Source organism: Clostridioides sp. ZZV14-6009 (assembly GCF_020658095.1).
Classification (GTDB): domain Bacteria; phylum Bacillota; class Clostridia; order Peptostreptococcales; family Peptostreptococcaceae; genus Clostridioides.
In genome coordinates, this window is sequence record NZ_JAGWDG010000001.1 from 1 (window position 1) to 774,765 (window position 774,765).

Annotated in this window: 654 protein-coding genes, 1 tRNA gene, 3 pseudogenes, 1 CRISPR repeat array, 7 riboswitches and 6 other annotated features; of the genes and pseudogenes, 536 read left to right on the forward strand and 122 right to left on the reverse strand. The window is 28.2% G+C overall.

Going from position 1 to position 774,765, the window contains the following annotated elements; all coding sequences use genetic code 11:
• Positions 1-74 precede the first annotated feature (74 nt).
• Positions 75-2,501, forward strand: coding sequence for a diguanylate cyclase domain-containing protein (locus KGF36_RS00005; RefSeq protein WP_227850125.1), 2,427 nt, complete (start codon positions 75-77; stop codon positions 2,499-2,501).
• A 132-nt stretch (positions 2,502-2,633) separates the two neighbouring features.
• Here the strand turns inward: KGF36_RS00005 and KGF36_RS00010 are convergent, their stop codons facing one another.
• Both KGF36_RS00010 and KGF36_RS00015 read right to left on the reverse strand, forming a co-directional pair.
• On the reverse strand, positions 2,634-3,998 hold the full coding sequence (locus KGF36_RS00010; protein WP_227854494.1) for an amidohydrolase: 1,365 nt from the start codon (positions 3,996-3,998) through the stop codon (positions 2,634-2,636).
• Positions 3,999-4,157: 159 nt separating this feature from the next.
• The gene (locus tag KGF36_RS00015; protein WP_227840526.1) at positions 4,158-5,501 is read right to left on the reverse strand and encodes an NCS2 family permease; all 1,344 of its coding nucleotides are present in this window, start codon (positions 5,499-5,501) and stop codon (positions 4,158-4,160) included.
• A 72-nt stretch (positions 5,502-5,573) separates the two neighbouring features.
• A riboswitch (purine riboswitch) is annotated at positions 5,574-5,675 on the reverse strand.
• Between the two features lie 332 nt (positions 5,676-6,007).
• Here KGF36_RS00015 and KGF36_RS00020 point away from each other — a divergent pair.
• From KGF36_RS00020 to KGF36_RS00030, 3 genes are all read left to right on the forward strand, one after another.
• Positions 6,008-6,661, forward strand: a complete 654-nt coding sequence (locus KGF36_RS00020) for a pentapeptide repeat-containing protein (protein ID WP_227840527.1) — start codon at positions 6,008-6,010, stop codon at positions 6,659-6,661.
• Positions 6,662-6,801: 140 nt separating this feature from the next.
• Complete coding sequence (brnQ, locus tag KGF36_RS00025; protein WP_227840535.1) at positions 6,802-8,073, forward strand: branched-chain amino acid transport system II carrier protein; 1,272 nt, start codon at positions 6,802-6,804, stop codon at positions 8,071-8,073.
• 202 nt (positions 8,074-8,275) lie between these two features.
• Positions 8,276-9,463, forward strand: coding sequence for a DUF3798 domain-containing protein (locus tag KGF36_RS00030; RefSeq protein ID WP_227829219.1), 1,188 nt, complete (start codon positions 8,276-8,278; stop codon positions 9,461-9,463).
• A gap of 152 nt (positions 9,464-9,615) precedes the next feature.
• On the opposite strand, the gene KGF36_RS00035 is transcribed toward KGF36_RS00030, so the two are convergent.
• The gene (locus tag KGF36_RS00035; RefSeq protein WP_227842017.1) at positions 9,616-11,640 is read right to left on the reverse strand and encodes a sigma 54-interacting transcriptional regulator; all 2,025 of its coding nucleotides are present in this window, start codon (positions 11,638-11,640) and stop codon (positions 9,616-9,618) included.
• Positions 11,641-12,027: 387 nt separating this feature from the next.
• On the opposite strand from KGF36_RS00035, the gene KGF36_RS00040 reads away from it, so the two are divergent.
• From KGF36_RS00040 to KGF36_RS00070, 7 genes are all read left to right on the forward strand, one after another.
• Positions 12,028-12,696, forward strand: a complete 669-nt coding sequence (locus KGF36_RS00040; RefSeq protein WP_227854495.1) for a nucleoside recognition domain-containing protein — start codon at positions 12,028-12,030, stop codon at positions 12,694-12,696.
• Between the two features lies 1 nt (position 12,697).
• Positions 12,698-13,183 (forward strand): YjiG family protein, encoded by a 486-nt coding sequence (locus KGF36_RS00045; protein ID WP_227854496.1) that lies wholly within the window; start codon positions 12,698-12,700, stop codon positions 13,181-13,183.
• Positions 13,184-13,241: 58 nt separating this feature from the next.
• Entirely contained in the window at positions 13,242-14,363 is a 1,122-nt protein-coding gene (locus KGF36_RS00050) for a M20 peptidase aminoacylase family protein (protein ID WP_227854497.1), read from the forward strand.
• A 284-nt stretch (positions 14,364-14,647) separates the two neighbouring features.
• Positions 14,648-15,838 (forward strand): MalY/PatB family protein, encoded by a 1,191-nt coding sequence (locus tag KGF36_RS00055; RefSeq protein ID WP_227829215.1) that lies wholly within the window; start codon positions 14,648-14,650, stop codon positions 15,836-15,838.
• A 138-nt stretch (positions 15,839-15,976) separates the two neighbouring features.
• Positions 15,977-16,232, forward strand: a binding site (T-box leader).
• Between the two features lie 58 nt (positions 16,233-16,290).
• A complete protein-coding gene (gene asnA, locus KGF36_RS00060) occupies positions 16,291-17,292 on the forward strand; it encodes an aspartate--ammonia ligase (protein WP_227854498.1) in 1,002 nt (333 codons plus the stop codon).
• 191 nt (positions 17,293-17,483) lie between these two features.
• Positions 17,484-17,873 (forward strand): YkvA family protein, encoded by a 390-nt coding sequence (locus KGF36_RS00065; protein WP_227829213.1) that lies wholly within the window; start codon positions 17,484-17,486, stop codon positions 17,871-17,873.
• A gap of 161 nt (positions 17,874-18,034) precedes the next feature.
• On the forward strand, positions 18,035-19,237 hold the full coding sequence (locus KGF36_RS00070; RefSeq protein ID WP_227829212.1) for a dicarboxylate/amino acid:cation symporter: 1,203 nt from the start codon (positions 18,035-18,037) through the stop codon (positions 19,235-19,237).
• Positions 19,238-19,362: 125 nt separating this feature from the next.
• On the opposite strand, the gene KGF36_RS00075 is transcribed toward KGF36_RS00070, so the two are convergent.
• Positions 19,363-20,439, reverse strand: coding sequence for a pyridoxal phosphate-dependent aminotransferase (locus KGF36_RS00075; protein ID WP_227842018.1), 1,077 nt, complete (start codon positions 20,437-20,439; stop codon positions 19,363-19,365).
• A 228-nt stretch (positions 20,440-20,667) separates the two neighbouring features.
• On the opposite strand from KGF36_RS00075, the gene hpt reads away from it, so the two are divergent.
• The 5 genes from hpt to KGF36_RS00100 all read left to right on the forward strand — a co-directional run bounded on the left by hpt (position 20,668) and on the right by KGF36_RS00100 (position 24,177).
• Positions 20,668-21,195 (forward strand): hypoxanthine phosphoribosyltransferase, encoded by a 528-nt coding sequence (gene hpt / locus KGF36_RS00080; RefSeq protein ID WP_227432377.1) that lies wholly within the window; start codon positions 20,668-20,670, stop codon positions 21,193-21,195.
• An 88-nt stretch (positions 21,196-21,283) separates the two neighbouring features.
• Positions 21,284-22,216 carry a phosphatase PAP2 family protein gene (locus KGF36_RS00085; protein ID WP_227842019.1) on the forward strand — a complete coding sequence of 311 codons (933 nt, stop codon included), beginning with the start codon at positions 21,284-21,286 and terminating at the stop codon, positions 22,214-22,216.
• Positions 22,217-22,285: 69 nt separating this feature from the next.
• Positions 22,286-23,512 carry an NAD(P)/FAD-dependent oxidoreductase gene (locus KGF36_RS00090; RefSeq protein ID WP_227829209.1) on the forward strand — a complete coding sequence of 409 codons (1,227 nt, stop codon included), beginning with the start codon at positions 22,286-22,288 and terminating at the stop codon, positions 23,510-23,512.
• A gap of 83 nt (positions 23,513-23,595) precedes the next feature.
• Complete coding sequence (locus KGF36_RS00095; protein ID WP_227432380.1) at positions 23,596-23,817, forward strand: alpha/beta-type small acid-soluble spore protein; 222 nt, start codon at positions 23,596-23,598, stop codon at positions 23,815-23,817.
• A gap of 189 nt (positions 23,818-24,006) precedes the next feature.
• Positions 24,007-24,177, forward strand: coding sequence for a hypothetical protein (locus tag KGF36_RS00100; protein ID WP_227829208.1), 171 nt, complete (start codon positions 24,007-24,009; stop codon positions 24,175-24,177).
• A gap of 97 nt (positions 24,178-24,274) precedes the next feature.
• Here KGF36_RS00100 and KGF36_RS00105 read toward each other — a convergent pair whose 3' ends face one another.
• Positions 24,275-24,736, reverse strand: coding sequence for a hypothetical protein (locus tag KGF36_RS00105; RefSeq protein ID WP_227829207.1), 462 nt, complete (start codon positions 24,734-24,736; stop codon positions 24,275-24,277).
• Between the two features lie 191 nt (positions 24,737-24,927).
• Between KGF36_RS00105 and KGF36_RS00110 the strand changes: the two genes are divergently transcribed.
• The 5 genes from KGF36_RS00110 (at position 24,928) to nifJ (ending at position 32,506) form a co-directional block, all read left to right on the forward strand.
• Positions 24,928-25,389 carry a hypothetical protein gene (locus KGF36_RS00110; RefSeq protein ID WP_227829206.1) on the forward strand — a complete coding sequence of 154 codons (462 nt, stop codon included), beginning with the start codon at positions 24,928-24,930 and terminating at the stop codon, positions 25,387-25,389.
• 42 nt (positions 25,390-25,431) lie between these two features.
• Positions 25,432-27,195: a GAF domain-containing SpoIIE family protein phosphatase gene (locus KGF36_RS00115; RefSeq protein WP_227829205.1), complete on the forward strand. Its 1,764-nt coding sequence runs from the start codon at positions 25,432-25,434 to the stop codon at positions 27,193-27,195.
• A 7-nt stretch (positions 27,196-27,202) separates the two neighbouring features.
• Positions 27,203-27,811, forward strand: coding sequence for a flavodoxin family protein (locus tag KGF36_RS00120; RefSeq protein ID WP_227829204.1), 609 nt, complete (start codon positions 27,203-27,205; stop codon positions 27,809-27,811).
• A 72-nt stretch (positions 27,812-27,883) separates the two neighbouring features.
• Positions 27,884-28,453, forward strand: a complete 570-nt coding sequence (gene pduL / locus KGF36_RS00125) for a phosphate propanoyltransferase (RefSeq protein WP_227829203.1) — start codon at positions 27,884-27,886, stop codon at positions 28,451-28,453.
• A gap of 513 nt (positions 28,454-28,966) precedes the next feature.
• Entirely contained in the window at positions 28,967-32,506 is a 3,540-nt protein-coding gene (gene nifJ, locus KGF36_RS00130; RefSeq protein WP_227829202.1) for a pyruvate:ferredoxin (flavodoxin) oxidoreductase, read from the forward strand.
• Positions 32,507-32,594: 88 nt separating this feature from the next.
• Here nifJ and KGF36_RS00135 read toward each other — a convergent pair whose 3' ends face one another.
• Entirely contained in the window at positions 32,595-32,963 is a 369-nt protein-coding gene (locus tag KGF36_RS00135; protein WP_227829201.1) for a hypothetical protein, read from the reverse strand.
• Between the two features lie 220 nt (positions 32,964-33,183).
• Between KGF36_RS00135 and KGF36_RS00140 the strand changes: the two genes are divergently transcribed.
• Positions 33,184-33,780 (forward strand): TetR/AcrR family transcriptional regulator, encoded by a 597-nt coding sequence (locus KGF36_RS00140; RefSeq protein WP_227829200.1) that lies wholly within the window; start codon positions 33,184-33,186, stop codon positions 33,778-33,780.
• A gap of 169 nt (positions 33,781-33,949) precedes the next feature.
• Here the strand turns inward: KGF36_RS00140 and KGF36_RS00145 are convergent, their stop codons facing one another.
• The 6 genes from KGF36_RS00145 to KGF36_RS00170 form a co-directional block, all read right to left on the reverse strand.
• The gene (locus tag KGF36_RS00145; protein ID WP_227829199.1) at positions 33,950-34,777 is read right to left on the reverse strand and encodes a CAP domain-containing protein; all 828 of its coding nucleotides are present in this window, start codon (positions 34,775-34,777) and stop codon (positions 33,950-33,952) included.
• 409 nt (positions 34,778-35,186) lie between these two features.
• Complete coding sequence (locus tag KGF36_RS00150; protein ID WP_227829198.1) at positions 35,187-36,521, reverse strand: GntP family permease; 1,335 nt, start codon at positions 36,519-36,521, stop codon at positions 35,187-35,189.
• A gap of 63 nt (positions 36,522-36,584) precedes the next feature.
• Positions 36,585-37,361 (reverse strand): 3-hydroxybutyrate dehydrogenase, encoded by a 777-nt coding sequence (locus tag KGF36_RS00155; protein WP_227829197.1) that lies wholly within the window; start codon positions 37,359-37,361, stop codon positions 36,585-36,587.
• 97 nt (positions 37,362-37,458) lie between these two features.
• A complete protein-coding gene (locus tag KGF36_RS00160) occupies positions 37,459-38,124 on the reverse strand; it encodes a 3-oxoacid CoA-transferase subunit B (RefSeq protein WP_227829196.1) in 666 nt (221 codons plus the stop codon).
• Positions 38,124-38,780 carry a CoA transferase subunit A gene (locus KGF36_RS00165; protein WP_227829195.1) on the reverse strand — a complete coding sequence of 219 codons (657 nt, stop codon included), beginning with the start codon at positions 38,778-38,780 and terminating at the stop codon, positions 38,124-38,126. The genes KGF36_RS00160 and KGF36_RS00165 overlap by 1 nt, the downstream gene beginning before the upstream one ends.
• Positions 38,781-38,788: 8 nt before the next feature.
• Positions 38,789-39,967, reverse strand: a complete 1,179-nt coding sequence (locus KGF36_RS00170; protein ID WP_227829194.1) for an acetyl-CoA C-acetyltransferase — start codon at positions 39,965-39,967, stop codon at positions 38,789-38,791.
• Between the two features lie 351 nt (positions 39,968-40,318).
• Here KGF36_RS00170 and KGF36_RS00175 point away from each other — a divergent pair, with 351 nt between their 5' ends.
• From KGF36_RS00175 to ptsG, 4 genes are all read left to right on the forward strand, one after another.
• A complete protein-coding gene (locus tag KGF36_RS00175; RefSeq protein ID WP_227829193.1) occupies positions 40,319-41,221 on the forward strand; it encodes a LysR family transcriptional regulator in 903 nt (300 codons plus the stop codon).
• 153 nt (positions 41,222-41,374) lie between these two features.
• A complete protein-coding gene (locus KGF36_RS20105; protein ID WP_255287740.1) occupies positions 41,375-41,497 on the forward strand; it encodes a hypothetical protein in 123 nt (40 codons plus the stop codon).
• A gap of 258 nt (positions 41,498-41,755) precedes the next feature.
• On the forward strand, positions 41,756-42,598 hold the full coding sequence (gene licT / locus KGF36_RS00180; RefSeq protein ID WP_227829192.1) for a BglG family transcription antiterminator LicT: 843 nt from the start codon (positions 41,756-41,758) through the stop codon (positions 42,596-42,598).
• Positions 42,599-42,887: 289 nt separating this feature from the next.
• Positions 42,888-44,969, forward strand: coding sequence for a glucose-specific PTS transporter subunit IIBC (gene ptsG, locus KGF36_RS00185; RefSeq protein WP_227829191.1), 2,082 nt, complete (start codon positions 42,888-42,890; stop codon positions 44,967-44,969).
• A gap of 200 nt (positions 44,970-45,169) precedes the next feature.
• Here ptsG and KGF36_RS00190 read toward each other — a convergent pair whose 3' ends face one another.
• Positions 45,170-46,048 (reverse strand): AraC family transcriptional regulator, encoded by an 879-nt coding sequence (locus KGF36_RS00190; RefSeq protein WP_227829190.1) that lies wholly within the window; start codon positions 46,046-46,048, stop codon positions 45,170-45,172.
• Positions 46,049-46,202: 154 nt separating this feature from the next.
• Here KGF36_RS00190 and KGF36_RS00195 point away from each other — a divergent pair, with 154 nt between their 5' ends.
• From KGF36_RS00195 to KGF36_RS00205, 3 genes are all read left to right on the forward strand, one after another.
• Positions 46,203-47,657 carry a UDP-N-acetylmuramoyl-L-alanyl-D-glutamate--2,6-diaminopimelate ligase gene (locus tag KGF36_RS00195; RefSeq protein ID WP_227829189.1) on the forward strand — a complete coding sequence of 485 codons (1,455 nt, stop codon included), beginning with the start codon at positions 46,203-46,205 and terminating at the stop codon, positions 47,655-47,657.
• A 296-nt stretch (positions 47,658-47,953) separates the two neighbouring features.
• Positions 47,954-50,221 carry an EAL domain-containing protein gene (locus KGF36_RS00200; protein ID WP_227829188.1) on the forward strand — a complete coding sequence of 756 codons (2,268 nt, stop codon included), beginning with the start codon at positions 47,954-47,956 and terminating at the stop codon, positions 50,219-50,221.
• A gap of 258 nt (positions 50,222-50,479) precedes the next feature.
• Positions 50,480-51,520 carry a GNAT family N-acetyltransferase gene (locus KGF36_RS00205; protein ID WP_227854499.1) on the forward strand — a complete coding sequence of 347 codons (1,041 nt, stop codon included), beginning with the start codon at positions 50,480-50,482 and terminating at the stop codon, positions 51,518-51,520.
• 276 nt (positions 51,521-51,796) lie between these two features.
• Here the strand turns inward: KGF36_RS00205 and ychF are convergent, their stop codons facing one another.
• On the reverse strand, positions 51,797-52,894 hold the full coding sequence (gene ychF / locus KGF36_RS00210) for a redox-regulated ATPase YchF (protein ID WP_227829186.1): 1,098 nt from the start codon (positions 52,892-52,894) through the stop codon (positions 51,797-51,799).
• Between the two features lie 303 nt (positions 52,895-53,197).
• On the opposite strand from ychF, the gene yfmF reads away from it, so the two are divergent.
• The 33 genes from yfmF to KGF36_RS00375 all read left to right on the forward strand — a co-directional run bounded on the left by yfmF (position 53,198) and on the right by KGF36_RS00375 (position 86,535).
• Entirely contained in the window at positions 53,198-54,463 is a 1,266-nt protein-coding gene (gene yfmF, locus KGF36_RS00215; protein ID WP_227829185.1) for an EF-P 5-aminopentanol modification-associated protein YfmF, read from the forward strand.
• Positions 54,464-54,477: 14 nt separating this feature from the next.
• On the forward strand, positions 54,478-55,764 hold the full coding sequence (gene yfmH / locus KGF36_RS00220) for an EF-P 5-aminopentanol modification-associated protein YfmH (protein ID WP_227829184.1): 1,287 nt from the start codon (positions 54,478-54,480) through the stop codon (positions 55,762-55,764).
• A 368-nt stretch (positions 55,765-56,132) separates the two neighbouring features.
• Entirely contained in the window at positions 56,133-56,879 is a 747-nt protein-coding gene (gene lgt / locus KGF36_RS00225) for a prolipoprotein diacylglyceryl transferase (protein WP_227829183.1), read from the forward strand.
• A 29-nt stretch (positions 56,880-56,908) separates the two neighbouring features.
• The gene (rsmH, locus tag KGF36_RS00230; RefSeq protein ID WP_227829182.1) at positions 56,909-57,844 is read left to right on the forward strand and encodes a 16S rRNA (cytosine(1402)-N(4))-methyltransferase RsmH; all 936 of its coding nucleotides are present in this window, start codon (positions 56,909-56,911) and stop codon (positions 57,842-57,844) included.
• 277 nt (positions 57,845-58,121) lie between these two features.
• The gene (locus KGF36_RS00235; protein ID WP_255626171.1) at positions 58,122-58,703 is read left to right on the forward strand and encodes a TVP38/TMEM64 family protein; all 582 of its coding nucleotides are present in this window, start codon (positions 58,122-58,124) and stop codon (positions 58,701-58,703) included.
• Positions 58,704-58,900: 197 nt separating this feature from the next.
• Positions 58,901-59,248 (forward strand): hypothetical protein, encoded by a 348-nt coding sequence (locus tag KGF36_RS00240; protein WP_227829181.1) that lies wholly within the window; start codon positions 58,901-58,903, stop codon positions 59,246-59,248.
• Positions 59,249-59,259: 11 nt separating this feature from the next.
• Positions 59,260-61,239, forward strand: coding sequence for a stage V sporulation protein D (locus KGF36_RS00245; protein WP_227829180.1), 1,980 nt, complete (start codon positions 59,260-59,262; stop codon positions 61,237-61,239).
• Between the two features lie 167 nt (positions 61,240-61,406).
• On the forward strand, positions 61,407-62,780 hold the full coding sequence (locus KGF36_RS00250) for a UDP-N-acetylmuramoyl-tripeptide--D-alanyl-D-alanine ligase (protein WP_227850123.1): 1,374 nt from the start codon (positions 61,407-61,409) through the stop codon (positions 62,778-62,780).
• A 40-nt stretch (positions 62,781-62,820) separates the two neighbouring features.
• Positions 62,821-63,789 (forward strand): phospho-N-acetylmuramoyl-pentapeptide-transferase, encoded by a 969-nt coding sequence (gene mraY / locus KGF36_RS00255; protein ID WP_227829178.1) that lies wholly within the window; start codon positions 62,821-62,823, stop codon positions 63,787-63,789.
• 18 nt (positions 63,790-63,807) lie between these two features.
• On the forward strand, positions 63,808-65,163 hold the full coding sequence (gene murD, locus KGF36_RS00260) for a UDP-N-acetylmuramoyl-L-alanine--D-glutamate ligase (protein ID WP_227829177.1): 1,356 nt from the start codon (positions 63,808-63,810) through the stop codon (positions 65,161-65,163).
• Positions 65,164-65,214: 51 nt separating this feature from the next.
• Positions 65,215-66,345, forward strand: a complete 1,131-nt coding sequence (spoVE, locus tag KGF36_RS00265; RefSeq protein WP_227432412.1) for a stage V sporulation protein E — start codon at positions 65,215-65,217, stop codon at positions 66,343-66,345.
• A 17-nt stretch (positions 66,346-66,362) separates the two neighbouring features.
• A complete protein-coding gene (gene murG / locus KGF36_RS00270; RefSeq protein WP_227829176.1) occupies positions 66,363-67,580 on the forward strand; it encodes an undecaprenyldiphospho-muramoylpentapeptide beta-N-acetylglucosaminyltransferase in 1,218 nt (405 codons plus the stop codon).
• Positions 67,581-67,849: 269 nt separating this feature from the next.
• Positions 67,850-68,590, forward strand: a complete 741-nt coding sequence (locus tag KGF36_RS00275) for an FtsQ-type POTRA domain-containing protein (protein ID WP_227829175.1) — start codon at positions 67,850-67,852, stop codon at positions 68,588-68,590.
• A 22-nt stretch (positions 68,591-68,612) separates the two neighbouring features.
• Positions 68,613-69,311 (forward strand): DUF881 domain-containing protein, encoded by a 699-nt coding sequence (locus tag KGF36_RS00280; protein ID WP_227829174.1) that lies wholly within the window; start codon positions 68,613-68,615, stop codon positions 69,309-69,311.
• A gap of 4 nt (positions 69,312-69,315) precedes the next feature.
• On the forward strand, positions 69,316-69,990 hold the full coding sequence (locus KGF36_RS00285; protein ID WP_227829173.1) for a DUF881 domain-containing protein: 675 nt from the start codon (positions 69,316-69,318) through the stop codon (positions 69,988-69,990).
• 98 nt (positions 69,991-70,088) lie between these two features.
• A complete protein-coding gene (locus tag KGF36_RS00290; RefSeq protein WP_227829172.1) occupies positions 70,089-70,442 on the forward strand; it encodes a small basic family protein in 354 nt (117 codons plus the stop codon).
• A 189-nt stretch (positions 70,443-70,631) separates the two neighbouring features.
• Positions 70,632-71,792 (forward strand): cell division protein FtsZ, encoded by a 1,161-nt coding sequence (gene ftsZ / locus KGF36_RS00295; protein WP_227432418.1) that lies wholly within the window; start codon positions 70,632-70,634, stop codon positions 71,790-71,792.
• Positions 71,793-72,053: 261 nt separating this feature from the next.
• Positions 72,054-73,328, forward strand: coding sequence for an ABC transporter substrate-binding protein (locus tag KGF36_RS00300; RefSeq protein ID WP_227829171.1), 1,275 nt, complete (start codon positions 72,054-72,056; stop codon positions 73,326-73,328).
• Between the two features lie 325 nt (positions 73,329-73,653).
• Positions 73,654-74,499, forward strand: a complete 846-nt coding sequence (locus tag KGF36_RS00305) for a sigma-E processing peptidase SpoIIGA (protein WP_227829170.1) — start codon at positions 73,654-73,656, stop codon at positions 74,497-74,499.
• 24 nt (positions 74,500-74,523) lie between these two features.
• Positions 74,524-75,246, forward strand: coding sequence for an RNA polymerase sporulation sigma factor SigE (gene sigE / locus KGF36_RS00310; protein WP_227829169.1), 723 nt, complete (start codon positions 74,524-74,526; stop codon positions 75,244-75,246).
• 91 nt (positions 75,247-75,337) lie between these two features.
• Positions 75,338-76,111 carry an RNA polymerase sporulation sigma factor SigG gene (gene sigG / locus KGF36_RS00315; RefSeq protein ID WP_169468424.1) on the forward strand — a complete coding sequence of 258 codons (774 nt, stop codon included), beginning with the start codon at positions 75,338-75,340 and terminating at the stop codon, positions 76,109-76,111.
• 104 nt (positions 76,112-76,215) lie between these two features.
• Entirely contained in the window at positions 76,216-76,479 is a 264-nt protein-coding gene (locus tag KGF36_RS00320; protein ID WP_227432422.1) for a YlmC/YmxH family sporulation protein, read from the forward strand.
• A 21-nt stretch (positions 76,480-76,500) separates the two neighbouring features.
• A complete protein-coding gene (gene nrdR / locus KGF36_RS00325; RefSeq protein WP_227824212.1) occupies positions 76,501-76,962 on the forward strand; it encodes a transcriptional regulator NrdR in 462 nt (153 codons plus the stop codon).
• On the forward strand, positions 76,959-77,720 hold the full coding sequence (gene pgeF, locus KGF36_RS00330) for a peptidoglycan editing factor PgeF (protein ID WP_413840107.1): 762 nt from the start codon (positions 76,959-76,961) through the stop codon (positions 77,718-77,720). Before nrdR ends, pgeF begins: the two co-directional genes overlap by 4 nt.
• 14 nt (positions 77,721-77,734) lie before the next feature.
• Complete coding sequence (locus KGF36_RS00335; protein ID WP_227829167.1) at positions 77,735-78,433, forward strand: winged helix-turn-helix domain-containing protein; 699 nt, start codon at positions 77,735-77,737, stop codon at positions 78,431-78,433.
• Positions 78,434-78,498: 65 nt separating this feature from the next.
• Complete coding sequence (locus tag KGF36_RS00340) at positions 78,499-79,752, forward strand: HAMP domain-containing sensor histidine kinase (RefSeq protein WP_255287755.1); 1,254 nt, start codon at positions 78,499-78,501, stop codon at positions 79,750-79,752.
• Positions 79,753-79,806: 54 nt separating this feature from the next.
• A complete protein-coding gene (locus KGF36_RS00345; RefSeq protein ID WP_227829165.1) occupies positions 79,807-80,739 on the forward strand; it encodes a YIEGIA family protein in 933 nt (310 codons plus the stop codon).
• A 45-nt stretch (positions 80,740-80,784) separates the two neighbouring features.
• The gene (locus KGF36_RS00350; protein WP_227842057.1) at positions 80,785-81,717 is read left to right on the forward strand and encodes a YIEGIA family protein; all 933 of its coding nucleotides are present in this window, start codon (positions 80,785-80,787) and stop codon (positions 81,715-81,717) included.
• A 1-nt stretch (position 81,718) separates the two neighbouring features.
• Positions 81,719-81,919: a capping complex subunit for YIEGIA gene (locus KGF36_RS00355; RefSeq protein WP_227432429.1), complete on the forward strand. Its 201-nt coding sequence runs from the start codon at positions 81,719-81,721 to the stop codon at positions 81,917-81,919.
• Positions 81,920-82,155: 236 nt separating this feature from the next.
• Positions 82,156-83,484 carry a DUF512 domain-containing protein gene (locus KGF36_RS00360; RefSeq protein WP_227842059.1) on the forward strand — a complete coding sequence of 443 codons (1,329 nt, stop codon included), beginning with the start codon at positions 82,156-82,158 and terminating at the stop codon, positions 83,482-83,484.
• A gap of 27 nt (positions 83,485-83,511) precedes the next feature.
• Complete coding sequence (gene der, locus KGF36_RS00365; protein WP_255287738.1) at positions 83,512-84,837, forward strand: ribosome biogenesis GTPase Der; 1,326 nt, start codon at positions 83,512-83,514, stop codon at positions 84,835-84,837.
• 33 nt (positions 84,838-84,870) lie between these two features.
• Positions 84,871-85,485 (forward strand): glycerol-3-phosphate 1-O-acyltransferase PlsY, encoded by a 615-nt coding sequence (gene plsY, locus KGF36_RS00370; protein WP_227854500.1) that lies wholly within the window; start codon positions 84,871-84,873, stop codon positions 85,483-85,485.
• Between the two features lie 30 nt (positions 85,486-85,515).
• A complete protein-coding gene (locus tag KGF36_RS00375) occupies positions 85,516-86,535 on the forward strand; it encodes an NAD(P)H-dependent glycerol-3-phosphate dehydrogenase (RefSeq protein WP_227432432.1) in 1,020 nt (339 codons plus the stop codon).
• A 74-nt stretch (positions 86,536-86,609) separates the two neighbouring features.
• On the opposite strand, the gene KGF36_RS00380 is transcribed toward KGF36_RS00375, so the two are convergent.
• A complete protein-coding gene (locus KGF36_RS00380; RefSeq protein ID WP_227829161.1) occupies positions 86,610-87,260 on the reverse strand; it encodes a TetR/AcrR family transcriptional regulator in 651 nt (216 codons plus the stop codon).
• Positions 87,261-87,578: 318 nt separating this feature from the next.
• On the opposite strand from KGF36_RS00380, the gene KGF36_RS00385 reads away from it, so the two are divergent.
• The 10 genes from KGF36_RS00385 (at position 87,579) to KGF36_RS00430 (ending at position 101,414) form a co-directional block, all read left to right on the forward strand.
• Positions 87,579-88,718, forward strand: coding sequence for a M24 family metallopeptidase (locus KGF36_RS00385; RefSeq protein WP_227854501.1), 1,140 nt, complete (start codon positions 87,579-87,581; stop codon positions 88,716-88,718).
• A 14-nt stretch (positions 88,719-88,732) separates the two neighbouring features.
• A complete protein-coding gene (locus tag KGF36_RS00390) occupies positions 88,733-90,187 on the forward strand; it encodes an amino acid permease (RefSeq protein WP_255626172.1) in 1,455 nt (484 codons plus the stop codon).
• A 162-nt stretch (positions 90,188-90,349) separates the two neighbouring features.
• Positions 90,350-91,645 (forward strand): MFS transporter, encoded by a 1,296-nt coding sequence (locus KGF36_RS00395; protein ID WP_227839456.1) that lies wholly within the window; start codon positions 90,350-90,352, stop codon positions 91,643-91,645.
• A gap of 170 nt (positions 91,646-91,815) precedes the next feature.
• Positions 91,816-93,291, forward strand: a complete 1,476-nt coding sequence (spoIVA, locus tag KGF36_RS00400) for a stage IV sporulation protein A (RefSeq protein WP_227829157.1) — start codon at positions 91,816-91,818, stop codon at positions 93,289-93,291.
• A 182-nt stretch (positions 93,292-93,473) separates the two neighbouring features.
• Positions 93,474-95,381: a hypothetical protein gene (locus tag KGF36_RS00405; protein WP_227829156.1), complete on the forward strand. Its 1,908-nt coding sequence runs from the start codon at positions 93,474-93,476 to the stop codon at positions 95,379-95,381.
• Positions 95,382-95,447: 66 nt separating this feature from the next.
• Positions 95,448-97,451 (forward strand): hypothetical protein, encoded by a 2,004-nt coding sequence (locus tag KGF36_RS00410; protein ID WP_227854502.1) that lies wholly within the window; start codon positions 95,448-95,450, stop codon positions 97,449-97,451.
• A 292-nt stretch (positions 97,452-97,743) separates the two neighbouring features.
• Entirely contained in the window at positions 97,744-98,013 is a 270-nt protein-coding gene (locus KGF36_RS00415) for an ACT domain-containing protein (RefSeq protein WP_227432440.1), read from the forward strand.
• Between the two features lie 25 nt (positions 98,014-98,038).
• Positions 98,039-99,394: a PFL family protein gene (locus KGF36_RS00420; protein ID WP_227829154.1), complete on the forward strand. Its 1,356-nt coding sequence runs from the start codon at positions 98,039-98,041 to the stop codon at positions 99,392-99,394.
• Between the two features lie 340 nt (positions 99,395-99,734).
• On the forward strand, positions 99,735-99,932 hold the full coding sequence (locus tag KGF36_RS00425; protein ID WP_227829153.1) for a transposase: 198 nt from the start codon (positions 99,735-99,737) through the stop codon (positions 99,930-99,932).
• Between the two features lie 1,173 nt (positions 99,933-101,105).
• Positions 101,106-101,414 carry a transposase gene (locus KGF36_RS00430; protein ID WP_227829152.1) on the forward strand — a complete coding sequence of 103 codons (309 nt, stop codon included), beginning with the start codon at positions 101,106-101,108 and terminating at the stop codon, positions 101,412-101,414.
• Positions 101,415-101,976: 562 nt separating this feature from the next.
• On the opposite strand, the gene KGF36_RS00435 is transcribed toward KGF36_RS00430, so the two are convergent.
• Positions 101,977-103,017: a PTS sugar transporter subunit IIC gene (locus KGF36_RS00435; RefSeq protein ID WP_227829151.1), complete on the reverse strand. Its 1,041-nt coding sequence runs from the start codon at positions 103,015-103,017 to the stop codon at positions 101,977-101,979.
• 359 nt (positions 103,018-103,376) lie between these two features.
• Between KGF36_RS00435 and KGF36_RS00440 the strand changes: the two genes are divergently transcribed.
• The 9 genes from KGF36_RS00440 to KGF36_RS00480 all read left to right on the forward strand — a co-directional run bounded on the left by KGF36_RS00440 (position 103,377) and on the right by KGF36_RS00480 (position 112,043).
• Positions 103,377-104,012: an HlyD family efflux transporter periplasmic adaptor subunit gene (locus KGF36_RS00440; RefSeq protein WP_227829150.1), complete on the forward strand. Its 636-nt coding sequence runs from the start codon at positions 103,377-103,379 to the stop codon at positions 104,010-104,012.
• 9 nt (positions 104,013-104,021) lie between these two features.
• Positions 104,022-104,726: a YggS family pyridoxal phosphate-dependent enzyme gene (locus tag KGF36_RS00445; RefSeq protein ID WP_227829149.1), complete on the forward strand. Its 705-nt coding sequence runs from the start codon at positions 104,022-104,024 to the stop codon at positions 104,724-104,726.
• A 39-nt stretch (positions 104,727-104,765) separates the two neighbouring features.
• Positions 104,766-105,224, forward strand: coding sequence for a cell division protein SepF (locus KGF36_RS00450; protein WP_227829148.1), 459 nt, complete (start codon positions 104,766-104,768; stop codon positions 105,222-105,224).
• 18 nt (positions 105,225-105,242) lie between these two features.
• Positions 105,243-105,500 (forward strand): YggT family protein, encoded by a 258-nt coding sequence (locus KGF36_RS00455; protein ID WP_054274603.1) that lies wholly within the window; start codon positions 105,243-105,245, stop codon positions 105,498-105,500.
• Between the two features lie 9 nt (positions 105,501-105,509).
• Positions 105,510-106,295 carry an RNA-binding protein gene (locus KGF36_RS00460; protein WP_227829147.1) on the forward strand — a complete coding sequence of 262 codons (786 nt, stop codon included), beginning with the start codon at positions 105,510-105,512 and terminating at the stop codon, positions 106,293-106,295.
• Between the two features lie 34 nt (positions 106,296-106,329).
• Positions 106,330-106,857, forward strand: a complete 528-nt coding sequence (locus KGF36_RS00465; protein WP_227432447.1) for a DivIVA domain-containing protein — start codon at positions 106,330-106,332, stop codon at positions 106,855-106,857.
• Between the two features lie 173 nt (positions 106,858-107,030).
• Positions 107,031-107,263 (forward strand) — a binding site (T-box leader).
• Positions 107,264-107,352: 89 nt separating this feature from the next.
• Complete coding sequence (ileS, locus tag KGF36_RS00470; RefSeq protein ID WP_227829146.1) at positions 107,353-110,460, forward strand: isoleucine--tRNA ligase; 3,108 nt, start codon at positions 107,353-107,355, stop codon at positions 110,458-110,460.
• A 326-nt stretch (positions 110,461-110,786) separates the two neighbouring features.
• Positions 110,787-111,659, forward strand: a complete 873-nt coding sequence (locus KGF36_RS00475; RefSeq protein WP_227829145.1) for a YitT family protein — start codon at positions 110,787-110,789, stop codon at positions 111,657-111,659.
• 111 nt (positions 111,660-111,770) lie between these two features.
• Positions 111,771-112,043: a hypothetical protein gene (locus tag KGF36_RS00480; RefSeq protein ID WP_227829144.1), complete on the forward strand. Its 273-nt coding sequence runs from the start codon at positions 111,771-111,773 to the stop codon at positions 112,041-112,043.
• A gap of 144 nt (positions 112,044-112,187) precedes the next feature.
• Here the strand turns inward: KGF36_RS00480 and KGF36_RS00485 are convergent, their stop codons facing one another.
• Positions 112,188-112,760, reverse strand: coding sequence for a TetR/AcrR family transcriptional regulator (locus tag KGF36_RS00485; protein WP_227829143.1), 573 nt, complete (start codon positions 112,758-112,760; stop codon positions 112,188-112,190).
• 184 nt (positions 112,761-112,944) lie between these two features.
• Here KGF36_RS00485 and KGF36_RS00490 point away from each other — a divergent pair, with 184 nt between their 5' ends.
• Positions 112,945-113,787, forward strand: coding sequence for a DegV family protein (locus KGF36_RS00490; RefSeq protein WP_227829142.1), 843 nt, complete (start codon positions 112,945-112,947; stop codon positions 113,785-113,787).
• A gap of 88 nt (positions 113,788-113,875) precedes the next feature.
• Here KGF36_RS00490 and KGF36_RS00495 read toward each other — a convergent pair whose 3' ends face one another.
• Complete coding sequence (locus KGF36_RS00495; protein WP_227432453.1) at positions 113,876-114,952, reverse strand: M24 family metallopeptidase; 1,077 nt, start codon at positions 114,950-114,952, stop codon at positions 113,876-113,878.
• Positions 114,953-115,446: 494 nt separating this feature from the next.
• On the opposite strand from KGF36_RS00495, the gene KGF36_RS00500 reads away from it, so the two are divergent.
• From KGF36_RS00500 to cplR, 13 genes are all read left to right on the forward strand, one after another.
• Positions 115,447-116,850 (forward strand): amino acid permease, encoded by a 1,404-nt coding sequence (locus KGF36_RS00500; RefSeq protein WP_227828094.1) that lies wholly within the window; start codon positions 115,447-115,449, stop codon positions 116,848-116,850.
• 93 nt (positions 116,851-116,943) lie between these two features.
• Positions 116,944-117,184: a binding site (T-box leader), on the forward strand.
• Between the two features lie 42 nt (positions 117,185-117,226).
• A complete protein-coding gene (locus KGF36_RS00505; protein WP_227828095.1) occupies positions 117,227-117,925 on the forward strand; it encodes a 5'-methylthioadenosine/adenosylhomocysteine nucleosidase in 699 nt (232 codons plus the stop codon).
• Positions 117,926-117,948: 23 nt separating this feature from the next.
• Positions 117,949-118,950, forward strand: coding sequence for a tryptophan--tRNA ligase (gene trpS, locus KGF36_RS00510; protein ID WP_227828096.1), 1,002 nt, complete (start codon positions 117,949-117,951; stop codon positions 118,948-118,950).
• A 529-nt stretch (positions 118,951-119,479) separates the two neighbouring features.
• Complete coding sequence (locus KGF36_RS00515; RefSeq protein ID WP_227828097.1) at positions 119,480-120,682, forward strand: sensor histidine kinase; 1,203 nt, start codon at positions 119,480-119,482, stop codon at positions 120,680-120,682.
• A gap of 4 nt (positions 120,683-120,686) precedes the next feature.
• Positions 120,687-121,457 carry a LytR/AlgR family response regulator transcription factor gene (locus KGF36_RS00520; protein ID WP_227828098.1) on the forward strand — a complete coding sequence of 257 codons (771 nt, stop codon included), beginning with the start codon at positions 120,687-120,689 and terminating at the stop codon, positions 121,455-121,457.
• 146 nt (positions 121,458-121,603) lie between these two features.
• On the forward strand, positions 121,604-123,025 hold the full coding sequence (locus KGF36_RS00525) for a carbon starvation protein A (RefSeq protein WP_227828099.1): 1,422 nt from the start codon (positions 121,604-121,606) through the stop codon (positions 123,023-123,025).
• 184 nt (positions 123,026-123,209) lie between these two features.
• Positions 123,210-123,692 (forward strand): TraR/DksA C4-type zinc finger protein, encoded by a 483-nt coding sequence (locus KGF36_RS00530; RefSeq protein ID WP_227828100.1) that lies wholly within the window; start codon positions 123,210-123,212, stop codon positions 123,690-123,692.
• 50 nt (positions 123,693-123,742) lie between these two features.
• Positions 123,743-124,522, forward strand: a complete 780-nt coding sequence (locus KGF36_RS00535) for a polysaccharide deacetylase family protein (RefSeq protein ID WP_227854503.1) — start codon at positions 123,743-123,745, stop codon at positions 124,520-124,522.
• Between the two features lie 301 nt (positions 124,523-124,823).
• On the forward strand, positions 124,824-125,270 hold the full coding sequence (gene lspA / locus KGF36_RS00540) for a signal peptidase II (RefSeq protein ID WP_227828102.1): 447 nt from the start codon (positions 124,824-124,826) through the stop codon (positions 125,268-125,270).
• A complete protein-coding gene (locus KGF36_RS00545) occupies positions 125,239-126,186 on the forward strand; it encodes an RluA family pseudouridine synthase (protein WP_227842073.1) in 948 nt (315 codons plus the stop codon). Before lspA ends, KGF36_RS00545 begins: the two co-directional genes overlap by 32 nt.
• 361 nt (positions 126,187-126,547) lie before the next feature.
• Positions 126,548-127,081, forward strand: a complete 534-nt coding sequence (gene pyrR, locus KGF36_RS00550; RefSeq protein WP_227828104.1) for a bifunctional pyr operon transcriptional regulator/uracil phosphoribosyltransferase PyrR — start codon at positions 126,548-126,550, stop codon at positions 127,079-127,081.
• Positions 127,082-127,365: 284 nt separating this feature from the next.
• Positions 127,366-128,574 carry a uracil-xanthine permease family protein gene (locus KGF36_RS00555; protein ID WP_227828105.1) on the forward strand — a complete coding sequence of 403 codons (1,209 nt, stop codon included), beginning with the start codon at positions 127,366-127,368 and terminating at the stop codon, positions 128,572-128,574.
• A 292-nt stretch (positions 128,575-128,866) separates the two neighbouring features.
• Positions 128,867-130,525 carry an ABC-F type ribosomal protection protein CplR gene (cplR, locus tag KGF36_RS00560; RefSeq protein WP_227854504.1) on the forward strand — a complete coding sequence of 553 codons (1,659 nt, stop codon included), beginning with the start codon at positions 128,867-128,869 and terminating at the stop codon, positions 130,523-130,525.
• 189 nt (positions 130,526-130,714) lie between these two features.
• Here cplR and KGF36_RS00565 read toward each other — a convergent pair whose 3' ends face one another.
• Complete coding sequence (locus tag KGF36_RS00565) at positions 130,715-132,490, reverse strand: NFACT family protein (protein ID WP_227842077.1); 1,776 nt, start codon at positions 132,488-132,490, stop codon at positions 130,715-130,717.
• Between the two features lie 310 nt (positions 132,491-132,800).
• On the opposite strand from KGF36_RS00565, the gene ltaE reads away from it, so the two are divergent.
• The 23 genes from ltaE to KGF36_RS00680 all read left to right on the forward strand — a co-directional run bounded on the left by ltaE (position 132,801) and on the right by KGF36_RS00680 (position 156,922).
• Positions 132,801-133,835, forward strand: coding sequence for a low-specificity L-threonine aldolase (ltaE, locus tag KGF36_RS00570; RefSeq protein WP_227828108.1), 1,035 nt, complete (start codon positions 132,801-132,803; stop codon positions 133,833-133,835).
• Positions 133,836-134,123: 288 nt separating this feature from the next.
• Complete coding sequence (gene dapF / locus KGF36_RS00575) at positions 134,124-134,954, forward strand: diaminopimelate epimerase (protein WP_227828109.1); 831 nt, start codon at positions 134,124-134,126, stop codon at positions 134,952-134,954.
• A 3-nt stretch (positions 134,955-134,957) separates the two neighbouring features.
• The gene (locus KGF36_RS00580) at positions 134,958-135,839 is read left to right on the forward strand and encodes a YicC/YloC family endoribonuclease (protein WP_227828110.1); all 882 of its coding nucleotides are present in this window, start codon (positions 134,958-134,960) and stop codon (positions 135,837-135,839) included.
• A 29-nt stretch (positions 135,840-135,868) separates the two neighbouring features.
• Positions 135,869-136,486 carry a guanylate kinase gene (gene gmk, locus KGF36_RS00585; protein WP_227828111.1) on the forward strand — a complete coding sequence of 206 codons (618 nt, stop codon included), beginning with the start codon at positions 135,869-135,871 and terminating at the stop codon, positions 136,484-136,486.
• A gap of 2 nt (positions 136,487-136,488) precedes the next feature.
• Positions 136,489-136,755, forward strand: a complete 267-nt coding sequence (gene rpoZ, locus KGF36_RS00590) for a DNA-directed RNA polymerase subunit omega (RefSeq protein WP_227828112.1) — start codon at positions 136,489-136,491, stop codon at positions 136,753-136,755.
• Between the two features lie 4 nt (positions 136,756-136,759).
• Positions 136,760-137,959: a bifunctional phosphopantothenoylcysteine decarboxylase/phosphopantothenate--cysteine ligase CoaBC gene (gene coaBC / locus KGF36_RS00595; RefSeq protein WP_227842079.1), complete on the forward strand. Its 1,200-nt coding sequence runs from the start codon at positions 136,760-136,762 to the stop codon at positions 137,957-137,959.
• A 279-nt stretch (positions 137,960-138,238) separates the two neighbouring features.
• A complete protein-coding gene (gene priA, locus KGF36_RS00600; RefSeq protein ID WP_227828114.1) occupies positions 138,239-140,728 on the forward strand; it encodes a primosomal protein N' in 2,490 nt (829 codons plus the stop codon).
• Positions 140,729-140,745: 17 nt separating this feature from the next.
• On the forward strand, positions 140,746-141,186 hold the full coding sequence (gene def, locus KGF36_RS00605) for a peptide deformylase (protein ID WP_227828115.1): 441 nt from the start codon (positions 140,746-140,748) through the stop codon (positions 141,184-141,186).
• A gap of 14 nt (positions 141,187-141,200) precedes the next feature.
• Complete coding sequence (fmt, locus tag KGF36_RS00610) at positions 141,201-142,130, forward strand: methionyl-tRNA formyltransferase (RefSeq protein WP_227828116.1); 930 nt, start codon at positions 141,201-141,203, stop codon at positions 142,128-142,130.
• Positions 142,131-142,139: 9 nt separating this feature from the next.
• Positions 142,140-142,880 (forward strand): DUF116 domain-containing protein, encoded by a 741-nt coding sequence (locus tag KGF36_RS00615; protein ID WP_227828117.1) that lies wholly within the window; start codon positions 142,140-142,142, stop codon positions 142,878-142,880.
• An 80-nt stretch (positions 142,881-142,960) separates the two neighbouring features.
• Positions 142,961-143,662: a zinc metallopeptidase gene (locus KGF36_RS00620; protein ID WP_227432477.1), complete on the forward strand. Its 702-nt coding sequence runs from the start codon at positions 142,961-142,963 to the stop codon at positions 143,660-143,662.
• Between the two features lie 61 nt (positions 143,663-143,723).
• Positions 143,724-145,049 carry a 16S rRNA (cytosine(967)-C(5))-methyltransferase RsmB gene (rsmB, locus tag KGF36_RS00625; protein ID WP_227828118.1) on the forward strand — a complete coding sequence of 442 codons (1,326 nt, stop codon included), beginning with the start codon at positions 143,724-143,726 and terminating at the stop codon, positions 145,047-145,049.
• A gap of 8 nt (positions 145,050-145,057) precedes the next feature.
• Positions 145,058-146,089 (forward strand): 23S rRNA (adenine(2503)-C(2))-methyltransferase RlmN, encoded by a 1,032-nt coding sequence (rlmN, locus tag KGF36_RS00630; protein ID WP_227828119.1) that lies wholly within the window; start codon positions 145,058-145,060, stop codon positions 146,087-146,089.
• A 19-nt stretch (positions 146,090-146,108) separates the two neighbouring features.
• Positions 146,109-146,861 carry a Stp1/IreP family PP2C-type Ser/Thr phosphatase gene (locus tag KGF36_RS00635; RefSeq protein WP_227432480.1) on the forward strand — a complete coding sequence of 251 codons (753 nt, stop codon included), beginning with the start codon at positions 146,109-146,111 and terminating at the stop codon, positions 146,859-146,861.
• Positions 146,862-146,877: 16 nt separating this feature from the next.
• Positions 146,878-148,860: a Stk1 family PASTA domain-containing Ser/Thr kinase gene (gene pknB, locus KGF36_RS00640; protein WP_227828120.1), complete on the forward strand. Its 1,983-nt coding sequence runs from the start codon at positions 146,878-146,880 to the stop codon at positions 148,858-148,860.
• 107 nt (positions 148,861-148,967) lie between these two features.
• Positions 148,968-149,711: an elongation factor P 5-aminopentanone reductase gene (ymfI, locus tag KGF36_RS00645; protein WP_227828121.1), complete on the forward strand. Its 744-nt coding sequence runs from the start codon at positions 148,968-148,970 to the stop codon at positions 149,709-149,711.
• Positions 149,712-149,807: 96 nt separating this feature from the next.
• Positions 149,808-150,692, forward strand: coding sequence for a ribosome small subunit-dependent GTPase A (gene rsgA, locus KGF36_RS00650; RefSeq protein ID WP_227828122.1), 885 nt, complete (start codon positions 149,808-149,810; stop codon positions 150,690-150,692).
• 4 nt (positions 150,693-150,696) lie between these two features.
• Positions 150,697-151,368 (forward strand): ribulose-phosphate 3-epimerase, encoded by a 672-nt coding sequence (gene rpe / locus KGF36_RS00655; protein ID WP_227828123.1) that lies wholly within the window; start codon positions 150,697-150,699, stop codon positions 151,366-151,368.
• Positions 151,369-151,376: 8 nt separating this feature from the next.
• Entirely contained in the window at positions 151,377-152,018 is a 642-nt protein-coding gene (locus KGF36_RS00660) for a thiamine diphosphokinase (RefSeq protein ID WP_227828124.1), read from the forward strand.
• A gap of 130 nt (positions 152,019-152,148) precedes the next feature.
• A complete protein-coding gene (locus tag KGF36_RS00665) occupies positions 152,149-152,778 on the forward strand; it encodes an HAD family hydrolase (protein WP_227828125.1) in 630 nt (209 codons plus the stop codon).
• 55 nt (positions 152,779-152,833) lie between these two features.
• The gene (locus tag KGF36_RS00670) at positions 152,834-153,490 is read left to right on the forward strand and encodes a nitroreductase family protein (protein ID WP_227828126.1); all 657 of its coding nucleotides are present in this window, start codon (positions 152,834-152,836) and stop codon (positions 153,488-153,490) included.
• 401 nt (positions 153,491-153,891) lie between these two features.
• Positions 153,892-154,608 (forward strand): response regulator transcription factor, encoded by a 717-nt coding sequence (locus KGF36_RS00675; protein WP_227828127.1) that lies wholly within the window; start codon positions 153,892-153,894, stop codon positions 154,606-154,608.
• Entirely contained in the window at positions 154,580-156,922 is a 2,343-nt protein-coding gene (locus KGF36_RS00680; RefSeq protein ID WP_227850119.1) for a sensor histidine kinase, read from the forward strand. Before KGF36_RS00675 ends, KGF36_RS00680 begins: the two co-directional genes overlap by 29 nt.
• A gap of 102 nt (positions 156,923-157,024) precedes the next feature.
• Here KGF36_RS00680 and KGF36_RS00685 read toward each other — a convergent pair whose 3' ends face one another.
• Entirely contained in the window at positions 157,025-157,780 is a 756-nt protein-coding gene (locus tag KGF36_RS00685; RefSeq protein ID WP_227828129.1) for a MerR family transcriptional regulator, read from the reverse strand.
• 218 nt (positions 157,781-157,998) lie between these two features.
• Between KGF36_RS00685 and KGF36_RS00690 the strand changes: the two genes are divergently transcribed.
• The gene (locus KGF36_RS00690) at positions 157,999-158,475 is read left to right on the forward strand and encodes an Rpn family recombination-promoting nuclease/putative transposase (RefSeq protein WP_227850118.1); all 477 of its coding nucleotides are present in this window, start codon (positions 157,999-158,001) and stop codon (positions 158,473-158,475) included.
• Positions 158,476-158,572: 97 nt separating this feature from the next.
• The gene (locus KGF36_RS00695) at positions 158,573-158,725 is read left to right on the forward strand and encodes a hypothetical protein (RefSeq protein ID WP_009893656.1); all 153 of its coding nucleotides are present in this window, start codon (positions 158,573-158,575) and stop codon (positions 158,723-158,725) included.
• Between the two features lie 160 nt (positions 158,726-158,885).
• On the opposite strand, the gene rpmB is transcribed toward KGF36_RS00695, so the two are convergent.
• Complete coding sequence (gene rpmB, locus KGF36_RS00700) at positions 158,886-159,074, reverse strand: 50S ribosomal protein L28 (protein WP_003416297.1); 189 nt, start codon at positions 159,072-159,074, stop codon at positions 158,886-158,888.
• 360 nt (positions 159,075-159,434) lie between these two features.
• Here rpmB and KGF36_RS00705 point away from each other — a divergent pair, with 360 nt between their 5' ends.
• The 15 genes from KGF36_RS00705 to KGF36_RS00775 all read left to right on the forward strand — a co-directional run bounded on the left by KGF36_RS00705 (position 159,435) and on the right by KGF36_RS00775 (position 177,738).
• Positions 159,435-159,785: an Asp23/Gls24 family envelope stress response protein gene (locus tag KGF36_RS00705; protein ID WP_227432491.1), complete on the forward strand. Its 351-nt coding sequence runs from the start codon at positions 159,435-159,437 to the stop codon at positions 159,783-159,785.
• A gap of 18 nt (positions 159,786-159,803) precedes the next feature.
• Positions 159,804-161,447, forward strand: a complete 1,644-nt coding sequence (locus KGF36_RS00710; protein WP_227828131.1) for a DAK2 domain-containing protein — start codon at positions 159,804-159,806, stop codon at positions 161,445-161,447.
• 80 nt (positions 161,448-161,527) lie between these two features.
• Positions 161,528-163,585, forward strand: coding sequence for an ATP-dependent DNA helicase RecG (gene recG, locus KGF36_RS00715; protein ID WP_227828132.1), 2,058 nt, complete (start codon positions 161,528-161,530; stop codon positions 163,583-163,585).
• Positions 163,586-163,643: 58 nt separating this feature from the next.
• A complete protein-coding gene (rsmD, locus tag KGF36_RS00720) occupies positions 163,644-164,198 on the forward strand; it encodes a 16S rRNA (guanine(966)-N(2))-methyltransferase RsmD (RefSeq protein WP_227828133.1) in 555 nt (184 codons plus the stop codon).
• A 1-nt stretch (position 164,199) separates the two neighbouring features.
• On the forward strand, positions 164,200-164,697 hold the full coding sequence (gene coaD, locus KGF36_RS00725) for a pantetheine-phosphate adenylyltransferase (protein ID WP_227432495.1): 498 nt from the start codon (positions 164,200-164,202) through the stop codon (positions 164,695-164,697).
• A 3-nt stretch (positions 164,698-164,700) separates the two neighbouring features.
• Complete coding sequence (locus KGF36_RS00730; protein ID WP_227828134.1) at positions 164,701-165,225, forward strand: hypothetical protein; 525 nt, start codon at positions 164,701-164,703, stop codon at positions 165,223-165,225.
• Positions 165,226-165,489: 264 nt separating this feature from the next.
• Entirely contained in the window at positions 165,490-166,806 is a 1,317-nt protein-coding gene (locus KGF36_RS00735; RefSeq protein WP_227828135.1) for an ABC transporter substrate-binding protein, read from the forward strand.
• A 98-nt stretch (positions 166,807-166,904) separates the two neighbouring features.
• Complete coding sequence (locus tag KGF36_RS00740) at positions 166,905-167,822, forward strand: carbohydrate ABC transporter permease (protein ID WP_227828136.1); 918 nt, start codon at positions 166,905-166,907, stop codon at positions 167,820-167,822.
• A 15-nt stretch (positions 167,823-167,837) separates the two neighbouring features.
• Positions 167,838-168,647 (forward strand): carbohydrate ABC transporter permease, encoded by an 810-nt coding sequence (locus tag KGF36_RS00745; RefSeq protein ID WP_227828137.1) that lies wholly within the window; start codon positions 167,838-167,840, stop codon positions 168,645-168,647.
• Positions 168,648-168,702: 55 nt separating this feature from the next.
• Complete coding sequence (locus KGF36_RS00750; RefSeq protein WP_227854505.1) at positions 168,703-170,451, forward strand: DUF4091 domain-containing protein; 1,749 nt, start codon at positions 168,703-168,705, stop codon at positions 170,449-170,451.
• 387 nt (positions 170,452-170,838) lie between these two features.
• A complete protein-coding gene (locus tag KGF36_RS00755; protein WP_227854506.1) occupies positions 170,839-171,684 on the forward strand; it encodes a glycoside hydrolase family 5 protein in 846 nt (281 codons plus the stop codon).
• Positions 171,685-171,688: 4 nt separating this feature from the next.
• Positions 171,689-173,992, forward strand: a complete 2,304-nt coding sequence (locus KGF36_RS00760) for a glycosyltransferase (RefSeq protein ID WP_227854507.1) — start codon at positions 171,689-171,691, stop codon at positions 173,990-173,992.
• Positions 173,993-174,002: 10 nt separating this feature from the next.
• A complete protein-coding gene (locus tag KGF36_RS00765; protein WP_227854508.1) occupies positions 174,003-175,079 on the forward strand; it encodes a hypothetical protein in 1,077 nt (358 codons plus the stop codon).
• Between the two features lie 16 nt (positions 175,080-175,095).
• Positions 175,096-176,514, forward strand: coding sequence for an MBOAT family O-acyltransferase (locus KGF36_RS00770; protein ID WP_227828142.1), 1,419 nt, complete (start codon positions 175,096-175,098; stop codon positions 176,512-176,514).
• Between the two features lie 15 nt (positions 176,515-176,529).
• Positions 176,530-177,738 carry an alginate O-acetyltransferase AlgX-related protein gene (locus tag KGF36_RS00775; protein ID WP_227828143.1) on the forward strand — a complete coding sequence of 403 codons (1,209 nt, stop codon included), beginning with the start codon at positions 176,530-176,532 and terminating at the stop codon, positions 177,736-177,738.
• A 59-nt stretch (positions 177,739-177,797) separates the two neighbouring features.
• Here KGF36_RS00775 and KGF36_RS00780 read toward each other — a convergent pair whose 3' ends face one another.
• Positions 177,798-179,186 (reverse strand): cation:dicarboxylate symporter family transporter, encoded by a 1,389-nt coding sequence (locus KGF36_RS00780; protein WP_227828144.1) that lies wholly within the window; start codon positions 179,184-179,186, stop codon positions 177,798-177,800.
• A 339-nt stretch (positions 179,187-179,525) separates the two neighbouring features.
• Here KGF36_RS00780 and KGF36_RS00785 point away from each other — a divergent pair, with 339 nt between their 5' ends.
• Positions 179,526-180,860 carry a CoA-disulfide reductase gene (locus KGF36_RS00785; protein ID WP_227828145.1) on the forward strand — a complete coding sequence of 445 codons (1,335 nt, stop codon included), beginning with the start codon at positions 179,526-179,528 and terminating at the stop codon, positions 180,858-180,860.
• 140 nt (positions 180,861-181,000) lie between these two features.
• Here KGF36_RS00785 and KGF36_RS00790 read toward each other — a convergent pair whose 3' ends face one another.
• Positions 181,001-181,918: a ribonuclease Z gene (locus tag KGF36_RS00790; protein WP_227828146.1), complete on the reverse strand. Its 918-nt coding sequence runs from the start codon at positions 181,916-181,918 to the stop codon at positions 181,001-181,003.
• Between the two features lie 206 nt (positions 181,919-182,124).
• On the opposite strand from KGF36_RS00790, the gene KGF36_RS00795 reads away from it, so the two are divergent.
• The 10 genes from KGF36_RS00795 (at position 182,125) to KGF36_RS00840 (ending at position 193,966) form a co-directional block, all read left to right on the forward strand.
• Positions 182,125-183,009 carry a DUF4846 domain-containing protein gene (locus KGF36_RS00795; RefSeq protein ID WP_227828147.1) on the forward strand — a complete coding sequence of 295 codons (885 nt, stop codon included), beginning with the start codon at positions 182,125-182,127 and terminating at the stop codon, positions 183,007-183,009.
• A 210-nt stretch (positions 183,010-183,219) separates the two neighbouring features.
• Positions 183,220-185,064, forward strand: a complete 1,845-nt coding sequence (locus KGF36_RS00800; RefSeq protein WP_227828148.1) for a bifunctional metallophosphatase/5'-nucleotidase — start codon at positions 183,220-183,222, stop codon at positions 185,062-185,064.
• 327 nt (positions 185,065-185,391) lie between these two features.
• Positions 185,392-186,099 (forward strand): response regulator transcription factor, encoded by a 708-nt coding sequence (locus KGF36_RS00805; RefSeq protein ID WP_227854509.1) that lies wholly within the window; start codon positions 185,392-185,394, stop codon positions 186,097-186,099.
• The gene (locus KGF36_RS00810; protein WP_227854510.1) at positions 186,069-187,403 is read left to right on the forward strand and encodes a sensor histidine kinase; all 1,335 of its coding nucleotides are present in this window, start codon (positions 186,069-186,071) and stop codon (positions 187,401-187,403) included. The genes KGF36_RS00805 and KGF36_RS00810 overlap by 31 nt, the downstream gene beginning before the upstream one ends.
• 115 nt (positions 187,404-187,518) lie before the next feature.
• Complete coding sequence (locus tag KGF36_RS00815) at positions 187,519-188,202, forward strand: ABC transporter ATP-binding protein (RefSeq protein WP_227828151.1); 684 nt, start codon at positions 187,519-187,521, stop codon at positions 188,200-188,202.
• Positions 188,195-190,579 (forward strand): FtsX-like permease family protein, encoded by a 2,385-nt coding sequence (locus KGF36_RS00820; RefSeq protein WP_227842105.1) that lies wholly within the window; start codon positions 188,195-188,197, stop codon positions 190,577-190,579. Before KGF36_RS00815 ends, KGF36_RS00820 begins: the two co-directional genes overlap by 8 nt.
• Positions 190,580-190,965: 386 nt before the next feature.
• Positions 190,966-192,108, forward strand: coding sequence for a pyridoxal-phosphate-dependent aminotransferase family protein (locus KGF36_RS00825; RefSeq protein ID WP_227854511.1), 1,143 nt, complete (start codon positions 190,966-190,968; stop codon positions 192,106-192,108).
• A 25-nt stretch (positions 192,109-192,133) separates the two neighbouring features.
• The gene (locus KGF36_RS00830) at positions 192,134-192,658 is read left to right on the forward strand and encodes an ECF transporter S component (protein WP_227854512.1); all 525 of its coding nucleotides are present in this window, start codon (positions 192,134-192,136) and stop codon (positions 192,656-192,658) included.
• A 99-nt stretch (positions 192,659-192,757) separates the two neighbouring features.
• Positions 192,758-193,576: a helix-turn-helix domain-containing protein gene (locus KGF36_RS00835; protein WP_227828155.1), complete on the forward strand. Its 819-nt coding sequence runs from the start codon at positions 192,758-192,760 to the stop codon at positions 193,574-193,576.
• A gap of 78 nt (positions 193,577-193,654) precedes the next feature.
• Complete coding sequence (locus tag KGF36_RS00840; protein ID WP_227828156.1) at positions 193,655-193,966, forward strand: antibiotic biosynthesis monooxygenase; 312 nt, start codon at positions 193,655-193,657, stop codon at positions 193,964-193,966.
• A 101-nt stretch (positions 193,967-194,067) separates the two neighbouring features.
• Here KGF36_RS00840 and KGF36_RS00845 read toward each other — a convergent pair whose 3' ends face one another.
• From KGF36_RS00845 to KGF36_RS00860, 4 genes and pseudogenes are all read right to left on the reverse strand, one after another.
• On the reverse strand, positions 194,068-196,071 hold the full coding sequence (locus KGF36_RS00845; protein WP_227828157.1) for an alpha-amylase family glycosyl hydrolase: 2,004 nt from the start codon (positions 196,069-196,071) through the stop codon (positions 194,068-194,070).
• 162 nt (positions 196,072-196,233) lie between these two features.
• Positions 196,234-196,872 carry a recombination regulator RecX gene (gene recX / locus KGF36_RS00850; RefSeq protein ID WP_227432519.1) on the reverse strand — a complete coding sequence of 213 codons (639 nt, stop codon included), beginning with the start codon at positions 196,870-196,872 and terminating at the stop codon, positions 196,234-196,236.
• Positions 196,873-197,054: 182 nt separating this feature from the next.
• On the reverse strand, positions 197,055-198,185 hold the full coding sequence (locus tag KGF36_RS00855) for a transposase (protein ID WP_227854556.1): 1,131 nt from the start codon (positions 198,183-198,185) through the stop codon (positions 197,055-197,057).
• Positions 198,157-198,786, reverse strand: a pseudogene (locus KGF36_RS00860) (IS607 family transposase). The gene KGF36_RS00855 and the pseudogene KGF36_RS00860 overlap by 29 nt, the downstream one beginning before the upstream one ends.
• A 341-nt stretch (positions 198,787-199,127) precedes the next feature.
• Between KGF36_RS00860 and nadD the strand changes: the two are divergent.
• The 4 genes from nadD (at position 199,128) to leuS (ending at position 203,628) form a co-directional block, all read left to right on the forward strand.
• Positions 199,128-199,817, forward strand: coding sequence for a nicotinate-nucleotide adenylyltransferase (gene nadD / locus KGF36_RS00865; RefSeq protein WP_227828158.1), 690 nt, complete (start codon positions 199,128-199,130; stop codon positions 199,815-199,817).
• Positions 199,818-200,390 carry a bis(5'-nucleosyl)-tetraphosphatase (symmetrical) YqeK gene (yqeK, locus tag KGF36_RS00870; RefSeq protein ID WP_227432521.1) on the forward strand — a complete coding sequence of 191 codons (573 nt, stop codon included), beginning with the start codon at positions 199,818-199,820 and terminating at the stop codon, positions 200,388-200,390.
• Between the two features lie 116 nt (positions 200,391-200,506).
• Positions 200,507-200,857, forward strand: coding sequence for a ribosome silencing factor (gene rsfS, locus KGF36_RS00875; protein WP_227828159.1), 351 nt, complete (start codon positions 200,507-200,509; stop codon positions 200,855-200,857).
• Positions 200,858-201,207: 350 nt separating this feature from the next.
• Positions 201,208-203,628: a leucine--tRNA ligase gene (leuS, locus tag KGF36_RS00880; protein WP_227828160.1), complete on the forward strand. Its 2,421-nt coding sequence runs from the start codon at positions 201,208-201,210 to the stop codon at positions 203,626-203,628.
• A 146-nt stretch (positions 203,629-203,774) separates the two neighbouring features.
• Here leuS and KGF36_RS00885 read toward each other — a convergent pair whose 3' ends face one another.
• Together KGF36_RS00885 and aspD are read right to left on the reverse strand one after the other, a co-directional pair.
• Positions 203,775-204,770 (reverse strand): asparaginase, encoded by a 996-nt coding sequence (locus KGF36_RS00885; protein WP_227828161.1) that lies wholly within the window; start codon positions 204,768-204,770, stop codon positions 203,775-203,777.
• 120 nt (positions 204,771-204,890) lie between these two features.
• Positions 204,891-206,519, reverse strand: coding sequence for an aspartate 4-decarboxylase (gene aspD, locus KGF36_RS00890; protein WP_227828162.1), 1,629 nt, complete (start codon positions 206,517-206,519; stop codon positions 204,891-204,893).
• A gap of 655 nt (positions 206,520-207,174) precedes the next feature.
• Between aspD and ilvA the strand changes: the two genes are divergently transcribed.
• Positions 207,175-208,392 (forward strand): threonine ammonia-lyase, encoded by a 1,218-nt coding sequence (gene ilvA, locus KGF36_RS00895; protein WP_227828163.1) that lies wholly within the window; start codon positions 207,175-207,177, stop codon positions 208,390-208,392.
• Positions 208,393-208,486: 94 nt separating this feature from the next.
• Complete coding sequence (locus KGF36_RS00900) at positions 208,487-208,867, forward strand: RidA family protein (RefSeq protein WP_227432527.1); 381 nt, start codon at positions 208,487-208,489, stop codon at positions 208,865-208,867.
• Between the two features lie 158 nt (positions 208,868-209,025).
• On the opposite strand, the gene KGF36_RS00905 is transcribed toward KGF36_RS00900, so the two are convergent.
• Positions 209,026-210,435: an MDR family MFS transporter gene (locus tag KGF36_RS00905; RefSeq protein WP_227828164.1), complete on the reverse strand. Its 1,410-nt coding sequence runs from the start codon at positions 210,433-210,435 to the stop codon at positions 209,026-209,028.
• 3 nt (positions 210,436-210,438) lie between these two features.
• A complete protein-coding gene (locus tag KGF36_RS00910) occupies positions 210,439-211,329 on the reverse strand; it encodes a TetR/AcrR family transcriptional regulator (protein WP_227841078.1) in 891 nt (296 codons plus the stop codon).
• Between the two features lie 279 nt (positions 211,330-211,608).
• Here KGF36_RS00910 and KGF36_RS00915 point away from each other — a divergent pair, with 279 nt between their 5' ends.
• Positions 211,609-212,256, forward strand: a complete 648-nt coding sequence (locus KGF36_RS00915) for a D-alanyl-D-alanine carboxypeptidase family protein (protein ID WP_227828166.1) — start codon at positions 211,609-211,611, stop codon at positions 212,254-212,256.
• Positions 212,257-212,581: 325 nt separating this feature from the next.
• Positions 212,582-215,221: a cation-translocating P-type ATPase gene (locus KGF36_RS00920; protein WP_227828167.1), complete on the forward strand. Its 2,640-nt coding sequence runs from the start codon at positions 212,582-212,584 to the stop codon at positions 215,219-215,221.
• A 62-nt stretch (positions 215,222-215,283) separates the two neighbouring features.
• On the opposite strand, the gene KGF36_RS00925 is transcribed toward KGF36_RS00920, so the two are convergent.
• On the reverse strand, positions 215,284-216,387 hold the full coding sequence (locus KGF36_RS00925) for a pyridoxal phosphate-dependent aminotransferase (RefSeq protein ID WP_227828168.1): 1,104 nt from the start codon (positions 216,385-216,387) through the stop codon (positions 215,284-215,286).
• Positions 216,388-216,747: 360 nt separating this feature from the next.
• Here KGF36_RS00925 and KGF36_RS00930 point away from each other — a divergent pair, with 360 nt between their 5' ends.
• The 6 genes from KGF36_RS00930 (at position 216,748) to panC (ending at position 222,921) form a co-directional block, all read left to right on the forward strand.
• Complete coding sequence (locus KGF36_RS00930; RefSeq protein ID WP_227828169.1) at positions 216,748-217,569, forward strand: Cof-type HAD-IIB family hydrolase; 822 nt, start codon at positions 216,748-216,750, stop codon at positions 217,567-217,569.
• Positions 217,570-217,647: 78 nt separating this feature from the next.
• Positions 217,648-217,858 (forward strand) — a binding site (T-box leader).
• Positions 217,859-217,945: 87 nt separating this feature from the next.
• A complete protein-coding gene (gene argH, locus KGF36_RS00935) occupies positions 217,946-219,262 on the forward strand; it encodes an argininosuccinate lyase (RefSeq protein WP_227828170.1) in 1,317 nt (438 codons plus the stop codon).
• A gap of 283 nt (positions 219,263-219,545) precedes the next feature.
• Positions 219,546-219,884, forward strand: a complete 339-nt coding sequence (locus tag KGF36_RS00940) for a DUF2325 domain-containing protein (RefSeq protein WP_021385441.1) — start codon at positions 219,546-219,548, stop codon at positions 219,882-219,884.
• A gap of 429 nt (positions 219,885-220,313) precedes the next feature.
• The gene (locus KGF36_RS00945) at positions 220,314-221,252 is read left to right on the forward strand and encodes a Rossmann-like and DUF2520 domain-containing protein (protein WP_413926879.1); all 939 of its coding nucleotides are present in this window, start codon (positions 220,314-220,316) and stop codon (positions 221,250-221,252) included.
• On the forward strand, positions 221,227-222,054 hold the full coding sequence (gene panB, locus KGF36_RS00950) for a 3-methyl-2-oxobutanoate hydroxymethyltransferase (RefSeq protein WP_227828171.1): 828 nt from the start codon (positions 221,227-221,229) through the stop codon (positions 222,052-222,054). Before KGF36_RS00945 ends, panB begins: the two co-directional genes overlap by 26 nt.
• A gap of 18 nt (positions 222,055-222,072) precedes the next feature.
• Positions 222,073-222,921 (forward strand): pantoate--beta-alanine ligase, encoded by an 849-nt coding sequence (panC, locus tag KGF36_RS00955; protein WP_227854513.1) that lies wholly within the window; start codon positions 222,073-222,075, stop codon positions 222,919-222,921.
• 306 nt (positions 222,922-223,227) lie between these two features.
• On the opposite strand, the gene KGF36_RS00960 is transcribed toward panC, so the two are convergent.
• Positions 223,228-224,517, reverse strand: coding sequence for a D-alanyl-D-alanine carboxypeptidase family protein (locus KGF36_RS00960; RefSeq protein WP_227828173.1), 1,290 nt, complete (start codon positions 224,515-224,517; stop codon positions 223,228-223,230).
• Between the two features lie 79 nt (positions 224,518-224,596).
• Between KGF36_RS00960 and KGF36_RS00965 the strand changes: the two genes are divergently transcribed.
• The 5 genes from KGF36_RS00965 (at position 224,597) to KGF36_RS00985 (ending at position 232,676) form a co-directional block, all read left to right on the forward strand.
• Entirely contained in the window at positions 224,597-225,301 is a 705-nt protein-coding gene (locus KGF36_RS00965) for a DUF655 domain-containing protein (protein WP_227854514.1), read from the forward strand.
• Between the two features lie 92 nt (positions 225,302-225,393).
• Positions 225,394-226,440 (forward strand): selenide, water dikinase SelD, encoded by a 1,047-nt coding sequence (gene selD / locus KGF36_RS00970; protein WP_227850109.1) that lies wholly within the window; start codon positions 225,394-225,396, stop codon positions 226,438-226,440.
• A 54-nt stretch (positions 226,441-226,494) separates the two neighbouring features.
• Entirely contained in the window at positions 226,495-227,874 is a 1,380-nt protein-coding gene (selA, locus tag KGF36_RS00975) for an L-seryl-tRNA(Sec) selenium transferase (protein WP_227828258.1), read from the forward strand.
• A gap of 74 nt (positions 227,875-227,948) precedes the next feature.
• Positions 227,949-229,832 carry a selenocysteine-specific translation elongation factor gene (gene selB, locus KGF36_RS00980; protein WP_227828175.1) on the forward strand — a complete coding sequence of 628 codons (1,884 nt, stop codon included), beginning with the start codon at positions 227,949-227,951 and terminating at the stop codon, positions 229,830-229,832.
• Positions 229,833-229,937: 105 nt separating this feature from the next.
• The gene (locus tag KGF36_RS00985; protein ID WP_227839964.1) at positions 229,938-232,676 is read left to right on the forward strand and encodes an ATP-binding protein; all 2,739 of its coding nucleotides are present in this window, start codon (positions 229,938-229,940) and stop codon (positions 232,674-232,676) included.
• Between the two features lie 131 nt (positions 232,677-232,807).
• Here KGF36_RS00985 and manA read toward each other — a convergent pair whose 3' ends face one another.
• Positions 232,808-233,752, reverse strand: a complete 945-nt coding sequence (gene manA / locus KGF36_RS00990) for a mannose-6-phosphate isomerase, class I (RefSeq protein ID WP_227828177.1) — start codon at positions 233,750-233,752, stop codon at positions 232,808-232,810.
• Between the two features lie 172 nt (positions 233,753-233,924).
• Here manA and KGF36_RS00995 point away from each other — a divergent pair, with 172 nt between their 5' ends.
• The 9 genes from KGF36_RS00995 to KGF36_RS01035 all read left to right on the forward strand — a co-directional run bounded on the left by KGF36_RS00995 (position 233,925) and on the right by KGF36_RS01035 (position 242,684).
• Complete coding sequence (locus KGF36_RS00995; RefSeq protein WP_227828178.1) at positions 233,925-235,286, forward strand: Sapep family Mn(2+)-dependent dipeptidase; 1,362 nt, start codon at positions 233,925-233,927, stop codon at positions 235,284-235,286.
• Positions 235,287-235,373: 87 nt separating this feature from the next.
• Positions 235,374-237,263 carry a BglG family transcription antiterminator gene (locus tag KGF36_RS01000; protein ID WP_227828179.1) on the forward strand — a complete coding sequence of 630 codons (1,890 nt, stop codon included), beginning with the start codon at positions 235,374-235,376 and terminating at the stop codon, positions 237,261-237,263.
• Positions 237,264-237,277: 14 nt separating this feature from the next.
• Positions 237,278-237,733 carry a PTS sugar transporter subunit IIA gene (locus KGF36_RS01005; protein ID WP_227828180.1) on the forward strand — a complete coding sequence of 152 codons (456 nt, stop codon included), beginning with the start codon at positions 237,278-237,280 and terminating at the stop codon, positions 237,731-237,733.
• Positions 237,734-237,788: 55 nt separating this feature from the next.
• Positions 237,789-238,106, forward strand: a complete 318-nt coding sequence (locus KGF36_RS01010; RefSeq protein ID WP_227432546.1) for a PTS fructose transporter subunit IIB — start codon at positions 237,789-237,791, stop codon at positions 238,104-238,106.
• Between the two features lie 24 nt (positions 238,107-238,130).
• Positions 238,131-239,393 carry a PTS fructose transporter subunit IIC gene (locus tag KGF36_RS01015; protein ID WP_227854515.1) on the forward strand — a complete coding sequence of 421 codons (1,263 nt, stop codon included), beginning with the start codon at positions 238,131-238,133 and terminating at the stop codon, positions 239,391-239,393.
• Between the two features lie 104 nt (positions 239,394-239,497).
• Positions 239,498-240,562 carry an aminopeptidase P family protein gene (locus KGF36_RS01020; RefSeq protein WP_227854516.1) on the forward strand — a complete coding sequence of 355 codons (1,065 nt, stop codon included), beginning with the start codon at positions 239,498-239,500 and terminating at the stop codon, positions 240,560-240,562.
• A gap of 56 nt (positions 240,563-240,618) precedes the next feature.
• Positions 240,619-241,797, forward strand: coding sequence for an aminotransferase class I/II-fold pyridoxal phosphate-dependent enzyme (locus tag KGF36_RS01025; protein WP_227828183.1), 1,179 nt, complete (start codon positions 240,619-240,621; stop codon positions 241,795-241,797).
• 251 nt (positions 241,798-242,048) lie between these two features.
• A complete protein-coding gene (locus KGF36_RS01030; RefSeq protein WP_227828184.1) occupies positions 242,049-242,246 on the forward strand; it encodes a helix-turn-helix transcriptional regulator in 198 nt (65 codons plus the stop codon).
• 3 nt (positions 242,247-242,249) lie between these two features.
• Positions 242,250-242,684, forward strand: coding sequence for a tellurium resistance protein TerC (locus KGF36_RS01035; RefSeq protein ID WP_227828185.1), 435 nt, complete (start codon positions 242,250-242,252; stop codon positions 242,682-242,684).
• Between the two features lie 173 nt (positions 242,685-242,857).
• Here KGF36_RS01035 and KGF36_RS01040 read toward each other — a convergent pair whose 3' ends face one another.
• Complete coding sequence (locus KGF36_RS01040; protein ID WP_227828186.1) at positions 242,858-243,913, reverse strand: FAD:protein FMN transferase; 1,056 nt, start codon at positions 243,911-243,913, stop codon at positions 242,858-242,860.
• A 66-nt stretch (positions 243,914-243,979) separates the two neighbouring features.
• On the opposite strand from KGF36_RS01040, the gene KGF36_RS01045 reads away from it, so the two are divergent.
• The 5 genes from KGF36_RS01045 (at position 243,980) to KGF36_RS01065 (ending at position 247,364) form a co-directional block, all read left to right on the forward strand.
• Positions 243,980-244,351 carry a NusG domain II-containing protein gene (locus tag KGF36_RS01045; protein ID WP_227854517.1) on the forward strand — a complete coding sequence of 124 codons (372 nt, stop codon included), beginning with the start codon at positions 243,980-243,982 and terminating at the stop codon, positions 244,349-244,351.
• Positions 244,352-244,391: 40 nt separating this feature from the next.
• Entirely contained in the window at positions 244,392-245,066 is a 675-nt protein-coding gene (locus KGF36_RS01050) for a uracil-DNA glycosylase (RefSeq protein WP_227828188.1), read from the forward strand.
• 241 nt (positions 245,067-245,307) lie between these two features.
• Complete coding sequence (locus KGF36_RS01055; protein WP_227828189.1) at positions 245,308-246,147, forward strand: G5 domain-containing protein; 840 nt, start codon at positions 245,308-245,310, stop codon at positions 246,145-246,147.
• A gap of 256 nt (positions 246,148-246,403) precedes the next feature.
• Positions 246,404-246,500, forward strand: a tRNA-Sec gene (locus tag KGF36_RS01060).
• Positions 246,501-246,656: 156 nt separating this feature from the next.
• Positions 246,657-247,364 (forward strand): ThiF family adenylyltransferase, encoded by a 708-nt coding sequence (locus KGF36_RS01065; protein ID WP_227828190.1) that lies wholly within the window; start codon positions 246,657-246,659, stop codon positions 247,362-247,364.
• A 126-nt stretch (positions 247,365-247,490) separates the two neighbouring features.
• On the opposite strand, the gene KGF36_RS01070 is transcribed toward KGF36_RS01065, so the two are convergent.
• Entirely contained in the window at positions 247,491-248,327 is an 837-nt protein-coding gene (locus tag KGF36_RS01070; RefSeq protein ID WP_227828191.1) for a ComEC/Rec2 family competence protein, read from the reverse strand.
• Positions 248,328-248,513: 186 nt separating this feature from the next.
• Here KGF36_RS01070 and KGF36_RS01075 point away from each other — a divergent pair, with 186 nt between their 5' ends.
• The 4 genes from KGF36_RS01075 to holA all read left to right on the forward strand — a co-directional run bounded on the left by KGF36_RS01075 (position 248,514) and on the right by holA (position 253,028).
• Positions 248,514-249,419, forward strand: coding sequence for a DUF2156 domain-containing protein (locus KGF36_RS01075; RefSeq protein ID WP_227828192.1), 906 nt, complete (start codon positions 248,514-248,516; stop codon positions 249,417-249,419).
• Between the two features lie 8 nt (positions 249,420-249,427).
• Complete coding sequence (gene eis, locus KGF36_RS01080) at positions 249,428-250,612, forward strand: GNAT family N-acetyltransferase (protein WP_227828193.1); 1,185 nt, start codon at positions 249,428-249,430, stop codon at positions 250,610-250,612.
• A gap of 129 nt (positions 250,613-250,741) precedes the next feature.
• Positions 250,742-252,022: a ComEC/Rec2 family competence protein gene (locus KGF36_RS01085; RefSeq protein ID WP_227828194.1), complete on the forward strand. Its 1,281-nt coding sequence runs from the start codon at positions 250,742-250,744 to the stop codon at positions 252,020-252,022.
• Positions 251,985-253,028 (forward strand): DNA polymerase III subunit delta, encoded by a 1,044-nt coding sequence (holA, locus tag KGF36_RS01090; protein ID WP_227828195.1) that lies wholly within the window; start codon positions 251,985-251,987, stop codon positions 253,026-253,028. Before KGF36_RS01085 ends, holA begins: the two co-directional genes overlap by 38 nt.
• A gap of 189 nt (positions 253,029-253,217) precedes the next feature.
• Here the strand turns inward: holA and rpsT are convergent, their stop codons facing one another.
• Positions 253,218-253,484 carry a 30S ribosomal protein S20 gene (rpsT, locus tag KGF36_RS01095; RefSeq protein ID WP_227432754.1) on the reverse strand — a complete coding sequence of 89 codons (267 nt, stop codon included), beginning with the start codon at positions 253,482-253,484 and terminating at the stop codon, positions 253,218-253,220.
• A gap of 458 nt (positions 253,485-253,942) precedes the next feature.
• Here rpsT and KGF36_RS01100 point away from each other — a divergent pair, with 458 nt between their 5' ends.
• From KGF36_RS01100 to KGF36_RS01175, 16 genes are all read left to right on the forward strand, one after another.
• Positions 253,943-255,595 (forward strand): cell wall-binding repeat-containing protein, encoded by a 1,653-nt coding sequence (locus KGF36_RS01100; RefSeq protein ID WP_227842129.1) that lies wholly within the window; start codon positions 253,943-253,945, stop codon positions 255,593-255,595.
• Between the two features lie 259 nt (positions 255,596-255,854).
• A complete protein-coding gene (locus KGF36_RS01105) occupies positions 255,855-256,376 on the forward strand; it encodes a helix-turn-helix domain-containing protein (protein ID WP_227828197.1) in 522 nt (173 codons plus the stop codon).
• Between the two features lie 75 nt (positions 256,377-256,451).
• Entirely contained in the window at positions 256,452-257,186 is a 735-nt protein-coding gene (locus tag KGF36_RS01110) for an alpha/beta fold hydrolase (RefSeq protein ID WP_413840287.1), read from the forward strand.
• A 485-nt stretch (positions 257,187-257,671) separates the two neighbouring features.
• Positions 257,672-258,622: a GPR endopeptidase gene (gpr, locus tag KGF36_RS01115; RefSeq protein WP_227828199.1), complete on the forward strand. Its 951-nt coding sequence runs from the start codon at positions 257,672-257,674 to the stop codon at positions 258,620-258,622.
• 17 nt (positions 258,623-258,639) lie between these two features.
• Positions 258,640-259,647 (forward strand): stage II sporulation protein P, encoded by a 1,008-nt coding sequence (gene spoIIP / locus KGF36_RS01120; RefSeq protein WP_227828200.1) that lies wholly within the window; start codon positions 258,640-258,642, stop codon positions 259,645-259,647.
• 29 nt (positions 259,648-259,676) lie between these two features.
• Positions 259,677-259,925, forward strand: a complete 249-nt coding sequence (locus KGF36_RS01125) for a hypothetical protein (protein WP_227828201.1) — start codon at positions 259,677-259,679, stop codon at positions 259,923-259,925.
• Between the two features lie 282 nt (positions 259,926-260,207).
• Entirely contained in the window at positions 260,208-262,013 is a 1,806-nt protein-coding gene (gene lepA / locus KGF36_RS01130; RefSeq protein WP_227861032.1) for a translation elongation factor 4, read from the forward strand.
• A 161-nt stretch (positions 262,014-262,174) separates the two neighbouring features.
• The gene (locus KGF36_RS01135; protein ID WP_227828203.1) at positions 262,175-263,512 is read left to right on the forward strand and encodes a CCA tRNA nucleotidyltransferase; all 1,338 of its coding nucleotides are present in this window, start codon (positions 262,175-262,177) and stop codon (positions 263,510-263,512) included.
• 231 nt (positions 263,513-263,743) lie between these two features.
• The gene (locus KGF36_RS01140) at positions 263,744-265,057 is read left to right on the forward strand and encodes an APC family permease (RefSeq protein ID WP_227842137.1); all 1,314 of its coding nucleotides are present in this window, start codon (positions 263,744-263,746) and stop codon (positions 265,055-265,057) included.
• Positions 265,058-265,230: 173 nt separating this feature from the next.
• Positions 265,231-266,406, forward strand: coding sequence for a radical SAM family heme chaperone HemW (gene hemW / locus KGF36_RS01145; protein WP_227842140.1), 1,176 nt, complete (start codon positions 265,231-265,233; stop codon positions 266,404-266,406).
• A 102-nt stretch (positions 266,407-266,508) separates the two neighbouring features.
• Positions 266,509-267,528 carry a heat-inducible transcriptional repressor HrcA gene (gene hrcA, locus KGF36_RS01150; RefSeq protein WP_227828206.1) on the forward strand — a complete coding sequence of 340 codons (1,020 nt, stop codon included), beginning with the start codon at positions 266,509-266,511 and terminating at the stop codon, positions 267,526-267,528.
• A gap of 29 nt (positions 267,529-267,557) precedes the next feature.
• Positions 267,558-268,178 carry a nucleotide exchange factor GrpE gene (gene grpE / locus KGF36_RS01155; RefSeq protein WP_227432572.1) on the forward strand — a complete coding sequence of 207 codons (621 nt, stop codon included), beginning with the start codon at positions 267,558-267,560 and terminating at the stop codon, positions 268,176-268,178.
• Positions 268,179-268,271: 93 nt separating this feature from the next.
• A complete protein-coding gene (gene dnaK, locus KGF36_RS01160) occupies positions 268,272-270,119 on the forward strand; it encodes a molecular chaperone DnaK (RefSeq protein WP_227828207.1) in 1,848 nt (615 codons plus the stop codon).
• Positions 270,120-270,327: 208 nt separating this feature from the next.
• Positions 270,328-271,482 (forward strand): molecular chaperone DnaJ, encoded by a 1,155-nt coding sequence (dnaJ, locus tag KGF36_RS01165; protein ID WP_227432574.1) that lies wholly within the window; start codon positions 270,328-270,330, stop codon positions 271,480-271,482.
• Positions 271,483-272,481: 999 nt separating this feature from the next.
• The gene (locus KGF36_RS01170) at positions 272,482-273,417 is read left to right on the forward strand and encodes an ROK family protein (RefSeq protein WP_227828208.1); all 936 of its coding nucleotides are present in this window, start codon (positions 272,482-272,484) and stop codon (positions 273,415-273,417) included.
• A gap of 32 nt (positions 273,418-273,449) precedes the next feature.
• Positions 273,450-274,823 carry an MFS transporter gene (locus tag KGF36_RS01175; RefSeq protein ID WP_227828209.1) on the forward strand — a complete coding sequence of 458 codons (1,374 nt, stop codon included), beginning with the start codon at positions 273,450-273,452 and terminating at the stop codon, positions 274,821-274,823.
• A 175-nt stretch (positions 274,824-274,998) separates the two neighbouring features.
• Here KGF36_RS01175 and KGF36_RS01180 read toward each other — a convergent pair whose 3' ends face one another.
• Positions 274,999-275,766 (reverse strand): PucR family transcriptional regulator, encoded by a 768-nt coding sequence (locus KGF36_RS01180; protein WP_227842142.1) that lies wholly within the window; start codon positions 275,764-275,766, stop codon positions 274,999-275,001.
• A gap of 29 nt (positions 275,767-275,795) precedes the next feature.
• Positions 275,796-276,905 carry an ABC transporter ATP-binding protein gene (locus KGF36_RS01185; protein ID WP_227828211.1) on the reverse strand — a complete coding sequence of 370 codons (1,110 nt, stop codon included), beginning with the start codon at positions 276,903-276,905 and terminating at the stop codon, positions 275,796-275,798.
• 338 nt (positions 276,906-277,243) lie between these two features.
• Here KGF36_RS01185 and prmA point away from each other — a divergent pair, with 338 nt between their 5' ends.
• The 21 genes from prmA (at position 277,244) to glyS (ending at position 294,478) form a co-directional block, all read left to right on the forward strand.
• Complete coding sequence (gene prmA / locus KGF36_RS01190; RefSeq protein WP_227828212.1) at positions 277,244-278,191, forward strand: 50S ribosomal protein L11 methyltransferase; 948 nt, start codon at positions 277,244-277,246, stop codon at positions 278,189-278,191.
• Between the two features lie 18 nt (positions 278,192-278,209).
• A complete protein-coding gene (locus KGF36_RS01195; RefSeq protein ID WP_227828213.1) occupies positions 278,210-278,965 on the forward strand; it encodes an RsmE family RNA methyltransferase in 756 nt (251 codons plus the stop codon).
• A gap of 4 nt (positions 278,966-278,969) precedes the next feature.
• Entirely contained in the window at positions 278,970-280,268 is a 1,299-nt protein-coding gene (mtaB, locus tag KGF36_RS01200; RefSeq protein ID WP_227828214.1) for a tRNA (N(6)-L-threonylcarbamoyladenosine(37)-C(2))-methylthiotransferase MtaB, read from the forward strand.
• Between the two features lie 43 nt (positions 280,269-280,311).
• Entirely contained in the window at positions 280,312-280,662 is a 351-nt protein-coding gene (locus KGF36_RS01205; protein ID WP_227432586.1) for a histidine triad nucleotide-binding protein, read from the forward strand.
• Between the two features lie 162 nt (positions 280,663-280,824).
• Entirely contained in the window at positions 280,825-281,004 is a 180-nt protein-coding gene (gene rpsU, locus KGF36_RS01210; RefSeq protein WP_003416618.1) for a 30S ribosomal protein S21, read from the forward strand.
• Between the two features lie 29 nt (positions 281,005-281,033).
• Entirely contained in the window at positions 281,034-281,477 is a 444-nt protein-coding gene (locus tag KGF36_RS01215; RefSeq protein WP_227828215.1) for a GatB/YqeY domain-containing protein, read from the forward strand.
• Positions 281,478-281,587: 110 nt separating this feature from the next.
• Positions 281,588-282,085, forward strand: coding sequence for a TspO/MBR family protein (locus KGF36_RS01220; protein ID WP_227828216.1), 498 nt, complete (start codon positions 281,588-281,590; stop codon positions 282,083-282,085).
• Between the two features lie 192 nt (positions 282,086-282,277).
• A complete protein-coding gene (gene hpf, locus KGF36_RS01225) occupies positions 282,278-282,841 on the forward strand; it encodes a ribosome hibernation-promoting factor, HPF/YfiA family (RefSeq protein ID WP_227828217.1) in 564 nt (187 codons plus the stop codon).
• A gap of 215 nt (positions 282,842-283,056) precedes the next feature.
• Positions 283,057-283,293 carry a YabP/YqfC family sporulation protein gene (locus KGF36_RS01230; RefSeq protein ID WP_227432590.1) on the forward strand — a complete coding sequence of 79 codons (237 nt, stop codon included), beginning with the start codon at positions 283,057-283,059 and terminating at the stop codon, positions 283,291-283,293.
• A 12-nt stretch (positions 283,294-283,305) separates the two neighbouring features.
• Positions 283,306-284,649, forward strand: a complete 1,344-nt coding sequence (gene yqfD / locus KGF36_RS01235) for a sporulation protein YqfD (protein ID WP_227828218.1) — start codon at positions 283,306-283,308, stop codon at positions 284,647-284,649.
• Between the two features lie 37 nt (positions 284,650-284,686).
• Positions 284,687-285,703, forward strand: coding sequence for a PhoH family protein (locus KGF36_RS01240; RefSeq protein ID WP_227482837.1), 1,017 nt, complete (start codon positions 284,687-284,689; stop codon positions 285,701-285,703).
• A gap of 56 nt (positions 285,704-285,759) precedes the next feature.
• On the forward strand, positions 285,760-286,221 hold the full coding sequence (gene ybeY / locus KGF36_RS01245; protein ID WP_227828219.1) for an rRNA maturation RNase YbeY: 462 nt from the start codon (positions 285,760-285,762) through the stop codon (positions 286,219-286,221).
• 5 nt (positions 286,222-286,226) lie between these two features.
• Complete coding sequence (locus KGF36_RS01250; protein WP_227828220.1) at positions 286,227-286,946, forward strand: diacylglycerol kinase; 720 nt, start codon at positions 286,227-286,229, stop codon at positions 286,944-286,946.
• A gap of 118 nt (positions 286,947-287,064) precedes the next feature.
• A complete protein-coding gene (locus KGF36_RS01255; RefSeq protein WP_227432595.1) occupies positions 287,065-287,466 on the forward strand; it encodes a cytidine deaminase in 402 nt (133 codons plus the stop codon).
• 64 nt (positions 287,467-287,530) lie between these two features.
• Positions 287,531-288,424 (forward strand): GTPase Era, encoded by an 894-nt coding sequence (gene era, locus KGF36_RS01260; protein ID WP_227828221.1) that lies wholly within the window; start codon positions 287,531-287,533, stop codon positions 288,422-288,424.
• Positions 288,425-288,435: 11 nt separating this feature from the next.
• Entirely contained in the window at positions 288,436-289,815 is a 1,380-nt protein-coding gene (mgtE, locus tag KGF36_RS01265; RefSeq protein WP_227842148.1) for a magnesium transporter, read from the forward strand.
• Positions 289,816-289,887: 72 nt separating this feature from the next.
• Positions 289,888-290,043: a YqzL family protein gene (locus KGF36_RS01270; protein ID WP_227828222.1), complete on the forward strand. Its 156-nt coding sequence runs from the start codon at positions 289,888-289,890 to the stop codon at positions 290,041-290,043.
• Positions 290,009-290,782 carry a DNA repair protein RecO gene (gene recO / locus KGF36_RS01275; RefSeq protein WP_227840734.1) on the forward strand — a complete coding sequence of 258 codons (774 nt, stop codon included), beginning with the start codon at positions 290,009-290,011 and terminating at the stop codon, positions 290,780-290,782. Before KGF36_RS01270 ends, recO begins: the two co-directional genes overlap by 35 nt.
• Entirely contained in the window at positions 290,775-291,374 is a 600-nt protein-coding gene (locus KGF36_RS01280; protein ID WP_227842150.1) for a DUF4342 domain-containing protein, read from the forward strand. Before recO ends, KGF36_RS01280 begins: the two co-directional genes overlap by 8 nt.
• A gap of 159 nt (positions 291,375-291,533) precedes the next feature.
• The gene (glyQ, locus tag KGF36_RS01285; RefSeq protein ID WP_227432601.1) at positions 291,534-292,412 is read left to right on the forward strand and encodes a glycine--tRNA ligase subunit alpha; all 879 of its coding nucleotides are present in this window, start codon (positions 291,534-291,536) and stop codon (positions 292,410-292,412) included.
• The gene (gene glyS / locus KGF36_RS01290; RefSeq protein ID WP_227828224.1) at positions 292,412-294,478 is read left to right on the forward strand and encodes a glycine--tRNA ligase subunit beta; all 2,067 of its coding nucleotides are present in this window, start codon (positions 292,412-292,414) and stop codon (positions 294,476-294,478) included. Before glyQ ends, glyS begins: the two co-directional genes overlap by 1 nt.
• Before the next feature lie 58 nt (positions 294,479-294,536).
• Here glyS and KGF36_RS01295 read toward each other — a convergent pair whose 3' ends face one another.
• The gene (locus tag KGF36_RS01295; protein ID WP_227850096.1) at positions 294,537-296,084 is read right to left on the reverse strand and encodes a nitrite/sulfite reductase; all 1,548 of its coding nucleotides are present in this window, start codon (positions 296,082-296,084) and stop codon (positions 294,537-294,539) included.
• 277 nt (positions 296,085-296,361) lie between these two features.
• On the opposite strand from KGF36_RS01295, the gene KGF36_RS01300 reads away from it, so the two are divergent.
• The 24 genes and pseudogenes from KGF36_RS01300 to KGF36_RS01415 all read left to right on the forward strand — a co-directional run bounded on the left by KGF36_RS01300 (position 296,362) and on the right by KGF36_RS01415 (position 323,561).
• On the forward strand, positions 296,362-297,129 hold the full coding sequence (locus KGF36_RS01300) for an IclR family transcriptional regulator (RefSeq protein WP_227828226.1): 768 nt from the start codon (positions 296,362-296,364) through the stop codon (positions 297,127-297,129).
• A gap of 291 nt (positions 297,130-297,420) precedes the next feature.
• Positions 297,421-297,618, forward strand: a complete 198-nt coding sequence (locus KGF36_RS01305; protein ID WP_227432605.1) for a 4Fe-4S dicluster domain-containing protein — start codon at positions 297,421-297,423, stop codon at positions 297,616-297,618.
• A gap of 29 nt (positions 297,619-297,647) precedes the next feature.
• Positions 297,648-298,724, forward strand: coding sequence for a 3-methyl-2-oxobutanoate dehydrogenase subunit VorB (vorB, locus tag KGF36_RS01310; protein ID WP_227828227.1), 1,077 nt, complete (start codon positions 297,648-297,650; stop codon positions 298,722-298,724).
• Between the two features lie 2 nt (positions 298,725-298,726).
• The gene (locus KGF36_RS01315; RefSeq protein WP_227432607.1) at positions 298,727-299,446 is read left to right on the forward strand and encodes a thiamine pyrophosphate-dependent enzyme; all 720 of its coding nucleotides are present in this window, start codon (positions 298,727-298,729) and stop codon (positions 299,444-299,446) included.
• 12 nt (positions 299,447-299,458) lie between these two features.
• Positions 299,459-299,998, forward strand: coding sequence for a 2-oxoacid:acceptor oxidoreductase family protein (locus KGF36_RS01320; RefSeq protein WP_227828228.1), 540 nt, complete (start codon positions 299,459-299,461; stop codon positions 299,996-299,998).
• A 158-nt stretch (positions 299,999-300,156) separates the two neighbouring features.
• Positions 300,157-301,215 carry a butyrate kinase gene (buk, locus tag KGF36_RS01325; protein ID WP_227828229.1) on the forward strand — a complete coding sequence of 353 codons (1,059 nt, stop codon included), beginning with the start codon at positions 300,157-300,159 and terminating at the stop codon, positions 301,213-301,215.
• A 17-nt stretch (positions 301,216-301,232) separates the two neighbouring features.
• On the forward strand, positions 301,233-302,126 hold the full coding sequence (locus KGF36_RS01330) for a bifunctional enoyl-CoA hydratase/phosphate acetyltransferase (RefSeq protein ID WP_227828230.1): 894 nt from the start codon (positions 301,233-301,235) through the stop codon (positions 302,124-302,126).
• 28 nt (positions 302,127-302,154) lie between these two features.
• Positions 302,155-303,363 carry a PLP-dependent aminotransferase family protein gene (locus KGF36_RS01335; RefSeq protein ID WP_227828231.1) on the forward strand — a complete coding sequence of 403 codons (1,209 nt, stop codon included), beginning with the start codon at positions 302,155-302,157 and terminating at the stop codon, positions 303,361-303,363.
• Between the two features lie 23 nt (positions 303,364-303,386).
• Complete coding sequence (locus KGF36_RS01340; protein WP_227828232.1) at positions 303,387-304,649, forward strand: MFS transporter; 1,263 nt, start codon at positions 303,387-303,389, stop codon at positions 304,647-304,649.
• Between the two features lie 649 nt (positions 304,650-305,298).
• Positions 305,299-306,762 carry an alanine/glycine:cation symporter family protein gene (locus tag KGF36_RS01345; RefSeq protein ID WP_227828233.1) on the forward strand — a complete coding sequence of 488 codons (1,464 nt, stop codon included), beginning with the start codon at positions 305,299-305,301 and terminating at the stop codon, positions 306,760-306,762.
• Between the two features lie 376 nt (positions 306,763-307,138).
• Positions 307,139-308,278 (forward strand): M20 family metallopeptidase, encoded by a 1,140-nt coding sequence (locus tag KGF36_RS01350; RefSeq protein WP_227828234.1) that lies wholly within the window; start codon positions 307,139-307,141, stop codon positions 308,276-308,278.
• Between the two features lie 23 nt (positions 308,279-308,301).
• Positions 308,302-309,720 (forward strand): annotated as a pseudogene (locus KGF36_RS01355) (YfcC family protein).
• Between the two features lie 315 nt (positions 309,721-310,035).
• Positions 310,036-311,154: a C45 family autoproteolytic acyltransferase/hydolase gene (locus KGF36_RS01360; RefSeq protein ID WP_227828235.1), complete on the forward strand. Its 1,119-nt coding sequence runs from the start codon at positions 310,036-310,038 to the stop codon at positions 311,152-311,154.
• Positions 311,155-311,307: 153 nt separating this feature from the next.
• Positions 311,308-312,177 carry an AraC family transcriptional regulator gene (locus tag KGF36_RS01365; RefSeq protein ID WP_227828236.1) on the forward strand — a complete coding sequence of 290 codons (870 nt, stop codon included), beginning with the start codon at positions 311,308-311,310 and terminating at the stop codon, positions 312,175-312,177.
• A gap of 379 nt (positions 312,178-312,556) precedes the next feature.
• Positions 312,557-313,102 (forward strand): PTS glucitol/sorbitol transporter subunit IIC, encoded by a 546-nt coding sequence (locus KGF36_RS01370; RefSeq protein WP_227828237.1) that lies wholly within the window; start codon positions 312,557-312,559, stop codon positions 313,100-313,102.
• Positions 313,103-313,114: 12 nt separating this feature from the next.
• Positions 313,115-314,128, forward strand: coding sequence for a PTS glucitol/sorbitol transporter subunit IIB (locus tag KGF36_RS01375; RefSeq protein ID WP_227828238.1), 1,014 nt, complete (start codon positions 313,115-313,117; stop codon positions 314,126-314,128).
• Positions 314,129-314,348: 220 nt separating this feature from the next.
• Positions 314,349-316,322: a BglG family transcription antiterminator gene (locus KGF36_RS01380; protein WP_227828239.1), complete on the forward strand. Its 1,974-nt coding sequence runs from the start codon at positions 314,349-314,351 to the stop codon at positions 316,320-316,322.
• 50 nt (positions 316,323-316,372) lie between these two features.
• Entirely contained in the window at positions 316,373-316,732 is a 360-nt protein-coding gene (locus KGF36_RS01385; RefSeq protein ID WP_227828240.1) for a transcriptional regulator GutM, read from the forward strand.
• Between the two features lie 28 nt (positions 316,733-316,760).
• Entirely contained in the window at positions 316,761-317,117 is a 357-nt protein-coding gene (locus tag KGF36_RS01390; RefSeq protein ID WP_227828241.1) for a PTS glucitol/sorbitol transporter subunit IIA, read from the forward strand.
• Positions 317,118-317,155: 38 nt separating this feature from the next.
• Positions 317,156-318,448, forward strand: a complete 1,293-nt coding sequence (locus KGF36_RS01395; RefSeq protein WP_227432625.1) for an NAD(P)H-dependent oxidoreductase — start codon at positions 317,156-317,158, stop codon at positions 318,446-318,448.
• A gap of 459 nt (positions 318,449-318,907) precedes the next feature.
• Positions 318,908-319,546, forward strand: a complete 639-nt coding sequence (locus KGF36_RS01400) for a helix-turn-helix transcriptional regulator (RefSeq protein ID WP_227828242.1) — start codon at positions 318,908-318,910, stop codon at positions 319,544-319,546.
• 6 nt (positions 319,547-319,552) lie between these two features.
• Positions 319,553-320,395: a pyruvate, water dikinase regulatory protein gene (locus KGF36_RS01405; RefSeq protein WP_227432627.1), complete on the forward strand. Its 843-nt coding sequence runs from the start codon at positions 319,553-319,555 to the stop codon at positions 320,393-320,395.
• 63 nt (positions 320,396-320,458) lie between these two features.
• Positions 320,459-323,086, forward strand: a complete 2,628-nt coding sequence (gene ppdK, locus KGF36_RS01410; protein WP_227828243.1) for a pyruvate, phosphate dikinase — start codon at positions 320,459-320,461, stop codon at positions 323,084-323,086.
• Positions 323,087-323,315: 229 nt separating this feature from the next.
• On the forward strand, positions 323,316-323,561 hold the full coding sequence (locus KGF36_RS01415; RefSeq protein WP_227432629.1) for a hypothetical protein: 246 nt from the start codon (positions 323,316-323,318) through the stop codon (positions 323,559-323,561).
• 165 nt (positions 323,562-323,726) lie between these two features.
• Here KGF36_RS01415 and KGF36_RS01420 read toward each other — a convergent pair whose 3' ends face one another.
• The 3 genes from KGF36_RS01420 to KGF36_RS01430 are packed head-to-tail and all read right to left on the reverse strand — an operon-like array spanning position 323,727 to position 329,425.
• Positions 323,727-325,043, reverse strand: coding sequence for a TolC family protein (locus KGF36_RS01420; RefSeq protein ID WP_227828244.1), 1,317 nt, complete (start codon positions 325,041-325,043; stop codon positions 323,727-323,729).
• Between the two features lie 22 nt (positions 325,044-325,065).
• A complete protein-coding gene (locus KGF36_RS01425; protein ID WP_227828245.1) occupies positions 325,066-328,197 on the reverse strand; it encodes an efflux RND transporter permease subunit in 3,132 nt (1,043 codons plus the stop codon).
• 4 nt (positions 328,198-328,201) lie between these two features.
• Positions 328,202-329,425, reverse strand: coding sequence for an efflux RND transporter periplasmic adaptor subunit (locus tag KGF36_RS01430; RefSeq protein ID WP_227828246.1), 1,224 nt, complete (start codon positions 329,423-329,425; stop codon positions 328,202-328,204).
• 254 nt (positions 329,426-329,679) lie between these two features.
• Here KGF36_RS01430 and KGF36_RS01435 point away from each other — a divergent pair, with 254 nt between their 5' ends.
• Entirely contained in the window at positions 329,680-330,165 is a 486-nt protein-coding gene (locus KGF36_RS01435; RefSeq protein ID WP_227828247.1) for a MarR family winged helix-turn-helix transcriptional regulator, read from the forward strand.
• 115 nt (positions 330,166-330,280) lie between these two features.
• Here KGF36_RS01435 and KGF36_RS01440 read toward each other — a convergent pair whose 3' ends face one another.
• Complete coding sequence (locus KGF36_RS01440; RefSeq protein WP_227828248.1) at positions 330,281-332,521, reverse strand: type IA DNA topoisomerase; 2,241 nt, start codon at positions 332,519-332,521, stop codon at positions 330,281-330,283.
• Between the two features lie 112 nt (positions 332,522-332,633).
• On the opposite strand from KGF36_RS01440, the gene dut reads away from it, so the two are divergent.
• Both dut and KGF36_RS01450 read left to right on the forward strand, forming a co-directional pair.
• Positions 332,634-333,065, forward strand: coding sequence for a dUTP diphosphatase (dut, locus tag KGF36_RS01445; RefSeq protein ID WP_227828249.1), 432 nt, complete (start codon positions 332,634-332,636; stop codon positions 333,063-333,065).
• 261 nt (positions 333,066-333,326) lie between these two features.
• Positions 333,327-334,517 (forward strand): C40 family peptidase, encoded by a 1,191-nt coding sequence (locus KGF36_RS01450; RefSeq protein WP_227828250.1) that lies wholly within the window; start codon positions 333,327-333,329, stop codon positions 334,515-334,517.
• A gap of 256 nt (positions 334,518-334,773) precedes the next feature.
• Here KGF36_RS01450 and KGF36_RS01455 read toward each other — a convergent pair whose 3' ends face one another.
• Genes KGF36_RS01455 through KGF36_RS01465 form a run of 3 tightly spaced genes read right to left on the reverse strand, consistent with a single transcriptional unit; the run spans position 334,774 to position 335,850 of the window.
• Entirely contained in the window at positions 334,774-335,346 is a 573-nt protein-coding gene (locus tag KGF36_RS01455; protein ID WP_227828251.1) for a manganese catalase family protein, read from the reverse strand.
• Positions 335,347-335,374: 28 nt separating this feature from the next.
• Positions 335,375-335,641, reverse strand: coding sequence for a spore coat protein CotJB (locus tag KGF36_RS01460; RefSeq protein ID WP_021385274.1), 267 nt, complete (start codon positions 335,639-335,641; stop codon positions 335,375-335,377).
• Positions 335,641-335,850, reverse strand: coding sequence for a spore coat associated protein CotJA (locus KGF36_RS01465; RefSeq protein ID WP_227828252.1), 210 nt, complete (start codon positions 335,848-335,850; stop codon positions 335,641-335,643). The genes KGF36_RS01460 and KGF36_RS01465 overlap by 1 nt, the downstream gene beginning before the upstream one ends.
• Before the next feature lie 268 nt (positions 335,851-336,118).
• Here KGF36_RS01465 and KGF36_RS01470 point away from each other — a divergent pair, with 268 nt between their 5' ends.
• The 6 genes from KGF36_RS01470 (at position 336,119) to KGF36_RS01495 (ending at position 341,756) form a co-directional block, all read left to right on the forward strand.
• Entirely contained in the window at positions 336,119-336,979 is an 861-nt protein-coding gene (locus tag KGF36_RS01470) for a tRNA 2-thiocytidine biosynthesis TtcA family protein (RefSeq protein ID WP_227828253.1), read from the forward strand.
• Positions 336,980-337,016: 37 nt separating this feature from the next.
• Positions 337,017-338,054 carry a 3'-5' exonuclease gene (locus KGF36_RS01475; protein ID WP_227850095.1) on the forward strand — a complete coding sequence of 346 codons (1,038 nt, stop codon included), beginning with the start codon at positions 337,017-337,019 and terminating at the stop codon, positions 338,052-338,054.
• Between the two features lie 373 nt (positions 338,055-338,427).
• Positions 338,428-338,934, forward strand: coding sequence for a flavin reductase (locus KGF36_RS01480; protein ID WP_227829297.1), 507 nt, complete (start codon positions 338,428-338,430; stop codon positions 338,932-338,934).
• Between the two features lie 347 nt (positions 338,935-339,281).
• Positions 339,282-339,953: an MORN repeat-containing protein gene (locus tag KGF36_RS01485; RefSeq protein WP_227829296.1), complete on the forward strand. Its 672-nt coding sequence runs from the start codon at positions 339,282-339,284 to the stop codon at positions 339,951-339,953.
• Positions 339,954-340,111: 158 nt separating this feature from the next.
• On the forward strand, positions 340,112-340,618 hold the full coding sequence (locus KGF36_RS01490) for a 3'-5' exonuclease (RefSeq protein ID WP_227829295.1): 507 nt from the start codon (positions 340,112-340,114) through the stop codon (positions 340,616-340,618).
• 127 nt (positions 340,619-340,745) lie between these two features.
• Entirely contained in the window at positions 340,746-341,756 is a 1,011-nt protein-coding gene (locus tag KGF36_RS01495; RefSeq protein WP_227829294.1) for a biosynthetic peptidoglycan transglycosylase, read from the forward strand.
• A 560-nt stretch (positions 341,757-342,316) separates the two neighbouring features.
• On the opposite strand, the gene KGF36_RS01500 is transcribed toward KGF36_RS01495, so the two are convergent.
• Positions 342,317-342,493: a hypothetical protein gene (locus tag KGF36_RS01500; RefSeq protein WP_227829293.1), complete on the reverse strand. Its 177-nt coding sequence runs from the start codon at positions 342,491-342,493 to the stop codon at positions 342,317-342,319.
• A gap of 48 nt (positions 342,494-342,541) precedes the next feature.
• Positions 342,542-342,638, reverse strand: a riboswitch (cyclic di-GMP riboswitch).
• 715 nt (positions 342,639-343,353) lie between these two features.
• Here KGF36_RS01500 and KGF36_RS01505 point away from each other — a divergent pair.
• The 4 genes from KGF36_RS01505 (at position 343,354) to KGF36_RS01520 (ending at position 346,800) form a co-directional block, all read left to right on the forward strand.
• Positions 343,354-343,728: a BlaI/MecI/CopY family transcriptional regulator gene (locus KGF36_RS01505; protein WP_255287733.1), complete on the forward strand. Its 375-nt coding sequence runs from the start codon at positions 343,354-343,356 to the stop codon at positions 343,726-343,728.
• Positions 343,721-344,872: a M56 family metallopeptidase gene (locus tag KGF36_RS01510; protein ID WP_227829292.1), complete on the forward strand. Its 1,152-nt coding sequence runs from the start codon at positions 343,721-343,723 to the stop codon at positions 344,870-344,872. Before KGF36_RS01505 ends, KGF36_RS01510 begins: the two co-directional genes overlap by 8 nt.
• A gap of 164 nt (positions 344,873-345,036) precedes the next feature.
• A complete protein-coding gene (locus KGF36_RS01515) occupies positions 345,037-346,173 on the forward strand; it encodes a M56 family metallopeptidase (protein WP_227829291.1) in 1,137 nt (378 codons plus the stop codon).
• A gap of 18 nt (positions 346,174-346,191) precedes the next feature.
• A complete protein-coding gene (locus tag KGF36_RS01520) occupies positions 346,192-346,800 on the forward strand; it encodes a peptidoglycan-binding protein (RefSeq protein WP_227829290.1) in 609 nt (202 codons plus the stop codon).
• 124 nt (positions 346,801-346,924) lie between these two features.
• Here the strand turns inward: KGF36_RS01520 and KGF36_RS01525 are convergent, their stop codons facing one another.
• Together KGF36_RS01525 and KGF36_RS01530 are read right to left on the reverse strand one after the other, a co-directional pair.
• Positions 346,925-347,941: an alpha-hydroxy-acid oxidizing protein gene (locus KGF36_RS01525; protein ID WP_227829289.1), complete on the reverse strand. Its 1,017-nt coding sequence runs from the start codon at positions 347,939-347,941 to the stop codon at positions 346,925-346,927.
• Positions 347,942-348,297: 356 nt separating this feature from the next.
• A complete protein-coding gene (locus tag KGF36_RS01530) occupies positions 348,298-348,480 on the reverse strand; it encodes a hypothetical protein (protein ID WP_227829288.1) in 183 nt (60 codons plus the stop codon).
• 325 nt (positions 348,481-348,805) lie between these two features.
• Here KGF36_RS01530 and KGF36_RS01535 point away from each other — a divergent pair, with 325 nt between their 5' ends.
• The 11 genes from KGF36_RS01535 (at position 348,806) to KGF36_RS01585 (ending at position 362,869) form a co-directional block, all read left to right on the forward strand.
• Complete coding sequence (locus KGF36_RS01535; protein WP_227829287.1) at positions 348,806-349,225, forward strand: DUF3785 domain-containing protein; 420 nt, start codon at positions 348,806-348,808, stop codon at positions 349,223-349,225.
• Between the two features lie 340 nt (positions 349,226-349,565).
• Positions 349,566-351,197, forward strand: a complete 1,632-nt coding sequence (locus tag KGF36_RS01540) for a GGDEF domain-containing protein (protein ID WP_227854518.1) — start codon at positions 349,566-349,568, stop codon at positions 351,195-351,197.
• An 83-nt stretch (positions 351,198-351,280) separates the two neighbouring features.
• Entirely contained in the window at positions 351,281-353,107 is a 1,827-nt protein-coding gene (locus KGF36_RS01545) for a diguanylate cyclase domain-containing protein (protein WP_413926696.1), read from the forward strand.
• 12 nt (positions 353,108-353,119) lie between these two features.
• A complete protein-coding gene (locus tag KGF36_RS01550; protein ID WP_227829284.1) occupies positions 353,120-355,120 on the forward strand; it encodes a sigma 54-interacting transcriptional regulator in 2,001 nt (666 codons plus the stop codon).
• A gap of 261 nt (positions 355,121-355,381) precedes the next feature.
• A complete protein-coding gene (locus KGF36_RS01555; protein ID WP_227829283.1) occupies positions 355,382-356,641 on the forward strand; it encodes a pyridoxal phosphate-dependent aminotransferase in 1,260 nt (419 codons plus the stop codon).
• Positions 356,642-356,701: 60 nt separating this feature from the next.
• Positions 356,702-358,489: an indolepyruvate ferredoxin oxidoreductase subunit alpha gene (gene iorA, locus KGF36_RS01560; RefSeq protein ID WP_227829282.1), complete on the forward strand. Its 1,788-nt coding sequence runs from the start codon at positions 356,702-356,704 to the stop codon at positions 358,487-358,489.
• Position 358,490: 1 nt separating this feature from the next.
• Positions 358,491-359,066, forward strand: a complete 576-nt coding sequence (locus KGF36_RS01565) for an indolepyruvate oxidoreductase subunit beta (RefSeq protein ID WP_227829281.1) — start codon at positions 358,491-358,493, stop codon at positions 359,064-359,066.
• 53 nt (positions 359,067-359,119) lie between these two features.
• A complete protein-coding gene (gene buk, locus KGF36_RS01570) occupies positions 359,120-360,190 on the forward strand; it encodes a butyrate kinase (RefSeq protein ID WP_227829280.1) in 1,071 nt (356 codons plus the stop codon).
• Between the two features lie 217 nt (positions 360,191-360,407).
• The gene (locus tag KGF36_RS01575; protein WP_227829279.1) at positions 360,408-361,109 is read left to right on the forward strand and encodes a YczE/YyaS/YitT family protein; all 702 of its coding nucleotides are present in this window, start codon (positions 360,408-360,410) and stop codon (positions 361,107-361,109) included.
• A gap of 60 nt (positions 361,110-361,169) precedes the next feature.
• Positions 361,170-361,676: an NUDIX hydrolase gene (locus KGF36_RS01580; protein ID WP_227829278.1), complete on the forward strand. Its 507-nt coding sequence runs from the start codon at positions 361,170-361,172 to the stop codon at positions 361,674-361,676.
• Positions 361,677-361,846: 170 nt separating this feature from the next.
• Complete coding sequence (locus KGF36_RS01585; protein ID WP_227829277.1) at positions 361,847-362,869, forward strand: AI-2E family transporter; 1,023 nt, start codon at positions 361,847-361,849, stop codon at positions 362,867-362,869.
• A 141-nt stretch (positions 362,870-363,010) separates the two neighbouring features.
• Here KGF36_RS01585 and KGF36_RS01590 read toward each other — a convergent pair whose 3' ends face one another.
• The 3 genes from KGF36_RS01590 to KGF36_RS01600 form a co-directional block, all read right to left on the reverse strand.
• A complete protein-coding gene (locus tag KGF36_RS01590; RefSeq protein WP_021385244.1) occupies positions 363,011-363,319 on the reverse strand; it encodes a DUF1540 domain-containing protein in 309 nt (102 codons plus the stop codon).
• Between the two features lie 61 nt (positions 363,320-363,380).
• A complete protein-coding gene (locus KGF36_RS01595) occupies positions 363,381-363,809 on the reverse strand; it encodes a hypothetical protein (RefSeq protein ID WP_227829276.1) in 429 nt (142 codons plus the stop codon).
• A 224-nt stretch (positions 363,810-364,033) separates the two neighbouring features.
• Positions 364,034-365,491: a carbon starvation protein A gene (locus KGF36_RS01600; RefSeq protein ID WP_227829275.1), complete on the reverse strand. Its 1,458-nt coding sequence runs from the start codon at positions 365,489-365,491 to the stop codon at positions 364,034-364,036.
• 420 nt (positions 365,492-365,911) lie between these two features.
• Here KGF36_RS01600 and nadA point away from each other — a divergent pair, with 420 nt between their 5' ends.
• From nadA to saoL, 12 genes are all read left to right on the forward strand, one after another.
• A complete protein-coding gene (gene nadA, locus KGF36_RS01605; protein WP_227829274.1) occupies positions 365,912-366,826 on the forward strand; it encodes a quinolinate synthase NadA in 915 nt (304 codons plus the stop codon).
• Positions 366,827-366,838: 12 nt separating this feature from the next.
• On the forward strand, positions 366,839-368,140 hold the full coding sequence (locus KGF36_RS01610; protein WP_227829273.1) for an L-aspartate oxidase: 1,302 nt from the start codon (positions 366,839-366,841) through the stop codon (positions 368,138-368,140).
• The gene (gene nadC / locus KGF36_RS01615; RefSeq protein ID WP_227829272.1) at positions 368,121-368,957 is read left to right on the forward strand and encodes a carboxylating nicotinate-nucleotide diphosphorylase; all 837 of its coding nucleotides are present in this window, start codon (positions 368,121-368,123) and stop codon (positions 368,955-368,957) included. The genes KGF36_RS01610 and nadC overlap by 20 nt, the downstream gene beginning before the upstream one ends.
• A 282-nt stretch (positions 368,958-369,239) precedes the next feature.
• The gene (saoD, locus tag KGF36_RS01620) at positions 369,240-369,572 is read left to right on the forward strand and encodes a DsrE-related protein SaoD (RefSeq protein WP_227829271.1); all 333 of its coding nucleotides are present in this window, start codon (positions 369,240-369,242) and stop codon (positions 369,570-369,572) included.
• An 86-nt stretch (positions 369,573-369,658) separates the two neighbouring features.
• The gene (gene saoT / locus KGF36_RS01625; protein WP_255287729.1) at positions 369,659-369,916 is read left to right on the forward strand and encodes a thioredoxin-like (seleno)protein SaoT; all 258 of its coding nucleotides are present in this window, start codon (positions 369,659-369,661) and stop codon (positions 369,914-369,916) included.
• A 26-nt stretch (positions 369,917-369,942) separates the two neighbouring features.
• Positions 369,943-371,028: an efflux transporter SaoE gene (gene saoE, locus KGF36_RS01630; RefSeq protein WP_227829269.1), complete on the forward strand. Its 1,086-nt coding sequence runs from the start codon at positions 369,943-369,945 to the stop codon at positions 371,026-371,028.
• Positions 371,021-371,479 carry a Cys-Cys-COOH (seleno)protein SaoC gene (gene saoC / locus KGF36_RS01635; RefSeq protein WP_227829268.1) on the forward strand — a complete coding sequence of 153 codons (459 nt, stop codon included), beginning with the start codon at positions 371,021-371,023 and terminating at the stop codon, positions 371,477-371,479. Before saoE ends, saoC begins: the two co-directional genes overlap by 8 nt.
• A gap of 36 nt (positions 371,480-371,515) precedes the next feature.
• On the forward strand, positions 371,516-372,604 hold the full coding sequence (gene saoX / locus KGF36_RS01640) for an ABC transporter substrate-binding subunit SaoX (RefSeq protein WP_227829267.1): 1,089 nt from the start codon (positions 371,516-371,518) through the stop codon (positions 372,602-372,604).
• A gap of 4 nt (positions 372,605-372,608) precedes the next feature.
• The gene (gene saoB / locus KGF36_RS01650) at positions 372,609-373,406 is read left to right on the forward strand and encodes an ABC transporter substrate-binding (seleno)protein SaoB (RefSeq protein ID WP_255287728.1); all 798 of its coding nucleotides are present in this window, start codon (positions 372,609-372,611) and stop codon (positions 373,404-373,406) included.
• The gene (gene saoP, locus KGF36_RS01655) at positions 373,367-374,173 is read left to right on the forward strand and encodes an ABC transporter permease subunit SaoP (protein ID WP_255287727.1); all 807 of its coding nucleotides are present in this window, start codon (positions 373,367-373,369) and stop codon (positions 374,171-374,173) included. Before saoB ends, saoP begins: the two co-directional genes overlap by 40 nt.
• A complete protein-coding gene (saoA, locus tag KGF36_RS01665) occupies positions 374,173-374,925 on the forward strand; it encodes an ABC transporter ATP-binding protein SaoA (RefSeq protein ID WP_227829263.1) in 753 nt (250 codons plus the stop codon). The genes saoP and saoA overlap by 1 nt, the downstream gene beginning before the upstream one ends.
• 12 nt (positions 374,926-374,937) lie before the next feature.
• Positions 374,938-375,579: a MerB-like organometallic lyase SaoL gene (gene saoL, locus KGF36_RS01670; protein WP_255287726.1), complete on the forward strand. Its 642-nt coding sequence runs from the start codon at positions 374,938-374,940 to the stop codon at positions 375,577-375,579.
• Between the two features lie 136 nt (positions 375,580-375,715).
• Here the strand turns inward: saoL and yidA are convergent, their stop codons facing one another.
• Positions 375,716-376,537 (reverse strand): sugar-phosphatase, encoded by an 822-nt coding sequence (yidA, locus tag KGF36_RS01680; RefSeq protein ID WP_227829260.1) that lies wholly within the window; start codon positions 376,535-376,537, stop codon positions 375,716-375,718.
• 508 nt (positions 376,538-377,045) lie between these two features.
• On the opposite strand from yidA, the gene KGF36_RS01685 reads away from it, so the two are divergent.
• From KGF36_RS01685 to KGF36_RS01735, 11 genes are all read left to right on the forward strand, one after another.
• Positions 377,046-378,740, forward strand: coding sequence for a M3 family oligoendopeptidase (locus KGF36_RS01685; protein ID WP_227829259.1), 1,695 nt, complete (start codon positions 377,046-377,048; stop codon positions 378,738-378,740).
• A 318-nt stretch (positions 378,741-379,058) separates the two neighbouring features.
• Positions 379,059-379,170: riboswitch (glycine riboswitch) on the forward strand.
• Positions 379,171-379,273: 103 nt separating this feature from the next.
• A complete protein-coding gene (locus KGF36_RS01690) occupies positions 379,274-379,645 on the forward strand; it encodes a GrdX family protein (protein WP_227829258.1) in 372 nt (123 codons plus the stop codon).
• A 97-nt stretch (positions 379,646-379,742) separates the two neighbouring features.
• Complete coding sequence (trxB, locus tag KGF36_RS01695) at positions 379,743-380,690, forward strand: thioredoxin-disulfide reductase (RefSeq protein ID WP_227432680.1); 948 nt, start codon at positions 379,743-379,745, stop codon at positions 380,688-380,690.
• 76 nt (positions 380,691-380,766) lie between these two features.
• A complete protein-coding gene (gene trxA / locus KGF36_RS01700; RefSeq protein ID WP_227432681.1) occupies positions 380,767-381,084 on the forward strand; it encodes a thioredoxin TrxA in 318 nt (105 codons plus the stop codon).
• Between the two features lie 267 nt (positions 381,085-381,351).
• Complete coding sequence (locus KGF36_RS01705) at positions 381,352-382,638, forward strand: glycine/sarcosine/betaine reductase component B subunit (RefSeq protein ID WP_227829257.1); 1,287 nt, start codon at positions 381,352-381,354, stop codon at positions 382,636-382,638.
• A 134-nt stretch (positions 382,639-382,772) separates the two neighbouring features.
• Positions 382,773-383,246 (forward strand): glycine/sarcosine/betaine reductase complex selenoprotein A, encoded by a 474-nt coding sequence (gene grdA, locus KGF36_RS01710; protein ID WP_227829256.1) that lies wholly within the window; start codon positions 382,773-382,775, stop codon positions 383,244-383,246.
• A 31-nt stretch (positions 383,247-383,277) separates the two neighbouring features.
• The gene (grdB, locus tag KGF36_RS01715) at positions 383,278-384,588 is read left to right on the forward strand and encodes a glycine reductase complex selenoprotein B (RefSeq protein ID WP_227829255.1); all 1,311 of its coding nucleotides are present in this window, start codon (positions 383,278-383,280) and stop codon (positions 384,586-384,588) included.
• A 253-nt stretch (positions 384,589-384,841) separates the two neighbouring features.
• Positions 384,842-386,374 (forward strand): glycine/sarcosine/betaine reductase complex component C subunit beta, encoded by a 1,533-nt coding sequence (grdC, locus tag KGF36_RS01720; protein WP_227829254.1) that lies wholly within the window; start codon positions 384,842-384,844, stop codon positions 386,372-386,374.
• 10 nt (positions 386,375-386,384) lie between these two features.
• Positions 386,385-387,530, forward strand: a complete 1,146-nt coding sequence (grdD, locus tag KGF36_RS01725; RefSeq protein ID WP_227829253.1) for a glycine/sarcosine/betaine reductase complex component C subunit alpha — start codon at positions 386,385-386,387, stop codon at positions 387,528-387,530.
• 353 nt (positions 387,531-387,883) lie between these two features.
• Complete coding sequence (locus KGF36_RS01730; protein WP_227829252.1) at positions 387,884-388,963, forward strand: M24 family metallopeptidase; 1,080 nt, start codon at positions 387,884-387,886, stop codon at positions 388,961-388,963.
• 113 nt (positions 388,964-389,076) lie between these two features.
• The gene (locus KGF36_RS01735) at positions 389,077-389,685 is read left to right on the forward strand and encodes a hypothetical protein (RefSeq protein WP_227829251.1); all 609 of its coding nucleotides are present in this window, start codon (positions 389,077-389,079) and stop codon (positions 389,683-389,685) included.
• 186 nt (positions 389,686-389,871) lie between these two features.
• Here the strand turns inward: KGF36_RS01735 and KGF36_RS01740 are convergent, their stop codons facing one another.
• On the reverse strand, positions 389,872-390,744 hold the full coding sequence (locus tag KGF36_RS01740; RefSeq protein WP_227829250.1) for a LysR family transcriptional regulator: 873 nt from the start codon (positions 390,742-390,744) through the stop codon (positions 389,872-389,874).
• Between the two features lie 427 nt (positions 390,745-391,171).
• Between KGF36_RS01740 and KGF36_RS01745 the strand changes: the two genes are divergently transcribed.
• From KGF36_RS01745 to KGF36_RS01785, 9 genes are all read left to right on the forward strand, one after another.
• Positions 391,172-392,575, forward strand: coding sequence for a hypothetical protein (locus tag KGF36_RS01745; RefSeq protein WP_227829249.1), 1,404 nt, complete (start codon positions 391,172-391,174; stop codon positions 392,573-392,575).
• A 26-nt stretch (positions 392,576-392,601) separates the two neighbouring features.
• On the forward strand, positions 392,602-394,146 hold the full coding sequence (locus KGF36_RS01750; RefSeq protein WP_227829248.1) for an acetyl-CoA hydrolase/transferase family protein: 1,545 nt from the start codon (positions 392,602-392,604) through the stop codon (positions 394,144-394,146).
• 31 nt (positions 394,147-394,177) lie between these two features.
• Positions 394,178-395,569, forward strand: a complete 1,392-nt coding sequence (locus KGF36_RS01755) for an aldehyde dehydrogenase family protein (RefSeq protein WP_227829247.1) — start codon at positions 394,178-394,180, stop codon at positions 395,567-395,569.
• A gap of 175 nt (positions 395,570-395,744) precedes the next feature.
• Entirely contained in the window at positions 395,745-397,241 is a 1,497-nt protein-coding gene (gene abfD / locus KGF36_RS01760; protein WP_227829246.1) for a 4-hydroxyphenylacetate 3-hydroxylase family protein, read from the forward strand.
• 127 nt (positions 397,242-397,368) lie between these two features.
• Positions 397,369-397,644, forward strand: coding sequence for a hypothetical protein (locus KGF36_RS01765; RefSeq protein WP_227432694.1), 276 nt, complete (start codon positions 397,369-397,371; stop codon positions 397,642-397,644).
• Between the two features lie 16 nt (positions 397,645-397,660).
• Positions 397,661-398,977 (forward strand): acetyl-CoA hydrolase/transferase family protein, encoded by a 1,317-nt coding sequence (locus KGF36_RS01770; protein WP_413840205.1) that lies wholly within the window; start codon positions 397,661-397,663, stop codon positions 398,975-398,977.
• Between the two features lie 19 nt (positions 398,978-398,996).
• Positions 398,997-400,115: a 4-hydroxybutyrate dehydrogenase gene (locus KGF36_RS01775; RefSeq protein WP_227829244.1), complete on the forward strand. Its 1,119-nt coding sequence runs from the start codon at positions 398,997-398,999 to the stop codon at positions 400,113-400,115.
• A gap of 283 nt (positions 400,116-400,398) precedes the next feature.
• Complete coding sequence (locus KGF36_RS01780; RefSeq protein WP_227829243.1) at positions 400,399-401,316, forward strand: 5-bromo-4-chloroindolyl phosphate hydrolysis family protein; 918 nt, start codon at positions 400,399-400,401, stop codon at positions 401,314-401,316.
• A 118-nt stretch (positions 401,317-401,434) separates the two neighbouring features.
• Positions 401,435-402,592 carry a toxic anion resistance protein gene (locus tag KGF36_RS01785; RefSeq protein ID WP_227829242.1) on the forward strand — a complete coding sequence of 386 codons (1,158 nt, stop codon included), beginning with the start codon at positions 401,435-401,437 and terminating at the stop codon, positions 402,590-402,592.
• Positions 402,593-402,669: 77 nt separating this feature from the next.
• On the opposite strand, the gene KGF36_RS01790 is transcribed toward KGF36_RS01785, so the two are convergent.
• Entirely contained in the window at positions 402,670-404,169 is a 1,500-nt protein-coding gene (locus KGF36_RS01790; protein ID WP_227829241.1) for an IMP dehydrogenase, read from the reverse strand.
• Between the two features lie 621 nt (positions 404,170-404,790).
• Here KGF36_RS01790 and KGF36_RS01795 point away from each other — a divergent pair.
• The 7 genes from KGF36_RS01795 (at position 404,791) to KGF36_RS01825 (ending at position 414,738) form a co-directional block, all read left to right on the forward strand.
• A complete protein-coding gene (locus tag KGF36_RS01795) occupies positions 404,791-406,212 on the forward strand; it encodes a PTS mannitol transporter subunit IICBA (RefSeq protein WP_227829240.1) in 1,422 nt (473 codons plus the stop codon).
• Positions 406,213-406,248: 36 nt separating this feature from the next.
• Positions 406,249-408,378 carry a BglG family transcription antiterminator gene (locus tag KGF36_RS01800; protein ID WP_227850091.1) on the forward strand — a complete coding sequence of 710 codons (2,130 nt, stop codon included), beginning with the start codon at positions 406,249-406,251 and terminating at the stop codon, positions 408,376-408,378.
• 30 nt (positions 408,379-408,408) lie between these two features.
• Positions 408,409-408,831, forward strand: a complete 423-nt coding sequence (locus KGF36_RS01805; RefSeq protein WP_227432702.1) for a PTS sugar transporter subunit IIA — start codon at positions 408,409-408,411, stop codon at positions 408,829-408,831.
• A gap of 18 nt (positions 408,832-408,849) precedes the next feature.
• Positions 408,850-410,001: a mannitol-1-phosphate 5-dehydrogenase gene (locus tag KGF36_RS01810; protein ID WP_227829238.1), complete on the forward strand. Its 1,152-nt coding sequence runs from the start codon at positions 408,850-408,852 to the stop codon at positions 409,999-410,001.
• A gap of 106 nt (positions 410,002-410,107) precedes the next feature.
• A riboswitch (purine riboswitch) is annotated at positions 410,108-410,209 on the forward strand.
• 187 nt (positions 410,210-410,396) lie between these two features.
• Positions 410,397-410,969 carry a xanthine phosphoribosyltransferase gene (locus tag KGF36_RS01815; RefSeq protein WP_227829237.1) on the forward strand — a complete coding sequence of 191 codons (573 nt, stop codon included), beginning with the start codon at positions 410,397-410,399 and terminating at the stop codon, positions 410,967-410,969.
• A gap of 57 nt (positions 410,970-411,026) precedes the next feature.
• Complete coding sequence (fsa, locus tag KGF36_RS01820; RefSeq protein WP_003423115.1) at positions 411,027-411,677, forward strand: fructose-6-phosphate aldolase; 651 nt, start codon at positions 411,027-411,029, stop codon at positions 411,675-411,677.
• A 136-nt stretch (positions 411,678-411,813) separates the two neighbouring features.
• Positions 411,814-414,738, forward strand: a complete 2,925-nt coding sequence (locus tag KGF36_RS01825; RefSeq protein ID WP_227829236.1) for a sigma 54-interacting transcriptional regulator — start codon at positions 411,814-411,816, stop codon at positions 414,736-414,738.
• A gap of 507 nt (positions 414,739-415,245) precedes the next feature.
• On the opposite strand, the gene KGF36_RS01830 is transcribed toward KGF36_RS01825, so the two are convergent.
• Positions 415,246-416,724: an arylsulfotransferase family protein gene (locus tag KGF36_RS01830; RefSeq protein ID WP_227829235.1), complete on the reverse strand. Its 1,479-nt coding sequence runs from the start codon at positions 416,722-416,724 to the stop codon at positions 415,246-415,248.
• 488 nt (positions 416,725-417,212) lie between these two features.
• On the opposite strand from KGF36_RS01830, the gene KGF36_RS01835 reads away from it, so the two are divergent.
• The 11 genes from KGF36_RS01835 to KGF36_RS01885 all read left to right on the forward strand — a co-directional run bounded on the left by KGF36_RS01835 (position 417,213) and on the right by KGF36_RS01885 (position 427,349).
• On the forward strand, positions 417,213-417,671 hold the full coding sequence (locus KGF36_RS01835) for a PTS sugar transporter subunit IIA (protein ID WP_227829234.1): 459 nt from the start codon (positions 417,213-417,215) through the stop codon (positions 417,669-417,671).
• Between the two features lie 67 nt (positions 417,672-417,738).
• Positions 417,739-418,014, forward strand: a complete 276-nt coding sequence (locus KGF36_RS01840; RefSeq protein ID WP_021385190.1) for a PTS sugar transporter subunit IIB — start codon at positions 417,739-417,741, stop codon at positions 418,012-418,014.
• Positions 418,015-418,071: 57 nt separating this feature from the next.
• Positions 418,072-419,346, forward strand: coding sequence for a PTS galactitol transporter subunit IIC (locus KGF36_RS01845; protein WP_227482790.1), 1,275 nt, complete (start codon positions 418,072-418,074; stop codon positions 419,344-419,346).
• A gap of 130 nt (positions 419,347-419,476) precedes the next feature.
• Positions 419,477-420,529, forward strand: a complete 1,053-nt coding sequence (locus tag KGF36_RS01850; RefSeq protein WP_227432710.1) for a galactitol-1-phosphate 5-dehydrogenase — start codon at positions 419,477-419,479, stop codon at positions 420,527-420,529.
• Entirely contained in the window at positions 420,530-421,561 is a 1,032-nt protein-coding gene (locus KGF36_RS01855) for a zinc-binding dehydrogenase (protein WP_227432711.1), read from the forward strand.
• A gap of 91 nt (positions 421,562-421,652) precedes the next feature.
• Positions 421,653-422,465: a transketolase gene (locus KGF36_RS01860; RefSeq protein WP_227829233.1), complete on the forward strand. Its 813-nt coding sequence runs from the start codon at positions 421,653-421,655 to the stop codon at positions 422,463-422,465.
• Between the two features lie 2 nt (positions 422,466-422,467).
• Positions 422,468-423,388 carry a transketolase family protein gene (locus KGF36_RS01865; protein ID WP_227829232.1) on the forward strand — a complete coding sequence of 307 codons (921 nt, stop codon included), beginning with the start codon at positions 422,468-422,470 and terminating at the stop codon, positions 423,386-423,388.
• 139 nt (positions 423,389-423,527) lie between these two features.
• On the forward strand, positions 423,528-423,974 hold the full coding sequence (gene rpiB, locus KGF36_RS01870; protein ID WP_227829231.1) for a ribose 5-phosphate isomerase B: 447 nt from the start codon (positions 423,528-423,530) through the stop codon (positions 423,972-423,974).
• A 32-nt stretch (positions 423,975-424,006) separates the two neighbouring features.
• A complete protein-coding gene (locus KGF36_RS01875) occupies positions 424,007-424,672 on the forward strand; it encodes a ribulose-phosphate 3-epimerase (protein ID WP_227829230.1) in 666 nt (221 codons plus the stop codon).
• A gap of 107 nt (positions 424,673-424,779) precedes the next feature.
• Positions 424,780-426,282, forward strand: a complete 1,503-nt coding sequence (locus tag KGF36_RS01880; RefSeq protein WP_227829229.1) for a phosphomannomutase/phosphoglucomutase — start codon at positions 424,780-424,782, stop codon at positions 426,280-426,282.
• 392 nt (positions 426,283-426,674) lie between these two features.
• Complete coding sequence (locus KGF36_RS01885; protein ID WP_227829228.1) at positions 426,675-427,349, forward strand: diguanylate cyclase; 675 nt, start codon at positions 426,675-426,677, stop codon at positions 427,347-427,349.
• A 225-nt stretch (positions 427,350-427,574) separates the two neighbouring features.
• Here the strand turns inward: KGF36_RS01885 and KGF36_RS01890 are convergent, their stop codons facing one another.
• From KGF36_RS01890 to KGF36_RS01915, 6 genes are all read right to left on the reverse strand, one after another.
• A complete protein-coding gene (locus KGF36_RS01890) occupies positions 427,575-429,173 on the reverse strand; it encodes a sensor histidine kinase (protein WP_227842208.1) in 1,599 nt (532 codons plus the stop codon).
• Positions 429,142-429,858, reverse strand: coding sequence for a response regulator transcription factor (locus KGF36_RS01895; protein WP_227830473.1), 717 nt, complete (start codon positions 429,856-429,858; stop codon positions 429,142-429,144). Before KGF36_RS01895 ends, KGF36_RS01890 begins: the two co-directional genes overlap by 32 nt.
• Before the next feature lie 184 nt (positions 429,859-430,042).
• Entirely contained in the window at positions 430,043-430,843 is an 801-nt protein-coding gene (locus KGF36_RS01900) for a PIG-L family deacetylase (protein WP_227830472.1), read from the reverse strand.
• 556 nt (positions 430,844-431,399) lie between these two features.
• Positions 431,400-432,599 carry a hypothetical protein gene (locus tag KGF36_RS01905; protein WP_227830471.1) on the reverse strand — a complete coding sequence of 400 codons (1,200 nt, stop codon included), beginning with the start codon at positions 432,597-432,599 and terminating at the stop codon, positions 431,400-431,402.
• A 30-nt stretch (positions 432,600-432,629) separates the two neighbouring features.
• Positions 432,630-433,232 (reverse strand): DUF3794 domain-containing protein, encoded by a 603-nt coding sequence (locus KGF36_RS01910; protein WP_227830470.1) that lies wholly within the window; start codon positions 433,230-433,232, stop codon positions 432,630-432,632.
• Positions 433,233-433,258: 26 nt separating this feature from the next.
• Positions 433,259-433,831 carry a DUF3794 domain-containing protein gene (locus KGF36_RS01915; RefSeq protein WP_227830469.1) on the reverse strand — a complete coding sequence of 191 codons (573 nt, stop codon included), beginning with the start codon at positions 433,829-433,831 and terminating at the stop codon, positions 433,259-433,261.
• Positions 433,832-434,029: 198 nt separating this feature from the next.
• On the opposite strand from KGF36_RS01915, the gene KGF36_RS01920 reads away from it, so the two are divergent.
• Positions 434,030-434,635, forward strand: coding sequence for a DUF3794 domain-containing protein (locus KGF36_RS01920; protein ID WP_227830468.1), 606 nt, complete (start codon positions 434,030-434,032; stop codon positions 434,633-434,635).
• Between the two features lie 509 nt (positions 434,636-435,144).
• Here KGF36_RS01920 and KGF36_RS01925 read toward each other — a convergent pair.
• Positions 435,145-435,942, reverse strand: coding sequence for a hypothetical protein (locus KGF36_RS01925; protein WP_227828914.1), 798 nt, complete (start codon positions 435,940-435,942; stop codon positions 435,145-435,147).
• A gap of 165 nt (positions 435,943-436,107) precedes the next feature.
• Here KGF36_RS01925 and KGF36_RS20110 point away from each other — a divergent pair, with 165 nt between their 5' ends.
• Positions 436,108-436,242 (forward strand): hypothetical protein, encoded by a 135-nt coding sequence (locus tag KGF36_RS20110; protein WP_255287724.1) that lies wholly within the window; start codon positions 436,108-436,110, stop codon positions 436,240-436,242.
• Between the two features lie 216 nt (positions 436,243-436,458).
• Here KGF36_RS20110 and KGF36_RS01930 read toward each other — a convergent pair whose 3' ends face one another.
• Positions 436,459-436,635 carry a hypothetical protein gene (locus KGF36_RS01930; protein WP_227828913.1) on the reverse strand — a complete coding sequence of 59 codons (177 nt, stop codon included), beginning with the start codon at positions 436,633-436,635 and terminating at the stop codon, positions 436,459-436,461.
• Between the two features lie 52 nt (positions 436,636-436,687).
• A riboswitch (cyclic di-GMP riboswitch) is annotated at positions 436,688-436,784 on the reverse strand.
• Positions 436,785-436,994: 210 nt separating this feature from the next.
• Between KGF36_RS01930 and KGF36_RS20115 the strand changes: the two genes are divergently transcribed.
• From KGF36_RS20115 to KGF36_RS01940, 3 genes are all read left to right on the forward strand, one after another.
• Complete coding sequence (locus KGF36_RS20115) at positions 436,995-437,123, forward strand: hypothetical protein (protein WP_255287723.1); 129 nt, start codon at positions 436,995-436,997, stop codon at positions 437,121-437,123.
• A 916-nt stretch (positions 437,124-438,039) separates the two neighbouring features.
• On the forward strand, positions 438,040-438,732 hold the full coding sequence (locus KGF36_RS01935) for a response regulator transcription factor (RefSeq protein WP_227828911.1): 693 nt from the start codon (positions 438,040-438,042) through the stop codon (positions 438,730-438,732).
• A 195-nt stretch (positions 438,733-438,927) separates the two neighbouring features.
• The gene (locus tag KGF36_RS01940; protein ID WP_255287722.1) at positions 438,928-441,015 is read left to right on the forward strand and encodes a sensor histidine kinase; all 2,088 of its coding nucleotides are present in this window, start codon (positions 438,928-438,930) and stop codon (positions 441,013-441,015) included.
• A 405-nt stretch (positions 441,016-441,420) separates the two neighbouring features.
• On the opposite strand, the gene KGF36_RS01945 is transcribed toward KGF36_RS01940, so the two are convergent.
• Positions 441,421-442,008 (reverse strand): DNA-3-methyladenine glycosylase I, encoded by a 588-nt coding sequence (locus KGF36_RS01945; protein ID WP_227828909.1) that lies wholly within the window; start codon positions 442,006-442,008, stop codon positions 441,421-441,423.
• 313 nt (positions 442,009-442,321) lie between these two features.
• Here KGF36_RS01945 and KGF36_RS01950 point away from each other — a divergent pair, with 313 nt between their 5' ends.
• From KGF36_RS01950 to KGF36_RS01960, 3 genes are read left to right on the forward strand one after another with little or no spacing between them, the layout of a single operon-like run.
• Positions 442,322-442,744, forward strand: coding sequence for a hypothetical protein (locus KGF36_RS01950; protein ID WP_227828908.1), 423 nt, complete (start codon positions 442,322-442,324; stop codon positions 442,742-442,744).
• Complete coding sequence (locus KGF36_RS01955) at positions 442,737-443,327, forward strand: TetR/AcrR family transcriptional regulator (protein WP_227854519.1); 591 nt, start codon at positions 442,737-442,739, stop codon at positions 443,325-443,327. Before KGF36_RS01950 ends, KGF36_RS01955 begins: the two co-directional genes overlap by 8 nt.
• On the forward strand, positions 443,320-444,087 hold the full coding sequence (locus tag KGF36_RS01960; RefSeq protein WP_227828906.1) for a DNA alkylation repair protein: 768 nt from the start codon (positions 443,320-443,322) through the stop codon (positions 444,085-444,087). Before KGF36_RS01955 ends, KGF36_RS01960 begins: the two co-directional genes overlap by 8 nt.
• Positions 444,088-444,416: 329 nt before the next feature.
• Here the strand turns inward: KGF36_RS01960 and KGF36_RS01965 are convergent, their stop codons facing one another.
• Positions 444,417-445,505: a DUF2185 domain-containing protein gene (locus KGF36_RS01965; protein ID WP_227828905.1), complete on the reverse strand. Its 1,089-nt coding sequence runs from the start codon at positions 445,503-445,505 to the stop codon at positions 444,417-444,419.
• Between the two features lie 353 nt (positions 445,506-445,858).
• Here KGF36_RS01965 and KGF36_RS01970 point away from each other — a divergent pair, with 353 nt between their 5' ends.
• The 4 genes from KGF36_RS01970 to KGF36_RS01985 all read left to right on the forward strand — a co-directional run bounded on the left by KGF36_RS01970 (position 445,859) and on the right by KGF36_RS01985 (position 450,203).
• On the forward strand, positions 445,859-447,778 hold the full coding sequence (locus tag KGF36_RS01970) for a BglG family transcription antiterminator (protein ID WP_227828904.1): 1,920 nt from the start codon (positions 445,859-445,861) through the stop codon (positions 447,776-447,778).
• Positions 447,779-447,790: 12 nt separating this feature from the next.
• The gene (locus KGF36_RS01975; RefSeq protein ID WP_227828903.1) at positions 447,791-448,069 is read left to right on the forward strand and encodes a PTS sugar transporter subunit IIB; all 279 of its coding nucleotides are present in this window, start codon (positions 447,791-447,793) and stop codon (positions 448,067-448,069) included.
• Between the two features lie 131 nt (positions 448,070-448,200).
• Entirely contained in the window at positions 448,201-449,460 is a 1,260-nt protein-coding gene (locus KGF36_RS01980; RefSeq protein ID WP_227828902.1) for a PTS ascorbate transporter subunit IIC, read from the forward strand.
• A 2-nt stretch (positions 449,461-449,462) separates the two neighbouring features.
• On the forward strand, positions 449,463-450,203 hold the full coding sequence (locus KGF36_RS01985) for an SIS domain-containing protein (protein WP_227828901.1): 741 nt from the start codon (positions 449,463-449,465) through the stop codon (positions 450,201-450,203).
• A gap of 252 nt (positions 450,204-450,455) precedes the next feature.
• Here the strand turns inward: KGF36_RS01985 and KGF36_RS01990 are convergent, their stop codons facing one another.
• Entirely contained in the window at positions 450,456-450,878 is a 423-nt protein-coding gene (locus KGF36_RS01990; protein WP_227828900.1) for a DUF3284 domain-containing protein, read from the reverse strand.
• Positions 450,879-451,362: 484 nt separating this feature from the next.
• On the opposite strand from KGF36_RS01990, the gene KGF36_RS01995 reads away from it, so the two are divergent.
• From KGF36_RS01995 to KGF36_RS02035, 9 genes are all read left to right on the forward strand, one after another.
• Positions 451,363-454,260 (forward strand): sigma 54-interacting transcriptional regulator, encoded by a 2,898-nt coding sequence (locus tag KGF36_RS01995; RefSeq protein ID WP_227828899.1) that lies wholly within the window; start codon positions 451,363-451,365, stop codon positions 454,258-454,260.
• A 31-nt stretch (positions 454,261-454,291) separates the two neighbouring features.
• Positions 454,292-454,738: a PTS sugar transporter subunit IIA gene (locus KGF36_RS02000; RefSeq protein WP_227828898.1), complete on the forward strand. Its 447-nt coding sequence runs from the start codon at positions 454,292-454,294 to the stop codon at positions 454,736-454,738.
• Between the two features lie 119 nt (positions 454,739-454,857).
• Positions 454,858-455,160 carry a PTS sugar transporter subunit IIB gene (locus KGF36_RS02005; protein ID WP_227432742.1) on the forward strand — a complete coding sequence of 101 codons (303 nt, stop codon included), beginning with the start codon at positions 454,858-454,860 and terminating at the stop codon, positions 455,158-455,160.
• Between the two features lie 201 nt (positions 455,161-455,361).
• Positions 455,362-456,768, forward strand: coding sequence for a PTS galactitol transporter subunit IIC (locus KGF36_RS02010; protein WP_227828897.1), 1,407 nt, complete (start codon positions 455,362-455,364; stop codon positions 456,766-456,768).
• A gap of 351 nt (positions 456,769-457,119) precedes the next feature.
• Complete coding sequence (locus tag KGF36_RS02015) at positions 457,120-458,178, forward strand: galactitol-1-phosphate 5-dehydrogenase (protein WP_227828896.1); 1,059 nt, start codon at positions 457,120-457,122, stop codon at positions 458,176-458,178.
• A 20-nt stretch (positions 458,179-458,198) separates the two neighbouring features.
• Complete coding sequence (locus tag KGF36_RS02020; protein ID WP_227828895.1) at positions 458,199-459,014, forward strand: transketolase; 816 nt, start codon at positions 458,199-458,201, stop codon at positions 459,012-459,014.
• 2 nt (positions 459,015-459,016) lie between these two features.
• Positions 459,017-459,934, forward strand: a complete 918-nt coding sequence (locus KGF36_RS02025; protein ID WP_227828894.1) for a transketolase family protein — start codon at positions 459,017-459,019, stop codon at positions 459,932-459,934.
• A gap of 68 nt (positions 459,935-460,002) precedes the next feature.
• Complete coding sequence (gene araD, locus KGF36_RS02030) at positions 460,003-460,689, forward strand: L-ribulose-5-phosphate 4-epimerase (protein WP_227828893.1); 687 nt, start codon at positions 460,003-460,005, stop codon at positions 460,687-460,689.
• A gap of 17 nt (positions 460,690-460,706) precedes the next feature.
• Complete coding sequence (locus KGF36_RS02035; RefSeq protein ID WP_227828892.1) at positions 460,707-461,354, forward strand: class II aldolase/adducin family protein; 648 nt, start codon at positions 460,707-460,709, stop codon at positions 461,352-461,354.
• Positions 461,355-461,534: 180 nt separating this feature from the next.
• On the opposite strand, the gene KGF36_RS02040 is transcribed toward KGF36_RS02035, so the two are convergent.
• Positions 461,535-462,902, reverse strand: a complete 1,368-nt coding sequence (locus KGF36_RS02040; RefSeq protein ID WP_227828891.1) for an alanine/glycine:cation symporter family protein — start codon at positions 462,900-462,902, stop codon at positions 461,535-461,537.
• A 187-nt stretch (positions 462,903-463,089) separates the two neighbouring features.
• Positions 463,090-463,178, reverse strand: a riboswitch (glycine riboswitch).
• Positions 463,179-463,602: 424 nt separating this feature from the next.
• Between KGF36_RS02040 and KGF36_RS02045 the strand changes: the two genes are divergently transcribed.
• Positions 463,603-465,720 carry a DNA topoisomerase III gene (locus KGF36_RS02045; protein ID WP_227828890.1) on the forward strand — a complete coding sequence of 706 codons (2,118 nt, stop codon included), beginning with the start codon at positions 463,603-463,605 and terminating at the stop codon, positions 465,718-465,720.
• A 107-nt stretch (positions 465,721-465,827) separates the two neighbouring features.
• Positions 465,828-467,081, forward strand: a complete 1,254-nt coding sequence (locus KGF36_RS02050) for a flagellar protein FliS (protein ID WP_227828889.1) — start codon at positions 465,828-465,830, stop codon at positions 467,079-467,081.
• 66 nt (positions 467,082-467,147) lie between these two features.
• Here the strand turns inward: KGF36_RS02050 and ytvI are convergent, their stop codons facing one another.
• Positions 467,148-468,209, reverse strand: a complete 1,062-nt coding sequence (ytvI, locus tag KGF36_RS02055; RefSeq protein WP_227828888.1) for a sporulation integral membrane protein YtvI — start codon at positions 468,207-468,209, stop codon at positions 467,148-467,150.
• A gap of 290 nt (positions 468,210-468,499) precedes the next feature.
• Between ytvI and KGF36_RS02060 the strand changes: the two genes are divergently transcribed.
• The 4 genes from KGF36_RS02060 to KGF36_RS02075 all read left to right on the forward strand — a co-directional run bounded on the left by KGF36_RS02060 (position 468,500) and on the right by KGF36_RS02075 (position 474,085).
• Positions 468,500-469,240 carry a tyrosine-protein phosphatase gene (locus KGF36_RS02060; RefSeq protein ID WP_227828887.1) on the forward strand — a complete coding sequence of 247 codons (741 nt, stop codon included), beginning with the start codon at positions 468,500-468,502 and terminating at the stop codon, positions 469,238-469,240.
• A gap of 11 nt (positions 469,241-469,251) precedes the next feature.
• Positions 469,252-471,030, forward strand: coding sequence for a BglG family transcription antiterminator (locus KGF36_RS02065; protein WP_227828886.1), 1,779 nt, complete (start codon positions 469,252-469,254; stop codon positions 471,028-471,030).
• Between the two features lie 175 nt (positions 471,031-471,205).
• Entirely contained in the window at positions 471,206-472,123 is a 918-nt protein-coding gene (gene pfkB / locus KGF36_RS02070; protein ID WP_227828885.1) for a 1-phosphofructokinase, read from the forward strand.
• A 39-nt stretch (positions 472,124-472,162) separates the two neighbouring features.
• The gene (locus KGF36_RS02075; protein ID WP_227828884.1) at positions 472,163-474,085 is read left to right on the forward strand and encodes a PTS fructose transporter subunit IIABC; all 1,923 of its coding nucleotides are present in this window, start codon (positions 472,163-472,165) and stop codon (positions 474,083-474,085) included.
• A 413-nt stretch (positions 474,086-474,498) separates the two neighbouring features.
• Here KGF36_RS02075 and KGF36_RS02080 read toward each other — a convergent pair whose 3' ends face one another.
• Complete coding sequence (locus KGF36_RS02080; RefSeq protein ID WP_227828883.1) at positions 474,499-475,893, reverse strand: metallophosphoesterase; 1,395 nt, start codon at positions 475,891-475,893, stop codon at positions 474,499-474,501.
• 342 nt (positions 475,894-476,235) lie between these two features.
• Between KGF36_RS02080 and KGF36_RS02085 the strand changes: the two genes are divergently transcribed.
• The 6 genes from KGF36_RS02085 to KGF36_RS02110 all read left to right on the forward strand — a co-directional run bounded on the left by KGF36_RS02085 (position 476,236) and on the right by KGF36_RS02110 (position 485,237).
• Positions 476,236-477,762, forward strand: a complete 1,527-nt coding sequence (locus KGF36_RS02085) for an FAD-dependent oxidoreductase (protein WP_227842228.1) — start codon at positions 476,236-476,238, stop codon at positions 477,760-477,762.
• A gap of 32 nt (positions 477,763-477,794) precedes the next feature.
• Complete coding sequence (locus KGF36_RS02090) at positions 477,795-478,352, forward strand: hypothetical protein (RefSeq protein ID WP_227828881.1); 558 nt, start codon at positions 477,795-477,797, stop codon at positions 478,350-478,352.
• 515 nt (positions 478,353-478,867) lie between these two features.
• Positions 478,868-480,100: a hypothetical protein gene (locus KGF36_RS02095; RefSeq protein ID WP_227828880.1), complete on the forward strand. Its 1,233-nt coding sequence runs from the start codon at positions 478,868-478,870 to the stop codon at positions 480,098-480,100.
• 110 nt (positions 480,101-480,210) lie between these two features.
• Positions 480,211-481,353, forward strand: coding sequence for a peptidylprolyl isomerase (locus KGF36_RS02100; RefSeq protein ID WP_227828879.1), 1,143 nt, complete (start codon positions 480,211-480,213; stop codon positions 481,351-481,353).
• A gap of 461 nt (positions 481,354-481,814) precedes the next feature.
• The gene (locus KGF36_RS02105) at positions 481,815-483,206 is read left to right on the forward strand and encodes a peptide MFS transporter (RefSeq protein ID WP_227828878.1); all 1,392 of its coding nucleotides are present in this window, start codon (positions 481,815-481,817) and stop codon (positions 483,204-483,206) included.
• A gap of 237 nt (positions 483,207-483,443) precedes the next feature.
• A complete protein-coding gene (locus KGF36_RS02110) occupies positions 483,444-485,237 on the forward strand; it encodes an aminopeptidase P family protein (RefSeq protein ID WP_227828877.1) in 1,794 nt (597 codons plus the stop codon).
• Between the two features lie 85 nt (positions 485,238-485,322).
• Here KGF36_RS02110 and KGF36_RS02115 read toward each other — a convergent pair whose 3' ends face one another.
• Complete coding sequence (locus KGF36_RS02115; protein WP_227828876.1) at positions 485,323-486,705, reverse strand: peptide MFS transporter; 1,383 nt, start codon at positions 486,703-486,705, stop codon at positions 485,323-485,325.
• Between the two features lie 255 nt (positions 486,706-486,960).
• On the opposite strand from KGF36_RS02115, the gene KGF36_RS02120 reads away from it, so the two are divergent.
• Together KGF36_RS02120 and KGF36_RS02125 are read left to right on the forward strand one after the other, a co-directional pair.
• Complete coding sequence (locus KGF36_RS02120; RefSeq protein ID WP_227437292.1) at positions 486,961-487,308, forward strand: cupin domain-containing protein; 348 nt, start codon at positions 486,961-486,963, stop codon at positions 487,306-487,308.
• Positions 487,309-487,325: 17 nt separating this feature from the next.
• Positions 487,326-488,360 (forward strand): DUF6398 domain-containing protein, encoded by a 1,035-nt coding sequence (locus KGF36_RS02125; protein ID WP_227828875.1) that lies wholly within the window; start codon positions 487,326-487,328, stop codon positions 488,358-488,360.
• A 50-nt stretch (positions 488,361-488,410) separates the two neighbouring features.
• On the opposite strand, the gene KGF36_RS02130 is transcribed toward KGF36_RS02125, so the two are convergent.
• Positions 488,411-489,460 carry a PTS transporter subunit IIC gene (locus KGF36_RS02130; protein WP_227828874.1) on the reverse strand — a complete coding sequence of 350 codons (1,050 nt, stop codon included), beginning with the start codon at positions 489,458-489,460 and terminating at the stop codon, positions 488,411-488,413.
• 274 nt (positions 489,461-489,734) lie between these two features.
• On the opposite strand from KGF36_RS02130, the gene KGF36_RS02135 reads away from it, so the two are divergent.
• Positions 489,735-491,276 carry a hypothetical protein gene (locus KGF36_RS02135; RefSeq protein WP_227828873.1) on the forward strand — a complete coding sequence of 514 codons (1,542 nt, stop codon included), beginning with the start codon at positions 489,735-489,737 and terminating at the stop codon, positions 491,274-491,276.
• 123 nt (positions 491,277-491,399) lie between these two features.
• Here KGF36_RS02135 and KGF36_RS02140 read toward each other — a convergent pair whose 3' ends face one another.
• Positions 491,400-492,101, reverse strand: a complete 702-nt coding sequence (locus KGF36_RS02140) for an aspartate/glutamate racemase family protein (protein WP_227828872.1) — start codon at positions 492,099-492,101, stop codon at positions 491,400-491,402.
• A gap of 126 nt (positions 492,102-492,227) precedes the next feature.
• Here KGF36_RS02140 and KGF36_RS02145 point away from each other — a divergent pair, with 126 nt between their 5' ends.
• Both KGF36_RS02145 and eam read left to right on the forward strand, forming a co-directional pair.
• Positions 492,228-493,631: a PLP-dependent aminotransferase family protein gene (locus KGF36_RS02145; RefSeq protein ID WP_227828871.1), complete on the forward strand. Its 1,404-nt coding sequence runs from the start codon at positions 492,228-492,230 to the stop codon at positions 493,629-493,631.
• A gap of 379 nt (positions 493,632-494,010) precedes the next feature.
• The gene (gene eam, locus KGF36_RS02150; RefSeq protein ID WP_227828870.1) at positions 494,011-495,279 is read left to right on the forward strand and encodes a glutamate 2,3-aminomutase; all 1,269 of its coding nucleotides are present in this window, start codon (positions 494,011-494,013) and stop codon (positions 495,277-495,279) included.
• A 101-nt stretch (positions 495,280-495,380) separates the two neighbouring features.
• Here the strand turns inward: eam and KGF36_RS02155 are convergent, their stop codons facing one another.
• The 4 genes from KGF36_RS02155 to KGF36_RS02170 form a co-directional block, all read right to left on the reverse strand.
• Positions 495,381-495,737 carry a hypothetical protein gene (locus KGF36_RS02155; RefSeq protein WP_227828869.1) on the reverse strand — a complete coding sequence of 119 codons (357 nt, stop codon included), beginning with the start codon at positions 495,735-495,737 and terminating at the stop codon, positions 495,381-495,383.
• 152 nt (positions 495,738-495,889) lie between these two features.
• Positions 495,890-497,041 carry an AI-2E family transporter gene (locus tag KGF36_RS02160; RefSeq protein WP_413926587.1) on the reverse strand — a complete coding sequence of 384 codons (1,152 nt, stop codon included), beginning with the start codon at positions 497,039-497,041 and terminating at the stop codon, positions 495,890-495,892.
• A 146-nt stretch (positions 497,042-497,187) separates the two neighbouring features.
• On the reverse strand, positions 497,188-497,886 hold the full coding sequence (locus KGF36_RS02165) for a transglutaminase-like domain-containing protein (RefSeq protein ID WP_227828868.1): 699 nt from the start codon (positions 497,884-497,886) through the stop codon (positions 497,188-497,190).
• 36 nt (positions 497,887-497,922) lie between these two features.
• Positions 497,923-498,612: a helix-turn-helix domain-containing protein gene (locus tag KGF36_RS02170; RefSeq protein ID WP_227854520.1), complete on the reverse strand. Its 690-nt coding sequence runs from the start codon at positions 498,610-498,612 to the stop codon at positions 497,923-497,925.
• Positions 498,613-499,005: 393 nt separating this feature from the next.
• On the opposite strand from KGF36_RS02170, the gene KGF36_RS02175 reads away from it, so the two are divergent.
• From KGF36_RS02175 to KGF36_RS02210, 9 genes are all read left to right on the forward strand, one after another.
• Positions 499,006-500,121 (forward strand): 4-hydroxybutyrate dehydrogenase, encoded by a 1,116-nt coding sequence (locus tag KGF36_RS02175; protein ID WP_227828866.1) that lies wholly within the window; start codon positions 499,006-499,008, stop codon positions 500,119-500,121.
• Between the two features lie 319 nt (positions 500,122-500,440).
• A complete protein-coding gene (locus KGF36_RS02180) occupies positions 500,441-501,262 on the forward strand; it encodes an AAA family ATPase (protein WP_227437274.1) in 822 nt (273 codons plus the stop codon).
• Between the two features lie 20 nt (positions 501,263-501,282).
• Positions 501,283-502,479, forward strand: a complete 1,197-nt coding sequence (locus KGF36_RS02185) for a vWA domain-containing protein (RefSeq protein ID WP_227828865.1) — start codon at positions 501,283-501,285, stop codon at positions 502,477-502,479.
• Between the two features lie 148 nt (positions 502,480-502,627).
• A complete protein-coding gene (gene cspBA, locus KGF36_RS02190; protein ID WP_227828864.1) occupies positions 502,628-506,026 on the forward strand; it encodes a bifunctional germination protease/germinant receptor pseudoprotease CspBA in 3,399 nt (1,132 codons plus the stop codon).
• Positions 506,027-506,035: 9 nt separating this feature from the next.
• Positions 506,036-507,709, forward strand: a complete 1,674-nt coding sequence (cspC, locus tag KGF36_RS02195) for a bile acid germinant receptor pseudoprotease CspC (protein ID WP_227828863.1) — start codon at positions 506,036-506,038, stop codon at positions 507,707-507,709.
• Between the two features lie 100 nt (positions 507,710-507,809).
• Complete coding sequence (locus KGF36_RS02200) at positions 507,810-508,013, forward strand: CDIF630_02480 family spore surface protein (RefSeq protein WP_227828862.1); 204 nt, start codon at positions 507,810-507,812, stop codon at positions 508,011-508,013.
• A gap of 295 nt (positions 508,014-508,308) precedes the next feature.
• Positions 508,309-508,543: a binding site (T-box leader), on the forward strand.
• A gap of 75 nt (positions 508,544-508,618) precedes the next feature.
• Entirely contained in the window at positions 508,619-510,016 is a 1,398-nt protein-coding gene (asnS, locus tag KGF36_RS02205; protein WP_227437264.1) for an asparagine--tRNA ligase, read from the forward strand.
• Between the two features lie 211 nt (positions 510,017-510,227).
• On the forward strand, positions 510,228-510,350 hold the full coding sequence (locus tag KGF36_RS20120) for a hypothetical protein (protein WP_255287721.1): 123 nt from the start codon (positions 510,228-510,230) through the stop codon (positions 510,348-510,350).
• A 184-nt stretch (positions 510,351-510,534) separates the two neighbouring features.
• Positions 510,535-512,469 carry a YARHG domain-containing protein gene (locus tag KGF36_RS02210; RefSeq protein ID WP_227854521.1) on the forward strand — a complete coding sequence of 645 codons (1,935 nt, stop codon included), beginning with the start codon at positions 510,535-510,537 and terminating at the stop codon, positions 512,467-512,469.
• Positions 512,470-512,748: 279 nt separating this feature from the next.
• On the opposite strand, the gene KGF36_RS02215 is transcribed toward KGF36_RS02210, so the two are convergent.
• Positions 512,749-513,924 (reverse strand): GGDEF domain-containing protein, encoded by a 1,176-nt coding sequence (locus tag KGF36_RS02215; RefSeq protein WP_227828860.1) that lies wholly within the window; start codon positions 513,922-513,924, stop codon positions 512,749-512,751.
• A gap of 344 nt (positions 513,925-514,268) precedes the next feature.
• Between KGF36_RS02215 and KGF36_RS02220 the strand changes: the two genes are divergently transcribed.
• From KGF36_RS02220 to KGF36_RS02315, 20 genes are all read left to right on the forward strand, one after another.
• A complete protein-coding gene (locus KGF36_RS02220) occupies positions 514,269-515,633 on the forward strand; it encodes a hypothetical protein (protein ID WP_227828859.1) in 1,365 nt (454 codons plus the stop codon).
• A 21-nt stretch (positions 515,634-515,654) separates the two neighbouring features.
• Entirely contained in the window at positions 515,655-516,146 is a 492-nt protein-coding gene (locus KGF36_RS02225; RefSeq protein WP_227828858.1) for a zinc ribbon domain-containing protein, read from the forward strand.
• A 257-nt stretch (positions 516,147-516,403) separates the two neighbouring features.
• Positions 516,404-517,075, forward strand: coding sequence for an N-acetylmannosamine-6-phosphate 2-epimerase (locus KGF36_RS02230; protein WP_227854522.1), 672 nt, complete (start codon positions 516,404-516,406; stop codon positions 517,073-517,075).
• Positions 517,076-517,144: 69 nt separating this feature from the next.
• On the forward strand, positions 517,145-518,026 hold the full coding sequence (locus tag KGF36_RS02235; RefSeq protein WP_413840264.1) for an N-acetylneuraminate lyase: 882 nt from the start codon (positions 517,145-517,147) through the stop codon (positions 518,024-518,026).
• A gap of 33 nt (positions 518,027-518,059) precedes the next feature.
• Entirely contained in the window at positions 518,060-519,562 is a 1,503-nt protein-coding gene (locus KGF36_RS02240) for a sodium:solute symporter (protein WP_227828856.1), read from the forward strand.
• Between the two features lie 157 nt (positions 519,563-519,719).
• The gene (locus tag KGF36_RS02245) at positions 519,720-520,172 is read left to right on the forward strand and encodes a YhcH/YjgK/YiaL family protein (protein ID WP_227828855.1); all 453 of its coding nucleotides are present in this window, start codon (positions 519,720-519,722) and stop codon (positions 520,170-520,172) included.
• Positions 520,173-520,334: 162 nt separating this feature from the next.
• Positions 520,335-521,138, forward strand: a complete 804-nt coding sequence (locus tag KGF36_RS02250) for a sialate O-acetylesterase (protein WP_227854523.1) — start codon at positions 520,335-520,337, stop codon at positions 521,136-521,138.
• A 56-nt stretch (positions 521,139-521,194) separates the two neighbouring features.
• Complete coding sequence (locus tag KGF36_RS02255; RefSeq protein WP_227828853.1) at positions 521,195-522,082, forward strand: ROK family protein; 888 nt, start codon at positions 521,195-521,197, stop codon at positions 522,080-522,082.
• A gap of 18 nt (positions 522,083-522,100) precedes the next feature.
• Positions 522,101-522,949, forward strand: coding sequence for a MurR/RpiR family transcriptional regulator (locus tag KGF36_RS02260; RefSeq protein ID WP_227482491.1), 849 nt, complete (start codon positions 522,101-522,103; stop codon positions 522,947-522,949).
• A 62-nt stretch (positions 522,950-523,011) separates the two neighbouring features.
• Positions 523,012-523,701, forward strand: coding sequence for a Crp/Fnr family transcriptional regulator (locus tag KGF36_RS02265; protein WP_227842322.1), 690 nt, complete (start codon positions 523,012-523,014; stop codon positions 523,699-523,701).
• Positions 523,702-523,886: 185 nt separating this feature from the next.
• Positions 523,887-526,526 (forward strand): diguanylate cyclase, encoded by a 2,640-nt coding sequence (locus KGF36_RS02270; RefSeq protein ID WP_227854524.1) that lies wholly within the window; start codon positions 523,887-523,889, stop codon positions 526,524-526,526.
• A 108-nt stretch (positions 526,527-526,634) separates the two neighbouring features.
• Positions 526,635-529,511 carry an EAL domain-containing protein gene (locus tag KGF36_RS02275; RefSeq protein ID WP_227854525.1) on the forward strand — a complete coding sequence of 959 codons (2,877 nt, stop codon included), beginning with the start codon at positions 526,635-526,637 and terminating at the stop codon, positions 529,509-529,511.
• Positions 529,512-529,683: 172 nt separating this feature from the next.
• Positions 529,684-530,691 (forward strand): anaerobic sulfite reductase subunit AsrA, encoded by a 1,008-nt coding sequence (gene asrA / locus KGF36_RS02280; protein ID WP_227828849.1) that lies wholly within the window; start codon positions 529,684-529,686, stop codon positions 530,689-530,691.
• The gene (asrB, locus tag KGF36_RS02285; RefSeq protein ID WP_227828848.1) at positions 530,692-531,483 is read left to right on the forward strand and encodes an anaerobic sulfite reductase subunit AsrB; all 792 of its coding nucleotides are present in this window, start codon (positions 530,692-530,694) and stop codon (positions 531,481-531,483) included.
• A gap of 12 nt (positions 531,484-531,495) precedes the next feature.
• Positions 531,496-532,467 (forward strand): sulfite reductase subunit C, encoded by a 972-nt coding sequence (asrC, locus tag KGF36_RS02290; RefSeq protein WP_227854526.1) that lies wholly within the window; start codon positions 531,496-531,498, stop codon positions 532,465-532,467.
• Positions 532,468-532,523: 56 nt separating this feature from the next.
• Entirely contained in the window at positions 532,524-533,309 is a 786-nt protein-coding gene (locus tag KGF36_RS02295; RefSeq protein WP_227828846.1) for a formate/nitrite transporter family protein, read from the forward strand.
• Positions 533,310-533,573: 264 nt separating this feature from the next.
• Entirely contained in the window at positions 533,574-535,592 is a 2,019-nt protein-coding gene (locus KGF36_RS02300) for an FUSC family protein (protein WP_227828845.1), read from the forward strand.
• A 225-nt stretch (positions 535,593-535,817) separates the two neighbouring features.
• Positions 535,818-536,675 carry an alpha/beta hydrolase gene (locus KGF36_RS02305; RefSeq protein WP_227828844.1) on the forward strand — a complete coding sequence of 286 codons (858 nt, stop codon included), beginning with the start codon at positions 535,818-535,820 and terminating at the stop codon, positions 536,673-536,675.
• A gap of 97 nt (positions 536,676-536,772) precedes the next feature.
• Positions 536,773-537,642 carry a radical SAM protein gene (locus KGF36_RS02310; protein ID WP_227841054.1) on the forward strand — a complete coding sequence of 290 codons (870 nt, stop codon included), beginning with the start codon at positions 536,773-536,775 and terminating at the stop codon, positions 537,640-537,642.
• Between the two features lie 334 nt (positions 537,643-537,976).
• Positions 537,977-539,977, forward strand: coding sequence for an FAD-dependent oxidoreductase (locus tag KGF36_RS02315; RefSeq protein WP_227850072.1), 2,001 nt, complete (start codon positions 537,977-537,979; stop codon positions 539,975-539,977).
• A 225-nt stretch (positions 539,978-540,202) separates the two neighbouring features.
• Here KGF36_RS02315 and KGF36_RS02320 read toward each other — a convergent pair whose 3' ends face one another.
• Positions 540,203-540,835, reverse strand: coding sequence for a CatB-related O-acetyltransferase (locus KGF36_RS02320; protein ID WP_227842331.1), 633 nt, complete (start codon positions 540,833-540,835; stop codon positions 540,203-540,205).
• A gap of 412 nt (positions 540,836-541,247) precedes the next feature.
• On the opposite strand from KGF36_RS02320, the gene eis (KGF36_RS02325) reads away from it, so the two are divergent.
• Positions 541,248-542,459, forward strand: coding sequence for an enhanced intracellular survival protein Eis (eis, locus tag KGF36_RS02325; RefSeq protein WP_227828840.1), 1,212 nt, complete (start codon positions 541,248-541,250; stop codon positions 542,457-542,459).
• Between the two features lie 78 nt (positions 542,460-542,537).
• Here the strand turns inward: eis (KGF36_RS02325) and KGF36_RS02330 are convergent, their stop codons facing one another.
• Positions 542,538-543,446 carry a LysR family transcriptional regulator gene (locus tag KGF36_RS02330; protein WP_227828839.1) on the reverse strand — a complete coding sequence of 303 codons (909 nt, stop codon included), beginning with the start codon at positions 543,444-543,446 and terminating at the stop codon, positions 542,538-542,540.
• Between the two features lie 496 nt (positions 543,447-543,942).
• On the opposite strand from KGF36_RS02330, the gene aroD reads away from it, so the two are divergent.
• The 10 genes from aroD (at position 543,943) to KGF36_RS02380 (ending at position 556,884) form a co-directional block, all read left to right on the forward strand.
• Complete coding sequence (aroD, locus tag KGF36_RS02335) at positions 543,943-544,710, forward strand: type I 3-dehydroquinate dehydratase (protein WP_227841060.1); 768 nt, start codon at positions 543,943-543,945, stop codon at positions 544,708-544,710.
• Between the two features lie 234 nt (positions 544,711-544,944).
• A complete protein-coding gene (locus tag KGF36_RS02340; protein WP_227828837.1) occupies positions 544,945-545,511 on the forward strand; it encodes a beta-class carbonic anhydrase in 567 nt (188 codons plus the stop codon).
• A 309-nt stretch (positions 545,512-545,820) separates the two neighbouring features.
• The gene (locus tag KGF36_RS02345; protein ID WP_227841331.1) at positions 545,821-546,282 is read left to right on the forward strand and encodes a MarR family winged helix-turn-helix transcriptional regulator; all 462 of its coding nucleotides are present in this window, start codon (positions 545,821-545,823) and stop codon (positions 546,280-546,282) included.
• Positions 546,283-546,349: 67 nt separating this feature from the next.
• On the forward strand, positions 546,350-548,596 hold the full coding sequence (locus KGF36_RS02350) for an ABC transporter ATP-binding protein (RefSeq protein WP_227841332.1): 2,247 nt from the start codon (positions 546,350-546,352) through the stop codon (positions 548,594-548,596).
• Positions 548,589-550,421 carry an ABC transporter ATP-binding protein gene (locus KGF36_RS02355; RefSeq protein ID WP_227434881.1) on the forward strand — a complete coding sequence of 611 codons (1,833 nt, stop codon included), beginning with the start codon at positions 548,589-548,591 and terminating at the stop codon, positions 550,419-550,421. Before KGF36_RS02350 ends, KGF36_RS02355 begins: the two co-directional genes overlap by 8 nt.
• Before the next feature lie 652 nt (positions 550,422-551,073).
• On the forward strand, positions 551,074-552,345 hold the full coding sequence (gene hflX, locus KGF36_RS02360; protein ID WP_413926877.1) for a GTPase HflX: 1,272 nt from the start codon (positions 551,074-551,076) through the stop codon (positions 552,343-552,345).
• Between the two features lie 232 nt (positions 552,346-552,577).
• Complete coding sequence (locus tag KGF36_RS02365) at positions 552,578-553,117, forward strand: flavodoxin domain-containing protein (RefSeq protein ID WP_227828833.1); 540 nt, start codon at positions 552,578-552,580, stop codon at positions 553,115-553,117.
• 208 nt (positions 553,118-553,325) lie between these two features.
• Positions 553,326-554,690: an aldehyde dehydrogenase gene (locus KGF36_RS02370; RefSeq protein WP_227828832.1), complete on the forward strand. Its 1,365-nt coding sequence runs from the start codon at positions 553,326-553,328 to the stop codon at positions 554,688-554,690.
• Between the two features lie 146 nt (positions 554,691-554,836).
• Positions 554,837-556,003, forward strand: a complete 1,167-nt coding sequence (locus tag KGF36_RS02375) for an AI-2E family transporter (RefSeq protein WP_227828831.1) — start codon at positions 554,837-554,839, stop codon at positions 556,001-556,003.
• Between the two features lie 98 nt (positions 556,004-556,101).
• Positions 556,102-556,884, forward strand: coding sequence for an alpha/beta hydrolase (locus KGF36_RS02380; RefSeq protein ID WP_227828830.1), 783 nt, complete (start codon positions 556,102-556,104; stop codon positions 556,882-556,884).
• A 121-nt stretch (positions 556,885-557,005) separates the two neighbouring features.
• Here KGF36_RS02380 and KGF36_RS02385 read toward each other — a convergent pair whose 3' ends face one another.
• Both KGF36_RS02385 and KGF36_RS02390 read right to left on the reverse strand, forming a co-directional pair.
• Positions 557,006-557,659, reverse strand: a complete 654-nt coding sequence (locus tag KGF36_RS02385; RefSeq protein WP_227828829.1) for a TetR/AcrR family transcriptional regulator — start codon at positions 557,657-557,659, stop codon at positions 557,006-557,008.
• 23 nt (positions 557,660-557,682) lie between these two features.
• Positions 557,683-559,047 (reverse strand): sodium:solute symporter family protein, encoded by a 1,365-nt coding sequence (locus KGF36_RS02390; RefSeq protein WP_227828828.1) that lies wholly within the window; start codon positions 559,045-559,047, stop codon positions 557,683-557,685.
• Positions 559,048-559,721: 674 nt separating this feature from the next.
• Here KGF36_RS02390 and KGF36_RS02395 point away from each other — a divergent pair.
• From KGF36_RS02395 to KGF36_RS02425, 7 genes are all read left to right on the forward strand, one after another.
• Complete coding sequence (locus tag KGF36_RS02395; protein WP_227828827.1) at positions 559,722-561,152, forward strand: MFS transporter; 1,431 nt, start codon at positions 559,722-559,724, stop codon at positions 561,150-561,152.
• Between the two features lie 99 nt (positions 561,153-561,251).
• Positions 561,252-562,355, forward strand: a complete 1,104-nt coding sequence (hisC, locus tag KGF36_RS02400; RefSeq protein ID WP_227828826.1) for a histidinol-phosphate transaminase — start codon at positions 561,252-561,254, stop codon at positions 562,353-562,355.
• Positions 562,356-562,387: 32 nt separating this feature from the next.
• Positions 562,388-562,606 (forward strand): indolepyruvate ferredoxin oxidoreductase subunit alpha, encoded by a 219-nt coding sequence (locus KGF36_RS02405; RefSeq protein WP_227828825.1) that lies wholly within the window; start codon positions 562,388-562,390, stop codon positions 562,604-562,606.
• 16 nt (positions 562,607-562,622) lie between these two features.
• On the forward strand, positions 562,623-563,672 hold the full coding sequence (gene vorB / locus KGF36_RS02410; RefSeq protein WP_227434866.1) for a 3-methyl-2-oxobutanoate dehydrogenase subunit VorB: 1,050 nt from the start codon (positions 562,623-562,625) through the stop codon (positions 563,670-563,672).
• Position 563,673: 1 nt separating this feature from the next.
• Positions 563,674-564,414, forward strand: a complete 741-nt coding sequence (locus KGF36_RS02415; RefSeq protein ID WP_227828824.1) for a thiamine pyrophosphate-dependent enzyme — start codon at positions 563,674-563,676, stop codon at positions 564,412-564,414.
• Between the two features lie 2 nt (positions 564,415-564,416).
• Positions 564,417-564,956 (forward strand): 2-oxoacid:acceptor oxidoreductase family protein, encoded by a 540-nt coding sequence (locus KGF36_RS02420; RefSeq protein WP_227828823.1) that lies wholly within the window; start codon positions 564,417-564,419, stop codon positions 564,954-564,956.
• Between the two features lie 125 nt (positions 564,957-565,081).
• Positions 565,082-567,181: an acetate--CoA ligase family protein gene (locus tag KGF36_RS02425; protein ID WP_227828822.1), complete on the forward strand. Its 2,100-nt coding sequence runs from the start codon at positions 565,082-565,084 to the stop codon at positions 567,179-567,181.
• A gap of 269 nt (positions 567,182-567,450) precedes the next feature.
• On the opposite strand, the gene KGF36_RS02430 is transcribed toward KGF36_RS02425, so the two are convergent.
• A complete protein-coding gene (locus KGF36_RS02430; protein ID WP_227854527.1) occupies positions 567,451-567,966 on the reverse strand; it encodes a ferritin in 516 nt (171 codons plus the stop codon).
• A gap of 99 nt (positions 567,967-568,065) precedes the next feature.
• Positions 568,066-569,277 (reverse strand): ROK family transcriptional regulator, encoded by a 1,212-nt coding sequence (locus KGF36_RS02435; RefSeq protein ID WP_227828820.1) that lies wholly within the window; start codon positions 569,275-569,277, stop codon positions 568,066-568,068.
• 246 nt (positions 569,278-569,523) lie between these two features.
• Here KGF36_RS02435 and KGF36_RS02440 point away from each other — a divergent pair, with 246 nt between their 5' ends.
• From KGF36_RS02440 to KGF36_RS02450, 3 genes are all read left to right on the forward strand, one after another.
• Positions 569,524-569,862 carry a hypothetical protein gene (locus KGF36_RS02440; RefSeq protein WP_413926878.1) on the forward strand — a complete coding sequence of 113 codons (339 nt, stop codon included), beginning with the start codon at positions 569,524-569,526 and terminating at the stop codon, positions 569,860-569,862.
• A 558-nt stretch (positions 569,863-570,420) separates the two neighbouring features.
• Entirely contained in the window at positions 570,421-571,863 is a 1,443-nt protein-coding gene (locus KGF36_RS02445) for a cell wall-binding repeat-containing protein (RefSeq protein ID WP_227828819.1), read from the forward strand.
• 81 nt (positions 571,864-571,944) lie between these two features.
• Positions 571,945-572,298 carry a hypothetical protein gene (locus tag KGF36_RS02450; protein WP_227854528.1) on the forward strand — a complete coding sequence of 118 codons (354 nt, stop codon included), beginning with the start codon at positions 571,945-571,947 and terminating at the stop codon, positions 572,296-572,298.
• A 314-nt stretch (positions 572,299-572,612) separates the two neighbouring features.
• Here the strand turns inward: KGF36_RS02450 and KGF36_RS02455 are convergent, their stop codons facing one another.
• The 4 genes from KGF36_RS02455 to KGF36_RS02470 all read right to left on the reverse strand — a co-directional run bounded on the left by KGF36_RS02455 (position 572,613) and on the right by KGF36_RS02470 (position 578,827).
• On the reverse strand, positions 572,613-575,276 hold the full coding sequence (locus tag KGF36_RS02455; RefSeq protein ID WP_227854529.1) for a DEAD/DEAH box helicase family protein: 2,664 nt from the start codon (positions 575,274-575,276) through the stop codon (positions 572,613-572,615).
• A complete protein-coding gene (locus tag KGF36_RS02460; protein WP_227854530.1) occupies positions 575,269-577,035 on the reverse strand; it encodes a site-specific DNA-methyltransferase in 1,767 nt (588 codons plus the stop codon). Before KGF36_RS02460 ends, KGF36_RS02455 begins: the two co-directional genes overlap by 8 nt.
• Before the next feature lie 326 nt (positions 577,036-577,361).
• Entirely contained in the window at positions 577,362-578,555 is a 1,194-nt protein-coding gene (locus KGF36_RS02465; RefSeq protein ID WP_227854531.1) for a tyrosine-type recombinase/integrase, read from the reverse strand.
• Positions 578,556-578,626: 71 nt separating this feature from the next.
• Positions 578,627-578,827 (reverse strand): excisionase, encoded by a 201-nt coding sequence (locus tag KGF36_RS02470; RefSeq protein WP_227854532.1) that lies wholly within the window; start codon positions 578,825-578,827, stop codon positions 578,627-578,629.
• Positions 578,828-579,003: 176 nt separating this feature from the next.
• On the opposite strand from KGF36_RS02470, the gene KGF36_RS02475 reads away from it, so the two are divergent.
• The 5 genes from KGF36_RS02475 to KGF36_RS02495 all read left to right on the forward strand — a co-directional run bounded on the left by KGF36_RS02475 (position 579,004) and on the right by KGF36_RS02495 (position 585,161).
• Positions 579,004-579,789, forward strand: coding sequence for a hypothetical protein (locus KGF36_RS02475; protein ID WP_227854533.1), 786 nt, complete (start codon positions 579,004-579,006; stop codon positions 579,787-579,789).
• Positions 579,790-580,657: 868 nt separating this feature from the next.
• The gene (locus KGF36_RS02480) at positions 580,658-580,915 is read left to right on the forward strand and encodes a helix-turn-helix domain-containing protein (protein WP_227854534.1); all 258 of its coding nucleotides are present in this window, start codon (positions 580,658-580,660) and stop codon (positions 580,913-580,915) included.
• 158 nt (positions 580,916-581,073) lie between these two features.
• On the forward strand, positions 581,074-582,777 hold the full coding sequence (locus tag KGF36_RS02485; RefSeq protein WP_227854535.1) for a phage/plasmid primase, P4 family: 1,704 nt from the start codon (positions 581,074-581,076) through the stop codon (positions 582,775-582,777).
• A gap of 349 nt (positions 582,778-583,126) precedes the next feature.
• A complete protein-coding gene (locus KGF36_RS02490) occupies positions 583,127-583,666 on the forward strand; it encodes a hypothetical protein (protein WP_227854536.1) in 540 nt (179 codons plus the stop codon).
• A gap of 31 nt (positions 583,667-583,697) precedes the next feature.
• Positions 583,698-585,161 (forward strand): relaxase/mobilization nuclease domain-containing protein, encoded by a 1,464-nt coding sequence (locus KGF36_RS02495; RefSeq protein ID WP_227854537.1) that lies wholly within the window; start codon positions 583,698-583,700, stop codon positions 585,159-585,161.
• Positions 585,162-585,202: 41 nt separating this feature from the next.
• Here the strand turns inward: KGF36_RS02495 and KGF36_RS02500 are convergent, their stop codons facing one another.
• The 5 genes from KGF36_RS02500 to KGF36_RS02520 all read right to left on the reverse strand — a co-directional run bounded on the left by KGF36_RS02500 (position 585,203) and on the right by KGF36_RS02520 (position 588,231).
• Complete coding sequence (locus KGF36_RS02500; RefSeq protein WP_227854538.1) at positions 585,203-585,400, reverse strand: hypothetical protein; 198 nt, start codon at positions 585,398-585,400, stop codon at positions 585,203-585,205.
• A 90-nt stretch (positions 585,401-585,490) separates the two neighbouring features.
• Positions 585,491-585,772: a hypothetical protein gene (locus KGF36_RS02505; protein WP_227854539.1), complete on the reverse strand. Its 282-nt coding sequence runs from the start codon at positions 585,770-585,772 to the stop codon at positions 585,491-585,493.
• Entirely contained in the window at positions 585,762-586,238 is a 477-nt protein-coding gene (locus KGF36_RS02510) for a JAB domain-containing protein (RefSeq protein ID WP_227854540.1), read from the reverse strand. Before KGF36_RS02510 ends, KGF36_RS02505 begins: the two co-directional genes overlap by 11 nt.
• A gap of 112 nt (positions 586,239-586,350) precedes the next feature.
• Positions 586,351-587,541 (reverse strand): hypothetical protein, encoded by a 1,191-nt coding sequence (locus KGF36_RS02515; RefSeq protein ID WP_227854541.1) that lies wholly within the window; start codon positions 587,539-587,541, stop codon positions 586,351-586,353.
• A complete protein-coding gene (locus tag KGF36_RS02520) occupies positions 587,542-588,231 on the reverse strand; it encodes a hypothetical protein (protein WP_227854542.1) in 690 nt (229 codons plus the stop codon).
• A gap of 370 nt (positions 588,232-588,601) precedes the next feature.
• Here KGF36_RS02520 and KGF36_RS02525 point away from each other — a divergent pair, with 370 nt between their 5' ends.
• From KGF36_RS02525 to KGF36_RS02570, 10 genes are all read left to right on the forward strand, one after another.
• The gene (locus KGF36_RS02525; protein ID WP_227854543.1) at positions 588,602-588,937 is read left to right on the forward strand and encodes a helix-turn-helix domain-containing protein; all 336 of its coding nucleotides are present in this window, start codon (positions 588,602-588,604) and stop codon (positions 588,935-588,937) included.
• 371 nt (positions 588,938-589,308) lie between these two features.
• Positions 589,309-590,130 (forward strand): histidinol-phosphatase HisJ family protein, encoded by an 822-nt coding sequence (locus KGF36_RS02530; protein ID WP_227854544.1) that lies wholly within the window; start codon positions 589,309-589,311, stop codon positions 590,128-590,130.
• 272 nt (positions 590,131-590,402) lie between these two features.
• Positions 590,403-592,286 (forward strand): glycoside hydrolase family 13 protein, encoded by a 1,884-nt coding sequence (locus tag KGF36_RS02535; RefSeq protein ID WP_227829561.1) that lies wholly within the window; start codon positions 590,403-590,405, stop codon positions 592,284-592,286.
• A gap of 226 nt (positions 592,287-592,512) precedes the next feature.
• Positions 592,513-593,397 carry a hypothetical protein gene (locus KGF36_RS02540; RefSeq protein WP_227850064.1) on the forward strand — a complete coding sequence of 295 codons (885 nt, stop codon included), beginning with the start codon at positions 592,513-592,515 and terminating at the stop codon, positions 593,395-593,397.
• Between the two features lie 113 nt (positions 593,398-593,510).
• Positions 593,511-594,191 (forward strand): beta-phosphoglucomutase, encoded by a 681-nt coding sequence (pgmB, locus tag KGF36_RS02545; RefSeq protein WP_227829559.1) that lies wholly within the window; start codon positions 593,511-593,513, stop codon positions 594,189-594,191.
• A complete protein-coding gene (locus tag KGF36_RS02550; RefSeq protein WP_227850063.1) occupies positions 594,188-596,485 on the forward strand; it encodes a glycoside hydrolase family 65 protein in 2,298 nt (765 codons plus the stop codon). The genes pgmB and KGF36_RS02550 overlap by 4 nt, the downstream gene beginning before the upstream one ends.
• A 217-nt stretch (positions 596,486-596,702) precedes the next feature.
• Positions 596,703-597,596, forward strand: coding sequence for a glucosaminidase domain-containing protein (locus tag KGF36_RS02555; RefSeq protein ID WP_227841562.1), 894 nt, complete (start codon positions 596,703-596,705; stop codon positions 597,594-597,596).
• 47 nt (positions 597,597-597,643) lie between these two features.
• On the forward strand, positions 597,644-599,947 hold the full coding sequence (locus KGF36_RS02560; RefSeq protein WP_227841563.1) for a glycoside hydrolase: 2,304 nt from the start codon (positions 597,644-597,646) through the stop codon (positions 599,945-599,947).
• 381 nt (positions 599,948-600,328) lie between these two features.
• Positions 600,329-601,057, forward strand: coding sequence for an ATP-binding cassette domain-containing protein (locus tag KGF36_RS02565; RefSeq protein ID WP_227850062.1), 729 nt, complete (start codon positions 600,329-600,331; stop codon positions 601,055-601,057).
• Positions 601,050-601,754, forward strand: coding sequence for an ABC transporter permease (locus tag KGF36_RS02570; protein WP_227829554.1), 705 nt, complete (start codon positions 601,050-601,052; stop codon positions 601,752-601,754). Before KGF36_RS02565 ends, KGF36_RS02570 begins: the two co-directional genes overlap by 8 nt.
• Positions 601,755-602,043: 289 nt before the next feature.
• On the opposite strand, the gene KGF36_RS02575 is transcribed toward KGF36_RS02570, so the two are convergent.
• Positions 602,044-603,300 carry an MFS transporter gene (locus tag KGF36_RS02575; RefSeq protein WP_227829553.1) on the reverse strand — a complete coding sequence of 419 codons (1,257 nt, stop codon included), beginning with the start codon at positions 603,298-603,300 and terminating at the stop codon, positions 602,044-602,046.
• 258 nt (positions 603,301-603,558) lie between these two features.
• On the opposite strand from KGF36_RS02575, the gene KGF36_RS02580 reads away from it, so the two are divergent.
• The 6 genes from KGF36_RS02580 to KGF36_RS02605 all read left to right on the forward strand — a co-directional run bounded on the left by KGF36_RS02580 (position 603,559) and on the right by KGF36_RS02605 (position 609,613).
• Entirely contained in the window at positions 603,559-604,056 is a 498-nt protein-coding gene (locus tag KGF36_RS02580) for an SPOCS domain-containing protein (RefSeq protein WP_227829552.1), read from the forward strand.
• Between the two features lie 27 nt (positions 604,057-604,083).
• The gene (locus KGF36_RS02585; protein ID WP_227829551.1) at positions 604,084-605,097 is read left to right on the forward strand and encodes a DUF11 domain-containing protein; all 1,014 of its coding nucleotides are present in this window, start codon (positions 604,084-604,086) and stop codon (positions 605,095-605,097) included.
• A gap of 472 nt (positions 605,098-605,569) precedes the next feature.
• Entirely contained in the window at positions 605,570-606,112 is a 543-nt protein-coding gene (locus KGF36_RS02590) for an N-acetylmuramoyl-L-alanine amidase (protein ID WP_227854545.1), read from the forward strand.
• A gap of 350 nt (positions 606,113-606,462) precedes the next feature.
• Complete coding sequence (locus KGF36_RS02595; RefSeq protein ID WP_227829549.1) at positions 606,463-607,956, forward strand: DEAD/DEAH box helicase; 1,494 nt, start codon at positions 606,463-606,465, stop codon at positions 607,954-607,956.
• Positions 607,957-607,998: 42 nt separating this feature from the next.
• Positions 607,999-608,694, forward strand: a complete 696-nt coding sequence (locus tag KGF36_RS02600; RefSeq protein ID WP_227841214.1) for a DinB family protein — start codon at positions 607,999-608,001, stop codon at positions 608,692-608,694.
• Between the two features lie 154 nt (positions 608,695-608,848).
• Positions 608,849-609,613 carry an alpha/beta fold hydrolase gene (locus tag KGF36_RS02605; protein WP_227829547.1) on the forward strand — a complete coding sequence of 255 codons (765 nt, stop codon included), beginning with the start codon at positions 608,849-608,851 and terminating at the stop codon, positions 609,611-609,613.
• 130 nt (positions 609,614-609,743) lie between these two features.
• Here the strand turns inward: KGF36_RS02605 and KGF36_RS02610 are convergent, their stop codons facing one another.
• Positions 609,744-610,601: a LysR family transcriptional regulator gene (locus KGF36_RS02610; RefSeq protein WP_227854546.1), complete on the reverse strand. Its 858-nt coding sequence runs from the start codon at positions 610,599-610,601 to the stop codon at positions 609,744-609,746.
• A gap of 113 nt (positions 610,602-610,714) precedes the next feature.
• Here KGF36_RS02610 and KGF36_RS02615 point away from each other — a divergent pair, with 113 nt between their 5' ends.
• On the forward strand, positions 610,715-611,287 hold the full coding sequence (locus KGF36_RS02615; RefSeq protein WP_227829545.1) for a chromate transporter: 573 nt from the start codon (positions 610,715-610,717) through the stop codon (positions 611,285-611,287).
• Positions 611,284-611,844: a chromate transporter gene (locus KGF36_RS02620; protein ID WP_227829544.1), complete on the forward strand. Its 561-nt coding sequence runs from the start codon at positions 611,284-611,286 to the stop codon at positions 611,842-611,844. The genes KGF36_RS02615 and KGF36_RS02620 overlap by 4 nt, the downstream gene beginning before the upstream one ends.
• A 143-nt stretch (positions 611,845-611,987) precedes the next feature.
• Here the strand turns inward: KGF36_RS02620 and KGF36_RS02625 are convergent, their stop codons facing one another.
• The gene (locus KGF36_RS02625; protein ID WP_227841565.1) at positions 611,988-615,176 is read right to left on the reverse strand and encodes a DEAD/DEAH box helicase; all 3,189 of its coding nucleotides are present in this window, start codon (positions 615,174-615,176) and stop codon (positions 611,988-611,990) included.
• Positions 615,177-615,457: 281 nt separating this feature from the next.
• Here KGF36_RS02625 and KGF36_RS02630 point away from each other — a divergent pair, with 281 nt between their 5' ends.
• The gene (locus tag KGF36_RS02630; RefSeq protein WP_227854547.1) at positions 615,458-617,632 is read left to right on the forward strand and encodes a molybdopterin-dependent oxidoreductase; all 2,175 of its coding nucleotides are present in this window, start codon (positions 615,458-615,460) and stop codon (positions 617,630-617,632) included.
• Between the two features lie 13 nt (positions 617,633-617,645).
• Positions 617,646-618,074, forward strand: a complete 429-nt coding sequence (locus KGF36_RS02635; RefSeq protein ID WP_227829542.1) for a 4Fe-4S dicluster domain-containing protein — start codon at positions 617,646-617,648, stop codon at positions 618,072-618,074.
• Positions 618,075-618,250: 176 nt separating this feature from the next.
• Here the strand turns inward: KGF36_RS02635 and KGF36_RS02640 are convergent, their stop codons facing one another.
• Positions 618,251-619,003: an AAA family ATPase gene (locus tag KGF36_RS02640; RefSeq protein WP_227854548.1), complete on the reverse strand. Its 753-nt coding sequence runs from the start codon at positions 619,001-619,003 to the stop codon at positions 618,251-618,253.
• A 320-nt stretch (positions 619,004-619,323) separates the two neighbouring features.
• On the opposite strand from KGF36_RS02640, the gene KGF36_RS02645 reads away from it, so the two are divergent.
• Positions 619,324-619,635 (forward strand): hypothetical protein, encoded by a 312-nt coding sequence (locus tag KGF36_RS02645; RefSeq protein WP_227841291.1) that lies wholly within the window; start codon positions 619,324-619,326, stop codon positions 619,633-619,635.
• 58 nt (positions 619,636-619,693) lie between these two features.
• Here the strand turns inward: KGF36_RS02645 and KGF36_RS02650 are convergent, their stop codons facing one another.
• A complete protein-coding gene (locus KGF36_RS02650; RefSeq protein WP_227841292.1) occupies positions 619,694-619,987 on the reverse strand; it encodes a YbaK/EbsC family protein in 294 nt (97 codons plus the stop codon).
• A gap of 246 nt (positions 619,988-620,233) precedes the next feature.
• On the opposite strand from KGF36_RS02650, the gene KGF36_RS02655 reads away from it, so the two are divergent.
• The 4 genes from KGF36_RS02655 (at position 620,234) to KGF36_RS02670 (ending at position 623,951) form a co-directional block, all read left to right on the forward strand.
• On the forward strand, positions 620,234-620,896 hold the full coding sequence (locus KGF36_RS02655; protein WP_227841293.1) for an amino acid ABC transporter permease: 663 nt from the start codon (positions 620,234-620,236) through the stop codon (positions 620,894-620,896).
• 60 nt (positions 620,897-620,956) lie between these two features.
• A complete protein-coding gene (locus tag KGF36_RS02660; RefSeq protein ID WP_227829539.1) occupies positions 620,957-621,754 on the forward strand; it encodes an amino acid ABC transporter substrate-binding protein in 798 nt (265 codons plus the stop codon).
• A 139-nt stretch (positions 621,755-621,893) separates the two neighbouring features.
• Complete coding sequence (locus KGF36_RS02665; protein WP_227829538.1) at positions 621,894-623,069, forward strand: M20 family metallopeptidase; 1,176 nt, start codon at positions 621,894-621,896, stop codon at positions 623,067-623,069.
• Between the two features lie 132 nt (positions 623,070-623,201).
• On the forward strand, positions 623,202-623,951 hold the full coding sequence (locus KGF36_RS02670; RefSeq protein WP_227841567.1) for an amino acid ABC transporter ATP-binding protein: 750 nt from the start codon (positions 623,202-623,204) through the stop codon (positions 623,949-623,951).
• A gap of 201 nt (positions 623,952-624,152) precedes the next feature.
• Here KGF36_RS02670 and KGF36_RS02675 read toward each other — a convergent pair whose 3' ends face one another.
• Positions 624,153-624,869, reverse strand: coding sequence for a Crp/Fnr family transcriptional regulator (locus KGF36_RS02675; RefSeq protein WP_227829536.1), 717 nt, complete (start codon positions 624,867-624,869; stop codon positions 624,153-624,155).
• A gap of 163 nt (positions 624,870-625,032) precedes the next feature.
• Between KGF36_RS02675 and KGF36_RS02680 the strand changes: the two genes are divergently transcribed.
• The 5 genes from KGF36_RS02680 (at position 625,033) to KGF36_RS02700 (ending at position 631,138) form a co-directional block, all read left to right on the forward strand.
• Positions 625,033-625,761, forward strand: a complete 729-nt coding sequence (locus KGF36_RS02680; RefSeq protein WP_227854549.1) for a 4Fe-4S binding protein — start codon at positions 625,033-625,035, stop codon at positions 625,759-625,761.
• 63 nt (positions 625,762-625,824) lie between these two features.
• Positions 625,825-627,417 carry a hydroxylamine reductase gene (gene hcp, locus KGF36_RS02685; protein ID WP_227854550.1) on the forward strand — a complete coding sequence of 531 codons (1,593 nt, stop codon included), beginning with the start codon at positions 625,825-625,827 and terminating at the stop codon, positions 627,415-627,417.
• Between the two features lie 372 nt (positions 627,418-627,789).
• Positions 627,790-628,701 (forward strand): patatin-like phospholipase family protein, encoded by a 912-nt coding sequence (locus KGF36_RS02690; protein WP_227829533.1) that lies wholly within the window; start codon positions 627,790-627,792, stop codon positions 628,699-628,701.
• Positions 628,702-628,892: 191 nt separating this feature from the next.
• Positions 628,893-629,846 (forward strand): peptide-methionine (S)-S-oxide reductase MsrA, encoded by a 954-nt coding sequence (msrA, locus tag KGF36_RS02695; protein ID WP_227829532.1) that lies wholly within the window; start codon positions 628,893-628,895, stop codon positions 629,844-629,846.
• Positions 629,847-630,007: 161 nt separating this feature from the next.
• Positions 630,008-631,138 (forward strand): XRE family transcriptional regulator, encoded by a 1,131-nt coding sequence (locus KGF36_RS02700; protein ID WP_227854551.1) that lies wholly within the window; start codon positions 630,008-630,010, stop codon positions 631,136-631,138.
• Positions 631,139-631,297: 159 nt separating this feature from the next.
• Here KGF36_RS02700 and KGF36_RS02705 read toward each other — a convergent pair whose 3' ends face one another.
• Positions 631,298-632,251 carry an L-lactate dehydrogenase gene (locus KGF36_RS02705; protein WP_227854552.1) on the reverse strand — a complete coding sequence of 318 codons (954 nt, stop codon included), beginning with the start codon at positions 632,249-632,251 and terminating at the stop codon, positions 631,298-631,300.
• A gap of 109 nt (positions 632,252-632,360) precedes the next feature.
• Positions 632,361-633,329 (reverse strand): L-lactate dehydrogenase, encoded by a 969-nt coding sequence (locus tag KGF36_RS02710; RefSeq protein WP_227854553.1) that lies wholly within the window; start codon positions 633,327-633,329, stop codon positions 632,361-632,363.
• A gap of 359 nt (positions 633,330-633,688) precedes the next feature.
• Here KGF36_RS02710 and KGF36_RS02715 point away from each other — a divergent pair, with 359 nt between their 5' ends.
• From KGF36_RS02715 to KGF36_RS02740, 6 genes are all read left to right on the forward strand, one after another.
• Positions 633,689-634,888, forward strand: a complete 1,200-nt coding sequence (locus KGF36_RS02715; protein WP_227829528.1) for a DHHA1 domain-containing protein — start codon at positions 633,689-633,691, stop codon at positions 634,886-634,888.
• 54 nt (positions 634,889-634,942) lie between these two features.
• Positions 634,943-635,443: a GNAT family N-acetyltransferase gene (locus KGF36_RS02720; RefSeq protein WP_227829527.1), complete on the forward strand. Its 501-nt coding sequence runs from the start codon at positions 634,943-634,945 to the stop codon at positions 635,441-635,443.
• A 141-nt stretch (positions 635,444-635,584) separates the two neighbouring features.
• Positions 635,585-635,899, forward strand: a complete 315-nt coding sequence (locus tag KGF36_RS02725; protein WP_227829526.1) for a hypothetical protein — start codon at positions 635,585-635,587, stop codon at positions 635,897-635,899.
• Between the two features lie 163 nt (positions 635,900-636,062).
• Positions 636,063-637,028: a VanZ family protein gene (locus tag KGF36_RS02730; RefSeq protein ID WP_227829525.1), complete on the forward strand. Its 966-nt coding sequence runs from the start codon at positions 636,063-636,065 to the stop codon at positions 637,026-637,028.
• 112 nt (positions 637,029-637,140) lie between these two features.
• Entirely contained in the window at positions 637,141-637,929 is a 789-nt protein-coding gene (locus KGF36_RS02735; protein WP_227850052.1) for a putative ABC transporter permease, read from the forward strand.
• A gap of 294 nt (positions 637,930-638,223) precedes the next feature.
• Positions 638,224-639,543 carry an aminotransferase class III-fold pyridoxal phosphate-dependent enzyme gene (locus KGF36_RS02740; protein WP_227829523.1) on the forward strand — a complete coding sequence of 440 codons (1,320 nt, stop codon included), beginning with the start codon at positions 638,224-638,226 and terminating at the stop codon, positions 639,541-639,543.
• Positions 639,544-639,615: 72 nt separating this feature from the next.
• On the opposite strand, the gene KGF36_RS02745 is transcribed toward KGF36_RS02740, so the two are convergent.
• The 6 genes from KGF36_RS02745 to KGF36_RS02770 all read right to left on the reverse strand — a co-directional run bounded on the left by KGF36_RS02745 (position 639,616) and on the right by KGF36_RS02770 (position 645,532).
• Entirely contained in the window at positions 639,616-640,050 is a 435-nt protein-coding gene (locus KGF36_RS02745; protein ID WP_227840642.1) for a hypothetical protein, read from the reverse strand.
• 89 nt (positions 640,051-640,139) lie between these two features.
• On the reverse strand, positions 640,140-641,516 hold the full coding sequence (hydG, locus tag KGF36_RS02750) for a [FeFe] hydrogenase H-cluster radical SAM maturase HydG (protein ID WP_227829521.1): 1,377 nt from the start codon (positions 641,514-641,516) through the stop codon (positions 640,140-640,142).
• Positions 641,517-642,602, reverse strand: coding sequence for a [FeFe] hydrogenase H-cluster radical SAM maturase HydE (gene hydE / locus KGF36_RS02755; RefSeq protein WP_227829520.1), 1,086 nt, complete (start codon positions 642,600-642,602; stop codon positions 641,517-641,519).
• A 35-nt stretch (positions 642,603-642,637) separates the two neighbouring features.
• On the reverse strand, positions 642,638-643,846 hold the full coding sequence (gene hydF / locus KGF36_RS02760) for a [FeFe] hydrogenase H-cluster maturation GTPase HydF (protein WP_227829519.1): 1,209 nt from the start codon (positions 643,844-643,846) through the stop codon (positions 642,638-642,640).
• Between the two features lie 14 nt (positions 643,847-643,860).
• Positions 643,861-644,112: a TM1266 family iron-only hydrogenase system putative regulator gene (locus KGF36_RS02765; RefSeq protein WP_227434807.1), complete on the reverse strand. Its 252-nt coding sequence runs from the start codon at positions 644,110-644,112 to the stop codon at positions 643,861-643,863.
• A 379-nt stretch (positions 644,113-644,491) separates the two neighbouring features.
• Entirely contained in the window at positions 644,492-645,532 is a 1,041-nt protein-coding gene (locus KGF36_RS02770) for a M42 family metallopeptidase (RefSeq protein WP_227829518.1), read from the reverse strand.
• A 485-nt stretch (positions 645,533-646,017) separates the two neighbouring features.
• Here KGF36_RS02770 and KGF36_RS02775 point away from each other — a divergent pair, with 485 nt between their 5' ends.
• From KGF36_RS02775 to KGF36_RS02825, 11 genes are all read left to right on the forward strand, one after another.
• Complete coding sequence (locus KGF36_RS02775) at positions 646,018-647,178, forward strand: DUF819 domain-containing protein (RefSeq protein ID WP_227829517.1); 1,161 nt, start codon at positions 646,018-646,020, stop codon at positions 647,176-647,178.
• Positions 647,179-647,520: 342 nt separating this feature from the next.
• Complete coding sequence (locus tag KGF36_RS02780; RefSeq protein WP_227434804.1) at positions 647,521-647,682, forward strand: hypothetical protein; 162 nt, start codon at positions 647,521-647,523, stop codon at positions 647,680-647,682.
• Between the two features lie 192 nt (positions 647,683-647,874).
• Positions 647,875-648,504, forward strand: a complete 630-nt coding sequence (locus KGF36_RS02785; RefSeq protein ID WP_227829516.1) for an endonuclease/exonuclease/phosphatase family protein — start codon at positions 647,875-647,877, stop codon at positions 648,502-648,504.
• Positions 648,505-648,755: 251 nt separating this feature from the next.
• Complete coding sequence (locus tag KGF36_RS02790) at positions 648,756-650,015, forward strand: VanW family protein (protein WP_227829515.1); 1,260 nt, start codon at positions 648,756-648,758, stop codon at positions 650,013-650,015.
• A 183-nt stretch (positions 650,016-650,198) separates the two neighbouring features.
• The gene (locus KGF36_RS02795; RefSeq protein WP_227829565.1) at positions 650,199-651,176 is read left to right on the forward strand and encodes a protein kinase domain-containing protein; all 978 of its coding nucleotides are present in this window, start codon (positions 650,199-650,201) and stop codon (positions 651,174-651,176) included.
• A gap of 251 nt (positions 651,177-651,427) precedes the next feature.
• A complete protein-coding gene (locus KGF36_RS02800; protein ID WP_227841575.1) occupies positions 651,428-652,495 on the forward strand; it encodes an RNA ligase RtcB family protein in 1,068 nt (355 codons plus the stop codon).
• 512 nt (positions 652,496-653,007) lie between these two features.
• Positions 653,008-654,924, forward strand: coding sequence for an endonuclease MutS2 (locus KGF36_RS02805; protein WP_227829513.1), 1,917 nt, complete (start codon positions 653,008-653,010; stop codon positions 654,922-654,924).
• A 150-nt stretch (positions 654,925-655,074) separates the two neighbouring features.
• Positions 655,075-655,824: an ABC transporter ATP-binding protein gene (locus KGF36_RS02810; protein ID WP_227829512.1), complete on the forward strand. Its 750-nt coding sequence runs from the start codon at positions 655,075-655,077 to the stop codon at positions 655,822-655,824.
• Between the two features lie 25 nt (positions 655,825-655,849).
• Positions 655,850-657,829 carry an FtsX-like permease family protein gene (locus KGF36_RS02815; RefSeq protein ID WP_227850051.1) on the forward strand — a complete coding sequence of 660 codons (1,980 nt, stop codon included), beginning with the start codon at positions 655,850-655,852 and terminating at the stop codon, positions 657,827-657,829.
• A 112-nt stretch (positions 657,830-657,941) separates the two neighbouring features.
• Positions 657,942-659,528, forward strand: coding sequence for an ATP-binding protein (locus tag KGF36_RS02820; protein ID WP_227829510.1), 1,587 nt, complete (start codon positions 657,942-657,944; stop codon positions 659,526-659,528).
• Between the two features lie 4 nt (positions 659,529-659,532).
• A complete protein-coding gene (locus tag KGF36_RS02825) occupies positions 659,533-660,111 on the forward strand; it encodes a response regulator transcription factor (RefSeq protein ID WP_304521140.1) in 579 nt (192 codons plus the stop codon).
• 138 nt (positions 660,112-660,249) lie between these two features.
• Here KGF36_RS02825 and ytaF read toward each other — a convergent pair whose 3' ends face one another.
• A complete protein-coding gene (ytaF, locus tag KGF36_RS02830) occupies positions 660,250-660,873 on the reverse strand; it encodes a sporulation membrane protein YtaF (protein WP_227829509.1) in 624 nt (207 codons plus the stop codon).
• A gap of 183 nt (positions 660,874-661,056) precedes the next feature.
• On the opposite strand from ytaF, the gene KGF36_RS02835 reads away from it, so the two are divergent.
• The 11 genes from KGF36_RS02835 to KGF36_RS02885 all read left to right on the forward strand — a co-directional run bounded on the left by KGF36_RS02835 (position 661,057) and on the right by KGF36_RS02885 (position 672,951).
• Positions 661,057-661,704, forward strand: coding sequence for a helix-turn-helix domain-containing protein (locus KGF36_RS02835; protein ID WP_227829508.1), 648 nt, complete (start codon positions 661,057-661,059; stop codon positions 661,702-661,704).
• Positions 661,705-661,908: 204 nt separating this feature from the next.
• On the forward strand, positions 661,909-662,967 hold the full coding sequence (locus KGF36_RS02840; RefSeq protein WP_227829507.1) for a potassium channel family protein: 1,059 nt from the start codon (positions 661,909-661,911) through the stop codon (positions 662,965-662,967).
• A gap of 103 nt (positions 662,968-663,070) precedes the next feature.
• Positions 663,071-664,255 (forward strand): D-alanyl-D-alanine carboxypeptidase family protein, encoded by a 1,185-nt coding sequence (locus KGF36_RS02845; RefSeq protein WP_227829563.1) that lies wholly within the window; start codon positions 663,071-663,073, stop codon positions 664,253-664,255.
• 206 nt (positions 664,256-664,461) lie between these two features.
• A complete protein-coding gene (gene rpsB / locus KGF36_RS02850; protein WP_003424537.1) occupies positions 664,462-665,175 on the forward strand; it encodes a 30S ribosomal protein S2 in 714 nt (237 codons plus the stop codon).
• Positions 665,176-665,253: 78 nt separating this feature from the next.
• The gene (tsf, locus tag KGF36_RS02855; protein ID WP_021384993.1) at positions 665,254-666,165 is read left to right on the forward strand and encodes a translation elongation factor Ts; all 912 of its coding nucleotides are present in this window, start codon (positions 665,254-665,256) and stop codon (positions 666,163-666,165) included.
• A gap of 83 nt (positions 666,166-666,248) precedes the next feature.
• Positions 666,249-666,953 (forward strand): UMP kinase, encoded by a 705-nt coding sequence (gene pyrH, locus KGF36_RS02860; protein WP_227829506.1) that lies wholly within the window; start codon positions 666,249-666,251, stop codon positions 666,951-666,953.
• A gap of 25 nt (positions 666,954-666,978) precedes the next feature.
• On the forward strand, positions 666,979-667,536 hold the full coding sequence (gene frr, locus KGF36_RS02865) for a ribosome recycling factor (protein WP_227829505.1): 558 nt from the start codon (positions 666,979-666,981) through the stop codon (positions 667,534-667,536).
• A gap of 2 nt (positions 667,537-667,538) precedes the next feature.
• Positions 667,539-667,742 carry a hypothetical protein gene (locus KGF36_RS02870; RefSeq protein WP_227829504.1) on the forward strand — a complete coding sequence of 68 codons (204 nt, stop codon included), beginning with the start codon at positions 667,539-667,541 and terminating at the stop codon, positions 667,740-667,742.
• Positions 667,743-667,770: 28 nt separating this feature from the next.
• Positions 667,771-668,505, forward strand: a complete 735-nt coding sequence (locus KGF36_RS02875) for an isoprenyl transferase (RefSeq protein ID WP_227434789.1) — start codon at positions 667,771-667,773, stop codon at positions 668,503-668,505.
• A gap of 12 nt (positions 668,506-668,517) precedes the next feature.
• Positions 668,518-669,297: a phosphatidate cytidylyltransferase gene (locus tag KGF36_RS02880; protein ID WP_227434788.1), complete on the forward strand. Its 780-nt coding sequence runs from the start codon at positions 668,518-668,520 to the stop codon at positions 669,295-669,297.
• A 618-nt stretch (positions 669,298-669,915) separates the two neighbouring features.
• Positions 669,916-672,951: a diguanylate cyclase domain-containing protein gene (locus KGF36_RS02885; RefSeq protein ID WP_227830424.1), complete on the forward strand. Its 3,036-nt coding sequence runs from the start codon at positions 669,916-669,918 to the stop codon at positions 672,949-672,951.
• Between the two features lie 710 nt (positions 672,952-673,661).
• Here KGF36_RS02885 and KGF36_RS02890 read toward each other — a convergent pair.
• Positions 673,662-674,051, reverse strand: a complete 390-nt coding sequence (locus tag KGF36_RS02890) for a hypothetical protein (protein WP_227830422.1) — start codon at positions 674,049-674,051, stop codon at positions 673,662-673,664.
• 354 nt (positions 674,052-674,405) lie between these two features.
• Between KGF36_RS02890 and KGF36_RS02895 the strand changes: the two genes are divergently transcribed.
• The 15 genes from KGF36_RS02895 (at position 674,406) to KGF36_RS02965 (ending at position 695,878) form a co-directional block, all read left to right on the forward strand.
• Positions 674,406-674,981: a TetR/AcrR family transcriptional regulator gene (locus KGF36_RS02895; RefSeq protein WP_227830421.1), complete on the forward strand. Its 576-nt coding sequence runs from the start codon at positions 674,406-674,408 to the stop codon at positions 674,979-674,981.
• Position 674,982: 1 nt separating this feature from the next.
• A complete protein-coding gene (locus KGF36_RS02900; protein WP_227830420.1) occupies positions 674,983-676,086 on the forward strand; it encodes a 4Fe-4S dicluster domain-containing protein in 1,104 nt (367 codons plus the stop codon).
• Between the two features lie 192 nt (positions 676,087-676,278).
• Positions 676,279-676,482: a helix-turn-helix domain-containing protein gene (locus tag KGF36_RS02905; protein WP_227830419.1), complete on the forward strand. Its 204-nt coding sequence runs from the start codon at positions 676,279-676,281 to the stop codon at positions 676,480-676,482.
• 258 nt (positions 676,483-676,740) lie between these two features.
• Positions 676,741-677,895: a 1-deoxy-D-xylulose-5-phosphate reductoisomerase gene (locus KGF36_RS02910; protein ID WP_227830418.1), complete on the forward strand. Its 1,155-nt coding sequence runs from the start codon at positions 676,741-676,743 to the stop codon at positions 677,893-677,895.
• Positions 677,896-677,907: 12 nt separating this feature from the next.
• Positions 677,908-678,912, forward strand: coding sequence for an RIP metalloprotease RseP (gene rseP / locus KGF36_RS02915; protein WP_227830417.1), 1,005 nt, complete (start codon positions 677,908-677,910; stop codon positions 678,910-678,912).
• 176 nt (positions 678,913-679,088) lie between these two features.
• Positions 679,089-680,144, forward strand: a complete 1,056-nt coding sequence (ispG, locus tag KGF36_RS02920) for a flavodoxin-dependent (E)-4-hydroxy-3-methylbut-2-enyl-diphosphate synthase (protein WP_227830416.1) — start codon at positions 679,089-679,091, stop codon at positions 680,142-680,144.
• A 368-nt stretch (positions 680,145-680,512) separates the two neighbouring features.
• Positions 680,513-681,208, forward strand: a complete 696-nt coding sequence (gene cas6, locus KGF36_RS02925; RefSeq protein ID WP_227830415.1) for a CRISPR-associated endoribonuclease Cas6 — start codon at positions 680,513-680,515, stop codon at positions 681,206-681,208.
• Positions 681,209-681,219: 11 nt separating this feature from the next.
• Positions 681,220-682,956: a CRISPR-associated protein Cse4 gene (locus KGF36_RS02930; protein ID WP_227830414.1), complete on the forward strand. Its 1,737-nt coding sequence runs from the start codon at positions 681,220-681,222 to the stop codon at positions 682,954-682,956.
• The gene (locus KGF36_RS02935; RefSeq protein ID WP_227830413.1) at positions 682,949-683,938 is read left to right on the forward strand and encodes a type I CRISPR-associated protein Cas7; all 990 of its coding nucleotides are present in this window, start codon (positions 682,949-682,951) and stop codon (positions 683,936-683,938) included. Before KGF36_RS02930 ends, KGF36_RS02935 begins: the two co-directional genes overlap by 8 nt.
• Before the next feature lies 1 nt (position 683,939).
• A complete protein-coding gene (cas5b, locus tag KGF36_RS02940) occupies positions 683,940-684,680 on the forward strand; it encodes a type I-B CRISPR-associated protein Cas5b (RefSeq protein ID WP_227830412.1) in 741 nt (246 codons plus the stop codon).
• Positions 684,681-684,703: 23 nt separating this feature from the next.
• The gene (cas3, locus tag KGF36_RS02945; protein ID WP_227854554.1) at positions 684,704-687,271 is read left to right on the forward strand and encodes a CRISPR-associated helicase Cas3'; all 2,568 of its coding nucleotides are present in this window, start codon (positions 684,704-684,706) and stop codon (positions 687,269-687,271) included.
• Positions 687,272-687,481: 210 nt separating this feature from the next.
• Positions 687,482-692,449: direct repeats of the CRISPR family, unit length 30 nt; unit sequence GTTAAACAGTAACATGAGATGTATTTAAAT.
• 132 nt (positions 692,450-692,581) lie between these two features.
• The gene (gene cas4, locus KGF36_RS02950) at positions 692,582-693,076 is read left to right on the forward strand and encodes a CRISPR-associated protein Cas4 (RefSeq protein ID WP_227829438.1); all 495 of its coding nucleotides are present in this window, start codon (positions 692,582-692,584) and stop codon (positions 693,074-693,076) included.
• Between the two features lie 24 nt (positions 693,077-693,100).
• A complete protein-coding gene (gene cas1b, locus KGF36_RS02955) occupies positions 693,101-694,108 on the forward strand; it encodes a type I-B CRISPR-associated endonuclease Cas1b (RefSeq protein ID WP_413926702.1) in 1,008 nt (335 codons plus the stop codon).
• 190 nt (positions 694,109-694,298) lie between these two features.
• Positions 694,299-694,589, forward strand: coding sequence for a CRISPR-associated endonuclease Cas2 (cas2, locus tag KGF36_RS02960; protein WP_227829436.1), 291 nt, complete (start codon positions 694,299-694,301; stop codon positions 694,587-694,589).
• A 464-nt stretch (positions 694,590-695,053) separates the two neighbouring features.
• Complete coding sequence (locus tag KGF36_RS02965) at positions 695,054-695,878, forward strand: DUF5780 domain-containing protein (RefSeq protein WP_227829435.1); 825 nt, start codon at positions 695,054-695,056, stop codon at positions 695,876-695,878.
• Positions 695,879-696,272: 394 nt separating this feature from the next.
• Here the strand turns inward: KGF36_RS02965 and KGF36_RS02970 are convergent, their stop codons facing one another.
• A complete protein-coding gene (locus KGF36_RS02970; protein ID WP_227850294.1) occupies positions 696,273-697,397 on the reverse strand; it encodes a DUF3810 domain-containing protein in 1,125 nt (374 codons plus the stop codon).
• 197 nt (positions 697,398-697,594) lie between these two features.
• On the opposite strand from KGF36_RS02970, the gene KGF36_RS02975 reads away from it, so the two are divergent.
• The gene (locus KGF36_RS02975; protein WP_227829433.1) at positions 697,595-697,819 is read left to right on the forward strand and encodes a hypothetical protein; all 225 of its coding nucleotides are present in this window, start codon (positions 697,595-697,597) and stop codon (positions 697,817-697,819) included.
• Positions 697,820-697,868: 49 nt separating this feature from the next.
• A complete protein-coding gene (locus KGF36_RS02980; RefSeq protein WP_227829432.1) occupies positions 697,869-698,393 on the forward strand; it encodes a GNAT family N-acetyltransferase in 525 nt (174 codons plus the stop codon).
• A 115-nt stretch (positions 698,394-698,508) separates the two neighbouring features.
• Here the strand turns inward: KGF36_RS02980 and KGF36_RS02985 are convergent, their stop codons facing one another.
• Positions 698,509-698,655, reverse strand: a complete 147-nt coding sequence (locus KGF36_RS02985; protein WP_227829431.1) for a hypothetical protein — start codon at positions 698,653-698,655, stop codon at positions 698,509-698,511.
• 138 nt (positions 698,656-698,793) lie between these two features.
• Positions 698,794-699,720, reverse strand: coding sequence for an AEC family transporter (locus tag KGF36_RS02990; protein ID WP_227840082.1), 927 nt, complete (start codon positions 699,718-699,720; stop codon positions 698,794-698,796).
• A 190-nt stretch (positions 699,721-699,910) separates the two neighbouring features.
• Between KGF36_RS02990 and KGF36_RS02995 the strand changes: the two genes are divergently transcribed.
• Complete coding sequence (locus KGF36_RS02995; RefSeq protein WP_227829429.1) at positions 699,911-701,782, forward strand: tetratricopeptide repeat protein; 1,872 nt, start codon at positions 699,911-699,913, stop codon at positions 701,780-701,782.
• 92 nt (positions 701,783-701,874) lie between these two features.
• On the opposite strand, the gene KGF36_RS03000 is transcribed toward KGF36_RS02995, so the two are convergent.
• Positions 701,875-702,810, reverse strand: a complete 936-nt coding sequence (locus KGF36_RS03000; RefSeq protein ID WP_227434774.1) for a magnesium transporter CorA family protein — start codon at positions 702,808-702,810, stop codon at positions 701,875-701,877.
• A gap of 518 nt (positions 702,811-703,328) precedes the next feature.
• Between KGF36_RS03000 and KGF36_RS03005 the strand changes: the two genes are divergently transcribed.
• Positions 703,329-703,841 carry a flavin reductase family protein gene (locus tag KGF36_RS03005; RefSeq protein ID WP_227829428.1) on the forward strand — a complete coding sequence of 171 codons (513 nt, stop codon included), beginning with the start codon at positions 703,329-703,331 and terminating at the stop codon, positions 703,839-703,841.
• A 306-nt stretch (positions 703,842-704,147) separates the two neighbouring features.
• On the opposite strand, the gene KGF36_RS03010 is transcribed toward KGF36_RS03005, so the two are convergent.
• The 3 genes from KGF36_RS03010 to thrC all read right to left on the reverse strand — a co-directional run bounded on the left by KGF36_RS03010 (position 704,148) and on the right by thrC (position 707,717).
• Complete coding sequence (locus KGF36_RS03010) at positions 704,148-705,206, reverse strand: NAD(P)H-dependent flavin oxidoreductase (RefSeq protein WP_413840491.1); 1,059 nt, start codon at positions 705,204-705,206, stop codon at positions 704,148-704,150.
• A gap of 126 nt (positions 705,207-705,332) precedes the next feature.
• A complete protein-coding gene (gene thrB, locus KGF36_RS03015; protein WP_227829427.1) occupies positions 705,333-706,226 on the reverse strand; it encodes a homoserine kinase in 894 nt (297 codons plus the stop codon).
• Positions 706,227-706,235: 9 nt separating this feature from the next.
• Positions 706,236-707,717: a threonine synthase gene (thrC, locus tag KGF36_RS03020; protein ID WP_227850299.1), complete on the reverse strand. Its 1,482-nt coding sequence runs from the start codon at positions 707,715-707,717 to the stop codon at positions 706,236-706,238.
• 106 nt (positions 707,718-707,823) lie between these two features.
• Positions 707,824-708,053: a binding site (T-box leader), on the reverse strand.
• An 866-nt stretch (positions 708,054-708,919) separates the two neighbouring features.
• Between thrC and trxB (KGF36_RS03025) the strand changes: the two genes are divergently transcribed.
• Entirely contained in the window at positions 708,920-709,828 is a 909-nt protein-coding gene (gene trxB, locus KGF36_RS03025; protein ID WP_227829425.1) for a thioredoxin-disulfide reductase, read from the forward strand.
• Between the two features lie 93 nt (positions 709,829-709,921).
• Here trxB (KGF36_RS03025) and typA read toward each other — a convergent pair whose 3' ends face one another.
• Positions 709,922-711,745: a translational GTPase TypA gene (typA, locus tag KGF36_RS03030; RefSeq protein WP_227829424.1), complete on the reverse strand. Its 1,824-nt coding sequence runs from the start codon at positions 711,743-711,745 to the stop codon at positions 709,922-709,924.
• A gap of 214 nt (positions 711,746-711,959) precedes the next feature.
• Here typA and KGF36_RS03035 point away from each other — a divergent pair, with 214 nt between their 5' ends.
• The 6 genes from KGF36_RS03035 to KGF36_RS03060 all read left to right on the forward strand — a co-directional run bounded on the left by KGF36_RS03035 (position 711,960) and on the right by KGF36_RS03060 (position 718,019).
• A complete protein-coding gene (locus tag KGF36_RS03035; RefSeq protein WP_227829423.1) occupies positions 711,960-712,202 on the forward strand; it encodes a hypothetical protein in 243 nt (80 codons plus the stop codon).
• A 118-nt stretch (positions 712,203-712,320) separates the two neighbouring features.
• Positions 712,321-712,512 (forward strand): DUF1450 domain-containing protein, encoded by a 192-nt coding sequence (locus tag KGF36_RS03040; RefSeq protein WP_227829422.1) that lies wholly within the window; start codon positions 712,321-712,323, stop codon positions 712,510-712,512.
• Between the two features lie 310 nt (positions 712,513-712,822).
• On the forward strand, positions 712,823-715,321 hold the full coding sequence (locus KGF36_RS03045) for a heavy metal translocating P-type ATPase (protein ID WP_227829421.1): 2,499 nt from the start codon (positions 712,823-712,825) through the stop codon (positions 715,319-715,321).
• Positions 715,322-715,476: 155 nt separating this feature from the next.
• On the forward strand, positions 715,477-716,145 hold the full coding sequence (locus KGF36_RS03050; protein ID WP_227434765.1) for a response regulator transcription factor: 669 nt from the start codon (positions 715,477-715,479) through the stop codon (positions 716,143-716,145).
• Entirely contained in the window at positions 716,129-717,406 is a 1,278-nt protein-coding gene (locus tag KGF36_RS03055) for a sensor histidine kinase (RefSeq protein WP_227829420.1), read from the forward strand. The genes KGF36_RS03050 and KGF36_RS03055 overlap by 17 nt, the downstream gene beginning before the upstream one ends.
• A gap of 391 nt (positions 717,407-717,797) precedes the next feature.
• On the forward strand, positions 717,798-718,019 hold the full coding sequence (locus KGF36_RS03060; RefSeq protein ID WP_227434761.1) for a hypothetical protein: 222 nt from the start codon (positions 717,798-717,800) through the stop codon (positions 718,017-718,019).
• A 273-nt stretch (positions 718,020-718,292) separates the two neighbouring features.
• Here KGF36_RS03060 and KGF36_RS03065 read toward each other — a convergent pair whose 3' ends face one another.
• Positions 718,293-719,057 carry a DeoR/GlpR family DNA-binding transcription regulator gene (locus KGF36_RS03065; RefSeq protein WP_227829419.1) on the reverse strand — a complete coding sequence of 255 codons (765 nt, stop codon included), beginning with the start codon at positions 719,055-719,057 and terminating at the stop codon, positions 718,293-718,295.
• A gap of 286 nt (positions 719,058-719,343) precedes the next feature.
• On the opposite strand from KGF36_RS03065, the gene fsa (KGF36_RS03070) reads away from it, so the two are divergent.
• Complete coding sequence (gene fsa, locus KGF36_RS03070) at positions 719,344-720,018, forward strand: fructose-6-phosphate aldolase (RefSeq protein WP_227850303.1); 675 nt, start codon at positions 719,344-719,346, stop codon at positions 720,016-720,018.
• 129 nt (positions 720,019-720,147) lie between these two features.
• Here fsa (KGF36_RS03070) and KGF36_RS03075 read toward each other — a convergent pair whose 3' ends face one another.
• Both KGF36_RS03075 and KGF36_RS03080 read right to left on the reverse strand, forming a co-directional pair.
• The gene (locus tag KGF36_RS03075) at positions 720,148-721,542 is read right to left on the reverse strand and encodes an SLC13 family permease (protein ID WP_227829417.1); all 1,395 of its coding nucleotides are present in this window, start codon (positions 721,540-721,542) and stop codon (positions 720,148-720,150) included.
• A 63-nt stretch (positions 721,543-721,605) separates the two neighbouring features.
• Complete coding sequence (locus KGF36_RS03080) at positions 721,606-722,952, reverse strand: MATE family efflux transporter (protein WP_227829416.1); 1,347 nt, start codon at positions 722,950-722,952, stop codon at positions 721,606-721,608.
• Positions 722,953-723,218: 266 nt separating this feature from the next.
• A riboswitch (purine riboswitch) is annotated at positions 723,219-723,321 on the forward strand.
• 93 nt (positions 723,322-723,414) lie between these two features.
• Here KGF36_RS03080 and KGF36_RS03085 point away from each other — a divergent pair.
• A complete protein-coding gene (locus KGF36_RS03085) occupies positions 723,415-724,791 on the forward strand; it encodes an NCS2 family permease (RefSeq protein WP_227829415.1) in 1,377 nt (458 codons plus the stop codon).
• A gap of 92 nt (positions 724,792-724,883) precedes the next feature.
• Here KGF36_RS03085 and KGF36_RS03090 read toward each other — a convergent pair whose 3' ends face one another.
• A complete protein-coding gene (locus KGF36_RS03090) occupies positions 724,884-726,029 on the reverse strand; it encodes a DEAD/DEAH box helicase (RefSeq protein WP_227829414.1) in 1,146 nt (381 codons plus the stop codon).
• Positions 726,030-726,306: 277 nt separating this feature from the next.
• Between KGF36_RS03090 and KGF36_RS03095 the strand changes: the two genes are divergently transcribed.
• The 39 genes and pseudogenes from KGF36_RS03095 to KGF36_RS03285 form a co-directional block, all read left to right on the forward strand.
• Complete coding sequence (locus KGF36_RS03095; RefSeq protein ID WP_227829413.1) at positions 726,307-727,014, forward strand: ABC transporter ATP-binding protein; 708 nt, start codon at positions 726,307-726,309, stop codon at positions 727,012-727,014.
• Between the two features lie 48 nt (positions 727,015-727,062).
• Entirely contained in the window at positions 727,063-728,658 is a 1,596-nt protein-coding gene (locus tag KGF36_RS03100) for a putative ABC transporter permease subunit (protein WP_227829412.1), read from the forward strand.
• Positions 728,659-728,761: 103 nt separating this feature from the next.
• The gene (locus tag KGF36_RS03105; protein WP_227829411.1) at positions 728,762-729,841 is read left to right on the forward strand and encodes a lysylphosphatidylglycerol synthase transmembrane domain-containing protein; all 1,080 of its coding nucleotides are present in this window, start codon (positions 728,762-728,764) and stop codon (positions 729,839-729,841) included.
• A 204-nt stretch (positions 729,842-730,045) separates the two neighbouring features.
• Complete coding sequence (locus KGF36_RS03110) at positions 730,046-730,207, forward strand: DNA polymerase III (RefSeq protein ID WP_227829410.1); 162 nt, start codon at positions 730,046-730,048, stop codon at positions 730,205-730,207.
• 343 nt (positions 730,208-730,550) lie between these two features.
• Complete coding sequence (locus tag KGF36_RS03115) at positions 730,551-731,819, forward strand: cation:proton antiporter (RefSeq protein WP_227829409.1); 1,269 nt, start codon at positions 730,551-730,553, stop codon at positions 731,817-731,819.
• Positions 731,820-732,012: 193 nt separating this feature from the next.
• Positions 732,013-732,801, forward strand: coding sequence for an FAD binding domain-containing protein (locus tag KGF36_RS03120; RefSeq protein ID WP_227829408.1), 789 nt, complete (start codon positions 732,013-732,015; stop codon positions 732,799-732,801).
• Entirely contained in the window at positions 732,801-733,250 is a 450-nt protein-coding gene (locus KGF36_RS03125; RefSeq protein WP_227829407.1) for a (2Fe-2S)-binding protein, read from the forward strand. Before KGF36_RS03120 ends, KGF36_RS03125 begins: the two co-directional genes overlap by 1 nt.
• A gap of 3 nt (positions 733,251-733,253) precedes the next feature.
• Positions 733,254-735,518 carry a molybdopterin cofactor-binding domain-containing protein gene (locus KGF36_RS03130; protein WP_227829406.1) on the forward strand — a complete coding sequence of 755 codons (2,265 nt, stop codon included), beginning with the start codon at positions 733,254-733,256 and terminating at the stop codon, positions 735,516-735,518.
• Between the two features lie 142 nt (positions 735,519-735,660).
• On the forward strand, positions 735,661-735,969 hold the full coding sequence (locus tag KGF36_RS03135) for a hypothetical protein (RefSeq protein ID WP_227829405.1): 309 nt from the start codon (positions 735,661-735,663) through the stop codon (positions 735,967-735,969).
• A gap of 282 nt (positions 735,970-736,251) precedes the next feature.
• A complete protein-coding gene (locus tag KGF36_RS03140) occupies positions 736,252-736,752 on the forward strand; it encodes a QueT transporter family protein (protein WP_227829404.1) in 501 nt (166 codons plus the stop codon).
• Positions 736,753-736,834: 82 nt separating this feature from the next.
• Entirely contained in the window at positions 736,835-737,803 is a 969-nt protein-coding gene (locus KGF36_RS03145) for a WYL domain-containing protein (RefSeq protein ID WP_227829439.1), read from the forward strand.
• A gap of 49 nt (positions 737,804-737,852) precedes the next feature.
• Positions 737,853-738,575 (forward strand): cell division protein, encoded by a 723-nt coding sequence (locus tag KGF36_RS03150; RefSeq protein WP_227829403.1) that lies wholly within the window; start codon positions 737,853-737,855, stop codon positions 738,573-738,575.
• 27 nt (positions 738,576-738,602) lie between these two features.
• The gene (locus KGF36_RS03155) at positions 738,603-740,537 is read left to right on the forward strand and encodes an AAA family ATPase (RefSeq protein ID WP_227829402.1); all 1,935 of its coding nucleotides are present in this window, start codon (positions 738,603-738,605) and stop codon (positions 740,535-740,537) included.
• A complete protein-coding gene (locus KGF36_RS03160) occupies positions 740,530-741,798 on the forward strand; it encodes an McrC family protein (protein ID WP_227829401.1) in 1,269 nt (422 codons plus the stop codon). Before KGF36_RS03155 ends, KGF36_RS03160 begins: the two co-directional genes overlap by 8 nt.
• Before the next feature lie 335 nt (positions 741,799-742,133).
• On the forward strand, positions 742,134-743,174 hold the full coding sequence (locus KGF36_RS03165; RefSeq protein WP_227829400.1) for a sigma-54 interaction domain-containing protein: 1,041 nt from the start codon (positions 742,134-742,136) through the stop codon (positions 743,172-743,174).
• Between the two features lie 354 nt (positions 743,175-743,528).
• The gene (locus tag KGF36_RS03170; protein ID WP_413926703.1) at positions 743,529-744,851 is read left to right on the forward strand and encodes a uracil-xanthine permease family protein; all 1,323 of its coding nucleotides are present in this window, start codon (positions 743,529-743,531) and stop codon (positions 744,849-744,851) included.
• A 295-nt stretch (positions 744,852-745,146) separates the two neighbouring features.
• A complete protein-coding gene (locus KGF36_RS03175; RefSeq protein WP_227829398.1) occupies positions 745,147-746,508 on the forward strand; it encodes a solute carrier family 23 protein in 1,362 nt (453 codons plus the stop codon).
• Between the two features lie 72 nt (positions 746,509-746,580).
• A complete protein-coding gene (locus KGF36_RS03180) occupies positions 746,581-747,975 on the forward strand; it encodes an amidohydrolase (protein ID WP_227829397.1) in 1,395 nt (464 codons plus the stop codon).
• 61 nt (positions 747,976-748,036) lie between these two features.
• Positions 748,037-748,507 (forward strand): (2Fe-2S)-binding protein, encoded by a 471-nt coding sequence (locus KGF36_RS03185; RefSeq protein ID WP_227434737.1) that lies wholly within the window; start codon positions 748,037-748,039, stop codon positions 748,505-748,507.
• 2 nt (positions 748,508-748,509) lie between these two features.
• Positions 748,510-750,726 (forward strand): molybdopterin cofactor-binding domain-containing protein, encoded by a 2,217-nt coding sequence (locus KGF36_RS03190; RefSeq protein WP_227829396.1) that lies wholly within the window; start codon positions 748,510-748,512, stop codon positions 750,724-750,726.
• Positions 750,727-750,820: 94 nt separating this feature from the next.
• Positions 750,821-751,492 carry a flavodoxin family protein gene (locus KGF36_RS03195; RefSeq protein ID WP_003424384.1) on the forward strand — a complete coding sequence of 224 codons (672 nt, stop codon included), beginning with the start codon at positions 750,821-750,823 and terminating at the stop codon, positions 751,490-751,492.
• A gap of 394 nt (positions 751,493-751,886) precedes the next feature.
• Complete coding sequence (gene dpaL / locus KGF36_RS03200) at positions 751,887-753,101, forward strand: diaminopropionate ammonia-lyase (RefSeq protein ID WP_227829395.1); 1,215 nt, start codon at positions 751,887-751,889, stop codon at positions 753,099-753,101.
• 138 nt (positions 753,102-753,239) lie between these two features.
• Entirely contained in the window at positions 753,240-754,427 is a 1,188-nt protein-coding gene (locus KGF36_RS03205; RefSeq protein WP_227829394.1) for a YgeY family selenium metabolism-linked hydrolase, read from the forward strand.
• Positions 754,428-754,566: 139 nt separating this feature from the next.
• Positions 754,567-755,937, forward strand: coding sequence for a dihydropyrimidinase (gene hydA / locus KGF36_RS03210; protein WP_227829393.1), 1,371 nt, complete (start codon positions 754,567-754,569; stop codon positions 755,935-755,937).
• A 17-nt stretch (positions 755,938-755,954) separates the two neighbouring features.
• Positions 755,955-757,361: an amidohydrolase gene (locus tag KGF36_RS03215; protein WP_227829392.1), complete on the forward strand. Its 1,407-nt coding sequence runs from the start codon at positions 755,955-755,957 to the stop codon at positions 757,359-757,361.
• 78 nt (positions 757,362-757,439) lie between these two features.
• A complete protein-coding gene (locus KGF36_RS03220; RefSeq protein WP_227829391.1) occupies positions 757,440-757,886 on the forward strand; it encodes a (2Fe-2S)-binding protein in 447 nt (148 codons plus the stop codon).
• Positions 757,887-757,925: 39 nt separating this feature from the next.
• Positions 757,926-758,720, forward strand: a complete 795-nt coding sequence (locus KGF36_RS03225; RefSeq protein WP_227829390.1) for an FAD binding domain-containing protein — start codon at positions 757,926-757,928, stop codon at positions 758,718-758,720.
• Entirely contained in the window at positions 758,710-761,001 is a 2,292-nt protein-coding gene (locus tag KGF36_RS03230) for a molybdopterin cofactor-binding domain-containing protein (RefSeq protein ID WP_227829389.1), read from the forward strand. Before KGF36_RS03225 ends, KGF36_RS03230 begins: the two co-directional genes overlap by 11 nt.
• Positions 761,002-762,315, forward strand: a complete 1,314-nt coding sequence (locus tag KGF36_RS03235) for an amidohydrolase family protein (protein ID WP_227829388.1) — start codon at positions 761,002-761,004, stop codon at positions 762,313-762,315. It abuts the gene before it with no gap.
• A 35-nt stretch (positions 762,316-762,350) separates the two neighbouring features.
• Positions 762,351-763,436 (forward strand): dihydroorotate dehydrogenase, encoded by a 1,086-nt coding sequence (locus tag KGF36_RS03240; RefSeq protein WP_227829387.1) that lies wholly within the window; start codon positions 762,351-762,353, stop codon positions 763,434-763,436.
• A gap of 249 nt (positions 763,437-763,685) precedes the next feature.
• The gene (locus KGF36_RS03245; protein ID WP_227829386.1) at positions 763,686-764,471 is read left to right on the forward strand and encodes a hypothetical protein; all 786 of its coding nucleotides are present in this window, start codon (positions 763,686-763,688) and stop codon (positions 764,469-764,471) included.
• A 1,358-nt stretch (positions 764,472-765,829) separates the two neighbouring features.
• Positions 765,830-767,191, forward strand: a complete 1,362-nt coding sequence (locus KGF36_RS03250; protein ID WP_227829385.1) for a uracil-xanthine permease family protein — start codon at positions 765,830-765,832, stop codon at positions 767,189-767,191.
• A gap of 108 nt (positions 767,192-767,299) precedes the next feature.
• The gene (locus KGF36_RS03255) at positions 767,300-768,088 is read left to right on the forward strand and encodes an FAD binding domain-containing protein (protein WP_227829384.1); all 789 of its coding nucleotides are present in this window, start codon (positions 767,300-767,302) and stop codon (positions 768,086-768,088) included.
• A complete protein-coding gene (locus KGF36_RS03260) occupies positions 768,088-770,388 on the forward strand; it encodes a molybdopterin cofactor-binding domain-containing protein (protein ID WP_227829383.1) in 2,301 nt (766 codons plus the stop codon). Before KGF36_RS03255 ends, KGF36_RS03260 begins: the two co-directional genes overlap by 1 nt.
• A 139-nt stretch (positions 770,389-770,527) precedes the next feature.
• Entirely contained in the window at positions 770,528-771,805 is a 1,278-nt protein-coding gene (locus KGF36_RS03265; protein WP_227829382.1) for a transposase, read from the forward strand.
• 201 nt (positions 771,806-772,006) lie between these two features.
• Positions 772,007-772,735, forward strand: coding sequence for a selenium cofactor biosynthesis protein YqeC (gene yqeC / locus KGF36_RS03270; protein ID WP_227829381.1), 729 nt, complete (start codon positions 772,007-772,009; stop codon positions 772,733-772,735).
• A gap of 106 nt (positions 772,736-772,841) precedes the next feature.
• On the forward strand, positions 772,842-773,411 hold the full coding sequence (gene mocA / locus KGF36_RS03275; RefSeq protein WP_227829380.1) for a molybdenum cofactor cytidylyltransferase: 570 nt from the start codon (positions 772,842-772,844) through the stop codon (positions 773,409-773,411).
• Entirely contained in the window at positions 773,408-774,427 is a 1,020-nt protein-coding gene (locus KGF36_RS03280) for a molybdopterin-binding protein (protein WP_227829379.1), read from the forward strand. Before mocA ends, KGF36_RS03280 begins: the two co-directional genes overlap by 4 nt.
• Positions 774,428-774,684: 257 nt before the next feature.
• Positions 774,685-774,765, forward strand: a pseudogene (locus KGF36_RS03285) (IS200/IS605 family transposase); the annotation flags it as partial.

The window sequence follows — 774,765 nt, forward strand, 5'->3', positions numbered from 1 at the left end:
AGCTTGGAGATACTGATAACAATAGTTATCTTGACCAAGAAGCCACCACTTCAAACATTACCGTAGGTAGTTAAGTGGATGGTAGTTCACATCCTATGGGTAAATTAATTGAAAGTATAGAAAAAATAAGAGATGGAGATACAAGTATAAGATTCAATAATGATAAAAATAATGAATATACTGAAATTGCTACCGCTTTTAATAATTTAATTGATACAATGGTAAGTAACTCTGAAGAACTTAAAAGAATAAATGATGACTTAGAAGTGTTGACTGCAAATATTCCTGGAGGAGTATATAAGTATAGTTGTGATGGAAATTACATATTTAGCTTTATAAATGAAGGATATCAAAAATTGTTAGGATATACAAAAGAAGAGTTTGAATCATTTTTCGATAATAAATTGTTAAATGTTATATATGAAGGTGATCGTAAACTGGTTAAAAATGCACTAGAAAAACAATTAAAAAATAGCAATATACTTGAAGTTGAATATAGAGTTGTTCGCTCTGATGGAGAAATACTTTGGTTATTAGATAAAGGCCAAATAGTAAAGGATAAATATGGGAAGCCTTGGGTTTATTGTGTTGTAATTGATATTACATCAAGTAAGTCAGCTCAAGAGCAGTTGGATATAAGTGAAGAGTGCTATAGAATTGTTATGGAGCAAGAAAATAATATTGTTTTTGAATGGAACTTAAATACAGATACAGTAAATATTTCTGACAATTGGGAAAAGAAATTTGGATATAAACTAGTTAGAAGTAATTTAATTGAAGGTATATTGAAAAATGAAATCATCTATAAAGATGATATACAGAAGTATTTAGACCTTTTTACAAATGCTATAAAAGGTGATAACCCATATCATGAAAAAGAACTTAGATTTAGAAAAGGAAAAGATAAATATATTTGGTGTAAAGTTAGATTATCTAGTATTATTGATAAGTATAGTCAATGTACACGCATTATTGGTGTCGTTGTAGATATAGATAAAGAAAAACGAAAAAATGAAGAACTTGAAAATAGAGCCCAAAGGGATTTGCTTACAGGACTGTATAATAAAATCACAGCAGAGGATTTAGTTAGAAAATACATAGAAAATGAAGGAAAAAACCTTAAAAGTGCATTATTTATAATCGATATTGATGACTTTAAAGGAATTAATGATAATTTAGGCCACTTATTTGGAGATGCAGTTTTAAATGATATATCATCTAAATTTATAAATATATTTAGAGAAAATGATATTATTGGGCGTATAGGTGGAGATGAATTTTTAATTTTTTTAAAGGATTTACATTCAGAAAAAGTATTAAAGAAAAAGGCAGATGAATTAATAAATCTATTTAGACGTTCATTTACAGGAAAAAATAAAGATTATAAGATTTTTGGAAGTATAGGGATATCTATTTATCCTGATAATGGTAAAAATTTCAAGGAGATTTTTAGATGTGCAGACAATGCACTTTATTTTGCAAAGGGAAAAGGCAAAGATTGCTATTGTATATATGAAAATAATAGCAAAATTATGGATAATGGATTAATAAAAACCAAAACCTTTAATTCTGTCTTAGGTGGAGAAGAAAATATTGATGAAGCATACAAAACTAAGTCAACATTTAGACAGAATTTTTATGAATATATATTTAGAATTTTATATGAGTCCAAAGATGTTGATACAGCAGTAAATTTTATATTAGAATTAGTTGGTAAAACTTATGATGTAAGTCGTGCATATATATTTGAAAATTCAGATAATAATCTTTGCTGTAACAATACATTCGAATGGTGCAATGATGGTATTAACCCAGAGATAAGTAATCTTAAAAAAGTATCATATAGTTTATTTGATGATTATAAACAAAATTTTAATGATAGAGGAATTTTTTACTGCAAGGATATATCTTCACTTGATGATGAGTTATATAAAATTTTGAAAGTACAAGGGATAGTATCTATGTTACAATGTGCAATCTTAGATGAGGGCGAATTTAGTGGATATGTAGGATTTGACGAATGTAATGGAAATAGATTTTGGACAAAAGAGGAAATAGAATCCTTGACATTTATATCAGAAATATTAAGTATATTCTTAATTAAAAAGCGTAAAGAAGATAAATTAATAAAATCTTATAAAACTATAAAAGCAGTTATGGATAATTTGAATTCATGGACTTATGTGATAAACAAGAATACATATGAGCTTTTATTTATAAACCAAAAGACATTAAGTATAGCTCCAAACACAGAGATAAATCAATTATGTTATAAAGCATTTTGGAATATAGATAAACCATGTGAAGTTTGTCCAATGAATGAACTTAGCGAGGAAAAAAGTTTTTGTACAATAGAATTGTATAATGATAATCTTAATGTTTGGACTAGTGCTAATGCTTCATATATTGAATGGAATGAAGAAAAAAGTGCGTGCCTAATGTGCTGTAATGATATAACTAAATATAAAGAAAATGAATCTAAACCTGAACCTAATTGTTAGTGATATATTTATAGTATAATACTACTACTATTTTTATTTTAATAAAATATAGCATAAAAAAACCAATTGTTTTGTAAGTAGACTATACAAGTTTACTTGAACCAGTATCTCTACAAAACAATTGGTTTTATGCTATTTTATAATTTTAAATTTAGAAGGAATTTTAACTTCTGATTTTTCTTTTATTTTAGAAGCTTGTTTTTTAACTTTTTCCAATAACTCAGATTCATTTACAACTAATACCGTTCTTTCTTTCATAAGCCACTTTCCATCACAAATTGTAGAATCTACATTTTCGCTAGTCATAGAATACACTATGTTTCCAATTGGATTATGCATTGGTAAGCAATGAATTGTATCTGGATTAAGAATAATCATATCTGCTTTTTTGCCAACTTCAAGACTACCAATTTCTTTTTCAAGTAAAGCACATTTTGCTCCATTTATAGTAGCCATTTCTAATATTTGTTCAGCTGGAATAACTGTTGGATTTAAAGTTCTTCCTTTATGTATTAATGAAGTTAAATACATATCTCTCATTAAATCCATTCTATTATTTGAAGGGGCCCCATCCGTACCAATTGAGACTGGAATTCCTTTTTCTAGCATTTCAGGAATTGATGCAAAACCTAGTACTACTTTCATAGCTGCACCAGGGTTATGGGAAACTTTTACATCATGCAATCTGAATAAATCAATTTCTTTATGAGTAAGCCAAACTGTATGAGCAGCTAAAAGGTTTGGCCCCAAAACGCCTAACTTATCAAGATATTCAACTGTTCCAACTCCAGTATTTTGTTTTACAAATGAAATTTCATCAGCTATTTCAGCTATATGCATGTGTATACCTGTGTTGTATTTGTCAGCTAATTGTTTAGTTCTAACAAGTAAATCCTCAGTTGTATTAAAAATAGTTCTTAAAGCAAACCATATTTTAATTCTTTCATTAGATGTATTATTAAACTTATGGAATAAATCTAATTGAGTGTTGATTTCTTCATCAGTAGTTTTTTGCCATGCTTCAGGAAGACCATCTCCTGTATCCATAACTGACTTAGCTAGACATGCTCTAACTCCAGTTTTATCAACAGCTTCAACCATAGCATCGACATATTGACCACCAGACTCTAAAAATGTAGTAACACCAGATTTTATTAGTTCTACACAACATGCAGTAGATGAGATTAAAGAATCTTCGTAATTAAAGCTACTTTCATATGGCCAGATTCTTTCTCTAAGCCATGTTAAAAGCACAACATCATCAGAAAGACCACGACCTAATTGTTGAGATAAGTGAACATGTGTATTGACTAACCCTGGCATTAATATTTTTCCATTAGCATCGTATATTTCAGCATCTGTATCTACAATATTATTATCAAATTTACCAACTTTTTTTATAATATTGTCTTCAATAAGTATACTTCCATTCTCATATACTTCTCTATCTGTATTCATAGTGATTAGATATGCATTTTTTATAAGTAATTGTGACATAAATATCATCCCTTTTCTATGTATTTTTTTATCTATCTATATATTATGATAATAAATTTTATATATAAAGTTAATAGCAAAATCAATTTAGATATAAAATTGATTTTGCTATTTGTAAATTAAAAATAAATAAGCTTTTAATATATCAAAATTAAAATACTAACTTAGTACTAAGTTTACAACTGCAAGTATTCCTATAACCCAAAGTGTGATACTAATTTTATCAGTTTCTTTAGCTACAACATGCATTATTATATATGAAATAAATCCAAAACACAAACCAATACTTATACTATAAGTTAGAGGCATCAATAAAACTGTAACAAAGGCAGGGACTGCTATTTTACTATCAGCAAAATCGATTTGTTTTATACTTTCAAACATGAATACCCCAACCATAACAAGTGCAGGCGCTGCAGCATAAGTAGGAACTATACCAAGTAATGGTGTAAATATAAGTGTAGCTAAGAATAATGCTGCTGTTACTACAGAAGCAAGTCCAGTTCTTGCACCTGCTGCTATACCAGAAGCTGATTCTCCAAATGTTGTAACTGTGCTAGTTCCTAAAAACGAACCTATTAAAGTAGAAGAAACATCTGCATATAACATTTTTCCAAGGTCTTTTATTTCTCCATTTTCATCTTCAAGACCCATCTGCTTGCAACAAGTGATAAGGAATGCTAATGAATCAAACATGTCTATAAACATGAAAGAGAATATAGGTCCAATTAATGAGAATTTTAGTGCTCCTACAATATCTAATTTAAAAGCAATTGGTGCTATACTTGGTGGTGTTGAGATTATTGCTGTTGGTAATTCTACAAATCCACATATAATAGATATTACTGTTGCGACGACTATACTTATTAATATTCCACCTTTAATTTTTTTGTACTCTAATATCGCCATTAAGATAAGTGCAAAAAGAGCTATTAAAACTGTTGGTGTAAAATCTGCAAGTGAAACTATTGTATCTGGGTTTGCAATTATAACCCCCATGTTTTTTAAACCGACAAAAGCAAGGAAAAGACCTATACCTGCTGAAGATGCTACTGCTAATTCTCGAGGAATTGCATCAGCAATTGTCTTTCGTAGACCTGTTACTGCGAGTGTGAAGAATACACATCCAGATAAGAACACAACTCCAAGACCTGTTTGCCATGGAATTCCTGCTCCTATAACCAATGAATATGTGAAGAATGCATTTAGACCCATACCAGGTGCTAGTGCAAATGGTGCATTTCCTAAAATTGCAAATATCAGTGTACCAATGGCTGTAGCTAATATAGTAACTGTTATAAGTGCTGCTTTATCCATACCAGCCTCAGATAATATTGCTGGATTTACGAAAACTATGTATGCCATTGTTAAGAATGTAGTAACTCCACCTATTATTTCTGTCTTAAGGTTAGAGCCACGTTCGCTGAATTTAAACATTTTGTCTAAAAAGCTTAATGATGAATTATTTCCACCTGGTTGTACATTATTATTGTTTGGTACCATTTTTACCTCCAAAAAACTTTAAAATATAAACAAAAAAATATATATTCATATAGATAGAATAGAATATATATTTAAAATTAACATTCTATTCATAGAAAACTCATTTAAGGTGAGTTTGTAGAGACTATTAGACCATATTACTAATATTATATGAACATTTTCTATTTGTTTTTCTGTTGTATTATATCGTAATATTGTATTATTTACAATAAATTTAAAGAAATTATTCGTTTTTTTGTCGATTTTATAAAAAATTGAGGTCATTTTTTATAAAAAATAATTATTTCTAAAGATAAATATTACAGAAGTATAATAAATGTTATACTTTTATAACATTTATGTTATTAATGGAAATTCATTATAAATAAGTTTGTGATATAATTATAAATGTACTGAATACAAGAATATTTCGTAAAAACTTTTTAATATATTGAAAGTACATATAATAGTTTAATATAATAATAAAAATGAATTTAAAAATAATATAATTTATAGTGGAGGAGAAAATGACTAAAATTATTAAAGTACAAAAGCCTAAATTTACAGGGGAATTAGAAAATGTTGAAAATATTGAAGCTGTATTAGATGATATATTCAATGATGAAAAAATATTTAATAAAACTATAGAAAATGAGGTTATAAGTGATTTGGATATTACAAGAGCAAGTTTTGAATCTTGTATATTTAGAAATGTATCCTTTGAAAATTGTAATTTAAAAAAGATTGACTTACTTGATGTAGTATTTGAAAACTGTAATTTATCCAATACATCTTTCGATGGAGGAAGTATATACAGAGTTGAATTTAAAGACAGTAAATTAATAGGAGTTAGATTGGATGATTGTATACTTAAAAACGTATTATTTAAGGATGTTTTAGGTAGATATTCTAACTTCTCTTTTTCTAAGTTTAAGATAGTTTCTATTTTAGATTCAAATTTTGAAAGTTCTGTGTTTCAGGAAGTAAAAAATGAAAATTTAGTATTCGAGTATACAAATTTAAAAAAAGCAAATTTTAATGGAACTAAACTTTCTGGAGTAGATTTTACTACTAATAATATTGAAGGTATTGAAGTAGGAATAGATGATATTAGAGGAGCTTGCTTTGATGTGTCACAAGCAATCGATTTAACAAAACTGATGGGAATTATCATAAAATGAAAATTATATTCAAATATTAAATTGGGAAAACGTTAACAATGTGAGAATTTTTACCAGATTGACATTTTTATGAAAATAAAGTAAGATTATCTTAATATTCAAAATATTTTCAAAGGGGGTAGTTTGGTGTGAGTAAGCAGATGAGAGATATTTTTATAGTTGGTTTTGCTTTGTTTTCTATGTTCTTTGGCGCAGGAAATCTTATGTTCCCTCCATTCTTAGGAATGGAATCCGGTAAAGACTGGTTAATTCCTCTTGTTGGCTTTGTTGTTGCAGATGCTGGTATAGCAATGCTTGTTATCATAGCAACAGCAAGATGTAAAGGAAGCATGGATGATGTACTTAGAAGAGCAGGTAAAGGATTAGCAAGAGTAATGAGTGTAGCTGCTCTAGCATGTTTAGCACTTCTTGTTATACCAAGAACTTGTGCAACAACATATGAAATGGGTATTATACCTATATTTGGAGACCATGGAGCAGTAGCTAAAGCAGTATTTTCAGTAATATTCTTTGGTTTAACTTTAGCATTTACGATTAGGTCTTCTAAAGTTATAGACATAATAGGTAAATATTTAACTCCAGCGTTATTATTAGTATTATTTGTTCTAATTGTAAAAGGGATAATCTCTCCAGCAGGACCTATGAGTCCAGAACATATGATAGATAAAAATCTATTTGGTGAAGGGATATCACAAGGTTATCAAACAATGGATGCTCTAGGTGCAGCATCTATGGCTACTATAATGTTAATGTCTATAGTGGCTAAAGGATATACATCAGATAAAGACCAAATAGGCATGACTATTAAAGCTGGTTTTGTAGCCTGTGTATTCTTGGCATTAGTATACGGTGGTCTTACTTATCTAGGAGCAACAGCTTCAACTTTATATGATACTAGCATACCTCAAGCATCTTTATTAGTTGAGATAACTAGTATACTATTATATGGTCAAGTAGGAAAGGTAATTTTAGGTGTAATTGTAGCACTTGCCTGTTTAACTACTTCTACAGGTTTAACAGCATCAATTTCAACTTATTTTGAAGGAATAAGTAAAGCAACTTATAAACAACTAGTTATAGGTATATGTGTGGCTAGTATGCTTATATCTAATTTAGGTGTTGATGCTATAATAGCTATATCAGTTCCAATTCTACAAACAATATATCCTGTTTTATTGGCAATAGTTATCATGGAATTGGCTGGTAAACATATAAAAAATGATAATGCATTTAAAGGTGCAGCATATGTTACATTACTAGTTAGTGTATTATCAGCTGTAAATGGAATGACAGGAGCTGTTCCATTTATACAAAGTTTACCACTTGCAGGTTTGGGCTTTAACTGGGTAATACCAGCTATATTGGGTGGAATAGTTGGTAACTTCATAAAAAGCAACAAACAAATAGCATAGTAATTTATAATTAATTTAATTTTATAATATATATTTTTTTTAGTACTATGGGTAGATTTAATTAAAATCTAATCTACTCATAGTACTTTTTAGATTGGATTATAATAGTTGGGATATAATTTTTTATAATATAATTTTTCTTTGAAGTATGATAAAATTAGTAATAGTGATAAGAAAGTACAAATTTAGGAGGTTTTAACTAATGCTTAAAAAAATAACAGCATTTATGCTATCTATATGTTTAATCATTGGACTTACAGGCTGTAGCTTAGTTACTGGCAAAAATGATAAAGAGAAAATCATTGATGATTTTAAAGTTGCAGTAGTAACTCAGCCATTATCTGAAAATAAAGTACAATACAATATAGTAGAAGATTTAGCCAAAGAGTATAAGGAAGCTAATGAAACTGATAAAGAAAAAGATGGTGAAGCTAGAGTTGAGCGAACTATAAAACATGTTGTGTTGCCAGAAAACTTTACTTCTAATATAGATAAGTCTATAAATGAAATAGTAAAATTGACTGATGATGAAGAAATTCAGGCAATTGTAGTATCAACAGACCAAGCAGGTCTTTTACCAGCATTACAGAAGGTAAAAGAAAAGCGTCCAGAAATAATAACTATCTCAGCTCCTATGGGAGAGGACAAAAACCAATTGAGTCAATATGTAGATGTAAATCTAGGGATTGACACAGAGGAAAGAGGAAAGTTATTAGTTGAACGTTCAAAGGAAATGGGAGCAAAAGCTTTTATTCATTATGCATCTAAGGATGATTTGAAAGATGCTGATATCGCCAAAAGACTGGAAAAAATTAAAGAGACTTGTAGAAATTTAGGAATGCAATTTGTACAAGTTAATACACCAAATGTAAATACAGAAGAAGATAAAGGTAAAATGAAACAGTTTTTAAATGAAGATATTGATAAACAAGTTAAGAAGTATGGAAAAGATATAAATGTATTTGGTGTAAATGAGTACATGGATGAAGTTATATTAACTAAAGCTTTAGAGTTAAAATATATAGTTGCAGAGCAAAGTAATCCATCACCAGTGGAGACATACCCTAGCGTTATGGGATTTAAAATATCTAAAAAAGATGCTCAAAATTATGATAAGATAAATGATGTGATAAGTGAAAAGGCTAAAGCTGCTGGCATGTCAAATAGACTTGGTGGATATCCTATGCCAATGGATGCTTTTATACCATCATTAGCAACTTATCTTGCAACTGAAATGGTACTTCAAGATTTTACACAAGAAGATGTATGTGACCCAGACTATCTAGAGGCGTTTGCAGAATTAAAATTTGGTATTGGTTCAGAATTTACACCTTTAACAGAGGCACTTTATAATTATCAATCAGTAATATTAAATCAATTAATATATTAACATTAAAAGCTATGAAATTAATAATAAAAATTATTATTTCATAGCTTTTTTGCTGAAAGTATATTTTATTATTTTATAATCAGTTATAGTAAAAATAAAATTTATGATTATAAATATAAATTTTGAAGTAGTAAATTTGAATTACTATAAAACTAAAATATATTATTTTCTATAATTTTTATACCTTTTTCGGTGATAGAACTACCTTTTCTTCCTTTACCAGGAGTTAAATATTCATTAAATGTCAAATATTCTAGCATATTTCTTACTTCATATTCTGTGACATTATGCTCCATAAATTTCATGAGTTTTGCTCTTCCCATAGGTTTTATATATAGTGACTTTAGGATAGCAATACATATATTTTTGTCATATTGATTTAAATCATGAAATATAGATGTATTTCCTAACATATGATGATTATTTAATTTTGAAGATATATTTTGTGGCAGGTCATTTATCGTAAGTTGATTAGAACCCATATAAGCCATATATTCAATACAATTTCTCAATTCTCTGATATTTCCCATCCAAGTATAAGAATTTAAAGCCCTTAAGAGACTTTTATCAAGTTTAATATTTTTATAGGGAAGTTCTTTTAAAAATGATTCCAAAAGAAGTGGTATATCTTCTAATCTGTTTCTAAGAGGAGGCAACTCTAATGTGAACATACTTATCCTGTAAAACAAATCCATTCTAAATTTATTTTCTAAAATTAATTTTTCTAGGTTTTTATTTGTAGCAGCCAGTATTCTTACATCAATTGGAATAATATTTGTACCACCAATCTTTCTGATTTCTTTTTCTTGTAAAACTCTTAAGAGCTTTACTTGTAAATCATGTGGCATATCTCCTATCTCATCTAAAAATATGGTTCCAGTATGAGCTAATTCAAATAATCCCTTCTTTCCACCTTTTTTTGCTCCAGTAAAAGAACCATCTTCATATCCAAACAGTTCACTTTCAAGTAACTCACTTGGAAGTGAAGCACAATTTATTGCTACAAAAGGTTTATTTTTTCTATGAGAATGGTTGTGTATTGATTGAGTAAAAGCTTCTTTACCAGTACCTGTTTCGCCAGTTATTAGTATAGGGTTATCTGTAAGAGCCATTTTTTTTGCTTTTTTTATACAGTCTTTTATAACAGCACTATTTCCAATTATATTATTGAACTTATACTTGGCTATATAACCTCTTTTAACAGAGTCACTTCTTATTTTTTGCTCTAGTATTTCTATCTTGCTTACATCTTTTAATGTAATTAAGCAACCTTCTATATTTTTATAAAGATAAAATGGTTTTTTTGATAGTATAAATTTCTTGTCTATTTCATCTATGTATATAATCATATTATCTATGTTTAGATTTTTCGTGATTTTATCTAAAAAACTCTTTGGTAAAGATTCCATTAAAGAAGGTGATTTTATGAGTCTTTCATCTAATTCTAACATGCTTAGTAAAGATTTATTTACAAATGTGACCTTGTTAAATGTATTGAAAAATATTAATCCATCTCCAATTTCATCAATAGTCATATAGAGTATAGTTTTTAATTTAGATATATTATCTAATGATGTATTTAAAAAATCATGACTAAGTGTTTCCTTAGATAGCTTGTATAGTTTTTCTATAAACTTCTCGTTTTTTAGCTTTAATACTACTAGTAACGACATATATGTATCTAATGAAATTTTTCTCCAACCTAAGTCAACGATGTTTTTTATATATTTTGGTATAAATCTGGTCTGACCTGGTGTTATAGCTGTATCTAAATCATATATTTCTTCACAGTTTGGGTATGTTGGTACAAAATCAATATGATTTATTCCTATTTTATATAAATAAGTAGCCATTTCAAAGGCTGAAGTTTTATTGGTAGTCATAAGTAATGATTTTGTGCCTGGAGGTAGTTTCATCATTTTCTCATATCCAAGCTTTGAAAGTGCTTTTGTTCCATGGATAATTTCAATATCTTCCTTGAAATGCTTTATTAAAAAATTACTAGTTAAAGGTGATAGAGAAAGAACTACATCACCCTCTAAATTCTCTCTTATACCATCAAGTATATTTTGTGTTTCTATGCTTATTTCATCTCCAAAAAAGCTTATTAACTCTTCTTTGTAGTGGTCAGCATTTAATTTATCATATGTTATAAGGATTAATTTTTTTCTGTCCATTTTATTTCTCCTAACTAAGGTAATATTTAGTTTGCTTTTTTAAGAGCAGAACAAGTTATATTATACAACAAATAACATGATAAATTTATACATTTAGCTAAATAATAGGTTTTTGTAGGTTTTTATCCTATAAAAGCCTGTTTATAAAATTAGTTTTAAAAATTATATAGAAAAATATTTATAATATAAAGATTTTTCTACTGTATGTCAATAAAAGGTACATAAATAGAAGTTTAAAAAGTTAGCAATTGCAAGCTGTTCATGTTATGTAAAAAATTAACAATAAAAAAACAAATGAAAAAATATTATTATTAAAGTATTGGCATGGGTTTTGCTTAATAAAAAGGTGTACTAATAAAATTTATTTAAGCAGGATGGAGAATTTATATGAGCAAACTAGAATCAACAACAGAAAAAATAGAAGTTAAATGGTATGGGTATGTAGCATTAATATTAGGAGCATTATTCTTTTCAGGAATATTTAAAGATGCACCTGGAGCATTAAAGGTACTAGATTTTAATAATGTATTAGGAAACTTTGGTTCATTGGGAACAGTTAATGATGGTGTAGGTACATTAGCTGCAAACTTTAGAGGAGATGGAGGGACTGGTCCTCGTGATGGATGGCTATATGCATTAACTTTAATACCATCAGTTATGTTTGCGCTTAGAATAGTTAGAGTTATAGACCACTTAGATGGTATGAAAGCAGCACAAAAACTTCTTAGTCCACTATTAAAACCATTACTAGGATTACCTGGATTTGCAGGATTAACTTTAATAGCTAGTTTACAATCTACAGATGCTGCTGCATCTATGACTAAGGAACTTAAAGATGATGGATATATAGATGAAAAGCAAAAAGCTGTTTTCTGTGCATTTCAATTTTCTGGCGCATCTGCAATCACGAATTTCTTTGCTTCAGGAGCAGCATTGTTCCCATTTATAGGCGATGTTCCAATATTTATACCACTTGCCTTAATATTAATTATGAAATTTGTTGGAGCAAACTTACTTAGATTATACTTAAATAAATTCGAAAAGGAGGAAGCTTAATATGAGTGATATAGCAAAAAAAGAGGTAAAAGTTAAAAAAGGAAATGTGATAGATGCATTTATTGGTGGAGCTAGAAATGGGTTTCAAATAAGTACAAATTCAATGGCTCCAAATGTTATATTTGGTTTTGCTATAATTTCTATATTCAATTTAACTGGTCTTTTGGATATAATAGGAACAATTTTCACACCTGTAATGAGCATATTTGGGCTTCCAGGCGTTGCAGCAACTGCAATAATGACGATATTTATATCAATGGGAGGAGCTTCTGGGGTAATAGCTGGCTTGTTTACAGCAGGTCAAATAAATCAAGCACATGTTGCAATACTTTTACCAATGTTATTACTTTCAGGAGCTCAGATACAATTTATGGGTAGACTGTTAGGAATAGCTGAATTAAAAACTAAATACTATCCACATATGTTCATAATAGCAACTTTAAATGGATGTATTGCAATGCTTATAATGAATTATTTTGTAGTATAGATAACATATGAAAAAAGTAATACAGGATAAAAATTAAAATTTATGGAGGTATTATATTATGGAAAATAATAAAAGTTATATTGACTATGTACATAAGGTGTATGATTATTTGCATACAATTCCAGAAAAAGGATTTGAAGAATACAAGACATCTACATTTATTTTAGAAGAACTTAAAAAAATGGGATTTGAAAATATAGATGAAGGTGTTGCAGAAACTGGTATTATAGTAACAATAGACTCTAAAAAAGAAGGACCAGTATTTGCTATAAGAGCAGATATAGATGCATTAGAATTTATAATTGATGGAGAAAAGAAAATGATACATGCTTGTGGTCATGATGGTCACACTTCAATGCTTCTAACAGCTGCAAGATTAATAAAAGAAAGGGATTTGGTAAAAAAAGGAAAACTAAAAATAATTTTTCAACCAGGTGAAGAAAAACTTTATGGAGCATTAAGAGTAATAGATTCTGGTTTATTAGATGATGTTGAAGAGATGGTAGGTATGCATTTAAGACCTGGGCAAGATTGTAGATTAGGAAAGGCCATACCTGCAATGTATCATTGTGCCAGTTGCATAATGGAATTTAGTATTAAAGGTATTACTTGTCATGGTTCTAAGCCACACTTGGGTGTAAATGCAGTAGATGCTGTCTGTTTAGCAGTAAATGCAATAAATGCAATAAGAGTAAATCCAGCTGTTCCAAATTCTATTAAAGTTACAAATATATCAGTTAAAGGGGAAACATATAATAATATACCAGATGAAGCTTTTATGGCTTTAGATATAAGAGCAGAGAGTAATGAGATAATAGAAGAATTAAAAGAAAAAGCTATTCATGCTATAAAAACCGCTGCAAGTTCTATAAACGCAGAGGCTATACTACTTTCAAAAGATGGAGTTCCAGCAGCAGAGTTTGATGAAGGTCTTGTAAGTTTAGCTGAAGAGACTATTAAAGATGTACTTGGTGAAGATGCATCTATAGGTATATTTAAAAACTCTGGTGGAGAAGATTTTCACTATTACACTCAAAAACTAAAATGTAAGACTACATATATTGGACTGGGTGCTGATGCTACACCAGGATTTCATAATCCTAATGTGACATTTGATACTAAAGCTTTAGAATATGGAGTTGATATCTGGTGCAGACTAGTTGAAAAGAGATTAGGATAAGGTTTTAGATTAATTGCTTTGTATTTAAAAGTTTTTTAAAATTATGAAAAGAGAATTTTTATGTTATTTGCAATATTATTGACATAAAAATTCTCTTTTTATTTTGTTGCAATGAAGTTATTTTTACAATATCGAAAAACTCTATTACAGGAAAAATATGTATATTTTAAATCTATTAAAGCAAAAAGTGTTATTATTATAGTGTGTAGAGTGGTAAAATGTCATTAGATTACAAGTAGTGACAAATTTAATATTTATAGAATTTATATTTTTAGGAGGTTCAAATGAGTAAATATAATTTTGATAGACTTATAGACAGAGTCGGAACAGACTGTGTAAAGTGGGATTTTAGAACTAATTGTTCACCAAAATCGCAAAAAGATGGTTTACCTTTTTGGATTGCAGATATGGATTTTGAATGTGCAGAACCAATAATAGAAGCATTACATAAAAAAATTGACCACAAAATATTTGGATATAGTTCTAATAATAGTGATAAATACTTCGATGCAGTTTGTGGATGGTATAAAAGAAGATTTAACTGGGAAGTAAATAGAGACGATATTGTTTTTAGTCCTGGAGTTGTACCTGCTGTTGCTATTTTAGTAAGAATATTAACAGACTTTGGAGAAGGAGTAATAGTTCAAAAACCAGTATATTATCCATTTGAAGCAAAGATAAAAAGTAATAATAGGGAAGTTGTAAACAATTCTCTAATATATGAAAATGGAAGTTATAGAATGGATTACGCTGATTTAGAAGAAAAAGCTAAGTGTGACAATAATAAAGTACTTATTCTTTGTAGCCCTCACAATCCTGTTGGTAGAGTATGGAGAGAAGAAGAATTAAAAAAAGTTGTAGAAATATGCAAAAAATATGACTTATGGATAATAGCAGATGAAATACACTCTGACTTAATTCGAAAAGGATTTAAACATACTCCTTTACAATCATTATGCCCAGAATATAAAGAGAAAATAGTTACATGTATAGCTCCAAGTAAGACATTTAATTTAGCTGGAATGCAATTATCCAATATAATAGTGAATAATAAAGAGTTAAAGAAGAAGTATCAAGATGAAGTTACAGCTGTTGGAGTTGGTACTTCACCAAATCCTTTTGCTATTGTAGCTACTATAGCAGCATATAATGAAAGTGAAGATTGGCTTGATGAATTAAATGAATATCTAGATAATAATATAAAATTTATTGATGAGTATTTAAAAGAAAACTTACCAAAAGTTAAACTTGTTTATCCAGAAGGAACATATCTAGCTTGGTTAGACTTTACTGCTTATGGATTAAATGAAGTAGAACTTGAAGATTTAATGTTTAAAAAAGCCAATGTATTATTTGATGAGGGTTATATATTTGGAAAAGAAGGTATTGGGTTTGAAAGAATAAATGTAGCATGCCCACAGTCTCTATTAAAAGAATGTATGAATAGATTAAAAACTATATTTGAAAACTTATAAAGCATAGGTAAAAATTTATAAAGTATACAAAAAAATAAAAAATAATAAACTTGACAAAATTCAACTAATCACTTATCATACTATTATGAATAAATAGAAAACATAAAAGTTAACTTTTATTAAAGTAAAGATAAGACTTTAAAGACGTTGAAAGGAAGAGTAGGTATAGAATGTAATTAAAGCGAGTTGGTGATGGTGTGAGACCAATATGAAGTCTATAGTGAAGAACATCCTGGAGTTGCTAACTGAAATTTTAAAAGAGTAGGCTTAGTCGGAACCAAACCGTTATCATATTGGGATGTATCGAGTAATATCTGTACATTATGAGCTGGGTTTGAATTTATTTCAAACTAATCAGGGTGGTACCGCGGAAAAGCAACCTTTCGTCCCTTTTTATAGGGATGAGAGGTTTTTTTAATGGAAAAATATATAAAATATAGGGAGTGAATAGTATGAGTACAATAATACCAAAAGATTATAAAAGTAGTCTAAATGTAATTGATACACAAGTAGCTATAAAAAAATTAAAAGATTTTTTTGAAATGAGATTGAGTAATGAGTTGAATCTAATGAGAGTTTCTTCACCATTATTTGTATTGCCTGAGACAGGGGCAAATGATAATTTAAATGGAGAAAAAGCAGTAAGTTTTGATATACCATTTATGGATAAAAATGCAGAAATTGTTCAATCACTTGCAAAATGGAAGAGATTAGCTCTTAAAAAATATGGTTTTGCAGTTGGAAGTGGTTTATATACAGATATGAATGCAATAAGAAAAAATGAAGAATTGGATAATATACATTCTTTATATGTAGACCAATGGGACTGGGAATTAGTTATAGAAAAAAGTAGCAGAAATGAAAAAACTTTAGAAGATGTTGTAAAAAGATTATATGGAGTATTTAAAGATACTGAAATATTTGTGTGTAGTATGTATGAAGGTATAAAAGAAATTTTACCAGAAGAAATAACATTTATAACATCACAAGAATTAGAAGATATGTATCCAGAGCTATCACCAAAAGAGAGAGAAGATAAAATTGTAAAAGATAAAAAAGCTGTATTTATAACACAAATAGGAAAGACATTAATATCAGGAGAAAAACATGATGGAAGAAGCCCTGATTATGATGATTGGGAATTAAATGGAGATATACTATTTTATAACCCTGTTCTAGATTCTGCATTAGAATTATCATCAATGGGAATTAGAGTTGATGAAGAATCACTAGATAGACAGTTAAAGCTTGCTGGATGTGAAGATAGAAAAGAATTTGATTATCATAAAATGCTTTTAAATGGTGAGCTTCCATATACAATTGGTGGAGGAATTGGTCAATCAAGAATATGTATGTATTTCTTGCAAAAGGCACATATAGGGGAAGTGCAAGTTGGAGTATGGCCACAAGATATGATTGAAAATTTTAGAAACGCAGGAATTGAGTTGTTATAATAAAAAATAAATTAATATTATTGTAAAAATTATAAATGATTTAAACTACTTAAGTCATGATATAACATTCTATATGTAAGCAATACAATTTAAATATAAAATAATTAATAAAATTTATATCTAAAATATTCATCAAATTAATTATATCGGTTATAATGTAGAGTAACCTATGATTATAAGAGGTGATGAATATGGAACTTTTAAAAAGAGCTATTGATATAATTTTAGATACTTTAAAAAAAATTTTAGTAAGATTTAAAAATGCTAAGTTTGGATTACTTTTTATATTTGATTTATTTAAACTACCAGACTTTATGACGGACAAAAGAATAAATATAATTAATAAGGTCAAAGTAGTTTCTGTATTAGTTTTTACTGTATCCTATTTTGTATCTGGGATTGATATAATACCTGAAATGCTCGCGGGAGTATTTGGATTTATAGATGATGCTATAGTATTAATTTGGAGTATAGGTATTGTGGATGAAGAAATTAATAAATACAGAATCATTGCAGAAAAGGAGAAACATTCAAATATAATTGAAAATGTAGAATTTTCTATAAAAGATGAAGAAGAATAACATTTTATAACTGTTATTCTTTTTTTTATTAACAAAAAATGGTTAAAATGTTGACGGAGAGATAAAACTCTATTATCATAAGAAGTGGGGATTCAATGATTGACAAAGTATTCAATGTACAAGAATACTTAATCTAAAAAAATTTATGGAGGGTAAAAGTTATGAGTAAGAAAAAGATAGGTTTAGTGCCTAAACTAATCATCGGTATCATAGTCGGTATTTTAATCGGAAGTTATGCACCAGAAATAATAGTTCAAATATTAGTAACAGTTAGTACTTTATTCTCAGCATTCTTAAAGTTTGTTATACCATTTATAATTATAGGATTTGTAACAGCAGGAATAGCTGACTTAGCAACAGGAGCAGGAAAGTTATTAGGAATAACTACAGGAATAGCATATGGTTCTACTTTAATTGCAGGAGTATTGTCATTTGCAGTATCTATGTTAATATTTCCAAATTTTATTGATGCAAGTGTAGCAAGTCAAATTGGAGACCCAGAAGCAGGAATGTTAGCACCAATATTTACAATTCCACTAGAGCCTATGGTAGATGTAACAGCAGCAATAGTGTTTGCATTTGTAATGGGGCTTGGAATATCAGCTTTGAGAAATCATGGAAAAGGAGAAGTTCTATTTAATTTCTTCCAAGAATTCCAAGAAATCGTAACGAAAACGTTGTCAACAGTAATTATACCTTTACTACCATTATACATAGCAGGAACTTTTGCGAATATAACTATAGCAGGACAAGTATGGACAATATTAGGAGTATTCTGGAAAGTTTATTTAGTAGTAATACCATTACACTTTGTATATATGGCATGTCAATTCACAGCAGCAGGAGCATTCTCAGGAAAGAATCCAATCAAAATGTTAAAAAATCAAATACCTGGATATTTAACAGCTATAGGTACTCAATCTTCAGCAGCAACTATACCAGTTAATGTTGGTTGTGCAGAAAACAATGGAGTAAGTAAGCAAATAAGAGAATTCGTTGTACCTCTTTGTGCAACAATACATTTATCAGGTAGTATGATATCTATAACAGGATTTACAACAGCAGTTTTAATGATGAATGGTATGCCACATGGAATCGATGTATTATTCCCTTACATTGCAATGTTGGGTATAGCAATGGTTGCAGCACCAGGAGCTCCAGGAGGTGCTATAATGAGTGCACTTCCTTTCTTACCAATGGTTGGAATCCCATCAGATGGTGGTCTTGCGAGCTTAATGATAGCTTTATACTTAACTCAAGATAGTTTTGGTACAGCATGTAATGTATCAGGAGACAATGCAATAGCAGTTGTTGTAGACCAAATAAATGATGGAATGAGCAAAAAAGGAAAACAAAGTGCTTAATTTCTTAATAAATAAAAATGAGTTATCTCAAAAAGAGATAGCTCATTTTTTTATAATTTATAATTATAAACCCTTAATTATTGTATTATTTGAACTATTTGTGCTAATCTGTATCTAGTCTTTTTCTATTTGAAAATTGTTTTAAGAGATGATATTAGTAATTTATTTTCATCAGGCTTTAGTATACATACTCTAAAAAAATATTCATCTAAACCTTCAAATGAGCAGCAATCTCTTATTATTATTTTTTGTGGAATTAGTTTTTCACGAAGGGATTTAGCTGTCAATTCATGAGTTTTGATTTTACATAATATAAAATTACCTTGAGTATCATATACATCTAGATTGTCTATGCTTTTAAGCTCCTTAAGTAAGTAATTTCTCTCAGTATTCATTAAAGAAATAGTATTAGAGATAAAGTTTGAATCTCTAAACATGATTTCTCCCATCTTAGAGGCCACTATATTGATATTCCATAAATCTAAGTTGTTATTTATTTTATTCTTAACATCATTATCAGATATAAGACCATATCCAAGTCTTATGCCTGGTGTTGAAAAAAACTTTGATGTTCCTCTTATAACAAATAAATTAGAATAATCATCGACTAATTGAGTAGAAGAGTATATGTTTGTATCAGTAAACTCTACATAAGTTTCATCAATCATTAAAAACTTATCTGTGTTTTTTAATAGTTCTATTATTTCTATTTTAGTAAATGCAAATCCAGTTGGATTACTAGGATTGCAGATTACAACTAAATCATAGTCTTTAGAATTAATAGTCTTTATAAGATTTTCTAATTCTATATGAAAATCATATTCTTCTTTAGCAAAATATTTATCTATAGAACAATTAATTTTAGATAGTTCTTTTTCATACTCTGAATAAGCAGGAGAAAGTAAAAGAGCTTGTTTAGGGTTAATTGTATGTATAAAAGATGAAATTAATTCTGTAGCTCCACTACCAAGTACTATATTATCTATAGAACACTTACAGTAGTTAGATATAGAAGTTTTTAAGTCTATGTAATCAGGGTCAGGATACATAGATACTATATCTATATTGTTTACAATGTATTGTTTGGCTAAATCTGATGTACCAAAAGGATTTATATTAGAACTAAAATCCATAAATTCTTCTTTTGAAAAGCCATACTTACTAGATAAACTATATAAATTAGCTCCATGGTTTGTGCTCATAAAAGTACCTCCAATAATAAAATTATATAATTAATAAAAATAACTGATTAATATATTTACATATAGATTATAATACAAAGGAATATTTATTCCAAATTTTTAAGAGAAAAAGCAAAAAAGTATGGATAAGCTGTTAATTTAGGTTTAAAAATGATGAAAAATATTTTAATTGATATTTTAGTATGCTATAATATATAGGTTAATAGATGGAAAGCGGGAGGATTCAAGATGTACAAAGTTACAGGAAAAATGTTGACAGAAGAACAGATAAAAGCAAAAGTTTATGAATTAGGTAAAAAAATAGAAGAAGATTTTAAAGGTGAGGATTTACTAGTAGTAGGTATCCTTAAAGGAGCTAGTGTATTTGTTTCAGATTTAATAAGATGTATAGATTTAGATGTAAATATAGATTTTATGAGTGTTACAAGTTATGGAAATTCAACAGAATCTTCTGGTACAGTTAAAATATTAAAAGATTTAGATGTAGATATTGAAGGAAAGAATGTGTTAATTGTAGAGGATATAATAGATTCTGGTTTAACATTAAGCAATCTAGTTGCAGCTTTAAAAACTAGAAACCCAAAATCTCTAAAATTATGTACTCTACTTGATAAACCTCAAAGAAGAAAAGCTAATATACCTGTAGACTATGTTGGATTTGTTATAGAAGATAAATTCATTGTTGGTTATGGAATAGATTATGCTGAAAAATATAGAAATTTACCTTATATAGGTATAGTTGAGGATGTAGAATAGACTTAAATGTGAATTAAAAGCACTAATCTCTGTAGGAGTTAGTGCTTTTTAATTAAGTATATAAAATTTTAGTAAAGGAGACATCGGTATGGATATTCAATTGAGTATATTATTATTTTTCCAGAGTTTAAGAAATCCAATTTTAAACTTTATATTTCTTGTATTTACAGTAAGTACAGAAGCACCATTATTGATATTAATTACAGCAGTTATATATTGGTGTATAAATAAAAAATGTGGACAAAAAATGTTGTTCGCGATAGTTGGAAATTTTGTTGTGAATCTAGGTATCAAAGAATTTGTAAAGGCTCCTAGACCAATAGGTATAAAAGGTCTTGAATCACTGAGAGTTTCTACCGCTGGAGGATACTCTTTTCCAAGTGCACATACTCAAACTGCAACTACATTTTGGGTTAGTGTTATGACTATATTTAAAAGAAACTATATACGTTTATTGGGTGCAGTGATGGTTTTAGGAGTAGGATTATCTCGACTATATTTAGCTGTTCATTGGCCTATAGATGTAATTGCTGGTTGGATACTTGGCATATTTTTTACAGTTGTATTTGTAAAAATATTTGACTATATCGATGATAATAAAAAATATATTTTTCTTGTAGCATTACTTATCCCATTTATATTAATAGCAATATTTCTAAAAAGCCCTGAATATTTTGAAAAATTTGGTATTCTAGTAGGGTTTGTATTTGGGTATATAGTTGAAGATAAATTTGTTAAATTTACTACAGAAAATAATAATAAAAAAATTAATTTTAGTAATAAAAATAAAAAGAGTAAAAACATGATATTTTCGAGAATTTGTAGGTTTTTGATTGGAATAGTCACAATAGGGATTTTATATGTTGCTATTAAAGTGTTGATTTCAATATTAATAACGACTTTAAATATAAGTGACTCTAGTATGAGTATAATTTTTATGAATTTTATTAAGTATACAGTGGTTGTTTTTTATGGAGTAGCAGGAGCTCCTGCATTGTTTAAAATTTTGAAATTAAATTAATTTAATTTGCACTATTGATAGATACTAATTTAATTTTAAGAAAATTTAAGGATAGAAAAGAGTGATTATTTGAAGAAAATAGTAGTAATAGGCGGTGGACCAGCAGGGATGATAGCAGCATCAACTGCATCTGAAAGAGGGTTTGATGTAACTTTAATTGAAAAAAATCATAAGTTAGGTAAGAAGCTTGCAATAACAGGAAAAGGTAGATGTAATATAACTAATGATTGTGATATAGAGGAATTAATAGAAAATGTTCCTACAAATGGTAAATTCTTATATAGTGCTTTTTACACTTTTACAAACGATGATGTAATAAGTATGTTTAATAATCTTGGAGTAAAAACTAAAACAGAAAGAGGAAAAAGAGTTTTTCCAGAAAGTGATAAAGCTTTTGATGTTGTAAAAGCTCTTGAAAAACAAGTAAAAAACAAAAAAGTAAATATATTATTAAACTCTAGGGTAGAAAAAATAATATCTAAAAATAATAAAATCGAAAAAGTAATTCTAAACAATAAAAAAGAAATCAAGTGCGATTCAGTCATAATAGCAACTGGTGGATTAAGTTATCCACTTACTGGTTCTACTGGTGATGGATATAAATTTGCTGTTTCGCAGGGGCATACTATTGTAGATACAAAACCATCTTTGATTGGTATAGAAGTTCAAGAAGGTTTTGTAAAAGATTTAGAAAAATTATCATTAAGAAATGTCGAGATAAACGTGTTTAATAGTAAAAAAAAGAAAGTGTATAATGATTTTGGAGAACTTGAATTTACTAAATTTGGTTTAGATGGACCTATAATAAAGTCTGCAAGTTGTAGGATGAAAGATACAACTAAAGAAAATTATACTATACTGTTGGATTTAAAACCTGCATTAGACGAAGAAAAATTAGATAAAAGAGTTCAAAAAGATTTTCAAAAGTATACAAATAAAAAATTTGAAAAAGCATTGGATGATTTGCTTCCTAAAAAACTTATACCTATAATAATAAATTTAAGCGAGATTTCTCCAGATACAGTTGTTCATCAAGTTTCTAGAGAACAAAGAAAAAATTTAGTTCATTTACTAAAAAATTTAAAATTTACAGTAAAAAGATATAGACCTATTGATGAAGCAATAATAACTTCTGGTGGAGTAAAAGTGAATGAGATAAACTCAAGTACAATGGAATCAAAATTGGTAGAAGGTTTATTTTTTGCTGGTGAAGTAATAGACATAGATGCATACACAGGAGGATTCAATTTGCAAATAGCTTTTTCAACTGGATATTTGGCAGGTTTTAATTGCTAAAAATTACCTGAATTAAAAATGTTTAAAATCACATAATATTATCAGCAACACAAAATAAATTAAACAGAAGGAAGGTAATCAACATGGCAAGTAACAATAACAACAACAAAACAGTAGTACCAGGAGCAAAAGAAGCTTTAAACCAAATGAAATTAGAAATAGCTAATGAACTTGGTATGAGTAATTATCAACAAGTTGATAAAGGAAACCTTACTGCAAGAGAAAATGGTTATGTAGGTGGATACATGACTAAAAAATTAGTTGAAATGGCTGAACAACAAATGGCTGGAAAAAACAACAGATAGTTAATAAATAATTATTTATAACTATTAGGCTATTGTTATAGCTAGAGCTATCTCAAATATAGAAAGTAATTTCTAAATTGAGATAGCTTTTTTTTATTAAGTTTTATATGTCGATATTTTTATGTAATAAATTTTAGAAATCTGGATAAAATAGTACAAATGAATATATTACATAAGGAGTGATGTAAAATGAGTAGTGTAAACTTTGAAGATTTAAAAAATAAATTTATTAATAGTGATTTAGATGAAAAAATAAAAATCTATACAACAACAGAAGGATTATCAGTAGAACAGTTTAAAGAACTATTGAAATATTATCCAATACAACACTTATCTAAATTAGAAAAAGCTCTTGGGTAATGTCATATAGAAATAAAAATTAAAAAGGCAATTTGTTTAATATAAAAAAATAGTTTTTATATTAAATAAATTGCCTTTTTATAATAAATTTATTTTATTATGCTTTTGATATATAATTATATATTCTCTCGTTTCCAAGTTCAATAGACCCAGTATTGATAAGTGTAATAATACCTTCTATATCCTTAGGAGTCAGGTACTTATATGGAATTGATAGATTATAACCAGTATCATGTAATAAATTTTTCAATTGAATTATCTGAGAGATATTAAAACATTTTATAGATTTAGTAGATTTTTTTCTTGAGTTAGACAAATTTTCATTTTGTATTTTTATTAAAGTTTCAATATAGTCTATATAAGATAACTTAAATTCATATTCATTTATTATTTTTTCATCAAGTATACTATTTATAAAATCTTGAGATAATATATTATCTGCAAATTTATCTGCTGTTAATTTTCCAGATGTAATACCTTTTTGGTATTTTCTAAGAATTTTTTTTGTATAGCAGTATATTTTATTTCTTGTTTCTAAATCGAGTTGTTCTATTTGCACAAAAACACTTCCTTTTAATTGTAAGAATATTTATTTTGAAAAATTTATACTTAGTCTATAAAGTTTTAATAATTTATTTACAATAAATACTAAATTATAAAATATTTGTTATTTTTTATTATTACCAAGTATAAAAAATATTATAATTGTAAAACTTACAAATATATGTAAAATATTTAGGAGTGATGAAAATGTTAAATGGGATAATAAAGCTTTTTTATTCTGAAATTGTAAAAACAAAGATTAATAACTTAGATTCAAGTGGATATTCATTAAGGGATGAATGTAAAGAAATCAGAAATATAACCTTAAAGATAGATAGTGTGTTTTTTAAACTTTTAAAGTTAGTTTTTGGTTCAATACTGCTTATTGTAGCATTCAATCTAAATTGGATATTAGGTATAGGAGTATTTCTAGTTGGAGTGGTGTATATTCTTTATAAGAGAAATATGGAAGAACAAGTGAAGGAACATATAAACAATGTAAAAAATAATATCGACATCTCTAAGATAACTTTTATGGATGAAAAGGGAAGAACAGGTCTAAATTCATTGATTACATTACTTCTTATAGGAATATTGACAGGATTTAACTGGATATTAGTTCTTAGTTTTGTCGTTGTTTTTGTTTTTACTATAAAGAATGTATGTTAAAATACTAATAAATAGTTTAATATATAGGGGGAGAAATTGAGTATGACTAATGGCAATTATAAAATGAAGAATTTAGTGGAAATATCTGCTATGGTGACTGAATCTACAGATTTTTTTAATATAAAAGATAAAATAATAGAAAAAATGTTAGAGGTTGTTCACCCTACAAAGGCATGTGTAAATCTATTTTATAAAAATGATTCTAAATATGCCTATTTAGTATGTTCACAAACCTTAGAGTATGTACCTCAAATTTTTCCAATCAATAGTCTTAAAGGTGCAAAAATTGATTTTGACACATATCCAGAATATATCCATGAAGCTGTAAATGAGAAAAAGATAATATATGTGAAAAATGTATTTGAAGATTCTAGAGCAGAAGGGGAACGAGATTTAGCAAAATCTGAAGGTTACATTGGTAGAATAGTTTTTCCTTTTATCATAAATAATGAAGTAGTTGGATTTATGACTTGCTTTTTGACAGAAGAAGATTTTCTAACAGAACAAGATATAGACTTTATATCTTCTGTTGCATCTCTCTTAAGTTTATCAATAGAAATAACTAATAAAAATAATAATGTACAAATTTTGGTTGATAAATTAAGAGGTTCAATAAGTGCTATAAATGAAGCTACTAAAAAATTATATCTCAATAAAAGTATAGATGGATTTTTAGAAAACTTAAGTAAACAGGCGTGTAACATTACTAATAGTAAAGAAGCTTTGATAATTATAACAGGTCATGGTAATAAAGATAAAATATTTAGCTGTTATAATACTGAGCATAAAAAGAAAACAAATTTATATCCTATGTTGGACAAGTTTGTAAATAAAGAATCCTTAGGAGGATATTTAAATAATTTAAAACCATGCTCACAAAAAGGGATAAACTTGGAAAGTTATATATATTACAAACTCCAAGATAAAAATGAGACTATAGGATGCATTGTTTGTGCAAACAGCAAAAACTACACGAGTGATGATTTAAATATCCTTAGTATATTATCTAAACAGGTTTTAGTTGGTATGCAGTTATATGAGCACAATGAAAAAGAAGTAAAGCACAGGATTCTTGAGAATGAGTTAAATATATTAAATAAACAGCAACAACTTATTATGGACAAAGGTAAAATGGATTGTAATGATGAAAAAGAACTTTATTTTTATCATAAACCAGCAAGAGTAGTAGGTGGAGATTTTTATTATGCTACAAAGGTAGATGCTGAACACATAGTTTATATTGTTGCTGATGTAATGGGGCATGGAATGGTTTCGAATTATGTTGTTGCAATGATAAAGGGTGCCTTTAAAGTGTTATGTAATCAGTATAAGACACCACAAGAAATAATGACAAATTTAAATAGGATGTTATATGATGAGTTTGACAAAATGGGAGTATTTACAACTTGTTTGATTGGTCTTATAGATACTAAAGAAAATATGATTACAGTATCTAATGCAGGACACTATAGCCCTGTAGTTGTAAAAAAAGATGGAACAATAGAAACTAACTTAAATTGTAAAAAGGGAATACCTATTGGGGTAATGGAAGATGCAACATATGAAAATAATATTCTTTCAATGGAAGATTATGCAATGGTATGTATGTATACTGATGGAATTTTAGAAATAAAAAATACATCAAAAGAAGAATATGGTATAGAGAGATTAGAAAACTTTTTAAAAGAAAATTTTAGATTAAATCATCAGCTGATAGTAGAAAATTTAAAATTAGATTTAAGAAACTTTTCATCAAAAGATAATTATGATGATGATATTTTAATCGTTATGTTAAAGGATAGGTAGATTGACTATGGGTTTAAATAATAAAATAGAACTTGAAAGTCCAGAAATTATAATAATAAATGGAAGTCCAAGAAATAATAAAAATTGTAGTTTTATAGCAAATGAAATAAAACTTAAATTAGAAGATAGTGGACTTAGTAGTAAAATATTCAATATATATGATATGGATATTGAATATTGTACAGCATGTGGATTTTGTAATAAGACAGGATATTGCAAATTTAATGATGATATGAAACCTCTATATAAAATGTTTGATGAATCAAAAGGGACTATAGTAATAAGTCCTGTACATTTTGATTCAATATCAGCTAAAGTAAAGACTGTTGTTGATAGAACTCAAGCTATCTATGCAAGCAAGTATATATTAAATAAGCCTTCAATTGATAGGAATAAAAAGCGTATAGGAATGTATATTGCAGTAGGAGGTAGTAAACCTTATGATTCACAATTTAAAGGTGGGCAAATAGTTATGGACTTTTTCTTTAAGAGTATAAATACTAAACTTTTACACAATATATATTTAAACAATACAGATAATATACCTTACACAGATAATCAAGAATTTAAAGACACTATATCTAAGAGTCTAAAAGCGTATATTGATTCAATATAATTTGATTTTGTAAGTAATATTATGTATAATTGTATTGCAATAATTTAAAAATAATTAAAGGAGGGAATTTCAATGAAATTACCAATAGCATTATCTAATAAACATGTTCATTTGAGTCAAGCTGATATAGACGTATTATTTGGAGCAGGTCATGAATTAACTAAATTTAAACCATTATCTCAACCAGGACAATTTGCCTGTGAAGAAAAAGTAGATTTAGTCGGTCCAAAGGGGACTCTAAAAGGAGTTAGAGTTTTAGGGCCAGCTAGAGCTCAAACTCAAGTTGAGATTTCTTTAGCAGATGGATTCCCATTAGGAGTAAAAGCTCCAATAAAAGAATCTGGTGATATAGCTGGAACTCCTGGGGTTAAATTAGTAGGACCAGCTGGAGAAGTTGAAATGAAAGAAGGAGTTATAGTTGCTTCTAGACATATACATATGAGCAATGAAGACGCTGCTAAATTTGGTGTAACTGATAAACAAATAGTAAAAGTTAAAACATCTGGACCAAGAGCATTAGTATTTGAAAATGTATTAGTAAGAGCTAGTGATAGCTTTAATTTAGAAATGCATGTTGACATGGAAGAAGGAAATGCAGCAGGCGTTAAAAATGGAGATTTAGTAGAATTAATAGTTGATTAATTTTATATATGAAATTAATGCTAGTGAATATTTTGTTTACTAGCATATTTTTTACTGTAATAAATTTCTATATTATAAATTTAATCTATTAGATTAATTTATAATATAAAGGGGTATTATGAAAATTATAATAAAAACTTACAAAAATATGATGTAATATGGTAAAATTAATATATAAAATTTATATATGATGAAGAAGGTTCTCTTACTCCTAATATTAATATATACAAATAGATAAAAAAGTTTGAAAAGTCTAACTTAATTTATTATATATTGTATACAAAATTATGAAAAAAACTTAACATATTTAATTTTAAAAAAAATCTACTTAAATATGTAATTAATTTACAATTTTCAAAGGAATTTTATCCAATCTGTAGTATTATATTAGAAGATAGAGTATTTGCGCGACTATGTGTGTTTATATTTTTGTTGTGTAAATTATATGTAAATATAAAAAAATAGACTTGTTATAAACAAGTACAATTGTAGCTATCAAGGAGGATACATATTATGGCTAAGTTTATGAAAACACTTGATGGGAATACAGCTGCAGCTCACGTTGCCTATGCATTTACAGATGTAGCAGCTATATACCCAATCACACCATCTTCAACTATGGCTGAAGTAGTTGATGAGTGGGCATCACAAGGAAGAAAAAATGTATTTGGACAAAAAGTTAATGTTGTTGAAATGCAATCAGAAGCAGGAGCAGCAGGAGCATTCCATGGTTCTTTACAAGGTGGAGCTTTAACTTCTACTTTTACAGCATCTCAAGGTTTATTATTAATGATACCTAACATGTATAAAGTTGCAGGGGAGTTATTACCAGGAGTATTCCATGTAAGTGCTCGTGCTTTAGCATCTCAAGCTTTATCAATATTTGGGGATCATCAAGACGTTATGGCTGCTAGACAAACTGGATGTGTATTATTAGCTTCTGGTTCAGTTCAAGAAGTAGCTGATATAGCACCTGTTGCACATTTAGCTGCAATAGAAGGTAAATTACCATTTATACATTTCTTTGATGGATTCAGAACTTCACATGAAATCCAAAAAGTGGAATTATTAGAAAATGAAGATTATGCAAGTTTATTAAACTTTGAAGCAGTTCAAGCATTTAGAGATAATGCTTTATCTCCAAATCATCCAGTTACTCGTGGTACTGCTCAAAACCCAGATATATATTTCCAAACTAGAGAAGCTTCTAACAAATACTATCAAAATATAGTAGGTATAGTTGAAAAATACATGGAAAAAATGAGTGATTTAACAGGTAGAAAACATAGTTTATTTGATTACTATGGAGCAGAAGATGCTAAATCTATATTAATTGCTATGGGTTCTGTAACAGAAACAATAGAAGAAACTATAGATTACTTAAATGCTAAGGGAGAAAAATATGGTTTAGTTAAAGTTCATTTATACAGACCATTCTCAATGAAACATTTCTTAGATGCTGTGCCATCTACTGTTGAAAGAATATGTGTACTTGATAGAACTAAAGAACCAGGTTCAACTGGTGAACCATTATACTTAGATGTACGTGATGTATTCTATGGAAAAGAAAATGCTCCTATGATAATAGGTGGAAGATACGGATTAGGTTCAAAAGATACTACTCCTTCAGATATAAAAACTGTTTTTGATAACTTAGTTTCAGAACAACCTAAGAATGGATTTACAGTAGGTATAGTTGATGATGTAACTAATACTTCTTTAACTCCATCTGAATCAATTAAAATAGCTTCTAAAGGAACTATAAGATGTAAGTTCTGGGGATTAGGTTCTGACGGTACTGTTGGAGCTAACAAACAAGCTATAAAAATAATCGGTGACCATACTGAAAAATATGCTCAAGCTTACTTTGATTATGACTCTAAAAAATCTGGTGGTATAACTATGTCTCACTTAAGATTTGGTGATACTCCAATAAGAGCTACTTATTTAATAGATGAAGCTGACTATATTGCCTGTCATAAACAATCATATGTTTATCAATATGATTTATTAAAAGGTCTTAAAAAAGGTGGTACATTTGTACTTAATACTATATGGGATCAAGCAGGAATTGAAGAAAACTTACCAGCTCACATGAAACAATATATAGCTAAAAATGATATAAAATTCTATACAGTTAATGCTGTTAAACTAGGACAAGAAATAGGTCTTGGAAATAGAATAAACATGATAATGCAATCTGCATTCTTTAAATTAGCTGAAATAATACCAGAAGAAGATGCTGTTAAATACTTAAAAGATTCTATAGTTAAAGCTTATGGTAAAAAAGGTGAAAAGATAGTTAACATGAACTATGCTGCTGTTGATGCAGGAATAAATGCTTTAGTTAAAGTTGAAGTTCCAGCTTCTTGGGCAAATGCTGTTGATGCAGATAAAGAAGAAGTTAAAGAACCAGAATTTATAAGAAATATATTAAGACCAATGACTGCGCAAGAAGGTAATAACTTACCAGTAAGTACATTCAATGGTATAGAAGATGGAACATTCCCTTGTGGTACTTCAGCTTATGAAAAACGTGGTATAGCTGTTGATGTTCCTGAATGGGTATTGGATAACTGTATCCAATGTAACCAATGTTCTTTTATATGTCCTCATGCATGTATAAGACCAGTTTTAGTTACAGAAGAAGAATTAGCTAATGCTCCAAAAGGATTTGAAGCTAAAAAAGCATTAGGTAAAGGATTAGAAGGATTAAAATATAGAATTCAAGTTAGTCCACTAGATTGTACAGGATGTGGAAACTGTGCTGATATATGTCCAGCTAAAGAAAAAGCTTTAGTTATGAAACCAATAGATACTCAACTTGATACAGAGTTAGATAACTGGGCATTTGCAGTAAATCCTGAAGATGTAGCTCCAAAAGTTGATGTTATGCCTGCAAACACTGTTAAAGGAAGTCAATTTAGACAACCATTAATGGAATTCTCAGGAGCATGTGCTGGATGTGGAGAAACTGCATACATTAAGTTAGTTACACAATTATATGGAGATAGAATGATGATAGCTAATGCTACTGGATGTTCTTCTATATGGGGAGCTTCTGCACCTTCAACTCCTTATACTTGTAACCATGAAGGCAAAGGTCCATCTTGGGCAAACTCTCTATTTGAAGACAATGCTGAATACGGATTTGGTATGTACACAGCTGTTAAACAAATAAGAGGAAAAATAGTAGATGCTATGACAGAATTAGTTTCTATGGATATCTGTGAAGATGCTAAAGCAGTATTTACAGAATGGTTAGATTCTAGAAATGATGGAGAAGCTTCTAAAGTAGCAAGTGCTAAAGTTGTTGAATTATTAGAAAAACCAGCTTGTGATTGCACAGATGAAAAAGCTAAAGAATTAGTAAAAGCTATAAGAGATAGAAAAGATTATCTAGTTAAGAGATCTCAATGGATACTAGGTGGAGACGGTTGGGCATATGACATCGGTTATGGTGGATTAGACCATGTTCTTGCATCTGGTGAAAATGTAAATGTACTTGTATTTGATACAGAAGTATATTCAAATACAGGAGGTCAAGCTTCTAAAGCTACTCCAGCTGCTGCCATGGCTAAATTTGCTGCAGCAGGTAAACAATCTAGAAAGAAAGACCTAGGTATGATGGCTATGACTTACGGAAACGTATATGTAGCTCAAGTTGCTATGGGTGCTGATAAAAACCAATTTATCAAAGCTGTTCTAGAAGCTGAAAAACATGATGGACCATCTTTAATAATAGCTTATGCTCCATGTATAAACCATGGATTAAAAGAAGGTATGGGAAGAACTGTAGCTAACGAAGCACAAGCTGTTGCTTGCGGATACTGGCATTTATACAGATTCAATCCAGAAGTAAAAGCTGAAGGTAAAAACCCATTCACTTTAGATTCTAAGGAACCAACTACAAGCTTCAGAGATTTCATACTTGCACAAGTAAGATACTCTGCTATAGCTAAACAATTCCCAGAAGAAGCTGATGGATTATTTGCAAAAGCTGAAGCTGATGCTAAAGAAAGATATGAAGGATACAAAAAATTAGCTGAATAATAATTAGAATATTATAATGCTTATTTAAGATATAATTTGATAATAATTAGGGATACTATTAAAAAATAGTATCCCTTTTTTATTTATATCAAACTGTAAGAATTAAGATTTTGTTTCTGTATATTGTTCTCCAACCTAAAACTACTAGTAAAGCACCAATAATGTTTAAAATTATACATATATACATTCCAAAATGACCAATGTATTGATTTAGTGTATGTCCCCACAATACACCATCTGGTAGTTGTTTGCCAAAAAAACATGCTACAAAGTACATACTCATTGGTATACCAAACATTTCAAGGGCGTAAGCTATTATAAATTCTAGATAGGCTGTAGTGGGCTTTCTTTGACTTTTTTTATAAAAAGGTAGAAAAAATAGAAAAATTCCATAAATTAATATCCAGATAATTACACCAATCCAATTACCATAGTGCGAAAGTGCTGTTTCGTTCATAAAATTATCCTCCCAAATTTAAATAAATTTTAATGTAAATGTATCTTAGACAACTAAGTAGATTTCAGCTATGTAATTATAAAAAAGATATTGCGATAAATAAAAATTATTTAAAAATATTTTTCGACCACTGGTCGAGTTTTTTGTATTGTATCATATTTTCGACCAGTGGTCAACTTTTTGATACTGTGTTATAATACAAAATAAGGATGGTGAGTATATGGACAAAAAAGAGTTGATTTTAAATGCCATGCAAGAATTATTAAGAGAAGAAAAAGGAGCAACTTGTTCAGTTAGTGATATTGCAAGAAGAGCAGGTATTGGAAAAGGAAGTATATATTATTATTTTAAATCTAAGGATGAAATATTTGATGCAGTAGTTGAACGAACTTATAGCCAGATTATAGATAAATGTAAAGTTATTGTAGAGAAAAGTAAATTGGATTCAATTTCAAAACTGATGCTATTATTTCAAAGTTATATAACATCAACAGTTGAATCTTCAATTGATGAATATCTTCACCAACAATTTAATGCTTCAATCCATCAAAAATCTCTTGCAGAAATACTTACTTCACTTTCTCATATTGTTGCAGAAATATTTCAACAAGGAGTGGAAGAAGGGATATTTAAATGTGAATATACTTTAGAAGTATCAGAGATAATTTTATCTATTTTCACTTTTTTACTTGACCCAGGTATTTTTTCTTGGAATAAAGAGGAGAAAAAACGCAAATTAGAAGCATTAACTTTGATTTTAGAAAGAAGTCTAATGGCGCCGAAAGGAAGTTTTGATTTTTTTATAAGGGATTTTTAAATTATTTAATTATTAAATAATATTTATAATATAGGAATTTATATTTAGTATGAAAAATATATTAAAGATAAAATACTATGATATAGTATAGATACAAAAGAGTATCCCACTTATGATTTTTAAAAATCATCTTGAGATACTCTTTTTGTATATATGGAAAAAGAGTATTTTATCCTACAAAGATTTGTGTCCAGTAAATTGAACCACCACTTTTTTGTGCTACTCCAACACCTATTTTACTGTAATTTGGATTTAATATATTTTTTCTATGACCTTCAGAATTCATCCAAGCATTTACAACTTCTTTTGGTGTTTTCTGTCCCATTGCTATATTTTCACCAGCTGTTTTATAGCTTATCCCAAACTTTTTCAACATATCAAATGGAGAACCATAAGTTGGCGAATTATGTGCAAAGTAGTTGTTGTCAATCATATCTTGAGATTTCTTTGTAGCTACATTTGATACATCAGCATCAAGAGTAAGTGGATTTAATCCAGCTTTAGATCTCTCTACGTTTACTAAATCAACGACTTCTTTTTGGTAAGCTGAAAAATTTCCAGTTGTAGAGCCTGAATTGTTGTTGTCCTCAGGTTTATTATCTTCTGGTTTATTACTATCTTCAGGCTTATTAGTAGAACCTGAATTGTCGTTATCTTCAGGCTTACTAGAGTCTGAGTTATTATTATCCTCAGGTTTATTAGTAGAGTCTGAATTATTGTTGTCGCTAGGTCTGTTAGTAATATTACAATTCTTGTCATTATGATTCTTATCTTTACAAGAATTATCCTTGTCAGGTTTAAGTTCTGGCTTTACAGAACAATTTGGTTTTGCTGAAAACTTAAATTTAGCATTAGTATATACTAAATTTTTATTACTTATATTCATATTGTTTTCAAGTGACGAAGCACTTGCAGTAACAGCACTGGAAGCTGTTGCTAAGGTTAACACTCCTAAAGCTAGTATAGTTTTTAATTTTGTTGGTATATTTTTTCTCATTATAAACACCTCTCAATCTAAAAATTCTAAAAATGTTACTAAATTGTAACCTTTAGTGTAGGGGGTACCCGTGCATTTATACTAACATAGAATCAAGTGTTTTTTTACTGTAAAGATATGTAAATAAAATATACCTGGAATAAATAGGTATATTTTATGATGTTTGATAATTTTCATCATTAATCTGCATAGTATGGCATAGCTGCTTTAGAAGAAATAGTGTTTTTATAATAATTCTATGATGTAAAATTCTGCTTGCGGTAAATTTTTTTTATAGTTAGTGATATTTATTTAATATATACTTTGAAAATAAGTAAAAAAAGTATCTTTAATTAAGTTCTTGAAAATAAAAAAGCCATCTATCATAAATAGATGACTTTTTATATAATAAATAGTAATTTGATTTAGTTTAATACATTAGTAATCCTAATGTAATTACAATGATTTCTGCTATTAATGAACCAACTGCAACCACAATAAAAGTCTCTTTAAAACCATTTTTATGTGTTAATTTAGATAAACTCAAGAATGTAAGAAAAACACCACTTTGAGGTACGATTGTTAATATGTTTGAAGCAATTGTAGCAACACGATGGATTAATTCTGGATTCATGCCAGTACTTAGATAATAATCTGCAAAGTTTGGCATTACTATTCCCAAAGCACCCGAAGAGGAGCCTGTTATTGCTGACATCGTTGAAGTTAAAACAGTAAGGCTTATAAGTGGACTTCCTGGTATTGACATGATAAGTTTACTGAATATATCAAAGCCTGGTGCAGCCATTATTACAGCTCCAAATGCAACAGCAGAAGATGTTGCAAAAATAGGTCCTATAGAACCACTAGCACCAATACTCAATGTTTGTATTTTTGACGATAAAAATTTACGGAATAGAAAAGCAGATAAAATAATTGCAACTATTAAGGCTATGTAAATTACATTTTTTTTCATAAATTCTGAACCAAAAGTACTTCCAGATATTGCTATGACTACAAGTGATAATAGAGGAAAGATACTTGAAAAAAATCCTGGTAATTCTCTATCTAAAGACTCTTCTTCTATATCTGAAGTGTAAGTTGCATAAGTTTCTCCTTTTCTAAGACTTTTGTTTAAAGTATATTTCATGTATACCAGACCAAATACAGCACAACCTATACTTCCTGCAATACTTGGTATAGCTGCTGCTGTAAGAGATGTGTTTAGGTACTGAATAGGAATAACATTTTGAATAGCTGGTGTACCAGGAATCATAGTCATAGTAATTGTTGCAATTCCAAGCCAAAGAGGTATCTGAATAAGATTCCAAGAAATATCAAGTTTTTTAAATAGAGTTCTTGCAAGTGGAATAACTGCAAACATAACTACAAATAAACTTATTCCACCATATGTTAGTATAAAACTCACTATAAATATAGCAACTAAAACTCTGTAAGGGTGGTTAGAGCCAAATTTATTTAAAATAAAATCAGCTATAGATACAGTAGCTCCACTTTCTTCCATAAACTTGGCAAGTATAGAACCTAGTAAGAATATTGCAAAATAGCTCATTATATAGTTTCCAAGTGCTCCCATATAATTATTTTTGTCAGCACCTAACATTGATGTCACAACATCCATTTTATTTAAGATAACAACTATTAAAGTTGCTATTGGAGCAGCTATAGTTATATGAATTTCTTTAACTGAAAAATATATAATAGCTATAATACCAATAATTATACCAATTGGTGCGATAATACTCATAAATATCCCTCCTTAGTAGAAGGACCTGAAGAATAAATTCCTCAAGTCCTAAATATGTAATAACTACTGTGCAGTATATCCTCCATCTAGTAGGCAAGCTTGTCCTGTAATTCCTTTGGCCTTATCACTAGCTAAAAACATTGCATAATCAGCAATTTCTTGAACATCTAGTAGACGTTTTTGAGGTACAAGTGGATATAGAACTTCTTCTAATACACTTTCTAGTGGTACATTACGAGTTTTTGATAGGTCATTAAATTGACCTCTAACAAGTGGAGTATCTACATATCCTGGGCATATAGCATTAACTGTTATACCTGAGTCAGCAGCTTCAAGTGCAGCAACTTTTGTTAGTCCTATAAGTCCATGCTTAGCTGAATTGTAAGCAGCTTTACCAGCAAATCCAATTACACCATTGATTGAAGCCATGTTTATTATACGACCAAATCCTTGTTTTTTCATTATAGGGAATACTTTTTTAGTAGCTATAAAAGGTGCTGTTAACATTATTTTTATCATAAATTCAAATTTATCAGTTGGGAAATCTTCTATCATAGCAACGTGTTGAAGACCAGCATTATTTATTAGTATGTCTAATCTTCCGTATTTTTCTAGAGTATTATCTATCGCATGGTTAATTTCTTCTTCTTTAGTTACATCACACTTTACATTTGCACAATCATAACCTTCTTTTTGTAATTCTGATGTAACATTATCTAGTGCTTCTTGATTTATATCAGAGAAGACTACCTTAGAACCATTCTTCAAGAATGATTCAGCTATTTGTTTGCCTATTCCACTTGCAGCTCCTGTTACGAATACAACTTTGTCTTTAACCATTTTTATTTCCTCCAATTTAATTTTATTTTTATATTAATTTTTTGTATTAATATTTTGCGTCTTTTAAATTTATTTTCTGATGTAATTTTGATTTATTTTAAATAATTGATGTCTCTTTATTTAATGAATCTGATAATATTAAAGGTGCTTCAGTAGCAGAAAGAACTTCGTCTAATGTGAAGATAGGATTTATTTCTATAAGTAGAAGCCCATCTGTTGTTACTTCTATAACTCCCATCTCAGTCACAATTAAATCTACAGCATTAGTTGCAGTAAGTGGGAGAGTACAGTTATTTAATATTTTTGCTGAACCTTTTGAAGTGTGTTCCATTGCTACAATGACTTTTTTTGCTCCAGTCACTAAATCCATAGCTCCACCCATACCTGGAACCATTTTACCTGGAATCATATAATTTGCTATGTTACCATATTTGTCAACTTGGAGTGCTCCAAGAACAGTTACATCTACATGACCTCCTCTGATGATTCCAAAAGAAGTGGCACTATCGAAAAAACAACCTCCAGGAAGAATAGTAACTGGCTGGCCACCAGCATTTACAATAGTTTCATCACTTAAATTTCCATTTTCAGCTGGGCCTAGACCTAGAAATCCATTTTCAGATTGCAAAATAACGTTTACCTCATCTGGAATATAATTTGCTACTTTGGTTGGTAAGCCTATACCAAGATTTACAACAGCTCCATCCTTTAATTCTTTAGAGACCCTGTTTGCAATGTATTCTTGCATTTCTAATTTATCCATTATAAATTACCTCCTTCAACGATGTAATTCACAAAAATACCTGGCGTAGTAATTTCATTGGGGTCGATATTACCTATTTCAACAATTTCACCTGCTTCAACTATTGTAATATTAGCAGCTGAAGCCATTAAATTATTAAAGTTATTCATAGAACCTTTGTAAACTAAGTTACCTGCTTTATCTACCTTTGAAGCAAATAAAAGAGCGACATCAGCATGAATTGGTTTTTCAAGAAGATATTCTTTACCATCGACAACAATCTTTTGCTTTCCTTCTTCAATAAGAGTACCAATACCAGTTGGTGTTAGTATTCCACCTAAGCCATAACCAGCTGCACGAATTTGTTCAGCAAGAGTTCCTTGAGGAACTAATTCGACACATGTTTCATTATCATTCATCTGTCTTCCTGTTTCCTTGTTTAATCCTATGTGAGATGCAATTATCTTTTTAAACTGTTTATTAACAACCATCTTTCCAACACCTTTGTCAATAAAACCAGTATCATTACAAACTAATGTTAAATCTTTTATACCTTTATCACATAAATAATCAATTAAATTTTCTGGAGAACCATTGGCCATGAATCCACCAACCATTACTGTATCTCCATCTTTGATATGAGATAGAGCCTCATCAATGCTAACTATTTTATTCATATTTCCTCCTATCGTGAAACTATCATTGCTATTCCTTGACCACCACCAATACAAAGTGTTGCAAGGCCAGTTTCTACTTTACGTTTTTGCATTTCATAAATTAGGGTTACAAGTACTCTAGCGCCACTTGCTCCTATTGGATGTCCTAGTGCTATTGCACCACCATTTACATTTAACTTAGACGAATCTATTTGAAGTTCATTTTTAACTGCAAGTGCTTGTGCTGCAAATGCCTCATTTGCTTCTACTAAGTCTATATCATTAATATTAAGACCTGCTTTTTCTAGTGCTTTTTTTGTTGCAGGAATCGGACCAGTTCCCATGATTTCAGGTTCTACGCCAGATGATGCATATGATTTTATTGTAGCAAGTGGCTTAAGCCCAAGCTCATCTGCTTTTTGTTGACTCATTAGTATCAACATTGCTGCACCATCATTGATTCCTGATGCATTTCCAGCTGTTACAGTACCTTCTTTTTTAAATGCAGGTTTAAGTTTGGCTAGTATTTCAGATGTCATGCCTAATTTAGGATATTCATCTGTATCAATAGTTTTAATTTCTTTACGATTTATTGTAACTTCTACTGGAACAATTTCATCTTTGAAACGATTGTTTTTTATAGCTTCTTCAGCTTTATTTTGGCTTTCTAGTGCTATTTTATCTTGCATCTCTCTTGTAATTCCAAATTTGTCAGCAACATTTTCGGCAGTGATTCCCATATGGTATTGATTGAAAGCATCTATAAGACCATCTGTTAGCATACTATCTACCATAGTAACATTGCCCATTTTACTACCAAAGCGAGCAGTAGGAATAATGTAAGGTGATTGACTCATATTTTCAGTACCACCTGCAATTACTACATCATTTTCACCAGCTATGATTGATTGAGCTGCTAGTTGAATACTTTTAAGTCCTGAACCACATAATTTATTTACTGTGTAACTTGGTACAGAACTTGGTATATCTGAGTTTATGGCAATTTGTCTAGCAACATTTTGTCCAAGCCCTGCTTGTAGAACATTTCCAATTATCACTTCATCTATTTCAGATAAATCAAGTTTTATACGTGATATAGCCTCCTTAACAGCCACAACTCCAAGTTGAACAGCAGAAGTATTTTTAAATACACCACCAAAGTTTCTGATAGGTGTTCTTACTGCTGATACAATTACTACATCTTTCATGTTTAATAGTTCCTCCTTGAATGATTATTTAAAATTTTCTGAATAAAAAAATTGAAGAACACTATAATAAATTACTTATAATACAAGCTTGTTTTTAAGTATTTTAATTATTTTTATTCCTAATGCTTTAGGTTTTCCTCTTTCTAACTATAGATTACGGCGAAAAATGAGTTTTGTCTAAGTCTAATTTTTTATACAACATATAAGGAAAATTTATAGGATAAAAATTTAGAATAGATATAGAGGAATATTTTGTTAAAATATTAATGAAATTATTTTGATTTTCTTATAAAATGTTCTTATAAGAAAAAATATTAATATCAACTATACTTGTAAGAAAGGTGGTTTGAAATGGATATAAAACAGTTAAAATATTTTGTTGAAATAGTGAAATCTGGTTTTAATTTATCAATTGCATCAAAAACTCTTCACATATCTCAACCAGCCTTAAGTCAAATTATAAAAACTTTTGAAGAAAATGAAAATGTATATTTATTTGAGAGATATAAAGGCAGGTTAAATGGATTAACTCCAGCAGGAGAAAGATTTTATGTAAATGCAGAAAATATTATAAATGAATATAAAAATATGATGGAGGATTTAAGAGAAGACTCTGTTCAGTTTAAAGGGAAGGTTAGAATAGGGATACCACCACTTATACTTGGAATAGCTTTTTCTGATGTAGTTGCACAATTAGTTGCAAACAATCCAGATATAGAATTCGATATAGTAGAGAAGGGGGCATATGATTTAAGTAGAATGCTTATTTTACAGGAATTAGATTATGCAGTTCTTTTACATCCACATAAAATTGATAGGAGTGTAGTAACAGAACATGTACTTCAAGAAGATGAACTTACTGCATTTTTAAATACAAATCATCATCTTGCAAAGAAAAATAAAATAGATTGGAAGGATTTAAATGAAGAATTGCTTGCAATATTTAATCCTACATTTATGATACATCATAAATTAATGCAAAAATTTACTGATGAAAAAGTTAAACTTAAGAGGTATATTATGTCTGGTTCTTGGGATTTCTTGTTGTTATCAACTACAAATTCTGATTTTATAACTATTTTACCATCACCAGTACATGATTTTTTTGAAAATAGTCAAATTATAGAAAAACCATTTAATGACCCTATTACATGGAAGGTTGTATTATGTAGACCTAAAAAAGAACGTTACAGTCATGTAGATGAGCATGTATTTAAATTTATTATAGATTTCTTTAGTAAAAAGAATCTATAAATTGTTATTTAAATAACAAATAAAAATATTAATGAAGATAATAGGCATGAATCATTAATAGTAATTAGATTTTATAATCGTTATTTAAATTGGTTAACTAGAAAAATTCATAATGATGATAAATTTGAAGCAAAAGTAGGATATTATAGATTAATGGCAATACAAATTGAAAGAGATAGTATTCAACAATTAGTTGAAAGTAAACAAATATCAAGAGAAGTAGCTAAAGAATTATTGGAAAATATTCTTTATGATGAAATGATGATGATAGAATGAAAATTATAAACTGTATAATGTTTAAATTTTATTGGTACTAAAAAAATAGGAAATAGTTTTCAATAAATTGCTTGACATATATATCCATTTATAATAGAATAAAGCTATAAATTGAATACAATATTTATGAGCGTTAACAAACTGGATTGTTACTGGGAAGCAGGCAATACCTAAGTTAAGATATACAGGTGAATTGTATCTTAATTTAGGTGTTTTTTTATGAATAAGGGAAATTGTATTTTGGGAGAGATATTGATTATGATTATTCAACAAATTTACAATAATAATGTTGTATTAGTTTTAGATGAAAATCAAAAAAAAGAATTAATACTAACAGGATGTGGAATAGGATTTCAAAAAAAGAAGGGTCAAGAAGTAGATAAAAGTAAAATTGAAAGAACCTTTGTAACACAAGATGAAAGTTTTATAGATAAAATTGGAAAATTAGCAAGCCAGGTTGATGAGAAGTTTTTTGAGGTGAGCACAGAGGTAATTGCTCATGCAGAAGGCATTTTAAATACTGAGCTTTATGAGTACATATATGTAGCACTTACTGACCATATTGCATTTGCAATTAAAAGATATCATGAAAATATAACTATAAAAAATGATTTACTACATGAAATAAAAAGAATTCACAAAAAAGAATACGAAATTGGAAAATGGGCTGTAGATTATATAAATAAAGAATTTAATGTAGAGTTTCCTTTAGATGAGGCAGGCTTTATAGCTATGCACATAGTAAATTCAAACTATAAAGGCAGTTCAAAGGAATCCCTGTTAATTACTAAAATTGTAAAAGACATACTCAATATTATAAGATATTATTATAGAGTTGAGTTTAAAGAAGATGATATAAATTATGATAGACTTCTTACACACTTAAAGTTTTTTGCAAATAGATTAGTAAAAAGAGAGGAACTCAATGATACTAATAGTGATATTGTAGATATAATCAAGATAAAGTATGAAAAAGATTATAATTGTGCATATAAAATAAAGACACATGTAGAGAAAAATTATGATTACTATGTAAGTCAAGATGAACTATTATATTTAACACTACATATTAAAAGAGTTATATCTGTGTTGAATTCATAATAATATTATTAAATAAATATAAATTAAATATTGGTATTTAAGATACTATGTAAAATTTAATAGAAATATAATAATTTTAAAACATTAAGGTTGTTACTGATAATGCAGGCAAGACTTAGGTTTATAAAAAAATTATAACAGTTTATTTTTAATTCTAAAATTAGGTTGATATAGGTTTATTTATATTAACATGAGATTTATTTTTAGGGTTAAAACTACTAGTGTAATTTTTTATAAGCTTAAGTCTTTTTTATTTAAAAAATATAAAATAATAAGGAGAGAGAAGTAAATGAAAAAAATATTTGGTGTTTTACAAAAAGTAGGAAAATCTTTAATGTTACCAGTTGCATTACTTCCAGCAGCAGGTATATTGCTTGGTGTAAGTAATGCTTTAGCAGGAGATGCGTTACTTGCTCATTTTCCAGCACTAGCAAATCCTACATTTCAACTTATAATAAGTATAATGGAAAGTTCAGGGCAAATTATATTCAATAACTTGCCTCTTATATTTGCAGTTGGTGTAGCTGTGGGTCTAACTGAAGGCGAAGGTGTAGCAGCATTGGCAGCTATAGTAGGTTTTTTAATCCTTAATACGTCTATGGGTGTTATGGCAGGTGTCACAGAAGATATGATAGATAATTCTATGTATGCAAGTATTGTTGGAATACCAACAATTCAAACAGGTGTATTTGGAGGTATCATAATAGGTATAGTAGCTGCTTATCTTTATAAAAAGTTTTATAAAATTGAACTACCTCAATACTTAGGCTTTTTTGCAGGTAAAAGATTTGTGCCTATTGTTACATCATTAGTCGCAATAGTAATAGGAATCATATTATCATTTATTTGGCCACCAATACAAGAAGGGTTACTTAGTTTTTCAAAAAATGTTATAGAAGCAAATCAAACATTAGCAGCATTTATGGAAGGGTCTCTAGAAAGATTATTAATACCTTTTGGTTTACATCATGTTTTCCATAATCCATTCTGGTATCAATTTGGAGAATATGTAAACAAAGCGGGTGAACTTGTAATGGGTGACCAAAAGATATTTTTTGCTCAACTTAAAGATGGGGTAAATTTCACAGCAGGTACTTTTATGACAGGTGCATTTCCATTTATGATGTTTGGTCTTCCGGCAGCAGCACTTGCTATGGTACATGAAGCAAAGCCAGAAAAGAGAAAGTTTGTAGCAGGAATAATGGCATCAGCTGCACTTACATCTTTTTTAACAGGAATAACTGAACCAATAGAGTTTGCATTTTTATTTGTTGCACCAGCATTATTTGTAGTACATTGTTTATTTTCAGGTTTATCATATGCAGTAATGCAACTATTAGGAGTTAAAATCGGATTCACATTTTCAGGCGGATTAATAGACTTCTTACTATTTGGTGTACTTCCTAATAGAACTCCATGGTATCTAGCTATTTTAGTAGGTATTGGATTTGCAGTATTATATTATAGTGTATTTAGATTTATGATAAGAAAGTTTAACCTAAAGACACCAGGAAGAGAAGATGAGTCAGAGTCTAGTGTGGAGACTAGTGAAATGTCAAAAGATGAGTTGGCATCAGAAATACTAATAGCTTTAGGAAATAAAGAAAATTTAAAAAGTTTAGATGCTTGTATAACAAGACTTAGATTAGTTGTAAATGATATAGATAAAGTGGATAAAGAAAAGTTGAAATCACTTGGAGCAGCAGGCGTAATGGTTATTGGAAACAATGTTCAAGCTATATTTGGTCCAAAATCAGATGCAATAAAATCTAATATAAAAGATATAATAGAGGGAAAAGTAAAGGTTGAAAAGACTGATATTAAAAATATAGATAAAAAGAAAACGGAAAAAAATAATAACATAGAAAACACTAATATAGGCGATACTTTGGTGGAAGAAGAAATTTATTCATTGACAAATGGAGAAATCTTAGATATAGAAGAAGTTCCAGACTCTGTATTTTCAAGTAAATTAATGGGAGATGGATTTGCAATTAAATCTGACGATGGATTAATTTATTCACCAGTAGATGGAACTATTGGAGTTGTATTTCCAACTAAACATGCAATAATAATCAAATCTAAAAAAACTGGAGTAGAAATACTTATACATTTAGGTATAGAGACTGTAAACTTAGAGGGAAATGGGTTTGAAGTATTTGTAAATGTAGGAGATGAAGTGAAGTCAGGGGATAAACTGGTTAAGATGGATTTAGAATATATTGAAAAAAATGGTTTATCAACAATGAGTCCAGTAGTGTTTACGAATTTAGAACAAAATCAGAAGTTAAATATTAAAAAGGGAAAAGTTACAGCAAAAGAAAGTAATCGTGTAAGTATATTAAAAGGTAGTATTGAAAAAATTGGGTAGACATATTAACTGAATAGATATATTAATGTGTATAATTAAAACATTATGAAGTTGAGTAATTATATAAGCATGATTTAAAGTTATATATTTTAGTTTAATTAATAAAAATATATGATTTATATTTCAATAAATTAGAGGTATTAGTAAAATAGATATACTAATACCTCTAATTTTTTTGAAATAAAATTTATAATAATTATTTATTCATCTAACAAAGTACTATCTAAAGGGCTTTTATTGTTTGTATAGTTTTTAGGAGATACGCCATAATACTTTTTAAATGCCCTTACGAAGCTAGAATAATCATTAAATCCACATTTATTACAAACTTCACTCATAAGATGACCATTGATTATTAATGACTTAGCTAAAATCAATCTTTTTTGAATTATATAATTGTGTATAGATGTTCCAGTATGAGATTTAAATCTTCTCATAAGATAATATTTGCTTATAAAAAATTCAGATGCAATGCTGTCTATAGAAAGTTTATTCTCTATATTTAAGTTTATATAGTTTAATATTTTTTTTATAGTTTCATCGTAAAATACATCTTCTATAGATTCTATGTTCTCTTTTTTTAAGAAAATTCTATTTAAAAATATCATAAGCTGTATGAATAAGGTATTTCTTAGTATTCCATTTCCAAATTCATTACTAGATTCAGAAATATTTATTTGCTCAATAAAAAGTTTGAGTGATTCAATGTCATGTATATTTAAACGTAGTAGATTACATTTATTTTCTGTGGCTATCTTAAAACATTTTTCTAAATCACTAGTATTATCACTGTTTTTTTTCATAAATTCTGGGCTAATCCATATTGCGATTCTTTCATAAAATACATTTGAATCAATAACTGGTTTGTGAATTTCATTATTGCTAATAAAAAGTATGTCCCAAGGTTTTAGTTTATATGGAATTCCTTCAACAAAATAAGTGACATTTCCATCTATAAATATAATTATCTTATTAAAATCGTGATTATGGTATTCAAATTCTATGTCTTTTTTATCTCTGATACTAAATATTTTAAAATTATCATTTAAGTATCCAATTTTATTGTCTGTAGTTTTCATAAAAGACCTCTCTTAGATTATATTATAGAGAATTATAGAGCATTTTTTGCAATATTTCAAGCATTTTTAACCATTCACATAGTAAAAAATTCTTAATATAATATTACATGAAGTGTAATTTTAGCAAAAAGAGTTTAAAGGGAGGAAAGCATTTATGAAATTAAATGATATTATACAGGGGTTGGATATAATTAGTGTCAAAGGTGAATTAAATATAGATATTAATAATGTACAATATGATTCAAGAAAGGTTACAGAAGGTACATTATTTGTATGTATAAAAGGATTTGTGTCAGATGGTCATAAGTATATAAAAGATGCTATAAACAAAGGAGCAAAAGCTTTTATTGTTGAAGAAGAAGTAGACATAAAAGGATATACGTTTATAAAAGTAAAAAATACAAGAGAAGATATGGCAAAGATAGCTGACAATTTTTATAATCATCCATCACAAAAATTTAATGTTATAGGAGTTACAGGTACTAACGGAAAAACTAGTATAACTACTATACTAAACGAAATATTAACTTTGAATAAAAATAAAGTTGGTCTTATCGGTACTATAAAAATATTTGATGGTGAAAAAGACATTATTTCTAATTCAACAACTCCAGAAAGTATAGATTTACAATATCATTTTAATAATATGTTAAATAATGGATGTGATTACTGTGCTATGGAAGTTTCATCACACTCATTAGCATTAAATAGAGTTGATGAAACCGACTTTAAACTGGGAATATTCACAAACTTAACACCAGACCATTTAGACTTTCACAAAGATTTAGAAGATTATAGAAAAGCTAAAGAAAAATTATTTTTTAAGACTACTATGGCAAATATAATAAATATAGATGATGAGGGTGGTAAAAAGATATACGAAAATATAAAAGGTATAGATGTTCCTTGTTACACATATGGAGTTGAAAATAATGCTGATTTTATGGCTAGAGATATAAAATCAGATTCAGATGGTGTATCTTATAGATTAATAACTCCTTCTTATGAAGAAGTTATATTTATACCAGTTCCAGGAATGTTTACAGTATATAATACCTTAGCTGTTATAGCTGCTTGTTATATACTTGGCATACCTAAACCAGTATATAAAGAAGGTCTTAGACTTTCTAGTGGAGTATCAGGAAGGTTTGAAACAGTACCAAACGATAAAGGTATAAGTGTAATTGTTGATTATGCTCATACTCCTGATGCACTTGAAAATGTATTAAAAACAACTCAACAATTTGCAGAAGGAAAAATAATTTCTGTATTTGGATGTGGTGGAGATAGAGATACTGAAAAGAGACCTTTAATGGGTGCTATTGGACAAAAATATTCTGACATATGTATTGTAACTTCTGATAATCCAAGAACTGAAGAACCAGAAGCAATAATAAAGGATATACTTGAAGGAATAGATAAGGAAAAAGAAAATTATCATGTTGTTGCTGATAGAAAGCAAGCTATAGAAGAAGCTATAAGTATGGCAAAAAAAGATGATGTTGTAATTATAACAGGTAAAGGGCATGAAAATTACCAAATAATAGGTAAAGTTAAGCATCATTTTGATGATAAAGAGGTTGCCAATGAATGTTTAAGTAAAATGTAAGGTAAAAATTTAATAAAATATATATTTTAAGAATATAATATCAAAATTATTTTGATATTATATTCTTTTTATGTTAGTGGACATTAATACAAATTATGTTAGTAACCCTTAATATAAATAATATAATTTATTAAAATTGTATTACTTATATTAATTAATTTTTTATTGTAATAAAGTTGATAATTTTGTATAATTACAGTAAATATGGAAAAATAAGTATTGTCGTAAATTTGTTAGAATAATTAATATAAAATAATAATTATATACATATAGATTCCGGAAAGGCAGGAAGCATGATGTTGGGTGATGCAAAAAATAATAGGCAGGGTTTATCCATAATTGCTATCATAAGTATCTTAGTAGTTACAATTTCCTGTTTGATTTATGGTTCGAAGTTGAATAAGACACTGGGTGAGGAAACGAATCAATATCTTTCAGAAATAGCAAATCAAAGTGTCAATGTGTTAAAAAAACAAATTAATGGCGATATAAAATTGTTACAATCAATTTCAATATGTATTGAAGGAGAAGAATCTTTTGAATTGGACAATATTCTTTCAATACTTAAAAGAGAATCTGTCAATAGCTCCTTTAAAAGAATGGGCGTTATTCTACCAGATGGTATGGCATATACTACAGATGGTTATGTAGAAGATTTTTCTAAGAGAGATTATTTTTCCAAGTCAATGCAAGGAGAAGTAGTCATAACAGGTAAGTTAAAAGATGTAATAAAAGACTATAAAGACATTAATGTGTACTCTGTACCAATTTATAAGGGGAACAAGATTATTGGTGTTATATTTGCTACACATAGTACAAAGTTATATGAAAAGATACTCTCTGTACCAACGTTTAATGGAAAAGGATATTCTTATATAGCTAATAGTAGTGGTGATATTGTTTTAAATCCAAGTAGTAAAAACGCAAATTCTAATATGGAAAATTTATTTTCATATATAAATAAAAGTAATGCCTTATCAAAATCTACTCTTAATGATATGAAGTTAAATATAAAAAATTCTAAATCAGGTTCATTAAGTTATAATATGTCTGGAAAAGGATATTATTTAAGTTATGCTCCAATAGGAATTAATGATTGGTATCTTTTTTCTGAAGTTCCTAGAACTGCTGTATCTGAAAAATCATATGCTATTATAAAACTTACACTATCAGCATGTATAGTTTTAATTGTGATATTTACATCATTAATAATTTATATCTTGATTATGCAAAAAAAGGGCAAGGAAAGATTAGAAGAATTTGCATTTAAAGATAGCATTACAGGAATTGGAAATTCAAATAAATTTAATCTGGAAGGTGGTAAATTTTTATCCACTCATGAGAAAAAGAATCTAGTTTTAATTTATTTTGATATAGATAAATTTAAGTTAGTAAATGATAGATTTGGATATGAAGAGGGAGATAGAGTATTAAGAAAAATTGCAGAGATGATTGAAAATATGTTTAAAGAACAGTCTGTATTTTCAAGAATTTCAAATGATAATTTTGCTATAATATTTGAAAAAAAGAAGGATAAAGAATCAGTTATAGAGATATGTGAAATTATGCGTAAAAAATTATCTATGATAAAAACTAGCTTAGGGGTGGAACTTAATCTGATACCATCTATAGGAGTATATTTTATTGAAGATGGAGAAACAAATATATCTACTTGTCTTGATAAAGCTATGATTGCAAAGACTACAGTAAAAAGAAAATACTTAAAAGTGTATGAAATTTATGCTGAGAATTTAAAGGAAACTCTTATAGAAGAACGTGATATTGAGCAAGAGATGCACGATGCTTTAAAAAATGAACAATTTAAGGTATACTTTCAACCTAAAATTGAATTATCAACAGGTAAAATAGTAGGTTCTGAAGCTCTTGTACGTTGGCAACATCCAAAAAAGGGATTAATAAGTCCAGGTGTGTTTATTCCTATTTTTGAAAAGAATGGTTTTATAACAGAATTAGATATGTTTGTATTTATTCAAGTTTGTAAAAACTTTAAACGTTGGGAAAATGAAGGTTTGCCTAGATTTCCTATATCAGTAAATTTATCAAGAGTACATCTTGAAAATCCTGACTTTATAGAGAAGTTTGAAAACATTGCAAAAGAATATGATATTGAACCAAATTTAATTGAAATTGAACTAACAGAGAGTGCAATATTTGATAATACAAAAATGTTGTTTAAAATAATGCAAAATCTAAAGTCTGTAGGATTTAAAATATCTATGGATGATTTTGGTTCAGGTTATTCTTCTTTAAATATGCTTAAAGATATGCCAATTGATGTCTTGAAATTAGACAGACAATTTTTTATAACAGTAGAAGAAACAAAAAAGAGTCAAATTGTGGTTTCAAGCATTGTTCAGATGGCAAAGCAACTTGACATAAAAGTTGTTTCAGAGGGAGTTGAAACCTTAGAGCAAGCAGAGTTTTTAAGATTTATAGGATGTGATATGGCTCAAGGATTTTTATTTGCAAAGCCAATGCCAATAGAAGAATACGAAAAGTTGATATTAAATAGGAATGATATTGAAGGTATAAGTACAGATTAAAAAGCTTAGTACAAAATAAAATAAAGATTTGTAAGGAAAGTGAACTTTGTGTAGTCAAAGTTCACTTTATTTATGTAAGAACACCTTAGTATAAAAATATGAACTAGGTTTAGAGTATTACTTTACATTATATGGAGCATATGATATTTTCTAAAAGAGATATAATTTTTCTATGGGTAGAAGTTTTTAATTTGAGTATAACAGTTTGTGAATCTAAGGATATCAGCAATTATTCAAGTACTTAAGGGAGGAAAAATTTTGAGTAATATAACAATTCGGGAAATGGTAAATGATGAAAGAACACTTGTTTGGAAAATTGGTAAATCTAGTTTTGGATTGGTTGAAGGGATGGCATTTAAAAAGCCTCAAAATGCTTTTCTTGCTATAATAGATGGTCATATTGTTGGTATGGCTTCCTATAAAATTTTTCCAGCAAAAAATGGCAAAAAAATTGGATATGTAGAAACAGCATATGTAAAGATGGGACATGAAGGTAAGGGAATAGGAGGTGAGCTTTACAAAAAAGTAACCATATTTTTAAAAGAACAAGGTTGTGAAACTACGACTGCTACTGTGAAGGACGATAATGTTGCATCATGGAAGTTGTTTGAAAATAATGGATATCATATTATAAGCTTTACACAAATGTTACAAAACTATGGGCTAATTAGTACAATACGATTGTGGTTTAATAGTACACTTGCTATTGCTTCTGGATTTCATTTATGGAGCACATTATCACGAAAAAATAGCTCATCAATTCAACAATTAGGAATCTATATTGTCTTAAACTTACTAATATCATTTCCTATTTTATTTTTTAGCAATAATTTTAATGATTTTGCTGTCAGAGTAGGTGCGTTTTTTTCATTACTGATTGTATCTTTACTTAGTGGATTAATTGCAACCCTGATTTCATCTGAAAAATGGAAGTTTATTGCTACAAGAGGTGGTTTGTTGATATCATTATTAATTACAATTTTGGGTGGTATATGGCCAGTGGTAGGTCGATTTTATCCAACAGAGTATAAGAGGAGTACTACATTTAGACGTAGTATGGGGATTGAAGGATTGTTTGAGTGGTTAGGAGTACTACTTTTTATTTTAGTAGTAGCAATATTTGACAAACAATCAGAATTTTATGAATATATTATTTCCTTTGGGATAAGTTTTTTACTTTTTCATAGTATACCTTTTTATCCATTTGGATGTTTTGGTGGAAAGCGTATTTGGGATTACAGTAAAGTACTTTCATTGTTGACAATTATAATTTCTGTAGGAATACTATATAATTTTTAAAAGGAACAAGCCTTTGGTTAAACATGAATTTAAAGTTTGAAATAGTAAAATGAAGTTTTATAAGTTTTATTTTTTAATATTCTATATTTTTTTATTTAAAATATAGAATATTTTATTTTTATAAAAAAGAGAGTTTCTATTATGATTTTCAAAAATCAATTAGAAAAACTCTCTTTTTTATAAAATCTAAATAGCTATTATAATATAATAGAAATTTCTATTATTCTAATTTCTTTATTACAATACAATAGTTAAGATTGTAGATAAATAAACATTTTAAACATTAAATCTAAATAATATTACATCTCCATCTTTAACTATGTATTCTTTACCTTCTAATTTAACTAATCCTTTTTCTTTAGCAGCTGCCATAGTACCATGTTCAACTAAATCATTAAAAGCAATTGTTTCAGCTCTGATAAATCCTCTTTCTATGTCAGAATGTATTTTTCCTCCTGCTTGAGGTGCTTTACTTCCAAGCTTTATAGTCCATGCTCTAACCTCTTTTGGACCAGCTGTTAAGAATGAAATTAGACCAAGTAAGGCATAAGATGATTTTATAAGTTTATCAAGCCCTGATTGTTCAAGCCCTAGTGTTTCTAAAAATTCTTTCTTTTCTTCAGCAGAATCAAGTTCAGAAATTTCTGCTTCTATTTGTGCACATACAACAACAACTTCAGCATCTTCTGTTTCTGCAAATACCTTAACTTGTTGAACATACTTATTACTCTCTCCGTCATCTGCTAAATCATCTTCTGATACATTTGCAGCGTATATTACAGGTTTAGATGTAAGTAAATCTAATGAATTTACAAAGATTTGTTCATCTTCTGTAAATTGCATAGTTCTTACACACTTACTATTTTCTAGAGTAGCCATGATTGAATTTAATAAATCAAGTTCAGAACCTAAAGTTTTATCAGCTTTAGCGGCTTTTTGAGTTTTATGAATTCTTCTTTCAAGAATCTCTATGTCAGAGAAAATTAATTCTAAATTTATAGTTTCTATATCGCGAAGTGGTTCAACAGAACCATCTACATGTATAACATTTTCATCTTCAAAACATCTGACAACATGTACGATTGCATCAACTTCTCTTATATGTGATAAAAATTTATTTCCTAAGCCTTCTCCTTTAGAAGCCCCTCTAACTAAACCAGCTATGTCACAAAATTCTATGGCAGTAGGAACTATTTTTTCAGAGTTGTACAATTCTTTTAGTTTATCTAATCTTTCATCTGGAACAGATACAACTCCAACATTTGGGTCTATTGTACAAAAAGGGTAATTTGCAGATTCTGCACCTGCTTGAGTTATTGCGTTAAATAGTGTGCTTTTACCTACATTTGGTAAACCAACTATACCTAATTTCATATTAATCGTCCTCTCTCTTATTCTTTTTATATTCTTTATATAACTTTAAACAATCAATCTATAGGATTGTAAAATTGTTTTAATTATAGACATACATATTGATTATACATCATATATATGAAGCTTGTAAACTAGACTTTAAAGCAGAATGGTCTAAATAATTTTTAAATAAAAATATTACTTTTAGAAAATAATAAAAAGGATATAATTAAATAGAAGGTTTTTATATATAAGTATATACAATCAAAAATGAATAAATTTCAATTTTAAAATTGATGTTTAAATAAAAAATAGGAGGTACATATGGTTAATACTAAGAAAATAATAAATTTGGGTAATAATATTAATCTAACTTTGATAAAAACAGAAAAGTTTAAATCAAATCTTATAAGTTTGTATGTTCAGAGATTGTTGGATAAAAAAGAAACTACAAAAAATGCTTTGATACCATCAATAATAGCAAGCGGAAGTGAAAAATATCCTAGTGCTAGAGCAATATCCAATAAACTAGATGATTTATATGGTTCATCTATGGGAGCTGATGCTGTAAAGCGTGGAGAGCGTCAAGTACTAAGTTTTAAAATAATTAATATAAGTGAAAAGTATTTAGATGAAAACATATTTGAAGAAGTAGTAGAATTTTTTAATGAAGTAATAAATAATACACTTGTTGTGGATGGTGGATTTAAAGAAGAATATTTAAATATTGAAAAAGAAAATTTAAGAGATAAGATACAATCAATAATAAATGATAAAAAAGAATATGCACAAGATAAATGTATAGAAGCTATGTGTGAAAATGAAAAATACAGTATAAGTGAGTTTGGTTATGAAGATGAAATAGATAATATAACATCAAAAGACCTATATGAACATTATAGAAATATACTTAAAACATCTCCAATAGACATAGTTGTAGAAGGTGATTTTGATGAAGATAAGGTTGTAGACATAATAAGCAAGAATTTAAAATTCGAAAGAGAAGATATTATAGATATACCAAAAGAAGATTTCATAAAACATGTAGATGAAGTAAAAGTAGTAGACGAAAAAATGGAAATAACTCAAGGTAAGTTAGTTATGGGGTATAGAGCAAATGTAGATTATGTAGATAATGATAAATACTATGCTCTTGTGGTCGGAAGTAATGTATTAGGTGGTGGGCCACACTCTAAACTATTTGTGAATGTAAGAGAAAAGGAAAGCTTATGCTATTATATTTTCTCTTCAATAGAGAAGTATAAAAGCATTATGCTTATATCATCTGGAATAGAAACTAAAGATTATGATAAAGCTGTAAAATTAATAAAAGAACAATTAGAAAGTCTAAAAGCAGGAGATATATCTGATGAAGAGTTAGAAAATAGTAAGCTTGCTTTAGTTAACTCTATGAAGTCTATAACAGATAATATAGGTGGAATGTCTGATTTTGCTTTTTCTCAGTCTATGGCAAAGACAAATTCTGAAGTAGAAGACATAATATATAGTATAGAAAAAGTTACTAAAAAAGATATAGTCGAAGCTGTAAAAGATATAGAACTTGATACTGTATACTTTTTAAGAAATTAATGGAGGAGATGTCTATGGAAAAAATAGTTAATGATATATTAAGAGAAGAAGTTTATTATGAAAAATTACAAAATGGCTTAGATGTATACTTTATGCCAAAGAGAGGCTTCACAAAAAAATATGCTATTTTAGCTACTAATTATGGTTCAAATGACTTAGAATTTGTTCCAATAGGAGAAGATAAAAAGATTAGAGTAAATGAAGGAATTGCACATTTTCTAGAGCATAAGATGTTTGAACAACCTGATGGAGGAGATGCATTTGAAAAGTTTTCTAAATTGGGTGTAAGTGCAAATGCATTTACTAATTTTACAATGACAGCATACTTATTTTCAGCTACTGAAAATTTTTATGAGAGTTTAGAACACTTAATTGATTATGTTCAAACACCTTATTTTACAGATGAAAATGTTGAAAAGGAAAAAGGTATAATAGCACAAGAGATAAAAATGTACAATGATGACCCAGACTGGAATGTATATTTTAATTGTCTAAAGGCTATGTATGTAAATTATCCTGCTAGAATTGATATAGCTGGTACAGTAGATAGTATATATAAGATAACTAAGGAAGAACTGTATAAATGCTATAATACTTTCTACAATCCAGGAAATATGGCTTTGTTTGTTGTTGGTGATTTAGATGTAGAAAAAGTCATAGATGTAACTAAAAAAGCAAATAATTATGATGTAGATAAGCTTTCTAAGAATATAGAAAGATTTTATCCTGAAGAACCAGCAAATGTAAAGGAAAAAGAAGTTATAGAAAAGTTTCCTATATCTATACCTATGTTTAACATAGGTTTTAAAGATAATAATGTAGGTATAAAAGGAAAAGAACTTTTACGTAAAGAAATTGTAACTGACATACTTGTAGGTATGTTATTTAAAAAGGGTAGCAAACTTTATGAAGATTTGTATATGCAAGGTCTGATAAATGAAAATTTTGGAGCTGGATTTTCATCTCAAGTAGACTATGCTTTTAGTGTAATTGCTGGAGATTCTAAGGAACCTAAAAAAGTAAAAGAGATAATTCTTGAATATATAGAAAAAGCTAAAAAAGAAGGATTATCTAAAGAGGAATTTGAAAGAACTAAAAAGAAAAAAATTGGTTCATTTATTAAGTGTTTTGATTCTATAAACTTTATAGGAAATAGTTTTATATCTTATACATTTAAAGAGATAAATATTTTGGATTATTTAGATATTATTAAAGATGTTACTTTTGAGGAAATTGAAGAAAGATTAAAAGAACACTTTAAAGAAGAGTATTGTGTTATTTCTATTGTAGAACCTAAGTAGAAAATTTGAACATTACAATGAGTAGCTAAATGCCAAATAGTTAATTTTGATACTTATTTTATTTAGATAGCAAGTGAGCTTGTTGAATATACTTATATAAATTAAGTTAGTAAAAATTAAATATTATTAATAAAAACTTATAGAGAGATTGGTGTATATTATACACCAATTTCTTTGATTACAAATAATTTATGAATGATTTTATTGTGATGATGTGTATAATATATTTTGAGTATTTGTAGAATCAACATCAATATGTTTTGTAGAATTAACATTAATATGTTATCATAATTTAGTATAATTACAATTAATTATAAATATGGTGTATTGCTTTGGAAATATTTTAATTAAGATAAAGAGGTGGAGTTATGGATAGAGTTGCATTTACACTGTTTGGGATAGACATAATGTGGTATGGAATACTCATGGCTAGTGGTATGATTTTGGGAACTTTAATAGCAATAAAAGAGTCAAAAAGAGTAGGACTTAAAGAAGATGATGTATTAAATATAGCTATCATAGCAATTCCTGTTGGATTAATATGTGCAAGAATATATTATGTTATATTTAATTGGAGTTATTATGCTCAAAATCTATCTCAAATCCTTAATTTTAGAGGTGGTGGACTTGCTATACATGGAGGATTAATAGGTGGAATCTTAGCTGGTTACATATACACTAAGGTTAAAAATATTAATTTCTTAAAAATGGCTGATACTGTCATACTTGGAATGCCTTTAGCACAAGCTATAGGAAGATGGGGAAACTTTATTAATGGAGAAGCTCATGGAGGTACAACTAATTTACCATGGGGAATAATGGTTGATGGAGTAAAGGTTCATCCAACTTTTCTATATGAGTCTATATGGGATTTTGGAATATTTATAGTTTTATTATTGTTTAGAAAGAATAAAAAATACGAAGGACAGGTTATAGTAACTTATATAACCCTGTATTCAATAGGAAGATTTTTTATAGAAGGATTAAGAACAGATAGTTTAATGTTAGGGCCACTTAGAATGGCTCAAGTGATAAGTTTAGTTGGAGTTGTTGGTGCTATAATAGCACATATTTATTTATCAAAGAGAAATAAAAACAACAGTATTGAAAAATAATTTAAATAGTGAGTTTAAAGGAGGTAGTTATGGAATTTCATCATGTATCAGTTCTTTTAAATGAATGTATAGAAAATTTAAAGATAAAACCAGATGGAGTATATGTTGACTGTACTATGGGGGGTGCAGGACATTCCAAAGAGATAGTAAAAAAATTATCAGATAAAGGATTGTTTATAGGGTTTGACCAAGATAAAAATGCTATAAATACAGCAAGAGAAAGACTAAGTGAATATGAAAACAGAGTAAAATTTGTTCATAGCAATTTTGAAAATATAAAAGAAGAATTGGAAAAAATAGGAGTTTATAAGATAGATGGTGTATTAGCAGATTTAGGAGTTTCCTCTCATCAACTTGATGAAGCTGAGAGAGGATTTTCTTATATGCAAGATGCACCACTTGATATGAGGATGGATGTTAGGTGTGAATTTTCAGCATATGATGTTGTAAACACTTATTCAGAAGATGAACTAGCTAAGATAATTAAAGATTATGGTGAAGATAACTGGGCTAAACGTATAGCTAAATTTATAGTTGAGGAAAGAGTGAATAAACCAATAGAAACCACAGGTGAATTGGTTGATACAATTAAAAAAGCTATTCCTAAAAAAGCTAGAATAGATGGGCCTCATCCAGCTAAAAGGACTTTTCAGGCTATACGAATAGAAGTAAATAATGAACTTGGAGTAATTACAAAGATGATAAATGATGCTTCTTCTATAATGAATGAAGGAGGTAGAATTTGTATAATAACATTTCATTCGTTAGAAGATAGAATAGTAAAGAATGCATTTAAATATCTTGCATCAGATTGTATATGTCCACAACATTTACCAATATGTCAATGTGACAAAGAATCTGAAGTAAAAATAATAACTAGAAAACCAATATTACCTAGTGCTGAAGAAATAGAAGTAAATCCACGTTCAAGAAGTGCTAAATTGAGAGTAGCTGAAAAAATATAATTTATATAGTTTGAGAGTAAGGGCTAGCTATGTAATAAAATAATAAACTTCTTAATGATAGTTAAAACCTATTATAGTTTTTATTAGAATAGAAAACAACTATGATATAATCGACAATATAGAAAAATATTTTCTGTTATAATATAACTAAAATAGATATTAGGAGTGAAGAAAAATAGAGAATAAGCATAAAAAATTATTAATAAAAATTTGTATTATATTGGGGGTACTTGCTATTTACTTTTTTATACCTCCTGTTAAAAAAATGGTAAATCAGATGATATTTTATCTGAGTATGTTAAATTTAGATGCAATTAAGGAGTACATACTATCATTTGGAGTTTGGGCACCAATAATATCATTTGCACTTATGATATTACAATCAATAGCTGCACCTCTTCCTGCATTTTTAATTACTTTTGCAAATGCAGCCTTATTTGGATGGGTAAATGGTGCTATACTGTCATGGGTTAGTGCAATGGCAGGTGCTGCAATCTGTTTTGTAATTGGGAGATTTTTAGGTAGAGATATAGTTGCAAAACTTACAAGTAAATTTGCACTAGAAAGTATAGATGGTTTTTTTGATAAATATGGAAAACATACAATTTTAATTGCAAGATTGCTTCCTTTTATATCTTTTGACCTTGTGAGTTATGCAGCAGGTCTAACATCTATGAGTTTTATATCTTTCTTTATAGCTACTGGGGTAGGACAATTACCAGCAACCATTGTATATTCTTATGTTGGTGGGATGTTGACTGGTGGAGCTAAAGTCATGATGACAGGACTTTTAATATTATTTGCTTTAAGTGTATTGATTTATATGTTAAAGAAAATATATAGTGATAAAAATAAATAAAAATTAGTGTATAATCTATAGGTTCGATATTCAAGAATTAGTGAATCTATAGATTTTTTGTTGTGTATAGAAAAAATTACAAATAGATTGTGTAATAGTGTATTAATTTAGCGATGAAATTTTAAAGGAAGAGATATGATTAATAACAAATATAGTATAGAGGAAAATCTAAAAATCTATATTATCGGGGTGATAATTTGAAAAAAAATTATAAAATACATAATCTAAATGAATATAAAAATAAAAAAAAGAATAATTATAAAAAGAGAATTAATAAAAAAATAGGGGCTAAATGTATTTTATTGATTACAACTTTCGTAGTAATAATATTGAATCTATGTGGTTATTCAAAAATTTCAGAAATGAAATATGATATTTATTATTTACAAAAAGATTTAAGAAAAAAAGAGATAGTATTAGAGGAACTAAAGGCAAAAGAAACTGAAAAAACATCAATAAAAGAAATTGAGTTAAAAGCAAAGGAATTGCTCAATATGGACTATCCAAAAGATGGACAAATAAAGTATATAAATGTGGATAACTAGGGGGAATAGGTTTGAGAAAAGTAAAAAGGATAAGCAAAAAAAGACTGGTACTTGTTCTTGTTTTAGCATGTGCACTGTTTTTTTGCCTTGTTATTAGGACTGGATACTTACAACTTATGAAAGGTAATTGGTTGAGTACAAAAGCATTAGAACAACAAACAAGAGATATACCTATAGAGCCTAAAAGAGGAACTATATATGATAGAAATATGAAAGAATTGGCAGTAAGTGTAACTAAATATACAGTTTGGTGCAAACCTGTAGAAGTTGAAGATAAAAAAGAAGCGGCTGAAAAAGTTGCTGAAATTTTGGACGAAGACTATAAAGATATTTATTCTCTAATAAGTAAAAAAAATATGGCTCTTGTAAAGGTCAAAAGATGGATAGATGATGATAAGGCAAGTAAAATAAGGGATGCTAAATTAGGTGGAATATGGGTAGCAGAAGACAATCAAAGATATTATCCTTATGGAAATTTTGCACCATATGTAATAGGTCATACTTCTTCAGATGCAACAGGGATATCTGGTATAGAGATGCAATATGATAAAAAATTAAAAGGGAAAGCTGGAAAACTAATAGTAAGTACTGATGCTTCAGGTAGAGAAATTCCACAAGGTATGGAAAAATATTATGAACCTGTTCAAGGGAATGGTCTTGTATTGTCTATAGATGAAGTAATCCAACATTATACTGAAAAAGCAGTACAAAAAGCTTATGAAATAAACAATGCAAAGAAAGTCACTGCAATAGCAATGAATCCTAAAACTGGTGATATACTTGCTCTAGCATCAAAACCAGATTATGACCCTAACGACTCAAGAACACCAATATATCCATATTATCAAGAAGAACTTGAAAAATATAGCGATAAAGACAAAATAAAGGGCTATTATCAAATGTGGAGAAATCCAGCAGTAAGTGATACATATGAACCAGGTTCTACATTTAAACTTATTACATCTTCTAGTGCTCTTGAAGAAGGAGTAATAAAAGATGGTGAGAAATTCACATGTACAGGTAGTGTAACTGTAGGAGGAAGAAAGATTAAATGTTGGAGACACTATAGACCTCATGGAACACAAGAGTTTAAACAAGCAGTACAAAATTCTTGTAACCCTGTGTTTGTTGAATTAGGAAGTAGATTAGGTGTTGGTAAAATGTATGATTATATAGAATCTTTTGGTCTTATGAATAAGACAGGTATAGATTTACCAGGAGAAGCTAAGGGGATATTATATAATGAAAAAAATGTAGGTCCAGTCGAGTTAGCTACAATATCATTTGGTCAATCCATATCAGTAACTCCAATACAACTTATAACAGCTATATCATCAATAGCAAATGGTGGAGATTTAATGCAACCAAGAGTAGTAAAATCTTATACTGACAATAAAGGTAATATAACTGAGACAGTAAAACCAAAAAAAGTAAGAAATGTTATATCTAAAGAAACATCCAAAAAAATGTTAGAAATTGCAGAGTCAGTTGTAACTGATGGTGGAGGAAAAATTGCATATATACCAGGATATAGACTAGGTGGGAAAACAGGTACAGCTCAAAAGGTTATAGATGGTAAATATGCTCAAGGAAAATATATATGTTCATTCGTGGGAATAGCACCTTGTGATGACCCACAAATTGTAGTTCTTGCTATTGTTGATGAGCCAACAGGAGTAAGTGCATTTGGTAGTACTACAGCAGGACCTATAGTAAAAGAAATAATGAATGATTCTCTAAAATATTTAGGGGTTAAACCAGTATATAAAGAAGAAGAAAAAGCTGAATATGAAAAGAAACAAGTCAAAGTACCAGATGTAAGAAATTTAAAAATTGGAGATGCAGTGAAAGCACTAGAAGATGCGAAGTTAAAACCAAATTTAGATACAGATATAGAAATTCCAAAGGATACAAAAGTAAAGGATGTTTTTCCAAAACCTGGAATAAAAGTTAATGAAGATTCAAGTATAACACTATATTTTGAAAACTAAAAAGTAACAGATAATTAACATATATCCATAAACATCTTCAAAAAAACAGAAATATAGTATATAATTATAAAGTTAAGAGTTATCGTAGGCAATGTATATGTAACGGTATACATTGCCTTTTGTTGCTAAGATAATATAGCTAATGTTTTATAAGGAGGAGTTTGAGAATGGAGTGCTTAACAATAAAGGAGTTAGTACTTGCAACTAATGGAAAGTTAATATATGGAGATTATAATGACTGTGTAAGTGATATAGTTATAGATAGCAGGGAAGCAAAGGCACAAAATGCATTTGTAGCCATAGTTGGAGAAAATTTAGATGGGCATACATTTATAAAGTCTGCCTATGATAGTGGATGTAAAACTTTTATAAAAAATAAAAGTAATGGAATAAAATTAGAAAGTTCGGATATAAATTTAATAGAGGTAAAAGATACAACTTTGGCTCTAGGAAATATTTCCAGATATTATAAAGAAAAATTTGACATTCCATTTATAGGTGTTACAGGTAGTGTAGGGAAAACAACTACTAGAGATATGATATATGCAGCTATTTCTGCAAAATTAAACATCTTGAAAAATGAAAAGAACCTAAATAATCATTTTGGGGTTCCTTTGACTTTGTTTAATTTAAATAAAGAACATGAGTGTGCTGTAATAGAAATGGGAATGTCTGGATTTAATGAAATAAAGTATTTGGTGGACATAGTAAATCCTAAAATTGCAGTCATATCAAATATAGGATTATCGCACATAGAAAACCTAGGTTCACAAGAAGGGATTTTAAAGGCAAAGCTGGAGATTGCTTCAAACTTTGATGATACAAATACCTTGATTGTGAATGGTGATGATAAATTTTTATCTACACTAAAAGAAAAAGAGCACATATATAAGTTAAAAACATTTGGATTTAATAAAGATAATGACATTTATTGTGAAGATTATACTATGGAAGAAGATAGTTTGACATTTACGTGTGTCATAAATGGAAAAAAAGAGGAAATATTTATACCAACAATAGGAGAGCATAATATATATAATGCTATGTCAGCTATATTAATTGGCATGAGTTTAAATATTTCTTTGGATTATATAAAAACAGGTTTAAAAAACTTCAAAGGGACAAAAATGAGATTAGACATAATAAAAAATGAAAGATTAATAATAATTAATGACTCATATAATGCCAGTCCAGATTCTATGGAAGCAGCCTTAAAAATACTTGGAAGATATAAAGGTAGAAAAGTAGCAATACTTGGAGATATGCTTGAGATGGGTGAAATTTCAGAGTATGGTCATAGATTAGTTGGAAAATCATCTATGAATAATACTGATATTATAATAACTATAGGTGAAAATTCAGTGTTTATTGGAGACGAAGCAAAACGATTAGGATTCGATTCATCCAATATATATCACTTTAAAAATAGAGATGATGTATTTAATCAATTAGATGAATTAATAAAAACAGGAGACACTATTTTAGTGAAAGGCTCAAGAGGCATGAAATTAGAAAAAATAGTTGAATATCTAAATAAATAAGCTTAAACTAATGAGTTGATTGACAAGGGAGAGGAGTTTTATGATGTTAGGAATAACAGAGCTTACGTACACCGCATTGATTGCGTTTTTGATAGTAATTATAATAGGACCAATATTTATACCAATGCTTAGGAAATTTAAATTTGGTCAGACAGTTAGAGATGATGGACCTCAAACACATCTAGCTAAGAATGGAACACCTACTATGGGTGGAATTATAATGATTGTTGCAATTCTAATAACTGGACTTACAAGAGTAAAAGTTAGTCATGACATGGCAGTAGGTCTTATATGTATTGCTGGTTTTGGTTTTATTGGTTTTTTAGATGACTTTATAAAAATAAAGCTAAAAAGGTCACTTGGACTAAAAGCATATCAAAAAATAATCCTTCAAGTTGCATTATCTTTTTATGTTGCTTTTTATCAGTATACGTCATCATCAAGTGCTTCGCAACTTATGATACCATTTACAGATTTTGTAATAAATGTTGGGATACTATATATACCAATAATGATGTTTATAATAGTAGCAATAGTAAATGCTGTAAATTTAACTGATGGTCTAGATGGTCTAGCATCAGGAGTGACTTTAGTTGTTTCTGTATTTTTTATGTTGTTTGCAAGTTCAGTTGCAGGTAATACAGAAGTTGCAGTTTTGGCAGCAGCAACTGTTGGAGCATGTCTAGGCTTTTTAGGATTTAATTCATATCCAGCTAGAGTGTTTATGGGAGATACAGGTTCAATGGCACTAGGAGGTGCGGTTGTAGCATTTTCAGTTTTAACTAATTCTGTGCTTATAATACCTATAATTGGAGGTATTTATTTTGCAGAAGCTCTATCAGTTTTAATTCAAGTTGGATATTTTAAAGCAACTAGAAAGAGATTCTTTAAGATGGCTCCAATACACCATCATTTTGAACAATGTGGCTGGCCAGAAACAAGAGTTGTATTTGTTTTTTGGATTATTACAGTTGTTTTAGCTTGGATAAGTATAATAGCAGTATTTTAGGCCTAGGGGGAATAAAAAATGGACTTAAGTGGAAAAAAAGTTTTATTAGTAGGGCTTGCAAAAACTGGTATATCTACAATTAAACATTTAGATAAATTAGGAGCAAGTATAATTGTAAATGATATTAAAGATGAAAATAAATTAAAAAACATACTTGATGAATTAAAATCTATAAATGACATAGAATACATATTAGGATGCCATCCAGAGGATGTAGACGATGTAGATATGGTTGTAGTATCTCCAGGGGTACCATTAGACCTGCCATTTATTTTGGAACTAAAGAATTCAGGCAAGTGTATAATTGGTGAGGTAGAATTAGCTTTTAAATTGTCAAATAATCCAACTTTTATAGGGATTACAGGTACAAATGGTAAGACAACTACAACTAGCTTAGTAGGAGAAATTTTTTCAAGTGCCAAAAAAGATACATATGTAGTTGGTAATATAGGGAATCCTGTAATAGATACTATAGAAACTTCAAATGAAGAATCTATACTTGTAACTGAACTGAGTAGTTTCCAACTTGAAAGTGTGGATGAATTTAGACCTAAAGTAAGTGCAATATTAAACATTACAGAAGATCATTTAAATAGACATCATACTATGGAAAAGTACATAGAAGCTAAATCAAAAATATTTATGAATCAAAATGCTGAAGATTTTTGTGTATTAAATTATGATGATGAAATAGTGAGAGGTCTAGCTGATAAATGTAATGCCAAAATAATTTATTTTTCAAGAACTCATAGAGTAAATGGAGGAGTATATTTAGAAAATAATGACATAATAATAGATATAGAGGATAAGATTAAGTTTCTAAATAAAGATGATGTAAGTTTGCCTGGATGCCATAATTTAGAAAATTGTATGGCAGCAATAGCAATCGCATATGTTTGTAAAGTAGATTTAGAAGTAATAAAAGATGTATTGATGACATTTAAAGGAGTTGAACACAGACAAGAGTTTGTAAGAAACTTAGATAATGTAATGTATGTAAATGATTCAAAGGGAACTAATCCAGATTCTACTATAAAAGCTGTACAGTCTTATAATAGACCTATAGTGCTTATAGCAGGAGGAATGGATAAGGGAAGCAACTTTGATGAACTTCTTGAAATTGCAAAGTCATATGTTAAATCATTAATCTTATTAGGAGAAACTGCACCAAAGATAGAAAGTTGTGCTAAAAATAAAGGATTTAATGACATACATATAGTAAAAGATATGGAGGAAGCAGTTAAGACTTCTCATGAGATTTCAAAAAATGGAGATATAGTGCTTCTTTCACCAGCTTGTGCAAGTTGGGATATGTATGAAAGTTTTGAAGTAAGAGGAAAAGACTTCAAAGATAATGTAAACAATTTAAAATAATCTCTTACCTCTAAACTTACTTAGATGGAAGAATGGAGGTAGATTAGTTGGATGCCTAAAGAAAATTTGAAAAAACAAATTGACATAAGGATGAAGACTGAATTTGATGGAGTAGTATTTTATACTACTATGCTTTTAGTATTTGTAGGAATAGTTATGGTGTTTAGTGCAAGTTTTATACAATCTTCATTTAAACATAATGATGCATACTATTTTCTAAAGAAAAATGTAATATATGCTATACTGGGATTTATAGTTATGATTATTACATCTAGAATAGACTATAATTTTTGGAAGAAAAATGCTACAGCAATTGGAGCTATAGCAGTAGTACTATTATTGTTGGTTTTAACTCCTTTGGGAATAGAAGCAAATGGAGCAAAAAGATGGTTAGGGATAGGTGCTTTAACATTTCAGCCTGCAGAAATTGCAAAGTTTGCTACAATAATATTAACTGCAAAATTGATTGAGAAAAATTATGATAAAATAAAATCTTTGACAAAAGGTGTTGTACCACTTCTCGTAGTTCCAGGAATATTTTTTGCGTTGATAATACTTCAACCAAATTTGTCAACAGCAGGTACTGTAATTCTAGTTACATTTGTAATGATATTTGTTGCTGGGATGGATATGAAAATTGTATTTGCTATGATAGGAAGTGGGGCTGCTTTATTTGCTGCATTAGTAATTGCTGAACCGTATAGACTTAGTCGTGTTACATCTTTTTTAGACCCATTTCAAGATCCACTTGGTAAGGGGTATCAGGTAATACAAGGTTTATATGCATTAGGCTCAGGAGGACTGTTTGGTTTAGGCTTAGGAAAGAGTAAGCAAAAGTATTTTTATATACCAGAGCCACAAAATGACTTTATATTTGCTATAATAGGAGAAGAGTTAGGATTAATTGGTTGTATAATAGTTATAATGCTATTTGTAGCCTTAGTCTACAGATGTGTAAGAATAGCGCTGAAGACTTCTAATGTATTTGCTTGTATGGTTGTCATAGGTATAGGGGCACAAATTGGAATACAAGCAGCTTTAAATATAGCAGTTGCAACATCATCAATGCCAGCTACAGGTGTAGCACTACCATTTATAAGTTATGGGGGTACCTCACTCACCATCTTTATGGGGGCTGTAGGTATAGTGTTGAACATCTCAAAGCATGTCAAAATTAATTAACAGGAGATGATGATTTGATGAAAGTTTTATTATCGGGCGGTGGAACTGGAGGACACGTATATCCAGCTATAGCTATTGCTAACAAAATAAGAGATGAACATCCAGACGCCGAGATAATGTTTGTTGGGACGGAAAAGGGAATAGAATCAGAAATAGTTCCTAAGTATGGATTTGAATTGAAAACTGTAACAGTACAAGGATTTAAGAGAAAAATAGACTTCGATAATGTAAAAAGAGTTTTTAAGCTTTTTAAAGGATTGGAACAATCAAGAAAAATTGTTAAAAAATTTAAGCCAGATGTAGTCATAGGAACTGGTGGATATGTCAGTGGACCTGTTTTATTTAATGCGTCCATGGGAAAAATACCAGCTATAATACATGAGCAAAATTCTTTTCCTGGAGTAACTAATAAGATTTTATCCAAAACAGTTACAAAGGTACTTACAAGTTTTGAAGATTCACATAAAAGATTTCCTGAGGCAGCTGAAGAAAAATTAGTTTTTACAGGAAATCCAGTTAGAAAAGAAATTTTGTTATCAAGAAAAAATATCGCAAGAAAAAATTTAGGGATAAGTGAAGAGAAAAAAATGGTACTTTGCTATGGTGGTAGTGGAGGTTCAAGAAAAATAAATGATGCAATGAGACTTGTCATAAAGAATATGGTCAATGAAGATATAGCTTTTATATTTGCAACAGGAAAAAGCTATTATGAAGAATTTATGGAAAGTATCAGTAATATAAATCTTAAACCATACCAAAAAGTAGTACCTTATTTAGAAGATATGGCAAATGCACTTGCAGCAAGTGATTTAGTTATAGGTAGTGCAGGAGCAATTTCACTAGCTGAAATAACAGCTCTTGGCAAACCTTCTATAATAATACCTAAAGCATATACTGCTGAAAATCATCAAGAGTACAATGCTAAGAGTATAGAGAAGCAAGGTGCAGGGGTTGCAATTCTAGAAAAAAACTTAACTCCAGAAAGCCTAAATACAGCCGTATTTAAACTTTTAGGCGATAGAGAGCTTCTAGTTGACATGGCAAATGCAAGTAAAACTATAGGTAGACCTGAGGCGATAGACCTTATATATGATGAGATAATAAAGGTATACAACTCAACACAAAAATCAACAGCTAAAAAATCAAAAAAAGAAAAAGTTGTTGAGGAAGTAAAAAAAGAAGCAGCTCCAAGTATAGAAGGTCAGGCTAAAGTAATAGGAATAAAGAAAAGATAAATAGATATTTACCCCTAATTTATAATATATTAGATTTTCTAAATTATTCTAAATTAGGGGTTTATTTGTGTGTATACAAGTTTTAAGTTATAAAAAACATATAGTATTTTATATTTATTTTGATGAAATATCAATTTAATCCTCTTTTTTAATGTTTTATTAGATTGTTTTGTAAAAAAATGAGAAAATTTGACTTTAAATATTATATTTTTTTTGTAGGAAATATAAACTCGAAAGGTGTATTTATTAACCAAAGGGGTTGATTGTATTTGAAGAGGAGAAAGAAGCTAAATACGAATAATGTTATGATAGTTTTGGTTTTTATACTTATGCTATCTTTTGGGATATGTATTATTGTAGGGAGTGATTTATTTGATGTAAAGAGGATAGATGTGATTGGAAATAAAAGAGTCACCAAGTCAAATATAATGAAAGAGTTAAATGTAAGTTCACATGAAAATATATTTGCATACAATTTTAAAGACATGAAAAGTAAGCTTATGAAAAATCCATATATAGAAGATGTAGAAATAAAAAGGAAACTTCCAAATAAGATAATTATAAGCTTAAAGGAAAAAGAAATTTTTGCAGCATTAAAGGATGAAGATAACTATTGTTATATAGATAAAAAAGGGAACTTATTAGAGGAACTAAAAGGTACTAATGAAAGCAAAAATGATTTGATAGTGGAAGTAGATTATAGTATTGATGATACGAAATCAATAAAATTTAAAGATTATAAAACTAAAGAGAATGTATTTAAGACTTTAAATTATTTAAAAGAAGAAGGTATTTATAGAAAAATAAATTATGTAAACTTTAAAAAAGAAGGGAATGTAGATATGCTTACGAGAAGCAATATAAAAATCTTACTTTCTAATGATGATAACTTAGATTATAATATATCTAGGGTAAATAAAATTTTGATTGACCTGCAAAATAAAAATACCAATGGTGGGACTATAAATCTAAATTATGGAAAGCTAGCTGTATATAGTCCAGAAGGATAGACAATTGTAAGGAAGTGATATTTTGAAAAAAAGATTTATAAATAAGAGTATAATCATAGGAAGTATTGTATTGGGAGTTCTCGTTAGTTTACAATTAAAAATTATTAATATAGAAAATAGAGGGATGACGACTTTTAAGAGAGGAGAGCAACTTACAGAAGAACTTAAATCTCTAAAAAAAGAAAAGGAAAATCTTCAATCAGAAATTAATAGTGTAAAAAAAGATATAGATACTTATAGAGGTAAAAGTGAAAAAGGAGAGCAAGATATACTTAAATCAGAAATAGAAAAATATGAAACCTTAGCTGGATATACAGATGTAGAAGGAAAAGGTATTGAAGTTGAAATAAATTCTACAAAAACCTTAGGAAGCTTTGATAAAAATGACAGTATACTATATAATTATGATTTATTACTGTCAATGATAAATAAATTAAATTCAGCACAAGCAAGTGCCATATCTATAAATAATCAAAGATTAGTTTCAAATACATATATGTATTTGAAAGAAGATAAACTTTATATGAATGATACTGTTATAAAGGAGCCAATTACAATAAAGGCAATTGGTGATTCTGATACATTAGCTTCTGCGCTCAATATAAAGTACGGTATTGTCTGGGAAATAGAAACGTATTATAATGCAAAGGTAAAAGTGGCTAAAGAAGATAATGTAAAAATAAATGGACACGGTGATACAGAAAAAGTAGAGAGGAAATAATAGTATGAAAAAGAAAATGATTATATTAGGAGCATTCATATTAGGCATTTTCATATCAACTTATATAAAATCACTGAACCCAAATAAAGTGTATATAACATTGAGTCAGACTAAAAATATTGAAAGTGAAATAGAAAATACAAATAAGGAAATAAAAAATCTAAAAGAAGCTCTTAAAAGTAATAAAAATACTTTAGATGAATATAAGCAAGCAGAAAATAATGGAAATGAATCGATTCAAACATTAATGAAAAAAGAACTTGAAGAAGTTAAAGAGTTAAGTGGCTACTCAACTGTCACAGGTCCAGGAATAACTATTACTATGAAGGATAGTGAAAGAGAATTAAAAGATGGACAAAATCCAAACGACCTGATTATACATGATATTGACATTCTAAGAGTTTTAAATGATTTGAAAAAAGCAGGTGCAAAAGCAATATCTATAAATGGAGAAAGAGTATTGTCAACAAGTAAGATAAAATGTTCAGGAGCAACTATTACAGTGAACGATACTACATATGGACAACCATTTATAATAAAAGCTATAGGAGATATAGATTTATTGAGTGCAGCTATAAATTCTCCAGAATCATATGCTAAATCTCTAAAGGATATATATGGAATTAATATAAAAATACAGGAAAATAATGGAAATAAGGTGGATTTATTTGCAAAATAAAACGAAAAATACAAAAAAATAAAGAAAAAATAAAAAAAATTAATAAAAAGGATTGTAATATAGTTGTGTTTCAAAGTAAAATAAAGAGGTGAAGATTTATGATATGGGTGTTAGGAGGATTGGCATTTGGTGTGGTAGTAGGTTACTACATTCCATTTACATATTCTATGGATTATTCGATATATATGTCAGTAGCTATTCTTGCAATAATGGATTCTATATTTGGAGCGATAAAATCCAGTTTTGAAGATAACTATGATAATGTAATTTTTGTTACTGGTTTCATAGGGAATGCTATCTTGGCTATATTATTGACTTATATAGGAGAAAAGTTAGGAATTTCACTTTATTATGTAGCAGTATTAGTTTTTGGTATGAGACTATTTAATAATTTATCCATAATTAGACGTTATATCATTGCCAATATTATGAATAAAAAACATAAAAATTAAAGAGCTTTTGATATATACATAAAATATTTTATACTTAAAGAGTAATATTTGACAATATAAGTAAGAAAATTAAAAAGGAAAATTTACGTTTTTGTGGAATATGTTAGTTAAAGGTTAACAAAATAAAAGAAGAAAATGATATAATTAATACATACGATAACTTTGAATCATGAGATAAGGGGGTTTATGATGCTAAACTTTGACGTAGAATTAGAAGAATGTGCACAAATTAAAGTAATAGGTGTAGGTGGCGGTGGAAACAATGCTGTCAATAGAATGGTAGAAGCTCAACTTAAAGGTGTTGAATTTATATCAGTAAATACAGATAAACAAGCTTTATATACATCAAAGGCTGAATATAAAGTTCAAATAGGAGAAAAATTAACTAGAGGACTTGGTGCAGGAGCTAATCCAGAAGTAGGAAAAAGAGCTGCTGAAGAAAGTAAAGATGAAATAGTAAAACTACTTCAAGGAGCTGATATGGTATTTGTTACAGCTGGAATGGGTGGTGGTACTGGTACAGGAGCTGCCCCAGTAGTTGCAGGCTTAGCTAAAGAAATGGGTATCCTTACAGTAGGTGTAGTTACAAAACCTTTTGCATTTGAAGGTAAAATAAGAATGAAAAATGCTGAAGGTGGAATAGCTGAGCTTAAGTCAAAGGTAGATACTCTTATAACAATACCAAATGATAGACTTTTACAAATAGTACAAAAGAATACTTCAATGTTGGATGCTTTTGCAGTTGCAGATGATGTGTTAAAACAAGGTATACAATCAATTTCTGACCTTATAGCAGTTGAAGGATTAATAAACTTAGACTTTGCAGATGTTACTACTATAATGAAAGATAAAGGTCTTGCTCATATGGGTATAGGTAGTGCTAGTGGAGAAACTAGAGCTATAGATGCTGCTAGACAAGCTATCCAATCTCCACTTTTAGAAACATCAATACAAGGAGCAAAAGGAGTACTTCTTAATGTTACAGGTGGTCCTAACTTAGGATTATTTGAAGTTAATGAAGCATCTACTTTAGTTATGGAATCATGTGACCCAGAAGCAAATGTTATATTTGGTGCTTCTATAAAAGAAGATTTAGGCGATGAAATAATGATTACAGTAATCGCAACAGGATTTGAAGGCTTACAAGGTGGGATTTTAGATTTGGATACTAAGCCTAAATCAAGTATAAGATCTTCTTTGAATACAACCGTAAAACAAGTTGTAAAAGAAATAGAAGAAGAAGAAATTGTCGTTGAAGAAAAGATAGAAGCTCCTAAAAAGGCGAGTATAATAGAAGAAGACGATGATGAGAGCATGGAAATACCTACATTCTTAAGAAGAAGAAGATAATATGTAAATTTATAAAGAAGTCAATAGACTTCTTTTTATTTTTTGTATTTTAATCTATTATTTCTTAAAATATATTCTAGTATCAAAAAAATATAAAAAAGTAAAGTTTTTTTATTAAGTATAGAAAAAAATGATAATTATACAAATGGTTATAGTTTTTTATAATTAGACAATGATATTTTTATTTGGTAATATTAAATCTGAATTGAATTGTAAAAATTTGAGGAAAAAGAGAAATTAAAGTCTGAAAGGGGATTAAGTATGATTAAGCTAAAAAAAATTCTTTCTTTAGCCATGGTTGCTGTTTTGTCAACATCACTTCTTGCTGGATGTACAAAAAAAGAAGAATCTAAAGGAAAAGATGGCAAAGAAAAATTAGTTGTATGGTCTGCACCATTAACAGATCATGATGCAGATGCATGGAAACCGATACTTGAGAAATTTGAAAAGGAAAATAACTGTGAAATTGAATTTCAAATAGTACCATGGGATAATTATGCAGAAAAATATGCTACTGCAATCAGTGCAGGTGAGGGGCCAGATATAGGATATATGTATGCAGAAATGTTTCCTCAATTTATAGAAATGGGAGCAGTTGAAGATTTAACTCCTTATTTAGAAAAATCAGGAACTTCAGACAATTATTTATACTTAGATAATGCAAAAATGATGGGTGGAATTTACGGTTTACCTATAGAAGCTGCTAATCCAGGTGTATTATACTATAATAAAGATATACTAGAAAAATTGGGAGAAAAACCTCCTAAAACATGGGAAGATTTTAAAAGAATATGTGAAAAAGCAACAAAAGATACTGATGGAGATGGAAAAATCGACCAATGGGGTCTTGCACAAGGTTGGGGTTCTAAAGTGTTTGGTAGTTTAAACTGGAACTGGTATCCATATCTATGGCAAGCTGGTGGAGATATATATAATGATGATTTAAAATCAGTTAAATTTAATAATGAAGAAGGATTAAAAGCTGCTAACTTTATAAATGATATGAAAAAATATATACCAGATAATGCTTTATCAAAAGACAGTAATGAAATGGTTGAAAGTGTATTTGGACCAGGAAAAGCTGCATTTACTATAATGCTGTCTTCTGCTGCTACAAGTACTTTTGATAAATCATTCCCAGACTTAAACTGGGGATATGTAACTTCATTAGAAGATAAAACAGTTGGTAGTTTTGCTTCAGTAGATGATTTAACTTTAATGTCAGCGTGTAAAAACAAAGAACTTGGCTTTAAACTTCTTGAATATATGTTAAGTAAAGACTCAATGGAAGCTTTCCATAAAGAGATACCAAGAGCACCAGTTGCTAAAGGTGAAAAATATCAAGGAGACCCAAGATTTGAAGAAATGGTAACAAAAGATAAAAATATGTACAGACCATTAACAGTTGGACCTCATGGAGTAGAAATATATGAACACTTATGGAAACAACTTCAAATGATGATAGCTGGAGATAAGACTCCAGAACAAGCACTAAATGAATCTGCAAAATATGCAAATGAATTATTAGCACAATAGTTTAAGTTTATATTTGAATTTATAGACTATGCAACTTAATTTTATACAAGTAAAAGATTTACTTGCTATATTATTAAGTCGCATAGTCTTTTTTTATGGAAATATTCCAAAAGTAGGGTTGAATAACTTCTACCTAGATATATTGAATTCTACAAAAAAGCCTATTTGTTTGATACTAAAAAAATATCTTTTGACGACATAAAGTATAAGACATATATCATTGTTATTTTTAAATAGAATTTGTTTTGGATTCGACTGTCAAAAGTGACATAAAATTTTGTACATACTATCTTATAATATGTTTAAAGGTTTTAAGGGGGGATACATGGTGTATATTGAGTACTATGTTATAGAAAACCTAGTAATAAATTATATTATTATAAGTTGTACTTCTATTCTTACTAAAAAATATAATCCTAGAAAGAATAAGTTGCTGGGGGCTAGTTTAGGAGGAGCCTACTCTGTTGCTTATTTATACCCGTCAATGAATATACTATTTACAGTGCCATTTAAAATAATAATCATGAGTATTATAACTTTAATTTCATTTAGGACTAAGAGTAAAAAAGATTATGCTCATGTAGCATTAGTTTTTTATTTAGTAAATATTTTTATTTCTGGAAGTACTTATTTTGTAATTTATTTTACAGGAATAAGCCATTTAAAAATATCTTTTTTAATTGCATGTACTTATGTAAGTTGTGAACTATTAAAGTACATTTACAAAGACTTGAAGATGCTTAAATACATCAAAGAGCTTACAAAGACTATAAATATAAACTTATTAGAAAAAAGCTTTTGCTGTAAGGCTTTAGTGGATAGTGGAAATTTATTAAAAGACCCAATAAGTCAAAGTGATGTAATAATAGTCAAATCAAGTGTGTTAGAAGGATTGATTCCAGAAAATCTATTAAATATTAACTATGAAGATATAGATATGGAAAAAGCTCAGGAAATCATATGTAGTTTAGATGACAGAACTTCAGGGAGAGTTAGAATAATACCTTATAAACATGCTGGAAGTAATAAGACAAGCATAATAATTGGTCTAAAAGCTGATTATGTAGAGGTAGATGAGCAAAAGATAGGAAATATAATACTTGGTATTTCAAATTTTAATGATAGAGAATACGGGGCAATAATGAATCCAAATATATTGCCTGGATTCTAGCTAAAAATTTAAGGGGGACAAAGGATGTTACGATTAAAAGAAAGAATCATAAGCTTTATTACGATGTTAGGTATTAAATTAAAAATAATAAAGCCAAAAGGAATATACTATATGGGAGGGGCCAATATTCTTCCTCCTCCACTAAAACCAGAAGAAGAAATGGAACTTTTGCAAAAACTAGAAACTGATGAAACTGTAAAATCAATTTTAATAGAAAGAAATTTGAGATTAGTAGTCTACATATCAAGAAAATTTGAAAATACAGGTATAGATGTAGAGGATTTAATTTCTATAGGAACTATAGGTTTGATAAAGGCAGTCAATACTTTTAAATTAAATAAAAACATAAAATTAGCAACTTATGCTTCAAGATGTATAGAAAATGAAATACTAATGTATCTAAGAAAAAATAATAAAAAGAAAACAGAGGTGTCTTTTGATGAACCTTTAAATATAGACTTAGATGGAAACGAACTTTTATTATCAGATGTTTTAGGTACAGAAAATGATGAAATATATAAAATAATAGAAGAAGAGATAGATAGAGATTTATTAGTTATGGCACTTGACAGATTAAGTGACAGAGAAAAGCAAATTATGGAATTAAGGTTTGGACTTATAGATAAAGGTATTGAAAAAACACAAAAAGAAGTTGCTGGAATGCTTGGAATATCTCAATCCTACATATCTAGACTTGAAAAGAAAATAATTTCAAGGTTACAAAAAGAAATGAAAAAATTTGTATAATTCTAAATTAATTCTTCTTAAAAAGTATAAAAAAATTGGAAATGTAAATAATTTCAATAGATGAATACTTTTTGAGAGAGGACTGAAATGTATGCAAGTTAATAAGGTTGAAATATGTGGTGTTAATACATCTGAACTTCCAGTTCTTAAAAATAAGCAAATGAAGGAACTTTTATTACAAATAAAAAGTGGTGATGAAGAAGCCAGACAACAATTTGTAAGAGGAAATTTAAGGTTAGTCTTGAGTGTAATAAAAAAATTTAACAACAGAGGAGAAAATATAGACGATTTATTTCAAATAGGTTGTATTGGTCTTATAAAAGCTATAGATAATTTTGATTTAAGTCAAAATGTCAGATTTTCAACTTATGCTGTTCCTATGATTATAGGAGAAATTAGAAGATACTTAAGAGATAATAATCCAATCAGAGTAAGTAGATCATTAAAAGATATAGCATATAAGGCACTACAAGTCAGAGAAAGATTAATTAGAACAAATTCAAAAGAACCAACAGTATCAGAAATAGCAAAAGAATTAGAATTAGAAGTAGAGTCAGTTGTAATGGCACTTGATGCTATACAAGACCCAATATCTTTATTTGACCCAGTATATCAAGATAATGGAGATGCGATATTTGTAATGGATCAGGTTCAAGACAAAAAAGATACTGATGAAAACTGGTTGCAAGAAATATCACTTAAGGAAGCTATTAAAAAATTAAATAGTAGAGAAAAGTTGGTATTAGATTTAAGATTTTACAAAGGAAGAACTCAGATAGAAGTTGCTGATGAAATCGGTATATCTCAAGCACAAGTATCAAGAATTGAAAAAAATGCTTTAAAAAATATGAGAAAGTATGTATAAGTAATCCATGGAATGTAAACATAATTTTAAATTTAAATGACCTATATAGGTCATTTTTTTTTATCCAAATACATATTTATTTTTAAAGAAAGGGTGAGTATAATATGATTAGAGTTTCTGATATAATGGAAAAAGAAATTATAAATGTAAAAAATGGAAAAAGGATGGGTTTCATAATCGACATAGATATGGATATCCATGAGGGAAAGGTAGTCTCATTTACCATTTTTGGAGATGGAAGTAGAAGTTTTTTTTCAAGAGGAGGGGATGAAGAAGTTATATTTTGGAATGATATACTTAAAATAGGTTGTGATACAATAATAGTAAATATAGGTTCAGAATTAAGCTTAGATGAATTTGATATATAGCTAAACGAAGGAGGAATACAGATGCAATGTCCTTATTGTAATTATAAAGAATCAAAGGTAATAGATTCTAGACATACAGATTTAAAATCTATTAGAAGAAGACGTGAATGTGAATTATGTAAAAAGAGATTTACTACTTATGAAAAAATAGAAACTACTCCTTTAATGGTTATTAAAAAAGATAATAGTAGAGAATATTTTGATAGAGAAAAAATAAAATACGGACTATTAAAGGCATGTGAAAAAAGACCTGTATCTGTTGAAGATATTGAGAATATAGTTGTACATATTGAAAATGAAATAAATAAATGTTTTATAGAAGAAATCGAAACCAAAAAAATTGGCGAAATGGTAATGGATAAATTGAAAGATTTAGATGAAGTCGCCTATGTAAGATTTGCTTCTGTGTATAGACAATTTAAAGATATAAATACTTTTGTAAACGAACTTAAAAGTATACTAATAGAAAAAGGAGACAAATGATGAAAGATTATATAAATCTAAAAAGTGTAGAAGATATTAAAGAGTATGTTAACTTAAGTAGCAACTGTAAAGAAATTGATGAAAAATTAAATTCTATAAATCTAGTTATAACTTGCAAAAATATAGATGCAAAAAGTAAAGAAGACATGTTAAGGGTTTGTAAGGAGTGCGATTTAATGTTTGAAAATTTAACTAGTAATTCTCAAATACATTCAGACATAGTTAACATAGTTAACAGAGAGAATATAGGACAAAAAATAGAAGGCGATGCACTTATAACAAACTTAGAGAAAGTACCACTTTTATTGTTTACAGCAGATTGCGTACCTATATCAATTATAGATGCTAAAAATAAAGCCATAGGACTAGCACATGCGGGCTGGAAAGGTACTTTTAGTAATATAGGTCACAAAACAATAAAATTGATGTCTGAGACCTATAAAACAGTTCCTGAAGATTTGATATGTATAATTGGACCATCAATTGGACCTTGTTGTTATGAAGTGTCTGAGGATTTGGTAGAAAAATTTAACACAATTCTTACAAATAATGATGAAAAGTTCTATATAATAAAAGAGGGAAGTTACTATTTAGATTTATGGAAAATTAATGAGTATATGCTGAGATGTAGTGGAGTCAAAAAAGAAAATATAATAAATTTAAATCTATGCACTAGTTGTAGAGCAGATGAATTCCACTCTTATAGAAAACATAATAAGGCATCAGAACGAATAGGAACGGTACTACAGATAAAATAGAGAGGAGCTTTTTAATGAATACTAAAGTGCTTGTTATAGACGATGAAATGCATATAGTTGAGCTATTAAAATTCAATTTGGAGGTGTCAAACTACGAAGTTAGTTATTCATATGATGGATTTGATGGATTTATAAAAGCTAAAGAAGTTAAACCAGATTTAATACTTTTAGATTGGATGCTACCAAATATAAGTGGAATAGATGTACTTAGAAAAATAAGAAGTGATAAAGACTTGAAAAATATTCCTGTTATAATGCTTACTGCTAAAAATATGGAAAATGACAAGGTTGAAGGGCTTGAAGTAGGTGCTGATGATTATATAACCAAGCCATTTAGTATAAAAGAATTGTTAGCTAGAGTTAGCTCTGTTTTGAGAAGATATAACTTAACTAGTACAGGTGAAGAAAATAATATACTTACCACAGGTAATTTAAAACTAGATTTATCAAAACATGAAGTTACTAAAGGTTCTGAAAAGATAGAGTTAACACTTAAAGAGTTTGAACTGTTAAAATTATTAATTCAGAATAAAGGTAAGGTACTTTCAAGAAACTATCTTTTAGATAAAATATGGGGCTATGAATACTATGGAGAAACTAGAACAGTAGATGTCCATATAAGATATTTAAGAAAAAAAATAGAAGATGAAGATGAAGATAAATCAGAAAAATATATAGAAACTATAAGAGGTGTAGGATACAAAATAGATTAGAAAAAGTTATATTTTAGGAGTGTTATCTTGTGGAAGAATTAAAGAACATATATTTTTTTATTGTTATGTTGTCTATAGCCATTGTGATATTGTCTGTAAGATACACAATAACACTAAGAAAATATTTAAAAGAGTTTATATACGTTTCAAAAAAAGTAAGTAACAAAGAGTTTCACGCTAGGCTGAATATATCAGCTAAAGGAGAACTAGGAGAATTAGCCAGAAATTTTAATCATATGATAAAAAATATGGATGATACATTAGAAGAAGTACAATATAAACATTTACAATTAAGGTCTATATTAAAAAGTATATCTCATGGAATTTTAGCTATAGATGTAAATGGAAACATATTATTGATAAATGATGAAGCTAAAGAAATGATAAAGAGCGAACCCAACAAACTAGTTGAAGGTCATAATATCAATGCTGTAATAAAAGAAGAAGAAATATTAAAGCAGATACTTCAATTTATAGGTTCTAAAGAAAATGAAACTGCAAAGATTACTATTAAAGATGATATAGTATACAAAATAAAAGTGGACCCAGTTTATCTTCAAAATACTAATAATGTAATAATTGGCTCAATAGTAAACATAGAAGATATTACTAAAAAGGTGAAGCTTGAAAATATGAGAAGTGATTTTGTTGCTAATGTAAGTCATGAACTTAAAACACCACTTACATCTATAAGTGGATTTGTTGAAACGTTAAAATCCAATGAAAATATAGATGTAAATACTAGAAATAGGTTTTTGGAAATAATAGAAAGTGAATCAGACAGATTAAAAAGATTGATTGATGACATATTATTATTATCATTTGTAGAAAATAAAGACACTCTTCTAATGGAAGATGTTGTAATATATGATGTATTTAGAGAAGTATATGAAATAACTCAACGTTCAGCTAGTGAAAAAAATATAGAAGTTTTATATAAATGTGATGATAAATCAATAAACATACTTTCTAATAGAGATTATATCAAACAAGTGTTTTTAAATTTAGTTGATAATGCTATAAAATACACTCAAGATAATGGTATTGTACAAGTTGTAGTTTTAAAAGATGAAGAAAAAATAATAATCAAAGTTATAGATAATGGCGTTGGAATACCAAAAGAAGATGTAGAACGTATCTTTGAACGCTTCTATAGAGTGGATAAAGCAAGAAGTAGAGATGTAGGAGGAACGGGCTTAGGATTGGCTATAACGAAGCATATAGTCAAATCATTAAATGGATGTATAAAAGTAAAAAGTGAACTTGGTATTGGTAGCGAATTTATTGTTACAATACTACAAAAAAATTTCCTTAAATAGAAGGAAATTTTTTTTGTTTTTTGCACAAACTATATAATAGAAGGAGCTGAGAAAATGGAAGAAAGCTTATTAGGTGCAAATTTATTTAGACACTCTTTTATAGTAGCAGTAATTATAGGAATATTGTGTAGAGGATTAGTTTTAAGAGTTACAGACAAGCAATACCCATCGAGACCACAAGATTATTTAGAACAAATAATAATATCAGGACTTTCAGCTTCATTGGGTGCTATAGCATTACCTGCACTTATAGATAAGGAGTTTGCAGCATTAACATTTTTTGCAGTAGCAATACAACAATTTCAAGGTCTTGCAGAGCAAGAAAGAATAACATTAAAAAATATCGACAATGAAGAATTAGTACCAAAAGGAGATGCTTATGTAGAAGAAATAGCATCTACGTATGAATCTAGAAGTTATATCAGTCTTTTTTCTGCACTAGTATCTTCTATAGTTTATATTACTGTTTCAAAACGATATGACCTTAGTTTTGCTTATTGTACAATACTAGCTGTTATAGCAGGAGCTTTAGTTGGTTTAATTTTTAGAAGATTTCTAAGACGAAATAGTATAGCAGATATAGCAGATATAGTTCCTGCTGAAGTAAGCTTTGAAGGGCCTATTTTAAAAGTAAATGGTGTAATAATAACTAATATAGGTTTAGAGAATACAAGAGAAAAATATAAAAATGAATGTCTAGCTATAGAGATTATACCAAGAGATTTGGGTGCATTTGGGATAGTAAATGATATAGGGCAAAGACAAGCTATAATACATAATCTATTTATTCATATGGGTATAGATAAGGATGTAGATGAGGTTGATATTGTAGCTATATCTAAAACTAACTTAGAAAAAAGCACTGTGGTTGTACCATATGTACCAATAATCAAGGATATAGATGTAATGATAGATGTAGTAAAGAGCACTCCTATCATAGAGACATCAAAAGGAAAACAGAGTGATTTTTCTAGAAAGACTTTGTAGATTTATATGTGAACATTTTATATTAGATATTTTAGGAGTGATTTAATGGATAGAGTATTTTTTGTTGCAGTTATTATTGGTATGACATCAAGAGTCATAATGTTAAATTTAGACCAAAAACAGTACCCTACACAACCAAATGTTTTACTATCTCAGCTTATATTAGCCTTTGTTGCTTCGGCATTAGGAGCATTACTAGTTCCAGCTCTTATAAATCGTTCTTATACATCGATAACATTTTTATCTTTGGCAGCAGAACAGTTTAGACAAGTAAGAGCAAATAGAAGGAATACATTACAAAACTTAGAAGAAGTTCAACTTGTAAAAAGAGGAGCTGCATTTATAGAAGAGATAGCTAGAACTTATGAAGTAAGAAATTATATGTGCATAGTTACATCTTTTTTAACAATAGGATTATATTATGTAATTATTGAAGAAACTAAAATAAGTGAAGGCATGAGTTTGATAATAAGTTCAATTTGTGGTTTATTATTAGCTTTCATACTTAAGAAACTTCTTACTAGAAAAAGTATTGGAGATATAGCTGATGTAATGCCTGCTGATATTAGCTTCGTAAATGAATCTATACTAAAGGTGGGAGATTTAAAAGGGATAACAAATATAGGTCTAAAAAGTGATAGAGAAGTATATATTAATAGAGGTGTAGGGATACAAATAATTCCTAAAGATAGAGATTATGCTAATGCAGGAATATTATTTGATTCGGGTCAAAGACAAGCGATAGTATACAATATATATTCGAGATTAGGTTTATATGGAGATTATGGAGAACCTGCATTTGTACCATTACCTAGACGAAATAAAGATGATGAAAGTATAATGATTGCTTATTTACCAATAGATAGGAATGTTGAAAAGGTAATGGAAGCTGTAAAATCATGTCCAATACTTTCAAGTTCTAAAGGTAAAAACTTATCACTGAAAAACTATAAAACAGGAAAGAAAGGAAGTGCATAAAATGGGAATGGATATAGGTCTAAATGAATATACCCTAGCAATAGTTACACTAGATAAAAATATGAGAAATGGTGGAGGTTGTCCGATATTTTATGCAAATGATGAAAAAGATTTGCAAAATAAGGCAATGCTCATGTCAAAGTGTGTAGGCGGAATGGTTCACGATATGACTAATGGAACATTAATAATAGTAAAGCATTAAAACTATAAGGTACTTTTAAGGGCAAATAATGTTCAAATTTATAAAATATTTAAATTTGAATATTATTTGTTTTAATCTTTTTATAGCTATTTACTTATATTGACTATTAGAATTAAAATGTGTTATTATGACATGAAATGTTTAAAAATGCTATTGTAAAATATAATAAAGTAATAAACTGTATATGAAAATATATTATAATAAATATTGATGAATATAAAAGAGTGGTGAAAAAAATGGAAGTAAATGTAAAAAAAATAAATAATATTATAAGTAAAGTTTACAAAGATAGTATTGCAGAAGAAATAGGTATAGAAGTAGGAGATTTACTTATATCTGTAAATGAACAGCCAATACATGATATAATAGAGTATAGATTCTTACTAAGTGATGAGTATTTAGAGGTAGAAATACAAAAAAAAGATGGTGAAGTCTACATATATGAGATAGAAAAAGACTATGATGAAGATTTGGGCGTTGAATTTACAAATCCAATAATTGACCAAGCTAAAAGTTGTAGAAATAAATGTATGTTTTGTTTTATAGACCAGTTGCCAGAAGGAATGAGAGAAACTCTTTATTTTAAAGATGATGACTCAAGATTGTCTTTTTTACAAGGAAATTTTGTTACACTTACAAATATGAGCGAAGAAGATATAAATAATATAATTAAATACAGAATAAGTCCTATAAATATATCTGTGCATACAACTAATCCAGAATTAAGACAAAAAATGATAAGCAATAAATTTGCAGGAAAATTATATGGTATAATGAAGAGATTGGCAGATGCTCATATAGAAATGAACTGTCAAATTGTTTTATGTCCAGGTATAAATGATGGAAAGGAATTGGATAGAACAATAAAAGAATTAGCTCAACTTTATCCATATGTAAATAGTGTTGCTATAGTTCCAGTTGGAATTACAAAGCATAGAGAAAATTTAGCAGAATTAAATATATTTAATAATAATGGTGCAAGTAAAACTATAGAGCAAATTCATGAAATACAACAGAAATATCTTGAGAAAATAGGGACTCGATTTGCATTTTTATCGGATGAATTTTATATATTATCTAGTAGAGAATTGCCTGCATATGAAGAATATGAAGGATTTTTACAGTTTGAAGATGGTGTAGGTATGATACGTAAGTTAAAAACAGAGATTGAAGAGTATCTAAAAACATTATCTGAGAATAGTCTTAAAAGAGACAAAAAGGTATCAATAGCTACTGGACATTCTGCATATGAATTTATACAAAGTATGGCAGATGCTATGATGGACAAGTTTAAAAATCTTCAAATAGATGTTTATGAAATAAAAAATAAGTTTTTTGGAGAAACAATAACAGTATCAGGCCTTTTAACAGCGAAAGATTTAAAAGAGCAACTTGAGCATAAGGAATTGGGAGAAGCTCTTTATATAACAAGAAGTATGTTAAAAGCAGATGAAGAAATTTTCTTAGATAATATTGAACTAAATCAGTTAGAAGAACTTATGAAAATAAAAATTATCCCATGCTTAAATGAAGGAAAAGATTTTGTGGATAAAATTTTAAAATAGAAAACAAAAGATGGAAGGAGAAACAACATGAGTATAAGTAGGCCAGTTGTAGCTGTAGTTGGGAGACCAAATGTTGGTAAGTCTACAATATTTAATAAATTTGCAGGAAAAAGGATATCAATAGTTGAAGATACACCAGGAGTTACAAGAGATAGAATATTTGCAGAAGTAGAATGGTTAGATAAATATTTTACATTAGTAGATACAGGAGGTATTGAACCTGATAGCGAAGATATAATATTATCTCAAATGAGAAGTCAAGCTATGCTTGCAATGGACATGTCACATGTAATACTTTTTATAGTTGATGGTAAGGCTGGAATAACAGCTGCTGATAAAGAAATTGCTCAGATACTTAGAAAAACAAAAAAACCAGTAATTCTAGTGGTTAATAAAATTGATAGTCAAAGTCAGTTTGACAATATATACGATTTTTATGAATTAGGTTTTGGAACTCCTTTTGGAGTGTCAGGAGCCAATAGTATGGGATTTGGAGATTTATTAGATGAGATAGTTCAAAATTTTCCAGCAGGATTAGATACAGAGTATGAAGAAGATATAATAAGAGTAGCTATAACAGGTAAGCCAAATGCAGGAAAGAGTTCTATACTTAATAAGATATTAGGAGAAGAAAGAGTAATTGTAAGTCCAATTGCAGGAACTACTAGAGATGCAATAGATACTTATTTTGAAAAAAATGGGCAGAAATTTCTTCTTATAGATACAGCAGGGCTTAGAAGAAAAAGCAAAATATATGAGACAATAGAAAAATACAGTGTAATAAGAGCTATGAGTGCTGTAGATAGAGCAGATGTAGTGTTGATAGTTATAGACGCTTTGGAAGGCGTGACAGAGCAGGATACAAAAGTTGCAGGTATAGCACATGATGAAGGTAAGGGATGTATATTTGTAGTCAATAAATGGGACTTAATAGAAAAAGATAATAAGACAATGAGTAATTACACAAAAGATATAAAAGAAAAATTCCCATTTATGATGTATGCTCCAATAGTATTTGTTTCTGCAAAGACTAATCAAAGAATGAATAAAATATTAGACACAGTTGAATATGTATCAAATGAACATTCTAAGAGAATATCAACTTCAGCATTAAATGAAGTAATTGGAGAAGCTGTAATGTTAAATCAGCCACCATCTGATAAAGGTAGAAGATTAAAAATTTACTATGGAACTCAAACAGACATTAGACCTCCTAAAATTACTTTATTTATAAATGACAAGAACTTAACTCATTTCTCATATCAAAGATACCTTGAAAATAAGATAAGAGAAAACTTTGGATTTGAAGGAACTTCCATAAAGTTTGAGTATAGACAAAAAAATAAAAAGTAAATATTTAAAATATAACTAAAGGAGGTAAGTTCAGTGGAGATATTTAGTTATATAATTATTGCTGTAATTGCATATTTATTAGGCAATATATCAACCTCGTATATAGTTGCAAAGCGAATTGCTGGGGTTGATATAAGGACTCAAGGTTCGGGTAATGCAGGCTCGACAAATGTACTTAGAACACTTGGGAAAAGAGCAGGAGCAATGACTTTTTTAGGTGATGTTTTTAAAGGTGTAATTGCTGTTTTGATATCGGAAATTGCAGCAAAGTTGGTTGGTATAGATACTCTTTTAGCTGGATATCTAGCAGTTATATGTGTTGTAGCAGGTCATAATTGGCCAGCAGTTTTAGGATTTAGAGGGGGTAAAGGTGTTGCAACTTCATTAGGTGCAATGCTTGCTGTAAATCCAGTAATAACATTAATGTGTTTGGCCGTATTTATATTGGTGGTAATTATAACAAAATATGTTTCATTAGGTTCTGTTGTTGGGATAGGTTGTTCACCAATATTTATGATTATAGCAAAAAATAAAGCTGGGCTAGTTGTAGCTTTGTTTTTAAGCATATCAGTAATATATAATCACAGAGCAAATATAAAGCGATTATTAAATGGGACAGAAAGAAAAATTGGTCAAAAGAAAGAATAGTAAATATATTATACTCAGGTGGTGTTAAACATGGAGAAAGTATGTGTATTAGGTACTGGAAGTTGGGGAAGTGCATTAGCTTTAGGTCTTGCAAATAAAGGTAATGATGTGAGCATGTGGACCCGAAAAGAAGAACAAGCTAAAAAAATAAACAGGACTAAAGAAAATACAGACTATTTGCCAGGAGTATTATTTCCACATAATATAACGATAAGTACTGATATAGAAAAAACTATAGAAAATTGCAAAGTAATAGTTTTAGCAGTTCCATCTCAAGCCGTAAGAAGTACTTGTGAAAAAATAAAACCCTTTGTAAAAGCTGGACAAATTATTGTTAATGTAGCAAAAGGTCTTGAAAAAGGCACTGGACTTAGATTGTCTCAGGTATGTGAAGAAGAATTGCCACAAAATCCATATGTAATACTATCTGGCCCATCTCATGCTGAAGAAGTAGCAAGAAATATACCTACTACAGTAGTAGTAGCCTCTAAAGAATTAAAAATAGCACAGAGTATACAAGATTTATTTATGAGCCCTAAACTTAGAGTTTATACAAATCCGGATATAGTTGGAGTTGAACTTGGAGGAGCATTAAAAAATATTATAGCTTTTGGTGCTGGTATATGTGATGGATTAGGGTATGGTGACAATGCAAAAGCAGCTCTTATGACAAGAGGAATTAGTGAAATGAGTAGACTTGGTACTGCTATGGGAGCTAATATGTCTACATTTGCAGGCCTTTCAGGCATTGGAGATTTAATAGTTACTTGTACAAGCATGCATAGTAGAAATAGAAGAGCAGGTATACTTATAGGTCAAGGGATGAGCTTAGAAGATACCTTAAAAGAAGTAAAGATGGTTGTAGAAGGAATAACTGCTACTGAAGTAGCACATGATGTTGCTGAAAAGCTGAATATAGATATGCCAATAACTAATGCTATATATTCTGTAATAACTAAAGGTGCAAATCCTAAAGAAGTTGGAATAGAGTTAATGATGAGAAGTAAAAAGCACGAAATGGAAGAAGTAGTTTTAGGTGATGATATATAAACTTATTGTACAATAAAATAAAAAAATAATAGCTGTGTTTTAGCCCTCTTTTTATAAAGAGGGCTATTTTAATATTACTTAGCATGTTTTATTATGTATTCAATAGAAGAAATCATTTTCATAGTTAATTCATCATCATTAGAATTTTTTCCTGTGTTCTTTTTTAAGAATAATAGATTTTGATAAAAAGAAATAATTATATCATTGATTATGTCTAAATCTTTAGATGGTATATATCCAGTATCTACAAGATTGTTCAACAGTATTTTATTTCTTTCTTTTATACTTTTTCCGGTAATCATTAAAGATATATCACTGTCATGAATACCTAAGTCTTCTGGAAACATATCATAATATTGTTTTGTTATATAACTAAGTTCATCACTGGACAAGTTAAAAAATACCTGATAAAAAGCTTGGGCATTGTCAAAAGAATGCTTACAAAATAATTTCCACATAATTATATATTTCTTATATTCATCATTTACATTCTCTATACACCTTGAAATATTTAAGTTATAATCTTTAAAATATTTTATAGATGCAAATGATATTAGATGGTCTAAATTTTTAAAGTAGTTGTATAGGGTTGAACTGTTATAGCCAGCCATATCTGCAACCTTACGAAGTGTAATATTTTCTATTCCTTCATTTTCCATAATGTTTTGAGCTGCTTCTATGAAATACATCAATATCCTTTTCTTTTGTAATTCTTTATTTGTCATTTTATTCACCTACAAATAATCAATATAGTTTATATAATCGTGATTTTATCATTAAATTTATCATAAATCAAGAATAATATTCCAAAATATAATATATATTTGTTATATTTCAGATAATTTAATATCAGCAAAATATAAAAAATATTTAAAGATGAAATCATGATTGACAAAATAATCATGATTATGATAAAATAATCACAAATAAATTTAATTTACATACGAATACAACAAGTACTAAAAATATTAAGAATTTTGAAATGATACACTCATCCTTGTTGTATTGAATAAATTATTTGAATATTGAGAAAGAGGTGTACTATGTCAAATAACATGAGACTAGAAAAATTAAGAAAGTATATGAATGAAAAAAACATTGAAATTTCCCTAATATTTGAACCAGACAACCAATTTTATATTAGTGGATTTAAAGCAATAACTTATTCTAGACCAATTGTAACAGTAGTAACTCAAGATAAAATAGAATTAATAGTGCCTGGATTAGAGGAGCTACATGCTAAAGAAGTTGCAAAAGTTGATAATGTATATGTATATTATGAAATACCAGAAATGAAAGAACATGGAATATCACATAAACATTACTTAGATATAATTTTAAATAGATATCCTAAAGGAATAACTGTTGGGATAGAAAAAGATATAGTATCTGCAAGCTTTTCAGAATATATAACTGAGAAATCATTTGCTATTAAAGATGTTGGAAGTAAAATATTTGAAATGAGATATGTAAAAGACGCAAGAGAGATAGAATTTTTAAAGATAGCTGGTTACTTATCTGATATAGGAATAAAAGGTTCTTTGGAAAATGTTAGAGTTGGGATGAGTGAATTGGAATTTGACGTTGCAGGGGATAATGCTTTACTAAAATATGTATCTGAAAATTATCCTGATACATATATAGGATTTGCAAACTGGACTTGTTCAGGCATCGATAGAACAGCACAACCACATTTAGACTCAAATACTAGAATACTTCAAAGAGGAGATATAGTAATACATAGTAGACAGGTTTGGTATGAAAACTATAGAGCAGAAAATGAAAGAACTTTTATTATAGGCAAGCCAACAGAAAGACAAAAGGAAGTATTTAAGATTGCAGTAGAAGCTCAACAAGCTGGATTAGATACAATAAAAGCTGGAATACCAGCAAGAATGGTGGATGAAGCAGCAAGAGCTGTTGTTGCAAAGCATGGTCTAGAGTTATATTCAAATCACAGAATTGGTCATGGTTTAGGTTTATCAGAACATGAAGAGCCATATTTAAGATTTGACAATGAATTAATACTAGAAGAAGGAATGGTATTTTCTATGGAACCAGGAATATATATACCTGGAGTTGGAGGATTTAGACACTCAGATACAGCAATAGTAGGTAAAAATAGTGCTACAATTATAACTAATTATCCAAGAAGTGTTGAAGAGCTTATACTTGATATTTAAATTAGTACATATGTATGAATTTAAGTAAATTTAAAATTGGAGGAATTACAGTGAAAAAGAAGATTGGATTTTGGGATTTAGTATTTATGAATATATCAGCACTATTTGGGATTAGATGGATAGCTAAATCTACTGCCTCTAGTTTTGGGTTGGGTCTTGGTTCGATACCAGTTTGGTTGTTGTTTGCTTTTATATTCTTTGTTCCAGCATCACTTATATGTGCAGAGTTGGCTGCAACATATCCAAAAGATGGTGGACTTGGAGAATGGGTTAAACAGGCTTATGGAGAGAAGTGGGGATTTATGGTGTCATGGTTAAATTGGACATCAAAGATATTTTGGTATTCTTCCTTCTTGACATTTTTAGCTATAAATATTGCTTATATGCTTGGAAATCCTGCTCTATCAAACAATAAGATGTTTATTTTAGTGCTTTCACTTATAATATTCTGGATGTTATCCCTAGTAAGTACTCGTGGAATGGCATTTGGAAAATTCTTTACAAATACAGGAGCATTAGGTTCTACAATTCCGGCTATATTACTTATAGTGATGGCATTTATGTCTGTAGTTATTCTCAAAAAAGCTCCATCAGCATCTGTATATACAATCCAAAATATAATACCAAAGATAGATGCTAATTCACTAGTTTCTATATCTGCTATAATATTTGCACTATCAGGAGCTGAAACAACTGCTAATTTTATAACTGAAATGGATAATGCTAAGAAAAACTTTCCTAAAGCTATATTGACAGTAGCTGTTTTAATAGGAGGAATCTATATCCTAGGTTCAGTAGCAATAACAATGATACTTCCTCCAGATGAAATTGCAGCATCAACAGGAATACTAGATGCACTAGCTAAAGTTGCACAAGATTTAGGAATAGGAAGCTGGTTTATAAGAGTAGTAGCATTTGGGATAACTTTATCGGTACTTGGAGCACTAATACTTTATATAGCAGGTCCAGTAAAGATGCTTTTTGGAAATGTAAAAGAAGGTGTATTTCCTAAGCAATTAACTGTTACAAATAAACACAATATACCATCAAATGCTGTAGTGATTCAAGCTATAATAGTGAGTCTACTTCTTATAGGAACAAATTTACTGCCATCAGTAGATAATATATATAATGTTCTTGTTACTATGACAGCATTAACGGCATTGTTTCCATATGTATTACTTTTTACGTCTTATATAAGACTTAGAAAGACAAGACCAAACGAAGAAAGACCATACTCAATTGCAAAAAGTGATTCAGTTTGTATCAATATAGCTAGAATGGTACTTGTAGTGACTGTAGTGGGGATACTTTTTTCAACAGCACCAGTTATGGAGACTTTAAAAGATAATATAGTTTATGAGATTGAGATGATAGGTGGAGGTCTTTTTGTTATATTAACAGGTTTAATGATATGGAAGAACTATGAAAGGAAGGTATCTAATAATTCTGGGGATTCCTATAAATAAAAATATAATTATTTTAGTGAGCTAAAAGCATTTGTCTTTAGTTCACTAAAAATTATGGATAAATTAACATAATATATTAATAAATCTATAATATGTTGGGATGTTGAAAAATCAATAATTAGCTATCGTAAAAATTTATGAGTATTTACATAAGGAGGAAATATGTCAGTTGAAGTAAATAAACCAAGCATTTGGAAAAATTTCAAAGTCTTAATAATACTCTTTGTAGCAGGAGCCTTTATATATGCTTTACCATATTTAAAAAATTATTATTATGATACTTTTGCACAAGCATTTAATCTTACAAATACACAAATGGGTAGTTTAGGAAGTATTTATGGTTTACTTGCAATGGTATCATACCTTTTTGGTGGTTTCTTAGCAGATCGTATTTCAGCCAGAAAGCTACTTTCAGGTTCTTTAATTATTACAGGAGTATTGGGTCTTGTATTAACACTTTATCCTCCATATACTATTGTATTTTTAATCCATGCTTTATGGGGAATAACAACAATACTTACTTTTTGGCCAGCGCTTGTAAAAGCTGTTAGGATGTTAGCCTCTGAAAATGAACAAGGAAAGGCTTTTGGATTTATGGAAAGTGGTCGTGGAATTACCAATGCAATTCATTTATCTCTAGTCTTAATATTATTTGGATACATTTCATCAAAAGTAAGTGATAAATCTGGTCTTACAGCTATTATAGTGTTGTATTCAGCTATAAATGTAATAGTTGGATTATTAGTATTTTTTAAGTTAAAAGATAATGAAAAAGAGGTATCAGCCAAATTTGATAAAGAAGCTTTCTTTACAGTAATAAAAATGCCTCATACATGGATAATAACAATAATAATGTTTTGTTCATATTCAGCTAATATGTCATTTTACTATTTTACGCCATATTCAACTGAAGCATTTGGAGCAACTGTAGTATTTGCATCTGCAATATCAATATTAGCTCAGTATTGTAGACCAGTAGCATCAGCAGCCTCTGGATTACTTGGAGATAAAGTTGGTTCATCAAAGATTATATCTTATGGATTTATACTTATGATTGCAGGACTTTTAGGTGTAATATTTACACCAACAAAATCTTCTATGATTTATGTACTATTGATTGGATGTGTTGCAATATATGTATCTATGTATGCCATTCAAGGTTTACACTATTCGTTACTTGAAGAAGGTAATTATTCACTATCGATATCAGGAACTGCTATAGGTATAGTTGCTACATTAGGATATCTTCCAGAAGTACTTTGTCCTCTAGCAGCAGGAAAGATATTAGATGCATTTCCAGGTGTAACTGGATATAAGTACTACTTCATAGTTCTTACTATAGTAGCCATAATTGGATTGGTGTTTACATTTATATGGATGAATATGACTAAAGAAAGACGTAAAGAGCTTATTGAAATGAATAGTAAGTCAAATGAAAATACTACTAAAGTTAGTTAATATAATACACTACTATTTGGGCTAGCATTATAATTTAATTTACATTGAAATTTGCAAATTTCTATATGTAAACTAAATTAATATTGCTGGTCTTTATTTTTCTATTTTAAGAATATTAACCTCGAAATCTAAATATAATTTAATAAGATTAGATGTATAGGAGGAATAATATGAATAATAATATATACGAAGATATATCCAAAAGGACTCAGGGGGATATATATATTGGAGTAGTGGGACCTGTAAGAACAGGAAAATCAACTTTTATAAGAAAGTTTATGGAAAAGTTGGTTATCCCAAATATAGACAATGAGTTCAAAAAAGATAGAACAAGAGATGAGATACCTCAAAGTGGTTCAGGCAAAACTATAATGACAGTAGAACCAAAATTTGTACCAGCAGATGGTGTAGAAATTAAAATAAAAGACACAGTATCTTTAAAAGTGAGAATGGTAGATTGTGTTGGATACATAGTTGAAGGAGCTTTAGGTCATGAGGAAGGTGGAAAGCAAAGATTAGTATCCACTCCTTGGTCACAAGAAGCTATGACATTTGAGAAAGCAGCAGAGATAGGGACTAAAAAAGTTATAAAAGACCATTCTACAATAGGAATAGTTGTCTTGACAGATGGTTCAGTTACTGGTATTGACAGAAAAAGCTATGTAGAGCCAGAAGAGAGAGTTATACAAGAATTAAAAAATCTTAAAAAACCATTTGCTGTGGTTTTAAATACATTAAGTCCTAGAAGTGAAGAAACAAGTCTGCTTAGAAATGAATTAGAGGAAAAATATGAAGTTCCAGTTCTTCCAATGAATATAGTTGAAATGGAAGATGAGGATATAGAAGAAGTTATGGAAACTGTACTATATGATTTCCCACTTACAGAAATAAGAATAAACTTACCTAAATGGGTGGAAGGTCTTGAGCGAAATCACTGGATAAAAAGCAGTATAATAACAACATTAAAACAGAGCATTATAGACATAGGTAAAATAAGAGATATAGAAGGAATTATGCAAGGTTTCTCTGAATTAGAGTTTTTAGATGATACAGGTGTTGACCATGTGGAGTTAGGAGAAGGTGTCATAAATATTGACTTACAAACAAAGCAAGATTTATTCTATAATGTCCTTGAAGAAAAAAGTGGATTTAAAATTGAAGGAGATTATCAATTGCTTAGCCTGATAACTAGATTATCTAAAGTTAAAAATGAGTATGATAAGATAGAAAGTGCTTTAATGGATGCTAAGATAAAAGGATATGGAGTAGTAGCACCTTCTTTAGAGGAACTTAGCTTGGAAGAGCCAGAAATAATGAAACAAGGAAAACAGTATGGTATTAAGTTAAAAGCTAATGCACCATCACTTCACATTATAAAAGCAGATATATCTACAGAAGTTTCTCCTATAGTTGGAAATCAAAATCAAGGTGAAGAGATGATAAAATATCTCATGGAGGTATTTGAAGAACAACCAGCAGATTTGTGGGAGTCAAATATGTTTGGTAAGTCACTTCATGATTTAGTAAAAGAGCAGCTTCAAAGTAAATTATATACTATGCCAGAGGAAATAAGAGTCAAGATGCAAAAGACTCTACAAAAAATTGTAAATGAAGGAAGCTCTAATATTATAACTATTTTATTATAAAAATATAGCTACTTGTTAAAGTAAAAGATTTGTTTACTTTAACAAGTAGCTTTTTATTTATAAAAGTTGGTAAAAATATTTATATAAATTGACAATAAACACTATTTATGGAAAAATTATATTGAGAAAGTACATTTTTCAACATTACTATACTAAAACTAAAAAAATTCTAGAGGTGTAAGGTGAAAAAATCGGAGATATTTATTTTTATAAATTTAGTAGTGATATGTTTTATGATTTTTCCAAATAAAGTTTTTGGACAAGAAGAAAATTGTCTAGAAGATTTTAAAAAATGGGTTCAAGAAAATAAAAACAGTACTGAAGATATTGTTTATACTCTACCCTGCGATATGGTAATAGATAAAGAGTTTAGATTTTATATTCCATATGGAACTAATTTTACAATAGACACTAATACGCATAAAGTACTAATAAAAGACCAAGGTAATTTTATAGTTGAAGATAATGAATTGAATATAATAGGAGAGGGCGGAAAAGATGGAGTAATACATGTGGAAGAGGGAGGAAAGTTAGGTATAGGTATAGACAATATAATTGCTACTAATGGAACTGCTTTGTATGTTGAAGAAGGAGGTATTTTAAATTTTAGTTGTTACTATCAAAATGTTGGAAAGATAAAAGCAAACGGAAATGATGCTATAGGAATTTATTCTGGAAATAATATTAGGGTTCCATATAGAGATATAGAAGTAAGAGGAGAAAATGCTATAGGAATCTATTGTAAGGGTGATGTTGAGTTGGAAAGTACATCAGTAAGAGCTTATGGCAATGATAACGAAAATAGATTATTAAAAAATTTATATAAAACTGCGCAATCCATTGTATCAGAAAGTAAAAATATTTATATAATTAATGATGATAATGAGTTAATACCTGCTATCTCAAACGATTCTGGTTACAATATTATAGAATGTTCTGCCAGAGGTATTTATGTGTTTGATAAGAAAATACAAGTATGCAAAGAAGATAAAATAGAAGATATAAATTTTCCGAAGGATGTTTTGATACAAACTTCTAGTGGCACTAATGTTAAGATAGATATGGAATGGGATATTTCTGATTATTATGAAAATTTAGTAAAGGGGTATGACTTCAGTATAAAAGGTAAGTTCAAAGATGAAGATTTAAATCTAAAAAAAATAATATTAAATGATGATGTTGTTCCTACTTTGGATGTACATATTGTGGAAAAAAAGCCAATAGATAATTTAAGTTTTGATTTTCAAAATACACGTTATGGATATTTAGCCATATTGGACTATGATATGCCATATAATGCAAATAAAGTTTTTGTTGAATACTCAGAAGATGGAGTCAATTGGATAAGTGAGGAACAAGAAGATATCAGTGAGCAGGTAATTCTCTTCTTTGAGGATTTTAAATTACGTTGTTTTAGGATAAAAGTAGAAGGAGGATTTAGAGATGGATATTCAAATATAGTACTAAAGCCTGGATTTGTAATGGATGGAGGAGAAGGACAAATAACACCAGATGATGAACAAGAAAACGAAGATATCGATGGTGACCGTGGAGGAGGAGGTAGAGATGACCCAGATAGAGATGACAGTGGGCTTATTATGGATAAAAATAATGATAATAAAAATGATGATGCTGATGAGCAAAGACCTGAGGATTCTGACAAAATCATTGAATCTAATGATAAGGAAAAAGATAATAAGCCACATCAAGACGAAAAAAATATTAAGATTGATAAAGAAAAAAACAATATAAATAATAAAGACAATAATATTAAAAATAATACTTTAATTATAGAAAACAAATTTGAAAATAGCTTAAAAGAAAAATTAATATATGCGTATAGTGAAAATGAGAAATCTTCTAAAAGTGAATCTAATTATGAGAATCTACCAAATAGAGAATATATTTCTAATGGTGACAAGACTAATAAGAAGATAAATCTTACTTCTAAACCCTATAATAAAATTCAAAACTCTCATAGTGGAGTTATTATTGGTATTGGAATTGTTACTTTAATTATGATAGGCTCAATGATAGCAGTAAATCCAAGTATTATAAAATATATTCGTAAATTTATAAAATTTAAATAATAAAATGAGTGAAACTATTTTAAAGAAATTGATGTTATTTGAGAAAGGAATTAGTAGGATAAAGATATGAATAAAAAAAATAAAGCTTTTATTTTTATAAATTTGTTAATTGTGATTTTTGTACTTTTCCCAAATAAGAGTTTTTCACAAGAAAGTAATTGTCTGAATGATTTTAAAAGTTGGATTTTGAAAAATGAAGATAACAGTGAAAAAATAGTTTACACTCTTCCTTGTGATATGGTAATAGATGATTATTTTGAACTTAATATTCCATATGGAACTAAGATTACAATAGATACTAATAAGTATAAGATACTCATAAAAGATAAAGGGAATTTTTTTATCAATGGGAATGAACTAAATATAGTTGGAGAAGGTGAAACTGAAGGTGTAATTCATGTAGAACGAGGAGGAAAGCTAAGGATAGGAATAGACAATATAACTGCTTTAAATGGGACTGCTTTATATGCAGAAAAAGAAGCTGATTTATTTATAGATACATATTATGGTGAGGTTGGAAACATAAAATCAAGTGGAGAAAACGCTATAGGAATTTATTCGGAAAATGATGTTAGAGTAGACTGTAAAACAATTGAAGTTGATGGAGAAAATGCTATAGGAATTTATTCTAAGGGAGAAGTCGAAATAGAGGATACTTCAGTAATTGTTAATGATGATAATAAACAACAAAGTATAGGAGTAGGAAGTAACTCTAAAAAAGGAAAATCAATTGTATCAGAGACTAAGAATGTCTATATTATAGGAGACCAAAATATGATAATGCCAGGTATACCTCGAGATGATGATTATAATATTATAAGGTGTAATCGTAGAGGTATTGGAGTCTTTGAAGAGGAAATAATGATAACAAAAGAAGATAAAATAGAAGATTTAAAATTCCCTCAAACTGTAACTTTAAAAACTTCTAGTGGAAAGTTTGTAACGTTAGATGTAGATTGGGATTTATCAAATTACTATACTGATTTAAATAAAGATACAGAATTCATAATAAAAGGAAAATTTAAAGAAGAACATCTAAATGAAAAGAATATAGTGCTAAATGATAATGTTGCTCCTATTTTATATGTTCATATTACAAATAAAGGACCTATAAATGATTTAGAAGTATTTTTTATAAACTCAAGAAAGGGTTATTCAGCTCTTTTCGATTATAGTATGCCATATAATGCCAAGAAGGTATTTGTAGAATATTCTGATGATGGTATAAATTGGGTAAGCAAAGAATTAGATTATATTAGCAACCAAGCTACACTTAATTTTGAAGATTTTAAGTTGAGATGCTTCAGAGTAAATGTAGAGGGTGGATTGAGAGACGGATATTCAAATATATTTTTAAAACCAGGATTTGTGATAGGTGGAGGTAGTGACCAGATGACACCAGAAGATGACCGAGACGTTATTATCGATGGAGGCGACCGTGGAGGTGGTGGTAGAGATGACCCAGATAGAGATGACAGTAGCAGTAAAAATGAGGGTAATAACAATGAAAATAAAGAAGATAATAATGACGAAAATAAAGAAAATAATAATGACGAAAATAAAGAAAATAATGACAGTGCTAGTAATGAAAATAATGATTCTAATGGAGGAAAACAAAATGTTCCAGAAGATAACATAGGACCAAGTGCTGGTGGTGTTGATGATAAAAATCATCAAAATAATAAAGAAGATGCCAATATAAATAGTGATAAAGAAAATGATTATGAGGATAAAAATAAATTTAATAGTAAAAATTTAATGCCAGAAGATGATAGAAATTATAATTTAAAGCAAAAATCAGTATTTAGCAATAATAATCAATATTTCTCCTATAGGAATGTTTTTGTAAACAAAAATCAAGAAATAGATAATGTAAAGTTAGGAGTAAATAATTATGATGAAATAGCAAATTACAATGAGAATCTTAAATCTATATCTAAAAAATATAATTTAAATAGAGAGATTTTCTTTTTACTTTGTATATTAACTCCAACTATGATTGTTTCTATATTAGTTGTAAATCCAAGTGTAAGAAAAAATGTAATAGAATTCATACAAATAAAAAAATAATTTTTAAAAAGGGATTATTTAGTAAATTATAAAGTTGATAAATAATACCTTTCAGTATTATGAAAACTATATATTACTATCAATAAAAGGATATATAATATACAGTTTCGTTAAATAGTATAAAAATAATAGAATATTGAAAAAAAATTGACAAATGAATGTATAGGTATTAAAATATATTAAATATATACATAAAAAGTGATTTACCAACAAATAAATGAAATATATGTTAACAACTAGTTCAATTTGTAAAAATGTAAGATTTATAAAAAAATTAAGGGAGGATATTATTATGAGAGCAATTTTAACAGTAATTGGGAAGGATAAACCAGGTATAGTAGCAGGCATTAGTGATGAGTTATACAAACAAAATATTAACATAGTAGATATTTCACAAAAAATACTTCAAGAATATTTTACAATGATTATGGTAGTTGATTTAGAAAAAGCATTAAATTCTTTTGAGCAAACAGTTGAAGATTTAATTGAAAGAGGAAAGAAATTATCAGTAGATGTAAAAATTCAAAGAGAAGAAATATTTAATTCAATGCATAATCTGTAGCAAACAGTAAGGAGAGGTGATAACAGTGAATGTAGGAAATATACTTGAAACAATCAAGATGATAGATGAAGAACAGTTAGATATAAGAACTATAACTATGGGGATTTCATTACTAGATTGTATAGACCCTGATGGAGATAAAGCGAGAGAAAAAATATATAATAAAATTATGAATTCTGCTAAAAACTTAGTAAAAGTTGGTAAGGATATAGAACGTGAATTTGGTATTCCAATTGTAAATAAAAGAGTATCAGTAACTCCAATCTCTATTATTGCAGGTGCAACAGATGAAGAAGATTATGTGAAATTTGCACAGACATTAGATAGAGCAGCAGAGGATTTAGGGATAGACTTTATTGGTGGGTTTTCAGCATTGGTTCAAAAAGGATATACAAAAGGTGATAAGATATTAATTAAATCAATCCCAAAAGCTTTAGCAAGTACTAATAAGGTATGTGCTTCAGTAAATGTAGGTTCTACAAGATGTGGTATAAACATGGATGCAGTAAAAGAAATGGGAGAAATTATAAAAGAAACTGCAGAAATGACAAAAGATGCAAAAGGTTTTGGTTGTGCAAAACTAGTAGTATTTTGTAATGCAGTAGAAGATAATCCATTTATGGCAGGCGCATTCCATGGTGTTGGTGAAGCAGATAGAATTATCAATGTTGGTGTAAGTGGTCCTGGAGTTGTTAAGAGAGCTTTAGAAAAGGTAAAAGGAGAGCCATTTGATGTTGTCGCAGAAACTGTTAAAAAGACAGCATTTAAAATTACAAGAGTTGGACAACTTGTAGCAAAAGAAGCTTCTAATAGACTAGATGTTCCATTTGGAATAATAGACTTATCATTAGCTCCTACACCTGCAATTGGAGATTCTGTAGCAAATATATTAGAGGAAATGGGTCTTGAAGTTGTTGGTACTCATGGTACTACAGCAGCATTAGCCCTTTTAAATGATGCTGTTAAAAAAGGTGGAGTTATGGCATGTTCACATGTTGGAGGACTTAGTGGAGCATTTATACCAGTATCTGAAGATGCAGGTATGATTGATGCTGTTATTAAGGGTGCTTTAAGTATAGATAAACTTGAAGCTATGACTGCAATTTGTTCTGTAGGTCTTGATATGATAGCTGTGCCAGGAGACACTACAGCAGGTACACTTGGAGCTATGATAGCTGATGAAGCAGCAATAGGTATGATTAATAATAAGACTACAGCAGTTAGAATTATACCAGCACCAGGATGCGATGTAGGTGATATGGTCGAGTTTGGAGGTCTTTTAGGACGAGCACCAGTAATGCCTATAAATAAAAATTCATCTGAACTATTTACCCAAAGAGGAGGAAGAATTCCAGCTCCTATACATTCATTTAAAAACTAAGTACATTTACATATCTAGTGTAATTTAAGAAAAAATAGTTTTCTATTTAGAACAAAGTCTAGATTAAAAAATTATAACTAAGAATATAAATTTAAAATTAATTATTTGAATTAAAGCAATAATAAAGGGGATGTCTCAAAATAAAAATTTGAATCATCTCTTTTTTTGTAAAAAAACAGAGAAAAGCAATTTAAAAATATTGTATGTGATGCTGGATATGAAAGTTAAGAAAACTATAAGTATTTAGAAGATCAAAACCTTAATTCATATATTAAACCTGCAAATTACAAACAAATTAAAAAGCATAGCTTTAAATCCTATAGTAGGAAGAAAAGAGAAGATGAAATATGATTCTGAATCAGATGTATATACTTGTGCTAATAAGAGACTTCTTAGACCTATATATCTGAAAAAGAGAACGAATAAAAGTGGATATACATCTGAAGTACAGGTGTATGAATGTGAAAGCTGCAATGACTGCTTTTTATGTAGCAAATGCTTTAAAGGTAAGAATAATAAAAAGATTGAATATTCTTGAATTTAACTAAACTTAGGAAGCGTAGTCAAGATAATATTAAAAATAAAGTAGGAATTTTGCTTAGAATGAATTACTCTATTCAAGTAGAAGAAACTTTCGGTGTTACAAAACAAGACTATAAATGTAAGAAATTAATATTATCTATTGGCGTTAGCCTTTGATATTTATAAATTGCATAATCGAATACAAAAATATAGATTCAGAAAACACTTATTTGAAATAGCTATGTAGTTAATTTTTTATACATATGCTTTATTTCTTGTTCTCAAATTTACTCAGTATTAAAATTTAAGATACTAATTAAAAAAGGAGTTAAACTTAAAATTTGATTAGAAAAAAATCAATTTTGAGATAACTCCTGTTTTCCACTTAGTTAATATAAAACACTAATTCAAATCTAGTATTTTCAAAACTTTCAATCACACAAAGCACTGAATTATGAGTAGTGTTTTTGATATTTAAAAAAACACCTTGTAAAACAGTATTTCCAATTCGTACAGCGTTTATTTTCAAAATATTGCACACTGCATATTATATATTCATTATATCGTATTTTATCTAGCAAAAATCTAGATTTATTAAATAAACTAAATATAAAGAACTAAAATTATTTAAATTTATATATACATTTTTTATTTAGTTTTAGATAAAGAAACAGAGAAATTTGAAACTATTTTGTTTTGTACGTATTCACTATAAGACTAGAGTAGAAAGAAGAAAAAGTAATGGAGGGAAGAAACTACTCACATACTACTTAGTTAATATAAAAAGAATACTCTTTAAATAAAACAATAGAAAGACCTTCATTTACATACTACTTAGTTAACATAAAACCTTCCAGGTAAATTTAATGAATTTATCTTACCTGGTGAATTTACATACCACTTAGTTAATATAAAACTTGGATAGGCTTTACAACAAGCATATGCTAATAATTTATTTACATATCACTTAGTTAATATAAAACCCTAATTTAAAATCATTATTTTCTTAAATATCATACACTAAATATTTATTATAACATATCTTATATTGAAAAAATTTTCCATTTATTGAATAAATAAAATAACTTATATAATAAATTATATATACACTTTTTATTTTAGATAAAAAAGTAGAGCAGTTTGAAACTACTCTATTTTCCATCTATTTTGAAAAATATAGAAAATAAATATGAAATATGATTCTGAATCAGATGTATATACTTGTGCTAATAAGAGACTTATTAAAGTTACATATCTAAAAAGAAAACAAATAAAAATGGATACATATGAAGTACAAGTGTATAAATGTGAAAGCTATAATAATTGCTTTTTACGTGGAAAATGCTTTAAAGGTAAGAATAATAAAAAGATTGAATGTTCTAAAGTTTTAACTAAACTTAGGAAGCGTAGTCAAGATAATATTAAAAATAAAGTAGGAATTTTGCTTAGAATGAATCACTCTATTCAAGTAGAAGGACATTTCGGCGTTACAAAATAATACTACAAATGTAAGAACTTAATATTATCTATTGGCGTTAGCATATGATATTGATAAATTGCATAATCGAATACAGAAAAGAAAATTTGGAAAATACTTATTTGAAATAGCTATGTAATTAAATTTTTTTAAGATACATATGCTTTATTTCTTTTGCCCAAATTTCCTCAATATTAAAGTTTAAGATATTAATTAAAAAGAAGTAATAAAAAATAACATATAAAAATTCAAAAAAGGAGTTAAACTTAAAATTTGATTAGAAAAAATCAATTTTGAGAAAACCCCTTTTATTTTGAATTTTAAATTTAATAATATTTTCAAGTAATTAAGTAAAACATTTTAAAAAATTTAAAAGTTATTATATTTAAATATTAATAAGTTATATCAACCAAATAAAAAACTAAATTTAAAAAAATAAAAATCTATCTAAATATTTAACACACATAATAATCATAAACAAATATAAAAATAAAACGCTTGCAATTAATAAAATTGCCTACAATATAAAACTCTATCATTTAAAATATCAACTTAAAATATTAATTTATAAATCTTATTGTTTTTAAGCAATTTCTTCTTCTATATCAGTACCACGTATTTCATCAGCAGTAAGAACTTTAAAAGTACTGAATATTTTTGAGCCTAAAAATCCTGCGACTACATTAAATAAGGCACACAATCCAGCTGTTATAAGTACTTGATTAACTGGATTATAGGCAAACATTATAGCAAATCCAGCTACAGGAGTAGCTGTACCTGGTGTCATATTTACAAGCCCCATCAAAGCTACAACGATACCAGAAAAAGCGCCTCCAAAGAAATTAGTACAATATATAGGTATTGGATTTGCCGAAATTATATCTGATTGAGTCAGTGGTTCAATAGCGACAGATATAATATCTTTTTTAGATCCTAACTTCAATCTTGCAAATAGTGTTGAGTTCATAAAAGCTGAACCAAAAGCACCTAATGCTCCTATTGCCATAGGAAGACCAGTAAGACCAATTATAGATGTAAGCGCCATTGAACTAAGTGGAGATGTACCAACTACTGTTATTAAGCCTCCTAATATAATTCCCATCACTATAGGACTAATATTAGTAGCCTCTATTAAAACTTGTCCAATTTGTAGTAGTGTACTATTAACTAATGGGTCTACATTTGATGCTATAAGACGAGATAGTGGTGCACATAGAAGGATTACTACTACTAAATCCACTCCAGGTGGTACCTTTTTCTCTATAAACTTAATCAAGAAAGAAACAAAGTACCCAGCAACGAATCCAGATAATATAGAAAAATCTAAACACGATAATCCTATTAGAACTGCATAAACTGGAGATACACCAAGAGCTAAAGGTACAAGTATAGCAGCAGCAACTCCACCAAGGCTACCATTAGCGGCCCCAACACTTCTAAAAAATTCCATACCTAAAACGTCGCCAAGTAAAGAAAGGTTGAATGCCTCGACTAAGAAAGTAGCACAAGCAGCACTTGCAAGAGCTCCCATAGCTTTCATACCATATGGAGCTTTGTAACTAAAAATTGTGAAACAACATAGAACCAATAAAAGTAAACCTGTTCCTAATAAAATTTCTGACATAAGAAAATCCTCCTTGTATTTTTTTTAGGACATAAACTTTTGTTTATGATAACGTTATCCTAATGTGTAAATAATTAACTAATTAATGACAACAGAACAAAAGTAATTTTAAATTTTAATTGGTTTTATATTGTATCTAAAAATAAAAATAACTATAAAAGTATATAAAGCAAGTTTAAAATGTAAGTTAAACTTATACTTTATAAGATAATTATATATAAATAATACAATCTTGTATAGGAAGATTGATAAAAAATAAATTTAATATGAAAAAAAACAATTATTATCATATAAAAAAGGAATAAACCTTTTTTAGAAGAAGTATTTATAATGAAAGTAATTTTATAGGGGGAGAGTATTTGAAAAAGGTTAAATATACCAGATTAGTGATACTTGGTATTCTTATATATTTAGTGTTTAATATCTTAGTAATGATTATTAGTAAGAATGTAGATACAGTAGTATTAAAATCTGAAGTAGTCGATGCAAAAATTAGTACAGAAGGTACTTTAGAAAAAGACTTTAATGACCAGAGTAGTTTTTTATCAATATATGTTGATAAAGAAGATTCTAAAAGCTTTAAAAAAAATCAAGATGTCATAATTGAATATAACAAACAAAAAATAGATGCAAAAGTTTACAAAATATATAAAAATAATAATAAAATAATGGTAAAATTAAAAATAAGTAACCAAATTATTGGAAATCAGGATACAAGTGTCGAAGAATTTGATATAATATATAATCAGATGGAATGTTTAAAAATACCTAAAACTTCTATAAAAACAAAAGACAATAAACGTGGTGTATATGTAATTGATGAACAATCACAAAGTGTAAAATTTGTCATACTAGAAGGGATAACTTATGAAAATGAATCTTCTGTATTTGTGGATTATTATAAAAATGACATAAATGGAGTTAAAAGTGTTAATCTATATGACAAAATAATTTTAAGACCTAACAGAATAAACACAAATATAAGGATAAAGTAGGTGATAATAATGGGTTCTGTTAAAGAGAATTTATCTAAAGTAAGAAGTAAAATTGATGAAGTCGCAAAAAAAGTAAATAGAGATAGTAAAGAGATTACTCTTCTAGCAGTTACAAAAACTGTTGATGTAGATTTAGTTAGTGAAGCAATGGAAGAAGGAATTACTTCTGTTGGTGAAAATAAACCTCAAGAATTAGCTAGAAAGTATGATATTATAGGTGACAAACTAAATTGGCATTTAATAGGAACTTTGCAAACAAATAAAGTTAAGTACATAATAGATAAAGTCTGTATGATACATTCTTTAGATAGAATCGCGTTATGCGAGGAAATTCAAAAACGGGCTGAGCAAATAAATAGAGAAATAGATTGCTTAGTACAAGTGAATATATCTAAAGAAGAATCTAAACATGGACTTGACAAAGGAGAAGTTATAGATTTTGTCAAAGAAGTGTCAGAAAAATATAAAAATATAAAAATAAAAGGTCTAATGACAATGGCACCTTTTGTAGCAGATGAAGATGAAATAAGAGGTGTATTTAAAGGTCTTAAAGATTTATCAATACAAATAAAAGAATTAAACATATCTAATGTAGGTATGGATGTTTTATCAATGGGAATGAGTCACGATTATGAAATTGCTATAGAGGAAGGGGCTACCATTGTTAGAGTTGGAACATCAATCTTTGGAGAAAGAAATTACAATAAAAAATAATTACTCAAATCTGAATAAATTCTAAGGAGGAAGTTAATAATGTCAAATGGAATAATATCTAAATTTAAGAACTGGATAGTTGATGAAGATGAAGATTATATTGAAGATGAATATGAAAGTGGTATGGACGATATAGTTCAAGAGGAAGAAATAAATGGAGGATTTAGTGCTGCAAAAGCAAATAAAATTGTAAATTTACATACAACTTCTCAAATGAAAGTTGTAATAGTTGAACCTAAAGTTTATGATGAAGCTGCAACTATAGCAGACCATCTAAAACAAAGAAGGGCAGTTATAGTGAATTTGGAAGGATTGACTAATTCTGAAGTTCGTAAATCTATATTTAATTTTATGAATGGAGCGGTTTATGTTTTAGATGGAAGTATACAAAAGGTTTCTAAGTCAATATTTATACTAGCTCCTAATAATGTAGATATAGATGCAAATATGAAAAAAGAATTAGAAAGCAAAGCATTCTTCCCTTGGCAAAATAAATAGTAAAAAGGCGGTTAATGTATGGGAACAATAAGAATTGCACTGTATTATCTTTTAGACATAATAGCATGGATGATAGTTATAAAAAGCTTGATGACTTGGTTTCCAAATGGAAGACAAAGCAAAATTTTTGAGATTTTAGAAAATCTTACAGAGCCAATAGAAGGTCCAATAAGGTCTATAATGTACAAATACACAAATGGGCCGATAGATTTTTCTCCTTTAATTGCAATAGTATTATTGATGTTCCTAAGACAATTAGTATTGGTTATATTCTAAGGTGATAACATGGACAAATTGAAATTGACAAATCACATAAAGGATATAGACTTGAAAAATAAAATGTTTAAAGTAATAGACAAGGCTAATAGTTGTATAAAAAACTATGATGTTAAGTCTACTGAGTTTCTTAATCCATATGAAGTGAGAAATGCTGTAGATATATTAAATTCTACTAATGAAATAAAATACAGTGTGGATGGAGGTTACGAACAAGCTGAAAGAAGCACTGTATTTATTTATCCATTTTACATGGAATATGAGGATATAGAAGATACTCTTAGATTTTTACAGATAGAAGGAAATTTTAAATTTAAAAGTATATCTCATAAAGATTATTTAGGAGCAATTTTGAATCTAGGTATAAAAAGAGAAAAAATTGGAGATATAATTATACATGATAGTTTTTGTCAAGTAGTTGTAAGTAGTGATATTTGTGATTTTATAATCATAAATTTAGAGAAAGTTTCAAGAAATAGTGTAATTGTAAAGGAAATTTCCAGAGAAAATATTGTTAATAGTTCTTCAAAATATAAGGAAGTATCATTTACAGTATCTTCAGATAGGTTAGATTGTATCATAAGTAGTCTTTACAATATATCTAGGCAAGATAGTGCAAAATACATAAATGGAGAAAAAGTCCATGTCAATTATGAAAAGATAACTTCAACTTCTAAAATAATTAAAAATGATGATTTAATTTCTATTAGAGGTAAAGGAAGAGCTAAAGTAACACAAATAGGAGATATTACTAAAAAAGGAAGAATAAAAGTTCAAGCAAAATTAATTGTATAAGGACTAATTAAAATTATAGCTGGGAGGAAATGTAATGCTAACTCCAATTGAGATAGAAAATAAAGAGTTTAAAAAAGGTTTAAGAGGTTATAGAGATGAAGAAGTTGATGAGTTTTTAGATATCATCAAAGAAGATTATGAATCTCTGTGTAGAGAAAATACAGCTCTTAAAGAAAAATTAGGATTATATCAAGACCAAGTAAACAAATATGAAAATATTGAAGAAACACTAAAAGCTACTTTAATAACTGCTCAAAGTGCAGCAGAAGACACTTGTAGTGCAGCAAATAAAAAAGCTAAGATAATCGTTGAAGAAGCAGATTTAAAAGCTAGACAAATTATAGAACAGGCTAATAATCGTGTTATAGAGATAAGAAAAGAGTACGATGCTTTAGTTAAAGAATTTAAGATATTTAGAAATAAATTTAAATCATTGTTAGAAGATGAAATAAGAAGTGTCGATGAGATTTTTTATGATGTAGATGAAAAATGTGTAAATGCATTTGAAGGTACATCAGTGTATAATTATAGTAATGATGAAGCTGCTACAACTTTAGAATAAACAATAATCTTACTGGATTTTAGGTAGAATTATTGTTTAAGTTTGAGAATACTATAACAAAAACTAAAAATAGGATAAAAATACAAGAAAAATATAAATTATTATATTTTTCAAAAATATATTGACTATTCAAATTATTTGTTATAGAATTTCATATAAACACAGATAAATTTTTAAAAGCGTTGATAGAGACAATTATCTTTAGATAATTTTACAGAGAATTGGGTATGCTGAGAACCAAGGAATTTATAAAGATGAGAATCACTCTTGAGCTGCAGGCTGAACGATTAAACTTTATTAAGCTGTGCCGGTTAGTGCCGTTATACTATTAGAGTGTTATATGTGAGTATTGTTAAGTTCACATATAGAATTAGGGTGGTAACGCGATTGATAACTCGTCCCTTTGTTTAAAGGGGACGGGTTTTTTATTATTCAAATTTATGTAAAAGAATAAAAACTTTGGAATTATAATAACTGTAAGAAAGGGTGATTTATATGGCAAAATTTAAGCCATTGGTGGACAGTTCTGTAAAACAAGCAGAAGCACAAGTTTTTGACTATTGGAAAGACATAGATATACTTGAAAAAACTCTAGAAAAAGGTAAAGACGACCCAAGTTTTGTATTTTATGAAGGACCTCCAACAGCTAATGGAAATCCTGGAGTACATCATGTTTTATCTAGAACACTTAAAGATTCTGTTTGTAGATATAAGACAATGTCTGGTTATCAAGTAAAGAGAAAAGCTGGTTGGGATACACACGGATTACCAGTTGAAATACAAGTAGAAAAAGAATTAGGTCTTACTAGCAAGCAACAAATAGAAGAATATGGAATAGCTGAATTTAACCAAAAATGTAGAGAGTCAGTTTTCTCATTTGAAAAACAATGGAGAATAATGACTGAGAGAATGGCTTATGAAGTTGACTTAGATAATCCATATATAACTTTAGATAATAACTATATAGAATCTGTATGGTGGATACTTAATAAATTCAATAAAGAAGGATATATCTATGAAGGGCATAAAATACTTCCTTATTGCCCAAGATGTGGAACTGGTCTTGCTAGTCATGAGGTTGCACAAGGATATAAAGAGGTAAAGACAAATACAGTTGTAGCTAAATTTAAGAAAAAAGATGCTAATGAATACTTCTTAGCATGGACGACTACTCCATGGACTTTACCATCAAATGTTTCATTAACAGTAAATGCTGATGTTGATTACTTAAAAGTTAAAAAAGGTGATGAGGTATATTATGTATCTAAACCTTTAGCTAATAAAGTATTAGGTGAAGACTATGAAGTTTTAGAAGAAATGAAAGGTAAAGATTTAGAAGGATTAGAATATGAACAATTAATGCCTTTTGTAGAAGTTGATAAAAAAGCATTTTTCATTACAGTAGGAGATTATGTAACTACTGAAGATGGTACTGGAATAGTTCATACAGCACCAGCATTTGGTGAAGATGACTACAATACAGGTAAAAGATACGATTTACCAGTTGTACAGCCAGTAGATGAAACTGGTAAATTTACAGCTACTCCTTGGGAAGGTAGATTTGTAATGGAAGATGGGCTAGATGTTGAAATAATAAAATGGCTAGCTTCTGAAAATAAACTATATAGTAAGGAAAAAGTAGTTCATAATTATCCACATTGTTGGAGATGTCAAACTCCACTTGTGTACTATGCAAAACCAAGCTGGTATATAGAAATGACTAAGCTTAAAGATAAATTAATAGAAAATAATAATGGTGTAAAATGGTTCCCAAGCTTTGTAGGTGAAAAGAGATTTGGAAACTGGTTAGAAAATCTAAATGATTGGGCAATATCAAGAACTAGATATTGGGGAACTCCACTTCCTATATGGAGATGTGAATGTGGCCATACAGATTCAGTTGGTTCAAGAGCAGAATTAGCTGAAAAAGCTGTAGAAGATGTAAACCCAGAAACTGTAGAACTTCATAGACCATATGTAGATGATATACACTTAAAGTGTGAAAAATGTGGAAAACCAATGACAAGAGTAACAGAAGTTATAGACTGCTGGTTTGATAGTGGAGCTATGCCATTTGCACAACACCACTATCCATTTGAAAACAAAGAAAACTTTGATAAACTATTCCCAGCTGATTATATATCAGAAGGTATAGACCAAACTAGAGGTTGGTTCTACTCATTACTTGCAGTATCAACATTTGTATTAGGAAAAGCACCATATAAGAGTGTCTTAGTTCCAGACCTTGTACTTGATAAAGATGGAAAGAAAATGAGTAAATCAAGAGGAAATACAGTAAATCCTATGCAGTTGTTTGACCAATATGGAGCAGATGCACTAAGATGGTATTTACTATATGTTTCTCCACCATGGACTCCAACTAAATTTGATATGGATGGATTAAAAGAAATCCAAAGTAAATTTATAGGTACTATGAAGAATGTATATAACTTCTTTACTTTATATGCAAATACAGATGATATAAATCCAACTGAATTCTTTGTAGAATACAAAGATAGACCAGAACTTGACAGATGGATACTATCTAAATTCAATAATTTAATGAAAGATGTAGAAGAAAACTTAGAGATATTTGAATTAAATAAAACTTTAAGAATGATACAAGATTTCATAAATGATGATTTATCTAACTGGTATATAAGACGTTCAAGAAGAAGATTCTGGGCAACTGAATTAACAGAAGATAAAAAAGCTGTATACAATACAACTTATGAATTATTACATGGACTTTGCAGAGCTATAGCACCATTTGCTCCATATATGTCAGAAGAAATGTATAGAAATCTAACTGGAGAAGTATCTGTTCATTTAGCTGAATATCCTAAGTTTAATGAGAGTCTAATTGATACTAAATTAGAAGAAAAAATGGATTTAGCTAAGAATCTAGTTACTTTAGGTAGAGCTTCAAGAGAAGTTGAGAGAATAAAAGTTCGTCAACCGTTACAAAAAGTATTAGTAGATGGTAAGTTTGAAGATACAATAAGTGATGTAGTTGATTTAATAAAAGAAGAACTTAATGTTAAAGAAGTAGTATTTGCTAAAGATTTGGATGAATATATGAACTTTAGCTTAAAACCAAACTTTAAAGAAGCAGGACCAGTATTAGGTGCTAAGATGAACTTATTTGTAGGAGCATTAAATAAATTAAATGCACATGAAACTGCTAATAAACTTGAAAATGGTGAAACTTTAACAGTTGATTTAAATGGTGAAGCTTTTGAGTTTAATAAAGACTTAGTATTAATAGGTATAACTGCTAAAGAAGGATTTAATGTATCTGTTGAAAATAATCTTTTCGTTATATTAGATACTAAATTAACTGATGAGTTAATTGATGAAGGATATGCTAGAGAATTTATATCTAAAGTACAACAATTGAGAAAATCTAGCAATTTTGAAGTATTAGACAACATAGTAATAGATTACTGTGGTGATGATGAAATTGCTAAGGCTGTTGAGCATTTTAATGAATACATCAAGTCTGAGACTTTAGCTTTAGAAATAAATAGAGTGGATGATAAATCTTTAGAAGAACAAAACTTAAATGACCATATGACAGGTATAAAAGTTACAAGAAAATAAAAAATAATAAGTTGTTAATTAAGAGCCCTATAGAAATTTATTTGTAAATTTCTATAGGGCTTTTTTTAAAAAGATAGCTTATTTCTTTATTTAATTAATTGCTTTAGTAGACTAATGATTAAATGTTTTAATATTCCAAAATTTACAATAAATAAATTTATATAAATCATATAAATTATTTATAGCATATGATAAAATGTTAGTGAATAAACGTTTAAGTGAGGATGAATAATATTTTAGAGTTAACTACTTCTGGTAAATTTATTTTTGAATTTATTGTGCATTATGCAGGGTAGTTTATTTATTATGCAAAGGGGTGCGTTTTGATGTATGGTGAAAGCAAAAAACTAAGTATTGATAATAACATATTTTTGCAATATGGTCTTATTATATTGGGAATGATTTTATCAACCATAGGAATAAATTTATATCTAGCACCAGCCAAGTTGTTAAGTGGAGGAGTAGCTGGAATTTGTGTTATATTATATAAGTTATTTGGTATAAATCAGGGATTATCTAGTTTTTTGATGAACATACCGATATTTATTATAGCTAAAAAGTATTTTGATAATAAATTTTTGTTAATAAGTTTTGTCAATATGTTGCTATTTTCTGTTGCACTTGGGGTAACACAAGATATTGCTAAATATTTTCCTATAAATGATACTATGCTGCAGTGTATTTATGGTGGTGTTTTAACTGGTATAGGTATGGGGTTAACATTTAAAGCAAGAGCTACTGCTGGAGGACTTGATATAATAGCAGCTATAATGAAAAGAAAGTATGATATACCAATGAAAAATACATTTTTATTTATTAATTTTTTTGTAGTATGTGCAGGTGCATTTTTATTTGGAGCAAAATTGGTAATGTACACTCTAATTACTATGTATATAATTTCTTTTACAATGGATATAGCAAAAGATTGCTTCGATAGAAAAAAATCTATACTCTTAATATCAAATAGATATGAAGAAATATCAAAAGTAATAATGAATAAGATGGGTAGAGGCGTAACTTTTTTAGAAGCAGAAGGAGCATATACGCAGAATAAGAAAAAAATGATTTACTGTATCATATCTGCAAATGAAGTAGGTAAATTTAAGGATTTAATTTATGATATGGATAGTGAAGCTTTTATTTCTGTAAACAATGTAGAAGAAGTAAAAGGTGGAGGTTTTAAAGATAAATTTCTATAAGATATAAGTGTTAAAAAATACCATATATCTTGTTATTGTACCTAGTTAGATGTATACTGTAACTAATGGGGCACATGAAGTGCTCAATAATATACTAGGAGGTATAATAATATGTTAAGAGAAAGATTTGTAGTAAGAAATCATCATAATCCACATGCAAATGGATGCTGTGGAACTGGAGGAGAAGGATGTTGTGGAGGAGATAGCAATCAACATTCACATGAACATTCTCACAGTCATGGGCATGAACATGAGCACGTAAACGGTGTAGGGCATGACCATAATCATGATGATGGATTTTCAGGGACTCATGAGCATGGGCATGAACATACACATACACATGGGCATGAACATTTAGATGGGCATACACATCAACATAAATAGAAATATTTTAAATTAATAAAATGATTTTTATTTTGTGATTCCATGAAGGTTTAAATAAAAATTATTCATAGCAAATAAAAAAGTGAACTGTTTAAAGTAAAAAACTTTAATGGTTCACTTTTATTAATTATTAAAATATTAAGTTTAAATCCAATGATTAACTAAAAAAGAAGCAATATTTTCATAAGGTATTTTTTCTGTTTTTAACAAGCTTTGGACAACCAAACCATCAACTATAGACATAAGTAAAAAAGAAAAAGATTCAGCATCCTGTTCATTTTCATCACCACTATATTTTTCAAGGGATTCAATAATTTCAGATTTAAGGGTAGTTCGCCATTCAATATATTTTAATCTCATTCTTTCTTTCAAATCATCATTTGAAGTAATAGCCTCACAAATAAGATACATATGTACTCTACCACGACTTTCTATAGTAGATATTTTTTCTAGTATTAAGTTGACCATTTCTATTTGAGAATTTTTGGATTTGACATTTTTTACACAGTTTAATATAGCACTAGTTATAACTTCTAAATGAGTATCGGCAATGTCATATATAATATCATTTTTAGATGAGTAGTGATAATACAATGTACCCTTACTTATATTCACATCTTTTGCAATATCAGCAAGACTAGTATTTTGAACTCCATTTTTGGCTATTAAATTAGTAGCAGATAATAAAATAGCCTGTTTCATATTATTTGTTTTCATAAAACCTACCTTTCTATGTATATTTATAACAAATTAATAACATTATAAGCTTATAGAAAATTATTGTCAATAAAGCAAGAATCTATATCTATTGACTTTTTTTAATTCAAAATATAAAATAATAATTAAATCGGTCGTACGACCGACTGAATAAACAAAAACAATATATTATAGTGAGGTTAATATGGATAAAATAAAATTGATAGTAGACAGTGCATGTGACTTACCTAATCATATAATAGAGAAATACAATATTGAAGTTATTGGTTTAAATGTATCTTTTGGAGAAGAGAGCTATATATCTGGGAAGGAAATAGATAATGAAACTTTCTACAGAAAAATGGATGAAAGTAAATTATTGCCAAAAACATCATGTCCTTCGCCAGATAAGTTTTTAGAGGCATATCAATGTGAAGAGGAAAGTATATTAGTAATTAATATAAGTTCAGGATTATCTGGAACTTATAATAGTGCACTTTTGGCAAAAGATATGTTCGAAAAAGAAGGAAATAATAAAAAAATCGAAATTATAGATTCACTTAGTGGGTCAATTGGCATAGGACAATTAATATTAAAAGCGGCAATATTAATAAAAGAAGGAAAAGAACTTGAAGAAATTGTTTCAATAATAGATAGATATAAAGACAATCCACCATTTTATGGAACTCTAGAGACGCTAGAAAACGCTATCAAAGGAGGGCGAATAAATCCAATAGCAGGAAAAATTATAAATACATTAAATTTTAAGGCTATAATACAAGTTGCAGATGGGATTGTAACTCCAATAGATAAGGCAAGAGGTGAAGGGAATAGCTTGAAAAAACTGATTCAGTTAGTAGAATCAAAAATTATAGATAAAGAAGATAAGGTTTTATTTATAGGACATGCTAACTGCCCTGAAAAGGCTCAAAAAGTAAGAGAAGCTATGGAAAAGGATGTTAAATATAAAGATGTTGTAATCTGTGAAGTTGGTTCAGTAATGGGAACATATACTTCAAAAGGTGCAATTTTGATAACTGCAATATAAATAATAAATTAAAAAGTTAAAGCTGTATAAAAATGAATAAAATCATTTTTATACAGCTTATTTTGATGTTACTAAGTTAATCTTATAATTAACCAACTACACATATTTCTTTGTCATATTTGTTTAGTATTTCGCAACCATCTTCAGTAACTAGTACTAAATCTTCTATTCTAACTCCAAACTCTCCTGGTAAATATATACCTGGTTCTATAGAGAATATCATTCCTGGTTGTACAGTATCTGTATTTATAGAAGATACATCTCCCTTATCATGAACTTCAAGTCCTATAGAGTGACCTGTTCTATGAGTGAAGTATTGTCCATATCCTTTTTCAGTTATGTAATCACGAGCAGCTGCATCTATATCACAGAATCTAACTCCTGGTTTTACAATAGCTTCAGCTCTCTTATTGGCTTCAAGAACTATTTCAAATATTTCTCTACCTTTTTCAGGTATTTCTTTATAGAATACAGTTCTTGTCATATCAGCACAATAGTTATCTTTTATGCAACCTATATCTAATATTATTGCGTCACCTGGTTTTACAAGAGCATTTCCTGGTTCTCCATGTGGATTGGCTCCATTAGGACCAAATCCTATGATAGGGTCAAATGAAAATCCATCAGCACCTAAGTCTTCATATATTTTAGATAATTTACCAACAAGTTGTTTTTCTGTAAGTTCACCAGAAACAGTAGCTTTAAGTTGTTCCATACCTTTGTCATTTAATCTTGAAGCTATTCTCATTAATTCTTTTTCTTCTTCATCTTTACACATTCTTAAAGTATCTATTATATAAGATGAGTTTACAAATTTGCTTCCTCCACCTGATTCTATTAAGCTTAATAAGAATCTAGCTGGCCAGTTTTTGTCAACACCCATAGTAGCATTTTTGTCTACATGTTCAGTTACTATTTCTATTGGATTTTGAGTATCATTAAACCAAACCATTTCAACACCTAAATCTTCTGCAACTGGGAATAATTCATTTATAAATAATTTATTATTACCATTTAAATTTAGGTATAAAGCTAGTAGTCTTTCACCTGGGTGGATTAGTAATCCTGTTAAATAAAATATTGAAGTAGGATCACTTACCAACATTTGAGAAATATCATCTTTTTTCATTTGTTCAAGTACAGCATTTAATCTTTGAGTCTTCATAATAATTTCCTCCTAATCAAAATTCGATACAAATCAATTTTAGCACTATTAAACAAAAATTAGTATACTTTTCTTCTAGAAATATAAAAAATTTTTAACATATATCTTTTATATTAAATTTAATTCCTCATTTTACATTAAAAGAAAAGTAAAATCAGTTTATATTGTGAAAATTTTATAAAAATAATAACTTGAATAAGTAAAAATATATATTTGAGATAGTTATATAATTATGAAAATTAATAAAAAAATTTTTATATTAAAATAATATTGAAACAATTTTAAAAATTTAGTATCATTAAAGAGAAAGTGATGGAACTTTCAAAATTTATCACTTTTAGTAAATTTTGATTTCAAAATATCTAAATTTGAAGTATAAATATTTCTATTTAAAGTATTTTATAGGTTAAATTGAAGTATTTTATAGGCTGAATCTATCTTAACAGTTATGAAATCAATTTTTAATTAATAAAGAGAGGGGAAATTATAATAGGATGGAAAAGAAAAAAATAGGCCTATGGAGTTTGGTATTTATGAATGTATCAGCTTTATATGGTATAAGATGGATAGCTAAGTCGACAGCGTCAAGCTTCGGTTTAGGATTAGGTGCAATACCTATGTGGTTATTATTCTCATTTATATATTTCGTACCAGGAGCTTTAATTTGTGCTGAATTAGCTTCTACATACCAAAAAGGTGATGGAGGTTTATATGATTGGGTTAAGGAAGCCTTTGGAGAAAAATATGGATTTTTAGTTTCTTGGTTAAACTGGACAGCTAAAATATTTTGGTATTCTTCATTCCTAACTTTTTTAGCAGTAAATGTTTCTTATACAATAGGAAATCCAGCACTTGCAGATAATAAGATATTTGTACTTATATTATCTTTAGTAATATTCTGGGTATTATCTATTATAGCAACTAAAGGAATAAGTTTTACAAAAATATTCACTAATACAGGTGCATTAGGTTCAACAATACCAAGTGCTATACTTATAATATTTTCATTTTTAGCAGTATTAGTATTGAAAAAACATGATATAGCTTCAACATATACAATAGCTTCAATGACTCCAAAACTTAATATGGATGCATTTGTTGCTATATCAGCTATAATGTTTGGTTTAGCAGGAGCAGAAACTGCAGCTAACTTTATAACAGAAATAGATAAGCCTGAAAAGAACTTCCCTAAAGCTATATTAATATCAGCTGGAATAGTTGCTTCATTATATGTATTAGGTTCTATTGCAATAACAATGATAATACCACCAGACCAAATTACTGCTTCTAAAGGTGTATTAGATGCACTTGCAGCTGTTTGTGAATCTTTAGGAATAGGTTCTTGGTTAGTTCAATTGATAGCTTTTGGTATAGCTTTTTCAATATTAGGAGCAATAGTTCTTTATATAGCATCACCAATAAAAATGTTATTTGGTAGTGTTAAAAAAGGAGTATTTCCAGATAGTTTGGTAGAAGTAAATAAACATAAGATACCTTCTAAAGCAGTTATACTTCAAGCAATAATAGTTACTATAATATTATTGGTGACTACATTAATGCCTTCTGTTGATGCTATATACAATGTTCTTGTAACTATGACAGCATTAACTGCATTATTCCCATATGTGTTGTTATATGCTTCTTATATTAAACTAAGAAAAGAGAGACCAGATGAAATTAGACCATATACTATGGCAAAATCAACAAGTACTTGTATAGGTTTAGCTAAAATGGTTTTAACTGTAACTGTAGTTGGTATATTGTTATCAGCAGCACCAGTTATGCCTACATTTGCTGAAAATATCATATATGAAATAGAAATGATTGGTGGAGGTCTTCTAGTTATCTTATCTGGTCTATGGTTATGGAATAGATACGAAAAGAGATCAGCTAAATAAAAATGTATTTTAAATATATATTTTGGATATTATTATATATATAGTTGACAATTTATATCATAAGGAATATTATAAAATAAAGAAATTAATAAATTAAATCCTGAGATAAGAAAGAGTAAATAAATAGACTTTTACACAGAGAATTAAGGGTGCTGAGAGCTTAATAAAAAGTGTTTATTGAATGGGTCTTTGAGGAGTAAGGTGAAATGCAGTTTAAGACTGTAGATTATCTGATATCGTGTGTGCACGTTATAGCATATATTAAGATATATATATTCAGATTTGAGTATATATAAATTTAGGTGGTACCACGGAAAATATATCCGTCCTATTGATTTAGGACGGATTTTTTAATATAGAAAATTTAGGAGGCAAAATGAACGTAATAGGAATTATAGGTGCAATGGATGAAGAAGTAAGTATATTAGTAAATTTAATGGATATTAAAGAAATTGTAAAAAAAGCTAGCTTAGAATTTCATAAAGGAACTTTAGAAGGAAAAAATGTTGTATTAGTAAAATGTGGTATAGGAAAAGTTAACTCTGCTCTTTGTGCACAAATATTAATAAGTGAATTTAAAGTTGATGCTATTGTTAATACAGGTGTTGCAGGGGCTTTAAATGAAAATCTTGATGTCAATGATATAGTAATTTCAACTGATGCGATACAATACGATATAGATACTACTGCATTTGGAGACCCTAAAGGTGTTATACCAAGAATGGAAACATCTGTATTTAAAGCAGATGAAAGACTCGTAGAAGCTGCCTATAAATCTTCTGTAGAAGAAACAAAAACTCATAAAGTATTAAAAGGAAGAGTAGTAACAGGAGATATATTTATAAACTCTAAAGAATTAAAAGAAGAATTAGTAAATGATTTTGGCGGGTATTGTGGAGAGATGGAAGGTGGAGCTATAGCTCATGTATGTTACTTAAATAATGTTCCATTTGTCATAATAAGAGCGATGTCTGATAAAGCAGATGGAAGTGCTGGTGTTGCATATGAAGTATTTGTACATGAGGCAGCCAACAATTCTAAAGATATCGTATTAAGCATGTTAAAATCAATATAAATATATAAGGAGGTACAAATCATATGAGTGAAAAAAAGGTTATATTTAGTGGTGCACAACCATCAGGTAAGATGACTCTAGGAAACTATTTAGGAGCTATAAAAAACTGGACTGAACTTCAAGAAAATTATAATTGTTATTATAGTATTGTTGATTTACATGCAATAACAGTACCTCAAGACCCTAAAGTTTTGAGAGCTAATACTATAGAATTACTTGCTCAATATCTAGCTTGTGGATTAGACCCAGAAAAAAATACTATATTTATACAATCACATGTTAAAGAACATGTTGAACTTATGTGGATATTAAATACAATGACTTATATGGGTGAATTAAGTAGAATGACTCAATTTAAAGATAAATCACAAAAGAGTGAAGCAAATCTAAATGCAGGATTATTTACGTATCCAGTTCTTATGGCTGCTGATATACTATTATATCAAGCTGATTTGGTTCCAGTTGGAGATGACCAAAAACAGCATTTAGAATTATCTCGTGATTTAGCAAATAGATTTAACAATAGATTTTCACCTACATTTGTAGTTCCAGAAGGATACTATCCAAAAGGAGGAGCAAGAGTAATGAGTTTGCAGGAGCCAACTAAGAAAATGAGTAAGTCTGATTCAAATGAAAATGCATTTATATTATTAGCAGATGATTCAGATACTATAAAGAGAAAGATTAAGAGAAGTGTTACTGATTCTTTAGGTGTTGTAAAGTACACTGACGAACAACCTGGTATTAAAAACTTACTTGATATATACTCTAATTTAAGCAAAAAAAGTGTAGAAGAAATTGTAAATATGTATGAAGGTAAAGGTTATGGAGTATTTAAAGAAGATGTAGCTGAAGTAGTATCAGAAGCTTTAAGACCGATAAGAGAAAAATACGTTGACCTTCTTAATAATAAAGATTATTTAGAAAAAATATATACTATGGGAGCTGAAAAGGCTGAAAAACAAGCTAGAAAAACTCTTAGAAAAGTTTATAAAAAAGTTGGATTTATAGAGAGAAGATATTAATTATATTATATATATTCTTTAGTAAACAAATTTTAAAGTTATTAAAAAAGTATATGATAGGAAATAGAGAGGATATTATTAAGATAATATCCTCTTTAGTTTTGTAATAAAAAAAGATGAGCTTTTGCTCATCTCAAAGGGGTTAGATTATTCTTACTTTGGGGAAAGTAGAATAAAGGTAAAAGTTAACTGACGTTAACTTTGTTCTTTTTTGCATATCACTACTGAGCATAAAAAAATCAGAAAACCAGAGCCTTCTGAACTAACCTTGAACATACATCCATTATACTTTATACTCAATATGTAATTTATGAATTAATTTTAACTCTTATAAAGAAAATTGTCAATAATATATCAAAAAAACGTTTTAAAAAATTTATATATATAATTAAATGAGTTTGATTTTATGTTTAACTGATATGATACAATAATTAAGGCAATTATTTTTTATGTATTTAATAAACCATAAAAATAATACCAATAACATATGTAAAAATTATTTTTAACAGGGAAAATAAGAGGGAAAAACATGAAAACATCAATTTTAATAGCATTAGTAGAGAAAACAAGCCTTATTGTAGTATTATTTCTTCTAATAACAAAGCTAAAAACATTTAAACAAATATTTCAAAAAGAAGAATATAGCTTGAATGATTTGATTTGTATATCTTTAGTTTTTACTTTTCTAGCTATATTTGGTACTTACAATGGTATAAATTATATGGGGTCAATAGTAAATACTCGAATAATATCTATAGTATCAGGTGGTGTTTTATTTGGACCAATTGTAGGTATTACAGCAGGGTTGCTGTCAGGTATACATAGGTATTTTATGGATATTGGAGGTATAACATCCATGCCCTGCCTTTTATCAAGCATACTAGCAGGTGTGTTATCAGGGTTTTTATATAAAAAGATACCAAAAAAGCATAGAGTGATATATGGAATACTAGTAGGTATGATTTCTGAAAGTTTTACTATATTACTTATATATTTAATATCACAGCCTCATTCTCTGGCAATTAAAATAATTAATGTGATATATTTACCTTTAATTGTCGGACAAATTGGTATAGGGTTTGTTATATCTATAGTTGAGGGAATTGAAAAAGATAAAAAGGATATAGAAGCAAGAAATAAAGCGGAAATAAAAGCACTTCAAAGGCAAATTAATCCACATTTTTTATTTAATTCTTTAAATACGATAGCATCCTTTATAAGATTTAATCCAGATAAAGCTAGAGAACTCATAATAAATTTATCAACTTATTTGAGATACAATCTTGAATATAGTGATAACTTGATAGACATAAATAAAGAGATTGAGCAAGTTAAATCTTTTGTAGAAATAGAAAAGGCTAGATTTGGAGATTTATTGACTATAATTTATGATATAGATGATGTAAATATAAAAATTCCAAGCTTAATTATACAGCCAATAGTAGAGAATGCAATAATACATGGGATTTTGGAAAGTGGAAGAGCTGGTGTAGTAAAAATATCTATAAAAAAGTTACAACATTCATTAGAAAATACTGTGAGAATATCGATTGAGGATGATGGTATAGGTATAAGTGAAGAAGTTATAAATAATGTATATCAAGATAATATGCCAGAAAATAAGATTGGCCTTTATAATGTTCATTTAAGACTTAAGCTAATGTATGGAAGTGGTCTTAATATGAGAAGAACTGATAAAGGAACTTTAATTATGTTTTATGTAAAGGAGTAGGAAGATGAAAGCGATAATAGTTGAGGATGAGTTTCCAGCAAGAAAGGAATTAAGATATTTTATTGAAAATAAAAGCAAGATTGAGGTAGTAAGTGAATTTACTAATGGTATAGAGGTACTAGATTTTATTCAAGAAAATAAAATAGATGTAATTTTTTTGGACATAAATATACCTCATCTTGATGGAATGTTACTTGCAAAAACATTAAATCAATTTAAAGCAAGACCCAAAATAGTTTTTATAACGGCATATGAAAATTATGCAGTAGATGCTTTTTCATTAGGTGTATTTGACTATGTACTTAAGCCTTATTCTGAGGATAGAATTACATCAATGTTGGATAAGTTAGAGAAAAGTGAAACAAATAGTAGTGAAATATCTAGTGATAATAATTATGTATCTAGTGATAAAAAAGGTACAATAAATCAAAATATAGAGGAAATAACACATAAAATTAGCCTTTGGAAAGGTGATAAATTGGTTGTAATAGATATTGATGATATATACTACTGTGAGGCTAATGAAAGACAGACATTTATATATACTGAAAAGGAAACTTTTATACTGAAAGAGGGCATATCAGAAGTAGAAAATATAATAAATGATAAAACTTTTTTTAGAACACATAGGTCTTACATAGTAAATTTAACTAAAGTAAAAGAAATTATCCCATGGTTTAATAATACATACATATTGAAGTTAAAAGATAGCAATTATGAAGTAACTGTAAGTAGAAGTAAAATAAAAGAATTCAGGCTATTAATGCATATATAAAGTCATTTCATGTACTTAAATATGCACTTAATGTGATTAACATTTATATTAGTACAAAAAAGTATTACTATTTGAACTGGAAATAGTTTTCTTAAACTTATAAAAATTTATAAAGCAATTATATAAAAAACTAAGGGGATGAATTTATGGTAAGTTTTTTAGGTTCAATAGTGGTACTTATAGTAGGTTATTTTATTTATGGTACATTTGTAGAAAAGGTTTTTGGAATTAATGATAAAAATCAAACTCCAGCTATAGCTTGTAGAGATGGTGTAGATTATGTTCCAATGAAATGGAAAAGAATTTTCTTAATTCAATTCTTAAATATCGCAGGTTTAGGTCCTATATTTGGTGCTATACAAGGTGCATTATTTGGGCCATCAGCATTTTTATGGATAGTATTTGGGACAATTTTTGCAGGTGGTGTACATGACTTTGCTTCTGGATATTTATCAATGAAGAATAAAGGTACATCTGCGTCAGAATTAGTAGGTCTTTACTTAGGTAATAGTGCAAAAATAGCAATGAGAATATTTAGTGTTATTCTTTTGGTATTGGTTGGAGTTGTTTTTGTAACAGGTCCAGCAGGATTACTAAAAACATTAACAGGAGTAAATACACAAATATGGGTTGGAGTAATAATTCTTTATTATATAATGGCTACTGTTTTACCAATAGATAAGTTAATTGGAAAAATATATCCTTTATTTGGAGCTGCTTTATTAATTATGGCAGTAGGTGTAGCAGGAGGATTAATAATAAAGGGTTATAACATACCAAATATAAATTTACAAAATATGAATCCAAATGGAACACCTCTATTCCCATATTTATTTATAACAATAGCATGTGGGGCAATATCAGGTTTTCATGCAACACAATCACCACTTATGGCAAGATGTGTTGAAAGAGAGAGTGAAGCAAGACCAGTATTTTATGGTTCAATGGTTGCAGAAGGAATAATAGCTTTAGTTTGGGCAGCAGCAGCTATGTCATATTTCCATGGTATACCTCAACTTAATGTAATATTTAATGATGGTGGAGCAGCTACTGTTGTAAATACAGTGTCTGTTGGATTAATGGGACCTATTGGAGGAGCTTTGGCTATACTTGGTGTTGTAGCATGTCCTATAACTTCAGGTGATACAGCATTTAGGAGTGCCAGATTAACAATAGCTGATGCAATGAACTACAATCAAGATGCAGTTAAAAATAGATTTTTAATAGCTTTACCATTGTTTGCAGTAGGTGTTGCTCTTACGTTTATAGATTTTAATATAATCTGGAGATACTTCTCTTGGGCAAATCAAACACTTGCTATGATAATGTTGTGGACTGGTTCTGCATATTTGGTTAAAGCAAATAAAAATCACTACATAACTACATTGCCAGCACTTTTTATGACTGTAGTGACATTTAGTTATATAATGCAAGCAAAAGAAGGTTTTAGACTACCAGTAAATATATCTAATGGAATAGGTATTGCTGTTGCAATAATTCTTGGTATTTTATTCTTTAAAAAAGCTAAAGATATAAAAGAACAAAATACTCATAAATTAGCAAGTTAATACAATCATTACAAAAAATAAAAAATATAAAATTTAAATTATGTTTTAAAAATTTGTAGGTGAATTTAAAATTTGCCTACAAATTTTTTTTGAAAAAATCAAATCTTACTTTTTATTGTATTTTTAATTTAGTTTTCCACATACTATTTTTACAATATAAATATTAAAATTAGAGGTGTTGAAAATGGATACTAACAAATACAAAGATAAATTATTGAAAGAAAGAGAAAATTTGACTAATTTAGTGGGAGATATGAAAGACAATACTTTATTTGGAGATACAACTAAACATACCAGTGAAAAGTATTCATCAGGAGAGTTATCTAGTTATGATAATCATATAGGAGATATGGGAACAGATTTATATATGCAAAATATGCAAAATAGTTTAATAAATCATGAAGAAGGCAGATTATATCAAATAGATTTGGCATTATCTAAAATAGAAAATGGAACATATGGACTTTGTGATTTATGTCATAATCAAATAGATTTAGAAAGATTGGATATACTACCTGATACAAATTTATGCAATGAGTGTGCAAAAAAAGAAGAGGATTTATTAGGAGATGCAAGTGAAAATCCTGATGTGGAGGATTCTAATTTTTATTCAACAGACTTAACAAATTTAACTGATTTAAACAAAAATGGAACATTAAGAGATTAAAAAATTGACATCATATATTGTTAGAATGAATTAAGAAAAGAGGTAATGACATGAAAAAAGCAATGTGGGGTATATGTATATTCGTATTATCAATAGTAGGTGTATATACATATAATCAAAATACACATAATCAAAATATCTCAAAAGAAGCCTATAGTTTAAATGACAATATAAAGGACGATTATGAAGATGTAATAATCAAGAAAGGAAATGATGACGAAAAAATTCTAGCATTGACTTTTGATGATGGACCAGATGAGGACTTTACACCACAAGTACTTGATATATTAAAGAAAAATGATGTAAAGGCAACTTTTTTTGTAGTTGGAGAAAAAGTTGAATATAACAAAGAATTGCTAAAAAGACAGTATGAAGAAGGTCATGAGATAGGAAATCATACATTTACACATATAAATGTTGAAAAAAATAGCTATAATAAAGTAGAAAAAGAAATAACAGATACACAAAATGCTGTAAAGAGTGTAATTGGAGTAGAGCCAAAAATATTTAGACCTCCATATAGAGCCATGAGCAAAAGTGTTTGTGATATTGTAGTTTCTAAACGTATGAATATAATTCTTTGGTCAAACTTAGACCCTAGAGACTGGTCAAATCCTGGTGTTGATAGTATTATTAATACTATTCTTACAAAAGTACAAAACGGAAATATAATACTTTTACATGATTACAATAATAAGAGAAATAATAAATCTCAGACTATACAGGCTTTGGAAGTAGTAATTCCCAAGTTAAAAGAAAAAGGGTATAAATTTGTAACAGTATCTGAACTTATACAACATTTAGATAAAAATGAACAAGTGCAAAAATAAAGGATATTTGTTTAAAGATTAATGATGCTTGTAAATTTAAAATACAAGCATCATTAATCTTTAAGCTATAAAATACACAAAAGTATTGAATAATAGAGTACTTTTAAATCTTTTATATATAATAATACAATTTTAAATGTGTAACGGTTTATAATACAGAAAGGTTAATATTATTTTTGATTAGTTTCACTAAAAAATTCAATTTTAACAGAGTTGCTCTTTATAGTATTTTTTTTGTATAATGGTAATAGTGAATTTAAATCAAAATTGATTTTTAAATAATTTATAGGGGGAAAAATCATTGTTATATGTGTTAATAATAATTCTGCTTATAGGATTAGACCAATTGTCTAAACTATGGGTGTTAAACAATTTGGTTAATGTATCTACAATACCAATAATAAAGAATGTATTTCATCTAACTTACGTTGAAAATAGAGGTGCAGCATTTGGACTATTACAAAATAATCAATGGATATTTATAATAGTTGCATTACTTGCAACAGTGTTTGGGTTATACTATCTCAATACAAGAAAAGTACATACATCTGGGAAGTTGGGAATCATATTAATAATATCTGGTGCATTAGGAAATCTAATTGATAGAGTTAGATTAGGGTTTGTAGTAGATTATTTTGACTTTAGGATTATATGGGAGTATGTATTTAATGTAGCAGATGTATTTGTAGTTGTAGGAACTGTATTTTTATGTATATATGTTTTATTTTTTGAAAGTAAAAGTAGGTGATTTGATGGAGAATGTAAGAGAGTTTTTAGTGCTTGAAGAGGAAGAAGAGGTTAGACTTGATGTTTATCTAGCAGAACAATTAGGAGATATGTCAAGAAGCTACATACAAAAAATTATAAAAGATGGTAAAGTAAAAGTTAATAATAAAGTAGAAAAAGCAAAATATTTAGTTAAAGAAGAAGATAAGATTATTATAGAAATACCAGAACCTAAAGTTTTAGAGGTTGTAGCTCAAGATATACCAATAAATATTGTATATGAAGATGATGATATTTTAATAATTAATAAATCTCAGGATATGGTTGTTCACCCTGCTCCTGGAAATTATGAAAATACATTGGTAAATGGAATTTTGTATCATTGTAAAGATAAGTTATCATCAATAAATGGTGTTATTAGACCTGGCATAGTTCATAGAATAGACAAAGATACTTCTGGTCTTCTTATGGTAGCTAAAAATAATTATGCACATAATTTTTTAGCAGAACAATTAAAAGAGCATTCTATAACTAGGGAGTATGAATTTATATGTTATGGTGTAGTTAAAGAAGATAAAATAACTGTAGACAAACCTATAGGAAGAAATCCTAAGGATAGATTAAAAATGGCTGTAGTAAAAGATGGAAGAAATGCAGTAACTCATTTTGAAGTGGTAGATAGGTTTGATAAATTTACTCATATGAGAGCTAGACTTGAAACTGGTAGAACTCATCAAATAAGAGTGCATGCTTTATCTATAAATCATCCACTTTTAGGTGATAGTGTATATGGACCTAAAGAAAATAAGTTTAAACTAAAGGGACAAACTTTACATGCTAAGAAATTGGGATTTATACATCCTACCACTAAGGAATATATTGAATTTGATTCAGAATTACCAGAATACTTTAAGGAAGTTCTTAGAAAAATTAAATAAAAATTTATATGATATTATAAATCATCTAATTAGATTTATACAAGTCATAAAATTAGTGAAGTTTAGCTAAAATATTTTATATTAAAGTATTTTGATTAAAAAAGCTTGAAAAATTTGAAATATAAATATATAATTTGAGTTAATGGAGTATAAAAATTATCTTTAAACGATACAGAGATATCGTAAGACAATTGCTGAATTAGACTATATATTTTTTATATAAAAGCTTCTTGTCTTGTGATGAGAAGTTTTTTGTTGTTTAAATTGAAAATTTTAATAAAGTGGTGTTGTAAAAATTTAAGAGAGAGGAGTAGATTTGTCAAAATAAAAGAGAGTATATTTTTTTGACAATAGTTATGATATGGTAGAAAAAGCTCAATTAATGGATGAAAAGGCTATAGCAAGAGCAATTACTAGGATAAGTCATGAGATAATTGAAAGAAATAAAGGTGTAGAAAACCTAGTATTAGTTGGAATAAAGACTAGAGGTGTACCAATTGCAAATAGAATCTCTAAAAGAATAGAACAAATAGAAGGAACAAAAGTAGACACTGGAGATATTGATATAACACTTTATAGAGATGACTTAGAAAAAGTTAATGTTGAACCAGTAGTCAAGGGAACATATCTAGACTTTAATGTAGATGATAAAACAGTAGTTTTAGTTGATGATGTGTTATATACAGGAAGAACTGTAAGAGCAGCACTTGACGCTATTATTGATATAGGAAGACCTAAATCAATACAATTAGCAGTATTAGTGGACAGAGGACATAGAGAGTTGCCTATAAGAGCAGATTATGTAGGAAAAAATGTCCCTACTTCAAGACATGAAATTATATCTGTTAGTTTATTAGAAATTGATGGAGAAGATTCAGTTACAATCAAAGAATAGTGATTTTTTAATATTATATAAAAGCTCAGCATTGTATAGTCATGGAGGAGGATAAAGCTTACATATATTGCACAAAATAAATAATACAAGTTTATTAATGTGTAGATTAATGTAGTTTCTATTCTCCTTTATTTGGGCTTTCAATGTCGTAAAATGTAAAAAAATGATGATTTGCATAATAAGTATATAGAGATTAAAAAATAGAATCTAGGGAATTATAATTAATTAAAATATATTAATTGAACAAAGGATTTATTCATATATAATAATTTTTGGAGGTTTTTATGAAAAAAACGATAATGTCTTTACAACATTTATTGGCCATGTTTGGAGCGACAGTATTAGTTCCCATTTTAACAGGCTTTAACCCATCAGTTGCAATTTTTTGCGCTGGTGTTGGTACATTGATATTTCATTTTTGCACAGAAGGAAAAGTACCTGCATTTTTAGGTTCAAGTTTTGCTTTTATCCCTGTTATACTAGCAGCTAAAGAAGCTTATGGAGGAGATTTAGCATATGCTCAGGGTGGTATAATAGTAGCAGGATTAATTTATATTATAATGTCAATTATAGTGAAAGTAGTTGGGGTGGATAAAATTAAGTTATATTTTCCAGCACAAGTTACAGGAGCTATGATAGCAGTTATAGGTTTAAACTTATTGCCAACAGCTTTTAATATGGCTTCAGCTAATTTTATAATAGCATTCATGACCTTAGCAATAGCAATTTTGACTAATAAGTTTGGTAGAGGATTTATAAAACAATTAGGTATATTAATAGCCGTTTTTTCTGGATATATAATATGTTTGGTACTGGGATTAGTAGATATAACTACAATTACAGAAGCAAGTTTACTTGCGATACCTAACTTTACAATTCCTAAGTTTAGTTTAGGTGCAATTGTGATTATATCTCCAGTTGTTTTAGCTGTATTTATGGAGCATATAGGAGATATGACTACTAATGGTGCCGTTGTAGGAAAAAACTTTATAGAGAATCCAGGATTAAACAGAACGTTACTTGGTGATGGATTTGCAACTATAGTAGCAGGTTGCTTAGGTGGACCAGCTAACACAACTTATGGAGAAAATACAGCAGTACTTGCGATAACTAAAAACTATGACCCTTCAATACTTAGACGTACAGCAGTATTTGCTATATTGCTTGCATGTGTAGGGAAGTTTGGAGGATTTCTTCAAAGTATACCAGGTTCAGTTATGGGTGGAATAAGTATAATGTTATTTTCAATGATAACTTATGTTGGATTAAAAACTATAAGAGATAGTTCTTGTGTAGAAAGTAAAGTAAATATATTGATAATAGCAGTTATATTATTGATAGGTCTTGGAACAACCTACTTATCTAATAAAGGGATTTCTATAGGAATTCCTATAACAAGTACTGTAAAGATAACTGGTCTTAGTTTGGCTGCAATTGTCGGTATTGTACTAAATAGAATATTGAATAATCAAGATTTTAAAGTTGAAAAATAATAATTAATTAAGTATATATTATTTTAAATAATCAATTTTATATAGACATTAGTAACTAATGTTGATATAATGATTAAAAATAAATAAAAGAAAGGGTAAGGTAACTGGGAAGATGAGAATATAATCTATTTTTTATAATTTAAAGTATTGTAAATTTTGAAAAGCCTATATTGGTGGCTTTATTTATGATGCTTAAATTAAGGAGAGTAGATTATAGTCTATACGTTTAGTTATTGTGCCTATTTATGTAAATCTCTCCTTATATTTAAGTATACCAGGGAGGGATTTTTTTATGATGTTAGTAAAAGTAGAAAATTTAAAAAAATATTATGCTGATAAATTAATTTTGGATATAGATAAACTTGAAATATTAGAGAATGAGAGAATAGGTTTAGTTGGTTCAAATGGTCAAGGAAAAACAACTTTATTAAGAGCAATATTAGGTGAAATAGAAATTGATAATGGTTGTGTTTATCTTACAGATAGCTATTCATATATAAGTCAGAGTGAAAATAATATTGAAAAATGTAATGATAGTAAAGAAAAGAGTCTATTAAATGCACCAGATAAATTTGAAGATTATTTATCTGGAGGAGAAAAAGTTAAGCTAAAGATAGCAGATGCACTGAATAATAAGAAAAATATAATAATAGCAGATGAACCCACTTCAAATTTAGATAAAAAGAGTATAGATATTTTGGAAAATATGTTTAAAAGACATAAAGGAGCATTATTATTAATATCTCATGACAGACGTTTTTTAGATGAATTATGTACAACTATATTGGAGCTGGAAAGTGGCAAATTAAAAGCTTATAAAGGTAATTACACTGATTATTTAGAACAAAAGGATGAAGAGATAAAAAGAGCTGACTTTGAATATCATGAATATATAAATGAGAAAAAAAGATTGGAGAAGGCTCTTTTAGGTAAAAAATCTTTAAGTGATGGTATAAGGAAGACTCCAAAACGAATGGGGAATTCAGAAGCTAGATTGCATAAAATGGGTGGTCAAAAAAATAAGAAAAAAGTAGACTCAAGTGTAAAAGCATTAGAAGGTAGAATTGAAAAATTGGAAGTGAAAGATAAACCTAAGGTCTCTGCAGATATGAATATTAAAATACAGGATGGTATGGAAATAATCAGCAAAAACTTAGTGGAATTAAAGGATTTAACTTTAAAGGTAGAAAATAAGATTTTATTGGATAATATTTCTTTCAAGGTAAAAAGAGGGAAGAAAATAGCTTTATTAGGTGATAATGGATGTGGAAAAAGTACTCTGATAAGAGAAATACTTAGTAATAAAAACGATTGTATAAAGATAAATAACAAGGTAAAGATAGGTTATTTTGACCAAAACCAAGATTCATTAGATAAGGAAAAGAGTATTTTGTACAATATCAAATCAAATAGTTCATTTGATGAGTCTTTTATAAGAATAAACTTAAGTTTATTTGGATTTAAAGGTGATACTGTTTATAAAAAAGTTAAGGTTCTTAGTGGAGGAGAAACGGTAAAGATAGCTCTATGTAAAATAATACTAGAAGATAATAATTTTTTAGTTCTTGATGAGCCAACTAATTACTTGGATATAAAATCTATGGAAGCATTGGAAAAAGCATTGATAAATACTGATAAAACTGTGCTTATAGTGTCTCATGATAGAGTATTTATATCTCATATTTGTGACTATTTTTTAGAAATAAAAGATAGGCATATAAAGGAGTTTGATTGTAATTATAATGATTATATCATTAGTAGAAATAAAAAAACTCCTAGTAGAGAAAGTAAAGTTAAACAAGAAAAACTTTTAGTATTAGAAAACAGACTTACAAACATTATATCTATGCTGTCAATAGAAAAAGATAACTTAAAAAAAGAGTGTTATGAATTAGAATATAATGAGTTATTAAAACAAATTAGAAGTATAAAAAATAGTTCTCAAAATTAAACTAATTGTTGGATTTTTATAAAAACAGAAATTAATTGATTTAAATATATACATTAGTTATTAAAGAGCTAAAAATAAATAAAATTAAAAGTGGCATTCTTATATAATAAGAATGCCACTACTTTTAGTTAATATGATAAATATATTATTATTTATCAGTCAGTAATTTTTATATTTATGAGATATACTTTATTCAGATTTAATCTTAAGTTTAGCTACCATTTCTTCTTCAGGAGTAACATAAATAGTACTATTAGTTTCATAGATAACCATACCAGGTTTAGAGCCACTAGGTTTTTTTACATTTTTTTTCTTTGTATAATCTACAGGTACTTGAGAAGAAAGCTTTGACTTGCTAAAAAATGCAGCTAACATAGCTCCCTCAAATATAGTGTTATCAGGGACTTCTTTACCAGCAGATTTTATTATTACATGAGAACCTGGAATATTTTTTGTATGCATCCATAAATCATCATTATCAGCAAGTCTTAGTGTAAGATAATCATTTTGTTTGTTGTTTTTTCCAACTAAGATTTTAAATCCATCAGAAGAAATAAATTCATGAGGTTTTGTAGAAGGCATAGTGTCTTTTTTACTACTTTTCTTTTGTGCTTTGATATATCCAACTTTACCAAGTTCTTCTTTTATATCTTGTAATTCAGCCAAATTTTCACAGTTTTCAATACTCAAAATTATGTTTTCTAAGTAATCTATTTCTTCTTTGTTCAATGAAATTTGGTGAGATATTTCAACTTTGGCATGTTTCATTTTAGTATACTTTTTAAAATATTTTTGAGCGTTTTCAGATGGAGTCAAGTTTTTATTTAATTCTATTGTTACATTTTTACACTCTTCATCATAGAAATTGGCAACCTCAACACTTTCCATCCCTTTCTCTACCATATATATATAAGACGTAATTAGTTCACCCTTTACTTTATAAATAGCTGCATTTTCAGACTCTAACAATTCTTCTTCTTGCTTTCTAAGTTTGTTATAAAGTCTATCCAGTTTAACAGATATGCTTTTCTTTAAGTCAGATGAACGTTGATTGATTCTATCTTTAATATCTTTATTTCTGTAGAAATCTTCTAGTATAGTAGACATACTTTCCTTATTGATATATGATAAATCATTAAACAATGTAAGATTGACACAACTGAAATCAACCACTTTATCTAATTTTTTATCTATAACAATACAAGGTGAAAATTTATTAGAGTTTATATCATTAAATAAACTACAAAATTCCTTGTATAAAGAATCAAACTGCTGACTAGATATATCTTTGATAATATCATTTTGATTTACATCTGCCCTATAACAAATTTCTTTGGCGATAGTAGGGCTTATACCTAAAAATTTAGAATATATGGACTTAAAAATAGGGCCGTCAAATTCATTTAGATTGCCAATAAATGAATCTTTAGATATATTATCAAGAGGGTTAAGTTTATCTTGCTTTGGTGGCAATGAGTAACTATGACCAGGTAAAACCTGACGAACTCTACTTATACTAAAAGGCACTCTTTTTATAGAATCTATAATTTTATCATCTTCATTATGAGTTACTATTATATTACTATGTCTTCCCATAATTTCAATTATAATATTTTTGATTGTCTTTTCTTTTAATTCATCTAAAGACTCAACACTGATTTTTATTATTCTTTCAAAACCAATTTGAGAAATTTCTATAATATTTCCACCTTGTATATATTTTCTAAGCAACATACAAAACATAGGAGCCTTTAGGGGATTTTCTTTTTTATAATTGCTTGTTAAATAAACCCTAGGATTTGAAGCACTTGCACTTAAAACCAATCTAAAATTTTCTTTGTTGTTTCTTATATTAAAAATTACCTCATCATCTTCAGGTTGATGAATCTTATCTATTTTTCCACCTGTAAGTTTTGATGATAATTCATCTACTATTGAATGTATAACTAATCCATCTAATGCCATATATAGCACCCCTTTCTTTGACCAAAATAAGTCAGTAAATTAATTATACACATAATATATGCTCTATGACTAGGGGGAATTTAAACAACATGGATTAATGTGTAAATTTTATAATTATTTATACTTACAGGATATACTCACAATAGAATCAGCTTTATATTTTCAAATTAATAAGTTAAATTTGCTTAAATATAAAACAAATGTAGTATAATTAGTGTGTAAAGAATAACTTATAAAAGTATATAAACTTTACAAAACTAAATAAATATTAAAGCTGTATAATATATAAATATGAAAGAAGGTTGAAAAAATGAAATTTATTGATTTAAGAAGTGATACTGTTACTATGCCTACTGATGAAATGAGAGAAGCCATGGCAAAGGCTCCTGTTGGAGACTCAATCTTTAGAGATGACCCTACTGTAAATAAACTTGAAGAATTAGCAGCTGCTAAAGTTGGAAAAGAAGATGCTATTTTCCTTCCAAGTGGAACCTTTGGAAATCAATTAGCTTTGTTTACTCACTGCCTAAGAGGTCAAGAAATCATTATTGGTAAAGGATATCATATTGTGACTCATGAAGTTGGAGCACCTGCTGTAATAGCTGGAGTTCAACTTAGAACTATAGATGAAGATGAAAGTGGAGCTCTTAATCCTGAGCTTGTTGAGAAGGCAATTAGGAGAGATGATATACATGAACCACAAACAGGTCTTATATGTGTAGAAAATGCATACTCAGGTGGAACTGTTGTAAGTCTTGACAATTTAAAAGAAATTAAAAAAATAGCTGAAAAACACAATTTACCAGTGCATTTAGATGGAGCGAGATTATTTAATGCAGCATTAACTTTAGGTGTAGAAGCTAAAGAAATTGCACAATGTTGTGACAGTGTTATGTTCTGTGTATCAAAAGGTTTAGCTGCACCAATGGGTTCTATTCTTGCTGGAAGTAAAGAATTTATAGCAAAAGCTAGAAGAAAGCAAAAAGTTATGGGTGGTGGAATGAGACAAGTTGGTATAGTTGCAGCAGCTGGTATAATTGCTATTGAAAAAATGACACTGAGATTAAATGAAGACCATGATAATGCAAAATATTTAGCTTGTGAGTTGGATAAAATTGAAGGCATTGAAGTAAATAACACTAATCCAGACCTGAGTATGGTATTCTTTAAAATGAGTGAAGATGTAATAAAAGAAGATGTTTTAATAAAAGAGTTTTTTGAAAGAAATATAAAAATCAATAAAATGGAAAATGGGGAGTATAGATTTGTAACTCATGTAGATATTACTAGAGAAGATTTAGATTATGTTTTAAAAACACTTAAAGAATTAATAGGTGTATGCTAATTAGGTATGTTCAAAAAAACTAAATAGCATATGTTAAATATTTTATTTTAAAAATTCATATACAGTTTAAATAAACTATACATAAAATTCATATAGAAATATTATTATATAAACATAGAAAGAACTAGCTTAAAAACATAATATAATTACCCTAATTGTAATGGCAACTCTCCCTCACATCCTCAAATTATAGTTGTCATTACAAAACTTTTCCCATAAAATATAAGTTTATGGGAATTTTTTTATGTTATAATAGTTTAAGTGTTAATTTACAAAGGAGCGATACTTATGAAATTTTGGAAACTACATGGAATAGGCAATGATTTTATTGCAATAGATGGAAGATTTGACCAAATAGATTCATCAAATTATACTGTTTTAGCAAAAAAAGTATGCCATAGAAGATTTTCTGTAGGAGCGGATGGGTTACTAGTTGTGAAAAATTCAGAAATTGCAGATGTAGAAATGGTGTATTATAATTCTGATGGTTCAAGAGCAGCTATGTGTGGAAATGGACTTAGATGTTTTTGTAAGTTTGTTTATGATAATGGCATAGTTAAAAAAGAAAACTTTACAGTAGATACACTAGATGGTATAAAAAATATAAAAATAAACACTATAAATGGAGAAATAAATACTATAAAAGTTAATATGGGAAAAGGAAGTTTTTTAGCTAAAGATGTTCCTGTGTTAACTGATAAAGAACATTTTGTACAAGAAAATATAAAAGTTTTAGATAAAGAGTTTAAGATTACATCTATGTTGATGGGGGTTCCTCACACTGTGGTTATAGTGGATGAATTAAATGTAGATGAAGTTTGTAAATATGGAAAAGAGATTGAAAATAATAAAATATTTCCTAAAAAAACGAATGTAAATTTTGTAAAAGTAGAAGATAAGTATAATATACATGTCTATACTTGGGAAAGAGGTTGTGGATATACTTTAGGATGTGGAACAGGTATGACTGCATCAGCAATAGTATGTAATCTACTTAATATGGTAGAAAATAGTGTAAATGTGACTTCTCAAGGAGGAACAGTACGTATAGATATAGGAGATTTTTCTTATATGACAGGTCCAGCAGTAAAAATATGTGAAGGTGTTTTGGAGGTTTAGGTAATGGCTATAAGTATGACTGGTTTTGGAAGAGGAGAATACAAAGACGACAACTATTATTTTTTAGTAGAATGTAAAACAATAAATCATAAATATTCAGATATAAATATACGTCTTCCAAGAAAAATTTCATTTTTAGAGGATAAAGTTAGAAATTTAGTAAAAAACTATGTAAAAAGAGGAAGAGTTGATTTATACATAAAATTTGACTTATTAGGCAAAGAAGATGTAAACTTAAATTTCGATGAAGGATTAGCATCTCAATATATAGATATATTAAAAGAAATAAAAAACAAATTTGATATTATAGATGATATTAGTGTTATGAATGTTGCAAGATTTCCTGATATTATAAAAATAGAAGAAAAAGATGAAGATGAAGATTTATTATGGTCGATGTTGAATCAAGCTGTAGAAGATGCAATGATAAAACTAAGAGAAATGAGAAGTGAAGAAGGTAAAAAACTAGCTGAAGATATTACAATGAGATGTGACTTATTAAAAAATCATATAGAAGAAATTGAAAAACATTCAAATAGTGTTGTAGAAGACTATAGAGAAAAACTAAATTCAAGAATAAGTGAAATGCTAGAAGACCCAAGTATAATAGATGAAAATAGGTTAGCACAAGAAGTTGCAATATATGCAGATAAAAGTAGTATAACAGAAGAGATAGTTAGATTTAAAAGTCATATTGGTCAGCTTAAAAAAACTATATTTAAAGACGATTCTATAGGTAGAAAAATTGATTTCTTAATACAAGAGATGAACAGAGAAACTAATACAATAGGTTCAAAATCATCTGATATAAATATAACTAATTTAGTAGTAGAAGTGAAAAGTGAGTTAGAAAAAATAAGAGAACAAATACAAAATATAGAGTAAGAATACAATATTAGAAGGGGAATATTTAAATGTTTACAAAAAAAGGATTATTGCTAGTTGTATCAGGTCCATCAGGTGCAGGAAAAGGTACTATTTGCAAAGAACTACTTAGAGAGAATGATACAATAAAACTTTCTGTATCAGCTACTACAAGAAAACCAAGAGCAGGAGAAGTTGATGGAGTAAATTATTTCTTCATAAGTAAAGAAAAGTTTGAAGATATGATAGGAAAAGGTGAGTTTTTGGAGTATGCTCAAATTTATGATAATTTTTATGGAACTCCAAAAGCAGCAATAATGGAATGTTTAGAAAAAGGACAGGATGTGCTACTAGAAATTGAAATGCAAGGAGCAAAACAAATAAAAGAGGTTTGTCCAGAAGGCGTATTTATATTTGTCCTACCTCCATCACTTAAAGAATTAAAAAATAGGATTGTTGGAAGAGGTACAGAGACAGAAGAAGAAATAGAAAAGAGATTTAGTTGTGCATATGAAGAAATAAAAATGATTAAGGATTATGATTATTTTATATTTAATGAAGATGTAAAAATATCTGCTAAAGAAATAGAAGGTATAATATCATCTGAAAAGAATAAAGTTAGCAGATATAAAAATATTATAATAGAGAAATTCAAGGAGGAATTATAATTATGTTAAAACCATCTATCAATGAGGTACTAGAAAAAATAGACAACAGATATTATTTAGTAGGGACTGTTTCAAAGAGAGCAAGAAAATTAATTGATGGAGAAGAGCCATATGTTCCAAACAAAGATAAAGAAAAGCCTGTATGTGTAGCTACTAAAGAAGTTGCAAGTGGAAAGATAACATATAGATTATTAACAGAAGAAGAAATAGAGATAGAAGAAGCTAGACACTACGCTGAGCAACACCAACAAATTTCAGAAGAGGAGTAAGGTAATGCTAAAAAATAAGACTGTTGTAATTGGCATAAGCGGCGGAATAGCTGCATACAAGGCTTGTGATGTTGTAAGTAAATTAAAAAAGTTAAATGCAAATATCCATGTTATAATGACAAAATCAGCAACAGAATTTGTTAGACCACTTACACTTCAATCACTAAGTCAAAATTATGTAGTAGAGGATATGTTTGAAGAACCAAAATCTTGGGAAGTTGAACATATATCATTAGCGAAAAAAGCAGATTTGTTTTTAATAGTACCAGCAAGTGCAAATGTTATAGGAAAAATTGCAAATGGTATAGCTGATGATATGCTAACAACTACTGTTATGGCAACAAAAGCACAAGTTTTAATAGCACCAGCTATGAATACTAATATGTATGAAAATACAATTGTCCAAAAAAATATAAAAACTTTAGAGGAATTTGGATATAAATTTATAGAACCAGAAAGTGGAAGACTTGCATGTGGAGATATTGGAGCAGGAAAACTAGCTAAATCAGATGTAATAGTAGAGGCAGTTTTAGCTAATCTTACGAAAGAGCAAGATTTAAAAGGTCAAAGTATAATAGTTACAGCTGGACCAACTGTAGAAAGTATAGACCCAGTAAGGTATTTAACTAATAGGTCTTCTGGTAAAATGGGATATTCTATAGCTAAAGAGGCTATATCTAGAGGTGCTGATGTAACATTAATATCAGGTCCTACAAATCTCTCTATTCCACAAAACCTTAAAAAATTTGTACAAATAGAATCAGCACAAGATTTGTATGAGGCAGTAGTATCAAATTTAAACGAAAATAAAATAGTAATTCAAAGTGCAGCAGTTGCAGATTATAAGCCAAAAACTTATTCTGACAAAAAGATTAAAAAGAATAATGATGATTTATCAATAGAATTAAGTAGGAATTATGACATTGCTTATGAAATAGGAAAAATAAAGGAAGATAGGATATTAGTTGGATTTGCTGCTGAAACTAACGACCTAATAGAACATGCCAAAGGAAAAATTGAAAAGAAAAATTTAGATTTTATTGTGGCAAATGATTTAACTAAAGAGGGAGCTGGTTTTAGAACTGATACTAATATTGTAAAAATAATAGATACAGAAGGAAATATTACTGAGTACCCTAAAATGAAAAAGGAAGAAGTAGCTAATGTTATCTTAAATAAGATTAAAGTGTTACTTGAGAAATAAGAACTTTTTTAAATATGATATTTGTGTATTTTATCACAGCTAAAGTGGCTGAAAGCTACAATTTACTTTTAGCGAGTAAAAACTCGCAAATGTCAGTTAAATTGTGGTTTTCAGCATTTATTTTGCCATAAAGTATAAAATATGATTAATAGTTAATTATTAAGATATATCTAATATTAGTAATAACTTGAAACTTTTTAGGTATGCTGAGATTTTTTGATATATTATAAAATGTGTTAAAATATGAGCAGTAGATTAATTTTAAGTAGGGGTTTTACAATGAAAAAATATGCAAAGGTAATAGTTAGAAGTAATACTATATACACAGACAATTTATTTACATATCAAATTCCTGTATTTTTAGAGGAAGTTATAAGTGTTGGGCATAGAATACTAGTGCCATTTGGAAGAGGTAATAAACCAACAGAAGCCTTTGTATTTCAACTTACAGATAATTTAGATGAAAAAATAAAGACTAAAGAAATCATAGATATATTAGATGAAAATCCAATATTTAGAGAAGAAGATTTAGAGTTGGTTTACTGGATGAAAAATAGATATTTGTGTACTTATATAGAGTGTATAAATTTGATATATCCAAAAGGATATAAACTAAATAATTACAAAGTAGTTTTACTAGGTGAAAAGCTAAATGGATTAAGTGAGATTGAATTAGATGAAAAGATATCGAAGCTGAGTGATAAAAATAAAGAGATAGTAGAAAAAGTAGTTGAGAGTAAAGGAAAAATTAAGGTTGATAAGTTAAAATATATACCGAATCTAAATAATTCTCTATATACAATGAATAAAAATGGAATTATAAAATTATGCTGGGAATACAAAAATCATAAAAATGAGAAGAAAGTATGCTATGTATCTTTGAGTTTAGAAAATGATAAAATTGATGATTATATAGAACAAAATAAAATAAGCATAGGAAGCAAGCAAAAAGAGATATTAAATTTTCTTAAAAACAATGAAAATGTAGAGATAAATGATTTATTGGATTTATTAAATGCTTCAAAGCAGAGTATAAATTCTTTAAGTAAGAAAGAGTTAGTAACTTTAGAATTTAAAGATTATTATAGAGAGCCAAAAAGTATTTACAAATCTATATCAAAAAGTATAAAATTAAACAATGAGCAACAACAAGCGGTTGATGAGATAAATTCAAGTATGTTTATAGATGATAAAAAGCCATATTTAATTCATGGTATAACTGGAAGTGGAAAGACTGAAGTTTATATGGAAATAATAGAATTTGCATTAAGCCAAGGTTTAGATAGTATATTTTTGGTTCCTGAGATAGCATTAACTCCCCAAACTATAGATAGATTAAAGAGTAGGTTTGGGGATTTAGTTGGAGTGTTTCACAGTAAACTATCTGAAGGAGAAAAACACGATGTTTATAAAGCTGTTAAAGCTGGAAAGATAAGAGTTTTAATTGGTGCTAGGTCAGCACTATTTGCTCCTTTTAATTCTTTAGGATTGATAATAATTGATGAATTTCATGAGTCATCATATAAGTCTGAAAAAAATCCTAAGTTTAACGCTATAGAAGTAGCTAGATTTATGGCATTAAAAAATAATCTAACTCTTATTTTAGGTTCAGCAACACCTTCAATTGAAGAGTATTATAGAGCAAAAACTGGTGAATATAAACTTATAAATATAAAAAATAGAGCAAACAATAAACCACTTCCAAATATTGAAGTTGTAGACATGAAAGATGAATTAGATAGAGGTAATAGAAGTATATTTAGCTTAAAACTTCAAAGAGAAATAAGTTGGGCGATTGAAGAAAATAGTCAGGTAATACTATTTTTAAATAGAAGAGGTTATGCAAATTTTGTATCATGTAGAAAGTGTGGTTATGTGTTTCAATGTGAAAATTGCGATATATCTTTGACATATCATAAAAAAAGTAATATTGGAAGATGCCATTATTGTGGATATGAAAGAGAAATTCCAAAAGAATGTCCAGAATGTGGAAGTCATTATGTCAAGCCATTTGGAGTAGGAACTCAAAAAATCGAGGAAGAGTTAAAATGTATTTTTCCAAATATAAAAACTTTGCGAATGGATAAAGATACAACCTCAAAAAAGGGTTCATTAGAGGAAATACTAAATAAGTTCAAAGATAAAGAAGCAGATGTATTGATAGGAACGCAGATGTTAAGTAAAGGATTGGATTTTGACAATGTAACTTTGGTAGGCATTTTATCAGCAGACATGATACTAAATTTTCCTGATTTTAAAAGTTTTGAAACAACCTTTCAGTTGATAACTCAAGTTTCTGGAAGGGCAGGAAGAGCAGATAAAGAAGGTAAAGTAGTACTTCAAACATATGATACTGAGCATTATGCTATTAAACATGCCATAGAGTACAATTATGAAGGTTTTTATGAAGATGAGATAAAGATAAGAAGGGCATTTGGATATTCTCCTTTTAATAACATGTTAAGTGTAGTTGTTAGTGGCGAAGATGAAAGATTAGTTATAAAAAATATAAAAAATATGCATGCATCTTTGATTTATTTATTAGAAAAAAGGAGTATAAATGACTTAGAGTTTATATTAGGACCCAATCCATGCTCAATATCAAAAATAAATCAAAATTATAGATGGCAGATACTCTTTAAAGATGAAAATATTGAAATTAATCTCTTAAAGGGTATAATAAAATATATATGTATAACAAAACGAGATTTGATATTTGATAAGAATATTAATGTATCTATAGATATTAATCCAAATAGTGTATTATAAATTTAGGAGGAAGTGTAATGGCTTTAAGACAAATAGTTCAAATAGGAGAACCAGTACTAAGAAAGAAATCAAAAAAAGTTGAAAAAATTGATGCAAAAATAATACAATTGTTAGACGATATGGCAGAAACTATGTACGATGCAGATGGTGTTGGACTGGCTGCACCTCAAGTTGGAATTTTAAAAAGAGTGGTAGTAATTGATATTGGAGAAGAACTTATAGAACTTATAAATCCAGAAATAATAGAAACATCTGGAGAACAAATAGATGATGAAGGTTGTTTAAGTGTTGTTGGAGAATCTGGAGAGGTTAGAAGACCAAACTATGTAAAAGTTAGAGCTTTAAATAGAAATGGAGAAACAATAGAGTTAGAAGGGGAAGAACTTTTAGCTAGAGCATTTTGTCATGAAATAGACCATCTAGATGGAATACTATTTGTTGATAAAATAGAAAAATAGTAGGGGTTGATTTGATGAATATAGTATTTATGGGAACTCCTGATATAGCAGTTCCTTGTTTACAAAAAATAATAGATGAAAAGTATGAAATACTAGGAGTTGTAACTCAGCCAGATAAACCAAAAGGAAGAGGTAAAAAACTTGGCATGAGTCCAGTAAAAGAGCTTGCAATTGAAAATAATATACCTGTATATCAACCAATTAAAGCTAGAGACAAAGATTTTATAGACACAATGAAATCTTTAAATCCAGATGTAATGGTAGTAGTGGCTTTTGGGCAGATACTTCCAAAAGAAATATTAGAAATTCCTAAGTTTGGATGTATAAATGTACATGTTTCTTTACTTCCAAAATATAGAGGTGCGGCACCTATAAATTGGGTAATAATCAATGGCGAAGAAAAAACTGGTGTTACAACTATGTATATGGATGAAGGCTTAGACACTGGAGATATGATATTAAAGACAGAAGTAAATCTTGATGAAAATATAACAGCAGGAGAACTTCATGATAAAATGATGAATATAGGAGCAGAAACTTTAAAAGAAACATTAAAGTTGATAGAAGAAGGTACTGCCCCAAGAGAAGTACAAAATCATGAGGAATTTTCTTATGCACCAATAATGAATAAATCACTAGGTAATATAGACTTTTCAAAAAATGCTAAGGAAATACACAATCTAGTTAGAGGTGTAAATCCATGGCCAAGTGCTTATACTACTTATAATGGTGTAACAATGAAAATTTGGAAAACTAAAGTATTAGAGGAAGAAAGTACCAAAGATGCAGGTACAATAATTGAGGTAAATAAAGATGGCATAAAAGTAAGTACTAAAGATAAGGTACTTTTAATTGAAGAAATTCAGATGCCAAATAAGAAGAGAATGCTGGTTGGAGAATATATAAAAGGAAATACTATAGAAATTGGTGTAGTATTGAGTTAGGTGAAAAGTATGACAGATATAAAAAAGTATTTAACAAGTGTTGGTATTTTAGTCTTAATATTAGGGATTTTAATGGGAGTTACAAACTTTTTTATAATTAGTTTGACTCAAATATTTTCCTTAGGAATAAATACTGTAGTAATATCACTAATACTTATAATACTATGCTCAACAATAGTTACGTATAGAGTAATTAAAGGAAAAAATGTTAACTCAAATATAATGAAAATAAATTTTAAAATTGTTAGTGTATTATTTCCCATTATATCTTTTATTGCATCATCATTTGGTATGTCAAAAAGTGAAATTAGAAGGATATATATAAAGTTAAATAATGAATATATATACAGTAATAAATATAATTTTAATCCAGAGGATATAATAATTTTAATACCTCATTGTATTCAAGAGAATAGTTGCAAACTAAAAGTTACTAATGATATAGATAATTGTAAGAAATGTGGAAAATGCAATATAGGAGAATTAGCTGAGCTAAATAAAAGTGTTAAAGTAAAAGTATTTGTAGCTACAGGAGGGACTCTAGCTAGAAAAATTATAATTGACAATAAACCTAAAGCTGTTATAGCTGTTGCATGTGAGAGAGATTTAACATCTGGAATACAAGACATTAAAAAAATTCCTGTTTTAGGGGTATTTAACAAAAGACCTAATGGACCTTGTATAAATACTAATGTAGATATAGTGGATATTAAAAAAGCTATAAGTTTTTTAACAGGAAAAGTATATTAGCTTGTAATTAAACTGTTTTTAAGTTATGTGAATATTAAAGAGGATGTATAATAAAAATATATTTTAGGAGAGTGTTATTTATGTACCCTGTATATGGCGGTTTTTGGGGATTTGACCCAACGATGATTATATTAATTCCAGCTATATTATTCACTGCATATGCTCAATTTAAAGTGAGCTCAACAACAAATAAGTATTTAAGAGTAAATACACGTAGAGGATATACTGGAGAACAGACAGCAAGAAGAGTACTTGATTCAAATGGTTTGTATGATGTAAGGATAGAAATGGTTAGAGGGCATTTAAGTGACCACTATGACCCAAGAAGAAAAACTGTAAGATTATCAGAGGATGTATATTATGGAACATCAATAACTTCTGTTGCAGTAGCTGCACATGAATGTGGTCATGCAATGCAACATGCTAAAGGTTATGCACCTCTTCAAATAAGAAGTAGTTTGGTGCCAGTAGTAAACTTTGCTTCAAGCATTTCTTGGTTTTTAATATTTCTAGGATTTATTATGGCTGGACCATTTCTAAAAATTGGGATATTATTGTTTTCAGCTTCAGTATTATTCCAAATAATAACATTGCCTGTAGAATTTAATGCTTCTAGTAGAGCAATTGTTCAACTTGGAAATCTAGGTATTATAGATGAGGGTGAGGTAAGACAAAGTAGAAAAGTGCTTTCAGCAGCAGCCTTAACATATGTTGCAGCAGCACTAGTTTCAATACTTCAATTACTTAGATTGTTACTAATAGCTCAAAGAAGAGATGACTAAAAATAAAGTGGGTTGTTTAGAAACAACCCTTTTTTATGTTTAATAAAAGGGAGAAATTTATATGGATGCAAGAGAAATTGGATTTAAAGTATTATGCGATATAGAGAAAAATAATAACTATTCAAATATTGCAATAAATAAGCATTTTAAAAACTTAGAAATAAGCGACATGGATAGAGGACTTGCAACAGAGTTAATCTATGGAGTAGTAGAAAATAAATATTACTTAGATTATATAATTAATAAACTTTCAAAAATAAAAGTAAAAAAAATGTCAACTTATGTTAAAATCTTTTTAAGAATGGGAACATATCAAATTTTATTTTTAAATAGTATATCAGATTATGCAGCAGTTAATGAAACTGTAAAATTATCTAAAAAATATGATAAAAAATCTTCTGGTTTTATAAATGCTATTCTTAGAAATGAAATAAGAAATAAAGATACTATAATGGACATAACTGAGGAAGATAGTGTAAAATACTTATCTATAAAGTATTCTTACAACTCTTGGATTATAAAAAATTGGATAGATAATTTTGGACAAGAATTTACTGAAGATTTATTAGAAGCAAACAATGAAAAGCCTAGTATTTATATAAGAACAAATACACTTAAAATCAGCAGAGAAGAGCTTATTGAAAAATTAAATCAAGAGGGTATTATGTGTTTGAAAGTCCCTATGGTGGAAGAAGCTATAAAAGTCGAAAAATTAAAAAATATAGAAAATAATGAGTTATTTAAGGCTGGTTTATTTACAATTCAAGATATAAGTTCTATGATAGTAGGGAAAGTAATTAATCCAAAGGAAGATTCATTGATTTTGGATGTATGTAGTGCTCCTGGTGGAAAATCTACTCACTTAGCCACTTTAATGAATAATACAGGTCAAGTAATAGCTAGAGATATTTTTGAGCATAAACTAAAGCTTATAAAAGTTACTGTAAATAGACTTGGTCTTAAAAATGTATGTGTAGAAGGATTTGATGCTTCTGAAATTGATGAAAATAGCATAAATAAATTTGATTATGTTTTAGCAGATGTTCCTTGTTCTGGCCTTGGTATAATAAGACGTAAACCAGAAATTAAATACAAGAAAGAAGAAGAGTTAGAAGATATTACTTCTATACAAAAGAAAATATTAGAAAATGCATCAAAGTATGTTAAAATTGGAGGAACTTTAGTATATAGTACATGTACAGTTCAAGATATGGAAAACATAAATATAATTAATTCTTTTATTGAAGAAAACAATAATTTTGAATTGACTCCAATTGATACAATAAATGTAGATTTAGACAAGCAAGATAAAGGATATTTAAAAATATATCCCAATATTCATGGTATAGATGGTTTTTTTATAGCAAAATTAAAGAGAATAAGGTAGTGAATAGAATGGAAGAGAAAAAAATAGTATTAAAAAACTTGACTGAAGATGAACTCAAGGAATTTATGAAAACTATAGATGAAAAACCTTTTAGAGGGAGCCAAATATTTTCTTGGATATATAAAGGTGCAAAAACTTTCGATGACATGAATAATATACCAAAAAGTTTGAGAAATAAATTAGAAGAAGTTTCATGTATAGGTCATATAGATATAGAATTAAAGTTAGAATCTAAGGTAGATGGGACAAAAAAATATTTGTTTTTATTAGATGATGGAAATATAATAGAAACTGTGATGATGGATTATGACAGTAGGGTTACTGTTTGTGTTTCTAATCAAGTAGGATGTAGAATGGGATGTAACTTCTGTGCATCTACAATGGATGGACTGATTAGAAATTTAGAACCATGGGAGATTTTAGACCAAGTTATTAAGATTCAAGAAGATACTGGCAAAAGAGTATCAAATCTTGTCTTAATGGGAAGTGGTGAACCACTTGACAATTTTGAAAATACAAAACAATTTTTAAAAATAATTAATGAAAAAAATGGTCTTAATATAGGGTATAGACATATAACTCTTTCAACTTGTGGGATAGTGCCAAAAATGTACGAGTTGGCTGATTTGAAAATAGCTATAAATTTGGCTTTATCACTTCATTCACCATATGATGAAGAAAGAAGAAAGATTATGCCTGTAGCAAATGCCTATTCTATTAAAGAAATACTAGATGCATGTAGATATTATATAAAAAAGACAAATAGAAGGGTTACATTTGAATACTCTCTTATAAAAGGTGTAAATGACTCAGAAAATGAGGCAAAGGCACTAGCAAAGCTTTTAAAAGGTATGCTATGCCATGTAAATTTAATACCAATAAATAAGGTTGAAGAAAGAGAATATGAAAAGCCAGACAAGGCATTTATTTATAAGTTTAGAGATAGTTTAGAGAAAAACAATATACCTGCTACAGTTAGAATGTCTATGGGTTCTGATATTAGTGGAGCTTGTGGCCAATTGAGAAGAAAATACAAGTAATATGTAAGGAGGAAGTCGTATGGTTTATAGTTGTGCCTCCCATATAGGAAAAGTAAGAAAAAACAATGAAGACTATTGTGAGGGAGAAGTTATAGATACAGAACATGGTCCAATAGGAATATTTGCCATAGCTGATGGAATGGGTGGACATAAAAAAGGGGAAGTCGCCAGTAAGTTAGCAGTAGAAAATATAATTGATTTTCTAAAAGAAAACTTATTACAGCATGATAATGTAAAAATAGACTATATAGATGATATACTAAAACAGGCTTATAATAATGTAAACTCAATTGTGCACAAGAAATCTATGGAAGATATAGCATTTGAAGGAATGGGAACTACATTAGTTACAGCGATAGTGTATAATAATGTCTTGTATGTGGCAAATGTTGGAGATAGCAGATGTTATTTGTTAACAGATGAAAAATTTGATAAAATAACTATAGACCATTCTGTGGTTGAAGAACTTATGATGGCTCATGTTATTACAGAAGAAGAAGCGAGAAGACATCCACAGAGAAATAGAATAACTAGAGCAATTGGAACAGATGATATGGTTGTTGTAGATATTTTTAAGAAGGAAATCAAAAAAAGTGATATAATACTTCTTGCAACAGATGGATTAACCGGGTTTATTTATGACGAAGATATAAGAAGTTTAATATTAGATTATGAATATGAGAGAATTAGTGATATAAGTGATGAATTGATAAGCATGGCCAATGATGTTTCTGGTAAAGATAATGTTTCGGTGATAGTAATAAAAGTATAATTAGGACGGTGATATTGTGGGAGATACAATTTTAGGAAATAGATATGAAATCATCAGGAAGATTGGTGATGGAGGAATGGCCTTTGTATATGAGGCTAAAGACAGATTATTAAACAGGACTGTTGCACTTAAAGTACTCAGACCTGAATTTGTAGATGATGATGAATTTTTAACAAAATTTAAAAGAGAAGCAGAAGCAGTAGCAAGCCTTTCACATCCAAATATAGTAAATGTATATGATGTTGGGGAAGATGGAAAAGTTCACTACATTGTAATGGAATTTGTAGATGGAAAAAATTTAAAGGAAATTATACAGGATGAAGGGATATTAGACGAATATACTGCACTAGATATAACAAAACAAATAGCTATGGCACTTAGTGCTGCACATAAAAAGGGGATTATACATAGAGATATAAAACCTCATAATATTCTCATATCCAATGAAGGAAGAGTAGTAAAAGTAGCTGATTTTGGTATAGCCAAAGCTGTCTCAAATTCAACAATGACTAATATTGGTAGTATAATAGGTTCAGTACACTATTTTTCACCAGAGCAAGCTAAAGGAAAGTTTGTAACTAATAATGCAGACTTGTATTCTTTAGGTATAGTTTTATATGAAATGCTGATAGGAAAAGTACCATTTAGAGGAGATAGTCCAATTTCTATCGCACTTCAACATATTAATGATGATATAGATTTTACATCAGAAGAAAAAGTTAGGATTCCTCAAAGTGTAAGAACTACAATAAAAAAGCTTACAGAAAAATCTAGTGCAGATAGATACCAAACTGCTGAAGAGTTAATAGAAGATATAGATTATATAGAAAAAAATATTGACTTAGATTTTATAAAGGAATATGATGATTTTGCAACGAAGAAAATTGATGAAAAAGAAATTAGTAAAGCTGTAAATCCAGTACTTGCAAAGCCAGTTCCAGAAAAAGTAGTTAAACCTATAGAAGTTGCTGATTTAGATGAAGATGATGATTTTTATGAAGAAGATGAAGATGAGGAAGAGATAATGAGAGCTAAAAAGAATCAAAAACCTAAGAATACTCAAAGTAAGAGGGCTAAGAAAAAGAAGAAAAAACAAGAAAGTCCTAAAGCTAGAAAAAGACTAAAGGTAGTCGCAGCAGTTTTGATAGTAATCTTATGTGCACAAGTATTCTTAGCATATAAATTTTTATTTGCTGGAGGATTTGGTAGTAAAGATTTAACTGTTCCTAATCTTGTGAATATGACATTAGAGGAAGCACAAAGTGAAGTTGAAAAAGAAGGATTGTCCTTAAGTGTAAAAAGTGAAGAGTATAGCAGTGAGGTTGACAAAAATTGTATAATATCGCAAACACCTGAAGGTGGAAGTACAAATATTAAAAAAGGTGACACTATAAATGTCGTTGTAAGTAAAGGTGCAAATGAAGCTTCAGTTCCCAATGTAGTAGGTATTACTTTAACTAATGCAAAAAAAGTTATAGAGGAAAATAAATTGAAAGTTGGTACTGTCAAGTACGAATATAGTTCAGTATATAAAGAAGGTACAGTTTTAAGTCAGAGCCCTAGTTCTGGTTCATCAAGTGTTCAAGAAGGTGATGAAATAGACCTATATGTTAGCAAAGGCCCAGAAAAATCAAATACGCCAACGCCAACAACACCAAATAAGACTCCAACAACACCAAACGAGGATGATACAACAACACCTGGTTCAAACTCAGGAAATAGTGGAGGAAATTCAGGAGGTTCAAACTCAGGAAATAGTGGAGGAAGCTCAGGAGGTTCAAACTCAGGAAATAACGGAGGTAATTCAGGAAATAATGGAGATAATTCAGGAAATAGTGGAGATAACTCAGGAAATAGTGGAGGAAACTCAGGAAATAATGGAGATAATTCAGGAGGCTCAAACTCAGGAAATAGTGGAGATAACTCAGGAGGTTCAAACTCAGGAAATACTGGAGAAACTCCATCAGGAACTGGTGGAAATATTGGCAAATCAGAATAAATATTAGCTAAAAATAAAAAGCTGTCCTTTTATAGAAATTATTTTCTTTAAAGGGGCAGTTTGTTTTGTATAAAATATTAGATTAATTATAAGGGAGATAAATATTTATGAATAAAAATAATAAAACAGTTTTGGTCACAGGAGGCTCTAGAGGAATTGGAAGAGCAATATCTAAAACATTTGCAAAAGATGGGTATAATGTATTGATAAACTTTAATAAATCAGAAAATGAGGCTAAAGAACTATACACTGTATTAAATGAAAAAGGTTTTTCTGTAAAATTATTTAAAGCTAATATTTCAAATAGAGAAGAAGTTGAAAATATGATAGATTATTGCATAAAGGAGTTTGGAGGATTGGATGTACTTATAAATAATGCTGGTATAAGTCAAGATAAGTTATTTACAGATATAACTGATGAAGATTGGGATAATATGATGAATATTAACTTAAAAGGAAGTTTTTATTGTTCACAAATTGCTTTAAAATACATGATATCAGAAAAAAAAGGAAACATAATTAATATATCTTCAATTTGGGGTATATCAGGTGCTTCTTGTGAGGTACATTATTCTGTATCAAAAGCAGGTATAATAGGAATGACAAAGGCATTAGCTAAAGAAGTTGCTCCATCAAATATTAGAGTAAATAGCATAGCACCAGGAGTTATTAATACAGATATGTTATCTGAATATAATGAAGATGAGATAGATGCTCTTGTAGAGGAAACTCCTTTAATGAGATTAGGAACACCAGAAGATATAGCAAATTGTGCTATTTTTTTAGCATCTGATAAATCAAGTTTTATTACTGGTCAGGTAATTAGTCCAAACGGAGGATTTGTTATTTAAAAAAAATGTGGTATTATATAAAAATAGGAAAGAATAACACTATATACTACTCATAAACAGCATATGTTTATATAATTTTATAAAGGGAGGTATTTGATGCTAGAAGGAAAAATTATAAAAGGGATTAGTGGATTTTATTATGTAGATACAGAGAAAGGTCTTTATGAATGTAAGGCTAGAGGTATATTTAGAAAGCAAAAAGTAACACCTTTAGTTGGTGACAGAGTTAAAATAAGTGTTGTTGATGAAGATGAAAAAAAGGGAATTGTGGAAGAAATAGATAGTAGAGATACAGAACTTATAAGACCACCTATAGCAAATGTAGATAAGGCACTAATAGTATTTGCAATAAAAAATCCTAAACCAAACTTATCTCTTTTAGATAGATTTATAGTTTTGGCAGAAAAAGAAAATTTAGAAACTGTAATAATCCTTACAAAAGCAGATTTAGATGATGATAACATATTAGAGCATGTTAAAAATATATACGAGCTTAGTGGATATAAGGTTATTCCTGTAAGCAATGTCACTAAGTTAAATATAGATAAAGTAAAAGATGAATTAAAAGAAAATGTAGTAGTATTTGCAGGACCATCTGGAGTTGGAAAATCAAGCTTATTAAATGAAATAGATGAAAATTTTAAACTGCAAACAGGTGTAGTAAGTGATAAAATAAAAAGAGGAAAACATACCACTCGTCATGCTGAACTTTTAAAGTTAGAGTTTGGTGGAATGGTTGCAGATACACCAGGTTTTAGTTCACTTGCACTTGAAGACATAGAAGAAGTTGAACTTAAAGATTATTTTATAGAATTTGATAAATTTAATGATTGTAAGTTTGGTTCAAAATGTATTCATGAAAATGAACCTAATTGTGCTATAAAAGAAGCTGTTGCAAATGGAGAAATATCTAAAGAAAGATATGATAGTTATATACAGCTACTAAATGAAATAAGACAAAATAACAGTAGGAGGTATTAGAAACATGATTAAATTAGCACCATCAATATTATCAGCAGATTTTGCAAAATTATTAGAGGATGTAAGAAAAGTGGAAAGTGCAGGATGTGAATATCTTCATATCGATGTAATGGATGGACATTTTGTACCAAATATTACACTAGGACCACTTGTAGTTAAAAGTTTAAAAAAAGAGAATATAAATATGGTATTTGATGCTCATCTTATGATAGAAAATCCAGACCAATATATTGAAGATTTCGTAAAAGCAGGATGTGATATAATAACTGTTCATCAGGAAGCTTGTACACATCTACATAGAACTATACAAAATATAAAATCACATGGAATAAAGGCAGGTGTAGTACTTAATCCAGCAACACCAATAGATACTATTAAACATGTACTATCTGATTTAGATATGGTGCTTTTAATGTCTGTTAATCCTGGATTTGGAGGACAATCATTCATACCTTGTGTGCTAGATAAAATTAAAGAGTTAAAAACACTTATAGATAGTAAAGGATTAAATATTGATATAGAAGTTGATGGTGGTATAAGTCCTAAAAATGTAGCTGAAGTTGTACAAGCAGGAGCTAACGTAATAGTAGCAGGCTCTGCAATATTTGGAAGTGATGACATTCAAGAAACAGTTAATTTATTTAGAAAGAATGCTTCTCTTGAAGAATTAGTTTAGACTTAGGTATGAAAATCTGTATTGTTTTAAATGGTGAAATTGAAGACTATAAAATTACAAGAGATATTATACTTAAAGAATGTTATGACTGCATAATATGTGCAGATGGAGGCGCAAATCACACCTATAAAATGGATATAATACCAGATTATATCTTAGGAGATTTAGATTCAGTAGAAGAAGAGAAGATAAATTTCTATATAAATCAAGGTGTTAAATTTGAAAAATTTCCATCTAAAAAGGATGAAACTGATACAGAGCTATGTCTCTTTTTAGCTAAAACTATTAAAGCTAACCATATTGATTTTTTTGGTGCCTTAGGTGGAAGAATTGACCATACCCTTGCAAATATAAAGCTATTATATTATTTAAAAGAAGATGGAATATATTCTAGGATACTCTCAGATAAAGAAGAGATGTATATAGTTGAAAATGAAGAATTTACCTTGTTTGGAAACAAAGGAGATACTATTTCTGTAATAGCTGTAAAAGGAGATGCTAAAGGAGTAACACTTACTGGTTTAGAATATCCTTTGGATGATTATTATATGAAGTATTCAGTACCTATTGGAATATCCAATGTTATGTTAGGGAATTCTTGTAAAATTAAAGTAGAGCAAGGATGTGTACTTGTAGTTAGAAATTTATAAAAATGGACTTTAATAATTGATTTTATATTACAGAGCAGATACAATCAAGTAAAATATATTTATAATTGTATCTGCTTTTTAGTATATAATTATAAATATATAATAACTTTTGACGCAAGGGGGATTTTTTGTGATAGACAGTATTATTTTCGATTTAGATGGAACTCTATGGGATTCAACTGAAGGAGTATGTAAGGTATGGCAAGAGGTCTTAGATAAACGTGAGGATATAGGTTTAAATGTTACAGTAGAATTATTTAGAAGTGTTATGGGTCTTTCATTTGATGAAATAGCAAAGCGTTTATTTCCAGATTTAGATGAAGAACAAAGAATGAATCTATTAGATGAATGTTCTGCAGGAGAATGTGATTACTTATCTGAACATGGAGGTAAATTATTTGAAGATATAGAAAATACTCTTGAGAAATTATCTGAAAAATATAAATTATTTATAGTAAGTAATTGTCAAAAAGGATATATAGAATCTTTTTTAAAAGCACACAAGCTAGAAAAGTACTTTATAGATTTTGAGTGTCCTGGCAATACTGGATTGCATAAAGGTGAAAATAATAAACTCATAATTGATAGAAATAAACTAACTAACCCAATCTATATTGGAGACACTCAAGGGGATGCAAATAGTGCTAAATTTGCTGGGATTCCTTTTGTATATGCAAAATATGGTTTTGGAAATGTGGATGAATATGATTATTCTATAGAGTCATTTAAAGATTTGTTAGAACATGATATATTAAAATAAGAGAAGTATAAAGTTTGTTTTTAAATAACAAAAATAATCTACAGGGGGACTTAAAATGGAATTACAAGATACTATTTACAAAAGACAAAGTGTAAGAAAATTTAAAGAACAAGATGTTTTAGATGAAGATATTTTGAAAATGGTAAAAGCTGCAGGGGCAGCTCCATCAGGTAAAAACATTCAAAACTGGCATTTTGTAGTTATAAAGCGTCGTGATTTAATGGAAAAGATAGCAGATGTGATAACTAAAAAACAGCAAGAAATACTTGTAGAGATGGATAAAATATCAGTAGAAAAAGCTAATAGATTTAGAAAATTTGTGCCAAACTTTACTTTATTTTATTTAAAAGCTCCAGTTTTGGTATTAGTTTTTACAAAGGTATACAATCCATCTGGCTATTATGAGTTAGAACTTATAAATGCACCTAAAGAGACTATAGATAAGTTGTTTGTAAGAAATCCAGGCATGCAAAGTTTAGGAGCAGCAATTGAAAACTTTACATTATCAGCAATTGAACTTGGGTATGGTTCTTGTTGGTTGACAAGCCAGAACTATGCAGCAGATGAGATAGAAGCTGTTTTAGAGAAAGAAACAGGATTTGAAAAAGGCGAATATTTCTTGGGAGCAATGTTGGCACTTGGAGTACCAGAAGATAACTTAAGAAGTCCATCTAAAAAACCAGTAGAAGACATATGTACATTTATAAAATAAAAACAAAAATTTTTATAAAAAATAAATAAATTAAAAATAAATATGCAAAAATTAAAAAGTAGATTTTATTGATATTAAATTTATATTTCAGGTTGTTGATTTAATTAATACAATAAGGCCTACTTTTTTTGTGTATATTAAAACAAGTAAATTTAAATCTTTAGAAAATCTTTAGAAAAGTATCTATAATATCTTAAGTTTTTAGCTTTAATATTAGATATATAAATAAGGTAAAACAGTATTGAAGTTAAATTAAAGGGAGGGTTCTGAAATGGACATTAAAGATAAATAATTAGAATAGACCACTATAAATTTATAAAAAAATGGAAAAACTTCTATCATATTGTATAATCATATATGTAAAGGTAGTTTATAAATTAATTGATATAAAGGAGATTAAAATGAATTCATATAATATTTTGGTGGTAGAAGATGAAAAGGAAATAGCAGATGCTATAGAAATATACCTTTTAAATCAAGGGTATAATGTTTTTAAAGGTTACAATGGATTGGAAGGTCTTAAAATTATAGAAAGCCAAGAAATACACTTAGCTATAGTTGATATAATGATGCCTCAAATGGATGGAATAACGCTTACAATGAAGCTTAGAGAAAATCATAATTTTCCAGTGATAATGCTATCTGCAAAATCAGAAGAAGTTGATAAAATAATGGGGCTTAACATAGGCGCGGATGATTATGTAACAAAACCCTTTAAGCCATTAGAGTTATTGGCTAGAGTTAATTCTCAACTTAGAAGATATACTAAGTATCTAAATATGATAAAAAATAAAGAAGAAAGTTCAGAAAGTAATGAAGGTGTATTTGTAATAGGTGGATTAGAATTAAATGAAAATACAAAAGAAGTTAGTATTGATGGAAATTATATAAAAACAACTCCTATAGAATTTAAGATATTAAGTTTACTTATGAGAAATGCAGGAAGGGTCTTTTCTGCAGACGAAATATATGAAAGAGTTTGGAATGAAAATGCTGTAAATACAGATACAGTCATGGTGCATGTTAGAAATATAAGGGAGAAGATAGAAATCGACCCAAAAAATCCAAAATATTTAAAGGTGGTGTGGGGTGTTGGATACAAAATTGAAAAAATTTAAGGAAAAATATATAATTAGTGTGATAGTTTTTATACTTATGTTATCAGCATCATTAGGTATGATTAGTCAATATCCAACTATACAGGCAGCTGCTAAAGGTGGAGCTAAAAATCCATTTGAGCAAGAAGGATTTGTAGATGACATATATAAAGGAAGTTATGTTTTATATCACAATATGAAAGAAGAACAAGAAGGTAAGATGATACAACCTTCGAAGCTTTTTTTAAGTGAAGAAACTATAAATTATATAAAAAATGCTAGTAAAGAAAAAAGCACATATGAAGGTTCAGAGAACTATTATTCTGATGATAGTATTAATGCAGATTTTAATGAAAACTTTGATGAGTGGGAATCTTTTATTAATAATTCAAGTAAAAATTTAAAATATTATTTAGTTGATAAAGAAAATAACTTTGAGCTTTTTAATGAAAATAAAGAATTAAAAGCACTTGATACAACAAAAAATGATGTATCAAAAGAAGAGTCTGATAAAAATCAGCCTCAAGATACAACTATGAATGATGAAGAAAGACAAGAAAAGATTAAAAATATAAAAGCAAATTATAGATTTTATCTTGTAATGAATTTTGATAAAGATGGAAAAGTAAATATTGTAGACTCTTATGGAGTAAATCAAAACATTATCAGCCAAATGTTATTATCTAAATCTAGAGAAGATTTGATGGATACAGATTTAGGTGGGAATTCAATCTCATATAAATTATCTCCAATAAAAAATAAAACATTAGTATATGCTGTACCTAAAGTAATAAGCCAAGACAGTTCATATAGCTCATATAATGATTATGGAATGATTTATAGTAGTGATGATATAAGTGGATATATAAATAATGTAGAGAATAATTCGTATTATAAGATTTCTGCAATGATTATAAAAATCATAGTATCTATAGTTGTAATTGTAGCTGTAGTATTTCCATATAAAAAATTTAAAGAGTTATTAGGGTTTGAGATAATCACAAGAATACCATTAGAGATACTTTTTATTGCTATTGCTATTATACAGGGTATTGTAGATTTATATCCTACTGGTATAATAAGTAACACATTGAATGGAAATTATGTAAAGTATCTAATAAATAATGATATAAGTAGTAAAATGGCAAATATATTAGTAAGCTCAATGAATTTAATTTATTGGTTTGTAGTCTTCTCAATAATATTTGTATTTATAGCACTTTTAAAACATATTTTAAACTTTGGAATAAAAGAATACTTTGTAAAAAATACTTTGACAGGAATGTTTTTAAAATGGTTTAAAAAATCAAGTAAGGTAGTTATTAATCAAGTTAGAATGACAAATTTAAAAGAAAAGCCAAATAAAACTATAGCTATAATTCTATCAGTAAACTTATTAATTATAGTTATAATGTGTAGTATGTGGTTCTTTGGAATAATACTTGCATTAATTTACTCAGTAGTTTTATTTAAGTTATTGTCAGACTACTCTAAGAAAACAATATGTGAATACAATCAACTTTTAGATGTTACAAAGAAAATTTCAGATGGAAATTTAGAAGTAAATATGGAAGATGATTTAGGGTTCTTTAATCCTATCAAAGATGAGCTTGGAAATATTCAATCTGGATTTAAAAAAGCTGTCGATGAAGAAGTTAAAAGTCAAAAGATGAAAACAGAGCTTATATCAAATGTATCACATGACTTAAAAACACCTTTGACATCTATAATCACTTATATAGATTTACTAAAGGATGAAAATATAACAGATGAAAATCGTAAAATATATATTGATACATTGGATAGAAAGTCACAAAGACTACAACACTTAATAGAAGATTTATTTGAAGTGAGCAAGGTAAATAGTGGAGATGTGCATTTAAATATAGTAAATGTAGATATTATATCTCTAATGAAACAGACATTACTGGAATTAGATGATAAAATAGCAGAGTCATCACTGAAGGTAAGAAATAATTTTTCAAGTGAAAAAATAATATTACCATTAGATAGTCAACGCACATTTAGAGTATTTGAGAATCTTATAATAAATATAAGTAAATACGCAATGCCAAATTCAAGAGTATATGTTGATATTTTAGAAACAGATAGACAAGTAAATATCATGCTTAAAAATATGTCAGCAACTGAAATTGATTTTAGTGTAGATGATATAATGGAGAGATTTGTAAGAGGAGATAAATCACGTAATACAGAAGGTTCTGGACTTGGTCTAGCAATAGCAAAAAGTTTTGTAGAGCTACAAGGTGGTAAAATGAAGATAGATATAGATGGAGATTTATTTAAAGTTACAATTACTTTTAATAAAAACTAAGTTAGATTTTTATCACAGATTATAACTATAGAATTTGCAAAATAAAATTTTTTAAGAGTGCTATTTTAAAGTAGCACTCTTTTTATTGCTTTACATTGAGTATTATCTTGTATAGAATACTATGGAATCTCTCAGAAACTTTGCCAGCCCAGGTTGTTCTTTATCATAATATGATGTAAAACGTTCATCATCTACATACATCTGCGCTAAAGTAGCATGAGCCTCCTTAGAGTACGTATTCCAAGTGTAACTCAACCATTTTTGATGTAATATTGCAACTTCTTGAGAAAGTTCATTAGATGCATCACCAGTTTCAAAAGCTTGTTTGAGTTTACTAATTATCTCAGCACTTAAATCTTGCCAATCCTCATAATCTTTTTTAGACATATTTTTAAATTTTTTATTTGATTGATTGATTACATCTTCACCATATTTTTCTCTAATTTCAGTTCCATAATTTTTTTCATTTTCATCAATCATCTTTTCTTTAAAACCTTCAAATTTTTCTAAATCTGTCATAATATATTTTCCTTCCTTTAATGCTATAGTTTTAGTTACATTTTCTATCAGTAAGTCAATTTGTTTTCTTTTAGCTAGTAATTTGCTATGATGTTGTTTTAATGCACTTAGACTGTCAAAAGTTGGTGAATTTATAATTCTTTTTATATCTTCTAAGCTGATGCCTAATTCTCTATAAAAAAGTATTTGTTGTAGCTTATTAACTTCATTTTGACCATATATACGATAACCTGAGGAATTTATTTTAAGTGGCTTAAGAAGCTCGATTTCATCATAGTATCTAAGGGTTCTAGTACTTATACCAGCTATTTTACTTAATTTCTGAACTGTATATTCCATAAGTAATACCTCCTATAAATTAAATATACACTTTTACGTAACGTCAATGTCAATACATTAAAATATAAAAATTTATATCTTTTAATAAAAATATAAAAAAATATCTTTATTGGATATTTTAATCATAAGTGTCAATAATCACTAGTGAAAATTAAAAAATAAAATTTATAGATTATTTTTATCAAAAGATAGAGAATCTATAACCTGGGAGGAATTGTATGAATTTAAAAAGAAGCAAAGAAAAACGTGAAGAATATAGAAGGCTGTATTCAGATAAAGAAAGTTTTTTAAGTTTGATTCAAAATTTTACAAGCGTCTCAATAGCAAAGGAATTAACTCTTAAAAATATAGAGTTAGAAACATCTTTCATATGTGAATATAAAGGAAAGGAGGTAGATATAATTTATAAAGTTTTTTCTGAAAATCGTAAAATTTCACACTATATAGTGTTGGAGTTTCAAACAGAAATGGATACAGAGATTGTACCAAGGTTAAAATCATACAGAGAGCAAATTTGGAAAAGCTTTATAATGAAAAAGAGTCTTGAAGAAATAGAGCGCAAAGATTTTAAACTCCCAAAAGTTATACCAGTAGTTTTATATAGTGGACCTGAAAGGTTAAGTAAAAAAAGAGGTATTTTAGATATTATAGAATCTGCATCAGAAGATAGTAATAATTCCAGTATAAAAAATTAAAATTACATAATGTGTTTATCGGTCTAAAATGGGAACTTATCGCATAAACTTAAATATGAAAATATTTGTAGATACAAGTTCTATGTGGAGGTGTTCCATGAGAAATAACAAGTCTAAGGTATTGCTAGGAATACTGTGTCTAGCAACAGGAATGGCAGTAATTTTATCTATGTTGCTTCCTGGCTGGATTTGGTCAGCACTTACCGCATTAATACTTATTGGATGTGGAGCATTATTATTTTTTTGTTAAAATAATTTTAACTATAAAGTGTGGGGTGAGTATTGATGAAAGTAGTAACAATAAAGTTACCAAAATGGATTTCAAACATAGTTTTAAAATTTATGAGAAAGAGTAAAAATGATTAAATTTAAAAAGCCTACTTTCGGAAGTAGGCTTTTAAACGTGGCTATTAAGCTCTTTCAATTTTACCAGAACGTAAACATCTAGTACAAACTTTTACTCTCTTAGGAGCTCCATCTATAATCGCTCTTACGCTTCTTAAATTAGCTGACCATGTTCTTTTATTATGTTTATTTGAGTGTGATACTTGGTTTCCAGAAACCTTACCTTTACCACATACGCTACATACTTTTGCCATCTACGCACACCTCCTTAAAATGATAACTATTTAAAGACTAAAAACATATTTATATTATCATAAATAACAAAAATTTGCAATAGAAATATATATTTGCCTTACATATATTGAAGAATTTCTTATTATCATATAAAATTATATATATAATTTTATATAAAGTAAATATATTTGAAAAATAATTATTATTTTTCTTTAAATATATAGACAATACAAGAAATTTTATCCAAAAACTTTTCTAGGTTTAAATTATACCATATTTATAGTATGATATGATTATAATTTTATATAATAAATAAGTAAAAATAGTAAAAAATAAATTAAGAAACATTTTTAATAAAAATAAACTTAAGGGGGTCAACCATGAGTGCAAAGGTAATGAATCAATATGGAAGTATAGAAATAGATAATCAAGTAATAGCTCAAGTCACATATAGAGCTGCAATGGAAAGTTATGGTCTAGTAGGTTTAGCATCTAAATCTAAAGGAATAGTAGAATTATTAAAAGGTGAAAATGCTACTAAAGGTGTTAGAGTAGAAGAAGTAGAAGAAGATGCCATAGCAATAGAACTTTATGTTATAATACAATATGGTACAAATATATCTACAGTTGCAAATAACATAATAGATAGAGTTAAATATGTAGTTGAAAAGATGACTGGCGTAAGAGTCACTAAAATTGATATTAATGTACAAGGAATAAGAGTTAAGTAATTTTATAGGAGGAAAGAAATGATTCAGTATATAGATGGTAAAAGGTTAAGAGAGATGTTCATTTCAGGTGCAAACAATCTCCAAAACAATAAAGATTTAGTTGACAAATTAAATGTATTCCCTGTACCAGATGGAGATACAGGGACCAATATGTCCTTAACTATATCTTATGCCTTAAAAGAGTTAGCGAAAGTAGACAATGATAATATATCAGACATCGGAAAAGCATTATCTAAAGGCTCTTTAATGGGTGCGAGAGGAAACTCAGGAGTTATACTTTCACAAATAATTAGAGGTATAGCTAAGTCTATAGAGGGAAAAAGTAAATTATCGACAGATGATTTAGCAAAAGCTTTTAAAAATGGTGCTGATACAGCTTATAAAGCTGTAATAAAACCAATTGAAGGAACTATACTTACTGTAGTTAGAGAGAGCGGAGAGTTTGCAGTAAAAGCTGCTAAAAAAGAAAAAGATGTAGTAAAGTTTTTAAGTATGCTTGTAAAGGAGTCAAATGCTTCACTAGAAAGAACTCCAGACCTCCTAAAAAATCTAAAGGATGCTGGTGTAGTTGATTCTGGAGGAAAAGGGCTTGTACTTATATATGAAGGTATGTTAGCTTCTATAAAGGGTAACAATATAGAAATAAAAAGTGTTAGCCTAGACACTAATGTTGCAACAAATATAGACTTCCCAAAGAATAGCACTAGCACAGATGATATAAAATACTGTTATTGTACAGAATTTATACTAGAAAGTTCTAAAGTAGAAGATACGAAAATACGAGATATAATGATGGCTTATGGTGATAGTCTAGCAGTAGTTGGAGATGATGGAGTCATAAAGGTACATGTACACACTAATGACCCAGGAGACGTGCTTCAAGAAGCTCTAAAGTATGGTCAATTATTAACTATAAAAATAGAAAATATGAAGTTACAACATGAAAATACAATATTGGAAGTAGAAGAAAAAAAAGAAAATGATAGTGAGCCTTTAGAAGAAGAAAGAGAATTTGGATTCATAGCGACTTCTATGGGTGAAGGATTAGCAAATATATTTAAAGATTTTGGTGTTGACCATATAATAGAAGGTGGTCAAACTATGAATCCAAGTACTGAAGACTTTATGAATGCCATAAGGGATATAAATGCTAAAAATATATTTATTTTCCCAAATAACAGCAATATAATAATGGCTGCTAACCAAGCTAAAGAATTGAGTGATAAAAATATAATAGTTATACCTACAAAAAACACACCTCAAGGATTTGCTGCATTAGTAACATTTAATGGAGAATTAAGTGAAGATGAAAATGAAGAAGCTATGATGAATGCTTTAAATTCAGTTAAATCAGGTCAGGTAACTTTTGCTGTTAGGGATACAGTAATGAATGAAATTGATGTTAAAGAAGGTAATATAATTGGAATTGCAGAAGGTAAATTATTATCAGCAGGGGATTATGTAGATGAAGTAACATCAAATCTTATTGAAAAATTGGTTGATGAGGATACTGCTATAATAACTTTATTCTTTGGTGAAGATGTTACAGAATCTCAGGCAAATGAACTTCGTACTTCTTTAGAAGAAAAATTTGAAGATGTAGATGTGGAATTATATTATGGAGGACAACCTCTTTATTATTACTTAATTTCAGTTGAATAATGATTATAAGAACCTGTATGACCATGTAGCTTTTATAAAGTTGGTTGTACAGGATTTTTGTGTAGTAGGTGATATATTTGTTGGATTTATATAAAGATGTTCAATATGTTAAAGGAATAGGCCCTAAAAAAGCATGTAAGCTAAATAAGTTGGGTATATTCACATTAAAGGACCTATTGTATTATTTTCCAAGGCAATTTGAAGATAGAAACAATCTTAAGAAAATAGCACAATTGGAGAATGATGAAAAAGCTACAATAAAAGCAGTAATATCAAGTATAAATACATTTAGTCCAAAAGAAGGAATGACTTTAACAAAGATTGATGTAAAAGATGAAACTGGTTCGGCTAAGTTAGTATTTTTTAATAAAACTTATATAAAAAATACATTTAGACCTGGAGATTCAATATTAGTTTTTGGAAAAGTTAAGAAAAGATTTAATAACTTAGAACTTACATCATGTGAATTAGAATATCTTACTAATTCACCTAAAAATACATGTAGATTTATGCCTGTGTATCAACTTACATATGGTGTTACAAATAAAGAGATTATGAGTATAATTAAGACTGTACTTGAAGATAAGGAATTAATTATACAAGAATACATGCCACAAAGAATTATAGAAAAATATAGATTATGTAACATAGATTTTGCAGTTAGAAACATTCATTCACCAAGCAATAAGGAATCGTTAAAAATAGCTTTATATAGAATTGTATTTGAAGAATTACTTATATTACAGTTGGGACTGTTTGTATTTAAAAGTGGAAGAAATAAAGAAAATGGAATAAAATTTACAATAAGTGAAAGTTTAAAAAATATAATAAGTTCTTTACCATTTAAATTAACTAAAGCTCAGAATAGAGCATTAGATGAAATTATAAATGATATGAATTCCGATAAAATAATGAATAGATTGGTTCAAGGTGATGTAGGTAGTGGTAAAACAGTAGTTGCTCTCTTAGCACTTGCAAATTGTGTCTTAAATGGTTATCAAGGCGCTTTGATGGCACCTACAGAGATATTAGCAGGACAGCATTATATTTCACTTACTGAAACCTTAAAAGATTTTGGCATAAATGTAGGCTTATTAATAGGTAGCCTTACAAAAAAACAAAAAGATACGGTATTAGAACAAATTAAAAATAATGAAATTGATATATTGATAGGAACACATGCGTTAATTGAAGATAAAGTTGAATTTAATAATATTGGTCTAGTTATAACAGATGAGCAGCATAGATTTGGAGTTATGCAAAGAAGTAGACTTTCATTAAAAGGAATAAATCCAGATATACTAGTAATGACAGCAACACCAATACCAAGAACATTAGCACTTATACTTTATGGAGATTTAGATATTTCTATTATAGATGAACTCCCACCAGGGAGACAGCCAATAGAAACACTTGCTATTGAAAAGAGCAAGAGAGATAGAGCTTATAATAACCTAGTAAGAAGAGAAGTTGAATCGGGAAGGCAAGTATATATTGTATGTCCATTAGTGGAAGAAAGTGAAGCAATAGAAGCTAAGTCAGCTGTTGAATTAGTAGAGGAATTAAGAGCTGAATACTTCTCAGATTTAAGACTTGGACTTCTTCATGGGAAAATGAAATCAAGTGAAAAAGATGAAGTAATGAGTAACTTTAAGAATAAAGAAATAGATATTCTGGTTTCAACAACAGTTATAGAAGTTGGTGTCAATGTGCCAAATGCAACTCTAATGATAATAGAGAATTCTGAAAGGTTTGGCCTTGCACAATTACATCAGCTTCGAGGTAGAGTTGGGAGAGGAAGCCATAAGTCATATTGTGTACTAATTTATGACTCTAAAACAGATGTATGCAGGCAGAGAATGTCTATAATGGAAGAAACAAATGATGGATTTAGAATTTCAGAAAAGGATTTAGAAATAAGAGGCCCTGGAGAGTTTTTTGGGACTAGACAACATGGACTTCCAGAATTAAAAGTAGCAAATTTGTTTAAGCATATAAAAATATTAAAGTTAGCACAGCAGGAAGCACGATATATATTAGGTGAAGATAATAATCTACAATTGAAAGAGAATATTCCACTTAAAAATGAAATTATAGATAAATTTAAAGATACATTGGAAGAAATTTCATTAAATTAATTTTAATTTATGTTAAAATATTATTGATGTAAGAATGTGCTGAAGGGAGATTGTCATATTGAGAGTAATTTCAGGAAAAGCAAGAGGATTAAAATTAAATACTCCAAAAAATGAAGATGTAAGGCCAACAACAGACAGAGTAAAAGAATCTTTATTTAATATAATAAATTCATATATAATGGAAAGTGAAGTTCTAGATTTGTTTGCTGGAACTGGTTCTTTAGGGATAGAGTGTTTGTCCAGAGGTGCAAAAGCATGTACTTTTGTAGATATTAGTAAAGAAAGCATAGAAATTGTTAAATCTAATATAAAAAAAGCAAGGGTTGAAAATGAGAGTTTTATTTTAAACCTTGATTTTAAAACTGCTATAGATAAGCTTAAGTTACAAAATAGTAAATTTGACATAATTTTTATGGACCCTCCATATTATAAAAATATGTTTATAGAAGCTATTGAAAAAATTGATAATTCCAATTTATTGAATGAAGATGGAATAATAGTTGTAGAGCATGATACTAATGATTTATTTCCAGATAAAATATGTAAGTTACAAAAAACTAAAGATAAAAAATATGGAAATACTACATTAACTTTTTATAAGGTGGAGGCATAAAATGGAAAATAAACCTAGAAAAGCTATATTTGCAGGAAGCTTTGACCCAATTACTAATGGACATTTAGATATTATTTGCAGGGCTTCGAAGTTATTTGACGAATTACAAATAGGAGTCCTAAATAATCCTAATAAAAAAGGTCTATTTAGCTTTGATGAAAGAGTAGAACTTATAAAAAAAAGTACAAGCCATCTAGAGAATATAAAAGTTGTAACTTTTGATGGGCTATTAATAAGTTACTGTCAAGAAAATGGAATTGGAGCATTAGTTAGAGGTGTAAGAAGTGGTGCTGATGTTGATTATGAGCTTCAAATGGCTCATATGAATAGAGAGCTTAATCCAGATATAGAGACTATAATTTTACCAAGTTGTACAAAATATTCATTTATAAGTTCATCTTTAATAAAAGAGGTTTTGCTCTTTGATGCTGATATAAAAAATTTGGTTCCAAAAATTGTTTTGGAAGAATTAAAGAAAAAAACTACTGGGGGTAATTGATATATGAAGATAGATTTAGAAATGATTGAACTATTTGATCAATTAGAGGAGATAATTAGAAGTGCTTCTACAATTCCTTTTTCACATAAATGTACTGTAGATAAGGATGAAGTTCTAGCAATAGTTAATGATATAAGAACTTTAATACCAGAAGAAGTAACACAGGCAGTTTGGATAAATAAAGAAAGAAATAAAATAATAAGCCAAGCTAAACAAGATGCTACAAACATAGTTGAACAAGCACAAAAAGAAGCTGAAAGAATACAACAAGAATATCAGGAAAATATAGAAGAATTAAAGAAAAATTCTGAAGATGTAGTAAAAGCATATGTAGAGTCAAGCGAACCTGTTGTTCAAGCAGACCAAAGAGCTAAGGATATAGTTGACAGAGCTGAAAGAATAGCCAATGAGATAAGAATTGGTTCAATTGAATATGCAGAAGATGTACTTTCTAGTGTTGAGTATAATTTAAAAGAAATATTAGAAGAAATAAAAAGAGATAAAGCTGAACTTAGACCTAAAAAATAAATTTTTTTAAGTAGATAAAAACAGACCATATAATTATATGGTCTGTTTTTTATGGAGCAATTTAATAAAAGAGATTTTAAAATCAAAAATTTCACTAAAAAATTCTAGTTTATCTTAACTATATTGATTACTATAAAAAATAAAAATAGCAACGTTGCTATAGAAAAAAACTATAATAGAAAAATATATATAGAAAAAACTGATTAGACAAGAAATACATGCTTTGATAATATTTTAAATGGAGTAAAATTATGTAGAATTACAATGAAAAAAGAAAAACCAAACAAGATGGAGGGAATTAAAGTGAGTATGTTGAAAAAATTGTGTTCACTAGCTATGGTGGTAATTATGACTACAACACTTATAACAGGGTGTTCAAGTGGTAGTGGAAAAGATGCAAAAAAGGATGGAGAAAAAGAAAAGCTAGTTCTTTGGATGCCACCAGTAGAAGATAATATGAAGGAAGTTTGGGACCCTATTTTAGATAAATTTGAGGAAAAAAATAACTGTGAAGTAGATTTACAGATAATTCCTTGGGAAAATTATTCAGAAAAATTTGCAACAGCCATAAGTGCTGATGAAGGCCCTGATGTTGGGTATATGTATGCAGAAATGTATCCTCAGTTTATACAAAGTGGAGCAGTAGAAGATTTAACTAACTATGCAACTAAAGAAGATAAAGAACAATCTATTTACATAAAAACATCTGAAATGATGGGTGGAATGTATGGAATGCCATTCCAAGCAGCAAATCCAGGTGTATTATACTATAACAAAGATATTCTAGATAAGATAGGAGAAAAACCTCCTAAAACATGGGAAGATTTTAAAAGAATCTGCCAAAAAGCAACAAAGGATACTGATGGCGATGGAAAAGTAGACCAATGGGGATTAGCTCAAGGATGGGGAGCTAAAACTTTTGGTAACATGAACTGGAACTGGTATCCATATTTATGGCAAGCTGGTGGAGACATATTTAATGACGATTTAAAATCAGTTAAATTTAATGATAAGAGTGGTTTAGACGCGGCTAATTTCTTAAAAGAATTACAAGCATATGTACCTGAAGATTCTTTATCTAAAGATAGTAATGAAATGATAGAAAGTGTATTTGGACCAGGAAAAGCAGCATTTACTATAATGTTGTCTTCTGCTGCAACAAGTGTATTTGATAAGTCATTTCCAGATTTAAATTGGGGATTTGTAACTGGTTTAGAAGATAAGAAAGCTGCAACTTTTGGAGCAGTAGACCATTTATCTTTAATGTCATCAGCAAAAGATAAAAAACTTGCATATAAATTAATACAACATATGTTAAGTGTTGAATCAATGACAGAATTCCATAAAGCAATACCAAGAGCACCAATAACAAAAGGTGAACCATATCAAGGTGATGAAAGATTTAAAGAAATGGTTGAAAATGATAAGGATGTATATAGACCATTAGTAGTAGGACCACATGGTGTTGAAATATATGAATATTTATGGAAAGAACTTCAAACTATGATTTCAGGAGATAAAACTCCAAAACAAGCATTAGATGATGCTGCAAAATATTCAAATGATTTATTAGCACAATAAAAGTTTAAGGCTGTAAGATGTTATAAAATACTTTACAGATTAAAATTAGCATTGTATTTATAAGTACAATGCTAATATTTATATTGGAGAGGATAAAAATGAATAACTTAGTTAGAGAGTTTGAAGAAAATTCAACAAGAAAAAAATTAAAACTAAATATTAAACCATATATATACATATTACCATTGGGCATAATTTTAGTGACATTTTATGTATTACCAATAATAATGTCAATATACTTTAGTTTTACAAAGTACAATATTATTAGTCCAGCAACATTTATAGGTTTAGAAAATTATAAAAAATTATTCACAGATGAAACATTAAAAGTATCTATTATAAATACAATTAAATTTGCTGTTGTAGTAGTACCTTGCCAGACTATTTTATCATTGATTTTGGCAGTTTGGATTACAGGAAAAGGAAATAGTAAAATAGCTTCATTTGCTAAAGGAGCTATATTTATACCTGTATTATCATCTATGGTTTTGATTGGTATGGTATGGAGAGCTTTATTAAATGGAGAAGGTTCAATTATATATCAATTATTAGGTGCTTTTGGAATAGAATCATCTAAACTTTTGGGTGATAGTAAGACAGCACTTCCTACACTTATGTTTATATCTATGTGGAAAAACATAGGATATTTTATGGTAATTTATATTTCAGCTATAATGAATTTACCAAAACATTGTTATGAGGTGGCAAAGGTTGATGGAGCTACAAAACTTCAAGAATTTATGAAAATAACAGTTCCATTACTAAAGCCAACTACAATAATGGTTGTGTTTTTAGGAACAATATGGTCGTTACAAGTGTTTGACTTGGTTTATACTGTGACAGGTGGAGGTCCAGGTATATCTACTATGAGTATAGTTATGCACGCATTTAACTTAAACTTTAAAAATTTCAATTCTGGATATGCAATGACTGTAGCAAATGTATTATTTTTGTTGATAGCAGTAGTTTCAATTTTACAAAATAAGCTTGTAAAACGAGACAGTTCAGATTTTTAGAAAGGTAGGTATAATATGAAAACAACAAAGAGATTATTGAGTGATGGGTTGCTGTTATTTATAGCATGTGCAAGCTTAGTACCATTTATATATATGTTGATAATATCATTAAAGGTAACATATAATTCGTACAATTTGGATATATCTTTTTCAACAGTAACACTTCAAAACTATATAGATATATTTACCAAAAAAGGATTTATGCAATATTTTTTAAACACAACTATAGTATCTTTTTCAGGAGTACTGTTAAATTTAGTATTTAGTACATTAGCAGGGTATTCTTTTGCGAAGATGGATTTTAAAGGTAGTGATAAGTTATTTTTATTTATGATAATGACTTTAATTATACCATCTCAAGTTACAATGATACCACTTTATATAATAATGAAACACTTAGGATGGATAAATAGTTATTTGGCTCTTATTATGCCAATACCAACTGCATTTGGTGTATTTATAATGAGACAAGCTATTTTAGGAGTACCAAAAGAACTCTTAGAATCAGCAAAAATAGATGGTTGTTCAGACCTTAGAATTTTAGTACAAATAGTGTTACCTCTAATCAAACCAGCATTAATTACACTAGCTATATTTACTTTTATGGGAGCATGGAATGAGTTTATGTGGCCTCTTATAGCAACAACTAAAGATGCAATGAGGACATTAACAGTAGGGCTATCCACTCTTAAGACATTCCAGATAACGAATTATGGACAAATGATGGCAGGAGCAACAATAACATTTTTACCTCCATTTATTTTCTATTTAATTTTACAAAGTAAATTTGTTGAAGGTGTATCTTTATCTGGTATAAAAGGTTAAATAGTCTATTTTAAAAATACAAAATAAAATTTATAGATGCGGAGGAAATTAAAACATGGAAATTTCATATGTATTGAAAGATTGCACATTTAAACACAATAAATACTCAGTTATAGAAGCTGAAACTTGGGAACATAAGGATTTAAATATTGTAGTAGCTAGAGGTGAAAAATTTGCCTTTCAAATTATGTTGAAAGCTACAGAAGAATTTAATTGCACAATTGATGGTAGTAGTGCTATATCATGGAAAGGCTTGGGAAATAGAGTAAGATTAGAACTAAATGTGTCTGATGGATTAGAAAACAATTTTAGTATAAATATATTAGGGTATGTTCAAGATGATACAAAAGCATTTGTAAATGATGCTATTTTGAGAGATAAAGATGTGCTAGTGGAACAATATTTGCCTCAAACGTTTTGGATTGAAGGGCAAGTACCTGAGGCTTTTTTAGGAAATAACTTTAATATAAGTATTGATATATTTAAAAGCTTTGGATATGAAGATGAAGAAAAAGTTTGTACAGTTGATGTGCCAATAGAAGTAAAAAATGTTGTGTTAAAGCCTTTAGACGAAAGTAAATTCTTTTTAGATTTATGGCAACATCCAAGTTGTCTAGCTAGAATGTATAAAGTTGAATTGTGGTCTGATATACATTTTGAGATAATAGATAATTATCTCAAAGAACTAGCATCTTTAGGAGAAAAAGTTGCAACAGTTATAGTTTCAGATTATCCATGGGCAGGTCAAAGTTGTTATAAAGTTTATAAAAATCCATCAAACTTATACGAATACAATATGGTGGGTGTATCAAAAGATTTAGATGGAAATATCAAGTGTAATTTTGAAAGCATGGACAAATATATAAGTATAGCTAGTAAGTACAAAATGGCTCAGGAGATAGATTTATTTGGTCTGTTGGGTAATTGGTGTGCTGGAGAGTTTGGAAACCCGATAGAGGGCTACAAAGACCCTATAAGAGTAAGATACTTTGATGAAAAAGACAAAGTGTTTAAATTTATAAATAATACAGATGATTTAAAAGCGTATATAGGGTTAGTATTAAATCATTTAATAGAATGTGATCTATGGGATAGCGTCAGAATTATAGCTGATGAACCAAATAATCCAGAGGTCGTAAAAGAGTGTATCGAATTTATAAACTCTACTGTAAGTACTCATCAAGTTAAATATAAATCAGCAACTCATGACCAAAATTTTTTAGATAGAGCCAAAGATGAAGTTGATGATATGTCAATAAATTTAAAACTTACTATTCAAAATTATAAAGATATAGAAAATCTAAAGAAAAAAATGCATGATAAAGGCGGAATATTGACTTGGTTTGTTTGTTGTTTCCCAGAAAAACCAAATAGTTTTATAAGTTCTCCTTTTGTAGAAAATAGAATAATAGGGTGGTATACTTATTATTTTGGTCTTGATGGATTTTTAAGATGGGATTATAATTTATGGACAGAAGACCCTTGGAAAGACGCAAGTTATAAATTCCCTATTTGGAAAGCTGGAGATATGTTCTTTGTTTATCCTGGAAAAGACTTAAAGCCTGTTAGAAGTGTTAGAATGGAAAACTTAAGATTTGGCATACAAGATTTTGAGTTATTCACCATGTTAGAAAAAGAAAAGGGAAGAGAATATATAGAAGTTGAGCTTATGCAAACTTTGTTAAATAAAAAAGAAAATGCTGAGATTAAAGGTTTTGGAAATATAGAGCTTGGATATTCACTAGATAATTGTGGATATGATAAGATAAAAAAACAAGTTTTAGATTTGTTAGATAAATTGTAAAAAAAATAAGGGCAGTATATCTTAAAATAATTTTAATTATTTTAAGATATACTGCCCTTATTTTTTAAAGAATATTTGAGAAAAAATTTATAAAGAAGCATAATTAGACATGACATGATATAATTTAAATTGTTATAATAGGGTATTAATTATATTAAGGCTACTGCGGATAGAATAAACTTATTAAAATGTATCATACAAAAATGAAATTGTTAGGAGGAGAGTAATATAAAAAGAATAGGTATTAGTATAACAGCTTTTTTAAGTATAGTTTTTGTTGGCGTTTGTTTTGTAATAAGGGGAAATAGTGATACAGTTACAATGCAACGAGGAATAAATATAGGAAATTCATTGGAATCACCAAAAGATTTTCCTTGGGATGTTAAAATGTCAAATAAATATTTTGATGATATAAAAAAGGCAGGTTTTGATACAGTTCGTATACCAGTAAGGTTTTCTGATTACACCTCAGATTCTAATGATTATAAAATTGATGAAGAATTCTTCAAAAAGATTGATGGGCATATAAAGTATGCATTGGATAAGGATTTAGTAGTTGTGCTAGATTTACATCACTTTGAAGAAATTATGCAAGAACCACAAACTAATAAAGAAAAGTTTTTAAAAATATGGCAGCAAATAGCTAGTAGGTATAAAAACTATGATAAAAACTTGGTATTTGAATTATTAAATGAACCTAAAGAAAGTTTGTCTTCACAGTTACTAAATGAATACTTTGAAGAAGCTATAAATATAATTAGAAAAACTAACCCTAAAAGGACAATTATAGTAGGTCCATATAATTACTATCAAATTGACTATTTAAAGGATTTGAATATTCCTAAAAATTCTAATATAGTAGTTTCATTTCACTATTATGAACCAAATGATTTTGCATTCCAAGGAAATATTTATCATAAAGGGTTTGAGCACTTAAGTAATATTACTTGGGAAGGAACAAATGAACAACTTGAGTATCTAAAGAAAAGATTTGATACAGTAGAGAAGTGGGCTAATAAAAATAATGTAAAAGTTTTCTTGGGAGAGTTTGGAATAACAAAAGAGGCACCAGAAGCTTCAAGAGTAGCTTGGATAAAAGCAGTAAGAGAAGAGGCTGAAAAACGAAATTTTTCATGGGCTTATTGGGAACTTGCTTCTGGATTTGGAATATATAATCAAGTTGAAGGTACTTGGGATGAAGATATATTGAATGCACTAATAGGAAAGAGGTGATTTGGTGAAGAAAAATTCAAAAAAGGTACTTATAACCTTAACTATTATTACTAATATTATATATATATTGTGGAGAATTTTTTATACAATACCCAAAGAAGAAGGGGCGTTTGCATTAATTTGTGCGATAATACTACTTTCAGTGGAGCTAATAGGAATGATGGAAATGTTTGTACATTATTATGGAATGTCTAATATTGAGTATCCTGAAAAGCCAATTATAAGTGAAGAACTTTATCCACATATAGATGTATTTATTGCAACATATAATGAGTCTGTTGATTTGGTGAGAAAAACAATAAATGGATGTCTTCATATGCAATATCCTGATAAGAAAAAGGTGCATATATACATATGTGATGATGGTAATCGTGAGGAAATGCGTCTTCTGTCAGAAAAAATGGGTGTCAATTATATAACTCGAACAGAAAGAGAAGGAGCTAAAGCTGGAAACCTAAATAATGCAATGCAACAGACAAACTCTCCTTTAATTGCTACGTTTGACGCAGATATGATACCTATGCATGATTTTTTAATTGATACAGTACCATACTTTTTAAAAAATGAGCAAGCTAAAAAAGATGGAGAAAAAGAACAATACGAAAAGATTGGTTTTGTGCAAACACCACAAAGTTTCTATAATCCAGATTTATTTCAATTTAATTTACACTCTGAAGGTAGAATACCAAATGAACAAGATTATTTTTATAGAGATATTCAGTTAGCTAGAAATAAAACCAATTCTGTAATTTATGGTGGTAGTAATACAGTTATTTCAAGAGAAGCTTTAAACGAAGTTGGAGGATTTTATACTTTTTCTATCACAGAAGATTTTGCAACAGGGATTTTAATCCAAAGTAAAGGATATAGATGCTATGCTATTCCAGAGGTACATGCATCAGGATTGTCTCCAACAGATTTAAAAAGTCTTATTAAACAACGTGAAAGATGGGCACGTGGATGTATACAGACGGGCAGACGATTAAATATTTTGTTTAGAAAAGGTTTAGGATTTTGGCAGAAAATAAGTTATATTTCTTCAATTACTTATTGGTATGCAAGTATAAAGCGCTTTACTTATATAATGGCTCCCATTTTATTTTCAGTCTTTAATGTAATTGTTGTAAAATGCACATTACTTCAAGTATTGATATTTTGGTTGCCTATGTATATTTTAAGTAGTCTATCTCTTAAAATATTTTCTCAAAATATAAGAAATACAAGATGGACTAACATATATGAAACTATAATGTTTCAGTCTTTAATGCCAGCAGTAATACTTGAAACATTTGCAATATCTAAGAATAAGTTTTCAGTGACTAATAAAAATAAAGCAGAAGAAAAAAGAATATATAAGGTCTTGCAGGGAGTACCATATTTTATCTACATAGTGTTATCTATAATAGGAATCTTAAAGATGTTTATATCAATATTTAAAATGAATTCAATGACATACTCAGTTGTACTGTTTTGGTTAATTGGAAATCTTTTTAACCTTATTATGGCAATGTTGTTTATATCAGGAAGACAGCAATTGAGAAAATCTGAGCGTTATGTTGCTGAAATTGATTTTAAACTAAAGCAAAATTCGTACATTCTTTCTTCAAAAACGATTGATATATCAGAAAATGGATTTGCATTTTTGTTGGAAAATCCAGAGTATATTTCTCCAGAAGAATTTGAGATAGAGTTTAGAGAAAAATCAGGAAATGAAATATATATAGCTAGTATGAAGGCAAAAATAGTTAATGTTGTGGAAATAAACTCGAAATGGAAGTATGCATGTTACATTACACACATTGAAGATAATCAATTTGATAATTGGATGTGTATTGTTCATGATAGGGTACCTACTTTGCCAATGACAATATCTAATCAATTAGGTTTTTTTGATGACTTGCAAATTAACGTAAAAAAACGTATTGAAAAATCCAAAACTTTATCGCGAAGAAGTCCAAGAATTAATACAGATTTTGAAAGCACTATAGAAAATATAGGTAAGGTAAAACTGGTAAATTTTAATTATCAGTATGTATTACTAAGTTTTGAAAATAAAAATATTTATCCTCAAAAAATAGAAATAGAACTTAATGAAGATATTATACTTGAATGTGATTTATGTGAAGGTAAAGCTGATGTGAGAGGTGTTCTATACAAGGTAAATAATATTGATAGTATAATGCAAAATTTATTTTTAAGAGAGGAAATGATGGAGTGGATATTACAACATAAAACAATTATAATTTCAAAACCTAATGAAAAGAAAGACGAATGCATAGATGAGTTTGAGCCTATGAAATATATTTAGGAGAGATAAAATGAAAATTTTAAAAGTGTTTTTGTGTTATTTAAAATATTTTATTTTAGTGTTTATTTTTTTTATAAACAGTACTTTTATAAGTTCAGCAATAAGTAATAAAAATTTAGATTTATCTTTTAAAAAGGTGGAAAGTAATTTAAGTGCTAACATTATACATGAAAATACAAGCATAAAAATAGAGACAGATAGTTCTAAAAATAATAAAGAACGTTATCTATATATTTATAAAAATATAAAGGAAGACTGGAATGGATTCCATAATTTTTATATTGAGATTCAAAATAAAAATAAAAGTTATCAGCGAATTAATTTAAATATACAAAGTAAGGATATGCTTGACTTTAAGTTAAAAGAAGGTAGCGAAATATTTATTGAAAATCAAAATATAATATATTCAGATAAAATAAAAGATGGATGCATAGATATACCAGGTGAGTTTGAGGGAAAAATTTATGTAAATTTTAGCAGTTTTATAAATGATAAAAATAATGTCGTGTTAGATTCAAATGTGCTATCAGATATTAATGGGTGGGGAATTACATTTATTCCATCTAATGAAGAACATAATGTTATTACAATAGGAAAAGTATCTTTACTTTTAGAGGAGCAACTTGAATCTTTGCATAATATTAAAATAATTGGTGATGAAGAAGTACAAATACCTGTATTGGGTCAAAGTATAAGTCAATATAAAGTGTCAGGACTAGAAAATAGTTCAAAAATTAAGTACTCATTTGTAAAAAAACAAAACAATGTAAATATATCTCAAGAAGGTAAATTAACATTAAATGATGAAGTACAACCTGGAGAAATTATTTTACAAGTTAATGTTGATGACAAATTTAAAGTTGGAAAGAAGATAGCATTGACTCAGTCTTGGAGTATTAATCAAAAAGATAAAGATGGTGTTCCATATACTTTAGTAGCTCCTAAACAATCACCAACAGTACAAAATATGAAAACAGTAAATTTTATAAATAACAGTTTGAATTTTATTCGCATTTTATTTATATCCTTAGTAGTAATATGCTTAGGAATATACTTATATTGGAAAAAATACTCAAAAACTGAGTAAAGAGAGGAGGTATAGCATGTTATTTTCAAGTTTGATTTTTTTATTTTATTTTTTGCCAACAACTTTGGTATTATATTATTTATTTAGATTTAATCGGACAATCCAAAATATGATATTACTTATTGTTAGTTTATTTTTTTATGCATGGGGAGAACCGAAATTTGTTGTTATTATGATAGCTTCGATAATAATGAACTATATATTTGGTTTACTAGTAGATAGATACAGAAAAAGTAAAGGAAAAGTAAGGCTTATTTTGATTTTGATGTGTATATATAATATAGGTGTTCTATTTATATTTAAATATCTAGCTTTTGCATTAAGAAATATTAGTTCACTTATTAATACAGAACTTGCCATTCCAAGTATTGTTTTACCTATAGGTATTTCATTTTTTACCTTTCAAGGAATGTCTTATGTTATAGATGTTTATCGTAGACATGGAGAAGTTCAAAAGAATCCTTTTTATGTAGGATTATATATAGCTTTTTTTCCACAATTAATAGCAGGACCTATAGTTAGATATGAAAGTGTTGCAGAACAAATTCATAACAGAAAAGAAACATGGAATAAATTTTCTATTGGAACCTGTAGGTTTATAACTGGTTTAGGTAAAAAAGTATTAATTTCTAATAATATGGCAATAGTAGCAGATTATATTTACACTATGAATAGTCAAGGTTCAATAGCTGCATCGTTGGCTTGGCTTGGTTCAATAGCTTATACTTTACAAATATTTTTTGACTTTTCTGCGTATTCGGATATGGCTATAGGTTTAGGTCTTATGTTTGGTTTTAAATTTGAAGAAAACTTTAATTATCCATATATTTCAAAATCAATTTCTGAGTTTTGGAGAAGATGGCATATTTCTTTAGGAATGTGGTTTAAGAGTTATATATACTTTCCACTTGGTGGTTCTAGAGTTTTAAATAAAGACATTATGATTAGAAATATGTTTATAGTATGGTTATTTACTGGAATATGGCATGGTGCAGAATGGACATTTGTGATTTGGGGGATTTTGAATTTTGTTTTTTTAATTATAGAGAGATTCATAATGTTTGAAAAGATTGAAAATCATAATCTCATAAAACATATCTATACTTTACTAGTAGTAAACTTTGGATGGGTACTGTTCAGAGCTCCAAATTTAAATGAAGCATATAACTATTTTAAAGCTATGTTTGGTGCAAGTGGAGTTATATGGAGTGATTATACATATATGTTCTTGAAAGAATATTTGATTTTCTTTATATTTGCATTTATTTTTAGTGTACCTATTGCAAAGAAAGTTAATAAATTTGTTGTTGAACAAGCTAAATACAGTACATTATTTAATTTATTTTATCCAATTTGTTCTATTTTATTGTTCTTTATTTCTGTGACATATTTAGTAACTGGAAGTTATAATCCATTTATTTACTTTAATTTTTAGCTGAGGAGGAAAAGTATGAATAGATTTTTTAAAGTAAGGCTAATAACTACAATTATATTCTTAGTTGTTTTATTCACCTTCTCTATCTCTAATATCTGTTATTCTGGAAAAGATATGATACAAGAAATAAAAAATTCAATTAATGATAAGAATAGTTTAAAGGATACTATATCATCCATTGATAATACAGTAAATGACAAAGTGATATATAAAAATACTTTTATTGAAACTTATGGATATTTGCAAAAACTAATGGGTAAAAATGAATTTTCAAAGTTTAGTGTTGTGAAAGATACTTCTGGAAAAATGCATTACACATATTTTGCTAAATCTCCAAATCAAGTTGATGTATTGGTAGATAGAGTAAGTAAGTTCTCTAAGGAAATGGATAAACAAAATACTAAATTGGTTTATTTAATGACTCCAGATAAATATATAAAAGGAGTAACACAGTTTCCTAAAGGCATACCTTATTCCTATAGTAATGAGACAGCAGATACTTTTTTAAATGAACTAAAAAAGGATAATGTTGACTATATAGATTTTAGAGAAAATATTTTAAAAAGTGGTATTTCAAAAGATGATTTATTCTTTAAAACAGACCACCATTGGAAAGTAGAGACTTCTTTTTGGGCATTTGGAGAATTAATTGAACAGCTTAATAAAAAATATAATATGAAATTAGATGAAAATTATTATTATAGAGATAAGGAAAACTATAATTCGATTGTATATCCTAGGTCATTTCTTGGTTCTATGGGAAGAAAGACAGGAGTTTTATATGGTGGGATAGATGATTTTACACTAATTTATCCTAAATTTAAGACAAATTATACATACTATACAGATTCTAAATCTCAAAAATTTGAATTAAAAGGAAGGTTTGAAGAGAGTTTGATATTATCATATCCTTTTAATGCTGACCTTAATTTAATGGATGGACAATCAGATAAATATTTTACATATTTATTGGGGAATCGTCCACTAGTTAAAATTAAAAATATAGAAAATCCAGAAGGATTAAAAGTGTTATTTGTTAAGGACTCATTAATTGTACCAACAGCAGCATTCTTTTCTTCTGTTTGTTCAACTATGGATATGATAGACCCTAGATATTATGATGGAGATATATTAGAATATGCAAAGTCTCAAGATTATGACTTTGTTTTTATATCTGTATATCCTCAAAACCTTACAAAAGAATTTTTTCCATTTTGTAAATAAAATAAAAAATAAATGGCTAACTTTGTACTATGTCAGCCATTTATTTTTTATGATTCTTTTTAAGAAATATTTTTCTTATTGAATACTTCTTTATCAACTTTTCCAATTGATTTACCTACAGTAATTGAAGATACCATAGCTCCATTGACATTTATCATTGTACGTCCCATATCTAGTATAGGGTCTATTGCAAGTATTCCACCAACTAGTGGGAAATAAGAACCAAGACCTACTCCAGAAATAACAACCGAAACAGCTATTGTAGCAGTCCCTGGAAGTCCTGCTATCCCAAGTGAACTAATTGTTATAACAATTAACAGCATAACATAAAAACTGATATCCATATTTACTCCAGCCATATTAGCAAGAGTAACAGCCATTAAAGCAGGATATATGCCAGCACAACCATTCATACCCATATTTGCACCTAAACTTGCTATAAAGCTTGATACACCCTCATCAACTCCGTGATTTTGTACTAAACTTTCTATCGTAACAGGCAATGTTCCCAAACTAGAACGTGAAGTAAATGCTAGAAGTAGAGCTTCAGTTGAATTTTTTATATAAGTAATAGGATTTAGACCATTTAAAGTTATAAAAATTAAATGTATAACAAATAATATTGCAACTGATATATAAAGAGCTAATATAAAATATAAAACAGAAATTATTGAACTAATACCTTGTGAAGTTATTGTATTTGCAAGTAGTGCAACTACAGCATAAGGCATAAATTTGATAACAGTCATAGAGACACTAACAATTATTTTGTAAGATGCTTCTATAAAATCTATAAATGGCTTTATAGTTTCAAAATGTTTTTTACTTAATCTCTTTATTGAGGTACCTATAAATGTAGCAAATATTATTGTAGCTACAATATTTCCATTTGCCATAGCCATTACAGGGTTTGATGGCAATAATCCTCTTAAAGTATCTACAAGAGAGTTTATTTCCTTAAGTTCTTGATTTCCACCTAAACTAGATAAATCAGCTCCTACTCCTAATTTCATTGTGTTTGCAACAACAATTCCAACAATTGCTGCTATAGCCGTAGTAATAAGGAGCATTCCTAGAGATTTAAATGTTAAAGTTCCAAGATTATTATCTTTCATGTTAATAATTACTTTTATAATTGATAAGAAAACCAAAGGTATTACTAACATTTTTAATAAGTCCATAAATCCAGAACCAAATAAACTATACCATTTGCTTACTTCTTGCAACCAAGTAATTTGAGTTGTATCAGTAGGAAAACCAGCAAAAGCTTGAATAATAATTCCTAATATAAGACCAATTATTGTAGCATATATTGTTCTCAATGAAAATTTGATTTTTTTCTTTTCAAATTGTCTAACAATAAAAAATATACCTATAAGTAATACTATGAAAAAAATCGTTTTAAAATCTGTAATCATAAGAAATTGTGATAAGAATGAGCTTTCCAATATTTTTTCTCCTTTGTCTAAAAATAAATTTTTCTAAGTTTAAATGATATCAATATATTAAAAAAATGTCAATATTATATCACAATTTACCGAGATAGAATAAAATGATTTAATTTATCAAAATGTGATTAAATAGATGGAAATGGGGTATAATATATGTTTAAAGACTTTGGATTAGGGTAATAGATGTAAGAATAACTTTTATAAAATTTGATTTCAAATAAAAAAATGTTAAAAAAATAACTAAAAATTACCATGAAAATATATACATAGAATAGATATCAAATGAAAAGTTTAAAATAAGTAGAGAAATTAATTAGACGTCTAAGGAGAGATAAAATGAGAGTAATAATAATTGGTGGTGTTGCAGCTGGTATGAGTGCTGCAGCGAAATTAAAAAGAATTAAACCTGAATATGAGGTTGTAGTTTATGAAAAAACTGAAATAGTGTCTTTTGGAGCTTGTGGATTGCCATATTTTGTAGGTGGTTTTTTTGATGATGCTAATGATTTATTGGCAAGAACACCTGAAAAACTTAGAGAATCTGGTATTGATTTAAATATATTTAGAGAAGTTATTGCAGTTGATACTGAGTCTAAGAAAATAAAAATAAAAAATGTAAAAACAGATGAGATATACGAAGATTACTATGATAAATTGATGATAGCAACTGGGGCAAGAAGCATAATGCCTCCTATAAAAAATATAAATTTAAAAAATGTTTCTACACTAAAAAGCTTATATGATGGAGAATATCTAAAAAAATTATTAAGAGGAAAAGAAATAAAAAAAATAACTATAATAGGTGCTGGATTTATAGGATTAGAAGCAGTTGAAGCATGCAAGAAATTGGGTAAAGATGTACAAGTAGTTCAATTGGAAGAGAGAATATTACCACAAGTATTTGATAAGGAAATTACAGATGTCTTAGAGGATGAAATAAGGAATCACGATGTCAAATTGCATTTGAATGAGATAGTTGTAGAATTGTCTGGAAAAGATAGAGTGGAAAAAGTAATAACAAATAAAGGTGAAATAGATACAGATGTTGTGATAATTGCTACTGGTGTAAAACCAAACACGGAATTTTTACAAAACACAAATATAAAAACATTAAAAAATGGAGCTATAGTAGTTGATGAATATGGAAGAACTTCTGTTGAAGATATATATTCTGCTGGCGATTGTGCGACTATAAAGAATATAGTAAGCAATGAAAACGCATATATACCTTTAGCAACTGGAGCAAATAAATTAGGTAGGATAGTAGGAGAAAATCTAGCAGGTAAAGAAGTCTCTTATCAAGGTTCTCTATCTTCAAGTTGTATAAAGGTTATGGATATGGAGGCTGCCTCAACTGGAATTACAGAGAAACAAGCTAATGCTTTGGGATTAAACTTCAAATCCAAATTTATTTCTGATTATAATCAAACTCATTATTATCCTGGAAGAAATAAAATATATGTAAAACTTATTTATGATGCAGATACAAAAGTTATTTTAGGTGGGCAAGTAGCTGGTTTTAAAGATGCTGTTCAAAGAACTAATGTGTTAGCAGCTGCTATCTTTGGAAAAATGACTACAAGTCAACTTGGTATGTTAGATTTATGTTATGCTCCACCATTTGCAAGAACATGGGATGTATTAAATGTAGCTGGAAATGTATCTAAATAATTTTATCTAAGCAACTATTAATAATTAAATAATAGTAATAAATATTAAAGGAATGAGTTTACCCTAAAATAATTTTATCTAAGGTAAGCTCATTCCTAAATTTTTATTACGGATAATTTTTACTAAAGCTATAAAATTAATTATTCATCAAAGTTTAAGTGTAAACTAAGTCTATCTTCACCAATAATCGTATTTTCAAAAACGTTAGTAGCATTTTCTAAGTACATGTTAGGCATATCTAATGATGGGCTAAAGTGTGTCAATAAAAGTTGCTTAACATTTCCTAGTTTTGCAAGATTTGCAGCTTCTCTAAAAGTCATATGCTTGTTTTTGACAGCTTTTGAAATATCTAAATCATCACCATACATAGCTTCACATATAAATAAATCACTATCTTTTATAAAGTTAGGTATTGAGTCTATAGGTCTTGTGTCTGTTGTAAGACTTATTTTAACTCCTTTTCTTGATTCTCCTAAAACCATGTCTGGAGTGTATTTTTTTGAATTTAAAACAATACTTTGACCATTTTGAAGCTTTTTCCATATTGTTTTAGGAACTTTATTTTGAGTTGCTTTATTTATATCAAATTTAGGATTTCTTTTAAAATTAAAACTATATCCTATACACTCTATAGAATGTTCTAAAGGGATTGTTGAAATCTCTATGTTTTTTAAATACTCATTATCTAAAGAAAAACTACCTTGAGGATTTTCTATAATTTTTAAAGTATAGGGTATATATTCTACTAAATTTCTCATAGAACGAATACAATCAATTATTCCAATAGGGCCAACTATAGTTAAATCACTTGTACGACCGCTATTTCCAATCGTTGATAGAAGCCCTAAAAGTCCGAATATATGGTCACCATGTAAATGTGTTATACAAATCAAGTCTATATCTTTAAAGCCACATTTTTTCAACTTCATAGATACTTGAGTGCCTTCACCACAGTCAATTAGTATTTTTCTACCTTTATAATTCATAAATACAGAAGATAGAAATCTATGTGGCATGGGTACATTTCCACCACATCCAAGTAAAGTTAAATCTATCATTTTTTCCCCTTTCTAAAATTAACACAAATCTGTTGTTTGTTTTTATTATGATATCCTATTATAATTATTTTAACATTAAATACAACAATAAATGTGTATTTGAGTCAAGAAATATTAGTAAATAGAAATTTTGTATAATAATATACAAAAACTCTATAAGTATAACTTTACATTTATTTTTGAAAAATTTATAGGAGGTAAGTCTAATGAAACTGTCAAAGAGAATTATTATTTTATCATTGATGATACTGACTTTAGTAGGATGTAGTAATGGGGAAAGTAAAAAAACAGTTGAAGGTTCTAACAAAATTCAAAGTTCTAAAAAAGAAGAGCAAGCTATTGTAGTACATAAAGATGAAAATATATTAAAAGATAGGTATGAACCACCAAAAGGATTTAAAAGGGTTGAGGTAGAAAAAGGTAGTTTTGAAAGTTTTTTGAGGAATACTAAGTTGAAAAATTATGGTGAGAAAGTCAAGTATTACGATGGTAGGACTAAGGAATCAAAAGGCATCTATGATAGTGTATTCGATGTCGATATTGGCGATAGAGATTTGCATCAATGTGCAGATGCAATTATGCTTATGAGAGCAGAATACCTGTATCAGAATAAGAGATATGATGAAATAAGTTTTGACTTTGTGGATGGTTTTAAGGCTAAGTATTCAAAATGGGCAGAAGGTTATAGGATTTCAGTAAAAGATAGTGGTTCAAGTTGGTATAAAGCAAGTGAATATTCAACATCATATGAGAGTTTTAGAAAATTTATGGATATAGTATTTGCTTATTCAGGTACTTTATCGCTTGAAAAAGAATTAAAACCTGTACAACTTGATGATATGAAAATAGGGGATGTTTTTATAGTTGGAGGCAGTCCAGGACATGCAAGTATAATTATGGATATGGCAGAAAATGAAAAAACTGGAGAAAAGGTCTTTATGATAGCTCAAAGTTATATGCCTGCTCAACAAACTCAGCTTCTTATTAATCGTAAACAACCAAATTTAAGTCCTTGGTATAACTTGAATTTTGAGGGGGATTTAACAATTCCTCAATGGACTTTTAAAAGAGACCAGCTAAAAAGGTTCTAAAAAAATACATATAAAATAAATGAAAAATATAAGTGTGAAAAAATGTAATTAGATTAAAACCTGTTGGATATGGACAAAATTAAATTGATAGATAAATATTAAAAATCGAAATGATTAACTTTGTATATTTAAATATTTATCTAAAAAGCTTTATCTTAAAATAAGAGTCTTATTTTAAAGCTGAAACTAATTTTAGGAGGATAACTTATATTGAAAATTAGAAGATATTTAATTTTAGTAATTATAATTCTAATTACAACAGGCCAGAGTTTTATTTCTTATGGACTAGAGAGCTTTGAAGAAATAACTATTTTTCACACTAATGACATACATGGAAGATATGCTGAAGGTGATGAGTATATACAAATAGGTAATCTAGCTACATTAAAAAAGGAAACTCCAAATTCAATTTTAGTAGATGCAGGAGATTGCTTACATGGGTTACCAATAGTAAATATGAATAAAGGTGAAGATGCAATTGAATTAATTAAAAGTGTTGGATATGACTATATTACTCCAGGAAATCATGACTTCAATTATGGAAAGGATAGATTATTAGAGCTATCCAAAATTGCTAATTCAGGAGATAAAACTTTAAAATTTTTAGCATCAAATATATTTGAAGATGATAAGAGCATATTTGACAGTAATGATATAAAAGAAATAGATGGTATAAAAATAGGATTTTTTGGGCTTACAACTCAAGAAACAAAAAGTAAGACAGGCTCTAAAAATGTAGAAGGATTAGAGTTTAGAAATCCTATAGAAAGTGCAAAAGGGCAAGTAAATGAATTAAAAAGAAAAGGAGCTGATGTAATAGTTGCAATATCACATATTGGAACTAATAGTTTAAGTAAGCCAAATAGTATAGATATAGCAAATAAAGTTCATGGTATTGATTTAATTATTGATGGTCATAGCCATACTAAGTTTGAAAATGGTAAACAGGTTGGTGATACACTGATTGTAAGTACAGGGCAATACCTAGAACATATTGGTGAAGTAAAGTTAACATTGGATACTAATGATACAGAACATATAAAAATAGAAAATAAATCAGCAAGATTAATTGAAAAAGAAGAAGCATTAGAGTATAAGCTTGATTCTAACGTAAGTGAAAAGATTGGTGAAATAAAGAAACAGCAGGAAAAAGTTTTAGATAAAGTGATAGGAGTAACAAAAAATACTCTAGATGGCTCATATGAAAATGTAAGGACAAAAGAAACGAATCTAGGAAATTTAATAAATGATATCTTATTAGATAAAACTAAAGCAGATATTTCGCTATTTAACGGGGGGAATATAAGAGATACAATTGAAAAAGGGGATATAACAATAGGAAGTATTGCAGATGTATTCCCTTTTAGCAACACTATAGTTACTAAAAAACTTACAGGAGAACAAATTAAAAGTGTTTTAGAACATGGAGTAAAACTTTATCCAGAAAAAAATTCAGCCTTTTTACAAGTGGGTGGAATCTCATACTATTTTGACCCAAAGCAGAAAGAAGGAGAAAAAATAACTGGTATTATGAAAGATGGAAAATCTCTAGACATGAATAAAGAGTATACAGTTGCAACTAATGATTATATAGCACTAGGTGGAGATGAATTTCCTTGTTTATCAAAAGAGCCAATGTTAAAAGATTTTGGAAGTTTAGAAAGCGCAGTAATTGAGTATATAGAGTATAAAAAAGAAATCTGTAAGAGTGTAGATGGAAGAATTAGCATTAAAACCAAGGAAGAATTGATAATTAAAAGTAATGAGAGTAACTTAGTATTAAATGGTGATGAAGACAATTTAAATGATAGTGAAGACAGTATAAATAATGAGGATACTAAAAACTCAAATGAGAATAAACGTAAAAATTTAGACAAAATGAAAGCTAGAGAAAGTTCTAATATAAAAGCATCCAAAGCAGAAATTAAAGAGAAATCTCCTAAAACAGGCGATTTAGGTATAAAAGATAGTATGTTTATATTTGCAGCTTCAAGTGTTTTAATTTACTTATTTAACACTAACCAGATAAATTTAAAAAAGAAAAAATTAAAATGAAATAAATAATAAAATAGACTCAATATCTATTTATTAATAAATAGATATTGAGTCTTAGATAAAATATAAACTTAAGCAAAGGTAATTGGATGTTTAAATACTGGATTATCTTTGTTTTTTTATATTTAGTATAGTAATATCCAATCAATAATTGTACTCTTGATTAAAAATAAATATATTATTAACTTATTATTGGTATGTTTATTTTATTATCTAAGTGTGTAAAATCTTCTTGGTGATTAAAAAATATTTATAAATTGTCAAATAAAATGGCTTAGTTAGTATGATATAATTTAGCTAGTATACATAATAATGGAGGGGAAAAGCATGAATAATATATTACTTTTAGAAGATGATAAATCTTTAAATAGAGGGATTAGCTTTAAATTAAAAAAAGAAGGATACAATGTTTTTAATACATTTAGTATAGAAGAGGCAAGAGGTATTTTTTTCAAGGAGGATATAAATTTAATTATTTCTGATATAGGTCTACCAGATGGAAGTGGGTTTGATTTTTGTGAGGAGATTAGAAAGAAAAGTGATGTTTACATAATAATGCTTACAGCGCTTGATGAAGAAGTGGATATTGTTACAGGTTATGATTTAGGCGCAGATGATTATATTACAAAGCCATTTAGTTTGATGGTGTTAATCTCAAAAGTAAATGCATTTATGAAGAGGGTAAACACAGTAAAGAATTATACTTTATTGGTTTGTGATGATTTGTTTTTTTATTATATAGAAAATAAATTGATTATAAAAAATGATGACAAAGAAGAAGAAATAATTTTAAGTAAAACAGAAACTAAACTATTAAGATATTTGATGGAAAATTCAATGCAAGCTTTGACTAAAGAACAACTATTAGAATCTTTATGGGATAGTAGTGGTAATTTTGTAGATGATAATACAGTCGCAGTAAATATAAGAAGACTTAGACAAAAAGTAGAAAAAAATCCTTCTGAACCTAAGTATATAAAAACAGTAAGAGGAGTGGGATATATATGGGGAGAAAAGAGTATAAAAAAATGTTAAAAGATATAAATATCAAAGATAATTTGAGCATTAAAGAAGATTATATAATGAAAAAGGTTGTTATATATTCTATTTTATCTATGCTTGTAGTAACACTTGTATTTATATTTTTTGAATACAATAGACTATATGACTTATATGAACATCAAATAAAAAATACTCAAAGTATTGCAGGTATGTTGATTGAAAAATATCCAGATGATGAGGTAGATATAGTAAAGTCTATTTATAACTTTGACTATAGCAAGGCAGAGGTTGGAGAAAAAGCACTTGAAAAATTCGGATATGGGCTAGAAAATAAAATGTCAAATGATAAAAACTTTGGCATATATTTAAAATCTTTTTTTAAAGAATCAATTTTTGTTTTTTTAATAATGTTTATAGCTGTTACAGGAATAATATATTATTTTATAAGATATATAAACAAAAGATTAAGCAAGATTTATTTTATAGTGGAGCAAATGTCACAAGAAAATTATTTAAAAGAAGGTACCAAGTTAGATAGTTCTGGATATTTAGTAGAATACAATGAATATTTTAAAGAGGGTACATTTAGTAAGATTAACAACTGTCTGTATGAGTTAAATAGGAGCTTAAAGATAAAGTTTATTAAATTAGAAAAAGAAAAAGAAAGTGTAAAATCATTGGTAACAGATATTTCCCACCAATTAAAAACTCCTTTAGCATCATTAAAATTATACAATACATTACTTATAGAAGAAGATTTAGACGAAGATGAAGCACAGGAATTTTTATTGACTAATAAAAATTCTATAAATAAATTGGAAAACTTAATAAATTCTTTAGTCAACATATCAAGGCTAGAGATTAGTATGATAAGCATAAAAAAAGAAGATAATGACATAAAAAGTACTATTTTAAATGCTATAGAAAGTGTAACACCTAAAGCAAAAAGTAAAAATATAACATTAAAATTAAATGAATTTAATAGTAGAATTATACCTCATGATAAAAAATGGACTGAGGAAAGTATTTTTAATGTATTAGATAATGCTGTTAAGTATACAGAAAGAAATGGACAAGTAAATATATCTATAGAAGAGACTGTAAACTATTTTAAAATCATAATAGAGGATAATGGTAGAGGAATTGCAAAAAACGAATTTAATAATATATTTAAACGTTTTTATAGAGGAATAGATGAAGAAATTGAATCTATAGAAGGTAGTGGTGTAGGATTGTATTTAAGTAGAAAAATTTTAGAAGAACAAGGTGGTAATATTATGGTATCTTCTAACCTAGGAAAAGGAAGTAAATTTTCTTTGTTTCTTACAACTATGTAATGTTTACTGAAAGGAGAATGTAATCCTCTACATATATTATATAAGTATAAACAGCTCCACAAATTAAAAGTAAATGATTAAGGAGCAACATAACTTAGAGTGAGGGGATAATTTTATGAAAATATTATATACTGAAAGTTTATCAAAACATTATGGAAAAGGAGAAAGCCTAGTAAAAGCTTTAGATGATGTAAATTTAGAAATAAATGAAGGTGAATTTGTAGCTATAATAGGTAAATCTGGTTCTGGAAAAAGTACATTATTACATATGATAGGTGGTCTTGATATACCTACATCTGGCAAGGTATACATTGATAATAAAAACATATTTACATTGAAAGAAGAAGAACTTGCCGTATTTAGAAGAAGAAAAATAGGCTTTATATTTCAAAGTTACAATTTGATTCCATCTCTTAATGTGTGGGAAAATGTAGTATTACCAATAGGTCTAGATGGAAGAGCTGTGGATGAAAACTTTATAAGAGACCTTTTAAAATCTTTGGGACTTGAAAATAAACATGATGTTTTACCAAATACATTATCAGGAGGTCAACAACAAAGAGTAGCAATAGCAAGAGCTTTGGCAACAAGACCAGCTATAATACTTGCTGATGAACCGACTGGAAACTTAGATTCTAAAACATCAGATGAAGTTATGAGTATACTAAAGTCCATGTCTAAGAAATATAGTCAAACTTTAGTTATGATAACTCATGATGATAGTATAGCTCAAATGGCTGATAGAGTTATATTTATAGAGGACGGCAAGGTATCAAAGGTTGGTGACAAAAATGATTAATACTACTAAAATAGCAAAAAATAATGTAAAACAAAATAAATCAAAAAGTATATTAATAATAATCACTATAATACTTTCAACATTGATGCTTTCATCTATAGGTATTTATATTGTCGATACAAGAGAATATCAAAAGGAAAATACAATAAAGTATGCAGGAAATTATCAAGGAGTATTAGCAAATGTAAATGAAAAACAAGCTGACATATTAAGTAATCACGCAGATATTGAGCTAACTGGAAAAATGAATGGAGTAGGTGTTGAGAAACTAGAAGATGATACAACTATTTCATTATCATATATGAATGAAGAGGGCTTAAAATTAAATAATTTTGAATTTATAAAAGGAAAATTACCAACAAAAGAAAATGAAATAGTACTAGATAGTGGAGCTTTAAAAGCATTAGGTCATGGTCAAAAATTAGGTGAAAAAATAAAAGTAGCTTATGATGATTATAAAAGCGACAAAAGAATGGAAAAAGAATTTATAATAACTGGAATCTTAGAAACTAGTGAAATATATGAAGCAGGAAAGTATTATTCTGCTATTATATCAGAAACATATATGAAAAATACTAGAGATATGTCACAAGAAGATTTCAATATATATGTTAGATTAAAAGATAAGAGCGATTTATCTATAGAACAGGCAAAAGAAAAATTAAATAAGATTGCTAATGATATAGGATTAGATACTAATAATGTACTTGTAAATGAAAATTATATAAATGCTTTAAAACCAGATATGGAAACAATTATGGGTGGAGTTTTTATAGGCTTAGTAATTGTATTATCTAGTATTTTGGTAATATATAATATATTTTACATCTCAATAGTTACCAAAGTTCAAGAATTTGGAAAACTTAGAGCAATTGGTGCAACTAAAAAACAAGTAAAAACGATAGTGTTTAAGGAAGGCTTTATATTAGCTGGGATAGCAATACCAGTAGGAATAATTTTAGGCTATGCACTTGCAAATATTATAATAAAATCATTTATGGATGTAGATGTAAAATCATCACAATTACCAGTGTTATTATTAGTTGTGGTAATAAGTTTTATATCTGTTGTTTTATCACTTTTGAAACCAATGAAAGTAGCTTCAAAAGTATCTATAGTTGATGCAGTAAGATATACTGGAAATGAAATAAGTGGTAAAAAGAATAGAAAAGGGCATAAAAATATAAATTTAAAGAACTTATCAAAAGCGAATTTAGAAAGAAATAAAAAGCGTACTTATATGACATTGACATCTCTTATATTAAGTGGAACTATATTTATAACAGTATCGACTGCTTTAGAAAGTTTTAACGCTGAGAAGATGGCTAGAGAGCATTTCCCTTATGATATAGAAGTTAGATTTACTGGATATGAAATGAATAGCGACAAGAATCCTGAAAATAATTTGAATATTCTACAAATGAATAATCCATTAGGTAAAGATTTTTTAAATCAAATAAAGAGTATAGAGGGAGTCAAAAAAACTGAATTAGGAAACTCTGTAAAAATTGGAATGGAAGATTATAATGTTGAATTTGAACATGACCTTTTACAGAGCATAAACGAAAATGATGTGAATTCATTAAATAAAAATCTAATAGATGGAAAAATAAATTTTGAAAGGTTACAAACAGGAGATGAAATAGTCATTACTCACCTTGATACAGCAAAAGAAATGGGTGTAAAGGCTGGAGATAAAATAAAATTAACTCTATATGATGGAGATAAAGAGATAAAAAAAGAATTTAAAGTTCAAGCAATAGCTATGGGAACTCCAAGTTTTGGGATAGGAAAAGATTTTATAGATAGAACTTTGAAATATGATACAACAAGTACCATTGGAATATATACTGAAGAAGGAAAGTATCAAGAAGTTAAAGACACTATAAAGAAAATTGCTAAATCTAACGGATATTTAGAAACGGATTTTATAGATAGTAGAATCGAATCAAATAAGGCTACAATCTCATTTATAAAAATAATGGGCTATACTTTAACTGGTATAATAGGTGTTATTGGATTTATGAATCTTGTAAATACAATGATAACTAGTATAGTTACTAGAAAAAAAGAACTTGGGATGCTTCAAGCAATTGGACTTACTAATAAGCAATTAGTAAAAATGCTTAATTCAGAAGCTATATATTACACTTCTAGAATGATGATAGGAAGTATCGTCTTTGGAGGTACGTTAGGATACTTTGCAGTTGTATTTTTAAGAAAAACTGGATTATCATATGCAACATACGCTTTACCAATAGTACCAATTTTATTTATGGTTGTATTTATCCTTATAGCTCAATTTATAACAACTTACTTAATAGGAAGAAGTTTTAACAAAGAATCTCTTATTGATAGAGTAAGATATAGTGAATAAAAATGTATAGAAAGCTATATTTAATTTTTAAACAGAATTAGAGAAAATATAAAAATAGAATTAAATTAGGTTGATAATATATACAAATACAGGGCAAGTGGCTTAAATGTTCATATGTCCTGTTTTTTGTCGTTTTTATTGTTATAAAATTCTTATCAATATAACTTATCAATTTAAGTGGTAAGTGATAGTGTGTTTAATGTTCAGAAGATTGTTATCAGAAAAAATGTATAGATTTAAGTAGTAAATAAGAGTATGTTTAATATTCAGAAGATTGTTATTAGAAAAAATGTATCGGTACAATTTTAAAAAAACTTAAAATTGTACCATAAAAAATGAAAATTTTGTATAATAATCGTATAGAAAATAAAAAGGAGCTGATATATATGAATAATAAAATCAATTATGCACCAGGACCAACAGAAACTAGAGAAAATGTAAGATTAATAAGAGCAGAGAAAACAACTAACCCAGATATAGATGTTGATTTTGTTGAATTTTATAAGAAGACATGTGAAAAATTTGGAAATATAGTTGGTACAAAGAACGATATTTACATATTAAGTGGTGAAGGAATATTGGGACTTGAAGCAGCTTGTGCATCACTGACTGAGAAGGATGATAGGGTTCTTGTAATTGACAATGGTATATATGGAGAGGGATTTAAAGACTTTGTAAATATGTATGGTGGGGAGTATGTGCTTTTTTCAAGTGAATATACAAAAAGTATAGATGTTGATGAGCTAAGAAAGTTTTTAGAAAAGGATAATGATTTTAAATATGCAACAGTGGTTCATTGTGATACTCCAACAGGTGTATTAAATGATGTAAGTAAGATATGTCCACTATTGAAGGAATATGGAATCTTAACTGTAGTTGATTCTGTAGCAGGTATGGTGGGAGAAAGGTTAAATGTAGATGAATCTAAAATAGATGTAATATTAGGAGGTTCTCAAAAAGCTATTTCTGCACCTGCGGGTCTTACTATAGTTGGTATAAGTCAAGATGCAAAGAATTGTATAAAAAATAGAAAAACAGACATAGTAGGTTTTTATTGTAATTTAAGTATATGGGAAGGATATTATGAAAAAAAATATTTCCCTTATACAATGCCAATAAGTGACATAATGGGTCTTGATAGAGCATTAGACAATATACTAGAAGAGGGTGTAGAAAAGGTATTAAGTAGACATGAGAAAATAGCTTCTAGTGTAAGACAAGCTGTTAAGGAATATGGTTTAGAATTATTTTTAGAAGAAGGATATTCTAATACAGTGACAGCAATAAAAATACCTGAAAGTATAGGAGCATTAAAACTTACTGATTATATGCTTAAAAATTACAATACACTTGTTGCAACATCATTAAATCAATATATGGATACTATTTTGAGAATAGGTCATATGGGGGAAAATGCTAATCTTGATAAAATAGTTCACATATTAAATGTATTAGATAAAAGTTTAAAAGAACTAGAATTTGATGCAAATGGAAGTTTAATAGATTTATTTAATAAATATTATTTTTAGTCACAATATAAAAGGGGGATACGGTATGGAAGCTACAGCTAAACAGAAGTTTACAACAAAAGATTTGGTGGAAACTTCACTATTAATAGCGTTGGTATTTGTTGCAACTAAATTTATAAATATAAGATTGCCAATATCTATAAATGGAGGTCTTGTACATTTAGGAACAGCAATGTTATTTATATCAGCAATAGTATTTGGAAGTAAAAAAGGTGCTTTATCTGGTGCTATTGGGATGGCTCTCTTTGATTTGATATCTGGGTGGACTCTATGGGCTCCATTTACATTTATAGTCAGAGGTGTCATGGGGTATTTACTTGGAAAGATTGTATGGGCAAATGGCAAGAATGGAGAAAATTTTTTGATTAATGTAATAGGAGTAGTAGTTTCATCAATTTGGATGTTGTTTGGATATTATGTAACAGAGGTTATACTTTATGGTAATTTTATAACTCCACTTACTTCAATACCAGGCAATTTAATGCAGGTATTAATAGGTCTTATAATAGCACTTCCTATTTCTAAAGCATTAAAAAAATGTATAAGTTAGATATAGAATAGATTAAGTTTTTGATAGGATAAATTATATTGTATAATATTAAGATAGAGTATATAATGATAAAAAAATTTAGGATAGAGGTTAATTACGATGTTATCAGTTACAAGGTATGCAGTTAGAAATGCTCGTTTAAAACCCTGGGTAAAGTTTATTTGGTATCTTGAGACAAAATCAAATATATTGCTAAATAATAAGTTATTGCCTACAGATAGTGTAGATATTATCATTAATCTTTCTGATGTTATGGAATATAAGATTGAAAATAAAAATTATAATGCAAGTAATATACATTTTAATGGAATAAGAGATAAACATGGATTTGTTATTCAACGTGGAAATATACGTGTTATGGGTATTTCTTTTTATCCATTTGGGCTTTATCCATTTTTAAAGATACCAATTTCAGAGTTTAAGAGTCAAATTGTTGATTTAAAACAAGTATCAGAAGGTTTTGTTGGGAAATTGGAAAGTACATTAAATCAAATATCATCAATAGAAGATATAGTTTTACATTTAGAAAAAATATTAGTATCTGTACTAGATGAAGATTTAGTTGCAAATAAGATGGTAAATCTTCTGGATTTATTTATATATAATAATCAATATAGCACTATAAAATTGTTTTGTGATGATATGAACATAAATATTAAAACGTTAGAAAGAGCTTGTTTAAAATATACTGGATATACACCTAAAACACTAAGGAAAATATATAGATTTAAAATGGCAAGCAATCAGCTCATTTATAACTCTAAAAATAATGACTTAATTGACCTGATTTATGAAAATGAATATTATGACCAAGCTCATTTTATTAAAGAATTTAAACAGTTTTCAGGAGTATCGCCAATTAAATTTATTAATGAGCATAAAACTATTAAAGAAAATACAAAGTATAACTATTTATAATTATATTGTCGATTTTTTACAATACCTTTAATTTACTTCTTGTTATGATGTAAGAAATATAAATTGGAGGGTTTGTATATGAAAATTATTACAGAAATAGTAGAATTTAATGTGGAAGAGCATTTATCAAAAGATGCATTTGTAGAGATTGTAAATGATTTAGAAATAAATTTTCACTCTGTTCAATCGGGATTTATTGATACTGAGCTTTTATATGACGAAAAAAATCAAAAATGGATTATGATACAACACTGGGATTCTATGGAAAATCTTAAAAGTGCTTCTAGTAAAATGTTTAAAAATATATCTACTGAAAAATTTAGAAATGCTTTAAAGACACAGACTGTTAAGATGAATATAATGCCACAAATTAAAAATTGGAAGTTATAATGTCAGATGTAAAAAATAATTAAGTAGCAAGAAAATAAATTAGCCAAATAACATTTTGTATCAAAATCAAAATTGTTATTTGGCTTTTAGTAGTTATTTATCTAGATAGTATTATTTAAAAGTACTATTGCTGTGCGAGATGCAATAGGTATTTTAGAAGATGGAGGAGTAGAAGTAAAATAGATATCGTAGTCTATTAAGTTTTCTGGTCTTGTTTTTCCTCCAAATTCTATCATATCAGTACTTAATACTGTCTTGTATTTTTTGTCTTGGAACTTTGATATGTCTACTGATTGCATCAGATTAGGATGAAAATTAAATATAAATAAATATTTATCCTTACTGTATACTAAAAGTTTTTTCTCATTATCCATATGTACAAGTTCATAGCTATTCTGTGTAAAAATATCACTGTATTTTGTAAGTTCAAGCATAGATTTATCAAAGTTTAATAGTTGTTTATATTTTAAGTTATCATTTTCTGAAAGACTCCATTGTCTTCTAGCATATTTATAACTCCAATTGTTTCCTTCACGTGGAAAATCAATCCATTCAGGGTGTCCAAATTCATTTCCCATAAAATTTAGGTATCCTTCACCAGCTAGAGAAAATGTTGCTAATTTAATTAGTTTGTTTAGAGCCATAGCTCTATTAATAATATGATTATTTGAGTTTATTTCCATATTCCAGTACATTTCTTTATCTGCTAACCAAAATATAATTGTCTTGTCACCAACTAATGCTTGGTCATGAGATTCACAATATCCAATGTTTTTTTCACCAGGGCGTCTAGTAGTAAGCTCGTGCCACATTTTGCCTAAATCCCAATTTTCATCATAAGAATTTGAAATAGTCTTTATCCAAAAATCAGGTACTCCCATTGCTAATCTATAGTCAAAGCCAATTCCACCATCTCTTATAGGTATACACATTCCAGGCATTCCACTCATATCTTCTGCAATGCTTATTGAATTAGGTTTGATTTCTTTTATTAGTTCATTTGCAAATTGAAGGTATGTTATAGCTTCCATATCTGTGTTTGTACTGAAATACTTTTTATAGCTGTCAAATGAAACTCCAAGACCATGGTTATGATATAGCATTGAGGTTACACCATCAAATCTAAAACCATCAAAATGATACTCATTTAGCCAAAATTTTATATTTGAAAGTAAAAAATGAATTACCTCAGGTTTACCGTAGTTAAAGAGCTTTGTTCCCCAAGCAGGGTGATTACCTTTTGAACCTGAATGGAAAAATTGATGCTCACTTCCATCAAATTCATTTATTCCCTCTAAAGTATTTTTTACAGCATGAGAGTGAACTAAATCTAACAAAACAGCAATTCCCATTGAATGAGCTGTATTTATAAGATTTTTTAAGTCTTCAGGTGTACCAAACCTAGATGAAATTGCATAAAAGTTTGAAACTTGGTATCCAAAAGAAGCATAATATGGATGTTCCATGATAGCCATAAGTTGAATAGTATTGTATCCAGCTTTCTTTATCCTAGGAAGTATGTTTTCAGTAAATTCATTATAAGTTCCAATAGATTCTTTTTCAGTAGCCATACCTATGTGACATTCGTAGATTAAAGGAGAAGTTATGTTTTTTAAGTCAAATTCATTATCAGTCCAACTAAATCGAGTTTTTGGTTGCCATATCTGCCCATTAAAGTTACCAGAATCTTTTTGTATTACCCTCTTTATGTATAATGGTATACGGTCAAATATTTCACCATTTGCAGTGACCTGTACCTTCACCTCGGATTTATGAGGTAAGCTGTTTTTATCAGGTATGAAAATTTCCCAATTACCAGAATCTATTTTTTTTAGAGGATGGGATTTTCTACTCCAATTATTAAAGTCACCAATTAATGATAAACTATCTGCATTTGGAGCCCACTCTCTATAAAACCATCCATCATTTGTTTGATGGAATCCATAATAAAGATGACCATTTGCAAAAGAACTAAAATTTTCACAGTTAGTTAATATTTTTGCTTTTACATCTTCATAGTGTTTCATTCTTTTTTTTATGTCAGACTCGAATGGTTGTAGGTAAATATCAACATCTAAAATTTTAAATCTTTTTTGACTTTTCATTTGATTTCCCCTCCATAATAAATATTATATTTTAATAAAATAATACTTATCTCATACTATCTTCTCTATATAATTGATATATATTATATAATCCTAATAAAAAGCTTAAACCACCAATAATTAGTTTCATAATTTACCTCCTTAGTATATTTAAAAATATACTTATATATCAGATTCATCAAAATTTAAAAGTTTATTTAAAACTCTTTTAATAATATCATAATCAAAGCCTTTATAGGAAAGATGTTGAGAAATTTTTTGATATATTTTCTTTTTATCTTCTTTTTTTACTCTCTCATATCTTTTTTTTGCTAGATACATGGCATTTTCAAATTCAGTATCTTTGTCTAATTCTGATACTGCTTCATCAATTGCACTTCTCTCAATACCTTTATTGTATAAATTTTGTTTAATTCTGTTTTTACCACATTTGTTTAAATTAACGTTGGTATTAACTATTTTCTGAGCTAATATATTGTCATTTACAAGATTATAATTTTTAAGAAAATCTATAACTCTATCAATTGTATCTTCCTCAAAATCTGCTGATAGTTTTTCTTTCATTTTTTTTTCAGACTGGTCAGCACGAGATAAAATATTTAATGCTTTATTTTTAGCTTTTATATACATCTCATCATCTAAAATAGATTTTAATTCCTCTTCATTTACTTCATTTCCTTTTTTTAAATTAAATGTATAAACAAGTTCTTTAAATATAGCAATAAAAAATTTATCATCAACATAAATATTTACTCTATCATCATTTCTTTTTTGTTGTTCTATTTTTGTAATTATACTCATAATTCCTGCTACTCAAAATATGGTCAAATATATCCATATCGAGATTTTTCCTTCTTCACTGAACCTCGCCTTGCCTAAGCTACTACGATTTGGTATAGTTCTCCAAAGGCTTAAATTCCGAAGTTAGCCCTCCGTACATATATAAGTACTTTTAAGCCACGTGTGGGCGAATCACTTTGATTTTAAGCTATCTTATATTTTTTAGCATTTTTAAGATTAAGACTTGCATTTAAATCTCTATCAATAGATAATCCACATTCACATTTGTACACTCTATCTTTAAGTTTTAAACCTTTATTAACCTCTCCACATTGGCTACAAGTCTTTGATGATGGATACCATCTATCAGCTACTCTAAGTTCTATATTATTTTGTTTGCACTTAGCAGTTAGTTTAGTTCTAAATTCAAAGAACTTTTGACTTGATATAGCCTTTGATAAATGCTTATTCTTCATCATTCCACTAACATTTAAATCTTCAATAGTTATATAGCTTGGCTTTTGCTCTGTTACCTGAAATACTGTTTTATTAATATAATCAGTTCTTATATTAGCTAATCTTTGATGAATTTTTTGTACTTTGGCTATCTGTTTTTGGATATTTTGACGAGTAGCTACTCCTTCTTTTATATTTTTATTTCTTACTTTTAAACTCTCATATTTTCTTGAAAGTTTTCTTTGCTCTCTTTTTAATTTCTTTTCAACTTTTTTGATAGTTGAAGTCTTATTTATATTTTTAAATTTACTTCCATTTGAACATATTGCAAAATCTTTAATTCCTAAGTCAATACCTATTCCTTCATTAGTACATTTAGATACTTGAATATCATCTTCCTCAACTAATATAGATACATAGTATCTATTAGATTTTTGACTTACTGTACCACTTTTAACTATTGAATTTGTTGGTATATATCCAAATTCTTTTAGTCTTACCCAACCAAGAGTAGGTATTTTGACCCTATGCCTTTCAATAGTCCAATCAGTTTTGTTATTCTTTTTCTTGAATTTAGGAAAACTTTTAGTTTTTTTAAAGAAATCTTTAAAGGCTTTATCTCCATTCATAATAGCTTGTTTTGTAGCCTTAGAAGATACATCTTTAATCCATTTCATATCTTGATTATTAGGAATATATTCATTGTTTAACCATTTAGAAAAATCCATACCGCTTATAAATTTACCTTTACTCTCATAAACTTCTTTATTGTGAGCAATATAGAAGTTATATATAAATCTACTAACACCAATCGTTTGATGTATTTTAGATTTTTGTTCAGTAGTAGGATTAATTTCTATTTTGTATGCTCTTTTCAACTTCTTCATCCTCTCTAATCTTTTTCTTGTATTTTCTTAATCCATATATGCGACAACTAAAACTATGAAGTATTGATATTATATCTTGAACTAATTCTTCTTGTGGTGAAAGACTTTAATTATTTACAACTATAATATCTACATTGAATTTACCTAAAAATCTCTCAAACCATTCATATCCAAATCGAATGAATCTATCTTTATGAGTTACAATAATCGTATTTACCTCATTAGTCATACAACTATCAATTAGTTTATTCCACTTTTTACGATTATAATTTAGTCCATTTCCACAATCTTCAATAACTTCATCTACTATTATTCCTTTAGCATTTGCATATTGTCTAAGAAACTCCACTTGATTTTTCAAATCATCTTTTTGATTAGAAGTTGAAGTTCTTGTATAAATAACAATTTTTCTATTTACCTGTTCTTTATGTATTCCTTTATATTCTAAATATTGTTCATAAGTATAGTATCTTCTATCTGTTGGAGTTTTAAAAGCCTTTAACTTCCCTTCAACATCCCAACGTTGCAGAGTTCTGACTGAAATATTAATTAACTCTGCAAACTTTTTTGGTTTATAGTTATTGTTTTTCATATAATCACCTCTTGACTATGATTTACTATAAATAACTATATTTGTCTATGTTTTTATTAACTAAAGATAACCTCCTTTTTTATATGTAATTATATTAACAAAAGTAACTAATAAAATTTAATAAAAAACTTATAATTATACGTTATATTTAATCTAAATTAAGACAAAATAATAAAAAGTTGTTTTTATTAAAAAGTTAAGTGAAACTATGTTAAATAATTATTTTTTAAAGTGTTTTTTACCATATAAATATGATTATATACCAAAAAAAATAATTTATAAGCTTTAAGAAATAAAAAATAATGGTACAATAGTATTATAACATTAAAAGGAGACAAAATATGAGAAGTAAAAATCTAGTTCAGAAGGCAGAATTGAAAAATACTGAAAAACTAGAGAAATTTAATCGCCATAAAGGCAAAATCAAAATAGGTATATTAGGAGGTACTTTTGACCCTATACACTATGCTCATTTAGCAACAGCAGAGTTTATTAGAGATAAGTATGAAATTGACAAAATTATCTTTATACCATCAGGAAATCCACCACATAAATTAGGTATCACTACAAATAAGTATGATAGATACAATATGACACTTCTAGCAACTGAAAGCAATGAAGATTTTTTAGTTTCAAAAATAGAAATCGAAAGAAATAAAAGGACTTATACAATCGATACATTAAAATATTTAAAGAAAAAATACAAAAATGCTGATATTTACTTTATAACAGGGGCAGATGCTATTTGTAGTGTTGAAGAGTGGAAAGATGTAAAGCAAAACTTTGAGTTAGCTACTTTTATAGCTGCGACTAGACCAGGTATTAGCTTATTAAGGTCACAAGAAACTATAGAGAAACTGACTAAAAAATATAATGCTGACATTATAACAGTTTATGTTCCATCATTGGATATATCATCCACATATATAAGGGAACAGCTAAATGAAGGCAAGTCTATACGTTACTTAGTACCCGAAAATGTAGAAAATTATTTGTATGAAAATAAACTATATCAATATGGAGATGATTAAATGAACTTAGAGAATATTAACCAAAGATTAAATCAAATGCTACCAGTAGGGAGGCTTAGTCACTCAAAAAATGTTGCAGAATGTGCTGTAAAATTGTGTGAAATTTATGGATGTGACAAAGAAAAAGCTTATATAGCGGGGATGATTCATGATTGTGCGAAATACTTAAGTGATAAAGAAGTAGAGGATTATGTTAATAAGTATGAAATATACTTAGACCCAATAGAAGATGGAAACCGCTCTCTATCTCATAGTGTGATAGGGTCATACATATGTGAATATGAGTTTGGTATAGAAGATGAAGATATTATAAATGCAATTAAATACCATACAACAGGAAGAGAAGATATGTCTCTTTTAGAAAAAATAATTTACATAGCAGATTTAATTGAAGAAGGAAGAAAATTTCCAGTTGTAGATACATTGAGAGAATTAGCCTATGAAGGTAAGCTTGACGAAGCACTTTTAACTTCATTTAATAATACTTTAATGTTTGTCATTAATAAAAAAGAAGAAATACATCCAAGAACTGTTATGGCAAGAAACTACCTAATTAAAGAAAAGTTATTATAAAAATCTTATATAAAGGCAAACATATTAATAAAATTAAAGTTGACTATGTTACAAAATCGTATTAATATGTTAGAATAACTAAGTGTATTTAAATTAGGAAAGTGAGGAAATTTTATATGACAGTGGAACAAATGACAAAAATAGCATATGATGCCATAGAAGATAAGCTGGGTCAAGATACAGTTATAATAAATATAGGAAAAGTTTCTAGTTTATGTGATTATTTTGTTATTACTACAGCATCTTCTCAAAGACAAGTAAAAGCTATAGCTGGTAATGTTGAAGATGAATTAGCAAAACTAGGATTAGAGCCAAGAGGAAAAGAAGGACAAGGAACTCAAACTTGGGTACTTCTTGACTATGGGGATATAATGGTTCATGTATTTAATGAGGAAAATAGAGGATTTTATAATTTAGAAAAATTATGGAAAGATGCACCTTATATAGATATTGACACATTAGCATAAACATGATAATATATGTTATTATAGTTAGAAAATTTGAAAAATTGTATTGAATTGAATAGACTAGAGCAGTAAAAGATTATATTTTTTCAGAGAGTTAGTGTAAGGTGAGAACTAATATTATATAACTTTGAACTTACTAGATTAAAACCTATTCTCCATGGCTGGATTAAAAGCTATCTAAGAGAGTCTATAAAAGTAGGCTAATTAGGGTGGTACCGCGAAGATTTATCCTCGTCCCTAAACGTAAGTTTAGTGACGAGGATTTTTTATTTTCAAAGAATTATTTGGAAATTATAAGTAAATAATATTAAACAAAGTAGTTGAACGCAACTAAAAATAGGAGGCAAAATATGAGCGTATATAATTTTAAACAAGTAGAATCGAAATGGCAAAAAATTTGGAAAGATAATAACCAATACAAAATGGATACAGCACAAACTGAAAAACCTAATTATTACACATTAGAAATGTTCCCTTATCCGTCTGGAAAGATACACATGGGACATGTTAGAAACTATTCTATAGGTGATGTTGTCGCAAGATTCAAAAAAATGGAAGGTTATAATGTACTTCATCCAATGGGATGGGATTCTTTTGGTTTGCCAGCTGAAAATGCAGCTATAAAACATGGAATACATCCACATAAATGGACAATGGAAAATATAGAAGAAATGAAAGAACAATTAAATTTATTAGGGCTTAGCTATGATTGGGATAAAGAAGTAGCAACTTCAACTCCAGAATACTATAGATTTACTCAAGAAATATTTTTGAAATTTTTAGAACATGGTCTTGCATATAAGAAAAAATCTTATGTTAACTGGTGTCCTTCTTGTGAGACTGTTCTTGCAAATGAACAAGTTGTTCAAGGAGCATGTGAAAGATGTAAATCAACAGTATTAAAGAAAGACTTAGAACAATGGTATTTTAAAACTACTGAATTTGCAGAAGAATTACTTAATGATTTAGATACATTAGATGGATGGCCAGAAAAAGTTAAAATAATGCAAAGAAACTGGATAGGAAAAAGTACAGGAGCAGATTTAGTATTTGATATAGATGGAACTGACAAATCTATGACAGTATTTACAACTAGACCAGATACAACTTATGGAGTTACTTATATGGTACTTGCTCCAGAACATGAACTAGTTAAAGAATTGGTTGCTGGTACTGAGTATGAAGCAGATGTTGAAGCTTTTGTTCAAAAAATGCATACTATGACAGAAATAGAGAGAACAGCAGCTGATGTAGAAAAAGAAGGTATGTTTATAGGTAGATATGTTATAAATCCTTTAAATGGAAAAAAAGTTCCTCTATGGATAGCAAACTATGTATTAGTTGAATATGGAACAGGTGCTATAATGGCAGTTCCTGCACATGATGAAAGAGATAGAGATTTTGCTGAAAAATATAATCTAGATATAATAGATGTAATAACAGAAGATAATAAAATGATAAATTCAGAAGAATTTGATGGATTAGATGCTTCAGAAGGATTTGAAGGAATAATAAATAAATTAGAAAAAGAAGGTAGAGGAAAGAGAACAATTAATTATAGATTAAGAGACTGGTTAGTTTCAAGACAAAGATATTGGGGTTGTCCTATACCTGTAGTTTATTGTGATGAGTGTGGAATAGTTCCAGTTAAGAAAGAAGATTTACCAGTTCTTTTACCAACAGATGTTGAATTTACTGGAAAAGGAGAGTCTCCACTTACTACTTCAAAACAGTTTATGTCAGCAACTTGTCCTCACTGTGGAAAACCAGCTAGAAGAGAAGTTGACACTATGGATACATTTGTTGATTCTTCTTGGTATTTCTTAAGATATGTAGACAATAAAAATGAAGATGAACCATTTAGTAAAGACTTAGTTAACAGATGGCATCCGGTAGACCAATATATAGGTGGAGTAGAACATGCTATAATGCATTTACTTTATGCTAGATGGTTTGTAAAAGCATTTAAGAGTATGGGCATGGTAGACTTTGATGAACCATTTAAAAACTTACTTACTCAAGGTATGGTTCTTATGGACGGTTCTAAGATGAGTAAGTCTAAAGGCAATACAGTATCTCCTATGGATATAATTGATGAATATGGAGCAGATACTGCAAGACTTTTCGTATTATTTGCAGCACCACCAGAAAGAGATTTAGACTGGTCAGAGCAAGGTGTTGATGGATGCTTTAGATTCTTAAATAGAGTATATAGATTAGTTGATGAGTTAGCAGATGTCTTCAAAAAAGATGTTGAGTTTGGCGAGTTAAGTTCTCAAGATAAAGATATGAGATATACTATACATTCTACACTTAAAAAAGTTACTGTAGATTTAAGTGAGAAATTTGGATTTAACACTGCTATATCAGCTCTTATGGAATTAATAAATGATATGTACAAATATAAGGAGCTAGATAATATAAATGAAGCAGTTATAAAAGAAGGTGTACAAACAATAGTAACTATAATTTCACCATTTGCACCTCATTTAGGTGAAGAATTATGGACTATGATAGGTCAAGAAGGAAGTGTCTTTGATATAGATTGGCCTAAATATGATGAAACAGCACTAGTAAAAGATGAAATAGAAGTTGTTGTACAAGTTAATGGAAAGGTCAGAGGAAAGTTAACTGTTAGCTCAAATATATCTAAAGAAGATATGGAAAAAGTGGCTTTAGAAGATGAAAAAATTAAAGCTCTAGTTGAAGATAAAACTATAGTTAAAGTTGTTGCAGTTCCTAAGAAATTAGTTAATATAGTTGTGAAATAAATAAAAAAATTGTGAAATAAATAAAAAAATAAAGCTATAAAATAAAATCCCCTTATTGCAATATAATTAAAAAATTGCAGTAGGGGGAAATTTTATTTTAAACTCTATGATATAATTTATTTTAAATTCTAAACGCAATAATATAATTAACAATAGATTCCTTTTTCAAAGAAGTCTTTGATTTCATCAATATTATTAGTCTTTCCAAGAGCTAAAATAAGTTTTATTCTAGCTTTTTGCCCTGGAAGGTCTCCACCAAATATACATCCTATATTTTTTAAATCTCTACCAGAACCAAAGTAACCATAACTATCAAATACTCTACCTGAATGGCATCTAGAAACTATAACAACAGGAAGCCCTTTTTCTCTAGCATATTCAACACCAGAAAGCATCTGAGGAGGAATATTACCTCTACCCATAGCCTCAATAACTATACCTTTATATCCACTATCAACAGCAAATCTTATAAAATCTGCATTTTCTCCAACATATGCTTTAAATAGTGCAACTTTAGATTCTACCTTATCAGTATCTATAATTGTTCTATTTACAATATCTCTTGTAAGGACAAGTTCGTTACAGTCGATTATTCCCAATGGACCACTAGTTAAAGATTTAAAAGTATTTAAAGAAAGTGTATTTGTTTTAGTAGCTTCAGAAGCCAATAGTACTTCATTATTTAAAACTACAAGAACTCCTTTACCCATAGCATCTTTAGATACAGCAGTACAAACTGATGCAGATAAGTTGCTTGAACCATCATAACCAAGTTCAGAGCTACTTCTCATAGCACCTGTAACTATTACAGGCTTAATGTTGTCAATTGTAAGGTCTAGAAAATAAGCAGTTTCCTCTAAACTATCAGTACCATGTGTTATTACAACTCCTGTGATATCTTTTCTTGCTAATAAATCATTTACATAATTTTTTAATTCCATCATTCTATAAGGTGTTATATGAGGTCCTGGAATTTCATCAAAATTAAAAACTTCAACATCTGCAACTTTATCAATGTTAGTGACCATGGATAATATTTGTTCCCCAGATAAAGTTGGTATAGCAGCACCTACTTTATCATCTACTGTCATAGATATAGTTCCACCAGTAAAGACTATGGCAACTTTTTTCTTAATACTCATAATATTCTCTGCCTTTCACAAATAAAATTTATAATTCCGATAGGATTATATCAAAAAAATTTATTTAGGTCTATATAAATTCTTTTATTCGCATAATTTAGATATTTCAGTGTACTAGAATTATTTCTTTGTTTTTTCCCATTCAGCAATATAACTATTCAATATCTCTCTTATGGCTTTCCCTATTTTAGTGTAGGCTTCATCATATAGATTTGCTAGAGATATTCTAATTGACCATTCAGGTCCGTAGAATCCATTTCCACTAAGTAAGACTACTGAATAATCATTAGCCAATCTATAAAGTATATCTACTGGAGATGCATTCTTACTTATAAATCTGAATAAATCTTCTCCATAGTTTATTTTAGCCCATTCTTCAATATCAAACTGAGTATAATATGCAGCATTATTTTTATTTTTATTAACTGGAAGCTCTAAAGCTTCAAACAATAGTTTTTGACGTCTATGACATATACTCATATTAAGTTTTTTGTAGGCATCAACTTTATCAATTAATGCAAATGCAGAGAAAAATGACATTTGAACTTGTTGTGGAGTTGAAAGACCAGCAGTATGATTGAGAGCAACAAGTCTACTATCAGCAACAACTCTTTCCATAAATGAAAGGCTAGAAGGGTTAAGACTCATATCACTGTAACGCTTATCTACTGATTTCTTTAATTCTCCAGTTAAATCATTTATTTTTTTATCAAAAACATTCTTTTTATGAAGAGCGAATGTACCAAGTCTCCATCCTGTAACTCCAAAATATTTTGAATAAGAATAAACTCCAACCGTGTTATAAGGAAGTTTTGACATTAATGATGAAAAATCTTCTACAAAAGTCCCATATACATCATCTGATATTATCATTAAATCCTTATTATAATTTTCAATTACATCTATTAGATTATTACAAGATGTCTCATCCATAGCTATAGATGCAGGGTTGTTAGGATTAACAACAAATAAAGCTTTAATAGAATTGTCACGAAGCTTTTCTAATTCTTTCTTAGTATACTGCCATGTATGAGCACCTTTTTCATCAACCGCATTGGCGTTTATATTTACAACTTTAAAATCATATCGAGGAAGATTAGGTATCTCAAGATAAGGTGTAAATATAGGAGTCATTAAAGCTATTGTATCGCCCTTTTTTAGAAGTTCATTTGCCATTAATGAATCAAATATATAACACATAGCAGCTGTAGCACCTTCAACAGCGAATATTTCTACATCACCATATTTACCTGATATATCATATTTCATTTCTTGAACTAGATAATCATGTACTATTTTTTCCATATGAGGTAACATTCTATCTGGAAGTGGATAATTATCACCAATAATCCCATCGGCTAGTTCATGAACAAATTCATCACCATCAAATCCAAGTTCATTTATACCAAAATTTATAATATCTCTAGCTAAGTACGCTCCAGGCATATCTATATTTTCATTTATATATTTAAAGAATCTTTCCTTAATGCCCTTTTTTTGAGGCATACCAGCTAAATGACCTAAATCCCAATTAGAACGGGTTTCAGTAATCGCAAAATGACCAAAAGTGAAAAAAGCTTCTCTAGCAGTTGAACAAGTCCAATTTGGATTTCCACGACCTGCATCAAGCAATTCTCTATGATTTTCATTTGCAGTATGTTTCGCAATATCTATTAATTTGTCCTTAAATTCAAAAGGACTTATTTTTCCATATATGTTTTTGATTTCTTTATAAGTATTATTTTTCATGTTTAATTCCTCCTTATGTAATAAGTTTCACATTTTTATAATAAAATAAACAAGTTCCTAAAATGATTATACTTTAATTATAATAGGTTTATAGAAAAAGTAAAGTATAAAATTAAAATAATAACTCTATTTAGCTTTATAAAATGTATGTTAAAAGATAAAATACCTTTTAATAAAAAATGATTACTATATAAAATAAAACTCTAATTTAACTTGCATTTTATTTTTTTTATTTTATTTGTTGTAAAAGGTATAGTTTTATTATTATGAAAATGTATAAAATAAAACTTTCTTTTTGTTTAAAGTTGTTTATAAAAATATTTTAGGTTAGATTGGTAATATTAATGTTATTAAAGAAAATTAAAAAAACAATTTTTAATTAAACAAAATAATATAAATATAAATTTTAGTAAAAATAATAAAGAATAAACTGTTATTTTGATAAAAAAGTAAAAATTATTTTAATATTATCATTTAGTGTAATGTAACTCAATTGAATATATATGTTTATTGTATTCAATTGTTGTATTTTTAGTTTTTTTGTGATTAATTAAAAAATTATAAAAATCGTTTACATGTTGATTTTTAAAAAAAAAAGATATAGAATTATATAGAAAGTAATAAATAAAAATTGGATTTACGGGAGTGGAATAAAATGATAAATGTTACCTTAACAGATGTGAAAGAAGCTAGAGAGACCATTAAAGACATAGTTAAAAAAACTGATTTACTTGAAAGCGTTAAACTTAGCGAAAAAACAGGCGCAAAGGTTTTTTATAAATGTGAAAACCTTCAAAAAACAGGGTCTTTTAAATTAAGAGGAGCTTGTAATAAAATAGCAAGTTTAACAGACGAAGAAAAAGCAAGTGGAGTAATAGCTTCAAGTGCAGGGAATCATGCACAAGGTGTAGCATTAGGCGCAAAAATGACTGGTATAAAATCTACAATAGTAATGCCAGCAACTGCACCATTAGCAAAAGTTAGTGCAACTAAAGGTTATGGAGCAGAAGTAGTTTTAAATGGTGCAGTTTATGATGATGCATATTCAAAAGCTGTTGAAATACAAAAAGAAACAGGAGCAACTTTCTTACATCCATTCAATGATAAATATGTTATAGCAGGGCAAGGAACTATATCTCTTGAAATTTTCGAACAATTAAATAATAAGGTTGATACTATACTATGCCCAGTTGGTGGTGGAGGAATAATATCTGGTGTTGCTGTTGCAGCAAAGGCATTAAATCCTAATGTAAAAATAGTTGGTGTTCAAACTGCAAATATACCTTCAATGAAAGAGTCAATTAAAAACGGCAAAGTAACAACAGCATTTAATGATAGTACAATAGCTGATGGTATAGCTGTTAAAACTCCTGGAGACTTAACTTTTGAAATAATAAATGAATTAGTTGATGAAATAGTAGTAGTTGAAGAAACAGAAATAGCTGAATCAATATTATTTATGATGGAAAGTCAAAAGATAGTTTCAGAAGGTGCAGGGGCTGTGTGTACAGCTGCAATATTAAGTGGTAAATATGTACCAGCAAAAGACGAAAATGTAGTGTGTATAATATCTGGTGGTAATATAGATATAAATACATTATATAGAATAATAGGTGTTGCTCTAGCTAAAGAAGGAAGAAGATATTCATTTAGCACAATTATGGAAGATAAGCCAGGAAACTTTGCTGAATTAACTAGAATAATAAGTGAGAATGGTGGAAATATTTTAAGTGCTAATCAAGGTAAATTATCAGCAGGTGAAGCTCTAGGAAAACAAAGTGCGGAATTTATATTAGAAACAATAGATTATGACCATATAGCGAAAATAAAGAAAGCAATAGAAGAAAAAGGTTTTAAAATTATAGAATTATAATAAAAAGTGTATATAATATACAAGAAAAATAGTATAATAGTGTATGAAGATACATTTTATGTATAGTAGATTAACCAATTAGGAGGATTTTAATATGAAACATGAAGTATTGCATACTAATGATGCACCAGCAGCTTTAGGACCATATTCTCAAGCTATAAAAGCTGGAAACTTATTATTTGTATCTGGACAAGTTCCACTTGTACCAGAAACTATGGAAGTAGTTGAAGGAGATGTACAAGCTCAAACTGCTCAATCTCTAAAAAATCTTAAAGCAATATTAGCTGAAAGTGGAGCTGATTTTTCAAATGTAGTTAAAACTACAGTATTTATAAAAGATATGAATGAATTTGGTGCTATAAACGAAGTTTATGCTGAGTATTTTGGAGAAAATAAACCAGCAAGAGCTTGTGTAGAAGTTGCTAGATTACCAAAAGACGTTAAAGTTGAAATAGAAGTAATAGCTGTATTATAAGATTACAATATTTTTCAAACTGAAAAAAAGGGGCTGTCTCAAAATAGAGATAAGCCTTTTTTTCATTGTTGAAATGATGAAAATATATTTGATTTCATACAAAAAAAGAGTGCCTCATAAACTAAAAAGTTCATTTTAAGATACCTCCTTTTTTTATATTAACTTCTAATAGTTTGTCGTTCTTTTATAAAACATATTGATATAACTAATCCAATAAATGCAAGTGTGGCTGCTATTGAAAATGCTACATCTATTCCATGGATATTAGACAGGATAGCTGAACTCATGTGAGCTTTTTTAGTAGCAGTTGTCATTATAGTAATAAGTATAGCAGAGCCTATAGCACCAGATATTTGACGAAGTGTACTATTAATTGCTGTAGCATGAGATATAAGTTCTCTATCTAGTGTTTTAATTCCCCATGTAGTTAATGGCATTAGAACCATTGAAATACCAATCATACGAATACAATACATTAATGATACATGAATTAAAGATGTATCCTTGCCTAAAAACGCAAAAGATAAAGTTCCTAAAAATAAACATCCAGTTCCTAATATTGATAGAGCGTGAGGACCATATTTATCTAGATGACGTCCTGCGACTGGATTTAATGCAACCATTAGTATAGCACCAGGCATCATTAAAGAACCTGAAGCAAGTGCAGAGAATCCCCTTACAGATTGAATATATAGAGGTATCATTAATGTAGCAGACATCATTGAAGCATATACAATCATAATTAATAATGTAGAAATAAGAAATGGTTTATTTTTAAAAACTCTTAATTCTAAGAATGGTTCTTTAGATTTTAATTGACGCCATGTAAATAAAATTAATGATACAATTCCTAATATTATTGGTAAATATGTGGCACTATTAGTCCACCCATAATTACCTTGATTAGTAAACCCAATCAATAAACCACCAAAGCCTAAAGAAGATAGTATTATTGAAGGTATATCCAGTTTTAGTTTTTGGGCTTCTCCAACATTCTTTAATAATATAAATGAAAGTATAACATCTAGTATAGCTATAGGTGAAAGTAGTAAAAATAAACTATGCCAACCAAATGAATCTACTAACCATCCAGATAAAGTTGGTCCTATTGCTGGAGCAAATCCTACTGTAATACCGACTAGACTCATAGCTGTACCACGTTTTTCTATAGGGCATAAATATAATATAATAACTTGTAAAAGTGGCATTAAAGAGCCAGAACCTACTGCTTGTAATACACGAGCAATCAACATAGTTGAAAAATCACGAGAGAAAAGCGCAATAATGCATCCTAAAGAAAAGATAGTCATTGATGTAATAAATAATTTTCGAGTACTAAATCTATTTATCAAGTAAGCTGTTGTAGGAATAATGATACCTGCAATAAGTAGATAAATTGTAGTTAACCACTGACCAACATCAGCAGTAATTTTAAAATCTGACATTATATTGGGAAGTGCAGTTGCCAGTAATGTTTGACTAAGAGAGCTTATAAAAGCACCAGTCATTACGATTGCTATTATCAAATTTCCTTTTTTATTGTTTTTGCTATTACTTTGTATTTCCATAGTTTATAACGTCTCCTTTTTTAACTGATTTTTAATACTATTCAATAAAAGTACTTTTGGTCTCAAAATGTCTTCTTTTTCTAGATATGTAATCATTGCATCCATAATTAAAGAATCGTATAGTTGATTTTTTCCTTCTTCATATAATTTTTTTGATGCTTCTAGTAACTTAGGGTTTTCAATAAGAGAAGTGTTTGTTTTGATTAGCTCTTCTATATCCTGTATTGTTTTAAAAAATAATGATTTACTATAAAGAGAAGAGTAAGCTTCATCTTCTTGTTCATATAAAAACATTGATTTTTCAATTAAAGGATTTAGGTTATCAGCATTTTCTACAACTAAATCGAGTATTTGGATAGTAAATTCAGCAATAAAGTATACATTTATTTCTCTTTTTTGTATATGAATAATATATGTAAACTGGTGAATTAGAGCATCTAGTAAGAAAACTAAATCAAATAGAATGTTTTCTATTTTGTTGCCATAATTATCAAATAAACTCAACTTATATTCATTTAATAAATTAGCACGAGATTTTTTTTGTAACTTACTTGTCGTTTTACGTTGCACTTCAGAGAAATTTTCCCTCACATAAGTATTTATAGTAGTTCTAGAAAAAATATTTCCCCATACAGCTATTATTTTTCTTTTTAATTTTTCAGATGGATGGATATCTTTATTTTCATTAATAGAATGTATAATTTCTAAAAATTTTTCATCATAATAATTAATTATTTCACAGATAAAACTTTCTTTAGTTTCAAAATGTTTATAAAAAGTAGCTTTAGACATTTTACATTCTTTTACAATATCTAGTATTGAAGTATTTTGAAAACCTTTTTGGTCAAAGATTCTTTGAGCAATAGTTATAATAAGTTTTTGCTTGTCAGTCAATTGGCTATCTCCTTTCATATAAAAACGATAAGTACTAAATAGTACTTTAAAGTTTCCATAAATACATTATACATCATTTGGAAAAAAAATCAATATCTGGACCTGTGATATAAAAAATTTGAAAAAAATATTGTTAGTTTTAGTAATACAAAGAAGAATTTAAGAGTTTCTTAAGAATTGTTTAAAGAATTTGCAATAAATTAATGATATGATTATACTATGAAGTAAAATGTCTTTAAATTTTTTAGGTATTAAATCTAAATTATGGGGGTGTAGTATATGAAAAAGAAAAGAGGTTTGATTATAGCTTTTGCATTTTTTCTAGTTTTCGCAAAAATGTTTATTAATATCTCTAGTGGAGAAAATAAAATCATGGCATATGAAATAAGTAAGTATAGAAAAGGTGTGAACGTTTTATCAATAAATAATATTGTAGTAGCAAACAAAAAGTATAGCTTGCCTGAAGACTATTCTCCACAAGAAAGTAATGAAGCAAAAGATGCTTTTTATAAAATGAATAAAGAGGCTCAAAAAGCAGGATTAAATCTAAAAGCCTTTAGTACATATAGAAGTTACAAATATCAAGAAAAATTATTTAACTCATATGCAGAAAAAAATGGTGAGAAGGAAGCAAACAGATTTTCAGCTAAGCCAGGAGAAAGTGAACATCAAACTGGACTTGCATTTGATATTGGAGGAGACGACCAATCTTGTTGGGCAAATAAAAAATTTAATAATACAAAAGAAGCTAAGTGGCTGTATGAAAATGCATATAAGTATGGATTTATACTTAGATATCCAGAGGGAAAAGAAAATATAACAGGATACATGTATGAATCATGGCACTATAGATATGTTGGAACTGAACACAGTAAAAACTTTGCAATGAACAATTTAACTCTAGAAGAATATTTGCATATAGATTAAGCCATAATTTGTTAAATTTAGGTTAAAATAAAAAATAAGCTAGACTATTAATTGTGTAAAGTGTTATAATGTAAATACAATTAAAGATAACTACTCGAAGGGGAGTAGCTTACACGAAAGTGGTAATTAATCGTCAGGACAGTAGAAATACTCGGTTAATTAGCAAGGAATTCCTTGATAGCAAGACCTTCAAAATAAGCATTAAGTATGTTTGTTTTGGGGGCTTTTTTTATTCAAGGAATTTTTTATTTGAAAAATTTCAAATTTCAAGTATACATAAGAGTCCCCAAACATAAAATAAATTTATTAAAGAGGAGGGCAACAAATGTCTTACAAAAGTACTTATCAAGAAATAATTAAAAATTTAGACTCAAGCTTAAATGGTTTGAGCAAAGAAAGAGCAGAAGAGCTATTAGAAAAAAATGGAACTAACGAATTAAAGGAAGCAGATAAGGTTCCTACGTATAAGCTTTTCTTAGAAAGTTTTAAAGACCCACTGGTAATAATTCTATTGATAGCTGCTTTAGTACAAATATTTTTAGGTGAAACTGTAGAGTCCATAATAATTTTTGCAGTTATTATTATCAACTCTGTTTTAGGTGTTGTACAAACAAAAAAAGCAGAAAGTTCATTAGAAAGTTTGAAAAATTTATCTGCACCAAATGCAAAGGTAATAAGAGACAATAAGAAAATGACAATTCCAGCAAAAAATTTAGTAGTTGGAGATATCGTATTTTTAGAAGCTGGTGATTACATACCAGCAGACGGAAGACTTATAGAAGCACAATCATTAAAGGTTGTAGAAGGGATGTTAACTGGTGAATCAGAACCAGTTCTAAAACATACAGAAAAAATAAACGAAGATGTAAGTTTAGGTGACCAAAAAAACATGGTATTTAGTGGTGCTGTAGTAGTTTATGGTAGAGGTTCATTTGTAGTAACTGGAACAGGTATGGAGACTGAAATGGGTAAAATAGCTGGTCTTTTAGAAACTGCCGAAAATAAGTTGACACCATTACAACAAAAAATAGAAGCTTTCAGTAAAAAGCTTGGTGTAGGTATTGTAGTACTTGCACTCTTAATATTTATAATTCAGGTAGCAAGAAATTACATGATGGCTGGGAATGGAGAAATGACACAAATTATTCTCGATTCATTCATGTTTTCTGTAGCAGTAGCAGTAGCAGCAATACCAGAAGCTTTATCATCAATAGTTACTATAGTACTGGCTGTTGGAACAAATAGTATGGCAAAGAAACAAGCTATAATAAGGAAATTACCAGCTGTCGAGACTTTAGGTTCAACAAGTGTTATATGTACTGATAAAACAGGTACTCTTACACAAAATAAAATGACAGTTGTGGACTGTTATATGTATGGAACTAACAATGATGAGCTTAATAAAGAAAATATAAATTATTCTTACCATGCTAAATTGTTGACTATGGTTTCTACATTATGTAATGATTCTCATATAACTAGTGATGGAAAAGAAGTTGGTGACCCAACAGAAGTTGCATTAATAAATTATTCAAGCAAAAACGATTTAGATTATGATAAATTAAGAAGTAAATATATTAGAATAAATGAAATACCATTTGATTCAGATAGAAAGCTTATGTCTACAGTAAATAGTATATATGGAGATTATATAATGTTTACAAAAGGTGCTCCAGATATTGTATTTAGTAGATGTAAATATGCTTTAAAAAATGGCTCAAAAGTAGACATAACAGATGAGATAATAGAAGAATACAAGAAGAGAAATGAAGAGTTTTCAAATAGAGCACTTAGAGTATTAGCATTTGCAATAAAAGATGTCCCAGAAGAAGGTTTTACACCTTCAATTGATGATGAACATGATATGACATTGGTTGGTATAATGGCAATGATAGACCCACCAAGAGAAGAAGTAATGGATGCAGTAAAAGAAGCGAAGAGTGCTGGTATAAAAACCGTTATGATAACTGGAGACCACAAAACAACAGCAGCAGCAATTGCAAAAGAAATAGGTATAATGGAAGATGGAGATTTAGCACTTACAGGGAAAGAGTTAGATGCATTAAGTGAAGAAGAATTAAATAAAAAATTAGAAGATATAAGTGTATATGCCAGAGTTTCCCCAGAAAACAAAATTCGTATAGTAAAAGCATGGCAACATAAGAATAACATAACTGCTATGACTGGTGATGGTGTCAATGATGCACCAGCTTTAAAACAAGCAGATATAGGTATAGGTATGGGAAGTGGTACTGATGTAGCAAAAGATGCTTCTGCTATGGTATTAGTTGATGATAACTTTGCAAGTATAGTAAATGCTGTTGAAGTTGGTAGAACAGTATATAGCAATATAATAAAAGCAATAACTTATTTATTTGCAGGAAACTTGGGTGCCATAGTGGCTATCTTATTTGCAGTATTTGCAGGATGGTCAAATCCATTTACAGCTTTACAACTTTTATTTATAAACCTAGTAAATGACTCCTTACCAGCAATAGCATTAGGGTTTGAAAAATCAGAAAAAAATATAATGAATAAACCTCCTAGACATCCAGATGAAAGTATATTGGCAGGAGGAACATTAAAAGCAGTGGCTATAAGAGGTTGTATAATTGGTATAGTTACAATAATTGCACAATATATAGGGCTACAAGTATCACCAGAACTTGGTGTAGCGATGGCATTTTCAACTTTAATATTAGCGAGAATAATGCAAACATTGCCTGCACGTTCTAATAATCAGACAATAGTAAAACTAGGCTTTTTTAGTAATAAATATGTTATAGGAGCAGTTTTAATATGTTTTGGACTTTACTCTTTAACATTAATGCCAGTTTTGAGAGGAATATTCTCTATTCCAACAGTATTTGGTTTATATGAATTAGGAATTTGTTTAGGTTTAGCATTACTTTCATCAATATTGATGGAACTTAATAAATTAATGAATAGAAATACTGTAAAATAATTAAAAATACTAAACTAAAGGGACATATTGATAAAATCAATATGTCCCCTATATAGTTAGATTTATTCTAAGTTATCGATTATTTGGAATGCTTTTATAACTTCAGGAAGTTCTTTTTCTTCAGGCATTCTAAATCTTATAAAGTTTTTATCAAGTCCAGTAAAATCGCTACCAGATATAACTCTTATTTTTAATTTTGCAAATTCTTGTTGTAAATCTATATCTTTGTTTTTATGTTCAACTGTCATTATAGATACAGTATCACTAGTCTCAGCTATGTTAAGGTTTTTCCATGGAATCAATAGTTGATTTTTTATAGCTTTTGTTTTTTCTTTTAATTCTTCTATAAATTGAACATCGTCTAATAAATTAGCTGCAATACTACGAGAGATTTCAGATATTTCGTAAGGAGTAGAAATCTTTTTAATAGGATTAACAAGTTGTTCAGGAAGGACTGCATATCCTGCTCTTAGTCCTGCTAAACCAAAACCTTTTGAGAATGTTTTTAAAACAATTACATTGTCATAATCATTTAAAAGTTTTACAGCTGAATTTTCTTTTGGCATATATTCACCATAAGCCTCATCTACCATAACAGCTATATCATATTTTTCTGCCTCTTTTACTATATTTTCAATTGATGATAGAGGTATAACTTGTCCAGTAGGATTATTTGGGTTATCTATGTAAATTACTTTATATTCTGAGTTTATTTTTTCAATAAATTCTTTTTCATTAAACTTGAAGTTATTTTCTTTCTTTAAAAGAACATAGTCATAAGTAGCACCATGCATTTTTATGTCTGTTTCGTATTCTGAAAATTGAGGTGAACATCCTAAAACTTTATCTCCTTTTTCAATAAATAATCTATTTAAAAGATAAATAACATGTATAGAACCATCCGCTAGACAAATTCTATCAGTAGTTAGTGTTGTAAAGTCTTTCCAATAATCAACTATATTGTCTTTTAGACTAATTGAATGCGGGTATCCTCTTATCATATCAAATTCTAAAGCATTAAAAGCTTCCACAGCTTTATTTGAGAAAGATACTGTGTTTATACCTTCGCCACAATCTATCTCGAATACATTTTCGCAATGACCAGATTCTATGGCATAACTTTTTTTCAACTGCATTTCAATAGCTTTGTTAATTTTTAATTTCATAGTTTATCACTCCTTATTTAGTCAATAATAAATGTTAAAAAAGTTGCTAGATTTAAAATATTGTGAAAATACATGATAGTAAAAAACGAATATAAATATTATAATAGCTCACTTTATTTAATATGATTATATATCATATATTGTAAAATTTCTAGCGTTATAAGACTATAAATTGAAAATATTCAGAAAAATACTACAAGAAACGATTTATTTTGCTTTGATATGGAGGTATAGGAATGTTATTAATTTTATAAATTGGAATAGTTTAAGTGTAAAGTTATGATATAATTTAATAAGGGTAATTCTTTAAATTAGATTAAGGAAATATAAGTATACAATAAAATGTTATGGAGTTGGATGATGGGATATAAATTGATTGTAACAGATATGGATGGAACTTTATTGGGAAATAACCATAAAGTTACTGATGAAAATAAAACTGCACTACAAAAAGTTATTAAAAGTGGTATTAATGTAACTTTAGCAACAGGGAGAGCTTTCGATTCAGCTAAATGCAATGTAGATTTTCTTAAAGAGGATATGCCAATAATAGCTTGTAATGGATCATTGATAAGGGAACAAAATGGAAATATAATATATTCAAATAAAATTGATACAAAAACATGTCTAGATATTTTAGATGTGCTAGACAAATACAATATTTACTATCAATGTAATAGTATAGATTCTATGCTTTCAAAAAAAATAGAAGGACGTGAAGATAGAATAAGTGTGTTTTTGGGTTCTGAAACAGAAGTCATTGTAAGAGATGATTTAAGAGAAGAGATTTCTAAAAATGACATATTAAAGTTTGTAATAATAGAAGAAAAAAATCCAGCTATTTTAGACGAAATAAGAAAAGAATTAAAAAAAGTTCAAGGCATAAAAATAACTTCTTCTTGGCCAAATAATATTGAAGTTATGAATATTGGTGTTGATAAAGGCAATGCGGTTAAAATTTTAGCTGAAAAAATGAACATAGATAGAGAAGATATAATTGCATTTGGAGATAATTACAATGATATAGAAATGATAAAATTTGCTGGTCTTGGTGTAGCTATGGGAAATGCAGAAGAATTGATTAAACAAGAGGCCGATTATGTGACAGACAGCAACCAAGAGAGTGGAGTTGCAAAAGCAATTTATAAGTTTTTTGAGTTAGAAGAGTCACTTAGTTCTTAAAAAAGGCATTTAAAGGAAAAAATAGGTTGACTATTTTATAGATAGTAATTATAATACAAATAGGTAAAGTATAAAAATTTAGATTCAGTGAAGAAGAGAGTAGATATAAAGCAAGTCTCAGCGAGTTAGGGATGGTGTAAGCCTAATGATAATACTTTATATTGAAGAGAGCTTTGGAGAATATTACTTGAAATTCAGTATGGTAATAGGTAATCTCGCCTTAAGAGAATAGAGTGGGTAAACATTGTTTATCAACTAGAGTGGTAACACGGAATATTTCGTCTCTTGGTCTTTTTGACCAAGAGATTTTTTATTTTTAGCTAAAGTAAAAATATTACAATTAAAATATAAAAAATTAAAATATGAGGTGAAAAATATGAAATTATGGGGTGGACGCTTTAGAAAAGCTGAAAATCAACTTATGGAAGAATTTAATAAATCTTTTGGGTATGACTGTGTGCTGTACAAAAAAGATATTGAAGGAAGTATAGCACATGTCTATATGCAAGTAAAATGTGGGCTTTTAACAGATGAAGAGGGAAAAGCTATAACAGAAGGTCTAAATGGAATACTTGAAGATATTGAAAATGGAAAATTGGCATTAGATGGAGATTATGAAGATATACATAGTTTTACTGAGATAAACTTAATTCAAAGAATAGGTGATGTTGGGAAGAAACTTCATACAGCACGTAGTAGAAATGACCAAGTTGCAGTTGATATGAGATTATATGCGAAAGAAAAGGCAAGCGATTTAGTGGAGTTAATATCTGGATTTAAAGAAACTATAAAAGATGTTGCTGATAAAAATTCAGTAATGATGCCAGGATATACTCATCTTCAAAGAGCACAAGTGGTAACTTTTAAACATCACTTGATGGCATATTATAGTATGTTTGATAGAGATGAAAAAAGAATAAAAAATGCTATAGAGATATTGGACGAGTCACCTTTAGGTTGTGGAGCTTTGGCAGGAACTACACATGATATAGATAGAAATATAACTTGTGAGCAATTAGGGTTTAAAAAAGTTGTAGATAATTTTATGGATGGTGTAAGTGATAGGGACTATTTATTAGAACTAATGAGTGATTTTTCAATCATAATGATGCATTTAAGTAGACTTAGTGAAGAATTGATACTTTGGAGTTCACAAGAATTTGGGTTTGTTGAAATAGATGATTTATATACTACTGGAAGTAGTATAATGCCTCAAAAGAAAAATCCTGATGGTGCAGAACTTATAAGAGGTAAGACTGGTAGAGTATATGGAAATTTATTTGGTCTTTTTACAGTTATGAAAGGTATACCACTAGCTTATAATAAAGATATGCAAGAAGATAAGGAAGGATTCTTTGATAGTGTACACACTCTTGAAATGTGTATACAAATAATGGAAAGAATGATAGCTACATTAAAGGTAAATGAAGATAAAATGAAACAAGCAGTTAAAAATGGTTTTTTAAATGCCACAGAAGTTGCTGACTATCTAGTTAAAAATAATGTTGCCTTTAGAGATGCACATGGAATAGTTGGAAGTATTGTGATATATTGTGAAGACAATAAAAAAGCAATAGAAGATTTAACACTAGAAGAATTACATAAGTTTTCAGCTGTATTTAAGGAAGATATTTATGACTTTATCGATTATGAAAGTATATTAAACAAAGGAATAAAAAAGAATTTAAAATAATAGTAATAGATTAAGTTTTTAAAAGCTGTGAATTTGATGAGTGATATCATCAAATTTCACAGCTTTTTATTATATAAAACATTATTTATAATGCAATATCAATAACTTTTTAGTGTCAATAAATTTAAATTTATTAACACTGAAAAGTTACTAAAAATAAAACCTTCTATTATTAAAATGATAATTAATATCAATAAGTGTTGACAAATTTATTTCTAGATATTATTATATATAATATAAATAATAATGAAAATCAATATCAAATAAGGCGGGAGGCAGTCTAATGAACTTATTAGTGATTGGTGGCCATGAAAGAATGGAAAAAGATTATATGGTTATGGCCAAGAAAAAAGGTTATAAAACAAAAGTATACACTACTATGTCATCTAAATTAAATAACTCTATAGGAAAACCTGATGCCGTTGTTATACTTACATCAACAGTTTCACATAAGATGTCTAGAACAGTTGAGTCTCAGGCTAAAAAACAAGATATATTAATCGTAAGACATAAAAATAGTAGTAAAGTAGCATTTAATGAATGTCTAGATATGGTTGATGAATGTCTAGGAAACTGTTCAAAATGTAAACTTAATGATAAGCAAAAACAGAAAAATACATAAATATATAATTTAATAAGTTTGAGAATACATACTCAATATAAATTGAGTGTGTAAAATAAAGTGTGTATTCTTCCCAAAAGTTGTGATAATTAAAATATCACAATATAGAAGGAAGGAGCACATTTTTAATTTTTAACAAAACTAAAATGTTAAAGAGATTATGGAAGAATATGATAAAAATATTATTTTAATTATTTTTAAGTTAAGTACATTTTTAGTAAAATAAGAAAATATAAATAAAAACACATTTACTTAATTTTTGTAGAATTAATTGTCAATTTTTTATTTAAATGGTAGAATATTCATGGATGGTATCTTGTTATAAGAACTATACTTTAAATGTTTTTAATTATTTTGTCTTATATAACTCATATCTTCATGAATGAGATTGGAAATTAAGATGTTGTATCACAAGTTGGAGGTGATACTATTAAAATAGGATTTATTGGTTCTGGAAAAGTTGGTACATCTTTAGCAAATTATTTTTTGTCAAAAGATTATTGTGTAACAGGCTTTTATGGAAGAAATCAATTATCTTTATTAGAATCAACAGATTTAACAAAAACAAAGATTTATAGTAACTTGAAAGACATTATTTATGAAAATGATATATTATTTATTGCAACATCAGATGATTCTATTGAAATCATAGACAAAAAACTTTCCAAATTTAATTTAAAACATAAATACATTTGCCACACAAGTGGTTCTTTAAAATCTAGTATATTGTTCTGTTCAAAAAAAGCAGGTGCATTAATTTATTCTGTCCATCCTATATTTGCATTTTCCAATAAAAATACTGATATTAAAAAAATGAAAGACATTTGTTTTTCCATAGAAGGTGATAATGAAAAAGATGATTTATTTATTCAAAATTTTATAAATAGCTTAGGAAATCAGTTTTTTATAAGAGATAAAAATACTTCATCCACTTATCATGTAGCTAATGTTTTAGTTTCAAATTTAGTGTTATCTTTACTAGATGTAGGAGTAAGTTACTTTATTAAATTGGGTTTATCTGAAGAAGAAGCTTTAAAAGCTATAAATCCTTTGGTCAAAATAAATATAGAAAACATACTTGATAATGGATTTACTAAATCCCTTACTGGATCTGTTGTTCGTGGGGATATAACACCAATAAAAAAACATTTATCAGCATTAGATAAAAAAGATGAAGATATTTACAAAATACTCTCCTTAAATCTACTAAAAATAATTGCCTTGGAAAATGAAGATTCATTAAAATGTACAAAAAATATTTCTATAGAAAATGCAGTCGAAAATTTAATAAGTAAATCTGAAAAATACAAAGAGATTTACAAAATTTTAGGAGGAAAAAACAATGAAAAATACTATACTGACTTTTAAAAATGCTAAAAGTGAAGGAAGGAAGCTGTCTATGCTTACAGCTTATGATTACTCAATGGCAAAAATAATGGATGAATGTAACATAAATGGTATTTTAATAGGAGATTCATTAGGAATGGTAGTAAAAGGTGAAGAAAACACTCTATCTGTTACTATAGATGAAATTATATATCACACAAAAGCTGTAAAAAATGGTGCAAAAAATGCCTTAATCGTAAGTGATATGCCATTTCTATCTTACCATGTTTCTATAGAAGATGCTGTTAAAAATGCTGGCAGACTTGTAAAAGAAGGTGGGGCACATGCTGTAAAATTAGAGGGTGGCTCAAACGTTATAGAACAAATAAAAAACATTGTAAATGCTCAAATACCTGTAATGGGCCATTTAGGACTAACACCTCAATCTGTAAATTCATTTGGTGGATTTAAGGTTCAAGGAAATACTAGTGAAACAGCAAAACAACTTATTGAAGATGCTAAATTAATAGAAAAAGCAGGAGCCTTTTCTATTGTCCTTGAAGGAGTTCCTGCTAAAATAGCTGAGATGGTGACTAATTCTATTTCAATTCCTACAATAGGGATAGGAGCAGGAATTAATTGTGATGGTCAAATTTTAGTTTATCAAGATATGTTGGGGATGTTTGGAGATTTTGTACCTAAATTTGTAAAGCAATACGCAAATATAGGAGATATAATGAAAGATTCAATTAAAAATTACATACTAGAAGTTGAAACTGGTGCATTTCCACAAGAAAAACATAGCTTTTCAATAAATGAATCTGAATTAGAAAAATTATACTAAGATTAAGGATGGTACAAAATGCTTATAAAAGAAATAAAATCACTAAGGAATATAATTAAAGATTGGAAAAAAGCTGGCTATTCTATAGGCCTTGTTCCTACTATGGGATTTTTACATGAAGGACATCAAAGCCTTATCAAAAAAGCTGTAAAAGAAAATGATAAGGTAGTAGTAAGTGTATTTGTAAATCCAACTCAATTTGGACCAAACGAAGATTTTAACAGCTATCCGAGAGATATAGAAAAAGATTTTAAATACTGTATAGATAGTGGTGCATCAGTAGTCTTTAATCCATCATCAGAAGAAATGTATTTGAAAGGCCATTGTACTACCATAAATGTGTCTGGACTTACAGATTTTCTTTGTGGTTCTAAAAGACCTGTTCATTTTGGTGGTGTCTGTCTAGTTGTTTCAAAACTTCTGAATATAGTAACTCCTGATAAAGCTTATTTTGGAGAGAAAGATGCTCAACAACTAGCAGTAATTAAAAGGATGGTTAAAGATTTGAATATAGACACAAAAATAATAGGTTGCCCTATAGTTCGTGAAAATGATGGTTTAGCAAAAAGCTCAAGAAATACATATCTTTCAAAAGAAGAAAGAAAAACTGCTTTAGTTTTAAATGAAAGTTTAAGCTTAGCAAAAAAAGAACTGGCAAAAGGAATTCTAGATGTAAAAAAAATAAAAGAATTAATAACATCTAAAATAAATTCTGAAGATTCAACAAAAATAGATTATGTTGAAATTGTAGATAGTGAGACATTACAACCTGTTGAACATATAGAAAATTCTGTACTTGTAGCAAGTGCTGTTTTCATAGGAAAAACTAGATTAATTGATAACTTTACATTTCAATTTGATATATAGGCTGTTATTTTATACAGTATAGATGATTTAAAAAATGATATTTTATAAAAAGGAAAATTTAAAAATCAGATTCGTTTAAGATTATGATTAGTTGTAATTATATGGGGATGTCTCAAAATAAAAATTTGGGTATCTCCTTTTTTGTATAAAAAAAGAAAAGAGGTTCTTAAGAACCCCTAATCTATTTCTAATTAAATTTTTTTATTTTAGAATTTATATTTTCAATTTAAAAACTTTAAAAATCAAATAAATATATCGTCTATTTTTATAATAAGAAATACACTTAAGTTTTATCATTAATAATTGTTATTTTCTCATATTTCTTTTTCCTCTAGACTTTTTTTTATTATTCTTTTTAATATTTGAAGCTATTATAAATATAACTAAGAGTACTAAAATAGCTATAATAATTTTAATAAAAATCATCAAAGTTTTATTTTCAGTTATAAATGGAAGACTACTATCAAGATTGTTTTTAGCAACTAAATCTATACTCTTTTCTAGTTTACCACTATTATATATATTTAAAGTACCAACCTTAGTACCTTTTTTTACAGGCAAATCAATTTTATCTAGTTCAGTTTTAGTATTGTAGTCACCTTGAGATTCATTTTGTCCTAAAGTTATCTTATAACTATGTTTTGGTTCATAAATTAATTCATGCTGTTTTGTAAATAATACTTTTTTAGTATCAGTATATTTTTCTTTATCAACAATAGTAGCACATTTAAAATTATCAAATCCATAATCAATTAAGATGCGTGAATCTAAATATAAATCGTAATTAGTTGAATTAAATACAGCAGCAATGACTCTTCTTCCATCTTTTACTGCACTAGATAAAAGACATTTACCAGCAGCATCAGTATATCCTGTTTTTATGCCATCAACTATGTCGTATTTTATATCTATAGATTGACCTTTATATGTAATCTTATCATGTGATGTTAAAAATTTATTAGTATTTACAAAATATCTTTCATAAGGGTATGCTTTTGTAGCATCAAACTTAAGTGACTTAGTTTTTACAATTTGTCTAAAAACATCATTATTCATAGCTTCTCTAGCCATAAGAGCCATATCATGAGCTGTAGTGTAATGATTTGGGTCTGGTAATCCATGAGGATTGTTAAAATGAGTGCCAGTAGCTCCAATATTTTTTGCCTCAGAATTCATAAGGTCAACAAATTTTTGTACATCTCCTCCACCAACATATCTAGCTAATACAAATGCAGCATCATTAGAAGAATGAATTAAAAGAGCGTTTAATAATTGTCTTACAGTGAAAGCTTCTCCTTCTTTCAGGTACATACTAGAACCCTCTATCTGAGGTAGGTTTTTAATTTCTATTACTTGATTTAAATCCTTAACCTTTTTCAAAACTAAACAAGCTGTCCATGCCTTAGTTGTTGAAGCTGGATAAAGCTTAGAATCTCCAGATTTATTATATAATATTTTTCCAGTTTCATAGTCCATTAAAACGGCATGTTTGGCAACTATAGCTGGTTCATCATCTGCAAAAGATATATCAGAACTTCCTAAAAATGAAGCAAATATCAAGAAACAGATTAATAAAAGTGATAAATTTCTTTTCATTGTGAGCCTCCAAAATTTAAATTCATCTTTTAGTATAGCATATTTTTGTCAATAATTAAAATAAAGGAGTGATTAATATATGAAAAAAAAGGTAAAAATTATTTTGTTTTCCATCATATGTTTTTTAACATTATCAGCAATAATCATTAGTCGGCTAGATATCTTTAAAGAAGATATTTATGTTGTAAGTAAAAATAATTCACATAATGAAAAAACAGATAAGGTAGACAAAATAGTTAAAAATGAAGGTAATCAGCATAATAAAGATGAGGGGAAAATAGATAAAAATATTCAAATTAATAAAATAACTATATACATAAGTGGAGCAGTAAATAGACCAGGGATTGTAACTATAGAATCAGATAAGAGACTTTATGATGCTGTAGAATTATTAGGTGGAACAACAAAAGAAGCTGATTTAAATGGAATTAATTTATCACTAAAGTTAGAAGATGAACAACATTATATAATACCTAAAATAGGAGAAACAATATCTGTTACAAGTAGTAGTGATTCTAATAAATCAAGTCTAAAAAACGAACCTAAAAATGAATCTGAAAGTAAAAATAGTAAAAATCTATCTGATAAATCAAAAATAAATATAAATACAGCAACATTAGAAGAACTGGATGCTTTACCTGGAATTGGAGAGGCTACAGCTAATAAAATTTTACAACATAGAGAAGAAAATGGACAATTTGCTTCAATTGAAGATATAAAAAATGTGAATGGTATAGGAGATAAAAAATACGAAAATCTAAAAGATTTAATTTGTACAGACTAAAAATATAATACAAAACTCACTTATAGATATGGTATTATAAATATGTATGTATATGTGTGTATATGTGGAAATTTAGTAAAGGAGGTACTTTTATGAAGAAGGAACAAAAAAAACTTACAGAGATGACAACAGCAGGTGGATGAGCAGCTAAAATAGGGCCAGAGGTTCTGGCATCAGTTTTATCTCAACTGCCTAAAAATGATAATATAGAAAATTTATTAGTAGGATTAGATACAGCAGATGATGCTGCTGTATATAAATTAAATGATGATATGGCACTTATTCAAACACTGGATTTCTTTACACCAATGGTAGACGACCCGTTTGTGTTTGGTCAAATTGCTGCATCAAATTCACTATCAGATGTATATGCTATGGGAGGAAAGCCTTTAGTTGCAATGAATATTGTTTGTTTTCCATCATGTCATGATATGGATGTACTTGCAGAAATATTAAAAGGTGGATTTGATAAGGTAAAAGAAAGTGGTGCGCTATTAGTTGGAGGGCATACTGTAGATGACCAAGAACCTAAATATGGTCTTTCAGTTTCTGGAATTGTAAATCCAAATAAAGTTTTATCAAATGCCACTGCAAAGCCTGGTGACAAGTTAGTTATAACAAAGCCAATCGGTGTGGGTGTATTAAATACAGCCATGAAAGAAGGTATGGTAGAACAACATATATGTGATAAAGTAGTAGAAATAATGATACATTTAAATAAATATGCAGCAATGAGTTTTGATAGAATTGATGTAAATTCAGTTACAGATATCACTGGATTTGGTTTACTTGGGCATGCCTTAGAAATGGCTAAAGCTTCTGAGGTAAGTCTTGAAATTGATTCAAAGCATGTTCCAATTATCGAGGGTGCTATAGAAATGGCAGAAATGGGAATCATACCTGCTGGAATGTATAAAAACATGCATTATGTATCAAAGGATGTAGAAGTTGTAGGAGATGTAAAAGTTGCAGTTCAAGATATTCTATATGACCCACAAACTTCTGGAGGGTTATTGATTTCTGTAAAAGAAGAACTAGCAGAAGAACTTGTAAGAGATATGAAGTTAAATGGAGCAATAGAAGCAAAAATCATAGGTTCTGTAGTGAAAAAAGGGGAAAAATATATTACAGTTTTATAAAATATTATATATAGAGAAAGAGTGATTATTTTGAGCAAAAGAGAATTATTTGCAATGTTACCTTCAGTTGATGAAGTATTAAGTGATAATAGAATAGTAGAAATAATAGAGGAATATCCTAGAAGTTTAGTTTTAGAATCTGTAAGAGAAGTGATAGATTTTAAGAGACAATTTATATTAAGATTAAAAGAAGATGCATCTAATTCTGTAACAATAGAATTTGATGAAATAATAGAATCTTCAATAGAGAGAGTTAAATTAAATTACTCATTATCATTAAAAAAAGTTATAAATGCAACTGGTACAGTTATTCATACAAACTTGGGGAGGTCTTTACTTAGTGAAGATATAAAAGATGAATTGTGGTGTGCTGCTTCAAGATATTCAAACTTAGAATATGATTTGGATAATGGAGAAAGAGGCTCAAGATATTCTCATTTAACTAATACAATAAAAAGACTTACTGGTGCAGAAGATGTACTAGTTGTTAATAATAATGCAGCAGCAGTGCTTCTTGTACTTAGTACAATGGCCAAAGGAGGAGAAGCAATTGTATCACGTGGAGAGCTAGTGGAAGTAGGAGGTTCTTTCCGAATTCCAAGTATAATGGCTCTTAGTGGTGCAGAATTAGTGGAAATAGGTTCAACTAATAAGACACACTTAAAAGATTATAAAGAAGCTATTACAGAAGAAACTAATGTATTGATGAAAGTTCATACAAGTAACTATAGAATTATGGGATTTACAGAGAGTGTATCTATAGAAGAGCTAGTTAATTTGGGTAAAAAATATAAGTTACCTGTAATAGAAGACTTAGGAAGTGGAGTATTTATAGATTTATCAAAATATGGATTATCTTATGAACCAACTGTATTAGATTCTATAAGACAAGGTGCGGATGTAGTTACTTTTAGTGGAGATAAAATGCTTGGTGGACCACAAGCAGGTATTATAGTTGGGAAAAAAGAATATATAGAAAAAATGAAGAAAAATCAACTTACTAGAGCTCTTAGGGTCGATAAGCTTACAATATGTGCCCTTGAAGCAACTTTAAGAATGTACTTAGATGAAACAAAAGCTGTGGAAAACATACCTACTTTAAAAATGTTGACATATAACATTGAAGAATTAGAAGCAAAGGCAAACAAATTATTTAAAAAAATAACTACCTTGAATTTAAATGCTAAAATAAACATAGAAGATGGATTTTCTCAGGTAGGAGGAGGGTCTATGCCTCTTGAAACGATAGCCACAAAGGTAATAACAATAACTCCTGAGCATATGAATGTTTCGTCTTTAGAAAAAAAATTAAGACTCAGTGAAGCTCATATAATAGCTAGAGTATATGATAATAAATATGTTTTAGATGTAAGAACTATATTTGATGATGAATTTGATGTAGTAGTTGAGGAATTAAGAAAAGCCTTTAATTAACTAAATTTAAGATAGTAATACTGTTAATTTTAATTGAAAATTAGAAGCATTGAAGCTTTGATAGGGGGCAAAAAATGAAAAACGTAGTAATTGGAACAGCAGGTCATATAGACCATGGAAAAACAACTCTTATAAAAGCATTGACTGGAAGAGAAACTGATACATTAGACGAAGAAAAAAAGAGAGGTATATCAATAAATCTAGGGTTTACTTATTTTGATTTACCAAATAATAGAAGAGCTGGTATCGTAGATGTACCAGGACATGAAAAATTTATAAAAAACATGCTAGCTGGAGCATCAGGACTTGATATAGTTTTACTTGTTGTAGCAGCAGATGAGGGCGTTATGCCACAGACAGTTGAACACTTAGATATTTTAAGTTTTTTAAATATAAAAAATGGAATAGTAGTTTTGACTAAATCTGATACTGTAGACGAAGAATTTAGAGAACTAGTAAAAGAAGATATTTGTGAAAAAATAAAAGGTACTTTTCTTGAAAGTGCAGAAATAATTGAAGTTGATTCTGTATCTAAAAAAGGAATAAATACTCTTATTGAAAAAATAGATAAGATGAGTGAGGCAATAGAAGATAAAAACGAAAATTCTCCAGCAAGACTTAATATAGATAGAGTATTTTCTATAAAGGGATTTGGTACTGTAATAACAGGTACCTTAATAGAAGGAAAGATAAGTATAGAGGATGATTTGGTTATATATCCACAAGTATTAAAAACAAAGATAAGAAGTATACAAGTTCATGGGGAAAATAAAGATACAGCTTATGCAGGACAAAGGACAGCAATCAACATATCAAATGTAAAGGTAGATGATATAAAAAGAGGAGATGTCTTGGCGGCTCCAAATTCATTAGAAGAATCAATGATGTTAGATGTAAAATTATCATTAGTAAATCATTTAGAAAAAGGGATAAGACATTGGGATAGATTGAGATTGTATCATGGTACTAGAGAAATACTTTGTAGAGCAGTTCCACTAGATAAAGATTTAATTGAAAATGGAGAGAATGGATATGTTCAGCTAAGACTTGAAGAAAGTATAGTATCTAAGAAGGGTGATACTTTTGTTGTCAGACGCTATTCTCCAATGGAAACTATAGGTGGAGGTGTGATAATTGACCCATCTCCTAAAAAGCATAAGAGATTTGATGAAAAAGCTATAGAGGCATTAAAAATAAAAGAAAAAGGTGAACTTAAAGATATAATAGAAGAATACTTAAAGAGAAACCTAAAAAATTATCCAAATATAAAAGCAATAATGAGCTATAGTGGTGCTCATGAAGAACATGTAAAAAGAGCTATTGAGATACTTATATCAGAAAATAAAGTATTGCCTATTGGAAACATGTACATGCATATAAATCAATATAATAAACTGAAGGAAAGCACGATAAATCTTTTAAGTGAGTACCATAAGAAGTATAGATTGAGAAAAGGTATGTTAAAAGAAGAAGTAAGGTCCAAGGTAGAAAGTAATTTTAAGACTAGAGAAATGGATATTTTACTAGAAAAATTATCTACAGAAAATATTATAAAAATAGAAAATAATATAATATCATTATTTGATTTTGAAGTTATCTTAAATGACAAACAAAGAGAAATAGCAAAAAAAATAGAAAAAAGGCTAAAATCATGTGGAGTTTCTTCAATATTGACAATAGATGAAGTTTCTGAAGGAAATCATAACTATGCTGAAGTATTAGAGTCAATGATAGGTAACAAAGTAGAGAAATTGGATGATTTGTATATAATGGATAAAGATATTTATGAAGATGCAAAGAATACTTTAATAAATTATATAAAAGAAAATAAGGAAATAACACTAGGAGAATACAGAGATTTGATAGATTCTAGTAGAAAAAATTGTATGATTATATTAGAAAACTTTGATAGAAATAAAATAACTAAGAGAATAGAAAACAAAAGAATTTTGTTTTAGCGGAAAATGTCTGTTTTTGCTTTGAGGTATAAAGAAGGAATTATAATGTCGAGTATCGTATAAATTAATTAGTATAAAATATTAATTAAGAGGAAGTGTAAAGTATTGAAGAATATAATACCTGCTGTGAAACCAGATATAAAAGAAAGAGAAGACATGAGCCTTTTATTTATAATAATGGGCTCAGTGCTTTTGTTATTTATTATAAAAGATACAAATAAATATGAAATTTTACTGCATGCTGTATATGCTACATTCTTAATAGCTACAGGGATGATTATATTTAATACTACAAAATTTAAGGTAGATTCATTTTCTACATTTTTGGGGTTAGTATTTGCAGCAACTGGAGTATTGGAGTGTATATATTTATTTAATTGTTTAGGTGCTAGAGAAGAAGTTATAATTGGAACTAACATTACAATATCAGCAATAACAGATTTATTTCCTATACTAGGTGTGTATTTAAGTTTTAAATTTGTTAAAGATAATAAACAAATTCATTCGAGCATAATTTTATTTGTAGTAGCTGTAGTTTTGACAACATCATCTTTATTCATAATATCTGGAATTTGTAACTCTTTAGACAGAGGGACATTACACTATACCTTAGGGGTTGTTACATCTATATTTATGATAATTGCCTCTATTATGAGTGGAATTGAACTAAACTCAAGTTCAAACGTAAATAAATGGGAATATAGTGAAAAAAAGTTTTTTAATAGAATAATAATAATAACAATCTTATCAAGAGTTCCAAATTTACTACATATAGTAATTGGTAATAGGCATATAGAAGGTATGTTATCACAAATAATAATAAATGTATCATTATACTATTTATATAATTATATAGTATCTAAGAATATTAAGAAAACAGCATTGGAATTACATGATACAAATGAAGAATTAACAATAAAAACGGAAAGTTTGAAAGAAAAAAACAAAAAATTAATATATGAAACAGAAAAAATAGAAGAACTTAAAGAAATACTTATAAAAAGAGAATTACGATTACAGTCTACTTTAGATGTTGCTGTAAATAGTATAGTTGTGTTTAGTAAGGATGGAGAAATTACATATGCAAATAAAAGTTTTAGAAATATTTTTGGAGATTATAAAGAACAAGGTAAATTAAGTAATAAAGTTAAAAATTTTAATGACTTAATAGAAAGCATTAATTATGTATTTATCAATAAAAAAAATATAGAAAAATTTATTGATACAAGTGATAATAAGGTTTACCAAGCTATATTTGCTCCTTTAATCATAGCTACACAAATAGAAGGAGTCTTATGTGTATTAAAGGATAAAACTAAGAAAAAGGAATATGAACGAAAATTTATTGAAGCAAATAAGAGAAGTGAAGACTTTTTAGAAAGTGTTGGAGATGGTATAGTAGTACTTGAAGGTAGTAATAAAATATATGTAAATAATGCATGTAGACAAATATTTAAAGAGACGTTAGAAAATATCGATTTTTCATCAATATGTAAAAGTGAAGAAAGTATAGAAAAAAGGTATGTAATAGAGGGTGAAGTAAAATATGTAGAGATGAGTTTTTCTCATTATAATAATGAAGGAACTTATAAAACTATTATTGTAATACGTGATACAACTTCTCGAAAGATATCACAAATAAAACTTGAAGAAAGTCAATCATCTTATTCAAGATTTATAGATATACTACCTGATGGTATATGCTTGTTAAGAGAAGACTTAAGTGTAAATTATGCAAATAAGTCATTTTTAGATATGCTATCTTTTACAAGTATAGATGATGTAAAAGATTCTAATATTAAGATATTAATGAATGCAAATACTGAAGAAAAAATAAAATTTACTGAAAATATGACTAAAGTTTTAAATGAAAATAAAAGTATACTTCTACTAGAATATGAATTAATAAATAATTATGATGATATAGTAGAAGTAGAATTAAGTGCATTACCTTTTGCGATATATAACACTAGATATATAATGCTTATTATAAAAGATTTAGCACATAAAAAATACTCTGAACAAGCTGAAAAAGAGTTGCTTGAAAGATTTAAAACAGATAAAATAAAAACTGAGTTTTTCGCAAATATGTCTCATGAGTTAAAAACACCATTAAATGTTATATCAAGTTCAAATCAATTGGTAGATTCTTTTTATAGAAGCGAAAAAATAAAAGACTATAATAATAATATTAAATCTCATGTTGATTTAGTTAGACAAAGTTCCTATAGACTTCAAAGATTGATAAATAATATTATAGATTTGACAAAGATGGAGTCTGGGTTTTATACACTTAAACTTGCAAAATACAATATTGTATCTGTAATAGAAGATTTGTTTATGAATATAGAAGAGTATGCAAGTAGAAAAGATATAAGAATTCTATTTGATACAGAGCTTGAAGAAATCAATGTTTATGTAGACAAGGCTGAAATTGAGAGAATTATGCTAAATCTATTATCAAACTGTATTAAATTTACTGATAATGGAGGATGGATATACGTAAACATTTATTATAAAATAGATAAAGTAATCATAAGTGTTAAAGATACTGGCGTTGGTATACCTCAAGATAAATTGGAGTTGATTTTTGAAGAGTTTTCACAAGTTGACAAGACTTTATCTAGAAACACTGAAGGAAGTGGAATAGGACTTGCTATAGTTAAGAACCTAGTAAGTCTTCATGGTGGAGATATAGAAGTAATAAGTGAAGTTAATAAGGGTACAGAATTCTTAATTTCACTGCCAATGAAAAGTTTTAGTAATGAGTACTATACAGAAGATAAGAGAATATATAATCTTCAAGAAAAAATAAAAATAGAATTTTCTGATATATATTATTAAAAATTTATTATAATTGTAAAAATAAAATATCCTATATTTAGTATAGTATACTATAAAAGAAAAGCTAGACTATCATAAAAATGATTTTTTATGTTAGTCTAGCTTTTGTTAAAGTTAAATGTATTTTGTATCTATATGTGGGAGCATATAATTTCTAAATTACCTTCAAATCCAAAATCTCCAAAGCTATTTGGTAATATAAAATGCATACCTTTTTTTAAATCATATTCTATAGAATTGTGTATCAATTTACCAGCTCCATCCAGTACACTGTACAAAGAAAAAGGTGTGTTGTGAGTAAAATTACATTTTCCAAAAATGTCTAATTTATAAACACTAAAAAATTCATTTGATACAAATGTTGTACATTTAAAGCTTGGTGTTGATACAGTTTTATAATCAGTATCAAAATTTGTATGAGGAACATTTGTAACTTCTATTGATTTTTGAACATGAAGTTCACGTTTATTTCCTAAGTTATCGGTTCTATCATAATCATAAACTCTATAAGTGGTATCTGAATTTTGTTGAGTTTCTAAAATTAATGTTCCTTTACATATAGCATGTATAGTTCCGCTTGGAACATAGAAAAAGTCACCTTTTTTTATATTAACTTTTCTAAGCAGTTTGTCCCACTCATTATTATTTATCATTTCTATAAATTCTTCACGAGATTTTGCATTGTGACCTATTATAATTTCTGCATCCTCAGAACAGTCTATTACATACCAACACTCTGTTTTACCTAATTCTCCATTTTCATTTTTTTGAGCATATTCATCATTTGGATGAACTTGAACCGATAAATTGTCATTGGCATCTAGTATTTTTGTAAGTAAAGGGAATTTATCTCCAGGTGTATTACCAAACAATTCTCTATTTTTCTCCCATAATTCAGATAGCTTTTTATCTTTATATTCTCCATTCTCTATCAGACAATCTCCATTTTTATGAGAACTTATAGCCCAACATTCACCTGTTGTTGGTGATTTTATCTCATAGTTAAATTTATCTCTAAGTGCAGTGCCACCCCATATTCTATCCATAAAAATAGGTTTTAAAAATAATGGTTCCATAATATTGTTCCTCCTATGATATTAAATTTATCCTACAAATAATTATATATAAATAGATTATAAAATCAATAGTAAAAAAGTTTTGTCCCTTGAAATGACATAAAGTATAAGGAGTTATGAAACAAGATAAACTATGATATATAATATAAAGGTTTAAATTGGAGTGATAATCATGGAGAGATTTAAAGAAGAAAATCAAAAATATAAAAAAGAATTCTTGAAATTGTTGGAGGAATGGGTAAGTATACCTTCCTTTTATGATAAAAATACTGTATCTAAAGATATGCCTTTTGGAAAAGGTGTATATGATGCATTAAACTGGTTTGAAAATTTAGGTAGAGAAAACAATTTCACTGTTAAAAATATAGATAATCATGCTGTTTATATTGAATATGGAGATGGTAAAGATTATATAGATATATTTGGACATTGTGATGTTGTAAATCCAGGAGAAGGATGGGATAGTGAGCCATTTAAGCTAGATATTATAGGTGATAAATTAGTTGCTAGAGGTGTTTCAGATAATAAGGGTCCTATGATAGCAAATTTTTTGGCATTAAAAATGATAAAAAGTCTAAATATAGATTTAAAGAGAAAAGTTAGATTAATTGCTGGAGGAAATGAAGAAAGTGGATTTAAGTGCATAAAGCACTATTATAGCAAAGAACCACATGGTGTATATGGATTTACCCCAGATGCTAAATTTCCTGTACTAAATGGAGAAAAGGGTGGAGCAATAATAAAGCTAATGCTGGATATAGATGATAAATATCTAGATTTAAGTGGTGGAATAGAGTTTAATACAATTCCAGATAAAGTGTATATAAAAAATATTAAAAATTTAAGTAATGACTATATAAATTCTGATTTTAATAATGTTTCAATAAGTTTTAATGATGGTAAGTATATTGTGAATGGGAAAGGTGGACACTCATCTAAACCTGAAAAAGCAATAAACCCCATATTAGATACAATTAAAGTTTTAGCAGAAAATCTTGATGAGGATTGGGCAAAAGACTTGTATAAGCTAATAAATAAAGATAATATAGATGGAAAACTGTTTGGCTTAAATGTTGAAGGGAAATGTGGAATTCTATCAATGGTTCCGACAATAATAAATATAAAAGATGGAAAGCTTGAAGTAATTTTAAGTGTTAGATATCCTGAAGTATTGACAGTTGAAGAGATAATAGAAAAATTTGATTTGTATATAAAAAGAAATAATATTAATAAATTTGAGTTTATTGGGGAAAATTTAAAGCAAGCAAATTATATAGATGAGAATTCAAAACTTGTAGAGAGTTTACATGAGATATATGTAAAGTATTCTGGAGACTCAAAAAGTGTTGTTAGAGTAACCAGTGCAGGAAGCTATGCAGCTGAAATGAAGAACTCAGTAATATTTGGGTGTGAATTTCCTGATGGTAGTTTTGGAAATGTTCATAGTGCAAATGAATTTGCTAGCTTAGATAGATTTATAACTGCAATAGGTATCTATGCGGAGGCAATAGTTACATTATGTAATAATATATAAATACAAAATGTCCCTTATATAGACATATTATATATACAACTAAAATTTTATTTGATATATAATTGAAATCAAAGAGAAGGTGATACAATGATAACTAAGAAACATGCAGTAATAGTAAAAAGTTTAAGCAATAAAGATGGATATATGACATCAAATGAACTAGCTATTAAATTAGATGTATCTACTAAAACTATTAAAAGATATATAGCAGATTTAAATGGTATTTTGAGTAAGTATGATTTAGAAATCGATTCTTCAAGAGGCATAGGATATAAGTTAAGTGGCTCTAAAACTAACATAGCAAAGGCTGTTAAAGAAGCAAATAAATATATAAATGGTTTCTTGGATGATTCTGAAGAAGCAAGGATATCAAATATAATATGTATGCTGATTAACAGAAATTATATGAGTATAGAAGTAATGGCAGAAGAATTAAATCTAAGTATAGCAGCCATAAATAAATTGTCTAGTAAGCTTAAAAGAAAACTTGAAAAGTATGACTTAGTTATAAAATCTAAACCTTATTATGGAAGCTATATATATGGTGAAGAAATTAATATAAGACAGTTGATTACTGATTATGCAATAAAGTTGGATGAGAAGAGTAAAATCAAAGTATTTTTGGATGATATCAGTGAAAACGATATAAATTCCATAGAAAGTATTTTAGAAAAGCATTTAAGAGAAAAAGAAACAATAATTTCAGATAAAGATTTTAATCTTTTACTTTCAAAAATAATAGTTTCTGTGTTTAGAAGTAAGAGAGGTCATAGTAAAAATATAAATTTAATAGATACAGGATATAGATTTCATAATTACAGTTTTATAGAAAAGCTTATGAAAGAAATATCTGATAAGGTTGGATTTAAACTTATTGAAGATGAAGTAATTTATATTTCAAATTATTCTGGTGTAATAGCATATAGAGGTGCACAGGGAATAAAAAATGCAAGTGAAATTGAAGAAAGAATAAGTTGTGTTATAAGTAGTGCTCTTCAAGATATACTACTTATCTCAGGAAGTGATTATACAAAAGATGAAGAGTTTATGATAGCGATATCTGACCATATAAAGAGGTTTTTAAATAGAGCAAAAGCTAATATAAAATCTAATAATCCACTACTTCATCAAATAAAAGAGAAATTTCCAATAGCTTTTAACTTAGCTGTGTTTTTATCAAATAAGATAGAAACTGAATTTAATTTAAAATTAGATGAGGATGAACTTGGATATATAGCTATTCATTTTGCTGCTTCAAATGAAAGAATGAAAAAAAATACAAGTAAGAAAATTTGTATAGTTTGTCACTATGGTATAGGTACAGGTCAGCTTCTTTCTGAAAAATTAAAGCAAAATATAAGTGATTTAAATGTTGTAGGTGTTTATCCATTTAGATATCTTGATATGGCAATAAGTCAAGATGTTGATTTGGTAGTATCGACGGTTGAATTAAAAGGATATGAAAAGCCAGTACTATATATAGAAAATATTTTTGATGATAGCGTAATTGAAAACGTAAACAAAGCCTTTTATGAAAAGGAAGAAAGAAGAAAAATAATAAGTAATATGTTTGATGAAAGAGCTTTTTTCAGTATAAAAGCAAATACAAAAGAAGAAGTTATACTTTCGCTTTCAAACAAGTTAAAAGAAAGAGACTTTATAGAAGAAAGTTCAATAAAAAGCATAATAGAAAGAGAAAATATTTCATCAACTGAAATAGGAAATCTAGTAGCTATACCTCACACAATAGTGAAGGGAGATAAAAAATCTATAATCGGAGTTGGAATACTTGAAAATCCAATAATTTGGGATAAACAAGAAGTTCAACTAGTATTTATGGTATTTTTTAATACTAAAGAAAAACATAATTTTTCAATATTTAAATACCTTTACAATTTTATAAAAGATGAGGGTGGTGTAAGAGGAATTATTAAAATATGTGACTTTGATAAATTAATGGCACTAATAGGTAATTAAGGAGGAAATTAACAATGGGAACAAACATATTTAACAAAGAATATGTATTTTTAAATACTGAGGCTAAGTCTAAGGTTGAGGTTTTAAAATTTATAGCAAAGAAAGCTAAAGAATTAAATTTAACAGAAGATGAAAATCTAGTATATGAAGGTTTAATAGCTAGAGAAGAGCAATTTACTACAAATCTAGGAGAATCTATAGCAATACCTCATACTAAAAATGATGCAATTGAAAATCCAGCAGTAGTGGTACTAAAGTTTAATGATGATGTTGTTTGGAACGAAGGTGAGGACAATGTCAAATTGGCAATAAGTTTGCTTATGCCAGGAAAAAGTAAAGAAAACATACACCTTAAATTATTATCATCTCTTTCAAGAAAATTAATAAATAAAGATTTTAAAGATTCTCTTTTAAAGAGTGATAATGTGGAAGAAATCGCTAATTTAATAAATGAAGCTTTAGGTTTATAGATAAATACTAAGGTTAAAATAAAAAAATAATTAAAGTAAATAGGAGGAATTTAAAATGAATAAAAAATTAGTAGCATTATGTGCTTGTCCAATGGGACTAGCTCACACTTTTATGGCAGCAGAAGCAATAGAGCAAGCTGCAAAGGCATTAGGTTATGAAGCAAAAGTTGAAACTCAAGGTGCAGATGGTGTGCAAAATGAATTAACAAGAGAAGACATATTAGGAGCAACTATGATAATACATGCAGTAGCAATAACACCAGAAGGTATGGAAAGATTTGATGGTTGTGAAGTTTATGAGGTTGAATTACAAGAAGCTATAAAGAATGCAGAAGGTGTTATAAAGGAAATAGAAGAGGATTTAGGAATATAATAAATTTACTGTGGAGGAAATAGAATGGCAATCAAGAAAAAAGTTATAAACAGTTCAGGTGCTTCTACAACAGGAGGCAATAACGCAGGAAAAACTACTTCATCTAATCCAACTCAATCAAAGGGAAATGGAAAGTGGAAAGAAGTTAGTAAACATATAATGACAGGTATATCGTATATGATACCAGTCTTAGTAATGGGTGGACTTATAGGAGCTTTATCTCAATTAATACCATATGCAATATTAGGACTTGACCCATCTGTAGGTATAGTTGATGCTATGAACTCAGGTGAATTTACAGGATTTAAGCTTAGTCTTTTAAACATGGCACAATTAATGTCAAACTTCGGATTTACTCTGTTTGGATTTGCAATACCACTATTTGCAGCATTCTGTGCAAATTCTATAGGTGGAAAAACAGCCTTAATCGCAGGATTTATAGGTGGATATGTAGCTAATAAACCTGTAGGGGTACCACAATTCGTAGATGGACAATGGACAGAAGTTGTACCAGTTGCATCAGGATTCTTAGGTGCAATATTAATCGCATTTATAATAGGATATTTTGTAAAATGGTTAAATAAATCTATAAAAGTTTCTCATAACTGGTTAGCTTTCAAAACAACATTTTTAATACCACTAATAGCATCATTAACTTGTATGGTATTGATGATATTTATAATAACTCCATTTGGTGGATTAATTAATGAAAGTATGAAAAACTTCTTAACAGCAGCAGGAGCAGCAGGAGAGTATGTATATGCAACAGCTTTAGCAGCAGCTACAGCATTTGACTTAGGTGGACCAATAAATAAAGCAGCAGGATTCGTTGCACTTGGTTTGACTACAGAAAATGTATTACCAATAACAGCAAGAACAATAGCTATAGTTGTTCCTCCAATTGGATTAGGACTTACAACTTTATTAGATAAAAGATTAGTAGGAAGAAGAGTATATGATAGACAATTCTATCAAGCAGGAAAAACTTCTATATTCCTATCATTTATGGGTATATCAGAGGGAGCAATACCATTTGCACTTGAGAGACCAGGTTTTGTTATACCTTTAAATATAGTAGGAAGTATAATAGGAGCTATTACAGGTATAATTTTAGGGGCAATTCAGTGGTTCCCAGAATCAGCTATATGGGCATGGCCTCTAGTAGATAACTTATTTGGATATATAATAGGTATAGCAGTTGGTGCTATATTCATAGCTGTAGAAAATGTATTTTACAGAAATAAATTAATAAAAGATGGTAAACTTGTTGTAGATTATATTGATTAATTTATAAATTTTACTATCTAGAATAACCTTGGCTGGTAATATTGTTTCAATCAATATTACCAGCCTTACCTATATGACTAATTAAGGGTGGTGAAGATAAAATTATGAATAAAATAGAAAAAATAAGAAAGTATCTTAAAGAGTATAATATAGATGGAATTCTTATTAATAGTTCTACCAATAAGTTTTATATTGGAAATTTATTTAGTTCATCAGGCTATGTTTTTATAACAAAAGATAAACAATATATAATAGCAGATTTTAGATACTTTGAAGAAGTTAAAAGAAAATCAGATTTATTTGATGTTATATTAATGGATAAAAATAGAAGGTATTTTGACATAATTAATGATATTTGTAGAAATCAAAATATAAAAGAAATTGGCTTTGAAGGAAGTGAAGTATCTTTTGACTCATATAAAAGTATGAGTAACAAATTAAATGTAACTTTAAAATCAGTTGATTTATCTACTCTAAGAAAAGAGAAAGATGAAGATGAAATAAAATATATAAAAAAAGCTTGTGAAATAGTAGATGCTACATTTTATCATATAATTGACTTTATAAAAGTTGGTATGAGTGAAATGCAAGTAGAAAATGAAATTGTACGATTTATAAAAGAATTAGGTGGACAAAAAGAGTCATTTGATACTATAGTTGCATCTGGTTTGAGAGGAGCCTTACCTCATGGAAAAGCAAGTGAAAAAATTATAGAGTATGGAGATTTTGTTACATTCGATTTTGGAGCAAAGTACAATAATTATTGTTCAGACATTACTAGAACTATTTGTATGGGAACTACAAATAAGGAGCTGGAAAAAATATATAATATAGTAAAGAAAGCTAATGAAGAGTGTATAAAGGTTTTAAAGTCAGGTATGACTACTGGTGAAATAGATAAGGTTGCAAGAGATATAATTAGTTCATATGGATATGGTGATAATTTTGGACACAATCTAGGTCATGGTGTAGGTATTATGGTTCATGAGTATCCAGCATTAGCTCCAGAATCAAATGAAGTATTAAAAGAAGGTATGGTTGTAACTATAGAGCCTGGTATATATGTACCAGAACTTGGAGGAGTAAGAATTGAAGATGATGTATTTATAACTCAAGATGGCTGTATGAGATTGACTACATCTACCAAAGATTTAATAGTTGTAAATTAAAAATAAATTGTAGCTAAGTATTTTTATAATAATAAGAAAAGACGAGGTAAATTTAAATGTATAATTTTGATGATAGACCAAATAGAGTAAGTGAAAAGTGTAGAAAGTGGGATTTGAACATTATAAAAGATAAATTTGGAGATATTAAAGAAGATTTTGTGCCAATGTGGATTGCTGATATGGATTTTAAAATACCAACAGAAATAGAAAATAAATTTATTGAAGCTGTAAAAAGAGGTGTATTTGGATATACATACTGTTATGATGAATTCTATGATTCAGTTATTGGATGGCAAAAAGATATGCATAAAGTAAATGTAGAAAGAGAATGGATTACATTGACTTATGGAACTGTGTCAACACTTCACTATGTAGTACAAGCTTTTTGTAAAAAAGGAGATAGTATAATATTAAATACACCAGTTTATGACCCATTTGAATCATCAGCTAAAAAGCAGGGTGTAAATGTAGTTTGTAATACATTAGATGTGATAAATGATAGATATTATATAAATTTTGATAGATTAGAATCTCAAATTAAAGAAAATAAACCTAAGCTAATGATGTTTTGTACACCACATAATCCATCAGGAAGAATTTGGTCAATTGAAGAAATGACGAAAGTAGCAATTATATGTAAAGAAAATAATGTTATTTTAGTTGCAGATGAAGTACATGCAGAGCATATTCATTATGGAGAATTTAATTCTATTCTTAAGCTTGAAAGGGAACTTTTAGAAAATATTATCCTATTGACATCACCAAATAAAGGTTTTAATCTTGGAGGATTAAAGACTTCTTATTCAATAGTCATAAATAAGGATATAAGAGATATTTTTAGAAATAAATTAAAACAAAATTCTATAACTTCTCCAAATGTGTTTGGAATAATAGGATTAATAACAGCTTATGATGAGTGTAGAGAGTGGTTAAGTGGTGTAAATAAATATATAAAATCAAATTATGAACTTTTAGAAACTTGGGTAAATAAATATAGTAAGATAAAATTGATGAAGATGGAATCATCTTACTTAGCTTGGATGGATATAAGTGGATTAGGTATAAGTGCAAGTGAGTTTACAGATAAGTTGGCTATAGATACGGGAGTATTGTTAGAAGATGGAAGTCATTTTGTAAAAGATGGTGAGAACTATGTTAGAATAAATTTAGGAACTCAAAAAGAAAACGTAATTGAAGCTTTAAATAGAATGGATTTGTTTGTAAAGTCACTATAAAAAGTTAGTTGTATTATTTATTGAAAATATAAAAATGTAGGTTGTTGTAGGGATATACTAAAAAACATCAAAAAATAAGGTTTATAGACAACAAGATGTAATTCAATTGTAAAAGTAAATATATTTAATGATAGGCATTTCTGATGAAATGTCTATTTTTATATATGTTTTGTAAAGTTTCCTTTACAAAAATAAAAGCAAGTGCTATATTATATATGTAAAGGAAACTTTACAAAAAGGAGGAAATATTTTTGAAAAACCGTGTAGAAGATTTAAGAAAGAAAAAAGGTCTTAATCAAGAGGACTTTGCAAAAATTCTTAAGGTTTCAAGGCAGACGATTAGTTCTATTGAAAATGGAAAATATAATCCATCTTTAGAACTTGCATTTCAAATATCTGATTTTTTTGAAATGTCGATTGAAGAAATATTTTTATGGAAGGAGATATAGTTCATGGAAAAGAGAAATTTAAGAATAGGAATTGTATTTGTAGTTTTAGGTGTTACTTTCTTGTTTCTTTGTTTAATGACTGGTAATAAGTTAGGTTCTTTGTTTGCTGGATTAGCAGGAGGATTTGGATTTGGTGGAATTTCTGCAATTTATCGATATTTTTACTGGAATAAGCATAAAGAGGAATACAAAGAAAAGCTTGAAGCAGAAGACATCAATCTTCATGATGAAAGGAATGTTATGTATAGAGATAAAGCAGGAAGATATGCTTATATTGTGTGTATGATAATAATTCCTATATCTGCTTTTGTTTTCTCTGTACTACATGCCTTAGATATATACAACTCATTGGTAATCATTATATATCTATCTGTTTTATGGATTGTTTTGTATGTTGTAGGTGTTATTTATTATCGAAAGTTAAAGAATAATGGGTAGTGTTTTATATAAATTAAACTATAAATATGGTATATACATAAGTACAATTTGTTTTAGATTACTTAGTATATACCATATTTTATATAAAACTTAAATTTTCATTAGTTGTATGATAACTATTTAAGTTCTTATGTATTTTGTATGTATATAGACATTGACATTATTTAAACTCACTATTTATTGAACTTTTCAATAGAAAAAGCCTTGTCTGTAAGTTTAAAATTATTTTGTATGCCATTAGTTAAATATACTTTTTTATCTTTGGTTATAAATATAGCATCTACATTATCAATACTATTAATTAAATCCATGCCTTTTTCAAGTCCAAGTCCAAATGTAGAAGTGGATAAAGCATCACAATTAATAGATTTATCAGATATTATTGTAACACTACTTAAGTTGTTCTCAAAAGGATACCCTGTAAATGGATTTAACATATGGTGATATATTTTGCCATCTTTTTCTATAAATCTCTCATAAATTCCAGATGTAACAACAGATTTATTTGTAGTTTCTATATTTCCTATAGATTCTCCATTTTTGCTAGTTGGGTCTTGAATACCAATTTTAAAAGGTTTGTTATTTTTGCTATCTTCTAGAGTAAATATATTACCTCCCAAGTTTACTAAAGCTTTTTTTACACCTTCTAATTTCAAATAGCCTACGATTTTATCAGCAGCATATCCTTTAGCTATTGCCCCTAAATCAATTTTCATATCTTCTTTAGCTAATTTTATAGATTTATTTTTTTCATCTAATATAATATTTTTGTAATCAATGAGAGGAAGAAGTTCGTTTATCTCAGAGTCATTTGGGACTTTAGCCTTGTCTGTTCCAATTGCCCATAGATTGGATAGTGGACCAATTGTTATATCAAAGTATCCATTTGACAACTTAGAGTATTCTATAGCCTCTTGTACAACAAAAAATGTATCATCAGAAACTTTGACAAAATCTTTACCAGCATTATCATTTATTTTAGAAACATCGCTTCCTGGTATATGAGTACTCATCTTGTTATCAATATATCTTAAAATTGAATCACATTCATTTAAAATTTTATCACTTTTTGATTCTTTTGTATTAAATATAGTAACTTCATTTACTGTACCAAGGTAATAGCTTGTCTTACTATATTTAGTATTTTGACTTGAACTCCTAAAAAATGAAAATAAAATTAATGCTAAAATCAATATCACAAAAATAAATGTGATTTTTTTCTTATTCATGGTATATTCCTCCTATGAAATTGTGTTATTATCTTATTATAGCATAATTTCATAGGAGGACAAAAAATGAAGAAAAAAGACATTCTTCTTGTTTTAGGTGTTTTGATTGTTATTACAGCATGTTATGGAATAATAACTGTTATAAATTCTAAAAATGCTGGAAGTATTGAAATTTATGTAGATAATAAATTGTATAAGACTGTTTCAATAAATGCCAAAGAAGAATTTAAAATAGAAAATAGAGGAGGGTACGATATAGTTAAAATTCACGACAAAGGTGTAGAGATAATAGATGCTTCATGTCCTGATAAGGTGTGTGTACATACAGGTTTTATAAACAAACCAAGTCAAAGTATAGTTTGTATACCTAACAGAGTGAGCATAAAAATAAATACTAATGAAAAAAATGACAATCAAGAGGACATAATTTCTAAATAAAACAATAAATAAAAATAGCTGAAAGGAATTGGTGATAACTATGGTTAATTTAGGAAACGATTGGAATGAATTATTAAAAGAAGAATTTGAAAAAGAATATTATTTGAATTTAAGAAAATTCCTTATAGATGAATATAAGACACGTCAAATTTTTCCTAATATGCATAACATATATGAAGCTTTAAAACACACTTCATATAAAGATACAAAAGTTTTAATACTAGGACAAGACCCCTACCATGGAGATAATCAAGCTCATGGTTTAGCTTTTTCAGTTCAACCACAAGTAAAAACTCCACCATCTCTATTAAATATGTACAAAGAGTTAAAAGAAGATTTAGGATGCTTTATACCTAATAATGGATACTTAATGCCTTGGGCAGACCAAGGTGTTTTACTTTTAAATACAGCACTTACTGTTAGAGCACATGAAGCTAATTCTCATAAAAATAAAGGGTGGGAAATTTTCACAGATAGAGTAATTTCTATTTTAAGTGACCGTGAAGACCCAGTAATTTTTGTATTGTGGGGAAGTAATGCACGTAAAAAAGTAGAATTGATTGATACAAGTAAGCATTATATTTTGGAAGCACCTCATCCAAGTCCATTATCAGCAAGTAAAGGTTTTTTTGGATGTAATCACTTCTCTAAGATAAATGAAATTCTCGAAAAGCTAGGAAAAGAACCTATCAATTGGCAGATAGAAAATATATAAAGATAAAAGGTAACAAAACGATAACAAAACAACAATAAACAATGACATTGTTGTAACTAATAGAAATATGCTTTAATAGTTGAAAATACTATATATGCATATTTCTATTTTTTTGTCAAGTTGACAACTCTTGAAAAAATAGTTACAATTTAGTTACACAAAAAACAAAAAAGAAATTTACGAAGCAGAATATTACGAAGCAAAATATATAGTGTAAAAAATTTGAGGGAGGAAATTTTATATGAATTTAAAGAAATTGAGTAATGTTAAAGTCTCGGCAATGGCGGTTGTTTTATCAGTTGGAATTTTATCAGGATACTCTGCACTTAATAAACAAGTAACATTGGTAGTAAAAGGAGAAGAGAGAACTGTATCTACATTTAGATCTAATGTAGGAGACCTTTTGGAAGCTCAAAACATTAGCTATGATGGAAATGATATAGTTAGTTTGGATGTAAATTCAAAGTTATCTAATGGAGATAAAATAGAAGTAATTGATGTTAAGGAAAAAACAGTTGTAGAGACTAAAGACATTCCATTTGAAGTTACAGTTGTTGAAGATAACTCTTTGTCAAAAGGAGATTCTAAAGTTAAAGAAGAAGGAAAATCTGGTAAAAGTGAATTAGTATATAAAGAAACTTATCACAATGGTAAGAAAGTAGAAAAGGAATTTGTGAAAAAAGTTGTTACATCTGAGCCAGTTAATAAAGTTGTAAATAAAGGAACAAAAGTAGAAATGCAAGTAGCTTCATCAAGGGGAGAAAGTTCAAGAAGGATGGCTTCATCTTCTTCAAGTAGCAGTAGTAGTAACAATGGTAGAAGTATGAGAGTTGTAGCAACTGCATATTCTGGTCATAGTATAACTGCAACAGGAACAAAGCCTAAGTGGGGAACAATAGCTGTAGACCCTAAGGTTATACCATATGGAACGAAAGTATATATACCTCAATTTGATATGGTATTTACTGCTGAAGACTGTGGTGGTGCAATAAAAGGAAATAAAATTGATATATTTATGAATGATTCAAAGACAGTTTATAACTGGGGAAGAAAAACTATAGATATACGTATATTAAAATAATTAAATAATTTGTATTTATACTGGAAATTATATTTTGATTAAATAGAGGAAAATTCTTTATAGATAATTAAAATATGCTTTCCAGTTTTTAAGTTTATAAATATAATTATAAATATAATAAGAAGATATATAAATATTAATTGCTATAGATAAAAACTATTTAAAATATGATTTACTATCAAATTAATCTATAAAAATTGTTGCAAAGAGTCAAAATATATGATATTATAGATTTCGTTGAGAAACGTTTCGTTATGGGAGTGGATGGGTGCCGGTGTGCCCTCTAGTCTTCAAAACTAGTATGAGGGGTTAAGAGCCTCTTAGGTGGGTTCGATTCCCACGCATTCCCGCCAGTATAAAGGGTATCTTTTAATATTAAAAGATACCTTTTTAAATTTAAAAATTATTTTGAGATAATTTACTTTTAGTGATATATAATATTTAGTATTATATAATGTAAATTTTCTAATACTAATATTATGTATATAAAAGTGTAGGAGAGTGGAAAAATGGAAAATAACTTTACAACGAGGACTAGTTTTCTAGTTGGAGATGATGGGATAGAAAAACTTAAAAATTCAAATGTAATAGTATTTGGAGTTGGAGGAGTAGGTAGTTTTACTGTTGAAGCTTTAGCAAGAGCTGGAGTGGGTAATCTCACTATTGTCGATTTTGATGATGTAGATATAACAAATATAAATAGACAAATACCAGCATTACATTCAACTGTGGGAAAATATAAAGTTGATGTTATGGAAGAAAGGATTTTAGATATAAATCCTAATATTAATATAAAAAAAATAAGAAATCTTTATAATAAAGATACTAGCAGTGAAATATTAATTGAAAAATATGATTATGTTGTGGATGCAATAGATATGGTAAGCTCAAAGATACATTTAATTGAAACATGTGAAAAAAAAGGTTTAAAAATAATAAGCTCTATGGGGATGGGAAATAAATTAGACCCAACTAAAATAGTTGTTACTGATATACACAAAACAAGCACTTGTCCTCTAGCTAAAGTCATGAGAAAAGAGCTTAGAGATAGAGGAATTAAAAAATTAAAGGTGGTATATTCAACTGAACAACCAATAGAACTTAAAAAGAAAGTTATGAATGGGAAAAAGGTAACACCAGGTAGTGTATCATTTGTGCCATCTGTTGGAGGACTAGTAATTGCATCTGTAATAGTTAATGAATTATTAGGGGAATAAATGTTAAATGTTTTATTTATAAATTTTATAGACACATTTTAAAGGCTAAAAGCATCAATATAAAACCATTTTATGTTGATACTTTTAGCCTAGTTCTGTTATGTAGTTACAGTTTTATTTCTTATGTTAAGTGTCTATTTTATATTTGTGTTTTGTAAATATCATTTTACCATCACTATAAAAAACAATATCACCTATTTTATCTGTCCTATAAATTGATATATTGTTTTGTTTTAAATTATTGATAACTTCCTTATGAGGATGACCGTATTGATTTTTATATCCACATGATATTGCGGCTATATCTGGATGAATTTTTTCAATAAATTCTGACGTAGTTGATGAATTGCTTCCATGATGACCTATTTTTATAAAATTGATATTATCTAATTTAAAATAATGTAAAATTTCTTTTTCAATTGGTTCTTCAGCATCGCCCATAAATAAAAATGAGGTGTCATTAAAGTTTAATTTAAAAACTATTGAATTTAAATTAGATTCTTCTTGTATATATGAAGGACTTAATACATATATATTTATATTGTTATCAATATTTAAAACATCATCTCTGTATAGATACTGAATAGATAGTTTTTTATCATTACAAGAACTTATTAGGTTTTGATAAGCTTCACTTTCTGTTGATTGTTCAGGCATATAGATGGAGTTTACATTAAATTTTTTTATGACATTATCAAGACTACCTATATGGTCGGAATCTGGGTGTGTGGCTATTATTATATCGATGGTTTTTATTCTTTTTTGTTTCAAGTAACTAGTAACTATATTTCCACTATCTTCATCACCTCCATCAATTAATATATTTTTCTTTGTAGGTGTTTGTACTAAAAGACTATCACCTTGTCCAACATCTATCATATGTATAGATAGTAGAGATTTTTTGTCACAACCACTTAAAAGTGATATTATAATAAGTGTTAATAAAAAAATTTTATTTCTCAATAAAAAATCACTCCAGTCATTACATGTTTATATAATTTTATGATGGGTAATATAAGATATATGGGAACTATCCTATTTTATATTTTAGACAATATAAGTGAAATTAATACCATAACTAAATTGGAGTTTTTATAGATACAAAATAAAATTTTAAAAAATTAAGCAATAAAAAGGTAGGAGGATTTTATGTTTTTCAAAGATATTGAACTAAATTCAAAAAAGGAGCTAGACCCTTATTTTGATTTAGTAGATTATGAAGCTTGTGAGTACTGTTTTAGTACTTTATATATGTGGCAACATGTTTATAAGACAGGATATTATATAGGTGAAGATTTTGCTGTTTTAGTTGGTGAATACGAAGGAGATAGTTTCTCAATATTACCACTTGCTAAAAAAGACAAACTTCCAGAAGTTGTAGATTTTGTACTTGAGTATTTTTCACATAACAACAAAAAAATATACTTAAGAGGTATTACTACTGAAGTGGTAGAATTTCTAAAAGAAAAATACCCAAATAGATTTGAGTATATAGAAGAAAGAGATTTATTTGACTATATCTATGATGCAGAAAGTTTAAGAACATTAGCTGGAAAAAAGAATCAAAAGAAGAGAAATCACATAAATTATTTCTTAAAAGAATATGCAGGTAGATATGAAGCAAGATTATTAGATAAAGAAAACTTCAATGAATGTTTAGTATTAATGAAAGAATGGGAAAGTAACAAAGAAGAAAATAACGAATTTGATGAAAGCATGGATGATGAATTGGTTGGTATCAAAAAGATATTTAACAATTACGATATTTTAAAAGATAAAGTAAAAGTGTTTGGTGTATATGTGGATGGAAAATTAGAAGCATTTAGTATCGGAGAGCTTTTAAATAAAAACATGGCATTAATTCATATAGAAAAAGCCAATCCTGATATAAGAGGCTTATATCCATTTATAAACCAACAATTTTTAGTAAGTGAATTTGAAGATGTTGAATTTGTAAATAGAGAAGAAGACTTAGGTATTGAAGGTCTGAGAAAAGCTAAACTTTCTTACCACCCTTGTAGATTTGTTGAAAAGTACAGTGTTAGGGAGGCTTAATAAACTATATGGAGATTAGGTATGCTAAAGACGAAGAAATAGAAAGTATAAAAGAAATATGGAGTTATTGCTTTAATGACAGTGAAAGTTTCATGAAATACTATTTTAATGATAAATATAAATATGAAAATACTGTAATAGCTTTAGATGAAGGAAAAATTGTTTCCTCTCTTCAGCTAAACCAGTATAAATTAAGCTTAAATAGTAAGGTATACAATACATCGTATGTAGTAGGGGTTTCTACACTTCCTGAGGGGAGAGGAACTGGTTATATGAGTAAAGTTATTAAATTTACTTTAAATGAGTTGTATAAGAAAGGACAACTAGTATCTATATTAATGCCAATTGACTATAGACTTTATAGAAGATTTGGATATGAGCACTGTTATGACCAAATTGAATATACTATCAAAACAGATGATTTAAAAAATTTCAAGGCAAATGGAAAAATGATAAAAGCTGATTTATCACAAATTGATGATTTAATTAAAATAGATAAAGTATTTTTAAATGAGGTTAATGGTAATGTGTTAAAAGATGAACATTATTATGAAAACTTATTTAAAGAAATCCAAAGTGAAGACGGACATTTATATATCCATGAAGGTAATGAAAAAGATGGATATATAATTTATTTTCTTCAAGGAGATAAAATGTTTGTCAGAGAGCTATTTTATAAAAACATAGATGCTCTTAAATCAATGCTTAAATTTATATATAATCACAATACTCAATGTAAGATAGCTTCTATAGCTACTCCTACAATAGATAAGATAAGGTTTATATTAGACAACCCTAAAGATTGTGAGATAAAAATAAAACCTTTTATGATGGGAAGAGTTATAAATGTAAAGCAATTTATTGAAGATATAGATATTGATAAGGATATTAATAGTTCTATAAAATTATATATAGAAGATAAATTTATAGAAGAAAATAATGGACTATTCAAAGTCTCTATACAAAATAAGAAAGTAATAGTGGAAAAATTAAATAAAGAATGCACAGAAGGGCTTCAAGAGTGTTTTGATATTAAATTAGATATAAATGCTTTAACACAATTGGCATTTTCTTATACAGACGTTGAAGAAGCACTTTTATTAAATAATATAGAAGGTATTTCAAAAGAAACAATAGAAATACTTAATTGCATTTTTTCTAAAAAAGACAATTATATAAATGAATATATATAGAAGTGAAAATACGTCAAAAGATTTTAATAAATCTTTTGACGTATTCTTTTGTTTATAGAATAATTTCTTTTGTTTAAAAAATCTTTATTTGAAAATAATCTAAATAATATGTTTTATAGAGGAGTGATTATGATTCAAATAAGAAGACCTTTACTAATTATATTAATATTTGTGATAGCTGTATCTTTTATTATCACAAATAAGAAGAAAGAGGATGAAAAATTTAATGATAAGATAATAACTATACAAGGAACAGTCAAAGGAAGATTTGAAAAGCCTAGATATAATCAGTATAAAGTAGGAGCTTTCCTAATAAATGATTACACAAGAACTAAAAATTTGAAAATTGGTCAGAAAGTTAATGTTACAGGTAAATTTAAAAGTTTAGGTAAAATGAAATATGAAGATTTTGATTATGGAAGATATATAAAAAGTACTGGATATAAAGGTATAATATATATAAATAGTTATAAAATTATTGGTAAAAATAAAATATATGACTTAATAGGTAAAATAAAGCTTTACATAAATAAAACTTATAGATATTTATATAAGAAAAATTCAGATTTTATAAATTCTATATTGTTAGCAGAGGTTGAAAATTTGACAGATGAACAAAAAGAAATGTTCACTAGGACAGGAACTAGTCATGTAATATCTATATCTGGTCTTCATACAAGCATACTATGTGTTGTAATTGCTTTTCTATTAAGAGGTATAAATAAATTGTATAAATTATTAATATTGTCGATTTTTATATCTTTATATTGTATAATGGTAGGTGCGTCTCCATCTATAATTAGGTCTATAGCATTTGTTATGGTTTTCTATTTATCAGTCTTTATTAATAGAAAAAAGGATGGAATATCAACACTGTCTCTAATAGGGATAGTTTTAATTATAAATAACCCCTATGTTATATATAATGTAAGTTTTCAATTATCTTTTTTAGCTACATTCTCTATACTAATATTTTACAATAAAATAAATAGTATTATAAAATTAAGTATGGTATCATTGACAATATCGTCAAATATATTAACCTTGCCTATAATATATTATACATTTAAAGGTATACCATTGGTTTCAATCATAGGAAATTTAATAATAGTACCATTTATAGGTATAATAATGTATTTGAGTATTGCAAGTTTAATAATATTTAAAATAAGTGTAGTAATAGCTAAAATAATAGCTTTATTCAACAGCACATTGATAGAAATCATATTTTTTTTACTAGATAAACTCAGCAATTTAAATTTTGCATATATTGATATAGATAACCCTAAACTTTATATTGTAGTGATTTATTACATAGGAGTATTTTTTTACATATTTTACATAGAAGGAAAAGAGATAAAGGAGCAAGAAAATGGATTACAAGGATATTATAAGGAATATAAAAGATAAAAAACTTGAGAAAATGTATCTTTTTTATGGCAGAGAGTATTATTTAATAGAAAATGCAATAAAAGTCTTTAAAGAGAATTTAAACGAAGGAATGCTCGATTTTAACTTAGATATAATAGATGGAAAGGAAATAGTCTTAAATCAGCTTATAAGCTCTATAGAGACACTTCCTTTTATGGATGATAGAAAAATAGTAATAGTAAAAGACTTTGAGTTACTAAAAGGAAAGAAAAAGAATTTTACAGATAGCGACGAAAAATACTTGATAGAGCATTTAGATAATACTCCAGACACTACCACTATAGTTTTTGTTGTATATGGAGATATAGACAAAAGAAAATCTTTAGTTAAAAAGATAGGTAATAATGGAATTGTTTTTAATTGTGACAAGCTTTCTGATATGGACTTATTTAAGTGGATAAAAAAATCTTTTGCTCTAAATGAAGTTATAATAGAAAACTCTCAAATAATGTATTTTATTGAACAAGAAGGATATAGAGATAAAAGTAGTGAAAAGACTTTATCAGACTTAGAAAACGAGATAAATAAAATTAGTTCATTTGTTGGAAAGGGAAATAGTGTAACTAATGATGTAATAGATAAATTATCTCCTAAAAAGGTTGAAAATGATATATTTAAGTTAATTGATTATATTGGAGAGCAAAGTGCTTCTAATGCAATGAAAATATTGAATGATATGATACAAGAAGGCGAATCTGTTTTAGGTATATTTTCTATGATAGCTAGACAATTTAAAATAGTTATGCAAGTAAGACAATTACAACTAGAGGGATACTCAGCAAAACTTATAGCAGATAAATTAAAAATGCATCAATTTGTAATAGGAAAAGCATTAAAACAGACTAAAAACTTCTCTGATGATATAATCATAGAAATTTTAAACTATATATTAGAAAGCGATTATAAAATAAAAACAGGACTTATAAGGGATACTTTAGCAGTAGAAATGTTGGTTAGTAGATACTGTAAAAGGCAAGCAATGTAAAAAACTTATATATTAATAAAAAATAAATAGCAAGATATGTTATAGTTCAAAGTACAAGTAGGCTAAATTGAGTCTAAGAGTATATAATCAACTATAATATGTCTAACTATTTATTTTTTATTGTATAAATTTCCAAAATAAAAAACCCCTGCATAGGGGTTATTATATATAAGAAATATAAACTGGTAATTAAGCGTTCATACCGTTTAACTTTTGAGCTAATTTAGCTACTTTTCTAGCTGCAGCATTCTTATGTATAGTTCCTTTAGAAGCTACTTGGTATATTCTCTTTTGAGCATATTGGAACTTAACAACAGCATCCTCTCTGTTTCCAGCTGCAACAGCATCTTCGAATCTTCTTATTGCAGTTTTTATTTGAGATTTTCTAACTCTATTTAAAGCAGTTTTCTTTTCGATAACACTTATTCTTTTCTTAGCTGATTTTATATTTGCCACCGTGTTCACCTCCCTGTATTTTTTTCTCATATTCATCGTCAACATATTAGATTTTAACAGAAATAAATCTAAAAATCAAGGATTATTATTTATATATTTTAATAATGTTTTTTATTTTGATTTTTTAGACTATAGATTGTGTATAAATAATTTGCAATATCTTGTTTTTAGGTTGGTATATTTTGTGTTTTAAATATTTTAATATATATAAATTAATATTTCATTTTTGTAACAAATATTTTGATATAATACAAACTATTTACATACATTTTGATAGTATTTCCAATAATTATAAGATAATGCAAGAAATTACTCATTTTTGTAAATTTAATAAAAAATTTATAAAAATATAAATTTATATGTTTAATTAAGATAATTTTTCCAATAATTGAGATGTTTTTTTCATTTTATAGTATATTATTTAAGTAGAACTATAATATTTAGGAGGTATTTATATTATGAAAATATGTAAAAAATTATTAACTATGGGAATTTCATTCTTGTTAGTGATTTCTACTTTTCCAATAGTATCAAATGCACTAAGTTCGATTGATAGTATAAATGGTAAAGATAAGTATGAAACTTCAGCTATTATTGCAGATAGGCAGAATTATACTAAAGCCATCCTTATCAATGTGGATAATAGTTTAGCAGATGGATTATCAGCAAGTGGATTGGCTGGAGTTGAAAACGCACCAATATTATTGACTAAGAAAGATGAGATACCAGACTCAACATTAAAAAGACTTAATAATGTTAAAAAAGTGTACATAATAGGAGGAAATAATTCTATAGGAAGCAAAGTAGAGAATTTATTAAAGGAAAAAAATATTGACGTTGAAAGAATTGAAGGAAAAGATAGACTTAGTACAAGTTATAAGGTAAGTGACAAGATTTTAGAATTAAAAGGTACTTCAGGTAATGTACTGGTAGCAAATGGATTTAAAGGTGAAGCTGATGCTATAAGTGCAGCTTCAGTTGCATTTAAAAATGAGATACCTGTATTACTTACTAATGGCTCAGATATGCCTGAGCTTAAAATTAAAGGAGATAAAATATTTGCATTTGGTTCAACAAATACTATGAGTAATCAACTTGTAGAAAAATTAGGAGCAACTAGATTAGGTGGAATTGATAGATATGAGACTAATAAAAAGATAGTTCAACAGTTTTATGGTGGTGCTAAAGAATTTTATGTAGCTAGTGGCAGTGACCTAGTTTATCCGCTAATTGGCTCAACTCTAGCTGAAAGTAAACCAATTGTATTAGTTGGAAATGGAAGTAACAAAAGTATACTTAAAGGTGCTACTAAAATAACATCAATAGGGAATATTGATGCTTCTATAATAACACAATGTTTGAATGTAACTAATAATGTAGGTGACACTAATACAGGCGTAGTCAAAAACAATACAAACGAGGAGTATCCTTTAAAAGGAATGTTAGAGCAGTTTGGTCTTAATACAACAGGAAAATTTGGATGGGACATTAATTATGGTGGAAATGAAAATGGGAATGAACTTAGAGCAGATGGCAAATATTATTATATAAATAAAGGATATGCAGGATTAGGTGCATACGCTGCTGCATTTGCAGGTGAACCATACAAGAGTGTAATATTTAAAAATCTTGACCCTATAAAAATTATAGCAGGCAAAGAGTTGCTTACTTATGAGCAGACTAAAAATGAACTTGTAGTAATTAGAAATTTCCTAAATAGTTTCGATTGGAGAAATGCATCTGATATGGAAAAGGCGAATAGAGCTGCAAAACTGGTAATAGAGTCAAAATATGTGAGTGGGATAGCACATGATACAAATGTATATGGAAATCTTGTTGAAAAACGTGGTTCATGTGGAAGTTTTGCAAGTAGCTTTCATGTATTGACAAGGCTAATGGGAATGAATTCGATATATCAGGAAGATGGAGCCTTAAACCATGCTTGGAACTATGTGCAAATTGACGGTAAGTGGTATGAATTTGATGGTTCTGAAGTTGTATTATATAGAACTTCAGCAGAGTTTAATTTTTCTAGACTAGAAAATGCAACAAAAACTATGCCTAAGTACTATGATGCTAAGGCATTATCTGTATTAGGCTTCAACCAATAAAACAAGAAAGGTTCTTTAGGGAGCCTTTTTTATGATTGAATATCTTTAAACTCTTCAAAAAGTTGGATAAACACTTTCAAAAATATGTTTATCATTTAATTATTTATATTGAAAAAACATGTACATATATGATGGATTTTATAAATGTATTATTAACAATAAAATAAATATCGAAAAACTAACATGATTTTTAACGTTTTTACATTGAACAGTTGAATAGACTATAATATTTTTATAGATTAAAGAAAGGGATGATAAGATGGATGTAGTAAAATTGATTCTAAATCCTGCTAGACTTCGTATTTTACAGTATATTCGACTTCATGGCAGTGTTCGTACATCTGATATAGTGAAGTATTTGAATGATATTCCTCGCGCAACGGTTTATCATCATGTCAAAATTTTAGAAGAGAATAATATGATTGAAGTAGTCAAAGAAAATCGTGTGCGTGGTACGATTGAAAAGGTTTATGCACTAAAGGAAGATGAAGTGCCAATGGAAGGTGAGGCATTTGTTGCACTTTCTACAGCATTTCATATAGGGTTAATGCAGGAAATGAATGAGTATTTTAGCAGGAAAAATCAAGACCATAAAAAAGATAATGTACTTTTTACTTCAGCATTGTTATATATGACTGATAATGAATATAAAGATCTTCTTCAAAATATAGCTAATTTATTGAAACCATATGTAGATCAAAAACCTAAATCGAATCTAAGGCTTCGAAAACTCTCAATTATATCTTCTCCACCTGTAGTGGATGATGACAAGAAGAAATAACATTCATTTTATTTTTATAAGGAGAGGTGACATATGAAATTTCATGAATTTGGAAATAAAAAAAGTCCACATATAATGTTGATTCATGGAGGTGGGAACGCATGGTGGAACTATTTACGACAAGCACAGGTCTTGTCTGAAAACTATTATGTAATACTTCCTACATTGGATGGTCATGGAGAAGAATATGAGAATACATATATTTCCACAGAGGATACAGCAGACAAGTTAGTAGAATATATAGATAAAGAATGTGGTGGTCATATTTTTGCTTTGTGTGGTGTGTCACTTGGTGGTCAAATTGTGATGGAGCTTTTATCTCGAAAACCTGATATTACCCAAAAGGCAATTATTGATGGTAGTATATGCTACCCAAGACCTACTATGGCAAGGTTTTGTATTGCTGGTATTCGTTTTTGTGGAGGACTTCTATTTAGTGAGAAGGCCTGTCGTTTTCAAATTGCTATGATGCCAAAGCTATTACCTAAAAATATGCAGTACCCAGATGAAATCAAAGCATATTATATGCAGGATATGCCACATGTCAGAAAAGAAACATTATATAATATGTATCGTACTTATATGATGCAATATACACTTAAGGATAGCATCAAAAAAACCATGGCACAAGTGATGTACTGGTATGGAGAAAAAGAAATGAAGTGTGTCAAAAACTCTGCGAAAATGTTTCAGTCTTATGTGGCCTCATGTAGGATTTATGAAGCTAAAGGTTATAATCATGGTTATCTCTCTCTTTATCTTCCAAATGAGTGGCTAGCAATTGCTGAACCATTCTTTCAACAGAAATAAATGAAGTGAAGAAGTCATTCTACTATGAACATAAAGTTTAGAAGATGCAACAAAGAACATGCCTATTTACTATTATGCTAAGACATTATCTGCATTAGGCTTCAACCAATAAAACAAGAAAGGTACTTTAGAGAGCATTTTTTTATGATTGAACATCTTTAAACCCTTCAAAAAGTTGAATAAACACTTTCAAAAATATGTTTATCATTTAATTATTTTAGAGGAAATATATAATGAATGAAATCTTGGGAAGAAAGTGATAAATAGATTAAAAGGTAGCGCCTATGTAAATAGTTGCTACCTTTTTATATTTGTAAATAAATGATAGATAAGGAAGTTTACTGACCATTTACTGACCAAACTCGATTTTCTTACATTGAAAGCCTTAATTTTACTTGTTTTAAATAAATTTATAGTTTTTTGTTATAAAATACTAAATTTTGTTAACAATTATAATTAGCATTTAATTTATACTGGAGGTTTATATGATTAATGTAAGAACAGATTTAGCTTTAGAAGCTAGTGAAATGTGTGAAAAGTCTCAAGAAGGAAGTAGTATTCCTGGGGTAGAAATAGAAACTAAAGAATTAGAAAATTGTATTGTAACAAAAGTTGAAGTAATAGATGAACAAGGTTCAGAGATAATGAACAAAGATATAGGAAAATATATAACCCTAGAAAGTAATCTTATGAAGTTTGATGATGATGAGTCAAGAGAAGAAATGATAAGTTATTTAAAAGATGAATTGGTAGATGTGTTTGGACAAGACAAAAACAAAAAGACACTAGTAATTGGTCTTGGAAATAGAAATATTACTTCTGATGCATTGGGTCCAAAAAGTGTATCTAAAACACTGGTAACTAGACATCTCTTTAAAAATTATAACAAGGATTATGATGATGATTTTACTGAGGTATCAGCTTTAAGCCCAGGGGTTATGGGTGTTACTGGGATAGAAACTAGTGAAGTAGTGAAGTCATTAGTTGAGAAAGTGAAGCCAGATAGAGTAGTAGCAATAGATGCACTAGCATCAAGAAAAATGGAAAGAGTAAACTCTACTATACAAATATCAACAGCAGGAATATCACCTGGTGGAGGTGTTGGTAATACAAGAAAATCTCTCACTAAAGAAACTTTAGGAGTGGATGTTATTGCAATAGGAGTTCCAACTGTGGTTGACGCAGCAACTCTTACTATAGATGTTTTGGATATGGCAATAGATAATTTAATATCTCAGTCAGAAGAAACAGAAAGTTTTTATAATATGTTGAAAAAACTTAAAGAAGAAGAAAAATATCATCTAATAAAAGATTCATTAGACCCATATGATAAGAATTTAATCGTAACACCAAAAGATATAGATGATACAATTGAAAATCTATCTATAATAATAAGTGAAGGTCTAAATAGGTCTTTACATCCAGGTAGATTGTAAAATAAGGAGGAGCAAATATGTTTAAAAAATGCATTAAAGTAGTAACCTTGACTTTTATATTAGCATGCATTTTACCAGGAAAATCATTGGCTTTAAATCAAGATGACTTTTTGAAATTTTTAGTAAATTCATCTTATCCAGAAGCTAAAGTCGAAGGAAATAATACAGAAAATAAAAAGAGTGATAAAAATAAAGAAACAAGTAAAGAAAGTAAAGATGAAAATAAAAAATCTGAGGATGTAAGTAAAGCTGATAATAAGAAAGAAAGTGAAAAAGAATATATAAAACTTTATGTTGGTAAAGAAAATGTTCCAGACATTGAGTCAAAAAACTCAGATACAACTGAAACTAGTACTGCATCTAGTGAAGATTATAAAGATGATTTAAGAGTGACTAAAGAAAATCCAAGAATCTTGATATATCATACTCATGGATGTGAAACTTATTCAAATTCACCTGATGGAAATTATCATTCAAGAGATAAGAAAAATTCAGTAATGGAAGTAGGAAATGCATTAACTAGTGCTTTAGACAGTAAGGGATGGGGTGTAGTCCATACTACTAAATACCATGACTATCCATCTTATAATAACTCTTATGCAAGTAGTTTAAAAACAATAAAAAGTATACTCCCTAAATATAATACAGTGGACATAGCAATAGATTTACATAGGGATGCTAGGGATTTAACTAATCCAGCCACTAAAGAAAAAGACCATTTAAAATATACAACTATGATAAATGGAGAGAGAGTATCTAAATTCTTCTTTGTTGTAGGAGGAAAAAATGAAAATAAAGCACAGCTTAGAGCTTTAGCAGATGATATAACTGCTTTTGCTGAAAAGAAATATCCAGGCTTGGTGTCTCCAATAGTAGAAAAAGATTATGCTAGATTTAATCAATTTGCAGTTAAAAATCACATGTTAATAGAAATTGGAAATAATGCAACAAGTATAGAAGAATCTAAGGCTACTACAAAGTATCTTGCTGAAATTTTAGATGAATATTTTAAACAAAAAAATTAGATTGTTTAGTATAATTAGGAGCATGTTGAATGAGCCGATTAGAAAGAAATATAGAAGGTAAAAGTAAACAAAGAAAATATAAGTATATTATGAGAATTATATTTTTAGTTATTATGATTATAGGTACATCAGTTTGTGTATTTATAGTTGACAGTAATGCTAAAAGTATGTTGGGAATAAAACAACATAATTATTTCTCAAGTATTAAATTTGATATTACAAAGCTTGATATACCAAATTTTGATATACACAAAATTGTTGAAAAATTTAATAAGTAGTAAATAAGTGAATAAGGTTTATTGATTAAAATAAGCCTTATTTTAGTTATGTATCTTTAATTGTATAAAATAAAAATACATTAACTATCTTTTATAGGATTTACTTTAAGTTTATGATATTATATAATATTTAGTGTTAGGCTTGATAATCCACATATAATGTGGATAATTTTGTTTAATGCCAATTAGTTTATATTCAAAAATTTAAAATTTGATATATAAAAAGTTTTTATATAATATAAAATGATAACTATAAGAATAATCAAGAGGAGGGAATTTAAGGTGGACAATAAACAAAGTAGAACTAGAAATTTTAGTATAATTGCACATATAGACCATGGAAAGTCTACCTTAGCTGATAGATTAATACAACAAACGGGGCTTGTCAGTGAAAGAGACATGAAGAGTCAATTACTCGATAACATGGATCTTGAAAGAGAAAGAGGAATCACTATAAAGCTCCAAAATATAAGATTAATGTATAAGGCGAAGGATGGAAATGAATATTATTTAAATCTTATAGATACACCAGGACATGTAGACTTCAATTACGAGGTATCAAGAAGTTTAGTTGCGTGTGAGGGAGCATTATTGGTAGTTGATGCAGCACAAGGTGTTGAGGCACAGACTTTAGCTAATGTGTATCTTGCAATAGACCAAGATTTAGAAATATTACCAATAATAAATAAAATAGATTTACCAAGTGCAAGACCAGATGAAGTAAAACATGAAATTGAAGATATAATAGGGCTTGATGCAAGTGAAGCACCTCTTATTTCAGCTAAAACAGGTTTAAATATAGAAGATGTTTTAGAAGATATTGTAAAAAATGTTCCTGCACCTAAAGGAGATAATGAAGCTCCATTAAAGGCGTTAATATTTGACTCTTATTACGATGCTTATAAAGGTGTTGTAGCCTATGTTAGAGTGTTTGAAGGAACTGTTAAAAAAGGTATGACAATAAAAATGATGAATACTAAGAAAAAGTTTGAAGTAACTGAAGTTGGTGTTATGGCTCCAGGGCAAACTGAACTTAGTGAATTATCAGCAGGTGATGTTGGTTATGTTGCTGCTAGTATAAAAGATATAAGAAGTTGTCGTGTAGGGGATACAATAACAGATTCAAATAATCCTACAGAAGAACCTTTACCAGGATATAAAAAAGCTACTCCAATGGTATATTGTGGTATATATCCAGGAGAAGGTGAAAAGTATGAAAATGTAAGAGATGCTCTTGAAAAATTACAAGTAAATGATGCTGCTCTTGAATATGAGGCTGAAACTTCAGCAGCACTAGGGTTTGGGTTTAGATGTGGATTTTTAGGTCTTTTACATATGGAAATAATGCAAGAAAGACTTGAAAGAGAATTTAATCTTGATATAATCACTACAGCACCATCTGTTATATACAGAGTTACAAAAACTGATGGAGAAGTTGTAATGATACAAAATCCTGCAAATTTACCAGAAGTAGCTGAGATAAGAATGATAGAAGAACCTATAGTAAAAGGAGATATAATAGTTCCTAAAGATTATGTAGGTGTTGTTATGGAACTTTGCCAGGAAAGACGTGGAAATATGTTAAACATGGAATATATAGATGAGAGAAGAGTAATGCTTCATTACGACCTTCCTCTTAATGAAGTTGTTTATGATTTCTTTGATGCCTTAAAATCAAGAACTAGAGGATATGGTTCTCTTGATTATGAGATTAAGGGATATGTTGCATCTACTCTTGTAAAACTTGATGTTTTAATTAATAAAGAGCAAGTTGATGCACTTAGTTTTATTGTACATGAAACTCGTGCTTTCCCTAGAGGAAAGGCAATGTGTGAGAAATTAAAAGGAGAAATTCCAAGACATCAATTTGCTATACCTATACAAGCTGCTGTTGGTAATAAAGTTATTGCAAGAGAGACAATAAGTGCTTTAAGAAAAGATGTACTTGCTAAATGTTATGGTGGAGATATATCTCGTAAGAAGAAACTTCTTGAAAAACAAAAAGAAGGTAAGAAGCGTATGAGACAAATTGGCTCTGTTGAAGTTCCTCAAAAAGCATTTATGTCTGTACTTAAGTTGGATGAATAATTTATTAAATTTTTATAAATTTAGATAAAAATACTTAAAAGCTAGAGTGAATTTAGAATTATTTCTAAATTAATCTAGTTTTTTTGTGGTATATTTTAATTAAACACATAGAGAATATAAGTAAGTGTATATTAAAGAAAAAATAAAAAAAGGTGATATTTATGACTAATATAGAAATTCCTAAAAAAGTGGATTATATAATTAAAGAATTAGAAAAAAATGGTTATGAGGCATATGTAGTTGGAGGATGTGTGAGGGATTGTTTATTAGAAAGAATTCCAAATGACTGGGATATAACAACTAGTGCAAGACCTGAAAAAGTAGTAGAGATATTTGAAAGAACTATTCCAACTGGTATACAACATGGTACTGTAACAGTCATGATTGAACATGAGCCATTTGAAGTGACAACATATAGAATAGATGGAAGCTATAGTGATGGTAGACATCCAGATTCAATAGAATTTACAAATGATATAGTTAAGGATTTGTCAAGAAGAGACTTTACTGTTAATGCAATTGCATACAATTCAAAGACTGGATTAGTTGACCCATTTAATGGCTGTGAGGATATACAAAATAAGTGTATTCGTTGCGTTGGAAATCCAATAGACAGATTTGAAGAAGATGCACTTAGAATGCTTAGAGCGATTAGGTTTTCTGCACAGCTTAATTTTAAAATAGCTGAAGGTACTAAACAAAGCATATACAAAAAAGCAGATTTAATAAAATGTGTGTCTATGGAAAGAATTCAAGTAGAATTCAATAAAATGCTAGTATCTGATTCATCTAAGTTAAATTTATTAATTTCAACAGGATTATTGAAATTTATAATTCCTGAAATATGTGATTTAGAAGATGTTATTCAACATAATCCATATCATATTTATAATGTTGGGAAACATACTTTGATAGCTACTGAAGTAATTGAAGATGAATTATATCTAAAGCTTACAATGTTATTTCATGATTTGGGTAAAAAAATTACTAAAACGACTGATAAAAATGGAATTGACCATTTTTATAGTCACAGTAGGGAGTCTGTTAAAATAGCAAAGCAAATTTTAAAGAGGCTTAAGTATGATAATTATACTATTAATAAAGTTCTAATATTAATACAATATCATGATTATAGAATAGAACCAAAAAGAAAAATTATTAAAAAGTTATTAAATAAACTGGGAGACATTGAACTATTTGAAGATTTAATAAAAGTTAATTGGGCTGACACACTTGCTAAAAACCCAAAATATGCAAAACAGAAAATATTAAACCTTATTGAGAGTGAAAAGGAATTTAAACATATAATAAGCCAAAATGAATGCTTTCATATTAAAGACTTAGCTATTAATGGAAACGATTTAATGTCTATAGGTGTTAAACCAGGTAAAGATATAGGGTATCTATTAAATAAGATGCTTGAAATTGTCATCAATAATCCAGAACTAAATGAAAAAGAAATTTTAAAAGAAAGAGTATTAGATATATACACATTTTAAGCTAGAAGATTAAACTTTAATTTAAGATAGAAAATATAATCCACATTTAAAAAATAGACAATCTTTAAAGATTGATATTCTATAATTTTAAATGTATAGCAAATTAATATAAAACTAGTAAGTTAATATAAAATTAGTAAATTAATATAAAAAAAAACTTTGGGAATACTAAAACCATAAATTTATAAAATTAATATTTTATGCACTTATAAAACAGTGAGGAGGGACATCATGCGTACTCAACTACAAAAGACTATTGGTCTTTCAGCAGCTCTTTCTACTGTTGTAGGTATGGTTATAGGTTCGGGAGTTTTTTTTAAGCCACAGGCAATATATACTACAACTAATGGAGCTCCAGGTCTAGGTATTATAGCATGGCTTTTAGGTGGATTTATAACAATAACTGCTGGACTTACAGCTACAGAAATATCAGCTGCTATCCCAAAAACTGGCGGTATGATGATTTATATTGAAGAGATATATGGAGAAAAACTAGGATTTTTAACTGGATGGATGCAAACTGTATTATTTTTTCCAGGCACATCAGCCGCATTAGGGGTAATATTTGCCCAACAAGCATCTGAACTTTTAAATATGAGTCCGAACAATATGTCAGTTGTGCTTCCAATAGCAATTGGAGTAATACTGTTTTTATCATTACTTAACATAATAGGTTCATCATTGGGAGGAAAAGTTCAGACTGTAGCTACTATTGGAAAAATGATACCATTAGCTCTAATAATAATCTTTGGATTTATTAAAGGTCAAAGTAGTGAAGTATTAAATCCATTTGTAGGTGATGGAGTTAATGTATCAAGCGCACTTGGACAAGTATTAATAGCAACATTGTTTGCATATGATGGATGGATAAATGTTGGGGCTATCTCAGGCGAGATGAAATCGCCAGAAAAAGATTTACCAAGAGCAATAGTTGGTGGGTTATCATTAGTTATGGCAGTCTATATTATAATAAATGTAGCATATCTTCGGGTTGTACCAGCAAGTGAATTAGCAACTGTTACTTCACCAGCAACATTAGTTGCAACAAAATTATTTGGAAATTTAGGTGGAAAAGTAATAACTGTGGGTATATTAATATCAGTGTTTGGTACATTAAATGGATATTTATTAACAGGGTCAAGAATACCATATACATTAGCTGAAAGAGGAACTTTGCCAGCTTCTAAAGTTTTATTAAAAGTAAATTATGGTGGGTCTCCTGTAAATTCAATACTGCTTATAACTGTATTAGCATGTATATATGCTTTATCTGGTCAATTTAATCTTTTGACAGACTTAACTATATTTTCAATATGGGTATTTTATGTATTGACTTTTGTTGGGGTTATAAGGCTTAGAAGAGAACAACCAGATTTACACAGACCATATAAAGTTCCTTTATATCCAATAATACCAATTATAGCTATATTAGGTGGGTTATTTGTAATAATAAATCAAATATTGACTTCAACAGCAATATCCTTAGGTGGTATATTCATAACCATACTTGGATTACCAGTTTATTATTATATGAAGAAAAGATAATCATTTGTTTTAAGTTAAAAAATTTGGATAAAAGTAAAAATCTACTTTTATCCAAATTTTTTATGATATTACATAGTGAAAATGTTTTATATGTGGCTTGATGAGTTATTTTGTTTGATTTATAATTTAATAACTGATGCTTTAAGATAATTTTAAGAAATGAGGAATATAAAATGTTAGGACTTTATATACATATACCATTTTGTGTGAAAAAATGTAAGTATTGTGACTTTAATTCTTATAAAATGGACCTAGATTCAAAAAAAAGATATATAGAAGATTTGAAAATAGAAATGGAGTTACACAGCAATAAATTAAATAGAGATGATAAATACAAAAATAAAGAAGATTTCAATTTAGACAAAAACAATATAATAACAAGTATATTTATAGGTGGAGGAACACCTAGTATTTTGACATCTGAAGAAATAAGAGAAGTATTTGTAAGTATAAAAGAAAAATTCAATATAGATAAAAATGCAGAAATAACTATAGAATGTAATCCTGGTACACTTACACTAGAAAAATTAGAAACTATGAAAGAAGTTGGTATCAATAGACTTAGCATAGGGTTACAAGCTGTCCAAGAAAAGCATTTGAACTTTATAGGAAGAATACATAGTTATAAAGAATTTGAGAAAAACTATATGGATGCACTGAGTGTAGGATTTAAAAATATTAATGTAGATTTAATGTATAGTCTTCCTAATCAGACACTATGTGATTGGAAGGAAACTCTTGAAAAAGTTACAGATTTAAATCCAACACATATATCAGCATATTCTCTTATATTAGAAGAAGGTACTGAACTATATAATATGTATGAAAATAATCAATTTGACCTTATAGATGAAAATATAGATATAGAAATGTATGAGTATACAATAAACTATTTAAAGTCAAAAGGATACAACCAATATGAAATATCAAATTACTCACAAGAAGGCTATAATTGTAAACATAATATTTTATATTGGGAATGTGAACATTATATAGGTCTTGGAGCAGGAGCTTCTGGTTATATTGATAATAATAGATATAATAATTTAGAATCTTTAGAGGATTATCATTTAAGTCTGATTAAAAGAGAGAAGCCAATAGAAGATAGTGAAAATCTTTCTATAAAAGATATGATAGAAGAAAAGATATTTATGGGTCTTAGAATGAATAAGGGAATAAAATTTAAAGATTTTGAAAAAAAATTTGGAATAGATTTTAGAGAAAAATACAGTAAGCAGATAGAAATGTTACTAGCTAGAAACCTTATAAACCAAAGCTTTGAGGGCATACAATTAACTCAAAAGGGAAGAGAAATATCTAATAGTATATTTATAGAATTTATGGAATGATTTTTAAGGTGTTGACAAAATAAATTTATAATGGTATATAATATATATAATCTTTTTAGCACTCGAACTTAGTGAGTGCTAACAGCTAGGAGGTATAATAATATGGAATTAAATGAAAGAAAATTAAATATCCTCAAAGCTATAGTTAAAGATTATATAGAAACAGCTGAAGCTATAGGTTCTAGAACAATATCTAAAAGGCATGATTTAGGTGTTAGTGCTGCCACCATAAGAAATGAAATGGCTGACCTTGAAGAATTAGGATATTTAATTCAGCCACATACTTCTGCGGGTAGAGTACCATCTGAAAAAGGCTATAAGTTATATGTAAACTCTCTTATGAGTAAAAGTGAATTGGATGATAATGATAAGATTCTTATTGAACAATGTATGAATCATAACATAAATCATATAAAAGAATTAATTCATGAAACGTCTAAGCTATTATCTCAATTAACTAACTACACAACTGTAGCAGTTACTAAGAGTTTGATAAATCAAAGCGTCATAAAGCATATACAGTTAGTTGCTATGAATGACAATAATATTTTACTTATAGTTGTAACAGATAAAGGGGACTTAAAAAAAGCTAACCTTACAACTAATGTATATTTAGATCAATCTAAGTTAAATTTGATTTCTGATAATCTTACAAAGAAGCTCTCAGGAAAAAGTATAACAGATTTAGATGATAATCTGATTGCTTTTATTAAATATGAAATAAGTGAGTATTCAGGGTTTATAGATGAACTTTTAAATGCCCTAAACTCAAATATGGAAGAAGAAGATTTTTCTCTATCATTAAATGGAGCCACTAATATATTTAGTTATCCAGAATTCAATGATGTGTTAAAAGCAAAGTCATTTTTAAATATGTTAGAAAGAAAGGAAACAATAGCTGACATAATTAAATCAAAGGGAATACAAAAAGAAAATCTAAATATAATAATTGGTAGTGATAATGATTGTAAATTGGCACAGGATTGTAGTATAGTTACAGCAACTTATAATGTAGACAGAGACTTAGTTGGGCGAATAAGCTTCATAGGACCTACAAGAATGGATTACGCTAGAATTTACTCTATAATAAATTATATGAGTTTATTAATTAATAGAAAGTAAAGAAATTTTAAATTGAGGGGTGTAAAGTCTTGGATAAAAAAAATGAGCAACAAGAAGTAAAAGAAGAAAATGATACTTCTATTAACCAAGAATCTGAAACTCAAGTAGAGTTAGAAGATGAAGTTGTTAATGAAGAATGTGAAGAGTCAAGCGAAAAAACTGATGAAGAAAAAGCTGATGATGAAAATGTAACAGATATAAATTCTAAATTAGCAGAAAAAAAATTAAAAGATGAAGTAGATGAATTAAATGACAAATATCAAAGACTTCAAGCCGAATATGCAAACTATAGAAGAAGAACTCAACAAGAAAAAGAAACAATTGGTGTGTTTGCAAATGAGAAAATAATAACTGAGTTAATACCAGTTATAGATAGTATGGAAAGAGCCTTAGATGCATGTGAAGATAAGGAAGATACTATGTATAAGGGTATAAGCCTTGTACATAAGCAATTAATAGATACTCTAGTAAAATTTGGAGTAGAAGAAATAGAAGCAGAATCTAAGGAATTTGACCCAAACTTACATCTAGCAGTTATGCAAGAGAGTGTAGATGGAGTAGAAGCAAATCAAATAGTGATGGTACTTCAAAAAGGATATAAACTAGGAACTAAAGTTATAAGACCTTCAATGGTTAAAGTTTCTTGCTAAGTATATAAATTAAGGTTAAAATATTTAGCCTAATATAAAATACACAAATAAGTAAAATTTAATTATACAATTACTCAAGGAGGATTTTTAGTCATGGGAAAAATAATAGGAATAGATTTAGGAACAACAAATTCATGTGTTGCAGTATTAGAAGGTGGAGAAGCACAAATAATAGCAAATAATGAAGGTATGAGAACTACTCCATCAGTAGTGGCATTTACAAAAGATGGTGAAAGAATAGTTGGAGAACCTGCAAAAAGACAAGCAGTTACAAATGCAGATAAAACAATAACTTCAATAAAAACTCACATGGGAACTGATTACAAAGTAAATATAGATGGAAAATCATATACTCCACAAGAAATATCAGCAATAATATTACAAAAATTAAAATCAGATGCAGAAAGTTACTTAGGACAAACAGTAACAGAAGCAGTTATAACAGTTCCAGCGTACTTTACAGATGCTCAAAGACAAGCTACTAAAGATGCTGGTAGAATAGCAGGGTTAGATGTTAAGAGAATAATAAACGAGCCAACAGCAGCTGCACTTGCTTATGGTATGGACAAATTAGACCAAGAAAAGAAAATATTAGTATTTGACTTAGGTGGAGGAACTTTTGACGTATCTATACTTGAAATAGGTGATGGTACTTTTGAAGTTTTAGCTACAGCTGGTAACAATAGATTAGGTGGAGATGACTTCGACCAAATAGTAATAGACTATTTAGCAGATGAATTCAAAAAGGCTGAAGGTGTAGATTTAAGAAATGATAAGATGGCTCTTCAAAGATTAAAAGAAGCAGCAGAAAAGGCTAAGAAAGAATTATCATCAACAATGAATTCAAACATAAACTTACCTTTCATAACTGCTACAGCAGAAGGTCCAAAACATTTGAATATAGATTTATCAAGAGCTAAATTTGAAGAATTAACTAGAGGTTTAGTTGAAAAAACTATGGAACCAACTAAGAGAGCTTTACAAGATGCAGGACTTTCTACAAGTGAAATAGATGATGTATTACTAGTTGGTGGTTCTACAAGAATACCAGCAGTTCAAGATGCTGTTAAGAAATTTATAGGAAAAGATCCTCATAAAGGTATAAACCCAGATGAATGTGTTGCAGCAGGAGCTTCTATACAAGCAGGCGTTTTAGCAGGAGATGTTAAAGACTTATTACTACTAGACGTTACTCCATTATCTCTTGGTATAGAAACTATGGGTAATGTAATGACTAAGATAATAGAAAGAAACACTACAATACCAACTAAGAAGTCACAAGTATTCTCAACTGCTGCTGATAATCAAACAGCTGTTGATATACATGTACTTCAAGGTGAAAGAAGTATGGCTTATGACAACACAACTTTAGGAAGATTCCAATTAACTGATATACCACCAGCACAAAGAGGAATACCTCAAATAGAAGTTACATTTGATATAGATGCAAATGGTATAGTTAATGTTTCAGCTAAAGATTTAGGTACAGGAAAAGAACAAAAAATAACTATAACATCAAACACTAATTTATCAGAAGCAGATATAGAACAAAAAATAAAAGAAGCTGAAATGAATGCAGAAGCTGACAAACAAAAGAAAGAGAAAATAGAAGCATTTAACCAAGCTGAATCTACTATATATCAAACTGAAAAAACTTTAAATGAACTTGGAGATAAAATAAGTGCAAGTGATAAAGAAGATATAGAAAAAGCAATAGCAGACTTAAAAGTTGTAAAAGACAATCAAGATGCTACAGCAGAAGAGCTTAAGAAAGCTACAGAAGAAGTAATGACTAAGTTCCAAAAAGTATCTCAAGAAATGTACCAAAATGCAGCACAAGAACAGCAAGCAGCCCAAGGTGCAGAGCAAGCTCAAGATAATGGACCTAAAGATGACAATGTAGTAGATGCTGACTTTAAAGAAGTAGATGAAGATAAATAAGCTATATAATATAACATCAAATGATAATTGAAGAATAGATTATTTATGAAAATCATATAGATATTAAAGATATATGGACAATATACATCATAAAGAATATAATATATCATAGATTATATAACTTAAAGTAGAATATAAGAATTAATGATAGCTTGTAGTTTATTATTCTACAAGCTATCATTTTGTAAAATGAAGGTGGTGTCAATTTTTGAGTACAAAAAGGGATTATTATGAAGTCTTAGGTATCAGTAAAGGTGCAGAAGCTCAAGAGATAAAAAAAGCTTACAGAAAGTTAGCAATGAAGTACCATCCAGATAGAAACCCTGGTGATGAAGAGGCTGAGGAAAAGTTTAAAGAAATAAATGAAGCTTATGAAGTACTTTCAGATGATACAAAGAGAAAGACTTATGACCAATTTGGACATGATGGGCTAAATGGTCAAGGAGGCTTTGGAGGCCAAGGTGGATTTAATGGCCAAGGCTTTGGTGGATTTGAAGATATGTTTGGAGATATATTTGGCGACATGTTTGGAGGAGGCTTCGGAGGTGGAAGACAAAGAAGAAGAGGTCCTCAACGTGGTGCAGATATAAGACAAAATGTTACTATATCTTTTGAAGAAGCTGCATTTGGTAAAAAAATGTCTATAAAGTTAAATAGAAGTGAAGAATGTGATGAGTGTGATGGAACTGGAGCAAAACCAGGAACATCAAAGAAAACTTGTTCAACTTGTAATGGAACTGGTCAAGTTAGAACTGTTCAAAGAACTCCATTTGGAAATATAGCAAGCTCAAGACCTTGTAGTACTTGTAATGGAACTGGAGAAGTAATTGAATCTCCTTGTAGCAAATGTCATGGAACTGGAAATACAAGAAAAGTTAAGACTATAGAAGTAGATATACCTGCAGGTATAGATGATGGTCAAATGATAAAACTTGCTGGTCAAGGTGAAGTGGGAGAAAAAGGTGCTCCAAGAGGAGACTTGTACATTGTAGTTAATGTAAAGTCTCATCCACTGTTTACTAGAGATGGAAATGATATTTACTTTGAAATGCCAATTACATTTGTTCAAGCAACTTTAGGTGATGAGATAGAAGTACCTACTTTGGATGGAAAAGTTAAGTATAGTGTGCCAGAAGGAACACAAACTGGAACTGTATTTAGACTTAAAGAAAAAGGAATTCCTAGAATTAGAGGTAATTCAAGAGGAGACCAATATGTTAAAGTTGTAGTCGAGATTCCTAAAAAATTAAATGATAAGCAAAAAGATCTATTAAGAGAATTTGCGAAGGAGTGCGGGTCGAACGTCCACGAAAAGAAAAAAACATTCGGACAGAAAATAGAAGATATGTTTAAGAAAAAGTAGTTAAAATAGCCAATATAATGTAATCATATTCTTTAGAATCTAAATTATTTAGTTATAAGATTTTGAATTAATATAATATGATTTTTATATTGGCTATTTTTAATTTTATAAATATATAAAAATAGTTTTTATTAAAAAAAATAAAACTGAATATAAATAATTTTCTGAAAAATGCTTGTCCCTACATATATAATATGCTATAATATAATCAAATAAGAGAAAGGGGTGATTCCAGTGGGAACGGATGTGGCACAGCCAAATGATGAAGAAAACTCAATTATAATCTATGAAATAAAGTTAGATGCTTTTAGTGCTATATTAAGTACTGGAAAAACTCAAAAGCTGGGATAATTATTGGAATTGCCTAGACTTAAAATTTTGGTAGTAAAGTAGTCATATTGTATAGCCAAAGCATCTAAGTTTTAAAGTTATTTGTAAGAATTAAAACTTTTGCAAATTGCATATTTGCTTATAATTTAGTTAGAAAAATTTACGTAAAAAATTGCTTTCGATATGTACATGTGTAAAGAAATATGTATGTATGGTTAGGTAATAGGCTAGATATGTATGTAAAGAAATATGTATTTAGTCAAATATATGTATATGTAAAGAAATATATATTATGTGTATAAGATTTTTAGTATAGATTGGTGAATAATAAAAGCAACTTATTATGTTATGGAAAACTAATTTATGTTTGTAAAAAATATATTTAAGATTTGGTTGATATATAGTTGCAAAAATATTGTTTAGTACAAAAAAATAAGTCAAGATAAGAGTTTAAAATAATTGATTTAAATATAGTTTGTTTTGACATCTAATAAATTGAAATAATTTATAAAAATAGACACCTTCTCATAGTGAAAATATACTATGGGAAGGTGCTTTTGTTTTGTATTAAAGATATTATTAAAAATTTGCATGGTTTTACATTTTAATATAATATAAACATGATAAAATATATATATTAATAAAATTTAAAAGAGAAAGGTGAAAAAGATGTATTATATAGGTGTAGACATTGGAGGAACAGGCATACAAGCAGGTGTGGTTGATAATCAAGGAAAGATACTTTTTAGAACAGAATGTAAAACTGTGGTTAAAAAGGGCTTTGAAGGAATACTAGATGATATAAAAATAATGATTGATAAACTGTTAGAAGAAAACAATCTAAATATGAAAGAGATAAAGTCTATTGGATTTGGAGTACCTGGGTTTATAAATAAAAAAGGTTTAGTAACTTGTGTAAACTTAAAATGGGATGGAGAAAGTTTTGAGAATGAACTAAAAAGAAGGTTTCCAAATGTTGAAATTCATGGAGAAAATGATGCAACAGTAGCAGCACTTGGAGAATCAAAGTTTGGAAGTATGAAAGGTGCAGATGTTGGAGTTTTATATACTTTAGGAACTGGAGTAGGTGGAGGAATAGTAATTAATCAAAAAGTTTTTTCTGGAGCACATGGATTAGGCTCAGAAATAGGTCATCAAGTAATAGGAGAAAACTATTTTGATTGCAATTGTGGAAATAATGGTTGTGTGGAAACTTTTTGTTCAGCAACTGCCATTATAAAATATTCTCAAAAACTTATACAAGAAGGTAGAAAAAGCAGGATTTTAGATTTAGCAGAAGGAGATTTAGAAAAAATAAATGCAAAGATGGTGTTTGATGCATATAGAGAAAACGACATAGTTGCAATTGAAGTAATAACTAGATTTAAATCTTATTTAGCAAAAACATTTGCAAATACAATAAATACATTAGACCCAGAAATTATATCAATTGGAGGAGGCGTTTCTAAAGCAAGTGATATAATACTTGATGGGATAGAAGATTTGGTAAGAAAATACATATTGTACAAAAAAGAAGATATAGCAAAAATTGTATGTGCAACTTTAGGTTCAGACGCAGGGATTATAGGAGCTGCTTTTTTATAAGGGAAATGAATTGCTTATTGGAGGCGTGATATATGGGTAAAACAAACACTAGAAGAACACTTTTTTTGATAGCAATAGGTTCAGGAACTATGCTGAATCCTCTTAATTCTTCTATGATTTCACTTGCTTTACATAGTATACAAAATGATTTTCATATTAGTTTTACAACTGTATCTTGGATTGTTTCAGCATTTTATTTAGCTAGTGCTATTGCACAACCAGTTTCAGGTAAGATAGGAGACTTAATAGGTAGAAAAATCTTATTTTTGAGTGGTTTGATACTGGTAATTTTATCAGCATCTATAGTACCATTTGTTCAATCATTCTTTATATTGATTTTTATAAGAGTAATTCAGGCAATTGGAACAAGTACCCTATATCCATCTGGGGTTGCTCTTATACAAAATAATATAAAGGAAAGACAATCTTCTGCCTTAGCAGTCCTAACCATTTTTGCTTCAACTACAGCAGGATTAGGTCCAACACTTGGGGGATTATTGTTGGATTTAGGAGGATGGCATGCTATATTTCTCATAAATATACCTATTGTTGTGGTTTCTATATGTTTAGGATATTTTTTATTTCCAAAAGAAGCAAAAGAGAAAAAAGGTGTAAAGGAGACTTTAAAAAATGTTTTATCAAGATTAGATATTATTGGTATACTTCTATTTTCAATTGCTATGATTTTTTTATTACTATTCTTGCTATCTATGAAAGAGTCTTTTAATTTAGAACAACTTGTATTAGGTGTAATATTGATATGTCTTTTTATTTGGCATGAGCTGAGAACAAAATTACCATTTATAGATATTAAACTATTTGTAAATAACCCTAAATTGTCAAAGGTTTACTTACAGTTTATTATATTAAATTTCTTTAATTATATTTTGTTTTTTGGTCTTCCTAGTTATTTTCAAGATGCATTACATTATAGTGCAAAAGCAACTGGTCTATTTATGTTGTTCATGTCTGGTATAGGTATATTTATATCTCCATTGACTGGAAGATGGATAGACAAATCTGGAACTAGATTGCCTCTTATGATGTCATCAATTTTTATGCTGATTAGTGCAGTACTTCTTTCAGTAATTTTTGTTTATATACCAGTAATAGGTAAGGGAATTATTTTATCATTAGCAGGTGTTAGTTATGGAATTGGTAATGTAGCATTACAATCTTCAATGTTTAAAGAAAGTCCTCCTGAGAGCATAGGTACAGCCTCTGGTCTGTTTCAAACTAGCCGTTATTTAGGTTCTATTTTTGCTACTGTACTACTTGGAATGGTATTTGAAGCAACCATAACATCAGGACAATTTAAAATATTAGGATATGTTATGGTGATTTTAGGTACAATAAGTTTTTTATTGAATTTTGTTTTAAAGAAAGAATTAGGAAAAGTAAGATAGTGGATTTATTTAATAGGTCTAGTATTTAATAAATTTAAAAATACTATTTGCAAAATATGACTGATTGGATATTCATAAACTTGAAGTACAGAATACTTTATAGGTATACAATATTTTGAATTAAAATTAAGCAGAAATTTGAACTAATATACAAAATTTCTGCTTAATTTAGTAGTTAAATTTTTTTATATAGAAAATAAGATTTTACACTTAGATAAAAAATCATTGCATTCTCAAAGTTTTTTAAATCAAGGTTGAGTATTTCATTAATTTTTTCTAGCCTATACACCAGTGTATTTCTATGTAAAAACATATCACTAGATGTTTTAGAGATGTTTAAGTCATTATTTATAAATTTTATTCCTGTAGATAGAAGCTCTTCATCAATAGATTTTATCTTATTGAAGTCTATCAGTCTATTAAGTACATCGTCCTTGTTAATTAAGTCTAAAGTTTTATATCTAATAAGGTCAAATAAATTTAAAAATTTATCTTTAGCATTATCTTTTACAATATGAGATAGTAAATCAGAGCATAACTGTAATCTAAAATTAAAATCAGATTTGTTATCTAACTCACCAAGATAAAAAATATAAGTACTTTGATAAGTTTCAGTTTCAATTATATTTTGTGTAGTTACATTAATATCTAAGTTATATTTAGAGTTTACTACAAAAAAACTACTATGTTGCATTATATTTATATCATCATATAAGTTATAAAAAATACCTTTTAAATATTCAAAATCTATATGTGGCTGATAAATTAAATAAAAGTGACCATTTAGATTATCTAAGTTATTTTCATCTAAAAAATCAATAACATAAACAGTATCATTAAAAGTAACTAAATGACTATTGGCATCTAAACTTTGATTTTTATAAGGGTAAATATTTATTTTTTTATTGAGTTGTTTTTCAAAAAAACTTTTCAAGTCTTCCATAAAGTCTCCTTAGAAATAAGATTATACTCTTATCTTATAGCTAAGTCAGTTTCTTTGTCAAATAAGTGTATTCTATTATTATCAACTGAAAGTGTTAAGTTATCACCAACATCAACTCTATTTTTGCTGTCAAATCGAATTGTTATTGTATTTACATCTAATTTTAAATGAGCATAAGTCTCTGCTCCCATAAGTTCTTTTATTTCAACTGTTGACTTAAAGCAAGTATCTTGATTAGCTTTAATAAAAGTATCTTCTATATGTATATCCTCTGGTCTAATACCCATAATAACTTCTTTTCCAATATAGTTGTCTTTTATTAAATCATAGTGTTTTTCTCTATTTAATTTTATCTTAATGTATTCGTTTTTAGCATATATTTCTTCATTCTCTTCTATCAATGTCACATCAATAAAATTCATCTGTGGAGCTCCAATAAATCCTGCAACAAACACATTAGCTGGATAGTCGTATACATCTTGTGGAGTTGCAATCTGTTGTACCACTCCATCTTTCATTACCACTATTCTATCGGCCATAGTCATAGCTTCAACTTGGTCATGTGTTACATAGATGAATGTAGTTCCAAGTTGTTGATGTAACTTAGTTATTTCTGTTCTCATGGCAGTTCTCAGTTTTGCATCCAAGTTAGATAGAGGTTCATCCATTAAGAATACCTTAGGGTTTCTAACTATTGCACGTCCTAGAGCAACCCTTTGTCTCTGACCTCCAGATAATGTTTTAGGTTTTTTATCTAAAAGAGGAACTAAATCCAATATTTTAGCAGCTTCTTTAACTTTTTTATCTATTTCATCTTTTGGCATTTTTCTAAGTTTAAGTGCAAATGCCATATTTTCATAAACAGATAAGTGAGGGTATAAAGCATAATTTTGAAAAACCATTGCTATATCTCTATCCTTTGGTTCTATATCATTGACAAGTTTATCTCCAATATATAATTCTCCAGAAGATATTTCTTCAAGACCAGCAATCATTCTAAGCGTTGTCGATTTACCACAACCAGATGGGCCTACTAAAACAATAAATTCCTTGTCTTTAATATCTATATTTATATTTTTTACTGCATTAAATCCATTAGAATAAAGTTTTGATATATCTTTTAATATTACTTCTGACATTATAGTTCTCCTTAATAATTTAAATTTTAATTATATAATATCAGATGATTTTATTGTAGGAAACATATAAAATAACTAAAAATTTTTGTTTAAAATGTACATTTTGGTGATTTGTATGTAATAAATATAATGCTCACTGTTTAAAATGCATTTAGGAAAAAGTATAATCAAATAAAGTGCTAAAAATAAGCTAGACAATTTATTATAAATTAAGTAAATTTACTATAATATAGATATAAACTAATAAAAAATTTATAAAACAAAAAAGTATGATATTTATGATATAATAAAAGTTATGGAAAAATAGGAAAATTAATATAGAAAAGAGAGGTAAACTTATGAATAATTGGATAGAAGTAACTATAAAAACAACAACAGAAGCAGTTGAAGCAATAACAAATATACTATATGAACAAGGAGCTGGAGGAGCTGTAATAGAAGACCCAAAAGATTTCTTATTTCAAAAGAAAAATGAATTAGATTGGGATTATGTAGAAGAAGAAGTATTTAAAAAGAACGAAGAAGAAGATGTATTAATAAAGACTTATGTTTCAGAAGAAAAAAATGTGATGGAATTTGTCGAAATTATAAAACAAAAAGTTTTAGGCTTAAGAGATTTTGGTATAGATATAGGTGAAGGAAGTGTGTCACTAGACCAAGTAAATGAAGCTGATTGGGCAAATGCATGGAAAGCATACTATAAACCAACAAAAGTAGGACAAAGGGTAGTAGTAAAACCTACATGGGAAGATTATAATATGCAAGAAGGGGATTTGATAATAGAACTTGACCCTGGTATGGCTTTTGGTACAGGAACACATGAGACTACTAGTATGTGTATTAGAGAATTAGAGAAATATGTAAATAAAGATTCTAAAGTATTTGATATTGGCTGTGGTAGCGGAATTCTTGCAATAGCAGCAGCTAAATTAGGGGCAAAAGAAGTTGTAGCTGTAGATTTAGACGAAGTTGCAGTAAAAGTTGCAAAAGAAAATGTGCTTGAAAATAAAGTTGAAGAGAATGTATCTGTAATGCATGGTAATTTAACAGATGTAATAAAGGATAAAGCTGATGTTATAGTTGCAAATATAATAGCTGATATAATAAAAATACTTGCAAAAGATGTACAAAATTTTATGAAAGAAGATGCTATATTTATATCTTCAGGTATAATTTTGGACAAAGTAGAGGAAGTTAAAGAAAGTTTAATCGAAAATGGATTTGAAATAGTTGAGGTTCAAAAACTAGGCGAATGGTCGGCAATAGTTTCTAAACTTAAAAAGTAAAAGGCAGGGTGGAGTGTAATGGATAGATTTTTTGTTGAAAAAAATAATATAAATTTACAAGACAAAGCCTGCATTATAGAAGGTGAAGATGTAAAACATATTTCAAAAGTTTTAAGGTGTAAACTAGGGGAAAAACTTGAGATATGTGATAAAGATAATAATGAGTACATTTGTGAGATAACAAATATAGAAAAAAATATGGTTAATTTAAAAATTTTAGAAGAAGTTGATATAAATAGAGAATCTAAACTGAGGGTAAAGTTATATCAAGGTCTTCCAAAAGCTCCAAAGATGGAAATGATACTTCAAAAATTAACTGAAGTTGGTGTAGATGAAATAATATTAGTTCAAACTAAGAGAAGTGTTGCTAAAGTTGATGATAAAAAAGAAGATAAAAAATTTGAACGTTGGGAAAGAATAATTTATGAAGCCGCAAAGCAAAGTAAAAGAGGTAAAATACCAAATTTAAGAGGTGTTTTAAGTTTCAAAGAAGCTTTAGAAGATATGAAAAAAAATGATGTAAATATCTGCCCTTATGAAAATGAAAGAACTGTCTCAATAAAACAGGCACTTAAAAGTTGTGATTCTAATATAGATAGGGTTGGAATTTTTGTAGGTCCAGAGGGTGGTTTTGCTGAGGAAGAAATAGAACAAGTTCAAAAAAATAATTGCAGCATTGTATCATTAGGACCTAGAATATTGAGAACTGAGACAGCTTCTGTTGTAGCATCAACAATAGCTTTGTATGAGCTAAGTGATTTAGGAGGAGAATAATAAATTGAAAAAAGTAGCTTTTTATACACTTGGGTGTAAAGTCAATCAATACGAAACTGAAGCTATGCTAGAACTATTTGAAAAAGATGGATATGAACAAGTTAATAGTGAAGAATATGCAGACGTTTATGTTATAAATACATGTACAGTAACTCATATGAGTGATAGAAAATCTCGTCAATATATAAGACGAGTTAAAAAGAAAAATCCAGATGCAATAATAGCTGTTGTGGGATGCTATTCGCAAGTATCGCCAGAAGAAATTTTGGATATAGAAGAAGTAAACCTAGTCATGGGTACAAATGATAGAAGAAAGATTGTTGAAGAGATTAGAAAGATAGATGCAAGTAAAAAAGTTAGCACAGTTGATGATATAATGAAGGTAAAGGCATTTGAAGAAATAGAAATTAGTCAGACTAATGGAAAGACTAGAGCATTTATGAAAATTCAAGATGGATGTGACAGATTTTGTACCTATTGCATCATTCCTTATGCCCGAGGACGTGTTAGAAGTAGGGATATTGATAGTATAGTTGATGAAGTGAAAAAATTGGCTAAAAATGGCTATAAAGAGATTGTATTAACAGGAATACATGTAGCATCTTATGGAAAAGATTTAAAAGATAAGAATATTAAACTTCTTGATGTAATAAAACAAATAAATGAGATAGATGCAATAGAGAGAATTAGACTTAGCTCTGTTGAACCAATTTTGTTTACTGATGAATTTGTGAATGAAGTTTTAAAGATGGAGAAGGTTTGTCCTCATTATCATCTATCACTTCAAAGTGGATGTGATGAAACTCTAAAAAGAATGAATAGAAGATATACAACTTTAGAGTATAAGACTATTGTGGATAGATTAAGAGATAAAATGCCAAATGTAGCAATAACTACAGATGTAATAGTAGGTTTTCCAGGAGAAACAAATGAGGAATTTAAACAAACATACGAGTTTTTAAAAGATATAGAGCTTTCACAAATGCACATTTTTAAATATTCGCCAAGAAAAGGAACTCCAGCTGCAACTATGGAAAATCAAATTGACCCTCAAATAAAACACTTTAGAAGTGAACAACTTTTAAATTTAAGCAAAGAAAACTTTAATAAGTTTGCAACTAAATTTATTGGCAGTGAATTAGATGTTTTATTTGAACAAAATATAGAGGGGAATAAGTTTGAGGGACTAACTTCAAATTATATAAGAGTTGTTGTTGAAAGTGACAAAAACATACAAGGTCAGATATTAAAAGTAAAAATAAATGATGTAAAAAATGAATATGTAGAAGGAATTTTGCTATAACATGTAGAAATTATAATATTTATAAGATAGGAGGTGGAAGGAAATGGATTGTATATTTTGTAAAATAGCGAACGGAGAAATACCTTCAACTAAAGTTTATGAAGATGAAAGAGTATTGGCATTTAATGATTTGAACCCAGTTGCTCCATATCATATATTAGTTGTACCTAAAAAACATTATGATAGTGTAATTGATATTCCTGATATAGAAATGGATATTGTGTCACATATTCATGTTGTTATTAATAAAATAGCTAAAGAGAAAGGTTTTGACCAAACTGGATTCAGAATCATAAATAATTGTGGAAGCGATGGAGGGCAAGAAGTTAAGCATTTGCACTATCATATTTTAGCAGGTAAAAAGCTTCCTAATTACGAAGCAGAACAAAACTAAACTAAATTATTGAAAAATTGAGTTCCTTCTTGATAAAAATACTTGATAAAAGTAAAAATTTAGTTTATAATAAACAAAGTGTTAGGTTGTAATGCATATTATGCAAAAAGAACATAGTTACAGTCCCAGCATAATTGCGCTATTGGAGGGAGGGAAAAAGAAATGTCAGAAGTAAGAGTTAGAGAAAATGAAACATTAGACAGCGCTTTAAGAAGATTTAAGCGTCAATGTGCAATGTCTGGCATCATGTCAGAAGTAAGAAAAAGAGAGCACTATGATAAGCCAAGCGTTAAGCGTAAGAAAAAAGCTGAAGCAGCAAGAAGAAAAAACGCTAAAAAATAGTAGTAAATAAGAATAAAGAGGTGAAGGGGATGTCCCTTAAGCAAAAGTTACAAGAGGATTTGAAATCTTCGATGAAAAACAAAGATACAGTGAGAAAATCTGTAGTAACTTTAATAAGAGCTTCCATAAAGCAGTATGAAGTTGATAATAGAACTGAACTTAATGAAGATGGAATTATCGATGTAATAGCAAAACAATTAAAGCAACGTAGAGATGCATTAGTTGAATTTGAAAAAGCTGGAAGAGAAGACTTAATAAAAGAAACAGAAGCTGAAATTGAAGTTTTAAAAGAGTACCTACCTCAACAATTAAGCGAAGAAGAGTTAGAAGAAATTGTAAAATGTACTATATCTGAAGTAGGAGCAACATCTATGAAAGATATGGGAAAAATAATGTCAGTTATTCAACCAAAAGTTAAGGGTAGAGCTGATGGAAAACTTATAAATAAGTTGGTAAAACAAAACTTACAATAGATTGATATAGCCTAGAGAGAAATCTCTAGGCTTTTTATAATTTTTGAGAATAACAAGTCATATCTAAGCATATCTATAATCAAAGAAAATTTTGAAAGAAGGGGAAAAATTTGATTATATCGGTAAAGGAAATTAGAAATTTTTTGATAAACATATCAATACCATTAATAATAGGTTATTTAAGTAGTATTTTGACCATGTTGATTAGTGGAACAGATATTTCAACGTACTATTTACAACTTACAAAACCAAGTTTTGCACCACCAGCTTTTATCTTCCCTATAATTTGGACTATATTGTACATATTGATGGGTATATCTTCATACCTAATATTAAAAAAAGGTTACAACTTGCCTAAAGTAAGAGATGCAGTATTTTATTATGGATTACAACTTGCATTAAATTTTGTCTGGAGTATATTATTTTTTGGATTTGGACTTAGATTTACAGCTTTAATAGACATCATAATAATGATTATGGTTTCTATAGTAGTTATTTTGAAATTTTCTAAAATAGATAAGAGAGCTGGATATATAAATTTGGTTTATCTAATGTGGTTGGTTTATGCTGGATTTTTGAATTATTTTATATGGTTTATTAATAAATAGAATGTAAAGGTTTTGTAAATTACCCCGTACTTTTAATAATATCATATCAAATAAAAAATAAATAGACTATTAAAAATAATCATTTTCATATACAATTATATTAATTTAAATATAATAAATGTATCAAAAATATATTTAAAGATGAACATATTAAAGTATTAGAATTGGAAAGGCTCGAAGGGAGAGGTTTTTATGCAAATAATAGTATCTGGGAGACAAATGAAATTAACTGACGGAATAAAAGGATACGTAGATGGAAAATTAAGTAGGTTAGAAAAATACCTTGATCCTGAATCAGAAGTGAAAGTAACAGTAAGTGCGAAAAAGGATAGACAGAAAGTGGAGGTTACAATAATTCCTATTAGTGGTCAAATAATAAGGGCAGAAGATGTAGAAGAAGATTTATATGCAGCAATTGACATTGTTTGTGACAAATTAAGTAGACAAGTTGTAAAGTATAAGACTAAGGTTAAAGACAAAGTTCAAAATAATAAGAGCATAAGATTTGAAAATATTGACTTTATAGATAATAGTGGCGAATTTAATGATTATGATTATGATGATGAGGAAGATGAAAATATAGTTATAGAAAGAAGAAAGAAATTTAATGTAAAACCTATGAGTTCAGAAGAGGCAATTCTTCAGATGGAGTTGGTAGGACACAATTTCTATATGTTTAGAAATCAAGATAATTTTGAAATAAATATAGTATATAAGCGTAAAGCAGGTGGATATGGTTTAATAGAGCAAGACTAATAAAAAAATTGTATACTTTTTAGATTTTATATAAAAAAAAGTAAAAAGGTAATCATGTTGATTTTTATCAATATGATTACCTTTTTCTTGTTTAAATAATATATTAAATATTAGGTATTTACTGTCTAAAAAATTTTAAAACTACTCCATGATAGTATCAATAAAGTGCATAAATACCTATTTTAAGCATAAAATTAATTAAGGGGGTAATGCTCATGTTAGAAATATCCACTGATTTACAAGTAAATCAACCAGTTGTTACTGTTACAAGTAATACTTTTATGAGTATAGAAAATTATCTATCAATACTAGAATATGAAGTTGATTTAATAAAAATAAAGACTAAGGTAAAAACAATTAAAATATCTGGGGATAAACTTTCACTTAAGTATATTACTGACAGTGAGATAGGTATAAAGGGAATTATATACAATGTGGAGTATGTTGATTAGGAGGAGATACACTTGATAAGTTTTATAAGGGGATACTATGTTATAGTTGTGGAAGGAGTAGGGCTTGAACAATTTTTAAATCATCTTATAAGAAACGGGATAAATGTTTACAATGTAACTAGAATAAAAAATACTAAAATCGAGTTTAATATAAATAGACAAGATATAAAAGAATTTAAGAATATTTATAGAGGGAGTAAGTTTGATATTAAGGTAAAACAAAAAACAGGAGTTCCTTTTATTATTAAAAGAATTTATAAGCACAAAGGTATGTGGATTTGTGCTATTGTTTCTTTACTTTTATTGATGTCAACATCACAATTTGTAACGGATGTGTATATACAATCTCCAGAAGGTATAAAAAAAGAAGCTCTTAGAAGTGAACTTTATAAAGTTGGAGTGAGACCAGGAGTATACAAAAAGAGTGTTGATAGAAAAGAAGTTAGAGACCATATGATGTCAAAATTTAATGATGTTGCATATTTATCTATTAATGTAAAGGGAACCAATATATTTGTTACTGTTACAAAAAAGGCTGAATCCTTAAAATCTACAGACCAATCAAATTATTGTAATGTAATTGCTTTAAAAAATGGTATAATAGAAAAGGTAATCCCTAGAAGTGGTAAATCTGTTGTTAAATCTGGAGATATAGTCCAAAAGGGAGATGTCTTACTAAATGGTGCTAATACAAAATCAATACCAGAAGTATGGGCAAGTACTTTCTATGAATCTACTAAAAAGGCAAGCTATGTAGATACTGTAAATAAAAAAACTGGAGAAAAGAAAAAAGTACACACAATAAGTTTTTATGATAAAGAATTTACAATTAGAAAAAATATAAAATATAAGAATTATGTTGTTGAAAATAAAGAAAAAAGACTTTCAATGGGAGACTATACTTTCCCTATAAAAATAAAGACGAGTACTTTTTATGAAACCAAAAAAGTTGAAGTGAAAAAGAATAAAGAAGAGTTGAAAAAAGAACTATCTGAAAAAGCTTTAAAAGAATTAGAATACATAATACCAGCTTCGGCTAGAATAATAGATGTAAAACATAGCTATAAGGTTAATAAAAATATGTTAGAATATTTAATAACAGTTCAAACTAGTGAAAATATCGCTAAAATTTATCCTCTTAGTAAATCAGAGGCAGAAAGATTTATAAAGGAAGATAGTAAACCGAAAGAAGGAGAAGAGGAAGTTCCTTCTAATCCACAAAAAAGACCCATAAATGATATAAGAAATGAGTTTAATGAGGATAATAAAGATAATAACGACCAAAATAATTCTGATGGAAATAATAGCAATCAAAATAGTAACAATAGTCAAAATAATAATAGTAACAACAATTAATAAAATTTAACCTAAAACTTGAGGAGGATTAATTCAATTGATAATACAAAAAAAATTTACAATAGCAGATGGCAATTTTGAAAGAGAGTTATTTGGCAACTTTGATGAAAATGTAAAATTAATAGAGAAAACTTTAAATATAGATGTAATACTTAGAGAGGGTAATATAATTTTAATAGGAGAGGAAAAAAATGTAGATTCTGCATTAAAACTTATGAATGAATTGCATCAAACTGTATCAAATGGTAAGCATTTAGATAAACAAAGCATTTCTTATTCATTATCTCTTTTACTTGAAGGCAGTGAGCAAAAGATAAAAGAACTTGAAGGTACAATTGTTATAACTCAAAGAGGTAAAGCTGTTCAACCTAAAACTTTAGGGCAAAAAGAGTATATAAAGCTTATAGAAAATAATGATATAACTTTTGGTGTTGGACCGGCTGGAACAGGAAAGACTTATCTTGCTGTGGCTATGGCAGTGAAAGCTTTTAAAAGAGATGAAGTTAGTAGAATTATACTTACAAGACCAGCAGTGGAAGCTGGAGAAAGTTTAGGATTTTTACCAGGAGATTTAAAAGATAAAGTCGACCCATATTTAAGACCATTATATGATGCATTATTTGAAATGTTGGGTGCTGATAAGTTTAATAAATATTTAGAAAGAGGTACTATAGAAGTCGCACCACTTGCATTTATGAGAGGTAGAACTCTTGACAATTCTTTTATAATATTAGATGAAGCTCAAAATACAACTTCTGAGCAAATGAAAATGTTTTTAACTAGATTAGGATTTGGTTCTAAGGCTGTAGTTACAGGTGATATAACACAAACAGATTTGCCACAAAATAAAAAAAGTGGTCTTATACAAGCTACAGAGATTCTTAAGGGCGTTCAAGGGATAGGCTCTATAATGTTAACAGACAGAGACGTTGTAAGACATGAGTTAGTACAAAGAATAATAAGAGCTTATGAGAAGCATGATAAAAAAGAAGAATTTAAAAAAGAAGAGCGCAAAAAAATGAAAATACAGGAAAAGACTTTCAAAAGAAAGTAAAAGTGTAGTAATATAGATGTATAGCATTATTAATGAATAAAAAGTAGGTGTAATTAATGGATTTGATATTAGATGATAGACAAGATAAATTAGAAGTAAATGAAGAACTAATAGAAAAAATAAAAGATATAATTTTAGAGTGTTTGGATTATGAAGGATATGATGATAATTATGAAGTGAGTCTTTCTTTTGTAGATAATAAAGAGATTCATGAATTAAATAGAGAATATAGAGGGGTTGATAGACCAACTGATGTTTTATCATTTCCTCTTTTAAGTGATGATTTTGAAGATATTGAATTGGAAGAAGAATCTTTAGGAGATATAGTAGTATCTCTTGAGAGAGCTTTAGAGCAAAGCATAGAATATAATCATAGTTTTGAAAGAGAAGTATGTTTTTTAATATGTCATAGTATGTTTCATCTTTTAGGGTATGACCATGATACAGATGAAAATACAAAGGAAATGAGAGAAAAAGAAGAATACATATTAAATAAGTTAAACATAACAAGGGAGTAATTCTTATGAAAACAGGAAAAACTCGTCAAGGTATAATTAAAGCTTTTAACGCAGCTATAGAAGGAATATTATATACATTTAAATTTGAAAGGAATATGAAAATACATTACTTAGGTTCAGTTGCTGTGCTTATAATAAGTTTATTTTTTAACTTTTCAAAATTGGAAATGATAATGTTACTTATGTCTATCTGTTTAGTTGTAGTTGCTGAGATGTTTAATACAGCTATAGAAAAAGCAGTAGACTTGGTAACTGATGAATATCATGTACTTGCAAAAATAGCAAAAGATGTTGCAGCAGGTGGTGTACTAGTAGCAGCATTAAACTCAGTGGTGGTTGGATATATTTTATTTTATGATAAATTGACAGATATATCTGGGATTCTAATTTATAAGATAAGAGAATCAGAACTGCATATAACCTTGATATGTATATTATTGGTTCTTATAGCTGTAGTAGTAGTAAAAGCATTGACTTCAACAGGGACACCTTTAAAAGGAGGTATGCCAAGTGGTCATGCTGCTTTAGCATTTGCTATAGCAACTGCAATTACGCTTATGACAGAAAGAGTAGTTGCATCTACTCTTGCATATATAATGGCTGTATTGGTTGCTCAAAGTAGGATTGAGGGAAAAATACATACATTCTGGGAAACTATAGCAGGAGCTTTGTTAGGCGTGTTAATAGCAATATTAGTATTTCAGCTTGGAATGTTTTATAATTAAAATGAATGTACATAAAATATTTAAAATGAAACAAATCTGTGATAATTAAATTTTTATGATATAATGTAGAGTATTAAATAAAAAGAAATTCTAATAAGTGTATACAGGAGGAGATGTTGTGGACAACATAGAATTGTTAAAGTTGGCAGAAGATGCTAGACAACATTCTTATGCTCCTTACTCAAGTTTTAGAGTGGGTGCAGCTCTTTTAACTAAGAGTGGAAAAGTTTATACTGGATGTAATATAGAATGTGCATCATTAGGTGGAACAAATTGCGCAGAAAGAACAGCTATTTTTAAGGCTATATCAGAAGGTGACAAAGATATATATAAAATAGCTATAGCAAGTGATAACTCAGAAAATAATGAGCAAACATATCCTTGTGGAATATGTAGACAAGTAATTATAGAGTTTGGTTCTGATATAAAAATAATAACAGGATATACTAAAGGAGAGGTGTTTGAGCATGATATAAAAGATTTGCTACCAAACTATTTCTCTGGAAATGATTTAAAATAAATTAAAAAATTAAAATGAATTTAAAGTAGTTAAATACAAGAAGGTAAAAGTTAGGAGACAGTTAATGTTCAAATCAGGATTTGTCAGTATAGTAGGTAGACCAAATGTAGGGAAATCTACTTTAATGAATAATGTAGTAGGGGAAAAGATAGCTATAATGAGTGATAAACCTCAGACTACAAGAAATACAATACAAGCAGTCTATACAGATGAAGAAACTCAAATAGTATTTTTAGATACACCAGGTATTCACAAACCTAAAAATAAATTAGGTGAATTTATGGTAAAGGCAGCAACAGAAGCTTTTAAAAATGTAGACTTAATATTATTTGTAGTTGATGACTCTAAAAAAATAGGTCCTGGAGACAGAAAAATAATAGAGGATTTAAAATCTGTTAAGACACCAATAATTCTAGTTGTAAATAAAATAGACCAACTAGGCCAAAAAGATGAATTGTTTGATATAATAAAAATGTATGATAGAGAAGGTATTTTCAAAGAGATAGTACCAATATCAGCATTAAAAGGGCAAAATACAGATACTTTAATAAAAGTTATACAAAATTACTTAGAAGAAGGACCAAAGTATTTTCCAGATTATATGATTACAGACCAACCAGAGAGAGTATTAATAGCAGAACTTATAAGAGAAAAAGTTCTTCATTATCTTAATGATGAAATACCTCATGGTGTAGCTGTTGAAATTGAAAAAATGAAAGCAAGAAATGATAAAGAAATAGTAGATGTATCTGCTGTAATATATTGTGAAAGAGATTCACATAAGGGAATAATAATAGGAAAGAATGGTAGGAAGCTAAAAGGAATAGGTAAATCAGCAAGACAAGATATAGAATTACTTTTAGGTTCACAAATAAATCTCCAATTATGGGTTAAGGTTAAAGAAAATTGGAGAAATTTACAAAATTATATAAATAATTTTGGATATAATGATAAATAAAGGTGGGTTATATGGATAGGAAACTGGATGCTTCCCAAGATTTATTATATGAAGTAAAATCATTAATTGATAATAATAAAGTATTGGAGTTAAGAGAATTAATAGAGGAATATCATATAATTGATATATTCGATATAATGGAAAATTTAGAGGAAGACATGAAAATTCAACTGTTTGAAGTACTTCCTCTGGATATGGCATCTTCTATATTAGAAGAAGGTAGTGTAGAGTTTTTTATTAGTATTTTATCTAAGTTAGATGTAGAACACGCAAAAAACATACTTGAACTTATGTCTCTTGGAGATATGGCAGACAAACTTAGTGAGCTTGAAGAAGAAGAAAGAGAACATATAATAAATCTTTTAAATCAAGAAAACGCTGACTATGTAAAAGAATTATTATTCTATGATGAAGACTCTGCAGGTGGAACGATGACCACTGGATATATTTCTATAAATAAAGATATGACAGCTCTTGAGGCAATAGAACATATGAGAGAAGAAGCTGATGAAGCTGAGACTATTTATTATATATATGTAGTTGATGATGAAGAAAAGCTAGTTGGAGTATTATCGTTAAGAGAGTTAATAATAGCGAGAGATGCAAATATAGTAGAAGACTTAATGAGTGAAAATATAATCTCTGTTTATGTAGATGAAGATAGAGAAGAAGCAGTTAGGTTAGTATCGAAATACAATTTAATAGCAATTCCAGTAGTAGATAGACAAGAAAAGCTAAAAGGGATAATAACAGTAGATGATATAATAGATGTTATGGAAGAAGAAGCAACTGAAGATATGTATAAATTTGCAGGAAGTTCAGAACATGAAAGAGAAGTGGCTGAAAAGGACAATCCTACATTAAAAGAGCAGACAATATCAGCTCTTAGAGGTAGACTGCCATGGTTAATTATTACATTAATTGGAGGTCTATTAGCTTCTTTAATACTTTCTAATTTAGATTATATAATGAATCCTATATATGCTCCGTTGGTATTTTTTATACCTGTAGTAATAGGTATGGGTGGTAATATTGGAACACAATCATCATCTGTTACAGTAATAACATTGTCTAACAAAGATTTGAATTTTAGCAATGTAGTAAGAGAAGGTATTGTAGGAATTATTACAGGCCTTTTGTGTAGTATAATAACAGGTATTGTAATTTACTTTGTCATGAAAAAATTAGATATTGTATTAATTGTTTCAATATCATTATTTATAAATATGGTTTTGGGTGCAACGATAGGTGCATTTATGCCTGTTTTATTAAAAAAGATGGATGCAGATCCATCTACAGTTTCATCACCAATTATATCTACAGCGCTTGATATAACTGGTATAGCAGTTTATTTTATAATAACGACAGCATTATTGTCAAAAATTGTTTAATAACTTTATGTATGATTTATCCTCTTCTTACTAAAAATATAAGTATAAATGTAAGAAGGGGGTTTTTTAAAAATGAACAATATCAGTTGGGAAGTTTTTAAAAAAACAGGTAGTGTAGATGCATATCTATATTTCTGTGATTGCAAAAACCTAAGTGAAGAAGTCGAAGAAGTAAGGGAGAAAAAAGAAGACGATGATAATCCTGAACACCCAGGGGATAGTACTTAAAGCTATAAGGTACAAGGAAAGTGATATAATACTTACTCTGTTTACGAGAAAGCTTGGAAAAGTATCTGCAATAGCAAAAGGAGCCAAAAAAAATAAGAGCTCTTTACTTTCATCATCACAGTTATTTTCTTATAGCAATTTTACTTTAAAAAAACAAGGAAATATGTACAAGGTTACCCAAAGTGAAATCATAAAAAGTTTTTATAATATATCCTACGATATAGAGGCATTTTCTTATGCTACATATATTACAAAATTAGTTGAAAATTCTATACTTGAAAATCAAACTAATAATAGGTTATTTATATTACTTGCACAGACGCTGTATTTATATACACAAGAGAATACAGATAATAGATTTGTAACAGCTGCATTTGAGTTAAAGTTCTTGGACTATATAGGATTTAAACCGATAGTAAATAAATGTATTAATTGCGGAAGTAAAATTTTGCAAAATTCTATGTTTAATATTTATGAAGGTGGTATACTATGTAGTAAGTGTAATACACTTTTTGATAATAATATAAAATTGGATTTAACAACTGTTAGTCTAATGGAATATGTATTAAGGAATGATATTTTAACATGTAGCAAAGCTAAAGTATCAAAATATATAACACATGAACTCGAAAATATACTAGAAAAATATTTGAAGGTTTATGTTGATAATATTAATCTAAAATCATTACACGTATTGCAAAGTGTAAAAAATAATAAGGGAGTGGATAATAATGAGTAGTAATATAACTATTGAAATGGTTGATTCAGTCTTTGAAAGAGTTCCAGGAGCAACTTATGCAGAAGCAAAAGAAGCATTAGTGGAATGTAATGGAGATGTAATTGAGGCAGTAATATATTTAGAAAATAAAAAGAATACTTGTAATTGTAAAGCTAAATCTGCTAAAGAAACTATGGAAGAAGTATTTGGTAAAGATGGAGAAAATATAAAATATCAATTAAAAGAACTTCTTAAAAAAAGTAGTGTTGTAAGAGTAATAGTTGAAAAAGATGGAAAAACTATGATGAATATTCCTTTAACAGTAGGAGTTGTTGGATTAGCTTTTGTACCATTAGCTACTCTAGTTGGTTTATCAGCAGCTGTTATAAGTAAATATCGTATAAAAGTTCAAAATGAAGAAGATGGTGAAGTTGTAGACTTAGGTGAATTAAATGAAGAAAAACTTCATGCTTTGAAGAATATGATAACTAATGCAGCTAAAGATGTAAAAGATGTAGTAGTTGATAAAAAAGAAGATGATAAAGACGTAACTGCTGATCTTATGAAAGAAGAATCTGAAAAGAATAATGAAAACGAAGACGAAAATAAATAGATATAAAGTGACTTTTAAAAAATGAAAAGAAGATAATTATAAGAATTATCACTAACATTGACAAATTTTATAGAATTTGATATTCTAAAAGTTGTAGAAGAACTATTAAAATAGCCTTTCGTGTAGACGAGAGGCTTTATTGTTATAGGAGGGATTTTTATGAATTTTCAAGAAATGATACTGGCATTGCAAAAATACTGGTCAAAGCAAGGTTGTATCATGATGCAACCTTACGATGTTGAAAAAGGTGCTGGAACTATGAATCCTAATACTTTTTTAAGATCATTAGGACCTGAGCCTTGGCAAGTATGCTATGTAGAGCCTTCAAGAAGACCAGCAGATGGAAGATATGGTGAAAACCCAAACAGATTATATCAACATCATCAATTCCAAGTTATACTAAAGCCATCTCCAGATAATATACAAGAATTGTATTTAGAGAGCTTAAAAGAAATTGGAATTGACCCAAGTGAACATGATATAAGATTTGTTGAAGACAACTGGGAAGCTGCTACAGTTGGTGCTTGGGGACTTGGATGGGAAGTTTGGTTAGATGGTATGGAAATAACTCAATTTACATACTTCCAACAAGTAGGTAATATTGAATGTGAGCTTGAGACAGGAGAAATTACATATGGATTAGAAAGATTAGCTATGTACATTCAAGAAGTTGATAGTGTTTATGATTTAAAATGGAATGATAAAATAACTTATGGCGAAGTGTTTAATAAAGCTGAGTATGAAAACTCAGTATATGCGTTTGAATTATGTGATGCAGATATGTTGTTTAATCTGTTTGATATATATGAAAAAGAAGCATTAAGACTTATGGAAAGCGGTCTTGTAATACCTTCATATGATTATGTATTAAAATGTTCTCATGCATTTAATACATTGGATGCAAGAGGAGCAATAGGTGTTAGTCAAAGAGCTTCATTTATAGGTAGAGTTAGAAATATGGCAAAAACTGTTGCAGAAACTTTTGTAAAACAAAGAGAAGAAATGGGATTCCCTCTTTTAAAGGACGGTGACAAATAATGAAAAATTATCTTTTATTTGAAATCGGTGTTGAAGAAATGCCATCAAGATTTATGGGTAGTACACTAGAACAATTAAAAAACAATCTTAATAAATTATTTGAGGAAAATAGAATATCTTTTAATAAAATAGATGCCTATGGAACACCAAGAAGATTGACTTTAGTAGTTGAAGGCTTAAGTGATAAGCAAAGTGATTTAGAAGAAGAAATAAAAGGTCCTGCCAAGAAGATTGCTGTTGATGCAGAAAATAATTTCACAAAACCAGCTTTAGGATTTATAAAAAGTAAAGGATTAAGAGAATCTGACATATATTTTAAACAAGTTGGAAAAGATGAATATATTTTTGCTACTATAAAGCAAGCAGGGAAAGACACTTCAGAAGTGTTAAAAGAGATATTACCAGAAACTATAAAATCTGTAGTATTCCCAAAAGCTATGCGTTGGGGAGGAAAAAACCTAAAATTTGCAAGACCTATAAGATGGATAGTTACATTGTTAAATGATAAGGTATTAGAATTTGATTTAGAAGGAATAATATCTTCTAATGTAACAAAAGGACATAGATTCTTAGGGGAAAGTACAATAGAAGTTAATTCTATAGAAGAATATTTTGAAAAATTAGAGAAAAATTATATAGTTTTAGACCAAAATAAGAGAAAAGAAATTATAAGAAAACAATGTATAGAAGTAGCCAACTCTTTAGGTGGCGAAGTTGAGTTTGATGAAGATTTACTTGAAGAGGTAACTTACTTAGTTGAATATCCAACTGCTTTTTATGGCGAATTTAATACAGACTATATAAAACTACCAAAAGAAGTTATTATAACTCCTATGAAACAACATCAAAGATATTTCCCAGTACTTAAAGAAGGAAAACTGTTACCTAACTTTATAGCTGTTAGAAATGGAGACTCTTACAGAATAGATAATGTTAAAGCTGGAAATGAAAAAGTTTTAGAAGCAAGACTTGCTGATGCTTTATTTTTCTATAGAGAAGATACTAAGAGAAACTTGGAAAGCTACATAGAAAAATTAAAAACTGTTGTTTTCCAAGTAAAATTGGGTACTATTTATGACAAAACTTTAAGACTTGAGAAACTAAGTGCTGATATACTTGATAGTTTAGGATTAGCAGATGAAAAGGCAGACACTATAAGAGCTGCTAAATTATCTAAAGCAGATTTAGTTACTGGAATGGTAGGAGAGTTTGACGAATTACAAGGTTTTATGGGAAAAGAATACGCGAAGGTTGGAGGAGAAAATGATGTTGTAAGTGAGGCTATTTTTGAACATTATTTACCAAGATTTGCAGGAGATATTCTTCCTAAAACTAATGCAGGAGTAGCTTTATCAATAGCTGATAAATTAGATTCAATAGCAGGATTTTTTGCCATAGGAATACAACCAACAGGTTCTCAAGACCCATATGCTTTAAGAAGACAAGCTTTAGGTATACTTAGTATACTTATGGATAGAAAAGTAGCTGTAGACTTAAAAGTACTTATTGAACATGCTTTAGATAATTATTCTGAGTTAGATTTTAATAAAGAGGAAGTTGTTGAGCAAATAATGAACTTCTTTAATGAAAGAGTAAAAAATCTATTTAAAGATTTAGGGATAAGATATGATGTTGTTGATGCTGTTTTAAGCTCTGATATAAATGATATTTCTGATATGCATATGAGAGCTTTAGAGCTTAATAATTGGCTAGAAAAAGATGAATTAGTGGAAATGCTTACTGCATTTAATAGGGTTTCTACTTTGGCTCAAAAAGCAGAATGTGATAGAATTGATGAAAATCTATTAAAAGAAGATGCTGAAATTAAGCTCTATAATGAATTTAAGCAAGTAAAAGTAAGAGTAAAAGAATTATTAAAAGACAAGAAATACGGTACTGCTTTAGATGAGTTTGCATCTTTAAGACCTGTAGTTGATAACCTATTTGATTCAGTTATGGTTATGGATAATGATGAATCTATTAAAAATAACAGACTTGGTTTACTTAAACAAATATATGATACTATGCTAGAAATTTGCGATTTATCTAAAATAGTTTATAAATAAAATACAATTGATTATAAAAAATGAGATAGCGATAAGCTATCTCATTTTTTTAATCAATTTATATTTTATATTTATCAGTTATGTTATTTAATAAATCATCATTTAAATTTATCCATTCATAAAAATTTCCTGATGAAACCTCAACTATTTCATAAAGCATCTTTGGAAGGTCACTAGCTTTAAAATCTCCTAGAGATTTTCCTAGTTTAGTCTTACCTATTTCAAAACTACCTCCAACAAATAATTCAAATGCATCAGTAGATACACCATTGACATTCTTCTTTTTACCACATAATCCTATACTACCAATTTGGTGAACACCACATGAATTTAGACATCCTGAAATATATAATTTAGGAGCTTTGTTTAAAATTTCTTCATTGTTTTGTAATCTAAAATAATCTATTATCTCATGCAACATTTTTTGGCTATTTTGTATACCCATCTGACAAATAGGAACACCTATGCAGGAGATACTCTGTTCTAATTGAGAGTTGCAACTAATAGTCTTGCTTATTTCTAATATTCTTTTTGCTTCATTTCCATCTAAATTTAAGATGTACAATCCTTCTGTCATACCTAATCTAATCATAGGATTTTTAATATTATCTAACTCTTGAAGTAAAATTTTTAAATCTTTAGTCAATAATAGACCTCCTATTGGATGTATATATACAGTGTATAAGCCAGATTGTTTTTGATGGATTAATCTAGAGTCATGTAAATCTATCTTAATTCCAGGCTTAGAATAATCAATTTGTTCAACATTAAGTTCAAGATTACCTTTTTCTTTTTCTAATTTATAGTATTCTTTAAATTTTTCTAAAAACATCTCCTCTCCAAGAGTTTCAACCATATATCTAACTCTAGCTTTGTTTTTATTTTCATAATTACCATAAGCCATAAAGAATTTAATCATTCCTTCTACACAATATAATGCATCTTTAGGTTTTATAACTTCATCAAGTTCTAAAGCAACTTTAGGTTGTTTACCTAAACCTCCGCCTAAGAAAACTCTAAAATATGGTTCGCCATTTTTTAGAGTAGCTACAAATCCTAAGTCCTGTATACTACAATGGGCAGCATCTGTATAACAACTAGAATAAGAAACTTTTAGTTTCCTAGGCAAGTGATATGTAGTAGCATTTTTGATAAAATATTTATCAGTAGCAACTGCATAAGGAGTAACATCAAAAGCTTCGTCAGGGTCAACTCCTGATAATGGAGATAAACCTACATTTCTAGGATAGTTACCACCACCGCCTCTAGTGAAGATATCATTTTTTATTCCCTCTTCCATAACATCAACTATAGAGTCTATAGACAAGTCATGTAATTGTATAGCTTGTCTAGTTGTTAAATGTATCTTATCTAGCTTATGTTTGGTAGCCATTTGGTAAATTTTTTCAAGTTGAGATTTCGACAATACTCCAGCAGATACTCGAAGTCTTATCATAAATGATTTTTTGTCTCTTTGAGCATAAACTCCATATCCACCAGAAAATCCTTTGTATTGCATTTTATTTATTTCTCCATTCAATAATTTTAAAGAATATTCTTTAAAATTATGTAGTTCATTTAACAATGTCTCTTTTAAATTATCCATTATTTCACCTCATTATTAGACTTGTATAAAAATAAATATACTGTATAATTATATATATATTATTATCTAGATATGGTAAAAATATAACAGTAGAATACTATCAAAAGTCAAAATAAGGAAGATATACTGAGTATGACTCTTTATTTTGTTAAATAAGTATAATATTTTTGTTTTATAAAATATAATTAAGATAAATAGATAATTTTGTGATTTTAATATATAATATTTAGTATAGTGTTGAATAAACGCTTAATATTCGCAGGAGGAGTATTTGTATATGGGAGAAATAATAAATGCATTAGATAGAGCCCTAGACATAATTTTGCTATTATATCATGAAAAGAGAGAGATGGGAATAACTGAAATAAGTAAGGTTATGGGAGTATATAAGAGTACTGTACATAGAACTTTAGTAACTCTTGAAAACAAAGGTTTTGTTATACAAAACACTGAAAATGGTAAGTATTGGTTGGGAATAAATTTATATGCAATAGGTATGGTTGTGGGAGAACAAATGTCTTTGACTGAAATAGTAAAACCATATACGAAAAAATTAAATCAAGAATTTAACGAAGTGGTGAATGTGTCTATACTAGAAGAAAGAGCTCAAGATTCTCCAAGAAGTATCATAATACATAAAGAATATGGTTCAAATCAATTACTCTCAGTAAATCCGTCAGTTGGCTCCAGTAGTGAATGTTATTGTTCAGCAGTTGGAAAATGTCTTATGGCATTTAATGATTCTATAGATTTTGAAAAGTACAGAAAAACTCCAATACACAAATATACAGAGCATACAATTGATAATTGGGATGATATGATGATTTTTTTGGCAAAAATAAAAGAGCAAGGATATGCTCTAGATGACCAAGAACTAGAACATGGTTTAACTTGTATTGGAGCACCTATTTTGGATAAAAATAATAGAGCTATAGCAGCAATAAGTCTATCAGGTCCTACTATAAGAATGCAAGAAGGAGACCTTGAATATAAGATTAAAAGAGTTATAGAAACTGCAAAGAGTATATCTGAACTTTTTAGATAATTTTAAAAAATAAATTTGAATAATAAAAAGGGACTAAATTTAAATTGTTATTTGTAAATGCCAGTTTAGATAGGGTCTCTTTTTTATTGAATATAAAAATTAAATATTTTTAAAATTGAAAAAATTATTGAAATATATAAGCGAATGTGATATCTTTTAATTAAGCAATACAAAACAGAACAGTGTTCTAAAGAATAGAACAACAATGAAATATATATAATAAACCCACATAAATATTATATATTTAAAATTAAGTAAAAAAATTACTACATAAAAGGGGAGATTTGAAAAATGGAAAAAGTCAAGTTGAGTGTTGAAAGATGTAAGGGGTGTTATCTTTGTATTGAAGCTTGCAAAAAAGAAGCAATAAGTCTTTCTGATTACACAAATAAAAAAGGCTTTGTAACAGTCAAAGTCGATGAAGAAAAGTGTGTTCAATGTGGCGCTTGTTATACAATGTGTCCTGATTTAGTATTTGAGATATTATAAATAACTTTTTATTGGAAGGGAGAAAACGTATGCAAAGTTTATTAATTAAGGGAAATGAAGCCTTAGCAGAAGGAGCTATACGTGGTGGATGTAGATTTTATGCAGGTTATCCAATAACACCACAATCAGAAATATTAGAAATGATGGCTTGGAGACAAAAAGAGGTTGGAGGAGTATTTATTCAAGGTGAATCTGAAATAGCCAGCGTAAATATGGTTATGGGGGCAAGTGCACTTGGAGCAAGAGCTATGACGTCTTCATCTGGACCTGGATTTTCATTAAAACAAGAAGGAATTGCATATTGGGTATCAGCTGGTTTACCAGCAGTTGTAGCATGTGTACAAAGATATGGTATAGGAGATGGATTTATAGGAGCTGGTCAAGATAATTACTGGCAAGCTGTAAAAGGTGGAGGAAATGGAGATTATCATTTAATTGTATTGGCACCTAATAGTGTTCAAGAAAATATGGATATGGCATATGAGTCTTTTGAATTAGCTGAAAAATATATGCATCCAGTACTTATACTTTCTGATGCTACAATAGGTCAAATGGTAGAACCTTGTATGGCACCACCAATGAAAGAATATGATAAGGATAAAGCTCCATGGGCAGCAAAAGGAACTCCTGTTGGAGAAAAAAATAAAGTAATAACTGATATAACATATTTTGAAGACCAAGATACATGGCAAAAAGGTTATATAGAAAAAATGAGAAAAGTTCAAGAAAATGAACAAAGATGGGAAGAAATAGAGATAGAAGATGCAGATGTGGTATTTGTTGCATATGGAATTTCTTCAAGAATAGCAGAAGGTGCAGTTAGAGATGCAAGAGCAAGAGGTATAAAACTTGGATTAATAAGACCCAAAACATTGTGGCCTTACCCAAGAAAAGCTTTCAAAAAATTAAAAGATTCATTAAAAGGGCTTGTAACAGTTGAAATGAACATGATGGCACAAATGAAGGAAGATGTCATTATAGCATGTAATAATAGATTCCCAGTATATTCAGTAGCAACAGCTCAATATATGGCAGAAGTAAATCAATTAATAGATTTTGCTCAAGAGATTATAGATGGAAAAGCTAAGCAAGAGGAGGTATTTTAATTATGGCTAAAAAAGCACCAGCAATAATGATGTGTGAAAATATGTTCTGTGGAGGCTGTGGACACTCTATAGTCGATAGAATTATTGGAGAAGTATTAACAGAAATGAATATATGTCAAGATACGATTATATGCTCAGATATAGGTTGTAATCATATGTTTCAATTTAGTATGAATGTAGATGTTGTTGTTCCTCCTCATGGTAAAATGGGTGCAGCTATGGCAGCTATGAAAAGAGTTAGACCAGATAAATATATATTTACAATAGCTGGAGATGGTGGAGCTTATGCAATAGGGCTTGGAGAAACTATGTCAGCTGCTACTAGAAATGATAATGTAATATTTTTAGTTATGAATAATAATATGTTTGCAATGACAGGTGGGCAAATGGCTCCAACTACTGTACAAGGTCAACATACAGCTTCTACTCCAGCAGGTAGAACATATGAAGACCATGGTTCAACATTTGATGTTGTAAAAGTTATGGGAAATTTAGATATAGCATATTTGGCAAGAGGAACAATAACTAACCCTAAAGAAATAAATACAACAAAAAGATATATCAAAAAAGCACTTGAAAAACAAAAAGATAAGAAAGGCTTTTGCTTAATAGAAATACTTGTACCATGTCCAACAAACTGGGGATTAAAGCCAGTAGATGCTATGAAGAGAATAGAAAACGAACTTGTTCCAAAGTATCCACTTGGAGAATTTATTGATTAGGGAGGAAATAATATGTTAAATGAAATTATATGTGCTGGTTTTGGAGGACAGGGAGTTCTTACAGCAGGAAAAATTATAATGTATGTTGCATATAAGGCAGAAAAGAAGATTACATGGTTCCCATCTTATGGAAATGAGATGAGAGGAGGAAGTGCAAATTGTAATGTTGTTGTAAGTGATGAGAAAATTGCAAATCCTTGTGTAAAAAATCCAGATATATTATTGGGAATGAATAGTGTATCAATAGATAAGTATGAAAGTTTAATGAAAGCAAATGGTTATATGTTTGTCAATGAATCACTAGTAAATAAGGATAGAAAATATAGAGAAGATATTAATGTTATAAAAGTACCTGTTACTGAAATAGCTCAAAATTTAGGCAATGAAAAATCTGCTAATATTTGTATGTTGGGTGCTATGGTGAAGAATTTAGATTTATTTACAAAAGAAGAATTTGAAAGTGGTATGTGTGAGTACTTTGAAAATCAAGGTAAAGGAAAGTTTAATGCAAAAAATGTGGAAGCATTTGAAGCTGGATATGATTATGAGTGAATATTTTAAATATTTAAAATTATTATTGAAATACTCATTTTTATGTGTTAGTATTTAATTAATAAAATATAGAACGTCGTTCTGAGTGATAGGACGACAAAATTTTTAAAAAAATAACAGAACGACGTTCTACAGTATGAAACCGAGGAGGCGTTGAAGTGAAAATTTTAGTAATTAATCCTGGTGGTACATCTACAAAGATTTCTGTATTTCAAGATAAAGATGAAGTTTTGAAAAAAAATATAACTCATACAAGAGAAGATTTAAAAAATTTTTCTAAGGTATTTGATGAATACGATTATAGAAAGCAATTAATAGTGGATGTTTTAAGTAGTGAAAATCACGATATAAATTCTTTTGACGCAGTAGTAGGTCGTGGTGGACTTATGAAGGCTATAAAAGGTGGTACTTATATCGTAAGTAAAGAAATGATTGAGGATATGAGAAATGAAATAAATGGAGAACATGCATCAAACTTAGGTGCCTTGTTAGCTAAGACTATAGCAGATGAAATAGGAGTTCAATCATTTGTAGTAGACCCAGTTTCTGTAGATGAATTTGATGATGTATCAAGGATTACAGGTATATCAGATATAGAAAAAGCTAGCTGGTTGCATGCACTAAATCATAAAGCTGTCTCAAGAAAAATAGCACAAAAACTAGGTGGAAAATATGAAGATTACAATTTTATTGTAGCACATCTAGGTTCTGGAATATCAATTGTAGCACATAAAAAAGGAAAAATGATAGATGGAAGTGGTGGAAGGTCTGATGGTCCATTTTCGCCAGAAAGAAGTGGAGGATTACTTGCATACCCTCTTATAGAATTATGTTACTCAGGAAAATATACTCATGATGAAATGGTTGCAAAAGTAAGTTCAATTGGAGGTATGTACGATTATTTAGGAACAAAAGATATGATAGAAATCGAAAATAGAATTAAAGATGGTGATGAAAAAGCTAAACTTATAATGGATGCGTTTATCTATCAAACAGCTAAAGAAATTTCTATGTATGGAGCCTCACTTTCTGGAGATATAGATAGGATTATTTTAACAGGGGGAATATCACATTCGGAAATGGTAACTAAAGGAATAATAGAAAAAGTTTCATATTTAGCACCAGTAGAGATAGTGGCAGGTGAGATGGAAATGGAAGCACTTGCTCTTGGAGCTCTTAGAGTTCTTAATGGAGAAGAAATGGCAAAAACTTATTAATATTTAGGAGAAAAAATATGTTAAAAGATTTTAATAATTTATTAGAAGAAGCTAAAAAGCTTGAACCTGTTATTGTAAGTGTTGCTGTTGCAGAAGATGAAGAAGTGTTAAAAGCTGTCAAATCAGCAACAGATTTAAATCTTATAAAGCCAATTCTCGTAGGGGATAAAGATAAAATAGAAAATATATCAAAAGAGATTGGACTAAAAGCATATGAAATAATAGGATGTCAAAATCCTGATGAATCAGTTAAAAAAGCTGTAGAGGTAGTTAAAAATAAGGATGCTAAAGTTCTTATGAAGGGGTTAGTAAATACAAGTGTTTATATGAGAGCTATATTAAATAAAGAGTTTGGTCTTAGAACAGGAAGGCTTTTAAGTTTACTTGCAGTATATGAATTACCTCAATACCATAAACTTCTTTATTGTACAGATAGTGGGATAAATGTATCTCCAAATTTAAATCAGAAAAAGGATATAATGATAAATTCACTTCTTACTATGAAGAGTATAGGTATGGAAAATCCTAAAACTGCAATACTCACTGCAAATGAAATGGTAGACCCCAAAATACAATCTACAGTAGATGCTAATTCACTTGTAGATATGGTAAAATCAGGAGAAATACCAAATTGTATAGTAGAAGGTCCAATAGCCTTTGATGTTGCATTTGATGCATATGCAGCAAAGCATAAAGGTATCAAAAGTAATATTGCTGGCGATGTTGACTTACTTGTATTTCCAAATATAGAGGCAGGAAACATATTAGGAAAGTCATGGCTTAGATTCAATAAAGCTAAGTGGGCAGGGATAGTTTTGGGGGCAACAAATCCAATAATTTTAGGTTCACGTTCTGATACAGCCGAAATTAAAATAAATTCAATAGCATTAGCCTGCTTAGCATCACAATAAGAAATTATTTAAAAGGGGATGAATTATTATGAAATATGCAAAAAGAATGGATATGGTAAAGGCTTCAGCTATAAGAGACTCTCAAAAGAAGATAGCTCAAAAAGTGGCAAGTGGTGGAACTGTTATATCTTTTGCAGCAGGACTTCCTGACCCAAACTTATTTCCAATAAAAGAAATAAGTGAAGTAACTAAGCAAGTACTTGATGAAAGAGGAAAATTTGCTTTAGCTTATGGACCTACTAAAGGTGAAGATGAGTTGTTAGAAATAATAGCTAAGAGAATGAAAGAAGAAGAAAATATTGACACAAAACCAGAAAATATTATAATAACTACTGGTTCACAACAAGGTATAGCTCTTAGTGCTATGATTTTATTAGAAAAAGGAGATATAGTAGTTACAGAAAATCCAAGTTACTTGGGTGCAATAAATGCATTTAGACCTTATGAATGTGATTTTTTAGGAGTAGATACAGATGAAGAAGGAATGGTAACAGAAGATTTAGATAAATTATTATCTGAAAATTCAAACATAAAGGTGATATATGTAATACCAACATTCCAAAATCCTACAGGAAAAACATGGTCTCTACAAAGAAGAAAAGATTTTATGGAAGTTGTAAACAAGTATGATGTCATAGTAATAGAAGATAATCCTTATGGAGAGATAAGATTTACACAAGAACCACTACCTACACTTAAATCACTTGATACTAAAGATAAAGTACTATATCTAGGGTCATTTTCAAAAGTGTTATGTCCAGGATTTAGAGTTGCTTGGATGTGTGGGAATATAGATATTATAGATAAAGCAGAACTTTTAAAGCAAGGTATCGACTTACAATCAAATCAATTTTCTCAAGTACAAGTAATAGAATTCTTAAAGAAATATAATTTAAATGAACATGTAGAAAAAATAAGAGCTGAGTATAAAAAAAGATGCTTCTTGATGCTAGAAACTATGAAAAAATATTTTCCAGAAGAAGCTAAATATACAGAGCCAGATGGAGGTATGTTTATATGGGTTGAACTTCCTGAAAGTATAAATGTAGATAATTTACTAGATAAAGCTATTGATGCTGGAGTTGCCTATGTTTCTGGAGAATCATTCTTTGCAAATAATGGTCCAAAAAATACTATGAGACTTAATTATACAACAATGTCAGAAGAGCAAATAGTTGAAGGGATTAAAATACTTGCAGAAGTTATAAAAAAAGAACTCAATTATGCTTGTGAATAAATATTAAAAGTGAGGGCTTAATTATGGGAGAAAAAGGGAACGGGCTAAAGTTTGGAAAGTTAATGATTCAACTTGTTATCATAGCTATATGTTGGGAATTAGTTTATATTATACCATTTATCCAATACACATTGTATGATCCAATTTTAAAAGCATTACAGTGTTCAAATACTCAACTAGGTTTTTTACTTACTATTTATGGTTTAGGTAATATATTTGGAGCTCCTATAGGAGGATGGTTAGCAGATAGATTTGATTATAGAAAGATAATTTTAGGTTCTGTATTTCTTAATGGAATAGTATCATTTTTATTTGCATTTAACATGAACTATACATTTGCTGTTATAACTTGGGTAGGTTGTGCAATTACATCATTAGTTATGAACTATCCTTCTATGGTAAAGATACTTAGAGTTATAGGAAAAGAAAATCAAGGTAAAGTTTATGGATTTAATGAAGCTATGGTTGGAGTTTCTGGAGTAGTAATGGGAGCTATATTCTTATATATTTATACATTATTTTCAACTCCTGTTTTAGGTATGAGATGGGTAATGATATCTTTAGGAATATTATCTATAGTGATGTGTCCAGTATTATGGTTTGTCATTAAAGATGTAGATATTAGCGAAGAAAAAGAAGAAGGTAAAAATGAAAAAATGGCTGCTAGTGACTTTATGGTAGTTTTAAAATCACCAAATACTTGGTTAGTAGGTATAAGTATATTCTGTGTATATTCATTTACAGTTACAATGTCTTACTTTACACCTTATATAACCTCAGTACTTGGAGGTTCAGTCGCACTATCTGGAGCATTAGCTATAATAAGACAACATGGATTAAAACTATTTGGTGCTCCATTTGGAGGGTACTGTGCAGACAAAGTAAAATCACCTACTAAAGTGCTTTTACCAATATATGTACTTGGTATAGCAGTAATAATTTTATTCTTAGTATTGCCTTCATCAACGCCAATGACTTTATTTATAGCATTAACATTTGTAGTAGGTATATTAGGTTATATGGGAAAAGGTATATACTATGCAGTTCAAGAGGAAGTAAATGTTCCAGTTAAATATTCAGCTACTACTATAGGTATAGCAGCAGCTTTAGGTTTTTCACCAGATGTATTCCAATTTGCATTAATAGGGCATTGGATAGATACTTATGGTAACAAAGGATACACGTATACATTTATATTCCAAATAGCTATTTTAGTAATAGGAATATTATCTTGTTTATATATATTAAAAGTTAAAAAGAGAAGATTGGATAAGTTAAAAGTTTAAAAGTTTCATTTGATAATAGAGTATTTTTTTCAGTATAATCTACTGACATAAATACTGTATAAAAAGTAATACTAAATTAAAATTTATAGTTATATTTAATGAATAAAGTGTGGAAAAATTAAAATGTTATCAAGTGTTTTTAATATAGTTTTAGCATAAAGTTACCCCTAAAAGTATAAGATTGAGTAGCAATTATCACCTATTTGTATATTTACATAAGCTTGTTTAATATAAATTTTACATGGATTTTAGTAATAGATGATATTTGCACTCAATTTTATATCTAATAATGAATAAGAAAATTATGAAATCTAACTATATATTATCTAACCACGTATTAATAGTGTACTGTTTATGCTATTTATGTAGTAGAATTGGGCTTTCCTTATATGTATTTCAATTTATATTGTTTGATTGTTTTTCAAACACATATCGTTAAAAAATTTATATACTTATGTTCATGTATCAATTGATATTCTTAATTTTGGTAATAATTGCTGTAGTTTACATATTAGAAGATAGAAATAAGATAAATAAAATAAAAAATAAGTCTATAAGATATGTTGAGTTAAATAAAGTTTATACAAAATATTAATACATAGCTGTTTAAATTATTGTCTATAAATTAAAATGAATGGTGGTGAGTTGAGTGACCGATTTAGTTAACACCATTAATGGAATTGTTTGGTCACCTGTATTAGTTGCAATGTGCTTATGCATAGGATTGTATTTTTCACTGAAATTAAAATTTTTCCAAATAAAAGACATAAAAGAGATGTTTACTCTTTTACTTGAAGGAGATAGTTCTCAAGTTGGTATATCATCGTTTCAAGGGTTTGCTACATCAATGGCTGGTAGAATTGGAACTGGTAATATAGCTGGTGTGGCTGTAGCAATAGCAATGGGAGGTCCAGGAGCATTAGTATGGATGTGTATAATGGCTACATTAGGCTCGGCAACTGCATTTGTAGAATCTACTCTAGCTCAAATATATAAAGATGAACATGATGGGCAGTACAGAGGTGGTCCTCCATATTACTTTGAAAAAGGTCTTGGATGGAAAAGATGTTCAATTTTATTTTCAGTAGTTGCAATTATAAGTTATACATTTTTTATGCCTGGGACGCAATCAAATACTCTATACTTAGCAATGAATCAAGCATTTGGATTTTCAAGAATGACAATTGCAGTTGCATCTTCTATTGCATTGGGAATAATAATTTTTGGAGGAATTAAAAGAATTGGTTTATTTGCTGAAAAAGTAGTACCTATAATGGGTGGAGCATATCTTATCATGACAATAGTGATAATCATAGTAAATATAAATTTAGTTCCAGATGCTATTATAACGATGTTTAAATCTGCATTCGGGTTTGGTTCAATGTTTGGAGGCATGTTAGGTGCAGCAATATCTTGGGGAGTTAAAAGAGGTATATATTCAAATGAAGCAGGCGAAGGTTCTGGAACTTATGGTGCAGCGGCAGCAGAAGTAAGTCATCCAGCTAAACAAGGATTGGTTCAAGCTTTCTCTGTTTATGTGGATACATTATTAATATGTATGGCTACAGGTATTATGATTATAATAACAGGAAAATACAATGTTACAGGAGTTTTAACTGCACTACCAGGTGTAGAGCCAGGTCCACAATATGTGCAGAGTGCAATAAATACATTACATCCTCAATTGGGTGATATTTTTATAGCAATAGTTTTATTATTATTTACCTTCACAACATTATTAGCATTCTCATATATGATGGAGACCAATGTATCTTATTTGGTAACTAGAATTAAAGCACAAAAACATGAAAAGCACATAATAAATGTCTGTAGATTTATGCTTATAATATGTGCAGCAATGTGTTGTTTTATAGAACCACTTACAAGTTGGGCATTAGGCGATATATGTATAGGTGTTTTAACATATATAAATTTAATTGCTATCTTTACACTGCAAAAGCCAGCTATAAAAGCATATTATGATTACCTAAGACAGAAAAAATTAGGAATAAAGAGAGCTGATAGGATTTTTAATCCTGTTGAATTAGATATAAAAAATGCTGAATTTTGGGAAAATAGATGCTTAAAAGAGAGTGAGCATAAATTAAATTAATTATTTGTGAAGTATTTTATATAGATATTTTAATTAAATTTTCAAAATAGATATCACAGATATATAAGTTCAATATAATACATAATAGTAGAATTATAAGTTTTGATTGATATGTTTATATTTTTACTTATTAAATGTTTGATTTATACATGTAGAAATATATATTTATATTTAAAACTGTTATTTTAAAGGATAGTATATATAGTAAGATTGTTTATTTTAATAGATAAAATAATAGATAGAAAAATTTATACTGTTGAATAAGTCGTTAGGTTTTACAATAAGTGTAGAAATCGTTTTAATGCAGTAAATATAAATTTGTTCTATCTTATATGAATAAATATATAAATTAATTTTAATGGGAGGTAAGGTTGATATGAAGGAAAAAATAATACAAGTGGCGGATTTAAAGAAAGAAAAAGTTTTGGAGCTATGTCAATCTTTGTATGATGAACCAGAAATTGCTCTACAAGAGTATAAATCTGCTAAAAAAATATCAGAATTTTTAAGAGAAGAAGGTTTTGAGGTTGAAGAAAATTTAGCAGGTATGGCTACAGCTTTTAAAGCAACTAAGAAAAATGGTGATGGTCCAAGAATAGTTTTTATAGCAGAATATGATGCTCTTCCAGGAAATGGTCACGCATGTGGTCATCATCTGATAGCATCTATGGGAGTTGGAGCTGGAATAGCTCTTTCAAGTATATTAGATACTTATGAGGGAGAAGTGAGTATAATTGGAACTCCTGCTGAAGAAACTGGGGATGGAAAACCTTACTTAATAGAACATGGTGTATTCGATGGTTATGATGCTGCAATGATGATACATCCAAATTCAAAAACTTGTGTAAGTCCAGAAATTATAGCTATTGGTGGATTAGATTTTGTATTTACTGGTAAAGCATCTCATGCAGGAGCTAAGCCATATAATGGAATAAATGCACTAGATGCAGTTGTACTATTATATAACAATGTTAATGCGCTAAGACAACAGTTAGTAGATGGAACTAGAATCCATGGTATAATATTAGAAGCAGGAACCGCTGCAAATGTAATACCTGATAGAGGAAAAGTTAGATTAGAAATAAGAGCAAAAGAACAAGACTATTTTGATGAGGTTGTAGAAAAAGTAAAGAACTGTGCTAAAGGAGCAGCAATAGCAACTGGATGTGAACTAGATTTTTACCATTTTGAACCTACATGTCAAGGGTTGAATGAAAATAAAGTTTTAATAAATATATTTAAAGATATAATGCAAGAATTTGGGATTGTTGATGAAGAAGAACAAGTAATGCTTGGTTCTACTGATATGGGAAATCTCAGTCAAATTATGCCATGTATACATCCTTTGATAAAATTCTCTGAAAATGGTGAAGAACTACATACAAAAGAATTTTTAGAAGCAGCTATAAAGCCATATGCAAAAAATAGAGTAATTGATGGAATAAAAGTATTAGCTTTGACAGGATTACGTTTATTTGAAGAACCAGAAACACTAAAAAAAATGAAAGAAGAGTAAATTCTAACAAAGGGGATTAGGCTATGACTAATAAGAGTGAGAGCAAAAAGAAAAAATTAGCATTCCCAGATGCATATGTTTTGATGATAGGTTTAATTATATTTGCAGCAATTATGACCTATATTGTTCCCTCTGGAACCTATAACAGAATAGAAGATTTAAATAATGGAAATATGATTGTACAAGCGGGAAGCTTTACATATGGAGAACAACATCCAGTTAGTTTAATAGACTTGTTTAGAGCTATACCAAGTGGGCTTGGAAAAAATTCTGTAACAGTTTTCTTTGTACTTATTATTGGTGGTGCATTTGGTATAGTAAATTCTACAGGTTCATTGGACGCATTAATTGGAAGGGTTATCTCTAAGAGTCAGGGAAGTAAAAGAGGGGAAATTATTATTACTTGCTTAGTACTTACTTTTTGATTAGCTGGTGGAGTTGTAGGTATGTATGAAGAATGCATAGCATTTTTACCAATTTTGATGACATTATGTATAGCTTTAGGTTATGATGCTTTAGTGGCTGCGGCTATTCTCTTATTGGGACTTGCATCAGGATATGGTTCAGCTACAATTAATCCTTTTACAGTAGGATTAGCTCAAGGTATTTCTGGATTACCACTTTTTTCAGGAATGTGGTTTAGATGGATATTTTGGATTTGTACAATGATTTTACTTTCTGCATATATAATTTCTTATTGTAAAAAGATAAAAAAAGACCCAAGTAAAAGCTTAGTATCAGATATTGATTATAGTCACTGGCAAATTGATGAGTCTTCTGTTGGGGATAAGTTGTCTTCTGGAAATATTAGAGTATTAGTTACATTCTTTGGAGGGATACTCGTTCTGATGATATTGATTATAAAATTTTCTTTAGGAATGTCAGATTTATCAGCTTATTTCTTTGCTCTAGGAATTTTATGTGGAATAGTCTATGGTATGAGTCCAAATAAAATTGCTTCTGGATTTGTAAAAGGAATGCAAGAGATGGTCTATCCAGCTATTTTGATAGGATTTGCATCTAGTATAGTAGTTATATTAGAGCAAGGAGTAATTTTAGATTCGATAGTTCATGGATTGTCATTAGTATTAAATTATGTTCCTAGGATTTTTAGTGGAGGAGCAATGATGATTATGCAGTCTGTAATCAATTTCTTTATACCTTCAGGTACAGGTCAAGCTATGGTAACTATGCCACTTATGGCTCCACTTGCAGATGTTATTGGAATACCTAGACAAGTTGCAGTTTTAGCTTATCAAATGGGTGATGGATTTGCAAATGGAATAGTACCAACACTAGGAGTTCTTATGGCTGGAATATCTATTGCTCATGTCCCTTATACAAGATGGTTTAAATTTGCATCAAAGATAATACTTATGGAATTAGTTTTAGGGTTTGTATTTTTGATGATTGCAGTACAAATTAATTTAGGTCCTTTTTAGATAATAAATATTTTTATAGAGGCTTTAAAGAAAGAATATATTAAAAGTTGAGTCTTTTAAATTAAAATATATTTTGCTAAATTTAAATTAAATAGAATCTCGAAAATAAACGGTGAACTTTGTAAAGTTCACCGTTTTAGTTTACTATTTTTTATTTAAATGTGTATTTATAACTTTGACTAGTTTAGTAATGTCTATTAATTCAGAAATAAGTTCATTTATTATTTATAAATTTGTTATAGCAAAAAATATCATGAAAAGATATATTTTAGGTGCTAAAATCAAATATACATAGATACTAGAGGAGGAAGATATATGGAAACTTTAAAAGTAAGAAATATTGAATTATGTGGAACGAATTATGAAATAGGATATGAACTTGGAAAATCAATTGTAGATATACCAGAATTAATAGGAAGTCAAATTGGTAAACCTAATGTTTTAACTAAAGAAGAAGAAAAGTATATGAAAGAGATATTTGATAAATACTGCCCAGGTCTTAATGAAGAATTACAAGGTTTTGCTGATGCTATTCATGTAAATCAGAATCAAATTTTATACTATACTATGACATATCTTAGACCCGGTTGTAGTCAAGTTGCACTAGCACCAGAATTAACTGAAAGTGGTCATGTACTATTTGCACGTAATTTTGACTTTTCACACAAGATGGAGGATTTTGTGTTATGCGAAACTAAGGTAACTGGGAAATATGCACATATTGGGACTACAGTAATGCAGTTTGGTAGAACTGAGGGAATGAATGAATGTGGTTTAGGTGTAAGTCAGTCATCTTGTGGTTTACCTGTAGGTAATTCAGAAGGACTGAGAAAGCCAGCTATTGTAGGTTTACAATTTTGGGCTGTTATTAGATATTTGTTGGAAAACTGTAAGGATGTAGATGAAGCATTGGTGTATATAGAAGATATGCCAATAGCATATAATATTAATTTATTGATTGCAGATAAGTCTGGAAATATTGCACTTGTAGAAACTTTAGATGGAAGAAAAGAAGTAAATAGAATAAATAAGGCAGAAGACAAAAGAGAATCATTTTTACATTCTACAAATCATGTCCATATTGATGAACTTCATAAATTTGAGCCACAATCAATGAGCAATTCTATTCATAGATACAAATTAATTAAAGAATATATAGAGAGTTCTAAAAAGATTGGTGAGAGAGATTTAATGAATTTATTGACTTCAAAATATCCACAGGGTCTATCTTGTAATTATTATAATGATTTTTTTGGAACTTTAAAAAGTATAGTTATGGACTTAAATACGGGAAAATTTAATATCTTATGGGGTGGATTAGAAGATAATGGATGGAATAGTTACTATCTAAATGACAATTTTAAGTGTACAACGCAACTTATAAATATAAATATAGAGAAAGTACCAGCTGATTTTTTTAAATTAATTGAATAAGAAATACTCTAATTATCTTAGATAGTTAGAGTATACAAAATAAAAGTGCTGTATTATGTTGAATTGTTTATTATATTTTAGTATAGTAAACAAAATAGTATTACTTGAAATATCATAATATTTGAGAATATTAAAGAGGATAGAGGTATAATATTGGATTACTTAAAATATTTTGAAAAAGCTATAATATATATTGAAAATAACTTAAAAGAAGATATAAGTGTAAATGATGTAGCAAAAGAATCTGGATACTCGTATTATCATTTAACACGTTTATTTAAGTCCATGTTTGGTGAGAGTGTAGGAAGCTATATAAAAAAAAGAAGATTAGTTAATAGCTCAAAAGAACTTTTATATAGTGATAAAAAGGTAATAGATATAGCAATTGATAGTGGTTTTGAATCTTCAGAAGCATTTAGTAGAGCATTTAAAGCTATATACAAGGTCAGCCCTATAGAATATAGAAAAAATAGAATAGATGTATTTGTTGGGAAGAAGAAAAAGCTAGAATTAGATTTTATGAAACACTTAGTCGAGAATGTAACAATCAAACCAGTTATAAAAAAGATAGATTCAATAAAAGTAATTGGTATAAGAGATAAAGTAATATTAGAAGATGACTCATTACCTAGCTTATGGGAAAGATTTAGAGAAATACATCATATGGTACCAAACACTTTGCCATCAAATAGAGCATTTGGAATTTGTGAAGCAGCTCCACAAATACATCTACTTAGTGAAACTATGGAATTTAACGAAATAATAGGGCTTGAAGTTAGTAGCTATGAAAGTATACCAAGTTTATTTGTTTCAAAAAATATTGATGGAGGAAAATACGCTGTATTCACTCATACTGGTAGCTTGGACAAGCTAGATAAAACTTATGAATATATATGGGGAACTTGGTTCTTAAGCACAAAGGAAGAAATTGATATAAGAGATGATTTCGAAATATATGATGAAAGATTTTTAGGACCTGATAATGTAGATTCACAGATTGATATTTGTATACCTATAAAATAACTGTAAATAAAACTAAAAATAAATTGAAATAGAAAATAGATGCTCAGAAAAGGGCATCTATTTTTTTATTTATATCAGCTATAGACGATTTTGATAATAAAATAAATAAAAACAAGTTCTTAAATTTTTAAGAAAAATTTAAAATATAGTCGAAATAAAATTTGTATATTTCTGAAAATTCTAATTAGTACAACTTTTTCCTTTGCAAAGTTGAAAAAAGATGTATTAATTTATCAAAAATATTATATTAAAATGATATTAATCAAACAAAAACATTTATAATAATAGTATATCTTACAGAAAAAGAATGTAATTTGTAGAATTAAAGCTGGTTAATCAAATTAAAAATTTAAAGAAATTATAGGGAGGTTATAATCTTATGGAAAACGTTATTACAGGTCTAAGTAAAGGTGCAGAGTGGTTTATTGGTTTATTTCAAAAGGGAGGAGAACAATTTGTAGGTCTTATTTCAGGCACTCTTCCAACCTTAATTGTTTTAATGGTAGCTATTAACTCATTGATTAAAATAGTTGGTGAAGAAAGAGTAAATAAATGGGCTTCTAAACTTGGAAGAAATGCTTTTACAAGGTATACTTTACTTCCATTAGTGTCAGTATTTTTCTTAGGAAATCCTATGTGTTATACATTTGGTAGATTTCTAAAAGAGGAACATAAAGCAGGATTTTATGATGCAGCTGTTTCATTTGTACATCCAATTACAGGACTTTTCCCACATGCAAATGCAGGAGAACTTTTTGTATGGCTAGGTATTTCAGCAGGTTTAACTACATTAGGTAAGGAAACAACTACATTAGCATTATGGTATTTTATAGTTGGTCTAATTGTGATTTTTATAAGAGGTGTAGTAACAGAAAAAATGTATGCATTTTTAACAAGAAAAAATAAAGTAACAAATAAGGCTTAGGAGGGATTTAAAATGGATGAAAATAGAATATTAAAAATAGAAAAGGGAACTTCTGGTTGGGGAGGACCTTTGTACATAAAAAAAGAAGCAACTAGAAATAAAATATTGTCAATGACTGCTGGTGGTATTCATGAAGTGACATTAAAAATAAAAGAATTATTGGATTGTGAGGTTATAGATGGATTTAAAACTGGAATTCCTGATGAAGAGGTGGCAGTAGTTATTATTGATTGTGGGGGAACAGCAAGATGTGGGGTTTATCCAAAGAAGAAAATACCTACAATTAATGTAAATCCAGTGGGAAAAACAGGCCCTTTAGCAAAATTTATAACTGAAGAATACTATGTATCAGATGTTAATACTAATTGCATAAGTATTGTAGATGGGGAAGAAACACCAAAAAAATCTCAAGAAAATAAAAATGAAAGCCAAAGCTCTATTAGAAAGCCTGATAATTATAATGAAGTAAAATCAAAAGCTCAAGAAGAATATGCGAAGAAAAACATAATACTTTCTATTGGACAAGGAGCAGGACAGGTAGTATCAAAGTTTTATGATGCAGGTAGAGATACTATCCAAATGATAATGAATAACGTAATACCATTTATGGCATTTGTAAGTATGCTTATGGGAATTATATTGGCATCTGGGTTAGGTGATTGGATTGCAAAGGTAATATCACCACTTGCAGGAAATATTGGTGGCTTGTTAGTTATATCAATAATTTGTACACTTCCATTTTTATCACCTATATTAGGCCCTGGAGCAGTTATAGCACAGGTAGTAGGTACTCTTGTAGGAACACAAATTGGTCTTGGTGCAATACCAGCATATTTAGCACTTCCTGCTTTATTTGCAATAAATGGGCAAGCTGGTTGTGACTTTGTCCCAGTAGGATTAAGTTTAGGAGAAGCAGAACCAGAAACCGTGGAATATGGTGTACCAGCATTATTTTACTCTCGTTTAATAACTGGGCCAATATCTGTCATTATTGCGTATGGAGTCGCAGTATTTGCATTGAGATAGTATTTAACATTACTATAAGATTTAAACTTGATTAATAAAATTGTAAATACAAACTTAAGCTAGTCAAAATTTTAGTTAATGAAAGACTAGCTTTTGTATTATTAATTAGGAGTGATTATTGATTTAGATTAATACTAAATTTTCCTCTAGCAAAGTGAAATTTTATGTATTAATTTGGTTTCAAGTTTGTACTAGAATGAAATCAAGGAGGAGATACAAAATGAATGTAACTGAGAAAATTCCTTCTATTGACCGCAAAATATTTAAGATATTGATTATGTGTAGTAAAAAAGAGTTTGTAAGTATTAATTCAATAGCAGACGAATTGAATGTTACAACTAGAAGTGTAAGAACATATATAAAGCAATTGAATAAAGATTTAGGAAGTGACATAGCAATAATAAAATATATAAAAGGTCAAGGCTATAAATTAGAGATAAAAGATAAGCGAATACTCAATAAGATTATTGATGTGAATAAAAAAAGTGTATTTTCATTAAATTCAAAGGAAGATAGGGCAGAGTTTATACTAAATTATTTGATAGAACTAGATGGATTTATTACACTGGATAGTCTAGCAGATGAGATGTGTATAGGAAGAACTACCTTGGTAAATGACTTTCAATATGTAGAAAAGGTATTAAATTCTTATAATTTGAATTTAGTAAAAAAGCAAAATACAGGAATGAAATTACATGGCAGTGAACTTGATATTAGGTTACTTATATTAAATCAGTTGTATAAAGACTCAAGAAAAGATTTAAATAATTCTAAGTACTTTAAATGTATTAAAAAAGAAGAAATTGTAAATTTAGAAGAAGAATTATTGACTTTATTTAAAAATAATAATTTTTATGTTACAGATGAAATGCTCAGAGAAATTTTTAATTATATAGTAGTTTTGATGTATAGAGTAAAAGAACAGAAGATAATAAAAGAGTACGATGTAAAATTTGATTTACTTAAGTCATATGATGAGTATCTTATTGCTAGGGAAATAAAGAATATTTTATCAGAAAAATTTGAACATATTTTAAATGATGAAGAAATTATTTATTTAACTATACCATTAGTAAGTGGAAATGCACCAGCATCAGAATGCGCTTTAAATAGTAGTAGAATTAATAAAAATATTGATGATTTAATGGAAAGCATATTTAATCAGATATATGTTGATATGGGTATTTTTATAAATGAGGATGAATTAAGGGTAGGACTTGGATATCATCTTAGTTTTACACTAAATAGGCTATTATTTAATATAAAATTAAAAAATGTCTTGTTAGAAGAAATCAAACAAAACTATATACTTCCATTTAAGCTGGCACAAATAGCAGGAAAAGTAATAGAGAAAAAATATAATCTAGAAGTCTCAGAGGATGAAATTGGTTATATAGCAATTCATTTCAGTGGATATTTAGAAAGAAATAGTAGTAGATTTTATTCAATTAAGAAAATAGCAATTATATGTGGGACAGGTCTTGGAACAGCAAAACTATTAAAAATAAGAGTTGAAAAGTTGATAGGAAATAATCCTAAAATTGATACTCTTTCAAGTTTTAACTTGAGAAATATTAATTTAGATGAATACGATATAGTTTTTACAACTATTGATTTAGATACATCAAATATAAATACAATAGTATTAAAAATCAATACAATATTTGATGAAAATAAATTGAGGGAAGAATTAAAAACAGTATTATGCCTAAGAGAAGGCAACATAGATACTACTGATTCTCCAAATTTACTAATAAATAATTTATTAAATGAAAATAACTTTATGATATTAAATGAAAAAACGATACTTGCTTCCTTAGAGAAAATGATGGACAATCTTATGGATTTAGGATGTATTGATGATAATTTTAGAAAAAATATAATCAAAAGAGAAGAAAAATCTCCTACAGTTTTTGATAAAGGTTTGTTATTTCCTCATGCTGTAAATGAAAAGTCAGATAAATTTTTAATGGCAGTTGGGATTTTAGAAGAGCCAATAGTTTATGCAAATAGAAGTATAAAAATAATACTTATGACGATGTTTCCATGTGAGGACAAGGTGGATTCAGATTTATTGGTAAAGATTTATGAAGAAGTTTTAAAAATAGGACAAAATGTAAAATTAACAAATAAGATAAGTAAATGTAGAAGCTTTGTAGAATTTAAAAAAGTATTGATTGAGAATATTATATAGGTTTTGTATAGGATTTAAAAAACAAATTAATTTATGAAAGGTGTGTAAATATGAAACTACTTATAATTTTATTTGTTGTTTATGTTTTAAATACTTTATTTGTAATGAAACAAAATAAACTATATTTCAAAGCTTTAAATAAAGCTAAAAAAATGGGCGATATAGTGTCTACAGGAAAAAAGAAAAGTTATTTTTCTAAAGGAAGTATAGCTATTATATCTTCAGATTCAGAGGGATTTATAAAGTGTGGAGAAATTTTAAAAGGTCGCACAGTAATGGCTAAGTTTAAAGAGATTGAAGATATAAAAGGATTAGATATATATAGTGCAGAGCAAAAATTTAAAGATGAAGAAAGTATTGTACAAGCTATAAAATTTATAAAAGAAAAAATAAATATTTCTTTTAATTAATCTAATATAAATTATCAGGAGGGATATCATGAAATATGAAGTTAAGATAAGTGGGATAGGCAGTTTAGTTGAAGAATTAATAAATGAAAGCAACTGTCTTATTATATACAATGAAACTATTAATGATGAAGATTTGAAAGATATATCTGTAATTCATTCAATATCAACATTAAAAAGTGATGTTGAAATAGGGGATACACTTACAATAGGAAATCGAGATTATTGTATAGTTTCAGTTGGTGATATTGCTCAAAATACTCTTAGAGAAATTGGTCACTGTACAATTAAATTTGATGGAGAAGATAAAGTAAATTTACCTGGAGAAATACATGTAGAAATTGGAAAACCAGATATAAAGATTGGAGATTTAATAACTATTTATTAATTTGAAAAAATAAAATTATTATAACAGGAGGAATTGATATGTTAGATTTAAACAGAAAACTTGCAAAGTTAGAAGAAGAAGGTAAAAAAATAAAAGTAGCTCTTATAGGTGCTGGTCATATGGGTAATGGAATGGTAAGTCAAATGGCAAATATGAAAGGAATGGAAGCATCTATTGTTGTAGATATAAATCTAGAATTAGCTCGTAAAGCATTTACTGATGCAGGTATAGAAGAAGAAATTATAGATAATGTAACAAATGAAACAGATGCAGAATTAAAATTACAAGAAGGAAAAGTATTAACATGTAATGACTTTCTTGTAGCTTGTAAAACAAAGTCAATAGATGTAGTTATAGATGCAACAGGAGGTATTGCAATTGGTGCAGAAATAGCACTAAATGCTATTTTAAATAAAAAACACATAGTAATGTTAAACGCTGAAACTGATTGTGTTGTTGGGCCAATACTTAAAAAATTAGCAGATGACGCAGGAGTAATATTTACAGGTTCTGCAGGAGATGAACCAGGGGCAGTAATGGGTCTATTTGATTTTGCAGATGCAATGGGATTTGAAGTTAGAGTAGTAGGTAAAGGTAAAAACAATAAATTAGATTTAGACTGTAATCCTGATACTGTTAAAGAAGAAGCAGAAAGAAAAGGAGCTTCACCTCATATGATAGCTTCTTTTAAAGAAGGTACTAAAACAATGGTAGAAATGGCTTTAATGTGTAATGCAACTGGATTTGTACCTGATGTAAGAGGTGGACATGGTATTGAAGCTACAGTTAATGAAGTACCTAAGAAATATGCATTAAAGAGCGAGGGTGGAGTATTAGATAATTATGGTGTAGTTGATTTTGTAAATGGTATAGCACCTGGTGTTTTCGTTGTAGTTGCTCATAAATTAAAAGCAGTTAATGATGAATTAAAATACTTAAGTATGGGTGATGGACCTAATTACATATTATATAGACCATATCATTTATGCAGTTTAGAAACTCCTTTATCAGCAGCAATGGCAGTTTTAGAGCATAAGGCTACAATAGTGCCTAAAGCTGGATTAGTTGCAGAAGTTATGACTATAGCTAAGAAAGACTTGAAAAAAGGTGAGTATATGGATGGATATGGTGCATATACATGCTATGGTACTATAGAAAAATATGATGTTGCAAAAGAAATGAATGCTGTGCCTATTGGTTTAATTAGTAAAAAGACTAAGGTTATTAAAGATATTAAAAAGGGTGAAGTTATAACATATGATATGGTAGAGATAGAAAAAGATACTACTTTATATCATTTAAGACAATTACAAGAAAAAATATTTGGATAAAATTTATTGCAGAATAATATAATATAGATGATGTTATTTAAAAGAGGGTTGATGGTTATTTTAAAATCAGCCCTTTTAAATTTTTTTATATTTTTTGAGAGGGTGTTTTACTAAATCTTATTTTATAGTTTGTTTACAGTTGCAAATCTTACTAGTAGGTTTAATTTAAATTAATTCTGCAATTTTATATTCATATTTAAGACAATATAATTAAAAATTTTAATATAAAATGAATTAAATTAGCCAATTATGTATTATAATATTAACTGTAATACTAATATAGTTCTATTAATTAAAGAAATATCCCCCATTAATATATAATAAATATCTTTAAGCAAAAGAACTTAGTAAAAAATATATCGTATTCAGTAAAAAATCTGTTTACAGAATGGTATATATAGTTATATAATATACTATATAAGATACAAAAAGATAAAAAGTATAGCACAATGAAAGAAGGTGATTATTATTCAGCTTAATGAAAGACAACTAAAAATAATAGATATAGTTAAGGAAAATGAACCAATAACGAGTGAAAGTATTGCCTCCAGCTTGAATGTGACTCGTGCTACACTTAGATCTGATTTAGCTATATTAACAATGACAGGAATACTAGATGCAAGACCAAAAGTTGGATATTTTTATTCAGGAGTTAGTGAAATTAATCTAATTGGTAAAAGTATAAAAGAAAAAACAGTAGAAGATATAATGAGCATGCCTGTACTAGCTAAGAAAGATGAAAGTATATATGATGTAATAGTCACTATGTTTTTATCTGATGTAGGGAGTATAGTTATTATAGATGAAAATGAAGAATTATGTGGAGTTGTCTCTAGAAAGGACTTATTAAAAGCAACTATAGGAGGTTCTGATATAAATAAGATGCCAATAGGTATGATAATGACAAGAACCCCAAACGTAGTTACTTTGAATAAGGGAGCGAGTGTTTTATTGGCTTCAAAAAAAATAATAGAACATGAAGTAGATTCGATTCCAATTGTTGAATATAAAGAAGAAGACAAAAATCATATGAAGGTTGTTGGGAGAATATCAAAAACCAACATAACTAAGCTATTTTTAGAAATAGTTGACAATTAAGGAGGTATGCTGGTGAAAAACCTAATTATATATGCAGTATCAGACTCAGTAGGGGAGACTGCACAACAAGTTGCAAAAGCATGTATGTCACAATTTTATGTAAATGAAACTTATGAAATAAAAAGATTTCCATATATGATTAATAAGGGAGTATTACTTGAAACGTTAGAAAATGCAAAAGCTGAAAACGCTTTGATTGTATATACATTAGTTGATGAAGAATTATGCAGTATTGTTGAAAGATATTGCGAAAGAGAAGGTCTTAGTTGTATAGACTTGATGACTGATATATTAAGAGAAATAAGTAAAAGAACTGGAAGAAAACCTAAAAGAGAAGCTGGTATAATCAGAAAATTAGATGAATCTTACTTTAAGAGAGTTGAGGCTATAGAATTTGCAGTAAAATATGATGATGGAAAGGACCCTAGAGGAGTTCTTCAAGCAGACATAATTTTAGTGGGAATATCAAGAACATCTAAAACCCCTTTAAGTATGTATTTAGCTAATAAAAATATAAAAGTAGCTAATGTACCATTAGTTCCAGAAATACCAATTCCTAAAGAAGTATTTGAAATAGAAACTAAGAAGATAATAGGTCTTACTAATTCACCTGAAAAGTTGAATGAAATAAGAACTCAAAGATTAAAAGCTTTAGGGCTATCTAGTAAAGCTAATTATGCTAACTTAGAAAGAATACTTCAAGAGTTAGACTATTCAGAAGAGATAATGAAGAAAATTGGATGCCCAGTAATAAATGTTTCAAATAAAGCAATTGAAGAAACTGCAGGTATAATTTTAGACATAATGAAAGAAAATGGTCTAAAAATATATAAAGAAATAGAAATTTAATAAAATGTCTAATAATAAAAATGATATAAATTAAAATAAAAAAGATTAATGGGGGATTTAACAATGGAAACTAAGTATGTTTATAGTTTTGGTGAAGGAAGCAAAGACATGAAATCTTTACTAGGAGGTAAAGGTGCCAATTTAGCAGAAATGACTAAGATAGGCTTACCTGTCCCTCCTGGGTTCACTATAACAACAGAGGCATGTAATGACTACTATGTTAATAATGAAAGTATAAGAGCAGAAATAATAAAAGAAATAGAAGCACATTTAGCTACTTTAGAAAAAGATTTAAACAAAACATTAGGATGTAATAAGAACCCACTATTAGTATCAGTTCGTTCTGGTGCAGTATTCTCTATGCCAGGAATGATGGATACAATACTTAACTTAGGTCTTAATGACAATAGTGTCATTGGTCTAGCAGAAGCTACACAAAATGAAAGATTTGCATATGATAGTTACAGAAGATTCATACAAATGTTTTCTGATGTTGCTATGGAAGTGCCAAAATACAAATTTGAAAATGTACTAGATAGAGTAAAAGAGGCAAAAGGATACACAGTTGATACAGAACTTACAACTGATGACTTAAAAGAAATAGTAAAAGAATTTAAGGCAATATACAAAAAAGAAATAAAAAGTGATTTTCCACAAGACCCAAAAGAGCAATTAATGCTTGCTATAGAGGCAGTGTTTAGATCATGGAATAACCCTCGTGCAATCGTATACCGTAGATTGAATGATATAGCTCATAATTTAGGAACAGCAGTAAATATTCAATCAATGGTATTTGGTAATATGGGAGAAACTAGTGGTACAGGTGTTGCATTTACTAGAAATCCAGCTACAGGAGAAAATAAATTGTTTGGTGAATTCTTAATGAATGCTCAAGGTGAAGATGTTGTTGCAGGTATAAGAACTCCTCAAAATATATCAACTCTTGCTGAAGTAATGCCAGCTGTATTTGATGAATTCGTAAAAATTACTCATATACTTGAAGGTCACTATAAAGATATGCAAGATATAGAGTTTACTATAGAAAATGAAAGATTATATATATTACAAACTAGAAATGGTAAAAGAACAGCAGCAGCAGCAATAAATGTAGTAGTTGATTTAGTTGAAGCTGGAATAATAGATGAAAAAGAAGCTATAATGAGAATTGAGCCTAATCAATTAGACCAGTTATTACATCCAAAATTTGAAGATAAAGCTTTAAAAGAAGCTAAAGTTATAGCAAAAGGTTTACCAGCATCACCAGGTGCAGCAAGTGGTAGAGTTTACTTCAATGCTGATGATGTAGTAAAAGCAAATGAAAAGGGAGAAAAAGTAGTTTTAGTTAGACTAGAAACATCTCCAGAAGATATAGAAGGTATGGTTAAGGCTGAAGGAATTCTTACAGCTAGAGGTGGAATGACATCACATGCAGCAGTTGTTGCTAGAGGTATGGGTAAATGTTGTGTTGCTGGATGTGGAGAAATAAAAGTTGATGAGTTTAACAAAGAAGTAAGAGCTCTTGATGATATAGTTATAAAAGAAGGAGAGTACATTTCTATAGATGGTTCTACAGGAAATGTTTACTTAGGAGATGTTAAGAAAACAGAAGTTTCTTTAACTGGAAACTTTGAAAAACTAATGCAATGGGTAGATAAGCATAAATGTATGATGGTTAGAACTAACGCAGATAATCCTAGAGATGCTCGTGCAGCTATAGAATTTGGTGCTGAAGGTATAGGTTTATGTAGAACTGAGCATATGTTCTTTGATGAAGACAGATTACCAGCAGTTAGGGAAATGATATTATCTAATACAGTAGAGCAAAGAGAAAAAGCTCTTGAAAAAATATTACCAATGCAAAGAGAAGATTTTGTAGAGTTATTCAAAGTTATGGATGGAAAGCCAGTTAATATAAGATTACTAGACCCACCGCTACATGAATTCTTACCTCATGATGATGAAACTATAGAAGAGCTTTCAAAATCTATGGGAATAAAAGTAAGTGATATTAAGAAGAGAATAGTTGACTTAGATGAATTTAACCCAATGCTTGGACACAGAGGATGTAGACTTGCAATAACTTATCCTGAAATATGTGTAATGCAATCTAAGGCAATAATACAAGGTGCTATAGAAGCAATAAGAGCAGGTGTTAAAGTATCTCCAGAAATAATGGTTCCATTAGTTGGAGAAGTAAATGAGTTAAAGATAATAAGAAAAATGATAGTGGAAACTGTTGATGCTATAATAAAAGAAGAAGGAGTAGAAGTTCCTTATACTGTAGGTACTATGATAGAAATACCTAGAGCTTGTTTAACAGCTGATGAAATAGCACAAGAAGCAGACTTCTTCAGTTTTGGTACTAACGACTTAACTCAAATGGCATTTGGATATTCAAGAGATGATGCTGGTAAATTCTTAGGCCAATATGTAGATGAAGAAATATTAGAAAAAGACCCATTCCAAGTACTAGACCAAAATGGTGTTGGTAAGTTAGTTAAGATGGGAGCTAAATTAGGTAGAGAAGTTAAACCAGAATTAAAACTAGGAATATGTGGAGAGCATGGTGGAGAACCATCTTCAGTGGAGTTCTGTTATAGTGTAGGACTTAACTATGTATCTTGTTCACCATTTAGAGTGCCAATTGCTAGACTTGCAGCAGCTCAAGCATCTATAAAAAATCCTAGATAATAATATATTATAAATATATATAATTAAACTAAAATATTATATCCCCTATACATCAATGTATCAAATAGAGTATTTGTAAATTGAGTATAGGGGATTTTTATTTTATATTATTATAAAAAATATAATTTATATTATAGTAGGTGAAACGTTATTTAATTATGTTGCATATATTATTGTAAGAGAGAAATTTCAACTAATAATTAAATTGAGTTTACTGGAGGGGATAAAGTTGACAAAGTGTCCTAAATGTGGAAAAGAAGTATCATCACGTCCAGGTAGTATATGCCCACGATGTGGATTTAAAGTAGTAGAAGAGAGTCTTAAAATGAGATGCCCAGAACCTAGCTGTAGAGCATTAGTATCTAGGAAGTTAGACTATTGTCCTAAATGTGGATGTAAGCTGAAAGGATATAATATTTCAGAATTTGTTAACATGGTCAGATGTAAAATAGATGAAACATTTGATAAAAAGTAATTAAATTCAGCTTTAGACTTTATTTTGTGGTGAAGAATATATGTGTTCTTAGAATCAATGATATTTTAGTAAATAGAAAAAGAGTTGAACTAATAATAAGCCAACTCTTTTTCTATTTTATTGAGCAAATTTATTTTAGTAAATAAATGTTTCTATACAACAGTATTACTTTTTACTTCCATCACTAAGTATCCAAGGTTTTTCTATACCATTTTTTAATGAATTGTAGTTTACAATAAGTGTATCATAGCTATTTTTGGCATCTTCATTGCTTACTACTTGTTTTTTATAGTCAGTTAGAGTAATCAATCCTAAATCATATCTTAACTTAGTATTTTTTAATTGTTTTTCCGATAATTCAAGCTGTTTTTTAGTTGTTCCAATTGTATCTTCTAAAGCAAGTAATTGTGCATAGCTATCAATCAAGCCTTTTTTTAGAGCTTTTTTACTATCCTCTAGTGTAACTAAGCCATTTTCAGTATTATATTTTTGTTGAAGATAATTTGCATATGTAGTAAGTCCAGCAGCATAAGTCTGTCTTTCGTTGTTATACTCAGCAACATCTATTTTATATTGCTCTAAATCTTTTGCATATTTCTCCATAAGAACCTTATATTCATCATCAGTTAGACTACCTTGTTCTGGTTTTGTAGGAGCAACTGGTCTTGTAAGGTTAGGTCTATCTGGTAAATCTGCCTTATTTTCATCATCATCATTAAAACTTTCTTCTGTACGTTCTAAAATCAATTGGTCATACTTTAAGTATTCATTAACCTTACCTTCCATGTATGAATCAACTGAACCACCCACTCTAAAAGACTCAAAACGGTATTCTTTATCTAATTGATAGTTGTCTAAATTTATATTAGTCAACAACTTAAAATAATCTTGATTGTTTTTTAGTTCTTGAAGTTTAGCTTTTTGATTATTTTGCAATGTCTGAAGTTCAAGCTCAGCTGATTCAGTTTCTAATGATGTCACTAGACCTAAATCCTTTTTTAGTTTCATATCTTTAATTTCTTTAGCTTTTATCTCAAGATTATTTTTTATTTTATCTAACTCATTTTCTCTTGAGACTAAGTCATTGTACTTATTAGTAATATCATTAGCTATTTGGTCTTCCATAAAATATTTGGCCTGTTCGCTTTGATTTTTAAGAAGTCCAATTTGGTCATATGGAAATGAGTTATCGCTTCCAGTAAAACTATCAAATTCATCCTGTACTTCTAGTTTTTCTTTTAACATTTTTATTTCTTCTGATTTCATCTTTAATTTTTCGCTATTTTTAAGTGCAGCACTAACAGCATCCCTAGCAGTTAAAAGTTCTTTTTCAGCTGTTCTTTTAGTCGAGTCACTTAAGGTAGCATTATCAACTTTATTTATAGAAGAAGTATTATCATTTGCATAGGCTGGCATTAAATTAGCTGTTATTATACCAACACCACATCCAATTGCAATTATTTTACTAACTTTTTTATTCAATACAATCGCCCTCCATTTATATTTAAATTTTAGCTTTTAATTTTGGTTTTTTGAATATCTTTCCTTTTACATCTCCTATTTTATCTGTTATTTTACCAAATATTTTAGGCATCTTATCTGAAAACTTATTTTCCCACTTATCAAATATTAAATATATAGTAGGGATAAGTACTAGGGTTATTAGTGTAGATACAGTAAGACCACCCATTATAACTACGGCTAGTGGTTGCATTGTTTCTCCACCTTCACCAAGAGATAATGCTGTTGGTAACATACCTAAGATTGTTGTTGCTGTTGTCATTAAAACGGGTCTTAGTCTTGCAGCACAACCAATTGAAACCAATCCAATTAAATCATTGCTACGATTTGCTTTTCTAAGTTGCTCTATGTAGTCAATAAGAACTATACCATTGTTAACAACGATACCAATAAGTAAGATTATACCTAACATACCTACAGTACTTAAACTTTGACCAGTTACCAAAAGAGAAAGTACAACTCCAACAAATGCAAATGGAACACAGAACATTATTATAAATGGTTTACTAAATGATTCAAATTGGGCTACCATTACCATATAAACAAGTGCTATGGCTATAACCATTGAGAATCCAAGACTGGCCATAGATTCATTCATCATTTCTGTTTCTCCACCAACACCAATAGAGTAGTCTTTAGGGATTAGCATCTTGTTAGTTTTTTCTAATGCTAATTTTGTAGCAGTACCAGCATCTAAATTATCAAGTGTTGCAGTTATATTTACAGAAAAATCACCATCAGTTCTTGATATAGACTGTAAACCATCTACCATTTTTATGTCTGAGAAAGCTCCAAGAGGTACTTCATTTCCAGTCGCAGAATTTACTTTTAACTGTTTTATATCCTCTAGATTATCAATACTATCTGCTTTAAACTTTAGATTTACATCGACTTTATAGTCATCAATAGTGGCAGTAGTGACTGAATCACCATTTATTGCAGTACGTAATAATCCTGCAATTTCTGCTGTATTTACACCGTATTCTTGAGCCCTATGTTTGTCTATTGTAAATTGAGCTTCTTGTGTTGTATCTGCAAGAGAAGTCTCTACATTTCTAAATCCTTTTATAGAACTGAATTCTTTTTCAACTTCTTTTCCTAATATCTTTAATACATCCAAATCAGGGCCCTTCATCTCTAATGTGAAGTCTGCTCCTGAAGTTCCGCCCATAACACTACTATTTTGACTTACATTTATTTTACAATCTGGAACAGTAGCAACTCTATCAATTATTTCTTTTTCTATTTCATCAGTAGTTCTCTTTCTATTTTTTTGAGATTCCAATTCAATTGCTATATTTGCACCATTATTATTTGAGTCTGATGTCAAACTTGTTATTAATGTCTTGACTTCTGGAATATCTGAAACTTTTTTCTCTGTCATAGACACATAATAATCATTAGCCTCTAAGCTAAGACCCTTTGGAAGTTCTATAGAAATAGCCAATTCTCCTTTATCTGCTGCAGGCATAAAGTCCATACCTATAAAGCTCATTCCAAATAGAGAAGCTACAAATATAAGTAAACTTGATATTACTACTAATTTCTGATGTCTTAAACATACACTTAGTAATCTTTTATATCCTTCACTTACCTTATCAAATATAGGGCTATCTTTTTCCTTCATTTTTTCACTACTTTTACCTCTACTTAGTTTTGCAAATACACTAGGAACAAGAGTAATTGCGCCTATAAAAGAGAAGGCTAGGGAAGCTATAAGTGTTTTACCTAAAGCCCCAAATGTTATTTTGGCTATACCTTCTGTAAACATAATAGGTAAGAAGATAGCTATAGTGGTCAATGTTGATGCTAATATTGCATTGGTAACAGTTCTTGTACCTTCAATAGCACAATCATCAATACTCAAACGGCCACTTTTCCTGTATTTAAATATGTTTTCAATTACAACTGTAGCATTATCAACAACCATACCAACTGAAATTACCAATGAACTTGCAGTGATAAGGTTTAAACTTTCACCTGTAAAATAGAGAACAGCTATTGCTCCTATTATAGAAATTGGTATTGCAACTGCAACAACTAATGAAGCCCTTACGCTTTTTAAGAAAGCAAAGATTACTATAAACGCAATAACTGCACTTATAAGTAAATTGCTCATTACACTGTTTATTGATTCGCTTATGTAAGCACTTGTATCATTAGCAATTTTAATTTTAAATTGTGGGTTTTCTTTATTCAATTCATCTACATATTTATATGCATCTTGCATAACTTTTACAGTATTTGCATCTTGTTGCTTAGAAATATCTATTACTAAACTGCTTTTTCCATTGTATCTATAAATACTATCTTTGTCTGCAAATCCATAATCTACACTACAAAGAGTATCTAAGTTAACTGTGTTTCCTCCTTTTACAGGAATTTGAATCTGTTTTATATCATCTAAAGATTCTAATTTATCAATTGATCTTAAGACTATCTTATCCTCACCTTGAGTAATTGAACCATAAGGGAATGTTTTATTACTAGATGATAAAATACCTTTTATAGTTGACAAACTAACTCCATAATTTGAAAGAACTGATGGGTCAGCTATTACATTAACTTGAGCTTTTTCTCCACCTTTAATGTCTGCTGATGTAGTACCATCTATAGATTCTATTTTAGGCTGAATTACATCTTCAGCGTATTTTCTTAGTGCTTGTGCATTATTGTTTCCACCAGATATAACAAGCTGACCTATAGCTTGTGCATTCATATCTAATTTTAGTACTGTTGGCTTAGCTGCATCATCTGGCAAGCTAGTTTGTAATGCATCTACTTTAGACCTAACATCGTTCATTATTTCATCCAAGTTGGTTCCAAATTCAAATTGAGCTACGACCATAGAAACACTTTCTTGTGAACTTGATATAGTAGAGTTTACATTTGAAACAGCTGATAAACTTTCATCAACTTTTTGGCTAACTTGTTCATCAACGTCCTGAGGACCTGCACCTGTCCAAGTAGTCATAACCATTACAACAGGTATTTCTATATCAGGCATTAGATTTATTGACATTTTTTTATATCCAATACCACCAAAAACTATTAAAACTAAGAAGACCATTATGATTGTGAGAGGACGCTTAACGGAAGTATGTGTTAAATTCATAATACTATTTCTCCTTTTCTACAGGAAATATCTTAGTTCCATCAGAAATAAGACTTATCCCTCCAATAACCACTGTATCTTTTTCACTTACACCACTTTTGATTGCTATTTTATCCTCTGTTACAATTCCAGTTTGAACTAATGTTTTCTTTGCTATGTTATCCTTAGTTGCTATGTATACATATTTTTTTCCATTTTCTTCAAATATTGCTTTTTTAGGTACTGTAACAGCTCCATTTTCTTTTTCAACACTTAAGTTTACTTGTGCAGACATTCCTGCCTTAAATTTGTTGTTAGTATTAGTAACAAGTATTTTAACAGGATATAAAGATGTCTGAGGGTCAACTACTGAGGGAACATAATCTATCTTTCCTAAAACTCTTTGATCTTCAATGACAACATCTACATTGCCATCTTTTTTAAATTTAGCTATATCTGCTTCTGCTACATTTAAGTCTACTTCTAATATATTAGGATTAGAAATAACAAAAGCTGGTTGTGATTGTGTTATCATCTCTTTTGAGTCAAAGTTTTTGGCTGTGATTGTTCCATCTACTGGAGCTTTTAATGTCAACTTATCTAAGTTACTCATTGCTAAATTATATGATACTTGAGCTTGGTCAAGTTGTTTTTTAGCAAGTGATTTAGCTTGAGGTATACTTTTTGAAGTTGCTGTATTGTATGCCCTTTGTGCAGAATCTAGTTGTTGTTTTGATTGCTCTAAAGCAACTTCTATTTTTTTAAATTGGTCTAAACTAATTACTTCCTGCTCGTAAAGAACCTTATTATTGTCATAATTTCTTTGAGATTCATCATATTGAAGTTTTGCGCTATCAAGAGCTGTTTTTGCTTGATTTACTTGAGCTTCTAATGCACCTCCAGTGGCACTTGCATAACTTGCTTTTGCTAAATCCAGTGATGCTTTAGACTGTTTTACACTGTTTTCTAGATCTTCACTGGTTATACTCAATAAATCATCACCTTTTCTTACATTTTGCCCAAGTTTTACATAAACTTCTTGAACTGTGCCAGCAGTTTGAGCAGTAACTGATGTCTCATCTTTAACTTTTGTAGTTCCTGAGAAAGCATTTGTATTTTCTATTTCTCCACCTACTGCCTTTTGAACAGAGACTGCTATAGGTTTTTCTGGTTCAGGTTCATCTGTTTTTCCACATCCAACTAAGAACAGTGAACTACACATTAAAAAAACTACTAAATATCTTTTCATATATCCTCCTATTATATTTTACACTAGCTTGTTGTAGAATTTAAAGTGTCTTATAATTTAAGTTTAGTTTTAGGCTAATTAAAAAACTTCCCTTTTTTGGCATTTTATAATTCTCTAATTTGATTATAAATTTATAATTATTATGAGTCAATAACTTTTTCTTGTTTTAAATTTATTAATAGTTTATAATTTATAATATATATAATAGAGAATGAATATTTTATTACAGTATTTATTGAAGGGATGTTACAAATATGGATAACGATAATATACTTAAAATAGCGGACTCTTTTTTAGACTTTTTATTTGTACTTCAAAATAATATATTCAAAGAAAACGATTTGTTAAAAAAATTTCAAAACAACTCAGATATGATGAAAGAGTATTTTGGAGAATGTCCAATGGCTCCATCACATGCAAAGGTAATTCTTTATCTTATGACATCAAACTCATCATCAATTTCTCAAATAGCTTCTAATTTAGGAATATTAAAATCAAATATGACACCAATTATTGATAGATTGGTAGAGCATGATTTAGTAAATAAATTTCCTGACCCAAAAGACAGAAGAGTTCTTAGAGTTGAATTGACAGATAAAGCATTTGAATTATTTGATATTGTACAATCTATTCTTAAAGAGTCTATAGTAAAAAAACTATCAAATCTTTCTGATGAAGAGCTAACTTTATTAGATGAACATACACTTAAACTATCAGAAATAGTAAAAAAATTAGTTTAAATGTACATAGGAGAAGCTATCATTATAAAGTTGAATTTTTACACAAAGCAGAAATAGCAGTAGTATAATATATCTAATATTATACTACTGCTATTTCTGCTTTTATGAATATTATTTAATTCTCAAATTCTATTTTCCAGTTGAAGTAGCCAGTATCTGGATTTTTGTTGTATTTTAATGTAGCATCAAATTTATTTCCATTTTTAGAAGTTAAAGATTTTACCTTGGTCTCACCTTTTTTTAAAATATTTTTGACCATAGTTTTATTAACTTTCTTTTTGTAGAGACTTAAGTATTTGTCATTTTTCCAAATAACGAACTTACACTCTTTATGATTTTTACAAGCAAATCCTTTATCAAACTCAAGGACATCACCTTGACAAATAGGACATTTACCAAGAGAAGTATTTTCATTATTAGTTTTATTTTCTTTTTTAATATCTGTATCCTTTGATACAGCAATTTCCTTTTCAGAATCAGTCAAACTTTTTTTTGAGCTATTTTTTGAATCTTTTGCTTTTACCTTAGTAAATTTTTTAGTTTTTGAATCAAAAGTATAAGCCTCTGTATTTATATTTTTTGAAGCATCCTGCTTTATGATATTAACATTTTGATATATAAAACTAATAATATGAGTAAGATATTCTTTTCTAGTGTATTTACCTTTTTGAATATCACTTAAACTTTTTTCAAGTTTACCAGTGTAGTCCACATCAAATAAGTCCTTAACAGGAAAAATTTCAACTAAATTTTTTCCAAGGTCTGTTATAAAGTAAGATTTGCCTTTTTTCTTTACATAGCCAACCTGACTTATTTTTTTTAGTACATCGGCACGTGTGGCTGATGTTCCTATTGAATATCCTGAAAGTACAGTTGTATCTTCTTCAGGTACATTTTTACCACAATTTTTCATAGCTTTTAAAAGTGTATCTTCAGTATATGATTTAGGGGGTGTTGTTTGTTTAGTTAATGGCTTTATCTCTAAGACATCAACAATATCATCTTTGTTTACAAATGGAAGTAAATCGTTTTTTTCTTCCTTATTATATACCTCAAGGTATCCCTTTGATTTAAGTACTTTTCCTTTTGTTAAAAAAGTGCAATCATCTACTTTAGTTTTAATTTCTGTGTTCTCATATTCAGCAGGAGGCATAAAATTTGCTATAAATCTATCTTTTATAGCATCATAAACCAATTGCTCATCTTTAGATAAATTTTTGGGTATTATATAAGTAGGAATTATAGCACTATGCGAATCTACCTTAGATGAATCAAAGACCCTTTTTGTTTTAGAAAATTTAATTTTATTTTCATATTCAAGACCAACTTTTAATTTTTCTAAGGTTTGAGAAGCCTTTGAAGCTAAACTTTCTTCTAAAAAAATAGAATCGGTTCTTGGATAAGTTATATACCCACCCTTACCATTACCTTCATAAAGAGATTGACAGACATTTAAAACTTTATCAGAGGTAAAATTAGAGTACTTAGAAGTTATATATCCTTGAAGTGATGTTAAACTAAAAAGTTTTGGTGCATACTCTTTTGACATAGTAACTTTTTTATCTAGTATTTTGCCAGTTTGAGATGTAATTGAAGCTATGATTTTATTTGCATCTTCAAGTGTATCAAATTTACTTTCTTTACCTTTAATATATTTACCTTTATATTCACCATTTTCAGCTTTAAAATGACCCTCTACCTCATAATAAGTTTTGGGAACAAAATTCAGTATTTCCATATCCCTATCATAGACTAATTTGACTGTTGGAAGAATTACTCTACCTATATTTAATAATTTTCCATTTCCATATTTTAATGTAGCAACAGAAGTGAAGTTTATTCCAATTAGCCAATCAGTAATAAGTCTTGTATATCCAGCAGCTTGAAGATTTCTCATTTCATCTTCATCTTTTAAGTTTTTTATACCCCTTGTAATGTCTTCTGGAGTCCATTCATTTACCAAGATTCTTTTTACTGGTTTTTTATTTTTTGCAAGTAAAAATATTAAAAATGCTATAAGTTCTCCCTCTCTGTCATTATCAGTGGCATTTATTACATATTCCACATCTTTTCTGTTTAAAAGTTTTTTTACAGTATTGAATTGTTTAGTTTTAGAACTATCAATTTTGAATTTAAACTTATTTTCAGGCACAAATGGAAAATTATTCATTTTCCAAGAGCCAGAATACTTATCTTTATCATAATCTTTCATATCATATAATGATACTAAGTGTCCAACTGCATAAGTAATTATATAATCATTTCCTTCAAAGTAACCATCTTGTCTAGTCTTTGCACCTAAAAATGATGCTATAGTTTTTGCAACGGATGGCTTCTCAGCAAGTACAAGTTTCATAAAAAATCCTCCTTTAAAACACTAATAATTATATTACCACAAAAAAATAAAAAACTTCAAGAGGCTGAAATTTAAGTTATAATATTTATAGGAAATTGAAAGGAGATATAAAATGTACAATTTAAAAGTAAAAAAATTAAATGACGACGCTATAATACCTAATTTTGCTCACAAAGGTGATGCGGGTATGGATTTGTATTCTATAGAGGAGGTTGTAATACCTTCTGGAGAGACTAAACTTATTAAAACTGGAATATGTATAGAACTTCCTGCTATGACAGAAGCACAAGTGAGACCTAGAAGTGGACTTGCTTTAAAACATTCAATTACTGTGTTAAATACACCAGGAACTATTGATGAAGGATATAGAGGAGAGCTTAAAATCATATTAATAAATCATGGAAAAAATGATTTTAAAGTTGAAAAACATATGAAGATTGCTCAAATGGTAGTAAAACCTATATACGAGATTAATATAGAAGAAGTTAAAGAATTAAGTGATTCTGAAAGAGGAAAAGGTGGATTTGGTTCAACAGGATTCTAAAAAGTTACAAAAAAGTTAAAAAATATAAAATTATTTAATAAGATATAGATTGGCTATATAACTGAGTTTTAAGCTCTTTATGATTAAAAAATATTTATGGTAATTTATGGTATAGAATTATTACTATAGACAAATAGTTACAAGTTTGTAATAATATTAATATAAAAGAAATAATTGATATTCAAAAATAGTGTCAGTTATTTCTTTTATGTTAGAAATAAAAAATAAATCTACTAGAAAAGAGGAGATGAGTGGAAAGTTATGAATTTTAATCAAAAGAGAGTAGCAGCCAGTATAATGGCTACCGCGATAATAATGCCTACAATGGGGAATTTAGCATATGCTAATGAGTCTGAAATAGAAAGTTCAACTGTAGAAAGTAGAACAATAACAGGGAATGCAGTAAATTTTAGAAAAGGACCAGGTACAAATAATGCATCTATAGGAAAGTTCTACAAAGGTGATAAAGTTGAGTACATAGGAAAAGATGGTTCTTGGGTAAAAGTTAAATATAATGGGAATACAGGTTATGTACATGAAAACTATGTATCAATAAATAGCCTAGGAAATAGTAATGAAAGTAATGATGCTTCAGTAAAATCAACAAAAGTTGTTACAGCAAAGGGATTAAATTTTAGAACAGGTCCAAGTACAGGAAGTTCTAAAATATCTACTTTGGGATATGGTACTGAAGTTGGATACATATCTGAGTCAAATGGATGGTCAAAAATAAGTTCTAATGGTAGAGTAGGTTATGTTTCAAGTAAATATTTAGGAACTAACTTAAGTGATTCTACAAGTGGAAATTCTGGAAACAGTTCAAGTAATCTTGTAAAGGATACAAAAGTTGTAACAGCAAAATCATTAAACCTTAGAACAGGACCAGGAACAGGACACTCTAAAGTGGCTACATTAAGTTATGGTACTGAAGTTGGAAGTATTTCTGAAAATGGAGGATGGACAAAAGTAAATCATGATGACCAAACAGGATATGTATCAAGTCAATATCTTGCAGAAAAAGGTTCTGTTGATACTTCAAGTCCATCTGATTCAACTAATTCTCCAAGTCAGGGAGCTGATAGTGTAATAAGCTTTGCAAAGACACTACTTGGAAAACCATATGTATGGGGAGCAGAAGGTCCAAATAGTTTTGACTGTTCTGGATTCACACAATATGTTATGAAAAAATCTGCTGGAGTTAGTATACCAAGAGTATCTAGAGACCAAAGTAAGTATGGAGCATATGTAAATAGAGGAGACCTTAGAAGTGGAGATTTAATATTCTTTGATACAGAAGGCTCAAATAATGGTTCTGTAAGTCATGTTGGAATATATATGGGAAATGGAGAGATGATACACGCATCTTCAGGTTCATCAAAAAAGGTAACAATATCTAGTATAAATAGTAGTTACTATTCAAGTAGATATGTAAATGCAAGAAGAGTTTTATAATCATTTAGATTTAATTATAAAACTTTACAAATAGATATTTCTTTATTGCTTATAAAATAAAAGCAGGTATGATGTCAATAGTATTGTAGATTACTATCTATATTACTGTTGATTTAGTACCTGCTTTTTGTTGTTTATTTATTCTATCTGCGTATAGAAAATGGACAGTTCTTTATAGTTTTTTATATCTTTAAGCGGATTTAAGCTAAAAGAGTAAGTTAGTAAATCGTTGTAGTTTTATATATAAAGAAGAATTTTAGAATATTTTTTGAGATTCTTCTAAGTCATAAGCATCCATTAAAGCTTCACCAAATCTTTGATAGTGAATTATTTCTCTTTGACCTAAGAATTTTAGTACATTTATAACATCAACATCATCTGTTAAGTTTATAAGTTGATAATATGTTGCAAGTGCTTTTTGTTCAGCAGCCATATCTTCATGTAAATCAGTTACAGGATTTGACATAACCGCGATAGGTCTTACATCAAATGGAACTCCATTTGAATCTGTTGGATAAATTCCATATCCATTTTGTGCATAGTTTGAGCCAAGGCCAGCAGCTTTTAATTCTTCTGGAGTCACATCAGAAGTTAACTGATAAACCATAGTACATATAAGCTCAACGTGAGCTAGTTCTTCTGTACCAATATCTGTTAAAAGTGCACGCATATTACCAGTAGGCATTGTATATCTTTGACTTAAATATCTCAAAGATGCAGCAAGTTCTCCATTTGGTCCGCCAAACTGAGTTATAAGAAACTTAGCCATTCTTGGGTCACAAGTTTTTATATTAACTGGGTGTTGTAAAGTTTTTTGATATATCCACATGAATTTTCAATCCTCCAATACTTGATGTCTAATAATTAAATTCTCTGTCCCAAGGCCAAGGTTGCTCAGCCCATTGCCAAGGGCATCTACTTGGAGCATACCCAAAGTTAGTTAAAGGACCATATTTATTTTCGTAAGCATATCTAGCCTGTGCAAATTGGTTACACAATGAATTGTAAGTGTTGATAGCATTTTTATCATCAGGATGAGTGTCTAAATATAAGTTCATATCAACACATGCAAAAGATGTTTCCTGAATTTTTCTCATAAGTTCAGCTCTAGATGAATCTTTCATTATCTTCTACCTCCTCTTAATTTTTTTGGCTTAGCATATAATTCTTTGTTGTACATTTCAGATTCTAATAAATTTAGTTCTGGAAATATAGTTCCAAATTTTAATGCATCAGAAAGGCAGTACATTTCTGTGAAAATTTGATTATTAACATATGGTCTAGCCAAAGATGAACCACAATTTTTTTTAATGTCTCTAGTTTTATTTTCCAAGATGAAAACCTCCTTGTTGTAAATAGATAGGTAAGTCTATCTAGTGTATAATATTCATCCATTTAAAAATCGTTACTCATAATAAAATATTAAATGAGAAAAATAAAAAAGATAATAAAAGAAAGGCATTATTTATGTTATTATAAGTTTATGTGTTATTGTAAACTATAAAGTATTTATTAAAATTAAAGTAAAAATCATAGTATTTTATAGAAGTAGGTAGACTTTTTTGTAAAATATTATTAACATAAATATACGAGGTGATTAAATGAGTGAGCTATCAGGAAAAGGCTGTGAAATTATAGTTCCTTTTGAGGAAAGACTTTCACTAAGGGATATAGAAAAAAGTATTATAAAAAAATATAGAAAACATTTATGGTCTAAATTTATAAAGGCAATAAGAGATTATAAATTAGTTGAAGAAGGGGATAAAATAGCTGTAGCAATATCTGGAGGAAAAGATAGTATTCTTATGGCTAAAATGTTTCAAGAATTAAAAAGGCATGGACAAGTTAATTTTGATGTTGAATTCATTGCTATGGACCCTGGATACCATGCGAATATAAGGCAATTACTTGTAGATAATTGTGAGTATTTAAATATACCAATACATTTATTCGATTCAAGAATATTTGAAATAGCTGATGAAATTGCAAAAGATTATCCATGTTATATGTGTGCAAGAATGAGAAGGGGAGCATTATATTCAAAAGCAGAAGAATTAGGGTGTAATAAACTTGCATTAGGTCATCATTATGATGATGTAATAGAAACAACTATGCTTAATTTGTTATGTGCAGGAAATTTTAAAACTATGCTTCCTAAGCTTAATTCTACTAATTTTGAAGGAATAAAAATCATAAGACCACTTTATTATATAAGAGAAGAACATATCATAAGATTTATCCAAAATAGTGGTATATGGCCTTTAAATTGTGCATGTATGGTTGCTGCTAAAAAAACTGGAAATAAAAGATATGAGATAAAAGATTTAATAAAAAGTTTAGAGCCAAATTTTAAAAATGTAGAAAAATCCATATTTAAAGCAGCAGAAAATGTAAATCTTGATTCAATACTAGGGTGGCAAAAAGATGGGGAGAAACATTCTTTCTTAGAAAATTATGAATAAAAGTAATTAAAGGAATCACTATAAACAATTGGAAAGGGTGTTTATATTGAAGAGAGTATATATAGATTTTGAGATGAATATGCCAAATTCTAAATCAAAGAGAGATATATTAAATTCAGATATAATTGCAATTGGAGCAGTTATGTATGATGAAAAGACAAAAAATATTGATAAGTTTAAATCTTTAATAAAGCCAGTAAGTAATGCCCAGTTGTATCCTCATATACAAGAGTTGACTCATATATCTTCAGAAGCATTAAAGTATGCACCAAGCTATGAAGAGGTCATGAGAAAGTTTAAAAAGTGGTTAGGCATATTTTCTGAGATTGAAGGAATATATACTTTTGGTAATTTAGATTTAACATGTTTCAATAACACTGATATGAGAAGTTCTAAAAAAAACAATCATCCAAGGTTCGTAAACAACATTCGAGAGTTATTTGTGGATATAAAAGAGAAATATATAGAGTGTGGTATAAAATGTATGAACTATATATCACTAAAAAATTTACTTGAATTTGCTAATTTAGAGTTTAGTGGAGATGCACATGACCCATTAAATGATGCATATAATTTATTTATTTTAGATGAGGCAATTACAAATAATGTAGATATACAAAATATTTTAATAATGCTAGATATAATAAGACCTCCGTTTAATAACATAAATCCAGATTTAAATGATTGTTTTGATAAATTTAAAGAATCACTTTATAAAAAAGAAGGAAATTATGATATTGTAGATTTTTCTATTGAGATAATAAAAACTGTGAGAATGTACTTATTGACAATTATAAATATAAATATACAAAACATAGAAGTTATAAAAGATATAGATAAAAAATTGGATACTATAGATAAATTGAAGAATATAGAAGATGGTTATTTTTATTTATTAGAAGATGTGTATTTTGATATAAAAGATTTATTAGAAGATTTAATGCTTTATAGAGTACATGAAGATGAATACAAAAATGAAATAGAAAATATAATAAAGATGTTTGATGAAGATTTAGAGAGTGAGAAAATATATATTGATAAGAATAATAATTTAAATGCTATTAATAAAGTATAGAAAGTTACAACTAATAGAACAAAATTTGATGATTATGATAGTTTTTGAATAAAACTAGATTTAAATGGAATTAAACTTCTATAAAAATATATAAAATAGTAATAAATGTAGAAAGTATATATGCTTTCTACATTTTTAATATTATAGTATTTTAAATTTAAAAAATGTATTATATATTTTATAATTAATATATTTTATTGACATTTTATGATTGAAAAATATAAAAACTACTTCTTGCGAAAGTAATTGATTTGTTGTATTATAATTTACATGAATATGGAAGATAATCTTAAAAGCTGTATTATAAAAGTGCATATATTTAAATTTTTAACAAATAACTTATTTATTAAAAGATGAAGGGTAGGATGAAGTTATGGGATTTAAAGAAGTAAAAATTGAAGAGCTACAATTTAATCCATTCACTAAAATTGGTAAAGAGTGGTTACTTATAACAGCAGGAAACTCAGACAAATTTAATACAATGACTGCAAGCTGGGGTGGTGTTGGAGTGTATTGGAGTAAAAATGTTGTAACAACTTACATAAGACCACAGAGATATACAAAAGAGTTTGTAGATAATAATGACACATTTACAGTTGCATTTTTTGATGAAAAATACAGAGAAGCTTTAAATATTTGTGGTACTATTTCTGGTAGAGATATAAATAAAGTAGAAAAAGCAGAACTTACACCATATTTTGTAGACGATACAGTAGCTTTTGAAGAAGCTAATATGATTATGGTTTGTAAAAAATTATATCATGATACTATGCCACCAGAAAACTTTGATGCTAAAGAAAATGATGAAAAGTGGTATCCAAAGAAAGATTATCATACTATGTATATATCAGAAGTTGTAAAGGTTCTTATAAAAGAATAGATAAAATAAATTTAAAAAATATGTTTAATAGTAAATAGGTATTTTCTTTTAATTACTATTAAATAGATATTTTTTTATTAAAAGATGAACTCTGTTTTCTAGCGTTCATCTTTTTTATTTCCTTATATAGAAATATTTATATGAAGTATTCAAGGATATTTCATATGTATCTATTAATTATCTGTGTTTATTGTACTTAGTTTATTTTAAGAGAGATTCTTTTAAAATGAGATTTACTTAATATATAGTCTTAAGAGTATAAATGCTAACTAATAAAAATATATATTATATTAGGTATTTTAAATCGGTATTTTAAATAAATTTTGAAAATAAAAGGGTGATTTTTTATGGAAAATATAACTAGTTATTTTAGAACAATAGTATGTGTATTTATATGTTTATCGTCTGCATTTATATTTATTCAATTAGCTAGAGTTTTTATTAATAAGAAAAAAACTAGTATAAAAAATAAGTCAAAAAAAGGTTTTCGTTATGATAGAGATTTAATTGAGACAAGGAGAGAAAAAACATATACACAAGATAGAAATAGTGATAAAAATAAGAATATTGATAAGAAATTAAAGGGAGAAAAAGTATTCAAATATGATAATGGAGATTTATATAAAGGTGAGTTTATTGATGGGAAGAAAAATGGATTTGGGACATATATTTTTTCAAGTAAGGAAAGATATGAAGGGTTATGGAAAGATGATAAGATGCATGGAATAGGTAAATATACTTATAAAGATGGTTCAATATATACAGGGGAATTTAAAGATGGTTTAAAAAATGGTCTAGGAAAATTAACTTATCCAAATAATGATATATATAAGGGCTATTTTTTAGATAATAAAAAAAATGGAAAAGGTGTATTATATAAAAGTGATGGAAATAAGCAGGCAGGAATATGGGAAAATGATGAACAATGTAAAAGCTTAGATTTTAAAGAATTAAACAATAAAGAATTAAATAATAATGTTTATCAAAATAGATTAAGTGATAATAAGATAAAAATTTAATTATTATAGTAAAATAATCTTTATTTATAATGGAATATATACTGTATCTTTAGTAAAATTTGTAAAAATTTCATATATCATATAAAATTAAGTATTGATTAGTATATTGTATAAATATAGAATATAAATATATCCATTTGATAATAAGGAGAAGAGATATGAAAGAATATGTAGTTGTAGATTTAGAAACTACAGGATTAGATCCATATAAAGGTTGTGAAATAATAGAGATAGGAGTAACAGAAATAAAAAATGACGAAATTGTAAAAAACTATTCGAGGTTAATAAAACCTAAGGGTATAATTTCTTCATTTATAACAGAATTGACACATATAAGTAATGAAATGGTAGAAAAAGAGGAGTCTTTAGAGTTAGTTTTACCTAGATTTAGAAAATACATAGGTGATAGAACTATAATTGCACATAATGCAAAATTTGATTTAAAGTTTTTAAATTACTATCTTAAAAAGTTCGGCTTAGAGCCAATAAATAATTATATATGTACACTAGAATTATTAAAAAAATGTAAAAGTTATAAAGGAAAAAATAAGAAGCTTGAAACAGCTTGTGCTTATTACAATATAGAGAATATAAATGCTCATAGAGCTGATAGTGACACTTTAGCAACTGCAAAGCTATTTTTAAAAATAAAAGATGAATATTAATCGCAAATATAGAGAAAATTAGTGAAAATATCCTTTATAAAATTGACCCTTAAACTTACAATTTTGTTCTTTGATTTATTTTGTGGAACAATGTATAATGTACCTTATATAAAGAAGGGAGACTAAAATGGGTTATTACAATGATGATGATAATAATAAAATAAGACGTAAAAAAGTCAGTAATAATAAAGATAGTAATAAAAAATCTAAACATTCTTATACTTCAACAAGTAAAAAAAATAAAAATTCTCAGACAGCCTCTAGTAAAAGAATGAATGAAAAGGTAGATTCACAAAATATTATAAAAAGAGATAGTTTTACAAGAGATAATGTAAGACCTTTAAATACAGATTATGGTCAAAGAGATAGACGAAGAGTTGAGTACAAGCAAAGAGATAGAAAGTTAAAAAGTAAAAAAAGAAGAAAGCAAAAGAGAATTAAAATAGCTAGAGCATTATTATCTGTTATGCTAGTGGCACTCATTATATTTTCAGTTGCAGGTGCAATTTTTACAGTTTCAGCTATAAAAGGTTCACCTGAAGTTACTAAGAAATTAATTAAGTCTAAATATATAAGTAGTGAGGTTGTCAGTATAAAACAAATGCCAAAGGACTTAAAACAGGCTATAGTTTCCATAGAAGATGAGAGATTTTATAAGCATAAAGGAGTAGATGTTATTTCTTTAGCTAGGTCAGTACTTAATAATGTGTTTACAGATACAACACAAGGAGGAAGTACTATAGATATGCAAGTTTCAAAAAATCTGCTTACAAGTGACGATAAAACTATGAAGAGAAAAATAAGGGACATGTATAATGCAAAGCAGATGAATAAGATTATGAGTAAAGATGAAATCCTTGAAGCTTATTTAAATAATATGTACCTAGGAAAAAATGCATATGGAGCTGCAAAAGGAGCTGAAGTGTATTTTGGTAAAAAAGTTGGAGAGTTAAACCTAGCTGAATGTGCTATGCTTGCAGGTATGACCAATAATCCTGCTAGGTATATTGACCATGGAGAGGCTAAAAAGAGACAGTTGACTGTATTGTATAAAATGCATGAACTTGGTTATATAACTGATAAAGAATACAGAATAGCAAAGGCTGATGATACTCCATTTAAGTCAGAGATTGATTAAATTTGTAAAAAATATAGTGTTGTCAATATATAGAATATAATAAAAGTTTGATTTGCCACCATATTGCTACTATAAGTTATAATTTGGTGGCAAATTATTTTATATATTCTTGAAAATATTTATAGTTTTATATTCTACAATCAATCTATTAATAAGAAATGAGTTAGAGAAATGAGTGAATTTTTATTTAGAGTGTTAGTTTAACAGTTAGATTTATATACCTTAGTATTGTTTCTTAAGAAATATATATTGTTTCTCAAAAAGTAAAAAGTCACTCTTAGTGAAAGAGTGATTTTGAGCTTGATATAAAAATTGAGTGTTATAAAAAATAGCTTACTACAGTTGATTATGAAACTTCACTCTAGAGCAATAGATTGTAGTTTCTTTTTTTGTTTTTGATATTATTTTACATCTTCATTATATATAATTTTATAAAAAATAAAACCATAAAGATTATAATATAAAAAATAAATATACTTGAATTAAATTTGTATCATTTATTATAAGATTATTTAAAAGTAGATAAAACTAAAAAGGATTTTCTAGAAAATAAAATCTATCTAATTATGCTTATTTACCAAGACCATCACTTGATATAAATATGATTCTACTACATTTTCTCCGTACTCTAGCATAAAATCATCTAGCAGTGTATCTATAAAATTACAATAATCATGTGAACTACTAATATAAGCAGTTAATACATGTGTACACGTATCTATTTTTTCCATAAACATTTTACATCCCCCTAAAAAACTTTCATAAAAACAAAAAGAAAATATCTTTTTGGCAACTGGCTGACATAACTCATAAGATACTTTATAAGTCTTAGTCCCTATAGCTTTGCGTCACTAAATTTCTCTAGTTTTGCCGATTTAGTTTTATTCTACACCTATATAATACTAGAATATAATCAATTATTCAATATTATTATGAGAAAATAAAAAAAATTTTAAATTATGAAAAATATTTTGCTTCAAAAAACAAAATGAATGCATAAATTATATGGAAATACTTGTATGTAGTTGTGTATTAAAAAGCACCTATCATTAATTTAGGCTAGAGAAAATATTAGGAAATGATAGGGTATGAAAAAAGAAGAATTTAAAAAAACTTATATGGTAAAAATTGGATGAAAAGGTTTGCTTTAATTCTCTTGCATATAAGACTCTATTGAGATAGAATTTATTTATGCATAAATTGACTTACACTATAATGTGGTAGTAAAACAAAGAAAGTATTTTAGCTTTGAAACAAGAGATTTTTAAAAAATATACATAAAAATTTAATATCAAAAGTAATTTAAAGATTAGTCTAGTTTATTTCCCACAAAAGTATTATAATGTTCTTTGTGTGTAAAAAAGGAATATTCATATTAGATACTACTCAAGATAAAAATATTAATATATTGTCGTTATTAATAATATAATAAAAGTTTTAATGAATTATATTATTAAATCTAACTTTTAATATTTTAAAAAAGATTAGAAAATTAACATAAAATGCAAAAATTCACAATTTTTTCATAAAGTATTTGACTAAAAAATTCTCTTGTTGTAGAATTATGTTAGAAAGAGTTTTGGGGGAGGTGTAAATAATGATAAGAAAAATACCACAAGCAGAACTAAAAGTAATGAAATTTATTTGGAGAGTAGATGCTACAGTAACATCAAAAGATGTTATTGAAGCAATGGAGCAAAAATATGGATGGAAACAAACCACAACACTGACACTTTTATCAAGACTAGTAAAAAAAGAATTCCTACATGCTCAAAAAATAGACAGATATACACATTACACAATAGTGGTTAAGCATCAGGATTATTTAAACTTTGAGACAAAGGATTTCCTAAGCAACATACATAATGATTCTTTGGTAAGTTTAATGTCAGCTTTACATGAGGATGAAGCTATAGATAAAAATAAGCTAGATTTTCTAGAAAATTACTTTGATAATTTAAAGGATGAATAGTTATATGGTACAAGTTTTTGAAAATCTTATACAGACAACTATTATATGTAGTCTTGGTATTTGTCTATTATTATTTTTGAAAAGATATTTATTTAAGAATTTTAGTAAAAGGTTCAATTATTATATTTGGTTAATAGTAGTCTTTAGGATGTTGCTTTTTATGTTTAATTATACAATAGTGTATGAAGTAAAAGAATCGAAAAGCAATAATGCAGTAGGAAATAATATTACAGAAATCAATGTTCCTACAGATAATAATTTTATGTTGTATTTAGCTTATTTATGGATATTTGTAGCTATAGTTATTGCAGTGTATACGTTTGTAAAGTATACAAAATTTAAAAATCTTGTTGTCGATGTATCTTATGATATAGAAGATGATGATGTTAACTGTCTTTATAAAGATTTACTGAAAGAGTTAAATATAAAAAAGAAAATTGAATTAAGAGGTTCTGATGAACTGATAAGTCCAGCAGGTATGGGATTGTTCAAATCGTACATATTTTTACCAGATTATCCTTATAGCAAGGATGAGTTAAATTGGATTTTAAGACATGAATTGATGCACTTTAAAAACAAAGATCTTTTAATAAAGTTTGCAGTGTTATTTGTGAAAATAATATATTGGTTTAATCCACTTGTTTATATAATGAGCAATAGAGTAAATATCGATTGTGAATTATGTTGTGATGAAAGTGTTTTGAATGATTGTTCTCTAAAAGAGAAAAAAGAATATGCGTTAGCACTTATAAAATCAATTAAGATGAGTAAGAATTATCATAGTGGAATTTTGACAACAGAGTTTAGTAAGACAAATTTAGAAAAGAGACTTGAGAATATTGTTAAAAAGAAGGGTAGAAGTGGAATATTAATTGCTATTTTAGTATTTATGATTTCTATAACATCTTTTATTGAAGTTGATGCCCAAGTTAAAATTGATAAGAATTCTAATGAAGTGACAAGTAAAGATAATGAAGTCATAAAGAATAATCCTAATGATCAGTTTCAAACATTTTTATATAAAGATGCTCCTCCTGAAGTTAAAAAGATTTATGAGGAGAAATGTAAGGCAAATGGAATAGTTCCAAAGGATTCTGACAAAATAGAAATACCTACTAAGTATTATAATGAATTAAAAAAATAGTAACTATAAAGGTAATGAAATTTATTTACTGAGTATGTACTATAGTAAGCTTAAATGATGTTGTCAAAGCAGTAGAATAAGAAAGCAGATGAAAATAAAATTATAGTCAAAGTAAGATTGATTTTTTTAAAACTATTTCAATAATTTAAAGGATGTAAAATTATATGGTACAAGTTTTTGAAAATCTTATACAAACAACTATTGTTTGTAGTTTTGGTATTTGCCTATTATTGTTTTTGAAAAGATGTTTATTTAAGAATTTTAGCAAAAAGTTTAACTATTATATTTGGTTAATAATAGTCTTTAGGATGTTACTTTTCCTATTTAATTATAAAATAGAATATGAAATAAAAGAGTCTGAAAGCAATATATTAATAAATAACATTAATAAAATTAATGTTCCTACAAATAATAATTTTATGCTGTATTTAGTTTATTTATGGATATTTATAACTATAGTAATTACACTTTATACATTCATGAAATATAAAAGATTTAAAAATTTTGTTGTTGATGTGTCCTATGATATAAAAGATGATAATGTTAATTGTATTTATAAGAATTTATTGAAAGAGTTAGATATAAAAAAGAACATTGAGCTAAGAGGTTCTGATGAATTGATAAGTCCAGCAGGCATGGGATTATTTAAATCATATATATTTTTACCAGATTATCTTTATAGTAAGGATGAATTAAATTGGGTTTTAAGGCATGAATTAGTACATTTTAAAAACAAAGATATTGTAATAAAATTTTTAGTATTGTCTGTAAAAATAATATATTGGTTTAATCCACTTGTTTATATAATGAGCAATAGAATAAATATAGACTGTGAATTATGTTGTGATGAAAGTGTTTTGTCAGGTTGTTCTTTAAAAGAGAAAAAAGAATATGCATTAGCACTTATAAAATCAATTAAGTTAAGTAAAAATTATCAAAGTGGGATTTTAACAACTGAATTTAATAAGACAAATTTAGAAAAAAGACTTGAGAGTATTGTTAAAAAGAAGGGTAGAAGTGGAATATTTATAGGTATTTTAGTTTCTATAATTTCTATTATATCTTTTGCTGAAGTTGATGCTCAAGTTAAAGCTGACAAGAATTCTAATGAAGTGACAATCAAAACTACTGAAGTTATAAAGAATAATCCTAATGACCAATTTCAAACATTTTTATATAAAGATGCTCCACCCGAAATTAGAAAAATTTATGAGGAAAAATGTAAGGCAAATGGAATAGTTCCAAAAGCTTCTGATAGAATAGAAATACCCACAAAGTATTATAATGAATTAAAAAAATAATTATATAAGGAGGATTTTATGTTAAAAAAATCAAGAAAAGTATTGGCTGTTGTGTGTTGTTTAATGTTTACTTTTACTAATATTGCATTTGGAGAAACAGAAAAAAATGCAGGAGTAAATATGGAGTCCATTTTAGAGGAAATTCCAAAGTCTGCTGTATTGTCTGGATATACATATAAATATGAAAATGCGCCAAATGAAATAAAAGAAATTTATGCAGCTAAATGTGCAGCATTGAATATTATACCTCAAGCAGATGATGAAATATTTGTACCAGAAAGAGCTAATTTTATGAGTGAAGGAGATACTCCAGGAGTTTATACAAATTATTATGTGGATTATAATCCTAGTAAAAAAACTATAAAAATTTCAGGTGGTGCAAATTATACAATAAGTACAACAAAACTTGTAGGTTATGGTCATAACACTCGTGGTACAGAAGTTAACTGTGCACAAGTTCTTTTAGGGTTACTTAATTATAATGTACTTGTAGACAGTATATTTGGAAATGATACATATAATGCAGTTGTGAGTTTTCAAAGAAAATATAGTTTATCTGCAGATGGAGTAGTTGGTTCAGCTACTTGGGATAAATTGGGTAGACTAACTGATCCTAGTTTTTCATAGAATTAAAATCTAAAAATGATTAAAAAATAGTGTCTCAATATTATTTATTAAATAAGTGAGACACTATTTTTACATGTAAAATGATATACCATTTAAATATAGATGTTATAAAACTATTTTATAATCACTTCCATATAACCCTACCATCAATATCCTTAATCTCTTGACAACCAGTCAAAATCATAGTCTCACATAACTCATTCCTAGTCTTATCTATAAAAAACTCAACACTATCAAGACCACCACCAAAAGAAGCAGTAACAAAAGGTCTTCCCATCAAAACAGCATCAGCACCCAAACCTAGCATCTTAACCACATCAACACCAGTTCTAACACCTCCATCAGCAAGTATAGTTATCTTTCCTTTTACAGCCTTAGCTATATCTGGAAGTACCTCACAAGTACCAGGAGTATAATCAAGCACCCTTCCACCGTGATTTGAAACAACAATAGCACTAGCTCCAGACTCTACAGCCATCAAAGCATCATCCACAGTCATAATTCCCTTTATTATAAAAGGCAATCTAGTCGCTTCAACCAACTCTCTAATCTCATCAATTGTCTTAGGTGAAAAAGGATTTTCTTGAAGCTGATTATTAATCAATCCACAAGCGTCAAGGTCTACACCAACTGCAAAAGCACCAGCCTCTTCAGACAATCTAATTTTTTCTATTATCTTTGAATTTTTCCAAGGTTTTATAAATACAATTCCATTTCCAGCATTATCTTTTAAAACATCTAAATTATTCAATAAAAAAGTATCTACATTAGTATCGCCAACCATGGCATAGATTCCAGAATTAGAGCAACCTCTAACAACAGGTTCGATATATTCTTTTTCAGAAATCTTACCACCCATATTTAACATAGTACCTGATACAGGTGCAGCAAATATAGGAGCACTCATTTTTTTACCAAATAACTCGATAGTAGTATCTGGATTTGAAACATTATGTATTACTCTCATATTTATCTTTACTCTTTCCAAGCTTCTTCTATTTTCTATAAAAGAAGAGCCACTTCCTTTTCCTCCCATGCCAGGAACATTTCCAGCACAAGCTACTCCATTACAAATCTTACAGACTTTACACTTTCCATTAAAGTTTTCTCTAGCAGATTTTAATAATTCATTATAGTTCATATCAAATTCTCCTTTTCGTTATATTAAAATTGAGTATTACTATATTGAAAATATCTTAATTGTAAATGAAGAGATGATATTGTGATTAGTTAAACTGAATAATACATATTAGATATTTTTATTATTGTATGTAAGTAAATTATAACATATAGGATAAATAAAATTTAAATAAACTTAAATTGTTTTTATTGATATCGTGTATATATAAGATATTTATTAAAATTCAAAAAGGCTATATATAGATTTTTTTTATCTATATATAGCCTTTCAATATAGCTTTTAAATTTATGTCAATTTCTTTTTTATTAATGAATAAATAATATAGAATACAATATACAAAAAAGTTGCTCAAAATGTTAGGCTAATCCCCATTTACAAAGCAACATCATAATGCTATGTAAATTTGAATCAACAATGTTTTCACCATACTTCAACATAAAGTCATCTAATTGTGTGTCTATAAATGAATAATATCCACTTATGCTATCAATATATGCAGTCATTAAGTGTATACATTCATCACTTTTATCTTTATACATCTGTATCTCCCCCTATACAATATATAAAATTTGATACTAAATCGTATCTTATAAAATAGTTAAGTGTGTTACATTTATATTCAATCTCTATATTTATATCCTTATATTAATAGGTAAAGTGAATTTTGACAATAGGTTTTGAAAAACTGGATGTTCAAAACGTAAAATTGGGTTTTAAGATAATTAAGCAAGTTATATGTATACAATATATATATATAACTTACTTAATTACAAATATTATAAAATTATATAACAATTACTTTTATTAGGAATGTTTAAGTGGTAGAATAACTTGGGAGATTAATAATTATTAGGAGGATATAATATGAGTTTGTACAAGTTTATTTATGAAGATAAGGAATATTCATTAAAAGAGGATAATTGCAGTGGCTTAATAAATGATGAAGAAAGTCCAATTCAAGGAATAAGTATTCCAAAAATAATTGAGATACTTAATGAATCAGAAGAGGTTGATTTTGATATAGAATACTATCAAGAAGCATGCCCATTATGCTTAGAGGGTGTAAAAGAAAAGAAGAAATTCTTTCCATTTTTAGAATATCATTTTTATATTTTTAGTAAAGATGGAAAATATGTAATAAGTAATATATCTAATGATTATAAAGGGATGTCTTTTAATAAATTATCAAGAGCAAATAAAGTTGATAATAGTTACATTGTAAGTGTGATAATTTGCGAAAATTGTCAAGATTATATAATTCAAATAGAAAATTGTATAGTTTAGGGTAACTTATGTCTTAATTTAGGAGAAATTTCTAAATTGAGACACCGACTTTTTTTAAAAATAGTATGGAAAATTACTAAATTTATGAGATAATGAAAGTCGGAGGTGGGTTACAATATATAATAAATATTTGGAAGATATAGATAGTATAATTTTAGACTCAATGTTTAAACTGACCTTGAATGAGAAACTATTAAATAATAATGACTTTTTTGAAAAAAGAATTGATGAAATTAACAATTCAATTAATTACTATAAAACTGAACAAAGTAGTTTAATGTTATTAAAATTAAATTTTTTGCTAGCTTTACTGTATGGGATTCAAGGATTTAGTGAAAAAATGAAAAAGTATATTTTGATTTCCTGTAAATATATTGAACAATACTTACCTAAAGATTATGTGTTTTTAGCACGATTTTATTCACAAATAGCCATTTTAAGTTTAAAGAATGAAGATGTAAATAGAGCAAATCTATATATAGATAAATTTAATCTTATTTGTAAGGATAGCAATTTTTTAGTTGAAGAAATTATTTTTGAATCTCAATTGATTTATATTAAAGCAAGTAAATGTATTGATTCTTCTATAATAATTAAGGAAATAGAAGACTTATATATAAAAGTAAAAGAAACTAATGATTTTAATTGTAAAAAAATATATTTTTTTATAATTGGGAAGATATATTTTTTATTTTTAGATGATGCATTAATTGCTAAAATGAATTTCTTAAAAGCAAGAAAATATGCAGACTTATCAAAAGATATAGAAGTATGCTCACTATGCAATATAAAGCTAGGGGAATGTGAATGTTCATTTGAAAATTATGAAGGAGCAAGAGAATACTTTAATGAAGTAATAAAGAATAAGAAATATACAAACGTAAATATGATTCAAAAGTATAGAGCATCAAATAATATAACTAAATTATTAATAAAAACTAAAGACTATTCAGGTGCTATAAATAATTTAGCAAAATCTGAAGTATATTTGGAAAAATTTAAGAATCAAGATTTAAAAGAAGTAGAAAAATTAGACTTATGTATAAATCTAGCTATGTACTATACAGAAAGTAATGAGAAATCATTTGAGCAATCAACTTGTTATTTAAATCGGGCTAAGAGTTTATTAAATAACATAAATAGTGTAGAGGAGTATATAATATATGATTTAGAATTAATTTATCATCAGGTTAATATATATTATATATTTGAAAATTATGAAAATGCTTTAATTACAAGCAAAAAGCTTCTTGAAAAGGCTAAAGAGGCTAAAAATTATAATTATGTAAAAGAAGCATATAAAACTATACACATGTGTTTTGAGAAGATACAAGATTATGAAATGAGTATGAAATACTTTAAAATGTACTATGAGTTAAAACAGATGTATATGAAAGCTAGGAATAGAAATTATATAGACTCTTTAAATTATAGACATGAACATATCGAAAAAGAAATAAATAATATGAAGAAAATAAAACTCGATTTAGATAAGAAAAAATATATTGATCCTTTGACAAATGCTTATAATAGGGTATATTTAAATAATTTTTTAGAAAAACAAGAGATTAGTGAATACAGTACTGCATTTATGATAGATGTAGATTATTTTAAGGAATACAATGACACTCATGGTCATTATAATGGCGATGTTGCTCTTAAAAATATAACTATGATAATAAAAAGATATTTAAAAGAGGACATGTCTGTTATAAGGTATGGAGGAGAGGAATTTTTAATATTGTCTATATGCAAAGATTATAGAAAAAGCAAGGTATTTGGAAAAAAGTTATGTAAGGTTGTAAAAAAATTCTTAAATGATAATTTGACGATTAGTATTGGTATTGATACATGTAAAAATAGTAGTATAGATATAAGTGAAATAATTGAAAATGCGGATAAAGCCTTATACAAAGCAAAACAAAATGGAAGAAATAGATGTTTGCATTATTATGATTTTAAGAATTTTTAATTGTTGAAATAGGATTGGTGATTTACTTGAAAGGGAGTTTAATAGAAGATTTAAAGAGAAATATAAAAAAGATAGAATATGATATGTTGACTAAGTTCTATCTGAATTTAACCGATTTAAACTACATCTTGGATTATCACAAAGACCTTTTAAATACAAAAATAGATGCTAAAGATAAAGTATATATTTTATATTTAATTAGTCTAATAAACTATGTAAAAAAAGATAGAGAAGCATCGTATAACTATTTGATGGATTCACTAAAAGATATTAAACAATTATCATTAAAAGATGATGCAGATATAATATCTAAGATTTATATTTATCTTACTCTATCTGCTATTTCTATAAAAAAATATGATAAAGCAAATCATTTTTATTTTTTAGCCAAGAAAATTATAAAACAACAACGTTTGAATGAATTATTGGTCTTGTTCAATATGAGTTTATGTGTAGAAATAAGTGCATTATATAAAACTAAAGCTGAAGTAGTACTCTTAGTAGAGGAAGTATCTTTTTTTAAAAAATTAAAAAATAAAGTTCTTGTAAGTAGAGCAAATTATATATTTGGTAGGGTATATCTATACTTATTTAACAACTTTATAAAAAGTATGGAGTATTTGATTGAATGTCTAAGACTAGCCCAGGAAAATAATCTATATTCTATAGAAGCTTTTTGCAAATGTATAATAAGCCTCTGTTATTTAGAAAGTGGGAATAACAGAGAAGCTATAAAGTATATAAAAAATGCACTAGATGTTGCACATAATAATAATTCAGTATGTTCAACTGAAAGAGTAGCAATAAAAATAGACCTTATATGGGCATATTTAAGAGAAGATATGAATAAAGAAGCAGAAGTTGTTTTAGAAAAAACTATAAAACTGATGGATGTTGTTGAAGGTGTATATAAAGATTATTTGTATTCATTCATATTTTTATATTCAGCCGAAATTGAGTTAAAGAAAGATACTTGTAATTTTGAAAGAGTAAATGCATATTTGATTTTATCAAAAAACATATATAAAAGTTTTGGAGATGTTTTTATATATAATTCTAAATTAGATTATATTTATAAGTTGTATGGAGATTTATATATAAAATTTAACAATGTAGATGAAGGAATAAGATATTATTTAAAAGGTTTAAACTTAGTTAAAAAAAGCTCATCAAATCCTAAAAAAATGTCGATGTTTTATGGTCTAATAGCAAAAGGATATGAATTGAAAAAAGAGTTCAAACTAGCAATTGAATATTATAAAAGTATGGATTGGTATTCAGATAAGTGGGAAAAAAACAATTCTTATAAAACATCACAAGGTATTCATAAACAATATGAGTTAAGACAAAAACAAGAAAGTTTAAGATTACTTGTAGATGATAATAAGAAATTGGAAAATGATATTTTAACTGATGGACTAACTAGACTATATAATAGAAGATACTTAGAACAACAATTGAATTTATTCAATGAAGGTAGAGATAAAAATATGATGGCAATATTGATTGATATAGATTATTTTAAAAGCTATAATGATAACTATGGTCATCCAGCAGGAGATAAAGTTATAATTAAAGTAACTGATATTATAAAAAATGTATTTATAGATATTACTGAACACATAATTAGATATGGAGGAGAGGAAATCTTAATATTAGTAGATTCTATAAAATCAATAAATGTTGAAGAAATCGATAAGATAGAAATATATATTAAAAGAGTTTTTAAACTTCTTGAATTTGAAGGAATTGAACATATATACTCTAAAGTAGAAAATTATGTGACTATAAGTGCTGGAGTAAGTATAAAAAGATGTTGTAGTAGAAAAGATGTCGAAATATTAATTGAAGATGCAGACAAAAACCTATATAAATCCAAAAAAGCAGGTAGAAATCAGTATATACTATAATTTAAAATTGAGGTGATTTTATTGCAAAAGAAGATAGGAATTATAGCCTCTGATATTGAATTAAAAGAAAGAATAGAAGAATTATATAGAGAAGATGTAGAAAATGGAACTATAATAATCGACATACTTAATCTTGATTTAATGGAAAATCAAGGACGTATACTTGTTGAGAAAGGTGCTCAAGCTATAATCGGTAGAGGTGGAGGTTATAGTTTAGTAATAGACACAGTAAGTGTACCTGTAATACCCATGAATATGAAATCAACTGACCTTCTAAGAGCAATAGAAATGGCAAAGAGATATTCTAAAAAAGTAGTATTAATACTTGGAGATAATGAAGTTTCTTTTGATTATGTTGGTTGGAGAAATGTCATAAGTACTGAAATAACTGAAGAATGGTTTGAATCAAAATACGAAATAAGAAGTAAGGTTATAAAGTATAGAGACCAAAAAGATGAAGTTGTAATAGTTGGTGGAGGTTTGGCATGCTCCTTTGCAAGACAATATGGTATTGATAGTGTATTTGCAACTGCCAGTGACGAATCTATAAGAGAAGCTGTTGAGTATTGTAAGAAATTATTAGATACATTAGGCGAGGAAAAGTTTAATAATGAAGTATTGAGAAATATATTAGATGGTATAAAAGATGGAGTAATTGCTATAGATAGTAATGGAAGTATAATTTTGTACAATGAAAGTGCAAAAAACATGCTTAAAGTAGAAAGAAAATGCGCACTTAATAAATATATTCTAGATGTATTTCCCAAAATGGGATGGCTATTAGATTGTCTACATGAAAAAGATGATGTAGAAGATAGAAAGATAAGGAATATAAACAACTTGATTGTTAATACTAGAACAACATTAATAAAAGTAGATGATAGCACTTATGGAGTTTTAGGAATAATACAAGATATAACTAAACTGCAAAATTTAGAAAGAAAAATAAGATTTGATTTAAATCAAAAAGGTCTATATGCTAGATATACTTTTGATGATTTTTTATTTAAAGATAAATTAACTAAGGAATTTATTGAAGAAGCTAAAAAAATCGGAAAAAGTGATTATACAACGCTACTTTATGGAGAAAGTGGGTCTGGTAAAGAAATTATAGCCCATAGTATACATAACATAAGCAAAAGAAAAGATAGACCTTTTGTGGCCATAAACTGTGCTACTATAGCAGAAAACTTACTTGAAAGTGAGCTTTTTGGATATGAAGAAGGTGCATTTACAGGCGCTAGGAAAGGTGGAAAAAGAGGGTTATTTGAACTTGCTCATGGAGGAACTCTTTTTCTTGATGAAATAAACAGTCTCTCATTTAATATTCAGACAAAACTATTAAGAGTAATAGAGGAACGACAAATAATGAGAATTGGTTCTGACTATATAATACCTTTGGATATTAGAATCATAGCAGCTACCAATGAATTTTTAACAGAAAAAATAGTTATGGGTACATTTAGAGCTGACTTATTTTATAGATTAAGTAGTTTAGAGATAAACATCCCTCCTTTAAGAGATAGAAGAGAAGATATAATACCATTGTTCAATAATTTTGTAAATGAAGTGCTAAAGGATGATGGTTTAAATGGAATAAACAGTATAGATGAAAATTTTGCTCTAACTAAGGATGAGATAGATGCGCTGTATAATTATAGTTGGCCTGGAAATGTGAGAGAGCTAAAAACAATAGCTCAAAAGTATGTTGTGACAGGAAAAATTAAATTAAGAAAAGAGCAAAACTTTAAGGTTAAAGAAACAGTACCTAGTTCTAGTATAGAAGAATTTAATGTTGAAACAACAGCAAGTATGGAAGCTACAGATAAAGTCATAGATATAAGTAAGATGAATGATGGTAAGATAAGTATAGATATAAAAGAAGTAAATAAATATGTTGAAGAAAAAATAATAAGCATGCTTTTTGCTCAGGGGCTTTCCAAAAATGAAGTTGCACAAGTTCTTGGAATAAGTAGAACATCCCTATGGAAAAAATATAATAAAAATATTTAGACATAATTACATATAGATTATTTTGAAGTGATGTTAATTTTTTAAAACAAATGTTAAAAAAAGTTAACATTATTTTTTTGTGGAATTTTATTTTTTCAGACAAGCACATAGATTTATAAGAAAAATAACTTAAATACTTAATTTTAGTAGTGAAAAAAATCAGAATTCTAAACAAAAGTAGTTTTACATAAAGTTAAATTTGTTGGCATGTTAATTGCTTAATATAAATGTGAGAGTAAATACAATTTTAGGGGTGATGGTATGAGTCAAAGTATGGTTGGTAAGCATGCAGTGTGGCCAAAAGAAAATGATGTTATATTTAGCTTATCTGGAAGAGCTCAAGCAGCAGAAAAAGCTTTAGGTATGGATAATGTAATAAATGCAACAATAGGCGCTCTAATGGATGACTCAGGAAAATTAATAACAATGAAAACTGTATATGATGAATATAAAGCATTAGATAACTGTGACATAGGTGCATATGCAGCTCTTGAAGGTCAGCCAGACTACTTAGAAGCAGTTAAAAAAGTATTTTTCAGAGATTACTTACCAGAAGGACATATAAGAGTATTAGCTTCACCGGGAGGAAGTGGTGCAATAAAACTAGCTGTATGGAATTATACAAATGAAGGTGACGAAGTTTTAACATCTGATTGGTTTTGGAGTCCATATGTTAGTATAGCTGAAGAAGCTAATAGAAAAGTAGTAAACTACCAATTGTTTGATGAAAATAGAAAGTTTAATTTTGATTCATTCAAAGAAAATTTTGTGAATATAGCAGAAAAACAAGGAAGAGTTTTTACAATTATAAATACACCAGCTCACAATCCAACAGGATATAGTGTTGCAGATGATGAGTGGGATAAAATATTAGACTTATCAAAAGAAGTTGCAAAAGATAAAGATAAAAAGATAATATTTTTCGTAGATTCAGCATATATTGACTTTGCAGGCGATGATGATGTATGTAGAAAATTCTTTAAGAAATTTTCTAACTTGCCTGAAAACGTTCTTGTATTAGTTGGTTTTAGTATGTCAAAAGGATTTACAGCTTATGGAATGAGAATGGGAGCTATAATTTGTATATCTTCAAGTGAAGATGTAGCTGAAGAGTTCCATTATTCATGTGTTCATTCATGTAGAGCAAACTGGTCGAATTGTAATAGAAGTGCTATGGCAGTTCTATCTAATATTGTGAATGACCCTAAAAAATTCAAAGAATATGAGGATGAAAAAGAAGTATACAAAAGAATGCTGACTAGAAGAGCAGATGTATTTGTAAAAGAAGCTGAAATAGTAGGATTAGAAATTCTTCCATATATAGCAGGTTTCTTTGTAAGTATACCATGTGATAATCCAAGAGAAGTATGTGAAGAGTTAACTAAACACAATGTATTTGCAATTCCATTGAAAATGGGATTAAGATTTGCAGTTTGTGCAGTTTCAGAAGAAAAATGTAAGAAAGCACCAAGTGTTATAAAAGAAGCACTTGAAAGTTTAGAAGTAAAAATAAATAATTAATTTCATTGAACAAATTGGGTGGACTATGAATTTAATAATTGTAGATGGAGGGAATTTTATATGAAACAATTGATGACAGGTAATGAGGCAATTGCACGTGGAGCATATGAGGCTGGTGTTAAATATGCATCTGCATATCCAGGTACTCCAAGTACAGAAATACTAGAAAATTTAGCAACATATAAAGATGCAATAGTTGCAGAATGGGCTCCAAACGAAAAGGTAGCACTTGAGGCTGCTATAGGGGGTTCAATTGCAGGAGCAAGAACTATGGCTTCTATGAAACATGTTGGTGTAAATGTTGCAGCGGATCCAATATTTACTTATGCATATACAGGCGTAAATGGTGGTATGGTACTTATTACTGCAGATGAACCGGGAATGCATTCATCTCAAAATGAACAAGACAATAGAATGTATGCAAAGTTTGCAAAGATACCTTTATTTGAACCATCAACTAGCCAAGAAGCTAAAGATATGATAAAAGAAGCTTTTGAAGTAAGTGAAAAATACGATACACCAGTTTTATATAGAGTTACAACAAGACTCTGTCACTCAAAAGGTTTAGTAGAGTGCTATGATAGAGAAGAAGTTGAAATTAAAGAGTATGTGAAAAATGCCAAAAAAATGGTTACTGTTCCAGCAAATGCTCAAATAAGAAGAGGCGTTGTTGAAGAGAGAATGGAAATTCTTAAAAAATTCTCAAATGAAACTGACTTAAACTACTATGAAATAAATGATACAAAAATAGGTGTTATAGCTTCAGGTATGTGTTGTAATTTTGCTAAAGAAGTATTTGAAAAAAATGCATCATATATGAAGTTAGGATTTACAAATCCATTACCTTATGAAAAAATAAAAGAATTTGCAGACAAAGTAGATAAAATATATGTAATAGAAGAAAACGACCCATTTATAGAAGAACAAATAAAAGCATATGGGATAGATTGTATTGGAAAAGATGTAATACCTCCATATGGAGAAATGACACCAGATGTTTTAAGAAAAGCTATATTTGGAAAAACAAATGATACTATAGAATATAAAGCTGAATTAGTAACACCAAGACCACCAAGTTTCTGTGCAGGATGTCCACATAGAGGATTCTTCTATGAACTTGGAAAGAGAAAAAATTTAATAGTTGGTGGAGATATAGGATGTTATACTCTTGGATTTGCTCCTCCATATAATGGAATAGATTATGTTGTGTGTATGGGTTCTGCTTTTGGAACTGCACATGGTGCTCAAAAAGTTCTTAATATGAAAGAAGGAAATGAAAAGAGATTAGTAGGTGTACTTGGAGATTCAACTTTCTTCCATACAGGAATAAATGGTCTTTTAGATGTAGTTTACAATAGAGGGAACTCTATATCAGTAATATTAGACAATAGAATAACTGGAATGACAGGACATCAAGAAAATCCAGGTTCAGGATATACTTTACAAGGTGATAAAACTAAAGATGTTGACATAGAAGGATTAGTTAAAGCTTGTGGAATAGAACATGTAAGAGTTATAGACCCTAATAATCTAAAAGAAGTAAATGAAGCTTTAGATTGGGCTTTGGCTATAGAAGATGAACCATCTGTAATAATCACAAGATGGCCATGTGTACTTAAGAAATTCTCTAAAGAAGATATAGAAGAGTTTGATAATCCATTTAAAACTAAGTGTAAGGTTGACCATGATAAGTGTATAGGATGTAAATTATGCTTAAAAACTGGATGTCCAGCACTATCATTTGATAAAGAAAATAAATTATCAAATATAGATAGAAATCAGTGTGTAGGATGTGGAGTATGTTCACAAGTTTGTCCAAAACAAGCAATAGTTAAGGAGGAAAAATAATATGACTAAGAGTATACTTTTGGTAGGTGTAGGAGGTCAAGGAACTATACTTGCTAGTAAATTATTAACTATGGGATTGATGGAAGCTGGATATGATGTAAAAATGAGTGAGATACATGGTATGAGCCAAAGAGGAGGTTCAGTTTCTTCACAAGTTAGATATGGAGATTGTGTTCATTCTCCAGTTATAGAAATTGGAGGAGCAGATATCTTAGTATCTTTTGAAAAGATGGAAGCTTTAAGATGGTTTAATTATCTAAAACCAGAAGGAAAAGCTTTAGTAAATAATCATAGAATAGATTCTATGACTGTTTTAATCGGAGGAGCTGAATATCAAGAAAAAGATATAGATGCGGAATTAAATAGATTAAATACAAAAGTGATAAATGCAGCAGATAAAGCTGAAGAGTTAGGAAATGCAAAGATAATGAATGTTATTTTATTAGGATGTCTAGTTAAATCTATGGAACTAGAATCTATTGACTGGGAAAAAATTATAAGTGAAAATGTTAAACCAAAATTTGTCGAGTTAAATATAAAAGCTTTCCATGAAGGTATGGAAATGATTGGCAAATAGTTTATAATATATATAGGATAAACTATAGAAATTAATGTGAAAGGAAGAAAAGTATGACTTATAGAATATTAGCCATAAATCCAGGTTCTACTTCTACAAAAATAGGAGTATATGATGGAGAAGAACAAATTTTTGTGAAGACGATAGACCATCCAGCTGAGGAGATTGCAAAATATAATACAATTCAAGACCAATTTGAAATGCGTAAAGAGGCAGTTTTAAGTATTCTTGAAGAAAATAATATAGATTTAAAATCTCTTAGTGCAATAGTTGGAAGAGGTGGAGTTTTACCACCAGTAAAATCAGGAGCATATTTAGTAAATGAAGAAATGATTGATGTACTTAAACATAGACCAGTACTTGAGCATGCTTCAAATTTAGGAGCAGTTGTTGCACATGCAATATCAGAACCACTTGGAATAAACTCATATATCTATGATTCTGTTGCAGTAGATGAACTTATAGATATAGCAAGAGTATCTGGGCTTTGTGGAATGGATAGAGCAAGCGCAGGGCATGCACTAAATACTAGAGCAATGGCTTTAAAATATGCTAAAGATAGAGGTAAAGATTACAAGAGTTTAAACTTAATAGTAGCTCATATTGGTGGAGGAGTAAGTATTTATCTTCATGAAAAAGGAAGAATGGTTGATATGTTATCTGATGATGAAGGACCATTTTCACCAGAAAGATCAGGAAGAGTTCCTGCTACAAAATTAGTAGCTGCTTGTTATTCAGGTCAATGCTCAGAAAGAGAAATGACTAAAAAGATAAGAGGTAAAGGTGGTATAGTTTCATATTTAAATACTGTAGATGCTAGAGAAGTTGAAAAGATGATAGCAGAAGGAAATGAAGAAGCCAAAATTATTTATGAAGCAATGGCATACCAATTAGCAAAAGGGATTGGGGAACTAGCAACTGTAGTAGATGGAAAAGTTGATGCTATAATTATAACAGGTGGAATTGCATATTCTGAAATGTTTACTTCAATGGTTAAAAAGAGAGTTGAATTTATAGCACCAGTAGAAATTATGGCAGGAGAAAATGAGTTAGAATCACTTGCTTTTGGAACTCTTAGAGTGCTAAATGGAGAAGAAGAAGCTAGAATTTATAGTGAAAATTAATTAAAGTAACTAAAAATGTTTAAATACTAGAAAAGTGGTATATCTGTTTTTTACACTAAAGCTTAGAATATAGGTGGGGATGTGTAAAATATGGATTGCCACTTTTTTTATAGTTGAAATTATATATTAAAATAATGAAAAATTCTGTAAAATTTTGTACTTATATATATATTTTATTGGTATTTATTGTTATTATTATTATGGGGAGTGATTTTTAATGGGAAAAATTAATTTAAAAAGTATGATAAGGTTGTTTTCGGGTTTTTTTATATTTGCAATTTCTTCGGTGCTTATGATTAATGCACATGTTGGTCTGATGCCTTGGGATGTACTCCACCAAGGTTTATCTATAAAATTAGGTATAACTATAGGTCAGGCATCCATAATAGTAGGTGTTATAATCGTTATATTGGATGCAGTTTTTGGCGAAAATATAGGATGGGGGACCTTGTTAAATATGACTTTTATAGGAATTTTTATTGATTTAGTAATATTTTCAGGAGTGATACCTCATGCAAGTAATACGTATATAGGAGTATTTATGGTTGTTATAGGAATTATATTAGCTGCTATAGCAAGCTTTCTATATTTAGGTGTTTGTCTTGGAAGTGGTCCAAGAGATGGTCTTATGATTGCCCTTCAGAAAAAAACTAATAGGTCTGTACGTCTTGTTAGAACAATTCTTGAAATATTAGCACTTGTGGCTGGTTGGCTATTAGGAGGTTCTGTAGGAATTGGGACACTTGTAAGTGCTTTAGGGTTAGGATATGTATTACAAATAGTGTTTAGGATATTTAAGTTTGATACAAAATCTCTTAAACATAGATTCATTATAGACGACATAAAAGAGTGGAAAGAAAAGAAAAGTGATACACATGAGTGCAAATCAAGCATTGTAATAAAAAATGAACAAAATTAATTATACTAAAATATATTTATATTTTATTTAAATTTATAATGAAAGTAAGGAGATTTGAAAGTGGAATTATGGGATTTGTATAATGATGATGGAAGTAAAACAGGAAATGTTATAGAGCGAGATAATTCTATTGAAGAAGGATATTATCATTTAGCAGTTGAAGTGTGGATTGTAAATAGTAATTCTCAGATTTTAATCCAGAAAAGGTCTAAAAACAAAAAGACATTGCCAAATATATGGGGAATGACAACTGGATGTATTGTTTCTGGAGAAGAAAGTTTAGATGGTGCAATTCGTGAGGCTAAGGAAGAAATAGGAATTGATATATCTAAAGATGAGATAAAGATTTTTAGAAGTATGATTCATGGAGATACTCTTTGGGATGTATATTTAGTTAAAAAAGAGTATGATGTATCAAATGCAATTTTGCAAAAAGAAGAAGTAAGTGATATAAAATGGGTAAGTACAGGTGAAATAAGACAATTGTTAAAAGAAGGCTTATTTTTTGAATATCCAGAGATATATGACTTACTATCTGATATAGATAATGGTGATTTAAATATATAATGTAGGAAGAATTAGATATAAGTATGTATTATCTAAAATTATCTTCTCTAAAATTTAATGTTTTATTAGGGAGAATTAATACATTATTTTTAATGTTATCCTAATTAGATTTTAGAATTAGAGTAATAAGTTTGATTGTTAAGTAGTAAAAATTTGGGGAGGATTATGATGTGGAGAATAACAAAGAATTGACATCTGATAGTTCAAAATATAAGATTGTTTCTATATCTGTGGTAGTGATTATTTTAATTACATTTTGGTATATGTTAAATATGGTGCTTTTAACATTTATAATGACTTTTGTTTTTTATAATTTATTGGTTTCCATAAGAAAAAGAATTAGGAAATTATTTTCTTTCTATATTCCTGATTCATTGATAATTATAGTGTTATATTCATTATTTGCTATATTATTAGTATTGATTAGTTATGCAGTTGTGCCAATAATTATAGTTCAACTTACAGAGTTAAGCAGGATTTTAAGTAATTTTGATGTAAATCAATTTGCTCAGTCTTTAGGGCCAAAGATTTATCCTATTGTTTCAAAGTTGGATTTTAATAAGTATATTTCACAGGCAGGGTTGTTAATAGCATCGGCAGCAACCAAAGTTGGAAGTTTTGGGGTAAATATATTACTAGCTTTTTTACTGAGTTTACTGCTTTTACTTGAAAAAAATGATATTAAAAAATTTGGAAATAAACTTGCAGAAAGTAAGATATCTTTCATCTATAATTCTCTTGTATTTTTTGTAAAAAGTTTTGTAAAAAATTTTGGTGATGTAATGAAAGTACAAGTAATGATTGCATTTATAAATTCTATTGTTTCTATGATTTTTTTAGGATTTATGGGTTTTCCTCAAATATGGGCTTTAGGGCTTATGATTTTTGTTTTGGGTCTTATTCCAGTAGCTGGAGTTATAGTGTCTCTAATTCCATTAACAGTAATAGCACTTAATATAGGAGGGGTAGCAAAAGTATTTGGTGTTTTGGCTATGATTTGTATAGTGCATGCAGTGGAAACATATATATTAAATCCTAAGTTGATGTCAAATAGAACAAAACTTCCAGTTTGCTTTGTTTTCATTATTTTACTTGTGGGAGAGCATTATTTAGGTGTATGGGGATTATTAATTGGAGTTCCAATATTTATGTTCCTTATGGATATATTTGGTGTGAAGTTTACCTCAAGATGATAACTTATATGATGTTAATTTACTAATACATAGTGATTTAATTGTAAAAAAGAACCTATAATAGATATCTTTTAAAAGGTGTCTGTTTTATAGGTTCCATTTTATTTTTTATAAACACTATATAGTTAAGTATCAATGAAATTATTTCATTTCAAAAGTTTCACAGCTTGCATTTCCTGAGTTTATATGAACTTTTTCAGCTTTGCAAAGTTCATTTTTGTTGTATTTACATTTTACAGCCTCACAGTGAATATTATCTGTATCAACTTGGTTAGTGTCATTAGAACGACTAGTTATACCAGATGTATATTTGTCTTCAAAAGAAGCACAATAAGTATTTCCTGTAGTAGTTGCTTGCATTCCATCTACTTTTATGCTACCAGCATAACAATATCCACTAGTATTATAAGCACAGTTAGTAGCGTCACAATTTAAATTATTATTTTTCATAAATAACCTCCTAAGTTTTTTATTTAAACTTATTATGTGAAGTTATTTAAATTTTATACACTTATTTACAATTACATTTCTTACATTTAACAATTACATCTTCAGAAGTTTCTCTTCCTAAATTTTTATTAACATGATACACATCAATATTTTCAGTTGAACCACATATAGAACATTTAAAGTTATTTTCTAGTAAAGCTCTTTCTCTAAACAACTTCCAATACATAGAATTAATATAATCATTATAGTTTACCTTAAGGCATGTTTCAAGAAAGTTTATGTATAGATTGTCTAAGTCTCCTGTATTTAAGTCTGTATATTCTGGTTCAAAATATTCACAGCATCCTCTAAAATCAGGTTTGGTATCTGAAATAACACATTTAATATCATATCTGTAATCTAGGCTAGGCCCCTTCAATGAAAGGTGTGTACAAAAAGAACAAGATGTTTCTGGTAAATTTTTTTCTAGTTCATGTAATTTATTATTCATAAGTATTCCTCCAAAAAATTATTTTGAGTATATAAACAAGTAGATTATTTTAAATCTTTTATTTATTTATATTAGATATATAGGATAAATATTCCAATAAAAGGTATCTGTTTATTTATTAATGTGTCTAATAAAAAAGAGGCTAATCTCTATTTTGAGACAGCCTCTTTTTATTGAGTTATTTAAAATTAAAAGTTTTAATAAAAATCTAATAATATTTATATTTAGCTAGCTAGATTTGTATCCGTTTTGTTTTTTAGTTTTCTACCATAGTATACAGTTAAAACCGCATATAAAACAGTAAAAATGGTAGCTAAAATATATGATATGTTTATACTTAGGTTGAATCCAATTTGAGCATTGAATATATAACTAGAAATTACAAAAGAATAAAACATACCTGGGATTAAGCTTATGATATAATTTTTTTCTTTGATTATAAGATAAACTGTAATCATAGCAAATGCGAATATAGCAATAGTTTGGTTACTCCAAGAAAAATATCTCCATAATATATTAAATCCAGAAGCGCTAAGTTTTGCAAATATAAGGATGGCTATAACAGGAATAAATATACAGATTGATAATATAACACGATGCTTCTTTTCTTTTTGGTCATAATGGAAGTAATCTGCAAGCATTAATCTTAAAGATCTTAAAGCTGTATCTCCAGAAGTTATTGGTAAAACAATAACACCTATTATAGCTATAATACCGCCAACAGAACCAAGTAAGTCTCTAGCAACTAAACCTATTACATCAGGAGAACCTATTAATTCACTAGGTATTCCTTTATTGTAAATACCCATAGCAGCTGCAGCCCAAATCATTGCAATTAAACCTTCTAAAATCATCATATTATAAAAAGTGCTCTTACCTTCTTTTTCACTTGAAACTGATCTTGCTATAAGAGTAGCTTGAGTTGAGTGGAATCCAGAAACAATACCACAAGCAACTGTAACAAAGAATGTAGGGATAAGAGGAATTCCATTAGGATGGATGCCCTTCCAGTTTGCTAGGCTTAAATTAGCTAAGTCATAACCTTGTGTAAATATTCCAATTCCAACGCCAGCAGCAGATAAAAGTAGAATGGCTCCAAATATTGGATATATTTTTCCTATTATTTTATCAATTGGAAATAGTGTTGCACATAAATAATATACAAAGATGATTCCATAAACTATCCAAACGACTGGATTATTGATAGTTGATTTCATATTTAAAATTTGAGTAACTACCAAATCTCCAGGTGTATAAATAAAAACTGCACCAACTAAAAGCATTAATAAGCAAAGGAAGATATTATAAACTTGAAAGACCTTATTACCTAAAAATCTGCTGATAAGAGAAGGCATCTGTGCTCCTTTTTCTCTTATACTAATCATTCCACTCATATAGTCATGTAAAGCTCCCCCCAATACACAACCAATAGGAATTAGTATAAATGCAATTGGACCAAATAAAATACCTTGTATAGGTCCTAAAATCGGTCCTGTACCAGCTATATTAAGCAACTCAATAAGACTATTTTTCCATTTTTTCATTGGAACATAGTCTACTCCATCACTTTGAGCAAGTGCAGGTGTTTTTCTGTCATCTGGGCCAAATACTTTTTCACAATAAGCGCCGTATAAAGCACCTCCTATTAGTAAAATAGCCAAACCAATTAAGAATGTTGTCATAACATCACCCCATTTATAAATTTTTTTTTGGATTCTGTATACATATTGTCTGAATGTGTAAGTTTTTATAAGATTTTATACTTAAAGTGCTTACAAATTCTATAAAGTATTAAAACTAATATAATTTCAGAAATAAATACATATACATAATCATGCACTTAGTATACATGTATTTGGAAAAAATTTCAATATTATAACAAGAAAGAATATAAAAAATATTCTGATAATATTCTACAAAAAATTAAAAAATACAAAAAAATAATTTAAATAGCTATGAAAAAATGATAAATCAATTGATAGTGTAAGTGTCTATATCTTAACAATATTAAGAGGTCTAAAATTCTTGAAGAAAAAATAGTCAAGTGATATAATGAATTTACAGGTGTATATACACTAGTACATATAGAAAGCGGTGCAATTATGGATAAAGATTTAACATATCAAATCAAAGAGCTAAAGAAAGAAAAAAATGCAATAATACTTGCTCATTTTTATCAACCACCAGAAATACAAGAATTAGCAGATGCAGTTGGAGATTCGTATTACTTAAGTGAAATTGCTAGAGATTGTAAAGAAGAAGTGGTTGTATTTTGTGGTGTGAGATTTATGGGAGAAAGTGCTAAGATATTATCACCTGAAAAAACTGTATTGATGCCAGTAAGTAACGCTGGATGTGCTATGGCAGATATGGTAGATGAAGAAGGCGTGATAAAACTAAAACAACAGTATCCAAATGCTTTGGTTGTATGTTATATAAACTCTACAGCTAAAGTTAAAGCACATTGTGATGTTTCAGTTACATCATCTAGTGCAATTAAAATATTAGAAAACATAGATAATAAAGAAATTATATTCCTTCCAGACAAGAACCTAGGAGGATATATTGCAGAAAAATTCCCTAATAAAGAATTTATATTTTGGGATGGATATTGTAAATATCACAACAATATAAAAATTGAAGAAATAATTGAATTGAAAGAAAAGTATAAAGATGCAGAAGTATTGGTACATCCAGAATGTAAAAAAGAAATAAGAGACTTAGGAGATTATGTAGGGAGTACATCAGGAATAATAAAATATGCTACTAACAGCAAAAATACAGATTTTATAATAGCAACTGAAGAGGGTATCTTACATGAATTAAAGAAAAACAATCCTAATAAAAATTTTTATATTCCAGGTGGAAGAATACTATGTACAGATATGAAAAAAACGACATTAGAGAATTTGTATAGTACTCTTAAAAATATGGAAAACGAAGTTATTGTAGAAGATGAAATTATGGAAAAAGCTTTAAGTTCACTGCTTAATATGCACAGATTAGCAGAAGGATAGAGGGATAGACTTATGAATTTAGAACAGGATGTTTTAATAATTGGAAGTGGTGTTTCGGGATTATATTGTGCATTAAATTTGGATAAAAATTTAAATGTGTTAGTAGTATCAAAATCTACAATTGAAAACAATAATACATATCTTGCACAAGGTGGAATTTCGACTGCTAGAAATATTGATGATATAGAGTCTTTTGTAGAAGATACAATGAAGGCTGGTCAGTATAAAAATAGGGTCGAAGCAGTCAAAGTTCTTGCAGATGAATCTATAGAAAATGTAGGTCAAATAGTAGACTATGGTATGCCTTTAGACAAAGAAAATGGAGAGATAGATTATACAAGAGAGGGAGCTCATAGCGTAAATAGAATAGTTCATAGCAAAGATAATACAGGAGAGGTTGTTTTTAAGACTCTATTAAAAGAAGCTAAAACTAGAGAAAATATAACTCTTATAGAAGATGCTTATCTTTTAGATATATTAAAAGATGGTAATAAGTGTGTAGGAGCTAGAATTTTTAAGTCTCAAAAAGAAATTCATATCTTTTCAAAGGTAGTAGTTTTAGCTACAGGTGGAATTGGTGGACTTTTTAAAAATTCTACTAATCAAAGACACCTTACAGGTGATGGAATTGCCATAGCATTAAGAAATAATATTAAAATAGAAAATTTAGAATATATTCAAATACACCCAACAGCTTTCTATGAAGAAAATAGTGAAGGCAGAAGGATGCTTATATCTGAATCTTTAAGAGGAGAAGGAGCTAAACTTTTAAACAAAAACAAAGAAAGATTTGTAGATGAACTTCTTCCAAGAGATGTAGTTTCAAAAGCTATTTTTGAACAAATGGAAAAAGATGATTTACCTTATGTATACTTAGATGCAACACACTTAGATAGTGAATATTTAATCAATAGATTTTCTTTTATATACAATGAATGTTTAAATAGAGGAACAGATATAACCAAAGAATACATAAAGGTATCTCCTGCACAACATTATTTTATGGGGGGAATACATGTTGATTTAGATTCAAAAACATCTATGGAGAACCTATATGCAGTAGGTGAAATTAGTTGTACAGGTGTTCATGGAGCTAATCGACTAGCAAGCAATTCACTACTTGAAGGTCTTGTATTTTCAAAAAGAGCAGCTAAAAATATAAACTCAGTTATAGGTAGTATAGAAGTGAAGTTTATAGATGTACCAAATATAGATGTGGATGTGGAAAAAGTAAAGGAAGAGAATAAAATATTAGTTATAAAAGAAATAGAAAGAACAAGTGAGGATTTTGGTGATGAATTATTTGATTATTGATAAAATGATACAAGATGCTTTAATAGAAGATGTTCCAAGTGAGGATATAACAACTAATTCTATTGTAGATGAAAATTCTAAGTCTACTGTAGATTTAATTTGTAAACAAGATGGTATAATAGCAGGTTTAGGTGTGTTTAAAAGGGTTTTTGAAATACTTGGAGATGTAGAGATAGAGTTGTATAAAAATGATGGCGATAGGGTAAATAATGGTGAAAAGATAGCTGTATTAACTGGAAATACTAGAAACTTACTTGTGGGAGAACGTGTAGCTTTAAATTATTTACAAAGAATGAGCGGAATAGCTACTACTACAAGCATGTATGTGGAAAAACTTGAAGGTACAAATACTAAACTATTGGATAGTAGAAAAACAATACCTAATCTTAGAATTTTAGATAAATATTCTGTAAAAGTAGGTGGAGGATGCAATCATAGATTTAATTTATCTGATGGAATATTACTCAAAGATAATCATATTGGAGCTGCAGGTAGTGTTAAAAATGCAGTTGAATTAGCTAGAAAAAACACTTCTTTTGTCAGAAAAATAGAGGTAGAAGTGGAAACTCTAGAGATGGTAAAAGAAGCTATAGAGGCTAAAGCAGATATAATAATGTTAGATAATATGAATTTGGAGACAGCAAAAAAGGCTGTAGAAATGATAGATGGGAGAGCAGTTGTAGAGTTTTCTGGAAATGTAAATTTAGATACAATAGAATCTATAGGAAAAATTGGTGTTGATGTTGTCTCTGTGGGAGCGCTTACACACTCAGTAAAAGCTCTTGATATAAGTATGAAAAACTTAAGAAATATATAAAAAAGTATTAAAATAGATTTAATTTAATAATATGATAAATAATTAAAATAGATTACTTAAATAAGTTAGATAAATTTAAGTAATCTATTTTTTATTTATTAAAGTTAACTGAAAAGACAAAATAATAAAAAAGTAATTGAATAAATATAGATAAACGCTATATACAACTTTCATAATATAGTTATTATCAATTTTACAGATAAATACGAATAAACTTATAATATAATTACATATGTAAAATTTTGTATAAAATTTAGATGAAAAAGTATAGGGGGAATAAAAATGAAAGTAGCTTATATTTTTAGTAGTACTAACGCACATAAAATTCTAGACAAAATGATAATACCACAATTAGAACAAGGAACTCATGGAGTAGATGTCTTAGGTATGTTTTTCTTTATGGATAACACCTTATTTTTGTCTAAAGATAATCCAGTAGGAGAAAGATTAAGTAAATTACATGAAAAGACAGATATGATAATAATGGCTTGTGACCAGTGTGCTATAGAAAGAGGTATAGAGGATAACTTGGTTGATGGAGCTACAATTGGATGTTTCCCAAATTTATATGCTTGTTTAGGTGGTGCAGGTGTGGACCAAGTTATAACATTATAAAATCTTGAGGTATACAATCCATAGAAAAAATTTTCTGTGGATTATTTTAAGTAAAAGATAAATTGTTTAGAGTAGGGGATGGACAAATGGCTAAAATTTTAGTTGAATTCATAAATACTTGACCATCTTGTGATGAGCATGGAGTGTTTATAAAAAAAATATCTGAGAAGTATACTGATAAATTAGACGTAAAACTTTACCAAGCAGGTAAGGATTTCTCATATGTCAAGAAGTATGGAATCATAACAAAAGGAACATTGATAATAAACCAAAAAAAGAAGTACGATAGATTAAATAAAGATACCATCGAAAAAGCAATAGTAGAAGCTATAAATAATAGTTAAAAGTTTAAAAATTAGGAGCAGTAAAAATGAATATATTAGAAATTGTTTTAAGTGGAGTGAAAAACACTATAGTAGCTTCTATAGTTACACTAAATGGAGCATCGGGATGGCTTATGATAAGTTTTGTATTGGCAGGAGTTCTTCACAATGTTTTAACGCCAAAAAGGTTTCAAAAACAACTTGGAAATAAGAATTTTTCTTCTTTGATTAAAAGCACTATTTCAGGGATGTTTTTACCAATTTGCAGTTGTGGTGTAATACCATTGGGGATAAGTATGTATTATTCGGGAGCATACTTAGGGCCAGTACTTGCCTTTATGACATCAACTCCAATAATAAATCCAATAGCTGTAGTTCTTTGCTTAGGCCTTTTGGGACCTAAAATCACAATCATTTATCTTATATCTGGATTTTTAGTACCATTTTTAGTAGGAGTTTTGGGGAATACTTTTGGAAAAGAAGAATTATTTCTGCAAAAGGGCTCAGATGAAGAAGCTATAGAATTAGAAGAAGAAAAGAGAAGTTTTATAGAAAATATGATTGATGGGCTTAAATGGTCTTTTGGAGAGTTAGCACTTACTATTAGTAAATATGTAATAATGGGGATGCTTTTTGCCGGATTTATAACAACAATTTTTCCAAATAGTATAATTCAAAAATATTTAGGAAATCCAGGTTTACTATCTCTTGGAAGTATCTCAATACTTGCATGTGTTATGTATGTATGTGCTGTAGGACATATTCCATTTATAGCAGCTCTTGTTGCAAGTGGAGCATCTCCTGGGATAGCCATAACATTTTTGATAGCTGGGGCAGCGACAAACTTACCAGAACTTATAAGCATGTGTAAACTTATTGGAAAAAGAACTGTTGTTATATATTCAGTTACGCTAACACTCTGTTCAATAATAATAGGTTATATAACAAATTTACTTTTGGCAAACAACAATACTGTGAATTTAGAGACAACAAATTCTTCAATACAATTAGCAAATAAACTAATGTTAAATATACCAGATAGTTTTGAATATATATGTACTATTTTAATTATTTTATTTGCACTTAAAGCAGTAATACCAAAGATGAAAGAGGTCATAGGAAATCATGCTTAAAAAGGTACTTATAATATCATGTGTAGTGATTGCATTAATAGTTTTATCAAGGGTAGTTGATGATAACCTTAAACAAAATGACTCTATTCCAAATGTAAATCAAGAAACATTAAAATATTTCAAGAAAAATTATAAGGAAGATATAATAACTTGTGCTGAAGAAGACTTAAACAATGATGGAAAAAAAGATTTAGTAGTTATATATAAAAAAGGTAATAATTCAAATGAAATGGTAGTGGTAGTTTCTGATAAAGATGGTCATTATATAACAAAACCAATACCAGCACCTATAGAGAATCAAACTATAACTTTTAAAAATATTGATGAGAAGCCACCAATAGAAGTAATAGTGTCAGGTTCTAAAAATGGCAATGTAGGATACGCTATTTACAGAGTAGAGGGTAAAAAACTTGTTGATTTATTTGGAGAAGATATGGACAAGTGTTGCTAAAAATAAAAATAATACATAATAAGGTGGGAAATTGAAATGAAAGTATCTAAAAAGATTCAAGCATTAATCTTAGTTAGTGTAATGGGAGCATCTATACTAACTGGATGTAGCAGTAAACCGAAAGAAGAGGGGAAAAAAGCTGGAAATGATGATTATGCGATAACAGTAGGGTATTATAATTGTGACCATATGACAGCTGGACCAGTAGCAGAAGCAGCAGGAATATATAAAGATTTAGGTCTTAATGTAAAAACTGTTGGGAATGGTAAAGTTCCTGAAGCCATGGCAGCAGGTAAGATGGATGCTGGTTATATAGGAACAAAGGGGCTAGTAGGAGCCATACCTAAAGGTTCACCAATAACAATAGCAGCAAATAATCACACAGGTGGGTCTGAATATCTAATAGTTTCAAATGATATAAAAGAGCCTAAGGATTTAGTGGGTAAAAAAATTGCAACAGATATGAGTGATTTCTTATGGACAAGTGATTATGGACCAGAAACAGGATTACCAACTGATTCATCAAAATATGAAGTTGTAAATATGGATTCAGATAAAGATAAATATTTAGCTCTTAAAACTGGAAAGATACAAGCATTTACATCTTGTGACCCTTGGGGTTCTGTAGCTGAAAATGATGGAGTAGGAAAAATAATAGCATCAACTCAATATAAAGAAAAAGCTAATGATAAAGAATATAACTGTTGCTCATTCTCATTGAATAAAAACTTTATAAAAGAGCATCCAGATTTAGCAAAACAATTGGTTTTAGCTCATACTAAAGCAATAGAATATATATATACAAATCCAGCAGAAGCAGCTAAAATATTTGCAAAATATTATAATGTAGAAGAAGAAGTTGCACTTAGAACTATTTATAAAAAGACAGTTGGAGAAGGTAGAACGCTTACTTGGAAAGTTACAGGAGAAGAATATAAAAACAATTTACAAATGTATAAAGATTTAAAGGCATTAGATGATATACCTAAATATGAAGATACAATTGATACAAGTTTATTAGATTCTTGTGGGGCAGACGATTTCGATAAGTTTATAAAAGAAAAAGTTAATCCAGAGTTTCCAGAAGGCATGAGTTATGAAGATTGGAAGGCAAAGGTATTATAAGTAAATGGAGAGAATAAAAAATATAATAATACTTTTTATCATTATTTTAGGAAGTATATTTATAATATTTTTTAATTTTGAAGATAAAGAAGAAATAAAAGGAAAATTAAGAATAGGGGTATCTGATGATACCTCTGGTTTTGTAATAAATTATATGATAAATAAAGATTACTTTGAAAACATAAAAGTAAGCGATGTAATGGAGACTTTTACAATTAATGATTGCTGAGCAAGTACAATGCAATGGGCTCTGAGTTCAGAGGAAATAGATATAGCAATCATATGTAAAGATGCAGCAAAGCAGTATGTAAATGCAACGAGTGAGTTTGAAATTGTTGGTACAGTAGTTCAAAATTCAGATATATTTTTATTAAAGAAGAACAATCCTCAAAAAATAGGAATAATTCAAAATAGAAATTATCAATCTGAATTAGTAAAAAAATACTATGAAAATATAAAAGTTTCTCCATTATTAGGGACAGCACTAGCATATGGACTAGAAAGTAATTTAGTAGATGGTGTTGTAATAGATTGCATAAAAGCAATTGGGTTAGAAGGCGAAAAAAAATCTACAGCTGAATTAGGTGACTATGATACATATGTATTAGTTGTGAATAAGGAGTTTAAGAAAAGCAAGTCGTATAGTGATTTTATAAAACTATACAATAAAAGTGTTGATGATTTAAAGCATGAAGCTATATTTAAGAAATCATTAAAAGAGTATAAGAATATAAGAAATATAGATATGGAGGAAATAAGAAGTTGGAAATTAAAATTTCTAAAGATAGAGGAGATAGAATAGCTAAGAATAAATCTAAAAGTAGTATGGACATTTTATATAAAATAATACTCTTAGTTATTATATTTTTAGCCTGGCATTTTGCAGCAAAAGATATAGGGAGTTCTTTATTACTCCCAATGCCAGTAGATGTAATAAAAGGTTTCTTTTACTGTGTGACAGATGCAGAGACAGTGACTAATCTGTTTATAACATTGCAAAGAGTGCTTAAAGGATTTATGTATGCATTATTGTTTGGACTTCCAATAGGATTTATTATGGGATTTTCTAAGACTTTTGAAAAGCTTTTATCTCCAGTAGTAGATTCTGTAAGACAAGTTCCTATAATGGCATGGGTTCCTCTTACAATAGTATGGTTTGGTATAGGAGATGGTCCAACAATATTTTTAATAGCTTTTTCAGGTGTTTTTCCCATAATTTTAAATACTATTCAAGGTGTAAGAGCAATATCAAAGGATTATTATAATGCAGCTAGAAGTATGGGAGCATCACCAATTGTAATATTTGCAAATGTAATAGTACCAGCATCTCTTCCAGATATATTGACTGGTTCAAGAATTGCTATAAGTACAGGATGGATGTCTGTTATCTGAGCTGAGTTCATAGCTACGAGTGCCGGTCTCGGTTACTCCATGGTACAAGCTCAGACATTGATGCATACAGATGTATTAATTGGGCTTATGATATTTGCAGCTTTAATAGGATTTATAATAGATAGAGTACTAAAATTTATAAATAAAATCCTTTGTAGATGGAGGTTTGCAGATTAATGAAATTAAGTGTTAGAGATATAAATAAAACATTTGTAAATAGCAAAGTACATACAAAGGTTTTGGAAGATATAAGTATAGATATAGAAAATGGTCAATTTGTTTGTCTTTTAGGACCATCAGGATGTGGAAAAACAACTTTACTTACTATAATAGGTGGATTTCAAAAGGCAGAGAGTGGAGATGTTTTTATAAATGATAAAAAAGTTAAAAAACCAGGTATAGATAGAGCTTTTATATTTCAAAACTACGCTCTATTTCCGTGGAAGACTATAAGAGGCAATGTTCTATTTCCTATGAAACAACAGAAAATACCAAAAGAAAAGAGAGAAGAAATGTTGGAAGAGCTTTTGGTTATGTCTGATTTAAAAGGGAAAGAAAAGCTGTTTCCTCATCAATTGTCTGGAGGAATGAAACAAAGAGTTGCTATGATAAGAGCTTTAGCATGTAATCCTGAAGTATTATTAATGGATGAACCACTAGGAGCAGTTGATTTTCAAATGAGACAAAACTTACAAGAAGAACTTGAAAGAATATGGACAAAAAAGAAAATAACTGCATTAATGGTAACTCATGATGTTGATGAAGCTGTATATATGAGTGATAGAGTTATAGTAATGTCAAGGGATAAGGGAAGGATTCTTGACGATATAAATATAGATATTCCAAGACCTAGGGCTAGAGGGAGTCAAGAATATGAAGAATATAAGAATAAATTAACTGACATTTTGTCAAAATGTTATGATGTTTAAAGAGGAGTAGAAATGAGTCAAATAGAAAAATACAATAGTTTAGATGATACACAACGAAAAATAAGAATATATATTATGGATATGATAATAGATAAATGTTCTAGTGTTACACTTAAAGAAGTAATTGAACATATAAGTGAAAATTTAAATTTAGAAAAAGAATATCTAGAAACTACACTAAAACATTTTATTGATAAAAATATAATGGTTGTTGATGGAGATAGTATAAATTTTATATATCCAGTATCAGCATTACCTACTAATCATAAAGTTATATTAAGTGATAATCGAAGCTTTAGTGCAATGTGTGCTATAGATGCAATAGGAACTTCTTGTACATTTAATCGAGATGTGAGAATAAATTCTATTTGTAGTGCCACAGGTAAAGAAATAGAAATATTTATAAAAGATGAAAAAATTGAATATGTAAACAATCCAGATTTAAGAGTGCTTCATATAAACCTTGATAAGCATTCAAATTGGGCAGCAAGTTGCTGAAATGTAATGAATTTCTTCTGGACGAAGAATGATTTTGATGCGTGGACAAAAGAAGCAGGATTATCAGATGATGAAAATATATATTGTTTGGATATTAATGAAGCAATAGTAGAGTCATATAAAATATTTAAACTTGAACAAAAAGTATTAGTATAAGAATACATCTATCAAAAACTAAAAATATCCTTTAGACAAAAACACTATATAATATCAGTAATATACATTATTAGTATTTGACATATATACAAGATGGATTTAAATCTAAAGGGATATTTTTAGTTTTTTTAGGTATTTAGATAGCTTTATTAAGTATATATTTGTTTATAACCTTTGCAACTCCATTTTCATTGTTGGTATCAGTAACATAATCAGCAATTTCTTTTATGCTACTACGTGCATTTCCCATAGCCACACCAAGTCCTGCATATTTTATCATATGTTGGTCATTCTCTTCATCACCAACAGCAATAGCATTTTCTATAGGTATATTTAGATTATTACATAATGTTTGAAGTGCGGTACCCTTATTAGTAGTTTTACCTAAAAATTCTAAATAAAAAGGGGCAGACCTTACTATAGTATATCTATTGAATAAATTCTTAGGAAGTTGTTTTATAATTTCTTCTAATCTTTCTGGTTCATCAACTATCATAACCTTACAGATTTTAATAGATTTATCAATTTTATCTTTGTGTATATATTTAACTTCTATATCATTCAATTTAGCTTCATGAAGTGTGTACTTACCAGGAGTTTCGTTTGGCGTAACTAAATTTGTCATTGTATTTATGTGTATTTTGGTATTATATTTTTTACAAACATTGTTGTATATAAAATCAAAGTCGTCTAAAGTCATCTCTACATCATGTATTATTTTTTCACTTTTAACCTCTTGAATCATAGCTCCATTGAAGCATATAACATAATCACCTTCATCTGTTAGATTTAACTGATTTAAAAGTCCTTTGACACCAGGAAGGGGTCTACCTGTTGTTATAACTACTTTAGCTCCAGCCTTCTTTGCTTCTTGAATAGATTCAAATACTTCAGGAGTAACTTTTCTTTTTGTATTTAATATTGTTCCATCAATATCTAGTGCGATTAATCTGTACATATCAACCTCCAGTAAATTATATCCTCAATTTTCTAATGAAAACGTTGACACAGCTAGTGTTGAACAAAATTTCAGTAGAAAATTTAATGTGTATATTATTATACCAAGAGATAAGCAATTTAGAAAGTTTAATAGTATTAATTTTTTGATAAATTTATTATTTATATAACATATTCATGTAATATTGTATCTTTTATGAGTATATAAATGTTATCTATAAAAAATGGTATCGTTTGCATTTTAATATAGATATAAGCTTCTATTATAAAGGTTAATAGTTTTATATACAAACTTTATTAAAGTTTGTACAGTAATTAGTTTTATTCTATAAAATATTGTAATTACAATAATCATATGTTATTATTCAACATGATTACAATGTAAATGTTATTCAAAATAATGAGTTATAAAGTCATAGTAGTATGTAATACATGTAAATAATAGCATGTAATACATATAAAACTATATTTATAAATATAAAGAACAAATTTATAAAGGAGAGTTTTAAATGAAGTTTTCAGAGTTTAAGTATGAAAGACCAAATTATAATAGTATAAAAAAAGAGTTTTTAAAGTGTGTAGAAGAAATAGATAATTCTTGTTGTTATGATGAACAACAAGAAAATATACATAAAATTAATTTGTTGAGAAATAAAATAGAAACGTTGTCAAACATATCATCTATAAGATACAGTATAAACACTCTTGATAAACTCTATCAAGAGGAAAAAAATTATTGGGATGAATACATGCCTTTATATGAAGAATTAAATACATATTTTTATAATGCTATAGCAAATTCAAAATTTAAATCTAATTTGAAAAAAGAATTTGGAGAACAATTTTTTACAATAGTGGATTACTCTTTAAAAAGTTTTTCCAAAGAGATAATAAAGGAATTACAAGAAGAAAATAAATTGTGTTCAGAGTATACTAAACTTTTAGCATCTGCACAGATAATGTTTGTAGGAGAAGAAAGAAACTTATCTGGAATGGGAATGTTTATGTGTTCTAGGTCTAGAAAAACAAGAAAATTAGCAAATAAGGTATATTATAATTTCTTTGAAGAAAATGAATCTAAATTTGATGATATATTTGATAAATTAGTTAAACTGAGAGATAAAATAGCAAAAAAACTAGGTTTTAAAAACTTTGTAGAGCTTGGATATATTAGAATGATGAGAAGTAATTACAGAGAAGATAGGATTGAAAATTTTAGAAAACAAGTACTAAAATATATTGTGCCACTGGCTGATGAACTTTATGAAAAGCAAGCTAAAAGAATAGGTCTAGAATCTTTGAGTTACATAGATGAAGACTTAGAATTTTTAACAGGAAATGCAACTTTAAAGGGTAATTCAGAATACATAATTGAAAATGGAAAAAGAATGTATGCTGAATTATCTAAAGAAACTGATGAATTTTTTGATTTTATGTTGAAAAATGAACTTATGGATTTAGAAACAAAGAAAGGAAAAGGGGCTGGTGGATACTGTACTTATGTACCGGATTATAAGTCACCATTTATTTTTTCTAACTTTAATCAAACATCTGATGATATAGATGTATTGACGCATGAGGCAGGTCATGCATTTCAATTGTATATGTCTAGATGGATTGAAATGCCAGAGATTAATTTTCCTACACTGGATAGTTGCGAAATTCATTCAATGAGTATGGAATTTATAACATGGCCATGGATGGAGTTATTTTTTAAGGAAGATACAGATAAGTACAAGTTTACTCATTTATCATCTGCAATTAAGTTTATACCATATGGAGTAGTTGTTGATGAATTTCAGCATTATATTTATAAAAATCCTAATATCGACAAATCAAAAAGAAAAGAAATATGGAGATTTTTAGAAAAAAAATACTTACCACATAGAAAGTATGATGATAATTCTTTTTTAGAACGAGGTTGCTGGTGGTTTAAACAAGGTCACATATTTAAAAATCCTTTTTACTATATAGACTACGCATTAGCTCAAATTTGTGCATTACAATTCTGGAAAAAAATGATTAAAGACAAAGAATCTGGATGGAATGATTATATAAACATCTGTAAAGTAGGTGGAACAAAGTCATTTTTAGATATTGTAAGTATAGGAAATCTATATTCTCCATTTAATAATGACTGTATAAAATCTGTTATAGACGATGTAAAATCATGGTTTGATGAAATAAATGACATCAATTTGTAAAAAATTATGAGAAATTTATTCTGTAAGAGCAAAAATTTAAAAAAAATATCTTTCTTACAAAAATGGTTATATTTTTAATCAATATGAAATAATAAACCAAAAAAGATTTGTACTTAAAAAAAAAAGAAAATACAGGAAATATGTAATATCAACATTTGGAAAAAAAGGTAAAAATGTATACAAAATACATATAAAAAAACTATTGCAAATTTTATAGAATGTTTATATACTTAAGTCAACAGAGATAGAAAAAAGCTATTTATAGAAATAAAAGATAAATTGCTAACTTTTCAATTTTCTGAAAATATAATAATCCGGGCGAAGAGTATGGGAGACTGCTTTATAAAAAAGCGACCGAAGGGACAAATTTAATCTTACATACCCAGAAGATTAAATGAAATTCTCAGGTAAAGATGACTGTGCTTGGACGGGTCTCTGAAAATGATTTTAACAGGGAAGACAAATTGGGAGATTTGTTTTTCCTGTTTTTTATTTATCGAGTAATAAATAAAAGTTTGAAAGAGAGTAAAAAGATGATAATAATTACAAATAATCCAAAAGTAAAAGAAGAAGTTCAAGACAGAGAAGTTTTATTTAAAGATACAACTTATATTGGAATCTTAGAAACAAGTAGAGACTTGATACACGAAGGATATGAACTTTTATCTCATCCACTATATGGGAGTGTAAAACCAAATGAAACACCTTATAGAACAATTATACTAAAACAAGGAAATCGTTTGGATATAAACTCTTTAACCTTAATTGAAGAAGCAATCATCACTGCAAGTAAATTTCAGAATAATAAAAAGACTCCAGCATGGACAGAAAGCGTTCAAGATGACTTTAGAGTAATCGATTATGACATATTTTATAATACAATACAAAGAATGCAGTATGAATAAATGAATTTGTTAAAAAGTTGTTAAAATAGCCTAAATATTAAATCTGATTTAATATTAAATAAAAATTAAGAAATTTAATTGGGGAGGATAAGTCAAAATGGAAAATGTGTATGACTTAGTAATAATTGGTTCAGGACCAGCAGGGCTTGCAGCAGGTCTTTATGGAGCAAGAGCAAAGTTGAAAACTCTAATCCTAGAAAAAGATAAGACTGGTGGGCAAATTGTAATAACACATGAAATTGCAAATTATCCAGGGTCAGTTCCAAATGCAACAGGACCAAGTCTAATAGCTAGAATGGTTGAGCAATGTAAAGAGTTCGGAGCAGAAATGTTAAGAGACAATATTGTAGATACTGAACTAGATGGAGATATAAAAGTTTTAAAAGGACAAAAGGCAGAATATAGAGCAAAAGCAGTAATAATAGGAACAGGAGCAACACCAAGAAAAATTGGTTGTCCAGGAGAAAAAGAACTTACTGGTAAAGGGGTTTCATATTGTGCAACTTGTGATGCAGACTTCTTTGAAGACTTTGAAGTATTTGTTGTAGGTGGAGGAGACAGTGCATTAGAGGAAGCAATGTATTTAACTAAATTTGCTAGAAAAGTAACGATTGTACATAGAAGACAAGGATTTAGATGTGCTAAAAGTGTTGAAGAAAAAGCAAAGGCTAATCCAAAGATAGAGTTTTTACTAGATACAGTAATAGAAGAAATAAAAGGTGATGGAATATTAGAATCAGTTGTATTTAAAAACAAAGTTACTGGGGAAACTCATGAGTACTTTGCAGATGAAGAAGATGGAACAATGGGAGTATTTGTTTTCGTTGGATTAGATGCTCAAACTGATTTATTCAAAGGCAAAGTTGATATGGATGAAAAAGGTTATATAATAACTGATGAAGACATGAGAACTAATATACCAGGTGTATTTGCAGCAGGTGATTGTAGATCTAAGACTCTAAGACAGGTTGTAACTGCAACTAACGATGGAGCAATTGCATCTATAGTAGCTGAAAAATATATTGATGAAAAGTTTGAAAACTAAAAAGCTGTAAGGTAAAGTCAATGAATAATATTTAAAATATTAAAATAAAATAAAAATTTCAAGGGGGAACATGAAAATGTTAGATTTAGATAAAAGTACTTTTGATGAAGAAGTTTTAAATGCAGAAGGTTTTGTATTTGTTGATTTCTGGAGTGAAGGTTGTGAACCTTGTAAAGCTTTAATGCCAGATGTTCATAAATTAGCTGAAACTTATGGGGATAAAATAAAGTTCTGTAAAATGGATACAACAAAAGCTAGAAGATTAGCGATAAAACAAAAAGTATTAGGACTTCCAACTATGGCTATATACAAAGATGGAGAAAAAGTAGACGAAGTTACTAAGGATGATGCTACAATTACTAATATAGAAGACATGATTAAAAAATATCTTTAATATATTGATATAATATTAACAAAAACAAAGAAAAAATCTATTTGAGTCTAGAAGTAAAATAAAAAGGTTTTTATGTCTAAGTTTGTTAAAAAAATAATTTTAGATAAAATATTTTTTTTACGATAAAGAATTTTTAGTAATAAAACAAATATCAAGACATAAAAACATAATATGGAAACATCTTTAAAATAAGTTAGAAAATATTGATATAACTTTGAGAAAAACTCAAATGCATATATACAAAATTAAATAACAGGAGGTGCAAGTATGCGTCTTGAATTAGGAAAAATCTTTATAAAAGATATTCAATTTGGTGATGTAACAGAAGTGAAAGATGGAGTATTATTCATCAATAAGCAAGAGATGCTACAAGAAATTGGTGGAGATGAGCATATTAAGTCTATAGATATAGAATTAGCTCGTCCAGGTGAAAGCATAAGAATAACACCTGTAAAAGATGTTATTGAGCCAAGAGTAAAAGTTGAAGGTAATGGGGGAATATTCCCAGGTATCATATCAAAGGTTGACACTGTAGGAGAAGGAAAAACTCATGCTTTAAAAGGTGTAGCTGTTGTAACTACTGGAAAGATAGTAGGTTTTCAAGAAGGTATAGTAGATATGACTGGAGAAGGAGCTAAATACACTCCATTTTCTAAATTAAATAATGTAGTAGTAGTAGCTGAACCTATTGATGGTTTAAAACAATATGCTCATGAGAAAGCTGTTAGAATGATAGGATTCAAAGCAGCAATGTATTTAGGAGAAGCAGCAAGAAATCTTACTCCAGATGAAGTTTCAGTATATGAAACTAAACCTCTTCTTGAGTCAATAAAAGAGTATCCAGAACTTCCAAAAGTAGGATATGTTTACATGCTTCAAACTCAAGGATTATTACATGACACTTATGTATATGGTGTAGATGCAAAACAAATAGTGCCAACATTATTATATCCAACAGAATTAATGGACGGAGCAATTGTAAGTGGTAACTGTGTTTCTGCATGTGACAAAAACCCAAGTTATGTTCATATAAACAATGGAGTTGTTGAAGACTTATATGCAAGACATGGTAAAGATATAAATTTTGTAGGCGTAATTATAACTAATGAAAATGTTTACCTAGCAGATAAAGAAAGATCTTCAAACTGGACTTCTAAGCTATGTAAATACTTAGGATTAGATGCAGTTATAGTTTCACAAGAAGGTTTTGGAAATCCAGATACTGACCTTATAATGAACTGCAAAAAAATAGAAATGCAAGGTGTGAAAACAGTTATAGTTACAGATGAATATGCTGGACGTGATGGAGGTTCTCAATCACTTGCAGATGCAGATGTAAGAGCAGATGCTGTTGTAACAGGTGGAAATGCTAACCAAGTTGTAGTACTTCCTAAGTTAGATAAGGTAATTGGCCATTTAGAAGTAGTAGATGTAATAGCTGGTGGTTCTGATGGAAGTTTAAAAGCTGATGGAACTATTGAAGTTGAAATACAAGCTATAACAGGTGCAACTAATGAAACAGGATTTGGTCATTTAACTGCTAAAGGATATTAAGAGTTATTTCATTAAACGATTTAGTAATATTATGATTGAGTAATATCAATTAAAAAGATTGTAAATAAATCTATCAAAACATAATGAATGTTATAGATATATAAATAATTAGAAATATAATAAGGAGGATTATTATGAGTTTACTTAGTAATAAAAAGGTTCTTATAATAGGTGACCGTGATGGTATACCAGGACCTGCAATAGAAGAATGTGTAAAAACAGTAGAAGGAGCAGAGGTTGTTTTCTCATCTACAGAATGCTTTGTCTGAACAGCTGCTGGGGCTATGGACTTAGAAAATCAAAACAGAGTTAAAGAAGCTGCTGATAAATTCGGAGCTGAAAATGTTGTGATTTTACTAGGTGCTGCTGAAGCCGAAGCTGCAGGTCTTGCAGCCGAAACAGTAACTGCGGGGGATCCAACTTTCGCTGGACCACTTGCTGGAGTTGCCTTAGGATTAAGTGTTTACCATGTTGTAGAGGAGCAAATGAAAGAATTATTTGATGACACTGTATATGAAGATCAAATAAGTATGATGGAAATGGTTTTAGAAGTTGAAGAAATAGCAGAAGAAATGTCTGGTATAAGAGAAGAATTTTGCAAATTTTAATGCCTAAAAGCAAAAGGGGTGAAACTAAGAGATGGGAAAACTAAGAGCAGTACATTATATTAATCAGTTCTTTGCTGGTATAGGTGGAGAAGAAAAAGCTGATACTAAGCCACATGTGGCAGAAACTTTACCTCCAATAAGTTTACAACTTGATAAATTATTAGGTGAAGATATTGAAATAGTTGGTACAGTAGTGTGCGGAGACAGTTATTTCAATGAAAATATAGATAGTGCAAGTGAAGAAGTTTTAGCAATGATAAAAGGTTTTGAACCACAACTTTTCATAGCTGGGCCTGCATTTAACGCTGGTAGATACGGAGTTGCTGCTGGAACAATAACTAAAGTTGTAAAAGAGGCTTTAAATATACCAGCTTTAACAGGTATGTACATTGAAAATCCAGGTGCAGATATGTTCAAAAAGGATGTTTATGTAGTAGAAACTTCTGATTCTGCAGCAGGTATGAGAAAAGCACTTCCTAAGATAGCTAAACTTGCAATAAAACTTGCTAAAGAAGAAGAAATTGGAACTCCTAAAGAAGAAGGATACATAGCTAGAGGAATAAGAGTTAACTACTTCCATGAAGACAGAGGTTCTAAGAGAGCTGTTGACATGTTAGTTAAGAAAATAAAAGGTGAGCCATTTGAAACTGAATATCCAATGCCAAACTTTGATAGAGTTGACCCAAGTAATCCTGTAAAAGACCTATCAAAATGCAAAATAGCTTTAGTTACTTCTGGTGGTATAGTTCCTAAAGGAAATCCAGATAGAATAGAATCTTCTTCAGCTTCTAAATATGGAACTTATTCTATAGCAGGAGTTATGGATTTAACAGAAGAAACTTATGAAACTGCACATGGTGGATATGACCCAGTATATGCAAACTTAGATGCAGATAGAGTATTACCTGTTGATGTTCTTAGAGATTTAGAAAAAGAAGGTGTAATAGGAAAATTACATGAAACTTTCTATACAACTGTAGGTAATGGTACATCTGTTGCAAACTCTAAAAAATATGCTTCTGAAATTGGAGCAGCATTGGTAGCTGATGGTGTAGATGCAGTAATCTTAACTTCTACATGAGGTACTTGTACTCGTTGCGGTGCAACGATGGTAAAAGAAATAGAAAAAACTGGACTTCCAGTAGTTCATATGTGTACAGTAGTACCTATTTCGTTAACAGTAGGGGCTAACAGAATAGTTCCAACTATAGCAATACCTCATCCACTTGGAAATCCAGCACTTGACCCTACAGAAGAAAAAGCCCTAAGAAGAGGCCTTGTAGAAAAAGCATTAAACGCTTTAACTACAGAAGTAGATGGTCAAACAGTATTTGAAAAATAAAAATAACACACATATATATTATATAGATAAAAATATAAACACACACTAAAAATAAAAAATAACTATACACAAAAAAAATAATATAGATTTCATGAATGGGTAAATGTGAGTTATTCATTCATGAAATCTTAAAAAATACCAAAATACATAAAAAAAGAATAAAATCAAATATACAATAAAATAAAAATATAATAATTGAAGTCTTTAATGAAATTAAAATTAGGTGTTCATAAAATTTATGGAGGTGCACAAAATGACTTATCCAGTTTTAAAAGGGGCAGGCTATGTACTTATTCATACTCCAGATATGATAGTGCAAAATGGAAGTACTTGTACAGTTGAAAGAGCAACAAATCCAGATTCAGAATTTTTACAAGAAGTAGGTAATCATATAAGAAGTTACGAGGATGTAGTTAACTACATGCCAAATCAAGTTTACATAGGAAACGGAAGACCAGAAGAATTAAGAGATTTACCAATGCCATGGTGTGAACAAAAAGTTGAGGGAACTAGAAATGGTAAATTTGGTGAAATAATGCCTCAAGATGAGTTTATAGCTTTAATGCAAATAAGTGATGCATTTGACTTAGTAAAGTTGTCACAAGAATTTATTGATGAAGTAAAACCAAAAATCGAAAATAACTACCCTGAAATTGCACCATTTGTAGGGAAATTAAAGGGTGATGATATAGAAGAAGGTAAGGAATTAGTAGCAACACACATAGCAGAAGGATTATACCATGATGGAAAATTCGTTGGCTATGTAAAAAGAGCACATGATGTAGATGTTAACTTAAATGCCCATACAATGTTTGAAAATTTAGTAGTAAAAGCATCTGGAGTTTTATCTGCTATTCAAATGCTAAGACATAGCAAAATAGACCCTGCTGAAATAGATTATGTTATTGAGTGTTCAGAAGAAGCTTGTGGAGATATAAACCAAAGAGGTGGAGGAAACTTTGCTAAATCAATAGCTGAAATAGCTGGACTTCAAAACGCAACTGGTTCTGATACAAGAGGATTTTGTGCAGCACCAACACATGCATTAATTCAAGCTGCAGCTTTAGTAAAATCTGGAATACACAAAAATGTAATGGTAGTAGCAGGTGGAGCAAGTGCTAAACTTGGAATGAATGCTAAAGACCACGTTAAAAAAGGTCTTCCTGTACTTGAAGATGTTGTTGGAGGATTTGCAGTACTTGTATCTGAAAATGATGGTGTAAACCCAGTTATAAGAACTGACTTAACAGGTAAGCATACAGTGGGAACTGGTTCTTCACCTCAAGCAGTTATGACAGCACTTATAACTTCAGGTCTTGATAGAGCTAATTTAAAAATAACAGATGTTGATGTATATTCAGTTGAAATGCAAAATCCAGATATAACTAAGCCAGCAGGAGCAGGAGATGTTCCAGAAGCAAACTACAAAATGATAGGTGCACTTGCTGTTAAACGTGGAGACTTAGAGAAGAAAGAATTAAAAGATTTTGTAGCTAATAAAGGATTACCAGGATGGGCACCAACTCAAGGACATATACCATCAGGAGCTCCTTATATAGGATTTTTAATAGATGATTTAACTACAGGAGATAGAAATAGAGCTATGATAGTTGGAAAAGGTAGTTTATTCTTAGGAAGAATGACTAATTTATTTGATGGAGTATCTTTTATAGCTGAAAGAAATACAGGTGTTACTGAAGAGACTTCAGGAATATCTAAAGATGAAATTAAGAAGATAATAGCTGAATCTATGAAAAAACTAGCATTAGATATGTTAGAAGAATAGGGGTGAGGATATGTCAAAAAAAGTAATCGCAGATGTATTCTTAGAAGTAGCTAATGCAATAGAAAGCGGAGAATTTGGCAAAAAAATAAGAATTGGTGTGACTACACTTGGAAGTGAACATGGTGTAGAGAACATGGTTAATGGTGCACACTTAGCAAAATCTAATTTATTTGATATAGTACTTATTGGACCAAAAGTGGAAACTGACCTTGAAGTAGTTGAAGTTAATGATGAAAAAGAAATGCATGGAAAAATGGAAGAATTATTAGACTCAGGATATATAGATGCTTGTGTTACTATGCATTATAATTTTCCAATAGGAGTATCTACAGTAGGTAGAGTAATAACTCCAGCAAAAGGAAAAGAAATGATACTTGCAACAACAACAGGAACAAGTGCTACTAATAGAATAGAAGCAATGGTAAGAAATGCTATTTATGGTATTGCTACAGCCAAATCAATGGGAAATAAATGCCCAAAAGTTGGAATACTTAATGTTGATGGAGCTAGACAAGTTGAAAAAAGTTTAAAAGAGTTAAAAGATAATGGATATGATATAGAATTTGCGGATTCAATTAGAGCAGATGGTGGATGTGTTATGAGAGGTAATGATTTACTTGTAGGTGCACCTGATGTTATGGTTACTGATACATTATCTGGAAATATATTTATGAAAGTATTTTCTTCATATACTACAGGTGGAGACTATGAAGCTCAAGGCTTTGGGTATGGCCCTGGAGTTGGAGAAGACTATGATAGAAGAGTACTTATAGTATCGAGAGCATCAGGTTCTCCAGTAGTAGCCAATGCATTAAAATATGCTTATGATGTTGTAAAGGGAGAAATAAATAATATTGCAAGAAGTGAATTTGCAAAAGTTAAAGGTGCAAAATTTGATGATATTATAGCTTCTCTTACTAAAAAAGAAGTTAAAACTGAAAAAGTAGAAGTTAAAATGCCAGATAAAGAGGTTGTTACTCGTCAAATAGCTGGTGTTGATATAATGGATTTAGAAGATGCAGTATCTGAACTATGGAAAAATGGAATCTATGCTGAAAGTGGTATGGGTTGTACAGGGCCAATAGTTCTTGTAAATGATGCTAAAGGTGATTTAGCTGTTGAAACTTTAATCAAGGCTGGATACACTGCAAAATAAATATAAATTATACATGTAAATGAAGAACATATAGTTATAGTCTTTTAGGCTATAACTATATGTTCTTTTTGTTACTCAACTTATATTATTTTTATTACCAAAGTAAGGATATAAAGATAATTAAATATTTATAAATTATAACTTATAAAACAGAAATATCATGAATTTGTATCATAATAATATTTCTGTTTTATTTGTCGTTACTTATGCTAAGTAAAAAATCAGTGGAAATATATAAATAATATTAATAATATATGAAAAATTTTTAGAAGTAAAGTATCTATAAGATAAAAAATAACATTATTAGTGGTATAATATAATTAAAATAAAAAATATTTTTTGGAGGCAAAATCATGAGTAAAGTAGAAAAAGTAGTAGAATTGTTAGAAGCTAAGGGACTTGATGCATTATACTTAACAAAAAAAACGAATGTAAATTACATAAGTGGCTTTCCTGATGAAGAAGCATATGCAGTTATTTGTAAAGATGGAAATTTTTTAGTTACTGATAGTAGATATATGGAGCTTGCGGAAAATGTTTGTAAAGGTTTTGAAATTGTAAACTGGCATAATTTTGATAGAAGTGTGGCAAAAGCTGTAAAAAGTGTATGTGATAAAGTAGGTATAAAAAAGCTTGGATTTGAAAGAACAAATATCGTATTTGATAAATATGAAGAACTTAAAAATCTAGTTGAACAAGATGGAGGAGAATTGATACCTACAGAAAATATTGTAGAGACTCTTAGATATGTAAAGGACGAAGAAGAAATTAAAAATACAAGGAAAGCTTGTGAAATAGCTGATAAAGCGTTAGAAGAATTGGTTCCACATATAAAAGCTGGAGTTACTGAAATAGAATTAGCTACAAAACTAGAATATTTTATGAAAATGAATGGAGCTCAAAATATAGGATTTGAAACTATATTGATATCAGGAGCAAAAACTTCATTACTTCATGGTAAACCAAGTGACAAGGTTATAGAAAAAGGTGACTTTGTACTTATAGATTATGGAGCTATGTACAATGGATATATTTCTGATACAACTAGAACTTTTATAGTGGGAGAAGCATCTGAAAAACAATTAGAGATTTATAATTTAGTTAGAGAAGCACAAGATGTTGGAGTTGAAAACATGAAGGCTGGTGTACATGCTACAATTCCAGATGCAGAAATAAGAAAAGTTGTTAAGAAATATGAAGATTACTATTATCAAGGGATAGGACATGGGGTTGGAAGAGATGTTCATGAAGAACCTTTTATTGGTAATTATGGTGATAAAATAATAGAAGAAGGATGTATAATAACAATGGAACCAGGTATTTACTTCCCAGGATGGGGAGGAGTTAGAATAGAAGATACTGTTTTAATTACAAAAAATGGACCAGAAAGGTTAACTAAATTCCCTAAAGATTTGATGATTTTAGACAAATAATTTGATTTTTATATAATTTTTTACACAAAATAATATTGTAATCTCACCATTAAGCCCTCTCTACATATCTTAGTAAAGAGGGCTTAATTTTATTATGTGAGGTGATAATATCTATGAATAAAAAACATAAGTTTATGAAAAACATAAAAAAAGCCTGGTATAAAATTAAATTAATAGATAGATGTCTTATAATTGTCATGGCAATACTCATGTTTGAATCTATATACAATTTGTTTGTAAATGAAGTTAATTCACAAGATACTAGCACTATTGATGTAGTAGTAAGAACTACTTCAGCAGCGATATTTGGATACTTTTTAAGTGCTAATTTTATAAGTAGAGCTTCAAGAAAAGTTACAAATACGGATGCATATTCAAATATTTTTATAGATGATAATTCTTCTAATAAAGGTCAATTACCAAGTCAAAATAATATAATGAATGTGAAAAATACTATTGGATTTGAATTAGAAAGTGACAATTATCAAAATAATGATAAAAAAGTGACTGTTAATAATGGTGAAGAGATTGAAGAAGGAGAAACTAGTGAATTACAAATTGTTATAGCTACTGTGATTTGTGTAGTAGCATTAATAGTACTTTTTATTGTGAGAAATTTTACAACACCAGCAACCGCATCTCTAGGAACTATTTCCCAGATGAGAGATTTTGTATCTGGATGTGTGGGTTTTTTGTTAGGTTGTCCAAGTAAACCTAATTAAAAATATGAGTATTAAAATAGATAAAATTAATATTAAAGGTATCAGTATAATAATATTTAAGTTATGAGTGTATATCATTGTAATTCTTTTAAGATAATATATTTTATTGTTATACTGATACTCAAAAATACTTATAATATTTATCAAAATATGTATAATGCTGTATTTACATAATATGTAGAAATATTAATTTATATGAATAGAAGCCATATATTCAATAAAAAGTTTCATACTATGAGATATATATTGATGTTTTCTCCAAAGAACACCAATATTAGCAGTAATTGCACGTTCTAAAGGAATTGAACAGAGATTTTCGGTATTTTGAAATATTTCTTTATATAGTATCGTTGAAGCTAAATCATTTTCTAATAAATAACGAATAGTAGAAAGCTGATTTGAGTGTAAAATTATATTTGGTTTAACCTTCTCAAGTCTTTTTGTAATAATTTTGTAGTGATAAGAACCTTCAGATAGTATGACAAAAGGAATATTTTTCAACATATAGTTTGAAATAATGGACTGTTTTGCTAATTCATTTTTAGGATTTGTAACTAAATATAATTCTGTTTTATAGATTGTTTTTGAATCTATATCATCATAAATATCACTATCAATTATACCAATGCAAAAATCAAGTGTAGATTCTTCAATCATTTTGGCACCAACGAAGGTTGGAACTTCAAAAATTTTAAGCTCAATATCTGGATAAATTACATTAAATCTAGGTAGTATCTTTGAAAGTAAAAAAGTACCTAAAACTGTAGGAATTCCTATTTTAAGAGATGCTTTTCTTTTTTTTCCTAAATCTAGTGCATCACTTTGAAAATCTTCAAATTGTCTCGTGAAATTTTTTGCCTTATCTAAGAAGAGCTTCCCCTCAGGAGTTAAATCTATTTTATTACCTATTCTAAAAAAAAGTTCAAAACCGAGTTCTTTTTCCAATTCTTTAATAGCTAAGGTTATAGATGGTTGAGAAATATGAATACTTTCTGCTGCTTTAGTCATGTTTTTATATTTACAAACAGTCTGGAAATAATATAGATAATTTATGTTCATTGGTTAATAGTTCCTTTCATTTATGTAATTAGTGACAAGTATATAATTAACAACAATATAAGTTTTGTATATTATTGTAAAAAAATAGAATAGTTTTAAACTATCATATCATAAGTTTTTGATATTTTCAATCTATTAAGAATAGTGCTATTATTAAATTAACAAAAGATAACAGCTGACATAATTTAAGTAACAACTATTTGAAACGTAGTTATATCAATGAATATTAAAAATTTAACTATCTAAAAATAATTAGTATTTATGTAATTTAATTGTCAACTAAATTGTAACATAAAAAACTAACATTAGAGAGATGAAATTTTTTTAATCAGAAATGTTAATTTAATAACAAAATATAATTTTGCAAAGTTTGCAAAGAGGGGAGAGATATATTTTTTAATAATTATCGTTAATTTAATAACAAAAAATGAAAGGGAGTGGTTTGGTGAAGTTTGAGTTAATGGATTTTTTAATGAACCCTTTTGTCCTTATGTTTGCTGCTGTAATTACAGGAATATTATTTGGAAAAATTAAATTTGGGAAGTTTAATTTTGGAGTGTCAGGAGCATTATTTACAGGATTATTTATTGGATGGTTTGTGTATAGCTTAGGAAATTCAGTAATAGCAAAAGGAGAGACAACAGCAGGGTATAAGGCAGCAACTATCATGATGGGTAATGGAATTATTTCTTCTGATTTCTTTGATTTTTTTCTAATTATATTTGTTGCAGCAGTTGGTTTATTAGCTGCTAAGGATATGAAAGCCGTACTTAAGAAGTATGGGGCTAGATTTGTAGTTTTAGGAGTTCTTATAACTTTTATAGGAGGCTCTATGACTTATGCAATGACTTTGTTATCAAGCAATAAAGGAAGTAGTGCGTATGAGGTTTCTGGTGTTTATACAGGAGCATTAACAAGTTCACCTGGTCTAGCTGCTGCTTTAGAAACAGCTGGTAAACATGCAGAAGATGTATCAAAAGAGTTTGAGAAAGCATCAATAGAAGATAAAAAAGAAATATTAAAAGTAGTTGACCCAGAGGGAAAATTGGATGTAGCTACAACTACATCACTAACTCAAGAGCAAATAGATAAGTATATCGCATATGCTGAAGCAGGTGTTGGTATAGGGCATGCAGTTGCATATCCTTTTGGAGTATTAATAGTAATTTTAGGAGTAAATTTCCTTCCTAAAATATTTAGAATGGACCTTAGAGAAGAAAGAAGAAAATATGAAAAAGAAATGAAAGAAGCTAGAGATAGTGTTGGTGGTAAAACGATACCAGAAGTTCCATTTAATATAATAACATTTTTCTTAACATGTCTTGCTGGATATTTGGTTGGAGGAATACACGTGTTCATGGGACCATTAGGATACTTTACATTAGGGGCAACTGGTGGTTCTCTAATTGTATCTCTAGTACTTGGATATGTGGGTAAGATAGGTGTAGTAAATTTCAGAATGGAAGAAAAAGTATTAAATATTCTAAAACAAATAGGGCTAGTATTTTTCTTAGCAATAGTTGGATTAAGATATGGTGGTAAAGTGGTTGATTCAATTATGACATCTGGTATGCATCTAGCTTTAGTAGCCATAGTAGTAGGAATTACAGCTATGATGATTGGATTTTTAGTTGGTAAGTATGTATTCAAACTAAATTGGATTTTACTATCAGGAGCTGTCTGTGGTGGTATGACATCAACACCAGGGCTTGGAGCTGCTGTTGATGCTCTTGATAGCGATGACCCAGCAGCAGGATATGGTGCTACATATCCATTTGCACTGTTAACTAAAGTTATATTGGTTATAGTTTTACACAAACTTCCAATGTAAATAAGACTTTATATGGGGGGATATTTATGAATAATGAAGGAGTATTTGAAGAATTAAGCGAAAGATTAAGAAATAAAAAATTATGTGATTTAATTATGAATGCAGATGAGGCTGCCAAAATTATAAATGATGGGATGGTTGTTGGACTTAGTGGATTTACACCTTCAGGTTACCCAAAAGCAGTACCATTAGCGGTTTCAGAAAGGGCTAAAAGTGGAGAGAAGATAAAATTGACTGTGTATTCAGGAGCATCTTTAGGTCCAGAAGTGGACGGAGCATGGGCAGAAGTAGGTATAATTGAAAGAAGACTTCCTTATCAGACTAATTCAATACTTAGAAACAGTATTAATAAAGGTGATGTCAATTATATAGATATGCATCTAAGTCATTCTACTCAATTTTTAAATTATGGGACTATACCTAAAGTAGATGTAGCTATAGTAGAAGCACTTGCAATAACTAAAAATGGGGATATTATACCTACTAGTGGTATAGGAAATTCGCCATCTTTTATAAAAAGTGCAGATAAAGTGATAGTTGAAATAAATCTTGCAAAACCAATGGAAATGGAAGGAATGGCAGATATATATATCACAGAAAATCCTCCAAACAGGAAACCTATAGCAATAAATCATCCTAAAGATAGAATTGGAACAACATATATACCTTGTGGATTAGATAAGATTGCAGGTATAGTAATCACTAATATGCAGGATAAGACACGTCCATTGGGTATTGTAGATGAAGCTTCAAAAAAGATATCAAATAATATTATTGCTTTTCTGAAAGAAGAAGTAAAATCAGGTAGACTGTCAAAAAATTTACTTCCTCTTCAATCTGGTGTAGGAAGTGTAGCAAATGCAGTTTTATATGGACTATGTGAATCTGAGTTTGAAAATTTAACTTGTTATACAGAGGTTGTGCAGGATTCAATGTTGGATTTAATAAGAATGGGTAAAGTCACAATGGCATCAACTACATCCGTAAGTCCATCACCTGAAGGATTAATAAAATTTGAGAATGATATAGATTTCTTTAAAGATAAGATTATATTGAGACCTCAAGAAATTAGTAATAACCCAGAAATAGCTAGGAGAATTGGTGTAATTGCAATGAATACTGCAATTGAGGTTGATATTTACGGAAATGTAAACTCAACTCATATCATGGGGTCGAAGATGATGAATGGAATCGGTGGTTCTGGTGATTTTGCTAGGAATGGAGCAATAACTATATTTAGTACTGAATCAATTGCAAAAAACGGTGATATATCGTCAATAGTACCTATGGTATCTCATGTAGACCACACTGAACATGATGTAATGGTAATTGTAACAGAGCAAGGGTATGCTGATTTAAGAGGTCTTGCACCTAGAGAAAGAGCTGTTAAGATAATAGAAAATTGTGCTCATCCAGATTATAAAGAGCAACTTATGGATTACCTAAATAGAGCATGTCAAAATGGAGCAAAACAAACTCCTCATATATTAGATGAAGCTTTATCATGGCATAGTAAATTTATGAGTACAGGTACAATGAAGAAGTCAGAAACTTTTAAAAGTGCATTATAAAAATATTTAATAAATTGGAGGAATATTAAAAATGGAAAAAGCAGTAGAAAACTTTGAAGATTTAAGCAAAGAATATATTAATGGATACATTGAGAGAGCTAGAAAAGCTCAGAGAGAGTTTGAATGCTATACTCAAGAACAAGTGGATAAAATAGTGAAGATAGTTGGAAAGGTAGTATACTATAACGCTGAATATTTAGCTAAACTTGCAGTAGAAGAAACTGGAATGGGTGTATATGAAGATAAAGTAGCTAAAAATAAAAGCAAAGCGAAAGTTATATACAATAATTTAAAAGATAAGAAATCAGTTGGTATAATTGACATAGATAGAGAAACAGGAATAACAAAGGTAGCTAAACCAATTGGTGTTGTAGCAGCAATAACTCCTTGTACAAATCCAATAGTTACACCTATGAGTAATGCTATGTTTGCATTAAAGGGAAGAAATGCAATTATTATAACACCACATCATAAAGCAATTGGATGTAGTACTAAGACTGTTGATATGATTAATGAAGAATTAGAAAAAATCGGAGCACCAGAAAATCTAATACAAATACTTGACCAACAATCAAGAGAAAATACGAGAAATTTAATTTCATCAGCAGATGTAGTAATTGCTACTGGTGGAATGGGAATGGTAAGAGCTGCATATTCAAGTGGAAAGCCAGCTCTTGGTGTAGGAGCAGGAAATGTCCAATGTATCATAGACAGAGATGTAGATATTAAAGAAGCAGTACCTAAAATCATAGCTGGAAGAATATTTGATAATGGTATAATTTGCTCAGGTGAGCAATCAGTGATAGTAGCAGAAGAAATGTTTGATAAAGTAATGGATGAATTTGAAAGTAACAAAGGTTTTATAGTTAGAGATAAGGCACAAAAAGAAGCTTTTAGAAATGCCATGTTTGTCAATAAATCTATGAATAAAGATGCAGTAGGGCAATCAGTTCATGCAATTGCAAACATTGCAGGTGTTGAAATACCAAAAGATACAAAAATAATAGTGATAGAAGCAGATGGGCCAGGTGAAGAAGACATACTTGCAAAAGAAAAAATGTGTCCAGTTATATCTGCATATAAATATAAAGACTTTGAAGAAGGTGTAGCTATTGCAAAAGCAAATCTAAATGTAGAAGGAAAAGGACATAGTGTATCTATACATTCAAATACAATTAAGAATATAGAATATGCAGGAGAAAATATAGAAGTATCAAGATTTGTAATCAATCAATGTTGTGCTACAAGTGCTGGAGGAAGCTTCTTTAATGGTCTTGCACCTACAAACACTTTAGGTTGTGGTTCTTGGGGAAATAATAGTATTTCTGAAAATCTTGATTACAAACATTTAATTAATATTTCTAGAATTGCTTATTATATGCCAGAAAATGAAGTACCTACAGATGAAGAGCTTTGGGGATAAAATTCAAGTATAAAAAAGTATTCATTCTAAATTAAAATAGAAATATATTTTAATCTAAAATGAATCTAAACTAAAAATGAATTTAATTTAAAAAATTGAGAGATGAACAAAAGAAGGAAGTATTATAAATTAACATAAATAAAAATTATTATAAAAAAGAAGGAGTGGTTTTATTATGGCATTAATGACAGGAGCTCAATATATTGAAAGTTTGAGAAAATTAAATACTAAAGTTTATATGTTTGGTGAAGAGGTTAAAAATTGGGTTGACCATCCAATGATTAGACCATCTATAAATTGTGTAGCAGCTACTTATGATTTGGCACATGACCCAGAATATGCAGATTTAATGACAGTTACTTCAAATATTACAGGAGAAAAAATAAATAGATTTGGTCATCTTCATCAAAGTACTGATGATTTGATAAAAAAAGTTAAAATGCAAAGACTATGTGGTCAAAAAACAGCTTCTTGTTTCCAAAGATGTGTAGGTATGGATGCTTTTAATGCGGTATATTCAACAACATTTGAGTGTGATAAAGCACATGGAACTAATTATCATGATAATTTTGTAAAATACTTAACTTATATACAAGAAAACGATTTAGTAGTTGATGGAGCTATGACTGACCCTAAAGGAGATAGAGCATTATCACCTAGTGCTCAACCTGACCCAGATATGTTTCTTCATATAGTTGAAAGAAGAGAAGATGGAATAGTGGTAAGAGGAGCAAAAGCACATCAAACTGGCTCAATAAATTCACATGAACATCTTATAATGCCTACTATAAGTATGACTGAAGCAGATAAAGACTATGCTGTATCATTTGCAGTTCCTTCAGATGCTGAAGGTGTGTTTATGATTTATGGAAGACAATCTTGTGACACTAGAAAATTAGAAGAGGGAGCAGATGTTGATTTAGGAAATAAGGAGTTTGGAGGACAAGAAGCTCTAGTAGTATTTGATAATGTATTCGTTCCAAATGATAGAATTTTCTTATGTGGAGAGTGGGATTTCTCTGGTATGTTAGTGGAAAGATTTGCTGGATATCATAGACAAAGTTATGGTGGATGTAAAGTTGGAGTAGGTGATGTAATAATAGGAGCAGCAGCTTTAGCAGCTGATTACAATGGAGCAAACAAAGCTTCTCATATAAAAGATAAATTAATAGAAATGACTCACCTTAATGAAAGCTTATATTGTTGTGGTATAGCATGTTCATCAGAAGGACATAAGACAGAGGCTGGAAACTATCAAATAGATTTACTTCTTGCAAATGTATGTAAACAAAATGTAACTAGATTCCCTTATGAAATAGTAAGACTTGCAGAAGATATAGCTGGTGGGCTTATGGTTACTATGCCTTCAGAAAAAGACTTTAAATCAGATGTTAAAGTTGGAACAAGTGGAATGACAATAGGTGAAGTATGTAATAAATATTTTAAAGCTTCTTCAGTAGCTTCAACAGAAGAAAGAATGAGAATATTAAGATTCTTAGAAAATATATGTCTTGGTTCAGCTGCTGTTGGTTATAGAACTGAGTCAATGCATGGAGCAGGTTCACCACAAGCACAAAGAATAATGATTTCAAGACAAGGAAATATAAATCAGAAGAAAGAGTTAGCTAAGACAATTGCAGGAATAAAAAAAGAGAAAGCTCTAAATTTATAAAAAGTTGATATATAAATGGGAAGATATATCGACTTATACTAATTAATGAAAAAATATATCGTATAAGAATAATTATGAAGTAGTAGTTTGAGTTATAAAAAGAGATTTTTAGAAGGAGAATTTACACATGACCTGTGGAGTTAGATTTTGTGGGGGCTGTAACCCTAGATACGAAAGAGGGAAGGCTCTTGCAATAATCAAAGAGCACTTCAATGGTAGAGTAGATTTTAGTGTAGCAGAAGAAGATGTAGAATATGATTTATTACTTATAATTGGAGGATGCACAACTTTATGTGCATCCTACCAACAATATAAAGTTAAAAAATCATATATTAAAATTTGGGATTTTAGTCATATAGAAAGAGCTATAAATATAATAGAATCAGCAATTTGTGAAGCTTAAATAAGAGTTAGATGGGGTGATTTCATTGAATTGGCGAGAATTGTATCAAAGTAAGTTATGTACTGCTACAGACGCTGTAAAGCATATTAAAGATGGGGATACAGTAGTATTTGCACATTGTGTAGGTGAGCCTCCTGTACTAGTAGAGGCTATGATTGAAAATGCAAAACAGTATAAAAACGTTGAGATTAAGCATATGGTAAGTCTAGGGAGTGGTGGATATACTGGCGAGGGAATGGAAACTCACTTTAGAGTAAATCCAATGTTTGTAAGTGGAAATGTAAGAAAGGCAATCGAAAATGGAGATGGAGATTTTACTCCTGCATTCTTTCATGAAGTACCAAAATTAATTAGAGAAAAAAGATTAAAATGTGATGTTGTTTTAGCACAGGTAACTCCACCAGATGAACATGGGTATTGTAGTCTAGGGACATCAGTTGACTATACCTACGAAGCTATTAAAACTGCTAAAACAGTAATTGTTCAAGTAAATGACCAATTTCCTAGAACTTATGGTGAAGTAGTTCATATATCAGAGTTTGATTATATAGTTGAAAAGTCACAACCTTTATATGAACTGCAACCTGCTAAGATAGGAGAAGTAGAAGAAGCAATAGGTAAAAATTGTGCTTCTCTAATTGAAGATGGTTCTACTTTACAACTTGGAATTGGTGGAATTCCAGATGCAGTTATGCTATTTTTAACAGATAAAAAAGATTTAGGAATTCATTCAGAAATGATTTCAGATGGAACCTTAGCTCTCTATGAAAAAGGTGTTATAAATGGTAAATATAAAAATTTTGATAAAGAAAAAATGACAGTTACATTTTTAATGGGAACTAAAAAATTATATGATTTTGCTAATAATAACCCAGTAGTTGAAGTAAAGCCTGTAGACTATGTAAATCATCCAGCAGTTATAATGAAACAACATAAAATGGTTTCTATAAATTCTGCTATACAAGTTGATTTGATGGGACAGGTAGTTGCAGAGGCAATGGGTCTTAGACAATTTAGTGGAGTTGGAGGTCAAGTTGACTTCATACGTGGAGTATCTATGGGAGAAGATGGAAAGGCAATTATAGCCATGCCTTCAATAACGACAAAAAAAGATGGTACAGTAATTTCAAAAATTGTTTCAATTGTTGATGAAGGTGCTCCTATAACAACATCTAGAAATGATATTGACTATGTCGTAACAGAGTATGGTATAGCAGAACTAAAAGGGAAATCTCTTAGAGAAAGGGCAAGAAATTTAATCAATATTGCTCATCCAAGTGTAAGAGAAAATCTAGCATTAGAGTTTGAAAAAAGATTTAAGGAGAAATATTAATAGTAGAGGGGTGTTAAGAATGGAAGCACTTAGAGTAGTTCCAAAAATATTTTATTTTGATACATTTAAAGAATTCAACGAAGAATTTAAAATAGGAAAAAATGATTTAGTAATTACAAATGAATTTATATATGAACCATATATGAAACCTCTTGGAATAGATACCAATCTAATTTTCCAAGAAAAATTTGGAACAGGTGAACCATCTGATGAAATGATAGATTCTATGACAAAAGAAATGAAGAAATACAATTTCGATAGAATTATCGCCTTTGGAGGAGGTACAATAGTTGATATATGCAAGATATTAGCACTTGATGTTCCAGAGAAGTCTATTGATTTATTTGAAGGAGAAGTAGCACCTAAAAAAGTAAAAGAATTGGTGGTAGTTCCTACAACATGTGGTACAGGAAGTGAAGTAACAAATGTAGCCATTGCAGAGTTAAAATCTAAGCATACTAAAAAGGGTCTTGCAGTAGAAGAAACTTATGCAGATTATGCAGTATTAATTCCAGAATCAGTAAAAGGATTGCCTTATAAATTTTTTGTAACAAGCTCAGTGGACGCTCTTATACATGCTATTGAGTCTTATCTATCTCCAAAGGCAAGTCCATTTACAGAAATATATTCTTTACAGGCTATAAAAATGATTATGGATGGATATAAAAAGATTGTGGCTAAAGGAGAAGAAGAGAGATTCAATCATCTTAAGGACTTTGTACTTGCATCAAACTATGCAGGAATTGCTTTTGGAAATGCTGGTTGTGCAGCAGTGCATGCTTTATCTTATTCGATAGGTGCAGCTTTCCATGTTGCACATGGTGAAGCAAATTATCAGTTCTTTACTGAAGTATTTAAGATGTACTCTAGAAAAAATCCTAATGGAAAGATTACACAATGTACAAAAATTTTAGCAGATGCTCTTGAATGTGACCCTAATTGTGATGTTTATGGAGAATTAGAGAAATTCTTAAACAAATTAATAGCTAAGAAATCTTTAAGAGAATATGGAATGGTGGAAAGTCAGATAGATGAATTTACTGATAGCACAATAGCAAATCAACAGAGATTACTTGCTAATAATTATGTAGAACTTAGTAGAGAAGAAATAAGAGAGATATTTGCAAATCTTTATTGATACAATTTTTTATTTATATTAAGTATAGATGATATAAATAATGATAATTATATAAATATAAAAAGTAAGAGGACTTAAATTTACTTAAAATTAAGTTCTCTTATTTTTGTATAGCATTAAATGTAAGTACATTTTTAGTTAGAAAATGTACTTACATTTAAGTCTATTACCTTATTTGAAATAATTTGTAGAATTTCAAATTCCTTGACAGTAATAAGTAAGTAATTGTATAATCAAACTGAAATATAATAATAATATTAGTAAAAATGAAAGGATATAAATCATGTATAAACCAGAGAATTTTTCTAAAAAATCTGTATTAATAAATTCGTTTTTAAGTAAATTTTTAAAGATAGTTGGATGGGGTTTAGTAGGTTTATTCACACTATCAGCTTTAGTATTGTCAACTATTTCAATTATAATTGGGTGGGCAGTTATACTTCCTATTCAAGTATGTGCTTTATTTTTAATAATAGGTGGAGTTTGCATTTTTAAAGGTAAAAGATTAGGAGACCAAATTTCTCGTTACAAAAAATACTGTACAATCATAAGTAATAAAAATATTATTCCAGTAGAACTTATTGCAGAAAGCACATCTAAATCATTAAAATTTATAATAAAAGATGTGCAAAAGATGATAGATAAAAATTACTTTATAAATACTTATATTGATAAAAGAAACAATCAAATTGTCTTGACAAATGAAGATGGAATTCCACCAGTGTATGAAGATGTAGTGTGTGAAGTTGAAGAAGATGAAGTTGAGAATAGTAATGAAGTTGATATGATTATTAAAAAGGGAATGGACTATTTGAGACAAATAAAAGAAGCTAATGAAAATATTAAATCAGAATCAATGTGCAGCAAAATTGTACAAGTAGAAGATGTTACGAGTAAAATATTTGATGTTGTAAAACATGACCCATCAAAACTTACTCAGATACAAAAATTTATGGATTATTATATTCCAACTACTTTGAAGCTTTTAAATTCATATCATACATTGGAAGAACAAGGCATAGACAGAGAAAATATAACAACAACTATGGAGAGTATTGAAAGTACAATGAGTACAATTGTAGTGGCTTTTGAGAACCAACTGGATTCTCTATTTGAGGATGAAGCTATTGACATATCTACAGATATTACTGTCTTAGAAAATATGTTAGTTCAAGAGGGATTAACAGGTGGAAAGTTTTAACTGTAATATAAAAAATATTCTGTTATTTTTGAACAGTTAATTAGTTATAAAGGATAAAAATGTGCAAGATATAAGTATATAATTAGTACTTTATGAAGGAAGAGGAGAGAAGTATAGAATGAATAATTTAGATGATATACCAGTTATGCCAACACTGACTCTTGACCCATTTGGTGAAGAAACAAAAACAAATGATATAAATAATTCTGACCTATTAATGAAAAAGAATGAAAAAGACCCAGAAGAAGAAAAACTATCAGAAGCTGAACGTAAAATGGTAAAAGAGTTTGCAGAAAAAATAGATATTACAAATACAAATATGATTTTGCAATATGGAGCTGGGGCTCAAAAAAAGGTAGCAGGATTTTCGGAAACCGCTTTAAAGAGTGTTAAAACTAGAGATTTAGGCGAAGTTGGTGATATGCTTACAAATCTAGTTACTGATTTAAAATCATTTTCAGCTGATGAAAAAGAACAAGGTGGTTTTTTAGGGATTTTTAAAAAGGCAAATAATAAAATTTCAAATTTAAAAACTAAGTATGATAGTGCAGAAGTAAATGTAGACAAAGTAAGTAAAGAACTTCAAAAGCATCAAGTTAAAATATTGAAAGACATAGCAATGCTTGATAAAATGTATGAATTAAACTTAGCTTATTCAAAAGAGCTTACAATGTATATTATAGCAGGGAAACAAAGGCTAAAAGATATGAAAGAACTTGAGATGCCAAAATTAAGAGAAAAAGCAAGTCTGTCTGGTTCAACAGAAGATGCTCAATCTGTAAATGATATGGTTTCACTTTGTGACAGATTTGAAAAGAAGATTCATGACTTAGAATTAACTAGAATGGTGTCACTTCAAATGGCTCCACAGATAAGATTGGTTCAAAATAGCAATAATCTAATGGCAGAAAAAATTCAATCTACTATAGTAAATACTATTCCATTATGGAAAAATCAAATAGTACTTGCTCTTGGAATATCTCATTTGAATCAAGCTATGAAAGCACAACGTGAAGTTAGTAACATGACAAATGAACTTCTACTAAAGAATGCAGAAACATTGAAAATGGGAACAATAGAAACAGCTAAAGAATCAGAAAGAGGCATTGTAGATATAGATACAATTAAGAAAACTAATCAATCTTTAATATCAACTATTGATGAAGTAGTTAAGATACAAAATGATGGTAGAATAAAGAGACAAGAAGCAGAAGTTGAATTATCAAAAATAGAAAGTGAACTAAAAAGTAAGCTTCTTGAATTTACAGTTAAATAATAACTTATAAATAATAACTTATACTAAAATAAAAAGTGTAGTTGATTGTTTTACAATTAACTACACTTTTATTTATATTATAAGTTTCTGTTATCTTTTAGCATAACATCATGAGCTCCACCTTCAACTATACTAGTAGAAGATACAAGTGTTAGCTTAGCATTTTTTTGAAGTTCAGGAATACTAAGAGCACCACAGTTGCACATAGTAGAACGAACTTTACTTAGAGAAAGTGTCACATTGTCTTTTAAAGAACCAGCATAAGGAACATAAGAGTCAACACCTTCTTCAAAAGAAAGTTTCTTATCTCCACCAAGGTCATATCTTTGCCAGTTTCTAGCACGTGCAGAACCTTCTCCCCAATATTCTTTCATGTAACTACCATTTATATTAACCTTATTAGTTGGACTCTCATCAAAACGAGAGAAATATCTACCAAGCATTATAAAATCAGCACCCATAGCTAAAGCTAAAGTTATATGATGGTCATAAACAATACCACCATCAGAACAAATTGGAATGTAAATACCTGTTTTTTCAAAGTATTCATCTCTAGCTTGAGCAACTTCAATTATAGAAGTAGCTTGTCCGCGTCCTATACCTTTTTGCTCACGAGTGATACATATAGAACCACCACCAATACCAACTTTAACAAAGTCAGCACCAGCTTCAGCAAGGTAAAGGAATCCTTCACGGTCAACTACATTCCCAGCTCCAACCTTAACTGTATCACCGTATTTTTCACGAATAAAATCAAGAGTTATCTTTTGCCACTCAGAAAAACCTTCTGAAGAGTCTATACATAAAACATCAGCACCAGCTTCAACTAAAGCAGGAACACGCTCAGCAAAGTCTCTAGTATTGATACCAGCTCCAACTACATATCTTTTAGAAGAATCTAAAAGTTCAAGTGGATTTTCTTTATGAGAAGAGTAATCTTTACGGAACACCATATATACAAGATTACCATTATCATCAAGTACAGGAAGAGAATTAAGCTTATGGTCCCATATAATATTGTTTGCTTCTTTTAAAGTAACATCTTTGTTAGCATAAACTATGGATGACATAGGAGTCATAAATTCACTAACTTTAGTATCTAAATCCATACGACTTATACGATAATCACGACTCGCAACAATACCTAATAATTTACCAGTTGAAGTACCATCTTCAGTAACAGCAACCGTAGAATGTCCAGTTTTTTCTTTTAGTTCAAGTATGTCTTTTAATGTATTGTCAGGTTTAATATTTGAATCACTCACAACAAATCCAGCCTTATGAGATTTAACACGTGCTACCATAGCAGCTTCACTTTCAATAGTTTGAGAACCATATATAAATGAGATACCGCCTTCTTTAGCAAGCGCAATAGCCATCTTGTCATCAGAAACAGATTGCATAATAGCAGAAGTTAAAGGTATATTCATATGAATATCTGCTTCCTCGCCCTTTTTAAATTTAGTAACAGGTGTTTTTAAACTTACATTAGCAGGTATACAATCAATAGAAGAGAAACCTGGTACAAGTAGGTACTCACTGAAAGTATGCGATGGTGTATCAAAATAAAACGCCATTTTTTAATCACTCCTTAATATTTTTATACTTTATTATAATTGATAGTATTAATTATAACTTATTCTTTAATTTTATTAAAGTATTTTGTCAGATATTGAGATTTTTGAAAAATTTAAACTATTTTAACTGAATTTGTTTAATATATGTTGCTTTACACAATCAAACTGTATATTAAATAAGGTTTTATTTAATGTAGTAGCTAATTTGAAGTTAATTCTTAGTATATAATCTCTTGCATTATGTTTATATACTCCTGTTACTAATATTGGGTATAGAGCATTTTTTATTGAAAGTATAAATTAATTAAATCTATATTAGTATGTCCAAAAGTATCCCTAAAAAATTTATTTCGTAAAATTCTTAATCACTTTTGTATAAGGTTTTATGATATTCATCAAATACACAAGTACTTTATAAATATAGTATTATTTATAAAGATTGATATTCTAAAATACTACATAAATAAAATTAAACAAAAACTAAAATGAAAAATGTCATTATCGTAAGTGACATAGAAACGATTTCTTAAAGTTGTTACTATAAAATATAAACTCTATAATAAAAGTATAACAAAAGGGAATCATATCGATATAGAATATAATTCAAATGGAGGTAAAATTATGAGCAGTTCTAATCAATCGACAATAAAGACATCTATACAGCGAGTAGGTAAATTTTTAAGTGGTATGGTAATGCCAAATATAGGAGCTTTTATAGCATGGGGTCTCATAACAGCATTATTTATACCAACAGGATGGATGCCAAATGAAAAATTAAGCACTATAGGCGATCCAATGATAAAATATCTTTTACCACTGTTGATAGCATATACTGGTGGTAAAGCTATAGCAGGACAAAGAGGGGGAGTAATAGGTGCAGCAGCAGCTATGGGAGTAATCGTTGGAGCTGATATACCAATGTTTATTGGTGCAATGATAATGGGCCCATTTGCAGGATGGGTAATCAAGAAGTTTGATAAACTTGTAGATGGAAAAATACCAACAGGATTTGAAATGTTAGTAAATAACTTTTCAATAGGTATAATAGGTATGCTTCTTGCAATATTAGGTTTTTATGCAATTGGACCAGCTATAGTAGCAGGTACAGCTCTTATAGAATCAGGAGTGCAATTTATAGTTAGTAAAAGTTTATTACCTTTAGTCTCAGTATTTATAGAACCTGGAAAGGTACTGTTCTTAAACAATGCAATAAACCATGGTATATTAGGTCCTATAGGTATAGCTGAAGCAAAAGAAGCAGGTAAATCTATAATGTTCTTATTAGAAAGTAACCCTGGACCAGGATTAGGTGTTCTATTAGCATATTGGATGTTTAGTAGAGGAAGTGTAAAACAATCAGCCCCAGGAGCAGTAATAATACATTTCCTTGGTGGTATCCATGAAATTTACTTCCCATATATATTAATGAATCCAGTTTTAATATTAGCTACAATGGCAGGTGGAGCAGCAGGAATATTAACTTTTTCAATATTAGGAGCTGGACTTGTAGCAGCACCATCACCAGGAAGTATATTTGCACTTATGGCACTAGCACCAAAAGGAGGATTACTTCCAGTATTAGCAGGGGTTGCAGTTGCGACAGCTGTATCATTCTTAGTGGCAGCACCATTTGTTAAGAGAGCTTCAGCAAATCAAAGTGAAGAAGATGGTACTTTAGAAGAAGCTAAAGCAAAGATGAGTGATATGAAATCTGCAAGCAAAAGTTCGGATAAAAAAGTTGAAGAAAAGCAACTTGAATTAAATGAAATTAAGAAGATTGTATTTGCATGTGATGCAGGAATGGGTTCTAGTGCAATGGGAGCTTCTAGATTTAAAAATAGAATAAAAAACTTAAATTTAGATATAGAAATTACAAACTCATCTGTTGATAATCTTCCAGATGATACACAAATAGTAGTAACTCACAATACATTAGTTGAAAGAGTTGCCAAAAATAATTCAAATGTTGAGATAGTCTCAATAAATAACTTTTTAAATGACCCAAATTTAGATATACTGTTTAAAAGATTAGAATCTAAATAAAAAATAAAAAGTACCACTGATTAGGAGTGGATAAATTTGAAAAAAAAGAAGATTACATCTAGACAAAAAAAGATAATACTCATGATAGTAGAAAATTCTAAAAAGAATATTCCAATAACCATTTCTGAGATTGCAGGAGAGTTAGAGCTAAGCTCAAGAACTGTACTTAGAGATATGTCAGGAATTGAAAAATGGTTTGATGAAAATGATTTTAATTTTGTAAAAAAACCAGGTGTAGGTTTGATTTTAGAAGAAAATATAGAAAATCAAAATTTTATCATTGAGTTGTTAGAAGAAGAAAAAATAGAAAAAGAATACAGTAAAGAAGAAAGAAATTTAATTATATTATCAAAGCTACTAGTTTCTAATGAGCCAGTAAAATCTTATTACTTTGCAAAAATATTAAAGGTATCTGAAGGGGTACTAAACAATGATTTTACATTAGCAAGTGAATGGTTAGAAAGATTTGATATTGAGCTTATTAGAAAACCAGGGCTTGGTGTGTATCTCAAAGGTCAGGAAAAAAACTTTAGAGAAGCATATGTAAACCTTATATATGACTCATTTAATGAAAAAGAAATATTGGACATGGTTAGAAATATAAGTGAGAATATACAAACTGATAAAGCAATAGAAATTTTAAGTGAAAATAGACTTTTAAATTTAATGGACAAGTGCATAATAAGAAAAGTTGAAAGTACATTAACAAAGAAGCTTTCTGAATTAGATGTAAATTTAGCTGATAGTGCATATATAGGTCTTGTAGTTCATATTTCACTAGCTTTACAGAGGATAAAAAATGGTGAGAATATAACCATGGAGAAAAATTTTCTAAAGGAATTATCTTTAACCGAAGAGTTTAAATTAGCGCAAGAAATCGTAAAAGGTATAGCAGTTGATTTTAGTATGGATATACCATTAGATGAAGTTGGATATATAACTATGCATATTAGAGGTGCAAAGCAAAGGTCATCTTCAAGTCATAAAGAGTTAAACTTAGATGATATAGAAGTGATGGACATTACAAATAAAATGATAGATTTAGCAGAAGATGAATTTAAGATAAGTCTTAAAAATGATGAAAGATTATTTAAAGACCTAGCAAACCACCTGGGACCTTCTATAAACAGATTGAATATGGGATTAGAAATAAGAAATCCTCTTTTAGATGAAATAAAAACTAAGTATTCATATGCTTATAATGGAGTTGAAAAAATTTCTAAAATCATAAAAGATAAGCTAAATATAAATTTAATACCTGAATCTGAAATAGGATATATTGCAATGCATTTTGCATCAGCCATAGAAAAAAATCTAATGATGTATACTAATCTGAATATTGTTGTAGCATGTCCAACTGGAATAGGTACTTCAAGGTTTTTATCGACTAAAATTGAAAATAAATTTCCCAATCTAAATATACTTGAAACTATTTCAGCTATAAACATAGATGAAGAATATTTAAAAGAAAAAGAAGTCGATTTAATTGTATCTACAGTGGAACTAAATACAAACTTAGATTATATATGTGTAGGTCCATTTATGAGTTCAGATGATGAGTTGATAATCAAAGAAAAAATAAAGTCTATAGCTCAAAACAAATTAATGGATTTAAAAGTAAAAGATGATACTAAAAATAAAAATAAAGTATATGAACAGATAACAGAAAGCATGAACATAGGAAGAGATATTCTTAAGTTTTTAGATGAAATTCAATTTAAAAAATTTAAAAGTAAAAACTTAGATGAACTTATTATGGATTCATCAAAAATATTTGTAGAATCTAGTGAAGATGTAATATCTATAAAAGAATCCTTAGAAGAAAGATTAAAAATATCAATTCCATATATAGAAGAATCAAGGATTTTATTATTACATTGTATGAGTGAAAGAATAGATATTATGAAGTTAGCAATAATAAGATTAGAAAATAACATAAAACTAAATTCCAAGGAAGAAATTGAAAATGTGGTTTTTATGTTACTTCCTAAAAATTCACCAAGTTATCAAAGACAAATAATGAGTGAAATAAGTGGCTCATTAATAGATAATTTTGTTTTTACTAATAAAATAAACAAATTTTCTATACAAGAGATAATATTAGAAATAAAAGGTATAGTTTTTAATTTTTATACAAATAAATTAAAAACATTAATAGATAAATAAAATTTACATTAAAAAAGGAAGGTTGATATTATGAGTAAAGTATTAAATGAGAATAATATATTTTTAGGATTAGATAGTGTTTCAAAGGAAGAAGCTATAACTTTAGCAGGAAGAAAATTATTTGAAAATGGATATGTAAAAGAAGAATATATACCAGCAATGTTGGAGAGAGAAAAGGTAATGACTACATATATGGGAATGGGTGTTGCTATTCCACATGGTGTAAATGAAGCGAAAAAAGAAATATTATCTTCTGGAATAGTGATACTACAATTCCCTAATGGTATAGACTTTGATGGAGAAAAGGCATATTTATTAATAGGAATAGCTGGTGTTGGAGATGAGCATTTAGAGATACTATCTAATATAGCAATAGTTTTAGATGATGATTTAACAGAGAGACTAAAAAATTCAAATGACAAACAAGCTTTTATGGAAGCTTTTGCCAACTAATCTTAGGAGGAACTTAAAATGAAAAAGGCAATCCAATTTGGAGCAGGAAATATTGGGAGAGGATTTATTGGAGGTTTGTTAGTTAAGTCAGGTTATCATGTTGTATTTGCTGATGTTAATGAAGAAATATTAAATTCAATAAATAAAGATAAAAAATATACTATACACATAAGAGATGTAGAATGTGTAGATGAAGTAATTGACAATATAAGTGCAGTTTCATCTATAAAAGAAGAAATAATAGACGAGATTGTAGAAGCTGAAATAATAACCACAGCAGTTGGTCCTTTAGTTTTAACTAAAATAGCACCTACAATTGCTAGAGGTATAAAAACTAGAAAAGAAAAAGGATTAACAAATAATTTAAATATAATAGCTTGTGAAAATGCGATATATGCAAGTTCTTCTTTAAAAGAGGAAATACTTAAGTGTCTAAATAAAGAAGAAGCAGACTATTTAGAGAAATATATTGGTTTCCCTAACTGTTCAGTTGATAGAATAGTTCCTCCTGGTAAAAATGAGAATCCTCTTGATGTAACCGTTGAAAATTTTTATGAGTGGAATGTTGAAAAGCAAGGATTTAAAGGAGAAATACCTAATATAGTTGGAATGAATTTAGCTGATAACCTTATGGCTTATATAGAACGTAAGTTGTTTACACTAAATACAGGCCATGCTATAACTGCTTATATAGGGTACTTAAAAGGATACAAAACAATAGAAGAAAGTATAAATGATGAATATATTTGTAATATAGTGAAAAATGCAATGACAGAAAGTGGAGAAGGATTAATCAAAAAATATAATTTTGATTCAGAAGCACATTATAAATATATTGATAAGATTTTAAACAGATTTAAAAATCCATATCTTAATGATGATGTAGTCAGAGTTGGAAGAGAGCCGCTTAGAAAATTAAGCGATAAAGACAGATTGATTAAGCCTCTAATGACAGCAAAATCATATGGTTTAACAGTTGATAATTTAATTCTTGGAATAGGTGCAGCACTTCATTATAATAATAGTGAAGATGCTCAAAGTGTAGAATTGCAAGAACTAATAAAGTCTAATGGAGTAAAAAAAGCTATTTCTAAAATAGCTAATATAAGCAATGATGAAGTACTTCTAGATAATATAGAAAAAAGTTATATCTTTATGGAAAATCTATAAGTTTACTTAAAAAGGTTGGATTTTGTCAAGTAACTAATGAATGTTTTATTCTACACAGTTTGAATTATTTGTTGAATAATAGAGAATTATAATATATAATTAAAAAGAATAAATTAATATGTTTACCTGTATACTTTTGATAATATGGTTCAAATGTTTCTACTAAGCTACCAATAATAGCTTAACTACAGGAGTGAAGATGATATAGTTTATACTTATTTTAAATTATATATTAAGTTGGTTACTTTGAATTTTAAGCTCCTGTCTATGATATAGACAGGAGCTTTTTTAGTATTCTAAGATAAAATACAAGCAATGTAGATAGTAAAATTAAAGAGAATATAATTTTTTTTATTAAGATTAATATAATTTAGAAAGGTTTAGGTGGGAGTACAATGAAGGCTTTAGAGGAAAAGATATTAAGAGAAGGTAGTGTTTCAGGAAATGATATACTAAAAGTCGATAGTTTTTTAAATCATCAAATTGATGTAGCTTTTTTAAATGAAATAGGAAGAGAGTTTAAAGAAAGATTTAGTGGAGAAAAAGTGGATAAAATATTTACAATAGAGGCTTCGGGGATAGCTATAGCATCAATTGTTTCACAATACTTTGATAATGCGCCTGTAGTTTTTGCAAAAAAATCAGAATCTAAAAATTTAGATAAAGATGTGTATGAAACTAATGTATATTCATTTACTAAGGCAAAAGAATATGCAGTAAAAGTTTCTAAAAAGTACATAAACGAAGGTGAAAACATATTGATAGTAGATGATTTTTTAGCTAATGGAAGGGCAGCTCTTGGGCTTAAAGATTTAATTGAGCAAGCAAATGCAAACTTAGTTGGAGTAGGGATTGTTATTGAAAAAGGATTCCAAGCTGGAGGAGCACTTTTAAAGGCCAATGATGTAAGATTAGAATCTTTAGCAGTAGTTGAATCTATAGATAATGGAACTGTAAAATTTAGATAATTTATGATATTATATACTTGTGTTTAGCACATATTCTAATTATGGAGGATTTTTTAAATGAGATTTTTTATAGACACAGCTAATATTGAAGAAATAAAAGAAGCAAATGATTTAGGTGTAATATGTGGAGTGACTACAAATCCATCTCTAATAGCTAAAGAAGGTAGAGATTTTATAGAAGTAGTTAAAGAAATTAGTGAGATAGTAGATGGGCCGATAAGTGCAGAAGTAATAAGTTTAGAGCACAAGGGTATGATAGAAGAAGCAGAAAAATTATCTAAGATACATAAAAATATAGTTATAAAAATACCTATGACAGCAGAAGGTTTAAAGGCAGTAAAAGTATTATCTAGTAAAGGTATAAAAACTAATGTTACACTTATATTCTCTGCTGGACAAGCTCTTTTAGCTGCTAGAGCTGGAGCTACATATGTAAGTCCTTTTGTTGGAAGATTAGATGATATATCACAAAATGGTCTTGATTTAATTGAAGAAATTGTTGATATATTTAGTGTAAATAGTATTGAGGCTCAAATAATAGTTGCTAGTGTTAGAAATCCAATACATGTTTTACAAGCTGCTAGAATGGGAGCAGATATAGCAACAGTTCCTCTTAAAGTTATAAACCAAATGATTAAGCATCCTTTGACAGACAAAGGAATAGATAGCTTTATGAAGGATTGGGAAGGTGCTTCTTTAAAATTATAATTATAGAAATATGATTATAAGTATAAGAGAAGTTCTTATGGAAATTCTAAGCAATAAGGCTAGGCTATTTTGCCTAGTCTTATTTTGGTGTATAATATATTGAAATAAACTAAAATTTAAAGTAAGGAGGCGAAATATGGATAAAATATTAAGAGAGATACAAAGAGAAGACAAGAAAAATCCATACACTGACCAAGAACTTGCTGAAATATTAAATGTAGCTAGGTCTGAAGTAATAGCAGTTAGAAAAAAAAATAATATTTTAGATTCAAGAGAAAGAAGAAAACAAATCTTAATAAAAGATATATCTAAGATTGTAAATGAGAATCCACAAATGTCTGAAAGAAAAATAACTGAAATTTTAACCGAAAATGGCTATAATATATCAAGAAGTGCAGTATCAAAATTACTAAAAGAAGAAAATTTAAGCCAACCGAAAGCTGAAATAAAAGATAAAGAACTAGTATCCTCTGGAAAGCATGTAAAAGTTAGTAAGGCTGTAGAAGAGGATGGATTTGAAGAATTAATAGGTATAAAAGGCAGTTTGAAAGAGAAAGTAAACCTAGCTAAATCAGCAATCATGTATCCTCCTAATGGTCTTCATACTATAATATATGGGGAAACAGGTGTAGGTAAGAGTGAATTAGCCACATGTATGTACAAATATGCTGTGAAAAATAATATCAAAGAAGAAAATAGTCCATTCATAGTATTTAACTGTGCAGATTATGCAGAAAATCCTAACCTATTGATAGCTCAGCTGTTTGGAGTGGTAAAAGGTGCATACACAGGAGCAGATGCAAATAGAGAGGGTCTTGTAGAGCAAGCCAATAATGGAATTTTGTTTTTGGATGAAATTCATAGATTACCTGCTGCTGGTCAAGAGATATTATTTTCTTTAATAGATAGAGGTGAATTTAGGAGATTAGGAGAGAGTAGTTCTAATAGAAAGGCAAATGTTCTCATAATAAGTGCTACAACAGAAAATCCAGATTCTAATTTACTTCAAACATTTAGAAGACGTATACCAATGGTAATAAATTTACCTAATATGAGTGAAAGACCGAAATCTGAAAGATATGAAATAATAATAAAATTCTTTGAAAGAGAAGCAAAAAGAGTAAATAAAAACTTTATAATAACTAAAGAAGTGATGTGTGCACTTATGAATTATAAATGTACTGGGAATATAGGGCAGTTAAAGAGTGATATACAAGTAACTTGTGCTAGAGCTTTTAGTAAGGCAATATTTTCTAGTGACAAGGTAATTATAGATTTAGATAGCTTAAGAGATTATATAAAAAGTGGATATTATGATTGTAATTGTGAAGATGAAAAGTATTCTGAGTTTTCAGTTGAAGATATATATATAGATATTAGTGAGTTAGTAAGTGGAAAAAATAGAATTTTGTCTGATAATGAGATAAGTGAAATATACAATTATGCAGAAAAAGAATTGAAGGTTCTAGAAAGTAAGTGTTTTTCAGAAGAAGAATTAAAAAATGCATTTATAGAAAAATTAGATAATAAATTTAATGCTATTAAAAACAATAAAAACTTGTCTGATAGAAGAAGTCGAATAGATTGGGGAGGACAGTTAAAAGAATACACACTAGAGATAATGGACAAAGTAATTGTATTTATTAAAGAGCAATTTAAACATGTAAATCAAGGGTTGTATTTAGCTTTAGCGATTCATATTGAGCATGCTATAGATAGAATAAAAGATGGAAAAACTATAATAAATCCAAGTTTGGATAAGATAAAAGCATCAATGCCAATGGAATATGAATTATCCAGATATGTAATGGGAATAGTGGAAGATTTAACACAAGTTACATTCCCAGAGGATGAACTTGGATATTTAGCATATTATATAAATAAATTTTGTTACAATGAAGAAAGTATAAAAGATAAAGTAAAAGTAGTTATAGTTACACATGGTAAGGTTGGAATTGAAATGTCTAATGTTGTAAATCATATCCTTGGTATAGAATGTACATTGGGTATAGAAATAGCACTTACAGATTCACCATCAGAAGGAATAGAACATGTATTAGAAGAACTTAAAAAGATAGAAGCACAAAAAGGAATTTTAGTTCTAATTGATATGGGTTCTTTAGTAATCCTTGGTGATGAGGTTGAAAAAAGACTTGGTATTAGATGCAAGACTGTAAATAGGGTGGATACATTATTAGCAATGGAAGCAGGAAAATTGGCTACAATTGAAGGAAAAAGTTTAGATGGTATAATAGCGGATTTAAAGAAAAATAAAAATTATGCTATGGTAAACACAAATAAATTTAGTTATAGAAAAAATGAATATGGAAAGAAAAATGTAATTATTACATTATGTTTAAGTGGGGTAGGCACAGCTTTAAACTTAAAGGAACATATAGAAAAGCAAATTGAGGAATACGATGCTTCAATTGAAGTAAAGCCAATTGCTTTTTTAAATAATAATTTAGAAGATGAGTTAAATGACATTGAAGCTGAATATAATATTATTGCTATTTGTGGCACAATTGATATAGATTATAAAAATGTACCTTTTATTTCTTATAATGAGGTACTTGGAAAAAATGGAATTAACAAGGTATTAGAACATTTAAATAATAAACAACCATCTTTGAGTAGCGATAATCAATTGAATAATTTAATACATGAAGATTTGATTTTATATGATTTTGAAGGAATCTCAAAGGAGTATATAATCGATACTCTTGTATCAAAGCTTGAAGAAGGTGGGTATGTAGACTCAAAATATATATTAAGTGTGTATAAAAGAGAGGCTATGGGAAGTGTTGTAATGGCTTCAAAAGTTGCTGTACCACATGGACTTCCAGAAAATGTTATAAAGCCAGCAATAGCTATAGCAAGATTAAATAAGCCCATAGTATGGGACAATAAATTTATGGTAGATTTAGTGGTACTACTGGCACTTAAAGAAAATAATAAGAAAGAAATACGAAGCTTATTTTCAAAGATTAATGACCAACATACTTTAGAAGTTTTATTAAATACTGAAGATAAAAACGAAATAAAAAAGATATTAAGTTAACTAAGTATAGAAAAGATAGACACAAAAAATTTGCTTTAGTATAAAATTTAAAATTATTTAATTGCTAAGTAGTTAATTACTTGATATAAGGCTAATTCTATGAAATTGATTTATATGATTTTATAGGATTAGCCTTCTTTATTGATAAATAGAATATATAAACTATTTTAAAACTAAAATATAGAAGATATAATAAGGATAAGTTATTATGTTAAAAAATTACAGAGTGGTCATCATAATTATTTAGAAAATAATTTCATACAAGAAGATGATAAAAAGCCTGTTTTCTAAGGGAAGAATCTCAAGACAAGTACATTTCAAGTAAAGGTTGATGAAAGTGGAACATATAAAATTACTGCTACAGGGAAGAAAACTAAAGGAAGTGTGAGTTTTATAAAAAATACTGATTGATGAAAAATGAATAATCCTGCAGGTAAACATGGACATTTTCATTGTTATTGCAGGATTTATTGTATATTTTAGAGATTTATATTTTCTAAATATGTGCTACTTGATTTTATAACATCTATACATGCTTTCACCACTTTTGAATGAAAACTTAAAATAAACTTTATCATTAGAAAAATCTTTTTCCATAGCCACTAAGTCTTGTTCTTCTCCAGCCTTTCCACCAGTTCCAACTAAAAACACATCTTTTTCACTATCTATTTCTTGAACTGACCCCATATATTTGTAGTAGTCATTTATGTTATATGAGTGATATTCAGTAACTTTTTTATTTTCTTCATCTAATTTTATTTTAATAACTCTTGTAGATTTATTTTTTACACCATTATCATATAAAGTTATATATCCATCATCTGTAATTCTAGCATTATGTTGTCTTGAGAACTTTTGATTATCTGTTAAATCAAACTCATCACCCAATCCTCCTAAAGTCCAAATAATTTCTCCTGTTTTTCTATCTAATTTAATAACTTCATCTAAATTTCTAAATGAGCAGATTAGATTTCCGTCTTTTGGGTCGATAGTCATAGAATTAAAATGTACATAGTCTAAGGATGTATCACTTTTTTCGCTAAAATTATTTTGTTCAGCACTTTCTTCATATAGCTTTTCATAATCAATACTTTCCCACTGCCATACAACTTTCCCATCCTTTATTTCTTGTAATACACTATTTACTACATAAGGAGAATTTCCTTTACTCAATTTTGAAGGAATATTTGTCGCCTTAGTCTTTTGATAACTAGAAACAATATAGTGATTATCATCTATGTATATAAAGTCATGGTTTTCTAACTCAGTACCAGATTCTATGTTTTTACTTTTCTCCATAGTAATTTTATTTATTTCATTATAATTTTCATCTAATATTACAAGATATGATGGTGAGTATCCAACAGAACTTATTCGCTTTGTTGAGTCTTTATCTTGAAGTAAATATCCATATCTAATTTTACCATCATCTGTAGTTATTTTTTTAAAATCAAAAGGATTTGATTCGACTTCCTTGTAAAAAATTATATTTCCTTGGTTATTTAATTTAAATACAAAATTATGTTCTTCATTGTGTGTAGTAAGATAATAATCACCATCATAAGGGCTATTTGCAGTAACAGTATACTTTGGAAAATCTTTTGAAAGAGAGTTTATATAATAATTTCTATATGAGTTTTCACCATTATATATTACAGATATTTTTATTTTAGAAGAGCTATTGATTTCTTTTAACTTAAAAGTAGATTTATTATTTACATTAATTTCTTTATCATCTATTTTGACACTGTTTACATTTTTAGGATTTTTTATTGTTATATTATTTTGATTTGTTGAATTAAGTTGTTTTACGTTTTGACTATTAAAAATCCCTTCCTTAGATAGTGTTACATCATAACCATTTATAGTTATATTAAGTGTTTTTTTCGAATTACTTTGAGATGCAAAGACTTGTTTTACGAAAATACCAGAAACAAATAGAATACTACATAAAAATACTATCTTTAATAAATTTTTTCTTTTCATTCTTAATCCCCTTTTCATATTAAGTTTTTTATATTTTCATATTGATTTTATTATATAAATAAAAACATACTATGAATTTAATTATGCGTAACGTGAATTTTGCTAGACAATTACATGAAAATTTATTCACACTAAAATAACTAAACAACAAATATGAAAATTAATGCTATTTAGATTGAATTATTTTATAAAATAACTAACAAACAGAAAAAACCACCCATAAAAAATAAAAAAACCATTTCTGTAACAAAAAAAACCACGAAAATATAAAAATATATGGATAGTTAAGTGCTTAACAAGTAAAAATTAAAATAAAAATTAAAAAAAATTTATCTATGAAAGTCGGCTAAAATCCTACAATTGAACATTATTTCGAGGAAAATGTTTTCTTTTATTTCACAAAAAAAGCCACTTTTTGGCACGGTATATGCTTTATATAAAGGCAAGAAAAACAAGATATGAGATAAGAGCAATTAGGAGGTGCAAATATGGAGTTTATAAATTTTGTAAGTGATAAAGTTATAAACCTTAAAATGGATTGTAAAACAAAAGAAGATTTCTTTAAGGAAATACATAATAAAGTTTTTGAATTAGGCTTTGTAAAAGAAGAATTTGGAGAAAAAATACTAGGAAGAGAAAATGTATTTCCAACAGGCTTAAACTTAGGTGATTATGGAGTAGCAATACCACATACAGATGCAGAATATATTAAAGAACAATTTATAGCAGTCTGTACTTTTAATGAACCAGTAGTATTTAGTTCTATGGAAGACCAAGATGAAAAAGTATCTGTAAATTTGGCTTTCGTTTTGGGGCTTAATCAACCACACAGTCAATTATCTGTATTAACAGAATTGATGGGGATTATGCAAAATAAAGAATTAGTTGAGAAGCTAATAGATTCTACTGACAAAGAAGAAGTTTTAAAGACAATAAAGTCTTTATAAAAAATAAAATAATAAAAAGTACTAACAATAAAAATAAGACAATAAAAATTATTAGGAGGAAATAAAAATGAAAAAAATATTAGTAGCATGTGGAGCAGGAATAGCAACATCAACAGTAGTTTGTGACAAGGTAGAAAGATTAGTTAAAGAAAATAATATACAAGCAGAAGTTATACAATGCAAAATAGCTGAATGTGCAACAAAGCAAGATGGAGCAGATTTAATAGTATCAACAACTATATTACCAACAACTTATAATATACCAGCAATAAAAGCAACAGCATATATAACTGGAGTAAATACAGCAGCATTAGATAAGAAAATATTAGATGCTTTAAAATAATCCTAGCATAAATAAATTGAAATCATATTTAAAAAACAGAAAAAGGAGGATTTATAAATGGATAAATTATTAGCAGTAGTACAGTATATTTTAAACATGGGACCAACAGTAATACTACCAATAACAATTGTAGTCTTAGGAATGATATTTAGAATTAAGTTTACAAAAGCTTTAAAATCAGGTCTTACAATTGGTATAGGGTTTGTGGGTATAAACTTAGTTGTAAACCTATTAACTTCAACACTAGGGCCAGCAGCTCAAGGAATGGTTGAGAGATTTGGACTTAATTTAACAGTAATAGATGTTGGTTGGCCAACAACAGCATCAGCAACATGGGCTTCACCAGTTGCACCAATATTAATACCAGTTTGTTTATTAGTAAACTTACTATTATTATACTTCAATAAAACAAAGATATTAAACGTTGATATATGGAATTATTGGCACTTCATAGTAGCAGGTGCAGTTGGATATATAGTAACAGGAAGTTATATCTGGGCTATATTCTGTGCGATATTAATGGAATTATTAGTACTATTTATTGCAGAAAAAACAGCCAAGAATGTTCAGGAGTTTTATGATTTGGAAGGTATAGCATTACCAACTGGTTCAACAGCTTCATTTGCTCCACTTGGATATTTAGTAGGTAAATTTGTTGAAAAAATACCAGGAATAAATAAAATACAAGCAGACCCAGATTCTATACAAAAAAAATTCGGTATATTTGGTGAACCAATGATGATGGGGATTATACTAGGGATAATACTTGGAGCGCTTGCTGGATACGATGTAGCAGGAATATTCAATGTAGGTATATCAATGGGTGCAGTAATGTTACTTATGCCTAGAATGGTTAGAATATTGATGGAAGGTTTAATTCCAATTTCAGAATCAATAAGAGATTTCTTACAAGCAAAATATGGAGATAGAGAACTTTATATAGGTCTAGATGCAGCAGTAGCAACTGGACATCCAGCAGTTATATCAACAGCTCTTATACTTGTTCCTATAACTTTATTCTTAGCAGTTATATTACCAGGAAATAAAGTTTTACCATTTGGTGACTTAGCAACAATACCATTCTATATGGCATTTATAGTATGTTTTAGAAAAGGTAATATAGTTCAATCAGTTATAACAGGAACTATAGTAATAGCTATATCACTTTATATGGCTACAAATTTTGCAGATGTTCATACGCAATTATTACAACAAGCAAATATGATGCCAGAAGGAACAACAATGGTTACAAGTATAGATACAGGTGGTAACTTACTAAAATGGGGAATACTGAAATTATCTCAATTAGTTTCTTCACTTGGAATATTCTAATATTTAGTTAATAGAGATTACTCTTTTTTAGTAAAGTATGCGAAAATTTAACATTTAGCAGCTACTAGAAAAGAGTAATATTTTTTATAAATTTTTAAAAAATACAAAATACAAAAGGAGGAGATTTATCGTGAAAGCAGCAGTATTACATGGCACAAATGATATGAGATTTGAAGATATAGAAATAAAACCATGTGAAAGTGATGAAGTAAAAATAAAAGTTATGGCAGCAGGAATATGTGGGTCAGATCCTCCAAGAGTATTAAAACATTGGAAATATCCAGTTCCAGCTATACCAGGGCATGAATTTTCTGGAGTAATTGCAGAAGTTGGTAAGGATGTAAAAAATGTAAAAGTTGGAGATAGAGTAGTTGCAATTCCTTTTATACCTTGCAATGAATGTGAATATTGTAAGAGAGGGTTATTTTCATTATGTGATGACCATGGTATGTTAGGAGCTAAAACTTTTGGAGCTTTTGCAGAATATGCAAACATAAAAGCTACAAATGTTTTACCAATAGGAGACATGGATTTTGAAGATGCTGCTATGATAGAACCACTTGCAGTTGCTATGCATGGAGTACTTAATATAGGTATCCAAGTTGGAGATACTGTAGCTGTAATGGGTAGTGGAACAATGGGTCAACTAGTAATACAAGGACTTAAGATAGCAGGAGCTGGAACAATTATAGCAGTTGATATATCTGATAATAAATTAAGAGAATCAAAAGAATTAGGTGCTGATATAATAATTAATGCTAAAGATGTAAATCCAGTAGAAAAAATAAAAGAACTTACTGGTGGAAAAGGTGTTGATATAGCACTTGAATGTGCAGGTTCTAAAATAACTCAGGAACAATGTTTACTTATAACTAAAAAGAAAAGTAAAATAGGATTTTTAGGAATAGCATATTCAGATATAACTTTATCTGAGGAAGCATTTGAAAATATATTTAGAAAAGAACTAGAGTTAAAAGGTTTCTGGAATTCTTATTCTGCACCATTCCCAGGACAAGAATGGACTAAAGGAATCACTTTAGTTAATGAAGGAAAAATAAAATTAAAAGAAATGGTATCTCATAGATTTTCACTTGAAGATACTTATAAAGCATTTGAAATGATAAGAGATAGAAAAGAAGAATTTAATAAGATATTAATTTTACCACAAGGGGTTGAAAAATAAATGAAGGCAGTAGTTAAAACTAAACCAGGTTATGATAATGTAGAAGTATTAGAGGTAGAAGAGCCAAAAGCTACAGGAGATAAAGTTAAAATAAAAGTAGAATACAGTGGTATATGTGGTTCAGATATACATTCATTTAAAGGTGAATATGCAAATATAAAAGCTCCAGTAACTTTAGGTCATGAATTTTCTGGAATTGTCGTAGAAATTGGTGAAGATGTTAAAAATATAAAAGTAGGAGATAGAGTTACATCAGAAACTACTTTTGCAACTTGTGAAAAATGTATATATTGTGCAACTAAAGACTACAATTTATGCCCAACTAGAAAAGGTATTGGTACTCAAGCAGATGGAAGTTTTGCTGAGTATGTATTATCAAGAGAGGAAAGCATACATGTACTTCCTGAAAATGTATCTTTATTATCAGCAGCTCTTACAGAGCCACTAGCTTGTTGTGTTCATGCAGCTCTTGAAAAAACTACTATAGAAAGTGATGATACAGTATTAATAATAGGACCAGGGCCAATAGGTTTATTATTAGCTCAAGTTGTTAAATCTCAAGGTGCTACAGTTATAATGTCTGGTGTTACAAAAGATAAAGAAAGATTAGAAATAGCTAAAAATCTTGGAGTAGATAGAACTGTAAACGTAATGGAAGAAAGTCTAGCAGATGTAGTAAATGAAATGACTGATGGAAATGGAGTAAATAAAGGATTTGATTGTTCTGGATTTATGCCAGCAGTTAATGAAGCTTTAAGATTACTTAGAAAGAAAGGAACTTTCGTACAAGTTGGAATATTTGCTAAAAAACTAAATGAAATGGATCAAGAAGCAATAATTCAAAGAGAGTTACAATATATTGGAAGTAGATCACAAAAACCAAGTTCTTGGATTATAGCATTAGATTTAATGGCTAGTGGAAAAGTAAATACAGAAGCATTAGTTACAAGAACTGTTGGTTTAGACGAATTTAAAGAGGGTATTACAGCTTTAATGAACGGAGAAGAAATAAAAGTTGCAGTAAAATCTTAAAAAAACATTTGTATTATTTTAAAAAAAATTGTAAAATCTACTGTAGGATAAAAAAATGTAAGGTCTTAAAAAATAACAGGAGGAAAAAAGTATGAGCACTCTTAGAGATCATTCTAATAATATTAGAAAAAACATAATAAAAATGGTTGCAGAAGCTAAAAGCGGGCATCCAGGTGGTTCATTATCAATAGCTGATATGTTAACAGTGTTATATTTTGATAAAATGAACATATGTGTAGAAAATCCAAAAATGGATGATAGAGATAGATTTGTTCTATCAAAAGGTCATGCAGCACCAGCTTTATATGCTACATTAGCAGAAAAAGGATTTTTCCCAGAAGAAGAATTATTGACACTTAGAAAATTTGGTTCTAAGTTACAAGGACATCCAGACATGAAAAAAGTAGCAGGAATAGATATGTCTACTGGTTCTCTTGGACAAGGTTTATCTGCTGCAAATGGTATGGCGCTAGCTGGTAAATTAGACAACAAAGACTACACAGTGTATACTATATTAGGTGATGGAGAAATCCAAGAAGGTCAAGTATGGGAAGCTGCAATGACAGCATCACATTATAAATTAGATAACTTAATTGCATTTGTTGACTTAAATGGATTACAAATAGATGGTTCTAATGAAGAAGTAATGAATGTTAGTCCAGTAGATGACAAATTTAAATCTTTTGGATGGAATGTAATAGTAATAAATGGACATTGTTTTGATGAAATAGGAAATGCAATAGATGAAGCTAAAAAAGTTACAGGAAAACCAACAGTAATAATAGCTAAGACTGTAAAAGGTAAAGGTGTTTCATTTATGGAAAACAATGCTGCATGGCATGGAACAGCTCCAAATGCAGAACAAGCAGAACAAGCATTGAAAGATTTAGAAGGAGGTCTATAGGAATGGGAATAGCAACTAGAGAAGCTTACGGACAAGTATTAAAAGAACTTGCAGAAAATAAAGATATAGTAGTATTGGATGCAGACTTAGGAAAAGCTACAAAAAGTATATCATTTAAAGAAGTTGCCCCAGATAGATTTTTTGATATGGGGATAGCAGAAGGTGACATGATTGGTACAGCAGCAGGTCTTGCTACTTGTGGAAAGATACCTTTTGCAAGTACTTTTGCAATATTTGCAGCAGGTAGAGGCTATGAGCAAATAAGAAACTCTGTAGCATATCCAAACTTAAATGTTAAAATAGCAGCTACTCATGCAGGAGTAACAGTAGGAGAAGATGGAGGAAGTCATCAAGCTATAGAAGATATATCTTTAATGAGAGGTATACCAAATATGGTTGTATTAAATCCAGCAGATGCTTTAGAAGCAAGACAAGCACTATTTGCATCTATTGATTATAATGGACCTGTATATATAAGATTAGGTAGAGCTGCAACTCCAGATGTAAACAGTGAAAACTATAAATTTGAAATAGGAAAAGGAACTGTTTTAAGAGAAGGCTCTGATATAACAGTAATAGCTACAGGAATAATGGTAGCAAAAGCATTAGAAGCAGCAGAAGAACTTGCTAAAGAAGGTGTAAATGTAGAAGTTGTTAATATATCTACAATAAAACCTTTAGATGAAACATTAATAAAAGAAAGTGCTAAGAAAACTGGAAAAGTAGTTACAGCAGAAGAGCACAGTATAATTGGTGGTTTAGGTTCAGCTGTATGTGAAGCTTTAGCAGAAACTAAAGATGTAGTAGTTAGAAGAATTGGTGTTAAGGATGTATTTGGTCAATCAGGTACACCAGCAGACTTATTAAAACATTACGGATTAACTACTGAAGATATAGTAAAAAATATAAAAGAATTATTATAGATGTAAATATCATTGAATAATAAATTGATTTGATATAAATCAATTAAAGCTGTCTTAAAAATAGAAAGAAATTTCTACAATGGGACAGCTTTATTTTTACGATAATTGTAAAATATTATATAAAAAGGGGTGCTTTTTAATGAAAATATCTATTGGGTGTGACCATGGTGGTTACGAGTTAAAGGAATTTATAAAAGAAAACTTAATTAATAAAGGTATAGAAGTTGAAGATGTAGGAACAAATTCAAAAGAAAGTGTAGATTTTCCAATATATGCAAAAAAAGTAAGTCAAAATGTTCAAAGTAAAAAATCAGATTTAGGTATACTTTGTTGTGGTACAGGAATAGGTATGTCTATTGCCGCAAATAAATTTAAAGGAATTAGAGCAGCAGTTGTGTCAGATTGTTTTTCAGCCCAAGCTACGAGAGAACACAATAATACAAATGTACTTTGTTTAGGGGAAAGAGTTATTGGAAAAGGATTAGCAATGAGAATTGTTGAAGAATGGTTAAATTCAAGTTATAATGGAGAAAGACATGCAAGAAGATTACAAATGATTGATGATATAGAAAATGAAAACTTATAAATAATGAAAATTTATGACTAAGGAGGAAAGTTATGTCTATTATTTGTGCTTCAATAATGTGTGCAGACCAAATGAACTTAAAAAAAGAACTAGAAGCTCTTGAAGAGGCTGATGTAAAATTGCTTCACTGTGATGTTATGGATGGAATATTTGTCAAAAACTTAGCCATGGGACCAGAACTATTAAAGTCAATAAGCGAAAATACAACTATACCTTTAGATATTCATTTAGCTACAGAAACTCCAAATAAGTATATTGATATGATGTCTTATATAAAGCCAAAGTATATTTCTTTTCATGTGGAATCAAGCACAGATGTAAAAGCTGATATACAAAAGTTGAGAGATTATGGAATAGGGCCAGTGTTAGCAATAAGTCCCCAAACTAGTGTAGATAAAATAGAAGAATATATAGGTTTAGTTGAGGGTATCTTAGTAATGACAGTAAATCCAGGATTTGCAGGTCAAAAGTTTAATCTCTCTGTTTTAGATAAGTTAGATAAGCTTACAGAGATATTAAAAGATTATGATAATCCTCCATTTATAGAAGTTGATGGAAATATAAATAAAGATACTATTAGACTTATGAATGGCAAAAAAGTCGATATATATGTTGTTGGTACATCAGCTTTATTTAATGACAAGCCTCCAATTTCATATAAAGAGAAGATAAGAGAGCTAAAAGAAAGTATAAAATAGTTAATAATAAAATTATAAAATTTGTATATTTAGATAATGTAAATTTTAAATAAGTTAGGAATTTTATAATATTTAATAAAAATTTTAATTGAGTAAGGAGAATGTTTATGGGTGACATATACAAACTGCAAAATGGGACAGATATTAGAGGAATAGCATATAAAAATGATTCTAAGGAAGTTAATTTAACTGTAGAAGAAGTAAAAAAAATAGCTAAAGCATTTCATATTTGGTTAAAAGAAAAAACTAAAAAAGACAAAGTAACTGTTGCAATAGGAACTGATTCTAGAATAACAGGGAGTCAATTTAGAAACACTGTTATTGAAACTTTAATCAATGATAATTGTAATGTAATTGATTGTGAGATTGCTACAACACCAGCAATGTTTATGACAACTATTATGGATGGATACCACTCTGATGGGTCAATTATGATTACAGCTAGTCATTTACCTTATTACTACAATGGATTAAAGTTTTTTACAGAAAATGGTGGTCTAGAAAAAACAGATATAAAAGAAATGTTGGATATAGCTGTTAAAAATGATAGTGTACAGTCTGAAAGAGTAGAAAAAAAAGGTACAGTTGTAGTAAAAAATTTAATAGAAGATTATTCTAATTTATTGATAGATAAAATTAGAATAGGTGTAAACTCAAGTAAAAACTATGAAAAGCCTTTTTCTGGACTTAAAATACTAGTTGATGCAGGAAATGGAGCTGGAGGTTTTTTTGATGAAAAAGTTTTACACATCCTGGGAGCAGATACAACAGGTAGTCAATTTTTGAACCCAGATGGTATGTTCCCAAATCATATACCAAATCCTGAAAATAAAGAAGCAATGGAAAGCATCTGCAAAGCCGTATTAGATAATAAGAGTGATTTAGGAATAATATTTGATACAGATGTAGATAGAGCTGCTATTGTAGGTAAAAATGGTAAACCAATAAATAAAAATGCTCTTATAGCTGTTATATCATCAATAATATTAGAAGAACATCCAAATACAGCTATAGTAACTGATTCTATTACTTCAGAAGGTCTTGCTAAATTCATAAGCGAATTAGGAGGAAGACATCATAGATTTAAAAGAGGATATAAAAATGTAATAAATGAAGCTATAAGATTAAATAGTGAAGGTGAAGAGTGCCATTTAGCTATAGAGACATCTGGACATGCTGCTTTAAAAGAAAATTATTTTTTAGATGATGGAGCATATTTAATAGCTAAAATTTTAATAAAAGTTGCAAAACTTTCTTTAGAAGGAAAGACTATAGAAGAATTGATAGAAAACCTTGAAGAAGCAAAGGAAGAAAAAGAAGTTAGAATAGGCATCAATAAAGAAGATTTTAGACCATATGCAGAAGATATATTAAAAGAATTAGATTCTCATATTAATGATGTTGATGGATGGTCTGTTGCACCAAATAACTTTGAAGGTATAAGAGTTAATTGTAATGAAGCAAATGGAGATGGTTGGTTTTTACTTAGAATATCATTACATGAGCCATTGTTAGCTTTAAATATTGAATCAAATAAAGTTGGTGGAGCAGAAGAAATTTACTCTGAATTAAAACTTTTCCTAGAAAAATATGACTTAAAAGGTCTTTAGGATTAATAAAAAGCATATACTTATATTAAAGAATGGATGTAAATTTATACCTAAGATTACAAATATTACAAAATTGTAATCTTAGGTAACAGATATGTAACTGATTATGGAAATTCTATGTGATATTATAAATACAGAGAGATGAAATACATGATGATTTATAGAGAAATATAATTTAAAATGTATTAATATCGCACTAAAAGGTATAATCAAATAAATATGTAAATATAAACCCCAACATTTAGAAAGAGACCTCCAAGGAGGTTTTTTTCTTGTTTACTCTTAAAAAGCATAAAAAATAATTATGTATAGATATAAAATTTTTTCTTTAAACAAATACACAATGTCATTATATAATAACTTTATTAGAACGATAAGGGGATAATAATATTATGTTTAAGGACAAATATGTTGAACGTGTTGAGCAGTTTATAAATGCATATTTTGTAGATAGGGATGTGAAAAAATGTATGTCTTTTTTTCACAAAAATATATGTTGGATTGGTACTGGAAAGTTTGAAGTAGGGAATAGTATTGAAAAAGTAGAGTATTTATTAGAAGAGTATGTAAAACAATCACCAGATAGTTTTATTTTAGAAAAGTTATGGTTAGATAGTAAAGAATATTCAAAAAATTTACATGCTGTATTTGGAGAGTATCTAGTTGGTAAGAAAACTAAAAAAGGTTATAATTTTCAAGTAGAAATAAGAATAACATACTTATGTGTTGAATGTGAGGGAGAAATATTAATAAGTAGTGTTCATACTTCTGTTGCAAATGATTTACAAAAAATAGGTGAGTATTTTCCGATAAGTTTAATGGAAGCTGAAAATGATAATTATGGGCATTTAGTGGGAGATGAGGTTATAAGAGTGATGGCCTACATCATTCAATCATTTAGAGATTACTATTTATTTGCTGGTAGATACGGTGGAGATGAATTTATTGTTTTGACAGAAAATATAGAAAAAGCAATTCATATTGAATCTAAAGTTCATAATAGTCTACTTAAATATAAATTTAAAGACCTTGACTATAAAATAACTGTAAGTATTGGAATTTCTTAATGGATAGACTTTGACTCTTTTGAAGCATTTTTAAGTGAGGCAGATAAAAAACTATATAAAGCTAAAAAATCAGGAAAAAATAAGACTATATATTAGAGTAAGTATATAAGTATATTAAAAATAGTTTTATGATTTTAATAAGGTTGTAAATTGCAAGTTAACCATTTATAGCATGTAATTTAAAATAAAAATTATTTTGAAATTTACAACCTTATGTATTTAATATTAATTAATTTTTTTAAAAGAAAGGGCTACTTTAAATAAATCAGCATCTATAATTATTTCCATAGCTGCATTTTGTAGTTCAATTATATTTTGAGAAATTGATAAGCCCAGACCGGAGCCATCTGTATTTCTTGATATATCACCTCTTCTAAATCTTTCTATTAATTCTTCTGGTTTTAGATTTAGTTTATCATTTGAAATATTTTTAAATGTTACTATTATATCTTCATCCTTTATAAACATATCTATGTAAACTCTAGTATTTTTCATAGAGTATTTTAGTATATTGCCAATCAGGTTTTCAAATACCCTCCAAGTCTTTTTTCCATCTATCATAGTAAATACAGATTCTTCAGGTGTTTCTATTATAAAATCTAAATTACTGTTTTGAATTTTATCTTCAAGTTCTACTATACTTTGAATTAAGAGCTCTTTTATATCAGTTTTTGTTATATTAAATTCCACATCACCACTACTAAGCTTAGAAGCTTCAAATATATCCTCTATTAATAATTTTAATCTTTGTGATTTTTTATCTAAAATATTTATATAGTCGTTTATTGTTTCTTTATCAAAGTCATTATTTTTTAACATATCAACATAGCTTAATATAGATGTAAGTGGAGTTTTTAAATCATGAGATACATTTGTTATAAGCTCTGTCTTCATTCTTTCACTTTTTATATTAGCATCTACAGCAGCCTCAAGACCATCTGTTATACTATTTATGCTTTTGGATAAATCAGATATTTCATCGTCTCCTATCACTTCCAACTTATATTTTAGATTTCCATTTTCAATATTTTTTATATTTTTCGAGATATTATTTATGTAATTAAACTTAGTAGATAAAAAGTTGTATATAGAAGAATAAGAAATTATACTTACAAGTGTGAATAAAACCTCTATAACTATTGCCTCCGCATAATATACACGCATAAATAATACTAAAACTATGTACTGAATAATTGCTTGTATAACTATAGAGATTAAAAAAGTTATAGCTAGTTTCTTATTTATAGTTTTTCTATTATATATGCTAACAAGGTCTGAAAAGAATCTATATGTTATAGACATATCTTTTGGATTATAGCCACCATGTTTTATATTTTCATATATTATATAAATTACAGATAGAATAATAAAATTAAATACAATTAAATTGGCATTGTAGAACATTTTAGTATTTGTAAATATGTAAAATCGTAATACTAGAAGTATTAAAATTAATATAAGTATAATTTCAATTTTTATCTTAGAAAAGAAAGTAATAATGTTTTCTAAGAGTTTAACTTTCTTTTGGCTATTTTTTTTATATAATATAAGAAATAACACAGATAATAAACAACTTGCTAATGTAATACCTTCACAAATAAACTTTAAATTTGCTTTTGGTAAGGATAAAGGCGTACCAAAATAATAGAAATAAGGTATAATCTCCTCATTATAGAAATAATTATACTGATTAATATCAATAAAGTTATTATTTAAATCGTATATTGTTTCAAATAATGTAGAAAAGGAGAGAAATAATAGTAATAATAAAATAAATTTTGCTCTTGAATCATTAATAATTAAGTTTTTCAATTTTGTAACCAATTCCCCACACCACCTTTAAATATTTTGGTTCTTTTGAGTTTACTTCAATCTTTTCTCTAATTCTTCTAATATGAACAGCAACAGTTCTTTCACAGCTATAAGCATCTTCATTCCAAACTTTTTCATAAATCTCATGAGAGGAGAATATTTTTCCTTTTCGTGATAGGAGAAGAGCAAGTATTTTATACTCAAGAGGTGTCATTTTAACTTCTTCACCATCTAAAGAAACTATTTTTGTATCTGTATTTAGCTCAAGACCTCCACTTTTTAAAACATAATTAGTATCGTTTGAGCTATTTGTATTACTAAAGTCTCCTAAGTTTATATATCTTCTAAGTTGAGATTTTACTCGTGCAGTAAGTTCTAGTGGATTAAATGGTTTAGTTATGTAGTCATCAGCACCCATATTAAGACCTATAATTTTATCCATATCTTGTGATTTTGCAGATAGAAGGATTATAGGAATATTCTTTTTTTCTCTTATTTTGAGTGTAGTTTTAAGACCATCTAAATTAGGCATCATTACATCCATTATTATTAATTTAATATCATTTTCAATTAATATATCCAAAGCTTCTAAGCCATCGTATGCTTTTAAAACATTAAGATTATCAGGTCTTAAATAGAATTCTATAGCATCTACTATTTCTTTATCGTCATCTACGACCAATATATTTTGATTCACTTTATTATTCCCCCTCGAAATTTTATTTTTAATCAATCTTTATTTTATACTAAAAATTGGTTTCAGAAAATAGTAAGTATATTAACTGATTAGCTCTAAAAATATATTAACAAATATAAATAACAAAGGAGTTTCATAATTATTAAGAATTTATAACAAATATTTATTTTAAAATAAATATTTGTTATAAATTAGGGGTGTGGAGTATAGAAGGAACATTTTTATCATTTAATAATTTATCAAAAGACTTGTGGTCAGATTTATAACCAATACCTTCTCTGCATTCTGATTCATCAATAAGTTTGTATTGTTCACACGCATTTTTTACTTTTTCATAATCCTCAATAGAATGAGCTTTATAAACTATTTTGTTGTTAAAACTTATTTCATGAGCAAACTTAGGTTTTACAAAGTATTTGGCATCTTTGATTTGACCAGAGTTATACAGACCTTGAATGACAGAGCCATTTTTTATATGTTGTAAATGGTCATCTAACTTATAAGTATGTGCTATATGGGTTACACTTTTAAATTTTTTTTCAAAAGTAATTGCAATTTCTTCCATAGAGTTAAAATTAGTAGTACCATTTACATTTTTTTCTGGCAATATTATTATATTTTCTCTTTTTACTCCTAGATTATTAAGAGAAGCTAAGAATTCTCTATTTCTATATTCTGATTTTTGGCTATCTGTAAGAGTTTCATATTTTTTATATCTATCGAAAACAGATATACCACATCCAGTAGATACTAAAACCACAAATACATGATTTTTTCCTCTTTCTTTTACAGCGTTTACAATAGCACTGCCAGCCCACAATACTTCATCATCTTGATGTTGAACATAGAAAACAACATAATCTTTAAATTTTCTATGACTATAATTAATATAGCTATTAAAACCTGTTAAAATCAAGCATAAAACTAAAATGATAGATAAAATTCCATACTTATTTATAGTAAACTTCTTGTTTTTAAGAGTCATTTAATCATCTCCTGAAAAGCTGTCTTAGTTATATTATCAATCAAAGTATTAAAAATTATTTCTTAAAAACTAAAAATTATAGAGTAGATTAATGGAATAAATTTTTTTTGTGCTAAAGTAAAATTAAAAAAATTTTATATATAAGTAAGAAAAAAGAAGGGATGGTTTAGATGGTTGATATCCTATGATTGCCACCTTTGGATTATCAAATTTATTTTTTATAAACTTAGGAAAATTCTTTTCACATATTTCTGGTTAATTATTTTTACAGTGAATAGTTTTATCTATCATATTGAGATATTTTATAACAGCATTTAATGACGCTATAAAAATGCTTCTATCTTTAGTATATCTTTTTTTATATCTTCTATCTGCATCATTTTAGACAAGTGATTAACCCTTTTTTCATTGCTTTAATTTAGTGCGGTGTTAAGTATTTAAACTAAATTCAAAGGCGTAGATTTAGTATTATTAACGCCTTTGAAAATTTAGATACTGTTATAATTTTGTTTGTTTATACTCGTTTATATAGTATACTAGTAAAATAGTATTAACATTAATTACACAACGATTTTAATTGTGCTTTTAAGAATAATGTTATATTTTTAAATATAGTTCTTTTATCAAGGTCATTTACATATATATCTTCAATGCATGAATCTACAATAAATTCCTCACATAAATCCACTTCTATGTCTAATTTAGGATTATATCTGTAACCATTTATTGTAACTATTGGTTTTCCAGGTGGTGAAATAACTATTCCTTCTTCATATGTCAAGCATTCAAATTTGGCATATGGAATTATATATGCTAAAAATGGTACTTCATAATGTGCAGAATGAACTGATTGTTCATCTACTAGAGCAGTATATACTATTTTCTGTTTTAATAAGCCATTCACTATTAGTTTTCTTCCATTTAAGCATGTTCCTTCAGCATTTTGTAGTATTGTAAATGCACTAGTATTTTCACAATCAATTGGTATTCTACTTAAACTTTCAACAAGTACAATTAATACACCATTTTCTCCAATTAATATATCAAATGAAGGTGTAATGATATTATTAATTATTGTTTGTAAAGTTGTTATTAATATTTCTATTAATGGTCCTTCAAGTGTACTAACTGTTTCAAATATATCATTGATAACAATTTGTATAGATTTTAGTAATCTTATTAAATCGTCTGCTCTACATATTATAGAATTAAGAGATTCGCATACTATTCTTGCTATATCAGTTTGAATTGTATTTAACAAATCATCAATATCAAATAAAAGAGAATTTACAGATGGTTGAACTAAATCTAGTAATCTTTGTAGTTTAGCTAATAAAGGATTTATAATCTCGCCTAATCCAGGTATTAAAGGTATTGCATCCTTAATTGTTGATATTAAATCATTTATTCCACCAATCAATGTATTAATTGTTGTCTGTATATTTGTTTCTAGAAACTCATCTAATATAATTTCTATTCTATTCAATATATCTAAGCTAATATATAAATTATATGATTTATATGCAAATGGAGTTTCTATAAGTTTTACTGAAGTAATTGTTGCGCTTGCATAAACTTGATCTATATTTTCTATATCAGGTTTTAATCTTGGGATGGGAAGTATCTCAGGAATTGAAATCTCTGTCCAATTTAAGTTTTCCTTTTTACATCCATTCATATTTAATTTTGATACATCACATATACCTAAAGTTTTGATATTAAAGTCACATTCACAAGTTTTTTTATTACATCCCATTTTTATTCCTCCTCATTTTATTTAAATTACTTAACATATTTTTGATGCCTTTATAAAAATAGTTGTATTTTTAAAGACACTTCTTTCTGATAATACACATGCATATATATCCTCTATATATGCTGTTATCTTAAATTGTTGGTATAGTGGTGTATTTTTGTCTATTATTATAAATACTGAAAATGGTATATTAAAATGTGCAGAATGAACTGATTGTTCATCTAGCGCTGCTGTATAGATTATTTTTTGTCTTAGTAGTCCTTCTATTATTAATTTTCTTCCTGTCAAATTTGTACATTCTCCATTTGGTATAGTTTCTCCTGGTATAGAGTTTCCATTACATGAGATGTATCCGTTTACCAAAGGTGTTTTTATTACTCTTTGAGATATTATATCTACACAAGAATGTACCTCTACTATATCTTCTATATTTGGCTTTTGTGATGGTATATCTACTGTTTCTGATACAAAAAACTCTGTCCATTTGTTTTTATCTTCAGGACAAGGGCATTGTAAAACTTTTTCTATTTTTGATTCTGGATAGACACCAACAATATTTAATATCTTATCATCGCAACCGCATTTATCATGGAATTGATAAGATGTGCCATTTGTATAATTAGAATTTAACATTTCCTCTACTCCTTATTTTTATAATTTTATAATGTATTTCTTGGTATTGCATATAATAATAGTGTTGTATATTTCGATATAGTTCTTGCATCTAATAGGCTTACAGACAAATCTTCTATACACGCATTTACTTGATAATCTACATCAAGTGAGTCTAATTTCATTAATTGTGTGGCATTATTAAAAGTAATTTTCTGTGGTATAACTATATAGCTTGAAAATGGTACATAAAAATGTGCAGAATGAACTGGTTGAGATTTTTCATCAGCTGTATAAGATATTTTTTGACACAATTCACCCTCAACAATAATTTTTCTTCCTGTAGAGATTTTTCCTTCTAAGTTTGGTATAAAATCACAATTAGCATCTAAAGGTGATACAGGTGTCTTCACTACTTTTGTTCTCAATATATTTACTGATACATTAACTGAGTTTATTTGTTCAATATCTGGTTTTTGTATTGGGATATTTAAGGTTTCTGGTATATACATCTGAAACCAATAAGGATATTGACTTATAACCTGTGTAACATCGTCTGTGTCACATAAACCACTTATATCAATTAAATCCATATTACAAGCACATGCATTACTATTCATATTTATCTCTCCTTATATAATTTATTGAAAGTTTTTAGCTCTCAATATAATCTATTTAAATTTCGACTTTTTGTTACAAGTTTTCGAATATTTTTATTTTTTTAGTCTTTTTATAACAATATATGATTTTATATCATATATAAAATGTATATAGAAACTTTAATCTCTATATAATTATAAAATTAAGGAGATGTTTATATGAATGAAAGTATTTTAAAAACTGGAATTACCCCCTTAGAAGATTATCCAGATAACAAATGTATGAAATACTATAAAGAATTTATAGAAGATGATATACTATGTGTTCCAACACAAAAACCAGATATAGAATGTATTAATGAAGTAAGTGTAAAGATATGCATAGAAGATAAGGAGATTATTAACACGATACTAGGGCCAAAATTAGTTATAAAAGGATTAAAAAATATTAAGATTATATATACTGGAGATAATTGTCAGCAGTCTCTTCATTCTGCACATTGGAGTATACCATTTTGTCAATTTATTTTGTTAAAAGATTTGAGATATGATAAGTGTGATAATATTATAGAAACTATTTTTATTGGAATAGAGAATATTTGTGTAAAACACTTTGATTGTAGAATGATTGATTTATCACTATTATTTATAATTTGTCCACAACTTCATAATTGTAATAATTGTAAATGCTGTAGAAGTTATTGTATGCATAATCCAAATTTATGCTATTACGATAATGATACCTGTTCAGATAGTTGTAATAATGTTACACCATGTAAATATAGTCTTGGGGATAAATATAATAGCAAAATGAGATACAAATAAATATTTAAATAAGAGACAATAAGTATATTTACATATATTTATTGTCTTTTTATTCAATGAAAGTAAGTTTCTATAAGAGAAAATTTAATAATCATTATAAATAGATATATAATAAATTAATATAATATCGTATTATTAAACTTTATAATTGTTACTATTTGAGTTAAAATGTTGGAAAAAATTATATATCAGTAAATTTAAGATAATAAAAAAAGACCTCAATTACATGTAAAAATAAGGTCTTTTTATGGGTTTCAAAAAAAGTAAAAATATTATAGATTTTTACTTATACAAAAGAAGTTATCTATTTTAGATTTTAAATCCATTGAGATAACTTCGTTTGTATTATAGTTTGCATCTTATTATAAAATATTTCAAATAGCCAAAAAATTATATTATTTGTATTATTTAATATATTTAGCTATCAAAATATATTAGATTAAAATAATATACTCTATTATACTTAACATAGTTTTTGAAAGCTTTTGTTTTTTATAAAAATAAGATTTTTAGTAGTTTCTATTACATTTTTTTGTATAGCATTGTTTTTTGTACTTATCAAAACATTCTTGTATATTATCTTCATAGTTGTTTATATAAGGTGAGTTTTCATAATAAACATTATAATAGTCACATCCATGATGTTCATTATGATTACATTTTTTTGAACCACATTTTATAAATGCAATGGCTAATTTAATTAGTTCATCAATTAACTCCTCTATTTGATCTAATTCTTTTTCTAAATCACAAATTAGACAATCACAGAAAGAAGATTTTACATCTTTTTCATCATTGCATGAAATACAATCACTACAGAATATTAATAGTATAATTATTTTAGCTATAATAGATATTATTAAAAGTATAATTTGTACTAATAAGCAAAATAATTTTCCTACTAAAAATTCACATTTATCATTACAGTTTATTTGTCTTATAGCTTCAGCTAAACACTCAGATAATCTAAAAGCTCTTTTTAATTCTTCTCTAAGTTTGCAATTTTTTACATAGTTAGAATCTATTAGAGATTCTAATTCTTCGGAAAGTTCATTTAATATGCCATTGTCTAAATTGAAATTTAAATCTTTCTGAAAATCTAATTTAATTTTTGCATCAGATAAATCATAACTTTCGCCAACTAAAAAATATTTTATTATTCTCCATATTTGACAAGGTGTTAAATAAGCTCTTGTATTTGTATTTAAATATTCTTCTTTTGTCAATCCAATTACTAATTTCATTAAATCGCTAGAATATGATTCTAAATTATTCTTATAATATTCTAAACTCTTTGTATTATCCACTCTTTACCACTCCTATATATTTATTAGGATAAATTCAATATCCTAATATATATATATGACTTGGGTACATTTATGATACAAATAAAAACAAAATTTTACATTAATATATATATAAATACTATTTTTACTTGGATTATATAATTTTTTTATATTTTGTGTAAATATATGAATGAACATATGAAAGAACTTTTTCCTAATAAAGGTACAATAAGAGTATTGAATTCTATAAGTAGATTAAAAGAATCTTTACATAAACTAAAAAATCGTCCTGATAGCAATCAAGACGATTTTAATGAATAAATCATTACTTAAATTATTTTGAATTTGAAACTTCACCCTAGACTAATAGATTGTAGTTTCTTTTTTGTTTTTAACACAGATTTACATCTTCATTATATCGTATTTTAACAAAAATAAAACTGTGAATGCTAGAAATATATTTTAATTAATTTTTTAACATAATGCTATTTAAAAGTAGATAAAACTAAAAAGGGTGTTCTAGAAAATAAGGTTCATTTAATTATACTTGCTTACTAATATCATAACTTGATGCAAACAAGATTCTACTACATTTTTTCTGTACTCTAGTATAAAATCATCTAACTGTGTATCTATAAAATCACAATAATCATATGAACTGCCAATATAAGCAGTTAACATATGTGTACATCTATCCATTTTATATCTAAACATATATTATTATCCCCCTAAAAAACTTTCATAAAAACAAAAAGAAAAATATCTTTTTGGCAACTGGCTGACATAACTTATAAGATATTTTACAAGTCTTAGTCCCTATAGCTTTGCGTCACTAAATTTCTCTAGTTTTGCCGATTTAGTTTTATTCTACAACTACAATAATATAACAGAATTAGTTATTATTCAACATGACTATTTGAAAATTGGATAAATTTATAAATATGAACGTTATTTTACTTCAAAAAAAATAAACTAAACGTATAAATTATATGGTAAAAATTACCTGTATCAATTGTGATTAGAAGCTTCTATTATTAATTTGAGCTAGACAGAATTTGAGGGAGTGACAAAGCGTGGAAGAAGAAATATTAATAGAAGGGTTAGTAAGAGTAGAATTTATGGTAATGAACTATTTATGGGAAAAAGGTTCCTTGACATCTAAAAAAGAAATAATAAGAGACATAAAGCAGATGTATGGATAGCATAAGAGTACTCTAAAAATAGTATTAAAAGGATTAATTTTTAAGGGTTTTTTAGCTAGAGATATTATAAGATTTCAATTGTATTATAAAATAATAATAACTAGTGAAGAGTATGATACTTTTAAGAAAAAAGTATTAAAATCTACTAAGAACAGAAAAATTATACATTCTCTTACGACGATACATAAGCCCATGAGTAAAGAAAAACTAGATTATTTAGAAGAGTATTATAGGAATTTAGAAGAATAATTTAGTATAAATTGGAAATGTTATTTATACAAATTTTCTTGTTTTAAAAATTGTGTTGATATAGACTTTATCTATATATAAATTAATAGTTTAAAAGATGAAAATTATAGGTAATTACATAATAAAAACAATGAAGGTATGAAAGTATAACTTTTTGTACCTTTATTTTATTTATTATTCTGAACATATTTTAAATTATTGAATAGGCTCACTTTTGATTTATATAAATTTTAGTAGAATATTTATATAATATAGATTGATAGGGAGAAAAACAAAACTTGGATAAGTGCCTAGTATCATAGTAAAATAAATACTTGAAACTATATTTCTTCCACCATTCTTCCACCTATGAAAAAAACTACTCAATAAGAATTAATATACATCAATTCAGCTTAATCTAATCAAAACACTTAAATAAAAGTAATCTGAAAACAACATAATTCAAATCAATTAATTCAAATAAGCCTCAATTTATCTTAAATCTTAAGAAATATTTAAGATTTAGGATAATATTTTCTTAAGATTTATATTCTATTATATAGATATAAAGAAAAATTATAAAAATGTAAGATAATACAATATAACAATTTAGTCATTATTGAGAAAGGGAGTGAAAGATATTGTATAATAAATATAAGGATTATTATACAATAGAGGAAGTGAAAATATGTACAATATACTAGTAGTAGATGACGATAAAGAAATTGTTGATTCAATAGAGATATATCTTAAATCAGAAGGATTTAAAATACATAAAGCATATGATGGAATGAAAGCATTAGAAGTAATAACAGAAAATGATATTCATCTAATCTTAATGGATATAATGATGCCTAAATTAGATGGAATCAAAGCAACTGTAAAAATACGTGAAGAAAGAAATATACCAATAATTTTAATTTCAGCAAAAAGTGAAGATACAGATAAAATAATGGGATTAAACATTGGAGCTGACGATTATATAACAAAACCATTTAATTTATTAGAACTTGTAGCTAGAGTAAAATCAAACTTAAGGCGATATGTAACTTTAGGTAATTATGAAGATACATGTAAAGAAATTTTAAAAAGTGGAGCTCTAGAGCTAAATACATTGACAAAAGAAGTTAAGATTGATGGCGAAAATATAAAAATGACACCAATTGAATATAAGATAATTGAACTTCTTTTAGAAAATAAAGGACGAGTCTTCTCAATAGATGAGATATACGAAAAAGTATGGAATGAAGAAAGTTTTAATTCAGAAAATACAGTAGCAGTACACATTAGACGAATAAGAGAAAAGATTGAAATAAATCCAAAAGAACCAAGATTTTTAAAGGTGGTGTGGGGAGTTGGTTATAAGATTGAAAAATTTTAGCGGAAAACTTATGAAAGAAAAGAGTTTAATATTCAATTGCATTTTGATTTTAGTCGTTTTTACTTTTACACAAATATTAGGAATTCTTATATGTTTTAACTTCTTCTCAAGTAGCTTAATGTACTCTATGGGAATTATGCTTGTATTGAATTTTATTTTATATAAGATATTGACGATGTAGATGAGGTGAACAACTTGGAAAAATATAGAGCATTAAAGTTAGTAGCATTAATAATAGTATCTATTTCGTTTCCATTAGCTATACTATTTGCATCAATAGGATTTGCTGAGCCTAAACACAATATACAAAAAACTTCTACAAGTAGTGGAATTGTTCGAATATCTGATGATTTTTATGACAGCAATATATTTGATGAAAGTACAATACAAGAGATATTATACAATTTGAAACTATCTGTAAGTAGTGAAAATAACAAAGAAGAAAAACTGAAATTAAATGATATTTATTTTAACGCAGGACGAAAGGGCAAAAATATTGCTTTAGACAACGATTATGGTTACTTTAATAATTATGATGAACTTGTAAATAATAAGCTATCATCTATAGAATATTTAAACTCTTTGAAAAATATAAAAATGTATATTAGAAATACATATACAGGAGAGTTTTATACTAACACAATATATGATGATTTAGATGAATTTAAGCAAAAAGTAAAGGGTTATTGTGATGTAGAAATAGTAGTAGGAGTAGAAAACGATTCTTATACTAAAAAACTAAATGGGAAAAAATTAAAATTAAATAATATCGATTTAAAACTGAATAGTATAGATGAGGCATTTAAAGCTTATGTATCCTTTCCTAAAGAACTAAGTATAGATGATGGAGTTGTATACAATAACTTTGAAACATTTAAGCAAGCTACAGAAAAAGTGAAATTATTTTTTGTAGCTAGTTTAGTTTTAGCTATTATATGTTTATTGTCTATGATATTATGTAAACGAATTAAATGTAAGGCATTAAAGAAAGACAATGTATTTTTATTAATATACAATAAAATACCTATGGAATTTAATGCAATAATAATAGTTATCTCAATAATACTTCTATTTATGTATGTTATTAATACATCCTATAATACTTATGTTATATTACTAATTTCTATAGCATCATTACTAATTTCAAATAATATATTTTTTATAACTGTTCAGTTAAGCTATTTGGAAAATAAAATGTGTATATTTAAATCAAGTGTTATAGTTAGAATGATTTTATGGTTAATAAAAACTGTAAGGGAGGTCATTAACGCTATAAAAAAAGTATCTTTAGCAAGAAAAGTTATTGGTATAGTAATAATATCTTTGGTTTTAATAATTATAATCAGCGCTCAAAGTGTGAGCCTAGGATTGTTATTTTCTATATGTATATTTTTAGGTTTTGCACTTTATATAACCAAAAGGCTTTCTTATTTGAGTTATGTTATAGAGGGTACCGAAAAAATAAAAGATGGTGAATTAGACTATAAGATAAAAATTAGTGGAAATGATAATTTTACATCTTTAGCAGAAAATATAAATAATATTGGAGAAGGTCTAGACAAAGCAATAGAAGAACAGGTAAAAAGTGAAAGAATGAAATCTGACCTTATAACTAATGTATCTCATGATTTAAAAACTCCACTTACCTCTATAATAAATTATGTAGATTTAATTAAAAAAGAAGATTCTATACAACCAGACTATATAAACGATTATATAAATGTACTAGAATCAAAGTCAAAGAGGTTAAAATTATTGATAGAAGATTTATTTGAAGCGAGTAGAGTAAGTAGTGGTAATATAGAGTTACAAGTTAGTAAAATTGATTTGGTACAACTATTAAGACAAAGTATAGGTGAGCTTGAAGAAAAATTGTCTAAAAATAATCTAAATATAAGACTGAATGTTCCAAATGAAAAAGTGTATATATGGGCAGATGGAAGAAGAATGTATAGAGTTTTTGAAAATCTACTGTCAAATATAGCTAAATATTCTTTAGAAAGTACTAGAGTTTATATCGATGTTTATGAAAATGGTGACAATGTAAAGGTGGTTATGAAAAACATATCTTCATATGAGTTAAATTTTGACCCAAGTGAGATTATGGAAAGATTTAAAAGAGCTGATGAGTCAAGAAATACTGAAGGTAGTGGATTAGGGCTTGCTATTGCAAGGGATTTAGTAAATTTACAAGGTGGAAAATTCTATATAGAAATAGATGGCGATTTGTTTAAAGCAAATTTAGAATTTCAAAAATGTGAAGAAGAAATAAAGATAGATTAAAATAAAATTTCAAGATATAATATAATTTTTACAGAAAAATTAAGATATTGAAAGGTTTCCTATAAAACAATTATGTAGATACTTTTAAAGAAAGGAATACTTTTAATTAATTTTATGAGAATGTAGATAGATTTGTGTAAATATATTTTTTCTTATTCAATATTACTGGAAATTTTGATATGCTCCCTTTATAGTAGACAGTTGAAATAATAACAACTGATGCTATGAAGAGAGTATATTTTTATGTTACGAAAATCTAAAATAGATTTTGAAACAAAAATTAAACTAGTTGAAATGTATTGTACAATTAGCTATAGGAGATAGGAAAGTTGAAAAAATTTCAGATAAGTCTTTAAATCAACTATTTTCCATTGTATTTTAAAATAATTGTGCGTTTTCAGTTTTCTAATCATAAGAATACTCTTTTAATATTTCTGTATAAGCAAAACACTCTGTAATATGGTCGTTGACCATGCCTGTAGCCTGCATGAATGCATAAACTGTGGTTGAGCCGAGAAATTTAAAACCCATCTTTTTCAAATCTTTGCTTATCTTATCAGAAAGTGGAGTTGTTGCAGGTAAATCTTCAACTTTTTCCCAATGTCCCACAATAGAAGTATTATTTACATATCTCCAAATCATCTTATCAAAGCTGCCATGTTTATCCTTAATTTCAAGAAATACCTTAGCGTTGTTTATAGCTGAATTAATTTTCAAACGATTTCTTATAATGCCCTCGTTTGCCATGAGTTCGTCAATCTTTTTATCATCATAAAGGGCTATCTTATTTGGATTAAATCCATCAAATGCTTCCCTGTAGGACTCCCTTTTTTTAAGTATGGTTATCCACGAAAGCCCTGCCTGCATGCTTTCTAAAATTAGCATTTCAAATAGCTTATCATCATCATGTACAGGGCGTCCCCATTCGTTGTCATGATAATCTGTATATATTTGGGTATTTCCTGACCAAGCACATCGGATTTTTTCATTCATGTTATATTATCCTTTCTGTTTTATAAATAATCTACATTAATTCTGCCTTACAAAGATATTATACATTTATTCAACATCTCACACAATCAAATCTTTTTAATTTTAACTAAGGCTGGCAATAAGAAGCATTCCCAGAAATGGTACGTTTCCTACCTGCTCTTGTTGTTCCAAAATGATAATAACTGCAAGCTTATAAAATAATTTATATCTTTCTTTTAAAACAAATTCTCAATCGCCTTTATTCAAAGTTATTTGACATACATACAGTACGTATGTTATGTTGATGTTACCAAATATAAAGGAGATTATTTTTATGAAAAATAGTTTTTACCCTGTACTAATGTGCAATGATATAAGAAAAGAAGCAGATTTTTTTATAGAATTATTTGACTTCAGGGAAGTATTTAATAGTGATTGGTATATTAGCCTAAAAGACAATGATGACTTTGAGTTGGCATTGATTGATAGTACACATGATACAATACCTAAACTGTATAGAAAACAGTGTGAAGGCCTTATTCTTAATATTGAAGTTAACGATGTGAATACTGTATATTCAGAAGTAATTAGTAGAAAAAAATCATCGCTTTTGTTAGATATAAAAAATGAAGAATTTGGTCAAAGACATTTTATTATTGAAACTCCAAGTAAAATTTTGGTTGATATTATTCAAATAATTCCGCCATCAAATGATTATCTCGAAAATTATAAGAAATCAGGTAAAGAAAATGACTAAAAATAAAAAAGAATTAGCATCTATAAACACTACAAAAAATTTGATTGCTATTGCACGTAATCATTTTTCTACGTATGGCTATGAAAAGACCTCATTAGAAGCTATCGCAGAAGAAGCTAATATGACTAGAGGTGCAGTATATCACCATTTCAAAAATAAAAAAAACCTATTTAAAGCAGTTTTAAGTCTTGTTCAGTATGAAGTTGGACTAAATGTAGAAAAAGAAGCTATGGCATCTGAAGATATATGGGAACAGTTAATTTTAGGTTGTGTTGGATTTGTACAATCAGCTACTTTAGACTCTAACAAAAGAATATTATTAATCGAAGCACCTAATATTATAGAGTGGACAGAGTGGAAAAAAATGGATAATGACAATTCTGTTTTACTTTTGGAAGAACAACTCTTAATTGCACAAAAAAACGGAAAATTAATAGAGTTTGATATTCATGTGATTTCACATATGATTTCTGGTGCATTAAATGATTTATCTATTTTTCTTGCAGAAGCCAATACTTTAGATAAAAATCAAGTTTATAAAGCGATTTCTCATTTACTGAAAGGGTTTAGAAAAGATGGCTAAGAAAGTGAAAGACTACTATGACATTGAATATGTAAACTTCTTAGCTGAAAAAATAAAATCAGTATATCCAGAATTTATTATTAATAAGTTCTTTTCACTGATAAAACCAACTATTGAATTATTAGAATTCAATGAAAGGCAAGAGTTATTGGCAAATGCTTTAAAAGAGTCTATCAATTTAAATTATTCGGAGACTATTAATGTTTTTGAGAAAATACTAGGTCCAGAGTTAGAAGGTAGTTTAGGCATGTTTACAGAAGGTTATTGGTTATGGCCTATTGGAAAGTATGTAGAGAAGTTTGGTGGAGAAAATTTTGAAGTAAGCACAACTTTCAGTAAGGAGTTAACAAAAAGATTTACTAGTGAATATTGTATGCGTACCATAATAAATAATTTTCCAGAACAGTCTATGGCTTTGCTTTTGGAATGGAGTAAAGATAGTAATAAAAGAGTTCGTCGATTAGCTAGTGAATGTCTCAGAATACGATTGCCATGGGCAAAAAAAATGTATGTTGCCTTAGACTATTTTGATACTTATTTTGAATTATTGTCTAATCTAAAAGATGATACAGATAAAACAATTCAAAAGAGTGTAGCAAATAATCTAAATGATTTATACAAAGAAGATAAAGACAAATTTGAATTAATTATTTCTAGTTGGCAAACAGAAAATATAACAAAAGAATGTAAATGGATTATTAGGCATGCTTCAAGAACAAAAAATAAAAAGCAAGAAAGTTATTCTAATATTAAAGTCTAAGGGTATTAGGAGGAAGTGTTTTGTGGCTGATGGTAGCAACTTTTTTCTTTTTTATATTGTTGGTCTTTAGAAGTCTTTTTGTTGGAATTTTTAAGGATATTCATCATTTTAGAAGAGGGAAATTCTCAAAATGAGCAATCAATAAAAGAAACAAATGAAAAAGGGTAATATGTAAGTAAGAAAATGGCAGGATGATATCTTTCTAATGAAAAAAGTGTAATTAAAAAGTAGTTATAAAAAAACTCTATAAGAAAATTGTATTTTTCAACATGTTTTCTTATAGAGGCAAACATATATTGTATGTAATAACTGATAATCAATCTAATATCTTAAAAATATATTGGATTCATAAATGGTATTACAAGTTCTGTGACCTCTCCATCTGCATCAAGACCCCAATATCCGCTGTAAATACCATCGCCCATACCGCTTGTGAACATAATTAATTTGTAGAATGTTTGTGGTAATTGCCAAAGTAAGAAATTGCCACCTTCATTCTGTACATTGGGGTGCATTTCATAGCTTTTTTGAAAAAGTGTTGCAAAATAATCATTATATTTGTTTTTGTCTGGGTTTTCACTTTGCCATTTTGTGATAAAATTACTATACTCTTTTGCAACTTTTGCGTCTGAAAAACAGGCTAATCCTGTATCTACACCAAAGAAAGTCCATGCTCCTGCTTTTCCAAAATCTTCGGTTTTCTTTCCCTTTGGCATGGCAATTTCATATTTGATAGGTTTTTTGTCATTGATAATTAATCTTGCTGCTACAATTCTAAGTCCTGCAATTTTAGAATGGCAGATAGAAATTTCTACTGAATAACTTCCAACAGGTATTTTTCTTTCTAAATAAGTCATATATTCACTACCTAAATACGCAAGAGGGTCTGCAAGGACAATTTCTCCACTTGGGAAATCTGCTTTTCCTATTATGAATGGTTCCAGTTTCTCACTTTTTTGAAACAATCCTTGAAAGAATTCTATTGAATAGTTTTCCTGATTTAAAAATTTTAGGTTCTTTTCAAATGCTATTTGTGCAGGATGTTTAACTTGTTCTCTAATTTCTTTTCCTGTATTTGTATCAATAAAATATTTTCCGCTTTTATCAGAGTGAAACTCTAAATCAGTTCCTATTGGCATATAAAAAATATTCAAAGCAGTTGGTTCAATATTAATAAGTGTATTGAAATCTACAACTTCCATGTTCTCAGGATTATTTACATACTCCTGTGTATCCTTATCACCAAAAGCAATCCATCCATTTCCAAATTCACTATGTTCTCTAAAAAGCCACTTTAGTTTTGATGTTCCATTGAGAATCGATTTGCTGACAATACAGCCACCTGCACCAGTAATATACTGTTTTATTTCTGATTTTTCGACTTTTGTTTCTTTTTTATTTTCGCTAAATAATTTCATGTAAATTCTCCTCATCTTTTTAAAATTTTTTTGATAATCAACACAATAGATTCTGGAAGTATTTTACTAGTCTTTCAACTTGTATGGTAATAATTGTATTTGATTGTATAAAATCAGTACAGTACTATTTATTTAAGTAGACATAATTTGGGGATTTTTTATTCGGTCTAGCTTGTTTTTTGAAAAAATAATATGTGTCACTGCCATATTTTTTTAAAAATACTTTTTAGTATCGTATATCTTTTAGATTAGAGTGAAACTGTGCAAAATTATAAAATAAGGTAAAATCGTGTGCAATTATTTGGTATGGCACTATGTATGTAAAATATAGATAATAAAATTAAGGAGGCAGTATGAAGGAAAGGGCTAAAAAAATATTAGATTTTATTATTAAAAATAACAATGTAACATCACAAGAACTACAAGAAAAGTTCAATGTATCAAAGAGAACTGTTTACTATGATATCTTAGCTATAAACGAAGAATTAGGGAAAAGAGGTAATATAAAAAATATAAAACACAAATTTATATTTGAAGGTAACTTAGGTAATGTAAGAAAAATAATTTCGGCTGAAGAAGATAAATTTTTAGATAGTGAATATAGAAAAACTTTTATATTGAACAAAATATTACATGATGAAAAAATATCAATAGAAAAACTAACAAATGAAATGTTACTTTCAAAAAACACAGTAGTACAAACAATAACCGATATAAAAAAGTATCTTCAAACAATGGGACTAAAATTAGAATACAAGGAAAAGTACAAAGTAATAGGTGATGAATATGTTATTAGAGAACTTTTCTTGCTACTTACACAAGAAAATGTATTAGAAATTAATTCTATAAGTAATGAAGTAACTAACTTTGATACAAAGGGATGCATAAATCTTACAGATTACTCTTTATTAAATTTAACTAAGTTTACAGAGTTTCTAAATAAAAGAATAAGAGTTGGGAAAACCTTGTACTCTTATAAATATCTAAATGAAGCTAAAAAAATTAGTTACTTTAATAATTGTAAAGACCTTTTATGTGAAGAAGCTAATGAAAATGAACAAGCCTATGTGTGTGCTTATGTAAGTTCACTTCCTAGTTTAAATAGTGAAGTTAAGGAAGATGTTGTCGAAGCATATGTAGATAAACTTATAGACAAGTTTGAAGTAAATACAGCAATAAAATTAGAAAGTAAGCATGAGTTTAAAAAAAATATTTTAAGGCACCTGCATTCTTCTTACAATAGAATAAGATTTAAGTTTCCTATTAGCAACCCTATGCTAGACGAAACTAAGTATAAACATAAGTCACTTTATAAGATTATAAAGTCAATTATAGAAAATGAAGAAGAGTTTCCTGTATTTGAAGGTATAAGAGAAGAAGAAATAGGATTTATAGCAGCATATTTTGGAGGATACTTAAGAGGTTCTAGAGATAATGGTCTAAGAAAAAATAAAGTCTTACTAGTTTGTCCTAATGGTCTTATGGTATCAAAGAGTTTGGAAATACAGCTATACAAATACATACCAACTATAGAAATAGTAGGTATAGTATCTATTAAGCAACTAAAAGAAGTAAATATATACTATGATTACATAATTACAACCATAGACATACAAAATGTAAGTAATGTAATAGTTGTAAATCCTCTTTTAACAACATCAGACATTCAACTACTTATGAACAAACTCATAAGTGTAAAAGAAAATGAGAAGTATTTCAATCTTGAACTGATAATACAGGCTATAAGAAAAAATGGAGTTATTAATAACGAAGAATCACTAAAAGCTGACTTATTAAACATAATACATAAGATAGATGAAGGAGAGATGTATCAACCAATGTTAAAGGAATTAATTAATGAAGAGAGGGTCAACATAATAAGAAGTGTTAAAGACTGGAAAGAAGCAATAAAAATAGCCTCAAAACCATTGTTAGAAGACAACTCTATTGAAGAGTTGTATATAGAAAATATGATAAAGTCAGTTGAAAAGTATGGACCGTATATTGTTTTAGCTGATAGATTTGCTCTACCACATGCAAGCTCTAAAGAAGGGGTAAACAAACTTGCCATGTCCTTACTTATAGTAAAAGATGAGGTTGATTTATTAGGAAAGCCAGTGAACATATTTATGGTACTAGCTGCTATAGACAATACTACTCACATCAGAGCATTAGCATCGCTGTCGGAGATGATGTATGAAGAAGAAAATATAAAAGTAATAATTAATGGAGACAAAAGCTCAATACTAGAACTTATAAATAAACAAAATTAGGAGGAATTTAAAATGAAAATATTGGCAGTCTGTGGATTTGGTGTAGGTTCATCAATGGTATTAAAAATGACGATACAAAAGGTTCTAAAGCAGTTAAGTATAGAAGGGGAAGTAGAAAATACAGATATAAACTCAGCTAGAGGGGCTGATTGTGACTGTATATTTACAAGCCAAGAATTATTAAATGAATTAAAAGGAACTTGTAATGTACCAGTATATCCAGTTAAGAAGTATATGGATTTAACAGAAGTTACAGAAGTTGTTCAAACTTTCTTAAATGATAAGAAATAGTATAAATTTTAAAAAGTAAATTTAAGTTAACCGACATAAACTAAAAACTTACTAAAATTAAAAATAGTAAGAAAGAGAGGGGGAATTTAGTGATAGAAAACTTAAATAGTTAACCTATCACTAAAAAAATAATGCTTGATTTTATTTCAAATAATATTTTACGTAATCCGTCCATGCTAATTGGATTAATAGCAGCGTTTGGCCTTATACTACAGAAAAAGAAAGCATCAGATGTTATAAAGGGGTCATTGCTTGCAGCTTTTGGCATAATAATTATGGAAACTGGAACAGGGATGTTAGTTAGTTCAATAGCACCGATTAATGGAGCTTTCCAAAGTATAAGTGGTGGTGCAGTAACAAAAGGTTTGAGTGATGTTACTTTTACTGCAAGTTATGGAGGAATTATAGGTTTATCAATGTTTATAGGTCTAGGCCTTCACTTAATGATAGCCAGATTTACACCTATTAAGACAATCTTCTTAACAGGTCACATGCTCTACTGGTTCCCATTTATATTTGTAGCATCAGGAGTTGAAACTGGATTAGATGGTGGAGTATTAATAGCTTTTGCAGCAGTATTATCAGCACTTTACTGGTCAATAATGCCATGGTTATTAAGAAAATATGTATTTGACGTTATTGGAGATGACTCATTTACACTAGGACATCCATCAGGTTGTTTAGCACTTATATCAGGATTTGTTGCTAAGTTAGTAGGAAATAAAGAAAAATCTACAGAAGATATAAACATACCTCAAAGTCTGTCATTCTTTAGAGAAATATCTATAAGTGGTGGAATGGCAGTATTTTTAATGTTTATAGTGGTTGGAATAGTAATACCAGATGCATTTAAAGATACTAATGAGTTTATTGGAACATATGCAATAAAGCAAGGTCTTTCTTTTGGAGCAGGTCTTATAATAATGCTTCATGGGGTAAGAATGTTAATAAATCAAATAATGCCTGCATTCCAAGGTATATCAGAAAAAGTTGTACCAAACGCACTACCAGCTTTTGACTGTCCAATACTATTTAACTATAAGCCAAATGCTGTATTAATAGGATTCTTAGTTGCCATGTTAACATCTACAGCTATGATTTTAATATGTAACTACTTTAAAGTATTTAACATGTTACTTATACCGCTTGTTATAACTTCTTTCTTTGAGTGTGGAACAGCATCAGTAATAGGCGAATCACAAGGTGGTATACGTGGAGCTATAATAGGTACAGCTGTAGCTGCAATATTTATGGTAGCTTTAGTAGGAATATCTGCTGTAATTTACTCAGGAACTATTCAAAACTGGATACTAATATTTGGCGGTAACGACCTTTCGCTATTTGGTATAATCAGTAAGTTTATAGGTTCATTATTTGGAGGAGTATTATAAACATGGAATTTAAATACATAAATGAGATAAAAAGATTAATTAATATAATAGAAACTGAAGAAAAATCCAATATGGAAAAAGCAGTACAAATACTTGTTGAGGCAATAAAAAATAAAAGTGCTATATTTTCGTTTGGGGCTTCACATGCAGGAATACTAACAGAAGAATTATTTTATAGAGCAGGTGGCTGTGTTCTTATAAATCCAGTGTTTGCAAAGTCTCTAATGTTAGACACAGCTCCTATAACTCACACTAGCAAGATGGAAAGACTAGAAGGATATGGTGTGGCTCTAGCTGATAAGACTCCAATTAAAGAAGGAGATATAGTTATAATTCACTCAGTATCTGGTAGAAATCCAGTAAGTATAGAATTTGCTATGGAAGCTAAAGAAAAGATGGCAACATTAATATGTATAACTAATTTAAGCTACTCAAAGAGTGTATCTTCAAGACATTCTTCAGGAAAAAATCTTTATGAGGTGTGTGATTTAGTAATAGATAATCATGGTCAAAAAGGAGATGCCTGTGTAGAAATAGATGGTCTAAATCAAAGAGTTAGTCCAACTTCTACTGTAATTGCAACTACTGTGATGAATTCTATTATAGCTCAAGTTACTCAAGAGTTAGTTAATATAGGGTTAAAGAATCCACCAATTTTTTATAGTGCAAATATAGATGGTGGAGATGAGTTAAATAAGAAGATTTTTGATGAATATAAAGATGTAATTCACTATGAGTATTAAGGTGAAGAAAGTATTTTAATAAGGTCAAAAATGTCTTAATAATTATATAAATAAGTAGCATCGATTAAAAGCTGTAGGTAAAATCTACAGCTTTTATTATTTGGTAATACATCGAATGAAGATAAGTAAGAACCTCTTTTTTATTAATTAAAAGCATTCCTTATTTATTTTATAGTATAAAATATTAAATTATTTAATTTCTATAATAAATATATTTAATTGTTTTTAAGTATATTAGTATCTAATTTACATTTATGAATTAATCTTTTTATTTGCTAGTTCTAGCTCTAAGTTTTTTATAAAATTATTAAACTCATCTGGTTGTCTTTTTCCAAATAAGATTCTTACAATAACTGAATTAATTTTTCCAAATATATTTCTATCACTTTCACTTTCAGTGAAAATAAGTTTTGTATTTTCTAAATCAATGTGTATAAGTTCATATCGAGTAACAAAACTTTCTCTGTTATTGCTTGTTTTTATCTCATATATTCTATTCTTCTCAAAATTAGTTATTTCAACCTTAAATCTTTTATTATTTTTTTGTTGTACAAATGTACCTACTGCCCTTTTCTCATTAAAATTAGGGAAATTTAGTCTTGCAGATTTTATAAATATATTAAATATATCTTTTGCAGAGTATTTCAATAAAGCTTCAGATTTAAATGTTTTCATATTATTTTCCTCTCTGTGTGTAATTTTAATACTTGTAAATTATTTTTATAAATAAAATAGTATAATATGTCATATAAAGTCATATCTAAGTTAGAGATATGATTAAATTACTGTGTATATGAGCGTTTAATAAAATACTACTATATCGAATTAAAATTTAAAAACAGAAAGTGTTAAAAGCATAAAGGATTATAAATTTTTTTGTTGAGTAGATATATAATATTATATCTAATTAAATAAACTTTTCAATCCTAATTTTATAACTAATTTATATGATAATCTATATTATGAATTATAATATTATCAATCAAAAACAGTTAATACATTTAGTAAATTACTAAATGTACAAAAAGTAAATGTTTATCAAAATGTATGAATGTTTATGAAAACGTAGTCATGTACAAGTGTTGCAAAGAAAAAAAGTATTAAAATAAGTATGGCACGATAGTTGCTTATATATTTATCAAGAAAGGAGTTATCAAGCATGGAGTTGAGAGATAAACTTGTAAACATCATAAATACAGAAAATAAAAAAGACCCACTAACAGATGTTCAAATAGCAAAGTTTTTAAATACAACTAGAGAAAATATAACTAATCTAAGGAAAGAACTCAATATAAGTAATTCGAGACAAAGAAGATATCCCTATTTAAAGTCAGCGATTTCAGCAATATTGCAAAACAGTAAGGATATTTCTATTTCAGAAATTACCAGAGAGTTGATGACAGAAGGATTCAATATATCAAGAAGAGTTGTAGAGGAAATATTACCTAAGGAAAGTATAGAAATGGAAATAGTAGAGGTAATTGAAGAAAAATCAAGCGACCCGTTTGAAACTTTGATTGGAAATAAGGGAAGTCTTAGAAATGCTGTAGAACAAGCAAAGTCTGCTATATTGTATCCTCCAAAAGGTCTTCCCACTTTAATTGTAGGAGAAAGTGGAGTTGGTAAGAGTTTATTTTCTAAACATATGTATGAGTTTGCAAAGAAAAAGAAGGTAATAAAAGAAAATTCTAATTTTGTTGTATTTAACTGTGCTGATTACAGTGATAATCCACAATTATTGTTATCTTTATTATTTGGATATAAAAAAGGCGCATTTACAGGGGCTGAATATGATACACCAGGTCTTGTAGAAGAAGCTGATGGAGGAGTTTTATTTTTAGATGAAATTCATAGATTACCTCCAAAAGGTCAAGAAATACTATTTTCTATTTTAGATAGAGGCAAATTTAGAAGATTAGGTGAAACTAATGCTGAAAGAAAAGTAAGCATGATACTGATTGGAGCAACTACTGAAAACGTAGAGACTAATTTATTATTGACATTTAGAAGAAGAATACCAATGCTAATAACATTACCATCATTACATGATAGACTGTTAAAAGAAAAAATAGACCTTATATACAATATCTTTCAACAAGAGTGTAACAGAATAAATGCAAAAATATTTGTAGATAAAAATGTGATTGAAATACTTGCATTAAAAAAGTTTAGTGGAAATATAGGACAATTACAAAATATGATTCAAGTTCTTTGTGCAAGAGCTTTTATGAAGTTTATAAATTCTAAAGATGAAGATTGTGAATCAATAGTAGTAGTAGATATAAATGAAGTTTTAAAACTTAAGGATTCTTTCAAAGATGCTGCTTTTCAAGAGGTTGAATACACAGAAATAAGAAAGTATTTAAAAAATGCTATATTTATACCATTTAATTTAGAGGAATCTTCAATAAAAGAAAATGTTGTGAGTGATGAGTACATATTACCAGAGGATATATATAAAACAATTGAAAAGAAATATTATGATTTAAAGTCTTTAGACATTGAAGATATTGACATAGAAAATATTTTGTGGACTTTTGTTTTAAATAGATTTGCTGACATAAAGTTTAATCTAGAAAACGATGAAGAAATCTTCTCAATGAGTGATTTAAATAGCTTTGTAAGTGATAGTCTAGTAAAACTGGTAAAAGAGCTAATGAATAATATAATTGAAAAAAATACTAATTTAGAAGTAAATAAAAATGCATTTAAATATCTAGCAATACATTTAGAAGAAGCAATAAAAAGGATTAAACTAAATCAAAAGATAATAAATGTAAACTTAGAAAAAATAAAAATAGATTTTTCAAAAGAATATGAAATAGCAAAAAACTTTGCAATTAAAATTGAAGATATAAATGAAATTAAGATTCCAGAAGATGAAATTGGATTTATAACACTTTATATAAAATCAGCCCTAAAGAATGAGGTAAAAAAAGATAAAGTTGGATTAATAATAATCTCTCATGGTCGTATAGCTACAGAAACTGTAAATGTTGTTAAAGAGCTTTTGGGAGTAAAATTTCCTGTGGCTATAGATATGCCTTTAGATGAAAAACCAATGAATATATATAACAAGGCAGTGGAGTTGTCAAAAATAATTGACCAAGGAAAAGGAATATTATTTCTAGTTGATATTGGGTCACTTACAAATATAGGACAAATAGTAAATAAGAGAACTAACATAAATACTAAAACTATTGATAGAGTAGATCTTTTAATGGCATTAGAAGCAACTAGAAAAGTTTCTATGGGAGATGAAGAACTCGATGAAATGTTTTTTTCTCTTGTAAAAGATAGGATGGGATATAACTATGAACTGGAAAAACACATAGATAAATCCAATGCAATTGTGACTTTATGTCTTACTGGAGAGGGAACCGCTAAGTACATAAGTAAAACATTAGAAGAAAAGTACAACAATACTAAATGTTATCAAATGAGTGCTTTGGATGAGAATATTTCCTATAAAATTGAAAAATTAAGAGAAAAAAACAATATATTAGCCATTGTTGGAACAATAAATCCCAAAATACCGGGTATAAATTTTATTCCATACAATAAAGATGTTTTTAAAAACCTAGATATATATCTTTCAAAAAAACAAGATGATAGTCAAATTAAAGGATATGGAAGAATGCTTGATGATGATTTAGTAATATTTGAGCCTGATATATATTTTAAAAAGGATTTACTAGAATATGTATGTTCAATTCTTATCAATAAGGGATATGTGGAAAAAGATTATTTGGATTCAGTTCTTCATAGAGAAGAAATGCTTCCAACATATTCTAAAGGGGCTACAGGTGTACCTCATGGAGATTCTTCTACGGTAAATAGTACAAGATTTGTTTTTATTAAATTAAAAAACCCTATTGACTGGGGTGTTGGTAATGTGAATTTTGTATTTATGCCAGTTTTTAAGACTAATGATAAAGATATTGTTAAGAATGTTCTTGAAATTTTAAAAGATGAAAAGTTTATGAATAGTGCTAAACAGTGTTTTGATAAAGAAGGTTTTAAGAAGATTATATTTGATAAATTTAAAAATATATAGATATAGCAACAATTTGAGAGGAGTTAGAGTAATGAATGTAGATTTAATATCATTAGGCTTAGAAGCTAATGATTATGAAAGTATTATCAGAGAATTAGGAAATAAAATGTATCAAAAAAAATATGTAAAAAATACATATATAAATGCAGTTTTGGAAAGAGAAAAAACATTACCTACAGGTCTTAATATTGGAGAAATGTGTGTTGCGATTCCACATACAGACTCACAACACGTAAATGAATCTAATGTAGCTGTAGGAATATTGAAAAATCCAGTAAAATTTAATTCAATGATAGACCCAACAGATAATTTAGATGTAGAGCTTGTATTTTTACTAGCAGTAAAGAATCCAGACTCTCAAGTAAAATTATTAAAAGATTTAATGTCAGTTTTTCAGAATATAAAGCTATTAAGAGACATAAAAAATGCATCAACAAAAGAAGAAGTAGCTGAATTGTTAAATTTTATAGAAATATAATGACAAGATGTTTTAGAGGTAAATAATAGAACATTAAAAACTTAAAACCAGTATTAACTTCTGAGCAATTTAATTTATATAAAATAAAAACTTAAATATAATATTAGGAGGAAATTATTATGAAACAATTTAATGTATTATCAGTATGTGGTTCAGGAACAGTTACATCATCAATGGTGGCAGGTAAATTAAAAGAAGTCTTAGGAGATAAAGGAATATCTATTACAACTACAGAGGCTAGACCAACAGAAGCATTAAATTTGGCACAATCAGGAAGATTTGATTTTATAACATTTACAAGCCCACTTCAATCAGGTGATTATGGAATACCAACTATAAATGCATTTGCTTGTCTTACTGGTATAGGAGAAGATGCATTCTTTGAAGAAGTTTTAAAGGTTATTGATAGTTTAAATAAATAGTGTTTAGAGTATAAATTATAGTATTTAAATCAATAATTTAGATACTATAATAGACTACTATTCAAATAACTACTATCAAAATAAATTTAATTAAAGTGACATCATTTAAGAATTTATTAGAATAAAAAATGACAACGAAAAGATATTTATTTAGACGTATTTAATTAATTTGATAAATGTTTAGAAATAGGAGGATAAAAGATGTTAACATTTATGAAATCTATAATCGATACATTTGGTTCTGCAATTATAGTTCCAATTATAATATTCATAATAGCAAAAATATTTAAAGTAACTACTAAGAAATCGTTTCTTTCAGCTGTATATGCAGGTGTTGCTTTGCAAGGTTTTACATTAATATTAAATTCATTTACACCAATAATAACACCAGTAATTAATAGAATGGTAGATAGTACAGGAGTAAATTTACCTGTGTTTGATGTTGGTTGGCAAGCTACATCATTAGTTGCATTTTCAACAAGTGCAGGTATGATATACTTAGGTCTTGGAATATTATTGCAAACTATTTTATTTTTAGTAAAGTGGACAGATGTATTCCAACCATCAGATTTATGGAATAATTATTCTTATATGGTCTGGGGAGCAATGGTAATAGGAGTGACAGGCAATTTCCCTTTAGGTATAGGATGTATGGTCTTGTTAAACTTATACAGTTTATTAATATCAGAATTAGTTGCAAAGAGATGGTCTAGTTATTATAGATATCCTAATTGTACAATAATAGCTATGCACAATGTTGAAGCTTCTGTCTTTGCAGTATTTGCAGACCCTATATATAACAAACTTGGACTAAATAAAATAAAGTTAAACCCTAAAGAATTAGAAAAGAAACTAGGATTTTTAGGTGAGCCGATTACTCTAGGTCTTTTCTTGGGTATGTTTATTGGTATACTAGGTAATATGACTAGAATAACTACTATGGAAGCTTGGGGAGAAATAATGAAAGTTGGTATATCTACAAGTGCTGTTATGGCAATATTCCCAAAAGTAGCAAGTATGTTTGCTCAAGCATTTGCACCTATAACAGAAGCAGCTAGAAAGATTATGCAAAAAGCTGGAAATCGCGAGTGGTATATAGCAGTAAATGATGCTGTGGGATATGGTGAACCTGCAACTTTAATATCAGGTCTTATCTTAATTCCAATAATGCTTGTAGTAGCTATGATACTTCCAGGTAATCAAGTATTACCAGTTGTAGACTTACTTGCAATTCCATATATGGTACAAGGTTTAGTTGCAGTACATAATGGTAATATACCAAAAGTAATAGTTTCAGGTATAATATGGTTTGGATTAGGATTATATATATGTACATCTACAGCTCCATTATTTACAGATATGGCTACAAGTGTAGGTGTTGCTATACCAGCTGGAGCTATGCTTATAACAAGTTTCAATATACTAGGAAAACCTTTAATGGGGTTAGTGTTCTTTGCATTCTTAAGTGCAAATCCACTTTATATAGGATTAGCAGTTGTAATTTACTTTATCCTATGGGCATTATTTAGAAAGAATAAAACAAGTATACTTGAATATTTAGAAAAACAAGCACTTAAAAATGTAGCAGAAGAACCTGTAGTAGCATAGTTTAAGTTTATTAAAATATAATAATACAATAAATTAAGAAATCTATAGTTGATTTTATAGAAGTGTCAGAGATTATCTGAAAAGCTATAAATGAAATGTAGATTTCTTTTTATTTTGATAAATATTAGGATTCTGTTTTATTGCACTCAACTATCAATTTTATGGATTTTATTTTGTTATTTAAAACATACTTTTTTACATTTATACAATAATGTAATTTGATTTTATAAAATGTATTATATATTGTCAAAATGCTTTGTATATAAGGTATTTGCAGAGATGAATTATTTGTTTTTTGTATGGCATAAATATTGCTATATATAAGTGTATAGCATGAAGGGAGAGGTTTATATGGCAAATAAGATGAGAGCATCAGTACTATACGATATAGGTGATGTTAGATATGAAATGGTTGATATACCAGAAATAACAGATGGAGAAGTACTTGTAAATGTTAAATATGTTGGAATATGTGGCTCGGATTTACCTAGGTCTATGGTTAGTGGATTGAGTGGAGGTACAGCATATCCATTAATTTTAGGTCATGAGTTTTCTGGCGAAGTTGCTAAAATAGGGTCAAAAGTAAAGAACATTAAAGTAGGTGATAGAGTAGCTGTTGCTCCATTAGTTCCTTGTGGAGAATGTGGTTATTGTAAAGAAGGGAATTTTGGATTATGTAATGACTACAATATAATTGGGACAAGAGTAAATGGAGCTTTAGCGGAGTATGTGAAAGTTCCTGAAGAGCATATTTTAAAATTACCAAATACCTTAGATTATGAAACTGCTGCTGGGATTGAACCAGCAACTATAGCATATCACGGGATTGCAAAAGCAGATATTAAGGTAGGAGATAGTGTAGTTGTACTAGGGTGTGGTCCAATAGGTCAGTTTGCTTTACAATGGGCAAAGGTTTTTGGAGCATCTAAAATTATAGCTGTTGATATTTTTAATGAAAAGCTAGAACTTTCTAAAGGTTTAGGAGCAAACTATATAGTAAATTCAAAAGAAGTAAATGCAATTGAAGAAATAAAAAAAATAACTAATGGTGGCGCTGATGTTGTCATAGAGACTGCTGGCAGTAGGTTTACTCAAGAGCAATCTCTACTTATAGCAAAAAAAAGAGGAACTATAGTATTTGTAGGAATTTCGCACACAGAATTACCACTTAGTGCAAAAGCTGCTGAGAGTATATTACGTGGAGAGCTTACTTTGAAAGGTTCTTGGAATTCATATACAAGCCCTTATCCTGGAAGAGCATGGACAGCAACACTAGATTTTATGGGAAAAGGAGATATTATTTTTACACCAATGATTTCACATAAAATAGGTCTTAATGAAGTAGGAGAATTTTTGCGTAAAATGGCAAACAGAGAAATAAATTTCAATAAAATCCTAGTAGAAATATAAAAATTTAAGAGGTATAAAAAATGAATGAAAAATTAAAACAAATAGCTAAAAACATAAGAATAAGTATTATAAAAAGTATAGCAGAAGCGAAGTCTGGACACCCAGGAGGTTCACTGTCAATAGTAGATATCTTAACTGTATTGTATTTTGAAAAATTGAATATAGACCCTATAAAATTTAATGATGAAAATAGAGATAGATTTGTATTATCAAAAGGTCATTCTGCACCAGCATTATATGCAACTTTGGCAGAAAGAGGTTATTTTGAAAAAAATGATTTAATGAGTTTAAGAAAATTTGGTTCTAAGTTGCAAGGGCATCCAGACATGAAAAAAGTAGCAGGAGTAGATATGTCTACTGGTTCTCTTGGACAAGGTTTATCTGCTGCAAATGGTATAGCACTAGCTGGTAAATTAGATAATAAAGACTATACGGTATACACTATTTTAGGAGATGGCGAGATTCAAGAAGGACAAATATGGGAAGCTACAATGACAGCATCACATTATAAATTAGATAACTTAATTGCATTTGTTGACTTAAATGGATTGCAAATAGATGGCTCTAATGAAGAAGTAATGAATGTTAGTCCAGTAGATGACAAATTTAAATCTTTTGGATGGAATGTAATAGTAATAAATGGACATTGTTTTGATGAAATAGGAAATGCAATAGATGAAGCTAAAAAAGTTACAGGAAAACCAACAGTAATAATAGCTAAGACTGTAAAAGGTAAAGGTGTTTCATTTATGGAAAACAATGCTGCATGGCATGGAACCGCTCCAAATGCAGAACAAGCAGAACAAGCATTGAAAGATTTAGAAGGAGGTCTATAGGAATGGGAATAGCAACTAGAGAAGCTTACGGACAAGTGTTAAAAGAACTTGCAGAAAATAAAGATATAGTAGTATTGGATGCAGACTTAGGAAAAGCTACAAAAAGTATATCATTTAAAGAAGTTGCCCCAGATAGATTTTTTGATATGGGGATAGCAGAAGGTGACATGATTGGTACAGCAGCAGGTCTTGCTACTTGTGGAAAGATACCTTTTGCAAGTACTTTTGCAATATTTGCAGCAGGAAGAGGCTATGAGCAAATAAGAAACTCTGTAGCATATCCAAACTTAAATGTTAAAATAGCAGCGACTCATGCAGGAGTAACAGTAGGAGAAGATGGAGGAAGTCATCAAGCTATAGAAGATATATCTTTAATGAGAGGTATACCAAATATGGTTATCCTAAATCCTGCTGATGGAATAGAAGCAAAAAAAGCAATATTTTCTGCTGTAAATTACAATGGACCTGTATATATAAGACTTGGAAGAGCAACTACTGAAGATATACATAATGATGATTATAATTTCAAAATTGGAAAGGGTGAGATTCTTAGACAAGGTTCAGATGTAGCTATAATTGCAACTGGAATAATGGTTTCAAAAGCTATTAAATCTGCTGAATTATTAAGTGAAGAGGGAATTGAAGCTATAGTAGTTAATATATCAACTATAAAACCAATTGATAGTGAACTGATAGTAGAAGTAGCTAAAAATACTGGAAAGGTAGTAACTGTAGAGGAACATAGTGTAATAGGTGGATTGGGTTCTGCAGTTACAGAAGTGTTAAGTGAAAAATATCCTGTTGTAGTAAAGAGAATAGGTGTAAATGATGAATTTGGTCAATCAGGAAATCCAGAATCTCTATTAAATTATTATGGATTGACTGTAGAAAACATAGTTAATACTGTAAAATCATTTTAAGTAAATATAATCAATAATAAAAGTAAACTAAACATAAATTTTATCAATAAAATATGGGAGGAATCAGAATGTTAGAGACTCTAAAAGAAGAAGTATTAAAAGCAAATTTGGAATTACCTGAAAGAGGATTAATTACTTATACATGGGGAAATGTAAGTGGAATAGATAGAGAAAAGGGTCTAGTAGTAATAAAACCAAGTGGTGTTGAGTATGATAAGATGACTGTAGAAGATATGGTAGTAGTTGATTTAGATGGGAATATAGTAGATGGTAAATTAAGACCTTCTTCTGATACTCCAACTCATCTAGTTTTATATAAAGAGTTTGAGGAATTAGGAGGGATAGTACATACACATTCAAGTTGGGCTACAACTTGGGCTCAAATAGGTAAATCTATACCAGCATGTGGGACTACTCATGCAGACTATTTTTATGGAAGTATACCATGTACTAGAAAAATGACTCGAGAAGAAATAAGCAGTGAATATGAAAGAGAAACTGGTAATGTAATTGTTGAAGAATTTATGGGAAAAAATCCAATACACTGCCCAGGAGTAATTGTAAATGACCATGGCCCTTTTACTTGGGGTAAAAATGCAAAAGAGGCTGTTCATAATGCAGTGGTTTTAGAAGAAGTTGCAAAGATGGCATATTATACAGAATTAATGAGTCCAGAGAATACTATGGATAGAGTACTTATGAACAAGCATTTTTCAAGAAAACATGGTAAAGATGCATACTATGGCCAAAAATAACTGTCTGGAGGTAAATTATGCTAGAATCTTTAAAAGTTAAAATTGTGGAAGTAGCAATTAAAGCAGAGAATTATGGTTTGTGTAAAGAAAAAGCTGGTAATTTTAGCATTAGAGATAAGGATACTGGATATATACTTATAACACCTTCAGGTATAGGAAGAGAAGAATTGAAAACAGAACACATTTGTGTATTAGACCTGGATGGGAATGTAATAGAAGCTGAGAAAGGTATTAAACCCAGTAGTGAGGTGCTAATGCATATTGAAATATACAAAGTGAGAGCAAATGTAAATGCCGTATCACATACACATTCTCTATATGCAACAGCATTTTCAGTGGCAAATAAACCAATTATACCAATTGTATATGAGTCAGTTAATTATGGTGGTTATGTAGACATTGCTCCATATGAAAGACCAGGGACTTTAGAACTAGCCAAAAGTGTTTCAAAGTTATTATTAGATACGGATGCATGTTTATTAGAAAGACATGGATTGACAACTGTAAGTAATGACCTTGAAGATGCTTTGTTAAAATCGAGATATGTAGAAGAAGTAGCAGAAATATACTATAGGTCTTTAGTATTAAATCAATTTAAAGAACCTAAGGCAGTAGATATTGATGAATTTGCAGAATGGAAATATCCAGAGGAAATAAAATTTTAATTAGGATGATTTGAATTAAAGAGATGAATTAAAATAGATATTGGCTTCTTTATATAGTGTAGTATTTCTTAAGAAATATATTTAATTTGATATATTCATTTAAAACAAAAAGAATATAGAACCCTAAATCAATTCTTGTATTGGTTTGGGGCTCTATATTTTCTATTTACACATTTCTATTTATGCATTTCTTTTTATTTGATTTTCTGGTGAATTTATATGTTCAAAGTATTTTTTAGTCTCAGATACTATTATAGGTGATAGTGCAAGTAAAGCTATCAAGTTAGGTATCGCCATAAGTCCATTTACAATATCAGCAATTACCCAAACTACTTCTAATTTTAAGAATGCACCTAATAATACCATAGCTACAAATACAGTTCTATATCCATTCATACCTTTTACACCAAATAGGAATTCAAAACATCTTTCTCCATAATAACTCCAGCCCAAAATTGTAGTGAACGCAAATAATGTTAAGCTAACTGTAAGTAATATTGGTCCAAATGTAGGAATAGCGCCATCAAAAGCTGCTTGAGTCATAACAGCACCATTTAAGTCTGAACACCAAACACCTGATATTACAAGAGAGAATCCAGTAAGTGTACAGATTATAATAGTATCTATAAAAGTTCCTGTCATAGATATAAGCCCTTGCTCTGCTGGCCACTCAGTTTTAGCTGCAGCCGCTGCTATTGGAGCACTACCTAAACCAGATTCATTTGAAAATACACCACGAGCGATACCATTTCTAATTGCTAGTGACATAGTTGCACCTAGAAAACCACCAGTTGCAGCAGTAGGTGTAAATGCACTTTTAATTATTAATACAAAAGTTTCAGGTATTTTATTCCAATAAGATATTAAAATGATTCCACAGATTACAATGTAGATAACTGCCATAAAAGGTACTATCTTAGTAGCGACATTAGATATACTTTTAAGACCTCCAAATACAACTAAAGCTACAAATACTGCTAGTACAACACCTGTAATTCTAGGGTCTACTCCAAAGCTACTATTGATAGCGTCTGTTATTGAATTTACTTGAGTAAAAGTACCTATACCTAAAAGTGCAACTAATATACCACTTATAGCAAAGAATATTGCAAGAGGTCTCCATTTTTCACCCATACCATTTACTATGTAGTACATAGGTCCACCAGATACTTGACCATTTTTATCTTTAGTTCTGTATTTTATTGCAAGGACACCTTCTGAGTATTTAGTAGCCATCCCAAAGAATGCAGCTATCCACATCCAAAAAAGTGCACCAGGTCCACCAGCTTTAATAGCTGTGGCAACACCAACAATATTACCAGTACCAACTGTAGCAGCCAATGCAGTACATAAAGCTGCAAAACTTGAAACATCACCACTACCTTTATTTTCAGCAGCGAATATTAACTTAAGGGCACGTGGAAGTTTTGTTATTTGTACAACTCCAAGTTTAACAGTAAGTAATATACCAGTACCAACTAGTAGTACCAATAGGGGCGGTCCCCAAATAAAAGCATCAACTTTGTTTAAAATATCAATTAGATTCATAAAAACACTCCCTCATTTTTTTGCTTTACACAATCAATAGAATTTTTAATGAAGTAATTGACAGGAAATTAGTATAATTTATTAATAATTTCTAGTGTAATAAAAAAAGCTAAATCTAAAATAGATTCAGCTCTGGATATACACTAATTAGCAACCAAAATAAAAGTATTAATAATACTAGTTTTGGTAGATAATCCCTGTCCTTTTGCCTGAGAGATTGAGCACAAATGCCTTGCCCCTTCGGCGCCCATAATGGGTCTCTCCAGAGTTCCGTAAATTTTACAGTCCTACTTTAAAAAGTACCTGAGAGTGTTACTCCTTCGGTGTGCCATATGGCAACTCTTCTATAAAATCTTAACCGGATATTGATTTGTCATAGCTTATTGTATTAATAATAGTAATATAAGTTTTTGTGTTTTGTCAACTAAAAAATTTAAAAACAAGGAAAAAATATAAAAATATAAGTCTAATTACGAATTATAAACTTATAAATGAAAAGAATATACGTGAAAACAAACAAAATAGAAGCTGTATAAATTAAGTGAAATATAAGTTTAGAATAAAAAAACAAGAAAATATTAAATAATTAATTAGAAGTGTTTTAATTATGGTAATATTATAGTTACAATATTAAGAAAGCCATTTATTTAACTTTTAAGTATAATGTAAGATTGAATGAAGAGAAAGGAAGTATTTTAAAATGGGAAAAATATTAGTACTAGCAGAGAAACCTTCTGTGGGAAGAGATATAGCAAAAGTTTTGGGTTCGAAAAATGAAAAAAATGGATATATAGAGGGGCCAAAGTATGTTGTTACTTGGGCACTAGGTCATTTGGTTACACTTGCTGACCCTGAAAGTTATGGAGAAAGATACAAATCATGGAGTTTAGAAGACTTACCAATACTTCCTAAGTATCTAAAGACTGTTGTAATAAAAAAAAGTGGAAAGCAGTTTAATACAGTGAAGGCTCAAATGAACAGAAATGATATAGATGAAATAGTTATAGCAACAGATGCAGGGAGAGAAGGAGAACTTGTAGCAAGATGGATAATAGAGAAGTCTCAAGTAAAAAAACCTTTAAAACGTCTTTGGATTTCTTCAAGTACAGATAAAGCAATAAAAGAAGGTTTTGCAAAATTAAAAAGTGGCAAAGAATATGAAAATTTGTACTATTCAGCAATAGCACGAGCAGAAGCCGATTGGATTATTGGAATAAATGCAACTAGAGCTTTAACAACAAAGTATAACGCACAACTTTCTTGTGGAAGAGTGCAGACTCCTACTCTTGCTATGATACTTAAAAGAGAAGAAGAAATAAGAAATTTTAAGCCTAAAGAGTATTATGGATTGGAGATAATTGCAACAAAGGGCAATTCAGATATAAAGTTTATTTGGAATGATAAAAACAATAGTTCCTCAACTTTTAGTAAAGAAAAGATAGAAAGTGTCTCAAAAAAAGTAAAAGATTTAGATATTAAAATATCTGAAGTAAATAAATCATATAAGAAAAAATATTCACCTGCACTTTATGATTTAACAGAATTACAAAGAGATGCAAATAAAATGTTTGGATTTTCAGCAAAAGAAACATTATCTATAATGCAAAAACTATATGAACATCATAAGGTACTTACTTATCCTAGAACTGATTCTAGGTATCTAACTTCGGATATTGTTGGAACATTAAAAGATAGAATAAAAGCTGTAAATGTTAGTGATTACTCAAAGGTTTGTAATAAATTATTGAAAAGTAATATTATAGCTAATAAGTCTTTTGTTGATAATTCAAAAGTAACAGACCATCATGCTATAATACCAACAGAGCAAAAAGTGTTTATGAGTGATTTTACAGATAAAGAAAGAAAAATATATAATCTTGTTGTAAAAAGGTTTTTGGCAGTATTAGGTCCTCCTTTTGAATATGAACAGACAACTATAAATGCAACTATAGAGGGTGAGACATTTAAAACTAAGGGCAATAAAGTAATAAATCTAGGCTGGAAAGAAAGCTATAAAGATATGGATGATGAAGATGAGTATGAAAGCATTCCAAATGTGTTGGAAAAAGATATTCTTAAAGTTAAAAGTTTAAAGATGACTTCAGGAAAGACAAATCCACCACCATACTTAAATGAGGCCACACTTTTAACATCTATGGAGAAAAGTGGACTTGGTACAGTTGCTACTAGAGCAGATATAATAGAAAAATTATTCAATTCATTTTTGATGGAAAAGAAAAATAAAGATATATATATAACATCAAAAGGAAAACAACTGTTAGATTTAGTTCCTGTGGACTTAAAGACACCAGAACTTACATCATCATGGGAAAAGAAATTATTAGATATTTCAAAAGGTAAGCTTAATAAAAATACATTTATAAATGATATGAAAGATTATTCAAAAGCTATTGTATTAGAAGTAAAAAGCAGTGATAGCAAATTTAAACATGATAATTTAACTAAAAATAGATGTCCAGAATGTGGAAAATTTATGCTAGAGGTAAATGGTAAGAAAGGTAAAATGTTAATTTGTGAAGATAGAGAGTGTAATACTAGAAAAACTATATCACAAACAACTAATTCAAGATGTCCTAATTGCCATAAAAAATTAGAGCTTCGTGGTGAAGGTGAAGGAAGAATTTTTACTTGTAGCTGTGGGTATAGAGAAAAATTATCCTCTTTTAATAAAAGAAAACAAGAAGAAAAAAAGAAAGCATCAAAGAAAGATGTTAATCAATATATAAAAAATCAAAATAAAAATCAAGAAGTATTTAATAATCCATTTGCAGAAGCCTTAGCTAAGTTGAAAAAATAAATAGTTTTCATGGTAATATTATACACAATCACAACTTTAACTATATATTAGTTATATGTACTGATATAATATAGGGTATAGTTTAGACATGAAAGTAGGGATGTCAAATGAGATTAAATTATATGTTTAAATACTATTGTGACGAATGTAAAGATATATGGAATAATTCAAGTATTGAATTATGTAAAGAAATAGAAACATATAGTGAAGAGTCACAAAAAAAGTGTGAAAACGAATTAGATAAATTGATAGATAAAGTATCAGTTCATTTAGAAAAGTATCCAAGTGATGTTGTTTTAAGAAAAATGTGGATAAAAAAAGGTGAAGCTTTTTTGCAAAAAACACTAGAAAAAGAGAATATTTTTAAATTAGAGAAAATGAATGTAGAAGATAGAAAAAAATTCTTAGAAATAACAAAACAATTTATCAGAGATGCTAGAGGATTTGATGATGATTTACCTATAGAGGATATTATGCAGGCCATGAGGAATGTATGGATTTCAAATGCGCTACAATTATTATTTGGAAAAGATGTTTATTATTCAAAAGCAAGTTTTGCATATAGTATGTTATATCCATATACAGACAATTATTTAGATAATACAAAGACAAATGAAATAGATAAAACTTTATTCAATAGTTGGTTAGAAAAAAGACTCTTAGGAGAACAAATTAAACCTAATAACTGTCATGAAAGTAAAGTATCTCAGATGATAGATTATATTGAAGAGGTTTATCCTAGAGAAGATTTCAAAGAAATATATGAGTCACTGTTATTAATATTTAGAAGCCAAGTAAAGAGTTTAAAACAGCAGGATAAAGAGACTTATTTGCATAAAGATGAAATATTATCCATTTCTGCTGAAAAGGGAGGTTCATCTGTTTTAGTAGATGGATATTTAATAAATGGGCTTATGACAAAGGAAGAGATAAAGTTTTGTATTGGTTATGGATTTTTATTACAAATATCTGATGATTTACAGGATATAAAAGAAGACTTAAAGTATAATCATAAAACTATTATGACAGAGATGTCAAAAGAGGGGTTATTGGATGAAATTGCAAATAAGTTAATAAACTTTACTATTGAATTAATAGATAACTTTAAAATTAACAGTAGAAATGAAGCTATAACAGATATGATAAAAAATGATTGTTTAATGTTGATTTTGTTTTCTATAGCTTATAATGCTGAATTTTTTTCTATAGAATATATAAAAAAAATAGAGAGATTTCTTCCATATACGATATCTTATTCATTGGAAATTAAAGAGAAGATGCGAAAAAAATTTAAAAATATTGATTTTTTAAATAATGAAAATGAATATAAAGAAATGATTGATACTATATGTGCAAAGTAGAAAAATAGTGAGATGTGTAATACATATCTCACTATTTTAAGTTTAAATAAAAATATTGATTTTAAGTTATTTAAATGCAGTAATAATCTCATTATCATGTAGGTTTTTAATGATTGTAGCTGCGATAGGAAATCCAAATAATCCAGCTATTCCGAATAGTTGAGCACCAACAAACATACACATTAGGGTTATTAAAGGATACAGACCAATTTGTTGTCCTACTACTTTTGGCTCCAATATTTGTCTAACAACAGTTATGATTATGTATAGTATTAAAAGTCCTATTGCCAAATGTATATTACCATTGATTAATGAAATAATCATCCAAGGAGTTAAGATACTTCCTGTACCTAATACTGGTAAAATATCAACAAGCGCAACGATGACAGATATAGTAAATGCATTTTCAACTTGTAGGATATTAAGACCAATAAGAAGTTCTACAAATGTTACTGATAGTAGTATGGCATATGCTTTTAGCAATTTTAAAATAGCATTGATACTACTATTTTTTATATTGATTATCATCGACTGACTCTTTTCTGGAAACTGTCTTAAAATAAAGTTTACTATTTTTTGATAGTCAAATGTAAAGAAAAAAGAAGCAATTAAAGTTATAATAAGTTTCAACATAAATGCAGGGGTTTTACTTGCAACACTTGCAATAGCATTAAGTGCATTTGTTGAAATAGAGGCAACTAAAGACATCATAGATTGACTGATATTATCCCAACCAAGTATCAATGCTAGATTAACATTAGGTGTACTAGCATCTATCTTAGAAAATAAAGTATTTAGTGTTGGCTGTATACCTGATTTATATATGTCAGGAAGTCTAAAAAATATGTCGCTTATACTTGCAAATATTTTTGCACCAAAACTAATTAATAAAAAGATTCCTAATCCGTAAAAGGCTAAAAGTACTACCGCAGAAATAAATGTACGATTTAAGTTTGTATTATCTGTAATAAGTTTTATAATAGGTCTTAAAATAAAGGCAATGATAAAACTAATCACAAAAGGCATCAATAATGGAAATAAGAATTTTAACACAACATATATAATACTTGCTATTAAAACTACATATGTAAATTTAATTATAAAGCTCTTTTGTTTTTGAATGTCCATAATATAAAACCTCCAATGTATTTAATAGTACTCTAAAATATGTCTTATTTATATAAAATACTACTGTATATTGATTATAAACTATAAAGCTTCTATGTAGTAAATAAATTATGTAAAATTTAGGTTAATTTTGTATAAAGATATACTTTTGTATTTTACAATTAATAAGCAGATAGGAAAAAATATTTTAAATAAATAGCATAAAATTGTGATAAAATTAATTTATAATGTTTGAGCTAAATATAGTAGATAACTTATCATATGATAGATAATTTTTAAGAGGTGGTAAGATGAAAAACTTTAGAGATTTAGGTGGAAATAAAACAGAGGATGGTAGAACTGTAAAGTATGGTTTATTTTATAGGTCTGCAAAATTATCAAATTTGAGTAAGAACGATATAAAGGTTTTAAAAGAATTAAATATCAAATACGTATTTGATTATAGAAGTGATGAAGAGGCTCGTAAACATCCATCAACAATAATATCAAATATAAAAAATATAAGAATTCCCGCAATGAGAGAATTAGAAGAATCAGGAGGTCGTTTTGGTTCTATAGAAGATATGATTGATGGCTTATTTGAAAAAGATGGTGCGTTTAATATGCTAAATAATAGCTATTATAATCTACCTGTAAATAACCCTTCATATAAAAAACTAGTAGAACTTATAAAAGATTACTCTAATTTGCCAATACTAAATCATTGTACAGCTGGTAAGGATAGAACTGGTGTAGGAAGTGCTATAATTCTTATGATTTTGGGTGTATCAAGAGAAAATATAATGAAAGATTATCTAAAAAGCAATGAGTTTGCAGACAAGGAAATAGAAAGGTTTATAGAATATAAACCTAAATTTAAACATATTCCAAAAGCAAGATTAAATTATATATTTGGTGTAAATGAAGAATATATGAAGACAGCTTTTAGAAGAATTGATGAGGAATACAATAGTGTAGAAGAGTATCTATATGGAGAATTTAATTTAAATAAAGAAGAGATAAAAAATTTGAGAAATCAATATCTAGAGTAAAAGGTGATTTTATGAGTTTAAATATAACCGCTAGACAGATAAATATAATAAAGATACTGTTAAATTCAAAAGATACAATGAGTGGACTTGCCTTAAGCCAAGAAATAGGGTGCTCTTCAAAGACTATACAAAATGAAATAAAGGATATTAACAAACAACTTAAAAATGGTAAAATTTTATCAATAAGAGGTGTTGGTTATAAGTTAGAGGGAAGCTTTGATGAAGTGAATTTAAATAGTAACCTTTATGATGATGTAGATAGGGTAGAATATATAATCAGAAAAATACTAACTTTAAGCAATGAAGAAAAAAATACTATAAGGCTTGAAGATTTAGCAGATTCTATGTATGTAAGTGTTTCAACAGTAAAAAATGATTTAAAAGAAGTAAAGAGGATATTGGATAAGTATTCAATTTCCGTTAAATCTAAGCATAAACAAGGTATATGTATTTCTGAAAATGAAGATAAGATATTAAATTGTATAATTGATTTAAGTAATAAGAGAGACAATCAACTCAGTCTAAATGATTTTTTAAATGATGATATAAAAGAAAAAAAGTTAATAATAAAAAAAATACTATTAGATGTATTAAATGAAAATGGATTAGTACTAACTGATATAGAATTTAAGAATGTATTAAATAATATATTAGTTATTTTGAGCAGGCATAAGTATGATGAAAAAGAATTTATAAAGGAATATGTAGAAACCTATAGCTACAAGAGAAGTTCAATATTAGAAAATGAACAGTACAAAGAAATTATAATAAATTCAATAAGAACGTTTTGTAAAAATTTAAAGCTAGCTACATCAATAGATATAAGTCATGATGATATATTTGAAGAATATCTATATAAGCATATCAGTAGCTTGTGTAAGAAAATAAAGTTAGGCATGAATCAATCACCTATAATAGCACAAGATATTAAAATAAAGTATCCATTTGCGTTTGAATTAGCTAATATAGCTAAAAAAACAATAGAACAAGATTTAAAAATAGAAATCAACGAAGATGAAGTTGCAAATATAGCTCTACATATAGGAGGTGCTATTGAGAGAGCATCCTATAATAATAAAGATAAGGTTTTCAAAGCGATAATAGTTTGTACATCAGGTATAGGCACCTCAATGTTAATAAAAGCTAAATTAGATAATATATTTAGAGAAAAGCTAGAAATATTAAAAATTATTCCTTCATATCTAGTTGAATATGTAAAGGTTATAGATGTTGATTTTGTAATATCTACTGTACCTATTGAAATAGGTGATATACCAGTAATAAACATATCTCCAATGTTGAGTGAAAAGGAAATTAAATTAATTGAAAAATATATAGAAACAGGCAATGTATATTTGGATTTAGATATAAAAAACTTATTTGATAGTGAGTTGTTTTTTACTGATTTAGATTTTAAATATAAAGAAGAAGTTATAGATTTTATGGCAAGTGAACTTGTACAAAAAGGTTATATAGATGATGATATGAAAAACTCTTACTTTGAGAGAGAAAAAATAGCAACAACAGAAATAGGCAACATGGTATCTATACCACATGGAGCTATTGGAAAGGTTTTTGATAATAAAATAGCAATTGGAATACTAAAAAAACCAATTGCTTGGGAAATATCAGATGTGCGCTTAATAATAATGTTGGCACTTGATAAAGATAAAATATTAGATTATGAAGTTATATTTTCAAACATATACAAAAGAGTGGATTCTATAGCAAAAGTTATAAGCATATGTGAAAATAGCAATTTCGAAAAATTTGTAAACATGTTTAAATAGAGATATATACAACATGGTGCTGTATATACACATGTAAATTTGGATAATATAAAACTAAATAAGATGAAAACGATAAATTTCTCTTTTAATTAAGAGAAATTTTTTGACTTTCAGGAATATTAATATGGAGTTAAGATATTAAACATAAGATAAATAAATAAAAAGAGGTGGCAAAATGATTTATACAGTAACATTAAATCCATCAATAGATTATATAGTTAAATTAGATGAATTAAATACAGGAAGCACAAATCGTGTAAATGAAGAATACGTTTATCCAGGAGGAAAAGGTATAAATGTATCTTGTATACTTAAAGAACTTGGACATGACAATACATCATTAGGTTTTATAAGTGATTTTACTGGTGAATATATAGTAAAGACATTGGAGGAAAAAAAATTAAAGACAGACTTTATAAAATTGAAAAACGGTTTTTCAAGAATAAATGTAAAAATAAAAGTGTCAGAGGAAACCGAAATTAATGGACAAGGACCCAATATAAGTGATGAATATATCAACCTATTATATAAAAAACTTGATAAATTAAATCAAGATGATATTTTAATATTGGCAGGTAGTATACCGTCCACTTTGGATGAAAAATTATATGAAAATATAATGTCTAGGCTAGAAGAAAAGAATATAAAAATTGTTGTAGATGCAACAAAAAATCTTCTTCTTAATGTCTTAAAATATAAGCCTTTCCTAATTAAACCTAATAATGATGAACTAGAGGAAATGTTTGATGTCAAATTAAATTCAAATGAAGATATAGTAAAGTATGCTAAAAAGTTAAAAAAAATGGGAGCTGTAAATGTTTTAGTATCCATGGGTAAAGATGGAGCATTATTGATTACAGAAGATAATGAAGTATTTATAAGTGATGTACCTAAAGGAACTGTAAAAAATTCTGCAGGAGCAGGAGACTCTATGGTAGCAGGATTTATATCTGGATATCTAAGTACTGGTGAATATGATTATGCTCTTAAATTAGGTGCAGCCTCAGGGAGTGCAACTGCTTTTTCATATGATTTAGCTGAAAGAAAATGTATTGATAAATTAGTAAACGAAATATCTGTTAAAAGATTTTAAAAATAACCCAAAAAATATATAGAGAGGAAATGAGAACTTATGAAAATTATAGATTTATTAGATGAAAAATCAATTAAATTAAATTTAAAGTCAAAAAACAAACCAGAAGTAATAGAAGAACTAGTTGATTTAGTTGCAAATAGTGGTAATTTAAATGATAAAGAAAACTATAGGAAAGCAATTTTAGCCCGTGAAGAGATGAGTACAACAGGAATTGGAGAAGGTGTAGCTATTCCTCATGCTAAGACTACATCAGTTGACAAAGCTTGTATAGCAGCTGCGGTATCAAAGGAAGGTATAGATTATGAATCTTTTGATGGAAGTTTGTCAAATTTATTTTTTATGATAGCTGCACCAGATGGAGCTAATAATACACATCTTGAAGTATTATCAAGATTATCTACAATACTTATGGATGAGGATTTTAGAAATAAACTTATAAATTCAAATTCAGCAAGAGAATTCAAAGAAATAATAGATAAAAAAGAAAGAGAAAAATTCAGTGAAGAATATCAGGATGAAGAAATTAGTAAAGAAGATACTGTAAATAATAAAGATAAAAATATTAGTAAATATCCTCAAGTTTTAGCAGTAACAGCGTGTCCAACAGGAATAGCACATACATTTATGGCAGCTGAAAGTTTAAATAAAATGGCTGAAAGTAAAGGTATCTCTATAAAAGTAGAAACTAATGGCTCAGCAGGAGTTAAGAATAGACTTACAAAAGAAGAGATAAAAAATGCTACATGTATAATAGTAGCAGCAGATAAAAATGTTGAAATGGCTAGATTTGATGGCAAAAAAGTTATAAAAACTAAGGTTGCTGATGGTATACACAAAGCGGAAGAACTTATAGATAAAGCTGTAAATGGAGATGCTCCAATTTATCATGGAGTAGGAGAAGGAAGTCACAACGAATCAGGTGAAGAAAGTGAAAGTGGATTTAGAAAAGTATACAAGCATTTAATGAATGGTGTATCTAATATGTTGCCATTTGTTATTGGTGGAGGTATACTTATAGCTTTAGCATTCTTACTTGATGATTACTCTATTGACCCTTCACATTTTGGTTCAAATACACCAATAGCAGCATTTTTTAAGGGAATTGGGGATAAAGCATTTGGATTTATGTTACCTGTACTTGCAGGTTATATAGCATATTCTATATCTGATAGACCTGCATTTGTTGTAGGTTTTGTAGGAGGAGCTCTTGCAGGAGATGGTGGTTCAGGTTTTCTAGGGGCACTACTTGCAGGATTTATAGCAGGATATTTAGTAGAAGGACTTAAGAAAATATTTAACGTATTACCAACTTCATTAGAAGGAATAAAACCAGTATTATTATATCCTTTATTTGGAACTCTTTTGATGGGTGTTATAATGACATTTCTAGTAATACCTCCAGTTACAGCAATTAATAATGCTATGGTTGGATTCCTAAATAGTTTAGGTGGAACTTCAAAAATAGTTTTAGGATTAGTGTTAGGCGGAATGATGGCTGTAGATATGGGTGGACCTGTAAATAAAGCAGCTTATGTATTTGGTGTAGCATCGCTTGAATCAGGGCAATTTGAAATAATGGCAGCAGTAATGGCTGGTGGTATGGTTCCACCACTTGCGATAGCTCTTGCAACTACATTTTTCAAAAATAGATTTACAAAAGAAGAAAGAGAGTCTGGTAAAGTTAACTATGTAATGGGGTTATCATTTGTAACAGAGGGAGCAATACCTTTTGCAGCTGGAGACCCACTTCATGTTATACCAGCTTGTGTTGGAGGTTCAGCAGTAGCAGGAGCACTTAGTATGTTATTTAATGCAGCTCTTCGTGCACCTCATGGAGGCGTATTTGTTATACCAGTAGTTACTCATCCTCTTGGATATATAGTAGCTATAATTGTAGGTGCTATAGTTGGAATGATGCTTTTAGCACTGCTTAAAAAACCATTGAATCAAAGAGCATAATAACTAAAATCTGTTTAATAAATAAAAATATGACTTTTTATAAAATTTAATACATTACTGAATTATCCTAAGATAAGGGTTTATATAAAAAAGTGAGTTAAGTCTGATATACAGAGTTTACTCACTTTTTTTAGAATAAATATATTACTTAGAATATTATAATTAACAAAGATTAAAATTTTTCTGATGGTTTCAATTTTATTATTAAATTATCTACACATTACATATTTTGTTTAATTTTATTCATATGTAAATTTAAATAATTTGGTGTATTTATATTTTTTAATTACATTTATTTGTTTCAAATCACTCATTTTAATTTTTCACAATATATTATAAGTTATGTCAGCTAGCTGACATAACTTATAATATATTTTAGTAGTCTTAGTCACTAGAGTCTTGCTAATTTAGTTCTACTCTATATGCTCTAAATCAATACCATATTTTCTTTCACCTTTTATAACTTTGAATTTATCATTTTTATTAGGATAAATAGTCACAACATTGTCTTTATACTCTGATTCATCACATTTTATACTAAGTGGCATAAGCTCTGATTCTCCATATAGATAAGTAACAGGCTTATTATTGTTCATAACAACAATTTGTACCATATCTCTATCTTTTGGAGAAGATATATTTCTCCATTTATATCCTACAGCTTTATATATATCGTTTGCTGATGTTCCAGACTTAAAGATAAATATTTTATCCCATTCAGGAGGCATTACCTTTGCTAGTCTTATTTCATTGTTGTTTTCACTAGCTTTCATAAGTGAAGAAGCGAATTGTCCGAATTTCTCATCTTCTTCATTTTTCTCAAATTTAACTAACTCACTAGATTTGTCAACTACACTCCATTTATCTTTATTTTTTTCTAACTTAAAGTTAATTTTAGAAATACATTCTCCATGTTTTCCTGGTTCAGTAACTATAACCTTTTCTCCCGATGTGTTTTTATAATCGTGTTGTTCAATTTGAACATGATTATGTCCTGCAACTATCGCATCAATACCATCAATTTGTTGAGCTAAATCCTGTATTCTATTACCTGGATTTTTAGGTTTTTTAGGCTTTTCACCTGTGTGTGCAACAGCTACTATTATATCTGGATTTTCTTTTTCCATGATTTTTACCCACTTTTTGGCATCTTCTACTAAATCATTCATATATAGTTCACCATCATAACCTTCTTGGTCTTTTAGCTCTAAAGATTTAGAATCCACAAGTTCTCCATTTTCATTTAGCTGTTTTCCTTCACCAACTTCTTTTATAGTAAGTCCAAGAATTCCTAGCTTTACATTTCCTTCTGGTGTATCAATATTTTTTATTATGTATGGTTTTGTATAGCTATCCCCATTTTTCTTATAAGTATTAGCTGATAATACATCTATTTTTTGTTTTTCAAAATCAGATATCATATTATCTAAATGATATTTATTAAGGGAGATAAATTCATGATTACCAAGAACTACAGCATCATAACCGACTTCTTTCATGTCCTTTGAAATAGGAGTTTCAATATAGCTTTCAGTTTTGTTGTTGTTATCTTTAAGCATAGCATTAGAATAATCATCCATACTACTACCTAAAGCTACTCCACGGTCAAAGAAGTCTCCAGCATCTACTAAAGTTATATTTTTATCTTTTTCTCTTTGTTTCCTTACATAAGAAGTTAACTCATAAGGGATGTTACCATGTAAATCGGTAGTGGCTAATACATTTATTTCTGTTGTATGTTTTGAAGTACACCCAGACATTAGCAATATAAATAAACAAGTAATGCCTATAATTATTTTGTTTTTCATAAAACCTCCATTTTATTTTTTTGAATATTTGTTTTAGTGTCATTAACTACATAATCCTCCTACAATATCAATGGTAATATATTACTATATAAAAATCAACTATATATTTCATAGACATATAAATTGATAGAGAGAAAAATAAACCTCCTTAAAGAAAAATCAATTAAAAGTAATCTCAAAAGAATTTTAAATTATATAATAAGATTGGTTAACTATAGCATCTTTGAGAACATGATAAACAAATAATCTATAGTCTTGTGTTTATTTTTTTATATTATTTATAATAAATAAACTCTATGATGGAAAAACTATTATTATTTAACATGTAAAGGAGTATTTAAAATGAATGAATCGTATTGGGTTTTAAATTCAAGTCCCAAAGAATATAAAAAATTAGGTGAGAATATAAAAGTAGAATGTCTAGTAGTAGGAGGAGGAATAACTGGATTAACAACTGCATATCTATTAGCAAAAGAAGGTAAAAAAGTAGCGCTTGTTGAAGCTGATAAAATAGGATATGGAACTTCAGGAAGAAATACTGGTAAAGTAACTTGTCAACATGATATAGTATATTCTAAAATAGAGAAAAAATATGGATTAGATAAAGCTAAATCATATTATAATGCAAATAATGAAGCTTTAAAATTGATTGAGAAAATAATCAGTGAAAATAATATAAAATGTGATTTCCAAAGGATTCCATCTTTTGTTTTTACAGAGAAGGAAGAAGCTATAAAGGATATTAAAGATGAATATCGTACATGTAAAAAAATAGATATAGATTGCGAATATCATGAAACTATAAATGATATTCCATTAGATGTAAAAGGAGCTATTCGTTTTTCTAATCAAGGTCAATTTAATCCAAAGCAATATGTTGATGGTCTGGCAGAAGTAGCAGTAAATTTAGGTCTAAAAATATATGAAAATACGCCAATAGTAGACCTAGAAAAAGGAGCTATATGTAGAGTTAAGACTAGAGATAATAATATAATAGAAGCTGAAAATGTTATAATTTCATCTCATAGTCCATGGTATGATGGATTGAATTTTTATTTTGCAAAGGAATATGCAGAACGTGCTTATTTAATGGTTGCAGTCCTACAAAATGAATTGCCAGAGGGTATATTTATAAGTATAGATGACCCAGCAATAACTTTTAGACAATGTAATGATGAAAGTAACAGCTTATTAATCTTTGGAGGAGGAGACCACAAAGTTGGTCAAGGTGGAACTGAAGAAGAAATATTTGATGATTTAGAGCGTTATGGTAAAGAAGTATTTAAGGTGGAAGATTTTAAATATAAATGGTCTGCTCAAGACAATATGAGTTTTGATAATGTTCCTTATATAGGTTATATCAATAAAAGAGAGAATAATATTTATGTAGCTACAGGATTTTCTAAATGGGGAATGACTAATGGAACTGCTGCAGGAATAATAATAAAGGATTTAATAATAAATAAAACTTCTGACTATAAAGATACTTTCAATCCTTCAAGATTAGGTAGTTATTTTTCAAAGGACTTTATAAAGGAAAATGCAAATGTAGCAATGAATTATGTCACTGGAAAGTTAAAAATAGGTAGTGGAGATATGCCTAAAAGTAGTGGTGAAGGAAAGATTGTTAACATTGATGGAAAAAGATATGGTGTTTACAAAGATGATAGAGGAGATTTTTATATTGTAGATACCACATGTACTCATTTAGGATGTGAACTTAATTTTAATAGTGAAGAAAAAACATGGGATTGTCCATGTCATGGTTCAAGATTTGACTATAAGGGAAATATACTTGAAGGTCCAGCACTTAAGCCATTAAAACTTTATGGTCATGGCGATAATGATGTTAATCCTAAGTTATTATAGAATATAGAATGTTTTGGAAAGGTAAATTATTTATGAATAAACTTTTAAAGCCAATAACCATTTTACTTTATATAGTATATGTTTTATGTGCCATATTTTTTGCTACAAATAGAGCTTTTGGAAGTGTAGGTTTAGTAGCAATCAGCTTAATTGGTACTTTTATACTGAGTATTTTAAATAGGCAAAATAAAAGACTTTTGAGCAATGAATTATATATTGTACTTGCATTATTTATAATGTTTGCATCATTATTAGGGACTTGTTTTAATTTTTATGACATAAATTATTATGATGATTTTTTACATCTATGGTCGGGTATAATATCATGTATTGTAGCATTTTCTACAATTAAATATTTTTATATACAGAAAGATGTAAGTAAGATGAGTAAAATATTTTTAGTTATATTTGTATTTATGTTTAGTATGGGAGTGGCTAGTTTGTGGGAAATAGGTGAATTTCTAATGGATACTTTTATTGGGACTACTACACAAGCTGGGGGACTAGAAGATACTATGATTGATATGGTAGATGCTTTAATAGGTACAATTATAACTATTCCTTTTATAATAAAAAAATCAAATGCATAGTTTAAAATTAATTACAATGGATTTAATTAGTCATATGAAGTTTAAGAAATTATATGACTAATTAAATCCATTCTTTATTGTATGTAAAGTTTACGTTTCGCATTTTTTATAAATTTTACTCCATAAATAGAAAGTATTTTATCCTATTTTACTATCCATAATTTACAACATCTAGTATTGTCACACTTGTGTTAGTATACTGTTGTTATTTGATAAAATATATTATAAATTGTATCTTTAATAGTATTAAGAAGTAAAAAATTTAAAAAAGATAATATATTATAAAAACATGATATAATTACTATGAAATAAAGGCTATATTTTTGGCTGATAAAAGGGTTTTATAAAAGTTTTATGGTTACAGATGTTGATGAATTTTTGACAAGTAATTAAAAATAAATTATATAAATATAATTTTTATATTTGTAAGTAATTAAAAATTAAGGAATTGTTAAAAATAGTAATATTTTATGTGATAATATAAAGAGTAGATAAAGTATTAGGAGGAACATTGAGTGTTAAAAAAGTGGTTTGGTATTATGAAAAAGAGACAAAAAGTTGAGGAAGCAAAAGAAGAAGGTGAAATAATATTAAAAAATGAAAAAATTTTATATGAAGAAAATTTAATTGATAACGAAAAAAAAGTATTATACTGTAAAGAGGAAGTTATAAGTAAAGAAAATGAGTCTTTAAACCAAGAAGAACATTTGTCTGATAAAGAAGATGAAGTGTTAAGCAAAGAAGTAGTATATGATAATAAAAACAAAGTCTTATCTAAAGAAGAATTAATAATAAATAATGACAAAGAAGAATTAATAGTTAATGATGATGATATAACTTTAAATAAAGTAGAAATAGAAACTGATGATACGGAAATAGCAGAGAAAAGTATAAATAGCGAAGAAATACTAATTAATAAAAATACCACAGAATTAGATAAAAAAGAAGTGTTTATTACTGAGGAATTTATCAAATTAAATAAAAAAGAAATACTGCTTGAAAGTAAAAAAACAGATTCTAAAGAACTTGAAGAAATTGACCAAAGTGAAAATAATATTCTAGTAACAGACACTATTGAAGTTGAAGAAAAACAAGTAAGTGATACAAATGAATACTTGACAAAAGAAGATTTAAATTACATAAAAGAAATAAAAATAAGACGAGGAAGAAGTATAAAAGCAATAAACCTATATACTAAAGAAGAGAAGATTTTTGATACTCACATTCAATGTAGTAAAAATCTTAAGGTACCACTTGGCTACATAAGAGAAAATTTAAAATATGGATATATGGATTACTTTGGAGAAGCTATAAATTATTTAAGTAAAGTGTTAAAGGTAGAAGAATACTGTAAAAATGAATGGAGCTATCTAGAAAATAGTAAATCTCCATCTGAGATATTTAATATTCTTAATGACAAAATATTTAGTACAAGACTTTCTGATAAAAAGAGAAATGAAATTTTAACTAATGATAAGATTGAAACAATAAAAATGAATTATAAGTTTGAATGTATTGATGAAGAATACGATGAATACTTTAAAAAATATAAGTCTATAATCAAAAGAGGTGGAAAGAAAAAGATTGAATTAGTAAATAAAAAAGGCGAAGTATTAGAGATATTTAAGTCTTTAGAAGAATGTTCTATTTATTTGCAAAAAGAAAAAAATGAAGTTATACAAATGTTAAAGTATGGAGATACAAAAATAGGAAGAAATTTCATAAGATATAGTTTAAGAAATATTTAATTTCATTTTAAATTCATGAGAGTTTCATTTCTGATTCACACATTTAATATTATTTTAATGTAAAATAATAAAAGTGAAGTATTGTACAATTAAAATTAAGGAGGATATTAATGTCTGAAGAAAAAAATTCAAAAGAGAATACATTGAATGAAATTAAAAATTCAGAAAATGTAAGTTCTAAACAAGATGATGTGTCAGGTGAAACAAATACTGACAACAAAGTCAAGAAAAGAGAAATAAAATTAAGTAGTAAAAAACTTAAAGCAGTTATAGCAATTGTTGCAGTAGGGGCAATTTGCTTGGGTGGAGGCTATGTCTCTGGAAAAGAAGCTGGAAGAAAATTACCAGCTACTTCAAAGCGTTATAATAGTAATGAAGTAGTAGCTACTATTGGGGATAAAAAAATTACAGGGGAAATGTTAAGAAAAAGAATGGAGCCATTATTTTATTTAAATGCAAAAAATACTATGAGTGATGATGAAATACGTTCGTATGAATCAAATATGATTGAGACTATGATTACATCAGATATATTATCCTCAGAAGCAGCAAAAGAAAAGATAAGCATAACTGATGACGAATTAAATGCTCAATATGATAATCTAATGTCTAGTATAGAATCTGCAATGGGAATGACAAAAGAAGAATTTCTAAAGCAATTTGACTTGACTGAGAAATATATAAAAGACGATATGAAAAAAGAACTAATAGCATCCAAATACTTAAATGAAGCATCAAAGGTAACAGATAAAGATGCACAAAGTTATTATGATAAAAACAAGAGCAATTATTTACAAGTTAGAGCTTCACATATTTTAATAAAAACTGTTGATGATAAAGGTAAACAGGTCAGTGATAGTAAAAAAGCTGAACTTAAAAAACAAGCAGAAGAAATACTTAAAAAAGCAGAAGCTGGAGAAGATTTTGCTACTCTAGCTAAAAAGTATTCTGAAGATAGTAGTGCAGAATCAGGTGGAGATTTAGGATTCTTTGGGAAAGGTCAAATGGTAGAATCTTTTGAAAAAGCTGCATTTGCTTTGAAAAAAGGAGAAATATCTAGTAAGCTTGTAGAAAGTGATTATGGATACCATATAATTAAGAAAATAGATGAAAAATATCAACCATTTGAAGAAGTAAAATCAGATTTAGTAAGTACTTTAACATCAGAAAAGCAAAACTTACTTATAAATGATTTAAAGGAAAAATACAACGTAAAACTTACAGATAAATATCAAATGAAAGCAAAGCAATAGAATAAGTCAATTTATTAAAAAGAAGAAAATATTAATATATATATCTAAAAGCTGTTTTTGTTCTTAAATAGAGAACTTAAACAGCTTTTATTATTTTTCCATAAAATTAAATCGCTCAAAAATGAAATTATAAAAAAATAACATGCATAAATTAACGATGAAAACGTATTTTGAATTTAAATTATTTGATTGAAAATCTATATAAAATATAAAAAAAATAAATAAAAAAATTTAAAAGCTAAAAAAATACTATTCAAATATATATACTAAAGTTATTCTTTAAAAATACTTAAAAAATAATATTTTTCATAATTTTAAAAATAATAATAAAAAAATGAAAATATTAACAATAATCTATTGAGTAATATAAAAAAAGATGCTATTATAAGTATGTGTTAAAATGATTAAGCTAATCTTATGTACTGAATTTAACTATAAAAATAATAAGGGGGCGTTTTTTTATGTCAAATACTGAAAGCGTATCTAAAAAAGCTAGTCATCCGAAGAGTTTTTGGCTTGTTTGTATGACAATTTTATGGGAAAGATTTAGTTATTATGGATTAACAGCTTTGTTGGTATTATTTTTTACAGCGAGTGTAGCTCAAGGTGGTCTAGGACTTTCTACTCAAGAAGCAACTTCAATGTTTGGTTTGTTTACAGGTCTTATATATCTTACACCATTAATTGGTGGTTGGTTGGCAGATAAAGTTTTAGGTCAACAAAAATGTATATCTATAGGTGCACTTTTAATAGCAATAGGTGACTTTGTTTTGTTTGCATCGTCTACATCTATTAGTATGGTTTGGGTAGGCCTATCAATAATCATTTTAGGAAATGGTTTTTTTAAATCAAGTTGTTCCAATATAGTTGGTGATATATATCCTAAAACCGAGGTATCAAGAAAAGACGCAGCATATAGTTTATTCTATATGGCAGTAAATGTAGGTGCATTCATAGCTCCAATCATATGTGGATTGCTTTCTGATAATGTATTTGCAGTAAGAGGAGTAAACGGAGATATAGTGTCTTATGGATATAAGATGGCATTCTTAGTTTGTGGTATAGGTATGATGCTTGGTATGATTATATTTACACTTCTTGCGCCAAAGCTACTAAAAGAAGTTGGAAAACATCCAGTTACTAAGGGAAATAAAGGTGAAAAAATTGAGTATGGGCCACTTACTAAATTAGAGAAAAATAGAATAGTAGCAATGGTTGTGTTATTCTTATTTGTAGTTTTATTTTGGACAGCATACTATCAAACACAAAGTTCATTTATGATTTATGTAAGAGATAATGTAAATAGAACTCTATTTGGATTTGAAATGCCAGTGGCATGGCTTACATCATTAAATGCTATATTATGTGTAGCGTTATGCCCTGTATTAGCTACTTTGTGGGTTAAATTATCTAATACTAAAAGAGGCGATTTTTCTATTCCAGTTAAAATGGGATTAGGAATGATAATAATGGGTCTTGGTTTTATAGTTATGGTATTTGCCACATTAGCCAATGGTTCAGATGGAACAATAAAGGCTAGCATACTTTTTATAGTAGTAACCTATATATTTACAACTGTAGGGGAGTTATTTTTGTCTCCTATAGGTCTTGCAATGTTTAATAAGTTAGCTCCAGCTAAATATGCTACATTGTCTATGGGTGCATGGTATCTGACAAGTTTTTTTGCTAGTTTGTTATCAGGAAAAATTGCTGGATTTACAGCTACATTAGGTTTTTTACAAATCTTTGGAGGAATAGCAGGAGTCTTAATAATCTTTGGTTTAATATTACTTGGATTAAGAAATATGTTGACAAAATTAATGGCAATGGATTTGTTAACAGAAACAAAATAATCCATACTTAATTAGTGAAAATAAAGGAAATTACATTTGAATATAAAATCAAACGTAATTTCCTCTTTAATTATGAAAAAAAAGCTTTACACAGATAGATATTGTAATTAAAATTATAATTGTGATAATTAGAGTGTATAAGATTTATATAGATTATATAAAAGGAAAATTTATGTAATGAACTTTACATACTTATATATTTAGTTATTCAAACTATTATTTTGAGGAGGTCTTGTTGTGAATATAAAAGACAGAGTAAATGAATTAAGAAGACTTATGGAAGAAAAAAATATTGATGCTTATATGATTCCGTCTTCTGACAATCATCAAAGTGAATATGTAGGAGATTACTTCAAATCAAGAGAGTTTATATCAGGATTTAATGGTTCAGCTGGAACAGTTATTGTGACTAAAGATGAAGCTGGATTATGGACAGATGGAAGATACTTTATACAAGCAGAATCTCAATTAGAAGGAAGTACAATAAAATTATTTAAAATGGGACAAGAAGGTTGCCCAACTACTGATGAATATTTATATACAAATATTCCAGAAGGTGGAACTTTAGGTTTTGATGGTAAAGTTATATGTGCTAAAGAAGGAGCTACATTAGCTGAAAAATTATCTAAAAAAGGTATAAAAGTAGAATACCAATATGATTTAATAGATAGCATATGGCCAGATAGACCAGCTTTATCAGATAGTAAAGCATTTTTATTAGATGTTAAATACTGTGGAGAAAGTTTTAGTTCAAAGTTAGCTAGATTGAGAGAAAAAATGAGTGAAAAAGGTACTTCTACTCATGTAATAACTACTCTTGATGATATAGCATGGTTATTTAACATAAGAGGTGGAGATGTTAAATACAATCCAGTCGTACTTTCTTATGCAGTGATAACTTTAAAAGAAGTTTATTTATTTGTTGATGAAAGTAAATTAAATGAAGAGATATTAAATGAATTGGCTAAAGAAAATGTACAAATAAGACCATATAATGATGTATATGATTTTGTAAAACATATAGATAAAGATGAAAAAGTTTTAGTTGATGGAACTAAGATTAACTATGCAATTTACAATAATATACCTTGTGGAGTTGAAAAAGTTGATGAGTTTAATCCAGTAATGTTCTTTAAGGCTCAAAAAAATGAGGTAGAATTAGAGAATATAAGAAATTCACATGTTAAAGATGGTGTAGCTTTCACTAAATTTATGTACTGGTTAAAGAATAATGTAGGTAAGATGGAAATAACTGAAATAAGTGCTACTGAAAAATTAGAGGGACTAAGAAGAGAACAAGAAGGATTCTTTGAACCAAGTTTCAATACAATTGCTGCATATAAAGAGCATGCTGCTATGATGCACTATAGTGCAACTCCAGAATCAAACTATAAGTTAGAAGCTGAAGGACTATTCTTAGTAGATTCAGGTGGACAATATTATGATGGAACTACTGATATAACTAGAACTACAGTATTAGGACCTATAAGTGATGAATTAAAATTACATTTCACTTCTGTAGCAAGAGGTATGATAAATCTTTCTAAGGTTAAATTCTTACATGGTTGTAGAGGGTACAACCTAGATATATTATCTAGAAGCTGTATGTGGAATATGGGAATAGATTATCAATGTGGAACTGGACATGGTATAGGATTTGTATTAAATGTTCATGAAGCTCCAAATGGATTTAGATGGAGAGTAGTTCCTGAAAGATTTGATAGCGCAGTTCTTGAAGAAGGTATGGTAACTACTAATGAACCAGGTATATATATAGAAGGTTCTCATGGTATAAGAACAGAAAATGAAATAGTAGTTAGAAAAGCTGAAAAGAATTTTTATGGTCAATTTATGGAGTTTGAAGTTGTTACATTAGCTCCTATTGATTTAGATGGTATAGTTCCAGAATTAATGAATCAAGATGAAAAAGATTATTTAAACTGGTATCATAAATTAGTTTATGATAAAATATCTCCTTTCCTAACTGGTGAAGAAAGAGAATGGTTAAAAGTTTATACTAGAGCTATATAGTTTTGTAATTGAATACTATAAATAAATCGAGGCATTTTAATGCCTCGATTTTTGATATCTTATCTATTAAACTTAAACATAGTTTTTACTTTGATAATTCTACAAGTTTTTTATTCATTATAAGTAATATAATTCCAAATAGCAATAAGAATGAAGGGATTACTATAAATACTTGTAACATACCAAGGTGGTCTATAATAGTCTGTGTATAACCAGACAATTTATTTGCTGCAAATTTACCTAAGAACCAAACACCCATTAGGAATGAAATATATTTTTCTGGTGAAAGTTTATTTACCATGCCATATCCAACTGGAGAAAAACAAATCTCTCCTATACTTTGGAATGTTAAAAATCCAATTACCCAAAATACACTTGCTTTCTGAAGTGAATTAGGGTCAGTTCCTGTTTGTATAACTGCGACTATCATAAATAAAAATGCCACAGCTAATAGTATAAATCCTAGACTCATTTTTGAAGGTACACTTAAATCACCTTTTTTAGTCTGAGATAATTTTACCCAGATTAAAGCAGATATAGGACCAAGGATGACGCATAGAAGACCATTATATGAATCTATCCATGAGGTTGGTATTTGAAAATTACCAACAGTCAGATTTATGTGTTCTTTTGTATACAAAGCTATAGACATAGAAGCCTGGTTATATGCTATCCAAAAGAATACTGTAAAAAAAGCTAATATTAATATTACTATTATTCTTTTTTTCTCAACTGAAGTTAATGGTTTTGAAGCAAGTAATTTCTTATATTCTAATGATTTCTTTATAGTTTCTTTTCGACTACTAAATTCATTACTTGAAGATTTATAAAATTTTTTGTGACCAAATATAAAGAATAACAAACCTATTAAAACAGTAATTGAAGCAAATAAAAATACATATCTGTAACCATACATATTTATAGAAGTACCATTTTTCATAGCAAACCATTCATTAGCGACCAAACCACAGATTAAAGGGCCAAATAATGTTCCCAGATTAGTAGACATATATGTAATAGAAAAAGCCCCATCTTTTCTTGGGTCATCATTAGTATATAAGTTTCCAACTAAGGTATGTAAGTTTCCCTTATAAAAACCTATTCCTAATCCAGACAAGAATATCATGACGTTTACATCCATTTTGCTATTTGCCAGATATCCTAAAAAGTAGCCAATTGAAACCATTATCATTCCAAGCATAATACAATTTTTTGGACCTAAAAATCTATCACTAACCCATCCACCAATAACAGGAGAAAAATAAGTCCATGCTAAGAAAGATGCAAGCATTGATGCAGATTCTGCTGGTGTTAACCCTAAACCACCTTTAGATACTTGTTCAGCCAAAAATAATAAGAGTACTAATTTCATACCATAGTATGCAAGTCCTACAAATGTAAATATTGAACAACAAAAATATAAATCCTTAGGCTGTTTAAGTTTTTCTTGAGTTTTTAAAACTGACATATGTCGAGAACCTCCAGACCAATAATTTAACAAAATTTTTCCATACTATATGAGTATATGTTTTTTTTATAAAGACGTCAACTTATGGCATAAAAAAATAAAGCCTTAATAATATGTAAAAATAGCATTATTTTATAGATTCAGTAATATTTTTTTATAAGAATATATGTTATTATTATATTAAAATACAACATATTATGGAAAGGATATGCCAATTTAGTAGTTAGATTGATTGTTTGGCAGGTGGGATGAGCTATGATAAGAAAGAAATCTGAATTACAAGTAGAAGTAAAAGAAAATTTAACTGGTGGTGTTGGAAAAGTTAAGCTTGAAAACATATTACAAATTGATGAGCTTAAAGGAAAAGGAAGATTATTTAAAAGGATAACTTTACCAGTAGGAAGTTCGATTGGTGTGCATGACCATACAACTGATTTTGAGGTATATTATATATTAAAGGGGAAAGGTAAAGTTTTTGATAATGGGGAATTTGTAGAAGTAAATGAAGGTGATGTAATATATACTGCTGATGGTGAAGAACATTCTATAGAGAATATAGGGGAAGAAGAACTTGAATTTGTAGCAGTAGTTTTATATGTGTAAAATATGGAGGAGGAGTTATGACAAGCAAGATAGAAGAAATTAAAGACAAGATAAATAGATTTTGCAACTCCAATTTAAATCAAGAATATAAAGATATAAGTTTTAAAATCTTGCAAGACCTTTTAGATAATAATAAAGAGATAATTCATTCTTCTAGAGCTGATATATGGTCTTCAGCTATATTAAACATAGTTTTGGAGCAAAATCTCTTATATAATAAGAAGCATCCATTACATATAACCAAAAAGGAATTTTCAAAACAAATAGGTGTTTCTTTAAACACTATAAACAATAAATCATCATTGATAAAGGAAGTCTGTAATATTGACTTTTTAAATCAAGATACTATTGCTATCTCTAATATTGAGTTTTGGGTAAGAGAGAGTAATTCTAAATCCAAAGCCATAGATTTAGAGTTAGAAAAGAAAAAAATACTTTATAAAAGATATATTAAACTATCACAAGAAGCTAAAAACCATATTGAGTCAATTAGGTATATGGAAGAAGCTGTAAATATTGGGAAAAGCATGATTACTAAAGAAGATAGACAACTTGGATTTTGGAAAGGTATATCTACTAGAGCTTATATGGTAGCACTTGAGTCTCTTGCTAGGAAGTTAGAGAGTATTGATAATTTAAAAGAAGCTAGAAAGGTATTAGAGTATTTAATAGAAATCAATCCTGATGATGAACAAGGAATAAGGTATAAATTGTTCAATGTATTAATTAGGTTAAATGATAGAACAGCAATAAATAATTTATTTGAAATGTATAAAGAAGAAAAGTCTGCTACATGGATGTATAGCAAAGCTCTTTATTATTTTAAAAATAAAAATATGTTTTTAGCAAGTGATGCTATTAAAAGTGCTAAAAATAAAAACAAATATATTGGATTATATTTAATAGATTGGCGAAATGCCTTTGGTAGAGAGTTTGTTACAGCAGAAGAAAAGGGAGAAGCTGTCTATTACTATGATGAAAATATAGTACTGTGGAATGAAGTTAAAGGTTCTATGGATTGGTTATTGAAAAAAATGTTGGAATTTTCATAAAAAGAACTACTCCTTATTACTGATAAAAAAATAAGGAGTAGTTTTTTTATTTATACATCTAATTTTAAATCGCCTGGTTTTATCATACCTTTTTTTCTCATAAATTCTGATATTATTAGAGTTATAATAGCAGGAAGTACAAAGTTAAGTAAAAGTATACCAACCCACATCGTTATGCCACCTTTTCCAGCACTTTGCATGGCAGTTACTGTTCCAAATTGTCCAACTAATCCACAAGTTCCCATACCAGAGCCAATAGGTATATTTTCCATTTTAAATATTGTTGTAGATAATGGGCCAAGTATTATTGAAGCTATTGTAGGTGGTATCCAAATTTTCCAGTTTTTTATTATATTGGGTACTTGGAGCATGGATGTACCAAGTCCTTGAGCTACAAGACCTCCTACTCCATTTTCTCTAAAACTCATAACAGCAAAACCTATCATTTGGCAACAACAACCGACAGTTGCTGCTCCACCAGCAAGCCCTCCCAAACTTAACATCATACAAATAGCTGCACTACTTATGGGTAGTGTAAGAGCTATTCCGACAAGTGCAGAGACAATAGCTCCCATTATTATAGGTTGCATAGTTGTTGCTTGCATTATTATGTTTCCAAATGAAGTCATAAATGCAGAAACTGCTGGTCCAATAAGTTCTGCCACAAGTACTCCTATTAGTATTGTTACAGCAGGTGTAACTAATATGTCTACCTTTGTTTCTTTTGAAACTAATTTTCCAATTTCTACTGCAAAAAGTGTAGCGACAAATGCACCAACAGGTCCTCCTAATTCATTACCACAAGCACCAACAAGTGCACAAGAAAATAGTACAAGGGGAGGAGCTTGAAGTCCATATGCAATAGCTACTGCAATAGCTGGACCTGTAACTTGCTTAGCAAGTGGGCTTATAACTTCAGTAAAAAGAGATATGTTAAAGTTATCTCCTAATGTGTTAAAAATTGTTCCAATTAAAAGGGAAGAAAAAAGGCCGAGTGCCATATAACTTAATGCGTCAATAAGATACCTTTGAACAGAAATTTCAATATTTTTACTTTTAGCAAATGATTTAAAATTTCTTTTTTTGCAATTGATTTCCAATTTAAAATCCTCCTCATATAATACAAATATAATTTCTTTTTAATTAATTATATAACTTTTCAGCTGACAAGACAAATGTTATTTCACTAATTTAAAAGTATTTTAATAGCAATAAAATAACAGTAAATTTAGTTTTAAATTTTAAATTTATGGTTTATAATTAGTATAGGGATATTCTGAAATATAATAATTTTCCAGTTTATCCCAATATTTAACTTAGGTAGATTGCTTATAAAACAAATGATCATATACTAGGCTAAAAGGAAGTGGATAGATGAGATTTGTAGAAAATAAGAAATACAGAAAAATTGCCATAATTATATCTATTCCTATATTGCTTGTTGCGCAGTACTACCTTTTTAAATTTGGAATATTTAGACCAATGGTAAAAGGAGTAGAAATTGAAATTGTAGATGGGGAATATGTTAAAGATATAGATAAATATGTAGTAAAATTAAACGAAACAGTTACCTTGTCTACTGGTGAATATATTAAAGTTCCTTCATATGCTAAAGATCCAAATATTTGGTTTAATGTTTTAGATAATTCAGGGACTCTAAAAATAGAAGGAAATAAGATGACAGCATTAAAGGTTGGGTATTCTTCTGTTGGTATTATGAAAAATTCGAGAGTACTAAAAAAAGCTACTATAAAAGTAGTAGACCCAGAAGTAGAATCTTTAGATATGGAAATTAATGGAGAGTTAAAACATGTTGGTGATAGTGCCACTATAGAGAGTACAATAGAGGTTGACTATGAGAAGTTTAAAAAATCATATAAACCAATTTACAAAAGTAGCAACGAAGATGTTTTAAAAATTAAAGGAAACAAAGTAAGTGCAGTTGGAGTTGGAAAAGCTGTAATATATGCTAAGTGTGGAAACAAAGAAGTTGAGAGAACTTTTAGAATCCAAGCTAAAGTTGCTGAGATAAATATGAATAATATAAAAATAGAAGTTGACCAAAATGAGAAACTAAAACCAGATATAATAACTTCTCCACCAGGCTTAGAACCACCAAAAATACACTATGAGTTGGCTGATTCAAAATTACCTGTAGAAAGAGCTATAAGTCTAAGTAGTGATGGAAGTGTAGTAGGTCTTAGAGAAGGTAAAGAAAGAGTAAGGATAACTTGTGGAGATAAGTCTAAGATAATAACTGTAACAGTAGTCAAAGAAACTATAACTAATGACTATATACAAAATTTAGTAGGTTCACATAAAATAGTAAATAACAAAGTTATTATTAAACTTGAATGGGATTATATGAAAGATGTTTTTGACTATGATATATATCTTAAAGACAAATTATCAGGAGAATCATTTAAGAAAATTAAATCTATAACTATAAATGAGCGTGATTTAGGTAAATCCCAAAAGATATATGCTACTATAGAAATTGATGTAAAAGATAGTCAGAGTATAGATTATGATATTTATGTTCTAGGTAAGAAAGACTCAGATACAACTAAGCCAAGTAATGTAATAAACATTACTAATGTGAATGGTAATGGCAACTCAGATAATAATGATAGCATACAAAACATGAAGGTTGAAAATATATCAGCTAATGTTGACAGAGATAACAATGTTATTAGAGTTAACTGGAGTAGTGTATCTCATAAAGAATGTACCTATAGTATATATGTAAAAAATAATACTAATGGAGATGGTGAGTTTACTTTGTATCAAAGTGACATACAAGGGAATGAACATACTATAAGTATTCCTGAAGGAGATTTAAATTTAGATATCTATGTAGTTGCAAATTACAATGGACAAAATTCTAAAAATAGTGATGTTATAAATGTAAGATAAATTTATGATTTATTGAGAAATTAAATCATTATAAGAAGAGGATAGTATGGGGGTAATCATACTATCCTTTTTATTTTATTGAAATATACTGGTATTAAATTTTTAGTGTAAAAATATTTATTGCTAGTTAATATCATCTACAATTGAATCTAATGCTGCCTGTGTTGCATGTATTAGAGTTGTATCAAATAGTGGAACAGAAGTATCATTTTGCTGAATTAGAAGACCTATTTCTGTACATCCTAAGATAACGCCTTCTGCTCCTTGGTTAACAAATTTATCTATAATAGATAAAAAAGATTTTTTAGAGGATTTAGATACAATTCCTAAGCAAAGCTCATTGAATATAATGTTATTTACTATTGAACGTTCTTCTTCATTTGGTATTAAAACCTCAATTCCACTATTTATAATTATATTTTTATAAAAATCTTGCTCCATTGTATACTTAGTACCCAATAAAGCTACCTTTTTGATTTTCTTTTCTTTTAACTCATCAGCAGTCACATTTGCGATGTGTAAAAGTGGAATAGATATATTTTGTTGAATTTTATGTGCAACTTTATGCATAGTATTAGTACATATAACAATAAAGTTTGCTCCTGCGTCTTGTAAATTAATTGCAGCATCAGATAAGATTTTGGCACTTTTTTCCCAATTTCCGCTAGATTGACATTCTTCAATTTCTTGAAAATCTACACTATAAAGTATACATTTAGAAGAATGTAATCCTCCTAATTTTTCCTTGATTACTGTATTTATAACTTGATAATATGTAATGGTGCTCTCCCAACTCATTCCCCCGATTAAGCCTATAGTCTTCATATTCATCACCTTTTCATTCTATTTATTTTGTAATAGCTATTTACAAATACAAGTATAGCATCTAAAATATAAGCATACAATGATAAAATTGTATGGAGGACAATTATCTTTAAAAGGAGTAATTATATGCCAATAAATTCATTTGAAAATTATCCAATGACATGGAAACCACAATTAAACAATCGAAAACCACCAATATATAAAACTTTAGCAATGTTGTTAGAAGAAGACATTGAAAAAGGAAATTTAAATCCTGGAGATAAATTACCTCCACAACGAGAATTAGCAGATTTTCTCGATTTAAATTTAAGTACAATAACACGGGCATTTAAACTTTGTGAAGAAAAAGGATTAATATGTGCAAAAGTAGGAAAAGGGACCTTTATTTCTTCTGATGTAAATTTAAGCAATACATTGCTTTATCAAACAGAATCAAAAGGTATAATTGAACTTGGTACAGTACATCCTCCTTATGAACAAAATACATATATTATCAATTTTATTAAAAATGTATTAAAACAACCAGAAATGGAAAAATTTCTTCAATATATGTCTCCATCAGGTACACACATGCAAAAAAAATCAATTGCAAAATGGTTAGAAAGAAATAATATATATACTAAAGAAGAAAATGTACTTTTATCTACAGGTGGACAAAATGCTATATGCGCTACTTTATTAGGATTATTTAAGGCTGGAGATAGAATTGCAACAGATTCATTGAGTTTTTCTGGAATCAAGTCAATAGCTAAAATGATAGGCATTCAATTAGTTCCAATTCCCCAAGAGAATAATGAAATGTCAATCGAGTCTCTTGAAAATTATTGTAAAAATGAAAACATAAAAGGTATATATATCATTCCAGATTATCATAATCCAACAACACATTCTATGTCTAACTTATCACGTAAGAAAATAGCAGAGATAGCAAAAAAGTATAATATCATAATTATTGAAGATGCTATAAATAGTATTTTTAAACCGGATTTACAAGATCCAGTATTTTCTTTAGCTAGTAATAATACTATATATATTCTTAGTACATCTAAATTTATCTGTGCTGGGCTTAGAGTAGCGTTTGTAGTTGCTCCAAAACGTTATATAGGAAGTCTAGAAAATGCATTATATAATATGAATTTGATGGTTTCCCCATTTAATGCAGAAATAGTACATCGTTTACTGCATTCTCCTATTATAAATAAGATTATTGAAGAAAGAAAAGATGAAATTATAAAAAGAAATGAAGCTACTAATAAGATTTTATCTGATTATAATTTAATTGGTGATAAAAATTGTAGTTTTCGTTGGTTGATTCTTCCAGATGAATGGGATGGAAAATCATTTGAGATATATGCAAAAAATTTAGGTGTTCAGGTATATTGTGCTGAACGTTTTTCAGTTGGTAATTCTATTGTGCCAAAAGCTGTTCGTATTTGTGTAACAGCTCCAAAAGATGTAGAAGAATTAGAGAAAGGGTTGAATACAATAAAGTCACTTCTTAAAAATCAGAGAGATTTTCCTATAATTTAATTAAATAAATAAAAATGCGGAGAAATTTATTATAATAAACCTCCGCTTTTATTATTTGATGAAATACTTTACTTTCTATTAAAATTTTAACTTTAATCATCTTGAAAATATAATCATTTTATGGTAAAATAATTCTTAAAAATAGAAATAATTAATCATTTGTTAAAAAAAATGCATAATAAATTGTAATTTATTGACGATAGTGGGAAAATGTTCATAAATGTATAAAATAACAGAAAAAATGCAAAAATAAAATCAATTTCATATGTTATAAAATCTATATGGCAAAATTAAATTTGCCTATCAGAATGATATAAACACACCAGAAAGGAGGATGCTATCAATAATGGAAATTAATTAATTTTGGTAGCTAAAAATTATGAATGAACAAACTAGAATATCCTTAGAGAGAGCTGCTGAACTAAAATCAAAAATTGATGATTATATTCAGGCTAGGAAAACAATTAACAGAGGTCTTGAAAAAGAAGAAGAGATAAATAAACGAAAACAAAAGATATTAAGCATATTAAATGGAACAGAAGAAGACTGGAATAATTACAAATGGCAATTATCAAATAGAATCACAGATGTAGATACTTTATCAAAGATTATTAATCTAACTAAAAAAGAAAAAGAATATATAGAAGAAGTTGGTACTCAATTTAGATGGGCAATATCTCCATATTATCTGAGTTTGATAGACCCAGATGATATATGTGACCCTATAAAATTACTTTCTATACCAACACATATAGAATTTGAAGATGAACAAGATGATTTAGACCCAATGGGAGAAGAGTATACAAATCCAGCAGGATGTATAACTAGAAGATATCCAGATAGATTAATAATAAATGTAACAAATGAATGTGCTATGTATTGTAGACATTGCCAAAGAAGAAGAAATATTGGTCAACAAGATTCTCATAAGTCAAAAGCTGTTATACAAGAATCTATAGATTATATTAGAGAAAATGAAGAAATAAGAGATGTATTAGTAACTGGTGGAGATACTCTTACATTAAAAGATGATTATTTAGAATGGATTCTTAGCCAACTTAAAGAAATACCACATGTTGATTATGTTAGATTAGGAACTAGAACTCTTGTTACAATGCCACAAAGAGTTACAGATGATTTTTGTAATATGCTAAAAAAATATCATCCTATATATATAAATACACATTTTAATCATCCAATGGAAATAACTAAAGAATCTAAAGAGGCATGTGAAAAATTAGCAAATGCAGGTGTACCATTAGGAAATCAAGCAGTGTTATTAAATGGTATAAATAATGATAAATTTGTAATGAGATGTTTAAATCAAGAATTGCTTAAAATAAGAGTGAAACCTTACTATATATTCCAAAGCAAACATGTAAAAGGAACAAAACATTTCAATACATCAGTAGATGATGGTCTTGAAATAATGGAATATCTAAGAGGATATACATCTGGAATGGCAATACCAACATATATAGTTAATGCTCCAAAAGGAGGTGGTAAGACTCCATTACTTCCACAATATCTTGTATCAAAAGGAACAGATTATGTGATGCTTAGAACATGGGAAGGAAAAGTTATAAAAATGGAAGATGAACCAGCTGTAGATATAAAGAAACTTATAAAAGAGCAAGCGCAGGATTAATAAAATATTTAAATATACAAAAAGAAACAACTTTAAAATAAAAATAAAATGGATGCTAAATTTATATCAATTTGCATCCATTTTTATATTAGTTATTTATTTTATTTATTATTTTGTTGTTGATTAACCAATTCAAGGTATCCACTTGGATGGAAGTAATATATCTCAGAAGTATTTTCATTTACAAAGTAACCAATGTCACCATCTGCATCTGGTAAAAATACATATCCATTAAGATTTTTAGCTTTTAATGCTTCAAAATCGCTAGCATTTCCTTGATATATGTAATCAACTTTATTGTTGTATTTTACTAAAAGTTCTTTAGCTTGTTCTTGAGTCAATTTAGTATCTTGACTTACAGGAATATTCTTTTGAGAATCAGCATAAGAAGATTCATTTACTGGTGCAGTTAATAACAAACAAGATAAAACTAATAAAGATATAAGTGCTTTTTTCATACTAAAACCCTCTTTCGTAATTAATTATATAAGATATTTATTACTTAATAATATTATATGTTTTCTATAATTAAATATTACCATTAAAGAGGATAATATTACAGTTACACAGCTGTAACCTTTGATTACAAAATCGTAATTAAATTGTATTTTTATTCCATTTGTATTTTATCATGTCTACGATTAACAAATTCACAAAAATATATTTTTATAACGCCCATAACAGGAGCTGATAAAATCATACCAGGTATTCCAAAAAATCCTCCACCAACAGTAACTGCTAGTATTGTAAAAAATGGACTAAGACCTAGTTGTCCACCTACGATTTTTGGTTCTATAAATGTAACTTCAACTTGTTGAATTATTATTAAGTAAATCAAGCAAGTTAACGCAGTTGTAGGATTGTAGAATAAGTTAATTACTACAACTGGTGTCATACCTATTACTGGACCAAAGTATGGAACCATATTCATAATACCCATTAGTGTACCAAACAATAGTGCATATTCAGACTTTAAAAAGTATAGACCAATTCCAGAAAGCAGTCCAACTATAAAAGAATCTAAAATCTTACCTGTAAAGTATTTACCAATATTTAAGTTCAAACTTTGACACAATTCTATTATAAAGTCTCCATATTTTTTACCTAAAGAAATATAAATAACTTTTTTTGTAAATGATAAGAACTTTTCTTTTTCTAATAATAGATAGAAACAAATTATAAAGCCTAAAAGGAATTGTACTATAAATTTTCCAACAGAGAAGGTAGTACTAAATATTCCTCCAAGTGAACCAATAAGTAAGTTACTAAACTTAGGCATTACACTCATAATTTTGTCACCATATTCTTTTAATGTATTAGGGTCTACTGATTGCAAACTTTTACCTAAATCAAATAAGAATTGTTCCGTTTTATCTATATATATAGGAACTTGAGTTACTAAGTCAGCTAAACTGTTTACTATTGATGGAACTGTAAATAGTATAAAAGATACTAGTATAACTATTAGCACACCATAAGTAAGAAGTAAAGAATATATCCTTTTAAAATTAAGCTTATTTTCCAAAAATTTTACTAGTGGATTAAATACATATGCTAATACAAATGCTATTATAAATGGAGTTAGTAATGACATCAGTAAACTTATTACTCCAAAAAAATATTTGTAATTATCAATAACTTTAATCAAAATATATGAAATAACTACAGTAAGTACAATATTTAAATAAATTTTTTTATCCTGCAAAACAACACAACCTTTCTTATATTTATTAAGTTTAGATTTACTTAAATTTAAAATCAAGTTAATATTTATAGCTTATTATACAATAAAAAGTAGTATTAATATAGTATGATTAATATGAAATTTGATAAGTGTACAATATATTGAAAGTTTTATCTAAATATTATTTTTATTTTCTTAAATTTACATATTACAAATATAAATAATTACAATTCGTTTCTAATTCTCTGTACATTTCTATTTATATAGTGCCTTCCAACATGTTTATATAAAAAATTTTTATACCATCCTATCTTTTGACTATATTTATTAAAAAAATTATCTGGAGTATCAAAGATTCCCAAATCATCAATTATTCCTTCTTTTTGAATAAATGTATGATTTACATTCCAAGATATTTGAGGATTTTGAAAATCTTTAGTGGCAATACCCCATCCATAAAATGAGCCTTGACAGTTATTGTATTTCTGCTGAATACTTGTAAGATAATTTTTGTCTAAAATAAGACCTTCTAATTTATACCATTGCTTTTCATAGTATACTTCTGTCCATGTGTGAATGATTTCTGTAGGTGCAATTTTGTAAATAATTCCTAAGAGTTCTAATTGAACTCTTTTGTCTAGAGTAAAACCATGAATCCTACATGGAATGCCAACTCCTCTTAAAAGTGCCATAGCAAGTATAGTTTTTGTATTACATTGTCCATATCCATCTTTTAGTATTTTACTTGCAGATATATTGTCACTTGCATTGAAACCAAAGTTGATGTCATCTCTAATAAAGTTATAAATTTGTTTGATTTTATTAAAATTATCTAATTGATTCCAATTATGTTTGCTAATAAGTTCTTGAATATTTCTTGCTCTAAAGTCTAATAATGTACTTTCTGATAAATATCTTTTCATAAAATAGAATTCTCCTTTATCTAGTGTAACTATATTTTATACCTTAGAGTAATTTGAAACTTTCAAAAACTTGCTGTTTTTTAATATGCCAGAAATATTCATACCAGTCATACATTTGTTGGTGTATGCTAGATGTGAAGCACTGTCAAAACCTGCCATCATAGCAGCATCAGTTATAGAGTATTTACCAGATAAAAGTAAAAAATATGCTTTTTGAATTTTATGTAGGAGAATGTAACTTTTTAATGGCATTCCTGTTTGTTCTTTGAATATATGGGACAGTCTGCTTGGCGAAAGAAAGACCATATCAGAAATATTTTTTATAGAATGATTATGACAGTCACACTCATTAAGTCTTTGCATTATTTTATGAATTCTTTTATCAACTATTGTGTAATTGTCTTGAGCAACATTAAGATATTTGAACACAGAATTTGTAAAATTTAAATAACCTTCTTTATCATGATTTTTTAAAAATTTAAAATATTTTTCTTGTATATGTTTAGTATTATGAATATATATAATTCCATAACCCTTAATTTTGTCAATATATTTTGATTTAAGACTTAATGCAAGTGATGATGTTGGTTCAATTAACATAGTAAAACATACTTTTTCTCCTGTTGAAAAACAATGTTCTATATTACTATCTACAATAATGCATTTACCTTCTATATCATTGCCATCTATAGTTATATTTAAATTATCTTCAATTCCTATAAACAATTGTAACATCCAATGTTTATGCTTATTTGATTGAATAGAATTTGTAAACGAAGAAATATGATTATTTGACATAATTATATAATTAATAAAATTACCTCCAAACATTTTTCTTATTGAGGAAATACAGGTTAAATGTACAGTATTTTTCAGTAAGATTAGTGAAATTTTTATTTTATTATACTTTAGATTTTAATTTTGTTCAATTATTTTAAAGTTAGATTACTTTTATAGTGAATTAATTTTATTTTATAGAATATTGGACCTATATTAAGATATTTTAAAATATAAATTACCTATGGTAAAACTTGCATATAAAAAATAAAAATTTTATAATTATATTACAGATTATTTAAAATAAAACATCAAGTTATAAGTTGAAGAAAAGAGGATGTCATGAAGTTATTTCAGCAAAAAACACAAGTTCATAAATTTGAAAATTCAAAAGAATTTATAGAAGAATTCAAGATTTGTAAATCAGATTTTATATTAACAAGTAAAAATGCATATGATACATATTTTAAAAGCTTTGGTTTGGATGCACATGTAGAATATAAAAGTAAGTATGGAACTGGTGAACCTGATGATATAATGATGGATAAATTATTGGATGATTTTTCAAAAACTAATTGTACAAGAATTATTGCTATTGGTGGGGGAGCAGTTATTGATATGGCAAAGTTGTTAGTACTGAAAGATGGAAAGAAATCAAGTGATTTATTTCAAAAAAAGGTTCCTTTAGAAAAAATAAGAGAATTAATAGCTGTTCCTACAACTTGTGGAGCAGGTTCAGAGGTGTCAAATATTTCAATTGCAGAAATAACAGAGATGAATACGAAATTTGGATTAGCTGTAGATGAATTATTTCCAGATTATGCAGTTTTAATTCCAGAGTTATTACTAGAGCTTCCATATTCATTTTTTGCTACAAGTGCAATTGATGCTTTAATACATGCTATAGAATCTTTTGTATCTCCAAAGGCGAGTATTTATACAGAAATTTTTAGTACCAAAGCTATAGAGATGATTTTAAATGGATTTCAGCAAATTGTGTTAAATGGAAAAGATTATAGATTTGATATTATAGAAGATTTTTTGGTTGCAAGTGATTTAGCTGGTATTGCTTTTGGAAATGCTGGGACAGGAGCAGTACATGCACTTTCATACCCATTAAGTGGAGTTTATCATGTTACTCATGGGGAAGCTAATTATCAGTTTTTTATAGAAGTGTTTAAAACATATAATAGATTATCACCAGATGGTAAATTAGCAAAAATAAATATGCTTTTGAGTGAAATAATGAATTGTAAAGTATCAGAGGTATATGAAAAAATGGAAGAGCTACTTAATAAAATTATTACAAGAAAAAGTTTAAGAGAATATGGAATGAAAGATTATGAGATAAATAGTTTTGCAGACAGTGTCTTGGATAGTCAACAAAGGTTATTAAATCAAAGTTATGTTAAACTTAATAAAGAAGAAATAGTAAATATATACAGAATTTTATATTGATAACCCAAATCTAAAAGTTAATTGCTTTATATTTAGCTATAACTCAAATTTATGAAAAGCGATGGTTTTAATTAAATCATCGCTTTTTATGACTGATATTTTTATAAGATAATGTATCTTGTACTTATTAAAAAATATATATTTCATTTAATTATGACAAATAAAGATAAAATTTAAATATTTTAGAGGTAATTTTATTTATATATAGAATTTTAGAGTAATGATATACAAATGTATTATATTACTATTTTATATCAAAAATAGTAATATAATAGTCATATACATTTAGAAAATTTATTGTTTAAAAGGAGTAGAACTTATGATAAAAAAAGAAATGGGTAATTTTAAAGGAAGTAGTGATTATGTAGTATCACCAGAACTAATGGCATCAGTTAATGTTGCTATAGCACTTGAAAAACCACTTTTAATTAAAGGAGAACCTGGAACAGGAAAAACAATGCTTGCACAAGCAATTTCAAATCAACTACAAAAAGATTTAGTAATTTGGAACATAAAATCAACTACAAAAGCACAGGATGGACTCTATGTATACGATACTGTTCAAAGACTTTATGATAGTCAATTTGGAGGTGAAGGAGTAGATGATATTGGTAAGTACATAAAATATGGTAAATTAGGAGAAGCATTTAGTTCAGAGCAACAAGTAATTCTTTTGATAGATGAAATAGACAAGGCCGACTTAGAGTTTCCAAACGACCTACTTTGGGAATTAGATAAAATGGAGTTTTATATAAATGAAACAAAAGAAACTGTAACAGCAAAACAAAGACCTATAGTGATTATAACTTCGAATGCAGAAAAAGAGCTTCCAGATGCTTTTTTAAGAAGATGTATATTTCACTATATAGAATTTCCTGATAGAGATATGATGGAGGAGATAGTCAAAGTACATTTTGATAAAGTTGAAGAACATTTATTGGAACAAGTAATGACTACTTTTTATTGGATTAGAAGTTTAAGAGAGATACAAAAGAAACCTAGCACATCAGAATTAATAGACTGGATACAAGCATTGACTTTAAGTGGAATTCCAATTGAAAAAATAGAAAAAGAGGTTCCTTTTGCAGGGATACTGCTTAAAAATAATGAGGATATTGAATCTATGCAAAAACGTTTGTAGTCAATAGGAGCTGAATAATTATGTTTATTAAATTTTTTTATTTATTGAGAGCAAGAGGTCTAGATATATCTTTAAATGAATGGATGACTTTAATTGAAGCACTGGACAAAGGGCTTTGTTATTCAAATTTTTCTAATTTTTACTATCTTTGTAGGATGATTTTAATAAAAAGTGAAAGTAATTTTGACAAATTTGATGCAGTATTTTTGGAGTATTTTAAAGGTATAGAACACAAAGAAGAAATTCCAGAAGAGATTATGAACTGGCTTAAAAAGCCAAATGTTGATTTAGAAGGATTTGAAAGATTAGAACAAAATCCAAATATAAACCTTGATGAATTGAGAGCTAAATTAGAGGAACGTATAAAAGAACAAGACTCTCCACATAATGGAGGAAATTACTGGATAGGAACAGGAGGTACTTCTGAATTAGGTCATTCAGGCAAAGGTCAAACTGGTATACGTATAGGTGGAACTTCAACCTATGGAAGGGCTGTTCTTGAAGTTGCAGGAGAAAGAAAGTATAGAGATTTTAGAGATGATGAAGTTTTAAATATGCGTCAATTTCAAGTTGCATTAAAAAGACTTCGTCAATTTTCTACTAGAATAGATGCTCCAAAGACAGAACTTGACTTAGATAAAACTATTGAAGAGACTTGTAATAATGCAGGGTATTTAAAATTATTCTTTGAAAAACCAAGAAAAAATACAGTGAAGCTTTTGCTACTTATAGATTCAGGGGGTTCAATGAGAGGATATAGTACTTTATGTAATACATTATTTCAGTCTGTAAGTAAATCAAATCACTTTAAAGATGTAAAAGTATACTATTTTCATAACTGTTTTTATGATAGATTATTTACGACACCAGAATGCTGGCTAAGTAAGTCTATTGATACTGAATGGATATTACAAAACATAGATAAAAACTATAAAGTTATAATCGTTGGTGATGCCTCTATGGCACCTTCTGAGTTACTTCATATTGGTGGTAATTATAGAGGTCCATATAATGATACACCTGGGATAGAGTGGCTTAAAAGATTCAAAAGAAAGTATAGTAAAATTGTGTGGCTAAATCCAGAACTGAGAGATGGATGGGATTCAATCAGTTATTGGTATCAGACTCAAAGGTTAATACAAAGTGAGTTTAATATGTATCCATTAACTGTAAAAGGATTGGAAAAATCATTGAAAAATTTAATGGTTGCGAAATAATATAAAAAATGATGGTACAAATTATCTAAAAGATGTACCATCATTTTTTATATTATAAATTGTATAATTGAAATTTAAAAATTATGTAGCCTAATACATTTTAGACTTACAAAAAACATATACATTAATAATAATTTTAGAAATTGAGGTGATTATAATAAATTATGAATTAATCGTAAAATACAATGGAGATATATTAAGATTAGAGCAAGAATTAGGTGTTTCAGTAGAAATACTTAATTCTTCATATGCAATAATAACATCAAGTAATGAAGAAGATATAAATAGATTACTGACTTATCCAGAAATAGAGTTTATAGAAAAACCTTTTATATTACAAACCCAAGACATCCAAAGTTTTTCAAGCACAGGGATAACAGGTTTTAAAAATAGAACAGGATTAACTGGAAAAGGGACTATAATTGGTATAATTGATTCGGGTATAGATTATACTTTGCCTGTATTTAGAGATAGTGATGGAAGGTCTAAAATATTATACTATTGGGACCAGTCTATACAAGGAAATCCTCCAGCAGGTTTTAAAGAAGGAACATTATATACTAATGAAGATATAAATAATGCAATAGCTGGTAATACATATATACCTATTTCAACGACTAGTCTACATGGTACACATGTTGCAGGTATTTGTTCAACTATTGCAAGTGATGCTAGGATAATAGTAGTAAGAGTTGGAAATATACAGACAGATGTTTTTTCAAGAAGTACAGAGTTTATGAGGGCGATTAAATTTATTTTAGATAGGGCATTAGAATTAAGAATGCCTGTTACATTAAATATAAGTTATGGAAGTAATGAAGGTTCGCATAGAGGAACTTCTTTATTTGAGCAGTATATAGATGATATGTGTTTATTTTGGAAAAATAATATAGTGGTAGCGGCTGGTAATAATGCAGATAAGGGTGGTCATAAAAGGATTAGACTTCAAAATAATACTACAGAAGAAGTTGAGTTTGTAATTGGAGAAGGAGAACGTATATTAAATATAAACATATGGCCAGATTTTATTGATGATTTTAGTGTACATTTAGTAAGTCCATCAAATAGTCAGACACAATCAATTTCTCTAACTTCAGGTGAAATAAGAAATACTTTAGGAGAGACAAGAATTACTGGTTATTTTTATCCTATAGCACCATATTCTCTTACTAGAAGAGTTACTTTGCAGTTAAGTTCAAATACACAGATAAATCCTGGTTTATGGAGAATTGTATTTGAGCCTATAGATATTGTAACTGGTAATATAAATATATATCTACCAACTTCTGAGGGATTAAATAGAAACACGAGATTTTTGATTCCAACTCAAGAACTTACTGTTACAGTTCCTGGAACAGCAAGTAGAGTTATAACTGTAGGTAGTTTCAATTCAAGAACAGATATAGTATCCATATTTTCTGGCGAAGGAGATACACAATTAGGAGTGTTTAAACCAGACTTATTAGCTCCAGGCGAAGATATAATATCTTTTTTACCAGGAGGTACAAGTGGAGCATTAACTGGAACTAGCATGGCTACTCCTCATGTCACAGGAGTTTGTTCGTTGTTTATGGAGTGGGGAATTGTAAATGGAAATGATTTATTTTTATATTCACAAAAGTTAAGAGCATTACTTCTTAGGGGAGCAAGAAGACTAAGTAATCAGCAATATCCGAATAATTCATCAGGATTTGGATTTTTAAATTTATCAGACATAGATTTGTATACTTTATCTAGTATAAATCAAGATTTAGAAACAGAAAACATTGGATATAGAAGCATTAATAAGTCATTTAAAGATGAAGAAAATAATTATAAAATTATAGAAAGTTATAATGCTCAAAGAAATAATGACTTAAATTTGGAGGATTTTCTAAGTGAAAATATGGATAGACAATCAGGAACATTGGCAGGAATAAATGTAATTCATACTCCTGAATTTGAAGACGAGTTAGCATCATTGGGTATGAGTCAAGAATTTCTTAAGTTAAGTGACTCATTTGGTGTATTATCTATAAACACTACAGACTATAATAGTATACAACGAGTTTTGGAACTTCCATCAGTTATAAGGACAGAATCAACTATAAAGATGACACTGCTTGGAGAGATTAATCAAGGTACTTTTGGTGGTGTAGTTGCAACCGAAGAAATAGGTGTAAATTTTTTTAAAAATAATCCAAATATAACAATAACAGGAAGAGGTACTCTTATAGCAATTGCTGATACAGGAATAGACTATCTACATAAAGACTTTATATATGCAGATGGAACTTCAAAAATAGCTTTTTTATGGGACCAAACAAAGGATGGAACTCCACCTGAAGGTTTTTACATTGGTACAGAATATACACGAGAAGATATTAATAGAGCAATTGCAGAAAATGATGCTAGTCTATCTCAAGATGAAGTTGGGCAAGGTACTATGATAAGTGGTATATGTGCAGGTCTTGGTAATGTAAATAAGGAATATGCAGGAATAGCTGAGGATGCTGAATTAATAATAATAAAAACTGCTAAGATAGAAGGATTTTATAATAGTGCAATGTTATTTGCTGCGTCTCAGTATGCATATAAAAAATCTTTTGAACTTGGGAGACCATTAGTAATAAATATATCTTTGGGTAGCAATAGTTTAGTTGGATTGACCAATAGAAGTAATAGTGAAAAAGCATTTTTTACTAGAGGATTGTGTATAACAGCAGGAGCTGGAAATGAAGGGAACACTCAGACACACACATCTGGAAGAATACCAAATGTAGGAAGTGCTGTTGAAGTCGAGTTGGAATTAAATGAAGAAGAAGAAGAATTATCAGTTGAGCTTTGGTTGAATAAACCAGATAAAGCAGATGTAATAATAGTGTCTCCCACTGGTGAAGAAAGTAAAAGTGTTGGAATATCAAGTTATAATAGGGTAACAGGTTTATTTGATTTAGAAGGAACCGAGTATTCTATAACATATGTATATCCAACTACTTTTTCAGGTCAGCAGTTTACCAATGTTACCCTGAGAAATGCTAAAAGAGGAGTGTGGAAGATTAGATTAGTAGGGGTTTACATTGTAAATGGAATATATAACTTGTATCTTCCAAATAGAGCTCTTTTAAAAAGTGGAACTAGATTTAGAGAGGTTGACCCTTTTTATACTATAAATTATCCTGCTGTTCAGGACGATTTAATAACTATAGGAGCTTACAATACTATTAATAATAGTTTGTGGCAAAGTTCATCAAGAGGGCCAACTATTGAAGATAGATTAAAGCCAGACTTAGTAGCACCAGGAGTTAATATAATAGCTGCATATCCTGGAAATACATACGCAACTATAACTGGTACAGCAGCAGCTAGTGCACATGCTGCAGGAGCTGCTGCGATGTATTTTCAATATACTTTTGTTGATAGAAGATATCCAAATCAAGCATACGTCCAAAAAATAAAAACTTTTATGCAGGCTGGAGCTAGAAAAAATCAAACTACAGAGTATCCAAATACAAGTGTTGGATATGGAACTTTGGACGTTAGAGGTATGTTTGATGTGTTAAGATAGGAGGGATTTATGGAAAAATCTTATTGTATAATTTATCAGGGTGATATAGAAACTGCACTTCAACAAAATGGAATAAATAGATATATGGTTTTAAATAGTCAGCTTGCAGTAATATATGTACCTATGGACTTTGATGAAACTATTTTAAATAATATACTACAAGTTGCTTGGTGGGAAGAATCTGCTCCAATGAGTAGTTTAATTGAAATAACTAATAATATGAATAATGGAGAAACTATTACAACAGCTACTGAATCAGAGTATATTTATGAGAATCCATATAATGATATAACAGGAAGAGGAATTTTATTAGCAGTTATAGATTCTGGTATAGATTATTTACATCCTGATTTTGTGAACGCAGATGGAACAAGTAAGGTTTTACGATTATGGGATCAGGAAGAAAATACAAATCCACCACCAGAAGGATTTATTTTTGGGAGTGAATTTACAAGAAGTGAATTAAGTTTAGCTATAAGTAGAAATGATGGAAGTTTAAGTCAAGATAATATAGGTACTGGAACTTTGGCTTCTGGTATATTAGTAGGAAATGGAAGAGTAAATTCACAATATAGAGGTATAACTACAGAGTCAGATTTGATAGTGGTTAAATTAAAATCATATACAGATACCTATTATGCTGGAAGGATAAATTATAGTGTTTCAGATTTTTTAGCAGCTATAACATATGTTACTAATATAGCAAAAACAGAAAATAAGCCTATAATAATAAATCTTACTATCGGAGTTAAGTCAGGTGCTGTAGCAACTACTTCCATATTAGACACATTTAATATATTAAGTAGTGCTGGTGTTGTATTAGTAAGTGGCGCAGGTAATCAAGGTAATACAGATATTCATTATGCTGGAAGATTTAGTAGTTTAAATGAAGTCCAAGATGTAATAATACAAGATGGTGACGATTACGCACTTGATATAACACTCAATACAAATGGCCCAGATAAGATAGGGGCACAAATAATATCTCCTTCAGGTGAAGTTAGTCATGATATAAGATATTCCCCAGACTTTTATGTATATAGAGGAAAGTTTAATCTGGAAAATACTACTTATTCAATGAGATTCATCTATCCATATATCACTTCTGGAAATGAAAGTCTAGAGATAAGACTGAGAGATATAAAACCTGGTGTGTGGACGTTGAGGCTAACTCCAGAACTCCTAATAGGAGGAGAGTATGACATATATTTACCAAATAAAAACTTGATAGCACCAGATACAAGATTTTTAGACCCAGACTCAGTGGCTACAATAACTATGTATGCTGCTGGTGATGATGTAATTACAGTTGGTACATTTAATAATAAGACTGATAGTATGTGGATTGGTTCATCAAAAGGGCCAATTAGAGGAAGAGGAATTAAGCCAGATATAGTAGCCCCAGGAGTAGATATAATATCTACATATAAAAATGGAACATACAATACAGCAACAGGTACAGGCGTTAGTAGTTCTATAGTTTCTGGAGTCTTGGCCTTATTAATGGAATACTTGGAAAAACAAGATAATATCCCAAGGTTATCATTGTTTACACAAGTTTTAAAAACATATTTAATATTGGGAGCTACGAAGCTCGATATATATACATATCCAAATGTTTCACAGGGATATGGGATTTTAAATTTAAAAAATACAATTCAACAGATAGCAAATACTTTATAAATAAAAAATATGTAAATAATGGCATTTTATCTGTTATAAATTTTACTTATGAATTTAATTTGAAAAATTGCTAAAACTATTACAAAATAAATATATAGAGGTGATAGTTTTGGAAAGTAAAAAAGCAAGAGCATTAAAAGGTAAAGATAACAAAAGACTTAGAAGTCCACTTCTAGTTGGAAATGAATCAACAGCAGCTTGGGCAGATGTTGAAAAATTAAAACCTCATAGTAAAGTTTCAGTACCTTCACTTAAAGGCGTTGAAGAAGCGAAAGATTGGGTTGATAATGGAAGTAAACTGTAAAAACTTCTATACTTGATAACAAAAATAAATAATTTATTGTATTTAAGTAAAGTAGTATTAGTTTAAAAAGCTTAAAGTTAAACTTAGGCTAATAAACAGCATACTACTTTACTTTTTTTATAGATGTCAGAAGGCAAAATGTAATTTATAAACATTTGAAAGGGAAATATAAATTTTTGAATATAAATGTTTATATTATAGATTATATAAGACTAGTAAATATCAATTGTATAAACTTATTGACTAAAAATTTATAAATTGGTATAATTTTGTTAATTAGCGGAAATAATAGAAGATAAATACTGTGAAGAGAAGAGTAGATATAAAATGTAGTTTTAGCGAGTTGAGGATGGTGAAAGCTCAATACAAGTTTTATATTGAAGAACATCTTGGAGTTTCTAATCGAAAGCTTATTTAGCAAGTAGACTTAGACGGAAGGCACCGTTATAGGCTTTAAGCATTGCTTAACTAAGAGGTCATTTATGACAACTAGGGTGGTACCGCGAAAGTAATAGTCTTTCGTCCCTTTATACAGGGATGAAGGGCTTTTTTTATGGAATTATATTTAGAAAAAATTACTAAAAATTAAACTAGGAGGCTTTAAAATGCAAAAGGAATTTATAACAGTAAAAGAATTGTACAGAGATAAAGAACAGTACATAGGAAAAACTGTCAAAGTAGCTGGGTGGATAAGAACATCTAGAGTATCTAAAAACTTTGGATTTATAGAATTAAATGATGGAAGTTTCTTTAAAAATATGCAAATAGTATTTGATGAAAAAGTTGAAAATTTTAAAGAGATAGGTAAATTGGCAATAAGCTCATCTATACTTGTAGAAGGTGAGTTGGTATCTACAGAAGGAGCTAAACAACCAGTAGAAATACATGCAAAAAATATAGTTGTAGAAGGTGAATCAGATAGTTCATACCCACTACAAAAGAAAAGACATACACTTGAGTATTTAAGAACAATAGCACATTTAAGACCAAGAAGTAATACTTTTTCAGCTGTATTTAGAGTAAGATCAATAGCTGCATATGCAATACACAAATTCTTTCAAGAAAGAAACTTTGTATATGCCCATTCTCCAATCATAACAGGTAGTGACTGTGAAGGTGCAGGAGAAATGTTTAGAATAACAACTATGGATTTAAATGATATTCCAAAAACAGAAGATGGAAAAATAGACTATACACAAGATTTCTTTGGGAAAGAAGCTAATTTGACAGTTAGTGGGCAATTAAATGCTGAAATAATGGCACTTTCTTTTAGAAATGTTTATACTTTTGGGCCTACATTTAGAGCTGAAAACTCTTATACAGGAAGACATGCTTCAGAATTTTGGATGATAGAGCCAGAAATAGTTTTTGCAGACCTTGAAGATAATATGGAACTTGCAGAAGATATGATAAAATATGTTATAAACTATGTTTTAGAAAACGCTCCAGAAGAAATGGAATTCTTTAATAGTTTTATAGATAAAGGATTGCTAGAAAGACTAAATAAAATAGTAAACTCTGAATTTGTTAGAATAACATACACTAAAGCAGTAGAGTTATTACTTGAATCAGGACATGAGTTTGAGTATCCAGTAGAATGGGGATGTGATCTTCAAACTGAACATGAAAGATATATAACAGAACAAATATACAATTCTCCAGTATTTGTTACGGATTATCCAAAAGATATAAAAGCGTTCTATATGAGAATGAATGAAGATGGTAAAACTGTTAGAGCAATGGATTTATTAGTTCCTGGTGTTGGAGAGATAGTTGGAGGTTCTCAAAGAGAAGAAAGAGAAGACGTACTATTAGATAGAATTCATGAAATGGGATTAAATGAAGAAGATTACTGGTGGTATTTAGAACTTAGAAAATTTGGTACTGCTACTCACTCTGGATTTGGTCTTGGATTTGAAAGAATAATTATGTATATGACAGGTATGTCTAACATAAGAGACGTTATACCTTTCCCAAGAACTCCTAAAAATGCTGAATTCTAATAATTATAACCTATAATATAATTATATAATTTTTCGATATAATAAATAGCTTGTGTGCTATCTGATTTAGATACATACAAGTTATTTTTATTGTGTTTACAAATATATGTAGTTTGCTTATTCATATTTTATTATACAATGTAATTATAAGTTACTTATACTAGGAGGATAAATAATTGGACTTGGCGATTATACAATAGAAGGTTGTGAAATGATTGGTGAACAAACTGCTAAACTTTATTTTAATCCTATTGGGTATCCTTATGGTGGAAACAAAGTTCTTCAAGAGGCACTAAAAGCTTTTGGAGTGACAATAGTGAGTGTGATTGGATAACGTTTATTATGATATACTATAACTAGTAGAGTAATTTTTTGGAAGTTTAAATATAAATTATATTTAAGCATTATCTTTATGTAAATAGTATAAAAATATATAAGGTGATTTAAATCTAAAAAATTATTGAATAGTATATTTATTACACAAAAAGTTTTATCATTATCATGAGGGGGAAGTAATAATGTTTAAGAAAGGGTTGTTTATAGTTTTAAGTTTGGCACTTATATGTACAGGTTGCAGTTCAAAAAATGGTTCTAAAGGTAAGCAAGCAGACAGAGATAATTCTCTTATACTATTAAAAAATGATGAGAATAATTCAGACGATATGACAGATGTATACATAAAGACAGAAGGTAAGGATGAAGAAAAAATAGCATCAGATGTACCTACATATACTAAAAAAGATTATATAAATGGGGAACAATCAATATTAATTCAAGATAAAGAAAATAATTTATATAAGTATAACCTAAAAAAAGAAAAGGAAAAAATAGCATCAGATTTATCTTCTGATGAAATTAATTCATATGAATTTATGCCTTCTTCAAACACTATAGCATATATATCATCAGAAAAATATTTGTATGTAAAATACGAGGGAAAAGATAAAGAAAAAATAGCTAATGATGTTGTATTGTATAGGATGTCTACAGATGGAAAATTCATATATTATATGAATACAGATGAAGAGTTATATCTATATAAAGAAGATGGAAATAAAGAAAAAATATCTACTGATATACAGAGCTTTGATATTGTAAATAATAAAGGGGATGTAATATTTATAAATAATGATGACAATTTATATTTAAAAAGCACAGATAAAAATGATAAGGTCAAAATTAGTTCAGATGTATCAAATTTATGGGGGGTAAAATCTAATGATGAAGAAATTATGTATATAAGTGAGTATAATTATAAGGATTTGAAAGGTGAGTTATATTTGTACAAAAATAATGTTAGTGAAAAAATAGCATCAGATATTAGGTCTTATAAATATAGAGATAATAAATTTTATTTTATAAATAGTGATGATGAATTGTATGAGAAAGAAATAGGTAAAGAGGAGTCTAATAAAATAAAATCAGACATTAATTATGTAAGTTTTATTAAAGATGGAATTGTATTTACAAATTCTGATGGAGATATATATATTAAGAAAAATAATAAAGAAGACGAAAAAATAGGCAATGATATGAAAGAAAATTCTAATGTATTTATTATTAATGATGAGGAATTACTTTATATTAAATCAAGTGGGGAGTTATTTTTAGATAAAGACAAGATAGCAAGTGATGTTATTGGCTATTCATTTAATTCAGAGAATATAGCATATTCTACTAAAAATAAGGAAATACATTTTTATAATTTAAAAACTAAGAAAGACAATATAGAAATAAACAATGTAGGTAAATATTCAGAAGTTTATTTAGGGAATAAGTTGATTTACTCTAAAAATTTGGAGCCAAAAGATTTAAATGGTTTTTGGAAAGCTGATGAATATAATATATTTGAATTTGAAGAGCCAAATAAGATAAAACTTTATAGTAAAAGTGAAGAAGAAAGTAATTATACAGTTAAATATGAAGAAGAAAGTTCAGATAGTAACAGCATAGTATTAAAAGGAAAAGATACTTTATCAAAGGAAAAATTTACTATAACTAAATTTAATAGTAATGAAATTTCATTGCAAGCTAATAACGTGAGTGGCACACTTAATAAGATTTCCAAAGAAGAAGCTGAAAAATTTATTAAGAGTATAAATAACAAGGAAAATAGTGAAAATACTGATAAAAAGAGCAATAAAAGTGATTCAGGTTCAAGTTCTAATACGAAAAATAAGGAAGTAAGTTATGATGATGATTATATTATATATGATAGTGATTCTAGAGTATTAACTAAAGATGAACTTGGGCTTTATAGTAAAGAGGAGTTAGCCTATATAAGAAATGAAATATTTGCAAGATATGGATATGTATTTAAAGAAGAACCATATAAGAGTTATTTTAGTAATAAGTCATGGTATCAGCCAGATTATAGTATAGGAGCGGATACAGATATTTTAAATTCTGTAGAGAAACAAAATGTATCATTGATTAAGGAAATGGAAAACTAAGTAATAAGAAATTTTAAAATACATGTCTAAATGTAGTATAAGATAGTCTATAAACATTAAAATTGAAATGTGAATTAATTTTAAACATAAATTAATCATATATAAAATTATTAAATCTATAAGTTAGACTTAAGCATAACTTATAGATTTAATAATTCATGTATGAATCTAAAAATCTAATTTATAGATTTGCATAATATTATCTAAATGTTTTGAACAAAATAAATTTCTTATTAAGAAAATATAAATATAAGGATTGATACTTTCATTTCTATACTTTTAATAAAATGCAACACAATTACGACCTTGTTCCTTTGCAATATATAAAGCTTTATCACAATAACTTATAAATTCATTTAAAGTTATTAATTCTTCGACTTTCTTTGTATGAACTCCGATGCTAACAGTCACACATTTTGAAGGAACATCATCACGTTCAAAATTACAATACTCTATAATCTTACATAAACATTCGGATTTAAGTTTAGCATTCTCCTCATCACAATTGAAAATACATATAAAAAATTCTTCACCACCATAACGGATAGCATGTTCATTTTCAGAATTTGTAAAATCTAAAATTACTTTAGCAATATTTTGTAAACAGTAGTCACCTTTTTGATGTCCGTAAGTGTCATTAAATTGTTTAAAATAATCTATATCTATCATCATCCCTGTTATAGGCTCTTGATTTGAATGGGTACTTAATTTTTTTTGAAGAACATCTTCTAGATATCTACGATTATTCATTTTAGTTAGGTCATCAGTCATAACCTTAAGATTTAATAAATTATTCATATGAGAGATTTCTTCGTATTGTTGATGGATTAGCATTTTATCATAATAAGTAAATACACGACTTCTATATAACATTGTAGAAACAAAAATAGCAAGTGATGTTATAAAAAATGTGTTTACAATATTACTGAACTCATTACCTGATACAGTTTGAATTCCTGGTAAGAGTAGATTAAGAAATAAAAAACATCCTCCAAAAACTACTATTGATTGACCTAATTTTAATACTGAAAAAGCAGCAGCTGTTAACATTATATAACTGAATACACTCAAATCATTTCCACCTAACTGGTCAAGCAAAGTAATTACACAACCCCATAAGCAGAAAAAAGTTACATAAATCACCCATAAGTTTATATAACAAGTGCAATGTTCCTTTTTTTTATTCCAAAGATAAGAAAAAACAAACATAAAAATTAAAGAGATACAAAGTAGTATTATATACATACAAAAATACCATTGACGTCTTGGGGTGGCAAAAGGGCCACCATCTCTAGCTGATATTGATATCATCATAATTAGTTGAGATATTATTATTATGATACAAATAATTTTGCCTGTATGATAAAGATAATTGCAAAGTTCTCGTTCAACATTTTCTTTGTGTTTTTTATCTAGAGGGAATCCAAAGAATTTTTTGAATTTTTCTAAGTTCATATAAGCCTCCATTAAAAATAAAACATAAAAATAAGTATTCCTTTTCTTTTCTTAGATACTCGGAATACTTTGTTTACAATTTAATTATAGCAAAATATGATATATGTAACAATCTAAATTTATAATAGGTGATATTTATTAGTTAATATTAAATAAAGTTTTGTATTAGTATCTTATTATAATTAAGATGAGTAAGTTATTTATTTTTGAATATTAGACAATTATAATGAAATACTAATATAAGACAAACAAAATAGATAAATATATCCAATTAAGGTATAATTAAGTTTTATATGATATAGTTATAATTGATAATTGATAATGGTAAAATTTGGAGGGAAAAAATGGATGAAAAAAAAATAGATAACATGAATTATTCATATAGCAACTATTCTAAAAAAACAGGTAAGCCAACTAGAAAAATAAAAAATAATAACCTTACACTCGAAACTAAAGAAGATAAAATTTGCTCTAGTTGCAACAAAGAAAATAATCCTAAAGATAATTACTGTAAATTTTGTGGAAATGAACTTTATGAAATAGTATCATTAAAGTCAAGCGAAACAAAACTTGACTTAAAATCTAAAATAAAAGAACACTCATATCACGCAAATACAAGAGGGATATTTTTAACGACCTTTTCAACTATATTTATATTGCTTGTTATTTCATTAATATTTAAGGCTATAATTACTGTTCAATTTAATGATATCAGTTACATGATAAATCCAGCACATATAATTTTAGCTCTTAATCTAGGACAAATTAGCGTATCTATGTCTACTATGATGGGCTCTGGATTTATAAGTGCAAATATAGGCTTGTTAATATTACTTATAATTCCTGTTTTAGGATTAATTATATCAAATTTAATTTTTATGAGAAAAAGATGTAAGGATTCAAAAACTACACTAGCCAATTCTCTTGGAGTTGGAATTTTATATGGATTAATTTTAGCTATTTTATGTACTTTTACTAATGTTAAAACTAGCTCACATAGTATGCTAGAATATGGATATGCTTTAGAGTATAGTTACGAATTTTTTAGTGCACTACTAAATGGATTTGTATTAGGATTTATATGTACATATATAACTAATTATAGAAAAAGCTATGAAAAAGAAAATATATATATGTCCCTTTTTTCAAATGCTATTAAAATATTCATATTAGGATATGTTTTAGTGTTAGCAATACTTTTTGTATTAACTATATCTGATAGTAGTTATTTAAATGAATTGAATATGAGTGGATATTCAAGTGGCATTGATTTATTTGCTATATTGCCACAAATTGCGAGCTATATGTGGGCTTTTGCAAATGGAATTTCAGTAACAATAATAAATTCAACATTGTCAATGTTTAGCTTAGGTTCATCATCTTTATTTGGAGATACTAAATTAATGTTTTATGCAATGGGGGCTTTGTCTGCATTAATAATTTTATTAAATGGATATAAGTTAAGATTTAAATATGAAACACATAGTATTAAACCTGTAATAATATTTAGTATATATTATGCATTTTTAATGGGTATGTTAGCTTTGTTTAGCACATTTATACTTGATAGTAATATTAATTTCTTTAATACAACTAGTTATGGAACAACTCTAGTTATGCAATTTAAAGTGTTCTCGACTATTATAATTTCATTTATATACAGTTTTGTGATATCTTTAATAGGATATAAACTAAACTCAGCTGATTAAATATGATTGGAGGAAACTTCTGTGGAAGAAAATAATAAAAAGACAGTGGATGATAAATTTTCTAAGGTTAAAAAAAGATTTGGCAATGGAAAATTTAAGATTGAATTATATAAAGAAAAATCAAAGATAAATAGAGAAATTGATGATATTCAAGAAAAGAAGAGTAAGCTCTTTTTAGAAATGGGAATGTTGACTTATCAAAAAATTAGAGAAAATTCTATTGATGATGAGTGTTTTGATAAATTCTGTGATGAGTTATTAGAACTTGATAAGATAATTTATGAAAAAAATATGGAAATCAATGATATGGAAATTGCAGAAAGCAATGTAACTTGTGAATGTGGCTATGTTGGAAATATAAATGACAAATATTGCGCTGAATGTGGTAGAAAATTTGAATTAGATAATGATTGTGATGATTTTATAGTTTGTGGCTATTGTGAAAGTGAGATAGATTCAGAATCTGAGTTTTGTCCATGTTGTGGTAGAAAAATTATTATGGATTTAGAATAATATTGGGAAACCTATGTATTGTATACATGGGTTTTTTTATTGAAATCATTTGTATCTATATAGGAATGAAAATAAAAACCAAAAAAATGAAATAAATTTTCTTAAAACTATAAAATACAAGGAAATACTTGGAATAAATCTATAAAAAAATAGAATTGATAAAAAAATATGAAAAAATATTGCAAAGAAAAAGTTTTCATGTTATTATTAATACATAAATTAAGAAAATAAATTTCAGAAACGAGGTAATCAAAAAAATGCTAGATAAGGTAAAGGGAAGACTAATAGTATCATGCCAAGCTTTAGAAAATGAACCTCTTCATAGTTCTTTTATAATGAGTAGAATGGCTAGAGCTGCTCAGGAAGGTGGAGCAGTTGGAATTAGAGCTCAAGGAGTTGATGATATTATTGAAATAAAAAAAGTTACTGGACTTCCTGTCATAGGTATTATAAAGAGAAATTACGAAGATTCAGATATATATATAACACCAACTAAAAAAGAAGTAGATGAGCTTTTAACAACAGGATGTGAAATGATAGCACTGGATGCTACTAATAGAGTTAGACCAAACAACGAAGATTTGAAAGAAATTATAAATTATATAAAAGAAAATAATGTTTTAGTAATGGCTGACATTTCAAATTATGATGAAGCTGTTAAGGCACAAGAATACGGTGTAGATTGCGTTTCAACTACATTATCTGGGTATACTCCATATACAGAAACTTTAGATGGTCCAGATTTTGTACTGATGGAAAGACTGGTTAAAGATTTAAAAATACCTGTAATAGCAGAAGGAAAAGTAAATACTCCACAAGATTTAAAAAAAGTATTTGAACTTGGAGTTCATTCATCAGTTGTAGGTTCGGCAATAACAAGACCACAATTGATAACAGAAAAATTTGTTAAAGCAATCGAAATTAATTAAAAATTAATTTATAAATTAAAAATTTATTATATTTAACTATATTTGAAAATTAAAATTGGAGGTAAAGATATGAGAACAACAGATATGAAAGGAATTTATTCAGCATTATTAGTTTCATTTGATAAGGAAGGAAATATAAACGAAAAAGGGTTAAGACAAATAATTAGACATAATATAGATGTTTGTAAAATAGATGGTCTTTATGTAGGTGGAAGTACAGGAGAAAACTTCATGCTTTCAACTGATGAAAAGAAAAAAATATTTGAAATAGCTAAAGATGAAGTGAAAGAAGAAATAAAGTTAATAGCTCAAGTTGGTTCAGTTAATTTAAAAGAAGCTGTAGAACTTGCTAAATTTACAACTGATTTAGGATATGATGCTATAAGTGCTGTTACACCTTTTTACTATAAATTCGATTTTGAAGAAATAAAACATTATTACAATACAATAATAAATTCTGTAGATAATAGATTAATAATATACTCTATACCATTTTTAACTGGTGTTGATATGAGTTTAGATCAATTTGGAGAATTATTTGAAAATGAAAAAATAATAGGTGTTAAGTTTACAGCAGCAGATTTCTACTTATTAGAAAGAATGAGAAAAACATTCCCAAATAAATTAATATTTGCAGGTTTCGATGAAATGATGTTACCAGCTACAGTTTTAGGTGTAGATGGAGCAATTGGTTCTACATTCAATGTAAACGGTGTCAGAGCTAGACAAATATTTGAACTAACTAAGAATGAAAAAATATCAGAAGCACTTGAAGTACAACATGTGACAAATGATTTAATAACAGATATATTAGGAAATGGTCTATATCAAACAATTAAATTACTACTTGAAGAACAAGGTGTTGAAGCTGGATATTGCAGACAACCTATGAAAGAAGCAACTGATGAAATGAAATCAAGAGCGAAAGAAATATACAGAAAGTATTTTTAATAAAAATACTTTTAGTATGGGAGGATTAGTCAAATGGTAGGATTTACTTGGATAGATTTTGCAATACTAGTAGTTTACTTATTGGCAGTTTTATTTGCAGGATTGTTATTTTCAAAGAAGGAAATGAAAGGAAAAGAGTTCTTCAAAGGTGATGGAACTATTCCATGGTGGGTTACATCAGTGTCAATATTTGCCACATTATTAAGCCCAATATCATTTTTATCACTAGCAGGTAATTCTTATGGTGGAACATGGATTTTATGGTTTGCACAATTAGGTATGTTTATAGCTATACCTTTAACAATAAAATTCTTCTTGCCACTATATAGTAGGTTAGAAATAGACACTGCATATGAGTACTTAGAAATGAGATATGAAAGTAAAGGTCTTAGAGTGCTTGGAGCTTTAATGTTTATAATATACCAAATAGGACGTATGTCTATAATAATGTATCTACCATCAGTAGTTTTAGCAGGTCTTACAGGAATACCTGTAAATGTGTTAATAATAGTTATGGGTGTAATAGCAATAATTTATTCATATACAGGTGGATTAAAAGCTGTTTTATGGACTGACTTTATACAAGGTATGGTACTAATAGTAGGTGTTACAGGTACGCTATTCTATCTAATATCAAGTATAAATGGTGGATTTGGAACAGTGATGGATACTCTTACAAGTGGTCATAAATTCTTAGCAACAAATGAAGTTATGTTTGATAAAAATATACTATCTACAAGTGCATTTATAATATTTGTTGGAGCTGGTCTTAATACTTTTTCATCATATGTATCAAGTCAAGATATAGTTCAAAGATTTACTACAACAACTGATATAAAACAACTTAACAAAATGACATATGGAAATGGTGTTTTATCAATGGGACTTGCAACAGTATTTTATCTAATTGGAACTTGTTTATTTATATACTATACTCAAAACCCAGATTTAGCTCAAACAGTTCAACAAGACCAAGTATTTGCATCATATATAGCTTATGAATTACCAGTAGGTATAACAGGAATACTACTTGCAGCAATATATGCAGCATCTCAATCAACTTTATCAACAGGACTTAATTCAGTTGCTACAAGTTGGACTTTAGATATACAAACTATTATAACAAAAGATATGAGTATGGAAAGACAAACTAAGGTAGCACAATATATATCATTGGGAGTAGGTATACTTTCTATAGTTGTTGCAATAATCTTAGCAAATGGAGAGATAAAGTCAGCATATGAATGGTTCAATAGTTTTATGGGTCTAGTTTTAGGAGTTTTAGCAGGAATATTTGTACTTGGTGCGTTTTGTAAAAGAGCAACTAAAATGGGAGCATATGTTGGATTTGCAGTATCAGCAATTTTAGTTGTTTATCTAAAATACAGAGTACCAGAAGTAACTTCTTGGGCTTATTCTCTAATAACAATAACTACTTCTGTAGTAGTAGGAACAGTATTTAGTGCAATAGAATCTAAAGTTAAAGCAAAAGTATATTTACCAAAAGCTGAAACTACAGTTTATTATGAAAAATAATATAGAATTTAAATAAGAAATTATCTTATAGAGTGACTAGATTAGAGTGATTAGATATATAAATAATCTAGTTACTCTATAAGAATGTATAAAGAACTTTATATGTAAAAAATTTGAAAGTAGAATGTATTTAAAATTATATAGGGAGATAGTGCTTATGATATTTGGAAGTATAAATCATAGTAAGACATATTCAACATTACATGAAGATTTGCTTAAGTGTTTTGAATATGCTAAAGAAAATTCATTGATAGATTACGAAAAAGGGACTCATACAATAGATGGTGATGACATCTTTGTAAATATCGTTGAGTATAAAACTTGTGAAAAAGAAGAAAGATTCTGGGAAGCTCATAAGAAATATATAGATGTACACTTGATGCTAGATGGATGTGAAAGAATAGATTTGAATTTTATAGAAAATCTAGAGCAAAAGACATATGAGGAAGATGGTGACTTTCTACCTCTTGATGGACAAAATAATGGATATGTTGAACTTAGAAAAGGTGATTTCCTAGTATGTTATCCAGAAGATGCACATATGACAGCAATAAAAGTTTCAGAAAAAGAAAATATCAAAAAAGCTATTTTTAAGGTTTTGGTTAGATAATGAAAATTTATATAACCGCTAAGGCTGAAAATAGTGATTTAACTTTCAGCGATTAGTGAGATTTCGTAAATTTTAGTTAGATTACTATTTTCAGCCTTAGTTTTTTATAGGAAAGTTTAAATAGACATTAAAAAGTTTAGAATTGTATAGAGGAGTTAATTTATGGATAATATAGATGTATTTTTATTAATAGGACAAAGTAATGCTAGAGGTTTGGGAAATCCAAAAGACAGTGTTATTCCAAATGAGAATTGTTTTGAATACTTAAGTACTGACGAGATTATAAACATGAGATGTGAATTAGAGACTTCTGAAGGGGATGGGACTATAGCACCTGCATTTTCAAATGAGTGGAATAGACTTACTGGTAATAAAGTTTGTTTTATACACAATGCAAAGGATGGGTCAAGAATAAAAAATTGGAATCATGATAATAACTGGTTTTTAGATGATACTATAGAAAAGTTTAATGCAGGGTGTAATACTTTAAGCAAGGATTATAAAATATCAAATAAATATGCTATTTGGATTCAAGGTGAAAGTGATGCAAAATATGGTAGTGGTGTTTTATACTATAAAGAGAGTCTAAAAAAAATTGCATATAGACTTAAGGAAGAATGTATGATTGATAAAATGTTTGTTAGTTTAACTGGTTATTGGCTTGGAGAAGATGAATATTTTGTTAGAACAAGACGAATTGCAGCAGCGCAAGAATTTGCTTGTAATGAGTGTGACATATTAAGTATAGGAAGTAAAATTGCTATGAAATTTCATGATCAAGGTCTAACTATTGATGATGTACATTATAGTCAAGAAGGTCTTAATATGTTAGGAGAAGATTTATGTAAGAATATTTATAAATATCATATAACTGAGGAAAAAATTATATTAAAGGATACCATAGATTTATCAGAAGCGAGAAAATATATCTATGAGTTAGAAAAAATAAATAAAAAATTCATGTAATATAAAGTTTTAATTAGTAATATTGGTTATAAAAATAATTTGTATGGAGATATGTTATGAAAAATTACGTTTGTATAGATATTGGAGGTACTTCAATAAAATATGGATTTATTAGAGAAGATGGGTTAATAATCGATAAATCAAGTTTAGATACTGAAGCAAAAGAAAAAGGTGGACCAGGAATATTATCTAAAATAAAGAAAATAGTTAAAAAATATATGAAAGAAAATAATATTGATGGGATATGTATATCAACTGCAGGTATGGTTGACCCAATTGAAGGTAAGATAGTATTTGCGTTAGAAGAATTAATTCCAAACTATAAAGGTATGGAATTAAAGAAAGAGATAGAAAAAGAATTTAATATAAAATGTGAAGTTGAAAATGATGTTAATTGTGCTGGTCTTGGTGAAATGTGGCTTGGAGCAGGTAAGGAAGCAACTTCTTCTATCTGTATGACAATAGGTACTGGTATTGGTGGTTGTGTTATAATAAATAATAAGCTTATAAATGGATTTAGTAATAGTGCTGGTGAAGTAGGATATATGAATATGAATGGAAGTACTTTTCAAGAGTTGGCATCAACTAGTAGCTTGGTAAAAAAATTAGCAAAAATAAAAAATATGGATGAAAATGACCTAAATGGGAAAATAATTTTTGATTTAGCAAAGAATAATGACGAAGATTGTTTAAAAGAATTGGATAATATGATAAAATCATTAGCAATTGGTATTGCAAATATATGTTATGTAATAAATCCAGAAGTTGTAATTTTAGGTGGCGGAATAATGGCACAAGAAGAATTTCTAAAACCTAAAATAGATAGAGCGTTAAAGGAGATTCTTATAGAAAGAGTTTATAAAAATACTAATGTAGAATTTGCAAAGAGACAAAATGATGCAGGTATGCTTGGGGCATTATATAATTTTTTAAACAAAATATAGAGAATAGAAGGTTTTTTAATGAGTATTTTAGAACAATTAGAATCACCAACTTTTAAAGTCACAAAGTCAGATAAATTACTGATAGCTTATATAAAAGAAAATATAGAGGATGTATTTTATAAACCAATATCACAAATTGCTAAAGAGAGTAATATTGGTGAAGCAACTATAACTAGATTTGTTAAAAAAATGAAGTTTAATGGGTTGCAAGACTTTAAAGTTACTTTAGCACAAGAAATATCAAGTAGTAATAAAAAAAATATTATAAATAAGAATATACAAAATGATGAGCCAGCTTTAGATACAGCCAAGAAACTTTTAAACTCAAATATAACTACTTTAGAGAATACTGTTGAGATAATCAATAGTGTAGATGTTCATGATTGTGCAAGACTTATAATAAATGCTAAAAAAGTTTACTTTATAGGTATTGGATATTCAGGAATAATAGCACAAGATTCAAACTATAAGTTTATGAGAATTGGACTTAATTGTGTAAGTTTTGATAGTAGTCATACTATGATAATGATGTCTTCTATAATGGAAGAAGGAGATTTAATAGTTGCAATTTCTCATTCTGGCGAAACTGAAGAAATTATAAAAACTGTAAAACTTGCGAGAGCTAATAATGCTAAAATTATATCTATTACTGAAAATAAAAATTCTGAATTGAAGGATATTTCAGATGTGCACTTATCTTATGTATCAGGGGAAACTGTATTGGAAACAGGTTCAATATCTTCTAAATTAGCACAATTTTTTATTATTGATTTAGTATATACACAGGTAGTAAAAGAGCTTTCAAATGAAGCTATTGAAAGAAAAATCAAGACTACAAATGCTATAAAACTGTTTAAAAATGAATAAAATCAGATATTTGTAATACTTTATGTGGTTTTCTTAAAAATTTAGTAATGGGGAGATTTTACATGTCTAAATTAAAAGACTATGATATTAACAAAGTAATGCTTTTTAATAATTTATGTAGTGAAACTAAGAATCAACTTAAAGAAAAAGCTAAACTAAAAAGATTACAAAGAAAAGAAATTTTATTTTATGAAAAAGAACAATTAGACAGGGTATATGTACTTTTAGATGGGAAAGTATCTATTTTTAAGATAAGCGAAAATGGCGAGAGAAAGGTGATTTTTATATTAAATAATGGAGAAATTATAAATGACATTACCTTTGATTTTACTAAGAATTCTGCTGTTGGATGTGAGGCATTTGAAAATTCAATTGTGTTTTATTATAGTATTGAAGAATTTACAGAAATTATGAAAAATGATTTTCAGCTTACAAAAGATATTATTTCTTATATGGAGAGAAGGACAAGACGTTTATATAGACAGTTAAAAAATTCAATATCTATAAAAGTAGACAAGAAATTAGCAGCAAAATTATATAGATTAAGTAAAGAATTTGGAGTTTGTTGTGGAGAATGGACATTATTAAATGTAAATCTTACAGTTACATACTTAGCAGATATGCTTGGTTGTAAAAGAGAGACAGTTTCTAGAATGATAAAAGTATTGCAAAAAGAAGAACTTATAAAGATTGATAATAAAGGTTTTTATGTAAAAGAGAGCGAGCTATCAAAATACTTTAAAAATAATTAATTATAATTAAATAAAGGTATTATTAAGAGAATCTATGTATAGATTCTTTTTTATTTATCTAAAATGGTAATATTTACCTTAAGTTTATTGAAACAGCTGAGTTCTGATAGTATAATTAATTTAATATGAACAGTAAATATACAGATGTTGACACAGCTTCTATGCGCAGAAAGGGATGTATCAAAATGAAAAATAAAAAATTCATAGGTTATGCTTTAGGTTTGATTTTTATATGTGTATTTGTGATGTTTTCTCTTTGGGATTTTACCTATAATGTTAATTCACTAGTAGAAAAAAGCAAAAAGATGCATTTAGAAGAGTTATCATTGCAAAGTTCAAATACTATAAATGTTAAGCTTAATTCACTAACAAAGTTTATAAATAGTATTTCTAAAGTTATTTCAGAGTCAGAGGGTATGAAGAAAGAAGATATAATGAAATTATTAAATGATGTATCAAAGGAATCTGATTTTGAAAAAATCTACATTGCATATCCAGATGGTACAGCCTATACAGGTGATGGAAAGGTCTATAATATATCGCAACATAGCTATTTTAAGAAGGCAATGAAAGGGGAAAGCAATATTTCAGAAATCATAAAATCATCTGTTAACAATGAAAATAGTTTTATAGTAGCGTCTCCTATGTACAAAAATGGTGAAGTGATTGGAGTTCTGTATGGTTCTTATTATACAAGTAAATTAAGTGAATTTATAGATGTGACTAGTTTTAATGGAGAAGGGAGTACATATATATTTGAAAAGTCAGGAAATCTTGTCTTAAAATCTACTCCAGGAAAAACTGATGATGCCATAGATAATGTTAGTGGTTTTTTTGATTTTATTTATATTGGAGAAAATTACAGTTATAAAAACTTTATTGAAGATATATCAAATGAGAAAAGTGGATTTTTAGAATATAAATTTGAAGGAAAAGAGGAATATGCCACGTATACTCCAGTTGGTATAAATGATTGGTATGTATTGTCTTTTATTCCAAAGACTTTAATAGTGAAAGAGATTTCTAAGATAAATAAACTTGCAATTATATTAACAACTAAAAACTTCATAGCACTTTCAGTTTTGATTTTAATTGTATTTTATAAAGAGAAAAAATCCAAAGGAAAGCTTGTAAAAGCAAATTTAGAGATATCTTCACTAACTAACAATATACCAGGTGGTGTTTTTAAATGTAGTGTAGGTGAAAAATATGAATTTGTGTTTTTAAGTGATGGATTTATTGACCTGTTTGAATATACTAAAGAAGAGATAAAATCTATGTTTAATAATAATTTTTATGATGTAATTTATAAAGATGATGTAGATAGAGTGAAAAGGGAATTTGCACTTCAAATATTAGAATCAAAAGTAGTTGAAATAGAGTATCGAATGATTACTAAGAGTGGTAATTTTGTGTGGGTTGTAAATAAGTGTGAGCTAATAAAAGATTCTGATGGAAAAGAGTATTTCTACTGTGTGTTGGTTGATGTAACAGATTTAAAAAGAGCAGAAGAAGAACTTAAGATTAATGAAGAAAGGCTTAGAATAGCCTTATCCAAGACATCTAACATAGTATTTGACTATTATGTGCATACAAAATCTATACATATCTCTAGTGATATCTCTTTAATATATGGAGTACAAAAAAATATTGAAAATGGTATAGAATATTTTATAGATTCTGGGATAATACATCCTGACTTTGTTGATGTGTTTAAAGAATCTTTTAACAAAATAGAAAAAGGTGAAGAAAGTGTAGTATCTGTAATAAAAACAAAACTAGTCAATGGGAAATATATATGGAATAGAATGACTCTAACTAATCTATTTAATGGAGCAGAAATTCCAATTAGAGCGATAGGTCTATTAGAAGATATAAATGAGCAAAAAAAAGCTGAAATGCAATATAATCAAGAAGAACAATATAGAAAAGCTATGTTGTCTGAAGCAATTGCTATATATGAAATTAATTTTTCTCAAGATAAATTTATATCAAGCAATATAAAGCCTAATAATAATTTAGGTTTAAGAACTACTGGAAAATATTCTGAAGTAATGGAGGATATTGTTGACGATATAGTTTTTATTTCAGATAGGGAAAACTTTAAAAAAGTATTTTATTATGAAAATATCTTAGATTCATATAATAAGGGAGTAAATGAGTTAAAGTTAGAGTATCGAAGATATGACAATGATGGTAAGATTTTGTGGGAACTTTGTACAATGCATTTACTTAAAGACCCACAAAGTAATAAACTTAAAGGATTTGCGTACATTAAAGATATAGATAAACAGAAAAAAGAAGAGATTGAGCTTAAATTTAAAGCTGAACGTGATATATTAACAGGAATTTATAATAAAGGTACAACTGAAACTCTAATAAAGAGGTTTTTAAGTTTAGACAAGGCTAAAGAAAGTAGTCATGCATTTTTTATTATTGATTTAGATGATTTCAAAGCCATTAATGATAATTTAGGACATGTCTTTGGTGATAAAGTTTTAGTTGAAGTCTCAAAAAAATTGACTTCTATTTTTAGAGAAGATGATATAATTGGACGTATTGGTGGAGATGAATTTGTAGTTTTCATAAAAAATATGAAGAATATGAAATTTATTGAAAACAAAGCGATTGATTTATGTAATGCATTTAGAAATTATTATACTGGAGTAAATAAGTCATATAAAGTTTCTTGTAGTATTGGAATATCTATTATGCCAAATCATGGAACAACTTTTATTGAATTATATGAAAAAGCAGATAAAGCTCTTTATTATTCAAAAAAACAAGGAAAAGATAGATTTATTATATTTAATGACTCTATTTAAAGTTTAAATGCAAATGGAGGGTTTAAATATTTAAATAGAAAGAATATTAAGTTAAATAAGAATACTTTAACTATCTTGATATGATTTAGTTATAAATGGAGGAATACTATGAATAGAAAATATAGATTTACTATTACTATGGTTATTTTTTTACTTATATTAAATACATCATTTGTTTTAGCCGCTTCTGAGAAAGAAAAAGTGAGAGTTGGATATTGGCCTAGTTATGGAATTTCTATTACAAAAGATGGTCAGTTATATGGATATACATATGATTATATGAATGAAATAGCTAAAATAAATAATTGGAAATTAGAATATATACCTTGTGGATGGGGTCAAGGTCTAGAAATGCTTAAAGAGGGACAAATTGATATATTTGGAGCATTGCAAAAGGATGAAGAACGTGAAAAATACTATGATTATACGAATTTAAATTTTGGATATGAATATGGAGCATTGTATGTGAACTCCAAAAACAATACAATATCTTATAATAATCTAAAAGAGATTGATGGAAAAGTAGTAGGTACAGTTTCAGATAATCATTTTAAAAGTGTATTTGATGAATACTGTAAAAAAAATAAAATATCTGTAAAATATAAGTACATAGAAGGTGCAGAAGAACTTCAAAGAGAACTTGAAAAAGGAACCATTGATATGATACTTACAGGAAGCATTAGAGATATACCAAATACAAAGGTAGTATTACGTTTTTCATCAGAGCCTGTCTATTATGCAACAACTAAGGGAAACAAAAAAATACTAGATGGTTTGAATTATGCATTAAATGAGATTAAGCGAGAAGATATATATTATGATGGTAATTTATTTAATAAACATTATAAAGATACTGCAATAGCCACAGAAGTATTTACTTTGGAGGAAAAAGAATATATAAAGAAACATCCTATAATAAAAGTTGTATCAGGCCCTGATACATCACCACTATCTTTTTATGATAAAAATACAAATTCCTACAAAGGTATATCAATAGATATATTAAAATCAATTTCAAATAACTCAGGTTTAAAGTTTGAGTATATAAAGGTAGATAATTTTTCTGAAGGTTTAAAAATGGTTGAAAATGGTGAGGTAGATATCTGTGCAAATATGTTTATGTCACGGAGTACTGAGTTAGAGCATAATATTGTATTTACTGATGGATACCTTGAAACTACTATGTTAGGTTTGGCAAAAAATGATATTAGAATGAATGAAAAAACTAAGGTAGCAATGATTAAATGGACAGGTATAGAATCATTCGTAAAAGAATATTATCCAAATCAAGAAGTAAGTTTTTATCCAAATGCTAGTAAATGTATTGAAGCTGTCAAGAAAGAAGAATGTGATGTATTTATAGGAAGCAACTATATACTAAATAATATAATTAATACTGAAGAATTTGATGAGCTTATGTTTATGCCAATAAAAAATCAAGTCGTGGATATTGGAATAGGGGTTTCTGGAAAAGCAAATCCTGCATTGTTGTCAATACTCAACAAATCTATTAATAGAGTTACAGAAGAAGAGGTTGCAATTGCAATTACAGGTAGTACAAAGTACTTAGAACATAAGGTCACTCTATTAGATTTTATACAGCATAATATTATGGCATTTGTTTTAATAATATCATTTCTTATATTTATAGTTTTTGGAATATTTATTGTAAATTATAAGATACAAATGAATAAATTAAAAAAGATAGCATATGTTGATGAAGTAACAGGCATAAGGAGTTTACTAAAATTTAAAATTGATGCTAACAAGCTTTTTGAGAAATATGGAACAGATAACTTTGTTATATATTATATCAATATAGATAAATTTAAATATATAAATGATATGTTTGGTTTTGAATTTGGAGATAATATTTTAAAATACATAGCAAAAAAAATAGGTGAAAATGTTTTTAAGGATGAAATATATGCAAGGTTATCAGACGATAGATTTATTGTAATGACTAAAAAAAGTAATATAGAAAATTTAAGAAAAAGAGCAAATGATTTTTTTGAGATTGTCAATAATGATAAAAAAAATACATTTAAAATAGATATAATACTTAAATGTGGAGCATATTTAATTGATAAAGAAGATGTAAATATTGATGTAATGATTGATAGAGCTAAGATAGCTTGCCAAACAATAGAAACCAATTATAAAAGTAAAGTTGCTTTTTATGATGATAAAATAAGGATTTCTATACTTCATGAAAAAGAAATTGAAAATAATATGGATAATGTACTTTTAAATAAAGAATTTGTAGTTTATTTGCAACCTAAAATTAACCTTATAACAGAGGAGGTTGTAGGTGCAGAGGCTCTTGTTCGTTGGATTCATCCAATTAAAGGAACTATACCACCTAATGATTTTATTCCACTATTTGAGAAAAATGGATTTATAGAAAAACTTGATTTGTATGTTTGGGATAATATATTTAGTACAATGTCAAAATGGATAAAAAATGGAATAAAGCCACAACCAATTTCTATAAATGTATCAAGAATTCATTTAAATAATAGAAATATAGTAACTAGTTTAAAATCTTTAATAAATAAGCATAATATACCAGCACATCTAATAGAACTTGAGTTAACAGAAAGTTTATTTTTGTCAAATATAAGTATGTTTTTAGATATTTTAAATGATTTACATGATATTGGATTTATTGTATCTATGGACGATTTTGGAAGTGTATATTCTTCGCTCAGTCTTTTGAAAAAATTGCCAATTGATGTATTGAAGATTGATAGAGAATTCTTAAATGAGACAATTACATCTGTACGTGGAGAAAAGGTTATAAAGAATATAATTACATTAGGTAAGGATTTAGATATGCTAATTGTAGCTGAAGGAATAGAAACTGAAGGTCAATTAAATTTATTAAAAAATGCAGGTTGTGATATTGGACAAGGATTTTACTTTGCAAGACCTATGGATATAGAATCTTTTGAAAAGCTTGTATTTAAAAGAATAGATTTTTAATTTAAAGTTATAAATAATAAAAAAATATTACTAGAGCTGAATAAGCTATAGTAATATTTTTTTTATTATTTTTAAAACTGTGATAATTATCACAGAAGTATCTAAAAGAAAGTGTTAAGATTTAAACAAGATAATAAGCAAGCAAAACTAAAATATAAGAAAGGTGATAAAAATGAAATTAAAATTAGATTCATCCAAATTCAATGAAGGTCTGAATTCCCTAAAAAAAGACTACAAAATATTTGCACCAGTCATAATGCCATTTAAAGGTACTTTTTCAGATACTGACATGATAAGATACAAGGAAGTAAGCACTTTTGAAGAAATGGAATTTGCTCAAAAATCAAACTTTTCACCAAAAGAAGTAGTGCTTCCTATCAATCAAGTCTTATTTTACTTTACTGAAAAAGAATTTAAGGAAAGCGATTTAGACAATAAAAAGATTTTAATTTTTCTAAGAGCTTGTGACATAAATGGAATAAAGAGACTCGATGAAATATATTTAAATAATGGAGAAGAAAAAGATTATTTTTATAAACATATTAGAGAAAAAATAAAATTTGCACTTGTAGGATGTAAAGAGAGTTTTAGAAATTGTTTTTGTGTAAGTATGGATTCTAATAAAACTGATAACTATTCACTTGGATTGAATATAGAAGGAGAAAAATTGTACTTAGATATAAAAGACAATGAATTTGAAGTGTTTAATGGAGAGCCAGCAGAATTTGATGTTAGTCATGTAACGGAAAATTTAATTTCTGTAGATGTACCAGAAAATATTGATTCTAATGAGATGATAGGAAATCCAATATGGGATGAATATGACACAAGATGTATTGGATGTGGAAGATGTAATTTTGTATGTCCGACATGCTCATGCTTTACAATGCAGGATATTTTTTATAAGGAAAATGAAAATGTAGGAGAAAGAAGAAGAGTTTGGGCTTCATGTCAAGTAGATGGATATACAGATATAGCAGGTGGAAATTCTTTCAGAAAAAAACAAGGAGAAAGAATGAGATTTAAAACTATGCATAAAATAAATGATTTCAAAAAAAGATTTGGATATAACATGTGTGTTGGGTGTGGAAGATGTGATGATGCCTGTCCACAATATATATCATTTTCAAAATGTATAGAAAAAATAAATGATTTAGTAACTAGTAAGGAGGAGATATAAATGAACTCATATATACCAGTAAGTGCAAAAATACTAGATATAGTTAAACATACTGATAAAGAATGGACATTTAAAGTGAATTGCAATACAAAAGGGGTACTGCCTGGAAAATTCTATGAAATATCTATACCTAAATATGGTGAAAGTCCAATATCAGTATCAGGATATGGAGAAGATTATATTGACTTTACAATAAGAAATGTAGGTAAAGTTACTAGTGAACTATTCAATTATAAAGAAGGGGATTCGTTTTTTATAAGAGGACCTTATGGAAATGGATTTGATGTATCTTTATATGAAGGAAGAGAAATCGTAGTAGTAGCAGGAGGGAGTGCATTAGCTCCTGTAAGAGGAATAGTTGAATATTTTTATAACAACAAAGATAAGTGTGAAAAGTTTAAATTAATAGTAGGATTCAAATCACCAAAAGATGTCCTATTTGCAGACGACTTAAAAAGATGGAATGAAAAACTAGATGTTTTAGTTACTGTGGATGGAGCGGATGATGGCTATAGTGGAAATGTAGGGTTAGTAACAAAGTATATCCCAGATTTAGATATAAAAGATATAAATAATACTTCTGCAATTGTAGTTGGTCCTCCAATGATGATGAAATTTACAGTAGGAGAGTTTTTAAAAAGAGATTTAGACGAAAAAAATATTTGGGTTTCTTATGAAAGAAAAATGTGTTGTGGAATAGGAAAATGTGGACACTGTAAGATGGATGATACTTATATATGTTTAGATGGACCAGTATTTGATTATTCATATGCTAAAAATCTTATTGATTAGGGGGTGGAGTTTGTGATAAGAGATTTAAATACTAAAAAAGTAATGAAAAATGCTTACAGAATTACAAAAACAAAATATAAAACTTCTTTAAGAGTTAGAGTACCAGGAGGTCTTATTGACCCTGAAAGTTTAATCACAGTTTCTAAGATTGCAAATGAATATGGTAATGGTCAGATACACATAACTACAAGACAGGGATTTGAAATCTTAGGAATAGATATGGAAGACATGGAAGAAATAAACAATATCATACAACCTGTTATTGAAAAGATGAATATAAATCAAAATGAGAAAAATGCAGGTTATCCAGCAGCAGGTACGAGAAATATAGCTGCCTGTATAGGTAATAAAGTCTGTCCAAAAGCGCAGTATAATACAACTGAATTTGCAAAAAAAATAGAAAAAGCAATCTTTCCAAATGACTTACATTTTAAAGTAGCCTTAACTGGATGTCAAAATGACTGTATAAAAGCTAGAATGAATGATTTTGGAATTATAGGAATGACATTGCCACTATATGAAAAAGATAGATGTGTGAATTGTGGAGCGTGTGTAAAAAAATGTTCAAAATTATCTGTTGGGGCGTTAAAAACAGAAAATAATAAAGTAGTAAGAGATGGAGATAAGTGCATAGGTTGTGGAGAATGTGTACTGAATTGCCCAACAAATGCATGGACTAGAGATGAAAAAAAATACTATAGATTAGCTATAATGGGTAGAACAGGGAAGAAAAATCCAAGACTAGCAGAAGATTTTCTTTTATGGGCAGATGAAGACAACATAATAAAAATAATACTTAATACTTACAAATATGTAGAAAAGTATATAGATAAAGACGCACCAGGAGGGAAAGAGCATATAGGATATATAATTGACAGGACTGGATTCATGGAATTTAAAAAATGGGCACTTGAAGGTGTACAATTTGAAGAAATAACTAAAGTACATGAAAATATATACTGGAGTGGAGTTAAATATCTATAATTAATAAAAACATATATTTAAATAAATTATAAATTTAATAGAAGGAAGAGGGAATTATGCATAAAGAAACTTTGGATAAATTAACTAATGCAGCTATAAATAAAATAAATTTATTAAATACAAGTAAGATAAAATATTTAGTGTCTTCTGCTTTTGCAGGACTTTATGTAGGTATTGGTATACTTTTGATATTTACTATTGGAGGAATTTTGACAGATGAAGGTTCTCCTATGACAAAGATAATGATGGGATTATCGTTTGCAGTAGCACTTAGTTTAGTTGTAATGACAGGAACAGAATTGTTTACTGGAAATAATATGGTAATGTCTGCAGGTATGCTAAATAAAGGGGTAAGTATAAAAGATACTTCTAAAATATGGATATACAGTTGGGTAGGAAATTTAATAGGAGCTTTGATTTTAGGTATAATGTTTGTAGGAACTGGTTTAGTAGATAAAGGTCCTGTAGAAGAATTTTTTGCAACTACAGCAGCAGCCAAAGCATCTATGCCGTTTATGTCTCTTTTCTTTAGAGGAGTTTTGTGTAATATTTTAGTTTGTGTCTCAGTTTTATGTTCATTTAGAACTAATAACGATAGTGCAAAAATAATTATGATATTCCTATGTTTATTTGCTTTCATAACAACAGGGTTTGAACATAGTGTGGCAAATATGACAATCTATAGTGTTTCATTATTTTCTCCAACAATTCAAACAGTTAGTATTGGAGGAGCTATTTATAATTTAGTAGCTGTAACACTTGGAAACATTGTTGGAGGAGCTTTATTTATGGGACTTGGTACTTATATACTAGGTAAAGAAAAAATTAAACAAGTTTGCTAAATAAATCTTACAACGCTCTCAATAAGTACAAATATCGTATTATTGAGAGCGTTGTTTTTAATTTCTAAAAAAATATTTGAAAGAAAAAAAGTATGATAGCATATGAATATATATGATGTATGTGATTATAAAGTTCGTTAAATTATGAATTAAAATTAGTATTATAAATAAAAAAGTTAGAATCCTCACGTAGAAAAGACGATTTTGAATACGATAATAAGTGTGATAAAATTGACTTTGTTGAAATTTTGAAGGAGGTATTTGATGACAAAAAAATTAATAATATCAAAAACTAAATTGTTTATTTTTATAATAGCATTTATATCTGCATTTATAGCTTTATTTGGAAGTAAAAATACACTTATAGGTGTGGCTATAGTAACAGCTATGCTAATGCTTTTGGAAAGGGATTTAACTATTTCTCCAATTAAAAATTTACTAAAGTACTTGATAATAAATGTAATGTTAGGAGTATTATCGTTTTTTGCAGTACAAAATATGTATTTAGGAATTTTATTAAATTTTATAGCATTATTTATAATAGGATATTTATTTAGTTATGACTTGAAAAGGGCTGTATATGTACCTTTTGGTCTTATGTATATATTTATGATAAGTATACCTGTAGGATTAAGTGAATTTCCTATAAGATTATCAGCTTTAGCTAGTGGTTCACTTGTCATAATGATTGCTCAATTTGTTATGAATAGAAATAGAATGAAAAAAATTGGTGACAAAGAATTAATATCTATATGTGATGAGTTGTTGGAAAAAATAAATCTTTTAAAAAATATTATGAACAATGATAATTCTGTAAGTAAGTCTAATATGAGAAAAATAGATAGTTGTAATTACACAATAAATTCTATATCAAAAGGTCTTAAAATGGTTATATTTGATAATAGAAAAGATGACTTTTTTATTAGTATTAAAGGAATGGATATAATAAATATCTTATTTTCATTAGAAAGAATAAGTTTAATCTTAGATAGATATAAAGCAGATACTAAGGAATTTGAGGATGAAGACATAAAAAATATTCTAGAAGAAAGTAGTACAAATGGTAAAGAAGATGTTTTAGTTGTAGTATCTAAAGAAGTAAATTATATCAAGATGTGCTTAGAAAATAAAGATAATATAACTGATAAAGAAATACTTGGATTTAGAGATTATGTTATCGCTCAAGATACTAAAAATATAAATTTGAAAGAAATTTACAGTGTTTTAGAAAATCTATACGAATTTTTATTAGAGTACAAAAAAGTAAAATCAAAAGAAGAAAAAAGAGTTGAAAGAAAAATAAAGATACCACATGAATTTAAAAGAATATCAATATATAAGCAACATTTTAATTTAAAATCTATAAGATTTTCTTATGCAATAAAAATCGCTTTGGCTACAGCAATATCAGGTTTTATTATGGATTATTTTCACTTAAAAGATGGAAGATGGATAATGTTAACTGTATTTTCATTAACACAACCTTATGCAGAGAATTGTTTGCAGAAATCCAGAAAAAGAATAGAAGGTACACTAGTAGGAGCGGTAATATTTATTGTTTCATTTTCAATAATAAAAGATAACACATTAAGGTCATTAATTGTACTTTTAGCAGGATACATAAACTCATATGCAGTTGATTATAGAAAATTGATAGTGTGTGTAACTGTTTCAGCTCTTGGTTCCGCAGCAGTTATGGGAGACCCTAATGTTTTAACTATGAGTAGAATTTCATATGTGGTATTAGGTGCAATTATTGCATTAATAATAAATAAATTTGTTTTACCATATGATGCAAAAATGGGGTATCAGCATGTTATAGATGTGTATAAAGGTATAGTTAAAAATATAATTAATGAAGTTAATAAATCTATTGAAAACTCAACCAATGTTCATTATATAAAGAATCTATTATTAGTGCCATCACTTATTGAAGATAGACTTATGTTGATAAATACTATATACAAAGATGAACATCAAGATGATTTCTTAGAAAATCAACAATTACTAATAAGTAATATGTACAATTTATATATAAATGTCAAAAAGAATAATATTAGAGATGAAGATATAGAAAGAATATTGAGAGATACTAGTTATATTTCAAATTATGATGCTGATAAATATGATGAAGGAAGAAGTGTAATTTTAGATAGTATTGAAAATACAGTAAGCTTGGGCGATAAAATAATTTGTCTCAATTTACTTCAAACTTTAAATGGTGTAAAAGAGATGTATAGAATAAGTAATACCAGTAAAATGTTAGTGCAAGAAGTTGCATAATTTTCTAATCTAATTAAATTATATAATAAGTCATAGCTTTAAAGCAAAGTATATGACTTTTTCTTTTATACAATGTTAAAAGAAAATAGTATATTAAAAACAAAAAACATATAGTTATGAATTTTGTGTGAAAAAGGTTAAAATATTGATTTTTTTCATTAGTTGAAAAAACAATTTACTTAGGATAAACTATAATAGTATTCAAATATTATGGGGGTTAGATTTATGAGTAAAGATGTAAAGGTAAAGCGCGATAAGAAATATGATACATTTAGTATAACTATGGAACTTGAAAGACCTTTACTTTATGATGAGGTTGAAAACGAAGATGATAAAAATGATAATAGAAAATTTAATATAAAAAAGAAAATATTCATGGGAATAGGTATACTGTTTGTATTGATTCTGCTTAGTTTTTTCATATGGATAAACAAAACATATGAACCTCAAAAACTAGCAAAAGAAGCATTAGTTAGTAATAGTAAAGTCGAGGTAACTATAAATGAAAATATTTCATTTACACCTAAGGGTAGAAAAGTTTCTAAAGGTCTAATTTTTTATCCAGGAGCTAAAGTAGAAATTGAATCATATGCACCACTTGCAAGAAAAATAGCAGAAAGTGGATATGAAGTGGTAATTGTAAAAATGCCACTTAATCTAGCTATACTTGGAACTAATAAAGCACAGAAAGTTATGGATTCTTACAGTAATATAGAACATTGGGTAATAGGAGGGCACTCATTAGGCGGAGTTGTTGCATCTAATTTTGCACGTGATAATAAATTAATTGATGGAGTTGTGTTTTTATCTTCTTATCCAATGGGCAATGAACTAAGACAGTTAGGCAAAAAGGTTATATCTATATGGGGAAGTAAAGATGGAGTAGTTAATTTTAAAAACCTTATAGAAGCAAAAGAAAAACTTCCTGATGATACAACTTATGTTGAAATTGAAGGGGGAAATCATGCACAATTTGGAGATTATGGAAAACAAAAGGGCGACAATGATGCTATTATAAGTCAAGAAAAACAGCTTAAGATTACTGCAAATAGTATTATTAAATTTTTAAATAATATATCTTAAACAAAAGCTTGAAGTTTATAATATATATAAAGTATTATTTTAAGTAGATATTATTAATATAATAAAACTAAGATTGGATTACAAGGGGGATTTTAATATGGAATATGATATGCCACTTTATAGACCACCAAGTGAGGCTTATAGTCTTATAATACAAGTCACACTAGGATGTTCTCATAATAAATGTACATTTTGTAGTATGTACAAATCAAAGAAATTTAAAATAAAACCATTAGAAGTAATAAAAAATGAAATTGATATATTTAGAAGACATTATAAAAATGTAGATAGAATATTTTTAGCAGATGGAGATGCATTGATAATACCAATGGAAAAATTAAGAGATATAATATTATATATAAAAGAAGTTTTTCCAGAGTGTGAAAGAATTACTCTATATGGCTCTCCTAAGTCTATAGAGAAAAAAACTGATGATGAACTTAAAGAGTTAAAAGAACTTGGTGTTAAGATGATTTATCTAGGGCTTGAAAGTGGAAATGATGAGGTATTAGAAGATATTAAAAAGGGATTTAATAGTGAACAACTGATAAAAGTTGGTAGAAAAGTTAAGAAAAATGGTATTAAATTATCAGCTACTGTAATAGCAGGTCTTGGAGGAACTAAAAAAACACATCAACATGGAGTTGATACAGGAAAAATGTTAGGAGCAATTTCCCCAGATTATGTAGGTGTATTGAGTTTAATGGTAGAACCTAATACTGAACTTTACGATTTACTTCAATCTGGTGAATTTAAAGTATTGGAAGATAAGGCTGTGCTACAAGAAATTAAAGAAATGATAAAAAATATAGATACCAATGAAAAAGTTGTATTTAGAAGTAATCATGCGTCAAATTATGTTAACTTAAAAGGAATATTACCTGAGGATAAACAACGTCTGATTGATGAGATAGATTATTATCTAAGTAACTTAAAATTAAAAAGAGAAGAATATAGAAGACTGTAAAATTTAAATATCATTAATATATATGTATAGATGTAAAATATTTAAATTATCTAGATTTTAAGTGGGGTGTCTCAGAATGAACTTTTTAGTTCATGAGGCACTCTTTTTTGTATGAAATCAAATATATTTTCATCATTTCAACAATGAAAAGGAGACTTATCTCTATTTTGAGACAGCTCCTTTTTTGTTAAGGAATATAATTATGAAATCATAGAAAAAATCTATCAATAATGATAAAAATATGCACTGGATTAATAGATTTCCACGCATTATAATAGAGACATAAATTTAAATTACAAAAACTATAAACATAAAAACGTGTGGAGGAATAGAAATGAAAATATATCAAAATATCTTTGAACCATTAACTATAAAAAGGATGAATGTAAAAAATAGAATAGTTATGCCACCGATGGGAACAAACTTTGGTGGAGAAAGTGGAGAATTTAAAGATGAGCACATTAAATATTATGAACAAAGAGCTAAAGGTGGAACTGGACTTATAATTGTAGAAAATGCTTGTGTAGATTTTCCTTTAGGTTCTAATGGAACTACACAAATAAGAATAGACCATGACAGATACATACCTGCCTTATATAAGTTAACTGAGAATTTACATAAACATGGTGCATGTGTAGCTATACAAATTAATCATTCAGGTGCTTCAGCTATGCCAGAGAGAATAAATGGATTAACTCCAGTATCTTCTTCTAATATACCTTCAAAAAATGGAGGAACAATACCCAGAGAATTAAAGAAAGAAGAAATACTAAATATAGCTAAAAAATATGGTAAGGCAGCAAAAAGAGCTCAAATAGCTGGTTTTGACGCCGTAGAGATACACGCTGGGCACTCATATCTAATAAGTCAATTTTTATCCCCAATTTACAATAAGCGTACAGATGAATTTGGTGGAAGTCTTGAAAACAGAGCGAGATTTGCAAAACTAGTAATTGATAAAGTTAGAGACGAAGTGGGAGCATTATTTCCTATATCTTTAAGGGTAAGTGCTGATGAATTTATAGAAGGAGGAAATACTTTAAATGATACCTTAAAGCTTCTTGAATATTTAAATGAAGAAGTAGATATATATAATGTATCAGCAGCATTAAATGATTCTATACAATTTCAAATCGATACAATGACATTAGAAGATGGTTGGCGTTCATATATGTCTAAAGCAGTTAAAAAAAGATTTGGAAAAGCAACAATAATAACTGGAAATATAAGAAACCCAGAAATAGCATCAAAAATACTTAAAAATAATGAAGCGGATTTTATAGGTATGGGAAGAGGGCTTATAGCTGACCCTAATTGGGTTGAAAAAGTGCAAAATGGAAAAGAAGATTCAATAAGAAAGTGTATTTCATGCAATATAGGATGTGCAGGTAATAGAATTGGAGCAAATAGACCTATAAGATGTACAGTAAATCCAGACTTAATAAATGGAGAAGAATATAAACAGAGAAAAGTAAATAAGACAACAAATGTAGTTGTTGTAGGTGGAGGAACGGCTGGTCTTGAAGCAGCAGCCACAGCAGCAGAGGTGGGATGTAATGTATTTTTATTAGAAGAAAAAGCAGATATAGGAGGGCTTGCTGAGACAATATCAACTTTTCCAGATAAAAGTAGAATAAATGATTTTCCAAAGTATTTAAAACAGAGAGTTAAAAAATTAAAAAATTTAATTGTTTTTAAAAATACAAAAGCTGATATTAAATTTATAGAAAATTTAAAACCCGATATAATTATAAATGCTACAGGTTCAAAACCATTACTTCCACCAATAACTGGTTTGTTGGATAGGATAGACCAAGAAAATGGAAAGGTGAGTTCAATATTTAGGCTATTTAATGATATAGAAGATTTTCAAACAAAAGACTTAGAAAATAAGAAAGTAGTAGTTGTGGGTGGTGGAGCTGTTGGATTAGATGTTGTAGAATTTTTCTCGGAAAATAAGGCTAGAACTTCTATAGTTGAGATGTTACCAGTGGTAGGAAAAGATTTAGACCCTATAACAAAGGTTACAATGATGAAGATGTTAAAAGATTATAATGTTGATGTTTATACAAATACAGCATTATTGGAAGTTGAGGATGATAATTTTAAAGTTAAGAAGGATAAAGAAGAGTTATTGCTAGATTTTGATTATGGATTTATATGTTTAGGAATGAAATCTAATAATCCAATTTTGAATGATTTAAAGAAACATTTTGAAGCTAAAAATGTGGAAGTTATAAATATAGGAGATAGTAAAATAGCTAGAAGAATAATAGATGGAGTTAGAGAAGGAAGAAATATAATAACAACTTTAGAAAAGTTAAATCTTCTATGATAATAGATAAAAAAGACAATTTTAGAAAAGTCAAATCTTTTGTAGAGAATAAATAATAAAAATAAAGTAATCTTAGAAAAGTTAATTCATCTTTGTTTTATAACTTTAGTACTATTTTTAATTTTAACTATATCAAAGAGTACTATTGGTAATATAGTAGATTTAAGGGAATTCCTAAAAAGATTTCCCTTAAATCTCGTTTTAAGATAAATTAGTCATAAAATATTAAACTAATTTATCAATAGCTCCTGATTGAATATGTTGAATATTTGATTGGATTTTTTCATATGACCAATCCCACCACTTAATTTTTAATAATTTTGAAATTATATCATCGTTAAATCTTTTCTTTATAATTTTTGCAGGTATTCCACCAACAATAGAATATGGAGGGACATCATTAGTAACTACAGCTCCTGTTCCAATAATTGCACCATCACCAATTTTTACACCTGACATAATTACAGCATCATAGCCTATCCATACATCATTTCCAATTACAATATCACCCTTATTGTCCCAAGCATCTGTTATATGATTTATGTCTAAACCCCAGTCTTCATAAAAGATTGGAAATGTATAAGTAGAGAGTGATTTCATTGTGTGGTTTCCACTAGTCATTAGAAACTTTGCTTTACATGCAATTGAACAAAATTTTCCGATTATTAATTTGTCATTGTTTATAGGATACTGATATAGTACATTATTTTTTTCAAAATCTCTTGGGTCATTATAAAAGTCGTTATATATTGTATAATCTCCAACTTTTATATTGTCTCTTGTAATCACATTTTTAAGATATACAGTTTGATAATCGTTACTTCTTGGATATATTTTATCTGAATTTGGAATAGTCATGTTTAAATCTCTCCTTTATATTATGTTATTTTCCTGACTATCCCATTATTACAATACATCTCTTCATAGAATCACTCCTTACATATTACTTATTTATAGTTTATTATTTTATTTTCAATAAAATATTTTTAACTAAGTCGTATTTTATGATAATTGTCTATTTATTTGATTATATCAAAGTGATAAAAAATTACAAGTATTTAAGATATAATAAATAGAAAGTATTTTTTATTAAGTTAAATAACGTTATTATTGAATTAAACTTTAATTTTCAATAGTGATTTGACTAGAATATATTGGGTATGATAGAATTATGCTTATATAAATATTTATGTAGTATTTATGTAAATTTATTATCTATATTATATAAATAGATAGTATTTATATGTATTTATTTTTAGGAGGTTTTATTATGAGTCGACTAGAGAGACTCGAAATGAAGAAAGTAGAAACTAAGCATTTACAACAATTCAATCAATTGTTACGTTATGTATTTCAAGTGACAAACCATGATTTACAACAAGTAGGTTGGGAGGAAAGAGAAATAACCCTTGCTAAACTACCTGTATTAAGACAAGCAGATGTATTTGGTTGGTTTGATGAGGATAAATTAGTATCTCAAATAGCTGTTTATCCATTTAAAATCAATATATTTGGTCAAGAATACGATATGGGTGGTCTTACTGGTGTTGGAACATATCCAGAATATTCTAATTTAGGTCTTATGGATAAATTGATGCGACAAGCATTAACAGATATGAGAGAAAGAAAACAATCTATATCTTATTTATTTCCATACTCAATTCCATATTATCGTCGTAAGGGATGGGAAATAATATCAGATAAGATATCTTTTGAAATTAAAGATACTCAGTTACCAAAACCTAAAGTGGTATCAGGAGAAGTTGAGCGTGTAAGTATAGAACACGAAGATGTCAGAAATGTTTATGAACGCTTTTCTAAAAAGAGCCATGCGTCTATGATTAGAAGTGAGTTAGCATGGGAAGAATACTGGCGTTGGGATTTAGATGACTTAACATGTGCAATTTATTATGATAAAAACCATGAAGCACAAGGTTATGTGTTATATTGGATTTCTGATGAAATATTCTATATTAAAGAAATGGTATTTGTAGAAGAAGAGGCACGTACAGGATTATGGAATTTTATAAGTGCTCACTTTTCAATGATAAATAAAGTGGTTGGGAATACATATACAGATGAACCATTGGCATTTTTACTTGAAGATGGAGATATAGAAGAAAATATAAAACCATACTTTATGGGTAGAATTGTTGATATAGAACAATTTATAAACCAGTATCCATTTAAAGAACAGGAAAATGAAGTAAAGTTAGTCTTTCAATTAGAAGACCCTTTATTAGATTGGAATACAGGAGTGTTTACATTAAATGTTTCTAAAGAGGGTAAAGGTATGTTAATTGATGGTGGTGATAAGTATGACTTGAAACTTGACATACAAACACTTACAACTATGTTGCTTAGTTACAAAAGACCAACTTATCTTCATAGAATAAAAAGAATTATTTGTGATAAAGAAGTAGCAGATTTATTAGAAAATCTTATTGAACGTGAAAATCCATATTTCTCAGATTATTTCTAATAAACTTTAATAAATTTTAAAATATATCTGGGATTGTACAGAGTATTTACTTTGAAACAATCCCTTTTTAACGTATTTTTATTCCATTTTATCAATTAGATTATTGTTTTTACTATAATTAATAATAAAGTTTTTAAAACTATTAACAGCAGGAGTTAAATATTTATTTTTCATTGTAGCTAAATATATGTATCTTTCATGTATAGGATTTGTTATTGATAAAACCTTTACATTAAAATATTTAAGAGCAAAAATATTGGGAACGACTGCTATACCGTAGTTAATAGAAACTAAACCTGCAACAGCTGTATCTTCTTCTGTTTCACATATAATTTGTGGCTTTACATCAACTTTTTCAAAGAGATTATCAATAATTGGTCTAACTCCACTATCTTCACTAAAGAATATAAAAGGGTAATCCTTTGTATCTTTTAAGTCTACACTATCATTTGAGGCCAGAGGGTGGCTATATGGTACTATTACAACCAATTCCTCCTGAAGTATAGATGTAAAATCTATGTTGGGTTCATTTGGAACAAAAGAGCAAAATGCTAAATCAAACTTTTCATCTTTTAAACCCTGGATAATCTTTTTAGTGGTACCTTGGCCAAATGAAAATGAAATATTTTTATTTAACTCTTTTTCTAAAAACTTACCAAGTATATCTGGAATGAAGTAAGCTCCCAATGTATAAATAAATCCTAAGTCTATAACACCTTTTGATATACTGGTATATTCTCTAAGCTTTTTTTCTCCTCTTTCTAATTCACCCAATGCTTTATCAACATAAGTTAAAAAAAACTTACCATATTTAGTCAAACGAACATTTCTACCTTGTTTTTCAAATAAAAAGGTTCCCAGCTCTTTTTCAAGAGCAGATATAGCATGACTTAAGCTTGGTTGAGTTATAGACAATTGTGTAGCTGCTTTTGTATAGTGTTCAACTTTGGCTAAAACTCTAAAGTAATGCAAATGATTTAGGTTCATTGATATTCAATCCCTTCATAAGTAATGAAATTCGAGTTATTTCTACATAATTATACCATATTATACCATAATTCATAGATTAATTCTATTAATATTAAGAATAATATGCATTATATTAATAATACTTAAATAATATAATGAAATTACAAGAAAGAGTGTAAAAAAATTAAATGTAAGTATATTTAACCTTTATGGTTATATAGATTATAAAAAAATATATAGTACTGAATTTTTTAAACACTTAAAAATTTAAATATATTAATGGATTTGAAATTACTATAAGTTGAGTAATACAAACTTTTAAAATATAGATATAGCAAAAATACATGTGATTAAATGATTTACATACTATAAGAATTGTTACTTTAAGGATAAAATGAAATATTACTGTAGAATTAGTATTGTTATGACTTATAGTATTTTTACGATATAATAATACTGTGAAATAAAATGAATATAAAATCTGATAAAACTTCTATATTTGTGGAGGAGAAATATGAAAAATATAGTACAAGTAAAAAATATTAGAATAGGAGAAGGTATACCTAAAATCTGTGTACCAATAGTTGGAAAAACTAAAGAAGAAATTATTGAAGAAGTTAATGACTTAAAGGGAATTTGTTTGGATGTTGTAGAATGGCGTGTTGATTTCTTTAAGAGTGTAGAAAATATTCAACAAGTTAAAGAGGTCCTTAACGAATTAAGAAAATATATACCAGATATACCTCTATTATTTACATTTAGAAGTATAAAAGAAGGTGGAAAAAAATTAATATCAAAAGATTATTATACTATTTTAAATAAGGAAATTTCTAATACAGGATTAATAGACTTAATAGATGTAGAGCTATTTATGGGAGATGAAATTGTAAATGAAATAGTCGAGTTTGCTCATAAAAAAGAAGTAAAAGTAGTCATGTCAAATCATGATTTTAATAAAACTCCCAAAAAAGAAGAAATTATATGTCGTTTATGCAAAATGCAAAAACTAGGAGCAGACTTACCTAAAATAGCTGTTATGCCACAAAATGAAAGAGATGTTCTAGTGTTGCTTACAGCTACAAATGAAATGGTTCAAGTTTATGCAGATAGACCAATAATAACTATGTCTATGGCAGGAATGGGAGTTATAAGTCGTTTGTGTGGAGAAATATTTGGCTCTTCATTGACTTTTGGAGCAGCTAAAAAGGTTTCTGCACCAGGTCAAATATCAGTTGAAGAACTAAATTCAATACTACACATATTACATAAAAGTATTAATTAATTTAAAAGTATTGATTATATATGATGAAGGTTGATGATGTACTATAAAATATGATTTTGTAGATTTAGTAGGTAATATTATTAATATAACTAATATGTGAAATTATGGAAAAGTAATAATTTTATAAAAATAATTGATAAATATAAATTAAATTATATATGTATATTATGTATATATTGTAGTCCAATAGTGATATAATAATATAAAAAATTTTTATAGAGAGTGAGATTACATATGCGAAAACTTGAAGAGATATTAGAGTATAATAAATCATTTGTGGAAAATAAAGAATATGAACAGTATGCAACATCAAAACATCCAAATAAAAAAATAGTAGTCTTATCTTGTATGGATACAAGATTAACTGAACTTTTACCTAAAGCTATGAATCTTAAAAATGGAGATGTTAAACTAATAAAAAATGCAGGTGCTACTATAATGCATCCATTTGGAAGTATTATGAGAAGTATTTTAGTTGCAATTTATGAATTTGATGTGGATGAAGTTATGGTTGTAGGACACCATGGATGTGGTATGTGCAATGTGGATACAGATAAATTACTAAATAAAATCTTAGATAGAGGAATATCAAATGACGTAATACTTACACTTCGTAGTGCCGGAATTGATACAAAACAATGGTTACATGGATTTGATTCAGCGGAAGATTCTGTAAAAGATAGTATTAATTTAATAAAAAATCATCCTTTAATTCCAGAAGGAATTATTGTGCATGGTTTGATTATATCACCAGAAACTGGAAAAATAGATGTTGTTGTAAATGGATATGAGGATAAATAATATACTGTTATAATATATAAGTAATATATTATTAAATAAGAAGTTGTTTCAAAATTTATTTTATTTTGAGACAACTTTTTTTATTGATAAATTTATGAAAAGGTTTATCTTAAGGTTTTTAATGAAAAATATAAGTAGTTAGCTAATTAAAAAACTTACTATTATTTATTAAAATCATAATCAATTAATAAAAAAATATTTAATAAATGAAATTTATATGAATTTTTTATAAATATATTGAAAAAATGCATATGTTATAGTAAAATAATCATTAGCCGACTAAGTAATATAAAAATAAGGAGGGTAAGTATGAATAGTAATTCTGAAGAAAAATTAAATGATGTTTTTTTGCAATTGATGCGAATATATTTTATAAGAACTCATTTTTATTTTGATAAATTAGGTTTGTACCATGGTCAGCCACAAATACTATTTTCTCTTAAGATGAAAAATGGCCAAAGTCAAAAAGAATTAGCAGATAAAAGAAAAGTAAAAGCATCTACAACTACAGTTATGGTAAAGAGAATGGAAAAAGCTGGGCTTGTAGAAAGAAAACAAGATGAAAAGGACCAAAGAATTTCTAGGATTTTTTTAACAGATAAAGGTCTAGAAGTATGTAACAAAGTAGAGGAATTTAACAAAGAATTAGAAAGAGAATTCTTCTTAGGGTTTAGTGAAGAAGAAAAGATAGTACTTAGAAGACTCCTAATGCAAGTTAGAGACAATTTGAAAGCAGGATGTCATAAACATGAGCATGAAAAATATTTTTAAGGTTTAAAACAATGTTTTTCAATTTAATGCTATTAGACTAATTAATATTACAGAGGGGAAGAAGTGTATGTTTAAATTAATTAAATATTTAAAGAAGTCAGCCTTATCAATAGTAGTAATAGTATGCTTATTGGTAGTTCAAGCAGTATGTGACCTTTCTTTACCAAAATATACATCTAATATAGTAAATATAGGTATACAGCAAGGTGGAGTAGAAAACTCTGTTCCATCTATAATTAGAAAAAGTGAACTAGATAAGATTACTTTATTTATGGATAAAGATAATAAGGATAAAGTATTAGATAATTACACTTTACTGAATAAGGAAGATTACAGCAAGTATAAAGATAAGTATCCAAATTTAAAAGACGAATCTCTTTATGAGTTAAATACTAAAGACAAAGATACTATAGATGAGTTAAATAGTATTTTTGGTAAATCTATTTTAATTGTATCAGGTCTTGAAGGAGATAGTAAAGAAGTAAAAGCAATGAAATCTCAGATAATGAGTCAACTTCCTACACAAGGGACTCAAGGTGGAGAAGTTGATATATTTAAAGTGTTATCAATGATGCCAATAGAACAACTAGACAAATTAACTAAAGAGATGAGCAAAAGCTTTGAAAGTATGCCAGAAAGTATGATAACACAAAGTTCAGTATCATATGTAAAAGCAGAATATGAAAAAATAGGTATTGATACAGAAAATATGCAAAATAATTATATCTTACTTACTGGTGCAAAAATGCTTGGTATAGCTATGATTAGTATGGTAGCTACAATTACAGTTGGATTTTTAGCAGCAAGAGTAGCAGCAAGTGTAGGAAGAAATTTAAGAAGTGGAGTTTTTAGAAAAGTTATGTCATTTTCAAATAGTGAAATGAATGAGTTTTCTACAGCATCACTAATCACTCGTAGTACAAATGATATTCAACAGATACAAATGTTGATGGTTATGCTACTTAGAATAGTTTTTTATGCTCCAATAATGGCTATAGGAGGAATAATAAAAGTTTTAAATACTAATACTTCAATGGCTTGGATTATAGCAGTTGCAGTAGTAGCTATTTTATCTTTAATAATTGTATTATTCTCAGTTGTTATGCCTAAGTTTAAATTGGTTCAAAAGCTTGTTGATAAGTTAAACTTAGTAAGCCGTGAGATAATTACAGGTATTCCAGTTATCAGAGCTTTTAGTACTGAAAAACATGAAGAAAAAAGATTTGATGAAGCAAATAAAAATTTAACTAAAACAAATCTTTTTGTAAATAGAGTTATGACATGTATGATGCCTGCTATGATGCTTATAATGAACCTTATTACAGTTCTTATAGTTTGGAGAGGTGCATATAGTGTTGATTCTGGAGCAATGCAAGTTGGAGATATGATGGCATTTATACAATACACAATGCAGATAATAATGTCATTCTTGATGATATCAATGATATCTATTATGCTTCCAAGAGCGTCTGTTTCAGCTACACGTATAGATGAAGTATTGGTATCAGATATAAGTATCAAAGACCCAGAAAAATCAAAAGTACAAGAATTTAAAGAAGATAAAAAAGGTCTTGTTGAATTCAAAAATGTTTCATTCATGTATCCAGATGCAGAAGAAGCTATATTGACAGATATATCCTTTACAGCAAAACCAGGAGAAACAACTGCATTTATAGGAAGCACTGGTAGTGGGAAGTCTACTCTTATAAATTTAATTCCTCGTTTCTTTGATGTTACTGAGGGGGAAATATTATTTGGTGGAGTTAATATAAAAAATGTTTCTCAACATGATTTAAGAGAAAAAATTGGATATGTACCTCAAAAAGGAGTATTGTTCTCTGGTACTATAGAATCCAACTTGAAATATGGTAGAAAAGACGCAACAGATGAAGAAATGAGAGCTGCAGCTGAAATAGCTCAAGCTACAGAATTCATTGATTCTAAACCAGAAGCTTTTAAAACTGAAATTTCTCAAGGTGGAACAAATGTCTCTGGAGGTCAAAAACAAAGACTTTCTATTGCAAGAGCAATAGCAAAAAATCCAGAAGTTTATATATTTGATGATAGTTTTTCGGCTCTTGACTTAAAAACTGATGCAGCTCTTCGTAAAGCTTTAAAATCACAAACTGCTGAGAGTACAGTATTAATAGTTGCACAAAGAATTAGTACCATCTTGCATGCAGAACAAATAGTTGTTTTAAATGAAGGAAAAATAGTTGGAATAGGAACACATAAAGAGCTTCTAAAAAATTGCGAAGTTTATGAGCAAATAGCTTTATCACAACTTTCAAAGGAGGAGCTAGCTAATGAGTAGAATGGGAAAAGGTCCTATGGGAAAATCTATAGGAGCAGGACAAAAAGCAAATGACTTTAAAGGGACCATGCGAAAACTAATTGCATACTTATCTAAATTTAAAATATCAATAATTTTGGTAATTGTATTTGCTATTGGTAGTGCATCGTTTTCTATAGTAGGTCCAAAAATTTTAGGTAAGGCAACTACAAAGATATTTGAAGGATTAGTGAGCAAAGTTTCTGGAGGCAATGTAGGTATAGATTTTGATGCAATTGGAAAAATTTTAGCATTATTACTTTGCCTTTACTTGGTAAGTGCACTATTCTCTTTTATACAAGGATTCATAATGAGTGGAATTTCTCAAAAAGTATCCTATAATTTAAGACAAGAGATTTCAGTAAAACTAGATAGATTGCCAATGAAGTATTTTGACACTAAAACACATGGTGAAATACTATCAAGAATTACAAATGATATAGATACTCTAAATCAAAGTTTAAATCAAAGTATGACACAACTTATAACATCAGTAACAACTATGATAGGTGTTTTGATAATGATGCTATCTATAAGTGGTATTATGACATTAGTGGCAATTTTAATATTACCAATATCAATGTTTGTAATTTCAAGAATAGTAAAGAAATCACAAAAATACTTTAGATCTCAACAAGAATATTTAGGGAATGTAAATGGGCAAGTTGAGGAAACTTATAGTGGTCAAACAATAGTAAAAGCATTTAATCGTGAAGAAGAAGCAATTAATGAATTTGATAAATTAAATGATAGTTTGTATAATTCAGCATGGAAATCTCAATTTTTGTCAGGGATAATGCAACCACTTATGATGTTTATTGGAAACTTAGGGTATGTAATGGTATCAATCTTAGGAGGTTGGCTTGCAATCAAGAAGACAATTGAGGTTGGAGATATACAGTCATTTATACAATATGTAAGAAACTTTACACAACCAATGACTCAGATTGCACAGGTTGCTAACTTACTACAGTCAACAGCAGCAGCTTCTGAAAGAGTATTTGAGTTTTTAGAAGAGGAAGAAGAAGACCAAGTTGTTGAAAATGCAGTTTCAATAGATGGTTTAGAAGGTAAGATTGATTTTGAAAATGTCAATTTTGGATATAATTCAAATAAGACTATAATAAATGATTTCTCAGTAAATGTTAAACCTGGTCAAAAAGTTGCTATTGTTGGACCTACAGGAGCAGGTAAAACTACTATAGTTAAGCTTTTAATGAGATTTTATGATGTTAATAGTGGTTCAATACTAATTGATGGTCATAATATTAAAGATTTCAATCGTAGTGAGCTTAGAGAAATGTTTGGTATGGTTCTTCAAGATACATGGTTATTTAGTGGCTCAATTATGGAAAACATAAGATATGGTAAACTAAATGCTACAGATGAAGAAGTTATAGAAGCAGCTAAATCTGCACATGTTCATAGATTTATCAAAACATTGCCAGATGGATACAACATGAAATTAAATGAAGAAGCAAGTAATGTTTCTCAAGGTCAAAAACAATTATTGACTATAGCTCGTGCCATTTTAGCAGACCCTAAAATCTTAATATTGGATGAAGCTACAAGTTCTGTTGATACTAGAACAGAAGTATTAATTCAAAAAGCTATGGATAATCTTATGGAAGGTAGAACAAGCTTTGTTATAGCACATAGATTATCAACTATACGTGATGCTGATATGATTCTTGTTATGAATGAAGGAGATATAGTTGAACAAGGAAACCATGAGGAACTTCTAAAGAAAGGTGGATTCTATGCTAATCTTTACAATTCTCAATTTGAAGAAGACGAAGCAATGTAGTAAGAATTTACTTTAAAATATTAGTATCGTTATGAGATAAATATAGAATAAACTAGGTAGATAAGATTATATTTTGTAAGATATAATCTTATCTATTTTTTATGTATTTACAAAGTATGTATTTTGTTATAATATATAGTAAGGAAAATGTTGGAGGTGATTATCAAAATGTATATTTAATCGTATTCTTTAAATTTTATTAATAATAAAATTTAATTTTAATAGTTAACAATTATGTAAAGTTATGTATTTTAGTTACTTTTATTAGTTGTGTAAAAAACTACTTAAATTTAAGAATTGGGTTAAATATAATATAATAATCACATATTAGTCAACTAGATTGGCATATTTTTAATATATATTTAGAATTTTAATCCTTCTTATAATGTAAGTAGCTTGTTTTGTATTACTTAGATTTATAAGGAGTTTTTTTATTGAAAAAACTACATAATATAATTGAGGAGAGGTGTTTTAAAGTGATTTTTTATATAAGATTAAGAAAATAACGCACGATTATGGTTATTATAATATTAAATTAGAAGTATAATTTAAGGATAAAATTAAACAAGCAAATTCTTAATGAATTTAATTATAGAGCCATAATCTCGTGCTATATATTAAATAAAAAATAGTATATAAGGAGAATATGGATATGGCAAAAAAAGGAATAATAGTAGGACTAAATATAAATAATAAATCTGAGGATTTTAATGAACTAATGATTGAGCTTGAAAACTTATGTTTAGCATGTAATATTGATGTTGTAGGAAGTATAACTCAAAATGCAAAGCAGGTTAATAGAGCATATTATATTGGTACAGGTAAAGTTGAAGAATTATTAAATTTAATAGAGCAAGAAAAAGCAGATATAGTTGTATTTTATAATGAGCTTTCTACATCACAGCTTAAAAACCTTGAAGAAAAATTTAACTGTGAAATTATAGATAGAACAGCATTAATACTTGATATATTTGCACAAAGGGCAAAAACTAGAGAAGCCAAGCTTCAAGTGGAAGTAGCAAGCTTAAGATATATGTTACCAAGACTTATAGGCTCAAATGAAAATTTAGGGCGTCAAAGTGGTGGAGTAGGTACCAAAAATAGAGGTTCTGGTGAAAAGAAATTAGAGCTTGATCGTAGAAGAATAGAAGAAAAGATAACTTCTCTAAATAGGGAATTAGATGATTTAAAATTCCAACGAGAAACTCAAAGAAATATGAGAAAAAAATCGAATCTTCCAAATGTAGCTTTAGTTGGATATACAAATGCTGGGAAATCTTCAATAATGAATGAATTAGTTGATATATTTAAAAACTCTGAAGAAAAGAAAGTATTTGAAAAAAACATGCTATTTGCGACATTAGAAACTTCTATTAGAAACATAGTTCTTCCAGATAATAAAGAATTTTTATTGTCTGATACAGTTGGATTTGTAAGTAATCTACCACATGATTTAGTAAAAGCATTTAGGTCAACATTAGAAGAAGCATGCGAAGCAGATGTGTTATTACATGTTATTGATGTTTCAAATCCAAGCTATAAAAATCATATTAAAGTAACAGAAGATACTTTAAAGCAAATTGGAGCAAATGATATCCCTATAATAAATGTTTACAATAAAATTGATTTAGTTCAGGAAGAATTATTAAATGATATTGTAGATGATATAGGCAAGGAAGGGATATTTGTTTCAGCCAAAAAAAATATAAATATAGATAAAATGATAAAATGTATTTGTGATAGTATATTTAAAGATTATGTAAGATGTAAGCTTTTGATTCCATACAGTGAAGGGCATGTAGCTTCTTATTTTAATAATAATACAAGTGTCATAAATACAGAATATATGGAAGAGGGAACTCTTTTAGATGTAGAATGTAGTAATATAGAATATAACAAGTATAAAAAGTATGTTTTAGAATAAACTTGGTAAAAGGTATTGTAATCTAGAATTTACTTAAAGCAGTTAATTTAGAGTTAAGTTGTAAAATTATTATAAATTATAATTTGTATAAAGCGGTATAGCTATCTAAGCTATACCGTTTTATTATATATAATAAAAAATAAGATTATTGACATAAAAGTAATTAATTAATATAATATAAGGTAACTAGTTACTAATTATAGCTACTATCAATATTAAGGAGATAATTGACATGAAAAATACAGTGATAATTTATAAAAGTAAGTATGGTTCAACAAAAAAATATGCAAAATGGCTTTCAGAATCATTAGGTTGTGATATTTTTGAAATTAAGGATATTAATCTAGAAAAGATTAGAGATTACAATACAATTATCTTAGGTGGAGGTCTTTATGCTTGCAATATAGCAGGAATTTCTTTTTTTAAAAAGCATTATGAGAAATTAGCAGGTAAAAATCTAATTGTTTTTGGTGTAGGAGCATCTCCATATGATGATTCAGTAATAAGAAAATTGAGAGAAGTTAATTTTAAAGATAAGTTGAATAATATTCCTTGCTTTTATTGTCGTGGGGAATGGGATGAAACAAAAATGTCATGGCTTGATACTACTCTTTGTAGTTTTCTTAAAAAGTCAATAGCTAAAAAACAACGTCAGGGTTTTAATCCAATAGAAGCTCCTTTATTATTGGGAGAAGATTTTGATTGGTGTGATAAAAAGTATCTAAATCCAATACTTGATTATGTGGATAAACTTCAAAACACAAACTTATAACTATATTGTAGTTTATAGAGTAGTTAATTCTTAAAAATACAATTTCTTTATTAGTTCTCCTGTATCTAAAAGGGGGGCTTTTTTTATTTGTAAATTTATGTTATATTGATAAGAATTTATTATTGTATAAAAATGATATTAATAGAAATTTAAACAATTTGTTTTAAAAATAGAGTAGTCTAAATTCTTAAAGAGGGGGTTTTAAATAGTGGATATAAATAAGCTAGTAATGATGCAAAGGGAATACTATAATACAGGTAAAACAAGAGATGTATCATTTCGTTTAGAACAGTTAAAAAGGCTAAAGTCAGCTATATTACAAAATGAAGATAAAATACTTGTGGCATTAAAACAGGATTTAAATAAATCAAATTTTGAAGGATTTATGACAGAAGTAGGTATTTTATATAGTGAGTTGAATTTTGCTATAAAAAATATAAAAAAATGGAGCAAAACGAAAAGAGTTCGTTCAAGTATGGTCAATTTTCCATCTATATCTAAGATTATTCCTCAACCTTATGGTGTCACACTTATAATGTCACCTTGGAATTATCCATTTCAATTAGCTCTTATACCATTAGTTTGGTCATTAGCAGCAGGAAATTGTGCAATAATAAAACTTTCTGAGTACTCTGTATCAACTTCACATATAATTAAAGATATACTTGAAAGTATATTTTCAAAAGAATATATTGCAGTAGTTCAAGGTGACCAAGAAGAAAGCGAAAAAGTACTTTTAGAAAAATTCGATTATATATTTTTTACAGGAAGTACTGCTGTAGGTAAAGTAGTTATGAAAGCAGCATCAAAGCATTTAACTCCTATAACTTTAGAGCTAGGAGGAAAAAGCCCTTGTATTATATTAGAGGATGCAGATATAAATCTTACTGCAAAAAGATTGACATGGGGAAAACTAATAAATGCAGGACAAACTTGTGTAGCTCCAGATTATATTTTAGTACATGAGAATAAAAAAGATGAGTTAATAGAGAAAATAAAATATTATATTGAACAGTATTTTGGAGAGAATCCATGTGATAATGAACAATTTCCTAAAATCATAAATGAAAAACATTTTAAACGTATAATATCCCTTATTGATATGGAAAAGGTAGTATATGGTGGTAATTATAATAACCATACATTAAAAATAGACCCAACTATAATAGGTGATGTTAGTTGGGATGATGATATAATGAAGGAGGAAATATTTGGACCAGTATTTCCTGTTTTGACATATAAAAACTTAGAAGAAGCTATACAAGAAGTTATACAAAGACCAAATCCACTAGCTCTTTATATATTTACAAAAAATAAGTATCTGGAAAATAAAGTTTTAGAAATGATTCCAGCAGGAGGATGTTGTGTAAATGATACAGTTATCCATATAGCTACTAATTACTTACCATTTGGGGGTGTTGGTGAAAGTGGTATGGGCTCATATCATGGTAAAGCAGGATTTGATACATTTACTCATTATAAAAGTGTATTAAAAAAATTAAATTTAGATATTCCTATTAGATATGCACCATATAATGATAAATTAATTAAAATTCTTAAAAAAATGATGTAAACTATATTGTAGAAAAAATACAAATCAAATTAAAAATATATATTTTGATTATATTTTATCAAATTAAAAATTTTAATTTGGCATATTTGTTATAAAAGTAGTAATTTTGTGATAAAATTTAATTATATAGAAATAAGGAGGAACAAATGAAAATTAATTGGAATACAAAGTACACGACAATAGCAATTTATACGTTTATAATAGCTGCTTGTAGTATTATATTCTATCTTGTATCATCACAAATTGATGTATTCTCTAACAATTTAGATATTATGTTTACAACATTACAGCCATTTATAATAGGGTTTGCTATTGCATATCTTCTGAATTTTATTCTGAAATTTTATGAAGAAAGGCTTTTTATCAAAAGTGAAAAATTAAAAAAACTAAAACAAAAATCAAAAAGAGGATTGGGCCTTTTATTAACATATGCAACAGCTGCATTGATACTCTACTTATTTATGCAATTCGTATTACCTCAAGTAATTGAGAGTATTGTTGGATTAGCAAATGATATACCTATGTATGTAAACAACGCAACTAAGCTTCTTGATAAATTAATGACTGATTTAAATCTTGATGAACAATACTTTAATTTAGCAGTAGATAAATGGAATGAATTTGTCACATACATTATAAAATTTGTAACAGACTTAATACCAATATTAGGAAACATGTTGAAGAATATAGCTTCTAGCATATGGAATATTGTACTAGGATTGATTGTTTCAGTATATTTACTAATTGATAAAGAAAAATTCTATGGATTAAGTAAAAAAATAACTTATGCACTTTTTACAGAAACACAAGCTGCTAAAATTCTAGAATTAACTCACAGAAGTAACTATACATTTGGTAGATTTTTAGGTGGTAAGATATTAGATTCATTTATTATAGGTATTTTGACATTTGTAATACTTACAGTAGTAAAAATGCCATATGCATTATTAATATCAGTAATAATTGGTATTACAAATATTATTCCATTCTTTGGACCACTGTTTGGAGCAATACCATCTACAATAATAGTAATGTTTGTTTCTCCAATACAAGCACTATGGTTATTGTTAATTATATTAATAATACAACAAATAGATGGAAATATTATAGGACCTAAAATACTTGGAGACTCAATTGGGATATCTGCATTTTGGATTTTATTCTCATTGTTGGTTGCAGGTAAATTATTAGGCTTTGTTGGAATGGTAATAGGAGTTCCTCTATTTGCAGTAATTTATTCTATAATTAAAGATGTTATTGAGGGTAAATTAGATAAAAAGGGGTTACCAACAGATACTTCTGATTATATGTAGTTAAAAATATATAAATTAATAAAATATTTAAAGCACTGAGACAGCTAAAATCTTGGTGCTTTTTAGATAATAAATTCATTATAGAAGAGGTGTTTTTTGTGGCATTTATAGAATGTAAATTTAAATCAAAATATACAGGAGGAGAAACTGATATAATCGTAGTTTTACCTGTAGCAAATGGAAAAGAACTTTTTACTGGTAAAGAAATATATGATTTTGAAGGTAAGTTTAAAACTTTGTACTTATTTCATGGGCTGGAAGATGACCAAAGTTCATGGATTAGATACACTAATGTAGAACATTATGCCAAAAGTAAAAATATAGCTTTAGTAATACCAAGAGTAGAAACTAGTTTTTACACAGATATGGTGTATGGACATAAATATTTCACCTTTGTAAGTGAAGAGCTACCTAAATTTGTTAGAGCTATATTTCCTTTATCAGATAAGAGAGAAGATAATTTTGTAGCTGGGATGTCTATGGGAGGATATGGGGCTTTAAAATTAGCACTTTCAAAACCAAATGAATTTTCAGCTGTAGCAAGTTTTTCTGGTTCACCTGATATGATTCACGAGTTGGAAAATCAGCAAATAGAAACAAATGCTGATATTCTATTCCATGACTTTGGAAAACCAGAAGATGCTAGAAATAGTGAGAATGATTTACTTTACATACTTAAGAATCTTAAAGAGAGTAATAAAGATATTCCCAAAATTTATCAATTTTGTGGTGATAGGGATTTTTTATATAAGAATAACCAAACCTTTAAAAAATATGCAGAATCTTTAGATGTTGATATTGTATATGAAGAGTGTGTTGGTGGTCATGAATGGCGTCTATGGGATTTGTGGATAAAAAAATTTATAGATGTAATTGGATAAGTACTTTATTGTCATTAGGGCAAAACACTATAAAGTATTTTTAAACGTAATAAAGACTGAAATATTAAAATGCAATTATGATTTCAAAATTTCAGTCTCTAAAAAGTTCAATAAAATTTTATTAAGTTCTTATGCGAGTTATTATTGGAGTAAAATTATCAACTATATCTATATAGTATTTACTTAATTCCTCTAAAATATCTTCGCATAAATCAGTGCTGTGACCAAGGTTAATTAGAAACTGTTTTGTAAAATATTTTATTACAGATTGAGAAGATATATCATATTTATGTGAAGTATAGACCCTAATTATCTCTGGTTTCATAGCGAGTATACCAATACAAGAAAGTATCAATTCGTCATGTTCTATAGATTCTTTTTCATTAACATATCTTTTCATGACCATTTCAGTTACACTTCGTTGATAGCTTAAAATAGCTTCCTCATAAGCTATATCTAAATAAAAGTTTCTATACGCTTCATTTTTTAAAAGAAAACAAAGGTCAGCATTCATAGCAAGAAAGAACATCATCATTGTACCTTCTTCATGATAATTATAGATTAAAGATTGCATTTCATTCCTTATATCTTCATATATTATAGCTCCGATTTCACTTTTACTTGAGAAATAATAACTTATTAAGCCTAAATTTATATTGGCTCTTTCTGCAATTTGCCTAGTTGTTGTCTTGTGATAACCTTGTTCAAAAAATAATTCTCTAGCAGCACTTATAATACTAGCTTTTGTTTCCTTACCTTTTTCTGATTTTGACATATTTACTGTGTATACCTTTCTTTTCAATCTTTTTTTGAAAATTTGCTAACTATAAGTATCGTAACCGAACCACCTATTATAGGTACTAGGATTCTGTCAAAGACAGTGAGGATGCCAATCATATTTAAAAATGCTAATATTGCACTTACTATAACAGCACAGATAGCTCCTTTTTTTGTAGCACCTTTCCAGGAAAGACCAATGACAAATGGTGCAAATATTACGCCTGTACATAATGGTGCTGGCCAAAACAATAGTTCTAATAAACTGTCAAACTTGAGTGCTATAACTGCTCCTATTATAGCTGTTAAAGCTGAGGCAATTTGAGAGTATTTAAGAGTATTTTTTAAATCATTAAACTCTATATTAGGATGCAATAATTTATTATAAATATCTCTCGATATTATGGCACTCATTGAGGTCATTAATGAGTCAGCTGTAGACATTATGGCAGCTAATATAGCAGCTAAGAATAATACCGAAATTAAAGGAGGTAGAGTTGTTGATATCATTTGAGGTAAAACCTGAACAGATGATATGTTTGGAAATAAACTACCACCAATAGCTCCAATTATGCCTATAGGGAAAGCAAGAAATAATAGTATAAATCCTGCAATAACACTGCTTTTAACTGCATTTTTAGCATTATCAGCACATTGGTATCTCAAAAAACTTTCATAAGAAAATATTGAGCCTAAAACCAATGGTAAAACTGTATACATAAAATCACTAAGCGACTTATTTCCTGGGAAGAATGGTTCTTTTACCATTGATTGTAACATAAGTAAAGGGTTGTCGCCAACTAATTTTAAGCTTATATAAGCCACTATTGGCAAAAATACTACACAAATAGCTAGTTGAATAAATGCTGATACTGCAACTCCCCACATTCCTGATGCATAAGTATATATAATGATTACTATGACTCCTACAATTACAGCTATATCATAAGGAATACCAAATGCAGTAGATACAGAACCAAAAGATATTAATTGACTGCCCATAATAGCTAATATTGATATTGGTGTTACAAGACATTGATAAGCTCTTAAGAATATACTATGACCATATCTAGTTTCAATATAGTCAGCAGGTGTTATATCACAGGATAAGCTTCTTAATTTTCCTGCAAAAAATGCATTTACAAAACAAGCTAAAGCCGCACCTATAGTAGAGTACATACCAACCCATAGTCCTCTTTCGGCTCCCCATTGAACTCCACCAACCAAACATCCTCCCCCAAAAGATGTAGCAGCAATAGTTGCAGCAAGTATGGGTAAAGGAAGATTTCTACCCGCAATTAGGAAATCGGATGCTGTTTTAACTTTTTTAGAAAAATAAAAACCAATCCATATGTACACTGCACACGTAGCAATTAAAAGTAACATAATTTTTTCTCCTTATATAATATTTTTTAAATAAAATTTATAAAATATATTTTAAATATATTTTATATCAAAGTAAGACAATATTGATTTTAACTGGCTTTGGATTAGTGTAGCTACAATAATTTAACATATGATGTTATGTAAAAGTTAGATAAAATAAGAAAATTGAAAATTCTGAAATTAAACGTTATAATAAACGTTTACTTGGTATATTCTTTTTTTGTAATTGTAACATGCTTTTATTTTAAAATCAATAGTACATGTATAAAAATAAAAGGGATTTAAAAGGCGGGAAAATATTTTTAATATCTACTTGTAGTATATAAATATAGCATAAAAATTATTCTTGAATAAATTTGTAATGATTTAAAATAACTAGAATTTTGATGAAATAATTTGAAATATATATTTTAGTGCCGCTTTAGATGCATATATTAATAAAAATATATATTTAAATTAAGTATAAATGCCTTTTTAGTTCATTTAAGTAACAAAAAAATAAATCCAAAAAGTGTTTGACAATTATGAATTTTGAGAATATAATTAAATTAAAATTATACACATATAAAAATTTGATTCGAATTATAGAAAGCATAGCGTAGGGTTTGAAATTCAAATTATTATACGTGAATAAAAATAAAATAAAGAATAAATTATGTTAAGGAGGGGTAGATGTGAGTAGTCAAGAAAGCAAACCAAAAGGAAACCTTATATCAAACTTTAGAGATGATATGAGAGACCCTAAAAAGAGAGCAGTATACACTTACTCAGGTTCTATAAATTTGGCATATAATTTTATAGGCTACTTTGTATCAACAGTAACAAACATATTTTTAACTGATGTAGCAAAGCTTGGTGTAATTATGGCAGGTGGTATGCAAATAATACAATCTTTCATAAAAATGGCCGTGGCTCCGATAACAGGGACTATATTTGACAAGCAACCATTTAAAAAAGGAAAATATTATCCTTGGCTTAGGTATGCACCTGCAGCATTAGCACTAACATATGGAGTATTTTTCATAGTTCCATTAATGAAAATAAGTCCAACATTACTTTTACCTTTAATGACAGCATTATTGTTAATAGCATCTTGTGCTCAACAAGTAGTTTTCACTATAATCTATGCTATTTACCCTGTGGTTACTAAAACACCTAGAGACAGAGTTATAGGTTCAACTACTACAAATATATTCAAAGAAGTTGGAAAATTTTTAGTAGGTTTTTCATATCCGTTATTATTAGTTTTATTTGCAGATGTACTAGGTGGAGAAGGAATGGGTTATTTAGGTACTTATCTATTCTTTGCAGTAGGATGTCTTCTAGTATTTTGGTTTTCTTCAACAGAAATAATAAAGTCTGGAGCAGAAGCTGAAGTACTTCAAAAAGAAGAAAAACCAAAAATTAAAGCAAGTGAAATGCTAAAAGCTTTATTTACTAATGTACCACTTATGATGGCATTCTGTTTAGAGTTTCTTATATGCATAAGATCTATAGGGCTAGGACCTTTAGCTCCTTATTACTTTAAGTATGTAATAGAAGATGAACGTGGCTTGGCAGTATTTTTAGCAATAATGCCTTTGGTAAGTGTAGGATTTATGTTTTTCGCACCAGTGTTTATAAGAATTTGTAAAGAACAAAAATTAGCTTCAATAATTTCTTTCTCTATATGCGCATTATGTCACTTGTTAGTTGCATGGACTCCTTGGGGGAGAACAACTTTAGGGGTAACTATGCTACTGGCAATTGGTGGAGGTTTCTCAAATGTAGTATCAATAATAAATCTTAACTTCTTTGCTGGTTCTTGTGATTATGGACATTGGAAATCAGGAAAAGATTTACCAGGTCTAAGTATGTCACTATATCCAGTTGCAATACAAGTAGGTGTACTACTTGCGACTACTATAAGAACAATTTTAATGAATTCAATGGGATATCAAGCTGATATGGTAGTTACAGCAGCAGTTAAAACAGGTTTTATAAATATGATTTCTTACTCTATGGCAATACCTTTAATAATAGCTATTGTTATAGCAATCTTATATCCAGTAAGTGATAAAAAATTAAATCAAATAAGAGAAGAATTAAATCAAAGAAATGCTTAATAAAAAATTTGAGTAAATGACTTAGTTTAGTTGTTAGAGTAAGTAGACGCAATAGCGTTTATATAAATGAAAATACATATACAGGGGGGGCTTTTAAAAATGATAGAAAAATTATTGAGAAATACAGTAAAAGAATTACATCAATATGTTCCAGGTGAACCAATAGAAAAAGTAAAAGAAAAATATGGTGTAAAAGAAATAATAAAACTAGCTTCAAATGAAAATCCTCTAGGACCATCACCAAAAGCAATGGAAGCTATGATTGAAATATTAAAACAAGGTCAACTTTATCCAGAGCCAGAAGCTAATGAACTTAGAAGAAAATTGGCTGAAAAATTGGATTTAAAACCAGAAAATTTCATTGTTGCTAATGGTGCAGATAACGTTATCACACTAATAGGTGAAGCCTTTATAAATAGAGAAGATGAAGTTATATACTGTGACCCAACATTCCCATCTTATAGAACAGCAACTGTTAAAAATGAAGGAATACCAGTAGAAGTACCTTTAACAGAGGATTATAAGTATGATTTACAAGGTATATTAGATAAGATTACAGATAAAACAAAATTAATATGTATATGTAATCCTAATAATCCAACAGGAACAATTGTAGATGATAAAGAATTGGAAGAATTTTTAAAGAAAGTCCCTGAAAATATTATAACTATATTAGATGAAGCATATATAGAATTTTTAACAGTGCCTAATTATGTGGATGGCCTTAAATATGTAAGAGAAAATTATAATGTTATAGTGACAAGAACTTTCTCTAAAATATATGGTCTTGCAGGACTTAGAGTAGGGTATGGTATTGCTAAAGATGAGATAATAAGAACTTTATTTACAGTAAAAGAACCTTTCTCTGCTAATCGTGTTGCGATAAGTGGAGCAACAGCCGCACTTGATGATGATGAATTTATAAAGGAAACATATGAGTTAAATAGAGCTGGAATGGCTTATTTCAAAGAAGAGTTCACAAAAATGGGATTTGATGTTGTAGATTCACAATCAAACTTCCTTTATGTAGATATGAAAACAGATATACCTAAGTTATTTGAAGACTTAAAACAAAGAGGTTTTGTAATAAGACCAAATGCTACACATGTGCGTGTAAGTATTGGAACTATGGAAGAAAACAAGAAATTTGTAGCAGTTTTAAAAGAAATATTAAATCTTAAAGAAGAACCAAGTATTAGCTAATAGATAGAAATATTACGAAATGGGGTGTAACTATGAGTTTAAAAATAAATGCAGAGAGATGTAAAAGCTGTGAATACTGCGTTATATCTTGTAAAAAAGGAGCATTAAAAATATCCGATAATATAAACACAGAAGGATATACTCATGTAGAAGTTGATGAAAGCAAATGCATACTTTGTGGAATTTGTTATCAAGTATGTCCAGATAATGTATTTGAAATAATTAAAGAAGAAGCAAGTCAAGAGGCTTAAAAGGAGTTGGGAGAATATGAAAAAAATGTGGAAGGGAAACCACGCCATTGCAGAAGCAGCTCTAAGAGGTGGTTGTGAATTTTATGCAGGATATCCAATCACACCACAAACAGAGGTAATGGAATTTTTATCACATAGAATGTCTGAACTTGGAAGAACTTTTATACAATCTGAAAATGAAATGGCTGCTATATACATGGTATATGGAGCATATGCAAGTGGAATGAGGTCTATGACAAGTTCTTCAGGGCCAGGAATATCTTTAAAACAAGAAGGAATCTCATATTTATGTGCAAACCATTATCCTTGTGTAATTGTAAATGTACAAAGATGGGGACCTGGTCTTGGTTCACTAGATTCAGCACAAACAGACTACCTAAGAGACACTAGAGGGGGAGGAAATGGAGATTATCATCTAATAGTTTATGCACCAAATAGTATTCAAGAAACTGTAGATTTAATGTATAACTCATTTGATGTAGCGGAGAAATATAGAGTGCCTGTTGAAATTTTGACAGAAGCAGCTTTAGGTCAAATGATGGAACCAGTAGAGTTTCCTGAATTTAAGAAAAGAGAAGAAGACTTAGGTTGGACTTATGATGGTAGTAATAGAGACCATGCAAAAGTTCCAGATAACCAAAAACCAGCTTTTTGTATGGAGAAGCGTATGAGAATAACTGAAAATGAACAACAATGGGAAGATTATCAAGTTGAAGATGCAGAATATGTGTTTGTAGCGTTCGGTATACCATCAAGAACAACTATGAATGCTGTTAGAAGACTTAGAGAACAAGGAGAAAAAGTTGGAATAATAAGACCAATAACAGTGTGGCCTTTCCCATATAAAGCATTTGAAAAGGTAAATAAAGATGTAAAAGGATTTATCTCAGTAGAGTCAACTGATACAGGTCAGTTAGTAGAGGATGTTGCATTAGCTTCAAAGAAAATATGCAAAGAAAATGTACCTGTTTATGGATTATTTAGTGGAAATCATATACCAAAAACATTACAAGTAATGGACACTTACAGCAAAATAAAATCTGGCGAAATTAAGGAGGTGTTCTAATATGGCTACAGATAGATTAACACCTAGCATTGTTTCAATACCAAACAAATTTTGCCCAGGTTGTGGTCATGGAATAGTAAACCGTATAATAGCAGAAGTGATAGAAGAAAATGGATATGAAAAAAATCATGTATTAACTTTAGGCGTTGGCTGTGTTTGTAATATGAATTTTAGCTGGAATGGTGATAAGATGCAAACTGCACATGGTAGAGCTTCATCTACAGCCATAGGAGTTAAAGTAGCACGACCAGATATGTTAGTTATGACTTATCAAGGTGATGGAGATGCATATGTTATAGGTCTTTCTGAAACATTAAATACTGCATATAGAAATCATAATATAACTGTATTTGTAATAAATAACAATAACTTTGCAATGACTGGTGGTCAAATGTCATGGACTACTATGCCAGGTCAAGTTACAACAACAAGTGTAAATGGAAGAGATATAAAAACTACTGGTAGTCCATTAAAAGTTCCTGAAATGGTGGCAAATTACTTTGATGTAGCCTATGTAGCAAGAGGTTCAGTTCATAGCCCAAAAGAAATAATTAATCTAAAAAAATATATAAAGAATGCTATAGAAGCTCAATTAAATGGAGAGGGATATTCATTGGTTGAAATATTAGCACCTTGCCCAACTAACTGGGGTGTATCATTAGAAAAATCTATCCAGTGGATGGAAGAAGAAATAGTGCCATATTATACTCTTGGCGAATTTAAGCAAAGGGATGGTGAATAGTTATGGAAAAAGAGTTAGTATTTGCAGGATTTGGTGGTCAAGGAGTTTTAACTTTAGGTTTAATTGTAGCTGAATCAGCACTTGAATTAGGAAAACAAGTTACTTGGATGCCAGCATATGGTCCAACTATGAGAGGTGGAAAAGCATATAGTGTGGTTAAGTTTTCTGATGAGAGTATAGGTGGACCTGATATGGAAGAAATAGATGTTTTAGTAGCGATGAATAAGCCATCCTTAGATTATATAAATTTAGTAAAAGAAGGAGGAACAGTAGTTATTAATACGTCTGCGATAGATGAAAATATAGCATTAAGAGAAGATGTAAATGTAGTTAAAATAAATTGTCAGGAATTAGCTCAAAAGGCAAACAATCCAAAAGCTGCAAATGTAGTAGTTCTTGGAGCATTGATTGCAAAAACAGGATTATTTGAGAAAGAATTAGCCATAAAAACTATGTGTGATTTCTTTGAGGAAAAAGGAAAAGGCAAATTTAATGTTCAAAATGAAGCAGCATTCATGGAAGGCTATAATAACGCCATTTAATAAATTACCCTTATCTTAAGTGGTTCATCTCAAGATTTAACAAATCTTAAGTGCCAAGAGAAGCTTTATCTTGAGATAGAATTCACTTAAAATCACAACTATAAAATATATAGGAGAGTGAATTTATGAGTTTGGAAAAACTTATTAGACCAAAGAGTATTGCTATAGTAGGAGTTACTGATAAACTTGGCTTTGGTAGAAGTGCAGCACTTAGCATAGTAAAAAGTAAAAATACAGACAGAGTATATTATGTAAATCCCAAAAGAGAAGAATTATTTGGGAGAAAGTGCTATAAGACAATACAAGAAGTTCCAGAAGTTGTAGACTGTGTGGTAGTATGTACACCTAGAAATGTAGTTCAATCTGTGTTAAAAGATTCTGGAGAATTAGGAACAAGGGCAGCAGTGGTATATGCTAGTGGATTTGCAGAAGAAGGAACAGAAGATGGAGTAGATTTAGAAAATCAACTTATAGAAATATCTAATACATATGATATGAAAATATTAGGTCCAAACTGTATGGGATTACTAAACTGCATAGATAAAGTTAATCTATGGGCTGGTGGTTCTAAGTGGGATTTGGATACTAAAAAACCAGGGATAGGAATTGTAGGGCAGAGTGGATTTATAACTGCAGAAATTGTTTCAAGTGATTATTTTAATATATCTTATGGTTTTTCAACAGGAAATGGAAATATAGTTACACTAGAAGATGCAGTAGACTTTCTTGTAGATGATAATTATGCATCAGTAATAGCTATTTATCTTGAGGGGCTAAAAAATCCTCAAAAATTTATAAATGCACTAAAAAAAGCAGCTCAAAAAAGAAAACCAGTAATAATCTTGAAGTCAGGAAGGTCAGAAAAAGGAGCTATATCAGCTGCTTCTCATACAGGAAACCTAGCTGGTTCAAGTAAAGCTTTTGAGAGTATTTTTGAAAAGTATGGAGTAATTTCTGTAGACAATTTAGAACAATTTATGAGTTTAGCTCAGGCTTTTAGTGTTTTAGATGGTAATTTGCCTAAAAATTCTAATTTTGCAGCAATAAACTTCTCAGGGGGAGAAAATACTATTTGTGCAGATTTAGCAGAAGAAAATTGTGTAGAACTTGCAGAAATATCCACTGAAACTAAAGAAGAGATGAAAAAATATCTTCCAGGATTTGCAACACCTAAAAATCCATTGGATGCTACAACTGCATTATTTCATGAAAAAGATATGATAGTAGGTTTATTACATACATTTGATAAAGATGATAGTGTTGGATTTACTATGATAGGTGCAAATATAAGAGATGAAGAAAATGAAATGCATGAGACTCTTTGTCAAGCTGTAAGTGAAGCTAGAGAACAAGGATTGAAGAAGCCTGTATTTGCAGTTCCTACACTTGAAGGAAATAGATATCTAAATTATAGGGCTAGATTAGAAAATAGTCAAGTACCTATAATGTCATCAGTTGGAACTACATTTACTTGTTTCAATAAAATGGCTAAATTTGTAGATTATGATTATTCAAAGAGAACTTTAGAATTTGAAGCTGTTAAGAAAAGAGACTCAAACAATGTAGTAGCCTTATCAGAATTAGATAGTAAAATTGAAATGAAGAAATATGGAGTACCAGTGCCAGGTCAAGGTATTGCAAAAAGTATTGATGAATTAGATAAAATTTTGAAGTACATCAACTATCCTGTTGTATTAAAAATAAACTCTTCAGAGATATTACATAAATCTGATGTTGGAGGAGTCAAAGTAGGAATCAATAATAGAGAAGAGGCAGTAAGTGCATATAATGAGATTTTAATTAATGTAAAAGAAGCAAAACCAAATGCCAAGATTGATGGTATACTGGTTCAAGAAATGGTTGAAAGTGGAGTAGAAATAATTATTGGTATAACTAATGATGACCAATTTGGACCAATGCTATTAGTTGGTTTAGGTGGAGTATTTGTAGAAGTATTTAAAGATACTACTTTATATCCATTACCTATAAATCATGATGAAGCTATAATGATGCTTAAAAAATTAAAATCATTTAAGCTTTTAAATGGATACAGAGGCAGCGAACCTTGCGATGTTGATGCTCTTGCAGATATGATGGTTAAATTAGGGAAATATGTTTATGAAAACAAGGATGAGGTTAAGGAAATAGATTTAAATCCTGTATTTGTATATCCTAGGGGAAAAGGTGTATGTGCAGTAGACGCTTTAATAGTTAAATATAAATAGTTAACAAGTTTTGGTATTCAACCATAATCAAAGTACCGACTGAAAATTACACTAATTTATAGATTGTGATTTTCAGTCACCCCACATTTAATTATAGAATACTTTAAGTTAAAAATAGAGTTTTAAATATGATTGTAAAATAGCAATGTATAAAAAGTAAAATACTACATATAAGACAAATCATAAAGGGTGTTTTAATGAATAGAATCAATCTTGATTTTCATTAAAACACCCTATCTATTATACTAAAAATTTTAACGTTAATATTTTTATATTGTTACAGGTGGATTTGTTGGTGCTGAATATATGCGAGTAGCCAATTCTTGGTCTACAAAGAATAACCCACCTTCTCCAGCAAGTTTAACACGTTTTATATTGTCTTCGCAAGTTGTCTCTTCTTCTGCTTGTTCAGATATAAACCAAAGTAAGAATTGAGAAGTTCTAAAGTCTGTTTCAGAGTTTGCTACAGCAGCTAGATTGTTTATTAAAGCAGTAACCTTTTGTTCATGAGCTAATGTACGTTCAAGAATATCCATTGCAGAAGTGAAGTCTGCATCTGGCATTGGTATAGCATCAAGTTGAACCTTTCCTCCTACATTATGTAAGTATTTGTAAAAATACATAGCATGGTCTGTTTCTTCTTTATATTGAATATAAAACCAATTAGAAAATCCTTTAAGTCCTTCTGCTTCAAGGTAAGAAGACATAGAAAGGTAAAGATATGCAGAATATAATTCATGGTTAATCTGTTCATTAAGTAATTTTTCCATTTTAGCTGAAATCATTTTTATACCTCCAAATTTTAAACGCTCTTATAAGATATAATAATATTAAATGGAAAAATATTCAACAAAACTAATTAAATATTTTAATATTTTACATGTTTAATCAAAATTTATACTACCATTAAAAAAATTATAGCTTACTATGGCTACAGAGCCAATTAGTGGTGCATTTGCTCCAAAATTTGAATGTCTTACATTTATTTTTTTATATTTAGAAAAACTTGCTGAAGCAGTCAATTTTTTTAATAATGTATTTTCTATAAATGTACCAGGGATATTAAAGTCATAACCTATTATTATAGAACTACAATCAATTAAGGTAAGTGTATTTACTAATGCATATGATATATATGTACAAAATTCATCAAGCAAAAACATCCCTAGATTATCTTTGTTATTGGCTTCATCTATTAACTTGACTAGAGAAAAATCTTTACAATTAATTAGTGGAGAATCTGGATAAATATGACTTAATGATTCAATTCTTTTAATTAACTTACTCACACTTGTATAATAGTCTAGACATCCATTATTTCCACAACTACATACTGGACCACTAAAATTAATAGATGTATGTCCTATTTCACCACTTTGACCTAAATTACCAGTGTGAAGTTTATTTTCTAATACTAAACCAGCTCCAATTCCATTCATTATATGTAAATATATATAATTTGGAATATCTTTGCCTAGACCATACATTTTTTCAGCCAAAGCACCTGCATTAGCATCATTTATCAAAAATATAGGTAAATCAGATATTTCTCCTATAAAATTTACTATGTTTAGGTTTGATACATTTCCAAAGTCTGGAGGATTTAATATTATACCATTTATATTATCTACAGGACCTATTGAAGAAATGCCAATTCCAATTATATCTCTTTTGTTATTTTTCATTATTTTAGTAAACATTCTTTTTATTATATCTTTTAAAACATCATTTGACAGATATTTAGGGTAAGTCTCAAAAAGTTGTTTGACAATATTACCTTTTAAATCCGCAATGATTACCTTACAAATATTTCTTCTTATCAAAATGCCACAAACACAAGGAGATATATTAGAAATATCTAATAAAATAGGTTTACGACCTGATGAATGTGCATTTAAAGTTGATGATTCTATCTCTCTAATCATGTTTTCATTAATAAGCTCAGTGACTAGATTTGATAAAGTCATTTTAGTAAGACCTGTAGATTTAGCTAAATCAACTCTAGACATAGGAGTATTTGTAGAAAGTAGTTTCAGTATTATTAACTTATTTTTAATTTTTACATCTTTTATGTTAGAACCTTGTTTGTTGCTCATTGGAAATCTCCTTAAAAAAGTTAAGTATTTTTATGTATTTTCATATATATACTATGACCTTATAATAGAATAACATTTGATTAAGTTCGAAAATACCATTAACTAGAATATATCACATTATATATTAGAATAGCACTAAAAATATGTTATAATAGGGTGAAAAAATATTGAAGTAAATTAAGGTATATAATAATGAATTAGAATTTGAGGTGAAATACTATAGATAATTATACAAAAGAAGAATTGGTGGAAACACTGAGAGTAGTATCTTCAGTTATCAGTAGATGTGAAAAAGCACAACTAAAGTTTATGGAAGGGTCTTCTCAACACTCACTCCTTAAGAATAGGATAAAAGCGATGTATATTTCGAAATCATTAATAACAGAGGAAAGTATAATCGATAAATATACAAAAGAAGAATTAATAGAAGCACTACGACCTGTATCTTCAAGTATAAACAAATGTGAAAAAGCACAGTCAAAATTTGCAGAGGGTACTACTAATTACAAACGATTTAGAAATATAATAAAAGCAATGTATATTTCTAAATCATTAATAACAGACGAAATTAATAGAAGAAATTAAATTCCAGATTTTTAAGTTATTAGAAGCTTATTTTTTAGGTTATTTTGAAAAAATAATTATTTATATTTCTAAAATGAGAAAATCACTTTATATAATCAATTGGAATAATAGAAAGCCACTTAAATGCTAGATTTTGTGGCTCTTTTTGATTTATTATACTTAGAATTTCCTAATAAATTTGTCAAATTACTTATTTAAATTAAGTTTTAATTTTTATAATATATTTATTCAATAATAAAAGTATTATATAATTTATGATAAATTTTTATATGCAATAAATTTCATTATTGTATAATTTTAAAATAAATATAAGGTGTATTTATCAATTTTTATTACAAATTGTTACCGAATATGTATGTATTAGAACTGAAATATGGGAAATTGTAACTAAAATGTAAATTTTTTCTCTAATCTATCTAATATTATGGAAACTTTTTGTAATTTATGATATAATAAGAAACATATAATTATTAAATTATAATAAATGACTATAGCGTAGATGTATTACTATGTTATAGTCATTTTTGGATTAAGCTTGATATATCAAGGGGGAAGAATATGAGAACAATTAAAAGAGTTTTAGCATTAGGTTTAACATTAGCTATATTTCTAATGAATGCACCTAATGTAAGTGCATTAACATCAGATACCATTAAAGGTAAGAACATATATGAGACGGCTGGATTAATAGCAGATAAAACGAGCTATGATACAGCCATTGTGGTAAATATGGATAGTTCTATAGCAGATGGTCTTTCAGCAAGTGGTCTTGCTGGTGCTGTAGATGCTCCAATTTTGCTTGCTCAAAAAAGTAACATACCAAATGAAACAAAACAAAGATTAAAAAATGTAAAAAAGATATACATAATAGGTAAAGAGTTGTCAATAAGTAAGTCAGTAGAAACTGAGCTGAAAAATACAGGAGCACAAGTAACTAGACTAGGTGGAGATGATAGAATAAAGACTAGTTATAGTGTTGCCAAAGAAGTAAGTACCATTAAAAAAGTTGATGAAGTTATATTAACTAATGCATATAAAGGAGAGGCTGATACTATAAGTGCTGCACCTGTCTCAGTAAGAGATGTAGCTCCTATAGTACTTACAGATGGAAAAAGTGTTCCTTTTTCAACAAGTAATGTAAAATCATATGCTGTAGGTGGAAGTATTTCTATGAGTACTAGTTTAGTTAACAAGACTAACTCTAAGAGACTTGGTGGTTCAGATAGATATGATACAAATAAAAAAGTTATAAAAGAATTTTATCCAGATTCATCAGAATTTTATTTAAGTGATGGATATGATTTAGTGAATGCTCTTACAGGTTCTACAATTGCTAAAGATAATCCAATTGTATTAGTATCAGAAGATAGTGATAAATCCATACTAGCAGGAGCAGATAAGATTACTAGATTAGGTTCAATAAGCGATAGTGTGTATAATAAATGTGTTTCTGCTGCACAGAATAATGGTGATTCATCTACAAAAGGGGATTCACCTATAAAAGATGAGACAAGTATATTAGGTGAACCAACAGCTAGTTTAGAAGCTTGTCTAAAATGGGCTAAATCTAAAAAAGCAAATGATTTATTTATAGAATTGATACCAATACTATATGATACAGCTGTTCAAGAAGGTGTAAATCCTGTTTTAGCAGTAGCTCAATCAGCAAAAGAAACTGGTTTCTGTAATTTTGGTGGAGTATTAGATGCATCATTTAAGAATCCTTGTGGACTTAAGACTTCTGTTGGTGGTTCTGATACTGACAAAAATGCACACTCAAGATTTGATACTTGGGAAGAGGGAATACTAGCTCAAATTCAACATTTATGTCTATATGCAGGACAAGAGGGCTATCCACTTTCAAATCCAGTAGACCCTAGACATGAAAAATCTTTATTTGGGAAAGCTAAAACAGTTGAAAGTCTTTCTAATAATTGGGCTGGTGGTCAATATGGACAAGACTTAGTTAGAATGATGGGAGAAATTGAGGCGACAAAGTAATTAAATTATTAATTTAACAGCTATATTTATTGGGTTTCATTTAAATAGCTAATTTAAAATTACAAATAAGGAAAATTTATCATGAAAAAAAGTAATGTTTTTAGTATTATATTTCCTACAATCATAATGTTATTAATGTTTTTAACTTTTGCTACAGATATATTTAATATACCAGATATTCCTGCCAAAGGGATTTTTGTAATAGGTATGGTTTTGATTTTTCCAATTGCTTTTTTAATTCAAGGGATAGTTTGTGTATTGAGTAAAACTAACTTGATTTTATCACTTGTAGTATCTTTAATAACTTATATAATATTAATGTATATATTTTTAAATGATTCAGCATATATCTATGTTTTACTTTATGCAGCCTTTTATATGATTGGATATATAACCACTAAGATTTGTCAAAAAATGAAAATTTTTAAAAGATAAATTAAATAAAATATATTAAACAAAATGTATTAATAAGGAAGTGTCTGAATTGATTTTATAAAATCAATTCAGACACTTCCTTTTTTGTATAAACATTAGCCATATTTTGGATTTATTTATTAAAACTTCTTAAACACCTACAACCCCTTGTATAAAGTGGAATGTAGGTGTTTAAATAATACCTTCTAACTTATGATTTGGTGTATAAAGGCTTAAAGCGTCTTCTTCTAAAGTAGTAAATTAAGTAGTAAAACTATTCGTTTCTCTACATATCACAAAATAAAAACCTCAACAAAATGTTAAAGTTTTTTACTTTACAATTCAACGAACTGTTTTGAAAGTTGTTTAAATGACGAATTCTCATGTATTTGCATTGATGGAATAAATAGATATTCCCATTGTTTATATCCGTTTGCCTTCCCCCAGTTTGAAACTACTTCACAGTACTTTATTGCACGCTTCTTTTTTGCAACGACATCTGGCTCATTCAATTTGTCTTCACCTTTGACTTCAACAAGGTAAACTTTAGTATCAGTCTCAACAACAAAATCTGGTTCATACTGTTTTCCATTATTGTAGGTTATGTTAAACTCTTTCTTTGCAGGTCTTAACCAATTCTTGACAAAATCATCACGTTCTAGAATTCTTGATAAAATTAGCTCAGGTTTACTATCAAATTTTGCACAGTCAAACACACCTTTTATTATTCCAGTGAATAAGATAGAGCGTATATTATCTGTGTAATTTTCATACAAATTCTTTTGCTCACTATAAGTATGAGCTTGTTGAATATTGACATTGTTCACATCTACCACTTCTTCTACAAGAAATCCATTTTCACAGTAAAAGTGCTGCATCATCTGTAAGTACATTTTGTTTGAGATATCTTTTCTATTCATCATGACTATATTATGCATACCATTTTCGCTATATTTGCTCTCGTAGTAGTTAACCACTTGTGAAATCAATTTAATTATTAGTTCAGTATTCTTTTCATAGTCAATTTCAGGTTTCTTCCTTAATTCTTCTAATATCACTTTCTTAGGATTGTATCCTTCAAAATCTATCATGTTTCCTTTAATACGTTCTCTATCAGATAGATTTTCTAAACTTTGTATTAACATATCATTTTCAATTGGAATATGATTAAAATCGTTTAAATCAATATCAAAATCAACAAAACAATATTCTTCTACACCATTATCAGTTATCTTTATTCTTGGGATAGGAATAAATTTATTTACGATAGCTCGATAAGTTTCTTCAGTTTCTTTTACAATCCATGCGCTAAAAATATCTTTATTATCATAATAAGTAGTTCCCAAATCAACATCTTCTTTTAGCTGGGCCTCAATTGAAGATACGATAGTTTTCTTACCTAAGTCATCTAATGACTCCTCTACACGTTTTGTGGTATGTACATGGTTACTTACAGCATCTTTAATTGCATTATTTGCTTTATTAAGTAGCATTTCATTTTCAGTTGTTCTATCCACATTTGTATGCTGAAATGCTCTTTCAAGTTGTTCATCCTTATTTGTATCTAATGCTAACTGAGTATATATAATTTTTTCATCTTCAATCTCTTCAACTTTAATAACATTCCCAGCCTTGAAAATAGAATCACCTTTTTGGGCTTCTGACAAAATTTCATTAAATTTGTCATGGGCAGTTAACATTACAGCATCTATTTCCTTATCACCTGTTCGCTCACCATAAGGAAGACGTAATCCTCTACCTACCATTTGCTCCCTCAGAATTTTTGATGTTGCAGTTCTTAATGGAACAATTGTAAATAAATTATTTACATCCCATCCTTCTTTAAGCATGTTAACATGAATTACAATTTCTATTGGATTATTAATATCTTCAACATCTAGAAGAAGTCTCATGTTTTGTTCACTCTCTGAACCACGCATTTTTGAATGAACTGTAATTGTTTTATATTTATACTCGCCATTCCTAAATTCATCTGATTTGATAAAATTCTCTACTACTGTTGCATGCTCTGTGTCTTTACAAACAACCAACATAAAGGGCTTAACTAATCTTTTATTGTTATTGTTGGCATAGACTTCAAGTTTGTTCTTAACATTTTCATGACAAGTTATACCATCCAGTAACATTAATTTATCAATTTGTTCATCCCCAAAATTATAAAAGTTGATATCTGACCTAGTGACTGCAAATGGCGTTCTTGTATACCCATCTTCAATTGCTTTAGAAAGTGGGTACTCATACACAACATTTTTAAATGGAACTTGTTTCGTTCCTTTTTTTGCAAGGGGTGTAGCCGTTAACTCTAAACCTAATATTGGTTTTAGTTTATTTAATGCTAAAGCTCCTTTTTCCGCACGGTAGTGGTGAGATTCATCCATTATCATTACTAAATCATTCAAGTTAGAAAGTTCATCATAAAAAGATTGCCCTAAGTACTCATTAAAACTTTTCATCTTAACATTTTCCTTATTAAACTTGTCAATATTGTAAATGAATATATTAATATCTGATTCAAACAATGAGAGATTTCTATTTCTATAATCTTCATCAGAAATAATTTTTGGCGGATTTATAAAACATCCCATACCTTTAAAAACATACTTTGGATGTGATGGGTCGCCTAAGTCCTTTTTTAATTTTTCATAGATAGTTGAACTTGGGGCAACAACAAAGAAATTTTTAATATCATGTTGCGTGTATAGATAACTAATAAAAGCTCCCATAAGTCTTGTCTTTCCAACACCAGTTGCTAATGCAAATGTCAACGAAATAAACTCTTTTTCAAAGTCAGTACAAGTAGGATATTTACTTTTTATATCTGACAACGATGTAACTAAATCACTATTCCTGTTGATTAGCTTAATGTCACTTGCAATATCATCTAGAATTTCCAATGATTTAGTTTGAGGTGTTCGAAGTGACATAACCCCACTTATATACTCTGGCGTGTATTGAGGAAATTTATCACTACTATTCATCAGCTTCATCCTCCTCAAAATCATCATACATAGGTGGATTAATAATATTCAAGTTATAGTTATCCTTATCAAATTCACAATCTGCTAGTAACATATTTGGAATTTTTTTGACTGTTATTTGCTTATATTCTTTTTCAAGACCTGCATCAAATGAACGACACGCTATAATAAGATATTCATTATCAGCCATTGCATCTTTAATTGAGTCAATGTATTGAGATGTTAAATGCCTTGTAGTTACGAACAAATATGAATTTTCATTCCCTACAGATTGTTTCCAAAAAACATCCTCAGATGGTTGATAATTAAATCCCTCGTGTAGGGCAACAGCCGAAGCAAGCATATCTGCACTGTACTCTTTATTAATAACGGGTTCATCAAAGATATCAATATTAATAAGTGATGGAGCAAGTTCATAGAACTTGTATCCACCTCCACCTTGCCAATTAACTGATTTAGTAATACCACCACTATCCTCACCAGATATTACCTTGTCAAGTCGTACTTTACAGTGAGTATATGCCTGCTGTCCCATTTCAATACCTATCCATCTTCTATTCATTTTGTGTGCAGTAGCAGATGTAGTACCACTACCTAAGAAGGAGTCAAGCACAATATCATTTTCATCAGTAGTCATGCCGATGATTTGTTTAATGATTTGCTCAGGCTTCTTCCCATTAGGGAATGTTACACTACCTTCTCTTGTAACATTTTTCATCCAAGCATTCATATCCCAATATGTACCCTGTAAATCTTTTTTGTATAAAACCCCATCAATGACTTCACTGGTATCTTTTAACCATACAAACAAATTACAAGCGTCATCTTTATAAAATTGCTCATATATACTGCCTTTGTTTTTTCCTGACCTAGGCACGTACTCAATTGAAAGAATGCTATCACTTATATTTTCTGTTTTCCTGAATTCAAGAATCCTCGCTCTTATTGATGATTGAGCATTTGTAGTTCTAAAAACTTTAGTTCCGTATTTTTTGTAGGCTTCTTTTTCACTTATACCATCTTTTTTTGCAACTTGTTTAATTGACATCATTATTGGATTTTTCCTCAAATAAATTTTGATTTCATTTCCATCACCATCAATAGTTGTGCCATAAAATACTTTTTCTCCGGGATTTATAAGGACTGTCGTATATTTCCAGCTTTTACCCTCATCTATATATTTTTGGATTAAGTCGGACATTTCTGTATAAGAATAAACTCCAGTGAATACAGGAAGTTTGTCATAATTCTTTGCATAGCCTAATATGTATTCACAATTCTTCTTCAGTCTTTTATCCTCTCCTCCACCTGATGCACCTGCAACATTTTTCATATTTACAGAAATCATATTAATAAAGTTTTTTCTTCCAAAAACCTCATCACATAAAACTTTAAGGTATGCCTGCTCTTCGTCGTCTATCTGAATCCATATTGAAGCTTCGTCTGACATTAGTCTTTTTAAAATTTCAAGCCTAGCTTTCATTAAATTCAACCAAATACTATGCTCAACATTATCATCATAATGTTCAAATGCTGCTCCAGTATTGTAAGGAGGGTCAATGTAAATGCATTTCACTTTTCCAGCATACTTACTCTCCAGTGCTTTTAGTGCCAACAAATTGTCCCCATGTATTAACATATTCTCTGTATCAGCATCAAACTCTGTATTTGATAATTCTTTATTTTCAATTAATAATCTTGGTTCTATTTTAAGTTTTTTTTCTTTTCCATACCAAGTTAGTTCTAACTTATTACTCACACCATATCCCCCAATTTAGATATTATTATTACTTTGTAATTAATCATTGCTTTTCCAAAATTTCTACACTAAATCTATGTAAGCTATTGCCAAGTATCTACATCAGTTTCCTTACCGTTAATAAATGTATGTTTAATTTTGAAATACTACATCAAATTCAAAGCCTATCCACAAATAATTTTATTTACTTTAGAATTTGATTTAACAACATTATTATACTCTGTTTTGGAGTTATTTTCAATTTGCAATTTTGTAATCTATGTATTAACAATTTCATTTAAAAAATATTGTGGACAAATAAAATGAAAATAAAAACATCATTTTCACTAGTGATTTTCAAAGAACTTATTCATTTCGTTTTGGGCTGAAAGATGTGAGCCGTGAGTGTAATAACCTAAAGTCATGGTAATGTTCTTATGCCCCATGACATACTGCAAGTTATTAGGGGTCATGCCCTTATTAGCCATATTGGTGCAAAAGGTATGTCTGAAAATATGCGGTGTAATATTAGGTAACGCATCTTCGCCATAATACTTACAATATTTTTTAACAAGGTTTTTAAACGTAGATGTATATAAGGTACTGTACATTGGATTCCCTTGTTTGTTCAGGAAAATAAAATCACTATAATTATCAATTGTAATTGGTTGTGCGTGACTACGGTTTTCTATGGCTTGTCGAAATGCTTGACATACTGTTTCACTCATTGGTATTTGCCGAAAGCCACTTTCACTTTTTGGTGGCTCAATATAATAACCATCTTTATCTTTTAGAAGTTGATGGTCAACATTGATAAACTTACTTTCAAAATCAATATCAGATACAGTCAGCCCACATAGTTCAGAAATACGTAGTCCAGTATTTAGAAGTATGACGATGGAATTGTAATGATACTTATATACATAGTCAATTTCAGCAAAGGCAAGTAGCTTTTCCTGCTGTTCTTCTGTTAATGCTTGTTTTGGCTTGGTGTCGTCTGCAATGACATCTTTTAAATTGAAATTGAATGGATTCTTTCTCACGTAGTCATCACTGATAGCAATGTGAAAGGATGCTGTAAGGGAACGCTTGAAATTATTGATTGAACTGTATGCGAACCCTTTTTCTTTCATGCGGATAGCCCATTCCTTGGCATCTGATGGCTTAATACAGTCAATAGCCCGACTTCCTAGCTTATCTTCTCGTAGGGCATCCATCAGGGCTTTTCTGCTGTTTATAGTGCTTTTTCTAACGTTTGCACGACTTCTGTTTTGTTTGGCGTAAAGTTCGCATAGAGTAATTTTCTTACCCAGTGTATCAATGCCATCAGCTAAATCTCGTTCGATAGCCTTTATTTGTTCTCTAAGCGGGATGCAATCACGCTTCCCTTTTGGTGGAGTGTCATTTGCAGTAAGTCTCCATGAGTAAATGAATTTAGGCTTTCCGTTTGCATCTATATATTTATAGGCATATCTGCCATCAGGTCTTTGACTTTCTCCATTAAAAAGACGTCTGCCTTTTTTATCAGCTCTTTTTTGCATCTGTAATATGCTCCTTTCTCTATGTAAAGAACCTTGATGTGTAATGAAACACACCAAGGTTCAGTGAATGATTATATGGTATCTATTTCGTCTAAGACACGCTCAAACATCTCACGCTTGATTAATAGACGTTTGCCGTTATAAAATAACCAGTTTGCTCCTTTTTGCTCATTCACAATTTGGCGTAGCTTGTTTTCGCCGATATGGAAATACTGGCTTGCTTCTTCAATGGAAAGCATATACTTCTCGTGAATAGGTACAACGTTCTTCATCTTTTTCACGCTCCTTTATGTAATTGTTATTTGGTGCATCGATGACCATGACCCTATTATGCAACATTTCATACGACATCAATAACGACAAATAGTGACCAAATAACGTATTTATGCTATAATCAAAACGACATTTACTCATTGAAACGTCAAATATAACAAAGGAGTTTGAAAACATGGCAGAAACAAAGGATTTTATTAGTGACGAGTACCCTTTGACAATCGCGGATATTTTAGAGCGTGTAAAAGAAGAATATAGCATTGTAATGGATTTTGATGATACGAATATCATCCGACATATTCAGCGATATATGAGCGTGAATAAAAAGCCCTATGTTTTAGTCAAGGACAAAGGGAAAGCACGTTACTATACTTGGGCAGATGTTGAGGATTATTTCAATGATGCCAAGGTAGAACGCTATTATAGGAAAGTTGCAGGAAAAGACTTAACCTATACAACAAATAAAGAAATTCAATTTGAACAAGAACAAGAATTTGAAGCATTTAGAGAAGAACGTCGCAAACTCCTAAAAAAAGCAGGACTTACAGAAGCTGACGGAAATTTTCTTGATGCTGATAGATTTGGATTGAAACAATATGTAACAGCAGATGAATTAGTGATTCTTAAAAAAAAAGGGATGCATCTAAGGTCTGATTTATCTGATGAAGATAAAGAAACACTAAAGTTATATGAAACCTTTTTACGTCAAAGCGAAAGCGAAGAACGAGAAATCGAACGTCTTTTTCAACAAACCAAATTAGAGATTATGATTACAGCGTTATTCAATGAGCAGTTTTCTTTGAATGAAGAATTACTGATGAAAGATATTAAAAATTATGTCCGTGGTGGTGAATATACAGCGATAGATGCATATCAGGCAAAATCTCAGGAAATGGTTGTTCGGCGAAGTTATTTACGTCTGAAAAAGAAAAAAGGGTATGTTCAGAAAAAAAGGAAATAGCAAACAATGCTATAAGAGCATATATTCATACTGATACCCTTACTATCCCTCGGCAGGCTTTCATGCCTGCTTGCTTTTTTATTGCTGTATGCAGTACATTCACTGGAATGGTAGCTTTTCGCTAACGCTCAAAGCAGATAGTCAAAAGAGAATCACTGTACATAGAAAAAGTAGTAAACTGTTATTTCTTTTATTGGCTCACGTTTCAAGGTACAATTTCCCCTTGTATATCAGGGGAAAGAATACATCGTGGCTCATCTGGCTCATTTGCTATTTTTCAAAATGAGCCAAGAAATTTCTTGATACACAAGGGCATTAAGCGTATTGGCTCATTTGGCTCACCTATTTTCAACTTAACACTAAATAAAAGTGTTTTATGATTTGATATAACTCATAAAGAAAAGAAACTCGAAAAACCTGAGCCATGTGAGCCACTTACCCTGTACTCTTTGATAGTCAACAAAAAATATGACTCAACCTCGCTTTATGGTTTGAGCTAATATTTTTTGATTCTGCTTGTACCCCTTGATAGACAAGAAAAAAACTGGCTCTCATGAAATGAGCCAGATAACATCGGTTGTCTTGTATTGTACGTATGATTTACGTATTAAGCAAAAAAATGAAAAGGTACTTGTAAGATAGGAAAAGATATGGTAAAATTACTTCCATAAATTAAATATTCACATCCGAAAGCTCGTTGGAAGGTATCGTGCTATAGCGAATAAATCCTCCTGAATCCTCATATGCGAAGATAGAGCTGACGCTGGTTTAATAATCGTATGTAAAGCGGTGAATCTTAATGGACAAACAAAAGTCCATAGGTTTAGCGCTTTTTTTGCGTTTTCCTATGACTAGAAAGGAGGCAAAAATGAATAATTTGAAGCGAACAGCCCTTGGCTATGTTACCTATGAGGAATACAATCAACTCCTGTCTGCTTTATCACAAAAAGCCTTTCTAAACGTCAAAGAAACCAGTGTGTACTTTGGTGTTTCAGTTAGTAGAGTCTATGAAATGATAAAGCAAAATGGCGAGTTATTCACCGTTAAATTCTCTCATGGTGCAACAGCCGGCTATAAGATTGACAGTCAACGATTTCAAGATTACATTCGCAAAAACGGAATGTAGACAAAAAAATAGTCACCCAGTGCTACAAACACATATGGACGACATCTATTCTTTAGTTACATATATTTTACCATATCTCCTTATATTAATTCAAGGAAATCGCAAGATTGTTGTAACTAAATACATCAAAATCAAACAAAAAAAAGGAGATGCCTATCATGGAACAAACTTATAATTCACTTATTGAAACAACAACAGCAGATTATCTTGCTGATATTGATATGGACTCAGTACCATCACCAACAACTATTGAAGCAGAATTACTGAATATTGTTAATCGAGCTATTCGTGAGTACAATATGGGTCCAGAAGACCCCAACGTACCAGCGAATGCATCCTTAAATGATAAATACCCAAATCAGAAAGCCCCTGCCGAACGATATCGAATATTAAAGAAATTAGAAAACACACAGATTGCAATGATAATAACTAAGGTATATCGAGCCTGTCGTATATGTTGGTTAGGATTTCACGATGACGGAAATTATACTATTGGACTTTACCAAGAAGCAGGCGATAACCGTGGTATCTATGACACTAGAGAAGATGCACTAGAAGAAATAATTCGTAAATATAATTTTACGATAGATACGAAAGGTATTCAAGAAGTGACAAAGGCACTTGAGAATATTACACAAAAACGTACTCGTTGTAATAAAAAGCACCTTATACCAGTTAATAACGGCATCTTTGATTACAAAAATAAAATACTCATGGACTTTGACCCAGAATATGTATTCACAACAAAGTCTCATGTAGACTATATTCCGAATCCTACAAACCCTGTTATTATTATGCCAGATGGTGAGCCTTGGGATGTAGAATCATGGATGCAATCTCTTTCAGATGACCCTGAGGTGGTTGAACTTCTGTGGCAGGTGGTTGGCAGTATTATCCGCCCTACTATACGTTGGAATAAAGCAGTATTGCTGTACTCCGTAGTTGGGAATAATGGCAAAGGAACTTTGTGCGAGTTCATGCGTAACCTTTGCAGGTCAGGTGCGTTCACTTCTATTCCAATCAGAGATTTTGGTAAGGAGTTTATGCTAAAACCGCTCATGTATTCATCTGCCGTTATTGTTGATGAAAATGACACTGAGACTTTCCTTAGCTCAGCTGATGCATTCAAGGCAGCGATAATACATGATGTGATTCGTATCAACATTAAAATGAAAGAACCAAAGGATATTCGTTTTGAGGGTATGATGGTTCAATGTGTTAATGAAATCCCCAAATTTCAGGATAAATCAGAATCACTGTATCGTCGCTTATTGCCAATACCAATGAGTAAATCATTCAAAGGCATTGAGCGTAAATATATCAAAAAAGACTATCTTGGCAGAAATGACGTATTAGTATATGCATTACATAAAGTTCTGAATATGGACTATTATGAATTATCTGAGCCATCAGCTTGTACTGAATTATTAGATGAAGTAAAGCACTACAATGACCCTGTACGTCAATTCCTTGATGAAAGCCTTTCGGAATTTTCATGGGATTTAATTCCTTATGATTTTCTTTATATGTTCTATCTAGGGTGGTTTACATCAAGCGTACCATCAGGTAAAGCAATTGCAAAAACCGGATTTATCAAAGAAGTCAAACAATTACTTGAAGACGGGTATCCTGATTGGGATGTAACAATTAATCAAGTAAGCCCCAGAGGTAAAGTTGATTTCCCAGAGCCACTCATTTTGAAATTTAACGTAATTGCTCTCAGGGATTCTACATACAAAGGCTCAGACCCCAATAAAATTTGCACACCATCACAAGTTATGGATGGGAAAAAGTATCGTGGTATTCAGCGTACACCTACTGCAATCAAGTTACGTAAAGATGCAAATCTTATTAACAATTAAATAGATACAAAGCCCGTTGGAATTATCAATTCCTGAATGCCATATGCGGTAAAGAGCTTATCGTTGGCACGACCGTAAAAAAAGCGATTACCTTTAGCAATATAGGAACTAACTTAGTTCCATAAGCTAATAGTATATCGCTTTTTTTCTTTTATAAGTTATTTGATTTTCACCAAGTCGTTGGTGAAAAAATAGGCTATTGATGAAAAAGGGTTCAAAGGGATATTTCCCTTTGCAAGCGGGAGGAGAAGTGAAAATTGCGTGAATCGCAATTTATACGTACAACTCCCATGCTTGCGAAGTATCCCCTTTCGTCAAACAATGAAATTAAAATCAGGAGGAAGTAACAATGGAAGAAATTAATTATCAAAAACGAAGTACGAAAGCAACAAGACAGAAGTTAGATGCTATCCAAAAGAAACATCGTGTCGAAGTACGATTGAGTGACTTTGATATAGATGTATTAGATACGACTTGCGAAAAGTTACATATGACTCGCTCTCAGGTTTTACGAGGTGGGATTCATGATTTGAAAAATGTAACAATAACAGAAGTAAAAAACATTCATAATGCAAGTTTAGAAGAATTAGCATCTGAATGCAGAGTGTTAGGTGTTCATGTAAATCAGATTGCAAAGTCATTAATTACGAAACAGGTTAATTATAAATACATGGATAATGATGAATTTCTAAGCACATTTCAGGCTGTGAAGTGTGTGCCAGAAATCGTCAACAAGGTTTCGGAATTAATTCAAAAAGTTGAGGAATCTCGCAAAGATTTTGTTGTTGATGTGGATACCGAAGTTGATAAAGGAATTGATAACTATTTATACGGACTGCGAACAGTTGGCGATAGATATTTGGAGGAATACAATTATGGCGACGACTAATATTCAAGCACTTTCCAACATCAGAGGGTGAATGTCGTATACTGAATTAGGCAACGGTGATATGCGCAAGCATCACATAAAGCATGATACAAACCGTATCCTTGCAGAAATGGGCGATATGGGTTCAAGAGAAGCGATTACCAGTTATGCGGAAGCTGTGTTAAAACAACACACTAAACGCAAAATTGGTGGCTATGAAGTACGTGTATCGTTTGGTCTTGATGAGTTAAAGCCAGAGAATCCGCAAGATGTCCAGCAAGCGATGGGTGTTATTTATTTGATATGTAAACAGTTAGCACCACATTCTCCCTGTTGGGTAACCATGCATGGTGACGGTGAGGGTGGCTGTCTACATGGTCATGTAATGGTGGTCAATCAAGACGTAACGACAGATCATGCGGTATCGCATGGCCTGTCGCATCACCATGTAGCTTGTGTAGCCGATAAGATTTGCATTGAAAATGGTCTGTCAACGATAGGAAAGCCTGCTTTTGTGAAGAAGCCTATGCTATGGCAAGAAGTCAGAGATTCAGAGAGTTACTATGGCAGAACTTTAGGTGATACGATACTACGTATAAGAAATCAATCTCAATCCCTAGAAGAATTTGAGGAAAAACTGAATGCTGAGGGAATTACCCTGCAGGAAACGGTGAAAGCAGATAAACAATCAGGAGAAATCCATAAAGGCTGGACATATCATACGAAAAAGGGCTTTGCTGGTGAAAGACGTTCCAGACGTAGAGCAGGAAAAAAGCTGGCGGATGATTTGAAAAAAGGCAGTATTGAACAATATTTTACCGAAAAACAGGCAGAGCAAAAAGAAGTACATACAGAGATTGAACCTGTACTTAATAAAGAAATGGAGAAAAATACGATGAATCTAAATATGATAGATATAACTAAGAAAGCTAATCGAGATAACGATTCTTTCTTACAATCTTTTATTTTAAGTGACGATGATGTAATACCCATGCTTGATAGCTTAGAGGTGGCACATAGAAGCCATGGAAACCCGATAAATCGAAAACGTATTATGCAAATAAAGGATAACCCTAAAGACTACATAGCAATGCTTCAAAGTGACGTAGATGCCAGTAGAAAAGAATATATAGCATCAAAAGAATACAGAGATGTACTAAGAAAGCAAGAAACACCGTCATTTTATGCTTTACAACAAATATTCAAGCATTCGCAAAGTAAAGCAAAGAACCCTGTTGACCGCATGATAAATGATATGTTTGCTCAGATGTTTGCATTCCTTTTAATAGACGTAATGACTGAACACAAACAAGTTCAGTTAAACGATGCAGAAGAACAATTATACGAGAGTCGTAAAGCCATGTGGGATTCTGAAAAACGGCTGAAATCGGCTCAAAAAGCGATTCATAACAACACTATCATTTCACAAGGTAAAGGAAGAAATGTAAGTGCCGATATGGAATCTGTATATGAGGATTATAAGCAGACAATGGATAAAAACCTAGAAATTGATTGATTGAAAAAAATAACGACTCCCGCTTTGGAAGTCGTTATTTTTTATTCATGAAACAAGTCACTGATGTGTAATGGAATTAAATTTTTCACATTTATGAAGTTGCCTTGCCCTGTAGGCACTGCCGCCATTGCTGGTGTGCTTGCTGGCTTTCCACCTTGATTGTCTGCATTGTAGGCAAGAACCTTTGGCACAAGAAATATATTTCCTGTATGCTGTTCTATGGCAAGCATCCCTGCCATAATCTCATTTGGATTTAAGATTTTATCACTAGCAACTTTGATATGTTCTCTAGGCTTGTAGTAATTTTCTAATGACATGATATTTCCTTTCTATTCGTGAAATTCTGGTGGCGGAACGAGATACCAGCTTTTTCCGAAGTGCTTAATTCCCCAGACGTAAAGGCAAAGTTCATCATCATAAAAGACCAATTCATTTGTGAATTTCAATAAAAATTCTGGATTGGAAATTATATAAAATTGAAACACAGTCTCCCCAACGCATATATCACCGTTAATAATTTGTAACTGACGTAACGTCATTTCATTAGCAAGTACCATAGAACCAACAAGTTCTGCTAGGTCAGCAAAGCTATTAATATGTTCAAATTTCATTAGTTAATTCCTCTCTTTCTCTGAAGCTGTAAGTATCATCGCCAACGATTATGAAATCGATTAAATCAATTCCAATAATGGATGATGCATGTTCAATACGCTTGCATATGTCAATATCATCTGCTGAAGGTAGCGTATTCCCACTAGGGTGATTATGGGCGACAATGATACCGTTAGCTCCACACATCAAGGCTCTAGTAAGTAATTCCTTTGGCAAAAAATAGCAGTCAGCTGAGCCACCATGTGCTAATTCAAATAATGCTACTGGATGTAGCCTTTTATTTACACCAATTACAACAACGTGTTCTTCTACCTTGTGTTTTAATCGGAAACAAGTTTCTAACATTTCCGCAATTACAGCAGGACTATTCAAAGCAGTTGCTTTCTCATAATCGTAAGAATCCTCACACACCATTGTAGGCAGCCTTTCGTCATTTAGCTCTAAAACATATTTTCTAATATTCATATAGAAATCCTCCTTTTGCTCGTACTCTCGAATGCCGATAGGCATTCTTTGAAAAGGAAGTTGAATAAAAAAATACACTACCTAAGCGAAATGCTTAAGTAGTGTATGTGGGTTATTCCCAGTGACCTGGAACGTCAACGACCCATTTCTGACCAGTTACTTTGTTCTGGTAAGAACCTTGGTCTTCTTGTTTGGTAACGGCAGATGTAGTGACTGTCTTGTAGTGTTCCTGTTGCTGGTAGTTACCGTTTAATCCCTGTTGCATTAACGCTACAGCGTGTGCTTTACAGTCAGATGCGCTTGTGGTTGAGTAACCGTCTTCAGGGAAGTAATATGTCATGTAGTCAAATACTTGTTCAGTCTTTTCTGGTGTGACAACGACAGTAACGATGTTTGGTACCCAAACTTGTTCTACGATGTCTTCGTAGTGGCCTTTCTCGGGAACCCAAACAGGTTCTTTCTGAGCAGGTTTCTCGTTATTCGGTTTACCCGTATTTCCGGTGTTACCTGAGTTACCGGAATTGTCATTTTTGCCCGTATCACCCGTGTTACCAGGTTTTACAGTTTCCGTAGGTTTGGATTCAGTCTCAGACTGAGCGGATTCGGTTGTTTCTTTTGTTTCGTCACTGATGTGCTCGTTAGCATCTACGTTTTTGTTAACGGTTTCAAGAATTTTCTTTCCGTTATCGCCTTTAAGCGTTTCATCACCTTTAGCGATAGCAGTCTTGATGTTGCTAACGACTTCTTTCATCATGTCGTCAGTTACTTGGTCAGCAGGAATCTGCTTGATAGTAATTTCAACTTTAAGTTGTTCTTTTTCAGTCTTTGCGTTTGCGAAGTCAGCAGAATTGAATGCTAAGGCATCATTTTCGCCGTCTCCGTCAGTGTCTTTATTAGCGTTAGCTAAGACGTGGATAGAACCGTCCACATTGATAGGTGCAACGACAGTGATTTCGTATTCACCAGACACAAGAGATAGTTTTGGTTCTTCTTTGCCGTAAGAGATGGCGTGGTAGAAGTCTGTGGACTTCGTGTCTTTGTCAGTGCCTTTGATGTGAACGATAGCAGGGCTTGATTCAGTAGTCCATGCGTCGTCACCTGTGACGTTAAGCTTGATTTCGTCGATGATGGTTTCTTTGACAGTTTCAGATTCAGTTACAGATGTTTCGGATTTTGGTTCAGAATCTTTGCTGAAAGCACTTGTCGCACCAGCTATAGCAAAGATAATAATAAGTACGATAGCGACAGCTATTGCTATCGCTTGTTTGGTGTGGCTTTTTAGCCACTCTTTGATTTTATTCAATTAATCCACCTCAATTCCTTTAGCGTCCGGAGTATCTAATATAAATCCTGCGTGGTCTTCGCTAACAAGAGTTACTATAGTAGCAAATCCTCTAAAATTCATATCATACACAGTCTGAATTCCATAGTCAGGGAAAAGTTGAATTTCAGCAGTAGAACTATTTTCAATTTGTGTCATATTATCTGAATAATATGTAGCTCGATATTTTTTTTCAAATGAAAGAGTTTCTTCCTTTGTGTTATTCCCCGAAGTATCTGTTTCGATATGGATGGTATAAGGAACAGCATCTGGCTCTTTATATTTAAGATTAGAAACTTCTGCTAGCAAATTATCCAAATTATTCAAATCCACTTGTAAAAGGTCAATGTCTTCACTGTAGAATTCTTCAATTTCAGAGGATTTATCTGGTTCTAATTCCTTGACTTCGTTCATCTCATTTACGATAGCTCCCTTTGTTTCAGAGATATTTGTTATTTCTTTATCAATACTTGATTTAAGATTAGAAATATCGGACTCAAAAACATCCTTATCAAGTTTTTTGGCAAGCGATATTATTTCATCATTTGAAAGTTCTTTCAAATCAGAGAAAGTAAGAGTGCTACAATCATAATCTGTGACATTTCCTTTTCCGTCAAAAACTAAAATGGATGAAATATTTTCATCTTTACCAACCTTTCCGTCATTGCCCATATAAAACCATATCCCCTCTTGATTAAATGCTTCAGAAGCAGAAATTGGTTCTTTAGCAGTCTTTACGTCACCTTTACTACCCCCACAAGCAGTAAGGGATAAAGCCATAAGGCTTGTTGCGATTGTTAAGGCAAATACCTTAGACAGTTTTTTCATTTTCATTTCTCCTTTAGATTATATTTTGATTTTTATATAACTTAGACAAAACAAATTTAAAAAAGTTTTATCTACCCCAAAAATTATTGGATGTTCCTCGGGTTTTGATGTTATATAAACTAATTAGGCGATAAAAAGCCCATATAGTTTATTATAACATCTCGTAAATGCCTATACTATACATATATAGATAAATTGTATAGGCGGTGATGATGTGAATTATTATGAAATTGGACAAAGAATAAGAAAATACAGAAAAGCTTACGGTCTGTCACAAGAACAGCTTTCAGATATGGTTGGAATATCTGCAACTCACATGAGCCATATAGAAACAGGAAACACCAAGTTAAGCCTTGCTGTGCTGGTTAAAATTGCGGATGTTTTATCTGTTCAGACAGATGCACTTCTTTTTGATGCTCCACAAGTGAATAGAACAGCAATGACAGATGAAATTAGCAATATTCTCAGTTCTTGTAAGCCACAGGAGTTGAAAGTTATAACAGACGTAATAAAATCGCTTAAAATCTCATTAGATAAAAATAATGATTAGGAGTATTGATTTTTGATGTAGCAATATCCCTTTTAAGTATTTGACTTCCTTATTCCTCTCGGCAATCTGAAAGATTGCTATCTAAAATAATAGAACCCGACATTTAAGCTGTCGGGTTCTATTCATAAAGTCTGTTATTCATTAGTAGTAAATAGGTAGTAAATAGCTTGTATTATGAGCCAAAAACTATAATAAAAACTGTGTTTTACTGCGGTTATGGCAAAAACACTTTATTTTTATTATAAAAATAAGGTATTTCTTTAAAGAGGAAGTATTGTAAATAAAATTTAACTATTATCATTTTCTTTTAACAATTGTATACAATAAACCTGTAGTATAATTAAGGTAGATAAAATAAAGGGAGGGATAATATGAATTTAATTGATAATCATATTCATACTAATTTTTCAAGTGATGGAAAGGATTCAATGGAAGATACAATAAAAAAAGCTATAAGTATAGGTGTTAGATATTTGACTTTTACAGACCATTTAGAGCATGATGAAGGTAAGGGATTTTGTCTAGATTATAACAACTATGTCCCAGTGTTTAATAAACTAAAAGAAAAGTATAAAAAGGATATAGAGTTATTATTAGGTGTTGAAGTAGGATATAGAAAACATTTAAAAAATGAAATAAAAGATGTAATAAATTCACATCCTTTTGATTTTATATTGTGTTCAACTCATACAATTGATAATGTACCTGTTCCATCGAAAAAATACTTTGAAGGACTTAGCAAAGAAGATGCATATTATAAATATTTTAATAGTATACTTGAAACTAATCATGAATTTAAAGATTATAATATATATGGACATTTAGATTATATATCTAGATATGGGATATATTCAGATAACAGAGTAATATATAATGATTTTAAAGATGTTATTGATGAAGTCTTAAAGTCAATAATTAATAATGGAAGTGGAATAGAGTTAAATACATCTGGTTATAGATATGGATTAAATGCCATACATCCAAATGAAGATATCTTAAAAAGATATAGAGAACTTGGAGGTTTTATAGTTACTGTAGGTTCTGACTCTCATAGAGTAGAAGATATATGTAAAGATTTTGATGTGGCTTATGATATGCTTAAATATCTTGATTTTAAATATGTATCATTATTTAAAGAGAGAGAAACTTATTTTTTAAACATAGAAAAAGTTAAATCTAATAATATAGCATAGAGAGCTAAATAGCATATATAGTCTTTTTAAATAATTTAAAAGTTAGTATAAAAATTAATAGCAGAATATTGTATCCTCTAGGAAAATACTAGAGGTTTTTATTTTGCAAAAAATAATAATAAAGATAAGATTTACTTTAATAAAAATGATTATTGTAGCTTAGAAAACTATTGTTATGATATTTAACTATTATATCTTTTTATTATGATATAATAGTTAAATATATTGACCTATCTTTAAATTATGTAAATTATTAGAAAGAAGGGATAAAGTTGTCTAATAAAAATAAAGAAAGTATAACTTTAAGCAATCAAATCACAGAATCAACTCAACAAACTTTAACAAAAGAAGCTATATTACATATACCAATGAGCAACTATGCTTATGGCTATGATAGAGAAACATTACATATAAGAATTAGAACTAAAAAAAATGAGGTAAAAAAAGTGACCTTAAGAATAGGAGACCAATATGTATGGGACAAAGGAGGTGCAGGAGGAGGGAATCTAAATGCATCTGGACTTGGTTGGTCTGGTGGAACAAATATAACGATGAATAAAGAAATAGAAACAGAATTATTTGATTATTGGATAGCTGAGTGTAAGCCTTTAAATAAACGTTCGAGGTATGGATTTATAATAGAAGGTCAAGAAGAAAAAATTTTATTTACAGAAAAAAAGATAATAAAATTAGGAAACGAAAATGATGAGAAAGAGTTATGTGAAATAAGTAATTTTTTTGGATATCCATATTTGAATCATATAGATATACCTAAAGTCCCAAATTGGGTAAAGGATACTGTTTGGTATCAAATATTTCCTGATAGATTTGCAAATGGAAATCCATCTATAAATCCAGAAGGAGTAGATATATGGGGAGCTATTCCAACAAGAGATAATTTTACAGGTGGAGATTTACAAGGTGTAATAGACCACCTAGATTATTTGAGCGATTTAGGAGTAAATGGAATTTATTTTTGTCCTATTACAGTTGGAAAAACTAATCATAGATATGATACGATGGACTACATGGAAATAGACCCTACCTTAGGTGATAAAGCTACTTTGAAAAAACTGATAGAAGAAGCACATAAAAGAAATATAAAAATAATGTTGGATGCTGTATTTAATCATATAGGATATTATTCTAAACAGTGGCAAGATGTAGTTAAAAATAAGGATAATTCGAGATATAAAGATTGGTTTTATATAAAAGATATGAGTAAAGTTGATACTCCAATAGAAGAAATAGATGAAAAAAACATACCTTATGAAAGTTTTGGGTGTGAAAAATACATGCCGAAACTTAACACAGAAAATTCAGAAGTAATAGAATACTTATTGAGTGTAGGGAGGTATTGGATACAGGAATTTGATATAGATGCATGGAGATTGGATGTATCAAATGAAGTAGATCATGTTTTCTGGCGAAAATTTAGACAAGAGATTAAAAGAATAAAACCTGATATATACATATTGGGAGAAATTTGGCATGGAAGTTTACCATGGTTGATGGGAGACCAATTTGATTCAGTTATGAATTATTTAATGTCAGAAGCTATGAAACAATTCTTTTGTACAAATGAGATAAATGCTGAAGAATTTAAATACATGATAAATGATGTAATAGTAAGCTATCCAATGCAAGTCAATGAAGTTATTTTTAATTTACTTGGAAGTCATGATACTACTAGAATATTGACTTATGCAAATGGGAATATAGATAAATTTAAACTTGCGTATTTATTTATGTTTATACAATCAGGAAGTCCTTGTATATACTATGGTGATGAAATAGGAATGCAAGGAGAACTAAGTCCAGTATCTGAAGGACAAAGAAAATGTATGGAATGGAATGAAGAAAAGTGGGATAAAGATATACTTGATTTTATGAAGAAGATTATTAGACTTCGTAAATCAAATAGAGAGCTTAGAACTGTATCAAATGAGTGGATACTAGCAGATAAAGAAAATGGAACAATTATACTAAAGAAAGAATCTATTACAATAATAATAAATAATTCATCCAAAGATTTAATCTTAAAGTTACCAGATTATTTGGTGAATAGAAAAGTAAAAGATTTATATGAAGAAAAGATAATTGATTTAAAGGAAGAAATAACATTAAAAAAATACGAGTTTATTATTTTAAAATAATGTAACAATGTGCTTGATTTAAAATTAACTATAACTTTTTATATTATTTAAATAAAGTATCTTTAATTATAATAAATGAATTTAGTATAATTTTATATACAGGTGATTTGTAATAAAACTTGTTAAGAAAAGTTTTTATTTAGATGAAAATAAATATTGAAGTTTTTAATTATTTTGTAATTTAATAAAAAGGAGAATTACTGAATAAGTAGAGGGAAGGGAAAACATGAATGACTATAAAGAATATATATTTACAGTAAAGTCTAGTAGTGTAAATTTAATTTTAGGTTTGATATTTTTATCAATTGGGATTGTATTAAGTGTATTTTGTGTATATATTAAACAGTATTACATATTAGTAATTACTATTACACTTACAATATATGGATTAACTTCAATTCTCAAATATACAAGAAAGTATATTATTTTTGATTTATATAATATTAAAGTTCGTAAATTCATAGGGCGTGAAAAAGAGTATTCATATCGTGATATTACTAGAATTTCAATAAATAATAAGAAGCAGGAATGTCCAGTTAAAATATATGTAGATAATAATAAAATTGCAATTTTTTTTATATCTGATAAAAATTATCTGTCTGCTATAGCTGAAATGAAGCGAAGAGAATTACCATTTGATGATAAAAGTATAGATTATATATCAGATATGCCACTTTGGATTCCAATTCAATCTAATGAAATTAAAAAGTTTTGTAATGAAGCTTCACGAAAACTTGAAAAACAGGTTAAAGAGGATTTGTGTAAAATAGAAAAAGAGTTTGGAAAGGATATATCTTTTTCTTTTGGTATAGATATTGAAGAAAATCCATTTGTATGTGTATTTTTAGTATGTATTATGAAGAATGAAAACTATACAAAAGTTATAAAAAAATACAGAGGGGAAAAAGCATGGGCTATGTTTCCTTTATATATAGTGGGACCACAACTATATAAGAAAGAAATTGAAGAGGGGAAATTTATTTGCAATATAAATTATTTAAATGCTTTTTCTGGAAAGATGTGGTCAAATTTTTCTAGAGTGATAAAAAAATATGGTGTGCAAGAGAGTGAAATAGATGTAGGTTTTGAATTAAAGAGTGAATTAGATTGAATAGTTCTATAAAGAATATTTAAAATATAAAAGAATATCTAAAATATGAGATATAGACGCAAAATAAATTAATTATTAGTCTAAAAAATCCTTATAGAGAAAGGGGTATAGGAATGCTTGAAGCATTTATATTTGATTTAGATGGAGTGATTACAGATACAGCAGATTATCATTATTTAGCTTGGAAAAAACTAGCTGATGAGATTGGTATAGATATAGATAAGGAATTTAATGAGTCTTTAAAGGGTATAAGTAGAATGGAATCATTAAATAAAATATTAGAATATGGATATAAAAAAGATTCATTTTCAGAAGAAGAAAAAATGAAAATGGCTGAAGACAAAAATAACTATTATGTATCTTTAATAAACAAGATAACTTCAAATGATATTTTACCAGGTATAAAAAATTTACTTGATGATATAAAATCTAATAATATAAAGATAGGATTATCTTCTGCAAGTAAGAATGCCACAAATGTATTAAAAAATCTAGGCATAAGTGACCAATTTGATTTCATAGCAGATGCATCAAAATGTAAGAACAACAAACCGTATCCAGATATATTTCTCATGTCAGCAAAGGGGCTTGGTGTAAATCCTAAAAATTGTATAGGTATAGAAGATGCAAGTGCAGGTATTGATGCTATAAACTCAGCCAATATGTTTTCTGTTGGAGTTGGAGATTATAAAAATCTAAAAAAAGCAAATTTACTTGTAAATTCAACAAGTCAGTTAAATTTTAAGTATATATTAAGTGAGTATAATAAGTATATAGTTAGGAGCGTTATATGAAATGTTTGTTTGATAATATAAATGAGTGGAAAATTATACAAGACAAGATTGAAATTAAAGAAAATAGATTAGCAGAGTCTATAATGAGTATAGGCAATGGTTATATGGGTATGAGAGGAAACTATGAGGAAAGATATAGCGGAGATAGCCATAGAGGTTCTTATATAGCTGGAGTATGGTTTCCAGATAAAACTCGTGTTGGATGGTGGAAAAACGGATATCCAGAATACTTTGGTAAAATTCCTAACTCAGTTAATTATATAGGGATAAGAATTTTCATAGATGGTATAGAGTTAGACCTTGCAAAATGTAATATTGAAAATTTTTATAGAGAATTAGACATGAAAAATGGTATTTTAAAGCGCAAATTTACTGTGAATATTAATGGCAAAAAATTTGAAGCTAATATAACAAGATTTTTAAGCATATCAGTTAAGGAATTAGCTGTAATAAAGTATGATATAAAAGCTTTGAATTCTAGCGCTAAAATAAAATTTATTCCATATTTAGATTCAAATATAAAAAATGAAGATTCAAATTACGAAGAAGAATTTTGGAATGCAGTTTCTTCAAGCTCCTCAGAATATAGAGGAAAGATACTTTCACGTACAAAAGAAAATACATTTAATACACCAATATTTACAGTAGGTGCAATGATGCATATTAAAACAAGAGGTAAAGTAGATGATATATCTTATTTAAGTACTGATAATTACTGTGAAAATTCAATAACAATGGATATTTTAGAAAATGAAACTATTGGAATAGAAAAATATGTAACAATAACTTCTACTAGAGATTATTGTGAAAATGAGTTATTAAAGAGATGTGAAGATATTTTAAATATAGAAATATCTAAAGATTACGAAGATATCTTAAATAAACATACAAAATTGTGGAATAAAAGATGGGAAAGTGCAGATATAAAGATAGAAGGGGATAATAGTAGTCAACAAGGTATAAGATATAATCTATTTCAACTATTCTCGACTTATTATGGAGAAGATTCAAGATTAAATATAGGACCAAAAGGATTTACTGGTGAAAAATATGGAGGTGCTACTTATTGGGATACAGAAGCATTTTGTCTTCCAGTATATTTAGGTGTGGCAGATAAGAGTGTAGCAAGAAATCTTTTAGTATATAGATACAATCAGCTAAAGCAAGCAAAAGATAATGCAAAAAAACTTGGACTTAAGGGAGCCTTATACCCAATGGTTACTTTTGATGGAGTAGAATGTCATAATGAATGGGAGATAACATTTGAAGAGATTCATCGCAATGGAAGTATAGTATATGCAATATATAATTATACAAATTATACAGGTGATTTTGAATATATAAAAGAAAAGGGTATAGATGTGATAATAGAAGCAGCTAGATTTTGGGCTAGTAGAGTACATTTATCTACAAGAAAAGATTTGTATATGATACATGGAGTTACAGGCCCAAATGAATACGAAAACAATATTAATAATAATTGGTATACTAATTATATAGCCAAGTGGTGTTTGGAATATGCTATAGAAAATGTCTTAAAGTTAGAAAAAGAGTACAGCGAATGTATTGAAAGAAATAATGTAAGTAGAGAGGAAATTGAGGACTGGAAAATAATATCAAAGAAAATGTATTTGCCATATGATGAAGAATTACAAATAATAATTCAAAATGATAATTTTTTAGATAAGGAATTTATAGAGGTAAAAGATTTGTCAAAAGAGAATCTTCCTCTTAATCAAAAATGGTCTTGGGATAAGATTCTTAGGTCTTGCTTTATAAAACAAGCAGATGTGTTACAAGGAATTTATTATTTTGGAAATAGGTTTACTAAAGAAGAAAAAAAGAGAAACTTTGATTTTTATGAAAAATATACTGTACATGAATCTTCTTTATCTTCTAGTGTTTATTCTATTATCGCTTCTGAAGTAGATAACCTAAAAAAAGCTTATGAATTATACTCAAGAACAGCTAGACTTGATTTAGATAATTATAATAATGATACTAATGATGGTCTTCATATAACCTCAATGTCTGGCTCATGGCTTTCCATTGTACATGGATTTGCAGGTATGAGAACATGGAATGAAACTCTATCTTTTGAGCCTAGGTTGCCTCAAGAATGGAAGAATTATTCTTTTAATATAAATTATAGAGATAATAATATCAATGTTGATGTATATAGTAATTTAATTAAGATAGAAAATTTAAAGGGAAAACCAATAAGAATTATTGTATATGGAAAAGAGTATATATTAGAAAAATCTATAGAGATTGATAGAAATAAATTAAAATAATGTTTTATTGTATAAATAGTTAAAATAAATTTATCTAATTTAAAATTTATTTTAACTATTTTTTATTTAATGCAAACCTATATATTATAACAATAATCGTGCTTTAAATTAAATATATTACATAAATCTTCATAAAATCTTCATAATTTCGTAAAGAATATGTAACAAAAGTAGGGTATATTGTATTCTGTAGAGAATATAAGGGAGGAAATAATTTATGAAGAATAAGAAGTTCATTGTAGCAATACTAATAATAGTAGTTGGAATAGGGGTATTAGTAAAAGAATATTCAATTAAAGAGATAAATAAGGATGATATAGATGTTAGTAAGTATATAGAATATGCTGATTTAGCAAGTGAAAATAATGCACAAGTTAATTGGAAGTATGTAGCTTCCATTATTGCTGTATTAAATAAAAATAAGTTAGAAAAAGTTAATGATTCACAAATAAAAGAAGTATCAGATTTATTTGTTAAAGATTTTTCTAAAAATAATAAAGTGGAAAAGTTAAGTAGTGTTTTAAATGAGTTAAAATTTAATAATAAACAAAAAAGATTGGTTAATGATTATATAGAGGACCTTAAAGATTATGGCATAAAGCCAGAAAGATTAAAATCTGACACACAATATATGAAATTTATTAATGAGATTGAAACATCAGCTATACAAAACTATAAAAATTATAAAATACTGCCATCTATAACTATTGCACAAGCAATAATTGAATCTAGTTGGGGTAAATCAAGTTTAGCGAAAGAGTATAATAACTTATTTGGTATAAAGGCCGATGCCTATTGGAAAGGAAAATCAGTTACTTTAGAAACAAAAGAACATTTAGATACAATTATAGATGATAAATTTAGAATATATGATGCTAAAAGTGAATCTATAAAAGACCATGCAAAATTTTTAGCTACAAATAAAAGATATAAAGCCAATGGTGTATTTGATGCAAAAACATATATCTATCAAGCTAAAGCATTAGAAAAAGCAGGTTATAGCACTGCAAAAGATGAAAGTGGAAATAACATATATGCAAAACGTCTAATAGAATTAATTCAACAATATAATCTTCAATTAATAGATAGTGAAATTCAAAGTAAACTGTAACCTTGACGTAACATAAGGATGATATATTTATCGAGGAGGTGGCTTTTATGAAAAAAATATTCTCGGTATTTACAAGTTGTATAATTATTGCAACTACTATCACTGGATGTAGTAGTAGTGAGGTGATTAATGACACATCATCTATGTATAATGTCAAAAATCTGGATTTTAATTTTGAAGTAAAACCAGAAACTTTTGAGGTATCAGTAGAATCTAATGGTTTAAAGGAAAAGATATCTGAACCATTAAAAGAAAGGAAAGTATCAAATTTCAAAAAGACGAAGACAGAGACATCATGGACATATCCTGATGAAAACATAGACATAAATATAAAAAAGGAGGAAAGCTATTTAGATGTAGACATTAAATCTAATTCAGAAAAAGAAGCTAGTTTTAATTGGCCAAGAATTGAAGGCGAAAGTTATGTGTTACCACTTTATGAAGGCAAGTTTATACCAAGTGATGATAAGTACTGGAAAGAGCATTTAAATGAATCAGCTTACAATGTCATAGAATCCTTTTCAATGCAGTTTTTTGCAGTAAATAAGACAAAGTATTCTGTGCTTTATATTATTGAAAATGAGTTTAATAATGAGATTAAATTTAATTCTAAAGATAAAATTAATTTTACATTTACACATGAATATCCAAGTATAAATAAAAATAAAGAGTATGGATTTAAGATATATTTGACTGACAAAAATATTACAGATGTAGCCAAAACATATAAAAATTATATAGTTGATAAAGGGGAGTTTAAAACATTAGAAGAGAAATCTAAGGATAATGAAAACATTAAAAAGCTTTATGGAGCTCCACAGATTTATTTTGCAGACAAATCTATAATAACAGTAAGTGATATTAAATGGGACAAATTAAAGAAAAATTTATCAGACGATTTAATTAATTGGATGAAAGAACTCTTAAGTAAAAAACCTGATAATAGTGAATTTATAACTGTACTTGACCAGATAAGAAATCAAGATTATATAGATAAATATCAAAAAAATCAAATAGTTCAAGCGTTTAATCAAGTTATGCAACTAAATACTTTTTATAATAGTAAGGTTTTTGATAGTAATGATAAAGAAATAAAAAAAGTATTAGATAAAGGAATATCTAAATTAAATAGAGTAGAACTTATAGAGTTTAACAAGAAGCTATTAAAGTCAAAACTAGGGGATAGTGTGAATAAAATTGATACATGGGCAAGATATAATACAATTGATGTAATTAATGATATGAATAAATCTGGTATTGATAATGCTTGGATAGGGTTTGATGATATGGAAGATGGTTATGTATCACCAGAGATAGTCAAAAGAGCTAATGATTTAGGTTATCTTGTAGGACCATATGATTCATACCATTCTATACACAAGCCAGGGGAAGAAAAATGGAGTACGGCAGCATTTAAAGATAAGTCACTATATGAAAATGCTACTATAGAAAATAAAAAAGGTGAAAAAGAATCTGGATTTCAAGGAGAAGGAAGACAACTAAATCCTACATTGTCTTTACCAAGTGTAAAAGAGAGAGTAAAAAGTATATTGGATGAAGGGTATAAATTTAATTCTTGGTTTATAGACTGTGATGCTACAGGAGAAATTTTTGATGATTATTCTCCAAATCATATAACAACACAGTCACAAGATTTAAAAGCCAGACTCGAAAGAATGTCGTATATAAGAGATAATGCTAATATGGTTATAGGTTCAGAAGGAGGAAATGACTTTGCAAGTGGTACTATAGCATTTGCACATGGGCTTGAGACACCAGCATTTGCTTGGGTAGATAAAGATATGAGCAAGAACAAAGAAAGTGAATATTATGTTGGCAGATACTATTCTCCAACAGGAGGAGTACCAGAAGTCTTTTCGAAACAGATACCTGTAAAAGAAAAATACAAAAAAATATTTATAGACCCAACTTATTCTTTACCTTTATTTAGATTAGTTTATAATGATTCTGTTGTATCTTCTCATCAATGGTTATGGGGAACTTTTAAAATTAAGGATGAAGTTGGAAGTAGAATGATGAAAGAAGTATTATATAATACACCACCTATGTATTATATAGATAGAACTGAATGGGAAAAACATAAAGGTGAAATAATTTCTCATGATAAAGTATGGTCAGAGTTTAATAAAAAGGCTATTAAAAGAGAAATGACAGACTTTGAGTTTATTTCTGATGATAGATTAGTTCAAATGACTAAATATGGAGAGGATTTAAAAGTAGTAGCTAATTTTTCTGGAAAAGATGTTAAATATGAAAATGAAATTGTAAAGTCAAATTCTTTGGTAATATATGATAATAATAAGAAAGTTATTTATAAACCAGAACAATAGATTTAATGAAAATAAATTCTATTAAACTCACATATAAAATAAAATGATATTTAATTAGACTATACAAAATAGTGACTATCTTAATTATTAAAATTAAGATAGTCACTATTTTTATATCATTTTTAATATTGAAAACCTTGCCCAAGTAATATTAAATATCTGAACTATTCCAACATATACCCTACCCATTGTACCTTTTAATAAATATAAATTTTATTTTAGACAATATATTGACTTTTTGAATTAAAGATAGTATTCTTAAATAAGACATCATATTGTCTATTTGAAGTGATATTATTTTATGAAAGAATCAAATTTGAAATGTTTAATAAACACTAAAAACAAAGACTGATTCATAGAGAAAGGAAAATATTAACGAAAATGAATACAATCATTAAAGTTCAAGATTTGGTAAAAGTATTTGATAATCAAGAGGTTATCAAACATTGTAACATAAATGTAGAGAAAGGAAGTATTTATGGATTTTTGGGTGCAAATGGAGCTGGAAAAACTACAGTACTAAAATTGATAGCTGGTTTATTAAAACCAACCGCTGGGAATATAATGATTTCTGATATGAATATATCAGAAAATCGTAATAATATTTTAAGAAAAATTGGATGTATTATAGAAACACCTATTTTTTATGAACATTTATCAGTGGAGGAAAATTTAAAGATACATAACGCTTACATGAATTTTTCTGGTGCAGATATAAATGCTGTTTTGCAAAAAGTAGGACTCGAAAATACTGGAAAGCTACAGGTATGTAAGTTCTCTTTGGGTATGAAGCAAAGGTTGGGGATTGCTCGTGCAATCATACATAATCCAGATATTCTTTTACTTGATGAACCTATCAATGGTCTTGACCCTATGGGAATAAAACAAATGCGTGATTTATTCAAAACACTTTCAAAAGAATATGATATGACACTTATTATTTCAAGTCATATATTAAGTGAAATAGAGTATATAGCTGATACAATAGGTATTATTTCAAATGGAAGTATTTTAAAAGAAATTCCTATGTCTACAGTAAAACAAGAATTTCCCAATGGTTTGGAAGAGTATTTTTTTGAAATAATGAATGGAGGAAACAACTGTGTATAAACTTATAAAATTAGAACTAAAAAAAAATAAAATTCGCCCTTATCTTAATGCCATGGGTATTATTACTTTATGTGTATTAGGATTTTTATATACATTTGCTATGATTGCTTATTTAGGAGGAGACACAGATTCTGCTGAGTTTTCTAATTACCATAATATTTGGGTAATCACTAACGTTTTACAAATGGTAGCTTATGCCATTTTATCATCTGCATTGTTTTCCACATTTGTTATAAAAGAATATTCTGGGAAAAATGCAATTTTAATTTTTACTTATCCAATAAATCGAAAGACTTTATTGAACTCAAAGATTGTATTAATAGCTACATTATGTTTGAGCTTTATGTTGATTGGAACGATTATTTCCCTACTTATATTTACGATGACAGAAGCTATTTTTCCTATGATTTCTGATAATTTTACTCTTGGATTGTTTTTTAAGATTATCATTGAAACAATTTTGTGTGCTGTATTCTCTTTATTTATAGGTGTAATTTCTGCTAGCATTGGATTTCGAAAATATTCCATTCAAACAACGATTATAGCCTCTGTTATTCTTGCCTCATGCACTGCTAACATTGTAACAACTATGATTCACACATATATTCCTTTTATTATTGTCTGGATAGTAGCAGCAGTATTAGCTGTACTTTCGTACTTATGGCTTATCTCAAAAGTCGAAGACATAGAAGTATAATTGTATATTTAATTAAAGATAGTTCTAATGAATAAAGCAACAGATAATAATAAGGTGTCATACTTTATTTATCTGTTGCTTTTTACCGTTTTGTAGATGATTAAAGTATGTTTTCCAATCAGTTTGTATATTTAAAAATAATTATAAATAGTATGTTTATTTTACTTTAATTACTTGATTTAGCATTTTTGTTATCTCAATATTAATAAATAAATTTAAAACTTTAAATATGCCCTTTTACTATAGGCTTTTTATAAAAGAATTAAATCCTTTTTAATTATTTTATATTTTATGCCTTTGATTCATTCTTATACAGATATTTAGCAAGGATTGAAATTGATAGCATAATTATGAACATACATACTATAGGTATATAAACTCTAGAACTGAAAACTTCAAATAATTTTCCATGCATAATTTGACCAACTGGAGCAACACACTGTGATACAGCTGTAATAGTAGCCATTACTTTCCCCAATAATTCATTAGGAGTTTGTTTTTGAACAATAGTTAAAACGAATATAGTAATAATTGTCATAGACATGGCTATAGGTATAACACAAATAAATAGTAATATAAAAGATGGATAGTATCCTAGTTTAAGCATTGAAGGTGAAACAGAAATGGCCATTGGTATCATCAAAATACTAATTAACATTAACCAGCGATATAATGTATTCATTTTCATTTTTTTAGCAAACATACCTATTGAAAGTGCACCTAAAACACTACTAAATTCAATAATTCCTATCCCTATGCCATACATATTATTACTACTATGCATTGTTATACGTAAAATATATTGTATTCCTACAAGTAAGAATGGAGTCAAAAATAAATTTAAAGAAGCTGCTAGAATCATGGCTTTACTAATATAAGATTGTTTTATAACATAAGAAAATCCTTCTTTCATATCACTGACTATTGTTGATACTATGCTTCCATTAACTTCTCTTTTATTAAAAGGTATATGAATAAACATTTCCATTACTGCGGATAGAAAAAATGCAATACAACTTGTAATAAGAAGCATCTTAATTCCAATAAGACCATACAACAAACCTCCAAGAACAGGAGCAAACATACTTGAAAGAGAGCCAATTCCATTTACAATTCCATTTGCTTGTTCTAAATCTTTTTCATTTACTATTAAAGGTATGCTTGCCTGCACAGTAGGTTGATACATAGAACTAATAATTGACAATAGTACCATAATAACCCCAATTAATATAATTGAATTGTTTAAAGAGGAAAGAAGACAAATAAACGTAAAAATAATAATCGAACTCATAAAATCAAAGATGACCATTAAATTTTTACGATTAAATCTATCCGCTATTGCACCACCAATTGGAGAAAATAAAAGAGGTATGTTTGATATTGCATATAAAGCTGCAAATATGTCTGCACGTCCTGTCGTATCTAAAATATAAGTGGAAAGTCCAAATCTTAACAACGATGAACCAAGTATAGAGATAATTTGACCAAGTACTATTAGATTAAAATTCTTATTAAAACAACTATTCATTTTATTTAAATCTTGCATTTTTAGAATACCTCACTTTTAAAGACTGACCGTCGGTCTATAAAGATTATAATCAATTATAAATAAGAAGTCAATAGATATACTTAATTTATAATTTTAAAATTATATTTTTAGTTTAAATAAAAGGTATTATATCTATTAAAAATATATAGTATCTTATGAATAGCGATATTTCTTTGATACTAAATTAAAAATAGTAATTTGAAATAGTTATAATGAATAGTATTAATATATAGATATAGGGAGATTGATGAAATCATGTATGAAAAAGATAAGGTTATATATAATCTGGAAGAATGTGAAAGTCTAGAAAATACATTTTACTTTTCTCAATTTAATACATATAAAAATTTTAAGCTAGCTTCTAAAAAATCTGGAGTAAGTTTATTAGACACATCTGTTTGTGGCATGAATATCCACGATATAAAATTGATTGATACAATAGAATGTATGTCATTAGAGGATGAGCAGATGACGGGTAAAAAGTTAATTTTAGTTGGTGATATAAATGCTAATATAAGGTTAGAAAACATAAGTAATGCTAAAAGAAATAGGAATCCTACAAAGAAAAATATACTTGAATTAAAAATACCTTTTAGTACATTTATACAAATGCCTAGAGGAATAAAAAATAACGATAAAATTAATTTAAAGTATATTATACAAGATATAACATCATCTATTTTAGATGAAAATAATTTATTTATAAGTGTAACTACAATTATAAGTTATGACAATAATTTTAAAATAAGATAATGTTTAAATTATAGAAAGGTGGGTGCAATGAGAGGTATCAATGAATATGGGGAAAATTTTAGTTATAAGTTATTATCTAGAAGCCCTATAATAACAAAAACTACTTTTAGTAATATTATTTCAAATGATATCAGTGGAAATATTTTAAAGGTAGAAAAATATGTTGATAAAGAATATGCATCTGTATTTGATATTTTAACATATACTATTGTTGTTACAAATATAAGTAATCGCAAAACTGGGAATATATTTTTTAAAGATTATATTTCTAAATACATAAAGTTTATAAATAATACTGTAGAAGTTAATGGTATCAAAAAAGGTGAATTAAATCCACAACAAGGTTTTTACATAGGTAAGATAAATGGAAATTGTAAAAAAATAATATCTTTTAAAAGTATAGTATTAGCAAATTCAGCATGCAGGGTTATAGAAAACCACGCTAATATATATTATTATTATAAGTATGATATGGAAAAATTTCCAATGAAAATATCAATAGAAAGTAATTGTGTTTATACAAGTATTAAAAAAGCTGTATTTAAACAATTAAATATAAGTAATACTTTAAAAGCACCTAAAAATCTAAAAGATATATTAAAAGTGAATACAAATAGCAAAATACTCGATGTAAAACTTATAAAAAATCCTATAAATAAAGAAAAAAATTTAAAACTATGTAATTTAATAATTGTTGGAAGTATAGAGTTTGAAATGGATTATAGTTGTAGAAATCATAGTAGATTTAAATCAGTAAATAAATCAGATAATATTGATGACACTCAAGAAGATAAGGACTATAGAAGTAATATAAAAATGGCTAATGAAAATATAAAAAATTACAAAAATCAAATTAATATTAATACTAACAAAATTAAAAAAGTAACTAAAACTTTTGGTTTCTCTTGCTCTATTTGTTCACCTGTTGGAATAGTTTATGAAGATGTAAAAAGTATAAATATAAAAACTGAACATGTATCAATAAATGAACTGAATAATGGTGAATTATTTATAAATACATCACTTCTATTATACTATTAATTAGTTGTACATAAAATTTAAAATTACTAAAGTAACTATATAGTTTAATGTATACAAAGATTATTATAGATTAGATATAAGGTGATAATTGTGTTAAAACGGTGTCAATTATAAAAAATCAATTATCAAGTATTTATGACTTATAAATCGATTATAAATCCTTAATAATCACCTCTTACCAAACAATTTATTCTAATATTATAATGACAAGTATATAGTTTAAGAATAAAAGTGTTAGCAAAGTTAGAGATAAGAAATTTGTGATTCTTGAGGAACTTTTAGCTTACAATATATCTGTAATAAATAAAATTAAGCATCTAGATTTACGCTAAAATAAGACAAATATGTTAAAAAAATGATAAGTTATGAGAACTTTTGCCATCTTCAATTAATATATTATTACTAGTAATAACTTTAAAATCATATTACTATTATATAAATTTTAGCTTTAAAAGAAGGTGACAAAAAGTAAATGAAAATATGCATAACAGTAGGTCATAGTATACTAAAAGGTGGAAAAAGTACAGGTGTAAATGCAATAGTTGATGAGTATAGTTATAATAAAAAATTAGCTCCTATGCTAGCAGAGATGCTTATAAGTCAAGGTAATGCAGTAGATGTAATAATTTGTCCAGAAAGATATTTTGTAGCAGAAAAGGAAGAGTTTTTTTATAGAGTTCCAAAAATAAATAGTGGCAAATATGATTTACTAGTAGAGCTACATTTAAATAAAAGTGATGGAAAAAGCTTTGGTGCAGAAGTACTTTATTATGGTAATGAAGGATTAGAATATGCTAAAAGAGTATCTAATAAACTTGGGGAACTATTTGAAAATAGAGGAGCTAAAAAAAGAGAAAATTTATATATATTGAGAAACACCAATCCAGTTGCAATACAAATTGAAAGTTTTTTCTGTGATAATATGGATGATTGTAATAAAGCCAATGAAGCAGGTTATGACTATATAGCACGATTAATAACAGAAGGTATTTTGAATAAAGATATAGGTATGTGAGATTATGGTAATTTAGGTATTGATTAATACCTTTTAATCTTAGATATAAATTGAAACAATGTCTAGAAATATAAATTAAACCTAAAAAGTATACTAATTCAGTCTATTTAAGTCGATTAAATTATCTAAAAAAATACCCCTTGAAAATATTGATTTATCAATGTTAATAAGGGGTATTTTTTTGTAAGATTTTATTTTGATTTAAGGACTAGTTTATAATTTTTTGTTGCGAAAATCTATATATGTAGGATAATAAAAACTATAAAAATATTGACATCTTACATTATAATAATAGAATGGAGAAAAATATAATTGATAAGATGAAAATAAATATAGTAAGGTGGTAACATATGAAATATACATTCGAAAGTTTTAAATTAGATAAAAAGATACTTAAGTCATTAAAAAATTTAGAATATAATGTGCCTTCTAAGGTACAAATAGAGGTTATTCCAGAATTGTTAAATAATAAAAATATAGCAGTAAAATCAAAAACAGGAAGTGGGAAAACAGCAAGTTTTGCAATACCTATATGTGAAAATATTGATATAGAGTATAATAATATTCAAGCACTTATAGTAGTACCAACGAGAGAATTAGCACTACAGGTAAAAGATGAAATATCAGATATAGGAAGGTTAAAGAAGGTGAGATGTAGTGCTATATTTGGTAGACAATCTATAAAAGAACAAATAGCTGAGTTAAAACAAAGGGTTCATATCGTTGTAGCTACTCCAGGTAGAATAATTGACCATATAAATAGAGGTACTATTAATTTAGAAAAAATGAAGTATTTAATAATAGATGAAGCTGATAAAATGTTTAACAAAGGTTTTCTTGAACAAATGGAAACAATATTAACCAATATACCGAAAGAGAGAACGTTAGGTCTTTTTTCAGCTACGATAGGTGAAGAGATAGAATATATATGTGAAAAATATATGCCAGATTATAGTATTATAAATGTAGAAGGAAATGAAAGTAATACTAATGAAGGATTAAGACAAATAGATGACAAAATAATCAAGTCAAAGGAAAGAAATAAGTATATAGTTTTAAAAGAATTAATATACAGTGAAAATCCAAGAAGTGTAATAATATTTTGTAATACTAAAGAAAAAGTATCTAAATTATATAACAAAATGAGTAAGGAAGGTTTTTTGGTAAGAGAGTTACATGCAGATTTATCCCAAGAAAAAAGAATATTTGTGATTAAGGATTTTAAAAATATAAAGTTTAATGTATTAGTTAGTAGTGATGTAGCATCTAGAGGAATACATATTGATGATATTTCTTTAGTGATAAATTATGATGTACCACAAGATAAGGAAAACTATATACATAGAATAGGTAGGACTGGGAGAAAAGGAAATAGTGGAAAAGCTATTACTATAGTAGATGAAAAGGATGAAAAATATATAGAGAATATAGAAACATATGTAGGATATAAAATAAATGAGTTAACTAATATAGAACAAAGTAGTATTATACAGGGTAAAGTTTTATTTGAAGAATATTCAAAAGAAATTTTGAAAGAAGTATCGAAAAGAAAAAAAATGGATAAAAATCCACACAAAAGTAAATGTATAAAACCAAATCTAGAAAATGAAGTTGTTAGATTATATTTAAATGCTGGTAAAAAGAAGAAAATAAGGGTCTTAGATATAGTTGGAGCATTTAGCAATATAAAAGGTATTACTAATGATGATATAGGTGTAATCGAAGTTAAAGATTTATGTTCATATATAGATATATTAAATCACAAGGGAGATTTAATATTAAAAAAATATAAGGAGATACCTATAAAGAAAAAAATGGTTAAGGTGAAAAGAGATATACGATAATTCAGTGTAATAGAAAAAAGAATTTGATTAAGAGGTATTATTATGAAATATTTTGGAAATGGGTTAAGTGAAGTACACAAAGAATTAAATAAAATCATACGTAAAGAAGAAAAAATAGAACAGGCGAAAGCACTATTTTTGGAAATTCATTCAAAATTACATCTCTCAGAAATATCAAATACAGAAAAAAATGAAGTGGACAAGCTTATTTATGACTTAAACAGAAATGAATATGCTATTATGCCAACAAGTAAGGACGAAACTATTGCGTGGGTTTTGTGGCATATTGCAAGGATTGAAGATTTAACAGTAAATGTACTGGTTGCCCAAAAAGAACAAATTTTTAATGAACAATGGAAAGAGAGATTGAATGTTTTCATTACAGATACAGGAAATACTCTCTCTGATAATGAAATTATGAATTTAAGTAAAAGTATCAATATTGATGAATTGCTTTGCTATCGAAATGAAGTTGCAAAAAACACAAGAGAGGTTGTTAAGAAGTTGAAATCTGAAGATATGAAGCGAAAGGTTTCTCCAATTGATTTAGAAAGGATTTTGGTAACTGGTGGAGTAACAAAGCATGGAGATTCTATTTGGTTGCTGGACTTTTGGGGGAATAAAGATATTGCTGGCATTTTGCTTATGCCTCCTACTCGACATGTTATACTTCACTTGAATGATTGTTGCAAATGGAAAGAACATTTTCGTACAAAAAAGAAACTTTACAGAAGTTAAATTACAATAAATTAAGTAAATAACAAATCAACTAAAGGTATTATTGATTTTAGCTATACTCTAAGCTATACTATTTTTAAGTGTTTATGACAATAGTTATTTTAAATGTAAGTTGTAAATATATATTTATAGAAATATTAAAGGGGGGAAATATATGGCATATTTTAACTATAATAACAAACAGTGCTACTATAATGAAGTTGGAGATGGTACGCCATTACTTTTTTTACATGGAAATACAGCTTCTTCTAAGATGTTTGAGAATATAATAGATTTTTATAAAGATGAATATAAAGTAATATTAATTGATTTTGTGGGTCATGGCAAATCTCAAATGGTTGATAAGTTTTCTGTCGATTTATGGTTTGATGAAGCTATGCAAGTTATATGTTTTTTAGAAAAGATGAACTATAAAAAAGTAAATATAATTGGTAGTAGTGGAGGAGCTCTTGTTGCATTAAATGTTGCACTTGAAAGACCTGATTTAGTGAATAAGGTAATTGCAGATAGTTTTGAAGGAGAGGTTCCTCTAGAGTCATTTGTGCAAAATGTAAAATTAGAGCGTGAAGCATCAAAGCAAGATGATGATGCAAAAGCTTTTTATATTTACAATCAAGGCGAAAATTGGGAGCAAGTAGTAGATAATGATACAGAAGCTATTTTTGAACATTATAAAACTATAGGTAAATTTTTTCATAAGCCCCTAGAAACTATGCAACCAGATGTGCTTTTAACAGGAAGTAAAGAAGATGAATTTGTATCTTTAGTGTCTTTTGATTTTTATGAAAATACATTTTCTTCACTTCTTAAAAAGATTAAAAATGGGAAAATACATGTGTTTAATAAAGGTGGACATCCTGCAATTTTATCAAATGGTCTTGATTTCTCAAAAATAGCTAAAGAATTTTTAAAGAAGTAATTTAAAAATCTTTGTACATAAGAATGTGTAACAAACATTGGAAAAGAGACTTATAAAAAGTAATAAATATTGCCTATAAAAAGGATACTTGATTATTTCATAGAGAATTTATCAAGTATCCTTTTAAATGCTAAATCAATTGACATAGCTTTTCTAATGAGGCAGATTTATACTTATTTTTATTTATTACTACAGTAATATCATTAAAAAGTTTAAAATCAGGAATGAATATCTGCATAAGGTTTCCTTTTTCTATTTCTTGCTCAACTAGAATTTTAGGAAGAATTGAAACACCTAAACTATTTTTAGTAGCTTCTATTAGGGATTGTGAATCTACACTTTCCCAGCTTGCATGTACTTTGTAACCTTGCAAGGTTGCAGCTGATTCAAAAGTTTCGCGTACAGCACTTCCTCTTTCTCGTAATAGTAAATCCATACCCAATAGTTGAGATAAACTTAATTCGGCAGTACTACAATAACTTGGTGAAGATACAATGCATAATTCATAAGAAGAAAATTTCCTTATTTCTAATGAGCCTTGTATGATTTTCCCTTCAATAAAAGCTATATCAACCTTTCCTTGTTTCAATAATTTTAATGCTTTTAATGCACTATGGACTTCAACGTTAATCTTAGTATTTGGAGATATTTCTTGAAATTTCCTTATTAACTGAGGAAGCCATATTTGAGCAAACGTAATACAAGAAGCAATATATATGGGAGTTTCATACTCTAAGTTTTTAATCCTTGATTCAACATTTTCTAGATTTTCAAGTATTGGTAAAATTTCTTGTAAAAGAAGTTCTCCAGTTTTTGTTAATTTAACACTTTTATGTAATCGCTCAAATAATTTGGTTTCAGCTTCATTTTCAAGTTCCCTTATTGCATGAGAAACTGCTGATTGTGTAATAAATAAATTATTTGCAGCTTTAGTAAAATTTTCTACTTTTGCGACTTCTCTAAAAATAATACAATGTTTAAAATTCATAATCAGACTCCTTTACTCATGAATTAAATTCATGTCTGCAACAATATTTTATCATTTTACAAATAGCAGTACAACATTTATAATATGTCCATGTGCACATAGAAAGGAATATTATGAGAAAAAATATTAAATTGTATTTATGGCTTTGCTATATAAATTTATTTATAAGTGCCTTTACTTTTGGTGGAGGATATGTTGTTGTTCCCATGATAAAAAAGTACTATGTTATGGATAAAAAAATATTTAGTGAATCAGAGCTTATGGAAATGGCTACGATTGCTCAATCTTCACCTGGAGCAATTGCAATTAACTTAAGCATTTTAGCAGGTAAAAGAACAGCTGGATTTATAGGAGTAATTATCAGTTGTATTTGTTCAATTATACCTCCTATAGTAATTTTAGGTCTTGTTTCAAGGTGGTATGTTGCGTTTTCTTCAAATATTTATATAATTGCAATCTTAAAAGGTATGCAAGCATGTGTTGCTGCATTGATTGTAGATTTGACTATAGATATGTATAAAATGATTCTTAATGAGAAATCAATGCTATTAAATCTATTAGTACCATTTTCATTTATTGCTTGTACTTTCCTTAAAATTAATGTAATACTCGTATTACTTTTAAGTTGTTTGATTTCTTTGTTTGCTATATATATTCAACTTCGAAAAAAGGAGGGGAGTATATGATTATAAATTTATTCTTTACATTTTTGAAAATAGGAATGTTTAGTATAGGTGGTGGTTATGCTATTATTCCACTTATACAGGAACAGGTAGTTTTTAAGCAAGGATGGATAACAGAAAAGGTCTTTACTGATATTATTACAATTTCTCAAATGACTCCTGGACCATTAGCGGTTAATACTTCTACCTTTGTTGGTATGCAAGTGGCAGGAATTGAGGGTGCTATATCAGCAACAGTTGGATGTATAATATCAGGAATAATTATTTCTATATTTTTATATGAATTTTTTAAGAAATATAGGAATTCGAAATTTGTTTTTGAAATTTTAAATGGACTAAAAGCATCATCTTTAGGATTAATCATCTCAGCAGGATTTACAATTATATTGTTGACATTTTTTGGTTCTTCAAATTATTATACTACCAATATTTTCAAAAATATAGATATTGTAGCTGTTATTTTATTTTGTTGTTCACTGTATTGTTTACGAAAATATAAGATTGGACCTATACTTATGATGGTATTATCTGGATTGTTTGGATTAATTGTATATTTGTAAAGAAGGTCAATATATAGGTAAAGAAAGGTTTGCATATAATGTGAAAAGTTTAAGATATTATGGAGTCTCCTATATTTTAGGAAACTCCTGTTTATCAATTATAAATAACATAGTAGTATTTTTATTTGCCATATATCTCACTTTCAATTAAACAAGTCCATTATCTCATTATCAGATAAATTTCTTAATACACCTTCATTAGAAAGTTCTCCATTTATAAATTGATTTATAAGCTCTTTTTTACTTTCTTGTAATTTTATTATCTTTTCTTCTATGGTGCCTTTAGCAATTAACTTTATAACTTGTACTACATTTTTTTGACCAAATCTATGAGCTCTGTCACTAGCTTGATTTTCTACTGATGGATTCCACCATGGGTCAAAGTGGATTACAATATCAGCAGTTGTAAGATTTAATCCTGTCCCACCTGCCTTTAAAGATATTAAAAAAACTTTTTTGTCAGTACTCTTATTAAATTCATCTACAAGTTCAAGCCTTTCTTTAGCACTAGTTTTACCATCTATATAGTGATATGCAATTTTACACTTATCAAGTTCCTTGCCTATGTTTTTAAGGACAGATGTAAATTGCGAAAATAATAATATCTTGTGATTTTCATTTATACTATCTCTAAGTATTTCTAGACACGTTTCTATTTTTGAACTTTTTTTATTATAATCTTTTACCACTATACTTGGGTCCAAACAAAGTTGTCTTAGTTTAGTTAAATAAGAGAAAATAACTATTTTATCTTTCTTAAGATTCTTATCTTTCATTTTATCTTGTATATCTTTTGCATATACACTATATATTTTTTTCTGCTCCTTATTTAATTCAACAAAAAAGTTTTTCTCAATCTTATCTGGCAGTTCTTTCATTACTTCTTTTTTACTTCTTCTAAGAATAAAAGGTTTTATAAGTCTTTTTAAATTTTCAACATTATCTTCTTTATTTATAAATAACTCTTGAAATTTTCCTCTACTATATAAATATCCAGGCATTATAAAATCAAATATAGACCATAACTCTAATAAATTGTTTTCCATAGGTGTACCAGTAAGTGCAAACTTATTTTTGGCATTTATATTTTTTACAGCTTCTGTTACTAAAGCCACTGGATTTTTAATGTTTTGAGCCTCATCTATTACACAATAATCAAAAATTATTTCACTATATCTTTCTAAGTCATTTCTGAGAGTACCATATGTTGTAAGGACTACATTAAAATTGTTTATTTCTCTAAAACACTTTTCTCTATCTTTTTTATTTCCATGTATCAATAGAACTTTTATATCTGGAGCAAATTTTTCAAATTCATTTTTCCAATTATAAATAAGTGATGTTGGCGTAACAATAATACTTTTTTTATTGGATACAGATAATAAAAATGTAATAGTTTGTATTGTTTTTCCAAGTCCCATTTCATCAGCTAATATACCACCAAATTTATAAAAATCTAAAACTTTAAACCAATTAAAACCATTTATTTGGTAGTCACGTAGATTTGCTTTTAAATTACTTGGAATTTCTGGACTTATAACATTAAAATTTCTAAATTTTTCACATGTATTCTCTAATTCTTTTTCACCATTTATAAATTTTAAGTTTTTACCTTTTATCATTTCATTTATATACAGAGCTTTATTATTATGAATTTTATTATCTTTTGATTTATCAATTACATCCAAATTTTCAACCAGTTCAAAAAAGTCTTTAGTTTCTTTTTCTGATAAGTCTATAAAACTTCCATCTTTTAGTTTATAAAAAGTACGTTTTTCTTGGAGAGCTTTTAGAATATCTTTGTACTCTTTTGGATTTATATCAGATATATTAAAATTAAATTCTAGATAATTTTGATTAGTTTGATTAATTGAAGCTTGAATTGATGAAGAATTATATATTTTCTTCAATTTAAACTTCTCAGAATAATAGATATCTCCAAATTCCTTTAAAGGTTCTAACTGTAAATCTAAAAATGTAAATAGGTCATAGTCAGTTCCTTTAAATGTATATCTGTTATTTTCTTTTACAAATTGTGAAGAAAGCATTTTATTTTCAATTTTAGCCTCTTTTTGTATGTTGGGAAGTATAAATTTTTTACCATCTTCATCATCATAGATATACTTTATGTCGCAACATACATTGCCATCAATTATATCAAAGTAAAACTCTGTTTCAAAATTGTTTGCGATATTATTTTTTATGTTTTCATCCAAATAAACTTCTTTGGATATTGACTTTAATTTAGGAACTAATAGACCTAAAACATCTTTAGAGTCTTCTTTATCAAATTTTAATTCCTTAGATTTTGATAATACTTGATAGATTTTTGAATAATCGTTAGCCTTTTTATGAGACAATAAGTAGATATTATTGTCATATAAAAGTACATCATTCTTTCTAGTAAGTGGAACAGGTAGTAAGTCTTTGGAAGATAAGACAATTTTATCCTCTATATTTTTAAAATTAAATTTTATTGGCAAAATATCGCTTAATACTTTTGGATGATATTCTTCTTTAGAAAAAATAAGAGTAAAATCCTTGTATTTAAGAGCATTTAAAAATTGTTTCAGAGAACTCATATTTATTTCCATGAACTTTTTTGAATATGACGAAGAAAAATTATATGAAAGATTTGTTCCATATTCTTCTATCATATCTATCAACTGCTCATCCTCATCAGCAAAATAATGGATATTAGGATTATAAATAAATTTTTTTCCAAATTCCAATTCATATCCATTAAGTTTTGAATATGCAAATTCAGTAATATTTTTTAAAACATACATTTTATTGATTCCAATTTTAAACTCAGCAATTGCTTTATTTGAATCAATGCTTAATAATACATCTAAATTGACTCTTTCTTTTTTAGTATCATTAAAAAAAGAAAGTAGTTGTTTACTTAAATCCAAGCTGACTTTAGAATCAGTCTTAGAAAGTTTATCTTTATCCTCATCTAATATGTCTATTAGAACAGGAGGAATGTCATTTTTACTTTTTATTTGCTTTAGGCTTTTTATCACGATAGCAACTAAATGTTTACATATAAAGATGCTTCGATTTGTAATATTTGATTGACAATCAACACAGCTACAGTCACTTTCAATTATTTTAAAGTGTTTTATATCTATTGTTATTAAATTAAAATAAAAGCTATAATTATCCTCAGAATTGACTCCACCACGAAATGTTAGCAAGTTATTTTGTAAGTCATCAATATCAATGTCTATATAATCAACTAATTGATTATTATAGTATTTTATACCTCTTGACCACCTTGATGGTTCTGTATTTCTTTTGATTAATTTATATATCATATCTATTTTCATCTTATTCACCTTACCTCACTGTATATATTATAATCTAAATCTATTCAATTTACACTCTAAATACAGTGTTTAAATTAAAGCATATATAAATAGTTTTTATCTATTGCAAAATATATATAAATAACAATTTACTATTAGATTTTTATTGTAATATCCTGTAAACTAGGAGTGAAAAATAATGATTTAAGTAGTTTATTAACGTATATAAAATTTAATTATTAAAAGTATATTTTAAATTTATAATATATAAAATTAAAAATGTGATATATAAAATTAAAAGAATGTATAATAATTATAGTGCTTTATATTTATCATTGGGAAAGGAAAATATTGATATGGATAGTTATAAATTGATTAAGGCTAAGATACCATGCAAAGAAACAGGAATAGAAATAAAGAGGACTTTATGTGATATTTGTTCTCCAGGAATTCATTGTGGAATTGATGCATATGTCAAAGATGGTAAAGTAATAAAAATAGAAGGTACAAAAGAGCATCCAATGAACAGAGGGTTGTTGTGTACAAAGGGTCTTTGTAATAGAGAATATATGTATAGAGAAGATAGAATAAAAACACCACTGAAGAGGATTGGAAAAAGAGGTGAAGGAAAGTTTAAGCCAATATCATGGGAAGAAGCTTATAGTGAAATAGGGGAAAAATTAAATAAAATAAAAGTAGAATATGGAGCAAAACATGTAGCATTTTTTACGGGGTATGGAAAGTGGTATAGACCGTTTTTACAAAGGTTTGCATTTTCATTTGGTTCTCCTAATTATGGTACAGAATCAAGCTCATGTTCAACATCAGCACAAATGGCTGGAAATGTTGCAACTGGAAGAAATTTTACAATGCAGGATATGGAAAATGCAAAGACTTATTTAGGTTGGGGATTTAATCCATACTACTCTAAATTTTTAAATAGTGTAAATCTAAGTAAACTAAAGGAAAAAGGTTTAAAATTTATAATTGTAGACCCTAGGATAACACCAACAACTCAAAAAATAGCAGATTTGCATTTGAGAGTTAAGCCTGGTACTGATGGAGCTTTAGCCCTTGGAATGGCTAATTTATTTATAGAAAAAGATTTGATAGATAAAGAATACATAGAAAAACATGTACATGGATTTGATGAATACAAGGAATACGTAAAATTATTTGATTTAGATACTGTCAGCAAAGTTACAGGAGTTTCTAAAGGTGATATAGTAAAAGCTGTAGAGATGTTATCGCAAGGTCCATTCTGTATAAATGAAAGTGCTGCTCCAGTAGTTCATCACCAAAATGGATTTCAAAATTATAGGGCAATGATGTCTCTATCTGCTATAACAGGTAATTATGATAAAATTGGAGGTAACATACCAAAACAAGATTATTTTGCTGGTAAAGTAGGAGGATTTCAAACATTAGAAAAAGAGTTTGTAAAAGAAGCTCTACCTAAAAATATAAATGAAAGAATTGGTGGGGAAAGATTTCCTCTTTGGAATGAAATGGTAACTCAATTTCAAGCTATGGATTTAACTCGACAAATAGAAGAAAAGACACCTTATGAAATAAAAGCATTGTTTTGTCATGGTATAAATGCTAGAATGTTTCCTAATTCAGGTAGGCTTTTTAACACACTAAACACTGTAGATTTCTTTGTCAATATAGATTTATTTATGACATATGCATCAAAATATGCAGATATACTTTTACCTGCATGCACATCTTTTGAAAGAGAAGAATGCAAGAGTTATCCAGGTGGGTATATTACATATACGAAAAAAGTAATTGATACATTATATGATTCAAAATCAGATGTAGAAATACTTTCTGACTTAGCAAATGTTATGGGAATAGAGGATGATTTGTTAAAAGCAGGCTATGAAGCAAGTATAAGATACATGTTTAAAGGAACTTGTGTAGATGTAGATGAGCTTAAAGAAAGTGATTTGCCATTGAAATGTAAAGATTTTAAACCATATGAAGTAGGTTCATATACAAGAGAAGGATATGACACTAGTACATCTAAGTTTGAATTAAAATCTACAATTATTGAGAAATATAAAGATTTTGGATTAGACGCATTACCAACATACAAAGAATTTAATGATGATATAGATGAGTATACTTACCTATTAACATCAGGGGCAAGAATTCCAAATGCATTACACTCAAGACTTCATGATGTTAAGCTTTCAAGAATATTAAAAAATGAGGCTAGTTGTGACATTTCTAGTTTAGATGCAAAAGACTTAGGTATTAATAATGGAGATTATGTAAAAATAACTACTAAAATAGGAAGTTTGAATGTAAAGGTCAATGTTACTGATAGAGTTTTATATAAAAACATACATATGTATCATGGATATAGAGAAGCTGATGTAAATAGTATCATCTGTGATAATTTTGACCCTTATAGTGGATTCCCTGCATATAGAAGTTGTAAGTGTAAGATTGAAAAAGTGAATAAATAATTGGAGGGATATAATGAAAAGTTTATTTGAATTTAATAAAGAGTTATGTACAGCATGTGGGGCTTGTTTACTTGCTTGTATAGACCAAAATGATAATGACATAGATAAGGGTGAACTTTTTAGACATGTATTTACAGTGGAAGAAAAAGAAAAGGTAGAATATTTCTCATTATCATGTGTTCATTGTGATGAAGCAAAATGTGTAGATGTATGTCCTAAAGATTGTTTTAAAAAAGAACATAAATTTGTCATATTAGATAATCAAGATTGTATCGGATGTAAACTTTGTGAAAAAGCTTGTGAATATGGAGCTTTGATTTATGGAAATGATGGTAAGGCAAACAAGTGTAATGGTTGTGTTGAACGAAATGAGTGTGGTATGGATGCACCTTGTGTAATGGTATGTCCTACAGGAGCATTAAAGTTTAATATGGAAGTGTAGATTAAGTATAAATTATAATTTATACTAAGATGTAAAATGAACTTTGTAAAAGACTACATTAAATTTGTATTATAACGAGTTTAATGTAGTCTTTTTTATGTATATACTTATAAAATAAAAAATTGAGATAGTTAGAAGTTTAAATTTTTACTTCAAAAAGTTTGTCTTATAAATTACTAATCAATTAATATGTTTAAGAATTTTTCTTTATGATTTAAAAAATCTTGAGTAAGTTGATAATTTTTGCTGTCTTCGCATTTAACTTTATTAATGCCATTCTCATTTACTTCATAGATGATTGAATTAGGATAACAAATTAATATGGGTGAGTGTGTTGCTATGATGAATTGGCAATTTTGGGTTACTAATTCGTGTAATCTTGTTATAAAAGCCATCTGTCTAGCAGGTGAAAGTGCTGCCTCTGGTTCATCTAATATATATATTCCTTCTTTAGAAAATTTATGAATAAATAATGAGAAGAAGGATTCACCATGAGATTGTTCATGCAATGATACTCCTCCATAATAGTTTATAGTTTTTACTCCTGACGAAAACATAGAAGCTTTATCTATTGCAGTAGCTACATTATAAAAAGATTCAGCTCTCAAGAAAAAATTTTGCTTAGGTTTTTTAGGTCCTTTTGTGATTGTTATATATTTATGAAGTTCAGAGTGGCTATTATAAGTACTAAAGCCAAAGTTTTTTGTCCCACCTTCAGGGTTGAATCCATATTCAATAGCTATTGCTTCTAATAATGTTGATTTTCCACTTCCATTTTCACCAATTATAAAAGTTACGTTTTTATGAAACTCAAGTTGATATAAGTTTTTTACTATTGGTAGATTAAATGGATATTCATTTATACTATGTATACCTTTTCTGTTTAGTTTAACTGACCTAATATATTGATTTATTTTTTCAGCATTCAAATTTAAAACTCCCTTTTATTGATTTTAATATACTTATTATAACTTAAAATTAGTGACTATATTTAGGTTTTTATCTAATAAATTTTAATATAGATATTAATAATTTTTAAATTGGAATCTAGATATAGATATGCATAGTGTTAATTATCAGAAACCTTACACTAACAACAGATAATTTTAATTACTCTTAAAATATTTACTTAGGAAATTAAAATATTTTATATTTGTAACAATAAAAATATATCTTTTATTATAAAAAAATTGTTGAAAAACGATATTATATGATGTAGTATATAAAATATTTTAAAGGAGTTGATATAGTGTCTGATAAATTTATAAAAAATCTATTAAATGGTATATTACAAATTTTATTTTTTCTTTTAGCATTAGTACTTTCTGTAGGAGGAATTAAAGGCTTTAGTTATATTTGTTTTAGTGGTGAAGCAACTATACAAGGTTCTATATCTGGTATATTAAGGTTTTCTTTGGGTGTATCATATTTTATTATAGTAAAGTCATTGTTAGAAATATTAAATAGTTATGAATATAGCTTATTCATAAATGAAAATGCAAAAAGATTTAGACTTATTGGTTATCTTTTACTTTTAAATTCTGTTATAGAATTTAGTTAAACTTTCGGCACTACTGGAACAGGAATGAGGTTCCTAGATTTAGGACTTGGATTTTACTTTACAGTTCCAACTCTTGTGTATTTTGTGGTTGCTCAGTCTTTATTTTCATATATCCAGTATTCGTTCCATCACTACATCTATAATAATTCTTTTCTAAGACTTCTTTATCTAATATTACTTGGATAGTTCTATTACAATCAATAATTGTACTAAAAATTGTTGCAGCATCTACTTTGCTTACTAACATACTTTCAAATAATTCTTCTGAAGCAAATGATACACGAGATATATTTAATTCTTTACTAAATTTTTTTGTATCTAATTTTTTATTGATTAATACACAGTCTTCCATGGAGGTTGATTTGCAATAGTAGTAATGATATGTAAATATCTATATCACAACTTTTTCATATGTATTAATTTTATAAAAATGAGTTAAACAGTCCAATTATATTAAATAAATTTGATATTAAAGATGGCTATATAAGTGGATAAGGAAATAGTTTTTTTCTATTGGAAAAATAAAGAAAATTCTATTATAATTGAACATGTGACAAAAGTTTGCAAAAAACAACATTAAGTGAGGGGGACTTATTTTATGATTTTTAGCATGAAATATTTTTTGGAATTATTTCCAATAATAATGAAATCATTCAATGTAACTGTGATTTTAGCAATAAGTTCACTGGTATTTTCATTAATTATAGGAACGATAGTAGCGTTATCATCTTATTATAAAGTCAAAGTATTAAATCAAATATGCAAAGTATATGTATCAATATTTAGAGGTACACCTCTTATGCCACAGTTGTTCTTTTTATATTTTGGTTTGGCCTATATGAGTGATTTTGTAAAAAATATGGATCCAGTATTTGCAACATCTATAGTACTTAGTTTGAATATGGGAGCTTATATGTCAGAAACGATAAGAGCATCTATACTTTCAATTGATAAGGGGCAGATAGAAGCAGCATATGCAATGGGATTAACAAATTTACAAACAATGAAAAGAATTGTTGTACCACAGGCAATAAGAGTTGCATTGCCATCATTATTCAATAATTTTATAGATTTAATTAAAGGTTCTTCTGTAGCTTTTGTTGTTGGAGTAAATGATATAATGGGTGCTGCCAAATCACAAGGAGCATTAAGTTTTAAGTTCTTTGAGGTATATGGAGCAGTTATGGTAATTTATTGGTGTATAATAACTCCTTTAAGTTGGGGGCAAAAAAAATTAGAAAAGAAAATCAGCAATTATTAGGTCATAAAAAAAATACATAGAAAAGTATTTTATATAAAAAATAATGTGAGGAGAAGAGACATGATAAAAAGAAATATTATAAAATGTTTGGTAGCAGTTTTGTCATTAACAGTTTTAGTCACTGGTTGTACAAAAAAGGAAGAAGCAAAGGATGAAAAAATTATAACTGTAGCTTCATCTAACTCAGCAGACCCATATTCTTATGTTGATAGTGGAGAACATAAAGGGTTTGAAGTTGACATGTGGAAAGAAATAGGTAAAAGAAGTGGATATAAAATAAAAATGGAACCAACAGGTTTTAGTTCTATATTCGGAATGTTAGATTCAGGTAAAGTTGATGTAGCAGCCAACTTTTTTGGAATGTCTAAAGAGAGATTAGAAAAATATGATGCTTCTGTTCCTTATGGCTCTGATTCTGTATGTATAGCTGTAAAAGATGGAAACAATGAAATAAACAAGCTTGAAGATTTAAAAGGAAAAGTAGTAGCAGTATCAGAAGGTTCTCAAGGTCAACAAGTTGCAGCAACTGTTAATAAAGATAATTTATTTGAAGAAAAGGTTTATGGTGATGGAACTAATGGTCTTCAAGATTTAGATTTAGGAAGAGTTAGTGCATGGATTGATGCAGAACTTACTGTTGTAGGAGATTCTAAAAAAGCTAATATGAAAGTAAGAGTGTTAGACGAAAAATTATCAGTTACTAATATAGCTTATTTCTTTAAGAAAAATGATGAAAAATCAAAAGTTATAAAAGAAGATGTAAACAAGGCAATTGAAGAAATGCTTGCAGATGGAACAGTAAAAAAAATATCTGAGAAATGGTTTGGAATGGATGTAAGTGCTGATATACAAAAATAAATATTTTAAAGATAAAATATAAAATTGTGATAACTATAGATAAAATTATGAAAATGTAAATTTATCTATAGTTATCTGTGTATTATAATGTATTTAGATTAGCCCTTATAAATTAAAATAAGTTATGGAGGTCTTATAAATGATTGAAGATAAAATAAAATCTATTGCACTAAAAAATAATGAAAAGGTTATAAAAATAAGACGACAAATACATAGCAATCCAGAATTAGCATTTAAAGAATTTGAAACATCAAAACTTATAAAAAAAGAACTAGATAAGCTTAATATTGAATACATAGATGTTGCAGGTACAGGAGTATTAGCAACTATAAAAGGAAACAATAATGGCAAAAAAACAATGCTACTTAGAGCTGATATGGATGGGCTTCCAATAAAAGAAGAAAATGATTTAGAATTTAAATCTACAAATGATAATATGCATGCTTGTGGGCATGATGCACATGTTTCATGGTTACTAGGGGTAGCAATGATTTTAAATGACATAAAAGAAGAACTGCATGGAAATTTAAAATTACTATTTCAACCAGGTGAAGAAAAAGGTGGTTCTGATATTGTAATCAAGGAAAATGTACTTGAAGGTGTGGACGTATTAGCAACAGGCCATTGTTGGCCAACTATTGAATCAGGGAAAATTGGAATTGCTAGAAATTGTGCTATGGCAGCAACGAATACTTTTGAAATAACAATAATTGGTAAAGGTGGTCATGGAGCAGAACCTCACAATTGTATAGACCCAATTGCGGTTGGAAATGCAGTATATACATCCATCCAGCAGATAGTTTCAAGAAAAATTGACCCAGTTGTACCAGTAGTGGTGTCTATTTGTTCTTTTAATTCTGGTATCTCTAAAAATATAATACCAGATATATGTATACTTCAAGGAACTATTAGAGCTGTAAGTCAGGAAAAAGTACTTGAAATAAGTGAAGTACTAGAGCATATGGTAAGAAATATATGTAAAGCTCATGGAGCAGATTGCAAGTTTGAAAAGAGTGCAGGAGGAGATGCTGTCGTAAATGATAAAAATATGATAGAACTAGGAAGAAAAAGTGCTTTAAAAATACTTGGAGATGAAAATATTGAAATGATTGATTTCCCAGCAATGACAGGTGAAGATTTTGCTATTTATATGAAGGAAAGACCTGGTTTATTTATGTATATAGGGGTAGGTAATAAAGAAAAAAATATAAATTACAGACTTCATAATAACAAGTTTAATATAGATGAAAAATGTCTAAGTACAGCATCTTCATTATTTGCACAACTTGCAGTAGATTATCTTTGTCAATTTTAGGCTATAGTTATAAGAATATATTTTATTTAAAAATAAAATGACTAAGTTATTTTTAGATTTGAAATTAACATATTAATTTTAGTTTCAAGTATGTGATTAGTCTATTATATTTATTAAAAAGGGTGGATAATAATGATAAAAGTAGAGAATTTGCATAAAAGTTTTAAAGGTACAGAAGTTCTTAAAGGTATAAATTTAGAAATAAATCAAAGTGAAGTAGTAGCCATACTTGGTCCATCTGGAACAGGTAAATCTACGTTACTTAGATGTTTAAATTATTTAGTTGAGCCTACAAAAGGAAAAATAATGATTGGAGATGTAAAAGTAGATGTAGAAAAAGCAACAAAAAAGGATATAGCAAATTTAAGAAAACATACATCTATGGTATTCCAAAACTATAACCTATTTAAAAATAAAACAGCATTAGAAAATGTAATGGAAGCATTGATAGTAGTACATAAAAAGAGTAAACAAGAAGCTAGAGAAATTTCTCTAGAATTAATAGAAAAAGTTGGGATGTTGGATAGAAAAGATTTTTATCCATCAAAGTTATCTGGTGGTCAGCAACAAAGAATAGGTATAGCTAGAGCAATGGCAGTAAATCCAAATGTAATATTATTTGATGAACCAACATCTGCACTTGACCCAGAACTTGTTGGAGAAGTTTTAAGTGTTATAAAATCGCTTGCAAAAGAGGGAATAACAATGCTTATTGTGACTCACGAAATAAATTTTGCAAAAGAAGTTGCTGATAAAATTATATTTATGGATAATGGGGTGATAGCTGAAGAAGGAACTCCTGATGAAATATTTAATAATCCCAAAAATGAAAGAACAGCAAAATTTTTAAATATTATTAGGAAAGAAGAAGTATTTAATTAAAAACATATAATTGAAGTATGTCTTAAAATATATGAGATACTTTCATAAAAGTAAGCTAATTAACATACAAAATTAATAGATATCTTAATTATATAAATCAAGATATCTATTAATTTTTTGAGTAAAAATATAAATTCTAGATTTGAACGTAATATCTATAATTTGAATTAATTAAAATCATGTGTATTTAATTGTATAAATTTAAATATCAAACTTATTTTGGAAACAAAAGATTTCAAACTTATTTTTGTTAAAGGATAATAAACCTTCATCTCTCATTTTTCCAAGTTCTCTTGACATAGAACTTCTATCAACACATAAAAAGTCAGCCATTTCATTTCTTGAAAAAGGAATTGTAAACTTATAGTTACCCGTTCTCTCTATTTGATTTGAAAGGTACATGAGTAATTTTTCACGAGTTGTTTTACAAGAAAGTAACTCTATTTTGTTATGAAGTAAAATATTTTTTTCAGCTATTAATTGTAACATATTTTCAATAAGTCTATTGTGAAATTCACATGTAGACGAACAAATACCAGTTACACTTTTAAACTTTATAAATAGAACCTCACATGAAGATGTTGTCACTACTGTTACAGTACTTTTATGTAGTCTAGTACAAGCAAACACCTCTCCAAATAAATCACCAGGTAAAAGCTCAGCTACAATATTTCTATTACCTTCAATGTCTTCTTTTATTATGTGTGCACTTCCATTAAGCATAATTCCAATAGAAGTCACTTCATTTCCTACAGAAAATATTATGTTGTCTTTTGGATAAGTCTTATCAATAACACCCAAACATTCTAACATTGCTTCAAGTTCATCATCTTTAATTCCTTCAAACAGAGAAATTTTTCTTAATAGATTTATATGTTTTTCTAAAAATTTTTTCAAATAATCACTTCCTTGTTGCATATGCAACCGATAATTTGTTTTTATTGTACTATACTAAATTTATAAAATCAAGGAGATATAAAAATCCTGATACAAAAACTTAAAACAAAAAGATCTATGTCTTAAAAATAAATATCTAGTAAAGTAGTATTTTAAACAAAAAATTTTTTATGAGGTGATATAAATGATTAGAAAAATAATTAAAATTGATGAAGAAAAATGTAATGGTTGTGGATTATGTGTTGAAGCTTGTCATGAAGAAGCTATAGGTATGGTAAATGGAAAAGCAAAACTTTTAAGAGATGATTATTGCGATGGTTTAGGGGATTGTTTACCAACTTGTCCAACGAATGCAATTTCATTTGAAAATAGAGAGGCTGCAGAATATGATGAAGAAGCAGTAAAAGCAAACATGGAGGCAAAGAGAGCACAAAAAGAAAATTTAGCATATGGATGTCCAGGTTCTAAGTCTAAGTCTATAAAAAGACAAGATTTAGATACTATATCTACAAATAACGATATAGTAATGGAGGCACAAGGGTCTCAGCTTAATCAGTGGCCAGTGCAAATAAAACTAGTACCTGCTAATGCATCATACTTAAAGAATGCAAGTCTTTTAATAGCAGCAGACTGTACAGCATATGCATATGGAAATTTCCATAATAAATTTATGAAAAATAAGGTTACATTAATTGGTTGCCCTAAACTTGATGAAGTTGATTATGCTGAAAAACTTACAGAAATTTTAAAATTAAATGATATTAAAAATATAGTGGTAACACGTATGGAGGTACCTTGTTGTGGTGGTATCGTAAATGCAGTTAGAACAGCTCTACAAAGTAGTGGAAAGATGATACCATGGCAAGTAATTACTATATCTGTAGATGGGAAAATAGTAGATGGAGAAATCTAATTAAGTAAATCGTAGACAATTTAATAAATTTTAATAAATAAAATGAAATGGGAGGAATAAAAAATGGAGAATATGTTTTGTTTTCAATGTGAACAGACAGTTGGTGGTAAAGGATGTACTATAAACGGAGCTTGTGGTAAAAAAGGGGGAACAGCCAATTTACAAGATGAACTTACAGGAGTATTAATTGGACTTTCAAGAGCAACTGTTGGAAATAAAAATAGACCAACAAGAGAAACAGATAAAGTTATGATAGAAGGATTGTTTACTACTGTAACAAATGTAAGTTTTGATGATGAAGCTATAAAAAGACAAATTGAAAAAACTGAACTAGCAAAAAGTGAACTTGTACCTAGATGTTCAGATTGCTCGACAACTTGTAGTAGAAATGACAACTACGATATGAAGAATTTATGGAATGATAATGAAGATATACGTTCATTAAAATCATTGATTTTATTTGGATTAAGAGGTATGGCTGCTTATGCTTATCATGCAATGGTACTTGGATATACAGATAAAGAAGTGAATGACTTTTTCTATGAAGGGTTAGTAGCAGTTGGAGAAGACTTATCTAGTGATGAACTTTTAGGATTTGTAATGAAAACTGGAGAAATAAACTTAAAATGTATGGAATTACTTGATAGAGCAAATACCGAAACTTATGGAACACCAGAACCAACTCAAGTACCTATGAAAATTGAAAAAGGTCCATTTATTGTAGTTACAGGGCATGACCTTTATGATTTACACAAATTGCTAGAGCAAACAAAAGATAAGGGAATAAACATATACACTCATGGAGAATTATTACCAGCACATGCATATCCAAAATTAAAAGAATATAAGCATTTAAAAGGAAATTTTGGTACAGCATGGCAAAATCAACAAAAAGAATTTGACAATATACCTGCTCCAATATTATTTACGACAAACTGTTTAATGCCTGTTAAGGATAGTTATAGAGATAGAGTATTTACTACAGAAGTGGTTGCTTATCCTGGTATGATTCATATTGGAGAAGATAAAGATTTTTCTAATGTCATAGAAAAAGCACTTGAACTTGGAGGATATAAAGAAGATATGCATATGACTGGAATAAATGGAGGTGATATGCTAACCACTGGTTTTGCAAGAGGAACAGTTTCATCTGTACAAGATACAGTAGTAGAAGCTGTAAAAAATGGAGCTATAAGACACTTTTTATTAGTTGGTGGTTGTGATGGTGCAAAACCTGGAAGAAATTATTATACTGAATTTGTAAAACAAGCTCCTGATGACACTGTTATATTGACTCTTGCATGTGGAAAATATAGATTTAATGATTTAAATCTTGGAGAAATAGGTGGTTTACCACGTTTAATGGATATGGGACAATGCAATGATACTTACAGTGCAATTCAAGTGGCTGTTCTATTGGCAAATGCTTTTGAATGTGATGTAAATGAATTACCTCTTAGCATAGTGCTATCATGGTATGAACAAAAAGCTGTTTGTGTACTTCTTACATTGCTTTACTTAGGTATAAAAAATATCTATATAGGACCTTCTTTACCAGCATTTTTATCTCAAAATGTATTAAATATATTGGTTGAAAAATTTGCTTTAACTCCTATATCTACTCCAGAAGAAGATATGAAAAAAATATTAGGATAAAGAGTATACGCTTAATTAATAAGGTATAAATTTTATAATCGAAGTATTATTAAGCTTAATTATAATTAATATAAATAAGGGGGTGGCTTTGTATAAAGTCAACCCTTATTTATGTTTTTATGGTCTATTACAAAGTAGATACTATTTTAATCAACTGTTTACAATAAATCATACTTTTAAACTTATAATACTTAAAATATGTGTATAGTATAAACAAATAAAAAGTATAGTTTTAATAGTGCAGGATACTGAATTTAATTATAGAAAGAGGAACTTTGTAATATAGAATTTGCATAATATATATATACTATAGTGTAATTATTTTAACTAAAATTTAAAAGATATAAGGCTTTTATATGGGGGTATGTGTATATGAAAAATTCGAATTTTAATATATTAACGTTCGATGGTGGTGGATTAAAAGGAGCATTAAGTATATCCATACTTGAGAGACTAGTAGAGGAGTATCCAAGTTTATTAAATAATATAAATATGTTTGGAGGAACATCTACAGGTAGTTTGATTGCATTAGGGCTTGCATATGGTGTAAGCCCTAAAGAGATAAAGACACTTTATTCAATTGAAAATTCAAAGTATATTTTCAACAAGAGTTATGCAGAAATGCTTAGACCAAAGTATGAAAATAAAAATCTAAAGGAAATTTTGCTAAGTATATTTCCAGAGGATTTAGAATTGAAAGATTTAAATAAACTAGTCATGGTGCCAAGCTTTTATATAGGCAATGAAGAACATTCATGGAAGCCTGTATTTTATAATAATATGCCAAATTCTCTTACTAAAACTAGTAAAGTTGTAGACGTAGCAATGGCAAGTAGTGCTGCACCAGTATTTTTCCCAACCTATAATTGTCATGTTGATGGTGGAATAATAGCAACTGATCCAAGTCTAGCATGTATAGTTTATTCAATTGACAGTGGACTTAAGTTAAATTATAAAAATACAAGACTTTTTTCTATAGGGACTGGATATGTATATAATAGTATAAAGACAGATACAACTGAATGGGGAGCTATTGACTGGATAATCAATAAGAAGCCAGACTTACCAATTATATCTGTTACACTAGAAGGGAATTCTCAAATGAGTCAATTATTTTCTCAAAAACTTCTTGGAGATAATTACTATAGGTTAAATCCTAGAATGGAAAGAGAGGTAGCTATGGATGATTGTGATTCACTAGAATACTTAATATCTTTAGGTGAAAACTGTGATATAAAAGATGCATTTGAATGGATAAATAGAAAAAGTTTTTATAAAAATTAAGTATAGTTTTTAATTATATTTATAAGTAGAGAATTTCTATAGTTTATAATTTTGATAAAAAATTTTGCAATTTTAGATACATTAATATCATATAGTATTTTCTAAATAAAGTAAAAAATAATAAAATACAAGATTATTAAGTTACTTCTTAGGGAATAAATAAAATATAATTTTTTTAAGGAGTGATGAAAATGATAAAACTTGCTACTTTTGCAGGTGGGTGTTTTTGGTGTATGGTAAAACCTTTTGATAAATATGATGGGGTTATAAAAGTAGTTTCTGGATATACAGCTGGTCATGTTGAAAATCCTACATACCAAGAAGTATGTTCAGGAACAACTGGCCATGTTGAAGCTATTCAAATAACTTATGATGATAACATAATAAGTTATGATGAACTTTTAAATATATTTTGGAAGCAAATTAATCCTACAGATGATGGTGGACAATTTGGTGATAGAGGAACTCAATATAAAACCGCTATATTTTATCATGATGAAGAGCAAAAAAATACAGCTTTGGAGTCAAAAGAAAGCTTAGAAAATAGTAAAATATTTGATAGTAAGATAGTTACTGAAATAATTCCAGCAACTAAGTTTTATGAAGCAGAAGAAAATCATCAAGATTATTATAAAAAAAGACCATTGAATTATAATATGTATTACAAAGGTTCAGGAAGATATAATTTTGTAAAAAGTTATTGGGATGGAAATAATGTAGATAGGGAAGCGTTAAAAAAGACTTTAACTCCTATTCAATTTGAAGTTACTCAAAATGATATGACAGAAGTACCTTTCGAAAATGAATATTACGATAATAATGAAGAAGGCATCTATGTAGATATAGTAAGTGGAGAGGTTTTATTTTCTTCAAAGGACAAATTTGATGCAGGATGTGGATGGCCTAGCTTTGCAAAGCCAGTTATAGATAAGTCTGTAATTGAAAGAAGCGATTTTTCACAAGGCATGTATAGGGTTGAAGTAAGAAGTGCTAAAGGAAATTCTCATCTAGGTCATGTTTTTGATGATGGGCCAAAGGAACTTGGAGGTTTAAGGTATTGTATAAATTCTGCTTCTCTTAAGTTTATACCTAAAAAAGATATGGAAGAACTAGGATATGGAGAATATTTAAAACTTTTTAAATAATTAAAACTAGTTAATATCATATATTAAGATTAGAGATGGAAATATAAATTTATGTTTTCATCTTTTGTTTTTTTGTCAATAATGTGATAAATTATTAATTGTAATGTTATAATTTATATTTGTATGACTAAAGAATTTAATTTTTGAAAGAGAGAAAACAAATGAATTTAAAAGACTTTAATGGAAAAAGATTAAAATCAGCTAGAGTTTTTAGAGCTAAAACTCTAGAACAGTTATCTAAAGAAACTAAAATAAATAAAAAAGATTTACAAGCTTTTGAAGAAAATAAGTATGTTCCAAATATTGAAAATGCATTAAAATTATCAAATATATTAAACTTCCCCAAAGAGTATTTTTATAAAAATGAAAGTATAAATGTTATTGTAGAAGATAGTCATTTTAATCCTCATTCTAAACTTCCTAGAGTAGAGGGAATTTCTTATAGAGAAAAAATAATAATTATCCATAAAATATACTCGTTTATGGAAAGTTATATAAAATTTCCAAAAGAAAACTTACCAAATAGAAAACTAATTAAGGATGTTAATGTAAATGATATAGAAAGTCTTGCTAATAAGACTAGAAAACTTTGGAGTTTAAACAACAATCCAATATTAAATATGGTAAGTTTATTAGAGGCTAATGGGATTATAATATCAGGAATGAATGTAGATAGAAAAGGAGCAACAGTATTTACTCAAAAACAGAGAATTGGTAAAGAAACTAAATATCTAATATCTCTTGGGAATGATAAAAAATCAGCATCAATTAGAAACTATGATTTAGCATATGAGCTTGGATATATAATATCAAGTCAATTAGGAATACCAAATAAGCAATTTTTAGCAGATGAGTATGCTTGTGCATTTTTGCTTCCAAGAGAGACTTTTTTAGAAGACTTGGTTTATCCAGAAGACCTAGATTATTATGTAGAACTAAAGCAAAAATGGATTGTGCCTATATCTGTTATGATTTTTAGAGCATATAATTTAGGTGAGATAAGCTACAAAAAGTATAATTATCTTATGAGTGAAATGGATAAACGCGGATGGTTAATAGAAGAACCATTAGATAAAATGAAGGGTGTAAGTCCAGTATATTTAAAAAAAGCAGTCGAATTATTGATAGAAAACAAAATAATGAATACAGATAATATAGTATCAAATTTAGGGGATATAGGAATAAGTCTTTATCCAGAAGACCTAGAATTGTTGATGGGATTAAAAAATGGATTTCTATCTCAAAATACAAAGAAAAAAAGCAAAGTTATAAAGTTTGATGGGAAAAGATAAATTAATAATTTAATATTGAAAGATAAAAGCAGGTATTTATATTTAAGCTTTGTTGATATGGTTTTTTATCATAAGCAATTTACCTGCTTTCAATATTAAATTTAAGATATATTTAAAATATGCTATTAATTTAAATATGTATTCTAATATGATATTAATCTAAATATCCTTAGCAATTTGAATGTATTCTTTTAAAATAGTACATGATTTATTGAATTTTTTTTGTTCATCATCAGTTAAATTAATTTCTACTATAGACTCAACTCCATTTATGCCAATTATAGCAGGCACACCAGCAAATACATCTTTTTGTCCATATTGTCCATCTAATAGAGTAGAAACAGGAAGGATTTTTCTTTCATTATGAAAAATTGCCTTTACTATTTCTGTTAAAGCAGTACCAATACCAAATTCAGTAGAACCTTTGCCATAAAGTACATCCCAACCAGCTCTTGCTGTTTTTTCAGTTAATTCATCTAAGTTTAATTTTCCATAAGTGCTAGGATTTTCTTTCATAATATCAAACAATGGCTTACCACCAATTGAAACATGAGACCAAGGAACTATCTGAGAATCTCCATGTTCACCCATAGAATAAGCTTGTATTGATTGTTGAGGAAGATTTGTTTCCTCAGATAAAAGTCTTCTAAGTCTCGAAGAATCAAGTGCAGTGCCTGTGCCTAAAACTTTATTTTTAGAAAATCCAGAAACTTTCCAAATATAATCAGTAATTATATCTACTGGATTTGAAATTACAATAAATATACCATCAAATCCAGACTCAACAATAGGTTTTACAATTGTTTTTACAACGTTGATTGTAGACTCAAGTGTATCCAATCTAGTCTGATTTTTTTCAGGTAATGGACCCGCACTTATTACTATAATATCAGAATCTTTACAATCATCAAGATTTCCACTTTTTATTTTTGTGGCATGTTTAAGATAAGAAACTGCATCTGATAAATCTAAAGCTTGAGCCTTAGCTTTACTTTCATCTATATCAATCATTAGTAACTCATCACAAACTCCTTGAGTTACTAAACTAAATCCACAATGTGAACCAACATGACCAGTTCCTATTATTGATACTTTTCTTGGTTTTATTGACAAATTTAACATCTCCTTACATTTTGTTTTATGTATACATATGAGAATGCTCTATAATAATTATAGAGCATCTAAATAAGTTAATTAAAGAATAAATAGCATAGATTTAAAACTAAATAGTCTTTGAAAGTGCAATATGGTCTCTTAAAACAGAACAAGATTTACTAAATCCAGCTTGCTCATCATTAGTTAAATTGATTTCAACAATTCCCTCAATCCCATTTTTACCTATAATACAAGGAACACCTGCAAATACATTTTCTTCATTGTATTGACCTTCTAATAATGTAGAAACTGGTAAAATCTTTTTCTCATTATGTAGTATAGCTTTTAAAATTTCTACTAAAGCAGTTCCTATTCCAAACTCTGTGCAATCTTTGCCATTTATTATACCTATACCTGTTTTCTTGTTTTTTTCAACTATTGATGGTAAGTCTAATTTGCCATAAGTATCTGGATTATCCTTTATCATATCTAAAATTGGTTTGCCACCAATTGAAACATGAGACCAAGGAACTATTTGAGAATCTCCATGTTCACCCATTGAGTAGGCCTGTATTGATTGTTGAGCGATTCCAGTCTCTTCAGATAAAAGTCTTCTAAGTCTTGTTGAGTCTAAAGCTGTTCCAGTTCCAATAACTCTGTTTTTAGGAAAACCAGACTTTTCCCAGATATAATTTGTAACTACATCAACTGGATTAGAAATAACGATAAATATACCATCAAATCCAGAATCAATTATAGGTTTTACTATAGATTTTATCATCCCAATAGTTGGTTTTAGTAAGTCTAACCTAGTTGTGTTTTGTCTGCGTAAAGGACCTTCTGAAGAATCTGCAACACTTATCACTACTATATCAGAATCCTTACAATCATTAAAAGTTCCTTTTTCTATATGTACTTTATGTGGAAGATAGGAAACCGCATCAGCTAAATCTAAAGCTTGAGCCTTTGCCTTAGCTTCATCAATATCAATCATAAAGAGCTCATCACAAACTCCTTGAGTTATCAAACTAAATCCACAGTGCGAACCAACATGACCTGAACCTACAATAGATATTTTTCTTGGTTTTATTGGCATTTTAAATCACTCCCCCTACAAAATAAAACGATATATTTATAATACAATGCTATATGTTATTAAGTATGTTTTTTATAGATTGCAATATTCTATCATTTCAGAAAATTTATTTAATATGATTTTATACTAAAGTTTTTAAAAAAGCAATGTTAATATACTTTATATTATTGAATATTTAAAATAATATATAATTATAAATTTGTTAACATTAATATCTATATGTTAAAATATAGTAGAAGATTACTATTAAAAAATAGGTTAAGCTATATCTGGTGTAATTACTTTAAACTTAACCTAAAATATGTGCATATTTAAACAATAAGGCAGTTTAGAATAAAGGAAATGGAGATAAAATCATAATGGAAAAGTTATACTATACGAATCAGTATATAAGAGATTTCACGGCAGAAATAATTGAGATAAGAGAAATAGAAAATAAGTTTCATGTTTTGCTGGATAAAACAGCGTTTTTCCCTGGTGGAGGAGGACAATTTGGAGACTTAGGAAAAATAGATGATTATGAAGTAATAAGCGTATATGAAGAAGATAAAAAAGTGTATCATATATTAGATAAAAAACCAATAAAAATACATAAGGTAAAGTGTAGTATTGATTGGGATAGAAGAGAAGATGGTATGCATCAACATTTTGGACAACATGTACTCTCAGGGTGTTTTTTTAAGACTTTTAATGCAAATACAACCGGTTTTCATTTAGGAAATGAGTACAGTACAGTAGATATAGATGGTAACTTAGATGAAGAAAAAATTAGAGAGATAGAGTTGCTTGCTAATGAAATTATTCGTCAAAATATACAAGTAGAAACATTACTTCCAACTAAAAGAGAATTAAAAAAAATTTGGGTAAGACGTGCTTTACCAAACACAAATGAAGAAATAAGGGTAGTAAAAATAGGTGACTTAGATACAAATGCATGTTGTGGAGTACACCCAAAATCAACAAGTGAGCTTAGAATGATAAAAATAAAGAAGTGGGAGAAGCATAAATCTAGTACAAGAATAGAGTTTTTAGCTGGGAAAAGAGCTGTAGATGAAGTATTAAAAAGGGATGTATACTTAACCAAAATCTGTAGATATTTAAGTTGTAGTGAAGAAGATGCTATAAATGGAATTGTAAATTTAAATGAGAAAGTGGAAGATTCTCTAAGTAAAAAAAGAAAACTTGAAGAAATAGTAGCTAAGTATCAAGTTAAAGAAATGGTAGAAAATGCAAATAAGATTGGAAATGTTTCAGTTGTTAAAAAAATTTATGATGAAGAAGATTTAAAATATGTAAATAAAATTGCAAATAAAATTACAGAAGATGAAAATAATATTGCATTATTAGCTGTTAGATTTGAAGAAAAAATAAACTTGATTTTTGCATGTTCTAAAAATTTGAAAGCTGTCAATATGGGAAGTTTATTGAAGGATGCAATAAGTCTTATAGATGGTAAAGGTGGAGGAAGTCAGGTTTTAGCTCAAGGTGGAGGAAAAAATAATGGTAACTTAGAATCTACCTTCGATTATGCATTTATGAAACTAGAAAAAATTTTATAATGTATTATTACAAAAGATTAATGTAATACATAAAATAGATATGGGGGAATAAGTATGGAACAACAAAAAGACTATATAGAATTATATGAAAATGAAGAGCTGATAGAGATAAGAGAAGCCCGTTTAGAGGATTTGGATATAATAGCGAAATTTAATTATAATTTAGCCAAAGAAACAGAAGGAAAAGAACTTGACATGGATGTTTTAACTAAAGGTGTAAGGGCATTGTTATTAGATGAAAGAAAAGGAAAATATTATGTATATACAGTATTTGATAAGGTTGTCGCACAGATTATGTATACATATGAGTGGAGTGATTGGAGAAATGGAAACTTTCTTTGGATTCAGAGTGTATATGTAGAGAAAGAGTATAGAAGAAAGAGCATCTTTAATTATTTATTTAATCATATAAAAAATATGTGTGATAGAGATGAAAATATTGTTGGCATGAGATTATATGTAGAAAAAGAAAACATAAATGCAAAAGCAACGTATGAGTCTTTAAATATGTATGAATGTGATTATAATATGTATGAATATGAAGTAATAAACTAGTAATGTAAATATAAAAATTAATAAGCCAGTAATATAAACTTATACTATTATTATATTAAGATTATAAGTTTATCCTGAGTATATTGAGAATTGTATGAAATAAACCAGATATTATAATTAAATTTATTAGGGGGTATAAGTATGGGCGTTTTAAAAGTCATGTTTTATGTATTTTTGTTTTTAGATTTAGTGTCAATATTCTGTTTCTTTTTTAATAAAGGAAAGATAGCATCTAATACAATTGTATTTAATGCAATAGGGGTATATACATTTGTACTTTGTTTCATGCATTTTAGTTCTTATCCAAGTAATAATATTCTTGGTAAATTTATTGCATCTCTCTTTTTTATACTTGGAATTGCAGGCGTTATGCTTAAAGAAAAAAATTTTTTATATGCTAGATTACTTTTAACTTTGGTTATTGTTTGTTCTACACTTAAATTGTTTGTTATTTAATAAAATGTATTTATAAGGAAATTTATGAAGGTCTATATTTTAAAGTATAGACCTTTTTTAATGTGTTTTAATTTAACACTTAAGGAAAATTTAAGAAAATTTTAAAGGCATCTTAAATACTTGTTGGTACTATTAAAATATTAAAAGAGAGAAGGTGTTATTATTGAAAAAGGAAATATGTGGAACTTCAGAAAAATTATTATTGTCAATTATATACACAATATTTTTGGTATATGTTTTAATAACTATAAGGATAATTTTATTTAAAGATGTACCAATTTACGCTATTTTCAAGGGGGGATTTAGGTCTGTCAATTTAATTCCCTTTTATACAGTATGGCAATTTATAACAGACAGTAACATTAGTCTTATAAGAGCTATTGCAAATATCATAGGTAATGTAGGTATATTTATTCCGATGGGAATTTTTCTTCCTATAGTATTAAAAAAATTAGATAAAAGAAATATAATTATAATAATTTCTCTTATTAGTTTAGGATTTGAATTAATACAATACATTTTGGCTATTGGAAGCAGTGACATAGATGATGTGATTCTAAATTCATTAGGTGGGATACTTGGTATTATTATTTATACAAAGGTGACCAAATTATTTCCTAATAACATTAAAAAATTCCAAGCCATAATAAGTACAAGCATAATTTTGGGAGTGATAGGATTGGGTGTCATTGTTACAAACTACCAAAGCTTGTTAACTTTTAAACTCAAGCCAGATAAACAAGTTTCAAGAATATTAGTTGAAGAAAATAAGGAAATAGTTAAAGATATAGATAAAAATGAGGCAGATATAATTGGTTCATTTGAAAGTTTTAAAAATGGTGTGTTAACTATTAAGACAGCTTGTAATAATAATATAAAGTGTCCAGAAAATTTAATGGATAAGGATGGTTATATAAAAGTTTATCTGAGTAAAAATACAAAATTAATATCTTTTGTAATTACTGAAGAAGAGAACAAAGATATAATTAGATATGAAGAATTTGATGTTAAAAATTTACCTCTATTAAAGAAAACTGATACATTTGAGATTTGGATTGATAAAGATAATCAACCAAAAGATGAACATGGAATCACAGCTTCTAGATTATTAATTGGATTAGATGAATAGAATATCCAATAAAAAAAGAATAACAAAAGTAAAAAACGAAAAAACTATTTCTATAATTATTTTTACATTATGCACAAAAATATATCAACTGTTGAAGGAGTAGAGATAAATTATGGAGATAATAAAATATATTTTGTATTTTTTTATATATTCATTTCTAGGATGGGTAGTAGAAAGTGCAGGATGTTCTATAGCAAGCAAAAGGATAATCAATAGAGGGTTTTTAAATGGTCCAATATGTCCTGTTTATGGTTTTGGAGCAGTACTTGTGATATCAATACTAGGAAGATTTGACAATATAATTATTTTATTTTTGATAGGAATGATTTTGACTACAATTCTAGAATATTTTACAGGATTTATTTTAGAAACATTATTTCATGCTAAATGGTGGGATTATTCTGACCAAAAATTTAATATAAAGGGAAGAGTCTGTTTAAAAAATGCAATATATTTTGGTATAATGTCTGTTGTAATAATAAAATTTATACATCCCTATATAGAATATATTGTAAGTACTATTCCGTATAATATATTAATTTCAATAGTGGTAATTACGACTTTATGGACAATTGTGGATTTAATTGTTACTATCATATCACTTAAAAAATTAGATATGAAGCTCAATTTATTAGATGAAATAATTACAGACCTAAATGGTATAAATATGAAATTAGATAAGTTTGATAGAAGAGAGATACAAGCTTTATTTAAAACAATAAATAGTGAAGAATTAGAAGCTAGAGAAAAATTAAATAAAATAAACAGTAAATTAGACCGTATAGAATCTAATATTATCTTACAAAAAAGAATTATCAAGGCTTTTCCAGATATAAAACATAAAAAACAACAAGAACAATTACAATACTTTAAAGAAATCATCAATGATAATAAAAGATGATAATATGATTTAATTAAAAATAAACAGAAAAATAGTATTTATAAGATAATTTGCAAAGAACTCTATTATAATAGAATAGAGTTCTTTATTTTTTGGAGAAATAGAGTTGATTTGCTGAAAACAAAATATATTATCTCTGAATAACAAATATTTTGAAAATTATAAAAACATATATTGACAATTTGTGTCAAAAATACTAACATTAGTATATAAAGAATTTTATATAAAAATATCTTTACAAATTGCAATAATTCTAAAAATATAAATTTACTTAAAGAGGGGAATGATTTGCCAATGAGCGAGATAACTAGTCAAATGATAAGTACAGAAGAAAAAAAATATGTTGCTAAAACTCAAAAAATACCTTATTATCCAGTAGCATTTAAATCAGGTGAAGGTGCGATGTTATATGATTATGAAGGTAATGAGTATGTAGACTTTTTAGCAAGTGCAGGCTCTGCAAATGTAGGTCATGGAAATAAGGAAATCTCACAAGCAGTTAAAGAACAAATGGATGATATCACACAATATACACTTGCATATTTCCATAGTGATCCTCCTGTAAAATTAGCTGAAAAGCTTGTGGAAATAGCCCCTGGAGATAATGATAAGAAAGTATTATACAGCGCAACAGGCTCTGCTTGTATAGATGCTGCTATAAAATTAGCAAGAGGATATACTGGAAGAACAAAAATAATATCTATGTGTGAGTCATATCATGGAAGTACTTATGGAGCTATATCTATATCTGCATTAAGTACAAATATGAGAAGAAAAATGGGTCCATTATTACCAGAAGTTTATCACTTCCATTATCCAGATAAAAATAGAACTGCTAAAGAATGTTTAGATGAAATGGAATATGCTTTTGCACACTACTTACCAGTAGAAGAAGTAGCTGCAATATTTATAGAACCAATTGCAGGAGATGCAGGGATAATAGTGCCTCCAGTAGAATGGATTCAAGGATTAAGTAAAATATGTAAAGAAAATGGAATACTACTTATAAGTGATGAAATACAACAAGGTATGGGAAGAACAGGTAAATGGTTTGGTATAGAAAACTTTGGTGTTGAAGCAGACCTTATAGTTCTTGGAAAATCTGTTGGTGGAGGATTACCTTTAGGAGCAGTTGTTGGAAGAACAGAAATAATGCAAAGTCTTGATGCACCAGCACATCTATTTACTTTAGCTGGAAATACAACAGTATGTGTAGCTGCTTTAAAATCTATAGAAATAATTGAAAAAGAAAACTTACTTCAAAAGAGTATAGAAATGGGAGATTATATTAAAGCAGGATTTGAAAAACTAAAAGAAAAATACGATATAATTGGAGAAATAAGAGGCTTAGGTTTATCTATAGGAGTTGATATAGTTAAAGGAAAAGGTTCTACTGAAAAATATCCAGATGCTACAGCTAAGATATGCTATAGATGTATACAAACTGGTTTGATAATGATATTCTTAGGACAATCTACTTTAAGAGTACAACCACCTCTAGTAATAACTAAGGAACAGGTAGATAAAGCAATGAGCATTATAGATTCTGCAATAGATGATTATTTAAATGGTAGAATTGGTGACGAAGTTTATGAAGTAACTCAAGGTTGGTAAAATAGATATTAAATAAAAAAGAGTTATCTCAATTTTAGAAAGTAATTTCTGAAATGAGATAACTCTTTTAAGTTACCCACAAGTAAGAAGATTAGTCGATTCATTAAAGGTTATGTTTTGGGTATTACTTTTGTGAGTATCAGAAACAGTATTACGAGAGTAGTTACCCTTACTCGAACTATCTGTCAATTTTGTTATAATCAAAATTGCTAAAAGAATAAAAATTACTGTGTATAAAGCAATAACATATGGTTTTCTTTTATATTTGTATTTGTTATTAAAAAAAGAATGCCCATAATTATCTCTATTGACCTTATGTTTGTTTATATTTGTATTCTTTTTTTTGTTATTTTTCTTTTTATCATCCTTTTTTCTATTTTTAGGGTAAGGAATGACTTTGTGTGTATCATCAAGTTTGACATTTTTATTTTTTTGAATATTGTTTTCTAGGCTAGCTTTTTTTTCTCCAAATTGAATAGTTTTATTGGTATTGTTGTTATCTTTCAATGTTAATCTCCCTCCCTTAAACTTTCCCTTTAGATAATATTACTACTAACCTATAGAATATACAATAATAATATACAATGAATAAAATTTTATAAGTATAAATCTCTTTCCCCACGTTCTAAGGCAGTCATATTGTTAGATACAATGTTTCTTATGTCTTCTCTTTCTATCTTAGCTATTTCTTCAGTAATAAGTTTTTTACCCATAACTTTAAGTTCTTCATCACCATAATCAATTAAAAATTCATTTAATGTAGTAAGTGCATTTGGTGTGCAGACGTTGTGAATTTGACGACTCTTAGCTAAACTCATAAATCTATCCCCAGTTCTACCTTTTCGATAACAGGCTGTACAGTAACTAGGTATATATCCATCAGTAATTAGTTCCTTAAGTACTTCTACAGGGCTTCTGTGGTCTCCAACCTCGAATTGATCTGTATTGTCACCATCCTCATATGCTTTATATCCACCAACACCTGTTAGAGAACCTGCACTAACTTGTGATACACCATATTTTAATAATTCATTTCTCATTTCGGCAGTTTCTCTAGTAGACATTATAATTCCAGTAAAAGGAACTGCTAATCTAGTTATAGCTACAATTTTTTTAAACATATCATCAGAAACTAAATGAGGGAAGTTTTCTAAGTTCATACCTTCAGCTTTTTTTAATCTAGGAAAAGATATAGTGTGGAATCCTACACCAAATTTTTCTTCCAGATGTTCATTATGCATCATAAGGCCTAAAACTTCAAATTTAGGATCAGCTAAACCAAATAAAACTCCAGCACCAACATCATCAACTCCAGCTTCCATAGCTCTATCAAAAGCTGTTAAATGGTAGTAGTAGTCATTTTTTATAGATTGACCATGCATCTTTATAAATGTTGGTTTATGGTATGTTTCTTGGAATAGTATATAAGTTCCTATTCCTTTTTCTTTTAATAGTTTATATTCATCTACACTAGTAGCTGCTATGTTAACGTTTACCCTTCTTATATTTCCATTTTCATTATATGTTGAATAAATTGCATCTAAGCAGTCTAATATATAGTTTATATCACAATTTTTAGGGTCTTCACCAGCTTCTAAAGCAAGTCTTTTATGCCCCATTTTTTCCAGTATTTTAACTTCTTCTCTTACTTCGTCCATAGTAAGCTTTTTTCTTTTAAATTTATTACATGTATTGAAACCACAGTAAACACATTCATTTACACAGTAGTTTGATACATAGAGAGGGGCAAATAAAACCACTCTATTACCGTATATTTCATTTTTTATTTGCCCAGCTATACTAAACAATCTATCAAGTTGTTTTTTATCTTCTACTTCAAGAAGTGTAGCTATATCTTTATAGCTAAGTTTTTCTCTTCTATCAGCCTTATCAAGCACTTTCTCAATATCATCAGAAGTTGAATTTTTTGCATCCTCTAATAAAGAATTAATAAGTTCATGTTTTATGAACATTTACAAACGCCTCCATTCAATATTATCACCACGAGAGTAGTCAACTTTAAGTCCTAGCGACTTGATATTTTCCTCTAAACTCTGGTGATATTCACAAGCTTCTTGACCAGTAAATGCTTTGTTATCATAAAGAGAATATTGTTTTCTAAATTCTTGAGGAGAAAGGTTTGGCATAATTACATTACAACCAGCTAAAAGGCCTGCATTTCTACCACTAGGGTTTATAGATGCAAGAGCTGTTGTAGCAGGTAATAAGACTTTTGGAAGTAGAAGTCTTGTAATTGAAAGCATAAGTAGTGTTTTTTCTAAATCACCATGTTTATAATCTTTAAAGATTGTATCATGATGTGGGATAAAAGGTCCTATACCAACCATATGAGGATTTAACTCTTTTAGGTATAATAAGTCACGAACAAGGTCCTCATTGCTTTGGAATGGTGACTCAACCATAAATCCAGCACCTACTTGATAACCAATTTCCTTGAGGTTTTTAAGGCATTCTTTTCTAGTTCTAAGTTCAATGTTTGGCGGATGTAATTTTTTGTAATGGCTGTCTGTAGCAGTTTCATGTCTTAAAAGATATCTGTCTGCACCACTTAAAAAGTATTTTTTATAGGAGTCATAGCTTTTTTCTCCTAATGATAATGTTATAGCGCAATCCTCATATTTATTTTTTATACTTGAAACAATCTCACATATCTTATCATCAGTAAAATATGTGTCTTCACCACCTTGTAAAACAAAAGTTCTGTATCCTATCTTATAACCTATATCACAACATTCAAGTATTTCATCCGTTGAAAGTCGATATCTTGTAATATTTTTGTTAGAAGATTGTATACCACAGTAGTAACAATTGTTTTTGCAGTAGTTTGTAAGTTCTATAAGCCCTCTTAAGTAGACTCTATTTCCATAGTATTTATTTCTCATATCGCTAGCTTGCTTGTAAAGATAGTTTCTCAAATTTTGTTCAAAGTTATATTCTTCATTGTCGATATTCTCTATTAAGTATAGTAGTTCATCAAAGCTTAGTGAATTAATGCTGTAAAGTTTATCTATAAAGTATTTAATCTTATTTTTAGTCATATCTAAATATGTATTTATTAAATATAGTTAAATTTTTAGTAATTGAAAAGTTCAAGTGATCTTTCTAAAATACCTTTTGTATATGCTATTAAAATACCATAGTTTACGATAGGTACATTGAAAGATTTTGCCTTTTCTATTCTAGATAACATTCCAGCTCTATTCATCATACAAGCTCCACAATGAACTACAAGTGCATATTTAGTTATATCTTCAGTGAAGGATACTCCAGAACTAAATTCAAAAGTAATATTTTTACCAGTTTTCTTTCTAATCATATTAGGGATTTTAACTGTTCCAATATCATCAGTTTGTCTATGATGAGTACAACCTTCAGCCATCAAGACCTTGTCACCATCTTTTAAATTTTCTAAAGCATAGGCACCATCAATTAATTCTTTAAGGTCTCCTTTTTGTCTAGCGAACAATATAGAAAAAGATGTAAGAGGAATATCTTTTGGAGTATCTTTATCCACTTGTGGAAATACTTGAGAGTCAGTAATAACAAGCTTAGGTTTTTTACTTAAATTAGATAGAGTTTCTTTTAAGTTATCTTCTTTTGTAACTATAGAAATTGCTCCAGTATCCAAAATATCTCTTATAACTTGCTGTTGAGGAAGTATAAGCCTACCTTTTGGAGCTGCCTTATCTATTGGAACGACTAAGACAACTAAATCATTTGGCTCAATTAAATCTGATACCAATTTAAACTCATTACTATCTTTAGGCAAAACCTTTATTATTTCATTTTTTAAATCTTCAATTCCAATTTTATCTGTTGATGAGACAGAAACAACTGGACATTTAACTTTATTTTTAGTTAAGCTTAAAATTTCAGATTGATTTTTAATTGTATCAATCTTGTTAAGTACTAAAATATGAGGTATATTTTTATCATTAAACTTTTCAATTAGTGATAAATCTTCTTTTGACACACCAATTTGGCAATCCACTACTAGTAAAGCTATGTCTGTCTTTTCTAAAATATCTAATGATTTGCTTATTCTAAGCTCACCAAGCTCACCAACATCGTCAAGACCAGCAGTATCTATAAGAACACAAGGTCCTATAGGAAGGATTTCCATTGGTCTAAATACTGGGTCTGTAGTAGTTCCAGCAATATCTGATACTATTGCAGCACTTTGATTTGTTATAGCGTTTATTACGCTAGATTTACCTGCATTTCTTTTGCCAAAGAGACCTATATGTACTCTTATTGATTGTGGAGTAGAATTTAGACTCATTTGTACTCACCACCTTAAATTTCTTTTTTTGATATACTAGTTTTTACAGATACATGAGGTATATTTCCCAATTTACCAGTCAAACTATTGATAATATCCATTTCGCCAACAACTGCTATACATACAATTGAGACACCCTCTTCTTCACAAGGAATTCCCATTCTACCTTTAATAATGCCTTTAAAAGTCGATACAACTTCATTAAATTTAAGCTGACATTCTTTTGGTTCTTCCAAAATAGCACTTATAACCGCAACCTTTTTCATAAATATCCTCCTAACTCAGAAAATATGTTTTTAAACAAATCCAAAATCAAAAAACTTTTCTTTTTAAAGAAAAGTTTCTACAAAAGAAAAGTTATTAATTACACAATTATAATGTGCTATATTAAACTATTTCCTTACAGATTAGATAACTCTTTTCTGGTAGGGTTAGCTTGTAAAATTTATTTTAACAACAATTAACTAAAGAAAATTTTTATACAATTTGTGTGAATCATATAAAAATTAACTAAAGAAAATTGAAGTTACTTATATAATAGTAGTAAATCGAAATTAAGTCTATAGAAAAACCAATTTTTGTATAAAAATAAAAATAAAAATTGGTTATTTACAAAGAAATGACTTTAATAAAATATATAGTTAATTATTTTTTTAGCATATAATTTATAAGAAGTTTTAGAGTATTTTCAATTGCTTCTATATGAGTTCTTTCGTAGTGGTGGCTATTATTTGTTCCAGGGCCAACACAAGCTATTTGAACATCTTCTCCCCAACGAATAGCCTCTGAAGCATCTGAACCATAAAAAGTAAATACATCAACAGCATAATCTAAATTATTATCTTCTGCAACATCTACAAGTTTATTTCTTAAATTAAAATCATATAGAGATAAGTTATCTTTTGCAACTATAGTCACACCATGTTCACTAGATGTTTGACTTGGCCCAGTAGGTGCTATGTCTATTGCTACAAATTCTCTAGTTTTTTCAGGTAAAGCTTTAGAGACACCATGTCCAATTTCCTCATAATTACTTATATAGAAGTTAGTAGTATGTTTAGGTGTTAAGTTGTTTTCCTTAAAGTATCTAGCTATTTCAAGAACCATTGCTACAGCTGCTTTGTTATCTATATATCTAGATTTTATAAAACCAGATTCTGTAGCTTCAAAACGATGGTCTAGACATACAAAATCTCCAACACTTATTCCTAAATCCAAAACATCCTGTTTATTAAATACTTTTTCATCAAGTCTAATAATCATTGTTTCTTCATTTCTTTCAGATGCAGCTTTTGTCTGTCCATATATATGAGTAGAAGCGTATTTAAACACAATACTTCCTCTGATTTTTTTACCTTTTCTAGTTATAACAGTACAATTTTCACCCTCTATAGCGGCCCAACAACCACCACCAACTTTATGGTATTTAAGAGTACCATCTGGTGATATTTCTTTTACCATAGCACCAAGTGTATCCATATGTGCAGATATTGTTATTTGATTTGAATCATCTTCACCAGGAAGAGTAGCTATAAGTGCACCTTTTTTTGTAAGAGTAGTATTAAGACCTAAAGTTTCAAAATCCTTTTTGCTTTCTAAAACTGCATTTTCAGTATATCCAGCTGGACTTGGTATATCAAGATACTTCTTCATTAAATTTATAGTATTAGTTAAATTTAAGTTCATATTATTTCCTCCTAAAAAATATATATTCATACAAATTATAACATAAATACGAATGTTCTGAAAACTGTATTTGAAAGAAAAATTTCTAAATCTATTAAAAAAAATAATATATAAGGTAAAATTAATTTATATTATATAGGTTTAAGTTAAAAATAGTTTTATTGTATAAATAATAAAAATAAATAAAAAACAAATAAACAAATAAAAACAAATAAATGAGATATTTAGTTTAATTCTCTTTACAAATAAAGATTTTAGTAATAAAATAATTGTTGAAAAAGATTTTAAATTCAGATTATTCGTTTTTAAAGTAATTAATCTGTAAACCTTTATTAATATATGTAAATAGTTGGTTATATATGTATTTAATTAGCTAAATATATATATAAAAGTTTATTTTAATTATTTGGATTATTCTGAGAAAAATTTTTATTAGGAATTATAAAAAATCTGAATCACTTAGGAAAAGAGAGGATGTGTATAATGTGATTGAAAACGGATTCGTATTTTGTAGTTTTTTAGTTGTATTTGTAGGTGGCATTTTTTACATGGTTGATAAATTAAAATGGAAGATATTTGATGTTATTAATCCAATGCTTTTAATTTATTTAGGGTCTGCTATACTTGCATCATTTGGTTTATTTGCACAAAATGAAGAAGTTGGTATATATCAGAATATAATAACAGTAAATTTTCTACCATTAATGTTAGTATTCTTATTAATTCAATGTGATTTAAGAAAAATATTAAAAATGGGACCTAAAATGTTATTATCATTTTTCTGCGCTACATTGACATTTATGCTTGGATTTATCATAGCTTTTATAATTTTTAAAGGTTCAATGGGTGCAGATTCGTGGAAAGTTCTTGGTGCAGCATCTGGGTCATGGATAGGTGGTTCATCAAATATGATTGCAGCAGCTAATGCTCTAGGTGTTGCAGAAGAAGGGCTTAGCTATGCAATACTTATGGGTTCTATAGGATATACAGTATGGATGTCTGTTTGTCTAATGTCTGTAAAATTTGGCCCTAAATTCAACAAATGGACAAAATGTGATACAAGTTTTATAGATGAGGTTACAGCAAAGCTTGAGAAAGAAAATAAAGATAATACAGCACCTACATTTGTGGAACTTATGACTTTATTGTCTGTTGGATTTGGAGTTGCAGCATTTGCACAGATTGTATCTAAGATACTTCCAACTTCAGGTATACTTAATGAGACTATGTGGGTAGTGCTTGTTGCATCTACAGTATCAATACTGTTAGGTATGACTAAGATATCAAAACTTAAAGGAAGTACATTAGTGGGAAATGTATTTATGTACTTGCTTCTTGCAGCAACAGGAAGTAAAGCAAATTTCTTTGGACTATCAGAGGCTCCTGTTTACATAATGTTTGGATTAGTAGTAGTTCTTGTACATGCTATTTCATTTATAGGACTTGCAAAACTATTTAAATTAGACTTATTTACTTGTGAGGTAGGAAGTATAGCTAATATAGGTGGTGTAACTACAGCACCAATGATTGCTGGGGTTCATAATCCGGTATTAATTCCAGTAGGTGTACTTATGGGGCTTTTAGGAAATGTTATAGGAACTTATTGTGCTCTTATAGTGACTCAAATATTACATATGTTAGCTTAATGAAACTATAGTATAAAGCTAAATAATTCATATCAGAAAAGTTATTTCAATTTAAGTGTACACTTTTATCGAAATAACTTTTTTTATTTGACAAAATAAGTTATTTCAAAAAGCTATTTTGACATATTTAGTGAATAATATTGTAAAATTTACCAATAGTGATATATATTTAATTTTTATATTGAATCGAACGTTTGTATGGTGTATAATAAGCATATAGAACGAATGTTTGCAGAACGGATGTTTTTTGAAATTATTTTAATAATTTATGAATATATATAACAATACATAAATATATTTAAATATAAAGATAAAAAGAATTTAAAGGAGTGTTGATAACTTATGATAATTCCATCAAGAAAAATACAAGATATAACATTAACAAATTTAAAAAATGGTGAAGTGACTTTAATTGAATTAGATGAAATATATAAAAAGATGGGATTTTTATTTGTTGTAAGTGAAGGCAAATTGAAAAAAATAAAAAAGGAGAATCATCATTAAAAATGCATAAAATTATAAATACTATAAAATTTTGTAAAACCTAACTTATGTAGAATATAAATACTTAAGTTAGGTTTTTTGTGATAAAATCTGTGATTACTTGACTTTTAGAAAGCAGTACAGTGTTTTATAGACTAAAAAATAAATGAGTTTAAATCTCAAGGGCATAATACTGCATAAGAGGTGATATTAATGAAAATAGTAACCTACAATATTCATAAAGGTATGGATTCAAATAATAAATTGACATTACCTAAAATGGGAATGTATTTAAAACAATTAAATTGTGATGTGGTTTGTTTGCAGGAAGTACTATACCCTCAATTTTTAGCTTTAAAGGCTGTTTTAAATATGGATGGTGTATTTGCCACAAATGTAAAAAAGGTAAATATGATATATGGAATTTGTACATTTACAAAATTAAAAATATTAAACAATAATCATTTTTTTTTAACTAGTAAAAAAGAACAGCGAGGAGCACTTTGTATAACTGTAGATGATTATGGAGGAATTATAAATATTATAAACACACACTTAGGTTTAGATAGAGAAGAGAGGACAAAGCAACTAGATGAAATAATAGACTACAGAAATAGATTAGTAGGGGCTGTTGTTTTATGTGGTGATTTCAATGAAAAAAATATCTCTTTAGATATGTTTAATGATATGGCTGTTTGTTTAAATAAATCTCACTTAGCAACCTTTGAAAAGTCAAATTCTAGGATAGATTATATTTTTGCTGATAGAAAAACTAAACTAAAAGGATATATAGTAGAAAAGATTTATTTATCAGACCATTATCCAGTAATAGGATATATTTAATTTTTAATGTAGATTAATCAATATTCGTAAATAAGGGGTAAATTTTTTATTAAGGTATAATTAAAAAAATATAATTAAAAAGTGTCAAAAAGAAATCTAATTATAAGACATAAATTTACAATAAAGTTACATTTGCTTAAATGCCTTGTTTAAAAAAAGCTATTCAAATATAATCTAAAGTAGTTTTGAAAGGGAAACTTTAATAAGCAAAATTAAGATAAATTAAGTTAGTGTTAAAATGAGGTGAATTTATGAGCAGAAGTACAACAAGGGTTTCAAAATTAGGAAAAGAAAAAAAACGAACTTTCATAATAGTATTAGCAGTTTTAGCTGTAGCAATAGGTGTGTCTACTTATTTTTTTAACAACAAATTTCTATATAATGGGAAAATAGCTAAAAATGTATATATAGAAGATATAAATGTATCTGATATGACCAAAGAAGAAGCATTAAAAGCTATAACAGATAAGTATACTCCAGAAGACCTGAATCTTACTTATGATGGAAAAGATTATAAAATATCTCCAAATGATATTGATTTAAAATATAACACAGAAGAAGTTGTAAAAAATGCTTATGAGAGTACAAAAAAAGGTTCTTACTTTCAAAACTTAAAGAAGTATATCGATATAAGAATAAATAAGCTAGCCCTAAAAATAGAATCTGGATATGATGAGGCAAAACTTAGTGCTCAAGTATCTTCAGTAGCTGATAGTATCAATGTTAAAATGAAAAATGCTTCAATTAGTGTTGGAAGTGGTGGATTAAATTACACAGAGTCTGTTGTAGGTAGAGAATTTGACTTGGCATCAAATAAAGAATCTATATACAACATGATAAAAAATAAAGAGTACAAGTCTTTAGAACTAAAAGTAAATCTTCAAAAACCAGATATAACGACAGAACAAGTAAAATCTGTGAATTCTGTTATAGGCCAATATTCAACAACATATTCTCAATCTGTATCAGGTAGAGCATATAATGTGGCATTGTCAGCAAGAAAAACTAGTGATGTTTTACTAATGCCAGGTGAAGAATTTTCATATAATAAACTTACAGGGCCTAGCAATAAAGCTAATGGTTACAAAGATGCACCAGTTATAGTTTATGGGAAATTAGAGCAATCAGCAGGTGGAGGTGTTTGTCAAACATCTTCAACAGTTTATAATGCAGCTCTCCTTTCAGGTATGGAAATAACACAAGTTACAAATCACTCATCTGCATCTACTTATGTGCCAAGAGGTAGAGATGCTACAGTAAGTGATGGAGGATTAAATTTAAAATTTAAAAATCCATATAACCATCCCGTATATATTAAAAATTATGCAGGTGGAGGAAGTGTATCATCTATAGTATATGGCAATTCTGGTGACAAACCAAATATATCTATAGAAGTAAAAAACACTGGAAAAGATAAATATTCTACATATAGAGTGTATAAAGACTCAAGTGGGAAAGTCATAAAAAGAGAACATATATCAAATAGTTCTTATAAAGAATTGAAAAAATAGATTATTTTTTAGATTAATATTGAATTGATACAAAAAACAAGAGAGTTGAGAACTCTCTTGTTTTTTGTATAAGAGTAGACTTATTAATTGTCGTTTTGATATTAGAATCATTAATATATAGAAAATATTCCTATATATTGGTATAATTATAAATAGATTTAGTTATATAAAATGTATGAGGAGGTGACAGGGTTGAATTTTATAGGCAATAGGTATGAGGTAGTAAATTCTGATGACGTTTTAGAAATTAACAAAATCTATAAGGCTAGGGATGTTTTTTACAGAAAAAATGTGTTGATAAAAGTTATAAAACACAATAACTATATTTGTGAAGATTTTGTATCAAATTTAATTGATGAAAGTACTGCTTTAGATGAAATAAACTCTCCTTATATACTAAAAATAATTGATGTTGGGATTCATTGTACAGAAGAAACAACATTGTATTATATTGTAAGCGAAGACTTTGATGGTATTGGCCTAGATGAATTAATTCTAGGTAATTATCTTCATCTAGAAGCAATTATAAATATAATGATACAAGTTTTAAAGGCTTTAGAAATGATACATAGAAATTATTCATATCATGGCAGTTTAAAATCAAGTAGTATAATGGTGAATACAGAATATAATATTAAAATTTGTGATTTTGGAATTACAAGAGCAAATAATGGGGTTAATACAAGAAGCTATGGAAATAGAAAGTATTTATGCCCACATCAACTATGTATAAACTATACTGATAGAGAGAGTGATTTTTTCGCAACAGGTCTTATTTTGTTTGAGTCTATATTTAAGAAATTACCTTTTGGAGAAGCAAATTCAGAAGAAAAGATGTTACAATTGATTGATAAAGGACTAGACTGGAATAGTATAAGAGCAATTAATGGAAATATAGAACTTATAAATGTTATAAAAAGGCTGCTTGGTAGAAATAATAAGTATACTAGAGCTAATGATATTATTGTTGACCTTAGCAAGGTAATGTATGAAAAAGCATATATAGAGGTTGAAGATAAAGTAGAAGAAGAACCAAAAAAAATTGTTCAGGTCAAAAAAGAAGATAAAAGTAAAGTGAGAAGAAAATTACATAAAAAAATTGTTGTTGCTGGTTTAGCAATAGTTATGATTTCAATGATTATTATAGGTTCTATAATATAAAAATTATATATTGTACATTTTAAAATAAATGTCTATAAATAATATACATATAGATTAAAATTTTAGTATTGTTTTAATTATGAGAGGAAGTGGTTATTATGTTAGCAAAAAATGATGAGGTATTAAACGTTTAAGAGTATTTTAACAAATAGCCACCTGCTTTTGTAGTTTAAAAATAAAAAAGCTGTGGCTAAAAGTCACAGCTTTTTGCTACTTTTTAAAGGCAGGAGTATATTAAAAAGGAGCAAAGTATGAGTGAAATAAAAGTAATAGCAAATAACAAGTGTTGGATTGAAGATATAGCAAAGAGACAACTTGAAGATATTTCAAAATTAAATGGAATTTTAAGAATAGTAGGATTGCCTGATTTACATGCAGGTAAAATACCTGTGGGTCTAGCAGTTGAAACTGAAGGTATTATCTATCCACATATAATTGGAAATGATATAGGTTGTGGAATGACTTTATTTAAAACTGGAATCTCCAAAAAGAAATTTAAAAAAGATAGATGGATTAAACGTCTTTCTGAAATTAAAGATTTATCTGATATAAAAATAATGAATCCACATGAAGAGGAATGTCCAATATCAAATTTGGGAACTATTGGAAGTGGAAATCATTTTATAGAATTTCAATGTGTAAATGAAATTCACAATAAAGAAAAATTTGAGCAATTAAGATTTTCATCTGATGACATAATGATGTTAGTTCATTGTGGGTCAAGAAATTATGGAGAAACTATACTTAAAAAGTTCTACAACAAAAATGGTATTGAAGTTGGAAGTGAAAAAGAAAGAGATTATATGATAAATCATGATAAAGCTTTAATCTGGTCAGAGCGCAATCGTGAAATTGTTAGCAAAAAAATTATGCAATCAATAGGTATATCTGGAAATATTGAAAAAATATTATCTATAAATCATAATTTTATAGAAAAAAGAGAAGATAAATTCATACATAGAAAAGGTGCTGTTTCAAGTGAAAGAGGAGCTGTAATTATACCTGGTTCAAGAGGAAGTCTATCATATATAGTTATGCCTACTGAAAATACAGAACAGTCTTTATATTCTCTATCACATGGAGCTGGTAGAAAATGGTCTCGTTCAATTTGTAAATCTCGTCTTAAAAACAAGTATAATAAAGACACTATAAAACAAACTAAATTTAAAAGCTATATTCTATGTAATGATATAAATTTATTATTTCAAGAAGCTCCAGAAGCATATAAAAATATAGAACAAATTATTGAAAGTTTGATAGAATATAAACTTATTCAAGTAGTGGCAACTATGAAACCACTAATTACTTATAAAGGGTAATTTTAAAAATTAAAAATATATTAAATTAAAAATAGCTGATTTTGTTAAAGCATATAAGAATGTTTTGATACTATCAGCTGTTTTTTATATTTTTTTAGGTATGATAATTTAAAGAGATGAACTCTATGATGTGTAATCTTTATAAAATTAGACTCTATAAGAAATTATGGATATAAATGAAAGAATAAGCATTATTTTTGTTTTAATAGTGAGCATTATAGGGTTTTTTATTATGTTAAAAGATAAATAAATTTATTTATATTGACACTAGGATATAATTTATGAAATAATGTTAAAGTGACTAAAATAGTTAATTGAAAATAGAAAAGGAGCAGTGTTTTATGAAAAAAAATACTAACATTAGTGAGTCCGGGGTTAGACTTCTTAATAAATAAGGAGTTTAATGCATAATAATTCCTTATTTATTAAGTCGATTACAAATAATTATTATAAAAGTAAGTGGAATAGTTATTTAAAATTCATGACTTATAAATAAAGGAGAAAGTAAAATAATGAATAGTAATACAATTGAAAGACTACAATTAAATGAAGTTAAAGAATTAATAAAAATACATTGTGTAAGTTCACTTGGAAGAAATCTAATAGACAAATTAACTCCTAGTGGAAATATTGAAGTAGTAAGAAGAAAATTAAAAGAAAATAAAGAAGCTAGAAAAATAATTGAAAACAGTAATCATATACCACTTGAAGGATTGTTTAATGCAGGTTCTACAATAGATAAAATTGAAAAAGGAATGATAATAGAACCTATTGAACTTGTAAATATAGAGGATTTTTTAAGAGGTTGTAGGAAGATGAAAGCTTTTATGTTAGACAAAGAATTTTATTCGCCTACATTAAGTTCTTATGCTTTAAATATAACAGAATGTAAAAACATAGAGGAAGAGATAAACTACTGCATAAAATCAAACAAAGTTGATTCTAATGCAAGTAAAGAATTAAAAAAGGTAAGAAGAAATATAGAAATTACAGAAGGAAAAATAAAAGATAGATTAAATAAGTTTATAACATCAAGTATAAACAAAAAGTATATACAAGAGTTTATAATAAGTAAAAGAAATGATAGATATGTAATACCGATTAAATCTTCTTATAAAAATGAAGTTGATGGTACTATATTAGATACTTCATCAAAAGGAAATACTGTATTCGTTGAACCAATAAGTGTGTCAAATTTAAGTACAGAATTGACTATGTTAAAAGCCGATGAGACTATTGAAGAATACAAGATATTATCTTATTTAACAGAGCTTATATTTGATAAAATAGTTCAGATAAAGTTAAATATAGAAATACTTTCTGAATATGATATGGTATTTGCAAAAGCTAAATATAGCCAAAAAATAAATGGTATTACTCCAAAAATAAACAACAATGGATATATAAAAATAATCAAAGGTAAGCACCCACTTTTAACAGGAGATGTAGTACCTTTAGATTTTGAAATAGGTAAAAATTATAGAAGTCTTGTAATAACAGGACCTAATGCAGGTGGAAAAACTGTAACTCTTAAGACTGTTGGTCTATTAACTTTGATGGTTCAATGTGGACTTGATATTTCTGCTAAAGAAGACAGTGAACTAAGTGTATTTGAAAAAGTATTTGTAGATATAGGAGATAATCAAAGTATTGAAAATGCTCTAAGTACTTTTTCATCACACATAAAAAATATTGCAGAAATTATGAACTCATCAAATAATTCTACACTTGTTTTATTTGATGAGATAGGTAGTGGAACTGAACCTAATGAAGGAGCAGGACTAGCAATATCATTACTAGAAGAGTTTTATAGTATGGGATGTATAACAATAGCATCAACTCATTATGGTGAGATAAAAAAGTTTGCTAACTTGCATCCAGAATTTGAAAATGCAGGTATGATGTTTGATAAAGAAACTTTAGAACCATTATATAAGTTAACAATAGGAAAATCTGAGGATAGTAATGCTCTTTTTATTTCTAAAAAAATGGGAATAAAAAATAAGGTATTAAGTAGAGCTAAAGAATATATAACTGATAGAAACTACAATTTAGATTTAGTTAAGAGAAGTAAATTACAATCCAATACTGAAAATAAAGATAATATTGAATTTATTTCCCATTATACAGAGTATGATACAGGTGATAAAGTAAAATTATTGGATGAAAATGACTTTGGAGTTGTGTATAAACCTAGAGATAAGTTTAATAATGTAGAAGTATTATTTAAAGACAATTTTGTATTAGTAAATATAAAAAGATTAGAACTTAGTATAAAAGCAGAAGAGTTATATCCTGAAGGATATGATTTAAATTCATTGTTTACTAGTTTTAAAGATAGAAAATTGGAAAAAGACATTCAGAGAGGTTCAAAAAAAGCTCTTAAACAGATTCAAAAAGAAATTAAAGAAAATAGAAAACAAATATAAAAACACAAATGACTATTTAAAATGTAAATAATTATTTTACAAAACATGAGTAATAAATGCGATTATTTTTGCGTATTTTACTCATGTTTTTTTTTGTGTAAAAATTTATACTTTAAACATAGATGAAATAATATTAAAGGAGGTATAAATATGGATGTTCTATTATCTGTAAAAGATGTAACAAAGATTTATAGTAAAAATAAAAAGCCAAGTTTGAATCATGTTTCATTTGAGGTGAATTGTGGTGAATTTGTTGGAATTATGGGGGCGTCAGGTTCTGGAAAAACAACTTTACTAAACGTATTATCTACAATAGATAGTGTAAGTAGTGGTGAGATAGTAATTAATGGTGTAAATTTAAAAGAATTAAATAATAACTCTACTGCAGATTTTATAAAGGATAATATTGGATTTATATTTCAAGAATACTTTTTGATTGACAGTTTGAATGTTTTTGAAAATATAGCTGTACCACTTACTTTAAAACATATGCAACCAAGTGAAATTGAAGATTCTATCAAGTTATTGACAAAACGATTTGGAATAGATTCAATTTTGTATAAATATCCAAATGAGTTATCTGGTGGTCAATGTCAAAGGGTTGCTGCAGCAAGAGCGATTATAAAAAAACCATCTATAATACTTGCAGATGAACCAACTGGAGCACTTGACTCAGTATCAGCAAATGAGTTACTAAAAACACTAAGTGATGTAAATCGAGAATTAAAAACTACTATATTGATGGTAACGCATGATGCTTATGTAGCTAGTTTTTGTAATAGAATTTTGATTTTTAGAGATGGTAAAATTATAGATGAACTTCAAAAAAATGAAAAAAATCATAAAGATTTCTTTGAAGCTATAGTTAGTAAGACCACTAAACTAGAAGAAATATATTAATATACATTAAAAGGAGGTAATAAAAATGAATATATATAACATTGCTAAAAAGAATCTTAAGAAAAACTTTTCGTTTTATTCATTGTATTTGTTTTCTGTAGCTTTTATACTCATGATATTTTTTAGTTTTGTATCTTTTTCTATGAATGATATTATAATGAATAAAATTTCATCTGATGGAAGAGTCGAAACTATGACAAAAACTATTTCAATTTTTATAATTTCATTTGTATTGTTCTATATGCTTTACTCAAATAGATTTTTTATAAGACGTAGAATGAGAGAGCTTGGCATATACACCTTGATGGGATATAGAAAATCAAATATATTAAAATTAGTTATGATAGAAAATGTATTTATTTGTATAATTGCTTTTATTATAGGTATTTTAACTGGCTCATTATTACATAAGTTTATTATATATATAATAGTGTATTCATTAAATTTAAATATAGATAGTTCAAAGATACTCTTTTTTAATAAAAATGCTATTATTTCTAGTCTATTATTTTTAATTGTTATATTACTTGTACTATATTTTTCAAATTGGAAATTGATTCGAAGAAATTCTCTTCTTAATTTAGTAAAAATAGAGCAAAATGAAGAAAAACAGATTAGAATAAGACCTTTGATAGCTTTTATAGGTATTTTTATGCTTGTATTAGGATATGTACTAGCTTTTGATATGACTAGAGGAAAGGATTCTGTTTGGTATAATATTGGATTTTCTCCAATTGCTATATTGACCTTACTTTGCGTAGTTGTTGGAACTATTTTTTTTATAAATTCATTTTTACCTTATATTATTAGAATATTAAAGACTAAAAAAAATCATTTTTATAGAGAAATACAGATTATTACAATTCCTAAGTTTATTTACTCCATACGTTCTAATGCAAAAACATTAATTTTATTAACTTTACTGTCAGCAGGAACATTATGTATATTTGCGTCTACTGTTTTATCAATTTATTATCCTGTAGTAGCAGTTTCTCGTATAGTACCTTCTGCTATCGAATTTAAGGTAGAAGAAAAAATTAATGTTGATAAAATTATTAATGCTGTAAGAGATTATGAACTAGTAGAAAATTTTAAATACAATGAAACAAATATTATAAAGGTAAATTCTTCATCAAAGAATTTACCGATTGAGTATTCTATTGGCAAAGATAAAGGAAGAATCTCTGGATTTGATTGTATATCAGAGTCTGATTATATAGAATTAATTAAACAACAAGGGAAAAAACTTGATTTTAAACCTCTAGATTATAATGAAAGTATATTAGTAAAATATAGACCAAGTAAAAAAAATGTGGACAAAGGGAAAATCCTTAATTTAGATTTATATTCAGATAAAAAAGTAGATGTAGTTATAAAAGATACTACATTGAATAATCCAATTAGTTTCTCTAATAGTATTGGGACATTAATAGTGTCAGATAAATTATACAATGAAATATCTAGATATAATAATCTATCAAGAAATTCTATCATAAGTATTGATGGAAAAGGTATGAGAGATAATAAAGAAATTTATGAAAAACTTAAAAATTTATTAAAGGATAATCCATATTTTATAAGTGCTTACCAAAGAAAATTTGAAATTGTGCATGAGAGTAGTTCGACTTTTTTATTGATTAGCTTTCTTTCTGTTATATTTTTTATTGCTACAGGAAGTATGTTGTATTTTCACAGTATTTCTAATGCCATTTATGATAGAAACAGTTTTAATATATTGAGTAAAATAGGATATAGTCAAAAAAATATAAAGAAAATAATTAAGAATCAGATTTTAGTGTTTTTTTCTATACCATATATATTAGGGATGTTACATAGTATCTTTGGATTAATTGCTTACAAGTCTGCTTTAATAGATAATATATTAGGAAGTAATACACCTGTAATAATTCCAATAGTATTTGCAATTGTAATATTTACACTCGTATATGTAGGATATTATGTCTTGACGAAGTATTCTTGTTATAAAATAGTACTTAAAAAATAGTATTAAAAATTTTATAAAATATTTGGAAGATAGAAGATAAGCATCGTATGTATAAATTAATTTACAAGTTATGTAATGTTATCATATAATTAATTATCAGAAAGGAGTTAATATGTTCAAAGGCAATTATAATAAAAGAAAGATTTTTATATTAATAAATCAATTATTGATAGTATTATTTCTAATTTATGAATTTTTTAATGATAAAAATATTAAAAGTATTTCCATTTTCACTCTTTTACTTGTATCTATTATAGTTGTTGATATAATGTACATTGAATTAATTAATTTGAAACAAAATAGAGTGCTTGTACAATTTACAAACTTGCTTGTTTTGATTTCTTGGTACTTTTTATTTTTACTTGATAACAATAAAATATCTTCTGAATTAATTTTTTTTCTAAGTCCCATTATTGTTTTTGAAAGTGTAAGATTCTTATTTGTATTTTTCTTTCAAGATTACAAATACAACTACCAGAAAAGCTTAGAATTTATATTGAAACTTATGTGTGTTTTGACAGTCGTTTCAAAATTTATTGATAATCATCTGTTTGCACTACTTTATTTATTACAAATAATTATAAGTTTTATAAGCTTTATATTCTTAATCATCTTATATAAAAAGACTGTGATACTTGTTTTAAAGTGTGAGAAAAGAAATTTTATATATTCAGCTATTTTATTATTTATATTTCTTGTATATGCTATAGTTTTTGCTAAAAAACAGGAATATGTTGAGAATCTAGGAATGTATTTAATTGTATCATTAGCCATATTTAGTATCCATAATATTGCTATAAAGGATAAGGGTGATATAAAACAAACTACTATGCTAAATGGTAAAAAAAGATTGATTTTTATTTCTCTAATAAGTGTATTTTTTGTTGGAATTGGAAAACTATTAGACCTTAATATAATTACATGTTTTATAATAATACATTGTATATTTTGGTTTACTTTACTTTATTTTATTTTAATTTGCACAAATATTGATGATATCATCTGCAATAAAAATTCAGTAGAAAAATTTAATGTACAAGAAAGTAATTTAATAAATAATCTAATGCAGATATATAATGAGGAAGAACTTAAAAAGGATTTTTCCAATTATTTACATGACGAAATATTACAAGATTTACTGTCAATTAAAAATATGATGAAAAAATCTGAAAAGCCAGATGTCAAATATATAATCGTAAGTACATTAGAAAAATTAAATTTATCTATTCGTGACCAAATGCAAAATTATCATCCAATATTATTAAAAACACTTACATTAAAAGAAAATATAGAAAATATGTTTGTTATGATTAGAGGCAATTATTTATCTAAAAATATAGAAATTTGTTTTACATGTGAAGATAATATATTTTTGGCTGAGCCATATAATTTTATTATATACCGTATATTAAAAGAGTTAGTAACAAATGCTTTTAAACATTCAAATTGTTCTAAAATCGAAATTTCACTAATTCAAAAAAATAAAGATATAATTCTTTCAGTATTAGATAATGGAGTAGGAGTGGAAAGTGAATATGATTTAATAAGACATCAAAATAATGGGCTATCATCTATTCAAGAACAATTACATAGGTTAAATGGCGTTCTTAATATTGATAAGACAGCTTCTGGATTGAGTATTAGTGTAAAAATTCCTATGGAAGGAGAGAACTATTATAAATATTTTATTAATAGATGACCATGTGTTATTTGCAAAAAGCTTAGAAATTGCATTGGAAGATTATACTGAAATAGAAAAATTTATTTATATTAAAGATATTTCCCAGGTAATTTCAATAATTAAAAATGAAAAACCCGATATAATTCTTATTGATATTAATTTAGGAAAGATTGATAATGATGGGTTGTCTCTAGCAAAAGACATTATAAGAATGATACCTAAAGTAAATATAGTCATGTTAACGGGTTATGATTTACCTGTATATAAGTATGAAGCTCAAAAAATGGGTACTAAAGGCTTTATAAATAAAAATATCGAGCCAGATAAATTTATTGAAATATTAAATCAGATTCAAAATGGATATAATTATTTTCCAGATGAAATAAAATATATTGAAGAGCTAACGGATAGAGAAAAATTAATATTGCAATTTCTATATAATGGAGTTAAGAGAAAAGATATAGCAAGTCAATTATATTTAAGTGAGCGAACAGTGTCTAATCATATCCAAAATATTTTTGATAAACTAAATGTATCTTCTTCATTAGAAGCTGTCACAAAGGGAGTTCAGCTTGGATATATTAAACTTAATATGCAATAAGAAAAGTTTGTAATTTAGTAAAGGTATTTGATTGTCAATTTTTATCTAATATAATAATTAAATTTAAATAGAAGTTTTTATCTTTTAAAATATATATAAAAAGGCTATCTAAAATAAAATTTTAAGATAGCCTTTTTGTTAACATATTTTCATAAATCCAATAATTAGTAAAATCAAACCACTTAACCAAGATAAATTTAGATTTATATTTTTAACAAATACATTTCCTAGTAAACAACCAAATGATACTGCTATTACATTTGAAATTAGAGAAAACAAGATAACTTGTATATAATTTACACCTACAAGACCACTCCCAAATCCAATAGCTAATCCATCTAAGCTTAAAGCAAGTGCAAGTGTAAATGCTTCAGCAGATTTAAGAATTTTAGATTTATTTGTATCTAAAGTATCAGGTTCAACACTGACATTAAAATTTAATTTAAGGTCTAGCATATTAAATTTGTAATCTTTTGAATGTATGGATTTTTTCTTAAAATAAGATTTAAAGAAACTCTCAACTAATCGAGCACTTCCTAATAAAAATAAAATTAAAAAACATATTAACATTGTTATATTTTGAGGTAAGAAGTCTCTGGCTATTGTACCTGCAAAAAGTGAAATTGCCAAAATTGCTGAACAAACCACACTAATAATTATATTCGAATATAAAGGAACTTTAACTTTATTTACGCCATATCCAAAACTTGTTACAAAGGCATCTATACAAAGAGAAGTCACTAATAAAATTGATTCAATCACAGTAGATTAACATCCTTTCTCTTAAATTTTGTACTTATATATTTATAGTATTGTAAAAAGAGATAAATTGTTACAGATAAACCAATAGAGTGTTGATAAAATTTCAACATTTTGCAACACCTAAAAAACAAAAAACTCATATTATATAATATAAAACCAAACATAATAAAGCAGGTGAAAATAATGGAGCAACATAGTGAGGTTGAGAATTTTGGTAATCTATTGAAGACGTTATTAAAAGAAAAGTCAACATCAATGGGAGAATTGAGCAAAAAAAGCGGAATTGATAAATCTACTATATCTCGAATAGCAAATAATAAACAAAAACCAAATATAAATCACCTAGAAAAGATTGCAATACACTTAAATGTAAACTTAGAAGAGCTATTAAAAGCATCAGGATATGAATTTAAAAACAGTAATAATAAACAAATTTTTAATATAGATAGCGATTTTAGTAACTTTGATGATGTACTAGGATTTGCAAATTTAATTAATGATAAAAATTTCAACGGAAATATTGAGAAAGAGTTAAGTAAATGCAAGTTATATGTTCAAACAGATGAAGGGAAAAAATTACTTTTTGATAATTTTAGTAAAAAAATAGATTCCATAGAAAAACAAGGTCAATTTACAGATAGGCTGAGAGATATGTATGCTGAATTTTGTACAGGAAAATTAGGAATAAAGAAATATTTATTAATTGGAAGTATGTTGCTTTACTTTGTTATATCAACAGATGTTATTCCAGACTTTGTATTTCCAATAGGATTTATGGATGACTTAGTAGCATTAAATATGGTTACAAAACTACTTAGAAAAGATAAGTAGTTTTGTAATTATACTACTTTAATGAAGATGACAAGCAAAGGTGTTGAGTATAGATAAATTTTACTGTTCATCTAATGAGAAATAACTTGAAAATTTTAAAATAAACAATTTAATATATATTTTGTATGTATTTAAGTATATAAAATAAAATAATATCCAAACTAATACAAAATAGTGATAATTTTTTTGTACTGGAGGATATTTATGAATTGCAAATGGATATCTAAAATAGATGAAAGAAAAAAATGTCATAGAGAAGCAGATTCTTCTGGATATTGTATTTTTCATAAAGAAAATAAATCTAGTGAAGATATAAAACTAATGATGGACAATATATATAAGGAAGAAATAAATGAATTTAATGGCTTTATATTTGAAAATAAATTTAATGCAGAAGAAATATTAACTTATGACTATAAATTATTAAATTTTTCTGAAACAATATTTAAACAAGAAGCAAATTTTAGAAAATATCTTTTTAAAAAAAATGTTATTTTTAATTATACAGATTTTAGGGGTCAGGTATTTTTTAATGCTTGTGTATTTTTAGAAAATTGTGATTTTAATAAAACAAAGTTTAATAAGGTATATATAAATGATAAGATATTTGAAAAAGTAAAATTTAAAGGGCCTGATTTAGTAGTTAATAAGGTAGAAAATTTTCCAAGAATGGATGGAATAATTTTTAGTATGTGTACAAAATTTATACTTAAAAATGTGGAGTATGGAAAAAGTGAATGCAAGCATGGAAAAATAAATTATAGAATAGCTAGAAATCAAGCTACAAAAATTGGAGATTATGAGATGATAGGACCTTACTATTATAAGGAAAGAATTTATAGTAGTAAAATGATAAAACGCTCTGATTATCCAACTCTCAGCAGTTATTTAGTTGAAAAGTTTTTTGACCAAATAGCGCACTATACTACAGGTTATGGAGAAAAACCATGGAATATATTATTTGTGATTATAGCTATAATAAGTAGTTTTGCCCTATTATATCTATTTGTAGGTATAGAAAGTTCAAACAGTACACTTATAACTTTAAATATAAATAACTTAGGTAATTATTCAGCAAGTGAAATTTTTAAAACGTATATAGATTTGTGGTATTTTAGTATGGCTACATTTAGTACAGTAGGATACGGAGATATGGTTGCTACAAGTTTGATTGGTAAAGCTTTAGCAGGTATAGAAGTATTTTTAGGAGTTACAATAGGAGCAATTTGGGCATCTGTGATTATTAAGAGAATGATAAGATAATATCTGTGTAAATATGGATAGGTATTAATTACTAGATATAAATTGGACTAAAGAGGGAAAATTTAAATATAAATATACTTAATAATCCAAGAAGGTGAAAAAATTGAAAAACGGAATAAAAAAAATTTTAACATTAACTCTGATTCTAGCATTTATAATACCAAATTATTCATATGCTGATGAAAAATCCGTAGACAAATACTCAAAAACATCTATACTTATAGACCAAGAAACAGGTAGAGTCTTGTATGGTAAAGAACCTGATATGAAGGTACCTTTAGCAAGTTTAAGTAAGATGATGACTTTTTTACTTGCAATAGAGGCTATTGAAAATAAAGAAGTAAAAGAAACTGACATAATAAAGATAGACAAGTCCATTGCTTCAGTGAAAGGTTCAAGCTATAAACTAAGAGTTGGTGAGGAAGTGCCACTTATAGAACTTATGAGAGGTCTTATGATTGTATCAGGAAATGATGCCGCAATTGCTATAGCAAAACATATTTGTAAATCTAAAGAAGCATTTGTAGATAGGATGAACAAAAAAGCAAAAGAAATAGGAATGACTAATACCCATTTTTTAAATCCAAATGGTCTTCCAATATATGATTTAAGTAATCCAAAAAAACCAGCAAAAGAAAATATATCTACTGCAAGAGATATATCTATTCTTGGAAAATACATGTTTGACCATTATGAAAAGCAAGTAACAGCTATAACTGATATGGAAACCTATACAAACTCAGATAGAAGCTTTGAAAAAAGCAATACAAATGCACTATTGAGAATTATACCTGAAGTTGATGGTATAAAAACAGGGTACACTGGGAATGCTGGTTATTGTTTATCATTTTCTATGATTGTTAATAAGAATGATAAAAATGAGAAAAAACGTAGAGTAATAGGCGTTGTATTAGGTGCTAATCATAAAGATAAAAGAATATCTTCTTCTTTGGCCATGTTAAAATATGGAAAAGAGAATTTTAATATGAAAAAAGTAATTGATAAAGATAGCTTTATTGGTAAGAGATATATAAAAGGAATGAAAGAATTAGAGGTTACTTTGAAAGCCAAAAATGAACTTTATACAATATTAAAAAATGATGAAAATATAAAATCCGAAGTAAAAATTAAAAATATGGAGTATCCTGTTAAAAAAGGTGATACTATGGGTACTATAAAATATTACACTAGCTCAGGTGATTTACTTGGAAGTGTAGATATAGTTAGTGATAATAGTGTTGATAATATACCATTAAAAACAAAATTAAAAATGAAATTTGCAAATTAAATTCAAAAAAATGGTATAAAATATACAAAAAAATATAAAAATAGAAAATATGGAAAAAATATTGTTATTTTTTCACCTCTATGATATACTACTAGAGGTGAAAAAATAAAATAAATCACACACAGCATTGGGATCCTTAAAAGGTGCCTATTACATGGTTTTTTAGGGAGAAGATCAAGCTGGAGGTATAAAACCAGGAGGTAAATATGTCAGTAATATCAATGAAACAATTATTAGAAGCAGGTGTTCACTTCGGTCACCAAACAAGAAGATGGAACCCTAAAATGGCTAAGTATATATTCACAGAAAGAAATGGAATATATATAATCGACTTACAAAAAACAGTTAAAAAAGTTGAAGAAGCTTACAAGTTCACTAAAGAAGTAGCTGAAACAGGAAAGCCAATCTTATTCGTAGGAACTAAGAAACAAGCTCAAGATGCGATAAAAGATGAAGCTGAAAGATGCGGAATGTACTTTGTTAATGAAAGATGGTTAGGTGGAATGTTAACAAACCACAAAACTATAAAAACTAGAATAAATAAATTAAGAGAATTAGAAAAAATGGAAGAAGAAGGCGTATTTAACGTTCTTCCTAAAAAAGAAGTTATAAAATTAAGAGCTGAAAAAGAAAAACTAGAAAAGTACTTAGGTGGAATAAAAGACATGCCTGAATTACCAGGTGCAATGTTCGTAGTTGACCCAAGAAAAGAAAACATAGCTATTCAAGAAGCTCACAGATTAGGTATACCAGTAGTTGGTATAGTTGATACAAACTGTGATCCAGAACAATTAGACTTTGCTATACCAGGAAATGATGATGCAATAAGAGCCGTAAAATTAATAACTGGTGCTATGGCAACAGCTGTAATTGAAGGTAGACAAGGTGCTGAAGAAGAAGTAGCTGAAGACCAAGAATAATAATTTGACAATTAAATGGTAAGGGTTGCCCTTACCATTTATAATATGGAATAGAATAAGTAGGAGGAAACTTAAAAAATGGCTAATATAACTGCTCAAATGGTAAAAGAGTTAAGAGAAAGTACAGGCGCAGGAATGATGGACTGCAAGAAAGCTTTACAAGAAGCTGAAGGAAATATGGAAAAAGCAGTAGATTTATTAAGAGAAAAAGGATTATCAAAAGCTGCTAAAAAAGCTGGTAGAGTTGCTGCTGAAGGTCTAGTTGCAATAGAAATGAACGATGATAACACAGTTGCTTCTATGGTAGAAGTTAACTCAGAAACAGATTTCGTTGCTAAAAATGAAGACTTCAAAGTGTTCGTTAAAGATGCTGCTTGTATGGCATTAGCTACTGATAAAGAAGATATCGCTTCTTTATTAGGTGAAACTCATAGAGAAGGAATAACTTTACAAGAAGTTTTAAATAATAGAGTTGCAAAAATAGGTGAAAAATTAGACTTTAGAAGATTTGCTAAAGTTGTAACTAATGGACAAGTTGCTGGATATATCCACGGTGGTGGAAAAATAGGTGTTCTTGTTGAAATGGAAACAGAAGCTAGAGATGCTAAAGTTTTAGAATTAGGTAAAGATGTAGCTATGCAAGTTGCTGCTATGAATCCTAAATACGTTTCAAGAGATGAAGTAGATGCTGAATACATAGCACATGAAACAGAAGTATTAACTCAACAAGCATTAAATGAAGGAAAGCCAGCTAATATAGTTGAAAAAATGGTTAAAGGAAGATTAGAAAAAGAATTAAAAGAGGTTTGTTTATTAGAGCAAACTTTCGTTAAAAATCCAGATATAACTGTTAAACAATTAGTAGCTGATGTTGCTAAAGCAGTAGGTTCTGATATAAAAGTTGTTAAAGTTGTGAGATTCGAAGTTGGTGAAGGTATACAAAAGAGAGAAGAAAACTTTGCAGAAGAAGTTGCTAAGCAACTTAAATAATAACCAAAGAGAGAACACGCAGGTGTTCTCTTTTTTAAAAAATAGAAAAAATGGATATGAAGGATTGAAATAGGAGGTTTCTGATGGATAAACCAATGTACAAAAGGGTATTGTTAAAATTAAGTGGAGAAGCATTAGCGGGAGCAAGAGGTTTTGGTATAAATAATGATGTAGTTAATGATATTGCTATTGCTATTAAAAAAATACAAGAAATAGGTGTTGAAGTGGCTGTAGTTGTAGGTGGTGGAAACTTCTGGAGAGGTAGAACTAGCGAAGGAATGGATAGAACTACTGCTGACTATATAGGTATGTTAGCTACAGTTATGAATGCAATGGCATTACAAGATGCACTAGAAAATATAGACGTTGCTACAAGAGTTCAAACTGCTATAGACATGAGACAAATTGCAGAACCATATATAAGAAGAAGAGCAGTTAGACATTTAGAAAAGGAAAGAGTTGTTATATTTGGTGCAGGAACTGGAAACCCTTACTTTACAACAGATACAACTGCTGCTTTACGTGCTGCTGAAATGGAAGCAGAAGTTATCTTGTTAGCTAAAAATGTTGATGCAGTATATGACAAGGATCCAAAAGTACATGCAGATGCTAAGAAATTTACAGAGTTAAGTCATATGGAAGTTATACAAAAAGAGTTAAAAGTTATGGATTCTACAGCTACATCTTTATGTATGGATAATAAGATTCCAATAAAGGTATTTGAGCTTACAACAGAGAATATAATAAGAGCAGTAAAAGGTGAAAATATAGGAACTACTGTAAAATAATGAAGAATGAAGGAGGAGTAAAATTATGAAACTAGAAATACATAAGCAATTAGAAGAGAAAATGAATGGGACAATTGATGCTTTAAAGTTCGAATTTGGAACTATAAGAGCAGGAAGAGCTAATGCACAAATGTTAGACAAAATAAGAGTTGATTATTATGGAACTCCAACTCCAATAAATCAAATTGGTGCTATATCTGTACCCGAGCCAAGAATATTAATGATATCTCCTTGGGACAAATCTGCTATGCACGAAATAGAAAAAGCTATAGCTAACTCAGATTTAGGATTAAATCCATCAAATGATGGTGAAGTTATAAGACTTTCTGTACCTGCTTTAACAGAAGAAAGAAGAAAAGAATTAGCTAAAAAAGCTAGTAAAGCTTCAGAAGAATTTAAAGTTAGAATAAGAAATGAAAGAAGAGACGCCAATGAAAAAATTAAGAAAATGGAAAAAGGCGGAGAAATAACAGAAGATGAATTAAAGAAAGCACAAGATGAAGTTCAAAAAATGACTGATAAATTTATAAAAGAAATAGATGCATTATTAGCTAAAAAAGAAAAGGATATAATGGAGGTATAATATTGAAAAAATATTATAACCTTTTAGGTCTTCATATAGATGAGGTAAAACAATATTTTGATGAACGAAATGTAGCTTATACCATAAAATCTATTGAAGGTAAAAAGGATAAAGATAAACTTGTAGTTCCTAGAGTTATAAAAATATCTGAGATAGGTGATAGTGTAGAACTAATAATCACATACTTTTCTGACTCCTTAATTTAAGGAGTCAGAACAATATTGGAGGCAAAATATGAATAACAACATCATGTATGACATAGACTTAAATAACATACCTACTCATATTGCTATTATAATGGATGGGAATGGAAGATGGGCAAAATCCAGATTTCTTCCAAGAACTGCAGGACATAAGGCTGGAGTAGAAACTATAAGAGATATAGTTAAAGAATGTTCAAATTTAGGTGTTAAGCACTTGACACTATATGCATTTTCAACAGAAAATTGGAAAAGACCAAAACTTGAAGTTGATACACTTATGAACTTATTATCTACATACTTAAGAAATGAAATAGCTGAACTGCATCAAAACAATGTAAAAGTAACAGCTATAGGAGAGATAAGTGCTTTACCAAAAACTTGTATAAGAGAATTAAATTCAGCTAAGGAAATGACAAAAGACAATACAGGAGTTAACTTAAATTTAGCATTGAACTATGGAAGTAGGGCAGATATAAAAAATGCTCTTATAGATATAGTAAAAAATTGTGAAAGTGGTAAAATAGATATAAACAATATTGATGAAGATATTATAAAAAACTATTTAAGCACAAAGTCTATACCAGATCCAGACTTGGTCATAAGAACAAGTGGAGAACAAAGATTGAGTAACTTTTTACTTTGGGAAGTTGCTTATTCTGAGTTTTACTTTACTGATATACATTGGCCTGATTTCAATAAAGAAGAATTACAAAAGGCTATATATTTATATCAAAAAAGAGATAGAAGATTTGGAGGACTTAAGTAAGGAGATTATTTTATGCTTACAAGAATTATTGCTTCACTAGCTCTGGTTCCATTATTTCTATTTGTTGTATATGGAGGGATACCTCTTTATATAGCTGAGATGGCAATAGTTTATATTGCATTACATGAATTTTATAAAGCATTTAAAATAAAAGATATACATCCAATATTTATTATAGGGTATATATTTTCTATTTATTTAGCTGTAAAAAATATTTTTAACTTACCATTGGAATATACTTATGCAGTGCTTTTCATTTTATTTTTAGCAAGTATAATTTATATGTTGATGGGCAAAAGCAATGTTATAGATGTTTCGATTACATTTTTAGGAGTTTTTTATATAGGAGTATTTTTAGATTTTATAGTTATAACTATAAATAGCTTTGAAAGAGGAAATATCTATGTATGGCTTATATTTGTAATATCTTTTATGACAGATATATTTGCATATTTTAGTGGCTATTTACTTGGCAAACATAAGTTAATTCCTAAAGTGAGTCCTAAAAAGACTGTAGAAGGAGCTATTGGAGGAATAATAGGAAGTACACTTTGTTGTATTTTATTTGGGTATTTATTTGGTATTGATTTGCTTCAATTGGCTATAATAGGAAGCATAGGAAGTATAATAGCTCAATTGGGAGATTTATTTGCATCTTCAATAAAGAGATATGTAGGGATAAAGGATTATGGAAAGATAATACCTGGTCATGGGGGTATATTAGATAGATTCGATAGTGTTATATTAGTAGCGCCTTTTGTATATAATACTATTAAATTTTTTATTAGATAAAGATTGGTTGGTTTTAAAAAGGCAGTCTATAATTGCTAGTAATGAAAATAGCTATGTAACTTTTAAAAAGCAGAAGAATTCTGTGAGTATTTAGTTACATGGCTATTTTCATTTTTTTTATAATTTAGAAAATATTGTAAAAAATCTTTTTTTATTTAATAATTTCGACATTTTTAAATATATTATCTTTTTATAAGCTATATATCTAAATATAACTGATTTATTCTCAATTTATAAATTTTATTTTTATATATAATTAATCAGTAATAAGTATATTATTGATTTTATTTGATAAGTAGGGGTATAATTTAAGTGATATCTCAAAATAAAGGAAAATATTTCCAAAATATGATAAAATAGATTCAAATAGTTAAATTCTCAATAAATAATATATTTTAATTGTTTATTGAAATATATTAGGTACTCCATCTTCAATATCATCAAGTTGATGATGTAATTTAAAGTATACCAGTATAAAAATAACTTTTGAATTAGGTAAGAATTTATTATGCATATAAAAATTTTCAGAACTAGAAAATATGATTGGAATTAAAAAAATAATAGAGAAATGTTTATTTCAAAAAGTTAAAGTAATTTAAGGAGGATGGATTAATAGACATGTTAACTAATAATATTATAGACAAATTAACAAATTTAAAGGGAAATTACAATTTTAGAATGATGCTTTCAAGTTTAGAAACTCAGAAAAAGCCATATGGTATTATGTTTATTGGAATTGATGATTTCGAACAGATTAATAACTTATATTCTTATTCATTTGGAGATAGGGTTTTGAAAAAATTTTCTAAATCTATTTTACCTTTTTTACCTGAAAACATAAGTTTATATAGATTAGATGGAAATGGTTTTGGAATTTTGTATCCAAATGGAGATTGTTATGAATTAACAAAACTCTTTAATAGATTTCAAGATATAGCACAATGTATAAAACAGATTAATGGACATGCTATTTCATTCACGATATCAGGAAGTATTTGCTTTTATCCAAAAGATGGTATAGATTGTGATACATTGTATCAAAATGCACGTGTTACATTTGAAAGAGCAAAAAAGCAAGGCAAAAGAACATTAATTGTCTATTCAAAAGATGAGCTAACTTTTTCGCAGTATTCTATACAGTTGATAGAGTATCTAAGAGAAAGTGTCTTAAATAATTTTAAAGGATTTTATTTAAATTATCAACCACTTATTTTTACTAATAGCAAGAAACTGTATGGATGCGAAGTATTACTTCGCTGGAAAAATCCTAATTTTGAAATGAAACTTGGACCAACTGAATTTATACCTTTTTTAGAGTCTTCTGGTCTTATGGATAAAGTTAGCCAATGGGTGATTAAAACAGCTTTAAAACAATTAAAAATATGGATAAAGTATATGCCAAATTTCAAGATGAATATAAATGTGTCATATCAGCAGCTTGAAGAACCTAGCTTCAAGTTTTTTATTTTAGATACTATAAAGGAAGAGGGTATATCTCCATCTCTAATTACATTGGAATTAACAGAAAATGATAACATAAAAAAAATAGAAGAAATAAGGAATTCTTTTGACTTTCTTCGCAGTCAAGGTATTAGGATTACATTTGACAGTTTTGGAGCAAAACATTCATCTTTAGAAATTTTTCGTGAGTTAAGTGCTGATTCTTTGAAAATTAATCATACTCTTTTAAATCGTATTACATATGATGTAATAGACCAAAAAATTGTATCTCAAATTATTAATTTATGTCATAGTATGAATATGTCAGTTTATGTTGAAGGAATTGAAAATAAAGAAACTTTAAAAATAATTGAACAGATGAGACCAGAAATATTGCAGGGATTTTATTATAATGAGCCTATAAATGCAAGTGAATTTTATGAGTATTACTTTAAAAAAAATTTTGAGTCTCTTAATTATCAAGAAGATATTATATCAAAAGACATCTCTATAGAAAAAGAAAAAAGTATGGTATATTCTGTATTTACTCCAACACATCCAATGAATATAAAGGAATTGGTTGATAATGCCTATTCAGGCATATTTCAAGTAGGAATGGACCCTGAATTTACTTTTCTTACATGTAATGAAGGCTATAGAAGGATGTTAGGTTATACTGTCAAAGAGATGGAAGAAAAATTTAAAAATCAAGCATTAGGATTTGTCCACCCAGAGGATATAGAATATGTGAATTATGAAATTAGAAGGCAACTTGGAATTAGTGATATAGTTACAATTGAATTTAGGGTATTAAAATCTGATGGAACTCCTATATGGATACTTGGAACAGGCAATGTAGTAAAAGGTAAGCAGGGTTCTAAAAGTTTAATTGTAGTCATAATAGAAAATGATAGGCTTAAGAAAAGGTCTTTAGAGATGGAAGAATCATATTGGAAATACAGAAGAGTTTTGGATAATATTCCTGCTTGTGTAAAATGTATTCGTTTTGATGAAAATTTTACTTTAGATTATATTTCTCCTAGCTTTGTATCCTTGATAGGTTATACAGAAAAAGAAATTAAAAGTAAGTTTGATGGAAAGTATATCAATTTAATTATTGAAGAAGATAGAAAAATTGTACTTGGCGATATGATAAGTCAAGTTAATTCTGAAGATATAGTTACACTTCACTATCGTATTAGATGTAAAGATAATCGTTTAATTTATTTAGAAACCATTTCTAGGTTATGTAAAAGTGATAAAGATGGAAAGAAGTACTTTTATTCAAGTATTGTAGATGTAACAGATGCAACTTGTGAAAAAAGTGATAAAAAATCTAATAGACTGGTCAATCGTTATCAGAGGGCTTTAAAACAGTGGGGTGATGTTTTATTTGAATATAGTTTTAAGTATGATACAATAACATTTTCTGATAATTATTATAGTATATTTGGGATAGAACCAAGAGGAACAATTGATGAACAGTTATCAAATATTTATGAAGAAGATCATAAGATTTTACTTGATGCTTTAGAAGAAGCACATGTTGGTAACAAACCAGAAGAAATAGAGATACGTATACGTTCTAAAGGTGATATACATCTATGGTGTTCTATAGTGTTCAATGAACCTGATAAGATTGGGGATACTACTATATCAATACTAGGGAAAATAAGAAATATTGATGAAGAAAAGAGAGAGTACAATAAGTTAATTGAGCAATCTCAAAATGATTTAATGACAGGGTTACTAAATAAAAGTACTACTGAGGAAAAGATAAGACACATGTTGCTATCATGTGATGAAAATAAGAATTATGCTTTATTTATGATTGATGTAGATAATTTTAAGGATGTTAATGATACTATGGGGCATGTATTTGGAGATAAAATCTTAATTGAGTTAGCGAAATGTTTGAAAAGTAACTTTAGGACAACAGATATTGTTGGCCGTGTTGGAGGCGATGAATTTATAGCATTTATGGAGTATAATGGAGAAAAAGAAAGCCTACAAAAAAAAGGTCATGATATATTAAAAAGATTAGATACTACGTTTACATATGATGAGTTAAGTTTTGAAATAAGTGTAAGTATAGGTATTTCTATATATCCAGAAGATGGTAAACAGTTTTATGAGTTATATCATCGTGCAGATGGTGCTTTGTATAGAGCAAAAGAAGAAGGTAAAAATACATATTGTATGTTTTCTATCTAAAAGTATAATCAATATTCTCAAGAATTGGGTTTATTTTAGTATACAAATGATGGAACTATTTAAGACAAACACATATAACTACAAAGTATTCTAATCACCTTTAATAAGTGATTAGTTATTATAGATACATTATAATTGAGGTAACTGAAAATGCTTTTAATGAAATATCAGAACCAGTTAATTCAATTTTAGAAAAGCTTAAAGCATTAATAAAAGCTTACTTAAAGAAACCTTTAATCGTGAAAAAGTCTACAGTATTATTAAGTGCATTATTGAAATGTCACATCGTATAGAAGAAAAAGAATTTTTTAATAAATATGTGACTGAAAAATAATATAAATATTGTAAAAGTATAATAAGTACATAGCATGCTAGAAGAATTAAAAAATTTGTAATCAAAATTAGCAATAGATAAAAGCATTAGTAAGGGAGCTAATGCTTTTTCTTAGTGGTTTTATTTATATTAATAATCGTAAGAATAAAATGTTTATATAATAACTAAGTTGATTTCAATTTGATTTTATTAATAATGTAATTATGTTATTTGTACAATGTCCAGTATTCATAACCAAAGATACTTTTTCTTTTACAAAGTTGAATTGAGTTGTTTTTATTTGTCGAATCATACATATTATTAGAAACTTTCATTTTTTTTATTTTATTCTTTACATTTATTTTAAGATAGTAATCGTTCCCAGAGCGAGAAGGATTTATTTCTTTATCAATACTATCATGTAAATTCCAGCAAAACTAAATCTTTCATTATTTGGTGTATTTAAGGTGTTTGTTGATAAAAGTAGAACTAACATAGATAATATACATGTAGTTAGAGGAAATGGTATATGATACTTTCTGAGTTCTTTTGTTTTAGGCATTTCTATTAGCATTTTAGGATATAGCCATAAATACATCATCCAATTGAACAATAATATAAATATATAGATGGAAAATTTGATTTTTACAGGAGTAAATAGAGCAATGATAGCAAGTGTTGTTAGTAAGTAACGAATGATACGAGTAACCTTTTTTTCTTTTTCTATGACAGCTAAAGTCCATCTATTTTTTATAAATTCATTTTCTCTTTTTTCACTCTGCTTCATTTAATTACCCTCTATTAATAGTATAGTTTTTTAATCCATTACTTCGTTTTATTTTAGCATATTTATATAAAATAGTAACATTGATGTTTTTTATTTTTTGGAATGTTATATTAACTTGGGCTAATGATTATGTAAATTTATAATCAGAAGAAATTACTTCTATCATTACTTAAAGCTAATAAATAATAAGTATAATTTTCTGTAAAGCTTTTTAAGTAGATACAGATTATTTTAAGACATATTTTTGAAAACTTAAAACAGTATAAAATAAAAAACTATTGACAAGGTGAGCGATTGGTTACTATAATAAAAGTGAGCAATCGCTCACCTTATTTTGCGAAGAGGAGTTAAATTATGAATACAAAGGAAAAAATATTAAATGAATCTATGAAATTATTTTCAGTAAAGGGCTTTGATGCAGTGTCTATAAGAAGTATAGCGGATGCTGTTGGTGTAAGTAATAGTGCCTTGTATAAACATTACCCAAGTAAGCAAGCTATATTTGATGATATTGTAGAAAAATCTAAGGCACATTTTTTAAAACAGTGTGATTATGCACAAAATTCTATATGTGTTAACATGGAAAGCTTTGTTCAAGTGTGTATTTCAATGTTTGATTTTCAAATTAACGATGAGTGGATGGTGATGTTTCGTAGAGTTCTTCTTATTGAGCAATTCAAAAACGAGAAAATGGCTCAAATTTTTAATGATTTTTTTATTGAGTTTCCAATAACTTCTCAGAAACTAACTTTTGAAAAATTAATAGAAGATGGGATAATGATTTCAAAAAATCCAGAAGTGCTTGCAATGGAATTATATGCTCCATTTTTTCTATACCACACAGCAAAGTATGATGTAGAAAAATTAATGGAATTATTTAGGATGCATGTTGAATATTTTTACTTAGAAAATTTTAAGGAGGGAGAATAGTATGCACAGTCAATCTCTTATAAATAAGAAAATAGTTAAAAATAATTATAAATTAAAGACAATTCAAAAGAAAGAAAAACAAAAATATGGAAAGGGTAATAGGAAAATCGTAAAAAATTATCTAGGTAAGGTGGTTGCTCTATCTTCACCTGAGTTAATTGGAAAAGAATTAAGAATGTCAGATTTTACAACAAATATTACAAGAGATGAATTGATTGCAGAACTTGAGAAAGTAAAGATTACTGGTATGAGTGGAAATAGTTTTTTTATATCAGAAAAAATCAAAAAGTTTTGTTCATTAGAATTAGACAAGAAGATATTATTGATTAATGCTGTTGAATGTGACCCTGGGCTTGTCCATGATGAATGGATATTGGAAAATAGATATTCAGAGATAGTTCATTCTATTTATTATTTAAAAGAAGCACTTGGTTTGCAAGATGTAATTATGGTATCTAAAAATAAAAGATTAGAAACGGATGGTAGTTTTTCTCTTAAAATAGTTTCATCACGATATCCTATGGGAGAAGAGCATTTCCTTATACAACAGGTACTTGGTATAAGTTTAGAGAAAAATGAATTTCCAGTAAATAATGGTATTTTAGTATTAAATCTTCAAAGTGTATATCAAATATGTAAAATTATAAATAAATGTTATGATACAGGACGTTTTATTACTATAGCTGACTTATCCAATGGAAGTGCTAGAGTAGCATACATATATCCAACAGATAATATCTCAAATATTTTAAAAAATACATTTAAAGAAAATGAAGATAAATTATTATATAAAGGTAATGGAGTAATGTCCTGTTTTGAAGCAACAGAAAAAGATGATTTTTCGTATTTTGGAAATTTTGCTGCATATTCTAAACCATCAAACATAAGCAATAAAAATAAATGTAAAAAATGTGGTGTGTGTACAAGAAAATGTCCTGCAAAAGTCAATATATCAAAAATTGTACAAATGATAGATAATAATTATGATGTTCTATTATCTTCGTATCATCCTGAAAGATGTATACATTGTGGAAGCTGTACATACTATTGTAAAGCATCAAAGAATGTCTCTGAATATGTTATGGAAGATTATCAAATTGATTAATAAATTTAAATATTAAATAGCACCTGATTTTTGATAGGTGCTATTTATTGTTATATGAAAATGAATTTATTTATCAATATTGAGAGAGCATGGTCTTAGCTGATTTTGAATAAGGGATTATTTATCGAAAAAGATGAAAATTTTTCAAAATAGATAAAATATGATAAAATAGATTTTAGAAGAGGTGATAAAATGATTTCATACACTCCATTGTGGAAATTGCTAATTGATAGAAAAATAAAAAAGATGGAATTTGTAAATATATCAGGTATAAGTATTTCTGTTTTAGGTAGATTAGGAAATGATAAGTCTGTTTCTATGGATACAATGGAAAAGATATGTTTAGCACTAGACTGTAAAATAGAAGATGTTGTAGAAATAAAAAAGGATGTTTAATGATGCTAAAATATTTTAATAATATTGTAAAAACACATAAAGAATAGCTAAGGTTTAATTTAATAGATAGAGCTTTACTGGATTAAAAATAAAAGTAACTATATGTGAATAAATTAAAATTAAAGAGTAATGCTATAATGTAAACTAAATATATTTTTCCAGTAATTATATGAAGTTTTTGTGAATAGTAAAAATAATTGTTTTAGTAGTGTTATAATGTCTTGGTAGGGTATATTTATTATTAGAAAGGATTATCATATGAAAAAAATATCAATTTTAGGTTCTACAGGCTCTATAGGTAAGCAAACTTTAGATGTAGTTAGAGAAAATAGAGACAAGTTTGAAGTAGTTGCAATATCAGCTAATAGTAGTATTGAATTACTACTTGAACAAATTGTAGAATTTAGACCTAAATATGTAACAGTTTTTGAGGAAAGTAAAGCATTAAAATTAAAGGAAATATTGCCACAAAATATAGAGATAGAAGTTTTAACAGGGATGGAAGGATTAAAAATAATATCATCGTTAGATGAAATTGATGTACTTTTAACTGCTGTTGTGGGAATGATAGGATTAGTTCCAACACTTTGCGCCATAAAAAAGGGAATTGACATAGCATTAGCGAATAAAGAGACATTAGTAACTGCTGGCGAGCTTGTAATGGCAGAGGCAAAAAAATATAATGTAAATATTCTTCCTGTTGATAGTGAACATAGTGCTATATTTCAGTGTTTAAATGGAGAGAATAATAAAAATATAGAAAAAATAATACTTACAGCTTCTGGTGGACCGTTCAGAGGAAAGAAAAAAGAAGAACTTTTAAATATAACTAAAAATGAAGCTTTAAAGCATCCAAACTGGAGTATGGGTAGAAAAATAAGCATTGATTCTTCAACGCTTATGAATAAAGGACTAGAAGTAATAGAAGCTAGATGGCTATTTGGAGTAAAACAAGAAAATATAGATGTAGTGGTTCATCCACAAAGTATAATTCACTCAATGGTACAGTATACAGATAGCTCTATAATTGCACAATTAGGATGTCCAGATATGAGGTTGCCTATACAGTATGCCCTTACATATCCAGATAGGATGGAAAGTAGTTTTGAAAGAATGAATTTTGCAAAATTTAATACTTTAACTTTTGAAGAACCAGACTTAGAGACTTTTCCATGTTTAAAATTAGCTTATGAATGTCTAAAGATGGGTGGAACTTATTCTTCTGTTTTAAATTCTGCAAATGAAGTTTTAGTAAGTGAATTTTTAGAGGATAAAATTGGTTTCTATGACATACCATATTACATAGAGAAAACTTTAGAGGTTCATAAAAGCATAAGTAAACCAACGTTAGAACAAATTTTGGAAACAGATAGATGGAGTAGAGCTTATGTTGAAAATCTGATAAAAAAATAGGAAGGTGAATTTATGACTATAATAGCTGCATTAATACTATTTAGTATAATTGTATTAATACATGAATTAGGACATTTTATATTTGCAAAAAGAAGTGGGATTAAGGTAAATGAGTTTTCTATAGGTATGGGACCTAAGATATATAGTGTAAAAAAAGATACAGAGTATTCCATAAGAGCTCTTCCAATTGGTGGATATGTAAGTATGGAGGGTGAAGACGAAGAACAAATAAGTCCAAATTCTTTTGGAAATAAATCTATATTACAAAGATTTAGTACTATTGTGGCAGGACCAATATTTAATATAATATTGGCAGCAGTACTTTTAGTACCAGTGTTTTTGTATATAGGTTCTCCAACTACTACACTTGGGAAAATAATGCCCAATACTCCTGCCCAAACAGTAGGACTTCAAGAAGGAGATAAGATAAATAAAATAAATGGTAATTCTGTTAAGACTTGGGATGAAGTTGCAAATATGATAAATACTTCTTCTGGTGGAGAATTGAAGCTTAGTATAACTAGGGATGGAAGCGATAAAGTTGTAAATGTAACTCCTAAGGATAACAATGGAAAGTATGAAATAGGAATTCAGCCACAAAGAGAAAAAGATTTCTTTGGCTCAATAGTGAATGCATGTAAAACTACTGTGGATATGACAAAACAGATGTTAACATTCTTAGGTCAAATGGTTACAGGACGTGTACCAGGAGGAATTGGTAATGCTGTTGCAGGACCAGTAGGCGTTATTGGTATGGTATCAGATGCAGCTCAAACAGGTATTATAAATGTAGTATATTTGGCAGCTGTAATAAGTTTAAATTTAGGTATAGTAAACTTATTACCAATACCAGCTCTTGATGGTTGGAGAATACTTATGTTATTATTAGAAGCTGTTAGAGGCGGTAAAAAACTTGACCCAAATAAAGAAGGTATGATAAATGTAGTTGGATTTGGGGCCTTAATGTTATTTATGCTTTTTATAACATATAAAGATATATTAAGGTTATTTCAATAATTATAAAGTTTAAAAAGGCTATGTAGTTTTAAGTGAGAATAAATTAGTTTTAAAAGATTAAATTTATTCTTAGCTGTTTAACTATATAGCTTTTTAATTTATAATATATATGTAGTTTGTAGTATTTTTTTAGATATTGAATGATTTTAATATAAAATAATATATAGAGGTGAAATATGAGTTACGAGAGAAGAAAGACAAGAGAAGTTAGTGTTGGGAGTGTAAAAATAGGAGGCGAAAATCCTATAAGCATACAATCTATGACAAACACTGATACAAGAGATGCAGAGGGTACAATAGCTCAAATAAAAAGATTAGAAGAAGCTGGTTGTGATATAGTTAGAGTTGCTGTTCCTGATATGGAAGCAGCTAAAAATATAAGAAAGATAAAATCTAGTGTAAATATACCTGTTATTGCTGATATACATTTTGATTATAAGTTAGCACTTGAAGCTATAGAACAAGGTGTAGATGGTGTTAGAATAAATCCTGGTAATATCGGGAACATAGAAAGAGTTAGAATGGTTGTTGAGAAATGCAAGGAAAAAAATTTGAAAATTAGAATTGGTGTCAATGGGGGCTCTCTAGAAAAAGAAATTTTAAAAAAATATGGCTCTGCAACTGCTGAAGCATTAGTTGAAAGTGCAATGGGGCATATTAAGATTCTTGAAGATTTAGGTTTTTATAATATAGTTATTTCTCTAAAATCATCTGATATTTATAAAACTGTTGATGCATATGAATTAATATCAAAAAAAGTTGATTACCCTCTTCATGTTGGAATTACTGAATCTGGAAGTATTCATAAAGGAACAATAAAGTCTTCTATAGGTGTGGGAGCACTTCTTCTTAAAGGAATTGGAGATACTGTCAGAATATCTTTGACAGGTGACCCTGTTGAAGAGGTTGTTGTTGGTAAACAGATTTTAAGAAGTTTGGGTCTTTTAAATGATAAGATTAAAGTTATATCATGTCCTACATGTGGTAGATGTAATATAGATTTAATTAGTGTTGTAAATGAAGTTGAAGATAAGATTGGTAGTATGGAAAAAGATATTACTGTTGCAATTATGGGTTGTGCTGTAAACGGACCTGGTGAGGCTAGAGAAGCTGATATAGGTATTGCTGGTGGTAAGGGTGAAGGTCTTTTATTTAAAAAAGGCGAAATTGTAAGAATGATTAATGGTGACAAATTGGTTGATGAGTTACTGGATGAAATTGATAAGTTATAGAGTATGTATTTAAAACATATTAAACAGCTAGATGATTAAATACTTTTGAAATAAATTTTATTTATAGTATTTAATTATCTAGCTGTTTTGAATTTTATTAATTTAATAATTTATAAGGAGTATTACAAGCACTTCAATAATTTAAACTTATATTTAAATTATTGAAGTGCTTGTAATACTATATATTAAAAGTATACATTTTTGTTTGTCGAATAAAGAATAAAAAAAATTAAAGGAAAAGGTTAAAAAATAAAGAATTTTATAAATAGAAGTTGTATTTTATGATTTATTGTTATTAGATAGATATAAAAATTTTAATATATTTAATCCATTAATATGGATTATCATAAAGTTAGGAGCGTTGTCAATTGATTAAATGTATAGAATTATCTGTAAAAGTATATCTTTTTGAAAATATTGCTTTAGATAATACAGCCAAAGAAATACGTAAATTAATAGATAATACATTAGTTATGGAAGAAAAATATAAGGAATTTCACAATGAGAATAAATTTAAAAATTATTCTTTTAATTTACTGTATCCTTTAGAAAAAGATAAGGTTTATAAGAAGGATTGTATATATACTTTTATTATTAGAACAGTTGATAGTGAATTGGGAATATATTTTATGAACAATTTAAAAAATCAATACTCTAATAAAATAAAGGTTATTACAATGAGTAAAAAAGTTTTACCTAAAAAACATATTGAAAGTATTTATTCGATTACTCCAATAATAGCTAAATTTGAGGATGGATATTGGAGGAGTAGTAAAACAGTAGAAGATTTAGAAAATAGGATTAGGGAAAATTTAATAAAAAAATACAATGAATTTACCAACAGTAAAATAGATGAAAACTTTGAATTATTTAATATGATTAAGTTTATAAACAAAAAACCTATTTCCATGAAATACAAAAATATATCCTTACTTGGAGATAAAATAAGTTTTAAAGTATCAGAAAATGATATGGCTCAAGAAATTGCAAACTTTGCACTTGGAGTTGGGGTTGGAGAAATTAATTCTCGTGGATTTGGTTTTGTAAACTATAGATGGTTATAGGAGGTGAAGATTTGTTAAAGGATTGTTTAGAGATTTTTGAAAAAGAATATAAATCTACAGGTAATAGCTTGATAACTGATAGCTATGTTTTATCTTATGGAACGTATATATTGGTAAAAGATTTTTCAAAAATAGAAAAATTAGAAATCTCAAAAAATGATGTAGACAATACTACACAAATATATAGTAAATTTTGTGAGTTAGATTATCTATCAAAACTGGTGTCTATAGATAAACCAATTGATTCAAAAAAACTAATACATAGTAATAATTATCTTTCATTTTTTGTAAAAAAGGAAAACTTAAAACCTAATAAGAATAATAATGTAAAACTTACAGAAGACATTATTGATAATTATTATGATGCTTTATTAAATCCAAGAATCAAATATAAATCTGATAAAAGAAAAAAAGAGATTTATGATTTAATGGAAAAGGAATATGGTAAAGTAGATGAAAAAAAATTAAATAAAATAAGAACATGGATAAAAGATAATATATTTACTCTAGTTGAAAATAATAAAAAAGATAAAAATTATTTGAAAATATTTTTTGATGAAAAAATAGATTTATACAATAGAGAAAATCAAAAATATTTACATCCAAATATATACAATAAAAACTACTTCAATATAATTATTGATGGTAAGACTTATGGGTTACCAAACGACAATATGCAATTAAGTGAAAAAAAGCCGTTTTTAAAATTAAAAACAAGAAAGAATTCAACACCTTATCTGGTTAGTGAAGACGAAGTTTTCTTACAAAAGGCTTTTTTTGATTATTTAATGAATAAAGCTGCTAATGGAGAAGAGGTAGTATATATAAGTAGTGAAAAAGGAATTCATAGGAAAACTGATATACCAAACGAATTTAGTGGCTATATACTGAGAATAAAAAAAGAGAAAGAATTAGAGATACATGATTTTGATACTGTGGTAAATTTAAATACTAAAATAAAAAAAATAAATGTAAAGTTTGTAATACCAATAGAATATGACAAGTATGGTTTAAATCCAAGTTTAGAAGTAGGATATATTAATAATCTTAAAAAATTAGAAAAAACTATTGATACTATATATTTTAATAAATTTATGTGTAATAGTTATTTCAGAGAAGTTAAAGAAATAAACTTAAATGATTTAATTCTAAGAGATATATTTGTTAGAAATAGAGACGGGTTATATACATGGTTTTATAAAGGTAGGGATAATATAGTAAGACAAACTTTTTCAAAATATTCTATGGATATAATTAAAAATTCTATAAAAAACAATAACTATGTAAGAGCCAAGGAACAGTATAACTTAAGAATAGCTATAATAAATTATTTTTATGGAGGATATAAAATGGCAGATAAAATAAAATGTATTAGTGAATCTTTATTTGAAAAAATAAATTCTAAACAAACACAATGTATACAAAGTGATGAAGAATACTATTTTGCAATTGGACAATTAGCTTCATATCTTATATCTAAAAATAAATCATCAAAAAATAAGAATCATTCTCTAATTAATCCTATATTAAATGCACGAAATAAGGAAAAGCTTATGCTAGAGATAAGGAAGTTGTTTAAAAAATATAATTATGCCATAGATTATGGTAGTAAGAGAGTTGATAATTTATATGCTATGATTGTAGGATATGAAGTAGAAGATAAAAAAATTAATGGGGATTTATTAATAGGTGGTTACCTATATTCTAATTTAATATATACAAAAGGAGAGGAGAAAGAAGATGAATAAAAGAGTATATGGGGTGTTAGGAATAAAATCTGTAATGTCAAATTGGAATGCTGATTTTTCTGGATATCCAAAAACTATATCAACAGGAGAAATTTTTGGAAGTGACAAAGCTCTTAAATTTCCCATGAAGAAAATGTGGGAAAATGAAGGTGAAAAAGTATTATATATAAAGTCATTAAAAATAGATGAATCTAAGAAAGGAGAAATCAAAGTCAGACCAAAGTCGCTAAAAGAGAGATATGAAGAATTGTTTGATATAGAAGATTTAAAGGTAGAAAAAAATCAACAAAATGTGTTAGAAAATTTATTTAAAGCTATTGATGTCAAAAACTTTGGAGCTACATTTGCAGAAGTAGGAAATAATATAGGAATTACAGGAGCAGTACAAATTGGTCAAGGATTTAATAAGTATGAAGATAGCAATGTTGAAGAGCAACAAATACTTTCTCCATTTAGAGACCCGAAAGCCAAAGATAAGAAAAAATCGACAAATGAAGAAGAAAAGGAAGATGCTAATTCAACTACTTTAGGTAAAAAAATAGTTAGTGATGAAGCTCATTATTTTTATCCTTTTTCAATAAATCCAAAGGCCTATGAAGCTTTTGTTAGTATGGGTGTGACTGAGGGGTATACTGAAAATGATTATAAAAAATTTAAAGAAGTTGCTTTAGTGAGTGCGACTGCATTTAATACAAATTCAAAAATCGGATGTGAAAATGAATTTGCAATATTTATTGAAACAAATGAAGAAGTATATTTACCAGATTTAACTCAATATATAGCATTTAAAAAGAAAGAAAGTGAAAATGATTTGATTTCTTTAAATATGATTGACTTAATGATTGACTTAGGAGAAGAAATTAATAGTATAGAAATATATTACAATCCATATAAAACAGAAATAAAACCTTCAAAAGAGAAAATAGCATCAAAATTAGATAAAGTAAAGTTTATAAACATATTTACAAGAAAAGAGGTATAAGATGGAAGTCTTAAAGTTTAACTTAAGTGGGAGAACTGCATTTTTTAAAAAGCCAGATGTAAATAGTATAGTCTGTTTTACTTATGGAAATATACATAAAGTCGCACTTATGGGAATTTTGGGATCTTGCTTGGGACTTAAGGGATATAATCAACAGACTAAAGATGATGAATATCCTGAATTCTACTCTGAACTTGAGAATATAAAAATATCGATAGTTCCCAAAAATGAATTTGGATATATAGATAAAAAGATTCAGAGATTTAATAATTCTGTAGGATATGCTTCAGAAGAAAAAGGGGGAAATCTAATAGTAAAAGAGCAATGGCTTGAAAATCCTAGTTGGGATATATATATACAATTAGAAGATACAGATATTTGTAGAGATCTGAAAAATAGATTTTTATCTAATAAATTTGTTTACATACCTTATTTAGGAAAAAACGACCATATAGCAAATATAAGTGGAATTGAACTAATTATTGATGTTTATAAATCAGAAAGTGTTGATAGAATAGATAGTTTTTTTACAAGGGAAGATTTTGAATTTGAAAAATATGATTTTGATGATGACGATGATTATGAAGAACCTTTTAAGTATCAAGAGAAGCTTCCTTGTAAGTTAGATAGAATAACTAATCAATATATTTTAGAAACCATAATATTTACTAATATACCAGTTAAATTGCTTAGTAAAAAAGATGTATATGAAGTAAGGGATATGAATTTAATGTTTATTTAAATTTATGAATCTAGGAGGAATATATGTATTTTGAAAAAGTTGAATTATTTGATATAAATAGCAATGTAAATAATTATCAAAATATTTATGCACATATAAATAAGGACAAATCTCCAGAAACTTTGAAAGAACATTCAGATTTGGTATACTCATACTTTATGAAATTATGTATCAAAAGAGATTTAGAATCTTGTTTAAAAAGAATAGAAGATAAATTCTTTAAAAATAACTCTTATTTAAGTAAGGATTTTTATAGAGAACTTATGTTAAATATGGTTTACATGCATGATTTAGGTAAAATTAATGTTTCATTTCAATCTGTAAAAATGAACAACAAAAATTTTAAAAGTATTTCAACAAGATATACTAAACATTCTTTTATTTCGTCTATATTGTATTTTGATTATTATTTTGAAAAGTTAAAGAAAGCTGATGTTGAAGAGAAAAAGCTATTGAAGTTGTTTTTAATGATAAATACATATGTAATATCAAAGCACCATGGAGTCTTGAAATCATTTAGGGAATTTTTATCTTCTTTTGAGAATGAATTTATAAATATTGAAGATAATTTTAAAGATTTATTTATACATAATTATAATTTAGAGATTAAATCAACTTCAAAAACTATTAAAAAAATAATTAGTGATACATATAAGTATTTGGATGATAGTTTTATAAAAGATGGTTTAGATATAGACTTATATATATATTCAAAATTAATGTTTGCAATTATTACATCTTGTGACTTTTATGCCACATCAGAATATAATAGTGGAAAATCTATAGATGATTTTGGGACTATTGATAATCATAATAAATATTATGATGTATTTAAAAAATCTAAAATATATGAAAATATGAATAGGTACAGAGAATATCTAAATAACGATGAAAAATGTCCATATGAAGATAATGATATAAATAAATTGAGAACAGAGATGAGTATAGAAGCTGAAGAAACAATGACATATAATCTAAGTAAAAATATATTTTACTTAGAAGCACCTACTGGAAGTGGAAAAACTGTTACATCTATAAATTTAGCATTAAAATTTATAGAATTAAATCAATCATTAATTAAAATATTTTATATATTTCCATTTAATACATTAATAGAACAAACTAAAAGTATATTTATAAATGATTTGTTTAATTCTGTTAAAGATATAGAAAAGGATGTTGTGGTTATAAATTCTATAACTCCGATACAGACATATGATGAAGAAGAAGATAATAAAGATGTTAAAGAGTATAGCACAAAACAAAAAATTGACTATGAAAAATCCTTGCTAAATAAACAGTTTTTACACTATCCTATAGTACTTACTACTAACATAGGTTTTTTTAATTATTTATTTGGAGTTTCAAGAGAAGAAAGTTTCCCATTGATACATATGATAAATAGTGTAGTTATATTAGATGAGATACAAAGTTATAAAAATGAGATATGGAAAGAGATTATTTTATTCTTAGAAAAGTATGCTGAAATATTAAATATAAAAATTATTATAATGTCTGCAACTTTACCTAGATTAAATAAATTAGGATGTAATGATGATAATTTTGCTTATTTAGTAAGGTACAGAGATAAGTATTTTAAGAATCCACTTTTTAAAGATAGAGTAAATATAAGTTTTGAAATGTTAAATTCAGAAGTTAATTCTATTGAAGAAATAGTAAAAAAGGTTGTAGAGGAATCAGAAAGATATAATAAGATACTAATAGAGTTTATAAAGAAATCATCAGCATTAAAATTTTATAAGAATATTAAAGAAAAGCTGAAGGATAAGTCAGAAAGCATTTATTTGATAACAGGAGATGATAATAAACTAGAGAGAAAAAAAATAATAAATAAAATTAAAGATATAGGATCTGTAATCTTAGTTGCTACACAAGTTGTAGAAGCTGGAGTGGATATAGATATGGATTTGGGATTTAAAGATATATCTATAATTGATTCAGACGAACAATTTTTGGGAAGGATAAATAGGTCTTGTAAAAAATTAGATTCAAAAGTTTATTTTTTTAATTTAGATGATGCAAAAGAGATATATAGGAAAGATATTAGAAAAGAGAAAAATTTAACCCTGAATGAGGAGAGCAATAGAGAAATTATTTTAGAAAAAGATTTTGAAAAGTACTATGACAAAATAATAGCTAGAATAGAAGAAAATAAAAATAAACATAATGACGAAAATATAGATGTTTTTACAAATGATATTGTAGGTAAATTAGATTTTAAATCAGTAAATGAAAGGATGACATTGATAGATAAATTAAGAGATTATACAATTTTTTTGAACACTCAAGTAGAAGATGAATCTGGAAATATAGTTGTAGGAAGTGATGTTTGGGAAGATTATGTTTCTCTATTGAAAAATAATGATATTGAGTATTCTGAAAAAAGAGTAAAGATGTCTGACATTATGGAAAAATTAGATTATTTTACGTATAAACTTCGTAAATTTGATAATTCATTTAATGATTATATAGGAGATATTTTTTATATTGATGATGGTGAACAGTATTTTACAGATGGTAAATTTGATAGAAGCAAATTTAATGAAAATGTAGAACATGAGTATATATAGTAGGTTTAGATTATAAATAGGATATATAGTATAGTGTAATTAAAATTTATCCCAAGTTAATTAATGAAGAGTAGTTTATAAGTATTGAAATTTAAATATTTTACAACTTTTATAGATTTTTTATGATTAGCTGGGATAAAAAATCTATATATCAGTCTTTTCAATGTGTTTAAAAGCAATATACTTTTAAGAGATATTGCTTTTACAGTGGTTAAACAGTAACATGAGATGTATTTAAATAATATTACTAGCATTTTCCATCAATTTTTCTATTTTGTTAAACAGTAACATGAGATGTATTTAAATAATGTTAAGGTTTCAAAGGTCGGGTAGTCATAAAGTGTTAAACAGTAACATGAGATGTATTTAAATCTGTAGATTCTTTAGCCTTTAAGCCTAATTTAGTTTGTTAAACAGTAACATGAGATGTATTTAAATATATATTAATTGATGATAGAAAGGATGAGATATAAGTTAAACAGTAACATGAGATGTATTTAAATTCTATTGGTTTTAATACATTTGTACACCCAAACCTGTTAAACAGTAACATGAGATGTATTTAAATCAAGTTTTAGTGGAGGAAAAGATTCTGCTGCAATGCGTTAAACAGTAACATGAGATGTATTTAAATGAAGCAATAGTTCCAAATAGGGTAAAATTGATTCCTGTTAAACAGTAACATGAGATGTATTTAAATAATGTTTGATACAGTTGATAAAAATATGAGTGAAGTGTTAAACAGTAACATGAGATGTATTTAAATACTTTATGATACTGCTATGATATTTGAATAAATAAAAGTTAAACAGTAACATGAGATGTATTTAAATTTTAATTAATTCTGTTAAAGATAATATTGTTTTCGAGTTAAACAGTAACATGAGATGTATTTAAATAGGTTCTACTATTGATTTGAAGAATTATTCTCCTCCGTTAAACAGTAACATGAGATGTATTTAAATTTATGTACATGTATAAAGATATAGTCTTTATTATCTCGTTAAACAGTAACATGAGATGTATTTAAATTGAGTCTAGTATTCATTTTAAACAAGTTATTGATATGTTAAACAGTAACATGAGATGTATTTAAATTGATTTTTCTTCTAATGCTCCCGAAAATCAAACTCTGTTAAACAGTAACATGAGATGTATTTAAATATGCTTTGACTTCTTTGGGGGTGGTAATTTGGCTAAGTTAAACAGTAACATGAGATGTATTTAAATAAGTTTAACCCTCGATTCCGTTCAACTTGATTCTCTGTTAAACAGTAACATGAGATGTATTTAAATAAAGTGCTGGTTATGTTGCTTCTTTAAATAGAGATAGTTAAACAGTAACATGAGATGTATTTAAATAAAACTAAAGTTAGGGGCGTTTCTTGGGATAAAGAGTTAAACAGTAACATGAGATGTATTTAAATACTCTTATTTCTCTAGTTTTGAATTTGTTTCTTAATTGTTAAACAGTAACATGAGATGTATTTAAATTTTTAAATAATAACTTACTTTAGATCAGAATGACTTGTTAAACAGTAACATGAGATGTATTTAAATTTCTGCTTGATATGGAGTATATGCTGTATAAAATTCGTTAAACAGTAACATGAGATGTATTTAAATGTTGTTAAATTTTTTAAAGTGGTTTATCATTAACTTGTTAAACAGTAACATGAGATGTATTTAAATAGGTTATAAAACTATTTTAGATATTACTTTTTATGTTAAACAGTAACATGAGATGTATTTAAATACGCCAGTTCCATATCTCCCTCAGTATTAAATGAATAAGTTAAACAGTAACATGAGATGTATTTAAATCTAAAGATGATATATATGATGTCGTTAGACTTGTTTAGTTAAACAGTAACATGAGATGTATTTAAATTAAATATAAAAAGTTTGTAAAGGAGGTGCTTTTTTGGTTAAACAGTAACATGAGATGTATTTAAATCTATAGTTATCTTGTTTTTTTAAAATTTCTATTTCTGTTAAACAGTAACATGAGATGTATTTAAATTATATTATCAAATATAAAAAAGGAGGGGATAAAGTGTTAAACAGTAACATGAGATGTATTTAAATAATAAATTTCTAATCTGTTTATCTACTAACTTATCAAGTTAAACAGTAACATGAGATGTATTTAAATAAAACATAATCACTTTCTTGATATTCTAAATTATGGTTAAACAGTAACATGAGATGTATTTAAATTTCAATTTTAAAAGTGCATCTAACTTGTTTTCTAAGGTTAAACAGTAACATGAGATGTATTTAAATTTCAAAGAATTTAAAATAAGATTGTCCAAAAATTCAGTTAAACAGTAACATGAGATGTATTTAAATCCAGAACAATTTGGAACAGTCAAAACAACATGATAAGTTAAACAGTAACATGAGATGTATTTAAATTTAAATTACTATAGTCTTTTAAGTTATATTTTAAAGTTAAACAGTAACATGAGATGTATTTAAATAAGCCTACCAAAACAGTAGCTTTTATATTATCCTCGTTAAACAGTAACATGAGATGTATTTAAATTTATTTCCTTGTTTTTATTATATCATATCTTAGATGGTTAAACAGTAACATGAGATGTATTTAAATACTGGAGTAAACACAATTTTTCTAAAAGTCCAAAAGTGTTAAACAGTAACATGAGATGTATTTAAATATTATTAGGTCATAGTTTTTACTATTTATAAGAGGGTTAAACAGTAACATGAGATGTATTTAAATACAATTAATTTGAAAAGACAATTAATTGTTTCAGTGTTAAACAGTAACATGAGATGTATTTAAATGAAAGAGTTGAACGAGGATTATATATAATTTGACATGTTAAACAGTAACATGAGATGTATTTAAATATTATAAATTTTGATGTAAGGCAAGAACCAAGTAAGGTTAAACAGTAACATGAGATGTATTTAAATCCATCCTTAAATTGTTTATAAACTTGATTTGCTCCTGTTAAACAGTAACATGAGATGTATTTAAATCAGTTAAATTCTAAGTATAAATTTGCATATAGTTTGTTAAACAGTAACATGAGATGTATTTAAATTCTGATGGAATAAATTCTTTTATATTGTCTATAGGAGTTAAACAGTAACATGAGATGTATTTAAATTGTTAAAGTTTACTAGATTTGAAGGAATCGAAGCAGGTTAAACAGTAACATGAGATGTATTTAAATGAAACAACTTGGAAATGGTTCATTATATAAGAAAGGTTAAACAGTAACATGAGATGTATTTAAATAATTTTAGAATTAGAAGATTATATTGCAGAAGGTATGTTAAACAGTAACATGAGATGTATTTAAATCAATCTTTTAAACTTTTTATATTAACACCACCAAAAGTTAAACAGTAACATGAGATGTATTTAAATCATTTCTATCAACTACATTCTAAATTGCTGTAATTAGTTAAACAGTAACATGAGATGTATTTAAATTCATTCGTAAGTAAATATATTTGATTACCACAATTCCGTTAAACAGTAACATGAGATGTATTTAAATTTTCAAATTACCACCTTTCTTATTCATTATATTGCAGTTAAACAGTAACATGAGATGTATTTAAATGATAACTCCACCAATGTATTATTCAAACTTGCTTCTGTTAAACAGTAACATGAGATGTATTTAAATGAACTTTAAGGAAATATTATCCTGATTTGTGGGGGGGTTAAACAGTAACATGAGATGTATTTAAATAAATATACGATGCATTAAAACCAAGCATAGCGCAAGCGTTAAACAGTAACATGAGATGTATTTAAATCTGGTTGCGGTATTGTTCATGTTCTTATATTAAAGAAGTTAAACAGTAACATGAGATGTATTTAAATCACATTAAAAATAGTTGCTACAGATGCAGAAAATGGTTAAACATTAACATGAGATGTATTTAAATAGCTGATGAAGCTATAAATACTATTTCTCGAACTAGTTAAACAGTAACATGAGATGTATTTAAATACAGAGTAAAAATAAAAACAGATGATGATGGTTTAGTTAAACAGTAACATGAGATGTATTTAAATCGGTTTACCACCTACTTATTAACATTTTCCATACATGTTAAACAGTAACATGAGATGTATTTAAATTTCCAAATAAATTTCATTATAATTAATTCTGACTTGTTAAACAGTAACATGAGATGTATTTAAATTCAACAAAATTTTCAAGATATAGAAAAGGTGAATCGGTTAAACAGTAACATGAGATGTATTTAAATTTTTATTGTATGGGTAAATATCTGCCCAGCTATTAAGTTAAACAGTAACATGAGATGTATTTAAATTTTTATAGATGTAGTTTCAATGATTTTGCCTAACGTTAAACAGTAACATGAGATGTATTTAAATAATGGAAAACCTGGTTCTAGTATAACTGGTCATGCAGTTAAACAGTAACATGAGATGTATTTAAATAGTGTTGAAAATGAAGTTATTAAAAGAGAGGAAGAGTTAAACAGTAACATGAGATGTATTTAAATACACCTTATAAAACTATTTAGCAAGTCCTTTAAAAGTTAAACAGTAACATGAGATGTATTTAAATCAATAATAACAAGAGTTTGAGATTCTTTACATAAAGTTAAACAGTAACATGAGATGTATTTAAATAGTAAAAGAGGATATAATTCAGCAGAAGAAGCTGTTGTTAAACAGTAACATGAGATGTATTTAAATATTGACAAGATAATAGAGCCAGATTTTGTTCCTGGATAGTTAAACAGTAACATGAGATGTATTTAAATCCATTTCTACCTGGCACACTCTTTTTTTCTATAGACGTTAAACAGTAACATGAGATGTATTTAAATAAATATTAATTCCAGTCCAAACCCATTGATTTTTAGTTAAACAGTAACATGAGATGTATTTAAATCTAAAACAGGTAGAGAAGAAAAACGAAATTATTGTGTTAAACAGTAACATGAGATGTATTTAAATCAATAAACATTTCTCCAAGTATTATAACTTTGTCCTGTTAAATAGTAACATGAGATGTATTTAAATAAAAAGGACTATCTGGCAAAACAGACAAAACTAAATGTTAAACAGTAACATGAGATGTATTTAAATTTAATTATAAAACCTCTTGTATATCTTTTGCCTAGGTTAAACAGTAACATGAGATGTATTTAAATTATTATACAATATTAAATTAAATAAAAATAATTTTATAGTAAATTATATTGTAAAATTATAAATTTTAATATTCTGAATAAGACAATATATGATATACTTATATATAAATAATCAAATAAATAGGTGATATTATGAAGCTTACAGGAACTTTAATAAATTACTATTTCCATTGTAAAAGACAATGTTGGCTACTTGGCAATAGAATAAACCTAGAAGAAAATAGTGAAGATGTAAAAATAGGTAGGATTCTTCATGAACTGAAAGAAAAAAATTCAAAACATAAAGAAATTGCAATTGAAAATATAAAGATAGATAAATTAACAAAAGAATATTTAGTAGAGATTAAAAAGTCTGATGCTGATGTAGAAGCTGTCAAATGGCAAGTTCTTTTATATTTAAAAATATTAAAAGAAAAAGGAATTGTTAGAAAAGGAAAAATTGAATTTATAGAAAAAAATAAAACCGACAAAAAAATAGTTTTTGTAGATTTGAGTGAAGAAACTGAAAAACAGCTTGTATCTATAGAAAAGGAAATTATCGATTTAATAAATAGTGATAAAGCACCATATCCAGATTTAAAAAAAGGGTGTAAAAAATGCGCTTATTATGAGTATTGTTATATATAAAATTAGATAATGACATATAAGGAGGTGTTATTATTGGGAAAGACAAAATACATTGGCTCAATGGGAGAGCTTTCAAGAAAAGACAATTCAATATGCTTTAGAAAAAATGGAAAGAATGTGTACATACCAGTAGAAAATACTAGTGAAATATTTTGTTTAAATGAAGTATCATTAAATTCTAAGTTACTTGATTTTTTATCGAGAGCAAATATTGTTGTTCATTTTTTTAATTACTATGGTGGATATAGCGGAACCTTTTATCCTAAAGAATTTTTGATAAGTGGAAAGGTAACCGTAGCTCAGGTAAAAACCTTTGAAAGTAGAAGAGAAGAAATAGCAAAATCTATAGTTAATGGTATAAGGATTAACACAATAAATACATTATCACATTATTATAAACATGGAAATTCAGAAATACAACCATTATTATCATATCTAAAAAAAGATTCTCTAAATAAATTAAAAAAATCGAATAATATAAAAGAAATATTATCAGTTGAAGGAGATATTTGGCAAACATTTTACTCTTCTTTTAAGTATATTTTAAGAGAGGAATTTATTTTTAATAAAAGAGTTAAGAGACCCCCAGATAATCCTCTAAATGCTATGATATCATTTGGAAATAGTATATTATATGCTAAAACTGTAACTGCTATATATAATACCCATCTAAATCAAAGTATAAGTTTCTTACATGAACCAAGTGAAAGTAGATTTTCTTTAAGCCTAGACTTAAGTGAAAATTTTAAACATGCAGTAACATTTAAAACTATATTTGATCTAGTTAATAATAGAAAAATAAATGTTGAAAAACATTTTGATAAAAAATTGAATTATTGTATTTTAAATGATGAAGGAAAACAGCTTTTTATAAATTCCTTAGAAGAAAGGTTAGAATCTGTAAAAGAGCATCCAAAATTAAAACGTAAAGTAAGTTTAAAAACCTGTATAAAATTAGATGCTTATAAAATGTTGAAATGCATAATGGAAGAAAAAAACTTTATTCCTTACAATATAAAAGATAGTCTATGATTTTAGAAAAGAAAAAAATTTTAATATATTAAAAATATAACCATAATAGTGATGTCATTATATAATAATTAAAACAAGACAAATTAAAAATTGAAACTTTTGAAGATATTCCAAAATATGAAAGGAGAAAAAGCTGAAAATTTGAGTTATTGACATTTTATATATTTTCAGTTTAGATAATATATTACATATGAAAAAGAAAAGTAATTTAAATTATAATTATGTATTTGTAGTTTATGACGTAGGAGAAAAAAGAGTAAATAAAGTTTTTAAAATATGTAAAAAGTATCTTTATCATTTTCAAAAATCAGTTTTTAGAGGAGAAATAACTCCATCTAAAATTATGAACTTGAAACATGATTTAGAAAATATTGTAGATAAAGATAATGACTTTGTATGTATAATAAAATTAATGAATTCTAATATATTTGAGGAAGAAATAATAGGTAATAATAGTAATTGTGAAAATTTAATATTATAAATAATTTACTTATTATATTCATAAAAACAAAGATAATAAATTATTAAAGGATAGTAAATTTAGATAATAGTTAAGGGTATTGAACTTGGAAATATTTATTCTTATTGTGATAGCTATTATCATCTAAATGATTATAAAGCTCCGCTTCTAATATTTCATAAATTGTATTTGTATGTAAATTTTTTACCATATTTTAAATATCCCTTGTTTTTTAACAGCATATTCTTCAATAAGTTTTATATATTCTAATTCAATCATATAAGTGAGTACAAAAATCTATTTTATATATATTATAATAAAATTGTGTTTAGTAAAATGAAAATTACAACAGTAGTATTATAATATGATTACTATTTATGGTAGTACTTAGTTACTAAAGCTATTGATGTATTCTGTTAACATAGATATTAACGCATTTTATAAAATGTTTTAGTAAAAATTAATCTAAGAAAGGAGAAAAAACTATGGGATATAAAAAAATATCTAGCTTGCCCATTTTGGTTATTGCTTTATTGGTTACTGGTACGACAACAGCCTTTTCTCTTAACACAACCAATTCAGAAAAATCAAGTGTATACTTAGCAAACGCAAAAAATACTACAACACAAAAAGTTTTAGACACTTCAAACAGCAAAGGTATTGCCAATAACAAAAATCTTCCACTAGCCATAAACAATAGCAAAATACAATTTGATGATAGTCCATATCATTGGCCTAGCAATGTTATAAGTTTTAAGAACAACAGTAAAAAGGCAATCATGGATTATGAAATTGTGTGTCTTGCATATGATAAAAACGGAAAACCACTTGAACTATATTGGGATGCTCAAAATGTTGCGACAAATGGAGAGGTAGGAAGTGTTGGATTTAGTACAGATGGTGTAGATTATGGTATTGTGGCAGGAATATCTCCTGTATCTAAGAAAGCATATGCACATACTTATAGAAGAATACAACAATCACCACCAAAGGATATAATAAGTATGTTTGAAAAGCAACAAGGTAAAGCATGGGTAGAAAAATGGTTGAAAGAGTGGCAGCAAATGGAGAAAGAATATGCAAAGCAAAATGCAATAGTTCCAAATAAGACACAAAATAATGAAAATCTATTATTTGATAAATGGAACCAATCAACTGGAAAGCATGATGTGAAGTATATCATATCATGTGTAAAACAAGTAACATTTAGTGATGGCAGTGTATGGAAAAATTCAGAATATGAGAGTTGGGCGAAAGATTTTCAAGGAAAATCAGTTTCTACTAGTGTATTAGAAAATTACTATAAGTAATATTTAAAACTAATAAGATAAATTTAGGTATACACTTAGTTGGTTCTAAGAAAGTTAAATACTTATTTTTATAATGTAAATAGATATTTTTACAGAGGTATTTTAATTGTGAAAATAAATATTATAGACAGATATACATAAGATTATAGGTATATATCAGACTTTGGTATATGCTTTTTTTTAGATAAAAAGATAATGAATGATACTTAATTTAGAATATACTTAAGAATATATACTATAAATTTTCCTTGTATTATAAGTATACATATAGTAAATACTTAAGAATAGTTTATTTTTTTATAATGAATTTATAAAAAAATAAACTATTAAATAATAGAAAATTAGATAATAAATAACAATGTTTTATCAATTTTAGTATTCTTTATGAGTATCTTTAATTATATGGATATAATTCATAATAAGTTAGCAATAAATCAACCATTTTGCCATAACTTTGAGTTCCTTCAGAGATACCATTAGCTTTTAAATAAGAATTATTAAATCCATTGGAAATTTTATTAATTTTACCTTCATATCTTTGCCAAAATTCACTCTCATTTTTTAAATCCCTTCGAACCAGCTCTGAAATGCCAGCAGAAATATCAACATAAGCATTATAATCAACTTTACTTAAAGCAGAAGCTGTATAATTTAAGGCCAAAACATAGCCAGAATAATTAAAATCAATATCAGGGTGTTTTATGGAAGCAAGATAACCTATAAAGTTAGCTTCATCTTCACTAGCAAATCCTCTCTGATGTGCCATTTCATGACCAACTGTACAAGGAATATATAAGTCAGGGATTGCAATATTAACATTTGCCTCACCTGTAAATGGAAAATATATACCAGTTATTCCTGTATAGCACATAAGATGTGATGAAATAACATACTTTGGCTTAGAGTAACTACCACTAACACTAGGTAAAATATCTGAAATTTTATCATATCCTAATTGAGCTCTATTTATGACACCTTTATAATCTGTATTAGACTTTACAACTCCATTTTTATCTTGTAGTGTAAGTTTTCTAGTTTCATTTGCTTTAGTTACCAAAAATTTATATAATTCAGAAAGTTCTTTAGTACTATGTTGCTTTGATTGGGCAGAATCGTTGTTTTTTAAATTATATTGGTTGATAAGGGTGCTCTCAAGTGGAACTCTATCGTAGTTTATACCCCAAAGTACTACGAAAAGAAAATAAACTATTGATAAAATAGATAATATGTTTAAAATAGAATTCTTTAAAAATGTCTTTAAATTTCTATTCTTCTTGAAAATTGTAAATACGATAGAACATAAAAATAAAAAAATAGATATAACTATTATGTACATTGTAATTTCGTAGATAGAAAATGGAAATATTCCTGAAACTTTACTTAATAGTTGTACAATTTTTTTATCTATGGCTTGAGAGTAATATTTTTCAACAATATTTGGAATTTTACTTGCTATGAAATTTAAAAATAAAGCAATCGGAAAAAGGATTAAAGAAAAATATTTTACTTTTTTACTCATATTTCACCTCACAGACTTTAATTTATATAAATATATTATATATCAATTAAAGTTAGATTGTAACATAGGTATAGTTATTTATATTTATGGCTTTATACTAAATAAATGATAAGTTATAATATATTCATATGAATAAACAATTTATGTATAACTAATAATAATTAAAAATATTAATTGTATAAGGAGTAAAAAATATTATGATAATAAAGCTTACTAAAGATAATTTTAATTTTAGATTTAAACAATATGAAGGGATGTTTTTTCATGCTGAAGTAAACGAAGGAGAAGAATCAATTAAATACAAAATAACTAAAGATAAAGAAGGCACTGAACTAAAAGAGTTTGGAAGTACACATATAAAAGATAATATGATATATATACCTCAGATAGAAGCATACATAGATTTAAGCAGTATAAAATAAAAATTATAAAGTATTAATTTAAAATGAGGGATATAAGGGGGAATCCAGTATGAGTAAAGCATTAGATATAATAATAAGACCAGTAAGAAGGGAAGATGCACAATCGATTAATGAAATGAGAAGAGCATATAATGTTATGAGAAATACACTAGCATTAATGAGTGATAGACTGGATAAAACTATAGCTATGCTAGATTCTCTAGGTGAAAATGATTATATGCTTGTGGCTGAAATTGATAATGATGGAGAAAAAAATGTAATCGGTTTTGCTGGTTTACATGTGAATCCATCTCCAAGATTAAGACATAGTGCAGAACTAGGAATAACTGTTGATGAAAAGTATCATGGTATGGGAGTAGGTCAAAAGCTTATGGAACAACTTTTAGACATAGCAGACAATTGGATTAAGTTGATGAGAGTAGGATTAGAGGTAATTGTAGACAATGAAAAGGGGCTAAATTTATACAAAAAACTGGGATTTGAAATAGAAGGAACTAAAAAATATGCTGTAATTAGAGATGGAAAATTTGAAGATGTTTATATGATGGGAAGATATAATAAAGATTTAATTTAACTCATTCCAATAAAAATAGAGAAGTGTAGTAGATTATCTATTAATAAAGAATTTTCATTAAAGATAATTTAATATTACTTCCCTATTATATTTTAAAAACGTTATTATCGAAAATTTATAAAAACATTCTATATACAAATAGAATTATTAGCAATATCAAAGCTACCTTAAAAGCTAGACTAGCAACGGTTTTTATAATTTTTACAGAAACGCCTATAGCAACTATAGCAAATACTACTTTAAAGATTAAATCTATATCCATATTTAAGCCTCCTATTCTATCATACATATAGATATTATTGACAAATATCTAGGAAAAAATTCCATCAATATACTATAATAAATTGTTTATATTTGTAATTTATTGAGTCTATTATTATATAATACATAAAAGAATAAATCAAGATAGTAAAAAAATACTTATAAAAGGTATTGATATAATTGAAAATAATGTCGTAAAAAATACACATTGTGAGGCTAATGTTACATTAGAGTCATATTGATTGGCAAATATAGCAGTATTTGCAGCAGCAGGCATAGAAGAAATTACTACTGGTATAGCTAAAATCATTTTATCATTAACCCACCCTTTTAGAATAAAGTATATAATCACAGGAAGTACTAATAATCTTACAATAGTAACTAGATATAATCTTTTATTTACAAAACAATCTATTGCTGAAGAATTAGCAAGCAAACTACCAATAATAATCATCGATATTGGTGTAGTCATGTTTCCTAACATCTTAAGTGGATCATTTATAAACTGAGGTAATCTAAGTCCTGTTATAAATAAAAATAAACCAATAACTACTGCTATTGTAGCAGGGCTTATAAGTGATTTCATTGAAAATCCTTTAGTGGTGCTCCCTTTAGATAATAAGTAAATTCCCAAAGTAAAAGAAAACAAGTTAAATGGTAGATTAAAAATAGCAGTGTAGAATATAGCCTCATGGCCTAGAACTGCTTCAATTACAGGATAACCCATGAAAGCTACATTTGAAAAAACGACTATATACTGATATATCCCCAGGTCTTTTGCATCTTCACATTTTAAAATGTATTTTAACAAAAAAGCAATTATAATAGAAACTATATACATAACTAAAGATATAAATAATAATAGTAGTATTTTTTGTATCATTTTATTATCAAAGTTAATCTGCATAGAACTAATTATCATAGATGGTAAAAAAATAGTCATTGTCAAATTTGAAAGTTTAGATGTACAGTGTTCATCTAATAAGTTGAATTTTCTGACAAAATATCCTACTAAAATAATTATAAATAAAACTGCAACTTGAATAAAAATATTGCTGAAATTCATAAAATGTCCCCCCCTATATATACATTATATACCAACTCAATAATAAAATCTAATGATTATAAAATTTAAAATTCAATATTACAATATAGTGACAAAAGGTAAAAATTCAATATTATAGCATTAATTATGGTTTATAATGTATAATAATGTTTGAGAGAATATATTTTATAAAATGGGTAGGTAGCGAATAATGAAAAACACAAAATTTTCTATAAGAAAAATAAAAAATATATCTAGTGACCCAAAAGTTATACATACTAAGGGAGCTCTTTTTGAAAAGATGGGAAAGACAGAAAGTGCAATAGAATTATATAAAAGTGCAGCATTAGATAATTATGTAAAATCTCAATATACTTTGGGAAATATATATGAAAATAAAAAGCAATTTAAAGAAGCAGAAAAATGGTATTCAATGGCATATAAGAATGGAAGTGAAGATGCTGCATTTGATTTAGGTAATATGTATTATAGATTAGATGGATATGAGTATGCTATATACTGGTATGAGAAAATAGCTACTATAGGATACTTACAAGCACAAAATAATTTAGGTGTATGTCATTTTAAAATGAAAGATTTTATAAGATGCGAAAAGTGGTTAAAAGAAGCAGCAGATAATAATCTTGGGAAAGCTTGTTTTAACCTAGGAGTATTGTATACATTTTTAGAAAAAGATGATGAGGCATATGAATATTATAAAAAAGGTTCTGTACTTTTAGATGATGATGCGAAATATAATCTAGCAATATTAAATGGAAAGAAGAAGGACAATAAGTCCACAGTAAGTCTATATAAGCAATTGTATAAGTCAGGTCATATGAAGGGTTGTTTTAACTTAGGTATGATTATGGAAATCAATGATAATTTGGAAGAAGCAGAGAGATATTATAAAAAGAGTGCAGATAGAGAAGATGTAAAATCTGAGTATAGACTTGCATATGTATATGATAGAAAAGAAGAATTAGGAGACGCAATTTATTATTATGAAAAAGCAATAGAAAAAAATCACACACTTTCTAAATATAGACTTGCAAATTTATATAATAGAGAAAATGAGATAGAAAAAGCAAAGACTTATTATAAAATGGCAGCAGAAGATGATATAACAGAAGCTAAAAACAATTTAGCAGGTATATATTTTGAAGAAAAAGATTATGAAAATGCTATAAAGTACTATGAAGATGCTATAGCTGTTGGATGTAAAAGTTCTCTTGAGAATCTTGGAGACTTATATTATCAAAATCAAGATATAGAAAAAGCAGTTTCGTATTATTCTAGAATTCCAAATAATGTATCTTGTCAAATAAAATTAGGGAATATATATGAAGATTTAAATAACATAGAAGAAGCTATAAGTTGGTATAAAAAAGCATCTGAAAATGGAGATACCAAATCTAGCTATAGATTGGGATGTATATATGAGAGTTTAGGAAATACTAAAAATGCTAGAAAGTACTTTGAGATGGCAAGTAGTAAAAATCATATGAATGCACGTATACATTTAGGTAGAATTTATTTTAGAGAAGGAAAACTAGAAGAATCTAAAATGATGCTTGACGCACCTGCTAATGAAAATAATGTATATGCTCAACACATGGTAGGACTTATTTATGATATGTTTTACAAAGATTATGTTAATTCTAAATACTGGTATGAGAAGGCTAGAGCACAAGGTTGTGTCGAATCAATATATAATTTAGGGCAAATTTATTTAAAATTAAATGATGATGCAGAAGCTGAAAAATATTATAAAGAAGGTATTAAATTTGGGAGTAAGAAGTGTGAATATATGCTTGCAGGACTTTACTACAAAAAAAGTTTAGATATGTATATTTCTCTAGCAGATGAAGAATATGATAACTGTGGAGAAATAATAGAAGATTTCCCTAAACTAAATATAAACTTTGATGAAGTATTAATTCCACCATTTAAATTACAAGAAGAAATAGTTGATGAAGAAGAGTATGTTCCAATTTATATATTGAACATAAAAGAAAGCTTAGATTCAATGCTAGAAGGTCTTGAAACTGAAATGAGTATAGATGAAGAATATGATAATTAAAAAACCTGATAAAAAGAGTGTTTTTAAAATAAATAAAAGCCATTGGAGTAAATGTAAATTAATTAACTCTAATGGCTTTCTCTTATTAATTTTTATAATAGCTTGTTTCTTGACATAAAAAATGTAATTATTATGCATATTATAGAAGTAATGAGCATAATTATCCAAAATCCATTTGGGTTATCAGAAAATGGCATATTGATAACATTCATACCAAAGAATCCTGATATTATTGTAGGTATTGAGAAAATTAGTGTAACTACTGTTAAAAATTGCATAACATTATTTTGATTATTACTTATAATTGCACTGAAAGCATCCATAATTCTACTCAATATATCTCCATATATTTTAGCCATATCAAGAGCCTGTCTATTTTCGACTATAACATCTTCTAAGAGGTCTTCATCATCTGGATATTTCTTTATACCAGCAGTTCTAACCATCTTGTTTAAGACCAACTCATTGGATTTTAAAGAGGTAGAGAAGTATACCAAAGACTTTTCTAATTCCAATAGTTGTACTAGTTCTTTGTTTTTCATAGATTTGTAAATTTCTCGCTCTATTATGATTGTCATTTTATTTATTTTTCTTAAGTAATGCAAGTAATAAGCTGCATTTTTGTGAAGAATTTGAAGCAAGAAGCGAGTTTTTTTAAATGTAAAAAAATCTTTAATATGACCAACTATAAAGTCATTTAAAATCTTAGTCTGTGCATTACAAACTGTTATAATAGCTTCTTGAGTTATTATAATACCTAAAGGTATTGTAGTATAATGAGAAGAATTAGAGTCACTTTCGTCTACTGGTATATCTATAAGTATAAGAGTATGATTGTCTTCAACATCTATTCTTGAGCGCTCTTCTTCATCTAGTGCAGATTCTATACTTTCTACATCTATATTTAATAAATTAGAAATTTCGTTGATTTCACTATGATTAGGTTCAACAAGATTTATCCAACAGCCATCTTCAAAAAAACTAAGTTTCTCTAATTTTGAATCTATAGTTTTGTAATATCTTATCATGGCAACACATCCTTTATTCAGTTTTATATAAATCTCATCATTTAATAGTATCTATTAATTAACTAATTTATATAACTGAATATCGTATTAGTTTTAAATTTAGATATTATTAAGTGATGAAATTGTAAAAAATTCTCTCCGCAACGGACTAGTATCCATTGCTCATCACTCTCCTTATTTATTATTTTATACATGCCTATATACAAAAGAAGTATTTTAAGCACTCTTTAATATAATACCTTTTCCAGGTATATAAATCAAGTTTTGATTTAGTTAAATGATATTTTTGACATAATTTACATGTAAAACGTAATAGTCATATTTAGACTATATAAAGTATATATATATTCTGAGTGAAAATATTAAATATATTAGAAAATGAATAGGCATCTATATCCTTACTCCTTTATAATATATTTTAATAGAAGATACTTTATTTTCCAAAGTAAATTCTAGTAATAATTTATGATGAAAATAAAAGTATTATCAATATAAGAGAATGAGAGGTTATTAGAGATATGAGTGAATTTAAAGAGATTATGTCAGAGGAAATTAAAAGCAATCCATTTAAGTTGATAGGTAAAGACTGGACATTGATAACAGCTGAAAAAGAAGGTAAAGTAAATACAATGACTGCTAGTTGGGGTGGACTTGGAGTTATGTGGGGTAAAAATGTTGCTTTTGTAGTAATAAGACCACAACGTTATACTAAAGAATTTATAGATAGTACAGATACATTTTCTCTTACTTTTTTTGACGAAGATTTTCGTAAAGAACTTTCTTATTGTGGTAAAGTGTCTGGTAGAGAAGAGGATAAAATATCTAAAACAGGATTTAATGTAGAACATTTAAATGATACACCTTATTTTAAAGAGGCAAAGTTGGCTATTATATGTAAAAAAATGCACTGCCAAAAAATTGACCCACAATGTTTTATTGATGAAGAGATAGATGGAAGATGGTATCCAAAAAAAGATTATCATACTCTATATGTAGCTGAGATAACAAATGTACTTGTAAAAGAAGATTAAATAATATGTAATGATAGGATTATATCAGTAATTAGTATTATAGAAAGCAAAGAAAATTTAATTATGATATGTAAGTGATTGAGTTTTTATAGATGAGATTTTCTACAGTTGATGGAAAATAAATTGAGTAAGAGCAAGTGAAATTTTTAAATACAATATTAATAATGGTGTAAATTATATTTATATAGTATCTAATAAAGATGAGAATATAAAGAAGCTAAGGATATAAATATGTTAATATAGATTGATTAGTAACATATTTAAAAATCCTTAGCTTGATAAAATTTTAATTTGTAAGTTTTCAAATTATAATTCAGAAATTAATTCATTGATAACATCTTCAACAGAGCTTAACTTATTAATTTTATACGCATTATTTCCACAGAATAAAAGTGAATTTTCCACATCTCCTTTAACAGCATTAATTAATGCTTGAGAAATACAGTATGGTGTTTCTTTTGGATTGCAAGGAATCAAACAGTTGTAACATTTTTTTATCTCTGGACGATTTGTTTTAACTTCTTCTATAAATTTATTTCTTATAGCACGTCCAGGAAGACCTACAGGGCTTTTAACTATGTGTACATCTTCTTCTGTAGCATTTATATATGCCATTTTAAAGTTTTCATGTGCATCACATTCATAAGTAGCAACAAATCTTGTACCAACTTGTACACCACTTGCTCCCATATCGATATATTTTTTTACATCACTACTAGAAGTTATACCACCAGCAGCAACAACTGGAATGTTCTTACCAAATTTTTCTCCATAATTATTTGCAACTTTTAATATCTCAACAAATTCCTTATCATAGTCTATAGAATCTATGTTATCAAGCTCCTCATTAGAGTATCCAAGATGACCACCAGCTTTTGGACCTTCAACAACTATTAAGTCAGCAGTAGTTTTCTCTTTTCTATCCCACATTTTTAAGATTACACTAGCAGCTTTTGCAGTAGAAACTATAGGTGCTATTTTTACATTACTTCCTTTTACTAAAGATGGTAGTTTATTAGGAAGTCCAGCCCCAGATATTATAAGGTCTACACCAGCTTTAACAGCTTCTTTTACATATGTTTCATATTCTTTCATAGCTACCATGAAATTAATGCCAATAATGCCACCATTTGAAATTTCTTTCGCTCTGGAAATATGTTTTTTTATAGCTCTTAAATTTGCATTTATAGTGTTAGTCTCAAAATCTTCCTCATCATAACCAATTTGAACTCCAGAAACTACACCAACACCACCAAGCTTAGCAACAGCACCAGCAAGTGATGATCTAGATATACCAACGCCCATTCCACCTTGAATTATAGGAACTTTTGCAACTAAATCTCCAATTATTAACTCTTTTATGATAATCCCTCCTCAATGTAAACATGTTTAAAGAACTAGATTATAATACTTAATATTATTACCTAGTCCTAATTATTATACTACAAATTATAATAAAAGAGTAGTTATATTTTATATGTGAGACAATAATTATAGAATATTTAAAACTGCTCCTTTAGAATCACAACACAACTCTTTTATTTCCCAATTAGAGTTTAAGTTTGATAGATAATCTCTCATATTATGCACGAAATTATCATCATTTTCTTTTATTAAAGCCATTATAGTAGGTCCAGCTCCACTTAAGAATACGCCAATACTATTTAATTGTTCAGATTTTTTAACAATATCACTGTAGTTTTCAATTAAAGTACCCCTATAATCTTGATGCAATTTATCTTGACAAGCTACTTTAAGAAGGTCAAAGTTTTTGTTTAACAGAGCAGACACGAGTAAAGCGACTCTACTAACATTAAACACTCCATCAGAATATGGTATTTCTTTTGGTAAAACACCTCTAGCTTTTTCAGTTGACAGTTTGAAATTAGGTATCATTGCACAAAATTTGAGTTCATTAGGGATTTCTATAATATCGTAGTGTATATTGTCATTATCAGTAACAGAAACAACCATATTACCTAAAATAGCAGGAGCAACATTATCTGGATGTCCCTCTATTTCTGAAGCTATATTTAACAACTGGCATTTATCTAAATTAGCATTTGATAGAGCATTTGCAGCTATAACACCAGCAACTATACAAGAGGCACTACTACCAAGACCTCTACATATAGGGACATCACTTTGGATTTTTATTTTGATACCAGCAGGTATTTTAGCTGGCTTAACTCTATCAAAGAAGTATTTCATAGATGTATAAACTAAATTATTTTCATTTTTGTAGGCATCTTCACAACCTTCTATTTCAAGACCGCTTTCAATTTCTTCAACATAAAATTTATTATATATATTTAAAGCAATTCCAAGACAATCAAATCCTGGACCTATATTTGCACTTGTTGCAGGAACTATAATTTCTAACATAATAATCACCTATACCTTTAAGAATTTTGCTATAGCTATTTTTAATTCATCTTTTTCATAAATATCTTTATGTAGTATTTCTGCATTTTGAAGATTTCTAATAGGTTTTGGTATATCTACCTTAGCAATACTTGATAATCTATCTATTATGGCGAAATCATCAAGATTTCCAAAATTGGAGTCTATAGATTTTAAAACATCTTCAGAAAACTTAAATGGGCTTGCAGTACTTACAACAACAGTTTTTGTGTCATCAGAAGTTTCTTTTTTGTATTTTTCATAACAATTATATGCAACAGCAGTATGAGTATCGATTAAATAATTGTAATTTTTAAAGACATTATTTATCGTGTTTTTAACTTCTTCCTCATTAGAATATTCACCATAGAATGAAGTCAGATTCTTTTTCATATCTTCATTTATTTTATAAACTCCATCGTAATTAAGGTCAGATAGAAGTCTGCTTACAATTTCAGTATTTCTATTTGATATTTCAAATAATAATCTTTCTAAATTACTTGAAATTAATATATCCATAGAAGGTGAAGAAGTCAATTTCAATGCTCTATTCTTATCATATATACCAGTTTTAAAGAAATCATAAAGCACATTGTTGTCATTTGATGCACATATCAATTTATTTATTGGAAGCCCCATTTGTTTAGCATAATATCCAGCTAAAATATTACCAAAGTTACCAGTTGGGACTACAAAATTTATTTTGTCATTTAACTTTATTTCATCACTATCTACCAATTTCATATATGAATAAAAATAGTATGCAACTTGAGGAAGAAGTCTTCCTATGTTAATTGAATTAGCAGAAGATAAGATATAATTACTATCTAATAGTTTTTCATTAAATTCCTTATCAGAGAAAATTCTCTTTACACCAGATTGTGCATCGTCAAAATTTCCTTTTATGCCAACTACATATGTATTTTTTCCAGTTTGGGTCTTCATCTGAAGTTTTTGCACTGCACTTACACCATCTTCTGGAAAGAATACAATTATTTTTATCTTGTCTATGTCTTTAAAACCTTCAAGTGCTGCTTTTCCTGTATCTCCAGATGTAGCAGTAAGAATTACAACATCTTTTTCTAAATTATCTTTTTTAATAGATGTTTTAAGAAGATGAGGCATTATAGTAAGTGCCATATCCTTAAATGCTAAAGTTGGACCATGATATAATTCCAAGAAATAAGCATCATTTACTTTATTTAATGGAGCTATACTAGTACAATCAAATTTTTCGTCATATGCATTTGTTATACAATCCTTAATCTCAGATTCAGTAAAATCGCATAAAAATTTGCTAAGTACAAAAAATGCTATTTGGGAATAAGTTAAATTTACTAAATCTATAAGTTCATTTTTTACATTTGGAAATTCACTTGGAACATAAAGACCACCATCGTTTGAAATTCCTTTTATTATTGCTTGTGATGCAGTTACTTTTTCTTTGGTGCCTCTTGTACTTGAATAATACATTTCTATAATCCTCCATATATTTTAAATTTTTAATTAGCTAATTAAACTAGATACAGAATATTTTAAAAACTGAATTTAGGTAATAAAAAAAGACCCTCATCCCTAAAAAAGGGACGAGAATCTGTTTCCCGCGGTTCCACCCAAATTGATTTTAAAAAATCCACTTGATACTTTAACGTAAGTAGTAAAACGTCTATTCCTACTAAAATCATAAGATAACTTCAGATAGAAGCTCCTAGGTAGTTTTCAATCTTTCTAGTTAAAGAAACTTTTCAGCTAATAGTTTCCTTCTCTGGTAACCGATTCAGATTTACTCTTCCTAATCAAAGCCTTTCAATATTCTTAATATTATTAATTATTCTAGAATATAAAACAGACAAAGTCAAGTATTAATATAAAAATTTGGAAAAATTATTTTTTAAAATGTAAAAAAATTGTAATCAAATTGTAATCAAATTGACTTTTAATGGGATATTTTTTTAACCTTTTTAAATCTATAAAAACTTGGATTTTCATAGAAATGAAGGGGATTTTAATAAAAACTAATTAGAAGATAAGAGTTACATATCTGTAATATTACAATTTCATACTACACTATATTACAAAAAAAGTTTACAAAACTTTAATTTGAAAAATGTAATTATATGGTATATCATATAAATATAGATGAATAGCGTTAATATTTAAACAATTAATTGTAATTGACTTAATCAAAGTATATAATTTTTAATTTGAAAAAAATACTATTGTAAAATTACAAATATGTTCAAATTAAATTCACAAGTATTTCACATAATAAGAGTATACTGTAAACAAAAGGAGGTATTAAATATGGGAATAGTACTTATAACAGCAGCATTAGTTTTGGTTATGTATGGACTTTCAATTCTATCATATATATCAGAAAGCAATATATTAGAAGACACTGTAAATGATAACCAATAAGGTTTTAAATTATATAAATAAGTAGAACTGTAAGTAAAAATTACTTTTTATTTACAGTTTTTTTATATATTTATTAAATAAAGTTAATATATAAAAAATGATGTTTTATTTATAGCTATCAGTTTTCAAATTAATCTTTTCTATAAACTAACAAAAAATAATGTTTTGTTTATAGTATATATGGATAATAATAGTAAAGTATAATAATAATGAGAATAATATATAAGAAATAATAATATAAAGAGAGGTAAATTGTCATGGTAGATATTATTGTAATTGGTGCTGGACCAGCAGGTTTAACTTCAGCAATTTATGCTATGAGATCTGGTTTAAGTGTAACAGTCTTTGAAAAAAATATTTATGGAGGTCAAGTTGCAAGTACATCTGAGGTAGAAAATTATCCAGCAGTTCAAAAAATTTCTGGTATAGAGTTTTCTACTAACATATATAATCAAGCAGTCGCTCAGGGTGTTGATATTCAGTTTGATGAAGTAGAAGAGATAAATTTAGAAGGTAAAGTAAAAATTGTTAAAACAGCATCAGGAGAGCATAAAGCAAAGGCTGTTATCCTTGCAAATGGAGTCGAAAGACGTAAATTAGGATGTGTTGGAGAAAAAGAGTTTACAGGTAGAGGAGTATCTTATTGTGCAACATGTGATGGAGCCTTTTTTAAGAATAAAGAAGTTGCAATAGTTGGTGGAGGAAATACTGCATTAGAAGATGCTTTATTTTTAGCTAATAATTGTACAAAAGTGTACTTAATTCACAGAAGAGATGATTTTAGAGGTGAAGAAGTATTAGAAAAGTCAGTAAAGGCAAGAAAAAATATTGAGATACTTTACAGTCATGGTGTAGAAAAAATAGAAGGTGAAAAGACAGTATCAAGAATAGAAGTAAAAGACTTAAAAACTGAGGAGAAAAGAACTATAGATGTAAGTGGTATTTTCATTGCTATAGGACTTAAGCCTAACAATAAAATGTTTGAAAATGTTCTTGAGTTAGATGAAGGTGGGTATATAGTTTCAGATGAATCTTGTACAACATCAGTTGAAGGTGTATATGTAGCAGGAGATAGTAGAACTAAGTTTTTACGTCAAATAATAACAGCAGCCTCAGATGGTGCTATTGCAGCTGTTCAAGCTGCTAACTATATAAATATTGAATAAATATAGCTTTTAAATAAAAATAGCCATATAACACTATAAAGAAAATATATCTTTAAGTATTATATGGCCATTTTAGTAAATAGATATTATAATTTATTTACCTTGTCTAGACTTATTATATCTCAATCTATCATGTTCATTTAATAATCTTTTTCTAAGTCTTATAGAATCTGGTGTAATTTCAACTAATTCATCATCTTCTATAAATTCTAATGCTTCCTCAAGAGTGAATATTCTAGGAGGTGATAATTTTATAGCATCATCTGAACCAGAAGCACGTACGTTACTCATTTTCTTGTTTTTACAAGGATTAACTACCATGTCATCTTTTCTAGAATTCATACCAATTATCATACCTTCATAAACTTCTACACCAGGGTCTACAAACATCGTAGCTCTATCACTTAAAGCATTAAGAGAATATCCCATAGTAACACCAGGTCCTTGTGCTATTAAGACACCATTTCCTCTTGAAGGTATTTCACCCTTAAATTCTTCAAATTTTTCGAATGAACGAACTAGAGTACCTTCTCCACGAGTAGCATTTATAAACTCACTTCTATATCCTAAAAGACCACGAGTAGGAGCTAAGAATTCTATTTTTACATAGTCTCCTTCTATTGACATAGACTCCATCATACCTTTTCTCATGTTCAATTCATTTATAATAGTACCTGAATAAACTTCTGGACAGTTTACAATAACTCTTTCTACTGGTTCCATTAATTTTCCATCTTCTTTATGCATTAAAACTTCAGGCTTAGAAACACCAACTTCATAACCTTCACGTCTCATATTTTCAAGAAGTATAGATAAGTGAAGTTCTCCACGTCCAGAAACTTTATACCCATCAGTAGTATCAAGAGGTTCAACTTTAAGTCCTACATTTACTTCAAGTTCTTTTTCAAGTCTGTCTTTTAAATGTCTAGTTGTAACGAATTTTCCGCTTTTTCCAACAAATGGAGAATCATTTACTAAGAAGTTCATAGAAAGAGTAGGTTCTTCTATTTTTATCATTTCCATAGGAAGTGGATTATCTAAATCACATAGAGTTTCTCCTATAGATATATCAGGAATACCAGATATAACAACTATTTCTCCGCTAGTAGCTTCATTCACTTCAACTTGTTTTAAACCTTCATATACAGAAAGTCTTGATACTTTTCCTCTAGATACAACAGAACCTTCTCTACAAATAGCAACTTGTTCATTGTTTTTAAGTGTTCCTTTATAGATTCTACCTATACCAAGTCTACCTACATAATCATCATATGCAAGAGCTGATATTTGGAATTGTAGAGATTCATTGTCGTAATCAGGATAAGCTTCAACATGATTTACAATAGTTTTAAATAGTGGAGATAGGTCTTCACTGTCATCATCCATTTCAAGTTTAGCTATACCTTGTTTAGCTATTCCATATATTATAGGGAACTCACATTGTTCGTCTGTTGCATTTAAGTCTACAAATAAATCGAAAACTTCATTAACTACTTCTTCCGCTCTTTGGTCTTTTTTATCAATCTTATTGATAAATAGTATTGGTTTTAAACCGAACTCTAAAGATTTTTGTAAAACAAATCTAGTTTGAGGCATTGGGCCTTCGCTTGCATCAACTAGTAAAATAACTGTGTCAACAGTTTTCATAACACGTTCAACTTCAGAAGAAAAGTCGCTATGTCCTGGTGTATCAACTATATTTATTTTATAGTCTTGATAGTTTATTGCACAGTTTTTTGAATATATAGTTATGCCTCTTTCTTTCTCAAGGTCGTTACTGTCCATAACGCAGTCTTTAACTACTTCATTTTCTCTAAAAACACCACTTTGAGAAAGGAAAGCATCAACTAGTGTTGATTTTCCTGCATCAACGTGGGCAATAACTGCGATATTTATAATTTTATGTTTTTGTGACATTTTTGTTGCTCCCTTCGATTAAAATAACTTATTAATTATATCACAATATATTATTAGGTACAAGGAAAAATAGATTAAAATGCATTAATATAATTCAAATTAGGTAAAAATGTTGATTTCAAATATATAAATTTATTTTGTTTAAAAAATTTTTTTAGACAAATAATAAATTTATAAATGAAAATACTAATTTAAAAGTAGAGGATGATATATATTGGAAGTAACTAAAATAATCATTAAATATTTTAACAGTGAAAGTGATACTTTCATAAAAGAAGAAGTAGATAATTTTGATGAACTTTTAAGATGGTCTAAAAAGTTTATTGAGGGTAAAAAAATAGAAGAAGATGTTTTATATATAAAATCTAAAGAAAACTATAAAGTAAATGTAGTTAAGCTTATAGAAGTTAAAGAATTGGAGATAGTAAGAAAACAACAGATACCTCCATACATGTAATAATAAAATTGATATAAATTGGAATACATGGAAATAATTTATTATAAAAAAAAATTTATAAAACTTATATTTGGGTATAACAGTATTAATTAGACATTAATTAAGGAGGAACTTAAATATGATAAGAGTATGTCCAAACTGTTCAAATGTGGATGTAAATAAGTTAAAAACTTTAGTTGGAGAAGAAAATGTGAAGACTGGTTGTATAGGTCAATGTAGAGCATTTAAAAAGGAAGCTGTAGGAATAATAGATAATGAGCTTGAAATAAAAGAAACAGAGGAAGAATTTTTTGAAGCATGTAAGAAATAAAATATACATGTAAGAAAAAACTACAGTAGAAAATAAATTATATAAAAGAGAGCATATAAATTGAGTAAGTATTTAGCAATTTATGTGCTCTCTTTTTATGTATATATTTAATTATGAGTATACTTTTCTATTAAATACAAATAAATATAACTAAATTAAATTTATTTATTAAAAAAATATTGATTAAATATACCTATAGGGGGTATAATAAATACTATAGATTTCCAAATAAAGAATTTATCAATATTACATATCAAGATAAAACATACAAATTAATTGAAAATATATTGAAAGAGAGGAAGAGTTTATTATGAGTTCAAATAAAATAGTAGAAAATTATAAAATCACAGGTATGACATGTGCAGCTTGTGCAAAGGCGGTAGAAAGAGTAACTAAGAAATTAGATGGAGTATATGACCAAAGCGTAAATATAGCTACTGAAAAACTTAAGATAGAATATGATAATTCTAAAGTTAGCTTTGATGATATAAAACAAGTTGTAGAAAAAGCTGGATATGGAATTATAAAGGAAGAAAGTAATAAAAAAATTGATATGAAAATTGATGGAATGACATGTGCAGCTTGTGCAAAAGCTGTAGAGAGAGTAGTAAAAAAATTGGATGGAGTAGAAAGTATTAGTGTAAATATTGCAACAGATAAAGCTAATATAGACTATAATCCATCAAAAGTAAAATTATCTCAGATAAAAGCAGCTATAGAAAAAGCTGGTTATAAACCAATAGAAGAAGTAAAAAACAAAGTTGATGTAGATGAAGATAAAGTAAGAAAAGAAAAAGAAATGAATACTTTATTTATTAAATTCATAGTTGCAATAGTATTTGCAGTACCTTTGTTTTATATAGCAATGGGTCCTATGATAATAAAACCTATAGGACCATGGCCTTTACCAGAAATTCTAAATCCCATGACAAATACTCTAAATTATGCGTTAGCCCAATTGATTTTAGTAATACCAGTAATGATAGCTGGATATAAATTTTATATAAATGGCTTTAAAGCACTTTTTTCTTTAAGTCCTAATATGGATTCTTTAGTTGCAATTGGTACATTGGCAGCATTTTTATATAGTCTATACACAACAATACAAATAGCAAATGGACAAATTCAGGGTATGCACCATCATCAGTTGTATTATGAAAGCGCAGGAATAATAATAGCACTTATATTACTTGGTAAATATTTAGAATCAAAATCAAAAGGAAAAACATCAGAAGCAATTAAAAAACTTATGGGGCTACAACCTAAAACTGCAATAGTAATAGTTGATGGTAAAGAAATAGAGACTCCTATAGAAGAAGTTGAAATAGGAGATATAATACTAGTAAAACCAGGGACTAAAATACCAGTAGATGGAGTTGTAATAGAGGGATATACATCAGTTGATGAATCTATGCTTACAGGTGAAAGTATACCAGTAGAAAAAAATATTGGAAGTAAAGTTACAGGTGCTAGTATAAATAAAAATGGTGTTATTAAATTTAAAGCTGAAAAAATTGGTGGAGATACAGCTCTTGCTCAAATAATAAAATTAGTTGAAGATGCACAGGGGACAAAAGCACCTATTGCTAAACTTGCTGATACTGTTTCTGGATATTTTGTACCAATAGTAATTGCAATAGCTATAGTCTCATCATTACTGTGGTTTTTAGTGGGTGGAAAAGACATAGTATTTGTACTTACTATATTCATATCAATACTTGTAATTGCTTGCCCTTGTGCATTAGGATTGGCTACACCAACTGCTATAATGGTTGGAACTGGAAAAGGTGCAGAAAATGGGATACTGATAAAAGGTGGGGAAGCACTAGAATCTGCTCACAAAGTAAATACAGTAATATTTGATAAAACAGGTACAATAACAGAAGGAAAACCAAAAGTAACAGATATTGTGTTAAATAATGTGAAAGAAGAATACCTAATTAAGATTGCTTCAAGTGCAGAGAAAGGTTCAGAACATCCTCTAGGAGAAGCAATAGTTAGATATGGGGAAGATAAAAATATACAGATTGAAAAAGTTGATAACTTTAAAGCTATACCAGGTGCTGGTATACAAGTTACTATAAATAATGAAAATATATTACTTGGAAATAGAAAACTTATGAACGACAATAATATCAACCTTAAAGATTTAGAGGAAAAATCTAATATACTGGCAAGTCAAGGTAAGACACCTATGTATATTGCTGTAGATGGAAATTTATCAGGAATAATTGCAGTTGCAGATGTGGTTAAAGAAAGTAGTAAAAAGGCAATAGATATTCTTCATAATATGGGAATAAAAGTTGCGATGGTAACTGGAGATAATGTTAAGACTGCAAATGCTATAGCAAGTCAAGTAGGTATAGATATGGTATTAGCAGAGGTTTTACCAGAAGATAAGTCAAAAGAAGTTGAAAAATTGCAAAATCAAGGTAAGTTTGTTGCAATGGTAGGAGATGGAATAAATGATGCACCAGCTCTTGCAAAAGCTGATATAGGCATAGCAATAGGAAGTGGAACAGATGTAGCAATTGAGTCTGCAGATATAGTGCTTATGAAGAGTGATTTGATGGATGTTCCAACTGCGATTAAACTTAGTAATGAAACTATAAAAAATATAAAGCAAAACCTATTTTGGGCATTTGGATATAATACAATTGGTATACCTGTAGCAGCAGGATTATTGTATATCTTTGGAGGACCTCTTTTAAATCCAATGATTGCAGCAGCAGCTATGAGTTTAAGTTCAGTTTCAGTGGTTTCAAATGCACTTAGACTTAAAAATTTCAAAGCATATAAAAAAAATTAGAACAATAAATTAAGCAAAAATGTATTTAAAAGAGCTATCTTTAATTAAAAGGATTAATTTACAAATTAAGATAGCTCTTTTTTCATGTAAAATTCACAACAATGAGATAAAATATAAGTAATATAGGAAATTTTAAAATAGAAAGGATTGATAGGATGAACTCGTCAATACTTGTAATCGAAGACGATTCAAACATACAAGAATTAATATCAGAGTTTTTAAGTGCAGAAGGCTATCAGGTCGAGTCAGCAAATGATGGATTAGAAGGTATACAAAAATTTAAGCAAGGAAGTTATGACTTAGTAATATTAGATATAATGATGCCAAACTTAGATGGTTATGGAGTTTGTAAAATGATAAGAAAATCATCAAGTGTTCCAATTATATTTTTGACTGCTTTAAACGATGAAGGAGATCAACTTAAGGGATTTGATTTAGAATGCGATGATTATATAACAAAACCATTTTCATTTAATCTTCTCATTAAAAGAGTAGAAGCTATCTTGAGAAGAAGCAACAAAACGATAAATGATAAGTTTATAGTTTTTGAAAAATTAAAGTTAGATTTAAACACATATATTGCTGAGATAGATGGAGAGCCTATAGAACTTACATTAAAAGAATTTAATATATTGAAAGCTTTGATAGAAAAATATCCACAGGTTATAACTAGGGAAGGTCTTTTAGATAGTATATGGGGTTATGATTATTATGGAGATACTAGAATTGTTGATGCACATATAAAAAATATAAGAAAAAAAATATCATTACCATATATTAAAACTGTAAAAGGAATAGGATACACACTTGAGAAGGATATTTGATAAGTGGGAAAAATTAAGTATAAAGTATAAATTATTTTCCATAACAACATCATTATTAATAGCATTAGCTTTAATAATATATCTAATTTTATATTTTTTATTGCCATCATATTATCATGAGTATAAAATTGAGTCTCTTCAAGAAAGCTTAAAGTCTCTAGTAGATAGTTCAATTCACTTTGATACATATACTTTAGAAGAAAGACTTTATTATATGGCTAAAGACCAAAACCTTGCTATTTTATTAAAAGATAACCAAGGAAAAATTGTATATGGTAAAAATGAAGTAGTTATTTTAAGATATAGTAAGTATATGATTAATAGTATTGAAGATGAGTATAGAACATCTATACCTATATATACAAAAGACTCAAAAGACGGACCATATAGTTTAGAACTTGTTATGCCATTACAGCCAATTGATGAAGCAAATGAAGTCATAAGAAAGTTAATGCCATACATTATATCAATAGCGATATTAATAGCAATTATTGGAGCATATATATATTCAATCGTAATAACAAAACCTCTTATAAATATAATAGAGAGTGAAAGAGAACAGGAATATAGAAGAAAGGATTTTGTTGCAACTATATCACATGAATTAAAAACTCCAATAACCATAATAAGTGGTCAAATTGAAGGAATGATTTATAGTGTAGGTAAGTATAAAGATAGGGATACTTACTTGAAAAAATCATATGAATGTACACAAGAGCTAAAAGATTTAGTAAATGAGATGATAGAGGTTTCAAAATCAGAAATACTAGAAAAAGATTTAAAACTAGTATCTATAAATATAAGTGAACTTTTAAATAGATTGGTAAAAAGACAAGTATTTTTAATAGAAGAAAAACATATGAAAACTATTTTGCAAATAGAAGAAAACCTAGAAATTAAGGCAGACCAAGAGAGAATAACTAAAGCAATTAATAATATAATAAATAATGCTATAAAATATTCTCCTGAAGGCTCAGAGCTTATAATTAGACTTTATGATAAAAACAGTCGAATAAACAAAAAAACTTCTAATCAAAGAGTTATTTTAGAAATTGAAAATACTGGTGTAACTATAGAGAAACGTTACTTAGAAGAGATATTTAATCCATTTTATAGAATAGAAAAATCTCGTTCAAGAAAAACTGGAGGAAGTGGACTGGGTCTTTATATAGTCAGTCAAATTTTTAAAACTCATGGGTTTGAATATAGTATAAAAAATAAGGAAAACTCTGTAGTATTTACGGTTGAGTTCAAAAATTAGAAGTTTCAATAATAGTTCATTTCAAAATCACAAAAAATTCATACTAAAAATGTATTATGTAAATAGAAATAAAAAAATTTTAAACCATAAAATAACACCAAGCTATAATGATGATATAACTTAACATCCTCCAATTAAATCATCATTATAGTAATTCCCAACAATTAAATACAATGGATTTAAGAAATAACATTGAGCGTAAAGTATATATGCTTGATGTTATTTTTATTTTAAAACGAAAAATAGGGAATCTTTATTAAACGTTATATATTCAGATAGTCTTAAATTACTTTTAATAACTTAAAAATTATACTTGATAGAGTAAATAAATATATACATTTTGGGAAAAATAACTGTAGGAAGTATTATATTTACAGAGGAGGTAGTTTTGATGGATAGACTTAAAAGAGATATGAAAAACATGAAAGAAGATTTAAAAGAAGGTGCTAAAAAGACAGCTTATGTAATGAAAAATACTGCTGAAGACTTAAAAGATGATGCTCAAGGTGCTATGGTAAACCTAGAAATGAAGAAAGATGAAATGATGGAAAGATATGAGCAAAAGAAATTTGCAAAAGATTTAGAAAAGCAAATGAAAGATGAAATGAAATAAAGTTTTGTCTATAGATTTAGGTACTATTGTCAATAGTAGTTTTTAGATAAAAAAGACTATAAAAGGTTTTATAGAAGAAATAGACTTTCTAAAAATAACTGTATTATGTTTAGAAGGTCTATTTCAAATATATTATATTTAAATCATGTTAATTTTAAAATTTTAAATATTGAATTTGATTATTACTGTAATCATATATAATTAAGGTTTTTAAGGATATTTACAAAATAATAGTTTATCTCTTGAATCTATTTGCAAAATATATCATTAGGTTTATAAAACATTCACATTAAATTCTGATAAAGTATTTACTATATCAGAAGTAGGTGATTTTTCTGTAATTATAGAACTAATATCCTCTAAATGAGCAAACTTAAAGTTTCCATCAAGTTTAAATTTTTTATCTTCCATAACTATAAATACTCTTTTACTTGAATTTATTATAGCTTTTTTTGTAAGTCCATCTTCAATTTCAAATGTTGTAAGAGAAGAATTAAATACATCTACACCACAACTGCCCATAAACGTTTTATCAAATTTATATCTTGATATAAATTCTATTGTTGGAGTTCCAACAAATCCATCTAAGCTAAGATTTAATAAACCACCAGTAGAAATTACATTTAAATTATTGGGCTTTGAAGTAACTACATTTAGTATATCTAGCATATTTGTGACCAATGTTACTTTCTTATTGCTTTCAGCTAAAAGTTTAGCCAACAATATATTGATTGTAGATATATCTAAAAATATAGTTTCTCTATCTGTAATTAGATTAAATGCTTTTTCTGCTATTATTTTTTTTGTTGGTATATTAATTTCTTTTCTATCTTTTGTATCTTGGTTTTCAAGAGTTTCTCTGACTAGTACAGCTCCACCATAAATTCTTCGTATTGAAGAAATTTTTTCTATATTTTTTAAATCTTTTCTTATACAATCTTCTGTAACATTAAATTTTGAACTAAGTTCTTTTACAGTAACTCTTCCTTCTTTTTTTAGGATATTTAATATAGCCTGAATCCTTTCTTCTGCAAACATCTTTTACCTCTTTTCCTAAATATAGTATTATAGTAAATATTATAAGATAAAAGATAAAATATCAACTATTTTAATATAGAATACAAAATTAATTTAATATAAAAAGTATATTATTCTTAATAGTCTATTTAAAACTTAATAAATAAAGAAATTATAAAAATATACAACAAAATCAAACAATAAAAAAACAGAAAAAACAATAACAAAAAAGTTGAAAATAATACCAAACCAATATATAATAAGAATAAATAAAATAAAAAAATAAAGTTTAAAGGGGGATATTTTAATGCAACTAATCTTAGATACAGGTAACATAGAGGAGATTAAAGAGCTATGTACTTATTTACCAGTTGATGGTGTAACAACAAATCCAAGTATTGTTTCAAAAGAAAAAAAGAATTTTAAGCAACTTATAAGTGAGATTGGTGAAATTATAGGTGAGGATATGCCTATACATGCTCAAGTATTAAGTACAAAGTATGAAGATATATTAGAAGAAGCATTATATATAAGCAGTTTGAGAGAAAACATATATGTGAAAATACCTGTAACACAAGATGGTTTAAGAGCTATAAAAGACCTTCATAAAAAAGGAATAAAAATAACTGCTACTGCAATATTTACTGCTCATCAGGGATTTTTAGCTGCAAAAGCTGGGGCAAACTATGTTGCACCTTATGTAAACAGACTTGATAATATATCTGGTGATGGTGTATCTGTGGTTTCAGAGCTTGTAAAAATAATAGATACTTATAATATGGATACAAAGATACTTGCTGCTAGTTTTAAAAATGCACAACAGGTTATAGAATTAATGAAGTGTGGAGTACACAGTGTTACAGTACCATATGATATTTGTAAATCCATGATGAATCACCCATTGACAGATTGGAGTGTTGATAAGTTTATAGAAGATTGGGAAAATACTTTTGGAAAAGGTAGCAAAACAAATAACATTTAATTTGAGAATAAAAAATTAGTTTTTATGAAATTTTATAAATAGATTTTTATAAAAAAGATGAAAATATGAATTAACTTAAGATAATAATATTCTAAATTATTAAAAAGAAAATTCATATTTTCATCTTTGTCAAACTTCTAGACCTATAAATCTCCACCAAGGGAATGTTATACAGATTATTATAAAATAGGTTAAAGGAATTAAGGTTAAACCATACTTAAAAATAACCTTACTATTATATAGATTCTCACCATGTCCAACCATTATTGTTGCATGATGAAAAGGCAGGATGTATTGTATACTTACTACAATATAAACAAAAAGGCAAAGAACAATACTATTTTCTTTTAATATATGTAAACTTCCAAGTAATGGTATCACCACAGAGGATGTAGTGACAGCACTTCCAAGGCATATATTCAATACTATTGTCAGGGTTATTAAAAATAATATTGAAATAGTTTTTGAAGAGTTTGGAATTAATTTTATTAAATAGTTTCCCATTATATCAACAACTCCAGAGTACTTTAGCACTCCTCCAATAGAAAACGCTGCTATAAAAAAAATAAGAACTTTCCAATTTATTTCTTTTAAAGTATTAAAACCAATTATTCTTTTTAACAACAAAAGAAGTACACAAATAGACATTATAATTAGTGTATTTAAATTATGAATAAATTGAGTTAGAAACATAAAAAACATTATTCCTAAACATAAAAATACGTGTTTTTGTTCATCGCTTAATAAATGAAACTCTTTTTTCAGATTAGAATAGGAAAATTGAAATTTACTAGAATTAAGATTATCACAAGAAACAAATTTTATTAAAGACAATTCCTTTTTAAAAACAAATATAAATAAAAAATAAGTTATAAAACAAGTAATTATAGTTGGAACAGACATATAAAAAGCCCACTGACTCCAGTTTATATTACAATTTCCAAGTTCTAGGACTACATAGTTTAAAAGAGTATCTCCATTTACAAAAAACATTGATGTAAATGTAGATGCTGTAAATATACTGAACAGAAGTATAGATTTTGAATCTTCAGTTAAGTGTTGTTCTTTAAAAAATTCCTTATAAAAGGCGGACACAAGAATGACTCTTGGAAATGGTTGTGGTATGAAAAATATTAATAATACACCTAAAATATATGATAAAAAAATCATTTTTTTAGGGGTATCTACAGTATTTAAAATTAATTTTTCAGAAATAATTTTTGCAACACCTGTCTTTGCAACTGCATTAGTAATTATGTAAGCAAGGATTATTATATAAAAATTTTCTGTAAATAAAAATTGTAAAATAACACTTAAAGGTGCAATATTAAAAATAAAAGCTAATATTACAAAGACTAGTGCAACTACAGTTTTTTCAACAGAGTCTACAGCCCATATTAAGATAGTTAAAAAAGATAAGCATATAGAAAATTTTATATTGAAACTATAATTTAGAAAGAAGTAAAGAATTATAGTAACCATAATAGTCATACAAAATTGTTTTGGCTTAAGAATAATATCCATTTTTTGTATCCACCTCCATAATTTATTATATCATAATGAAGGTGAATACATTTTATTAAAAGATTATTCATTAATTCTATGATTTACAATAGCTTTAGTTTTCCAATACCCTTTTTTATAATAGATGACTGTAACAATAAGACCTAAAGTCCAACCAAAAGGGATACCCATCCAAATTCCATCTGTTCCAAATAATCTAGAAAATAAATAAGAAGCAGGAATTCTTCCAAGCCATAATGATACGACTGAACTCATCAGAGCAAACATAGAATCACCAGCACCTTTCATTGCACTTGAAAGTACAAAGGAAGTACCAATAAATAAGAAAAAAGGTCCTATTATAAATAAGTAAGAAGAGCCAATTTCAATAACTTCTTTGTCAGTATTAAATAAAGAAATTAAGTTCTCTCTAAATAATAAGATTAAGGCAACGACTACAATTGCTAGAATTAAAGTCATTTTTATAGATTCACGAATTCCTTTTCTAACCCTTTCACTTTCTCCAGCACCTATATTTTGAGCAACAAAAGTGGAAACAGCAGAACCAAGGTTCATGATAGGTAAGCTTATAAAGTTTTCTATTCTAAGACCAGCTCCAAAAGCTGCCATAGCAGATGTACCATAACTATTAACTAAAAATTGAAGAGCCATGTTGCCAATTGAAAATAACATCTGTTGAACTCCACTTGGAAGTCCTAATCTAAGACCATCTTTAAATATTTTATTATCATATACAATTCCTTTAATCTTAAATTTAAGTACTTCGTGTTTTTTATTTAAATATATTATGCTAATTATGAATGATACTGCTTGAGCCATTATAGTGGCAAGTGCAACGCCTTCAACTCCCATTTTCAAGACTACAATAAAAGTTAAATCTAAAACTATATTTAAAATTGTGGCTATTATTAAAAAATAAAGTGGAGTTACTGAATCTCCAAGTCCTCTAAGTATTGCACTTACTGAATTGTATCCAGCAGAAAATAAGATTCCACCAAATATTATAGTAAGATATAGTTTTGACTGATTAAAAACTGATTCTGGAGTATTCATAAGCTTAAGCATAGGACCTCCAAATACTATTCCAATAACACTAATTAATATAGAGCCAATAAATAAAAGTATATATGTAGTATCAATAGTAGCTTTTACTTTTTTTAAATCTCCTGAACCATAAAACTGTGAAATTAAAATAGAAAAACCAAGACTGACACCCATAAGCATTGCTACTAGCAAAAACATTATAGGGTTAGCACCTGAGACTGCAGCCATAGCTTCTTTACCAATAAATCTACCAACTATAATACTGTCAGCAGTATTGTATAGTTGTTGAAATAAACTACCAATAAGCATAGGCATAGCAAAAAAGAATATAGATTTTCCCTCATGACCTGTAGTTAAATCTTTCACCCTTATTCCTCCAAATTTAAAAATTATTAATTATCAAGTTGCTATAATAAATATAATATAATCTTAACATAAACTTTATGTCCCTACTATAAATAAATTGTATTAAATAATCATATATTTTATAAAAATGCAAAGAATATAAGTATGACATAGATATAGCAAATTAACAGTTAATATAATCGAATATTAATACAAATTTATTCTAATATATACGCATATATTGACAAAATTAACTATATAAATTAAAATAATATTCGTAAAGAAAAATTCATGTTTTATATTGTATAACATATAATTTTGACAATACGGGTCATAAGTTTCTACCGGAATACCGTAAATATTCTGACTATGTATACTATTATTTAGTTAAATAAATATTTATTTAACTAAATTATGAAGGATACGACTCAGCTTATTAGTTACTGTGTCGTTTTTTTGTAAAATTTAATAGGAGGTGTTGTTATGCAAACAACAAACAGTAGTACCATGCAGAAACTTTTTCCAATTTTGACTAATAAAAATGTCGACATGAAGAAAGAAGTAATTGCTGGTGTAACTACTTTTTTAACTATGGCTTATATAATAGCTGTAAATCCAAACATTTTATCAGCAACAGGGATGCCAGCAGGTGCTCTTGTTACAGGGACATGTCTAGCAGCAGCATTTGGATGTATTTTAATGGGAATGGTTGCTAATCTTCCTTTTGCTTTAGCATCAGGTATGGGTCTTAATGCATTTTTTGCATACACAGTAGTCTTACAAATGGGTGTTCCTTGGGGAGTAGCTCTTACAGCAGTATTTGTAGAAGGTATCATTTTTATAATATTATCAGTAAGTGGAGTTCGTGAAGCTGTTGTAAATGCAATACCAAAGAATATGAAACTTGCTGTTACAGGTGGTATAGGTATATTTATTGCACTTATAGGTTTAGTTAATTGCGGAATCGTAATTGGAGATCAAGCTACTCTTATAAAGATGGGGAAATTTACTCCAGCAGTAATAATAGCTTGTATAGGATTAATAATTGTAGCAGTATTAGATAAAAAAAGAGTTAAAGGTTCTATACTTTTTGGAATAGTAGTAAGTTCATTACTTGCTTGGGGATTTGCATTTATGAATCCAGAATATGCACAAAAATTAGGTATATACTTACCTAGCGGAATATTCAAATTTGAAAGTTTAGCACCAATAGCAGGTAAAATAGATTTAGGATATGTATTACATCCAACAAACATAGGTGGTTTCTTTGTAATAGTTTGTACATTCTTATTTGTTGATTTCTTTGATACAGTAGGTACATTAGTAGGGGTTTGCTCTAAAGCAAATATGCTAGATGAAAAAGGAAATGTTCCTAATGTAGGTAGAGCATTACTTACAGATGCAGTTGCAACTACAGTAGGTGCAGGGCTTGGAGTATCTACAGTTACAACTTATGTTGAGAGTTCAACAGGGGTTATTGCAGGTGGTAGAACTGGATGGACAGCAGTAACAGTTGGAGTTTTATTCTTAGTTGCAATGTTTTTCTCTCCTGTATTTATAGCAATTCCATCATGTGCTACAGCACCAGCTTTAATTTATGTTGGATACTTAATGCTTGGTACAGTTAAGGATATTGAGTTTGACAATATAACTGAAGGTGTTCCAGCTTTCGTTACTATTGCTTGTATGGCATTAACTTATAGTATAGGTGATGGTTTAACTCTAGGTATATTAACTTATGTTTTTGTAAATGTATTTTACAACATATTTGGAGCTAAAAAGGCTGAAGATAAGAAACATGTTTCAGTAGTAATGATTGTTCTTGCTATATTATTTATAATAAAACTTTGGCTATTATAATAGACATTATTTAAAAAATTAATTTAATAGAATAAAGAGCTATAATTTCTAATCTATTTTGAGAAGAAGTTACAGCTCTTTATTTTTTTGTATTACTTAGATATGTCTACTAATTTTCCCTTTTCTAAGATTTTAGGCACAATGGTTATATTAAATTCTTTTTGTAATTCTTTTATAATATCTAACTCTTTTTTTGTTATTATTGAAATAGTATCTCCACTTCGATTTCCTCTAGCAGTTCGACCGCATCTATGCAGATATTCATTTTTACTATTTGGAAAATCTAAATTAAAAACATGGCTTATATCTACTATATCAAGCCCGCGAGCAGATAAATCTGTTGTAACTAAAATTTTTGCTTTACCAAGTTTAAATTTATTTATTGCATTTTTCCTATCCTCTTTTGGCATATTTCCAAAAATTCCAATTGCTTTATAATTATGATAGTTTAATTTTGATACTATAACATCTATATTTTTTTCATTGTTTACAAATACAATAGCTCTTTTTGGGTTTGTAGCAGCTAATGTCTTTCTAAGAAAAGTAAATTTATCTCTTATTTCTCCCAACATATATGTATGGTTTATATTAGGATTTATCTGTGATTTTTCTTTTGTTTTTATTATTTCCAATTCTTTCATAAATTTATCACAAATTTTTATAGTACTATCAGTAAGACTTGCAGAACAACCTATGATTTGTCTATCTCTTAATGTAGTTTTTATGATATCTTCTACACAAGTTATATTTTTACCATTCAATAAATTGTCTACTTCATCTAAAACGATAGTTTTTATGTTGTGTGATTTTAACTTCTTCTGTTTTATCAAGTCTAAAATTCTTCCACAAGTTCCTATTACTATATGAGGTTTTACAGACTTTATATTTTTTATTTGTTTTTGTATATTAACTTCTCCAATTAAGGCTAGTGAAGTCAAAGGAATTTCTGAGTTTTTTGCTAATAATTCAATTTGATTTGTAATTTGCATTACTAATTCATGTGTTGGTGCAAGTATAAGAGCCTGAGTTTCTCTTTTTGATGTATCAATTTTTTCAAATATAGGTAAAACATATGCAAGTGTTTTTCCTGTTCCAGTTTGTGAGTTGATTAATAAATCTTTATTTTGCATTATATTTTCTATAACAAGTGACTGAACTTCTGTTGGAGAAGTTATGTCTTGTTTTTTAAGTCCGTTTATTAGAGTAGAACTTATTTTTAATTGTTCAAATGTGTTCATCTTTTGCTCCTTCTATTAAAAACTTATATTATTGTAGCTAACTATTTCTTATTATACATTGTTTAGTCAAATCGAACTATACATTATTTTATAATTATATGCAATTTAGAAGTAAATATAGATGTTTTTTGTATATTTATATTGATTTCAGTATTTTTACAATTGCCTAATATATAAATTTGAAAATTTAGCAAATTGTAGTTGTAATTGTTTAATGCTTGTTATATATTATATATAACAAGTATTAAAACTATAATATATAATATGGAGGGAAATTATGTTAAAGATAAGCAATATATCTAAATCATATAAAAATAAAAAGGTAGTAAATAATATTTCATTTGAGGTAAATGATGGAGAGATTTTTGGCTTTATAGGTCATAATGGTGCAGGAAAAACTACTACTATTAAAGCAATTGTTGGGATACATGATTTTGAGGGAGGAGAAATACTTATAAACTCTAAATCTATAAAAAAACAATCTGTTGAGTGCAAAAAGGAAATGGCATATATTCCTGATAATCCAGATTTGTATGAAGCTTTAACTGGAATACAATACCTTAACTTTATAGCAGATATATTTGAGGTAGATAAAAAGGAAAGAGAGGAATTAATAAAATATTATTCAAATAAATTTGAAATTAATAAGGCATTAGGTGATTTAATATCTTCGTATTCACATGGTATGAAACAAAAACTAGCTATAATTTCAGCTTTAATCCATAATCCTAAAATTCTAATTCTTGATGAACCTTTTGTAGGTCTTGACCCAAAAGCTTCCTTTATATTAAAGGAAATCATGAAGGAGTTTTGTAAAAAAGGTGGTTGTATATTTTTCTCAACACATGTATTAGAAGTTGCTGAAAAAATCTGTGATAAGATTGCCATAATAAAAGATGGAAATATAATTGCTTATGGAACTACTGAAGAAGTGAAAGGAAACAATTCTCTTGAAAATATTTTTATGGAATTAATAGAAAAATAAAGTGATATTTTTACAGAATATAATATCTAAAGTGAGGTATGATAAATTATGAGTAATCTAAGTATATTAATAAAAACTAATATAATAAATGAGTTTAAATTGAATGCTTTAAAAAATATAGACAGCAAAGAAAAACAAAAAATAATAGGAATGATGTTTTCAATGGTTGTTGTAGCAGGGCTATTAATATTTTATGTAACAAGTTTAAGCCTTTTTCTAGTTGATATTTTAAAACAAATAAATCAAATGGAAATGCTACTTGTGTTTGGCTTTGGATTATCAACAGTAATGGTAATTGTTACATCATTATATAAAACTTCATCATATCTGTTTCAAGCGAAGGATTTAGAGTTATTAACTAGTTTGCCAATAAAAGAATCTACTATATTGGCTAGTAAAATATTAATGTTAGTTGGAACTAATTATTTGTTTTCTTCAGTGTGTATGATTATACCAGCAGTAGTTTATTTTTTAAATGTCGATGTAAATATAACATATTTTCCTTATTTAATATTATTATTTTTGGCTCTGCCATTACTACCAATAGTTGTTTCATCAATAATTTTCTTATTCATAGGACAGCTATCATCAAGACTAAAATATAAAAATTTAGTGTTAATCATAGGTAGTGTAATATTAATTTTGGCTTATACTGTACTCATGTCAAAATTAAACTCTATATCAGTTGAGTTATTAAAAAATAGTGTATCTATTTCAGAAACAATTAATAAAATATATCCACCTATATACTATTTTGTTGATGCTCTTAAAACTGGAAGTATAGTTTCATTTTTAATATTTATAGCAATATCATTAATACCATTTTTTGTCTTTGTAACTCTGTTTGCAAAAGGATTTACAAATATAAATGCTAGAATGGGTGAAAGTTATAAGACTAAAAACTATAAATTTAAAAGTCAAAAAATTTCAAAACCTTCAAAGGCTCTATTGAAAAAAGAATTTAGAAGATATACTTCTTCATTTATTTACTTTTTGAATTCTTCTATTGGTCTGTTATTTTTAATAGTGGCTACAATTGGTGTGTTGGCATTTGGAGCTGATAAAATAGGTGAGTTACTAAAAATGAATATAGATTTTAGTATTATAAAAATACAGTTATTAGGTGCGTTTCTATTTATAATAGTAATTAACTGCACAACATATTGTTCAATTTCTTTTGAAGGAAAGAATCTATGGATACTAAAGTCTTCTCCAATAGATGAAAGGGAGATATTTTGGTCAAAAATATTGATGAATTTTTTATTAAATGCACCACTATCTGTTTTATGTCTAATATTAGTGTCTATAAAACTGAACTTTGAAATTCAGTTTGTGATGGTAGCAAGTTGCTTGATTGTAACTATGTCACTGTTTGTGGCTTTAATGGGATTGTTATCAAATTTGATTTATCCAAACCTTGATTGGAAAAATGAAGTAGCAGTAGTAAAAAGAAGTGCAAGTATGATAGTTACAATATTAGCATCATTAATTTATATAGTTGTACTTGGAGGCACATATATGTTATTGAAAGTTTCATTTCTAAATATGTATTTGATTTTAGCAAGTGTGCTTACTCTTATATTAGACTTTATGCTATGGAGAATTATTTCAATTAAAGGAGTAAAAATATTTAAAAATTTATAGATATATTTGTGTTAAAAAAAGACTTATTTTTTAAGGTATTGCAAAGAATATGCTAAGTAGTATACTATTGTATAGTGATATGAAAAAATTTAGGAGAAAATAAATGAGAAAATTATCCAAAAAAGAAAAAGATTTTATTCAATATGGATTTTTGCTATTTTTGATATGTATTACTACTTATTTAGTATCAACCACTTTAGATGTAAAACTAATACCTAAAATTATAAGTCTAGTAAATAAAACCTATATATTTCTTGGCATACTAATAATGTTAATATATATGATAATTGAATCTATTGTGACACATTTGATAATAAATGCAGTTCAAAAAACAAAAGTAAAATTTATAGGTATTAAAATGGCCACAATGGGATTTTATTATAATTTAGTTACTCCCTTTGCATCTGGGAGTCAGCCAATGCAAATATATGCACTTACAAAGTATGATGTTAGTCTCAGTAAATCAGTAGCCATAGTTACTAATAAGACTGTTGTATTTCAAAGTACAGTTACTATATTTTGTGGAATTTTAATTTTATTGAATAAGTCATTATTAATGGAACAAGTACATTCAGTTAGAGTTTTAATCGCCGCTGGGATGACCATGAATGTAAGCATGTTATTAGGTGGGCTCTTAATAGTATTTAGTCCTAAGCAAGTAAAAATGGTAGCAGAGATTTTGATTAATTTTTTATCTAAATTTAAAGCATTTAAGTTTTTAGATTTAAAAAGAGATAGAATAAATCATTATATTGATGACTACAATTATTCTATAAAGATATTTATTAAAAATGTAAGAATTTTAGTTTTGAGCATATTGCTTACTGCACTACAACTCATAGCATACTTTAGTATAGTTTATTGTGTGTATAAAGCTTCAAATTTAAAAGGAGTATCATATATACATATAATGACATTGCAAGTATTTTTATACATGGCAATATCACCAGTTCCAACACCAGGAAATGTTGGAGCAAATGAAGTTACATTTTTTACCATGTTCTCAAACATAATTCCAAAAGAATTATTGGGATATTCAGTGCTTTTGTATAGTGGATTTGTATATTATATGTTATTAATAATTTCAGGATTGTTTACATTTAGAACACATTATACATTGAATAACTGGAAACGTGACAATAAAAGTAATTCTAGTTTAGAAGAAGTTATTGAAAAAGTTTAATTATTAGAAAATAAAAAGAAATATAAATTACTTAGTCTGTCAAATTTAATCGACAAAATTATTATTAGGGAAATTCTAAATATAAATACACTGCTAAAATAAGTTGTATTATATTGAGATATTTCCCTTTTTTGATTAAAATTATAGAAATTTGAAATAATAAGTAGTAAATACAAATTCTATATTATTTAGAAAGGAGAAAAAATGAAACAAAATAAAAAAAATGAAAAGCAAATAAGTAATTTTAATATTAAAAAAAATAGTGATAATAAAGTCGAAATTGCTGAAGAACTATATCCAAATAAAAATATAGGTAGTATGCTTGGAGATAGAATAGATAAGAAAAAAATCAATCGTCCAAGTTAATGGAATAGTTGAAAATGGTGTGTTTTAAAAAAATAATATAATGAAATGTTTTATTGTTAAATTTAAACTTATTTTAATAGAAAAAAAAGTCGAAAATTATCTAAAATACACCTGTATTAGGATAACGTTATTTTATAGATGCATAAAACTTGACAAAATCAACCTTTTCTTGGTAGAAAAAAAAAGATAAAATTATATAAGCGTTATTTAATTGTCAAAAATGAAGGTAAAGTTGCAAGTGATAAAAAAAATGATTGATAGCATTTATTTGTGTGCTATAATTGTATAGTAAAATGAATAAATAAGTATGTTGTATACATGCATATTAGGAGGAGAGACTGACATGGAATCATCTATACATACAATTGCTAGCAATAATTTATTGATAATTTTTGCTATTGTGAGTATAACTGGAATAATTTGCAGCAAACTTAGCGAAATAGTAAAAGTTCCAGATGTTGTATTATTTTTACTTGTAGGTATTTTAATAGGGCCATCATTTTTGAAATTTATAGATATTCGTGGATTCCAAATAGAAAATCAACTGATACTTACATTTGGTTCTGCATTTATATTATATTTAGGTGGGAAAGAGATAAGTTTAAAGGTTTTGAGAAATGTAAAGATATCTGTATTTTTACTGGCCACTGTAGGAGTTGTGATATCTGCTTTTATAATGCAACAAGTAATAGGATTTACTTTTGGAGTAAGTGCAATGACTGCTTTATTAGCAGGAACTATAATAGCATCAACAGACCCAGCTACTCTTGTACCTATATTTAATCAGGTAAAGATAAAGGATAGAGTAAAACAAACTGTAATAAGTGAGTCAGCTTTTAATGATGCAACAGGAGCTATATTAACATCAGCAGTGTTAGCTGTAATTTTATCAAATAAGTTTTCCTTAAGTGAAAATATTTATGAATTAGGTACAATGGTTGTTGTCGGAATTGTCGTTGGTTTAATTACAGGAATACTGCTTTTGAAATTGGTTAATGATAAACCATATGGTATATTTAAAGATTTTGCACCAATAATATCTGTTATTTCAGTTGTGGTTGCATATGAATTATCTACAAAATTAGGCGGAAGTGGATATATGTCTTGCTTTATTGTAGGTATAATAACTGGTAACAAGAAAAACTTTAAAATATGGCTAAGCCAAAAATCTTATGATGCAGATTTTTATGTTGCTGAGACTTTAGGAACTATTTGTCGTATGGCGATATTCATAATATTAGGTAGTCAAGTTAATTTGGCTCAGTTAGGTAAATATTTTGTACCATCTGTAATTGCAGTGTTAGTATTAATGTTTATAGCAAGACCAATTTGTGTTTTAGTATGTGCACTTGCAGATAGAGAAGCAAAATGGAGTAAAAATGAAATATTGTTTATGATGTGGGTAAGAGAAACGGGTGTAATACCAGCTGCACTTTGTGGTATTATTTCAGCAATGAAAGTTCCTGGATATGAAGTAATTTCATCAGTAGTATTTATGTCTATATTAATTACATTAGTAATACAAGGAAGCACTACGAAATTGGTAGCTAAAAAACTTGGATTATTAGAAGAAGAAGTGATAAATATAAGCGAAAAGGTATCAACTTTTTAGTTTTTTACTTTAAAGGATACATAATAATGGCTATTTTAAGGTTATCTAGTGATAATTATTGAAATAGCCATTTTTTATATAAAAATAAATTTACATAATTTACATATTGCATATATTTATTATCAAAATTTGTTGAAGCTGTGATATAATTAGTTGTATTTAAAATAAGAATAGCGAATAAGGGAGGAAATTTATGTTTACGGTTATAGATATTGTACAACCAAATACAGTAGAAGAAGCGTACTCAATTTTAAATAAAAGAAAAACTAATCAAGTAATTGGTGGAAGTGCTTTTTTAAGAATGGGGAAAAAAAGAATAGGGACAGGAGTAGAGTTATCTAACTTAAACCTAGATTATATAAAAGAAGATAAAGAGTATGTTGAAATCGGTTCTATGACGACTTTTAGAACATTGGAAACAAACTCAATAATAAAAGATAATTTTGGCAAAATACTAGAAGATTCAGTTAAAGATATAATAGGAATTCAGTTTAGAAATGTAGTAACAGTTGGTGCAACAGTATTTTCTAAATATGGGTTTTCTGATGTGATAGTGGCATTGCTTTCATTAGATACAGAAGTAGAGTTATATAAAGGTGGAAGAATTAGCCTTGAAGAATTTTTAGATAGAGATTATGAGAAAGACTTATTGATTAAGGTGTATATAAAGAAGGAAAATAAAAATGCTTCTTATAAGTCATTGAGAAATGCAAAAAGTGATTATCCTATTTTAAATGTGTCTGTTTCAAAATATGGTAAGAATTTTAAGCTATGTGTAGGAGCAAGACCTCAAAAAGCTACAGTTGCAAAAAAAGCTAGTGAGTTTTTATCTAATAATGAAATTAATGAATCTAATATAGATAGGGCAATAGAAATGGCTTCAGAGGAATTAACATTTGGTTCTAATATGAGAGCATCTAAAGACTATAGAAAAGCCATGAGTAAAGTACTTTTAAAAAGAGCTATAATGGAGGTTATTTAATGTTAGTGAAGCTTAATATAAATGGAAAAATGAAAAATGTTGATATAGAACCAGAGGAATATTTGGTTGATACTTTAAGAAAAGTGGGCAATTTAAGTGTAAAAAGGGGCTGTGATACAGGGTGTTGTGGTCTCTGTACAGTTTTAATAGATAAGAAACCTACATTATCTTGTGCGACATTAACTTTGAGAGTTTTAAATAAAGAGATAATTACAATTGAAGGTTTAGAAAATGAAGTTAAAGAATTTAGTGAAGTTTTGGTAAAAGAAGGAGCTGAACAATGTGGTTTCTGCTCTCCTGGTTTTATACTTACTGTACTTGCAATGAAAGATGAACTTAAGAACCCTACAGATGAAGAAATAAAACATTATTTAACAGGAAATTTATGTAGATGTACAGGATATATGGGACAGTTAAGAGCTATCAAAACTTATCTGGAGGTAAAGTAGAATATGAATATAGTTGGAAAAGGAATTGAAAAAATAGATGGAATGAGTATAACAACAGGAAAACCTGTATATACTGATGATTTAGCAGCAAAAGATGCTTTAATAGTAAAGATACTTAGAAGCCCTTATGCTTATGCAAAGATAAAAGATATAGATACATCAAAGGCAGAAATGGTTGATGGTGTTGAATGTATTTTAACATATAAAGATGTACCTAAATCTAGATTTACACTTGCTGGTCAAACATATCCAGAACCATCACCTTATGATAGGCTAATTCTTGAAGATGTTGTGAGATATGTTGGCGATGAGGTAGCTATAGTTGCAGCTATAGATGAGAAAAGTGCAGTTAAAGCAATGAATCTTATAAAGGTAAATTATGAAGTACTAACACCTGTTTTGAATTTTGAAGAGGCAATCGGAAATAAAACTATAGTACATGATGAAGATAGACATTGTAATTTTGAAATAGGCATGCAGAGAGAAAAGAATATAGTGTCACATCATGACTATACAAAAGGTGATATAGAAAAAGTATTAAGTAATTGTGACATAGTGATTGAAGAAACATATTATACTCAAGCTCAAGCCCATGCAATGATGGAGACGTATAGAGCATATAACTATTTAGACCATGCTGGAAGACTAGTTGTAGTAAGTTCAACTCAAATACCATTTCATGTTAAAAGGCATCTATCCCGTGCATTAGAACTACCAGCTAGTAAAATTAGAGTTATAAAACCTAGAATTGGTGGTGGTTTTGGTGGTAAACAAACTGCTTGTGTTGAGATTTTTTCAGCTATTGTAACTTTAAAAACAGGTAAACCAGCTAAAATAATATATGATAGAAAAGAAACTTTTAATTGTTCGACTAGTAGACATGCAATGAAACTAAAAGTTCGACTAGGTGCCACTAATGATGGAACAATAAAAGCTATAGATATAAATGCACTTTCAGATACAGGAGCATATGGAGAACATGCTTCTACAACTATTGGTCTAGTTGGGGAGAAGACTTTACCAATGTATAATAAGGTTGAAGCAACAAGGTTTGTTGCAGATGTAGTATATACTAATAAAATGCCAGCCGGTGCACTTAGAGGGTATGGAGCTTCTCAAGGTTGTTTTGCTGTTGAATCAACTATAAATATGTTAGCTGATAAATTAAAAATGGACCCAACAGATTTAAGATTAAAAAATGTAGTAACACAAGGTGAAACTACCTTTGCATATGGAAAAACTTTAAATAGTGTAGACTTAGTAAAATGTATAAATAAAGGTAAAGAACTTATCGGATGGGATGAAAAATATCCTTGTAAGCATCTTGAAAATGGAAAAGTTAGAAGTGTGGGTATGGCAATTACTATGCAGGGTTCTGGTATACAAGGTCTTGACAAATCCTCAGCTGAAATAAAACTAAATGACTGCGGAGACTATACACTTATGATAGGTTCTACTGATATGGGCACAGGAAGTGACACAATTTTAGCACAAATGGCTGCTGAAATTCTTGAGACAAGTATTGAAAATATAACAGTTATATCAGCAGATACAGACTTGGTTCCATATGACCCAGGTTCATATGCTTCAAGTACTACCTATGTAACTGGAATGGCAGTAGTTAAAGCAGCTCAAGACTTGAGAGATAAAATAATATCTGCTGGAGCAAATAAACTAGGTGTAGATAAAGAAGAAGTAGAATTTGATGGTATAAAATTAACTAGTAGAGAATGCAGTACTTCATTATTTGATATAGCAGTTGACTCTACAATTGGACCAAATACTAATCAATTAATAGGGCTTGCATCTCATGGTAGTCCAGTATCACCACCACCTTTTATAGCTGGTTTTGCAGAAACTGAAATTGACAAAGAAACTGGAAAAGTTGATTTATTAAATTATGTAGCCATAGTGGACTGTGGAACAGTTATAAATAAAAACTTAGCAAAGATACAGGTTGAAGGTGGAATTGTTCAAGGTATTGGAATGGCAATGTTTGAAGAAGTTAGATATACAGAAAAGGGTAACATGGATACAAACACATTTATGCAATATAAGATTCCAGCTAGATGTGATATTGGAGATGTGGAAGTTGATTTTGTTGAAAATTATGAGCCAACAGGACCTTTTGGAGCTAAATCTGTTGGAGAAGTTGTTATAAATACACCTTTACCAGCAATACAAGAAGCTGTTTTTAATGGTGTTGGGGTTAGAGTAAATACACTTCCTATTACACCTGAAAAAGTTTTTATGGCAATGAATAAGTAAGTATTTTATACAGATTTTAGACTAGTTTTACATGTTAAACAACCAGTTATGTTATACCTGTTGAAAGATATTTAATAAGTAGTTATTATAATATTATGAAATCTTACTTGTAAAATATAAAATTAACTAAGGGGATGATGTTTTGGCTGGAAATCTAAATAATATGAGAGCAGTAAATAATTTTAGAGGAGATAATAACATTTTAGAATGTTTAGTCAGCTTTGAGGGTCGTTCAATAAGTCAGAGGAAAGCAAGGGTATTTTTTAAGGAAATGAAGAATCAAATAGAAATTGACTTCGCAGAAGAAGAAATTTCTAAACTTGTTGAAAATGTTGTTTTAAATACATCATATCAAGAAATGCTATATGATGAAATAGAGAAACAACTAGAAATTGATTGTGTAGGAACTTGGATGATATTATCTAAATTAAAAGATACTAGAGTTCATTGATTTTAAAATAAATTATTAGAGCCTAATTTTAAGGCTCTTTTTTAATGTTTTTAATTAAGATATAAACTTATTTTAATCTAAATATATGATAATTATAACATATATTTAAAATCTAACTATTTAATTTTATATGTATTCTATTGTATAATATAAATTAGATTAATAAAATAGTTCGTCAAAGTAATTTATTTATTTGAAATTATTGTTTAAGTTTATAAATTTTGTATAAAATAAAATTATGTTATTAATTTTTAGCAATAAAATTTTTACTAGGAGAGGTATATGAGAAGAAATAGTATCAATATAGCAGTAACAGCAGCTGTTACATCAATTTATGCAGTTTTAACTTTATCATTGGGATTTATAAGTTATGGACCAATACAATTTAGGATAGCAGAGATTATGATGCTTCTAGCATTTTTAGATAAGGGATATATAGTAGGTCTTACATTGGGTTGTTTTTTAGCAAATGTAATAGGTCCATATGGTGTACCTGATATAATTTTTGGAACATTTGCCACATTTGTAAGTGCAAGTTTAGTCTATATTACTAGTAAGTTAGGAGGTCAAAATAAGAGCACATTAATTATAGCTTCTATATGGCCTACTATCATAAATGCAATTGTAGTTGGACTAATGCTAAATATATTTTTTGGACTTCCTCTAATATTATCGATGATACAAGTAGGTTTTGGAGAATTTGTAGTAGTAACATTGGTAGGAGTACCATTCTTTTGTTTTTTAATGAAAAAATATAGAAATATCATTGACATTAAGTTTTAGAGTGAAGAGTGTTATTTTGTAGATTAAAAATTAGTGTAGATTAAGAATAGTATTATTATAAGGGGGATTTTATTTGTCAAAGATGAAGAGATTAACTGATGTTTGGGCATATATTAATGATAGACAAAAGTTTACAATCAAAGAGTTGTCAGAGAAGTTTAATCTTTCAACTAAAACTATTCAACGATATTTAATAGAATTAAATAAAATGGGACTTCCAATTCAAGCAGAAAAAGGTAGAAATGGAGGTTATAGAGTATTAAACAATAGCTATATACCTCCTGTTATATTTACAGAAAAAGAAGTTATGTCTATAGTTTTTGCATTTAAGTCACTACAAGTTTACAATTTTTCACACATAAAAAAAGAAATTGATTCTATAATTAAAAAAATAAATTATAATCGTGAAAGTAGTGCAAAAATAGGTATAAATAACATTGAAAAATATATTGAGTTTATAGCTAATTATAGAAATATTGATATTAATACTGTAACTAAATTTTTCAAGGCTTCATCAAACTCTTGTGTTTTGAATATTCAATATAAATCTGGAAATCAATTGCTAGAGAAAAAAATATGCCCAATAGGTATATTTTTAAATGAAGGGTTTTGGTTTTCACCAGTGTATGACTATGAAAGTGATAGTATCACAATAATTCGTATAGATAAAGTACTAGAAATTAAAAAAGTAGGAGAATGCAAAAAGGCATGTATGAGTTTGAAAAAATGGCTAGATACAGTATATAGTAAGTTAAATGAAGAGATGGCAATTACTAATAAAACTAGTGAAATTGTTCACTTACATATATCACTCACAAAAGAAGGTATTTCTAAAATAACTAGAAGTTTTTTAGATTTGGATATAGAATTAAATGAAAATGGAAGTGGAACAATTAGTAAACTTATAAAGTATGAAGAAATAGATTGGTGGATATCTACATTATTTTCAATAGGAAAAGATGCTAAAGTTGTAGAACCAAAATTTATGAATAAATTACTTTATGATAAGGCTAAAGAGTTAAAATATTTTTATGAAGAAAATATGATATAATATTTAAAAATGTTAAAATTAAATAATTATTAAGGAGATACATATTATAATGGAAAATGTTAATAAGAATGCTAAGATAATTGGTGTTGGAGTTGAAGGTATTAGTATAATAGATGAAATAGAAGAAAAAGTAAAAATAAATATGGATATAGAAAGAATTACTATGAATCAAGAGGTTGAAAAAGAATATGTTAGAAGTCTTTTAGATGGAGTTGATATATTATTTTTAGCATATTCAACTGAAGATAAACAAAGTCGAGAAGTTATAAAAGCTATTTCATATATGTCTAATGAAAGACGAATTTTATCTATAGGTATAAATTCTTCAGAAGAAGAAAATAAAGATGACTTAGGAATTAATAGAGAATTTAAAGTCAATGAAAATAGTATTTTGAAATTTGTTGACTTGATGAATGTTATGATAGAGTCTATTTCAGATTCTTGTATGATAAATATAGATATAACTGATTTAAAAGAAGCTATTATAAGTGATAAAGGGATTAAGTATTCTCTTGAAGAATTTGAAGATTCAAAACAGCACAGTGAAATAGTAGATATTTTATTTGAAAAGATGGAACATTTTGGTGAAGAATTTATTGGGAAAAAAGGTATAGTTTTTGTTGAAGGAAATAATAAATTTTCACTAGTTGAATTAAATGATTTGATGAACAATATTCAAAATAAGGCAGAAGAAGGCTATGAAATGATATTTTCGCTATACTTAAAAGAAAATTTAGATGGAAAGATTAAAGTGGGAATGTTATATAATTAATGTATTTTAGATATTAAGGAGAAGTATATGTCTGAAAATATAAATGTTACAGAGTATTGGTTAATGGAAGAATTTTTTTATCAAGAGACAGACACACCACAAGTTTTTAAAGAAGAAAGCATAATTGCATTAGGATTTGATATAAAAATAAATTTAAAAAAAGTACTTAATATGGGAAAAAAATCCGAAAAATACATTAATGAGAACTGTAATGACAAAGATTTTATAAAAAAATTTATGTCAGTTAAAAAAGGAGATTATTTTCTATATAGGGCATATCAAAATGTAGAAGGAAAAATTAAGTATAGTGTCCTTATTGGCATTGTTGAAGAAAGTTTTGAAAATGGTTATGAATTAAGTCATATTTTGGGTCATACATTACCTATAAAATGGATGTACACATTTGATACAGTTTTAAATTGTAAAATATATACTAGTGAGTTTTATAAATTAAATAATGAAGATATAAATACATATTTAGACATTATTAAATTACAAGATAATAAATCATTAAAAAAAAGAATAGAAGAAAGTGACAATAATAAATGGTACCTAAAAAACTATTATTATATAGATGTAGATAAGTGCGTAGAGAATGAAGAACTGTTTATTCAACCTACTAGTTTAGAACAATTAGAAAACTTGAAAAATATAAATACAGATGATTATATTCTAGTATATAATAGCGAAAAAGTAATTTACGAAAATGACCATACAATGAAAAGCTTATTTGGTGTTTGTCAAGTTAAAGAAGGTTTTGATAAAGATAAAATAACTACTTCAGAAGGTGGATGTTTTTTACCTGTAGAATGGATAGAAAATGAAAAAGAGAATATTGATGGAAATGCATGGGTTATCTTTGAAAATAATAATTTAGTTGAAAAGTATATAAAAAGATATACTAATAAAATTCCGTTAAATACCATACTCTATGGTCCACCAGGGACTGGTAAAACATATAACGCAAAACAAATAGCTTATAATTTAATAAATGAAACTAGTTTAAAAAATAATGATTGTACAAGTTATGTAGATTATAAAAATAATGCAGAATTTTGTACTTTTCATCAATCATATGGATATGAAGAATTTATAGAAGGTCTCAAGTCTGATGGTGAAGGTAATTTTAAGCCAGAAGATGGTATATTGAAGGACATATTTATAGAAGCATGTTATGATGGGTTGAAACTTGAAAAGAAGTTAAATTTTGAGCTAGAAAAAGATACTTTAACTATAGAAGATATAAAGGCAAGAAAAAAGATGTTGGTGCTTGATAATATAGAAGATGTTGAGAACTTTAATTTTGAAGAATCAGAAAGATATGTTTTAATAATAGATGAAATCAATAGAGGGAATATCTCTAAAATATTTGGCGAATTAATAACATTATTAGAAGATGATAAAAGACTTACTAAATCAAATCAAACTATTGTCAAACTACCATATTCAAAAGAAAAATTTTCTCTACCTCCAAATTTATATATAATTGGTACTATGAATACATCAGATAAATCCATAGCTCTTTTAGATATAGCTTTGAGAAGAAGATTTGATTTTGAAGAAATTATGCCAGACTATGAGTTACTGTCTGTTGTAGATGGAATAGATGTTAAAAATATGCTGTATACAATCAATAAGAGAATAGAGTTTTTATATGATAGAGACCATGTTATTGGACAGGCTTACTTACTAAATGTAGAAAATATTGATGATATAGTAGTCGTATTTAGAAAAAAAATAATACCACTTCTTCAAGAATATTTCTATTATGACTCAGAAAAAGTAGGACTTATTTTAGGTGGTATAGGTAAAAATGAAAAGGATAAATATATTGTTTATAAGGAAGAAATCACAGCATCTAAATTATTTAAAAATAATAATTCATCAATAATGGAAAGTAAAGTTAATTATTATATAAAACGAAATATATCTATTGAGGAGTTAAAAAATATATATGAGTAAAAATATATATGTAAAGGAAACTTATGAATGGATAAAAGTAGGTAATGGTGAAAATGAGCTCACAGAAACTGAATATGAAAAATTACTTAAATATTTGGATACTAATAATGATGTATTAAAGAGTAATATAATAGATATCAGATATAAAAAACTGAGATTCATAAATTATGTAGGAGTTATATGTTTTGAAAATGTAATATTGGAGATACTTCCAAAGCTGTCATTAAGTAATAATACTGTAAAAGATAGAGAAATGCTATTACAAATGCTTTCTACATGTAATAAGATTCCAATTATAATAAACGAAAATATAAAATCAAGTTTAAAAAATTATAATCTCATGAATTTTTTTGTTCTGTATTTTATTGAAAGTATGCAAATGCAAATTAAGAGAGGGATTTATTTTGAATATATAAATAAGATAGATAATTCAAATGTTGTAAAAGGTAAGATATTAATAAGTAAATATGCAAGAGAAAAAAATATATCTCCAATGAAAATAAAATGTGAATATGATGAGTATAGCGAAAATAATTTTTTGAATCAAGTTTTAAAAAAGGCATGTATATCTATTTTATGTAGAATAGATGATAATTTAATTCAAAATAAGATAAAAAAAATTTTGAGTTATTTTTATAATGTAGATTTAGCTTATATAAATAGAGAAGAACTATTAGATTACAAATTTTATAAAAATAATGATAGATTTAAAGATTGTTACTCATTGGCCAAACTTATACTTTTAAATTTATCGATGGATAACAGCGAAAATAATCAAGATGCATTTTCTATATTATTTGAAATAAACATTTTATATGAAGAATATATAGGAAACTTAATAAAAAGTATATGGAATAATGAATTTAGAGAAACTTATATACAAGATAAAAGTAAGTTCCTTTTAAAAAATGAACAAACAGGAAAGAAAACTTTTAATTTAAGGCCCGATATAGTTTTATATGATTCAAAATATGAATCCGAAATCATAATTGATACAAAATGGAAAGCTATTGAAGTGGATTCAAATATTTTCTATAGGTCAAGTGATATATATCAGATGTATGCATATATAACATCTTATGAAAATGCAAAAAGATGTATATTATTATATCCTTGTATCAAAAAAGATAAAAATTACAGCTCATGGAGATTGTTGGAGTCATTTAAAGGTAAATTTATAGAAGCAAAAACTGTAAGATTGGATGATATAAAAAATACCATATCTGATTTAAAAAAAATAATTTTTAATTATAAATTTTAAAAATAAGAATTATAAAAATAATAAAAATACATTGTATAAAGTAATAAATAATTTTAAGCATGCAAGAACTATATAAAAGTAATAAATGAAAAGTTTTGGAAATTATTTTCTATATTAAATATGGCACTGTAATTGCTTATTTAATATAGAATGCTTGCAAAATAAAGAAAGTATACCTGTTAAATTAAAATTTAAGTAGGTATACTTTTTATTAAGCTTCATTTGAAAATTAAAATATTATTGTAAAATTATAACTAAGCTTTTCTGTTATGATATAATTAAATAGATAATTTGAATGATGATTATATATAATATTTATTTGGAGTTGATATTTTATGGATAAACACAGTGATTCAGTAATGTATGGTGGAATGGAAGTATACAATATTTGGGGAACAACAACAGTAGACTCTATAATTGGAGAATCTGATGTAATGCTTGCTCTTAAGAATAGAATTTGTAAAATTGGAAATAGTGATTCTACTGTAGCGATAACTGGAGAAAGTGGCACTGGAAAAGAGTTAATAGCAAGAGCCATTCATCTCGCAGGAAACAGAGGGAATAAAACATTCGTTGCTATAAACTGTGCTGCTATACCAGAACCCTTGCTAGAAAGTGAACTTTTTGGGTATACAAAAGGAGCTTTTAGTGGGGCAGATTCAAAAGGTAAAATTGGTAAATTTGAATTAGCTAATGGAGGAGTTGTATTTCTAGATGAGATAGGGGATATGCCAATTCAATTACAATCAAAGCTTTTGAGAGTGTTACAGGAAAAGAAGTTTACAAGAATAGGTTCAAATGAATTAATGGATATAGATGTTAGAATTATATCAGCTACTAATAGAGATTTATTTGAGTTGGTTAAAGAAAATAAATTTAGAGAAGACTTATATTATAGATTAAATGTAATACCTCTAGAAGTGCCTCCTCTTAGAGAAAGGGGAGATGATATACAAATATTAATAAATAATTTTATAGATAAATATTCAAGGAAAATGAAGAAAAATGTATACCATATAGAGCCAGATGTAGAACATATGCTACTTAAATATCCGTGGCCAGGAAATATAAGAGAATTAGAAAACACTATAGAATTAGCTTTAAATCTTCTTGAGGAAGATGGGATAATACATAAGGGTATAATAAATAGAAAGATACTTGAATATTTTAAGTTAAACAAAATAAATATAAAGTTGCTTGAGGAAAGTGACTATGAGATAAATATGGAACAAGATATACTTACCCTTGAAGAATTTGAGAGAGCATATATAAAAAAGGTATTAAAGTTTTATGGAAATGATACTAAATCTAAAAAGTTAGCTGCTAAAAAACTTGGAATATCGCTAGCAACATTGTATAGAAAGATAGATGTATAGTAATTATGCTTTTAATTCTCAATTCTAAAATTTGAAATTATAAAATTGATAAAAATCACTTGAAAAACTATTTTCCAAGTGATTTTTTTGTAATAAGATTTTATTATCCAAAAATAAAAAAAATTTAAAAGAATTTAAAAAAAGAAATGGTTTATCAAATTATCAAATACTAACAAATATAATAAAAATTATATATGTAAAACAATTTTGTTAAAATATTGGCATTATAATTGCTTCATATTAAATTAAGATGGCAAAATAAAAAAAGAAAGGATGTTGTGTGAGATAATAATAACTGTCATTAAAAAATAGTTGGGAGTGATAACCTTGAGTAAATATCAAAAAAGTGTTTCTATGTTTGATATTGATGGAAGGCCACAAATTTTAAAGTGTTTACCACTATCAATGCAACATATACTAGCGATGATAGTTGGAACTGTTACAGTACCTATAGTTGTTGGAGGAGCTGTGGGTGCTAGTGCTACACAAATAACACTTTTAGTGCAATATGCATTAATAATAGCTGGAATATCAACACTTATACAACTATATCCAATAGGAAATATTGGTTCAAGATTGCCTATAATTTTTGGAGTCGGCTTTACTTATGTGCCAACACTCGTAGCAGTCGGAGGAAGTTACGGACTAGCGAGCATCTTGGGTGCACAATTAATAGGGGGAGTAGCTACAGTATTAATAGGAATATTTATAAAAAAGATAAGAAAATTTTTTCCTAATATAGTTGCAGGAACAGTAGTTTTTACAATTGGATTATCTTTATATCCTATAGCAATAAATTATATGGCAGGTGGTGTAAATAGTCCTACTTATGGCTCTATGCAAAATTGGGCAGTAGCAGCTATAACACTAGTGGTAGTTATAGGTCTTAGCCAATTTGCAAAAGGGTATGCAAAATTGGCAGCAATATTTTTGGGAATTATAGTTGGATATTGTGTATCTTTAGTTTTGGGCATAATAAATTTTGACCCTATTAGAGAGGCAGCTTGGTTTGCTATACCTAAGCCACTTGAATTCGGATTGGAATTTGATATACCAGTAGTAATCTCTGTAGTAATTGTAAGTATAATCAATGCTGTTCAAGCAATTGGAGATTTGTCAGCTACTACAATGGGAGGTATGGATAGAAATATAACAGATAAAGAATTGTCAAGTGGAGTAATAGGAAGTGGAATTTGCACTATGATAGGCGCTTTGTTTGGAGGTTTACCACCATCATCATATAGTCAAAATGTAGGTATGGTAGCTATGAACAAAGTAATAAGTAGATTTGTGCTTGGAATAGCTGGTATATTTATGTTATTATCGGGGTTTGTACCTAAGTTTGGTGCATTGATGACAACTATACCATACTCTGTTTTAGGAGGAGCTACAATATCTATATTCAGTATGATAACAATGACAGGTATAAAGTTAATTATTACAGAAGAATTGTCATCAAGGAATATTACTATTGTAGGTTTAGCAATAGCTTTAGGTATGGGAATAACATCAGTTCCAGCAGCACAGGAAGCATTTCCTCCATTTATAAAATTAGTATTTGGAGAATCTCCAATAGTAATTGCGACATTGGTTGCATTTGTTTTAAATCTAATAATACCAAATAAAAGTCTAGAAGATGAAGCTAAAGAAAGAGCTGTTATGGAAAAGGCTAATTAAAAAATGATAATTTAAAGGGGTTGTTTAAATTATCTTATTATGAGATTGTTAGATTACTTCAGATAGCTATTCATTTTAATAAGAAATTTAATAAAGAGTATACATCAGACATTTAATGTTTAGTCAAAAAGAAAATCGGGGAGGGTATATTTGCACATTTGTTAATTTTTTATAAAAATAGCTCAGTTTAGCTGTGGTTATCGGTTGAGCAATAAATTCATGGTCATAAAAATATTTATAGAAAATAATTATAAAATATTTAGTCAAGATATTTATGTATGGGAGGATTTATTTTATGAAAACACGTAATACTTCAAAATATGATGTGGATGGGATACCACCACTAAAGGAATCGGTACCTTTAGCTTTACAACATTTGTTAGCAATGATAGTAGGAAATATGGTGCCTGCAATATTAATAGCAAACGTGGTAGGACTTAACCAGGGGCAAGCGACGATGTTGATTCAAGGTTCTATGTTAGCAGCAGGTTTGGCAACGTTTTTACAATTATATCCAATACCTTTATTCAAAGGATTTAAATTAGGTTCAAGATTACCTGTAATGATGGGAATGAGTTATGTATTTTTAGGAGCTTGTCTTTCTGTAGCAGCTAAAGATGGCTTAGCAGCTTTATTTGGAGCACAAATTGCTGCTGGGGTAATCGTATTCTTTGTAGGCTTTGCAGTTAAGAAAATTAGACATATATTCACTTCTATAGTTTCTGGAACTATAATAGCATGTATGGGACTTGGATTATTTGCAACAGCTATAAAGAATTTAGCAGGAGGAGAAGGTGCACAAACGTTTGGAAGTCCAATAAATTTTATAGTAGGAGTTATAGTTGCTTTTGTAATAATAATGATAAATAAGTATGGTAAAGGCTTAGTTAAAAACTCTTCAATATTAATTGGGATATTAGTAGGATATGCTATATCTTTAGCTTTAGGATTAGTTGATTTTTCTGCAGTTAAAGGTGCAGCTATAGTATCTTTGCCAACACCAGCGGCTTTTGGATTGGAATTTAGACCAGAGTTAATAGTAATGTTTACTATTATTTACATAATAGGTATAGCTGATATGATGGGTGCGTGTACAATAGCAACAATAGGTGCAATGGACAGAGAGGTAACTGATGAAGAGTTATCATCAGTTGTTTTAGGAAACTCTGTAACTTCTATAATTTCATCACTATTTGCAGCTCTTCCAACTGGAGTATTCAGCCAAAACACAGTAATTGTATCTATGAATAAAGTTACAAGTAGATTCGTAATAGCATTAGGAGCACTTGTATTATTACTAGCAGGAATATCTCCAGCACTAGGAGCAATAATGACAACTATACCATCTTGTGTTGTTGGTGGAGCAACTTTAGTAGTATTTTCATCAATAGCGATGTCTGGTTTCTCTATTATGAGTATGGATGGTTTTACTGAAGAAAACAATCTTATAGCAGGAGTATCTATAGCAACAAGCATGGGTCTTACAACTGCTCCACAAGTTTTAGACCAATTTCCAGCGACAATTGGAACTGTTCTAGGAGGCTCAAGTATAGTTTCTGGAGCAATAATAGCTATATTACTTCAAACACTATTTAAACTAAAAGGAAGTAAGAAATCTGAAAACGTTACTTCAAATCTTGAGGAAAATATTGGATAAATGTATTAGATATGATATGAGAAAGCTATGTGATAAAATGTTGTAATGAAAGTATTAAAAGGGGGATTTAAGATGATTGATATACTAATAAAGAATGCAATAGTTGTTACAGTTAATAAAAATAGAGAAGTTATATTTGATGGAGCAATAGCTATTCAAGGTGACAGAATCTTAGATATAGGAAATACAGCTGATGTTGAGGTGAAGTATTCTGACGTTAAAAAAGTTATAGATGCTAAAGGAAAAGTGATATTCCCTGGATTTATAAACACTCATAATCATTTATTCCAAGTATTATTAAAAGGTCTAGGAGACGACATGGCACTTCATGAATGGTTAAACACAATGATGTTTCCATCAGCAAAATTCTTAACAGAACAAGATACTTATGATGCTGCAATGCTTGGATGTATGGAAGGTTTAAAAAGTGGTATAACTACAATGGTTGATTATATGCATACACATAATAGACCAGGACTTACAGATGGAATAGTAAAAGCATATAAAGACTTAGGTATAAGAGGAGTAGTGGGTAGAGGCTGTATAGATTTAGGTATTCACAAAGAGCTTATAGAAGATGTGGAAACGGTTGAAAAAGATTTGAGAAGAGTATTTGAAAAATATCACAATTCAGAAAATGGAAGAATAAAAATTTGTGTAGCACCTTCTTCAATGTGGGCTATATCTGAAGAAATGGGTAAAATGCTTTGGAATATAGTCAAAGAGTATGATTCATACTTCACGGTTCATATTTCTGAAACTGAATTTGCAAGAACAGCAACAAAAGATATACATGGGGAAATAGATATAAAATTACTTGAAAAATGGGGAATAGTAGGCCCAGAAGTTGTAGCAGTGCATTGTGTATGTATAACTGATGAGGACATGGAAATGCTTAAAAAGTACGATATAAAAGTTTCTCATAACGTTGCAAGTAATATGTATCTTGCTTCTGGAGTTGCACCTGTTCCAGAAATGTTAAAGAAAGGGATAAATGTAAGCTTAGGTCTTGATGGTGCAGCAAGTAACAATGCACAAGATATGGTAGAGCTTATGAAATTAACAGCTTTGCAACATAAAGTAAACAACTGCGACCCTCTTGCAATTTCTGCAGAAAAAGTTCTTGAAATGGCTACAATTGAGGGGGCAAGAACTCTTAGAATGGAAGATGAAATAGGTTCTTTAGAGGTAGGAAAAAAAGCTGATTTAGTAATATTTAACTCAATGCTTTCTCCAAAATCAATACCTCTTCACAATCCTGTATCAACTTTGGTATACTCAGCTAGTATGCACAATGTAGAAAGTGTTTTAGTTGATGGAAATATAATACTTGAAAATGGTAGAGTAACTACAATTGAAAGTGAAGAACAAGTCTTATTGAATGCTCAGCATGCAGCAGAAGAATTATGTAAAAGAGCTAATGTAACTAATAGAATGGAAGGACATAAGTGGAATAGCTTATACTAATATGAAAATAAGCTTGTAATAATATTCTATTACAACATTAGTTTATCTGTAGGAGGAGAAAATGGAAAAAATAAAATTAAATATTAATGATTACATGTATGAAGTAGAAGTTGAAAAGAATGAAACTCTTTTGCATGTACTTCGTGAAAAATTAAATCTAACTGGAGCGAAACAAGGTTGTAATAGTGGCAGTTGTGGAGCATGTAAAGTTTTGATAGATGGAGTAGATATAAAATCTTGTAAACTTCTTGCAAGGAACTGTGAAGATAAAGTTATATACACTATAGAAAGTTTTGCTAATGGAGAAAATCTTCATCCGATACAAGAAGCTTTTATAGAAGTTGGAGCTGTACAATGTGGATATTGTACTCCTGGCATGATTATAACTACACAAGCTCTTTTAAATAGAAATTCATCTCCTAGTGAAGATGAAATTAGAGAGGCTTTTAAAGAAAATCTCTGTAGATGCACAGGATATATAAAAATTATAGAAGCTGTAAAATTATCTGCAGCTAGATTAGGAGGTAGATAGTTATGGAAAAAATCATAGGAAAATCATACCCTCTAAAAGATGCAGCTTTAAAAGTTACTGGTCAAATGAAGTATGTAGCGGACATGAAACCGCAAAATGCACTTCATGCTAAAATGCTTTTAAGTCCTGTAGCACATGCAAAAATAAAAAGTATAGATACAAGTGAAGCTGAGAAAATCGTTGGAGTTAGAGCCATAGCTACTCATCTTAATACATCACAGAGAAAATATAATGGCTCTTTACGATTTTATGAACATAATATACCTGAAAATGAAGTTATTTTTTCAGATACAGTTAGATTTGTAGGTGACCGTGTAGCAGCAGTTGCAGCAGAGACACCAGAAATAGCAGAAAAAGCTGTAAAACTTATAAAAGTGGAATATGAAGAATTACCAGCTGTATTTACTATACAAGATGCAATAAAAGAAGATGCTATATGTATACATGGAGATTCAAACATGGTTTCTCAAAATAATATAAATGGTGGAGATGTAGAAAAAGGTTTTAAAGAATGTGACTACATCTTTGAAGACGAATACTCTACTCCTGCTATACATCATAGTGCAATAGAAACTCACAGTGTAATTGCACACTATGATTATAATGATAAATTAATTATACATACACCTTGCCAAAACACATTTGGTTTCAGAATAATATTATCTCAAATTTTTGGGATGTCATTAAATAAGATAAGAGTTATAAGACCTGCTATTGGAGGTTCATTTGGTGGAAAACTAGAAATGACAATTGAGCCAGTAGCAGCAGCATTGTCAAAAATGACGAGAAGACCAGTTAAAATGGTTCTTACAAGAAAAGAGTCTATGATATCAACAAGAACTCGTCATGGGTCTTTTGTAAAACTAAAAACTGGTGTAAATAAAGATGGAGAAGTAATAGCACAGGAGATAAAAATATATACAAATACAGGTGCATATGCATCAAGTGCTTTAAATGTTATAGGCGCACTTAGCCATAAAGTGTTTAAAGTCTATAAAATACCAAATATAAAATTTACTGGAATACCAGTATATACAAATACACCAATAGCAGGAGCCATGAGAGGTTATGGTTCACCTCAAATATTTATGGCTCAACAAGCTCAATTTGCAAAAATAGCTAAGAAAATAGGTATGGATTTAGTAGATTTTCAAAATAAGAATGCTGTAGAACCAGATGATGTTGATATAATCTTCCACGGTTCTCTTGGAAATCCTAGAGTTCTTGACTGTATTGAACAAGGTAAAAAAATGTTTAAATGGGATGAGAAGAAAGCTCTTCCAAAAGAAGAAGGAAATTATTTAAGGGGTATAGGTATGGCAATAGGTGCACATGGTAATGGAGTTTTTGGTGCACATAGAGATGTTGTCACATTGACTCTTAAATTAAATGAAGATGGCACATTAACACTACTTACAGGAGCACATGATATGGGTAATGGTGTTGTAACTATGCAAACAATGATGGTAGCTGAAGTTTTGGGAATAACTCCGGATAAAGTTGATACTTTTGAAACAGACACTGATGCATGTACATTTAATCTTGGAGATTATGCAAGTAGAGGTGTATTTGTAGAAGGTGGAGGAGCTAAAAAGACAGCAGAAAAATTAAAGACTTTAATACTGGAAGAAGCAGAAAAATTACTTGAAACTTCAAAAGAAGAGTTATATCTAGATAATGGATATGTAATCAGTAAACTTGATGAAAATATTAAAGCATCATTATCTGATGTTGCAGTATATAGTCAAAGTAAGTCTTTGAGAGAATTGACAGTTGTTGAGGATTATTCTTCTCCGGCAGGTCTTACTTCTTATGGTGTACATTTTGTTGAAGTTTTAGTAGATAAAGAAACTAAAGATGTAAAAGTAGTCGATTTTGTAGCCGTACATGATGTTGGTAGAGTTATAAATCCTCTAAATTTAGAAGGTCAATTAGAAGGCGGAATTCATATGGGGTTAGGTTATGCGTTAAGTGAAGAGTTAGCCTTTGATGAGCAAGGAAGACCTAAAGTTACTGATTTTAAAAATTATAAATTATTTAGAACTGTCGATATGCCAAAGTGTCAAGTTGCATTTGTAAATAGTTATGAAAAAGCTGGACCATTTGGTGGTAAGAGTATTGGTGAATGTGCTGTTGTACCAGTTGCACCTGCTGTGGCAAATGCAGTATATGATGCAACTAATGTAGAGATACATTCATTGCCAATAAAATTAAAATAATAAAGCTTAAAATAAAAATTCAAATTTAAAATGAAACTTTATTAAAATTATAGAAAGCAATAAAAATAGATTTATTTGATGAGGAGATATTGTTATGGCAAAGATATTAGGTATTTGTGGAAGTCCACGTAAAGGAGCAACAGAATATGCAGTATTAGAAGCTTTGAAAGAAGCTGAAACTATACCTGGTATAGAGACTGAGTACTGGTCAGTTAGAGGGAAAAAAATAAGTCCTTGTGTACATTGTGATGCATGTATAAGAAAAGAAACTATGTGTATCATAAAAGATGACATACAAGAATTAGAGCAAAAAATATTAGAAGCGGATGGAATTATAGTGGGTTCTCCAGTATATGATATGAATATAACTGCTCAACTTACAGCAGTATTTAATAGACTTCGTCCTATGTATTTAGTTCATCCAGGAAAGCTTCAAAATAAAGTTGGAGCAGCTATAACTACTGGTGGAACTAGATATGGTGGTCAAGAATTAACAAAACTTCCTATAATAAATTTCTTCTTAATGCATGAAATGTTAGTATCTGGAGGGTTAGGTGGATGCTATATAGGCGGTACAATATGGAGTAAAGATGGAAAAGCAAAAGGAGCTCAAGAAGACGAAACAGGTATGGACACAGTAAAAAGACTTGGAAAAGGTGCTGCAGAAGCAGTAATGGTTTCTAAGTTTGGTCTTGAAAAATGGAATGTTGTAAAAGAAGAATTAGATGTTAAAAAAGATGAAAAATCGCCTCTTAGAGACCATTAAGAAGCATTTACTTCTTCAAAAAAAATAAGTTGAATTTTTACTATTGGCTCAATAAAAAATAGTGATGTAATAAAATATTACATCACTATTTTTTGCCTTTTATTAAATGCTTTATAGATTTCTATGTCAAAAAATACATAATGAATACATTTTAAGTATTAATTTTTAAATTTTAAAAATGAGAATTAAAAAGTGAGAAGATAAAAAAGGTTTTTTTATTATCAAATTCTATATACATTAGATAATTCAATAGATAAAGGTAAAAAAAGTTGAAAGTATTGCAAATTCTATGCTAAATAGCTATAGAAAAATATTCGATATATGTTAAGTGTTGGCATGTTAATTGCTAATATATAGAGTATAAAAATTTAACAATAATTTGGAGGTATTTTAGATGCTAAAAGAAATTAAATGGAAAGTAAACAATCTGCCAAAGGGCGATAAGGAAAATTGTATCAAATTTTTAAATGAAGAAGAAATAACTAAGGTTAGAAACTTCCATAAAAGCTTTCCTCAATATAAAGAAACTCCATTAGCAAACCTAGAAGGTTTAGCAAAAAAATTAGGTGTTGCAGGAGTATATGTAAAGGATGAATCTTACAGATTTGGATTAAATGCATTTAAAGTTTTGGGTGGTTCTTACTCTATGGGTAAATACTTAGCTCAAAGATTAGATACAGATATATCAGAGTTAGGATATGAAAAATTAATTTCAAAAGAAATAAAAGAACAATTAGGAGAAATAACTTTCTTTACAGCTACAGATGGAAATCATGGTAGAGGAGTTGCTTGGACAGCTAATAAATTAGGTCAGAAATCTGTTGTATTAATGCCAAAAGGTTCTTCTGAATTTAGATTAAATAAAATCAAGGGAGAAGGTGCAGATGCTAGTATAACAGACCTAAATTATGATGATGCAGTAAGATTAGCTAATGATTATGCAGAAGCTGATGACCATGGTGTAATGGTTCAAGATACAGCATGGGACGGATATGAAGAAATACCAGCATGGATAATGCAAGGATATGGAACTATGGCTCAAGAAGCTATAGAACAATTAAAAGAATATGGAGTAGATAGACCAACACATGTATTTGTGCAAGCAGGAGTTGGTTCACTTGCTGGTGCAGTTCAAGGATATGTTGCTTCAATATATGACGAATGCCCGATAACAGTAGTAGTAGAAGCTGATGAGGCAGATTGTTACTATAAATCAGCAGAAGCAGGAGATGGAAAACCAAGATTTGTAGGTGGAGATATGCCAACTATAATGGCAGGTCTTGCTTGTGGGGAACCAAATACTATAGGATTTGAAGTATTAAAAAATCATGCAGCAGCATTCGTTTCAGCACCAGACTGGGTTTCTGCTAAAGGTATGAGAACATTGGGAAATCCTTTAAATGGTGATGAAAAAGTAATCTCTGGAGAATCTGGAGCAGTTACAACTGGTCTTTTAATAGCAGCTATGGAAAGAGAAGATTTAGCTGACTTAAGAAGAGATTTAAAGTTGGATGAAAATTCAAGAATACTTTTAATAAGTACAGAAGGAGATACTGACCCTGATAAATACAGAAGTATAGTTTGGGATGGAGAGTATCCAAGTATATAGACGATTATTAAAATATTATATTCATCAAATAACAATTTACATATTAAAAAGATATATAAGTTCTAAAATTTAGAAATTATATAAATTATAAAGACTTAAATTAAAATATATATTTATAAAATCTAGGGGGATAACGAAATGCTAAATGAACAAAGAAAACAAGAAGTAACTGAGATATGTCAAAAATTAATCCAAAATCCTAGCTCTTCTGGAAATGAAGAAGGGGTTGTAAAAGCAATAGAAGAATCTTTTGAAAAATTAGGTTTTGATAGCTGGTCAAGAGATAGATATGGAAATATAGTGGGATGCATAAAAGGAAATAGACCAGGTAAAAAGATATTATTTGATGGTCATATAGACACAGTTCCAGTTCCAGATGCAAGTAAATGGAGTGTTCCTCCTTTTGAAGGAAAAATCGTAGATGGAAAGATATATGGTAGAGGAACTTCTGATATGAAAGGTCAGTATACTGCAATGATGTCTGCTGTAGCGTATTTTGCTAAAGACACTAATAAAGATTTTGCTGGAGAACTATATGTAGCAGGAGTTGTTCATGAAGAAATATTTGAAGGAGTTTCAGCTAGAGAAATAAGTAAAGCTGTTAAACCTGATTATGTTGTAATAGGAGAATCTTCAGAATTAAACTTAAAGATTGGTCAAAGAGGTAGAGGAGAAATAGTTGTAGAGACTTTTGGTAAACCAGCTCACTCTGCTAATCCAGAAAAAGGTGTAAATGCAGTTTATAAAATGGCTAATGTAATTCAAAAAATACAACAATTAGTACCTCCAACTCATCCAGTGTTAGGTGATGGAATATTAGTTTTAACAGATATAAAATCTTCTCCATATCCAGGAGCATCAGTAGTGCCAGATTACTGTAAAGCTACTTTTGATAGAAGATTATTGGTTGGAGAAACAAGAGAAGGAGTACTAGCTCCAATACAAGCATTATTAGATGAAATGATGAAAGAAGACTCAGAATTAAATGCAAAAGTTTCTTATGCATCTGAAAAAGCTGACTGTTATACAGGAAATACTATAGAAAGTGAAAGATTCTTCCCAGGTTGGTTATATGATGAAAATGATGAATTTGTTCAAGCAGCATACAAAGGATTAAAAGAAGCTGGAATAGATTCAGAAATAACTCAATACTCATTCTGTACGAACGGAAGCCATTATGCAGGTGAGGCTGGAATAAAAACTATAGGATTTGGTCCTTCTAAAGAAAATCTTGCTCATACAATAGATGAGTACATAGAACAAGAACAATTATTTATAGGAACAGAAGGTTACTATGGAATATTAAAATCTGTATATGGAAAATAATATTTAGTTCACAATAAATTATTTAAATATAGTCTAGAGGTGCTAAATATAGCACCTTTGGCAAACATAAAGTTATGTAAATAATATAAAATTAAAATACTAAGAGAATTTACTAGAGCTTAAAAGTTAGGAGGTATATATGGGAACAATACTAAGAGGTGGAACTATAATTACCTCTGATAAAACTTATATAAGTGATTTAAGAATAGAAGATGAAAAGATAATTGAAATAGGAAATAATTTAGAAATAAATAATGATAAAGTAATTGATGCTACAGGGAGACTTATAATTCCTGGAGGTATAGATACACATACTCACTTTGATATGAATGCAGGCTCTATAACTACTGCTGATAACTTTAAAACAGGAACAAGAGCGGCTATAGCTGGAGGGACTACTACTATACTAGACTTTGCAGAATCAAGTGAAGGAGAAAATCTAATACAGGGTATAAAAACATATCATAAAAAAGCAAGTGGAAATTGTTATTGTGACTATGGGTTTCACATGACAATCACATGCTTAGATAAAGATACATTTACGCACATGGAAAAGCTTATTTCAGATGGAATAGTATCCTTTAAAATGTATATGGCATATGAAGGTATGAAAGTAGATGATGGAACAATATACAAAGTACTAAAGGAAGCTAAAAACCTAGGTTGTATAGTTGAATTTCATTGTGAGAATGGAGATTTATTGGATGCATTAATAGAAGAACGTTTACAAAATGGAGATTTAGAAACTAAATATCATCCACTTACAAGACCAAACATAGTTGAGAAAGAGGCTGTTTCAAGACTTGCTGATATAACTGAATTGTCAAACTCAAAATCATATGTAGTTCACCTAAGTTGTAAAGAGTCACTAGAAATTGTAAAGATAGCTAGACAAAAAAGTGTAGATATGATAGTAGAAACATGTCCGCAATATCTATTATTAGAAGACAGTTTATACAATAAGGATGAGTTTGAGGCAGCTAAATATGTAATGTCTCCTCCACTTAGAAAAAAAGAAGATATAGATTTTCTTTGGAAAGGCTTGTCTGAGGGCGATATTCAGACCGTGGGTACAGACCATTGTTCATTTAATTTTAAAGGTCAAAAAGATTTGGGAATTGATAATTTTAGTAAAATACCAAATGGAGCACCAGGTGTTGAACATAGGTTATCTCTTTTATATACATATGGGGTTTTGGAAAATAGAATAAGTGTAAATAAATTTGTAGAAGTTACTTCCACAAATGCTGCTAAAATATTTGGGATGTATCCTAAAAAAGGTGAAATAGCTGTAGGAAGTGATGCAGATATAGTGATTTTAAATACAGATAAAGAAGAAATAATCAGTTATAAGAATCAAAAACAAAATGTAGATTATACTCCATATGAGGGAGTTAAGGTCAAATGTAAAGTTGAAGATGTTTTTTTAAGAGGAAAGCATATAGTACAAAGTTGTAATATCGTGGAGCAACCAACAGGTCAATATATTAAAAGAAAAATTACTAAATAATGCGGGGGGAAATAAGAATGATAGATATACTTATTAAGAATGCCATAATAGTAACTGTAAACAAAGAGAGAGAAGTTATTTTTGATGGGGCATTAGTAGTAAAAGATAACAAGATTGCAGATATTGGGAATTCTAAAGAAATAGAAAGTAAGTACACTGATGTTAAAAAGGTAATAGATGCTAAAGGCAAAGTCCTATTCCCAGGTTTTATAAATACACATAATCATTTATTCCAAACTTTATTAAAAGGGTTAGGAGATGATATGGTACTTAAAGATTGGCTAGAAACTATGACATTTCCAGCAGCCAATTATTTAGAGCCAAAGGACACTTATGATGCTGCAATGCTTGGCTGTGTGGAAGGTCTTAGAAGTGGTATAACAACAATGGTTGACTATATGTACCCTCACAGTAAACAAGGTCTTTGTGATGGAATAATAGATGCTTATAAAGAATTAGGAATAAGAGGAATACTTGGAAGAGGATGTATGAATACAGGTGCTCAATTTGGAGTTCATCCTGGAATAATGCAAGATGTAGAAACGGTTGAAAAAGATGTAAGAAGATTGTTTGAAAAACACCACAATACAGAGAATGGAAGAATCAAAATAGGAGTAGCTCCAGCAGCAATATGGTCAAATTCTCAAGAAATGCTTGAGATGCTATGGAGAGTAGTAAAAGAATATGATGATGCTTTATTTACAGTACATATATCAGAAACTCCTTTTGATAGAGAAGCAGCAAAAGAATTGCATGGGCAATATGACATAGATGTTTTAAAGAAATTAGGAATACTTGGACCAAATGTGCTTATGGTACATTGTGTATATTTAACTGAAGAGGATATGGAACTTACTAAAAAATATGACATGAAGGTATCTCATAACACAGCAAGTAATATGTATTTATCTTCAGGAGTTGCACCAGTACCAGAAATGCTTAAAAAAGGAATAACAGTTAGCTTAGGCGTAGATGGAGCTGCTAGCAATAACTCTCAAGATATGCTTGAACTTATGAAATTAACAGCACTTCAACATAAAGTTAATAAATGTGACCCATTAGCAATGTCAGCAGAAAAAGTTCTTGAACTAGCGACTATAGATGGAGCAAGAGCTATTGGAATGGAAGATGAGATAGGTTCATTAGAGATTGGTAAAAAAGCAGATTTACTAATATTTAATCCAATGCTTTCACCAAAAGCAATACCTATGCATAATCCGGTGTCTACATTAGTATATTCTTCTAGCATGAAAAATATAGAGAGTGTTATAGTGGATGGAAATATAATAATGGAAGACTCAAAAATATTAACAACTAATGAAGAAAAAGTATTAAAAGATGCTCAAGATACAGCTGAGAGACTTTGTGTAAGAGGAGCTATAAAGAATAGAATGGAAGGTCATAAATGGAATAACCTTTATTAATAAATATAATATTATTCTTAAATAAATTAAGTGTAGTATAGACTTTAACTTAAAAATATTAGTTTTGAGGTGATTTATTTGATTATCAAATGTACCATAAATAATAAAGAAAAAGAATTGAATATAAGACCAGATGATTTTTTAGCAGATACATTAAGGGAAAATGGATATGTAAGTGTTAAAAAAGGATGTGATACTGGCTCATGTGGTCTATGTACAGTAATGGTAAATGACAAAGCTGTGTTGTCTTGTAATTATCTTACTGCTAGAGTAGAGGGACAACGTATTACAACACTTGAAGGCGTAGTAGATGAAGCTAAGAAATTTGGGGATTTTCTTGCGGATGAAGGAGCTGACCAATGTGGATTTTGTGCTCCTGGATTTATAATGATGGTTTTAGCAATGAAAAGAGAACTTCAAAATCCAACAGAAGAAGAAGTTATAGATTATGTAAATGGAAATCTTTGTAGATGTACAGGATATAAAGGTCAACTAAGAGCAATACATAAATATTTGAACACTTAAACTTTTTAAGTGAAAATTAAATTGATATGGGGAGAGAATATGATAACTATAAAGGAATATGTAGTTCCAAAAAGTTTAGATGAAGCTTATGAACTGCTAATATCAAGAAAAAACAACATAATACTTGGAGGCTGCGGATTTTTAAAACTAGGTAGCAAAAATATTGGTTCAGCAATAGATTTAAAAGACCTAGGTTTAGATTATATAAATGAAACTGAGGATAGTATATTAATTGGAGCAGATACAAGTTTAAGAACTTTAGAATTAAATAAGGTTATTAAAAATTACTGTAGTGGAGTAATTTCAAACGCTGTTTCTAATATAGTAGGAGTTCAATTTAGAAGTGGAGCTAGAGTGGGAGCTAGCGTATTTGCTAAGTATGGATTTTCAGATTTAATACCTTCATTACTAGTAGTAGATGCAAAGGTTAAGTTATATAAAAAAGGGGTTATGAATTTAGCTGACTTTTTAGAAAGTGAGCTTGAAAAAGATATATTAATAGAAATTATATTACCTAAAAAAGATGCTATAGGTGTATTTGATTCAATAAGAAAATGTACAGGTGATTTTGCAGTATTAAATGGGGCAATGTTAAAAGAAGGAAATTCTTATAAAATTGCAATAGGAGCTAGACCAAGAAGAGCAAAGATTGCCTACAAAGCAAGTGAAGTGCTAAGTTTAGAAAATGATGCAGACAAAGCTGGAGATATATCAAGTGAAGAACTTTCATTTGGAAGTAACATAAGAGGAAGTAAAGAGTATAGACAAGATATGGCAAAAGCATTAGTTGTTAGAATGTATAATAGTATTGGGGGTGAGTTTAATGGTAAATAAAGAAGTAAGAAAAATAGATAGTGAAGCCATTGTTACTGGTAAGCCAATATATACTGAAGATTTAATTTTTCATAGAGATGTTTTGACTGTTAAACTTCTTAGAAGCCCACATGCTTTTGCAAAAATAAAAAATATTGATATAAAAAATGCATTAAAAGTAAAAGGTGTAGTAGATATATTTACTTACAAAGATGTACCAAATTATAGATATTCAATGGTAGGAGAATCATATCCAGAAGCATCACCTCATGACCAATTAATACTTGAAGATATAGTGAGATATGTAGGAGATGAAGTTGCTATAATAGCGGCTGAAGATGAAAGAGCAGCTATTAAAGCAATGAAACTCATAAAAGTTGAATATGAAGTAATGACACCAATATTAGATGCAAGAGAATCAGAAGGTAATAAAATTTTAATACATGAAGAAGATGACTTATTTTGTCCATTTGATTTTGGATTAGATGCTACAAAAAATATAGTATCAAGAGAGAAAATGGGTAAAGGTGATGTAGAAAAAGAGTTTAAAGAGTGTGATGTAATAGTAGAAGAATCTTATATGACTCAATCACAAGCACATTGTATGATGGAAACTCATAGAGCTTACACGTATATAGACACTAATGGTAGACTAGTAGTAACTTCTGCAAATCAATCAGCTTATCATATGAGAAGACAGGTTTCTAGAGCATTAGGAATACCTCTTTCAAAGGTGAGAGTAATAAAACCAAGGATAGGTGGAGGTTTTGGTGGAAAAAATATAGCTGTAACAGAGATATATGCATCATTTGTAACTTGGATGACGAAAAGACCAGCAAAACTTATATATACTAGAGAAGAAACTTTTGCAATGACTAACACTAGACATCAGATGTTCTTTGACATAAAGATTGGAGCAGATAAAGAAGGAAATATAAAAGCTATAGATATGAAAGCATTAAACAATACAGGTGCTTATGGTGACAATGGACCTTCAGTTTGTTCCGAGTCAGGGCATAATGTACTTCCAACATATAATAATGTACCTGCAATAAAGTTTGATGGAAGAACTGTATATACTAACTTGGTTCCAGGGGGAGCGTTGAGAGGATACGGAGCAACTCAGGGGACATTTGCACTTGATTGTGCAATAGACGAATTAGCACATAAACTTAATATGGACCCAACAGAAATAAAGTTGAAGAATATTATAAAAAAGCAAACTGAAGGCGGAATAATGAATTTTCCAATAAGAAGTTGTGCACTTGATGAATGTATAATTAGAGGTAAAAAGCTAATTGGATGGGATGAAAAATACCCTGTTATAGACATTGGAAATAATAAAGTAAGAGCTGTTGGAATGTCAGTTGGAACTCATGGTTCTGGTATAGCTAATATAGATATGGCAATAGTCAATATGAGAATGGATGAGGATGGAACTTACAAGTTATTTTCTGGGTCTTCAGATTTAGGAACTGGTTCTGATACAATACTTGCACAAATTGCTGCCAAGACATTAAATACATCTATTGATAGAATTTCCGTTTATACAGGAGATACAGATATGTGTCCATATGATACTGGTGCATATGCTTCTTGTACTACTTATGTAACTGGAAATGCTACAATAAAATCTGCTGAAAGTTTGAAACAAAAGATATTAAAAGTGGCTCAGAAAAAATTAGACTTACCAATAGATGATTTAATATTATATGAAGATAGAGTTTGTCATAGTGAGGACGTAGAAAAATTTGTTTTATTAAGTGAATTAGGAAGAGAATCTGTTGGTGGTGGAAATCAAGATGTTTTATATTCATCTGAATCTTATGGTATAAAAGAGAGTGCAAAACCATTCTTAGCAGGTTTTGCAGAGATTGAACTAGATAAAACAACAGGTGAGTTTAAAGTGATAAACTATGCTTGTTCAACTGATTGTGGTACAGTTATGAATCCTGCACTTGCCAGAATACAAGTTGAAGGAGGAGTAACTCAAGGTATAGGGCTTGCAATGTATGAAGACCCTAGACATGGTTCTGATGGGAAACTTCAGACTTCTAATTTGTTACAATATAAAGTTCCAACAAAAAAGGATATAGGAAATATATTAGTAGACTTTGTGGATAATTATGAACCAACAGGACCATATGGAGCAAAATCTTTAGGAGAAATAGTTATTCATACACCAGCACCAGCAATAGCAAATGCAATTTTTAATGCAGTGGGTGTGAATATAAGAGAACTTCCTATAACTTCTGAAAAGGTTTATATGGCTATGAAGAAACTAAATCAGGGAGGTAAATAAATGGTTGCTATAAAAAGTAAATACTTAATATCTTCTGCTGATGAAATATATACAAATTATGCCGTTGTAATAGAAAATGACATTATAAAAGATATATTGCCAAATGAAGAAGTTGAATTAAAATATAAAGATATTACAGAGATAATAAATAAATCAGATGCTATAGTAATGCCAGGCTTTATCAATGGGCATATGCATCAATATGGAGTGCTTTCTAGAGGAATACCAGCAAATGTACATTTTACTGATTTCGAAGGGTTTTTAAATGACTATTGGTGGCCATTTATAGAAAATAGAATAGGATTAAAGGAAGTAAAAGCCACAACTAAAGCGTCTGCAATAGAACTTATAGAATCTGGTGTAGTAGCATTTTGTGACACTCTAGAAGCTCCAAATACAGAAAAAGGAACTTTAATTGAGCAAGGTAAGATACTAGAAGAAATAGGAATGAAAGCAGTTTTATCTCTAGAAAGTTGTGAAAGAATAAGTTATGAAAATGGATTAAGATGTTTAGATGAAAATTCTAATTTAATAAAATGGAGCAGAGAAAACAGTAAATTAATAAATGGAATAATGTGTACACATACTAGTTTTACATGTTCAGATAAATTTATCAAAAAAGCTAAAGAAGATGCAAGAAAATTAGATGCACCAATGCAATTCCATTTATGTGAGAGTATATATGAACCAAACTACTCTAAAAAACACTTTAATAAAAAAGCAGTTGATTACTACAATGATTTAGATATATTAGATGAGACTGTATTAGCATCTCAATGTGTAAAAGTAGATGATGAAGAGATAGACATATTAAAGGAGAAAGGTGTAAAGGTAGTTCACATGCCTCTTAGTAACTGTGAAGTAGGTGGCGGTTTTTCTCCAGTTCCAAGAATGATTAAAAAAGGCATAAAAGTAGCATTAGGTACAGATGGATATATAAATGATTTTTTTGAAGTTATGAGAGGTGCGTTTTTAATGCATAAATCAGTTGAAGAAGATGCGTCTGTAATGCCAGCAAGTTTAGTATTTAAGATGGCAACAGAACATGGTGCTTATGCATTAGGGCTTCAAAAATCAGGAAAAATAACAGTTGGTAATAAAGCAGATATAGTAGTTATGGAAGATGAATTTAAAACTCCTGTAACACTTGATAATATATTTGACCAGATAGTAGTGCAAGGTAAAAAAGAATTTATATCAAATGTATACATAGATGGTAAACATATTTTAAAAGAAAAACAATTAGTTGACTTAGATAAAAAAGCCATTGTTAAAGAAATGAAAGATGTTGCCTGTGAATTCTGGAAGTTTTAATAAATGTAAATAAATATGAAAAGGGGAAGTAAATAATGTATAATTTTTTAGGGAAAGAATTAAAATCACCTTTTATAATAGGTTCAGGTCCGTTGACATATAGTGCAGCTGGATGTAAGATACTAAGTGATGCAGGAGCAGGGGCAGTTGTTACTAAGACAATAAGAAAAGAAAGAGCTATAAATCCAGCACCTCATATGGTGAGAAATACAGCCAATGCTCTTTTAAATAATGAGAAATGGACAGATTTTGAACCAGAGCAATGGATAGATTTTGAAATACCACAAATGAAAAAAGATGGAACTGTATGTATAGCTTCAGTAGGTCATACAATAGAAGAAAGTAGTGAACTAGTAGAAAAGGTTGCAAATGCAGGAGCTGATTTTATCGAGTTGGTATCTTATGACTATAGAGATTTAATACCAATGCTTAAAGATGCGAAAGAGAGAGTGAATATACCAGTAATAGTTAAACTTCCTCCTATGATAGATGAAATAGGGGCTTTTGCTAAAAAATTAGAAGAAGCAGGAGCAGATGCAATAACTGCTTGTGATTCTGTAGGACCAGCACTTAGAATAGATATAGAAACTGGTCAACCTTTATTAGGTGGAAATGGAATTGGATATTTAAGTGGAGAAACTATTAAACCAATAACTCTACAAAGAATATATGAAATAAAAAAAGAAGTAAATATACCTATAATTGGATTAGGTGGATGTGTAAGTGGAGATGATGCTTTAGAGATGATTATGGCAGGTGCTGACTTTGTTGGTATATGCTCAGTAGTAATATTAAAAGGAGCTCAAGTAATAGCTAAAATACACAATGACCTAAATTCTAATCTTGAAAGACTAGGATATAGAACTATAGAAAATGCTTGTGGGATAGTACATAAGCATATGGGAGAGGTAAATGAAAGACTTAGTTTTGAATTTACTTATGATGAAGAAAAATGTACTAAATGTAAGATGTGTGAAAGAGTGTGTGCATATCAAGCTAGAAAATTAAATGATAAGATGGAATTGAATGAAGATGAATGTAGATATTGTGGTCTTTGCATATCAGTATGTAAACCAAAAGCACTTGGAAGAAAAATTTCATGTCCAGAATTAAATGCATAAGATATTTTATAAAAAATATAATTTTAAAAGATAAAAATTTAGATACAAATAAAGGATACCATATTAAAGTGGTATCCTTTTGTTTGTAATTATTATTTTTAGATTTATATCTATATTAATTATTTTTTATAGTAATTATACATAATAATTTTATTAATTAAATTTATGATAACTATTTTAGATATATATGTTAACATTGTATAGCATTTGTATAAGATGTTATAATAATTAATAGGGATGGTGATGTAAGTGGAAGATAAAATTTTAGAATTATTACATATTATAAATAAAGACGTGGTTAGCATGAAAAATGATATGTCAGAAGTAAAACAAGAAGTAAGTATAATGAAAGAAGAAATAAGTGAAGTAAAACAAGAAATATGTATAATGAAAAATGACATGTCAGAAGTAAGACAAGAAGTAAGTGTAATGAAAGAAGAAATGAGCAGCGTAAAACAAGAAGTAAGTGTAATGAAGAAAGAAATGAATGAAGTAAAACAAGAAGTAAGTGTAATGAAGAAAGAAATGAATGAAATAAAACAAGAAGTAAGTGTGATAAAGAAAGAAATGAATGAAGTAAAACAAGAAGTAAGTGTAATGAAGAAAGAAATGAATGAAGTAAAACAAGAAATAAATGTAGTGAAAGATAATTTACATGAAGTTAAATTAGAAATGAACTCTATGCAAAATCAAATAAGTAATGCAAGTAAAGATATAAGTGAAATTAAAGCAGAAAATATTATAGTTAATGAAAAACTATATGAAATAGCTGTTAAAGTAGATGCCTTAGAATCTGAAGGTAAATCAATTAAAGAACAACAAATTGAACAAAATAGTATTTTAGGAAGTTTATTACATAACTCTGAAATAAATAAAGCTACTCATGATAATATGGAACATAGTATAGCACATATAAAAGGTGATACAAACGCCATAAAAGAAGATGTTTCCGAAATAAGAAGAGATTTAAGTTTAGTAGAATTAGCTACCAGCAAAAATTGGAGCGATATTGTAAAACTAAAATCAGCTAGATAATCTTTTAATTACATTAACTTATCATCCATAAAAGTATAAACTTTCATATACAATATAGATGCTTATAATAATCTTACTATTTATTATAAATTTTAGAAATTAAAATAAAAATTTGAGAAAAGATCACTTGAAAAATACTTTTGGTCTTTTTTTTTATGTAATTATAAAAATATCATAAAAATAAAATTTAAAATTTGCTTAATAAAAAATTACAGAACAGTTGGAATAAGTAAATTTTTATCAATGAAAGTATAAAAAATTTATTCTATGCAAATGTATGCAAACATTGGCATTAAAATTGCTCTATAGAAATAATAAATAGTAATATACATAGATTGTATTATACAATACTATTACTATTTTTAATTATAGATATTGGTTTATATCTATAAGCTAGATAGAAACTTGTATGTTTTATGTTGCAGATACAAATATAGTAAAGGAGAGTACATGGGTACAACTGAGATACATAGCTTATTAAGTTTTTCTGTCTTATGATAATTATATTATAAAATATTCATAAATATTTTGATTTTCAATTTGAAAATTATTTTATGCTCAAATTAATTATTATGTAATTAATTTAATAACAAAAACAGTGAAAGAGTAAATAATATTATTTACAGGGGGTAATAAAAAAGTATATTAAATAAGTTGTACTTTTAGCCCCGTACATAAAGAAATTTATGTAGGACACAACTTTAAAACCAGTAAATCCTAAAGCCTTGCAACTACAATAAAAGATAGAAAGAAACTTTTATGAATGTGGTGAAAACCAGAAACAATAGCAAGGATGGTATATGGTGAGAGCCTAAGTACTTTACAATGGACATTTGGTCGCCAAGCCTAGAAATAGGAAGGTCAAACGACTATCTCGAAAGAGAGTACACTATAAGCGATTGATAGTGGAAACGGGTTGCTCTTAACAGGTAATGCTGAAGATGAAGAAATAGTCTACGCTCATATGAAAGTATGAGGTCACTTAAAAATTAAAGTGGCATCTATAAAGTAGCGTTTATAGGTAAATGTTTAAAACTTACAAGATATAAATACTTATGAAAACTTATAACTTATAATGATTAAGATTGAAAGATTTAGATTGGATTAGAATTGTTGTAAAAAATTTTAGGGTCCATAGCTATAATACTCTTATATTTGTAAAGCACTATAAAACATATACAAAATAATAGAATAAATTTGATTGTTAATAATTAAATTTGTTGCACATGATTTTTAAGTATGAAAACTTAAATGTATTACTGAGTATAGTAAGATTTATAAAAGTCATTTAATTTAATATATTAAATTTTTAAGTATTTATATAATTCAATAAGTTTTATGTAACGGGAGTTTTTATTATGAAAGCAAAAAGTACATCAAAATTTGAATTAGACGGAATACCACCACTAAAGGAATCAATACCTTTGGGGTTACAACACTTAATGGCAATGGTAATAGGTAGTTGTTTACCAGCAATATTAATTGCAAATGTAGCTGGACTTGATTATAAAATGTCTACACTATTGATTCAAGCTGCATTAATTTTTGCAGGATTATCAACTTTGTTACAATTATATCCAATACCACTATTTAAAGGGTTTAAATTGGGAGGAGGAATACCAGTTATAATGGGAGCTACAGCAATGTTCATAGGAGCTGGAGTTTCTGTTGCAGGCAAGTATGGATTACCTGTGTTATTTGGTTCTCAAATAATTGCTGGTATAGTAATAATCATAATTAGTTTTGGTCTTAAAAAAATAAGATTTATATTTACTCCAGTTGTATCTGGCACGATAGTTGCATGTATGGGTCTTGGACTTTTCCCAATAGCAATAAAAAACTTGGCTGGAGGTATGGGGAATGAGACATTTGGACAACCAATTAATTTTATAGTTGGAATAGCTGTATCACTTATGATATTAGGATTAAATAAATATGGCAAAGGATTATTTAAAGATGCATCAATACTAGTTAGCATAATTTTTGGATATATTTTATCTCTAATGTTGGGAATAGTAAATTTTTCTTCAATTCAAGAGTTTACTTTGATTGCACTTCCAAAACCACTTGTTTTTGGATTAGATATAAAGATTGAGGTTGTAGTAATGTTTTCAATAATATATTTGGTTGAAATAGCTGATATTATGGGAGCATGTACACTTTCTGCAGTAGGAGGGCTTAATAGACAAGTGACAGATGAAGAACTTTCTTCTGCTGTTTTAGGAAATGGAGTATTATCTACAATAGGAGCATTATTTTCTGCTACTCCAATGGGGATGTTTGGTCAAAATTCTGCAATCGTTTCTAATACAAAAATTATAAGTAAATTTGTATTAGCTATTGGAGGAATTGGATTATTTTTGGCAGGAGTATCACCTTTATTAGCTAATTTAATCAGAACAATACCTCCTTGTGTGGTTGGAGGAGCAACACTCGTAATATTTTCAACTCTTACAACATCTGGATTAAGACTTGTTAGTATGGATGGTTTTAATCAAGAAAATAGTATGATATTAGGTCTTTCTATGGCAGCTGGCATAGGATTTATGGTGGTTCCTCAAGTGCTTGAAAAATCTCCAAAATTTATAGAAACATTACTTGCAGATTCGAGTGTAGTTTCAGGAGCTATGGTTGCCATAATAGTTCAAGGTTTATATATGATAAAATTTTCAAAAGGTAAGGACAATAAAAATAAAAAAGATAAAAAAGAAAATATATAGAGTAAAAAATTAATAGAACTAAATTAAGATTACTATATATTTATAAAAATTAAAGCAATGTACTTAATAGATTTCAAGTTTTAATAAATATGATATAAGGGGGATAAGATGGTTACTATAAAAGAATATTCTGTTCCACAAAGCCTGGAAGAAGCATATAAAATTTTAATTTCTAAAAAAAATAATGTTATTTTAGGTGGTTGCGGATTTATAAAATTAAGCAATAAAAACATAGGAACAGCCATAGATTTAAAGGATATAAATCTAGACTATATAAAAGAGGATGAAAAAAATATACTAATAGGAGCAGATACATCTTTGAGAAGTTTAGAAATAAATAAAACTATTAAAAATTATTGTAGTGGAATAGTCTCAAGTGCTGTTTCTAATATAGTTGGTGTTCAATTTAGACAAGGAGCAAGAATTGGAGCTAGTGTATTTTCGAAATATGGTTTTTCTGACTTGATTCCAGTACTTTTAGTTGTTGGTGCGAAGGTAAGGTTATACAATAGTGGAATATTAGAGCTAAATGAGTTTTTAGATAGTGAATTAAATAAAGATATATTAATTGAAGTAATACTTCCTAAGAAAGATGCAGTAGCTGTGTTTGATTCAATAAGAAAATGTACAGGAGATTTTGCTATATTAAATTCAGCTATGTTAAAAGAAAATGATACTTATAAAATAGCAATTGGAGCAAGACCTCAAAGGGCTAAATTAGCACTTGAAGCAAGTAATATATTGAGTAAAGAAAAGGATATAGATAAAGCATCTATTATTGTAGGTAAAGAATTAATTTATGGAAGTAATATGAGAGCAAGCAAAGAGTATAGAATAGATATGGCAAGTGCGCTAGTTAAGAGGATGTATAGTGCTATTGAGGGAGGTAATAGATAATGATTAATAAGGGGATAAGAAAGATAGATAGTACAGCAATTGTGACAGGAAAGCCTCTATATACTGAAGACCTTATTATGCATAAAGATGTTTTGACTGTTAAACTTCTTAGAAGTCCACATGCACATGCCAAAATAAAGAATATAGACACGTCAAAAGCTGAAAAAATTCCAGGAGTTGTAGGAATTTATACTTATAAAGATGTCCCACAAGTTAGATATTGTGTTCCAGGTCAAACAGAACCAGAAGCATCTCCTTATGATAGAGTCTTACTTGAAGATACGGTTAGATTTGTTGGAGATGAGGTAGCATTAGTAGCAGCAGAAGATGAAAAAACAGCCATTAAAGCTTTAAAAATGATAAAAGTAGAGTATGAAACTTTAAAGCCTGTATTTAATGCAAGAGAAGCAGAAGGAAATGAAGTTATTATACATCCAGAACAAGATATAGTAGAACCATATCCTTTTGGATTAGATGCAAAAAATAATATAGTATCAAAAGAGTTTTTCGAGTTTGGTGATGTTGAGGCTAAGCTTAAAGAAAGTGAATTTGTGGTAGAAGCATCATATAAGACTCAAAGTCAATCACATTGTATGATGGAAACTCATAGGTCATATGCATATAAAGATATAAATGATAGGATTGTTGTTGTGTCATCATTACAATCACCACACAATGTAAAGAGAATACTTAGAAAAGTATTGGGGATTCCTTCTTCTAAAATAAGGGTAATAAAGCCTAGAATAGGTGGTGGATTTGGAGGAAAGAATATAGCAGCAACAGATATATTTACTGCATTTGTGACTATGAAAACTGGAAGACCAGCAAAATTTGTTTTTACAAGAAGTGAAACTTTTGTAGGTTCTAATAGTAGGCATGAAATGTTTTTTGATGTTAGAGTAGGTGCAGACAAAGAAGGAAATTTAAAGGCGATAGAATTAAAATCACTAAATAATACAGGTGCCTATGGTGGTAATGGAGTTTCTGTTTCTTCAGAATCAGGTCATAATACATTACCAATATATAATGATATTGATGCTGTTAGATTTGATGCTAGAACAGTATATACTAATAGATTGCCAGCAGGTGCACTTAGAGGTTATGGAGCTACACAAGGCATATTTGCAATAGATAGTGCTATTGATGAATTAGCTAATAAGGTTGGTATAGACCCTCTTGAATTTAGAGTTAAAAACATAATAGATAGATATACTAATGGAAAAGCAGCAGAAGAAGAAATACTAAGCTGTGAATTAAAACAGTGTATAGAAAAAGGGAAAGAATTAATTAATTGGGATGATAAATATCCGTGTAAAGATATAGGCAATAACAAGGTAAGGGCAGTAGGTATGGCAGTGGCAAATCATGGTTCTGGTATACCACGTGTGGATATGGCAACAGTGACTATACGAATGGATGAAGATGGGACATATAAGTTATTATCTGGTCTTGCTGATTTAGGCCAAGGAGCTGATACAATTCAAGCACAAATTGCTGCTGAGACTTTAAATACGACTGTAGATAGAATATCTGTTTATACAGGTGATTCGGACCTATGTCCATATGATACAGGTGCATTTGCTTCTTGTACTACAACAGTTACAGGAAATGCAACAATAAAAACAGCAAACAAATTAAAAGAAATATTACTTTCAATATCAGAATCTAAACTCGGGTCTAAAAAAGAAGATTTAGAGTTAAGTGAAGATAGAATTTTTGTTAAGAATGATGAGAGTAAATTTGTGTTATTAGAGGAATTAGGAAGAGAGTCAGTTGGAGGTATTGGGTTTTCAAGTGACGATGTACCAGTTGTTTTAGAAGCAACAGAATCATTTGGTATGTTAAAAAGAATAAAACCATTTATAGCAGGATTTGCTGAAATAGAATTAGATAAAAATACAGGGGAATATAAGGTAATAAATTTTGCATGTGTCCCAGACTGTGGTACAGTTATAAATCCAACATTAGCTAGAATACAAGTAGAAGGTGGAGTAATGATGGGAATAGGGTTTACAATGTATGAAGACCCTAAATTTGATAGAGATGGAAAGTTATTGACAGACAGTTTCTTGCAGTATAAGGTTCCTACAAAAAAAGAAGTAGGAAATATATTGGTAGATTTTGCTGATAATTTTGACCCAGGAGGACCTTATGGAGCTAAATCTTTAGGAGAAATAGTTATACATACGCCAGCACCAGCAATTGCAAATGCAATCTTTAATGCTACTGGAGTTCGTATAAGAGAGCTTCCTATAACTTTTGAAAAAGTGTACATGGGTATGAAAAACAATAACAAATAAATTTAATAAATGATATACTATAAAGTATAAAATTAAGTTATTTTGTAAAATAAAGTAATTGAATAGACATTATATATGGTGCTTTCTAAAAATACCATATATAATGTCTAATAGAGTAAGAGTTAAAGGAGGTGAGTTTATGCCAAATAGAACAAAAAACATACATTATGGGACTCAGAGACAACAATTAAAAAATTTAACTAAAAAAGAATATCAGGCTTTGCGAGAGATGTGCTTTTTAGCAAAGAATTTGTATAATGTTGGTACATATAATGTCAGACAACATTACTTTAATCAAGGAGAGCATCTTAATTATGAAGCTAATTATCATGTGTGTAAAGAAAATGAAAACTATAAACTACTCAATAGTAATGTAGCACAACAAATACTAAAAGAAGTTGATAGTTCGTTTAGGTCATTTTTTGGTTTAATTAAATTAGCTAAAGAAGGCAAGTATGATTTTAGAGGAATAAAATCACCTAAGTATTTAGACAAAGAAGGTTTTTTTAGTATAATAATAGGTCAAATAAGAATTAAAGACGATGGAATTTTAAATGTTCCTATGTCTCCAGCATTTAAAAAAATGTATGGAAAGGTGAGTATAAAAGTTCCAAATAATATATTAGACAAAAAAGTTAAGGAAATAAGAATAATACCTAAACATAAGGCTAGGTTCTTTGAAATTCAGTATTGTTATGAAATACCGAAATCAGAGGAAGTTTCAAATAAAAAAAATGCACTGGCAATAGATTTAGGTTTAGAAAACTTATGTACTTGTACTACCAATTTAGGTGATAGTTTTATTATAGATGGGAGAAGGCTTAAGTCTGTGAATCAATGGGCAAATAAGCAAAACGATAAAATAGAGGCTTTAAAATTAAAAAAGAATATAAGTTTAATTACAAGAAAACAATTTAAAGTATGGAATAAAAGAAATAATCAGGTTAAAGACTATGTAAATAAAACTTGCTTTTACATAATTGACTACTGTGTAAAAAATAATATTGGCAATTTAATTGTAGGATATAATGCTAAGTTAGAAAAAAGTGATAATATGGAAAAGAAAATATATAGAAATTTTATAAGAATTCCTTTTGGAGAGATAAAAGGAAAACTAGAGTACCTATGTAAAATAAAAAATATTAATTTCATTAGACAAGAAGAAAGCTATACTAGTAAATCCGATTTTTTTGCCAATGATTATCTTCCTGATATTAATTTGGATGATGTACAGAAATACAAATTTAAGGGAGAAAGAATAACACGTGGTCAATATAAATCTAGTATGGGTATGATTATAAACGCAGATGTAAATGCAAGTCTTAATATATTAAAAAAATCAAAAATAGTTGATTTATCTTATTTGCAGAATAATCCTCAGGTGTTAAAGCAACCACAAAGAATAAGAATATCTTAATAATAATTAAAAGATAAACTGATAGCGTATAAGCTTACAGCTTAGCGGCGAATTGGATCCGCCTTGTTGTTTACAACAGAATCTATTTACTTTTTAGTTTATAGAATTTCAAAAATCACTTTTACTAAAAAAGTTAAATTATAAATTTCAAATAAATAAAATTTAGGATATTTAAAAGAAATAGTTATGAGAGGTGAAAGTGTGAAATTATCAGATATGATAGGAGCAAATGAAATAATAACTGTAGTTGGAGCAGGAGGAAAAACTTCATTTATAAAATACTTTGCGAATTTTTATAGAGATAAGCTAAAAGTTTTACTTACAACAACTACTAAAATATATTTACCTGATAGAAAAGACTATGACAATATATTTATGACAATAGGTGGAACTTCTATTCCATCTATTTGTCATGGAGTAACAGTATGTGGAAGCTGTATAAATAATGAAAATAAAATAGTAGGAATAAAGTTATCTGATTTAGAAAAAATGATAGATAAATTTGATTTGGTCTTGATAGAAGGTGATGGTTCAAAGAGAAAAAAACTTAAAGGTTGGAATGATGGAGAACCAGTAGTATATTGTAAAACTACAAAAACTATAGGTATATTAGATATAACTTCATTTGGAATGGATATTAATGAAGAAAATATACATAGGTTAGATGAATTTAAAAAAATAACTAATTTAAATATGTGTAATATAAATGATAATCCTACAGTAAGCCTTGATAATTTAAAAAATGTAGTATTAAATCCAAAAGGATTGTTTAAAAATTATCATGGAAAAAAAATATTATTTATTAATAAAGTCGAAAATGAAATATATGAAAGTTTAGCTATAAATTTAATTAAAATTATTAAAGAGCATGAAAGCGAAATAGATATATTTTATGGAAGTATAAAACAAAATTTTTGTATAAGATATTGAAGTATTAAAATAGTTTATGTGATATTATATATATAGATAATATCAATAAAGATACTATAAAATCATAACAATATCAATACATTATAAATGTTAAGGAATGATATATATGATAAATGCAGTAATAATGGCGTCAGGATTTGCCAGAAGAATGGGAAAAAATAAACTTTTATTGGAATATGATGGATGTTCTATAATAGAACATGTACTTAAGGCAGTTAGTAAAATTAATTTTCATCAAGTTGTAGTTGTAAGTCAATATAAAGAAGTTTTAGCACTATGTAATAAATATGGCTTTAAATATGTAGATAATAAAGATGCAAATATAGGTCAGAGTGAATCCATAAAATTAGGAATTTTAAATAGCTCAAAATGTGATGGATATATGTTTTTTGTGGGAGACCAACCATTTATTGATGATTTATATATAGATAAAATTATAAATACTTTTAAATTAGATAGAAATTTTATAGTAATTCCAAGATGCAAAGATGTATGTGGAAATCCAGTTATATTTCCATTTAGCAAAAAAAAGGAATTGTTGGCACTTAAAGAAGATGAAAAAGGGAAAACTATTTTAAAGAATTCATCAAAAATAAAATATGTAGAAGTTCCCAAAAAAATGTTATTAGATATTGATACGAAAGTGGATTATGAAAGAATAGGGGGTAAATTATGAAATTAATAAAAACTATAGATGCTGTTGGACAAGTTTTATGTCATGACATTACTCAAATAATACCAGGAGAATTTAAAGGAAGAAAATTTAAAAAGGGACATGTAGTAAAAGAAGAAGACATTCCAGTTTTATTATCTCTTGGTAAAGACAACTTATATGTATGGGAAAAATCAGAGGGAATGATTCATGAAAATGAAGGAGCTTTATTTTTAAAAGAATTAACTGCTGGAGAAAATTTAGATTTCAGTGAAATAAAAGAAGGAAAGATAGATTTTATAGCAGCATGTGATGGGCTTTTAAAAATAGATGTTGATGCACTTTTTGATTTAAATTGTGTTGGTGAAATAATGATGGCAACTCTTCATAATAATTTTGTAGTAAATAAAGGGCTAAAAGTAGCTGGAACAAGAGTCATACCTCTAGTCATAGATGAGAAAAAACTAGAAGAGGCAAAAAAAGTAGTTGATAACAGAAAAATAGTCAAAGTAATACCTTTTAAACCTAAAAAAGTAGGAATCGTTACTACTGGAAATGAAGTATTTTACAGTAGAATTGTTGATAAATTTGGACCAGTAATAGAAGAAAAAGTAAAGGGGTTTGGATGTGAAGTTATAGGCCAAACTATATGTCCAGATGATAAGGATATCATAAAAAATGCAATAAAAGAATTTATAAGTCAAGGAGCAGAACTTATCTGTTGTACTGGTGGAATGAGTGTAGACCCAGATGATGTCACACCGACAGCTATAAAAGAGACTGGAGCTGACTTAATTACATATGGTTCACCAATATTACCAGGAGCAATGTTTTTACTTGCTTATTATGGAGAAGTTCCGATTATGGGGATACCTGGATGTGCAATGTATCATAAAACTACAGTATTTGATATAGTTCTATCTAGGATTTTAATAGATGAAAAACTTGACAAATATGATATAGCTAAATATGGTCATGGTGGTCTTTGTATGAACTGTGATGTATGTACTTACCCTGCATGTAATTTTGCTAAAATATAAAATCATATAAATAGAGTACTTACAAACTTAGGTACTCTTTTTAAGTATTAATGATATATAAACTATGATTAATTATACAGAAACTATATTTTAACTAATAGCTAAAACAGTTTAACCTATAATGGCGAAATTCCTCTTCCTCGACATAGGAGGTGGAGGATGTAAGCCTAACCGATAGGTTATTTATTTTACTTGATTTTCAAAAAAATGTATTGTATTATAAAATCAGTAGTAAAAACTGAAAGGAAGTAATTACAATGGAATTAGATAGTAATAATCATTCAGTATTTTTGTTACACTATCACTTAGTTATGTGTATAAAATATAGAAGAAAAGTA

Excerpts from the sequence above, each read along its gene's own strand:
- KGF36_RS00010 (WP_227854494.1), bottom strand. The coding sequence starts at position 3,998 with ATGTCACAATTACTTATAAAAAATGCATATCTAATCACTATGAATACA.
- KGF36_RS00015 (WP_227840526.1), bottom strand. The coding sequence starts at position 5,501 with ATGGTACCAAACAATAATAATGTACAACCAGGTGGAAATAATTCATCA.
- KGF36_RS00020 (WP_227840527.1), top strand. The coding sequence starts at position 6,008 with ATGACTAAAATTATTAAAGTACAAAAGCCTAAATTTACAGGGGAATTA.
- brnQ (WP_227840535.1), top strand. The coding sequence starts at position 6,802 with ATGAGAGATATTTTTATAGTTGGTTTTGCTTTGTTTTCTATGTTCTTT.
- KGF36_RS00030 (WP_227829219.1), top strand. The coding sequence starts at position 8,276 with ATGCTTAAAAAAATAACAGCATTTATGCTATCTATATGTTTAATCATT.
- KGF36_RS00035 (WP_227842017.1), bottom strand. The coding sequence starts at position 11,640 with ATGGACAGAAAAAAATTAATCCTTATAACATATGATAAATTAAATGCT.
- KGF36_RS00040 (WP_227854495.1), top strand. The coding sequence starts at position 12,028 with ATGAGCAAACTAGAATCAACAACAGAAAAAATAGAAGTTAAATGGTAT.
- KGF36_RS00045 (WP_227854496.1), top strand. The coding sequence starts at position 12,698 with ATGAGTGATATAGCAAAAAAAGAGGTAAAAGTTAAAAAAGGAAATGTG.
- KGF36_RS00050 (WP_227854497.1), top strand. The coding sequence starts at position 13,242 with ATGGAAAATAATAAAAGTTATATTGACTATGTACATAAGGTGTATGAT.
- KGF36_RS00055 (WP_227829215.1), top strand. The coding sequence starts at position 14,648 with ATGAGTAAATATAATTTTGATAGACTTATAGACAGAGTCGGAACAGAC.
- asnA (WP_227854498.1), top strand. The coding sequence starts at position 16,291 with ATGAGTACAATAATACCAAAAGATTATAAAAGTAGTCTAAATGTAATT.
- KGF36_RS00065 (WP_227829213.1), top strand. The coding sequence starts at position 17,484 with ATGGAACTTTTAAAAAGAGCTATTGATATAATTTTAGATACTTTAAAA.
- KGF36_RS00070 (WP_227829212.1), top strand. The coding sequence starts at position 18,035 with ATGAGTAAGAAAAAGATAGGTTTAGTGCCTAAACTAATCATCGGTATC.
- KGF36_RS00075 (WP_227842018.1), bottom strand. The coding sequence starts at position 20,439 with ATGAGCACAAACCATGGAGCTAATTTATATAGTTTATCTAGTAAGTAT.
- hpt (WP_227432377.1), top strand. The coding sequence starts at position 20,668 with ATGTACAAAGTTACAGGAAAAATGTTGACAGAAGAACAGATAAAAGCA.
- KGF36_RS00085 (WP_227842019.1), top strand. The coding sequence starts at position 21,284 with ATGGATATTCAATTGAGTATATTATTATTTTTCCAGAGTTTAAGAAAT.
- KGF36_RS00095 (WP_227432380.1), top strand. The coding sequence starts at position 23,596 with ATGGCAAGTAACAATAACAACAACAAAACAGTAGTACCAGGAGCAAAA.
- KGF36_RS00100 (WP_227829208.1), top strand. The coding sequence starts at position 24,007 with ATGAGTAGTGTAAACTTTGAAGATTTAAAAAATAAATTTATTAATAGT.
- KGF36_RS00110 (WP_227829206.1), top strand. The coding sequence starts at position 24,928 with ATGTTAAATGGGATAATAAAGCTTTTTTATTCTGAAATTGTAAAAACA.
- KGF36_RS00115 (WP_227829205.1), top strand. The coding sequence starts at position 25,432 with ATGACTAATGGCAATTATAAAATGAAGAATTTAGTGGAAATATCTGCT.
- KGF36_RS00120 (WP_227829204.1), top strand. The coding sequence starts at position 27,203 with ATGGGTTTAAATAATAAAATAGAACTTGAAAGTCCAGAAATTATAATA.
- pduL (WP_227829203.1), top strand. The coding sequence starts at position 27,884 with ATGAAATTACCAATAGCATTATCTAATAAACATGTTCATTTGAGTCAA.
- nifJ (WP_227829202.1), top strand. The coding sequence starts at position 28,967 with ATGGCTAAGTTTATGAAAACACTTGATGGGAATACAGCTGCAGCTCAC.
- KGF36_RS00135 (WP_227829201.1), bottom strand. The coding sequence starts at position 32,963 with ATGAACGAAACAGCACTTTCGCACTATGGTAATTGGATTGGTGTAATT.
- KGF36_RS00140 (WP_227829200.1), top strand. The coding sequence starts at position 33,184 with ATGGACAAAAAAGAGTTGATTTTAAATGCCATGCAAGAATTATTAAGA.
- KGF36_RS00145 (WP_227829199.1), bottom strand. The coding sequence starts at position 34,777 with ATGAGAAAAAATATACCAACAAAATTAAAAACTATACTAGCTTTAGGA.
- KGF36_RS00150 (WP_227829198.1), bottom strand. The coding sequence starts at position 36,521 with ATGAGTATTATCGCACCAATTGGTATAATTATTGGTATTATAGCTATT.
- KGF36_RS00155 (WP_227829197.1), bottom strand. The coding sequence starts at position 37,361 with ATGGTTAAAGACAAAGTTGTATTCGTAACAGGAGCTGCAAGTGGAATA.
- KGF36_RS00160 (WP_227829196.1), bottom strand. The coding sequence starts at position 38,124 with ATGGATAAATTAGAAATGCAAGAATACATTGCAAACAGGGTCTCTAAA.
- KGF36_RS00165 (WP_227829195.1), bottom strand. The coding sequence starts at position 38,780 with ATGAATAAAATAGTTAGCATTGATGAGGCTCTATCTCATATCAAAGAT.
- KGF36_RS00170 (WP_227829194.1), bottom strand. The coding sequence starts at position 39,967 with ATGAAAGATGTAGTAATTGTATCAGCAGTAAGAACACCTATCAGAAAC.
- KGF36_RS00175 (WP_227829193.1), top strand. The coding sequence starts at position 40,319 with ATGGATATAAAACAGTTAAAATATTTTGTTGAAATAGTGAAATCTGGT.
- KGF36_RS20105 (WP_255287740.1), top strand. The coding sequence starts at position 41,375 with ATGGCAATACAAATTGAAAGAGATAGTATTCAACAATTAGTTGAAAGT.
- licT (WP_227829192.1), top strand. The coding sequence starts at position 41,756 with ATGATTATTCAACAAATTTACAATAATAATGTTGTATTAGTTTTAGAT.
- ptsG (WP_227829191.1), top strand. The coding sequence starts at position 42,888 with ATGAAAAAAATATTTGGTGTTTTACAAAAAGTAGGAAAATCTTTAATG.
- KGF36_RS00190 (WP_227829190.1), bottom strand. The coding sequence starts at position 46,048 with ATGAAAACTACAGACAATAAAATTGGATACTTAAATGATAATTTTAAA.
- KGF36_RS00195 (WP_227829189.1), top strand. The coding sequence starts at position 46,203 with ATGAAATTAAATGATATTATACAGGGGTTGGATATAATTAGTGTCAAA.
- KGF36_RS00200 (WP_227829188.1), top strand. The coding sequence starts at position 47,954 with ATGTTGGGTGATGCAAAAAATAATAGGCAGGGTTTATCCATAATTGCT.
- ychF (WP_227829186.1), bottom strand. The coding sequence starts at position 52,894 with ATGAAATTAGGTATAGTTGGTTTACCAAATGTAGGTAAAAGCACACTA.
- yfmF (WP_227829185.1), top strand. The coding sequence starts at position 53,198 with ATGGTTAATACTAAGAAAATAATAAATTTGGGTAATAATATTAATCTA.
- yfmH (WP_227829184.1), top strand. The coding sequence starts at position 54,478 with ATGGAAAAAATAGTTAATGATATATTAAGAGAAGAAGTTTATTATGAA.
- lgt (WP_227829183.1), top strand. The coding sequence starts at position 56,133 with ATGGATAGAGTTGCATTTACACTGTTTGGGATAGACATAATGTGGTAT.
- rsmH (WP_227829182.1), top strand. The coding sequence starts at position 56,909 with ATGGAATTTCATCATGTATCAGTTCTTTTAAATGAATGTATAGAAAAT.
- KGF36_RS00235 (WP_255626171.1), top strand. The coding sequence starts at position 58,122 with ATGATATTTTATCTGAGTATGTTAAATTTAGATGCAATTAAGGAGTAC.
- KGF36_RS00250 (WP_227850123.1), top strand. The coding sequence starts at position 61,407 with ATGGAGTGCTTAACAATAAAGGAGTTAGTACTTGCAACTAATGGAAAG.
- mraY (WP_227829178.1), top strand. The coding sequence starts at position 62,821 with ATGATGTTAGGAATAACAGAGCTTACGTACACCGCATTGATTGCGTTT.
- murD (WP_227829177.1), top strand. The coding sequence starts at position 63,808 with ATGGACTTAAGTGGAAAAAAAGTTTTATTAGTAGGGCTTGCAAAAACT.
- spoVE (WP_227432412.1), top strand. The coding sequence starts at position 65,215 with ATGCCTAAAGAAAATTTGAAAAAACAAATTGACATAAGGATGAAGACT.
- murG (WP_227829176.1), top strand. The coding sequence starts at position 66,363 with ATGAAAGTTTTATTATCGGGCGGTGGAACTGGAGGACACGTATATCCA.
- KGF36_RS00285 (WP_227829173.1), top strand. The coding sequence starts at position 69,316 with ATGAAAAAGAAAATGATTATATTAGGAGCATTCATATTAGGCATTTTC.
- KGF36_RS00290 (WP_227829172.1), top strand. The coding sequence starts at position 70,089 with ATGATATGGGTGTTAGGAGGATTGGCATTTGGTGTGGTAGTAGGTTAC.
- ftsZ (WP_227432418.1), top strand. The coding sequence starts at position 70,632 with ATGCTAAACTTTGACGTAGAATTAGAAGAATGTGCACAAATTAAAGTA.
- KGF36_RS00300 (WP_227829171.1), top strand. The coding sequence starts at position 72,054 with ATGATTAAGCTAAAAAAAATTCTTTCTTTAGCCATGGTTGCTGTTTTG.
- KGF36_RS00305 (WP_227829170.1), top strand. The coding sequence starts at position 73,654 with ATGGTGTATATTGAGTACTATGTTATAGAAAACCTAGTAATAAATTAT.
- sigE (WP_227829169.1), top strand. The coding sequence starts at position 74,524 with ATGTTACGATTAAAAGAAAGAATCATAAGCTTTATTACGATGTTAGGT.
- sigG (WP_169468424.1), top strand. The coding sequence starts at position 75,338 with ATGCAAGTTAATAAGGTTGAAATATGTGGTGTTAATACATCTGAACTT.
- KGF36_RS00320 (WP_227432422.1), top strand. The coding sequence starts at position 76,216 with ATGATTAGAGTTTCTGATATAATGGAAAAAGAAATTATAAATGTAAAA.
- nrdR (WP_227824212.1), top strand. The coding sequence starts at position 76,501 with ATGCAATGTCCTTATTGTAATTATAAAGAATCAAAGGTAATAGATTCT.
- pgeF (WP_413840107.1), top strand. The coding sequence starts at position 76,959 with ATGATGAAAGATTATATAAATCTAAAAAGTGTAGAAGATATTAAAGAG.
- KGF36_RS00335 (WP_227829167.1), top strand. The coding sequence starts at position 77,735 with ATGAATACTAAAGTGCTTGTTATAGACGATGAAATGCATATAGTTGAG.
- KGF36_RS00340 (WP_255287755.1), top strand. The coding sequence starts at position 78,499 with ATGTTGTCTATAGCCATTGTGATATTGTCTGTAAGATACACAATAACA.
- KGF36_RS00345 (WP_227829165.1), top strand. The coding sequence starts at position 79,807 with ATGGAAGAAAGCTTATTAGGTGCAAATTTATTTAGACACTCTTTTATA.
- KGF36_RS00350 (WP_227842057.1), top strand. The coding sequence starts at position 80,785 with ATGGATAGAGTATTTTTTGTTGCAGTTATTATTGGTATGACATCAAGA.
- KGF36_RS00355 (WP_227432429.1), top strand. The coding sequence starts at position 81,719 with ATGGGAATGGATATAGGTCTAAATGAATATACCCTAGCAATAGTTACA.
- KGF36_RS00360 (WP_227842059.1), top strand. The coding sequence starts at position 82,156 with ATGGAAGTAAATGTAAAAAAAATAAATAATATTATAAGTAAAGTTTAC.
- der (WP_255287738.1), top strand. The coding sequence starts at position 83,512 with ATGAGTATAAGTAGGCCAGTTGTAGCTGTAGTTGGGAGACCAAATGTT.
- KGF36_RS00375 (WP_227432432.1), top strand. The coding sequence starts at position 85,516 with ATGGAGAAAGTATGTGTATTAGGTACTGGAAGTTGGGGAAGTGCATTA.
- KGF36_RS00380 (WP_227829161.1), bottom strand. The coding sequence starts at position 87,260 with ATGACAAATAAAGAATTACAAAAGAAAAGGATATTGATGTATTTCATA.
- KGF36_RS00385 (WP_227854501.1), top strand. The coding sequence starts at position 87,579 with ATGTCAAATAACATGAGACTAGAAAAATTAAGAAAGTATATGAATGAA.
- KGF36_RS00390 (WP_255626172.1), top strand. The coding sequence starts at position 88,733 with ATGAATTTAAGTAAATTTAAAATTGGAGGAATTACAGTGAAAAAGAAG.
- KGF36_RS00395 (WP_227839456.1), top strand. The coding sequence starts at position 90,350 with ATGTCAGTTGAAGTAAATAAACCAAGCATTTGGAAAAATTTCAAAGTC.
- spoIVA (WP_227829157.1), top strand. The coding sequence starts at position 91,816 with ATGAATAATAATATATACGAAGATATATCCAAAAGGACTCAGGGGGAT.
- KGF36_RS00410 (WP_227854502.1), top strand. The coding sequence starts at position 95,448 with ATGAATAAAAAAAATAAAGCTTTTATTTTTATAAATTTGTTAATTGTG.
- KGF36_RS00415 (WP_227432440.1), top strand. The coding sequence starts at position 97,744 with ATGAGAGCAATTTTAACAGTAATTGGGAAGGATAAACCAGGTATAGTA.
- KGF36_RS00425 (WP_227829153.1), top strand. The coding sequence starts at position 99,735 with ATGAAATATGATTCTGAATCAGATGTATATACTTGTGCTAATAAGAGA.
- KGF36_RS00430 (WP_227829152.1), top strand. The coding sequence starts at position 101,106 with ATGAAATATGATTCTGAATCAGATGTATATACTTGTGCTAATAAGAGA.
- KGF36_RS00435 (WP_227829151.1), bottom strand. The coding sequence starts at position 103,017 with ATGTCAGAAATTTTATTAGGAACAGGTTTACTTTTATTGGTTCTATGT.
- KGF36_RS00445 (WP_227829149.1), top strand. The coding sequence starts at position 104,022 with ATGGGTTCTGTTAAAGAGAATTTATCTAAAGTAAGAAGTAAAATTGAT.
- KGF36_RS00450 (WP_227829148.1), top strand. The coding sequence starts at position 104,766 with ATGTCAAATGGAATAATATCTAAATTTAAGAACTGGATAGTTGATGAA.
- KGF36_RS00455 (WP_054274603.1), top strand. The coding sequence starts at position 105,243 with ATGGGAACAATAAGAATTGCACTGTATTATCTTTTAGACATAATAGCA.
- KGF36_RS00460 (WP_227829147.1), top strand. The coding sequence starts at position 105,510 with ATGGACAAATTGAAATTGACAAATCACATAAAGGATATAGACTTGAAA.
- KGF36_RS00465 (WP_227432447.1), top strand. The coding sequence starts at position 106,330 with ATGCTAACTCCAATTGAGATAGAAAATAAAGAGTTTAAAAAAGGTTTA.
- ileS (WP_227829146.1), top strand. The coding sequence starts at position 107,353 with ATGGCAAAATTTAAGCCATTGGTGGACAGTTCTGTAAAACAAGCAGAA.
- KGF36_RS00475 (WP_227829145.1), top strand. The coding sequence starts at position 110,787 with ATGTATGGTGAAAGCAAAAAACTAAGTATTGATAATAACATATTTTTG.
- KGF36_RS00480 (WP_227829144.1), top strand. The coding sequence starts at position 111,771 with ATGTTAAGAGAAAGATTTGTAGTAAGAAATCATCATAATCCACATGCA.
- KGF36_RS00485 (WP_227829143.1), bottom strand. The coding sequence starts at position 112,760 with ATGAAAACAAATAATATGAAACAGGCTATTTTATTATCTGCTACTAAT.
- KGF36_RS00490 (WP_227829142.1), top strand. The coding sequence starts at position 112,945 with ATGGATAAAATAAAATTGATAGTAGACAGTGCATGTGACTTACCTAAT.
- KGF36_RS00495 (WP_227432453.1), bottom strand. The coding sequence starts at position 114,952 with ATGAAGACTCAAAGATTAAATGCTGTACTTGAACAAATGAAAAAAGAT.
- KGF36_RS00500 (WP_227828094.1), top strand. The coding sequence starts at position 115,447 with ATGGAAAAGAAAAAAATAGGCCTATGGAGTTTGGTATTTATGAATGTA.
- KGF36_RS00505 (WP_227828095.1), top strand. The coding sequence starts at position 117,227 with ATGAACGTAATAGGAATTATAGGTGCAATGGATGAAGAAGTAAGTATA.
- trpS (WP_227828096.1), top strand. The coding sequence starts at position 117,949 with ATGAGTGAAAAAAAGGTTATATTTAGTGGTGCACAACCATCAGGTAAG.
- KGF36_RS00515 (WP_227828097.1), top strand. The coding sequence starts at position 119,480 with ATGAAAACATCAATTTTAATAGCATTAGTAGAGAAAACAAGCCTTATT.
- KGF36_RS00520 (WP_227828098.1), top strand. The coding sequence starts at position 120,687 with ATGAAAGCGATAATAGTTGAGGATGAGTTTCCAGCAAGAAAGGAATTA.
- KGF36_RS00525 (WP_227828099.1), top strand. The coding sequence starts at position 121,604 with ATGGTAAGTTTTTTAGGTTCAATAGTGGTACTTATAGTAGGTTATTTT.
- KGF36_RS00530 (WP_227828100.1), top strand. The coding sequence starts at position 123,210 with ATGGATACTAACAAATACAAAGATAAATTATTGAAAGAAAGAGAAAAT.
- KGF36_RS00535 (WP_227854503.1), top strand. The coding sequence starts at position 123,743 with ATGAAAAAAGCAATGTGGGGTATATGTATATTCGTATTATCAATAGTA.
- KGF36_RS00545 (WP_227842073.1), top strand. The coding sequence starts at position 125,239 with ATGTTTTATTTTTTGAAAGTAAAAGTAGGTGATTTGATGGAGAATGTA.
- pyrR (WP_227828104.1), top strand. The coding sequence starts at position 126,548 with ATGGTAGAAAAAGCTCAATTAATGGATGAAAAGGCTATAGCAAGAGCA.
- KGF36_RS00555 (WP_227828105.1), top strand. The coding sequence starts at position 127,366 with ATGAAAAAAACGATAATGTCTTTACAACATTTATTGGCCATGTTTGGA.
- cplR (WP_227854504.1), top strand. The coding sequence starts at position 128,867 with ATGATGTTAGTAAAAGTAGAAAATTTAAAAAAATATTATGCTGATAAA.
- KGF36_RS00565 (WP_227842077.1), bottom strand. The coding sequence starts at position 132,490 with ATGGCATTAGATGGATTAGTTATACATTCAATAGTAGATGAATTATCA.
- ltaE (WP_227828108.1), top strand. The coding sequence starts at position 132,801 with ATGAAATTTATTGATTTAAGAAGTGATACTGTTACTATGCCTACTGAT.
- dapF (WP_227828109.1), top strand. The coding sequence starts at position 134,124 with ATGAAATTTTGGAAACTACATGGAATAGGCAATGATTTTATTGCAATA.
- KGF36_RS00580 (WP_227828110.1), top strand. The coding sequence starts at position 134,958 with ATGGCTATAAGTATGACTGGTTTTGGAAGAGGAGAATACAAAGACGAC.
- gmk (WP_227828111.1), top strand. The coding sequence starts at position 135,869 with ATGTTTACAAAAAAAGGATTATTGCTAGTTGTATCAGGTCCATCAGGT.
- rpoZ (WP_227828112.1), top strand. The coding sequence starts at position 136,489 with ATGTTAAAACCATCTATCAATGAGGTACTAGAAAAAATAGACAACAGA.
- coaBC (WP_227842079.1), top strand. The coding sequence starts at position 136,760 with ATGCTAAAAAATAAGACTGTTGTAATTGGCATAAGCGGCGGAATAGCT.
- priA (WP_227828114.1), top strand. The coding sequence starts at position 138,239 with ATGAAAAAATATGCAAAGGTAATAGTTAGAAGTAATACTATATACACA.
- def (WP_227828115.1), top strand. The coding sequence starts at position 140,746 with ATGGCTTTAAGACAAATAGTTCAAATAGGAGAACCAGTACTAAGAAAG.
- fmt (WP_227828116.1), top strand. The coding sequence starts at position 141,201 with ATGAATATAGTATTTATGGGAACTCCTGATATAGCAGTTCCTTGTTTA.
- KGF36_RS00615 (WP_227828117.1), top strand. The coding sequence starts at position 142,140 with ATGACAGATATAAAAAAGTATTTAACAAGTGTTGGTATTTTAGTCTTA.
- KGF36_RS00620 (WP_227432477.1), top strand. The coding sequence starts at position 142,961 with ATGTACCCTGTATATGGCGGTTTTTGGGGATTTGACCCAACGATGATT.
- rsmB (WP_227828118.1), top strand. The coding sequence starts at position 143,724 with ATGGATGCAAGAGAAATTGGATTTAAAGTATTATGCGATATAGAGAAA.
- rlmN (WP_227828119.1), top strand. The coding sequence starts at position 145,058 with ATGGAAGAGAAAAAAATAGTATTAAAAAACTTGACTGAAGATGAACTC.
- KGF36_RS00635 (WP_227432480.1), top strand. The coding sequence starts at position 146,109 with ATGGTTTATAGTTGTGCCTCCCATATAGGAAAAGTAAGAAAAAACAAT.
- ymfI (WP_227828121.1), top strand. The coding sequence starts at position 148,968 with ATGAATAAAAATAATAAAACAGTTTTGGTCACAGGAGGCTCTAGAGGA.
- rsgA (WP_227828122.1), top strand. The coding sequence starts at position 149,808 with ATGCTAGAAGGAAAAATTATAAAAGGGATTAGTGGATTTTATTATGTA.
- rpe (WP_227828123.1), top strand. The coding sequence starts at position 150,697 with ATGATTAAATTAGCACCATCAATATTATCAGCAGATTTTGCAAAATTA.
- KGF36_RS00660 (WP_227828124.1), top strand. The coding sequence starts at position 151,377 with ATGAAAATCTGTATTGTTTTAAATGGTGAAATTGAAGACTATAAAATT.
- KGF36_RS00670 (WP_227828126.1), top strand. The coding sequence starts at position 152,834 with ATGGAATTACAAGATACTATTTACAAAAGACAAAGTGTAAGAAAATTT.
- KGF36_RS00675 (WP_227828127.1), top strand. The coding sequence starts at position 153,892 with ATGAATTCATATAATATTTTGGTGGTAGAAGATGAAAAGGAAATAGCA.
- KGF36_RS00685 (WP_227828129.1), bottom strand. The coding sequence starts at position 157,780 with ATGGAATATACAGTTCAGAAATTAAGTAAAATAGCTGGTATAAGTACT.
- KGF36_RS00690 (WP_227850118.1), top strand. The coding sequence starts at position 157,999 with ATGAATTTAAAAAGAAGCAAAGAAAAACGTGAAGAATATAGAAGGCTG.
- KGF36_RS00695 (WP_009893656.1), top strand. The coding sequence starts at position 158,573 with ATGAGAAATAACAAGTCTAAGGTATTGCTAGGAATACTGTGTCTAGCA.
- rpmB (WP_003416297.1), bottom strand. The coding sequence starts at position 159,074 with ATGGCAAAAGTATGTAGCGTATGTGGTAAAGGTAAGGTTTCTGGAAAC.
- KGF36_RS00705 (WP_227432491.1), top strand. The coding sequence starts at position 159,435 with ATGAGTGCAAAGGTAATGAATCAATATGGAAGTATAGAAATAGATAAT.
- KGF36_RS00710 (WP_227828131.1), top strand. The coding sequence starts at position 159,804 with ATGATTCAGTATATAGATGGTAAAAGGTTAAGAGAGATGTTCATTTCA.
- coaD (WP_227432495.1), top strand. The coding sequence starts at position 164,200 with ATGGAAAATAAACCTAGAAAAGCTATATTTGCAGGAAGCTTTGACCCA.
- KGF36_RS00730 (WP_227828134.1), top strand. The coding sequence starts at position 164,701 with ATGAAGATAGATTTAGAAATGATTGAACTATTTGATCAATTAGAGGAG.
- KGF36_RS00735 (WP_227828135.1), top strand. The coding sequence starts at position 165,490 with ATGAAAAAAGAAAAACCAAACAAGATGGAGGGAATTAAAGTGAGTATG.
- KGF36_RS00740 (WP_227828136.1), top strand. The coding sequence starts at position 166,905 with ATGAATAACTTAGTTAGAGAGTTTGAAGAAAATTCAACAAGAAAAAAA.
- KGF36_RS00745 (WP_227828137.1), top strand. The coding sequence starts at position 167,838 with ATGAAAACAACAAAGAGATTATTGAGTGATGGGTTGCTGTTATTTATA.
- KGF36_RS00750 (WP_227854505.1), top strand. The coding sequence starts at position 168,703 with ATGGAAATTTCATATGTATTGAAAGATTGCACATTTAAACACAATAAA.
- KGF36_RS00755 (WP_227854506.1), top strand. The coding sequence starts at position 170,839 with ATGTCAAATAAATATTTTGATGATATAAAAAAGGCAGGTTTTGATACA.
- KGF36_RS00765 (WP_227854508.1), top strand. The coding sequence starts at position 174,003 with ATGAAAATTTTAAAAGTGTTTTTGTGTTATTTAAAATATTTTATTTTA.
- KGF36_RS00770 (WP_227828142.1), top strand. The coding sequence starts at position 175,096 with ATGTTATTTTCAAGTTTGATTTTTTTATTTTATTTTTTGCCAACAACT.
- KGF36_RS00775 (WP_227828143.1), top strand. The coding sequence starts at position 176,530 with ATGAATAGATTTTTTAAAGTAAGGCTAATAACTACAATTATATTCTTA.
- KGF36_RS00785 (WP_227828145.1), top strand. The coding sequence starts at position 179,526 with ATGAGAGTAATAATAATTGGTGGTGTTGCAGCTGGTATGAGTGCTGCA.
- KGF36_RS00790 (WP_227828146.1), bottom strand. The coding sequence starts at position 181,918 with ATGATAGATTTAACTTTACTTGGATGTGGTGGAAATGTACCCATGCCA.
- KGF36_RS00795 (WP_227828147.1), top strand. The coding sequence starts at position 182,125 with ATGAAACTGTCAAAGAGAATTATTATTTTATCATTGATGATACTGACT.
- KGF36_RS00805 (WP_227854509.1), top strand. The coding sequence starts at position 185,392 with ATGAATAATATATTACTTTTAGAAGATGATAAATCTTTAAATAGAGGG.
- KGF36_RS00810 (WP_227854510.1), top strand. The coding sequence starts at position 186,069 with ATGGGGAGAAAAGAGTATAAAAAAATGTTAAAAGATATAAATATCAAA.
- KGF36_RS00815 (WP_227828151.1), top strand. The coding sequence starts at position 187,519 with ATGAAAATATTATATACTGAAAGTTTATCAAAACATTATGGAAAAGGA.
- KGF36_RS00820 (WP_227842105.1), top strand. The coding sequence starts at position 188,195 with ATGATTAATACTACTAAAATAGCAAAAAATAATGTAAAACAAAATAAA.
- KGF36_RS00825 (WP_227854511.1), top strand. The coding sequence starts at position 190,966 with ATGAATAATAAAATCAATTATGCACCAGGACCAACAGAAACTAGAGAA.
- KGF36_RS00830 (WP_227854512.1), top strand. The coding sequence starts at position 192,134 with ATGGAAGCTACAGCTAAACAGAAGTTTACAACAAAAGATTTGGTGGAA.
- KGF36_RS00835 (WP_227828155.1), top strand. The coding sequence starts at position 192,758 with ATGTTATCAGTTACAAGGTATGCAGTTAGAAATGCTCGTTTAAAACCC.
- KGF36_RS00840 (WP_227828156.1), top strand. The coding sequence starts at position 193,655 with ATGAAAATTATTACAGAAATAGTAGAATTTAATGTGGAAGAGCATTTA.
- KGF36_RS00845 (WP_227828157.1), bottom strand. The coding sequence starts at position 196,071 with ATGAAAAGTCAAAAAAGATTTAAAATTTTAGATGTTGATATTTACCTA.
- recX (WP_227432519.1), bottom strand. The coding sequence starts at position 196,872 with ATGAGTATAATTACAAAAATAGAACAACAAAAAAGAAATGATGATAGA.
- nadD (WP_227828158.1), top strand. The coding sequence starts at position 199,128 with ATGAGAAGTAAAAATCTAGTTCAGAAGGCAGAATTGAAAAATACTGAA.
- yqeK (WP_227432521.1), top strand. The coding sequence starts at position 199,818 with ATGAACTTAGAGAATATTAACCAAAGATTAAATCAAATGCTACCAGTA.
- rsfS (WP_227828159.1), top strand. The coding sequence starts at position 200,507 with ATGACAGTGGAACAAATGACAAAAATAGCATATGATGCCATAGAAGAT.
- leuS (WP_227828160.1), top strand. The coding sequence starts at position 201,208 with ATGAGCGTATATAATTTTAAACAAGTAGAATCGAAATGGCAAAAAATT.
- KGF36_RS00885 (WP_227828161.1), bottom strand. The coding sequence starts at position 204,770 with ATGAGTATTAAGAAAAAAGTTGCCATAGTCTTTACTGGTGGAACTATA.
- aspD (WP_227828162.1), bottom strand. The coding sequence starts at position 206,519 with ATGAAAAATAATACTTATAAAGAAATCAAAAACATATATGGAAAAATA.
- ilvA (WP_227828163.1), top strand. The coding sequence starts at position 207,175 with ATGATAAATGTTACCTTAACAGATGTGAAAGAAGCTAGAGAGACCATT.
- KGF36_RS00900 (WP_227432527.1), top strand. The coding sequence starts at position 208,487 with ATGAAACATGAAGTATTGCATACTAATGATGCACCAGCAGCTTTAGGA.
- KGF36_RS00905 (WP_227828164.1), bottom strand. The coding sequence starts at position 210,435 with ATGGAAATACAAAGTAATAGCAAAAACAATAAAAAAGGAAATTTGATA.
- KGF36_RS00915 (WP_227828166.1), top strand. The coding sequence starts at position 211,609 with ATGAAAAAGAAAAGAGGTTTGATTATAGCTTTTGCATTTTTTCTAGTT.
- KGF36_RS00920 (WP_227828167.1), top strand. The coding sequence starts at position 212,582 with ATGTCTTACAAAAGTACTTATCAAGAAATAATTAAAAATTTAGACTCA.
- KGF36_RS00925 (WP_227828168.1), bottom strand. The coding sequence starts at position 216,387 with ATGAAATTAAAAATTAACAAAGCTATTGAAATGCAGTTGAAAAAAAGT.
- KGF36_RS00930 (WP_227828169.1), top strand. The coding sequence starts at position 216,748 with ATGGGATATAAATTGATTGTAACAGATATGGATGGAACTTTATTGGGA.
- argH (WP_227828170.1), top strand. The coding sequence starts at position 217,946 with ATGAAATTATGGGGTGGACGCTTTAGAAAAGCTGAAAATCAACTTATG.
- KGF36_RS00940 (WP_021385441.1), top strand. The coding sequence starts at position 219,546 with ATGAACTTATTAGTGATTGGTGGCCATGAAAGAATGGAAAAAGATTAT.
- panB (WP_227828171.1), top strand. The coding sequence starts at position 221,227 with ATGAAAAATACTATACTGACTTTTAAAAATGCTAAAAGTGAAGGAAGG.
- panC (WP_227854513.1), top strand. The coding sequence starts at position 222,073 with ATGCTTATAAAAGAAATAAAATCACTAAGGAATATAATTAAAGATTGG.
- KGF36_RS00960 (WP_227828173.1), bottom strand. The coding sequence starts at position 224,517 with ATGAAAAGAAATTTATCACTTTTATTAATCTGTTTCTTGATATTTGCT.
- KGF36_RS00965 (WP_227854514.1), top strand. The coding sequence starts at position 224,597 with ATGAAAAAAAAGGTAAAAATTATTTTGTTTTCCATCATATGTTTTTTA.
- selA (WP_227828258.1), top strand. The coding sequence starts at position 226,495 with ATGTTACCTTCAGTTGATGAAGTATTAAGTGATAATAGAATAGTAGAA.
- selB (WP_227828175.1), top strand. The coding sequence starts at position 227,949 with ATGAAAAACGTAGTAATTGGAACAGCAGGTCATATAGACCATGGAAAA.
- manA (WP_227828177.1), bottom strand. The coding sequence starts at position 233,752 with ATGGAACCATTATTTTTAAAACCTATTTTTATGGATAGAATATGGGGT.
- KGF36_RS00995 (WP_227828178.1), top strand. The coding sequence starts at position 233,925 with ATGGAGAGATTTAAAGAAGAAAATCAAAAATATAAAAAAGAATTCTTG.
- KGF36_RS01000 (WP_227828179.1), top strand. The coding sequence starts at position 235,374 with ATGATAACTAAGAAACATGCAGTAATAGTAAAAAGTTTAAGCAATAAA.
- KGF36_RS01005 (WP_227828180.1), top strand. The coding sequence starts at position 237,278 with ATGGGAACAAACATATTTAACAAAGAATATGTATTTTTAAATACTGAG.
- KGF36_RS01010 (WP_227432546.1), top strand. The coding sequence starts at position 237,789 with ATGAATAAAAAATTAGTAGCATTATGTGCTTGTCCAATGGGACTAGCT.
- KGF36_RS01015 (WP_227854515.1), top strand. The coding sequence starts at position 238,131 with ATGGCAATCAAGAAAAAAGTTATAAACAGTTCAGGTGCTTCTACAACA.
- KGF36_RS01020 (WP_227854516.1), top strand. The coding sequence starts at position 239,498 with ATGAATAAAATAGAAAAAATAAGAAAGTATCTTAAAGAGTATAATATA.
- KGF36_RS01025 (WP_227828183.1), top strand. The coding sequence starts at position 240,619 with ATGTATAATTTTGATGATAGACCAAATAGAGTAAGTGAAAAGTGTAGA.
- KGF36_RS01035 (WP_227828185.1), top strand. The coding sequence starts at position 242,250 with ATGGAAAAGAGAAATTTAAGAATAGGAATTGTATTTGTAGTTTTAGGT.
- KGF36_RS01040 (WP_227828186.1), bottom strand. The coding sequence starts at position 243,913 with ATGAATAAGAAAAAAATCACATTTATTTTTGTGATATTGATTTTAGCA.
- KGF36_RS01045 (WP_227854517.1), top strand. The coding sequence starts at position 243,980 with ATGAAGAAAAAAGACATTCTTCTTGTTTTAGGTGTTTTGATTGTTATT.
- KGF36_RS01050 (WP_227828188.1), top strand. The coding sequence starts at position 244,392 with ATGGTTAATTTAGGAAACGATTGGAATGAATTATTAAAAGAAGAATTT.
- KGF36_RS01055 (WP_227828189.1), top strand. The coding sequence starts at position 245,308 with ATGAATTTAAAGAAATTGAGTAATGTTAAAGTCTCGGCAATGGCGGTT.
- KGF36_RS01065 (WP_227828190.1), top strand. The coding sequence starts at position 246,657 with ATGGAAAATAACTTTACAACGAGGACTAGTTTTCTAGTTGGAGATGAT.
- KGF36_RS01075 (WP_227828192.1), top strand. The coding sequence starts at position 248,514 with ATGTTTTTCAAAGATATTGAACTAAATTCAAAAAAGGAGCTAGACCCT.
- eis (WP_227828193.1), top strand. The coding sequence starts at position 249,428 with ATGGAGATTAGGTATGCTAAAGACGAAGAAATAGAAAGTATAAAAGAA.
- KGF36_RS01085 (WP_227828194.1), top strand. The coding sequence starts at position 250,742 with ATGATTCAAATAAGAAGACCTTTACTAATTATATTAATATTTGTGATA.
- holA (WP_227828195.1), top strand. The coding sequence starts at position 251,985 with ATGGATTACAAGGATATTATAAGGAATATAAAAGATAAAAAACTTGAG.
- KGF36_RS01100 (WP_227842129.1), top strand. The coding sequence starts at position 253,943 with ATGAAAATATGTAAAAAATTATTAACTATGGGAATTTCATTCTTGTTA.
- KGF36_RS01105 (WP_227828197.1), top strand. The coding sequence starts at position 255,855 with ATGGATGTAGTAAAATTGATTCTAAATCCTGCTAGACTTCGTATTTTA.
- KGF36_RS01110 (WP_413840287.1), top strand. The coding sequence starts at position 256,452 with ATGTTGATTCATGGAGGTGGGAACGCATGGTGGAACTATTTACGACAA.
- gpr (WP_227828199.1), top strand. The coding sequence starts at position 257,672 with ATGATTAATGTAAGAACAGATTTAGCTTTAGAAGCTAGTGAAATGTGT.
- spoIIP (WP_227828200.1), top strand. The coding sequence starts at position 258,640 with ATGTTTAAAAAATGCATTAAAGTAGTAACCTTGACTTTTATATTAGCA.
- KGF36_RS01125 (WP_227828201.1), top strand. The coding sequence starts at position 259,677 with ATGAGCCGATTAGAAAGAAATATAGAAGGTAAAAGTAAACAAAGAAAA.
- KGF36_RS01135 (WP_227828203.1), top strand. The coding sequence starts at position 262,175 with ATGACTAATATAGAAATTCCTAAAAAAGTGGATTATATAATTAAAGAA.
- KGF36_RS01140 (WP_227842137.1), top strand. The coding sequence starts at position 263,744 with ATGCGTACTCAACTACAAAAGACTATTGGTCTTTCAGCAGCTCTTTCT.
- hemW (WP_227842140.1), top strand. The coding sequence starts at position 265,231 with ATGTTAGGACTTTATATACATATACCATTTTGTGTGAAAAAATGTAAG.
- hrcA (WP_227828206.1), top strand. The coding sequence starts at position 266,509 with ATGGAATTAAATGAAAGAAAATTAAATATCCTCAAAGCTATAGTTAAA.
- dnaK (WP_227828207.1), top strand. The coding sequence starts at position 268,272 with ATGGGAAAAATAATAGGAATAGATTTAGGAACAACAAATTCATGTGTT.
- KGF36_RS01170 (WP_227828208.1), top strand. The coding sequence starts at position 272,482 with ATGTATTATATAGGTGTAGACATTGGAGGAACAGGCATACAAGCAGGT.
- KGF36_RS01175 (WP_227828209.1), top strand. The coding sequence starts at position 273,450 with ATGGGTAAAACAAACACTAGAAGAACACTTTTTTTGATAGCAATAGGT.
- KGF36_RS01180 (WP_227842142.1), bottom strand. The coding sequence starts at position 275,766 with ATGGAAGACTTGAAAAGTTTTTTTGAAAAACAACTCAATAAAAAAATA.
- KGF36_RS01185 (WP_227828211.1), bottom strand. The coding sequence starts at position 276,905 with ATGTCAGAAGTAATATTAAAAGATATATCAAAACTTTATTCTAATGGA.
- prmA (WP_227828212.1), top strand. The coding sequence starts at position 277,244 with ATGAATAATTGGATAGAAGTAACTATAAAAACAACAACAGAAGCAGTT.
- KGF36_RS01195 (WP_227828213.1), top strand. The coding sequence starts at position 278,210 with ATGGATAGATTTTTTGTTGAAAAAAATAATATAAATTTACAAGACAAA.
- KGF36_RS01205 (WP_227432586.1), top strand. The coding sequence starts at position 280,312 with ATGGATTGTATATTTTGTAAAATAGCGAACGGAGAAATACCTTCAACT.
- rpsU (WP_003416618.1), top strand. The coding sequence starts at position 280,825 with ATGTCAGAAGTAAGAGTTAGAGAAAATGAAACATTAGACAGCGCTTTA.
- KGF36_RS01215 (WP_227828215.1), top strand. The coding sequence starts at position 281,034 with ATGTCCCTTAAGCAAAAGTTACAAGAGGATTTGAAATCTTCGATGAAA.
- hpf (WP_227828217.1), top strand. The coding sequence starts at position 282,278 with ATGCAAATAATAGTATCTGGGAGACAAATGAAATTAACTGACGGAATA.
- KGF36_RS01230 (WP_227432590.1), top strand. The coding sequence starts at position 283,057 with ATGTTAGAAATATCCACTGATTTACAAGTAAATCAACCAGTTGTTACT.
- ybeY (WP_227828219.1), top strand. The coding sequence starts at position 285,760 with ATGGATTTGATATTAGATGATAGACAAGATAAATTAGAAGTAAATGAA.
- KGF36_RS01250 (WP_227828220.1), top strand. The coding sequence starts at position 286,227 with ATGAAAACAGGAAAAACTCGTCAAGGTATAATTAAAGCTTTTAACGCA.
- era (WP_227828221.1), top strand. The coding sequence starts at position 287,531 with ATGTTCAAATCAGGATTTGTCAGTATAGTAGGTAGACCAAATGTAGGG.
- mgtE (WP_227842148.1), top strand. The coding sequence starts at position 288,436 with ATGGATAGGAAACTGGATGCTTCCCAAGATTTATTATATGAAGTAAAA.
- KGF36_RS01270 (WP_227828222.1), top strand. The coding sequence starts at position 289,888 with ATGAACAATATCAGTTGGGAAGTTTTTAAAAAAACAGGTAGTGTAGAT.
- recO (WP_227840734.1), top strand. The coding sequence starts at position 290,009 with ATGATAATCCTGAACACCCAGGGGATAGTACTTAAAGCTATAAGGTAC.
- KGF36_RS01280 (WP_227842150.1), top strand. The coding sequence starts at position 290,775 with ATGAGTAGTAATATAACTATTGAAATGGTTGATTCAGTCTTTGAAAGA.
- glyQ (WP_227432601.1), top strand. The coding sequence starts at position 291,534 with ATGAATTTTCAAGAAATGATACTGGCATTGCAAAAATACTGGTCAAAG.
- glyS (WP_227828224.1), top strand. The coding sequence starts at position 292,412 with ATGAAAAATTATCTTTTATTTGAAATCGGTGTTGAAGAAATGCCATCA.
- KGF36_RS01295 (WP_227850096.1), bottom strand. The coding sequence starts at position 296,084 with ATGGATAATTTAAAAGAGACATTGTTAAATGAACTACATAATTTTAAA.
- KGF36_RS01300 (WP_227828226.1), top strand. The coding sequence starts at position 296,362 with ATGGGAGAAATAATAAATGCATTAGATAGAGCCCTAGACATAATTTTG.
- KGF36_RS01305 (WP_227432605.1), top strand. The coding sequence starts at position 297,421 with ATGGAAAAAGTCAAGTTGAGTGTTGAAAGATGTAAGGGGTGTTATCTT.
- vorB (WP_227828227.1), top strand. The coding sequence starts at position 297,648 with ATGCAAAGTTTATTAATTAAGGGAAATGAAGCCTTAGCAGAAGGAGCT.
- KGF36_RS01315 (WP_227432607.1), top strand. The coding sequence starts at position 298,727 with ATGGCTAAAAAAGCACCAGCAATAATGATGTGTGAAAATATGTTCTGT.
- KGF36_RS01320 (WP_227828228.1), top strand. The coding sequence starts at position 299,459 with ATGTTAAATGAAATTATATGTGCTGGTTTTGGAGGACAGGGAGTTCTT.
- KGF36_RS01330 (WP_227828230.1), top strand. The coding sequence starts at position 301,233 with ATGTTAAAAGATTTTAATAATTTATTAGAAGAAGCTAAAAAGCTTGAA.
- KGF36_RS01335 (WP_227828231.1), top strand. The coding sequence starts at position 302,155 with ATGAAATATGCAAAAAGAATGGATATGGTAAAGGCTTCAGCTATAAGA.
- KGF36_RS01340 (WP_227828232.1), top strand. The coding sequence starts at position 303,387 with ATGGGAGAAAAAGGGAACGGGCTAAAGTTTGGAAAGTTAATGATTCAA.
- KGF36_RS01350 (WP_227828234.1), top strand. The coding sequence starts at position 307,139 with ATGAAGGAAAAAATAATACAAGTGGCGGATTTAAAGAAAGAAAAAGTT.
- KGF36_RS01360 (WP_227828235.1), top strand. The coding sequence starts at position 310,036 with ATGGAAACTTTAAAAGTAAGAAATATTGAATTATGTGGAACGAATTAT.
- KGF36_RS01370 (WP_227828237.1), top strand. The coding sequence starts at position 312,557 with ATGGAAAACGTTATTACAGGTCTAAGTAAAGGTGCAGAGTGGTTTATT.
- KGF36_RS01375 (WP_227828238.1), top strand. The coding sequence starts at position 313,115 with ATGGATGAAAATAGAATATTAAAAATAGAAAAGGGAACTTCTGGTTGG.
- KGF36_RS01380 (WP_227828239.1), top strand. The coding sequence starts at position 314,349 with ATGAATGTAACTGAGAAAATTCCTTCTATTGACCGCAAAATATTTAAG.
- KGF36_RS01385 (WP_227828240.1), top strand. The coding sequence starts at position 316,373 with ATGAAACTACTTATAATTTTATTTGTTGTTTATGTTTTAAATACTTTA.
- KGF36_RS01390 (WP_227828241.1), top strand. The coding sequence starts at position 316,761 with ATGAAATATGAAGTTAAGATAAGTGGGATAGGCAGTTTAGTTGAAGAA.
- KGF36_RS01395 (WP_227432625.1), top strand. The coding sequence starts at position 317,156 with ATGTTAGATTTAAACAGAAAACTTGCAAAGTTAGAAGAAGAAGGTAAA.
- KGF36_RS01405 (WP_227432627.1), top strand. The coding sequence starts at position 319,553 with ATGCTGGTGAAAAACCTAATTATATATGCAGTATCAGACTCAGTAGGG.
- ppdK (WP_227828243.1), top strand. The coding sequence starts at position 320,459 with ATGGAAACTAAGTATGTTTATAGTTTTGGTGAAGGAAGCAAAGACATG.
- KGF36_RS01425 (WP_227828245.1), bottom strand. The coding sequence starts at position 328,197 with ATGAATTTAACACATACTTCCGTTAAGCGTCCTCTCACAATCATAATG.
- KGF36_RS01430 (WP_227828246.1), bottom strand. The coding sequence starts at position 329,425 with ATGAAAAGATATTTAGTAGTTTTTTTAATGTGTAGTTCACTGTTCTTA.
- KGF36_RS01435 (WP_227828247.1), top strand. The coding sequence starts at position 329,680 with ATGGATAACGATAATATACTTAAAATAGCGGACTCTTTTTTAGACTTT.
- KGF36_RS01440 (WP_227828248.1), bottom strand. The coding sequence starts at position 332,521 with ATGAAACTTGTACTTGCTGAGAAGCCATCCGTTGCAAAAACTATAGCA.
- dut (WP_227828249.1), top strand. The coding sequence starts at position 332,634 with ATGTACAATTTAAAAGTAAAAAAATTAAATGACGACGCTATAATACCT.
- KGF36_RS01450 (WP_227828250.1), top strand. The coding sequence starts at position 333,327 with ATGAATTTTAATCAAAAGAGAGTAGCAGCCAGTATAATGGCTACCGCG.
- KGF36_RS01455 (WP_227828251.1), bottom strand. The coding sequence starts at position 335,346 with ATGTGGATATATCAAAAAACTTTACAACACCCAGTTAATATAAAAACT.
- KGF36_RS01460 (WP_021385274.1), bottom strand. The coding sequence starts at position 335,641 with ATGAAAGATTCATCTAGAGCTGAACTTATGAGAAAAATTCAGGAAACA.
- KGF36_RS01470 (WP_227828253.1), top strand. The coding sequence starts at position 336,119 with ATGAGTGAGCTATCAGGAAAAGGCTGTGAAATTATAGTTCCTTTTGAG.
- KGF36_RS01480 (WP_227829297.1), top strand. The coding sequence starts at position 338,428 with ATGGGATTTAAAGAAGTAAAAATTGAAGAGCTACAATTTAATCCATTC.
- KGF36_RS01485 (WP_227829296.1), top strand. The coding sequence starts at position 339,282 with ATGGAAAATATAACTAGTTATTTTAGAACAATAGTATGTGTATTTATA.
- KGF36_RS01490 (WP_227829295.1), top strand. The coding sequence starts at position 340,112 with ATGAAAGAATATGTAGTTGTAGATTTAGAAACTACAGGATTAGATCCA.
- KGF36_RS01495 (WP_227829294.1), top strand. The coding sequence starts at position 340,746 with ATGGGTTATTACAATGATGATGATAATAATAAAATAAGACGTAAAAAA.
- KGF36_RS01500 (WP_227829293.1), bottom strand. The coding sequence starts at position 342,493 with ATGTTTATGGAAAAAATAGATACGTGTACACATGTATTAACTGCTTAT.
- KGF36_RS01505 (WP_255287733.1), top strand. The coding sequence starts at position 343,354 with ATGATAAGAAAAATACCACAAGCAGAACTAAAAGTAATGAAATTTATT.
- KGF36_RS01510 (WP_227829292.1), top strand. The coding sequence starts at position 343,721 with ATGAATAGTTATATGGTACAAGTTTTTGAAAATCTTATACAGACAACT.
- KGF36_RS01515 (WP_227829291.1), top strand. The coding sequence starts at position 345,037 with ATGGTACAAGTTTTTGAAAATCTTATACAAACAACTATTGTTTGTAGT.
- KGF36_RS01520 (WP_227829290.1), top strand. The coding sequence starts at position 346,192 with ATGTTAAAAAAATCAAGAAAAGTATTGGCTGTTGTGTGTTGTTTAATG.
- KGF36_RS01525 (WP_227829289.1), bottom strand. The coding sequence starts at position 347,941 with ATGAACTATAATGAATTATTAAAATCTGCTAGAGAAAACTTTAATGGA.
- KGF36_RS01530 (WP_227829288.1), bottom strand. The coding sequence starts at position 348,480 with ATGTATAAAGATAAAAGTGATGAATGTATACACTTAATGACTGCATAT.
- KGF36_RS01535 (WP_227829287.1), top strand. The coding sequence starts at position 348,806 with ATGAGTTTGTACAAGTTTATTTATGAAGATAAGGAATATTCATTAAAA.
- KGF36_RS01540 (WP_227854518.1), top strand. The coding sequence starts at position 349,566 with ATGAAAAAGTATATTTTGATTTCCTGTAAATATATTGAACAATACTTA.
- KGF36_RS01545 (WP_413926696.1), top strand. The coding sequence starts at position 351,281 with ATGTTGACTAAGTTCTATCTGAATTTAACCGATTTAAACTACATCTTG.
- KGF36_RS01555 (WP_227829283.1), top strand. The coding sequence starts at position 355,382 with ATGAGTCAAAGTATGGTTGGTAAGCATGCAGTGTGGCCAAAAGAAAAT.
- iorA (WP_227829282.1), top strand. The coding sequence starts at position 356,702 with ATGAAACAATTGATGACAGGTAATGAGGCAATTGCACGTGGAGCATAT.
- KGF36_RS01565 (WP_227829281.1), top strand. The coding sequence starts at position 358,491 with ATGACTAAGAGTATACTTTTGGTAGGTGTAGGAGGTCAAGGAACTATA.
- buk (WP_227829280.1), top strand. The coding sequence starts at position 359,120 with ATGACTTATAGAATATTAGCCATAAATCCAGGTTCTACTTCTACAAAA.
- KGF36_RS01575 (WP_227829279.1), top strand. The coding sequence starts at position 360,408 with ATGGGAAAAATTAATTTAAAAAGTATGATAAGGTTGTTTTCGGGTTTT.
- KGF36_RS01590 (WP_021385244.1), bottom strand. The coding sequence starts at position 363,319 with ATGAAAAATAATAATTTAAATTGTGACGCTACTAACTGTGCTTATAAT.
- KGF36_RS01595 (WP_227829276.1), bottom strand. The coding sequence starts at position 363,809 with ATGAATAATAAATTACATGAACTAGAAAAAAATTTACCAGAAACATCT.
- KGF36_RS01600 (WP_227829275.1), bottom strand. The coding sequence starts at position 365,491 with ATGACAACATTCTTAATTGGTTTGGCTATTTTACTAATAGGAGGTGCT.
- nadA (WP_227829274.1), top strand. The coding sequence starts at position 365,912 with ATGGATAAAGATTTAACATATCAAATCAAAGAGCTAAAGAAAGAAAAA.
- KGF36_RS01610 (WP_227829273.1), top strand. The coding sequence starts at position 366,839 with ATGAATTTAGAACAGGATGTTTTAATAATTGGAAGTGGTGTTTCGGGA.
- nadC (WP_227829272.1), top strand. The coding sequence starts at position 368,121 with ATGAATTATTTGATTATTGATAAAATGATACAAGATGCTTTAATAGAA.
- saoD (WP_227829271.1), top strand. The coding sequence starts at position 369,240 with ATGAAAGTAGCTTATATTTTTAGTAGTACTAACGCACATAAAATTCTA.
- saoE (WP_227829269.1), top strand. The coding sequence starts at position 369,943 with ATGAATATATTAGAAATTGTTTTAAGTGGAGTGAAAAACACTATAGTA.
- saoC (WP_227829268.1), top strand. The coding sequence starts at position 371,021 with ATGCTTAAAAAGGTACTTATAATATCATGTGTAGTGATTGCATTAATA.
- saoX (WP_227829267.1), top strand. The coding sequence starts at position 371,516 with ATGAAAGTATCTAAAAAGATTCAAGCATTAATCTTAGTTAGTGTAATG.
- saoA (WP_227829263.1), top strand. The coding sequence starts at position 374,173 with ATGAAATTAAGTGTTAGAGATATAAATAAAACATTTGTAAATAGCAAA.
- yidA (WP_227829260.1), bottom strand. The coding sequence starts at position 376,537 with ATGTACAGATTAATCGCACTAGATATTGATGGAACAATATTAAATACA.
- KGF36_RS01685 (WP_227829259.1), top strand. The coding sequence starts at position 377,046 with ATGAAGTTTTCAGAGTTTAAGTATGAAAGACCAAATTATAATAGTATA.
- KGF36_RS01690 (WP_227829258.1), top strand. The coding sequence starts at position 379,274 with ATGATAATAATTACAAATAATCCAAAAGTAAAAGAAGAAGTTCAAGAC.
- trxB (WP_227432680.1), top strand. The coding sequence starts at position 379,743 with ATGGAAAATGTGTATGACTTAGTAATAATTGGTTCAGGACCAGCAGGG.
- trxA (WP_227432681.1), top strand. The coding sequence starts at position 380,767 with ATGTTAGATTTAGATAAAAGTACTTTTGATGAAGAAGTTTTAAATGCA.
- KGF36_RS01705 (WP_227829257.1), top strand. The coding sequence starts at position 381,352 with ATGCGTCTTGAATTAGGAAAAATCTTTATAAAAGATATTCAATTTGGT.
- grdC (WP_227829254.1), top strand. The coding sequence starts at position 384,842 with ATGACTTATCCAGTTTTAAAAGGGGCAGGCTATGTACTTATTCATACT.
- grdD (WP_227829253.1), top strand. The coding sequence starts at position 386,385 with ATGTCAAAAAAAGTAATCGCAGATGTATTCTTAGAAGTAGCTAATGCA.
- KGF36_RS01730 (WP_227829252.1), top strand. The coding sequence starts at position 387,884 with ATGAGTAAAGTAGAAAAAGTAGTAGAATTGTTAGAAGCTAAGGGACTT.
- KGF36_RS01735 (WP_227829251.1), top strand. The coding sequence starts at position 389,077 with ATGAATAAAAAACATAAGTTTATGAAAAACATAAAAAAAGCCTGGTAT.
- KGF36_RS01740 (WP_227829250.1), bottom strand. The coding sequence starts at position 390,744 with ATGAACATAAATTATCTATATTATTTCCAGACTGTTTGTAAATATAAA.
- KGF36_RS01745 (WP_227829249.1), top strand. The coding sequence starts at position 391,172 with ATGAAAGGGAGTGGTTTGGTGAAGTTTGAGTTAATGGATTTTTTAATG.
- KGF36_RS01750 (WP_227829248.1), top strand. The coding sequence starts at position 392,602 with ATGAATAATGAAGGAGTATTTGAAGAATTAAGCGAAAGATTAAGAAAT.
- KGF36_RS01755 (WP_227829247.1), top strand. The coding sequence starts at position 394,178 with ATGGAAAAAGCAGTAGAAAACTTTGAAGATTTAAGCAAAGAATATATT.
- abfD (WP_227829246.1), top strand. The coding sequence starts at position 395,745 with ATGGCATTAATGACAGGAGCTCAATATATTGAAAGTTTGAGAAAATTA.
- KGF36_RS01765 (WP_227432694.1), top strand. The coding sequence starts at position 397,369 with ATGACCTGTGGAGTTAGATTTTGTGGGGGCTGTAACCCTAGATACGAA.
- KGF36_RS01775 (WP_227829244.1), top strand. The coding sequence starts at position 398,997 with ATGGAAGCACTTAGAGTAGTTCCAAAAATATTTTATTTTGATACATTT.
- KGF36_RS01780 (WP_227829243.1), top strand. The coding sequence starts at position 400,399 with ATGTATAAACCAGAGAATTTTTCTAAAAAATCTGTATTAATAAATTCG.
- KGF36_RS01785 (WP_227829242.1), top strand. The coding sequence starts at position 401,435 with ATGAATAATTTAGATGATATACCAGTTATGCCAACACTGACTCTTGAC.
- KGF36_RS01790 (WP_227829241.1), bottom strand. The coding sequence starts at position 404,169 with ATGGCGTTTTATTTTGATACACCATCGCATACTTTCAGTGAGTACCTA.
- KGF36_RS01795 (WP_227829240.1), top strand. The coding sequence starts at position 404,791 with ATGAGCAGTTCTAATCAATCGACAATAAAGACATCTATACAGCGAGTA.
- KGF36_RS01805 (WP_227432702.1), top strand. The coding sequence starts at position 408,409 with ATGAGTAAAGTATTAAATGAGAATAATATATTTTTAGGATTAGATAGT.
- KGF36_RS01810 (WP_227829238.1), top strand. The coding sequence starts at position 408,850 with ATGAAAAAGGCAATCCAATTTGGAGCAGGAAATATTGGGAGAGGATTT.
- KGF36_RS01815 (WP_227829237.1), top strand. The coding sequence starts at position 410,397 with ATGAAGGCTTTAGAGGAAAAGATATTAAGAGAAGGTAGTGTTTCAGGA.
- fsa (WP_003423115.1), top strand. The coding sequence starts at position 411,027 with ATGAGATTTTTTATAGACACAGCTAATATTGAAGAAATAAAAGAAGCA.
- KGF36_RS01825 (WP_227829236.1), top strand. The coding sequence starts at position 411,814 with ATGGATAAAATATTAAGAGAGATACAAAGAGAAGACAAGAAAAATCCA.
- KGF36_RS01830 (WP_227829235.1), bottom strand. The coding sequence starts at position 416,724 with ATGAAAAGAAAAAATTTATTAAAGATAGTATTTTTATGTAGTATTCTA.
- KGF36_RS01835 (WP_227829234.1), top strand. The coding sequence starts at position 417,213 with ATGGAGTTTATAAATTTTGTAAGTGATAAAGTTATAAACCTTAAAATG.
- KGF36_RS01840 (WP_021385190.1), top strand. The coding sequence starts at position 417,739 with ATGAAAAAAATATTAGTAGCATGTGGAGCAGGAATAGCAACATCAACA.
- KGF36_RS01845 (WP_227482790.1), top strand. The coding sequence starts at position 418,072 with ATGGATAAATTATTAGCAGTAGTACAGTATATTTTAAACATGGGACCA.
- KGF36_RS01855 (WP_227432711.1), top strand. The coding sequence starts at position 420,530 with ATGAAGGCAGTAGTTAAAACTAAACCAGGTTATGATAATGTAGAAGTA.
- KGF36_RS01860 (WP_227829233.1), top strand. The coding sequence starts at position 421,653 with ATGAGCACTCTTAGAGATCATTCTAATAATATTAGAAAAAACATAATA.
- KGF36_RS01865 (WP_227829232.1), top strand. The coding sequence starts at position 422,468 with ATGGGAATAGCAACTAGAGAAGCTTACGGACAAGTATTAAAAGAACTT.
- rpiB (WP_227829231.1), top strand. The coding sequence starts at position 423,528 with ATGAAAATATCTATTGGGTGTGACCATGGTGGTTACGAGTTAAAGGAA.
- KGF36_RS01875 (WP_227829230.1), top strand. The coding sequence starts at position 424,007 with ATGTCTATTATTTGTGCTTCAATAATGTGTGCAGACCAAATGAACTTA.
- KGF36_RS01880 (WP_227829229.1), top strand. The coding sequence starts at position 424,780 with ATGGGTGACATATACAAACTGCAAAATGGGACAGATATTAGAGGAATA.
- KGF36_RS01885 (WP_227829228.1), top strand. The coding sequence starts at position 426,675 with ATGTTTAAGGACAAATATGTTGAACGTGTTGAGCAGTTTATAAATGCA.
- KGF36_RS01900 (WP_227830472.1), bottom strand. The coding sequence starts at position 430,843 with ATGACTCTTAAAAACAAGAAGTTTACTATAAATAAGTATGGAATTTTA.
- KGF36_RS01905 (WP_227830471.1), bottom strand. The coding sequence starts at position 432,599 with ATGGGATGTAATAAAAAAACTTGTGAATGTGACTTTAATATCAAAACT.
- KGF36_RS01910 (WP_227830470.1), bottom strand. The coding sequence starts at position 433,232 with ATGTTAAATTCTAATTATACAAATGGCACATCTTATCAATTCCATGAT.
- KGF36_RS01915 (WP_227830469.1), bottom strand. The coding sequence starts at position 433,831 with ATGAATAGTAATGCATGTGCTTGTAATATGGATTTAATTGATATAAGT.
- KGF36_RS01920 (WP_227830468.1), top strand. The coding sequence starts at position 434,030 with ATGAATGAAAGTATTTTAAAAACTGGAATTACCCCCTTAGAAGATTAT.
- KGF36_RS20110 (WP_255287724.1), top strand. The coding sequence starts at position 436,108 with ATGAATGAACATATGAAAGAACTTTTTCCTAATAAAGGTACAATAAGA.
- KGF36_RS01930 (WP_227828913.1), bottom strand. The coding sequence starts at position 436,635 with ATGTTTAGATATAAAATGGATAGATGTACACATATGTTAACTGCTTAT.
- KGF36_RS01935 (WP_227828911.1), top strand. The coding sequence starts at position 438,040 with ATGTACAATATACTAGTAGTAGATGACGATAAAGAAATTGTTGATTCA.
- KGF36_RS01945 (WP_227828909.1), bottom strand. The coding sequence starts at position 442,008 with ATGAATGAAAAAATCCGATGTGCTTGGTCAGGAAATACCCAAATATAT.
- KGF36_RS01950 (WP_227828908.1), top strand. The coding sequence starts at position 442,322 with ATGAAAAATAGTTTTTACCCTGTACTAATGTGCAATGATATAAGAAAA.
- KGF36_RS01955 (WP_227854519.1), top strand. The coding sequence starts at position 442,737 with ATGACTAAAAATAAAAAAGAATTAGCATCTATAAACACTACAAAAAAT.
- KGF36_RS01960 (WP_227828906.1), top strand. The coding sequence starts at position 443,320 with ATGGCTAAGAAAGTGAAAGACTACTATGACATTGAATATGTAAACTTC.
- KGF36_RS01965 (WP_227828905.1), bottom strand. The coding sequence starts at position 445,505 with ATGAAATTATTTAGCGAAAATAAAAAAGAAACAAAAGTCGAAAAATCA.
- KGF36_RS01970 (WP_227828904.1), top strand. The coding sequence starts at position 445,859 with ATGAAGGAAAGGGCTAAAAAAATATTAGATTTTATTATTAAAAATAAC.
- KGF36_RS01975 (WP_227828903.1), top strand. The coding sequence starts at position 447,791 with ATGAAAATATTGGCAGTCTGTGGATTTGGTGTAGGTTCATCAATGGTA.
- KGF36_RS01980 (WP_227828902.1), top strand. The coding sequence starts at position 448,201 with ATGCTTGATTTTATTTCAAATAATATTTTACGTAATCCGTCCATGCTA.
- KGF36_RS01985 (WP_227828901.1), top strand. The coding sequence starts at position 449,463 with ATGGAATTTAAATACATAAATGAGATAAAAAGATTAATTAATATAATA.
- KGF36_RS01990 (WP_227828900.1), bottom strand. The coding sequence starts at position 450,878 with ATGAAAACATTTAAATCTGAAGCTTTATTGAAATACTCTGCAAAAGAT.
- KGF36_RS01995 (WP_227828899.1), top strand. The coding sequence starts at position 451,363 with ATGGAGTTGAGAGATAAACTTGTAAACATCATAAATACAGAAAATAAA.
- KGF36_RS02000 (WP_227828898.1), top strand. The coding sequence starts at position 454,292 with ATGAATGTAGATTTAATATCATTAGGCTTAGAAGCTAATGATTATGAA.
- KGF36_RS02005 (WP_227432742.1), top strand. The coding sequence starts at position 454,858 with ATGAAACAATTTAATGTATTATCAGTATGTGGTTCAGGAACAGTTACA.
- KGF36_RS02010 (WP_227828897.1), top strand. The coding sequence starts at position 455,362 with ATGTTAACATTTATGAAATCTATAATCGATACATTTGGTTCTGCAATT.
- KGF36_RS02015 (WP_227828896.1), top strand. The coding sequence starts at position 457,120 with ATGGCAAATAAGATGAGAGCATCAGTACTATACGATATAGGTGATGTT.
- KGF36_RS02020 (WP_227828895.1), top strand. The coding sequence starts at position 458,199 with ATGAATGAAAAATTAAAACAAATAGCTAAAAACATAAGAATAAGTATT.
- KGF36_RS02025 (WP_227828894.1), top strand. The coding sequence starts at position 459,017 with ATGGGAATAGCAACTAGAGAAGCTTACGGACAAGTGTTAAAAGAACTT.
- araD (WP_227828893.1), top strand. The coding sequence starts at position 460,003 with ATGTTAGAGACTCTAAAAGAAGAAGTATTAAAAGCAAATTTGGAATTA.
- KGF36_RS02035 (WP_227828892.1), top strand. The coding sequence starts at position 460,707 with ATGCTAGAATCTTTAAAAGTTAAAATTGTGGAAGTAGCAATTAAAGCA.
- KGF36_RS02040 (WP_227828891.1), bottom strand. The coding sequence starts at position 462,902 with ATGAATCTAATTGATATTTTAAACAAAGTTGATGCTTTTATTTGGGGA.
- KGF36_RS02045 (WP_227828890.1), top strand. The coding sequence starts at position 463,603 with ATGGGAAAAATATTAGTACTAGCAGAGAAACCTTCTGTGGGAAGAGAT.
- KGF36_RS02050 (WP_227828889.1), top strand. The coding sequence starts at position 465,828 with ATGAGATTAAATTATATGTTTAAATACTATTGTGACGAATGTAAAGAT.
- ytvI (WP_227828888.1), bottom strand. The coding sequence starts at position 468,209 with ATGGACATTCAAAAACAAAAGAGCTTTATAATTAAATTTACATATGTA.
- KGF36_RS02060 (WP_227828887.1), top strand. The coding sequence starts at position 468,500 with ATGAAAAACTTTAGAGATTTAGGTGGAAATAAAACAGAGGATGGTAGA.
- KGF36_RS02065 (WP_227828886.1), top strand. The coding sequence starts at position 469,252 with ATGAGTTTAAATATAACCGCTAGACAGATAAATATAATAAAGATACTG.
- pfkB (WP_227828885.1), top strand. The coding sequence starts at position 471,206 with ATGATTTATACAGTAACATTAAATCCATCAATAGATTATATAGTTAAA.
- KGF36_RS02075 (WP_227828884.1), top strand. The coding sequence starts at position 472,163 with ATGAAAATTATAGATTTATTAGATGAAAAATCAATTAAATTAAATTTA.
- KGF36_RS02080 (WP_227828883.1), bottom strand. The coding sequence starts at position 475,893 with ATGAAAAACAAAATAATTATAGGCATTACTTGTTTATTTATATTGCTA.
- KGF36_RS02085 (WP_227842228.1), top strand. The coding sequence starts at position 476,236 with ATGAATGAATCGTATTGGGTTTTAAATTCAAGTCCCAAAGAATATAAA.
- KGF36_RS02090 (WP_227828881.1), top strand. The coding sequence starts at position 477,795 with ATGAATAAACTTTTAAAGCCAATAACCATTTTACTTTATATAGTATAT.
- KGF36_RS02100 (WP_227828879.1), top strand. The coding sequence starts at position 480,211 with ATGTCTGAAGAAAAAAATTCAAAAGAGAATACATTGAATGAAATTAAA.
- KGF36_RS02105 (WP_227828878.1), top strand. The coding sequence starts at position 481,815 with ATGTCAAATACTGAAAGCGTATCTAAAAAAGCTAGTCATCCGAAGAGT.
- KGF36_RS02115 (WP_227828876.1), bottom strand. The coding sequence starts at position 486,705 with ATGTCAGTTTTAAAAACTCAAGAAAAACTTAAACAGCCTAAGGATTTA.
- KGF36_RS02120 (WP_227437292.1), top strand. The coding sequence starts at position 486,961 with ATGATAAGAAAGAAATCTGAATTACAAGTAGAAGTAAAAGAAAATTTA.
- KGF36_RS02125 (WP_227828875.1), top strand. The coding sequence starts at position 487,326 with ATGACAAGCAAGATAGAAGAAATTAAAGACAAGATAAATAGATTTTGC.
- KGF36_RS02135 (WP_227828873.1), top strand. The coding sequence starts at position 489,735 with ATGAGATTTGTAGAAAATAAGAAATACAGAAAAATTGCCATAATTATA.
- KGF36_RS02140 (WP_227828872.1), bottom strand. The coding sequence starts at position 492,101 with ATGAAGACTATAGGCTTAATCGGGGGAATGAGTTGGGAGAGCACCATT.
- KGF36_RS02145 (WP_227828871.1), top strand. The coding sequence starts at position 492,228 with ATGCCAATAAATTCATTTGAAAATTATCCAATGACATGGAAACCACAA.
- eam (WP_227828870.1), top strand. The coding sequence starts at position 494,011 with ATGAATGAACAAACTAGAATATCCTTAGAGAGAGCTGCTGAACTAAAA.
- KGF36_RS02155 (WP_227828869.1), bottom strand. The coding sequence starts at position 495,737 with ATGAAAAAAGCACTTATATCTTTATTAGTTTTATCTTGTTTGTTATTA.
- KGF36_RS02165 (WP_227828868.1), bottom strand. The coding sequence starts at position 497,886 with ATGAAAAGATATTTATCAGAAAGTACATTATTAGACTTTAGAGCAAGA.
- KGF36_RS02175 (WP_227828866.1), top strand. The coding sequence starts at position 499,006 with ATGAAGTTATTTCAGCAAAAAACACAAGTTCATAAATTTGAAAATTCA.
- KGF36_RS02180 (WP_227437274.1), top strand. The coding sequence starts at position 500,441 with ATGATAAAAAAAGAAATGGGTAATTTTAAAGGAAGTAGTGATTATGTA.
- KGF36_RS02185 (WP_227828865.1), top strand. The coding sequence starts at position 501,283 with ATGTTTATTAAATTTTTTTATTTATTGAGAGCAAGAGGTCTAGATATA.
- cspC (WP_227828863.1), top strand. The coding sequence starts at position 506,036 with ATGGAAAAATCTTATTGTATAATTTATCAGGGTGATATAGAAACTGCA.
- asnS (WP_227437264.1), top strand. The coding sequence starts at position 508,619 with ATGCAAAAGGAATTTATAACAGTAAAAGAATTGTACAGAGATAAAGAA.
- KGF36_RS20120 (WP_255287721.1), top strand. The coding sequence starts at position 510,228 with ATGATTGGTGAACAAACTGCTAAACTTTATTTTAATCCTATTGGGTAT.
- KGF36_RS02210 (WP_227854521.1), top strand. The coding sequence starts at position 510,535 with ATGTTTAAGAAAGGGTTGTTTATAGTTTTAAGTTTGGCACTTATATGT.
- KGF36_RS02215 (WP_227828860.1), bottom strand. The coding sequence starts at position 513,924 with ATGAACTTAGAAAAATTCAAAAAATTCTTTGGATTCCCTCTAGATAAA.
- KGF36_RS02220 (WP_227828859.1), top strand. The coding sequence starts at position 514,269 with ATGGATGAAAAAAAAATAGATAACATGAATTATTCATATAGCAACTAT.
- KGF36_RS02230 (WP_227854522.1), top strand. The coding sequence starts at position 516,404 with ATGCTAGATAAGGTAAAGGGAAGACTAATAGTATCATGCCAAGCTTTA.
- KGF36_RS02235 (WP_413840264.1), top strand. The coding sequence starts at position 517,145 with ATGAGAACAACAGATATGAAAGGAATTTATTCAGCATTATTAGTTTCA.
- KGF36_RS02240 (WP_227828856.1), top strand. The coding sequence starts at position 518,060 with ATGGTAGGATTTACTTGGATAGATTTTGCAATACTAGTAGTTTACTTA.
- KGF36_RS02245 (WP_227828855.1), top strand. The coding sequence starts at position 519,720 with ATGATATTTGGAAGTATAAATCATAGTAAGACATATTCAACATTACAT.
- KGF36_RS02250 (WP_227854523.1), top strand. The coding sequence starts at position 520,335 with ATGGATAATATAGATGTATTTTTATTAATAGGACAAAGTAATGCTAGA.
- KGF36_RS02255 (WP_227828853.1), top strand. The coding sequence starts at position 521,195 with ATGAAAAATTACGTTTGTATAGATATTGGAGGTACTTCAATAAAATAT.
- KGF36_RS02260 (WP_227482491.1), top strand. The coding sequence starts at position 522,101 with ATGAGTATTTTAGAACAATTAGAATCACCAACTTTTAAAGTCACAAAG.
- KGF36_RS02265 (WP_227842322.1), top strand. The coding sequence starts at position 523,012 with ATGTCTAAATTAAAAGACTATGATATTAACAAAGTAATGCTTTTTAAT.
- KGF36_RS02270 (WP_227854524.1), top strand. The coding sequence starts at position 523,887 with ATGAAAAATAAAAAATTCATAGGTTATGCTTTAGGTTTGATTTTTATA.
- KGF36_RS02275 (WP_227854525.1), top strand. The coding sequence starts at position 526,635 with ATGAATAGAAAATATAGATTTACTATTACTATGGTTATTTTTTTACTT.
- asrA (WP_227828849.1), top strand. The coding sequence starts at position 529,684 with ATGAAATTAAAATTAGATTCATCCAAATTCAATGAAGGTCTGAATTCC.
- asrB (WP_227828848.1), top strand. The coding sequence starts at position 530,692 with ATGAACTCATATATACCAGTAAGTGCAAAAATACTAGATATAGTTAAA.
- KGF36_RS02295 (WP_227828846.1), top strand. The coding sequence starts at position 532,524 with ATGCATAAAGAAACTTTGGATAAATTAACTAATGCAGCTATAAATAAA.
- KGF36_RS02300 (WP_227828845.1), top strand. The coding sequence starts at position 533,574 with ATGACAAAAAAATTAATAATATCAAAAACTAAATTGTTTATTTTTATA.
- KGF36_RS02305 (WP_227828844.1), top strand. The coding sequence starts at position 535,818 with ATGAGTAAAGATGTAAAGGTAAAGCGCGATAAGAAATATGATACATTT.
- KGF36_RS02310 (WP_227841054.1), top strand. The coding sequence starts at position 536,773 with ATGGAATATGATATGCCACTTTATAGACCACCAAGTGAGGCTTATAGT.
- KGF36_RS02315 (WP_227850072.1), top strand. The coding sequence starts at position 537,977 with ATGAAAATATATCAAAATATCTTTGAACCATTAACTATAAAAAGGATG.
- KGF36_RS02320 (WP_227842331.1), bottom strand. The coding sequence starts at position 540,835 with ATGACTATTCCAAATTCAGATAAAATATATCCAAGAAGTAACGATTAT.
- eis (WP_227828840.1), top strand. The coding sequence starts at position 541,248 with ATGAGTCGACTAGAGAGACTCGAAATGAAGAAAGTAGAAACTAAGCAT.
- KGF36_RS02330 (WP_227828839.1), bottom strand. The coding sequence starts at position 543,446 with ATGAACCTAAATCATTTGCATTACTTTAGAGTTTTAGCCAAAGTTGAA.
- aroD (WP_227841060.1), top strand. The coding sequence starts at position 543,943 with ATGAAAAATATAGTACAAGTAAAAAATATTAGAATAGGAGAAGGTATA.
- KGF36_RS02340 (WP_227828837.1), top strand. The coding sequence starts at position 544,945 with ATGCGAAAACTTGAAGAGATATTAGAGTATAATAAATCATTTGTGGAA.
- KGF36_RS02345 (WP_227841331.1), top strand. The coding sequence starts at position 545,821 with ATGAATAGTAATTCTGAAGAAAAATTAAATGATGTTTTTTTGCAATTG.
- KGF36_RS02350 (WP_227841332.1), top strand. The coding sequence starts at position 546,350 with ATGTTTAAATTAATTAAATATTTAAAGAAGTCAGCCTTATCAATAGTA.
- KGF36_RS02355 (WP_227434881.1), top strand. The coding sequence starts at position 548,589 with ATGAGTAGAATGGGAAAAGGTCCTATGGGAAAATCTATAGGAGCAGGA.
- hflX (WP_413926877.1), top strand. The coding sequence starts at position 551,074 with ATGGCAAAAAAAGGAATAATAGTAGGACTAAATATAAATAATAAATCT.
- KGF36_RS02365 (WP_227828833.1), top strand. The coding sequence starts at position 552,578 with ATGAAAAATACAGTGATAATTTATAAAAGTAAGTATGGTTCAACAAAA.
- KGF36_RS02375 (WP_227828831.1), top strand. The coding sequence starts at position 554,837 with ATGAAAATTAATTGGAATACAAAGTACACGACAATAGCAATTTATACG.
- KGF36_RS02385 (WP_227828829.1), bottom strand. The coding sequence starts at position 557,659 with ATGTCAAAATCAGAAAAAGGTAAGGAAACAAAAGCTAGTATTATAAGT.
- KGF36_RS02390 (WP_227828828.1), bottom strand. The coding sequence starts at position 559,047 with ATGTTACTTTTAATTGCTACGTGTGCAGTGTACATATGGATTGGTTTT.
- hisC (WP_227828826.1), top strand. The coding sequence starts at position 561,252 with ATGATAGAAAAATTATTGAGAAATACAGTAAAAGAATTACATCAATAT.
- KGF36_RS02405 (WP_227828825.1), top strand. The coding sequence starts at position 562,388 with ATGAGTTTAAAAATAAATGCAGAGAGATGTAAAAGCTGTGAATACTGC.
- vorB (WP_227434866.1), top strand. The coding sequence starts at position 562,623 with ATGAAAAAAATGTGGAAGGGAAACCACGCCATTGCAGAAGCAGCTCTA.
- KGF36_RS02415 (WP_227828824.1), top strand. The coding sequence starts at position 563,674 with ATGGCTACAGATAGATTAACACCTAGCATTGTTTCAATACCAAACAAA.
- KGF36_RS02420 (WP_227828823.1), top strand. The coding sequence starts at position 564,417 with ATGGAAAAAGAGTTAGTATTTGCAGGATTTGGTGGTCAAGGAGTTTTA.
- KGF36_RS02425 (WP_227828822.1), top strand. The coding sequence starts at position 565,082 with ATGAGTTTGGAAAAACTTATTAGACCAAAGAGTATTGCTATAGTAGGA.
- KGF36_RS02430 (WP_227854527.1), bottom strand. The coding sequence starts at position 567,966 with ATGATTTCAGCTAAAATGGAAAAATTACTTAATGAACAGATTAACCAT.
- KGF36_RS02435 (WP_227828820.1), bottom strand. The coding sequence starts at position 569,277 with ATGAGCAACAAACAAGGTTCTAACATAAAAGATGTAAAAATTAAAAAT.
- KGF36_RS02445 (WP_227828819.1), top strand. The coding sequence starts at position 570,421 with ATGAGAACAATTAAAAGAGTTTTAGCATTAGGTTTAACATTAGCTATA.
- KGF36_RS02450 (WP_227854528.1), top strand. The coding sequence starts at position 571,945 with ATGAAAAAAAGTAATGTTTTTAGTATTATATTTCCTACAATCATAATG.
- KGF36_RS02455 (WP_227854529.1), bottom strand. The coding sequence starts at position 575,276 with ATGAATAGTAGTGATAAATTTCCTCAATACACGCCAGAGTATATAAGT.
- KGF36_RS02465 (WP_227854531.1), bottom strand. The coding sequence starts at position 578,555 with ATGCAAAAAAGAGCTGATAAAAAAGGCAGACGTCTTTTTAATGGAGAA.
- KGF36_RS02470 (WP_227854532.1), bottom strand. The coding sequence starts at position 578,827 with ATGAAGAACGTTGTACCTATTCACGAGAAGTATATGCTTTCCATTGAA.
- KGF36_RS02475 (WP_227854533.1), top strand. The coding sequence starts at position 579,004 with ATGGCAGAAACAAAGGATTTTATTAGTGACGAGTACCCTTTGACAATC.
- KGF36_RS02480 (WP_227854534.1), top strand. The coding sequence starts at position 580,658 with ATGAATAATTTGAAGCGAACAGCCCTTGGCTATGTTACCTATGAGGAA.
- KGF36_RS02485 (WP_227854535.1), top strand. The coding sequence starts at position 581,074 with ATGGAACAAACTTATAATTCACTTATTGAAACAACAACAGCAGATTAT.
- KGF36_RS02490 (WP_227854536.1), top strand. The coding sequence starts at position 583,127 with ATGGAAGAAATTAATTATCAAAAACGAAGTACGAAAGCAACAAGACAG.
- KGF36_RS02495 (WP_227854537.1), top strand. The coding sequence starts at position 583,698 with ATGTCGTATACTGAATTAGGCAACGGTGATATGCGCAAGCATCACATA.
- KGF36_RS02500 (WP_227854538.1), bottom strand. The coding sequence starts at position 585,400 with ATGGCAGGGATGCTTGCCATAGAACAGCATACAGGAAATATATTTCTT.
- KGF36_RS02505 (WP_227854539.1), bottom strand. The coding sequence starts at position 585,772 with ATGAAATTTGAACATATTAATAGCTTTGCTGACCTAGCAGAACTTGTT.
- KGF36_RS02510 (WP_227854540.1), bottom strand. The coding sequence starts at position 586,238 with ATGAATATTAGAAAATATGTTTTAGAGCTAAATGACGAAAGGCTGCCT.
- KGF36_RS02520 (WP_227854542.1), bottom strand. The coding sequence starts at position 588,231 with ATGGGCAATGACGGAAAGGTTGGTAAAGATGAAAATATTTCATCCATT.
- KGF36_RS02530 (WP_227854544.1), top strand. The coding sequence starts at position 589,309 with ATGAATTTAATTGATAATCATATTCATACTAATTTTTCAAGTGATGGA.
- KGF36_RS02540 (WP_227850064.1), top strand. The coding sequence starts at position 592,513 with ATGAATGACTATAAAGAATATATATTTACAGTAAAGTCTAGTAGTGTA.
- pgmB (WP_227829559.1), top strand. The coding sequence starts at position 593,511 with ATGCTTGAAGCATTTATATTTGATTTAGATGGAGTGATTACAGATACA.
- KGF36_RS02550 (WP_227850063.1), top strand. The coding sequence starts at position 594,188 with ATGAAATGTTTGTTTGATAATATAAATGAGTGGAAAATTATACAAGAC.
- KGF36_RS02555 (WP_227841562.1), top strand. The coding sequence starts at position 596,703 with ATGAAGAATAAGAAGTTCATTGTAGCAATACTAATAATAGTAGTTGGA.
- KGF36_RS02560 (WP_227841563.1), top strand. The coding sequence starts at position 597,644 with ATGAAAAAAATATTCTCGGTATTTACAAGTTGTATAATTATTGCAACT.
- KGF36_RS02565 (WP_227850062.1), top strand. The coding sequence starts at position 600,329 with ATGAATACAATCATTAAAGTTCAAGATTTGGTAAAAGTATTTGATAAT.
- KGF36_RS02575 (WP_227829553.1), bottom strand. The coding sequence starts at position 603,300 with ATGCAAGATTTAAATAAAATGAATAGTTGTTTTAATAAGAATTTTAAT.
- KGF36_RS02580 (WP_227829552.1), top strand. The coding sequence starts at position 603,559 with ATGTATGAAAAAGATAAGGTTATATATAATCTGGAAGAATGTGAAAGT.
- KGF36_RS02585 (WP_227829551.1), top strand. The coding sequence starts at position 604,084 with ATGAGAGGTATCAATGAATATGGGGAAAATTTTAGTTATAAGTTATTA.
- KGF36_RS02590 (WP_227854545.1), top strand. The coding sequence starts at position 605,570 with ATGAAAATATGCATAACAGTAGGTCATAGTATACTAAAAGGTGGAAAA.
- KGF36_RS02595 (WP_227829549.1), top strand. The coding sequence starts at position 606,463 with ATGAAATATACATTCGAAAGTTTTAAATTAGATAAAAAGATACTTAAG.
- KGF36_RS02600 (WP_227841214.1), top strand. The coding sequence starts at position 607,999 with ATGAAATATTTTGGAAATGGGTTAAGTGAAGTACACAAAGAATTAAAT.
- KGF36_RS02605 (WP_227829547.1), top strand. The coding sequence starts at position 608,849 with ATGGCATATTTTAACTATAATAACAAACAGTGCTACTATAATGAAGTT.
- KGF36_RS02610 (WP_227854546.1), bottom strand. The coding sequence starts at position 610,601 with ATGAATTTTAAACATTGTATTATTTTTAGAGAAGTCGCAAAAGTAGAA.
- KGF36_RS02615 (WP_227829545.1), top strand. The coding sequence starts at position 610,715 with ATGAGAAAAAATATTAAATTGTATTTATGGCTTTGCTATATAAATTTA.
- KGF36_RS02620 (WP_227829544.1), top strand. The coding sequence starts at position 611,284 with ATGATTATAAATTTATTCTTTACATTTTTGAAAATAGGAATGTTTAGT.
- KGF36_RS02625 (WP_227841565.1), bottom strand. The coding sequence starts at position 615,176 with ATGAAAATAGATATGATATATAAATTAATCAAAAGAAATACAGAACCA.
- KGF36_RS02630 (WP_227854547.1), top strand. The coding sequence starts at position 615,458 with ATGTATAATAATTATAGTGCTTTATATTTATCATTGGGAAAGGAAAAT.
- KGF36_RS02635 (WP_227829542.1), top strand. The coding sequence starts at position 617,646 with ATGAAAAGTTTATTTGAATTTAATAAAGAGTTATGTACAGCATGTGGG.
- KGF36_RS02650 (WP_227841292.1), bottom strand. The coding sequence starts at position 619,987 with ATGGAAGACTGTGTATTAATCAATAAAAAATTAGATACAAAAAAATTT.
- KGF36_RS02655 (WP_227841293.1), top strand. The coding sequence starts at position 620,234 with ATGATTTTTAGCATGAAATATTTTTTGGAATTATTTCCAATAATAATG.
- KGF36_RS02660 (WP_227829539.1), top strand. The coding sequence starts at position 620,957 with ATGATAAAAAGAAATATTATAAAATGTTTGGTAGCAGTTTTGTCATTA.
- KGF36_RS02665 (WP_227829538.1), top strand. The coding sequence starts at position 621,894 with ATGATTGAAGATAAAATAAAATCTATTGCACTAAAAAATAATGAAAAG.
- KGF36_RS02670 (WP_227841567.1), top strand. The coding sequence starts at position 623,202 with ATGATAAAAGTAGAGAATTTGCATAAAAGTTTTAAAGGTACAGAAGTT.
- KGF36_RS02675 (WP_227829536.1), bottom strand. The coding sequence starts at position 624,869 with ATGCAACAAGGAAGTGATTATTTGAAAAAATTTTTAGAAAAACATATA.
- KGF36_RS02680 (WP_227854549.1), top strand. The coding sequence starts at position 625,033 with ATGATTAGAAAAATAATTAAAATTGATGAAGAAAAATGTAATGGTTGT.
- hcp (WP_227854550.1), top strand. The coding sequence starts at position 625,825 with ATGGAGAATATGTTTTGTTTTCAATGTGAACAGACAGTTGGTGGTAAA.
- KGF36_RS02690 (WP_227829533.1), top strand. The coding sequence starts at position 627,790 with ATGAAAAATTCGAATTTTAATATATTAACGTTCGATGGTGGTGGATTA.
- msrA (WP_227829532.1), top strand. The coding sequence starts at position 628,893 with ATGATAAAACTTGCTACTTTTGCAGGTGGGTGTTTTTGGTGTATGGTA.
- KGF36_RS02700 (WP_227854551.1), top strand. The coding sequence starts at position 630,008 with ATGAATTTAAAAGACTTTAATGGAAAAAGATTAAAATCAGCTAGAGTT.
- KGF36_RS02710 (WP_227854553.1), bottom strand. The coding sequence starts at position 633,329 with ATGCCAATAAAACCAAGAAAAATATCTATTGTAGGTTCAGGTCATGTT.
- KGF36_RS02715 (WP_227829528.1), top strand. The coding sequence starts at position 633,689 with ATGGAAAAGTTATACTATACGAATCAGTATATAAGAGATTTCACGGCA.
- KGF36_RS02720 (WP_227829527.1), top strand. The coding sequence starts at position 634,943 with ATGGAACAACAAAAAGACTATATAGAATTATATGAAAATGAAGAGCTG.
- KGF36_RS02725 (WP_227829526.1), top strand. The coding sequence starts at position 635,585 with ATGGGCGTTTTAAAAGTCATGTTTTATGTATTTTTGTTTTTAGATTTA.
- KGF36_RS02735 (WP_227850052.1), top strand. The coding sequence starts at position 637,141 with ATGGAGATAATAAAATATATTTTGTATTTTTTTATATATTCATTTCTA.
- KGF36_RS02740 (WP_227829523.1), top strand. The coding sequence starts at position 638,224 with ATGAGCGAGATAACTAGTCAAATGATAAGTACAGAAGAAAAAAAATAT.
- hydG (WP_227829521.1), bottom strand. The coding sequence starts at position 641,516 with ATGTTCATAAAACATGAACTTATTAATTCTTTATTAGAGGATGCAAAA.
- hydE (WP_227829520.1), bottom strand. The coding sequence starts at position 642,602 with ATGACTAAAAATAAGATTAAATACTTTATAGATAAACTTTACAGCATT.
- hydF (WP_227829519.1), bottom strand. The coding sequence starts at position 643,846 with ATGAGTCTAAATTCTACTCCACAATCAATAAGAGTACATATAGGTCTC.
- KGF36_RS02765 (WP_227434807.1), bottom strand. The coding sequence starts at position 644,112 with ATGAAAAAGGTTGCGGTTATAAGTGCTATTTTGGAAGAACCAAAAGAA.
- KGF36_RS02770 (WP_227829518.1), bottom strand. The coding sequence starts at position 645,532 with ATGAACTTAAATTTAACTAATACTATAAATTTAATGAAGAAGTATCTT.
- KGF36_RS02780 (WP_227434804.1), top strand. The coding sequence starts at position 647,521 with ATGATAATTCCATCAAGAAAAATACAAGATATAACATTAACAAATTTA.
- KGF36_RS02785 (WP_227829516.1), top strand. The coding sequence starts at position 647,875 with ATGAAAATAGTAACCTACAATATTCATAAAGGTATGGATTCAAATAAT.
- KGF36_RS02790 (WP_227829515.1), top strand. The coding sequence starts at position 648,756 with ATGAGCAGAAGTACAACAAGGGTTTCAAAATTAGGAAAAGAAAAAAAA.
- KGF36_RS02800 (WP_227841575.1), top strand. The coding sequence starts at position 651,428 with ATGAGTGAAATAAAAGTAATAGCAAATAACAAGTGTTGGATTGAAGAT.
- KGF36_RS02805 (WP_227829513.1), top strand. The coding sequence starts at position 653,008 with ATGAATAGTAATACAATTGAAAGACTACAATTAAATGAAGTTAAAGAA.
- KGF36_RS02810 (WP_227829512.1), top strand. The coding sequence starts at position 655,075 with ATGGATGTTCTATTATCTGTAAAAGATGTAACAAAGATTTATAGTAAA.
- KGF36_RS02815 (WP_227850051.1), top strand. The coding sequence starts at position 655,850 with ATGAATATATATAACATTGCTAAAAAGAATCTTAAGAAAAACTTTTCG.
- KGF36_RS02820 (WP_227829510.1), top strand. The coding sequence starts at position 657,942 with ATGTTCAAAGGCAATTATAATAAAAGAAAGATTTTTATATTAATAAAT.
- KGF36_RS02835 (WP_227829508.1), top strand. The coding sequence starts at position 661,057 with ATGGAGCAACATAGTGAGGTTGAGAATTTTGGTAATCTATTGAAGACG.
- KGF36_RS02840 (WP_227829507.1), top strand. The coding sequence starts at position 661,909 with ATGAATTGCAAATGGATATCTAAAATAGATGAAAGAAAAAAATGTCAT.
- rpsB (WP_003424537.1), top strand. The coding sequence starts at position 664,462 with ATGTCAGTAATATCAATGAAACAATTATTAGAAGCAGGTGTTCACTTC.
- tsf (WP_021384993.1), top strand. The coding sequence starts at position 665,254 with ATGGCTAATATAACTGCTCAAATGGTAAAAGAGTTAAGAGAAAGTACA.
- pyrH (WP_227829506.1), top strand. The coding sequence starts at position 666,249 with ATGGATAAACCAATGTACAAAAGGGTATTGTTAAAATTAAGTGGAGAA.
- frr (WP_227829505.1), top strand. The coding sequence starts at position 666,979 with ATGAAACTAGAAATACATAAGCAATTAGAAGAGAAAATGAATGGGACA.
- KGF36_RS02875 (WP_227434789.1), top strand. The coding sequence starts at position 667,771 with ATGAATAACAACATCATGTATGACATAGACTTAAATAACATACCTACT.
- KGF36_RS02880 (WP_227434788.1), top strand. The coding sequence starts at position 668,518 with ATGCTTACAAGAATTATTGCTTCACTAGCTCTGGTTCCATTATTTCTA.
- KGF36_RS02885 (WP_227830424.1), top strand. The coding sequence starts at position 669,916 with ATGTTAACTAATAATATTATAGACAAATTAACAAATTTAAAGGGAAAT.
- KGF36_RS02890 (WP_227830422.1), bottom strand. The coding sequence starts at position 674,051 with ATGAAGCAGAGTGAAAAAAGAGAAAATGAATTTATAAAAAATAGATGG.
- KGF36_RS02895 (WP_227830421.1), top strand. The coding sequence starts at position 674,406 with ATGAATACAAAGGAAAAAATATTAAATGAATCTATGAAATTATTTTCA.
- KGF36_RS02900 (WP_227830420.1), top strand. The coding sequence starts at position 674,983 with ATGCACAGTCAATCTCTTATAAATAAGAAAATAGTTAAAAATAATTAT.
- KGF36_RS02905 (WP_227830419.1), top strand. The coding sequence starts at position 676,279 with ATGATTTCATACACTCCATTGTGGAAATTGCTAATTGATAGAAAAATA.
- KGF36_RS02910 (WP_227830418.1), top strand. The coding sequence starts at position 676,741 with ATGAAAAAAATATCAATTTTAGGTTCTACAGGCTCTATAGGTAAGCAA.
- rseP (WP_227830417.1), top strand. The coding sequence starts at position 677,908 with ATGACTATAATAGCTGCATTAATACTATTTAGTATAATTGTATTAATA.
- ispG (WP_227830416.1), top strand. The coding sequence starts at position 679,089 with ATGAGTTACGAGAGAAGAAAGACAAGAGAAGTTAGTGTTGGGAGTGTA.
- KGF36_RS02935 (WP_227830413.1), top strand. The coding sequence starts at position 682,949 with ATGAATAAAAGAGTATATGGGGTGTTAGGAATAAAATCTGTAATGTCA.
- cas5b (WP_227830412.1), top strand. The coding sequence starts at position 683,940 with ATGGAAGTCTTAAAGTTTAACTTAAGTGGGAGAACTGCATTTTTTAAA.
- cas3 (WP_227854554.1), top strand. The coding sequence starts at position 684,704 with ATGTATTTTGAAAAAGTTGAATTATTTGATATAAATAGCAATGTAAAT.
- cas4 (WP_227829438.1), top strand. The coding sequence starts at position 692,582 with ATGAAGCTTACAGGAACTTTAATAAATTACTATTTCCATTGTAAAAGA.
- cas2 (WP_227829436.1), top strand. The coding sequence starts at position 694,299 with ATGAAAAAGAAAAGTAATTTAAATTATAATTATGTATTTGTAGTTTAT.
- KGF36_RS02965 (WP_227829435.1), top strand. The coding sequence starts at position 695,054 with ATGGGATATAAAAAAATATCTAGCTTGCCCATTTTGGTTATTGCTTTA.
- KGF36_RS02970 (WP_227850294.1), bottom strand. The coding sequence starts at position 697,397 with ATGAGTAAAAAAGTAAAATATTTTTCTTTAATCCTTTTTCCGATTGCT.
- KGF36_RS02975 (WP_227829433.1), top strand. The coding sequence starts at position 697,595 with ATGATAATAAAGCTTACTAAAGATAATTTTAATTTTAGATTTAAACAA.
- KGF36_RS02980 (WP_227829432.1), top strand. The coding sequence starts at position 697,869 with ATGAGTAAAGCATTAGATATAATAATAAGACCAGTAAGAAGGGAAGAT.
- KGF36_RS02985 (WP_227829431.1), bottom strand. The coding sequence starts at position 698,655 with ATGGATATAGATTTAATCTTTAAAGTAGTATTTGCTATAGTTGCTATA.
- KGF36_RS02990 (WP_227840082.1), bottom strand. The coding sequence starts at position 699,720 with ATGAATTTCAGCAATATTTTTATTCAAGTTGCAGTTTTATTTATAATT.
- KGF36_RS02995 (WP_227829429.1), top strand. The coding sequence starts at position 699,911 with ATGAAAAACACAAAATTTTCTATAAGAAAAATAAAAAATATATCTAGT.
- KGF36_RS03000 (WP_227434774.1), bottom strand. The coding sequence starts at position 702,810 with ATGATAAGATATTACAAAACTATAGATTCAAAATTAGAGAAACTTAGT.
- KGF36_RS03005 (WP_227829428.1), top strand. The coding sequence starts at position 703,329 with ATGAGTGAATTTAAAGAGATTATGTCAGAGGAAATTAAAAGCAATCCA.
- thrB (WP_227829427.1), bottom strand. The coding sequence starts at position 706,226 with ATGTTAGAAATTATAGTTCCTGCAACAAGTGCAAATATAGGTCCAGGA.
- thrC (WP_227850299.1), bottom strand. The coding sequence starts at position 707,717 with ATGTATTATTCAAGTACAAGAGGCACCAAAGAAAAAGTAACTGCATCA.
- trxB (WP_227829425.1), top strand. The coding sequence starts at position 708,920 with ATGGTAGATATTATTGTAATTGGTGCTGGACCAGCAGGTTTAACTTCA.
- typA (WP_227829424.1), bottom strand. The coding sequence starts at position 711,745 with ATGTCACAAAAACATAAAATTATAAATATCGCAGTTATTGCCCACGTT.
- KGF36_RS03040 (WP_227829422.1), top strand. The coding sequence starts at position 712,321 with ATGATAAGAGTATGTCCAAACTGTTCAAATGTGGATGTAAATAAGTTA.
- KGF36_RS03045 (WP_227829421.1), top strand. The coding sequence starts at position 712,823 with ATGAGTTCAAATAAAATAGTAGAAAATTATAAAATCACAGGTATGACA.
- KGF36_RS03050 (WP_227434765.1), top strand. The coding sequence starts at position 715,477 with ATGAACTCGTCAATACTTGTAATCGAAGACGATTCAAACATACAAGAA.
- KGF36_RS03060 (WP_227434761.1), top strand. The coding sequence starts at position 717,798 with ATGGATAGACTTAAAAGAGATATGAAAAACATGAAAGAAGATTTAAAA.
- KGF36_RS03065 (WP_227829419.1), bottom strand. The coding sequence starts at position 719,057 with ATGTTTGCAGAAGAAAGGATTCAGGCTATATTAAATATCCTAAAAAAA.
- fsa (WP_227850303.1), top strand. The coding sequence starts at position 719,344 with ATGCAACTAATCTTAGATACAGGTAACATAGAGGAGATTAAAGAGCTA.
- KGF36_RS03075 (WP_227829417.1), bottom strand. The coding sequence starts at position 721,542 with ATGGATATTATTCTTAAGCCAAAACAATTTTGTATGACTATTATGGTT.
- KGF36_RS03085 (WP_227829415.1), top strand. The coding sequence starts at position 723,415 with ATGCAAACAACAAACAGTAGTACCATGCAGAAACTTTTTCCAATTTTG.
- KGF36_RS03090 (WP_227829414.1), bottom strand. The coding sequence starts at position 726,029 with ATGAACACATTTGAACAATTAAAAATAAGTTCTACTCTAATAAACGGA.
- KGF36_RS03095 (WP_227829413.1), top strand. The coding sequence starts at position 726,307 with ATGTTAAAGATAAGCAATATATCTAAATCATATAAAAATAAAAAGGTA.
- KGF36_RS03100 (WP_227829412.1), top strand. The coding sequence starts at position 727,063 with ATGAGTAATCTAAGTATATTAATAAAAACTAATATAATAAATGAGTTT.
- KGF36_RS03105 (WP_227829411.1), top strand. The coding sequence starts at position 728,762 with ATGAGAAAATTATCCAAAAAAGAAAAAGATTTTATTCAATATGGATTT.
- KGF36_RS03110 (WP_227829410.1), top strand. The coding sequence starts at position 730,046 with ATGAAACAAAATAAAAAAAATGAAAAGCAAATAAGTAATTTTAATATT.
- KGF36_RS03115 (WP_227829409.1), top strand. The coding sequence starts at position 730,551 with ATGGAATCATCTATACATACAATTGCTAGCAATAATTTATTGATAATT.
- KGF36_RS03120 (WP_227829408.1), top strand. The coding sequence starts at position 732,013 with ATGTTTACGGTTATAGATATTGTACAACCAAATACAGTAGAAGAAGCG.
- KGF36_RS03125 (WP_227829407.1), top strand. The coding sequence starts at position 732,801 with ATGTTAGTGAAGCTTAATATAAATGGAAAAATGAAAAATGTTGATATA.
- KGF36_RS03130 (WP_227829406.1), top strand. The coding sequence starts at position 733,254 with ATGAATATAGTTGGAAAAGGAATTGAAAAAATAGATGGAATGAGTATA.
- KGF36_RS03140 (WP_227829404.1), top strand. The coding sequence starts at position 736,252 with ATGAGAAGAAATAGTATCAATATAGCAGTAACAGCAGCTGTTACATCA.
- KGF36_RS03145 (WP_227829439.1), top strand. The coding sequence starts at position 736,835 with ATGAAGAGATTAACTGATGTTTGGGCATATATTAATGATAGACAAAAG.
- KGF36_RS03150 (WP_227829403.1), top strand. The coding sequence starts at position 737,853 with ATGGAAAATGTTAATAAGAATGCTAAGATAATTGGTGTTGGAGTTGAA.
- KGF36_RS03155 (WP_227829402.1), top strand. The coding sequence starts at position 738,603 with ATGTCTGAAAATATAAATGTTACAGAGTATTGGTTAATGGAAGAATTT.
- KGF36_RS03160 (WP_227829401.1), top strand. The coding sequence starts at position 740,530 with ATGAGTAAAAATATATATGTAAAGGAAACTTATGAATGGATAAAAGTA.
- KGF36_RS03165 (WP_227829400.1), top strand. The coding sequence starts at position 742,134 with ATGGATAAACACAGTGATTCAGTAATGTATGGTGGAATGGAAGTATAC.
- KGF36_RS03170 (WP_413926703.1), top strand. The coding sequence starts at position 743,529 with ATGTTTGATATTGATGGAAGGCCACAAATTTTAAAGTGTTTACCACTA.
- KGF36_RS03175 (WP_227829398.1), top strand. The coding sequence starts at position 745,147 with ATGAAAACACGTAATACTTCAAAATATGATGTGGATGGGATACCACCA.
- KGF36_RS03180 (WP_227829397.1), top strand. The coding sequence starts at position 746,581 with ATGATTGATATACTAATAAAGAATGCAATAGTTGTTACAGTTAATAAA.
- KGF36_RS03185 (WP_227434737.1), top strand. The coding sequence starts at position 748,037 with ATGGAAAAAATAAAATTAAATATTAATGATTACATGTATGAAGTAGAA.
- KGF36_RS03190 (WP_227829396.1), top strand. The coding sequence starts at position 748,510 with ATGGAAAAAATCATAGGAAAATCATACCCTCTAAAAGATGCAGCTTTA.
- KGF36_RS03195 (WP_003424384.1), top strand. The coding sequence starts at position 750,821 with ATGGCAAAGATATTAGGTATTTGTGGAAGTCCACGTAAAGGAGCAACA.
- dpaL (WP_227829395.1), top strand. The coding sequence starts at position 751,887 with ATGCTAAAAGAAATTAAATGGAAAGTAAACAATCTGCCAAAGGGCGAT.
- KGF36_RS03205 (WP_227829394.1), top strand. The coding sequence starts at position 753,240 with ATGCTAAATGAACAAAGAAAACAAGAAGTAACTGAGATATGTCAAAAA.
- hydA (WP_227829393.1), top strand. The coding sequence starts at position 754,567 with ATGGGAACAATACTAAGAGGTGGAACTATAATTACCTCTGATAAAACT.
- KGF36_RS03215 (WP_227829392.1), top strand. The coding sequence starts at position 755,955 with ATGATAGATATACTTATTAAGAATGCCATAATAGTAACTGTAAACAAA.
- KGF36_RS03225 (WP_227829390.1), top strand. The coding sequence starts at position 757,926 with ATGATAACTATAAAGGAATATGTAGTTCCAAAAAGTTTAGATGAAGCT.
- KGF36_RS03230 (WP_227829389.1), top strand. The coding sequence starts at position 758,710 with ATGGTAAATAAAGAAGTAAGAAAAATAGATAGTGAAGCCATTGTTACT.
- KGF36_RS03235 (WP_227829388.1), top strand. The coding sequence starts at position 761,002 with ATGGTTGCTATAAAAAGTAAATACTTAATATCTTCTGCTGATGAAATA.
- KGF36_RS03240 (WP_227829387.1), top strand. The coding sequence starts at position 762,351 with ATGTATAATTTTTTAGGGAAAGAATTAAAATCACCTTTTATAATAGGT.
- KGF36_RS03250 (WP_227829385.1), top strand. The coding sequence starts at position 765,830 with ATGAAAGCAAAAAGTACATCAAAATTTGAATTAGACGGAATACCACCA.
- KGF36_RS03255 (WP_227829384.1), top strand. The coding sequence starts at position 767,300 with ATGGTTACTATAAAAGAATATTCTGTTCCACAAAGCCTGGAAGAAGCA.
- KGF36_RS03260 (WP_227829383.1), top strand. The coding sequence starts at position 768,088 with ATGATTAATAAGGGGATAAGAAAGATAGATAGTACAGCAATTGTGACA.
- KGF36_RS03265 (WP_227829382.1), top strand. The coding sequence starts at position 770,528 with ATGCCAAATAGAACAAAAAACATACATTATGGGACTCAGAGACAACAA.
- mocA (WP_227829380.1), top strand. The coding sequence starts at position 772,842 with ATGATAAATGCAGTAATAATGGCGTCAGGATTTGCCAGAAGAATGGGA.
- KGF36_RS03280 (WP_227829379.1), top strand. The coding sequence starts at position 773,408 with ATGAAATTAATAAAAACTATAGATGCTGTTGGACAAGTTTTATGTCAT.